A 922,746-nucleotide genomic window follows, 5' to 3' on the forward strand; every position below is an offset into this window, starting at 1 on the left:
TGAAATGTTAATTACATGGAGAAGTATGTATGACAAACACCAAGTTAGAGAGAAGCCGGATGTGGTGAAAGTCACAAGTCCGGTTTTGAAGTCGAGTGGAGAGAGGTGACTTTCTCCACTTAGATAACTGGATTCATTCGCGGTATAGATTCCGCTAACGAGTAGCGGAATGACGGTTTTTCAAATTGTAGAGCCACTTTAGCTATAACAGCCGTACTATTGAATATCTTTATAATTTTGTATATCATGTTCTTAGTTGATAAGTGAATAATCATGAGCTTCGTCATTGCAACTTTCTATCACTTTGTAGAACTCTCTAATTATTATGACATGAAAGACGAAATAAAAACTGCATGCGACAACGTTGAATTAAAGGGTACTATACTCCTTGCAGAAGAGGGTATTAATGCGACTATATCTGGTGAAAGAAACGCGATTGATAAAATATTCGATTTTCTACGTTCTGATTATAGGCTAAGGGACCTTACATGGAAAGAGAGTGCAGCAGAATATCAACCATTTAGCAAGATGAAGGTAAAATTAAAAAGAGAGATTGTGAATCTTGGTGTAAGCAATCTTGATATTTCCCTTAAGGGTAAATATGTTGATCCAGAGCATTGGGATGATTTTACTTCTCAACCTGACGTTTTAGTAATAGATACACGAAATGAGTATGAAGTGAAGTTAGGCAAGTTTAAGAATGCAATTAATCCACACACACAATGTTTCCGTGAGTTTCCTCAGTGGACAGAGTCATTTTCTGAGAGTAAAGACCTGAAAGTAGCTATGTACTGCACTGGTGGAATTAGATGCGAAAAATCTACAGCATATATGAAAAGCCTTGGATTTAGTGATGTTTACCATCTTAAAGGCGGCATTCTTTCTTACATTGAAAAAACTTATAATAAAAATGGTAATTGGGAAGGTGAGTGTTTTGTTTTTGATGATAGAGTTGCTGTTGATAACTCACTTACTCCAAGCAACACAATAAAATGCATATTCTGCTCAAATCAAGTTTCAACTGATAAACTGAAATCAGTTCCACGTGGCCAGGTGGTTTGTTCTGATTGTAAACTTCAGTGTTATAGCTATAATAAATAAGATCTCTCTACGTCATACCGCCGCGGCGCTAACAAGCAGCGAGATGACGAGGTCTTGAGATAGTCTTATGTTAGCTATAGAATTGGAAAGTTGCACTTCAAAAAGTAGAATGGCAAAAGCCATTCTACAACATTTTTCTAGGCTCTGTGGACAAAAAATATGAAAAGAGAGAAAAAGATGGTAGTTTAGCCTAATAGGTAAAAAATGGAGAAACTACCATATGCAATATTACATCAAAGAGGAAAATTGGAAACAAATTTTAGAGTTCATAAAAAGCGTAAAAGGAATGCACAGCAAAGATGAAAAACGTTTAAGAATATTCATAGAGGCAGTGTGGTACATAGTGCGAAGTGGTTGCCAATGGAGACTTTTACCAAAAACTTATGGTAATTACAGGAGTATACATAAGCGATTTAAAAGATGGTGTGAAAGAGATGTCTGGAAAAAATTGCTTGAATATACTAAACAAGAGCCTGATTTAGAAGTTGCTATAATCGACGGTACGATCATCCGAGGCCATCCATGTTCATCTGGATATACAAAAAACTCCAAGGATCAAGAAGCTTTAGGGAGGAGCAAAGGTGGCTTTACAACTAAAATACATGCGCTTGTCGATGCACTTGGAAATCCACTTAAATTTACTCTGACTCCTGGTCAAAGAAATGAAATTACGCAGGCACAAGTGTTGACCGAAAGTATCTATAACTCTACTGTAGTAGCTGACAAGGGCTACGATAGCAATGCCTTTGTTACAAGTCTTGAAGACAAGGGATGTACAGTAGTTATTCCGCCAAAACGGAATCGAAAAGTGCAAAGGTATTACGATGAGCATATCTACAAAGAACGTCATTTGATTGAGTGTTTTTTTGGTAAAATTAAAAATTTTAGGCGCATTTTTTCCAGATTTGATAAAACTGCTGAGGTTTTTATGGGTTTTCTCAATTTTGTTGGAGCTCTTGTATGGCTTCTCTAAAATTTTGTCCACAGAGCCTAGCAAATTAAATAACCTGAAGTACATCTATTGACTAATACATCAATCCATATTACTTTCCACAAAAAACAGAAGTGGGCGTTGAAAGACAGCTAACCATAACATCAGAAAGGCATCTAGCTGGTGGATTTTTAAGTAAACCTATTATTTTTTTATTTTCAGTAAAAGAAGATGGTTTTCTACCATTATTATCCTTTATATTAGCTTTGGCTCCTACCTTCAGAAGAAATTCAACCATATCAGCATTATTAGTAGAAGTGGCATGGTGTAATGCAGTTCTACCCAGATTATTCTGGATATTAATGTTAGCACCTTTTTCCAAAAGAAGTTTTACTATACTAGTCATACCTCTTAAGGAAGCCATGTGTAATATGGCTTCCTTATTATCGTTTTTAGCATTAACATCAGCACCATCGTTAAGACACCGTAACACCTGATCATAATTATCCTCAATAACCGACTCAATAATTTGTTTATTTCTAAGTAAAGTAATTATTTCCTCATTGTCAGTAAAGAAAAGTGGTGTTCTATCAAAGCTATCTTTCGCATTAGCTTTGGCTCCTGCCTCCAGAAGAAATTTAGTCATATCAGCATTATTAGCAGAAGCAGCATGATGTAATGCAGTTTTACCTAGATTACCCCGGGTATTGATTTTAGCACCTTTCTTTAAAAGAATTTCTGCTGTAGCACGGTGACCATAATAAGAAGCATAGTGTAATGCAGTTTCATCTTGATTATCCCGGGCATCGATTTTAGCACCTCTCTCTAAAAGAAGTTTTACTACACTAGCCACACCTTTGAAGGAAGCAATGTGTAATGGGGTTTGACTACTATCGTTTTGAGCATTAATATTAACACCACCATTAAGACATTGTAACACCTGATAGTAATCACCACACTCAATAAATCGCATTAACTTTAGAAAGCTTACTGCCTCATTAATACTTCTTTTTTCATTATCCAGTAACTCATAATAATATTCATTGAAGTATTCCCATAACTTATCCTCTATTGCTCGTCTTATTTCCTCATCTAGATAAAGAGCTTTTACAGGCCTTTTGGTACATGGGTCTGTTGCGTTATCCCCTTCTTTTTCCCACCACTTAAAAATCTCATGGTACTCAAACACATTTTGCGACTTTGAATCATCATCATATATTATTCTAACAGGCTCTAATATTAGTTCTCCTGTTATCGGGCAAAGCAGACCACTTTCCTCAAAGCAATTATTACCTTTTTCAACCGCCTTCTCAATATACTTGCCTATTAAACGCTCATAGTCTGCTAATTCATAATTTTTACTATATTTCTCAAAAATTGTGTATAAATCATAATTATTTAACATAATTTTATTCCGTAAATTATAAAAAGGCTAATGTATGTACTAAAAATAGAACTTACAAGTGTTTTTTTCAATTATAAGATACAATACCTCAACTTATTTTATTTATAAAAAAGTTATAAATATATACCTTTTAAGTATTTACTTCTTGCCCTTAATCAACTCTAAAGCCTTCTTCAAATCTATGCTTTCAATATCTGCACTCTTGCCCAAAGCAACGTTTGTTTTACCGCATTTTATATAGAATCCGTACCTACCGTTGCAGATAAAAACTTCTTTTCCCTTTTCATTAACCCCGAGAGATTTTAACTCTTTGCGTGGACTGTTTGCAATAATTTGTACAGCTTCGCTCAATTCTGTATTCAGCACCTCTTTGGAGCTTTTCTTAAGAGAAAAGTATTTACCATCATAGAAAATATAGTATCCAAATCGTCCAAGGCCTATTTTTACTTCCTTTCCGGTTTCTGGGTGTCCTCCAATTACTTTTGGCAAGGAAAGTAACTGAGTAGCGGTATTCAGATCAATCTCATTAACATTTATATCTTTTGGTATAGAAACCGCTTTTTTCTTTTCTGACTCATTATTAAACTGCAGGTAAAGCCCAAAAGGACCTTTTTTAATTACTACCTCTTGTCCTGTTATATCATCTACACCTAAACTTTTTGGATATTCTGAATTGTCGTTACTACCTGTAATTTCTTTTGTATGGTTGCATTCAGGATAGTTAGAACATCCAAGGAACACCCCGGCTTTTCCAAAGTTCAATTTCAATATGCCACCTAAGCAGTCAGGGCATTTCGTGTTCACCTCTTTTCTTCCTTCTTCTGAACAAAACCAATCGACTACCAAATTGTGAATGCCGCTGAAAACTTCATCATGCGTCATTTGCTTGACAGAGTTTACATGACCAAAAAATGGCACCCAGAAGTGGCCTAATTCTTTTTTCCAATCTGCATGTCCATTTGAGATTAAATCAAGCTTTTCTTCCATTTGTGCTGTGAAATCACACTCTACACAACGCTGAAAAAAGGTTTCTAAAAATATAGTAACGATTTTACCACGACTGCTTGGAATAAACCTTTTGCTATCCAATGAAACGTACTCACGATCTTGTAATACCGAAATAATTGTTGCATAAGTTGATGGGCGGCCTATACCGATTTCTTCCATTTTTTTAACGATACTTGCTTCACTATAACGAGGTGGCGGTTGAGTGAAATGCTGTTTTGGCTCAACTGAAATCAGCTTACATGCTTCCCCTTCCTTCATGGCAGGTAGCAGGCCTTCATTTTCGGCTTCTATGTTATCTTGGTAGACTCTATAAAAACCATCAAAGAATATACTTGATCCACTTGCTCGCAGAATTACTTTCTGATCAGTAGAACTAATTTCAACTACCACTTGATCAAGGATCGCTGATTCCATCTGACTTGCAATGGTTCTTTTCCAGATTAAATCGTACAACTTAAATTGCTCTGGCGTTAAGTAATCCTTAATACTACCCGGCGTTCTATTGATATCAGTTGGACGAATTGCTTCATGTGCTTCTTGAGCATTTTTGACCTTTTTTACATATTTACGAGGAGACTGCGGTAAATATTTATCACCATATAATGACTTAATTGACCCTCTAATTGAGTTTATAGCCTCATCTGCAATATGAAACCCATCTGTACGCATATAAGTTATCAACCCTACAGTTTCACCACCAATATCGATACCTTCATATAAATTTTGCGCTATGCGCATAACACTTTTCACATTAAAATACAGTTTATTCACTGCATCTTGCTGAAGACTTGAAGTAATAAACGGAGGAAGTGGGTTTCTCTTAACTTGCTTGCGTTCTACTGTGCTTACAGCATATTGCCTTGACTCAATCTCCCTGACTAAGTTCTTTGCTTCTTCTTCATTCTTAATATCAAATTTTTCTAGCTTTTTATTGTCATAGTGGCTTAGCATAGCAAAAAAAGCCTCATCTTTGCTATTTTGCATTTCTGCCTTTATGCTCCAATACTCCTGTGTTATAAATTTACTAATTTCATCTTCTCGTTCGCATATAATCTTTAATGCAACAGACTGCACGCGTCCTGCAGACTTGCTCCCCGACAATTTTGTCCACAGCAGTGGTGACAAATTAAACCCAACTAGATAATCCAAAGCTCTACGTGCTTGTTGTGCACGCACTAAATCCATATTTATTTCACGTGGATTCTTTATTGCTTCTTGAACTGCTCTTTTCGTTATCTCATTAAAGACTACTCTATAAATGTTGCTTTTATCATTGATTGCTTTCTTTTCTTTTAATGTCTCTATCACATGCCAAGCCATTGCTTCCCCTTCTCTGTCTGGGTCTGTTGCAAGATATATATCTGATGCTTTACTTGCTGCTTTTACTAGCTCTTTTATATACTTTTCTGCTTTTTCAATGGTTTCATACTTTATAGCAAAATCATTATCCGGATCGACAGAACCGTTTTTTGCTGGAAGATCCCTCACATGTCCAAAGGATGCAGCTACTTTGAACTCTTTACTCAAATATTTACCTATTGTCTTTGCTTTCGCAGGTGATTCAACTATTAATAACGCCATACTGTTAATTATTTTAGTACTTAAAGATAATATGTCGAGAAATATACAATGAAAAGTAAAAAAATATTTTAATAGGTCTTGTGAATTTTACAAAGTAGGTTCTTGACCCTCTTTAGAAAACCCTTGGACGTTGATATTTTCAAGCGACTTTGAAGGCTCATTACAATAGTATAGATCGCAGCAGCAACCAGACAACAAGCTCCAACCACTATTCCCACCGCTAACATTTCTAAGTGAACTGCAATAGCTACTCCTAAAGCAACTCCAGCCACTGCCAGTACAGAGGCAGTTACAATAGGCAGTTTGCTCCTCTTTTCATTTTGTGGACTTGGTCGTATATTATTGTTCTGGATGTCATTTTCTTGATCTGAAACTAGTATTTTAGTACTGCCACCTTCAGAAACTTTACCATGCTCACTATCACTTGCACTTATGTGTTCAATAGTGCCGGTTGTTTCACTTACAGGCTGAGAAACTTGCTCATCAACACTGGAAGAACAAGCTTGATCAATTGTTTGATGTTTTGAGCTGCTATTGCTTTCGTTTATTATTTTATTCTTTATGACTCCTGCAAATGCATATAGCTTCAACCTAGGAACATGCCTCTCTTCAAAATCTACAAAGTCGGTAAGATGCTTCTTTATATTCCTAGGCTCTGTGGACAAAATTTTAGAGAAGCCATACAAGAGCTCCAACAAAATTGAGAAAACCCATAAAAACCTCAGCAGTTTTATCAAATCTGGAAAAAATGCGCCTAAAATTTTTAATTTTACCAAAAAAACACTCAATCAAATGACGTTCTTTGTAGATATGCTCATCGTAATACCTTTGCACTTTTCGATTCCGTTTTGGCGGAATAACTACTGTACATCCCTTGTCTTCAAGACTTGTAACAAAGGCATTGCTATCGTAGCCCTTGTCAGCTACTACAGTAGAGTTATAGATACTTTCGGTCAACACTTGTGCCTGCGTAATTTCATTTCTTTGACCAGGAGTCAGAGTAAATTTAAGTGGATTTCCAAGTGCATCGACAAGCGCATGTATTTTAGTTGTAAAGCCACCTTTGCTCCTCCCTAAAGCTTCTTGATCCTTGGAGTTTTTTGTATATCCAGATGAACATGGATGGCCTCGGATGATCGTACCGTCGATTATAGCAACTTCTAAATCAGGCTCTTGTTTAGTATATTCAAGCAATTTTTTCCAGACATCTCTTTCACACCATCTTTTAAATCGCTTATGTATACTCCTGTAATTACCATAAGTTTTTGGTAAAAGTCTCCATTGGCAACCACTTCGCACTATGTACCACACTGCCTCTATGAATATTCTTAAACGTTTTTCATCTTTGCTGTGCATTCCTTTTACGCTTTTTATGAACTCTAAAATTTGTTTCCAATTTTCCTCTTTGATGTAATATTGCATATGGTAGTTTCTCCATTTTTTACCTATTAGGCTAAACTACCATCTTTTTCTCTCTTTTCATATTTTTTGTCCACAGAGCCTAGGAAAAACATTCCTCTATTCACATCTTTTCGTCATGCTGTTGATTCTGCTTTTCTATGAACTTTCCGGACTATTATGAAAAGAGCTATAATTTGTAGGCAATTTGTGTGGCAGGTGGTGTCATTCCAGTGCTTGACACTGGAATCCAGTTTTTCACGCAACCCCATCAAAAACGTAGTGTTTTAATATAAATGAGATTAGCTACTTTTATATTCACCAACCTAGCTGGATCCCAGTGTCAAGCACTGGGATGACAAGAGAGAAGGTATAGGAAAGACAGGAAGAAGATATTGGATGATAAGAGAGCAGTTTGCTATTTTTTGCTATCGCTTTTTTTATCATTATTACTAACCACAGTAATGGCATACGCACATAACTCTGAGAAAGAGACTCCATTTTCTTGAGATAGTTTATATAATTTTTGTAGACTTTCTTTTACTTTATTAGGAATATTCCCTCCACGTTCTTTTACAAGCCAGGAATCTTGATGATGAATTGGATGAGCATCACTTTTTGGATTTCCTATGTATATTGCAAAAGGTGAACTTTGTCCTTTGAAGTCACATTGTACAGTAAATTTTTTTATAGATTCGGCCATTTAAAGACCTCTACTTTTCTTTTTGGTCGATTTTATAGCAGGTGGAAGAGGTGGTTTCTTTATAAAATCTTGTCTATTGACAACACTTTCTCTACCTTCCAAAGCTCGGCGAACATCAGCTCTGCTTAATTGCGACTCTTTTGCTACCTTCATTCCATGCTTTGCCATAATATTAGCATATGCTAGTACTTTTTTTACCAATGCTAGATCACCATCTAGCATTTGAACTAGCACTTGAAACACTTCCGCTAAAGTTAGCCCATCAGCATTTATAACCTTGTTTTCTATAAAATTGACAGCTTCTTCAAATTTGTATTCAATACTATCATTTTGAGGTATAAGGGCAACATAATCGGTGTTTTTGTCGTCCATAACTGAAGCACTATTACTCACAAACTTAAGTTTATACTATATATATAAATACTCTACTATTTTATATTATGGCACGCTATAGTTAAACATTTATTAATAACATGCTCACTTATATACACGAATTAATTGACAAAAGTCAAGGATCAATATCCATCAGTGATTTCATGAATGCCGTTTTGTACCATGAAAAATACGGCTATTATACAAGTAAATTACCGCTTGGTAAGGATGGTGATTTTACTACCGCACCTGAGATCAGCCAATTATTTGGTGAAGTAATTGCAGTTTGGATAATGCATACATGGGAAAAATTAGGAAAGCCATCAAAATTTTCTCTAGTTGAACTTGGGCCAGGCAAAGGAACACTCATTCACGATATAATAAGAGTCACTAAAAAATACAGCAGCTTTTTTAATTCAATGTTGATCCACTTAGTTGAAATAAGCCCTACTTTACGGAAGATACAAAAGGAAAAATTAAAAAGCTTAGATGTTAATTGGCACAAAAATATTGACAACCTACCAGAACAACCAACCATTTTTTTAGCAAATGAGTTCTTTGACGCTCTTCCGATAGATCAGTTTGTATATCATGATGAGGGGTGGTATGAAAATATGGTGACAAAACAAGATGATGGCAGTCTCTTGGTGTCATGCCAGTGCGTGACACTGGAATCCAGAAAAAAAGAATCATGGATTCCAGTGTCAGCTACTCAGATGACAAATGGAAAATTTTTTAATGGTGCAGTGGTGGAAATATGTTCAGTTGGGGTTGAAATATTAAAAAAACTTGAGAAGAAGATATATAATAATAAAGGAGCTGCTTTGATTGTAGATTACGGTTATGTGTACCCCGCATATAAGAGCACTCTGCAATCGATAAAACAACATAAGTATGCTAATTTTCTTGAGAATGTTGGTAATAGTGATATTACCGCACTTGTAAACTTTCAAGCATTAAAAGATTCATTAAAACACGTAGATTGCGATATTTTAACTCAAAGAGAATTTTTATATCTTTTTGGCATAAAAGAAAGAACCCTGGCTTTAATGAAAAGCGCAAGTGATGAACAAAAGAATAGGATCTTTAGTGAATTCTTAAGGTTGACTGAAAATATGGGCACTCTTTTTAAAGCAATGCTATTGATATAGGGAGAGTAGACCGGCGGACCTTCCCCGCCAGCCTCTCGCAGAACTGTGCATGAAGTAGAGTGGGCAGCCAGCGAGTTACTTGTTAAGTACTTTTCCAACAACCCCTCTCCGAACCACGCATGATCGTTTCCGTATCACGTGGCTCTCCAATAATCTAACGTTTTAAGGAGTCACCATCATATTTTCCATATTGGATTTTCTTATGGCATTCATAACAAACAACAAGAGTTTTCCTCTGTCGTTCAATCATTCTCTTTTTCCATTCCGGTAGTTCAGTATTACGTTTACCTAGGCTCTGTGGACAAAATTTTAGAGAAGCCATACAAGAGCTCCAACAAAATTGAGAAAACCCATAAAAACCTCAGCAGTTTTATCAAATCTGGAAAAAATGCGCCTAAAATTTTTAATTTTACCAAAAAAACACTCAATCAAATGACGTTCTTTGTAGATATGCTCATCGTAATACCTTTGCACTTTTCGATTCCGTTTTGGCGGAATAACTACTGTACATCCCTTGTCTTCAAGACTTGTAACAAAGGCATTGCTATCGTAGCCCTTGTCAGCTACTACAGTAGAGTTATAGATACTTTCGGTCAACACTTGTGCCTGCGTAATTTCATTTCTTTGACCAGGAGTCAGAGTAAATTTAAGTGGATTTCCAAGTGCATCGACAAGCGCATGTATTTTAGTTGTAAAGCCACCTTTGCTCCTCCCTAAAGCTTCTTGATCCTTGGAGTTTTTTGTATATCCAGATGAACATGGATGGCCTCGGATGATCGTACCGTCGATTATAGCAACTTCTAAATCAGGCTCTTGTTTAGTATATTCAAGCAATTTTTTCCAGACATCTCTTTCACACCATCTTTTAAATCGCTTATGTATATTCCTGTAATTACCATAAGTTTTTGGTAAAAGTCTCCATTGGCAACCACTTCGCACTATGTACCACACTGCCTCTATGAATATTCTTAAACGTTTTTCATCTTTGCTGTGCATTCCTTTTACGCTTTTTATGAACTCTAAAATTTGTTTCCAATTTTCCTCTTTGATGTAATATTGCATATGGTAGTTTCTCCATTTTTTACCTATTAGGCTAAACTACCATCTTTTTCTCTCTTTTCATATTTTTTGTCCACAGAGCCTAGGACAAGACGAATGGGAGCAAATTACTTGTTGCAAGGTTTAACAGTATGTCAGCTTTGTCATTATGGATATCATGGTATTAGCACTTGCTCTAGCGCTCGTCGAACATATTATCGTTGTACTGGTACGGAGCGAGGTCACTTTGGTGGCAATAAAATGTGTAATAATAGAATGATTCGTACAGATGTATTAGACGTGGCTGTATAGGAAGAGGTAAAATACCTATTGAAAAATCCTACTCGGATATTAGAAGAATACAAGCGTAGACTTTCAGAGATTAAAAAATCACCATTAGATCAAAAAAGTGACTTTCTTGAGAAAAAAGAAGATCAATTAAACTGTGGCATTGCAAGGCTTATTGATGGCTATACTCAAGGATACATCAATGAAGAAGAGTTTAAACCAAGAATTAAAGCAATGAAACAAACCTTACAAATGATCGGAGAGCAAAAGAAAAAGATATTTGATCAAAAAAGACTTGAACAAGACTTAACTCTAGTGGTGACTACTTTAGAAGAGTTTTCTTCTAGCGTTAACTCAAGTCTTGATAACGCAGATTGGCTAACTAGACGTGATATCATTAGAACATTAGTTAAGCGAATTGAGATTAACCATGAAGACGTGCATATCGTGTTTCGAGTGAAAGAGCTGCCAGACTCTTTCACACACAGTGGAAAAGCGGACCAAAGTTTATTGCAACATTGTTGCAGGAGTCAACGCGAGCTCTACGTCATACCGCGATTTATTCGCGGTATCTCAAAGCATAGATCCCGCTAACAAGCAGCGGGATGACGGTTGTCGTTTAGCCATAACCATTAAGAAATTTACCAAACAAAAAAAAGGCAAAAGAAACCCTAGGGTAGCTAGTTATTCACTATCCATTTTTTAAGTTGGCGTTTTTTAATGTTTTAAATAGCGTATTTCAGCTTGTGTAGCTAGAAATTTGATAAAGACATAAGGTGCACATAGTGCAAAAAATTAAACATGAAACACCAGATACGTTGAGTTTTTTTGTCATTTAATCTGTACAGAGAAGATAAATAAATAGCTTCAGTTTCATGATAGGGGGGCTGGCGGAGTTTGTCAAGCAAGTTTTTTCGTTTCTGCGGGCTACTTTCCGACACCAGTGGTGTTAAGTATTCGTACAGTTATTGGTGTTATCAAGATACTCCCTAATCTTCTTCAAATCCTCCCAGGCTAAACGTTTTTGTGCCGGTTGGCGAAGTAGGTAAGCTGGATGAAATATAGCGGCTGTGGTGATTGAATTGGACAAATATTGGTTAGTGTACGTATGAAATCTACCACGCAAATTCGATATAGTTTTTGTGCTGTCAAGAAGGCTATAACATGCGATTCCCCCGACTAAAATTAGAATTTGCGGTGAAACCAGTGCAACATGCTTCTCAACAAATGGTCTGCACATATCAAGCTCTAGGTCGGTTGGCTTTCTATTGCCAGGTGGGCGCCAAAATACAGTATTGCTTATGTATACCTTAGTGCGATCAAGATTGATTGCATTTAACATTTTATCGAGCAACATTCCACTTGCACCACAAAATGGTATGCCTTGAAGGTCTTCATTTGCCCCTGGAGCTTCACCAACGAGCATAATTTTTGCGTTTGGATTACCATCGGAAAAGACAGTATTAGTTGCAGTTTTTTTTATCTCACAACCTTCAAATGACTTCACTGCACTTCTTAATTCATCCACACTACCACATTTACCTGCAAGTTTCCTTGCTTCAATTATCCAATCACTTGGAAACATGTCTTTTCCATCTTTAGTGTCACCCCAGCGCGTATCTGCATCTTTCTTCTGGGTCCCAGTTTGGATAACAGAGGGTTGCACACCCTCTTTGCTCTCCAACTTTTTTTCCTCTTCACCCTCTGTTAGTGTGCAATCAACACCAACTTCATGATAAAATTTTAGTAATTCTAGATCATCCTTACTCATATTGCTTTTTAATCTTCTGTGCTTTTGTCATGGACATATCATACTTTAATTTAGATAGATGTCTAATATATAATATACCATTTAAGTGATCTAATTCATGCTGAATACACCTTGCAAGCCAACCACTAGCTTTTAGCGTCTGTTCTTCGTTATTTAAGTCTCTGTATTTCACAGTTAAATACTTTGGACGCTTAATTTCATAGCTTTGCTCTGGAATTGAAAGGCACCCTTCCTTGAGAGTCACTTGTTCATCAGATAATTCCGTAATTTCTGGATTAATCATGCAAAATTTGCCAGTCGATTCATACCCTACTGGCTCGTCTTCAGCTCGAGAGAGCTGAATGTCCATAACAAAAACTCTCCTCAGCACTCCAACTTGCACTGCAGCAAGGCCAAGACCTTCTGCATCGTACACAGTTTCGAACATGTCGTTTACTAATTCTTTAATTTTATCGTTTATATCTGTTACTTCACTGGCACGTGTGATTAGTCTTTCATCAGGGGCAATTACAATTGGTAATATGGACATAAAATGGACATAAAAATTATAATTCTATGTTTTGCTTTTCCTTTTGTCCAGAATTTAGTGTATATTAAAATGTTGCTATATCTATAATAGAAATATAAATTATTAAAGAAAGCTACAATTTAAATGAAATTGCGTAATAAGGTTAACTAATGTACTCTGCAGTAATAGCAAAACCAAAGAGAAACGTTTTTGCTGTTTTAGACATAGGTACAACAAAGATTATTTGTCTAATCGTTAAAATAAATGGCAACTTCAGCTATAAAGTAACAGGAACGGGCTATAAGATTGCAGAAGGTGTAAACGGTGGGTCGATAACTAATGTAAAACACGCAAATTACTCCATCTCATCAACTATAGGTTTAGCTGAGCAAGTGTCAGAGGAAACTATAGACCAGATATATGTGAGCATTGCTGGATGTGGCATCTCATCTTTCAATGTACATAATGAAATTATTGCAGCTAATCATGAAATTTCTGACCGGGATATAAAACGTGTAGTTTTTCAGACGTTTGAGAAATATATTGAAGAAAATGTTATCATTCACAATATACCACTGAAATATCACTTAGATGACATGACTGACATAAAAGAAGTTGGTGGATTGTACGGAAAAAGACTATCTGCTGATGTTAATGTTGTCACTGCTTCGCGTCCAGCGCTTACCAATATTGAAAACTGTATTACCAATAATGGTGGATTAAATATGGCAGGTTGTATTGCTTCTGCATATTCTGCAGGTCTTGCCTGTCTGAGTGAAGATGAAAAAGAGCTCGGGACTGCTATTGTTGATATAGGCGGTGGGTGCACTGCAATTGGAATTTTCAAAAGAGGGAAACTTGTTTATGCAAGCAGCGTTCCAATTGGTGGCGTTCATATCACTCGAGATATTGCTTACGGGCTATGCACAAGCATAGAACGTGCAGAGTATATAAAAATACTGTATGGTAGCACTATCGTAACTTCAATAGATGAGAACGAATATATTACAGTCCAAAATAGTGAAAATGATGAACCTACTCAAGTATTCAAATCTGAGCTTATTAACATCATAAGACCAAGAGTTGAAGAAATACTTGAAATGGTAAGAGAGCAATTTCAAGAGCAGAAAGATCCAATCAATAAAGTAGTGATCACAGGCGGAACTAGTCAACTCACAAGCATGAAGGAAATCGCAGGCTATATATTCAATAAACAAGTTCGAATTGGGTCCCCTGAATCTCTCAGTGGCCTTGATGGCGAATATGATAAAAATCCTGTGTTTTCTGCTGCTATAGGTTCTATAAAGCTAATAGTTGACACTTTTTATAAAAATAATTCTGGTATGTTAGGACAAGATGGTAAAATGAGTAAATTGTATAATTGGGTTAAATCAAAAGTTACAGTTTAATTTTACTGAATGAAATTCTTATATCTATCAAAGGAAACATTATGAATAAAAAACATTGTTTCAAAATTAATAAATTGGTTCGTGATCATACAACTGAAATTATACGTTCCCACGGAATTATTGTTTATGAGAGGGTGATGGAAAAAGATGAATACATTGAATGTCTCAAAGATAAACTTTTAGAAGAAGCAAAGGAAGTTATTGCCTCTAAAACTCCAGATAAAAATCTTGAAGAGTTAGCCGATTTACTTGAGGTCATACATGCATTAGGCAAAGAAAGTGGATTATCAATAGAACAAATTGAAGAAAAGCGTATCTCTAAAAAACAAGAGAGAGGTGGTTTTGAGAATCGTATCTACAATACTTACATTGAGGTAAATTCTAAGAGCATCGATTACTATCACAAAAAACTTTCAGATTATCCTGAGATAGTAGTTGTATAGTTCAGATTATTAAATAGACTTCTTGCTTGACCACTTGTCATACAAATGACTTGACACTAGGATCCATAGGACTTATTTTTATAATATGTAAAGTTATTATGTTTATGTACTTGCGAGTAAGCGTACCAATTACAATAAGACATGGAAAATATGAACATAACTATACACTCACAAGAAGATTTTGAATTTATGCGCAAGGCTGGCAGGCTTGCTGCTGAAACTCTTGATTTCATTGCACCGTACGTAAAGGTAGGGGTGACAACTAATGAATTAAATGATCTATGCCATGACTTTATAATTAATGCAGGTGCAATTCCAGCACCACTAAACTATAGGGGGTATCCAAAATCGATTTGCACTTCAAAAAATGCAGTTGTGTGCCATGGTGTTCCCGATGATAAACCACTTAAAGATGGAGATATTTTAAATATTGATGTCACGGTGATTTTAAATGGCTGGCATGGTGATACAAGTCGCATGTTTTGGGTTGGCAAGCCATCAATAAAAGCAAAACGCTTGTGTGACGCTACTTATCATGCATTGATGGAAGCAATCAAACAAGTTAAGCCCGGCAATAAGTTAAATGAAATAGGGCTTGCTATAGAGAAATATATTAGAGATTTTGGATATTCTATCGTACGCAGCTACTGCGGACATGGTATAGGAAAAGTCTTTCATGCTCCACCAAATGTAGTGCATTTCTATGATCAAGATGAAAATCTCGTCTTGAAGGAAGGTATGTTCTTTACAATAGAGCCAATGATTAATGCTGGAAAACATGAGACTCTGCTCAGTAAACTCGATGACTGGACAGTGACAACACGCGATCTTTCACTTTCTGCTCAATTTGAACATACGCTCGGAGTAACAAAAGATGGTGCTGAAATATTCACATTATCACCTCAAAATTGGCACTTCCCGCCATATAATTAGATTTTTTTGAACTCTGCAACTATTTGGATCTTGAAGAAAGCTCACCCTTAATTTGCGATATAGCAACTAGCCCAATTAATGCACAGAAAATCATGTAAAAACTAGCTGAAGTCTCTTGTCCTGTAACTTTGATAATTGTTGTGCATATAAATGGTGCAAGACCACCAAAAAATCCAGCAGCTATATTTCTTGACAAACCAAATCCGCTATACCGAACCTTTGTTGGAAATAATTCACACATAAATGCACTGACAGGGCCAAGCGATGCAGCTATTGGAATTATAAAAAGGATATGTGCCAGCAAGTAATTGCCACTACATAACATTGAAAAAACTGGATAACTCACTATTACAAAAGCTATAAATGCAAACTTCATAACTTTTTCTCTTCCTACCTTATCAGAAAGTATTGCAAACAATACTGTCAATCCTCCGAGCGCAATTTGACTCAGTATTTCCACTATATGATTAAAATGAGTATTTACTGTTAATATTTTATTCGTAAGCACATTGAAAAATACCAAATATATATAGAGAGACGCATTTTCAACCAAGTCAATACCTATTGATATTAGAACAGGCTTTTTGTAATTGTTTAATAACTCTTTTAATGGCAATTTAGATGGATTTTTCTGTCTTTTATACTCTGGGCTTTCATCAAGTATATATCTCATATATATGCTAATTAATCCCATTGCTAAACTGAAAATGAAAGGTAATCTCCACCCCCAAGATTCAAAATCAGATACTTTTTTGCATATGAGTACCGCTATCAAGCTTAATACTGAACCAAAAATTGCGCTTAATACTTCAATGCTGCCAAAAAATCCTTTTTTGTTTTTAGGAGCATGTTCTATTAAAAATGGTGCATTTCCTGCTTCTCCTCCAAGAGATATACCCTGCAATAATCTTAAACACACTACCAGCATTGACGCTAGTATTCCAATGCTTTGATAACCTGGAACAAAAGCAATTAATACGGTTGATAAAGTCATTAATATAATCGAGAGCAATAAGGCAACTCTTCTGCCATGTTTATCACCAATGTGACCAAATATAGCAGCACCGACTGGTCTCATTAAGAAACCCACTGCAAACACTCCAAAAGCCTTCAATACGCTGGTTAGTTGATCATCCGATGGAAAAAACACACCACCTATTATGTTTATTAAGTGGCCAAAAAGCATGTGGTCATACCACAATAAAGTGTTACAAATCAAACTTGAAAATATTACTTTTGTTATTTGCTGCATAATTTCCCTATAGCCTGTTTGATCTTATATATAAAAAAAAATGTGAACGTTATGTGAATATTATATTAACAATATTAAACCTTAATTTTAATATTATTGCTCATATATTCCGATAAGATACCATATTTTGGCAAGAAAATCTATGTACATAAATAAAATTGATGTGAAGAGTAGAGTAGAGTAGGATATCTACACCAACTGTACTTAAATTTTTTGATATGACACACACTCCAGTTTTGTTAAAAGAGATGCTATCACTACTATCACCGCAGGATGGTGGCATATACGTGGATGCCACATTTGGAGCTGGAGGGTATAGCAAAGCAATATTGGAGTCAGCTGATTGCAAAGTATATGCAATTGATAGAGATGAAACGGTAACTAAGTTTTATGATGATTTAAGCGTTAGATATCCAGATAGAATAAAACTATTCATTGAGAAGTTTAGTAATATTAAAAGTATACTAAGCAGCGTTGAGCCATCTCCTGTCATCCCAGCACTTGATACTGGAAAAAATAACTGGTCACGCGCTGGAATGACATCAAACGGAGTGGATGGAGTGGTCTTTGACATCGGAGTTTCATCTATGCAGCTTGATAACGGAGATAGAGGGTTCTCATTTTTACATGATGGTCCACTCGATATGAGCATGGATAACTCTTCTTATATAAACGCTTCAACGTTTGTTAACGCTTTACGCGAAGAAGAAATCGCAAATACTATATATAACTACGGAGGCGAACGTCATTCTCGCAAAATTGCAAGAGCAATAATAAATGCACGGAAGAAGAAAACTATCAAAACTACATTTGAGCTTGCGGATATTGTACGTTCCGTGGTATTTCGTGGAAAAAGCAAAATTGATCCTGCAACCAGAACATTTCAGGCAATCAGAATATGGGTAAACGATGAGCTGGGAGAACTTGAAAAGGGTATTAAAGCTGCATCTGAGATTTTAAGTGAGAATGGCAAATTAATTGTCGTCACCTTTCATTCCTTAGAAGATCGTATAGTCAAAACTTTTTTTAAAGATTTATGTGCTACTGATTGCAAGACATTCTCTCTGCTAAATAAAAAAGTGATCGAAGCAAGTATAGAAGAAGTAAGTGCAAATCCGCGTTCACGCTCAGCAAAACTAAGAGCTATACAGAGGTTGTCGTGAGAACTTTCTGCATCATCTCAATAGTTATGTTTTTTCTTAGCATTGTAGGACTATTTAAGGCAAAATTACATGTTCAGTCGTTAAATAGAGAGCTAATAAAAATAAAAAGTGAAATTAATTTAGTACAAAGTGATATAAAAGTTTTACAAGCAGAGTGGAGCTATTTGAATAATCCAAAAAGACTTGCAAGTCTTGTAAAGAAATACCTGAAAAATAACTCTTTAATACTGGCTAGCCAGGTTAAAAATCTTGACTCTTTAAATGGCCGCAGTGTGCTAGCACAACTTAAAATCCATGATCAACAGTGAGATTAAGTCTTATTTTTTACAGATGAGCACATCACAATAAAACTTACTTTGTATCCGTTCAGGATAGCGGCAAGGTAGTATAACCATAGAGTAAAAGTGAGTTTACAACAAATGGTGTCATCCCAGTGCTTGACACTGGGATCCAGCCTTTCCATAATCATCAAAAACATTGTATTTTAACGTAAAACAGCTATTTTTATGCTTACCAACTTAATAAAATTCCTGGATCCCAGTGTCTGGGCGCTGGGATGACAAAGGAGAGCAGTGTCAGCTACTTGCATAACACCATTTGTTGTGCAACTTACTTTAGTATGAAATTGCTTGCGTAAGATTTTGGCAGCCTCTTAACATTTTTTGGCATTTCAATTACGTATTTAACGTTACGTTTTTTTGCGTAGAATACTGCTTTTTCAAGAGAATCAAACTTTAATACAATCTGTTTTTTTGGATCTTTTGAGCCAACCCACCCCATTAAAGGTTCAATGTAGTAAGAACCAGATTCAATTTTCAGGTGCCAGAGATTTGTATTACCTAAACCAGATTGTGTTGCAGTTTTTGTTGGTTTATAAATCCTAAAAACTACTTTATCATCAATGCCCATAGTTCTTGTTAAATAAGCTTAAATATATATCTAAATAAATCCTTTCACAAACAATTAGTATGAAAGAATGAAGTTTGAAATAAATATTTTTATGTTATATTATTATTAAATTATATTAAAAGGATTAGCTGAATAGGAGTAACCGATGACGCAACAGGAAATAGTAACAATTAATGCAGAGTTACGTGATATAACAAAAACAAAAGCGATGCATTCTCTAAGGAAGAAAGGAAACATCCCTGGAATCATATATGGAAAGGGCCATGATAATGTAAATTTGACATTGTCTGCAAAGGAATTCACAAAGCAATATAAGTCAGGCTCTCTTTCTGCACATTTGATAGAGCTGAATATTTCGGGCAAAAAGGAATATGCTCTTGTTCGCGATATCCAATTGCATGTAGTAAAGGATACTGTGCAACATGTTGATTTTCAGTTTGTTGATAAAGGCAGCGAAATTAAAATAGACATACCTCTATCATTTGTGAATGAAAGTAAAGCTCCAGGAATCAAATTAGGTGGAGTGCTTAATGTTTTGTGTCGTTCTATTGCTGTTAAATGCTCTCCTGATAAAATACCTCAGGTTATTGAAGTTGATTTATCCGGTAAAATGATTGGCCAGTCTATACATATTAATGATGTAAAATTACCAGAAGGTGTTAAGTTTGTAGCTCATGAAGAAGAAAATTTTACCATTGTTACAATTTCTGCTGCCGATAGTGACGTTGAAGAACCTCAAGCAGAAACAGAGGAATAGTGCACCTGATAGTTGGGCTTGGTAACCCTGGTGGTCAATATGAGTTAACTTATCATAATATCGGCTTCATCGTAGTTGATACAATTTGCAAATATTGGAATTTCCAGTCGTTCTCTAAAAAAGCCGATTATCTAATAACCTCTGGCATAATTAATGATAATAAAATCATGTTAATAAAGCCTTATTCATTTATGAATAATTCAGGCATCCCTGTTGCAAAAATACGAAACTTTTACAAATTATCGCTAGATAATATTGTTGTCATACACGATGACGCTGATTTGGAACTTGGAAGAATAAAAATAAAGAAAGGTGGTAGCTCTGCTGGACATAATGGACTTAAATCCATAGATAGTTTTATTGGCAACGATTATTGGCGCTTGAGATTTGGAGTGGGTAGACCTGAAGATCAAAGAAGCTTAGCAGATTATGTGTTATCAAAATTTTCAAATTTTGATAATGTTACTCCCTTAGTGGAAAAAATAGCAAAAAATATACACTTAATGCTGCAAGGAGATAATACAGCTTTTATCAATTTGATTGTATAATATTACGAAACACAGGGAGTGTTAAATAAACCATACGCGTCAAGTTAAGAAGAAGTGGGTAAAGTTGGTGTAAAGAAAAGAAAAAGAAGATATAAGTTCTCTTCAATTTAACAAACAAAATGGAGAACTTATACAATGAAAAGAATAATTTGCATCTCAAAAAAGCTCAAAGAATTTTTTAATGAAAAAGCAGATAAAATCTCAGCTACAACAGGATTCATAAAAAGAAAGAGGAAGCTAAAAGGCTCATCGTTCGTAAAAGCCATAGTCTTGGGTAATATAGGGGTTGATAATTGTAGTATAGAGACAATATGTCAATTATTGAATGAAGATTCGATAAATATAACAAAACAAGGTCTGGACTTTAGATTTACCAAGGAAGCAGTGGAATTCATGAAAAGAATGTATAATGAATCTTTAATGTTACTTAAAAACACCTTGCAAGTTGATTGCAGAATCTTGAAGCACTTTAGAAGTGTTAAGTTATTAGACAGCAGCTATATTAGCTTACCTAACAGTATGGAAGACATGTATAAAGGTTATGGTACCAGCTACAGTGGTTATGAAAGCAATACTAAATCTGGAATAAAGTTACAATTAGTTTTTGACTACCTAAACCAGACATTAGACCAGCTTAATATAACTGAGGGAATAAGGTCAGATCAGGGGTATAGAAGACATTTAAGCAATATATCGAGCAACGATTTACTAATATCTGATTTGGGTTATTTTGTGCCAAGTTCTTTTAAACAAATCAATGAAGCTGGAGCTTATTTTATAAGTCGTTGATACCAACATATATGGTATAGAAACAAATCAAAAAATAGAGTTATTAGAATGTTTAGAGGATAAATTGTTTCTAGAAAATGAGGTGCTGTTAGGAAAAGAAATAAAAGTTAAAGTGAGAATTATATGTCAAAAGCTAACTGAATATGGCCAGGAGAAGGAAGGCTAATAGATTAGCAAAATCACATATCTTCTAAAAAGAATAAAAAGTTATTGAATTGGTCAATATTTATAACTAATGTTCCAAAGAGTAAAATTAGTGCTGAACAAGTATTAACAATTTACAGAGTAAGATGGCAAATTGAATTATTATTTAAATTATATGAGAGCCATATAAAACTTGATAAACTGAAAGGAAAGCCATATAGGGTATTATGAGAAGAGCTATACTCAGTTACAATTGGCTTAATTTCTGGTAATTCTACCTTTTGATGAACAATTTCATCTTCTAAAACAACCTTACTTCCACACATACAAATCTTATCAATTGTGCAGCTCACTACCTCGTCTGCATCCATTAATTCACGCTTATGCGCCTTATGTCCTGGCTGACCTCCTGGGTTTTTATCACTCTTCTTTTTTCCTTTCTTACGATATATATCTCGTGATGGTAGCAGCGATGAATTTTGTGAATTTAAGCCCAATTTGTCTTCTAATTCAATTATTTTTGCTTTCAGGCTATCATTTTCTTTAATCAGCGCTTTTATTTCTTCCTTGAGATTACCGTTTTCTGCTACAATTTCCTTTTGCAGCACTGTTGTCATTTACCCATTCCATATTTAACTTCCTATTTCTTTACACTTTTATATTTACTTTGTAAACCAGCTTATCTCCGTGAACGGTTACCGGGTTAGAGAGTTATTTTTAGTATTAACCAAAATTAATAGTTTAAAAGCATTTCTTAAAAAACTCACTATAACTTGGTCGCAATTTTCATTAAAAGACAAACGTAGAAGGGCTAGAGTATCCACTTTAACCTCTCTAAATTTGCTCACAATCTCTTAACTTGACGCGTATGATCTACTACACAGGCTCTCGGCTGCTCATTCCTTCCTATTTTTCTTCTACTATATTTTGTAATTTCATAATTCATTTTCTCAAAAATTCCCTGCTTCTTCCATTGCCTGAACTGCTCATACACAGTCTTCCATAGCGGAAAATCATTTGGTAAATATCGCCATTGACACCCTGTACGCAATACATAGAAAATTGCTTCTAATATTTCTCTTTTGCTATACTTTGGCGGCCTTCCTCCTTTCTTGTATGATACTCTGAAGTGTTTTTCTATTCTTGCCCATTCCCTTTCGCTTAGATCTGTTGGATACTTTTTTCTCATCTTTACCACGTACTAAAATTTCAGATATTATAGCCTTTTACTAATTTCCGGACAATCTCTAATTCCTATATCAAACCTTTCTTTACTAGATTATATAGTCAATATAAAAAGCCATATAAAATTGCTTCCACTGCTGCCATGAGGAAATTGCTTATTCTTGCTAACTCTTTAGTCAGAGATGACAGGGTTTTTACTGAGGAATATAACTCTCTGTCTGTTTCTATCTAAGAGCCAGCATAGCTGTGGATAAGCACGTTTATACAGATAAAAGTACTTATCCACAGCTACATCAATTTTTCTATTGACTTTTAACACAACTGCTGAACAGATACATTCGTCATCCCGCTACGTGTTAGCGGCCAAGATACCGCGGCGGTATGACGTGGGAAACCTGACTTGCATTAGCTATAAAATAGTGATTTATATAAATCCCATAGCATGCCGAATGAAGCGTTTTTTGAGGAAATTTGAATTTTCAACTGCAATCAAGCCAAGATTTCTTAGTGCTTTAGCGCAGAATATTCTGTTGGAAAACATTCTATTTAATCCATCAGTTGCAAGCGCCATTGTAAAATTATCAAAGTATCTGTTACGTGAAATTTTCTTTAATAAATAACTACTGCCAACATCAGTACCAGCCGCTTTTGCAGCAACTACGTGCTTTATAACACTTTCTACATCTCTAATTCCAAGATTAAGCCCTTGACCTGCAACTGGATGAATTGAATGTGCTGCATCGCCGATAAGCAAAACTCTACCCTTATATAACTTTTTTGCGAAAGCAAAACTTAAAGGATAAAGTTTTCTTTCACCCTCTAATTTTATCTCTCCTAAATAAGAACCAAATCTTTTTTTAAGCTCTATAATAAATTCTTCTTCAGACAGATCCATTAGCATTTTTGAAATTTCAGATTTTTCTGTCCAAACTATCGAAGAAGTATAGCCACTCTTCATCGGTAGAATTGCAAATGGACCGCCAGGGAAAAAACGCTCCACAGCTAAGTTTTGGTGATGCAGTTCATGCTTTACATTAAATACTATGCTACTTTGTTTATAGTCAAATTTCACTGTCGGTATAGAAAATAACTCTGGTAATTTAGAGTTTTTGCCTTCAGCGCAGATAAGTAGCGATGATATTAATTCCTGGTTGTTATCAAGAATAACTTCCACATATCCTGAATCACAAGCAATTGTTTTATAGGAATGTAGAGAGTATATATTTAGTTTATTCAGAAAATTATTGTTGATTGCATTCCATATAGTAGCATTGTTAATAACATAACCCATTGGCTCTTCGCTAACCATTTTATGATTGTAATGCACAGTAATTGGGCTATCTCCATCTAATACGCATATATCAAGTATAGGTTCAGCTTCACTCTCCACAAACTGCCAAATCCCTAACTTTTCCAATATTTTTTTCGAGCCTTGAGAAACAGCAAATGCTCGATTGTCATCAATTACACGTGGTAGACTATTTTTTTCAATCACAGCTACAGAGTTACAACTGAGGCCAATTGCAGTAATAAGACCAAGCAACCCACCACCTGAAATGATTACATCATAATTCATTTTATTTATCTAAAATTATATTCTATCTATTTTAAAAATAGTTTAAACAAACTTTATATATAAATTAAATTTTTTAGATCCCAGTGTCAGCTACTTGGATGACATCTAAAGACACTCCACCTTGTCATTCCAGCACGTAACGAACAACTGTACGAACATTTTGCGAAGGCAGTGTGTTAAATGCTATGGCCGGTTTTGCCTCAAACATAATTTTTCATGTAAGTAATGGTTATGCAAGCAGTCTATTTTGTAACTAACAAAAGAGGACTTTGATTCGCATGTTTCTCACGCTTATTCTATTGTTTAACTATACTTTGAGCAATGTCTTCATAAATCTCTGCCAAATCTTCACTTAGCATTAAAGGATTTCCACAATCAGAAGCATGGCATATTTGTGGATTCAGAGGAATTCTGCCTAGGAGTTTGATGCCCAGCTCCTCAGACATTTTTTTTGCACCGTCTTTTCCAAATATGTATATTTTTGAGCCGCTTTGAATGAAATAACTCATATTTTCTACAATGCCAATAACCGGTACGCTGAGCTTTGTAAACATATCATAAATTTTGCAAGCATCGATTAAAGAGAGCTCCTGTGGAGTTGAAACTATTATCGCCCCAGTTAAGTTAAAATTTTCCATAAGACTTAAATGCACATCGCCAGTTCCAGGTGGTGTATCAATTATCAAATACTCTATATCGGACCATTTTGTTCCCATTAGCAGACTATAAAGTGCTTTTGTAATCATAGGTCCGCGCCATATTGCTGCACGATCTTTATCGATAAAATAGCCAATTGAAATAGTATGCAGTCCATACTTTTCTATAGGCATTGCTTTACTATCCTGTATTTCTGGCTTTAATTTTTCAGCGCCAAGCATTTTAGGAATTGAAGGACCATATATATCTGCATCAACCAGCGCAACTTTATGTTTCAACTTTGCTAATGAGAGAGCAAGATTTAGCGCAACTGTGGACTTGCCCACACCGCCTTTACCAGAAGCTACAACGATTATATTTTTCACTCCTTCGATATGTAATTTAGCTTTTTGTTGCCCAGTTTGTTTTTGACCAGTAGCAACCACGGTCACTTTTGTCACCCCCGGTATAGCTTTAACAGCTTGCTCACAATTTTTTCTTAATTCTTCATTTGCTTGCGTGTTACCGGCAACTTCAAGCACAAAACTAACATCTTGACCTTTAATAATAATTGAGGATATTATGCCAAGAGCGATCACATCTTTACCGCCTTTTTGCTCTATGACTTTTTTTAAGTTCTCTCTTACAATTTTTTCGTTGATCATTAGCCTTTTAGGTGATTTCTTCCTGAAGTCGTTTAATCTCAGCTTGAGGAAGGCCGGTTGTCTGAGAGATAATATCAATAGAGATGTCAGCCTTAAGTAGGTTTTTTGCTACTTCAATCTTTCCTTCAATCTTTCCCTCATCAAGTTTTTGAGCGAGGATGCCTTCTTCTTTCCGTAGATCCATTATTCTTTCTTCATATGCTACTAAATCTTTTTCATTCCAGCTAAACCTGTGTAATTCATCGTAGGCTAACTTTATTATTGGTGCTTTTTCTGCTATTTTCCTTAAGTCTTCTTCCGTAGTTTCATCTGCATATTGTTGTCTAAGTGAAGAAGGTCGCCCCTCCTCACTCGACTTCAAAACCGTACGTGAGACTTTGCGCCTCATACGGCTTCTCTCCAATTTGGTGCTTTTCATGCACACTTCCTGTGTAATTCATCGTGACAATGTCCATGTAACAAAGATAAGTTTTTGATCATATTGTTTCGTCTATTCCGGTCTTTGTGATGTATTTCTATTGTATCATCACTTTTAAACCATAGTCTACAATTATCACATTTACTTTGTTGTAACTTCAATAGTTTTATTACTCTTAATGGCTTATCTGGTATCAACTATGTTTTTTAAAAATTTTTTTATTTGTGTAATTTTGCAAATTATATGGGCAATAAAAACCCGTTTGTCATAGAAATAGAATTTTATATCAAACAGCTACCACAGCAATTTCTGCTTAAGCTAATGAATATGTGCTTTAAGTCTGTGTGGACGCACATATTCATTAGCCGATTTCAGTTACCGTTGTGAAGATTTTTAAGTATGCAAATTAATTGCTTCTTTAAGTCTTGTATTAGCAATTACTATAATTTTAAGCATTAGGGCTGTTATAGCCACCATCTTCTTCTTACCACTTTCAACAAGCTTAGAATAAAAGGCGCCAAGTATAGATTTTGACCTTGTAGCAGCCATAGCGGCTGTAAAGAGCTTTGAACGAACGTTACTTCTACCACCTGTAATCCTTCGGTAACCAACAGCTTTACCACTTTCTTTTGGATGCGGTGCAACTCCGGCAAGACTTGCTACTTCTTTTCTGTTTAAGTAACCAAGCTCTGGCATTAAACACAAAAAATCTTGTGATAACTTTTTACCTATTCCAGGAACTGTTTTAAGAATTTTTTGGCGTTGTTGTAATTCGCGGCTTTCATCAATAATCTTTTGTATAGTATCATTGAGTTCGTTTATTTGACTATCGAAAAACTCAATGGTCTTTTGACAGCTTTCTTTTATATGATCATTTTCCGGTGCTTCAAGTCTGCATTTTTCTTGAGTTCTCATTTGCGTAATATCATCACGACGTTGACAAAGTGCAGCCAAAGTTGATTGTTCTGTAGAGGTAGGTACAAATAGAGAGATAGTTCTATGGCGTTCAAATCCATATTGAGCAAGAGCTCTTGCATCTGATCTATCAGACTTTGCTAAAGTTCCGTGAGATAAAATAAAGCTTTTTACTTTACGAGTATTAGCTCGATGCACGGCAATATTTTTGTCGGTAAGAAAATGTGATAAGCCAAGCTCATATTTCCCTGTATTTTCTAAAGTCACTAAAGCATTAGGTAGAATATCTGAAAACTCTTGAAATAATTGTTGCCAACCAGAAGCATTATTATCAAATTCGACAGCATTCTTCTGTTTGTGAATTGCAACGACATTTTTAAATTTTCCGATGTCAATGCCAATAAAATTTTGATAAGATGTAACCATAATAAACCTCGATAGTTTTAGTTAATTTAAGATTGTAAACGGGTGCATATATATGTCCCAAGCAACTATTCAAACGTATCGAGAGATAGGGCTAGCGTACCTTGATACCAACGGTTGTAATACCAATTTCCTTTCGGTCGCGCACGCCCGTGATAGCCCTATTCCTAGTGAGCAGGGTTATCTTTCTCTCTTATCTCTTTTATATCACGTTTTTAACTTACAATTTTTCTCAGACGTTTACCCCAATATACCCAATCACCATCATATGGAGATCTGGTTTTTTGCACTTTGATATGTCGTTTAATATCATGATCGCTGTGTATAATAAGATGTATCTTGTTACTTGTCATAAAATGCCAGTTATCGTTATTATACTTTTTAAAGTATTTTCTTTTTATCCAGCATTTCCCTTTGTTTGGGTGCCTAAAGACTGCCCACTTCCAGAGCTTTCTATGTATAGTATTATCCAATGAGCTAAAGATTTTACATGAAACTACCGAAGAGTAATATTGATTCCATCCTCTGTTTATTGGATTGAGATTCCTTATTATTACTTCCTGTGGCGCTCCACGCATTTCTCTAAGTTTATGTTTAATAGCAAATGTATGCTGCTTTATAGAATTACGACTTGGTTTTATTAATAATGTGTAACCTTTTTTACTTTCTTTTGTTGGATATTGTCTTATTGAAAATCCAAGAAAATCAAATCCTGGTTTTGTTTCGTCAATGGTTCTTAATGTATGAGAAACTCTTGTTTTAGAGGGCTTTAATTTTAGTCCAATGGTTTCTAACCATTCTTCAACTAAAATTTTTGCTTTAAGAATAATCTCTTCATTTTCATGTATGATGACAAAATCATCACAGTAGAAAATTACACTAATAGACTTTTGCGCGTTTTTATGCGATATCCTACCATATTTTCTTTTCATGCATTGAAAGAGTTCGTTTGTTAATGCTTTTTTGATATGTTGCTCTAATCCGTGTAATGCAACACAAGCTAGGCTCTGTGGACAAAATTTTAGAGAAGCCATACAAGAGCTCCAACAAAATTGAGAAAACCCATAAAAACCTCAGCAGTTTTATCAAATCTGGAAAAAATGCGCCTAAAATTTTTAATTTTACCAAAAAAACACTCAATCAAATGACGTTCTTTGTAGATATGCTCATCGTAATACCTTTGCACTTTTCGATTCCGTTTTGGCGGAATAACTACTGTACATCCCTTGTCTTCAAGACTTGTAACAAAGGCATTGCTATCGTAGCCCTTGTCAGCTACTACAGTAGAGTTATAGATACTTTCGGTCAACACTTGTGCCTGCGTAATTTCATTTCTTTGACCAGGAGTCAGAGTAAATTTAAGTGGATTTCCAAGTGCATCGACAAGCGCATGTATTTTAGTTGTAAAGCCACCTTTGCTCCTCCCTAAAGCTTCTTGATCCTTGGAGTTTTTTGTATATCCAGATGAACATGGATGGGCTCGGATGATCGTACCGTCGATTATAGCAACTTCTAAATCAGGCTCTTGTTTAGTATATTCAAGCAATTTTTTCCAGACATCTCTTTCACACCATCTTTTAAATCGCTTATGTATACTCCTGTAATTACCATAAGTTTTTGGTAAAAGTCTCCATTGGCAACCACTTCGCACTATGTACCACACTGCCTCTATGAATATTCTTAAACGTTTTTCATTTTTGCTGTGCATTCCTTTTACGCTTTTTATGAACTCTAAAATTTGTTTCCAATTTTCCTCTTTGATGTAATATTGCATATGGTAGTTTCTCCATTTTTTACCTATTAGGCTAAACTACCATCTTTTTCTCTCTTTTCATATTTTTTGTCCACAGAGCCTAGCAACGGTGAGATCGTCCCTCCTTGAATTGTACCACGTTTTGTGGATTGAAACTTTCCATCTTCCATAACGCCTGCCCTTAACCATCTTCTTATGATTTTCTTTAATGTTGGTGTGGTTTTCAAGCAGTTTATTATGGTTAATATTGTCAAAACATCCAGAAATATCAGCATCTAATACATATGCTGTTTTCTGTTTTAGCACATCAAATATGGCTTCAATTGCATCATGACATGATCTACCAGGTCTAAAACCATAAGTGTTTGGCTCAAGTTTTGCCTCCCATTCTGGTTCTAAAGCCATTTTTACAAGTGTTTGTTTTGCTCGACACGATATAGTAGGTATACCAAGCGGGCGATGCTCCGATGGCTTACCAGGTTTTGGGATCCAGACGCGTCTTGATGGCTTTGCTTTTTCTTTTATATCTAAAGAATATGATAGTTGTAATCTTTCTTTTTGATTAAGATTAGCCTTTCCATCAATACCTGCAGTCTTCTTCCCCCTATTGTCCTGTGTTACTTTCCTAACAGCGAGTGTTTTTGCACTTGTTGATTTGAGCAATAATTTTTGAAGATTATGCATCTTTTTGATATCATTACATTTAGAAGCTTGGTAAATTCGTTTTTGTAGCTTAAATGAAGATTTCTTCAGCTTTCGCCAAGGAATTCCATTCCATTCATACCTAGCTTTTTGCTGGTCCATAACATATTCACTACTATTCACCACTTTACCTTCCAAATTAAAGTGTTTACGTCTGCATATCCCAGATATTACTTTGGGCATTAGCTTCTTAAACAATCCTTCCACATAGCAGCTTGTGGTTGGCTACCTACTTATATTTTAATGAATATAAGAGCTTTTATGTGGTTACTCCGTTCCATGGCTTCGTTTCACGTTAAACTTAGATTCCTACTATTTGCCGGAAGCTGGGAACATCAATAACTAAAGTCTTCAATCTTTAGTTCCACTTTTGCTTCATACCGTTTTGGTCTATGCGTAATTCAACCTCCTTTCGCATACTATGCTTTGACGACAATTCAAACATAGGTTCCTCTCGTAATCATATCTAACTCTGTTTGCAAGGATTCACCATGAGGTTTAGTGTTACCTGCTTTTATCTCATGCTTGCACCCCAAAGGTTGCCACCCTTTAAAATGTGAGATATACATTATCCCCGATGTCTAGGCTCTGTGGACAAAAAATATGAAAAGAGAGAAAAAGATGGTAGTTTAGCCTAATAGGTAAAAAATGGAGAAACTACCATATGCAATATTACATCAAAGAGGAAAATTGGAAACAAATTTTAGAGTTCATAAAAAGCGTAAAAGGAATGCACAGCAAAGATGAAAAACGTTTAAGAATATTCATAGAGGCAGTGTGGTACATAGTGCGAAGTGGTTGCCAATGGAGACTTTTACCAAAAACTTATGGTAATTACAGGAGTATACATAAGCGATTTAAAAGATGGTGTGAAAGAGATGTCTGGAAAAAATTGCTTGAATATACTAAACAAGAGCCTGATTTAGAAGTTGCTATAATCGACGGTACGATCATCCGAGGCCATCCATGTTCATCTGGATATACAAAAAACTCCAAGGATCAAGAAGCTTTAGGGAGGAGCAAAGGTGGCTTTACAACTAAAATACATGCGCTTGTCGATGCACTTGGAAATCCACTTAAATTTACTCTGACTCCTGGTCAAAGAAATGAAATTACGCAGGCACAAGTGTTGACCGAAAGTATCTATAACTCTACTGTAGTAGCTGACAAGGGCTACGATAGCAATGCCTTTGTTACAAGTCTTGAAGACAAGGGATGTACAGTAGTTATTCCGCCAAAACGGAATCGAAAAGTGCAAAGGTATTACGATGAGCATATCTACAAAGAACGTCATTTGATTGAGTGTTTTTTTGGTAAAATTAAAAATTTTAGGCGCATTTTTTCCAGATTTGATAAAACTGCTGAGGTTTTTATGGGTTTTCTCAATTTTGTTGGAGCTCTTGTATGGCTTCTCTAAAATTTTGTCCACAGAGCCTAGGGAAAGTGGAATTTAACCACCACAAAACCACGACTTTCAGGGTCGCACTAAAAAGATAAATCCATTTTTCAACAATATTTGAAAGCTGATCTTCTTTTGTCTTATTAAACTTTGGTAGCTCGATGAAAGTGCAACTAAAATCTTTGAGATCATGTTCATAGGTAATTTTATCAAAAGTAACGTGATCAGATTTGTAAGCCAGCTTGTTAGGAAATAAGATAAAATCGGCGATAGCAATAAAAATAACTCCTTTAAGATCTTGATCACCTTTGTGAGCTTGACTTGAATAAGCTTTAGCAGCATAGTATTGAGCGCGTTTCTCAAAACCTTTATCACGAGCAAACTGGTCAGGTAAGGAAGCAGTATTACTACTACTCCCTCCCTTAGAAACCTTACTATTACCCACAAATATGAGGTTCGTGAGCAAGTCGCCATCCTTCTGCTAGATCAAAGAGACGTCTCCACCCTTTCCAAAGAGTAATTGGTCCTGGTTTTGGGTCGCTTTTTCTTGCTAAATGACCTCCAAGTTCATGAAACAGCTTCTTTTATAGTAGGGGTTATATTTGGGTATGATTTTACTTTATGTATTTTGACGTATAAAACTTTCCATTCTTCTTCAGCTAATAATGTAGTACATGGTAGTGTTGCTTGCAATTGTTGTAATAAAGAAAATCCTCCAAGCAATAATACTCATGACTGTTAGATATCGCATTAATCTTTCTGCTGTTACCAGTCTACATTCTTCAACTTTAAGATCAGATTTTAAAATTTTATGTAAGACTTCTATTTTCCACCTAAGACAATACCAATTAACTTTTTCAATAGCTTCATCAAAAGTATTAACTGAAAGATTCGTTAAAAGCATCCACTCTAGTGGTGTTGATTCAGGAGGAGGATTTTTCTCAATAACTTGAACTACATAGAGTGGTAGGTCAGGTAGCTCTTCTTTATGTCTTAATCTTATATTGCCTCTATCAGGGTTCATAGTAAATTTTCCAAATCTAACTTCTAAAGATGCTATCCTTTTTGGCTTGTTATCTCTAGTCGGAATTTCAACTTCTACTTTTCCAGTACAAGGAACCCTTTCTATAAATTGCCATAATTTTTCTTCTCGAGAATACCTAGATGTTTTGTTTACGTTTCGGTTTCTACAAGCTCTTATCAAAACCGCTGAATTAAGACGGTAAGCAAGCTCAAAAAAATCATAAATATCTGCTTCTCTATCACATACCGTTATAGTTTCTGTTTGAGTTGAATCTATAATTTTATTTGTTTTCTTTAAACTTTCTAGCCACTTTATGCTTTCTTTATCTTCAATATTAACGTTTCTACAACGTCTTCTTTTTTCTAGCTCTTGGTCTTCTTTAGATATAGAGGGTCTCGAGTAAAGCTTTTGGTCTAGTATTCCTAATGTCAAGCCTTCTGTACTAATCGCAAAAGCTGTGTGCATCATAATACCTTTACTTTGTTTTTTTGAAACAACTGCCAATCCTCTTATTTTTTCATGTCCCGTATATGAAATGCAACTTGTATCCTGAATCACAAGAATCCTTTTATGAGTTTTTGTTCTTTCAACAGTTTTTGCAATATGCGATGTTAAAATATCACTTTCTTTTACATTCTCATTTTGAAAAAAACGATATGCTGCTTTTGCTTCTGACCAACTTCCACATGCTTGATTGATTGAACTTTCAGGTAAACTTATCAAACTATCAGCAATATTTACTAATCGGTCAGTTAATCTTTTATCTCCAAGTACAGCATCTCCAAATTCATTTTTAGCCCATTCATTACTCTCGTTTGCCATTTTTATACCCTCAATATTTGCAAACTCTAATATTGTAATACTTTATTTATAAGTACATTTATATTTGTGGGTAATAGTAAGATTTGATATGCTGCCAACACTTATGTTCAAATTAAAAATGTCATTTATGATACTAGCCACTTCACGCTTTGAGTTTTTGTAAAATCCGCTGAGTGCTGCAATTATAGACTTAACCCTTGGACCAAATGTATCTGGCGTAACACCTTCTGGTAACTTGCTACTTTTTCTTTTTCTGCATCTCCGACAACGACCATGTTCCAATTACTACATAAGGCCTAATTTCCGGAAGATCAACTTTTTGGTGAACATAAGGTTTTTCGCATATTACAAGCTCTCCTCCGCATTCGCAAATATTAGGCAACTCTATTTTTACTACTTTATCCGCTTCCATTGTGGCATGAAAATTTCCTTTATGCCCAACCTGATCGCCAACATTCCTTTCGCTTTTTGGCTTGTCCTTTTTTATTTTGTATAGCTCTTTTGAGCTGGGCAGGGATGAGTTTTTTGAATTTAAACCGAGCCTTTCCTTTAATTCAGCGTTCTCTATCTTTAAAGCTTTATTTTCTGCTTTTAAGTTTTCTATCTCTGCTTTCAGTTTTTCTATTTTTTGCTGTAAATTTTTGCAAAGTTCTAAAATGTTTACCACATTACCTCACTTTTGCTCTATGATTATCTTTTTAGATCACTTTGTCTACCTTATTCTACCACTCCGCTGAACGGATACAATTTACTAAACAGAAAAAAAGGCAAAAGAAACCCTAGGGTAGCTAGTTATTCACTATCCATTTTTTAAGTTGGCGTTTTTTAATGTTTTAAATAGCGCATTTCAGCTTGTGTAGGTAAAAACCTAGAAATATTGTGAAGACATAAGGTGCACATAGTGCAAAAAATTAAAAATAAGACGCCAACTACGTTGTTTTCTTGCTGTTTAATCTGCACAGATGAAGATAACTGAATACCTTCAGTTTCATGATAAGGGGGCTGGCGAAGGGTGTCAAGCAAGTTTTTTCGTTTCTATTTCCAATAAAAGTTTGTTATATGGTTATGCAAGAAGTCTATTATAAATAAAATGAATGTGAAAAATATCTTATTAGCGTTTTTAGTACAAATGGTATTCAGTTTGCCGCTATTTGCAGCTGATCCTGTTTTGCTCAACTGCATTGAAACTCCGGAAATATATGACCTTGATGCAAGGCCAAAAAATTTTAGCTCTTCAAACAATTTAAGAAGGAAACCTGGTTCTCCAAATAGTGCAACAGGAGAATTAATACACATAGTGGGTAGAATTACTGATATAAACTGTTTACCAATACAAAATGCTGTAGTTTCTATATGGCACGCGAATTCACGCGGCGTGAACCATTACGATAAGAATATAGAGGATGATCCGAATTTTGCTGGATCAGGAAGGTTTGTAGTGAATAATCTTGGCTATTATAATTTTATTACGATAGCACCTGGTAAAATTGGTGATAGAGCTCCACATATCAACTTTCTAGTTCAACATCCGGATTTTCCAGAATTCACAACGCAAATGTTTTTTGCTGACCATAATTGCGATAATTGTGCTGATCCTGTTCTTGGAGATTTTGTTAGTAATGGGCTTGCAAGCCTTCTCATAACACCATTTACTTACAGTGATCAGGTCATAAAAACCTATACGTTTAACATTACCTTGGGCGGATATAATAAGTTCTCTAATAAAAGATAAAAAACCCTTGCATGTAAGGGAGTCCATAGTAAACTTAAGTGTTATTGCACTTAGGATGTATATGAAAAATATCTTACTGATGTTTTTGCTATGTTTTATGTACAGTTTACAATTATTTGCAACGGAGATGCCAGCAATGAAAATAACAATTTCTAAAATTTTGCCCGATTTTAAAACAATAGTAATGGGTTTATTTGAGGACAACGAAACCATAAATGATGGCGGAGTTTTGCAAGGAAAACAGATCATAGATAATATAAAGCAATTTAGCGATTTCAATGGAAGTTTTGGTGAATTTTTCTCTACTGCTTTGCCAGAAGAAAAAAATGTCATAGTTGTCGGACTTGGTAAGAAGGATGAATGGAATGAAAATAAAGAATTAAATATTGGTGGTAAAATATATTGTGAGTTAAGCAGATTAAAAATTAAAAAAGCAGCGGTTTTAATCGAAGGTAGTGCAGCAAATGTTGCATATGGTGCGTTTCTGCGTAGTTTTAAATTTGATAAGTATAAAACTAAAAAGGATGAGAAAATTACAGAGGTAGAGGAGATTACCGTATTAGTAAAAGATGAGCAATTAAGTAATGCTGAAAGATCATTTGAGCACTCAAGGCAAGAAGGTGAGAGTATATTCCTTGCGCGCTCTTTTATAACAGAGCCTCCTAACATTCTATATCCAGAATCCTATGCTGATCATATAAAAAAAGAACTTACTAAGCTTGGCCTTGAAATCGAGGTGCTTGATAAAAAGCAGATGGAAGAGAAAAAAATGGGAGCCTTGCTTGGAGTTGCACAAGGAAGTAGTAAAGAACCAAAATTAGTAGTGATAAAATGGAATGGAGCTGCTAAAGAACAAAAGCCAATAGCTTTTGTTGGTAAAGGCATAACGTTTGACACTGGTGGAGTATCGCTCAAACCTTCACGTGGTATGGAGTCGATGAAATATGACATGGCAGGCTCTGCTGCTGTGGTTGGGGTGATGCATGCTTTAGCAGGACGAAAAGCAAAAGTAAATGCGATCGGTGTGGTCGCACTTGCAGAAAATGCAGTGGGTGGTAATGCTCAAAGACCAAGTGATGTAGTAACTTCAATGTCTGGACAGACAATAGAAGTGTTGAACACCGATGCAGAAGGAAGGCTCATACTTGCAGATGCTTTGTGGTATACGCAAGAGAGATTTTCACCACAATTTATGATTGATCTTGCAACTTTAACTGGTGCTATAGTGGTTGCGCTTGGAAATAACGAATATGCTGGTCTTTTTTCAAATAATGATGAATTAGCAAACCGTCTGATTGATGCAGGAAATGAAGTAAATGAGAAGTTATGGCGTTTTCCTATGAATGAAACTTACGATAAAATTATTGATTCACCGATTGCTGATGTGCAAAATATCGCTCCTGCGGGCTCTGGCGGAGATAGCATAATGGCTGCACAGTTTTTACAGCGTTTTGTGGATGAAACTTGCTGGGCACATTTAGATATTGCAGGCACTGCTTGGCACGAAAAAGGTACTGACATTTGTCCAAGAGGAGCAGTAGGTTTTGGTGTAAGGTTACTTAATAAGTTGGTTGAAAAGTACTACGAAGCCAATGATTAAAGATCTTTATCTGGATTTATGGCTTAGCTACATGAACGTTTATTTTTGAGGCGCAGCAAATGAAAGTAGCTGATACATATTTCTTTTTTTCTGGATTCCAGTGTCAGCTACTTTCATGACACCCTGACAACCGTCATCCCGCTACTTGTTAGCGGCTGAGATACCGCGAATGAATCGCGGTATGACGGTTCGTGGCGGCGTGACGATAAGCTCGTCATCCCGCTGCTTGTTAGCGGGATCTAGAGATACCGCGGCGGTATGACGTAGGACTGCTGTCATCCAAGTAGCCTCCTATGGTGTCATCCCAGTGCCCAGACACTGGGATCCAGTTGAGCTATTTCAACAAAAATACTGCATTTTGAGATGAACGTTTATTTTCACCAGATTATTTACAAGTATAACAATTAAAGTCTGGATTCCAGTGTCAAGCGCTGGAATGACACCGTCTTGGATGGAAACCAGTGTTGGCTACTCGGATGACATCATAGGGGCGCTGGGATGACACCCTGACAATCGTCATCCCGCTGCTTGTTAGCGGCTAAGAGATACCGCGGCGGCATGACGTAGGGAAACCGTTTTTTGGGTTAGCTATAACAGTAGTCAGGAAACAATAGCTTAAAAAGAGACTTAGTGTTAAATTTCTAATAGATTACTTATAAAAATAAATCTTATGGAAAGCAGAGCTAAGGCTTGGTTCATTTGGCTGATTAGTAACTTGGTTGTTATATTCAGCAACATGCAGATAATTTATACCTTTATAAGTGTAAATCTTGAAAAGGAACTTGGACTTACAATCGCGCAAGTTGCACTGGCTAATTCAGCATATACTTGGACTTTCGCCATCTTACAATTTTTTAGTGGAGCAACGTTTAATGTTTTTTCCAGTAAAAAAATTTATTTTTTCTCATTATCAACTATGATCTTGGGGTTTTTTGTCCTTATTAATAGTGACAATTTCTCCCATTTGATTTTGTCTCAAGTGTTGATTGCAACTGGAGCATCATTTGGCTTTATTGGTGCTGCTCACACAAGTAGCATATGTTTTTCCGCTGCCCAATTTGGACTAATGTTTTCACTAGTGCAGACAATTTCAAGCCTTTCTGCTTTGGTAATTCAAATACTGTTCTCTAACTTGCTTGCCGAAGATGCATATTGGAAAAATCTGATTGTATGCATAATACTATTTGGTGTGTTGATATTTGTACTTACGCTTTTTTGTCCAAACACACTTCCAGAAAGCAGCTCAGAAAAGCGCACAATAAAAAGCTCTATGAAGACAGTAATGTGCTCTATATTAACAGTGCTAAAATTAAGAGATATCTGGATAACTTCAGTGGTGGGTGCTATTACTTTTGGAACATTTTTAGCACTTAATACCTTGTGGGCTCCAAGGTTACTGGGCAACTCAGAACTCAATGCAATGGAGTCAGGTATAGCAACTGCAATACTATGGCTTGGTCTTGCAGTTGGTGCTCCAATTGCAGATCGAATCTCAAACTTATTTAAAAATAGGAAACATGTAATTTCTGCTTTTGCTTTATTGCAAGGCGTCTCAATTATTATTTTACTATACAGCCATTTAACAGTCCACGTTGTGTACTTTTGTATGTTAATGTTCGGGTTTTTTGCGGGAGGACATATGCTTAATTTTACTGTCGGCAGCGAGATTGTGAAACGAAAATACATCAGCACATCATCATTCATTATCAATGGATTTATGTTTATTGGCAGTGGAGTTATAGTGTCAATGTTAGCACTTTTTACAGATCATAAAATGGCACTTTTTGCAATATTGATAGCTGCCGGTATTTTAAATTATGCAACAAAAGAGACATACTCTAAAAAATAAAGTAGCTGAATCTCGAGTCGATTGCTATATTATATTTACGTATTGTAATATTTATCAATAATGGATCACGTTACAACAAAAGACACAACAGTAACTAAGGCAACGATAGCTGGAAATATAAACCAAGAAATAGGATTATCAAAGGAAGACTCTGTTTCGATAATAGATGATATATTGGACGAAATAAAGACAAGCTTGGCAAAGGATGGAATAGTAAAAATATCGTCATTTGGAACATTCTTGGTCAAAAAAAAGAAGGAAAGGCCCGGAAATATACCAAATACATCGGAGAAAGTGATGATTCAGGCAAGAAATTCAGTTTCTTTTAAGCCTTCAAAAATTATAAAAAAATCAATCAATAATTAATGAACAAGGAAAAATTATTTTATACGATTGGGGAAGTAGCTGAAGAGCTACATTTGGAACAGCATGTTTTGAGATTCTGGGAAGGTCAATTTCATCAAATTAAGCCTACAAAGCGTAAAGGAAGAAGGCTATATGATCGTAAGTGTATAGAGGCTATAAAGAAAGTAAAATACATGCTATATGATAAAGGATATACAATAAAAGGAGTGCAAAAAGAATTTGGTAATGATATAAAAGTCACAAAGAATTTGTTGCAAGAACTTACCGATTTAAGAGACTATTTAACTAGTAGGATAAATAACGAGGAAAGTAATAAGCAGACGTGAAACACTACGTCTCGCTAAAGTTTTGGAGTTTTGTGAAAATCGATATATCTAAAATGTGGCATATAGCCTCATTTCTTATGTTATTAGCAATATTAATAGGCTGTGGCCTGCAAAAACCCGCACCTGTGCTGCTTAAAGGCGAAGAATTTTACGGAAAAAGAGATCTGGAATATACAAGAGAGTACCATTTAATTAGGGAGCCTTCAGTGCAAAAAGAAAGTAGAAAAGCCATCATAAATAGGATATACAGAGATAACAATAATGCACAAGACGTGGAGGTAAATTGTAAATTTGTAATGCCAGTTAAAGGTTCAGCTACCTCTTCTGATGAAACGTGTAAGGATGGCATAAAAATTGCTGCTCAAAATGGAACGAACGTAGTTGCCTCTGCACCAGGCAAAGTGATATATGTAGGCAAAGGGCTGAGATGGTATGGGAATTTAATTATAGTGGAACACAAAGATAATTACATGACTGTGTACTCCTATTTAAAAAACATACATGTTGAAATTGGCGATAAAGTAAAGCAAGGTCAAGTAATTGGATTTGCAGGTAAATCAAGCACACAAGATAAAGATCCACAGATGTGTTTCACAATACGACATAATGGCCAAGCGGTTGATCCTTTGATGCATATGAACTGTAATTGAATTTGGATTTATATGAAATATGATTTTAAAAGTGTTGAAAAATTTTATCAAGATAAATGGGATTTTTCTGTAAGCAAGAGTGGTAAACAAGAAAAGTGTTACGTGTTGGAAATGTTTCCATATCCATCTGGTAAAATTCATATGGGACACTTACGTAACTATGCAATAGGGGATGTGATAGCGCGTTACAAGAGAGCTAATGGATTTGAGGTTTTGCATCCAATTGGCTGGGATGCGTTTGGATTACCAGCTGAGAATGCAGCAAGGGACAACAATATTAGCCCCGAAACATGGACAAAAGAGAATATAGATAATATGCGTACACAGTTGAAATCTATAGGTCTTTCTTATAATTGGGAGCGTGAACTCTCCACATGTGAGCCTGATTATTACAAACACGAACAAAAATTTTTCCTGGATTTTTTAAAGCATGGGCTTGCCTATCGAAAAGAATCATGGGTTAACTGGGATCCAGTGGACCAAACAGTGCTTGCAAATGAACAGGTGGTTGATGGAAAAGGATGGCGATCAGGTGCAGTTGTTGAAAAACGTAAGTTGTCCCAATGGTTTTTAAAGATTACTGATTTCGCTGAAGATTTACTCAAGTGCCTGCAAAGTTTGAAAAATTGGCCAGAAAAAGTCAAAACAATGCAGGAGCGTTGGATAGGAAAATCTGAAGGAGCAACTATAGAGTTTGAAGTAGTTGGCCTGAATAAGAAATTAAAAGTTTTTACAACTTATCCTCATACTTTGTTTGGGGCTTCTTTTTGTGCAGTGGCAGCAGAGCATCCTATTGTGCAGGATTTAAAGAATGGTTCTTCTGTTGTCATCCCAGTGCTTGACACTGGGATCCAGGAAATAAAATCGAAAAGAGAGAACGATGAAAAAATAGGAGTTTACACCGGATTAAACGTCAAACATCCATTTCTTGATAAGGAATTGCCGCTTTACATAGCGAATTTTGTGTTGATGGAATATGGGGAAGGCGCGATTTTTGGTTGCCCTGCACATGATCAGCGTGACTTTGAATTTGCACAGAAATATAATTTGCCGATAATTTCCGTTATTTCTTCAGCCCACTTAGGTGTCATTCCAGCGCGTGACCAGAATTCTTACAATGGATCCCAGTGTCAAGCTACTCAGATGACAAAGGAGGCGTATACTGGAGACGGGACAATGTTTAACTCCGAATTCTTAAACGGATTAATGGTTAGTGAAGCAAAGGAAGCCATAGTTAAAAAATTTGAAGAAAAAAAAATAGGCAAAAAAACAATAAACTATCGTTTGCACGATTGGGGAGTTTCAAGGCAGCGTTATTGGGGATGCCCTATACCTATCATATATTGCAAAGATTGCGGAACTGTTCCAGTGCCAGAAAAAGACCTTCCTGTAGTTCTACCAATAGATGTAGAATTTACAAATGGTGGCAATCCGCTGGATAAGCACCCAACTTGGAAATTTGTTGATTGTCCAAAGTGCGGAAAGCAAGCAGAGCGTGAAACTGATACATTCGACACCTTTTTTGAATCTTCCTGGTATTTTGCTGCATTCTGTAGTGGAGATAAATCAATAGACGAAGATGCATGTAATCGTTTTATGCCTGTTGATTATTATATAGGTGGAATAGAACATGCAATTCTGCATTTGCTTTATTCAAGATTTTTCTGCCGTGCTTTAACCAAATGTGGCTATTTTGATATTAAAGAGCCTTTCTCGACTTTAATCACTCAAGGAATGGTCTGCCATGCAACTTATAAAGACGAAAATGGTAAGTGGCTATTTCCCGCAGAAGCAAAAGAATTAATAGCGCGAGGTGCAAAAGTTCAAGTGGGCAAAGTTGAAAAAATGAGCAAATCGAAAAAGAATACAGTTGACCCAAACTTTATCATAGAAAAGTATGGTGCTGATACTGCTCGCTTGTTTGTGTTGTCCGACACTCCTCCGGAGAAAGATATGGAATGGTCCGATGATGGCGTGGAAGGTTGTTCTCGTTATGTAAATAAATTGTGGCGTATGGTCATGCAGCTAAGACCTGTAAATATACACTATGATAATGAAAGTGTTACGGGTGGACTTCTAGAGTACAGAAAAAAAATTCATAAACTCTTACACGGACTTACAGATGACTTGGAAAACTGCAGATTAAACTGTGTAGTGGCAAAATTTCGTGAGATGACGAATTTAATAGCTGAAATAGACGTAAAAACTGGAAAATCTCTTATTGATGAAGGTATATGTATATTAATCAGAGTAATCGAACCATTCATACCACATCTAGCTGAAAGCCTATGGCAAGGAATAGGAGGTCAACCTTGGCCAAAAGCTGATGAATCATTATTAGTTGACGATACGGTAACTATAGCAGTGCAAATCAATGGAAAATTACGTACAACAATCAAGGTGGCAATTAACTTACCTCAAGAAGAATTGAAGAAAATAGCGATAGACTCTGTGTCCAGTAAGATCGATCAAAGCAAAGTTCGCACTGTATATGCTGTACCAAATAAGATAGTAAATATAGTTATATAAAAAATCCGTAGCGCATCTTTGACTTCATGGCTATACTCTTTTTAACATGCGATTATATCTTTTTTAATATAAAGGATATATACTTATGCATTATATATTTTTTTGTATGAGGAGTTATATGAAAATGAAAAGATTATGTGCTTTAGCTGTGTTGCTCACTTCATCTCTAGGCTCTGTGGACAAAAAATATGAAAAGAGAGAAAAAGATGGTAGTTTAGCCTAATAGGTAAAAAATGGAGAAACTACCATATGCAATATTACATCAAAGAGGAAAATTGGAAACAAATTTTAGAGTTCATAAAAAGCGTAAAAGGAATGCACAGCAAAGATGAAAAACGTTTAAGAATATTCATAGAGGCAGTGTGGTACATAGTGCGAAGTGGTTGCCAATGGAGACTTTTACCAAAAACTTATGGTAATTACAGGAGTATACATAAGCGATTTAAAAGATGGTGTGAAAGAGATGTCTGGAAAAAATTGCTTGAATATACTAAACAAGAGCCTGATTTAGAAGTTGCTATAATCGACGGTACGATCATCCGAGCCCATCCATGTTCATCTGGATATACAAAAAACTCCAAGGATCAAGAAGCTTTAGGGAGGAGCAAAGGTGGCTTTACAACTAAAATACATGCGCTTGTCGATGCACTTGGAAATCCACTTAAATTTACTCTGACTCCTGGTCAAAGAAATGAAATTACGCAGGCACAAGTGTTGACCGAAAGTATCTATAACTCTACTGTAGTAGCTGACAAGGGCTACGATAGCAATGCCTTTGTTACAAGTCTTGAAGACAAGGGATGTACAGTAGTTATTCCGCCAAAACGGAATCGAAAAGTGCAAAGGTATTATGATGAGCATATCTACAAAGAACGTCATTTGATTGAGTGTTTTTTTTGGTAAAATTAAAAATTTTAGGCGCATTTTTTCCAGATTTGATAAAACTGCTGAGGTTTTTATGGGTTTTCTCAATTTTGTTGGAGCTCTTGTATGGCTTCTCTAAAATTTTGTCCACAGAGCCTAGCGAAGAAGAATTGGAAAAGATAATAGGTAGTGATGTAATAATTAAAAAGGCATATGAAGAACTAAATAGATTCAACTGGTCAGAGAAAGAATTTATTGCCTACGAACAGGAAATAAAACGTATTCGTGATGAACGGGCTGTTCTTGAACAAAAACTTGATGATGCTAAAAAGGAAGGAAAAATTGAAGTTGCAAAAACAATGCTAGCTAATAATGTTGATGTCACCACTATTGTTAAGTTTACTGGCCTCTCCATGAGTGAGATTGAAAAATTAAGTGGAAATCTGTGAACGGTTACCTTGGATGACAGAAAAGAGTGTTGGAAGGAGGCAATATTAAAAACTTAATTTCAGTCCAGCCAAGAACACATAACCAGAGTTGTTATTTTCTATTTTAGGCTCTTTTGTACTAAACTTTACAATATCGAAATAGTATGAAGTACCTAAAAAAAGAGAATTTTCAAGACTTAAAGCATATGATGTTAACTCGTTTGTACCTTCGCCTGCAATATCCCTACCACTACTAAAATATGTTAAGCTCGATTTGTAAGAATCAGAACGGTAAGCGATACCTGCATTCATATAATACGTATTATTTGTTTCAGGATTACGCTTCTCACCAGATTTACCACCATTACCATATGAAAAAATGCAATCAAGATCGAACAATTTTAGCTTCAAACCAAAATTCCAGTGCAGTAATTGATTACGACATTTATAACCTTCAGGAGTTCCATCTGAGCAACCAGTTAAATTTTCTCTTGCAAATTCACCAGTCAAAGCAGTAGTAAAACCTATATCATCTGACAAGCTGTTTTTATAGGAAAGGCCAGCAGCAATTAAATTGCTGTACTGTAAGTTATTTTTTCCTGGAACATAGCTGAATCCGAGTTGAAAGTTATAGATTTCAGGGGAGATGTAGTTAATTGATGATTGTTTTAACCCTAGTTCGAGTTCATTATAATCGCTATAAATATTGGGCTTGACCCAGAACACCTTGTCTTGATCATATCCAGGGTCACCATCTTTTTTATGATCACCACGCAAATTTGCATAGTTTGTCCAATGACCATTTACTCCTCCAGCAGCTGCATAAATTTTTGAAGTGTTAATTAACATGCTCTGACTAACTAAACTTCTTTTACCATATTCAATTGATCCAAGTCCCTGATTTTTAATGATGAAATACCCTTCCTCCATGTCTAACTTTTCTATGTCTAACGCTTTTAGGTTTGCAATACCAGAAACTCCTGCCTCAACATTAAACCCTATTTGAGTATTTGGATAAACTTGCTGTAAATAAAGAAAGCGCAAGTATGAATAACTTGAAGTTTTATCCTTAGGCTTAGCATTGAAAGAATCTCTGTTGAAGGCGTAGCCGAATCTCAAATCTATTTTTCCGTCTAGTTCTGCATAAAATATTTCCTTATCCAAAATTGTTTTAGAGCTAGCACTATTCTGCAAAAACAATGATGAAAGCAGTGCTACCAGGTAGTACTTTAACTTCATAAATAAACTTAAATCTTTATAAAAATTTAAGTTTAAACTCAATATAAATAAAAAACAACTTTTCAGAAGGTACCGCTGGTAGATTTTGCTGCCCGTTTTTGAGCTATATTCCCATAAATTATTGATACACTTGGTAATTTTTGCATTAATAACTGCTTATTAATGGCAGAATGTATACGATTAATTATTTTAGATGTACTTTTTACATCGCAGTTAATCAAAACAAAAAGCACTTTATTCTCATCAATATACCCTAGGCTCTGTGGACAAAAAATATGAAAAGAGAGAAAAAGATGGTAGTTTAGCCTAATAGGTAAAAAATGGAGAAACTACCATATGCAATATTACATCAAAGAGGAAAATTGGAAACAAATTTTAGAGTTCATAAAAAGCGTAAAAGGAATGCACAGCAAAAATGAAAAACGTTTAAGAATATTCATAGAGGCAGTGTGGTACATAGTGCGAAGTGGTTGCCAATGGAGACTTTTACCAAAAACTTATGGTAATTACAGGAGTATACATAAGCGATTTAAAAGATGGTGTGAAAGAGATGTCTGGAAAAAATTGCTTGAATATACTAAACAAGAGCCTGATTTAGAAGTTGCTATAATCGACGGTACGATCATCCGAGGCCATCCATGTTCATCTGGATATACAAAAAACTCCAAGGATCAAGAAGCTTTAGGGAGGAGCAAAGGTGGCTTTACAACTAAAATACATGCGCTTGTCGATGCACTTGGAAATCCACTTAAATTTACTCTGACTCCTGGTCAAAGAAATGAAATTACGCAGGCACAAGTGTTGACCGAAAGTATCTATAACTCTACTGTAGTAGCTGACAAGGGCTACGATAGCAATGCCTTTGTTACAAGTCTTGAAGACAAGGGATGTACAGTAGTTATTCCGCCAAAACGGAATCGAAAAGTGCAAAGGTATTACGATGAGCATATCTACAAAGAACGTCATTTGATTGAGTGTTTTTTTGGTAAAATTAAAAATTTTAGGCGCATTTTTTCCAGATTTGATAAAACTGCTGAGGTTTTTATGGGTTTTCTCAATTTTGTTGGAGCTCTTGTATGGCTTCTCTAAAATTTTGTCCACAGAGCCTAAGAAAATTGATCTCAGATGCTGAATACTTGGCAAATTTATCTCTATCTCTAAAATCCTTTTCACGAATCGCCTCGAATACTGTTGCAATTGCCTCTCCCTGACTCTTGCCCTTTCCATGCATGCATACTTTGTATTGCTCAAAATTTAGGTCTTCTTCCCTTAAATTTGGATTTTGCTGTCTAATCTCTTGCACTAGAGCATTTCTCTCCCTTGTACTGAACCTTAACCCATCACTATTAGGACGATCAGAAATACTGTAACATCTGACAACTTGCTGTCCGTCACGATAAACAGCGACTTTTAGGTTCCCTGTATTTCTATTTCTACCACCTGTATCAATACCATGATTATCAAAACGAAAATACACTCTCTCATTTGCTTTTAAGATATTAGCATCATGTGCAGTAGCAAACATACTAAAAAAGAATACAGGAAGAAAACGACCTGCACTTACATGATACAAGCATCGAACAGACGAAATCTGTCAAATCAGAAAGAAACACACAAATTTAAGTTTTTAGTAGTTTTCAAGTATAGTTGTACAGGAAGCGCCTCTGCAGTTATGACCGACATTTTCAATGGTGCCTAAGTGCCCGTATGCAAGGATGGTTTTGGAAGGAACGGTCAAATCATTGATGGAGTCATTTAGACTACCTCGGTTAGGAGATTGTACTATCAACCGTTCCAAGCTGAAGCGTTTCCCTATTACAAATTATATGTAGGAGTTACCATGAAAAAAGCAAAAAGTAAATTAGAAATAGTGAATCCTAATGCAGCAGGAATAGACATTGGTTCAGCTGTACACTATGTGTGTGTACCTGAAGGAAGAGATGAACAACGCGTTCAGAAATTTGGCTGCTTTACTGAAGACCTTCATAACTTAGCACAGTGGTTGAAAAAGTGTAAAGTTACAACAGTAGCTATGGAATCAACAGGAGTATATTGGATTCCTTTATTTCAAATACTTGAGTCATACAAATTCGAGGTAAGATTGGTAAATGCACGGCATGTAAAGAATGTACCTGGTAGGAAGTCTGACGTTCAAGATTGCCAATGGCTCCAACAACTGCATAGCTACGGACTGCTTCATGGATCGTTTAGGCCAGATAATCAGATGTGTGTATTGCGCAGTTACGTGCGGCAACGCAAAAATCTCACTGAAAGTGCATCTACACATATTCTGCGTATGCAGAAGGCATTAATTCAAATGAATATACAATTACACAAGGTTATTAGTCATATTACTGGGATAACTGGTATGAAAATCATTGAAGCTATAATTGAAGGCGAAAGAGATCCTGAGAAATTGGCTAAATTCAGGGATGCACGAATAAAAAATGATCAGTCTACTATTGCAAAAGCGTTAGCTGGTGACTATAGAGAGGAACACTTATTCACGCTAAAGCAAGAATTTGAACTATATAATATTTATCAAGAAAAAATAGCAGAATGTGATAGAAATATTGAAGCCTATTATAAAACGTTTGAAACAAAGTCTTGTGAAAGCAAACAGCTAAGTAAGCAAAAGAATAAAAATAGCAAAAGTAAGCCAAGCTTTGCTTTGTATGAGGAACTGCACCGAATAACTGGTATGGATTTCACTAAAATTCCTGGATTTGATGTATTAAGTATACAAACCATAGTTTCAGAAGTTGGTATAAACCATAGTAAATGGCCAACAGAAAAGCACTTTTCATCGTGGTTGGGACTCAGTCCTGCTAATAAAGTTACAGGGGAAAAAGTGTTTAACACAAGAACACGTAAAGTCATTAACCGTGCTGCAAATGCTTTGCGAATAGCTGCTCATTCTGTAGGAAATAGTAAAAGTGCGTTGGGTGCATACTACAGAAGATTGAAAAAACGACTAGGAGCACCAAAAGCAATAACAGCTACTGCAAGAAAAATGGCATGCATATTTTATAGTATGCTCAAATACGGACAGGAATATGTAGAAAAAGGAATGGAATACTATGAAACACGCTATAAAGATAGAACTGTAAAAAATTTGATCAAAAAAGCGAGCGAATTTGGCTACATATTAGTTCAACAAGAAGAGTTAGTTGAGTGAGTTTCTTAGGAGAAAAAATAAACAGCTGTTATTTTTTTAGTAATTAAGTAAAATAGAGTGAAAGATTGCGAGGAAGCTTTGAAAAATAAGATAAAAAAGATAGTAATTTCAGGAAAGGAAGTGTGGCCAATCATTGAGGGCGGCAAAGGCATCGCAATCAGTGATGGAAGGTCAAGTGGAGCATTTGCTGCAGCAGATGCTGTGGGTACGTTTTCTGGTGCAAATGCTAAGCTTATTGATGATAATGGTGAGTTAGTGCCGCTGATCTACAAAGGCAAAACAAGAAATGAAAAACACAGTGAATTGATAGAGTATAGTATTAAAGCTGGAATTAGTCAGGCAAAAATAGCAAATGAAATATCAAAAGGTCATGGAAGAATACACATGAATGTACTTTGGGAGATGGGGGCAGCAGAACGCGTGCTTCATGGCATATTAGAAAAAGCAAAAGGCTTAGTTCATGGTATTACCTGCGGTGCTGGTATGCCTTATAGGCTTGGAGAAATTGCAGCTAAATATCAGGTTTATTATTACCCTATTATCTCATCGGTGCGCGCTTTTAAAGCATTATGGAAGCGTACTTACCAAAAAATATCTTCCTATTTGCTTGGTGGAGTAGTGTATGAAGATCCATGGCTTGCTGGAGGGCACAATGGACTGAGTAACAGTGAAGACCCAGAGCTACCACAGGCTCCATTTGAAAGAGTTGCAGAGCTTAGATCTTTCATGAACGAGATCGGTCTTTCAGAAACACCAATTGTTATGGCAGGAGGAGTGTGGCATTTGAAAGATTGGGAACATTGGTTTGACAATCTGCAAATTGGACCAATAGCTTTTCAGTTTGGCACTCGTCCACTTTTGACGAAAGAAAGCCCAATTTCTGCAGAGTGGAAAAAGAAGCTACTCACTTTAGAAGAAGGTGATGTATTTTTAAATAAATTCAGTCCAACAGGGTTTTACTCATCTGCAGTAAAAAATAACTTCATACGTGAGTTGCAGGAACGGAATTCACGTCAAATAAAGTTTTCAGAAAATGCTAGCGAAGAATTTAATAATGAATTTGCAATGGGTAGCAGAGGTAGAATGATCTACCTTACTGCAAAAGGCAAAGAACTGGCAAATACATGGACTAAAGCAGGGTATACAGAAGCAATGAAAACTTCAGATACAACTGTTATTTTTGTGACGCCAGGCAGGTTTGCAGAGATAAGACAAGATCAAATCAATTGTATGGGATGCTTAAGTCATTGTTTGTTTAGCAATTGGAAAGATCATGGTGACCATTCAACAGGACGAAAGCCAGATCCGCGTAGTTTTTGCATACAAAAAACACTGCAAAACGTTATACACGATGGTGATATTGAGAACGAACTCATGTTTTCCGGGCACAATGTGTACAAATTTAAGCAAGATCCATTTTATGAGAATGGCTACGTACCGGCAGTAAAAGAACTGGTGGAAAGGATATTGACTGGGTATTGAGTCAGCAGTGGCCTGAAAAGTCCATTTTTCACTTTATAAAATGTTTATATTTTACTACCTACTTTATTTGAATAAGTTCTTCTGCCACACTTGAACGAATATCAAAAAAGATTGAATATTTGTATAGAATAGTGTATAATTATTAATCTTTTCTCAGTATTTTTACTATGGCTTTATCTAAGTTTCTCGACCCTAAGCTGGATTTAACCTTCAAAAAAATATGTAGGGTCGAGAACTGGCGCGCCTACTTTAGGGTTTGGTGGCTGATCCATTGTTTTCACAATAGGCCTCAATCCAAATTCCCATGTTAACGTTTCCAGCTCCCGCCTCGTCAAATGCAGCATCCGCACTACGCTTTCCTAGCAGATTCTTTACCAAAGTTTATAACATATTGTGCTGGTGATGCTTTCGGTTTGTAATACCTTATTCTGTAGTCTGAATATAGACTCAGCGTTTTGTATATCCATTCGCTACTCCACTTCTTCCAACCAAACCCTTTCTGACCTTACCCAGAAAAAGTGGAGAGAAAGTTTGGAATGTTTTTTACAAAAAGAATGATGCATCAAATTGTTCTGGAATGCAATAGTTAATAGTGACGTTGTTTGTTATAAAAAATTTCTATGTATTCAAATATTGCAGTTCTAGGCTCTGTGGACAAAATTTTAGAGAAGCCATACAAGAGCTCCAACAAAATTGAGAAAACCCATAAAAACCTCAGCAGTTTTATCAAATCTGGAAAAAATGCGCCTAAAATTTTTAATTTTACCAAAAAAACACTCAATCAAATGACGTTCTTTGTAGATATGCTCATCGTAATACCTTTGCACTTTTCGATTCCGTTTTGGCGGAATAACTACTGTACATCCCTTGTCTTCAAGACTTGTAACAAAGGCATTGCTATCGTAGCCCTTGTCAGCTACTACAGTAGAGTTATAGATACTTTCGGTCAACACTTGTGCCTGCGTAATTTCATTTCTTTGACCAGGAGTCAGAGTAAATTTAAGTGGATTTCCAAGTGCATCGACAAGCGCATGTATTTTAGTTGTAAAGCCACCTTTGCTCCTCCCTAAAGCTTCTTGATCCTTGGAGTTTTTTGTATATCCAGATGAACATGGATGGCCTCGGATGATCGTACCGTCGATTATAGCAACTTCTAAATCAGGCTCTTGTTTAGTATATTCAAGCAATTTTTTCCAGACATCTCTTTCACACCATCTTTTAAATCGCTTATGTATACTCCTGTAATTACCATAAGTTTTTGGTAAAAGTCTCCATTGGCAACCACTTCGCACTATGTACCACACTGCCTCTATGAATATTCTTAAACGTTTTTCATCTTTGCTGTGCATTCCTTTTACGCTTTTTATGAACTCTAAAATTTGTTTCCAATTTTCCTCTTTGATGTAATATTGCATATGGTAGTTTCTCCATTTTTTACCTATTAGGCTAAACTACCATCTTTTTCTCTCTTTTCATATTTTTTGTCCACAGAGCCTAGTAACTTTGGAAAACACTGGAAAATATGAGCTTGGCTTAGCACATTTTCTTGTTGATAAGAATGTTGCTGTACATCGAGCTAATACTCGCAAAGTAAAAAGCTTTGTCATATCTCATGGAACTTTAGCAAAGTCTGATCAATCAGATGCAAGAGCTCTTGCTCAATATGGATGTGAATGCTATAGTACTCTATCTCTATTTGTGCCTATGTCAAAAGAACAAACAGCCTTAGTTGCACTTTGTCAACGACGTGATGACATTACACAAATGAGAGTTCAAGAGAAATGTAGACTGAAAGCACCTGAAAACGAGCATATAAAAGAAAGTTGCCAAAAAACCATTGACTTTTTTAACGGTCAGATAAATGAGATCAATAATGCAATACAAAAAATCATTGATGAAAATCTAGAGTTACAAAAGCGCCAAAAAATACTTAGAACAGTACCGGGAATAGGTATCAAGTTATCTCAAGATTTTGTATGCCTGATGCCAGAACTTGGCTACTTAAACAAAAAAGAAGTTGCAAGTCTTGCTGGAGTTGCCCCGCATCCAAAAGAAAGCGGTAAAACTATTGGTTACCGAAGGATAACAGGTGGTAGAAGCAATGTTCGTGCAAAGCTTTTTACTGCTGCTATGGCTGCTGCAAAGTCTAAATCTGTACTTGGTGCTTTTTATTCTGATCTCATTGGTAGAGGTAAAAAAAGATGGTAGCTATAACAGCTCTAATGCATAAAATTATAGTGATTGCTAATGCAAGACTTAAAGAAGCAGTCAACGTAAATTTTTAAAATCTGTATAGAAAATAGGTTGATGAATATGTGCGCCCACACAAATTTAAAGCACATATTCATCAACCATACGGTCTAAGCAGTGGTAGTTGTTTGATATAAATTTCTTTCTGTAGTAAACTAGGGTTTTTGTTGCCAAAAATACATTTTTTAATTGAATAAAAATACAAAGTTATAAACAAGAGTTGTAATAAGACTAAATTCAAAAAATTTAAAAAAACATAGTTGATACAAAACAAGAGTGGCAAAAGATAAGAGATCGAAATGAAGTATTAGATTGCAGAGTTTACGCAAGAGCAGCGTCTATTGCCCTGGGGATTGATCGTTGGCCAGAGAGTAAATGGGAAAGTTTAGTAGGAGAAAAAGCTAAAAAGTCAAAAAGAGTGAGAAAGAGCAAGTGGCTAAGCGAGAAAAATGTACAGTGAAGAATACTTAGCACAAGTAGAGAAAGCAATCAAGAAGCTGCAAAGCGGGAAACGCGTAGTATCGATTGCATATGGTGATCATGTGGTTAGGTATGGAGAAGTGCAGATAAATGACCTCTTGAGCTTAAGACAACGAATTAAAGCTGAGCTAAAAGTAGCAGGTATGAAGCCGAAGAGAAAGATTGTTATTTCAACAAATAAAGGGATCATATAATGATAAAAATCGTTGAAAGGAACACTATGACAAAAATTATAGGAAAAGAATATACAGAATTTTTAGAGCAGTTAAAAGGTTATATTGCTACTAATCGTTACAAAGCAGCACTTGCGGTTAATAGTAAGCTTATTTTGCTTTATCATTATACTGGTACAGAAATCTTAAAACGGCAAAAAGAATATGGCTGGGGAGCGAAAGTTATTGAACAACTAAGTAAAGATTTGCGAGATGCTTTTCCTGATATGAAGGGGTTTAGCATTCAAAATCTAAAGTATATGAGAAGGTTTGCGGAAGAATATAGCGAAAACGAAATTCGTCAACAAGCTGTTGACCAATTACCTTGGGGTCACAATATCGTAATAATGTACGAAATTAAAAACAAAGAGGAAAGATTTTGGTATGCTAAAAAGTCGCGTGAACACGGCTGGTCTCGCAATATCTTGTCGATGCAAATTGAAACAAATTTGTATAAACGTGAAGGTAAAGCAATAACAAACTTTAGGAATAAGCTTACATCGCCTCAATCAGATTTAGCACAGCAAACGCTTAAAAATCCTTATGTATTTGATTTTTTGAGTCTTGGTAAAAAAGCGCATGAAAGGGAAGTAGAAAAAGCTCTTGTAGCTCACATAGAACGTTTCCTTTTAGAACTTGGTGAAGGGTTTGCATTTTTAGGAAGGCAGTACCATTTACAGGTTGAAGATAGAGATTTCTATTTGGATTTGCTCTTTTACCACGTTAAGCTTCGTTGCTATATTGTAATTGAACTAAAAGCAGGGAAATTCAAGCCAGAATACACTGGAAAGATGAATTTTTACCTTTCAGCAGTTGATGATTTATTAAGACAGCCAGGTGATAATCAATCTATTGGTCTTATCCTCTATCGCTCTAAAGTTGGTGTTGTAGCCGAGTATGCATTACGTGACATGAACAAGCCAATAGGGTTAGCAGAGTATCAAATCACTGAAAATCTACCAGAAGAGGTAAAAACAGCTCTGCCAACAATAGAAGAATTAGAAGCTGAATTATCAAAAGTTTCAGACAAGGAAAAGTAATGCTACTAAAATCATTCAAACAATTATTCCACAAACGACCAAAACCAAAAGGTTCAGCATGGGATGCATCAGGTTCAGGAAGGAGATTATTGCACTTTCAACCAGAGTCAGGAAGTATAAATAGCTTACTCTCGCATAGTCTTGAAACTTTACGAAGTCGATCACGTGATATGGTAAGAAAGAACTCTTATGCGGCAAACATCATCGATACGATAGTGAGTAACTCTGTTGGAACAGGAATAAAGCCGCAGTCAAAGGCGAAAGATGGAGAGTTTCGGAAAAAAGTGCAAGAGTTGTGGCTAAGATGGACAGATGAAGCAGACAGTAGTGGAGTAAGTGATTTTTATGGATTACAAGCTCTTGTATGTAGAAGCATGATAGAAGGAGGAGAATGTTTTCCGAACAAGAAAATGAGAAGATGGTCTTTGTGTGCCGTTGCAACTGCAAGTGTTGGAATCAGAGCATTTAGACAATAAGAGCAATCAAACCCTTGCCAACGGTAATGTAATTAGAAACGGCATTGAATTCAATAGACTTGGGCAGAGGGAAGCATATTACCTATTTAGAGAACATCCAGGTGAAGGATCATTTGGCGAATCAGTCCGTGTGCCAGCAAACGATGTTTTACATATCTATAGACCACTAAGACCTGGGCAGATTCGAGGAGTACCATGGTTGTCCAGTGTACTGTTAAAGCTCTATGAACTAGATCAATATGATGATGCAGAATTAGTACGAAAAAAGACTGCTGCAATGTTTGCTGGGTTTATTACGAGACTTGATCCAGAAGCAAATATTTTAGGAGAAGGTGAAGCAAATGAGCATGGAGTAGCATTATCGGGTTTAGAACCTGGGACTATGCAACTTTTAGATCCAGGGGAAGATATCAAGTTCTCGGAACCATCAGACGTTGGGGGAAGTTATGAAGCATTTATGAAACAGCAGCTCAGGGCAATAGCAGTAGGCATGGGAATAACGTATGAGCAGCTAACAGGGGATTTAACGGGTGTCAATTATTCATCAATAAGAGCTGGGTTAATAGAGTTTCGTAGGAGGTGCGGAATGTTACAGCATAACATAATGGTATTTCAATTTTGCCGTCCGGTATGGGATAGGTGGTTAGAATTAGCAATACTATCTGGAGAACTGGACATAGGTGAAAATTGGGCAAAAGAAACAGCAAAAGAGGTAAAATGGATACCGCAAGGGTGTGCTTACGTAGATCCACTGAAAGACCAGCAAGCACAACAAATGGCAGTAAGGAATGGGTTTAAGAGCAGGTCAGAAGTAGTATCAGAACTTGGCTATGATGTAGAGGAAATAGACCAGGAAATTGCTGAGGATCAAAGGCGTGCTAGTTCACTCAACTTAAGTTTTGATTCGGACGTCAGTAGTTTTGATTCTAATACTGAAATAATATGACAACACAAGTGAGCTGGCTCAATAAACCGATGATGATAGAGCAAAGAAGCTTTGATTTATTGTCATTACATGCAGAGAAGCATCCAACGTTTAAAAATATAAAACATGCAGTAAGAAATAGTGAAAGGGGAATAAAGGTAATTGTAAGTTAAAAATGTGATATAAAAGAGATAAGAGGGAAAGATAACCCTACTCACTATAGGAATAGGGCTATCACGGGCATGTGCGACCGAAGAGCCATTGGTATTACAACCGTTCAGATCAAGGTACACTAGCCCCATCTCTCGATACGTTTGAATAGTTGCATGGGACATATGTATGCACCCGTTTACAATCTTAAATTAATTAAACTATCGAGGTTATTTATTATGATTACATCTTATCAAAATTTCATTGGAATTGATATCGGAAAATTTAAAAATGTTGCCGCAACTCACAACCAAAAGAGCACTATCAAGTTTGACAATGATGCTACTGGTTGGCAACAGTTGTTTCAAAAATTTTCAGATATCCTACCTAATTCTCTAGGCTCTGTGGACAAAATTTTAGAGAAGCCATACAAGAGCTCCAACAAAATTGAGAAAACCCATAAAAACCTCAGCAGTTTTATCAAATCTGGAAAAAATGCGCCTAAAATTTTTAATTTTACCAAAAAAACACTCAATCAAATGACGTTCTTTGTAGATATGCTCATCGTAATACCTTTGCACTTTTCGATTCCGTTTTGGCGGAATAACTACTGTACATCCCTTGTCTTCAAGACTTGTAACAAAGGCATTGCTATCGTAGCCCTTGTCAGCTACTACAGTAGAGTTATAGATACTTTCGGTCAACACTTGTGCCTGCGTAATTTCATTTCTTTGACCAGGAGTCAGAGTAAATTTAAGTGGATTTCCAAGTGCATCGACAAGCGCATGTATTTTAGTTGTAAAGCCACCTTTGCTCCTCCCTAAAGCTTCTTGATCCTTGGAGTTTTTTGTATATCCAGATGAACATGGATGGCCTCGGATGATCGTACCGTCGATTATAGCAACTTCTAAATCAGGCTCTTGTTTAGTATATTCAAGCAATTTTTTCCAGACATCTCTTTCACACCATCTTTTAAATCGCTTATGTATACTCCTGTAATTACCATAAGTTTTTGGTAAAAGTCTCCATTGGCAACCACTTCGCACTATGTACCACACTGCCTCTATGAATATTCTTAAACGTTTTTCATCTTTGCTGTGCATTCCTTTTACGCTTTTTATGAACTCTAAAATTTGTTTCCAATTTTCCTCTTTGATGTAATATTGCATATGGTAGTTTCTCCATTTTTTACCTATTAGGCTAAACTACCATCTTTTTCTCTCTTTTCATATTTTTTGTCCACAGAGCCTAGACATCGGGGATAATGTATGTCTCACATTTTAGAGAGTGGCAACCTCTAGGATGCAAGCATGAGATAAAAGCAGGTAACACTAAACCTTATAGTGAATCCCTGCAAACAGAGTTAGATATGGTTACGAGAGGAACCAATGCCTGAATTGTCGTAACGAACGATATGCGAAATAAGGTTGGTTAACGCATAGACCAAAAGGTACGGAGAAAGTGGATAATTAGAACTTGACTGGTCTGATTAAGATGTTTCCCATCTCCCGGCAAAAAGTTGGAACCTAAGTCTAACATGAAACAATTTCATGGAACGGAGTAACATTATAGATGCTCTTATTCTTTAAGCAGGGAGCCACCCGTATGCACCTATAATGAGGGATTGTCTAAGAAGCCAAGGCCTAAAGTAATGTTTAAGATATGCTGACGTGGACACTGTAATTTGGAAGGTAAAGTTGTGAGTAGTGGTTAATATGTTATGAGCCAACATTAAGTGTTAGGTATGAATGAATACGACTTCTCTAGTAATATAGAGAATGCTGTATTTAAGCTATAAAAACAAATTTACCAAGCTTTGAAATGTTAATTACATGGAGAAGTATGTATGACAAACACCAAGTTAGAGAGAAGCCGGATGTGGTGAAAGTCACAAGTCCGGTTTTGAAGTCGAGTGGGGAGAGGTGACTTTCTCCACTTAGATAACTATGCTGCACACTAGAATAACAGAAAGCAGAAACCTTACTTAATTGGTTTAAAGTGATTCGTACCCCTTCCCTTTTGAAGAAAAGTGCTCAATTATAGGTGATATAATGTGCTCATTCACTTTTTTAGCAGCAGATATTATAGCCGCGGTTGCAAGTAACCCTGCTATCGGCGCTATTACTCCTTTTGTTGGACCTGCTAAAGCTGCACCAAGCATTGCACCAGGAAAAATAGCAGTTGCGGTTGCAGCAAGGCCAACTCCAATTGCAGTGGTTGCAACGCATAAAACGGACATCGTGAAAAGATCTCCCTTGGAGAATTTTCCTTTTTTTACACTATCGCATATATCACATACAGAGAATAATATTATAGGAACGGCAGTAACAATTCCACCTATAACCAAAGGTGACAAAGCTGTGAAACTCAATCCCAAACCTATAAGTGCACCTATTACTGATGCTATACCACAAAATACTAAAAATCCTTCAGTGCCGTCATTCATACAACCTCGATAATTAATTGATATATTACCATTTGTTCATATCTCCGTCAAGCAGAAAATTTTAGTGGGGCGAGCGACCAGGATTGAACTGGCGACATTCAGTACCACAAACTGACGCTCTACCAACTGAGCTACGCCCGCCAAGATATAAAATATCTAACATACGAGCGCAAATAGTCAATTGATTATTTAACTCTCCTTTTGCAGAAGGTTTTAAGTTTAGCCAATAAATATTTTCATTGATACTTTTACTATTATAGTTAATTGTATTGATACTAATGAAGTAGTGGTATGTTTAAAAGTATTTTCACATTTAGTTTTTTTACGGCTATTTCAAGGATCTCAGGGTTAATAAGAGATGTATTGATTGCTACGGTTATTGGTGCAAACTCTCTTGCAGACATATTTTTTTCTTCGTTTCGCTTTGCCAATCTATTTCGCGCATTTTTTGCAGAGGGAGCATTTACCACGTCCTTTATACCGTTATATTCAACAGAATCACATGATAATAAGAAGGCATTTAATTTTGCAAGTAGTGTAATATCCATTACGTTTATTATCTTAGTAATTTTTTGCCTTATTATGCAAACTTTCTCCCCTTATATGATTCAAATTTTTGCTCCTGGATTTGACCAAAGTAAGTTTACCCTTACTGTTACTTTATCAAGAATTATGATGCCCTACATAATCTTTGTTTCAATTGCATCACTTATTGGTGGAATGCTGCAAGTAAAGCAGCATTTTGCTTCAACAGCTATTGCACCTATCGTTTTGAATCTCTGTTTAATCATCAGTTTGTTTGTGCCTTACGTAAAAACTCCAGCGCACAACCTTTCTATAGCTGTCCTGATCGGAGGGATTTTACAGTTACTTCTGATACTGTTTAGTGCATACAAGTTAAAGGCAGCTTTTTCTTTTAGCCTTGAATTAAGCAATGAAGTAAGGTTGTTTTTTAAGCGTGTAATACCTGCAACTATCAACAATTGTGTAATACAAATAAGTGTATGGATTGACACAATCATGGCGAGTTTTATACCAAATGCGGTGTCCTATATATATTATGCCGATAGACTAAATCAACTACCGCAGGGAATAATCGGTACTGCAATCGGTACAGTGCTTCTTCCTTTAATTTCAAAACAGGTGAATAATACTGAAAATATAGTCAAAATACAGAACAAGGCTCTCAACATAGGATTAATGTTAATTATGCCAACAACTGCTGCCTTTATCATTATTCCCGACATAATTTTACTTACGCTTTTTTCTTACGGCCGATTTGATCATTATGCAGTGCAGCAAACTGCTCCTACGTTAATAGCATTTTCTCTTTCTTTACCTGCATTTATTATAAATAAAGTATTGCTACCCACATTTTTTGCTAAAGGCAATCTGAAAATACCAACTATGTTTTCACTAATGTGCCTTGGAATTAATGTAGTGCTAAACCTTTTGTTAATGAACAAATATCAGCATACGGGAATTGCTATTGCTACTTCTGTTTCCACTTGGATAAATTCTATTCTATTAATTAGTTATTTAACAATAAATAAAATGTATAAGGTTAGCCAAGCGTTATTGTTAAATATCATGAAAATTTTTGTAGCAACGGTAGTCATGTCGATAGCCCTTTATATTTTTAATTCTTTGTTGGCAGGATTATTTTTTGATAAAATGTTGGCTCGTATTGTTTATTTAACGACTTTAATAGCTTTGAGTGTTATTGTTTATTTTGGTACTCTTTACCTAACATTTATAGGGAATTTAAAACATGTATAAATGTAATCTGAAGGTACAACAAATGGTATCATCCCAGTGCTTGACACTGGGATCCAGAAATTTTGTTGATTGTATGATCTGGAAAACCTTGTTTAAGTCACACTGGATTTCAGTGTCACACATACAACTGTATGAGTATTGTGATTTGAAAGCAATTTCCACCGGGAAGCCAGTGCTCAGACACTGGGATCCAGCTTCTCATGCAACCTCATCAAAAATGTTGTGTTTTAACATAAGACTAGCTACTTTTTTGCTAACCAACTTAATGTCTAATCAAATTTTCTGGATCCCAGTGTCAAGCACTGATCATTTGCTATGCAATTTACCTTCAAAAATGAATGTTCGTACAGCTATGAGTGGGTGCTGGGATGACAAGGGTAGACACTGAGATGACAAAGGTAGGAAATAGAGTAACTCCATTGCAATTAAGAGGCATATTATGAAGCTCTCAATATACGCCATATTATCAATCTCGCTGCTATTAATTCTTATGCACGTTGCTGCAACTTTTAAGGATTGGAGTGGCTACAGGAAATATATCATAAAAGAGCTGGAGAGGACGTATGATGCTAAAGTGCATATTGGAGGGAAAGTTGAAGTTTCACTCATTACTCCAAAGCTCACTATTTATAATTTATATGTACAATACAACGAAAATAAAGAGCAAAAGTTATCAGATTTAATTAGTGTAAGAAAAATTGAAATAAGGCCATCGTTCCTATCGTTGTTTTTATTTTCGTTGCAACCAAAGTCAATCACATTGTTTGGCATGAAAAGCAATAAAGAAAATTTAATTAATATTATAAACACAAAAGCCAGTGGTAACACAGTCGATATAGTAATAAAAGACAGCCAAGTAAGTTTTAAGAGTGATTTCGCTGATATTGTTAACATAAAGGAAGTTGCTGTAAAAAAAAATAAGCAGTTTTTTGGTGAAGTGAAGGTAGGTGATAATAATTACGATTTTTCAGGAAAGGTTAATATCACAAAAAAGAATGTATACATTAGTGTTGAATCAAATTTTGTAAATTTGCTATTTACAGGTAATAGAAATCAAAAAGAACTCCAGGGTAATTTAACACTAACGATTAATAATAGTTCCGGTTCTGTGAGTGATTTAGCAAAAATCATTAATCTTAGCTTTCTTTCTTGTGTTATTCCTAGTGAAAATATTGAGATATCATCTAATATCAACCTCGATGAAAATGAGTTTACGGTAACTGACTTGAAAATTGATTCCAAAAGCATGCAAGCCAGTGGTACAATACAAAATGATAGAAAAGGCGATCACACTAATCTCAATATTAGCTTCAGCAAAGTTGACTTAGATTCCATACAAAATGATTCACAAAGAACAATGAATATGAAGGATCTTCTGGAATGTTTTAGAGCAGTTGTGCCAAAGAACTTGAGCTTAAATTTTAATATGGAAGCTTCTAACATTCAATATCAAAACAAAATATTGGACAATTTTCGTGCTGTACTAAAATCCACTGATGGCAAAGTAAAAGTTAATACGCTTCTTAAATTTCCTGGAATCAATAATATATCTTATTTATCAGGAGAGATCTCAAACAATAATGTCCTATCTGAATTCAACGGTGATTTATTAGTCGAAGGAGGTGATTTTGAGTCATTCATTTCATGTTTTTTCCCTTCTATAAAGATGAAAGAAAACCAGAAAAGTCAATTTACACTAAGTTCTAAACTGCACCTTGCACCAAGAATATTATCTATCTCAGACATTAGACTGCTAAATAATAAGGAATCCTTGCAAGGGTCAATTAGAGTAAGCCACACAAAAAAACACAATGTGATCAATGGTGAATTTAGCATACATAATTTTGATGCAGATAAATATGATCATTCATTATTTAGCAGTTTACCTAAAATGCAATGGCTGAAAATTTTTCAGTATGATGCAAACATAAAGGCCAGTGTTAATAACCTTACATTGAACGCTACGAAAATTAAAAATTTGGATTTTTTGCTAAAAATGGAAAAAGGTAAGCTAGTTGCAGATAAAATAAAACTATCTGGAGAAGATTTCGATATTACCGGTAATGCAAAAATATTAGCAGATCAAAAATACGCCAAACCTTTATTAGATGTGAACCTTACGGGCAATAAATTTAATGGAAAAATTATTACATTACCAAATTTAGTAGAGACGAAAAGAAATTCAAGAAATGAGATAGATCAAATTCAATGGTCAACAAAGCAGCTTGATTTTTTGGATGATAAAGAAGACTTTGATGCAAATGTGCAAATCAATACTGCAGAATTTAAAACCGAGCAGAATGTTTTGAAAGATTTTAATTTGGATGCGGTAATGAGAAACAACACTATCACTATCAGGCAGGTAAGTTACGTATTAGAACACGGGCAAGTGTTTTTTCAGGGTTATTTAAGATCAGACTCAATGAATACAAGGTTTTCTATTGTAAATTTGGACACTAAAAAGATTGGTAAGGTTATAGAAATTGACAATGTAAATGGTCAGGTAAGCTTAAATGGTGAAATCAAAACTCAAGGAAAAAGTTTTCATGATTGGGCTAGTAACTTATCAGGAGATGTAAACTTACAAGCGCAGGGAATAGAATTTACTAATGTAGATTTCAATTCATTTATCACTAATTTGTTAAGCAGTAAGAATAAATCTGAAATTTCCACACTTGCTTATGTTGATATATATAATGGCAAGACATTTTTTGAAAATATTAGCGGAAAAGCAAGTATTAAGAGTGGTATATGTTCAACTAGTTTACAGTTCGGGATTGATCAAGCATCAGGGTCGATCTCTTCTAATTTAGCCTTATCTAATTTCACTTTAAATTCTATATTCAGGTTCTTTTTCATACCACCAAATTATAGTAATCCAATCTATATCGATATGCATTTGGATGGCCCTATTTGGCGTCCTAAAATGAGTTTTGATGTAGACCAAATCTTCATCGCTCTGGTTGGCAAGAAAAATAGTTAATTTACTTAGGTGTACGGTTTAGGGAACAATAGGCTTTTTGCATTACCTCCTGTCATCCAAGTAGCGTGACGTAGTTATCTAAGTGGAGAAAGTCACCTCTCCCCACTCGACTTCAAAACCGGACTTGTGACTTTCACCACATCCGGCTTCTCTCTAACTTGGTGTTTGTCATACATACTTCTCCATGTAATTAACATTTCAAAGCTTGGTAAATTTGTTTTTATAGCTTAAATACAGCATTCTCTATATTACTAGGTGTACAGTCCCAGAGTGTGATGGTATGATAAAATATGAGAAAAAAATACCATCAAAGGAGGAGTTATGGGACAAATATTACATGGGTGCGCCAAAACAACACAGACGATTCGTAGAGCAATACAAAATAGAAAAGAGAGCATAGCAAAACTCTCCAAGCATTATAACCTTAATCCAAAAACTATTATTAAGTGGAGAAAACGTTCATTTACGAAAGATGCTGATATGGGTCCAAAGCGTCCAAGATCGACTGTTTTAACGCTAGAAGAGGAAGCTATAATAGTTACATTTCGCAAGTATACACTACTGCCACTAGATGATTGCCTTTACGCTCTGCAGTCTACAATTCCGCATTTGACTCGCTCTAGCTTGCATCGTTGTTTACAAAGACACAACATTAGCAGATTACCAACTGTTGATGGAGAAGTTAAGTCAAAAAAGAAATTCAAACAATATCCTATCGGTTACTTTCATATTGATATTGCTGAAGTTAGAACTGAGGAGGGCAAATTACATTTGTTTGTTGCTATTGATAGGACATCCAAATTTACCTATGTTGAGTTGCGTAACAGTGCTACAAAACCCATAGCTGCTGAGTTCTTACGTAATTTGATTAGAATTTTACCGTATAAAATCCATACTATTTTGACAGATAACGGTATACAATTTACAAACCAGAAGCGTCATAAGTATGCTTTCCAACATATATTTGATAGAGTTTGCGAAGAGAATGTTATTGAACATCGTTTGACAAAAGTTAGCCATCCTTGGACGAATGGGCAAGTCGAGCGTATGAATAAAACTTTAAAGGATGCTACAGTTAAGAAGTATTACTATCAATCGCACCAGCAACTTAAAGAACACCTTTATAACTTTGTTATGGCTTATAATTATGCAAAGAGACTCAAAACTCTTAAGGGTCTTACTCCTTATGAATTTATATGTTATCAGTGGACACAGTCTCCAGAATTATTTATACTAAATCCACACCATCACACTCTGGGACCATACACCTAGGGTTTTTGTTGCCAAAAATACATTTTTTAATTGAATAAAAATACAAAGTTATAAACAAGAGTTGTAATAAGACTAAATTCAAAAAATTTAAAAAAACATAGTTGATACAAAAGTTTTTAGAGTGCCAATATACTTTTTTGGTTTTGAATGAGAATTACGCAACAAAATTTAAGAATCTATGTAGAGAATATAAAGACTTAAAAAGGGAAATAAAAGAATTTGACTTTGAAAAATTATCAGAATTTGCAAATGAATTTGAGAAATTAAGCAGAAGTTTTGTTGAAAAAGAGAAGGAAGAGGAAGAATCAAGAGAGAATGTACCAGAATGTAATGACCAGAGTATTGATAGACTAAAGCTCAATATAGTAACGAGGGTAGTACAAGCAAGGGACGTAGCAGAGAGAGAAAAAAGAACGGCAGAAAAAGGAAAAACGGAGGTAGAAGAGATAGTAAAACGACTACAAATGCAATCACCAAATTCTACATTTAGTAGTGTAAGTCATGAGCTAGTTGCAGGATCTTCTTGGAAAAAATAAGAGTCTTAAAGTTTATGAGAAGCTTGGATTTATAGATATTGTTTTTATATGGTTTGCCTATCATAAAGAATATTAAAAAAATTATTTTTATAAAAACACAAGTTGATTAGCATCACAAAAGGTTTAATTGTTTACTTCCTCCAAAATCGCAAAAAAGTACCTACCTTTGTGAGAAAAATTTAAATAAAAACGGCGTTGTGAAAATAAAAACATAAAATTGTTGCAACAAAGCTAGGTACGTTAGTTCATATCTAAATATGGCAAAAGTAGGCTAATATAGCTGGTTTTGTGATATAGTAAAATTACTATAAAGAAAAATTCGCACAGATCTAGCGGTAGACCAATCCATTCCAAAACGAACGGTTCTCACCGGCAGCGATTTTGGTTGCTGGAAGTGGTTGTGTTTTTTAAGTTTTTAGCAATATTTATTCCTAGATTAATAACAGATTTATCTAAGAATGAAGAAGAATTAAGGTAAATTTATAGCAAAGATATAATAAAATAAACATAATCTTGCTTGTCAGCACTAGTTTCAACTTTAAAAACATAAGCCTAGTGACTCAATTAAAGCTTGCATTTCAAAAAACGTAAAACAAATTTATAGCTTATTAATGTGATGCTAATAGGCTGTTAATAGAATAAAATTATCGGATTATACTGACTGCTAATTTGTAGCTATTATTGCGATCTCTTGAATATTATATCTAATACTCTGGACTCATACATTGAGTCATAAAATTTAACTTGCTTATTTTTGAATACCATCAATAATTAAGACAATGATAACGGAAACAAGGAGTATTTTTTATATTAGGCAAAGAGCGTTCGAAACGATTACGAGATGCTAGAACTACCCCATCAGAACAAAGTAGTGATTCAAGGAGTTCAGCCAAGGAAAGTCCTGAAGCTGGTTCTAGCTCTGGAAAACGGAGGCGTTGTGTTGACGTAGTATCGAAGAGGCTGCACAATGAGGAAACTAAATTTGCTAAAAGTGTGATTGGTAGAGATGGAACACCTGAATTTGATCAGTTCTTAGATTCTTTAATTAGAGAAAAAAGACTAGAAGTTCTGAAAAGAAATGGAATAAACCCAGCTAATATGTCCAGTATTTTACATAGAGCACGAGCTAATGCTGCAAAAGCTTTTAAAGAGTTATATGATCTTTGGTTTGATGCAGAAGGAAATAAAACTCAATACTTAAAAACTCTAGAAGCAAAGCGAATAAATCTATCTAGTATCTCCAGTATTTTAAGTAAGGCAGGAGCTAATGCTGTAAAAGCTTTTAAAGAATTATACGATCTTTGGTTTGATCAGAACGGAAACAAAACACGATACTTAATAAAACTAGAAGAAAGTGGAATAGATCTAGTTCGTATGTCTAGTATTTTGCATGGAGCAGGAGCTAATGCTCCTAGAGCTTTTAAAGAATTATACGATCTTTGGTTTGATCAGAACGGAAACAAAACACGATACTTAATAAAACTAGAAGAAAGTGGAGTAGATCTAGTTCGTATGTCTAGTATCTTAAGTGGAGTAGGAGCTAATGCTGCAAAAGCTTTTAAAGAATTATATGACCTTTGGTTTGATACAGAAGGAAATAAAACTCAATATTTAAAAACTCTAGAAAAAGAAGGAGTAAATCTATCTAATGTATCAAGTATTTTAGGTAAAGCAGGAGCTAATGCTACAAAAGCTTTTAAAGAATTATATGACCTTTGGTTTGATCAGAACGGAAAAAAAACACGATACTTAATAAAACTAGAAGAAAGTGGAGTAGATCTAGTTCGTATGTCTAGTATCTTAAGTGGAGTAGGAGCTAATGCTACAAAAGCTTTTAAAGAATTATATGACCTTTGGTTTGATGCAGAAGGAAATAAAACTCAATATTTAAAAACTCTAGAAGAAAACGGAATGAGTTTAGCTAATATGTCCAGTATTTTACATAGAGCACGAGCTAATGCTGCAAAAGCTTTTAAAGAATTATATGATCTTTGGTTTGATCAGAACGGAAAAAAGACACGATATTTAAAAACTCTAGGAAAAGAAGGAATAAATCTATCTAATATATCGAGTATTTTAGGTGGAGCGGGAGCTAATGCTGCAAAAGCTTTTAAAGAATTATATGATCTTTGGCTTGATGCAGAAGGAAATAAAACTCAATATTTAGAGCACTTTATTAAGAACAAAGATGGGGAAGAAGGTTTTACGCTACATAACTTATCTGGTATGTTAAGTAGAGCAGGAGTTAATGCTAAGGATGCTTTTAAAAAATTGCATGATCTGTGTTTTAATGAAAAAGGGGAAAGAACAGAACTTTTAGATGATTTCTATAGGGAAGGTTTTAAGCCAAGCAACTTATCCTGTATGTTATGTGGATCAGGGGTTCATACCTCTTCTAATTTAAAAAAGTTGCATAGTGTTTGTTTTAATGAGAAAAGGGAAAAAACAAAGCTTTTAGATGATTTCTATAAGGGAGGTTTTAGGCCATGTGATTTATGTAGTGTAGTGAGTGGATCAGCTGATAGTTTAAGAAAATTTCATAATTTTTGTTTTATAGGAGAGACAAAAAAGTATTTATACCATTTTTTAAATAAAGAAGGGGGTTTTACAGCAAGTAATTTATCTGGGATATTACACGGAGCAAAAGCTAATATTTGTTCTGCTTTAAAAAATTTTCATGATGTTTGTTTTGATGAGACGGGAAACGCAACACAGCTTTTAGATGATTTTTATAAGGAAGGTTTTAGGCCGAATTATCTATCAAATGTATTATCCATGGCAGGAAATAATGCCTATTCTATTTTAAGAAATTTTCACACATCATGTTTTAAAGAAAATTATTTAAATCACTTCTTCGCCGAGGAAAAACTTTTTACGCCGAAAAATTTATCAAATAAGATATTATATGGAGTAGGGATTAATGTTTGTCACATTTTTGAAAAGTTACATGATCTTTGTTTTGATAAGGCAGGAAATAAAACAGAATATTTAAACAATCTTATCAAAGATAATCGGCGTGAGGTATTTAGTATACTATATGAAAAAGTTAGAGGAGTTCCTTTTACTTCCTTGGATGATATATCGCTTCAACAACAGAATATTAGTGGAATAGGGAAAAGCAAATAAGAAGATATCAATGATCTTGCGCGGTAGAGCAACTGATTCCAAAAAAACCTGTTCTCGTGCGACCCGAAAGTCATGAAATCGTGATGGTTAAATTCCATCCGCCTTAACATCGGGTTGAAAGCATAATCCACACTTTAGAAAAGTGGCGACTTTCTAGGTGCAAGCATGGATTAAAAAGGGATAATATTAAACTTTGTAATAAATCCCCCTAAGAAAGTTAGATATGGTTACGAAAGGAACTTATGTCAGAATTGTCGTTATTCGTGATATGCGAAATAAAGTTGATACGCATAAACCAAAAGGTACGGAGGAATGAATAATTGGAATGAGAAGGTCTAATTAAGATGTTTTCAATCTCCCGGCAAATAGTAAGAACCTAAGTCTAACGTGAAACGATTTCATGGAACGGAGTAACCACATGGAAGCTCTTATTATCCTTTGTTTAAAAAGGATAACTAAGAAGGTGGCCCACTGAATGCTTCTATGTGGAGGGATTGTTTAAGAAGCTAATGCCTAAAGTAATATTTGGGATATGCAGACGTAAACACTGTAGTTTGGAAGGTAAAGTTGTGAATAGTAGTGAATATGTTATGAGCCAACAAAATGTTAGGTATGAATGGAATGAAACTCCCTGGCGTAAGCTGGAGAAATCTTCATTTAAGCTACAAAAACGAATTTACCGAGCTTCTAAATGTAATGATATCAAGAAGATGCATAAACTTCAGAGATTATTACTAAAATCAACAAGTGCAAGAATGCTCGCTGTTAGGAGGGTAACTCAGGATAACAGAGGGAAAAAGACTGCAGGTATTGATGGAAAGTCTAATCTTAATAAAAAGGAAAGATTGCTATTAGCAAATTCTTTAAATATAAGAGAGAAGGCAAAGCCATCAAGACGGGTATGGATCCCAAAATCTGATAGGCCATCGGAGTATCGCCCGCTCGGTATTCCTACAATAGCAGATAGAGCAAAGCAAACACTTGTCAAAATGGCACTAGAACCGGAATGGGAAGCAAAGTTTGAGCCTAACACTTACGGTTTTAGATCTGGTAGATCGTGTCATGATGCAATAGCAGCTATATTTATCGCACTTGGTCAGAAAACAGCATTTATATTGGATGCTGATATTTCCGGATGCTTTGATAATATTAAACATTCTGCACTGCTCGAAAAACTTAATACCACACCAACTCTAAAGAGAATTATAAAAGGATGATTGAAAGCAGGCATTATGAAAGATAAAAAGTTTAATCCCACTAAACGTGGCACAATTCAAGGTGGAACAATTTCTCCATTACTTGCATGTGTAGCACTATATGGATTAGAACAAAATATCAAAGAAGAACTTAAGGAAGAACTTTTCCAACATGCGAAAAAGAAATATGGTAGAGTATCTCGCAAACAGGCACAAAATTCAGTTAGTGTAATTACGTACGCCGATGATTTTGTGGTTTTACACGAGAGCGAAGAACTTGTCCTGAAGGCAAAGGTTCTAATTGAAAAATGGCTAAAACCCGTCGGATTAGAATTAAAGTCATCAAAGACAAGAATTGCACATACACTAAAATCCCTAAATGGGGAAAAGCCAGGATTTGATTTTCTTGGATTTTCAATAAGGCATTATCAAACACGTCAAAATAAGAGTGGTTACAAGTTATTGATTAAACCAAGTCGTAAATCTATAAGCCAACACTTGTTATCTATTAAACATAAGCTTAAAGAGTTGCGAGCAGCACCACAAGAAGCTGTAATAAAAGAACTTAATCCAATAATAAGGGGTTGGAGCCAATATTACACCTCGGTAGTCTCAAGTAAAGTCTTTAACTTATTAGACTACTCTATGCATAACAAACTTTGGAAATGGGCTGTCTATAGACACCATGACAAAAGAAGGTGTTGGGTCAAAAGAAAATACTTTAAAAAGTATGGTAGCGACAATTGGAGGTATATGGTAAGTAACAAGCTATATCTTATTAGACATAGGGATCATGCTATTAAACGACATATCAAAGTAAATGGAAATAGGTCTCCGTATGATGGAGATTGGCCATACTGGGGGAATCGTTTAAGTAAACTACCAGGAAAATCATCGCGAGTAATAAAATTACTGAAGTTACAGCAAGGTAAATGTAATTATTGTTATCTTTGGTTTCGGTTTGATGATTTAGCACATGTACATCATCAAGATCGCAATAGACGCAATAATAACATGAAAAATCTATCCTTGCTTCATAAGCACTGCCACGATCAATTACATGGAAGTATGCATGACAAGCACCAAATTAGAGAGAAGCCGGATGATGGGAAACTGTGCGCCGTGGTACGCATTAAGAAATACTTAGCGGAGCTAAGCGGGGTTCAGAATAAATGGCCTCGAGGTGAACAACTAACTTTAACCCGAAAGGGAAGGAGGACAAGAGCATGTATGTAAAGCGAGAGTTATCTGAAGATGTGTAAGGTAACGGCTTGCAACACCTGATCAATATGGTTAAAGCTAAACTGCTTGAATTCTAATCTTCAGGGGTGGGATTTCACATCCATGGGTATCACATTTAAAACCCCATGTCTACAGTAAGCACAAATTAAACTTTCGTTTGTGTGACATTCTGGCTGTAGAACGATAAGTAGTGAACTTATTTAAGAGGATGAATAGAAAACCTAAGTTGATCTAGAACAGTTCTTAGTGACGGAACATGGGATGACCTAAGGAACGCGAGTTCTATGGTTACGGAGTCATCGTAGTAGTCGTGAAAGTAACGAATCACCGGGGAGTGTGGGAAAGCCACATACAGGGCAAAGGGTGACAGATAATTGAATGTTGAAATTGGGAGGTACGCAAGATGCGGAAAGCTGAAACAATACTTAACATTATACGTGAACGTGGACAAAGAAATTTGCCGGTTAAAAACGTATATCGCCTACTCTATCAGCGTGATCTTTACCTTCGAGCGTATGGCAAACTTTGTCGTAATAAAGGTGCTATGACAGAAGGTGTGACAACTGAAACAGTTGATGGTATGTCTTTGGAGAAAATCGAAAAATCATAGAGGATTTACGCTATGAGCGATATCGGTGGACACCAGTAAAACGTATCTATATTTTAAAGAAGAGTGGTAAACGCAGGCCGTTAGGATTGCCAACATGGTCAAATAAGTTACTTCAAGAAGTAATCCGATTAATATTGGAAGCCTACTATGAGCCTAAATTTAGTACATGGATTTCGACCAAAGCGTGACTGCATTAAGAGCAGTAATGCAAAAAGGCAGAGGTACAAAATGGTTTATAGAGGGAGATCTCAGTGCATGTTATGACTCAATTGATCATACTGTATTGTTAAAAATACTGAGTGAAAGCTTCGAAGATAACCGTTTTATTCAGCTAATCAATCGACTGCTAAAAGCAGGATATATGGAAAATTGGAAGTACAATAAGAGTCATAGTGGGGTACCACAAGGTTCTATTATTGGTCCAATTCTGAGTAACATATTACTCGATCGGTTAGATAAACATGTGGAGCATATACTAATACCAGCAAATAACCGAGGTAAGCGAAGAAGGACAAATCCAAAATATTTAAGGTTAACCATGCAAGTATCGATGATGAGAAAACAAGGGAACTGGGATCAAGCAAAACAACTGCGTCAATTAGTGCAGGGTATGCCATCTAAGGATTCTTGCGATCTAAATTATCGACGTCTTTGGTATGTTAGGTATGCTGATGATTTTCTGGTAGGGTTTGCAGGACCAAAGAATGAAGCTGAACAAATTAAGAATGAGATTGCTGGGTTTCTCAATGAGGAGCTCAAACTTATGCTTAATGAAGATAAAACGTTTATTACACATGCGTGTGATAGCAAAGCCAATTTTTTGGGTTATGAAATACATGTTTTGCATGCAGATGACAAACATAATCATCGGACACAACGATGTATTAACGGTAGTATTGGGTTACGTGTACCACATCATATAAAGCAGAAAAAGTGTTCTGAATATATGCGTTGTGGTAAACCGATACATTTACCTCAACGTACAATTGATACAGCTTACAGTATTGTTGCTCAGTATCAAACTGAATATCGAGGAATTGTACAATACTACAAAATGGCCTACAACCTTCACACACTAAGTTATCTGAAATATGTGATGGAAGTATCATTAGTAAAGACTTTAGCATCTAAATACAAAACAACTTGCAGGAAAATTTATAGAAAATTTTGTGCGACGATCGAAAATGATGAAGGTGAAAAACGAAAAGTCATCCAAATCAGAGTAGATCGTTTACCATCAAAGATACCATTAATTACACACTTTGGTGCTGTGTCGCTAAAATGGAATAAATGGGTAAGCATAAGTGATAACCTTATACCAATATGGAATAAGCGTAGTGAAATAGAGCAAAGACTATTGGCACAAACTTGTGAATTATGTAAATCACAAGAGCAGATTGAAGTACATCACGTACGTAAACTTGCTGATTTTCTAGGCTCTGTGGACAAAATTTTAGAGAAGCCATACAAGAGCTCCAACAAAATTGAGAAAACCCATAAAAACCTCAGCAGTTTTATCAAATCTGGAAAAAATGCGCCTAAAATTTTTAATTTTACCAAAAAAACACTCAATCAAATGACGTTCTTTGTAGATATGCTCATCGTAATACCTTTGCACTTTTCGATTCCGTTTTGGCGGAATAACTACTGTACATCCCTTGTCTTCAAGACTTGTAACAAAGGCATTGCTATCGTAGCCCTTGTCAGCTACTACAGTAGAGTTATAGATACTTTCGGTCAACACTTGTGCCTGCGTAATTTCATTTCTTTGACCAGGAGTCAGAGTAAATTTAAGTGGATTTCCAAGTGCATCGACAAGCGCATGTATTTTAGTTGTAAAGCCACCTTTGCTCCTCCCTAAAGCTTCTTGATCCTTGGAGTTTTTTGTATATCCAGATGAACATGGATGGGCTCGGATGATCGTACCGTCGATTATAGCAACTTCTAAATCAGGCTCTTGTTTAGTATATTCAAGCAATTTTTTCCAGACATCTCTTTCACACCATCTTTTAAATCGCTTATGTATATTCCTGTAATTACCATAAGTTTTTGGTAAAAGTCTCCATTGGCAACCACTTCGCACTATGTACCACACTGCCTCTATGAATATTCTTAAACGTTTTTCATCTTTGCTGTGCATTCCTTTTACGCTTTTTATGAACTCTAAAATTTGTTTCCAATTTTCCTCTTTGATGTAATATTGCATATGGTAGTTTCTCCATTTTTTACCTATTAGGCTAAACTACCATCTTTTTCTCTCTTTTCATATTTTTTGTCCACAGAGCCTAGCTAACTCGGGGATTTTTTGTCTTTTTTTTCGTTTGGTAAATTTCTTAAACATTTATAGCTAACATGAACTGGGCAGCGCGTGACGCTGATTTACTTTATGACGGTGTCATCCCAGTGCCCAGACACTGGGATCCAGCCTTTTTATAATCATCAAAACGTTGTATTTTAACATAAAACGGCTACTTTTATGCTTACCAACTTAATAAAATTCCTGGATCCCAGTGTCAAGCACTGGGATGACACCATTCTTTTTCCTGGATCCAAGTAGTCAGGGCACTGGGATGACAGGAGAAGGGGTTACTTAGATGACAGGAGAAGGGGCTACTTTGATCCTGGAGGGTGCAATTATTGTGCATGAATTTAAATGGTACAACTTATGACAATTATCTTCGCACCACAACGCTTGTGAGACTCAACATTTACTCGCCTATTTGGCTAATTTTTATTACAATTACAACAAAATAATTTTAGCTTTGATGAAAACTGTATATGTATGTCAATTCTGTGGTCATAGCACTGGCAGGTGGGTAGGGAAGTGTATTGCATGTAACAATTGGGATACAATTGTTGAGGAAATAGCAGTAAAAACGGGCAAAAGAAGTATATCTGCACCAATTTTAATAAAGACGTTATCGGGTAGCGAAATTATCACTCCAAGTCGTTTTCTAACAGGAGTAGAAGAATTAGATAGAGTTTTTGGTGGAGGTATCGTTCAAGGTGCTAGCATTTTAATTGGTGGCGAACCTGGAATTGGAAAATCTACTCTTTTGCTTAGAATTGCAGCTAATGTTGTGCAACTTTCCTCTTTTGAATGTCTTTATGTATCTGGCGAGGAATCTTTAGAGCAAGTGAGCCTCAGAGCAAAGCGTCTTAAGATAAATGAACCTAAAATTAAGCTTTTATCTACAGTGTCTTTAACTGATGTAGTAGCAACAATAAAGGAAAACAAAAGTATTAAATTCTTAGTAATTGACTCTATACAAACAATGTATGATAGCAGAATTACATCGGCACCAGGAACTGTAACTCAGGTCCGCACTTGCGCTCATGAATTAACCATTCTTGCGAAACAATATGGTATTTCTCTCTTGATAGTTGGTCATATAACTAAGGATGGACAAATAGCTGGACCTAAAACTTTGGAGCATATGGTGGATACGGTATTATATTTTGAAGGTGAAAATAGCAATCAATACCGCATTTTACGCACTATTAAAAATAGATTTGGCCCTGCAAATGAAATTGGTGTTTTTGAGATGTCTGAAGCAGGACTTGTGCCTGTTGATAACCCATCATCATTGTTTCTGATGGCCCATGACAGAGAAGTAGTTGGCAGCGCCGTATTTGCAGGAATTGAAGGTTCAAGACCAATTTTAATGGAAGTGCAAGCATTAATAGCAGGAACTAATATGGCAACCCCAAGAAGGGCAGTAGTTGGGTGGGATATTAATAGATTGGCTATGATCATCGCGGTGCTAAATGCTCGTTGCAAAATGTTTTTGCATGATAAAGAGGTATACCTAAACATTGCAGGGGGACTCAAAATACAGGAACCATCGGCTGATCTTGCTGTTGCTGCTTCCCTTATTTCAAGTGTAGTAAATTTACCGCTGCCAACTTCTTCAATAATCTGCGGTGAAGTTGCACTTTCAGGAGAAATTAGGAATGTCTCGCATGCTGATCTCAGACTAAAAGAAGCACAAAAGTTAGGATTCAAAAAAGCAATTATGCCTAAAAATGGTAATTACTCTTCTCATGATATTGAGATAATCAAGCTTGGTCACGTAAGGGAATTAAGAGAAGTCTTTAATTACAATTAAATAACGCTTCAGCAAATTCTTTGCTAGTAAACTCCCTCAAGTCCTCTATATTTTCGCCAATTCCTATAGCATGTAACTTTATCTTATAAGCTTCTGCAAGTCCAATTACCACTCCGCCCTTAGCAGTGCCATCTAACTTTGTTACGATTAGCCCGGTAACATTAACCATTTTGCTAAATGCTTCTAATTGGCTATAAGCATTTTGGCCGGTAGTTGCATCAAGAACTAAAATAACGTCATGAGGGGCAGTATCATCCAATTTCTTTATCGTTCTATATATTTTTGATAACTCCTCCATAAGGTTCACATTATTTTGCAGCCTTCCTGCTGTGTCAATTAGAACAACATCAACGTTATCCTTTATAGCTTGACTTACAGCTCTATATGCCACACTTGCAGAGTCGCTACCATACTCTCCAGTAACAATCAAGCAATCAGAACGTTCTGCCCAAATGTTTAATTGTTCACTAGCAGCAGCTCTAAATGTGTCGCATGCAACAAGCATAACGGATTTTCCCATTTCCTTATATTTATATGCGAGCTTACCTATAGTCGTGGTTTTACCATTACCGTTTACTCCGCATACCATTATTATATGTGGTTTTTTGTTCAAAATTAACGGTTGCACAACTGGGCTCAATATAGCTTCTATTTCGTTCATTAACTGCTGCGAGATAATATGATACTCAACTTCCTTGTCAAATTTGATGCTTGTGAGCCTATCGATAATCAACTTGGAAGTTTTATGACCAATATCCATGCTAATTAGCAATTCTTCTAATTCATCTAAAAGCGACTGATCTAATTTTTTTTTGCCAGAAAAAATACTTTTCACCCCGTCGCTAAAGCGAGAAGAAGTTTTTAACAAGCCTTTATAAAGGTTACTAAACAAACTCAAGGGAATACTCCTTTTTAAATTATAAACTTAATACAGAGAATGACATGCACTACGTGAATTTGTAAAGTAAAATGCACTCACAAACCACATATTTTACTTTGCAAAAATTACTCTTTTTGAGTGTATTTTACTTTAGTTTTTAACCTAAATATGTTATAATGTAAAATAGCAGTTTATAGGTAATTTTATGAGTTATAATGAGAAAATTTTAGATCATTATGAAAATCCAAGAAATGTTGGCTCTCTGGATAAAAATGATCCAAATGTTGGTACTGGTTTAGTTGGTGCACCATCGTGCGGTGATGTAATGAAATTGCAGATAAAGGTCAATGACAAAGGTGTTATTGAAGATGCAAAATTTAAAACTTTTGGCTGCGGTTCTGCCATTGCTTCAAGTTCCTTGTTAACAGAGATGATAAAGGGAAGAACCATCAGTGACGTTACACAGATAAAGAATACTCAAATAGTGGAAGAATTGTCTTTACCTCCAGTGAAGATACACTGTTCGGTGCTTGCTGAAGATGCTATAAAGGCTGCTATTCATGATTATCAAAGTAAACAAAATAAAGGTGGACATTGAGAACTAAAGCATGAGTGAATATCAAGAAGTAGGCGGAGGTGAAACTGTAAAAAAGAATAAAAAACTTATCACTATAACTGCGGAAGCAGTAGAAAGGATAAGGTATTTATTGGACCAAAAGAAGCATACTAACCTTGAGAAACCGGAAGAAGCAATAGGAATAAGAGTGCTAATTAAGCAAAAAGGATGTTCTGGTTTAAAATATGATATTGAATATGCATATGATACTCGTCCTTTAGAGTCGGTAATTGAAGAAAACTGTAGTGATGGCCAAAAAGTTAAAGTGTTGATTGATCCAAAATCCGTCATGTTTATTCTTGGCTCTGAAATGGATTATGTAGAAGAAAAATTTTCATCGGGTTTTGTTTTCAAAAATCCTAATGAGAAAGGAAAATGTGGTTGTGGAGAGAGTTTTCATGTCTAGCAACTATTTTACATTGTTTGAAATCGAACCAGCTTTCAATATCAGTTTTGATGAGTTAGAGAAAAAATATATCGAGCTAAGCAGGACTGATATAAATGAAAGACAGTCCCAAAACATGGAAAATATTAACAGAGCTTATCAGATACTAAAGTCACCGCTAAAACGTGCTGAGCATTTGTTGAATCTTTTTGATGTGGCAAAGGATCATCCGAATTCTGAAATATTAAATGAATCAATGGAAATAAGAGAGTACTTACTAGACTGCGACGATCTACAATTTGCAAGCAGGATGATTGATGAAAAAATAAAAGATTGCGTTAAAAACCTAATTAACACTTTTGCTGTAAAGAATTTTGATGGAGCTGCTACACAAGTCTTAAGATTGAAATATTTATATAAGTCATTTGAGGAGGTGAAAAAGAATGCAACCAATTCAAATTTCTGAACCAAATTCAAGTGAAGTAGTTTTTGGTATAGATCTTGGTACTACCAATTCTTTGATTGCTATGGTAAATAAAGCTGGTAACGTGGAGATATTTAAAGATGAACAAGGAAGAGAACTGCTGCCTTCTGCTCTTTCATATGAAAATAATACATTGAAAACTGGCTACGATGTCGGTCAAAATGCAATCTACTCAATAAAGCGTTTAATGGGTAAAAGTGTTGAAGAATTAAATAAAGAAGGCGTCAATTTTGAAATAGATCATGAAAGCGAAAAAGTTATTAGAATAAAATGCGCAGAGGAAAAGTATCTTACTCCTGTTGAGATTTCTGCTGAGATATTAAAAGCTTTATGTGAGAGGGTAAAAAAGTCTAAGGGGCTGGAAGTAAAAAAAGCAGTGATTACTGTGCCAGCTTACTTTGACGATTCAGCACGTAACGCAACCAAATATGCAGCAAGATTAGCCGGCATAGAAGTTCTTCGCCTCGTTAACGAGCCAACCGCTGCAGCGCTTTCTTACTCCATTGAAAAGAACAATAGCAGTGGAATATATGCAGTTTATGACCTTGGTGGTGGAACATTTGATATTTCGATATTGAAATTGCATCAAGGAGTGTTTCAAGTTCTTGCAGTTGGTGGTGACACCAAACTCGGCGGTGATGATTTTGATCATCTTCTGAGTTCAATTGTGCTTAATAAGTATAGAGAAAAAGTAGGTTTAAACAAAGAGTGCTCTAGTGTCATCCCAGTCTGGGATCCAGAAAGTTTGATTACAAATGAACACACCAGAAAGTTATATAATAAGAACTGGATTCCAGTGTCAGCTACTTACATGACAGGGCTATTATCATTCGTTGAATTACGTACTGTGAAGGAATATCTGAGCAAAAACACTGTAGGTACTTTTGAATTCAACATTAACGGCAAGCCATTTAAATGTGAAATTACCAGAGAAGAATTCGAGCAGGCAATCAGTTCTTTGGTCAATAAGACTATCAATATAGTCACTCGTACTATAAGCGACATAGATCTTAAAATTGATGATATAAAAGGAGTAATTTTAGTTGGTGGTGCAACTAGAACACCATTGGTTCAAAATTCACTAGTCAAACTCTTTGGAAATAAAGTACTGAATGACGTGGATCCGGATAAAGCAGTTGCCATTGGGGCAGCTCTGCAGGCTCATGATTTAACTTCGAGCTCAAAAGATAGGAATATTCTCCTGGATGTTCTACCTTTATCACTTGGCATAGAAACTATGGGAGGCATAGTTGAAAAAATCATACCAAGAAATACGCCACTACCAGTTTCAGAGATAAAAGAGTTTACAACTTATGTTGATGGGCAATCAGCAATGAAAATTCACGTTTGTCAGGGAGAACGTGAAATGATAGAGGATAACAAATCTCTAGCGCAGTTTGAACTAAAAGGTATACCGCCACTGCCTGCAGGTTCTGCAAGAATTGAAATAGAATTCACAGTTAACGTTGACGGGATATTGACTGTTACTGCAAGAGAAAAAGCTACTGGAATTGAGCAGACAGTTAAAGTAAATTCAAGTTTTGGCTTGAGTGAAGCTGATGTTCAAAATATGGTTAACCAGTCAATAAACAGCTTTGACGAGGATATGAAGGCTCGTTCCCTTGCAGGTGCTAAAATTAATGGAAATAAACTCATACACTTGGTTGAAAACAATAATAACTTTTCCACTGATCAAAAGTTGAAAAACCTATTACAAAATGCGAAAAAAGCTTTACAAGGCAATGACTTGAATGAAATTAACAACGCTATCGCCGAGTTAGAAAATTCTTCTTTAGAGTTGTGTGAATTAACAAATAGGTAGAAAAAGCTTACACAACCTTGTGCAATACTCTATTTAATCTCAGAGCAACAGGTAGTCTGAAATTAAATGGTAACCAATCGACCTTTCCTAATTTAAATGATAAACCAACTATGCTTACACGCCCAATGATATTTTCCATTGGTACAAAACCAACTTCAGGAAACCTGCTATCCAAAGAATTATTTCTATTGTCTCCCATAACAAAAAATTGATCGTTAGGCACATAATAAACTGGAGTATCATATGATAGCTTATTAGAGACGTTATCTATCAAAATCTCATGTTCCTTGCCACTTAAAAGCGTTTCTATATATCTTGGTATGTTACGATTTGACTCATAATCAAAAAAACTTTTAATTTGCCTTCGTTCTACTTTCTGATCATTTAGGTATAATTCTCCCTCTATCATTTGCACTTTGTCGCCCGGTGTTCCTATTACTCGCTTAACAAACCTGATACTTTCGTTTCTTGTGGGTTTGAAAACTACTATGTCGCCACGCTTTGGAGGGGTGTAAAAAATCCTGCCGCTAAAAATGTTTGGAGAAAATGGAAAGGAGTGTTTACTGTAACCGTATGAATATTTACTAGTAAAAATGTAATCCCCTTCAAGTAGGGTGCTTTTCATTGAACCAGAAGGTATATGAAATGGCTCGAATAAAAAACTACGTATTGACAGCGCAATCAACAGTAAAAAAAACAATGAAGATAAAAATCTTCCCGTTTTTATCACCCAGTTTTTGCTTGGTTCTTCCAACTTTTCCAACTTTGTTTTTCTTATAGATTAAGCTTATTATAATACATAAATTAAAAAATGGTAATATGAAATTTTACTTGTGAATGTTATTCCTCTATTCAAAACAATTTTGAAAAGGCGGTTCATTTCTTTCAACGGTGTCATCCAAGTAGCGTGACACAGTTATCTAAGTGGAGAAAGTCACCTCTCCCCACTCGACTTCAAAACCGGACTTGTGACTTTCACCACATCCGGCTTCTCTCTAACTTGGTGTTTGTTATACATACTTCTCCATGTAATTAACATTTCAAAGCTTGGTAAATTTGTTTTTATAGCTTAAATACAGCATTCTCTATATTACTAGGTGTACAGTCCCAGAGTGTGATGGTATGATAAAATATGAGAAAAAAATACCATCAAAGGAGGAGTTATGGGACAAATATTACATGGGTGCGCCAAAACAACACAGACGATTCGTAGAGCAATACAAAATAGAAAAGAGAGCATAGCAAAACTCTCCAAGCATTATAACCTTAATCCAAAAACTATTATTAAGTGGAGAAAACGTTCATTTACGAAAGATGCTGATATGGGTCCAAAGCGTCCAAGATCGACTGTTTTAACGCTAGAAGAGGAAGCTATAATAGTTACATTTCGCAAGTATACACTACTGCCACTAGATGATTGCCTTTACGCTCTGCAGTCTACAATTCCGCATTTGACTCGCTCTAGCTTGCATCGTTGTTTACAAAGACACAACATTAGCAGATTACCAACTGTTGATGGAGAAGTTAAGTCAAAAAAGAAATTCAAACAATATCCTATCGGTTACTTTCATATTGATATTGCTGAAGTTAGAACTGAGGAGGGCAAATTACATTTGTTTGTTGCTATTGATAGGACATCCAAATTTACCTATGTTGAGTTGCGTAACAGTGCTACAAAACCCATAGCTGCTGAGTTCTTACGTAATTTGATTAGAATTTTACCGTATAAAATCCATACTATTTTGACAGATAACGGTATACAATTTACAAACCAGAAGCGTCATAAGTATGCTTTCCAACATATATTTGATAGAGTTTGCGAAGAGAATGTTATTGAACATCGTTTGACAAAAGTTAGCCATCCTTGGACGAATGGGCAAGTCGAGCGTATGAATAAAACTTTAAAGGATGCTACAGTTAAGAAGTATTACTATCAATCGCACCAGCAACTTAAAGAACACCTTTATAACTTTGTTATGGCTTATAATTATGCAAAGAGACTCAAAACTCTTAAGGGTCTTACTCCTTATGAATTTATATGTTATCAGTGGACACAGTCTCCAGAATTATTTATACTAAATCCACACCATCACACTCTGGGACCATACACCTAGAGAAGTCGTATTCATTCATACCTAACACTTAATGTTGGCTCATAACATATTAACCACTACTCACAACTTTACCTTCCAAATTACAGTGTCCACGTCAGCATATCTTAAACATTACTTTAGGCCTTGGCTTCTTAGACAATCCCTCATTATAGGTGCATACGGGTGGCTCCCTGCTTAAAGAATAAGAGCATCTATAATGTTACTCCGTTCCATGAAATTGTTTCATGTTAGACTTAGGTTCCAACTTTTTGCCGGGAGATGGGAAACATCTTAATCAGACCAGTCAAGTTCTAATTATCCACTTTCTCCGTACCTTTTGGTCTATGCGTTAACCAACCTTATTTCGCATATCGTTCGTTACGACAATTCAGGCATTGGTTCCTCTCGTAACCATATCTAACTCTGTTTGCAGGGATTCACTATAAGGTTTAGTGTTACCTGCTTTTATCTCATGCTTGCATCCTAGGCTCTGTGGACAAAATTTTAGAGAAGCCATACAAGAGCTCCAACAAAATTGAGAAAACCCATAAAAACCTCAGCAGTTTTATCAAATCTGGAAAAAATGCGCCTAAAATTTTTAATTTTACCAAAAAAACACTCAATCAAATGACGTTCTTTGTAGATATGCTCATCGTAATACCTTTGCACTTTTCGATTCCGTTTTGGCGGAATAACTACTGTACATCCCTTGTCTTCAAGACTTGTAACAAAGGCATTGCTATCGTAGCCCTTGTCAGCTACTACAGTAGAGTTATAGATACTTTCGGTCAACACTTGTGCCTGCGTAATTTCATTTCTTTGACCAGGAGTCAGAGTAAATTTAAGTGGATTTCCAAGTGCATCGACAAGCGCATGTATTTTAGTTGTAAAGCCACCTTTGCTCCTCCCTAAAGCTTCTTGATCCTTGGAGTTTTTTGTATATCCAGATGAACATGGATGGCCTCGGATGATCGTACCGTCGATTATAGCAACTTCTAAATCAGGCTCTTGTTTAGTATATTCAAGCAATTTTTTCCAGACATCTCTTTCACACCATCTTTTAAATCGCTTATGTATACTCCTGTAATTACCATAAGTTTTTGGTAAAAGTCTCCATTGGCAACCACTTCGCACTATGTACCACACTGCCTCTATGAATATTCTCAAACGTTTTTCATCTTTGCTGTGCATTCCTTTTACGCTTTTTATGAACTCTAAAATTTGTTTCCAATTTTCCTCTTTGATGTAATATTGCATATGGTAGTTTCTCCATTTTTTACCTATTAGGCTAAACTACCATCTTTTTCTCTCTTTTCATATTTTTTGTCCACAGAGCCTAGATTTTAGTCAAATAAAGCCAATACAAGATATAGAGAAAAATCCATGGGTGAAGCAAATAATTGAACAAGCTATTACAGAGCGATTAGCTGATGCTATTAATAGCAAGGATTTAGATGATGTAAAAAAATTAGTAGAAGATAATTGTTTTATAAATCGTGCAATTGTTACTGCTGCATTGAGGGGTGTTAATAATCCAATCGAATCTATTACAAATTATTTAAATGAGAAATTTCCTGCAAATATGAATAATATACCAGAAGATTTTGAGAAGTGTGTACAAGGGCTTGTAGATGAACTTGAAAGAACAAAAACTCAACTTGCAGAAACAGAGCAAGAGCTGGATAGTGCAAAGCAAGAGAAATCAAGTCAGCAAGCAGGGGTTAATGATCTAAGTAGTCAACTTACTAAAAAAATTGCTCAAAGTAGAAAGCAAAACGGCTATGCTGTCGCTTCTTTTGTGTTGTCTGTAGCATTGGTTGTTGGTGCATGTTTAACAACACCTAATTTGGAAATATGTATTCCACTTGCTGTAACTGCATTTGCCTTCTTTACAATTGGATGCTACTGTTTATACAAAACAAAAACAGCACTTAGCGACGTTAGAAGCACTCAGCTTGGTAATGTTATCAGTCTAGAATGAAGTTAAGGTTTTGGCTTCTTCTCCAAACTCTGCTGAAAATTTTTGTACATGTTAAAAGCATCTTGATAATTGAGGTGAGTGTAAACTTGAGTAGTCTCAAGACTCGAATGACCAAGCAGTTGTTGTATTGATCTTATATCAATATCTTCCTGAAGCAAATGAGTAGCAAAACTATGACGAAATGCATGTGGAGATAAAATTTCTGGCAGATTTAATATTCTCCTTATTTTCTGCAAACGATTAGCCACATAAGTTCTTCCCAATTTTTTTCCTCTTACTCCCAAAAAAAGATATTGTGTTTCATTATTAGTGCCAAGATAAGGACAGGCTTTTACATATTCTTGTATACACTTTTTTACTACCGGAAGAATGAATACCTGCCTTTGTTTATCTCCCTTACCTGTTACTATTAAACTTTCATTGTTAATATCACTAACCCTAAGGTTCAACGCTTCACTGATTCTTAAGCCTGTACCATATAGCAGGACGATAATTGTGATTTCTCTTTTTACCACCCAGGGTTCGCTCAAGTCAGATAATTTCATTTCTTTCACCAAAGTTTTTATATCAGGTATTGATAATGCTTTGGGCAGAGTTCTTCTCTGAATTGGCTTTGATAAGGAAAATACAGCTTCATTGTCTATATTGTAGTTGTTTTTTATGTACTTGAAAAAATTTCTGATTACTGACAATGCACGAGCGTTAGATCTTGCATTCACACCTCTTGCGTAACGAGAGGTAAGCCAACTTCTTAACTCAGGTACGCTCAATTTTTCCAAAGTGCCGACATTTACTTCTCCACCAATGTGAGTATTTAGGAAACTTATAAGATCCTTCAAGTCCCTCATGTATGACTCTAAAGTGTTTGGTGAATAAGATCTGTTGCACCTCAGCCACTCATACCATTTTTCAATGATTGAACCGAGGTCCACAATTATTTTTTAAAGAAAGCATTGATGCACGCATCTCGAAAGGCTTCATTTATATCAGGATGAGAGTGACAAATTCTGTATATATCCTCTGCTGCTGCGCCATATGCCATTGCAACCGCTGCTTCGTTGATTAGCGTATCAGCGTATGCTCCTATGATATGCACACCTAGTATTGTATCTGCTCTGCTACAAGTCAGCACTTTCACGAATCCTTCAGCATCATCAGTGATTTTTGCTCTGCCGTTTGCAGCAAATTGACATTTACCAACTTTGTACTTATAGCCAGCATTTTTGAGTTCCTCTTCGGCTTTACCGATCGAAGAAACCGCAGGGTGAGTGTAAATGACAGATGGTATAATTTCATAATCAACGTGAGGTGACTGTCCTGCTATTATCTCTGCAACTGCCACTCCTTCTTCCTCTGCTTTATGAGCAAGCATTGCTCCACCAATCACATCACCAATAGCAAATATTCCTTTTACATTGGTTTCATATCTGTTGTTAACTTGAACGAAACCGCGATTATTTTTTTCTATTTTTTCATCAATACCAAGACCCTCAGTGCATGGTTTGCGCCCTGCTGCCACCAATACCTTATCCGCCTCTATAGTGTTTGTTTGATTATCTTTTACAGAGCAAACTTTCACACTCAAAGAATTACTACTTTGTTTTATCTCCTCAACTTTAGTGCTAAGTAAAAATTTTATTCCTTGTTTTTGTAGACTAGAAAGTAGAGACTTACTTAATTCTCCATCCATTGCTGCAGCGATTCTATCAAAAAATTCTACTACAGTGACTTCAGACCCTAGCCTCCTCCATACAGAAGACATTTCAAGCCCTATTGCCCCGGCTCCGATTACGACAAGTTTTTTTGGTACTTCAGTTAAAGATAATGCACCAGTTGATGAAATAATACTTTTCTCATCGATATTAATTCCTGGCAAAGAAATAACGTCAGAACCGGTTGCAATTACTATATTTTTTGTCTTCAGCACCTTACCTTCAACTGAAACTTCAAGATTACCTTGGTCAAAAGAAGTAATTTCCCCAAGCCCATTGACTTTAGTGATTTTGTGAAGGTTAAACAGATATTCTATACCTTTTCCAAGTTCCTGAACTCTGGCATCCTTATAGCCTAGCATTTCTTTTAAGTCGAAACTTGCGTCCTTAATTTTTATGCCAAGCTTTGACAGATCATTTTTCGTGTGAGCATACTGATAGGAAGAATGGAGTAGTGCTTTGGAGGGTATGCACCCCACTCGCAAGCACGTACCACCAAAAATGCTATTTTTATCTATACAGGCAACTTTCAATCCAAGTTTTGCAGCAGCGATAGCACACTTATAACCGCCTGGACCACCACCTATAACAATCAGGTCATAATCAATCATAAAGAACAAACCTATTTTCTAAAGAATAAACACCTTTTCCCTCAGTTGTTACATATATCTTATTGCGAGTAAACACTGGAGTGTGAAACACATTACCAGGTACTTTGACTACCTTTCTTGCACTTTCAGATCCCGGAAAAGCAAACATTGAACCTTTATTGCTTGTCACCCACAGTGTATGGGCATGCATAATTGGAGCAAATAGTTGCGTATTTTCTATTAAATCAGATGCCCAGACTATTTCTCCATTTTTTATATCCAGGCCAATTATTTTATCATCTTTAGTAACTATAAAAATTCTTTCGCCTTCTTTTTGTTTCTCTGCAGGAATAAGAGGACTATAATATGACTCAATGTTTGATACACTTTTTACTTGCAGTGACTTTGACCATAAAATATTTCCTGATTTCACGTCAATGCTATAAATATAAGAATTATTTGTAGCTATTAAAGTATCGCCAAGCACTCTCGGTGTAGTAGTTACATCTGTGAGCTGTGTATCCAAAAGGTTTGTAGCCAATTTTTGGCTCCACAATTTTTTACCGTCTTCATTAAAAGCTATTAACTCACCATTTGAAAATGGTGCTATTATTTTATCATTAGAAATTGCTGGCGATATGGAATACAAACCTCGAACCTCATTGATGCCGTTTTGATAAGTCCAAACGAAGCTGCCATCTTTTATATCAAACACGTACAGATAATTATCAATAGTCAATACTACCAATTTATTGTTTATTACTGCTGCTTTCCCTCTTACTGGAGCTCTCAATTCTTTTTCCCACTGAATCTCGCCGGTTTTTGCATCTATTGTGTGTAGAACGTTATCCACTATAAAGAAAACGTTTCCTCTGTGACGCAATAGGCTCATGTTACTAATTTTTTTTCTGTGTGAGAGGTGTAATTTCCAATTCATAGCCTTTGAGTTATCAATATCAAAGGAATATAAAGCGCCGTGCTTGTCTGATAAAATAACGCTATTTTCTGTAAGCACTGGAGCTACATATCCTTGAGATAGTTTTTTATCCACTAGACTTATTCTCTCGCTTGCCATTGTGTAACTGCTACACAATAACATTATCATGACAATTATTACTTTCATTATTTATTGAAAACAAGATTCATTAATATACATCTTAAGAACCTTAATTACAACGGAAATGTTCTTGCTGCATGTTAAAAACGTTGATTTATGAACGAAATATTATATTATTATGTGAGATAATGTATATTCTTAGAGGTAGTACACCTCATCCACTATGCAGCAACGTGCATAGCTGTATGAACATTGAGATATAAAATAATTTATACCAAGAAGAAAGATGTCATCCAAATAGCCTCTTTTCCTGTCATCCCAGTGCTTGACACTGGGATGGCTTTGTTGCATAGCAACTGAAAAAATCTGGTGGCTACTGACAAAATTCATTATAAATAGCTATTTAACTGTTGAAGAAAAAATATGCCACAAAAAATGAGAGTTAGTAACTGCCATGAATATAACAAATTTCTAGAAAAAAGAGGAAATATTTTTCGTTACATCGATAAAGCTATCGAAAATTGGTATGAAAATAGTCCAAAAATGCAGGGCGGCAACTATATTTATAGTGATAAAGTTGTGATTTTAGTGCATATAATCGTTAATCTTTTTAGAATTGGCTTAAGACAAACAGTCGGGTTTATAAAAGGATATTTGCAACAAATAGGAAGAGATTTGGCAGTTATCAGCTATTCGCAAGCTTCAAAAAAAACTTAATATTAAGATCAATGATTGCAGAATTGATAAAAATAATATGGAAGATATCGAAATTGCCATAGATAGCACAAGCATCAGCATTTATAACAACACACAGCAAGGAAAATAGCGCTGACAGAAAATATCGTGGCTATGAACAGACAAGAAAATTGCATGTAATGTTGAATATAAACAGCAAAAAAGCCATAGCTGCAAAATACAGTAACGGTCTGATCACTATGGAGCTTGCGATTTGCTTAAAGGAGTTAATTTTCAGCATGCCATAAAAGCACTATATGCAGACAGAGCATATGACAGACATAAACTCTATAAATTGTGTGATGAATGCGGCATAAAGACAAAAATTCCTCCAAAAAACAATGCAGCAGAGCATCCAAAGTATGGCAGAGAGAAATGCTGCAATTAGACTAATAAAGTCATACAGCGAAGATGGAATGAAGAGGTGGAAAAGGCAAACAAACTACGGAAAAAGATCTTATGTAGAAAGTTTTTTCTCGCGACTGAAACAAACATTCGGGTTTAATTTTCGGAACAAATCTGAAATTAATCGTGGGAAGGAACTGCTACTCAAGTGTTATTTGCTTAATCAATTTACTGACATTGGTATGGCTAAATTTGAAATGGCTACATGAATTTATCGTAAATTACCACCGCATAGTTGTAACATTGTACCATATTACAATGTTCGTACAGTTGGTGCGACCCGAAAGTCGTGATTTTGTGATGGTTAAATTCCATCTCCCCTAGGCTCTGTGGACAAAATTTTAGAGAAGCCATACAAGAGCTCCAACAAAATTGAGAAAACCCATAAAAACCTCAGCAGTTTTATCAAATCTGGAAAAAATGCGCCTAAAATTTTTAATTTTACCAAAAAAACACTCAATCAAATGACGTTCTTTGTAGATATGCTCATCGTAATACCTTTGCACTTTTCGATTCCGTTTTGGCGGAATAACTACTGTACATCCCTTGTCTTCAAGACTTGTAACAAAGGCATTGCTATCGTAGCCCTTGTCAGCTACTACAGTAGAGTTATAGATACTTTCGGTCAACACTTGTGCCTGCGTAATTTCATTTCTTTGACCAGGAGTCAGAGTAAATTTAAGTGGATTTCCAAGTGCATCGACAAGCGCATGTATTTTAGTTGTAAAGCCACCTTTGCTCCTCCCTAAAGCTTCTTGATCCTTGGAGTTTTTTGTATATCCAGATGAACATGGATGGCCTCGGATGATCGTACCGTCGATTATAGCAACTTCTAAATCAGGCTCTTGTTTAGTATATTCAAGCAATTTTTTCCAGACATCTCTTTCACACCATCTTTTAAATCGCTTATGTATACTCCTGTAATTACCATAAGTTTTTGGTAAAAGTCTCCATTGGCAACCACTTCGCACTATGTACCACACTGCCTCTATGAATATTCTTAAACGTTTTTCATCTTTGCTGTGCATTCCTTTTACGCTTTTTATGAACTCTAAAATTTGTTTCCAATTTTCCTCTTTGATGTAATATTGCATATGGTAGTTTCTCCATTTTTTACCTATTAGGCTAAACTACCATCTTTTTCTCTCTTTTCATATTTTTTGTCCACAGAGCCTAGGATGCAAGCATGAGATAAAAGCAGGTAACACTAAACCTTATAGTGAATCCCTGCAAACAGAGTTAGATATGGTTACGAGAGGAACCAATGCCTGAATTGTCGTAACGAACGATATGCGAAATAAGGTTGGTTAACGCATAGACCAAAAGGTACGGAGAAAGTGGATAATTAGAACTTGACTGGTCTGATTAAGATGTTTCCCATCTCCCGGCAAAAAGTTGGAACCTAAGTCTAACATGAAACAATTTCATGGAACGGAGTAACATTATAGATGCTCTTATTCTTTAAGCAGGGAGCCACCCGTATGCACCTATAATGAGGGATTGTCTAAGAAGCCAAGGCCTAAAGTAATGTTTAAGATATGCTGACGTGGACACTGTAATTTGGAAGGTAAAGTTGTGAGTAGTGGTTAATATGTTATGAGCCAACATTAAGTGTTAGGTATGAATGAATACGACTTCTCTAGTAATATAGAGAATGCTGTATTTAAGCTATAAAAACAAATTTACCAAGCTTTGAAATGTTAATTACATGGAGAAGTATGTATAACAAACACCAAGTTAGAGAGAAGCCGGATGTGGTGAAAGTCACAAGTCCGGTTTTGAAGTCGAGTGGGGAGAGGTGACTTTCTCCACTTAGATAACTGTGCGCGACCGAGGGTTTTATACTATTCTAGAAGTAATATGCGGAAAAGGGGGGATTCGAACCCCCGACATATTTTCATATGTGCACGCTTTCCAAGCGTGTGCTTTAGACCACTCAGCCACCTTTCCATGTATTCATGATATTGAAAATTGTGCTGCTAAACAATATAAAAACCTGGTATATAGGGTTCACCACGAAAATTTACAGTATTGTTAAACTTGCTTCTGCAAGTTGGAAATGTTTTATCGCAACCTGCAAGTATTGAATATTTATCTCCAGCAGAAATTTGGTATGGAGGCGAAGTAAACAACGTAACTACTTTATTTTTATATTCTTTTACTACACCTTCAAACGCTGTTGAGCCAAAGAATTTCACTACTCCGTGCTTATAATATTCATCACTCTCAGTTAAATTCGTGTCTTCAAATCTTCTTTCGTCTATTATAGCTCTTTTCATAATGGTCCAAACGGGTTAAAATAAGAGTTTATAGTAGTGAAGGTAAGTATGCCAGCAGCATATAGTTATGATTTAAGAAAAAAAGCAATGGAAGTGCTAGACGAAGGGGAAAGCAGAGAAACGGTAGCAGCAAGATTTAAAATTGGAAGAACTACATTATGGGAGTGGCAGCAAAGAAAAAAAGAAACAGGAGATTTTCAGTCGAAAAAACTTGGAAATGGAGGTTATAATCACAAAATTACCGACTGGAATAAATTTACTGAATTTGCCAAAAAACATGGTGGAAAAACTCTATCGGAAATGGCTAAGCTTTGGAGTAATGTTAGTATCCCAACGATTCATCGAGCTCTTAAAAAAATTGGACTCACACGCAAAAAAAGACATATGGATACAAAGAAAGGAATGAAGAAAAACGTGCTGAATTTTTGAAAATTATAGCAACAAAAGAACCTCAAAACTTAGTATATATAGATGAATCTGGTATTGATAATACCGAAGACTATCCCTATGGATATTCTCAGAAAGGACAGCGGTTTTATGCTCTAAAATCTGGTAAAAAAATTCAACGAATCAGTATGATTGCAGCCTTAAACGGCAGAAAAATAGTTGTTCCGTTAACATTTGAAGGCCACTGTAATATGGATATCTTTAATAAATGGTTTGAGCAGTTCCTAACACCGATTTTGGAACCTGGACAAACTGTTATCCTTGATAATGCTACTTTTCATAAGTCTAATAAGATTACTGAACTTGCTAAAGGAGTTGGTGCAGAAATTTTATATCTACCGCCTTATTCTCCCGATTTTAACAAAATTGAGCATCATTGGTTTGCTATAAAAAACAGAGCTAGGAAAAACATTCCTCTATTCACATCTTTTCGTCATGCTGTTGATTCTGCTTTTCTATGAACTTTCCGGACTATTATGAAAAGAGCTATACCAGTAGAAGGGACAGAATTAATACTAGAGAGAGGGGAAGAGACTCATACAGTAATGGTAACAGATAAGGGTTTAATCTACCGAGAAGAATTTTTCACGTCATTGTCAGCAGTAGCTGGAAAAATAATGGGAATGAGTTACAATGGGCCGCTCCTATTTGGTTTGCGTGATCAAAAGGGAAAGGAAAATGTGTAAAGGGATAAGATGTGGAATATATACGAGAAAGTCAAATGAAGACGGTCTGGAGCAAAAGTTTAATAGTTTAGATGCGCAGCGAGTAGCATGTGAAAAGTATATAAAGAGCAAAGAAGGCTGGGTAGCATTGGCCAAAAGGTACGATAATGGAGGATATTCAGGGAAAAATTTAGAAAGACCAGCGATAAAGGAGTTGTTTGAAGATGTAAAGACAGGAGAAGTAGATTGTGTGGTAGTATATACGCTAGACAGGTTATCAAGGGAAACAAAAGACAGCATTGAAGTAACGTCATTTTTTAGAAGGCATCGAGTAAATTTTATAGCAGTAACGCAGATATTTGACAATAATACGCCAATGGGAAAGTTTGTACAAACAGTGTTATCAGGAGCAGCACAACTAGAAAGAGAGATGATAGTAGAGAGAGTAAAAAATAAAATAGCAACATCAAAAGAACAAGGGTTATGGATGGGTGGAACTTTGCCACTTGGGTATGATGTAAAAGATAAGGAATTAATAATCAATGAGAAAGAAGCAAAGACAGTGAAGCATATATTTGAAAGATATGTGGAGCTGAAGTCAATGGCAGAACTGACAAGAGAGTTAAACAGAGAAGGATATCGAACAAAATCAGATATCTTTAAAAAGGCAACGGTGAGAAGAATAATAACAAATCCAATATATATGGGAAAAATACGGCATTATGAGAAACAGTATGAGGGAAAGCATGAGGCAATAATAGAGGAAGAAAAATGGCAAAAAGTACAGAAATTAATAAAGAATCAACCATATAGAAAAGCAAAATATGAGGAAGCGCTGCTAAAGGGAATAATTAAGTGCAAGAGCTGCGGTGTAAATATGACACTGACATATGCAAAAAAGGAGAATAAGAGATATCGATACTATGTATGTAACAATCATCTAGGCTCTGTGGACAAAAAATATGAAAAGAGAGAAAAAGATGGTAGTTTAGCCTAATAGGTAAAAAATGGAGAAACTACCATATGCAATATTACATCAAAGAGGAAAATTGGAAACAAATTTTAGAGTTCATAAAAAGCGTAAAAGGAATGCACAGCAAAGATGAAAAACGTTTAAGAATATTCATAGAGGCAGTGTGGTACATAGTGCGAAGTGGTTGCCAATGGAGACTTTTACCAAAAACTTATGGTAATTACAGGAGTATACATAAGCGATTTAAAAGATGGTGTGAAAGAGATGTCTGGAAAAAATTGCTTGAATATACTAAACAAGAGCCTGATTTAGAAGTTGCTATAATCGACGGTACGATCATCCGAGGCCATCCATGTTCATCTGGATATACAAAAAACTCCAAGGATCAAGAAGCTTTAGGGAGGAGCAAAGGTGGCTTTACAACTAAAATACATGCGCTTGTCGATGCACTTGGAAATCCACTTAAATTTACTCTGACTCCTGGTCAAAGAAATGAAATTACGCAGGCACAAGTGTTGACCGAAAGTATCTATAACTCTACTGTAGTAGCTGACAAGGGCTACGATAGCAATGCCTTTGTTACAAGTCTTGAAGACAAGGGATGTACAGTAGTTATTCCGCCAAAACGGAATCGAAAAGTGCAAAGGTATTACGATGAGCATATCTACAAAGAACGTCATTTGATTGAGTGTTTTTTTGGTAAAATTAAAAATTTTAGGCGCATTTTTTCCAGATTTGATAAAACTGCTGAGGTTTTTATGGGTTTTCTCAATTTTGTTGGAGCTCTTGTATGGCTTCTCTAAAATTTTGTCCACAGAGCCTAGGAGGGAAAAATTGTGAATCGGTAAATCGAACTATAGTAGCAGGAGAAATAGAAAAAGAAGTAATGAAAAAAGCAGAGCAATTATATGAAAAACGGGGAGAAAAAGGGGAAGAATGGAGTTTTGGAAAGCAAAAAGAAATAGTGAAAAAGTTAATAAAAACAGTATTAGTGAAAGAAGAGGGAATAGAAGTGTGTTTAGAGGATAAGGTGGAATTTATACCAATAAAAAAGAAAGGAAGCAAATGCACAGTAATTGAGCCAGAAGGTAAAACAAACAATGCGTTACTCAAAGAAGTGGTAAGAGCCTATTCGTGGAAACGGCAACTAGAAGAGGGAAAGTATAGAAGTGTTAAAGAGCTGAGTGCCAAAATTAATATAGGTACAAGACGTATACAGCAAATTTTAAGGTTAAATTATTTAGCACCAAAGATTAAAGAAGACATAGTAAATGGGAGGCAGCCAAGAGACTTGAAGCTGGGTGTACAGTCCCAGAGTGTGATGGTATGATAAAATATGAGAAAAAAATACCATCAAAGGAGGAGTTATGGGACAAATATTACATGGGTGCGCCAAAACAACACAGACGATTCGTAGAGCAATACAAAATAGAAAAGAGAGCATAGCAAAACTCTCCAAGCATTATAACCTTAATCCAAAAACTATTATTAAGTGGAGAAAACGTTCATTTACGAAAGATGCTGATATGGGTCCAAAGCGTCCAAGATCGACTGTTTTAACGCTAGAAGAGGAAGCTATAATAGTTACATTTCGCAAGTATACACTACTGCCACTAGATGATTGCCTTTACGCTCTGCAGTCTACAATTCCGCATTTGACTCGCTCTAGCTTGCATCGTTGTTTACAAAGACACAACATTAGCAGATTACCAACTGTTGATGGAGAAGTTAAGTCAAAAAAGAAATTCAAACAATATCCTATCGGTTACTTTCATATTGATATTGCTGAAGTTAGAACTGAGGAGGGCAAATTACATTTGTTTGTTGCTATTGATAGGACATCCAAATTTACCTATGTTGAGTTGCGTAACAGTGCTACAAAACCCATAGCTGCTGAGTTCTTACGTAATTTGATTAGAATTTTACCGTATAAAATCCATACTATTTTGACAGATAACGGTATACAATTTACAAACCAGAAGCGTCATAAGTATGCTTTCCAACATATATTTGATAGAGTTTGCGAAGAGAATGTTATTGAACATCGTTTGACAAAAGTTAGCCATCCTTGGACGAATGGGCAAGTCGAGCGTATGAATAAAACTTTAAAGGATGCTACAGTTAAGAAGTATTACTATCAATCGCACCAGCAACTTAAAGAACACCTTTATAACTTTGTTATGGCTTATAATTATGCAAAGAGACTCAAAACTCTTAAGGGTCTTACTCCTTATGAATTTATATGTTATCAGTGGACACAGTCTCCAGAATTATTTATACTAAATCCACACCATCACACTCTGGGACCATACACCTAGAAGCTTTACAGGTGCTTTGGGGATTTTACACTCAACTTTTACAGAATTTGGATTTTTGCAGTCAATGTACACTTTTCTCTCAACACCACTATTGACATTCATAAATAATTTATGTTTCTCGTAAAGTTCCATCATAAATGGTCCATATATATGTTCATATCCTGCTTGATTGCAATTAGTAGCTAACTCTTCTAGAATATGATCATTTGGAGCTTCTGCTCTAGAATGTTGAAACATCTCCTTAAAAACCTCTTTTGCAAATGAACGATAATTCTTTTCTCCATCTTTATTATTTTTAACCAAGCTAATATGTTTTTTATATAATCGGTCAACAAAATCCCTATCTATATTCTCTCCGTTAATGATGAAATCCATTCTATTAATGTCTTTATATGCTTGCTCACCAGAATTTGCGCTTTTATTATCTTTAGCTCTTAATTTATTAAAACCAAATTCTTTAATTTTAGCCTTTAATGTAACTATTGGATTTGCTTCTGTCATACTTCCCCCTTACTAAAGCCTTCAAAATTAATTATACTATAGGAATTGTTAATAGATTATTGACGATATATAAGTGTAACGATGGCTTTGTACTACCTGTATAATAAATACGCTAAGGCAAAAATTTAGCTGTAGAAAGAATAATGCAACTTTATCGCATTTCATTTTACTATAACTTGACTATAAGAAAAAATCTTATTTTGATTACTACGAGTAGTTCTATAAACCAAATTAATTGTAAAAAAGAGCGAGTGATTTGTGTAGAGCTTAAGATAATTCGTTTCTTAGATTGCTAATTATCTTAGTTAATATTTAATACCTTCTACCTAGCAATTTCTTCCCTCGAATTAGAAACCCTTCTTAATTCTTCACGTTCTGCCCATGAAACCTTTTTGTTGTTAGACTCGCTTATTACTTCAGGACGAATTAATCCACCAGATCTTTCAAAATATCCCTGTTCAATAGCATCGTAGACATAATAATTACCAAGTGCACAATCCTCGCCTAATTCTTCTTTATGACCTTCGAATTTTTCCAATACTTCCTCTTTATTACTCACTTCTACTATAATTTTGCTTTTATTCTGTATGTCAGGATACAGCCTAACGTCTACATTTCCCAAACTAGTATAGAAGGTTAATACTATATCGCTGCCTTCTGTAAGATCTGTGTAATACCTTATTCCACCTTCGGTTTGAATTTCTACTTCACTACTACCGATCTTTACTATATTTCTTCCACACTTTACATCTCCATCGGTTAGACCTAAATCCCTTGCCCCATCTGTTATCTTTATAATGTCTATTTTACTATCTTTAGAATATTCTAAGTAAAAAACGGAGTTGTCTACTCTTGCATCTTTTAGCTCGCTATTGGTTGCACTTTTTGCGATTTCAATAAACTTATGAGAATTGCTAATATAATCTCTATAAGCTTTTTTTAGGTTAGTTTTATGCTCTTTAAATTTTGATGTCAGTGTGTTAGCATCAACTGTATTACCAAACACTGCCCCTTTTGATACTAATTGACATATTATATTACTAGCAACTTTAGGATTTTTTTCTAATTCACTGATTTTTTTCATCACATAATCGGTAAAAGTGTACTCATTACCTGAAAAGAAATCTTGTGAAGAAGAATAGTTTAATCGTACACCAGACTTTATAGCATCGTTTACAATCTCTTCAAGTTCAGCCATGTTTTGAGCCTGAAACACCTTATCAGAAAACTCATTTAACTTTTCCTTTTGATTTGAGGTTAAATTAACGAGTAATTTACTGGCCTGTCCTTTCTTTTGCTGACGATAAATAATATTTATACCATAATCTAATGCTCCTGCTTCTAGAAATACTTTTCTTAACTCTTGAGCAAGATCTTCATTATCCCAAGCAAAACGATCAACATACGAAAACACTTTTGATTCACCCATTCCTTGCCGAATATTTAGCACTACTTTTAGGTCTGAATCTCTTTTATGCTTACTTAAAAACTCCTTTAAATTTTTAGTGCAGTCTGAATCACATACAAGTAAGTCATACAATTCCTTATTCATCTTTTTCTGTTTATCAGTTAAAAATAATTCTTCAATATCATAGCAGAGATTATTAGTTGCTATTCGTTGTGGAGTTTTGCCCTTTCTACTTGTTATATTAGGTTTAGCTCCTTTCAAAAGAAGAGAGTTTGCATTATCGTAATGACCTTTGGCAGCAGCAAGGTATAATGGTGTTTTTCCTTTATTATCTTGTATGTTAGGATCTGCGCCTGCTTCTAAGAGTAAATCTATAGCCTGATTTCCTGTGCGACGAAATCCACCAATCTTTGCTCCTGCAATTGCATGTAATACTGTTGACTCAGATTCTCCTCTCTTTAGGTTAAGAATTACTTTTAAATCTTTATTACTTTTATTGTCATATAAAAATTCTTCAAGGGGATCAGTATTATCAAATGAACCACAGTTAGAAGCTAAACATTTTAGAGCACTAAGTAACTTTTTGTTTAAATTTTTTTGACTTGGCGTAAGATCGTGATCTAGAGCAAACCAAACACAAATTTGTTCGCTTAGTTCAAGTTTACTATCCATTAAAGATGGTGGTTCATTATAATTTCTAACTGATGGCAAATCCCCTGAGTACCACATATCATTCATCAGCTCATTTAATAAATGTTCTTTAGATGATAGATGTTCTATAATGGATTCATATTCAATATCATATAGTTCTGATTTGGATTTTGGCTTTAGTAGATTGATGATAGATTTTACCATCCCAGTAGACTCACCCATACTTACCCCTTAAGCTAAGATACATGATATATTGTATGCGATATGTAACATTAAGTCAATAACCATAATCTTTTTACTACTCATATGATTAAGCTTTTGTTAAGCTTTTATGGTAAGCAATATAAGATCTTTAGACAATCAAGCAGTATAGCATTTACCCTACAGTACGGCTTGTTGTCTGTTTTGAATTTGTTACTATCTCACACCAACTATTTTTTTTCTTTTCATTAGATAAGGTAATTTTTTCAGAAGATTGACGTAGTGTTTCATGTTTTTCAAAATATCCTCGTTTAATCGCATCATGTACTGAATATCCACCAAGTAAGCAATTTTCTCCTATTTCTTCCTTATCTTTTAATTGATCAAGTTTCTTCTTATCATCGTCACTTATCTTTACTTCAATTGTATTGTTGTCTTTATCACTAGAACGTAGATGAATACTAATCTTTCCTACTTCAGTAGTAAAAGACATTTCAATGCCACCTTCTAAAACGTCTGTATAATTTCTTTTTCCTCCTACATTTTCAACTCTTACTATACTCTTTCCAACATGAAATATATGATGTCTAAAACTTAAATCTTTCACTTTTGGATTATTTATAACTTTTGCAACCTCAACAGTGCTATCTTGCGAATATTTTACATAAAAATATCCATTATCCATTTCTACGTGTAAAGCTTTGCCTTGGGCACTACTGTTTATAATACCTTCATCTGCTACACTTTTTAGCTTGTTATCGATTTCTTCACGTTCTGCAAAAATCTCATAACTGAACCCATAAGTTGCATACAATAACTTATCATCATAAAAGGAACTGCATTTTACTCTTCCACCTTTTAATAGTAAATTACTCATGATATTGCGTATAATACCTATATTTTTGTCATCTGATACACCCTCGTAGGCAGGAATATCTCTTATTCCCTTAGAAACTAAACTTGTTATAGTCTCACTATCGTCTGATAAACTCTCATAAGGTGGTAATCCCTTATGCTGTCGTATTCTATCAGGGATATTTCTTATTTCCTTAAAAATTAAACTTGTTATAGTATACTTATCATCGTTATATTTTGAATTGAGTCTTATCCCTTTTTGCAAATATTTATTTGTTATGCACTCTATACGCTCTAAAGCAGTGTTTGTAAAATTTTCATGCTTATCCCTATAACCTTGATCATTTTTTGCTACTACATCTTTTAACTCTTTACAAAATTCATCAATTAGACTTCTCTCACTTTCAGTCAGTGGTAGATCTAGCTTAATTAAAGCAGAGTCTCTTGGACTAATAGGGTAATTTTTCCAATATAAATCACTATCATCAGTTTCACTCTGATACGACAATGTATGTTTTACACATGTGTCAACAGCCTCCCTAGTTTCATGTCTCTGATCAAGGTCATAACATTCCGAACGATTACTTATTCCTTGAACAAACAAACTATAATCATCTAAATCTGTTATGTCATCTTCAGGCGTTGTTCCCTCATTGCTATTACGCTCAATTTTTGAATGCCATGGCTCAGTATTTAATTCCTCTCCTAGCTTTTGTTCACTGATAGATTCTACAACATATTTTACTGACTCTGTACCCATACTACCTCCTAGCCTAGATATAGAATATATTATGTACAATATATAATATTAGTCAAGCTAATTTCAACATAATATTTTTACTACTCATATTTTTGTTAAGTTTTTATGGTGAGTACTACTACTAGGTTAAAAGTTGTTTATTACTGGAAGTTTTAGCCAATTTTACTATAGATCAACAAAATTGAGAACACCAGCTATATTTAATATATAGGAATATGATGGATTATGCTTTATAAGAAGTGCAAAAACTGCTCAAGCTTATACAGTAACCTGCGGAGCCACTTCAGCAGAATAAACAAACATATGCCACTATTAGTAGAGAATTATTTATAAGTCAACTAACTTTTTCAAAAAATACTTTAGTAAAAGTACCATGCTAGTTAGTGTTATAAAGAATTCAATTGTTTACTCTTTCAAAAAAGGTCGTATATTTTTGAGAACGAGTTGCGTAAAAATAGGGTTATAAAAATAGAAGCTTAAAATTCTTGCACCGAAGCTAGGTGTATGGTCCCAGAGTGTGATGGTGTGGATTTAGTATAAATAATTCTGGAGACTGTGTCCACTGATAACATATAAATTCATAAGGAGTAAGACCCTTAAGAGTTTTGAGTCTCTTTGCATAATTATAAGCCATAACAAAGTTATAAAGGTGTTCTTTAAGTTGCTGGTGCGATTGATAGTAATACTTCTTAACTGTAGCATCCTTTAAAGTTTTATTCATACGCTCGACTTGCCCATTCGTCCAAGGATGGCTAACTTTTGTCAAACGATGTTCAATAACATTCTCTTCGCAAACTCTATCAAATATATGTTGGAAAGCATACTTATGACGCTTCTGGTTTGTAAATTGTATACCGTTATCTGTCAAAATAGTATGGATTTTATACGGTAAAATTCTAATCAAATTACGTAAGAACTCAGCAGCTATGGGTTTTGTAGCACTGTTACGCAACTCAACATAGGTAAATTTGGATGTCCTATCAATAGCAACAAACAAATGTAATTTGCCCTCCTCAGTTCTAACTTCAGCAATATCAATATGAAAGTAACCGATAGGATATTGTTTGAATTTCTTTTTTGACTTAACTTCTCCATCAACAGTTGGTAATCTGCTAATGTTGTGTCTTTGTAAACAACGATGCAAGCTAGAGCGAGTCAAATGCGGAATTGTAGACTGCAGAGCGTAAAGGCAATCATCTAGTGGCAGTAGTGTATACTTGCGAAATGTAACTATTATAGCTTCCTCTTCTAGCGTTAAAACAGTCGATCTTGGACGCTTTGGACCCATATCAGCATCTTTCGTAAATGAACGTTTTCTCCACTTAATAATAGTTTTTGGATTAAGGTTATAATGCTTGGAGAGTTTTGCTATGCTCTCTTTTCTATTTTGTATTGCTCTACGAATCGTCTGTGTTGTTTTGGCGCACCCATGTAATATTTGTCCCATAACTCCTCCTTTGATGGTATTTTTTTCTCATATTTTATCATACCATCACACTCTGGGACTGTACACCTAGAATATACATCTTTTCTGCTATTACATCGGTATAAGTAACATGTTGGAGTATCTCCTATATAGTATATCAGCGGTTCTGCAGAACTGCTTTTAAACATGTCAATGGTTGGTACACCTTCTCCTAAGAAACTCACTCAACTAACTCTTCTTGTTGAACTAATATGTAGCCAAATTCGCTCGCTTTTTTGATCAAATTTTTTACAGTTCTATCTTTATAGCGTGTTTCATAGTATTCCATTCCTTTTTCTACATATTCCTGTCCGTATTTGAGCATACTATAAAATATGCATGCCATTTTTCTTGCAGTAGCTGTTATTGCTTTTGGTGCTCCTAGTCGTTTTTTCAATCTTCTGTAGTATGCACCCAACGCACTTTTACTATTTCCTACAGAATGAGCAGCTATTCGCAAAGCATTTGCAGCACGGTTAATGACTTTACGTGTTCTTGTGTTAAACACTTTTTCCCCTGTAACTTTATTAGCAGGACTGAGTCCCAACCACGATGAAAAGTGCTTTTCTGTTGGCCATTTACTATGGTTTATACCAACTTCTGAAACTATGGTTTGTATACTTAATACATCAAATCCAGGAATTTTAGTGAAATCCATACCAGTTATTCGGTGCAGTTCCTCATACAAAGCAAAGCTTGGCTTACTTTTGCTATTTTTATTCTTTTGCTTACTTAGCTGTTTGCTTTCACAAGACTTTGTTTCAAACGTTTTATAATAGGCTTCAATATTTCTATCACATTCTGCTATTTTTTCTTGATAAATATTATATAGTTCAAATTCTTGCTTTAGCGTGAATAAGTGTTCCTCTCTATAGTCACCAGCTAACGCTTTTGCAATAGTAGACTGATCATTTTTCATTCGCACGTCCCTGAATTCTGCCAATTTTTCAGAATCTCTTTCGCCTTCAATTATAGCTTCAATGATTTTCATACCAGTTATCCCAGTAATATGACTAATAACCTTGTGTAATTGTATATTCATTTGAATTAATGCCTTCTGCATACGCAGAATATGTGTAGATGCACTTTCAGTGAGATTTTTGCGTTGCCGCACGTAACTGCGCAATACACACATCTGATTATCTGGCCTAAACGATCTATGAAGCAGTCCGTAGCTATGCAGTTGTTGGAGCCATTGGCAATCTTGAACGTCAGACTTCCTACCAGGTACATTCTTTACATGCCGTGCATTTACCAATCTTACCTCGAATTTGTATGACTCAAGTATTTGAAATAAAGGAATCCAATATACTCCTGTTGATTCCATAGCTACTGTTGTAACTTTACACTTTTTCAACCACTGTGCTAAGTTATGAAGGTCTTCAGTAAAGCAGCCAAATTTCTGAACGCGTTGTTCATCTCTTCCTTCAGGTACACACACATAGTGTACAGCTGAACCAATGTCTATTCCTGCTGCATTAGGATTCACTATTTCTAATTTACTTTTTACTTTTTTCATGGTAACTCCTACATATAATTTGTAATAGGGAAACGCTTCAGCTTGGAACGGTTGATAGTACAATCTCCTAACCGAGGTAGTCTAAATGACTCCATCAATGATTTGACCGTTCCTTCCAAAACCATCCTTGCATACGGGCACTTAGGCACCATTGAAAATGTCGGTCATAACTGCAGAGGCGCTTCCTGTACAACTATACTTGAAAACTACTAAAAACTTAAATTTGTGTGTTTCTTTCTGATTTGACAGATTTCGTCTGTTCGATGCTTGTATAATAACGCTATTGATTGCTATTCCTTCTTTTATCTTTTTCATTTTATGACGCTTTTTTTTATTGAGGTTTAATATTTCCTCTCCACTTGTTGCTGTTATAATGCCCATCCCATATGTGCCATTGCTTGCTTTGATAAAAACGTAAGGTTGTGTTTTTATTTCATATTCCTCATATTTTTTTTGCACTAGAGATAATATTTGGTCAACTTTAGTTGCTACTGCTCCTAGTGACAAATCATCATCAAAATCAACTCCATCACAGCTCTCTGTAAGCACAGAAATTAGCCATGGGTCTATTTTAAATTTGCCACAAAACTCAGATGCTAATTCTTGATAGATTTCAAAATACTTAAATTTCTGCCTGCTATGCCAACCGTATAGTGGGCTTGGTACTATATCTTGCTTTACGTCTTTCAGCGTGTCTGGAATGTGGCTCGTCATATCACGGTTCAGTATAATAACATCAGGCACAAATCCTGAAGTTGTCTTTAGCAGAGAGTTTTCTTTCACAACAGTTTCATACTGTTCTATTAAATTGTATACTTCATTATGTAAAAGTCCAATTCTAGTTTCAAAACCTGCGAGTTGCAGTACTTTCTCTATAACAAATACGTTTTCTATATACATTTTATTGCGTGTATAATTTTCCGGTATTATAAGAACCTTTTTGTATTGGTGTCTTTTAAAGTAGCTTTTTATCAATCTTGCTGCCATTGTTCTTGATTCTTCACTTAAGTTATTGAATCCTGCAGGAAATAAATTAGCGTCCACTGGGGCAATTTTGTAGCTGGAGTTTCTGAGATCTATAGAGCTATAAAATGGTAGTGTAAGGCCATTAAATTTTGCTTCGAACCAATTATTTATACTTTTTTCCAAATCTGGGTGAATTATGTTTTGCATCTGCACTTTAAATGTTATAAGGAAGGTATTATATTATAAGCTATGGTTGAACATATTTAGTAAATTTGACTAAAGATTAAAGTATAATGAGATTCTTATTTAAAGTGATAGAAAAATGATTCAACACGATAACAATAAAATGTATGGCACTACTATATTATCAATTAGAAAAGATAAAAGTGTAGTAGTAATAGGTGACGGACAAGTTTCACTGGGCCACACTGTTATAAAATCTGGAGCAAAAAAAGTTAGGCGTCTTTCTGGTGATTCCGTAATTGCTGGATTTGCCGGGGCAACAGCCGACGCATTTACTCTTTTTGAAAGATTAGAATCTAAACTTGACAAGCACCCAGGGCAATTAATGAGAGCATGTGTTGAACTTGCAAAAGACTGGAGAATGGATAAATATCTGAGGAAATTAGAAGCTATGATGATCGTTGCAGATAAATCTATTTCATTAGTAATTACGGGAACAGGTGATGTTCTTGAACCTGAAGATGAAATCGCAGCTATTGGCTCTGGGGGAAATTTTGCTCTATCTGCAGCAAGAGCTTTAATTGATATTAAAGGAATATCAATAGAGGAAATTGCGAAAAAGGCTATGAAGATAGCTGCTGATATATGTGTTTATACAAATCATAATGTGATTATTGAAAAAATAGAGGAGTGATATGTCTTCCAAGCAAAAAACTTTATGCACCAATTTTTCCAATCAGCCTATAACCCTTTCAGAAGGACGGTCTTGTAGTAGTGACACCTACGATAAAAAAAATGACCTCTATAAAGATACTAAGAGTGGTTTTGATTCAAATGACAGCGATGTTCAAGTTAATGACAGTACTCAAGTTTTGTTAGATGACCTGCCACCACAGAAGATAGTTAAAGAATTGGACAGATTCATAATCGGACAGGATGATGCAAAGCGTGCTGTTGCTATTGCGCTCAGAAATCGTTGGCGTCGCAATCAGGTTCCATTTCCATTGCGTGATGAAATCATACCTAAGAATATATTGATGATCGGTCATACAGGGGTTGGTAAAACTGAAATAGCTCGCCGCTTAGCAAAACTTGCCGGTGCACCGTTTATAAAAATTGAGGCAACGAAGTTTACTGAAATAGGATACGTTGGACGTGACGTTGATTCGATAATACGTGATTTAGTTGATGCAGCAATAGTTTTAGTTAAAGAGAAAGCCCGTAAAGCCTTAGCTAAAAAGGCTTTAATTTTAGCTGAGAAAACAATAGTAAACTCTATGGTAGGTGAAGATGCAACCGAAGAGAGTAAAAAAATTTTTAGAGAAAGGTTGAGGAATAAAGAGTTTGAGGACGGAGAAGTTTCTATTAACGTCAGAGAGAGCAAGAGTATGTTACCTACTTTCGATATACCAGGCATGCCAGGTGGGCAAGTTGGTGTGATGAATGTAACAGAAATAATGGGCAAGATGTTTAACGGGAGCAAAAAAACAAAAACTATTACGGTGAAGGTAAAAGAAGCGCGTGAAATATTAATTAATGAAGAAAGTGAAAGGCTAATGGATGAAGATAAGATAATCAAAGAAGCCATTGATCTTGTTAGTAATGATGGTATAGTATTTTTGGATGAAATAGACAAAATTGCAGCGCGTACAGAAGTAAAAGGTGAAGTAAACAGAGAAGGAGTGCAACGCGATCTGTTACCATTACTTGAAGGAACAACTGTTACAACTAAGTATGGCCATGTAAAAACAGACTATATATTATTTATTGCATCTGGTGCTTTTCATCAGTCTAAACCATCTGACCTCTTACCGGAATTGCAGGGCAGATTACCGATCAGGGTAGAACTTAAGGCACTTACTCAAGAGGATTTAATAAGAATATTAAAGGAACCAGAATCTAGTTTGTTAAAGCAGTACATAGCTTTAATGAAAACAGAAAATGTGACACTTGAGTTCACTGATGATGGTATAAAAACCATAGCTGAAATAGCGTTTACAGTTAATAGGCAAGTGGAAAATATAGGCGCAAGAAGGCTTCACACTGTCATGGAGAAGCTTTTAGATGAAATAAGTTTCATTGCTTCTGAGAAAAATAGCGAAAAATTCATTATAGACAGCAAGTATGTAAAAGATAAACTTGAGTCAATTTCGAAGCAGCTTGATTTATCTAAGTTTATACTTTAGGAAAAACGAAAAGCCTACTTTAAGTAGTATAGAGAGTGTTCAGAAGATTAGCCAGTAGACCTAAAATTTCAGCTATATTCTTTAGGTTGTTTTTCAACAGTAGAATGGTGTGCTGCGACCTCTTGCTTAACATCTAAGCTTAAGTCAATTATTGAGATATTTTCTTCATCATAATCTATGTCTTTTATTAACATATCGTCAGTAATAGTCAAAAGGTCAGGCGGAGAAAGAATAGTTCTTTTATTACCAGCTCTCATTCCCACAACTCCAAGCTCTATAGCAAGTGGTATTTTTTTATCGCCAACCCTAAATTGCACTGTTTGATCTTTGACTATATATTCCCCATTATGCTCCTTTACGCTATATTTAACCGATATCTCATCACCACACCTTACTTGTTTTCCAGTCTTGTTAATTAAGTCATTAAAAACCATCAGATTATTTACTGAGTCGGGATATTTATCCTTTACTTCGATCAGTTTGACGTAATAAGAATTAAAATTCATTTTGTTATCATTGGCAATAGTAACTACACGCTCTCCGCCTTCTTTCATACCTATTACCCCTAAACTCACTTCTTTTAGGTTATCTTGACCTATTTTCAAAGTAACATCAGAAACTTTGCTAGGGAGTGTTGCTAAGTTATTATTAGAAATTTTATATATTTGCAATAGGACTTCCAGGCCACAAAAAGCCTTGCTGCCACTGCCTTCAGTAATTTCATAAAAATTTATTGAATCTTCTTCTTTTTGCTGCGTCATTTCTTCTAAATATTCTGTCAACCCATGCTTTTCAATATAGCGGTCAAGTGCTGATTCAAGTATTGGCTTCACTAGGTAATATGCTATCGTCTGTATCAAACCACCATGCGTGGCATTTATCTCATAAAGCTTGTCCTTTTTTTCCGGTTTACCTTTGTTTATATAGACAATAGTAAACACAAAAGTAGAAGTTAAAGTGAGAATCGTTACTACGGAAATAAGCATTTGTAATATAATTTTTCTAACCATCTTTCTTTACTTGATTCAATAAATCATATAAATAATTAGTATCCCCTGAAAGCGCACTCAAATTATCCAAGCCTTGTTTAAAGAGGCCGTCTATATAGTCCTCTACTTCACTTTTACCAAGCACAGACATTAGGTTATTTGTTTTATCTTGTTCGTAGTCTTCAATATCATCCTTAGCTTGAAAGATAAGCCCTAGATTTATTCCATAGTTATATAACGCTTTACGTTGCTTGTCTGTAGCACCCCCTATTATAGCACCTATTTCACATGAAGCTGCAAATAGTTTTGCGGTTTTCATCAAATGAATTTCTTTTATTTTATCAGCTTGGCCCGACGTCATTCCAGCGTCATACATACAGCCGTACGAATGTTGTAGTTTTAAGGTAGAAAGGGTGTCATGCAAGTAGCTGACACTGGAATCCATTTCATGTTCAGCTCCACCATCGCATGGCTTTTTGCACGAAATGCTTGTAGGCAAAGCCTTCTGGATCCCAGTGTCAAGCACTGGGATGACAGAGGGTTGGGGGATAAAATCTATATGCTCACTGTTAATATCTAAAGCCTGTCCTCCCACCATTCCCCTAATTCCTATTGCCTGAGAAAGAACTTTCAGGATCTCACAGCGTTTCTCATTTAACGAAGATAATACCTCAAAAGCCAGAGTAAGTAGTGCATCTCCGGCAAGCACTGCTGTTGCTTCATCAAATTTTTTATGGCAGCTTAGCTGGCTTCTGCGAGTATCACTGTTGTCCATGCACGGTAAATCATCGTGAATTAGAGAGTAAGCATGAACAAATTCAATTGCTGCAGCAACTGATATTACTTTTTTAGCTTCCGCGTTAAACACTCGCGATGAAGCTACGACTAAAAAGGAGCGTATATGTTTTGCAGGAGCAAGGAGTATATAACGCATAGCTGATATAAGCTTATTCTCGCTATTTTCGGGTAAGAGTTTATTTACTTCTACAATAAGCAAATTTTTTGTTGTTTCGTCTAGCATTTTTGAATTGTTAATTGTTTAGCACGTAACGCTAGCCAGCTAGGGCAGTAGAAAACCTTACTGTAGTTTACCAGTTATAAAAGATATTGCAAACATAAAAATTTTTTATAATATCAAAGAATAGGTTATTTTTTTGGTAAGAAATGTGAATAGCGAACTAGCAAAGAGCACTAGAGAAGACATAGAAGAAAAAGTGAAAAAGATTATACTAGAGCACATTAGTAAGGATGTAGAGAAATTCAACAGCTCTTCAAAGCTTTCGGAGCATGGTACAGACAGCTTAGATGCAGTTGAAATCATCATGGCAGCAGAAGAAGAGTTTGGAATAGAAATTCCAGATGAAGACGCACAAAAAATGGAAACTATGGAGCAAATAGTTGAGTACATTAATAATAAAAAAGGCTAATAGTTAGTGTTAAATGAGCAGAAGAGTAGTAGTCACTGGTGTTGGTTTAATCACTCCACTAGCGGCAGATGTTGACAACACTTGGTCAAGGCTAATAAAAAGTGAGTCTGGCATAAAAGCAATCAATACGGATAGATTTGACTCTTCTGATCTTGCTTGCAAAATTGCAGGGCAGGTGCCGTTGCAATCAGACAACATTGAGCACCATTTCAATCCACTAGATTATATTTCTGAGAAAGACTCAAAAAGGACAGATCGTTTTATCCATTACGGTATTGCAGCAGCTATTCAGGCAGTAGATGATTCATTAATTTTGGAAAGCCAAAATATCAATCGGGAACGTGTTGGTGTGACTATTGGCTCTGGTATAGGTGGTCTTCCGTCAATTCAGGAAAATGTTATTACCATGCAGGAAAAAGGGCCCAGACGTGTCAGTCCATTTTTTGTCCCTGCAAGTCTAATAAATTTGATATCTGGCCATATTTCTATTAAATACGAATTTACAGGTCCAAACGATTCAGCAGTAACCGCATGTGCAACAGGTGCGCATGCAATCATAAACTCAGCAAGAACTATAAAACTTGGTGAAGCGGATGTTATGATTGCAGGTGGAGCAGAAAGTGCACTGTGTAGAGTTGGAATTGCAGGTTTTGCATCTATGAAGGCGTTATCAACTAAATTTAACGATAAACCGGAAGAAGCTTCAAGGCCATGGGATGAAGAACGCGATGGTTTTGTTATGGGTGAAGGAGCAGGTATATTGGTGCTGGAGGAATACGAACATGCGAAAAAAAGGGGGGCAAAAATACATGCTGAACTGGTTGGGTACGGACTCACAGGAGATGCGCACCACATTACAGCACCACATCCAGAAGGAAGAGGCGCATTTAAGGCAATGCAGCTTGCTTTAAAGAGCGCACAAATTAATCCCAATCAAGTAGGGTATATCAATGCACATGGAACTTCAACGCCACTTGGAGATAAAATTGAAGTAATAGCAATGAAACAGTTATTCGGTGACTACGTTTATAAAATACCTGTTTCTTCAACTAAATCTTCTATAGGACATTTACTTGGTGCTGCAGGGAGCGTTGAAGCAATATTCAGTATTCTTGCGTTAAATAATGGAATTATTCCGCCAACCTTAAATTTACACAAGCCTTCAGAAGGATGTGATTTAAATTTTGTACCGTTTAAAGCTCAGGAGCATAAAATTCAATATGCGCTTTCTAATTCGTTTGGTTTTGGTGGCACTAATGCATCGCTCATCTTTGGACAAGTGTAATCAATTCTGCTGCTGAATAGCTAAAATGTACGAACATTATGATCTGTGATAGCTATATTATCTGTAATTTGCCTTTTACTGTCGATTTACTATACTTATTTGGTAAGATCTAGCTTAATTAAATGCACAAGATATTAATAAGAAATAACTACAAACCCCTGGTTGGAAAAATCAAGATCAATGGTTCAAAGAATGCTATTTTACCAATAATGGCAGCAAGTCTATTGAGTAGCTTCCCGGTAATTTTGCATAATGTACCTGATTTAATTGATGTGCATCTAATGTCTAAGCTGCTTGAGAGTCTTGGAGCGAAAGTGAACTTTACACGCAATAAAGATTATAAAGCAAATCATACTTTGGAAATTGACTGCGGTAATGTCAACAATCACGTAATGTCACATGAAACTGCAAGTAAGCTGCGAGCATCTCTTTTAATGCTAGGTCCAATTCTCAGTAGATTTGGTAAAATCACAACAGTCTTTCCTGGTGGATGCAATATCGGAAAGCGTCCCGTTGATATTCATATCAAAGCATTAGAAGAAATGGGAGCTAAAATTGAAGTTGAAGGCTGTGATATAATTGCAACAGTGAAAGGAAAGCTACAAGGAAAAGAAGTTACACTTGAGAAAATAAGCGTTGGTGCAACAGAAAATATAATAATGGCAGCAACACTTGCAGAAGGAGTGACAATAATAAACAATGCTGCAACAGAGCCGGAAGTTCTTGATTTAATAGAGTTCCTAAAGAAAATGGGTGCTAATATTGAGATTAGTGATACAAGGATCACAATAACAGGAGTTGAAGCATTAAATGGATGTGTTCATAAAATAATACCAGATCGCATAGAAGCAGGCACCTATGCACTAGCTGCTATAATAACCGGTGGTAAGTTGGAGTTAGAAGGAGTAAGTCTATCTGATATAAGATGTATTGTGAATGAATTGAAAGCTATAGGGGCTAATGTTGAACCATATAATGAGGGGGTTATGATTTCCAGAAAAAATTGCTCTATTAGGTCTGCTAACATTGCAACAAACCCTTATCCAAATTTCCCCAGTGATATGCAACCACAACTGATGTCTGCAATGTGCATCGCTGATGGGATATCAGTAATTGAAGAGAACATTTTTGAAAACAGATTTACACATGCAGATGAATTGAGAAAGTTAGGTGCTAATATCAGCATCGAGAAAAGCAAAGCTACTATAAGTGGAATAAAAAGCTTATCTGGAGCTAATCTATATGCTACTGACTTAAGATCAACAGCAGCTTTGGTGCTTGCTTCTTTGGTAGCCGGTAGAGAAACTATAATAAACAATTCACATCATTTATGGAGAGGATATGAAGCAATGCATGAAAAACTCAATTCATGTGGAGCTGATATCTCCATTTCGTCTTGAGGATATTTTATGAATGAAGCAACCAAACGAACTATAGTAAAAGAAATAGATGCAATCTTATATGAAGAACATAAGGTATTAGACCATGGATTTATTCGAGTAGTGGATTATATGGGCTCTGATAGCGCTATAGTTCAAGCTGCTCGTGTTTCTTATGGCAAGGGAACAAAACAGATAAGTCAGGATGAAGCACTTATAAAGTATTTAATGAGACATCATCATACAACTCCATTTGAAATGTGTGAAATTAAGTTTCACGTGAAACTTCCAATTTTTGTTGCAAGGCAATGGATAAGGCATAGAACTGCAAATGTGAATGAATATTCAGCAAGGTATTCAATACTTGATAATGAATTTTATACACCTAAACCAGAACAAGTTGCAAAACAATCTGACAATAATAAACAAAGTAGCGGGGAAGCTTTTGATCCAGATACCTCAAAGGAAATAATAGATTCTCTAACAAATGACTCTAATTTAGTATATTCTCATTATGAAAAATTTATTGAGCAGGGACTTGCAAGAGAAATTGCCAGAACTAACCTAATGCTTAATTACTACACGCAATTTTATTGGAAAATAGATCTGCATAATCTCCTTCATTTTTTGAAGCTTAGAGCTGATAAGCATGCCCAATATGAAATCAGAGTTTATGCAGAAGTTATGCTGGATATAATAAAAAAATGGGTTCCACTGGCCTACAATGCCTTTGTTGAATATTGCCTAGAATCAGCCTGTATTTCAAGAACTGGTCTAGAAATAATTCGCAAATTAATTAAAGGGGAAAACGTTACTAGAGAAGAAAGTAATATTGGTAAAAGAGAATGGGGCGAGCTGATGTCTATACTTGATAAACAATCTTAAAGATAAAGGCATACGTGTCAATCTCCTCTGTCAGTTAACTCTCGTTCACCAGATTGAATCTTACTTTTTACATCACATTAACTCATCACTTTTATAGAACATCTCATTAAAATCATTTAGAGTTCCAAAATCCTGACCCTTGATAAACAGGTGATCATTAGCAACATGTGCTTCATCAAGAGTAAACAGCTCGTAATGATGATTGTGAGCGGGCCTAACAATTTCATTATATAAAACCATTACTTGTTCGTAGTTATATCCATCGCCAGCATGATATTTACCACGTACGGTATCATAAAAATTCTTTACATCATCATATGTCACTTGCAGCTCCACCTTATACTTTCCCACTTCAAGAGGACTTCCTGTCTTTATTTTTAAGGGATGTTGTGAATTTGCAACACTGTTAGAAGTTTCTGCTTCAATATCAGAATTTTTATCCATATTTTCTATCACACTTGCCATAACAGTTTCTTGTTCATCTTCTGTTGGTTTTGTTTGTTTTTCAGTCTTATTACTGCTACTGTCAGTTTCCACAGTTACTTTTTTTACTTCTATATCTTTTTGAGCTTTCTCATTACTTTGCTTGTGTATTTCATCTCCATGCAATTTTTCCTGCAGAGCTTTTTTCGTATCAGCATAATCATCACGATTGCTTTGCAAAGCTGGTTTATAACTGCTGCTATCATCCGCTTGCATTTGATCTATATAGTTAGATTCTTCTTCCTGTATAGTATTTTTTGCGTTATCCTCACCAACCGTTCCTTTCTCCCCAGACTTGGCTTCACTCTCTACCACAACTTCTTCGTCTACTTGCTCATCATCAATTGTAAATTCAGTACCTATCTGATTGCTATCTTCCTCCAATTCATTAGATAATTTTTCAGATAGCTGGTCACCACTCAAATATGGTTCCTTTGAATATTTAGCATAATTATGGGGATCGGTTCTGTTTTCTGAATAAAACCCACTTTCAAAGTCTGAGTAGGAGCTTTGATTGAGCACAAAAAATAAGTTTTCATAATTAACCAGCATATCACTATCAGGGCTAACAAAATTTAAATATTCATCGCCTTCCCATTCTGGGTGGTGTCTATACTCTGCTATGTAGTATTTACTAGAGTCGAGAGGTATCTTGTCACCTTCTTCCCCATCAAGTTGTAAAACTACTGCTGAATGCCCATTACCTAAATCATTACCTTTTACCACTTTGAATATTTTAATCTCATCCTTTTCTACAAGTTCTTTTAACTCCTCGTTCTTTTCATTTAACTCTTCCTCCCTTTGTCTTTCTGCTTCTCTTTCTCTTGCCAATCTTTCTGCTTCTTCATCAGCTTTCTTCTGCAGTTGTGAGAATACATTTTGTAATATATCTTGTGTGGTTAAGCTATTTGTGTTGCTTAAAAAATTATCTAACACATTTGATGCAATTGGTGACAATTCACCGTGATCATCAAATACTTTTTCCTTTGCTTTATCATAGTGATTTGGGTTATAGATTGCATACAGAGGATAAAAACCATAATCTGCAATTGACGCTCCGTCAGGTGATAGTTCCATTGAGAATCCATAGTAATTAAGTGAAAGATTGGAGGTTAAATATTTACCGTTATCATCCCTAACGTATAGCTCACTTCTAGGCTCTGTGGACAAAAAATATGAAAAGAGAGAAAAAGATGGTAGTTTAGCCTAATAGGTAAAAAATGGAGAAACTACCATATGCAATATTACATCAAAGAGGAAAATTGGAAACAAATTTTAGAGTTCATAAAAAGCGTAAAAGGAATGCACAGCAAAGATGAAAAACGTTTAAGAATATTCATAGAGGCAGTGTGGTACATAGTGCGAAGTGGTTGCCAATGGAGACTTTTACCAAAAACTTATGGTAATTACAGGAGTATACATAAGCGATTTAAAAGATGGTGTGAAAGAGATGTCTGGAAAAAATTGCTTGAATATACTAAACAAGAGCCTGATTTAGAAGTTGCTATAATCGACGGTACGATCATCCGAGCCCATCCATGTTCATCTGGATATACAAAAAAACTCCAAGGATCAAGAAGCTTTAGGGAGGAGCAAAGGTGGCTTTACAACTAAAATACATGCGCTTGTCGATGCACTTGGAAATCCACTTAAATTTACTCTGACTCCTGGTCAAAGAAATGAAATTACGCAGGCACAAGTGTTGACCGAAAGTATCTATAACTCTACTGTAGTAGCTGACAAGGGCTACGATAGCAATGCCTTTGTTACAAGTCTTGAAGACAAGGGATGTACAGTAGTTATTCCGCCAAAACGGAATCGAAAAGTGCAAAGGTATTACGATGAGCATATCTACAAAGAACGTCATTTGATTGAGTGTTTTTTTGGTAAAATTAAAAATTTTAGGCGCATTTTTTCCAGATTTGATAAAACTGCTGAGGTTTTTATGGGTTTTCTCAATTTTGTTGGAGCTCTTGTATGGCTTCTCTAAAATTTTGTCCACAGAGCCTACCATTGTGCTCACTATATTTGTTGTAGTAGATATAAAAATTCTCATGGTTAAGATTGAAGTGATCATCTAGATTATCGAATTGAATTGTACTGCCAAGCTTCTCGCGCAAAAGATTTTTGCTTTCATCTTTAAGCTTTATATGTGCAGAAAAGTAGTATCGATCTATAGGTTCGCCTTTTTCTATTTCAAAGTTCAAAGTAATCTTGTCGTTGACCATTGGTAGCCTCCACAAATTCTATAAATCATTTTATTTATCAATCGTACGGTCTGTACTATGAAAAATGTGTTAAACGTTAAGATTTTCTCTGTACCGATTCATCTATATTGCCAAGCTTAATAAAGTTACAAGCTCTTTAAAACAATGTTAAACTCAATCACTATGGCAAAAACAGTTGACGTATTACTACCACTTCCAATTGATCAGTTATTTTCATATGCAATTGAGGAAAATACTGAGATTTTACTTGGAGATTACGTAGTGGTACCATTTGGCAAAAAACGCTTAATCGGAATAGTTTGGAAATACAGTGATAAAAGTAACCGAGAATTAAAATTTATTGAGCAAAAAATCGATTTACCAAATATTAGACCAAAATTGATTGCATTTGCAGAGTGGGTTGCACAATACAATTTAATACCTATTGGTATGCTTGCCAAAGTGATAATGGGAGGAGTGTTAAAAGTAAATCACATAGATAAATTGGTTTGTGTTGAACAAAAGCAGGAAACAAGTGAAATAAGTTGCCAATTAAGCCCTGAACAGCAGATAGCTAGTGATAAAATAATAAGCAATTTGAACGAGTATTCAGTGACTTTGCTTGACGGTGAGACCGGGTCTGGAAAAACCGAAGTTTATCTCTCTGTGATTGCACAATTGATTAAGAATTACACTGCCGTTCCAAATGCTGCTCAAACTTTACCATCCCAGTGCCCAGAGACACAACTGTACGAACATTGTGATTTGGGTCTACCAAGAGGGTGTCATCCGAGTAGCCTGACACTGGGATCCAGTTTTTCATATAACCTCATTACAAATGTTTATTTTAACTTAAAACCAATACCTAATTTACAATCAAAATTCCTGGATTCCAGTGTCAAGCACTGGAATGACACCTTTATACTCAAGGCAAAACCCACTGTAACATTTAGCATACCGTCTTTGCCACGTACTAGTATGACACCAGAATATGTTGAAATGACACCAGGAGAGGGTAATGCACAAATTTTAATCCTCCTACCTGAAATTGTTTTAACTTCACAATTGGTAAATCGTGTTTGCGGTCAGATATCAAAAAACTTAGTTGAATGGCACTCAGGGCTCACTCCAAAAACTCGCCGGAATAATTTGCTCAATATAGCAAATGGAAATGCGCAGATAATTATTGGTGCACGGTCAGCGCTTTTTTTGCCTTATAAAAACCTAAAATTGATTATCGTTGATGAAGAGCACGACTCATCTTTTAAACAAGAACAGGGAATTATATATAATGCTCGAGATATGGCGATAATCTTAGCCAAATTTGAAAATATTCCGATTATTTTATCATCAGCTACTCCACTGCTTGAAACGATTCATCATGTTAAAAGCGGGAATTACAATCATGTAAAGCTAACTAAGCGATTCGGTGGTGCAGAATTGCCACTCATTAAAGTAGTGGATATGAGAAGCAACAAGCAATGGATCTCCGATGAGCTTTTTGAAAGCATCAAACAAACCATAGAGAAAAAACAGCAGGTTATGCTTTTTCTAAACCGCAGAGGGTATGCACAACTGGCAGTTTGTAAAAAGTGTGGATATAAAATTTCCTGCTTAAATTGTGCTGTTTGGCTTACATATCACAAGAAAAAAAATGCTCTTTTGTGCCACCACTGCTCTTATCAATTGAAACTTCCAGAAAAATGCTCTAATTGCCAAAGTGAACAGCCGTTGTCCCTCTACGGCATAGGAATTGAAAAGTTACTTGAAGAAATGGTGAAATTAATACCAAACGCAAAAACTGCGATTATAAGCAGCGATCAGAAGTCGGTTAGTAACGTAATTGATTTGGTACTGAAAGAAGAGGTGAACATTATAATCGGCACACAAATAATTGCTAAAGGGCACAATTTTCCCAAATTAACTTTGGTTGGAGTAATGAATGCAGATTTGAGCCTCGAAAATTCTGATTTAAGAGCAGCAGAAAAGACGTATCAATTATTGCACCAAGTTGCAGGCAGATCAGGAAGGTTTAATGAAAAAGGAATGGTAATAGTGCAAACCAATAACCCTGAAAGTTCAATAATAAAAGCATTGCTGCATCAAAAAAGGGACTCATTTTATGAAATCGAACTTAAGTCAAGACGTGAAGCCAAAATGCCACCATTTAGCAGATTAATAGCGCTTATAATTTGTGGTAAGAATCAGATTGCAACACAAAAAGCAGCGAATGAAATAGTAAAATCTCTTCTCTGTCATTCAAGTAGCTTAACTACTTGTATCCAGGAAAAAAATGTAGGTGTAGACAAAAAGGAATTTGAAATTCTTGGCCCATCACCAGCAGCGATAAATTTTTTAAATAATAAGTATCGGTATAGGGTATTATTAAAAATACACAATAAGCATAGTCTATCCATACAAAAAAAGCTGAAATATTGGATTAAAAATTGTAACTTGAATTCGAGTATTGCAGTGATAATAGATGTTGATCCTGTGAGTTTTTTTTAACGAGTTTATTTATATTCGTTAAGCCTTCTTGCCAATTACCACAACATTCTCACTGGGAAAAAAATAATCAGGTACAGTCATATTTTTTGGTGCAGGCCCCCCAATTACTCGGCCTGATGTGTCATAATATGAACCGTGGCAAGGACAGAACCAACCATTACCATCTCTTGTAGCGTGGTCAACCGGTACACACCCAAGATGTGTACATATTCCGATCATGATTAACCATTCATCTTTTCTTTCACGTACTCTTTGCTCATCTGATTCAGGGTCCCTCAAGTTCTTTACATTCACAGCTCTTGCAGTCTCAATTTCTTGCTTTGTGCGTCTACGAATGAATACTGGTTTACCTTGCCACTTTACTTTTACTCCGTGTCCTTCCTGAATTCCAGACAAATTCACCTCCACTGTGGAAGTTGCTAGAACTTCAGCAGAAGGATTCATAGACTTAACCAGTGGCCAAAGTCCACTTGCAGCTCCTATACCAGCCATAGCGCACGTAGTTAATGTTATAAAATCTCTCCTACCCTTATTTTTAGTAAGATCTTTAACAGGAGGTGTTTTTTTATCCTCTTTGTCTACCAGTGGTTTTTTATTTTTAGTTAATTTTTTGTCCATTGATCTTTACTTAGCCATAAGTATATATTTTAATTTAAATACTGCGTATTAATCAACAAAAACTTGCGCTTTTTGTTTAACCTATACTACGGTTAAGAAGCGATAGAGTTTTCAACTTCAAAAATACTATCTTCAGTGGAATCAGGATCTTCAATTTTCGCTACTGACACCACTTTTTCTCTACTTTCTGTTTTAAACAGAGTGACTCCTTGAGTGCTGCGTCCTGCAATTCTAATCTCATTGACCGAAATGCGAATTAACTTTCCTTTATCTGTAATAAGCATTATATTATCACCCTGCTCAACTGGAAAACTAGCAACAACATTACCGTTTCTGCTAGTAGTAAGAATATTGGTGATACCAACACCACCCCTGTTAGTTACTCTATACTCATACGCAGAAGTTCTTTTACCAAAGCCATTTTCAGTAATAGTTAATATAAACTCCTCATTCACTGCAAGTTTTAAGAATAATTCGTTATCTATTCCTAAATCATTCAAAGTCTTTTCCAATTTAGAATCAATGGAGTTATTAATTGCAGTCCCCAGTCTTTTTGCAAGTGGAACTTTTAAGTAAAGTTCTTTTGTTTCTGTTGCTACACCTATCCCATTTAATATGGTCATGGATATCACGCTGTCATTCTTTACAAGTTTGATACCTCTTACGCCATCTGAATTGCGACTCTTAAATTGACGCACATCACTTACAACAAATCTGATACTTTTTCCAAGCGTTGTTGAAAGTAAAACATGGTCAATTTCATTACATACCTTAACCGATACTAATTTGTCTCCTTCATCGAGCTTTATTGCTATTTTTCCATTGCTTGGAATATAGTGAAAGTCCGCTAAGGAGTTACGCCTTATGTTTCCATAGGCAGTAGCAAAAACTATGTTTTGATTTTCATCATTTTCACTTGGTAACGGCATGATATTAGTTATAGTTTCACCATCGCTAAGCGGAAATATGTTAACAAGCGCTCTTCCACGTGCAGTTGGTTCTGCAAGAGGCAACTTATAAACCTTTAATCTATAGACTCGGCCAATATTAGAAAAGAATAAGAGGCTAGTGTGGGTATTCCCAACAAACAATTTTGTGGTTACATCCTCTTCTTTTAATCCTTGTCCTAGCTTTCCTTTTCCACCACGACGCTGAGTTCTATAATGAGAAAGCTTCACACGCTTGATATAACCATTCATAGTTACGGTTATCACCATATCCTCTTGTGGAATTAGATCTTCAGCTTCAATGTCCGTATCTGATTCCTCTATTGCAGTCTTTCGTGGTACGGCAAATCTGTTCTTTATTTCTTGTAAATTGTTTTTTATTTCTTTCATCAACTTCTCTTCTGAGCCAAGAAAAGCGATATATTCTTTTATCAGGTTGATCATTGAACTTAGCTCAGCTTCTAATTTGTCTTTTTCAAGGCCTGTTAAACGCTGCAGTTTCATATCAAGGATAGCCTTAATTTGTAGCTCAGTTAATCTATACACTCCATCTTTCAAAAAGCTTGCGCTATCTGAAATCAACTCAATAATAGTGTTGATTTCATTCGAAGTTTTCCATTCTTTATTTAAAAGTTCTCTACTTGCTTCCGCAGGATCTTTTGCACCGCGGATGATTTTTATCACTTCATCTATGCTGAGGACCGCAATGTAGAGCCCTATATATATATGAGCTTTTTCTCTCGTTTTTCTTAGACGAAATTCTGTTCTCCTGATTAACACTTCTTTTCTAAAATCAATAAAGGCCTCTATGATTTCTTTCAATGACATCAAAGCAGGCCTGTTGTTATTGAGCACTAAAGTGTTAACACTAAAACTACTTCTTAGTGGAGTTAGCCCCAATATTTGATTAAGTATAAAACTTGCTTCAGCATTTCTTTTGAGGTCAATTACTACTCTAATACCAGACTTATCGGACTCATCCCTAATTTCTGTTATACCATCAATTCTTTTTTCTTTTACAAGCTCACCTATCTTCTCAATTAATTTTACTTTATTTACCTGGTAAGGTATTTCATCAATCACTATTGCTTGCCTATCTTGTGGCAGATCTTCTATATGAGTCTTGCCTTGCACAACAATTGATCCACGACCAGTTGCAAATGCTGATCTTATTCCAGACCTTCCAAGAATTGTTCCCCCAGTTGGAAAATCCGGCCCTGGCATCACTTCAAGTAACTCATCCAAAGTAACTTCAGGATTATTTACATATAATATACAAGCATCTATTATTTCTCCAAGATTATGAGAAGGAATATTGGTTGCCATACCAACTGCAACACCACTTGCACCGTTTACCAATAGATTCGGAAACTCTGCAGGCAGCACAACTGGTTCTGTTTCATTTCCATCGTAGTTTGGCCTAAAATTAACTGTATCTTCATCAATATCATTCAGTAAAAAGTGCGACACTTTTTGAAGTCTTGCTTCTGTGTATCGCATTGAAGCTGGTGGATCTCCATCTATCGAACCAAAGTTACCTTGCCCATCAATAAGTGGTAAAAGAAGAGAAAAATCTTGAGCCATCCTGACCAAGGAATCGTAAATAGCTGCATCACCATGTGGGTGATATTTCCCCATTACGTCCCCAACTATACGAGCCGCTTTTTTATATGGCTTACCGGCATCGAATCCAGCTCTTGACATTGCATATAATATGCGCCTATGAACAGGTTTAAATCCATCCCGCACGTCAGGTATAGCCCGGCTTATGATAACGCTCATTGCGTAGGAAAGATAAGAATCTTCCAGCTCTTTTACTATTGAGATTGGTACTATATTATCCTGCATTTTCTATACTTTAATTGAAGTAATTAATAATACTAACATTCAGTTAAGCAAATGGGCAATGACAGACTTGAACTGCCGACCTCCTCGGTGTAAACGAGATGCTCTACCAGCTGAGCTAATTGCCCTTTTAGATCTAATTCTATAGCTCAATATTATTATTGTAAACAAAAATAGCAATAAATTGTATCCGTTCAGCAGAGTGGCAAAATAGGTAGACAAGGTGATCTAAAAAGATAATCATAGAGTAAATATGAGGTAAGTCCTTACAATAAATGGTGTCATCCAAGTAGCCGACACTGGGATCCAGAAAAAAGAATGGTGTCATTCCAGTGCTTGACACTGGAATCCAGCTTTTTCATAATCATTAAAACGTTGTATTTTAACATAAAACAGCTATTTTTATGCTCGCCAACTTAATAAAATTCCTGGATCCCAGTGTCAAGCACTGGGATGACACCCTACTGATGGGCCAAAATCACAATGTTCGTACAGTTGGTGCGACCCGAAAGTCGTGATTTTGTGATGGTTAAATTCCATCTTCCCTAGACATCGGGGATAATGTATGTCTCACATTTTAGAGAGTGGCAACCTCTAGGATGCAAGCATGAGATAAAAGCAGGTAACACTAAACCTTATAGTGAATCCCTGCAAACAGAGTTAGATATGGTTACGAGAGGAACCAATGCCTGAATTGTCGTAACGAACGATATGCGAAATAAGGTTGGTTAACGCATAGACCAAAAGGTACGGAGAAAGTGGATAATTAGAACTTGACTGGTCTGATTAAGATGTTTCCCATCTCCCGGCAAAAAGTTGGAACCTAAGTCTAACATGAAACAATTTCATGGAACGGAGTAACATTATAGATGCTCTTATTCTTTAAGCAGGGAGCCACCCGTATGCACCTATAATGAGGGATTGTCTAAGAAGCCAAGGCCTAAAATAATGTTTAGGATATGCTGACGTGGACACTGTAATTTGGAAGGTAAAGTTGTGAGTAGTGGTTAATATGTTATGAGCCAACATTAAGTGTTAGGTATGAATGAATACGACTTCTCTAGTAATATAGAGAATGCTGTATTTAAGCTATAAAAACAAATTTACCAAGCTTTGAAATGTTAATTACATGGAGAAGTATGTATGACAAACACCAAGTTAGAGAGAAGCCGGATGTGGTGAAAGTCACAAGTCCGGTTTTGAAGTCGAGTGGGGAGAGGTGACTTTCTCCACTTAGATAACTGTGTCACACACTTTGCTTCAATATTTGCACATTAGCCACTCCCTTGAACAGATACGATAAATTAGATTTAGGTAAGCTATAAGCTTTTATGAAATCTTTGGGTGCGTGCTGTGAAGTTTTATAAATTTTAGTCTTGCTGTCACTTTGTATAAAGGTATTTTTTCACTCACATCTTTCGAAGTTGTAGCCATGTTTAACAACTTTAAGTAGAATATTGTAGCATTTTGAAAATCTGAAAGTTTATCTAGAATAACAGCTAGATTATAGGTATAAAAAATATTGTTTTCATCAAGAGAAATAGCAGTTGTCATATACTCTTTACCTTTTACATAATCCTCCTTTTTCATATAAATCAGACCTAAATTTGCTAATAAAGGAGCATAATTTTTATGTATATCATACAATTTTAACATTTCACTCAACGCCAGATCAGGATCATATTGTGAGATTATTGTCAGAAAATTTTTTAATATGTAAGGGTTACTAGGGTATTCTTTTAACAGTTTTGTGTAAATCTCTACAGCTTTTTTGTATTCTTTATTAGCGTAATAAATATTCCCTAGTCCAATCAAAGCATTTTTATGATAAGGAAACTTTGCGATAATCTGATTAAGGAGAGAAATAGCTGTTTCATTATCTCCTAACTCAAAGGAATCTTTTGCTTTTTTTAAAGTAGAGTATATATCAAAACTCTTGCCAGAATTCTGCGAAATTTTGATATTAAATTTGTCACTTTTTCTCTCAATAACATCAAGATCTTTATATTTTTTATCAGCTTTTATATGCTTGACAACACTATCAAAGGCCTTCTGTATCTCCAAATTTTCACTAGCATAGGTAACAGAAGACCTCCATAAAATCACAACGCAAATTAACATGCAGATAAACATAGATCCTAGTGTTGTGGCATTGGCCGCAGCGTGTAACCAGTAAACCTTATTTCTTTGAGCTATGCGTAACACATTACAAATTCATAAATGCTAAATTACCTATCTCATACAATAATAAAGATATTATTAATTAGCGGGACGAACATGCTGTGTAGCTTTTCAGAATGCACTTATCTTTTGTCTTCCATATTTCGCTTTATTTCCACAAAAATGCTTCAATTTATCTTAACATTTTGTCAACTACCTTTGTAGGCATGACAATTTAAAAGGGCATCTTTACATATTCCATATGGCTGCCAGTTGCACCCCTCACATGCGTAATCAAATTTCTTTAAAGACATTTTCTCCCTAATCTTTTCTACCGCTTCACTCCAGGTCAAAGTCTCGCCAATTTTAATTCCTAAAATTTCCATATGCCTTCTATCTAGCTCTAAAACTTTAGCTTGTTTGGTGCATTTACCTTGTTTAGTCTGGTTTGGGCAAGCACTACAAATACTATCAAGGTTACCAACTACTTCGATTTGAGTACTAACCACTTTACTTGCTATCTTCCTATAATTTTCTACAAAACCCTGAGAATACCCATATCCCCGAAACGCGAGGGTGCACATAAAATGATGAGGGCGAAATTTTATCATTTTTTCAAATATTGCAAAGCTGCTACAAGTAGAAAAATTTTTATCAAACCAGGAAGGATAAATGGTAAAACACCCACCATTATTGCTTGTTCTAGACCCAAGTAAACAGCAAGCCAACTAACACCACAAATAAAGATTATAACTGTACCAGCCAGACAACTTAAAGAATTACATACAAATGATTTATACTTAGAGTTCAGTAATTCATTTACTTTGCTCATTACCATAACAGCAGCTAAACAGCCAATTAAATATCCACCTGTTGGTCCAAGGAGAGCGTGATAACCACCAGAAAAATTTGCAAGAACAGGCAATCCTGCTGCACCAAGTGATAGATATGTAAGCACAGAATAGAATGCTGTTCTGCGGTTAAATTTAAGCCCAATAAGCATTACTCCTAAAGTTTGCAATGTGATAGGCACAGGCTGCAATGGTATACTTATTTGAGCCATCAAGAATAAAAGTAAAACGCAAGACAATATTTCAGCCAGTGTTGATCTGCTGCTAGATTGTGTTATAAACATACCTTCCCAATAAAAATAACTTATTAAATGTAATATATGTGTATGAGAGGTTTTGCAATTTAAATTTTGCTTATATTGTGCTACAATGAATTATTTATGCACTATTAAATTAAAAATGATGAGTAAACAAGATCTATTATCGTTGATGAAAGCAAGACACAGCGGACGTTCATACGATCCTACAAGAGCAATATCTCAGGAAGACATGGATATTTTAATGGAAGCTGTAAGGCTGACTCCCTCATGTTTTGGTGATGAACCCTGGAGATACGTAATATGCAACAAACAGAACAATCAAAGCGCATGGGAAAAGCTGCTAAATTGCCTTGATGAATCTAATCAAAAATGGGCAAAAGATGCACAAATACTAATTATATCTCTAAGCGCTAAGAATTTCCGTAAATCTGACAAAGGTGAAAATTTTTGGGCTAATCACGATACTGGTGCAGCAAATTATGCACTTATGCTACAGGCTGCAGCTATGAACTTAATGGCTCATCAAATGGGTGGATTTGATAGAGATAAAATAGTAGAAAGATTCAACATATCCGATGATTTTAATGTAATGTCAGTGATAGCGGTTGGTTACGAAGAAGAGGGCGCTGAAACAAGTAAGAAAAAAAGGAGACCAATAGAAGAAATATTTTTTTATGATAAGTGGCCAAGGTCCTGAAAATTTTATCAAAATGCACGGCACTGGTAACAACTTCGTTATCATAGACTCACGTTCAACAAACAATTTAGACTGGAACCATAGACAAATTGCTGATCAAAGCAGTTGTGATCAAGTGATAATTATAACAATGTCTAATGCTGCAGACTGTTTTATGCATATCTATAATGCTGATGGCAGTCGAGCTGAAATGTGCGGAAACGCAGCACGCTGTGTTGGATATTTGATAATGTCAGAAAAAGGTACTGAGTATATCACTATTGAGCTGGTAAACAAACGCATTTTAGAGTGTTTTAAAGTGGGTGATAAATCCATAAAGGTTAACATGGGCAAACCTTTGCTAAAATGGCATGAAATTCCCTTGTCTACTGAGTGTGACACTTTTCACTTACCTATAGAGCTTGAAATGCTAAAAGATCCTGTTGCAGTAAATATTGGTAATCCTCACATAGTTTTTTTTGTTGATAACGTAAATGAAATACCATTGCAAAGTTTAGGATCAAAGTTGGAAAGTCACGTATTATTTCCTCAGAAAATTAATATTAGTATTGCACAAGTTGAAAAGTCTGGAGAAATAGCTTTAAGAGTTTGGGAAAGAGGTACAGGCATTACTGCATCATGCGGTAGTGCAGCCTGTGCAGCACTTGTTACATCCACACTACGTGGATATCTGACTGTCCAACAGACTTCAGTAAATTTACCAGGAGGGAAGTTATTAATCGAATGGGCAAATAACGTATTCATGACCGGTGATATAGGGTTTTTGTGACCCTAATTCTAGTGATGCATTACTTCCAATACCTTCTTACCAATTACTACAAGGGTTTCAGCAATTGCAATCCCGGCACTCCGCATAACTTCTAGTTTTGCACCAGCACTTCCACTGCTGGAAGAGATGATTGCTCCAGCGTGTCCCATACGTCTTCCTGGAGGTGCCGTTTGGCCTGCTACAAAACCAACGATTGGCTTTTTAGTTTTTTCTGTTTTCACAAAATGTGATACATCTTCTTCTTCGTTTCCACCTATTTCACCAATAACTACAATACCATGAGTATCGTCATCTTTTAAAAAGAGCTCCATACAGTCAACAAATGTCATACCATGAACTGGATCCCCCCCAATTCCGATACATGTGGATTGACCAAGACCAACAGCAGTTGTTTGTGCTACTGCTTCGTAAGTTAAAGTTCCAGAGCGAGACATAATTCCTATGTGTCCACGCTTATGGATATGGCCAGGCATAATTCCTATTTTGCACTCTTCAGGCATAATAATTCCCGGGCAGTTGGGACCAACCAATCGACTTTTTGAATCAACAAGCGCGCGCTTAACTTTCACCATATCAAGTATAGGAATGCCCTCTGTAATACAAACTATCAATTCTATTTTTGCATCTATTGCTTCAACTATTGCAGCAGCAGCAAATTTAGCAGGTACATATATTACCGTGGCATTCGCATCAGTTTTTTCTCTAGCTTCTGCTACAGTATTAAAAACCGGTAAATTAAGGTGAGTGCTACCACCCTTTCCAGGAGTTACACCGCCAACCATTTTCGTCCCGTAGTCAATAGCTTGCTCTGAATGAAACGTACCTTGTGCACCAGTAAAACCCTGGCATATTAATCTTGTATCTTTATTTACTAAAACGGACATGCTTTATTTCACCTCTTTTACTATCTTTTGCGCAGCTTCATCTAGCTCATCTGCAGCAATAATATTTAATCCTGACTCTTCTAAGATTTTTTTTCCTTCTTCAAAATTAGTACCTGATAATCTAACCACTAGAGGAACTTTAATGCTCATTTCTTTTGCAGCCGCAACAATTCCACTTGCGATAATATCGCAACGCATTATACCACCAAATATGTTAACCAAAATTCCTCTTACGTTGCTATCAGACAATATGATTTTAAATGCTTCAGTTACAGTTTCTTTACTCGCTCCACCACCAACATCCAAAAAGTTAGCAGGCTCTGCTCCGTAGTATTTTATTATATCCATTGTTGCCATAGCAAGACCTGCACCGTTTACCATGCAACCAATACTGCCATCCATTTTGATGTAACTGAGCCCATACTTTGAAGCCTCTATCTCTTCTTTCACTTCTTCATCATAATCACGAAGTTCCATAATTTCTGGGTGACGATATAAAGCATTGTCATCGAAATTAATTTTCGCATCGAGCGCAATAAAATCTCCAGAGTTTGTTTCAACCAGTGGATTAATTTCAATTTGGCTCGCATCAGTTGCAATAAACGCATCATATATATTTTTTGCAACATTTGTTATTTTTTCTATTTGTTCTGGACTCAAATCAAAACTGCTGCTTAACTTGCTGCTATCAAAACTTGTAGCAGAATCAATATCAAATTTCACAATTTTTGCAGGAGAATTTTTTGCCACTTCTTCGATGTCCATTCCACCTTCTGAGGAAAATATGAATATTGGCCTACTGAGCTTCGGGTCGATTACCAGGCTTAAATAATACTCTTTCTTAATGCTTGAGCCTTCTTCAACGTACACTTTTCTTACTTGCTGCCCGCTTGGCCCTGTTTGATGAGTAACTAAAGTCATACCAATCATGTCCTTTACAAACTGTTGAGCTTCTTCAACTGACTTTGCTAGCTTTACGCCACCGGCTTTACCCCTACCACCTGCATGAATTTGAGCTTTAACTACAAACACGTCAGATTTTAATTGACTTACTTGAGTCTTTACTTCTTCCGCAGATGTAGCAACAAAACCTTTTGGCACTGGGACATTAAATTTATGCAACACTTCTTTCGCTTGATATTCGTGAATATTCATAAAATAACCAATGATAAACTATTAACTTGAGTATAAACTACCAACCATAACGCTGCCTTCTGCACTCTTGTTGGTACCTCTTTTTTTTAGCTTCAGCTTTCTTTTTAGCTCTTTTTTCTGATTTTTTTTCATGATATTGTTTTTTCATTTTCAACCCTCTTCCTTCCTTTTGAATTGTTTTTTTCAATACTGGAAGAGCTCTGTCTACATCACCATAATGGACTGATACTTCTATCAAACTCTATACCTCCTTCGGTAATCATTTCAAAATCTATTTATAAATTAGAAAATTAACATTGTCAATTATTTTATAAACTTGAGCGTTAAAATGTAATATGCCATAATTTACATGGTGAATAATGTCATTCCAGTGTCAGCTACTTGCTTACTGATGGAGATTGCTCTTATGTTACAGCGTTCTTACAATTATACTAACATCGGGGCGGAGAGATTTGAACTCCCGACCCTTTGGTCCCAAACCAAATGCGCTACCAGGCTGCGCTACGCCCCGACTTCTTTACTCAGAGTATCAATAACTCAGGCAAAATGCAAGATTCATTTGTTTACTTTAGAAAAAATATAATATGAGATTTAATATTATCTTAGAATATGTTTTTTATTAGCTCCTCTTTAACAACAGACTGCTTCGTAGAAAGTCTACAGGGTTTTTGTGCGCGCAACACTGAACCAGATTTCTTTATCTTAGCCATATTTAAAAATCTAGCTACACCAATTGGTGAAAGTTAGTGCAGCAACCACAGCGGTATCGACCCTTAAAATTCTTTTTCCTAGACTCAATTTTTGACAAAACTTATCGGCAAGATCAAGTTCATAAGATGAAAAACCACCTTCAGGGCCAACAATAATAGCAACATTTTTTTTGCCTTTCAGCACTTTGTCAGCTTTACCTGTTTCATCACATAAAACAAAATTTTTACTCTGGGAATCAGGTAACTCACAAAAGTTAATAGGAGGCAAAATCTCTGGTATACTCATCCTACCGGATTGTTTCGCTGCTTCGATTGCTTGTAATTTTGCTCTACTTAGGTTAATGTTTTTTACCACTGTACGTTCCGTTGAAATAAATTGAATGCAGGTTATTCCCATTTCAGTTGCCTGTCTTACTATGTTGTTCAAAGCAGCACTTTTTACCATGGCACAATACAGGTATAAATTTTCCTCATGTTGCTGTTGTTTAGTGCATTCTTTGAGTGTAACTTCTGTCAATTTACGCGATATATTAACTACTTCTCCTAACCATTCTCCATCTTTTCCATTAAAAAGAGAGAGATTATCATACTTCTTAAGCCGCATTACATTGCAAATATAGTGACTTTGTTGTGGATTAAGTGCTAAACTCACGCCTTGTGATAAAGCTTCTTCAACATAAAGCCTAATTTTTCCCATTTAAAACTTTAATTATATTCTATTTGAGTGACTCTTACGGGATTTGAACCCGTGTTACCACCGTGAAAGGGTGGTGTCCTAACCACTAGACGAAAGAGTCAACTTGAATCTAACTAGGTTATATCGATTACATATATAAAGTCAATTCAATTATTTTGAATCACATAGTTAGAGGGATATATCAGTAATCTTATATCGATAGCCTCCTATTACTCCATGCTCAATACTCACTGAACCTATCTCAGATTTAGGAGCTAATTCTAATTGTTGTTCAACTTTTGTATCGGAATCATAGCCAGAATCGTAGCCAGAATCTCTACGCTCATATTTCTGCCTTATTTCTTCTACACTAAAGCCAGCCTTGGTCTTAATTTTTTGATCATTAGTCTGTTGCTGACTTATCGACTTATTAGTACTTAGCTCATTTAGCTTCACTTGCCAATCATTCACTTTATCTTGCACTAACCCATGGCAAGTTCCAGAATTAGCTTTTATGTCTTTTGCTTTTCTTTCTGCTCTTTTCTTGGACAAATCTACCCTAGCATAAATAGGTTCTGACGACTGTTCTGGCTCTTTCTGTTTTAGGCTAGTAGGCTTTTTTTGTTCTGAAAGATCATCTATAGTGCAATAAAATAAATAGGTTCTTCTGATATACTCAAATAACCACTATCTTCCAATGATAAATTTTCAGTGGATTTTTTATGTGAATCATATATTTCAGCATAAATAGATTCTTCTGATACACTCAAATAACCATTCTCCCCTAATGAGTTACTAACCTTAGCATCATACACCTCAGCGTAAATTGGCTCTTTTGAAGGCAAAGCATCATAATTAGTGCTCTTTGGCTTATACTCAAAAGTTCTAGGAGGTTTTTGAGGTGGTATTACATTGTTGTTCACCTCAGCGTACATAGTTGGCTCATATTCAGAGGTTCTAGGTGTATGGTCCCAGAGTGTGATGGTGTGGATTTAGTATAAATAATTCTGGAGACTGTGTCCACTGATAACATATAAATTCATAAGGAGTAAGACCCTTAAGAGTTTTGAGTCTCTTTGCATAATTATAAGCCATAACAAAGTTATAAAGGTGTTCTTTAAGTTGCTGGTGCGATTGATAGTAATACTTCTTAACTGTAGCATCCTTTAAAGTTTTATTCATACGCTCGACTTGCCCATTCGTCCAAGGATGGCTAACTTTTGTCAAACGATGTTCAATAACATTCTCTTCGCAAACTCTATCAAATATATGTTGGAAAGCATACTTATGACGCTTCTGGTTTGTAAATTGTATACCGTTATCTGTCAAAATAGTATGGATTTTATACGGTAAAATTCTAATCAAATTACGTAAGAACTCAGCAGCTATGGGTTTTGTAGCACTGTTACGCAACTCAACATAGGTAAATTTGGATGTCCTATCAATAGCAACAAACAAATGTAATTTGCCCTCCTCAGTTCTAACTTCAGCAATATCAATATGAAAGTAACCGATAGGATATTGTTTGAATTTCTTTTTTGACTTAACTTCTCCATCAACAGTTGGTAATCTGCTAATGTTGTGTCTTTGTAAACAACGATGCAAGCTAGAGCGAGTCAAATGCGGAATTGTAGACTGCAGAGCGTAAAGGCAATCATCTAGTGGCAGTAGTGTATACTTGCGAAATGTAACTATTATAGCTTCCTCTTCTAGCGTTAAAACAGTCGATCTTGGACGCTTTGGACCCATATCAGCATCTTTCGTAAATGAACGTTTTCTCCACTTAATAATAGTTTTTGGATTAAGGTTATAATGCTTGGAGAGTTTTGCTATGCTCTCTTTTCTATTTTGTATTGCTCTACGAATCGTCTGTGTTGTTTTGGCGCACCCATGTAATATTTGTCCCATAACTCCTCCTTTGATGGTATTTTTTTCTCATATTTTATCATACCATCACACTCTGGGACTGTACACCTAGGAGGTTTTTGTTGTATAGCTTCAACATTCAAATCATCTGTAGAATAATACTCTGCGCCTTTTCCTAGTAAAAAGGAAACTATGGGGTGAAGAATTATCTCTGCTGGTAAGTTTTTCTCACTATCCAATTTTAGATTTTTTGATTCTGCTAAATTCTCAATAACACGAATTATAACATTCTTTCCATTCTCATCTATTGAGTGGATATCAGCTCCACGATTAATCAGCAATTCCATTATTTTGTGATCTGTAGCACGTCCTAAAGCCTGATTTAAAGCTTGATTATTATTTATATCAAATGATCCTGTATTCTTGAAAGACATAGTTTTTGAAAAGAATTTTCTAAAACTATTTAGTGTATCGTAAAGACTTAGAGCAAATTTAACATTTTTTATGTTATTGTTTTTGACAGATTTAATTAAAAAATTATCTATTATGCCCATGATTATACCCCCTATATAAAAGCTCACTACCATGGTACAATTTTAAACTATGATGATTTATTTTCTACTAATAGCAGCTCTCTATAACCACTTAACAAGTGGTGGCATTGACATCATAATTGCATCTGGATTGCCGTCAGTCATTAAACCAAACCTTGTGCCACGATCGTATAACAGGTTGAATTCTACATATCTGCCACGTTTTATTAATTGATTTTCTCGTTGTTCTTTTGTCCAAGATTTTTGTATATGTTTACGTATGATGTGCAAATAAATTTCCAAAAAAGCTTCACCTACTGCTTTTGTGAACTCAAAATCATTTTCCCAGTTGCCAGAACTCAGATTATCATAGAAAATACCACCAATACCACGCGGCTCTTTTCTGTGTTGTAAGAAAAAATAGTTGTCACATTGCTCTTTAAATTTTGGATAATATCTGGTGTCAAATCTATCACATGTCATTTTGATTGATTCATGAATATACTTGCAATCTTCTTCATTTTTATATATTGGCGTAAAATCCATTCCTCCACCAAACCATTGTTTTGAAGTATATATCAGCCTTGTGTTCATATGTGCTGCAGGGATAAGGGGCGATTGCATATGAGACACTAAAGATATACCGCTTGCCCAAAACTCTCCGTTACTTTCACTTGCACCAGGAATCTCATTAATGGCTGAATCTGCAAATTTTCCGTGTACTTTTGAAACGTTTACTCCAACTTTTTCAAAAACATTACCAAAAATAATTGTAGATTCACCACCTCCACCACCTGGGCGATCCCACTTTCTCTTTTCGATCTTTGGCTCTGCGGATGATTGTTTTTCAATTAATAAGAAAGATTCTATAATCTTATCTCTTAGTGCACAGAACCATTTAAATGCTTGTGTTTTTTGTTTTTCCATAATATCCTCTTGCTAGCTTATTAACATTGTTATATCTGATATTTAAGGAACTTAATTAGATTTGGATGATAATTATCTATCAAAGACGTTAATAAATCTATAATAATTAAATCAATATAATAGAACATTTTCGTATGTACAACAATGCCAAGTAACAATAATGAATAAGAGATACATAGATAACAAAAAAGAGAACAGGGTTGACTTCATACTAAGAAATTATGGAATGTCAATTGTTGTGATGGCAGTTATTATGCTCTTACCTCCAGTAGCAATATCGATACTCTACTTTTTTGATATATATAGTCAGCATATTAATATAGAGATTAATTTATTAGTTAGCATTCTAACAACTCTCTTTATGATGTATAATGTAAAACGCTACAGATACCTACTTAATACTATAGAATTTCAAAATGCAATATTTGCAAATGCACTAAATCATAATACAGAATTTTGCCTTATTTTACATAAAGATGAGGGTGTTATTTATGCTGATGCAAGGTTCTACGAAAGGTTTAAAGATCATATAGATGATGACATTACGTTAGGCAAGATTCTTGAAATAGGAGATGTTTCAGAAGCAGACAAAAAAGTACTCTATCATGCACTAAAAAATAACTCTTCTGTACAGGTATGCATTTCCTTAAACAAGAAGAATAGAGTATCTAACTTTCTTTTGCTCTTTGAGCCGATACCAGATAATCCCCAAATTGCTATAAATAGTAATAAGATTTTAAATTTATCATTAGTGCCAATAGCAAGGCCAGATGGGTATTTTGTATTAAAAGCAACACAGATAAACAAGGAGCAGATATATGAAGAGTTAATAGAAAAACACAGCATAGGAACTTACATTGCAAATGCCAAAGGGGTGATTTTATCTGTAAATAAAAGATTTTTAGACATATTTGAACTAAAAAAACTGGAAAAAGGTAGCTCAATCAGTGATTTTATATCTCAATCTAAATATAACAATACAACAACCGATAATGAAATTTTGTTTTTTACTATAAGTGGTATTCCATTCAAGGCTTATATGAGCACTGCTATATTTTGTGATAAATACAACCATAGCTATATATATGGCTTTATAACACCAACCGAATCAAATATTGTTGATTATCAATTACACCCTTGTTTTGCAAATTCATCAATTGCTATTGCACAATGTGACATAAACGGCAACTTTGTAAAGAAAAATACGGCACTAATAAAGCTTGCAGGGTCAGATAATAATTCAATCTTTACGTTGATATTGGATAGTTATCATGTGAAAATACGTGAATATTTTTCGAGTAATAGAATAAATAATGCGTCTTTTGATGTACAGCTCAACGGCGGTAATAACATAAAAATATATTTCAATAAGTTTCTTCATAATAAAATGATCTTCATACTTTGTTATTTTATTGACAATACTGAACACAAAAACCTAGAGATAAAGCTTGAGCATTATCAAAAGATGCAAGCTATAGGGCAGTTAGCAGGTGGTATTGCGCATGATTTCAACAATATATTGACTGGGATAATAGGATTTTGCGATTTGCTTTTACTCCAGCATTCAGCTGGTGATCCATCTTTTGGAGATATAATACAGATACAGCAAAATGCAAAGCGTGGATCAAATTTAGTAAGACAATTGCTTGCTTTTTCAAGAAGACAGACCTTGCAGCCAAAAATTATTGATGTAAATAGAACTATAGCTAATCTTTATGAAATGATAAAAAGATTAATAGGTGAAAATATAAAATTTAACATTTATTATGGTAGAGACTTGGGTGCTGTTAGGGCTGATCAAGGGCAATTAGAGCAAGTTATACTTAACTTAGCAGTCAATGCTAGTGCTGCTATGGAAAAGGGCGGGGAATTAACTATACGAACCTTTAATCAAAAGATTGACTCATTAAATTCTACATCTCAGGATATGTTTTCTCCAGACAAGGAAACGATCGAACATGGAAATTATGTTGTGATTGAAGTAATTGATACTGGATGTGGAATGACAAGTGATACAATTGGAAAGGTATTTGACCCATTTTTTTCTACCAAAGATATTACCTCTGGTACAGGTCTTGGCCTCTCTACTGTATATGGCATTATTAAACAAACTGAAGGATACATCTATGTTGCTAGCAAAGTAAATCATGGAACTAAATTTAGCATATTTTTGCCCATGGTTTACATATCAGATGAAAATCTGAGAGAGGAAGATAGTGAAGAAATAGAAAGATCGGTAGTAAGTGAAATTAAAGGTAATGGTATAATTTTATTGATTGAAGATGAAGATTCAGTAAGGGAATTCATTGCTAAAGCACTAAAAAGGAAAGGATTTGATGTAATAGAAGCAAGCATAGGCGGCGAGGCGCTAGAAATAATCAGTAAAAAAAGTCAACACATAGATCTTATAATCACTGATGTAATCATGCCAGAGGTGAGCGGCCCAGAAATAGTTAAAGAAGCATTGATCCATAGGCCAAATATCAACGTTATTTTTATTTCTGGGTATGCAGAAGATGCTTTTTTAAAGAGTGATGACATCAATATAGAAGATTTTCACTTTTTGCCAAAACCATTCACTCTGAATGAATTAGGAAACAAGGTTCAAAGTGTGTTACACAAAGCAAAAAAGACAGTCTAATTTTAGTGTGGTTAACAACAAAAAAGTTTTCTAATGCAAAAGTTTCTTGCATATATACAATAGAATTATTTTATACATAAGATAAAAGGCGTGAGCAAGATTATTGCAATAGTAAATCAAAAGGGTGGAGTTGGCAAAACCACAACTAGTATAAATTTATCGACAGCCTTTGCTGCTGTGGGAAAAAGCACTTTATTGGTAGATCTTGATCCTCAAGGAAATGCTAGCACCGGGCTCGGGATTTCTTATCGTAGTAGGGAAGAAAAAAATATATACAAAATACTACTAAGCAGCGAAAATAAATTGATAGAATCGGCAATTTTCAATATAAAGGAAATTCCAAATTTATCACTAATTTCGTCAGTAGTTGATTTATCAGCTGCAGAAATTGAATTATCGCAACTTGAGCGAGGAAAATTTGTGCTAAAAAGCGCATTAGAGAAGATACGCGATAATTATGAGTATATAATCATCGATTGCCCTCCATCACTTGGGCTTCTAACCATAAATGCTTTGACTGCTGCTAATTCTATTATTGTCCCTCTTCAGTGTGAATTTTTTGCTTTGGAGGGATTAAGCCATTTAGTTAAAACTGTAGAGCTGATAAAAAGAAATAACCTAAACCCTTTTTTGGCAATAGAAGGGATAGTGTTAACAATGTATGACAGGCGCAACAAACTCAGTGAACAGATTAAAAACGATATTTGCCAGTATTTAAATGATAAAGTATACAAAACTATCATCCCATTGTATGAGACTGTTATTCCACGTAACGTACGGTTATCAGAAGCGCCTTCTCATGGAAAACCCGCTATTGTGTATGATCTTAAGTGTCCTGGTGCACAAGCATATATAAGTTTGGCAAGGGAAATTTTAAAAAAGCACGCGAGCAGTTGTAAGGAGAAGAAACTAGTAAGCGAGGGCGTAGTATGAAGGATGATAGACGCCTCGGCAGAGGTCTTGCCGGCCTCATAGGCGATAATTATGATAATAAAGAAGATCGACAAGAGCATTTGCCTATTTCATTACTGCACCCAAGCAAATTTCAACCGAGGAAACATTTTGACGAGGAGTCATTAAGAGAACTTGCAAATTCGATAAAGAAAAGTGGCATTATACAGCCTATCGTGGTACGCAAAGATTCAAATGATGATGGTTATGAAATAATAGCTGGAGAACGTCGTTGGCGAGCAAGCAAGATTGCAAATCTTGATAGTGCACCGGTTATCATAAAAGATCTGAGCGACAAGGAATGCTTGGAAGTATCCATTATTGAAAACATACAAAGGCAAGATATTAATCCAATAGAGGAAGGTGAAGCTTACAGAAAACTGATAGATGAGTTTTTCTATACACATGAGGAATTAGCTTCAGCTATAGGCAAAAGCCGCAGCCACATAACCAATATGATTCGGATGTTGTTGCTCCCTGATAGGGTGAAAACAATGATCAATGAGAAAAAATTGTCTATGGGTCATGCAAGAGCGTTGATTAATGTTGAAAATGCGGAAAGTATTGCAGAAAAAATAGTTTCTCAGGGCTTAAGCGTTAGACAAACTGAAAAACTGATAAAGGACCTACATCAAAACAACAATCAAAAAGAGCAGAGATATACTAGAAATCAAGATATGACAGTAATAGAAGGCGCTATATCTTCTCAACTTGGTTTAAAGATCAAAATTAATGACAACAATTCTAAGGGTAAAGTTATGATACGGTATGATAATCCAAATGAATTGGATTTGATATTGAAAATTTTGAATAGGAAATTTGAGGCATAGCTAGTAGTTGGCTAGCAAAGCAACAAACCAATATCAACTTTTGGTGTCATGAAAGTAGCTGACACTGGAATCCAGGAATTTTATTAAGTTGGTAAGCATAAAAGTATAACTTCTACGTCATACCGCCGCGGTATCCGCTAACAAGCAGCGGGATGACGATTGTCAGGGTAGCTGTCATCCCAGTGCCCTGACTACTTGGATCCAGGAAAAAGAATGGTGTCATCCCAGTGCGTGACACTGGGATCCAGAAGACTTAATTTCAACCAAGTGGCTGCATAATAAAGGCTGGATTCCAGTGTCACGCACTGGGATGACACCCTAGGCTCTGTGGACAAAATTTTAGAGAAGCCATACAAGAGCTCCAACAAAATTGAGAAAACCCATAAAAACCTCAGCAGTTTTATCAAATCTGGAAAAAATGCGCCTAAAATTTTTAATTTTACCAAAAAAACACTCAATCAAATGACGTTCTTTGTAGATATGCTCATCGTAATACCTTTGCACTTTTCGATTCCGTTTTGGCGGAATAACTACTGTACATCCCTTGTCTTCAAGACTTGTAACAAAGGCATTGCTATCGTAGCCCTTGTCAGCTACTACAGTAGAGTTATAGATACTTTCGGTCAACACTTGTGCCTGCGTAATTTCATTTCTTTGACCAGGAGTCAGAGTAAATTTAAGTGGATTTCCAAGTGCATCGACAAGCGCATGTATTTTAGTTGTAAAGCCACCTTTGCTCCTCCCTAAAGCTTCTTGATCCTTGGAGTTTTTTGTATATCCAGATGAACATGGATGGGCTCGGATGATCGTACCGTCGATTATAGCAACTTCTAAATCAGGCTCTTGTTTAGTATATTCAAGCAATTTTTTCCAGACATCTCTTTCACACCATCTTTTAAATCGCTTATGTATACTCCTGTAATTACCATAAGTTTTTGGTAAAAGTCTCCATTGGCAACCACTTCGCACTATGTACCACACTGCCTCTATGAATATTCTTAAACGTTTTTCATTTTTGCTGTGCATTCCTTTTACGCTTTTTATGAACTCTAAAATTTGTTTCCAATTTTCCTCTTTGATGTAATATTGCATATGGTAGTTTCTCCATTTTTTACCTATTAGGCTAAACTACCATCTTTTTCTCTCTTTTCATATTTTTTGTCCACAGAGCCTAGTAGAAATCGTTTTTGTAATTGCAACATTCGTGCAATCTTTAGCCATAAATATTTAAAAAATTTACCAAATGAAAAAAAAGGCAAAAGAAACCCCGTGGTGGTTGGCTATTTACCATGTACTAAAATATCGGCGTTTTTTTTATTCTAAAATGCTTGATTAAGAGCGATTTAGCTGCTTTTAACTTGCAACTAACCTACACTGCAAGTATTTAAGAAATTTACTAAGCAGGAAAAAAGGCAAAGAAACCCCGTAGTAGCTAGCATTCAAATTCTCCCTTGTCAATTTGACGTTTTTTGCTGTCTTAAACGCTTTGTAAGCGCGTTTCGGCTTATATAGGTAAAAACCCAGAAATTTTTAAAGACATGCGATGCATGTAGTGCGAAAAATTAAACATGAGACGCCAAATACCCTAAGTTTTTTGTCATTAACCTGCACAGATTGCGAAGATAAATAAATAGCTTCAGTTTTATGATAAGGGAGCTGGCGAGGCTTGTCAAGGAAGTTTTTCGTTTCATCCAATGCGCTGCCAAAAGCTATGCAAAAAGTCCAATGAGTTAACTCCCATATATCCTGAGTAATTCTTGTGCATTAGCTTTGATTAGGATAGGGCATTTTCTATCATTTAATAGGGAACGCAATATTTCAGTTGCACCCTTAACGTCGTTATTGTGTATCTTTACTATAGCGATGGCTTCTTGGCTTGAATAAGGGTATACTGTGCTTGATTCTAAATTATCAATTTTGTCTTTATTTATTTTTTCACCGTTGGAGTGAAGTAAGCTCATTACTTCTAAATATTGTGCTAACTCACGCAAAACACCAGGAGCATCTTTATCATCTGCCAAATCATTATAAATAGATGCTGTGTCTGTTGGCATTGAATCTGAGATATGATTGAATGCGCGTTCAAAATTTGCTAAATACTCCCAATTTGAATCTATTTCTTTTAGCAGCGGCTTATTATCTTTTTTTAAGAATAATACTTCGTAAAACTTGTCACCTGCAGTTATAGATTGTTTTGTGTTATCAATGTTGCGCAATAAGTATAATGTGATGCCAACTAACATTGGTGCGAGTGCAAGCAGAAAGATGTATTTTTTCATGGTAATATTCCAAATAGTTATATATTTATACATTAATGCTTTTGATTTGCAAAAACATATTGACATAGTAATTATATCACATAATAATATCCTTAAAGTTGTTTGAATAGTTGGAGATTAAAATATTTCTAAAGTAGAAATAAAGACAGCAGTATTAAGCTAAATTATTTTTTGTCGGATTTATCCGATGTACCCTCAACCTTTTATAGGTTGAAGTCTAAATTTGAGAGTTTGATCCTGGCTCAGAATGAACGCTGGCGGCAGGCCTAACACATGCAAGTCGAACGGAGTTATATTGTAGCTTGCTATGGTATAACTTAGTGGCAGACGGGTGAGTAATGTATAGGAATCTACCTAGTAGTACGGAATAATTGTTGGAAACGGCAACTAATACCGTATACGCCCTACGGGGGAAAAATTTATTGCTATTAGATGAGCCTATATTAGATTAGCTAGTTGGTGGAGTAATAGCCTACCAAGGCAATGATCTATAGCTGATCTGAGAGGATGATCAGCCACACTGGAACTGAGATACGGTCCAGACTCCTACGGGAGGCAGCAGTGGGGAATATTGGACAATGGGCGAAAGCCTGATCCAGCCATGCCGCATGAGTGAAGAAGGCCTTTGGGTTGTAAAGCTCTTTTAGTGAGGAAGATAATGACGGTACTCACAGAAGAAGTCCTGGCTAACTCCGTGCCAGCAGCCGCGGTAATACGGAGAGGGCTAGCGTTATTCGGAATTATTGGGCGTAAAGGGCGCGTAGGCGGATTAGTAAGTTAAAAGTGAAATCCCAAGGCTCAACCTTGGAATTGCTTTTAAAACTGCTAATCTAGAGATTGAAAGAGGATAGAGGAATTCCTAGTGTAGAGGTGAAATTCGTAAATATTAGGAGGAACACCAGTGGCGAAGGCGTCTATCTGGTTCAAATCTGACGCTGAGGCGCGAAGGCGTGGGGAGCAAACAGGATTAGATACCCTGGTAGTCCACGCTGTAAACGATGAATGTTAAATATGGGAAGTTTTACTTTCTGTATTACAGCTAACGCGTTAAACATTCCGCCTGGGGACTACGGTCGCAAGATTAAAACTCAAAGGAATTGACGGGGACCCGCACAAGCGGTGGAGCATGTGGTTTAATTCGATGCAACGCGAAAAACCTTACCACTCCTTGACATGGAAATTATACCTATTCGAAGGGATAGGGTCGGTTCGGCCGGGTTTCACACAGGTGTTGCATGGCTGTCGTCAGCTCGTGTCGTGAGATGTTGGGTTAAGTCCCGCAACGAGCGCAACCCTCATCCTTAGTTACCATCAGGTAATGCTGGGGACTTTAAGGAAACTGCCAGTGATAAACTGGAGGAAGGTGGGGATGATGTCAAGTCATCATGGCCCTTATGGAGTGGGCTACACACGTGCTACAATGGTGGCTACAATGGGCTGCAAAGTCGCGAGGCTAAGCCAATCCCTTAAAAGCCATCTCAGTTCGGATTGTACTCTGCAACTCGAGTGCATGAAGTTGGAATCGCTAGTAATCGTGGATCAGCACGCCACGGTGAATATGTTCTCGGGTCTTGTACACACTGCCCGTCACGCCATGGGAATTGGTTTCACTCGAAGCTAACGACCTAACCGCAAGGAGGGAGTTATTTAAAGTGGGATCGGTGACTGGGGTGAAGTCGTAACAAGGTAGCAGTAGGGGAATCTGCAGCTGGATTACCTCCTTAGGCTTTGCGCATAACTTACCATTTTTTATGATGGTGTTGTTATGTGCTATACTGCTGTCTTTACTTCTACTTTATTTTAATTTCCCGATAACGGAATTTTATGAGTGATAGACCTCTTTCTCCACATTTACAAATATATAAAGTACAAGTTACTAGTTTTTTCTCTATTATGTACAGATTGACTGGTATCTTGCTATTCCTTTTATTAATGATACTTTCTTGGTATTTTATATTACATGTTTACTTTCCTGAGTTACTTATAGTAAGGTACTTAAATGCATTATTATTCACTCCTGTTGCTAAATTAGCTTATGTCTTATGTTTTATAAGTTTTGTATATCATTTTCTTAATGGTATTCGTCATTTATTGTGGGATGCTGGGCTTAATTTAGAAATCACTGGCGTTTCAAGGAGTGCTATACTGCTGACAGTAACGCTACTTCTTTCTACTATGGCTTTTTTATTTATGTTTATATGAGTCAGTCTGGAAATTCAGTACATCATTGGTGGGTTCAGCGTGTTTCTGCAGTGATTTTGCTGCTTCTATTTCCTTGGTTCATCTATTCATTTTCTTGCGCATTTTATACTGATAGCTCTTTGTCTTTTAGTGAAAAATTTATTAATCACCCTTTAGAGCTTTTATTTTTTGTTGTATTGTTGTTTTGCATTTTTTGGCACGCAGTTCTTGGAATGCAGGTAGTATGCGAAGATTATATACACAGCGTATCTCTAAGGATTTTTACAATTACATGCATAAAGTACTTATCAAGCATTACTTATATAGTCCTTGCTTTTACAATCTTTATCTTCTACAGGCATATTTTCTTGTAAAATCACCGGTTCTGTGTTAACATATTATTAACATACTCATTTTATTATTAAGTTATAGTGATTCTGGTTTAACAATATGCTTGCAAGTCTTACGCTAGGAGTAAGGAGCCTATTTACTTCATCTGAGCCTAGCACAACTTATGTAAAAGACCTTAGAAAGGTAATGACATATAAAGATGGAAGAAAATGCAAATATCCAGAGAATTACGATCAGATTAAAAAGTCTGGAAAAATTATAGAAGGTGAGAATAGTAAGGGTGAGACTATATATAAACTTTTATATGGCGAGGAAGACAAAGATGGAAGACAACCAAGTTTTGATTTAGCTCCTGTTGAAAGCACTGGAAGTAAAGAGAAAAGTGTAAAATTTCACTACTTCACTATTAACTTTTTAGTTGACCCAGATAAAGATGCACGCGAGTTTCGCAGTAGCAATCGTAGTTATTATAGTAAATATTATAAACCATTTGGGTTTTCAAAAATCGATCTTGAGAAACATATTCCAATTTTTGAAGTTGATACTCAGTCACTTGAATTAACTCATTCTCGTGTGCTTGCTAAAAAAGGTTCTTCTCTCAACAATAAAGGTGAGGTTGACGAGAAAGATATAGATGAAAAAGGAAGAAATGGAAAATTATTGTACACTAGTGATTATAAGAAGCTAAGCACCCATTTTTCAGAAATTAGAGATCAGAATGGTAATCTAGAGCTAGATAAAAGTCTTATATCTGTTCCTATCGTTTTTGCTACAAGTTTAGCTAAAGTTTGTACTAAATTGTTGACTTCTCTTCCTATAAAGTTAGGGGAGCATTTAGTAAGCAAACAAAACCCAATTGCAAAGTCTTTTGGTTATCTTTTATTCACTCCTGAAATGGCAGTAAAAAATTTAGTGAATATGGGAGCTACTATACTTAAGGCTCCAATTTTATTGTTTGTAGCAAATGAGAAAAAATATGGTGATGCTTACTTAACTATGTGGAAACACCAATTGGCAGGGTATTGGGAAGAAATAAAAAGTGACTTTAGTGTTATTAAAGGTGAAGAAAGGCTAAAGCCGGAGCAAAAGGATCAAAAGCTACTAGTGGGCACATGGGATGAGCTTAACGCTAGAAGGCCAAAGAAACAAGGGAATGATAAAGAAGTTAGCAAGAGTAATGAAATACTAAAGAGTCCTGAGAAAGAACAAAATAAGGGTAATGAAATATTAAGTGATAAAAGAAAAGGTCATGTTGAGGAATTACAAAATAGAAGAAATTCACAGCAAGGGCAAGGCGCTACACATGATCACTCTCATTAGCAATTACTTTAAATCAACATTTACTTTCTTTATTAACTATTCCACAACAAAAACTTGCATGCATTTTGCCCTCAGTATAAGATATTAATTATTTAATTAATATCTTAACTAAATGCGCCCTGTAATATTGTGTGGTAGTAGTGGTAGCAGACTTTGGCCTTTATCTAAGCCAAAGCAATTTCAGAAAATATTTAGTCAGAACACTATGTTTCACAACACTTTGTTGAGGCTAAAAGCGATTATATGCCGCCCATAATTGCTACAAATATACAGTACGAGTCATTAGTGATGGAGGAATTGCATGCACTGCAAGAATATAAAGTGATTTTCGAACCAGTGAAAATTGGAACAGCAGCGGCAATATTAATTGCTGCACTTCTCTGCAATGAAAACGAGACAATGTTAATTCTGCCTTCAGATCATTTCATAGGTGATTTGAATAGTTTTTATGCTTCTACTCAAAAAGCGTCTAAGTTAGCCTCTGAAACTAACTCTATAGTAACTTTTGGGGTTAAGCCTCATGAATTCAATTCTGAATACGGCTATATAAATGCAGTTTATGATCATAAGGAAAAGTATCATATAGTGAAGGATTTCATAGAGAAACCTGAGCATAAATTAAGTAACGATCATTATTGGAACTCTGGAATATTTGTGTTTAAAGCAAAACGCTACATAGATGAGGTCAAAAAATCTGCCCCGAATCTTTACAATTCATGTTTTAAACATTTCACACCGCAAGAGAGATTTCTATATTTAAAACAACGAGATTTTGCAGGAATTGAAGGCATATCTATTGATTACTTAGTGATGGAAAAAGCAAAAAACGTTGCAATGATAGAAGCTAATTTCGATTGGTTGGATGTTGGAACTTGGAATTCGGTTTTAGAATTGAGTGAGAAGTTTAGTAAAGAACCGGTGTTATTCCAGCGCATAACGCTGGGATCTAGAAAAAAAGAAAAAGGATGGATCCCAGTGTCAAGCACTGGGATGACAGAAAAGAACTTTGAAATGGAAGAAGGTAATGCAAAGAATTTATTAAGTAGAGCTTGTAAGCAACCAAACAAAAGTCTAATTTCATTTATTCATAAAGTTAAGAAAGTAAAGGCGATAAGGAAAGAAGTTAAACCATGGGGATTTTGTAGTATAATTTTAATGAGCGAAAATTTTCTTATAAAATATCTTTTTATAAATCCATTAAGCTGCACTTCTAAGCAATTCCATCACTATAGAGATGAATACCATATAGTGCTATCAGGAGTTGGGTATGTTAGTTTAGAAGACAAAGAATATGCTATAGTAAAAGACCATATGATAGAAATCCCAAGGGAAGTTTCCCATAGGATTGAAAATAGAAGCACAAGCTTTCCACTTGAAATAGTTGAATTTCAGATAGGAGAGCATTTATCTGATAATGATATAGTGAGGTTGGATGATGTATATGGAAGATTTTGAAATTCTAATGTTAAGGTCAGTTATCTAAGTGGAGAAAGTCACCTCTCCCCACTCGACTTCAAAACCGGACTTGTGACTTTCACCACATCCGGCTTCTCTCTAACTTGGTGTTTGTCATACATACTTCTCCATGTAATTAACATTTCAAAGCTTGGTAAATTTGTTTTTATAGCTTAAATACAGCATTCTCTATATTACTAGAGAAGTCGTATTCATTCATACCTAACACTTAATGTTGGCTCATAACATATTAACCACTACTCACAACTTTACCTTCCAAATTACAGTGTCCACGTCAGCATATCTTAAACATTACTTTAGGCCTTGGCTTCTTAGACAATCCCTCATTATAGGTGCATACGGGTGGCTCCCTGCTTAAAGAATAAGAGCATCTATAATGTTACTCCGTTCCATGAAATTGTTTCATGTTAGACTTAGGTTCCAACTTTTTGCCGGGAGATGGGAAACATCTTAATCAGACCAGTCAAGTTCTAATTATCCACTTTCTCCGTACCTTTTGGTCTATGCGTTAACCAACCTTATTTCGCATATCGTTCGTTACGACAATTCAGGCATTGGTTCCTCTCGTAACCATATCTAACTCTGTTTGCAGGGATTCACTATAAGGTTTAGTGTTACCTGCTTTTATCTCATGCTTGCATCCTAGGCTCTGTGGACAAAATTTTAGAGAAGCCATACAAGAGCTCCAACAAAATTGAGAAAACCCATAAAAACCTCAGCAGTTTTATCAAATCTGGAAAAAATGCGCCTAAAATTTTTAATTTTACCAAAAAAACACTCAATCAAATGACGTTCTTTGTAGATATGCTCATCGTAATACCTTTGCACTTTTCGATTCCGTTTTGGCGGAATAACTACTGTACATCCCTTGTCTTCAAGACTTGTAACAAAGGCATTGCTATCGTAGCCCTTGTCAGCTACTACAGTAGAGTTATAGATACTTTCGGTCAACACTTGTGCCTGCGTAATTTCATTTCTTTGACCAGGAGTCAGAGTAAATTTAAGTGGATTTCCAAGTGCATCGACAAGCGCATGTATTTTAGTTGTAAAGCCACCTTTGCTCCTCCCTAAAGCTTCTTGATCCTTGGAGTTTTTTGTATATCCAGATGAACATGGATGGGCTCGGATGATCGTACCGTCGATTATAGCAACTTCTAAATCAGGCTCTTGTTTAGTATATTCAAGCAATTTTTTCCAGACATCTCTTTCACACCATCTTTTAAATCGCTTATGTATACTCCTGTAATTACCATAAGTTTTTGGTAAAAGTCTCCATTGGCAACCACTTCGCACTATGTACCACACTGCCTCTATGAATATTCTTAAACGTTTTTCATTTTTGCTGTGCATTCCTTTTACGCTTTTTATGAACTCTAAAATTTGTTTCCAATTTTCCTCTTTGATGTAATATTGCATATGGTAGTTTCTCCATTTTTTACCTATTAGGCTAAACTACCATCTTTTTCTCTCTTTTCATATTTTTTGTCCACAGAGCCTAGAGGTTGCCACTCTCTAAAATGTGAGACATACATTATCCCCGATGTCTAGGGAAGATGGAATTTAACCATCACAAAATCACGACTTTCGGGTCGGACTAACTGTACGAACATTGTGATTTGAGGGCAAATCTCTACCAGGGAAGGGTGTCATCCCAGTGCTTCGACACTGGGATCCAGCTTTCATGCAACCTCATCAAAAACGTTTATTCAGCATAAGATCAGCTGCTTTCTACGCTCACCAAATCAGTTTACTTATTTGCAAGCAAAAATTTCCTGGATGCCAGTGTCAAGCACTGGCATGACACCATTTACTGTATGAATTACCTTAACAAAAACAAATGTTCGTATAGCTGTGTGTTAAGGTATTGAATATATTCTATAAGCCTGCTAAATTTAAGGAAGCAAAAATCTCTAGTTTTCAAATAAAGAAAAGTCTACAATTATACGAAGTTTCAAAAATATAATGTTTAACCTCAAAATATTTTGTAATGTCCATTGCCTTTGAAATTACTATGGCTGCTTGCTATTTGCGAGCGAAAAATGCCAGATTTTGCTCTATAATGACTTTGTTCTCTATTATCGGCATTGCCCTTGGAGTTGCAACACTAATAGTGGTGATGTCTGTAATGAACGGATTCAGAGCAAAGTTGCTTGACTCAATACTTGGCATTGATGGCCATATTAACGTTTATTTTGATAGAAACATAAATTCAGATTACTACGCAGTTTCAAAATCTATTGAGAGAATTCCTGGTATATTAAAAGCTACTCCTATGACCAATGATCAAGTCATTATTGCAGCAAATGGTAAAATTGCAGGTAGCGTAGTGCGAGGTGTGTCAACTAAAGATTTGCTTGATAGTACTGCCGTTACAAATAATGTAATTATAGGTGATGTAAAAAAATTTGATGAAGGGATAATAATAGGGGCACGCTTAGCAGAAGCCTTGAACATTGACTATGACGACGAAATTACGTTTATATCATCTGAAGAATTTGATGCATTACTTGGTGAAATGCCGCGAATGAAAAAATATAAAGTTATAGCAATATTTGATATGGGTATGTTTGAGTATGATAATACCTTGATATATATGCCTCTAAAATCAGCACAAGTCTTTTTTAATTATGAAAATAGCATAAAAAATATAGAAGTACTTGTAGACGACGTTACTAGAGCTGATAAGCTGACAGATGCTATAGAAAAAGAAATAGGAATGAAAGCTGAAAGTTGGCAATCACAGCAAAGCCATTATTTTAGTGCTTTAAAAACTGAAAGAAATGTGATGTTTTTAATTCTTACTTTGATTATAGTTGTAGCAGCGTTTAATATTATCTCGAATTTAATGATGATAGTACAAGAAAAGAAATCCGCGATTGCAATTATGCGTACATTTGGTGCAACAAGTGGAAGCATTATGCGCATATTTTGTGCTTGTGGTCTATTAATCGGTTTTACGGGAACTTGTCTTGGCTGTATTATAGGTGTCGTTTTTTCTCTCAATATCGAAAGTATTAGAGTGTTTTTAGAAAACATTACTAACGTCAAGCTGTTTGATCCTATGATATACTTTTTTTCAAGTTTGCCAGTGATATTAGTACCCCAAGACGTAGTAAATATTTCTGCACTTGCGTTATTCTTATCATTTTTAGCGACAATTGCTCCTGCATTGCAGGCAGCTGCACAAGATCCTGCGGAGATACTACGTTATGAATGATACTCAGCAAAAGTACATAGGTTGGTTCTTAATTGTATTGTTATTTACCGGTTACATCACAATAAATAACATAATCTTTTTAAAAACAAATCAGCAAGAGAGTGAAAATAATGTGAAAACTTTAATGGAAGGCATGGATGAGCTTAGAATGTTGCTTGAAGTTAATCAATCTAGAATGGAAAAAAGGATATTTGACTTAAAGAGAAGTCAGCATACTCAATGTGAGCAAGGTGATAATAACTCAAGATGTAAGAACCTTGCAAAATTGCTATTACTTGTGGTTAAAATGAAGAATTCGTTATTGCGAGAAGCAAAATTTGATAACCATATAAATTCAATAAAGCCTTTGATATCAGAGCTTGACGATCCAGAGATAGAAAATGCAGTAGATGAATTAGAAAATTTGAAAGAGATAAATACCTTACACGAATTGAAGTTATCTTTTGAAAAAACTATTGATACTATCGATTACAACAAAAGTACATTGTCTAAAAAAATCATTTCAAACTGGATAAAGGTAGACGACCGAAATGATCCATTAAGAGTAAAATTTGCGGAAATTGAGGAGTCAATAAACGATAATGATTGGCAAAGTATAGCTACTACAGTAAAAGATTTAACGCATTCAGAGTTCAAACCATGGCTGAATAAATTGAATGATCTTATTGTAGCTTCTAAGAATATTTCAACAATATATCATCACTTATTACAATATATCTCATGATTTATTTTATAATTTTCGCTCTTTCGTTTTTATTTGGCATATGGGTCAAGGTAAGTGGTGAAGTAATAAAATTAGAATTAGGCAATTACATTATAAGTATTGATCTATATTTCATTATTTTTACTTGTGTAGTTTTATTATTTTTGTTAATTGCACTTGCACGCTTTTTTTCTTCCATTTCATCAACATTTGCCAACATAAGAAATAGAAGAAGGGATAGGGAAGAATTGCTTCTCTTTGAAGCTTTCTTTAGCATAGACTTAGACAATATAGAGAACGCCCAAAAGGTAGTTAAAAGTCTAAATGAGAAGAGCGATAGGTTATCTTTAATAAAGCTCTTTAACTCAGGTAAGACGGGAAGTTACAGCTTTTTCAGTAACGGTTTAACAAACGTTGCAAATAAAAATCGTAACTTAGCTCTACTTCTGGCCAATAAGCTGATCATTCACCTCAAACAAGAAAAAGTAGTCTTTCAAAAATTTATAGAATATTGCTCTAGTTCAATTAACGATAAAATGCTATCTATTCCCTTTCAAATAGAGCATTACATATTGAAAGAAGATTGGATTAATGCAATTTTGAGGTTGAAGGAAGCAGTTAAGTTCAATATTTTTCTCCCCTTTGATCATAAAGAAATGTTTGCAGTGTTTTATTGCGCTTTAGCAAAGCAATATGAAAGTAAAGGAAATTTTAAGGAGGCTATAAAGTCTTTATTTAGAGCACAACGTTATAGTGCAATTTTTCAGCCCATCAATTATTTAAAGGCAGAATTATATATTAAACTTGGAAAAATCAGAAAAGCTTCTGCAGTGCTAGAGGCAGAGTATACAGTAAATCCTACTCCTCAGTCAGCTAAAATTTACATCAATTTAAATAGTAAAGGTGCTGAAAGACTATACAACTTACGCCCTGATTATTATTTTAGTTACTGTTTACTTGCTTTGTCCTCAATGAGTTCAGGTAAATATGATCTTGCAAGTCAATATTTAGACACTGCTATGAAAAAAGCTAATTACATGTCAATCTACTTTATTGTAATACAACTCAAGGTTACATTGCAAGAACACGACAAGGTAATTTATTGGCTAAACAAGATGGGCTCAGAAGCTTTGCCTGATCCAGGCTGGAAGTGTAAAAATTGTAACAGAGAACTAAAGCAATGGGATCATAAATGTTCAAATTGCAATAGTTTTAATTGTGTTTATTATATATTATAAGGCTCCACAAAGTGTGATGATAATAATATATGGAAAATTACCATCAAAGACCTCTATTGAACAATTTTTGGAGTAGATCTCTTAATATAACCCTTATTTCAAAATAATAAACCTGCAAGTTTTTTAGTTAGACTTGGTTCTAATGTCAAAAAAACTTGCTTTTAGACACTAACAATTATATATTTTAATAAATCAGGGTTGTATACAAAATGAAGAGCTTAAAGGAATTATCCTTAAGAATTAAGAATATTAAGTCTGTACAGAAAACCACGAAAATAATGCAAATGGTTTCTGCAGCAAAGTTGTTACAAAGTCAAAAGAAGTTATTAAATTCAAAATTATATGTATCTAAGCTGCATAACATTATTTCTTCATTAATGCTATCAGCTGATCAAGAATTACTGGCAAAAATTCTAAATGTCAGTAACGACGGTTCTTACCTAGTATTCATTGTTGCGTCTGATCGTGGCTTGTGCGGCAACTTTAACTCTTCTATTGTCAAATTTAGTCAAGAGCGTGTAAATAAGTCAATCGCAAATGGCAAAAAAGTAGATATTGTATTTCTTGGTAAAAAAGCTTTTGATGTAGGTAAAAATAGATTTGACTCTAAAAGTATCTTAAAAATTGAAAATAGTAAGGGAATCACGTTAAAGCACGTAGGAGCTTTGGTTGATGGTATAGATTTAAGTAAATACGATAAAGTTAAAGTTTTTTATAGTAAATTCTATAATACCTTCACGCAAAAACCAATGTTGGAAACAATAAAACCATGGAGTAAAGACTCATCCTTGATTGATAACTCTCTGGCTGGTCCAACAACAGATTACGGCTATGAGTATGAACCACAAAATATTGAATTTATTTTAAAATCTTTGGTTCAAGATTACGTTGTAATTGCTCTTTACTCTGCTTTGCTTGAAAGTGCAACAAGTGAGAATAGTGCTAGGATGGTTGCTATGGAATCAGCAAACAGAAACACTAAAGAGATGCTGAACAAACTAGCATTGCTTTATAATCGTTCTCGTCAAGCAGCAATTACAACTGATTTAATTGAAGTTATAGGTGGTGCAGAGTCTTTATAAAAATCTAAGGAATAGAAAATGAATATATTAAATATTGCAGCAGATATCACTAAATTAATAAAAAAGCAGAATCAAGACGCGGAAGTTACAATATATGAAACTAATAAGACTTCAGTTTCTCAGCGTCTATCAAAAATTGAGCAAATATCACAATCTAAAAATTGCACTGTAGGAATCAGAGCTATAGCAGGTAAAAACAAAGCTGCGTATATTTCTACAAACGATTTGAATAATCTTAGTGATACGGTAAGCCAAGTGGTAGAAATGGCAAAGAATGCGCCAGAAGATCCTTGCATTAATTTTGCTGTAAATGGTAGTAATTATATCTCTTCTGCAGATTTAAGTATCTCAGATAATAATGTTGTAACCGTTGATAACCTAAAAGAAATTGCTGAAGCTGCAGAAAATTCAGCCCTTGCACATAAGAGTATCACTAATTCTGAAGGAGCCTCTTCTTCATACGCTTTAGTGAATACAGTATTATCGACTGTTTCTGGTTTTATTGGCTCGTTTAGTAAATCAACCTTTGCTAATCAGGTCTCTGTTGTTGCTGGAAGAGAAAGTGAAATGAAGGTTGGTTACGATTATGATATAGCATGTAATTTTAGTGATTTAAAGTTGCCAGAGTTAATAGGAAAAGAAGCAGCAAAAAGAGCAGTTGATCAATTGAATTCACGTACAATTAAAACTGGCAAATTTCCAGTTATTTTTGAAAAAAGAGCAGCAAAAGGGCTAGTAAAAAGTTTTGCTTCTGCTATAAATGGGAGCAGTATTATAAGCAACAGTTCTTTCTTGAGGGGTAGTTTAAACGCTCAGATTTTCAATGATAGAATTAACATTATTGATGATCCATTGTTGCCAAGAGGCATAGCATCGAGACCATTTGATGGAGAAGGGATAACTAGCAAAAAAAATATATTTGTAAAAAACGGAATATTACAAAATTGGATTTTAGACTTATACTCGGCTAGAAAATTAGACTCAGAAACAACCGGAAGTGCAACTCGTGCAAGTAATGCTGCAGTTATTCCTGCAGCTAGTAACCTCTACATTGAGAATGGTAATGTATCATTTGAAGAATTAATTCAGGAAGTAAAAGAGGGAATATATGTAACTGATTTATTTGGTTTTGGTGTTAATTTAATCAATGGCGATTACAGCCAAGGCGCTTCCGGATTTTTTATAGAAAATGGAAAAATAACGTATCCAGTACATGAGATTACCATTGCTAGCAATTTGAAGGATATGTTTAGCAATTTAGTCGTTGCAGATGATCTAACTTTTTGTGGGCAATTTAATTCACCGACAATTAAAGTTAGCGAAATGACGGTTGCAGGTTCGCTTAACGATTAAAAAATTTATTTGCATCAAGTACAACAATTGTGTATTATTGTCATGTAATGTTAAGAATAGACTATGGAGTATAAAGGTTTAGTTTCAATAGCTAAGCTTAAAGCATTCTCAATCGTAATTTCAAAGTTTTTCATCACATTAGTAATATTAGTTAATAATTTAGGAGTTGTTTAAATGGAATTTGGTAATGTAAAATGGTTTAATGCCGAAAAAGGCTATGGTTTCATCAAGCCAGAAGGTAAAGGGGGTGACGTTTTTGTACATATTAGCACATTGGAACGTTCGGGAATAAGACCTGAGGCACTTAAAGGAGAGAATAAAGAGAAGGGAATAAAAGGAGAAAGGGTGAGTTATGAGGTTAAAGAGGAGCGCGGTAGAAACGGAGAAGATAAAAAATCTGCAATAAATTTAAGATTGGAAGATTAATCTATTATGAAGTCTTTTAACAGGATTAACATATTGTGAATAATTTTCATGAGATGGGTCTCCCAGCTTCGCTTAGACAAGCTCTAGATAAAAATAATCTTTTCGTCCCAACTCCGATTCAAATACAAGCGATTCCCTTAGCGCTACAAGGTAAAGATATTCTCGGATCTGCTCAAACGGGGACTGGAAAAACTTTAGCATTTGCTATTCCGTTGGTTGCTAAGTTGCTGAATGAGCCTAACACTGGTTCAGCTTTAGTCATCGTGCCAACCAGAGAGCTTGCGCATCAGGTAACAAATGAGATAAGAAAACTCTTATCTCAAAATTCTGCACTAAGGGTCGCTTTGTTGATTGGTGGTGAGCCTATTTTTAGGCAGCTAAATCAGCTTCAGAAAAAACCACAAATTGTAATAGGTACTCCTGGTCGTATTATAGACCATATTGAGCGTAAAGCTTTGATTACTCGCAATGTTAGCGTTCTTGTGCTTGATGAAACGGATCGTATGTTTGATATGGGCTTTGGAGTTCAGATTGAAGAAATTATGAAGCATTTGCCTAAAATAAGGCAAACTCTTATGTTTTCTGCAACTCTTCCTGGAGATATAGTAAAACTTGCTGAGAAGTACCTTAATCGACCAGAACGTATTTCTGTTGATTGTGAGGCTACAACTTCTGTAAAAATTAAGCAAGAAATTGTTTATGCATCAGAATCAGAAAAATATGAAAAGCTTGTTACACAACTATGTCAGCGCGAAGGATCAATCATTATCTTTGTCAAAACAAAGCGAGGAGCGGATCAGCTAGCTAACAGATTGCACAAAGATGACTATAGCGCTTTAGCAATTCATGGTGATTTAAGGCAGCACAAGCGCGAAAGGGTCATTAATTCTTTTCGTCGTGGCCGTAATCAAATCATGGTTGCAACAGATGTTGCTTCTCGCGGCCTTGATATTCCCCACATTCAACATGTTATCAATTATGATGCACCACAATCGCAAGCTGACTATATTCATCGTATAGGTAGAACTGCACGCGCTGGAGCTGAAGGGTATGCGCTATCTTTTGTTACACCTCAAGATAAGAGAAGACTGCCTGCACTGGCAGACAAAGAAGGAGAGCTAAATTTTGATTGTAGTGTGCAATTTAAAAAACGTAACAGCAAAAAGGTCTTTAAAAGGCCAAGTACGTTAAAGACTAAATACGGTAGAAAAAAGATCAATGCATTTAAGAAGAAAAGCAGAGTACTAGAAAAAGCGTATTAAATAGGATTTACCTACAATTTGATAAGCGTAAAACTCGTCATTCCGCTACTCATTAGCGGAATCTATGCTTAGATATTACGGTGCTATGACGTAGATCCAGAGTGGGATTCAAATTGGCTACAGCGAACTGCTGGATTTCAATTTTTTTAATAATTGTGTGCTATTCATTATATATGAGTTCCCACTTTTAAAGAGAATAGGAGATGATTTCCAAAAACTTAGAGGCAAGTTTGAATAGAGCACTATTCATTGCTTCTAATTTTAATCTTAAATATGCGAAAGTAGAACATTTATTGCTGGCGTTAACTAAAGACGTGGATGTAAATTACGTTTTATCAAGATGTAATATCAGAGCCGATGAAATCATAAATATGGATAACATTCTATCAAGATGCAATATTAAGGCTAATGATTATAATAATAATATAAAAGGGTTTTTACAAAGCAGTTCTGAATTGATTATCAGTGGAGTTAAACCTAGCTCAATGTTTCAATGCATAATACACAGAGCAATAATACGGGCTCATAGCTTGGGGAAAAAAGAAATAAATGGAGCAAGTGTTCTAGTAGAAATTTTGTCTGGGCAAGATTTATATGTTGAAGATCTATTGCAGAAACAAAGTGCGAAAGATTCCAATTTGATTTACCATATATCTAATATGAAATACTTGAGCGATATAGATGAATACACCACCAATCATAAAGTAAAACTTGATAAAAATAATGACGCTCCTACTACAGTAAATAAAGGTGAGCTACTAAAAGATGAGGAAATTCTACAAAGTTATTGTAAAAATTTAAATGACTATGCAAGAAGCAAAAAAATAGATTATGTTATTGGTCGTGATTATGAATTAAATCGCACTATAGAAATATTATCGAGGCGTAGAAAAAACAACCCTTTATATGTTGGAGACCCAGGTGTTGGCAAAACCACAATAGTTGAGGGTTTGGTACTCAAAATCATTGAAAACAGTGTTCCAAGTGCGCTCAGGTCCAGTATAATTTATGCTTTGGATTTAGGGTCACTCCTTGCAGGGACACGCTACAGAGGTGATTTTGAAGAGAGAATAAAATCTATAATAAAAGCAATTGAGGCAAAACCAGGTGCTATCCTTTTTATTGACGAAATACACACTATCATTGGAGCAGGTTCTACAAGTGGTAGCTTTCTTGATGCAGGTAACCTACTCAAACCTGTGCTTGCAAGAGGTACACTGCGTTGTATAGGTGCAACCACATATAGAGAATACAGCGCTAGTTTTGAAAAAGATAAAGCACTAGCGAGAAGGTTTCAAAAAATTAATGTTAAAGAATCTTCTGTTAATGAAACGATAAAGATACTAGATGGTATAAAGCACTACTATGAAGGGTATCATGGAGTATATTATACAAAGAATGCCATTAGGTCTGCGGCTGAACTTTCGCATAAGTATATTACTGGGCGAATATTACCTGATAAAGCGGTTGATGTTATTGATGAGGCAGGGGCATATTGTAAATTGCTAAGAAACAGGGGTAAAATTGTAAATAGTAGAGATATTAAGAATACCATTACTAGAATTACAAATGTGCCTTGCGGATCTGAATCTGATGATTTGCAGAAAGTAAAGTCTTTAAAAGCTAATCTAGAAAAGGTGATTTTTGCCCAAGAGCAGGCAATAGAATCTCTTGTTAATTCTATTAAAATTGCTAAGTCTGGGTTGAGAAATTACAATAAGCCTTTAGCAAGTTATCTTTTTGCAGGGCCAACTGGTGTTGGTAAAACCGAGCTAGCAAAACAATTAGCAGACAGCATGGGCATGAATCTTATACGCTTTGATATGTCCGAATATATTGAGTCTCATACGATATCAAGGATGATTGGTTCTCCTCCTGGATATGTAGGTTATGATCAGGGTGGATTACTCACAGAGTCTGTATCTAACAATCAATATAGTGTTGTGTTGCTTGATGAAATTGAAAAGGCCCATAGCGATATCTATAATATATTGCTACAAATTATGGATTATGGTTGTGTTACAGACACTTACGGACGTAAAGTTAACTTTTCCAATATAATCTTAATTATGACAACTAATGCAGGAGCAGCTGAACGCAGCAAAAGTTTTGTTGGCTTTGGGCATAAAAAATTTAACACTGGTGATAGTGAAAAAGCGATAGAACAGGTTTTTAGCCCTGAATTTCGTAATCGTCTTGATGCGATTATTTCTTTTTCTGACTTAAATGCGGATATAATTCTGCATATTGTAGATAAATTTATTCAGGAACTGAAAAAGCAGCTGACGCAAAAAGGCATAAACTGCTTGGTAGAAGATGAAGTGAAATCTTATCTTGCACAAACAGGTTATAGTAAGGAAATGGGAGCACGTCCGATAGAGAGACTTATTGAAAAAGAGATAAAAAGTTACTTAGCGGAAGAAATACTGAATCGTAAATTAATAAAAGGAAAGAAATTAAGAATCTATATGAATAAAGTAGAAAATAAAATTGCTTTTGATATAGTTTGAAATTCTTGTTTTTTTATTACACTGATAGTATACTTATTTTATTTTAAGAATAATGAGGCTATAGTGGCAAGTTTAACTAGAAATCAGTATTACAGTAATCGCGATTTACAGAATTTATTTTCAAGACTAGGTGTATGGTCCCAGAGTGTGATGGTGTGGATTTAGTATAAATAATTCTGGAGACTGTGTCCACTGATAACATATAAATTCATAAGGAGTAAGACCCTTAAGAGTTTTGAGTCTCTTTGCATAATTATAAGCCATAACAAAGTTATAAAGGTGTTCTTTAAGTTGCTGGTGCGATTGATAGTAATACTTCTTAACTGTAGCATCCTTTAAAGTTTTATTCATACGCTCGACTTGCCCATTCGTCCAAGGATGGCTAACTTTTGTCAAACGATGTTCAATAACATTCTCTTCGCAAACTCTATCAAATATATGTTGGAAAGCATACTTATGACGCTTCTGGTTTGTAAATTGTATACCGTTATCTGTCAAAATAGTATGGATTTTATACGGTAAAATTCTAATCAAATTACGTAAGAACTCAGCAGCTATGGGTTTTGTAGCACTGTTACGCAACTCAACATAGGTAAATTTGGATGTCCTATCAATAGCAACAAACAAATGTAATTTGCCCTCCTCAGTTCTAACTTCAGCAATATCAATATGAAAGTAACCGATAGGATATTGTTTGAATTTCTTTTTTGACTTAACTTCTCCATCAACAGTTGGTAATCTGCTAATGTTGTGTCTTTGTAAACAACGATGCAAGCTAGAGCGAGTCAAATGCGGAATTGTAGACTGCAGAGCGTAAAGGCAATCATCTAGTGGCAGTAGTGTATACTTGCGAAATGTAACTATTATAGCTTCCTCTTCTAGGCTCTGTGGACAAAATTTTAGAGAAGCCATACAAGAGCTCCAACAAAATTGAGAAAACCCATAAAAACCTCAGCAGTTTTATCAAATCTGGAAAAAATGCGCCTAAAATTTTTAATTTTACCAAAAAAACACTCAATCAAATGACGTTCTTTGTAGATATGCTCATCGTAATACCTTTGCACTTTTCGATTCCGTTTTGGCGGAATAACTACTGTACATCCCTTGTCTTCAAGACTTGTAACAAAGGCATTGCTATCGTAGCCCTTGTCAGCTACTACAGTAGAGTTATAGATACTTTCGGTCAACACTTGTGCCTGCGTAATTTCATTTCTTTGACCAGGAGTCAGAGTAAATTTAAGTGGATTTCCAAGTGCATCGACAAGCGCATGTATTTTAGTTGTAAAGCCACCTTTGCTCCTCCCTAAAGCTTCTTGATCCTTGGAGTTTTTTGTATATCCAGATGAACATGGATGGCCTCGGATGATCGTACCGTCGATTATAGCAACTTCTAAATCAGGCTCTTGTTTAGTATATTCAAGCAATTTTTTCCAGACATCTCTTTCACACCATCTTTTAAATCGCTTATGTATACTCCTGTAATTACCATAAGTTTTTGGTAAAAGTCTCCATTGGCAACCACTTCGCACTATGTACCACACTGCCTCTATGAATATTCTTAAACGTTTTTCATCTTTGCTGTGCATTCCTTTTACGCTTTTTATGAACTCTAAAATTTGTTTCCAATTTTCCTCTTTGATGTAATATTGCATATGGTAGTTTCTCCATTTTTTACCTATTAGGCTAAACTACCATCTTTTTCTCTCTTTTCATATTTTTTGTCCACAGAGCCTAGCGTTAAAACAGTCGATCTTGGACGCTTTGGACCCATATCAGCATCTTTCGTAAATGAACGTTTTCTCCACTTAATAATAGTTTTTGGATTAAGGTTATAATGCTTGGAGAGTTTTGCTATGCTCTCTTTTCTATTTTGTATTGCTCTACGAATCGTCTGTGTTGTTTTGGCGCACCCATGTAATATTTGTCCCATAACTCCTCCTTTGATGGTATTTTTTTCTCATATTTTATCATACCATCACACTCTGGGACTGTACACCTAGAAATAAAAGCAGAAGAAGTAATAAGCCAGGAGTTTGACGATATACTCAAGTTAGTTGAACGGAGCTTTAGAAAGCTTTCATTAAAGTGCCACCCTGACAAAGAAAGAGATGAAGAGAAGAAAAAGATAGCTACAGAAAAGTTTCAAAAACTTAGTGCAGATAAAAAAGAGCTAGAGAAGCATCTCAACGCTTTAAAAGAAGGAAAAACTCCTAGTCAATATGAAAGGCTATCAAGTGAAGAAGAACGGAGGAGGCAAACAAAAATTTATGGAATATTATCACGTAGAAGCAAAGCTATAAATAGAGTACTTTTATTTTTTATATTAGCAAATGCGGTGTTTACTCCATCGCTGAAAGTTGAGTATTGCTTATCGCAACTTGCTAATAGTGGCACGGTGCAAAGCATCGCTTATCAATTTTATGCATTTAGCATAGGGATTTGGCCGTTGTTATTTATTATATCCTTTTGTGGTATTATTTATGCAGCAAGTAAACAAAAAGGTTCACAAGAGGAAAATCTGGATAGATTAAATCGAAGATACAATCTACTTATTGCTGCTGATAATTATGTGATATGTATCGCAGCAACATTTGCTATATGTGGTCTAGTGTCAGAGGTAGCACAAAATGGCTAGCCTGCTCAATATAGAACAATGCTGATGATTAATTTAGCATTGGATTTATTACTTATTGCTTTACTTAGAACTTTTACAAAGGCATCTGAACTATATAGTGAACATTGCATTCAGCGCTTATATGAAGAAGATGCAGAATTTAGCTATAAAGAAAAATTTGCATGGTATGACTACAAGCTAGTGCTTATGCCACTTGTTCTTCCTATTGTCAAAATGTATTTTAGAGATTTAATCCAAAAAAAGCCACAACAGCACACCACCAATCCTAACGTTACATCTTTAGGTACACCTGCAGGACAAGAACCATAAAAAGATCTTTGCTTCAACTGTGGTTTTTGCTATACTTTAAATGAACTTCATAGCGTTAATGAGTAAAGAAATAAGACAAATCTTAAACCACTACGAAAGTGAAAACCCCGGGGTAAAAGCAAATCTTACTCGTATTCTCATGCATGGAAAGCTTGGCGGCACTGGCAAATTAGTAATTCTCCCTGTAGACCAAGGGTTTGAACACGGGCCAATAAAAAGTTTTGAAGTTAACCCTGATGCTTATGACCCACATTATCATTTTCAGCTTGCAGTTGATTCGGGAGTAAGTGCATATGCTGCTCCACTTGGTATGATTGAAGCTGGTGCTTCAACTTATGCTGGAATGCTCCCACTTATTTTGAAACTTAATAGTTCCAACTCCTTACATTCGAAGAATCTGACTTCTGATCAAGCAATAACCTCTTCTGTGAAAGATGCACTGCGTTTGGGCTGCTTGGCTGTTGGATTTACTATATATCCTGGTTCTGCTAAGTGTTTCGATATGATGGAAGAAGCCCGTGAAATCGTAGCTGAAGCCAAATCTTATGGGCTTGCAGTAGTGTTATGGTCTTATCCACGCGGTGAAGGAATTTCCAAAGAAGGTGAAACAGCGGTTGATGTTATTGCCTATGCTGCACACATGGCAGCTTTGCTTGGCGCTAATATAATAAAAGTAAAACTTCCAACTAAATATTTGGAAAGGGAGAAAATAGAAGCAGAAAATATTGAATCATTATCTAAAAGAATTGAATATGTTAAAAGGTCTTGTTTTGCAGGGAAAAGAATAGTAGTTTTTTCTGGTGGTGAATCGAAGGAAGTAGATAACATATACAATGAAGCGAAAGAAATTAAGCAAGGGGGCGGTAATGGTTCAATCATTGGACGTAACACTTTCCAACGCAAAAGGGAGGAAGCTTTATCTATGCTAAAAGATATAATGGATATCTACACATAAAAAACGGCTGGGTGGCAGAATGGCTTATGCAGAGGACTGCAAATCCTTTTATACCGGTTCAATTCCGGTCCCGGCCTCTTTCATTTTCTATATCTTGTAAAAGTTGCTCAATTCAACAGTAGCTTTAAGTGTGTAACTATAGAGAAAATTATTCATAAGTAAAATCAATTTCTTTTCAAGTTATGGTTATACTCTTATAGCGTTTCATGGTAAAAAATAAACTAAAAATAAGCAAAGTGTTTTACAAAATGATATTACGTGATTTATTGTTTTTACTACCGCCCGAGGTTGCTCACTCTTTGGCAATTATGGCATTAAAGAAAATGCCTTATAGAAAACCTATAGAGCTACCAGAATCTTTGAGTGTGAATTTTTTTGGTAATAAGCTCAGAAGCCCCGTGGGTCTGGCTGCAGGTTTTGACAAGAATGCAGAAGTTATAAGGCCTATGCTTTCATTTGGTTTTGGATTTATTGAAACTGGTACTGTAACTCGTAATCCACAATATGGAAACAAAAAACCAAGAATTTTTCGGTTAATTAAAGATCAAGGGGTAATTAACAGATTGGGATTTAACAATAAAGGAATAGACTACTTTCTTAAACAAATAGATAAAACCAAGCTTGATGACTGCATTTTTGGCATCAACATAGGAAAAAACAGTACATCAAAGGACCAAATCAGCGATTATGTTGACTTAATAAAGATAGTATATGGAAAAAGCAATTATATAGTGCTGAACATCTCATCTCCAAACACGCCTAATTTACGCAATCTGCACAATAAGCAAGAATTATCGAAATTGTTGAAATCCATCCGGAAATCAATTGATAATTCTAAATCCATACCAATAATATTAAAAATTTCTCCAGATATAGATCAGCAAACGAAAGAAAATATCGCTGAGCTTGCATTGGAATATAAAATTGACGGTTTAACAGTAAGCAACACTACGGTAAGTAGAGATAATCTGCATTCCCATCACAACGAAAGTGGCGGATTGAGTGGTAAACCACTGTTCAAACTTTCAACCGAGTTATTGAGCGATATGTACAAACTTACTAAGGGCAAAATATTGTTGGTAGGATGCGGAGGAATCTCAAGTGGTGCTGATGCATATAAAAAAATAAAGGCAGGAGCTTCTTTGGTGCAGTTGTACACTGCTCTCATATACCACGGACCTCAAGTTGTAAACAAAATTAATCTAGAACTTGCAGAACTAATAAGGAGAGATGGATTTAGTAACATTAGTGAGGTGGTGGGTTGTATACATTAATTTTGGAAGTTGGTGGTATTATTTTAATAAAATAAAACTAATTCTCTGGTATAAAGGTGGTAGGAAGTGTTTTTCTTTTAAATAATGGGTATGAAGAGTTTGAATGATGCAATATCTAAGATCATTGATTATAAATTTACAAATTATGCAATATTAGAAGAGGCACTAACTCACCCAAGCGTAAATAAAAGGAATAGCAAAAACCAGATTGTAAGCTACGAAAGACTAGAGTTTTTGGGCGATAGTGTTTTGAATATGGTCGTATCTGCCATACTGTTTAAACTATTTCCTGAAGAAAAAGAAGGAGCATTGACAAAAAGAAAGACGGATTTAGTTTGTGGCAACACCATTGCTAATGTTGCTAAAGAAATAAAATTAGGCGGCTTTATCATCATGAATAATAGTGAACGCTGCAATGGAGGGAGATGTAATCTAAAAAATTTAGAAAACTCGCTTGAAGCACTAATAGGTGCAATTTATATTGATGGCGGACTTGAAAATGTTGAAAAATTTATTACCCAATATTGGGAAAAGCTAGCTAAAGGTATGCTCGACCCCCCTCAAGATCCTAAAACCTCACTGCAAGAGTGGACTCAGAAAAACAAATTGACTTTACCAGAGTATGAGCTTGTAAAACAAACTGGACCAGCGCACAATCCTGAATTTACTATATCAGTTTGCATAGAAGATTATGGTAAGGTTTCTGCATGCGCTTCTAGTAAAAAGATTGCTGAACAAAAAGCTGCTGAGTTGATGCTAGAAAAAATTGGAAAAGACGCTTCAGTTTAGGCAAAATAGGCATTAATGTAAGTTTTAAGGAAGCTAATAGCGTTTAGGGGAAATGGTCAACTTAAGGAGAAGCATAGTATTATTCATAAAAAAGTTGATCTACCAAAAATCAAGCCTTATGTAGTGGAATATCAATGGCCGTTGTCGGAGATGCGGAAAAAAAAGAAGTAGCAAGTTACCAAAAGGTGTTATGCCAGATACATTTGGTCCAAGAGTTGTTTTGTGAAGTTGACAGAGTCAAGGAGAATGAAAGTTTTAAAAAATAGCATATTTTTTAATTATAAAAATTTGATATTAACTGTTGTTGGTTGATTGAGTAAAAACCAGTGAATGGTCACGTTAAAACATGTTTTTAAATTTTTGCCAAAATCCTGATTTATTATCATTAACCTTTGTAAATGTTATATTTAAACTGTATTTCGGATCATTTGGCACGTCGTATTTTATGCTAAATGTTGAAACTTTATCGTTATTGTAAATATGCACATCATCATATGATAGCTTCGTTGTGTAACACTTTACATGCTGTTGCTTATCATACACTAAATTGCCTGACTCCCTTTCTAGTTCCACAAATTTCGTTTTTTTCTGACATTCCTTTATTTTTATTAAATCCTTATCTAGTGATATTGAAACTGGCAGCGTACTTCCAGCATATTCTTTAGCTAAAAGTTCACTTCGAGGATACATTTTTATTTCCCTTCCAAAATGTGAGTCTATAAAATTATTACTCCAAAATTTATCGCCAGAATGCACATACTCATCAGTAGCATACGGTACCCCACCAGTTATCTAAGTGGAGAAAGTCACCTCTCCCCACTCGACTTCAAAACCGGACTTGTGACTTTCACCACATCCGGCTTCTCTCTAACTTGGTGTTTGTCATACATACTTCTCCATGTAATTAACATTTCAAAGCTTGGTAAATTTGTTTTTATAGCTTAAATACAGCATTCTCTATATTACTAGAGAAGTCGTATTCATTCATACCTAACACTTAATGTTGGCTCATAACATATTAACCACTACTCACAACTTTACCTTCCAAATTACAGTGTCCACGTCAGCATATCCTAAACATTATTTTAGGCCTTGGCTTCTTAGACAATCCCTCATTATAGGTGCATACGGGTGGCTCCCTGCTTAAAGAATAAGAGCATCTATAATGTTACTCCGTTCCATGAAATTGTTTCATGTTAGACTTAGGTTCCAACTTTTTGCCGGGAGATGGGAAACATCTTAATCAGACCAGTCAAGTTCTAATTATCCACTTTCTCCGTACCTTTTGGTCTATGCGTTAACCAACCTTATTTCGCATATCGTTCGTTACGACAATTCAGGCATTGGTTCCTCTCGTAACCATATCTAACTCTGTTTGCAGGGATTCACTATAAGGTTTAGTGTTACCTGCTTTTATCTCATGCTTGCATCCTAGAGGTTGCCACTCTCTAAAATGTGAGACATACATTATCCCCGATGTCTAGGGAAGATGGAATTTAACCATCACAAAATCACGACTTTCGGGTCGCACTAACTGCATTGAACTTTGTAATCTCCAACACCATTGTTTTGAAAAAAATCATGAACGGCAGTGTAGCTACCGGCAGCATCGTTTATATAATCCATTACCTTATTCCTTAAACTTCTAGTTTATTATATCATAATCATTACGCCAATCAATAAAAAAAGCTCTCCCTTGCTGTTTTTAGAGCTGATTTTAAGCAAGTGCTTTTGATTAGTTGGGAGCATATTTATAAGATTGTGACATTCGTGCCTCCCAGTTTTTCACATACTGCTGAATCAATTCAGGATAATCTGTAATAATTAATAAATTTTCAGCATTTCCTTTTTTAGCTGTCTTACTCAGGTTAAACGACCCTGTGATAACTTTTTGATTATCAACAATCATTATCTTATTATGAGCAATTTTTGGCTTATCATCGATCCAAACTGGTACTCCACCTGAAAATAATTCATTTATAACACTATATTTTGAGTAGAGTTGCGATTTATCTAAAATGACTTTAACATCAACGCCACGTTCTTTAGCATTGATCAAAGATTTTGCAATTGTTTCAAGAGTAAATGTATATTCTTGAACTAGGATAGATTTTTTAGACTGATCTATTACGCTGATTATCGGCACAGCACATTACCTACACAAGCTGAAATGCGCTTATAAGTCGTTTAAGACAGTATAGTACGCCAATTTGCAGGATTAGGGAGTGACAACTAGCTAACACGGGGTTTCTTTTGCCTTTTTTTCTGCTTAGTAAATTTCTTAAACATTTAAACTAAGGTGAGTTGCATTTAAAAGCAGCTAAATTGCAGTGTTTAAGACTTAAAAAACGCCAATGTTCTAAAATAGATATTAGCTGGGGCTTCTTTTGCCTTTTTTTCGCTTGGTAAATTTCTTAATGTTTATAGCTAACATGAAGCTAAGTGCGAACTTTGTTAAATACAACAAATGGTGTCATCCCAGTGCTCCTTTTTTTGTCATCCGAGTAGCTGACACTGGGATCTATTTTGCATGTAACTCCAATTGTGTTTTGGCATAAAACGCGACGCGTATTAGACTTATTTGCAAGCAAAGCTTGCTAGGCTCTGTGGACAAAAAATATGAAAAGAGAGAAAAAGATGGTAGTTTAGCCTAATAGGTAAAAAATGGAGAAACTACCATATGCAATATTACATCAAAGAGGAAAATTGGAAACAAATTTTAGAGTTCATAAAAAGCGTAAAAGGAATGCACAGCAAAGATGAAAAACGTTTAAGAATATTCATAGAGGCAGTGTGGTACATAGTGCGAAGTGGTTGCCAATGGAGACTTTTACCAAAAACTTATGGTAATTACAGGAGTATACATAAGCGATTTAAAAGATGGTGTGAAAGAGATGTCTGGAAAAAATTGCTTGAATATACTAAACAAGAGCCTGATTTAGAAGTTGCTATAATCGACGGTACGATCATCCGAGGCCATCCATGTTCATCTGGATATACAAAAAACTCCAAGGATCAAGAAGCTTTAGGGAGGAGCAAAGGTGGCTTTACAACTAAAATACATGCGCTTGTCGATGCACTTGGAAATCCACTTAAATTTACTCTGACTCCTGGTCAAAGAAATGAAATTACGCAGGCACAAGTGTTGACCGAAAGTATCTATAACTCTACTGTAGTAGCTGACAAGGGCTACGATAGCAATGCCTTTGTTACAAGTCTTGAAGACAAGGGATGTACAGTAGTTATTCCGCCAAAACGGAATCGAAAAGTGCAAAGGTATTACGATGAGCATATCTACAAAGAACGTCATTTGATTGAGTGTTTTTTTGGTAAAATTAAAAATTTTAGGCGCATTTTTTCCAGATTTGATAAAACTGCTGAGGTTTTTATGGGTTTTCTCAATTTTGTTGGAGCTCTTGTATGGCTTCTCTAAAATTTTGTCCACAGAGCCTAGATCCAAGTAGTCAGGGCACTGGGATGACATCATAGGGACACTGGGATGACACCCTGACAATCGTCATCCCGCTACTTGTTAGCGGATGAGATACCGCGGCGGTATGACGGTTCGTGGCGGTATAATGAAGCTTGAAAGCGGATCACCTTTCACGACCCGTGTTTACTTCATTCACTTTAGGAGTATTAACAGGCGTTATTGCCGGGTTCTCAAGCTTTGTTGCCTGCTTCAAACCCTCGCTTACACTTTTGTCCTTTAAAATTTCATCAAGCTGCTTACTCTTTTGTTGCTCTTCGTTATTTGACGTATCTCTTTGAGCATCTTCTTTCATGCCACGAGCATTCTCTACATCCTTTTCACCTTCACCTAAAAATTTTTCTAATATTTTCTTAACAAAGCGCTTCAGAAGACTCAAAAACCCTTCTTCTTTTTGATTTTCTTGTGGTTGAGGCGTGTTATCTTTTTTGTCCGGCTCAGTGTTGAGCTTCTCTTTTACAGAACTCTTGCTCACTGAGGGATTAACGGTTTGTGAATCGTGCTCTGATGCTGTTTGCACAGAAGCTTCAGTAGTCTTTTTTTGTGTATTATGTTCAAGGTCTTTAACTGCTGTTGTAGTTTTTCTCGGAGTGTCTTGGAGTTTTTTGTCACTTTTTGGCTCTGTAACTTTTTCACTTGTGAAGATGCCCTTCCCTTTATATTGTTGGTCAAGCTCAGCAATTCTTTCAAAATCTTGACGTACTTTTTCATCTGCACGTCCTTCTTGACTTTCAAATTTCTGACTCAATTCTGCAACGTTTTTCATTTTGTTCTCAAGCTCCTTACTTTTCACAGCTTTTAGAGCCTCTGTTCCTTTTGCGATATAATTAACCTTCTCTTCTAATGAGGTACCTTCTGGAAAAGCACCTGGAGAACGTTCAAAAACATCTTTAAACTTTTTTTCAACACTTTCTTTAGATGTCTGGGCCATACCTGTTGCCTATTAAAACATATCATATAACCAGTATGTTAGCTAATTATATAAAAAACAGTTAACATAACTTGTGGTAAAGAGTAAGAGCGTCCTATTTATATTTTTTTTATTAAAATGTTATTTACTTATTAATTTAAAATATATAACAATATAGAAATGAAAAACAGCCCATTAGCAGTAGTATTCGATTGGGATAATACCTTAGTTGACACTCAAGATAACATTTTTAATGCTATTAAGCATACCATAAACTCAATGGGGTATAGTAATAAAGCTGCTGATAGAAATTCCCATGAGTCGAGAAAGAGCTATATGGTCAATTTGTTTGGCGATCAGTGGAAAAAAGCAAATCAGATATATCAACAATACTTAGATAATGCGCTATTACAAAACATTGCTCTGAATCAAGGAGTAGAGGAAATGTTGCAGACACTGAAAAGCCACAATGTTTATCTAGCAATAGTAAGTAATAAGAAAAATACTAATTTACGTGAAGAAGTTACCTATTTTAAACTAGATTCTTACTTTGAAAGAGTGGTTGGGTCATGCGATACTGCAGAAGATAAACCATCTGCAACCCCACTGCTATTTGCATTAGAAGAGAGTACGTTGCCTATAAATAGAGAAAATGTGTTTTTCGTTGGTGATAGCATCACAGATGTTCTGTGTGCACAAAATGCCAATTGTTTACCTATTATATACGGTCAATCAATAAGCGGTTATGAAGATTTGTTATGTTTTCAACATTTTGATAAACTTACAGATTTTGTAATAAAGTATTTAGAAGATAGGTAATGACCGCTGTTACAGAGATTGCCAGTATAACAAGACGCTTTTGCGCGTATTTAATAGATGTAGCAATTTTATTAATTCCAACTTTATTAATTATACTGCTATTAGAGGATTCTCCGTTGATCTTACATCTATCATACATGTGTGTAAATTGTAGTTACTTCACATATTTTATATCTTCAAAGGCCCAAGCAACTCCCGGTCAACAGTTAATGAATATGTATACTATCAATTTAGATAATTCTAAAATAGACTTGAATTTAGCGTTTGACAGAAGCTCTTCCCAGTTTTTTCTTCCTTTGTTAAACAGTGTAGTAGTTGTCCTTACTGAATTTTTGCGAGATCAGGAAGTATTAGTGAATGTCTTGAGTGCATTGAAAGTAATTATAGTGCTACTCACTCTCTGCTGGTATCTAGTTGCTTGCTTCTCTAAGAAAAAACAGACATACCACGACATGCTATTTAATACGGTTGTTATCAAAGGAACTATTAAATGAGTTGCTATAACTATCGTTATCATATAAATTATACTGATGAATTGAACTAAGGGAAGATTATGAATGAAGAGATAGTAAAACATTTGAACAAATTATTGACCAATGAGCTGACTTCTGTACGCCAGTATCTTTTGCATTTTGCGATTCTCAAAAACAATGGAATTAATAGACTTGCAGAAAAGGTAAAAAATGAGCTTAACGAAGAACTTGAACATGCAAACAAGTTGGCAGAAAGAATTTTGTTATTTAAAGGAGTCCCAAATTTTCAGGATACAAACGAAATATCAAAGTATGATGGAAAGTTTACAAAAGACACAATACGGAAAATCTTAGAAGCTAATTTGAAATTAGAGGGAAAAGGTATTAAGGATATCAAAGAAACGATTTCTATCGCTGAGAAAGAAAAGGATTTTGTTAGTGTAATGTTATTAGAAGAGATGTTAAAAAATGAAGAAGAGCACTTTCATTGGATTGAGAAACAGATCGATCTTATTGAACTAATGGGTGTTGAAAACTATTTAAGAACACAAATATAGAGTGTTAAAAAAGATAGTATTTATTTTAATTATACCTTGCTCACTTCTTTTTTTATTAGGGTTATGGCAAATATTCAGATTGAACTGGAAGAATAATATTATTAAAAGTATGAGTCTTCCAGTGGTTCATCTATTGCCCAATAACGACCTTGAAAAATTTAACTATAGGCATGTCAAGATTGATGGGATTCTAAGTGACATAGAACTATATGTTTTTGCAGGGCAACACGGCTATCACGTGCTGTCTCCTATGTTGCTCACCACTGGACGTTACATGTTGGTGAATAAAGGAATAGTCAGAGAAAAAAAGGAGAAAAAAGTAAAAATTGAAAAAGTAGTTGCAGATGGAATTTTATATTGCGATAGCAATAAAAGTAAAAATTGGTTTATCAAGAACGATACTGCTTCGAATACATGGTTTACCCTGAGTACAGAAGAAATTTCCAATGAGTTAGGTATTAAGCTAGAGAAGTGTATATTGTGGCCGAACAATTTTGGCAGCAAATTAGCTATACAGCCAATGAAGCATTTGGAATATGCAATCACTTGGTTTGCACTTTCCTTAACTTGGTTGACTATGTGCGTAATTTACTATAGGCAAAACCTCAATGTATCTGTTCAGCAGGGTGGCAAAATAAGGTAGACGAAAAAAGACAACTATAGGAACAAATGGGTGTCATGCCAGTGCGTGACACTGGCATCCAGTCCTTTTGCACAGTTCCATCAAAAACGTTGTAAAGCGCTTTCGTGTTTACCAACTTAGTGCCCAATCTGGATCCCAGTGTCAAGCACTGGGATGACAAGAAAGGGAGCACTGGAATTTTTGTTTCAGCATTAGCCATGCATCTGACCTCAATAAAGCTTGAAGCTTTCTGTACATAAAATTAGAAAAGTAGTCATTCATCTTTATCACTACCAAGGTCTTTTAACATACTATAATTGCCTTTTCTAAATCTACTTTTTAAAGACGTAACTCCACTTTCGCTAATACCACTGAGGCTCAGTGCAGCTCCACCTAGCTGCAATCCTATCTCAGATGTTTCAGGAATAATTTTACTAGCTCCTAGATCTCTATAAACCTCCACATTACTCAGATCTGGTAAGCGTATTACAATATTTACATGCGGAAAATTTGCAGCAACTAAGGAAACAACTTTTTTTATAGTAACTTCATTCTTTATTGAAATAACGAGAGCTTGTGCTCTTTCTATTCCTACTGATTTTAAAATTTCACATCTTGTAACATCTCCAAGATATATAGGAAAACTATCACTTTTTCCTTCTTTGACTATTTTCGATTGAATATCTACAACAACGTAACTTAAATGCTCTGCAGTAAGCATTTTTGTTACCATATATCCCACTCTACCAAATCCAGCAACTATTACATGGTTATAAAGATCTTGTGTATCTGTTTCAACAGCTTCATCATCTAATATTGTTTTCTCAGTGCTAAATGAGTTTGCTATCCAATCTCCAAGCCCCGATAAAAGAGGAGTGAAAGCCATGGTTACTGTAGTTACCATCATAAGTACTTGAGCGATTTCACTTGGTAGCACATTTAGCTCATCTGCTAAGCGAAATAAAATAAACGCAAATTCACCGCCTTGTGAAAGCAGTAACCCAGCTTGTATAGCAGGTGCACTCTTAAATCCAAAAAATCTACACAATATATATATGATAGATGTTTTTAAAACGATAAGGATAATCGATAATAAAGTAATTAGTGGTAACTTATTGAGTAAAAGTTCGGTATTGATGGACATACCAACAGTCATGAAAAATAAGCCAAGAAACAAATCTTTAAATGGCAATACTGCGTGTTCTACTGAGTGTCTATATTCTGTTTCTGCAACTAACAATCCAGCAACAAATGCACCTAATGCTAACGATAAATGGAATTGCTCAGTAATAAATGCTGCTCCTAATACTATTAAAAGCGTTGTTGATATAAAGATCTCATTACTTTCCATTTTAGCAATAACCGAAAATAAAGGTCTAAGCAATAATCTACCAGTTATAAATATCAGCACTAATGCAATAGCTGCTTGCACCAATGAACCTGCCAATGAGCTTATCAGGCTGTGCTCAGAATTGCCAGCAAGTAAAGGTACCAATACTATTAATGGTACCACTGCAAAATCTTGCATTAATAGCACTGCTATCGACAACCTACCAACCTGACTTGCTTGAGAACCTTTTTCTTGCAGAACCTGCAACACTATTGCTGTTGAGGATAGCGCAAGCCCACCACCAATAACTGTTGCTATATTCGTATTCACTCCGAAAGCAAGAGCGATGCACCATATTGCTACCATGGTAACTATAACTTGAAGAGAACCGAACCCAAATACATGAATACGCATAGCGATCAGGCGTTCAAATGTCAATTCAAGGCCTATAATGAATAATAGAAAAACTACACCAAATTCTGCAAGATTATCCATTGCTTCAGCTGAGTGTATCAGATTAAATCCATGAGAACCAATAACTGCACCTGCAACGAAGTAACCGAGCACTGGGCTAATATTCATTTTCCAAAACGCTATGACTATAAACACAGCAGCAGAAAGCAAAATTATAATATCAAACAAATGCTGAGAGCCACTGTGCATGATATTTAACCCGTAGAATTAGACCATTTAATTGAGCAGCCAATACTTGATTTTTGGTCAATTGGAGAATTACCAGTTTCTGCAATAAATTTCATAGCTTGAAATAAGTCACTACTTCCTATTTCATAGCTTTGAACCTTTTCTTTTTTTGTGTCGTTAAAACGTCCACGATAGCAAAGGTTTAAATTGGAATTAAAGCCGAAAAAGTCAGGAGTGCAAACAGCCCCGTATTCTTTAGCTATTTTCTGTGTACTATCAATTAAATATGGAAATATAAACTTATTTTCCTTGGCAAAATTAATCATATTTTCAAAGGAATCCTCTTGATATTCATTTACATCATTTGACATTATTGCAACGGTATTCACCTGATAATCTTTTTTCAATTGATCAATATCGCTTACCAGATTGCTAATAATTGACTGAACGTAAGGACAGTGATTGCATATAAACATTATAATAAGACCATTTCTTCCACAACAGTCACTTAATGCATAATATTTATTGTCTACTCCCAAAAGATTAAAATCTTTTGCAGCAAAACTAAAATCGACTTTAGGAGTATTCAGAGCAACCATAGACTATTATTATACCACATGTAATTTACGGTCTTATTATTTAAATGTCAAACGGTTTCTATGTATACTGTTTGCATATTCTTTTTTAGTATTATAATTATAAAACTTATGTTCATAACTTTCGAAGGAATAGACGGCTCTGGTAAAACAACACAATCTAAGCTACTTGCAAATCATTTTAAGCAAATTCGCGGCGAAAATAATGTGGTATTGACTCGAGAACCAGGTGGCACTAACTTTGCAGAGAAGGTAAGAGGAGTATTGTTAACGAATAATATTGATTCTATTTCTGAACTCTTGCTACTTATCTCGATGAGGCGCGAACATATGAAAAAATTAATATTACCAGCTCTTGCAGAAGGAAAAATAGTGATTTGTGATCGGTTTATTGATTCAACTATTGCATATCAAGGATATGGGTTTGGAGTTGACTTAGGGCTAATAAGGGACTTACATAAGCTAGTGGAAATTAAATATCCAGATATTACATTCATTCTAGATATTGATGTTAAAGTTGGCTTAAATAGAGCAAAAGACAAGAATAAATATGAAGAAATGGATGTTAATTTTTACAATAAGGTCAGAAAAGGATTTCAGGAAATAGCCATAAAAGAGCCCGTTAGGTGCAGTGTTATCACTGGAATTGAAACAAAAAATGATAATCACGTACACAATGAAATTATTGATAAAATCACCTAGCTTGTGATAGAAAATTATCAATTTCAGGTAACATTATTTCATATGAATAACTTTTTGTTTGAGTAGCTAAAAAATCCTGTATTTTGTCTGGATCTTCTTCACTTATCATCTTATATGCCCTTGCGAGGTTCATTAATTCACTTCTATTTTTTTTATTGCTTACTTCAGTAATAGTAAAAAATTGATCAAAATGGTCTAAGAGGTCTTTATTTTTTATTGAAGACACAATATCGTCAATTTCTTTCACATATAATGCAAGTTTGTGTGCTTTACTACGATCTTCAAAACAAAGATTAACAAGCACGTTGCGAAACCTATCTTTCGTAGTATAGCTCTTTTCATAATGGTCCAAACGGGTTAAAATAAGAGTTTATAGTAGTGAAGGTAAGTATGCCAGCAGCATATAGTTATGATTTAAGAAAAAAAGCAATGGAAGTGCTAGACGAAGGGGAAAGCAGAGAAACGGTAGCAGCAAGATTTAAAATTGGAAGAACTACATTATGGGAGTGGCAGCAAAGAAAAAAAGAAACAGGAGATTTTCAGTCGAAAAAACTTGGAAATGGAGGTTATAATCACAAAATTACCGACTGGAATAAATTTACTGAATTTGCCAAAAAACATGGTGGAAAAACTCTATCGGAAATGGCTAAGCTTTGGAGTAATGTTAGTATCCCAACGATTCATCGAGCTCTTAAAAAAATTGGACTCACACGCAAAAAAAGACATATGGATACAAAGAAAGGAATGAAGAAAAACGTGCTGAATTTTTGAAAATTATAGCAACAAAAGAACCTCAAAACTTAGTATATATAGATGAATCTGGTATTGATAATACCGAAGACTATCCCTATGGATATTCTCAGAAAGGACAGCGGTTTTATGCTCTAAAATCTGGTAAAAAAATTCAACGAATCAGTATGATTGCAGCCTTAAACGGCAGAAAAATAGTTGTTCCGTTAACATTTGAAGGCCACTGTAATATGGATATCTTTAATAAATGGTTTGAGCAGTTCCTAACACCGATTTTGGAACCTGGACAAACTGTTATCCTTGATAATGCTACTTTTCATAAGTCTAATAAGATTACTGAACTTGCTAAAGGAGTTGGTGCAGAAATTTTATATCTACCGCCTTATTCTCCCGATTTTAACAAAATTGAGCATCATTGGTTTGCTATAAAAAACAGAGCTAGGAAAAACATTCCTCTATTCACATCTTTTCGTCATGCTGTTGATTCTGCTTTTCTATGAACTTTCCGGACTATTATGAAAAGAGCTATACTTCTCACTTCTGCTAATAAGGACTTAATATTTTCTTGGCAATGCACTCTCTTTACCGATTCAGCCGGTTCAACCATACCAAGAACATTCTTTACCAAAGATTTTTCTTCACAACTAAATATGAACATGTAATAACCCATCGATAAAGTGAAGAGCAAGAACATAGCCGGAAGTAAAAACGGAGCTAATACATTTTGTGACGCAGGGAAAATAAACCAGGTAAACAGTTGTTATTGACACAGTTACAAATAATCCTGATAAACATAATTGTGCTTTTCTTCTATAATTCTGATCAATAACTGTACTTACACCAATAGAAGCTATATCAATCATTACTCACACCTCATTAAACATTAATACTAACTGAATGATAGCATTATTGTGATGAAAATGCAATATTATGAATATTTTAATACAATTTATATTGACAGTTACAATTCTAAATTGTTTTATTGCAGCGTTAGCTGATTAACATTTTTAAGATGAGGTCAACTCTCATAGAGAGAGGATTTTTTTATTTTCTCATTCTTCTCATTTTCCTCTCTAACAATTTTTTTTCCATTTAATATGTCCTTTATTTCATCTCCTGTTAAAGTTTCAAACTCCAGTAGATTTTCGGCAATGAGATCTAAGCCTTTCTTATGCTTGGTCAAAATCTCTTTTGCTTTTTCATAGCAAGAAGACACAACTTTCTTCACTTCTTCATCTATAAGTTTTAATGTATCTTCAGAAATTATGTCAGAACCATGCATGGTTTGTTCGCGATTGTGATAGATCGGACCTATTTTGTCGCTCATTCCCCATTTTGTTACCATAGAACGTGATAAATCTGATGCTTGTTTTATATCCGAAGATGCACCGCTTGTGACTTTATCATAGCCAAAAATTAGCTCTTCTGCCACACGTCCACCCATTGCAACAGTTATATCTGCTAGCATCTTTTCTCTTGTGAGGGATACTCTATCTGTTTCTGGTAGTCTCATCACTAAACCGAGTGCCCTACCGCGTGGAATAATTGTTGCTTTGTGTATAGGATCAGAAGCAGGCATATTAACAGCAATTATTGCATGACCAGCTTCATGGTATGCAGTCAGTCTCTTTTCCTCTTCTGTCATAATTAGGGATCGTCTTTCTACGCCCATCATTACTTTATCACGTGCATATTCAAAATCATCCATGGTAACAATTTTCTTGTTTCTTCTTGCAGCAATAAGTGCAGATTCGTTCACTAAATTTGCTAAATCAGCTCCAGAAAAGCCTGGTGTTCCTCTTGCAACTGTTTTCACGTTTACATCTGGTGCTATTGATATTTTCTTTATATGTGTGTTTAATATTTTCTCGCGCCCATTTATATCGGGTAAAGAAATAGTAATCTGCCGGTCAAAACGACCAGGCCTAAGCAGTGCTGGATCTAAGACATCCGGACGGTTAGTCGCAGCAATTATTATTACGCCCTCATTAGACTCAAAGCCATCCATCTCAACTAATAACTGATTTAATGTTTGTTCTCTTTCATCATTGCCGCCACCAAGACCAATGCCACGATGTCTACCCACCGCATCTATTTCATCTATAAAAATTATACAAGGAGCATTTTTCTTGCCTTGATCAAACATGTCACGAACACGACTTGCACCAACACCCACAAACATTTCAACAAAATCAGATCCAGAAATGCTAAAGAATGGCACATTAGCTTCTCCTGCAATTGCACGAGCAAGTAAAGTTTTACCAGTTCCAGGAGAGCCAATTAAAAGGCACCCTTTTGGTATTTTTCCACCTAATATTTGAAATTTTTGCCTTTGTTTAAGGAAATCAACAATCTCTACTAGCTCTTCTTTTGCTTCATCAATTCCGGCAACATCATCAAATGTTACTTTTTTTCCACTAGTCATGAGTCTAGCCCTTGACTTGCCAAAGCTTATAGTTCTGTTGCCCCCTGCTTGTGTTTGTTTAAGAAAGAATAGCAAAAAGCCAATAAAGATAAATGTTGGGACCCATGAGATAAATAATCCACCAATTACGTTCATGACAGAATCTCCAGTTGAAAAGGAGAATCTCACTTTTCTATCATGTAAATTTTTTATTAGGTCGCTATATATGACACCACTTGAATTGAAACTTGAACCGTCCCTGAACTTGCCTTCAATGCTCTGGTTTTTTATGACAATATTTTCTACATCATTGTCTTCTAGTCTAGTTAAAAATTCCGAAAAAGGTATAATTGTTTTACTTTTACCTACATTTCCGCTGAACTGAATATAAGCAACTGAAATAAGAACAATAATTACTAACCAGATCAATAAGCCTTCTAAAAATTTTTTCATTTCTATTTTTAACTAAATACCCATCAAGCTTACCAAATTTTGTTTTATCGTGCTATTAATAATGCATTGAATCTTATCGTCATTGGTATTTTTTCCGTTATAATTTACATCAGGATAAGCAAGCACCTTTCCATCTTTTAGCACTACAGGCAAAGAATAGAAAACTTCAGGGCAGCAGTTGTAATCCTTCAGAAATTCAGGAACTTTTTGTGTTTTTTTTAATGGAGCGATGATAACTGAACACTCTTGATTTCCGAGTATTGTGCAGCTAAATCTGTTATCCCATTGAGTAGGTTCATTTAAAGGTAGGTTTACAGTAATTTCTTGTATCCTTGACGATTCTCTAATTATTAAGATATTTTCTCCATATTTTCTTATTTTGCACCCAGAAAGTGTGCAGTTAACATTACTATCCTTTTGCAATATTTTGTTAAATATTACGATAAGGCTGTTGTACCTTGGTTTATAATGTTTACTGGCAATTGCCATTATAGAGTAAAGAAGAATCCTCAAGGCTATTTCCTCTGGCAATTGATAAAATTCACTTAGTTTAATTTCAATATAACCAAGATCATGAACATTAACACAGTCATTAAATGCAAGGCGTGTGTAGTGCATCAACGCTTTTGCAGCTCTTTTCATATGAAGGGCTGTGAGGCATATTCGCTCTGTTAAAATCTCTTGATTATCACTTGCTTTAAGTAAGTTACGGTATAAAGTTCGCCTGTATTTTAAGTCATAGTTGCTTCTATCTTCGATCCATTTTAACCGATGAAGCTTAGCGTACTTTTCTATTTCACTACGACTAAAATTTAACAATGGCCTAAATATATAAATACCATTTAGGAAAGACTTGTAGTCCATTGATGATAATCCATCTACGCCGCTACCTCGCTCTAATCTTAATAAGAACGTTTCTGCTTGATCATCTTTGTGATGAGCGACGAGCAAACATTTAACATTATTGTTTTTACACCACTCTGCTAGTAACTTATACCGTGCTTTTCGTGCCTGTAACTGAATATTGCCTTTAATATTTTGCTTTTCCCAATTTAATATGAACGATTCCTTTGCTCCAAGTTCCTTTGCATAACTTACAACAAAATCAGCTTCTTTTTGAGACTCTGGACGTAATCCATGATTTACTGTTAATGCTATAGGAAGTGAAAGCTTGTTTTTTTTTGCCCAGTTAGTCATTAAGTGCAGTAAGACTATACTATCTACACCACCTGATACTGCAACTGCAACTTGATTGTTATAGAAAGCAAAACTATTAACCACATTTTGAAATAATAACTCTAATTCCATTATGTCTCTTGATGGCCAGATAGGTCAGATCTCTTACGTCATACCGCGACTTATTTGTGGTATATATAGATCCCGCTCAAGCAACGAAATATGACAAGTTTGTCCTTTTTTGTCTACCCCAGTGCCCTTTCTTTATGTCATCCCAGTGCTTGACACTGGGATCCAGGTTTTAATGCAAGAAACTATTTCTTTATTCCAGAAAATGAAAATTCCACTCTACGATTTTTAGCATGCTCTTTTTCATATTTAGAATTTCTAGAATCATCTTTTACATTAACCAAAGGCTCAGTTTCACCTTTAGAAGCAGTTTTTATTCTGTTTTCTATGTAGGGTGTACAACTAACCATAAATTTTTTAGCTGCATCTGCCCTTCTAGCGCCTAGCGCAAGATTATATTCATGAGAACCACGGTTGTCAGTGTGACCAGTTAAAGTAACCTTCGCGTCAGGGTTATCTTGTAACACCTCCATTACGTCAAGTAATGCATCTGCACTTACTTCAGTAATATTAGATTCATCATAACCAAAGAAAACTCTTTTATCACCTATCTGCTTAACAACAGAATTTATTTTATTTGTTGTATTTGCTCCTTTTTTTGGGCAAGAACTTACACCAGTAAGTAATAAACAAAAACAGCACATTATAACCAGTCTACTCCACATTACTAAACCTCCATAAATTTTAAATAGTGCGTAACTTTAATTTCAGTAGCTAATATCTCTCCATATTGTAATATAGTCAAGAGAAATAAAATACTAAATACTTTTTCTACAACCTTACAATTAATTTTCCTATAATATGCTGGACTCTGAGTAGAAAAATCCAATAAAGGAATAAAAAGTACAATTTTTTATTGTACTTTAAGCAAATATACTTTTAACTTTATTATTAATCTATCACGATGTTAAACAGATGTTTTCTAAAATAATGAACAAATATGAAATCTTATAAGTTTTTAGAGGAAGTATTATATAGGGTAAAGAATATCGAAAATACGCTAAAAGTACTAAACCAAAGCCAATTGAATATAGAGGACAAAGTTGAACAAATGAGTCTTCTAGAAGAAATCAGACATGAAATTATCTCTCATGACGCAATAAAGGAATCATTAGCAGATGCTCTTGGTAACAAAAAAAGTGCAAATACTCAGCAGCTAAAGTTAATAGAGAGAATACATAAAAGCAACAGTGCTGTTCCTATTGATTTAGTAAAGTCTTTATCCAAAGCTAAGGTTGAATGCCAAAATTTATGGAAGCTATCTCATTCTGAAACCAGTAACTTAGAAAAACTAAAAGAACGTTTTACTGATTTAATCACACTCATTCGCGAAGTAGCTTCTATAAAATCGCAGCAATTAAAATGCTCAAAATACGACTCACTGCTTGCTGACTATGACTCTGATATCACAGAAAAGAATATAAGGGAAGTATTCCCCAAGGTAGGCAAATTTTTTAGTGAAAATGTAGATAAAATAATTGAAAAGCAGAAAAAGGATAAGGTTACTAATATACAAAAAGTTGCTACTCAGAAACAGATTGAACTTGGCTCATTATGTTTACAGCAAATGGGTATTGCACTAAATGAGATTCGTACTTCTTATTACTACCCTATAGATTATGATGAATCTGATTTTTGTTATGGTTTATTTTCACTTTTACGGCATAGTGGTTATGCAATTTATCAAAAATGTTTAGCGCAAAATTCTATAAGTAGCCCAATTATGAGACATGTTATGTATGAAACTCAAGGGTTATTCATGGAAAGGATGATTGGAACATCCAGAGAATTTATTGAGTTCATTCAACCACACATAAAAGAGAAGTTTGCTATAAAAGGCAAAACTAATAGCAGTGTTGAAAATTTGCACTTGGTTTTCAATGAAATAAACCTTTCTTCTTTTTTAAAAAATGCAGATGAATTTAGTCTGTTAGCTCATATTATGTTGAGAACTAAGTTAGAACAAGATATAATAAATGGCACATTGGAAGTCAAAGACCTGCATGATGCGTGGTTGGAAGGTATGAAGCACTATAAAATTCCAGTAAAAGCTAAAAATGAGCTAAACACTTATTTTCAAGATGAATATTGGGCAAGCGGTGTTATGGGCTACTTTCCTATAAAAATTATTGCTTTAATTGCTGCTGTGCAGATTTTCTCTTTCGTTAAAAAGAATCATTACGAATCATTAAGTGCTATAATAAAAGGAGATTTTAGTTTACTTATCAGTTGGTTATCTCAAAATATATACAGTGCAAAGTGTGACCTGGAACTGCTAAAAAAAGTAACAGGTAAGGGTTTAGACGTTGAGTGTGTTACTTACTACTTATCTGAAAAGTATAATTTGTCTCAATAAATGGTTTTCTTGAGTTATGTATGAATTTTGTTCGAAAATTAACCGGAAAGTTTTATAGCCTTTTTACTTTCAAAGGTTTGTTTGCTAGCGATATTGCTATAGACCTTGGTACTGCAAACACTTTAGTTTATCAGAAAAATCAGGGAATAGTGCTTGATGAGCCTTCAGTTGTAGCAAGAATAAAGGAAAAAGGAAGCTACGTTCCTTATGCTTTTGGTAAAAAAGCTAAAATGATGCTTGGGAAAACGCCTGGAGAAATAGAGGTGATAAGGCCCTTAAAGGATGGAGTTATTGCTGATTTTAAAAGTACGGAAGAAATGCTAAAATATTTCATACGCAGTGCAAACACAAAATTCACTGTTAATAAACCTAATATTATCATATGCGTTCCATCTGGATCCACGCCAGTTGAAAGGCGTGCTATACAAGATGCAGCAGAAAGTGCTGGTGCAAATGAAGTATTTTTAATTGAAGAACCAATGGCTGCAGCAATCGGAGCTGGGCTCCCGGTTACTGAACCTGAGGGTTCTATGATTGTTGATATAGGAGGCGGTACAACTGAAGTTGCAATTATTTCTTTAGGCGGAATTGTTTATTCACGTTCTGCCAGAGTAGGTGGCGATATTATGGATGAAGCAATAAAATCATATATTCGTGAAAATCATAAGTTATTAATCGGTGAAACAACCGCTGAGAAAATTAAGAAAAGCATAGGTTCAGCCAGTCTGCCAGGTGAAAATAACAAAGAGGGAATGATAATTAAAGGCAGGGATTTAGTGAGTGGCATGCCAAAAGAAATGCTTTTATCAGAATACCAAGTTGCAGAGAGTTTAATAGAGCCTGTACATCAGATAATTTCTGCTATTAAGACTGCGCTGGAGAGCACTCCACCTGAACTTTCTTCTGATATAGTCGATAGAGGAATAGTTTTATCCGGTGGTGGTGGATTATTACGTAATCTAGGTAAAGTTATCAGTGAAACAACAAAATTACCGGTTCGTGTTGCAGATGACCCACTTTGTTGTGTTGCCTTAGGTAGTGGAAAAGTGCTTGAAAACATGGATTATTTTGGCCATGTTTTATTCAAGCAAGATTAAATTGTTTTTGAAGGTAGTTTATCGAATTGTTTTGATGGAATTATGTAATATAAATGAGATCCCAGTGTCATGCACCAAGTAATTTGAAGGCAACTTCTAGCAGAAAAGGGTGTCATCCGAGTAGCTAACACTGGGATCCAGGAAACTTGATTACAAATAAATATGCTGTTTTAATGAATTTGTGTAATAGAAGCTAGATTCCAGTGTCAGCTACTTTCATGACATTATCTACTATGTAAATTGCCCCCAAATCAAAACGTTTGCACAGTTGTATGTTGGAATGACACAAGATTTGCGTTTATAAATTAAGGCGGTTATGCTAAAAGAATTTGAAATTGAACCTCTGCTAAAAGATAAAACTCCGCACCAGACTAAGGCTGTTGTTGCAATGTCCGGGGGAGTTGATAGCTCGGTTGCTGCAGCACTGCTACATAACCTTGGGTACCAGGTGATAGGTGTGACTCTTCAACTCTATGGCACTGACGGTAATGCTAACGCAAGAAAGGGTGCATGCTGCGCTGGACAGGATATTTATGACGCTAAGCGCGTGGCTGAAAGTGTTGGCTTTCCTCACTATATTTTAAACTATGAGGAAATATTCAAAAAGGAAGTAATAGAGGATTTTGCGAGTACCTATATGCGTGGGGAAACTCCCATACCATGCGTGAGATGTAACCAAACGGTAAAATTTCGTGATCTATTGCAAGTTACAAAAAATCTTGGTGCGGATGTGCTCGTAACAGGACATTACGTGAGAAGGTTAGAAAAAAATGGTGAGGTAAAGTTGTGCAGAAGCATTGATAAAAGTAAAGATCAAAGTTATTTTTTGTTTGCTACAACTCAAGAGCAGTTAAAGCTTTTGCGATTTCCGCTAGGTGAGTTCTATAAAAGTGATATAAGAAAATTAGCAAAATATTTCAGTTTACAAATTTCTGAAAAGCCAGACAGTCAAGATATATGCTTTGTTTCCGAAAGCTATAGTAAAACAATAGCTAAATTAGCTCCACAATCTGTACAGAAAGGTAAAATTGTGGATGTGAATGGAAAAGTGCTAGGTGAGCACAGTGGCATAGTAAATTTTACAGTAGGGCAAAGAAAAGGCTTAGGTGTTGGGTACAGTGAACCTCTTTACGTGATAAAAATTAATACAGAGAATAATGAGGTTATAGTAGGTCCGATCAACGCATTAATGCAAAAAAAAATATTGATCAAAGAGTTAAATTGGTTAGAACAACCAAAGGAAGGTATGGAAGTAACTGTGAAGCTGAGATCATCACATGCGGGAAGTTTAGCAACAATACATTCAACTGACGAAAAAAATAAAGCCTGTGTCATTTTAAACGACGATTACTTTGGCATCAGTCCAGGTCAAGCCTGTGTAGCGTATAAAGATGAGCAAGTTATCGGCGGTGGATGGATATGTTCTTAACTAAAGGGCTTAATTCTTTGATACAGAGTGTAAACGTACAATAATATTTATTGCTATTTTACCCTATATCGCTTATACTATAAAGTAGAACATTATAGGTTTTAGCAATGGTTAAGGAAGTTGAAGAACTAATAAAAATTGTTGGTAAGGGCAATTTATTAGAGACGTTATTTATTTTTTTAGGTGGTTTTCAACATGCTGACTTAGGTCGTAGTATGGATCACAGAAATCATTTTGGTTTGTCTGAATTCATTAGAAAAGAAAATGAACTACTAGATAAGTATTTTAACTTAAAATTTAGTCTACAAGGGCTGTTTTTAATTTATGCTCAAGCTTATCAAATTCTAAGTGAAAGCAATAACCTGAATACTAAAGATGTCATAGATAAAATATATGACGTTATTAAAGGGTCTGAGTTAAATAGAGATATAAATGAAGTAGTAGATGGAAGAAAATTAGATTTACTTAACATCTTAGCAAATCCAAAGAGAGAACCAATATTTAAAACAGAAGAAGATTTTGAAAATAAAGTACTTACTGACGTTAAAAAATTATTAAATGAAAAATCTGATAAAAAATTTTTTTTTAATAAATTTGTTATCGACTGTTACTATTCTATTCATCAAGATATAAAGGTAGATAAAGATGTGGCTTTATTGTTTTCTCTATCATTTTCTTTTAGCGGTAGTTATAAAGAACCTTTGTCATCTGACAAAATAGTAAAAAGAGAAGTACTAGAGTTATATGAGAATCAGTTAATAGAGAACTATATAGTGCACTTAGCTAACAAACTACACATGATCAGATTATCAAGTAGAGATGGAACCATCAAATATACAGCCGACTGTGAAAATATGGATTGGCAAGAGGAAAAATTGAAAATGAATGGATTAATATGTCCTATAAATACAAAAAACACCCTAGAGCAACTGTTAAAAAACCAAAATAGTGATGAATTTGAACAATTAGTAACAAACCCTGAGAATATATACTACTCAGTGCCACAAGAAGAGAATGAATGTAGGCCAAATCTTATCATCAGTAAGAAAAAAGAAAAAGACCATAAAAACATAATCTGTAAACTTATTTTAGGTATGTTTGTATTATCTGTTGGGTTATATGTTGCTGATTATTTCCTTATGGAGCAAAAATTATTTAATCCAATAAAAGGTGTCCTACCACAGGATAATTTTGTTAATCTAGTAATTGCTGCGGTGCTTACTATTGTAATAGTATATGCTTTATTTCAATTATTGAAATCACCACAGAAACCACCACTTTCAACAGTCAATGAGATGACGAATGAAAATTTAGGACAGCCCGTGCAAAATAAGTTTAGAATTACATAAATGTAGCAACTTAAAAGCATATATTGTATAATGCTTATTCTTAAGTTAAGAGGTAATTTATGGATTTAAGTAAAATAACAGCGGGACCAAATGCGGTGAATGTGGTAATTGAAATAAGTGCGAATGCTGAGCCTGTAAAGTATGAATTTAATAAAGAGTTTGGGTTGTTACAAGTTGACAGATTTTTATCTACCTCAATGACTTATCCTTGCAATTATGGGTTTATACCAAATACCTGCGCAGGTGATGGTGATCCTGTGGATGTTTTGGTGCTAACTCAGTTTCCCTTAGCATCTAGTGTTTTAATATCGGTGCGTCCAATAGGCGCATTACTCACTAAAGATGAAAAAGGAGAAGATGAAAAGATATTAGCTGTGCCTATTTCCAGTGTTGATAGCTATTATGACAATATAAAGAACTATTCTGATTTATCTAAAAATCTACTAGATAAAATTGCTCATTTCTTTTCTCATTATAAAGATCTAGAAAAGGGAAAAACGGTAGCAGTTGGAGAATGGGTTGGTATAGAAGAAGCAAAACAAATTGTTGCAAGCTCTATTAAAAGCGGAAATTAGTTTTTGTTGATTTAGCCTGGAATTACAGTTATTCGGAAAAACGTGGTTGTTTTTAATGGGTAAATATTGGTATCCGTTTAGGATAGCGGCAAGGTAGTATAACCATAGAGTAAAAGTGAGTTTACAACAAATGGTGTCATCCCAGTGCTTGACACTGGGATCCAGTCCTTTCGCACAGTTCCATCAAAAACGTTGTAAAGGATTAACCGCTTTCGTGTTTACCAACTTAGTGCCCAATCTGGATCCCAGTGTCAAGCACTGGGATGACAAGAAAGGGAGCACTGGAATTTTTGTTTCAGCATTAGCCATTCATCTGAACAGACAATGGCGTCAACTTAAGGACACATTTTAGACTTCTTTGTTGAAATAAAACAGAAACAAAAGTGCTGTTTATTGCAGCTTTTGGGTAATTTAATGGTAAAAATTTTAGAGAGAAATTTTATACACAATCACTGATATTTTTCCTTAAGTTGACGCCATTGTCTGAACAGATACAAATATTGCAATTAAAAGCATTAGACAGGTGGTAGAGGTCTTGGTATTATATAATCTTTAGGTTCTAAATTTGGAAGGGTGGCCGAGCGGCTGAAGGCGGCGGTTTGCTAAACCGTTATACGATTGAAAAGTCGTATCGAGGGTTCGAATCCCTCTCCTTCCGTATACTGTTTTCAGCACGGTTTAAATTCGCTATGTTGGCATATTTTTAGCCTGTTTACCTGATCTTATTGCAATGGTTTTGCGTTTTTATTTCCGTCTTTAACTATTAAAAAGTTAGCTAGCATTGACTCAGTATTTATTATAGAATTGGTTATTAACTTTACTTGTATGTATAGAATACTAATTTTACTGTTGATGGTGTTGCCACTTAGGTTGCTTGCAACCGAGATTGAAATTGTTGCAGATGTAAATGGTGAGCCAATTTCAAATTTAGATATCGAAAAACGCATCAACTTTATAAATTCATTGTTTGGCACTCAAAGTGTTAATCAAAAAGAAGCAAGGCCTCAAGTTCTTAGGGAGCTAATAGACGAAATTATCATTATCAATGAAGCGCAGAGGCTGAGTATAAAATTGAGCAATGAGGAGTTAGATAATGCTATCATATTATTTTTAACCCAAAGTTTTAAACTTAAGGCTAATGAAATTGATCAATACATAAAAAAGCATAATATAGATCTTGGTATTTTAAGAAAACAAATAAAATGTCAGTTACTATGGAGCAAAATTATTGAAGTAAGAATTGTGCCATTTATTAATATAAGCGATAAAGAAGTAGATGATGTAAAAAGGCAAACAGAAAAGCCGGATTATCTTATCACGTTCCAAGAGTTTATAATTCCTGATCAAAAAGACAAGGACGTTTATGGTATAGCTGAAGATCTAGTAAAAAAATTACGTAATAGTAATAACCCAGAATCTCCAATAAAGATGCGTAAAGCAACAGTTAATTTAAGTCAGCTCAAAGATAAACTTAAGAGCGTTTTAGAAAGACTAGAAACCGGCGATATAGCAGGTCCATTCAGTTTCAGTGAAGGTTACTCTATTATAAGAGTCATAGACAAGGTACAACTTAATTATGCACTGCTGGAAAGCACTTTAAAATTAAAACAGATTGTGGTTGAAGGTTCAGAAAGTTTATTGAATAATTTTAAAGAGCAAAAGGTCAGTTGTTTAAATTTTGACAAATTAGCAGATGATTTTAAGTTGCCAAGCGCAAAAGAGTTTGAAATAAAAATCCGAGATTTAAATCCTGATTTACAGATTTTATTTAGTAAAACAAGTGTGAATGAAATAGTAGAATTGAGAGAAAATGGCACTGCAAAGTTGATGATGTTGTGTGATATCAAGAGTAATGTAGCGGATATAGAAGCAATTAAACAGCAAACGTACCAACAAAAGATTATGATACAAAGCAACTTGTTATTAGATGATATGCGTAAAAATTCAGCTGTCAGTTATCGGTATAGTTGAAGTCAGAGAGTGTCCTTGTTTCTGTCTTTGTGTACGAAAATTACTTTGTTCTATAAAATTTCAAAAAATTTGAACAAATATAGTTAAAATAGCACATGAAGAATATAATGCTAATTGGTGGTGGAGTTGGAAATGCAGTATTATTTTCGATAGGGAAGGCATGTCTTGAAAATAATAATAAGGTTTTGTACTTTGCTGGCTATAAGAAATTAAGTGATGTATTTAAACGAGCACTGATAGAGCGTGCATCAAATGCAGTAGTTTGGGCATGTGAAGAAGGATTGATAGAAACAAGCAGAGATCAAGATAAATCCTTTCATGGTAATATAGTTGATGCAATAGTCTCTTATCAACAAGGAAGATTAGGTATTAATTTAAACACTATAGATAAAATTATCACTATTGGTTCTGATAAAATGATGAAAGCTGTGAATGAAGCTAGAAAAACAATTTTAAAGCCATATCTGAAATCAAGTCACGTAGCAATATCGTCAGTTAATTCTCCTATGCAGTGTATGATGAAAGAAATCTGCGCTCAGTGTGTTCAGCAACATATGAATACGGGAACAGGAGAAAGGAGTTTTGTTTATAGCTGCAGTAATCAAGACCAGGATATGGAATTTATTGACTTTGATTTTTTAAGTGAGCGCTTAAAGCAAAATAGTTTACAAGAAAAACTCACTGCGAAATGGATAGATCATGTTCAAAGATATTAAACAGCACAAAAAGGAAATAAGAGAGCAATATAGAGCTATAAGAAAAGATATTGATGAAAGTTATTCCAGTTATGCGGCAAGTTCCCTTATTAATCTCTTTAATCAGAACTTAAGTTACGTTAAAGGCAAAACAATTGCGGCTTACATTCCAATGGATGGGGAAATAAATGTTGTGCCTTTGATGTATAGCTTATTCGATTTAGGTTATAAAATAGCGGTTCCTGATAAAAATCAGTTACTAAAATTTGAGGAATGGAACAAAACAGATGAAGACGTAATTCCCGACACAATCATTACTCCTGTTGTTGCTTTTGATGATCATTTTAATAGATTAGGTTTTGGCGGTGGTTGGTATGATACAATGATAAAAAAATTACGGCCGCTTGGAAAAATATTTATAGGTGTAGCCTATGAGAAACAATATTGTAAAGATTTACCTGTAGAAAAACATGATCAAAAATTGGATATTATAATCACTGAAATGTGTGTTAGGTGTAGAAGTGGATTGCTCAAAAAAGTGGATAAAAAGGAGTAGCGCAACCCCTCTTTCTAATAGTAATTTTTGCGTCAAAACGCTCCTCAAATGCATCAACTCGGTCCTGTGATTCCTCCTTCACTAACTCGTGCAGCACTTGAAATACCTAAGTGAGAATTTGGCTTCATTTCCTGAGCTTTCTCATTAACTTTTTGTTCTACCTCTTTTATGTCACTACCAATTGCCATAATTACAGGTTGAAATTTATTTATAAGGTCATTAAGTGCTTTCATATCTGCTACATGAGTACTGAGGCCCTTTTCCAGAAGTCTGCTCATATCATCTTTTGAAAAATTTTGAATGGTTCCATTCTTTACTAACTCTTGTATAGCAGATCGCTGCCCTTCATTTTGAAGCATTTCTAATATTTTTTTCCCATCATCAAGACCTTTTTTAGTGTCAACGTTTTTGTTATCTTTAAGACTAATGTTTGCAATAGTTTCAAGCACGTTTGTTCTTAATCTGCTAAAGTTATTCTCTCTTGCTTGAACTGTAGGTAATTTATCTATTAAATCCTTATATGAACTTTTTACTGCTTTTCCTGTTTCAATCGCACCTTCTTTTATTTTTTCACCTGCCTTTACTATCCCTATTCCTACATAACGTGCTCCAATAGCCACAAGCGCTATTAATGTAGCAAGCACAATAAGCGGAGAAAATGCTACTCCTAATACTATTCCAGCAGAAGCTATTCCAATTTTTTTATTTGCAGATGCTGATTTAAAATAATTGACTAGATTGTCCAGTGGACCTTTATTATTATTTATAACATTACTTATTGCTTGCTGATTAACAGATTTTAACGCCTCTTCTATTATTTTTGAGTCAACATTTTCAGAAGTTAAACCTTTAAGTGCTTCTTCAATGAGTTTTATAAATAATTCTTTATTTACCTCCTTTTGCAAGCCTTGGTCATTAATCGCTAAACCTAAATCTTTGAGATTCATCCCTCTAACTTGTTCTGATAGGGCCTCAAACAACTTTCCTTTTTCTTCCTGTGAGGATTGTGCGATGCTTTCTATCATATCTGAAATAGTTTTTTTTAGTTCTGGGTAGTCAGTGTCAAAAAACGTACTGTTTGTAGGTGCCATATTCAGCTTCATTAACTATGGATATGCCTAATTATACATGCTAGTTATTAATTATATTATAATAAATATGAGGTAATTAATATCATAACCTCTTTCCAAATATAGAATTTGTATTAAAATATCTAGGCTCTGTGGACAAAATTTTAGAGAAGCCATACAAGAGCTCCAACAAAATTGAGAAAACTGTACAGTCCCAGAGTGTGATGGTATGATAAAATATGAGAAAAAAATACCATCAAAGGAGGAGTTATGGGACAAATATTACATGGGTGCGCCAAAACAACACAGACGATTCGTAGAGCAATACAAAATAGAAAAGAGAGCATAGCAAAACTCTCCAAGCATTATAACCTTAATCCAAAAACTATTATTAAGTGGAGAAAACGTTCATTTACGAAAGATGCTGATATGGGTCCAAAGCGTCCAAGATCGACTGTTTTAACGCTAGAAGAGGAAGCTATAATAGTTACATTTCGCAAGTATACACTACTGCCACTAGATGATTGCCTTTACGCTCTGCAGTCTACAATTCCGCATTTGACTCGCTCTAGCTTGCATCGTTGTTTACAAAGACACAACATTAGCAGATTACCAACTGTTGATGGAGAAGTTAAGTCAAAAAAGAAATTCAAACAATATCCTATCGGTTACTTTCATATTGATATTGCTGAAGTTAGAACTGAGGAGGGCAAATTACATTTGTTTGTTGCTATTGATAGGACATCCAAATTTACCTATGTTGAGTTGCGTAACAGTGCTACAAAACCCATAGCTGCTGAGTTCTTACGTAATTTGATTAGAATTTTACCGTATAAAATCCATACTATTTTGACAGATAACGGTATACAATTTACAAACCAGAAGCGTCATAAGTATGCTTTCCAACATATATTTGATAGAGTTTGCGAAGAGAATGTTATTGAACATCGTTTGACAAAAGTTAGCCATCCTTGGACGAATGGGCAAGTCGAGCGTATGAATAAAACTTTAAAGGATGCTACAGTTAAGAAGTATTACTATCAATCGCACCAGCAACTTAAAGAACACCTTTATAACTTTGTTATGGCTTATAATTATGCAAAGAGACTCAAAACTCTTAAGGGTCTTACTCCTTATGAATTTATATGTTATCAGTGGACACAGTCTCCAGAATTATTTATACTAAATCCACACCATCACACTCTGGGACCATACACCTAGCTTGAATGCCACTGACTGTGAGTTTCATGATGTTAGCCAGGTTGTGGAAGGTAAAATTCTATCACTTTGGAATATTGTTAGCAAATTAGCAGTACTAGCGTTGGCAGTAGAAATAAAATCTTTTCACCTCTAACCCTTATATTTCCACAACGTCGCCATTGGGGAGACCATTACCATCATAATCGTGCCTAATATGATTAGCGCCATCAAGTTCAGTGGAAGGATCATCATTGACAGGTTGATTAAACAACTTATCAAGTTGAACTGCAAGAAATACTGCACTATATATTATGCTGACTGTTACGCTTAAGTTGAAATTATAGATTATACCACTACCCAAGTTTATTGGTATAGTTGGAGTTTCTATCCTTCTTAATATGAAGTTTAATAAACCTAACGACAAAGTTAATGTGCTGATAATAAGGTCCTTCTTACACTTAGCAGACTTTTCAGGATCCTTATTATCTAGGTATTTTCTCCATGAATAATAGTAACTTATAGGTTCCGAAATAAACAGAAATAGGATCGTTGATGTTAAACTAATATAACTTGTTACATCTGCATTACCTCTAGCCAAAAAATGGATGACTTTCAACATCATCAATGCTTCTATGGTGCTGCTTGCAAGGTTAGCCGATTTACCCAAAATTTTTGCTAATTCTTTTTTACCCTTAGGGTCTTTATAATCTTTTACCAAATCCCGTAAGATAAATGCAGAATGGGCAATGTATAGGGTAGATGTCGGAAATTTCACCCATCGGGCAACATTCTTTATAAAGGAGATATTGGATCTATTATTGTCAATGAACTCGCAGCAAAATTGCAGTGAAATCTTACACAATAGGGCTGTTAAACCTGTTGTGATGCAGATTACCTTTCTGATATCATGATTATAAGCATCATGTACCTTTTGTGCGGGCGTGTTAGATTTCTTTTTTAGCTTGTTTAGCATAAAATAGTTAATAAAATAATAACTTTCTGTTATTCTATCACATAAAATCCTAAAAGAAAAGCCCTATGAATCAGGGCTTTAAGGGAGATTTATGCATAAATCAGCCAAGCATTTAATAAACAAAGAATCGGTACTGAGAGTTGGCACGCGAAAGTAATATCCATTCTTGATAATTGCCTTATATTCTATATCAAGTTCAACTAGAGTTTCTGAATGCTCAGAAACAAAAGATATAGGTGATAGAACTACAGGTACACCATCAATTTTTGCGCGTAATAGCTCACTTTCAGTGCTTGGCTCTAGCCATTTTACAGGACCAATCTTACTCTGATAACATATTGACCAATCAAGATCTTTAATATTCAAATTTTTTACTATTAATTTTACTGTTTCTTCTATCTGTGAAGCATAAGGGTCCCCTTTTTTAATAATACTAAGAGGTAAGCTATGGGCTGAGAATAGGACTCTTGGCTTATCGATTCTGCTGGCTAATTTGTAATGCTTAGCTATTAAATTAGCGTGAGCCTCAATAAAGTCTTCGTTATTATAATAATGGTGAATTATTTTTGTATTGCACTTTAGACCATGGTTTTTAGCATTTTTTTGCCAATTTTCGATGGATGATAAAGTTGTGGTAGTTGAATATTGAGGGTATAGTGGCAGCAAAATTACTTCATCAGGATCAAATTGTTTTACACTTTTAATAGCTTCGTCAGCAAATGGACGCCAATAGCGCATGCAGATGAATACCTTGTGTACATGGTTTCTATTTTCATTTAATTTTAGTTCTAAAGCATTAGCTTGCATTTTTGTATTCTCCAGAATTGGCGATTTACCTCCAATTTCCTCGTATATTTTTCGTGCAGTATTTTCTCGTTTCGCAGATATAAACTTTGCTAAAAGAAACCGGAAAGGATTCGGCAAATTGATTATCCTCTTGTCATAAAAAAGATTAGATAAGAAAGGACGGACCGCATTTAGTGAATCAGGCCCGCCAAGATTAAATAAGATAACTGCCTTTTTCATTTGGTCTTTTGCAAATAATTGTTAAAACTGCAAGATTACTTTTTGCCGTCGTTCCAGCGCGTGATGAACAACAACATTGTGATTTGAGGGCTATTTCTACTAAGATGGTGTCATCCCAGTGCTCCGACACTGGGATCCAGGATTTTACTAAATTGGTAAGTATAAAAGTGTTATGTGAAGACAACCTACTCGATGAAATTGTGTGAAAGTGCTGTACTCCAGACTGGAATGACAAAATAGAATACACTTAAATAACAGAAAAGAGGCACATTCAGGCTCCGCAACAAGTTGCTTTTGGGGTGCCTATAAAATTAGCTACACACTCATCAAGTTTAGTGACAGGTACTAAATTTCTCACACTGGCATACAATAAATGGCCTGATCTCTGCAGGTTACTCTTGGTGGATGTGAAGCTCCAATCGAAAAATGTATCGACAAAAAGACTTGGTACCGTTTCAAGAAGTTCAACAGCAGCTAAAGATAGCATTATACAACTTTGAAGAACCTTTAGAGGGAAAAGTAAAACTTTAACGAAAAGAGAGGTGCTACTTGTTTTATCCAGTGATCGCCCTGAGTTAGGCGAATTATACTCGATATGTTTTCTATTTTTATAGATAGGAAATTTTATAGTATCCTTCTCAAATTCCTCATCTATTTCTTTTCTACTATGGTTGGTGATTTTTTCCATTAACTTTTCACGTAGATTAAAAGTTCTCACAACGAAACATGTGGTGATCATTAAGGCAGCGCATACAAGTGCACATTGTATAAGACTTATACTGCCTACCATAACTGGCAGTGCAAAACAAACAAATGGTACTATAATCATCATCTCAAAAAATGGAATAGTGTTTCTTTTCATTGCAAAGGCAGCAGTATCTCTTAAAAACTTTTGCTGCTGGTTAAAGTTTTTTTCTTTTTGCTCTATCTCTTGTGTAGCAAAATTGCTATCTGTATCCTCAGCAAGTGCAAGCTTGGAAGCCTGTATTTTGTTACATCTTTCAATATTTTCCTTTTGTTGTATATGAGCAGATGAAGTGCATTTACACATGCTATATTCCAAATAACTTAAAAAGGCTAAATTAAAAGTCAAAAACCCTTTTGTTCCACAAAAAAGTGATGACTTAAAGTTACTTACTAATTTTTTAGCAGTAGATTCAGCTTGTTTTTTAGTGGTAGGCTCAGCTTGTTTGATAGTGTTCTTTTTACAACAGTCACCCATACAATACCTCCTTGATGGTTTATCCTTAACTATAAATAAAAAACTACTTTTATCAAATCAAAATTTACAATAAAATAAATCTATAAATATACTATTTTATATAAGGAAACAATATGGCAATTGAGAAGACACTTTCGATATTAAAACCTGATGCAGTAAAAAATAATATTACAGGCAAGATAAATTCATACATTGAAAGCTCTGGGCTGAAAATTATAGTACAAAAAATGATGTTACTAACAAAAAAACAAGCAGAGCTGTTTTATGAAATTCATAAAGATAGGCCTTTTTTTGGGGAATTAGTAGAGTTTATGACCTCTGGTTCTGTGATAGTTCAAGTTTTAGTTGGTGAAAATGCAGTAAGTAAATACAGACAAATCATGGGAGCTACCGATCCAAAGCAGGCAGATAAAGGCACAATCAGGGGTGATTTTGCTGATGATATTAGTGAAAATAGAGTCCACGGCTCGGATAGTCTAGAAAATGCTCGTAAGGAGATAGCTTTCTTTTTTGCTGAATGTGAGTTGGTGTAGTTCATTCAACTCAGATTGGCGTCATCCAAGTAGCTAACAACATAGAAACGAAAAAACTTCCTTGACAAACCTCGCCAGCCCCCTTATCATGAAACTGAAGCTATTTATTTATCTTCGCAATCTCTGCAGTGGATTAATGACAAAAAACTTAATATATTTGGCGTAAATCATGCTTAATTTTTTGCACTATGTGCATCTTATGTCTTTATAAAACTTTTAGGTTTCTACCTATACAAGCCGAAACGCGCTTATAAAGCGTTTAAGACAGTAAAAGACGTCAAATAGACAAGGGAGAACTTGAATACTAGCTACCCTAGGGTTTCTTTGCCTTTTTTTCCGCTCAGTAAATTTCTTAACGTTTATAATTTAGGTTGGTGCATTTAAAAGCAGCTAAATTGCTCTTAATCAAGCGTTTTAGAATAAAAAAAACGCCGATATTTTAGTACATAGTAAATAGCCAACCACCACGGGGCTTCTTTTGCCTTTTTTTTCATTTGGTAAATTTCTTAATATTTATAGCTAAAGTAATTTAAAAGTCCGTGAAGGGTGTCATGCCAGTGCTTGACACTGGCATCCAGTTTTCCATATAATCTCATCAAAAATGTTTATTTTCTAGCTACTTTTATACTTATCAACCCAGTATGCTTACTTACAATTAAAATTTCTGGATCCCAGTGTCTGGGCACTGGGATGACAGCTAGCCTGACAACCGTCATCCCGCTACTTGTTAGCGGCCGAGATACCGCGAATGAATCGCGGTATGACGGTTCTTGGTGGTATGACGGTTAAGTAATTCGTCATCCCGCTAGGCTCTGTGGACAAAAAATATGAAAAGAGAGAAAAAGATGGTAGTTTAGCCTAATAGGTAAAAAATGGAGAAACTACCATATGCAATATTACATCAAAGAGGAAAATTGGAAACAAATTTTAGAGTTCATAAAAAGCGTAAAAGGAATGCACAGCAAAGATGAAAAACGTTTAAGAATATTCATAGAGGCAGTGTGGTACATAGTGCGAAGTGGTTGCCAATGGAGACTTTTACCAAAAACTTATGGTAATTACAGGAATATACATAAGCGATTTAAAAGATGGTGTGAAAGAGATGTCTGGAAAAAATTGCTTGAATATACTAAACAAGAGCCTGATTTAGAAGTTGCTATAATCGACGGTACGATCATCCGAGGCCATCCATGTTCATCTGGATATACAAAAAACTCCAAGGATCAAGAAGCTTTAGGGAGGAGCAAAGGTGGCTTTACAACTAAAATACATGCGCTTGTCGATGCACTTGGAAATCCACTTAAATTTACTCTGACTCCTGGTCAAAGAAATGAAATTACGCAGGCACAAGTGTTGACCGAAAGTATCTATAACTCTACTGTAGTAGCTGACAAGGGCTACGATAGCAATGCCTTTGTTACAAGTCTTGAAGACAAGGGATGTACAGTAGTTATTCCGCCAAAACGGAATCGAAAAGTGCAAAGGTATTACGATGAGCATATCTACAAAGAACGTCATTTGATTGAGTGTTTTTTTGGTAAAATTAAAAATTTTAGGCGCATTTTTTCCAGATTTGATAAAACTGCTGAGGTTTTTATGGGTTTTCTCAATTTTGTTGGAGCTCTTGTATGGCTTCTCTAAAATTTTGTCCACAGAGCCTACTTGTTAGCGGGATCTAGAGATACCGCGAATGAATCGCGGTATGACGTAGGACTGCTGTCATTCCAGTCTGGAATCTAGTTCTTATTGTACATTTACTTGGTAGAGTTAAATTTCCTGGATCCAAGTAGTCGGCTACTCGGATGACAGGAGAAGGTACTGCCGTCATAAAGGAACCAGTGTCAGCTACTTGGATGATACCTTTTTTCTACTTAGTTTGGGTTATGCAAGAAGTCTATTATAATCAGGCTTTAAGTGTGCGGAAGTAATTTTTTTCGTTAAAGTAAAAAATTTTTTCTATAGCTAATCAAAGTGGATCAAGAGAAACTTACCACTTTCTTTACAAAGGGTTTGATGTTACCATTTGACTGCCTATTCTGAATTTATTGAATGAACGTTAACATAAAGAATCTAGTTCATGCTTTCTCTAAATTGCCAAGTTTAGGGCCATCATTATCACGCAGGTTAGTTATACATTTACTCCAAAACAAAGAAAAAGTTATGCTACCACTTGCATCTTTGATTAAAGAGCTAGCAGATCTTATAATAGAGTGTGAAGTTTGCGGAAATCTAGATACTAAATCACCTTGTTCTATTTGTACTAACCCAAAACGTGACACTAAGTTACTGTGTGTAGTAGAAGAATTGGGTGATTTATGGGCGTTTGAAAAAGGAAATATATATTCAGGTTTATACCATGTTTTGGGGGGCAGATTGTCTGCGATAAATGGCATAGGTCCAAAAGAACTCAACCTTGATACTATTCTGAAAAGAATGACAGAGTCTAAAATTGAAGAGATAATTATCGCAATTAATCCGACATTAGAGGGTCAAGTTACTGCACAATATATAATTGAATTGCTAAAAAATTTGGATGTGAAAATATCACGTCTTGCTTGCGGCATACCAATGGGCGGAGAAATTGACTATCTTGATGAAGGAACGCTGAGGATAGCACTTACTTCAAGACAAGAATATGAGTTAAATATAAAATAAGACATGTGCTTAAAAAAACTTATATCGCTAATAACATTCAAAAAGAAAGGAATAGCGCCACCACTTAAAGTGGTGGCTTGGAAAAATGACCGCCTAAACTATAAGCAATTTACGAATAAGTTCAGCACTATAGTAAAAACGATTGATCAGTCTTTTACAATAATATCTTTGGAAGGATATAGTGGATGGGGCAAGACGTTTTTTTTGAAAGAATGGGTAAAAGAGTTAAAACAGCAAAATGAAATTGCAGCTTATTATAGCGCATGGGATATCAATGCATTGGACCAACCACTTCCTTCTTTTTTAAATTTTCTATTTGAAGATTTATTTGCATCGTATGAAGTAAAAAGAAGCGTTATACAACAGTTCAAGAACATAAACCAAGAGCTATTTTCTCTAAACACACTAGGAAAGCTGATCAGTAAATCTCCACTTGCTATGCTTTCAGTATTTCTTGATGCTGCAAAAGAGGCTGATAAAAAAGACATAGGTTTTGTCTTGAGTGAATTAAGTCTTCTCCAAAGAAGAAAAGAGAGTACTAGAGATTTTAAAACACAGTTAGCAGATGTGGTTAATAAAATCAGAAAAGACAAAAACATTTATATAATGGTGGATAATCTTGATGTGTGCCGTCCTAAATTCGTTGTCGATTTTTTGGAATCTATAAAGTATATGCTTGATGTGGAGGGGCTGGTTTTCATTATTCCTGTAAGTAAAGATAAGAGTAATGTACAAAGAGCAATCAGCACAATACTTGGACCAAATTTTGACCTAAAATCTTTTACTGATCTCTCTTTACATTTGCCAAAACAACCGATAGAAAAATTTACAAAAGAACTATTTGAAAATATTAAATTACCGAAAAAATCAAAAAGTTTAATTATAGATAGTTTTATATTTTATGCAGAAAGTCTATTGCTATCGCTGAAAACAATAGAATACTGCGTGAAAAAAATAAAACTATGTCTTCTGAATTATATAAAGGAAGAATTACCTGATCCGAATTTGTTTTCATTTTTGGTAATACTGCAATCGATAAATATTGATATATATGAGGAATTAGGTTTTTCATATCAAACAGCATTGGAAAAAATTGAAAGTGAATATAAATCTTTAGTTCTAAATGGTCAAGAAGAATGGGAAAAACTTAAAACCTCTCTAGAAACTGCTTTTGCAGAGAGGGAGTCAAAAATTAACAAAGCTATAAAGGATATACTATTTTGAAAAGATACCCTACCTTCACATATACAAAGATAGGGTAACATTTGATTAACGCCCTTTTATAGCTCTTTTCATAATAGTCCGGAAAGTTCATAGAAAAGCAGAATCAACAGCATGACGAAAAGATGTGAATAGAGGAATGTTTTTCCTAGCTCTGTTTTTTATAGCAAACCAATGATGCTCAATTTTGTTAAAATCGGGAGAATAAGGCGGTAGATATAAAATTTCTGCACCAACTCCTTTAGCAAGTTCAGTAATCTTATTAGACTTATGAAAAGTAGCATTATCAAGGATAACAGTTTGTCCAGGTTCCAAAATCGGTGTTAGGCTCTGTGGACAAAAAATATGAAAAGAGAGAAAAAGATGGTAGTTTAGCCTAATAGGTAAAAAATGGAGAAACTACCATATGCAATATTACATCAAAGAGGAAAATTGGAAACAAATTTTAGGCTCTGTGGACAAAATTTTAGAGAAGCCATACAAGAGCTCCAACAAAATTGAGAAAACCCATAAAAACCTCAGCAGTTTTATCAAATCTGGAAAAAATGCGCCTAAAATTTTTAATTTTACCAAAAAAACACTCAATCAAATGACGTTCTTTGTAGATATGCTCATCGTAATACCTTTGCACTTTTCGATTCCGTTTTGGCGGAATAACTACTGTACATCCCTTGTCTTCAAGACTTGTAACAAAGGCATTGCTATCGTAGCCCTTGTCAGCTACTACAGTAGAGTTATAGATACTTTCGGTCAACACTTGTGCCTGCGTAATTTCATTTCTTTGACCAGGAGTCAGAGTAAATTTAAGTGGATTTCCAAGTGCATCGACAAGCGCATGTATTTTAGTTGTAAAGCCACCTTTGCTCCTCCCTAAAGCTTCTTGATCCTTGGAGTTTTTTGTATATCCAGATGAACATGGATGGGCTCGGATGATCGTACCGTCGATTATAGCAACTTCTAAATCAGGCTCTTGTTTAGTATATTCAAGCAATTTTTTCCAGACATCTCTTTCACACCATCTTTTAAATCGCTTATGTATACTCCTGTAATTACCATAAGTTTTTGGTAAAAGTCTCCATTGGCAACCACTTCGCACTATGTACCACACTGCCTCTATGAATATTCTTAAACGTTTTTCATCTTTGCTGTGCATTCCTTTTACGCTTTTTATGAACTCTAAAATTTGTTTCCAATTTTCCTCTTTGATGTAATATTGCATATGGTAGTTTCTCCATTTTTTACCTATTAGGCTAAACTACCATCTTTTTCTCTCTTTTCATATTTTTTGTCCACAGAGCCTAGGATGCAAGCATGAGATAAAAGCAGGTAACACTAAACCTTATAGTGAATCCCTGCAAACAGAGTTAGATATGGTTACGAGAGGAACCAATGCCTGAATTGTCGTAACGAACGATATGCGAAATAAGGTTGGTTAACGCATAGACCAAAAGGTACGGAGAAAGTGGATAATTAGAACTTGACTGGTCTGATTAAGATGTTTCCCATCTCCCGGCAAAAAGTTGGAACCTAAGTCTAACATGAAACAATTTCATGGAACGGAGTAACATTATAGATGCTCTTATTCTTTAAGCAGGGAGCCACCCGTATGCACCTATAATGAGGGATTGTCTAAGAAGCCAAGGCCTAAAATAATGTTTAGGATATGCTGACGTGGACACTGTAATTTGGAAGGTAAAGTTGTGAGTAGTGGTTAATATGTTATGAGCCAACATTAAGTGTTAGGTATGAATGAATACGACTTCTCTAGTAATATAGAGAATGCTGTATTTAAGCTATAAAAACAAATTTACCAAGCTTTGAAATGTTAATTACATGGAGAAGTATGTATGACAAACACCAAGTTAGAGAGAAGCCGGATGTGGTGAAAGTCACAAGTCCGGTTTTGAAGTCGAGTGGGGAGAGGTGACTTTCTCCACTTAGATAACTGTACATAGCGCTGGAACCCAAAAAAAGAACCAAGTAGCCTTGGCTACTTGGATGACAAAAGGTAATACAAGAAATCTATTGGCTCTCGTATATCTTAGTGAAACTTAACAAGTTTATCTATAGTTTTAGTGATGATTCTTGGAGTATCCGGAGAAACTGCTGAGCTCAGCCTATTTAACCGCTCTATAGCGAACTCGCTATTCTCATTTGCTATGAAATCACATAAAATATTTTCTATATCCTTAGTAACACTTTCATGCTTTCTCAGAGGATGATTATGTGGATACCTACTGATGGTTTTGATACTGGAATACTCAACAAAAGCTTGATCCTTAAAAGCAAGTTGTCTCAATTTCTCTTTGAATTTTCCTTCTTCCTCTTTTGCTAAAAGGCGAGACTTTATCAGTGACTTTATAATCAAATTTATAGCTTGATGTATTTCAGAATGCACTATAACTTTAATGGTATTTTCTTCTACTATACAATCATAAATATTTTTTTCGCTCTGTAACGACTCTATTAATTTCTTGCTACTTTGTGAATTCAATTCCAAATTCTCTTCACTCATAGGAGTTATTATGAAGGTGTTCTTACTCACTCTGATGTTAAATTGTGGAAAGCCTTCAGAAAAGGAAAATGCTACATCCTTAAATTCAAGTGCGTAATTGTATGCAGCAAAAAGGGTGTGTGCTATAACACTGCTGGGCACCTTCATTCCATGTTTACTCAGGTGGTTCAATACATTTTCAACCTCATGATATGTAAAGTCTGTATCTTTTAGCAATTCAACAACTTCTATGCCGTTGTGTTGTTTATACTCTATTCTCACTTCTTCTGTAAAAAGTGTTTTAGCTGCTATATGTTTATCAAGCACTGTGAAAATCTTGATGAAATTCTCTAAATCTTGTTTGTTAACTAATTCGATACTAATTAAGTTTCTGCTAATAATTGAAATATTTTTTGTCATTTTTTCCCACTAAAAAAACTCACTGAATGAATTGTATTTTTAATTCATTAAGAATTGTTTAAAGTGAGCATACTAGTTTTCATTTACGTATTACACGACAAAACAAGATAAAAAGTTACATAAAATCATCATGTGGTATAACACACTCTCCACATTCATCATTGCTGTTTGTGTAGGTTGTGACATCAGTGTGATTGTCATTATTATTTAGCATATCATCCAACTTTCCTTCTTTTTCAAGATCCATCAATTTGTCGCTTCCTGCAATGTGGTCTATATAGTTGCCATTTTCATCAGCAATAAAGATCTGTGGAACTGTTCTAACGTTATACTTTGATTTTATGTCGTTAAATAGATCTGAGCTTTTGAGCACATCGATTTCTTCATACTTCACACCTTTTTTATCTAGTAAATCCTTTGCCCTTATGCAGTATGGACAGCCCTTCTTTATATATATCACAACATTTTTCACAATTTATCTCCGTAGCTTACTAAAATATAGTTATTATATATAAGAAACATGTAAAAACATCAAATTGTATGAAAATTATTTATAATTGTGAGCAAGGGATAGAAAATAATATAGCACTAACCTTCGGAAATTTCGATGGCATTCATTTAGGACATGAATTTGCAATTTCCACTCTAAAGAAGGTAGCACAAGAAAGAGGATTACCCTCTGCAGTTTTAACTTTTGAGCCTCACCCATCAACTGTTTTATTTGGTAGAAACAATTTTAGGTTAATAGACCAAGAACAAAAAAAGGAACTAATCAGCAGCTATGGTATAGATTACTTATATATTATTAATTTTAATAGAGGTTTTTCTGAGGTTAGCTGCGATGACTTTATCAGTGAGATTTTAATAGATAAATATGGCGCTAAACACATAATTGTCGGAGAAAATTGCACTTTTGGTCATAAACGATTGGGTAATATATTAACTCTAGAGAAATATTCTGAAATATATGGATACTCTTTGACTAAATTAGAGCCATTAACAATTGACGGCAAAATTTGCTCTTCTTCTTCAATAAGGGAGTATGTACAAAGGGGCGAAATAGAAATTGCTAATAAATTGCTCGGCAGGCCTTATCAAGTTTCTGGTGTTGTGACAAAAGGTGCATGTAGAGGTAGAGAAATAGGATTTCCAACCATAAATATTCCTATAGAAGATTGCATGATAAAACCTAAGTTTGGCACATATTACGCTAGAGTGACTTTTCCTGATAGTAATCCAAATTGGTTATATGGAGTAGTCAATATTGGTATGAGACCTACATTTAATGATCTGAAAAAGCCTATAATAGAAATGCACATATTCGATTTTGATGAAGACGTATATAGTCATAAAGTCAATATACAACTTTTAAAATTCATAAGGTCAGAAAAAAAATTCCATAGTATTGAGGAGTTAACAAAACAGATAAATTATGATATACTTAAAGTTTATAGGTTAAAGGCAAATTTATGAAAAAGTTATGCTTAGTTGTTATATTAATTATAGTATTGATTGACCAAACGAGCAAATTGTACATAAACTCATTGATTGATGAAGGAGAATCAATTGAGATCGCTAGTTTTATAAAACTAGTTGAAGTTTGGAATTCAGGTATTAGTTTTGGAATGTGTAGCGCTTTACCACATGGCGGTTTCTTTTTTTCAGCATTTTCAATACTAATAATTGGTATACTTGCATATTTGATATACAAGTCTGACGATCAGTCAACTTACCTTGGTTTTTCTCTGATGATTGGTGGAGCAATCGGAAACGTAGTTGATAGGATCTATTGGGGAGCTGTATATGATTTCATATATTTTCATATTGATGATTGGTATTGGCCAGCCTTTAATTTAGCAGATTTATCTATAGTTTGTGGAATGTTTACATTGTTATATAAGTGGTATATATACGATATGCTTATTTCTAAACAAAATGAGGAATAAAATAATTGTTTTTATATTAGGTCGAAATAATGCTTCATAAGTTTTTTAGTTTTCTTATACTACCTGTACTTTTTTTTACTTACCCAATTTCTTCGAATGCTTTAAACATAGAGCACAACATAAAATATACTAAACTCAGTAACGGACTAGATGTTTATGTTGTTTCTAATCATCGGATTCCAGCCGTTTTACATGCAGTAATATACAAAGTTGGGGGAATGGATGATCCAATCGGCAAAGCAGGATTGGCTCACTACTTTGAACATTTAATGTTTGAAACTACAGGAAAGTTCACAGATATAGAAGCCACTATGAGTAGCATTGGGGCTCAATTTAACGCGTTTACCACTAAAGAATATACCTGTTATTATGAGTTAGTCCCCAAAAAAGATTTACCACTTGCAATGGAAGTTGAAGCAGATAGAATGGGCAGCTTTAATGTTACTCAAGACAAAATAGATAGAGAAAAAAACATCGTATTAGAGGAAAGAAAGATGAGATTTGATAATCATCCTAACAACTTGTTATGGGAAGAAATGAATAGTGCATTTTACCGTACTGGCTATGGCAGGTCTGTTATCGGCTGGGAGAGCGATATCAAAACTTACAATCAGGATAACATAACGAGGTTTCATGATAACTATTATCACTCCGGCAATGCAATATTACTGATTGTGGGTGATGTGGAACTTGATGAAGTAGTGAAATTAGCAGAAGAAAAATATGGCGAAATTAAAGCTAAGCCTGTAATAAGACATTACCCAAATCAGGATCCAGTACATAATGCAGGTTTATCAGTGATTTTAGAGAGCACTGAAGTAAAAGAACCAGTTTTATATTTTCGTTATCGTGTTCCCTTATTTGAGCACATAAATGAAGCTTCTGCTACTCATTTAGCGGTTGACATTTTAGGTGGCGGCAAGTCCAGCAAGTTATACAAAGATTTAGTTCTAGACAAAGACGTAGCGGTGTCTGTATTTGCTGAGTATGACAGCTTAACTTTTAGTGATAGCTACATTGATATTCAGGTCATTCCAAAAAGTGGCGTTAATTTAGATATTGTTGAAAGAGAGTTAGATAATGCTATTAATAACTTCATGTCTAAAGGAATAACGGATGAGGAGTTGCAAAGCTCAAAATATAGGTATAAGGCAGCACAATTTGATAATCTATCTAGCTTAGACAATATAGCATTTTTCTATGGCTCACACTTAGCGCTTGGTATTCCACTTGATGAAATAGATATTACGTACAGCAAAGTAAATGATGTTAATCTAGAGGATGTAAACAACAAAATTCGTACTATCTTTTCTTTCAATAAGTTAATTGGTCGTTTATTACCAAAAGGAGATAACAATGAAAATAAGTAAAATTATATTTCTATTTTTTTTCTGCCTAAGCTTTAATTTACAAGCAAGTGGTAACTTAAATATAGAAGAGGTTACTACTCGTAAAGGATTTAAGTTTTTATTTGTTGAAAACTGTGATTTACCAAAAGTTTCACTAAATATATCGTTTAAAGATGCAGGTTATGTCTATGAGAGTGCAGAAAAACAGGGACTTACCTGGTTCACTTCTCTTATAGTTCAAGAAGGGGCAGGAAAAAATGATGCCAAAGATTTTGCAAAAAGGCTAGAAGATAAAGGAATTAGTCTACGTTTTAGTGCTGGTTTAGAAACGTTTGGAGTTTCGTTGGACACTCTGTCTGAGAATTTAGAAGAAGGTGTTTCACTACTTAGCGACGCTATAACGAGTCCTAAAGTTGACTCTGAAGGGTTGAATAGAGTTTTCGAGAAAGCCAAAGTTGATTTTAATAATCTTGAAAAAAATCCTTATTTTGTTGCTGGAAAAGAATTGGATACATTGTTGTTTAAAAAACACTCTTACTCAAAAAGTGTGTACGGTACTCTTGACACTATAATGAACATTACTAGAAATGATGTTTTAACATACATAAAGCGTAATTTTGCTAAAGATAACATAGTTATCAGTGTTGTTGGTTGCATAAAAAAAGAAGAAACTATTACATTATTAGATAAATATTTATCTAAATTACCATCAAAAAGATCGAAAGTTAGAAAAATACCCGTAAAAAATAATTTTGGTTCTGCAGAAAGTAAGAACATTTTTATGGATATACCACAGAGTGTGATACTTTTTGCTCAAAAAGGTATAGCTTATGAAGATCCTAATTATTATAACGCTAGTGTCTTGATTAATGCACTTGGTGGCATGGGATTGAATTCAATATTAATGAAAGAATTGAGACAAAATTTGGGTATTACTTATGGTGTTTATGCAAGTATTATTCCCAATAAACATGGGAACGTTATAGCTGGAAATATTAATACTGATAGTTCTACTGCCAGTCAATCAATATCAGCAATAAAAGATACGCTGAGCAAGGTTCGAAAAGAAGGAATTGATGAGCAGTTATTTCGGGATACAAAAATTAGTATGGTAAATTCCTATGTTTTCTCTATGTTTAACAATAACAGCATAGTTGCAAAACTAAATGATATTCAGACAAACAACCGCGATATTAACCATATGAATGATTTTGTAAGCTATATTAATGATGTTAAATTGGAAGAAGTAAACGAGTTAGCAAGTTCTTTACTGGATCCTGAAAATTTATTTTTTGTTGAAGTTGGAAAAAACGCTCAAGGTCAATAATTATTACAGTCATATATCTTCGCTATTGACCTTACTGCTTCTATATAACACTTATGCTCCTCAGCTAGAATGCGTTCTGAGAGGCTTTGAATATCATCATTTGGTAACACTGGCACAGCAACTTGAGCAATTATGGCTCCAGCATCAATTTCAGGAGTGACATAATGTACAGTACAACCTGTAATTTTTACACCTGCTTTTAGAGCTTGCTCTTGAGCGTTTAGGCCCTTAAAGGATGGAAGTAAAGAGGGATGAATATTTATAACCTTGTTATGCCATTTACTCAGAAAATCAGCTTTGAGAATTCTCATAAACCCTGCAAGGCAAATTAAATCAACCTTATGTTGAACAAGTATTTCGTGAATTGTATCAGCATCAAGTGGTTTATTATTAACAACAAACGCTGGAACTCCTGCTTGCTCTGCTGCTTTCAAACCAGTAGCTTCACTATTATTTGTGGTAACACATGCAACTTCTGCGGGAAAATTCTGATCTTGACATGCTTCTATTAAGGCCTGCATATTCGACCCCCTACCTGAAATTAGTATTCCGAGCTTTATCTTTTTCATTGTAGCACAGTTAATTTAAAATTTAGTTAATACTAACAAAATAGCTCAAAAGGAAAACGTATTTTATAGCAAAGAAGGCAGACTAAACTCTTTATATAAGTGGGCCTCTAATTTTGGGTTTTGTTGGACAACACAAAAATAACGCCCATGCACCAGCTTACACTAGCTTTAATGTTTAGATATTGTACTATTTTTGTACAATATACTACTATAAGTATATATTTTTGTAATCGCGTTATTATTTATTTAACAAAGTATTAGTATAATTTATTACACTGAATTAAATGGAGAAATTTCAATGAGTAAATTACCGAACAATGCAAAAATAGGTAAATCTCAGGTTACTCAGTGGGAGGTAATAAAAAATTGTGAATATGCTGATAATTGCTTGTCAAAAATAGTAACTTTATACGTTATTAGAATAACTCAGCTATCAGATTTTTATACGAGTGACGAACCTGAAATTAACACTGTTTTAGCAAGAATAAGCGTGACAAGTGAAAATGTATTTTTAAACAAGGCTACTACTATTGAAGTTATGGAAGGTATTTTTCCGTATAAATTCAACAGCAAGAAGAGAAATAACATATTAAGGTTAGAAGATTTGTATAATTATTTATGTTCTATTGTTAACAACAGCCTTCCAAAAGAAATGCTTGAAAGTCTTGTAAGGGAATATAAGGATGCTGTTAGCTTATTTAAAGCAATTACTTAGTTGAACGTAGTATTTTTAAGATTTTACTTTCTATTTCAGAAATGCCACTTTCAAGATCTTTATCTATCAAATACATGGTAGAGAAATATGTTTTCTGCTTACTTTCAACATTGATAGTTAAAGTTCCGGGAGTGATTGTGACTGAATTGGCAAATAACGCAATGCTTTCATCATTATGCCCTTTGCATTTTCTTAGGATAATGATTGGCTCAAGCTTAGATTTGAGTTGTAGCACCTTTTTTGTTACATAAACACTTGATAAAATGATTTGGTACATTAACCATGGTATATAACTTACTAACTTATAAAACGACAGTCTACTCGTACCATTTAAAATCTGGCTAAGAGCTCTTTCAGCGTTTATCAACCTTCTAAAGATAAACAATGTGAATATAGAGGAAAACACTCCACAAAAAATAAAAAACGGCTCAAAATAACCAGACAATACAGTCCATAGAACAAATAAAGTCATAAACGACAGAGAAAAAAACTTGATTTCCTTCCTAAAGTTGAGGTTTTTCATAGTCTGTAATATAACTTAAATGACTCTTTAAGGAAAGATAATAACGAATATTTAGGTTCTTGACTTCTATGTTAAAAGATATAACAACTAAGTTATGTATTTTAAGTGAGGAAGTTATGGAATATGACAAATTTATGGAAATATTAAAAAAAATAAATGACCTTTCAGATTTGAGCAAGGACAATATAGTTGAAAAAATAAAAGCTAAGTTACAAGAAGAAGATCCAGATTTATGTCAAGAGTGGGAAAAGAGTAAACCTGACAACGATAGTGTATCTGGCATAAATTACATATTTACTATATCTCGTGGTCAAAATTCTAAGGAAGTCAAATTGTTACATCTTGCTTCTTATTGGAACTGTGCAAATGTAGCAAAAGCTCTGATTGAAAACGGGGCAGATATTAATGCAGAACATGATAATAAAATTACTCCTTTACATATTGCTGCTCACTATGGCCACGAAGATGTAGTAACCATTCTAACTGAAAAAGGAGCAATTGTTGATGCAAAAAATGGTGATGGATGGACTTCTTTACATTTTGCTGTTGAAAAGAACTACGAAAATGTAGTAAACACTCTAATTGGAAAAGGAGCAAATGTTAATGCAGAAAATGATAAAGGATGGGCTCCTTTACATCTTGCTATTACAAATGGCCACAAAGAGATAGTACAAGCTCTATCAAAAGCAAAAGGAATCAACGTTGATGCAAAAAATAGTAATGGATATACTCCTTTATGTATTGCTGCTGTAAATGGCTACAAAGATGTAGTAAACATTCTAATTGGAAAGGGAGCAGATGTTAATGCAGAAGATGATAAAGGATGGACTCCTTTACATCTTGCTGCTGCAAATGACCACGAAGAGATAGTACGAGCTCTATCAGAAGCAGAAGGAATCAATGTTGATGCAAAAAATGGTGGATTTACTCCTTTTCATTTGGCTGTTGAAAAGAACTGCATAAATGTAGTAGAAATTCTAGGCTCTGTGGACAAAAAATATGAAAAGAGAGAAAAAGATGGTAGTTTAGCCTAATAGGTAAAAAATGGAGAAACTACCATATGCAATATTACATCAAAGAGGAAAATTGGAAACAAATTTTAGAGTTCATAAAAAGCGTAAAAGGAATGCACAGCAAAAATGAAAAACGTTTAAGAATATTCATAGAGGCAGTGTGGTACATAGTACGAAGTGGTTGCCAATGGAGACTTTTACCAAAAACTTATGGTAATTACAGGAGTATACATAAGCGATTTAAAAGATGGTGTGAAAGAGATGTCTGGAAAAAATTGCTTGAATATACTAAACAAGAGCCTGATTTAGAAGTTGCTATAATCGACGGTACGATCATCCGAGGCCATCCATGTTCATCTGGATATACAAAAAACTCCAAGGATCAAGAAGCTTTAGGGAGGAGCAAAGGTGGCTTTACAACTAAAATACATGCGCTTGTCGATGCACTTGGAAATCCACTTAAATTTACTCTGACTCCTGGTCAAAGAAATGAAATTACGCAGGCACAAGTGTTGACCGAAAGTATCTATAACTCTACTGTAGTAGCTGACAAGGGCTACGATAGCAATGCCTTTGTTACAAGTCTTGAAGACAAGGGATGTACAGTAGTTATTCCGCCAAAACGGAATCGAAAAGTGCAAAGGTATTACGATGAGCATATCTACAAAGAACGTCATTTGATTGAGTGTTTTTTTGGTAAAATTAAAAATTTTAGGCGCATTTTTTCCAGATTTGATAAAACTGCTGAGGTTTTTATGGGTTTTCTCAATTTTGTTGGAGCTCTTGTATGGCTTCTCTAAAATTTTGTCCACAGAGCCTAGTTGAGAAAGCAGATATTAATGCGAAAGATGATAATGAATGTACTCCTTTATATGTTGCTGCTGAAAAGAACCACATAGAGGTAGTAAATTTTCTAGTTAGAAAGGGAGCAAATGTTAATGTAGAAGATGATAAAGGATGGACTCCTTTACATCTTGCTGCTCTAAAGAACCACATAGAGGTAGTAAACACTCTAATTGGAAAAGGAGCAAATGTTAATGCAAAAAATGATAAAGGATGGGCTCCTTTACATTTTGCTGCTGTAAAGGGCCACAAAGAGATAGTACAAGCTCTATCGGAAGCAGAAGGAATCAACGTTGATGCAAAAAATGGTGGATTTACTCCTTTACATCTTGCTGCTCTAAAGAACAAAACAGAGGTAGTAACAGTTCTAATTGCAAACAAAGCAAATGTTGATGCAAAAGATAATTATGGATATACTCCTTTACATCTTGCTGCTGAAAAGAACCACATAGAGGTAGTAAACACTCTAATTGGAAAAGGAGCAAATGTTAATGCAGAAAATGATAAAGGATGGACTCCTTTACATTTTGCTGCTGCAAATGACCACGAAGAGATAGTACGAGCTCTATCAGAAGCAGAAGGAATCAATGTTGATGCAAAAAATGGTTGATTTACTCCTTTTCATTTGGCTGCTCACTATGGCCACGAAAATATAGTAGACATTCTAATTGCAAAAGGAGCAAATGTTAATGCAGAAAATGATAAAGGATGGGCTCCTTTACATTTTGCTGCTGTAAAGTGCAAGATAGAAGTGGTGAAAGCTCTGCTAGAAGCTGGAGCAGACCCTTCATTAAAAGATGTTGATGGAAAAACGCCAAGAGACCTCACTAAAGATCAAGGTATAATTCAGCTTTTAGAGGAAGCGGAAAAAAAGCAAACGTTAAAAAATGAGAATAAAAAAACGCCAAAGGATCTTACTGAAAATAAAGATGTAATGCAGCTTCCAGAGAAAAAGGAAGAAAAACAGGTTGGAAAAAATGCAATTGTGAAAGAAAAAGAACAATCTGCAAAAAATGCAATTGTAAAAGGTGTTATTGTGTGTTTTGTAACTGCAGTGATAGTTGGTGTTGCACTTGCATTTGCTACTGCCCTATCTGTACCAGCAATAATTGGACTAGCTGCAGGATCTGCGCTCATAGTTGGTGCTGGTCAATATATAATGTCAAAGCCTAAAACTGAAATGAAAGAAGTAAAGGAACTTGTGCCTAGAAAGACAAAAAAAGCACTTACTTGATTTTTGTTATCCTGTTGCTATCAGACTAGCCTGGCACCTTATATTTATTGGGATAACTGTTTTATTATGAATTAAGTCAAAAACTCTGTAATATATTGAAGCTTAAAGATATCTTTAGATATGGAAGTTATTGCAGAAAATAGGAAAGCAAGGTTTGAATATTTCATCTTAGAAGAATTTGAAGCGGGTATGGTCTTATTAAGCAGTGAAGTTAAATCGCTAAGAGAAAGAAAAGTAAATATTTCCGACGCCTACGTTGTCGAAAAGAATAGCGAAGTATGGCTGCACAATATGCATATTGCAGAATATAAAGCTGCGAACCGAAAAAATCATAAACCAAAAAGGGAACGTAAATTACTCTTGCATAAAAAGGAGATAAATAAACTAATTGGTCAAATCAAGACTGCTGGGATAACTGTTGTGCCGCTTTCGGTCTATTTTAACGATAAAGGATTGGCAAAAACTAAAATTGCCATTGTAAAAGGAAAAAAACTCTACGATAAAAGAGCAACCATAAAACAGAGAGAGTGGGATCGTGAAAAAAGTAGATTGTCTAAAAATAATTTATAGCAAAATATGTCTTTAAATCCAGTAATTTTCAGCATCGGTCCTGTTTCTATATATTGGTATTCCTTAGCCTACGTTTTGGGTATAGTGTTTGCATATTGGTATTTACATAGGCTAGATGACCAAAAAATATTTACTAAGAATTTTTACGATTCGTTATTAACAGCCACTATTGTAGGTATTATCCTTGGAGGTAGACTTGGCTACGTATTGATATATGATCCAGTTCTTTATATAAGCAACCCTATCGAGATATTGAAGACCTGGGAAGGAGGGATGTCATTTCATGGCGGTGCTATAGGAGTTTTGCTTGCAGTAATAATCTCCTGCAGAAGACATAACATTCCTATATTTTATGCACTGGACCTAGTTTCTTGCGGAGTTCCCATAGGTTTATTTTTAGGTCGCATAGGCAATTTTATAAACGGAGAGTTATTTGGCAGAGTTACAACTATGCCATGGGGTATGGTATTTCCAGAGAGTGGTGATAATTTGCTGCGTCATCCAAGCCAGCTTTATGAGGCACTTTTTGAAGGACTGCTACTTTTTGCAGTTGCAAATTCACTGTTTTTCTTAACTAGAATAAGACTGTATCACGGTGCGTTAACTGGTATTGCAGTTATGTGGTATGGAATAGCACGTTTTTTCGTTGAGTTTTTTCGCGAACCAGACTATCAAATTGGCTATTTGTGGCTTGATTTAACTATGGGGCAGTTGCTTTCTATACCTATGGTTTTGCTAGGAATGCTTGTATATCTAGGCGCATTAAATTTAAAATTTAATACGAAATCTGTCACATAGAGAAAAGGTGAGTTCAATAGAAAAATGTAGCCAGAAGCCCCACATTATGCACAATTGTACGGATTTTCTGCGTTGCAGTAGAATGAATCGGTGGGCTTTGTTGCATCGCTAGCTATGATGGATTAAAGATAAAAAAGGTGGCGAATATCAGTAGCTTATTATTCTGGTATTTACAACAAGAACGGTCAGTGAATACCTAAATTTGAGTAAAAGAAATTTCACTACCACTCACTAATCCGGCTAAAATTCAAGAATTTCAATGCTTTAGCTATTTTCAATAGAATTAAATTTATTAATATAAATAACAAATTACTATTCTTAAATTTGATCAGATTGATTGCAAAAAAACAAGATTTTCAATAAGTTGCTTATAATCCTAATTATAGTTAGCCTTTCATAAGTAGCGATGCAACAAAGCCATTCCAGTGTCAGCTACTTTCATGACACCATTTGCTGTGCAGTTTACCTTCAAAAATGAATGTTCGTACAGCTAGTGCGACCCGAAAGTCGTGATTTTGTGATGGTTAAATTCCATCTTCCCTAGGCTCTGTGGACAAAATTTTAGAGAAGCCATACAAGAGCTCCAACAAAATTGAGAAAACCCATAAAAACCTCAGCAGTTTTATCAAATCTGGAAAAAATGCGCCTAAAATTTTTAATTTTACCAAAAAAACACTCAATCAAATGACGTTCTTTGTAGATATGCTCATCGTAATACCTTTGCACTTTTCGATTCCGTTTTGGCGGAATAACTACTGTACATCCCTTGTCTTCAAGACTTGTAACAAAGGCATTGCTATCGTAGCCCTTGTCAGCTACTACAGTAGAGTTATAGATACTTTCGGTCAACACTTGTGCCTGCGTAATTTCATTTCTTTGACCAGGAGTCAGAGTAAATTTAAGTGGATTTCCAAGTGCATCGACAAGCGCATGTATTTTAGTTGTAAAGCCACCTTTGCTCCTCCCTAAAGCTTCTTGATCCTTGGAGTTTTTTGTATATCCAGATGAACATGGATGGCCTCGGATGATCGTACCGTCGATTATAGCAACTTCTAAATCAGGCTCTTGTTTAGTATATTCAAGCAATTTTTTCCAGACATCTCTTTCACACCATCTTTTAAATCGCTTATGTATACTCCTGTAATTACCATAAGTTTTTGGTAAAAGTCTCCATTGGCAACCACTTCGCACTATGTACCACACTGCCTCTATGAATATTCTTAAACGTTTTTCATCTTTGCTGTGCATTCCTTTTACGCTTTTTATGAACTCTAAAATTTGTTTCCAATTTTCCTCTTTGATGTAATATTGCATATGGTAGTTTCTCCATTTTTTACCTATTAGGCTAAACTACCATCTTTTTCTCTCTTTTCATATTTTTTGTCCACAGAGCCTAGAATAGAGGGTTTAATAAAAAAACGTTATGGCTAAAACTTCTTTTCTTGAATTTTCTCAATATAATCAACAGAAAACCCTGTTATTTCAGCAATAACATCAATAGAAACACCCGCCTTGAGTGAATTTTTAGCCACAGCTATTTTAGCCTGTTTTTCGCCCTCTTCCCTGCTTTTTTCATGTCCGATTTGGATGGCTTCTTTATTTATGAGCTATATTAGCTGTGGTATTGTGTAGCAGATTATCCAACCTGGTGCTTCTCTACCTTTTTTCCACTTAGCAAACCTCATCTTTTCTTTTAGGTAATATTCTCTATAGGCTTCTATTGGATTACTACATTTATATCGATCAGGTAACGCTTGTGTAAAAATTTGTATATCAGCTGATTGAAAAATTAGCAAATCCTTATTATTATCACACCAATCTATAACTTCTTCGGATTTATGCGTTCTTTTGTATCGCAAGCTATACTCTATGCACAATTCTTTTCCATGCTTTATCAACCAATTAAAGTTTCCTTTTGAGTGTCTAGCCCATAGAGAACAAGGGTGGTTTTTGTGAGTAAGTTTATATGGAACTTCTATATTCTGGTCTGTGATGCTGACTAAAGGATTTGGCACTTTTAATGCTATTGAAAAAACATTACTCAGTAACTGAGCAGTTTCTAATGGCATTTTTACTATATGCTTATCACATAACATTTTTGCCGCAATCTCTGGGTTTTCATCTAGTACAAAGATATTCATCTAAACATCCAAAGATAGAATCAGCTTAAGTCTTTAATTTCATTAGCTGTAAGACCAGTAGTTTGAGCTATAATATCAATAGAAACACCTGCTTTAAGTAGATTTTTTGCAACTGCAATTTTTTCTTCTTTTCTGCCTTTTTCATGTCCGATTAGGATGCCTTCTTCTCTGCCTTTTTCAGTAGCATCATCAAGTTTTTGAGCGAGGACAGCCTGTTCATCAAGAATACGTTTTATTTCCTGTTCATAGGCAATAAATTCTTTTTCTGACCAGTTGAATCTATTTAGCTCTTCATAGGCTTTTTTAATTATTAGATCACTACCTATTATTTTTTCCAGCTCTTCTTCACTAGTTTCGTCTGCATATCGAAAAAAATAAACCCATTTTTCAACTATATTTTCCAACTGATCTTCCTTATTCTTTGGAAATTTTGGCAACTCAATAAATATAAAATAGAAATCTTTTAGATCATGCTCATTAGTGTCTTCATCTCGAATAGTATGCTTTGATTTGTACTCAGATTTATTAGGAAACAGTACACAATCTGCTATAGCAATGAAGATAATTTCCTTAAGGTTATGATACTGGTCACCTTTATCAGCTTGCCTTGAGTAAGCTTTAGCAGCATAGTATTGGGCACGTTTTTCAAATCCTTTAGTTTTAGCAACTTGCATCTCGACGATCACTTGCACCCCATTTTCATCTTTACAGAGAACGTCAACAATACTTTGCTTTTTAGCGGCAATATCAGGGTCTTGAATAGTACTTAGAAACTCTATATCCTTTATTTGGTTTTTACCAGTGAAACCAATGATGTCATTGAGGAAGTGAATAAGTATATCCTTATTTTTTTCAGTACCAAATATTTTTTTGAATGCGACATCATTTCGTACGTCAAGGAACTTAGAAAGAGCCATGAGAAAAAAACCTAAAAAGCATTAGTAATTATACACAATTCTGAAGAAATATTCAACGTTTTTATTTTTAGGTAAGATTCAAGAGTGTTGATAAAAAAAACGACCTTCAGAGGTGGGCTTAAAATGGTACTTTAAGCCTTGAATGTAGTTTTGCACATCTTTTTATCAACTCTTCTATAAAGTGCCTTTAAAGGCCAGGAAATGGATGCCATGAGTTTAGCAGTCTCAAAGATACCTATTTTAGATATGAACCTACAAGTTTACTTTCAATTAAAAATTCTATAATATAGCGTGAGTATTTTCAACAAAACGTAGGCAGGATATGTTAATACAACTTCTATCTAAAACTTCTGAACAACTGTAAGGAGCATTGTACATTATTAAGCAGTGAGGAAAAGCAAAGTCTTTATAGCAAGGTGCTAAATGAAGTTAAAAATACACCTAGAGATTCAAGAGAAGGTATAGACCAGCTAAAGAAATTGAGTAAAGTGGCTGTTGCAATAGAAGAAACTACTGATAGTAAGTTACTAGAAAAGTTTAATGATGGTCATCCACTAAGAGAAGTTAATATTGCCTATGCTTCTGGAGAAGCTACAAACTATTTATTTAGCCTTAGTGATTCATCAGAACTTTATGATTTGGAAGAGAATAGAGAAAAAGCAATTTATCAGGCGATCAAATCAAATGATAGAGAGTTAGTAAAACATCTGCTAATGATTCTTGTGGCGGGTGATATAGAGATTGAGTTTTTTAAGGAATTAGAGGTGTTACTGTCAGGAGCATATGAAGAATTAAAGGAGAACTTATCGCAGGATATGAAAAATTATCTAGGCTCTGTGGACAAAAAATATGAAAAGAGAGAAAAAGATGGTAGTTTAGCCTAATAGGTAAAAAATGGAGAAACTACCATATGCAATATTACATCAAAGAGGAAAATTGGAAACAAATTTTAGAGTTCATAAAAAGCGTAAAAGGAATGCACAGCAAAGATGAAAAACGTTTAAGAATATTCATAGAGGCAGTGTGGTACATAGTGCGAAGTGGTTGCCAATGGAGACTTTTACCAAAAACTTATGGTAATTACAGGAGTATACATAAGCGATTTAAAAGATGGTGTGAAAGAGATGTCTGGAAAAAATTGCTTGAATATACTAAACAAGAGCCTGATTTAGAAGTTGCTATAATCGACGGTACGATCATCCGAGGCCATCCATGTTCATCTGGATATACAAAAAACTCCAAGGATCAAGAAGCTTTAGGGAGGAGCAAAGGTGGCTTTACAACTAAAATACATGCGCTTGTCGATGCACTTGGAAATCCACTTAAATTTACTCTGACTCCTGGTCAAAGAAATGAAATTACGCAGGCACAAGTGTTGACCGAAAGTATCTATAACTCTACTGTAGTAGCTGACAAGGGCTACGATAGCAATGCCTTTGTTACAAGTCTTGAAGACAAGGGATGTACAGTAGTTATTCCGCCAAAACGGAATCGAAAAGTGCAAAGGTATTACGATGAGCATATCTACAAAGAACGTCATTTGATTGAGTGTTTTTTTGGTAAAATTAAAAATTTTAGGCGCATTTTTTCCAGATTTGATAAAACTGCTGAGGTTTTTATGGGTTTTCTCAATTTTGTTGGAGCTCTTGTATGGCTTCTCTAAAATTTTGTCCACAGAGCCTAGAAAAAAATATAAGTTTAAAACGTTTTGTGTGTAGTAATGTTAAGGTATTAGTAGCCGAGCCTGTTGATGTACGAGCAATGATTAACTTATTTATAGCTCAATCTGAAGTAAATTATAAAATAGATGAGTTATTACTGGTCAAAATAGCAGGAGCTCTAGAAGAAGGGGAATTACGCTTACAAATAAATCAGATGATAGAATTGCTAATGAGACAAGAAAGGTTTTTAGAATTGGAATATAAAGTAAGAAGGTTAAAATCAGAACTAGCAAGTGGAAAGAGCAAATATTCAGATGAGGTTATGAAGTTTATTATAGAGGAACGAGAAAGAGAGATGAGAGGGGTTGAGGACAAAAGCGACCAAATAATAAGCGAAAGGGAGAAATTATTTAAGCAACAATTCCAATAGAAGACATTAGTGTGCGAATTGGCAGAAAGCCTAAGCTACAAAGTTAGGCAAGAGATAAGAAATCGTAGATAAAGGCTGGGATATACTCAAAAGGATTTAGCAAGTAAAATCGGTACAAAATATCAGGTCATATTACAATATGAAAAAGGAACACGTAAAATTTCAATTAAAAAATTATATGCCATAGCAAAAGCATTATCAACGAGTGCTAGGTGTATGGTCCCAGAGTGTGATGGTGTGGATTTAGTATAAATAATTCTGGAGACTGTGTCCACTGATAACATATAAATTCATAAGGAGTAAGACCCTTAAGAGTTTTGAGTCTCTTTGCATAATTATAAGCCATAACAAAGTTATAAAGGTGTTCTTTAAGTTGCTGGTGCGATTGATAGTAATACTTCTTAACTGTAGCATCCTTTAAAGTTTTATTCATACGCTCGACTTGCCCATTCGTCCAAGGATGGCTAACTTTTGTCAAACGATGTTCAATAACATTCTCTTCGCAAACTCTATCAAATATATGTTGGAAAGCATACTTATGACGCTTCTGGTTTGTAAATTGTATACCGTTATCTGTCAAAATAGTATGGATTTTATACGGTAAAATTCTAATCAAATTACGTAAGAACTCAGCAGCTATGGGTTTTGTAGCACTGTTACGCAACTCAACATAGGTAAATTTGGATGTCCTATCAATAGCAACAAACAAATGTAATTTGCCCTCCTCAGTTCTAACTTCAGCAATATCAATATGAAAGTAACCGATAGGATATTGTTTGAATTTCTTTTTTGACTTAACTTCTCCATCAACAGTTGGTAATCTGCTAATGTTGTGTCTTTGTAAACAACGATGCAAGCTAGAGCGAGTCAAATGCGGAATTGTAGACTGCAGAGCGTAAAGGCAATCATCTAGTGGCAGTAGTGTATACTTGCGAAATGTAACTATTATAGCTTCCTCTTCTAGCGTTAAAACAGTCGATCTTGGACGCTTTGGACCCATATCAGCATCTTTCGTAAATGAACGTTTTCTCCACTTAATAATAGTTTTTGGATTAAGGTTATAATGCTTGGAGAGTTTTGCTATGCTCTCTTTTCTATTTTGTATTGCTCTACGAATCGTCTGTGTTGTTTTGGCGCACCCATGTAATATTTGTCCCATAACTCCTCCTTTGATGGTATTTTTTTCTCATATTTTATCATACCATCACACTCTGGGACTGTACACCTAGAGATCTAGCTTCCGGACAAGCAGTATCAAAAAGGTATTTTGAAAATGAGGGAGAAGAGATATTAAATCTAGTAAGAAGACATAAAGAGATTAAGGATCAAGAATTACGCGAGATATTTTATTTATTAACCAAATTCATCCGTATTAGTGAGGAAAGAAGCGGAAAAGCGGTGAAAATAGAAGTAGCAAGGGGTTTAGTTAAAGTAGGAGTTTCTGTTGATATTATCTCGCGAACAACTGACTTATCTATTGATGAATATAGTAATAAGGAGAAAAAGATTCATATTCCCTACAAAGTAGGGCAAAGGATAAAAGAGTGGAGGTTGAGACGAGGATACACTCAGGAAGATTTAGCGAATAAAATCGGGGGGATAACAAATCAAGGAATATACGAATATGAACAAGGACGCGCTGCTGTTTCACTTGAAATGTTAGATGAAATAGCAAAGGTATTATCAATTAGTATCGTAGATTTACTTCCCGAAACAACAGAAAATGAAGATGAGACAGAGCTATCAAGTTTAATAGAAGAATACAAAAAGATTGAGAGCCAGGAGTTACGCGATGTGCTAATCAAATCTTTATTTGAAGGCATACGTGTTTGTAGGGAAAAGGTTAGAGAAGCAAAGAAGATCGAAGTTGCAAAGAGTCTAGTTAAAGAAGGAATTTCTGTTGATATTATCTCGCAAACAACAGGTTTATCTATTAATAAAGTTGTGTAGTTTTTGCAATAAAATATCTTATAGGGGCTGGATTTTGATAAAATCTTATGATAAGTTATATGTTTGTTTCTATAAATAATATATGTTTCCTTCCATAAGAAAAAGCGACTTTATCTACGATAACCTAGGCTCTGTGGACAAAAAATATGAAAAGAGAGAAAAAGATGGTAGTTTAGCCTAATAGGTAAAAAATGGAGAAACTACCATATGCAATATTACATCAAAGAGGAAAATTGGAAACAAATTTTAGAGTTCATAAAAAGCGTAAAAGGAATGCACAGCAAAGATGAAAAACGTTTAAGAATATTCATAGAGGCAGTGTGGTACATAGTGCGAAGTGGTTGCCAATGGAGACTTTTACCAAAAACTTATGGTAATTACAGGAGTATACATAAGCGATTTAAAAGATGGTGTGAAAGAGATGTCTGGAAAAAATTGCTTGAATATACTAAACAAGAGCCTGATTTAGAAGTTGCTATAATCGACGGTACGATCATCCGAGCCCATCCATGTTCATCTGGATATACAAAAAACTCCAAGGATCAAGAAGCTTTAGGGAGGAGCAAAGGTGGCTTTACAACTAAAATACATGCGCTTGTCGATGCACTTGGAAATCCACTTAAATTTACTCTGACTCCTGGTCAAAGAAATGAAATTACGCAGGCACAAGTGTTGACCGAAAGTATCTATAACTCTACTGTAGTAGCTGACAAGGGCTACGATAGCAATGCCTTTGTTACAAGTCTTGAAGACAAGGGATGTACAGTAGTTATTCCGCCAAAACGGAATCGAAAAGTGCAAAGGTATTACGATGAGCATATCTACAAAGAACGTCATTTGATTGAGTGTTTTTTTGGTAAAATTAAAAATTTTAGGCGCATTTTTTCCAGATTTGATAAAACTACTGAGGTTTTTATGGGTTTTCTCAATTTTGTTGGAGCTCTTGTATGGCTTCTCTAAAATTTTGTCCACAGAGCCTAGTGAGCTATCAGCTATGTGTAGTTAACATTTTGCACGTCCATAAAAAACAAACCTTCTTTTTCGTCTTGAACGCTAATAATAGCGTGAGTGTTAAAAGGTAAAGGATCATTTGTATGTCCATGGCCTACCCCTTTTATTGTAAATACAGGAAAGTTAACACTTTTTGCAAACCTTTCTTTTACAACTTCAACAAGGTTATCGTTATAGCAGTTAACGAAATCCCCAAAGATTACTGCATGTACTCCATCAAAGATGTGGGCTTGTTTTAGGTGATCTAAACTGCGCTCTATTGCGTATGGGTAAACTCTTATGTCCTCTAAAAATAGAATTTTACCTTTCGCATTTATTTGCCAAGCGGTTCCTATACTATTTTCAACTAGAGTCATATTACCACCGATGATTTTAGACTCTAATCTGCCATCTTTTAGTCTAATGCCATTATTTATCGTCTTTAGGTTATCAAATCTGATAGAATTCCGCTTGTTAAGAATTAACTCTTTCAATTTTTCAACAGAGCTTTCAGAAACGGAGTTATTTACTATCATTTCCAACATGGTGCCGTGAAGAGTTTGCCAATCATATTTAGCTTGTAGATGGATGTGCAAGGCAGTTATATCGCTATAGCCTATGAGGATCTTTTTGTTTTGAGCAATCCTTTCTTTTTTATCATTGGGTAACTTTTCTAGATAGGGAATTAACCGAGAAGCCCCTTCTCCTCCTCTGATACACCAAATTATTTTACTATCATTAGTTAGTGCACTAATCAAATCATTTGCTCTGAATTCATCAGAGTTGGAATAAAATGGATTATCATTACTATATATTTTCTCCGAAATATGGGGATTAAAATCCAAAGCTTCTACATATTCTTTTATAGTAGTCAGATCTGATTCTTTTCCCTTCGAAGAAGGAGCAATAATATCAACTTGGTCGATTGCATGAATACTTGTGTTAGCACATAAAGTGAGAATGAAATATAAAAGATAAACAATCATTAAAATATCTTATAAAACTCTTTTTTTAGTATATCATCCAATTCAGAGAGTGGAACTTTCACTCCTAGTTCTTCCATTGACGTGACGCCATAACCTTGCAACCCACAAGGAATAATACCCTTATAGTGAGAGAGGTCTGGAAAGACGTTAAGCGCTATGCCATGATAAGTTACCCATTTTCTTAAACGGATACCAAAAGCTGCAATTTTTTTTTCTACTCCGTTATGGTTTACCCAAATGCCTATTCTATCTTCTCTAAACTCTCCAAGTATATTAAATTGCTTTAAAATATTTATGATCCACTTACTTAGATCTCTAATATATAGCTTTATATCGCATTTGTTTCTTTTTTTAAGGTTTAACATTAAATATATAATGCGCTGTCCTGGACCATGATATGTGTGTTTACCACCCCTTCCTGTTTTATATATGGGAAATAGTTTTTCAACAATATCATCAGCTGTTGCACTGATTCCTGCAGTATAAAGTGGAGGGTGCTGGAGTAGCCATACTAATTCGTCTGCTGAATTATTGTGAATTTGTTGAATTTTCTCTTCCATGGATTTTACGGCGCAGTTATAATCAATAAGCTGATTAGATATTAGCCATTCTGTCATGTTCTATTTCTTTTTTTTAGTATAGCAGTTCGTTTTTTCCTGTTATTCCAGTATGTGACACTGAGCGCAGCCTTTCTTATTCCTAATATACTTAATACTAACTTCTGTGCTATTTTTCCTTAACAAACATAGTACATGACAAATGTTTAATTATTTGTCAACACAGGTCCTCTTTACGTATAGGCAACTTTTTTTATTGAAAAATTCAGAAAAATGTTGTATAATTATTAGTAGATTTTAGGTAAAATATATGGCAAATTCAAAATTTAGCATAACTTTCAACAACGAAATTTCAGAGTGTCTTGCTGGACTGGCTAAAATAAGAAATAAGTCCATTAAAGAACTAGCAGAGAAGCTAATACAAGAAGCAATTGAAAATGAGGAAGATAAAATACTAATTGAGCGTGCTGCTAAACGTAATGTTTCAGGTGTAAAGAAAATTAGAAGTGAGGATGTAGACTGGAATATAATATTATCTTCATAGAAAGCGTTCTTGAGAAAGACCTTCCAGCTCTTCCAAAAACAATAAGATTAAGGATCATAAATGCGATAAATAAGCGCCTTACAGTTGATCCCATTAACCTTGGTGAGCCATTATATTACAGATTTAAAGGACAAAGAAGATTAAGGGTAGGTGATTATTGCGTTATCTATTCCGTAAATATTATAAAATATGAAGTGGTTATCACAGAGATAGGACACAGAAAAGACATTTATAAGTAAGTACATCATATAAACATTAAATATATTTTGTATCCGTTCAGCAGAGTGGCAAAATAGGTAGACAAGGTGATCTAAAAAGATAATCATAGAGTAAATGTGAGGTAAGTCCTTACAATAAATGGTGCCATCCCAGTGCCCAGACACTGGGATCCAGGTTACTATATATGAAAAGTTATTATGTTTATATACTTGCAAGTGAACGAAATGGAACCCTGTATATAGGTATAACATCAAATTTAATCAAACGAATTTGGGAGCATAAAAGCAAAGCCATTTCCGGTTTCACGTCAAAGTACAATGTTAGTAAATTAGTCTACTTTGAGGAGTTTCAAGACATAAATTTAGCAATTAGTAAAGAAAAGCTTCTAAAAAGCTGGCAGAGAAAATGGAAAATAAACTTAATTGAAAAAACGAATCAAGAATGGAAAGATTTATATGATGAAATCGTATCTGGATTCCAGTGTCAAGCACTGGAATGACACCATTTGTTGGTATCCGTTCAGCGGAGTGGCAAAATAAGGTAGACAAGATAAATCAATCCCAGTGTCAAGCACTGGGATGACAAGGTATAAACCTTATCGTCATGCCGCCGCGAACCGTCATACCGCGATTCATTCGCGGTATCTCTAGATCCCGCTAACAAGTAGCGGGATGACGGTTGTCAGGGTGTCATTCCAGCGTCCCTATGATGTCATCCCAGTGCTTGACACTGGGATCCAGGAATTTTATTAAGTTGGTAAGCATAAAAGTAGCCGTTTTATGTTAAAATACAACGTTTTGATGATTATGAAAAAGCTGGATTCCAGTGTCAAGCACTGGAATGACATCGTTTACTATGTGCCATATTGCAATGTTCATATAGCTGTGTGTCACGCACTTTGCTTCAATATTTGCACATTAGCCACTCCTCTGAACAGATACTATATTTTTACTCCTTCCTGATTCATTTTCTACCTTAGGTGGCTTCGCTCAGCTCAAAAAAAAAGCTCATTCTTTTTGCTACCCCTTATTGTGCCTGCCATTTAACTACTGTGTAGAGATTGCTCTCAAACATAATGTTCGTACGTTAGTATCAACTATGTTTTTTTTAATTTTTTGAATTTAGTCTTATTACAACTCTTGTTTATAACTTTGTATTTTTATTCAATTAAAAAATGTATTTTTGGCAACAAAAACCCTAGTTTACTACAGAAAGAAATTTATATCAAACAACTACCACTGCTTAGACCGTATGGTTGATGAATATGTGCTTTAAATTTGTGTGGGCGCACATATTCATCAACCTATTTTCTATACAGATTTTAAAAATTTACGTTGACTGCTTCTTTAAGTCTTGCATTAGCAATCACTATAATTTTATGCATTAGAGCTGTTATAGCTACCATCTTTTTTTACCTCTACCAATGAGATCAGAATAAAAAGCACCAAGTACAGATTTAGACTTTGCAGCAGCCATAGCAGCAGTAAAAAGCTTTGCACGAACATTGCTTCTACCACCTGTTATCCTTCGGTAACCAATAGTTTTACCGCTTTCTTTTGGATGCGGGGCAACTCCAGCAAGACTTGCAACTTCTTTTTTGTTTAAGTAGCCAAGTTCTGGCATCAGGCATACAAAATCTTGAGATAACTTGATACCTATTCCCGGTACTGTTCTAAGTATTTTTTGGCGCTTTTGTAACTCTAGATTTTCATCAATGATTTTTTGTATTGCATTATTGATCTCATTTATCTGACCGTTAAAAAAGTCAATGGTTTTTTGGCAACTTTCTTTTATATGCTCGTTTTCAGGTGCTTTCAGTCTACATTTCTCTTGAACTCTCATTTGTGTAATGTCATCACGTCGTTGACAAAGTGCAACTAAGGCTGTTTGTTCTTTTGACATAGGCACAAATAGAGATAGAGTACTATAGCATTCACATCCATATTGAGCAAGAGCTCTTGCATCTGATTGATCAGACTTTGCTAAAGTTCCATGAGATATGACAAAGCTTTTTACTTTGCGAGTATTAGCTCGATGTACAGCAACATTCTTATCAACAAGAAAATGTGCTAAGCCAAGCTCATATTTTCCAGTGTTTTCCAAAGTTACTAGGCTCTGTGGACAAAATTTTAGAGAAGCCATACAAGAGCTCCAACAAAATTGAGAAAACCCATAAAAACCTCAGCAGTTTTATCAAATCTGGAAAAAATGCGCCTAAAATTTTTAATTTTACCAAAAAAACACTCAATCAAATGACGTTCTTTGTAGATATGCTCATCGTAATACCTTTGCACTTTTCGATTCCGTTTTGGCGGAATAACTACTGTACATCCCTTGTCTTCAAGACTTGTAACAAAGGCATTGCTATCGTAGCCCTTGTCAGCTACTACAGTAGAGTTATAGATACTTTCGGTCAACACTTGTGCCTGCGTAATTTCATTTCTTTGACCAGGAGTCAGAGTAAATTTAAGTGGATTTCCAAGTGCATCGACAAGCGCATGTATTTTAGTTGTAAAGCCACCTTTGCTCCTCCCTAAAGCTTCTTGATCCTTGGAGTTTTTTGTATATCCAGATGAACATGGATGGGCTCGGATGATCGTACCGTCGATTATAGCAACTTCTAAATCAGGCTCTTGTTTAGTATATTCAAGCAATTTTTTCCAGACATCTCTTTCACACCATCTTTTAAATCGCTTATGTATACTCCTGTAATTACCATAAGTTTTTGGTAAAAGTCTCCATTGGCAACCACTTCGCACTATGTACCACACTGCCTCTATGAATATTCTTAAACGTTTTTCATTTTTGCTGTGCATTCCTTTTACGCTTTTTATGAACTCTAAAATTTGTTTCCAATTTTCCTCTTTGATGTAATATTGCATATGGTAGTTTCTCCATTTTTTACCTATTAGGCTAAACTACCATCTTTTTCTCTCTTTTCATATTTTTTGTCCACAGAGCCTAGGTTATGCAAGAAGTCTACTGAATAACAGTAAGATTTTTCAATCCTGTTCCACAGCAAATTTTAGTGCCATGTGAGTAGTTATGGTGCTGTTAACAATCAAAATAACAAAAACTAAGATGGTGATTAGTAGTGTATAAATATTCAAGGATAAATTTTCAAATTGAGTTAGCATTTTAAAATACACAAAGGTTGGCATTATCATTGGCAAAACAAGAATTTGCGATACTCCTGATGTTAAGTTGTTTTGACCAATCATCAATGCATTTCCAGTAGCTGAAATATTAATGATTATCAGCGTATTAAATAATAAAGACACTCCAACTGCTATTGAGTGTTCAATACTATTGCCTAGAATTGCAAAGCTGAATATGGAAGAAATTACTGAAATCGGTAACCCAAATAATAACCAGTGAGCGAAAATTTTATAAGCAACTATAAGCCTAGAAGAGAGTGGCTGTACAAAGATTTGCTCTAATATTCCATCATGATAATCAGATGTAAACAAATTATTTGTAGAAATCTGCAAAACAAATGTAGCACATATCCATGTTAATGTTAACATAACTTCTTGTTTATTGTTGTTTTCAAATGTAAATGAAGATAAATTTAACATTATGATAAAAATACATACTATATAGGTAAAGTTCTTGTCATCTATTACTAATTTTTTTGCTGAATCGATCATACTAGGCTTTTAAATGTTTATTATAAATTATAGTGTTTACTTTGAGGTAGTATAATTTTTTGTTCATAAATTATATAGGTTTTATTATTTTTTTGATAATGCAATTATGGAAAAGTTACCAAAAATAAAGTCACCAGAAGATTACACTCCTTCAGAAGATGAAGAATATATGAGCGAAAAACAACTGGAATACTTCAGCTTAAAGTTACAGTCAATACTCGCTGAGCTGGAGAAACAAGAACTAGAAGAGAATAGTATTGATACATACTATTCTGATGGAGATAGTGGAAACGAGGAATTAATCAAGCGTCGAAAAGATAGAAAAGAAAAAATTAAGGAGGCGTTAGAAAAAATAAAATTAGGCACTTATGGTTACTGCGATGGAACAGGAGAAGAAATAGGAGTCGAAAGACTTAAAGCTAATCCGCTTGCTATATATTGTATTGAAGAGCAAGAGAGAGTAGAAAAAGAAAAGAACGTGTACAACATTAACGATTAATTTACACATAAGTGGTGAGCCCATTGGACTTCAAGAGGAGCAAGAGGCGCTGAAGTATGTTATGCTATAAAGAAAGTGGAAAATTGGACATTCTCAACTTGACTCCTGCAGATTAAAAATTAAGTTGTATCCGTTCAGGCAATGGCGTCAACTTAAGGAAAAATATCAGCGATAGTGTATAAAATTTCTCTCTAAATTTTTTATCATTAAATTATCCAAAGAGTGCAAGGGACAGCACTTTTGTTTCTATTTTATTGCAACAAAAAAGTTTAAAATGTGTCTTTTTTAGGTGAAATATGCAAAAAGGAAAAAACCTTATTCTACAAATTAAAAATATAATATACTCGAAAACTTTTCAGAAAATCCATTGTGTTGAGTTTTACACGAACAAGAAAACTTCCTTTTTCGACAGTATTTTCTATGATTTTAAAGTTAGTTAAAAAAAGTTTGGGAATAGAATATGAACTTATGGAGCCATTGACATGTACCCTCAAAGCAAGCTTTTTCTAAAGCAAGGTATAAGATTTGCCATACAGGCTTTCAAGAATTTAAGCATCCAAACAGCCTATCAGGATGAACCTGAGTTGGAGAGGCTATAGACTTATTGCAGCAGATCAACTATGTTTTTTTAAATTTTTTGAATTTAGTCTTATTACAACTCTTGTTTATAACTTTGTATTTTTATTCAATTAAAAAATGTATTTTTGGCAACAAAAACCCTAGGCTCTGTGGACAAAAAATATGAAAAGAGAGAAAAAGATGGTAGTTTAGCCTAATAGGTAAAAAATGGAGAAACTACCATATGCAATATTACATCAAAGAGGAAAATTGGAAACAAATTTTAGAGTTCATAAAAAGCGTAAAAGGAATGCACAGCAAAGATGAAAAACGTTTAAGAATATTCATAGAGGCAGTGTGGTACATAGTGCGAAGTGGTTGCCAATGGAGACTTTTACCAAAAACTTATGGTAATTACAGGAGTATACATAAGCGATTTAAAAGATGGTGTGAAAGAGATGTCTGGAAAAAATTGCTTGAATATACTAAACAAGAGCCTGATTTAGAAGTTGCTATAATCGACGGTACGATCATCCGAGGCCATCCATGTTCATCTGGATATACAAAAAACTCCAAGGATCAAGAAGCTTTAGGGAGGAGCAAAGGTGGCTTTACAACTAAAATACATGCGCTTGTCGATGCACTTGGAAATCCACTTAAATTTACTCTGACTCCTGGTCAAAGAAATGAAATTACGCAGGCACAAGTGTTGACCGAAAGTATCTATAACTCTACTGTAGTAGCTGACAAGGGCTACGATAGCAATGCCTTTGTTACAAGTCTTGAAGACAAGGGATGTACAGTAGTTATTCCGCCAAAACGGAATCGAAAAGTGCAAAGGTATTACGATGAGCATATCTACAAAGAACGTCATTTGATTGAGTGTTTTTTTGGTAAAATTAAAAATTTTAGGCGCATTTTTTCCAGATTTGATAAAACTGCTGAGGTTTTTATGGGTTTTCTCAATTTTGTTGGAGCTCTTGTATGGCTTCTCTAAAATTTTGTCCACAGAGCCTAGAGGTTGCCACTCTCTAAAATGTGAGACATACATTATCCCCGATGTCTAGGAAAGATGGAATTTAACCATCACAAAATCACGACTTTCGGGTCGCACTAACTGTACGAACATTGCAATTTGGGCCTACCAGGAAGGATGTCTCCCAGTACCTCTTTTCCCGTCATCCCGCTACGTGTTAGCGGGATCTCATTTCACTTTATGAGGGTGTCATCCGAGTAGCCCCTTTCTCGTCATCCCGCTACGTGTTAGCGGGATCTCATTTCACTTTATGAGGGTGTCATCCGAATAGCTTGACTACTTGGATCCAGATTGGATACTGAGTTGGTGAGTATAAAAGTATAGCTTCTACGTCATACCGCCACGGTATCTCAGCCGCTAACAAGTAGCGGGGTGACGAGTTACTATACCGCTGCGAACCGTCATACCGCGATTTATTCCATAGCTGTACGAACATTCATTTTTGAAGGTAAACTGCACAGCAAATGGTGTCATTCCAGTGCTTGACACTGGAATCCAGCCGGCTTTGTTGCATCGCTAGCTATGATGGATTAAAGATAAAAAAGGTGGAGAATATCAGTAGCTTATTATTCTGGTATTTATAACAAGAACGGTCAGTGAATACCTAAATTTGAGTAAAAGAAATTTCACTACCACTCACTAATCCGGCTAAAATTCAAGAATTTCAATGCTTTAGCTATTTTCAATAGAATTAAATTTATTAATATAAATAACAAGTTACTATTCTTAAATTTGATCAGATTGATTGCAAAAAAAACAAGATTTTCAATAAGTTGCTTATAATCCTAATTATAGTTAGCCTTTCATAAGTAGCGATGCAACAAAGCCATTCCAGCGTCACGCGCTGCCATGTGGTATACAAATTTCCTTCGAATTACAACGTACGTGCGCTCTATATGCACTTGATTGACAAATGCTCTCTTATCAAAATCTCAAGAATCTGCACTATATTTAATGCTGCGCCTTTGCGCAGGTTGTCAGCCACTATCCACATATTTAATCCGTGCTCAACAGTATTGTCTCTTCTAATACGCGATACATATACAGCATTCTCCTGTACAACATCAATTTGAGTTATGTATTCACTATCTTCACGCCTGTTGTACACTAAAACTCCACTATCTTCGGCTTCACTTAGCACTTCACGAGCTTGTTCTTCAGTGATATGTTGATCAAATTCCACATTTACTGCCATAGCGTGACCGATAAAGACGGGTACCCTTACACAAGTTGCAGTAACTTTTATATCTTTCTCTAAAATTTTTTTTGTCTCCTCTTGCATTTTCCATTCCTCTTCTGTAGAACCATTTTCCATGAATTCTCCTACATGGGGAATGCAATTGAATGCTATTTGCTTAGAGAATATCTTGGGTTTTTTAGCTTCGTTCATAAAGATTTTTTTTGTCTGGTCATAGAGCTCATCCATTGCTGCTTTGCCTGCACCAGAAGTTGATTGATAAGTTGAAGCAACGATTCTCTTTATTTTTGCTTTTTGGTGTAATAGATGTAGTACTAGCAGCATCTGTATTGTAGTACAGTTTGGATTGGATATTATGTTGTGGTTTTTATATTCCATAATTTTTTCTTTATTAATCTCTGGAATAATGAGTGGCACACCCTCTTTCATTCTAAAATGGGAACTGTTATCTATCACGATGCATCCAGCCTGTGTTGCAATTGGTACATACTCTTCAGAAACATGAGATCCAGCACAGAAAATGGCTACATTAGTTCCAACGAAGTCATAATCCTCAAGGCATAAAACTGTTAACTCTTTGTCACCAAAGCTCACCTTCTTCCCTTCTGATTTTTTCGATGCAAGTGCAATAACGCAATCTATCGCCTCATCTTGAAATTCAGCAAGCGTGCTTAATACCTCACGCCCTACTCTTCCGGTTGCTCCAATAACAGCAATTTTGTATCCCATATAGATGAACCTCTAATTTTAAAGTTCTATTATATTTTTACTGACAAAATTTACAATTGTTTTAATATTTTTACCTTGCAATTAATTGTAATTTAGCTATTATTATGCAATATTAGTAATGTTACATAATGAAATGAAAGATGAGTAAGGAATACGATGAAACTAAGGTTAAACCTGCAATGTCTACACCTCAAGGGCCTGAAGGAACCAATGGATCAAAGGCCCAAAGTGTTCTTTCGAATAAAAGAAAGCCTACAATAAATTTTGATGATAAAAAGTATGGTGTAAAAACCTCTAAAATAGACCAACAGTCTCTAAACAAAAGACAAGAATCTTCAAAGCTAAGAGATTTCTTAAGGTCAATACCAATAATAAGGAGATTTTTAGCAAGGATTTTCACACCTGAAAAAATAGAAATCATCAGTAACCCTATATATGACAACATGGAAGCATATAAAAAATCGCAGGAAGATTACCCTAGTAAGATAAAAGATGAAACTAGTATAGATGATGAACACACAAAAGAAGTAGATAGTAAACTTGAGAAGGGTAATGTTGAACAAGTGGACAACAAGAAAAGTCGTGGTTCATAAATATCAATCATTTAAAAATTATCTCTAGCTACAACATTGTATCTGTTCAGATGCATGGCTCATGTACAAATATTGAAACAAAAATTCCAGTGCTCCCTTTCTTGTCATCCCAGTGCTTGACACTGGGATCCAGATTGGGCACTAAGTTGGTAAACACGAAAGCGATTAATCCTTTACAACGTTTTTGATGGAACTGCGCGAAAGAACTGGATTGTATATTAAGTCAAAGTCGCAAGACTATAATGAGCTAGCTGTCAATTGGATTGATTGATAGAAATCGTAGGCATCTCAGTACACTCCTAGCTTTAAAAAATGGAGTACGAACGGTAGGGGGATCTAAAAGATCGAATCACAATCCTGTTACATTATTATTTGATTATATTTATAGGTACAAAAATGGCTAGAACAGTTTTCATTGGTATTGATGTTTCAAAAGAAACACTTGATATCTCAATCAACAATAAACATCAGCGTATAGAAAATGTAGAGACAGCTATATCTGAGTTTATAAAGTCAAAAATGGCTAACGTATTTGTTAAGTTATGTGTAAACAGGTGGTTATGAAAAACTTGTCATAAAGTTGTATAACATAGCTGTTCACAGAGCTCACCCAAATCGGGTATATGCATTTGCAAAAGCCTGCAACCACTTTGCAAAAACAGATAAATTAGATGCAAAATTACTAGGCTCTGTGGACAAAAAATATGAAAAGAGAGAAAAAGATGGTAGTTTAGCCTAATAGGTAAAAAATGGAGAAACTACCATATGCAATATTACATCAAAGAGGAAAATTGGAAACAAATTTTAGAGTTCATAAAAAGCGTAAAAGGAATGCACAGCAAAAATGAAAAACGTTTAAGAATATTCATAGAGGCAGTGTGGTACATAGTGCGAAGTGGTTGCCAATGGAGACTTTTACCAAAAACTTATGGTAATTACAGGAGTATACATAAGCGATTTAAAAGATGGTGTGAAAGAGATGTCTGGAAAAAATTGCTTGAATATACTAAACAAGAGCCTGATTTAGAAGTTGCTATAATCGACGGTACGATCATCCGAGGCCATCCATGTTCATCTGGATATACAAAAAACTCCAAGGATCAAGAAGCTTTAGGGAGGAGCAAAGGTGGCTTTACAACTAAAATACATGCGCTTGTCGATGCACTTGGAAATCCACTTAAATTTACTCTGACTCCTGGTCAAAGAAATGAAATTACGCAGGCACAAGTGTTGACCGAAAGTATCTATAACTCTACTGTAGTAGCTGACAAGGGCTACGATAGCAATGCCTTTGTTACAAGTCTTGAAGACAAGGGATGTACAGTAGTTATTCCGCCAAAACGGAATCGAAAAGTGCAAAGGTATTACGATGAGCATATCTACAAAGAACGTCATTTGATTGAGTGTTTTTTTGGTAAAATTAAAAATTTTAGGCGCATTTTTTCCAGATTTGATAAAACTGCTGAGGTTTTTATGGGTTTTCTCAATTTTGTTGGAGCTCTTGTATGGCTTCTCTAAAATTTTGTCCACAGAGCCTAGTATATTCAAGCAATTTTTTCCAGACATCTCTTTCACACCATCTTTTAAATCGCTTATGTATACTCCTGTAATTACCATAAGTTTTTGGTAAAAGTCTCCATTGGCAACCACTTCGCACTATGTACCACACTGCCTCTATGAATATTCTTAAACGTTTTTCATCTTTGCTGTGCATTCCTTTTACGCTTTTTATGAACTCTAAAATTTGTTTCCAATTTTCCTCTTTGATGTAATATTGCATATGGTAGTTTCTCCATTTTTTACCTATTAGGCTAAACTACCATCTTTTTCTCTCTTTTCATATTTTTTGTCCACAGAGCCTAGTAATATAGAGAATGCTGTATTTAAGCTATAAAAACAAATTTACCAAGCTTTGAAATGTTAATTACATGGAGAAGTATGTATGACAAACACCAAGTTAGAGAGAAGCCGGATGTGGTGAAAGTCACAAGTCCGGTTTTGAAGTCGAGTGGGGAGAGGTGACTTTCTCCACTTAGATAACTGCGTCACGCGCTGCCGAACACTGTATGGTTATACAAGAAAAATTAAGGCTTAAAAGGAATTTTAAGTATCAGGACTCAAGGTTTTTATTCCTTCTTAATAAAACATAAAAAGCCCCTTTACCACCATGTTTTTTCGTAGCTTGTTGGTAGTATAGAACCATATGCTGGATTTTAGTGTCATTTAACCATTTATTTAAGTTACTCTTTATAGTGTCTGTTTTGTTTGTTGCACTGCCGTATCCCGTAATTACCAATAAACATCTATTTCCTGCTCGATAATTTTTGATAATAAAATCTATCAATTTACAGTAAGCATCCTCTATATTATAGCCATGCAAATCGAGCTTATCGCTTATAAAATATTTACCCCTATCAACTTTTGATTTTGTGTTTTGGTCAAGACAAAATGATGAGTTACTATTATTGGTATTAAGAAAATTCCCTTGTAAGTCGGAGGTACCTTTATCAACCATAGACTTTATATTTACTTTATGATCAACTTTCAAAGTAACTTTTCCACATTCTATTGGCTTAACATTTTTTTGCCAATCCAACTCATCGTCCGACATAAACGCATTAATCGAATTGTATAATTTTACAACAATATCCAAACATAGTAAAATGTTGCTTATTCTATAAAAACCCGATTTTCAATAATACGATGAAATCGTCAAAAACTAATGAGAATTTTTGGCTGTATGGAAAGCACACCTGCATGTCAGCACTGAAGAATAAAAATAGGCGGTGTATAGAACTGTTAGCAACAGAAAATTTCTATAGAGAGCACAAAAAAGAAATTAGGCAATGTGCAAATAGTAAGGGCATTAAAGTTCGATTAGTAGAAAACAAAACACTTAATGACGTTTTATCTAAAGGTGCTAACCATCAAGGAATTGCTTTAAATGTTGCCCCTATTCTTTATAACTTAAGCATCGAAGAAGTAGCTGAAAGCTCAAACGACAGCTCTACTATAGTCATTTTAGATCAAGTCACTGACACGCACAATATTGGATCAATTTTAAGAACTTCAGCTTGTTTTAATGTCGACGCATTGGTTTTACCACATAACCATTCACCGAGTGAAAATGCATCTATTGCAAAAGCAGCAAGTGGGGCTTTAGATATTGTTCCGCTAATATACGTTACAAATATAGTAAAAACTATGCAGTATTTAAAAAAGGTCGGCTACTGGTGTTACGGGTTTGATTGCAATGCTAAAGAAAATATAGATGAAATAAAGAGTTTTGAGAAAAAAAGAGTAATTATTTTTGGTTCTGAAGAGAAAGGAATGCGGAGGTTAGTTAAAGAAAATTGTGATTATCTTTTAAAAATCCCAATGTCAAATGCAATTAACAGTTTAAATGTTTCAAACGCAGCAGCAATAGGCCTATATTCTATTTATATTAAAACAAATGCCAGCGCATAGCTGTTTATAATAAAAACACTTGATAAAAATATGGTTTTATATTATAATGTGTTAAGTAATGGATAAAAGGAGTTATATTATGTCTTATATGAGAAATGAACAGGATATTCGCTCTCAAGGCGTTTATTATAGTGCTGGGCTTAGAAGTTACCTAACTAAAGTATATAATTACATGGCTTTAGCTTTGGGCGTCACAGGGCTTGTTGCATTTTTAACAGTATTTTCTGGTCTTTTTCAAGTAATTTATTCTAATCCCGTTCTATCGCTTGTGGTAATGTTATCTCCGGTTGCATTGGTGTTCTACATGTCTTATAGAATTCAACACCTAAGTGCTCAGTCTGCCGTTACTATATTTTTCTCGTTCTCAGTGTTAATGGGGCTTTTCTTATCTTATGTTTTTATAGTTTATACTGCAGAAAATATAGCAAGGGCGTTTTTCATTACATCAATCATGTTTGGCTCTATGGCTTTATATGGCAATACTACAAAAAGAGATCTTACAAGTATGGGCTCTTTCTTGATTATGGGAGTTTGGGGGTTAATCATTGCGTCTATAGTAAATTTATTTCTTGGAAGTAGTCCTCTCCACTTTGCAATATCGTTCATATCAGTAATAGTCTTTACCTTAATGACTGCGTATGATGCTCAAAGAATCAAGGACGTTTATTATAAACATAATGACGGATCAGAAGTTGCTACTACTAAATTGGCAATACTCGGTGCAACTAATCTTTATTTTGACTTTATTAATATATTTCTCAATCTACTCAGGTTACTTAACTTGTTCAACAATAGGGATTAGATGTTTTCCTTTTTAAGGAAAGGCAGTAAGAATTCTATAGTTTTCTTTTTAGTATCTTTAGTTGTGTCGATGATATGTCTTGCATATGCATCGGTACCTCTATATAGCATTTTCTGTAAAGCTACTGGGTATGGTGGCACAATAAGAAAAGTAACTAACACAACAACAAATATAACTAACCAAAAGATCAGGGTCCATTTCAATGCTGATATAATGTCCGATCTACCTTGGGAGTTTAAATCAGAAACTAACTACGTTGACGTAAACATAGGAGAACAAAGTTTAGCGTTTTATTACGCAAAAAATCTATCTGATCAGCCTTCATTTGGAATGGCGGTGTATAATGTTACGCCTTTCAAAGCAGGTAAGTATTTCAATAAAATTGCATGCTTTTGTTTTGAAGAACAAATGTTGCTACCAAAACAAAAAGCAGCTATGCCCGTATCTTTCTATATAGATCCTGAGATAATGCTTGATAGTAATACAAAAGATTTGGGCGAAATAACACTATCATACACGTTTTTTAAGCTTAAGTAACAGAATGTTTGCAAACCATGTCATTTCAGTAATCAATAGGGTGTCATCCAAGTAGCTGACACTGGGATCCAGAAAAAATGTATAGCTCATACAGATAAGGTTGACTTTTTGCCATCCTATGACTTGATTGTATAAAAAAATCTGGATTCCAGCGTCACGCGCCGGAATGACAGGAGGTAACGCAAGAAGTCTATTGATTGTGAAAACAATAACTTTGCAAAATATTAATTATTAGATAACATAATTAAAGTTTTTATCTTACATTCATCATGGTTAGAGCTATACAAATAAAAAAAACTGGAGGACCAGAAGTATTAGAATTTGTAGATAAGAATATAGGTGAGCCAAAAGGCGAGGAAGTTTTAGTACGTCACACAACTATCGGCTTAAATCGTTATGATTTAGAGCACAGAAAAGGTACACGCAAAATTAAAAATTTACCATCAGCGCTTGGGGTAGAAGCAGTGGGAGTTATTGAAAAGCTTGGTAAAAAAATCAGTGATGGGTTGAAGGTTGGAGACAGAGTTGGATATTGCACAGCTCCTCCAGGGGCATATTGTGAAAAGCGCATTATACACCAGAAATATCTGATAAAAATTCCAGATGACATATCTGATGAAGTTGCTGCTGCAGTGCTGTTTAAAGGTATGACAGCTCACTATTTAGTTAATCAATCTTATAAAATCAGGCCTGGTGCTTTCGTGCTAGTTCATGGGGCTAATGGTGGGTTAGGACAAATAATATGCCAATGGGCAAAGGATAAAAAAGGTGTAGTGATAGGTTCTGTAAGCTCTGATGAAAAAATGAAGATAGCTTTACAAAGTGGCTGCACATACGCAATAAACTACAATGATAAAGACTTCGTTTCTAAAATTATGGAGATTACGCAAAACAGAGGAGTAGGTGCAGTGTATGACCCCATAGGTTACGCTACAAGTAAGCTCTCTTTTGAATCTTTAGGCAGGTTCGGCATATACGTTTCCTATGGGCAGATATCAGGTAACGCTCCTATTAGTTTTTCTTTACTTAGTTCACGTTCGTTATTTGCAACTGGAACCTCAATATACCATTATAAGCATGATAGATTCACATTAGTGCTTACCACAATGGAAATCTTCGAGATGATAAGAAAAAAACTTTTAACTGTACGGATCAATAAAAAATATAAACTTGATGAAATAATTCAAGCCCATCACGATATGGAAAATAGAAAAACGAGTGGGTTAAATATTATTAAAATCTCTCAAATAAATTAGTATTTAAACTAACCATTCATTAAATTATATCAACTAGGCTCTGTGGACAAAAAATATGAAAAGAGAGAAAAAGATGGTAGTTTAGCCTAATAGGTAAAAAATGGAGAAACTACCATATGCAATATTACATCAAAGAGGAAAATTGGAAACAAATTTTAGAGTTCATAAAAAGCGTAAAAGGAATGCACAGCAAAGATGAAAAATGTTTAAGAATATTCATAGAGGCAGTGTGGTACATAGTGCGAAGTGGTTGCCAATGGAGACTTTTACCAAAAACTTATGGTAATTACAGGAATATACATAAGCGATTTAAAAGATGGTGTGAAAGAGATGTCTGGAAAAAATTGCTTGAATATACTAAACAAGAGCCTGATTTAGAAGTTGCTATAATCGACGGTACGATCATCCGAGGCCATCCATGTTCATCTGGATATACAAAAAACTCCAAGGATCAAGAAGCTTTAGGGAGGAGCAAAGGTGGCTTTACAACTAAAATACATGCGCTTGTCGATGCACTTGGAAATCCACTTAAATTTACTCTGACTCCTGGTCAAAGAAATGAAATTACGCAGGCACAAGTGTTGACCGAAAGTATCTATAACTCTACTGTAGTAGCTGACAAGGGCTACGATAGCAATGCCTTTGTTACAAGTCTTGAAGACAAGGGATGTACAGTAGTTATTCCGCCAAAACGGAATCGAAAAGTGCAAAGGTATTACGATGAGCATATCTACAAAGAACGTCATTTGATTGAGTGTTTTTTTGGTAAAATTAAAAATTTTAGGCGCATTTTTTCCAGATTTGATAAAACTGCTGAGGTTTTTATGGGTTTTCTCAATTTTGTTGGAGCTCTTGTATGGCTTCTCTAAAATTTTGTCCACAGAGCCTAGAATTTTACATATTTAATTCTCCTTTTGGGGGAATTAAAAGCATATAGCTAAACTGACTTAGGCTTACCGACGATTTGAAAAACCATCATTTCGCTACTTGTTAGCGGAATCTATGCTGAGATACCGCGAATAGACTTCTTGCATAACCCAAACTAAGTAGAAAGAAGGTATCATCCGAGTAGCTGACACTGGTTCCTTTATGACGGTAGTAGCCCCCCTTCTCCTGTCATTCCAGTGCTCTCTTCTTGTCATCCCAGTGCCCAAACACTGGGATCCAGTTTCACCTTATGATGGTGTCATGAAAGTAGCTGACACTGGTTTCCATCCAAGACGGTGTCATTCCTTACTATTACCCACAAATATAAATGTACTTATAAATAAAGTATTACAATATTAGAGTTTGCAAATATTGAGGGTATAAAAATGGCAAACGAGAGTAATGAATGGGCTAAAAATGAATTTGGAGATGCTGTACTTGGAGATAAAAGATTAACTGACCGATTAGTAAAGATTGCTGATAGTTTGATAAGTTTACCTGAAAGCTCAATTAATGAGGCATGCGGAAGTTGGTCAGAAGCAAGAGCAGCATACCGTTTTTTTCAAAATGAGAATGTAAAAGAAAGTGATATTTTAGCTACACATATTAATAAGACGGTTGAGAGAACAAAAGCTCACAAGAGGGTTCTTGTCATTCAAGATACCAGTTACATTGTATATAATAACCATAAAAAAACAAGCGGATTAGCAAATTTGTCCAGTTATGATACTGCAAAAGGTATTATAATGCATACAGCTCTTGCCATTAGTATAGAAGGTTTGGTACTAGGCTCTGTGGACAAAATTTTAGAGAAGCCATACAAGAGCTCCAACAAAATTGAGAAAACCCATAAAAACCTCAGCAGTTTTATCAAATCTGGAAAAAATGCGCCTAAAATTTTTAATTTTACCAAAAAAACACTCAATCAAATGACGTTCTTTGTAGATATGCTCATCGTAATACCTTTGCACTTTTCGATTCCGTTTTGGCGGAATAACTACTGTACATCCCTTGTCTTCAAGACTTGTAACAAAGGCATTGCTATCGTAGCCCTTGTCAGCTACTACAGTAGAGTTATAGATACTTTCGGTCAACACTTGTGCCTGCGTAATTTCATTTCTTTGACCAGGAGTCAGAGTAAATTTAAGTGGATTTCCAAGTGCATCGACAAGCGCATGTATTTTAGTTGTAAAGCCACCTTTGCTCCTCCCTAAAGCTTCTTGATCCTTGGAGTTTTTTGTATATCCAGATGAACATGGATGGGCTCGGATGATCGTACCGTCGATTATAGCAACTTCTAAATCAGGCTCTTGTTTAGTATATTCAAGCAATTTTTTCCAGACATCTCTTTCACACCATCTTTTAAATCGCTTATGTATACTCCTGTAATTACCATAAGTTTTTGGTAAAAGTCTCCATTGGCAACCACTTCGCACTATGTACCACACTGCCTCTATGAATATTCTTAAACGTTTTTCATCTTTGCTGTGCATTCCTTTTACGCTTTTTATGAACTCTAAAATTTGTTTCCAATTTTCCTCTTTGATGTAATATTGCATATGGTAGTTTCTCCATTTTTTACCTATTAGGCTAAACTACCATCTTTTTCTCTCTTTTCATATTTTTTGTCCACAGAGCCTAGGAATTGTCTTTTTGAATTCTATGGTATTTTGTTTAACATTGAAACAAGAGGCCAGTGTCACGCACTGGCATGACACCCATTTGTTCCTATAGTTGTCTTTTCTCGTCTACCTTATTTTGCCACTCTGCTGAACAGATACATAAAGAAAGTGGAAAATTGGACATTCTCAACTCGGCTCCTGCAGATTAAAAATTAAGTTGAATAAAAATTGGATTTGACGCAGTTTTTTCCCATAGTTTAAGAAATTAAAAGTTTAACGATTAGAATTATAATTACAAACCACAATAAAAAATAGACTTTTCCATTTGATTTATTTTTAATTTGGATGTTTTCTAATTTTTTATCAGCTATTAGGTTTAATTTTTCTGTAAGGCTAAATATCCCTTGGATTGTTTTTACAGGATAAGAACTTCTAATTTTTTCCCTATACCCTATTTTACTTTCATGTTGACTGCTTATCCACGCTTCAACTACTTTCCACATATTGATTTCTGGGTAGATCTTTCTACATGTCCCTTCCAGTAAAATCATAGTTTTCTGCAGCAATAACAATTGTGTTTGAACTTTCATATCAAAATCACCAGTTATTTTTAATAGCTGAGCAAGTAAACTAGCAAATGAAATCTTCTGTATAGGCTGCCCAATAATGGGTTCACCTATTGCCCTGCAAACTGTGACAAAATTTCTATGCTGTGATGAAACGTAACCAGCTTTAAAGTGCATTTTTGCAACGTGATCATAATCCCGATTTAAAAAGCCTTTGAGTATCTCTATAACGTAATAGCATGTCTCACGATCTATTCTACCCATGATTCCACAATCCAGGGCAATAATATTGTTATTACTATCAACCATTAGATTTCCAGGATGCATATCAGCATGAAAAAAACAATCCCTGTATACCTGATTACAAAACGATTCTATAAGGTTGATAGCTATTTGCTTATGATTATTCAGTTTTTCAACTTCGTATATTGGCGTTGCTTCTATCCATTCTAATGTTAAAACCTTTCTTGAAGTTCTATTCCAATCTACTTCAGGTACGTAAAAACCTCTGTCATCTTTTGTGTTTTCCTTTAACTCCGAAGAGTGAGCAGCTTCAAAACGTAGATCTAACTCTACTCGGCAAATTTCAGTAAAAGTTTTGACTAACTCAATTGGCTTCAGCCTTTTTGATTGTTCGCTAAATTTTTCTGCAATTTCTGCAAGCCAAGAAAGCATTTTTATATCTCTTGAGAATGTTTTCTCAATATTTGGCCTTAAAACCTTCACAGCAACTTCCTTACCCTCAGTTGTAACCGCTCTATGCACCTGAGAAATCGATGCTGCTGCAATTGGCTTTTCAGAAAAGCTTGAAAAAATGTCGCTCAATTTACAATTAAACTCACTTTCTATAGTTTTAACTGCTATTTTATGTGAAAATGATGGCAATCTATCACATATCAATAACAAGTTATTTGTTATATCTTCATTTAAAACATCAGTACATGATGAGATAGACTGCCCAAACTTAATGAACACCGGACCTAATTTTTCAAGAGCACACTTTAGCTTGTGGCCTTGTATTTTATTTATTGATTTTTTTGATGGCGGAAGTAAATAAGGTAATATATTGTAACGCGTCAGCACCGTAGTTATGTGCAGAAGACGCAAAATATTTTGAATCATTTCGCTGCGTAACTGCTAAATATTTCATTTAGGGTTCTATTTTTCATAATCTCATCAGGCTTGCCTTGGCAATAGATAGTATTATTTATACAAATTATGTAATCTGAGGATGGTAGAGCAGAGTTAAGATCATGAGAAGTCATAAGAATCGATACCAATCGTTTTTTTGCTATTTTATTTATAATATCATAAAATTTAGCCCGCGCGTTAATATCCATTGCACTAACTGGTTCATCTAGAATGATCAAGTCAGGCTCTGCAATTAAACAACGTGCAAGTAGCAATAATTGTGTTTGCCCTGCAGAAATTTCTAACACTTGATTCTTCAAAATGTTACCGATACCAACCAACTCTATCGTTTCTGTAATAATGGATTGATTTTTCTTTAGTCTTTTCAAGGAGCTATTTAAAAGAAAATATTCAACTGTTATTGGCATCAAATTACTAATACTAAAATTTTGCGGCATGTAGCTAATTTTTGTGTTCTCAGCTAACACAATATTTCCAGTATAATTTTTATTTATACCAGCAATTGCTTTCACTAAAGAGGTTTTACCTCCACCATTTGGACCAAGTATTGTAATTATGTCTCCTCTTTCCATGAACATATTGATATTGTCAAGGATTCTTTTACAATCATATGCGAGAGCAAGATTTTCTATTTTTAGAACACGATTATTGACATTATTCAATTTATTGACAAAATTTAACTTCTTCTCAACGTTTATATGAGACATTTACTGGCTTTTTTTCTATTACTTTCACTTACACTATACTATAATATTGCCTTTTCATCCAATTTAAAAGTTGTAGCTACAATCAAACCTATCCACTCACTTGTAGCTTCTGTTACAGAAGGGATTTTAGAACCGGAATTGCTTGGCTATGCAACATCTGCACATAATTATATATTAAAGCCATCTGATGCGAGTAATTTAGAATCAAGTGACGTTATATTTTATGTTGACGATAACTTAGAGACGTTTGTTCAAACTTTCGCCAAAAATAATAAAGAACTAGTGCAATTGTCAAAGGCAATCAACCTACTTCCTACTCGGCCACATTCATTTTCTAGAAAAATCACTCACATTCAAGATGAAAAAGATTTACACATGTGGCTGAGTCCCGAAAATGCAAAGAGCATGATACTTTCTATAAGTGCAACATTGTCTGACATAGATAAAGGAAATTCCCATCGATACAGTTCTAATGCAACAAAAGCTATAAAAAAAATAGACCAAGAAGTAAAAGAAATCATGAAAGAACTGAATGATTTTAAAAATCAAAAATACATCGTTACTCATGATGCTTATCAATATTTTGAAAAATATTTCGGTCTAAATCATCCAAGCGCTATTCTTTCCATAGAAGAGGATTCTTACATAGGTATGAGGAGTTTAATGAAGCTAAAAAAGATAATGAAGGAAGAAAACGTTAAATGTATATTTGCTCATTCACAGGAAGACAGCATAAAGCCTAATGCTCTTTCTAATGATGCAAAAATGGTAGTTCTTGATCCTATTGGATCAGACATAGAACCTGGAAAAGATGCATATCTAGCTATAATCAATAGCATTGCACAAAATTTTAAGTCTTGTTTTGTTGAGTAATAAGCTCCCTTTTAGCTTACTGTTTTATTGTTCTGCAAATCAAGAAGAAGTGAGTTTACAACAAATGGTGTCATTCCAGTGCTTGACACTGGAATCCAGCTTTTTCATAATCATCAAAACGTTGTATTTTAACATAAAACGGCTACTTTTATGCTTACTAACTTAATAAACTTCCTGGATCCCAGTGTCAAGCACTGGGATGACATCGTAGGGGTGCTGGCCTGATAACCGTTATCCCGCTACTTGTTAGCGGGATCTAGGCTCTGTGGACAAAAAATATGAAAAGAGAGAAAAAGATGGTAGTTTAGCCTAATAGGTAAAAAATGGAGAAACTACCATATGCAATATTACATCAAAGAGGAAAATTGGAAACAAATTTTAGAGTTCATAAAAAGCGTAAAAGGAATGCACAGCAAAGATGAAAAACGTTTAAGAATATTCATAGAGGCAGTGTGGTACATAGTGCGAAGTGGTTGCCAATGGAGACTTTTACCAAAAACTTATGGTAATTACAGGAGTATACATAAGCGATTTAAAAGATGGTGTGAAAGAGATGTCTGGAAAAAATTGCTTGAATATACTAAACAAGAGCCTGATTTAGAAGTTGCTATAATCGACGGTACGATCATCCGAGGCCATCCATGTTCATCTGGATATACAAAAAACTCCAAGGATCAAGAAGCTTTAGGGAGGAGCAAAGGTGGCTTTACAACTAAAATACATGCGCTTGTCGATGCACTTGGAAATCCACTTAAATTTACTCTGACTCCTGGTCAAAGAAATGAAATTACGCAGGCACAAGTGTTGACCGAAAGTATCTATAACTCTACTGTAGTAGCTGACAAGGGCTACGATAGCAAAATGCCTTTGTTACAAGTCTTGAAGACAAGGGATGTACAGTAGTTATTCCGCCAAAACGGAATCGAAAAGTGCAAAGGTATTACGATGAGCATATCTACAAAGAACGTCATTTGATTGAGTGTTTTTTTGGTAAAATTAAAAATTTTAGGCGCATTTTTTCCAGATTTGATAAAACTGCTGAGGTTTTTATGGGTTTTCTCAATTTTGTTGGAGCTCTTGTATGGCTTCTCTAAAATTTTGTCCACAGAGCCTAGAGATACCGCGAATGAATCGCAGTATGACGGTTCGCGGCGGCATGACGATAAGGTTTATACCTTGTCATCCCAGTGCTTGACACCGGGATTGATTTATCTTGTCTACCTTATTTTGCCACTCCGCTGAACGGATACCATATTATGCAGGTTTAGAATTATGCTTTATTCTTACGTTTATGTCTTGGCCCAATACAATCAATAAGTTAAGCAAGTATTCTAAGGAGAACCCTTCGATTTTTGACCTATTGATTTGAGATATTTTAGGTTGATCAATCTTTAGAGCGTTTGCTGCTTTTTTCTGTGTTGTGTACTTCTTACTTATTAATTGTGCAATGATCTTTATTAATTTCAGTTTTGTATCTTTTACATCCCCCAACTCTACTATTATAGGATAACTTAATTGTAAATTTTGCATAATAATAAAATCCCTTATAAAAAAATTACTTTAGTTTTTCTTCTTTAAATAGCACATGCCTTCTGACTACTGGGTCATACTTCCTAAACTCCAGTTTTTTGGTGAGCTTTTTTGGATTACGCTTTTTTACATAAAAATAACCTGTTGATTTTTCTTCACCAGTTTTTGTTGTCTTGATTGCAGTGCTAACTAACTTAACGAGCAAAGAAGCATTTTTTTTCGCCATACTTATAATGATATAATAAATTCTATGCGAGTTTATTACGCAAAACACTAAAAGTCAACCGAATAATGCAGATCGTAAAATTCTTGACAATCAACAGTGCATTAAGTAGCATAAAGTTAACTTCAGAATGAAAAGCAAACGGTAAATAAGTGGCAAATAGTGGTAAAAGGTTATTATTGATAGAAAATTCCACCTGTTCTAATGAGGTAAGAGTTGCCTTGTCAGTTAATAATAAGGTTGTAGAATTTGAACAAGAATTCAAGGAAAAAAAACAATTAAGAGGTAATATATACGTTGCTTATATAAAGCGTATAGAGCCTTCTTTGCAAGCCGTATTTATCGAATATGGAAAAAATAAGCAAGGTTTTTTGTCTTTTTCCGAGATATCTCTAGATTACTTCAATATTCCAGAAAAAGAAAAGGAAACTATCTTTGAGAGCTACTCAAATGACGATTATACAGAAAAAGGGGACGATACCATAGCAAATGTCTCTTCAGATTCTGCAGCTAGTAAGAATGTCAACGAGTCAGGTAGTGGTTTTGTAAGAGAGGTACCTTTATATAAAAAATACAAATTACAAGATGTTATTTCAGTAAATCAAAAAGTATTGGTTCAGCTAACTAAAGAGGAACGAGGCAATAAAGGAGCTTCATTTACAACATACATAACTTTAGTGGGTAGATACTGTGTTTTCATGCCAAATTCCATGAGTAAAGGTGGAGTGTCTCGCAGAATTGAAGATGCTAATGTCAGAAAGCAGTTAAAGGAGATACTGAGTTCAATAAACTTGCCAAAAAGATCAGGTTTAATAGTAAGAACTGTTGGTTCAGGAAAAAATAAGAAAGAAATTGAGCAGGATTACAATTACTTATCCTCATTATGGCAGAGCATTCAAAAAAATGCCTTCTCTGTAAACGTTCCATCATTAATTTACAATGAAGCAGATGTAATTATGAGATCTGTTCGTGATTTTTGTAGCGATGGTATAGAAGTTATAGTGTCTGGAAAGGAAGCTTTTGAGGCAGTGAGGCAATATGCTAACAATGCACTAAAAGGTAGTAAGTTGCGCTATAGATTGTATAGAGGTTGTGTTCCTATCTTTACCTACTACGGAATAGAAGACCAAATTTCTGAGTTATATAGCAATAGAGTAGAATTGCCATCTGGTGGGTCTTTGATAATAACTTTAACTGAGGCATTTGTTTCAATAGACGTAAATTCAGGAAAGATGACAGGAGAAGATAGTATAGAAGAAACAGCTTATAGAACCAACATGGAAGCAGTACCTGAAATATCAAGACAGGTGAATCTTAGGGGCCTATCAGGATTAATAGTAGTCGATTTTATTGATATGTTGAAATATCAGTATTGCAGAGCTGTTGAGTCTGCTATAAAGCAAGCGTTTAAAGATGATAAAGCTAAAGTTCAATTTAGCTACATAAATGACTTTGGTTTAATGGTATTTTCAAGACAAAGAATTAAACCAAACATACAAGAAATTAATACTACAGAGTGTTTACACTGCAAAGGTACTGGAAGAGTAAAATCAAACGAAGTAATTGTTTCATCAATACTAAGGGATTTACAACATATTGCTAACAAGAATCGAAATAAGTCTTTTGATTTAGTAGCACACAGTGCAGTTATAGCGCACATTTTTAATAACAAACGCAATACAGTTTCTACAATCGAAAAAGAGTTTAATATTACATTGAACGTTAGTATTGATAACAGTTTAGATGTAAATGCATTTGTTTTAAAACAAGGAGATGATGTTAATTTAAACGGTTATAAGCCATTACAGAACTCTGGATACCAAATTGAGGATAGCAGCAATGAAGAAGCTGATAATTCAAATAAACTACGAGGCAATTTTTGGCTGACTAAGTGGCTTTCGCGCCTTTTAAGTTCTAATAACTAATTAGAAACCTAAATTGGGCTTGTAATTAATGAGTCCTATACTTATATATTCTTATATCAGATAATATTTACAATGGGGTACTCATTATGGGAAGAGCAATAGGTATAGATCTCGGGACAACAAATTCTTGTGTTGCAATAATGCAGGGCAAAGATACAAAGGTAATAGAGAATAAAGAAGGAGCAAGAACTACTCCATCTATAGTTGCATTTACTTCATCAGGAGAAAAATTGATTGGTGCTCCAGCAAAAAGGCAAGCAACCACCAATGCAAGTAATACCTTTTTTGCTACTAAGAGATTAATAGGCCGTCAATACGGTGATTCTGAAATGAAAAATCTAAATGTGCCGTATAAAGTGTTTGCAGCAAAAAATGGTGACGCATGGGTTAAAACCACTGATAATAAAGAATACTCTCCTAGCCAAATTGGTGCATTTATACTACAAAACATGAAAGAAGCAGCAGAAGCTTATCTTGGAGAGGAAGTAAAAGATGCTGTGATAACAGTGCCAGCATACTTCAATGACTCTCAACGTCAAGCAACAAAAGATGCAGGAAAAATCGCTGGATTAAATGTGCTCAGAATAGTAAATGAACCGACTGCCGCAGCGCTTGCTTATGGTCTTGATAAAAAACATGGACACACAATAGTGGTGTATGATCTTGGTGGTGGTACATTTGATGTTTCAATACTTGAAATAGGTGAAGGGGTTTTTGAAGTAAAGGCTACAAATGGTGACACTCATCTTGGAGGTGAAGACTTTGATAATGGAGTAATGAGTTATTTACTAGATGAATTCAAGAAAAGTAATGGCATTGATTTGAAAAATGATCCAATGGCTATGCAAAGAATCAAAGAAGCTGCTGAAAAAGCGAAAATTGAATTATCAAGTGCAATGGAAACGGAAATAAATCTACCGTTTATTACAGCTGATGCAAGTGGTCCAAAACACTTAAATATGAAATTAACGAGAGCAAAACTTGAAAGCTTAGTGAATGATTTAATCGAAAGAACTATGGCTCCTTGTAAAAAAGCTCTTGAGGATGCTGGTTTGTCTACTAGTCAAATTGGCGAAGTGGTTCTTGTTGGTGGCATGACTCGTATGCCAAAAGTCATAGAGAAAGTTAAAGAATTCTTTGGCAAAGATCCACATAGAGGAGTTAACCCTGATGAAGTTGTAGCAATTGGAGCTGCAATACAGGCGGGGATCATTCAAGGTGATGTAAGAGATGTGTTACTACTTGATGTGACTCCACTTTCTCTTGGTATTGAAACTCTAGGAGGAGTATTTACTCCACTTATTGAACGTAATACTACTATTCCCACTAAAAAATCTCAGGTGTTTTCAACTGCAGAAGATAACCAAACAGCCGTTACAATTAAGGTACATCAAGGTGAAAGAAAATTGGCGGTTGACAACAAGTTACTTGGTCAGTTTAGTTTGGAAGGGATACCTCCTGCTCCTCGTGGAGTTCCTCAGATCGAAGTAACATTTGACATAGATGCAAATGGAATAGCACACGTTTCTGCAAAAGATAAAGCTACTGGAAAAGAGCAAAAAATACGCATTCAATCTTCAGGTGGGTTATCTGATGATGAAATAAATCGCATGGTGAAAGAAGCTGAAGAAAAAGCACAAGAAGATGAGAAGCGCAAAAAGTTTATTGAGGTGAAAAACCAAGCGGATAGCTTAGTCCATTCTACAGAAAAGTCTCTGACAGAGTATGGTGATAAAGTTTCACCAGAAGATAAATCTGCTATTGAAAATGCAGTTAACGAATTAAAAGAAGTTAGTAAATCTGATAACATTGATGACGCTGATTCAATACAGCAGAAAGTCACTAATCTTTCTCAATTATCTATGAAACTTGGAGAAGCTATGTATCAAGCACCTCAGCAGCAACAAAGTGATAGTTCTGCTGATTCATCCACAACAAATGAGGGAGAAAAAGTAGTAGATTCTGATTATCAAGACATAGATAATAAAGAAGAGAATAAGTAATTGTATATTGTTATATCACTTTTCCTGTCATCACAGTATCAGCTACTTGGATGACAAGAGGAGCATATTGTTGCTTAAAGAAACCATTATGGATATTATTAAAACAATAGAAGAAAAAATACGCGATTCGATAGATGTAATTGATATCAACATTATCGATGAATCAGTCAAGCATGCTGATCATTATTTTGCTTCATCTTCAACATTACCTTCGCACATTGAATTAATATTAATATCTGACGGCTTTATTGGAATGAGCATTCTAAAAAGACATAAGTTGATTTATGAGTTATTGAAGGGTGAGATAGAGCTAATACATGCAATTTCTCTTCACTTGTATACGCAAAACGAGTACAATTTAAAAAATAAATAATAAAAATGTGAAGGAAGAGTCTATATTAGTTAAAGCAGGAAGAAAATTTAATGACTATAAAGGTTCTATGAATCCGCCAGTTTATCATTCTTCTACCATATTATTTCCTACTTACAAGGACTACTTAAATGCAGCAAATGGAGAAAGTATATACGATGTAATCAACGATGGTGTTGCAAGGGATTATAGCTACAGTAATGTTGGTACTCCTACTGTTCATTATCTTTCAAATGCACTTGCTGAAATTGAAGGGAGTGGACAAGCGCTTATTTATCCTTCCGGACTATTTGCACTTACTTTTGCTATTTTGACTTTCACTAAAGCGGGTTCGCATGTTTTAATACAAGATAATAGTTATTACCGACTTAAGAGATTTGCCGAAAATGAGCTACCAAAAAGAGGAATAGAAGTAACTTTTTATGATCCAACACAGGATATAACTGATTTAATTCAGAGCAATACTTCATTGATAATGATCGAGACTCCTGGTTCTGTAGCATTTGAGATTTCGAATGTAGAGCATATAGTAAAAGTTGCTAAAGAACGTGGAATCGTAACCGTTTGCGACAATTCATGGGCCACTCCTTTGTTATTTAAGCCGCTTGATTATGGAATTGATGTTGCACTATATGCGGTGACAAAGTATCTAGCCGGTCACTCAGACTTATTGATGGGGGCTATTATTGCTGAAGGTGAAATTTTTAAATTGCTTTATGAGAGCTATAAAAATTATGGAGTAACCATTCAATCGCACGACTGCTACCTTGCACACAGGGGACTAAGAACACTGCACACACGTATGAAAAGGCACCAGAATACAGCAATGGAAGTGGCAAAGTGGCTAGAAAAACATTCAAAAATCAAAAAAGTTTTGTATCCAGCACTTCCCTCCCATCCTCAACACGAATTATGGAAAAGTTACTTCAAAGGAGCAAGCGGCACATTCAGTATAGCACTAGATAGAGAATATTCATGTGAAGAACTAAGCTGCATGGTTGATCATATGAAAGTTTTTAGTATTGGTGCTTCTTGGGGAGGGTGCGATAGTTTAATATTACCAATAGATCGTAGATCTATGTCAAGATCTGTAATGAATTCAGATTATGGTGGAAGTTTTATACGGATATTTTGTGGACTGGAAGATCCTGAAGATTTAATCTCTGATTTAAATGCTGCACTAGCAAGGTTGCCATGTTTGAACACTAAAACTGGCAGAGTAAAACATGAAACTGAGAGAATTACTGCATAACATTATTGATGTTAACTTTGACGTTGAAATCAAGGGCGTTACATGTAATCCCAAGAGAGTCAAGGAAGGTTATCTTTTCGTTTGTGTATCTGCTCAGCGCATGACGCTGGAATCTAGAAAACCAGCACGTGTCCAGATTCTTCCTACTGGATCCCAGTATCACGCACACGACTGTGTAGACGTTGTCATACAAGGAACCAAAAAAGATGTCATCCCAGTGCCCAGACACTGGGATCCAGAAAATTTAATTGCAAATGAACACACTAAGCAATTGCATAATAAAAACTGGATTCCAGTGTCAAGCACTGGAATGACAAATACTCCGAGTTTTGCAGTGCTTGACCACCCCAACCCTCAAGAAATATACAGCGAAATAGTCAGCAGATTTTATCAGTTCAAACAACCCAAGTATGTTGCTGCTGTAACGGGTACGAATGGTAAAACTTCAGTAGTAGAATTTTGCCGTCAGATCTGGCAGAATGCTGGCTATAATGCTGCGTCTATTGGAACACTTGGAACATGCATCAATAATGGTAGAAAAGGTAATAGCAACAGTCTTACAACTCCAGATGCGGATGACCTTTACGCAACATTACGTGATGTAAGTAATAAAAACGTAGAGCACTTAGCATTGGAGGCTTCAAGTCATGGGATTGATCAATACAGAATCCATGGATTAAAGTTGAGTGCTGCAGCTTTTACTAATTTCTCACAAGATCATTTAGATTACCATAAAAGTCTTGGTGAATATTTAGAAACTAAAAAAAGGTTGTTTTACGAGGTATTACCAGAAGGAAAAACAGCGATTTTAAATGCAGTTATAGATGAATACGGCGCATTGCTTAAAATAGCTGAAAAACGTAGCAACAAAGTTATCACCTATGGGAAAAAAGACTCTGATATTACTTTGTTAAAGCAAACACCAGCACCAAACGGTCAACATCTTACAATTAAAATTGGCGATGAAATTTATGACATGTTTTTTCCGGTTCTGGAGCAATTCCAAGCATATAATCTGTTGTGTGCAATGGGTATAGTTACCTCGTCTGGACTGAATTACAGAGAAATATGCGTAGAAAAACTCGTTTCTCCACCAGGAAGAATGGAAAAAGTGAAACCTTTTGCATTTGTGGATTACGCTCATACTCCAAGTGCGCTTAAACAAGCCCTATTGTCTTTAAAATGGCACTTCAATAAAAAAATAATTCTAGTTTTTGGTTGTGGTGGCAATCGTGATCAGACGAAACGTTCAGAAATGGGCAAAATAGCACAAATGTATGCAGACAAAGTAATAATTACAGATGATAATCCGCGTGATGAAGATCCGGCAAAAATTCGCCACGATATTTTGCTACATTGCCCTGATGCACTGGAGATAGGAGGTAGGAGAGAAGCTATAGAGAAAGGCGTAGATATTGCCTATAACGAGGGTATGATTCTGCTAGTTGCAGGAAAGGGGCATGAAAGATTTCAAATTGTAAGCAACCAAACTTTTGAATTTAGCGATGTTGAAGTTATTAAAAATCACGTTTTAACATGCTGATTTTCACAATCATTCACTGTTCTTGCAAGTGATAGCACTCTCACTTCTTTTGCACCGGAGTTTAAAATTTCCTGAGAGCAAGATCTTACAGTTGCTCCGGTTGTTACCACATCATCAACTAATATCACGATTTTATTTTCGATAATTTTCTTGTTGCTTATTTTAAAAGCCTTCTTTAAGTTTTTTTCACGCTGTTTAAGTGAAAGGCCAGCTTGAGGCACAGTATGGCGAAGGCGTTTTATTGCAAATGGCGTATAGGATAAATTGGACAACTTACTCAACTCTTTTGCAAGCAACGCTGCTTGATTATATTTACGTTTAAACAAACGCATTTTATGTAACGGTATAGGAATTATGACCTCTGCGTTCTGAAATGTGTCCTGATTAGCTTGGTGTATCCACTTTGCATAGATTTTTACGTAATTCAAATTATCAAAAAATTTGAAATTGATAATCATGTTTCTACTATGTTGATCATAAGCAAAAACTGATCTTAATACTTTAAACGGTGGAGGATTGATGATGCACTTACCACACGTATAAATATTGTCTGAGATTACTACACCACAAACATTGCAGTAATGCTTAGTTAGAAAATTGATTTTTTTGTTGCATTCACTACACAGATTAAGATTTTCATCAATGATACATTCACAACTTACGCATACGCTTGGAAATATGAGATTTGTGGCTTTTTTTAGTAAGAGAAGGTTCACAACTCATTAAATATATTATAAAATTTATATAGTATAGCTAAAGTAACTTAAGCTTACACCCTTTCACTTTTTATTTCATTTCAATATAGTTCATACTGCTGAGTGCCATAAAAGCAGAACTTATAACTCAGTTTGTGGTACACCACCGACTAAAGTAGTCTTTGAATTATCCTTAGATAAAAGTTGATGTTTTTCTGGCTTCTGTATTTCACTTAACTTACTTTGCACTTTGTCACAAGCCAACATGAGTGGCGTTATGATTGACGCGGCAGCCCAAATGATAGCAGCGCAAGCATAACTTACAATCTTGTTAAATACTCTAGCTACTGCATTAGCACAATCTTGCCCCATTTCTAAAAATATGTTTGAATAATTAACGAATGATTTTGTATCCGTTTTAAAACAATAGTCCCCTGTTATTTTTGACAATAACTTGACTGGAAAGTATGACAAACATGCCACTATCAAAAATAAAGGTTGCAATATTATGTTGGCTGCTAAAACAGCACCCAGTGTACGCAATGAATACACTCCCTCTGCTCTGTGGCCCACGTATTCACATTTATCATGATCTTGATAATACTTGTTATAATTGTCTTTACTCTCAACTCCACAAATTACATCTTTCACAGGTCCTAGCACATTATCAACGTAACGTACAGATTTATAGAAACTATTTTCTGGAACTAGTGTGTTATCTTCTGCTTTCTTAGCAGGTACGACTCCATATTCAACGTACCTTCTAAAGTATCGATATACTGACATTCTTATCTCCAAATCATAAATATGCAACCTAGCCTAATATAATTAAGAAATAGTTTATAATAAATACGTTTTAAGATACCTGCCTGTAACACTTTCTGGAATTTTTACCACTTCTTCTGGAGTTCCAGTAGCAATCACTTCTCCGCCTTTTATTCCGCCCTCTGGTCCGATGTCTATTATATAATCTGCAGTTTTTATAACGTGCAAATTGTGCTCGATAACTATAACAGTGTTTCCCAGATCGACTAATCTATGGAGTATTTTTAGTAAGTTATTTATATCTTCAAAGTGTAATCCAGTTGTTGGCTCATCAAGAATATACAATGTTCTTCCGGTAAATCGTTTTGATAGCTCCTTGGACAGCTTTATTCGTTGTGCTTCACCCCCAGACAACGTTGTTGACGACTGTCCGAGTTTTATATAGCCAAGCCCCACTTCCTGCAAAGAAATCAACTTTTCTTTTACCATTGGAAGGTTTTCAAAAAAATCACAAGCTTGATCTATCGTCATATCAAGGACATCAGAGATTGATTTTTCTTTATAAGTAACTTCCAATGTTTCCCGATTATACCTTCGCCCTTTACACTGCTCACACTTCACATAAACGTCCGGTAGAAAATGCATCTCTATCTTTAAGTGCCCATCACCTTTACAAGCCTCACACCTTCCCCCTCTGGTATTAAATGAAAACCGGCCTATATTATATCCCCTTGCTTTTGACTCCGAAAGACCTGCAAACCAATTTCTTATATGAGTAAACATACCGACATATGTTGCTGGATTTGACGCAGGAGTTCTACCAATTGGCGACTGATCAACTTCTATAACTTTATCTATATATTCAAGGCCTTCTATTCTATCACACTGACCATACCTTGCAGACGAATGATGTATCTTATGTGCTGAATATTTATATAACGTTTCTATGACTAAACTTGATTTTCCCCCTCCTGATATTCCAGTAACACAAATAAGATTCCCTATAGGAAATTTAACGTTCACATTTTTTAAGTTATTTTCACATGCATTTATTACTTTTATGAACTGAGTTGCTTGCTTTCTTCTCCTTGGAATTAAAATTTTTTTCTCTCCACTCAAATATTGCCCTGTTATGCTCTCTGAATTTCTTTGCACCTGGTCTGGTGTTCCTTCTGCAACAACTTTTCCACCATTTACGCCAGCTCCAGGACCAATATCAATCGCATAATCAGCAGCCATTATTGTATCTTCATCATGCTCAACAACGATTACAGTGTTACCCATGTCTCTCAAGTTTTTCAGTGTAGCAATTAACCGATCATTATCGCATTGATGAAGGCCAATCGAGGGTTCATCAAGCACGTACAGCACTCCTGTTAAACCAGAGCCAATTTGTGAAGCAAGTCTGATCCTCTGACTCTCACCGCCAGAGAGAGTGCTAGATTCTCGATCAAGTGTTAGGTAATTCAACCCTACATTCTTTAAAAATGCTAGTCTCTTGATTATTTCATTTAATATTTTACTTGAGATTTGCTTCTGTTGTTCTGTGAGCTTGTCTGGCAAATTTTCAAACCATTTAAGGGATTTATCGATGCTGAGCCCTGATATTTCACCTATATGTTTGCTATCAATTTTTACTGTAAGCGCTTCTTTTTTCAATCTATAGCCAGTACATTCTCTGCAGTGAGTGACAGAGCAACATCGCTCAACAAGTGTTTCATCATAATCCATCTGGTTCTCCAAGATACTGATCAAACCTTGAAATTTATTAGAGCCAAAGAGTATCATATCTTTTACTTCTTGATCTATGTTCTTCCACGGAATATCAAGGTTAAATTTGTAGTTTTCAGCCAGTGATAGAATTGCACTTTTTAGAAATCCATAACCTGTGTGCACTTGACGGAACATTGATCCCACTGGCTTTAAAGCACCCTCAGATATTGAAAGAGTTTCATCCGGTACTATTAGCTTTATATCAACACTTAGTTTTTTACCAAGCCCATTACACGAACCACATGCACCGTAAGGGCTGTTAAAAGAAAATAATCTTGGTTCTATTTCCTCAAGAGTGAAACCAGACTCGGGGCATGCAAAATTCTCTGAAAAAGTCAGAATTTGACCATTTTTATACTCGGAATTATGGTTGTCAGGTAGGTTTGCTATTTCTACATACATTAGACCATTACCAAGTTTTAGTGCGGATTCTATACTACTTGGCAGTCGATTTCCTATATCGCCCAATATTGATATTCTATCTGCAACCACAAAAACGTCGTGTTTCTTGTTCTTATCGAGTTTAGGCAAGTCATCTACATTGTACACTTCACCATCTATTTTGAACCTTACGTAACCTTGTCTTTTAATTTCCAATATCTCTTTAAGATGTTCTCCCTTTCTACCACGCACAACAGGGGCAAGTATATATATCTTAGTTTCTAAAGGTAACGCAATTATAGTATCTACAATTTGAGACACCGTTTGTTTTGTTATTGGTAATCCAGTTGCAGGTGAATAAGGAACTCCTATTCGTGCATATACTAAGCGCAAGTAATCGTAAATTTCGGTAACAGTTCCAACTGTTGACCTTGGATTTTTTGAGATCGATTTCTGGTTGATAGATATTGCAGGAGAGAGACCTGTAATCGACTCAACATCTGGTTTATCCTGAATGTTGAGAAATTGACGCGCGTAAGCTGATAGGCTTTCAACGTACCGGCGTTGGCCTTCCGCATAAATCGTATCAAATGCGAGGCTAGACTTGCCAGAACCACTTAGCCCAGTTATAACAACTAGCTTATTTTTTGGTATATTGACGTCTACACCTTGCAGATTATGTTCCCTTGCGCCCTTAACTCTGATAAAATCGTCCATATTATACCATATAGCGTATTTTAACCATTATAGCCTCAAAATACGTGAATTTATAGTGATATATTGATTTTCTATTGATTTTTTCAACTGTTACGGAAAATTAGGCAGCGTTTGATAAATCGTCATTCCGCTACTTGTTAGCGGCTGAGATACCGCGACGGTATGACGGTTAAGTAGGCCAGTGCCCCTATGATGTCATCCCAGTGTCAAGCACATAGCTGTACGAACGTTGTAATTTAGGAGCAATTCCCACCAGTGGGGTGTCATCCCAGTGCCCAGACACTGGTTCTATGCAACTTAATTAAAAACGTTTGTTTTAGCGTAAGACAACTACCTTTAGCTCATCAGCTCAGTTATAAGCAAAATTTCTGGATTCCAGACTGGAATGACACCATTTGCTGTGCAATTTACCTTCAAAAATGAATGTTCGTACAGCTAGTGCGACCCGAAAGTCGTGATTTTGTGATGGTTAAATTCCATCTTCCCTAGACATCGGGGATAATGTATGTCTCACATTTTAGAGAGTGGCAACCTCTAGGATGCAAGCATGAGATAAAAGCAGGTAACACTAAACCTTATAGTGAATCCCTGCAAACAGAGTTAGATATGGTTACGAGAGGAACCAATGCCTGAATTGTCGTAACGAACGATATGCGAAATAAGGTTGGTTAACGCATAGACCAAAAGGTACGGAGAAAGTGGATAATTAGAACTTGACTGGTCTGATTAAGATGTTTCCCATCTCCCGGCAAAAAGTTGGAACCTAAGTCTAACATGAAACAATTTCATGGAACGGAGTAACATTATAGATGCTCTTATTCTTTAAGCAGGGAGCCACCCGTATGCACCTATAATGAGGGATTGTCTAAGAAGCCAAGGCCTAAAATAATGTTTAAGATATGCTGACGTGGACACTGTAATTTGGAAGGTAAAGTTGTGAGTAGTGGTTAATATGTTATGAGCCAACATTAAGTGTTAGGTATGAATGAATACGACTTCTCTAGTAATATAGAGAATGCTGTATTTAAGCTATAAAAACAAATTTACCAAGCTTTGAAATGTTAATTACATGGAGAAGTATGTATGACAAACACCAAGTTAGAGAGAAGCCGGATGTGGTGAAAGTCACAAGTCCGGTTTTGAAGTCGAGTGGGGAGAGGTGACTTTCTCCACTTAGATAACTGGAATGAATCGCGGTATGACGTGTTGCTTGGGTCAGCTATAGTATAAATATACTAGGGATTATAGTTCTTTTATGCTGCCTTTTTGTTATTAGACAACCACAATATAAAGGAGTGAAACGGATGCAAACAGTAGTGCATTTCTGCACTAAACGTATTACCTTTAACGAATAGTAAAATGTGAGATTTTTTGGAACTACCGTGGAGCAATTGCTCCACGGTTTCATTCTACTTAGAATCCACCCATGCCACTCATTTCTCCTGCACCCATAGGAGATGAAGCATTTTCTTTGCTTGGTACATCAACTATCATAGATTCAGTAGTTATCAGCACACTCGCAACAGATACCGCTGTTTCAAAAGCAATACGCACCACTTTTGCTGGATCAATCACACCAGCTGTAAACGCATTAGCATAATTCATAGCCTCAACGTTGTATATAAGCTCTTTATCATTTTGCTTAATCAAATAGTCAATTATAACAGCAGATTCAAGACCAGCATTTTTGACTAACCTTCTAATTGGAGCACTGAGAACTTTCTTGATAATGTTTATGCCTATTTGTTCCTCGTCACTTGCACCTTTTAATTTGTCGAGAACAGATGAAGCATAAAGAAGCGCAACCCCACCACCTGGAACTATACCTTCTTCAATTGCAGCTCTTGTTGCATGCAGCGCATCTTCGACTCTATCTCTACGTTCTTTAACTTCCACTTCAGTTGCTCCACCAACTTTGAGCACAGCAACGCCACCTGATAATTTCGCTAAACGTTCTCTTAGCTTTTCTTTATCATAATCAGAAGTTGAAGTTTCAATTTGAGATTTAATCTGCTCGATTCTAGCTTTCACACTGTCAGAATCGCTATTTTCGCTGACAACTGTGGTATTATCTTTAGTAATTTTAACATTTTTAGCCGTACCAAGATCATCAAGCGTGAGATCTTCCATCTTGATTCCAAGTTCATCTTTTATGACGTACTTAGCACCAGTTAAAGTTGCTATGTCTTCGAGCATCTCCTTTCTTCTGTCACCAAAACCTGGAGCTTTTACTGCAGCAACTTTTAAACCACCACGCAATTTATTGATAACTAAAGTGCTTAATGCTTCACCTTCGATATCCTCTGCAATAATAACCAAAGGTTTACCAGATTTAACAATAGCTTCAAGAATAGGAAGTAAAGGTTGAATAATATTTAATTTTTTCTCTGTAATTAATAGATAAGGATTATCAAGCTCCACGATCATTTTTTCATTATTTGTAATAAAATACGGAGAGAGATAACCGCGATCAAATTGCATGCCAGTAGTCAGCTCAACTTCTAACTCTTTTGAACCTTTACTCTCTTCAACAGTTATTACACCCTCTTTTCCAACTTTTTTCACGGAATCAGCGATACTGTTACCTATATCCTTATCACCATTTGCAGAGATTATTGCAACTTGTGCCACTTCGTCTATTTTCTCTAGAGAAATTGTACGAGACATTGACGCAATTTCCTTTAATATTACATCTTTTGCCTTCTGTATTCCGTTTTTAATACCAACACGATCGTTTCCAGCAGCAATTGATTTTGAAGCTTCTATTATCATGTTGCTAGTTAGTATTGAGCACGTTGTTGTACCATCACCAACTTTGTCGTTACATTGAGAACAACTTTGTGCAAAGATGCTTGCTATCACAGCGTTTAATGGTTTTTCAGGCTTGATACCCTTCATCACCTTATAACCATCTTTTGTAATTTCTGGTGCTCCATAGGGCTTATTAATCCCTACTGTTTTTCCTCTAGGTCCCGCAGTTATTGCTACCGTTGAATCCACTATTGCTGCGACTTCACGAAAGGCTTCTTGCAACTGCTCACCTGATACTACTACATTAGTCATTTTTATCACCTCTTGTTAATAAAAAATTTAGAAAACTATAATAAAACCATTTACAATGCGCTATGTTGCGCTTTGTTTCAGTTTAGTAAAATAAAGACTGCTACTTAATGACAGCAAGTATATCGGATTCCTTCATCACGATAAGCTTCTCATTATTATGTTCTATTTCTGTACCAGCCCATTGGCGATAGAACACTTTATCACCAGCTTTCACAGTTAAAGTTACGCGTTCGCCACTTGAATTGCGTGAACCTTCACCAATTGCTATAACTTCACCTTTAGTAGGTTTCTTTTCAGCACTTGATGGAAGCACAATTCCACCTTGCTTTTCTTCGCTAATAGGCTTGATCAGCACGCTATCATCTAATACATTTAAACTTATACTTGACATTTGTTTTTCCTCATCAACAAATTAACTTATAAGTTTATATATATATACTCGTAAGTTAGATTTCAAGGGCTGGAGCGTGTAAAATATGCACACCATATAAAATATGCACGCCAAAAGCAGTTTCTAAAAGAGCCTAATGTTATATAATAAAATTTAGATTTATTTATAGAGATTTCATGAGTTATATACCATTCTTCAGTCGTGGTGTGATAGTGCTATATGGGCCTGATACTAGAGATTTTCTGCAGAGTATTATAACCAATGATATTAATAAGTTGGATAGCCAAAAAGCCATTTACTCTTTATTGCTTAGCCCTCAGGGAAAATATCTATATGATTTTTTTCTTATTAAATATGGTAAATACACCCTCTTAGAGTGCGAAAACATGCACTTGCAGCAAATAATCGAGAAACTGGATTTGCTTAAAACTTACTTGAGAGTGAAGATTAAAGACGTTAGCGCACTATATAAGGTTGGAGTTTTGTTTAATACTAAGTTGGCGGAGTGTAGTGGTAAGTCACAAGTTATTTTTCAAGATCCAAGGCACAAGCTGCTAGGAATAAGGATCATACATAAAGATGAAATAAAAGAGCCGGTTGGGGATTTTACTCGGTATGAAAAAGTCAGAATTCAAAATCTCGTTCCAGATGGAGCGAAAGATATGGTACAGAATTCATCGTTTCCGCTGCAATTTTTAATCGATAAAGTAAACGGTATAAGCTTTAATAAGGAGTGTTATATAGGTCAGGAAGTCGTAAATCGAATGAGCAGACAAGAAATATTCAGAAGAAAACTTTACCTTGTTGAGGGGGATAACGCACTTCCAGATATTGGCACTAAAGTGACAAATGAAAACAATGAGGAAATAGGGGAACTGCGCTCTAGTGTAGACAACATTGGATTTGCATTGCTTAATACTGGAAAGAGCCATGCAAATTTATATGCAGATGGAGTTAGGTGCGTTAAGACGTTGAAGTCTTAAGGTAGCGCATATAGAAACGAAAAACTTGCTTGACACCCTTCGCCAGCGCCCTTATCATAACAGTGAAGCTATTTCATTTAACTTCGCAATCTGTGCAGATTAAAACGACAAGGACTCCTGATATAATGTTGAACATTTTTTTTCTGCATTTCCGGGAATGTTCAAAAAAGTGTGTCAAACCGAAAAAAAAGTAATAAATTGATATAAAAAAAATGGAGGTTTGACAATGAGTCAAAAAATAGTAAACAGAATTACCGGATTGGTAGATTATAAAGAATTAGAAACAAATATCCTGTCGTCTATACGAGAAGGCTGACCTTACCCAGAAAAAGTGGAGAGAAAGAAAGGAGTTTTTTCGGGTAAAATAAAATTTTGGAGGATTAGAAATGGCAAGAGAATATACGGCAGAATTCAAATTGGAAGCTGTTAAGATGGCAAATGAACAAAGAAAGGTAGGTCAACCAGTTGCAAAAGTAGCAAGAGATCTAGGAATAAGGGATAGTGTATTAGGAAAATGGATGAAGAAATATAACGAAAAAAAGTCAGCGGCAAATGCATTTCCAGGTAAAGGTAATGTAGCACCTTATGACAAAGAGAGATTTGATTTACAGAAAGAGTTAGCAAAAGTAACAAGAGAAAGAGACATTTAATTTGGCAACTTTCTTTTATATGCTCGTTTTCAGGTGCTTTCAGTCTACATTTCTCTTGAACTCTCATTTGTGTAATGTCATCACGTCGTTGACAAAGTGCAACTAAGGCTGTTTGTTCTTTTGACATAGGCACAAATAGAGATAGAGTACTATAGCGTTCACATCCATATTGAGCAAGAGCTCTTGCATCTGATTGATCAGACTTTGCTAAAGTTCCATGAGATATGACAAAGCTTTTTACTTTGCGAGTATTAGCTCGATGTACAGCAACATTCTTATCAACAAGAAAATGTGCTAAGCCAAGCTCATATTTTCCAGTGTTTTCCAAAGTTACTAGGCTCTGTGGACAAAATTTTAGAGAAGCCATACAAGAGCTCCAACAAAATTGAGAAAACCCATAAAAACCTCAGCAGTTTTATCAAATCTGGAAAAAATGCGCCTAAAATTTTTAATTTTACCAAAAAAACACTCAATCAAATGACGTTCTTTGTAGATATGCTCATCGTAATACCTTTGCACTTTTCGATTCCGTTTTGGCGGAATAACTACTGTACATCCCTTGTCTTCAAGACTTGTAATAAAGGCATTGCTATCGTAGCCCTTGTCAGCTACTACAGTAGAGTTATAGATACTTTCGGTCAACACTTGTGCCTGCGTAATTTCATTTCTTTGACCAGGAGTCAGAGTAAATTTAAGTGGATTTCCAAGTGCATCGACAAGCGCATGTATTTTAGTTGTAAAGCCACCTTTGCTCCTCCCTAAAGCTTCTTGATCCTTGGAGTTTTTTGTATATCCAGATGAACATGGATGGGCTCGGATGATCGTACCGTCGATTATAGCAACTTCTAAATCAGGCTCTTGTTTAGTATATTCAAGCAATTTTTTCCAGACATCTCTTTCACACCATCTTTTAAATCGCTTATGTATACTCCTGTAATTACCATAAGTTTTTGGTAAAAGTCTCCATTGGCAACCACTTCGCACTATGTACCACACTGCCTCTATGAATATTCTTAAACGTTTTTCATTTTTGCTGTGCATTCCTTTTACGCTTTTTATGAACTCTAAAATTTGTTTCCAATTTTCCTCTTTGATGTAATATTGCATATGGTAGTTTCTCCATTTTTTACCTATTAGGCTAAACTACCATCTTTTTCTCTCTTTTCATATTTTTTGTCCACAGAGCCTAGTCGTTTTTTCAATCTTCTGTAGTATGCACCCAACGCACTTTTACTATTTCCTACAGAATGAGCAGCTATTCGCAAAGCATTTGCAGCACGGTTAATGACTTTACGTGTTTTTGTGTTAAACACTTTTTCCCCTGTAACTTTATTAGCAGGACTGAGTCCCAACCACGATGAAAAGTGCTTTTCTGTTGGCCATTTACTATGGTTTATACCAACTTCTGAAATTATGGTTTGTATACTTAATACATCAATCCAGGAATTTTAGTGAAATCCATACCAGTTATTCGGTGCAGTTCCTCATACAAAGCAAAGCTTGGCTTACTTTTGCTATTTTTATTCTTTTGCTTACTTAGCTGTTTGCTTTCACAAGACTTTGTTTCAAACGTTTTGTAATAGGCTTCAATATTTCTATCACATTCTGCTATTTTTTCTTGATAAATATTATATAGTTCAAATTCTTGCTTTAGCGTGAATAAGTGTTCCTCTCTATAGTCACCAGCTAACGCTTTTGCAATAGTAGACTGATCATTTTTTATTCGTGCATCCCTGAATTTAGCCAATTTCTCAGGATCTCTTTCGCCTTCAATTATAGCTTCAATGATTTTCATACCAGTTATCCCAGTAATATGACTAATAACCTTGTGTAATTGTATATTCATTTGAATTAATGCCTTCTGCATACGCAGAATATGTGTAGATGCACTTTCAGTGAGATTTTTGCGTTGCCGCACGTAACTGCGCAATACACACATCTGATTATCTGGCCTAAACGATCCATGAAGCAGTCCGTAGCTATGCAGTTGTTGGAGCCATTGGCAATCTTGAACGTCAGACTTCCTACCAGGTACATTCTTTACATGCCGTGCATTTACCAATCTTACCTCGAATTTGTATGACTCAAGTATTTGAAATAAAGGAATCCAATATACTCCTGTTGATTCCATAGCTACTGTTGTAACTTTACACTTTTTCAACCACTGTGCTAAGTTATGAAGGTCTTCAGTAAAGCAGCCAAATTTCTGAACGCGTTGTTCATCTCTTCCTTCAGGTACACACACATAGTGTACAGCTGAACCAATGTCTATTCCTGCTGCATTAGGATTCACTATTTCTAATTTACTTTTTGCTTTTTTCATGGTAACTCCTACATATAATTTGTAATAGGGAAACGCTTCAGCTTGGAACGGTTGATAGTACAATCTCCTAACCGAGGTAGTCTAAATGACTCCATCAATGATTTGACCGTTCCTTCCAAAACCATCCTTGCATACGGGCACTTAGGCACCATTGAAAATGTCGGTCATAACTGCAAAGGCGCTCCCTGTACAACTATACTTGAAAACTACTAAAAACTTAAATTTGTGTGTTTCTTTCTGATTTGACAGATTTCGTCTGTTTGATGCTTGTATTAACAAGATAGAGGTTATTAATGAGGGAGATAGATATTTTGTTAATCTCTTACAGAAAAACGGCATGCTAGACTACATCTTAAACAAAGATGATACAACACTTGCAAAATCAACTCTAAAGGAGTTGTTGAAGCTTTCTATTTTGCAGGAAGAAAAAAGCACTGAGTTAGAATCTCCCCAAGCTTCAAGTGTAAATGTTAGCAAAGCTCAGCAACATTGTAGTATATAGCTGGTGATAAAGTTAAAATAATTGCATATACTAAGGCTCATTTAAATATAGAGCCTCAGTGGTGCTTAATTTTTTCAATTGATGGTGACTAGTAGCCCTACTATGATGTGGATCTATGCTCGCTTATAACTAAAATTTCACTTCCACCAAGGGGATATTATTCCAGCTATTGCTTCCATAGTCATCAATCGAAGCGTTTAAGTAATCTGTATCAAAGCGTACGGGCACATCAAATTCGAAGCTCGCAGTGATTATCGCATCTTTTACTGGTGGCTTCATAAATGTTATTTCTCCTGTTGAATAATTTACTGAATATTCACTCTCTTCTTTACCATTTAAATAAATCTTTACTGTCCCATGTACTGGCTTTTTGATCATACGTATATGCTTATCTTCCCCACTTACATAAGTTTTGATTAGCTGAAAAGTCGTTTTTTTGTTATCTCCTATACCAATCTCTTGATTAATGGCTATAAAATCCGACCAATCCTTAAAACGAAACCCTATTGCTTTACCTTTTCGTGCATGAAAAAATGTTATTAATTCTAATAGCTGCTTGTTTGATCTGACCCCGTAAGCTATGTTGTATCTAGTGCGTGCATGAGACCAATTGATGTTGCGCTGTTCACAACCGTTATGAGTTGTTACAACGTCAGTGGAAAATTCCGTTCCTCCAGTGGAACCATAAGATATATTTTCTGGAAATCTAATTTCTGTGAATGACATATACCCTCCTGTAGAAATAAAGTTGAGTTGATGTAGATAAAGTAGGAAAAATCTTAAACTTTTGAAATTGCTTTATTAATAAGATCGTGCATTTTTAATCCTGTTTCTTCTAGAAAAGTATGGGTACTATTTTTTTGATCTTTTCCTAACTCACTTTTCAGTTCGTTAATGTCTTTATGACTCTGCGTTAATTGATATACACAAACACATGCAACGACTAAAGCAATTCCAGCAAGGAATGCTAAAGGAATTGATTGAGTAAAAGCAGCAGCTATAGCAGATGGTGTGAATACTATAGCAGCTATCACAGCAACTGTGCCATAAATAGCCTCTTTCCTGTAACTATTGATTAATTTTTTTTGTACTCCTTTTTGTTGTGTTTTTTGTTCTTGCCGATGAGAGGAAGGGATTCCTTTATTCGTATAAACCGGTGCACTAGTGCTGGTATTAATTATTTCTTGTTGTACTTCTTTCTCTGATTGATCAGAAGTAGGAATTCCTCTATCCGTATGATCTTGTAAAACCGGTGGATTAATCCCACTAGTACTGGTATTAATTCTTTCTTGTCGTGTTTTTTGCTCTGGTTGATGAGAAGAAAGACTTGCTTCATCCGCATAAACCGGCGCACTAGTGCTGATATTAATTATTTCTTGTTGTACTTCTTTCTCTGATTGATCAGAAGTAGGAACTCTTTTATCTGTGCCAAGAATTTCTTCATTAGAAACTGGTTGACTTTCTGTTATATCAGAAGGAATTTCACTCAGGAGTGGTACAAAATGACCCCGATAATTTACTATACGAACAACATTATCGCCTTCACCTTGTTCACCTGTAGCAATATATCTATCATCTATAGGTTCTTCTTCTAGTGCTATCACTTCAATTTTCACTTTATACTTTTCACATATCATTCTTCCTTCAATATCCAGTCTTCCCCATATAGGTAGAGAATCAGCTCCTGTAGCCATATTCTTAATGTCTTTTAAATATTTGTTAAAAGTCCTTTCTTCATCTATCACACTTATTTTAGTTTTTGGATCTTGTATAGGGCCGTGTGGACCTTCTAGCGCAGCAAAGTAGCCACCAATAGCAGCGTCTTTTATTACTGCTCTATAGGTCCAACTATCTTGTTCACCATGCTGCTCAGCATAACTTTCACAATCTTCTCTTAATGATTTTGCGGTAAAACGATGGCCAGGTTTCAACTCATTCAACCCTTGAGCCATGGAGTCAAAAAGGCAATCTCCTGTCTTCATAGCAGCCCCTATCTTTAGTTTTTTAGGATAAGCACTCTTTAAATTATGCAATAAACTACTTGATTTTTTCTTTTCTTTGATTTGTCGAAAAAGAGCAATTGGTTCTCTTGTATAATTAGGCTCTTTCATATTGTAACTCCAGAATGGTAATTATATATTGAGTTTAACACTTTTTAATGTATTAGTCAATCTTTGCAGGCTGAGGTTATGCTTGACTATAGGCATCACCTGCTTTTCTTGAGCTACTGTGTCACTTCTACGTGCCGTTACTTATCACACCCACAGTTACTATACTCAGGTTCATTTGAGTTGTCAAGCAAAAAAAATAAAATTTTATGGCAAACTGTAACTAGCCTTGCTTGTGACTTAATTCATCTACTTTTTTGCGTAATACATTCAAATCAGTTGCTCCTACAAACAGGCTATCTCCAATTATTAAAAAAGGTGTACCACCTACTCCCAAATCTCTTACTAGAAGTCTACTGTTGTTTATCATTTGCTCAATTTTGTCCGCGTTATCTTTTATGGAATCATTAAAATCGTCCTCATCAATCCCTATGTTTTTCACTATATCCAATATGCTTTCGTCTGAAAATTCTCCTTTGTGACTTAAAGCAGCATGGTGAAAATCGAAATATTTTTCTTTATCGAGAAAATAGACAGCTAAAGCACTTTTTGCTGCCTTTAAAGAAGCGTTACCAAGTATTGGAGCATCCCTAAAGATATACTTAATTTTGCCGTCGTTAATTAACTGCTTTATATCATTCTTTATAGCTTTGCAATGTCCACAAGAATAGTCAAAGAAGCCTACAGCTACAACACTACTATTTTCATTTCCGGAGTAAGGATAAGTAAGATCAAATATTTGATTCTTGTATTGTGAAATTTTACTTTTGGCCACATTATCTCGAGCAGCGTAACTACTTTTAATCGACTCCTCTTTAAGAGTTTTTACGATCTTATCAAAATTTCTACTTATATAATTATCTAATTTCTCACCTATATAATCATCGTTTAGCATTTGGCTGCGATTTGACAGCCAGTTATTTATTATTGGCAAACTTGCTATTGCCAGTATAAGGATCAATAAAAACGATATTCTAGACATACAATTTATTTAAAAACCTATAATATAAAACTTTTAGTACACATTTATCTGTATATTAAAAGAAGCATCTAATGTTAATATATAAAAACATTTATATCAAGTGTATTTTATAGCCGGTTTTGCCTCGAATACAAACTTTACGTACAATGAAAACTAAGCACGTTACCACAAAGTTCATCAGAAGACTTGGTGATGCAAGTGACCAAATCACCGCCAGAATAGCCAATTATGAGATGCTCTATCTTTTACCGCTGCGTATAGCAACTGTAAACACGGCGGTAAAACAAAGTTGATAATTTTATTCCGCTGTGTATAATTTCAACAAACTCCGCGGAATAAACATATGAGTGAACCGATAATTGGCAGAGAAAAAGAAATAGCTATTCTACAAGGCAAACTTCTTTCTCAATCAGCCGAATTTATTGCTGTTTATGGTCGGCGTCGTGTAAATGTTGCATTATCTGCATTTTATCAGCATAATATAGAAGTAATGTAATGCAGATATTATGCCGATGCCAAATTATACGATTACCTCCAAAATCGCTAATTGCCTTATGAGGATTGAAGCAGCAAAAGAAAAAGTATTACATTTGCCACTCACTGTATCGAGGCTCTCGTCCCTTCGTGAAACTGCACGGCTCTATACAACACACTACTCTACTATGATTGAAGGAAATCGACTTGAGCCTAAACAGATTGAAGAGGTTTTAAGTGGTAAAAGCCACTTTCCAAAATATAGGAGAGATGAAAATGAGGTTAAAGGATATTATGCAGCTTTAACTCAAGTTGAACAATGGGCAGCAAGGGAAGTGCCTATTACTGAGAAAGCTATTCAAACACTGCATGCTCTAGTAATGGCAAGTGGAAAATCTAAAGTAAAACCAACACCTTATCGTGATGGTCAAAACGTTATCCGTGATAGCCATGCGCGTACAATTGTTTATATGCCACCTGAAGCAAAGGATGTATCAAAGCTTATGAGCAGTATGGTGGATTGGATTCGTGACAGTGAGCAAGTGCCTTACCCAATTATTGCAGGTATTGCTCATTATCAATTTGTAACAATTCACCCCTACTATGACGGTAATGGTCGTACTGCAAAATTGTTGACTACATTAATTTTACACCTTGGTGGATATGACCTAAAAGGGCTTTACTCATTGGAAGAATATTATGCTAAAAATCTAGGGGCTTATTATGAAGCAATAACATCGCACAATTATTACATGGGACGAGCTGAAGCAGATATCACTAAGTGGGTGGAGTATTTCGTAGAAGGTATGGCAAATTCATTTGAGAACGTTTTACAACGTATAAATGAAGAAGAATACCACACTGATCAGACTGATCTTATACGTAAGCTTGATCCTAAACAACGCAAAGCTCTTGAGCTCTTCCAGGAGTTTTCCGCTATTACAGCTAGTCAGGTTGGCGAACTATTTAATTTTAAGCCTCGTACCAGTGCGCAACTTTGTAAAAAGTGGGTGGAAATGGGGTTTATCAAGATTGTAGATTTTTCCAATAGAGGAAGGAAATTGTAAGTTAAAAATGTGATATAAAAGAGATAAGAGGGAAAGATAACCCTACTCACTATAGGAATAGGGCTATCACGGGCATGTGCGACCGAAGAGCCATTGGTATTACAACCGTTCAGATCAAGGTACACTAGCCCCATCTCTCGATACGTTTGAATAGTTGCATGGGACATATGTATGCACCCGTTTACAATCTTAAATTAATTAAACTATCGAGGTTATTTATTATGATTACATCTTATCAAAATTTCATTGGAATTGATATCGGAAAATTTAAAAATGTTGCCGCAACTCACAACCAAAAGAGCACTATCAAGTTTGACAATGATGCTACTGGTTGGCAACAGTTGTTTCAAAAATTTTCAGATATCCTACCTAATTCTCTAGTAACTTTGGAAAACACTGGAAAATATGAGCTTGGCTTAGCACATTTTCTTGTTGATAAGAATGTTGCTGTACATCGAGCTAATACTCGCAAAGTAAAAAGCTTTGTCATATCTCATGGAACTTTAGCAAAGTCTGATCAATCAGATGCAAGAGCTCTTGCTCAATATGGATGTGAATGCTATAGTACTCTATCTCTATTTGTGCCTATGTCAAAAGAACAAACAGCCTTAGTTGCACTTTGTCAACGACGTGATGACATTACACAAATGAGAGTTCAAGAGAAATGTAGACTGAAAGCACCTGAAAACGAGCATATAAAAGAAAGTTGCCAAAAAACCATTGACTTTTTTAACGGTCAGATAAATGAGATCAATAATGCAATACAAAAAATCATTGATGAAAATCTAGAGTTACAAAAGCGCCAAAAAATACTTAGAACAGTACCGGGAATAGGTATCAAGTTATCTCAAAATTTTGTATGCCTGATGCCAGAACTTGGCTACTTAAACAAAAAAGAAGTTGCAAGTCTTGCTGGAGTTGCCCCGCATCCAAAAGAAAGCGGTAAAACTATTGGTTACCGAAGGATAACAGGTGGTAGAAGCAATGTTCGTGCAAAGCTTTTTACTGCTGCTATGGCTGCTGCAAAGTCTAAATCTGTACTTGGTGCTTTTTATTCTGATCTCATTGGTAGAGGTAAAAAAAAGATGGTAGCTATAACAGCTCTAATGCGTAAAATTATAGTGATTGCTAATGCAAGACTTAAAGAAGCAGTCAACGTAAATTTTTAAAATCTGTATAGAAAATAGGTTGATGAATATGTGCGCCCACACAAATTTAAAGCACATATTCATCAACCATACGGTCTAAGCAGTGGTAGTTGTTTGATATAAATTTCTTTCTGTAGTAAACTAGGGTTTTTGTTGCCAAAAATACATTTTTTAATTGAATAAAAATACAAAGTTATAAACAAGAGTTGTAATAAGACTAAATTCAAAAAATTTAAAAAAACATAGTTGATACAAACTTAGTAAGCAATATGAGGATTTGATCTCAAATTAACTGAAAGCTTGCTAGGCAGGAAAGTAGTACATAGGTCAAATTTCAATAAAGTGCTTGAAAACTAAATGTAAACTTAAAATTTTAAAAACTGGAATATGTACAACAACTTACGTGACTTCATTAAAGCCTTAGAGGAAAAAAAAGATCTGATTAGGATTAAGGAGGAGGTTTCAACTGTTCTTGAAATGACAGAAATTCACCGCAGAGTTTTGTCAAACAAAGGACCAGCTATCATCTTTGAAAATGTTGTCACAGAAAACGGCAAAAATTCGATTCCAGTTTTAGTGAATTTATTCGGTACTATTGAAAGAATTGCCTTGGGACTGAACATAAATCCTGGTGAGCTAAGAGATCTTGGTAAACTTTTAGCATTTTTGCAATCACCTGAGCCGCCAAAAAACTTTAAAGATGCTATGAAGATGTTTCCTCTGCTAAAAGTCGTGTTATCGATGCGAAGTAAAGTCGTGAACAAAGCTCCATGTCAAGAGGTAGTGCTAACCGGAGATGAAGTGGACCTAAGTCTACTGCCCATTCAAACATGCTGGCCAAATGAACCTGCACCACTTATCACCTGGCCGATTGTGGTAACAAAAGGCCCCACGAGAGACAAACAAGATAATTTCAATCTTGGAATATATCGTATGCAGGTCATAGATAAAAAAACGACTCTAATGCGTTGGCTTGCACATCGTGGTGGTGCAGGTCACCACAAACGATGGAAAGAGAAGGAACAAAATATGAAATTTCCTGCTGCTGCTGTGATCGGTAGTGATCCTGCAACGATTATTGCTGCAGTAACTCCAGTGCCAGAAACATTGTCAGAATACCAATTTGCTGGACTACTGCGAAAGAAGCCGCTTGAGCTTGTAAATTGTAAGACTATTCCACTTCAAGTGCCAGCTCACGCGGAAATCGTTCTGGAAGGCTATGTGAGTTTGGATAGATATCAAGACGAAGGGCCATACGGAGACCACACTGGCTACTATAATTCTGTTGAGCAATTTCCAGAATTTAATATTACTGCAATTACTATGCGCAAAAATCTAATTTATCTCAGCACTTTCACTGGCAAGCCACCTGATGAACCATCGATTCTTGGTGAAGCACTCAATGAAATTTTCGTGCCCATTCTTATTAATCAATTTCCAGAGATAGTGGATTTTTATCTGCCGCCGGAAGGTTGCTCATATAGAATAGCGGTAGTGTCGATAAAAAAATCCTATCCAGGGCAGGCAAAAAGAATTGTTATGGGCATACTTTCTTTTCTAAAGCAGTTTTTATACACGAAGTTTATTATCGTTGTTGATGATGATATAAATATACGTGATTGGAAGGAAGTGATGTGGGCAATGTCAACAAGGATGGACCCTGTGCGTGATACAATCATGATAGAAAATGCACCTATTGATTATTTAGACTTTGCTTCCCCTGAAAGCGGCCTGGGAGGTAAAATGGGATTTGATGCGACAAACAAAATTCCGCCTGAAACCAAACGAGAGTGGGGAAAGAAAATTGGGATGAGTGAGGAAATAGTAAGAAAAGTTACGGAGAAGTGGGAAGAATATATGGACTAGGCTTCTTGCATAAAAGCAGAAAAAAGTTTGGCGTTTTTTGTAATGCCGCGATTAGTATTAACTGATAATTGTGATTTAAGTCCGTCACAGTGCCCTTTTTTTTGTCATCCGAGTAGATACCGTCTCGTTAGTCAACAAGAAAATTACAAAATAAGGCAATATTTCATATAAGATTGAAAGTATTTTTTTAACAATCAGCTAGGCTCTGTGGACAAAAAATATGAAAAGAGAGAAAAAGATGGTAGTTTAGCCTAATAGGTAAAAAATGGAGAAACTACCATATGCAATATTACATCAAAGAGGAAAATTGGAAACAAATTTTAGAGTTCATAAAAAGCGTAAAAGGAATGCACAGCAAAGATGAAAAACGTTTAAGAATATTCATAGAGGCAGTGTGGTACATAGTGCGAAGTGGTTGCCAATGGAGACTTTTACCAAAAACTTATGGTAATTACAGGAGTATACATAAGCGATTTAAAAGATGGTGTGAAAGAGATGTCTGGAAAAAATTGCTTGAATATACTAAACAAGAGCCTGATTTAGAAGTTGCTATAATCGACGGTACGATCATCCGAGGCCATCCATGTTCATCTGGATATACAAAAAACTCCAAGGATCAAGAAGCTTTAGGGAGGAGCAAAGGTGGCTTTACAACTAAAATACATGCGCTTGTCGATGCACTTGGAAATCCACTTAAATTTACTCTGACTCCTGGTCAAAGAAATGAAATTACGCAGGCACAAGTGTTGACCGAAAGTATCTATAACTCTACTGTAGTAGCTGACAAGGGCTACGATAGCAATGCCTTTGTTACAAGTCTTGAAGACAAGGGATGTACAGTAGTTATTCCGCCAAAACGGAATCGAAAAGTGCAAAGGTATTACGATGAGCATATCTACAAAGAACGTCATTTGATTGAGTGTTTTTTTGGTAAAATTAAAAATTTTAGGCGCATTTTTTCCAGATTTGATAAAACTGCTGAGGTTTTTATGGGTTTTCTCAATTTTGTTGGAGCTCTTGTATGGCTTCTCTAAAATTTTGTCCACAGAGCCTAGTTTCACGTTTTCCTTTTTTACTTATAAATGAGAGAAAAACATCAAAGCGATCTTTTGATACATCTATGCCCAGAAAGTTGTTGATCATATATAACCCCATACGTTACCATTAAAAATGAAAAGTAAGGCTAACCTTGTGAATACAGAATTAGAACCATTTAGGTTTTTCTACGATACCGTCCAGCCTATACCTTTGAGAAGGGAGCTCTTATCTACTTGACAGATTTTATATCTAAGCCCCATTACAGAGTGCTTCCCTTCTCCATCTAATGCTTAAGCTTAAAACATTAGATGCTTTTTACAAGATACAAGCCCCTATGATGTCATTCCAGTGCTCCTTTCTCGTCATCCCAGTGCTCCTTTCTCGTCATCCGAGTAGCTGACACTGGGATCCAGAAAAAAGAATGGCGTCATGAAAGTAGCCTCCTTCTCCTGTCATTCCAGTGCTTGACACTGGAATCTAGTCTTTATTATGCAGCCGCTTATTTAAAGTTAAGTTTTCTGGATCCCAGACTGGGATGACATCATCCTTTTTTGGGATTCCAGCGTCACGCGCTGGAATGACATCACAGGGGCACTGGAATGACACCTTCCTGCCCAGTTCATGTTGCTATAAATATTAAGAAATTTACCAAATAAAAAAAAAGGCAAAGAAGCCCCGTGGTGCGAGTTTTGACCCTTTAATACTTTAAATTGGCGCTGTAATAATGTTCTGACGCTTAGTTTAAGCGCGATTTGGCTGAATGTAGAAAAATTTTAAAAGACATGCAACCGCTATAATTTTATGTAATCCGCCAAAAGATACCCTGAGTTTTTTACTAAATTTTGTCATTGAACCTGCAGGTCAAAAACAAGTTTTGAGTCACAAATACCCTTAATACTATAATAAGGAGGTTGGCGGAGTTTGTCAAGGAAGTTTTTTGTTTCTGCGGACTACCTGAGTCTATTGATTTCATTAGAGCCGAAACTCTTGAGACCTAGGTGATAATTCTATCTAAAAGAATGCCGAAAAAGAGCAGCAACCCTACGTAGGAGTTATTTTTAAATATGGACATGCATTGACTGGGATCGTCAGGATTGAAATTTTTGTATTGGCGGTGAAATATGAACCCTACAGCAAGTAGAGCAATATAAAAAATGTTATTTAATGATGATAAGATACCAGCATATAGCCACGTCATAAGAGATATTAAATAAAATCTTTTCAACCAAGATTTTGTTGTATCACCAAAATATAATGCGGTAGATTTCATTCCGAGTTTTTCATCATCTTTTTTATCTTGATGGGCGTATATGGTATCATAACTAAGCGTCCAAAAGACGCATCCTATATAAAACAGCAAGGATTCTATACTGATCTGGTTTGTTATTGCTGCTGAGCCCATGAGCGATCCCATATTGAAGGTAAACCCTAAGAACAATTGTGGCCACCAAACATACCGCTTTAATAAAGGGTAAGTAGCTATCATACACATTGAGATTATTCCAAGTATAAGTGTAGTTTTATTAGTTAATAATAAGATTACCAGGGCAATAGACAGTAACAGTGAAAGTAAAGCCAAAGCCTGCTTTATGTTTAATGCACCACTTGCAAGTGGCCTATATTTTGTTCGTTCAACGTGCGCATCTATTTCTCTATCGAAAATGTCATTGATTATGCACCCTGCAGGTCTCATTAAAAATGCACCTATAGTAAACAAAACAAGGAGAAAAAGAGCCTGATACGATAGAGAAGTTGAGGCTAAAAGAATACCGCTCAAACTGGGAAATAGCACAAGCCACAAACCTGTTAAACTGTGCAACCTCATTAATGAAAAGTAATGGTTGAAATACATTAATTAAGTGTGATTATGTAATATTTTGCTTACATTAACAAAATTATCGAACGCTAAATCAGGCTTGAAAACTAACTCAGGTATAAATCGCAAATCAACATAACACAATATAGATTTACGTATTGACCATGCAGACTGGTTCATTTGATTAACAACAGTGTTAATATCACAATTATTCTCAGAAGGATCTCCAGTGCGTCTTTTTTCTGGATCTAAGTAGTCAGCTACTTGAATATTCAATGAAGATAACACAATATATACATCTGCTTTTTTCAAATCTTTACTTAATTTTACGTCAGATACCGCTACATTTTTATTAAACACCTTACCTTCCATTAGGACTCTTGATATCGCTCTATGCAATACCGATGCTATTTTTAGGTTTCTAATTTCCTTTTTCATATCCAGCTACTATAATACCCTTTCTTCTTGCACTAATTGATAAGCTTCTAAAATATCTCCAACTTTAATATCGATATTACCCTCTAGTGATACTCCGCATTCAAAGTTTACACCTACTTCTTTAACATCATCTTTAAATCTACGTAGTGCTTTTAACTTTCCTTCATGCACCAATTTGCCACCACGCATTACCTTAATTAAAGAATCTTTTCTTATGACTCCATCACTTACGTAACATCCAATGATATTACCAGCTTTAGATACGTTAAATATTTGCCTCACAGATGCAAAGCCAACACGAACCTCTCGTGTAACAGGCTTTAACATTTTAGTTAAATACATTCTCATGTCGTCAATGAGCTCGTATATTATGTTATAAGTATGTATTTCTACACCTTTTTGTTTTGCCAAGTCCCTTATTTTTGAGTCCACTTTTACATTAAAAGCTAAAATTACTGCACTTGATGCTTCTGCAAGCAGCACATCTGAATCTGTTATCCCTCCTACTGCTTTGTGTAGGATATTTAATTTCACTTGGTCTTTACCGAGTTTATCAATTGAACTTGATATTGCTTCAATAGAACCAGTTACATCGCACTTTAAAACTACAGATAGTTCTTCTGTTTCACTGTTATTACGGCTGAATATATCTAAATTATTGTCGCCCGAATCTTCTTTCTTTTTCTTGATTAACTCTAGCCTGTATTCAACAATTTCACGTGCCTGCTTTTCAGAATTTACAACAACAAATTTATCTCCAGCATTTGGTACACCATTTAGACCAGTAATTTCAATTGGAGCGGAGGGTAGTGCTGCTTTTTCTCTTTGACCAAGGTGATTAACCATACTACGTACTTTACTGTATGTTGTACCAACTACCAATATATCACCAACCTTTAACGTTCCTTCCTCAACTATCAACGTAGCTGATATTCCTTTTGCTTTATCTATTTTGGATTCTATTACCCATCCAAGTGCTCGACAATCTTCTATTGCTTCTAGCTTCATTAATTCAGCGATTAACAAAATCGTCTCTTCTAGTTTATCTAAATTAGTTTTCTTTTTTGCTGATACTGGCACAATCATAACATCACCACCAAGCTCTTCAGGAATGAGATCATATCGAGGTAAGCTACTCATTACTTTCTCCACATCACCAGGCTCAGATTTATCAATTTTATTAATAGCAACTATAATGGAAACATTTGCTGCTTTTGCATGATTTATTGCTTCAACTGTTTGTTTCATGATTCCATCGTCAGCTGCAACTACTATTACAACTATATTAGTAATATTGGCACCACATGCACGCATCGCAGTGAACGCTTCATGTCCTGGTGTATCAATGAAAGTAATTTTTTGCTTATCTTTTGTTGTTATTTGATAAGCACCTATGTGTTGAGTTATGCCACCTGACTCTCTTTCTGCAACATTAGATTCACGAAATGCATCGAGCAATGAGGTTTTACCATGATCGACGTGTCCCATAAAAGTGACGATTGGTGGTTTAGGTTTTTTAGGCAGGCTTTCTCTGCCTTCTATAAAAAATAAATCCTTTTCTTTGTTGGCATTGCTCACTCGTTTGGCCGTATGATTAAATTTTTTCACTATTTCACATGCTATATCTGGATCCACCAGATCATCTACTCTATAACTCTCACCAACTTCTTCTTTGAACATTTTTAGCACACTCTTGCTATCTTCTGCCATACGAATAGATAACTCCCTGATAGTTATTTTGTCTGGTACAATAACTTCTCTTGATATATTTTTACCCTTAGTAAACTTTGACTTTCTACCTCTTATACCAAACCTTTGCTTAAATACAGGGGGTTGTTCAGTTTTTTCATCTATTGCCTGTGCAATTACCAGTTTAGAATGCTTAGAATATATATCTTTGTTGACCTTAAAAGACTTTTTATCGTCGTCCTCATGGTCAATACTATCTTCTTTTGGTTCAACTAAGTGGGTATTACTTAAAACTTGCTTATTTATTTCCTTAGATAAAGCGTCCGCTTCATTTTTCTCGTCAATCTCTTTATTATTGTCTTCTTTTGCTGTTTTCTCTTTTTCTTCTCTCTGATTTCTTTCTTTCAGCAAAGCAGCATTTTGCACAGCATTAATGCGAAAAATTTGTTCTTTCTCTGTTAAAGAACATAATTTACTCTCGTCAAATAAATTATGTTCTTCTGCATCATGAGATTTTTTTCTTCTTTTTTTTACTACTGTAGCTCCAGTACTTGGGCTAGCTGAAGAGTTTAAATTGAGGTCTAATTTAAGCTTGCTTAAACCTTGGAGCGTTAATTTTTTATCACTGATATCTTCATTATTCATATTATTTTATTATATTAATCCAAGCTTTTTACGTGCTTCTATGATTATTGAATCTACTGTATCTTTTAGATCTTCTTTGCTATCGGATGAGGAAGAGAGTATGCTGCAAAACTCATAACTTGATAAATCTGCTATGTCCTCTAAAGTCTTAATATCATGCTTACTAAGAGCAATTTTATTGTCTATTGATAAAGTTAAATTGATTACATCATCCTCCATACCTAAACTTTTTAGCTCTTGTATTTTTCTATCATTTTCTGCTTTCAGGTACTTATTTGCTCTATTGTGAAGTTCGTTTGCAATATCTTCATTAAAGCCCTCTATTGAAGCAAGCTCTTTAATTGAAGCGCTAGATATGTCTTCTACACTTGAAAAACCTTCTGTTACCAATAGCTGACCCATAATCTCTTCTAAGTTTAAAGCTTCAGCAAATAAAGCTGAACATTGACTAAGCTCTTTACTTCGCCTTTCTGATTCTTGCTGAGTGCTTAATATCTCAATTTTCCATCCAACAAGCTCTGAAGCTAATCTTACATTCTGGCCCTTTTTTCCTATCGCTAAACTCAATTGATCTTCAGCAACTATTAACTCTATGCAATTTTCATTTTCATCAATAATAACCTTCGATACTTCTGCAGGAGTAATGGCTTTAATAACAAATTGACCCAAATCTGAGGAGTAATTTATAACGTCAATTTTTTCACCATTTAATTCGTGTATAATAGTTTTTATTCTATCTCCCTTAACTCCAACACAAGCACCTACTGGATCAATGTTCTTGTCGGGAGAGAAAACGGCAACCTTAGACCTTGAACCAGCATCTCTAGCTATACCTTTAATTGTCACTAATCCGTCAGCAATTTCTGGTATTTCTTGATTTAATAATGCCTCCAAAAAGCCTTCATGAGTTCTAGAAAGAATAATTTGACGTCCATCATCAGAGCGCTTAACAGTCTGTATGTAAGCTTTAACCTTATCACCTTCACGAAATGATTCACCACCAGTTAAATTTCGCAATGGAAGATATGCCCTAGTGCCATTTATGTCTATAATAAGATCTGAATATTCTACTTGTTTAACAATACCATACCTTATTTCTCCCACCTTATCTTTAAATTCCTCATATTGCTTTTTTGACTCTTCATCTTTAATTATTTGAGCAATCTTTTGCTGGGCAATTCTTGCTGAAGCAAGATCAGTGTTAAGAGAGAGTAATTCACTAACAGTATCTCCAATTTTTGCATCTCCTTTTATTAATTTAGCTTGTGTCAGCGTAATTGATTCATACTCAGTATTCTCTTCTCTATTTGATTCGTCATCAATAACTTTTAGTTTTCTGTATGAAGTAACTTTGCCTGTGTTTCTATCTATATTAACTACAATTTTACTTTTGCTACCATATTTTTGATAAGCCACTGCTTCTATAGCACTTTCTAGTGCCTTTATTACAACATCAAAATCTAAACCTTTTTGAAGTGAAAGCTCTCCTGCTGTTTTTATTACATCAAGGCTTCCAACTATGTTATTCTTGTTACTTTTCTGCTTAACACTGCTTTTACGATTAGCAATCATAATAAATAAATCCAATGTAATTAGTTATAATTATAGCTCCAACGGGCAAAGAACACTATCTTAAATGTTAAATGATTGCTAATTTAAGTCAAGTTTTTTCATGTCTTTGTATAACAAGCAACGCAGGAGTAAAGAATAAAGTTAAAACCGTTGCAACCAATATTCCACTTGCTATGGTTGTTGAAATGTCAACCCACCACTGGCTTGATGGAGCATCATATGTGATTTGTAGCGTAAAAAAATTGATATTTAACCTGGTAATCATCGGTATTAAACCAAGAACTGTGGTTGCAACGGTAAGCAATATTGGCCTAACGCGAGAAATTGCAGCGTTTATTACACATCGCTTGATGTCATTTTTGTGTACCTTAATTTGGCGATGAAAGGCATCAAGTAATAGTATGTTATTATTCACTATAATTCCCGCCAAAGCAATTATCCCCACTCCACACATAACAACTACGAAAACTTGTTGGATAAGAAAGAAAACAAAAAACACACATGTTGTGGATAAAAACACTGCTGTCATTACGATAAATGTATGGTATACATTATTAAACTGTGTCACTAATACCAATATCATTAGTGTAATCGCTAATATAAAAGCCTTTAACAAAAATGCTCCTGATTTTTGTTGATCTTCTTTGTCGCCTTTAAAATCAATTTTTACTCCCTTGTCCCAATCCTGGGCAATAGAATTCTGAATGAACTTTACTCTTTCATCAACAAGATAGCCAGTATCAACGTCAGCAGAGATTGTCACTGTGCGTAATCCATCAATCCTGTTTAGTTTGTTTACCTTTTTTTCGGGAGCATATTTTACTATATTGCTCATAGGATACGGGCCATTAACTGTATTGATAAAAAGATTGTCTATAGTCTTCATGTTGCGATCCTTTCCAGGGAAACGGAGTACAATATCGATTTCTTCATCCGTGTTATTTGGTCTATATTTTCCAATCAACACTCCATTTGTAACCATCTTTATAAAATCGCCAATGGTTGCAACACTTACTTCAGAGCTTGTAGCCTTACTCTTATCAACACTCATATTCCACTCTATTTCAGGTGCTGATCTGCTATCTTGAATATTTATAAACCCGGATGAAGGTTGGTTCATAATTTCTAGAATTTTCTCTGCTGCTAAATTCAAACTGGATACACTCCCGCTGAGGTTAATTTGTATTGGCTTGTCAGCCGACGGTCCTGGCTTTTCCTCTTGAACATTAATTATTATTCCTTTCATGTCTTGCACACTGCTCCTTATATCATTTAGTATGTGCTTAGCTTTGCGCCTGAAGCGCCAATCCATAAGTTCTAGTTGTATTCTGGCGATAACGTTGTCTGAAAATGCTCCTGATCTAGCATAAGAAACATGAATTTCTTTTTCAATGCTCAAAATGCGTTCTTCCACTTCTTTGAGTATCAGATCTCGTTCTTTGGCTGATAAGCTTTCTTTTGCTTTAACACTGATTAAAATATTATCTGAATCCACTTTCGGAAAAAACTTTACTCCAGGACCAAAAGTAAAGTACAGCACACTAAATGAAAACAAAACGAATACAGTAGCACATACGAATTTTTTAGGATGATCCAAAACCTTTTCTAGCATTCGTACGTAAGCTCTTATTATAGGCCCAGCATTTTTTATTTCACCACTTTCGATAGCATTCATTTTTTCAATTTCTTCCTTTGAAGTTACTGATGGCTTTCCAAAGATTGCACCAAGTATTGGTATAAAAACCAGAGCCATAATAAGCGATCCGGTTAAAGTTAAAATTATTGTAATTGGTATATACTGCATGAATTTTCCCACAGTATCAGGCCAGAGTAGTAAAGGAAAAAACACTGCCAATTTAGTTAATGTCGATGATAGAACCGGATAAAACATATCACGAACTGAAGTGTGAAAAGCTTCTACTTTGTCCATTCCGCAGATCATCTTTCTATCGGCATATTCGCTGATCACAATTGCATCATCAACCAGCATGCCAACAGCCATGATTAAACTGAAGAGCACAACGATATTTAAAGTGATGCCCATAAAGTAAAGAGCTATTATTCCAATGAGAAAGGAACCGGGTATCGAGAGTGCCACAAGAATAGCAATCCTTGTTCCCATCGAAAGCATCATTATGATCAATATTAACAACACAGCGAATATTATGCCGTTTTCCAAGTCATCAAGCACATCGCGGACGTTTTTTGACTGGTCGTTTAAGTACACCACTTTTAAGTTTTCAGGTAATTGATCTTTTGCCTTATCCATTAAGTATTTTACTTGATTTACTGTGTCTATTATGTTTTTTCCATTACGTTTTGAAATTTCTAGCACGACACTAGGTAATCCATTAATGCGAGCAAACCCTTGGTGATCCTCAAACCTAGGGTATACTTTTGCTATATCTTTGATTCTCAAAACTGCATCGCCTTGAGATCTAATAGGAATATTCATAATATCTTCTATATCTTTTAATAACCCTGATATTTTAATCGAATATTTACCGGCCAGTGACCCAGCTCCCACAAGTCTGTTATTGCTTGATATAGCTTGGAATATTTCGTTTGATTGAATGTTATATTTTGTTAGAACTGTGGGCTCAATTATAACTTCCACTGTTTCTTTACGCATGCCCGCCACTTCAACTTTGAGAACATTTGGCAGAGATTCTATTTCTTTCTTTAGCTTGCGTGCTATTTCAGTTAAGGCTCTTTCTGGCAAATTACCAATTAAGCCGACATTGAGTATCGGAAATAAGCTCAAGTTTATTTCATTGATTATCGGAGATTCCGCTTCAACAGGTAACTTCGATTTTATGTTTGAAAGCTTTGAACGGACATTATCGAGCACTTCTTTATTATCATACTCTGTTCCAAATTCGAGTATCATGTGAGCACCATCATTAGTTGCAAAAGCTCTCAATTCTTTTACACCTTCGATGGATCTTAGTTCATTTTCTATAGGAAGCACTAATAGCTTTTCACTATCTTGAGCAGAAATCCCAGGAAGTCCAACAAACACGCTGATTATAGGAATCTGTATATCAGGGTTACTTTCCCTTGGCATTTTTACATAAACGTATGAACCGAAGATAAAAATTACTATAAGTAATAATACCACCGCCCTGTTTCGCTCTATGAGTAAGCTCTGCATGTTGAATGTTAACTAAATATGTGCGTTTGTACAATATTATAGTCGAGATACATTGCATATTAATTAATCCTTGTATAGCTTTAAAACTTTACGCAAATAATTAAAATTTTCGCAAAGTTGCAAGTATAAGAAAATTTCTGTATAATAATTCTAGAACAGTATTTGAGAGGTTATTATGGTGGCAATTTTAAATGTAACAAAAGGCAAGAATAAAGTTATTACATCTGGGTTAGCTGGAGCTTTATCAGCTTTAATATTTTTAACAGCAATCCACATTGCCGCAAAGATAGCCATTATCGTTTCTGCTGCTGCAGTTACTTACTTATTACTTTTGCTGATTCATAAAATAAGAACTAAAAAAGAACAGCCTGCTGAAATTACTGGTGTTTCAGAAGATGAAGGGTATAGCAGTGTTGATGAAGGTAAAGATACCGTAAAAGAACCAGAAAAAACTGAAACTGAGCTAGCAGAAGAATTAGAAAATAAAAGAGCACAAGAAGAAATGAAAAATGGACTACCTGAACATATGGATTTCAAAGGTAATTCACTTTCTAAAAGCGCTGATACTAAAGATAGTCATTCCGTTTCTAGTTCTACAAATATTGTTATGAAACCTTTACCTAAACACATGGATGCGCTTGGTAATCCACTTCCTGAAAGACCAAGTGCAAATATTAGTATAGAATCTAAACCTGAAAGAAAACTATTTCCTGCAGACTGGCTATTACAACACGGGAATGTAAGTAGTGATATGAAGAAAATTGTAAGTTAAAAATGTGATATAAAAGAGATAAGAGGGAAAGATAACCCTACTCACTATAGGAATAGGGCTATCACGGGCATGTGCGACCGAAGAGCCATTGGTATTACAACCGTTCAGATCAAGGTACACTAGCCCCATCTCTCGATACGTTTGAATAGTTGCATGGGACATATGTATGCACCCGTTTACAATCTTAAATTAATTAAACTATCGAGGTTATTTATTATGATTACATCTTATCAAAATTTCATTGGAATTGATATCGGAAAATTTAAAAATGTTGCCGCAACTCACAACCAAAAGAGCACTATCAAGTTTGACAATGATGCTACTGGTTGGCAACAGTTGTTTCAAAAATTTTCAGATATCCTACCTAATTCTCTAGTAACTTTGGAAAACACTGGAAAATATGAGCTTGGCTTAGCACATTTTCTTGTTGATAAGAATGTTGCTGTACATCGAGCTAATACTCGCAAAGTAAAAAGCTTTGTCATATCTCATGGAACTTTAGCAAAGTCTGATCAATCAGATGCAAGAGCTCTTGCTCAATATGGATGTGAATGCTATAGTACTCTATCTCTATTTGTGCCTATGTCAAAAGAACAAACAGCCTTAGTTGCACTTTGTCAACGACGTGATGACATTACACAAATGAGAGTTCAAGAGAAATGTAGACTGAAAGCACCTGAAAACGAGCATATAAAAGAAAGTTGCCAAAAAACCATTGACTTTTTTAACGGTCAGATAAATGAGATCAATAATGCAATACAAAAAATCATTGATGAAAATCTAGAGTTACAAAAGCGCCAAAAAATACTTAGAACAGTACCGGGAATAGGTATCAAGTTATCTCAAAATTTTGTATGCCTGATGCCAGAACTTGGCTACTTAAACAAAAAAGAAGTTGCAAGTCTTGCTGGAGTTGCCCCGCATCCAAAAGAAAGCGGTAAAACTATTGGTTACCGAAGGATAACAGGTGGTAGAAGCAATGTTCGTGCAAAGCTTTTTACTGCTGCTATGGCTGCTGCAAAGTCTAAATCTGTACTTGGTGCTTTTTATTCTGATCTCATTGGTAGAGGTAAAAAAAAGATGGTAGCTATAACAGCTCTAATGCGTAAAATTATAGTGATTGCTAATGCAAGACTTAAAGAAGCAGTCAACGTAAATTTTTAAAATCTGTATAGAAAATAGGTTGATGAATATGTGCGCCCACACAAATTTAAAGCACATATTCATCAACCATACGGTCTAAGCAGTGGTAGTTGTTTGATATAAATTTCTTTCTGTAGTAAACTAGGCTCTGTGGACAAAAAATATGAAAAGAGAGAAAAAGATGGTAGTTTAGCCTAATAGGTAAAAAATGGAGAAACTACCATATGCAATATTACATCAAAGAGGAAAATTGGAAACAAATTTTAGAGTTCATAAAAAGCGTAAAAGGAATGCACAGCAAAGATGAAAAATGTTTAAGAATATTCATAGAGGCAGTGTGGTACATAGTGCGAAGTGGTTGCCAATGGAGACTTTTACCAAAAACTTATGGTAATTACAGGAATATACATAAGCGATTTAAAAGATGGTGTGAAAGAGATGTCTGGAAAAAATTGCTTGAATATACTAAACAAGAGCCTGATTTAGAAGTTGCTATAATCGACGGTACGATCATCCGAGGCCATCCATGTTCATCTGGATATACAAAAAACTCCAAGGATCAAGAAGCTTTAGGGAGGAGCAAAGGTGGCTTTACAACTAAAATACATGCGCTTGTCGATGCACTTGGAAATCCACTTAAATTTACTCTGACTCCTGGTCAAAGAAATGAAATTACGCAGGCACAAGTGTTGACCGAAAGTATCTATAACTCTACTGTAGTAGCTGACAAGGGCTACGATAGCAATGCCTTTGTTACAAGTCTTGAAGACAAGGGATGTACAGTAGTTATTCCGCCAAAACGGAATCGAAAAGTGCAAAGGTATTACGATGAGCATATCTACAAAGAACGTCATTTGATTGAGTGTTTTTTTGGTAAAATTAAAAATTTTAGGCGCATTTTTTCCAGATTTGATAAAACTGCTGAGGTTTTTATGGGTTTTCTCAATTTTGTTGGAGCTCTTGTATGGCTTCTCTAAAATTTTGTCCACAGAGCCTAGTTTGTTGAGCAGAGTGTTGTGAAGTATCAATAAGTATTTCTCTTTTCAATGAGCTAAAGAAGCTTTCTGCAACAGAATTGTCGTAACAACAGCCTTTATTACTCATCTATATTCTTTACAGCTAAGAGATATTGATACCCTTGCGCAGTATATTGTGAACCTTGGTCACTATGCAGCAGTAGATTTTTAACAGGTTTACGCCTATTAATGGCCATTAATAAAGAGTTCATAACCAATTGTTTATTTATTGCACTACTCATTAACTACCATACGTGAGAATTATTGCTGCCAAATATAGCCATCCCTCCTTGGTTTTGATGTAAGTAATCCCATACTTTATTTGGTTGATCAACAATAAAGTTTTGATCTGGTATATTGGGAGCTACAGCTCTATTATCTGTTTGTTGTTTTTTAATTTTAAACTTTCTTCTCAGTATAGCCCTGATGTCATTTTTCTGCATAATACTTTGCACCGTTTTCAAATTGCAACTTTTACCCAAAGCCTTCAATTCAGCATGAATTTTAGGAGCTCCATATCTACATTTAGAAACTTGATATATTTTTTGAATAGCTGCGAGTAGCTCTTTATTTGCTGATTCTCTACTGCTTATTTTTCTTGTGGTCCACTTATAGTAGCCACTAGCAGAAAATCCTACATAATTCCTGTACTTTATAGCAGTTACTATGCTCTTTTATAAAAAAATATTTTACTCTTTTTGACTGGCCAGGGCTTTTTTTTAAATGTCTCTTTCCCTTGTTACTCTTGCTAACTCTCTTTGTAAATCAAACCTCTCTTTGTCGTAAGGAGCCATGTTACCTCTACCTGGAAATGCATCTGCTGCCGACTTTTTTTCGTTGTGTTTCTTTATCCATTTTCCTAATAAACCACCCTTTATTCCTAAATCCTTTGCTATTTTTGTAATTGTTTGACCTGCCTTTCTTTGTTCATTTGCCAGTTTAACAGCTTCCAATTTGAATTCTGCTGTATATTCTCTTACCATTTCTAATCCTCCAAAATTTTATTTTACCAAAAAAAACTCTTTTCTTTCTCTCCACTTTTTCTGGGTAAGGTCAAAATTGCTGCCTATCTTCTTGATTGCGCTCTTGATAGAATGTGACTTTTTTTAAAGGTTATTTTTAGCTGTCTTAATCTATACCAAATTGCACTTATCCCAAAGCCAAGGTTTTGTTTCATTTCTGCTAGTGTGTGATCTGGGTGTTTTTTGACATATTCTTTGAGTATTTCTGGATCTATTTTTCGAATAAAACCAGTACTTTTTACCGCTTTGAGACCTTGGCCAGTAGCTTTCTTTTTTAGCCATCTATATAGTGTTGCTATCCCTATCTAAAAAACCTCTGCAACTTCAACCTTTGACTTTCCTTTTTCTACCAAAGACACTGCTTTTTCCCTTAAATCTACACTATATACCATCGCTTTCCCTACTTTAAAAAAACATATTATACCTTTATCATTCGCTTTTGAAAATACTATAGTTATTCACTATCCATTTTTTAAGTTGGCGTTTTTTAGTGCAAAAAATTAAGCATGATTTACGCCAAATACATTAAGTTTTTTTGTCATTAATCCACTGCAGAGATTGCGAAGATAAATAAATAGCTTCAGTTTCATGATAAGGGGACTGGCGGAATTTGTCAAGTAACTTCTAGCCCCGTCTCTTGGCTATGGTATTGCTAATCAAACAATGACTATGCAAAAAACCTAATAACATGTATAATCTATAAATAATTTCTAAGGTAGATTGTGAAACTAGGTGTTAATATCGATCACGTTGCAACCCTCCGCAACGCACGCGGAACTTCTTATCCAGATCCATTGAAAGCAGCAGAAATAGCCATTGACGCTGGAGCAGACTTTATTACTGTACACTTACGAGAAGATAGAAGGCATATTAGAGATGAAGACGTATTTAACCTAAAAAAAAGCATTAGCACTGAGCTAAATCTTGAAATTGCAGCCACGGAAGAAATGCTTGAAATAGCAAAAAAGGTAAAACCCTATTCGATTAGTATAGTACCAGAAAAAAGAGAAGAATTAACAACCGAAGGTGGCCTGGATATCGTGAATATGCACAGTAAACTTTCTAGTATAATAGAGGAAATGCATAGCTCTAGCATAAAAGTCTCACTGTTTATCGATCCAAATATTGATCAACTAAAATATCTTGAAAAGCTAGGGACAAAACCTGACATAATAGAAATTCACACAGGGAATTACTGTGATAATCCATCAGAAAAAAAGTTACAGTTAATTACTAATGCTGCAGAGTACGTCAATAAATTAGGAATAGAATGCCACGCAGGACATGGCATAACTTATAAACACGCTAAGAAGATGACAAGAATACCTCACATCTCAGCTCTTAACATAGGCCACTATTTAATTAGCGAAGCTGTATTTTACGGCTTGCACAGCGTAGTAAAAACAATGAAAATGACAATGTCTAACTAACTGCTGCTTTTTCCTTCTCATTTAAAATACTTAAAAGAGTTTGGCTTGCTTTAAATTTTACCCTTGTCTTTTTAGGAACAGTCATGATCTCACCACTTTGGGGGTTACGACATTGTTTTTCCTGACTGATAGCAGTAGAAAATGTTCCTATTCCATGCAAACGTATTTCACCTTTCCCATGCAGCTCATTCTTTATTATTTTAATAAACGCATCATGAATCTTGCTCAAATCAGATTTTGTTATATCTATATTCTGACTAGAACAATCTTCCTTTAATTGTTTTATTATATCTTCTTTACTCATAAATTACCTTAATATTGAAAAAATCACATAAATAGCATATTATGTTGACACCGATAGTCAACTAAATTCATCACAAAAATAGAGGATATCATACACTTTTGCAAATATTTGTATAATACTTACAAAAAAACACCCCTATAAAATAACTATCTCTTAGAAAATTGACACTTTTTCCGAGCTTTATGTTGACCATATTTCTTACGTTCAACAACACGTGAATCTCTAGTTAAGAACTCACCATTACGTAGTATAGAATGCAAATCTTGGCTTACACTACTTAAAGCTCCGCTTATTCCATGAGCTAGAGCACCTGCTTGACCAGATAGCCCTCCACCTTTTACAGTTGCAAATACATCGTATTTATCCAATGTGGAAGTTGCAACAAATGGCATTTTTACTATTTGGCACACTGACTCTCTTTTAAAATAAGAAATTAGATCGCCTTTTTTGTTAACACTAAATTTTCCACTCCCCGGCTTTATCCATACTCTTGCTACAGATTCTTTTCTTCGGCCTGTAGCATATAAACGACCAAGCGAATCAACTGCTGATTTAATTGTCTTTTCTGACCAATCATTGTTATTTATTGTAGAACTCTTCATTTTTACTCCATTACTTTTTATTTTTACGATTCAAAGAGGCAAAATCTATCTTTTCAGGTTGCTGTCCTTGATGCTTATGCTCTGAACCAGAATAAACATACAAATTTTCAAAGCGTCTACGTGCCATAGGCCCATCATCAAGCATCCTTTTCACTGCCATTTTTATTACACGCTCAGGAAATTTGCCATTTAAAATATTATCTGGAGTAGTTTTCTTCAAACCACCAGAATAACCTGTATGCTTATAGTAAATTTTATCTTTAAGCTTCTTTCCGGTGAAATGCACCTTTTCTGCGTTGATAATAATTACATTATCGCCACAATCCATATGAGGTGTATACTCAGGTTTATGCTTTCCACGTAATAGTGTCGCTACAAATGCTGCAAGCCTCCCTACCACTAATCCTTCTGCATCTATGACAAACCACTTTTTATTGATTTGTTTCTCCTTTAAGAAAAAAGTCTTCATTATTTGATCCAACAATAGTAAGCTATGATATACTTAATTTCTCAATAGTGTCAACAATATTAGTTATTGATTATTAAAGTAATTTATGTTAGTAATTGAGCTGCGCAACCAATATGCATAGGAATTAGAATGTTTCGATTGATTATCACACTTGCGATCATTTTTAGTACTATAAGTTGCTATGCAACCGATGTGGGAGAAGTGATAAGCAAAGCCATCAAAAATAGCTCAAAAATAAAGTCTCAATTTTACCAATATAAAAGCGCAGAAAAACACTATAAATCTTCTGGGTTAGCTGGATTTTTACCTGACATTAATTTGCAATACAATTTCGATAGTAACTTTAATCTTGATACATCTGAAAAAAAACTTACATTGCGCCAGAAATTAATCGATGGCGGTGGTACCTTTGCCACATTCAGTCGATCAAGCCATCTTCTCAAAGCAGAAAAGATGCGATTTCAGCAATTAAAACAAGAGCTTGCACTTAATGCTGTGAAAGCATATGTTAATGTTTTACAAAAGACAGAAATATTAAAACTCAGAGAACATAAAGAACGCGTTTCTTTGGAACATTTGTCAGCTATGAAAAAACGCTTTTCCCTTGGAGAGGTAACCAATGCTGAAGTTTTGTTAGCAAAAGCAAAATTTTCGTCTTCTATATCCGAAAGAGTTGATGCTGAAGGTAAATTAAAGTTGGTAAATATTGCTTATTATCATTTGATTGGCGAAGATGCTGATGACCTTTCTGAAGCTAATGATAAACTACCTTCTGTTCCAGAGCTAAATGAATGTTTACAGTTAGCAAAAAGCAATAATTTATCTCTAAAAGCAGCAGTTTATCAAAAAAGAGCAGCCGGAATGGAAGTGATTGCTGAAAGCTCCAAGTGGCTTCCTTCTTTAAATCTAAGTGCAAGCAAAAATTTTGGGGAGGATGGTATGAAGGTAGACAAACTATTAGAAAATGTTCATGTAGTTTTTACTCTTGATGTTCCAATCTTTAAGAGAGGAGTTAATGCTTTTGGTGTCAGTAAAGCTAAAATGGATGCAAAAAAATCTACCTACGATTATTATGAAACGGTAAAAAATATAGAACAAGCAGTTGTAAATGCTTGGAATAATGTGTTGACAGCAAAGGCCATTATCAAAGCAAGTCAAGAAGCGGAAAAAGCAGCAGCTCTAGCATTGGAAGGAGTTGAGCAAGAAGTAAACTTAAATTTAAAGAGTACATCTGACCTTTTGGACACTGAAGATGCATTATTTAAAGCACGTTCAGACTTAGTTGAAGCAAAAAGCAATTATGTGATTAGTGTTTACAACTTGCTTTTTATGATAAATAGTATAAACCTCTAAATTTAATGGTATTAGCACTATGCATGATGAACAAGGTAATCAATCTGTAAAAGATATCCTAGAAGATATAAAAAAAGCTATATCGGGTAAAAACGCGAGTAACGATAAAGCAGAAATAAAGGATGAAAATGATGATGTGCTATACCTTGAGGAAGAGTATCCAGAAGAAATAGAAGAAGATGGCAAAAAAGAAAATAATGAAAAAGAGGACATTGATAATGATGACCAAAGTGAGGAAATGGCTTGCAACAATAACCAATTTAATGGCCATAGCTACAATTCAGAAGAAAAAAAAGATATTTATTTGTACGATAATATCCAAATGAGTAATAACAAAGCGAGTAATAGCGGCTTACAAGCGCAAAATAACGATCATCTAATTTTAAAAGAGAATATGGAAGAGATCAAAGCGTTGCTTGGAAAAATGCAAAACGAATTACAGCATAAACAACAAAAAAAAGCGAACCTTACTGTTGAAGAATTAGTTACATCTCTTTTAAAACCTCAGCTCTCAGAATGGCTGAATAAATATCTACATGCACTGGTAAAAGAAGTAGTTGAAAAAGAGCTTAAAGATATAATCAATAATAAGTAGGGTATTAGCAATAAAAACTAGAGTAAAGACGGCTAGAGGCAGAAAACTATCTTCAACAAGGTGGCTACATCGTCATTTGAATGATCAGTATGTGCAAAAAACTAGCAAGGATGGTTATAGGTCACGCTCAGCATATAAGCTGGTAGAAATGGATAACAAATTTAAATTATTCCAAGAAGGGCAAAAAATTATTGATCTTGGTGCTTCTCCTGGTGGATGGTCACAAGTTGCATCTCAGAAAGGTGCAAATGTGGTTGCTCTTGACATAAAACCAATGAACGCAATTAATGGAGTAGAGTTTATACAATGTGATATTATCAATGAGTTTGAAATTTTAAGAGAAAAATTCAAGGATCAAAAATTTGATGTAATTTTATCTGACATGGCGCCCGAATCTTGTGGTTTAAAATCGTTGGATCATATCAGAATTATGCTTTTATGTGAGGCAGCGCTCAATTTTGCAAAGCATTTCTTGAGTCATGGTGGCACGTTTGTAGTAAAAATTTTCCAAGGAGAATCTGATAAAGATTTTTGTAACGAGCTAAAAAAAATGTTTAAAACAGTAAAATACTTTAAACCAAAGTCAAGTAGATCTGAATCTACAGAAATGTATTTGGTAAGTTTAGGCTTTATTGACAGCAAACCTTCTATATAATATTAATCCAGGTAGCCCGCAGAAACGGAAAAACTTACTTGACACCCTTCGCCAGCCCCCTTATCATAACAGTGGAGGTATTCAGTTATCTTCATCTGTGCAGATTAAACAGCAAGAAAACAACGTAGTTGGCGTCTTATTTTTAATTTTTTGCACTATGTGCACCTTATGTCTTCACAACATTTCTGGGTTTTTACCTATATAAGCTGAAACGCGCTTATAAGTCGTTTAAGACAGTATAGTACGCCGATTTGCAGGATTAGAGAGTGACAACTAGCTAACACGGGGTTTCTTTTGCCTTTTTTTCTGCTTAGTAAATTTCTTAAACGTTTAAACTAAGGTGAGTTGCATTTAAAAGCAGCTAAATTGCAGTGTTTAAGACTTAAAAAACGCCAATACTGAAAACAGACAATGACTAGGGCTTCGTGTGCCTTTTTTTTCGTTTAGTAAATTTCTTAATGTTTATGGCTAAACGACAACCGTCATCCCGCTGCTTGTTAGCGGGATCTATGCTTTGAGATACCGCGAATGAATCGCGGTATGACGGTTCGCGGTGGCATGATGTAGGACTGCTGTGACACCATTATAGAGTGAACCAGTGTCAGCTACTTGGATGACAGACAAGAAAATGTTTGTGACTAATTTTTAGATCAAACATGGAATTTCGACAAACTTAACTTTTTTGTGAGACTGTTCAGCAATAATAAATAAATTGAGAGGAAAGGTTATGGCAATAAAAAAGGAAAAGTTTTTTGAAATAATAAATGAGGTAAGCAAGAGTGAAGGTTTAAATGAGAATAATTTACTTGAAAGAATAGGGAGTAAGCTAAAAGATGCAGACTCAAAAGTATATAGCACTTGTAACAATTTGAAGATAGATAAGATGTTCAGTATGTTAGATTCAGACAAAATTGTAAGTTATATGTTGGTACATCTTGCTGTGGAATGTAACAGTGTACCAATAGTAAAACTCCTACTAGCAAAGGAAGCAAAAGTTAATGAACCAATATATGAACTTGATGGAGCTAAGTCTCAATTAACTGCTTTGCACATTGCTGCTTTGCATGGTCATCAAGAGATAGTTCAGCTTTTATTGAATAATGACGCAAATCCTTTACTAAAAGATAGTCAAGGCTGAACTCCAAGGGATATTGTCGGCGATGTAGAAGGTAAAAAGGCTATAATAAAAACGTTAGAGGAAGGAGAACAACGTTGTGCTGGTACGAGAAGACAAACTTATAGACAAGGCACTTTACTGCAGCCTAATAATAAAACTCCAGGAAATTTAGCTGTGAACGGAAATAACGTAACTGCTGCAGTGCAAGCATGGAATGCAAGAGATCAGAAAAAGAACAACGGAACTACACTAAACAGCAGAGAAATCTATGTGCAAGATGAGGATGAACAGACTTCTTCAAACTCAATCACTAATGAAAACAATATAAACAAAGTAGGTCATACATTAGAAAGAGAACAAGCTATAAGAGAAAGAGATGCTATGTTGCAAAAGTTGCGAGAGGCAGAGCAACGACTTGCCAATAATCAGAAGCGCATAGAACAAGATTACTTGCACGATCAACATCTAGGCTCTGTGGACAAAAAATATGAAAAGAGAGAAAAAGATGGTAGTTTAGCCTAATAGGTAAAAAATGGAGAAACTACCATATGCAATATTACATCAAAGAGGAAAATTGGAAACAAATTTTAGAGTTCATAAAAAGCGTAAAAGGAATACACAGCAAAGATGAAAAACGTTTAAGAATATTCATAGAGGCAGTGTGGTACATAGTGCGAAGTGGTTGCCAATGGAGACTTTTACCAAAAACTTATGGTAATTACAGGAGTATACATAAGCGATTTAAAAGATGGTGTGAAAGAGATGTCTGGAAAAAATTGCTTGAATATACTAAACAAGAGCCTGATTTAGAAGTTGCTATAATCGACGGTACGATCATCCGAGGCCATCCATGTTCATCTGGATATACAAAAAACTCCAAGGATCAAGAAGCTTTAGGGAGGAGCAAAGGTGGCTTTACAACTAAAATACATGCGCTTGTCGATGCACTTGGAAATCCACTTAAATTTACTCTGACTCCTGGTCAAAGAAATGAAATTACGCAGGCACAAGTGTTGACCGAAAGTATCTATAACTCTACTGTAGTAGCTGACAAGGGCTACGATAGCAATGCCTTTGTTACAAGTCTTGAAGACAAGGGATGTACAGTAGTTATTCCGCCAAAACGGAATCGAAAAGTGCAAAGGTATTACGATGAGCATATCTACAAAGAACGTCATTTGATTGAGTGTTTTTTTGGTAAAATTAAAAATTTTAGGCGCATTTTTTCCAGATTTGATAAAACTGCTGAGGTTTTTATGGGTTTTCTCAATTTTGTTGGAGCTCTTGTATGGCTTCTCTAAAATTTTGTCCACAGAGCCTAGAGCAGTATACTATACATAATGGTGAACAGACCTTTTTAAATAAAAGTAGTAGTGACGACAGTGGAATATGTTTTGATGGAGATGGATCTGAAGCTTTAGGCCAATCTATATTAGAAAATGGAGAAGACATTGATGCACAAGATGAAAATGGATTGACTTTTTTACATCGTGCTGCTGCAAACAACAATGAAGAATCAGTGAAACGTTTGGTAAAATGTGGAGCAAAAATTGATGTACAGGATAAAGATGGATGGACCCCTTTACATTATGCTGCTGCATATGGTTGTGTAGAGATTGCAGAATATCTAGTAGTAAATGCAGCAAATGTTAATGCACAAGACAAAGCTGAGTATACTCCATTATGTTACGCTCTTGCAAATGACAAAAAAGAATCAGCCAACCTTTTGATGAAATATGGAGCAGATCGCTCATTGATAAAGGATGAAGGCCTAATAGATAGACTAAACGGTATGTATGGTCAGCTATCTGAGGCCGTACCTAGTACTTCTTCCCATTCCGAAACATACAATACAACGGAAACTCCAGAAGAAGCAGAAAGGGTTAAAAAACGTAAAGTTAAGTCAAAAGAATTACGTGCTCAACTAAAGGAAGAGAATCAATCACTAAAACGAAAAATACAAGATCTAGAAAGTGAAAAAGCAACGCTTAAGGATAAATTAGACAAAACAAAAACTAAAGAGGTGTTACTAGGTGTACAGTCCCAGAGTGTGATGGTATGATAAAATATGAGAAAAAAATACCATCAAAGGAGGAGTTATGGGACAAATATTACATGGGTGCGCCAAAACAACACAGACGATTCGTAGAGCAATACAAAATAGAAAAGAGAGCATAGCAAAACTCTCCAAGCATTATAACCTTAATCCAAAAACTATTATTAAGTGGAGAAAACGTTCATTTACGAAAGATGCTGATATGGGTCCAAAGCGTCCAAGATCGACTGTTTTAACGCTAGGCTCTGTGGACAAAAAATATGAAAAGAGAGAAAAAGATGGTAGTTTAGCCTAATAGGTAAAAAATGGAGAAACTACCATATGCAATATTACATCAAAGAGGAAAATTGGAAACAAATTTTAGAGTTCATAAAAAGCGTAAAAGGAATGCACAGCAAAGATGAAAAACGTTTAAGAATATTCATAGAGGCAGTGTGGTACATAGTGCGAAGTGGTTGCCAATGGAGACTTTTACCAAAAACTTATGGTAATTACAGGAGTATACATAAGCGATTTAAAAGATGGTGTGAAAGAGATGTCTGGAAAAAATTGCTTGAATATACTAAACAAGAGCCTGATTTAGAAGTTGCTATAATCGACGGTACGATCATCCGAGGCCATCCATGTTCATCTGGATATACAAAAAACTCCAAGGATCAAGAAGCTTTAGGGAGGAGCAAAGGTGGCTTTACAACTAAAATACATGCGCTTGTCGATGCACTTGGAAATCCACTTAAATTTACTCTGACTCCTGGTCAAAGAAATGAAATTACGCAGGCACAAGTGTTGACCGAAAGTATCTATAACTCTACTGTAGTAGCTGACAAGGGCTACGATAGCAATGCCTTTGTTACAAGTCTTGAAGACAAGGGATGTACAGTAGTTATTCCGCCAAAACGGAATCGAAAAGTGCAAAGGTATTACGATGAGCATATCTACAAAGAACGTCATTTGATTGAGTGTTTTTTTGGTAAAATTAAAAATTTTAGGCGCATTTTTTCCAGATTTGATAAAACTGCTGAGGTTTTTATGGGTTTTCTCAATTTTGTTGGAGCTCTTGTATGGCTTCTCTAAAATTTTGTCCACAGAGCCTAGAGCAGTATACTATACATAATGGTGAACAGACCTTTTTAAATAAAAGTAGTAGTGACGACAGTGGAATATGTTTTGATGGAGATGGATCTGAAGCTTTAGGCCAATCTATATTAGAAAATGGAGAAGACATTGATGCACAAGATGAAAATGGATTGACTTTTTTACATCGTGCTGCTGCAAACAACAATGAAGAATCAGTGAAACGTTTGGTAAAATGTGGAGCAAAAATTGATGTACAGGATAAAGATGGATGGACCCCTTTACATTATGCTGCTGCATATGGTTGTGTAGAGATTGCAGAATATCTAGTAGTAAATGCAGCAAATGTTAATGCACAAGACAAAGCTGAGTATACTCCATTATGTTACGCTCTTGCAAATGACAAAAAAGAATCAGCCAACCTTTTGATGAAATATGGAGCAGATCGCTCATTGATAAAGGATGAAGGCCTAATAGATAGACTAAACGGTATGTATGGTCAGCTATCTGAGGCCGTACCTAGTACTTCTTCCCATTCCGAAACATACAATACAACGGAAACTCCAGAAGAAGCAGAAAGGGTTAAAAAACGTAAAGTTAAGTCAAAAGAATTACGTGCTCAACTAAAGGAAGAGAATCAATCACTAAAACGAAAAATACAAGATCTAGAAAGTGAAAAAGCAACGCTTAAGGATAAATTAGACAAAACAAAAACTAAAGAGGTGTTACTAGGTGTACAGTCCCAGAGTGTGATGGTATGATAAAATATGAGAAAAAAATACCATCAAAGGAGGAGTTATGGGACAAATATTACATGGGTGCGCCAAAACAACACAGACGATTCGTAGAGCAATACAAAATAGAAAAGAGAGCATAGCAAAACTCTCCAAGCATTATAACCTTAATCCAAAAACTATTATTAAGTGGAGAAAACGTTCATTTACGAAAGATGCTGATATGGGTCCAAAGCGTCCAAGATCGACTGTTTTAACGCTAGGCTCTGTGGACAAAAAATATGAAAAGAGAGAAAAAGATGGTAGTTTAGCCTAATAGGTAAAAAATGGAGAAACTACCATATGCAATATTACATCAAAGAGGAAAATTGGAAACAAATTTTAGAGTTCATAAAAAGCGTAAAAGGAATGCACAGCAAAGATGAAAAACGTTTAAGAATATTCATAGAGGCAGTGTGGTACATAGTGCGAAGTGGTTGCCAATGGAGACTTTTACCAAAAACTTATGGTAATTACAGGAGTATACATAAGCGATTTAAAAGATGGTGTGAAAGAGATGTCTGGAAAAAATTGCTTGAATATACTAAACAAGAGCCTGATTTAGAAGTTGCTATAATCGACGGTACGATCATCCGAGGCCATCCATGTTCATCTGGATATACAAAAAACTCCAAGGATCAAGAAGCTTTAGGGAGGAGCAAAGGTGGCTTTACAACTAAAATACATGCGCTTGTCGATGCACTTGGAAATCCACTTAAATTTACTCTGACTCCTGGTCAAAGAAATGAAATTACGCAGGCACAAGTGTTGACCGAAAGTATCTATAACTCTACTGTAGTAGCTGACAAGGGCTACGATAGCAATGCCTTTGTTACAAGTCTTGAAGACAAGGGATGTACAGTAGTTATTCCGCCAAAACGGAATCGAAAAGTGCAAAGGTATTACGATGAGCATATCTACAAAGAACGTCATTTGATTGAGTGTTTTTTTGGTAAAATTAAAAATTTTAGGCGCATTTTTTCCAGATTTGATAAAACTGCTGAGGTTTTTATGGGTTTTCTCAATTTTGTTGGAGCTCTTGTATGGCTTCTCTAAAATTTTGTCCACAGAGCCTAGAAGAGGAAGCTATAATAGTTACATTTCGCAAGTATACACTACTGCCACTAGATGATTGCCTTTACGCTCTGCAGTCTACAATTCCGCATTTGACTCGCTCTAGCTTGCATCGTTGTTTACAAAGACACAACATTAGCAGATTACCAACTGTTGATGGAGAAGTTAAGTCAAAAAAGAAATTCAAACAATATCCTATCGGTTACTTTCATATTGATATTGCTGAAGTTAGAACTGAGGAGGGCAAATTACATTTGTTTGTTGCTATTGATAGGACATCCAAATTTACCTATGTTGAGTTGCGTAACAGTGCTACAAAACCCATAGCTGCTGAGTTCTTACGTAATTTGATTAGAATTTTACCGTATAAAATCCATACTATTTTGACAGATAACGGTATACAATTTACAAACCAGAAGCGTCATAAGTATGCTTTCCAACATATATTTGATAGAGTTTGCGAAGAGAATGTTATTGAACATCGTTTGACAAAAGTTAGCCATCCTTGGACGAATGGGCAAGTCGAGCGTATGAATAAAACTTTAAAGGATGCTACAGTTAAGAAGTATTACTATCAATCGCACCAGCAACTTAAAGAACACCTTTATAACTTTGTTATGGCTTATAATTATGCAAAGAGACTCAAAACTCTTAAGGGTCTTACTCCTTATGAATTTATATGTTATCAGTGGACACAGTCTCCAGAATTATTTATACTAAATCCACACCATCACACTCTGGGACCATACACCTAGGAGCACCAAAAGCAATAACAGCTACTGCAAGAAAAATGGCATGCATATTTTATAGTATGCTCAAATACGGACAGAAATATGTAGAAAAAGGAATGGAATACTATGAAACACGCTATAAAGATAGAACTGTAAAAAATTTGATCAAAAAAGCGAGCGAATTTGGCTACATATTAGTTCAACAAGAAGAGTTAGTTGAGTGAGTTTCTTAGGAGATAATAGGCTATACTCACGGCATAGGTGGACCAATGATCACAATAGTGATAATTGGTGCAGCGTTGCTTGCAATATTCGGCAGAATGCCGTGGCCAGCGCTTTTTGCACTCGGTGCATTTACTGCTGTGTTTTTTGGCGCTCCTGTAGTCGTTTCAAAAATCACACCAGGAGGTGTGATTTGTAGAGACGGTGCAGTAGCGAATAAGTAATAGAAATTATAGGAGGCGTAAACGTAGTTTTCTTTACTTGAAAGTGGTAAGTTTTACCACTTTCAGTGTCTATGACTACCTAATAAATTCTCTTTCTGTAATCATATTAGTTAAAGTCTGGATTCCAGCGTCACGCGCTGGAATGACAAGGCTTATCGTCATGCCGCCGCATACCGTCACGGTATCTCTAGATCCCGCTAACAAGCAGCGGGATGACGGTTGTCAGGCTAGCCTGTCATCCGAGTAGCCCCTTTTTTTGTCATCCCAGTGCGTGACACTGGGATCTAGTCTTTATTATGCAGCCACTTATTTAAAGTTAAGTTTTCTGGATCCCAGTGTCAAGCACTGGGATGACATCATCCTTTTTTGGGATTCCAGCGTCACGCGCTGGAATGACATCATAGGGGCACTGGGATCTCATTTCACTCTATAATAGTATCATCCCAGTTCATGTTGCCATAAATATTAAAAAATTTACCAAACAAAAAAAAGGCAAAAGAAGCCCTGTGGTGGTTGGCTATTTACTATGTACTAAAATATCGGCGTTTTTTTTATTCTAAAACGCTTGATTAAGAGCGATTTAGCTGCTTTTAACTTGCAACTAACCTACACCGCAAGTGTTTAAGAAATTTGCTAAGCAGGAAAAAAGGCAAAGAAACCCTAGGGTAGCTAGTATTCACATTCTCCCTTGTCAATTTGACGTTTTTTGCTGTCTTAAACGCTTTATAAGCGCGTTTCAGCTTATATAGGTAGAAACCTAGAAGTTTTATAAAGACATGAGGTGCACATAGTGCAAAAATTAAGCATGATTTACGCCAAATACATTAAGCTTTTTGTCATTAATCCACTGCAGAGATTGCGAAGATAAATAAATAGCTTCAGTTTCATGATAAGGGGACTGGCGAAGTTTGTAAAGTAACTTTTGCATTTAATTTAAAGTAAAAAAAACAGAAATGTTTTGGTTTGAGGTTTAATTGCCGGAATTTACAATTGGGAGTTGCCTGTATGAGCTTTGAAAGAGGTACTATTCATTTGATAATTCAAAAAACTTGAAAGAATAAAGATAGCTATTGAAATTATCTTGATTTACATCAGTTATCCAAGTTTGACATTGAATACTTAACACTTCCTCTATTAACGCCTTTCTGTAATGTTTATCCAGATGAGACATTATATCATCAAGTAGAAGAAGTGGTGCCTTATTGTAATGAATACACCTTGCTTTTACACTGGATAAAATAATAGAAAGCAGTAATAACTTTTGTTCTCCAGTGGAGCACAGATTTATTGGTACGTTTCTTTTTTGACAAAAAACCCGAAAATTATCGTTATGCACACCAAAGGTTACTCTACCAGTCAATGAATCTTTTTCTCTGTTTTCCTTTAGACGATTCTGAAAATATTCTGCAGTATCGTCCAAAGTTAGCTGGCTGCTGAATTTCAAACTTGCCTTCGGAAAAAACTCACTGGAATGGTTATCAATTGTGTCTTGTAGTGTCTTTAAAACAGACGATCGCATACGTAAAATACTAACTGCATTAACGGCCATTATGTTTTCAAGACTAGAGAGCCAATTTTCGTCCAAGGTGTTCTCTCTCAACAGTTTACTTCGCTCACGTTTAGCTTTTCTGTGTTTCATGTAGCAGCAAGTGTAATTTTCCTCAAACAGTGAGACTATACGGTCTAAAAATTTTAATCTGTCACTTGGAGAATTAAGAAGAACATAGTCCATTTGTGGAATCAGCCATATTACATTGGATATCTTATACAAAGATGAATAACTCGATTGCGTTTTTCCATCAATTTGTATTAGTTTCTTATCAAAACTCTTTGCGATACCAATTGAATTAAAATCCATTCCATTAAAAAAATCATAGTGCACTACCCAATCTTCATTACTGAATCTATTTTGTATCTCACTGGCTTTTGCTTTTTTCATTCCATTGCTTTTAGCAAGCAACGAGATTGCTTCAAGTATATTAGTTTTACCAATACCGTTTTTGCCAGTTATTACAACTGAGCTATCATCTGAATCCAGTTCAAAGTTTGAGTGGCTACGAAAATTATGTAATTTCAGCTTTTTTATGTAGCAATGGGTAGCCATTAACCTATTCTTTAGTTTATATTCTCTTTACTTCTTCCAGAACCTCATCAACATGTCCACTAACTTTTACATTTTTCCAGATCTTCACTATTTTACCTTTTTTATCTATTAAAAAAGTAGTGCGTTCTATTCCCATATACTTTTTGCCAAACATACTTTTCTCTACCCAAACACCATATTTTCCCAACATTTCAGCATTCTCATCAGAAACTAAAGAAAACGGCAGAGAATATTTTGCTTTGAAGTTAGCGTGGCACTTAACACTATCTTTTGATACACCAATTATCACTGTGTCAAGGGAAGAAAAATCATCTATTTTATCTCTAAAGCCTTTTGCTTCCATCGTACAACCCGGAGTATCGTCTTTAGGATAAAAATAGAGAACTACATTTTTTTTATCAAAAAATTCACTCAGTGATAAATTTTCACCAGAATCTGTTGGTAAGCTAAAATCAGGTGCATTATTTCCTACTACTAACTCCATATCTTGCTCCATTAATAACACTTCTATCTATAGTAGTATATTGTAGTCAGAGTATCAAATTTTATATATAGCTAACACAGATAAGATTCTTGACAGGGGGCTTATTGATAACTGCCTTCTCGGCTTGCCGCTTTTGATAAAGTGTGGTTTTCAAGACCATATCAATAGATCCTATTAAAAATCAATCGAATCTTCACATGTTTGTTCTTCATAAAAGAAGTTCAATGTTATCGTAGTACCAAGTTTTGCTTCACTTTTAATGTCAAAAGTTCCACCCATTAACTCTACTAATTTCTTGCTTAGCGGCAATCCGATGCCCGTACCTTCGTTTCTATACCCCGAATCTGCTTGGCCAAAAACAGACATAACTTTATATATGTCCTGCTGCATTATTCCTATTCCATTGTCATGAAACTCAATAGTTAATAAGTTTTTTTCTATATTTTCTTTTATCACCATTCTTATTAAACCATCTTTGGGAGTAAACTTGATTGAGTTTGATAATAAATTTATTATAACTTGTTTCATTCTCTTGGGATCTGCAATGACTAATAATTGTTTATTAGTCATCTCTTTTTTTAAATTAATCCCGGCTTCTTTTAATTTAGGTAATAGCATATTTACGCATGAATCCATTATTTTGTTCAGGTTAAACTTCACTTTTTCTACTGTTAAACTACTTGATTCAGCTTTAGAAAAATCGAGCACATCATTAATTAAGGTAAGTAAGTGTGTTCCTGCATTATATATATCGTCTGCATACTCCTTGTATTGAGAATTATCCATTGAACCTAAAGTTTTATTTTTGATCAACTCCGCAAATCCAATAATAGCATTAAGAGGTGTGCGTAATTCATGTGTAACGCTTGCAAAAAACTTTAGCTTGTTTGCATTTTCTTGCTCTAATGTCTCTTTTATCTGCTGTAATTCAATGTTAGTTTTATGTTGCTTGGCTAGCATTTGGGTATTAGAAAAGTGCAAATAGAACATTATTAATATTAAGATTATTAATAATAGGCCCAAAAATGTTAAAAACAGGCCATATGCTATAACATAAGAATTATTGTAGTTTCGAAGAATCTTCAAAAAAAACGACGGTTTAACGCTATTTTCATGGAATATAGGGAAAATAGAAGTTGATGTATTTCCTGTAGTATAAAATATTTCTTGGTTACTTAATAGTTTATCAATTTCATCGTTTGTAAGTAACTGTTCATAATCATAATCTTGAGTGTTAAAATTACTGAATATTATTCTGCCGTTTTGATCATACAGTATTAAGCTGAAATCCTTTACTTTGCTCACTGATTGTAATAATTCAGCACGTAGTTTTACTAGTTGGTTTATGTAGTCAAAATTTTTGTATTTAATGTGATGCTTTTCTATTAGTAAATAATGGTATTTTTTTATTATGCCATTTTCCAGTACGCTTTTTAAGTTTACACTTGAATCACGGTAAGAAGAAAGGAAATTACTCCTTAGTAAATGATTACAATATATCACACTGAATAAAATCATAAAGATCGATGAGAGTAATACAATAACTTTTGTGTATTTGTTTTTCTTCAACGCAAAAAACATCAATTTACCTAGCTTATACATATCCTTCTTATTGTGAAACAACGGTTTTTATGTTATTAATAATAAAATTTAGCATATAATATTTTATGACAATTTCTCCTATTTTGCCAGTTTATTCTCCTGTTAATATAAATTTTTCTCATGGCAAAGGTATCTACCTATATGATGTTGATGGTGAGCGCTACGTAGATTTTCACTCCGGAATAGCCGTTAGTAGCTTAGGTCACACTAATTCGCGATTAATTAGTGCTCTTAAATTGCAAGGAGAAAAATTATGGCATATATCAAATACCTATAATATACCTGCTGCCAATAATTTTGCAGAAAAATTAATAAACAACAGTTTCGCTGACACTGTATTTTTCTCAAATTCTGGATCAGAGGCAGTAGAATGTGGGCTTAAGATTGCTAGGATCTATCAAAATGGAAAAGGCAATAAAAATCGTCACAGAATTTTAACATTTCATGGTGCATTTCATGGAAGAACCTTTTTAACTTGTGCTACAAACGATAAACAGAAATTTTCTGAATTACTAAATCCCTACATTGATTGGTGTGATAACATCGAGCCCAATATTGAGAGCGTAAAGAAAGCAATTTCAAGTGGTATAGGCGTTATATTAATAGAACCAATACAAGGGCAAGGTGGTATCAAAGTAATGAATGAAGTCTTTATGAAAGAACTAAGAAGGCTGTGTGATGAAAATGACATATTGTTATTTTTTGATTGCGTGCAATGCGGTGCTGGTAGGACAGGAAAATTATTTGCATACGAACATATAGGAGTGGAACCTGATATATGTGCTCTTGCAAAGGGAATAGGCGGCGGGTTTCCGCTAGGGGCTTGTCTTGCGACTGAAAATGCTGCTAAATACATGGCAGTTGGTATGCACGGTTCCACTTTTGGTGGCAATCCGCTTGCAACCTCAGTAGGTAATGCTGTACTCGAAGAATTGCTCAGCCCCGGCTTTTTGAAAAATGTTGAAATTAGAGGTAAATACTTAAAAAATAAACTAGAAGACTTAGCAAGTAAATTTTCAATAATAGAAGAAGTGAGAGGGAAAGGGTTAATGCTTGGAATAAAGGTGAAAGCAAACAATAAAAAGTTCGCAGAAGAATTAAGTCACCGCGGCTTGCTGACTGTTGGGGTAACATCAGATAACGTTGTGAGAATTTTACCTCCAATAATTATTACTGAAAAAGAGATTGATGAAGGAATTGAGATTCTTAGACAATACTTATCTGAGAAATCTTCTGATTAGATACTTGCATTAATATGAACGACAATCTGGTATGCCTCGGAATTATTACCTCTCCCCACGGAATTAAAGGGGCTGTTAAAGTAAAAACTTTCACCGAAAAGCCCGAAAATATCTCCTTATATGGTGAGCTAATAAGTGGTGATGAGAATTATAAAATAGACTCAGTATCCGTCATAGGTGATAATTTAGTAATAGCTACAATAAACGGAGTAAATTCCCGTAATGAAGCAGAGCTTTTGAGGAATAAGAAGCTATATATAGAAAGAAGCAAGTTACCAGAGCTAAATGATGAGGATGAATTTTACCAAAGTGACCTTGTAGATATGGAAGTAAGGCTGAAAAGTAATGAATTATATGGCTATGTAAAATCTGTGTATAATTTCGGCTCAGGGGATATATTAGAAATTTTAGTTATCAGCACAAAAAAACGCATTATGCTATCTTTCACTAAAGAGATATTTTCACATATAAATATAAAGGGGAGGTGTATAGTATTAAATATGCCAGAATTTATTGACTAATAAAGACTTTGATATTTATATAAAGCTATTTATAATTGTAAGATCAAACTGAAAATGTAATTATGGCAGAAAGAGCTAACGATATCAGACCAGGTCAGGTGTTGGAACATAACGGCGGATTATTTTTGGTTGTAGGTATTATGCATACTCAACCTGGTAAAGGTGGTGCATACATACAAGCTGAAATGAAAAATATTAAGACCGGAGCAAAACACTATGAAAGATTTCGCTCTGATGCAACAATCAGAAGGGCAATTTTAGATGAAGAGGAATATGTTTACCTTTTCACTGAAGGAAACATTGTAAATCTTATGCATCCAAGTAATTACGAGCAAATCACTATAAATTTGGACTTATTGGGAGAAAAAAAAATTTATTTACAGGATAACATGAAAATTAAAGTTGTAGCTTATCAAGACAAAATAATTTCTGCGCATGTGCCTGATTATGTTACACTTGCTGTGAAAGAAACAGAGTCTGTTATTAAAGGACAAACTGCTACTGCTTCTTATAAGCCTGCAATTTTGGAAAACGGAATGCGCGTTAACGTGCCTCAATTTATAAAAGAAGAGGATAAAATTGTAGTATATACTCCAGGTGACAGCTATTATGAAAGAGTGAAAGAGTAAAAGGAAGAATGTCCCTCTCATCACCACGAATTAATGTGATGCTTGATTCTGTGCGTAATGCTTCCAAGCAGCTTATGCGCGATTTTAATGAATTGCAAATTTCTAATGTTAAATCAGCAGACTTTATTAATAAAACTTATTCAAAATCCAAGCAAACCATATACGATTGCTTGCACGACTACAAACGAGACTATGGTTTTATTTTTGAAGATGATACTGATCAAGAAGTAAAAGATAACACTTATACCTGGTTTATTATGCCTATAGAGGGCAGGGAGAACTTTTCTAGTTGCATGGTTTATTTTGCAGTATCAGTCTGTCTCATTCATAAAAATAAAGTTGTGGCAGCTGTAATTGATGCTCCGGCTCTTAGAGAAACTTTTTGGGCAGAAGAAAAGAAAGGTGCTTTTCTTGAGGATTTTAGATCTCGTCATGTAAAAATGCGAGTGAAAAGCCGTGAAGAGGGTCTAATAGATGTAAGTGGTAATTTGTTAAATAAATTGCTGCCTGGCAATAGTAATGTACGCTCCATAGGTTCAACAATTTTAGGCTTTGCATACCTTGCGGCAGGAAGGCACAGTGGAATAATTTACTCTGGAATTAATCAATATAAGGCTTTACTCGGTAAGCTTTTCCTGCAAGAAAGCGGTGGAAGGTTAACAGAAAATAATGGGTTAATTATTGCTGATGATATTGCAAACAGGCTACAGAAATAGACAGCTTTTCGAAAACTTTTACAAGAGACTCTGTTAAATGTTCTATCATTTCATCGGTATGATAAGGTGTAGGGGTAATACGGAAACGCTCAGTTCCTCTTGGAACTGTCGGGTAATTTATATGTTGAACATATATTCCATACTCATCAAATAATAATTTTGATGCTTTTTTGGATAACTCTGAGTTGCCAATTATTATTGGAATTATATGAGTTTCTGTTGGAATGAAGTTAATTCCTGCATTTCTCAGTGAGTTTTTTACTTTTTCAACGACTTGCTTTTGCTTTTCCCTTTCAATGTTACTCGATTTTAGGTGCTCAACGCTTGCCTTTGCTGCCGCTGCTAAAACAGGCGACATAGCAGTGGTGAAAATAAATCCTGGAGCGGAACTTCTTATTACATCTACCAAGCTCTTTGAAGACGCTATATACCCACCCATCACTCCAAAAGCCTTCGATAGTGTACCTTGAATAACGGTTATTCTATCCATCAGACCTTCTCTTTCTGCAATTCCGCCACCATGTGAACCATACATGCCAACTGCGTGCACCTCATCCAAATAGGTAATTGCATTATGTTGATCTGCAAGATCACATATCGCTTCAAGCGGCGCTATATCGCCATCCATTGAATATACGGATTCAAGTGCTATTATCTTTGGTGTTTTTGTGTCTACGGACTTTAACAACTGCTCTAAGTGATCAACATCATTATGTCTAAATATATGTTTTGGTCTTTTTCCTGATTTTATGCCTTCTATCATCGAAGAATGGTTCTTCTCGTCTGAAAAAATTACTACGCCAGGAATAACAGACGATAAAGTGCTAAGTGTTGTCTGGTTAGCGAGGTAGCCACAAGCAAAAGTTAAAGCAGCCTCTTTTTTATGCAAACAAGCTAAGGATTTTTCAAGTTCGACAACCTCTTTTGTTGTACCAGATATATTTCTCGTTCCTCCTGCTCCAACTGATGAATTTTGAATGGCGGCAATAACTTTCTCGTTTTGTGACATTCCTAAGTAGTTATTACTGCACCAGACGATTACTTCCCTATTTCTTTCATAGTCCATAATGTGGGGGAGCCTACCTGGCAATGACGCAAAGTGCGTAAATTCACGGTAGCGCCCCTCATCTTTTATATCTTTTATTTTATTCAAGAATATTTCTTCGTAGTTTACCAAGTCCTTATTTACCGATAATTAACATAATTATAATAAATTATTAAATGGTAAACTACTATATTTATTATACATGTACGGCAGTAGGTACTTTCCCCGTGTTGAAAGATTTTTCAACCTCGTTGTTTTCAACTTGGCTTTTAGGTGTACAGTAGTATATAATTGTAGCGGCAACCAGACAACAAGCTCCAACACCTGCTGTTATTCCTGCTACCAGCAGACTAGCACCAAAAGCAAAATATGCAACCGGTGTAGCAACTCCTGCAAGTACTCCAGCTACTGCTAACGTCCATGTAACTACGGTAGGCAACTTACTACTTTTTGTACTTTGTGGACTGTTGCTACTTTTTAGCGTAGAATCCCCTTTATTTGTTTTATCTAGCAAAGGTTCTTTTTCATCAGTTACATCCTCAATTAAAGAATCTTCGCTAACAACTGAAGAGTCTTCACTATACTCATCATCTGTTATATCTAGTGAAGACGTATTATCCTCAATAGAAACTTCACTACGCAAAACACCAGTAATTGAAGAGACTTTATCATCTACAAACCTTTGCGGCGAAGACAAATCAAACGATGATAAAGGTGGTAGTGAATTTTGTTGATTACTTTCAGTTACTACAGGCTCTTTAGTTATAGGCTTACTGTTAACATCTGAAGAAGCATTAGCAATATTGCTTGGATTAGTAGACTGCTTGCCGTTGATTTGAACATTATCCGCTTGTCCAGAGCTTTCACTAGTTACTGGAGGCACTGGTGCAGCAGGAACGTTTTTCGGAACCACCTGTGTGGTAGGTATTGAAGATCTTGTCGCTGTAGCCGTCGGTGTACTGTTGCTAGGTTGAACATGAATATTATTTTGTGATACATGCACAGTAGGTGGAACAGATGGAGAAATTGGCTCTTCTAGCTGCTTGGTGGTGGTTTGAGCATCATTCACCTGCTCAGATTTGTTGTTAGCTACTGAAGGCTGTGGACTATTGAGCGTAGCAGAGCTTTCACTAGTTACTGGAGGCACTGATGTTGGCACTTGGCCCGGTATTGATGTTAGTATCGGATTCGGCGTTGGCACTGGCGTAGGTGTTAGAGTTGGATCTTTCTCTGAAAATAGCCTATAATCGTCAATATCATCATGTGTCTCAATAGCATTGCGAGTTCTATCATTAAGTGCACCATTCTTATACGAATCTGTAAGTACTTTTACTATATTTTGCAATCCTTCTGAACCTGCTTTGTTGATCGTATTCAAATTAAGGGTAATGTAACCATTAGAGATAGGAAGTTGGATTTCTGATATTCCATTGCGAAGAAACTCCTGTACCACAAGCTTAAGCGAAGTAAAACCCTCTCTACCATGCTTGTTGAAAATTTCAATGACATTGCGGAAAGCAAGCTGTTGACTACTTAAAACTGCAGATTGCAAATTCTGTGTATTTCCCATTTCGGTAATAGGGTTAAGACTTCCACTTTGAAGAACAAGAGCGTCCTGTGTACTTAAACTTTCAATATCATCCGTTTGTTCTGGAACTGGAGTCTCAGAAACTTCTTGTTGCTCTTGAGTATTAGAAGGCTGTGCCTTAAGTCCTGCACTTTCTTCTGGTACATGCTCAGTAGGCTGAACAGAAGCTTGTTTTTTCTCATCACTCTCAACACCTGTATTGCTAGGCTTGCTGTCAACTACTAAAGTTTTTGGTTGTGTATTTTGTATAGCAGCATCTCCTTGGTGCTCTTTAAACACGGTTTTATCATGCTCACTATCATTTGGCTGTCTTGTTGTAATTACTACAAGCTCTTCTTCGTTAACTATATCCTGAATTGGAGAACTGCTACCAGAACCTGAAGGACTGTCACCACGCTTATCATCACTATCGCCAGTAACATCTTCATCACTCACAGAATTCTGTAGTAAAAGTGGTTGTGTATCTTGATCACCTTCAAGCTGGAAACTATTCTCACTTGAAGAAGCATTAGGCGTTTCAGGTGTAGTTAGTTGAAAAGGTGGTACAGTATTGCTTAGATCACTAGGCTGCTTGCCATTGATTTGAGCACCATTTTTCTTATTTTTTTGTTTGCCTTTTCTATCCATTTTATTCCTCCTATAATCATTACCTATAGCTTCTTCTATTGAAGCCTCTTCATTGTTCATAATATTTTCTCGTCTGTCCACATTTTCTTGTGGTTGTTGACTGCCAGACTTTTCAAGTCCTGGATTTTCTGATAGAATGTCACTTGTTATAACTGGAATTTCTAATTCATCTGCAACATTATTACTTCCTTTTCGTATTATAAAAGTTCCAGGAGTTTGGTACATTTCATCCCACAAATCTTGACGTTTATGACAGGGATATTCTTGCACATCAATAGAAAATTGCAGAATATTTCTAATTTGCATTAAACTGAATATTAGATCAATATTCTTTTGACGTTTATTGTCTTTTGGATCTTTAGTGTATTCATCATATGCTATGTAAGCAGTCTGAGCTAATCCATTTACAATACCTGGCAAGTAGCTGTAATTATATTCACGTAAAGCTTCAGATTGCAATAATTTGTTTTCCTTTTCCAGATCTTCTATGCGCTTTTCTATGCTAGATTTAAAAATCTTACACTCCTCTTGAAAAATTACGTTAATTGCACCCTCTTCTGTGTATAAGTAACATACTTCCTTGACTAAGGAGCAATCTTCTTGGCCTATTGAGTAGTGTGTTGCATTTTTCAGTATATTTTGTATGACCTGCCTAATCACTTGCTCATTATGTGATGCGTTTTGATGGATTTCTTTAGTGTAAAAAAGCACCTCGACTATAACGTCTGTGTTTGTGTTTTTAACATTAGACAATGCAACTAGAGTTGATTTGCATGTGTTATCAAATTCGTTATTTTTAAGTTTATGATCAAGATAATTAATCACATTGTTGCTGCATTCAGCACATTTTTCACACAAGTGCTCGATAAATGCAATATTGCCAGCATCCAATGCAGTTTTCAGAATTAAATCATAAATTTCTTTTCTGCCACGAGCTCCTATGTTTTTCAGGATTTGTTGCCTTAGTATTGTAATAACTTTATCATCTGCAAATGCTTGTTCATATACACCGTAAATGGCATGATCTGTGCTATTAGTGTATCGTTTGCACAAATATTCAACGACAGATATGTGTTCTTGACTTATCGCAGTTTCTAACAAGGTAGCAAAGCTCTTTTTTAATAACTCTTCTGTTGAGGCTTTTTTAGTTAGCTCATTAATATATCCTTCAAATGCATCTAGCACTATCGTGATGAACTCTTCATTTTTGATCAGAGACGCTGTTTCAAGGACACCATACAAAGGATCAGGTTTACTTGTTTTTAACACCTGTCCAAAATCTCTTAAAACGTATTCGACAAAAACTGCATTTAATAATTCTTGCTCTTTTCTTAATGCTATAACTGAGAAAAAGCCAATCTTATTGGATTGGCCAAGTTGTATGGATTGATCTTTTAATTTATCATAAATCCCATCAGTATCATGGAATCTTCCTATAAAAGCTTTAACGTATTCTTGACCACCAACAAGTAAAGGTAAAAGACTCAAATTTTCTTCAATAAAAAGTATGTCCTGATATCGTTCTGTCAGCTTGTCATTAGCTGCAATTGCCAATAGTACCAATTCTTTTACTGAATAATCATACTTGAACTCCTCTTGATCAAATTTATACTGTGATAGTACATTTGAGTATATATGTTGATGATCGCTTCTATCTTGTAAATCTAAGTTAAGTTGTTGCTCACAAAAACTCTTTAAATTTACATTATCCAGCGTAATAGACCTGCCTTCATAATCTTCAATATCTTGTACAATCTCATCTAATTTTTCACAATTATCTTCCTGTGCTTGATTTAAGATATTTGTTATTTCAGCGAAAGTTAAACTTTTAGGAATGATATCATATAAATCTTCATCTTTTAATTCTACGGTAAGCGACCTATCACAACCATCAGGAAAGTTTGCAAGTATTTCATTTTCTAAGCTTAGATCCTTAGCATATGAAATATTTGGTATCTCTTGATTTTCATTACCTAAAACTTCAGACTCATCTTGACTCTCATTACCTGAATCCCCGGAATGGCGGCGCTCCTTAATTTCTTCTTGCCCTAAAATCTCAAATTCTTCTTCAGTACCTGAGTCCCTAGAATCCGATTTTTTTAAAATTTTACTTGACTGACTCTGCCCCTGTGATACAAAGTCTCTAAAATCTGGACCAAAGATGTTTTACCCCTAATTAATAACTAAGCTAAGCATAGCATTAAACAGAAATCTTGCCAAGCAAATTATTCAGTCTCTTAGCAAACAGGCTTGCATTGTCCATCTCTTCACCTTCCACTATACAAGCTTGGTAAAACAATAAATGAATCATGTCTTCCAATGTTGGGTTTTCACCATTTTCAGCGTGAGATTTCATTATATTTTTTATTACAGGATGTTTAGTGTTGATTTCCAGCACCTTTGGCGTGCAGTAGTTTAGCTGCTTTTGTTCACGCAAAAAACGTTCCATGCGAAGATCCATAGCACCTTCATCAACCGCTAAACACACAGGACTGTCCGTCAACTTTTTAGAGATCTTTACGCTTTTTACTGAATCTCCGAGCACTGTAGTAAAATATTGCAATATAGTTTCCTCAGTTTTTTCTTCATTCGATTTTTTTTCTTCATTTTTCTTATCTTCTTCTGAAGAGAATTTTTCCAAATCAACATCAGCGCGAGTCACAGACTTAAACTTTTGATCTTTATATTCATGAATTACACTAGTCCAGAAATCATCCACTGGATCAACGAACAGAAGAACCTCCAGCCCTTTACTGACGAACCCCTCAAGTTGCGGACTGTTTTTCACTGAATCGAGGCTATTTCCGGTGAGATAATAGATATGTTCCTGCTCAGGCTTCATTCTGCTTATATAATCATCAATGCTGATCAACTTCTCATCACTGGTGCTATTAAATCTGCAAATTGATAGCAGCGCTTCTCTCTCATCAGTTGGCATAGCTTCACAAAGACCTTCCTTTAAAACTGCACCAAAATTGGTCCAGAATTTTGTATATTCCTCTAAATTCTCTTTTGCTTTTTTACCGAGCTCTGATATCACACGCTTAGTGAGAGATTTTCTGATCTGCTCAACAACACAATTATTCTGCAGCGTTTCTCTGCTGATATTAAGAGGCAAATCCGGTGAATCAACCACACCTTTCAGAAAACGCAAGTATTGTGGTATGATCTGTACGTTATCTTCAGTAATAAATACCTTGTTTACATATAACTTCACAGAGCAACGTCTATCTGGATGAAATAAATCAAAAGGTTTAATAGAGGGAACATAAAGCAAATTCGTATATTCTATTGCACCTTCATTTTTATTATACAATATCATCCAAGGTTCACCACCAACATGCGCAACACTGCGGAAAAAATCGTTGTGCTCCTCCTGAGTAACGTCATTTTTTGGCTTAGTCCAAATTGCAGCCTTACTGTTTAACTTTTCACTTTTTCCTTCTTCATCTATGAATTCAACAGGAAAATTTATATGATCAGAGTAAGTAGTGACAATGTTTTCAACACGAAATTTATCTAAAAACTCATTTTCTTCAGGATGCATAATGAGTGTAATTTTGGTTCCGCGAGGGACTTGATTATCTGATTTACTTATTGAATATTCTCCATCTCCCTTGGATTTCCAGACCCAAGACTCCTCCTCTCCAGCTTTTCTTGATTCTACTATTACTTCCGATGCAACCATAAAGCTTGAATAAAAACCAACACCAAACTTACCTATCAGCTCTACAGTTTGACTTGAATCTTTATTATTCTTGATCGCATCTAAGAACTTTTGCGTACCAGAGCTTGCAATTGTACCAAGGTTATCTATTAAATCTTGTCTGTTCATTCCGATGCCATTATCAGTGATATATAGCTCGTTCTTATCTTTATTGGAGCTAATAGTGATTTTTAATTCATCACTCAAATCTAGCAAATTAGGATTTAGTTGAGATTCATAACGCAATTTATCACATGCATCCGATGCATTTGATATTAATTCACGCAGAAAAATATCTTTATTAGTATAAAGTGAATGAATCACTATATTCAGTACTTTCCCTACCTCAGCATCAAATTTTAAATTTTCAGTTTCTTGTACATTATGCATTTTGAGCTCCATTATTTGCCTACTACCCTAATAATTTAAGTATTGAATCACGATCTTTCAAGGTCACGTACACCAAAATTAATGTGGGTGTAGTTATTATGACACCCAATTTATGGGATCTCTTGCATAACAAACTTTTGGCAGCGCATTGGATGAAACGAAAAAATTACTTTACAAGCTTCGCCAGCCCCCTTATCATTGTACTGAAGCTATTTATTTATCTTCGCAATCTCTGCAGTGGATTAATGACAAAAAAACTTAATATATTTGGCGTAAATCATGCTTAATTTTTTGCACTATGTGCACCTCATGTCTTTATCAAATTTCTAGCTACACAAGCTGAAATACGCTATTTAAAACATCAAAAAACGCCAACTTAAAAAATGGATAGTGAATAATTAGCTACCCTAGGGTTTCTTTGCGTTTTTTTAAGTCTTAAACGCTGCAATTTAGCTGCTTTTAAGTGCAACTAACCTTAGCTTAAATGTTTAAGAAATTTACTAAGCAGAAAAAAAGGCAAAAGAAACCCCGTGGTAATTAGTGTTCACTCTCTAATCCTGCAAATTGGCGTACTATACTGTCTTAAACGACTTATAAGCGTGTTTCAGCTTATATAGGTAAAAACCCAGAAATGTTGTGAAGACATAAGGTGCACATAGTGCAAAAAATTAAAAATAAGACGCCAACTACGTTGTTTTCTTGCTGTTTAATCTGCACAGATGAAGATAACTGAATACCTTCAGTACAATGATAAGGGGGCTGGCGAAGCTTGTAAAGTAATTTTTTCGTTTCTATTCCCAATAAAAGTTTGTTATATGGTTATGCAAGAGGTCTAATAAATCGCGGTGTGACGTCTTAGCTATAGATGCTGATTTGTGTGATTTCAAGAGAAGCTTAGTAGATAAGTTGTGTTTTAAACCAGATTTGATATTTTAAACTGAACATTTTCAGTAATATCACCTGGCATAACTGAAATTTTTACACTCAGGTTTACTTTTAGGTAGTCTATTAATTCATCAACTAATATGTCAGGAGCGGAAGCACCTGCGGTGATTCCTATCTTTTCTACGCCCTGAAACCAGCTTTTATTCACACAGCTGTAATTATCAATCAAGTAGGCTCTTTTTCCTCTGGCAGTGCACAGATCTAATAAGCGGTTTGAATTTGAGCTATTTTTACTTCCTACAACTAATATCATGTCTACAATTTCAGCTAGCTTTTTAACAGAATTTTGTCTGTTTTGCGTTGCATAGCATATGTCCTTTAAATCTGGACCTGTTATGCTTGGAAACCTGAGCTTCAGAGCAACAATAATTTCACGGGTGTCGTCGATGCTTAACGTGGTTTGTGTAACATAAGATAAATTATCTGGATCTTTAACTTTTAAATTGCGTACGTCCTGCACAGTTTGCACTAAAATGATAGGATTATTTACTCTTCCTCTAATTCCCTTAACTTCTGGATGGTTTTCATGCCCAATGAGAATTAGTTCTTTACCACCGTTTTCATACCTTTTTGCCTCTTTATGCACTTTGCTGACTAAAGGACATGTTGCATCAATCACTTGAATACCCTTTCTTTTTGCCTCATCTTCTATATTTTTTGATACTCCGTGCGCGCTGAAGATCAGTATTCCTCCATTATCTTCAATTTCCTCGATACTGTTCACAAAAACCACTCCTTGTCTCTTAAAGTCCTCTACTATATATTTATTGTGAACAATTTCGTGTAGCACATAAACTTGGCACTTGTTTTTGTATTTTTCTAAAGTAATAGCTAATATGTCCACAGCCCTTTTTACCCCGGCACAAAAACCTCGTGGTTCAGCTAAGATGATTTCCATTTTTGTCAAATCAAGTAAATATGCAAGCATTACTTAAAAATAAGCTCCGCTCACTGTATTTTATAGTACCACTATTTATATTTTATATAATAATTATTTTTCGCATATTCTCTTTCACATTTGATCAACTTACTACTTCAGAAAATTTTAGAAAAGATAATATAGTACATAAACAACCCGATATTTTAGATAGAAATGGAGTGGTAGTAGCAACAAATGTGCCCACAACATCACTATATATAGATGCAACCAAAGTAAAGAATCCGGAAAGTATAGCAGCACAACTGTGTTCTACTTTACATGACCTCGAATACAAGAACTTATATAGAGTACTTACTTCAGAAAAGAAATTTGCTTGGATAAAGCGGCACTTGACTCCAAAAGAATTACTAGCGATCAAAAACGCTGGTGTACCAGGAGTAAATTTTTATGACGACATAAAGCGTATATATCCTCACAGTAATTTATTTTCACACGTGCTTGGTTACACTGACATAGATGGCAACGGTATTGCAGGAGTTGAGGCATATATAAGTAAAAACAAACAACATTCTGTTATCCAAGTACCTGATATACAGTTGTATGAATGTTGCAACTTGAAAGCAATTCCTGCACAGCAATTCCCCACACAACAGATCCAGTGCGTGACACTGGGATCCAGATATAAAAATACTGACAAATTACGTGATGAACAACGGATTCCAGAAACATATGTCAAAAACAATGTTTGTGATGAAATTGCGCATAAAACTGGATTCCAGTGTCAGTGCACTGCAGACCAAGCTTCTGCACAATCTTCTGTCATCCGACAGGGATGGTCACGCTCTGCTGATCAATATGTTCAACTATCCTTAGATACACGAGTGCAAAGCATAGTACATGACGAACTAACTAAAGCTGTAAGCAGATATCAGGCACTTGGCGGAGTAGGAATTATTTTAAATGTGAGAAATAGTGAAATCATCTCGATGGTCAGTCTACCTGATTTTAATCCCAACTTACAGAATAAGGCAGAAGACGTACAAAAGTTTAATCGCGCCAGTCTTGGGGTGTATGAGATGGGATCGGTGTTAAAATTCTTTACGATAGCTGCAGCGCTTGATGCAAACGTTACAAAAATCAGCGATTTATATGACGTATCAACACCAATCACCATTGGAAAGTATAAAATTCAGGATTTTCACAAATCTAAAACTCCCAAAATTACTGTGCAAGATATATTTGTAAAATCATCCAACATTGGTGCAGCAAAAATTGCAGTCAAATTAGGTATTGAAAAACAAGTAGAGTACTTTAAAGCTATGAAGCTATTTTCTCCTTTAAAAATAGAAATACCAGAAAAATCTACACCGATAATCCCGGATAAATGGAGTGAAAGCACTTTAATAACTGTATCTTATGGTTATGGCATAGCTGTAACTCCTATACATCTTGCACAAACTGCAGCAGCATTAATCAATAATGGGATATTTCATAACGCAACCTTGATGTTGAATAAAAGAAGTATAGGAGAGCAAATTATCTCAAGAAGAACTTCCAGGGAAATGAGAAAATTATTACGCGCAGCAGTAACAGATGGCACTGGCAGAAAAGCAAAAATGAAGGCATATTCAATAGGAGGAAAAACTGGATCGGCGGAAAAAGTTGTGGATGGTAAATATAGCAAAGATGCAAACATAGCATCATTTATAGGAGTGCTAACTATGCTTGACCCAAGGTACATAGTGCTAATTGCTATTGATGAGCCTCAAGGGATGCACCATACCGGGGGAGTAATTGCTGCACCTATAGTAAGGAACATTATAAATAGAATAGCACCTATACTAAATGTTACACCTGAGATGTAAAATTATGATTGCTTTACTATAATTTCAAATTTATCATTACCAAAATCCTTATTAATATACCAAGAACCATCATCTTTAGTTACAAATTCAAGACCTTTAATGTCTCTTTTTATTGTCTTTCCATTTTGACCATCGATAGCGATATTAATATCGAATGTAATAACGTCTAGATTTATCATAGCTTCTTTCCCGCTGCATGAATTTAGACTGAACTTGCCTAACATGACATCATTAAAACTCACCTCCCCTTTATAGACATCACACTGATCGTCCACACAACACGTAGTTTCAATATAGAAAAGATCTGACATACAAAATACCTTAAAAAAAAAACTAAACATATATGGCCACTACACCACACCGCTAACAAGTAGTAAAGCGTCGATAAACCTAAGTTACTTTAGCTACGTAGCCATAATACAGCTAGAAATGTAAAATTCAACAGTTAATTGTGTGATTAATAGAGAAGTCTTATTTAGTACACCTTATAGGAATGGCTGTTTAGTTTTTTTGTTAATCTTTTTTACCATGCTGTCAATCATATGCTTTATCCCTTGATATACAGAGTATGTACTTTCGTCACTACGCATATAAGCAGAACAAGAAAATACATTATACTCTTCATCTTCTATTGATAACCCTGTATCGCACTTTATGTGTTCGCCGCCAAGCTTTTCTATCAACTGTTCTTTGTCATCTCCTATAGTTACCTTAACCTTACTTTCTTCTTTACCTATCTTACTACTTAAAATTGAAACAATGATAGCTGGAGATATGCATATTGCTCCAATTGGCTTTTTTGTAACAAAGAATTCTGAAACTAATCTTTCAAATTCAGGCATTACTGTCACCATGCCTTTATTTTCAGCTAAGTCAGATAAATTTTTTGCAACTCCGTATCCACCAGGTACAACTAGCATGTCAAAATTTTCAGCTTTTGCTTCTTTTAAGTCATATATTTCGCCTCTTGCGATTCTTGCTGATTCTGCAAGCACATTCCTTTTTTCTTTCACTGCCTCGTTTGTTTTATGATTCATAACTTGTGTGATATTGATATCAGGTACAAAGCATTTAACATCCACTTCCTGCTGATCAAGCACAAGCAGACTTAAAACCGCTTCTCTTACCTCTGCACCGTCAAGATGACCACACCCTGATAAGACCACAGCAGCTTTTAATTTTTTTTCACCCATAAAGTACCTTAATTTCATGTAATCTAGGCTCTGTGGACAAAAAATATGAAAAGAGAGAAAAAGATGGTAGTTTAGCCTAATAGGTAAAAAATGGAGAAACTACCATATGCAATATTACATCAAAGAGGAAAATTGGAAACAAATTTTAGAGTTCATAAAAAGCGTAAAAGGAATGCACAGCAAAGATGAAAAACGTTTAAGAATATTCATAGAGGCAGTGTGGTACATAGTGCGAAGTGGTTGCCAATGGAGACTTTTACCAAAAACTTATGGTAATTACAGGAGTATACATAAGCGATTTAAAAGATGGTGTGAAAGAGATGTCTGGAAAAAATTGCTTGAATATACTAAACAAGAGCCTGATTTAGAAGTTGCTATAATCGACGGTACGATCATCCGAGGCCATCCATGTTCATCTGGATATACAAAAAACTCCAAGGATCAAGAAGCTTTAGGGAGGAGCAAAGGTGGCTTTACAACTAAAATACATGCGCTTGTCGATGCACTTGGAAATCCACTTAAATTTACTCTGACTCCTGGTCAAAGAAATGAAATTACGCAGGCACAAGTGTTGACCGAAAGTATCTATAACTCTACTGTAGTAGCTGACAAGGGCTACGATAGCAATGCCTTTGTTACAAGTCTTGAAGACAAGGGATGTACAGTAGTTATTCCGCCAAAACGGAATCGAAAAGTGCAAAGGTATTACGATGAGCATATCTACAAAGAACGTCATTTGATTGAGTGTTTTTTTGGTAAAATTAAAAATTTTAGGCGCATTTTTTCCAGATTTGATAAAACTGCTGAGGTTTTTATGGGTTTTCTCAATTTTGTTGGAGCTCTTGTATGGCTTCTCTAAAATTTTGTCCACAGAGCCTAGAAGCTTTACAGGTGCTTTGGGGATTTTACACTCAACTTTTACAGAATTTGGATTTTTGCAGTCAATGTACACTTTTCTCTCAACACCACTATTGACATTCATAAATAATTTATGTTTCTCGTAAAGTTCCATCATAAATGGTCCATATATATGTTCATATCCTGCTTGATTGCAATTAGTAGCTAACTCTTCTAGAATATGATCATTTGGAGCTTCTGCTCTAGAATGTTGAAACATCTCCTTAAAAACCTCTTTTGCAAATGAACGATAATTCTTTTCTCCATCTTTATTATTTTTAACCAAGCTAATATGTTTTTTATATAATCGGTCAACAAAATCCCTATCTATATTCTCTCCGTTAATGATGAAATCCATTCTATTAATGTCTTTATATGCTTGCTCACCAGAATTTGCGCTTTTATTATCTTTAGCTCTTAATTTATTAAAACCAAATTCTTTAATTTTAGCCTTTAATGTAACTATTGGATTTGCTTCTGTCATACTTCCCCCTTACTAAAGCCTTCAAAATTAATTATACTATAGGAATTGTTAATAGATTATTGACGATATATAAGTGTAACGATGGCTTTGTACTACCTGTATAATAAATACGCTAAGGCAAAAATTTAGCTGTAGAAAGAATAATGCAACTTTATCGCATTTCATTTTACTATAACTTGACTATAAGAAAAAATCTTATTTTGATTACTACGAGTAGTTCTATAAACCAAATTAATTGTAAAAAAGAGCGAGTGATTTGTGTAGAGCTTAAGATAATTCGTTTCTTAGATTGCTAATTATCTTAGTTAATATTTAATACCTTCTACCTAGCAATTTCTTCCCTCGAATTAGAAACCCTTCTTAATTCTTCACGTTCTGCCCATGAAACCTTTTTGTTGTTAGACTCGCTTATTACTTCAGGACGAATTAATCCACCAGATCTTTCAAAATATCCCTGTTCAATAGCATCGTAGACATAATAATTACCAAGTGCACAATCCTCGCCTAATTCTTCTTTATGACCTTCGAATTTTTCCAATACTTCCTCTTTATTACTCACTTCTACTATAATTTTGCTTTTATTCTGTATGTCAGGATACAGCCTAACGTCTACATTTCCCAAACTAGTATAGAAGGTTAATACTATATCGCTGCCTTCTGTAAGATCTGTGTAATACCTTATTCCACCTTCGGTTTGAATTTCTACTTCACTACTACCGATCTTTACTATATTTCTTCCACACTTTACATCTCCATCGGTTAGACCTAAATCCCTTGCCCCATCTGTTATCTTTATAATGTCTATTTTACTATCTTTAGAATATTCTAAGTAAAAAACGGAGTTGTCTACTCTTGCATCTTTTAGCTCGCTATTGGTTGCACTTTTTGCGATTTCAATAAACTTATGAGAATTGCTAATATAATCTCTATAAGCTTTTTTTAGGTTAGTTTTATGCTCTTTAAATTTTGATGTCAGTGTGTTAGCATCAACTGTATTACCAAACACTGCCCCTTTTGATACTAATTGACATATTATATTACTAGCAACTTTAGGATTTTTTTCTAATTCACTGATTTTTTTCATCACATAATCGGTAAAAGTGTACTCATTACCTGAAAAGAAATCTTGTGAAGAAGAATAGTTTAATCGTACACCAGACTTTATAGCATCGTTTACAATCTCTTCAAGTTCAGCCATGTTTTGAGCCTGAAACACCTTATCAGAAAACTCATTTAACTTTTCCTTTTGATTTGAGGTTAAATTAACGAGTAATTTACTGGCCTGTCCTTTCTTTTGCTGACGATAAATAATATTTATACCATAATCTAATGCTCCTGCTTCTAGAAATACTTTTCTTAACTCTTGAGCAAGATCTTCATTATCCCAAGCAAAACGATCAACATACGAAAACACTTTTGATTCACCCATTCCTTGCCGAATATTTAGCACTACTTTTAGGTCTGAATCTCTTTTATGCTTACTTAAAAACTCCTTTAAATTTTTAGTGCAGTCTGAATCACATACAAGTAAGTCATACAATTCCTTATTCATCTTTTTCTGTTTATCAGTTAAAAATAATTCTTCAATATCATAGCAGAGATTATTAGTTGCTATTCGTTGTGGAGTTTTGCCCTTTCTACTTGTTATATTAGGTTTAGCTCCTTTCAAAAGAAGAGAGTTTGCATTATCGTAATGACCTTTGGCAGCAGCAAGGTATAATGGTGTTTTTCCTTTATTATCTTGTATGTTAGGATCTGCGCCTGCTTCTAAGAGTAAATCTATAGCCTGATTTCCTGTGCGACGAAATCCACCAATCTTTGCTCCTGCAATTGCATGTAATACTGTTGACTCAGATTCTCCTCTCTTTAGGTTAAGAATTACTTTTAAATCTTTATTACTTTTATTGTCATATAAAAATTCTTCAAGGGGATCAGTATTATCAAATGAACCACAGTTAGAAGCTAAACATTTTAGAGCACTAAGTAACTTTTTGTTTAAATTTTTTTGACTTGGCGTAAGATCGTGATCTAGAGCAAACCAAACACAAATTTGTTCGCTTAGTTCAAGTTTACTATCCATTAAAGATGGTGGTTCATTATAATTTCTAACTGATGGCAAATCCCCTGAGTACCACATATCATTCATCAGCTCATTTAATAAATGTTCTTTAGATGATAGATGTTCTATAATGGATTCATATTCAATATCATATAGTTCTGATTTGGATTTTGGCTTTAGTAGATTGATGATAGATTTTACCATCCCAGTAGACTCACCCATACTTACCCCTTAAGCTAAGATACATGATATATTGTATGCGATATGTAACATTAAGTCAATAACCATAATCTTTTTACTACTCATATGATTAAGCTTTTGTTAAGCTTTTATGGTAAGCAATATAAGATCTTTAGACAATCAAGCAGTATAGCATTTACCCTACAGTACGGCTTGTTGTCTGTTTTGAATTTGTTACTATCTCACACCAACTATTTTTTTTCTTTTCATTAGATAAGGTAATTTTTTCAGAAGATTGACGTAGTGTTTCATGTTTTTCAAAATATCCTCGTTTAATCGCATCATGTACTGAATATCCACCAAGTAAGCAATTTTCTCCTATTTCTTCCTTATCTTTTAATTGATCAAGTTTCTTCTTATCATCGTCACTTATCTTTACTTCAATTGTATTGTTGTCTTTATCACTAGAACGTAGATGAATACTAATCTTTCCTACTTCAGTAGTAAAAGACATTTCAATGCCACCTTCTAAAACGTCTGTATAATTTCTTTTTCCTCCTACATTTTCAACTCTTACTATACTCTTTCCAACATGAAATATATGATGTCTAAAACTTAAATCTTTCACTTTTGGATTATTTATAACTTTTGCAACCTCAACAGTGCTATCTTGCGAATATTTTACATAAAAATATCCATTATCCATTTCTACGTGTAAAGCTTTGCCTTGGGCACTACTGTTTATAATACCTTCATCTGCTACACTTTTTAGCTTGTTATCGATTTCTTCACGTTCTGCAAAAATCTCATAACTGAACCCATAAGTTGCATACAATAACTTATCATCATAAAAGGAACTGCATTTTACTCTTCCACCTTTTAATAGTAAATTACTCATGATATTGCGTATAATACCTATATTTTTGTCATCTGATACACCCTCGTAGGCAGGAATATCTCTTATTCCCTTAGAAACTAAACTTGTTATAGTCTCACTATCGTCTGATAAACTCTCATAAGGTGGTAATCCCTTATGCTGTCGTATTCTATCAGGGATATTTCTTATTTCCTTAAAAATTAAACTTGTTATAGTATACTTATCATCGTTATATTTTGAATTGAGTCTTATCCCTTTTTGCAAATATTTATTTGTTATGCACTCTATACGCTCTAAAGCAGTGTTTGTAAAATTTTCATGCTTATCCCTATAACCTTGATCATTTTTTGCTACTACATCTTTTAACTCTTTACAAAATTCATCAATTAGACTTCTCTCACTTTCAGTCAGTGGTAGATCTAGCTTAATTAAAGCAGAGTCTCTTGGACTAATAGGGTAATTTTTCCAATATAAATCACTATCATCAGTTTCACTCTGATACGACAATGTATGTTTTACACATGTGTCAACAGCCTCCCTAGTTTCATGTCTCTGATCAAGGTCATAACATTCCGAACGATTACTTATTCCTTGAACAAACAAACTATAATCATCTAAATCTGTTATGTCATCTTCAGGCGTTGTTCCCTCATTGCTATTACGCTCAATTTTTGAATGCCATGGCTCAGTATTTAATTCCTCTCCTAGCTTTTGTTCACTGATAGATTCTACAACATATTTTACTGACTCTGTACCCATACTACCTCCTAGCCTAGATATAGAATATATTATGTACAATATATAATATTAGTCAAGCTAATTTCAACATAATATTTTTACTACTCATATTTTTGTTAAGTTTTTATGGTGAGTACTACTACTAGGTTAAAAGTTGTTTATTACTGGAAGTTTTAGCCAATTTTACTATAGATCAACAAAATTGAGAACACCAGCTATATTTAATATATAGGAATATGATGGATTATGCTTTATAAGAAGTGCAAAAACTGCTCAAGCTTATACAGTAACCTGCGGAGCCACTTCAGCAGAATAAACAAACATATGCCACTATTAGTAGAGAATTATTTATAAGTCAACTAACTTTTTCAAAAAATACTTTAGTAAAAGTACCATGCTAGTTAGTGTTATAAAGAATTCAATTGTTTACTCTTTCAAAAAAGGTCGTATATTTTTGAGAACGAGTTGCGTAAAAATAGGGTTATAAAAATAGAAGCTTAAAATTCTTGCACCGAAGCTAGGCTCTGTGGACAAAAAATATGAAAAGAGAGAAAAAGATGGTAGTTTAGCCTAATAGGTAAAAAATGGAGAAACTACCATATGCAATATTACATCAAAGAGGAAAATTGGAAACAAATTTTAGAGTTCATAAAAAGCGTAAAAGGAATGCACAGCAAAGATGAAAAACGTTTAAGAATATTCATAGAGGCAGTGTGGTACATAGTGCGAAGTGGTTGCCAATGGAGACTTTTACCAAAAACTTATGGTAATTACAGGAATATACATAAGCGATTTAAAAGATGGTGTGAAAGAGATGTCTGGAAAAAATTGCTTGAATATACTAAACAAGAGCCTGATTTAGAAGTTGCTATAATCGACGGTACGATCATCCGAGCCCATCCATGTTCATCTGGATATACAAAAAACTCCAAGGATCAAGAAGCTTTAGGGAGGAGCAAAGGTGGCTTTACAACTAAAATACATGCGCTTGTCGATGCACTTGGAAATCCACTTAAATTTACTCTGACTCCTGGTCAAAGAAATGAAATTACGCAGGCACAAGTGTTGACCGAAAGTATCTATAACTCTACTGTAGTAGCTGACAAGGGCTACGATAGCAATGCCTTTGTTACAAGTCTTGAAGACAAGGGATGTACAGTAGTTATTCCGCCAAAACGGAATCGAAAAGTGCAAAGGTATTACGATGAGCATATCTACAAAGAACGTCATTTGATTGAGTGTTTTTTTGGTAAAATTAAAAATTTTAGGCGCATTTTTTCCAGATTTGATAAAACTGCTGAGGTTTTTATGGGTTTTCTCAATTTTGTTGGAGCTCTTGTATGGCTTCTCTAAAATTTTGTCCACAGAGCCTAGGTAAATTAGTTCGTATGTAGATTTAGCGAAAGTGAGCCAATATGAATGATTTTAGCGTATAATAAAATCACCATATAAAAAAGTTCGCACGGATCTAGCGGTAGACCATGCCATCCCAAAGAAAAATGTTCTCACGGTTATTATTTTTAATTAAACAAAAGCGACCATATTATTAATTTAATGACAAAAAATATTGAAATATATACCTATTGAAATAATGTTATTAATCATAAAAAGATAACTTTACTTTGTTGATTTTTTCAACTATCATGTAAATAGTTTAGTATAGCGATTCAATATGTTAGCAGGGAATAAAGAGTCCGGTAAATCACCTAATAGTAAGAGCACTCTAGAAAAGTCAGATTTTGTTACTAGAGAACCTATTTCCATTTTCAATGGGATAAAAAATGCAAAGAATGAAGAGGAAAAAAAGAAGCTTAATCAACTTTTAGAGACACTAAGGAAGAAATTGCCTGAGGGCTTTAAGATAGGAGCTGCTATAGGTGAAGGGGATTGTTTCTTTGATTCCATAGCTCAAGGATTGAACGAGCTAAAGGATAAAGGTCTGATTGCAGGTAGTAAAGGATTTAGTGTAAAGTCTTTGCGGGAAAATTGTAAGCAATATGCACAACAAGTTAGTCAATCAAAAAAAGGTTCATGGCTGGGTAGTGCTTTAAAAGGAGAAGGTGAAAAACTTTGTGAATATATTCCGCGTATTGAATTTACTGCAGAAGACATTGAAAATACAAGCTCTGATTCAGAAATAAAAATTCTAAAGTTGGAAAACGCTATATGGGGAAGACCTGAAATTGAAGGAAAAATGATATGCGAAAAGTATGGCGTGAAAGTTAGGACTATAGAATTGAGAGATAAAGAGATAGATGGATTATATGTTACTAAAGGTAAGGTAGGTACAGGTAATAATATTATTTACATAGTGAATTACAGGAACCATTTTGTACCACTTCTTAGTAATATTGAAAAAGATATAAGGAGAAGCATAAAAGTTTCTAGAGAGGAAGCTTACGGTAATGTGGTAGGTTCAAATTCAAACAATATTTCTCAATCTTACATTTCTACACCATTACAAGATATTGAAAACCCCACATACAAACAAAGTGGTTGCTCAAGAAGTCCAAGTAAGGAAAATCATAAAACGAGTAAAAAACGTGGACGTTCTGTCACAGACAAAGATAATAAAGCACCAAAAAGGGTGCGCATGGATGTCAATGTTACTAGTAATGAAGATTCAGAATTCCCTAGTGATTTACAAGATGAACCTAAACAGAATGAATTAGATAATACTTGTCAAACTAAGCAATACATTCCTCATCATTTGATAGGGCTTATGTATCGATTAGACTTATCAGTGCTTTGCTCACTTAGAAAGTCTACGTATGAACATAAATATCCTTCATTGTCATTAGCGTTTGAAGATTCTGAAATTGATATGTTTAGTAATATTGTTCTTCGTTACGAAAAGAAGTCTATTCATATACGAATTGAAAATGTAGACGAATATTGTATAGATAATGATATTAGCTATGCTAAATTATTTACTAAAGAAAGACGAAGTTCTTCTATTAATAGTTACTTTGGTAGTTTTGTTAAACATCTAATCTCTAAATCAGGTAGTTTATCAAATAATGTAGAATATCTTATTGTCTATACTAATTCAGGCTTGGATCTTACAGAAAAAAAGGAATTAAAAAAAGGACAGTTGAGAAATTTTTATCCTTTTAAATTTGATAGCATAAATACAGAGGAATGTGACATTTTAAAAGACTTTTTGTTTACAAATGATAATACGCAAGGGAGTGGTTTTTATCAATTTTTGCAGGATGAGGCAACAAGAGAAGAACTTTTAGGACAATTAGAATTTTCTCCTGCTATGCGAAAAGCAATAAAAGGGAGAAAACTTTCTCAAGAGTTTGAAAAAGAAACAAAAGAAGCATTTTTGGATAAATTAGTACTTGCAGTTAATCAGCCTAATAGAGAAGAACTGAGCAACATCGTTAAAAACGAAATAAAAAAAAATAGTAAAGTTCAAGACGATTATATAGCATTACAAGAAAGAATATTGTGTGATTTAACAGCTCCAGAAAAGGATAAAAAACTTAAGAATTATATATCTGGAGTTATATATGAATTCAATTTATTAATACTCTTCTTGCATGAAATGTTCTTGAATAAAAACATGCTTTCCATGAGTTTTGAGGAAAAAAGCCGTGATACATCTAATAATATTACTATTAATTATAAAGATAGAGTTACTTATGTAAAAGCTCATAATGCAGATAGTAATATTGGTTATGATCAGTTATTTCCCTCCAAAAGACAGGAAAGAAAGAATACGTTTTCTATTAATAAATGTTTTACTCTTTTCATTGAAAAATTAGAAAATGATAAGGATATAAAATATTTTATTATCTATACTGATGCAGATCTAGACCTTACAGAAGAAAAAAAATTAAAAAAAGGGCAATCTAAAGATTCTTATCCTTTAAAATTTGATAGTATAGATATTCGAGAAAAAAGATATAAAATTTTAAGAAATTATTCGTGTATAAATGGGAATGGTCTTTATCAATTTGTGCAAGAAGGAACAACAAGAGAGAAACTTTTAAGTCTATTAAAGCTTCCACCTTCTTTGCATAAAGAAGAAGAGAAAGGAAGACTCTCTGATGAGAATGAAATAGAAATAAAAGAGAAATTTTTAGATAAACTAATACTTGCAGTTAACCAACCTAATAGGGGAAATTTGAATAGTGTTATTAGAAATGAGATAGGTAAGTCTGATATTCCATATAATTACGAGAAATTACATGAAGTAGCGTTACGTTGGTCAGAATCTCATGAATTTGACCCTATTACGAAAGGAATAATGGAAAAGCTTTTGGAAGATATAAAAAATAATAGATCTAGTTATCAGAAAATTCAAAATAAAAACATTGATGAAGAAATTAAATTTGCTAAAAGTTTGGTTGGTAAAAAAGGAACACCTGCATTTAATCAGTTCTTAAGTTTTTTAATTAAAGGAGAAGGAAAAAAATATCTGAAAGTCATGAAAAAAGAAGGAATAAGCTTAACTAATGTGTCCAGTATCTTAGGCGGAGCGAGAGGTAAAGCTCCTACAGCATTTAAAGGCTTATATGGTCTATGGTTTGACAAAGAGGGAAACAAAACTCAATATTTAAAAACCCTAGAAAAAGAGGGAATAAATCTAGCTAATATATCTAGTATTTTGAATAGAGCAAGAGGTAAAGCTCCCACAGCGTTTAAAGACTTATATGATCTGTGGTTTGATGAAGAAGGAAATAAAACTCAATATTTAAAAACTCTAGAAAGAAAAGGAGTAAATTTGGCTAGCACGTCTAGTATTTTAAGTGGAGCAAGAGCTAAAGCTTCTACGGCATTTAAAGACTTACATGATCTATGGTTTGATAAAGATGGGAATGAAACTCAATATTTAAAAACTCTAGGAGAAGAAAAAATAAATTTAACTAATATGTCCAGTATTTTAAGTGGGGCTGGGGCTAATGCTGCAACAGCATTTAAAGGCTTGTATGATCTGTGGTTTGATGAAGATGGGAATAAAACTCAATATTTAAAAACTCTAGGAGAAGAAAAAATAAATTTAACTAATATGTCCAGTATTTTAAGTGGGGCTGGGGCTAATGCTGCAACAGCATTTAAAGGCTTATATGATCTGTGGTTTGATGAAGATGGGAATAAAACTCAATATCTAAAAACTCTAGAAGAGGAAGGAATAGATCTAACTAATATGTCCAGTATTTTGCATGGAGTAGGAGCTAATGCTACAAAAGCATTTAAAGGCTTATATGATCTGTGGTTTGATGAAGACGGGAATAAAACTCAATATCTGAAAACTCTAGAAGAAGAAGGAATAAGTCTAACTAATATGTCCAGTATTTTGCATGGAGTAGGAGCTAATGCTACAAAAGCATTTAAAGGCTTATATGATCTGTGGTTTGATGAAGACGGGAATAAAACTCAATATCTGAAAACTCTAGAAGAAGAAGGAATAAGTCTAACTAATATGTCCAATATCTTGCATGGAGTAGGAACTAATGCTGCAACAGCTTTTAAAAACTTATATAATCTATGGTTTGACGTGAAAGGAAATAAAACTCAACATCTGAAAATTCTGGAAGAAAAAGGAATAGATCTAACTAATATGTCCAGTATTTTAGGTGGATCAGGAACTAATATTGCAACAGCTTTCAAAGACTTATATGACCTTTGGCTTGATGAAGAAGGAAATAAAACTCAATGTTTAAAAACTCTAGACAAAGAAGGAGTAAGTCTAACTAATATGTCCAATATTTTAGGCGGAGCAGGAGCTAATGCTGCAACAGCTTTTAAAAATCTATATTACCTATGGTTTGGTGAAGAAGGAAATAAAACTCAATATTTAAAAACCCTAGAAAAAGAGGGAATAAATCTAGCTAATATATCCAGTATTTTGCATGGAGTAGGTACTAATGCTGTAACAGCTTTCAAAGACTTATATGGTCTGTGGTTTGATGAAGAAGGAAATAAAACTCAATACTTAAAAACTCTAGAAGAAAAAGGGATAAACCTAACTAATATGTCTAGTATTTTGAATGGAGCAGGAGTTAATGCTGCAGCAGCTTTCAAAAGTTTGTATGATCTGTGGTTTGATGAAGAAGGAAATAAAACTCAATATTTAAAAATTTTAGAAAAAGACGGAATGAGTCTAACTAATATATCCAGTATTTTGCATGGAGCAGGAGCTAATGCTTCTAAAGCTTTTAAAGAACTATGTGATACTTTTTTTGATGAGCAAGGAAATAGAGAACAGCTTTTAAAGCACTTTTGTATTGAGGAAAAAGGTGGAGAAAAAAGCTTTAAGCCAAGTAACTTATCCGGTATTTTAAGTAAAGCAGGAACTAGAGCTAGATATGCTTTTGAAAAATTGCATAATGTCTGTTTTAATGATGAAGGAAAAAGAACAAAACTTTTAGATGATTTCTATAAAGCAGGCTTTAGCCCAAGTAACTTATCCTCTGCATTATGTGGAACAGGAGCTCGTGCTTCTTCTATCTTAAAAAGATTGCATAATGTCTGTTTTAATGATGAAGGAAAAAGAACAAAACTTTTAGATGATTTCTGTAAGGTAGGTTTTAGGCCGGGTAATTTATGTAGTATGTTGAGTGGAGCAAAGAATAATCTAGAAAAGAGTCTGAAGAGGTTTCATGATTTTTGTTTTATAGGAGACACAAAAAGATACTTAAATCGTTTCTTAAGCAAGAAAGAAAGTTTTACGCTGAGTAACTTATCTAAGATATTACATGGAGCAGGAGATAATATTTGCCCTACTTTAAAAAATTTTCATGATGTTTGTTTTGATGAGAAAGGAAACGAAACACAGCTTTTAGGTAACTTTCGTAAGGCAGGTTTTACGCCAAGTGATTTATCTAATATATTATCCATGTCGGGAAATAATGCCACTTTTGTTTTAAGAAACTTTCATAAAGTTTGTTTTAATGAAGAAAATTATTTAAATCACTTCTTGGCCGAGAAAAAGCTTTTTACGCCGAAAGATTTATCTAGAATACTACATGGAGTAGGAATTGATGTTTGTTCTATTTTTGAAAGATTGCATGACCTTTGTTTTGATAAAGAGGGAAACAAAACAAAATATTTAAACAATCTCATCAAAAATGGTCGTTATAAGATATCTGATATATTACATGAACAAGTTAAAAAAGCTTCTCCTATTTTTTTAGATAAACAGAATATTAGTAAAGGAGACAAAGTAACTAATGCATCGAGTAATTCATCCGGTAAAACGGAGCAAGAACAAAACTTGGGTAGTTTACAACAAGGTGATTCTAAAATTAAGAGAAAAACCCGGAAGAGTACCGTAAACTGGAGCGAAAACGTGCAAGAAACTGATGACGTAATAGACGATAATCCTGAAACTTATTTAAGTGATACAACAATAGATAATCAATTAACAAGATCACCAAATTTTTAAGCTATTTCTTTCTTGAGTTGTAAAATTTCAGCTTTAGAAAGTCCAATAGATTGGGCTATCAAGTCAACAGATAAGCCGGCTTTAAGTAAGTTTCTAATTACAGCTATTTTAGCCTGTTTTTTGCCCTCTTCCCTACCTTCCTGCTTACCTTCAGCTCTGCCTTTTTCATGACCGATTTGGATACCTTCTAGTCTACCTTTTTCTTGACCTAGGTGTATGGTCCCAGAGTGTGATGGTGTGGATTTAGTATAAATAATTCTGGAGACTGTGTCCACTGATAACATATAAATTCATAAGGAGTAAGACCCTTAAGAGTTTTGAGTCTCTTTGCATAATTATAAGCCATAACAAAGTTATAAAGGTGTTCTTTAAGTTGCTGGTGCGATTGATAGTAATACTTCTTAACTGTAGCATCCTTTAAAGTTTTATTCATACGCTCGACTTGCCCATTCGTCCAAGGATGGCTAACTTTTGTCAAACGATGTTCAATAACATTCTCTTCGCAAACTCTATCAAATATATGTTGGAAAGCATACTTATGACGCTTCTGGTTTGTAAATTGTATACCGTTATCTGTCAAAATAGTATGGATTTTATACGGTAAAATTCTAATCAAATTACGTAAGAACTCAGCAGCTATGGGTTTTGTAGCACTGTTACGCAACTCAACATAGGTAAATTTGGATGTCCTATCAATAGCAACAAACAAATGTAATTTGCCCTCCTCAGTTCTAACTTCAGCAATATCAATATGAAAGTAACCGATAGGATATTGTTTGAATTTCTTTTTTGACTTAACTTCTCCATCAACAGTTGGTAATCTGCTAATGTTGTGTCTTTGTAAACAACGATGCAAGCTAGAGCGAGTCAAATGCGGAATTGTAGACTGCAGAGCGTAAAGGCAATCATCTAGTGGCAGTAGTGTATACTTGCGAAATGTAACTATTATAGCTTCCTCTTCTAGCGTTAAAACAGTCGATCTTGGACGCTTTGGACCCATATCAGCATCTTTCGTAAATGAACGTTTTCTCCACTTAATAATAGTTTTTGGATTAAGGTTATAATGCTTGGAGAGTTTTGCTATGCTCTCTTTTCTATTTTGTATTGCTCTACGAATCGTCTGTGTTGTTTTGGCGCACCCATGTAATATTTGTCCCATAACTCCTCCTTTGATGGTATTTTTTTCTCATATTTTATCATACCATCACACTCTGGGACTGTACATGAACAATATATTTAGTAATGATAATAAGGAACTTAAAAAACTACGGGACAAACTCTTTGGTAAATTAAAAAAGAAAATAATGACTGATGAAAAGAACAACCAGGCAGCTAAGAACGTTAATGATCAAATCACAAAGTCTAAAACTACTGAAAGTAAATTAAGTAATTTACTGGAATTTAAAAAACAGCTAGAAGCTTTCCTGAAGGATCAAGATAATCGCGGTATTGTGTTGAATGAGATTGACTCTATAAGTGTTGCCCCAGTTGTTGAAGTTAATGGTATAAATCCAAAATGGAGTAAGATTAAAAAGTTAAAAAAAGCTCAACCTCTCACCTCTAACAGACAAGACTTTGAAAACGCTCTAGGCTCTGTGGACAAAAAATATGAAAAGAGAGAAAAAGATGGTAGTTTAGCCTAATAGGTAAAAAATGGAGAAACTACCATATGCAATATTACATCAAAGAGGAAAATTGGAAACAAATTTTAGAGTTCATAAAAAGCGTAAAAGGAATGCACAGCAAAGATGAAAAACGTTTAAGAATATTCATAGAGGCAGTGTGGTACATAGTGCGAAGTGGTTGCCAATGGAGACTTTTACCAAAAACTTATGGTAATTACAGGAGTATACATAAGCGATTTAAAAGATGGTGTGAAAGAGATGTCTGGAAAAAATTGCTTGAATATACTAAACAAGAGCCTGATTTAGAAGTTGCTATAATCGACGGTACGATCATCCGAGGCCATCCATGTTCATCTGGATATACAAAAAACTCCAAGGATCAAGAAGCTTTAGGGAGGAGCAAAGGTGGCTTTACAACTAAAATACATGCGCTTGTCGATGCACTTGGAAATCCACTTAAATTTACTCTGACTCCTGGTCAAAGAAATGAAATTACGCAGGCACAAGTGTTGACCGAAAGTATCTATAACTCTACTGTAGTAGCTGACAAGGGCTACGATAGCAATGCCTTTGTTACAAGTCTTGAAGACAAGGGATGTACAGTAGTTATTCCGCCAAAACGGAATCGAAAAGTGCAAAGGTATTACGATGAGCATATCTACAAAGAACGTCATTTGATTGAGTGTTTTTTTGGTAAAATTAAAAATTTTAGGCGCATTTTTTCCAGATTTGATAAAACTGCTGAGGTTTTTATGGGTTTTCTCAATTTTGTTGGAGCTCTTGTATGGCTTCTCTAAAATTTTGTCCACAGAGCCTAGGGTACATAAAATCAAAAGAAGAAGTTATGGGGATTACATTAGAGGAACTTATGGAATACAAGCAACACTCTGTTAAGATTTTTCTACTGAACCGTGTTAATTCATGCAGAAATGGGTATTCTCAATTGCATCCTGATGTAAGAGAGGCTATAGCAATATTATCAAATGATAAGCTGAGAGCTTTCTACGATGAAGAAGTAAAGAAGAAGACGCTACAACCAATATTATCCTACAAAGAATGTGAACAATTATATGACAAAATTAACTATGAAAAAAATGAATCTCGTATTATAATCGAAAGAGAAGAACTTGGAGAGAATGTTAGGAGGGTAATGGGAGTGAAGCGCTTTACGAATGAAAGCAGTAGAGAAGATCAGAAAAATGGTACTAGTCCAACAGGAACTTCTACAAATTATAGACAAGAGCAAGTTGCCTCTAGTGGTGATAGAACACTTTATAATAGTGATATACCTTCACTAGGTAGATCGATTAAGAGCAGCCGAAGTGCACTGTTTATGCCATTTGGAGCTTCTGTTGATACGAGTACCCCGATTAAACCTGCCAATCCATCTAACCTAGTTACCACTGGTGAGAATTATACTAGTAATGCAGATCTGAGTGATGAATTGAACGTAAGTGAAGTAACTAAAATTGTTGAACGAATGGAGCTATTATCCAATAGTTTAAAAAAAATCCAAGAAATTGTGGAAAAGCTGGGTAATACTACACTAAGTGAAGAAGTGATAGTTCATGAGAGACATTTCAAAAAGTTTATGGATTTTGTAGGAGAAATTCTCGTAGATATTGGTACAAGATTACCACAAAGTGATTCTAAAAGCATGTATCTTGAACAAAAATTGAAGGGATTGGAAAAGATGAATGAATCCTTAGATAACAGTGTTCAAGAGTTAGAGAAAAAAGTAGATAAACTTGAAAAAGAGAATAAAGATTTTCTAGCAGAAAATGATGAACTTAAGGAAAAACTTGCTACAGCGAAAGAAGAAAAGGAATTGCTATTTAATAAAAAAGAAAAGATGCAGGAAGTTATAAATGGGCTGAATGAGAACAATCAACGATTAATGCAAAAAATAAATGGGTTAGAAGATGATTATGAGTATTTGTTAAGAGCGGAAAAGACAAAAAGAGAAACCGAAGATTCGTGTATACAAGTGGAGGATGCAGATATACCGGAAGGAAAAGCTGAGTTATGTAAAGACTATGAAATTAAACTAGTAAAGCTGGAACAAGAGATAGATGCAAAAGGGAAACAATGTGAGGAATTGCTATTAGAAAATAGTATATTACGAGGAAATATAGAACGATTAAAGGAAGAGAATAAACGATTAGAAGGCATTGAAGAAAGCTTTAGTATCGATCCCTCACATTTTTGCTCTGTAAAAAATTTGCATGATGAGCTTATTCTAGCTAATGAACAGCCGGAAAATATTGATATATCAATCCAGGATGAGATGGATTCAAAAGTTGCCACTGAGTCTGTGGGTGTTAATGTAAAACAAGGTTATAGTAAAAGGACTAGCAACCTATCTCGAGTCTCTGAACAAAGTTCAGCAGTAAAATCTCAATTCTCAGAAGCAAGAGCTCAGAGTAGAAAGCAAATAATTTATGCCTCTGCTTCTCTTATATTATCTGGAGTATTTGCTGTTGGCACAAGTTTAACAATGTCTCATTTAGGAATATCTATTTCACTTGCTTTGACTGCATTAACTTTCCTTACATTGGGATGTTATTGTTCATATAAGGCAAGTACAACGCTTAGGAATATTGAACTTGATCGAACTTTTAAAATGGCTGATCATGAAGCTGTTTTTATGGTTCCCAGCTTATAACTATGTGGAAAAATATATTGTTTTACTCACCCCAAGAAAAGAGATAATGGGAAAGATAAAAAGGTCTATCAGTTCTCGGTGCGGCAGATTAATTTCTGACGGTGATATAGAGCATTACTTATTTCTCTAGAGAATAGGGAATTGGCGAATAGAGTTCTAGGTGTAGAAGGAGATATAGATGAAGAAAAGACCAGATTTAGTAGAAAAATATAAGGGCTTCTTTGTAAATGATAGTAAGGGAACAGCAAAGTAGTTATATTAAGGGACTGGTTTTATGTTCTGAACTCAGATTTTCGTTAGGTTATAAAAGAAGTAATATCGAGACCTTACTTTGAAATTCCAGATTATCAGAGTACTTTGCTCTTCTGAAGTGAGTGATGTTGGAATACCTCTGGATCGCAGTACTAATAACCAAAATTAAAGAGTAAATAGTTTATAATTTAAGTATTTATAATAGAGAAATTAGCATGTATCTAAATTTGAGCAGCAAATACCTTGAAATTACCATCAATTCAGTAAAATTGAAGAGTTTTATGGTTTAATCATGTAAAGTATTCAATAAACTGCCGTTTTTAAATTTTATCAGACTCAGTTAAAAGAGTGGAGATTTTAATGATTTACCTCAAATCTAATTAAGAGTTAAAGTGAGAAGATGTTTTAGTTTTTATGCACCTTCCTCTCTACTAATTAAGGCGTTCTTTTTATTTGCGGCTTTTCAGACGTACGATTCTGCTTAGCAACCAATCCGGTACTTCTCTACCCTTTTCCCACTTAGCAAACCTCATCTTTTCTTTTAGGTAGTACTCTCTGTAAGCTTTTACTGAATGACTAGACTTATATTGATCTGGTAACGCCTGTACAAAAGGCTTTATATCGGTTGATTGAAAAACAAGCAAATTCTTATTACTATCACACCAATCTATAACTTCTTCTGATCTATGTTTTCTTTTATATCGCCAAGTATACTCTTTGCACAGCTCCCTTCCGTATTTTATTAACCAGAAAAAGTTCCCTTTGGATTGTCTAGCCCATAGAGAACAAGGGTGGTTTTTGTGAGTAAGTTTATATGGAACTTCTATATTCTGGTCTGTGATGCTGACTAAAGGATTTGGCACTTTTAATGCTATTGAAAAAACATTACTCAGTAACTGAGCAGTTTCTAATAGCATTTTTACTATATGCTTATCACATAACATTTTTGCCGCAATCTCTGGGTTTTCATCTAGTACAAAGATGTTCATCTAAACATCCAAAGAGCTTAAGTCTTTAATTTCATTAGCTGTAAGACCAGTAGTTTGAGCTATGATATCAATAGAAAGTCCTGCTTTAAGTAGATTCTTTGCAACTTCAATTTCCCTCTCTTTTCTGCCTTTTTCATGTCCGATGAGGATGCCTTTTGCAGTAGCATCATCAAGTTTTTGAGCAAGGACAGCCTGTTCATCAAGAATACGTTTTATTTCCTGTTCATAGGCAATAAATTCTTTTTCTGACCAGTTGAACCTATTTAGTTCTTCATAGGCCTTTTTAATTATTAGATCACTACCTATTATTTTTTCCAGCTCTTCTTCACTAGTCTCATCTGCATATTTAAAGAAGTAGACCCATTTCTCAACAATACTTGAAAGCTGATCTTCTTTGGTTTTTGGAAATTTAGGCAACTCAATAAATATAAAGTAAAAATCTTTTAGATCATGTTCATTAGTATCTTCATCGCGAATGGTATGCTTTGACTTATACTCAGACTTATCAGGAAATAAAATACAGTCTGCTATAGCAATAAAGATAATTTCCTTAAGGTCATGATATTGATCGCCTTTGTCAGCCTGTCTTGAATAGGCTTTAGCAGCATAGTATTGAGCACGTTTTTCAAAGCCCTTAGTTTTAGCGACCTGCATTTCGACTATCACTTGCAGCCCATTTTTATCTCTACAAAGAACATCAACAATGCTTTGTTTTTTAGAAGCAATATCAGGATCTTGAATAGTACTTAAAAACTCTATATCCTGTATTGCATTTGTTCCAGCAAAGCCGAGAATATCATTAAGAAAGTGAATAAGGATATCTTTATTTTTTTCAGTACCAAAGATGCGCTTGAACGATATATCATTCTTGGGATCGAGAAACTTCGAAAGAGCCATAGTTTAAGAGTACGTAAAAAACATTAATAATTATACACAATTGTGAAGAAATGTTCAACCTTTTTATCGCTAAACCTTATTTTTCAAACTTTTGGGTATGTTAAAGAAAAAAAGAATATCAGAGATCATCTGAGAATTGTATTTAAGGCTTTAGATGTAAGTTTTATCATCTTTTTATAACTGCCTTATAAAGGATCTTAAAACCCCAGCAAATGAATTAACAAGCTATAAAAAGTTTCAAAAACACTTTGGTGTAGGCTCCCAAAAAAATGCGAGTACAAATTATCTATTGGTGAATATGATAAGAAAAAAATTCCTATTCCGTACAAAGTAGGTCAAAGAATAAAAGAGTGGAGGTTGAGACGAGGATACACTCAGGAAGATTTAGCGAATAGAATCGGGGGGATAACAAATCAAGGGATATACGAATATGAACAAGGACGAGCTGCTGTTTCACTTAAAATATTAGATGAAATAGTAAAGAATTAATATTACAGATCTGCTTCCAGAAACAAGAGAAAATGAGAATAGTGAAGCAGAGCTATCAAAGTTAATAGAATAATACAAAAAGCCAAGTCATGTATTAATAAAATCTCTGTTTGAAAGCATACAAGTTTGCAAAGAGAAAGTGAATAGAGTAGAAAAGATAAAAATTACAAAGAATTTAGTTAAGGAAGGAATTTCTATCAATATTATTTTAAAAACAGTAGGCATCTCTTTAGACGAAATTCAACAAATTTAAAATAAAAAAATCAGTATCTATTAACATCTTAACTTCTTGATAAAAAAATAAGTAAAAAAGATTGAAAAATTGATTTGACTTCACTCGGAAGCTATGGCTTTATGCCAATGCTGATAAAAAACAGCAGTAAATAATTAAAAACAATTTGTTATTAACGAGGAGTATATTTTATGAATAATAGTGAAAAACTTACAGAAGAAATAGAGAGAGTATTACAAAGTGGAGGAGGAAGTGCTTTGTTTGATCGTGAAATAGTGTCAGTGCTTCTAGGGGCAGTTCATGACAGAAAGCAAGCACAAGATGTTACTAAAACTCTAATGGATAACTGCCCAGGAATAGGAGAAATTTTGGGACGAGAAATCGATGATCTGAAAATGATAGAAGGAATGACCGAACATGCAGCCGCAGCAATTGAATGTGTTAAAGAAGCTTACAAGAGGGCACTAAGAGAAGGGTTAAAGAGAGGCCCTGTAATGGATAGCCAAGAAAAGCTCATAGAATATGTAAGGGTAAGTATAGGCTTTTCAGCAAAAGAAGCTGTCCAGATAATATATTTGGATACACAGTACCGTTTGATAAGAGACGAAGTGTATTTTGGTACAATAGATGAGGTGCACCTATCTGAAAGGAAAGTGGTAAAAAAGGCATTATCAATGGAGGCAGCATCGATAATATTAGCTCACAACCATCCAGGAGGGAGTTTAGAACCATCAGAAGATGATAAAGTTATGACTAGAGAATTAGTGTCAGCATGTCAAGGGGTGGGAATTGAACTAGAGGATCACATTATTATGACAGACAAAGGATATTGCAGCTTTAAGGAAAGAGAGCTGTTATAAAGATGGATGCCAAATTTTTCAGGTTTGGGAAGTTTGGCTACCACTGCTAGTGGCAAACAATACGAAATATGAATATAAGTGCTTTAAGGAAAGCATATTTCTATAGCTGAGATTTGGAAAAAGACATCAGAAAAGTTGTAAAGCATACAAGATCTTTGTATAGCTTGCATATTAAGTTATAATAAACGAATAAAAGCCCAAAAAGCTCTATTCTTTTGTTATAAATAGTTGCAAACTATACAAGATCTTTCTAATATTTGTATATTAAGTTAATAGTAAAGCAATAAATTGCGCTATAGACTTAGATAATATGCTTAATATAGGAGGCTTATATGGCTAGTAAAAAAATTACAATGGTTCGAAAAGACCCAAATAAAAAGAATCGTAAGTTCAATATTAACCGCAAGTTATTGGGCAAAATATTTAGTGCTCTTGAGGGCATTGATATACAACCGTCTAACTTTGTGAGCAAAATTAATAACCAGAATCCTGGAGGTACAATGCCTTCCCCTAGTAGAGATGGTCGCGAAAACCAAATAAACTTCGAAGAAGGACTTGACCGTATTTATGGTACAAAACCAGCAAGTAATCAAGAAGATTATCCAGAAAATTTAAATCCATTTACCTCAGGCTTGCAAAAAATAAAGCTAAGTGCAAGGGAAAGTAAAGAGTTGAGCCGATTAAAAAGTGCAATTGTAACAGCAAAAAATCCAAGTGAGCTGAACAAAGTTGTAGATGAGACAATAGCTGCTGGAATGAGGATGAATGGGTGTGATGAGGGAGGCCGGAGCTTTGCTGAGTATGTAATACTGGGTATGCATTTTCACAAGTTCAAAAAAGGTGATCAGAAAAAGATAATGAGTAAATTAATACTAAGAGGAGCAGAGTTTCATGACAATCTGTTGCAGAATAAACTGTTAGGTGAAATTTATAAAGAACTGCAACCGGAAGTGCAGCCACAGATAGATAAGCGACTTGAAGAACTAAGGAAAGTCGGTGAAAGTGCTGTTCAAAGAGGAGCCGTAATAGACGTGGAAATGGACAACAAAACATTTTTTATGGAATTCTCTGAGGATAGTAAAATAGAGGTTGCCAAGGTACTAGAAGGCACAAGAGATTTAGGTCTAGACAAAGGGTTAGGAAGTAACATTATAAAAATGGGCAATAGTGAAATTGAAGTCAGAACTGAGAAAGGAGGTGAGAGAAACTACATTGATGTATCAGAGAGTAGCTCAGTCGTGTTAGAATTTCCTACAAGTGTTGGCAAGCTAAATATTATATTGTACCATGATGTAAAAAACTGCTATCAAGTACAGGTAAGAGTGGGAAACCAAGAAATGTGGTCTGAACTACAAAAAAGAGGTCAAATAATAGGAAAATGTTGCCTCTTTGGGGGAGCGACAGTCAAAGAAGCTGTAGAAAGAGGAAGTTTCACAAGAAGTGGCATGTGGAGTAAAGAGCAGGCCAAAGAGGAGATAAGGGCGGATCACTCAAGTGAAACACTGTCGTGGGTGGATAGGACATGTGGAGGTAGCCAAGAAGCATTTAGGAAACGTTAAACAAAGGACTTCCTTCTCAAATTGGACTGCGTAAAAGCTTTATATAAATCGCAGTCCAAGCCGAGCTCTTCCAATAAACATAAGCTAAATTTAATCTTTTGACAAAGTAGGTTATAGCAAAAAGCCTATTAACAGGGTATACATGTTTATTTCTGTAAAACCGTTGCAGCATGGCAAATATCTCTATAAGATACAAAATAGCGCAAAAAGTAAGAAGCTGGAGGTTAAAAAGAAAATATACCATAAAAGACTTAGCAAACAAAACAGGTATAAACTATCATACGCTGCGAAGATATGAACTAGGGGTATGTGGCATTCCAGATGAAGAGTTACAAGCAATAGCAGACGCATTATCAGTTAGTTTTAGTGATCTACTTCCTAGACAAAAAGTACTCAAAGAAAATCGTTGTTGTGATAAGACTCAATGGATGTCCAATTTCATAGAAAAAACAAGGGGACGCAAGGCAATCTACGCATTAACCAAATCTATCCGAGCTGAGGAAGAAAGTGCTATAAAAGCAGCAAGAATAAGAATGGCAAAAAATATGCTCAAGTTAGAATTTGATGCTGATATTATCTATCGAGCAACAGGCTTATCAGTTGATGAATATGAAAATAAAGAAGAAAAAAGTTCTAAGCGTTCCAACAAAAGGGATGGAATGAAAAAGTGGAGGATAATACGGGGATATACTCAAGAGGAATTAGCGAAGGAGCTTGGTATAGGAGGTCCACAGATACATTACTATGAACAAGGAAGCACCATGTTCGGTGAGAGGTTATGGGAAATAGCAAGAAAATTATCAGTGAGTGCTGAAGATCTGGTAACGGAAGAAAACTGTTGTGAAGACGAAGATACAGATAGTGAAGGAGAAAAAGAGCTATTAAGCTGGGCGAGAGAGTTAAAAAAAATTAACACTCAAGAATCACAAGATGAACTGGATATATGGGTAGAATTTCTATTGCAAAGAAAGCGAATTTACAAAGAAAAGATTGATAAAATAGAGGGAATCAAAGTAGCAAATAATCTACTTATACTAGGTGTTTCTGCTGATGCTATTTCTTCAATAACTAGCTTGACTGTTGAGGAAATTGCGCAACTTACGCTCCCAACGGAATTAAAACTATGATAATTTATATAATATATTATGATATAGATGAAGATAGTTAATCTATTTAAGATTTCTCTGAAATTTTGCTTGCGGCTTTTTCTTTTACTGGTTCAACCGATACATCTTGAATTTCCTCTTCCGGCTTGTTTGGTTCGGCTACTTCTTTAGATTCTGTTGCTAATTTGCGTTGTTTGATAAACTTCATCAATGTTTTGACTGCGATAAAGTTTATACTGAAAACACAAGCAGAAGTTACCGCTAATGCTGGCAAGGGAGCTAAACTGAATGTTGGTAAAATTGCCACGATTGTAGCAGATGTTAGTAAAAATGCTAGTCTTTTGCTCCCGATTATCTTGTTTTTCTTGGACTTTATGGGGTTTAGGCTTTTTATTTTCCCTTTTAGCTTTTTGAAGCCTTTTTTGAATATGTCACCCTTTTTCAGCTCTTTTTCTACGGGTTTTGCTTTCTTTATTTTAAAGCTTTTTATTTTTTCTTTTATTCCTTTTTTATCTTTTTTTGCTTTAGAGGTTACTTTCGAGCATAGGCTAGGTTTCATCACAATTTCAGAGAGCGGTTTTGGCTTATCGTTTGAAGTTTTAGCTTCTTGCCCCTTAGCATGTTTTTTGGGCGAAATTATGTTTTTTAAACCTTTCTTTGCTTTGTGGTATAATTTCTTTAGTTTGCTTGGCATCATTCAATATTGCAGAATCTATCTATTACTTCCTGGTTGTCCTCTATCATTGCCTTTGCCTCTTGCTGAAGAGATTTGATATTTTTTGATGTAATATTATCCATGTCAGGTGATGCTATTTTTAGCTGTGACTGTATTCTTAAATACTTACTACCTATAACTTGATCGAGCTGGTAGTTCACTGCATCTAAACTTGAAGCAAACATCATATTCAGTAGTGGCTTGATCCAGCCTATTTTTCCAAATCTCTTTGAATTGGCATACTCTATGCTTCTATCTGTTCTGCCAGTACCTATCGATAACAGTAGAATATCATCATTTGGAAATAACCTCTTACCACTTGCATATGCACAAGCCGCTGGATTACTTGCAAATACCCCTCCATCCACTAATACCATTTCCTTTTGGTCGATTTTAAGATATTTAGGTGCAAAGTAAGTAGGTGCTGCAGTTGTAGCTCGTAATGCATCTTTCAATTTGATAAAATTTCTATCTTCTCCCCAGCTCTTAAAAAAGAAAGGATAGTTGTTGTTAATATCATAACTTGTTATCAGTACCTTACTTAATGTATTTTTTAGAATATCCTCTCCAAAATATTTATCCAGTACAAATTCAATATTTTTATGTGGGTATTGTGCGCAATTAAGCCAAGAAAATATCGATCTTCTCAAAAATGAAGATTTAAAAATATATGCTCCGTACTTTTGGTAAAACTCAACTAGGCTCTGTGGACAAAAAATATGAAAAGAGAGAAAAAGATGGTAGTTTAGCCTAATAGGTAAAAAATGGAGAAACTACCATATGCAATATTACATCAAAGAGGAAAATTGGAAACAAATTTTAGAGTTCATAAAAAGCGTAAAAGGAATGCACAGCAAAGATGAAAAACGTTTAAGAATATTCATAGAGGCAGTGTGGTACATAGTGCGAAGTGGTTGCCAATGGAGACTTTTACCAAAAACTTATGGTAATTACAGGAGTATACATAAGCGATTTAAAAGATGGTGTGAAAGAGATGTCTGGAAAAAATTGCTTGAATATACTAAACAAGAGCCTGATTTAGAAGTTGCTATAATCGACGGTACGATCATCCGAGGCCATCCATGTTCATCTGGATATACAAAAAACTCCAAGGATCAAGAAGCTTTAGGGAGGAGCAAAGGTGGCTTTACAACTAAAATACATGCGCTTGTCGATGCACTTGGAAATCCACTTAAATTTACTCTGACTCCTGGTCAAAGAAATGAAATTACGCAGGCACAAGTGTTGACCGAAAGTATCTATAACTCTACTGTAGTAGCTGACAAGGGCTACGATAGCAATGCCTTTGTTACAAGTCTTGAAGACAAGGGATGTACAGTAGTTATTCCGCCAAAACGGAATCGAAAAGTGCAAAGGTATTACGATGAGCATATCTACAAAGAACGTCATTTGATTGAGTGTTTTTTTGGTAAAATTAAAAATTTTAGGCGCATTTTTTCCAGATTTGATAAAACTGCTGAGGTTTTTATGGGTTTTCTCAATTTTGTTGGAGCTCTTGTATGGCTTCTCTAAAATTTTGTCCACAGAGCCTAGGTCGTTGGCTGAGTATTGGGGATTTCCCCGTTCATCTTTTTTACATAATCCCGCTACAACAATTCCACCGGTTGAGGTCCCTGCCATTAAGTGAAAGATTTCAGCTATAGTTCTTCTTGTTCTTTTTTCTATTTCTGCTAATATTATTGTTGGTATTATTCCTCTTATGCCTCCACCGTCGACTGAAAGAATATATTTGGCCATGTTTAGATATTTATTGATTTTTTTAACTTGTTTGCTTTTATCAGGTTGTGTTTCTTGTCCAAGTATTACTGTATGTTTCACTCCTAGAGAAAATTGCACCAACCTAATAATTGATTCCGTGGATCATGCTAAAAAATCCGTGTTGGTCCAGGCATACCAATTTACCTCAAAGTCTATTGCTGAATCCTTAGTTCAAGCTAAAAAGCGTGGAGTTGATGTCATGGTTATTCTCGACGAATCGCAAGTTAACTCAAAGTATAGTGTTATTAATGAACTGTTTCATCAAAAAATCCCGATATACATAGACTATAAACCTGCAATTTCACACAGTAAAATTATGATTATTGATGAGCAAAAAATCATAACCGGATCTTTCAATTTCTCTGGCGCCGCACAGAAAAAAAACGCTGAGAATCTACTGATTATAACAGGAGACCCTACATTAGTTGAGCAATACATCGAAAACTGGAAAGATCGTAAATCTCAATCTGATCCTTATACACCAAAAGTAGAAGAATAATTACTTAAAATCAGCTTTAAATTCGTCCAATTCCTCAGAAAGATTTTTTACCCGCTCTTCCAGACGATATACCGTAACGGTCAATTCGTTGTTCTGCTCTATAAATTTATCATGCATGTGAACCCGTAAATCTAGCTTGGCAAGCCACCAAATTGTTGCTACGGTCTGTATTAACATCGTTACAATTACTGTAATTGGGATTTTTTGCTTTTGCATAATGATTTAAAATGTGAATTTATTATGGATAGCTACTTTAGTAACTACTATTTTGATTTATGCTGTTCCTCTGCATTTGCAAGTAGCTTAATAATTTCTCTGTAAGGTTTATCTTTGTTGTGCCTTGATTCTATTACAGCTACATCCCGAGGGTTTTTTCCATCTGTATCTCTAATATTAGGATTAGCACCTCTTTCTAATAAGAACTTAACTATCTCTAAATTGCCTCCGTATGCGGCAGAATGTAATACTGTCCATCCTTTATATCTACCTGTATCATTTATATCAACTCCTTCATTCACTAGAAATTTTACTAATTCTAGACATTTTCCTTCTGCTGCACAATGTAGCGCTGTTAATCTAGGAATTTGTGTGTTAATGCTCAATAGGTTCTTTACTGAAAACTTTACTACATCTAGATTACAATTTTCAGAAGCAATGCGTAAGATTGTTTTGTAATTATCTGTAGCTTTAGATTTTTGATAGCAATATGTAATAACAACACATACTATTAATAGTGCGAACCATGCGAAATGTAATTTATATTTTTTATTAGACTTTATTTTTTTCATATTTGGCACATAGTTTCTTCATATTAAACAGGTCATTACTCATTTTTTTCTTAACATTACTTACTCAAAGATGCTGACAACATAGTAAGGTAACCCGAGCTATTTAAAGCATGTTCCGCTCTATTAATTATCCATTCACCATCTACCGCTTGATTAAAACCTATAAGATTAAGCTTTGCTTCTGCAAATAACTCTGGATTACCAGGCATAGTTATATCTAAAGTTTCATTGTTACGCTTCAATTGTTTCAACTTGGCATTTGCTGCACTTAATGCTGACTCTGCATTTGGATAGATTTCTAGCATAATATAACTTGGCTCGCTACTACCAACTGTTTCTTTAATAGTTTCACCCTTTTCATAGCTATGCCACTTTGCCACTACTGAATTATACTTATCACGTACGGTAAAATGCACTTTCCAATTAATCGTGTCTTGAGGTCTAATAGTCGTTGTTCCTAAAGCTTTTCCTGTGGCTGATTTTGCCATATTCTTTGAAATAAACAATATATACCCACCAGCTAATTTTGCCATTGCTTCACGCTCTGTTGCGATCTTTGTTAACAGACTTATATCACTTTCATCTGCCTGATTAATATGGGGTATCAATACATTCTTAAATTCCTCAGCAACTTTATGTCCATATCCATGTTTTTGAGCTATTTCTTTCACTAAGTTTTCTATGGTAATTTGGTGCCATTCTTTTGATACTTTTGCCTTCAAAGATATTCTTAAATTTGTTGCATGAGCTTTTATTAGTAGAGTTTTAGGTGGGCCTTGTATAGTAACTTCGTTGACTGTATATATACCCATTGGAAAGATTCCCGTTTCCTTATAACCTAGTGCTATGTTCAATTCATTTGGAACTTCTACATTTTCATTGCCATGATCAACATATACCTCTGCGACATCATCTATAGTACCAGATTCATCAGTAAGATGCACCGATATTACATGATCTTTTATTCCTTCGATACTAAATTCAGGTTTCATTTATTCCCACACTTTTAACTTCAATTTTTTCAACTGCTCTTGTATTGTAGGTAACTTAATTTTTAATCCTGCAGGCAAAAAACTTCCATAATCTGCAAGTCCAGGATTTTCTTCCAATACTATTTCTACTGCTCCAGAGCTATGTCCATAGTGTTTAAAGCATATATAATCCAACATTTCATTTTCTCGTGCTATATAATGTACTGTCATACATAACTCCTTAAACTTAAGCTAAATTCAACCTTTTTTGGTAATCCACATGGAAAATACGACGTTTGCTTTTCTTCTAACCGCACAGTAACAAATCTTCCCAAAACATTTCCTAAACTGTCTACTAAGATACTTGGTTCTTGATTTTTCTCAGCTTCTTTCATACTTTTTAATTGATTTAAATCATTGAGATTATGTAAATAAATTACTCCTTCTAAATCTATATTTTCTGTACCTTGACCAATATTTTGTAATGAAGGTATTTTGCCAATACACTCAATAGTACTCCAACGATTTTCTTTACTGTACCTTACACTTGTTGGAGAAAGCTTATGTTGACCAAGTGATAGCATTAGTAAATCGGTTCTATTGAATCAAACAGAACGTCACGCGATTTTTCTCTTATTCTTTTTATTACTGTATCAGCAAGACTACGTACATCTTGGTTAGGTTCTGCTTTTATACTTATATTAAATGTAAAAGTTTGATTGAAAATTTTTTGTTCACACTTTTCACAGTCTTTTAAAACTTTCTCTGAATTATCTCCTGCAGAACTTTTTTCTGTAATCACACTTTCAATAATATTCGTTCTACTATTTGAAACTCCACTAAAAGCATTATTATTCAATAAAGGATTTCCTTTACTAAAAACATTTCTATCTTCACTAGGCTCTGTGGACAAAATTTTAGAGAAGCCATACAAGAGCTCCAACAAAATTGAGAAAACCCATAAAAACCTCAGCAGTTTTATCAAATCTGGAAAAAATGCGCCTAAAATTTTTAATTTTACCAAAAAAACACTCAATCAAATGACGTTCTTTGTAGATATGCTCATCGTAATACCTTTGCACTTTTCGATTCCGTTTTGGCGGAATAACTACTGTACATCCCTTGTCTTCAAGACTTGTAACAAAGGCATTGCTATCGTAGCCCTTGTCAGCTACTACAGTAGAGTTATAGATACTTTCGGTCAACACTTGTGCCTGCGTAATTTCATTTCTTTGACCAGGAGTCAGAGTAAATTTAAGTGGATTTCCAAGTGCATCGACAAGCGCATGTATTTTAGTTGTAAAGCCACCTTTGCTCCTCCCTAAAGCTTCTTGATCCTTGGAGTTTTTTGTATATCCAGATGAACATGGATGGGCTCGGATGATCGTACCGTCGATTATAGCAACTTCTAAATCAGGCTCTTGTTTAGTATATTCAAGCAATTTTTTCCAGACATCTCTTTCACACCATCTTTTAAATCGCTTATGTATACTCCTGTAATTACCATAAGTTTTTGGTAAAAGTCTCCATTGGCAACCACTTCGCACTATGTACCACACTGCCTCTATGAATATTCTTAAACGTTTTTCATCTTTGCTGTGCATTCCTTTTACGCTTTTTATGAACTCTAAAATTTGTTTCCAATTTTCCTCTTTGATGTAATATTGCATATGGTAGTTTCTCCATTTTTTACCTATTAGGCTAAACTACCATCTTTTTCTCTCTTTTCATATTTTTTGTCCACAGAGCCTAGAAGCGGCTTTTTGAGTGAAAGGAATACCGAAAGTGAATTATTGTCTTCGTCATCTTGGGTAGATAGAGTAAGTAGAGGTAGTGAAGAAACCTTTAAAGCACGTTAGACTAACTGGAGGAGAAAGTTTTTTCTTCTCCACCAATTCATAAAATTGGGTTAGGTGGTGGAAAATTTCGCAGTAAAGTTGAGCTATAACAAAAAATCCTGTAATAGTGTATTTTTCTGTGGAAGAAAGTGACCGCCCTTTTTGATTATGAAGTAGGACAAAGAGTAAGGGGTTGTAGATTAGCAAAGGGGTATACTCAGAAGGAGTTGGCGGAGAAAATCGGTGTAAAATACTGGGTAATACTCCACTATGAAAAAGGGAAACGTAAAATTTCAATCAAAAGGTTATATAGCATTGCAGAGGTGTTATCAGTGAGCATTATGGATCTTGTTCCTGAACATACAATAATATCAGATGAAAAAAGTTGCCTTGAAGGAGAAGAGGTATTAGATCTAGTAGAAAAATATGAGAAAGTTGAGAATCAAGAATTACGTAATGTAGTTTATTCATTAATCAAATCTGCCCAAGCTAGCAAAGAGAGCATTAGAAAAGTGGCAAGAATAGAGGTGGCAAAGAATTTAGCTGAAGTAGGGATCTCTGCTGAAATAATTTCCCAAGCAACAGGCTTAGCTGTTAACGAATATAATAATGAAGAGGAAAAAACTGATTCTGTAGACTACAGGATAGGACAAAGGATAGAAAAGCTAAGGCTGATGAGAAAATATACTCAGGAGGACCTAGCAAATAAAATTGGTACAACACCTCAGAAAATACACGACTACGAACAAGGAAAGATAGCTATTCCACTTGAAAGATTATATAAGATAACAGAGGCATTATCAGTTAACATAGCAGTTTTACTGTTAGGAAAAATAGAAGAAGTTGAGGCAAAAGATGAACTGCACGGCTTAATAGAGGAATACAAGGAAATTGATGATCAAGAATTACGCAACGAACTTTATGAGATGATCAAATCCTTGTCTGAAGGTATGCAGATTATTGAGAAAAAGGTTAAGAAGGAGGAAAAAACCGAAATTGCAAGTAATCTAATTAGATTAGGAATTTCTATTGATATTGTCTCACAAGCAATTATATGAAAAGTTTATTTAATACCCACAAACACTTTCAAGTATATTTTATAGGTAAGATATGTTTATTTCTACAAGAAAAGCGGCTATTAGAGGCTACTATAAACCAGAGTATATAGACTCTATCAACTATAAAGTAGGGCAAGAAATCGAGATTTGCAGGTTAAAACAAGAATATTGTAAGTTAAAAACGTGATATAAAAGAGATAAGAGAGAAAGATAACCCTGCTCACTAGGAATAGGGCTATCACGGGCGTGCGCGACCGAAAGGAAATTGGTATTACAACCGTTGGTATCAAGGTACGCTAGCCCTATCTCTCGATACGTTTGAATAGTTGCTTGGGACATATATATGCACCCGTTTACAATCTTAAATTAACTAAAACTATCGAGGTTTATTATGGTTACATCTTATCAAAATTTTATTGGCATTGACATCGGAAAATTTAAAAATGTCGTTGCAATTCACAAACAGAAGAATGCTGTCGAATTTGATAATAATGCTTCTGGTTGGCAACAATTATTTCAAGAGTTTTCAGATATTCTACCTAATGCTTTAGTGACTTTAGAAAATACAGGGAAATATGAGCTTGGCTTATCACATTTTCTTACCGACAAAAATATTGCCGTGCATCGAGCTAATACTCGTAAAGTAAAAAGCTTTATTTTATCTCACGGAACTTTAGCAAAGTCTGATAGATCAGATGCAAGAGCTCTTGCTCAATATGGATTTGAACGCCATAGAACTATCTCTCTATTTGTACCTACCTCTACAGAACAATCAACTTTGGCTGCACTTTGTCAACGACGTGATGACATTACACAAATGAGAGTTCAAGAGAAATGTAGACTGAAAGCACCTGAAAACGAGCATATAAAAGAAAGTTGCCAAAAAACCATTGACTTTTTTAACGGTCAGATAAATGAGATCAATAATGCAATACAAAAAATCATTGATGAAAATCTAGAGTTACAAAAGCGCCAAAAAATACTTAGAACAGTACCGGGAATAGGTATCAAGTTATCTCAAGATTTTGTATGCCTGATGCCAGAACTTGGCTACTTAAACAAAAAAGAAGTTGCAAGTCTTGCTGGAGTTGCCCCGCATCCAAAAGAAAGCGGTAAAACTATTGGTTACCGAAGGATAACAGGTGGTAGAAGCAATGTTCGTGCAAAGCTTTTTACTGCTGCTATGGCTGCTGCAAAGTCTAAATCTGTACTTGGTGCTTTTTATTCTGATCTCATTGGTAGAGGTAAAAAAAAGATGGTAGCTATAACAGCTCTAATGCGTAAAATTATAGTGATTGCTAATGCAAGACTTAAAGAAGCAGTCAACGTAAATTTTTAAAATCTGTATAGAAAATAGGTTGATGAATATGTGCGCCCACACAAATTTAAAGCACATATTCATCAACCATACGGTCTAAGCAGTGGTAGTTGTTTGATATAAATTTCTTTCTGTAGTAAACTAGGGTTTTTGTTGCCAAAAATACATTTTTTAATTGAATAAAAATACAAAGTTATAAACAAGAGTTGTAATAAGACTAAATTCAAAAAATTTAAAAAAACATAGTTGATACTACGATAGATTTAGCAAATAAAATTGGCGTAACACCTCAGGAAATACATGACCTTGAACAAGGGTACAATTCCATTTCAATTGAAATATTATATAAAATAGCGGAAGCATTATCAGTTAATGCTGGAGATCTCCTACCTGAACCAAAAGTACTAAATGAAGACTGTTACTTTGAAGGTGAGGCAGAAAGAATATTAAGCTTGATGAGAATATATGAAAAAATTGAGGATCAGGAATTACGTAAAGCAATTTGCTCATTAATTGAATTTGCCAAGGTTTACAAAGAAAGCAGCAGAAAAGAAGTGATAGAGGAAGTATCAAGTAATCTAGTTAAAGAGGATATCTCTGTTAGTATTATCTTGCAGGCAACGGACCTACCTACTTGCAATAAGAAAGTTCTTATTGATTCTATAGACTATACAATAGGACAGAGGATAGAAATCATACAGTTGATACGTGGTTATACACAAGAAGATTTAGCGAATAAAATAGGTGTAACACGTCAGGAAATACACGACTATGAGCAAGGGTGCGTTGAAATTCCACTTGACAAATTATATGAAATAGCAAAGGCTTTATCAGTGAAAGTAAGGGTTTTACTACCTGAAAAGATAAAAAAAGATGAGAGTAATAAAGCAGAGAGATTGTGCACATTGGTTAAAACTCTGTCTAAAAGTATGAAAGTTATTAAGGAAAAGGTTAAAAGAGCAGAGAAAATCAAGATTGGGAAAAATCTAGTTAAAGCAGGTGTTGCGATTGATATTATCTTGCGAGTAACTGGCCTAACTGCCGATGAGTTGAGTGAGTATCCAAAAATGAATTGATTTGATTAAGAACTGAGAAATCTTATATTAAGGGGAATGTTCAAAAAAGCATACGCGTCAAGTTAAGAGATTGTGAGCAAATTTAGAGAGGTTAAAGTGGATACTCTAGCCCTTCTACGTTTGTCTTTTAATGAAAATCGCGACCAAGTTATAGTGAGTTTTTTAAGAAATGCTTTTAAACTATTAATTTTGGTTAATACTAAAAATAACTCTCTAACCCGCCTTTTTAGCTCAATAAATGCCTTTGTTAAGCTAAGTTCTGTATTCTTTTTCACTTCTGTGCAACCAACTATGCCGTGAAATATAAGAATTGCGCACAATTTAGCATATAGTTCACATAATACTCTGCATGGCTTTCCTTTTAGCTTATCAAGCCTGATATGGCTTTTATACAATTTAAATAATTTGCCACCTTACTCTGTAAATCGTTAATACTTGCTCAGCACTAATTTTATTTTCTGGAACATTAGTTATAAATATTGACCAGTTCAACAATTTTTGATTTCTTTTAGAGGATCCTGCGATCTTGCTAATCTATTAGCTTTCCTTCTTCTGGCCATATTCAGTTAGTTTCTGACATATAATTCTTACTCTAATTTTTGCTTCTTTTCCTAACAATACCTCGTTTTCTAAAAATCTCTAAACATTCTAATAACTCCATTTTTTGATTTGTTTCTACATCATATATGTTGGTATCGGATTTATAACGACTTATGAAATAAGCTCCTATTTCATTGATTTGTTTTTGGCACAAAATAACCGAGATCAGATATTAGCAAATCATTGCTTAATATATTACTTAAACGTTTCCTATATCCCTGGTCTGATCTTACCCCCTCCGTTAAATTAAGTTGGTCTATTATCTGATTCATGTAGTCGAAAACTAATTGTAACTTTATTCCAGACTTAGTATTGCTTTCATAGCCACTGTCCATAACCTTTATACATCTCTTCCATACTGTTAGGTAGAGTAATATAGCTACTGTCCAATAATTTAACACTATTAAATTGCTGTAAGATTTTGCAATCAACTTGCAAGATATTTTTAAAGAGAATCACAGATTCATTATACATCCTTTTCATAAATTCCACTGCTTCTTCAGTAAATCTAAAATCCAAACCTTGTTTTGTTATATCTATCGAGTCCTCGTTTAGTAATTGACACATTGTTTCTATGCTACAATTATCAACTCCTATATTACCCAAGACCATGGCTTTTACGAATGATGAACCTTTTAGCTTTCTCTTTCTTTTTATAAACCTTGTTGTAATTGAGATTTTCTCTGCTTTTTCATTAAAAAATTCTTTGAGCTTTTTTGATAAGCAAGTTATTTTATTCATTGGTTCTCTCACTAAAAGTATATCTGGGAGAACTTATACCTTATTATTCTATCTCTTTCATACCTTTATTTCCTTAACTTGACGCGTATGCTTTTTTGAACATTCCCGTAAAATTAAAAATTTTAGGCGCATTTTTTCCAGATTTGATAAAACTGCTGAGGTTTTTATGGGTTTTCTCAATTTTGTTGGAGCTCTTGTATGGCTTCTCTAAAATTTTGTCCACAGAGCCTGGTGTACAGTCCCAGAGTGTGATGGTATGATAAAATATGAGAAAAAAATACCATCAAAGGAGGAGTTATGGGACAAATATTACATGGGTGCGCCAAAACAACACAGACGATTCGTAGAGCAATACAAAATAGAAAAGAGAGCATAGCAAAACTCTCCAAGCATTATAACCTTAATCCAAAAACTATTATTAAGTGGAGAAAACGTTCATTTACGAAAGATGCTGATATGGGTCCAAAGCGTCCAAGATCGACTGTTTTAACGCTAGAAGAGGAAGCTATAATAGTTACATTTCGCAAGTATACACTACTGCCACTAGATGATTGCCTTTACGCTCTGCAGTCTACAATTCCGCATTTGACTCGCTCTAGCTTGCATCGTTGTTTACAAAGACACAACATTAGCAGATTACCAACTGTTGATGGAGAAGTTAAGTCAAAAAAGAAATTCAAACAATATCCTATCGGTTACTTTCATATTGATATTGCTGAAGTTAGAACTGAGGAGGGCAAATTACATTTGTTTGTTGCTATTGATAGGACATCCAAATTTACCTATGTTGAGTTGCGTAACAGTGCTACAAAACCCATAGCTGCTGAGTTCTTACGTAATTTGATTAGAATTTTACCGTATAAAATCCATACTATTTTGACAGATAACGGTATACAATTTACAAACCAGAAGCGTCATAAGTATGCTTTCCAACATATATTTGATAGAGTTTGCGAAGAGAATGTTATTGAACATCGTTTGACAAAAGTTAGCCATCCTTGGACGAATGGGCAAGTCGAGCGTATGAATAAAACTTTAAAGGATGCTACAGTTAAGAAGTATTACTATCAATCGCACCAGCAACTTAAAGAACACCTTTATAACTTTGTTATGGCTTATAATTATGCAAAGAGACTCAAAACTCTTAAGGGTCTTACTCCTTATGAATTTATATGTTATCAGTGGACACAGTCTCCAGAATTATTTATACTAAATCCACACCATCACACTCTGGGACCATACACCTAGGGAAGATGGAATTTAACCATCACAAAATCACGACTTTCGGGTCGCACTAACTGCACGAACGTCTAGTTTAGGGGTAAGAAAAATTAGGGCCTGCAAATTAATCCAAACACATAAGTGTAGTGTTACCACCAAATGCTGTAGTGTTAACACTTACAACTTTTTCTGTAGAAAAACGCTGTAAATAATGAGGACCACCAGCTTTTGGCCCAGTGCCAGATAGTCCTCTACCACCAAATGGTTGTATCCCAACTGCTGCACCTATCTGGTTACGGTTGATGTAGACATTTCCAACTGATATTTTTTTACTTATAGTGTCAATTTGAGTTTGTATACGACTCTGCAAAGAAAACGTAAGCCCATATCCAGTACTATTTATATCACTTATAACTTCATTTAATTGTGACTTGTTAAAACGTATGATATGTAAAATAGGACCAAATACCTCTTGCTTTAATTGCGAAATTTTTTGTATCTCATAAATATATGGAGGAAAGAAATAACCATTATGAGAATTTGTATCCATGGGTACTTTAAATAACAGATTTGAATCTTCATCCTCTGACATTTTTTGCGTATGTTGAGTTAGCATATCGATAGATGCTTTGTCAATTATTGGACCAATATCAGTACTAAGTTGTATTGGGTCACCAATCTTGAGTTCTTGCGCTGCACCGCATATCATTTTTATCTGCTTCTCTGCTATGTCCTCTTGAATAAACAGCACTCTAAGTGCAGAACAGCGTTGACCACTGCTACGAAACGCAGAAAGCAAAGCATCCATAGCCACTTGCTCTAAAAGAGCAGAGCTATCAACTATCATAGCATTGAGCCCTCCTGTTTCAGCAATAAGTGGCACGATAGGACCATTCCTATTTGCAAGCATTTTATTGATTATTTGAGCAGTTTGTGTTGAGCCAGTAAAAGCTACTCCGGCAATTCTATTGTCTGGAACTAATATTTTGCCTAAATATCCACCATCCCCAGGAATGAGGTGTAACACATTTTTTGGTATCCCAGCTTCATGTAGTATTTTGACAGCTTCATAAGCAATAATAGGTGTCTGCTCTGCCGGTTTTGCCAGCACTGCATTACCTGCTGCAAGTGCAGCTGAAACCTGCCCAAGAAAAATAGCAAGTGGAAAATTCCATGGTGATATGCATAAGAAAACTCCCCTGCCTTCAAAAAAGATGAAGTTATCTTCACCTGTTGGACCTGGCAATTTTTTCCAGTCGCTCAGTTCATTCTTTGCTATCATTGCATAATAACGCAGAAAGTCAACTGCTTCCCTTACTTCTGCTATTGCATCGGATAAAATTTTTCCTGCTTCCACAATCAGAATGTAAATTAACTCCTTCATCCTTTCCTCAAGCAAATCTGCAGCTTTTTCGAGGTATTTAGCGCGCTCTACTGCTGAAACATTCTGCCACTTAGTAAAAGCACTATGTGCTATTTCAAGAGCGTTTAAAGCTTGATCGCTTGTTGCACTTGACACTTCTCCAATTACATTTTCCAAATGTGCAGGATTCACTACTTCGATAAATTCAGCACTATCAAATAGTGCCTTTCCATCAATTATTGGTCCAACTTGCCACTTTTTTTCACTAAAATCCTTTATATCATTTGCAAATTGTGAAACTATCACAGAATCACTAATATCCATTCCCAAGGAATTTTTTCTTTCTGGTCCCAAAATATCTTGTGGTAATGGAATGCTTGGATGAGGTTCATAATTAAAATTTATAGCTTTTTCCAGTGGATCTGAAATTAACTCATCGATTTTAACGTTAGGATCACTTATTTGATTAACAAACGAACTATTAGCTCCATTTTCAAGAAGGCGTCTTATAAGATAAGGCAACAAGTCACTATGTTCCCCAACGGGTGCGTAGACACGACAGCTAACATTTGTTGCAAGCTCTGACATTGCATAATCATATAAGTCTTTTGCCATTCCATGTAAGCGTTGAAATTCAAATCCAGGGTGGTTTTTATCAGCAAGTTCCATGATAGAAGCAAAAGTATAGGCGTTATGAGTTCCAAAGCATGGGTAAAAGCTGTTTGGTTTACTCAAAAGTTTCTGTGCGCACACGAGGTAAGATACGTCAGTATAGCTTTTTCTTGTAAATACTGAGTAATCATTTAATCCCAATTCTTGCGTACACTTGATTTCTGAATCCCAATATGCACCTTTTACAAGCCCCACCATAATTTTGTGCTTTGACCGGATAGCAACATCTTCAACAAAGTCAAGAACAGATAAAGCGCGCTTTTGATATGCTTGCACAGCCAAGCCGAGCCCTTCCCACTCAGAAAGTGATTCATCAAGCCGTAATTGTTCAAACAAGATTAAGGAAATTTCAAGCCTTTCTGTTTCTTCTGCGTCTATGCATAGTGAAATGTTGTATTTTTTTGCCTCGCGGCAGAGCTCTAAAACCTTAGTGAATATCTCACCAGCAATTCGGCCAAATTGACTAAATTCATAACGTGGGTGTAAAGCAGAAAGTTTGATTGAAATTCCATGGGATTTAAAACAATCATTTATTTCAGTGGATTCACCTATAGCTTTTATTGAATGCATATATGAATTAAAATACTCTTCTGCATCCTCAGCTGTGTGAGCAGCTTCACCGAGCATATCAAAAGAGTATAAAAACTTACTATTGTCATCTAGTTTTGCGTACCTTAAAGCTTCTTCTATGGTTTCTCCAACAACAAAATGATTACCAAGCATAAACATTGCTTGTTTTACTGCTTTGCGAATGATCGGTTCTCCTAAATTCTTAAGTAACTTAGAAATTGCGTAATAGAACTTCGAATCGCCTTCATTATCTCTCAATATACTGCTACCTATCATCAAGCTCCATGTGGAAGCATTAACAAACAACGAAGAAGAGTGCCCTAAATATTTATTCCATTCCTGATTGGCAATTTTATCTTTGATTATTTCGTCTATTGTATAATCATCTGGTATTCTAAGTAGCGATTCAGCAAGGCACATCAATGCTATTCCTTCATCATTGGAAAGCGAGTATTGCTGCATAAAGGAATCTATAATACTTAATTTATTGTGTTTGATTTTTTCAATAACTTGTTTTGCTATATTATAAATTCTATTTTTTGAATCAGCCGAAAGCTCTGCTTTTTCTACAAGATAACGTATATAACTCTTTTCATCAGTACGATAAAATCCTTGTAAACGTTTTCTGAGTTCATTAGGTTCTTGTATAGAGCTTATCATATATAATTATCTCCAAAAAATACTCTGACACCATATGTATGGTGAAATTATATCATAATTTTGCGCAGAGCAAATTGCTATTTACAAAGGGATCAGGGCTGGCTAAAAGAAGTCCATGCAATAACTTCACTAAATCAAAAAGATTGTGCAAGTATGTAGCTCAACACTCCGCCACACATCAAGTATTTAATCTCAGTTGCGGTTTGCACACAGCATTTGAGTTGAATTGATTGCTTTGAATTATCCTTTCTTTTGATGATGCATTCTAGATTTCCACCTGGCACTATTTCACCTTTTATGCTTATTACCTCGCTACCATCAAATATCTTTCTGGTTATTCCATTTTGAAATACAAGTGGAAGAACACCCATACCAACTAAGTTGGACCTATGTATACGCTCAAAGCTTTCTGCAATTACAACTTTAATCCCCAACAATAAAGTACCCTTTGCTGCCCAATCCCTACTTGAACCTGTGCCATACTCCTTTCCTGCCACAATGATGAGAGCTTCCTTGCAGCGCATTGCTGCATCAAAAATTGACATCGTTTCTTGAGAAGGAATATATTTTGTATATCCACCTTCGGTGCTAACCATTTCATTTTTTATTCTAGTGTTAGCAAAAGTCCCACGCATCATTACATTGTGGTTACCACGACGAGATCCATACGAATTAAAGTCCTGTGGCTCAATTTCAAGATTTTTTAAATATATACCTGCAGGACTACTTGAGGCAATATTTCCAGCAGGGGAAATATGATCAGTAGTTACGCTATCGCCAAACATTGCCAATATTTGTGCACCTTTTATATCGATTTTATTATTTTTAGGTGATAAATTATCAAAATAGGGCGGATCTTGTATGTAAGTGCTGTTTGCATCCCAATTATAGATTTCACTTTTTTCACACTTTATCTTTTGCCAATGTTCATCACCAGAAAAAACATCCTTATACTTTTGTATGAACATCTCACGTGTTACCACACTTTTAACGCAATCTTCGATTTCGTTGTTTGTTGGCCATATATCTTTGAGATAGACATCATTTCCATTCTTATCTTTGCATATTGAATCTTTTGTCAAATCAGTTTGCACAGTACCAGCAAGTGCATATGCAATAACAAGTGGCGGAGATGCCAAGTAATTAGCTTTGACTAACGGATGAATTCTTCCTTCAAAGTTACGATTGCCAGATAAAACTGCAGCAACGGTTAAGTTTTTGTTTTTAATGCCATCTTCTATATCTTTATTAAGTGGACCAGAATTCCCAATGCAAGTTGTGCAACCATATCCAACTAGATTAAAACCCAAAGCATTTAGATCTACCTGCAATCCAGACTTTTCTAAATATTCTGTTACAACTTGTGACCCTGGAGCAAGAGAAGTTTTAACCCAAGGCTTTGATTTTAATCCAAGTTTAATTGCATTACGAGCTACAAGACCTGCAGCAATCATCACACTTGGATTAGAAGTATTAGTGCAGCTTGTTATTGCTGCAATAACTACACTTCCATCTTGGAGTTTATCGCTTTCCTTTGACTCATTAACTGAAAATGATTTAGAAAAAGACTCTGCCACTTGTGAAAGAAAAACCTTATCTTGTGGTCTTTTGGGACCAGCCATTACTGGCTTCACGCTTGATAAATCAAGCTCTAGTGTGTCAAAAAATGCTAATTCGTCATTGCTGCGCCACAATCCCTGCTCTTTTGAATAGACTTCAACTAATTTGATCAGCTCTTCTGGTCGCCCTGTTAAATGTAAATAATCGAGTGTTTTCTGATCAATTGGAAAAAATCCACAAGTTGCGCCATACTCCGGGGCCATGTTTGCTATAGTGGCTCTATCTGCCAAAGATAAATAATCTAAACCATCACCATAAAATTCTACAAACTTACCAACAACGCCTTTTGTTCTTAGGATATTGGTAACCGTCAGCACTAAATCGGTCGCAGTTACTCCTTCCGACAATCTGCCAATTAATTTAAATCCAACTACTTCTGGAATCACCATACTAATTGGTTGACCAAGCATCACAGACTCAGCTTCTATGCCTCCAACACCCCAACCAAGAACTGATAATCCGTTAACCATTGTAGTATGGCTGTCAGTACCAACTAAAGTATCAGGATATATGACTCCATCATCATTACACACAACTTGCGCTAAATATTCAAGATTCACTTGGTGGCAAATCCCTGTGCCAGGCGGCACTACTCTAAAATTTGTGAAGGACGATTCTCCCCACTTTAAAAATTGATATCTCTCCAAATTTCTTTTTACTTCTAGCTCAACATTCTTACTGAATGCGGAAACACTTCCATAATTATCTACTTGAACAGAATGGTCAATCACAAGATCAACCGGTACAGAAGGATTTATGTTGCTCGGGTTTCCTCCATTTTTCTTAACATAGCTCCGCATTGAAGCTAGATCAACAACAGCAGGAACCCCTGTAAAATCTTGCATCAACACCCTTGCTGGTTTATAGCTAATTTCGTGATTAGTGTGTTTATTAACGCAGTCTGCTAGTACTCTTATGTCATCCAGCTTTACGTTTACTCCATCTTCATTGCGCAATAAATTTTCAAGCAGAACCTTAAGTGAGCAGGGCAATTTAGTCACATCTATTCCTAAAAATTCACTAGCACTACTTAGGCTAAAATAGTTGTATGACTTCCTGTCAATGTTTAAAGTCGTTTTTGCGTTTAAAGAATTATTCATCCTGCATAACCATTTTTAAGTGAAAAATCAACTAATGATGTCATTCCAGTGCATGACACACAACTGTACGAACGTCCCGTGTTGCAGTAGAGCAAGCATAACTACCAATGTCATCCCAGTGCCCAGACACTGGGATCCAGAAAATTTGATTGCAAATAAGTACGCTATACAACACTTTTGATGAAATTGAACAACGAAACTGGATCCAGTTATCTAAGTGGAGAAAGTCACCTCTTCCCACTCGACTTCAAAACCGGACTTGTGACTTTCACCACATCCGGCTTCTCTCTAACTTGGTGTTTGTCATACATACTTCTCCATGTAATTAACATTTCAAAGCTTGGTAAATTTGTTTTTATAGCTTAAATACAGCATTCTCTATATTACTAGAGAAGTCGTATTCATTCATACCTAACACTTAATGTTGGCTCATAACATATTAACCACTACTCACAACTTTACCTTCCAAATTACAGTGTCCACGTCAGCATATCCTAAACATTATTTTAGGCCTTGGCTTCTTAGACAATCCCTCATTATAGGTGCATACGGGTGGCTCCCTGCTTAAAGAATAAGAGCATCTATAATGTTACTCCGTTCCATGAAATTGTTTCATGTTAGACTTAGGTTCCAACTTTTTGCCGGGAGATGGGAAACATCTTAATCAGACCAGTCAAGTTCTAATTATCCACTTTCTCCGTACCTTTTGGTCTATGCGTTAACCAACCTTATTTCGCATATCGTTCGTTACGACAATTCAGGCATTGGTTCCTCTCGTAACCATATCTAACTCTGTTTGCAGGGATTCACTATAAGGTTTAGTGTTACCTGCTTTTATCTCATGCTTGCATCCTAGAGGTTGCCACTCTCTAAAATGTGAGACATACATTATCCCCGATGTCTAGGGAAGATGGAATTTAACCATCACAAAATCACGACTTTCGGGTCGCACCAACTGTACGAACATTGTGATTTGAGAATAATCTCCGCCAGGAAGGGTGTCATCCCAGTGCTTTGGCACTGAGATCCAGAAAACTTAATTTTAAATAAGTACACCAGATAGCTGTATAATAAGAACTGGATTCCAGTGTCACGCACTGGAATGACATCATTTATTATGCAACATCGTGTCACATTGCAACGTTCGTACAGTTGTGAACTAGATCCCAGTGTCACGCACTGGGATGACAAGAATAATTTGCACCTGGATGACAAGGATGAAGTACATTTGGATGACAACTGGATATATAGATCACATTCAAAATTATTATGCATATTCTGCTTCATTTCAGATATTTCCTCCTTTGGTACCTCAGTAGCACAGCTATTTTCAGCTATATATTACACTGTATTAGTTAAAATTGGAATTACTACCGTTACTTTTTTGTTGTTGACCTTGCTGCTCATACATAGTTTCAAAATCTATAGGATCTAGCATCAGTGGGGAAAATCCACCACTACTTGTAACTCTTGCAATTATTTCTCTTGCAAAAGGGAAAAGAAAAGTAGGTCCACCAATAAACAAAGCTTGTCTTACCTCTTCCTCACTTAACTCTTTTAAATTTTCTATTGAAAAAATACCACAATATTTCGTTTCACAAATGAAAGCTACGCCATCTTTTATGCCTTCATCTTTTATCGTTGCTCTGACTTCTATATGCAAAGTAATTTCATGGAAAGATTTTTCCTCATTCACTCCTTCTTTGTTTTCCATTCCTTCTAATTTTGCTGAATTGATATTAACCATTACATTAATATCTGGAGCTTTACTAGAAGAAAGGAATGGCGAATTCGGATTCTCAAACGATAGATCTTTAACATATTGACCGTGAATTCTCATTTTTTGTTGTGGCATTTCTTACGTCTCCTTTAATTAAGTTGAGATATTTAATACTTTCTTATATAATATATTCATTTACAAACGAATAGCAAACCTGATTATAAGTTGATATGAAAAACATATTTTCATTAATAATTAATAATGTTCGGATACTTTATATGTCAAGGAGTTGAGTTACTATGATAGAGCTTGTAATATATGCTTTATTAGCGGCGTTCATTTTGTCACGTTTGTATAATTCTTTAGGAAGGTCAGCCAATCTCAACCTAAAAAAGCTAACTAATGTATTGGATGTAAGCCGAAGTAGAGAAGATGTAGTAGAAAATATTGAGGGTTACATTGATAGCAATGATGAAAATTCAATAAAAGTTACTTATGAACAAATATTAAAAAAAAACAAAGATTTTTCTATTTCCCACTTTATAGAAGGTTCAAGCATAGCTTTTGAATTAATAATAAAGTATTTCAATCAAGGAAATTTGTCTCAGTTAAAACCACTTCTCGATAAAGACTTATATGATAATTTTGCAGAGAAGATTAAACATCGTAAAGAGGTGCACGAGTCTATAATTGTTTCTATTGTTTCACAAAAGATTTTAGAAATAAAGCTAGTAAAAAACGCAGTGTTTATTGCAGTATATTTCCTTTCAGAGCAAATTAACTTCGTTAAGAATAATAAAGGGGATATCATATCAGGTAGTACATCCACTATTAATAAAGTTGAGGATGTATGGCAATTCAAAAAAAATGTTAATTCATCAGAACCAAGCTGGTTGCTTGTTTCTATTCACTATAAAAAGACAAGTAACGATAAGACAAATGACAAGTAAGATGAGTTTTATTTGAAATGGAAAGCAAGCTACGCGAAATAGTACTTGACACTGAAACGACAGGTCTTGACACTGAATCTGGTCATCGAATTATTGAAATAGGGTGTGTGGAATTAATTAATCGTATTCCAACAGGTAAAGTATTCCATCGGTACCTTAACCCAGAAAGAGATATACCTTATCACTCGTTTAAGATTCACGGTATTAGTGAAGAATTTTTAGAAGATAAACCATTATTTTCAGATGTTGCACTTGAATTTCTTGACTTTATATCTAATGATATTTTGGTAATTCACAACGCTGAATTTGATGTTAAGTTCCTTAATATGGAGTTAAGCAAGCTGAATGCTGGGTTAATTTCCTCAGATAGAGTGTTAGATACATTACCTCTTGCGAGGAAAAAATTCGCAGGATCACCTGCTTCTTTGAATGCATTATGTAAGCGTTTTGATATATCGCTAGAGAATAGAGAATTGCACGGAGCACTAGTTGATGCTCAATTGCTTGCAAAGGTATATGTTGAACTTACAGGAGGGTTACAAACCTTTCTGTTTGATAATGAATGCAATCAGGACAGTAACTCTACATTCGTTCAGCATAAAGTGCGTAATCTAACTCCCAGAGAACATTCACCAAATAGTGAAGAAATTGATGAACATAAGAAACTGTTAGACAAAATTAACAATACACTTTGGAATAAATATATTGAATAGGTTAACCAATAAAGATACAATTTAATTTTACTGAGAGCATTCTAATGGTAAGGTTTGTAAGATTGTTATCTAATGTGCTAGCAGCATTAGCAGTTGTTTTTTTAGGTTATTGTTATTTCACTAAAAAAGGCATATTTGCCCCAGTAGCGATTCACAACGCAGAAGTTAAGATAGGCGGAGATTTTTCTTTAATTAATCAGGACGGACAGATCCTGCGCAGTAGTGATTTTAAAGATAAATACATGATGATTTTCTTTGGGTTTTCCTCATGCAAAAGAATTTGCCCTATGAACCTTGGGATAATTTCAGAAACACTTGCAAAGTTAGATGAGAAGACTAACAACAAGCTACAAACATTTTTTATCACAGTTGATCCTGAACGCGATAGCACTGAAAAACTCAAAGAATTTCAGCAGCAATTTGACCATAGAATACAAATGTTAACTGGTGAAAGAGAAAAAATAGACGAAGTAGTTGCAAAATATAAAGTACATGCAAGCAAAGCAGACGGAGAAGAAGAAATCAACCATTCTTCGATAATATATCTTATTGGCCCTGGAGGAAAATATGTTACACACTTTGCAGCTGATTTAAATTCAGACGAAAGTCAATCTGATAAGATTTTGGCTGAGATAAGAAAATACGTAAACTGAATTATAGATTTTTCTGTTAATTAGCCGAGCACGCAACTGCATGAGCATTATAATTTAATCTCCACCGGGAAGACGCATTGGAATGACACTATTTGCTGTCTTCAAAAATAAACGTTCGTAAAGGTATCTGTTCAGCAGAGTGGCAAAATAAGGTAGACGAGAAAAGACAACTATAGGAACAAATGGGTGTCATGCCAGTGCGTGACACTGGCATCCAGTCCTTTTGCACAGTTTCATCAAAAACGTTGTAAAGCGCTTTCGTGTTTACCAACTTAGTGCCCAATCTGGATCCCAGTGTCAAGCACTGGGATGACAAGAAAGGGAGCACTGGAATTTTTGTTTCAGTATTTGTACATTAGCCATGCATCTGAACAGATACTCGTAAAATTGTGCTTTTAACATGGGTTATCAGTTTAAAAATGTTGCTAACTAGTATATCTGAATGTAACATCAATTAACGTGTATAAATGAAGCAATCTAATGGAAAATAGTTATAATGCCGATGCAATAAAAATCTTAAGGGGTCTTGATGCTGTAAGGAAACGTCCAGGTATGTACATTGGTGATACTGATGATGGATCTGGCTTGCACCACATGGTATATGAGGTTGTTGATAACGCAATAGATGAATCTTTAGCTGGATATTGTGATAAAATTGAAGTTAGCATAAATAAAGATGGTTCAGTATCTGTAACTGATAATGGTCGTGGCATTCCAACTGACATTCATGAAGAAGAAGGAATATCAGCAGCAGAGGTAATAATGACTCAACTCCATGCTGGTGGTAAATTTGACAGCAATACCTATAAGGTTTCTGGGGGATTACATGGTGTTGGAATCTCAGTTGTGAATGCATTATCAAGCTGGTTGGAATTAACTATTTGGCGCAATAAGAAAGAACACTTTATGCGTTTTGAAGATGGTGAGTCTATTGAACCTTTAAAGGTAGTCAACGAAAATACAAACAAAAGAGGAACTAAAGTCACGTTCATGCCATCAACAGAGACTTTTAATGGCATTAATTTCAGTTACTCAACGCTTGAAAGTCGTATAAGAGAATTAGCATTTTTAAATTCAAATATCGACATTACTTTACGTGATCTGCGCAATGAACCATATACAGAGTCTCATTTCAATCAGAGCAATCAATCTAAAGACAATTTTGGTACAGCGAATTTTGTGCGGTACTTAGATAAGAATAAGACACATGTAACTAAAATTGCCAGTATGAAAGGAGATGCAGAAGATCTTGGCATCAGCTTGGCAATATCGATGGAATGGAATGATTCCTACTATGAGAATATGTTGTGTTTCACTAATAATATACGGCAACGAGATGGTGGTACGCATTTGGCAGGATTTAGATCTGCACTAACTAGATGTATCAATACCTATGCAACTAATGAAGGGTTCTTAAAGAAAGCAAAAGTAAATTTAACTGGAGAGGACGTTAGAGAAGGTTTAACTTGTGTTTTATCTCTCAAGATGCCTGATCCTAAGTTTTCTTCACAAACAAAAGACAAACTAGTTAGTTCTGAAGCACGTGCAGTTGTAGAAAGTATAGTTTCTGATAAATTGAGCACAATCCTTGAAACTGATCCCAAATTGGCAGCAAGCATAGTAGAAAGAGCAATTAGGTCAGCAAAAGGAAGAGAAGCCGCAAGAAAAGCACGAGAGTTAGTTAAAAGCAAAAACAATATTGATATTGCAACTCTGCCAGGAAAGCTTGCTGATTGCCAGGAAAAAGCCCCTGAGTTATCGGAATTATTTATAGTAGAGGGTAATTCAGCAGGTGGTACTGCAAAGCAGGGGCGTAATCGTAAAACACAAGCAGTGCTTGCCTTAAGAGGAAAAATTCTAAACGTAGAACGTGTAAGTTTAGATCGTATTTTTTCATCTGCAGAAATAGGCTCTTTAATTACTGCAATTGGTGCTGGAATAGGGAGTGAACACTTCGATATTGAAAAAGCTAGATATCATAAAATTATCATCATGACAGATGCAGATGTTGATGGTTCACATATAAGAACTTTGATTCTAACTTTCTTTTTTAGACACATGCGTGAAGTTATTGAAAAAGGTTACTTATACATAGCACAGCCGCCCCTCTATAAAGTTACAAAGAATGCTAAAGACACTTATATTAAAGATGACGAAACTTTTGAAGAGTATATAATAAACTCAGCAGTTAAAAGATTAACACTAAGTGGTGCAGCTACAGAATTTAACGACTTGCGCCTTATTTTGAATAAATGCGTCAGCATTTCTAATGTTAGCAAAAATTATGATAGAGAAATACCACAAAATCTCTTAGAGTCATTGCTAATTTTAAGCAAAAAGAATACACTGTCATCTGCTAATGAAATATTAAAATATTTGAAGTTAATGTATAGCGAATACACTTGGGAAGTAGAAATAAAAGATGAAGAAAAAGAAATTCACATCTCTAAATTATTTCAAGGATTGGCAGACAAATATATATTTGCACTTAGTATGCTTGAAGGCAAAGATATGCAAAACATATTAAGTTTGCTTGATGGTATAAGTAATTTATTTAATGGTGATTCATTTTTAAAATCACAAGAAACTGAAATAAGAATCACTTCTCCAAGTACGCTTGCAAAAATAATAATGGACTATGGTAAAAAGGGTTTAACCCTGCAGAGATTTAAAGGTCTTGGTGAAATGAATGCTGATCAGCTATGGGATACTACGTTAAATCCTGAGGCTAGAACTTTACTAAAGGTTGAAATAAAAGATTGTGAAGAAGCTGATTCCATATTTTCAATACTAATGGGTGATATAGTTGAACCACGCCGTGATTTTATTAATAGCAATGCACTCAACGTGCATGATGTTGATATTTGAACTTTTAGCAAAATGTACGAACGTTACGGGTTTAAGCAAAGACTGTGTCATTCAAGTAGCTGACACTGGTTCCTTTATAACGGTGTCATTCCAGTGCTTGACACTGGAATCCAGTTATTTGGATTTTGACTCTTATATAAAGACCAAGAGACTAGGCAGTATTTCTAAAGCTTATACAAAGCATAAAATGGGTTTACTGTTGCATAGTGCCTAGCAAAGACGGATTACCTTTAGGTCTATCTTCCCAACAATGTTGGGCGCGTTCTATTAGGGAAGAAGAAACGGCACAAGAAAAAGCAAACAGAAAATACCGTACCTCCATAGAAGAAAAAGAAAGTTATAAGTGGATAACAGCTCTCAAAGAAACTATAAACAACCTTCCTCCAAATGTACAACTTTTGGTGATAGGGAAGCAGACATCTTCAAATTTTTATGGGTGGCTGAGACGTTAGGTAGTTTTTATGTAATCCGCAATCGAGCTAATAGAAGATTTATCTGTACTGAAGTCGGAAAAACAGATTTGCAAACACGCATCACTCAACTGCCAGTAAAAAAGAAAATTTCTCTAGGCTCTGTGGACAAAATTTTAGAGAAGCCATACAAGAGCTCCAACAAAATTGAGAAAACCCATAAAAACCTCAGCAGTTTTATCAAATCTGGAAAAAATGCGCCTAAAATTTTTAATTTTACCAAAAAAACACTCAATCAAATGACGTTCTTTGTAGATATGCTCATCGTAATACCTTTGCACTTTTCGATTCCGTTTTGGCGGAATAACTACTGTACATCCCTTGTCTTCAAGACTTGTAACAAAGGCATTGCTATCGTAGCCCTTGTCAGCTACTACAGTAGAGTTATAGATACTTTCGGTCAACACTTGTGCCTGCGTAATTTCATTTCTTTGACCAGGAGTCAGAGTAAATTTAAGTGGATTTCCAAGTGCATCGACAAGCGCATGTATTTTAGTTGTAAAGCCACCTTTGCTCCTCCCTAAAGCTTCTTGATCCTTGGAGTTTTTTGTATATCCAGATGAACATGGATGGGCTCGGATGATCGTACCGTCGATTATAGCAACTTCTAAATCAGGCTCTTGTTTAGTATATTCAAGCAATTTTTTCCAGACATCTCTTTCACACCATCTTTTAAATCGCTTATGTATACTCCTGTAATTACCATAAGTTTTTGGTAAAAGTCTCCATTGGCAACCACTTCGCACTATGTACCACACTGCCTCTATGAATATTCTTAAACGTTTTTCATCTTTGCTGTGTATTCCTTTTACGCTTTTTATGAACTCTAAAATTTGTTTCCAATTTTCCTCTTTGATGTAATATTGCATATGGTAGTTTCTCCATTTTTTACCTATTAGGCTAAACTACCATCTTTTTCTCTCTTTTCATATTTTTTGTCCACAGAGCCTAGGTGTACTATCCTATAATATCATACGGTCAATATACTCTAAATGAGATGGAAAGATGAAGGCATCATTATAGCTGCTAAAAAATACGGCGATAAAAACTTAATTCTCTCTCTGTTTACAAAAAATCATGGAAAGCGCAGGGGATTAACTAAGCTAACAAACAATAGCAATTATAAGTTTCAGATAAGTAATCTATTACATGCAGAATGGAGTGCTAAGTTACCTGAAAATCTAGGTTTTTTTAAGTGCGAATTAATCGAATCTCCATTCCATCATTTCTTTCAAGATAGGTTAAAAAGCATTACTATTGTTTCTTTTTCCTCTATTTTAGAAAAAGTGCTTCCAGAAAGTGAACCCTGTGCCATGCTGTATGACAATTTTCGATATTTCATCGATGTAATTAAACACAACAATCAGTCTTGGCAAAGCCATTATCTTAACTTAGAGCTTCTGCTTCTTACGCAATTGGGATTCAAGTTAGACTTATCCAAATGCGCTGTAACAGGTGTTAAGGAAAATCTGCAATTTATTTCTCCAAAAACTGGTAGAGCAGTGTCAAAAAAAGTAGGAGATTATTATGCAGATAAACTCCTACCTTTTCCACAAATGTTGCATGATGTATACAATAATACCCTACAAAACAGCTACTCATTCCAAGAATTTCAGTTAGGACTGAAAGTCACAGGATATTTTTTAAATAAGTATCTATTTTTGCAGTTAAACGTGAAATTTCCAGAGCTGAGAAACCTCATGTTGTCGCTTTAATCTTAGTTATCATTTTTTTGAAATCATTTCAGAAATCTATAGCTAACCCAAGCAACACGTCATACCGCGATTCATTCGCGATATCTCAGCATAGATTCCGCTAACAAGTAGCGGAATGACGGTTGTCGGTAAACTTAAGCCACTTTAGCTATAGCCAGTAACCACTCTATTTCTACCACTGTTTTTTGCTTTATATAAATATCTGTCAGCACGTACTATAAATTTTTTAATATCATCAAAGTCAGATCCTTGCATTTCTGCAATTCCAATGCTCACAGTTACATTATGGGTTGTATTTTTATCCGCAAGTACAAAAGGTTCTTTAGCAATAATTTTTCGTATTCTCTCCGCAATAGTATACGCATCTGATACATTGGTATCTGGCATTACAACAACAAACTCCTCACCACCAAACCTAGCTAGTAAATCTGTCACTCTGATATTTTCAGAAATTCTTTTCTGTATTTGCTTTAAAAGTTCATCTCCAGCACTATGCCCAAAACTGTCATTCACTATCTTAAAATAGTCTATATCAAGTATCATAAGAGACAACCTTCTATCCTTTTCCACAGAGTCCTTAACAATGTTTCTTAAGTGTGCATCAAAATATCTTCTATTATAACAGTTAGTTAATGGGTCCTTTATAGACATTTCCGCATTATTAAATAAATTCATTCTCAAGGCATCTTGATATCTTTTGCGTTTTACTTGCGAATTAACCCTTGCTATTAGCTCACCCTCATCCAAAGGTACTGTTAAATAATCATTAGCACCTACATCAAGTGCTTTTACTAAATTGTTTTTATCATAATCCTCAGAAAGAATCAGAATTGGTGTATAACGTGTTTCCACCTTACTACGAAACTCAGAACACAAACGCAAGCCGTCAGTTTTTGAAAATTGCATATCAGAAATGATCAGGTCGTAACCATTCTCAATACCAACCTTCAATGCTTCCATTGGATCACTCAGTATTTTAATTGACCTAAAGCGTTGCTTTAATATATTATATATCTGCTCTGCTTGATGAACATCCTCATCTATAACAAGTATGTTAGCATCAAAAATCTGATTGGAATAATCCATAATACTGTTTCCTGCGACTCCACCAATCTCAGCGTTAGTTTCTCCTCTCAAACGCAATTCATCGATAATCATCTTTAAGCGTGTGAGAGACTTAATTCGTGCAGATAAAGCAGTTTCGTTTATTGGTTTAGTCAGAAAATCATCCGCGCCAGCATTAATACCTTGCACTCTATCATGAGTATCATGCAGCGCAGTTACCATAATTATTGGAATATGGGTTGTCAAGGGATCACTCTTTAGCTCCTTACAAACTTCAAAGCCATTCATCTTTGGCATCATGATATCAAGTAATATAATATCAGGCTGCTGCTTTGCTACTAAATCTATAGCTTCTTCACCATCATGAGCTACGATAACCGTATAGTACTCTGCTTTTAGTCGAGCTTCTAAAAGCTTGACATTAGATAGTACATCATCTACTACCAGAATCTTCGCTGTCATTATCTTTAGATGTATTATCTATATCGTAAGTAGGATAAAGCTTACCATTTTTACCAACTATGTAATTTACTTTCTCAGTATTACACTCTTTATATAAGTCTTCAATTCCGGCATCCTTCAATAACCTTCTGGCTTTTAACCTTACAATTGTAAAATACCTATATATAGTCTTAATAAAATCAATAAATACAGGTACCTTATTTTTATCAAGAACAATTATGCTCACTAAAGCTACAACTAAAATTTCTGAAAGACCTATATTGAACATTTTCCTATGAAGCAAGTACTTTAATCCTTCTGATTATAAATATTAATTTGCTTAAATCAAGTTTAGAAGCAACCATCTCATCTAAAAAACTATTATAACGTTCTATGTAGTCCTTATCATTACAAGCCCAGGTTTGAACCTTATCTTCAGGGTTATCAGTAGCTTTTATGACTTTAACAGCTAGCTTATAATGATGATTGCTTAAATCGTCCAATAAATCATTAATTAAGCTGCGATCCCAATAAGAAGAGCGGCTTTTCATCTTGATGGCAATTGTTCTAATCAGATCGAATCTTAACAGCGACTTTAACTCAAAGTATATTTTACCAGCATCAAGAATGGACAAAGATGTCTGTTCAGCAACAGATATAATATCCAGTGCATAAGTAAGAACGCACAGGTCAGCAATTTTTTTTGCTAGATCTTTATCTATATTAAGTTCTACTAAAGAAGTTGATCCATGGCTATAGATCTTTAATAGGTGTTCATCTAAAACATCAGTTAAGTTCTGGCCTAAAGTTTCAATTGCATCTTTAAATTTTGTAACATCATCCAATTCTACAAAGCTAAGCTTGCCAAGATTTTTCACTAGCCAAAATGATACTCTGCCAATAAATTTCTGCACATTTCTCACTATTTGCAAGTATGAGTTAATATCAATTTTTCCATCCAATTCATCAATTTTCTGCCACAGGTTATTTAAATCATATAGGTGGTTAACAACGATATATATGTTAACTGCTTCGTGTACCTTAATTCCAGTATTCTCAACTAAATTATTAATAAATATACAGCCCATCCTATTTACAACATCATTTGCAATGCAAGTGGAGATAATTTCTCTACGAAGTTGGTGTTTTAATATGAAATCCTTAAACTCTGTTAACATCTTTTTAGGAAAATAACCTAGCAAGTAGTCATTAGATATAAGATCTTTTTCAGGCAGATCGGAATGTATAATTTCATTTTTTATTGCTGTTCTAGCATAAGACATTAGAACAGAGAGCTGAGGAGAACTGAAACCTTCTGCACCAGTTAACATCCTTGCTATCTCTTCTTCAGTTGGAAGAAATTCTACGCTTCGGTTTAACAGCCCAGATTTTTCTAAACTGAGCAGTAACCTGTGGTGCTGCTCCAATCTCTCTTTAGCTTGCAAACACTCAAGAAGTAATGCTTTTGTTTCAATTTTGTTGTGGTTCTCAAGCACTTTGGATGCAACTTCATCCACCATACTTGCCAGTATTTCATTCCTTTTTTCTAAAGAAATACCCCCTGCTTTCATAGCTGAAACAAATGCAATCTTAATGTTAACTTCAAGGTCCGAACATATCACTCCGGCTGAATTATCAACAAAGTCTGCATTGATATATCCACCTTTTTCAGCATATTCTATTCTTCCAAACTGTGTACAACCAAGATTTCCACCCTCTATAAACATAGAAGCTCTAATATCTTTACCATTCACTCTTAACTCATCGTTTGCTTTGTCACCGACCATGCTATGATTTTCACTCTTTGCCTTAACAAACGTGCCGATTCCTCCATTCCATATGAAGTCCACTTTTGCTTTCAACAGATATCTAATCAAATCACTTGGAGGTAGCATATCTTCTGTTATATCAAAGCACTTTTTTATTTCTTGAGAAATGTTTACTTGCTTACTGCTACGCTCAAATACTCCTCCACCCTTAGAAATCAAATCTTTATTATAATCCATCCAAGTTGAAAATGGTAACTCAAAGAGACGTTTACGCTCTGTGAAACTCTTTTCTGCATCAGGGTTTGGGTCAACAAAAATATGCATATGGTTAAATGCGCCGATTAAATGTATATTTTTTGAAAGCAGCATACCATTTCCAAATAAGTCGCCAGCCATATCCCCAATTCCAATAACAGTTGCATCCTGGTAAATATCCTTATTCATTTTCCAAAAATGCCTCTGTGCTGCAATCCATGCACCTCTGGATGTAATACCCATTTTTTTGTGATCATAACCTGCTGATCCACCAGATGCAAATGCATCGCCAAGCCAAAAATTGTATTCAGAGGCTATCTGGTTGGCATAATCAGAAAATGAAGCAGTGCCTTTATCTGCTGCAACTACCAAGTATGGATCGTCTTCATCATACCTAATCACATTCTCTGGTGGAATTATTTCACCATCAACCACGTTATCAGTAATATCAAGCATTCCTCTAATAAAACTCTTATAGCACTCAACACTTTTCTCTCTTAAAATATTCTTATCTTTATAAGCTTGCTTTATTACAAATCCACCCTTTGCACCAACAGGGACAATAACCGCATTTTTTGTCATCTGAGCTTTCATGAGCCCCAAAACTTCAGTGCGAAAATCTTCCGTCCTATCCGACCACCTTAAGCCACCACGGGCTAATTTCCCTCCTCTTAGATGTATTCCCTCAAAAAGGTTTGAATAAACATACAATTCACGATATGGGCGAGGATCAGGCAAACCATTCACTTTACTTGAGTCAAATTTTATAGATAAGTAGGGTTTATTATCTTGATAATAACTGGTCCTTAAAATAGCCATTATCAAGTTAAATATCGAGCGCAAAACGTAATCATGTGAAGCATTGCTGATTTCCTTTAGAAGTTCCTCGATTTTTTCTGTCAAAATGTTAGTAGTTTCTGCCCTATCGATATCTATTTTAGTATCAAACCTTGAGTGAAATAATTCTATCAAATACTTTACTACTTTTGGATACTCTGAGACCACTTTTTGCATATATTCTGGGTTATAGTTAAATGACGTCTGCTTTAGGTAAGCACTTAACGCTCTAACCAGAAGCACTTCCTTCCACTTGAGCCCAGCAATAATGATCAAACTATTGAAATAGTCATTTTTAATTTCCTTGCTAAATACTTTTGCAAGCGTTATTTCAAATTGTTCTTTCAGAGTAATGTTGTCTATTAATTCATCAACTCTTGACAACACAAAATGGTGTATCCATATTCCACCATTAATTTCTATGTAATAACCATTATGAGATAGAATCTTAGCTCCCAAATTCTTAGTAATTCTTAATATCTTCGATAATTCAAGGCCTCCATTGCTTGAAGTGTAAACCTTTAATTGATAATTAAGATTATCACGAGTAAGTCTTAAATCGACCTCGCTAACTCCTTTTTTCCTCACTATCTCCAATTTTTTCATATCGTAATATGCGTCATGAGGTTCGAAACTCTCTTGATAGCTTATTGGAAATGCCTTGCAATAACGGATGAATATATCCTCAACAGTGCTAAAAGTATTGTATAAATTGTCTATAAAACGATCTTCCCACTTTTCTGTAATGTTTCTTAATTTGTTTTCGATACGCAAAACTTCATCATCAAGAACGCTAGCATTTTTGGTCTTTAGCACTACATGCAATTTCATCAAATCATATTCATTGATAATGTGATTGTTATAAATATCTGAACTTCCTGCACTTGTCTCATCCTTCAATATGTCACGTATCTTGAACATTAGCCTAGCGCTAGCATAACGCATCGGTATCAGCACTATGCAACTAATAAAATCCCCGACTCTTCTTAAAAATAATCTGACCCTTGGCCTAATCGCAAGAGACATGATCGAAATGCAAATTTTAAATAATTCGTCTTCATTTGATTGGAATAATTCATCACAAGAGAATGCTTGTAAAATAGAAATTAAAGCTTTGTTATTGTGGCCCCCGGTTACAAACCCTGCACTTTTTTCTATAACTTTAACTTTATCTCTTATTATTGGAATAGTTCGAATATCTTGAACCTCCGCTACAGAAGTAAATAGCCCGAAAAAACGCCGTTCCTTTACCACATTACCCTGGTCATCAAATTCTTTTACTCCTATACAATTCATGTATGTACGCCGATGGACTATTGAGATTAGATCTGATCTCAATATGTATAGGGAATCAAAGTTTGCAGAAGGAATCAACGTACTTTGACCTACTCTCATCAGGCCAAGGTCCTTTTTGCTATCACAGACGAGTTTTTCATCTTTACCAGCAATATATTCTTGATAACCTAGAAATACGAAGTTATTATTCTTTAACCAAACTAGAAAATCTTTTTGCTCTTGATTTCGGTCTGGTGTCATTCCAGTGTGTGACACTGGAATCCACGTGTCCTTTTCCTGGATCCCAGTATCAAGTACTGGGATGACAGAAAGACTTGCCTCATCAAGTTTCTTAAGCATTAAGTGCCAATCTTTCACAACGCAATTAACTGCTTTCAGCGTTTTTTGTAGAGATTCTTTTAATGTATCAACAAAACTGTCACTTATACCTTTGATAATTACATATATAACTGACTCTTTGACTCCATTGCTTTCTTCCAAAGAGTAAATCTCATCTATTAGGTCCTCTTTTCTTTTAATGTTAATTATGCTGTTGCTGTAATAGCATATGGTTAAATTGTGCGATTTAATAGTTGCAATAACAGAGTCAACCAAAAATGGCATATCATCGTTTGTTATCTTAATCGTGGTAAAATCTCCTTCTATTCCTGGTATATCATCTATATTACTTACTACTAACTTACTTTCATCTTTCTCTTTTTGAGAAACAAAATTGTAAGCATCGTTTACAATATATAGCAAAAACTTATCATTGGCTTTTATGTCGCTTTTATAAACAAAACTATAAAAATACTTAATAAATTTTTTAATTTTTTCTTTATCTTGCTGATTTTCTTGATCAGCTAACTTAAATAAAGACTCAGTGTCAACATTATGATCTATACACATTTTTTTTAACAAAAATACACAGTGAACTTAAACCTTTTTAACTAAGATTTCATTATCAAGAGCGTACACTATTAGCTCATCATTTTCTACTACTTCCCCTGATAAAACTAATTTAGCTAAATTATTTTGAATACACTCTTGTATAACCCTTTTTAAGGGCCTTGCTCCATATTCAGGGTCATAGCCAGTTTGTGCTATTAGTTCTTTAACTTCCTGTAACAAACTTATACTCAGTTTACGCTTAGCAAGTGTTTTTTGTAAATAAGAAAATTGAACATCTATAATTTTGTAAATGTCATCTCTGGTTAAACTGTGGAATATAATAATTTCATCCAGCCTGTTTAAAAATTCTGGACGAAATGCTGATTTAACTATTTGCATCACTTCATTTGATCTCTCTGGTGTCATTCCAGTGCGTGACGCTGGAATCCACTTTTTTTCCTGGATCCCAGTGTCAGCTACTTGGATGACGGGAAATATAGGTCTATTTTCTGCTCCCCCTTTAAGCATTATCTCAGCACCAAGGTTAGAAGTTAAGATCAGTATGGTATTGCGAAAATCAATTAATTTGCCATGACTATCAGTGAGTCTCCCCTCATCCAAGATTTGCAGCAATAGATTAAATATATCTGGATTTGCCTTCTCTATTTCATCAAACAGAATAACCTGATATGGCCTTCTTCTTACTGCTTCGGTTAATCTGCCACCCTGCTCATAGCCAACATACCCTGGAGGCGCGCCAATTAGCTTTGAAACAGAATGTTTTTCCATATATTCTGACATATCAAAACGCAAAAGCGCTGATTGATCGTCAAACAGAAATTCAGCAAGGGCTTTTGCCAGTTCTGTTTTTCCAACTCCAGTTGGACCTAAGAATAAAAATGAACCGAAAGGTCGATTAGTATCTTGTACACCAGAGCGAGAGCGCCTAACTGCATTACTTATCGCTTCTATTGCATCTTCCTGCCCTATTACTCTTCTTCCTATTTCATTCTCCATGTTAAGAAGTTTTTCCTTTTCGCTGTGCATCATGTTATCAACTGGAATTCCTGTCCACTTTGAAACAATGTTTGCAATATCATCTCCAGTCACTTCTTTCTTTAAGAAACTATCAGTAACCTTTTCCTGATTTTTTAATTCATTCTCAAGCTGAGGAATCACACCATACATCAGCTCTCCTGCTCTTCCCAAATTCCCACTACGCTGAACTAATTCCAACTCTTTTCTAGCGTTATCTAATTTTTCGGCTGTTTCTTGTATTCTAGCTATTTTATTCTTTTCCATCTGCCATTTGCTGTTCAAGTCAGCAAATTTACTGTTTAGGTTTTCGATCTCTTCATTTATCTTTTTTAAACGCTGTTTAGAATTTTCATCACTTTCTTTTTTTAAAGCCTCTGCTTCAATCTTTAGCTGTATAACCTTTCTCTCAAGTTCATCAATAACTTCAGGCTTGCTATCCATTTCAATTCTCACCCTGCTTGCTGCTTCATCAATCAAATCAATTGCTTTATCAGGTAAAAACCTATCTGTTATATATCTATTGGACAACGTTGCAGCAGCAATTATTGCACCGTCTGTAATTCTTATACCATGATGCACTTCATATCTTTCCTTCAAACCCCTGAGTATTGAAATGGTATCAGTTTCAGTTGGTTGAGAGATAAACACAGGCTGGAAACGCCGTGCAAGTGCAGGATCTTTTTCTATATGTTCACGATATTCATCTAAAGTTGTGGCTCCTATACAGCGAATTTCTCCACGCGCAAGAGCAGGCTTCAGCAGATTCGAGGCATCCATTGCACCACTTGTTGCTCCTGCTCCAACTAAAGTATGAAGCTCATCTATAAACAAGATAACTTTTCCCTCTGTTTTTGAAATTTCATTAATCACTGCTTTTAACCTTTCCTCAAACTCTCCTCTAAACTTAGTGCCAGCAATTAGTGCTCCAAGATCCAAAGCTAAGACCTTTGCATCATGCAAACCAAGTGGTACATCGTTTGCAACAATTCTATTTGCAAGCCCCTCAACTATTGCAGTTTTTCCAACACCAGGTTCACCGATCAGCACTGGATTATTTTTTGTCCGCCTCAGTGATACCTGCATAGTTCTTCTGATCTCTTCATCACGACCAATTACAGGATCAAGCTTTCCTTGCATAGCAAGCTCTGTAACATCTTTTGTATATTTCTTTGCCGCGTTTAATTTTTCCTCACTGTTTGGCGAGTCCGCACTGCTGCCCTTTCTCATTTCTGCAACAACTGAGTTCAGTTTTTGTGGAGTCACACCATTCTCTGCCAGAATTTTGCCTACAGTATCATCTTTTTGTGCAGTGAGGCCCTGCAGTAAACGCTCAACAGCAACAAATGAATCTTTATTTCTCTTTGCAATACCAATTGAATCTTCAAAAACTTTTGCTATTTCTCTTGAAAGTTGAAGGCCACCACTTCCTGGACCTTCAATTACTGGCAACTTTTTTATTGCACTATCCACAGCATCGGAAATACTCTGCACATTTCCACCACAAGCGTTTATCAAATCCTGAACTAAACCTGATTCATCTTCAAGCATCACTTTTAGTAAATGCTCAGGCATAAAAATCTGATGCCCAGCTCCCAACGCTTTCATTTGAGCACTTTGAATTAGACTTTTTGCTTTTTTGGTAAATTTATTTAAGTCCATAACACCAGTTAAATTCGTATTTGCTGATGTATATAACAACTGATTTCATAAATTTAAACCTAAAGTTGTTTATTGTTAGGTATGAAATTTAAAACTTTCTTAAAAAAGGAACTATCATAGTAACCATACAAATATCTTGTATCTCAAGACCTTTGGTTTTTGTTGCTGAAAATGGTTGTATTATTTAAGTTATTAATAATATACAATACTAAGTTAATGTAATTTATTTGGAGATGACAGGAAAATTTATTGTAACTTTATATTCTAAATAGAATAAAGTTCTTTTGTTAGTATTGTCCTTTTTGTAAAAAATATTCCTAATTTCTTCATCATTTTTGTGGGTAAGGTCATCTGCTTCTCTACCTCAAGTGGTTAACAAAGTTTCTTGTCACGAGGGACCAAATGGAAATTTGCTCGTTTTCACGCGAATTAATGTTACAAATTCTATACATTTCGTTACAAAATGGCATTCGCTTTCTCCATTATCCTTTACCTGCATTTTCATCAGCGTTCCTTGCGGTTTGCTTGCCATATAGGCGGAAATACAGGCTTACCCTGTTCCTTCTGTCATACAACAGTGGGTTAGGTGACTTCTCTATACCGGTGATTTGCGTACATCCAGAAATGAAAAATGTCACATTACCTTTTGGTCGGAGCTTATCAGCATCTTTAGCTCTTTAATCGTTACGATACTTATGAAGCTTCACTTACGTTCACCATACCACTAAGCCTAGCTCTCCAACCACATGATGCTTGTAGTTTATGCTCCTTTCACGATTGAGCATCTTCTTTTTCAAGAGGAGGTTCATTGTCCGCATCGCTTGGCACCAACCGGTTACCCGATTCGCACTGATGCGTAGACTCAGATGGCAAAACATCTGGTTTAATAAGTTTTAGAACTCTTTTAGTTTCTTTCTGAAGGAATTCCTCTCCTTTTAAACAATATGACCGAAGACTTTCAGGTCGCACCATTTCAATAATTAGCTGGGTTCCAGCAGAATCAGTACAGAAAACATCAACAATACTTTGTTTTTTAGAGGCAATCTCAGCATCCATGATAGTGCTGAGAAATTCTATTTCTTCTATTTCATCTTTGCCAGCGAAGCCCAATATATCATTGAGAAAGTGAATGAGAATATCTTTATTTTTCTCAGTGCCAAATATTCTCTTGAACGCGAAATTGTTTTTTGGATCGAGAAATTTCGAAAAGGCCATAATTAAATACAATTAGGAGACGAATAATTATACACTATTTTTCGCAAATGTTCAACCTCTGATTACTCCTTATTCTTTGCCCTTCCTGCACGCTTACGTTCATTTGGATCAAGGAATTTCTTGCGTAAACGTATAGATTTTGGAGTTACTTCCACCAATTCATCATCATCTATATACGCTATCATATCCTCCAGTGTCATTATCTTTGGTGGAGTGAGCTTTATAGCTTCATCACTACCTGAAGCTCTTACGTTTGTTAATTGCTTACCCTTTAACACATTTATCTCCAAATCATTGTCACGGCTATGCTGGCCGACAACCATGCCACAATATACCTTATCCTGTGGCTTAATAAACATAATTCCCCTGTCTTGCAAATTGAAAATTGCATATGCCACAGCCTCACCCTTATCTGTAGCAATTAAAACTCCATTGCGCCTTCCAGAAATTGGACCTCTATGTGGAGCATAACTGTGAAATAAACGGTTAATTATGCCTGTGCCACGAGAATCAGTTAAAAACTCTCCTTGATAACCGATTAATCCTCTTGATGGCACTAAAAACGTTAATCTTGTCCTGCCATTACCAGAAGGTCTCATGTCAGTTACTTCACCTTTACGGAAGCTGAGTTTTTCCATGATGATTCCACTATATTCATCATCTACATCAATTACTACTTCCTCTATAGGTTCAAGTTTTTTACCGCCTTCTTCTTTAAATAACACGCGAGGGCGTGATACCGAAAGCTCAAAACCTTCTCTCCTCATATTTTCAATTAACACTCCAAGCTGTAACTCACCACGCCCACCTACTTCAAATGCTTCACCGCTTGGTGCCAAAGTCACAGTAATTGCAACATTTGTTTCTGCTTCCGCATATAAACGATCCTTTATAGCAGTTGAAGTAAGCTTTGTACCTTCTTGCCCAGCAAAAGGTGAATCATTAACGCTCAGAGTAATCGCCATTGTTGGCGGATCAACTGGAGTTGAGCTTACTGCAGTTGTAACTTCTGGTGCTGCTATAGTATCTGAAACCGAAGCTTCCTCAAGTCCTGCAATTGCAATTATGTCTCCCGCCACAGCTTGTTCTACTGGAATGCGTTTCAAGCCAGAAAATGAGAGCAACTTAGTTAATCTTCCTCGTTCAATTACTTTGCCATCGAGGTCAAGCACCTTAAGATCTGAATTGACTTTTGCAATGCCCTGATAAACCTTTCCTGTCAATATTCTGCCAAGAAACTTATCAGACTCAAGTAGAGTGACCAACATAGCAAAAGGTGCATTTTGATTATAAACAGAAGGTTTTATATAATCTATAACCGTTGAAAATAATGGGCTTAAATCTTTTCTTTCATCAGAAAGCTCCTTAGCACACCAGCCATTTCTACCTGAAGCATACAACACTGGAAAATCTAGCTGCTCGTTGGTTGCATCAAGGTTAAAAAATAACTCATATATTTCATTTAATACTTCATCAATTCTGCTGTCTGGTCGGTCGACCTTATTGATTATCACAATTGGCTTCAAATTTGCTTTTAGTGCTTTTGAGAGCACAAATTTTGTTTGTGGCATGGGACCTTCTGCAGCGTCAACCAGCAGCAACACACCATCTGCCATGCACAATACCCTTTCTACTTCTCCACCAAAGTCCGCGTGCCCTGGCGTATCAATAATATTGATCTTTTCATCGCCCCACATTATTGATGTACATTTTGCAAGTATTGTAATTCCGCGTTCACGCTCTTGATCACCACTATCCATCACTCGTTCTTGAACTTCTTGATTCTCGCGGAATGTGCCACTTTGTTTTAACATGTTATCAAGTAAAGTAGTTTTACCGTGGTCAACGTGTGCAATTATTGCAATATTACGGATCGATTTAAATTCGTTCATTTTCTATCATTTCAAAATTAATTTAGTAATAAGTATACATAAAATACACTTGGAGTAAATAACTAAAGCTGTGTATAAATGCTGTGTTTCCAAGATATTATAGGATTACTTTGTTAAATATTCCCTACTCCCAGGTTTTGTTATGGGTAGTTGTTTTAATTCACTTGGAAGTTCTTCTTCGCTGTAGTTTTTGATGTTCAGTTCAATCAAAGATATGACAGGAAAAGGCAGTTTCGTTTCACTATTTCTCTTTATCAAAGAAGCTTCAGCAACAACTTTACCTCCTTCCCCTTCTGCACATTCCACTGCTTCAAGTGAAGATTTGCCTGTGGTTATCACATCCTCGATAAGTAATATTTTCTCACCTTTTTTAATTTCAAATCCACGGCGTAATTCAAACTTGCCATTAACGCGCTCGCAAAACATTGTCTTTATTCCAAGCTGCCTGCCAATCTCATAACCCACAATTATTCCACCAATTGCAGGAGATAGTATTAAATCTATGGAGCTATTTAATTCTTTTTTTATTTTATCTGCTAATAATGCACAAACTTTCATGGCTCTGCTTGGATTTTCAAAAATCTTCGCACACTGTATGTATGTGTCACTATGCAGCCTGGATGATAAAACAAAATGCCCATGCAAAATTGCTTCTGCTTCTTTAAATTCTTTTATTATTAGGTTATTTTCGTCTAATATCATTTTTTAAGTTTCACTATTACATTCTTTATTAATTATCTGAGTGATACAAACATCAGACCACACATTTATTGCAGTTTCAAACATATCGATGATTGTATAAATAGGCAAGATCAGTCCCATAATATGCAGAGGAACATTCATCGACATGAGATAACTGGTTGCCATAAAATAGCATCCCATCGGCACTCCAGCGTTACCAATTGCAGTTCCTGTAGCTAAAAAAATCCATATCAACATTTCGCTTAAGGAAAATACGTATCCGTTCATTTCTGCAACAAACATTACAGTGATTAGTATAAATGCAGCACATGCATTCATATTAATTGTTGTGCATATTGGTAAAATAAAAGACGATAATTTCTTTGGCACCTTTAGCTTGTTCTGCACACATTCTATAGTTGTTGGCAATGTTGCACTGGATGATTTAGAAAAAAACGCAAGTGTGAGTGCCGGCATAACCCCTTTCAGCGTTTGAATTGGTGATATGCCTTTATACCACATAAATAGCGGTAAAATCAGAAATGCCTGCACAAAATTTGCAGACATTATGCAAACAAAATACCATAAAAGGTTGTAGAACTCACTACCGCCTTTTAATTCATGCAAAAAACATGTAATAAAAGACCAAATAGCAAGCGGAATAAATTTTAATAACCCTTGAGCAATTTTAAGTAGCGTATCAAAAAGTGCAGAGAATACTTGATATAATATATCCTGCTTTTCTTTTGAAAGTGAAACAATAGCTCCACCCATCAAAAAAGCGATTAATATGCTACCAATCATATTATTTTCAAGAAAAACTTGCACAAAATTAGAAGGAATGAGTGATTTTAAATATGAAAAATAACTGTGGTTATTGCTGTTAATACTCCCTATTGTATTACTTATGAAATTTTTTCTTGCTGGATCTATTAACAAATAAAACGATAATGCAACAAACGCAGCTATAATAGTTGTAAGCAGAGTATAAAATAGTGTTTTCTTAACTAAGACTTTGATTTCAATTGAGTCTTTGAGCCCGGAAATTGTGGAAACTATGGATAAAAAAACCAGAGGTAAGCTTATTAATTTGAGCAAGCTGATAAAGATATCACTAAATAGCTTTGCTATTTCAAATATGATTTCATTGTTTAGGTAGTAAGCAACTATTGCAAGCAGTATAGAAAAGAGTATTGCAAACTTGTGCATTGAAAATAAAACTTCAAAGTAACATTATACAATAATTTTGCTGTTTTGGAATCAGATTGATAGACAAAATAACTTTACAGATTAGGGAAAGATAAGAGGATGTGTTTATTTGGAGACAGTGTAAGATTTCTTAATTTAAATTTAGGTGCACTTAGCCCATTCTGGTGATAACAAATTGGAATAGATAAGATATGATAACTAACTCTTCTGCGAGTATATAGCTTTGCCGGACACAACAGTACGTACTACGTGTCCTTTTACTTTGCGACCATCGAAAGGAGAATTCTTTGATTTACTAGCAAAGTTGTCAGTTTTAATTTCCCATTCATGATTGAGGTCAACTAAAATTAAGTCTGCAGCAAGGTTTTTTTGTATACGACCACGTGGTATGTGTATTATATCTGCAGGCTTATATGTCAATTTTGCGAGTACATCAAGTAGACCCATTTGCCCACTGTGATAGAGTTCAAGTGAAAGGGGCAGCATTGTTTCAAGACCAACAATACCAAATGCAGCATTTTCAAGTGGTAGATCTTTAGAACTACGATCATGCGGAGCGTGATCAGTTGCAATGCAATCAATCACACCTGTCTTTAAACCTTCAACCATAGCTAAACGATCTTCTTCAGTGCGAAGCGGCGGATTCATTTTTGCAATTGCTCCATGTTGTTTTACTATATCTTCAGTCAAAGTGAAGTGATGAGGGGTTACTTCGCACGTAACATTTAATCCCAAATCTTTTGCACGTTTAATAGCATCAAGTGAATCTTTTGAAGAGACATGTAGAATATGGTAGTGCACATTTTCCATATCCTTCATTAGCAGTATATCACGATTTACCATAACCGATTCTGATGCACTCAAGATTCCCTTTACTCCCAATTCTTCAGAAATTTTACCTTCGTTGATTGCACCACCTGCTGATAAATTTAAATCTTCTGCATGTTGAGCAATAGGAACACCCAGCATACTTGAATAAAGCAGCGCCTGTCTCATAATCATTGGGTTCATAACTGGCATGCCATCATCAGTGAACCCAACCGCACCTGCTTCCTTTAAAAGTGCCATTTCAGTCAACTTTTCTTCCGAAGTGGTGATTTTAGCGTAAAATTCAACGTTTACATGTGAAGTTTCAAGTGCTCTATATTTCAAATATTTAGCCAAAATAACGCTATCAATTGCTGGAACAGTGTTTGGCTGACAAACTACAGTTGTAACTCCCCCCGCAGCTGCAGATTTGCTGCCTGTATATATAGTTTCTTTATGTTCCTGGCCTGGTTCACGAAAATGTACGTGAATGTCAATAAGGCCTGGCATTAGAACAAGCCCTTTACAGTCTATTGTTTCATCAACTCCACTTGTTGAAAATAATGATTCACCAAAGTCAACAATTTTATCCCCTTCAGTCAATAATGAACCTTTTATATCAAGTTTAGTTTCCGGGTCGATAATACGAGCATTAGTATACGCAATTTTATAGCCTTCCTTTTGCCCTGTTTGCAACAAATCCCAAGTTTGAGTCATTATATTTGAGTATCGATTATAAAATAAATCTAAAGTTTTTTTAATAAAACACAACCAAATTAAAACACAGACTAAGAGCTGTCTTGAATTAAAGTGCTTTCATTACCCTAAAGATTTGGTTCTTATAACCTAGTTAGCTCAGTTTTAACGTTAATGTGTGAAGCTCTGAGTTCTGTTGAAGGATTTTCCAGCTGAATATCTAGCTCATTCTGTATGTTCGATAAACAAATTAAAGCTGAATCAAAAATTTCATCACACTGCTTTGCTTCATGTATATCATCAATTATTTCCTCGAATTCTTCCACATCATCCATTTCTTGCGGCGCACTTTTTAATATCGCTTTTATTTGGTTTAAGTTTTGACGAATTTTCTCCTGATATCCAACAATTCTCTCTTGATATATATCAATCATTTTTTGACATGCGTTGCCTCTAAATGGATGTTCTTTTTTCTCTTTTATGTAAGAATTTTGAAAGTCTTTACAGTTAAGGATTGCTTCTCTATGTTTTTTTATGTCATTAATTGCGCTGATTATCGACTTATCTATTTTCTTTAAATTTTCTTCCCGTTCTTCTCTTTTAATTATACTTTTGGATTCATTTTTTATCTGGTTCATTTTGTCATACAGGTTTCTGCATCCTTTGTAAGATGCCATTGGTTGTAATATTCCTTCTTCTACACCTTTATTGTAAAAATTCTTCAACTCATCACTTGATAGTATTGTTATAGCATCTTCCCTTTTACCTTGTGATTTAGGATACTTTTTATTCAATAAACTAACATGATTTAACAAGAAATCTCTAACTAGCCCTTCTTTTTTTACTTCGGATAATCTTTCTAGTGTTTCTATATATTTCAGAGTTTCCGCAAAGAGCTGTCCACCAGAGGGAGCAAATCCTTGAAGTGATTTACTCTGTGCTTTACAAAAATCGGTTTGTAAAAAATCTTCAGCTTGTTTTTTTATTACTGAAAGTTCATTAAAGGCTTTTTCTGGATTGATTTTTCTCAAAATACTAATAGCTTTTCTAATCGCTTTTTCTCTCTTTTTATTATCTTGCTTTTCATTTAATATGAGATGTTCAGTTTTGGTAAAAGAATTACCTTGATCACTCTTTGCAATGTTACAAACGATGTTTTTTACAACTTCTTCGGTTGCTGCATAATCTATTTCTTTTGCAAAGCAGTCAACAAATAATTGCCAAACTTTTTTATTAACAAGTTTACTTGTCTTATTTTCAAAATCTTCTATATCTTTGAATCCTAAAATAGTATAGAGATTTTTTTCGATTATTGGTTCGGCATGTTGTTTTGCCACTTTACCTTTTATATTGAATGGAAATTTACTAATCTTAGTTGTACCCACAATGTTACCTCAATATTAACGCTATCTATAAAAGTATAAAGATTTAATATTTAATTTTTAATTAATACTAGCACAGCTAACTACGGGAGCATTATGCTAGCATCAATTAACACTTTAACTTCTAACTTGTCATCAGTAATATTGTTTATATAAAAACTATAATTTTTTATGCCTGAATTTGGGAATATATTGCTATTGGTAGCCTGCTTATTGTCTTTGACATATTTGTTTTTACCGCTTAGTTCTTGTCGGTTTATTACCACTGCCATATTTTTTTGTGTATCAGCGTCAATGGCTATTTTGATCTACTGCCACATTACAAATGATTTCTCACTCGAAAACGTATATTACCACTCACACACAACAAAACCTTTGATCTATAAGATTTGTGGTGTTTGGGGAAATAAAGAAGGGTCCATGTTGCTTTGGGCATTAGTGCTTGTCATGTATTTATTACTAATGGATATTTATATACCTTCTGTCATCCCAGTTTCCCCCTCTGTCATCCCAGCCTCTTCTTCTGTCATCCCAGTGTCTAGGCACTGGGATCCAGACAATTTAATTGCAAATGAGTACATCAAATGGCAGTGTAATAAAAACTGGATTCCAGTGTCAAGCACTGGAATGACACCAGAACGAACTAATGGTAGTAAATTAAAAAAAATATCTCTTATCACTCATGGGCTGATTTGCTTTTGTTTTTTACTGTTCACTTTAATTGAATCCAGCCCCTTCACTAAAATGCCAGGCATTGAAACAGATGGATTGGGTTTTAATCCGATATTGCAGGATATAGGCCTTGCTATTCATCCACCGATATTATATTTAGGGTACCTTGGATTTAGCGTTCCTTTTTCGCTCTCTATAGCTGGATTAATTTTAAATACTGAAGGAAATGTTTGGGCTAAAATTGTCAGGCCTTGGGTACTTATTTCTTGGTCGCTGCTCACTTTGGGCATCAGCTTGGGTAGCTGGTGGGCATATCGCGAACTTGGGTGGGGTGGATTTTGGTTTTGGGATCCAGTGGAAAACGTTTCTTTGATGCCGTGGCTAATTGCAGTAGCGCTGACACATTTGTTGCTTGTTGTACGAGATTTCAATACTTTAAGGAATTTTGCTATTTTACTTACGCTCACAACTTTTATATTGAGTGTGACTGGAACATTTCTAGTCCGCTCAGGAATACTTACCTCAGTGCACACGTTTGCAGATGACCCAAGGTATGGACTGTATATATTAGCTCTACTTGGTGTAATTACAGTCAGTAGCTTAGTAATATTTGTAGTATTTACGAGAAAAAATCACACGTCTGCGATGTCATTCCAATGCTTGACACTGGAATCCAGAAAGAAACTTGCTACTCAAGTGACAGAGGGTAGAAGATTCTTTTCACGCTTTACGATGATACTGATGAACAATTTATTATTCATCACTGCCTTTTTCATCGTGTTCGTTGGCACTTTATACCCTACAGTGCTTGAGTATTTAACCGGTGAATTAATTTCAGTTGGAGCACCATATTACAATTCTTTATTTAATCCTATTGCACTGGCTATTCTAGCCCTCACGATAATTGGGCAATACTGCAGTTGGCAGGGAAATAGTCTATTGCCAATATTCCGTGAATATAGATTTTCATTTTGTAGTGCTGCAGCTATTTTGCCGTTTATTTTTCACATGGAGCTAATAATTGTGCTATCAATTACTATCTCCATAGCATTATTAATCTTTATTTTAGAAGCATACAGTAAAAGAATTTGTTTATTTAAGGTAGCATTTGGTGAATCAATTTTATTAGCAAAAAAAGTTTCTAAATCTTACTATGCAATGATGGCAGCTCATGCTGGAGTGGCAATTCTAGTGCTTGGTATAGCATATTCGGTTGGTTGGCAGGAGAAAAAAGAAAATTACTTAAAAATAGGGGATAGCATAACGGTCAATAAGTTTAAAGTTACTTTACGAAATATTGAGCTAATAAAAGAAAAAAATTTCCATGCAGTGAGAGGTACAATGGATATCAGGAATTTGCTGAATAATAAGATATTAGGTGAGATAACCCCTGAATATAGATTTTACCTTGTGGAAGGTCAGAAAAATGTTGAAAGCAGTATCTACCACAATTTATTTTCTGATATTTATGTTGTAATTGGAGAGATTGATAAGAGTAAGAGCAAAATCGCAGCTAAAGTGCACTATAAACCTGGAATGTCTATAATCTGGCTTGGATCCTTTCTTATTGCTTTTGGTTCGCTCCTTGCTGCTTTTTCTTTATTGAGAAGATTTTAATAGGACTCCTTTATACTATAACGAAAAAACTTACTTGACACCCTTCGCCAGCCCCCCTATCATGGTACTGAAGGTATTCAGTTATTTTCATCTGTGCAGATTAAACAGGAAAAAAACAACGTAGTTGGCGTCTTATTTTTAATTTTTTGCACTATGTGCACCTTATGTCTTCACAACATTTCTGGGTTTTTACCTGTATAAGCTGAAACGCGCTTATAAGTCGTTTAAGACAGTATAGTACGCCAATTTGCAGGATTAGAAAGTGACAACTAGCTAACACGGGGTTTCTTTTGCCTTTTTTTCTGCTTAGTAAATTTCTTAAACATTTAAACTAAGGTGAGTTGCATTTAAAAGCAGCTAAATTGCAGTGTTTAAGACTTAAAAAACGCCAATACTGAAAATAGACAATGACTAGGGCTTCTTTTGCCTTTTTTTTCGTTTGGTAAATTTCTTAAATATTTGTAACTAAAGATTGCACGAATGTTGCAATTACAAAAGCGATTTCTACTAGGTGTATGGTCCCAGAGTGTGATGGTGTGGATTTAGTATAAATAATTCTGGAGACTGTGTCCACTGATAACATATAAATTCATAAGGAGTAAGACCCTTAAGAGTTTTGAGTCTCTTTGCATAATTATAAGCCATAACAAAGTTATAAAGGTGTTCTTTAAGTTGCTGGTGCGATTGATAGTAATACTTCTTAACTGTAGCATCCTTTAAAGTTTTATTCATACGCTCGACTTGCCCATTCGTCCAAGGATGGCTAACTTTTGTCAAACGATGTTCAATAACATTCTCTTCGCAAACTCTATCAAATATATGTTGGAAAGCATACTTATGACGCTTCTGGTTTGTAAATTGTATACCGTTATCTGTCAAAATAGTATGGATTTTATACGGTAAAATTCTAATCAAATTACGTAAGAACTCAGCAGCTATGGGTTTTGTAGCACTGTTACGCAACTCAACATAGGTAAATTTGGATGTCCTATCAATAGCAACAAACAAATGTAATTTGCCCTCCTCAGTTCTAACTTCAGCAATATCAATATGAAAGTAACCGATAGGATATTGTTTGAATTTCTTTTTTGACTTAACTTCTCCATCAACAGTTGGTAATCTGCTAATGTTGTGTCTTTGTAAACAACGATGCAAGCTAGAGCGAGTCAAATGCGGAATTGTAGACTGCAGAGCGTAAAGGCAATCATCTAGTGGCAGTAGTGTATACTTGCGAAATGTAACTATTATAGCTTCCTCTTCTAGCGTTAAAACAGTCGATCTTGGACGCTTTGGACCCATATCAGCATCTTTCGTAAATGAACGTTTTCTCCACTTAATAATAGTTTTTGGATTAAGGTTATAATGCTTGGAGAGTTTTGCTATGCTCTCTTTTCTATTTTGTATTGCTCTACGAATCGTCTGTGTTGTTTTGGCGCACCCATGTAATATTTGTCCCATAACTCCTCCTTTGATGGTATTTTTTTCTCATATTTTATCATACCATCACACTCTGGGACTGTACACCTAGGGTGTCATCCCAGTGCTCCTTTTTTTGTCATCCCAGTGCTTGACACTGGGATCCAGTTTTCCATGTAATCTCATCGAAAACGTTGTAACCACTTTCTATGCTAGTTTGCTTGTGAGCAACCTGGATCCCAGTGTCTGGGCACTGGGATGACACCATTCTTTTTCCTGGATTCCAGACTGGAATGACACCGAAGGGGCTACTGTGATGACACCCTTTTGGATGGAAACCAGTGTCAGCTACTTGAATGACAGAGAAGTCCAACCACAAAATAAACTAGTGAATTTTTTGAAAAGTATATAAAATTCAAGTTTAAGTAAATAGCATGGCACTTAGACTCATTCCAGATAACCTCGATATCAAGTTTAGTAAATATAGGGATTTGACTGCATTAATTAGCATTGTTCTTATCATCTTTTCAATATTCACTGTTGTGCTGCGTGGAGTGAACTTAGGCATAGACTTTGCAGGCGGAATTTTGATAGAGATAAAATCTTCAGATGAGAATCACTCTATTCTCGATGCATTAAAAGAAAATGGTTTTACAGTGCAGAGTTCAAAAGCGGGTGATAATTTAGTCATGCGTTTTAAAGATGAAGGAGATGAAGATAAAATCAAAAAGATAAAAAGCATACTAGAAGAAAAGCTGGGGAGCTCAATAAGCTATCGTAAAATAGACTATGTTGGCCCACAAATAAGCTCAACACAAATATTTGAAGGAATGTTATCCATGTTGATCGCGATTGTTGGAATATTTTTTTACGTTTGGTTTAGATTTAATTGGCAATGTGGATTCAGTGGAATAACAGCACTGATTCATGACGTGATTTTAACTGTTGGTTTTATTAGCCTAACTGGCATTGAGTTTAATATTTCATCAGTTGCAGCTCTCCTCACTGTCATTGGTTATTCAATCAATAACTCAGTAATTATATACGATCGGATTCGAGAGTATTGCAAGAGTGGTAAAAGTGGGCGGATGAGTGAGATAGTAGATGCAAGTATCAACGCTACATTATTTCGCACTATATTAACCTCGGGTACAACCCTTCTTGCTGCTCTTCCTTTGGCATTAATCTGCACAGATGCAGTGAAAGACTTCAGCTTGATCATTTTTTTTGGTATTTTGATTGGCACTTGTTCTGCAATATTTATTTCTGCTCCTATATTAACCTACGGAGCTTTAGATTGTAGAAGTGTTTAGTCGCGGTATAATATCAACTTATTATCTCTTATAGTGAAATGAAAATACCTTAAAAAGCTCATTCCAAGCAGTGAATGAGACATAGAATGAGTGTTAACGCTTGCCTGTACATCATTAATCAAAAAATTTCCTATTTTAACTTGAGGTATTTGAACCACTCCAGCTTTTATTTGACCTTTCGCAGTTTCATATATTTTAAAATCCTGAACATTTTGTAAGTTAATACCAGCATGTAATGCGTCTTTTTGTGATAGAACAATATCGGTTGCTCCAGTATCAAGCAAAAACGTTATATTGCGATCATTGACTTGAGCCTGAATATAAAAGTGTCCATCATATGACTTCGTAAATTCAATACTTCCACTATTCTGACCGCTATTTTGAATTCTTCCTTTATATGGTAAAAAAGTACTGAGAAATCTGTCGCTTAGTTTGTCCCTTTGTGAATCAATAAGCATTGCAGTAGTGGCTATTATTAGCAACCAAATAACTAGATTCTTCACCGCGTTCATATCAGACCTCTTGCATAATCATTATTTGAGCAAAAAGTTAACAACGCACTTCCTCCAGCGTGTGACGCAGTTATCTAAGTGGAGAAAGTCACCTCTCCCCACTCGACTTCAAAACCGGACTTGTGACTTTCACCACATCCGGCTTCTCTCTAACTTGGTGTTTGTCATACATACTTCTCCATGTAATTAACATTTCAAAGCTTGGTAAATTTGTTTTTATAGCTTAAATACAGCATTCTCTATATTACTAGAGAAGTCGTATTCATTCATACCTAACACTTAATGTTGGCTCATAACATATTAACCACTACTCACAACTTTACCTTCCAAATTACAGTGTCCACGTCAGCATATCCTAAACATTATTTTAGGCCTTGGCTTCTTAGACAATCCCTCATTATAGGTGCATACGGGTGGCTCCCTGCTTAAAGAATAAGAGCATCTATAATGTTACTCCGTTCCATGAAATTGTTTCATGTTAGACTTAGGTTCCAACTTTTTGCCGGGAGATGGGAAACATCTTAATCAGACCAGTCAAGTTCTAATTATCCACTTTCTCCGTACCTTTTGGTCTATGCGTTAACCAACCTTATTTCGCATATCGTTCGTTACGACAATTCAGGCATTGGTTCCTCTCGTAACCATATCTAACTCTGTTTGCAGGGATTCACTATAAGGTTTAGTGTTACCTGCTTTTATCTCATGCTTGCATCCTAGAGGTTGCCACTCTCTAAAATGTGAGACATACATTATCCCCGATGTCTAGGGAAGATGGAATTTAACCATCACAAAATCACGACTTTCGGGTCGCACCAACTGTACGAACATTGCAATTTGCAGGTGGCAGGTGGTGTCATTCCAGTGCTTGACACTGGAATCCAGTTTTCTGATAATTTCATCGAAAATGTTGTATAGTGCACAATCAATTTTGCTGGATCCCAGTGTCAAGCACTGGGATGACACCTTTGTACTTGAGGTAAAACCGGCTATAACATTTAACACACTGTCTTCGAAAACAAACGTTTGTACAATTGTGCACGTGACACTGGAATCTAGAAAAAAAGAACCAGTGTCAGCTACTTGGGTTAAAAAGAGCAGTTTATCGTTAAAATTTGAAGCCATTACAATAAATTTTTAAGATCAGCGTTAAAAGTTATTATTAAAAATAAGTAAATTTCATTGTTTTAGTACAATATTTAGTATACACTTTAAGAAGATATGTTTGATTTAATTTCATGTCAGAAGCAAAAAGTTTAATTTTAGCAGCTATCCTTTCCATGTTGATCATGGTATCTTGGCGTATTATTTATGATAATTTTTTTAGTGCAAACCAAAATCAGCCATTGATTGAAAATATTGAACACATCGAATCTTTTAACGACCTTGCTCCTATAATACACCAAAATCGTTCTGAAATTATTAATTCTACTCGAGAACAGAGGGTTAGTTTAACCAATAACATGATTAAAGGATCAATTTCTCTGAAAGGTGCAAGGTTTGATGACTTAATTTTAACTAATTACCACTTAGAACCGAGTTCTTCTTCTCCACAAGTGGTGTTACTGTCACCCGCAGAATCAAAAGATATATATTTCGCAGAATTTGGGTGGCTCGATCCGAATAACAAAATTAAAGTTCCAGATTCTAAGACAGTCTGGCAAGCTGATGGGGCTGAACTGACTAATCAAAAAGTAGTTAATTTATTTTGGGACAATGAGAATGGCATTGTGTTTAAAATGAAAATTAGCCTTGACGATAACTACATGTTTAAAATTGAGCAGATTGTTGAAAATAACACAAAAGATAATGTAGTTTTGGTTCCTTATGGTAAAATTAACCGTAAACGTGACAATATCAACGAATCTTATTGGATATCCCATGAAGGAGTACTGGGTGCATTTGATAATAAACTAGAGGAGTGGACATATAAGGATATTTCCAAAAAACATTTAGTAAAAGCAAGCACGAGTGAAAAAAATTGGTTTGGTTTTGCTGATAAATACTGGCTTACAGCCATCATACCTGAGAAATCCGATAAAATAAATGTAAGCATTAAACACACAAACGTTAATAATACTGATAAATTCCAAGTAGATTTTGTCAAACCTTACAAGAGCATACTTCCTGGTGCAAGCGTTTCTAATGTGAATTATTTTTTTGCTGGAGCAAAAAAGTTGAATTTACTGGATTCTTATAAGGATACTCTCAATATACCTTTATTTGATAAAGCTGTAGATTTTGGTGTTCTTTACTTTATAACTAAACCAGTGTTTTTACTGCTTGAATACTTTAACTTCGTTTTAAAGAATTTTGGCTTAGCAATATTATTGCTGACTTTAGTAATCAAACTTTTGATGCTTCCCTTATCTACTAGATCATATATTTCGATGCTTAAGGTAAAAAGCCTGCAGCCTGAAGTAACTCGTATAAAAGAGCTGTATAAAAGTGATAGTTTAAAGCAGAGTAAGGAAATAACTGCATTATACAAGAAAAATAATGTAAGTCTAATATCAAACATCTTTCCTGCGCTAATACAAACACCGGTACTTTTTGCTCTATATAAAGTGTTATTTGTTACTATAGAGATGAGGCATGCTCCTTTTTTTTTATGGATTAAGGATCTTTCAGCTCCTGACCCAACGAACATCTTTACATTATTTGGGTTGTTTAATTACAATTTCCCTATTTCTATAGGCATTTTGCCTATAGTTTTTGGTATTACTATGATAATCCAGCAGAAGCTAAGTGAGAAAGATCAAACCAGTAAAGATGATATTCAAGTAAATGTTATGAAGTTTTTACCTTACATTTCTGTCTTTATTTTTTCTTCTTTTCCTGCCGGTCTGGTAATATATTGGATATTTAGTAATATTATAACTCTAATTCAACAATCATTAATAAAGTTCTCTAATTGCACATGAGTCAACAATAATTTTTATACAAATCAAAATAGCATATTTCCTCCATAATCTTTAATAATTTTACATAGATTAAAGTAGCAAGCTTCCATGGTTCTCTCCGCGGTCTGATATGGCTAGTCTGTATTTTAGCCAAGCCGCATTATACTTGTTAGGAGGAAGTGGACGGCAACATGTTGTTTACGAAGTCTAAGCTTCACTCTATAATCTTGCTTATCCCTTCCATCGGCATTACTACCTTGAGTAAAATTATTGTTTCATGCTCCTCCTACATTTTCTAATAACAAAATTCTGTTTTATTGACTAACATTCTATGCATAATTACAGCTAATTTTCTTGCTACTGCTACAATTGCTTTTTTCATCCCTTTTTTCTTTGCAAGCTTCAATCCCCAGCTTCTCAACTTAAAATTTTTCCTACTGATTGTAAGTAAGACTTGTGCAGCTTCATATAACATACTTCTACATTCCATGGGACCCATTTTTGATATACTACCATGTCGGTCAACTTCTCCAGAAGCGTACTGTCTTGGGCTCAACCCCATATAAGCTCCAACTGTATAAGATGTTTCAAACCTATATGGATCATCTATTGCAGCTTTATATGTCATTGCTACTATAACACCAACTCCTGGGACCGTAGTTAATAATTTACAGTCCTCATCTTTTCTGCCTTGCTCTGAAAGTATTTTGTCAAGTTTTCTTATTGATTCTTCTATTGTTTTTAAGCTATGTAGTAATGCTTCAATTGAACTCCTACTGATTTCATCCACATTATTTATTGTCTCTTGTATTCTTAAAGCAAAAGTTTCAAATTTTGATCTTTTACCGAGCTTTATTCCATGTATCTTCAATAACCCTCTTATTGTTCCAACAATTTGCTGTTTGCTGCATATTATAGCTCTTTTCATAATGGTCCAAACGGGTTAAAATAAGAGTTTATAGTAGTGAAGGTAAGTATGCCAGCAGCATATAGTTATGATTTAAGAAAAAAAGCAATGGAAGTGCTAGACGAAGGGGAAAGCAGAGAAACGGTAGCAGCAAGATTTAAAATTGGAAGAACTACATTATGGGAGTGGCAGCAAAGAAAAAAAGAAACAGGAGATTTTCAGTCGAAAAAACTTGGAAATGGAGGTTATAATCACAAAATTACCGACTGGAATAAATTTACTGAATTTGCCAAAAAACATGGTGGAAAAACTCTATCGGAAATGGCTAAGCTTTGGAGTAATGTTAGTATCCCAACGATTCATCGAGCTCTTAAAAAAATTGGACTCACACGCAAAAAAAGACATATGGATACAAAGAAAGGAATGAAGAAAAACGTGCTGAATTTTTGAAAATTATAGCAACAAAAGAACCTCAAAACTTAGTATATATAGATGAATCTGGTATTGATAATACCGAAGACTATCCCTATGGATATTCTCAGAAAGGACAGCGGTTTTATGCTCTAAAATCTGGTAAAAAAATTCAACGAATCAGTATGATTGCAGCCTTAAACGGCAGAAAAATAGTTGTTCCGTTAACATTTGAAGGCCACTGTAATATGGATATCTTTAATAAATGGTTTGAGCAGTTCCTAACACCGATTTTGGAACCTGGACAAACTGTTATCCTTGATAATGCTACTTTTCATAAGTCTAATAAGATTACTGAACTTGCTAAAGGAGTTGGTGCAGAAATTTTATATCTACCGCCTTATTCTCCCGATTTTAACAAAATTGAGCATCATTGGTTTGCTATAAAAAACAGAGCTAGGCTCTGTGGACAAAAAATATGAAAAGAGAGAAAAAGATGGTAGTTTAGCCTAATAGGTAAAAAATGGAGAAACTACCATATGCAATATTACATCAAAGAGGAAAATTGGAAACAAATTTTAGAGTTCATAAAAAGCGTAAAAGGAATGCACAGCAAAGATGAAAAACGTTTAAGAATATTCATAGAGGCAGTGTGGTACATAGTGCGAAGTGGTTGCCAATGGAGACTTTTACCAAAAACTTATGGTAATTACAGGAGTATACATAAGCGATTTAAAAGATGGTGTGAAAGAGATGTCTGGAAAAAATTGCTTGAATATACTAAACAAGAGCCTGATTTAGAAGTTGCTATAATCGACGGTACGATCATCCGAGGCCATCCATGTTCATCTGGATATACAAAAAACTCCAAGGATCAAGAAGCTTTAGGGAGGAGCAAAGGTGGCTTTACAACTAAAATACATGCGCTTGTCGATGCACTTGGAAATCCACTTAAATTTACTCTGACTCCTGGTCAAAGAAATGAAATTACGCAGGCACAAGTGTTGACCGAAAGTATCTATAACTCTACTGTAGTAGCTGACAAGGGCTACGATAGCAATGCCTTTGTTACAAGTCTTGAAGACAAGGGATGTACAGTAGTTATTCCGCCAAAACGGAATCGAAAAGTGCAAAGGTATTACGATGAGCATATCTACAAAGAACGTCATTTGATTGAGTGTTTTTTTGGTAAAATTAAAAATTTTAGGCGCATTTTTTCCAGATTTGATAAAACTGCTGAGGTTTTTATGGGTTTTCTCAATTTTGTTGGAGCTCTTGTATGGCTTCTCTAAAATTTTGTCCACAGAGCCTAGGAAAAACATTCCTCTATTCACATCTTTTCGTCATGCTGTTGATTCTGCTTTTCTATGAACTTTCCGGACTATTATGAAAAGAGCTATAACTGCCTTCTACTTCCAAGTGCTACTTTAATTTGGCAAGATTCATCTGATTTTACTAACACTTCTTTGTATAGCCCAACTCTCATCATTTGTGCTATACCTCTTGCATCATTTTTGTCATTCTTATTGATCCTTGCAGATAATGCTGCTGCCATATCCCTTGCATCTACACAAACTACCGGTAATCCAAAACTCCTTAATTCTTTGCACATTGATATTGATAGCTGTCCACTTTCTATCCCTATCACTTCATATCTTTTGTCTTGGTCAAGCAGGCACTTAGCTATTGCGTCACTCTCGCTTGCAACAACTTCTTCTTTAACAATTTTTCCTTTCTCATCAACGATACTGATAAAAGTTTCTTTGAGTGAGACATCTAATCCGCTATAATATTTCATGAGACTACTCCTACTGTAAAAGTTTAAATTGTTTTTGAAGAACTTATTCTACTGAATTCGTTACTTCGTGCTAAAATAATGGAGTATGTCTCTCCATCATTCAACAGCAATTACAGTATGTTGTTTTTAACGAAAAAAGTGGTAGTGAATGTCGAAAATACTAATAGTTAATTCAATTTATTATACTGAAATAGCGAACCTTTTGCTTGAGGGTGCAATTGATAAATTAAAAGGAAATAATGTTGATTATGAGATAATTGAAGTTCCTGGTGCATTTGAGATACCAGCTACAATTCTTTTTGCAGTCAAAAGCAAGAATGCTAATTATGACGGTTATTTAGCTCTTGGGTGCGTGATTCGCGGTGAAACCGATCACTATCAATATGTTTGTAAAGGAGTAATCGAAGGCTTAAATGAAGTTATTATGCATTATGCAATGCCCCTTGGTATGGGCGTAATTACCGCTAACAGCAAAGATAAAGCACTAGTTAGAGCTGACAAAAACAAAAAGAACGTTGGTGGCCATGCAGCCTCAACTGTTTTGCGTATGATAGATTTACACAATAAATTAAAATAATGGAGGAAAAACCAGTAGATAAAAAGTGGCGCATAAAAAGAAGCACGGCAAGATTTCTTGCTGTACAAATTGCTTATTCAAATATTTTCGTAGGTTACAACAAAAGCACTTTTAAACTGGAAAATTGTGAGCTTAAGGACTACATAAGTAAGTTGAGAGATATATTTGAATGTGAAGAATTTGAACATCAGTTCTTAGAAAACTTGTTATATAAGGTTATAAAAAGCAGTGAAGAATATGATAAAATAATAGAGTCTTACTTACACCCAAGCTGGTCCCTTTCACGGTTAAATCTTATAAGCTTATCTATTTTGCGTGTTGCAATATGTGAGTTGATTAATTGCGATACGCCAGTTCCAGTTGTCATTAATGAATATACTAACATTGCATCTGATTTACTTGATAAACCAAGCGAAATTGGCTTTATTAATGGGTTATTGGATAAGGCAAAAGATGCAGTTAAATTAAATAAAAATCCTTAGCAATTATAGCCAGCAAACACAGGGTGTCATCCGAGTAGCTGCTGTATGAACATTGTCTACCAGATCCCAGTGTCAAGCACTGGGATGACAAGAAAGGGAGCACTGGGATGACACCATCATAAAGTGAACCAGTGTCAGCTACTTGCATGACACCATTTGTTGTACACTCACTTTTTCTTGATTTTTTAGTTTATCTTGCCTACCTACTTTGCCACTCTGCTGAACGGATACATTCCCATAATGAATTTGAGTAACCGACACTAAAAAAACAAAGAGGCAGACTTAATCTACCTCTTTTATTTCACTTGGCTATACTGTCTGTTGTTGAGAAGCAACTTGTTCAACAGAAATAAGTTGGCCTAAATAAGTGTTAACCTCTTTAGCACCATCTTTGTCTAAACCTAATGTTTTATTCCACTTTGTTTCATTTACTGCCTCGAACTTACCTTCATCGTTTTTCTCTTTTAGTGAACCTATCTTGAAGAGTAAAGTATTGCCTAGCGTATTGGTAAGCTGATTAATATCAACAATAATACGGTAGTTCTTGCCTTCTAAGCTGAAGGCTATATAATATTTACCCTTTTCTACCTTACCTTCTTCATCTTTAACTTGGTTATTCCTTGCCATTTCCTTAAATGTGTCTTCTGTTACTAGCAATGCTGTTTCTTCACCGTTTTTTCTATCGTTATTAACAACAATCTTCGGAGCTCTCAACTCAGATATTTCATTGTTTTTGCTGATAGCGTACATTGCTGAACTAACCAGTGCAACAGCAACAATTGCTAATATACCGATTCCAAGTGGTGTAGCTGCAAAAGCTGCAAGTGGAGCAAGCGTGCAAGTTGAAGACACCCAATATGGTGCTGAAAGTGCTACTGCTGCGCCTATGACATACAAAGAAGTAAGTGCAACAAGTGCAGTATTTGTTTTGTGGAATTGACCACAGTGATTTTTGAAAGTTAGCATAAACGACCTCAAATATTAATATGCTTAAATAAAAAAACTGTCATAGTCAAGCTTTTTCGTAAGCTACTTGCCGCTTGAGCCAAAGCCCCCTGCATTGCGACCGGTTTCTTCTGTGCAGAACTCTTCTCTGTCATCCCAAATTACCTGAGATACAGGAAAAATAAGGATTTGTGCGATTCTATCTCCTCTTTTTATTTCGTATGGCTGATTACTTAGATTAATTAGACAAATTTTAACTTCACCTCGATAATCAGAGTCTATAGTGCCCGGAGAATTTAAGACAGTGATTCCATGTTTTGCAGCAAGACCAGAACGTGGGCGGATTTGCCCCTCAAAACCGTTTGGTATTGCAATCACAATTCCAGTTGGAACAAGTAATCTTTCAAGTGGATTTAAAACAGCAGAATCATTCAATGCAGCATAAAGATCCATGCCAGCACTCTGCGTAGTTGCATAACATGGAAGAGACAAGTCTTCTCCGTGTGATAATCTTTTTATTTCTACTTTAATTTTACTTCTTTGCACTCCAATTTACCATCTATGAAGACTCAATTATAGCATGTAAATTGTATCTGCAAAAGTGATAAATGTTACATCGTAAATGATGTCATTCCAGCGCGTGACGCTAGGCCATAAAATTCCTTGACAAGTCAGTGCTCCTTTTTTTGTCATCCCAGTGCCCCTATGATGTCATTCCAGTCTGGAATCTAGTCCTTATTATGCAGCCACTTGGTTGAAATTAAGTCTTCTGGATCCCAGTGTCTGGGCACTGGGATGACATCATAAGGGCGCTGAGATGACACCCTGACAACCGTCATCCCGCTACTTGTTAGCGGGATCTAGAGATACCGCGAATGAATCACGGTATGACGTAGATTGCTGTCATTCCAGTGTCAGCTACTTGAATGACACCCTCTTGGTATTCGTGTAGTTGCAAGCAGTATAGCTATAAATCACTCACAATCGATATGCTTGAATTACTCTCAGTAAATAAATCAAGCATAATGTTAGGTATTCTACCATCAACTATGTGAACAACTCCAGCACATTCCTCCGCCATTTTAACGTATGCCATAAGCCTTTCAATAAATTTTTCCCCTTTAATTTTCCCACAATCAATCGATGCATTTAAATTTTTAACAGATATCTTCCTGCCACCAATTTTATCTATTTCTTCATCTGTGTCACTCAAGATTATCATTTTAGATGCAGAAACTGCGATTGCGATTGCGCTTGCAGTGCTATCGGCATCAATATGATATGTTTCCCCATCTTTTCCATGACCAATTGGTGCAATAACTGGTATAAAATCTGATTCTTCAATAAAAAATAATATATCAGGATTGATTTCAGTGGGTCTACCGATGAACCCCATGTCTAATATCTTTTCGATATTATTTGATCTATCTTCTCTAAGCGTAGCGGTTATTTTTTCGGCTTTAATTAAGTTACCATCTTTTCCACATAATCCAATAGCTGAACCACCAGCAGAATTTATATACTGAACAATTTTTTTATTAACTGAACCACACAGTGCCATTTCAATGATTTTCATAGTGTCTTTGTCTGTAAGTCTGATACCATTCACAAACTTACTGTTCATATCCAGCATTTTTAACACTGAGTTAATTTCATATTCTCCGTCATGAATTATTACCGGATTTATACCAAGCTGCTTCAACAAGACAACATTATGCACAAAAGTATTAAATAGTGTTTCATCTAAGATTATTGTACCACCGCATTTAATGACAAAAGTCTCGCCTACAAAGCTAGGTATGTTAGATAGCACTTCAAGTAATATTTCTGCTTTTTGTTCAAATGATACCTCACCCTTTAAAAATTCACTACTCTTCATTTTTTTATCTTGTAAACTTGAAAAACTCATCTCTTACCTTGGTTATTTTATGCTTAACACGGATGCTCATTTGATGAATTGACACATTCTCATTATTAATCCATTTTTGAATATCTTCTATAACAGCACCTAAGCTTTTTTGACTTACTTTATCTATTTTTGTTAGCACAATGTTAAAGTTAATGTTATTATATATTAACCAATAAATGAAGTCTTTGTCTATTTCTTTTAATCCTACCTTGCTATCTATCAACACAAACACTCTTCTTAGATTTTCTCTTTGAATTAGATAATACTCAATTAAGTTTAAATATTGTATAATTTCCTCCTTGCCTGCATGAGAGTAGCCATACCCTGGTAGATCAACAAGTCTGAACTTATCATCGTACATAGAGTAAAAATTTATTTGTCTAGTGCATCCAGGTTTAGAGGAAACTCTGGCAGCTTTTTTGCTGTTTATCAGTAAGTTGATCAGACTGGATTTTCCTACATTTGATCTACCAGCAAATGCAATCTCTGGAGCCGACTCATTTGGTAATGATTTTATGTCCGAAGCTCCAAATATGAAATTGCAGTTTGATGTTATCTGTTTTGCCATTATATTCAACTAGAAGGTAGTAGGTATATTATAGTGTTATTGCTTGATATAAGAAATTTTTTATTTCAGTATATATTACTTAGCTAGATCTGTGCTATATGGATATGGAAAATAATTTACAAGACTTAAAGAAAAAATTTAATGATATAGAGAGGAATTTGGAAAATCCTACCAATTTAAGTCAAAAAGAATTCATTACCCTTTCAAAGGAATACTCTGAGCTCAGGCCAATAATCAAGATAATTGATGAATATAACACGCTGAAAGAGGAAATTTCAGACTTAGAAGAAATAATAAAAGATGAAAACAGCGAAGGTGATATAAAAGAGTTAGCAAAAGAAGAATTCTTCGAAAAGCACAAGGTATTATTACCAAAAATAAAAGCAAAATTAAAGTTAGCATTATTGCCCAAAGATGAAGATGACTCAAGAAATGCAATATTAGAAATCAGAGCAGGCACAGGCGGAGAAGAAGCAGCATTATTTGCAGCAATGTTATTTCGTATGTATCAAAAATATGCAGAAAGAAGAAATTGGAAGTTCGAGCCAATAAGCATTTCTAATACAGGTATAGGTGGCTATAAGGAAGCTTCTGCACTCATTAATGGAACAGAAGTTTTTGCAAGGTTGAAATTTGAATCAGGGGTGCACAGAGTACAGAGAGTGCCAGAAACTGAATCCTCAGGAAGGTTGCATACCTCTGCAGCTACTGTTGCGATATTACCTGAAGTAGAAGAAGTTGACTTTAAAATAGAAGAAAAAGACTTACGAATAGATGTTTATAGATCCAGTGGTCCTGGAGGGCAATCAGTGAATACAACTGACAGCGCAGTAAGGGTCACCCACTTGCCAACAGGGATAGTTGTAATACAGCAAGATGAAAAATCGCAGCACAAAAATAAAGCTAAAGCGCTCAAAGTATTGAGGGCAAGGCTATACGAAATTGAAAGACAAAAAAAAGAAATGGAAAGGTCAACAATGAGAAAAAGTCAGATTGGCTCTGGAGATCGTTCCGAACGCATAAGAACATATAACTTTCCGCAATCAAGAATCACAGATCATAGAATTAATCTAACTTCACATCGGCTAGAGCAGATTATAAAAGAAGGTGAACTAGATGAATTTATTGAGGCATTAATCTCACGTAATGAAGCAGAAAGGCTAGCGGGGGAAAGTTAAAATTGATTAAACAATTCTGCAATTGTTTTTTAATCAAAACAGGCTTATACACGTACTCTGCTTGTAGTTCTTTTCACAGAGATTTCAAACCCCCTAATACTGAATGCTAAGACTAATCTATTTTTTTTTAATATTTCTATTGATTTCTTGATAAATAATAGTATAGTATTTATGTACTAACTAATAATAGCAGTAAAGAAATGCATAATAGTCCTAATGATATAAGCAGTGAAGTAATTCGAGAATTGAACTATTTAGCACATCGCAATCAAACAAACAAATTTAGAGAGACGTTTAATAGCCTCAGTAACTACCATAAACAGTGTTACCTTAACATAACAACACTGAATGGTCATGCTAGAGCTATGTCTTTTATACAGATAGTAGTGGCAAAAGATCAAGCTGTTGACATATTTTATGATCTACTCAAAAATAATCAAGGTTTTGTATTCAAGGTACTCAGTAGTATTGCTGGCCATTATTCTACTATTTTATTTAAAGCTCTGTTTGGTCGGTTAAATCAATACAAAGAAGAATATATAAAACATGTTATAGAAAAGCAAAAAAGCCCTAGCGCTATATTTAGCATACTGAATGCAATGGAAGAACAGGAGGCTGTTAGTACATTTCATGATCTACTCGAAAAGAATCAAGGTTTTGCGTTCAGTGTATTGAGAAATATCTCTGGTCATAAACTTGCTTTATTTAAAACTCTATCTAATGAATTAGATTCTCAGCAAAAAGAAGACTATAAGGTATATTTAGAAACAAAGGTAACGGCCAGAGTTCGGTTTATCCCAAGGAATTTTTACTCAAACAATAAAGAGGGTTCAAGCAAGCTAAGAACCGAAAACTCCAATACAGACAGTTTAGGTAATGAATCGTTAGCGCAAAAAAGAAAGAGATCTTTTTAGGATGAATTTTCAACGTTAAATAATTCAATAAATTTCCTTTCAAATTCTGCTCCGTTAGAGGAGACAGCTGATCAATATGGGTTGAATCCCAGAAGCGTCGTTCCAAAATCTACTCTTATGGGCAATTGTATCGTCGATTTGGAGAATCAATCATGCGGTGAATTGATTTCCTGGGTGAATGGAGAGCAGCCATCAAGTAGTCTTCAACTCTCAATATTAGAAAAGTTTGATAGACTAGATGAGTTGGAAGGAATACGCATAGAACCAGCAGCAAAGCGCCAACGCATATTATAATAATAACTGAAAATGAGAAGATCTATATACCAATAATTATAGATCTTCTCCAGACCTTGAAAACAATAAATAGGCAGTAAAAACAAGTTCTAGTACTATCGCGGATAAAACAAGAACAGCTACACTGATTGCCTGACCATTGTAAACGTAGCTTGTTAAGCCGATAAAAATAGCCATGATAAAAGCTCTAATGAACGAGACTGAAGAAGAAGCTGTGCCTTTAATTTCAGGGAAAACATTTATTGATGCATTAAAAATTACTGGCTGGCAAATTGCACAACCGATAGAAAAAATAATCATAGACAGTGTTACTAAGTAGAAAGAGTGGGGTACAATTATACTGAATATTACAAGCAATAGAGACCCAATAGCACCCACGCTCGTACCAGAAATTACACACTTTATTGCTCCAAGTTTCTGCAAGATTTTGCCAGCAAATAGACTAATGAGTGAGAAGCACCCAACTATTGCACCTTGATGTAGTGCATAAATAGTGCTAGATAAACCAAAAGTCTTCATATACAGAAAAGGTCCACAAGTAATGAATGAAATATAAGCGGCAGAAAAGAGGCTTGACATCAAAGACAACGTAACAAACCTCGGATTAGATAGTAGTTTTCTGTAATCTTTCATCGTTTTTTTCAAACTGAAAATATCGCGGTCCTTTTTTGTTTCTGGTAACGCTAAAAGCAGCAAAACCCAAGAGATCAAACAAAGTATTGCAACAGTTGCATAATTACCACGCCATCCTACAATTTCATTGATGAAACTGCCTAACACTGGCGCAATTGCCATGACAACTGTTAGAACAGAATTCATGATTCCAATAAATTTCACCGCTTCGTCACCTTTATAGCTGTCTGCAACGATTGCAAACACAACTACAGATGTGCTGACACCAATGCCCTGAACAAAGCGAGAGATTAAAAGCCAAAAAATCGACGGTGCAAAAACACAACCAACAGCGCCGATTAATAACAAAGTGTTACCTATGATCATAATTCTCCTTCTGCCATAGCATTCAGACAATGGACCGAAAAACAACCCTCCTATGCAAAAGCCTAAAAAATTATAAGCAATAGTTAATTGAATTGTTCCTTCTGATACGTTAAAATAGCGCACCATATCAGGAAAACTAGGTACGGAAATGTCAATTTCAATGAACTTGGCAATTAGAGACAGGATTAACAGAAATGGTAGTAACATTTGAGATTTTCAATTAATGAATAAAAATATCACATTTAAAGCGTTGAAAGAAGAACATTTTTTACTGTTATTAAAATGGTTAGAAACACCTCATGTAAAGAAGTGGTGGGATCAGGATATTCATTGGACACCAGAGTTAATTAAAGAAAAATATGACAACTACGTTAAAGGATTCAAACGTTTGAAACTTGAGACACAAATTATTGAAAAACCAATGTATGCATTCATTGTTAATTGTGACGGAGTTGATATTGGTTATATTCAATACTATAACAAACATGATTTTCCACCTGAGCAGGGCTACGATACTTCTGAGCTTCCAGAAAGCTGTGCTGCTATAGACTGGTATATCGGAGAGCTGGATTATGTGGGCAAAAGCATTGGTCCACAAGCTTTGAATATATTTTTAAACGAATTTGTCTTTAAAGTTTATGAGAATGCCTTTGTCGACCCAGATACAGCGAATGTTCGTGCAATCCGTGTTTATGAAAAAGTTGGCTTTAAAAAAATTAGGGAAAGCAATGGTACGATTTTAATGATTAAGGCAAGAATTCCTGAGAACCATGCAAGATGAGTGTTTTTAACAGCCCGTCTAAATTGCTACAAGCAGTTTAATTTTTAGTAAATATGTCATTATTCAAAAATATGCAAGAAGCTTTATAGAAACTTAACATAATTTTATCATAAAAATGTCATTCTTAAGTCCTATGTAAAAACAAATTTTGGCACTAATTTAATTAACTATGAGCTGGATAAATTGGAAAATAAATTTTGTTTACTTTTACAATACCTTAAGATCTAATATCACTTTATCAGTCAAAAGTATCACAATAGGCTAGTATGTTCTTTACTCTTTTCCTAAAAATATTACCTATTTATATTACGATATTTATTGGTTATTTAGCAGGAAAATGTCTTAAAATTGATAGAAACACTATATCTCAAATACTCTTTTATATAGCTAATCCAATAGTGATTTTATATGGAGTTTCTCATACAGAAGTTAATTTAAAAGTAATTTCTCTGCCGATTTTGATATGGTTTATAGGTAGCACTATGTCCTTATCAGTGTATTATCTTTCTTCTTTTTTATTTAAGGATAACACGAGAAACATATTAGCATTTAGCTCGGGTAGCACAAGTATGGGTTATTTTGGCCTGCCGATTGCCATGGCTTTATTTGATGAAGATTCAGTATCTGTATATGTTGTTTGTTATATAGGAATGGCGCTATTTGAAAACAGCTTAGGATTTTACATAGCTGCAAATGGTATTTATACCGCAAAAGAATGCATATTAAAGTTGTTCAAACTTCCTTCGCTTTATGCGATGGTTCTGGGCTTCTTTTTAAGTATATACGATATACAAATACCTACTTTTTTAACAGATGTTATGATGAACATTAGAAGTACATTTGTCACATTAGGAATGGTGCTACTTGGAGTGAGCATTGCGAATATTGCAAGCTTTAAAATAGATTGGAAGCTTGCTTTGATCACTATTACAGCAAAGTACGTATTCTGGCCACTGTTTGTTTTAGGAATTGTCCTTTTAGACAAGCATGTTATAGGTATATACGATGAGAGCATATATAAAGCACTGATGTTGCTGGCTATTATTCCAGTTTCTGGGTCCAGTATAATACTTGCTAATATTTTGAATTGTCAACCAGATAAAGCTACTCTGTTGCTTTTAATCAGTACTGCAGTGGGACTGTTTTATGTTCCACTAATAATATCATTATTTTTTACTAAACTTGTTCCTTTTTGATCAAAAAATTAAGCGCTTGCACAACCATTATTTGGGTAACAACACAAGACATTGATAAAACTTGAATTTATAGCTAAAGCAACTTCTACAATTTGGTAACCCGTCATCCCGCTACTAGTTAGCGCCGCGGCGGTAAATTGACCTTACCCAGAAAAAGTAGAGAGAAAGTTAAGACGTTTTTGGAGTAAAATAAAACGTTTTTTCAAAATATGACAAATAGAAGAGAATATACAGCAGAATTCAAATTAGAAGCTGTTAAGCTGGTTAAAGAAACAGGTCAAGCAAGTACAAAAATAGCAAAAGATCTAGGCTCTGTGGACAAAAAATATGAAAAGAGAGAAAAAGATGGTAGTTTAGCCTAATAGGTAAAAAATGGAGAAACTACCATATGCAATATTACATCAAAGAGGAAAATTGGAAACAAATTTTAGAGTTCATAAAAAGCGTAAAAGGAATGCACAGCAAAGATGAAAAACGTTTAAGAATATTCATAGAGGCAGTGTGGTACATAGTGCGAAGTGGTTGCCAATGGAGACTTTTACCAAAAACTTATGGTAATTACAGGAGTATACATAAGCGATTTAAAAGATGGTGTGAAAGAGATGTCTGGAAAAAATTGCTTGAATATACTAAACAAGAGCCTGATTTAGAAGTTGCTATAATCGACGGTACGATCATCCGAGGCCATCCATGTTCATCTGGATATACAAAAAACTCCAAGGATCAAGAAGCTTTAGGGAGGAGCAAAGGTGGCTTTACAACTAAAATACATGCGATTGTCGATGCACTTGGAAATCCACTTAAATTTACTCTGACTCCTGGTCAAAGAAATGAAATTACGCAGGCACAAGTGTTGACCGAAAGTATCTATAACTCTACTGTAGTAGCTGACAAGGGCTACGATAGCAATGCCTTTGTTACAAGTCTTGAAGACAAGGGATGTACAGTAGTTATTCCGCCAAAACGGAATCGAAAAGTGCAAAGGTATTACGATGAGCATATCTACAAAGAACGTCATTTGATTGAGTGTTTTTTTGGTAAAATTAAAAATTTTAGGCGCATTTTTTCCAGATTTGATAAAACTGCTGAGGTTTTTATGGGTTTTCTCAATTTTGTTGGAGCTCTTGTATGGCTTCTCTAAAATTTTGTCCACAGAGCCTAGGTGTATGGTCCCAGAGTGTGATGGTGTGGATTTAGTATAAATAATTCTGGAGACTGTGTCCACTGATAACATATAAATTCATAAGGAGTAAGACCCTTAAGAGTTTTGAGTCTCTTTGCATAATTATAAGCCATAACAAAGTTATAAAGGTGTTCTTTAAGTTGCTGGTGCGATTGATAGTAATACTTCTTAACTGTAGCATCCTTTAAAGTTTTATTCATACGCTCGACTTGCCCATTCGTCCAAGGATGGCTAACTTTTGTCAAACGATGTTCAATAACATTCTCTTCGCAAACTCTATCAAATATATGTTGGAAAGCATACTTATGACGCTTCTGGTTTGTAAATTGTATACCGTTATCTGTCAAAATAGTATGGATTTTATACGGTAAAATTCTAATCAAATTACGTAAGAACTCAGCAGCTATGGGTTTTGTAGCACTGTTACGCAACTCAACATAGGTAAATTTGGATGTCCTATCAATAGCAACAAACAAATGTAATTTGCCCTCCTCAGTTCTAACTTCAGCAATATCAATATGAAAGTAACCGATAGGATATTGTTTGAATTTCTTTTTTGACTTAACTTCTCCATCAACAGTTGGTAATCTGCTAATGTTGTGTCTTTGTAAACAACGATGCAAGCTAGAGCGAGTCAAATGCGGAATTGTAGACTGCAGAGCGTAAAGGCAATCATCTAGTGGCAGTAGTGTATACTTGCGAAATGTAACTATTATAGCTTCCTCTTCTAGCGTTAAAACAGTCGATCTTGGACGCTTTGGACCCATATCAGCATCTTTCGTAAATGAACGTTTTCTCCACTTAATAATAGTTTTTGGATTAAGGTTATAATGCTTGGAGAGTTTTGCTATGCTCTCTTTTCTATTTTGTATTGCTCTACGAATCGTCTGTGTTGTTTTGGCGCACCCATGTAATATTTGTCCCATAACTCCTCCTTTGATGGTATTTTTTTCTCATATTTTATCATACCATCACACTCTGGGACTGTACACCTAGGATGCAAGCATGAGATAAAAGCAGGTAACACTAAACCTTATAGTGAATCCCTGCAAACAGAGTTAGATATGGTTACGAGAGGAACCAATGCCTGAATTGTCGTAACGAACGATATGCGAAATAAGGTTGGTTAACGCATAGACCAAAAGGTACGGAGAAAGTGGATAATTAGAACTTGACTGGTCTGATTAAGATGTTTCCCATCTCCCGGCAAAAAGTTGGAACCTAAGTCTAACATGAAACAATTTCATGGAACGGAGTAACATTATAGATGCTCTTATTCTTTAAGCAGGGAGCCACCCGTATGCACCTATAATGAGGGATTGTCTAAGAAGCCAAGGCCTAAAATAATGTTTAGGATATGCTGACGTGGACACTGTAATTTGGAAGGTAAAGTTGTGAGTAGTGGTTAATATGTTATGAGCCAACATTAAGTGTTAGGTATGAATGAATACGACTTCTCTAGGCTCTGTGGACAAAAAATATGAAAAGAGAGAAAAAGATGGTAGTTTAGCCTAATAGGTAAAAAATGGAGAAACTACCATATGCAATATTACATCAAAGAGGAAAATTGGAAACAAATTTTAGAGTTCATAAAAAGCGTAAAAGGAATGCACAGCAAAGATGAAAAACGTTTAAGAATATTCATAGAGGCAGTGTGGTACATAGTGCGAAGTGGTTGCCAATGGAGACTTTTACCAAAAACTTATGGTAATTACAGGAGTATACATAAGCGATTTAAAAGATGGTGTGAAAGAGATGTCTGGAAAAAATTGCTTGAATATACTAAACAAGAGCCTGATTTAGAAGTTGCTATAATCGACGGTACGATCATCCGAGGCCATCCATGTTCATCTGGATATACAAAAAACTCCAAGGATCAAGAAGCTTTAGGGAGGAGCAAAGGTGGCTTTACAACTAAAATACATGCGATTGTCGATGCACTTGGAAATCCACTTAAATTTACTCTGACTCCTGGTCAAAGAAATGAAATTACGCAGGCACAAGTGTTGACCGAAAGTATCTATAACTCTACTGTAGTAGCTGACAAGGGCTACGATAGCAATGCCTTTGTTACAAGTCTTGAAGACAAGGGATGTACAGTAGTTATTCCGCCAAAACGGAATCGAAAAGTGCAAAGGTATTACGATGAGCATATCTACAAAGAACGTCATTTGATTGAGTGTTTTTTTGGTAAAATTAAAAATTTTAGGCGCATTTTTTCCAGATTTGATAAAACTGCTGAGGTTTTTATGGGTTTTCTCAATTTTGTTGGAGCTCTTGTATGGCTTCTCTAAAATTTTGTCCACAGAGCCTAGGATGCAAGCATGAGATAAAAGCAGGTAACACTAAACCTTATAGTGAATCCCTGCAAACAGAGTTAGATATGGTTACGAGAGGAACCAATGCCTGAATTGTCGTAACGAACGATATGCGAAATAAGGTTGGTTAACGCATAGACCAAAAGGTACGGAGAAAGTGGATAATTAGAACTTGACTGGTCTGATTAAGATGTTTCCCATCTCCCGGCAAAAAGTTGGAACCTAAGTCTAACATGAAACAATTTCATGGAACGGAGTAACATTATAGATGCTCTTATTCTTTAAGCAGGGAGCCACCCGTATGCACCTATAATGAGGGATTGTCTAAGAAGCCAAGGCCTAAAATAATGTTTAGGATATGCTGACGTGGACACTGTAATTTGGAAGGTAAAGTTGTGAGTAGTGGTTAATATGTTATGAGCCAACATTAAGTGTTAGGTATGAATGAATACGACTTCTCTAGGCTCTGTGGACAAAAAATATGAAAAGAGAGAAAAAGATGGTAGTTTAGCCTAATAGGTAAAAAATGGAGAAACTACCATATGCAATATTACATCAAAGAGGAAAATTGGAAACAAATTTTAGAGTTCATAAAAAGCGTAAAAGGAATGCACAGCAAAGATGAAAAACGTTTAAGAATATTCATAGAGGCAGTGTGGTACATAGTGCGAAGTGGTTGCCAATGGAGACTTTTACCAAAAACTTATGGTAATTACAGGAGTATACATAAGCGATTTAAAAGATGGTGTGAAAGAGATGTCTGGAAAAAATTGCTTGAATATACTAAACAAGAGCCTGATTTAGAAGTTGCTATAATCGACGGTACGATCATCCGAGGCCATCCATGTTCATCTGGATATACAAAAAACTCCAAGGATCAAGAAGCTTTAGGGAGGAGCAAAGGTGGCTTTACAACTAAAATACATGCGCTTGTCGATGCACTTGGAAATCCACTTAAATTTACTCTGACTCCTGGTCAAAGAAATGAAATTACGCAGGCACAAGTGTTGACCGAAAGTATCTATAACTCTACTGTAGTAGCTGACAAGGGCTACGATAGCAAAATGCCTTTGTTACAAGTCTTGAAGACAAGGGATGTACAGTAGTTATTCCGCCAAAACGGAATCGAAAAGTGCAAAGGTATTACGATGAGCATATCTACAAAGAACGTCATTTGATTGAGTGTTTTTTTGGTAAAATTAAAAATTTTAGGCGCATTTTTTCCAGATTTGATAAAACTGCTGAGGTTTTTATGGGTTTTCTCAATTTTGTTGGAGCTCTTGTATGGCTTCTCTAAAATTTTGTCCACAGAGCCTAGTAATATAGAGAATGCTGTATTTAAGCTATAAAAACAAATTTACCAAGCTTTGAAATGTTAATTATATGGAGAAGTATGTATGACAAACACCAAGTTAGAGAGAAGCCGGATGTGGTGAAAGTCACAAGTCCGGTTTTGAAGTCGAGTGGGGAGAGGTGACTTTCTCCACTTAGATAACTGCTTGTGATACAGAAGTTACCTTTTATTCCATTACAACAAGCTTTAAAAGCACTACATTTTATATTACAATAACTCTTTTATTTCTTTAAAGGTTCATGAAATTCACATTATCTTGGTTATTAGAACACTTAGAAACCAATGCTAGTTTAGAAGAAATTACCGATAAATTAACTCACATAGGGTTAGAAGTAGAAGATGTAATCGATAATTCCAGATTAACTGGGTTTATCGTTGCAGAGGTATTAGAAGTCGTACCTCATCCAAATGCCGATAAATTAAAATTATGTAAAGTAAATGATGGGAGTAAAATTCTACAAATAGTTTGCGGAGCAAACAATGTTAGAGAAGGTATGAAAACTGTGCTTGCATCTCTTGGTAGCACATTGCCAGAAAGTGATTTCACAATCAAGCCTACAAAAATACGAGGAGTGCTAAGTGAAGGGATGCTCTGCTCTGCTTCTGAACTTGCGCTGGTTCAAGAGGAAAGTGAAGGAATAATTGAACTTTCTAATGATTATAAAGTAGGGGATAAATTTTTCAATTGTGACCCTGTAATTGATATAAATGTTACTCCAAACCGTGGAGATTGCTTAGGCATTTATGGAATAGCTCGCGACCTTGCTGCAACTGGAATTGGGACATTAAAGACTTTAAGCATTCCACAACTTACCAGCTCCATAAATTCACCAATCGATGTTGAAGTTACTGACGGGGAAAGTTTTATTAGTGGAATATACATCGCCAATGTAAAAAATCAAGAAAGCCCAAAATGGTTAAAAGATAGGCTGGAATCGATAGGAATGCGCTCCATTTCTGCAATAGTTGATATCACGAACTATATTATGATATCTTTCAGCCGCCCAATGCACGCGTATGATGCAAAAAAAATAGAAGGAGAGCTCACAGTACGCAAAGCAAACGACGGAGAAAAATTTGCTGGTTTAAACGGTAAAGAATACTTATTAAACAAAGACATAAGCGTTATTGCAGGTGATAAAAATATCCATGGAGTTGCTGGAATTATAGGTGGTAAGTGCAGTGAATGTACTTTTGAAACTACCAATATTTTTTTGGAATTAGCTTTGCTCGATCCAATCTCTATTGCCAAATCCTCAAGGGAGCTCGGCATCTCCACAGACGCTAGTTACAGATTTGCACGTTCAGTTGATCCTGGATTCACTTTTGATGGACTCAACCTTGCAGCTAAAATGATTCTGGACTTATGTGGTGGAGAAACCTCAAGCGTAGTGTCTGCTGGCAGTTTAGATAGGGCTTACACCAAGGTGAGCTTTGATTATCAGGATGTGAACAAGTTTGGAAGTGTGTTTGTATCGCCTGATGAGGTGCTTGATATCTTAACGAAACTAGGGTTTAGTATTGATAAAAAAACCGAAGGCAATTGGAATGTACAAGTACCAAGCTGGAGACCGGACGTGACAATACCGGCTGACCTAATTGAAGAAGTAACAAGAATATACGGCTATGACAAAATAAAAGAAGAACCACTACCAAATAATGTTGAAGAAGTAGATAGTACATACGACAATTTGCGTATTTTGATGACAAACAGAGGGTTTCACGAAGTGCTAACCTGGTCATTTATGAGTGAATCAACAACTGAAAAATTTGGTTACTCGAACAAGTTATTTATCATCGATAATCCGTTTAACAATAACTTTAATATAATGAGGCCAAGTATTATGCCAAATTTGTTGCAAGTTACTGCTGATAATATTGCCCATGGAATATCTGATCTTGCAATCTTCGAAATTGGGCCGATTTACGATGGTGAAGCTCAGTCTAAACATGTTTTAAGTGGAATAAGAACAGGAAATAATTTGCCGAGAAACCATTATAATACTGATAGGAAAGTAGATGTTTTTGACGCAAAGGCTGATTGCATAGCAGCTTTGGAGTTTTTTAATGTCAATTGCGATAATTTAACGATAGAGAGAGCAGAAAAAGAATATTATCATCCAGGAAAGTCAGGCACCTTATCTTTTAGAAGTAAAATAGTTGGTTATTTTGGAGAACTGCATCCGAGTATACTGGATTTTTTTGATATCAAACAAAAAGTTGTAGGCTTTGAGGTAATATTAGAAAATATCGGAAATTTACCTGTAAGTAGAAAGAAATTTATCGATTATAAATACCAAAGTGTAAAACGTGATTTCGCATTTATTGTAAATAAGGATGTGGAAGTAGGTAACATAATCAATGTGGTAAAAAAAAGCTCAGAGCTCATCACAGAAGTTTTAGTATTTGACGTATACCATAGAAATAATATAGAATCGAATAAGATGTCTATAGCATTGTCAGTTACTTTCTGCTCTCCAACTCACACTTTAACTGAAAAAGAGATCCAAAAAGAATCAAGTGCTATAGTTAATTTAGTATGTGAAAATACCGGAGGAACTTTGAGAACTTATCGTTGAGTCACAATCATAGTTTCCTGCCGTTGCTGTGTCACACTTACTTCATCCAATTTATTTCCAATATTGAATTCAATATCCTTAAAAAATCTATCCCACATTCCATGCAAATGCTCCTCTATTTTAGGCCATACATCATTTTTAAATGTTTCTCCTTCATCAGAAAATAAATCACCTAAAAAAGCCCCAGCTTTCTCATAACTCGATTCGAAATGTTCAAGAAATGTCTCTACTTCCTTATGAGAGTTGTGTGCTACATCTAACGCTTTTCCTTCTGTACTCTCATCCCCACGTATTGCAACGATAAGGCCTGTTTTAATATACCCCCAACATGTCCAAAAAGATTTCACAGGTTGCAAAAGCGAACTCTTATCATTTTTTGGCACATTATTTATTATATTTTCCACCAACCTATCTATCAAAGGAGACAACAAATCTTGACAAAAATGTTTGATATTATCTTTTGTTTTAGTCACAGGACCTTTTATGCATCTTTCTGCTAAACAGTACTCAAGTTCTGCTCTTTCTAATAACTTCTTGATTTCTTTTTCATCAAAAGTTTCAAGCTTGAATACCTTCAGTAAATCATCTTCTATTACTGCAAATTTTATTTTTTCACGAGACGTTAGTTCTTCTTTGTAATCATTTGTTGCTTTTTCATTTATCAATAATCCTTCTTTTTTTAACTCTAATTGTTCTAATGCTTCCAGAATTTTTTGGTTATTTTTCAAACATAACTCTATTAACTCCATACTTGAAGATTCCTTTTCTTTACTATTTTTCTCAACATCCAAATTCTTATTCTGCTTTTCTATTATTTCCTTCAATCTCGCAGGTTGCGTTAAATATTTTCCAATTTCCTCCCGATAGGAAACAATCTTGTTTACTAGACATTTTTCATCTTCTCCATTGAATAGCATGAATATGCCAGTATTATCTTCTATATTCTTTATACTCTTCTCTTGCTCTTTAAATAACCCTTGAATTCCACATTTTGTTATTTCTGAATGCATTTTTTCTAGCAAGAGATTTACTTTGTGATGAGAACACACATTCACATTTAAATTACAGAATTCATCAAGTAAACTTTGTCTTATATCAATTGTTAAATCTGATTGATTTAACATAATTTTGGCTTCTTTTATCCTTGATTTTATCAATTTTTGGTAAATGGCTTGATCAGTAAGTTCAAGCTTAAAAAGATCTTCCAATTTCCTTCTTAAGATACCATCTGTTAAGTTACTTTTTCCTATATCTCCATGTATTTCTTTTAATTTTTCACATATCCCATTATATCTTTTTTGTCCTATCTCTCTTAAATCCTTAATCTCTCTTTCAGCGTTATCTAGAGCTTTCTTTGTTTCTTGAGGGTACATATCTTCATAAGTATTAATTATTGTCCTTTTAGCTATTTTCCCTTCTTGTATAAGATCTTTCCATTTTGCTCTAAACAGAGGAAGCACATTATCACCTAAGTCACTTGATACTTTCAAATCTTTTATTATCATTTCTTTTTCACTTGGCAATTCCTTACCTTGGCTTTTTAATTCCTCTTTTATTAATACTTCTTCTAGCACGCGTTCTAATAAAAAATCTTCTCTTCTTTTTTGTGCAAATTTAATTGCTTGTATAAAGGCAACTTGATAAGCATTTTGTATTAAGTGACTTGTCAAATTAGGACCTATACTATCTACCACTTTCAGTCTGAATTCGTTCAACAATTCCTTCAACTTATCATATGTAATCTCTTTCTTTTCTAGCTTCACCAGCTCTTCCATAGCTTTCGCAAATTCTTGAATTGAAGTTGCAAGCACATTCTTGATCTCATTACGTAAAGGCTTAAGACCATTTTTTAAATGGATATTAGCTGATAATCTCAGTATGGTATTGTGTTCTGGATCCTGTCTAATATCAACCCAACTATCATCTTTATTTTTGTATAAATCCTTAAGTAGTTGTTCAAATTGCGGTGGAAACTTAACTTCCATATTCCACTTAATGTCTGCTTCAATAGCCTCTATCTCATGAAAAGACACCTCAATATTTTGGTGTTCATTTTGACATAACCCATTACTTATTTTAATAGCAGCAATCAAAGAATGAGATAATTTTTTATTTAAAAGATAAAAAGTAGCCAAAGCGAGTGTTGCAGGAATAAGTAATGCTGCAAGCATAGCTATATTAACAAGAATCACTATTGCAGCAAGAACACCATATGCCAATCTTTCTGGTACACTTGTTTTACTCTTTTTTGTCTTATCTTCCCCTATATCGGCTTGTGTCTTACTGTTTATTTTACTGTATATGACTAATCCCAGTGCAGTAAAAGCTATATAAGGAAGCATTAAAACTGATAGAGCTAAATTCAACGCTTGTTTTTCCGGACAAGCTTGGTTTATCTCTTTAAATATTCTACTTGATACGTTATACCAAGAAGTAAAAAAATCAGAGTTATAATCTTTATAATGAAATATACTTAGTGGAACGTTAAAATTAGCTAACGGCTTCAAATCAACAACTTTTTCATAATCATCTGCAACAGCCTTATTCATATTATAACCTTACCTCAAGTAACCTAAGTATAGCATAAACAATGACAACTTTCAACTACTAATAATTTAACCTAATACCAACTATCAAATTTTGGTACTCCTTAGAATAAAAGTTAGTTCCAATTTCTGTATTAATGTCCAAAGATAAGGCAAGGGTCTGCTCTTTTATATATTCAATCCACGTATTTATTGCTTCCTTAATTTTCTCATCTTCTGTTTTGATTATTACTCTGATTCTATCGGACATATGAAAATCAGCTTGTTTTCTGGTTTCCTGAATGAGCCTCACAACATCTCTTGCAAGTCCCTCTAGAATTAATCCATCATTTAAAGTGGTATTCAGAATCACAATTCCTCTGTTATTATTAAACACGGAGGAAAATTCACTGTTTGCTTTTAATAATAGTTCATATTCGCCTTTTTCTATGATGTAATTTTCTGATTCATTACCAAAAAAAACTTGCTCATTGTCAACTTGTTTCCATTTTTCCTCTTTAACATATTGAACTAGCTTCTTGATTTTGTCTGGAACTCTTTTTCCAAGCATAGGAAAATTTAGTTTCAGTTCTAGTGATGCAATATCTTCAAGTTTGTTTACCAACTCTAGTTTTTTTATATTCACTTCATCTTTTATCATCTCTTGATATTCATCTTCAAGAAAACCGCAGGAAGACTGATGATAAATCGTCATACTACTAAGTGGCTGCCTGATACGTATGTTAAAAGTGTTCCTGATAGAGAGTGCAGAGTTACATATCTCTCTCGCTAGATCCATCTTGGCAATGAGCTGACTATCAAACTTCTCTAATTGTGGAAAATCAGCCAAATGAACAGATGTTTCTTCATACTTAAGCCCTTGCCATATATTCTCTGTTATAAGTGGCAACAAAGGAGCTGCAGCTCTTAGTATGTAATAAAAAACCGTATATAGAACATTATAAGCATCAGTTTTATCTTGATCTAAATCACCTTTCCAAAAACGCTCGCGACTGCGACGAATATACCAATTATTTAGCACTTCAAAAAAGTTCATCAAAATTTTGCAAGCCTCTTGGGAGTTATAGCTGTTCATAGAAGCTTGGATACTTTCTACAGCTTCAAAACATTTGGAAATCATGTAGCGATCAATAGTACTTTGATAATCCTTACAAACTTCAGCTTTAATTCCATCTGCATTTGCATACATAGTAAAAAAGTGATAACTGTTCCAAATAGGTTTTATTACGTTTTTCAGAACATCTCGTATTGAGTTTCCTTCTTTATCGAGTAGCAAATTACCACCACAAACAATAGATCCAGAAAGCATAAGAAAACGCAGTGCATCAGAACCGTATCTACCAAAAACCTCCATTGGATCTGCATAGTTATTCAAACGTTTGGACAATTTTTGCCCTTTTACATCCAAAACAACACCGTGGCATATGCAGTTCTTAAATGGTTCCCTATCAAACAAAGCAGTAGACAATACAAAAAGTGTATAGAACCAACCTCTGGTTTGTGCTACGTATTCAGTGATAAAATCCGCAGATTCAAACCACTCTTTATTTTCAAACGGATAGTGGATTTGCGCAAATGGCATCGAGCCAGATTCAAACCAACAGTCAAATACGTCAGGCACACGACGCATAACCGATTTTCCAGTTGGGTCATCAGGATTTGGTCTTGTTAAAGTATCGATAAATGGTCTGTGCAAATCATCCACTTTTACATTAAAATCTCTCTCCAGTTCTTCTATTGAACCATATACATCCACTCTTGGATATCTTGTATCATCTGATTTCCATACAGGGATTGGCGTACCCCAGAATCGATTGCGTGAAATTGACCAGTCGTGTGCCCCTTCAAGCCATTTTCCAAATTGACCATCTCTAATGTGGTTTGGTATCCAATTAACTCTCTTATTGAGCTCTACCATTCTGCTTTTGAATTTTGTAACGGCAACATACCAAGAAGGCATAGTGCGATAGATCAAAGGAGTGTCAGTTCTCCAGCAGTGAGGATAATTGTGAATATATTGCTCAGTCTTAAACCAACTCCCCTGCCCTTTCAATTTTTTTATTACTGTATCACTGGCATCAAAAACATGAACTCCAGCTAAATCTAAAACTTCAGCAGTAAATTTTCCACTGTTATCAATTGGACAAATGGCTGGAATACCATGACTTTGGCAGAGATTAAAGTCCTCTTCACCAAATCCAGGAGCAGTGTGTACAACGCCAGTGCCATCTTCTTCTGTAACATAATCAGCAACGAAAACGCGGAATGCATTTTTCGTATCTTTAAAGTAATCAAATAGTGGTTTATAAGAAAGACCTATAAGATCATCTGCTTTAAGTTTTATATTGCAGTTTTCATATAGAATATTGTTTTGCTTACAATGGCTGATGAATTTCTCTAGGAAACTTTCAGCAAAGATATATATCTCATTATTCACTAGATTTCCTTCATTGCCCTCTTCCGTCACCCCAGTGCCTTCTTCTGTCATCCCAGTGCTTGACACTGGGATCCAGGTTTCTTTTTCTCTAGATTCCAGCGTCACGCGCTGGAATGACACCAAGGAGTGAACTGAAACTGCACAATACTCAATATCTTTCCCTATCGCCAAAGCCAAGTTGCTCGGCAACGTCCAAGGAGTTGTAGTCCAAGCAAGTAATTTACATACACTTTTAAACTGCTGTGGGTTTTCTAAAAGCTCAAATGCAACAGTTACAGCTTTGCTAGTCTTTTCTCTATACGCGTTATCAAGCCTTGTTTCAAAATTGGATAATGGAGTTTCGCACGCCCAGCTATATGGAACAACGCGTGCTGATTCATACACTAGACCCTTATCATAAAGCTGTTTAAATGCCCACATGACCGACTCCATGAATGATTTATCCATGGTCTTATAGTCATTGTGAAAATCCACCCACCTTGCTTGCCTATTGACATACTTCTCCCATTCTGATGAAAATTTCATCACAGAAGTACGGCAATGATCGTTAAATTTATCTATACCAAACTTCTCTATCTCAGTTCTACCAGATATTCCAAGTTCCTTTTCCGCACCCATCTCAGCCGGTAATCCATGGCAATCCCAGCCAAATCTACGTTCAACCCTTTTTTGCAGCATAGTTTGATATCTTGCAAATGCGTCTTTGATGAAACCAGTGAGTAAATGCCCATAATGGGGAAGACCATTTGCAAACGGAGGCCCATCGTAAAAGACAAAACAATTATCCTTAGAACGCTCCTCAACTGACTGCTCAAAAATTTTGTTTTCCTGCCAAAATTTTATGATTTCTTTTTCTAACGACGAAAAATCAGGACTACTTACTGTATCAGGATAATGCTTTGACTTCATGTTCGCTATGTAAAACTAAAGAATATAGGGCTTTCTGAAAAATTACAAACCTAAAAAGAAACAAATTTATCCCTGTAGTACACACCCTAACAGGCTATTCTGCCGAGCTTCCAATACCTTTTTTTAAGTTTTACTTGCAGTTTTTATTGTTTTACTTAACATTAACCCAAGCTTTAGGGGTATTTTATGGATCAGAAGACAGATAAGTTTCCACAATTTTTAAAAATGTTGTGCTTTGTTGAAATGTGGGAACGTTTCTCTTACTATGGAATGAGGGCACTTTTGGTCCTATTTTTGACTTCTCACTTAGGTTTCACTGATGAGAGGGCCTTTACTATTTACTCATTATTTGCTGCAACAGGTTATGCTATACCAATACTTGGAGGTTTTTTAGCTGATAAGTTGATGGGATTCCGCAACATGGTGTTGCTTGGAGGGATAGTGATGATAGCAGGTCATGCTTGCATGTCATTAGTTGACTTTGAACCAGGTTTATTATATTTAGGTTTATCTCTAATAGCCATAGGTACTGGTATGTTTAAAGGGAACGTAACTAACTTACTTAGTTCATGCTATGGCAAAGACGATCCTGAACGTAGCAGAGGCTTTACTTTATTTTACGTAGGCGTGAATATTGGAGCAATGTTGGCTTCTATTTCATGTGGTTATGTAGCCCACTTGTTTGGCTGGCACTATGGCTTTGGTCTAGCTGGCATTGGGATGTCTATAGGACTCATCGTTTTTCTCAAGTTTCAGAGTCTTTTAGGAGATAGCGGCCTTTCTCCTTATCCAGAGCTTATGAATAAGCGCATATTAGGGATTAAAATTTTTGGTATAGTATTGATAGGAAGCTTTCTGTCATCATCAATAATTGCTAAAATGCTTATACATAGTGAATTTTTTACTAATATGCTCATATTTGTTGGAATAACAGCTCTGGGCATATTTATTTATATAATATCTAAATTATCAGCAGAATAAAGACGAAAATTAGTGGCATTATCTATTCTTGTGGTATTTCTCTTGTGTTTTTTTGCTTTAGAAATGCAGCTTGGCTCTTTGGTTAACTTATTCACCGAAAGAAACGTTATTAACAATGTATTAGGTATAACAATTCCAGCTTCAGTTTCTCAAGCCATAAATCCTTTGTCAATTATAATATTTGGCTTTCTTTTTGGAACATACATGAAGTTTAAGCAAAAATATGCAACTTCCATGTTTACCCTTGGCCATTGTAAGTTAAAAATGTGATATAAAAGAGATAAGAGGGAAAGATAACCCTACTCACTATAGGAATAGGGCTATCACGGGCATGTGCGACCGAAGAGCCATTGGTATTACAACCGTTCAGATCAAGGTACACTAGCCCCATCTCTCGATACGTTTGAATAGTTGCATGGGACATATGTATGCACCCGTTTACAATCTTAAATTAATTAAACTATCGAGGTTATTTATTATGATTACATCTTATCAAAATTTCATTGGAATTGATATCGGAAAATTTAAAAATGTTGCCGTAACTCACAACCAAAAGAGCACTATCAAGTTTGACAATGATGCTACTGGTTGGCAACAGTTGTTTCAAAAATTTTCAGATATCCTACCTAATTCTCTAGGCTCTGTGGACAAAATTTTAGAGAAGCCATACAAGAGCTCCAACAAAATTGAGAAAACCCATAAAAACCTCAGCAGTTTTATCAAATCTGGAAAAAATGCGCCTAAAATTTTTAATTTTACCAAAAAAACACTCAATCAAATGACGTTCTTTGTAGATATGCTCATCGTAATACCTTTGCACTTTTCGATTCCGTTTTGGCGGAATAACTACTGTACATCCCTTGTCTTCAAGACTTGTAACAAAGGCATTGCTATCGTAGCCCTTGTCAGCTACTACAGTAGAGTTATAGATACTTTCGGTCAACACTTGTGCCTGCGTAATTTCATTTCTTTGACCAGGAGTCAGAGTAAATTTAAGTGGATTTCCAAGTGCATCGACAAGCGCATGTATTTTAGTTGTAAAGCCACCTTTGCTCCTCCCTAAAGCTTCTTGATCCTTGGAGTTTTTTGTATATCCAGATGAACATGGATGGGCTCGGATGATCGTACCGTCGATTATAGCAACTTCTAAATCAGGCTCTTGTTTAGTATATTCAAGCAATTTTTTCCAGACATCTCTTTCACACCATCTTTTAAATCGCTTATGTATACTCCTGTAATTACCATAAGTTTTTGGTAAAAGTCTCCATTGGCAACCACTTCGCACTATGTACCACACTGCCTCTATGAATATTCTTAAACGTTTTTCATCTTTGCTGTGCATTCCTTTTACGCTTTTTATGAACTCTAAAATTTGTTTCCAATTTTCCTCTTTGATGTAATATTGCATATGGTAGTTTCTCCATTTTTTACCTATTAGGCTAAACTACCATCTTTTTCTCTCTTTTCATATTTTTTGTCCACAGAGCCTAGTAACTTTGGAAAACACTGGAAAATATGAGCTTGGCTTAGCACATTTTCTTGTTGATAAGAATGTTGCTGTACATCGAGCTAATACTCGCAAAGTAAAAAGCTTTGTCATATCTCATGGAACTTTAGCAAAGTCTGATCAATCAGATGCAAGAGCTCTTGCTCAATATGGATGTGAACGCTATAGTACTCTATCTCTATTTGTGCCTATGTCAAAAGAACAAACAGCCTTAGTTGCACTTTGTCAACGACGTGATGACATTACACAAATGAGAGTTCAAGAGAAATGTAGACTGAAAGCACCTGAAAACGAGCATATAAAAGAAAGTTGCCAAAAAACCATTGACTTTTTTAACGGTCAGATAAATGAGATCAATAATGCAATACAAAAAATCATTGATGAAAATCTAGAGTTACAAAAGCGCCAAAAAATACTTAGAACAGTACCGGGAATAGGTATCAAGTTATCTCAAGATTTTGTATGCCTGATGCCAGAACTTGGCTACTTAAACAAAAAAGAAGTTGCAAGTCTTGCTGGAGTTGCCCCGCATCCAAAAGAAAGCGGTAAAACTATTGGTTACCGAAGGATAACAGGTGGTAGAAGCAATGTTCGTGCAAAGCTTTTTACTGCTGCTATGGCTGCTGCAAAGTCTAAATCTGTACTTGGTGCTTTTTATTCTGATCTCATTGGTAGAGGTAAAAAAAGATGGTAGCTATAACAGCTCTAATGCATAAAATTATAGTGATTGCTAATGCAAGACTTAAAGAAGCAGTCAACGTAAATTTTTAAAATCTGTATAGAAAATAGGTTGATGAATATGTGCGCCCACACAAATTTAAAGCACATATTCATCAACCATACGGTCTAAGCAGTGGTAGTTGTTTGATATAAATTTCTTTCTGTAGTAAACTAGGGTTTTTGTTGCCAAAAATACATTTTTTAATTGAATAAAAATACAAAGTTATAAACAAGAGTTGTAATAAGACTAAATTCAAAAAATTTAAAAAAACATAGTTGATCTATAGTTAAGTCTCCTATCATATTATGGCTTTCATCTAGTATTTCGCTTCCTATTTGATAATGGCCAGTATATTCGTTAAAGGAACCATCTGTCAATTTGATGTATCCGTTACCAAATTCCTGCTCTAAATTTAAAAGATGATTAGTGTTAATAAAATCTATTTCGTTCATTATCTACCTCACTAAAAATTAAATTATAATTAAAATAAGATGTTAAGTCAAGATGTTGAGTAATTTAATAAGATTAGTAAATTTTAAAATACAGAGCTGACTGTAATTAACACTCTAATTACATATTTTGTTAATGTATCAATGTTATAATAACACAGAGCTCTATCTTAATTCTTGACTTTGTCCTATAAAATTCATACTTTATTTACTGTTTATAGTTCAGATTAAAATGGCATTAAATCCGCTGGAGCAGTTTAAAGTATATACAATAATAGAGTTACCTAGGTTATTTGGGTATGACGTAAGCTTTACCAATTCATCTCTTTTCACGATGATTTCGGTGATATTGGTGATACTCTTTTTGCTTTTTGGAATAAAGAAGGAGGCAGTAATACCAGGATATTTGCAAGCTGCAGTTGAGTATGTATATGATTTTGTTATTTCAATGATAGAAAATAACACTGGAAGCAAAGGCTTGCAGCACATTCCATTGATATTTACAGTGTTTATTTTCATTTTATCATGTAATTTGGTTGGTGTTCTTCCTTATAGTTTCACGGTCACAAGTCATGTGATAGTCACCTTCGCTTTATCGATGGTGGTTTTTATTTATATAACGATTGTTGGATTTAAAGAAAGGGGAGTAGAATTTTTACGCATATTGCTACCAAAAGGAACTCCTTCGTGGCTTGCACCTATAATAATTATTATTAAGTTGTTTGCTTATTTAGTAAGGCCGGTTAGCCTATCAATAAGGCTTGCAGCAAATATGATTGCTGGTCATACAATCATCAAAGTGATAGCAGGGTTTATTGTAAATATGAACATATTTTTCACTCCTGCACCGTTTTTGTTCATAATTGCATTGATAGGATTTGAAGTATTTGTTGCAATTTTACAAGCTTATATATTTACTATATTAACATGTGTATATTTGTCAGATGCAGTAAAGTAATTGACTTCCTTGTAGAATATTTTACAATTATATTATAAAGAAAAATTAAAGGTAATATATGGATTTAGTAGCTTTAAAGTTTATAGCAATTGGTTTAGCTGTGTTTGGAATGCTCGGTGCTGGTTTAGGTATAGCTAATATCTTCTCTGCTATGTTAAATGGGATTGCGAGAAACCCTGAATCAGAAGGTAAAATGAAAAGTTATGTTTATATTGGTGCTGCCATGGTTGAAATCATGGGATTGCTTGCGTTTGTACTTGCAATGTTATTAATATTTGCTGCTTAACAGATGCCACAGCTTGATGTTTCAACCTTCTTTTCTCAAGTTTTTTGGTTTTTAATTTTTTTCTCTTCACTTTTTTTCGTAGTAAGTTGTTTATTTTTGCCAAAGTTAGATGAAATAATAAGCACTAGAAGTAAAGAAGTATTGGATTCTTTTAATAGTTCTGTTCATCTTTTAAGACTCACGGAAGATCAGGTTGCCAAGTATAATGCCGCTTTAAACCAAGCTAGAATACAGGCAAAAAAAATCATAGATGATGCACTTGCTCAGGTAGAAGAAATGAGAGCTAATGTTAAGAATATATTAGAAGAGGAAGACAAAAAAAAGAGCAAGCTTATTGAAAAAAAAGTGGCAGAATTTAAATCTGAATATACTGATCAGTTAAAACAAATGGCTACTAGTATTGCTTTAATTTATTATACTAAATTGACTAATTCTGAAATTGAAGAGGAATTTATTGCTGACTTGGTGTCCAAAGAATTTTAGGGGTTTTTATGTCTACATCACTGATTATCGGTCTTGCCTTCTTGGTAAGTTTTGTCCTTTCGTATAAATTGCTAAAGAAAGTGATAAAAAATGCGCTTAACAATAAGCGTAACAAAAGCAAATTTTCAAGTGAAGAAACTGAAAAATTCAGGAAAGATATGTTGGAGTATTACAAAAAATCTTCTAAAAAATACAAAGAATTAGATGCAGAAGTTAATAAAATGATGAATGAAGCACTTGATAAAGCTAATAGTATCATTAAGCACAATAGACAGCAGCTAGATCAGACATTAGATGACAATTCCCATTCTAACTTGAAGAAAGTCACTGACCAAGTTGAAAAAGCTCTTGGAGATTTACAGGCTAACACAGCGAATATAGCTGCTGATGCTGTAAAAAAAATAATGCATGAACGTAAAGATGATAAGCGTAGTAGCGAGGTCATATCTTCATTTTCACGTGACTTAAATAAAAAATTGCATTAGGTTCAATGCAACAATTGCCTATACTTCAAGCTGATAATGTAGAAAAAATTAAGTTTGATTCTAGTTTGTGCAAAGAGCCAGAGAAACTTTTTTACTATAAATTTAATATAATTCCTTGGCAAAAATTAAATAATACTACTTTTTTTATGGTTGAAGACACAAGCCGAGATATCAACCGTTGGGTCGAAGCTCATTACGGTATTGACTATGTATTAATAAAAGTGGATAGCGAACAGATTTTAAATCTTCTTAACTCGCACTTTGGTATTTCAGAATTTGCAAGCAACTACTTATATTACAAGAATCCTAATTTTTCAGCTAAAAGCATTAAACTAAGCTCAATATTTTTTGCTTCTTTCTTTATTGTAACTTCAATTTTAACACTAACAGAGAAATATACATATTTTGCTTTGATGTTGATATTTATAATCGAATGTTCTAGTTATTTATTCAAGTTTATAGCTACAGTTTTTAGCTTATGTGAAACCTCCAACCAAAAAGTGGATTATAGTAAGCTGAATGAAGAAGATTTTCCTATATATACTATTTTATTGCCTGCTTTTAAAGAAAGTGCAGTGATAGAGCAATTGATCGAAAGCATTGAAAGTTTGGATTATCCAAAATCAAAATTAGATGTGAAGCTTCAGGTAGAAAGTGATGACCAAGAAACGCTAGCAGCTATAGAAAAGTACACTTTACCGCAGTATTTTGAAGTAATAAAAGTGCCTCATTCTTTGCCTAGAACAAAAGCCAAGTCATGCAATTATGCTATGAGCTTTGCTAGAGGAAAGTATGCAGTAATATATGATGCGGACGATAAACCAGACCCATTGCAGTTAAAAAAAGCACTGATTGAATTTAATAAGGGCGACGATAAGTTAGCCTGTGTACAGGCGAAATTAAATTACTATAATTGTGATTATAATTTTCTCACAAAATCCTTTTCTCTGGAGTATATGAACTGGTTTCAATACTTATTGCCTGGATTCCAAAAAATGAACATGCCAATGCCTTTGGGTGGTAGCAGTAATCATTTTTCAGTAAAAATTCTAAAAAAAGTGTTTTTCTGGGATGCTTACAGTGTTACCGAAGATGCTGACCTCGGTTTGAGACTTGCGCAAATGGGATATAAAACCAGGATGATTGACTCAGAAACATTGGAAGAGTCACCAATTGTTGTATTTGCTTGGATTAAGCAAAGAGCGCGCTGGATCAAAGGCTATATGCAAACTTATATTGTTCATTTTAAAAATATAAAGTCACTTTATAAACACACTGGATTTAAGGGAATTTTGCTATTGAATCTTTTTGTTGGCTCCGCAGCTTTTATATTTTTTACTACTCCATTTTTACTGCTTTCATTAATATTAACTAAAGTTTTAAATGATTATTTTTGTACTACTTTGTAGTGGTATACGTTACTAACCTGATTCTTCTGGTAATAGCTGTCAAACAGCAAAAGATGCCTTTTTATTTTTATATAGTATCGATATTTTTTCCGGTCTATAGTCTGCTACATAGTGTTGCAGCTTTTCTTGCCTTGTGGGAATTTATTCTTTACCCTGAGCGATGGAACAAAACTCAGCATGGTTTATGGAAGCAAAACCTGTAGCTATTTGGCTTTTTCTCTGCTCGGTCATGGTAATTCTCATGGTAGGGATTGGTGGATTTACCAGACTTTCAAAAGCAGGATTGTCAATCACGGAGTGGAAACCAATTACTGGAACATTACCACCACTGAGTGAACAAGACTGGCTACAAGAAAAATTAAAATACGAAGCTACACCTGAATATAAAGCACTTAACTATGGTATTAGTATGGAGGAGTTTCGCGCTATATACTTAATAGAATATGTACACAGATTGGTTGCAAGACTAACAGGTTTAGTTTTTGTCCTGCCATTTATATATTTCATATTAAGAAGAAAAATATCTAAAAAGGTAGTAATAAAGCTATGTGTGGCATTATTATTTGGAGCTTTACAAGCTTTTGCTGGTTGGTATATGGTTAAAAGTGGTTTAGTAACTGAACCTCATGTTAGCCACTATAGGCTTGCACTTCACTTATTATTAGCATTAATTATCTTTGCATTATTGTCATATCAATTTTTTGATTACCAAATATGGATCCCAGTGTTACGTACACAACTATACGAACATTGCAGTATAAGAGTAATTTTCACCAAGGAAGATGTCATCCCAGTGCCCAGACACTGGGATCTAGAAAACTTAACTTTAAATAAGTGGCTGCATAGTAAAAGCTGGATTCCAGTGTCAGCTACTTTCATGACACCATTTGCTGTGCAATTTATTTTCAAAAGTAAGCGTTCGTACAGTTGTGTGTCAGCTACTCGGATGACAGGATTTCAATCTACTAACAGTAGTATATATTACACAATACTTATTCTGATTCTAATTGTAATACAAATAATTTTCGGCGCATTTGTTGCGGGATTAAATGCTGGTTTGATTTACAATACCTTTCCACTAATGGACGGACAAATCGTTCCAGAAGATTTATTTTTCTTACAGCCTATATGGCTGAATATCTTTGAGAACAGAGCGACAGTGCAATTTATACATCGAGCACTGGCATTGCTAATACTAACTTTGGTAGTAATACTCACAGTAAAAAATGCTAGCGTAAAACCGGTATATATTATGCTGCTCTCCATCATCATTCAGATAATTTTAGGAGTGGTTACTCTTTTGTTACACATACCAATAGCCATTGCCATAGCTCATCAAGTGTTTTCATTTATCTTGTTTGGGTCAAGTTTGTACTTCTTATGTTATTTAAGAAAGCAGACTACATCACCAATCTGCACATTTTTTCCTTCTTGAACGGGAATATTTTTTATCACCATTGCTGCTTCAGCACATATGATATTTTCCATTTTCATTGCCTCCACCACAAATAAAGGTTGTCCTATTTCCACCTGATCTCCTACATTTACGTGTAATTTAACTAATAAACCAGATATTGGGGATTTTACAGCATCTGCTGAAATCCCTTCTGTTTCATTATTTAGCATTAACTTACTTAATTCAGCTACATGAGGTTTTAATATACAACACTCAGCTTTCATACCTGCATGTCTTATGAAGTACTTGCTGCCTTGTCTTTCTATTTTAAGTGCTATATTGGTATCGTCATTAATTGTGATATATAGCAATCTATAACTTGATTTCCACTTGCCTACTACAGAGTATGTATTGTGGTTATATACTGTTGTTAATATATTATCTTGATATCTTGCACTTATGGAGTACTCGTTATCATTTATATTCACTATGAATAAATCTCTTGCACGGTCACCTGCCATCCGAGTAGCTGATACTGGTGCCCCTTCTTTTTTACTAGATTCCAGTGTCACGCACTGGAATGACACCTGAGGTGTTTTATTCACTGCTTCGTAATAGTACCTTTCTTCATTTTCTAAATGAACATATAACGTAGTGAAAATAAATATTTTAATATACTCTTCTGTAATAAAATCGCCGTGAAACCCACTAGGGTAATGGTCTGGAATGAATCTCGTGTGGAGCTTCGCTGCAATAAAATTTGGGTGATGGAAGATGGATTCTAGAAATTCTATATTATTTGTTACTCCTCCTATATAACATTTAGACAATGCTTTTTGCATTCTGCTGATCGCTTCTACTCTATCTTTTCCATATGTTATCACTTTTGCAATCATTGAGTCATAGAACGTGCTAATTTCTGAACCTGCAGCAACTCCATCATCTATTCTTATATAATCATTTTCATCCGGTTTATCATAATATTTTATCCTTCCGCTGGAGGGGAAAAATTTCTTCGATGGGTCTTCAGCGCAAATTCTACTTTCTATTGCAGAACCAGTAAGTTTAATATCATCCTGATTGAATCTCAATTTCTCTCCACAGGAAGTTCTAATCATTTCTTCTACTATGTCTATTCCAGTGATAAATTCTGTTACTGGATGCTCAACTTGTAATCTCGTATTTACCTCAAGAAAATAGAAGTTTTGGTCTTTATCTACAACAAACTCAACAGTGCCTGCTGAAAAATAGCCAACTTGCTTTGCCAAAGAAACACATTGGGCATACATTTTTTGTCTTACTTCTTCACTAATGAATGGACTTGGCGTTTCTTCCATTATTTTCTGGTTATTCCTCTGTATCGAGCATTCTCTTTCTCCAAGACACACTATATTGCCATATTTATCTGCTATGATTTGTATTTCAATATGTCTTGGTAACTCTATATATTTCTCTATAAAGATACTGCCATCCTTAAAACTTTTCTCTGCTTCATTTGTGGCTGATGTAAATGCTAGTTCAATTTCTTTTTTGGAGTTTACAATTCGCATTCCTTTGCCACCACCGCCTGATGCAGCTTTAAGCATAACCGGAAAGCCAATTTCTTCAGCAACTTGAGCTGCGTGGGCAGCGTCGCTAATCTTACCCATATATCCTGGCACTACATTCACTCCAGCTTTTTTTGCCGCTTCTTTTGCTGTTATTTTGTTGGCTGTAACTTCTATTGTTTCTGCACTGGGACCGATGAAGTCTATATTATGTTTTTGAAGAGCACGTGGAAAATCTGGATTTTCTGCTAAAAAACCATAGCCAGGATGAACTGCCTGCGCACCTGTTTCAACTGCTACTTCACATATTTTTTCAATGTTTAAATAACTGAGGCAAGATGGCGAAGGGCCGATATATCTTGACTCATCTGCTTGTCTTACATGTACAGAATTAGTATCTGCATCCGAATACACACACACACAAGATATACCCATCCTACGAGCAGTCCTGATAATCCTGCAGGCAATCTCCCCTCTGTTTGCTATTAAAATCTTACTGTACTTCTTTTCCGTCATCTTATCAGTATACTTTCTTAGCTTGAGAAAGTAAATTTCTATATCATTGCCTGCAATTTTTTGTTATATCCTTGCAAGATCCGCATTACTAAAAGTTTCTACTGGAGTGCTCACGTCATGCAAGTCATGTATCTCACTAAATACTTTGCCTGACAGATACGCAGCCCCACCAGAAATTATCCCAGCCATCGAAGCCAATGCAAGAGACTGAGAAACTAAAAATAAAAAGTATAAAGACAAACATAAAGCAGCAATACATGCTATCGCTCCTACTATATATAAGCATAGGCGAAACTTCTGGTTACATATAAAGCTGTCTTTTATGCCTGCGATTTCTTTTATTTCTTTTTTGACTGTCTTACTAACCCAGTCAAGAGGAGTCTTTTTAGATTGATCTAGCGCACATCTATTGCACAATGCCTCTTTAACATAATTCTTGACATTTTCTAATTTTTTCGGATCACAAGTTGGGTTAGTTTTTTCAGACTCCAAATGCTTGAATATTCCTTTTACTACACTTGGTAATATCCCCACTTCTGCTGCTATATGAAATGGATTTTCATGATCTTTATTGTACTCTAACAAATGAACATTACTTTCAACACTTTTCTTGAAAATAGATAAAAACTTATCAACCTTTCCTGTTTTTGCAGCTAAATGCAGGAGATTATCTCCCCTAATTCTTTGTTTTGTTTTATCAAATGGGCCGGTGTAATGCCAATTGATATTAGCTTCATTATCTGAAAGCAATTTTGCTATATCTACAAGTTCATACATAACTCACCTCGCTATATTTAACCAACACTAAATTATACAACACGATTTATTAAAAATAAAGAAAATTTAATCTCTCAGGATAAATAAATTCTACATTGTTACAAACGTGGATTTTAGGTATCATAGCCTATACTTTACTGTAACAATAACATGCTAGACGTAGTCACGAGATTCGCTCCATCACCCACAGGGTTTTTGCACATTGGTGGGGCCCGCACTGCGTTATTTAATTGGCTCTATGCAAAGCATCATGGTGGCAGGTTTTTGCTAAGGATTGAAGACACCGACAGAAAACGTTCAACACAAGAAGCAATTGATGCAATTATAGAAGGGCTAAAATGGCTCGGTGTGAGTTATGATGGAGAAATAGTATATCAGTCAAAAAGAATAGAGCGGCATAAAGAAGTAGCAAACCTTTTATTTGAGAAGGGTAGGGCGTATCACTGTTATTGCCCTGAGGATGAAGTTGCAGAAAAGAAAATAAAAGCAAGAGAAGAGGGCAAGATATATAAGCATAAGTGTACTACAAAACCTCCTTCTTGTCATCCCAGTGCTCGACACTGGGATCCAGAAAAAAATATGTGGTCACGCGCTGGAATGACATCGGGTGTGAGGTCAGTTATCCGTTTCAAAGTGCCAGACTCGCAAGAGATCGTCATTGATGACAAAATATACGGCCAAATCAAAGTAAATAGCAACCAGCTTGATGATATAGTGATCTTACGCTCTGACAACACTCCAACATATATTTTTGCTGTCGTAATTGACGATCATGATGCTGGAATAACTGATATAATACGTGGTTCTGACCATCTTACTAATACCTTTAAACAACTACTAATATACCAGGCTCTTGATTTTGACATTCCACGCTTTGCACATGTGCCGCTTATCCATGGGGAAGATGGGAATAAGCTATCCAAAAGGCACGGTGCCACAAGCGTTTGCGATTATGAAAAGATGGGAATATTGCCCGAAGCAATGCGTAATTACTTGCTGAGGCTTGGTTGGAGCCACGGCAACGATGAGATTATTAGCGATGAACAAGCAATAGAGTGGTTTAATTTAGAAAGCATTGGTCGTTCACCTGCACGGCTCGATTTCAAAAAACTGGAGCATTTGAATAACCACTATATTAGTAATATAAGCAATGAAGATATTCTGACTCTAATGCTTAGAAAAAATACTCTAACTGACAAAAAAAAGGGCTATTTACTGCAGGGACTGACAGAGCTAAAAAAAAGAGCAAACTACCTGACCGAATTATTGGATTTAGCAAAATTTTATATTCAAGATCCGCCACTTGATTTAAGTGAAGAAGCTTGTCAAATTGTCAAATCTAACCTCAATATAATTAAGTTACTCGCATCATTTCTGTCAAAGATTGGTGATGAAAATTGGAATAAGGGTTTTTTATCTTCTCAGATCAAGGAATGTGCAAAATTGCACGATATGAAAATAAGCGATGTATACCACTCATTACGCGCCCCTATAACTGGAGTAATGGATGCACCTGGAATCATTGATATCATGGTGATTCTTGGTAAAGATGAGTGTATAAGAAGGTTACAAGCAATTTAAATGAAATAAGAAAATTACTTGACATCCTTCACCAGTGACCTTACCCAGAAAAAGTGGAGAGAAAGTTTGGAATGTTTTTCACAAAGAGAATGATGAATCAAAATGCTCAGGAATGCAATAGTTAATAGTGACGTTGTTTGTTATAAAAAATTTCTATATATTCAAATATAGCAGTTTTGATATGCTGTTTAGAGTGCCGAGAGGTGTCTATTGGTAACTCCCTTTTTAGAGAACTGAAGAAGCTTTCCACAACAGAATTGTCGTAACAACAACCTTTATGACTCATGCTAGGTACTATGTTTTTTATGGATAAGAGATATTGATAACCTTGCGAAGTATATTGTGAACCTTGATCACTATGTAATAGTAGATTTTTGGCAGGTTTACGCTTGTTAACGGCCATTAATAAAGAGTCCATAACCAATTGTTTATTTATTGAACTGCTCATTGACCAGCCAACTACCATGCGTGAATATAGATCGATTATTGTTGCCAAATATAGCCATCCTTCTTTGGTTTTTATATAAGTAATATCAGTTACCCATACTTTATTTGGTTGATCGACAATAAAGTTTTGGTCTAATATATTGGGAGCTACGACTCTACTGTCCGTTTGTTGTTTCTTAATTTTAAATTTTCTTCTCAATATAGCCTGAATACCATTTTTCTGCATAATACTTTGCACTGTTTTTAAGTTGCAACTTTTACCCAAAGCCTTTAATTCAGCATGAATTTTAGGAGCTCCATATCTACATTTAGAAGCTTGATATATTTTTTGAATATCTGCTAATAACTCTTTATTTGCTGATTCTCTACTGCTTATTTTTCTTGTAGTCCACTTATAGTAGCCACTAGCAGATATAGCTCTTTTCATAATGGTCCAAACGGGTTAAAATAAGAGTTTATAGTAGTGAAGGTAAGTATGCCAGCAGCATATAGTTATGATTTAAGAAAAAAAGCAATGGAAGTGCTAGACGAAGGGGAAAGCAGAGAAACGGTAGCAGCAAGATTTAAAATTGGAAGAACTACATTATGGGAGTGGCAGCAAAGAAAAAAAGAAACAGGAGATTTTCAGTCGAAAAAACTTGGAAATGGAGGTTATAATCACAAAATTACCGACTGGAATAAATTTACTGAATTTGCCAAAAAACATGGTGGAAAAACTCTATCGGAAATGGCTAAGCTTTGGAGTAATGTTAGTATCCCAACGATTCATCGAGCTCTTAAAAAAATTGGACTCACACGCAAAAAAAGACATATGGATACAAAGAAAGGAATGAAGAAAAACGTGCTGAATTTTTGAAAATTATAGCAACAAAAGAACCTCAAAACTTAGTATATATAGATGAATCTGGTATTGATAATACCGAAGACTATCCCTATGGATATTCTCAGAAAGGACAGCGGTTTTATGCTCTAAAATCTGGTAAAAAAATTCAACGAATCAGTATGATTGCAGCCTTAAACGGCAGAAAAATAGTTGTTCCGTTAACATTTGAAGGCCACTGTAATATGGATATCTTTAATAAATGGTTTGAGCAGTTCCTAACACCGATTTTGGAACCTGGACAAACTGTTATCCTTGATAATGCTACTTTTCATAAGTCTAATAAGATTACTGAACTTGCTAAAGGAGTTGGTGCAGAAATTTTATATCTACCGCCTTATTCTCCCGATTTTAACAAAATTGAGCATCATTGGTTTGCTATAAAAAACAGAGCTAGGAAAAACATTCCTCTATTCACATCTTTTCGTCATGCTGTTGATTCTGCTTTTCTATGAACTTTCCGGACTATTATGAAAAGAGCTATACATTCAAAACCCTACATAATTCCTGCACTTTATAGTGTTTACTATGCTCTTTTATGAAAAAATATTTTACTCTTTTTGACTGGCAAAATATCCCAGGGCTTTTTTTTAAATGTCTCTTTCTCTTGTTACTTTTGCTAACTCTTTCTGTAAATCAAATCTCTCTTTGTCATAAGGTGCTACATTACCTTTACCTGGAAATGCATTTGCCGCTGACTTTTTTTCGTTATATTTCTTCATCCATTTTCCTAATACACTATCCCTTATTCCTAGGCTCTGTGGACAAAATTTTAGAGAAGCCATACAAGAGCTCCAACAAAATTGAGAAAACCCATAAAAACCTCAGCAGTTTTATCAAATCTGGAAAAAATGCGCCTAAAATTTTTAATTTTACCAAAAAAACACTCAATCAAATGACGTTCTTTGTAGATATGCTCATCGTAATACCTTTGCACTTTTCGATTCCGTTTTGGCGGAATAACTACTGTACATCCCTTGTCTTCAAGACTTGTAACAAAGGCATTGCTATCGTAGCCCTTGTCAGCTACTACAGTAGAGTTATAGATACTTTCGGTCAACACTTGTGCCTGCGTAATTTTATTTCTTTGACCAGGAGTCAGAGTAAATTTAAGTGGATTTCCAAGTGCATCGACAAGCGCATGTATTTTAGTTGTAAAGCCACCTTTGCTCCTCCCTAAAGCTTCTTGATCCTTGGAGTTTTTTGTATATCCAGATGAACATGGATGGCCTCGGATGATCGTACCGTCGATTATAGCAACTTCTAAATCAGGCTCTTGTTTAGTATATTCAAGCAATTTTTTCCAGACATCTCTTTCACACCATCTTTTAAATCGCTTATGTATACTCCTGTAATTACCATAAGTTTTTGGTAAAAGTCTCCATTGGCAACCACTTCGCACTATGTACCACACTGCCTCTATGAATATTCTTAAACGTTTTTCATCTTTGCTGTGCATTCCTTTTACGCTTTTTATGAACTCTAAAATTTGTTTCCAATTTTCCTCTTTGATGTAATATTGCATATGGTAGTTTCTCCATTTTTTACCTATTAGGCTAAACTACCATCTTTTTCTCTCTTTTCATATTTTTTGTCCACAGAGCCTAGATCTCTTGCTACTTTTGCAACTGGTTGACCTACCTTTCTTTGTTCATTTGCCATCTTAACAGCTTCCAATTTGAATTCTGCCGTATATTCTCTTGCCATTTCTAATCCTCCAAAATTTTATTTTACCCGAAAAAACTCCTTTCTTTCTCTCCACTTTTTCTGGGTAAGGTCAGAAATTTAATGATCCAGGATATACTCCTTTGTTAAGGGAGATTGAGCATTTTCGAATATTTCTTGAGTGCTTCCAGACTCAACAATTCTGCCATTATGAAAGAAAATTACACTATCAGATAACTTTTTAGCTTGCTTCATTGAATGAGTCACCATAATTATAGTAAATCTTGATTTCAGCTCTTGTATAAGATTTTCGATTGCATTGGTTGCCATTGGATCAAGAGCAGAGCACGGTTCATCCATTAATAAAATAGTTGGCTTCACTGCAATTGCGCGAGCGATGCATAGCCTCTGTTGTTGGCCACCGGATAAATTGAGTGCGCTATCTTGCAATCTGTCCTTCAATTCTTCCCATAAACCAACCTTGGTTAAACTATTTTCCACCATCTCATTCAATTTTTGCTTATCCTTCGCCATACCATGCAATTTTGGCCCATAAGCAACATTATCATATATTGATTTTGGAAAAGGATTTGGCTTTTGAAATACCATACCAACTTTTGCTCTAAGTAGTACAACATCCATATCGCGTGAATATATATCACCCAGCCCATCGATATCTAATTCACCAACAGTTTTGCAACCTGGTACATAGTCATTCATACGATTAAAACAACGCAAAAATGTTGATTTACCGCACCCGGATGGTCCGATAAAAGTAGTAACTTTTCTTTTATAAATATTCAAATTTATATCGAATAAAACTTGCTTAGAGCCGTACCAGAGATTTAAATCTTTAACAGAGGCACGTGTATTGCTCATATCACATCCTGCATTGAATAGAGCCCCGGAATTTCTCTTTTATTTTCGTATAGCCATACTGCTGCTTGAACAGCTCCTCTAGCAAATGTTGTGCGATCAATTGCTTTGTGGTTTAGTTCTATCCGTTCATCAGAATTAACAAACATCACGCTGTGATCTCCTATTACTCCACCTCCACGAGATACTGCAAAACCTATTCCCCCCTTTTTCCTTATGTTTGAACCACTATGTAAATATTGATTGGACTGAAAATCCACTTTTGAAGCGTTAGCAATTGTTTTGCCAAGTTCTATAGCTGTTCCAGATGGTGAATCCTTTTTTAAGTTATGATGCATTTCCCAAATCTCAACGTCATATTCATTACCTAAAAGCTCAGCAGCTTTTTTTACCAATTTCAGCAATACATTAACCCCAACACTCATATTTGCTGACCATAATATTGGAACTTCAGCAGCATATTCTTTCAAATCGACACCTTCTATTCCAGTTGTGCCACTAACCAGCGGTGTTTTAAATTTTACAGCTGCTTTAAGGCAGTCTAACATACATTCTTTAGTTGTAAAATCTATTACAACGTCGGATAACTCAAATATGCCACTAATAGAACTTGTAACCTTGATTCCTAGATTGGCTATAATTGGTCCAATATCTGAATCTATGTACTTACTGCCTGAACGGGCAACAGCACCTGCTATTTCCACTTTGGTATTTGTAATTAATTCATTGAGTATTTTCTTGCCCATTTTGCCTAAGCAGCCTATTACTCCAACTCTGATTTTCATAAAGCTTTCTAGCGTTTATTAAGAATATTAGGCCTTTTTTTAAGCTCTGTCACTTCTGATCTATATTCTATAGCTGTACGAACACTGCAATTTGGGTCTACCAGATCCCAGTGCCTTGACCACAACTATTGCAATATGGTACATAGTGAACGATGTCATTCCAGTCTGGAATCTAGCCTTTCTGCAATCTCATCGAAAACGTTGTAACCACTTTCTATGCTAGTTTGCTTGCTTACAAGCAAACTTTTCTGGATCCCAGTGTCTGGGCACTGGGATCTAGCCTTTATTATTTGGTTGAAATTAAGTCTTCTGGATCCCAGTGTCAGCTACTTTCATGACATCATTATAAAGTAAAATGAGATCCCAGTGTCTGGGCACTGGGATGACAAGAATAGGGCACTGGGATCTAGTGGGCTCAAACTACAATGTTTGTACAGCTGTGATCTATATTCTATAGCTGAATAATTTAACAATTCAAAATGAATACATATCCTATTGAGCTCTATATTACATACCAGGTTGCTTTGCCTTTTCCATGCTGAGTGATGTGATTACTCTTTACGAGATTAGATACGTGCTTCTTTAAGGTATTGCAGTTTGCTTTAGTAATATTTTCCAAATCCTTAATTGTAAGACGTCCATGTTTGCTGAGTAGTGCTAATACTTTAGCAGAAAGTGGTGGTAAATAGAAATTTAACACTTTTTCATGTGACACCTTTTGTTCAAGATGAAATTTTTGCTTTTGTAGTGACCTTAAAAAGAATATAAGCCATGGATTAAAATCATAGCTGCTCGTCTTCAAGGATTGTTGAGTACGACGCAAAGCTAAGTAGTAACTCTCCTTATTACTTTCAAGGGAACTGTAAGGTACATAGATATACCCTAACTTTAGTAACAAGAAAGTTGTGAGAATGCGTGATAATCTGCCATTTCCATCCTGGAAGGGATGAATAGCTAAAAAAGTAACTATAAAAATGCCAATAATTAATAGAGGGTGTAACGATTTCACCTCTAATTGCTGGCTAGTCCAATAAATAAGTTCTTGCATTTGTGTTGCTGTCTCAAATGGAGAGGCTGTTTCAAAAACTATGCCCAAGCTTTTTCCAGATTCATCAAACGCTTCAACATGATTGGGGAATTTTTTATATTCTCCCATGTGCCTTTGATCTTTATATGAAAATTGTAAAAGCCAGATGTGAAACTGTTTTATAGTGTTTTCTGTAAATGGCATCTTGTTAAAGTTTTGAAATACTTCTTCACACACATACGCATATCCGGCTATTTCCCGTTCATCTAGAGAACGAAATGAGCGTGTATCAAGTTTGGATAGTAATTGCTCAACTTCACGGTCTGATAATCTTGCCCCTTCAATACGAGTAGAAGAACCAATACTTTCAATTGTTGCAATTTTCTTGAGCATTTGTAAACGTTCTGGAGCTAAATTACCAAACAATTGCCATGCTCCTTTAAATTCATCAATTTCAGCAACTAATTTTAACATTTCAGGTGTTATTACAATTTTTGAAATGTCAAACATATCTGTATTTTTATCTAGTTATATTCAATTATATTCGAAAATATCCTATTAGCAAAGAATACTTGTGAGACACACACTAAAGAATGAATTTTGGTAGGCATAAAAGCAGCTATTTTATGTTAAAATACAACATTTTGATGAAATTATAAGAAAGGCTGGATCTGAGTAGTCAGCTACTCGTCAGTGCATGTTGAAAAATCATTTTATGATCCAAGTCAGTTTTTTTACAGGTAACTTCTAAGCTTATCAATTTTTCCAAGATCTTCTTAAGTTCTGAAAGTTGCAAACTTTTCAAATGAGATTTAAAACTCTGCAATTGTTTAAAAAACAATGGAGGGCTTAGCTGATCAATCGCAGCCTGCTCACTCATTCCACCTTGCACTGACAGCAAAACGGTTTCAAGGCGTAGGAAATAATTTGATATAATGCGAATTAGTGCTATCGGTGAAAAATTTTCTTGCGATATCAATGCATCAGAAATTCTAATGAAACGCGACATATCTTTACTTGCTATGGCAGAGCATAGATCATCAAGTGTAGCATAGTCGTTGCCGGAAGTTGAAAAGCATAATTCTATATCAGTAAGTTTTAGGTCTTTTCTCTCCCCTAAGTATAAAACTAACTTCTCAAGTTCTGAACATATAGGCAGCTTGCTATGATTAAAGTAAGATTGCAAATGGTAGATTATCTCATTTGTGCATTTTATATCATTTTGTTTTAAGTAACTTGATATAATGTCATAAAGATTGCTGTTGCTGTCCTTATAGCAAGCAATCACACCAAAAATTTTTGAACTCTCCATATAACTTTTAGTCGCAGAATTATATGGAAGATCACTTGCTACCATCATTACATAATGACCACTTGCGTTATAATCCAATACATTTTTTAACTCCTTGGATATACCTCCACTCACATTTATCAGCTTAATTAATTTTTTGCTGGTAAACATCGAAATGTTTGCCAATTCAGAAAACAGTAAACTGGGTGACTTATTCACTATTGCAAAATCCATCACCTGAACTGAATACTCATCCAAATTAGCAATTATTTCTTGTACATAAAAACCAACCTTACTGTTATCACTTCCATGAATTAACACACCACTTAAAGCATCAGATTTCTCTAGGAATTTTTTAACTTTGGATGGTGTGACCCTCATGCTATCTATATGATATCATTCTCATTTGACTGTACATGAGTATCCAAAGACTCGGAGCTTTCTTATGCAATATTATGCACATCACCTGCTACATCATCTGACGCATCCTTCCTCCAAAAAGAAGCACACTTATTGTAAAAATTTTTCATAGGTTGTACTATATATTTAGAAAAAAATCCTTCTTCGCTCATATTGCTTACTCCATAAAATTAACAACTTATCATTAGCATATAAATAATAGTATAGCAAAAACTATTTTGTGCTAAGATAGTGATGTTTTATAATGAGTATATTACAAAATTATTAACATTCGAGACTAAAATTAAGCCAACCTACTTAATATTAGCCTTATAAAATAAGCGATAATTAAATATACAGCTGCAACAAGTATAATTGCAGGACCAGTTAACAAATCAAAACTTGCAGATAACATCAGACCTGATATCCCAGAAATCACAGAAAAAACTGTTGCAACAATAATCATCTGCATCGGAGTTTTCGAAATGAGCCTTGCAGATGCTGCTGGTATTAGCAAAAATGCAGCAATGAGTAATATCCCTATTAATTGGGCAGCAATTGCTATAAATATAGCAAGAGTGATTAAAAATTCTAGTCTAACAAAATTGACATTAATCTTCTCAACTACTGCTAAATCTTGATTAATTGAAATCATTAACCAATAACGCCATCTAAATATTAATATCAAAGTAACTATTAGAGAGGTTAAAAAAATCGATATTATATCACTTTGATCGAGCGTTAATATATCACCAAACAGTGAGCTAATAATACTATTATTGCCAGATGGAAGAAAAGACATAAGTATTAAACTCGATGATAAAACTACATTGGTAACAATGTTCAATATCGTATCAGCAGAATATAATCTGTTAAAATTAAGAGAAAGTAGTATAGCAAATGTAATTGCAATGAGCATTATGCTAAGCGATGGGCTAATCTTAAAGATTAAAGCAAGTGCAATACCAAGCAATGAAGAATGGGACAAACTATCACCAAGATAAGATAACCTTTGCCATATCATAAACGATCCTAAAGCGCCTGTTACTAGGCTAATTACGACTACTGCAACTAGACTGTTGATGAAAAAATCCTGGGTAAACATTTCAAACATGCTATATGTCTATTAGATAACTGACAACAAATCTATCTTCGGATATTAAAACGTTATGGGTTCTGCATGCAGAACCTGTTGTCATAAATTCAAAATTTAAACCTTTTTGTTCCATAAGATAGGACTTCACTGAAGAACTTAGTATATTGCGTGTTTTACCAGTACCTATTAACAAAATTTCTATTTCCTCTGTTAAAAAAGATTCAAAATACTCCTTGCTGTTTATATCACTTTCTTTCAATTTTATCACCTTTTCAGGAAAAACTATAATTGAGCCACAATATTCTCTATTATTCACCAAAAATTTTCCTTCCCTGTAACCATTTATAAGATTTTTATTCTCGGAAATTAAGGGCATAAGTCAAACTATTAATTGAGTGTTGCATACCCACCATTCTGGTTGCTTTTTTCCGATATTAACTGCAGCAACTTTTGCATTTTCCTTACTATCGAATATTCCAAAGCATGATACACCACTGCCCGACATGCGAGAAAATATAGAGCCTTCTTGTGACTCAAGTGTTGATATCACATCCTTAATTTCAGGTACAAGGCTTATTGCTATTTCTTGAAGATCGTTTCTCGTCTCTTTAAGAAGCTTCAACAAATCCTTTTCAGCGTCATCGCTCCATTTAATTGGCTCAGAAAATTTTCCTTCATGTTTGGAAAATACCTCTGGTGTACTCAAAAACCTTTTTTTCGGTTTCACAAGCACCACATTTGTAGGTAAAGAGAATTTTTTAATGTGGCATAATTCTTCGCCAATACCTCTAACAAAAACTGGCTTGCTATCTACGCTTGCGGGAACATCAGCACCAACGTTTAAGGCTATTTCATTTAAAATCGTCCTATCAATCTCCCACAGCTTCCCTAGCGTACGTACCACAGCTCCAGCATCTGAGGATCCGCTACCAAGTCCTGCAGCAATTGGTATGTTTTTTACAACCTTTACAGTGACTTTAGTCCGTACAGGAGCATGCCTAAGCAGCAGATTAACCGCTTTCGTTACAGTGTTATACTGGTTATTTATTCTAGACTCGGAGTTTATAAATTCAACTGTAGAGTTATCGTATCTAGAATCCTTCTCACCTACTTTTATTTCCAAAAAATTAGAGAGATTAGCAAAGACAAATAAACCTTCAATCAAGTGATATCCTGTTTCCTTTTTATTTACAACATGCAAAAAAAGATTGATTTTTGCAGGTGCCTTTACACAAAAACTTTTCATTATATATCTTCACTAACACTATTTTTACATTATATGTATAATGCTATTTTAGTCAACTTTATATAAGGTTCTCGCACTTCTGATGAGATCAAATGCCATAAATCCTAATTTCTCTGTGTGGGTAAATGCGTCCGCTGGTACAGGCAAAACAAAAATCTTAATAGACAGAGCATTGAGACTTTTATTAGAAAACAAAAGAAATATTCTTTGCTTAACATTCACCAATGCTGCAGCAAACGAAATGGAGAATCGCATTCACAGCATACTCAGTAAGTGGGCAATATGCTCAGAGAGTGAATTAATAATGGATCTGGAACAACTAGATTTCTTTCCGATGTCATCCCAGTGCGTGACACTGGGATCCAGAAAAAATAAAGATTATTTAACAAGAGCAAGAAGGCTTTTCTCTGAACTGGAAAATCTTGGTCTAACTATACAAACCATACACGCTTTCTGTTACAAATTAATCTCCAGCTTTCCTATAGAAGCTGGCATTGCTCCAAATTGCACGCTGAGCGAATGCAAAGAATTACATTCCATCATATTCAATAAAGTGCTTCATAACGAAACTGTGCAAGATAGTATAAACTTCATTGCAACTGAAATTGATGAAAATAAACTACGCGATTTGCTTTATACTTTATGTGTAAAAAGATCGATGTCAGCAAATGATTCGAAATATATCAAAGATAAATTGAGCGCCCCAGATGAAATTCATGACTTACAGAGTGAAACAATTGAGCACGTGGGAAGACTAGCCGAGATATTAAGTGAAGGCAGTAAAAGAGATCAGAGTTACAGTGAAATACTTTATTCTACTGTCATCCCAGCTGGGATCCAGAAAAAAAGAACCAGTGTCAGCTACTCGGATGACACCGGAATAAAGTGGAATGACACCAAAATAGAAAACCTAGCCAAGGTATTTCTAAAATCAGAATCGCACGAAAAAAAGAGCATATCATCCATTGCAACAAAAAGTGTTTTGGAGAAATTCAAAGATGCAGAGCAAATAATAGAGAGCGTTCAGAATGTAGTATTTACCCATATAAGAGACATGAACTCTTATCAAATATTCAAGAGAACCAGTAGCTTACTTGGTATATTTAAAGTATATGTTGATTTATATAATAGTGAAAAATCAAAAAATGCACTGCTTGACTACAATGATATAATCAACTTAGCAACAAATCTTCTCAGCAATCCAAACTATAAAGATTGGATATTGTTTAACTTGGATCAAAAAATAGATCACATCCTTGTTGACGAGGCACAAGACAATAGCATCAGCCAGTGGAAAATTATAACAAATCTCTGCGATGAATTTTTTGCCGGTAATGATGAAAAGCGAACCTTATTTGTAGTTGGTGACGTAAAACAATCCATATACAGATTTCAAGGAGCAAATCCCCATCTATTCAACTATATGCAACAATACTTTCATACGAAAACTGGTGGTAGAGATTGGATATCATGCCAACTTGAAAAGTCATTTCGTTCAACTCCAGAAGTTTTGATGCTTGTAGATAGAATATTTAATAACTTCCGCGCAGAAATATCTTTTAATGATAATGAAATAAAACATGTTCCACATAGAGAAAATGACCAAGGATATATTGAAATTTGGCCAGCGTTACCAAGGCGCAAAGAGAAAGAACAGCAAGCTTTACAAATTCCTCTGACATGCAAGGAAGGTTATACAATAGCAGATCGATTACTTGCTCAAACAATAGCTAACAGAATTCACAATTGGTTAAACGAAGGGCGGATTTTAGTCGCTAAAGATCGCCATATAGAACCAAGAGACATTATGGTTCTGGTACGACAACGAAACGTATTAGTTGATTACATAATAAGCGAACTTAAAAAAGCAAACGTGCCAGTTGTAGGCCGGGATTATTTTAGAATTATGGACTATATAGCCGTGCAGTACTTAATAGCTTTGGCCGAATTTTTACTCCTCCAGGCAAATGATCTAGCTCTTGCAAATGCTTTAAAATCACCGTTATTCAATTTTACCGAGGATGATTTATTTAACATTGCATATGATCGTAAAGAGCATTCACTATGGGAAAGAATTCACGATTATTCTGTGGTTATCTATAGTGAATTAAACTATCTCATTAACTTATCTCGCACAGAGTCTCCTCTTGCACTATTTACACATATATTGCGTACAGGTAAGAAGAAATTTGCTGCAAGGCTAGGTCTTGAGTGCTTTGAGGTTCTAGACGAATTTATGAACCTTGTGTTGCAATTTGAAAATCCATCTCTTCAAGCATTTGTTCAATGGATCAAGGAGAATAACCCAGAGATTAAGAATGATATGCAATCAGAACGCAATGCTGTGCGAATAATGACAATTCATAAATCAAAAGGTCTGCAAGCTCCCATAGTATTTTTGGTTGATACAAACACAGTGCCAAGAAACAGTGAAAGCATTATCTTTGATGGAACAGAAGTGCCATTTTGGTGTGGAAAAAACAACAACGCTTATTGCGATCAAGTAAAAAGAGAGAAAAAACTAGAGGATTATAATGAATATTTGCGTTTATTATACGTAGCACTCACGCGTGCTGAAGATGAGTTATACATCTTAAGTAAAGAGCCAGTGCAAAAGGGCTCTTGGTATGATCTAATCACTCAGTATGGAACATCATATGAAAAGAAACAATCATACTTACAGCCAATATTTAAAGAAAAAGTTGAAGTGCTATGTGTGAACGCAAACTACCCTTACATTTATAAAAAACGTGATTACTTTGACGTTCCGGTCATTTCCCTTCCACCAGCTTTAGCCCACTCTTCGGTGTCATCCCAGCGTCCTCTTTCGTCATTCCAACACCCTTTCCTGTCATCCCAGCGTCCTCCCCTGTCATCCCAGTGCTTGACACTGGGATCCAGTAAAAAAGAAGGAGAACAAGTGTCAGCTCACTCTTCGGTATCATTTCAGCACTCTCTTTCGTCATTCCAGCGCGTGACGCTGGAACCTGGAGAAAAAAAGGCCTGGATCCCAGTGTCAAGCACTGGGATGACAAATAGGGGTATTAGAATGACAGACAGGGGTATTGGAATGACAGATGAGAGTGCTGGAATGACAACAAGGAGCATTGGGATGACAGATGGTTATGCAAGAGGCCTGATCATTCACAGCATATTGCAGTATATGCCTAAGATAGAGAAAGACAGGAGAAAAAACTGGGTCAGAAAATATCTTGACAATATAAACACCAGCGAAGATAAGGATGAAATTTACAATAAAATATTGGCCTTTAATGAAAAATATGGCTATTTGTTTGACTTAGAAGGCAAATCAGAGATTACACTGAGTGGAACAATTGATGGTAAGTCAGTATTAGTACGACTAGATAGGCTATGCATAACGCAAGATAAAGCAATCATAATTGACTACAAGTCACACCGTAACGTTTCTGTTTCCTTATTAAATGAAATAAAAAAACAGATGTTAATCTATAAAACCTTAGTACAAGAAATATATCCAAACAAGCAAGTAGAGTGCGTGGTTATTTGGGTGGAAGATTTAACCATTCAATCTGACTTTTAACGAAACTTGATTGCAAGCATCGAACAGACGAAATCTGTCAAATCAGAAAGAAACACACAAATTTAAGTTTTTAGTAGTTTTCAAGTATAGTTGTACAGGGAGCGCCTTTGCAGTTATGACCGACATTTTCAATGGTGCCTAAGTGCCCGTATGCAAGGATGGTTTTGGAAGGAACGGTCAAATCATTGATGGAGTCATTTAGACTACCTCGGTTAGGAGATTGTACTATCAACCGTTCCAAGCTGAAGCGTTTCCCTATTACAAATTATATGTAGGAGTTGTAAGTTAAAAATGTGATATAAAAGAGATAAGAGGGAAAGATAACCCTACTCACTATAGGAATAGGGCTATCACGGGCATGTGCGACCGAAGAGCCATTGGTATTACAACCGTTCAGATCAAGGTACACTAGCCCCATCTCTCGATACGTTTGAATAGTTGCATGGGACATATGTATGCACCCGTTTACAATCTTAAATTAATTAAACTATCGAGGTTATTTATTATGATTACATCTTATCAAAATTTCATTGGAATTGATATCGGAAAATTTAAAAATGTTGCCGCAACTCACAACCAAAAGAGCACTATCAAGTTTGACAATGATGCTACTGGTTGGCAACAGTTGTTTCAAAAATTTTCAGATATCCTACCTAATTCTCTAGTAACTTTGGAAAACACTGGAAAATATGAGCTTGGCTTAGCACATTTTCTTGTTGATAAGAATGTTGCTGTACATCGAGCTAATACTCGCAAAGTAAAAAGCTTTGTCATATCTCATGGAACTTTAGCAAAGTCTGATCAATCAGATGCAAGAGCTCTTGCTCAATATGGATGTGAACGCTATAGTACTCTATCTCTATTTGTGCCTATGTCAAAAGAACAAACAGCCTTAGTTGCACTTTGTCAACGACGTGATGACATTACACAAATGAGAGTTCAAGAGAAATGTAGACTGAAAGCACCTGAAAACGAGCATATAAAAGAAAGTTGCCAAAAAACCATTGACTTTTTTAACGGTCAGATAAATGAGATCAATAATGCAATACAAAAAATCATTGATGAAAATCTAGAGTTACAAAAGCGCCAAAAAATACTTAGAACAGTACCGGGAATAGGTATCAAGTTATCTCAAGATTTTGTATGCCTGATGCCAGAACTTGGCTACTTAAACAAAAAAGAAGTTGCAAGTCTTGCTGGAGTTGCCCCGCATCCAAAAGAAAGCGGTAAAACTATTGGTTACCGAAGGATAACAGGTGGTAGAAGCAATGTTCGTGCAAAGCTTTTTACTGCTGCTATGGCTGCTGCAAAGTCTAAATCTGTACTTGGTGCTTTTTATTCTGATCTCATTGGTAGAGGTAAAAAAAGATGGTAGCTATAACAGCTCTAATGCATAAAATTATAGTGATTGCTAATGCAAGACTTAAAGAAGCAGTCAACGTAAATTTTTAAAATCTGTATAGAAAATAGGTTGATGAATATGTGCGCCCACACAAATTTAAAGCACATATTCATCAACCATACGGTCTAAGCAGTGGTAGTTGTTTGATATAAATTTCTTTCTGTAGTAAACTAGGGTTTTTGTTGCCAAAAATACATTTTTTAATTGAATAAAAATACAAAGTTATAAACAAGAGTTGTAATAAGACTAAATTCAAAAAATTTAAAAAAACATAGTTGATACCATGAAAAAAGCAAAAAGTAAATTAGAAATAGTGAATCCTAATGCAGCAGGAATAGACATTGGTTCAGCTGTACACTATGTGTGTGTACCTGAAGGAAGAGATGAACAACGCGTTCAGAAATTTGGCTGCTTTACTGAAGACCTTCATAACTTAGCACAGTGGTTGAAAAAGTGTAAAGTTACAACAGTAGCTATGGAATCAACAGGAGTATATTGGATTCCTTTATTTCAAATACTTGAGTCATACAAATTCGAGGTAAGATTGGTAAATGCACGGCATGTAAAGAATGTACCTGGTAGGAAGTCTGACGTTCAAGATTGCCAATGGCTCCAACAACTGCATAGCTACGGACTGCTTCATGGATCGTTTAGGCCAGATAATCAGATGTGTGTATTGCGCAGTTACGTGCGGCAACGCAAAAATCTCACTGAAAGTGCATCTACACATATTCTGCGTATGCAGAAGGCATTAATTCAAATGAATATACAATTACACAAGGTTATTAGTCATATTACTGGGATAACTGGTATGAAAATCATTGAAGCTATAATTGAAGGCGAAAGAGATCCTGAGAAATTGGCTAAATTCAGGGATGCACGAATAAAAAATGATCAGTCTACTATTGCAAAAGCGTTAGCTGGTGATTATAGAGAGGAACACTTATTCACGCTAAAGCAAGAATTTGAACTATATAATATTTATCAAGAAAAAATAGCAGAGTGTGATAGAAACATTGAGGCCTATTACAAAACGTTTGAAACAAAGTCTTGTGAAAGCAAACAGCTAAGTAAGCAAAAGAATAAAAATAGCAAAAGTAAGCCAAGCTTTGCTTTGTATGAGGAACTGCACCGAATAACTGGTATGGATTTCACTAAAATTCCTGGATTTGATGTATTAAGTATACAAACCATAGTTTCAGAAGTTGGTATAAACCATAGTAAATGGCCAACAGAAAAGCACTTTTCATCGTGGTTGGGACTCAGTCCTGCTAATAAAGTTACAGGGGAAAAAGTGTTTAACACAAAAACACGTAAAGTCATTAACCGTGCTGCAAATGCTTTGCGAATAGCTGCTCATTCTGTAGGAAATAGTAAAAGTGCGTTGGGTGCATACTACAGAAGATTGAAAAAACGACTAGGAGCACCAAAAGCAATAACAGCTACTGCAAGAAAAATGGCATGCATATTTTATAGTATGCTCAAATACGGACAGGAATATGTAGAAAAAGGAATGGAATACTATGAAACACGCTATAAAGATAGAACTGTAAAAAATTTGATCAAAAAAGCGAGCGAATTTGGCTACATATTAGTTCAACAAGAAGAGTTAGTTGAGTGAGTTTCTTAGGCTCTGTGGACAAAAAATATGAAAAGAGAGAAAAAGATGGTAGTTTAGCCTAATAGGTAAAAAATGGAGAAACTACCATATGCAATATTACATCAAAGAGGAAAATTGGAAACAAATTTTAGAGTTCATAAAAAGCGTAAAAGGAATGCACAGCAAAGATGAAAAACGTTTAAGAATATTCATAGAGGCAGTGTGGTACATAGTGCGAAGTGGTTGCCAATGGAGACTTTTACCAAAAACTTATGGTAATTACAGGAGTATACATAAGCGATTTAAAAGATGGTGTGAAAGAGATGTCTGGAAAAAATTGCTTGAATATACTAAACAAGAGCCTGATTTAGAAGTTGCTATAATCGACGGTACGATCATCCGAGGCCATCCATGTTCATCTGGATATACAAAAAACTCCAAGGATCAAGAAGCTTTAGGGAGGAGCAAAGGTGGCTTTACAACTAAAATACATGCGCTTGTCGATGCACTTGGAAATCCACTTAAATTTACTCTGACTCCTGGTCAAAGAAATGAAATTACGCAGGCACAAGTGTTGACCGAAAGTATCTATAACTCTACTGTAGTAGCTGACAAGGGCTACGATAGCAATGCCTTTGTTACAAGTCTTGAAGACAAGGGATGTACAGTAGTTATTCCGCCAAAACGGAATCGAAAAGTGCAAAGGTATTACGATGAGCATATCTACAAAGAACGTCATTTGATTGAGTGTTTTTTTGGTAAAATTAAAAATTTTAGGCGCATTTTTTCCAGATTTGATAAAACTGCTGAGGTTTTTATGGGTTTTCTCAATTTTGTTGGAGCTCTTGTATGGCTTCTCTAAAATTTTGTCCACAGAGCCTAGGAGAAATAGCTACTACGTCATACCACCGCGAACCGTCATCCCGTCACGGTATCTCTTAGCCGCTAACACGTAGCGGAATGACGATTGTCGGTAAATCTAAGTTACTGTAGCTATAAAGGCTTTCACAACAACCTATTTCCTTGAAACTAAAATAGCTACTGAATGTAATAATAATGTGATCTATTAATTCTATTCCTATACTTTGGCAAGCTTCTGCTAGTTGTCTAGTGAGAGATATATCGCTATTTGAAGGTTGTGTATCTCCGCTTGGATGATTGTGAGATATTACAATGGATGTTGAACCAATCAAAAGTGCGCGCTTGATGATCTCTCTGACATAAAGAGGAGTTTGATCTACTGTACCAATATTTTGCAGGTCTTCCGCTATTAGACGATACTTTTTATTCATATAGATGACGCGAAAATTTTCCTTATTGAGGCTTCCTGTACTTATTCTTAAATAATCAAGCAATTTTTCCCAGTTATCGATTACAGGCAGGTTTTTTATTTCTTCTCTTGCAGAACGAACAAAGGCTTGTTTTACACAAAAGATGGCAGATATCGCTGCATTGCTGACACCATCAACGTTTTGCAGCGCTTCCAGGTCAGCATTAAAAACTTTATTTAAGCTGCCAAAACTTTCTATCAAACTCTTTGCCACCGGTTTTACATCAATTCTACTATATGCTGAATATAAAATGTGCTCTAAAACTTCATAATCAAGTAATGATTGTCCATTATCTAAAATAATTTTCTCTCTTAGGCGCTTTCTATGCCCCTTTTTGTAATTTTTCATCATCAATGAATTGCTTATCTCTTGTATAATAAGAAATTAGATTTTTAAGTAAAATATTTAATAAAGCGCATGACGCACAATTGTAAGAACATTCATTTTTAAAGACAGCAAATGGTGTCATGAAAGTAGCTGAGACACTGTCCTCCTTTGTCATCCGAGTAGCTGACACTGGTTCCTTTACGACGGCAGTGCCCAGAGGTGTCATCCCAGTGCGTGCACATAGTGCAAAAAATTAAAAATAAGACGCCAATACGTAATACTGTTGTCGTTTAATCTGCACAGATTGAAGATAAATGAATACCTTCAGTATCATGATAAAGGGGCTGGCGAAGGGTGTCAAGTAGTTTTTAGCTCTGCCTTCTAAGGCTTTTACTCGTGACAACCACTGTGCCTGCGATCTTATCGTGCCAAGTTTGACAGCGTTTGTTGAACTTTGACCATAAAAAGCCCAAGAATAATGGTGCAACTGATAGTATGAGGGAAAAAAATCTCTTGGTTGCTTGCCTTAAAGTCATTTTTCCGAAGGTTTGTGCATCCACAACTCTAAGCCCAAATAATAGTTTTCCAGGTGTAGTAGCAAACTTTACCCACATATATATTACATAGCAAAAGAGCATAATAAACTGGACTATTTGATTTAGGATTAGTAATTTTATAAGTCTACTCTGCGTTGTCTTTTCTTCCGCAGACAGTGGTGCTTGCATTGGGGATTTTGCAGCAATTTGACTTAATATTTTGCTATCCTCTGAGTTCATAAAGAGCTGATTAAAGGCTTGGCTGCAAAACTGCAAGAACAAAACGATAATAATCAAATCAAGCAATACTGATATATAGCGCCTGAGGCCCGTTACATAACATATTCCATTTTCGTCTTTCTTTACCTTTTGAATAACATTTATAGAAGAAAAAATAGAAAATAAACGATCAAAAAATTTATGTAACATATATACGCTTTCCAATATTTAATGTGCCCCTGGCCGGACTTGAACCAGCATGCTTTTGCAAGCAACAGATTTTGAGTCTGCCGTGTCTACCATTCCACCACAGGGGCATTAAGTTTTAATGCTATAGGCAACACGGAATTAGTCAAATTTTTTTGCCTTTACATCTTTCAAATGAGGACTAAATATTCTACAATAATCAACAGTTACTCTCAAAACTTAAAATGAATGAATTAGCTAGTCTCTTGGGTTCAAGAAGTGTAGACAAGGAAATATGTAAATTACCGCATAATCTAGAAGCTGAACAGATGCTTATTGGTGCAATGATTCGTGATAATAGAATCTGTGATGCAGTTGAAGATACAATTACGGCAGAGAATTTCTATGATCCATTACATCAGAGTATCTTTACGCAAATATCCAAAACCAGGAAACACGGCATAGTTGCCAATGAACTAAGCCTCAAAATGTTTTTTGAGAACGACCAAGCGTTTACCGAATGTGGTGGGGTAGAGTACTTAGCAAAGCTTGCAGCGAAGGCAAGTATTGCGCTTGATATCTATAGTTTGACTAGAATAATCCGTGATACTTACTTAAGGAGATGTTTAATTAAGCTCGGGCAAGAAATAGTTGGTGATAGCTACAACTACGATATTGAAAGTCCTGCACAGGCGCAAATTGAACAAGCAATGACAAAATTGTTCAATTTGGCAGTAAAAAAACAAGGTGAGAAAACATATATAAAACTTGCAAGTTCAATTAAAGATGTAGTTGAGAAGATCAGCACACTGAAAAATAATCCAGAAGCGCTAGGCGTTACAACCGGACTTCAAGATCTAAATCAGCTTCTTGGTGGTCTACAAAAATCTGATTTATTAATTTTAGCTGCAAGGCCTTCTATGGGAAAAACAGCATTGGCGCTAAACATCGCACTTAATGCTTGTAAGATGTTGCAAAAAAGAGCAGATAAGCAACACTATGTAGCGTTTTTCTCGCTTGAAATGTCAGCAGAGCAATTAACTGCAAGGCTGATCACTATAGATTCAGGGATTAGTTATTATAAGTCATTAACCGGGAGAATTAGTGATTTTGAATTGCATGAATTTATCAATACTAGTACAGAATTATCTGAACTGCCTTTCATCATAGATGACACCCCTGCGCTATCAATTAGTGCCCTTCGCACCAGAATACGCTTGCTGTATCAATTATATAATGTAGAAGTGGTATTCATTGATTATTTGCAGCTAATCAGAGGAACAACAAAAAGGAGTAATGAAAATAGAGTGCAAGAAATCTCGGAAGTGACGCAGGGTTTGAAAGCAATTGCAAAGGAGCTAAATATTCCCATTGTTGCACTATCTCAGCTCTCTCGTTCTGTTGAGCAGAGGGATGATAAAAAACCACAACTTTCTGATTTACGTGATTCAGGGAGCATAGAGCAAGACGCAGATATAGTAATGTTTCTCTATAGAGAAGAGTATTATGAACTAAGAAAACAGCCAAATGAAGGAAACAATAAACATCGGGAATGGCAAGAGAAAATGGAAAAAATTAGAAACATTGCAGAGCTCATTATTGCAAAGCAGAGAAATGGACCAATTGGCAGTGTGAAGCTATATTTTGACTCTAACAGAGGTGCATTTAAAGATTACACGGAAAGGCATAGTTCATAGCTTGGCAGCAATCTTCTTGTTCCCAAGTTTATCAATTATTTTTTTATGTAAAGATAGCTTGACAACTTCTTAAAAATCCTTTTATAATGGTATTATATTTTATAATACGTGAGATGATGAATAAAAACAATGTACCCTATTATATAGCTGGAACTCTGGCTACTTTCACTTTATTAGCATCTGGAGTGTTTGCTGCAGCTCCTTATATTGGTTTCTTAGCTCCAGTTGCAGCATTAAGTGTTGGCTTGCCATTTATTATTGGTTATGCTGTGTTTTCTGTTGTAACTATTGCACTTTCGTATAAAGCAATTAGTAAGAACAAAACAATTTCTGAGAAGGAAGCTCAGCTTTCTGATGAAAAAAGTAAAGTAGAAGCTAAAGGTAAAATAATTTCTGAGAAAGTAAAAGAAATATCCGAAAAAAATACTCAACTGGCTAATCAAGCAAAAGAGATAGAAGATAAAGATAAAACTATTTCTGAGAAAGATCGGGAGATTTTTAGAATGAAAAATGAGTTGGCTGCAACCAGAAGGATTAATGCTTCTCAGCCAGATAATGCGGTAAAATTGGTAGCGTAAACCAGCAGCTTACTAGGAAAGAGGTCGGAGTACAAGCTCAAGAGCAAAAAACTTCTGAGAAAAATACTCAACTACCTGAGAAAGAAAAAGAAATAGAAGAACTTAAACGAGGAAATGCTTTTGTTCCGCAAGCAAAGGATATCAAAGAAGTATTTACATCTGTAGCAGAAGCGTACAATAGTGGGCGCATTCCTGGTATTGTTAAGCGGCGCTGTAGTGATGTTGCGAATGACTTAAAAAATATCGTAGGTAGTGCGAAAAATGCTTATGGCACATCAGTTGAGTATGTAAAAGGGAAATTTAATAATGCTGGAAATAAATTAAAAAATTTTTATGATACATCAGTTGAGTATACAAAAGGAGCACTTAACAGCGTTGGAAGCAGCTTGTACAGTAGGCTTTATGGTACTAAGGTTTCTATTCTGGAAGAGCAGTTTAAGTGTGAAGATGGATCTAAAACTAGTATGCAAGCATCGAACAGACGAAATCTGTCAAATCAGAAAGAAACACACAAATTTAAGTTTTTAGTAGTTTTCAAGTATAGTTGTACAGGGAGCGCCTTTGCAGTTATGACCGACATTTTCAATGGTGCCTAAGTGCCCGTATGCAAGGATGGTTTTGGAAGGAACGGTCAAATCATTGATGGAGTCATTTAGACTACCTCGGTTAGGAGATTGTACTATCAACCGTTCCAAGCTGAAGCGTTTCCCTATTACAAATTATATGTAGGAGTTACCATGAAAAAAGCAAAAAGTAAATTAGAAATAGTGAATCCTAATGCAGCAGGAATAGACATTGGTTCAGCTGTACACTATGTGTGTGTACCTGAAGGAAGAGATGAACAACGCGTTCAGAAATTTGGCTGCTTTACTGAAGACCTTCATAACTTAGCACAGTGGTTGAAAAAGTGTAAAGTTACAACAGTAGCTATGGAATCAACAGGAGTATATTGGATTCCTTTATTTCAAATACTTGAGTCATACAAATTCGAGGTAAGATTGGTAAATGCACGGCATGTAAAGAATGTACCTGGTAGGAAGTCTGACGTTCAAGATTGCCAGTGGCTCCAACAACTGCATAGCTACGGACTGCTTCATAGATCGTTTAGGCCAGATAATCAGATGTGTGTATTGCGCAGTTACGTGCGGCAACGCAAAAATCTCACTGAAAGTGCATCTACACATATTCTGCGTATGCAGAAGGCATTAATTCAAATGAATATACAATTACACAAGGTTATTAGTCATATTACTGGGATAACTGGTATGAAAATCATTGAAGCTATAATTGAAGGCGAAAGAGATTCTGAAAAATTGGCAGAATTCAGGGACGTGCGAATGAAAAATGATCAGTCTACTATTGCAAAAGCGTTAGCTGGTGACTATAGAGAGGAACACTTATTCACGCTAAAGCAAGAATTTGAACTATATAATATTTATCAAGAAAAAATAGCAGAATGTGATAGAAATATTGAAGCCTATTACAAAACGTTTGAAACAAAGTCTTGTGAAAGCAAACAGCTAAGTAAGCAAAAGAATAAAAATAGCAAAAGTAAGCCAAGCTTTACTTTGTATGAGGAACTGCACCGAATAACTGGTATGGATTTCACTAAAATTCCTGGATTGATGTATTAAGTATACAAACCATAATTTCAGAAGTTGGTATAAACCATAGTAAATGGCCAACAGAAAAGCACTTTTCATCGTGGTTGGGACTCAGTCCTGCTAATAAAGTTACAGGGGAAAAAGTGTTTAACACAAGAACACGTAAAGTCATTAACCGTGCTGCAAATGCTTTGCGAATAGCTGCTCATTCTGTAGGAAATTGTAAGTTAAAAACGTGATATAAAAGAGATAAGAGAGAAAGATAACCCTGCTCACTAGGAATAGGGCTATCACGGGCGTGCGCGACCGAAAGGAAATTGGTATTACAACCGTTGGTATCAAGGTACGCTAGCCCTATCTCTCGATACGTTTGAATAGTTGCTTGGGACATATATATGCACCCGTTTACAATCTTAAATTAACTAGGCTCTGTGGACAAAATTTTAGAGAAGCCATACAAGAGCTCCAACAAAATTGAGAAAACCCATAAAAACCTCAGCAGTTTTATCAAATCTGGAAAAAATGCGCCTAAAATTTTTAATTTTACCAAAAAAACACTCAATCAAATGACGTTCTTTGTAGATATGCTCATCGTAATACCTTTGCACTTTTCGATTCCGTTTTGGCGGAATAACTACTGTACATCCCTTGTCTTCAAGACTTGTAACAAAGGCATTGCTATCGTAGCCCTTGTCAGCTACTACAGTAGAGTTATAGATACTTTCGGTCAACACTTGTGCCTGCGTAATTTCATTTCTTTGACCAGGAGTCAGAGTAAATTTAAGTGGATTTCCAAGTGCATCGACAAGCGCATGTATTTTAGTTGTAAAGCCACCTTTGCTCCTCCCTAAAGCTTCTTGATCCTTGGAGTTTTTTGTATATCCAGATGAACATGGATGGCCTCGGATGATCGTACCGTCGATTATAGCAACTTCTAAATCAGGCTCTTGTTTAGTATATTCAAGCAATTTTTTCCAGACATCTCTTTCACACCATCTTTTAAATCGCTTATGTATATTCCTGTAATTACCATAAGTTTTTGGTAAAAGTCTCCATTGGCAACCACTTCGCACTATGTACCACACTGCCTCTATGAATATTCTTAAACGTTTTTCATCTTTGCTGTGCATTCCTTTTACGCTTTTTATGAACTCTAAAATTTGTTTCCAATTTTCCTCTTTGATGTAATATTGCATATGGTAGTTTCTCCATTTTTTACCTATTAGGCTAAACTACCATCTTTTTCTCTCTTTTCATATTTTTTGTCCACAGAGCCTAGAAAATGAAAAGCTAAAAAATAAAATGAAAGGACAGAAAGTAAGAGTTATAGTGCTGACATTAGCCAACTGAGAAACAGAGTTTTTGACCGAGACTTTGGAGCAAAGCTTATGTGTTAAGGTGGCACATAGAGGAGTGCTATAAACGACTCAAAGTAGGAGCAGAGTTAGAGAATTTTTCTGGAGAGGCTGTATTACAAGAATTTTGGGCAAACTTGGTCATGTGCAATATATTATCGCTTCATATGTGTGATGCACAAGGGCCTTGGAACCCAGATCAAATTACTGAGTATCGTTTAAATTTTTCAGTTTTATTTGGTGTAATGAGGCAGAAACTCTATCAGGTACTTATTGCGCCAAAAAACTTTCAAGCCCTTTTTAAGTATACGCGCTAAAGTTAAAATCCGACCGGGACAGCCGCAATAAAGTAGATAAGCCTAAACGCCATCATGTCTTTAGGAGAGTTTGCTAATGAAAGTTCTTAAGTTGACGTCATTGGCTGAACGGATACGGAATGACACCATCCTTTTTTTTGGATTCCAGACTGGAATGACACCTCTGGACACTTCTGTCGTAAAGGAACCAGTGTCAGCTACTCGGATGACACCTTTTTTCTACTTAGTTTGGGTTATGCAAGAAGTCTAATGAAGTGAAAATAAATTTATTTACCAAAATAGAGTTGCCTTGGTCTACAGATCTTAGTTTCTTTATCATTTATCATTTCATACCACTGAGTAACCCAACCAGTGGTTCTTGCAAGTGCAAAAATAGGCGTGAACATATTTGAGGGGATATCAATAGCACTCATTATTATACCTGAGTAAAAATCAACATTTGGATATAACTTACGCACGATAAAATATTCATCCTTTAAAGCTATTTCTTCAAGTTTTTTTGCAATTTTAAGCAGTTCATTATTTTGTTCTAGTTTACTTAGAACCTCATGGCAAGCGCCTTTCAATATACGCGCGCGCGGATCATAATTTTTATAAACACGATGTCCAAATCCCATCAATTTAAATGGATCTTTATCATCTTTAGCTTTTTCGATGAATTTATCTATATCTCCACTTTGCTCTATCTCTTTTAGCATATTTATAACTGCCTCATTAGCTCCACCATGTGCTGGTCCCCAAAGTGTAGCAACTCCTGCAGAGAGGCTTGCAAACAGATTAGAACCAGCCGATCCCACCAATCTGACAGCCGCCGTAGAAGCATTCTGTTCATGATCAGCATGGAGAGTAAATATTTTATCCAGAGCTTTTGCAAAAAGGGCGCTTTTATCATTATCAACAGCATCGCCAAATATCATCTTTAAGAAATTTTCACTGTAACTTAATTCATTGTTAGCATTTATGAATTCCTGATTGTTGATATGCCTATAAATCATTGCAATAATTGTGGAAACTTGCGCTATTGCAGAAATTCCAAAATCTAGGTCTTCACCATTGACATTGTTGCCATGCTTTTCATGATAAGATGCTGACAAACTTGCAAAACATGCAACTAAGATTGACATAGGGTGAGCAGTTTTTGGAAATGCTTTAATTACATTTGTAACTTGCTCTGATACTTTGGATGATTCTTGTATTTTGAGAAGAAATTTTTTGTGTTGCTCTGAACTGGGTAATTCACCATAGAGCAATAAATAAATCACAGCAGTAAAATTATTATTCTCTGCCAAATCAGCTATATTATGTCCCCTATATTTAAGAACTCCTTCATCTCCATCAATGAATGTAATTGTAGAAGAGCATGAAGCTGTAGAAACAAACCCTGGATCGTAAGTGAATAATCCTGTCATCTTATATAAATCCTTGATATTTAACACATCAGGACCTGTTGTTCCGCTTAATACAGGTAGCTCGATTTTTAATCCATTACTTAGTTCTAATAGCACTTTTTTATCCATCACTTAAGCTACTTAAATTTTATACAGAATATACAAACTGAGGAGTATATATTAATACAGTTAACTTTACATTAACCGTATTAAGCGGTCATCAATGCTTTTACTTTTGCATTTAAGTGACTTATTTTACGCGCAGCAGTATTCCTATGAATAACACCTTTATTCACACACTTGTGTAAATTAGATTCAGCATTCCGAAATGCCAGAACAACATTTTCTTTGTCGCCAGAATTGATTATATCAACCAATTTTCTAATAGCGGTACGAGTTTTACTTTTCCGCATCTTATTTATTAAAGTGCGTTTTGCTATTACCTTTATCATTTTTTTAGCACTCTTATGATTTGCCATATATTAATACCTAAAATACTATAATTTTCTTTTAATTATAAAGTTTTTTTGTTAATTTGCAATATCAGTTTTTTCTATGGTTAATCTACTGCTTCTCTCTTCAATAATTTTTTCTAAACTTTGCAAGAATTCATTTTTGTTTAACCCAGGATATATTGGGGGCAATATTTCTATTACTGCCTTTCCGGGATTCTTTCTCAGAGAAAGTATGCTTTTTGGCCAAAACAAACCAGTGTTTAAAGCAACCGGTAACACAGGAACAGATAATACGCTATATAAAGCAGCAATACCTGGTTGATATTTTATATTTTGGTTTATAGTTGTTCTTGTACCTTCAGGAAATATTATTATGCTTCTATTTTCTTTTATACGCATTTTTGCTAGTTTGATTATATGGCGTATAGAACTGATACCATCTGAACGGTTAATAAAAATCATTTTCAGCGCTATAAGATGCAAACCAATGAATGGAATCCATTTCAATTCACGTTTTAAAATAAAAACCGCTTTTCTAAATAGTAGTATAAAAATAAATGTTTCAAATGGAGATTGGTGTTTAGATGCAATGATAAAAGGTTGCTTAGGGATGTTTTCCATTCCCCTCACTTCATATTTAATGCCACATAATAAACGTAGCATGAATAATACAACTCTCACCGAACAGACGAGGAAAATGGTTATTACACACTCAGAAAAGAAAATTACAGGGAGAGTAATGAAAGTATAGAATACCTCCCATAATATAAGAAAGAAATTAAACAATAAACTTGAAATCACAAACTCACATAAATTTATTTAAATTTAACTTTATTACAAATTAAAAACAATAAATTTAATTATTGATCATCTGAGTAATAGGATGCGAATCAGCTAATTTGTCCTTTAACTTTTCGTTAGCAATATGAGTATATATTTGTGTTGTAGAAAGGTTAGTATGGCCAAGAACTTTCTGTATCAACACAATATTTGCTCCGCTATTTAGTAGATGGGTAGCAAAAGAATGCCTAATCACGTGTGGAGAGATTTTATTTTCATCAATATTGCATTTTCTTGCTAACTCCTTCATTAATTGACCGACCCTCTGCCTTGTAATTGGTTTATTAGGTTTATCACCTGGGAATAGCCAATCAGACTCCTTTCTGTTAGAGAGCAGATTGTCACGAACTGATAAATAATTTCTAAGGCTCTGCAATGCTTGTTCATTAAAAAGAATTTGCCTCTCTCTACCACTTTTTCCTTTTATTATTATATAGCATTCTTTGTTATTACTGTTTATTAAATGCGACACTTCACATAATTTCATACTAATTAGTTCAGAAACACGCATTCCAGAAGAGTAAAGGATATCTAAAATCGCACATAGCCTTTTACTGCTTATCTCTTTATTCGATTCGCTTGCTGATTTTCTCACTGCGTCCATTAGCAAAAATATTTCTTCGACACTTAAATACTTAGGCAAAGGACGAGAAACTTTTGGATTCTTTAATTCAGCATCATTAGCCGGCGCTGGATTAAAATCTATTATTCCGTCATTAAATAGACACTTGTAAAAATTTTTCATAGCGGATATTTTTCTTGATATAGAGCTACTTTTATATTTTTTTTGTGTACATAAAGATTTCACATAATCTTTAATATTGGTTTTGTTTACACCAACCAAGGTAGTGCCGCTTTCCAATAAAAATTCTTCAAACTGGTGTAAATCCGAACGATAACTTTCCAGAGTATTTTGTGTAGCGGACCTCTCTGAAGCTAAAGCATCTATGTAATATGTTATGTAAAGATTTTCTTTTTTATTTTGCGACTGTTTATTTTTCATTATCAGCTCCTATATTTATTTCTTTGGCTATAATTTGATTAGAAGTGTTCCCTGTGTTTCTTATGAGAAAATATGAGACAAATAAGGCATTTATCAATAGAGTGAACATCACAAACTTTTGCTTTAACCTTTTTCTTAAATTTAATCTTACTCTTATCATAGTTAAATTATAACGTTAAATCTATAAAAAACACCTTATAAAGTGAGCTCTACTATAAATATAGAATACTTCTTGTGCGATCCGAAAGTCGTGAAATCGTGATGGTTAAATTCCATCCGCCTTAACATCGGGTTGAAAGCATAATCCACACTTTAGAAAAGTGGCGACTTTCTAGGGTGCAAGCATGGATTAAAAAGGGGTAATATTAAACTTTGTAATAAATCCCCCCTAAGAAAGTTAGATATGGTTACGAAAGGAACTTATGTCAGAATTGTCGTTATTCGTGATATGCGAAATAAAGTTGATACGCATAAACCAAAAGGTACGGAGGAATGAATAATTGGAATGAGAAGGTCTAATTAAGATGTTTTCAATCTCCCGGCAAATAGTAAGAACCTAAGTCTAACGTGAAACGATTTCATGGAACGGAGTAACCACATGGAAGCTCTTATTATCCTTTGTTTAAAAAGGATAACTAAGAAGGTGGCCCACTGAATGCTTCTATGTGGAGGGATTGTTTAAGAAGCTAATGCCTAAAGTAATATTTGGGATATGCAGACGTAAACACTGTAGTTTGGAAGGTAAAGTTGTGAATAGTAGTGAATATGTTATGAGCCAACAAAATGTTAGGTATGAATGGAATGAAACTCCCTGGCGTAAGCTGGAGAAATCTTCATTTAAGCTACAAAAACGAATTTACCGAGCTTCTAAATGTAATGATATCAAGAAGATGCATAAACTTCAGAGATTATTACTAAAATCAACAAGTGCAAGAATGCTCGCTGTTAGGAGGGTAACTCAGGATAACAGAGGGAAAAAGACTGCAGGTATTGATGGAAAGTCTAATCTTAATAAAAAGGAAAGATTGCTATTAGCAAATTCTTTAAATATAAGAGAGAAGGCAAAGCCATCAAGACGGGTATGGATCCCAAAATCTGATAGGCCATCGGAGTATCGCCCGCTCGGTATTCCTACAATAGCAGATAGAGCAAAGCAAACACTTGTCAAAATGGCACTAGAACCGGAATGGGAAGCAAAGTTTGAGCCTAACACTTACGGTTTTAGATCTGGTAGATCGTGTCATGATGCAATAGCAGCTATATTTATCGCACTTGGTCAGAAAACAGCATTTATATTGGATGCTGATATTTCCGGATGCTTTGATAATATTAAACATTCTGCACTGCTCGAAAAACTTAATACCACACCAACTCTAAAGAGAATTATAAAAGGATGATTGAAAGCAGGCATTATGAAAGATAAAAAGTTTAATCCCACTAAACGTGGCACAATTCAAGGTGGAACAATTTCTCCATTACTTGCATGTGTAGCACTATATGGATTAGAACAAAATATCAAAGAAGAACTTAAGGAAGAACTTTTCCAACATGCGAAAAAGAAATATGGTAGAGTATCTCGCAAACAGGCACAAAATTCAGTTAGTGTAATTACGTACGCCGATGATTTTGTGGTTTTACACGAGAGCGAAGAACTTGTCCTGAAGGCAAAGGTTCTAATTGAAAAATGGCTAAAACCCGTCGGATTAGAATTAAAGTCATCAAAGACAAGAATTGCACATACACTAAAATCCCTAAATGGGGAAAAGCCAGGATTTGATTTTCTTGGATTTTCAATAAGGCATTATCAAACACGTCAAAATAAGAGTGGTTACAAGTTATTGATTAAACCAAGTCGTAAATCTATAAGCCAACACTTGTTATCTATTAAACATAAGCTTAAAGAGTTGCGAGCAGCACCACAAGAAGCTGTAATAAAAGAACTTAATCCAATAATAAGGGGTTGGAGCCAATATTACACCTCGGTAGTCTCAAGTAAAGTCTTTAACTTATTAGACTACTCTATGCATAACAAACTTTGGAAATGGGCTGTCTATAGACACCATGACAAAAGAAGGTGTTGGGTCAAAAGAAAATACTTTAAAAAGTATGGTAGCGACAATTGGAGGTATATGGTAAGTAACAAGCTATATCTTATTAGACATAGGGATCATGCTATTAAACGACATATCAAAGTAAATGGAAATAGGTCTCCGTATGATGGAGATTGGCCATACTGGGGGAATCGTTTAAGTAAACTACCAGGAAAATCATCGCGAGTAATAAAATTACTGAAGTTACAGCAAGGTAAATGTAATTATTGTTATCTTTGGTTTCGGTTTGATGATTTAGCACATGTACATCATCAAGATCGCAATAGACGCAATAATAACATGAAAAATCTATCCTTGCTTCATAAGCACTGCCACGATCAATTACATGGAAGTATGCATGACAAGCACCAAATTAGAGAGAAGCCGGATGATGGGAAACTATCAAGTCCGGTTTTGAAGTCGAGTGGGGAGAGGTGACTTTCTCCACTTAGATAACATTGACATTTTCTTTTGTAACATCAAATCCTAGTATATCTCCTATCTTCGAAAGCAAATCTTCCATATTCATAACCTCTACCTTGAATTAAAATAATAGCAAAAACCCATATACAGTTGATTTTTACCTAAATAAAAACTCAACTAAAGAAAGACCTTGAACGACTAACTACCTTTATACTGACAAATAAAACTAAGATTGCAACATATTTTTCATAAAAAAGCAATCATTGAAGAATTTTAACTATATAGTAAAGAAAATCAGGATTTGAACTGATGTTTATAGACTTGATCAACTATGTTTTTTTAAATTTTTTGAATCTAGTCTTATTACAACTCTTATTTATAATTTTGTATTCTTGTTCAATTGAAAAATGTATTTTTGGCAATAAAAACCCTAGGCTCTGTGGACAAAATTTTAGAGAAGCCATACAAGAGCTCCAACAAAATTGAGAAAACCCATAAAAACCTCAGCAGTTTTATCAAATCTGGAAAAAATGCGCCTAAAATTTTTAATTTTACCAAAAAAACACTCAATCAAATGACGTTCTTTGTAGATATGCTCATCGTAATACCTTTGCACTTTTCGATTCCGTTTTGGCGGAATAACTACTGTACATCCCTTGTCTTCAAGACTTGTAACAAAGGCATTGCTATCGTAGCCCTTGTCAGCTACTACAGTAGAGTTATAGATACTTTCGGTCAACACTTGTGCCTGCGTAATTTCATTTCTTTGACCAGGAGTCAGAGTAAATTTAAGTGGATTTCCAAGTGCATCGACAAGCGCATGTATTTTAGTTGTAAAGCCACCTTTGCTCCTCCCTAAAGCTTCTTGATCCTTGGAGTTTTTTGTATATCCAGATGAACATGGATGGCCTCGGATGATCGTACCGTCGATTATAGCAACTTCTAAATCAGGCTCTTGTTTAGTATATTCAAGCAATTTTTTCCAGACATCTCTTTCACACCATCTTTTAAATCGCTTATGTATACTCCTGTAATTACCATAAGTTTTTGGTAAAAGTCTCCATTGGCAACCACTTCGCACTATGTACCACACTGCCTCTATGAATATTCTTAAACGTTTTTCATCTTTGCTGTGCATTCCTTTTACGCTTTTTATGAACTCTAAAATTTGTTTCCAATTTTCCTCTTTGATGTAATATTGCATATGGTAGTTTCTCCATTTTTTACCTATTAGGCTAAACTACCATCTTTTTCTCTCTTTTCATATTTTTTGTCCACAGAGCCTAGGTTTTTCTCCAAGTGGATTATTGTTAGTTTAGTAGTATATATTATTAAAAACGCAAGTAATACAACCACTTTCAGCACCCAAAACCAGCTAGTGAGTTATCTAAGTGGAGAAAGTCACCTCTCTCCACTCGACTTCAAAACCGGACTTGATAGTTTCCCATCATCCGGCTTCTCTCTAATTTGGTGCTTGTCATGCATACTTCCATGTAATTGATCGTGGCAGTGCTTATGAAGCAAGGATAGATTTTTCATGTTATTATTGCGTCTATTGCGATCTTGATGATGTACATGTGCTAAATCATCAAACCGAAACCAAAGATAACAATAATTACATTTACCTTGCTGTAACTTCAGTAATTTTATTACTCGCGATGATTTTCCTGGTAGTTTACTTAAACGATTCCCCCAGTATGGCCAATCTCCATCATACGGAGACCTATTTCCATTTACTTTGATATGTCGTTTAATAGCATGATCCCTATGTCTAATAAGATATAGCTTGTTACTTACCATATACCTCCAATTGTCGCTACCATACTTTTTAAAGTATTTTCTTTTGACCCAACACCTTCTTTTGTCATGGTGTCTATAGACAGCCCATTTCCAAAGTTTGTTATGCATAGAGTAGTCTAATAAGTTAAAGACTTTACTTGAGACTACCGAGGTGTAATATTGGCTCCAACCCCTTATTATTGGATTAAGTTCTTTTATTACAGCTTCTTGTGGTGCTGCTCGCAACTCTTTAAGCTTATGTTTAATAGATAACAAGTGTTGGCTTATAGATTTACGACTTGGTTTAATCAATAACTTGTAACCACTCTTATTTTGACGTGTTTGATAATGCCTTATTGAAAATCCAAGAAAATCAAATCCTGGCTTTTCCCCATTTAGGGATTTTAGTGTATGTGCAATTCTTGTCTTTGATGACTTTAATTCTAATCCGACGGGTTTTAGCCATTTTTCAATTAGAACCTTTGCCTTCAGGACAAGTTCTTCGCTCTCGTGTAAAACCACAAAATCATCGGCGTACGTAATTACACTAACTGAATTTTGTGCCTGTTTGCGAGATACTCTACCATATTTCTTTTTCGCATGTTGGAAAAGTTCTTCCTTAAGTTCTTCTTTGATATTTTGTTCTAATCCATATAGTGCTACACATGCAAGTAATGGAGAAATTGTTCCACCTTGAATTGTGCCACGTTTAGTGGGATTAAACTTTTTATCTTTCATAATGCCTGCTTTCAATCATCCTTTTATAATTCTCTTTAGAGTTGGTGTGGTATTAAGTTTTTCGAGCAGTGCAGAATGTTTAATATTATCAAAGCATCCGGAAATATCAGCATCCAATATAAATGCTGTTTTCTGACCAAGTGCGATAAATATAGCTGCTATTGCATCATGACACGATCTACCAGATCTAAAACCGTAAGTGTTAGGCTCAAACTTTGCTTCCCATTCCGGTTCTAGTGCCATTTTGACAAGTGTTTGCTTTGCTCTATCTGCTATTGTAGGAATACCGAGCGGGCGATACTCCGATGGCCTATCAGATTTTGGGATCCATACCCGTCTTGATGGCTTTGCCTTCTCTCTTATATTTAAAGAATTTGCTAATAGCAATCTTTCCTTTTTATTAAGATTAGACTTTCCATCAATACCTGCAGTCTTTTTCCCTCTGTTATCCTGAGTTACCCTCCTAACAGCGAGCATTCTTGCACTTGTTGATTTTAGTAATAATCTCTGAAGTTTATGCATCTTCTTGATATCATTACATTTAGAAGCTCGGTAAATTCGTTTTTGTAGCTTAAATGAAGATTTCTCCAGCTTACGCCAGGGAGTTTCATTCCATTCATACCTAACATTTTGTTGGCTCATAACATATTCACTACTATTCACAACTTTACCTTCCAAACTACAGTGTTTACGTCTGCATATCCCAAATATTACTTTAGGCATTAGCTTCTTAAACAATCCCTCCACATAGAAGCATTCAGTGGGCCACCTTCTTAGTTATCCTTTTTAAACAAAGGATAATAAGAGCTTCCATGTGGTTACTCCGTTCCATGAAATCGTTTCACGTTAGACTTAGGTTCTTACTATTTGCCGGGAGATTGAAAACATCTTAATTAGACCTTCTCATTCCAATTATTCATTCCTCCGTACCTTTTGGTTTATGCGTATCAACTTTATTTCGCATATCACGAATAACGACAATTCTGACATAAGTTCCTTTCGTAACCATATCTAACTTTCTTAGGGGGGATTTATTACAAAGTTTAATATTACCCCTTTTTAATCCATGCTTGCACCCTAGAAAATCGCCACTTTCTTAAAGTGTGGATTATGCTTTCAACCCGATGTTAGGGCAGATGGAATTTAACCATCACGATTTCATGACTTTCGGGTCGCACGAGAACAAGTTTTTTTGGAATGCGTTGGACTACCAACCAATACGTTCGAACTTTTTTATATGGTGATTCTGCTATACGCTAAAATCAGCTATATTGCTTTACTTTTGCTAAATTTATATATGAACTGATTTGCCTAACTTTATTGCAAAGATTTCAAATTTCTATTTTTACAACCCTATTTTTACGCAACTTGTTCTCAAAAATATACGATCTTTTTTGAAAGAGTAAACAATTGAATTCTTTATAACACTAACTAGGCTCTGTGGACAAAAAATATGAAAAGAGAGAAAAAGATGGTAGTTTAGCCTAATAGGTAAAAAATGGAGAAACTACCATATGCAATATTACATCAAAGAGGAAAATTGGAAACAAATTTTAGAGTTCATAAAAAGCGTAAAAGGAATGCACAGCAAAGATGAAAAACGTTTAAGAATATTCATAGAGGCAGTGTGGTACATAGTGCGAAGTGGTTGCCAATGGAGACTTTTACCAAAAACTTATGGTAATTACAGGAGTATACATAAGCGATTTAAAAGATGGTGTGAAAGAGATGTCTGGAAAAAATTGCTTGAATATACTAAACAAGAGCCTGATTTAGAAGTTGCTATAATCGACGGTACGATCATCCGAGCCCATCCATGTTCATCTGGATATATAAAAAACTCCAAGGATCAAGAAGCTTTAGGGAGGAGCAAAGGTGGCTTTACAACTAAAATACATGCGCTTGTCGATGCACTTGGAAATCCACTTAAATTTACTCTGACTCCTGGTCAAAGAAATGAAATTACGCAGGCACAAGTGTTGACCGAAAGTATCTATAACTCTACTGTAGTAGCTGACAAGGGCTACGATAGCAATGCCTTTGTTACAAGTCTTGAAGACAAGGGATGTACAGTAGTTATTCCGCCAAAACGGAATCGAAAAGTGCAAAGGTATTACGATGAGCATATCTACAAAGAACGTCATTTGATTGAGTGTTTTTTTGGTAAAATTAAAAATTTTAGGCGCATTTTTTCCAGATTTGATAAAACTGCTGAGGTTTTTATGGGTTTTCTCAATTTTGTTGGAGCTCTTGTATGGCTTCTCTAAAATTTTGTCCACAGAGCCTAGCATGGTACTTTTACTAAAGTATTTTTTGAAAAAGTTAGTTGACTTATAAATAATTCTCTACTAATAGTGGCATATGTTTGTTTATTCTGCTGAAGTGGCTCCGCAGGTTACTGTATAAGCTTGAGCAGTTTTTGCACTTCTTATAAAGCATAATCCATCATATTCCTATATATTAAATATAGCTGGTGTTCTCAATTTTGTTGATCTATAGTAAAATTGGCTAAAACTTCCAGTAATAAACAACTTTTAACCTAGTAGTAGTACTCACCATAAAAACTTAACAAAAATATGAGTAGTAAAAATATTATGTTGAAATTAGCTTGACTAATATTATATATTGTACATAATATATTCTATATCTAGGCTAGGAGGTAGTATGGGTACAGAGTCAGTAAAATATGTTGTAGAATCTATCAGTGAACAAAAGCTAGGAGAGGAATTAAATACTGAGCCATGGCATTCAAAAATTGAGCGTAATAGCAATGAGGGAACAACGCCTGAAGATGACATAACAGATTTAGATGATTATAGTTTGTTTGTTCAAGGAATAAGTAATCGTTCGGAATGTTATGACCTTGATCAGAGACATGAAACTAGGGAGGCTGTTGACACATGTGTAAAACATACATTGTCGTATCAGAGTGAAACTGATGATAGTGATTTATATTGGAAAAATTACCCTATTAGTCCAAGAGACTCTGCTTTAATTAAGCTAGATCTACCACTGACTGAAAGTGAGAGAAGTCTAATTGATGAATTTTGTAAAGAGTTAAAAGATGTAGTAGCAAAAAATGATCAAGGTTATAGGGATAAGCATGAAAATTTTACAAACACTGCTTTAGAGCGTATAGAGTGCATAACAAATAAATATTTGCAAAAAGGGATAAGACTCAATTCAAAATATAACGATGATAAGTATACTATAACAAGTTTAATTTTTAAGGAAATAAGAAATATCCCTGATAGAATACGACAGCATAAGGGATTACCACCTTATGAGAGTTTATCAGACGATAGTGAGACTATAACAAGTTTAGTTTCTAAGGGAATAAGAGATATTCCTGCCTACGAGGGTGTATCAGATGACAAAAATATAGGTATTATACGCAATATCATGAGTAATTTACTATTAAAAGGTGGAAGAGTAAAATGCAGTTCCTTTTATGATGATAAGTTATTGTATGCAACTTATGGGTTCAGTTATGAGATTTTTGCAGAACGTGAAGAAATCGATAACAAGCTAAAAAGTGTAGCAGATGAAGGTATTATAAACAGTAGTGCCCAAGGCAAAGCTTTACACGTAGAAATGGATAATGGATATTTTTATGTAAAATATTCGCAAGATAGCACTGTTGAGGTTGCAAAAGTTATAAATAATCCAAAAGTGAAAGATTTAAGTTTTAGACATCATATATTTCATGTTGGAAAGAGTATAGTAAGAGTTGAAAATGTAGGAGGAAAAAGAAATTATACAGACGTTTTAGAAGGTGGCATTGAAATGTCTTTTACTACTGAAGTAGGAAAGATTAGTATTCATCTACGTTCTAGTGATAAAGACAACAATACAATTGAAGTAAAGATAAGTGACGATGATAAGAAGAAACTTGATCAATTAAAAGATAAGGAAGAAATAGGAGAAAATTGCTTACTTGGTGGATATTCAGTACATGATGCGATTAAACGAGGATATTTTGAAAAACATGAAACACTACGTCAATCTTCTGAAAAAATTACCTTATCTAATGAAAAGAAAAAAAATAGTTGGTGTGAGATAGTAACAAATTCAAAACAGACAACAAGCCGTACTGTAGGGTAAATGCTATACTGCTTGATTGTCTAAAGATCTTATATTGCTTACCATAAAAGCTTAACAAAAGCTTAATCATATGAGTAGTAAAAAGATTATGGTTATTGACTTAATGTTACATATCGCATACAATATATCATGTATCTTAGCTTAAGGGGTAAGTATGGGTGAGTCTACTGGGATGGTAAAATCTATCATCAATCTACTAAAGCCAAAATCCAAATCAGAACTATATGATATTGAATATGAATCCATTATAGAACATCTATCATCTAAAGAACATTTATTAAATGAGCTGATGAATGATATGTGGTACTCAGGGGATTTGCCATCAGTTAGAAATTATAATGAACCACCATCTTTAATGGATAGTAAACTTGAACTAAGCGAACAAATTTGTGTTTGGTTTGCTCTAGATCACGATCTTACGCCAAGTCAAAAAAATTTAAACAAAAAGTTACTTAGTGCTCTAAAATGTTTAGCTTCTAACTGTGGTTCATTTGATAATACTGATCCCCTTGAAGAATTTTTATATGACAATAAAAGTAATAAAGATTTAAAAGTAATTCTTAACCTAAAGAGAGGAGAATCTGAGTCAACAGTATTACATGCAATTGCAGGAGCAAAGATTGGTGGATTTCGTCGCACAGGAAATCAGGCTATAGATTTACTCTTAGAAGCAGGCGCAGATCCTAACATACAAGATAATAAAGGAAAAACACCATTATACCTTGCTGCTGCCAAAGGTCATTACGATAATGCAAACTCTCTTCTTTTGAAAGGAGCTAAACCTAATATAACAAGTAGAAAGGGCAAAACTCCACAACGAATAGCAACTAATAATCTCTGCTATGATATTGAAGAATTATTTTTAACTGATAAACAGAAAAAGATGAATAAGGAATTGTATGACTTACTTGTATGTGATTCAGACTGCACTAAAAATTTAAAGGAGTTTTTAAGTAAGCATAAAAGAGATTCAGACCTAAAAGTAGTGCTAAATATTCGGCAAGGAATGGGTGAATCAAAAGTGTTTTCGTATGTTGATCGTTTTGCTTGGGATAATGAAGATCTTGCTCAAGAGTTAAGAAAAGTATTTCTAGAAGCAGGAGCATTAGATTATGGTATAAATATTATTTATCGTCAGCAAAAGAAAGGACAGGCCAGTAAATTACTCGTTAATTTAACCTCAAATCAAAAGGAAAAGTTAAATGAGTTTTCTGATAAGGTGTTTCAGGCTCAAAACATGGCTGAACTTGAAGAGATTGTAAACGATGCTATAAAGTCTGGTGTACGATTAAACTATTCTTCTTCACAAGATTTCTTTTCAGGTAATGAGTACACTTTTACCGATTATGTGATGAAAAAAATCAGTGAATTAGAAAAAAATCCTAAAGTTGCTAGTAATATAATATGTCAATTAGTATCAAAAGGGGCAGTGTTTGGTAATACAGTTGATGCTAACACACTGACATCAAAATTTAAAGAGCATAAAACTAACCTAAAAAAAGCTTATAGAGATTATATTAGCAATTCTCATAAGTTTATTGAAATCGCAAAAAGTGCAACCAATAGCGAGCTAAAAGATGCAAGAGTAGACAACTCCGTTTTTTACTTAGAATATTCTAAAGATAGTAAAATAGACATTATAAAGATAACAGATGGGGCAAGGGATTTAGGTCTAACCGATGGAGATGTAAAGTGTGGAAGAAATATAGTAAAGATCGGTAGTAGTGAAGTAGAAATTCAAACCGAAGGTGGAATAAGGTATTACACAGATCTTACAGAAGGCAGCGATATAGTATTAACCTTCTATACTAGTTTGGGAAATGTAGACGTTAGGCTGTATCCTGACATACAGAATAAAAGCAAAATTATAGTAGAAGTGAGTAATAAAGAGGAAGTATTGGAAAAATTCGAAGGTCATAAAGAAGAATTAGGCGAGGATTGTGCACTTGGTAATTATTATGTCTACGATGCTATTGAACAGGGATATTTTGAAAGATCTGGTGGATTAATTCGTCCTGAAGTAATAAGCGAGTCTAACAACAAAAAGGTTTCATGGGCAGAACGTGAAGAATTAAGAAGGGTTTCTAATTCGAGGGAAGAAATTGCTAGGTAGAAGGTATTAAATATTAACTAAGATAATTAGCAATCTAAGAAACGAATTATCTTAAGCTCTACACAAATCACTCGCTCTTTTTTACAATTAATTTGGTTTATAGAACTACTCGTAGTAATCAAAATAAGATTTTTTCTTATAGTCAAGTTATAGTAAAATGAAATGCGATAAAGTTGCATTATTCTTTCTACAGCTAAATTTTTGCCTTAGCGTATTTATTATACAGGTAGTACAAAGCCATCGTTACACTTATATATCGTCAATAATCTATTAACAATTCCTATAGTATAATTAATTTTGAAGGCTTTAGTAAGGGGGAAGTATGACAGAAGCAAATCCAATAGTTACATTAAAGGCTAAAATTAAAGAATTTGGTTTTAATAAATTAAGAGCTAAAGATAATAAAAGCGCAAATTCTGGTGAGCAAGCATATAAAGACATTAATAGAATGGATTTCATCATTAACGGAGAGAATATAGATAGGGATTTTGTTGACCGATTATATAAAAAACATATTAGCTTGGTTAAAAATAATAAAGATGGAGAAAAGAATTATCGTTCATTTGCAAAAGAGGTTTTTAAGGAGATGTTTCAACATTCTAGAGCAGAAGCTCCAAATGATCATATTCTAGAAGAGTTAGCTACTAATTGCAATCAAGCAGGATATGAACATATATATGGACCATTTATGATGGAACTTTACGAGAAACATAAATTATTTATGAATGTCAATAGTGGTGTTGAGAGAAAAGTGTACATTGACTGCAAAAATCCAAATTCTGTAAAAGTTGAGTGTAAAATCCCCAAAGCACCTGTAAAGCTTCTAGGTGTACAGTCCCAGAGTGTGATGGTATGATAAAATATGAGAAAAAAATACCATCAAAGGAGGAGTTATGGGACAAATATTACATGGGTGCGCCAAAACAACACAGACGATTCGTAGAGCAATACAAAATAGAAAAGAGAGCATAGCAAAACTCTCCAAGCATTATAACCTTAATCCAAAAACTATTATTAAGTGGAGAAAACGTTCATTTACGAAAGATGCTGATATGGGTCCAAAGCGTCCAAGATCGACTGTTTTAACGCTAGAAGAGGAAGCTATAATAGTTACATTTCGCAAGTATACACTACTGCCACTAGATGATTGCCTTTACGCTCTGCAGTCTACAATTCCGCATTTGACTCGCTCTAGCTTGCATCGTTGTTTACAAAGACACAACATTAGCAGATTACCAACTGTTGATGGAGAAGTTAAGTCAAAAAAGAAATTCAAACAATATCCTATCGGTTACTTTCATATTGATATTGCTGAAGTTAGAACTGAGGAGGGCAAATTACATTTGTTTGTTGCTATTGATAGGACATCCAAATTTACCTATGTTGAGTTGCGTAACAGTGCTACAAAACCCATAGCTGCTGAGTTCTTACGTAATTTGATTAGAATTTTACCGTATAAAATCCATACTATTTTGACAGATAACGGTATACAATTTACAAACCAGAAGCGTCATAAGTATGCTTTCCAACATATATTTGATAGAGTTTGCGAAGAGAATGTTATTGAACATCGTTTGACAAAAGTTAGCCATCCTTGGACGAATGGGCAAGTCGAGCGTATGAATAAAACTTTAAAGGATGCTACAGTTAAGAAGTATTACTATCAATCGCACCAGCAACTTAAAGAACACCTTTATAACTTTGTTATGGCTTATAATTATGCAAAGAGACTCAAAACTCTTAAGGGTCTTACTCCTTATGAATTTATATGTTATCAGTGGACACAGTCTCCAGAATTATTTATACTAAATCCACACCATCACACTCTGGGACCATACACCTAGTGGAAAACAGTGCCCTGTATCTTTGTCAATAAATCTTCTCACGGTTCCTTCAGGATCAGTTGCTTGCCCTCTATATTCTTCAAATGTTATGCCACAGAACATAAATCCTGACCTCATATCATTCCTTAGCGCTGCTCCTTCTTGCCATCTCTCATATGCTTCTTTTACTTTAGCATGAGAAGTTAGTGCATCAAAAAACTCAGGGCTTACCAAGGCATGAACTCCTGTCATATATTCACCACTTAAGTTATCCTCAATATGCCTCAATACTTCCAGACACTTACGCTTTACATCAGTTGTTGCTGTTCCTAGTGCAAAATTTACTACTTTTGGTGTTATTTCAAATTCGTTGTACAGATTTAATAATTCTGACCCATCAGCATCTAAAATTATTCCTTTCAGCGCTCCCATTCGCAAATGCTCTAATGTTATTGCATGTTTGTTTCTCATTAGCTGTAAATGATCGGTTATTACATCTGCCAGCGCTTTCAGTTCACTTTCTGATCCAAATGCTCTTATTCCTTGCACTTCTTCTGGTAACACTACATCATCATGTGGAATATGTGGAATCGTAAATGTTCTTACCTTTCTTTTTCCTCTTTTTCCTACTGTTGCTGGTGCTCCGGGTAACTGCGTTGGTAATAAACTCAATACTCCATTATGTTCTTCTATGGTAATATGTCTAAATCTTACTGATCTACTTGGAAATAAATTTAAATTTTCAACCCGTCCATAATTTATCGGCAATATATTCATCGCATTTGTTAGTGCCGTCATGCTAAATGCTGTATTTGTAAAAGGATTTTGCATTTTTTCTCTCCCTTTTTTCCTATTAATTTTAGTTAAACTCCCTTGCGAATGATGATCCCTCGTCCTTCAAGTTGCTTTATTGCTGCAGCTTTCTGCTCTTCAGTAATATTTGTTGGCCATACAACTGCATGATCTGCTAGTATTGCACCACGAGCAATAATTACTCCTTTACTATTTTCCTTTGCGTTTACATCGCTTGCTATCACTCCTATAGCCGTTTGTGTCCCATCTGTGGCAGTTGGATTTAAAGCTTTAATAAAACCATCTTTAGTATCATAACCAACTACTGTTCCCAGCTTTAGATTTTGTCCCTTGGCTACTGTTATTTGATCTCTTGAATATAGGTTGGACACTTCATATTTCAGAAGATCGCCTAAATTATTTCCTTCAGTTATACTTATCATGTCTTTTTCTCTCCTTTTTTTATTTTTTTACCGCCGTGTTTATAACTGCTATACACCGTGGTTATTACCTTATAATTAGCCATTATGGCGCATTTTGGACACTTATTTACCGCAGAGCACTATATATGGCGGTTATAAAATTTAAATGCACCGACTTTTCGCTACCTGTATCATCAAATCTTCCTGCGAATTTCGTGGTACTGCACTCAGTATGTCTGTCTTCTTCGTTCTTTCTGCAAGTAATTCCATTAAAACCTCCCTTGCTTGCTCAATACTTACGCCTTGCTCTATAAATTCTCCTATCTTTTCTGGCATCTTTGATATATTACATAATCTTATTATCTCTAAGATTTCTCTACGACAGTTCTCGTAGCCTTCCTCAGTTAACTCATTAGTTGTCATACTAACACTCCTATGATTATTGATAAATTCAAAAAATGTTGTAACTCTGTCTGCAAGACCAATATCCACAGCGTTCTTGCCAAAATATAGCCCTGCTTCTGTTGATTTGATTCTTTCCGTGGAAAGATTTCTGTTTCGTGCTACGAGCTGGACAAACATCTCATATAGGCGATCTACTTCTTTTTGCAAGCTTTCCAGACTTTCAGACGTTATTGGCTCATGGGGATTTAAATCATTTTTTCTACTTCCTGCAAATACTGTGGTATATTTTATTCCCTGTTTTTCATCAAATCCACTTTGATCTATATGACTTGCTATTACTCCTATACTCCCAACTCCTGAAGTGCAGGTGAGAAAAATCTTTTCAGCGCTAGAGGCTATAGCATATGCAGCAGAGTATGCATCATCATTTGCTATCGCTATTATCCTCTTTTTTCCTCTTGCACTATAGATAAAATCAGCTAAGTCAAATACTCCATTTACCTCTCCTCCTGGGCTATCTATTTCCAGTATAATTGTCTCTATACTACTATCTGCTAATGCTTGTGTAATTTGTTCTTCTATTTGCTCATATGATGCCATCCCGAGCATTTTATCAAACGCACCTGGTTTTTTCGTCAGAATTCCATGTATTGGTATAATTGCAGTTCTTTCTACGTTACTTTTGATGGAGTGATTTTTGAAAATTGGCTGTTTTCCTTTGTATAGAGATAGTAGCTCAAAACTCCTTGGTTCAAGCATTAATGGCTTTCCTAGCAATATCATAACCCTTTGCAATCAGAGTCAAACATTAAATTGAGACTATTTGCACGCTTTTGATCTTCTGCTATTTCTTGATCAATTTCTTCTACATCGTAACCCATTTCTGATACTACCTCTGCTCGACTTTTGAAGCCATTCCTTACTGCCATTTGCTGTGCTTGCTGGTCTTTAAGCGGATCCACCCAATCAAATCCCTGTGGTATCCATTTCACTTCTTCTTTCGCTGCTTTTACTACTTTTTCATCTATACTCAGTTCTCCAGAAAGTACTGCTAACTCTAGCCATCTACTCCATACTGGTCTGCAAAATTGGAATACCATAATGTTATGTTGCAGCATAGCGCATCGACGGCGAAACTCTATCAGCCCTGCTCGAATGGATGAATAATTAACGCCTGTTAAATCTCCTGTTAGCTGCTCATATGTTATTCCTGTGCCTATTGCTATTGCCCTTAGCTGCTGTCTCATAAACGCTTCATAACTTCCTCCAACATCAGATCAACTGTGTTTTTTTAAATTTTTTGAATTTAGTCTTATTACAACTCTTGTTTATAACTTTGTATTTTTATTCAATTAAAAAATGTATTTTTGGCAACAAAAACCCTAGGCTCTGTGGACAAAAAATATGAAAAGAGAGAAAAAGATGGTAGTTTAGCCTAATAGGTAAAAAATGGAGAAACTACCATATGCAATATTACATCAAAGAGGAAAATTGGAAACAAATTTTAGAGTTCATAAAAAGCGTAAAAGGAATGCACAGCAAAGATGAAAAACGTTTAAGAATATTCATAGAGGCAGTGTGGTACATAGTGCGAAGTGGTTGCCAATGGAGACTTTTACCAAAAACTTATGGTAATTACAGGAGTATACATAAGCGATTTAAAAGATGGTGTGAAAGAGATGTCTGGAAAAAATTGCTTGAATATACTAAACAAGAGCCTGATTTAGAAGTTGCTATAATCGACGGTACGATCATCCGAGGCCATCCATGTTCATCTGGATATACAAAAAACTCCAAGGATCAAGAAGCTTTAGGGAGGAGCAAAGGTGGCTTTACAACTAAAATACATGCGCTTGTCGATGCACTTGGAAATCCACTTAAATTTACTCTGACTCCTGGTCAAAGAAATGAAATTACGCAGGCACAAGTGTTGACCGAAAGTATCTATAACTCTACTGTAGTAGCTGACAAGGGCTACGATAGCAATGCCTTTGTTACAAGTCTTGAAGACAAGGGATGTACAGTAGTTATTCCGCCAAAACGGAATCGAAAAGTGCAAAGGTATTACGATGAGCATATCTACAAAGAACGTCATTTGATTGAGTGTTTTTTTGGTAAAATTAAAAATTTTAGGCGCATTTTTTCCAGATTTGATAAAACTGCTGAGGTTTTTATGGGTTTTCTCAATTTTGTTGGAGCTCTTGTATGGCTTCTCTAAAATTTTGTCCACAGAGCCTAGTAACATTACATCTGACAATGTTTGAATTATTAGACTTATCGCTTATATCTGAAATATTACTTTTTTCACTGTACGAAGACGAGTTGCTCGACATATTGTCTAAACTAAAAAGCTTTTTACCTTGATAGATTGGATTCCAATCAAGTGGATTATAAGCTTTAGCTTTTTTATCAAGAGTACTGCTACTAACATCACTGATACCACTATCCCCTGAATCACGGCGTTGTTTGTTAGGAGTGCTATGAATGTTGTCTTCCATGAGTTTTCGCATTGTTGGGCCAAATGTTCTTCCAAGATTGCTACTCACTGTTTTATTACTATCATTTGCTTGGAAATGAGATGCATTTTGCTCAAAAATTGCTCTTATTCCAGCAAATTTAACTTGGGAAGATTTTGGAGGAACAGGTGGAGCAACCATGCCTTTTGAGTTAATCTTTCCTTCATTTTGAGGAAAAATTTTTGGATTATTTTTTTCTACTGTAGTATTCATTTTTTTACCTCTAAACCTATTAACTAATAAAAGTATAAACTTAGAGGTATTAATTTTGTAATAACAATGCTAATAGATTACCGCAGTTTCAATAAGCATCACCAGAGGATTCTCTATATAATGCTTAAAGGCATTTAAAAACTTTGCTCCGAGTGCCCCATCAACTGCTCTATGGTCAACAGAGAGCGTTACTGTCATTATTTCTGCTATTTCTATTTTCTCATTCATAACAATTGGTTGTTTTTTAGATGCACCAACTGCCATAATGCAAGATTGCGGCGGATTGATTATAGCACTGAAGGCTTTTATACCAAACATCCCTAAGTTGGAGATAGTAAACCCTCCTCCTTGAAACTCTTCAGGTTTCAATTTTCCAGATCTTGCTCTGCTTACTAAATCTTTCACTTCTTTTGATATAGATAAAATACCCTTTTTATCAGCATTTTTTACTATAGGAGTAATTAGCCCATCTTCAAGTGCCACAGCGATTGAAATATCTATATTTGAATATCTCAGTATTTTATTATCTATCCACGAAGAATTTATATCAGGAAATTTTTTCATGCTGAAAGCTGCAGCTTTTATGATTAGATCATTAATTGTTACTTTATTGTTTTCATCTGCTGAGTTAATCTCGTTTTTTAACGATATTAACTTATCAACCTGGCAGTCTACAGTTAAATAAAAATGTGGAACATTCTGTTTTGATTCAGTCAGGCGCTGTGCTATCACTTGGCGCATGTTGCTTACTTCAACTATGGTATCTTTCTCAGGACTTTCAGTATGTATACCACTGCCTAAAAACTCCAACACATCAGCCTTAATTATGCGACCATATGGTCCTGTACCTTTTAATTGCTGCACATTAACCCCTTCATTTTGAGCTATTTTCTTAGCTAAAGGGCTTATCTTTGTTCTACCTTCTGTTCCTTCCTCTTTTCTAGATCCCAGTGTCAAGCACTGGGATGACATTGGAGGATTGGATGACATTGGAGGGTTGGATGATATTGAAGAGTTGGATGGCACTGAGGGATTGGTTTCAACTTCTTTCTTAGCTTCAATATTGGTGGCAGAAGCTGAAACATAGTTATCGAGTGCACTTTCACCTTCTCCTTCTTCCAGCATTAAAGCTATTGGTTGATTTACAGGCACGCCACTTGTTCCTTCTGTTACTAAAATTTTTGCTATGACTCCTTCATCCACAGATTCAAACTCCATTATGGCTTTATCAGTCTCTATCTCAGCAATTACGTCGCCTACTTCAACTTTATCTTGTTCTTTTTTATGCCACTTTACAATTTTTCCTCCAGTTTTGCTCATTGTCGGTGAAAGAGCAGGCATTAATATTTCTATAGGCATTGATTTTGCATTTAAAGATCTATTCAATTTTTAATTTACTCTTTATCTTATGTCAACCTAATCGTGAATTATGATGAATAAGTCTGTTACACTACCCCTCACGTCATCCCAGTGCGTGACACTGGGATCTTGGTTCAGTACTATTATCCTATTGTTTTTATTATTTAGCCATAGCTTGTTTGCTAATAACTTTGTTTCAACAAAATCAAATAAGATCAACATGAGAACGGGGCCAGGGTTTCACTATCCTGTAAAATGGATATACACTTGCAAAAATCTGCCCCTGAAAGTGATAGAAGAGTTTGAGAGTTGGAAAAAGGTCTGTGATATACATGAAGACTGCGGATGGATAAAAGGCAATCTTCTTAGTGATAAGCGCTACGCGATTGTAAAAGAAGATACTTATGGATATCAAAAACAGAGTGTAGACAGCAAGATTACTATGAAAATAGACAAGTTTGTTGTGATGAAGATAGAAAAATGCAACGAAGAATGGTGCTTTCTTTCCACCCCAAAACGCAAAGCATGGGTACAAAAAAAACATATATATGGGGTTGATTAGGTTGACAAAAAATCTGAATTAACACTAGTTTCTGGGCCTTCTGTAGCATGCTCTTCAGATGAAGCAGAGGGTTCTTGAGGCTCTGGAGACTGTACAGGGCTATCACAGAAACTCCTTAACATCTCCTCAGCGGATGAATCTAAAATTTGTACAATAGACTTTTCACTCTGCTCTTTTAGCGATTGATCCATTCTAGAAATCAACTCAGAAAACTCGCTACCTGATTTTTCAGCTTCATTTTTTATTTTACTTTCTATGCTTGCAATATTGCCTTGTTCAATTTCTTCTTTTGTTATGTTGAACGAATTTGCAGCATCTTGATATCCAATCTTGCAATTTCCACAACCAATTATGCAAAAAGCAATAGAATTAGATATTTCGCTTGCAGCCCACTTATGTATAGCGTAAGCCAAATAATTGTCATGGTATTTAATGCTAAATTGTTGTTCTATTAGCTCAGAAATTTTATTCTTTAGAGACATAAAGTACCCTCCTTACATTCGTTATACCTTTTTGTTAAGATACACCATTTACTACATGCTTTACTTTAATTAATTATTAAAACAAGAGCATCATTTCCAGAGCTATATCTTTTTACCTTAACAATTCTTTTTTGACTTCCTCTTCAATCATCTTAATTATACTCGTATCAGCATCACCTGTCAAAAAATCCCTAACATTCCCGAGATCATATCGATTTCCTATCATTTTTTCAATAGCATCATTTATTATGTCTATGTCAAATCCCTTTATAATAGGCGTTATCTTCACATACCCTGCAGAGCCTTTACCATAAATTCCTTTGCTTTTATCAATGCAACCACCTGCACCAGGTTTACTGCTTCTAAAACCCATTCTACACTCTACTGTTTCATACTTGATTTCACCATTTTCTATATACGCTATCCTATTATCTTCAGTAACCCGCAATCCTGTTATTGTTTTTTTTGCTTTTGATTTTATACTATCATCAATTATTGTTTCCATATAATCCCTATACTGACCTTTATACTCATAGTCTTTATAGATGCCTCCACCTCCCATAGTGATTAAATCCTTGCACTCTTGTTTGCCTAAACGACACTTTCTTATAAAAATAGGACCCCCATCCTTATCTGTGTATCTCTTTTCTCTGTTACCTCCTCCCTCTGAAACTTCAATGTCAAAGATAGGATAACCAGGATCAATTTCCAATTCAGCCTTAATATAATCTCCTGGCATTCCTGCTCTAGTTTCAGTGGAACAGGCATTCTTCTTGGTGGCATCATCTACATAAGATCTGCAGTTAGCGGGTGTATCTTTTATGTGACCTGCTTCACCGCATCCCCACACTTCTATTTCAACATGGCTAGATGTTATTTGTGAGCCATCCACATCATGATTTCCACTTCCAAAATCATGGGACTTTTCGCTCTTTTTTTCAAATTCTTGTTCCTTATTTTCCAGTTGTTTCTTGATTATCTCTTTTAATTTCTTTTTTAAACCTTCCCAGTCAAGCCTACACAATTTATCAGCGTAAAAGACCTCTGTTCTATCTGCTTTAATCGGTTGATCTTTTAATTGTGTACACTTTTGTACTTCATTTTTTTCATCTCCTAATACTTTACCATCCTTATCTTTACAATCCACTTCCTCGTGCTCTAAGTAAAATGAACTATTATCTTTTTTATCTAAATATTGTTCTACATCCGTCAATTTGTATACTACTTTGACTTTGTTGTTTGTAAATTGTTCATCTATGTCTTTATCGTAATTCACGCAATAACTGCATTTTCCCTTTTCCTGCTTATTTTCATCAGGGAAGAAAACATACCCTTGCTTATTAAATATTATTTTATCCAACTCATTTTGAGATCTTTTTAAGAGGTCACCTATTTCCCTTTCCTTGCTTGGAAGATAATAGAACCGATTTGATTCCTTGGAGTAAACAGCATTGTATTTAGTATATCTTGTTCCCATTAATTTTAGTGGTATTATTTTATTTTCTCTTTCAAGAACAAACTCCTCTGGTTCTGGCTGCCATCCAGAAAGACAAAGCATTTTACTGTTAGAATTTCCTTTATACTTTACTTCTATTTCTGGTTGTCCTAAGTTGTTCAATTTGCACTTATCCCCCTGAAACTCTTTACATTCCGTTTCAATATCAGGAACATAGCCATATTCTTTCAGAACTTTAAATTGTTGCGGATTACTTTCTAATATACCTTCTATAATATTATCAATATAATTTTTTTTGTTATTACTATCAGTCGTTTTTGCTACTATTGCTGGTTTTACTACTTTTAAAGATAGAGGGCCAATATTTACAGAATGGTTGGTAACATTAAAAGTACAGGAGCCATTACTGTAGGTTCCATATGCTCTATAAATACACGTGCTCTCGCTCATCTTCATTTCTACTTTCAATGTATTTTCATTTACTACCTCCACTATCTTAGGTTCTGGAGCAGGTGGTGCAGGAAAACAGCGAATAAACTGTGGATTTTTTTCATCTATACCTTGAGTTCCATGGTATTCAGCGCAGAGTTTATCTTTTTCTCTATAAGTTTTGAAGTGATGTGTAGTACCATCTTTATCTGGAATATAGTGTTCCTCAGATTTGTCTTTTCCGTGCTTTTCGGGAAAATCTAACTTTTCCCCAATCCCCCCATCTCTTCCTTTCAGATCACCAATGATTATCTTAACCTCAGGATTAAAGTAATCATTGTCTTTATCTGTTATAGGAACAATTCTAACTTGTGGAGGTGACATCGCAAGTTGCTCGCAAAATGGAGGCGGGCCAGGTGCAAGTGGTACAGGAGCACATTTTACTTTTTCCTGATAGCAATTATCACAGGTATTTGCCATATATCCAGGGCGAAAAATATTTGCTCCTTCACCTATTTTAGTAAAATATGAGAAAAAATCCCCCATGCAGGCTGCTTTTTGGCTACAAGCACATATTTTAGGAGAATTAGCAAATTTTGTTCGCTCTTCTTTAGTTACATTGTCTGCCCATTCCCATCCAAGACCTTTCGCAATCCCTTCCTTAATTTTTCCATCATCTAATATTGTATCTCCTTCCCAGTCGATAAAAACTGCTGCAGAAACTCCAGCCCCGCTCGTCTGCGTTCCATATATCTGGCGGCAAGACGTTCCATTAGCTAACACATAACAATTACCTTCTTCATAGTCGCAAACTTGAATCTTTGGGTTGAAATAACCATCAATTCCTTGGTCTTTTATTGCTGTCACTTTAATTTCTTTTAATAGATGAGGATCAAAATTCAAATCACCCCACTTGCCAGTAATAAAGTTCCAAAAACCCTTTCCTATTGAGCTTCCCCCAGCTTCAAGATCAGTATAAGTGTATATATCTTTGCAAGTATTAGAATATCCATTACTTGCAATTAGCAAAACCAATACTAGAAAAAAAAATTTGGCTTTAAGCCTTACACTTCTCATAAAATACCGGTAACCACTCATTAACTTCTTCCCCTTTTTCTTTTATTGCCTCGTACATATACTTTATCGTCTCTTTATTAGCTGAAAGTACATGTATTTCCTGCATATTTTTCAAATCTAAATTTAAAGTTACTAATCCTTTGTACTGTTTTATCAAAAATAAACCTTCCTGTGTTGGCGTCTGCAGAATTATATTCAGCTCCTCTTTAGATAAAGAAAATGCTTTCATGCATAATCTATTTGCATTGACGTTCGGCATCAAGATTCTTGTATCAATATGTTTATCTAAATATTGAGTAAATTTGCTAGCAAATGCGAGGTTTAAGTTTTCAGTACTTAGGATTACCACAACATTTAGTTCCGTCATTCTTTGCATCCAGTTATCAAACTCTTTCTCTGTAGGAAAAATATTACTTATCTCCCATGCTTCATCCAAAACAAGCATTGCAGGCGAGCCATCACATTTTGCCTCAAAAGAATATAAAAAATAGTAAAGTATCACGGACATACATTCCTTTTGTTTTGTAAGGTTTGCGGTGTTGAGAGATATAATTTTTGTTTCCCAGTCAATATCTGATTCATCACCATCTTGAAATAAGTAAGCAAAGTCACCATCGTCACACCATCTACTTATCTTACCCCCAAGGAGCAAGAGCACCTCAGAAATTTGTGAAATAGAACGTGATTCCTTGGGTATAGCAAATATAGAATCCACAATTTTTCTTATCTTTTCTTCTACGTCCACCAAGCTTGTATCGGCTACCATTCTTCTGATCAGTTCAACCAACATATTGCGATTGGAAGCACTATCTTCAATGTTTAGTGGATTAAATTTTAGGCTTTTGTCCTTATATTTTGGATCGATTATGTAATATTTACCACTCACTGCTTTAGTAAAAATTATTGATTTTCCAGTGTTATCCAATATGACAATTCTTGGGTTAAACTTTCTTGATTCTGATAATAAAAAATTAATGAGTGAAGTTCTGCCTGAATTTGGAGCTCCAAGTATCGTAGTATGGCCATTATTTCTTTTTCCATGAAAATTAAAGAAGTAAGGATTTCCTTCTTTTGAGAAAAAAACTGTTACCGCTTCTTTCCACCTGCCTCCTTTTAATGTACCTGACGTAAAATCGTGCAGCATAGCAAAGCTGCAAGCGTATTTTGTTAAGATATTTTTCGGTTGCGTAATAAAAGCAAAATTGCCTGGAAGTTGTGCCCAAAAATGACTTTCCATATGTAGATCAGTTCTAAATATCATGAAGCCAATCAATGACATTATAGAAGATAAATCACTAATACTTTCAGCTAACTTATTCCTATCGTCTGCAAATATTGTAAAAATAATTTTCTGTTGGCAGAAGTCTATACTAGAGGTCTTTTCAAGCTCTATTATTTCTTCAATTCCTGAGCTTTTAAGTAAGGTATTATCCTCACTAATTTGCAGCATGTTGATTTGTTTTTTAAATTCTTTTATTGCTTTATTATTACTAGTAAATATCATTATTTCTGTAATAATAAATTCAGATTCAAGCTGCAAGCATCTATCTATATTACCTAAAGAGATTTCCCGGTATTCTTTTATGCTGAAAATAGAGCCAAATTTCTGTTGATTTTCAAATATTGTTTGAAACGTATTGAAACCAAAAGCTATTTTAAAATTTCTAATATATTGCGACAGGTCCCCTTCATGTATTGGATAATCTTTGTGCGTTAATGTAACAATATAGTGGAGAAATTCTATCATTTCAGAATATATTTTACCTTCACTAAACCTTAGACCCAGTTTTTTAGCTCCAAAAGGTTCTAAATCATTTTGAATTAAGTCAGTTATCTTTTGCAACTCCTGATGGCTTTCTTGTAAAGACAACTTATGCTTATTCTTTATTCTATTGAAAAAAAACGAATTATTAGTATGCTTGCCAAAATCGCTAAACAATATTACAATGTATAGTTCATTTATATACTGTAATTTACTATCAGTTAGTTTATTAAACCACGTTGAATGTAGGTTGTGAGAGAAGTCTTCAGTTTTATTCCATTTCAAGCTCAGTTTATTGCGCTTTCTAACGGTATGAATCCAAACGGTAAAACACAGGCTATTAATATTTTTTGATATGCTTTTTCTAATTTCAGTTCTGAGGTCGCTGTAGTTATCAACAGAAGAATAATCTTCTAACTTGATTATTTTTAACAATTCTCCCTGTTTTGTTAGTATGGTTTCTTCATCGTAATGACAAGCATAAGGAACAAAATCTAAATCGATGCTTTCTAGTAATGCTAAGTTGTTCTTTTTTTCAAGCTTAGAGTTAACTGTTGGTACTTTTAGCTGCATATGCGTATTCAATAAAGATAATTAAAAAAGATAAAAATACTATCTTAATTTTTATCTTTTTTTTCGCTATCGGATTGTAATTTTATATCTTTTGTAAAGTTAAATTTTTCTTTTAAGTAGTCTGTTGCCTTTTCTGTACTACCGAACATCAGGACCAGTACACCAAACATTATCATAAAAAAGATTAGACCTCTGAACACTACTGCAAGTATCACTGCAGCTATACACAACCCTATGATTGTTGAAGGACTCATATTTTCTACAGTATCTTTAATTGAAAATGAAGAAATAAAATTTTTTACCGTTTCTTGTACATCCTTTACTTCATCACTCACCGAACTTGCTTCGCTAGAATATGATGCAAAAATGAAACTTAATAAGGCTATAAAAACCAAAACTTTATTCAATTGAATGCGCATCAACTAAATACCTTTTAAACATTTCTTAAATATAACAACTTTTATATCAATAGGCAAGAACTGAATTCACTTATCCACTACAAGTAACACATATTTAATTTTTACAATGCTGTAAGCTCTTTATCATCAACAAGAGGACTCACATTAATGGATGTTAATTTACTTGATAGGAAGTTTGAATGTAATTCAGCTACTGCTGCTATAGCAAACACCACAGCCATAGCAAGTAGTCCTGCTCCTATCAATCCTGATGTCATTGCTCCTGCAACAATGCACCCTATTGTGGAGAGAGCACAACCTGCTACAAATGCAACGTGAAGATTTCTGTTATTGGGTTGTTTTTCAAGTGGAGTATCTTCACCCTTTTTCTTATTCAAAGGAAATTTCTGCACGATTGTAATGGCGTTTTTTCTGTCCCTTTTTTCTTCGGGTTGCATTGAATCTTTTGCCTGGCTGCCTGTCATCTGAGTAGTTTGACTATTTGGATCCATACTTTCTTTTTCTCTGGATCCCAGTGTCACGCACTGGGATGACACCTGTGGCTCTTCTTCTGCAGTCTGCTCTGGTTGCATTTGATTCCCAGTATCTTCTTTTTGTAGATCGTTATTTTCTCCAGCAGAGCTTAATATTGAGCTCATACTGCTCCTTCTACTACTTATTGGTGATTCTAAACTTTCTTCACTCGGTTTGCGTGAACTTACTCCACTATCTGAGTCACTAGCACATACTTCTTCTTTAGTTGGACTTTCTACATTATTTTCTGTCATCCCAGTGCTTGACACTGGGATCTCTTTTTTTATGGAATTAATAGGTTGTTCTTCTATTTTTGAATCTTTATTGCTGCTCCTTTTAATAATCCCTGAAATTATTTCTAATATTTTCCCTCTTCTTGTTGGTGATCTTTGTAATTGTTCTCTTTCATTGTTAGATACTGAAAGCTCGACCTCTAATTTCATTACTTCTGTTTCCAACACTGGAAGAAATTTTTTGGTGTAATAATTATAAGATTCTTCTTGCTCTTTCAGTGATTTTTCTAATTCAATTAATACATTAGGATTAGCCTCTTTCTTGAACAACTCTATGCATTTTTTGATAGTTCCATCTCCATTTTTTTTTGGGCTTTCATGATTATGTGTTTTTTTTGTTACCTTTTTGTATATAGTGTCGTGCAATTGTTGGTTAATATCTTTTTTAGAACTTAGCATAGACTCCTCCATACATAACAAAATGTATAGATACCTCTTTAGCGTTAATTTTACATTAAAACTGGGCAATTATGCCATATTATAAATAATTGCGGCAACTTGCTTATTGGAAGGTCGCTTAACTATTTGCTTTCTGGGCTTTCTACTTCTACAGATTTGCGTTCAATATGATTGTTTGCTTGTTGAACTAATATATCTATCACTTCTTTCACAGGCTTTTCCCTATCAACCATGCCAACACTTTGGCCAGCCATTAAAGATCCCGTTTCAACATCTCCTTCAATCACTGCCCTTCTTAAAGCTCCAGCCCAGAACTTTTCTATTTCAAGCTGCCCATCTTCTTTTGAGATCTGTCCCTTTTGGTATTCATCAATAACTTTTTTTTGATGCTTCATAAAATCATCACTTGCTTTGTTGGCTATGGCTCTTACAGGAATTACAGGAAAATCAGCACTTATCTGTACAGAAGACACTGCATTACGTGCGGCTGATTTGATAAACACTTCTTTAAAATTTTCGTGGGCAATTGATTCATTGGTGCAGACAAATAATGTGCCTATTTGACAGCCACTTGCCCCCATTTCTAAGTAATTAACTATCATTTCACCTCTTCCTATTCCGCCGGCAACAAATACTGGTATTTGTTCATTTTTAAAATGAGGTAATATCTCTTGTGCAAGAACAGAAGTGCTAACTGGCCCTATGTGCCCACCTGCTTCCATTCCCTCTATTATTAACGCATCTACTCCCATTTTTACTAACCTTTTCGCAAGGCTTAATGCTGGTGCAAAGCACATAACTTCAATGCCCGCACTCTTGATTTTTTCTATATTAGGCTTCGTTGGCAGTCCACCGGCAAGAACTATGTGGCTTACTTTCGTTTCAATACACACATCTATCAACTCACTCAACTTTGGGTGCATAGTAATTAGGTTTACACCAAATGGCTTGTTAGTTAATTTCTGTGTCTCTATGATTTCCTTTTCCAGTAAGTCTGGAAACATTGCACCACATGCAATTACACCAAAACCACCAGCGTTTGAGATTGCTGAAACCAAGTTTCTCTCTGAAACCCAGCTCATAGCACCACCCATTATAGCAAACTCACTGCCAAGAAAATCTGTTCCTTTTTTCCAGAGGCTACTTAACATATAACCTATATCATACGTTTAAAAATGTTTTGTTTATCTATAAATGTGTGTTTCAAAGCGCCAAGTATATGTAAGATTATAAAGAGTACCATAAAACATGCAAGCATCGAATGTAGCTGATTAGCCGTGTTAGCTAGGTCTTTGTTTTGATTAATCAACAAAGGGATATGAAAAAAATATTTGATCTTTTTGCCAGAAGCAGAAGACATAACATAGCCAGATAGTGGCATTAGCACCATTAAAGAATATAAACCAAAGTGTACTGTTTTACTTGCATTGATTACAAACCGAGAAAAATTTGCTGGAAGTGGTGGAACATAAGTAAAGACGCGAAAAAATATGCGTACTATGATTAATCCAAGAATCAAGAATAGTGATACCGCAAGCCTTATGAATAGCGTATATGTTGAACTTAATTTCATTGCTAAGTGGTAAGCTTTTCATATAAAGTCCAGAGCAAAGCATACCGATAATAAAAACAGCCATCAACCAATGGATAACTCTTAAACCTAGGCTCTGTGGACAAAATTTTAGAGAAGCCATACAAGAGCTCCAACAAAATTGAGAAAACCCATAAAAACCTCAGCAGTTTTATCAAATCTGGAAAAAATGCGCCTAAAATTTTTAATTTTACCAAAAAAACACTCAATCAAATGACGTTCTTTGTAGATATGCTCATCGTAATACCTTTGCACTTTTCGATTCCGTTTTGGCGGAATAACTACTGTACATCCCTTGTCTTCAAGACTTGTAACAAAGGCATTGCTATCGTAGCCCTTGTCAGCTACTACAGTAGAGTTATAGATACTTTCGGTCAACACTTGTGCCTGCGTAATTTCATTTCTTTGACCAGGAGTCAGAGTAAATTTAAGTGGATTTCCAAGTGCATCGACAAGCGCATGTATTTTAGTTGTAAAGCCACCTTTGCTCCTCCCTAAAGCTTCTTGATCCTTGGAGTTTTTTGTATATCCAGATGAACATGGATGGCCTCGGATGATCGTACCGTCGATTATAGCAACTTCTAAATCAGGCTCTTGTTTAGTATATTCAAGCAATTTTTTCCAGACATCTCTTTCACACCATCTTTTAAATCGCTTATGTATACTCCTGTAATTACCATAAGTTTTTGGTAAAAGTCTCCATTGGCAACCACTTCGCACTATGTACCACACTGCCTCTATGAATATTCTTAAACGTTTTTCATCTTTGCTGTGCATTCCTTTTACGCTTTTTATGAACTCTAAAATTTGTTTCCAATTTTCCTCTTTGATGTAATATTGCATATGGTAGTTTCTCCATTTTTTACCTATTAGGCTAAACTACCATCTTTTTCTCTCTTTTCATATTTTTTGTCCACAGAGCCTAGGCTATATTTATCGTCTTCCATTTTGATTACCCTAAAGTAGCATTTATATAATAGAAAAACTATTTTTCAATCAAAATTATTAAAGCAATTTAGATTTACCGACAATGTAGCTATACAAATTCGACCCAGCCGAGAGTCAAGTAGCAGGCACTGGCATCTAAGTCATAGAAACGGATTAAATGCAAAACTTACTTGACACCCTTCGCCAGCCCTCTTATCATGGTACTGAAGGTATTCAGTTATCTTCATCTGTGCAGATTAAACAGCAAAAAAACAACGTAGTTGGCGTCTTATTTTTAATTTTTTGCACTATGTGCACCTTATGTCCTCACAACATTTCTGGGTTTTTACCTATATAAGCTGAAACGCGCTTATAAGTCGTTTAAGACAGTATAGTACGCCAATTTGCAGGATTAGAGAGTGACAACTAGCTAACACGGGGTTTCTTTTGCCTTTTTTTCTGCTTAGTAAATTTCTTAAATATTAAAGCTAAGGTTAGTTGCATTTAAAAGCAGCTAAATTGCAGTGTTTAAGACTTAAAAAACGCCAATACTGAAAATAGACAATGACTAGGGCTTCTTTTGCCTTTTTTTTATTTGGTAAATTTCTTAATGTTTATAGCTAAAAGAGCCCAAGAGAGGTGTCATTCCAGTGCCCCTGTGATGTCATTCCAGTGCTTGGCACTGGAATCCAGGAATTTTATTAAGTTGGTGAGCATAAAAATAGCTGTTTTACGTTAAAATACAATGTTTTGATGATTATGGAAAGGCTGGATTCCAGTGTCAAGCACTGGAATGACACCATAGGGGCACTGCCATCATAAAGGAACCAGTGTCAGCTACTTGAATGACATCATAGGGGCGCTGGGATGACACCCTGACAATCGTCATCCCGCTGCTTGTTAGCGGGATCTAGAGATACCGCGAATGAATCGCGGTATGACGGTTTGTGGTGGCATGACGATAAGGTTCCAGTGTCAAGCGTTTGGCGTGCAAATTTCCTTAAACGTTCGTAAGCTTAAAACTTTACTTTAGATCAAACTGCTGTATAGTGACTTTATAGCTTCAATTTTGTAATGAATATACCTAGTATAGAAAATTGTGATCTTCACAATAAAACCGTCTTACTCAGAGTTGATTTCAATGTTCCTATAAAAGATGGAGAAATTCGTGATGTCACTCGTATTTTGAGAGCATTGCCTACTATTCAGTATTTAGTGAATGCGAGTGCAAAGATTATTATTATATCGCATTTCGGACGCCCAAAGGCCAGAGATAATAATCTGTCGCTAAAAAATGTAATTGACACTTTATCGCAGTTACTAAATAAAAAAGTGAAATTCATTGATGATTGCGTTGGTGAAAAAGTGCAAAAAGCAGTGAGTGCTATGGATGCAAGAGATATAATATTACTAGAGAATCTAAGATTTTATGAAGGTGAAAAGGAGAATGATGCAAACTTTGCCAGACAATTAGCATCTCTGGCGGATATATATGTCAATGATGCATTTTCTTGCTCTCACAGAGCTCACGCTTCTATTTCACGCATTACAGAATTTTTACCCTCCTATGCAGGATTTTGCTTGCAAGATGAGCTAAAGTATCTTGAAAAAGCTGTATCATTTAAAGCTAAACCTATTACTGCGATAGTTGGGGGAGCTAAAATATCAACTAAAATAAAAGTGCTTATGAAGCTAACAGAAAAGGTTGATTACCTAGTTCTAGGTGGTGCAATAGCCAATAATTTTTTGTCATTTAGCAAAGTAAATATAGGGAAATCTTTCTTTCAAAATGGTGTTGATGACCTTCTACATAATATTGTTGAAACAGCAAATAAAAACAATTGCAAAATAGTTGTGCCAGAAGACGTTCTGGTTGCAGTAAACTCTGATTACAGCACTAGTATTTCAAGAAGAACTGAGTCCATTTTGGACGGTGATATAATTTTGGATATCGGACCACAAACTTTGAGTACAATAAGCAGTATAATAGCAAGCAGTAAGACTCTGCTGTGGAATGGACCTATTGGTGTTTTTGAACACTCAGCTTTTGCAAGTGGTACAATAGGGGTAATGAAAATCGTAAGTGACTTAACGCACAAAGGAAAGTTAACCAGCATAATAGGGGGAGGTGATAGTCTATCTGCAATAAGCGCTGCAGGCTTTACCGATAAGGATTTTACATATGTTTCCACTGGTGGAGGAGCATTTTTAGATTGGTTAAGTGGTGATGAAATGCCGGGAGTTGCTGCTCTGCAAAAATGATTAGATTAAAACTTTTTTAAATTGTTTCTTGTAAGCTAGCTTTTTTGTGAACGTGATTATGTCGAAGACAGTTAAACTAATTTTGTGTTTAATAATACCAATAATAGGATTTATTTTTTATATTAAGGATCATTATTTTCACACCGGCTATGTAGAAGAAAATAATTTTGAACCATTTTTCAGTTCACAACCAGCCACCGTTTCCAGAATTAACTGACTTCGATAGAGGAGTGTTGAAAGTTTGTAGAGATTGGGGAGCACATCCAGATAAAGAAGATTTCAAAATTTTACTTGATTGTCCGCAGCATCAAGAAGTAGTGAAAGGAATATATGATAAGCTTGATCGTCAAATTGTCACACCAGATGCGGATTTGGAGTTATTTAAAGATGAGCTGGCTAACATTTGGTTTACAAATAGTGGAAGTGAAAAAGAAACTGTAGGGTTTGGACATATTTTTTGTGGTTAGCCAAACGATAAATTAGGTGGCATGCATTTTGTAGGTAGATATGTTGAAGCTCAAGAAGATAAATGGGCAGGTGCAATTTGGAATGATAAGTCCCTATGCAATAAATCAGATATTAAGCCGCCAGTTTATACATTTGGAATGAAATATTTAGGTAAGGATGGGGAAGTGAAAGTTATAGCTCTTTTCATAATAGTCCGGAAAGTTCATAGAAAAGCAGAATCAACAGCATGACGAAAAGATGTGAATAGAGGAATGTTTTTCCTAGCTCTGTTTTTTATAGCAAACCAATGATGCTCAATTTTGTTAAAATCGGGAGAATAAGGCGGTAGATATAAAATTTCTGCACCAACTCCTTTAGCAAGTTCAGTAATCTTATTAGACTTATGAAAAGTAGCATTATCAAGGATAACAGTTTGTCCAGGTTCCAAAATCGGTGTTAGGAACTGCTCAAACCATTTATTAAAGATATCCATATTACAGTGGCCTTCAAATGTTAACGGAACAACTATTTTTCTGCCGTTTAAGGCTGCAATCATACTGATTCGTTGAATTTTTTTACCAGATTTTAGAGCATAAAACCGCTGTCCTTTCTGAGAATATCCATAGGGATAGTCTTCGGTATTATCAATACCAGATTCATCTATATATACTAAGTTTTGAGGTTCTTTTGTTGCTATAATTTTCAAAAATTCAGCACGTTTTTCTTCATTCCTTTCTTTGTATCCATATGTCTTTTTTTGCGTGTGAGTCCAATTTTTTTAAGAGCTCGATGAATCGTTGGGATACTAACATTACTCCAAAGCTTAGCCATTTCCGATAGAGTTTTTCCACCATGTTTTTTGGCAAATTCAGTAAATTTATTCCAGTCGGTAATTTTGTGATTATAACCTCCATTTCCAAGTTTTTTCGACTGAAAATCTCCTGTTTCTTTTTTTCTTTGCTGCCACTCCCATAATGTAGTTCTTCCAATTTTAAATCTTGCTGCTACCGTTTCTCTGCTTTCCCCTTCGTCTAGCACTTCCATTGCTTTTTTTCTTAAATCATAACTATATGCTGCTGGCATACTTACCTTCACTACTATAAACTCTTATTTTAACCCGTTTGGACCATTATGAAAAGAGCTATAAATGCCCAAATGGATACGCATACAACCTTCATGCCGATAATTTCTGCAACTAAGGCGTTTAAGGAATTGGGAAAAGATGGAATGTGCCTGTATAAAATGGAGGATGACAATCATCAATCAGTATTTGTAAGAAAGAATGATGCTATACTCACGTTCTATCCTGACTCAACACCAAAATGTGATGATAAGAGTACTTATTGTAGTTGCAGTAAGTCTTAATTTCAAAACCAATAGGGTGAACAAATGATAAAAATGTTATAGCCAATTTATAGCTGACCCAAGCAACACCCGCGGTATCTCATCCGCTAACTAATAGCGGAATGACGGTTTTTCAAATTGTCTGTTTATACTTCAAAAATCAGGTAAACCTTTCTTAGGTATATTTTCAAACTCACCAATTAAAGTTTTTATATCTTGCGGTAAATCAGAGACAAATTCCATGTATTTATTACTTTTTGGGTGGTATAAGCCAAGTGTATAAGCATGCAGTGCTTGCCTATTGAAATTACGAATAAAACTAGAGTTTTTAGCATATTTTGTGCTTTTACTACTATTTTTTCCGTAAACTTGATCACCAACTATAGAATGTCCTATGTGGCTCATGTGGACTCGAATTTGGTGCGTTCTACCTGTTTCTAAAGTGCATTTAACCAAGCTTGCTTGTCCTATAACTTTCTCTACTGAGTAATGAGTGATTGCTAATTTTCCGGTTGTTTTTGTAACACACATCATTTCTTTATTACCACGCTTTGGAGCAATGTTAGTTTCTATAGTTCCCTGCTGGGAAGATAATGTTCCCCAAACTACTGCTAAATATTCTCGCTTTATTTTACGATTTGATAACAATTCAGACAAAAAACCATGGGCTTCTTCATTTTTTGCAATTACCATTAGCCCACTGGTATCTTTATCGAGTCTATGAACAATTCCTGGTCTTACATCAAGGTAAGCGATAACTGCGTTCAAAAGCGTATCATTGTTTGTCCCAGCACCTGGGTGCACTGTTAATCCACTTTGTTTACTCAGAACTATAATGTCCTCATCTTCATAGACGATATCAAGTTTTATGTCATAATTAGGCTCAATTGATGTGGATATGTCAGGTTGAACGAGATGTACTATATACTCTTCACCTGGTTTTACTATGTGATCATTATTAATTATCGGTATGCCAAGTAATTTCACCTGCTCATTTTGTATCAATCTTTGAGCTTTACTGCGTGATATGTTGCACTTTTCAGCTACGTAGATATCTAGCCTTAATTTCTCTTTATCATTATTAACACTTAAGGTTATTACTGAGTGATCTATAGTGATTTACCCCGCACCATTTCCCATGCTGCTTGAACATTTGGGTCTGTAAACATTGTTGCGCTAGACTCAATTTGCAGATCACCTTGTTTTTTAATATGGCAAATTGTTTGAGAGCCATCTTTCCAGTGGATCGTAACTTTATTATCAAAATTTCGTAATGTTGCCTCAACCTTTTCTTCTTTATTATCTTTTTCTTCCAGCTTAATAGATTCTAATAAATAATATAGAAAGTCACTTGGTTTGCCGTTGATTTTTTCTTTCCATTCATCTGTTTTTTCTTGTTCAGATTTTTTTTGCTCTAACTTTTCCTTCTTTTGCTGCAGCTTATTTTGTTCTGCTTCCAGCTCTAACTTTCTAACTGTGTCACGTAGTTCTTTGACTTTATTTTCTAATACTAATAATTTATTAGTATTATTTCCATTGTTAGCTTCTAAATCAGGCGTACTTGGTTGAGCTTGCTTCTTTTTTATTTCTTCTAATTCATTCCTTACTACGTTTAATTGCTTCTTCAATTCCGTTTTTTCCTTTTCTGTATCCTCTTTTAACTTTTTTAGCATGCTAAGGAACTCGTTATTATTAGACTGCGTAGTTGATTGAAGCCAGCCTACAAAGCGGCTTGGTTCAAATCGTTCAATCTTATCTTCAGCAATTTTAATAGCATTCTCTAACCTAGAAAAAGTACCTTCAATATCTAGGCTCTGTGGACAAAATTTTAGAGAAGCCATACAAGAGCTCCAACAAAATTGAGAAAACCCATAAAAACCTCAGCAGTTTTATCAAATCTGGAAAAAATGCGCCTAAAATTTTTAATTTTACCAAAAAAACACTCAATCAAATGACGTTCTTTGTAGATATGCTCATCGTAATACCTTTGCACTTTTCGATTCCGTTTTGGCGGAATAACTACTGTACATCCCTTGTCTTCAAGACTTGTAACAAAGGCATTGCTATCGTAGCCCTTGTCAGCTACTACAGTAGAGTTATAGATACTTTCGGTCAACACTTGTGCCTGCGTAATTTCATTTCTTTGACCAGGAGTCAGAGTAAATTTAAGTGGATTTCCAAGTGCATCGACAAGCGCATGTATTTTAGTTGTAAAGCCACCTTTGCTCCTCCCTAAAGCTTCTTGATCCTTGGAGTTTTTTGTATATCCAGATGAACATGGATGGCCTCGGATGATCGTACCGTCGATTATAGCAACTTCTAAATCAGGCTCTTGTTTAGTATATTCAAGCAATTTTTTCCAGACATCTCTTTCACACCATCTTTTAAATCGCTTATGTATACTCCTGTAATTACCATAAGTTTTTGGTAAAAGTCTCCATTGGCAACCACTTCGCACTATGTACCACACTGCCTCTATGAATATTCTTAAACGTTTTTCATCTTTGCTGTGCATTCCTTTTACGCTTTTTATGAACTCTAAAATTTGTTTCCAATTTTCCTCTTTGATGTAATATTGCATATGGTAGTTTCTCCATTTTTTACCTATTAGGCTAAACTACCATCTTTTTCTCTCTTTTCATATTTTTTGTCCACAGAGCCTAGTGAATGTGCTTTTTTTGTCAATTCTTTAGTTCTCTAATTGCACATGAGTCAACAATAATTTTTATACAAATCAAAATAGCATATTTCCTCCATAATCTTTAATAATTTTACATAGATTAAAGTAGCAAGCTTCCATGGTTCTCTCCGCGGTCTGATATGGCTAGTTCTCTAATTGCACATGAGTCAACAATAATTTTTATACAAATCAAAATAGCATATTTCCTCCATAATCTTTAATAATTTTACATAGATTAAAGTAGCAAGCTTCCATGGTTCTCTCCGCGGTCTGATATGGCTAGTCTGTATTTTAGCCAAGCCGCATTATACTTGTTAGGAGGAAGTGGACGGCAACATGTTGTTTACGAAGTCTAAGCTTCACTCTATAATCTTGCTTATCCCTTCCATCGGCATTACTACCTTGAGTAAAATTATTGTTTCATGCTCCTCCTACATTTTCTAATAACAAAATTCTGTTTTATTGACTAACATTCTATGCATAATTACAGCTAATTTTCTTGCTACTGCTACAATTGCTTTTTTCATCCCTTTTTTCTTTGCAAGCTTCAATCCCCAGCTTCTCAACTTAAAATTTTTCCTACTGATTGTAAGTAAGACTTGTGCAGCTTCATATAACATACTTCTACATTCCATGGGACCCATTTTTGATATACTACCATGTCGGTCAACTTCTCCAGAAGCGTACTGTCTTGGGCTCAACCCCATATAAGCTCCAACTGTATAAGATGTTTCAAACCTATATGGATCATCTATTGCAGCTTTATATGTCATTGCTACTATAACACCAACTCCTGGGACCGTAGTTAATAATTTACAGTCCTCATCTTTTCTGCCTTGCTCTGAAAGTATTTTGTCAAGTTTTCTTATTGATTCTTCTATTGTTTTTAAGCTATGTAGTAATGCTTCAATTGAACTCCTACTGATTTCATCCACATTATTTATTGTCTCTTGTATTCTTAAAGCAAAAGTTTCAAATTTTGATCTTTTACCGAGCTTTATTCCATGTATCTTCAATAACCCTCTTATTGTTCCAACAATTTGCTGTTTGCTGCATATTAACTGCCTTCTACTTCCAAGTGCTACTTTAATTTGGCAAGATTCATCTGATTTTACTAACACTTCTTTGTATAGCCCAACTCTCATCATTTGTGCTATACCTCTTGCATCATTTTTGTCATTCTTATTGATCCTTGCAGATAATGCTGCTGCCATATCCCTTGCATCTACACAAACTACCGGTAATCCAAAACTCCTTAATTCTTTGCACATTGATATTGATAGCTGTCCACTTTCTATCCCTATCACTTCATATCTTTTGTCTTGGTCAAGCAGGCACTTAGCTATTGCGTCACTCTCGCTTGCAACAACTTCTTCTTTAACAATTTTTCCTTTCTCATCAACGATACTGATAAAAGTTTCTTTGAGTGAGACATCTAATCCGCTATAATATTTCATGAGACTACTCCTACTGTAAAAGTTTAAATTGTTTTTGAAGAACTTATTCTACTGAATTCGTTACTTCGTGCTAAAATAATGGAGTATGTCTCTCCATCATTCAACAGCAATTACAGTATGTTGTTTAAAACTTCTGAAATTTCTGCATGTAGCCAATCTAAATCTTTTTTGATGTCTTCTCTGATTTTTTTTAGGTGATCAAGCATTTCTTTAATGTTAATATTTGCAGGCTTTAAAAGACTATTATCAAGTAAATCGCAAGCTTTTTTAAGGTTACTGTCAAATGAGTTGCAAAGCGGACTAAGTAGTTTTTTCATTAGAGATATTAGTTCATTTTCCCTTTTACCAAGCTTATTTTCTACTACTGATACAACCATGCCCTTTCCAGACCAGTATGGAAATAGAAGACCTAAAGAACTGTGTTTTCTAATAGTATGATTTTCATGATCCACGCTATTACTTATTAGATTGCTAAGTGTTGATATGATGCATAAAAGAATAGCGACTAATAAAGCTATTAATATTATTGGAGCATTAATGGATTGTGATATTGCTGAAATTACTATAATAGCACCAAATACATATGATCCTGTAAACAAGAGAATCCTATTTCTATTTTCTGCTTCTATATCATCTAGTATTTTTCTCTGCGTCTTAGAAATTGGTAAAACTATTGAAAGCTTTTTCCCCTTTTTATCTAAATTTGTTACAATTTCAATTTTTTTAGCTTCTTGAGCAATCTGGCTGTACTGTTCATCAACTTGATAGTTTCCTATTTTTTTATCTATCTCATTCTCTTTTATTTTTTGTGTATTTATAAAGTTTATAACAGCAGTAAATAAGAGAACTGTAAGAGGAATAAAGGCAAGAGGTGCTGGCGTGAACGCAAACCCAGCAATACTTACTGTAACAGGCTGAATAGAAAAGGCAGTAAATGCTATAAGAGTAGCAATGGTACTTGCTATCGATATAGTACCAGAATACTTTCTTATAGAGCTCAAAATTCTACTGGGCTGGTCAGAAAGTTTTCTAAATCCTAAAAAATCAAAATAGTCTTTGAAAGGATCTTTAGTGTCTGTAACCATAACATTTTTCTAGTTTAAACTTATTTAGGTATACATTAACCAAACCTTAAAATCAAGTTTCTTAATTTTTCAACATGTGCCAAGGCCTATTAGAGTGCACTTTATTAATCTTTATGTAACGATTTGTTAACCAAATTGAATGTGTGCCATATGTTTTTAGATTGGCATATTTGATAATTTTAGTATTACAAACTGAATAGTCGAATTCACTTAATTGAATTATTAAGTCAACTTTATCACAATTTTCTAGAATACTTTCTTTTTTATAAGCTAGCAACACTGATTTATTATTTCCTTTATTATATATGCAGCCATAATCGTTACACTTCAGCCTTTTATCTGAGTTATTGTATTTTTTATGATTCAAAATTTGGTTCTGCCCATTTTGCTTCGCCCATGTTTTGACAACAAAGTTCCTATTTTTCCTGGTGAGAGAATATAGTAAGTTATCACTTTCTTTTACAGCAACATTATCAGCATTTATTAGGATGTCGGGGGTTTTATATGCGGTGCTAAAGCAAATACCCAGCACAATAAAGAAAATTCCGAAGAAACGCCAATTTCTTTCCCACAAGCACAGCCACAATAAACCAAGTGTTATTATAATAATTGATGATGCAGGAAAAGTACGAATGGGAATAACCAAATACTGAAGACTAGCGATTGCATTTGTTATATACAAAATACTGTCAATTGGGCGCTCTATAAATGGCGCTATAATCCATTCAATACCTAAAGGAATCAACAAAACATAAATTATTCCAAGTGGAATAATAATTAATGTAACTATTGGTATAGCAACTAAATTTGTGATAATGCCACTAATTGAAAAATAATTAAAATTGTATATCGTATACGGAACAGTTGCTAAACTTGCTATTACTAAGCTAATCATTATCGACACAAAATATTTCATTATTTTTATTTTGAACAATTTATTAGCATTAATTTGATAACTGGCAACCAGTGCCAAAACAGCAGAAAATGACATCTGAAAGCCAGGCTTTAAAATTGCTTCTGGTTCTATGATAAGTATCACTGCAGCAGCAAACGCAATTGCTATTAACCCTCGATATTTTCTCTCTATCATTATTGCAACGAGTACTAAAATCACCATGATGTAGGCACGCTGAGGAGAAATTTGCATACCGGTAATCAACAAATAAAACGTGGTTGGCAAGATAGTAAGGAATGCAGATATTTTCTTGGTGTTATACTTAAGAGTCAAAGTTTCAGATATTGCGAATAAATTACGAAACACTACAAAAAACAGACCAGCAACGAATGATAAATGCAAACCAGATATGGCAAACAAATGTGCTATACCTGAATCTCGTATCGCGTCCATAGTTTTTTGATCTATGCCATCTTTTTTACCGATCAGTAATGCAGAGATTATATCCGCATGTGGTTTCTTGATATTTTGCTGCAGGTTTTCATAAATGTATTGACGGAAAGATTCTATATATTCTTGAAATTTCCTTGCTTCAGCCTTTTTGTGCAGGGCTATTTTGCTTGTTGCAAAGCCTGTTGCACTTATTTTCTGGTAATATGCTATTCTTGCAAAATCGTATGCATACTCCGAAGGCGCAATCTTTAGAGGGAAGAGTTTTGCTGATAATTTTACTTGATCGCCTATTTTAATGCCTTTTTCCACTTTGGTTCTAACTGATATTCTGATGTTATCTAGAGCTCTATCCGGTGTCATTCCAGCGCGTGAAGCTGGAATCCATATCTTTTTTTTCTGGATCCCAGTATCAAGTACTGGGATGACAAAAGGGGGCACTGGGATAACAGGAGAGGATTTTGAGATAGTAGGGGATTTTTCAACAGAAAGCAGAAATTGTTTATATGAGCCCCTGTCGTTAATATCCTTCACTGTGGCAACGATATCTTTTACATATCTCTCTTTATCAAGAATTTGAGTATCAACTAAAGCTGTTCTTAATTTACTAGCTGTAAATCCTATGAGCACTGCAATTAAAGCGATACACAATATCGCATACCTTTTATACAATATTGCAATCAAAATTAGTGTGGGTAAAAGCAAAAGAAAAATAGATATGCAGCTTGGTTCAAAACTTAGGGAAAAATAGGTTAAAATTCCTGCACACTGAAAAACAGGAAGCCACAGTATCAAGTTATATTTTTCATTATGACGTATATAACTAACTATTATGTCGAGAAAAGTTACAACCATGGGGTGATTTTGTTCTTTTATTTTCTATTATTGTATATATAATAACTAAATAAACAACGACGCGGGATGGAGCAGCTCGGTAGCTCGTCAGGCTCATAACCTGAAGGCCGTAGGTTCAAATCCTACTCCCGCAACCATTTTCCAACTGTGCGAATATTGTGGTTTCGGGTAGAAACTACTTGACACCCTTCGCCAGCCCCCTTATCATGAAACTGAAGCTATATTATTTAACTTCCCAATCTGTGCAGGTTAAAACGACAAGAAGACTTGTATTTGGCGTACTATTGTTTAATTTTTGCACTATGTGCATACTATGTCTTTATAAAAATTTTGGGTTTTTACCTACGTAAGCTGAAAAGCGCTTATAAAGCGTTTAAGACATCACCCAACGTCAAATTTTAAAATAAAGAGTGGAATAACTAGCTACTCCGGGGATTCTTTGTCTTTTTTTCTGCTTAGTAAATTTTTTAAACATTTAAACTAAGGTGAGTTGCATTTAAAAGCAGCTAAATTGCAGCGTTTAAGACTTAAAAAACGCCAATACTGAAAATAGATAGTAACCGGGGCTTCTTTTGCCTTTTTTTTATTTGGTAAATTTCTTAACGTTTGTAGCTAACATGAACAAACATTTAAGAGTAACTTCTGCTAGTAACACTAATGTGGAAAGTGTTGAGGATAGGCAACAAAAATGCTTATATAAAAAATTATTGCTCAAAACGGGAAAACCATGAACAAAGAGCATAACTAAACTACTAATGACTGCTGAGTGAACTCAATATCCAATATAGACTGCTTAGTCTTTAATACAGGCTCTTTGCCACGAATAATGCATTGATAAATAACTGCCAACTCTTTTTTTGAGCATTCTTTTTCTAAGAACCTAAAAGCAGATGCAGCAAGATATTCTCTATTTTCTTCAAATGCTAACCAGTAGCGGTCTTCTTGCTCACATACAAAACCTGTTGTGTTAGAACCAGCAAAAATATCTAAAATAACGTCACCTGGTTGTGTTAGAAACCTAATAAAAAATTGAGGTAATTTAGCAGGGAATCGAGCTGGATGCTCTTTTACACCTAGTTCCTTACATGCAGCAAGATACTGGCTGTTAGACTCTGAATTGGGAATCTGCAAAAGATTTGATGGAATAGCTCCCCCATTATCTTTACCAAAGCTACTACCAATATTATGTCCTGATGGTCGTTCTTTTGGAATATAATAAGCCTTTGGGTTCTCGATAAGTTTTTTCATGCGACCACTGTATTCCACTAGCACCTTTGTGACATCTGCTTTAGGCCACTCAGTTTTGCTGAACCACCATACTGTATTAACAGAATCTTTTGCTCTGATTTTTCTCTTATTTACCCATTCAATTGGACTTGGCAATTTAGAAGGGTTATACCAATAGAAATCTTCTGCAAGGAAGAAGCCTATATCATCACAAAAATGCATAAGCACTCTAAAATTATATAAACTTCTGGATGGCACGCCTTTTTCATAAGCTCCACCTAGATCAAGTACAAAACTGCCTGTATCTTTGAGTTTGCTATGTACTAATTTTGCAAATTGACCAAGCCAGGCAACATATTCGGCTTGGGATTCATTTCCGTATTCTTTTTTTCTTTGCAAAGCAAACGGTGGACTGGTTATTACAAGATCTAAGCTATTGTCTGGTAATTGCGGCAATAGGTTAAGAGAGTCTCCACAATATGCAGCTCCCCTATCTGTAGTATATGTAGGTTTATTATTAAATTTAAATTTTTCCAATATATGTACCATATGGAAGATACTTATAGTCTGTAGACTTATAATTGTCAACTATTATCTTACAAAGATGACAAAAATAAAAAAACAACCTCTGCGGTTACTTCTTTCCCAGAATATACGAAGAATAAGAAATATAAAAGGGCTTTCCCAAGAAACTCTTGCTGATTTATGTGAATTACACAGAACATATATAGGCTCCGTTGAACGTGGTGAGAGAAATATCTCTATAGATAATGTTGAGCGCATAGCAGATGCCCTTGGTGTTGAACCTACTGCACTTCTAGATCAGGATCAAGACAGAAAATGTCTGAAAGATATATTTCCTCATATACGGAAGTATCAAGAGTTTGCTGTTAAGCATGGTATAAATGATATCTTTCAGGACAACGGCGGAAAAATCCTACAAGTCTTATTACTAACTGGACTCACTATTCTTCCAGCACGCGAGGGAAATGATGCCATTGATGAGTATGGTAATGAATATGAGCTTAAATCAGTAAATGCTCTTCTTACAAAAAGCTTTTCTACTCATCATCATATGAATCCTACAATAATTGCAAAATACCGAAAGGTGGATTGGATATTTGCTATTTATGAAGGAATAGAGCTAAAAGAAATATATAAATTAACGCCGCAAGACCTTGAACCATATTATATTACATGGGAAAAGAAATGGCATGATACTGGTGGTAAAGACATCAATAATCCCAAAATTCCTTTAAAATACGTCAGAGATAAAGGTAAGCTTCTTTATCATTGTGATGAAAGAGTATGTGACCGCCACTAATTTCCTTCGTATCTGTTCAGGTGCATGGCTAATGTACAAATACTGAAACAAAAATTCCAGTGTTCCCTTTCTTGTCATCCCAGTGCCCAGACACTGGGATGACACCATTTATTGTAAGCTCACATTTACTCTATGACTATCTTTTTAGAGCACTTTGTCTACCTATTTTGCCACTCTGCTGAACGGATACCTTCCTTCAGCTTTCCAATAACGAATGTAGCTAAGGATATAATTGTTCCACTTTCCAATCGCTTCCCTCAACAAGGGTGTATCTAAATCTAATATGCTTCCTATATTCACCTTCTTGCCAAAATTCAATTACTTTTGGGATTACGCAAAATCCCACCCAAAAATCAGGACGAGAAACTTGTGTATTGTGAAATTCTTTTTCCTTCAATTTTATAGCTTGCTCAAAATCCTGCCAATCTTTCAGAATGCTCGATTGTTTTGAGCACCATGCGCTAATTTGACTACCCAGCGCTCGAGAAGAGAAGTATTTGTCAGTTCTTTCATCGTTTAGAAGTTTAACCTCTCCTTCAATTCGCACTTGCCTAGCAAATTCTATCCAATGAAACACTAACGCAGCTTTGGGGTTCTCAGTCAATTCTTTCCCTTTTTTACTGTTTACGTTAGTGAAAAACACAAAACCTTCTTTGCTATATTCCTTTAGTAATACCACTCTTGCAGATGGAATACAGTCTTTGCTACAAGTTGCTAGCGTCATTGCAGTTGGTTGTTCACACGGAGAATTAAGTACTGCTTTGTACCACTTTGAAAACAAATCAAATGGATCTTTTTCAAGTGAAAATATCATATCAAAAAATAAAATCTTAATTCTGGCACGCGTTGCAAAAATAAGTGCTACGGCCATTTTGTCGTATAAGTGTTATGATATTATTGCAAATCTTGCAAGGTTTTTGAACTTTACCATATACGTAAAAGTTATTTTGAAAGTATCCAGCAGATCCAGATGGCTGTGCATAATCTTTCAGTGTTGAACCGCCTGCAGCAATTGCATCACTCAGAGTATTTTTTATTTCAGCAGCAAGTTTTTCGCACTCTCTATAGGTCAAGTTTTTTGCTGACCTGAGTGGTGATATACGGGCTCTAAACAAGCTCTCAGAAGCATATATGTTGCCTACGCCAACTATTGATTTATTGTCCATTAACGCTGATTTGATATTCACTTTTTTGTTTTTCAGCAACTCCTGTAAATAGTCTCCACTGAATTCATCCGTGAGGGGCTCTATTCCAAAATCGCTAAAAAAATCCGTTTCTTGTTCTTTATTTAAAACGATAACTAATCCAAATCTTCTTGGGTCATTAAAAATTATTGAAGTATTGTCGGAAAATAAAAATACCACGTGATCGTGCTTATTCCGCATTTGATCGTGGTCAGCATATATAAGCTTTCCGCTCATGCCAAGATGTATAATTACAGCCACACTACCATCTGTATTCCAGATGGTATACTTACCTCTACGCTTGATGTTGCGTATGACTTTGCCCTTTAGCATATCATCAATATTTTTTGTTATTGGGGCACGTAAATTCCAATTATTCACTATAACATTACTGATTTGCTTGTTTTTAATTTTATCAAGCAAAAAATTAGAGATTACTTCCACTTCCGGTAGTTCTGGCATGATACCTCCTTCAAAACTTAAGTTTCTGATGGTAATTTTGTCGTTCTCAAATACATTCGAGTATTCTGCGGTGCTTTCTCCTAAAAATTCCTCACCACAAACGAGTTTTGAAAGGGTTCTCTGTCTACTCTGTTGCTGCTTTTTTCTTTTCAAAATATTTTGCTTTAAAGCTTTCGCTAATCTTTTTTTCTCCTCTTCTTTTTCCTTATTCTTTTTTGTGTTATTCATTATCATAATATATAAACTTGCCGTTGTAGCTCAGGTGGTAGAGTACGTCATTGGTAATGACGAGGTCCCAAGTTCGAGTCTTGGTAACGGCACACTGATTATACTTATAATATTGCATAACTTGTAAGCAAGGCTTAGAAGAAAGTTACAGAGGTAAGTTGTCATGCTTTTTCCATATCCTTTCTACCTTCTTGTTTTTGAGTAGCTCTAATGCTTTACAAAAGTGATACCTTGTTTTACTTGGCACTATAATGTCATCAATGTATCCATATGATGCAGCAAAAAATGGGTTAGCAAATTTTTCTTTATATTCTTTAATTAACGTTTGCTGATCTTTTTCGTGTCGAAATATAATCTCAACTGCACTTTCAGGGCCCATCACAGCTATTTCAGCAGTTGGCCAGGCATAATTTATATCACCTTTTAGATGTTTCGAATTCATAACAATGTATGCACCACCATACGCTTTTCTAGTGATAAGGCTAATTTTCGGCACGGTCGCTTCAGCGTAAGCGTAAAGCAGTTTCGCTCCGTGTTGTATTATATTATTGTATTCTTGATTTGTACCCGGCAAAAATCCTGGAACATCAATAAGTGTGATGATCGGAATGTTAAATGCGTCACAAAACCTTACAAACCTCGCAGCTTTTCTTGAAGAATCAATATCCAAACATCCTGCAAGGTGCATAGGTTGATTTGCAACAATACCGACAGTATTTCCTCCAATTCTACCAAAACCAGTTATGATATTACGAGCAAAATCAGGTTTCAGTTCAAAGAAATTCCTTTCATCACAAACTTTTTCAATGAGTTCATACATATCATAAGGAGTATTAGGATTGGTAGGAATTAGAGTATTTAAGGATTCATCAATATCATTAACATCATTACAGATTGGTGCAGATTTTGGTGATTCTTGATTATTTGCTGGTAAGAAAGTAAAGAATTCACGCATTTTTAGCAGCATTTCAACATCATTATTGAATGCAAAATCCGCTACTCCTGTTTTGCTTGTATGAATTTTTGCTCCACCGAGGTCTTCGAAACTTACATCTTCGTAGGTAACCTTTTTTACTACATCTGGCCCGGTTATAAACATATATGAACTGTTTTTCACCATGAAAGTAAAGTCAGTTAATGCTGGGGAATAAACTGCACCTCCTGCACATGGGCCCATAATTAAAGAAATTTGTGGTATAACACCCGATGCATTTACGTTTCTTTGAAAAATTTCTCCATAACCAGCAAGAGAATTTACTCCTTCCTGAATTCTGGCTCCACCAGAATCATTTAGTCCGATAATTGGAACTCTGGCATTAATTGCCATATCCATAATTTTGCATATTTTTTTTGCATGTGACGCACCAAGTGAACCACCAAAGACAGTAAAATCCTGAGAATAAACAAAAACTTTTCTGCCATAAATAGTACCATGACCAATCACTACCCCATCACCTAAAAAATTAGCATTTTGCATGCCAAAATCATTTGCATGATGTTTTACGAATTTATCGTATTCTGCAAAAGAACTTTCATCGAGCAATATACTGAGCCTTTCTCTAGCAGTTAATTTCCCTTTTTCATGTTGTTTGGTAATCCTGTCAGAACCGCCTCCTTTTTCAGCTTCTAGTGCTTTGGTTTTTAGATTTTCTAGTATTTTAAAGTCTTGCATACAATAAAGTAGTTTTCAAATTAGTTGTAGACTTTATTAAGTTTACAAACCCTACTAACTATACACATACACTATTGCTATATGCAACAATGTATGTATGATAATTGTTAATGCTCTGGTGATTCATGGTCACTACTTTGAAAATGTTGCGATGTGTCAACACTTTTCATATTAGAAAGAGGTGGACTAACTGCACTGCTTTTCGTTTGTGCAAAACTTTTAGCAGCTTCAACAACCTTGCTTATACGAGGTTCTTTTTCTAGCTCTTTTAGGTACTTTGAGAAGATTTCACAACTTTTGTCATCCATATGTACCATTATTTTACCAAAACTTTCAGCTTTTTCAGAAGATAAAATCATTTCGATCTTTTCATCGCCTACCCTAAAGGTCATTTTTACTTTGCCTTGCATATCATGATATTGCCAGCTTTTTATTCAGATTAGATTATCTCCTTCTCCCATTCGCAATGCACCATATTCTAAGTCCTTAAATTCCGGGGAGTTCATAAATTTTGCAGGAGTGATCACACTTTTTTCTGGACACTGTACATAATAAAATTTATTATCTCTTTCTACTACAATTCCTTTTTTTTGTCATTTTCAATACTATCACTTACAATTTGTTTTAGACGTGACAAATATTCGCCGCGTTCTTTCAGTATATCTTCTGGCAATAATCTCCGAACTTCTTGGCTCACATCAGTGCCTGTTGAAACTAGATTAAACATTTCTAACATAAGAGGCCGTAGTTTTTCTTTTCCAGTCTCAGTAACATTTTTATCTTGCTCCATGAGGTGGTATAAGATCAGTATCGAATAATCTATTATTGATGACTTTTTTCTCCTTGGAATACATCAACACTAAACATGACCTTGTGCTTTTTTGCATCGTCTATAGATTTTTGAAGTCTCTTTGCTATGTTTTCGATAGCTTCATCATTAGGTAAGTGTTCAGGCAATGGCGTCAACTTAAGGAAAAATGTCAGAGATTGTGTATAAAATTTCTCTCTAAATTTTTTATCATTAAATTATCCAAAGAGTGCAAGGGACAGCACTTTTGTTTCTGTTTTATTTCAACAAAGAAGTCTAAAATGTGTCCTTTTTAGGTGAAGTATGCAAAAAGGAAAAAACCTTATTCTACAAATTAAAAATATAATATACTCGAAAACTTTTCAGAAAATCCATTGTGTTGAGTTTTACACGAACAAGAAAACTTCCTTTTTCGACAGTATTTTCTATGATTTTAAAGTTAGTTAAAAAAAGTTTGGGAATAGAATGTGAACTTATGGAGCCATTGACATGTACCCTCAAAGCAAGCTTTTTCTAAAGCAAGGTATAAGATTTGCCATACAGGCTTTCAAGAATTTAAGCATCCAAACAGCCTATCAGGATGAACCTGAGTTGGAGAGGCTATAGACTTATTGCAGCAGATGATTCTGGTATGAGATTACCCAGCTCTGGGGAAATTGTATCCGAGTTTGAACCAAATGGAACAACAGGCACAATGCCGCCATTGGCAATTTGTTTGTTGATTTGTGTACTTCGCTGATTTGTAGTGCTCGTCTTGCAGCTTGGAATATAGGTGAACAAACGTTGGCGGCAGAGCAATTACCCGAAGTTATCACTCAAATGCGTTTATTAAATCAAATTATTTATCTATGATCGTCTTCAGTAAAATTCATTCAGCAGCATTATGATTTGGAAGTAGATTTTATTTTTCGCTTGCAAAAAAGAAATTATAGTAAGCTATGGGAACGCTGGCGAATTAGATTTTGATTTTATATTAGGCTCTGTGGACAAAATTTTAGAGAAGCCATACAAGAGCTCCAACAAAATTGAGAAAACCCATAAAAACCTCAGCAGTTTTATCAAATCTGGAAAAAATGCGCCTAAAATTTTTAATTTTACCAAAAAAACACTCAATCAAATGACGTTCTTTGTAGATATGCTCATCGTAATACCTTTGCACTTTTCGATTCCGTTTTGGCGGAATAACTACTGTACATCCCTTGTCTTCAAGACTTGTAACAAAGGCATTGCTATCGTAGCCCTTGTCAGCTACTACAGTAGAGTTATAGATACTTTCGGTCAACACTTGTGCCTGCGTAATTTCATTTCTTTGACCAGGAGTCAGAGTAAATTTAAGTGGATTTCCAAGTGCATCGACAAGCGCATGTATTTTAGTTGTAAAGCCACCTTTGCTCCTCCCTAAAGCTTCTTGATCCTTGGAGTTTTTTGTATATCCAGATGAACATGGATGGCCTCGGATGATCGTACCGTCGATTATAGCAACTTCTAAATCAGGCTCTTGTTTAGTATATTCAAGCAATTTTTTCCAGACATCTCTTTCACACCATCTTTTAAATCGCTTATGTATACTCCTGTAATTACCATAAGTTTTTGGTAAAAGTCTCCATTGGCAACCACTTCGCACTATGTACCACACTGCCTCTATGAATATTCTTAAACGTTTTTCATCTTTGCTGTGCATTCCTTTTACGCTTTTTATGAACTCTAAAATTTGTTTCCAATTTTCCTCTTTGATGTAATATTGCATATGGTAGTTTCTCCATTTTTTACCTATTAGGCTAAACTACCATCTTTTTCTCTCTTTTCATATTTTTTGTCCACAGAGCCTAGTAACTTTGGAAAACACTGGAAAATATGAGCTTGGCTTAGCACATTTTCTTGTTGATAAGAATGTTGCTGTACATCGAGCTAATACTCGCAAAGTAAAAAGCTTTGTCATATCTCATGGAACTTTAGCAAAGTCTGATCAATCAGATGCAAGAGCTCTTGCTCAATATGGATGTGAATGCTATAGTACTCTATCTCTATTTGTGCCTATGTCAAAAGAACAAACAGCCTTAGTTGCACTTTGTCAACGACGTGATGACATTACACAAATGAGAGTTCAAGAGAAATGTAGACTGAAAGCACCTGAAAACGAGCATATAAAAGAAAGTTGCCAAAAAACCATTGACTTTTTTAACGGTCAGATAAATGAGATCAATAATGCAATACAAAAAATCATTGATGAAAATCTAGAGTTACAAAAGCGCCAAAAAATACTTAGAACAGTACCGGGAATAGGTATCAAGTTATCTCAAGATTTTGTATGCCTGATGCCAGAACTTGGCTACTTAAACAAAAAAGAAGTTGCAAGTCTTGCTGGAGTTGCCCCGCATCCAAAAGAAAGCGGTAAAACTATTGGTTACCGAAGGATAACAGGTGGTAGAAGCAATGTTCGTGCAAAGCTTTTTACTGCTGCTATGGCTGCTGCAAAGTCTAAATCTGTACTTGGTGCTTTTTATTCTGATCTCATTGGTAGAGGTAAAAAAAAGATGGTAGCTATAACAGCTCTAATGCGTAAAATTATAGTGATTGCTAATGCAAGACTTAAAGAAGCAGTCAACGTAAATTTTTAAAATCTGTATAGAAAATAGGTTGATGAATATGTGCGCCCACACAAATTTAAAGCACATATTCATCAACCATACGGTCTAAGCAGTGGTAGTTGTTTGATATAAATTTCTTTCTGTAGTAAACTAGGCTCTGTGGACAAAAAATATGAAAAGAGAGAAAAAGATGGTAGTTTAGCCTAATAGGTAAAAAATGGAGAAACTACCATATGCAATATTACATCAAAGAGGAAAATTGGAAACAAATTTTAGAGTTCATAAAAAGCGTAAAAGGAATGCACAGCAAAGATGAAAAATGTTTAAGAATATTCATAGAGGCAGTGTGGTACATAGTGCGAAGTGGTTGCCAATGGAGACTTTTACCAAAAACTTATGGTAATTACAGGAATATACATAAGCGATTTAAAAGATGGTGTGAAAGAGATGTCTGGAAAAAATTGCTTGAATATACTAAACAAGAGCCTGATTTAGAAGTTGCTATAATCGACGGTACGATCATCCGAGCCCATCCATGTTCATCTGGATATACAAAAAACTCCAAGGATCAAGAAGCTTTAGGGAGGAGCAAAGGTGGCTTTACAACTAAAATACATGCGCTTGTCGATGCACTTGGAAATCCACTTAAATTTACTCTGACTCCTGGTCAAAGAAATGAAATTACGCAGGCACAAGTGTTGACCGAAAGTATCTATAACTCTACTGTAGTAGCTGACAAGGGCTACGATAGCAATGCCTTTGTTACAAGTCTTGAAGACAAGGGATGTACAGTAGTTATTCCGCCAAAACGGAATCGAAAAGTGCAAAGGTATTACGATGAGCATATCTACAAAGAACGTCATTTGATTGAGTGTTTTTTTGGTAAAATTAAAAATTTTAGGCGCATTTTTTCCAGATTTGATAAAACTGCTGAGGTTTTTATGGGTTTTCTCAATTTTGTTGGAGCTCTTGTATGGCTTCTCTAAAATTTTGTCCACAGAGCCTAGTAATATAGAGAATGCTGTATTTAACCTATAAAAACAAATTTACCAAGCTTTGAAATGTTAATTACATGGAGAAGTATGTATGACAAACACCAAGTTAGAGAGAAGCCGGATGTGGTGAAAGTCACAAGTCCGGTTTTGAAGTCGAGTGGGGAGAGGTGACTTTCTCCACTTAGATAACTGGATTCATTCGCGATATCTTAGCATAGATCCTGCTAACAAGTAGCGGGATACTTAACCGTCATACCGCCGCGGTATCTCTTAGCCGCTAACACGTAGCGGTATGACGATTGTCGTTTAACTATAAATATTAAGAAATTTACCAAATAAAAAAAAAGGCAAAAGAAACCCCGTAGTGCGAGTTTTGACTCTCTAATACTTTAAATTGGCGCTGTAATAATGTGCTGACGCTTAGTTTAAGCGCGATTTGGCTGAATGTAGAAAAATTTTAAAAGACATGCAGCCGCTATAATTTTATGTAATCCGCCAAAAGATACCCTGAGTTTTTTACTGAATTTTGTCATTGAGCCTGCAGGTCAAAAACAAGTTTTGAGTCATAAATACCCTTAATGCCATAATAAGGGGGTTGGCAAAATGTGTCAAGCAAGTTTTTTCGTTTCTATAAATCTGGATTTCAGCGTTATGCGCTGGAATGACAACGTGAGGTAAATTTTTCAACATCCCAAAATTACAGAATTCAGTCTGTTTAATTAAGTGTGAACTGTTACACGAAAATTTTGTAAACAGATTAATATACCCTGTTTTTGCTATTCATCTAAAAATGGAACCATAGAGTACGTTGAGGAGCGTAAGCAAATTTTAATGCAAAAATTACTATCAGAAAATAGATTATGCAAGAGGTCTAATTATTCTGCCGCAATTTTGCTCTATCACGCTTGCCACATTTAATATTCCAGCTTCGTCATAATAATTTCCAATCACTTGCAAGGCAAGTGGTAAACCCTCATTGGAGAGCCCAACAGGAACAGAAATAGCAGGCAGTCCTGCCAGACTTGCCGGTACAGTAAACACATCATTGATGCACATAATTAGCGGATCTGGCTTTTCATTTAAGCCAAAAGCTTCTGTTGGAGCAGATGGCACAAGTATGTAATCTATTTTTTCAAACGCTTTTATAAAATCATTTCTGATTAATGCCCTAATGCACTGCGCTTTTTCGTAATATTCATTATAATGACCTGAAGAAAGCGCATAAGCGCCAATTAAAATTCTTCTTTTCACCTCTTTACCAAAACCTTCTGCTCTTGTTAGTGAATACATTTCTTCAAGGGTATCAGCATCAACCCTTAATCCATAACGCACACCATCGTAACGAGCAAGATTGGATGAAGTTTCAGCAGAACAGATTAAATAATAGACTGGTATTGCATATTTAGTATGTGGCAGAGTAATGTCAACAACTTCAGCGCCATTTTCTTTTAAATAGGAAGCAACTCTTTCCCAATTATGAACTATTTCCTCTGAAATTCCATCCATCCTATATTCTTTTGGTATACCAATACACTTACCCCTGACATCACCATTTATAAAGCTAGAAAATTTAGGCACTGGCTTTTCGCTCGATATTGAATCTTTTGTATCATAGCCACAAATTGCTTCCAGCATTAATGCTGAATCAGAGACAGAACGAGTAATGACTCCTGCTTGATCCAGAGAACTCGCAAATGCAATCATACCAAAACGCGAGCATCTTCCATAAGTTGGCTTTATTCCAACTACTCCACAATAAGCTGCTGGTTGGCGTACAGATCCACCGGTGTCGCTCCCTAACGCTCCAGCGCATAAAAATCCAGCAACCGATGCTGCAGATCCACCAGATGATCCACCAGGAACAACTTTTTCCCCATCACTTTTTCTAATCCACACATTTTCAACAGGGCCAAAATAGCTATTTGTGTTCGCAGAACCCATAGCAAATTCATCCATATTAAGCTTACCGAGCATGGCTGCTCCACTTTTTAAAAGCAAGTCAGACACCGTAGATTCGTAAGTCGGAACGAAATTTTCCAGCATTTTTGAGCATGCTGTTGTTTTTATTCCTTTTGTACAGAATAGATCTTTGATGCCAACTGGTACACCCATGAGCGGCGAGATTAAATCATCCTTTTGCCTAGAGAAATGTTCATCTGCAGCTTTAGCAGCTTTCATTGCTATCTCTGGGGTTTTTGTTATAAATGCATTTAATTTCTCATTTTCAACCGCACTGATGTGCGCCTCTACGAGTTCAACGGCAGAAAAACTCTTTTTTTTGAGCCCGTCATGCATTTGTGTAATACTTAACTTTCTTAGTTCATTCATCAATATTTAATTTTTAGCAAGACGTTAATTATAACATGGCACGATAAAAAATCCATACATTTATAGTTACAGCTAGAAATGTAGCTAAGGTAACTTAGATTCACCGACAATCGTCATCCCGCTACTTGTTAGCGGCTAAGAGATACCGCAGCGGTATGACGTAGAAGCTATACTTTTATACTCACCAACTCAGTATCCAATCCGGATTGTATCTTAAAAAGGTCAAAAGACTATAATAAGCAAAGGAGTGATACTGTGTCTGAGTGAAAATCGTTGAGATCCCAGTGTCTGCTGCTTGCATAGCATTTATTTACAAAAAAATAGTCATGCAAGAGACTTTACTTGGATATTTGATATAATTTAGGTCTATTAAAGCAAAAAATACTAACATGAATGAAGTGATAACATTTGGTTGTCGTCTAAATTTTTACGAGAGCGAGTTAATCAAAGAAGCATTAAAAAAAGCAAAGAGAGAAAATGTTGTTGTGGTGCATAGCTGTGCAGTGACAAACGAAGCAGAACGTCAGGTAAAGCAAAAGATACGTAAGATTTACAAAAATGATCCAAATAAAGAAATTATCGTAGTTGGTTGTGCTGTTCAGTTGGATCCAGAAGTTTACAGTAGCATTCCTGGTGTAAGTAAAGTGCTCGGTAATCAAGATAAGCTAAAAGCTGAAAATTACTTACTAAATGACGATAAAATCTTGGTCAGTGATAACCAAGTAGAACCTGTTCTAATTAATGGATTTGAAGATAAGTCAAGGGCATTTATTGAAATTCAAAATGGTTGTAATCATAGCTGCACATTTTGTTCAATTACTGAGGCAAGAGGGAATAATCGATCTGTGCCAATAAACAGTATTATAGAGCAAATCAGGATCTTTGTAGAAAATGGATATCAAGAAGTAGTGTTTACAGGGGTTGATATTACTGACTTTGGTACAGATTTGTTGGGTAAGCCATCACTTGGTTCAATGATTAGGAGAGTTTTAAAGGATATACCAGAGTTGAAGAGGCTAAGACTTTCCTCTATCGATGTTGCTGAAGTTGACGACGAATTAATGGATTTAATAGCTAATGAGTCAAGACTTATGCCTCATTTACATTTGAGTCTACAATCTGGTAATAATTTAATACTAAAGAGAATGAAGCGTCGTCACAACAGAGAACAAGTGATAGAATTTTGTCATAAAATGAAGAGCTTGAGGCCTAATATAGCATTTGGCGCTGATATTATTGCTGGATTTCCAACAGAAACTGATGAAATGTTTCAGGATACAGTTGATTTACTGAAAAAAACAAATATAGTTTACCTACATGCTTTTCCATATTCAGAGCGGAAAAATACACCTGCTGCACGAATGCCACAAGTACTAGAGAATGTGCGTAAAGAACGAGTAAAAAATTTAAGAGAAGTAAATAAAGAAATGATGAGCAATTTTTATCAATCTTTGCTCGGCACCGAGCAAAGCGTTCTGGTTGAGCAAAATTATATCGGTAGAACAGAAAATTTTGCATTAGTAAAGCTTACATCAAAGGTTCAGGCTAAAAGTATTGTAAAAGCTAACGTTATAGGAATGGAAAATGGTTATTTAATTGGAAGTATCTTACCTTAATTTTTTGTACATTAAAGAAATATATGATATAGTAGTTATACTATAAATGATAATTATGGGTTCATTTGTGATAACTAAAATATCTATTGCTTTATTTTTAATTTTCATTCCATGTGTCTATTTTTTTATTACTTATATTAGTAATAGTACACACATTGAGCAGGTTATTGAAGCACAACCCTTAAAATTAGAAACAGATAATAATGAAAGTGTAATACGTTCTGAAGAGGTTACTGAAAAAGAAATACTAATAAATGATTTAAAATATCAAGAACTTGAAAGTAGTCCTATTGAACAACCTTCTATTCTCCAAGTAGCTAATCAGAAAAATATGTGGTCACGTATTGCAGATCAAGCTGAGCCTACAAAAGAAAAATCAAAAAAACTTGATTTTTATGTTAGCGCTAACGGTGGTAAGGTATACCATGATAATTCAGAAACATTTGTAAAGGGTATACAAGAAATAGGAAAAAGAGTCCTAACTTTAGTTGAAAGTCATTATGGTTTTATAATAAAAAATATAGTGGCAAATGAAATTAAAAGTATACAGCAATTTGATGGTAAAATTGATTTCCAGTGGCTTAACAGCATATCTTTAGGTTACTATGCTGGAGAAAATGGCCGAGTTGATTTTGAAACCATGTATTCTAAAGTCAATATTGAAAATAGTAATTCTCCTCCGGTATTTAATAAATCAGCAAGTGTATTTGCGTTTTTGTTAAACTTCTATTATAATCTCAGCATTCAGGGTACACAATTTGCTCCGTACATCGGTCTTGGTATAGGGCCAACAGTTTTTAGATTAAAAAGGATTAGTGGGTCACCCCAAAATTCAATGCCACTTAATGTTCCTTGGTTTGCTTATCAAATAAAACTTGGTGTTGATTATTCAATAATCCCAGAAGTCAAAACCTTTCTCGGCTATCGTTACTTTAGCGTTCCGATACCTGTTGCAGATGACATATCTACTCACAATATTGAAGTTGGTTTGATATTTAATTTTTAGTGATAATTTAATATATATATAAATTCTTATCTTTTCTATCTAACAAACCAAATGTTGGTACGATTGTTGCTTTTAAAAAAATGACAGTTTCTACTGTTCTAATATTATTCGCTAGCCTTTTTGATTTCTGATGCAATAAGCTTTGCTTATCTTCTCTATGTTCTATAAGCCCGCCGATTACCATAATTTCACCGCTCTTAATTTTTAACATAGAGTTCATTTCTCTGATTTCAACAATTGGAATGTCGCTATTTAATTTCATTTTACTCTGCTGTGCGACGTACTCTATATCTGGATCTTTAGTGTAGCCGTTAATTCTTGATAAAGTTGGATGTATATCCATGAATATTTCACTAGTATCAATGTTAATGCTTGGGTGGATTATTAGCACAACACCTATTGGGACGCTATTCATCTTGGTAATTAAGGTCTGATTAGAGTTTCTAGTATCTTTTTGTATATCGGAGGTAAAATAAATATGGTTTTTAGTAAATGAAATCATCGCTTGCTGATTATTTATAGCATGTACTCTGGGGCTTGAAATTACAGTTGAAGTGCCAAATTTGTCTAAATTTTTTACTAAATCTCCTAGATCATTTGCACCAAAGTTCATTGCTAGGTTAATAATGGAGTTATCTTGATTTATTATAGACTTAGTTCCATCTTGTAAGTCATTTAAGTTCATACCAGAAAGGTATTTGTCATCTAGCACAACTTCAACTATTTTTGCCTCTATCATTACTTGAGAGGACGCTAACTTCTTAACCTTATTAATATATTCTTCAACAGCTTTGTGGATATCTTTCCTAGCATTCAAAATAATAACACCAGCTTCTCTGTTGGATGAAAGGAATTCGCCATCATCCACCCCGTTAACATCCATTATTGCATTCAAGCCTTTTTCTAATGAATTCCATAAGTCACTACTGTATTGAGACTTCATAACATTGTTATAGTCCCTATCAACGTTACTTCCATCACTGTTAGTAATATTGTTATTAATGACGAAACTGCTTTGAGCAGAATGTTGAATATTGATGAAGTCTACGTAATAATTTTGTGCGTATGGCAAGTCCTGCTCAATTCTAATTACACCATTACTTGTTGAGTAACGCAGTTTGGCGCTATTTGCTATACTCTGAATTACTTCGTTTATATCCTTATCTTTTAGCTTTAAAATAATATTACCTGATATTTTTGGGTCCATATCCAAGTTAACGTCAGAAAGTTTTCCTATCTCAATCAGCAAATCTTTTACTGATACTTCTTCACTAACATTAATAGAAATAAGCTGATTACTGATTGTGAGATCGGGAAACTCTATTGGTAAAGGCATAATTTCTGGTATTGCCGGTTCATTAATCTCCAAAGAGGTGTTATATTGTTGCAACGGATAATCGTGCTTATAATTGTCTATGTTAATAGGATATTGCTTGGTAGGTAGATGTGTGCAAGAAATAATGAAGAGGAGTATTAAGCATTTAAAAATAGCCATTAGAACAGCATACAAAATCTATACTAATAGATTTCTATAAAAATATTAAAAATGTATTTAATCTCATTTTCATCGAGCAGATAATTGTCGTGTATTAGCTTTGGCTATGTATTTTTTGTATACTCTTCTTGTACTTAAATGTAGACCAGCATAGCCCTAATTTTTTTATATATTTTACTTCTTTCTCTGTATTTAATTATAGGCTTGAAAATAAATGGTAAGCCTATAATTGTTAAGCTTAGAGCTAGGATTGAAAGTATACAACAGGCTTTGTGTTTACTATGTAGCTCTTTCAGGTAAAGCATCAAAAATCTACAAAATTTTTTGTAATTTTCTTCGATGTTTTTTTTGCTATGAGCCTTGCTAATGAACATATCTATTGCGGTATGACCGTTATTGCACTTAATGTTAAGGTCTGCACCTTTTTCTGTTAACAACTGAGCTATATCAAAATAATCCTTTTGAACAGCAAGATGTAGAGGTGCAAAACCTTGTTGCTCACAAATGTTCATATTGGCTCTAACTTCCAATAACATTTTCACAATTTGTGTATGGCCTTTTTTAACTGCGAGTAGCAAGGGAGTTCTGTTACATTTAGTAACAGCATTAACGTTTACCTTAAGCTTCAATAAGAGCTTAACTGTTTTAGTGTTACCATTATGGCTAGCTTTATGCAGCCTAGCGTTACCATTAAAATCTTGATCGTTTGCTTCTATTCCCTTTGAAACAAGAAATGTTACCATTTTTCTATTATTATGCTCAATAGCGCAATCTAACGCATCAAAACCATGGTTGTTTTTTGTGCAAAAAAACTCTTTAAGTTTAATTTTATCGTTACTTGCTTGCTGTTTTTTTGCAATAAGTTTTACTATTTGCATTTTGTTGTTATACGCTGCTAGGAAAAGCGTAGTGTTATTTTCTGCATCTTTGGCTTCTATATTTGCACCTTTCTTTATCAGATATTCTATAATTTCTGCTCTGCTGTCATAATGTGCGGTGCATTGATAAATGGTTAAAAACAAAGGAGTACGAAAATTGTTATCTTCACATTCGAGATTTGCTCCGCTATCAATTAAAATTTGGACGCTTTTTTTAGAACCGTATAGTGAAGCTATATGAAGAGGAGTATAGCCCTCTTTGGCATCTTTTTCATTAATTTTTGCGCCTTTTGTTATCAAAAAATCTATTAATTCCGTGTCATCTTGTAGTGCAGCAAGGTGCAGTGGAGTGAATCCATTTTTATCCTTGGAATTAATTGTCAGTTGGTTAACAAAAAGTTTAGCAACTTTCTTGTGTCCATGCATAATGGCGTAATGCAGAGGGTTTCTATTTTCGTTGTCTACGACATTAAAATCAGCTTCGTGCTCTAGTAATGACTTTACTCCAACTAAATCGCCTTCTTTTGTGAACTTATGCAAGAGAGTGATTCCACTTGCATCTTTTGAGTTAATATCAAATCCATTTTCTACTAATTGGTTTATATCTTCCTCACGCGCCATATCACTTAAATCTCTAATTAAACTCTTTTCGCGTTAATAATACTCCTACTTGATTAAGTTTAAATGAATCTGTGAGAAATGGCTAGTGCATTCTTGCATAACAAACTTTTGGCAGCGCATTGGATGAAACGAAAAACTTACTTGACAAACTCCGCCAGCCCTCTTATCATGAAACTGAAGCTATTTATTTATCTTCGCAATCTCTGCAGTGGATTAATGACAAAAAACTTAATGTATTTGGCGTAAATCATGCTTAATTTTTTGCACTATGTGCACCTCATGTCTTTATAAAACTTTTAGGTTTCTACCTATACAAGCCGAAACGCGCTTATAAAGTGTTTAAGACAGTAAAAGACGTCAAATAGACAAGGGAGAATTTGAATACTAGCTACCCTAGGGTTTCCTTGCCTTTTTTTTTATTTGGTAAGTTTCTTAACATTTATAGCTAAACGACAACTGTCATCCCTGTAAAGGTCAAGTATCCCGCTACTTGTTAGCGGGATCTAGAGATACCGTGACGGTATGACGTAGGATTGCTGTCATTCTGCTACTTGTTAGCGGCTGAGATACCGCGAATGAATCGCGGCATGACGGTTCGTGGTGGCATGACGATAAGCTCGTCATCCCGCTACTTGTTAGCGGCTGAGATACCGCGAATGAATCGCGGTATGACGGTTAGCGGCGGCATGACGTAGGATTGCTGTCATTTCGCTACTTGTTAGCGGCTGAGATACCGCGAATAAATCGCGGTATGACGGTTAGCGGTGGCGTGACGATAAGCTCGTCATTCCGCTACGTGTTAGCGGCTAAGAGATATCGCGGTGGTATAGCTATAAATTGTTGATATCTTTTTTATATCACATTTTTAACTTACAATAGTTAGCCAGCGTTCCTTACATTAACCAAATCTTTCAAATTCTGCACTCACCACTACCTATAACTCACTTTCACGCAATATTGATCGTTCTTAAAAAGCAATCTAACATTTTTTATTCCTTGATTGCGAAGCTTTGATGCAGCTGATTTAGCAGCCTGAGCACTTTTAAAAAATGCAACATATCCCTTACTTTCTGCACTGTCTTGTTTCGGGTGACGTTTCTGCATTTCTTTTTCATATTGCTTTCTGTAATGAGGAGTATTTTGTATCAATTGTTCTGACATCTTTCTTAGGTATTGAACTTTTACTTTTGCAAGCCCAGATTTATGAAATCCTAAGACTTGAGCTGCTTTTTCTGATAAGTCTATTATTCTGCCTTCAATAAAAGGCCCTCTATCGTTAACCCTTGTAACAAGCTTTCTTCCATTTTCTAAATTAGTGACAAGAACAAAGCAGGGTAGGGGCAAAGTCTTATGCGCTGCAGAGATCAAGTGACGGTTAAACACTTCACCATTTGCTGTAAGCGTGCCATGATCTTCTATTCCATACCACGACGCTATCCCTATCTCTTCATAGTGTTTACAGTTTTTTGGGTGATAAGTTATACCATTTATTGTGTAGCTGCTGCCAATTTTATAATGACCTGCAGTGCAGTTAAACCTGTTGCTAAAACTGCAGCTACTTATCAAAACAAATATTAGACATAGAAAGGTTAGGTTTTTTATCATTGTATTCGGTAAGAGGGTTCGATACTATGAGGATTTTAAATTATACTATAATAAATTTAGTAATGAGTAAACATCTACTGCTAAATATTAACAAAACTCAAAAAGGAATAATACATATTATTGGTATAGGTGGAATCGGAATGAGCGCTATTGCTGAAATTCTTCACAATTCCAATTACAAAGTTCAAGGCAGTGATGCACAATCAAACGACAATATAAATAAGTTACAAAAGCTAGGTATAGAGGTTTATATTGGTCACAATGCTAATAATATAAGCCAAGCTCAAATAGTTGTACATTCTTCTGCAATAGAATCTGATAATGTGGAGTTAATTGCGGCAAAAAATAACAATAAAACCGTTTTGCATAGATCAGACATACTTGCTGAAATTATGAAAGGTAAATATGTGATAGCGGTTTCAGGTTCAAGCGGAAAGACAACAACAACGGCTATGATTGCTTCCATTTTTGATCATTCTAATATTGATGCAACTGTAATTGTAGGAGGAATACTAAATTCGTATCAGAGTAATTCAAAACTTGGAAAGAGTGACACTTTTCTGATCGAGGCTGATGAGTCTGATGGAACTATGCTAAAAATTCCTGCAAATATTGCTGTTATAACGAGTATTAACGACGATCATAAGGATCATTATGGTACATTCGACAATATTAAAAATGCGTTTTTTCAGTTTATAAGCAAAGCAGATTTTGCAGTTTTGCCTGATTCTGTAGGCATTAATTATGATGCAAGTAACTCTGTGATGTTTGGGTTTGAGGATGCCAATATTAAAGCTGTTAATATTAAGCAGCATGCTAACAGCATAGAATTTGATGTGTTTATTGATGATAGTTGTATGGTTCAAAATAACTGGATCCCAGTGTCACGCACTGGGATGACAAAGGAGAAGGAGCAAAAGGAAAAGACGCTGATGTTGTTTCAAAAAAAATGGGTGTCATCCCAGTGCGTGACACTGGGATCCAGAAACATAAAAAATGTAATACTATCAAACGCAATAGGGATGCATAAGGTCAGCAACGCCTTAGCTGCAATATCAGTTGCGATAAAGCTCGGGATTAGCAATGCAGAGATTAAAAAAGGCCTTTTGGAATTTCAAGGAGTAGCAAGAAGATTCTCTTTAATTGCCGATATTAAAGGTGTTAAGTTAATTGAGGATTATGCCCATCATCCAAATGAAATATATGCAACTTTAACGGCTGCACGTTCGATTACTAAAGGAAAAGTAATAGGAATTATCGAACCACTTCGTTTTGCTCGCATTCGTAATTTTTTTGATGAATTCATACGAATTTTCATGATGTTTGATTATGTCATCCTTACTCCTGTTCATCCTCCAGAAGATAAGCCCATTTCTGGTTGTGGAATTGATGATATACAAAAAGCTTTAATCAGTAATGGATTTAATAACACAAAAATTATGAATGATGCTTTGCTCATTTCACATTTTATTAGTGATTCGACAAGTCCAGGTGATATAGTATTATTTATTGGTGCTGGTAGTAATATAGCTAAATTGGCAAAGGAAGCTGCAAAGCTCATAGCAGAAACTATACAAACATCTAGTTAAACGATAGAATAAATGCAAGTACTGGTGTCATGCAAACTGGAATCTAGTCAATTATATATATGGAAAATGAATTTAATTGAGAAAAAGAATCCGGACTGGGAGGATTTATATGATAAAATTGTGTAATAAGGCTGGATCCCAGTGTCGAAGCACACAACTGTACGAACGTTGTGATATGGGGGTAACTTCCACTAAGAATGATGTCATCCCAGTGCCCAGACACTGGGATCCAGAAAACTTAATCGTAAATGAGCACACCAGGTGGCTGTATAGTAAAAGCTGGATTCCAGTGTCAAGCACTGGAATGACACCATCCGCTACTCAAATTACCTGTATATTGCAATGTTCATACACTGAAATGTTACAGCGCTGGGATAACATCTTCCGAGACAGAACGTTCCGTGCACACAATTGTGAATCTAGTAAAGGGTTAATGTAATGAATAAGATAATCAACAATGTATTTGCAAGAGAAATTTTAGATAGCAGGGGTTACCCTACTGTTGAGGTGGAAATTGAACTCTGTGATGGAGCAATAGGCAGGGCCTCTGTACCTTCTGGAGCTTCAACTGGTAAATTAGAAGCCTTGGAACTCAGGGACCAAAATGAGAAAAGGTATTGTGGTAAGGGGGTGCTGAAAGCTGTTCAAGCTGTAAATGGGATAATAGCAGATGAAATCATTGGAATGAATGCAGCGGACCAAAATGCAATTGATAAAGCATTAATTGAACTAGATGGAACAAAAAACAAATCAAAACTTGGAGCAAATGCAACTTTGGGTGTGTCTCTTGCAGTTGCAAAAGCAGCAGCAAACAGTTTCAAAATGCCGCTATATAGATATTTGGGAGGAAAGCAGACGAGTGTTATGCCGGTTCCACTCATTAACATAATTAATGGTGGAGTACATGCAGACAATAAGCTCGATTTCCAAGAATTCATGATTCTTCCGGTCGGTGCTGAGACTTTCAGCGAAGCGATTAGAATATCTGCGGAGGTATTCCACAACTTACGTAGCATTCTTAAGAAAAAAGGTTATAGCACAAATGTAGGGGATGAAGGTGGTTTTGCACCAAATATTGAAAGTACTGAAGAAGCACTTGATTTGATCATATACGCTATAGAATCAGCAGGTTATTCAGCGCAAAGTGATTTTGCACTAGGCCTTGATGTTGCTTCATCTACTTTTTATGAAGATGGAATTTACAAATTTGAACACAGAGATCTTACTTCAGAAGAGTTGACTGAATATTATTGTAATCTTGTGGAAAGATATCCAATAATTTCTATAGAAGATGCAATGAGTGAAGACGACTATGAAGGTTGGAAATTACTTACTGCAAAATTGGGGAGTAAAATTCAATTGGTTGGGGATGATTTGTTTGTTACAAATTGTGAACTGATATGCAAAGGAATAGAGGAAAAAATGGCAAATGCTGTACTGATCAAGCCAAATCAAATAGGGACGTTAACAGAAACTTTTGCTGCTATTGAAATGGCAAAATCAAATGGCTATAAAGCTGTTATTTCTCATCGCTCAGGTGAAACAGAAGACACAACAATATCCCACATAGCAGTTGCATCAAATTGCGGGCAAATAAAAACCGGGTCGCTATCGCGTTCTGATAGACTCGCGAAGTATAACGAGCTAATCAGAATAGAAAGCGCATTAGGAAAGGATGCTAAATATTATCGTGGGTTAGCATGGGTTTTATAGACGAAGTAAAATTGTGTTTAAAAGCTGGTGACGGTGGTGATGGCTGTGCAAGTTTTCGTCGAGAAAAGTTCGTTGAATTTGGTGGTCCAAATGGTGGTAATGGAGGAAAGGGTGGAAACATAGTTTTCATCAGCGACGCTAATCTCAACACTTTGCTTCATTTTCGTTATAGAAGACACATTAAAGCAGATAGTGGAAAAAATGGTGCAGGCAGGGACAGATCTGGCACAGCAGGGAAAGACGTTATACTTAAAGTTCCAGTCGGTGCACAAATAATTGATGAAGAAAGTGAAGAGATAATAGTAGACCTTGACAAGCCTGGTATGGAATTTCAAGTAGCACAGGGTGGAAAAGGTGGACTTGGAAATACTAATTTTAAATCTTCTACTAATAAGGCACCAAGACATTTTACTTACGGTCAGCCTGGCGAAGAAAAACATGTATTATTAAAACTAAAAGTTTTATCAGATGTTGGAATTATTGGCATGCCAAACGCAGGTAAATCAAAATTTTTGACTCGCTGCTCAAATTCCGATACAAAAGTAGGCGATTATCCATTTACCACCGTAAGACCTCATTTAGGCATGGTAAAAGTGGATGATAGCGAAGTTGTAATAGCAGATATTCCTGGAATAATTACTGATGCTCACCTTGGAGTTGGGCTCGGGCATAAATTTTTAAAGCACATAGAAAGGTGTAAAATTTTACTTCATTTAATCGATGTAACTCATGGTGACGTTGTTTCGGCTTATAGTTGTATCCATAATGAATTGGAACTTTACAATAGTGATCTTGTTGAAAAAGAAGAGATTGTAGTACTGAACAAATGCGACTTATTGAGGGAAGCAGAAATTCTGGAAAAGAAGAATCACCTAGCTAATTATCTCAATAAAGAAGTGCTGTGCTTATCAATTAATGGTGATTTACAGCCTATTTTAAGATTATTAAGTGAAAAATTGAAAAAGAGTAATTCTAAGGAAATCGATGTATATGATCCTTTTAAAGCGTAAATTTTCTATTTATGGATGTACAAGAATGGTAGCGTGCAACCAGAACTAAGCGTACAGCTGTGCAAACATCGTGATTTGAGTCCACCAGAAGGGTGTCATCCCAGTGCCCAGACACTGGGATCCAGGAATTTTATTAAGTTGGTAAGCATAAAAGTAGCCGTTTTATGTTAAAATACAACGTTTTGATGATTATGAAAAGGCTCGATTCCAGACTGGAATGACACCATCATAAAGTGAATCAGTGTCAGCTACTTGCATCTACCATGCAAGTTACCTGAAAATTGCAATGTTCGTACACTTGACTACTTGGATCTAGTATGATTTAATTAACCAAGAAGTAGGCATGAAAAAATTATGTAGTGAACCAGTTTGCATAACACCAGGAGGAAAATATGGATAGAAAGACGAGAATAGAATCAGACAGCTTAGGGGAAGTAAAAGTACCAAGTGAACATTACTGGGGAGCGCAGACTCAGCGTTCTTTAGAAAATTTTAAGATTGGCACAGAAAAAATGCCAGAGCCTCTGATTAAAGCATTAGCAATAGTAAAACTTGCAGCAGCGCGTGTTAATATGAAACATGGTGTTATAGATGATAGGGTAGGGGACGCAATTTGCACAGCCGCGAGGGAAGTAATAGATGGCAAATTTAATAATGAATTTCCGCTTGTTGTTTGGCAAACCGGATCCGGAACGCAGACTAATATGAATATGAATGAAGTGATCAGCAATCGTGCAATAGAGATTTTAGGTGGTAATTTGGGTAGTAAATCTCCAATACATCCAAATGATCATGTGAATTATGGTCAGTCGTCAAATGACACCTTTCCAACAGCAATGCATATAGCAGCAGCAGAGCAAATAAACTGCTTGCTTATTCCAAATCTTGAAAAATTGCATAAGGTGCTGGATAATAAGGTTCAGGAATTTAAAGATATAATAAAAGTAGGACGTACTCATCTGCAAGATGCAACGCCCCTAACACTAGGACAGGAGTTCTCTGGCTATGCAGTCCAGATTAAAAAGGGGATAGAGAGAGTAAAATCAACTTTAAGTGATATATATGAGCTTGCACAAGGTGGCACTGCAGTTGGCACGGGACTCAATACTAAAAAGGGTTTTGCTGAAGATTTTGCTAGAGAAGTTGCAAAAATCACTAATCTTCCATTTACTTCAGCAGGCAATAAATTTGAAGCGCTAGCAGCAAATGATGCTTTAGTTGAGCTCAGTGGAACACTCAATACAGTAGCAGTCAGTTTAATGAAAATTGCAAATGATATAAGGTTGCTTGGTTCTGGTCCAAGATGCGGAATTGGGGAAATAATGTTACCGGAAAATGAGCCTGGTTCTTCAATTATGCCAGGTAAAGTGAATCCAACTCAGTGTGAAGCGGTAACTATGGTATGCACTCAAGTTATGGGAAATCATGTTGCTGTGACCATTAGTGGTTCAAACGGTCATTTTGAATTGAATGTGTTTAAGCCAGTGATAATTTACAATGTTTTGCAGTCTATAAGACTTTTAGCTGATGCAAGTTTAAATTTTACAGAAAAATGTGTAATTGGTATTAAAGCAAATGAAGAGAGGATAAAAGATTTACTGAATCAGTCGTTGATGTTGGTCACTATATTAAATACGCATATAGGGTACGACAATGCAGCAAAAATAGCGAAGCTTGCTTATAAAGAAAATATCACTCTAAAAGAAGCAGCAGCAAAACTTCAACTGCTCACTGAGGAAGAGTTTGAAAGGATAGTGAAACCAGAAGAAATGGTAAATTATTTGTAACCGCTCACACTTAATTCTTCAATCTCACTAATAGAAAGGCCAGTAAACTTGACAATAGTGTTAACATCAACATTATTAGCTAGCATTGTTTTTGTAACTTCAATTTTCCCTTCCTCTTTACCAATTTTTTGTATCCGTTCAGCGGAGTGGTAGAATAAGGTAGACAAAGTGATCTAAAAAGATAATCATAGAGCAAAAGCGAGGTAATGTGGTAAACCTTTTAGAACTTTGCAAAAATTTACAGCAAAAAATAGAAAAACTGAAAGCAGAGATAGAAAACTTAAAAGCAGAAAATAAAGCTTTAAAGATAGAGAACGCTGAATTAAAGGAAAGGCTCGGTTTAAATTCAAAAAACTCATCCCTGCCCAGCTCAAAAGAGCTATACAAAATAAAAAAGGACAAGCCAAAAAGCGAAAGGAATGTTGGCGATCAGGTTGGGCATAAAGGAAATTTTCATGCCACAATGGAAGCGGATAAAGTAGTAAAAATAGAGTTGCCTAATATTTGCGAATGCGGAGGAGAGCTTGTAATATGCGAAAAACCTTATGTTCACCAAAAAGTTGATCTTCCGGAAATTAGGCCTTATGTAGTAATTGGAACATGGTCGTTGTCGGAGATGCAGAAAAAGAAAAAGTAGCAAGTTACCAGAAGGTGTTACGCCAGATACATTTGGTCCAAGGGTTAAGTCTATAATTGCAGCACTCAGCGGATTTTACAAAAACTCAAAGCGTGAAGTGGCTAGTATCATAAATGACATTTTTAATTTGAACATAAGTGTTGGCAGCATATCAAATCTTACTATTACCCACAAATATGAGGTTCATGAGCAAGTCTCCATCCTTCTGCTAGATCAAAGAGACGTCTCCACCCTTTCCAAAGAACATAAGGTCCTGGTTCTGGGTCATTTTTTCTTGCTAAATGGCCTCCAAGTTCATGAAACAGCTTCTTTTATGTTGGAAACTACACTTGGACATGGTTTTCTGTGTATTTTAACGTATAAAACTTTCCATTCCTCTTCAGCTAATAAGGTAGTACATGGTAATGTTGGGTTAGCTCTTGCAATTGATGTAATAAAGAAGATCCTCCAAGCAATAATACTCACAACTGTTAGATATCTCATTAGTCTTTCTGCTATTCCAAGCCTACATTCTTCAACTTTGAGACCGGATTTAAAATTTTATGTAATATCTCTATTTTCCATCTAAGGCAATACCAACTAATTTTTTCAACAGCTTCATCGAAAGTATTAACTGAAAGATTCGTTAATAGCATCCATTCTAGCGGTTTTTTTTTAAGGGAAGGGAAGTTTTCTCAACAACATAAACTGCATAAAGTGGTAATTTAGGTAGTTCTTCCGTCTTATGCCTAGGTGTATGGTCCCAGAGTGTGATGGTGTGGATTTAGTATAAATAATTCTGGAGACTGTGTCCACTGATAACATATAAATTCATAAGGAGTAAGACCCTTAAGAGTTTTGAGTCTCTTTGCATAATTATAAGCCATAACAAAGTTATAAAGGTGTTCTTTAAGTTGCTGGTGCGATTGATAGTAATACTTCTTAACTGTAGCATCCTTTAAAGTTTTATTCATACGCTCGACTTGCCCATTCGTCCAAGGATGGCTAACTTTTGTCAAACGATGTTCAATAACATTCTCTTCGCAAACTCTATCAAATATATGTTGGAAAGCATACTTATGACGCTTCTGGTTTGTAAATTGTATACCGTTATCTGTCAAAATAGTATGGATTTTATACGGTAAAATTCTAATCAAATTACGTAAGAACTCAGCAGCTATGGGTTTTGTAGCACTGTTACGCAACTCAACATAGGTAAATTTGGATGTCCTATCAATAGCAACAAACAAATGTAATTTGCCCTCCTCAGTTCTAACTTCAGCAATATCAATATGAAAGTAACCGATAGGATATTGTTTGAATTTCTTTTTTGACTTAACTTCTCCATCAACAGTTGGTAATCTGCTAATGTTGTGTCTTTGTAAACAACGATGCAAGCTAGAGCGAGTCAAATGCGGAATTGTAGACTGCAGAGCGTAAAGGCAATCATCTAGTGGCAGTAGTGTATACTTGCGAAATGTAACTATTATAGCTTCCTCTTCTAGCGTTAAAACAGTCGATCTTGGACGCTTTGGACCCATATCAGCATCTTTCGTAAATGAACGTTTTCTCCACTTAATAATAGTTTTTGGATTAAGGTTATAATGCTTGGAGAGTTTTGCTATGCTCTCTTTTCTATTTTGTATTGCTCTACGAATCGTCTGTGTTGTTTTGGCGCACCCATGTAATATTTGTCCCATAACTCCTCCTTTGATGGTATTTTTTTCTCATATTTTATCATACCATCACACTCTGGGACTGTACACCTAGGCTCTGTGGACAAAATTTTAGAGAAGCCATACAAGAGCTCCAACAAAATTGAGAAAACCCATAAAAACCTCAGCAGTTTTATCAAATCTGGAAAAAATGCGCCTAAAATTTTTAATTTTACCAAAAAAACACTCAATCAAATGACGTTCTTTGTAGATATGCTCATCGTAATACCTTTGCACTTTTCGATTCCGTTTTGGCGGAATAACTACTGTACATCCCTTGTCTTCAAGACTTGTAACAAAGGCATTGCTATCGTAGCCCTTGTCAGCTACTACAGTAGAGTTATAGATACTTTCGGTCAACACTTGTGCCTGCGTAATTTCATTTCTTTGACCAGGAGTCAGAGTAAATTTAAGTGGATTTCCAAGTGCATCGACAAGCGCATGTATTTTAGTTGTAAAGCCACCTTTGCTCCTCCCTAAAGCTTCTTGATCCTTGGAGTTTTTTGTATATCCAGATGAACATGGATGGCCTCGGATGATCGTACCGTCGATTATAGCAACTTCTAAATCAGGCTCTTGTTTAGTATATTCAAGCAATTTTTTCCAGACATCTCTTTCACACCATCTTTTAAATCGCTTATGTATACTCCTGTAATTACCATAAGTTTTTGGTAAAAGTCTCCATTGGCAACCACTTCGCACTATGTACCACACTGCCTCTATGAATATTCTTAAACGTTTTTCATCTTTGCTGTGCATTCCTTTTACGCTTTTTATGAACTCTAAAATTTGTTTCCAATTTTCCTCTTTGATGTAATATTGCATATGGTAGTTTCTCCATTTTTTACCTATTAGGCTAAACTACCATCTTTTTCTCTCTTTTCATATTTTTTGTCCACAGAGCCTAATATTATTCTTAGATGGATTCGTCATAAACTTTCCAAATCTAACTTCCAAACGTGCTGTTCTTTTTGGCTTATTATCTTTTACAGGAACTTCAACTTCTACCGTACCTGCACAATGAGAGGATTTAATAAATGCCCATAACTTCTGCTCACCTTTTTCAGGATATCGAGATTTTCTATTTACTGCTCTATCTCTGCATGCTCTAACTAGCACTGCCGAATTAAGATTATGTGTAAGCTCAAAAAAGTCATATATATCTGCTTCTCTATCGCATACAGTTATAGTCTCAGTTTGAGTTGGATCAATAATATTATTTGTTTTTCTTAAAGTTTCCAACCACTTTACGCTTTCTTTATCTTCAATGCGATCGCTCTTTTTTTTAAGGTTCTCAGTTTCTTCAGGTCTTGAATAAACTTTTTGATCTAGTATCCCTAGTACCAAACCTTCTATACTAACGGCAAGAGCTGTATGCATTATAATACCTTTTGCAGTATCATAACTGGACAAATTTGCTAATCCGCTTGTTTTTTTATGGTTATTATATACAATGTAACTGGTATCTTGAATGACAAGAACCCTCTTGTGAGCTTTTGTTCTCTCAACCGTCTTATTAATATGTGTAGCTAAAATATCACCTTCTTTTACATTCTCATTTTGAAAAAAACGGTATGCTGCTCTTGCTTCTGACCAACTTCCGCATGCCTCATTAATTGAGCTTTCAGGTAAACTTATCAAACTATCAGCAATCTTTACTAATCGGTCAGTTAATCTTTTATCTCCAAGTACAGCATCTCCAAATTCATTTTTAGCCCATTCATTACTCTCGTTTGCCATTTTTATACCCTCAATATTTGCAAACTTTAATATTGTAATATTTTACTTTTTAGTCCATTTATATTTGTGGGTAATAGTAAGATTTGATATGCTGCCAACACTTATGTTCAAATTAAAAATGTCATTTATGATACTAGCCACTTCACGCTTTGAGTTTTTGTAAAATCCGCTGAGTGCTGCAATTATAGACTTAACCCTTGGACCAAATGTATCTGGCGTAACACCTTCTGGTAACTTGCTACTTTTTCTTTTTCTGCATCTCCAACAACGACCATGTTCCAATTACTACATAAGGCCTAATTTCCGGAAGATCAACTTTTTGGTGAACATAAGGTTTTTCGCATATTACAAGCTCTCCTCCGCATTCGCAAATATTAGGCAACTCTATTTTTACTACTTTATCCGCTTCCATTGTGGCATGAAAATTTCCTTTATGCCCAACCTGATCGCCAACATTCCTTTCGCTTTTTGGCTTGTCCTTTTTTGTTTTGTACAATTCTTTAGAGCTCGGTAGAGATGAATTTTTCGAGTTTAAACCAAGCCTCTCTTTCAACTCAGCGTTCTCAATCCTCAAGGCCTTATTTTCTGCCTCTAACTCTTCTATCCTCCCTTCCAACTTTTCTATTTTTTGCTGTAAATTTTTGCAGAGTTCTAAAAGGTTTACCACATTACCTCACTTTTGCTCTATGATTATCTTTATTATCTTGCTTTTTCTACCTTATTTTGCCGCTCCCCTGAACGGATACGGTTTAAGACATAAGATCCTTTTTCATAGCTATACTACGTTATCCAGCGTCTGGGCAATGGTTTCTTGGTACTTATTCCGCAATAATTTTTTTTTCCTTCAATAAACTTTGCAGTTCGCCTTTTTCGTACATCTCGCGAGTGATGTCGCAACCACCAATAAACTCTTCCTTTATATATAATTGTGGAATTGTTGGCCAATCAGAAAACTTTTTTATAGATTCACGTATTTCATCATTCTCCAACACGTTAATATACTTAAACTTCACGTTCAATTTTTTTAGGATTGACACGACGAGTCCAGAGAATCCGCATTGAGGAAAATCAGAAGTGCCTTTCATATACAATACCACATCATTTTCTGTTATATCTTTTTTTATTTGTTCAAAATTGCTCATAAATTCACCTTATTTTTAAGTATTAGTTTCCAGTTGCAAGGCGTGTATAGACTGACCTTCCAGAGCTTTATATACCATTTTATGCTGTTCTATTTTTGTCTTTCCAAGAAAACACTTGGAGTTTATTTTTAAATGATAATGGTCATCATCTCCAGCAAGATCATGAATCTTTATATCAGCGTCGGGGAACGATTGTTTGATGATCCTCTCTAATTCGTGAATTGCAATAGTCATTGATTTGCTTTAAATTACAATACTTTCATTATAAATCTAAAACGATTGAGCGCAATAAAAAGTTGCTATCATAAAAAATAGAAGTATACTATAATAATGGAATGACAAATTATGCAGGGAGGCTTTGTGGTGGGCGAAAGATTTAAATTCACATATCTATTGGTTTTGCTAACTTTTTCATTTAGGTGCTTATCTTACGATGATAAAATAAATAACTTAGAGAATGTTTACATCAAAGCTAACTATCTTGGAGCATTCTTCAATGCAATAGGTTCTCTAGAAGGAAAAGAAGATGCAGGTGACAATATAACAGAGGGGGTTTTTAGTTTTAATAAGAAGGAGCGAATTGAAGCTGGATACAGTCCTAAATATGTTCCAGGTTTTGCCGGTAGTGCTGCAATAGGATATTTATTCAAAAATATGAGAGTTGAGTTTGAAGGCTTATATTCTCAGACTAACTTATATGATGAAGATTATTCAGATAAGAAAAAAGCAAGATATATTGAACTTCGTCGTCACAATGATGCGTCTACTGGAGCGGAATGCAATTCACCTTGGAGAAGTGGAAAGGTTGATATTCACATTCAAGAAAATTGTAGTGTTGAAGCAGAGTTCAGAGCTGCATTTAAGATGAAAAATGAAGGTTTTAATAACTTAGCTGGAATGGTCAATGTATATCGTGATTTTAATATAGCAAAAATGCCATTCACCCCATATGTTGGTATTGGTGCAGGTGTAACTAGGGTTAAATTTCTAGGAAAAACCAGATATGCCTTGGCTTACCAAGCAAAACTTGGTATCAATCACCAACTTACAGCACAAACTCAAGCATTTGCTGGTTTACGCTATTTTGGTATCCTTGATAACCAATTTAAAGATATTGTACCAGGAATAAAGATACTAGCTGGTGAAGGATATATTCCTGGCGGTGGAGGAAGTAAAGTTGATGAAACTGCACGTGTTGAATCAACAACTGCAACCATTACCAATAGGTTTGGCTTATATGGCTTAGAGTTTGGATTGGTTTATCACTTTTAACTTTATCCAATAAATTACATATGTGAAGATAGTAAATTCAGCGTGCTGAGAACATTAGAAAGACGAGATTTTAATTGATTTTCATATTTACTCCAATCTTGTATTGCCTTTCTTGCAACACCTGAATCAACTGCGGCTTTTGCAACAGCAGGAGCTACTATAGAAATTAATCTTGGGTCAAATGGAGTAGGTATTATATATTCACGTCCATAGCCCATTTTACGACCGCCATAGACTGCAGATATCTCACCTGGTACTGGCTCACGGGCAAGCTTTGCTATTGCATCTGCAGCTGCAATTTTCATTTCATCATTTATTGTTGTTGCATGTACATCAAGTGCCCCTCTAAATATATAAGGAAAACCCATTACGTTGTTGACTTGGTTGTTGTAATCTGACCTACCAGTTGCAATTATTGCATCTGGCCTCACAGATTTTGCAAACTCAGGCCTTACTTCTGGATCGGGATTGGCAAGAGCAAAAATAATCGGGTCTTTGCCCATACTCTTTAACATCTCTTCATTTAACACATCTTTTGCAGATAGTCCGATGAATACATCAGCGCCTTTTATTGTATCAAGTAGAGAACGTTCGGAAGTATCAATTGCATACTTTTCCTTCCACTCATTCATATCCTCGTTTCTACCTTTGTATATTACTCCTTGCTTATCACACAGCACTATATTTTTAGCGCCCATGGACTTTAGTATTTCTAAACATGCAATACCGGCTGCTCCAGCACCATTCATAATGATCTTAACGTCCTCTAATTTCTTTTCAACAATATCAAGAGCATTTTCTATGCCAGCTGCAACAACCACCGCAGTTCCATGCTGGTCATCATGGAACACTGGAATATCCATCAGTTCATTCAGGCGTTTCTCTATTATAAAACAATCGGGAGATCTTATATCTTCTAAATTTATTCCTCCCCAACTTGGCCCAAGATACCTTACTGCATTGATGAAATCTTCTATATTTTCTGTACCAACTTCTATATCAACTGCATCAATATCAGCAAAACGCTTAAATAAAACAGCTTTGCCTTCCATGACCGGTTTTGAAGCAAGAGGACCAATATTACCAAGTCCAAGCACTGCAGTGCCATTTGAAATGACAGCAACACAGTTGCTTTTTGCTGTATAATCATAAACAACCTCAGGATTTTTAGCTATTTCAAGGCACGGAGCTGCAACACCAGGGGAATAAGCAAGTGACAAATCATACTGGGTAGATAAAGGTTTTGTTGGCATGATTGAAATTTTACCAGGGTTACCACCTCTGCTGTGATACTTAAGCGCTTCTTGTTTTGTGGTACTATCTAAATCATCGTTCATCATTACATCCTTATATTTTAAGCTTGTATTTTTTAAGTATATGGAGTTTTTATAAATGTTCAATTGTAAACTATTAACTTGTGAACTCTGTTGTACTTCTGTATAAGTTTACCTATTACGTAAGATGATATTACATGCTTAAAAAAAACGTGCCTAATTTGCTTACAATTTCTCGTGCACTTGCAATACCAGCAATAATATTAAGTTTTTATATAGAAAATAAATATGCAGGCCTGATAACAATATCAATCTTTGTGTTTGCGTGCATTACGGATTTTTTTGATGGTTACCTGGCGCGTGCGTGGAAAGTCCAATCAAAGTTTGGCAAGCTATTTGATCCAATTGCTGATAAATTAATAGTGGTTTCAACGATAATTATGCTAATTTATAAGCAAAAGATAAATGATTTTACAATAGTACCGTCGATTATCATCATCTGTCGGGAGATATTAGTTTCGGGTTTACGGGAGTTTCTGATAGCTACAAATGTTAGTCTACCTGTAAGCAAAGCTGGAAAAATTAAAACATTTCTACAGATGGTTGCTGTAGTAGCGCTAATAATGAACGATTATTATATGATTCAATATACAGGTGCGATTTGTTTATGGGTTGCAGCTATTATAACTATGTGGTCAGGCTATAATTATATCCTAGCCGGCATCAAACAGATTGATTAAATCTCCTAGGAAATAGTTAATAGACAAGAGTAGTTAATATCTTAGTGATATTGACTCAGAAAGCAAAAAGGTGTATAATTGTATTAACTTACAACTAATTAGGTTAATATTATGAAAATACCTAGTGGCAAATTTTCTTCTACCAAAAAGGTTCCAGGAAAGAATAAGAAAAAAAGAGATTTTGAACCATTAGAAGAGTTTTTTTGGGATTTTTGGCCAACAGTTGATAAAGAAGTCAAAAGAGAAAGGCTAGAACAAGAACTATTAACACTAAAAAAAAGAGAACTATATAGACAATGTGCATCATTGGTAACAATGGTTCCATTTGCATTATTTATGGCTATTGAACTGGAAAAAATATGTAGCGATCAGGTATTACTTGGCGTGATAAGTGGCGCGCTAAGCCACACTATGTTACCTTTCATGGTCCTATCTCTTATTTGTACGCTATATTTAATTTATAATAACAGAAAAATAGCACAAAAAGAACGAGAGTTGGAGAATATTGAAAATGGAGAGGAAGTAAAGGAAAAAGAGCACAATATTTCTGATATAGGTCAGTGTTTGATCTATATTGAGGCTATAACAACTGCACTGGTTATTGTAGGTATGATAATGGGTGAAACATCTTCACTTGAAGCAGCAGAGGATGCAATTTTATTTCTTGCCAATGCAATTGCTTTTCTTGCAACTCTTGTTTCTTATATTGATAAGCATGAAAAAAATAAGAAAAAGGAAACAGAAAAGTCTGATCTTGATGAGAAATCTAGCAAGAAAACTAGCAATATATCTGTAGCCGGATTGGCGCTTGCTGGTTCTTCTGTATTTTTAATAAGAAGGATAATGTTAATGGCATTAGCATCGTCCTTAAATCCTGCTGTTGGACCTACTTTAGGCTTGATAGGTATTGCAATTTTTATGGCTGTACAGGTCTTAACTATACATTCCTACAGTAAGACGCTGAAAGATCCAAAAGTGGAAGGACGAGGTGAATCAAGAAATGCAGGTAGTTCTGACCGTAGTTATAAAGAAGAAGGACCGGCTATTGCCTAAGAAATTTATTTATTTAAGTAATCTTTAGGTCTATACTTTATTTTGATCGAAAAAAATCTTATGTATAAGACTTTAATCACGTGCTTTATTTTCCTAATTTGCTCCTTTACACAATCGTATGCGAATGATCTTGAAAAAACTGAAACTGAACTATATGAAGAAGCAGTTGAACTTTTTGACCAGAAAAAATATAAACAAGCTATTAGGGCATTTCATAAGATAGAGGATTTGTATCCTTTGTCTTATTGGGCAATGAAAGCGAAATTATTATCTGGAGTTTCTCACTATAATATGGGTAACTATAGCAGTGCTGCAAGTGATATGGATGATTATATATATGTTTATTCAAATGGTGAAGATTTACCATATGTATACTACTTAAGAGTATTATCTTATTACATGCAAATTAATAAAGTGCAACTTGGACAGCAAACTGCATATAAAACTTTAGAGCTGGCTACAGAGTACATTAATCTCTTTCCAGACAGCGAATATGTAGACGAGATAAAGGAAAAAGCAAAGCTAATCACAGAGCATATATCAACAAAAGAGTATTCTATCGGTAAATTTTACCTGAGGCGTGGTGAATATTTAGCAGCAATTAAGCGTTTCCAGAATATAGCAAGCTATAAGGATTCTAAATATTTTTCTAAGTCTATTAACTATTTAATAGCAGCCCATTCAGCTCTTGGCCTTGACTTAGAAGCTGAGCAGTATGAAAGTATGTTATTAGCAGAAAACCTGCAAGATGCCAAGCCAGAGGCTTGAAAATTTGCTTTAGCTTTTTCTATGCTTTGATATATAATTTAGGTTTTTAACTATTTGAATATGGCTGGTCATTCACAATTTTCAAATATAAAACACCGGAAAGGTGCTCAGGATGCAAAGCGCTCTCAAAAATTTACGAAGCTGATTAGAGAAATAACAGTTGCTGCAAAGCAAGGGCTGCCTGATCCCGAACTCAACCCACGCCTTCGCTCTGCTATATTTGCTGCACGCAAGGAAAATCTACCAAAAGATAAAATGGAAACAGCAATAAAAAATGCAACTGGTAACGTTGCTGGAGAAAATTATGAGGAAATCCAATATGAAGGTCATGGGCCTTCTGGCACTGCACTCATTGTCCATGCCTTGACTAATAACCGCAACCGAACTGCTTCTGAGGTACGTTATATCTTTTCTCGTAAAGGTGGAAATTTAGGAGAAACAGGAAGTGTTAGTTACCTTTTCGATCATGTAGGCTTAATCGTCTATAAAGCAGAGGGTGTGAATTTTGATGATTTATTTAATTATGGAATCGAATTAGAAGTATTGAATGTTGAGGAAAATGACAAAGAAGGATTACACGTTATAACTTGTGAAATAAAAGATTTTGGTAAAGTACGCGATGCCTTTTATGCAAAATTTGGAGAACCAGAACTTGCTCGTCTTTCATGGCAGCCAAAAGATCTGATTGAAATTAGCGATAAAGAGTTGATTGATAAATTATCTGCATTGGTTGAAGAACTAGAAGATAACGACAATGTACAGTATGTGGAAGGTAATTTTACTTTTGTTGATGCTGTTTAAATGATGAAGCTGATTATATTTATGCTGCTCTTTATCTTACCGTTATATACCGCTGAAACATCAACAGATCTTGCAGTGCTGTTCCAGCATGGGATCAGGAAAAAAGATCCAGTGTCAAACAAACAACTGTACGAACATTGTGATATAAAGGTAATTTCCACCAAGAAAGATGTCATCCCAGTGCTTGACTACTTGGATCCAGAAAATTCAATTACAAATGAACACATCAAGCGATTGTATAATAAAAACTGGATTCCAGCGTCAAGCGCTGGAATGACAGGAGAGGATTTTGAGGTGACAGAAAGCAACCATGATAGAAGATTATTATTCATATCCAGTACCATAAAATCTTCCTTTTTTGCCACGGGAATTGAGCAAGGGTTGGCGCCAAATACAGTGGTGAAATTGATCAACATATATAAAGATTTCGGTGTTGATTTTAAAAAAGACATTGTGCCGAAGAGTAAATTGGAGGTTCTTTTTGAGAGATTGCCTAATAATCAGAAGACTGAAGAAAAAATTTTATATGCTTCACTGACAATAAACAAGAAAGCTATTAGTTTATATCATTATAAATCGCAAGACGGCAAAGAAAGGTATTTTAATAATGAAGGAATAAGCTTAAAAAATGGCGAAATTTTTGCAAATCCTTTAAATGGAGATTATCGCATATCCTCAAAATTTGGCAATAGAAAGCATCCTGTTCGCGGTAAAATTGCTTTTCACAAAGGAGTGGATTATGCAGCTAAGCTTGGCACTCCCATATACGCTGCTGCAGAGGGTGTGGTAGAATATATAGGAAAGAATGGTGGCTATGGAAATTACATCAAAATAAAACACAAAAATGAATATTCAACCTGTTATGCGCATATAAGTAGATTTAGTGGCGATATAAAGTTAGGCTCTAAAGTAAAGCAGGGGCAGGTCATCGCCTATGTTGGTAGCACTGGTGTTGCAACAGGACCCCATTTACATTACGAAGTTATATATAACGGCAAACACATCGATCCGCTTACGATAGCGCATAAAACTGAAGTAAAATTGCCTGATCATGAATTAAGAGAGTTTAAACTATTTGTAAATAAGATAAATAAAACGATCAACAGAGAGGATTCAAGTGAAAAAGAAGTTTAAAGACAATATGGATAAGAATACGATAAACGATAGAAATTTAAGTCAACTCCGGTTTTTTCCTGTGCTAATAGCGCTAGGATTAATTTTGTCGCTGCTTTTTTTGGCATATGACAGCACAATTGCGCTTGGAGTTGCTGCTGTTTCAATTTTGACTTTTCTTCAAGGATTTTTTATTAATGACCCTAATGAAGCAAGAGTGATAGAGTTTTTTGGTCATTATATTGGAACTTATTTTAAGTCTGGAATATGTATAACGCTTCCCTTTTCAAGCAAATATATAGTTTCCCTAAAATTTCAGAATATTAACACAGAAAAAATAAAAGTGAATGATGCAAATGGAAGTCCAATAGAAATTTCTGCAGTAATTGTTTGGAGAGTGAGCAGTCCTGCAAAGGCGTATTATAATGTTAACAACTATCACGAATTTGTCTTTGTACAAAGTGACTCGGTAATTAGAGAATTGGCGAGCAATTATCCGTATGATAGCGAAAGCGATGAGGAATCTTTACGTAAAAATTCTGATAAAATTTCAGATGAATTGCGGTCAATGTTACAACAAAGATTAGATATTGCAGGAATTGAGATTACAGAAGCAAGAATATCGCATTTGGCGTATTCGTCCGAGATTGCACAAGCAATGTTAAGGCGTCAACAAGCACATGCTATCACTTCGGCAAGAAGGCATATAGTGCAAAATGCAATAGGAATTGTCGAGGAAGTAATAGCTCATTTTGAAAAAAACAAAAGCTTACAATTAGATGGCAAGCAAAAGGTTCAATTGATAAATAATTTGTTGGTTGCCCTAATCTCTGAGCAAGATGCACAACCGACGATTAGTTTAGATAATAATTAGCATAGAAGCCGATTGGGTTTCATAAATGCAAGTCACTATTAATTTCTTGATTAATAGACTAAATGATGTTATAAATTACACGCATTAGGGGTGCTCTAGAAAAGCTGAGAGTACATAAAGTACAACCCTTTGAACCTGATATTGTTAAAGCAAGCGTAGGAAAATGTATGTATATAAATATTGAAGAATGCTTCGGCTTCATTGCGTTAATTGCATCTCTAATTGGATTATCACCTCAAGTATATAAAGCATATATCACTAAAGTTACTCGTGATGTATCGATGTTAATGTTAGTAAACTATCTTATTTGTTCATTGTCTTGGATTGGCTATGGTCTTTACCAGAGCTCAATTTTTGTGGTGCTTAGCAATATTGCTGGATTAGTGATTAGCATAATATCAATTATTCAAAAATGTTACTACGATGCAAAACCTGCACCATGATCATGTGCTGCACTGCAGTACACAACAACAATATCGTTCTATTGTAGTGCTAAATGGAAAAATACCGAGCTCATCGTTTTTTAAACGAGATATACCTATTATTGCTGTAGATGGAGGAGCAAACAAGCTTCTATCAATTGGCGTAAAACCTGATCTTGTAGTAGGAGATTTGGATAGCGTAAATCTGGATTTACGTGCTAATTTGAATACGATATATCTACCTGATCAAGATTATTGCGACTTTTCTAAAGCAATGGCTCACTTAAAAACTGTAAAGTTATTGCCATCAATAGTAACGGGTATTACTGGAGGAGCAATTGATCACATACTACAGAATATTAACATTTTTCTAAGTACGGGCAGTATCTTTTACACACCTTCACCTCCCATGGTAGGTTACACTTTACAAAAAGGTATTACCCATTTTTTTTCTTTGCCAAAAAATACTAAAATATCTTTACTTGGTATACCGAGAGCTCAAATATCAACTAAAGGATTAAAATGGGAACTGCACCTTAGGCTCTGTGGACAAAAAATATGAAAAGAGAGAAAAAGATGGTAGTTTAGCCTAATAGGTAAAAAATGGAGAAACTACCATATGCAATATTACATCAAAGAGGAAAATTGGAAACAAATTTTAGAGTTCATAAAAAGCGTAAAAGGAATGCACAGCAAAAATGAAAAACGTTTAAGAATATTCATAGAGGCAGTGTGGTACATAGTGCGAAGTGGTTGCCAATGGAGACTTTTACCAAAAACTTATGGTAATTACAGGAGTATACATAAGCGATTTAAAAGATGGTGTGAAAGAGATGTCTGGAAAAAATTGCTTGAATATACTAAACAAGAGCCTGATTTAGAAGTTGCTATAATCGACGGTACGATCATCCGAGGCCATCCATGTTCATCTGGATATACAAAAAACTCCAAGGATCAAGAAGCTTTAGGGAGGAGCAAAGGTGGCTTTACAACTAAAATACATGCGCTTGTCGATGCACTTGGAAATCCACTTAAATTTACTCTGACTCCTGGTCAAAGAAATGAAATTACGCAGGCACAAGTGTTGACCGAAAGTATCTATAACTCTACTGTAGTAGCTGACAAGGGCTACGATAGCAATGCCTTTGTTACAAGTCTTGAAGACAAGGGATGTACAGTAGTTATTCCGCCAAAACGGAATCGAAAAGTGCAAAGGTATTACGATGAGCATATCTACAAAGAACGTCATTTGATTGAGTGTTTTTTTGGTAAAATTAAAAATTTTAGGCGCATTTTTTCCAGATTTGATAAAACTGCTGAGGTTTTTATGGGTTTTCTCAATTTTGTTGGAGCTCTTGTATGGCTTCTCTAAAATTTTGTCCACAGAGCCTAGTAATCTTGCTTTTCCGGGAAAAAATTCTTGCTTTAATCGAAGTTTAGGCAATAAGGTATCCGTAGAAGTACACAGTGGTATATGTCTAGCAATGATTTATTTAGAGACAGTAGATGATGCTGCAAGACATCATGTGCGTCAAGTTAAGAAGTAAATAGACTTCTTGCATAACCCAAACTAAGTAGAAAAAAGGTATCATCCAAGTAGCTGACACTGGTTCCTTTATGACGTGTCATTCCAGTTTCAGCTACTTGAATGACAGCAGTCCTACGTCATACCGCTGCGGTATCTCTTAGCCGCTAACAAGCAGCGGGATGACGAATTGCTTAACCGTCATACCGCCGCGAACCGTCATACCGCCGCAGACTGTCATACCGCGATTCATTCGCGGTATCTCTTAGCTGCTAACACGTAGTGGGATGACGAATTGCTTAACCGTCATACCGCTACGAACCGTCATTCTGCCGCGGCGCTAACAAGAGATCCCGCTAACACGTAGCGGGATGATGAATTGCTTAACCGTCATACCGCCGCAGACCGTCATACCGCCGCGGTATCTCATCCGCTAACACGTAGTGGGATACTTGATCTTTACAGGGATGACGGTTGTCAGGCTAGCCTGTCATCCCAGTGCCCAGACACTGGGATCCAGGAATTTTATTAAGTTGGTAAGCATAAAAGTGTTATGTAAAATACAACGTTCTTGATGGGATTGCGTGAAATGCTGGATCCCAGTGTCAAGAACTGGGATGACAAAAAAAGGAGCACTGGCATGACACCTCTCTTGGACTCTTTTAGCCACAAACATTAAGAAATTTACTAAATGAAAAAAAAGGCAAAAGAAGCCCCGTGGTGCGAGTTTTGACTCTATATTACTGTAAGTGGCGCTGTAATAATGTGCTGACGCTTAGTTTAAGCGCGATTTGGCTGAATGTAGAAAAAATAAAAAAGACATGCAGCCGCTATAATTTTATGTAATCCGCCAATAAATACTCTGAGTTTTTTACTGAATTTTGTCATTGAGCCTGCAGGTCAAAAACAAGTTTTGAGTCATAAACACCCCTATTATCATAATAAGGGGGCTGGCAGAGTTTGTCAAGTAAGTTTTTTCGTTTCTACTGAATGACAGTTGTGGCTTGGGAGGTAGTGCAAGAAGTCTATTGTATTACTGAATTATTAATAATCTAGGCTCTGTGGACAAAATTTTAGAGAAGCCATACAAGAGCTCCAACAAAATTGAGAAAACCCATAAAAACCTCAGCAGTTTTATCAAATCTGGAAAAAATGCGCCTAAAATTTTTAATTTTACCAAAAAAACACTCAATCAAATGACGTTCTTTGTAGATATGCTCATCGTAATACCTTTGCACTTTTCGATTCCGTTTTGGCGGAATAACTACTGTACATCCCTTGTCTTCAAGACTTGTAACAAAGGCATTGCTATCGTAGCCCTTGTCAGCTACTACAGTAGAGTTATAGATACTTTCGGTCAACACTTGTGCCTGCGTAATTTCATTTCTTTGACCAGGAGTCAGAGTAAATTTAAGTGGATTTCCAAGTGCATCGACAATCGCATGTATTTTAGTTGTAAAGCCACCTTTGCTCCTCCCTAAAGCTTCTTGATCCTTGGAGTTTTTTGTATATCCAGATGAACATGGATGGCCTCGGATGATCGTACCGTCGATTATAGCAACTTCTAAATCAGGCTCTTGTTTAGTATATTCAAGCAATTTTTTCCAGACATCTCTTTCACACCATCTTTTAAATCGCTTATGTATACTCCTGTAATTACCATAAGTTTTTGGTAAAAGTCTCCATTGGCAACCACTTCGCACTATGTACCACACTGCCTCTATGAATATTCTTAAACGTTTTTCATTTTTGCTGTGCATTCCTTTTACGCTTTTTATGAACTCTAAAATTTGTTTCCAATTTTCCTCTTTGATGTAATATTGCATATGGTAGTTTCTCCATTTTTTACCTATTAGGCTAAACTACCATCTTTTTCTCTCTTTTCATATTTTTTGTCCACAGAGCCTAGTAATAGTGCCTGCTATGTAGCTAAATTTTCTTTTAACTTAAGCTATATGTAGCTAAAATAACTTGGGTTTACCGACAACCGTCATCCCGCTAGTGGGATCTCTTGTTAGCGGCTGAGATGCCGCGGCGGTATGACGTACTGACTTGCATTAGCCATGTATAATAAAGGTAATCTATGACAAAAGAATCATTGGTAAAAACTGATATAGTGAAAGTTGAAGACAAAAAGGCGGTAGGAAGCTTTTTTAAAATACTAGGTGGAGTGGCAGATGCTGTAAGATCGTGGATTGGTAACATCAGTCCTGATTTAAGCAACAGTCGCGATATCGATAGTTTAGTCTTGAAGATGAACGAGTGCTTAAACCCAAAGGGAGGGGAGGTTTCAGCACGTAAGAACGCTGTATCTCTTGGTAACCTGTACTTGAGCTTATCAGAGAAAGGTAAAATAAAATTTCTACAAACCCTGGCAGAAAAATTTAATCCGAATAAAGCGGAAATAGATGAGAAAATTAGAGAGTATAAGAAAAACCAAGATCCCGAGTTAAACTATAAATTTGAACAGGATTTAATAAAAATTCTTGAATCACCGCGTTCTAAAATATTGAAGCAATTTATTTCTTTACCAGAAGGCCTTAAGTTTATTGTTGATATGCGTTCTGACGTGCTTAAGCTAAAGAACCAATATAGAAGCTTGAATCCACTAGAAAGCGAATTAAAAAATATACTCTATACTTGGGTTGATGTTGATCTACTTGATCTTCGTCAAATCACCTGGGATTCACCTGCATCATTGCTAGAAAAACTTATAAAATATGAAGCTGTGCATAAAATTTCCTCTTGGGATGACTTAAAAAACAGGCTGGGTCTCTGTTTTGCTTTTTTTCATTACAAGATACCAAACGAACCTCTAATTTTTGTAGAGGTTGCATTGGTGGATAAGATTGCAGATAGTATTCAACACCTTTTAGATGAGTCGGTACCTTCAAATGATCCAAGTAGTGCGAGCACTGCTATATTCTATTCAATATCAAATACTCAAGCAGGGTTATCTGGAATCAGCCTTGGTAATTTTTTGATCAAAAGGGTTGTAGAAAAGCTATCACAGGAGTTTAAAAGTATAAAAACATACGCAACTCTTTCTCCAATACCTGGCTTTACGAAATGGCTAAAAAACAATCTAAACCAAGATGTCACTTTATTGGGCAAACTAAATATAAAACAATCTAGTGCAGAAATTTTAGAAAGTGCAGAGCAATTAAAAATTAACGTTGAATGTATAAATGAAACTAAACAATGCATGCTTAAACTATGTGCATATTATTTACTAAAAGTGAATAATAGTAATGGGAATGCTTATGATCCGGTGGCGCATTTTCATTTAAGCAATGGTGCATCGATAAAACAATTAAACTGGATGGCGGATACTTCTGAAAAAGGTATTAGTCAGTCGGCTGGAATGATGGTAAATTATCTGTATGAGTTGCCTAAAATAGATAACAATCATGAAAACTATATGGTTAATAAAGTGATTTCCTGCTCGAAAAAAGTGTCGTCTATGTTGAAGGAATAATAGGAGATGCATAAATATGTTGAAAATTTCCTAATGTTTATGTATATAATGTTAGATAATCTTGTGAGGGAAAGCGTATGACTAATGAAATTTTGAAAAAACTTCAAGATATTGAGGAAGAACTAAATAAATCAATAAGGAGCAGGTCGATAGTAAAATCGCCTGTGTATGTTAATAACCTGGTTGAAGATATTAAAGAAAGTCTGGAGCTAATTAAAAAGAATCACAGTCAAAAAGAAGAAATAATCAGAAAGCTTTGGAATATCTATCAATTGCTTACAACAGAACATGCTATTATTGAAGAGGATTGTTGGAATAGCTTGACACACTCTTTAGCTAACAATGAGCCTTTGAGTGACAAGTATAATATTAAAGTAGCTTATAAAAACTTAAACATAGTGGTAGAAGCTTTAAAGCTACTTGATAATGGTAACGATGGTAGAAGAGACACGCTTAATCAAGTTGTGCAACTTCAGAAGAAAATGAAAGAAGCACTAGAAAAAATGCAACAGCAGCAATTGCCACAAGGTGCAACGAGTCAAGGTAATGATGTAAACGAACATCCTGACGATGCTAATGAAAACGAATACTGTGAATTAGAGAAAAAAGTCAATGCAGAATTCGGTAAATATATAGAAAATGGTGTTATTGATTCAGTATCAATAACGAAAACTCAAAGCGGTAATCTTTATGCAGCAATTACACTACAAGATAATAATAATGAAAACGCGAGTATTAAAATAAGTGAGTTTTTAAATAGTAAATTCTGTATAGACAACAAAATTGTTGGTTGCTCAATAATAGCGATGGCAGTATTAAAATAGTGGGTGATAAACCAGCCGATGAAGATTTGGAAAAAAATAAAGATGTAAGGATTAAAGTTGGTGATCATTATCTAAGCCTTGCTAGTGCAGTAAAAACATGCAAACAGAATAGCCAGCAAAGGAATGAAAATTCGGCGAGTAGCAAACTTAACCAACCATCAGCTGATCAAGTTTTGCCTCAAAAAAGGATCGCCTCACGAAAATAGCGCGTTCTTTCTACCACTTTTAGTATTTCTTTGTCTTTTGTAGCTGGTCTTCTGATGTTAACATATTAAATATAAATAATTGCCCTCACAACACTTAAAATGTAAAATGGTTTTACTAATTAAGTATAAGTAGGCCATCAATGAACAACATAAGAAATTTTGCAATAATAGCGCATATAGACCACGGTAAGTCAACGCTTGCTGACCGTTTAATAGAGGAATGTAACGGCCTTGAAGCAAGAGAAATGATCAATCAAATACTCGATTCAATGGATATAGAACGCGAACGTGGGATTACAATTAAGGCACAGACAGTAAAACTCAATTATACGGCAAATGACGGTAATCAATATTGCCTAAATCTCATGGACACCCCAGGTCACGTTGACTTTTCTTACGAGGTAAGCCGAAGCTTAGCCGCATGTGAAGGTTCACTTTTAGTGGTAGATAGTAGCCAGGGCGTTGAAGCACAAACCCTTGCAAATGTATATAAAGCTATTGACAACAACCATGAAATAATAGTTGTGCTCAATAAAGTTGATCTTCCTGCTGCAGATCCAGAAGGGGTAAAACTCCAGGTTGAGGAAATAATCGGTATTGATGCAAGTGAGTCAGTTTTAATATCAGCAAAAACTGGACTTGGAATAAAAGATGTACTGGAAGCAATAGTAGCAAAACTTCCAGCTCCTCAAGGTGATGTAAATGCTCCATTGCAAGCAATTTTAGTTGATAGTTGGTATGACACTTACTTAGGAGTAGTAATTTTAGTGCGAGTTAAAAATGGAGTGCTAAAAAAAGGCATGAAGATTGTTATGATGTCTAATAATGCTACATATCAAGTGGACAATATTGGTATTTTCACCCCTAAAAAAGTTATGACGAGAGATCTTTCAGCGGGTGAAGTTGGTTTTATAACTGCTTCAATGAAGGAAGTGGCAGACTGCAAGGTAGGGGACACTATCACTGAGGAAAAGAGACCTTGTAGTAAAGCACTTCCTGGATTTAAAGAAGTGCATCCTGTGGTATTTTGTAGCATTTTTCCTCATAAAACGGATGATTTTAAATATCTAAGAGAAGCTCTAGAAAAGTTACATTTAAATGATGCAAGTTTTACCTTCGAGGCTGAAACTTCAAATGCACTAGGCTATGGATTTCGTTGTGGATTTTTGGGAATGTTGCATCTTGAAGTTATTCAAGAAAGGCTCGAGAGAGAATTTGATTTAGACTTAACAGCAACTGCACCGAGTGTTATATATAGGGTTACAACACGAAGTGGTGAAGTTTTGAATATTCATAACCCAAGTGATATGCCAGATCCAACGAAAATTGAAATTGTGGAAGAGCCATGGATTACTGCAACCATAATGGTTCCTGATCAATACTTGGGAGAGATTCTATCTCTATGTGAAGAAAGGAGGGGAGAACAGGAAGATTTATCTTACATTGGTAACGCAATAACAGCATTGTTAAGATATAAGTTACCACTGTCTGAAGTTGTTTTTGATTTTTACGATAGGCTAAAATCAATTTCCAAGGGGTATGCAAGTTTGGATTGGGAAATTTCCAGCTATCTGGTAAGCCAAATAGATAAATTAAGCTTTTTAATTAATGGAGAGCCCGTAGATGCACTGGCTTGTATCGCTCACAAAAGCAGAGCAGAAAAAAGGGGGCGTGAAATATGCGCACGCTTGAAGGATCTAATACCACGTCAGCAATATAAAATCGCGATTCAAGCAGCAGTGGGCGGGAAAATTATTGCCAGAGAAACGATTAATCCATATAGAAAAGATGTAACAGCTAAACTCTATGGTGGAGATGTAACGCGAAGAATGAAACTACTTGAAAAGCAAAAGAAGGGTAAAAAAAGGTTGCATTCTATAGGGAACGTAAATATTCCACAGAATGCTTTTATTCAAGCCTTGAAGATAAGTGATTGATCTTAAAAGACTTCTTGTATAGTTTTTGGCAACAACCGTTAGAAACGAAAAAACTTACTTGACAAACTCCGCCAGCCCCCTTATTGTAGTATTAAGGGTATTTATGACTCAAAACTTGTTTTTGATCTGCGCAGGTTCAACAACAAAAATTCAGTAAAAAACTCAGAGTATTTATTGGCGGATTACATAAAATTATAGCGGCTGCATGTCTTTTTTATTTTTTCTACATTCAGCCAAATCGCGCTTAAACTAAGCGTCAGCACATTATTACAGCGCCACTTACAGTAATATAGAGTCAAAACTCGCACCACGGGGCTTCTTTTGCCTTTTTTTTCATTTAGTAAATTTCTTAATGTTTGTGGCTAAAAGAGTCCAAGAGAGGTGTCATGCCAGTGCTCCTTTTTTTGTCATCCCAGTTCTTGACACTGGGATCCAGCATTTCACGCAATCCCATCAAGAACGTTGTATTTTACATAACACTTTTATGCTTACCAACTTAATAAAATTCCTGGATCCCAGTGTCTGGGCACTGGAATGACACCGAAGGGGCTACTGCTGTCTTGGATGGAAACCAGTGTCAGCTACTTTCATGACACCCTGACCTCGTCATCCCGCAGCGGGATCTCTTGTTACCGCCGCGGCGGTATGACGGTTCGCGGTGGAATGACGATAACTTCGTCATTCCGCTATGTGTTAGCGGATGAGATACCGTGACGGTATGACGTAGGATTGCTGTCATCCCGCTACGTGTTAGCGGGATCTATGCTAAGAGATACCGCGAATGAATCGCGGTATGACGGTTAAGTAGGGTGTCATTCCAGTCTGGAATCTAGTTCTTATTGTACATTTATAGCTCTTTTCATAATGGTCCAAACGGGTTAAAATAAGAGTTTATAGTAGTGAAGGTAAGTATGCCAGCAGCATATAGTTATGATTTAAGAAAAAAAGCAATGGAAGTGCTAGACGAAGGGGAAAGCAGAGAAACGGTAGCAGCAAGATTTAAAATTGGAAGAACTACATTATGGGAGTGGCAGCAAAGAAAAAAAGAAACAGGAGATTTTCAGTCGAAAAAACTTGGAAATGGAGGTTATAATCACAAAATTACCGACTGGAATAAATTTACTGAATTTGCCAAAAAACATGGTGGAAAAACTCTATCGGAAATGGCTAAGCTTTGGAGTAATGTTAGTATCCCAACGATTCATCGAGCTCTTAAAAAAATTGGACTCACACGCAAAAAAAGACATATGGATACAAAGAAAGGAATGAAGAAAAACGTGCTGAATTTTTGAAAATTATAGCAACAAAAGAACCTCAAAACTTAGTATATATAGATGAATCTGGTATTGATAATACCGAAGACTATCCCTATGGATATTCTCAGAAAGGACAGCGGTTTTATGCTCTAAAATCTGGTAAAAAAATTCAACGAATCAGTATGATTGCAGCCTTAAACGGCAGAAAAATAGTTGTTCCGTTAACATTTGAAGGCCACTGTAATATGGATATCTTTAATAAATGGTTTGAGCAGTTCCTAACACCGATTTTGGAACCTGGACAAACTGTTATCCTTGATAATGCTACTTTTCATAAGTCTAATAAGATTACTGAACTTGCTAAAGGAGTTGGTGCAGAAATTTTATATCTACCGCCTTATTCTCCCGATTTTAACAAAATTGAGCATCATTGGTTTGCTATAAAAAACAGAGCTAGGAAAAACATTCCTCTATTCACATCTTTTCGTCATGCTGTTGATTCTGCTTTTCTATGAACTTTCCGGACTATTATGAAAAGAGCTATACTTGGTGTAGAGTTAAGTTTCCTGGATCCAAGTAGTCTGGGCACTGGGATGACATCGTTTACTATGTGATATCGTGCCATATTACAATGTTCGTGCAGTTGGTGCGACCCGAAAGTCGTGATTTTGTGATGGTTAAATTCCATCTTCCCTAGGCTCTGTGGACAAAAAATATGAAAAGAGAGAAAAAGATGGTAGTTTAGCCTAATAGGTAAAAAATGGAGAAACTACCATATGCAATATTACATCAAAGAGGAAAATTGGAAACAAATTTTAGAGTTCATAAAAAGCGTAAAAGGAATGCACAGCAAAGATGAAAAACGTTTAAGAATATTCATAGAGGCAGTGTGGTACATAGTGCGAAGTGGTTGCCAATGGAGACTTTTACCAAAAACTTATGGTAATTACAGGAGTATACATAAGCGATTTAAAAGATGGTGTGAAAGAGATGTCTGGAAAAAATTGCTTGAATATACTAAACAAGAGCCTGATTTAGAAGTTGCTATAATCGACGGTACGATCATCCGAGGCCATCCATGTTCATCTGGATATACAAAAAACTCCAAGGATCAAGAAGCTTTAGGGAGGAGCAAAGGTGGCTTTACAACTAAAATACATGCGCTTGTCGATGCACTTGGAAATCCACTTAAATTTACTCTGACTCCTGGTCAAAGAAATGAAATTACGCAGGCACAAGTGTTGACCGAAAGTATCTATAACTCTACTGTAGTAGCTGACAAGGGCTACGATAGCAATGCCTTTGTTACAAGTCTTGAAGACAAGGGATGTACAGTAGTTATTCCGCCAAAACGGAATCGAAAAGTGCAAAGGTATTACGATGAGCATATCTACAAAGAACGTCATTTGATTGAGTGTTTTTTTGGTAAAATTAAAAATTTTAGGCGCATTTTTTCCAGATTTGATAAAACTGCTGAGGTTTTTATGGGTTTTCTCAATTTTGTTGGAGCTCTTGTATGGCTTCTCTAAAATTTTGTCCACAGAGCCTAGGAAAGTTTTTAATATTCTTTTTATAGTATTATTTATTTCTTTTTCTCATGTTGGGAGTGCTGCCGCTGACACTAATACTGATACAACTGCTCAAGTAATATGTAACATTATTGGCTACGTTTGGGGAATAGGCGGACCGCTTATGACCGTAGTGATAATAGGTGCAGCTTTGCTTGCGATATTTGGTAGAATGCCATGGCCAGCTCTTTTTGCACTCGGTATATTTTGTGCTGTATTTTTCGGTGCTAAAACTATCGTCATAAAAGTAATGGGTGGTATAGGCGGCACTGGAAATACTTCTTTGATGGACCAATGCGGAACAGGAGACACAAAAAAGAACTATTTTTTTCTAAAACAGACCTGATGCACGGCTTCAACTATATCTTCCACTTGCGGTAATGCTTTTTTTTCTAGATTTGCAGCGTAAGGTAAGGGGATGTCCTTGCCAGTTACGCGTACAACTGGAGCATCAAGGTAGTCAAATCCTTGTTCCATAACAACGGCTGACAGCTCTGCTCCTATTCCTGCAAATGGCCATCCTTCTTCTACACTAACTAACCTATTAGTCTTCTGAATAGAGTTAATAACAGTTTGAGTGTCAAGTGGTCTTAAGGTTCTGAGGTCAATAACTTCAGCTTCTATACCTTCACTCGAAAGTAAATCTGCTGCATTTAAGGCATCCATTAATTTTAATGAAAAAGCAGTGATAGTTACATCCTTTCCTTCCCGTATAACAGCAGCTTTGCCTATCTCAAGTAGATAATCTTTGTTTGATAGCTCAGAGTCAGAAACTTCATGCTCATGTCCATAAGCTATTTCGTTTTCTAGAAATATTACCGGATTAGGGTCACGAATTGCAGCTTTAAGCAGACCTCTGCAATCGGAGGCAAAATAGGGTGCTATTACTTTTAACCCCGGTATATGCGAATACCAAGCTGCAAAGCATTGAGAATGTTGTGCAGCAACTCTTGCTGCAGCGCCATTTGGTCCACGAAATACTATAGGGCATCCAAGTTGTCCGCCTGACATATAATTTGTTTTTGCTGCGGAATTCACAATTTGGTCAATAGCTTGCATAGAAAAATTAAAAGTCATAAACTCGACTATTGGCTTTAATCCAGCAAATGCCGCTCCAACAGCAAGGCCAGCAAATCCATGTTCGGTAATAGGCGTATCAACTACTCTGTTTTCTCCAAACTCTTTCAGTAATCCTTTCGTTACTTTATAAGCACCATCATACTCTGCAACTTCTTCACCCATGATAAGCACATCAGAGTCGTTTTGCATTTCTTCTCTAATTGCTGTGCATAAAGCTTCTCTTACACTTAAGGTTGCCATTTATAAACTTTTATAGACTTTAACTAAAGTAACTATATCAGAATTACTGGGGGTAAGTAAAGTGTACAAATTAAGTTTTACAAACATCATGACCAACTCATTCCAAAAAAAAATCTTCTCGTGCGATCCGAAAGTCGTGAAATCGTGATGGTTAAATTCCATCCGCCTTAACATCGGGTTGAAAGCATAATCCACACTTTAGAAAAGTGGCGACTTTCTAGGGTGCAAGCATGGATTAAAAAGGGGTAATATTAAACTTTGTAATAAATCCCCCCTAAGAAAGTTAGATATGGTTACGAAAGGAACTTATGTCAGAATTGTCGTTATTCGTGATATGCGAAATAAAGTTGATACGCATAAACCAAAAGGTACGGAGGAATGAATAATTGGAATGAGAAGGTCTAATTAAGATGTTTTCAATCTCCCGGCAAATAGTAAGAACCTAAGTCTAACGTGAAACGATTTCATGGAACGGAGTAACCACATGGAAGCTCTTATTATCCTTTGTTTAAAAAGGATAACTAAGAAGGTGGCCCACTGAATGCTTCTATGTGGAGGGATTGTTTAAGAAGCTAATGCCTAAAGTAATATTTGGGATATGCAGACGTAAACACTGTAGTTTGGAAGGTAAAGTTGTGAATAGTAGTGAATATGTTATGAGCCAACAAAATGTTAGGTATGAATGGAATGAAACTCCCTGGCGTAAGCTGGAGAAATCTTCATTTAAGCTACAAAAACGAATTTACCGAGCTTCTAAATGTAATGATATCAAGAAGATGCATAAACTTCAGAGATTATTACTAAAATCAACAAGTGCAAGAATGCTCGCTGTTAGGAGGGTAACTCAGGATAACAGAGGGAAAAAGACTGTAGGTATTGATGGAAAGTCTAATCTTAATAAAAAGGAAAGATTGCTATTAGCAAATTCTTTAAATATAAGAGAGAAGGCAAAGCCATCAAGACGGGTATGGATCCCAAAATCTGATAGGCCATCGGAGTATCGCCCGCTCGGTATTCCTACAATAGCAGATAGAGCAAAGCAAACACTTGTCAAAATGGCACTAGAACCGGAATGGGAAGCAAAGTTTGAGCCTAACACTTACGGTTTTAGATCTGGTAGATCGTGTCATGATGCAATAGCAGCTATATTTATCGCACTTGGTCAGAAAACAGCATTTATATTGGATGCTGATATTTCCGGATGCTTTGATAATATTAAACATTCTGCACTGCTCGAAAAACTTAATACCACACCAACTCTAAAGAGAATTATAAAAGGATGATTGAAAGCAGGCATTATGAAAGATAAAAAGTTTAATCCCACTAAACGTGGCACAATTCAAGGTGGAACAATTTCTCCATTACTTGCATGTGTAGCACTATATGGATTAGAACAAAATATCAAAGAAGAACTTAAGGAAGAACTTTTCCAACATGCGAAAAAGAAATATGGTAGAGTATCTCGCAAACAGGCACAAAATTCAGTTAGTGTAATTACGTACGCCGATGATTGTGCGCCGTAGAAACACGCGAAGTGTTGAAGCTGTGCAATAGATGAGGGAGGGCCCCTCGGAGCCGGTTTGCAAGAGCAGGCTTCAAACAGCCATAAGCTGCTTTGGTAAAGAGCTAAGGTAGTGAGCGTTATGGAAAAGGCACAGTTATGTGTCATGTATGAAATAGAGAGACGAACGCAAGTGAATCACTGATGAAGTGTCGAAAGCGTAGAGACGACGTCAAAACCAGGGGGTAGTCGTTAACCTGGGATAAACCCATCGGGAGCTTGTTTACTGGGTGGGTGGCGTCCGGCATAAAAGTGGCGTGAATCTATTTTAGGCTATTGCATGGAACTACGGGAACCTGTCGTTTCGATGATAAGGAAGAAGTCCAAAGAGCCGATCTCTGAGGATGAGAGTACCGATGCGAAAAACAGGGGCGCGTAGTAGTGAAGAAGTTTCTGTAATGGAAATGGAGCAAAGGAGCTGAGTTATTTAGTTTTAATTATGTATCAACCGAAAGGGAGGAGTTAATGAATAAAACAAAGTCTTTTGATATACCGAAGTAACTTATTTGGAGAGCTTATAAACAAGTATCAAAAAATAAAGGTGCTGCAGGTGTAGATGAGGTCTCGATAACAAAGTTTGAGGAGAATCTAAAAGATAATCTATACAAACTATGGAATCGGATGTCATCCGGAAGTTATTTTCCAGAGCCGGTAAAAGCTGTTGCAATACCAAAAGATACTGGAGGAGGGCAAAGAATTTTATGCGTTCCTTCAGTATCAGATAGGATAGCGCAAACAGCCGCTACAATGTATCTTGAACCGTTAGTAGAACCGAAATTTCATGAAGATTCATATGGTTATAGACCAAATAAGTCTGCATTGGATGCGGTATACACAGCACGGAAGAGATGTTGGAAAAATGATTGGACGGTAGATCTTGATATATCTGGATTTTTCGACAATCTGGACCACGATTTAGCACTGCAGGCTATCAAGAAACACACAGACTGCAAATGGGTTATACTATACGTTGAAAGGTGGATGAAATCCCCTATACAACTTGCAGATGGCAGTAAGGTAGTTAGGGATAAAGGAGTTCCACAAGGAGGTTCAGTTAGCCCAATCATCTCTAATATATTCATGCATCATGTGTTTGATATATGGATGAAAAAGAACTACCCGACAGTACCATTTGAGAGGTATGTGGATGATGCGATAGTGCACTGCAGGACTAAGAAACAGGCAGAATTTATGAAAGTAATGATCGAAGAAAGATTGGCTGAGTATAAGTTGAAATTACATCCTGAAAAGACACAGATAGTGTACTGTAAGGATGATGATAGAAGAGAGGAATTTCCTACACAGAACTTTGATTTTCTAGGTTATACTTTTAGACCTAGGTGTATGGTCCCAGAGTGTGATGGTGTGGATTTAGTATAAATAATTCTGGAGACTGTGTCCACTGATAACATATAAATTCATAAGGAGTAAGACCCTTAAGAGTTTTGAGTCTCTTTGCATAATTATAAGCCATAACAAAGTTATAAAGGTGTTCTTTAAGTTGCTGGTGCGATTGATAGTAATACTTCTTAACTGTAGCATCCTTTAAAGTTTTATTCATACGCTCGACTTGCCCATTCGTCCAAGGATGGCTAACTTTTGTCAAACGATGTTCAATAACATTCTCTTCGCAAACTCTATCAAATATATGTTGGAAAGCATACTTATGACGCTTCTGGTTTGTAAATTGTATACCGTTATCTGTCAAAATAGTATGGATTTTATACGGTAAAATTCTAATCAAATTACGTAAGAACTCAGCAGCTATGGGTTTTGTAGCACTGTTACGCAACTCAACATAGGTAAATTTGGATGTCCTATCAATAGCAACAAACAAATGTAATTTGCCCTCCTCAGTTCTAACTTCAGCAATATCAATATGAAAGTAACCGATAGGATATTGTTTGAATTTCTTTTTTGACTTAACTTCTCCATCAACAGTTGGTAATCTGCTAATGTTGTGTCTTTGTAAACAACGATGCAAGCTAGAGCGAGTCAAATGCGGAATTGTAGACTGCAGAGCGTAAAGGCAATCATCTAGTGGCAGTAGTGTATACTTGCGAAATGTAACTATTATAGCTTCCTCTTCTAGCGTTAAAACAGTCGATCTTGGACGCTTTGGACCCATATCAGCATCTTTCGTAAATGAACGTTTTCTCCACTTAATAATAGTTTTTGGATTAAGGTTATAATGCTTGGAGAGTTTTGCTATGCTCTCTTTTCTATTTTGTATTGCTCTACGAATCGTCTGTGTTGTTTTGGCGCACCCATGTAATATTTGTCCCATAACTCCTCCTTTGATGGTATTTTTTTCTCATATTTTATCATACCATCACACTCTGGGACTGTACACCTAGAGTAGCAAAGAATAAGATGAGGAATTATTTTGTCTCATTTCTACCAGCAATTTGCAACAAAGCCAAGAAGAAGATCAAGAAAACCATAAAGTCATGGAGAATACATCGGATTACGTGGACCACATTAGAGGAAATATCGAAGAAAATAAATCCAATAGTCAGAGGCTGGTTTCAGTACTATGGAAGGTTTTATAAATCAGAGATGTATACATCTCTCAGAAATATAGAGAGATACCTCATAAGATGGGTCAGGACAAAATATAAGAAACTTCGGGATCATGGAAGGCTAGCAAAGCAATTTCTAGGAAAAGTGAGAAAGAGGTCTCCAAATATTTTCTATCATTGGACACTTGGGTTAGGATCAAAAGGCTAAATAATGGGAGCTGTATAAACCGAGAGGTTTCCGTACAGTTCTGCGAGAGACTGGTGGGGAAGGTCCGCCGGTCTACTCTCCTTGTCATCATACATGAGAGTGAAGAAATTATTCTTAAGGTGAAAGTTCTGGTTGAAGAATGGTTAAAGACCATAGGGCTAGGTGTACAGTCCCAGAGTGTGATGGTATGATAAAATATGAGAAAAAAATACCATCAAAGGAGGAGTTATGGGACAAATATTACATGGGTGCGCCAAAACAACACAGACGATTCGTAGAGCAATACAAAATAGAAAAGAGAGCATAGCAAAACTCTCCAAGCATTATAACCTTAATCCAAAAACTATTATTAAGTGGAGAAAACGTTCATTTACGAAAGATGCTGATATGGGTCCAAAGCGTCCAAGATCGACTGTTTTAACGCTAGAAGAGGAAGCTATAATAGTTACATTTCGCAAGTATACACTACTGCCACTAGATGATTGCCTTTACGCTCTGCAGTCTACAATTCCGCATTTGACTCGCTCTAGCTTGCATCGTTGTTTACAAAGACACAACATTAGCAGATTACCAACTGTTGATGGAGAAGTTAAGTCAAAAAAGAAATTCAAACAATATCCTATCGGTTACTTTCATATTGATATTGCTGAAGTTAGAACTGAGGAGGGCAAATTACATTTGTTTGTTGCTATTGATAGGACATCCAAATTTACCTATGTTGAGTTGCGTAACAGTGCTACAAAACCCATAGCTGCTGAGTTCTTACGTAATTTGATTAGAATTTTACCGTATAAAATCCATACTATTTTGACAGATAACGGTATACAATTTACAAACCAGAAGCGTCATAAGTATGCTTTCCAACATATATTTGATAGAGTTTGCGAAGAGAATGTTATTGAACATCGTTTGACAAAAGTTAGCCATCCTTGGACGAATGGGCAAGTCGAGCGTATGAATAAAACTTTAAAGGATGCTACAGTTAAGAAGTATTACTATCAATCGCACCAGCAACTTAAAGAACACCTTTATAACTTTGTTATGGCTTATAATTATGCAAAGAGACTCAAAACTCTTAAGGGTCTTACTCCTTATGAATTTATATGTTATCAGTGGACACAGTCTCCAGAATTATTTATACTAAATCCACACCATCACACTCTGGGACCATACACCTAGAGCTAAAGCCATCAAAAACGAGAATAACTCATACTCTAAAGGGAGAAAAGCCAGGTTTTGACTTTCTGGGGTTTACGGTAAGACAATATCCAGTAAATCGTGGTAAGAGAAGCCATAAAACAATAATTATGCCAAGTCGCGAATCCGTGAAACAGCATACATGGGTCATCAAACACAAACTGAAGAAATTGCGTGGTGAATCGCAGGGAGCAGTAATAAAACACATTAACCCAATTATTAGAGGATGGTGTCAATATTACACTTCAGTAGTATCATGTAAGATATTTAGTTTGTTAGATCACATTATGTTTGGAAAACTTTGGAAATGGGCAGTATATAAACACCATAACAAAGGAAACCGCTGGATCAAGGAAAAATACTTTAAAAAGTATGGTAACGATAATTGGCGATTTATGACAAGTAATGGAGTAAATCTTACCAGACATGGAGATTACGTTATAAAACGGCATACCAAGGTGAAAGGAACCAAGACACCATATGATGGTGATTGGGTATACTGGGGTAATCGTCTGAAGAGAGTACCAGATAAGCCAACAAGAGTAACAAATTTATTGAAGTTACAACAGGGTAAGTGTGATTATTGTCAACTTTGGTTTAAAAATGATGATATTTTGGAAGTACATCACAATGACCAAAACAAGAAAAACAATATAACCAAAAACTTATCTTTGTTACATGGACATTGCCATGATAATTTACACAGAAAGTGTGCATGACAAGCACCAAATTGCAGAGGAGCCGTATGACGGTAACCTGTCACGTACGGTTCTGCAGTCGAGTGGGGAGAGGTGACTTTCTCCACTTAGATAACGTCGCTATAGCGTAACATACTGGTAGAGTAACTACAAGGTGGTGAGGCACAGAACAACTCTACCGGTATGCGCTTTCTTAGCATGTAAAGGTTAGTATATCAAAAAGAAATATGCAAGAGGTGACTTTCTCCACTTAGATAACGTCGCTATAGCGTAACATACTGGTAGAGTAACTACAAGGTGGTGAGGCACAGAACAACTCTACCGGTATGCGCTTTCTTAGCATGTAAAGGTTAGTATATCAAAAAGAAATATGCAAGCATCGAACAGACGAAATCTGTCAAATCAGAAAGAAACACACAAATTTAAGTTTTTAGTAGTTTTCAAGTATAGTTGTACAGGGAGCGCCTTTGCAGTTATGACCGACATTTTCAATGGTGCCTAAGTGCCCGTATGCAAGGATGGTTTTGGAAGGAACGGTCAAATCATTGATGGAGTCATTTAGACTACCTCGGTTAGGAGATTGTACTATCAACCGTTCCAAGCTGAAGCGTTTCCCTATTACAAATTATATGTAGGAGTTACCATGAAAAAAGCAAAAAGTAAATTAGAAATAGTGAATCCTAATGCAGCAGGAATAGACATTGGTTCAGCTGTACACTATGTGTGTGTACCTGAAGGAAGAGATGAACAACGCGTTCAGAAATTTGGCTGCTTTACTGAAGACCTTCATAACTTAGCACAGTGGTTGAAAAAGTGTAAAGTTACAACAGTAGCTATGGAATCAACAGGAGTATATTGGATTCCTTTATTTCAAATACTTGAGTCATACAAATTCGAGGTAAGATTGGTAAATGCACGGCATGTAAAGAATGTACCTGGTAGGAAGTCTGACGTTCAAGATTGCCAATGGCTCCAACAACTGCATAGCTACGGACTGCTTCATAGATCGTTTAGGCCAGATAATCAGATGTGTGTATTGCGCAGTTACGTGCGGCAACGCAAAAATCTCACTGAAAGTGCATCTACACATATTCTGCGTATGCAGAAGGCATTAATTCAAATGAATATACAATTACACAAGGTTATTAGTCATATTACTGGGATAACTGGTATGAAAATCATTGAAGCTATAATTGAAGGCGAAAGAGATTCTGAAAAATTGGCAGAATTCAGGGACGTGCGAATGAAAAATGATCAGTCTACTATTGCAAAAGCGTTAGCTGGTGACTATAGAGAGGAACACTTATTCACGCTAAAGCAAGAATTTGAACTATATAATATTTATCAAGAAAAAATAGCAGAATGTGATAGAAATATTGAAGCCTATTACAAAACGTTTGAAACAAAGTCTTGTGAAAGCAAACAGCTAAGTAAGCAAAAGAATAAAAATAGCAAAAGTAAGCCAAGCTTTGCTTTGTATGAGGAACTGCACCGAATAACTGGTATGGATTTCACTAAAATTCCTGGATTGATGTATTAAGTATACAAACCATAATTTCAGAAGTTGGTATAAACCATAGTAAATGGCCAACAGAAAAGCACTTTTCATCGTGGTTGGGACTCAGTCCTGCTAATAAAGTTACAGGGGAAAAAGTGTTTAACACAAGAACACGTAAAGTCATTAACCGTGCTGCAAATGCTTTGCGAATAGCTGCTCATTCTGTAGGAAATAGTAAAAGTGCGTTGGGTGCATACTACAGAAGATTGAAAAAACGACTAGGCTCTGTGGACAAAATTTTAGAGAAGCCATACAAGAGCTCCAACAAAATTGAGAAAACCCATAAAAACCTCAGCAGTTTTATCAAATCTGGAAAAAATGCGCCTAAAATTTTTAATTTTACCAAAAAAACACTCAATCAAATGACGTTCTTTGTAGATATGCTCATCGTAATACCTTTGCACTTTTCGATTCCGTTTTGGCGGAATAACTACTGTACATCCCTTGTCTTCAAGACTTGTAACAAAGGCATTGCTATCGTAGCCCTTGTCAGCTACTACAGTAGAGTTATAGATACTTTCGGTCAACACTTGTGCCTGCGTAATTTCATTTCTTTGACCAGGAGTCAGAGTAAATTTAAGTGGATTTCCAAGTGCATCGACAAGCGCATGTATTTTAGTTGTAAAGCCACCTTTGCTCCTCCCTAAAGCTTCTTGATCCTTGGAGTTTTTTGTATATCCAGATGAACATGGATGGCCTCGGATGATCGTACCGTCGATTATAGCAACTTCTAAATCAGGCTCTTGTTTAGTATATTCAAGCAATTTTTTCCAGACATCTCTTTCACACCATCTTTTAAATCGCTTATGTATACTCCTGTAATTACCATAAGTTTTTGGTAAAAGTCTCCATTGGCAACCACTTCGCACTATGTACCACACTGCCTCTATGAATATTCTTAAACGTTTTTCATCTTTGCTGTGCATTCCTTTTACGCTTTTTATGAACTCTAAAATTTGTTTCCAATTTTCCTCTTTGATGTAATATTGCATATGGTAGTTTCTCCATTTTTTACCTATTAGGCTAAACTACCATCTTTTTCTCTCTTTTCATATTTTTTGTCCACAGAGCCTAGGAGCACCAAAAGCAATAACAGCTACTGCAAGAAAAATGGCATGCATATTTTATAGTATGCTCAAATACGGACAGGAATATGTAGAAAAAGGAATGGAATACTATGAAACACGCTATAAAGATAGAACTGTAAAAAATTTGATCAAAAAAGCGAGCGAATTTGGCTACATATTAGTTCAACAAGAAGAGTTAGTTGAGTGAGTTTCTTAGGAGAGAATATTAAGCGATTATTAGAAGATTGTTTTGCCCATTTAGGAGAAGTAGCTTTGTATGAGTCGAAAAATAAGGCGTACATGGTACAAGTATTAAAGCAACAGCCAGATAAATTATACGAGATTGGTGAAGGACAATTTGTGGAAGAAACTTTAGCGTTAGAAGTAAGTGCGTTTGATGTGTTAAAGCCAATAGTAGGAGATGTTTTTGTTATAGGTGATCGAAGATATAAAGTACACTCACCGCCACTTAGAGACAAGTCTGGAATAACGTGGAAAATAAAAGCGTCTGGGGTGTAAAATGTCTGTTCATATAGAAGTTGAGGTAATAGAAAGTGTAAATGCTAAAAGAAGAAAAGTAGAATTAGCAACGGTAAAGGCATTAAACAAAACGGCACTATGGTTAAAAGCGCAAGCAGCTAAGGAAATCAGTGAGGAAAAGAAGATAAAATTGACGTTAATGAGAAGAAGGCTAAGAATTTTTAAGGCGAAAACTAGGCTCTGTGGACAAAAAATATGAAAAGAGAGAAAAAGATGGTAGTTTAGCCTAATAGGTAAAAAATGGAGAAACTACCATATGCAATATTACATCAAAGAGGAAAATTGGAAACAAATTTTAGAGTTCATAAAAAGCGTAAAAGGAATGCACAGCAAAGATGAAAAACGTTTAAGAATATTCATAGAGGCAGTGTGGTACATAGTGCGAAGTGGTTGCCAATGGAGACTTTTACCAAAAACTTATGGTAATTACAGGAATATACATAAGCGATTTAAAAGATGGTGTGAAAGAGATGTCTGGAAAAAATTGCTTGAATATACTAAACAAGAGCCTGATTTAGAAGTTGCTATAATCGACGGTACGATCATCCGAGGCCATCCATGTTCATCTGGATATACAAAAAACTCCAAGGATCAAGAAGCTTTAGGGAGGAGCAAAGGTGGCTTTACAACTAAAATACATGCGCTTGTCGATGCACTTGGAAATCCACTTAAATTTACTCTGACTCCTGGTCAAAGAAATGAAATTACGCAGGCACAAGTGTTGACCGAAAGTATCTATAACTCTACTGTAGTAGCTGACAAGGGCTACGATAGCAATGCCTTTGTTACAAGTCTTGAAGACAAGGGATGTACAGTAGTTATTCCGCCAAAACGGAATCGAAAAGTGCAAAGGTATTACGATGAGCATATCTACAAAGAACGTCATTTGATTGAGTGTTTTTTTGGTAAAATTAAAAATTTTAGGCGCATTTTTTCCAGATTTGATAAAACTGCTGAGGTTTTTATGGGTTTTCTCAATTTTGTTGGAGCTCTTGTATGGCTTCTCTAAAATTTTGTCCACAGAGCCTAGGAGAAAATGGCATTAAAGCCAAGCTTAGACGAAGGTTCAAAAATAAAAAACAGCAAATAAGCAACCGAGTTGTGGCTCCGAACACATTGGATCAAAATTTTACTACTGATCAGCCAAATAAAGTTTGGGATTACCTACATAAAAACTAAAGAAGGTTGTTGGCGGCAATAATTGACCTATATTCACGCATGGTGGTTAATGAGTAACATGATAATTAGTTATAGATTCTTTATTGATGGCCGTTGATAAACGCAAACCCGATAAAAATCTGCTGTTACATAGCGATCAAGGGTCACAGTATACCTCTCAAAATTACCAATTTCTATTGAATACAAAAAACATCATTTCCAGCATGAGCCATAAGGGCTGTTGTTACGATAACTCTGTTGCAGAAAAGTTCACTTAAAAAGGGAGCTGCTTATTGATACTTCTCGCTCAACAAACCAGAACTGCCATATTTGAATACATAGAAATCTTTTATAACAAATAACGTAGACATTCTACTATTAACTATTGCATTCCTGCACAATTTATTCTCATGATAAAAACGTCTTAACTTTCTCTCTACTTTTTCTGGGTAAGGTCAGTGCTCCTTTTTTCTTTCTTATACACACAAAAATCATATAGAATTGTAAATACAGCTTTTTTATTCTGATGCTTTTCAATTCTATAGCTCTGGTTGTCTCTCTATTACTATTTTTCTACATTATCGTAAAAAAACTGAGCGAAAAGAAAGCAAACCTTGAGGGTAATTTATGTAAATTAGAGCAAGAACTTCAAGAAACAAAGCAAACTTTGCTTACGAAGAATGAAGAAATAGTTGATTTAAGGGTCAAAAGAGCAGAACTTGAAGTAACTCTGCAAAAAGAACGTGAGGAAAAGAAAAAGGAAATAGAATTACTAACAAAAGCAGAGGAGAGATTAACAAACACTTTTAAAGCGCTCTCTCTTGATGCCTTGCAAGTGAACAATAATAATTTTCTGAACTTAGCGAAGGAAGTCATTAATAACAAATTAAAAGAAACGGAAAGCGATTTCAAAAAAAGACAAGCAACGATCAACGAAGTTGTAACGCCAATAAAAGAAAAATTAGAAAAATTCGATAATGAAATACGCGAGCTAGAAAAAGAGAGGGTAGGGGCCTATGAAGGTTTAAAGGAGCAAATTGGAGCGCTGATGAACCAAACTTCCAGCCTTGCTAATGCCTTGAGAAAGCCTCACATCAGAGGAAAGTGGGGTGAAATGCAGCTCAAAAGGGTGGTAGAAATGGCGGGAATGATTGAATATTGCGATTTTTTTACTCAGCCGTCAGTGGTTGATAAAAACGAGGATAATTTATTGCGTCCTGATTTAATAATCAAAATGCCATCTGGAAAGCAAATAATAATAGATGCTAAAGTGCCACTGGATTCTTACATGGATGCTATATCACAAAATGATTTGCAAATACAAAAGGAGAAATTAAAGAATCATTCCCTGGCAATAAAAAAACACATAAATGACTTGGGTAAAAAAGAGTACTGGAATCAATTTGAAAATACGCCAGAACTTGTGGTGCTTTTCTTAACAGGGGAGGGGGTTTTTAGCGCAGCACTGGAATATGAGCCTGCTTTGATAGAGATTGGAGTGGAAAAAAAAGTGATCATTGCAACACCGATCACTCTAATTGCGTTGCTGAGAGCAATAGCATATGGATGGAAGCAAGAGATGATAGCTGAAAACGCAAAGAAAATCAGTGAACTAGGTCACATTTTATATGAGCGCATTTGCACAATGGGTGAAAACTTTGATAATTTGCGCAGGAGCTTAAAAAGTGCTGTTGATCATTATAATAAAACTGCTGGCTCTCTTGAAGCAAGGGTGTTTCCTGCTGCTCGAGAATTCAATAAGCTTGGTATACATGCAAAAAATAAAAGTTTAAGTGCTGCAAAGGAATTAGAGTCTTTACCACGCAGTTTACATACTGAGGAGCTGAAAGTAGATTAGGCATCTTAACAGGGAATGTTCAAAAAAGTGTGTCAAACCGAAAAAAAAGTAATAAATTGATATAAAAAAATGGAGGTTTGACAATGAGTCAAAAAATAGTAAACAGAACTACCGGTTTGGTAGATTATAAAGAATTAGAAACAAACATTCTGTCGTCTATACGAGAAGGAAAACCGTTGACAGGAAGGGATGGAGCATTTACACCATTTATAAAAAAGCTGCTGGAGGCAAGTTTGGAAGGTGAAATAGAAAATCACTTATTAGCTGAAAGTGAAGAGAATAATCGAAGAAATGGGAGAAATGGAAAGACTTTACGGACAAGTGCAGGTTCATTTGAGCTTTTGACGCCTAGAGATAGGGAGGGAAGCTTTGAACCCCAAATAGTCAAAAAAAGGCAAACAAACCAGAGCTTGAAACGAAGATTTTGAGCACATTTGCCAGTGGTATGGGCTATAGAGATATAGCGTCACATGTTGAGGAAATTTATGATCACAAAATATCGGCGGCAGAGATATCAAGTATTACTGATAAATTGCTACCAGTAATCAATGAATGGCGCAGTCGTCCGCTGCAATCTGTATATCCGATAGTTTTCATGGCTTTTTAAAGTCAAAGAGGACGGACATTGCGTAAGTAAATGCATGTATAACATATTAGGCATAGATCAAAATGGTAAAAAAGAAGTATTAGGTTTTTATTTGGCTGAAAGTGAAGGAGCTAACTTCTGGTTGGGAGTACTAAATGATCTAAAAGAAAGAGGAGTAGAAGATATTCTAATTGCCTGTGTTGATGGGCTAAAAAGCTTTCTTACAGCCATAAACAGTGTGTTTCCTAATGCGGAGGTACAGCTATGTGTGGTGCATCAGATACGCAATTCTCTGAAATATGTATCTAGGCTCTGTGGACAAAAAATATGAAAAGAGAGAAAAAGATGGTAGTTTAGCCTAATAGGTAAAAAATGGAGAAACTACCATATGCAATATTACATCAAAGAGGAAAATTGGAAACAAATTTTAGAGTTCATAAAAAGCGTAAAAGGAATGCACAGCAAAGATGAAAAACGTTTAAGAATATTCATAGAGGCAGTGTGGTACATAGTGCGAAGTGGTTGCCAATGGAGACTTTTACCAAAAACTTATGGTAATTACAGGAGTATACATAAGCGATTTAAAAGATGGTGTGAAAGAGATGTCTGGAAAAAATTGCTTGAATATACTAAACAAGAGCCTGATTTAGAAGTTGCTATAATCGACGGTACGATCATCCGAGCCCATCCATGTTCATCTGGATATACAAAAAACTCCAAGGATCAAGAAGCTTTAGGGAGGAGCAAAGGTGGCTTTACAACTAAAATACATGCGCTTGTCGATGCACTTGGAAATCCACTTAAATTTACTCTGACTCCTGGTCAAAGAAATGAAATTACGCAGGCACAAGTGTTGACCGAAAGTATCTATAACTCTACTGTAGTAGCTGACAAGGGCTACGATAGCAATGCCTTTGTTACAAGTCTTGAAGACAAGGGATGTACAGTAGTTATTCCGCCAAAACGGAATCGAAAAGTGCAAAGGTATTACGATGAGCATATCTACAAAGAACGTCATTTGATTGAGTGTTTTTTTGGTAAAATTAAAAATTTTAGGCGCATTTTTTCCAGATTTGATAAAACTGCTGAGGTTTTTATGGGTTTTCTCAATTTTGTTGGAGCTCTTGTATGGCTTCTCTAAAATTTTGTCCACAGAGCCTAGCAAAGATGTAAAGATTTTCATGAGTGATTTAAAAAAAAGTATATCAGGCTTCAAGTAGAGAAATAGCTGAAAATTATCTGCTTGAGTTGGAAGAAAAATGGAGAGAAAAATATCCACTAGTCATAAAATCCTGGCAGAATAATTGGATCCGGCTATTTCAAGTATTCTGGCCCAGTCAGGAGGCTAATTTATACTACCAATCCTATTGAGGGACTGCATAGACAGATTAGAAAATTTACTAAAACTAAGGGCTCATTTACCAGCTTGTATAAACAGGTATATTGTGCTATAAAAAAGGCAGAGCAAAATTGGACTATGGCCATACCCAATTGGGCTTTAACTATATCTCAACTTGATATCTTCTTTCCTGGCAGATTGAAAATTGAGTTGAATTAAAAATGCGGTTTGACACACTTTTTTGAACATTCCCTCTTAACATTATATTTTGTCATTCAAATACTCTTTTAACACATTCCTTAATTTTTCAATATCACTAATGGAAAGACCTGTACACTTAACGATAGTGTCAACATCAACATTATTAGCCAGCATTGTTTTTGCAACTTCGATTTTTCCTTTCTCTATACCTACTTCAACACCCTCATTAAATTTTTGTTTAAGGCAAGATACATTATCATCCTCACGTTTCTTAGCTTGATCATACGTAAACCGCTCTTCTTCACTCCAATTGTATTGGTTCAATTCATTATAAGCCCTACCAATAATTATATCACTTCCTACTATTTTTTTTAGATCCTCTTCACTAGTCTCATCTGCATATCGAAAAAAATAAACCCATTTTTCAACTATATTTTCCAACTGATCTTCCTTATTCTTTGGAAATTTTGGCAACTCAATAAATATAAAATAGAAATCTTTTAGATCATGCTCATTAGTGTCTTCATCTCGAATAGTATGCTTTGATTTGTACTCAGATTTATTAGGAAAGAGAATACAATCAGCAATAGCTATAAAAATGATTTCTTTAAGATCCTGATATTGATCACCTTTATCAGCTTGCCTTGAATAAGCTTTAGCAGCGTAATATTGAGCGCGTTTTTCAAAGCCTTTAGTTTTGGCAACTTGCATTTCGACTATTACTTGCACCCCATTTTCATCCCTGCAAAGAACATCAACTATACTTTGCTTATCAGATACAATTTCAGGATCCATTATAGTACTGAGGAATTCCACTTCTTGTATAGTATTTATCTCGGTAAATCCTAAAATATCATTCAAAAAATGTATGAGAATATTCTTATTTTTTTCAGTGCCAAGTGCGTCCAGAGAAGGTGAGTATTGTTCAGTAGGAGATAGACCTACCAGGATAAAAGTCGGAATCCTGTAGCTTGGGTAGCAGCATGGAGGGAAACCAAAATGTTGAAGCCTACCGACAACATTATCGTAGGATAATGGCGAATTACCAGGCCGTAGCGAAAGCGAATACACAGATTGCCTCGAAAGGAATATTCTGAAGGTCGAGCCATCTTGGTACTGGCGAAGACAGAATAGACCAGACGAAAAACGAATGAAACGATTGGTCTACTTCAGCGGGGTGTTAGTAACGGCATGGCAATGAGGACATACAAAGCAACTGGAGAAGCCCTCCTCATCCCAAGGAGAAATACCTTGGAGAGATAGGTTCTATAACTGAAAACAGGAAGTGAACTGAAGATGAGAGGGTGGCGGATGGGTGCGTAGTAGTGAAGAAGTGAGGTAACGCTCATGGAGCAAAGGCACCCTGCTAGTAGAAATCTTTTAACAAAAGGAAGGTAAAGGTAAAAATGATAAAAATGCCAATAAAATTACAAGACCTGAGAAGAAACCAAAGCGAAAGCAGAACCGGAATGGCGATTCTGGGGAATCTATGTTCACGTCTGCAAGATGGAGACACTGGAAGAAGCATATAAGCTAACAAAGAAGAGTAATGGGGCACCAGGAATAGATGGGATGACATTCGAATTGATAGAGGCAGAAGGCTTAGAAAAGTATCTTCAACAAATAAGACACGAACTAATAACCAAGACCTATAGCCCAAATAGGAACCGGAGGAAGGAAATTGTAAGTTAAAAACGTGATATAAAAGAGATAAGAGAGAAAGATAACCCTGCTCACTAGGAATAGGGCTATCACGGGCGTGCGCGACCGAAAGGAAATTGGTATTACAACCGTTGGTATCAAGGTACGCTAGCCCTATCTCTCGATACGTTTGAATAGTTGCTTGGGACATATATATGCACCCGTTTACAATCTTAAATTAACTAAAACTATCGAGGTTTATTATGGTTACATCTTATCAAAATTTTATTGGCATTGACATCGGAAAATTTAAAAATGTCGTTGCAATTCACAAACAGAAGAATGCTGTCGAATTTGATAATAATGCTTCTGGTTGGCAACAATTATTTCAAGAGTTTTCAGATATTCTACCTAATGCTTTAGTGACTTTAGAAAATACAGGGAAATATGAGCTTGGCTTATCACATTTTCTTACCGACAAAAATATTGCCGTGCATCGAGCTAATACTCGTAAAGTAAAAAGCTTTATTTTATCTCACGGAACTTTAGCAAAGTCTGATAGATCAGATGCAAGAGCTCTTGCTCAATATGGATTTGAACGCCATAGAACTATCTCTCTATTTGTACCTACCTCTACAGAACAATCAACTTTGGCTGCACTTTGTCAACGTCGTGATGATATTACGCAAATGAGAACTCAAGAAAAATGCAGACTTGAAGCACCGGAAAATGATCATATAAAAGAAAGCTGTCAAAAGACCATTGAGTTTTTCGATAGTCAAATAAACGAACTCAATGATACTATACAAAAGATTATTGATGAAAGCCGCGAATTACAACAACGCCAAAAAATTCTTAAAACAGTTCCTGGAATAGGTAAAAAGTTATCACAAGATTTTTTGTGTTTAATGCCAGAGCTTGGTTACTTAAACAGAAAAGAAGTAGCAAGTCTTGCCGGAGTTGCACCGCATCCAAAAGAAAGTGGTAAAGCTGTTGGTTACCGAAGGATTACAGGTGGTAGAAGTAACGTTCGTTCAAAGCTCTTTACAGCCGCTATGGCTGCTACAAGGTCAAAATCTATACTTGGCGCCTTTTATTCTAAGCTTGTTGAAAGTGGTAAGAAGAAGATGGTGGCTATAACAGCCCTAATGCTTAAAATTATAGTAATTGCTAATACAAGACTTAAAGAAGCAATTAATTTGCATACTTAAAAATCTTCACAACGGTAACTGAAATCGGCTAATGAATATGTGCGTCCACACAGACTTAAAGCACATATTCATTAGCTTAAGCAGAAATTGCTGTGGTAGCTGTTTGATATAAAATTCTATTTCTATGACAAACGGGTTTTTATTGCCCATATAATTTGCAAAATTACACAAATAAAAAAATTTTTAAAAAACATAGTTGATAGTAAAAGTGCGTTGGGTGCATACTACAGAAGATTGAAAAAACGACTAGGAGCACCAAAAGCAATAACAGCTACTGCAAGAAAAATGGCATGCATATTTTATAGTATGCTCAAATACGGACAGGAATATGTAGAAAAAGGAATGGAATACTATGAAACACGCTATAAAGATAGAACTGTAAAAAATTTGATCAAAAAAGCGAGCGAATTTGGCTACATATTAGTTCAACAAGAAGAGTTAGTTGAGTGAGTTTCTTAGGAGATTATATCTTGAAAAAATTAAGTTTTAATGCTATAAAATAATTGTAAATTTTGTCTCCGTGGTAGCTTTATGAATGTTGAAAGTAAAAAAATACATGATACTAAAATAAAATTACCAATATTTCTTGATTATCAATCTACTACTAAAGTGGATCCCCGTGTTTTAGAGGTGATGATACCTTACTTTGGTGAGTTCAGCAATGCACACTCTCGCAGCCATTCATTTGGTTGGACCGCTGAAGAAGCAGTGGAAAAAGCAAGGAAACACATCGCTGATCTGGTGAACGCAGATAGCAAAGAAATTATCTTTACCTCAGGTGCAACTGAGTCAAATAATACAGCAATCAAGGGCGTTGCTCACTTTTATAAAAATAAAGGAAATCATATAATCACTGTCTGCACGGAGCATAAGTGTGTTCTGGATTCTTGTCGGCATCTGGAAAATGAAGGCTTTAAAGTTACATATTTGCCTGTTAAGCAAAACGGAATTATAGATTTATCAAAGCTTGAGGAAGCAATTACTGATCAAACAATCCTGGTTTCAGTGATGATGGTAAATAATGAAATCGGAGTAATTCAGCCTGTCAAAGAAATTGGTGCAATATGTAGAAAGTATAATATATTTTTCCACACAGATGCAGCTCAAAGCTTTGGAAAAGTTCCAATTGATGTTAATGAGATGTGCATTGATCTTATGAGTCTCTCTAGCCACAAAATTTATGGACCTATGGGAATAGGTGCATTATACGTTCGTAAAAAGGGCTCTCGTGTTAGATTGACACCATTGATCAGCGGTGGTGGACAGGAAAGAGGCATGCGTTCTGGAACAGTTCCAACACCTCTTGCAGTTGGTTTTGGTGAAGCAGCACGTATTGCTAAAGAAGAAATGGAACCAGAAGCAAGCAAATTGGAAGGACTGAGAGATATTTTGTACAATAAGATAAAAGAAGCATTTCCTGATATCGTTTTAAATGGTGACTATGAAAATAGGATTCCTGGCAATCTAAACTTGAGCTTTCCCTATGTTGAGGGTGAGTCTCTCATCATGGCAATCAAGGATTTAGCAGTAAGTTCTGGTTCTGCGTGCACGTCTGCGTCTCTTGAGCCTTCCTATGTCATACGGTCGCTAAATAATGGCCATGACCTTGAGCATTCATCAATTAGATTTGGCCTAGGCCGATTTACAACCAAAGAAGAAGTTTTGTACGCAGCAGATCTTATTACTAAAAATGTTGGCCGATTGAGAGAAATGAGCCCACTTTGGGAGATGGTACAAGAAGGAGTAGATTTGAACACCGTGAAATGGGACTCTCATTAAATGTATCCGTTCCAACTGCAAATGCACTTTGAAATTACTCTGTAACCGTTTACACTTAATTCTGCAATTCTTCAATCTCACTAATAGAAAGGCCAGTAAATTTGACAATAGTGTTAACATCAACATTATTAGCCAGCATTGCTTTTGCGACTTCAATTTTGCCTTCCTCTTTACCAATTTTGATGCCTCTTTCTTCGCCAATTTGGATGCCTTTTTCAGTAGCAAGGTCAAGTCTGTATTCAAGAATGGCTTCTTCCTTACGTAGATCCATTATTCTTTCTTCATACGCTATTAGATCTTTTTCATTCCAGCTAAACCTGTCTAATTCATCGTAGGCTAACTTTATTATTGGTGCTTTTTCTGCTATCAACTATGTTTTTTAAAAATTTTTTTATTTGTGTAATTTTGCAAATTATATGGGCAATAAAAACCCGTTTGTCATAGAAATAGAATTTTATATCAAACAGCTACCACAGCAATTTCTGCTTAAGCTAATGAATATGTGCTTTAAGTCTGTGTGGACGCACATATTCATTAGCCGATTTCAGTTACCGTTGTGAAGATTTTTAAGTATGCAAATTAATTGCTTCTTTAAGTCTTGTATTAGCAATTACTATAATTTTAAGCATTAGGGCTGTTATAGCCACCATCTTCTTCTTACCACTTTCAACAAGCTTAGAATAAAAGGCGCCAAGTATAGATTTTGACCTTGTAGCAGCCATAGCGGCTGTAAAGAGCTTTGAACGAACGTTACTTCTACCACCTGTAATCCTTCGGTAACCAACAGCTTTACCACTTTCTTTTGGATGCGGTGCAACTCCGGCAAGACTTGCTACTTCTTTTCTGTTTAAGTAACCAAGCTCTGGCATTAAACACAAAAAATCTTGTGATAACTTTTTACCTATTCCAGGAACTGTTTTAAGAATTTTTTGGCGTTGTTGTAATTCGCGGCTTTCATCAATAATCTTTTGTATAGTATCATTGAGTTCGTTTATTTGACTATCGAAAAACTCAATGGTCTTTTGACAGCTTTCTTTTATATGATCATTTTCCGGTGCTTCAAGTCTGCATTTTTCTTGAGTTCTCATTTGCGTAATATCATCACGACGTTGACAAAGTGCAGCCAAAGTTGATTGTTCTGTAGAGGTAGGTACAAATAGAGAGATAGTTCTATGGCGTTCAAATCCATATTGAGCAAGAGCTCTTGCATCTGATCTATCAGACTTTGCTAAAGTTCCGTGAGATAAAATAAAGCTTTTTACTTTACGAGTATTAGCTCGATGCACGGCAATATTTTTGTCGGTAAGAAAATGTGATAAGCCAAGCTCATATTTCCCTGTATTTTCTAAAGTCACTAAAGCATTAGGTAGAATATCTGAAAACTCTTGAAATAATTGTTGCCAACCAGAAGCATTATTATCAAATTCGACAGCATTCTTCTGTTTGTGAATTGCAACGACATTTTTAAATTTTCCGATGTCAATGCCAATAAAATTTTGATAAGATGTAACCATAATAAACCTCGATAGTTTTAGTTAATTTAAGATTGTAAACGGGTGCATATATATGTCCCAAGCAACTATTCAAACGTATCGAGAGATAGGGCTAGGTGTACAGTCCCAGAGTGTGATGGTATGATAAAATATGAGAAAAAAATACCATCAAAGGAGGAGTTATGGGACAAATATTACATGGGTGCGCCAAAACAACACAGACGATTCGTAGAGCAATACAAAATAGAAAAGAGAGCATAGCAAAACTCTCCAAGCATTATAACCTTAATTCAAAAACTATTATTAAGTGGAGAAAACGTTCATTTACGAAAGATGCTGATATGGGTCCAAAGCGTCCAAGATCGACTGTTTTAACGCTAGAAGAGGAAGCTATAATAGTTACATTTCGCAAGTATACACTACTGCCACTAGATGATTGCCTTTACGCTCTGCAGTCTACAATTCCGCATTTGACTCGCTCTAGCTTGCATCGTTGTTTACAAAGACACAACATTAGCAGATTACCAACTGTTGATGGAGAAGTTAAGTCAAAAAAGAAATTCAAACAATATCCTATCGGTTACTTTCATATTGATATTGCTGAAGTTAGAACTGAGGAGGGCAAATTACATTTGTTTGTTGCTATTGATAGGACATCCAAATTTACCTATGTTGAGTTGCGTAACAGTGCTACAAAACCCATAGCTGCTGAGTTCTTACGTAATTTGATTAGAATTTTACCGTATAAAATCCATACTATTTTGACAGATAACGGTATACAATTTACAAACCAGAAGCGTCATAAGTATGCTTTCCAACATATATTTGATAGAGTTTGCGAAGAGAATGTTATTGAACATCGTTTGACAAAAGTTAGCCATCCTTGGACGAATGGGCAAGTTGAGCGTATGAATAAAACTTTAAAGGATGCTACAGTTAAGAAGTATTACTATCAATCGCACCAGCAACTTAAAGAACACCTTTATAACTTTGTTATGGCTTATAATTATGCAAAGAGACTCAAAACTCTTAAGGGTCTTACTCCTTATGAATTTATATGTTATCAGTGGACACAGTCTCCAGAATTATTTATACTAAATCCACACCATCACACTCTGGGACCATACACCTAGCGTACCTTGATACCAACGGTTGTAATACCAATTTCCTTTCGGTCGCGCACGCCCATGATAGCCCTATTCCTAGTGAGCAGGGTTATCTTTCTCTCTTATCTCTTTTATATCACGTTTTTAACTTACAATTTCCTTAAGTCTTCTTCCGTAGTTTCATCTGCATATTTGAAGAAAAATAACCAACGATCCACTATGCTTTCTAGCTGTTCTTCCTTATTCTTAGGAAATTTAGGTAGTTCAATAAATACAAATTGAAAATCTTTTAAGTCATGCTCATTGGTTTTCTCATCTCTTATAGTGTTGCTGGATATATAATCAACTTCTTCAGGAAGTAAGTTACAATTTGATATAGCAATAAAGAAGACTTTCTTTAAATCAATGTAGTTGCCAGATTTATCTAATTGTCTTGAGTAAGCCTTAGCAGCATATAGTTGAGCTCGTTTTTCGAAGCCTTTATCGCGAGTAAGCTGCATTTCAATCACATACCTGGCCCCACTAGAATCCCTGCAAAGAACATCAACTATACTTTGCTTATCAGATGCAATTTCAGGATCCATTATAGTACTGAGGAATTCCACTTCTTGTATAGTATTTATCTCGGTAAATCCTAAAATATCATTCAAAAAATGTATGAGAATATTCTTATTTTTTTCAGTGCCAAATATTTTTTTGAAGGTTAAATCCAGCTTAGGGTCGAGAAACTTAGATAAAGCCATAGCCAAAGTGCTTAAAAATATTAATAATTATACACACAATTATTCAACCATATTTTTGAAGATAGCTATAGCTATGCCGCCGCGAACCGTCATACCGCGATTCATTCGCGGTATCTCTAGATCCCGCTAACAAGCAGCGGGATGACGAATTACTTAACCGTCATACCACCGCGAACCGTCATACCGCGATTCATTCGCGGTATCTCGGCATAGATTCCGCTAACTAGTAGCGGAATGACGATTGTGCATCGTGCTTTGCTAAAAAAAAAATCACAGAATACAGTCTGGTTACATTACTCTAGCTATACGCAACAACTTTACTTTCAACAACTTTATTAGCAATAATACGACTTTCATAATCAATATTTATTATATCAGATAGTGAATTAATATCAGTATAACTACCAAAACTTTCCATTGTTGATTCCACTACCTCTACTATTTTTAAAAAGCCGATTCGTGACTTCAAAAATTCATTAACAGCTATTTCATTTGCAGCATTGAGCATAATACTGTTTGTTTGTGGAGTAGAAGAGTTTAACACTTCCATGCTAAACTTTAGCGCAGGAAAACGCTTATGGTCTGGTTCTTGAAAGGTCAATTTTCCTTGCTTTGTTAAATCTAATTTACGATTTAAAGCTGATCTTTCCGGCCAAGACAAAGCATATGAAATGGGAATTGCCATGTCAGTTTCTGCAAGCACAGCAAAGTTGAACCCATCCTTATAAGTTACAATTCCATGTACTATTGACTCAGGATGCACTATTGCTTCAATTCTATCCGGGCTGATGTTAAACAAGTTATGTGCTTCTATTATCTCTAGTGCCTTATTCATCATTGTTGCGCTATCAACCGAGATTTTCTTTCCCATATTCCAAGTGGGGTGACTAAGCGCCTGATCTACCATGACATTTCTTAATTGCTCAGAACTATAATTTAAGAATGGTCCACCAGAAGCAGTAAGTATGATCTTTTCTATGCATTTGTCGTCATTTTGCAAAATTTGAAAAATTGCGTTGTGCTCAGAGTCAATAGGGATTATTTGTACGTTTTTTTCTTTAGCTTTTTTGAGTAATAACTTTCCACCGCAAACAATGCTTTCTTTGTTTGCCAATGCAATGACTTTGGTACCGCTTTCTATAACTTCCATAACTGGCTCAAGGCCTGCAATGCCAACTATTGCAACAACTGAGAGATCAACAGGTATGGTAGCAATATTTGTAGCACCAATTGCTATTTTTACATCTGTACCAAGTAGACTTTCTTTTAAATCTTTGTAAAACCTTTCATCGGAGATAGCAACATATTTTGCATTCAGCAGCTTTGCTTGGTGTGCCAGTAGAGCAAAGTCTGAATGGGCACTTAGTGCTTCCACTTGGTATTCTTCTTTTCTCTTTGAGAGCAAATCTACAGTCTTTTTTCCAACACTTCCTGTTGATCCTAAAACTGAAACCTTTTTCACTAAAACAAACTCATAACAATAGCAACTTTTCTTGCGAACCCAACTATTCAATAGTTTTTAAGCATTTAACCAAGTTCATGCCCGTGGTCATCGCCAACAGATGGTGAAGGACCAGGTGAAAAAGATTGACCATGGTGATCACCTGCATCATGCATGTCTTGCAAACCATCAGCATTATGAGCTATTTCGTTATTAGCATGAGGGTAATCATCTGAGTGATGTCCATCATCACCATGAGCCATATCCATTCCTTCTGATGGCATATCTTCCCCACCTCCACCTGAAAAATGTTCTGCAAGGCTTTCAAGAAATTTTATGCCAAACATATTACCTGACTTTCCAAACAGCGTTACTAAACTACTACCACTCACCAAACCTTCAAACACATTATTATAAGCAGCAATTGCTCCTTCATGAAAGTTGAACAACCATTTCATTCCATCGACAACTGTTGAAACAGAGTCACTGTGACCAAGACCAAAACCACTTTTCTCACCAGCAGCCTCTTGGTGTTGCTGCTGCGCTTGCCATTCTGCAATATTTGGACCTTGAGCTTCACTCATAAATTTTTACTCTCAACCTTAAGCTATTATTTTATCACGAATATTGCAAAATATCAATAGAGCTTTTGAATATAGCTAATACAAACAATTTCTGTCATCCTATATATAGCTAAACTGACTTACGACAATTTGAAAAACGACAAATTCGTCATTCCGCTACTAGTTAGCGGAATCTATGCCGAGATACCGCGAATGAATCGCGGTATGACGTGTTGCTTGGGTCAGCTATAGGATCCAGTTTGAAAAAAATCTGAATTCCAATGTCCGCTACCTTTTACAGAGTGAAAACTCAAAAATATGATTGTTAGCAATAGTGTATATATCTTTAGCTATATATAACGAATGAATTTTTTTATATATTCGTTATTAGTATTTTGTATTTCCTGAACAGTTCCATGGGAAATGATCTCCCCTTCATATAATACTGCTATTTTATCAGCTATTTTAAATGCGCTATGAATATCATGTGTAATCGTGATAATTGTAGGGTTAAGATCTCCAGACAATTTTATTATTATCTCGTTTACTATATCTGACATAATTGGGTCCAATCCTGAAGTTGGTTCATCCAATATGATGATTTCTGGGTTGTGTGTAATCGCCCTTGCAAGTGCTACTCTTTTTTTCATTCCACCTGACAACTCTATTGGAAACATATCTGCTATATTTTCTTCCAATCCAACATCATTTAGCTTTTCAATTGCTAGCTGTTTTGCCTCCTTTTTGCTGATATTAAAGCGTTTTTTATAATTAAAAGATATATTTTCCCACACTGTAACATAGTCAAATAAAGCGGAATTTTGAAATAAAACCCCAAATTTATTTTTGCTTTTACTATTTATTTTAATAGACCCTGAGTCTGGCGCCAGCAAGCCGATAATTGTTTTTGTTAGTACAGATTTTCCGCTTCCTGAGCCACCAAGTATGACTAATGATTCCCCTTTTGATATATCAAGATTTAGATCTTTTAGTACTGTCCTGTCATCAAAAGATAAGCTTAAGTTCGATATTGATATTATGGGGTTACGCATGTATCAAAGTAATCATGTAGTTTGCTAAAATGATCAGTATGGACGATAAAACAACAGTTGATGTTGTAGCAACACCTACTCCTCGTGCACCTTCTTTGCAATGGTAACCGTAATAGCAACTTGAGACAGAAATTATGGCGCCAAAAGCAGTTGCTTTAGCTAGCCCAGTTAAAAAATCGTACGTATTAAAGAACTGAGCTGTGTATTTAATGTATATATTTAGATTGTGGTTAAATTCGAAGACTGCAGTGATATATCCTCCAAATATTCCTATCAGATCTGCACATACTGTAAGTATGGGAAATACTATGATTGACGCTAAAATCCTTGGTGCAATTAAATATTTGAAAGGGTTGATGTTCAAAGTTGTAAGGGCATCTATTTGCTCGGTGATGCGCATCGTACCAATTTCTGCTGCAACTGATGATCCAACCTTTCCTACCATTATTAAGCTGATCAAAACTGGTCCTAACTCTTTAATGATAGTGATCGTAACAAGTTTGGGTATTATCTGTTCTTGGTTAATTAATGGGTCACTCAAGCTACTTTGTAAAACTATTGCCGCTCCTATAAAAACTCCAGTGAGCCCAACAATTGGCAGAGAGAAAAAGCCTATCTCTATGATTTGTCTTGCTACGTTGCTAAAATAATATGGTGGCACGAAGCAGTGGTATAGAGATTGAATAAAAAATATGAATGCACTACCAAGCCTTAACAAAAAATTGATAAAGTACCTACCAATTATTCTAACACTATTTATATCAAAAAAGCTCACTTTGTATTCATTTTAGCTAGAGGTTAGTCTTACTGATTTTATTAAAATTTTTATTAACTTTATCGCAAAGTATAGCTGAGATATGTTTTAAGTTCAACATACTTGATGTTTTAATTTAAAGCTCATATAGCTAACCCAAGAAAGGTTTCCCTACGTCATACCGCCACGGTATCCACAACTGTACGAATGTTGTAGTTTGGGAGTAATTCCCACCAGTGGGGTGTCATCCCAGTGCCCAGACACTGGGATCCAGCTTCTATGCAACTTAATTAAAAACGTTTGTTTTAGCGTAAGACAACTACCTTTAGCTCATCAGCTCAGTTATAAGCAAAATTTCTGGATTCCAGTGTCAAGCACTGGAATGACATCATCTGTTGTGCAATTTATAGCTCTTTTCATAATAGTCCGGAAAGTTCATAGAAAAGCAGAATCAACAGCATGACGAAAAGATGTGAATAGAGGAATGTTTTTCCTAGCTCTGTTTTTTATAGCAAACCAATGATGCTCAATTTTGTTAAAATCGGGAGAATAAGGCGGTAGATATAAAATTTCTGCACCAACTCCTTTAGCAAGTTCAGTAATCTTATTAGACTTATGAAAAGTAGCATTATCAAGGATAACAGTTTGTCCAGGTTCCAAAATCGGTGTTAGGAACTGCTCAAACCATTTATTAAAGATATCCATATTACAGTGGCCTTCAAATGTTAACGGAACAACTATTTTTCTGCCGTTTAAGGCTGCAATCATACTGATTCGTTGAATTTTTTTACCAGATTTTAGAGCATAAAACCGCTGTCCTTTCTGAGAATATCCATAGGGATAGTCTTCGGTATTATCAATACCAGATTCATCTATATATACTAAGTTTTGAGGTTCTTTTGTTGCTATAATTTTCAAAAATTCAGCACGTTTTTCTTCATTCCTTTCTTTGTATCCATATGTCTTTTTTTGCGTGTGAGTCCAATTTTTTTAAGAGCTCGATGAATCGTTGGGATACTAACATTACTCCAAAGCTTAGCCATTTCCGATAGAGTTTTTCCACCATGTTTTTTGGCAAATTCAGTAAATTTATTCCAGTCGGTAATTTTGTGATTATAACCTCCATTTCCAAGTTTTTTCGACTGAAAATCTCCTGTTTCTTTTTTTCTTTGCTGCCACTCCCATAATGTAGTTCTTCCAATTTTAAATCTTGCTGCTACCGTTTCTCTGCTTTCCCCTTCGTCTAGCACTTCCATTGCTTTTTTTCTTAAATCATAACTATATGCTGCTGGCATACTTACCTTCACTACTATAAACTCTTATTTTAACCCGTTTGGACCATTATGAAAAGAGCTATACCTTCAAAAATGAATGTTCGTACAGCTATGGATTCATTCGCGGTATAGATTCCGCTAACTAGTAGCGGAATGACGGTTTTTCAAATTGTAGAGCCACTTTAGCTATAGAACTCAATTACATAAGCAAACCTTACTTATTTTACTATCCCTGTTTACTTCCTGTAAAAAACATGTTACTAATGTATTGTATTTTGTAGTAGAATGGAGGAAATTTTGGCAGTTCCAAAAAGAAAAAAGTCAAAGTCAAGGCGTAATATGCATCGTTCTCATCATGCTATTCAGCCTAAGAATATTGTGGTGTGTTCAACAACTGGGGAATTCATGTTGCCTCATAACGTAGCAGTTGATGGCAGTTACAAAGGAAAACGGGTTTTCATCAAGCAACAGGCAGAGTGACTATTATGATATGTTATCTACGGTCAATAATAATATAGTTATTGCACTTGACGCTATGGGGGGCGATTTTGCGCCTCTTTCCGTAATTCATGGTGCTGGTTTTTTTTTAGACAACCTTGTTGACCCAGGCATTAAAGTTTTTTTTCATATTTATGGAGATAAGGAAGAAGTATCTCCTTTGCTTTCAAAATACAAAAAAGTAAGTAACAATTCTGAGTTTACTCATTGTTCTGACAATGTCCTTGCAAATGATAAGCCATCTTTTGCACTGAGACATCGTAAAGACTCAAGTATGAAAGCTGCAATTGTTGCAGTGAAAGAAGGTAAAGCTTTCGGAGTGGTATCTTCAGGCAACACCGGAGCGTTGATGGCAATTTCCAGATTTATTTTAGGAACATTACCAAATATTTATCGTCCTGCTATTGCCTCTATCTGTCCAACTAAGACAAAAAGCTTCGCTTTGCTTGACCTTGGTGCAAATGTTGATTGTAATGCCGATTCGTTATTCCAATTTGCATTAATGGGAAGTATATTTGCAAAAGTAGCGCTAAAAATTGACAATCCTGAGGTTGCTTTGCTGAATATCGGCACAGAAGAGGTGAAAGGTACTGACTCAGTGCGCGGCGCTTTTGAGTTGCTTAAAAACGCTCCAGGCATTAATTTCAAAGGTTATATAGAGGCAAGTGAATTTTTAGAGGGTAATATAGATGTGATTGTTGCTGATGGTTTTGTTGGCAATGTAATGCTCAAAACGGCTGAGGCAACCGCTAGTACCTTTATCAATCTAATAAAGCAGGAAGTATTCAACTCGTGGATAGTGAAAATGCTTGTTGGTATATTGTTAAAATCCAAACTAAATAAAGCATTAACGCGTTTTAACCCCAAAATTAGAAGTGGAGCTATGTTTTTAGGGCTGAATGGTATCATCATTAAAAGTCATGGAAATTCTGATGCTATTTCTTTTGCCCATGCCATAAAATTTGCAGTAAATGCAATTAGTGAAAATTTAAATCAAAAGATAATTAACGGGGTAAGTCATATTGAATAAAAGTTTCATATTAAGCACTGGATCTTACCTACCAAGAAAAACGTTGAGTAACAACGAAATTGCATCGATAGTTGAGACAAGCGATGAATGGATAAGGCAGAGAACAGGAATAGTTCAAAGGCATATAGCAGATGAAGGAGAACTAACGTCAGATCTATCTGTAAATGGAGCAAAAAGTGCTATAGAAAAAGCTAAAATTTCAGTAGATGAAATTGACTTGATTATAGTTGCTACAACAACTCCTGATAAAACTTTTCCTAGCTGTGCAACGATTGTACAAAGTAAGTTAAAATGTAAAAACGCATTTGCTTTTGATGTACAAGCAGTATGCTCTGGTTTTATATATGCAGTTACAGTTGCTGATTCGCTCATAAAATCTAACAATAGAATTAAATATGCGCTTGTTATTGGTGCTGAAATAATGTCTAGGATTGTTGACTGGGAAGATAGGTCAACTTGTGTACTCTTTGGTGATGGTGCTGGTGCAGTAATAATGAAATCAGCATGTCATTTTAACGTCATTCCAACAAATGATGCTGATACTTGGGTGGCAGAGAAGGGGGTTACAAAAGGTATAATTTCAACTAGCCTATATTCTGATGGCAATGTGGACATACTATGTACTAACGGAGGGATATCCTCAACTGGTGATTCTGGAAAAATATGCATGAATGGAAGAGAAGTGTTTAAACATGCAGTGGATAAGTTAACAGCCTCAGTAGAGGAAACTCTGAAATGCAATAATTTGAAAATCACTGATATTGACTGGTTAATTCCCCATCAAGCAAACATTCGTATTATTGAAGCAGTAGTAAAGAAATTAGATTTTCCTATAGAGAAAGTGATTAATACCGTTGATAAGCATGCAAACACCTCAGCGGCATCAATTCCACTGGCCTTAGACTATGCAATACAAGAATCAAAAATAAAATCAGGAAATCTGGTACTGCTGATTTCAATAGGTGCAGGCCTGACCTGGGGTTCCGTGTTGCTGCACTATTAGACTTCCTGTATTACCTCCTGTCATCCAAGTACCCTCTTTGTCATTCCAGTGCCTCTTTCTCCTGTCATCCCAGTGCCTCTTTCTCCTGTCATCCCAGTGCCCTGACTACTTGGATCCAGAAAAAAGAATGGTGTCATCCAAGTAGCTGATACTGGTTTTCATCCAAGAGGGTGTCATCTCAGTGCCCTGACTACTTGGATCCAGGAAAAAAATGGTGTCATCCAAGTAGCCTCCCTCCACTGTCATCCCAGTGCTTGACACTGAGATCCAGGAAAGTTTGCTTGTAAGCAAGCAAACTAGCACAGAAAGTGGTTACAACATTTTCGATGAGATTATATGGAAAACTAGATCCCAGTGTCAAGCACTGGGATGACAAAAAAAGGAGCACTGGGATAACACCATTTGTTGTGTTTAACAAAGTTCGTACTTAGCTTCATGCTAGCCATAAACATTAAGAAATTTACTAAACAGAAAAAAAGGCAAAAGAAGCCCCGTGGTTGGCTAATTATAGCTCTTTTCATAATGGTCCAAACGGGTTAAAATAAGAGTTTATAGTAGTGAAGGTAAGTATGCCAGCAGCATATAGTTATGATTTAAGAAAAAAAGCAATGGAAGTGCTAGACGAAGGGGAAAGCAGAGAAACGGTAGCAGCAAGATTTAAAATTGGAAGAACTACATTATGGGAGTGGCAGCAAAGAAAAAAAGAAACAGGAGATTTTCAGTCGAAAAAACTTGGAAATGGAGGTTATAATCACAAAATTACCGACTGGAATAAATTTACTGAATTTGCCAAAAAACATGGTGGAAAAACTCTATCGGAAATGGCTAAGCTTTGGAGTAATGTTAGTATCCCAACGATTCATCGAGCTCTTAAAAAAATTGGACTCACACGCAAAAAAAGACATATGGATACAAAGAAAGGAATGAAGAAAAACGTGCTGAATTTTTGAAAATTATAGCAACAAAAGAACCTCAAAACTTAGTATATATAGATGAATCTGGTATTGATAATACCGAAGACTATCCCTATGGATATTCTCAGAAAGGACAGCGGTTTTATGCTCTAAAATCTGGTAAAAAAATTCAACGAATCAGTATGATTGCAGCCTTAAACGGCAGAAAAATAGTTGTTCCGTTAACATTTGAAGGCCACTGTAATATGGATATCTTTAATAAATGGTTTGAGCAGTTCCTAACACCGATTTTGGAACCTGGACAAACTGTTATCCTTGATAATGCTACTTTTCATAAGTCTAATAAGATTACTGAACTTGCTAAAGGAGTTGGTGCAGAAATTTTATATCTACCGCCTTATTCTCCCGATTTTAACAAAATTGAGCATCATTGGTTTGCTATAAAAAACAGAGCTAGGAAAAACATTCCTCTATTCACATCTTTTCGTCATGCTGTTGATTCTGCTTTTCTATGAACTTTCCGGACTATTATGAAAAGAGCTATACTTACATTATACTTTCAAGTATGGCGTTTTTTTATTCTAAACGCTTAATAACCACGATTCAGCTGCTTTTAAGCCGCAACTAATCTAAATTATAAACGTTAAGAAATTTACTAAGTGGAAAAAAAGGCAAAGAAACCCTAGGGTAGCTAGTATTCAAATTCTCCCTTGTCTATTTGACGTCTTTTACTGTCTTAAACGCTTTATAAGCGCGTTTCGGCTTGTATAGGTAGAAACCTAAAGTTTTATAAAGACATGAGGTGCACATAGTGCAAAAAATTAAAAATAAGACGCCAACTACGTTGTTTTCTTGCTGTTTAATCTGCACAGATGAAGATAACTGAATACCTTCAGTTTCATGATAAGGGGGCCGGCGAAGGGTGTCAAGCAAGTTTTTCTTTTCCATGGATTCCCTTTGAAGTTGAATATTGAAAATTGACTGGAGAGTTGTGGATTACTTTGTATATGTCATAACAAGCCATGGCACTCTCGGCAAAACCACTTAATATTAACTTTATTTTGCCTGAATAAATAGCTATATCTCCGATTGCATATATTCTATCTCTACTGGTTTTTAAGGTAGTCGGATCAACAACTATGCGGCCATGTTCTAACTGTATACCCCAATTGTTTATTGGACCAAGATTCATTGACAGTCCAAAAAATGGCAGCAAAAAATCAGCGGATATTTCTTTTTCTTCCTTAGAGGCAATGTTTTTTACTATCACTGCGCTCAACTGCCCATTACTTCCTGCTAGTTCGTGTAATTGATATGGCACTACCAGTTCTATCTTTCCATCATTTTCAAGTGATTCTAATTTATTTCTAGTTTCAGGAGTGCAGCGAAATTCCTTTCTCCTATGTATCACATAAATTTTCTTTGCAACTTTAGAAAGTTCTACAGTCCAATCAGCCGCAGAATCACCCCCCCCTGCAATGACTATAGTTTTGTCCTGAAAATCAGAAATTTTATTTACACTATAAAATACAGATTTATTTTCATATTCTAATATACCACTTAAGGGTGGACGGTTAGGTTCAAACATTCCGTTACCTGCAGCAATGATAACGGCTTTGCATTTTACCTCTGTACCTATGTTCGTTATGATAGTAAAGTTTTCACCTTCGTTATTTGAAATCTTTTCCACTTTTTGACTTAAATGGTAAACAGGCTCAAATGGTGAAGCTTGCTCCATTAGTCGCTCAATTAATTTTTGGGCAGTAATTACAGGATAACCAGGTATATCATATATTGGCTTTTCTGGGTAAAGAGCTGTGCATTGTCCTCCTGCTTGATCCAAAACATCTATTATATGACATCTCATATCAAGCATTCCCGCTTGAAAAGCAGTGAATATTCCAACAGGCCCTGCACCTATTATTACGATATCGGTTTCCATATTCAGATGGTGATCTATTTATAGATATTAGCTTTCTTTGCTAACAAGGTCAATTTACAAAGGGATGTATTTTTAAAAGATGTGGCTAGATTAGACAAGATTTCCAGCGTTATGAACCACATAGTCCAAATAAGCTCTAAAAATCAGCTAGCATAGCGAGATGCTGTGCGGACGGAATGGGATTCGAACCCATGGTACGCTCATCACGTACGTCAGTTTTCAAGACTGGTGCCTTAAACCGCTCGGCCATCCGTCCATTTCTTTTCTATCACAACATTTGATTTTAAGCAATCTATAAAAGCTTTACTTGCCCACGCAAAAGTTGCTAAACACACTACTCAATATTTCCTCAACATCAATAATTCCAATCACCGCACCAAGTTCAAATGCAGCAAGCCTCAAATCTTCAGATATCAACTCAATTGGATTATCGATATTAAAACGTTGTAAATGTTCCAGTGCTTTCTTCATGTGATTCCTATGTCTTTGCCGAGTAATCACAGGAGTGTCTCTATCATGCCCAAATTTTTCCTCTGCCTTCTCTTTTATGAGGGAGATCAACTTGTTTGTACCTATTCCCTTTAAAATAGAAATGGGTAAAAGATCTATGCCATTAATTTTTATATTGTGATTATTGATAACATCGTCAGCTTTGCTCAATACATAAATAGTATCGCTATTTACAACGTTGCAATTGATATTATGACGCTGTTCAAAAGGAAACAGTTCTATTCTTAAATCAGCTTCAAAAGACCTCTTTTTCGCTCGACTTATACCTTCTGATTCTATTGGATCTGAACTTTCACGAATTCCAGCAGTATCAGAGAGAATGATTGGGTATCCGCCAATGTCAATATGAGCTTCAAGTATATCTCTTGTTGTGCCTGCATATTCAGAAACAATAGCAATATCACGCTTGGCTAAGAAATTAAACAGAGTTGATTTACCGACATTTGGTTTACCAGTTATTACAACATGCAAACCCTCACGCAACCTTTCACCCCGTCTATTATCATTTAAATGCTCTTGTATCAACCGCACAAGAGCTCGCACTTCATTATTAATTTTTTCCAATTCATTTTTTTCTGTCCAAACATCCTCTGGAAAGTCTATATATGCTTCGATTTTGGATTGTATCGTTATTAATCTTTGCCTCCAATTGCTGTATAGTCTCTCCAATTCTCCTGATATCTGCTTAATCGCTTGTTTAGCTTGCATTTTCGTTTCAGCATCAATTAAGTCTGCAATCCCTTCTATTTGCGTTAAGTCAAATTTACCATTTAGAAAAGCCCTAAGTGAGAATTCTCCAGGCCTGGCCATAACGAAAATTTTTGATAATTCCTCCAAGATGATTTTTATGACGGCCTTACTTCCATGCACTTGTAACTCTATAACATCCTCGCCAGTGAAACTGTTTGGAGCAGGGAAATAGATGATTATTCCATTATCTATCAATTGACTGGAATCATCATATAGATCAACTAAAGTAGCAAATCTTGGTTTAATTTCTTTCTTAATATGAAAATGATTTAAAGCTTTAAGCGCGTAGTTGCCTGAAATTCTGATTACTGCAACTCCTGACTTACCAAATACGGTCGATAAAGCGAAAATAGTTTCATTTGTGTTTGTCATTATTTATATAAACTACTTAGCAATATTACACTTAAGAAACCAAAATACCTAAAAAGTCACCCAGGTGAAAATATTTATTTTGAAAACTGATAATATGATTTATAATGACTTACACAAGTTTTAAATATTTTATGCTCAAGAAATTAGCTTGGTACTGGTCTTTTGTAGAGTTAATTAAAGGGTTTGTTATTACATTAAAATATATGTTTAAGCCAAAGGTTACTTTGAGGTATCCTATGGAGAAGGGCCCTTTAAGTCCAAGGTTTCGTGGTGAGCATGCGTTGCGTAGGTATCCAAACGGTGAAGAACGATGCATAGCTTGTAAATTATGTGAAGTTATCTGCCCTGCTCAAGCAATAGTTATTGAAGCAGAGGAAAGAGAAGACGGTAGTCGCCGCACCACGCGCTATGATATTGATATGACAAAATGCATATACTGCGGACTTTGCCAAGAGGCATGTCCAGTTGATGCAATTGTTGAAGGTCCTAACTTTGAATTTGCTACTGAAACAAGAGAGGAGCTAATGTACAATAAAGAAAAGTTATTGCGTAATGGTGAAGTTTGGGAAGACGCAATTGCACTCAGGTTAAAAAAGAATAGGCCTTATTATTAATGTTCAGAGCTTATAACCCTGTTATCCATTATGATTTAGGGGCAGTGCCCACTAGGGGTGGTGTCATCCCAGTAGCTGATACACAACTGTACGAACATTTGTTTGCGAGGGCAGTATGTTAAATGTTATAGCCTGTTTTGCCTCAAACACAAAGGTGTCATTCCAGTGCTTGACACTGGGATCCAGTAAAATTGATTGTGAACAAGCACACTATACAACATTTTCAATGAAATTACAAAAAAGCTGGATTCCAGTGTCAAGCACTGGAATGACACCATTTGCTGTGCAATTTACCTTCGAAAATGAATGTTCGTATGGCTATGTGCGTGACACTGGGATGACACCGTTGGAAGAAGCAAACCGCCTTCAAGCTACATGTCCGTATAGGTTTATTTATGGTTAGGATTACTTTTTCAACCGAACAAAAAGTAAAAGAATACAGTGGTAAAGTCACTGGCTTTGATATATTACAACCGGGTGCTTTGAAAGAAGCAGTTGCATTGAAAGTAAATGGTGAGTTGTATGATCTCTCACGTGAAATTGAATCTGATACAGAGATAGAGGTGATACAATTGAGTGACGAAGCGGGTTTAGATATAATGAGGCATGATGCTGCTCACATAATGGCACAGGCAGTGAAAGAGCTATTTCCTAATACTCAGATTACTATCGGCCCAACAATTCAGGACGGTTTTTACTATGATTTTGCTACAGGTCGTACCTTCACTACGGACGATCTTACCGCAATAGAAAAGAAAATGAAAGAGATTGTAAAAAGTAATCACAGATTTGTTCGAGAAGTTTGGACTCGCAAGCAGGCAGTTGATTTCTTTAGTGGTATAGGCGAAAAATACAAGGTTGATATTATCTCATCCATACCAGAGAGTGAAAACCTAACTGTTTATAGACAAGGCGATTTTGTAGACCTGTGTCGTGGTCCGCACTCACCATCAACCGGCAGAGTTAAAGCGTTTAAACTTATGAAAGTTGCAGGAGCATACTGGCGTGGTGATTCTAAGGGCCCAATGTTGCAGCGAATATATGGCACAGCATGGAGAAATAAGGATGAATTAAACGCTTATCTTGAGTGTCTCAAAGAAGCAGAGAAACGTGATCACCGCAAAATTGCCAAGGATATGGATTTATTTCACATCCAAGAGGAAGCTGTCGGGCAGGTTTTTTGGCATGAACAAGGATATATTTTATATAATGTTCTTGAGTCTTACATCAGAAAGAAGCTAATAAATAATGGCTATTTTGAGGTAAAAACTCCTATTTTAGTAAGCAAAGAGCTGTGGGAAGAATCTGGACATTGGGATAAGTTTCGTGAAAATATGTTTATTGTTGATGAATTTGAAAGCAAAAAGCTAGCAATAAAACCCATGAATTGCCCTTGTCATGTGCAGATTTTTAATTCTCACACCAGAAGCTATCGTGATTTACCGATACGTATGGCAGAGTTTGGCACATGCCATAGAAATGAAAGCTCAGGCTCATTGCATGGACTGATGCGAGTGCGTGGTTTTACGCAAGACGATGCACACATTTTTTGTATGGAAGAACAAGTGAATTCTGAGACTATAAAGTTTTGTGACCTTTTAAAAGAAGTATATTCAGAGCTTGGGTTCAATGAAATTTCTGTGAAATTTTCAGACCGTCCAGATGTTAGGGCAGGGGATGATGAAGTGTGGGATAGAGCTGAAAAAGCGCTGCTTGAAGCCGTTAAAGAAGCGGGCTTGAGTTATAAACTTAACCCTGGTGAAGGTGCGTTTTATGGTCCAAAGTTAGAGTTTGTCTTGAAAGATGCAATAGGCAGAAGCTGGCAATGTGGAACGTTGCAAGTTGATTTCATTTTACCAGAACGTCTGGGAGCTTTTTATATAGGGGCAGATGGACACAAGCATCACCCTGTCATGTTACATAGGGCAATTCTTGGGACTTTTGAGCGTTTTATTGGAATTTTGATAGAAAATTACGCAGGAAAATTTCCAGTTTGGCTTGCTCCAACGCAACTTGCTATTCTAACCATTACAAATGAGGCTGACGGTTACGCCACAGAAATCAGCAATGTCTTAAAAGAACAAGGTGTGAGAGTCAAGACTGATTTGACCAATGAAAAAATTAGTTATAAGATACGTTTGCATAGTCTAAACAAGGTTCTTATATTGTGGATTGTAGGCAAAAATGAAGTTACAAGTAAAACTGTGTCAGTGAGAAATTTAGGATCGGAAAGACAGGAGTCTTTTTCTTTGGAGAAGGCTATTGAATTGTTGTTAAAAAGTATTAATTTGAATTAAGGGAGTTAAAGTTTGCAAGTTAAAAAGAACAATAAAAACAGAATTAATGGATTCATCACAGCTAAGGAGGTACGCTTAGTTGATCATAGTGGTGAAATGGTCGGAATCGTGCTAATAGAACGAGCTTTGGAGCTTGCACAGGGTGTTGGTTTAGACTTGGTAGAAATTGCACCTGATTCAACCCCTCCAGTATGTAAAATTCTGGATTATAGCAAACAAAAGTATGATATAAAAAAGAAAGCAAGTGAAGCAAAAAAGAAACAAAAAACATTAACTATAAAAGAAATTAAACTGGGTCCCAATATTGGTGATCACGATTACGGAACAAAATTGCGTCAAGCAAGAGACTTACTTGTCCACGGACATAAAATTAAAGTCACAATGAGATTTAGAGGGAGAGAGCTTATAAACACTGAAGTTGGACTGGAAAAATTAGAACGGCTAATTCGAGACACTGAAGATATCGCAAAGGTAGAATTGGCACCTAAAAGGGAAGGGAATCAATATTTTTTAGCTCTGGTTGCTAAGTAGCAAAACGGCTTAAGAAGTATAAGTAAAGTTAAATTATCGCTCTCTCTTTGATAACATGGCGAAAATGTCTTATTAATCCTTGAATCGGCCAAGCTGCAGCATCGCCAAGCGCGCAAATTGTATGTCCTTCTATTTGAGTTGTAAGGTCAAGCAGCTTATCTATTTCATCAGGTTTAATATCTCCTGCCACCATCCTCTTCATAATCCTCCACATCCATCCAGTACCTTCACGGCATGGTGTGCATTGTCCACAGGACTCATGCATATAAAAGTGTGATAACCTCTCTATTGCAGCTATTATATCAGTTGATTTATCCATCACTATTACAGCAGCAGTACCAAGCCCTGATTGTGCAGTTCTTAATGAATCAAAATCCATTTCAATAGTATCGCATATAGATTTTGGAATTAATGGCACTGAAGACCCACCAGGTATTACAGCAAGTAAATTATCCCAACCTCCTCGCACTCCACCTGCGTATTTTTCAATTAATTCACGTAATGGAATTCCGAGCTCTTCTTCAACATTACACGGGTTGTTTACATGTCCTGAAATACAAAAGACCTTGGTACCAGTATTATTTGGTTTACCAAGAGATGCAAACCATTCTCCTCCGCGATTCAGAATATCTGGAACCATGGCTATAGTTTCAACGTTGTTTATTGTGGTTGGGCAGCCAAAAAGTCCAACACCTGCAGGAAATGGAGGTTTCATGCGAGGAAAGCCCTTTTTTCCTTCAATTGATTCAAGTTGAGCTGTTTCTTCTCCACATATGTAAGCTCCTGCACCCCTATGGATAAACACATCAAGATCATAACCTGATTTGCAGGCATTTTTTCCAATTAAGTTTTCTTTATAGGCTTCCTCAAGTGCTTTTTTCAGAACTAAATATTCATTATAAAATTCACCCCTGATATAAATATACGCAACTGATGCGCTGATCGCTCTGCTGGCCAGGAGAATTCCCTCAAGTAACTTATGTGGCTCATATCGCAATATATCTCTATCTTTACATGTACCAGGTTCTGACTCATCTGCATTGACTACTAAATATGTTGGTTGTTTTTTTGGAAGATTTTTGGGCATAAAGCTCCACTTAAGGCCGGTAGAAAATCCTGCACCCCCTCGACCTCTCAAGCCAGATTTCTTTACTTCATCAATGATTTTTTCTGATCCTAAATCCAGTAATTCCTTTGTTTTTTGCCAACCACCACGTTTTTTTGCACCCTCAAGTAGTGGAGTTTCTTTACCATTTAGGTTGGTGAATATTTTGTCTTGTTCTTTTAGCATGTTTTTCAAAATTTGTGAGTGATCCCGACGCGATTCGAACGCGTGACCCACTGATTAAAAGTCAGTTGCTCTACCGGCTGAGCTACGGGATCATTTCATTTTTCAGCTATACTAAACATCAATACAGTTTTTATCCGTTTTAATCAAACTAAAATTTTCATGTGTGGTTAAATAAATTATATAATATACTGCGTTAGTGATAATTTAGTTAAAAAATCTATGGATAATTTAAAAAATTTTTAAAGGAAAACTTCTTGTTAATTTTCAGTTCACAGATTTATTTGGATGGTGTGACGTATAACGCTAAGGAGACAAAAAAATAGAGAAGTGTGTACACCCTGCAGAATTTGTGCACTATTTAGCAATAGTCTAATAGATAAATATTTCTTGCATTTCAGCCTGAGTGATTTATGCTTTAAGCAAGAATTACCTGGGGGTATAGCTCAGCTGGTAGAGCATCTGTTTTGCACGCAGAAGGTCAGCGGTTCGATCCCGCTTGCCTCCACCAATATAGGTTCTAGCATATCATAAAGTTAGCCTATTTTAGTCCATAAGTATTTTACACTAGTTCCCTAAAAAATCCCTCTTTCTGTAACTTTTCTCTACGCAAGTAATATTTGTTATTATAATTCTGATATATACCAACTTAACAATAAATTAATCAATAAATGTTAGAATACTAACAATGAATTTATTGGTAACACCTATGAGTGAAAAAAAGCATGTTTTTAAGATGGTGCCTGGAAAAGAGGTGTTTAGAAAAACCCCGACTAAAGTGATAAGGTGGCCTGAAGGTTATGATCCTACAATGTCTATTAAAAAAGTTGAGCTTGTATCGCTGGATGATAAAAACGATGTAGTACTAGGCTCTGTGGACAAAATTTTAGAGAAGCCATACAAGAGCTCCAACAAAATTGAGAAAACCCATAAAAACCTCAGCAGTTTTATCAAATCTGGAAAAAATGCGCCTAAAATTTTTAATTTTACCAAAAAAACACTCAATCAAATGACGTTCTTTGTAGATATGCTCATCGTAATACCTTTGCACTTTTCGATTCCGTTTTGGCGGAATAACTACTGTACATCCCTTGTCTTCAAGACTTGTAACAAAGGCATTGCTATCGTAGCCCTTGTCAGCTACTACAGTAGAGTTATAGATACTTTCGGTCAACACTTGTGCCTGCGTAATTTCATTTCTTTGACCAGGAGTCAGAGTAAATTTAAGTGGATTTCCAAGTGCATCGACAAGCGCATGTATTTTAGTTGTAAAGCCACCTTTGCTCCTCCCTAAAGCTTCTTGATCCTTGGAGTTTTTTGTATATCCAGATGAACATGGATGGGCTCGGATGATCGTACCGTCGATTATAGCAACTTCTAAATCAGGCTCTTGTTTAGTATATTCAAGCAATTTTTTCCAGACATCTCTTTCACACCATCTTTTAAATCGCTTATGTATACTCCTGTAATTACCATAAGTTTTTGGTAAAAGTCTCCATTGGCAACCACTTCGCACTATGTACCACACTGCCTCTATGAATATTCTTAAACGTTTTTCATCTTTGCTGTGCATTCCTTTTACGCTTTTTATGAACTCTAAAATTTGTTTCCAATTTTCCTCTTTGATGTAATATTGCATATGGTAGTTTCTCCATTTTTTACCTATTAGGCTAAACTACCATCTTTTTCTCTCTTTTCATATTTTTTGTCCACAGAGCCTAGACGAAGGGGAAAGCAGAGAAACGGTAGCAGCAAGATTTAAAATTGGAAGAACTACATTATGGGAGTGGCAGCAAAGAAAAAAAGAAACAGGAGATTTTCAGTCGAAAAAACTTGGAAATGGAGGTTATAATCACAAAATTACCGACTGGAATAAATTTACTGAATTTGCCAAAAAACATGGTGGAAAAACTCTATCGGAAATGGCTAAGCTTTGGAGTAATGTTAGTATCCCAACGATTCATCGAGCTCTTAAAAAAATTGGACTCACACGCAAAAAAAGACATATGGATACAAAGAAAGGAATGAAGAAAAACGTGCTGAATTTTTGAAAATTATAGCAACAAAAGAACCTCAAAACTTAGTATATAGCTCTTTTCATAATAGTCCGGAAAGTTCATAGAAAAGCAGAATCAACAGCATGACGAAAAGATGTGAATAGAGGAATGTTTTTCCTAGGCTCTGTGGACAAAAAATATGAAAAGAGAGAAAAAGATGGTAGTTTAGCCTAATAGGTAAAAAATGGAGAAACTACCATATGCAATATTACATCAAAGAGGAAAATTGGAAACAAATTTTAGAGTTCATAAAAAGCGTAAAAGGAATGCACAGCAAAGATGAAAAACGTTTAAGAATATTCATAGAGGCAGTGTGGTACATAGTGCGAAGTGGTTGCCAATGGAGACTTTTACCAAAAACTTATGGTAATTACAGGAGTATACATAAGCGATTTAAAAGATGGTGTGAAAGAGATGTCTGGAAAAAATTGCTTGAATATACTAAACAAGAGCCTGATTTAGAAGTTGCTATAATCGACGGTACGATCATCCGAGCCCATCCATGTTCATCTGGATATACAAAAAAACTCCAAGGATCAAGAAGCTTTAGGGAGGAGCAAAGGTGGCTTTACAACTAAAATACATGCGCTTGTCGATGCACTTGGAAATCCACTTAAATTTACTCTGACTCCTGGTCAAAGAAATGAAATTACGCAGGCACAAGTGTTGACCGAAAGTATCTATAACTCTACTGTAGTAGCTGACAAGGGCTACGATAGCAATGCCTTTGTTACAAGTCTTGAAGACAAGGGATGTACAGTAGTTATTCCGCCAAAACGGAATCGAAAAGTGCAAAGGTATTACGATGAGCATATCTACAAAGAACGTCATTTGATTGAGTGTTTTTTTGGTAAAATTAAAAATTTTAGGCGCATTTTTTCCAGATTTGATAAAACTGCTGAGGTTTTTATGGGTTTTCTCAATTTTGTTGGAGCTCTTGTATGGCTTCTCTAAAATTTTGTCCACAGAGCCTAGCAAGTCTATCTGCCTCCTCATTGTACATATTACCGTTGTGAGCTCTAACCCACTTCCAATTAATATCATGCTGCAAAGCGACTTCATCTAGTTCCTGCCATAATTCCCTGTTCTTCACTGGCTTTTTATCGGCTGTCTTCCAACCATTTACCTTCCATTTATTGATCCACTCTGTTATACCTTGCTTAGTATAACGACTATCAGTGTGTAAAATAACTTTGCAAGAAACTTTCAACATCTTTAGCCCGTTAATCACAGCCTTTAACTCCAGAGATACATTTTTTGATAAAGACACTTTTATTTTCATACGTCACCACGGCTCCCCATCCACCAGGCCCCGGATTTCCAGAACATGCTCCATCTGTATATATGATAACCTTCTTTTTTTCGCCCATACTTACAGGATATAGATTCAACGTAAATTTGCTACCGAAATATGTTGATATTATTTTTTGAATATTTTAAAATGTAAGGTGTGAGAGATTGATAAACCTGTCCTCACGATATTAGGTAAATCGTAACTGAGCTTTTGGGCTCGTGTTTTTATTAGGAGGTTAATTTCTCACACTAAAAATTAAATATTTTTAAACTCTTCATAGCTCACCAATTCATTTGCTGGGGTTTTAAGGTGTTTTATAAGGCAATTATAAAAAGATGATCCAAATTATGCAATTCTCAGATGATCTCTGACAGACGTTTTTTCACCAACACATTTAAAACAATAAAAAGATTGAACATTTCCTCACAATTGTGTATAATTATTAATGCTTTTTAACTTACTTTCTCATGGCTCTTTCAAAATTTTTAGATCCTAAGCTTGATTTAACATTTAAGAAAATTTTTGGTACCGAAAAAAATAAGAATATCCTTATCCACTTTTTGAATGATATTTTGGGGTTTACTGAAATAAATACTATACAAGAAGTCGAATTCCTTAGCACCATTATGGATCCTGAAATTGCCTCTGATAAGCAGAGTATTGTTGATGTCCTGTGCAGGGATTCTACTGGGGCAAGGTACGTGATTGAGATGCAACTCGCTCGTGATAAAGGATTTGAAAAACGTGCTCAACTTTATGCTGCTAAGGCTTACTCAAGGCAGGCTGATAAAGGTGGTAAGTACATTGATTTAAAGAAGGTTTTCTTTATTGCTATTTCTAACTGTAATTTATTTCCTGATAAGCTTGATTATATATCTAGCCATACCATAAGAGATGAAAAAACTAACGAGCATGATTTAAAAGATTTTCAATTTATTTTCATTGAGTTGCCAAAATTTCCCAAAAGTAAAGAAGAGCAGCTAGAAAATGTAGTAGATCGTTGGCTATTTTTTTTCAAGTATGCAGAAGAAACAACTGATGAAGATTTAAGAAAAATAGCAGAAAAGTCACCAATAATAAAGCTAGCATATGATGAGTTAGATAAATTTCATTGGAATGAGAAAGATCTTGTAGCTTATGAAGAAAGGGTAATGGATTTACAGAAAGAAGCTGCTATCTTAGAACAAAAACTCGATGATGCTACTCATAAAGGTAGACAAGAAGGCATCCAAATCGGCCATGAAAAAGGTAGGGAAGAGGGAGAAAAACAAGCTAAAATAGCTGTGGCAAAAAACCTACTTAAAGCTGGTGTCTCTACTGATATCATATCACAAACTACAGGTTTTTCTCATTCTGAAATTTCACAACTCAAAGAAAAAACATAATATTCCTACTTATTCACTTTAACATTTATAAAAACCTTTTCTAAGTTAGACATGTCCCCTAATTAAGAATCTAGTGAACTGTCTAAAACAGCTATGAAGATTGCACACAGAATTATATAAATTACTATCATAACTTTACCCAAACTTCTATATCAAAGCTACATACTGTAAGTTCAATATGGAAAACACATTAACCACTTAGCATTTAATGTCTACTTCATCCATTTTAGTATTAAGACTATTAAACTTGCTACTGGTTGTTTCCCTAATTATAGCTCTTTTCATAATAGTCCGGAAAGTTCATAGAAAAGCAGAATCAACAGCATGACGAAAAGATGTGAATAGAGGAATGTTTTTCCTAGGCTATGTGGACAAAATTTTAGAGAAGCCATACAAGAGCTCCAACAAAATTGAGAAAACCCATAAAAACCTCAGCAGTTTTATCAAATCTGGAAAAAATGCGCCTAAAATTTTTAATTTTACCAAAAAAACACTCAATCAAATGACGTTCTTTGTAGATATGCTCATCGTAATACCTTTGCACTTTTCGATTCCGTTTTGGCGGAATAACTACTGTACATCCCTTGTCTTCAAGACTTGTAACAAAGGCATTGCTATCGTAGCCCTTGTCAGCTACTACAGTAGAGTTATAGATACTTTCGGTCAACACTTGTGCCTGCGTAATTTTATTTCTTTGACCAGGAGTCAGAGTAAATTTAAGTGGATTTCCAAGTGCATCGACAAGCGCATGTATTTTAGTTGTAAAGCCACCTTTGCTCCTCCCTAAAGCTTCTTGATCCTTGGAGTTTTTTGTATATCCAGATGAACATGGATGGCCTCGGATGATCGTACCGTCGATTATAGCAACTTCTAAATCAGGCTCTTGTTTAGTATATTCAAGCAATTTTTTCCAGACATCTCTTTCACACCATCTTTTAAATCGCTTATGTATACTCCTGTAATTACCATAAGTTTTTGGTAAAAGTCTCCATTGGCAACCACTTCGCACTATGTACCACACTGCCTCTATGAATATTCTTAAACGTTTTTCATCTTTGCTGTGCATTCCTTTTACGCTTTTTATGAACTCTAAAATTTGTTTCCAATTTTCCTCTTTGATGTAATATTGCATGTGGTAGTTTCTCCATTTTTTACCTATTAGGCTAAACTACCATCTTTTTCTCTCTTTTCATATTTTTTGTCCACAGAGCCTAGAAGAAAGAGGAAATAAATTTGTATTGGGAAGTAGTAAACTATCTGAAGAACTGTGGGACTTAAAACACAAGCCAATTTTAGAAAGATTTAGCGTTACTCACAACTATAAAGTAGAAAATTATACAGATCAGAAGGTCAGAAAATATGTTTTAGCAGAACACAACGTTTACTATAAAAATGATTTGGATTCAGAGCAAAAAGACTCAACACACGAATTAGAAAATTACATTTTAGTATTTTATCCAGGAGTACTGAAGTGGCACGAACATCGACATTTGCACAGAAGTTGGAAAAATAGTCAAGCAATATGTCTAATAAGTTAAGTACTTATATTTAGATACTCATATATTATATTAATAATAGGTTAAAGTATATGAAATAAAAAGAAAAAGACTTGCTTTCTTATGCTAAAAAGGACATGACTTGAATAGCAGCAGGTAAATATAAGAAATTTATCTGGCGCTGGAAAAGCTAATTTTGTGAGGTAAGTATGAAGTTTAGCAAAGAATCTTTTAGTAAGTTTTTTAAAGAAGTATCAAGTAACGGATTTAAAGATATTAATGAAAGAAATGAAGAAGGAGAGACGATCTTGCACCAAGCAGTAGAAATCTCCGATTACAAAACAGTGAGATTATTAATAAAAAAAGGGGCAGAGGTTAATGCAAGAGATAAAAATGGTTATACGCCACTACACTGTGCAGTATTCGCAAAAAGTTTAGAAAATGTAAAAGTGCTGCTAAGAGAAGGAGCAGAAGTAAATGCCACTCAATATGTCAGTGGATGTACGCCATTGCACTCTGCATGCAAAATAGGAGGAGCAGGAGTTGAAATAATAAAAGAGCTAGTAAAGGCAGGGGCTGAGGTTAATCAACTGAATAAATATGGTGCAACACCAATGTATTACATATGAGAAAGTGAAAAGTATCGTCTATGTGATAGCAAAGAGAGTGAAAAGGCGAGTAAGTTTCTGAGAGAAAAAGGAGGAATAACAAAAAGTAGAGAACTGACGTGCTATGGAATAGAGAGGCTAGTAGGAGAAATAGCAGACATGTTGAATGGAAGCTATATGCCGGAATTAAAAATAATAGAGATAGAAGAAATAAGGAAGAGAGATAAATCGCTAGTAAAGGAAGAGTGTAAAAATTTAGCAAGCAAGATAATGAGCCAAGTAAATGAGATGATAGATGAGGTGGTGAAAAGGAGGGCTTAAAATTCAAAGAAAAGGTGAGGTAGGTCATGAGTAAAAAAGGAAAAGAGGAGTCACTATTAGAGAACTCATTTAAAAATATTTATGCAAGAGACGAAAAAGGAAGAACAGCTCTACATTATGCAGTAGAGGTAAAAACAGTGGAGTTATTAATCAAAAAAGGAGCGAATGTAAATGCTAAAGATGTAGAAGGATATACAGCACTGCACCTAGCGGTAACGGAGAAACGTCTAGAAATCGTGAGGGAATTGATAAAATCAGGAGCGAATGTAAATGCGGAAGAATATGGAAATAAATGCACACCGCTGCACCTTGCATGCATGGTAGGTGAAAGAGAAATAGTGGAGGAGCTAGTGAAAGCAGGAGGAGAAATAGAACAAGCGGATAAATTTGGAATGACAGCAATGGATTATGCGAAAAATAGCAAAGAAATAGCCGAGGTATTAAAGAAAGAAACAGACAGAATTGAAAAGTTATTTGAGAAATTATGAGAGGATAGAAACTATGGAGGAAGAAACAGAAAAGAAAGTAATGAATTTAGAGAAAAAAACGTTAGAAGAGCTAAGAAGAATGTGGAAGAAGGTATTTGGGGAAGAGGCACCTAAACATTCAAAGAAATATCTGATACCAAGATTAGCTTATAGAATGCAGGAAAAAGCGTATGGAGAAATGTCAAGAAAGGGGACAAAAAGACTAGAGTATCTGGCAGATCGGCTAGAGAAGGGAAAAAGAATAAGTAGCGATAAATTACCAGTAGAAGGGACAGAATTAATACTAGAGAGAGGAGAAGAGACGCATGCGGTAATGGTAACAGATAAGGGTTTAATCTACAGAGAAGAATTTTTCACATCATTATCAGCAGTAGCCGGAAAAATAATGGGAATGAGTTACAACGGACCTTTATTGTTTGGAATGCGTGATAAAAATGGAAGTTGAAAATGCTGAAAGAAGTAAGATGCGCGATATATACAAGAAAATCAAATGAGGATGGACTAGAACAAAAGTTTAACAGTCTTGATGCACAGCGAGTAGCATGTGAGAAGTACATAAAGAGCAGAGAAGGCTGGGTAGCATTGGCCAAAAGGTACGATGATGGAGGATATTCAGGGAAAAATTTAGAAAGACCAGCAATAAAGGAATTATTTGAAGATGTTAAAGGAGGAGAAGTAGATTGTGTAGTAGTATATACATTAGACAGACTATCAAGGGAAACAAAAGATAGTATAGAAGTAACGTCATTTTTCAGAAGGCACCGAGTAAATTTTGTAGCAGTAACGCAGATATTTGATAATAATACGCCAATGGGAAAGTTCGTACAAACAGTGTTATCAGGGGCAGCACAACTAGAAAGAGAAATGATAGTAGAGAGAGTAAAAAACAAAATAGCAACATCAAAAGAGCAAGGGTTGTGGATGGGTGGAACTTTGCCGCTGGGATATGATGTAAAAGATAAAGAATTAATAATAAATGAGAAAGAAGCAAAGACAGTGAAGCATATATTTGAAAGATATGTGGAGCTGAAGTCAATGGCAGAGTTGGCAAGGGAGCTAAATAGTCAAGGTTACAGAACAAAATCAGATATCTTTAAAAAAGCGACGGTGAGAAGAATAATAACAAACCCAATATATATGGGAAAAATACGGCATTATGAGAAAGAGTATGAAGGAAAACATGAAGCAATAATAGAAGAGGAAAAGTGGAAAAAAGCACAAGAATTAATAAAGAATCAGCCATATAGAAAAGCAAAATATGAGGAAGCGCTGCTTAGAGGAATAATTAGGTGTAAGAGCTGTAGTGTAAATATGACGCTGACGTATGCAAAGAAGGAGAATAAGAGATATCGATATTACGTATGTAATAACCACTTGGGGGGAAAGAATTGTGAATCAATAAACCGAACAGTAGTAGCCGGAGAAGTGGAAAAAGAAGTGATGAAGAAAGCGGAAGATTTATATGAAAAATGGGGAGAAAAAGCGGAAGAGTGGAAAAATTTAAGTTTTGGAAAGCAAAAAGAAGTAGTGAAAAAGTTAATAAAGGGAGTAATGGTGAGAGAGGATGGAATAGAGGTGCATTCTGAATCAGAGGAAAAATTTATACCAATAAAAAAGAAAGGAAACAAATGTGTAGTAATAGAACCAGAAGGAAAAACAAACAATGCACTACTGAAAGCAGTGGTAAGAGCTCATCTGTGGAAACGTCAACTGGAAGAAGAAAAATATGGAAGTGTGAAGGAGCTGAGTGCCAAAATTAATATAGGTACAAGACGTATACAGCAAATTTTAAGATTGAATTATTTAGCTCCGAAGATTAAAGAAGATATAGTAAATGGGAGGCAGCCAAGAGGTTTGAGGTTAGTGGATTTAAAAGAAATACCGATGCTGTGGAGTGAGCAATTAGAGAAATTTTATGGTCTTAATTTACAAAAGCAATAGGCAATGGAAAAGACTATGTGCCAGAAAACGAATACTTTAAAACAAAGAATGGAGGTAAACTGGTATTACAGGAACTGAAACTTAATTATGTAATAAAAGTAGTGATAATCTTAAATATACATATGAAACGATTCCAGAACTCCAAAGTTATTGCGTAAGAGCTAAATGTCCCTGACCGCACTTCTCCCGCTGAATCATGTGGTGGGTCTGATAAAGGAAGTTCTGTAGACATCACAAAAGTCAATTCAATCAAATACAAAACTCGAAAAAGTAGAAAGTGTGAAGCAGACAACCTTTTCTGGATCTAGCACAGAAAACTATACTTAAAAGATAATAAACATCGAGAAAGAAAAATAATTTCTTTAGAAGAATCTATAAATTATTAACTCAATTTCTCTAAATCCTCATGCTATTTCTCCTTGCTTTGAGCGTATAGTTTATTGAATACCTCCAAGAATCTTGCTTTGAAAGCATATCAACTTTTTACCTCTCCAAGACCTTTCTTTTGCAGCTATCTAAACTATCGATTGACTTCATGATAGTGGATGGAGTACCTAACTCTTTCACCACAAAATCTGATTGTTTAATAGTTTCAGCTAGCTCTATAAGTATTCCGCCGTTTCTTTCAAAACCTTTATCGTTTACAGCTTGTAGAACACTTTTTCCTCCTAAAAAGCAGCTTTCTCCTAAACTTGATTTATCTTTTAATTTGTCAAACTTCTCTTGGCTCTCTTCATCAAGATTTACTTTTATTATATTACTGCCTTCATCACTAGGACATAGATGAATACTAATCTTGCCTACTTCAGTGATAAAGGACATTTCAATGCCACCTCCTAAGACATCTGTATAATTTCTTTTTCTTCCTATGCTTTCAACTCTTATTATACTTTCCCCGATCTGTAAGATGCTACTTTCTATACTGAAATTTTCATTCACCTTACTATTCATAATCTTTGTAACTTCAATGATACTATTTTGTGGCCATCTGAAAAAAACAAGATTGTTATCTACTTCTACTTTCAGATCATCATCTTGAATCTGTTCATTCTTGTTTACTAAACCTTTATATGCAATACTTTTTAGTTCGTCCTTAATTTTTTTACACTCTGTAAAAATAGGCTCATCACTTCCCCACATAATTTCACCTATCATTCTATCATTGTAAAGATCAGACTCTATTTTTGCACCCGCTGATAGTAGTTTATTGACAATATTGAATAAAGGTTCTAAAGCCTCTTCCCACTCATCCATTGCCTCTTCTCCATTGTCTTTATATCGTGATCTAGTAGTAGGCGTTATACGCATAACACTGCTAGCATTAGCAATATCAATTATTTTTTTGAATACAAAATTTGACACAGTGCATTCATATTGATCACAGCGTAAATTTAGCTTTATTTTTCTTTTCAAATATTCATCTATTAAACGTTCCATCTTTTCTAGAGTGACCTTTGCAGAATTTTCGTATCTATTTTCATGAAACCCTTTCATTATACTTTCCATCTTTTCATGAAATTCATCAATCGAAACTTTTTCGCTCTCAGTTAATAAGTTTGTTAAATCCATTAAAATTGAGTTTTCTGGAATAAAAGAACTTTCAACAACAGTATTTTTGTCTTCAATAACGGATTCATGCCAGTCATCAGTTTGTTCTTGATTTAACAATGATGGACTAGCCTCCAGAGTTCGCGAGCCAAAATGTTCTGTATGCTGTTCTTCAGTAGCTAACCCAACATTTGCACAAACCCACTCATTTTTTGAAATATATCCTAACACCATACCCCTCAATCTATAAATACACTATGTACAACAATTAGCATGAATAAAATCCAATGCAAGTATAATTTTTCTAACTTTAGACCTACTGCGAAAAGGTATGGAATTAATTGAAGCATGAGTTAGGTCAACAGAAGGATCAATTAAAACTCATGTTTGAGGTTTACCAGACCAGCAATTATGTTAAATCTCATGTTGTATTTCTTCTGAAAATTGCGATAGGTATGCGACATGATTTTAAAAACCTTAATTTCACGAATTTTATGCTCCACTCTCATTCTAAATGATGCCAGCTTTTGATTGTGCTCTTTTTGATCATCGGTCAGCGATTTTTTTCGATACCTTTTGTATGGAATTACAACGTTACTCTGCAATTTTTTCCACCCCTGATACCCAGAATCAGCATACTTTATATTCTCTTTTGGCAACATTTTTTCCTGTTTTCGTATCTTAAAATCATGAATTCGACCTCTGTGTGACTTTGACACTGATAGAATTTGTCCATCTTCTCTTATAATGATTTCCGTTTTCATTGTGTTTAATCTTTTCTTTCCGGAGTAAGACAATTTTCTTTTCTTCCTATCTTTTGGCCGTTGTATTGGTTGTTCTGTAACATCTGCTAATATCTTCAAAATTCTTTCTGGCGTCATAGTTCTGTCCTTTTTTATTGAGACTTTTTGAGCCAAAAGTGGTTCCATTTTTTTGAGTAATCGGCAGATGTTTGAGTTATGCAAGTTGAATAGGTAGCTCAAGAATCGGTGCGTTATGTAAGTTCGATAATATAGAATTATACAGAGTATTTTATCTTCCAATACAGGCAATCTTGACGTTCTTCCATGGCATTTCTTCTGTTCTTGAATTTTTTCCCACTCTGGGCGCACTTTTTCTACAACCTTTTCGAATTCTTCTATTTTCAAACCTGTTACATCTCGAAAATTTCTCGGATGTTCTTTTAGATTATGGTAATTTAAGCTCATTTTACCTCACTTTTACTTGCTCCATCTCTCTTTATACAACCATTCCTTCTCTTTTGCAGCAGGTCTTTTGATATTTTTTAGAGAATTGTGTTCTCCTACTGTAGCTTCATATGACCTTGAGCCTGCCATCATATACATTTTACCAGTACAATCTATTATATACTTAATTTAATATGTAAGTTCTCAATAACTCTCATCTTCCAGGAAGATCATCTGAGAGAACTTGTATCCTATTATTCTATCTCCTTCATATCTTTTTCCTTAACTTGACGCGTATGGTTTATTTAACTCTCATGTTCACTATGCTTGAATAGTGGGCGTCGATTTTCCACCAAATCTCCTTTTTTCTTCCATCTCAATTCGTTCAGACCAACTCTGTCCTGCTCGACTCGTCGATTGAGAAGGCCTATCCTCTGTCTTCTCATTGCCTGATGGCTGTTCTAGCATCCTTCTTTCTAAATATTTTGGAAAACTTCTACTTCTTTTTCTATACGTTAGACCTTCACTTACAACATTTTCTTCAATTTCTTTCATGAACTGGACAAGCGTATCACCAGTTATACCAAACTGATTATAAGATTTTGTTACATCGACATTTTTTACACGCTTATAAGCTAAAAGCTCTCTTTCATTAGAAAGCTTTTTAGGTACATAATATTGTTCTCCTTCTTTTCTGGCAAAAGTTATATAAGGTATTCTTTCAGAATTATCAACACGTTCTTCAGTCATCGATTGTAGTATCACATTTTCTGCTGTATCCTTGGATATTACACCTGTACGAATGGTTTGCCCCTGTGCATCGAACAAATACCCTTTGAATAAATGAATTGAATGCATAAGGTGCACAGCATTATCAAAAAGAATTTCGAGCTGACTATCATTATACTTTGAGAATCCATCAAATAATTTCTTAAAACACTTCGTTAAGTTTTGTAAGAACTGAATACCTTCTGAGTTTTCTAAGAGCTGAGTATCTTTTGATAATCTCTCAGATGATTCCCTTAACTTCCTTATTCCTTCTTGTAAGAACTGAATACCTTCTGAGTTTTCTAAGAGCTGAGTATCTTTTGATAATCCCTTAGATGATTCCCCTAACTCCCTTATTCCTCCTTGTAAGAACTGAATACCTTCTGAGTTTTCTAAGAGCTGGGCATCTTTTGATGGTCCATTAAATAATTCCCTTAACTTCCTTACTTCTTTTTGTGAGGACTTAACATCTTTTGATAATCTCTCAGATAATCCCCTTAACTTCCTTATTCCTTCTTGTAAGAACTGAATATCTTCTGAATTTTCTAAGAGCTGAGTATCTTTTGATAATCCCTTAGATGATTCCCCTAACTCCCTTATTCCTTCTTGTAAGAACTGAATACGTCCTTTAGATTGTTCGCATATTGACTCTTGTAAGGACTTAATACTTTTTTTATTTTCTCTTAATCTTGACTGTGACAGAAAATCTTCTGCTCTTTCAGGATTATCAATACCTACAAATAACATCCTTTTTGCTTCCTCCTCCTTTATTTTTTTTATAGCCTGTTCTACTGCCTCATCCACACTTCTCCCCTTTATTATATTTTTAATAAACTTTGTAATTCTCTCTTGTTTCTTCTTACCATACACATTTATATCGTTGCCAACATATAATCTTTGATTTGGTCTCGCTTCTGCTCTATATATAGTCACCTCATCTGTTTTAGGCATCACTAAGTTCTTTTTACTTAATCTTGGTTTTGGACCAAAAGATCTACTTCTGTTAATATTTCCTTTCATATGTACCTCACTAAATTAAAATAACTATTCTAGTATATAGATATCAATTTTTCGTTAACACCAATTTCGTATAAATTATTGCACGCACTAAAATTTATTTACCATCTCTGAAATTTGCTAAGAGCATGTTTAAAATCTTTTCAAGAGTAGAGAAGTGAAAGCAAGAACGACAATATGTGGGCTGGTGTTGATTTTTCCACAATCGTCTACACTTCTCCAACCAAGCAAAAGATCTCTCAACAACCCATTTTTTCAGCAATACAGCAAAGGTGTGTAATTCGCTGCGCTTTATCACCTCAACAGTTGTACCAATGATTGCTTTCATCTGTAGACCTGCTGCAAAACAAAAACGGAGTATTTTTTAAGGGTTAAAATTGACCAGGATAATATTGTTTCTTTTCTGTAATATACTTTAAAATCAGATTTTTTTTGAAAATAGACTACCGTAAGAACAGCAACTTTCCTTTGCAGCAGGTCTAGTTTTACCATAGATCAACAAAATTGAGAAGCACCAGCTATATTTAATATATAGGAATATGATGGATTATGCTTTAAAGGAGTGCAAAAACTGCTGAAGCTTATACAGTAACCTGCGGAGCCACTTCAGCAGAATAAACAAACATATGCCAGTATCAGTGGAAAATTATTTATAAGTCAACTAACTTTTTAAAAAAATATTTTAGTAAAAGTACCATGCTAGGCTCTGTGGACAAAAAATATGAAAAGAGAGAAAAAGATGGTAGTTTAGCCTAATAGGTAAAAAATGGAGAAACTACCATATGCAATATTACATCAAAGAGGAAAATTGGAAACAAATTTTAGAGTTCATAAAAAGCGTAAAAGGAATGCACAGCAAAGATGAAAAACGTTTAAGAATATTCATAGAGGCAGTGTGGTACATAGTGCGAAGTGGTTGCCAATGGAGACTTTTACCAAAAACTTATGGTAATTACAGGAGTATACATAAGCGATTTAAAAGATGGTGTGAAAGAGATGTCTGGAAAAAATTGCTTGAATATACTAAACAAGAGCCTGATTTAGAAGTTGCTATAATCGACGGTACGATCATCCGAGGCCATCCATGTTCATCTGGATATACAAAAAACTCCAAGGATCAAGAAGCTTTAGGGAGGAGCAAAGGTGGCTTTACAACTAAAATACATGCGCTTGTCGATGCACTTGGAAATCCACTTAAATTTACTCTGACTCCTGGTCAAAGAAATGAAATTACGCAGGCACAAGTGTTGACCGAAAGTATCTATAACTCTACTGTAGTAGCTGACAAGGGCTACGATAGCAATGCCTTTGTTACAAGTCTTGAAGACAAGGGATGTACAGTAGTTATTCCGCCAAAACGGAATCGAAAAGTGCAAAGGTATTACGATGAGCATATCTACAAAGAACGTCATTTGATTGAGTGTTTTTTTGGTAAAATTAAAAATTTTAGGCGCATTTTTTCCAGATTTGATAAAACTGCTGAGGTTTTTATGGGTTTTCTCAATTTTGTTGGAGCTCTTGTATGGCTTCTCTAAAATTTTGTCCACAGAGCCTAGGATGCAAGCATGAGATAAAAGCAGGTAACACTAAACCTTATAGTGAATCCCTGCAAACAGAGTTAGATATGGTTACGAGAGGAACCAATGCCTGAATTGTCGTAACGAACGATATGCGAAATAAGGTTGGTTAACGCATAGACCAAAAGGTACGGAGAAAGTGGATAATTAGAACTTGACTGGTCTGATTAAGATGTTTCCCATCTCCCGGCAAAAAGTTGGAACCTAAGTCTAACATGAAACAATTTCATGGAACGGAGTAACATTATAGATGCTCTTATTCTTTAAGCAGGGAGCCACCCGTATGCACCTATAATGAGGGATTGTCTAAGAAGCCAAGGCCTAAAATAATGTTTAAGATATGCTGACGTGGACACTGTAATTTGGAAGGTAAAGTTGTGAGTAGTGGTTAATATGTTATGAGCCAACATTAAGTGTTAGGTATGAATGAATACGACTTCTCTAGTAATATAGAGAATGCTGTATTTAAGCTATAAAAACAAATTTACCAAGCTTTGAAATGTTAATTACATGGAGAAGTATGTATGACAAACACCAAGTTAGAGAGAAGCCGGATGTGGTGAAAGTCACAAGTCCGGTTTTGAAGTCGAGTGGGGAGAGGTGACTTTCTCCACTTAGATAACTGTGTCAAGCACTGGGATGACACCATTCTTTTTTCTGGATTCCAGTGTCTGGGCACTGGAATGACACCCCCCTGATAGGCTCAAATCATAGTGTTTGTACAGTTGTGAGTTTAGGCTACCTATAAATTCTAAACTGTTGTTACGTATTAGGACCACCAAATACACCCCCAGGACCCAAAGTCAGTTTAGCTATATCAGAAAACAGGTTATGTGGAAATCTTAAAATACTTCTTGTTTGCCAAGCAAAATAAATACATTCCTACAAACAAACAGATGCTCAATACTGACGCATAAGAAAACTTAAAAATTAAGTCTCTAGTATATATTGATAGGCATTTACCTGCAGAAAATTTGTATAGTAATCCAACACATACAACGGCACTATCAACCACTGATGCTATAATTAAAGTAATGAAATTTGCCATATGAAAATTCAACTTGGACTTCAATTTTTCAAAAATAATTATGCTTGAGAGAAGAGATACTAAAATTGCAGTATATGAAATCAATATCATCAAACTAAAACTTTGCAATTTAAAAACACAACATAGCACTGTACACACTATTAAACTGTACGTAGCTTTGCTTTTGCCATAAAATTCAACCATTGAATTTATAACTAAAGCAGCTCCCACAAATAAGGCAGCACATATCATCAATTTATTTGAAGTGTTGAGTAAAGAAAGACTGATAAACAGGAGTATCGATAAAATAGACATAATTACCTACCCAAAATTAATAACATACATTCATTCTAAATAAACATTACATATAGTAAAAGAGTTATTTAGCATAATAAGAAAAATATTTTATATTAGCATGCCACATCTTTCAGATCTACTTTTAAAACATCCTTTATGTTTAGCACCTTTTTCTCTGTTACTTTGCCAATACATGAATAAACTGCACCTTCAAACAATTCTTCAAACCTCTTCTGATTTTGTGGGGCAATAGTAACCAAAATTCTACTTTGCGATTCAGAAAACATTATTATCTTGTTTATTATGTCTGTATTTTGTATTTTTCCTATTGGCACTAGTGAAAGATCGATTTCAGCACCGAGATCTCCTGCAATTAGCGATTTTGCCAGAGCAATAACTAACCCGCCTAAGTTTGGTGCAATTGCAGAGGCAATTAGGCCATCTTTTATTGCCTGGTTGTAACGCTCATACAACTTCCTAGCGCTCTTTGCATCAACTTTTGGTACATTGTTATTATCTATTCCACTGTATAATTGATATTCAGATCTACCAAGTTCATCGAGTGTTTCTCCAAGCACGTATATTAAGTCTCCTGGCATTTTTACATCAAGCGATACCGCATTTTCAATATTCTCTATAACTCCAATTGCTGAGATGAGTAGTGAAGGTGGTGCAGATATCATCATTTTCTCGCCATTTTCGTCATATCCCTTAAAGTCGTTAAACATACTATCTTTTCCAGATATGAATGGTGTTTTAAATGCAGTTGCAAAGTCGTAACAAGCCTCTGCGGCTCTCTTTAGTTGCCACAACCTTTCTGGATTATAAGCATCACACCAACAAAAATTGTCGAGCAACGCTAGATGATTTATATTTCCTCCTGCAGCTACGTAGTTGCGTATGGCAGTGTCAATCGCACATGCTGCCATGTGATAAGTGTCAATTTCCCCATAACTCGAGCCAAACCCTTGCGATTTTACAACACCTTTATTTGAAGAAAGGATTGGCCTTGAAACAATAGCTTCACTGCACACTCTTCCCTTGCCCTGCAGTGGTTTCAGCACTGACGACCCTTGAACCTCATGGTCATATTGCACCACTATGAAGTCTTTGCTGCAAATGTTTGGTCTGCTTAGCATTTCTTTTAGTTCGACTTCTTGGCTTGATGTCATGCAAGTAGCTGACACTGGAATCCACTCTCCAGACCACAGCTTTGTCTGTAAATGCATTTTAGGATTACCATCATGCAGAAATTCAGTTCCGATATCCATTATTACTTTCCCTTTAGGACATTTAACAACAGCTTTACCACTTTCGTTAAACTCTCCAATCACACAAACCTCCACATCATGTTTTTTCATGTTTTGCTTAAACATAGGGAGATTTTCTTCTGGCACTGCTAAGGTCATTCTCTCTTGTGATTCTGATATCCATATTTCCCACGGAGCCATACCATCGTTTTTAAGGAGAACCTTGCTCAAATCAACTTCAAATCCGTCTTTTCCCATTTCACCAATGGACGATGATAGACCGCCTGCTCCATTATCCGTTATTGCATTATAAAGACCAAGCTCTCTTGCTTTTATGACGGCATTGGATAGTTTTTTTTGTGTTATGGGGTCGCCAATTTGCACAATCGTTGAAGGGCTGTTTCCTGACAAAGCCTCTGAAGAAAACGTTGCACCATGAATTCCATCTCTTCCAACTCTTCCACCAATAATTACGATTTTATCGCCGTTTTTAGGCCCTTTGATGTGTGAAGGTACATTATTTATACTGCGCGGAATAATTCCGACACTGCCAACAAAGACTAACGGCTTTCCACAAAATCTATCGTCAAAATATACCGATCCAAGTTGTGTTGGAATACCAGAGCAATTACCAGCAACATTAACACCGTGAATCACTTCTTTCATTATATATTTTGGCGGTAAGATCTCATCAGTGCGCTCTTTATCCCTATAAAATTTGCCTTTTGCTTCTTTGGCAAAGCAAAAGTAATAGGTATTCATTATAGGCTCTGCGCCTTTACCGAAACCAACTATATCACGATTTACTCCAAGTACCCCAGTCATTGCTCCACCAAACGGATCAAGCGCCGAAGGGCTATTGTGAGTTTCAACTTTATCTACGATTAAGTAATCGTCATTAAAAATTATTCCTCCGGCATTGTCGGAGAAAACTGACACGCATATGTCAGAATTTATCTCACGCGTTGCACGCTTAATATAATGTGCGTATAGGCCATCTTTTATTTCATCAATGGGAGAGCAAAAGATATTGTGCTTACAATGTTCAGACCAAGTTTGTGCTAGGGACTCAAGTTCAATATCATATGGATTTCTATTAAGTTTTTTAAAGTAATCCTTTATAGCTTTCATTGCTGCCAGAGAGAGCCCTAAAGTGCCATTACCATCGATTCCATCTCTGCTGATTTTCTCAAGTTCTTGGTCACTTACATTTAAATTAACAGATTTAGCTCCATTACTACTTGATATCACTCCAGTGCTCTCTTCTGTCATCCCAGCCCCTTCTTTTGTCATCCCAGTGCTTGACACTGGAATCCATTCTTTTTTTTCCTGGTCACGCGCTGGAATGACACCGGAGTGGGTATTTAATGACTTATATTTACCATAATATTTCCAGCTATAGTTATTATTTTCTTTACAGATAAGTGTGCAATACTCAGTGATAGGATTAAATTCTTGTTTTATATCATCTTCAGTTGCTTGACTTAGAATCAATTTTGAACTTCTTGCTTTTATACAAACATTTTCATCAATGTAGTCCTTGTTTATTAAATATTCTCTAACAATTTGTTTCGCTGTGTTGCCTACATTATCGGTCATGCCAGGTAAAAAGCTTATTTCCAAGCCCCACTTTGCTTGTGGTTCTATGAAGTCATATTGAACTTCTTCAAGGTTTTCGTTGTAGGAATAATAACGGCAGTCTTGTATGACTTTATTATAAAATAGCCCACAAATTTCTTCATATAATTTTGGTGGTAATTCTTTGTGTATATAAATCGAGTAAACGTTGACTAACCATCTGCAGCCAACTTGCTCACATTTATTTAAAACTTCTATTCTGATGTTTGTCATGTAATGTTATAAAAGATTTTAATATATAATAGCATACAAGCACGTTTATATTTTGAATAATTTCTATACAATAAAAGTATTGTATTAATTGTTACTGTTAGTGGGAAGAGTTTTTACCGTTAATGTGGATGAATCCCTTTTCGATGTGCTGGTTCAGCATATATTTTCTGAATATGAAAGAGAAAAAATCCCTGAAGTAAAGATCATACTTCCTTGCAAGAGGGATGTGATAGCGCTGCTGAGTGCATTCAAGAATTATAACGCTAAAAAATGCATAATTTTGCCAGAGATAGTTTCGCTAGAGAACATCGATGAGGAGGATTTAATATTAAATCTTGATAGAGTCAAAGTTATCAAGCCAACAAAAAGGACGCTGCTACTCATTCAATTCATATTGGAGTGGAATAGAAAAAATAATGATAATTTTCCAATTGATTTAGCTTATAGCCTGCCATCATTGCTTGATAAAATTCAGTATACCCAAATGGCAGAGTTCGATGAACATTCAAAAAAAATAGAAAGTTTCATAAATTTACTTATTGAAACATGGAATAAAATTTTAAAAGATTTAGGAGTAGTAGATATATTAGAACATAAGAGTGATTACATAAACAGTATGATAACCTCTTTACAAAAAGACCAATATATAATCTTTGTTGGAATTGGAAAGGATAAGTCGTTAATTAAGGCTATATATGATCTGCCATTTGGAAAAATAATTTTGCCTAACCTGAATTTGAAAATTAAAGAGAAAGACTGGAAATCGCTTGATAAAAAACACTATCAATATTGCCTGAAAGATCTGCTCGATTATTTAAAAGTGGATAGAAGGGATGTTAGTTTTCTGCCAGAAGCGTGTTCTGGTGTCATCCCAGTGCTCCGACACTGGGATCCAGAAAACTTAACTTTAAATGAGCGCACCAGGTGGCTGTACAATAGAAACTGGATCCCAGTGTCAAGCACTGGGATGACAGAAGAAAGGGCTGGGATAACAGGAAGTCCTGAGGAATATCTAGATTACGTCTTTGATACAACTGCCGATCTAAGCAAAGTTAGTAATGGACATATTGGCAATATTGAAGTCATCACTTGTGATTCCAGAGAGGAAGAAGCACAAGTGACATCATTAATTATAGAAAATGAAGGTTATGAAAACGTTTCTTTGGTTGTCTTTGATAAATTACTTGCAGCTCGTATAGCATGTTTATCAAGGCAACACAGTGCCATACCGGAAAATTATCCTTATATAACGCTCCTACTTTATAGTATCGAAGTTTTGACCTCAAATTGGAGCAGTGTGTCATTACTTTCGCTCCTTAAACATAGGCTAGTGACTTTTGGTTACACTCAAGAAGAGTACTCTCGGATTTTATCTGAATTTGAAATAGAGATATTACGCAACTTTAGTACAAATGGCCTGAGCGAGATTATAAATGCTATCAATGCCCATAAAAAGCTAAAATACAAAGAAGATATATTACTTATTATCAGTAAGTTAGAGGTTATATTTAATCCTTTACTTCGTTCTATAAATTGCTCTATTTTTGATGTGGTAGCAACTCATTTGCAGTGTATTAATATATTATCTGGTATAAATTTTTCAGAGCTAAATAGTGAAATAGGTAATTTTACCTGTAATTTCTCAAATGTATGTGAGGGTGTAGGAATTAAATGCTCTTTAGAGTTATATAGCCAAATTCTGACTTTATTTTTAGAGAAAGAGTTTTTCTCTGTAGCAAATGACTTAAATAAATTCAGCTTATATCACAACAAAGTTGTAATACTTGCTGGATTTAATGAAGCGCCAAGCTTTCAAAGTCCGCTTTTGAATGCACTTACGAGAGAAAAATTTAATCTTCCTTCTGCGCAAGAAGAGCAGGGGTATTTTTTTTATACTTTACACAATTTGTTTTGTGCAAGTAAGGTTTGTATTACAAGATCGCTAAGCCATAGAAAGCCAATTCTATTGCAGCGTTTGGAAATTCTGCTCAAGGAGGGGAAGCAGCCGTATCGTGATTGGCTAAGGATATTAAATACGCCTGAATGTATTGTTCCATGTACTCAGCCTATGCCAAAACCTCAAACCGAAGTTAGAAAAGAAAAAATGCAGGTGATGTCTTGCAGTGCAATAGAAAAGCTAATTCGTAATCCTTATTCATTTTACGTTGAATATATACTGGGTCTTAAACAATTAAGAGACTTGAATTTTAAGCCATCGATATTGGAATTTGGCACTATGGTACACAACATTCTTGCAAGATATTTACGCAACAAAAAATCTCCAATGAGCATTGCACGAGAAGCATTTTCGACTAGTCAGTTTAATTTTTCAAATATGTGGTGGATAAGACTACAGAGGGTAATTCAATCTTTTGTCGAATTTGATGAAACTCGAAGCAACTATGTTGAGCTAGAAAAGAGCTTTTCCTGTCCGATATTTCATATTCCAGTGCGTGATGCTGGTTCTTGTGATCAGTATGAAACTGCTGGGATGACAAATAGAGATCTTATCCCTCAAGAAATCTTACTGACAGCAAGATGTGATAGAGTTGAGTATCTACCAAGTGGGCAAGTGGCAATTATAGACTATAAGCTTGGTACACCACCTTCCAATGAAGAAGTAATGTCGGGATTTTTTCCGCAATTAATTTTACAAGCTCTAGCGGTGGAATACACGACCAAAAGGGAAGTCTCAGAACTTGCTTATTGGAAACTTGATTATGATAAAATAAAAGTTATTTCTTTACGAGATTATAGACAAAAAATGCGAGAATTTCAGAATGATTTGCCAGATTTTTTATCTAATTATTTAAGAGATACTATTCCCTTTATTGCCTCTCCATATTTTGATAAATTCCTGAGATTTAACAGCTATAAACAGCTAGAAAGGGTAGGGGAGTGGTTGTAAATGGTGTCATGTAAGTAGCTGACACTGGTTCACTCTATAATGGTGTCATCCCAGTGCCCAGACACTGGGATCCAGAAGACTTAATTTCAACCAAGTGGCTGCATAATAAAGGCTGGATTCCAGTGTCTGGGCACTGGAATGACAGCAATCCTACGTCATACCGTCACGGTATCTCTAGATCCCGCTAACAAGCAGCGGGATGACGGTTGTCAGGCCAGCGCCCCTATGATGTCATTCAAGTAGCTGACACTGGTTCCTTTATGACGGCAGTGCCCCTATGGTGTCATCCCAGTGCTTGACACTGGGATCTAGGCTCTGTGGACAAAATTTTAGAGAAGCCATACAAGAGCTCCAACAAAATTGAGAAAACCCATAAAAACCTCAGCAGTTTTATCAAATCTGGAAAAAATGCGCCTAAAATTTTTAATTTTACCAAAAAAACACTCAATCAAATGACGTTCTTTGTAGATATGCTCATCGTAATACCTTTGCACTTTTCGATTCCGTTTTGGCGGAATAACTACTGTACATCCCTTGTCTTCAAGACTTGTAACAAAGGCATTGCTATCGTAGCCCTTGTCAGCTACTACAGTAGAGTTATAGATACTTTCGGTCAACACTTGTGCCTGCGTAATTTCATTTCTTTGACCAGGAGTCAGAGTAAATTTAAGTGGATTTCCAAGTGCATCGACAATCGCATGTATTTTAGTTGTAAAGCCACCTTTGCTCCTCCCTAAAGCTTCTTGATCCTTGGAGTTTTTTGTATATCCAGATGAACATGGATGGCCTCGGATGATCGTACCGTCGATTATAGCAACTTCTAAATCAGGCTCTTGTTTAGTATATTCAAGCAATTTTTTCCAGACATCTCTTTCACACCATCTTTTAAATCGCTTATGTATACTCCTGTAATTACCATAAGTTTTTGGTAAAAGTCTCCATTGGCAACCACTTCGCACTATGTACCACACTGCCTCTATGAATATTCTTAAACGTTTTTCATCTTTGCTGTGCATTCCTTTTACGCTTTTTATGAACTCTAAAATTTGTTTCCAATTTTCCTCTTTGATGTAATATTGCATATGGTAGTTTCTCCATTTTTTACCTATTAGGCTAAACTACCATCTTTTTCTCTCTTTTCATATTTTTTGTCCACAGAGCCTAGCAAGCTTTGCTTGCAAATAAGTCTAATACGCGTCGCGTTTCATACCAAAACACAATTGGAGTTACATGCAAAATAGATCCCAGTGTCAAGCTACTTGGATGACAAAAAAGGAGCACTGGAATACATCACAGGGGCACTGGAATGACACCATTTTCGGTCTCTTAAATTGCTTTAGCCATAAACATTAAGAAATTTACCAAACGAAAAAAAAGGCAAAAGAAGCCCCATGGTTAACTAGTTATTTATATGTACTTCAAAATATTGGCGTTTTTTATTCTAAACGCTACGATTCAGCCGCTTTTAAATGCGACTAACCTAAATTATAAACGTTAAGAAATTTACTGAGCGGAAAAAAAGGCAAAGAAACCCTAGGGTAGCTAGTATTCAAATTCTCCCTTGTCAATTTGACGTTTTTTGCTGTCTTAAACGCTTTGTAAGCGCGTTTCGGCTTATATAGGTAAAAACCTAAAAATTTTTAAAGACATGCGATGCACGTAGTGCGAAAAATTAAACATGAGACGCCAAATACCCTAAGTTTTTTGTCATTAACCTGTACAGATTGCGAAGATAAATAAATAGCTTCAATTTCATGATAAGGGGGCTGGCGAAGGGTGTCAAGCAAGTTTTTGACGAAATGATTTTGAAAGCAAAGAGCGGGAGAAGGGGTTCGAACCCTTGACCTCAACCTTGGCAAGGTTGCGCTCTACCAACTGAGCTACTCCCGCAATTAAATTAACCTAAATTTACTTAATTATAGGCATATACAGCGATTTGTAAACCCCGTGTACACGAAAAATGTGAGAGCCCATAAATTTGCGTGGTTCCTTCTATGATCTTTTCGTATACTTAAGGCTCATTTTTGATTATCATAGGTTTTCAATTGTGCCAAAAAATGTATTAATTTTATGGGAATATTTTTATATAAAGACGACTTGCCAGCTAGTTCAATACCAGATGATATAAGGTCTATAGCTGTTGATACCGAGGCAATGGGGCTACTTCATAGCAGAGATAGATTATGCCTTGTGCAGCTCTCTTTTAATGATGGCAACGCTCACTTAGTTCAACTCAAGAACGATTATACAGCGCCAAATTTGAGAAAAATATTAGAGGATAAAAATATAACTAAAATATTTCACTTCGCGCGATTTGATGTAAGCATAATACGTTATTACTTGGAAACTTGGGCACTTCCGTGCTATTGCACAAAAATAGCTTCACGTTTAGTTCGCACTTACACAGATAATCATAGCTTAAAAGAGTTATGCTTAGAGCTGCTTGATACCAAACTAAATAAGCAGCAGCAATCTTCTGATTGGGGAAATGAAAATTTAACAGACAAACAAAAAAGTTATGCTGCATCTGATGTTTTGTATCTCCACAGGATAAAGGAAAAGCTAGACTTAATGCTGGAACGTGAAAATAGAAAAGAATTGGCCCAAAAGTGCTTTGAATTTCTTCCTACTCGTATTGAGTTAGACTTAATGGGTTGGGAAAACGTGGATATCTTTAACCACCAGATGTAATAGAAGTTTTTTGTTTGTGCAAAACACTTTAGGGCAATTTTTCAAGCTCTGCGGTAAGAATTTAGTTGATTAACTGCTAATAGATACGCTATATTTTACAAAAATTTAGGTATTTTATGAGTGATGATATTACATCGGTAAATGATCAAAATTTCAAATCTGAAGTCACTGACTATAAAGGGTTTGTTCTGATAGACTTTTGGGCAGAATGGTGTGGGCCATGTAAAAGTCTAATGCCACGTATCGAACAATTGGCTAAAGACAGAAAAGGCAAGATTAAGATCTGCAAATTCGACATAGATGAAGGGACTGAAGTGCCAAGTAAGTATGGAGTGCAATCTATACCCACTTTAATTATATTTCAAGATGGTAAGGAAATTGCACGCAAAATTGGTGCAACAAATGATTTGTCAAGTTGGGTTGATAGTGAAATAAGCTAATAGACAAATTTGCTTTTGTGTGTATTATAAATATTGATAAAAGGGATTGTAGCTCAGTCGGTTAGAGCAGTTCGCTCATAACGAATTGGCCGTAGGTTCGAGTCCTACCAATCCCACCATTGTATTGATCTTAGCATGATCGTAACAATGAGAAAACTATAGTATATGAACTATATATTAATGTAATGGGGGAAATGATGGAATTTACTAAGTCTCTAAATAACAAGTTAGATGAATTGCACTTACTAAATCATCCATTTTACCAATCATGGAATACAGGAAGCTTAAGCTTGCAAGCTTTACAAACCTATGCTAAAGAATATTATCACCACGTTGCTGCGTTTCCTCGTTACATCAGTGGTATACATTTTTTGTGCCCAGATCTAAAAATGCGACAGGTTTTACTTGGTAATTTAATAGAAGAGGAACAAGGTGATGAAAATCATCCAGAGTTATGGAAACGTTTTGCTGAAGGGCTTGGCGTTGCGCGATCTGATCTTCGTGAAAGTGCACAGATTAAGGAGACACAAGAATGAGTTGACGGTTACTTTGATATTGTACGATCAGATTTTGCTTCCGGTTTGGGTGCACTTTATGCTTATGAACGTCAAACTCCAGAGGTTTCCAAGTCTAAAATTGAAGGTTTAAAAAAACACTATTCAATAAGTGATGAGCGTTCTCTTCAATTTTTTACGGTCCATATGCATGCTGATGAATGGCATTCTGAGGAATGTGCAAATCTTATTGAAGATCTAGATGAAAAAGAGCAAGATAAAGTTATGCAGGGTGCTCAAAAGGGAGCAAGGCTCTTGTGGGGTTTTCTTGATGGAATGATGAATGCTAGCGTGTGTTAGTAGTTGTAAGTAGCTTAAACTCAGTGATGTTGGAATGCAATGTCTGCATGTAATCTTCTTATATCTGACTTACGGCTTTGGGTTCATTTAGGCTATAGTGCAGAAGAGAAGTATCATTCCCAATTAGTTAGTATTGATGTTGATTTTATTTTTAAATTCCCTCCTTTAGGGCTTACAACTGACCAGCTAAAAGACACTGTCTGCTATCTAGAGATAGTACAAAATATTCAATCTCTTGTTCAGAACAAGCAATTTAATTTAATCGAACATTTAACTCATGATATATACAGGATCATTAATGATCTTTTGCTGCAAAAAAAGCATATTATTTCTTCTGTAAGAGTAACTACTTACAAAGTTGCACCACCCGTTCCTAATGTACATGGAGGCGTTTTTTTTACCTATTGTAATGCACTGCAAGAACAGGAAGATAACTAATGATCTATATTTCTATTGGCTCAAATATGGGGAATCGCTTTTCCCATTTACAAAAGGCTGCTCAGTTACTGCAGGAGCGCTATTTTAAAAATTTAAAATCTTCAATTATTCTGGAAACTAAGGCTATTTTACCAAATGATGCTCCACCTGGGTGGGACAGGCCATTTCTAAATATGGTTGTGTATGGAAGTTGTTCTTCTTCTCCTGAAGAGCTGTTAAAGGGCCTTAAACAAATTGAATGTGACATTGGCCGCCCGCAGGTCTATGAAAAATGGGCACCTCGCATTATTGATTTGGATATTTTGTTATGGGATAACCTGACACTTGATACACCCTACCTTAAGATTCCTCACCCAGAATTGATAAACAGACCATTTTTGCTTCACTTGATGGCAATGCTGAGTCCCATGACAGTAGTTAACAAAACGTTTGGTACTGTTAACCCTAACATTAAGGATTGCTTTTTAAGGAGTTTTACGCTTTCGCCAGAGCTTGTGGGTATTGTCAACATTACTCCTGATTCATTTTCAGATGGTGGTCTTTATTATGATGCAGATCAAGCAACCAAGCAGGCACTGCGGCTGTTATCAGATGGTGCAAGCATAGTTGAACTTGGTGCTCAATCAACAAGACCTGGCTCCTCAATACAAACTCCAAAAGCAGAATATGCACGCTTAAAACCAGTGCTTGATGACCTTAATCAATATATGAAAGTTGGTGACATTAAAGTCAGCATTGATAGTTTCTGGCCAGATGTTATTTTGAATGTTTTGGAGCACTACAACATTGCCTGGGTAAACGATCAGAAGGGAGATCTAGATGATAATACCTTAAAAGCGATTGCTAGCAGTGGATGTAGTATCGTTACTATGCATTCACTCTCCATACCACCACATAGTGACAACATTATCCCAAGTGACATTGATCCAATTGATACCATAAATAATTGGGCAGAAAGGAACATTAATAGATTACTAGCTCTAGGCTCTGTGGACAAAATTTTAGAGAAGCCATACAAGAGCTCCAACAAAATTGAGAAAACCCATAAAAACCTCAGCAGTTTTATCAAATCTGGAAAAAATGCGCCTAAAATTTTTAATTTTACCAAAAAAACACTCAATCAAATGACGTTCTTTGTAGATATGCTCATCGTAATACCTTTGCACTTTTCGATTCCGTTTTGGCGGAATAACTACTGTACATCCCTTGTCTTCAAGACTTGTAACAAAGGCATTGCTATCGTAGCCCTTGTCAGCTACTACAGTAGAGTTATAGATACTTTCGGTCAACACTTGTGCCTGCGTAATTTCATTTCTTTGACCAGGAGTCAGAGTAAATTTAAGTGGATTTCCAAGTGCATCGACAAGCGCATGTATTTTAGTTGTAAAGCCACCTTTGCTCCTCCCTAAAGCTTCTTGATCCTTGGAGTTTTTTGTATATCCAGATGAACATGGATGGGCTCGGATGATCGTACCGTCGATTATAGCAACTTCTAAATCAGGCTCTTGTTTAGTATATTCAAGCAATTTTTTCCAGACATCTCTTTCACACCATCTTTTAAATCGCTTATGTATACTCCTGTAATTACCATAAGTTTTTGGTAAAAGTCTCCATTGGCAACCACTTCGCACTATGTACCACACTGCCTCTATGAATATTCTTAAACGTTTTTCATCTTTGCTGTGCATTCCTTTTACGCTTTTTATGAACTCTAAAATTTGTTTCCAATTTTCCTCTTTGATGTAATATTGCATATGGTAGTTTCTCCATTTTTTACCTATTAGGCTAAACTACCATCTTTTTCTCTCTTTTCATATTTTTTGTCCACAGAGCCTAGTAAGAAGACATAAAGAGATTAAGGATCAAGAATTACGTGAAACGTTTTATTTATTAACTAAATTCATCCGCATTAGTGAGGAAGAAAGTGGAAAGGCAGTAAAAGTAGAGGTGGCAAAGGGTTTAGTTAAGGAAGGAGTTTCTGCTCATGTTATCTCTCAAACGACCAGTTTATCTATTGATGAATATGATAATGATGAGAAAAAAATTTCCATTCCGTATAAAGTAGGTCAAAGAATAAAAGAATGGAGGTTGAGAAGAGGATACACTCAGGAAGATTTAGCAAGTAAAGTGGGCATAATAAATCAAAGAATATATGAATATGAACAAGGACGAGCTGCTGTTTCACTTGAAATGTTAGATGAAATAGCAAAGGTACTATTAATTAATATTACAGATCTGCTTCCAGAAACAACAGAAAATGAGAATAGTGAAGCAGAGCTATCAAGGTTAATAGAAGATACAAAAAGATTAAAAGCCAAGAACTACGTCATGTACTAATAAAATCTCTGTTTGAAAGCATACAAATTTGCAAAGAGAAAGTGAAGAAAGTAGAAAAGATGAAAATTGCAAAGAATTTAGTTAAGGAAGAAATTTCTATCAATATTATTTTAAAAACAGTAGGCATCTCTTTAGACGAAATTCAACAAATTTAAAATAAAAAAATCAGTACCTATTAATATCTTTACTTTTTGATGAAAAAATAAGTAAAAAAGATTGAAAAATTGATTTGACTTCACTCAAAAGCTATGGCTTTATGCCAATGCTGACAAAAAACAGCAGTAAATATATAAAAACATTTTGTTATTAGTGAAGGGTAATTTTTATGAATAATAAGAAAAGTAGTAGAGATCGTAGAGAAGAAATAGAATTCAGAGCATTAGAAAGCAACGGTAAAGCTCTACTTGATCGTGAAGTAATAGAAACATTTCTAAGTGCAGTGCATGACAGGGAAGAAGCTCGAGTTATTGCTAGGCTCTGTGGACAAAATTTTAGAGAAGCCATACAAGAGCTCCAACAAAATTGAGAAAACCCATAAAAACCTCAGCAGTTTTATCAAATCTGGAAAAAATGCGCCTAAAATTTTTAATTTTACCAAAAAAACACTCAATCAAATGACGTTCTTTGTAGATATGCTCATCGTAATACCTTTGCACTTTTCGATTCCGTTTTGGCGGAATAACTACTGTACATCCCTTGTCTTCAAGACTTGTAACAAAGGCATTGCTATCGTAGCCCTTGTCAGCTACTACAGTAGAGTTATAGATACTTTCGGTCAACACTTGTGCCTGCGTAATTTCATTTCTTTGACCAGGAGTCAGAGTAAATTTAAGTGGATTTCCAAGTGCATCGACAAGCGCATGTATTTTAGTTGTAAAGCCACCTTTGCTCCTCCCTAAAGCTTCTTGATCCTTGGAGTTTTTTGTATATCCAGATGAACATGGATGGCCTCGGATGATCGTACCGTCGATTATAGCAACTTCTAAATCAGGCTCTTGTTTAGTATATTCAAGCAATTTTTTCCAGACATCTCTTTCACACCATCTTTTAAATCGCTTATGTATATTCCTGTAATTACCATAAGTTTTTGGTAAAAGTCTCCATTGGCAACCACTTCGCACTATGTACCACACTGCCTCTATGAATATTCTTAAACGTTTTTCATCTTTGCTGTGCATTCCTTTTACGCTTTTTATGAACTCTAAAATTTGTTTCCAATTTTCCTCTTTGATGTAATATTGCATATGGTAGTTTCTCCATTTTTTACCTATTAGGCTAAACTACCATCTTTTTCTCTCTTTTCATATTTTTTGTCCACAGAGCCTAGAAAAGGCTAAGTCGGCAATGACTGAAGTAGTAGTGATAGGTGCTGATGTTACTAAACCATATTTTGCTAAAGTAACTAAGGCACTTGCCACCTAACTTGAATATGTAGACAGCGGTGTGCACCGTCGTTAACTAAAGATAATCCCATCCAGGAGAAATAGTTTTTACACTATTTCTCCTCTTTAGCATCAACCCTCAAAAAAACCGGCGTAGGTTTAGGCAATGTTATGCCTGAACTTACGCACGCGTCGCACAAAGATTTTAAATCTCGTTGTTCTTTCGGAATTTGTAGTTGATTAAGTATCATTTCTGCTGACTTGGGAACGATTGGCTGCAATAAAATGCCAATTATCCTGATATATTCTAGTAATTTGTAGATTACTAAGTTCATACGCACTCTATCGGTTTTGCTTAATGTCCAAGGTGCACTTTTGTCTATATAAGCATTAGCTTCAGAAGAAATGTTGATAATTAGAAGTATGATATGGTTAAATTCATACTTTGATAGGTGATTCATCACTTGATCGAGTATAGCTTTGCAACCTGGAAGACTTTCTTCACCTTTAAGTAGGCTTTGATCGATTGTTGGTACAATTCCAGAACATTGCTTGTGTAAAAATGAAATTGTTCTTTGTACTAAATTGCCTATGTTGTTTGCCAGTTCTGAATTTATCCGGCTGATCATATTTTTCTTACTAAAGTTGCCATCCTGGCCAAAACTTGCTTCCCTGAGGAGAAAATAGCGTAGCTGATCAACACCAAACTCTTGAGCGAGGCCAATTGGATCTATGACATTACCAAGAGACTTTGATATTTTTTCTCCCTCGTTCAACCACCAACCATGAACTGCAATTTGTTTTGGCAGTGGCAGGTCTGCTGCAAGGAGAATCGCTGGCCAATATACAGCATGGAAGCGCAATATGTCTTTACCGATTACATGAACGTTGAAAGAGTTGTCAGCTAGGTTTGCAGCGCTTGACACTGGAATCTGTGTTTCTGGTTCTGCCCAAAACCTCTTATATTCCTCACCTTCAGTACTAGGGAAACCTATTGATGTAAGATAATTGGTTAATGCATCTATCCAGACATAGATTACGTGTTTGTCATTACCTGGTACTTTTATTCCCCAGTTAAAACTAGTGCGAGAGATTGAGAGGTCAATGAGCCCTGATCTTACAAACGATATCACTTCATTTCTTCTGCTCTCAGGAAAGATAAAACTTGGCTGATTTTTATAGAGTTCCAGTAATTTTTCTTGCCAGTTTGATAAGCGAAAAAAGTAACTCTCTTCTTTTATCCACTGGACCTCAGCACCTGTTGGTGCTTTGCCATCTATCAGCTCTGACTCCTGATAAAATGCTTCATCACGAACTGAATACCAACCCGAATAGGAATCCAAATATATTTGTCCTCTCTCTTCAAGTCTATTCCATAAAGCTATCACTGCTTTTTTGTGACGTTCCTCCGTAGTGCGAATAAAATCGTCATACTCAAAATTCATGAACTTAGCCAATTCTTTAAATGAAACGCTCACTTCATCTGTAAATTCTTTTGGCTGCATTTCCTTTGCTTTAGCTGCTTTTTCTATTTTTTGTCCATGTTCATCTGTACCGGTGGTAAATTTGACATTTTTCCCAGCTAGTTTCATGAACCTTGCCACCACGTCACACAAGAGAGAAGTGTATGCATGACCAATATGCGGCTTATCGTTTACGTAATATACTGGCGTGGTGATGTAAAAGTTCTCAGATTTATCCATACTTAAGTACCTAGAGTTCTAATGCTACTTATGTTGGCAAGAGAAATCAATCTTTCTGTACAGACCTGTGTAAAACTCTCTGTAATTCTATAAATCTTACTGTCACCAGAATAGCTAATCCCAGTAGCATGAGGTTGTCATCCGAGTAGCTGACACTGGGATCCAGCTAAGTTGGTAAGCATAAAAGTAGACGTTTTATGTTAAAATACTACGTTTTGATGATTATGAAAAAACTGGATTCCAGTGTCAAGCACTGGAATGACACCGTCTTGGATCCAAGTAGTCAAGCTACTCGGATGACATTAGAACCGTCTCAAACTACAATGTTTCCACAAAGTATATAATTAACATCTACTCCTTTAGTTAGATTCCACTCACGCTTTATTACGTTGTACTCCATGCCAGCCATGTTTTGCAGCGTTACATTATTTTCTCTTAAGTGATTTGCAATTTCTGACGGCTTGAGAAATTTATTCCAGTTATGTGTACCTTTTGGCAGCCAATTTAATATGTACTCTGCACCAATTATTGCAAGACAAAAGGATTTAATAGTTCTATTTATTGTGGATATAAAGATTAACCCCTCCGGTTTTAGCAGTTCTATCGCTTTTTTCATGAAAAGCTCTAAATTATCCACATGTTCAACTACTTCCATCAACAGAACCACGTCGTACTTCTTGTCATTGCTTAGCTCTTCAATGCTGGTGTGTATATATTCTATATTTAACCCTACTTTTTTTGCATGTGAATGCGCTACTTTTATGTTTTCTTCACATACATCTATTCCCACAACGTTAATGCCAACGCGTGCCATTGACTCTGACAAAATGCCACCACCGCATCCAACATCAAGCAATGATAATTCTTTCAAATTGCATTTTTTTAACTCTTTTATTTTCTCAATAATGTAAGATACTCTAACAGGATTCATCATGTGCAATGGTTTGAATTTGCCGTTCTCATCCCACCACTGGCCTGCCATTTCAGCGAATTTTGATATTTCATCTTCGTTATAAGTTTTTGTTTTTTTTTTCTTAGAGGTTATATTACTGAGTTTATCAAGGCGTTTTTTATGTCTGCTTTCTTTTGAAAATTCTGTTTCGAGGAATTGTTTGACTATGTCTTTTGCTAATCCACTCGCAGTAAACCCTGCACCAAGACACAGTACATTTGCGTTGCCATGCTCGCGAGCTAATTTTGCGATCTCAACACTGTTACATAAAGCAGCGTAGATTCCTTCAAAACGATTTGCCACAGTACTCATGCCCAAACCTGTACCACAAATTAATATCCCATAATTTGCTTTTTTGCTTGTTATATCTTCTACAACTTTAACAGCATAGTTTGGGTAATCTACACACTTTTGCTTAGCAGTGCAGCCTTGATCTACCACTCTATAACCTAGGGTTTCCAGGTAGGATTTTATTTCTGATTTTAATTCATAACCAGCATGATCTGAAGCAATTGATATTACATCTAACATATAAGAAATAAGGACATTTTATATGGGTTTGAACTTTCTGTCAAGTCATTCAATGCTTCTGACCTTTTGGGAGTTCTAAAGCTATAGCTAAGGTTTTCCTACGTCATACCGCAATTCATTCCAGTTATCTAAGTGGAGAAAGTCACCTCTCCCCACTCGACTTCAAAACCGGACTTGTGACTTTCTCCACTTAGATAACTGAATTCATTCGCGGTATCTCAGCATAGATTCCGCTAACATGCAGCGGAATGACGAGTTCATAGCTTACCAAATTATCGGTAAATCTGAATTGCTTTAGTTATAGAAATAAATTTCGAGTCAGATGTGTATAAATTCTATATAATTTTTATCCTACTACTAATTTAACAAGATGGATCATATAGATATTATAAAATCAAAATTATTATTATCCGACATAGTAGGTAAAAAAGTCAGATTAATAAAAAGAGGAGATAGTTTTGTTGGGCTCTGTCCATTTCATAACGAAAAAACCCCATCTTTTTCGGTGAGCAATACTAAGGGGTTATATTACTGTTTTGGTTGCTTAGCTAGTGGTGATGCATTTGAATTTATTTCACAAACTGAAGGATTAAGCTTTAAAGAAGCATTGGAAAGATTAGCATCGGTTACAGGTGTTGAACTGCCCAAAAATCTTAGTATTACAAAAGAGGACAATAAACTATTTTTAGCGCTTGATTTAGCTGCAAATTGGTTTGCACAAAAAAATCAAGGTGTTGTAGATTATTTAAAGCAGCGTAAGATTTCACCTAAAATCATAGATAAATTTAAGATAGGTTATGCACCAAGCTCTGGTTTGAAAGAGTATTTAAACTCTTCAGGTATTGAAGACAAAATTTTAATTGATATTGGATTAGTAAACAAAAATTTTCGTGATTATTTTTATGACCGGCTGATATTTCCTATACAGAGCATTGCAGGGAGAGTTATTGGTTTTGGCGGACGTGCGCTAAGTTCTGAGCAACAGCCGAAATATTTAAATAGCCCAGAGAGTCAGCTCTTCAAGAAGAGGGAGAATTTATACGGATTAAACTTTGCTTTAAGCGAAATACGTAAAAAACAGCACATATTTGTTGTTGAAGGATATATGGACACTATAGCGCTACATCAAGCGGGAATTAGTAATGCAGTTGCTCCGCTTGGTACCGCAATTTCTGCAGAACAGATAAAAAATCTATGGAGATTTGCTAAAGAAATCTCCATCTGTATGGATGGCGATAGTGCTGGACGTCATGCTGCTACTCGAGTTGCAGAACTTGCTCTGCAAATATTAGAGCCTGGATACACGTTAAAGTTTGTGACTTTGCCGAGTAATAAAGATCCATACGATGTATGTAATGAACTAGAATACAAGAAAGAAGACGTGTTGACTGCTCTTGACCATTCAACAAAACTGCATTCTGAATATTTATGGCATCACATAATCGATAGCAATTTGCAAAATTATGAAAAACTGGCTCCGGAAAAATATTCAATTCTTGAGCACAAGTTCATGGAATATGTAAATACTATTAGCAACAGCAGTATTAGAAGGTATTACAGAGATTATTTTTACAATAAGGCTAGTGAACTAAGAAGTAGCTTCAAAAAACAGATTTTTAATAGTAAAACTAGAGCAACAAAAGGTGAGTATCTTCATAATAAATCTCCAGAGCTAATTGAAGCAGAGCAAAATCAGGCCGTAATTTTGCGTATAGCCGTAGAATTTCCTGAAATCTTGAACCGTCCTATATTTTTTGAGCAATTTTCTCATTTTGAATTTACTAATGAGATGAAAAGATTACAACAGCGTATAATTGATGTAATAAGTAACAAAAGCAAACTCGATAAAGAGGCTTTGTTACAAGAATTGAAACAGTTTAACGTTATAAAGTATGTATTTGAAAAAACTAGTGTACTAAATAGCCAACTGAACGAGAGAAAATCTGTAGAAATTGTGTGGAATAATATAGTGTTACTAAAAGAATTAAATGCATTACGAAAAGAAAGAACCGAAGCGAGGCTGAGCGGTAATCTTGACTTAGAAGAAAGGTTAATAGAACAAATAGAGCAAATAGAAAGTAGTATACAAGAAATGCAAATGGAGTTTATTGAAAAGTAGATATCGTCTCGTTAGTCAACAATAAAATTACAAAATAAGACAATATTTTACATAAGATTGAAATTTTTAACTAATTAAGCCTTCCTCCAACAGCTTTGCCCTGTAGTTTTTAATATGGTTAGGATCACTTGAAAATGTATAATTTTTGTAGTTAGCTCTGTTATGCATATAAAGCTTACTATTGACTTTTATCACATTATCTCACATTATCTCACATAATATGCATGTGAGAAGAATATGAACTGGAAGAATTTTCGTCTTAGTACACGTCTCAACCTAGAAGGGCCTGTAATTGAGCAAGTGTACGAGTTAATTACTGCAGTTGATAGTGTTAAAAATAGCTGGCAGATAACGAAAAAACTACTACCACAAACAATTGAAAGATTAACTCATTCAGTTATTGTTACATCTTCTGGCGCTTCTAACCGTATTGAAGGAAATCGTCTAACCGATAAAGAAGTTGAGGATCTATATAAAAACCTACGTGTCAAAAAATTTAAAAATAGAGATGAGCAAGAAATTGCTGGCTACTTAGAAATGCTTAAACTAATATTTCATGATTATACGGATATTCCAATTAGTGAGTCATCAATATTGCACATTAACAACCAGATGCTACTTTATAGTGAAAAAGATTTGTATCATAGAGGAAAATACAAAGCAAGTTCTAATAGAGTTGAGGCAAAAGATCAGAATGGAAAAGTTGTTGGTATAATTTTTGATCCCACACCACCTTACCTTGTTAGAAAGGAAGTACAAGAGCTTATTGATTGGTATCACTGGTCCTTAAATAATAAATTTAAGCATCCTCTTATTATTGTTGCTAACTTTGTTTTTGAGTATCTGGCAATACACCCTTTTCAAGATGGGAATGGCAGAACTAGTAGATTGATGACTAATTTAATGCTGTTGCAGCAGGGTTATGATTTTGTATCTATTGTATCACATGAAAAGATAATTGAAACTAACAAACTTGATTACTATTTAGCGCTTAATAAGACACAAAGTAGCTGGAAAAGTGGCAAAGAAGATATTTCCCCATGGTTAATATTTTTTCTTAATGTGCTCAAAACGCAAGCAAATGAGGCGCATTATATTCTTGAGAGGGAGAATACTGAATATTTATTATCAAGAAAACAATTATTCTTCTGGGAGTGGGCACTTAGCCTTGCAGATAAAGAATTTAGTAGAAAAGATGCTATAGAAGCTCTAGGATTTCCTCCAAGAACAGTAGAGGCAATTACAAAGAAACTGCTAGGGATGAAATACTTACAGCGTCTTGGAGAAGGCAAAGCCACTAGATATAAAGTTATTATTTAAAAGTTTTAGTATGTTTTTCGAGATTTTTTTAAATCCAGTTTTATGCACAACTTTATTTGCAATTTTACATTTTTATTCGATTAAAAATTGCATTTTTGCAATAAAAAACTTACTTATTGTAGGAAAATCTTGTGTTTGTTCTCATATAAAATTATTTATGGAGTGACAATGGTGCATGTATTATACTTACATTTCTGATTCGAAAATTTATGCAGTTGTTTCTAACAAAATTAGTTAACAAATTCTATTGTTTAAAGATGAGAAATAAAGTAATCATCATTTCCAGTATTGCTTTTACTCTACTGTTTTTTATCAGCAGTGCATTTTTAAAAAAAGATCAGGCGGTTCATAGTGATAATGCAACTAGTAGCTTTTCAGTAAAAACTCAAGAATGTGCGCCGCAAAACCGCACTATATATTTAAATTTTTCTGGTACAGTAAATCCTTTACATAGAGCTAGCCTTGTCTCAAAAATAAGTGGTAAGATTATTGCGATTTATTTACCTGATGGTGAAAAGGTAAAAAGAGATGATGTAGTGTTAAAGATAGAAGATTATGACAGGATTGAGCAAGCTCAGAAAGCCAAAGCTTTATTAAAGCAGCGTGAAATTGAGTATGATTCCTCTCACAAACTGAATAAAAAAGGCTATGGGGCACAAATACAAGTAGAAGCAGCTTTTACTGCGTTACAAAGTGCAAAAGCTGACCTAAAAAGGCTAGAATTGGATTTAGAAAATACTGCAGTCACATCTCCTATAGATGGTTATATTGATAAAATCAATGCAAACGAAGGGGATTTTGTTAATGCTGGGCAAAAAATAGCTGACGTGGTTAATTTCGATCAAATTCTTGTAGTGTTATACGTTTCGGAAAATGAAGTAAATAAAATAGAGCTAGGCAGCACAGCTCAAATTAATTTGCTGGACGGAAAAGAATTGGCAGGTGAAGTAAGTTTTATTAGTAAAATTGCTGAGCCTAAAACTGGGTCTTATAGGGTAGAAGTAAAGGTAACTAATAATAAAATGATATCCTTGCAGGGACTAACTGCCAACGTAAGGCTACCTTCAGGCGAAAGATTTGCATATAAAGTTCCTTCTTCAGCCCTGAGCTTAAGTGACGAAGGTGCTCTTGGAATAAAGATTGTTGATGATAATAATTATGTAGTATTTGCACCAATAGAAATTGTTGATCATGAGAGCGATGGGGTTTGGATAGTAGCAAATAACGAAGGTAAACCCATAAAGTTAATAGTATTGGGCCACCTATTTGTTAAGCCTGGTGATAAGGTTTAAGACATAAGATCCTTTGTATCCGTTCAGCAGAGTGGTTTAAGAAACGATAGATAGGAGATTGTGAAAAGGCCCTTTGTTTCCATGTCAAGTATAACGAAATTATCCGTTCAAGGAATGCATTTCCCCGCTTCGATTGGGTAAAATATGAATTTTTGCGATAAACGACATAATGCCGAATTTGCCGTTCAGCGTGGTTATTTGTCAGCGGAATATTTTCTGGGTCATCTAAAAATTTCCACATCATTCTTTCAGATTTCAAAATATTTTTTGCAACTCGAGAAGCTCCAATTGCTTCAGGTAAGTGGAATATCTCCTTCAAGTAATACCATGTACGTTTTCGCAATTTTCTGGCACGTCTGGCAAATCTAAAAACATCTATTTCATTTTTTAGCAAAGCCTTTTTTAGTGCAAATAATTCAGTAGCTACATTTCTTAAGTAACAGCCGAGTGACCTTACCCAGAAAAATTTGGAGAGAAATTTTATACACTATCGCTGATATTTTTCCTTAAGTTGACGCCATTGTCTGTTCAGCTAAGCGGTGTGAGAGACAATATAGCTAAACTGACTTAGATTTTTACCGACAATTTGAAAAACCGTCATCCCGCTACGTGTTAGCGCCGCGGCGGTATGACGTAGGGAGATCTCTACTGCTATTCCACGTCAAGAACAACCATAAGTTCATTAGGGTTCACATAACTTAAAGCATTTTTTGCTTGCTCATCAAGCAGATCTAAATCTAAGCTTTTTTCATATAAGCCAAATACTTTGTTGTCCAACTTTTCCTTTTCAGAAGAGACATCCTTTAGCAAAAGTTTATTGTACTCGATTTCTTTTTTTAAATCGATTAACGTCAATAAGCCACGTTTACCTGTAATTGTGCTAATGCTGAAATATAATGTAAGGGAAGAAATGAGTAAGGCTGCGTTTAAACACAGTAACTTTTGCTTCTTTTTAGATATAAGCACCGTACTTTCACATATAAAAAATATATAACATGAAAAGGTGAACAAAAAGCTAAGAACCTTGACGCGCTTTACACCTTGGCTTTACCTTATTTATAATGTAAATCTTACCACCCCTTTTCACAACTTTACAATTTTTATCTCTGTTACGATGAGATTTTAGCGACCCTTTGACTTTCATATCTATAGTAAGAATTAAATTACTTTACATTATAATCACTTATCAAGAGTTAGTCAATTGATAACATTTTATTAAAATATTGTATAATTGTTGCTGATACTTCTTCGATCGACTTTTGCGTGACATCGATAATTGGCCAGTTATTCTGTTTAAAGAGCTCCTCTGCTTCTTTAATTTCCTTTTCTACTTTCTCAGGGTTAGCATATATATTATTATCTTCGTTGTTAATTGAAGTAAGTCTATTTTTGCGTATTTCTATTAGCCTACTTACATCTATTGTTACCCCTATCGTCAGTTTATTTTCTAATTTTGCCAAGTCGACATAAAAGGGTACCCCACTCACAAAAGGAATATTTGCAACTTTATAGCCTCGGTAAGCTAAATACGTACTGGTGGGAGATTTTGATGTACGTGAAACTCCAACCAAAATTATATCTGCTTTATCAATATCTTGAATATTTTGTCCATCATCATGATTAATAGTGTAGTTTATTGCCTCAATGCGCTGAAAATATTCGTTATTTATCTCAGTATGCAAGTCAAGCTTTTCGTCTTTTTCAATTTCAAGATAGGACGAAATTTCTCTAATAATATGTGATAATATTGCTCTATAGGGAATTTTCAACTTTATACAGTTATCTTTTAAATATTTTCTTAGCTCATCATCAGTAATAGTGCATATAACAAAATTATGCTCATCACTTTTCCTATTAATTTCCTCCAGAATTTTGTCAATCTGCTCCTCTTTTTTCACAAAAGACCAAACATATTCGATCGTTTCTATAGAACGAAAGTGTTTCAGAGCTGATTTTGCAACTGATATAACAGTTTCACCACTTGAATCTGATACTAAGTGTAGATTAAGCTTTTTAATGGTCATGTTTTATATAGTGTTATACTAAAAATAATGGCTAGGCTCTGTGGACAAAAAATATGAAAAGAGAGAAAAAGATGGTAGTTTAGCCTAATAGGTAAAAAATGGAGAAACTACCATATGCAATATTACATCAAAGAGGAAAATTGGAAACAAATTTTAGAGTTCATAAAAAGCGTAAAAGGAATGCACAGCAAAGATGAAAAACGTTTAAGAATATTCATAGAGGCAGTGTGGTACATAGTGCGAAGTGGTTGCCAATGGAGACTTTTACCAAAAACTTATGGTAATTACAGGAATATACATAAGCGATTTAAAAGATGGTGTGAAAGAGATGTCTGGAAAAAATTGCTTGAATATACTAAACAAGAGCCTGATTTAGAAGTTGCTATAATCGACGGTACGATCATCCGAGGCCATCCATGTTCATCTGGATATACAAAAAACTCCAAGGATCAAGAAGCTTTAGGGAGGAGCAAAGGTGGCTTTACAACTAAAATACATGCGCTTGTCGATGCACTTGGAAATCCACTTAAATTTACTCTGACTCCTGGTCAAAGAAATGAAATTACGCAGGCACAAGTGTTGACCGAAAGTATCTATAACTCTACTGTAGTAGCTGACAAGGGCTACGATAGCAATGCCTTTGTTACAAGTCTTGAAGACAAGGGATGTACAGTAGTTATTCCGCCAAAACGGAATCGAAAAGTGCAAAGGTATTACGATGAGCATATCTACAAAGAACGTCATTTGATTGAGTGTTTTTTTGGTAAAATTAAAAATTTTAGGCGCATTTTTTCCAGATTTGATAAAACTGCTGAGGTTTTTATGGGTTTTCTCAATTTTGTTGGAGCTCTTGTATGGCTTCTCTAAAATTTTGTCCACAGAGCCTAGCAATCTGCTACTCAAATTATGCTAATTTGTTGACCTACGTAAATATAGAAAAACTATCCTGTTGATAAAACTCAAACTAATTGGTAAATTCTTAACACAATTATTCTCAAAACGAATGTTTTTATTAAAGCCTACAAATTTCTCTTATTTTTCTAAGAAAGCTCTACCTTGGCTTGGGGTTATTTGTTTCGCATGTTTTTTAATTGGAATGTCTTTGGCATTATTCTTCTCTCCAGAAGATTATAAACAAGGAGAAATTGTACGAATCATGTACATTCATGTGCCTTCTGCATGGCTTGCTCTTGGAATATATGGATTAATTGCATCACTCAGTTTCATTTCATTGGTATGGAACAATAGCATTGCTAGTGTCTTGGCACATGCTGCTGCTCCTGCAGGGACAGTCTTCTCGGCAATATGTTTAATCACAGGCAGCATCTGGGGAAAAGGAACCTGGGGCACTTGGTGGGTATGGGATGCAAGACTTACTTCAATGCTGATTTTACTTTTCCTATATGTTGGCTACCTTTCATTGTGGAGCGCTTTTGATAATGAAGCGAGGGCAGAAAAATCAGCAGCAGTATTTGCCATCTTTAGTGCTATAAATATTCCTATAGTAAAATTTTCCGTGAATTTATGGTCCACTCTCCATCAGCCAGCAAGCATTTTGAGAAAAGGTGGAATAGCAATAGAAAGTTCCCTGCTGTTGCCACTGGTTGCAATGTTTATGTTTTGTGCCACATTTTTTTTAGTAGTGTGGATACTGTATTCACTTTACTTAATTAATTTATATAAGATAAAGAGAGAAATTAGTGTGCGGTATTAGATAGTCTTGCAACTCTATAGAAGAGTATGCTAGGCTCTGTGGACAAAATTTTAGAGAAGCCATACAAGAGCTCCAACAAAATTGAGAAAACCCATAAAAACCTCAGCAGTTTTATCAAATCTGGAAAAAATGCGCCTAAAATTTTTAATTTTACCAAAAAAACACTCAATCAAATGACGTTCTTTGTAGATATGCTCATCGTAATACCTTTGCACTTTTCGATTCCGTTTTGGCGGAATAACTACTGTACATCCCTTGTCTTCAAGACTTGTAACAAAGGCATTGCTATCGTAGCCCTTGTCAGCTACTACAGTAGAGTTATAGATACTTTCGGTCAACACTTGTGCCTGCGTAATTTCATTTCTTTGACCAGGAGTCAGAGTAAATTTAAGTGGATTTCCAAGTGCATCGACAAGCGCATGTATTTTAGTTGTAAAGCCACCTTTGCTCCTCCCTAAAGCTTCTTGATCCTTGGAGTTTTTTGTATATCCAGATGAACATGGATGGCCTCGGATGATCGTACCGTCGATTATAGCAACTTCTAAATCAGGCTCTTGTTTAGTATATTCAAGCAATTTTTTCCAGACATCTCTTTCACACCATCTTTTAAATCGCTTATGTATATTCCTGTAATTACCATAAGTTTTTGGTAAAAGTCTCCATTGGCAACCACTTCGCACTATGTACCACACTGCCTCTATGAATATTCTTAAACGTTTTTCATCTTTGCTGTGCATTCCTTTTACGCTTTTTATGAACTCTAAAATTTGTTTCCAATTTTCCTCTTTGATGTAATATTGCATATGGTAGTTTCTCCATTTTTTACCTATTAGGCTAAACTACCATCTTTTTCTCTCTTTTCATATTTTTTGTCCACAGAGCCTAGAGAGCCTACCAGTATTTTTAAAGTAAATGTTCATGTGATTCCACAGATAATTTCTGTTTTTTGATTCTATCTGTCCATTTATCATTTTCTATATCTTGTTTGTTGGTTGCTCTTTTTTCTTGCTCAACAATTGCCTTATCTATCTTCTGATGAATTGCATCAATTGCATTAATTGCATTTTTTTCTTTGTATACTTCACTTTTCCCTTCAATAATTAAATTGGTAAAAATATTTACAACAAACTGCACTTGATTATGATTAACCTGACCTTTTATCAAAGAAGGTAAAAAGCCTAATTCCATTATATGTTGACCTATGTTATTATCTATACCTTCTGTATGCATTAACATTTCATCATCAAACTCTTTCAATACTTCTGATGCTATTTTACCTTGAAAGGAAAGCCCTAAATTATCTGCTACTTCACTTATTAATAACTCTCTGTTTTCTTTATTATCTTCCAATTTAGCATAATCACTCAATAGATCCATAGCGGTAGACACCTTGATTGCAACAAAATCATTAACATCTTCTGGAGCAGAGCCTGATCTCAACAACCTATCTCTGAGATTTTCGCTTAAAAGATTGATAAACTCTTCATTTACATCCGATCCTGTAGTAGATATTGTACCATCTAAATAGTTACTTTGAGTACCGAAGCCATGCTCTATTTGTATTTTTGTCTCAGGTTTAAATCCTAATTTTGCACAGAATTTCTGAAAATATTTTTTAATAATGTCAAACAAGTTCTTGCCATTATCTTTATAATTTTTTAACTCTTTAGGAATAGTAAGTGATAATTTACCATCTCCATATTTTACAAGGTCTTCACCATCTTGAGACTCAAGTGTAAATTCTAATGAGTTAGACAGATCACATATCTTATCACCATGCATAACTTGATTTTTAACAGAGAGTATTGGTAGCCTCATGTCAGATCTAATTCTTACATTATTTTGGTTAGCACAATCAATATTTATTACTTTTTTAGGATTTTCTACTATGAACGACTGTCCAAGTGCAAGTTGGGTTTGTATAAATGGAGCAGCCTCATACCCTGCTTGATTACAATTGGTGACTAGCTCTTCTAAAATAGCATTACTTGGAACTTCTGCCCCAGCGTATCTGAACATTTTTTTGAAAACTTCTTTTGCAAAGGAACGGTAATCCTTGTTTTCATCTTTCTCTGTTGGTAATAGATGGATATACCTTTGGCCAGCATTGTAAAATTCTTCAAATTCTTTCTTATATGAATCAGTTTTTTGATGATCAGTAGTTTTGGGATCTTCGCAGTGATTTTTCCACAGCTCACCCAATGCATCACTTACAAGCTCTTTCTCAATATCTTCGAGTACTGAAGCAACAAAAGCTTTGCCACGATCCGTATCTATTTCTCTTGTTCCTTTTTTGTTAAATATTTCGTCATTATATATATCATCACTATTAAAAAGTTCGCTTCTGCGGTGCTTAGCTCCTTCCTTAAATGCAATAATAAAATTTTTATCTATTTCTTTTCCGTTAATAATAAAATTCATCCTTTGAAAATCTAAGAACATTGTTTCACCAGAATTTGCTAATTCATTATCTTGATCTGCTCTTAATTTACTAAAATTGAACTCTTTAGCTGTGGCCTTTAATCTAACTACTGGACTCTTATTATTTTTTTCTTTTGCCTCTTTCATAAATAACACCTTACTGTAAATATGCTGTAAGTTGTATCATATAATGATGAATAATTTGGTAATATATTAAGAAAATCGACAGTATATTTCTTTATTTAAGAGGTGTAGGAAAGGCGTAGATTTCTCTTTCCATTTGTAGCGTACTGCATTAATATTTATGTATTAATTTAGAAAATAATGATGAATAACATTGTAATTGTTGGTCTGCAATGGGGTGACGAAGGCAAGGGTAAAATAGTAGATTATCTTTCTGAAAATGCAGATGCAGTTGTGAGATTTCAGGGAGGAAATAATGCAGGGCACACTATAGTAATAGATGATGAGGTTTATAAATTAAATTTACTGCCCTCTGCTGTTTTGAGAACGGGCAAAATATCTATTATAGGAAACGGTGTTGCTCTTGATTCGCATGCTCTAGTCTCAGAAATAGAGTCATTGAAAGTTAAAGGAGTGGACATAAACTATAACAACTTGATGGTATCCGAGAGCTGTCCATTAATACTTAGCGTACATAAGGACAAGGAAAAGCTATTTGAAGATTTAAACGGAAATCACAAAATTGGTACAACAAATAAAGGGATAGGACCATGTTATGAAGATAAAGTTGGGAGGAGGGCTATACGCCTTTGTGACTTAGAAAACGCAGATGAGCTCAATAAAAGAGTAGATACTCTTTTGAATTACCACAATGCTATCAGGAAAGGCCTTAACTACCAGGTGGTTAAAAAAGAAGAAATATTAAAGGAAATTCAAGAGATTTCAGAAAAAATTCTTTCATATAAAAAACCTGTATGGAAGATATTAAATGACTTGATGAAAGAAGGTAAGAAAATAATATTTGAAGGCGCCCAAGGTACATTTTTAGATATCGACCACGGAACTTACCCTTTTGTTACTTCAAGTAATACCGTAGCATCGCAAGCAATAACAGGCTCAGGATTATCCTCCAATGCTTACATTATTGGTGTGGTAAAAGCTTATACAACAAGAGTGGGCAATGGTCCATTCCCTACTGAGCAAAAGAACGAAGTGGGGGACAGCTTATTTACTATAGGCAAGGAACTTGGAACAGTGAGCAATAGGAGAAGGCGTTGCGGATGGTTCGATGCAGTTTTAGTGCGCCAGGCCGTACAACTCTCTGGAGTTTCAAGCATTGTATTAACCAAATTAGATGTGCTTGATTCTTTTGATACAATTAAAATATGCACTGGTTACAAGTATAGCGGAAAAATGTATGATTATTTACCCGCATCACATTCAATACAAGAAGAACTAGAGCCAGTGTATGAAGAATTTCCTGGCTGGAAAGAAAACACTCAAGGTAAAAGGTTGATTAAAGCATTGCCTACTAATTTAATAAAATATATAGACAGGTTAGAAAAATTAATAGGTGTACCAATTCATCTAATCTCAACTAGTCCAAAGAGAGAGGATGTTATTAAGCTTAAAGATTTCTGAAAACGTCTTTGTATCTTAGAGCCTGTACGTAATCTCAAAAAAGAGATAAAGTGAGAGGATAAAGTATATAAAGTAGGATATGCGAAGTTTATAACCAAGTGACATAAGTCGAGAAAAGTTTGAGGTTATTGTAGCAGATCTGGAATCTTGCAGAAAGAAGACAAAACCAAGAACACTTGATTTACATGATGTATTTTGTGGAGTGTTATACGTGTTAAAAAGTGGTTGCCAGTGGAGAATGGTATCAAAAGAGTTCCCAAAATGGCGCAATTGTTACGACTATTTTAAGAAGTGGAGTGAAAAACCAGATGCAAATAAAGAAAGTGTTCTGGAGCTGGTATTAAAAAAAATAATTGCGACAAAACAATGGTCGGAAAAGCTTCTGCATAATTGATGCACAGAGTATAAAAAATGCAGATACTGCTGAAGCTATGATGCAGGCAAGAAGATTTCAGGGCCGTATTGCAGTAGATACGCAAGCATGCAATTTATACAACAACAGCAGAGATAACTGACCGTAGCAGTGCTGTGAGAATGGTCGAAAATGCAAAAGAAAACCTCTCGGGAGTTAAAAATGTACTGGTTGATGCAGGCTATACTGGAGAGAATTTTGTAACTCAAATAAAAACGATTATTGGTGCAACCGTTGAAGTGATCAAAAGAAATGAATTACGTTCCTTTGTTGTATTGCCCAAAAGATGGGTTGTGGAGCGATCTTTTGCTTGGTTAGAAAAATGTAGAAGATTGTGGAAAAATTGTGAGCGAAAACTCAATACTAGCCTACAAATGGTAGTTCTGGCTTTCACTGCCTTACTTCTGAAAAAATTATGAACAGGCTCTTACTAACTCTTATCTAATAAAAAAAATACTTGTGTAACTTCGAATAGTCTATTATGCAAGACAGCAGTATAAACATGTAGTAAGAAATGTATAATGAAAAATAAAAGCTCAATTTTAACACTTGCAGTTATTTTTACACAATTAAGTAATCATAAAAGTTAGTGTAGGACGAGGTTATACAGTTTGATTTCTTTTAATATATGTTAATTGGTATAATATAAATATAGTTAAGGAGGCGTATTATGACTGGAAGTTTGGCTAAGGAAGAAAAAACAGCAGAGGCAGGAAAAACAAGTAATCAGTCAGAGAATTATGATGTTGAATCAGTTATAAGGGTAGCATCATGTGCTTGGAATGCAATACATTGCTTGTTGGCATCTTATGAATACGATCTATATTCGTCATGGCTTGAATCGCATTTTACATCCCTCAAGGACCGTATCAATAAAATGGAAAAAGACAATTCTTTCACTAAGGACTCTGCTATAATAAAGTTCTGCCGCTCAATTGCAGAAAATAATAAATTATACAAAGAGTTAAAAAATTTAAATAATCTTGCTGAAAATTTTGCCAATGAAGAATTTGATTCTCAATTAGAGAAGATAATAACAGGCTTTAAACTAAAAAACCTAGAAGACAAGGTAGGCTTCTTAATGCTTTTGAAAGAAGAAAGAGACCTCACTGCTATACAGAAGGCTTATAGAGATGAGTGGAGTTTTTATGACCTAATAAACGATAGAGATTTTAAACAAACGTACATAGATAAAGCAGTAACAGAGTCTGCTAATAAGAGCTTTAAGGAAGATATAGATAAATGTATAAAGTTGGCAGAGCAGGGAAAAGAAGCTGCAAGTAAATATCTTGGAGAGAAAGGCGTAGAGCTTCGAGCTTATTACACAGAAACTGATAACGCTCATAGAGTTTTGAATATCAATCTTATTAATTACAATAGAAGTGAGCCAACCAGGATTAGTGATATTTTACGGCAAGAGAAAGATATTAAAGAATTGAATATCTATTGCAATAAAAAACATGAAATACACGCTCATCGGAAAGGTAAGGAAAGACATTATAAATTTAAAGAGGGCGCATATTATAAAATGACAAGCACTTGGCCTGTAAAGGATGGATCCGAAATGTGTACCATGATTATGAATGTGAGTAGCGATGGCATAACTGAAGTACTAAAATTTAATGATGAAGATTTTGTGCTATCGGAGGAGATCTTAGAATTGATAAAGCAAAATGATGAATTATATATTCAAAGTCTCTCCTTATATGATGCTGTACTAGAAAAGGGTAAGGCTGCTGATGTTGTGCCTACTGCTAATAATAATTTTCAAAATGAATCTATAACGGCCTATCAAGATAAGGAACCAGAGGGGGAATTAGACCCTAAAGTTGATGCTGACAATAGCCTTCCTCCTTCTATTAATAGCAATGCATCAACTCAAACGGAAGTCAATTTACAACACACTGAAACTCAAACAGAAGTTGCTTCACAACAAATCGAAACTAAAACGGAAGTCAATTTACAGCACACTGGAACTCAGACAGAATTTGCTTCACAACAAATGGATGAATTGATTTTAAATAATCAGATGCTGTCCGAAAAAAACGTTGAATTGAAGCAAGAAATGTCAAATTTGAAAAAAGAAGCTGTTGAATTGAAGCGAGAAATAGAAGCAGGGTTGCAAGTGATAAATAAAAAGCACCATGAATTAATACAAGAAAATCAGCGACTACAGGAGAAACTAGAAACAACCCAAGCAGAAGCTAATCAAACAATTGTAAAGTTAGAGAAGCAGAATAGCGATTTACAAGACAGGTTTGAAAAAGAGGAGCAAAAAAACACGGAATTGCAAACTGAACTGGCACAAAAAAATGAAGAATTAGCAGGTGTGTTAAAAGAGCTACAAGGGAAAGCACAAGAACTTAAAGGTGTATATGAAGAAAAAAGAAAGCTAAAGGAAGAGCTGAAAATTGTTAATGCAGGAAAGAAGAATTTGGAAAAAGAGCTAAATCAAGCACGAGAAGATGCGGAACAGATAATGGTTGAACGACCCCAGCAGAAAGAGCGCTTGAAAGATCAGCTAAGAGAATTAGATCAGGAATATAAGGTACAAGTAGAAATTGAGCAAAAGATTAAAGAATCAGATAGGCAGGATAGCGATTTACAAGATACACTTGGAGAAGAGAGACTAAAACTCAACATTGAAGAGCTAGAAAACGAGTACGAGGAATTTCCAGGAGATAAGGTGCTTACACTTGAACTCACTAAAGATGAAGATAAAGTCGAAGAGTTAAGAAACGAGCTAGAGCGTGAGAAAGAAAAGTGTAAACAATTATTAGAAGAAGAAAATGAATGGGGTGATGAATTGGTAGGAATGCTTGATGGACTGGAAGAAAAAATTCGTGCTGATGAACAAAGGAGCTTCAACAATCAATTAACGGGAGAAATTTCTAATGAGTCTGGTAATGCTCCACAAAAGAAGAGCGGGTTATCCAAATCTTTAAGCCTTGATAATGAGTCTTATGTTCCACTGAGAGAGAAGACAACATTACTCAGATCTTTAAGCATTGATGACGGATATGGTAGCGATGAGGAAAAGTGTGGTAATGTTTTACCTTCCAAAAGTCCTATGAGTTTGTTTGAGGAGGTGGAGGTGGAAAAGAGTAGAAACGTAGGTAGCTCGCCTTCTTTCGGTTAGGTTGGAGAAAGTGAAAAATGCAGGTTCGAAAGCATTATTGTGAAGATGGTTGGGGTTAAGTTGCAACTTAAGTGGGGCGCAAAAGGTCTTTTGTGTTGATAATAATTTAAAATCTATAGTAGACTAAAAAAGATTATTAAATTATAATATAACATATGATAAAAGACGATAAATCGAAAACAATTTTTGAAGTGGAAGGGGCAGTAACTGCTTTACTACCTGCAGCAGAATTTAGAGTGAAACTAGACAATGAACATGAGATTATCTGTCATGTATCAGGGAAAGTGAGAAGAAGTAAAATACGCATCATTATAGGGGATAGGGTGTTAGTTGAGATGAGCATTTACGATAGGAATGCGAGAAAGGGTAGGATCATTAGAAGGCTTAAAGGTACAAGTGACAGAACGATCTCTAAATAATCTTATTCTTGCTTCATCATCGAAAAGGCGTATAGCTTTACTAAAACAAATAAACATTGAGCCAGGTTTAATTTTGCCAGCAGACATAGATGAAGCCCCTTTAAAAAAGGAACTTCCGAAGGATTACTCAATCCGTATGGCAAAAAGTAAAGCGGAGAAAATACAAAGCTCAAATCCAAATTACTTTGTGCTTGGTGTTGATACAGTTGTTGCTTGTGGTAGAAGGATATTGCTCAAAGCTGAAAACGTTGAGCAAGCAGAAAAATGTATCCGCTTGTTATCAGGAAGAAGGCATAGAGTATACACCAGTGTATGTCTATTAACTCCCGATCAATCTAAACAACATATCAGGACTGTGGTTACAATAGTGAAATTTAAACGTCTCAGTGAACAAGAAATTAAGTATTATTTAGCATCAGAAGAGTGGAAAAATAGGGCAGGGGGATGCAATATACAAGGCCTAGCTGGAGTGTTCGTATTGTTCTTACGCGGCTCCTACTCTTCCGTTATAGGGTTACCATTACATGAAACCTATTGTTTGCTAAGCAATTATTTTAACTTCAATTTATATTGAAATACCTTTATTAGTATCTTTTTTTTGTTGTGACTCAGCAACCTGTTTAGCCCAATCTAGTGGTCTTTTATTTCTGTTAGCTAATGCAATTCTATTGCGATCATAACCATCAGTGTGTTCTGTTAAAGTATCTCCTCTTTCTTCTTCTATTACTCCAGCTTTCAGTTGTGCTTCATCTTTCTCTAGTAATTTATATAGTTCGCTATTTTTATCTACAGTTGGATTAGTGTCATTATTTTCTCGTTCTGCCACTGTTTTTTCTAACCACTTACGTATAGGGTCATATTGTTTACCTTCTCCTATCTTTTCTAAAATGCTTTCTGAGAATGAATCTTTAGGAATATTTTCTTTAGTAGCCTGTTGTGCCGGTTCTCTTAACCCTTTATCCGGGTTTCCCAATGCTCCTTTTAACTCACTCGTATCTCCGATTTCTTTTGGTTCAATGTTTTCTAAGCTCTTCTTTAACTGTTCAGGATTTACTTGAGATTGTTCATGATTGGCATGAGTTGGAGATGAATAGCCCGAATCGTTTGTTTTTATGTCTGTTGAGCTGTCTTTTAGCAACCCAACTTCTCTCAAGCGTTTTTTAGTTTCTTCGCTAATCTGACTCTGATCAGCTGGTTTTAACCCGAGATTTTCTTGACCTAATGTATTTTTAAGTTCTTCAAATAGAGTTAGGTTACTTTGTCTAATATGTTCTTCTAATTTCCTTCCTACCTGTTTTAAATCTGTTTGAGATTTACTATCACTATTAGTTGGAGATATATAGCCTGAATCACTTATACTATTTGGTGTTGAAGCAGAGACACTAACAGTTGGACCTTCCACTATTTTTACATCTGCTAAATCGTCTTTTTGCAATCCATCTTCTTTATCTTGTGACAGTTTATCAGTAGGATCAACTTGCCTTAATCCTCTATTATCCTGCTGTGATCTATCTCTGATTTCTTTAAGAAGATTTTTAGGTGGAGTTTGATCACTTTGTTCAATGTTCTCTAAGCTCTTCTTTAACTGTTCAGGATTTACTTGAGATTGTTCATGATTGGCATGAGTTGGAGATGAATAGCCCGAGTCACTTTTATTATTGAGTGCTGTAGCAGAGAGCGGCTGTTCACTTTCTTTCCACTTAGCATCACTAGCATCTTGGTTATCACTGTTATCTGGAGAAGATGAATAAGGAATTCTGTCCTTTAATGTCTCTAACGGTGATGGGTTATTTTTTCTACTTCCTGCAATTGATGCTTTTCTATCATCAACATCAATGTGCCGTAAGTTGTTTTTCTTGAAATTTCTGATGTCTTGTAACAGATCGCCTTTGCTATTTCCTTCTTGTTGCTGGGTTTTAGGTTGTTGCTGATCATTAGGTGTTTGCTCACTTCTATCTGGTTTTTGGCTTCCAGGTACAGCATGTCCAAATGTAGGATTGTCATAACGTTCATCTTCTTGCCTATTATCTTGGCTTACAGACTTGGTGAAAGTAGAACTATCTGAAGAATCAGAAGTTGCACCTTTTTGCTGATTATTAGGTGTTTGCTCATTTTCGCGCAAGTCATCTGGTTTTTGGCTTCCAGATTTGGCTCCCCCTTGCTCATCGAAAACACCTTTTTCAGGTGGTAGTGAACTAGTTCTAGGTGGAAGTGGCGGAGGAGTTTTTTTGTTCTGAGGATTCTCCTCAAAAAGCGATTGTAGGTTATAAACTTGACCTCCCGAATTTGCTTCTCGTGCTGCTTGTCTAAGCTCACGCTTTTCTTTAGCCTCCTGAGAATTAATTTTATCGTCAAAATCTTTTCCAATTCCGCTATCGTAAGACTGCCTTCTGCTGTTAGATTGTAGTCCAAAATGTGAATGGTGGTCTTCTTTTTTTTGAGTTATATCAGTAGCTTGAACGCTAACACCTCTATTAACATCAATTCTTGTTGTAGTTTCAGATGATAGCTCGTTACTGTCTTTATTATGTTGCACCTCATTCACTTTTCCTTTTTCCCTGAATTCTATTTCATGCAAGAATAAACCACCTATTTTTACGTCTTTATTTGCTTTTAGCTGATCTTCAGTAACGCCATTACCTTCAATAAGTTTTACACCTTCTTTATCAATATTAACTTTAATAGTACACTTTTCCCCATTCACATACCAATTTAGCGTCATTTCATATGAACCATCGGTTACGACATAATGTCTTATTTTTTTCTCTCCTTCCTCGGCAACAAAACCGTGCATTCCGCTCTTTCCATCACTATGCAATGTTGAAAACCCCGAGATTCCATTCTTCTGACAAAAATCACTGTTTAAAAATTCGCTGATTTTAAACTCTTTTTTGTTATCTCCCAGCGTAATACTTGCGTGATTACCGTATATTGAAACTCCTGCAACATCATCAACATACTCTTTCAACCTTTCTTTAACTTCACTTTCAAGCTCTTGTCCAGCTTTCTTTGTCTTGTCGCATTTCTGAAGAATAACTCCATATGTTTTATCTTTGTTTTCTTCTTCGTCCCAATTCCAGTTGGCGTGTTTTGTTAAAAACTTTACTGTGTTAAAATCAACTCTAGCATTATAAATTGGGTCGTCTTCCTTTTTTATTTTATCAAATAAAGGAAAAATTTCTTGAATGCGCTCATTATAAATGTGTTCTTGTTGTGTATCGTTAGTGTTCATATACCCCTCACTAATAACCCTCTGCCTTTAGTTCTAGCTAATACTAGCTAATATAATTATCACAAGCATTGGTTGAATTTTTATTAAGGAAGGTTGTGTTACTAATGTGATGACACAAGCTATTTTATGGTAACATCAAACGATTTAAGTTGTCATTCCAGTCTGGAATCCAGCCTTTCACGAACCCCATCAAAAATGTTGTGTTTTAACATAAGATTAGCTACTTTTATGCTCACTAACTTAGTGCCAATCAAGATTCCTGGATCCCAGTGTCTGGGCACTGGGATGACATCCTTCTTGGCGGAAATCACTCTTATATCACAACAGCTGCATAGCCTAAATTGCTTTAGCTATAGCTCTGTTTTTGCAACCTCAAATATCTGCTACTCATAGTAAACACTTCTGGATCTTGAGAGGTTAGCTTGAGTATAGCGAGTATGTTGATAAACAACAAAGCAGCAATCGAGATATCAGCAACATCCCATAGCAACCGGACTTTACCTATCGCACCAAGCGGAATGATCATGGTAAAAATTACAATCCAGATTTTAGTGTATTTATTATCCATAGACACATAGCGTATTGTCTGTTTTGAGCAAAAAAACCAAGTAAAAATAGTAGTAAAAGCAAAACAAAACATTATGGCCATAATTAAATAGTCAATATAAGGCCAATTCATTGCCTTTCTAAAAGCAAATATGCACATGTTAGTGCTCTCTAAATCAGTAATCCAAGAATCTGTGACAAGCAGTACCATTGTTGTAATAAACACTATAAACGCAACTATAAAAGGCGATATTATCGTAATTAGACTCTGCTCAATAATAAATTTATTATTATTTTTCTTAGGAACAATTGAAGAATGTACGATTCCTTCAAGGCCAAGCCCTATATCTGTTGCAAAAATACCTCGCAAAGTTCCGACTTGAATAATAGTCAACATTTCTAGAATCAAACCTAGAGATAAACCAGAGTTAAAGCTACTGGTTGTAAAAAAACTGCCTGTTATTAATTTTAGAGAAGGAAGAATATTTTCACTAAATTTAAATAATATGATACCGCAAAGTGTGAGGTAACTTACCGTCATTATCGGTATCATAGCCGATATAAAAATTTTAATCTTTTTTAAGCTGAGAACTGCAACAACAAAAAATATTATGGCCATTACAATGCCACCAATGACTACAGGCACATCTATCATGTTAAGTGGTATTGATAGAGAATTTACCTGAACAAGGTTACCAACTGTTATTGAAACCATCATCATAACAACCAGAAACACAATTGTAGCTTTTCTAGAATTAAATGCATCAGCCATGTAGGCTACAGGGCCACCTATAAACCGTCCGTTCTTTTCCTTTCTGGTTTTTATACTTAGATAACAAGTGACATATTTTATCACAGAAGTGATAACAATAATTATCGCCATCCACAAAATAGAGCCCGGTCCTCCGGTTTTTAGAGCAACAGCAGTTCCTGAAATGTTTCCTACTCCTAAATTTCCTCCTAAAATTGTAAACAGAGCGGCTATAGAAGAAAATTTATTTTCTCCTTTTTTAGCTCCAAGGAGTGAAAGGGCGTATGGTAATCTCAATACCTGTAGCCATTTTAGTTTAATCGATAGGTAAACACCAGCAACTGGCATGAGTAATATTGTTGGCAGTAATAAAACAAACTTTACTATACCCATTTACATACTAAAAGTGAGTGTTTTGACTTAAGTATACATACAAAAATTGAAAATACCTAACCTATTTTCTATGTATGAATTCGTTTCCGTCATTCTAGAAACCTTTTCTTGTCATCCCAGTGTCAGCTACTTGGATGACGCCATTTTAGAGGAATTCCCTTATACCACAAGTTTGTACAGATGTGGGTTTGACCATAGCTAGATTCCAGCGTCACGCGCTGGAATGACACCTACCCCATGAGAACTCTATTTTTCATACCACTCATTTATAAGTTTATTGATATCAGAATCTATAAAATTCTTTAATGGTTGCCTGATTTTTATCTCAACATTTTTAGGGATGCACCTATCTTTACATATCGCATAATTTATATGGAAGTTAAGGTCAATATACCCTTGATTTAAAAATATATTCATCTTAAAGAGAAATAATACCATATCCTCATATACGTTACTTACAAACGTCTCTCTCCCTACTTTATCTTTATGTTCCTTTGGAATAGGCCAGTGAATATTTATATCTGATGCATTACCTTTGTAACTAATAGACGTGGGAAGGCCAAAATCTCCAGGATCTTTATAATATATGTGCCAGCCTGGTTCTACTGTAACCTTTATTGCACCTTTAAGAGTGAAGCTTGCTTCATTTATCTCGCCAATAAGTAAATCAAATTTTGCAATTTCCTCGTCAGCATATAGTTGAGCGCAAGAAAAAAATAAAAACAATATTAAATATATATATATTTTCATTAAGGTAAATTTCTCCTTTTACAGAGAAAGTGATTTAGATTTTAATTATTATATTTAATAGTATTATATAGATTATTTATTAATATAGCATTATGCTATAGCTAAACTGACTTACGACAATCTGAAAAACGACAAATTCGTCATTCCGCTACTTGTTAGCGGAATCTATGCCGAGATACCGCGATTCATTCCAGTTATCTAAGTGGAGAAAGTCACCTCTCCCCACTCGACTTCAAAACCGGACTTGTGACTTTCACCACATCCGGCTTCTCTCTAACTTGGTGTTTGTCATACATACTTCTCCATGTAATTAACATTTCAAAGCTTGGTAAATTTGTTTTTATAGCTTAAATACAGCATTCTCTATATTACTAGGCTCTGTGGACAAAATTTTAGAGAAGCCATACAAGAGCTCCAACAAAATTGAGAAAACCCATAAAAACCTCAGCAGTTTTATCAAATCTGGAAAAAATGCGCCTAAAATTTTTAATTTTACCAAAAAAACACTCAATCAAATGACGTTCTTTGTAGATATGCTCATCGTAATACCTTTGCACTTTTCGATTCCGTTTTGGCGGAATAACTACTGTACATCCCTTGTCTTCAAGACTTGTAACAAAGGCATTGCTATCGTAGCCCTTGTCAGCTACTACAGTAGAGTTATAGATACTTTCGGTCAACACTTGTGCCTGCGTAATTTCATTTCTTTGACCAGGAGTCAGAGTAAATTTAAGTGGATTTCCAAGTGCATCGACAAGCGCATGTATTTTAGTTGTAAAGCCACCTTTGCTCCTCCCTAAAGCTTCTTGATCCTTGGAGTTTTTTGTATATCCAGATGAACATGGATGGCCTCGGATGATCGTACCGTCGATTATAGCAACTTCTAAATCAGGCTCTTGTTTAGTATATTCAAGCAATTTTTTCCAGACATCTCTTTCACACCATCTTTTAAATCGCTTATGTATACTCCTGTAATTACCATAAGTTTTTGGTAAAAGTCTCCATTGGCAACCACTTCGCACTATGTACCACACTGCCTCTATGAATATTCTTAAACGTTTTTCATCTTTGCTGTGCATTCCTTTTACGCTTTTTATGAACTCTAAAATTTGTTTCCAATTTTCCTCTTTGATGTAATATTGCATATGGTAGTTTCTCCATTTTTTACCTATTAGGCTAAACTACCATCTTTTTCTCTCTTTTCATATTTTTTGTCCACAGAGCCTAGTCAAAATATGTGTTTTCTAACCCTTTTTTGGTAATTGAACGAACGAAGATAAGGTACCTTATGACGATCAACTTTCCTTCCCTTTCTTACCGCCAAAGTGTTCATCAAAAATAGCTTTGATAATTGATCCATAATGCAGTCAGTATCTGATTCCGTAGCAAAAATGTCGAAAGCCAAGTTTTTGATCGCGTTAAATGAGACAGATTTGTTAATGCTTCTCTTAAGCTTATCATCGGTTAAGTCCATATTCAACGCTTCTTCTACATCTTCTGTCATAACACTTTCTAGGTTGCTAATAAAGATAGCTGACCAAAAATCCTGTTTAACAGACTCAACACTTTTTCCTGTAAAATTTTCTAGACTTAGTCTTCCTTTGAGTTTTGCAAAAAATGTCTCAACTCCCCAGCGTAAAAAATATAACTCCTTAAATCCTCCAGTTTGAAACTTTTGTTCATCCATTAATGATGTAGCTAACACTTCAATTTCACCAGATGGCAGTACCACTTTGAAGCGTTATTCCACTATTTTCTTGTTTTATCTTACGCTGAGCACATATGGTAACCTCAACACTAGATGGGCTTTTTTCTTCAAACATAGCATTCACTTCATTAAAAGATGATCTGGGACATCGAATGACATAAGCAATTTTTCTTTTTGTAAGGCTAGAAAGAAATTTATAAGATAAATATACAAATCAGTAAGTCATTAGTATTTACAACTTTAAGCATTTCATCTGCTAAGTTAATTTCATGAGTGTTACCTCTATCTAACACTGACCTTATGGCAACATTATTTATAACAAACCGCAAAGGTTGCACTTGCATAATCACCTAAATCTTTTGGTTTTTGGTTACGTATTTTTCTTGAGCCAAATTCATTTTTTATTTCAACGCTTGTTGGTAAAATGATTTTGGAGGCATCAAGAGCTAACACTCTAAAGCCAAAACAAGTTTTAAATTTTTGGTCTTGGTAGTACAAGGAAACCACACCTTCGTTAATTTCTGAAAATGCACTGTGTTTCATTTTTTTTCTTGCTTGACTAAAAGCACTAGCAGTAACGGTATAGTCTTTTTTCCTATATAAAATAAATTCGTTTAGTGTTACTTGCAGCGACTTTACACTTTTTCTTAAAATTAAGATAAATATGTCAATAAAAGATAACTTCCTCTTTCTCATAAAATCTTTTGAAGATGATTTATGGGATTCTATAAATTCTAGACTTGCCAATTCATTTTGAATAAATTTTATTACTGCCTTTTTTACTCATACTACCTTTAAACTTATTGGTATACATCATTATCCCATAAAATCTATCTTTTTTCCTTAACTTAATGGCAGTGAGACTTGGAATATCTTCGTGAACTACATTTTCCTCATAACAGATTAGGTACTTATCCCCAGTTGATGTCTTCATGCCTGATGAATTTTGCATTTCGGGTGTCACGTTGGATAGCGAGTTTGACTATCGCTATATCTTCCTCATGTTCAATCGCTTCTTGTATAAACCCCTCTGCTAGCTCTTGAACTGATTGGTTTTTCACTTTAGCCAAGCGAGTAAGATTCTTTAAAACTTTTTCGCTAATGTTAATACCTGAATCTGCCATATGTTTTACCAAAATCTACTACTATAACAATTTTACAACATCTTTCTAAATTTTTCAATAAAAAAAGCAGTTTACGTAGGTACTTTCCACCCATTTCCAGCAGTTTTTTCTTCTTCTGTTTCTTCCATCTTAGAGCCTGGTTCTTCATGTGTATCAGTCACAGGTTCTTTTTCTGCTTGCATTATTTTACCTGACATGTACTCCTTAGCTTGCTTAGCGAGCTCGATTACAATAGCTACTCCAATTGTAGTTGCAACCGTAAGTGCTAGTGCATGTATTCCTACTGCAAGCAAGGACTCTAGTGCCGCTGATAAAGATGTTAAGGAATCTATTTTACATATTGGAAAAGCGCCACTTGCAGCGATAAAAGCTCCAACTACAATGTTTCCAATAAACAACAAAGGAGTTAGGAACAAGGGCTGGTAATCGTCAGGCTGTTGAGACAATCCTTTCCATGTTATTGAAAGCAAAATGTAAGCTACTATTAATGGTATTATGGAAATAGCACCAACGATACCACCTACTATACCTACTACCAGAGGTGACGGAGTAGTAAGGCTTAATATAATAAGTGGGAGAGATATAATTGATAGTATTATAGAAATTACACCTACTGTTTTCAGAAGAGATAGAAATCCTTTTGAATCTAAGTGTTCTTTAATTCCCTTAAATAATATAAAGAAAATGCTTATACACATTATAGCACAAAGTATTACTGCTGCTATTTTTATTATAGCTGCTGCTATAAGTGCTGCTAAATAAGCTATATTCATTATAACTTTACCACTAAACTTAATAACACTGCAATTATCACACACCATAATAAAAAAGTCAACACCATATGTTTAGGTTGTAAAATCCTAAAAAGCAGCCAGAATAGAATAAGCAAACATTTACGAATTGAATTTAGTGCAAACAAGGGTGTTGATATCAACCATACTCTGCAGAATCGCAATATGGTATGACTACATGCTCTTCACTGATTTGATTAACATAATCAGCAGAGAGTTTTGTTTTGCAAAAGATGTCTACAGTAACATACTGCAATTATTTGGAATTGTAGGGCTAGGTGCAATTGTAAGGCCACTTGGTGCATTCATATTTGGTCACGTTGGTGACAGGTATGGAAGGAGGATAGCATTGATAATTACTATCTTGCTAATATCGATACCGTCTAGTCTCATTGCATTTATTCCAAGTCACAATCAAGTAGGTATAATTTCTACTATATTGCTTCTTGCAATCCATATAACACAAGGAATTGCACTTGGTGGTGAACAAGGAAGTTCTGTTTATCTTATAGAGCATTTATCCAGTAGGAAAGAGAACTTAGGGATGTATTTTGGAATGATGGGTTTTGGTCGTTCCATTGGCGTCTTGCTTTCTGCGGTGATAGTGATTATCTGCAAAAAAACTACTGATTTTTGTACCTGGGGTTGGAGATTGCCATTTATTTTCTCAGCTATTTTAGGATTAATTAGCGCGTATAGCATATACACATTGGGAGAAACTCCAGCATATGAAAAAAATCGAAAACAAAGAAATTTACCTGATTTGCCAATAATAGAGCTTATAAAACGCCACAAGAGAGCTCTTATACTTGCTATTTTAATATCTGTACCTGTTAATGTTGCTGTTGGATTTACCATATTTCTTCGAACTCTCGCAAAGGAAATAGCATCAGTGGATGTTTATGTAACAACATATATCAACGAAATTGTATTGATTATAACCAGTGTATTAATGCCGATATCTTCAATAGCGTTTGGAATGTTGGCTGATAAAGTTGGAAAAGAGCGCACTGCAATCTTATTTATAGCAATTACAATGGCACTGTGTTGTCCTGCGTTATCTATTGCATATTACTACAAAAATTACCTTATAATTATGCTTAGTGTAATGGCTCTTTCTATAATAGAAAGAGGTATAGTTCCCATAGGAATAGTTGCATCTGAACTCTTTCCCACCAATGTTAGATTTAGTGGTGTGAGCTTATCACGCAATATCTCTTATGCGTTACATGGAGGATTTACTCCTATGGTTTGTATTTGGTTGACTGTAACATTTCCTCAAACAAACCTTGCTGCTGGGCTTTATATAGTCTTCTGCTTATTGATCAGTGTGGTAGCAATATTGCAAATAAAACCGCAAGATAAAAAGTGTGATTGGTAATTTTCTCTTAAATGTGTATTCTCCTAAGTTGAAAAAAGGTGTGAAAAATGCGCTAATCTCGCTAAATGAGAAAATTTTATTGCGGAAAAATTAGAACGATCAAAAACACATGCCATGATTAAACTTTTTTATGCGTAACACTAATTTCTTATTCTATTCGTCTAAAAAAACAGTATTTCCAATTTATTTCCAACTGTAAGTTTAAGTCTTTACAAGCGTCACAAATATAGTATAATATAAGTTAGGCTCTATGGAGGGTATATGACAACAGATACAGAAAATAATAATAGAATTAATATAGTATGTGAACAAGCGGGAAATGTTGTTCACTCAGATATTGCTTACTCAGAAAGAATACAAAAGTCAGTAGAAAATGAAGCATTGTGTGATGCGTGGTCTTATTTTGAGTACTTTGAAGATGTGTTGAGAATAAAAAACAACACCGATAGGGAAAACAGAATTAAGCAGCTTATCAAGGAAGATTTAGATATAAATGCTACAAAAAATGGCAAAACTATTCTAGACGTTGCTATAGAAAAAAAATGCTCATCAAAAGTTATAAGTTCATTAATAAGCAATGGCAGTAGGATTGATACTATAGATGCTAGCGATCGTACTGTACTGCATAGATCTGTTAGGAATAAAAATAGAAAAGTTATTGAGTTGTTTTTAGAAGCTAATAAAAAAGAAGTGTCTCAGTACATGTTAGCAAGGTTTTTGCCATTGTCTATGTTATGTCAAAAAATAGAAGTAAATGCTAAGGATAATGATGGTTGTACTGCTTTGGATTATGCTCAATATGGCAGTGAGATGTATAGCTTGCTGCAAAAATATGGAGCACAACATAGTGAAAAATTTTTACACTTACGCAGCCTTAATATAGGGGAATTAGATTTAAATAAACTTGTTTCTGACCACAACTACTGCTTCGATATACTTACAAAGCATTAGAGATTGAGGATAAATATAATAAGGCAAAGGTTATAGACTGGTTGCTCAAAGATGGTGCTAACATTAATGTTACTAAAGGTGATCAAGCCCTACTGAGTGTTGCAGCTGAAAAAGGTGATGTTGAAAATGCTGTGCTATTGCTTGAAAGGGGAGCACATGAAGGAGTAAATTCTCAAGATGCTGAAGGAAGAACGTTATTACTAAATGCAATTATTCAAGATAAGTTGGGTCATGCAAAATATCTCATAAAACAAAGAGTTAACGTTAATATACCAGATAATAATGGAAATAGCTCACTACACTACGCTGTTGTCAATTTTATTAAGCAGCGCTTAATTGAATGTGATGAAACCTATACAGCTAACGCTACTTTTTATGATTTTCTTAAGAATGGTGCAGATCTCTATATCAAAAATCATGATAACCTTACAGCATTTGAATATGCTTTTCACGCAAGAATAGCTCCTAGGGAAGCTGTTTATTTATTCAAGCTATATATAGAAAGAGGTGATCAGAGTGAAAACATGCAGTTAGTAAAAAATTTCAAATTGCCTTCTGGTGAAACACTATTGGAGTATTTTTTCAACAATAAATTATTTGATAGTGCTCAATCTTGTATAGATCTAGGAGCGAATGTTTCGCATAATGGATCATCTTTACTGATACAAGCTCTTCAGAATAGAGATATAGAAGGTATCGGGTTTCTTTTACGAAACAGAGCAGACATTCCAAATAACGCAAACATTTCAAATAATAAGAAAAACTGTAAGTTGTATTTCCAAGTAGCGGTTGGATGTGTAGTGATGTTTTCGCTTGGTATGGGAGCTGCAGCCACGTTTACTCTAATTAAAATGTCTCCGCTAGTGTTAGTAATAGTAGCTGTAACCTTCTTTTTGACTGCAATAGCATCTATGTCTCTGTTTGTATTATATAAAAAAGTAAAAGGGGAACGCAAACACGAGGTAATTGTTAATAATGCTGCATTTAACATAAGTCTAGAAGAAGCAGCTAATGGTTTGTTTAGCGAGTTATCAACTATAGCAGAAAGAGGGGCAGAAGCAGGTGCACTATACCTGGAAGTAAAGGAAAAGACTGAAAGTATAGCTAAAAAAATGACATCCAAAAAGGAATTAATTGAAGCAAGATTTCAAAATATACAAGAAAATTTCATTAATAAGTTAAGTAATTTTGAAGAACTTCAAGGTGCTAGAGATTCTAGTACTTTAAAGAAATTCTATGCTGCTGTTAAAGATGTTCTAAAGATACGCTCCAGCATTCCTATTTCCAATTTACATCTATTATCGCTTGTTTACCATTTATCATTGGAAGTATCGTATGCTATTTCTCAGGCAATAACTGATCCAACTCTTGGAAGTACAATTTTAACTGCCATAAGTGAAAGAAAATTGCCTGAAGATAAGCAGTGGGGTAAGGTATTAAAAAATGCAGTACCAAACTTAATAAGAAATCAAGAAGTTGTGCGGAATGTTATAGTACCAACTCTTACTGATATTTTAAAGAGCCTATCAGAATCAAGAGAAGAAAGAAAATTTATAATCTATACTCTGGTCTGCATAAAAGAAGTGATTGATGAAATTTATACAACATCGGTACAAGAGTCATTGCATAGGATATTAGGAGTAGAACTTGCAAATAGTCTAAATGGTATGGTACAGGCAATAAGTAACCTATTAGGCTGCTATGGACACGAAGAAGTAGAACGTGCAAGAACCGCACATGAGTTAGATTACAGAGTAGGTAAACTTACACCTGAAGAAACGCAGCAATTCGTTATAAACTTAGGAGAGAGAGTAGGATCTCTCAGGGAGTTTGAGGGTCGAGTTACAAATAAACAGTCAATTAGTAAATTGATAGATTATTGTTTGGACCCAAAACTGAATGATAGGGAAGCAGCCGCAACACTATTAAATTATATACTCACATGTACTGAAGATGGTCGTCATTTGGCCGCTGAAGCTGGTACTAATAATAATTTATCTAGCAACTCTAATGTTGTACTTATTACGCACGTGGCAGCAAATCGATCTGCACAGTTAGACTAGAGGCAGCTATGTGGAAAAAAGTGAAGATAGTTTCAGAGATAAGCAAGCAAATGACAATTGATAGACTTAACTATGTTCTCAATTTCTCAAAAAAATCCTTTAACAAAAAAGAGCATTCTGTTTCTAATATTCCACCATAAATTTCAGGTATATGGCTGCAAAATTGAAATATCTTAGCACCATTTTCAATTCCTCCACCTTTTGGATTATAAGCTCCAAAGTACAATCGTTTAATTCTGGCAAAGGAAATGGCTTGAGCACACATCGGACATGGTTCTAATGTTACGTACATATCAGTATCACAAAGCGTGGAAGTTGAAAGCGATTTGCATGCTTGTCTGATCGCTAACATCTCTGCATGTGCAGTTGGATCGCTGGATATATTGTGTGCAGAAGAAATGATATTGTCTCCACTCACTATTACAGCACCTATGGGCACCTCATCATTTTTTTGAGCGAGTTTGGCTTGCTCTATGGCAAGCTCCATATATTGATACTTAAACACTAGGCACTTATTTCTTATCAATTGCTGCTTTAACGAACGACACGAAAAGAGGATGAGGAGAAAACGGCTTTGATTGAAATTCTGGATGAAACTGCACACCAATAAACCACGGATGACTCTCTAACTCCACTGCCTCTATACATGTTCCATCTTCTGATATGCCACTGCATAGCAGCCCATTTTTTTCCAAATCATCTTTATAATCTGAATTGATTATGTATCTATGCCTGTGTCTTTCTGAAATAGTAGTGTTACTATATGCATCCATCATTTTAGAGTTTGCATTTATATTACATTTGTATGCCCCAAGTCTCATGGTTCCACCAAGATCGTCATCTTGATCGCCAGCTAACTTAACGATTGGATGTTTACAGTTACGAAATTCTTCAGAGTGTGCATCTTCAAGCTTAACAACATTACGAGCAAATTCAATAATTGCAAGCTGCATACCAAGGCAAATTCCGAAAAATGGGATATTATTTGTACGGGCATAATTTATTGCTAATATTTTACCCTCTACTCCGTCATCACCAAACCCCCCTGGAACAAGGATTGCATGAGAATTCTGTAATTTCTCTCCTATAAGTTTTTCATTTATAGGTTTTTCTTCCTTCTCTCTTGAGTTAACCCAATTTATCTTTACTTTGACTTTATTACTAATCGCACCATGATTTAATGCTTCAACCAGTGATTTGTATGCATCAGGGAATTCGGTGTATTTTCCCACTATAGATACAGTAACTTCCTGTGTTGGGTGCCTTATGGAATGCACTATTTGATCCCATTCAGTCAAGCTTGGTTTTGGCTTACTTAAATGAAAGTGCTCCAAAATTTGTGTATCAAGCCCACATTGGCTATACAACACCGGTAACTCATATATATGACTCACATCAGGGGCAGGTATTACATTGGATAAAGAAACATTGCAAAGCTTAGCTATTTTCTCTCTTTGATTATCGAAAATTTCTTTCTCACTGCGGCATAATATAATATCTGGTTGTAACCCCGCGGAATTTAACTCTCGAACTGAATGCTGCGTTGGTTTTGTCTTTAATTCTTGCGCTGCGGTAAGATATGGTATTAAAGTTAAGTGAATCAGGATAACTCTTTGTTTTCCTAATGTGTAGTTAACTTGGCGTATAGCCTCCAAAAATGGTTGGCTTTCAATGTCACCTACAGTTCCGCCTATTTCACATATTACAAAATCTAAACCTTCCGTACCATTAAAAATGAACGATTTGATCAAATCTGTCACATGAGGAATGACTTGCACAGTTTTGCCCAGATAATCACCACGCCTCTCTTTCTTCAATAACTCATGATATATCTTACCAGTTGTTATATTGTCATCTTTTGTTGCTTTAATTCCAGTAAAACGCTCATAATGCCCAAGATCCAAATCAGTTTCAGCACCATCTTCGGTAACAAATACCTCTCCGTGCTGAGTTGGGTTCATTGTCCCAGGATCAATGTTGAGATACGGGTCAAGTTTTCTGATACGGATCTTAAAACCGTGAGCTTGAAGAAGCGCACCAACACTCGAAGCAACTAAGCCTTTACCAAGCGATGACACAACTCCACCTGTGACAAAGATAAATTTAGCTTCCTTCATTAATTTTCAAATGGAACAGAAGTAGATTCACTTTCTTGCTTTTTTTCTAATATAATTTTTTCTGCGATCGATTTTTTATGTACGTCTTTTGAACATAATCCTGACAATAGCAATGTGTTTATAATAAATAATCCAGCAACAATAGCCGTTATTCTGCTGAGCGGGTTTTCAGAAGATTTCACCGGAATCATCGAATTGACCCCCTGTTGTGTATTACTAAAACCACTTAACGAACTACTTCCAGGCGGCTGCAAGAGCACTAAAATTACTAACACAACAACCAATATTATTTGAAATATACTTAATACCGCTACTGACATTATAGATAGGGCTGAAAATAAAAATCTTAGCAGTACAAAGCACGTAAGTCAAGAACATCTGTCACCCAAGTAGTTTGAAATCTAAGTATGTATTTACTGCTTACCTTATTTTGATTAACATATGCATAAGACTTTGGGCTTAATATGTATCACATTTTAAAATACAAAGATTATGAACCAAAAATAGACGAAAGTGCTTTCATCGCAGGTGGTTCGCATATCATAGGCAAGGTTGAAATAGGAAGAAATGCGAGCATCTGGTTTAATTGTGTGGTCAGAGGGGACGTTGGATCAATAAAAATAGGTGATGGAACAAATATTCAAGATGGAACGGTAATTCATGTGGATAGAAACCCAGGTGGTGACACAATTATTGGCAGTATGGTAACAGTGGGACATTTTTGTATGTTGCACGCATGCACGGTGCATGATAAAGCGTTTATTGGTATGGGCTCTACCGTGATGGACCATGCAGTTGTGGAGCCTGAAGCTATGGTAGCTGCTGGCTCACTGGTAACACACGGAAAAGTGATAAAAAGTGGGGAAATATGGGCTGGCAGGCCAGCAAAATTCTTCAAAAAAATGTTGAATGAAGAAATTAAACATATCACGCAGTCGGCACAAAATTATATTATGTTAATGAAGGAATACAAAAACTGAAGTTCGCGTCAAGTATTTTACTTGACACGTACGTCTCAGCTCAACAAACTGTGTTAAGCTACCTTGTTTTTCCCCCACTTACTCCTTGCACTTCCGCTCCATTCACTTGAGTACTAGGTAATGCTGCATATGTAATACTACCAACTGCGAGTGTAGATACTACTGCTATACCAACCATTACCCAAATATCTAATCTCACTGTACGTTCAAGTGCAGTAAATGCTATCAGTCCAGCAGCAAGACCCATACCAACAGTAGCGGTGTACCGTGCTCCATTGCTTTGTTTTGGTTGCTGAATTGCTTTGCTTTTATCTTCTAGTTCTTTATTTTTCTCCTTTAACTGCTCAGCTTCATCCTTTTGATCTTTTAAGTCTGTTTTTAACTTTTCAGCCTCAGTATTTAGTTGTGCTATTTCCTGATTGTTAGTTTTTAATTGCTCATTTAAGCTTTTAACTTCGGTATTTTTAGCGCTTAAGCCTGCCTCTAACTGCTCAAGCTTGCTTACTTTTTGTTTTATTTCATCTGATAGTTCACCTTTAGCTTTATTTTTGAAATCATCTTGAGCTTTCAGTTCATCTTTTGCAGCCGTTATTGTTGCTTGATCAGTTTTTAGTTCATCTTTTGCAGCCGTTATTATTGCTTGATCAGCTTTTAGTTCATCTATTACTGTGTTTCTTATTTCATTTACTTTGTCTCCTATTTTTTGCGCATCTTCTACTTCTAATATTTCTTTTACAAAAGCCTTTAGTTTTTGTTTTGCATCTTTGTTGAGATTAGAACCATCATCTAAGGTATTAGCGATAATGTTCAAATCATTTAAACTAAACATATCAAACCTCAATATATATAATTAACATTACATAATACCTTTAGAACCTAAGGTCAAGTAATATTTTTATCATAGCATAGAAAATTTATGTTCGTAAACAAAAAATTTTGGCGTAAAATTGCCGTAATTGTGCTAACTTAGAGCTTAAAACTTAAGAAATATTTATGTTAAAAGAAAAATACGGCTTTAAAGAAATTGAAGACAAATGCAACATATTGTGGGAAGGAAGTAAAGTTTATAAATGGAATGGTGAAAAGGATAACACTTTCACTATAGACACACCTCCGCCGACAATATCGGGAAAACTCCATATTGGCCATATATTTAGCTATTGCCACACGGACTTTATTGCAAGGTTTCAGCGCATGCTGGGAAAAGATGTGTTTTACCCAATTGGGTTTGATGATAACGGGCTTCCCACTGAAAGATTGGTTGAACAAACCTATAAAACCCGTGCAAAAGAAGTTGGCAGAGAAAAATTTATAGAGATGTGCCATGAGGTTATTGAGAAATCAAAGCAAGAATTCAAGGAACTATTTAAGTCTGTTGGAATTAGTTACGATTGGGGTTTGGAATATCACACGATCAGCAAGGAAACTGTGACGCTTTCACAGATGTCGTTTATTGATCTATATAATAAAGGGTATGCATATAGAAAAATGCAGCCCATCCTTTGGGACCCGGTTGATAAAACAGCAATTGCGCAAGCAGAAATAGAAGATAAAGTTTTTGAGTCATCCTTAAATACGATAGTTTTCTCTACTCAAGAAAATAAGCAGATCAATATTGCGACCACGCGGCCTGAATTACTTCCCGCATGTGTTGTGGTTTTCTGCCACCCAGAGGATGCGCGCTACACTCATCTGATCGGAAAAACAGCGGTAGTGCCAATAACAGAGGAGAAAGTTCCAATAATAGCAGATGATAAGGTTAAAATAGATAAAGGCACTGGGCTTGTTATGTGCTGTACGTTTGGTGATGAACTCGACATATATTGGCAGCAAAAGCATAATCTACCGATGAAAATTATCATCGATCAGGATGGAAGGATGAACCTTCATTCAGTACATGGTCAGAAGGAAGAAATATGGATCCCATTGTCACGCACTGGGATGACAAAGGAGGGTGGGTGTGATCAGAAAGAAGAATGGATCCCAGTGTCAGCTACTCGGATGACAGACGATATACTAAATGAAATAAATGGATTGAAAGTTACAGCAGCAAGAAAGCGGATAATCGAAATCCTAACTCAAAGAGGACTTTTGATAGAAAGCACTAGCATTTCTCATTCTGTTAAGTGCGCAGAAAGATCTGGTGCACCACTTGAGATATTGCCTACTTATCAATGGTTTATCAAGACCTTAGAGCAAAAAGCTCAAGTATTAGATAAAGTAAAAGAATGCAATTGGCATCCAGCTACTATGCGTAAACGTATGGAAGTGTGGATAGAAGGACTAAATTGGGACTGGTGCATCTCAAGGCAGCGCTATTTTGGTGTGCCATTTCCAGCATGGTATTCCAAACGTAAGGGTGAAGAAGGCAAAATTATTCTAGCTGAAGTAAAGAACCTGCCTATAGATCCACTCAAAGACTTGCCAAAAGGGTATAGCAAAGAAGAGGTTATCCCAGATCAAGATGTAATGGATACCTGGGCCACAAGTTCAATTACTCCTCAACTGAGTGCACTGGCAGTAAACAGTGAGTTTAGCTTACCAAATCATCGCTATAATACAATATTTCCTGCAGATCTGCGCAGCCAGAGCCATGAGATAATAAGAACTTGGGCTTTTTATACTATTTTAAAGGCACATTATCATGCAAATTCTTTACCTTGGAAAAACATTATGATCAGCGGTTGGTGTTTAGCCGATGATAAGAAAAAGATGAGTAAATCAAAAGGTAACATCATCACTCCTCATGTAATACTTGAAACTTATGGAGCTGATGTAGTGCGCTATTGGGCAGCGAACTCAAGGCTTGGAGTTGATACAGTCTACTCTGAAAATATATTCAAAATTGGCAAGCGCCTAGTTACAAAACTTTGGAACGCTAGCAAGTTTGTTTCCATGTTCATGGAAAAGCATCAAGTGATGAGCATAAATTCTGCTCACGAGACAATGGATAAGTGGATATTGTCTAAGTTATACAAAGTTATAGAAAGAGCAACGAACAACCTATTACAATTTGAATACTGCGAAGCTTTGGGCGTAATAGAGGAATTTTTTTGGAAGGATTTTTGTGATAGTTACTTGGAGTTAGTAAAAAAACGTGCGTACGGAAGCAGTTTAAGTGCAAAACAAAGCTTGGCGTATGTACTGAATATTATTTTGCGGTTATTTGCACCTTTCTTGCCTTACATTACAGAAGAGATATACCACCAGTTGTATAGTTATAATTCTGTACACAATCAAAGTAATTGGCCGAGCAAAGAAGAACTTATCTACGATAAATATTCAGAGGAAATGGGAGATAATGTTATTCAGATATTAAATATTATCAGAAAGATAAAGGCAGATAATAATGTATCAGTTAAGCATCTGATAAAAAAGTTGATGATAAAAGCAGATCTACGAGAGGATAAGTTGGATCAATCCGCACAGGATGATTTGCAGGCAGTGTGCAATGCGGAAACGATAGAGTGGATGCAGTCTGAGCTTGAAACTGAAGACGGGAAATACATAGTGAATATAGACTTATACTGATTTTTATAGCTTCACTTCCTTTGATATCTATGCTATCATAGTCATTATTGATTGTGAGAGAATAATAACGGGGGATTTATATAATAAAGCCAATGCACCATATCTTATAGCTGGTGCTCTTGCTACTTTGGTATTGCTTGCGTCTGGGACACTTGCTGTTGCCCCTTATGTTAAGTTCTTGTCTTCAGTTGCAGCCTTTAATGTAGCTCTTCCTGTTGCTTTGAGTTTGTCTATACTTTCTATTTTGGTGCTTGCACTTTCATGTAAAATAATTAGTAATAATAAGAAAATAGAGGTTGAGAAAAATAAATTTGCTGAAAAAGAGCAAGAGTTAGAAAGCGTAAAACAACAATCAGAGAGTAGGGTACAAGAGTTAGAAAGTAAAATAGCTCTGGGAGAAAAAGCTAAAGAAGCTGTAAATAAAGAAGTGAAGGAATTAAAAGATCAATTAACTCGAGAAAAGCAAGATTTGGAAAGCGAAATTGCAGGGTTAAATAAGGAAATAGAGCAGTTAAAGACACAACAAGATGATGCACAGCAAAAATTAGATGATGCTACAAAAGAGTTAAATAATAAAGGTAATCAAATCCGAGAATTAGAGGGTAAGATAGGTGCCCCTAATAATAAGAACAAAGATTTACACGATGAAAATACAGAATTGAGTGCAAAAGTAAAAGGTCAGTTAAAACATAAGGAGGAGATGCTTTCTCTTGAATACCAAGAGTTACGTGATGAAAATGTAAGATTGAATGAAAGAGTGGATTCTTTAATGGAGGAATTATCTCAACCTCAAAAAGAAATAGATTCCTTAAAAAGGCAGTTAGATGAATTAAAATATGAAGGAACTTTAGCTCTTTTATTAGAAGAAAGAATAACAGAATTGGAAACATGTTTAGAAAAGAAAAGGAAAAAAGTAGAAGAATTAGTAATGCAGTTAAGAAAAGAAAAAGGTGAAACTTCCTCTCTGGGGAAGAAATTAAAAGATTCGGAGGAAAGAGCAAAAGAATTAAAAGAATTAAGGGGAAAGTTATTCCAATTGAACGGGGAAAAGGAAAAATTAGAAGATGAAATTAGTGATAAACGTCAAGAGCGCACTGATCTTGAAAGTGAAGTTAAAAAATTGCGTACAAGGGAGAAAGAGTACTTATCTAAAATTAAGGAGCTGGAAAAGGAGTTATTATCTTTACAAGAAGAAAAGAAAGAATGTGATAACACATTAACAACAGTGAATGATGATCACGATAATAAGGTGAAAGAATTAAACAGTTCACTTTTGGAGCAATCCTCTCAAATAGAGCAACTTCAAAAAGATTTGTCGAAAAAGAAACAAGAAGAAGTGCTTTTTTTGCAACAGATGATAGAATATGTAACAGATGAGGTAGAAAAATTAGTAAGGGAAAATGAAGTGATCAAAGATGATGATAAAAAAGTAATATTACAAGTGATTCAAGCAACAAAGTCTGTGTTAGTAGAAAAAGTTGCACAATATTTGCCAGGCGAAACGTCTGTTCCTTCATTTGTGGAAGATCCTGGATATACCAGTGGATGTTCTACCCCAACCAATAGCTACCACACATTTTGAGTACAGTTGTACACTGGATACATAAAACCTTAGCCATTTTTAGCTATTAGACTGAAAATGGGAAGTTTGTTGTAGGTGCAGCACTATAATTCCTCCACAGATAAGAGAATTTTAATAAATATATACAAAACTGCTGAACGTGGGTGGAGGAGGGGAGTAATGAGCAATCTGCTTAGTGAGGCTAACACATTTTATTTTATAGCTAGTTCCTTAGCTACTCTTACGTTACTTACATCTTTAGCGCTTATTGTATAGCTCTTTTCATAATGGTCCAAACGGGTTAAAATAAGAGTTTATAGTAGTGAAGGTAAGTATGCCAGCAGCATATAGTTATGATTTAAGAAAAAAAGCAATGGAAGTGCTAGGTGTATGGTCCCAGAGTGTGATGGTGTGGATTTAGTATAAATAATTCTGGAGACTGTGTCCACTGATAACATATAAATTCATAAGGAGTAAGACCCTTAAGAGTTTTGAGTCTCTTTGCATAATTATAAGCCATAACAAAGTTATAAAGGTGTTCTTTAAGTTGCTGGTGCGATTGATAGTAATACTTCTTAACTGTAGCATCCTTTAAAGTTTTATTCATACGCTCGACTTGCCCATTCGTCCAAGGATGGCTAACTTTTGTCAAACGATGTTCAATAACATTCTCTTCGCAAACTCTATCAAATATATGTTGGAAAGCATACTTATGACGCTTCTGGTTTGTAAATTGTATACCGTTATCTGTCAAAATAGTATGGATTTTATACGGTAAAATTCTAATCAAATTACGTAAGAACTCAGCAGCTATGGGTTTTGTAGCACTGTTACGCAACTCAACATAGGTAAATTTGGATGTCCTATCAATAGCAACAAACAAATGTAATTTGCCCTCCTCAGTTCTAACTTCAGCAATATCAATATGAAAGTAACCGATAGGATATTGTTTGAATTTCTTTTTTGACTTAACTTCTCCATCAACAGTTGGTAATCTGCTAATGTTGTGTCTTTGTAAACAACGATGCAAGCTAGAGCGAGTCAAATGCGGAATTGTAGACTGCAGAGCGTAAAGGCAATCATCTAGTGGCAGTAGTGTATACTTGCGAAATGTAACTATTATAGCTTCCTCTTCTAGCGTTAAAACAGTCGATCTTGGACGCTTTGGACCCATATCAGCATCTTTCGTAAATGAACGTTTTCTCCACTTAATAATAGTTTTTGGATTAAGGTTATAATGCTTGGAGAGTTTTGCTATGCTCTCTTTTCTATTTTGTATTGCTCTACGAATCGTCTGTGTTGTTTTGGCGCACCCATGTAATATTTGTCCCATAACTCCTCCTTTGATGGTATTTTTTTCTCATATTTTATCATACCATCACACTCTGGGACTGTACACCTAGTCCATGACAAGCAACTAGTGTTGCTGTATCATTAGCTTTCAGGCATTCTTCTATTTTATCTAGCAGCGCTTCTCTGCCGACAAAGTTATAATTTCGAGTAGAGACTTGCCAAAATTCATCTAGATTTTCTTTAGGTTTGAGACTATAAAGATGTTCTATAACTTCCCTAAAATAATCGTCTTTTCTTGTTAGATAAGAAACTTTGCTACCCTGTTGTGCCCACCATTTCTCTACCTTGTCATATACACGGACAAAAACTGTATCAATATCTTCTTCCCCTGATATTTTGTATACATTTCCTATTTCTTTCTTAATAATATCATCTAATTTTGAATGATTAGGTTGATTAACTACAAACCTTATTCTAAGTAAAAAATCTTCTATTTCATCTTCACTGCCGCAACTGAAGTATTTTTTCAGTTCAGTATGATTTTTTATTTTATAGCACGTTCCTTTTTGACCTTCATAAATACTTAAAATGTTATCATTTGTTAACTTTGACTCTTCCAAATACTTCTCTAATGTCTCTATGTTACCTTGTTTTTCTGCACCTTTTTTTAAGTTCACATTAACATTAGTATGAATGACAAGTGTGATATCACTGTCGTTACACTCAGGATTTTGCTTAATCTTGAGATAAGATTCAACAAAATATTTGTTTAACCCGAAATTCTTTTTTTGTCGCTTTCTATCGTTTCCATCAACAAACAAATCTCCAAATGTAATATTCTTTGAAAGTCTAGGCTTATTGCAATGCTTAACTTGAACCAAAACAATTCTCGATTTGTTTTGATCTTCACGTTCAAAAACAATATCGTCAAAGGCTCCAAAACCTTTTACGTTTGATGTCAACCAGAAGTCACTTTCACCTCTTAACCCATGAAGTAGGTACAACATTGATAATGTTATTTCGTAATCATAACCATAAATGCCTTCTGATGTGCCATCTCTCTTCTTAAATGTAAGATTACTAAGTACTTCAGACTGTTTGTTTTCTACATTCATACCACAACTTCTTTCTATAAAAAATTATAGGTCACCAAGTGCCTAAGATAATGTAACAGATTCTTTAACATTGTAATAACGATGCCGAACAGGGTCGATTTTGTTTGCTGTCTTAAGCATAAAGATTCCCCGAATCTAATATATCATTGCTGTAGGCTGCATTTAGTAATATAATCTCATATTAAATAAGACTTTACTTAAGTTTATGCTAGATTCTCCGCTAATTTTGACAGCCATTCTTATATTTTTCATTTTTACGTTGTCATTCTTTTTTATAAGAAAGATATTTGGGTCAACAAATAAGAAGATAATAAAATCCTTTAGGAAAATTGTTCAGCAAATAAATGCATTAGAAACAGAAATGCAGAGCTTATCTGATGAGGAGCTTGCTGGTAAAACTGAAGAATTCAAACGAGAATTGAAAAATGGGAAAACGTTAAATGATCTTCTCGTACCTGCATTTGCAGTTGTGCGTGAAGCCTCTCGAAGGTTTCTTAACATGAGGCACTTTGATGTTCAACTGATTGGTGGAATGGTGCTCCACAATGGCATGATATCAGAAATGAAAACAGGAGAGGGAAAGACACTCGTTGCAACTTTAGCAGCATATCTAAATTCCTTAGAAGGGAAAGGCGTACATGTCGTAACTGTTAACGACTATCTTGCAAAACGAGACACAGAGTGGATGAGCAAATTATATAATTCTCTTGGGGTTTCTGTTGCGTTTATTACGAATAACTTGACAGATGAAGAGAGGAAAGAGGCTTACAGTGCAGATATCGTGTATTCCACAAATAACGAGCTTGCCTTTGATTACCTGCGAGACAATATGAAATTTTCTCAAGAAGACATGGTTCAGAGAGGCTTTCACTACGGAATAGTTGATGAAGTGGACTCAATACTCATTGATGAAGCTCGCACTCCGCTTATTATTTCTGGCCCGGTTGAGGAAAACAATCAGATATATAAGCATATCAATAAAATAATAGTAACCAAATTAGTTGACTCCGATTATGAAGTAGATGAAAAAGGTAGAACGGTATTCTTGACTGAAGATGGTATTTCACGAGTGGAGGAACTACTAAGGTCATACAATCTCATTCCTGAAAATTCCTCGCTCTATGATACTGACAGCATGATAATGACTCATTATATAGACCAAGCATTACGTGCACATAAGCTGTTTACTGCTGATAAAGATTATATAGTAAAGGATGGCAAGGTAGTGATTATTGATGAATTTACTGGGCGTATGATGGAGGGCAGGAGATATTCCGATGGTCTTCATCAGGCACTTGAAGCGAAGGAGAATCTTGAAATTCAGCATGAAAACCAAACTTTAGCATCGGTCACATTTCAGAATTACTTTCGTATGTACAATAAACTTTCCGGAATGACGGGAACAGCAGCAACAGAGGTAGAAGAGTTTCGTGATATATACAGATTAAATGTAGTAAAAATTCCAACCAATGTACCTGTAAAAAGAGTTGATATTGATGATGAAATTTACGGTACAGAAAAGGAAAAATTTAATGCTGTGTTGAAGTTTATAGAAGAATGCCACAAACGCCTTCAACCGGTCCTTGTTGGCACGGTGAGCATCGAAAACTCTGAGAAGCTTTCTGCGCTTTTGCAAAGCCATTCTCTTAAGCATTCAGTATTGAATGCTCGTTATCATGAACAAGAGGCGTACATAATAGCGCAAGCTGGAGTGCCAGGTAGTATCACTATAGCAACTAACATGGCAGGACGTGGAACTGATATTCAGCTTGGTGGAAATGCTGAAATGATCGCAAAGGTGGAGCTAAAGAAGATAAAAAATGCTGATGAAAGAGAAAAAAAATACCAAGAAATAGTTGAAAGAGTAAAAAAAGATAAGGAAATTGCTATAAAAGCTGGTGGTTTATGTGTGGTTGGAACCGAAAGACATGAAAGTAGGAGAATAGATGATCAATTACGCGGCCGTTCTGGTCGTCAAGGGGATCCTGGGCTTTCTAAGTTCTTTTTATCACTTGAAGATGACCTAATGAGAATATTTGGTTCTGATAGAATGAGAAGCTTTTTACAAAAAGTAGGGTTAAAGAATAACGAAGCTATTCATCATCCATGGATCAATAAGGCACTCGAGAAAGCGCAAAAGAAAGTTGAAGCTAGAAACTATGACGTGCGGAAATCTCTACTTAAGTTTGATGACGTAATCAATAACCAACGTAAAGTTATTTTTAAGCAGAGAAACAATATCTTAGGCAACGAAATTAATGATGTATTTGAAGTATATAGCGAAGTAAATGAGAGCGTAGTAGAAGGTATAATCCAAAGTGGCTATTATGAGGATTATATTGAAGATATGGTCAAAGAATTCCATACAAGGTATGGAATAACGCTTGATTTAGCAAAGTTTTTAAACAAACAAGAAGCTTTGGATTATATAAATGATAAGATACAAGAATTTTTTACTGAGAAAGAAAAATATTTCAACAGTCAGCACACTACAGATCTGTGGAATACGATCGTGAAGCAAATGATGATAATGATACTTGATCATTTATGGAGGGAACACCTTTCAGTTCTAGAGAGCCTAAGACAAAGCATAAGCTTACGTGCTATGGGGCAGAAAGACCCACTGAATGAATTTAAACGCGAAGCTTTCTTAATGTTTGAGTCAATGCTTGAAAAATGGAAGGAACTCACCATTCACCGCCTAGCGCACTTTAAGTTGGCAGACAACCAAGAGATAGGCAATAGGTTACATTCTGCGAGAAATAGCAGACTTCCCAAAGTCTCAAGAAACGACAAGTGCCCTTGTAATTCTGGAAAGAAGTACAAACACTGCCACGGCGCGGTTACTGTGGTGAATTAATAATTATGGTTGTACAGTTTGTTTATTTCCATAAACATTACTGCAGCTAACCTCACTTAGCTTACTGTTTAATGAATGCTCTGATGACTTATACGCAACCCCATAGGACATTCCACCAACTATCAGTGCAGATGCTGCAGTAATTCCAATTATTGCTAGTGCAGGTAATGCAGTGGCATAGGCAAGTACTAGTGAAACTACAACAGCAGATATAACACCCTCAGTAATTCCTGCTGTCATAGCTTTAGGTCTATGGATGCATGATGGATCTGCACTATAATTTAGTAGAAGTTTTGCTATTTCTGGATATTTACTATGCCAAGCACAACTCAAAGGGGTATATCTATTTTTATTTTGTAGATTGACATTAGCTCCATTTTTTAGTAGAAGTTTCACTATCTTTATATGCCCGTGCTCAGCAGCAATATGCAAAGGAGTCTCTTTATCTTCATCTTGTGCATTAACGTCTGCTCCCTCTTCTAGCAAAACTTCTACTACTTGTGTGTATCCATTCTCAGCAGCATAATGTAAAGGACTTCTTCCATATTTGTCCACTACATTAACATCTGCCTCTTTTTTTATAAGATGTTTTACTACCTCTATATGACCACTATAAGCAGCATAATGCAAAGGAGTCCCTTTATCTTCATCTTGTGCATTAACGTCTGCTCCTTCTTCTAGCAAAACTTCTACTACTTGTGTGTGCCCATGTCCGGCAGCATAATGCAAAGGAGTTCTTCCTTTTTTATCTCGCGCATTAACATCTGTCCTTCCTTCTTTTAGTAGGATTTCCACCATTTGTACATATCCACACTCAGCAGTATGATGCAAAGGAGTAAATCCACATCCATTTTGTACATTAGTAGCTCCTGCCCTTAACAGAAGCCTTACCATTTCTATCTTATTCCCAAGGTGAACAGCATAATCTAAGGGATTGAATCCCTTTCGGTCCTGCATGCTAACGTCTGCTTTTTCTGCAAGTAAGATTTCCGCTACTTGTGTATGTCCGTGCTGAGCAGCACAATGCAAAGGAAAGCCGTCATTAATATCAAAACTATTTGCCACCAAATGCTCTGCTAATTTTGCACAATTAAATTTAGCTGCGAATTGTAGTAAATCACCACATGGAAATTTCTTTAGATCAAAATTATTTTTTTCCCACAGTTTAAGAAATTTTTCTATAGTTCCTAAATTTCTTTCATTGGACTTAGCCTCTATTTCAGCTTTTATTTTATCGGCTATATTATCCTTGTTCAGGTTTTGGCTACAATTGACTGCTATTAGTATTTGACCTAATCCCTGCATTTTTTTCTCCAAGATATAAAATTTTATTATGGCATATGAAGTGGATTATGTCAATGAAAACCTAAGAAACTGGTTCTTCTTTTTTTCTATAGCTTTAGGTTTACCTACAATTTGAAAAACAACAAATTCGTCATTCCGCTACTCGTTAGCGCCTCGGCGGTATGATGTAGGGAAACCTTTCTTGGGTTAGCTATAAAGTTAAAATTCGACCAGGGCAGCCGCAATAAGGTAGCAAACGCCATCATGTCTTTAGGAGAGTTTGCTAATGAAGGCTCTTAAGTTGACGCCATTGCCTGAACGGATACGCCAATTTTTATGTTCATTTGTAACCGTTTATTATTTTACACCCCAGTCTTTTTCAAATATTGCTAGCCCTTGGTCAGTAAGTGGGTGATTAATTAATTGTCTAAGTACTTTTGCTGGCACAGTAATTGAATCAGCACCAAGCCTTGCAGCTTCTATTACATGCGCTGGGCTTCTCACTGATGCAACAAGAACTTTAGTATCAAAACCGTAATTAGAATATATAGTACATATATCTTCTATTAGCGATAAGCCATCATAGCTTATATCATCAAGGCGACCAACAAAGGGGGAAATAAAACAAGCACCGACCTTAGCGGCAAGCAGTGCTTGTCCAGGAGAAAAACATAATGTGATGTTAACAGGTATTTTATGCTCTGTCCATAACTTTTTACAAGAAATTAATCCTTCATGTATAAGAGGTAATTTGATCACAACATTATCAGCAATTTTTGCTAAATTCAGACCTTCTGTGATCATCTCTTCATGGCTATCTGCAACAACTTCAACACTAACAGGCCCTTTTATAATAGAGCATATTTCACGCACTAAATCCTCGTATTTATCTTTACGCCCGGACTTTGCTATTAAAGAAGGATTAGTTGTTATGCCGTCAATGAACTCCTTTAGTTCTTTAATTTCATTTAAATCAACGCTATCAAGAAAAATTTCCATATTAATCTCCTATAAAAAAAATACCCTTGCAAAATCTTGTCATCCTACCGCTTGACTTACAACCATATGAACTTCCTGCGTTGTAAACATCAAACGGCCGATAAACACAACTGTACAAATATTGAGACATAAGAGTAATTTGTACCAAGAAAAAAGATGTCATCCCAGTGCCCAGACCCCTTAGACAATGTACCATCTTTTGATTTTGTCCATTCTGGGCGGGGTTTTCAAGTTCTTTGATCTTAAATACTACATCTACTTTATCAAGATCAATGTTGACTTCTTTTACTAATGTCCTAATAAGACTACGTTTGGCTTGCCAATCTAGGTCCGATTTAACACTAGAATAAAAGCCCTTTCTCCTTTAATCTCTTTTAAACGTTCCTTCATTTTTTTTATTGCCTGCTTAAAGTCTTCCTTACTTATAGTTAGTGCATACTTTGTTGCCGTAAAAACTTCTGGTACCCAAACAATTGTAATAAGTATACACAATCTTTGTCAACTATTTTCTGCACTGGTATATAAATCCAATTCTCTTCATCTGTACTATAAATAGAGTGACCTTACCCAGAAAAAGTGGAGAGAAAGAAAGGAGTTTTTTCGGGTAAAATAAAATTTTGGAGGATTAGAAATGGCAAGAGAATATACGGCAGAATTCAAATTGGAAGCTGTTAAGATGGCAAATGAACAAAGAAAGGTAGGTCAACCAGTTGCAAAAGTAGCAAGAGATCTAGGCTCTGTGGACAAAAAATATGAAAAGAGAGAAAAAGATGGTAGTTTAGCCTAATAGGTAAAAAATGGAGAAACTACCATATGCAATATTACATCAAAGAGGAAAATTGGAAACAAATTTTAGAGTTCATAAAAAGCGTAAAAGGAATGCACAGCAAAGATGAAAAACGTTTAAGAATATTCATAGAGGCAGTGTGGTACATAGTGCGAAGTGGTTGCCAATGGAGACTTTTACCAAAAACTTATGGTAATTACAGGAGTATACATAAGCGATTTAAAAGATGGTGTGAAAGAGATGTCTGGAAAAAATTGCTTGAATATACTAAACAAGAGCCTGATTTAGAAGTTGCTATAATCGACGGTACGATCATCCGAGGCCATCCATGTTCATCTGGATATACAAAAAACTCCAAGGATCAAGAAGCTTTAGGGAGGAGCAAAGGTGGCTTTACAACTAAAATACATGCGCTTGTCGATGCACTTGGAAATCCACTTAAATTTACTCTGACTCCTGGTCAAAGAAATGAAATTACGCAGGCACAAGTGTTGACCGAAAGTATCTATAACTCTACTGTAGTAGCTGACAAGGGCTACGATAGCAATGCCTTTGTTACAAGTCTTGAAGACAAGGGATGTACAGTAGTTATTCCGCCAAAACGGAATCGAAAAGTGCAAAGGTATTACGATGAGCATATCTACAAAGAACGTCATTTGATTGAGTGTTTTTTTGGTAAAATTAAAAATTTTAGGCGCATTTTTTCCAGATTTGATAAAACTGCTGAGGTTTTTATGGGTTTTCTCAATTTTGTTGGAGCTCTTGTATGGCTTCTCTAAAATTTTGTCCACAGAGCCTAGGAATAAGGGATAGTGTATTAGGAAAATGGATGAAGAAATATAACGAAAAAAAGTCAGCGGCAAATGCATTTCCAGGTAAAGGTAATGTAGCACCTTATGACAAAGAGAGATTTGATTTACAGAAAGAGTTAGCAAAAGTAACAAGAGAAAGAGACATTTAAAAAAAAGCCCTGGGATATTTTGCCAGTCAAAAAGAGTAAAATATTTTTTCATAAAAGAGCATAGTAAACACTATAAAGTGCAGGAATTATGTAGGGTTTTGAATGTATCTGCTAGTGGCTACTATAAGTGGACTACAAGAAAAATAAGCAGTAGAGAATCAGCAAATAAAGAGTTATTAGCAGATATTCAAAAAATATATCAAGCTTCTAAATGTAGATATGGAGCTCCTAAAATTCATGCTGAATTAAAGGCTTTGGGTAAAAGTTGCAACTTAAAAACAGTGCAAAGTATTATGCAGAAAAATGGTATTCAGGCTATATTGAGAAGAAAATTTAAAATTAAGAAACAACAAACGGACAGTAGAGTCGTAGCTCCCAATATATTAGACCAAAACTTTATTGTCGATCAACCAAATAAAGTATGGGTAACTGATATTACTTATATAAAAACCAAAGAAGGATGGCTATATTTGGCAACAATAATCGATCTATATTCACGCATGGTAGTTGGCTGGTCAATGAGCAGTTCAATAAATAAACAATTGGTTATGGACTCTTTATTAATGGCCGTTAACAAGCGTAAACCTGCCAAAAATCTACTATTACATAGTGATCAAGGTTCACAATATACTTCGCAAGGTTATCAATATCTCTTATCCATAAAAAACATAGTACCTAGCATGAGTCATAAAGGTTGTTGTTACGACAATTCTGTTGTGGAAAGCTTCTTCAGTTCTCTAAAAAGGGAGTTACCAATAGACACCTCTCGGCACTCTAAACAGCATATCAAAACTGCTATATTTGAATATATAGAAATTTTTTATAACAAACAACGTCACTATTAACTATTGCATTCCTGAGCATTTTGATTCATCATTCTCTTTGTGAAAAACATTCCAAACTTTCTCTCCACTTTTTCTGGGTAAGGTCAGTCTTTAGGCACCCAAACAAAGGGAAATGCTGGATAAAAAGAAAATACTTTAAAAAGTATAATAACGATAACTGGCGTTTTATGACAAGTAACAAGATACATCTTATTATACACAGCGATCATGATATTAAACGACATATCAAAGTGCAAAAAACCAGATCTCCATATGATGGTGATTGGGTATATTGGGGTAAACGTCTGAGAAAAATACCAGATAAGCCATTAAGAGTAATAAAACTATTGAAGTTACAACAAAGTAAATGTGATAATTGTAGACTATGGTTTAAAAGTGATGATACAATAGAAATACATCACAAAGACCGGAATAGACGAAACAATATGATCAAAAACTTATCTTTGTTACATGGACATTGTCACGATGAATTACACAGGAAGTGTGCATGAAAAGCACCAAATTGGAGAGAAGCCGTATGAGGCGCAAAGTCTCACGTACGGTTTTGAAGTCGAGTGAGGAGGGGCGACCTTCTTCACTTAGACAACAATATGCAGATGAAACTACGGAAGAAGACTTAAGGAAAATAGCAGAAAAAGCACCAATAATAAAGTTAGCCTACGATGAATTACACAGGTTTAGCTGGAATGAAAAAGATTTAGTAGCATATGAAGAAAGAATAATGGATCTACGTAAGGAAGAAGCCATTCTTGAATACAGACTTGATCTTGCTACTGAAAAAGGCATCCAAATTGGCGAAGAAAGAGGCATCAAAATCGGTAAAGAGGAAGGGAAAATTGAAGGAAAAATTGAAGTAGCAAAAGCAATGCTGGCTAATAATGTTGATGTTAACACTATTGTCAAATTTACTGGCCTTTCTATTAGTGAGATTGAAGAATTAAGTGTGAACGGTTACTCAAAAGCTGGATTCCAGACTGGAATGACACCATTTGTTGTAAACTCACTTCTTCTTGATTTTTTGGTTTATCTTGTCTACCTATTTTGCCACTCTGCTGAACAGATACACTCAACTAATGGTCAATACATCTTCTATTAAAAATTGTACAAATTCATTGCCATTCCAGTAATTCATAGAGATTTTACCCAAAATAGCTTTAACATTACCCTGCATGATAGCAGAGCCAAGATGAGTATTTGCAGAACGAAATGCAATAGCTCTTACCATAACATTATCATCAGCAATAAAACATTTTATATGGTCAACTCCTATAACTTCAGGCTTTCTTATCTTTGCTCCTTGGATAATAAACCTTGGTTCAGGATTTCCAACTCCAAATGGTCCCAAGCGTTGCAATTGATTCCATAAAGACAAATTTATTGCTTTAGCAGTTACTATACTATCAGCTTTTAAAGTTTTCTCATTTATAGAGTTTGAAAATCTTTCAGTAAAAAAATCATGCAAATCATTTATTTTGTCTTCTTTAATTGAAAATCCTGCCGCCATACTATGGCCACCACCTTCAATAATCAAATTTATAAACTTTGCGGAAAGGACTGCAGCACCGATATCAACTCCCAAAATTGATCTACAGCTTGCTTTTCCTATTCCATTATTTAAAGATATCACTACTGTTGGCAAGTGAAACTGCTCCTTTAGCCTTGATGCAATTATACCAATTATTCCCTGGTGCCAATTGCCACTTATCATTATAAAATTCGCACCTGATTGGGCAGACTTTTCCGCTTGTGCTGTAGCTTCCAAGAGAGCCTCATTTTCTAACACTTTTCTTGCATTATTCAAATCTATTAATTTTAGCGCGATTGAATGTGCCTCTTCATCATCATCGGTGGAAAGCAACCTTGCACCAAGCGATGCTTCTCCAATTCTTCCTCCAGCATTTATGCATGGCCCAATACTAAACCCTAATCGAGAAACACTTGGTTTTTCAAGGATTCCCAAAGCATCAAATAAAACACGCAAGCCAACGTTTTTTCTTGTTGACATAACTTTTAATCCTTGTGAGACAAGTGCTCTATTGAGGCCTGTGATCTGCATAACATCACAGACAGTTCCCAGGGCAACCAAATCCAATAGATCAAATAAATCTGGTTCTTTTTTGTTGGTAAAAAATCCTTGCTCACGTAGGCTTTTATTAAGAGCAACAATTAGCAGAAATGACACTCCAACTGCTGCTAGGTTATTATAAGGAGAGCTCTCATCAAGGCGGTTTGGATTCACAACTGCTACGGCGCTTGGTAATTTTTCCGTACCAAGGTGATGGTCAACAACTATAATATCAAGACTAAAAGCCTTTGCATCTTCTATTGGTTGATATGCAAGCGTACCACAATCAACGGAAATACATAAATCAATTCCATTCTTTTTAAGTTGTAATAAAGCATCTGTGTTTAATCCATAGCCCTCATCAACACGATCTGGAATGTAGATTATAGAGTGTATATCGATTGCTCTCAGGTACCTGTTAATCAATGCTGACGACGTTGCACCATCAACATCATAGTCACCAAATATTGCAAGGTTTTCATTATTTTTTATTGCCCGTATTATACGAGAAACAGCTTTATCCATATCAAGAAGGTGAAAGGGATCTGGTAATAGCGATCTGATTAGTGGATATAAGAAGTCGCTTGCATTTTCTATGTTAACACCACGAGTAACCAATATTCTTGCTAATATTTCTGGTAACTCAAATCTCTGTGTAAGAGTTAAGATTTGCCTTTGATCTGCTTCTTGCAACTTCCACAATGCATTTGTTATGCTGCGCTTTTCAATTTCAAGTAGCATATTCTTTCTTTGTAAATAAAACTACTTTACCAGAATTTTTAAGCTTGTTCTATAATTGTATTAGACTTCTGCATAACCTAAACTAAGTAGAAAAAAGGTATCATCTAAGTAGCTGACACTGGTCTCCATCCAAGAGGGCAGTAGCCCCTTCGGTGTCATTCCAGCGCGTGACCAGGTCTTTTTAGCTATCATAGGATGACAGAAGCAGACACTCCACTTTGTCGTTCCAGTGCCTTGACTATTCGGATCCAGGAAAAAGAATGGTGTCATTCCAGTGCCCCTATGATGTCATCCAAGTAGCCTCCCTCTCCTGTCATCCCAGTGCTCCTTTTTTTGTCATCCCAGTGCTTGACACTGGGATCCAGGAATTTTATTAAGTTGGTAAGCATAAAAGTGTTATGTAAAATACAACGTTCTTGATGGGATTGCGTGAAATGCTGGATCCCAGTGTCTGGGCACTGGGATGACAAAGGAGGACAGTGTCAGCTACTCGGATGACAAAAAAAGGAGCACTGGAATGACAGCAGTCCTACTCATACCGCCGCGGTATCTCTAGGCTCTGTGGACAAAATTTTAGAGAAGCCATACAAGAGCTCCAACAAAATTGAGAAAACCCATAAAAACCTCAGCAGTTTTATCAAATCTGGAAAAAATGCGCCTAAAATTTTTAATTTTACCAAAAAAACACTCAATCAAATGACGTTCTTTGTAGATATGCTCATCGTAATACCTTTGCACTTTTCGATTCCGTTTTGGCGGAATAACTACTGTACATCCCTTGTCTTCAAGACTTGTAACAAAGGCATTGCTATCGTAGCCCTTGTCAGCTACTACAGTAGAGTTATAGATACTTTCGGTCAACACTTGTGCCTGCGTAATTTCATTTCTTTGACCAGGAGTCAGAGTAAATTTAAGTGGATTTCCAAGTGCATCGACAAGCGCATGTATTTTAGTTGTAAAGCCACCTTTGCTCCTCCCTAAAGCTTCTTGATCCTTGGAGTTTTTTGTATATCCAGATGAACATGGATGGCCTCGGATGATCGTACCGTCGATTATAGCAACTTCTAAATCAGGCTCTTGTTTAGTATATTCAAGCAATTTTTTCCAGACATCTCTTTCACACCATCTTTTAAATCGCTTATGTATACTCCTGTAATTACCATAAGTTTTTGGTAAAAGTCTCCATTGGCAACCACTTCGCACTATGTACCACACTGCCTCTATGAATATTCTTAAACGTTTTTCATTTTTGCTGTGCATTCCTTTTACGCTTTTTATGAACTCTAAAATTTGTTTCCAATTTTCCTCTTTGATGTAATATTGCATATGGTAGTTTCTCCATTTTTTACCTATTAGGCTAAACTACCATCTTTTTCTCTCTTTTCATATTTTTTGTCCACAGAGCCTAGATCCCGCTAACAAGTAGCGGGATGACGATTGTCGTTTAGCCATAAATATTAAGAAATTTACCAAATAAAAAAAAAGGCAAAAGAAGCCCCGTGGTGGTTGGCTATTTACTATGTACTAAAATATCGGCGTTTTTTTTATTCTAAAACGCTTGATTAAGAGCGATTTAGCTGCTTTTAACTTGCAACTAACCTACACCGCAAGCGTTTAAGAAATTTACTAAGCAGGAAAAAAGGCAAAAAAACCCCGTAGTAGCTAGCATTCAAATTCTCCCTTGTCAATTTGACGTTTTTTGCTGTCTTAAACAGCGCGTTTCGGCTTATATAGGTAAAAACCTAAAAATTTTTAAAGACATGCGATGCACGTAGTGCGAAAAATTAAACATGAGACGCCAAATACCCTAAGTTTTTTGTCATTAACCTGCACAGATTGCGAAGATAAATAAATAGCTTCAGTTTCATGATAAAGGGGCTGGCGGAGGGTGTCAAGCAAGTTTTTCGTTTCTATGGGTCAGTTGGTACGCGCTTTACCTTTTAACAGATGTAAAAGCACAATTATTACGAACAACATTCCACCAACAACTGATATAGCGCCACCTATAATGAAGCACGTGCGTGCTAACATTGACGAAATGCTTGGCAGATCTGCAACCTTCCTTAAAGCACTATACCCACCAAGCCAAACAAGGCCAGTAATATGGAGAAAATGCCCTATACTGTAGGCATAAATCTGTAATCTTACCATGGAGTTTTTTACCTCTTTAAAGTTTAATTTGGGTAACAGCCAATAAATGAAATTCATAAAAGCTATAGTGATCCCAACTACAGAACCATGGTAATGAGCAGGAATCGTGACATCAACTATGTTTTTTAAAAATTTTTTTATTTGTGTAATTTTGCAAATTATATGGGCAATAAAAACCCGTTTGTCATAGAAATAGAATTTTATATCAAACAGCTACCACAGCAATTTCTGCTTAAGCTAATGAATATGTGCTTTAAGTCTGTGTGGACGCACATATTCATTAGCCGATTTCAGTTACCGTTGTGAAGATTTTTAAGTATGCAAATTAATTGCTTCTTTAAGTCTTGTATTAGCAATTACTATAATTTTAAGCATTAGGGCTGTTATAGCCACCATCTTCTTCTTACCACTTTCAACAAGCTTAGAATAAAAGGCGCCAAGTATAGATTTTGACCTTGTAGCAGCCATAGCGGCTGTAAAGAGCTTTGAACGAACGTTACTTCTACCACCTGTAATCCTTCGGTAACCAACAGCTTTACCACTTTCTTTTGGATGCGGTGCAACTCCGGCAAGACTTGCTACTTCTTTTCTGTTTAAGTAACCAAGCTCTGGCATTAAACACAAAAAATCTTGTGATAACTTTTTACCTATTCCAGGAACTGTTTTAAGAATTTTTTGGCGTTGTTGTAATTCGCGGCTTTCATCAATAATCTTTTGTATAGTATCATTGAGTTCGTTTATTTGACTATCGAAAAACTCAATGGTCTTTTGACAGCTTTCTTTTATATGATCATTTTCCGGTGCTTCAAGTCTGCATTTTTCTTGAGTTCTCATTTGCGTAATATCATCACGACGTTGACAAAGTGCAGCCAAAGTTGATTGTTCTGTAGAGGTAGGTACAAATAGAGAGATAGTTCTATGGCGTTCAAATCCATATTGAGCAAGAGCTCTTGCATCTGATCTATCAGACTTTGCTAAAGTTCCGTGAGATAAAATAAAGCTTTTTACTTTACGAGTATTAGCTCGATGCACGGCAATATTTTTGTCGGTAAGAAAATGTGATAAGCCAAGCTCATATTTCCCTGTATTTTCTAAAGTCACTAAAGCATTAGGTAGAATATCTGAAAACTCTTGAAATAATTGTTGCCAACCAGAAGCATTATTATCAAATTCGACAGCATTCTTCTGTTTGTGAATTGCAACGACATTTTTAAATTTTCCGATGTCAATGCCAATAAAATTTTGATAAGATGTAACCATAATAAACCTCGATAGTTTTAGTTAATTTAAGATTGTAAACGGGTGCATATATATGTCCCAAGCAACTATTCAAACGTATCGAGAGATAGGGCTAGCGTACCTTGATACCAACGGTTGTAATACCAATTTCCTTTCGGTCGCGCACGCCCGTGATAGCCCTATTCCTAGGTGTATGGTCCCAGAGTGTGATGGTGTGGATTTAGTATAAATAATTCTGGAGACTGTGTCCACTGATAACATATAAATTCATAAGGAGTAAGACCCTTAAGAGTTTTGAGTCTCTTTGCATAATTATAAGCCATAACAAAGTTATAAAGGTGTTCTTTAAGTTGCTGGTGCGATTGATAGTAATACTTCTTAACTGTAGCATCCTTTAAAGTTTTATTCATACGCTCGACTTGCCCATTCGTCCAAGGATGGCTAACTTTTGTCAAACGATGTTCAATAACATTCTCTTCGCAAACTCTATCAAATATATGTTGGAAAGCATACTTATGACGCTTCTGGTTTGTAAATTGTATACCGTTATCTGTCAAAATAGTATGGATTTTATACGGTAAAATTCTAATCAAATTACGTAAGAACTCAGCAGCTATGGGTTTTGTAGCACTGTTACGCAACTCAACATAGGTAAATTTGGATGTCCTATCAATAGCAACAAACAAATGTAATTTGCCCTCCTCAGTTCTAACTTCAGCAATATCAATATGAAAGTAACCGATAGGATATTGTTTGAATTTCTTTTTTGACTTAACTTCTCCATCAACAGTTGGTAATCTGCTAATGTTGTGTCTTTGTAAACAACGATGCAAGCTAGAGCGAGTCAAATGCGGAATTGTAGACTGCAGAGCGTAAAGGCAATCATCTAGTGGCAGTAGTGTATACTTGCGAAATGTAACTATTATAGCTTCCTCTTCTAGCGTTAAAACAGTCGATCTTGGACGCTTTGGACCCATATCAGCATCTTTCGTAAATGAACGTTTTCTCCACTTAATAATAGTTTTTGGATTAAGGTTATAATGCTTGGAGAGTTTTGCTATGCTCTCTTTTCTATTTTGTATTGCTCTACGAATCGTCTGTGTTGTTTTGGCGCACCCATGTAATATTTGTCCCATAACTCCTCCTTTGATGGTATTTTTTTCTCATATTTTATCATACCATCACACTCTGGGACTGTACACCTAGTGAGCAGGGTTATCTTTCTCTCTTATCTCTTTTATATCACGTTTTTAACTTACAATTCCTTCAATAGTCAACACTCCGAGCACATCTCCATAAGTGAACAACAAAAATGAATGTAATAAATAGTTGCTTTTATCATTAATAAAAGTTCTGATGTTGTAGCACACTAATATTATCAAAAAGCACGGCAAAACTGCTCCAGCAATCCTCATATGCCAAGTAAAAAACTGTATTAACTTGGCACTATCAACTGGATAAACAAAATATACAAACGGTGCGCCTACAGCTAAAATCGTGTTTATAAATAGTGGTAAAATAGTAATTTTACTGTTTGAAATTAAACTAACATCACTGATCATTAAATAGACTAAAAACATTCCTTGAGTAAAAGCAAACTGCAATAAATGTCCGCCTCCCCAAAAGAGATATTCGTAAAATAAATTATTATCTGAGTGATATAGACCTGGAGGCATATTATTATATGCTAAAACAAAGCAAAGAAATGACGATACAAGTATAATAACTAGCCCAATTTGCCCAACAGAGAGAAATGAAACCTCTTTTTTTGATGTGTATGCTAGCATTGTATTTACTAATATACTGGCAATAAATAAACTGAGTCCAAGTAAAAATAATTTGTTTTGTAATACGGGAATATAGTTACTTTTGATAACTTCAGTATTTGGAACGAATGCGGATATAAACATGAGCAGCATCGAAAGGGTTGATAGAACCCATGAAAAGTTAAACCAACTATTGGTATTTTGTAGGTTTATGATAAAGAGCAGAGATATTATAGAGCACATCCACACTAAAATTGACAAGTTCACGTGTATCACCAGCGCATTATCAAAAATATATTGTGCAGAAGGAACAAGAGAGGAGATAAAAGGCAATCGTAGAAAAATAACAATTATTGACAGTAAACCAGAGCAAGCAAGAGCACATACTGCTAGGAATATCCATCTTTTACAAAGTAGAGCATTGTCTTGTATGTTAAGCACAATCTTTTTTCTCAATTTTGTTCAATACAATATATAACACTGCAATAATACCTAAAACATAGCAATAGTATACGTGTAGCATGACTGCCAAAGGTGAAACTCCAGCAATAGTGCTAGCCAAAAGCAATTGAGCGCCATACGGTATTAATCCTTGAAATACACAAGAAAATATGCCTAGCCATGCTGCACTATAGTGAGGCGGTATTTCATATTTCTTAGCAATATCTCTAGCAATTTCACCACTAAAAATTATAGCGATGGTGTTATTTGCAAGTAAAATATCAAATATGCTGACTATTTTTGCAATAAATAATTGCGCAGTTTTTTGTCCACCACGTTGTATCATAACCCAAGATGAAAGTTTATCTGCAAGCTCCTTAGAATTTTTACCTACTAGTCCTGAAAGTCCGCCAACCATCAATGACAGTAGCATAATTTCATGCATACTCATAAACCCTTTGGTGATGTTTTGGCTTAAAAACAATAAACCATGATTGTTGTTATTTATAAATCCAATAATTCCAGCAAAAGTTATGCTTAAAACCAATGCCGTAAATACATTGATTCCAAAGTTTGCAAGCAATATAAGTATGATGTAAGGAGCCACAAGCAATAAAGAATACTCCTTAACTGAAATAGCAGCACTATTGCTTGAGCTATAAAATAATATAATTATTGTGAATATAGAAGCAATTAGTGCCACTTTTGCATTCAGTTTTAATTTTTTCTTTATATCAGCCTTTTGAGACATCACAGATGCAATTGTAGTATCAGAGATAATAGATAAATTGTCGCCAAACATTGCTCCTCCTACAACAGTTGCAACTCCTAAGGAAGGAGAAATCCCAGCTTGTGTCAGTTCAACTGCAATAGGAGCAATTGTTGCAATGGTACCCATCGATGTACCAATAGCAGTGGAGATGAAAGCTGCTACAAAAAATAATCCTATGAGTAAAAATTGTGTTGGTATAAATGAAAGAGCCAAATTAACTGTTGCATCAGCACTACCGATTGCTTTAGTTACTTCACTGAATGCACCTGCAAGTAAAAAAATGATGCACATAGTGATAATATTACGATCTCTTACCCCATCTAGAAAGGCATACATTTTTTCTTCAGTATTGCCCTTGTATAAAACCCAACCCAGAGCTATGGCAGGAACAATGGCTACCAGTGGAGATAACTGATAAAAAGCATTTGACACGCCAAGAACAGTAAAATATATACCACTCCCTACAAAAAGAAATAGGAACAGTAAAATAGGCAAAAAATTTGTAAGATAAAACATACCTCAGCTCTGATAAATGCAAATCAACTATGATATAATTTATATTATTATAAACCACAGTTAGCACCTTGACCAATGTTTTTCTAGAAAGCAATCTACCAGAAAAGGTTTCCATGAAAAGGACTATTATAATATAGTTGTTATCGTCTTTTCATAGGACTTTGATGGAAAATATTCGCTATGGAAAAACAGATGCTAGCGATGATGAAGTAATTGAAGCGGCAAAAAAAGCACATGCTCATGAGTTTATTTCAAAATTACCCCAAGGTTATGAGTCACTCGTTGGAGAAAGAGGTGTAAAACTTTCAGGAGGACAGAGGCAGCGTATTGCAATCGCAAGAGCTATTTTAAAAGATGCTCCTATATTAATTCTGGATGAAGCAACTTCACAACTTGATTCTGTGACTGAAAGTAATATTCAAGAATCTCTATGGGAGTTAATGCAAGGTAAAACTACAATAGTAATAGCCCACTGCCTGTCTACACTTTTGCATATGGATCGCATTTTAGTGTTTGATCAAGGCAAGATCTTAGAAGATGGCACTCATCAAGAGCTTCTTGATAAAAATGAAATGTATAAAACCCTGTGGGATGCACAAGTTGGTGGGTTTTTGCCGGACAAAAGAGAAATGGAGATTGTATAATATCTTCTTAATCTAATGCTTCAATGTTTCCGACATAGGAAAAGTATCATCTTTATTTTCTATAGAGGAAGGCACACTATTTTGATTATCATCACCATCAATTGGAGTAGTAGGGTGCATTAAAGCAACTTTCATAACTTCATCAATATTCTTAGCAAAAACTACGTTGATCCCCTCTTTGATGCTTGCCGGAATCTCTTGCATATCTTTCTCATTTTCACTTGGTATAATCACAGTTTTGATTGATCCTCTGAGCGCTGCAAGCAATTTTTCTCTTAAGCCCCCAATAGCTAAAACTCTACCACGCAATGTCACTTCGCCTGTCATAGCAACATTTTTGTTAACTGGTATATTCGTCATAAGAGAAACAATAGACGTACATACCGCGCCGCCAGCAGAAGGGCCATCTTTTGGTACAGCACCCTCAGGTACATGCAAATGTATATCATTATTTTGGAATTTTTCGGGCTTTATACCAAAAAATAAACAATTTGATCGAATATAACTATACGCAGCTTTTATAGATTCTTGCATAACCTCTCCAAGCTTTCCTGTGTATTTTATTTCTCCCTTGCCCGGAATTAGGACTGATTCTATCATCAAAATATCACCACCTGTTTCAGTATAGGCGAGCCCAGTTACTATTCCTACTAAACTCTCATTTTCCGCAATGCCAAAGGTATATTTACGTACCCCTAAATAATCTTGTAAATTGTCAACCCCTACGGATATTTTCTTATTTTTATCAGTCAATATTTCTTTAACTGCCTTTCTCATGAGCTTTGCAAGCTCCCTTTCCATACTCCGCACACCACTTTCACGTGTATATAAACGTATCAACTCGTATAACGCCTCATTAGTTATGTCCCATTCCTTCTGATACAAACCATGCTCCTTCTTTAACTTCGGAATAAGGTGGTGTGTAGCAATACTGATTTTTTCATCTTCAGTATACCCGGACAATTGTATAATTTCCATCCTATCACGCAAAGGATGTGGTAAATTTAAGCTGTTTGCCGTAGCTACAAACATTACACTTGAAAGATCAAACTCAACTTCCAAGTAATGATCCGTAAAGTGTTTATTGTGCTCAGTATCTAAAACCTCAAGTAATGCAGATGCAGGATCGCCACGCGAATCAGAACCCATCTTATCTATTTCATCAAGCAGAAAAAGCGGGTTGCATGAATTAGCTTTTTTCATGTGTTGAATGATTTTACCAGGCATTGAGCCAATATAAGTTTTCCTATGCCCTCGTATCTCAGACTCATCACGCACACCACCAAGAGCTATGCGAACAAAATCTCTTCCTACTGCTCTTGCCATAGACTTAGCTAAAGAAGTTTTACCAACACCTGGCGGTCCAACTAAGCAAAGTATAGGACCTTTTATCTCTTTTACTCTTTTTAATACCGCTAAAAATTCTATTATTCTATCTTTTACTTTCTCTATGCCATAATGATTTTCATCTAAGATTTTCTTAGCTGCATTTAAGTTAATTTTTGCATCTTTGTACTTTCCCCATGGCAACTCAAGCAACCAATGCAAGTAACTAGATATAACTGTAGCTTCAGGAGAAATGGGATTCATTTTCTTGTATCTCTTCAAATCAGTTATAGCTTTCTCTCTTGCTTCCTGAGAAAGCTTTGTTTCATTTATCTTTTTTTCAAATTCATTGAGTATATTCCCTTCATCACCATTCTCAAATTCGCCTAATTCTTTCTGTATAGCTTTCAATTGCTCGTTAAGGTAGTAAACTTTCTGAGTGCTTTCAACTTGCGATTTAATTGTCTTATATAAACGGTTTTGTGCGTTCAAAATACTCATTTCTCTCTCAATAAAAGCAAAAGCTTTTTTTAAACGCTCTTCTGGGTCATAAGCCTCAAGTATACTTTGTTTATCTGATACTTTTATATTTAAATGTGAAGCTACCGTGTCTACAAGTTGATCAACTTCTTTGATTTGATCAATGGAGTTAATGGCAACCTCGGGTTGATTTTTCTTGTTTAGCTTACACCAGCTATCGAACGCGTCTACAACAGACCGCCTTAAAGCTTCTAAATCAATATTGTCTTCATCTTCTTTATAATGATTGTCTAACTCTACCCTGGCTTGTAATAAAGTATGAGAGCTAATATATTCTACAACTCTTCCCCTTCTTATCCCCCGGATTATAACTTTTACTGCATTGTCAGGTAATTTTATTAATGGTTGTACAATGCTTGCTAACACACCTACTTCATAAAGATCTTCAGGCTCTGGATTATCAACAGAGCCATCTTTCTGTGCTACAAGAAAAATCTCATTTTGGTGATTACTACTACTTATTGCATACTCTAGTGCATTAACAGATTTTTCTCTGCCTATGAATAAAGGCACCATTATATTTGGAAAAATTACTACATCTCTTAAAGGTAATACTGGCAATGCAGTAAAACTAGAGCTTACAGCACGTTCAATGTTCATAATATATGCCTCAAATTAATCATTAACCGTTATAACATTGCCATTGTTATTATGATTAACCGTTGCTTTTCCTAATTCTACCATTTTCTTAGTGATTACTATAGTGCTACCTTCAAAGCCTCCGTTTCCAGATGTATACATAATGTCAAGCAAAAGTGACTCCAAGATAGCACGTAACATTCTTGCACCTGTTTTGTAGCTTATAGCCTTTTTAGCAATAGCTGATATTGCTTCATCTGAAAACTCAAGGTTTACTTTGCTAAACGCAAGCAATGCTTTGTACTGTTTTATTAGTGCATTCCTTGGCTCTGTCAACACATGTATTAAATCTTCATGATCCAGCTCATCTAAAACAGCAGTTATTGGAACCCGCCCTACAAATTCGGGTATTAAACCGAATTTGATTAAATCTTCAGGTTGAACATCATGTAAAGCATTCTTTTTCTTTTGCTCTTTAGACTGACTTATATCTGCTCCAAAGCCAACTGACGTTCCCTTTTTTCTCGCTTCAATAATTTTATCGAGGCCTTCAAAAGCTCCTCCACAAATAAACAGTATGTTACTAGTATCCACTTGTATAAACTCTTGTTGTGGGTGTTTTCGCCCTCCTTGTGGCGGAACATAAGCAACTGTACCCTCCATAATCTTAAGCAGAGCTTGCTGGACCCCTTCACCTGAAACGTCACGGGTTATTGAAGTGCTTTCAGATTTTCTTGTGATCTTGTCTATTTCATCTATAAACACTATACCACGCTGTGCTTTTGCAACGTCATAATTTGCAGCTTGTAATAAACGCGACAACACGCTTTCTACATCATCACCCACATAACCTGCCTCAGTTAAAGTTGTCGCATCAGCCATAGCAAATGGCACATCTGAAACTTTAGCAAGTGTTTTGGCTAGCAAAGTCTTACCAGAACCAGTGGGACCAATAAGCATTATATTTGACTTCTCGATTTCAATATCACTTATAGCATGAAATTGTACCATGGATTGACAATGGTTATACATAGCTACAGATAAAACGTGTTGCGCGTGTTCTTGACCTACAACATGCTTGCTGAGAAAGTTTTTTATATCCTCAGGTTTCTTTAGTAATAGCTTCATATCAGATATACGATCTGAATTAAAAGATCTATCTTTCTTTTGACTTATTGCTTTATGGGATAATTCTATGCACTCATTACAAATAAACACCTTTAAACCATCCGAAGAGTTAGTAATCAATTTATCTACTTCATCTTGCGCCTTGTTGCAAAAAGAACAGTAGTGTAAATCATTATTGTTATCCATTAACCCACCTTTTGTTTAACTTTAATATTTTCAATTTCAATATCTGTACGCTCAGCTATCACCCTGTCAATTAAGCCAATTTTCCTTGCTTCTTCAGGATCCATGAATTTATCTCTTTCCATCATTCCTTCAATTTTCTTCAGTGAATTTCCAGTATGTTTTTCATAAATTTGATTTAGTTTTTTCTTAACCCGCAAAATTTCATTAGCATGTATTTCTATATCAGTTGCTTGACCATGATAACCACCAGATGGCTGATGTATCATAATTCTTGAATGAGGTAGAGAGTAGCGCTTACCTTTTGTACCAGCTGCAAGCAATAAAGAACCCATAGACGCAGCTTGACCTATACATAAAGTTGAAACGTCTGGGTTTATATATTGCATTGTATCGTAAATCGACAAACCAGCAGTTACAACACCACCTGGTGAGTTGATGTACATACAAATGTCTTTATCGGGATTTTCCGATTCTAAAAATAAAAGCTGTGCTACTATTACACTGGCCATATTGTCTTCAATAGGACCTGTTACAAAAATTATTCTTTCTTTCACTAGTCTTGAATATATGTCATAAGCGCGCTCACCGCGACTAGTTTGTTCAACTACAACTGGTATAAGAGTCATACCTTTTCCTATTAAATATTATCAAATAATTCCTTTAATTCTTTCACAGAAACAATCTGCTCTTCTTTACTAACTTTTTCTATTATATAATCTGTCACTTTATACTCAAGCGCTTGCCCTCTAACTAATTCTTGAAATTGTTTATTTGATTCAAAATGCTTAAGTACTCTGTCAAATTGCACATCTTTACTGACATATTGATTTACAATAACACTCAAAACATCATTTTGAGTTAATGATATTTTATGTTCTGCACTAAATTTCATAAATAACATAGCAAGCTTTACACGTTTTTCAGCTTCTTTACGAGAATCATTTTGAGCACCCAATTCTCCTTCCATTCTTTGTTGCTCCTGTTTTACTATGTCTGTGGGTAAATCAAAACTATAATTAGCATCCAAATAATCAAACAGCTCCTTTTTAATTAAGAGATTTCTCATTTCGGTGCACTGATCACCAATCATTTTTTTTGCATGATTTATTAGCAAAGAATAATCTTTAAACCCAATACTCTTAGCTATTTCATCATCATTTTCAAAATCTTTGGCAATTTGAATCTCATTAATTCGCACAGAAAAATCAGCTTCCTGTCCTGCAAGGGAAATGGCTTGGTAATTTTCAGGAAATTTCAACTTAAAGTTCTTTGTTTCTCCCTTTTTCATACCAGTTAATTGATCTTCAAAACCATTAATAAATGTGCCAGACCCTAAATTAACGGCAAAATTTTTGCTACTTCCACCTTGAAAGAGCTTATTCCTAATCCGCCCTTCAAAATCAATTATCAATTTATCCCCATCTTTCGCTTGATAAGAAGCATCATCAACAGAGGCAAAATTGGGGAACTTTGTTTTGATAGAATCAATAAATTCTTTTATATCTTCCTCTTCAATCTTTGCTTCAATTTTCTTTAAGTTTATTTTGTCAAGATCTATCACTGGTACTTCAGGCATCGACTCAAAAGATAGCTTGTATACAAAATTGCCCTCCTCATTTTCTTTGCCCAGATCTGGTAATGATATAACATCAACCTTAGGATAAATGTGAGACTTGACTTCAATTTTTTTCATCAAATCACTTGAGCAATAATCAATTGTATTATTTATCACATATTCCAAAGCTTCGTTTTTATAATTTGCAACAACAAGGTCATAGGGCATCTTTCCAGCCCTAAACCCAGGTGATTTTGCATTTTCTGCTATCTCTTGCAACCTGGAATTTACCTTTTGTTTTATATAATCACTACCAACTGTGATTTCATACTCATACTTTAGTTTATCTATACTAAGCTCTTTGTAGGTATATACGCTACTTACTTCGACTGTATTTTGAGGTATATTATTAGACATCATAATTCATTTATTAATATTTTAATTCATATCTTAATAGAGCTATTTTACCAGAATTTAAGTTAAACACAATCCTTAAGAACAGATTTTTATACAAACAAAAGTGTATTTAGTGATTATAAATTTTCCCTTAAAACCTAAGTTACATGACTTTAAAGTGCGGATAGAGGGACTTGAACCCCCACGAGCAAGCTCACCAGGACCTAAACCTGGCACGTCTACCAATTCCGCCATATCCGCAAGAAATTTTCAGTACCCTATTATAGGTATTCCATTAAAAATATTCAAGGTTTAAAGTCTTACTTAATTTATGGTATTTACACAATCAAAAAAGCTTATTAACATTTCTTAATGAAAGCTCTAAACCCTGAAAATCAATAATGAGATTAATAACAAGCTTCTTACTCGCAATTTTTTTGATTACACAAAGTGGTTGCACAACCCTTATAATAGGTGGTGTGGTGGCTACAGCGACAGCAATAACAATGCAGGACAAATCCTTGGGAAATATCATTGATGATACGACTATGGTCATCAGAATTAATAAGGGGCTCTTAAAACATGGGCTATTTTCATCCATAAAGGTTAAAGTAAGTGAAGGAAGAGTATTGCTCATTGGAAGTGTTGACACTCCTGAAAAACAACTTACAGCAGAAAAAATAGCTTGGCAGCAAAAAGAAATTAAAGAAGTGATAAATGAAATAAGAGTAATACCAATTCAAATGGCTTCCATGCTAGACACCACTGTAGATGGCATGATAACAGCGGAAATAAGAACAAGACTCCTGGGAAAAAGAAATATTAAGTCAATTAATTATAGCGTTAATACGGTTGATAGAGTTGTTTATTTGATGGGTATAGCCCAAAATAAAGCGGAATTAAAAGCTGTAATAGCAATTGCAAGAAAAGTAAAGGGAGTAAAACAAGTTGTAAGTTATGTACGATATAGGTACAGTAAGTTACGCCATTAGGCAAAAATCGCTTTCAAATTATAACATTTGTACAATTGTGACAATAGGTAGAGAACATAAATGAAAGTTGCCTTTCAGATGGATGAAAATATAAATTTTGAAACTGACACTACATTCGTGCTAATAAAGGAAGCACAAAGGAGGAAGCACGAAGTTTTTGTCTATGCTCCTAACAATTTAGCACTAAAGCTAAACCATCCAATTGCGCTGGCTCAGAAAGTCAGCGTTGATGATTTTAGTTTTATCTCTAAAGAGGATGTAGCAATCAACTTGAATGAAATGGACATCATATTTATCAGACAGGATCCACCCTTTGATATGCGTTATATTACAACAACATATATCTTAGAAAAAACCGGCGCATTGGTAATTAACAATCCAACAGAAATAAGAAATTGTCCTGAAAAATTGATAACTTCATTATTTCCAGAGCTAATTCCGCCAACTTTGATTACTGAAAATATATCAATGATTAGAGATTTCTACTACAACTATCAAGATATTATTCTGAAGCCATTGTATAGTTATGGAGGAAACGATGTGATAAGAATACAAGATGAGAATAGTATTCAAGTAGTAGTGGATCTCATGATAGCAAAATACGAATGCCCTGTGATTGCACAATCATTTTGTAAAAACATAGATAAAGATAAAAGAATATTGCTACTTTATGGCCAACCAATTGGTGTAATGAAACGAATTCCAAAAATCAGTGGAGAGATCAGAACAAACATGCGACTTGGAGCAAGTTTTGAGCCCGCTCAAATGAACGATAGAAACAATGAAATATGTAACAAAATTGGTCCTGAATTAAAGAAAAGAGGGCTAATATTTGTTGGTATTGATATTATAGATGACTTCCTGCTCGAAATTAACACAACTTCACCCACGGGAGTAGTTTATATCAATAAATTGTATAATATATTGCTAGAAAAGGATCTTTGGGACGTGTTTGAAGAAAAAGCAAGCAGCCATCAACTAAACCTGTGAACAATCACCTTAACAAACTCAGTAGTCCCATTCTTTATCCCTGTTTTTTCTGTACTATTGGTCATATCACGCAATTTTTGAGAATTATTTAATAGATCAAATAGTACCTCTGTTAGATTTTTTTTTGCTTCACTATTCTGCTCAACTATTATAGCTGCTCTCGAGTCTTCAATATATTTTGCGTTATAAAATTGGTGATTATCTTTTGAGTAAGGGTAAGGAATATATATAGCAGAACGCCTAGCAAGAGTGATCTCTGCTATTGAAGTTGCTCCTGCTCTGCTAATTACCAAGTGAGCATTGGCCAGTCTATTCTCCATATCATCAAAAAATTCACTCAATTCACAATCGATCTTTTCACTTTTGTATAGACTCTTGACCTTGTTTACATTTTTCTTCGTACATTGCTGCGTCACTCTAATTTTCTTTTTCATTTTAATAGGTAAATCACAAATTACGCTGCTTACTATATCATCAAAAAAATTTGCACCTTGGCTGCCTGCTATGACCAATATATTTAGGATTTTCTCAGTGCTAGAATGGCTCTGTGCTTTTATATCAACAAAATTTCCTGTAAAAATACATTTATTGCCCTCTGCATATTTAGTCTCCGGAAAGCTGGTTGCAATTAATTTTGCACTCTTGAAAAAGAATCTATTTACTCTCCCTAAAACTGTGTTTTGTTCATGTAAAATTATAGGTATAGAAAGAACTCTTGCTGCAAGAAGAGTTGGAAAAGAAGCATAGCTACCAAAACCAATGACCGATTTTGGTTTTAATTTTCTTACTTGATACAGTGCTAACATAGAGCTGTATATCAAGAAAAGGAAAAACTTAAATTTGTTGCTGCTTGGTCTACGTAATGGTAAGGTGTAGCTTTCTATGTCGGTATTTTTATTTGTTTTTTTATCAGTGAATAATATGCAATTGTATCCTTGTGTCTTTAGTGCTTTTGCTAAAGCTATGGCCGGAAAGATATGCCCACCTGTGCCACCTGTTGCTAAAATAATATCCATCTGTAAATAATAAATCCTAGATTGTTAACTGTTATTTAACAATTTGCACGTAGAATTTTATTAAGCGTTATGATAGTTGAGTTAAAAATGCCTAAAAGTAATAGTAAAAAAGAACCTAATGAGAAAAATAAACCTCAAGAGCAAAGAGAAGGCAGAAGCGGAGGTTTTTTAGAACTGCTAAAAAATATAATAAAAATTCTTTTCAATTCGGTCGTTGACCTACCTGAGCACGAGCAGCATAATAAAATGAAAAGCACTAATCTACAACAAGGTTTGGATACTAAAGGAAAAGGCCCAGAAGATCTTCATCCAAAGGCAAAGCTTGAAGTTAAAGAAGCAGCTAAGGGATTGAAAGAAGAGTTACAGAATTCTGATGCTGGTGGTAATCAATCTATTGAAACTAAAGTGCCTAATCAAACTACTACTCAAGACATTGACAACTCTAAAACGATGGAACGTTAGTTCAACTATTTAACATCTGCAGCAAGCACTGATTCATGTATCATCTCTGAAATGGTTGGATGAGGAAAAATCGTAGATTTTATGTCGAAGTCTGTTCCTTCTAGTTGCTTTGCAAGAGCAAAATTGCTAATTAACTCCGTTACTTCTGCACCTATCATGTGGCTACCCAGAATTTCTCCGGTTTTTTTATCTATAATCGTTTTCACTAACCCTTCAGTTTCACTGAGTGCAACAGACTTACCATTAAAGTTAGAGTGAAATTTTCCTATTTTTATATCATACCCACCTTTTATTGCCTGTTCCTCAGTAAGGCCGATGCTCGCTATTTGTGGATGAGAATAAGTGCAATTTGGTATGCATTCTTTTTTTAACGCATGAGCATTTTTACCAGCAATCTTTTCAATGCAGATCACGGCTTCATGGCTCGCTTTATGTGCTAAACATGGTGGGCCAGCTACATCACCTATTGCATACACATTTGATTCACTAGGCTCTGTGGACAAAAAATATGAAAAGAGAGAAAAAGATGGTAGTTTAGCCTAATAGGTAAAAAATGGAGAAACTACCATATGCAATATTACATCAAAGAGGAAAATTGGAAACAAATTTTAGAGTTCATAAAAAGCGTAAAAGGAATGCACAGCAAAGATGAAAAACGTTTAAGAATATTCATAGAGGCAGTGTGGTACATAGTGCGAAGTGGTTGCCAATGGAGACTTTTACCAAAAACTTATGGTAATTACAGGAGTATACATAAGCGATTTAAAAGATGGTGTGAAAGAGATGTCTGGAAAAAATTGCTTGAATATACTAAACAAGAGCCTGATTTAGAAGTTGCTATAATCGACGGTACGATCATCCGAGGCCATCCATGTTCATCTGGATATACAAAAAACTCCAAGGATCAAGAAGCTTTAGGGAGGAGCAAAGGTGGCTTTACAACTAAAATACATGCGCTTGTCGATGCACTTGGAAATCCACTTAAATTTACTCTGACTCCTGGTCAAAGAAATGAAATTACGCAGGCACAAGTGTTGACCGAAAGTATCTATAACTCTACTGTAGTAGCTGACAAGGGCTACGATAGCAATGCCTTTGTTACAAGTCTTGAAGACAAGGGATGTACAGTAGTTATTCCGCCAAAACGGAATCGAAAAGTGCAAAGGTATTACGATGAGCATATCTACAAAGAACGTCATTTGATTGAGTGTTTTTTTGGTAAAATTAAAAATTTTAGGCGCATTTTTTCCAGATTTGATAAAACTGCTGAGGTTTTTATGGGTTTTCTCAATTTTGTTGGAGCTCTTGTATGGCTTCTCTAAAATTTTGTCCACAGAGCCTAATGAATATGTGCTTTAAGTCTGTGTGGACGCACATATTCATTAGCCGATTTCAGTTACCGTTGTGAAGATTTTTAAGTATGCAAATTAATTGCTTCTTTAAGTCTTGTATTAGCAATTACTATAATTTTAAGCATTAGGGCTGTTATAGCCACCATCTTCTTCTTACCACTTTCAACAAGCTTAGAATAAAAGGCGCCAAGTATAGATTTTGACCTTGTAGCAGCCATAGCGGCTGTAAAGAGCTTTGAACGAACGTTACTTCTACCACCTGTAATCCTTCGGTAACCAACAGCTTTACCACTTTCTTTTGGATGCGGTGCAACTCCGGCAAGACTTGCTACTTCTTTTCTGTTTAAGTAACCAAGCTCTGGCATTAAACACAAAAAATCTTGTGATAACTTTTTACCTATTCCAGGAACTGTTTTAAGAATTTTTTGGCGTTGTTGTAATTCGCGGCTTTCATCAATAATCTTTTGTATAGTATCATTGAGTTCGTTTATTTGACTATCGAAAAACTCAATGGTCTTTTGACAGCTTTCTTTTATATGATCATTTTCCGGTGCTTCAAGTCTGCATTTTTCTTGAGTTCTCATTTGCGTAATATCATCACGACGTTGACAAAGTGCAGCCAAAGTTGATTGTTCTGTAGAGGTAGGTACAAATAGAGAGATAGTTCTATGGCGTTCAAATCCATATTGAGCAAGAGCTCTTGCATCTGATCTATCAGACTTTGCTAAAGTTCCGTGAGATAAAATAAAGCTTTTTACTTTACGAGTATTAGCTCGATGCACGGCAATATTTTTGTCGGTAAGAAAATGTGATAAGCCAAGCTCATATTTCCCTGTATTTTCTAAAGTCACTAAAGCATTAGGTAGAATATCTGAAAACTCTTGAAATAATTGTTGCCAACCAGAAGCATTATTATCAAATTCGACAGCATTCTTCTGTTTGTGAATTGCAACGACATTTTTAAATTTTCCGATGTCAATGCCAATAAAATTTTGATAAGATGTAACCATAATAAACCTCGATAGTTTTAGTTAATTTAAGATTGTAAACGGGTGCATATATATGTCCCAAGCAACTATTCAAACGTATCGAGAGATAGGGCTAGCGTACCTTGATACCAACGGTTGTAATACCAATTTCCTTTCGGTCGCGCACGCCCGTGATAGCCCTATTCCTAGTGAGCAGGGTTATCTTTCTCTCTTATCTCTTTTATATCACGTTTTTAACTTACAACTCCTACATATAATTTGTAATAGGGAAACGCTTCAGCTTGGAACGGTTGATAGTACAATCTCCTAACCGAGGTAGTCTAAATGACTCCATCAATGATTTGACCGTTCCTTCCAAAACCATCCTTGCATACGGGCACTTAGGCACCATTGAAAATGTCGGTCATAACTGCAAAGGCGCTCCCTGTACAACTATACTTGAAAACTACTAAAAACTTAAATTTGTGTGTTTCTTTCTGATTTGACAGATTTCGTCTGTTCGATGCTTGCATAGCTGCTCAATTGTTGCAGAATCAGCACGCCCTTTGCTTTCAATTTCTTTTAGTTTGCGATCATTTATTAATTTAAATTGCTCCCATGATGAAGCGAGTTCATTGATACGGTGAGCGATATCGGTAAGTGACATAATAGCCTCCTTTGAAAATAAAATAAAAATGGAAATAAGGTAATAGGAATGGCATCCATAGATGTTTCCCACAGTTGTACGAATATTGCAATATGGTACATAGTAAATGATGTCATTCCAGTGCTCCCTTTCTTGTCATCCCAGTGCTTGACACTGGGATCCAGGAATTTTAATTATAAGAAAGCACACTAATTAATAAGTATAAAAGTAGCTGGAAAATAAACATTTTTGATATGGAAAGCTGGATTCCAGTGTCAAGCACTGGAATGACACCCCACTGGTGGTCTAAACTACAATATTCGTACAGTTAGTGCGACCCGAAAGTCGTGATTTTGTGATGGTTAAATTCCATCTTCCCTAGGCTCTGTGGACAAAATTTTAGAGAAGCCATACAAGAGCTCCAACAAAATTGAGAAAACCCATAAAAACCTCAGCAGTTTTATCAAATCTGGAAAAAATGCGCCTAAAATTTTTAATTTTACCAAAAAAACACTCAATCAAATGACGTTCTTTGTAGATATGCTCATCGTAATACCTTTGCACTTTTCGATTCCGTTTTGGCGGAATAACTACTGTACATCCCTTGTCTTCAAGACTTGTAACAAAGGCATTGCTATCGTAGCCCTTGTCAGCTACTACAGTAGAGTTATAGATACTTTCGGTCAACACTTGTGCCTGCGTAATTTCATTTCTTTGACCAGGAGTCAGAGTAAATTTAAGTGGATTTCCAAGTGCATCGACAAGCGCATGTATTTTAGTTGTAAAGCCACCTTTGCTCCTCCCTAAAGCTTCTTGATCCTTGGAGTTTTTTGTATATCCAGATGAACATGGATGGCCTCGGATGATCGTACCGTCGATTATAGCAACTTCTAAATCAGGCTCTTGTTTAGTATATTCAAGCAATTTTTTCCAGACATCTCTTTCACACCATCTTTTAAATCGCTTATGTATATTCCTGTAATTACCATAAGTTTTTGGTAAAAGTCTCCATTGGCAACCACTTCGCACTATGTACCACACTGCCTCTATGAATATTCTTAAACGTTTTTCATCTTTGCTGTGCATTCCTTTTACGCTTTTTATGAACTCTAAAATTTGTTTCCAATTTTCCTCTTTGATGTAATATTGCATATGGTAGTTTCTCCATTTTTTACCTATTAGGCTAAACTACCATCTTTTTCTCTCTTTTCATATTTTTTGTCCACAGAGCCTAGACATCGGGGATAATGTATGTCTCACATTTTAGAGAGTGGCAACCTCTAGGATGCAAGCATGAGATAAAAGCAGGTAACACTAAACCTTATAGTGAATCCCTGCAAACAGAGTTAGATATGGTTACGAGAGGAACCAATGCCTGAATTGTCGTAACGAACGATATGCGAAATAAGGTTGGTTAACGCATAGACCAAAAGGTACGGAGAAAGTGGATAATTAGAACTTGACTGGTCTGATTAAGATGTTTCCCATCTCCCGGCAAAAAGTTGGAACCTAAGTCTAACATGAAACAATTTCATGGAACGGAGTAACATTATAGATGCTCTTATTCTTTAAGCAGGGAGCCACCCGTATGCACCTATAATGAGGGATTGTCTAAGAAGCCAAGGCCTAAAGTAATGTTTAGGATATGCTGACGTGGACACTGTAATTTGGAAGGTAAAGTTGTGAGTAGTGGTTAATATGTTATGAGCCAACATTAAGTGTTAGGTATGAATGAATACGACTTCTCTAGTAATATAGAGAATGCTGTATTTAAGCTATAAAAACAAATTTACCAAGCTTTGAAATGTTAATTACATGGAGAAGTATGTATGACAAACACCAAGTTAGAGAGAAGCCGGATGTGGTGAAAGTCACAAGTCCGGTTTTGAAGTCGAGTGGGGAGAGGTGACTTTCTCCACTTAGATAACTGTGCTTGGCACTGAAATGGCATCGTTTTTTATCTGTTGAAAATGTAAATTGGAAAATAGCGTGGCACTTTGTGCCACACTTAGTACTGTAAGCTTAATCCAGTAATTAAATTAAGCGAGGTAAAATCAAAGGTAATAGCACTATATAACGTTTGTTTTTTTGTGTCAAGCACTTTTTTTTATCTACTTCAATTAGATAAGGGATTTCAGTATTAATTCTGCACTACTTGCAGTTTTTGTAATGGGCCTGCCAATGACGATATAATCAGCTCCTGAATTTATTGCTTCTCTTGGTGTTGCTGTCCTTTTTTGGTCGTCATGACCTGGATCTATACGAATTCCTGGAGTAATAATTTTCAAGTCTTCACCGCATTCTCGGCGCACTTCTTGAGCTTCCAATGCAGAACAGACTATTCCATGGAGTCCAATCTTTTTTGCAAGCTTTGCAAGCAAAATTACCTGTGATTTTACCTCTCTTGCTACTCCAAGCTCGTTTAAATCCTCATTGTTCATACTAGTTAGCACTGTCACTCCAATCAGCTTTATTTTTGTGCCTTGCACTACACTTAGCGCTTCTTCAAGCATTTTTGTTCCACCGCTGATGTGCAGAGTTAACATTTCAATGTTCAGAACTTTTATTACTTCAACTGTTTTAGCCACAGTGTTTGGAATGTCATGCAATTTCAGATCTAAAAAAATTGGTACATTGCATTTTGCAACTTCTTGCACTCCAGAGAGACCATGAGCAGCAAAAAATTCTAATCCCAGCTTTACCATGCCAACTTTACCACACAGAGCATTAGCTAGAGAAATAGCCTCATTTAAGTCTTGTGTATCCAGTGCACATATTATTGGGTTCATTATCTTGCATGATTTATTTTATAATAAGACTAATTGTTGTATTGTCAAGTTCTACATTCCGAAATTGACTGCGTTTACAACGTTCTGTCCACGGTAAATCTGGCAATTTGATCGGGGTGGATGAGCGACTGACAAATAATGATTCATATCCAAGATCTTCCAGCGAAGAAGAAGGCGTTTCGTCTGGCAAAAGCCGTGCAATTTCTCCTTGTAACGCAGACTTTAATATTTGAATCGTATCTAATATTGCTTTTCCATCATTATTTCTTATTGGTTCTTCTATATTGTCTGTTACGCATCTTATCAACAGTTGCGCAAAATTCACTTGTTTTTCTTTCTCTTTCAAAAAATCTTCTATTTGACTGTCTCGTTCTAAAAGTGAATTTCTTAAACTTTTTACTTCATTATTACAATCTTTTCTTATCCCATCTAACTCAAAAGATTGATTTTTAATTAAACCATTTGCTTCATCTAACTCTTCAAATTTCTCTTTTAATTCTTTAGATAAATTTTTCTTTTCTTTGTTGACCTCTTTAATTTTACATTGTAGCTTATCTAAGTTTGCATGCAGCCTTTCTTGTTCTTCACGTAATTCCTCTACTTCTTTAGAAAGTTTATTTTTTTCCTTATTCAATGCCTCTACTTTTTCACTAAGTTCATGTTTTTTCTCACGTAGTGCCTTTTGTACTTCACGTAACGTTTCTATTCTATCATTCAACCCCTTATTCTCTAGGCTCTGTGGACAAAATTTTAGAGAAGCCATACAAGAGCTCCAACAAAATTGAGAAAACCCATAAAAACCTCAGCAGTTTTATCAAATCTGGAAAAAATGCGCCTAAAATTTTTAATTTTACCAAAAAAACACTCAATCAAATGACGTTCTTTGTAGATATGCTCATCGTAATACCTTTGCACTTTTCGATTCCGTTTTGGCGGAATAACTACTGTACATCCCTTGTCTTCAAGACTTGTAACAAAGGCATTGCTATCGTAGCCCTTGTCAGCTACTACAGTAGAGTTATAGATACTTTCGGTCAACACTTGTGCCTGCGTAATTTCATTTCTTTGACCAGGAGTCAGAGTAAATTTAAGTGGATTTCCAAGTGCATCGACAAGCGCATGTATTTTAGTTGTAAAGCCACCTTTGCTCCTCCCTAAAGCTTCTTGATCCTTGGAGTTTTTTGTATATCCAGATGAACATGGATGGGCTCGGATGATCGTACCGTCGATTATAGCAACTTCTAAATCAGGCTCTTGTTTAGTATATTCAAGCAATTTTTTCCAGACATCTCTTTCACACCATCTTTTAAATCGCTTATGTATACTCCTGTAATTACCATAAGTTTTTGGTAAAAGTCTCCATTGGCAACCACTTCGCACTATGTACCACACTGCCTCTATGAATATTCTTAAACGTTTTTCATCTTTGCTGTGCATTCCTTTTACGCTTTTTATGAACTCTAAAATTTGTTTCCAATTTTCCTCTTTGATGTAATATTGCATATGGTAGTTTCTCCATTTTTTACCTATTAGGCTAAACTACCATCTTTTTCTCTCTTTTCATATTTTTTGTCCACAGAGCCTAGTTATTTATATGTACTTCAAAATATTGGCGTTTTTTATTCTAAACGCTACGATTCAGCCGCTTTTAAATGCGACTAACCTAAATTATAAACGTTAAGAAATTTACTGAGTGGAAAAAAAGGCAAAGAAACCCCGTAGTAGCTAGCATTCAAATTCTCCCTTGTCAATTTGACGTTTTTTGCTGTCTTAAACGCTTTGTAAGCGCGTTTCAGCTTATATAGGTAAAAACCCAGAAATGTTGTGAAGACATACGGTGCACATAGTGCAAAAAATTAAAAATAAGACGCCAACTACGTTGTTTTTTTTGCTGTTTAATCTGCACAGATGAAGATAACTGAATACCTTCAGTACCATGATAGGGGGGCTGGCAAAGCTTGTCAAGGAATTTTTATGGCCTAGCGTCACGTGCTGGAATGACATTTGGGAATATGTTATCCGTTTGTCACTTCTAAATGATAAGAGCCTCAATGAATTTATTAGTTTATTACATGTCTCTTTTCATGTATAAATCTATAGAAAGTTTTATACGGAAGTTGTTTTATGAGCAAAATTATAGAAATCAGAGCACCAAAAACTCTTGGTGGTGAATCAGTTACAGAAGGTATAGTAAAAATAAAGAAGGGTATTGGAGAAGCAGTAAAAGTAGATGACTTGATCTTTGAAATTGAAACTGACAAAACAGCACTCGAATTAACTGCAGAAGCTTCAGGGCAAATAACTGAATTTCTTATAAAAGAAGATGATGTAATAAGTCCTGATCAATTGTTAGCGAAGCTTTCCGTGGGAGAAGTAAAAGAGGAAGCAAAAAAAGAAGATAAAAGCGAAAGTTCTGCCAAAAAAGATGCTCCGTCAGCTCGTAAAATTATGGAGGAAAATGCAATCAGCGCAGAAAGTGTCAAAGGAACTGGCACGGGAGATAGGATAACAAAAGCAGATGTAATAGGCCATATAAACAAAACAGAACAGCCTGCAATAAAACAATATGAATTGCCAAAAAGTGTAGTGAGTGGAGAGCGAAGAGAAGAACGAGCAAAAATGAGTAAAATAAGGCAAGTAATTGCCGCTCGTTTGAAAGCGTCGCAAAATACTGCTGCAATACTGACCACATTCAATGAAATCGACATGAAAAATGTCATGGATCTAAGAGCGAAATATAAGGACGCCTTTGAAAAAAAATATGGAATAAAACTTGGTTTTATGTCGTTTTTTATAAAGGCAGCGGTGCAAGCACTGAAAGAGATTCCTGAAATTAACGCTGAAATCTCAGGCGATGAAATCATATATAAACATTACTATGACATAGGTGTTGCTGTTGGCACTGACAAAGGCCTTGTTGTACCTGTTATTCGGAGTGCTGATCAGATGTCATTTGCAGAAATTGAGTTGACTTTGGTTGCTCTTGGCAAAAAAGCTCGCGAGGGTAAATTACAAGTATCAGAAATGGAAGGTGCAACATTTACCATCTCAAACGGCGGAGTATACGGTTCGCTCCTTTCTACTCCCATAATAAACCCTCCGCAATCTGGAATACTTGGAATGCATTCAATACAAAACAGGCCAGTTGCTGTTGGTAATGCAGTAGAAATCAGACCTATGATGTACATTGCTCTCTCTTACGATCACAGAATAGTTGATGGCAAAGGAGCAGTAACTTTCCTCGTTAAAATAAAAAATTATATAGAAGATCCAAGCAGATTAGTTTTGGAAGTGTAGCTCAAATGAGTTATTGTTAATCTAGTGTTGCTAAAAGCCTAAATATCATCTAGCTCTGCTAGCAGTTTAGCAACTTCCGGATGATCAGGGCCATAATGTTTCTTAAAGATGGATGAAGCCCGTGCAAACAACTCCTTTTGTTTCTTATGGTTACCTAGGCTCTGTGGACAAAAAATATGAAAAGAGAGAAAAAGATGGTAGTTTAGCCTAATAGGTAAAAAATGGAGAAACTACCATATGCAATATTACATCAAAGAGGAAAATTGGAAACAAATTTTAGAGTTCATAAAAAGCGTAAAAGGAATGCACAGCAAAAATGAAAAACGTTTAAGAATATTCATAGAGGCAGTGTGGTACATAGTGCGAAGTGGTTGCCAATGGAGACTTTTACCAAAAACTTATGGTAATTACAGGAGTATACATAAGCGATTTAAAAGATGGTGTGAAAGAGATGTCTGGAAAAAATTGCTTGAATATACTAAACAAGAGCCTGATTTAGAAGTTGCTATAATCGACGGTACGATCATCCGAGCCCATCCATGTTCATCTGGATATACAAAAAACTCCAAGGATCAAGAAGCTTTAGGGAGGAGCAAAGGTGGCTTTACAACTAAAATACATGCGCTTGTCGATGCACTTGGAAATCCACTTAAATTTACTCTGACTCCTGGTCAAAGAAATGAAATTACGCAGGCACAAGTGTTGACCGAAAGTATCTATAACTCTACTGTAGTAGCTGACAAGGGCTACGATAGCAATGCCTTTGTTACAAGTCTTGAAGACAAGGGATGTACAGTAGTTATTCCGCCAAAACGGAATCGAAAAGTGCAAAGGTATTACGATGAGCATATCTACAAAGAACGTCATTTGATTGAGTGTTTTTTTGGTAAAATTAAAAATTTTAGGCGCATTTTTTCCAGATTTGATAAAACTGCTGAGGTTTTTATGGGTTTTCTCAATTTTGTTGGAGCTCTTGTATGGCTTCTCTAAAATTTTGTCCACAGAGCCTAGTTAACCATGGGGCTTCTTTTGCCTTTTTTTTCATTTGGTAAATTTCTTAAATATTTATAGTTGCAATTTAAGAGCCCGTAAAGGGTATCATTCCAGTGCTCCTTTTTTTGTCATCCCAGTGCTTGACACTGGGATCCAGTTTTCCATATAATCTCATCGAAAACATTGTATTTTAACGTAAAACATCTATTTTTATGCTTACCAACTTAATAAAATTCCTGGATCCCAGTGTCTGGGCACTGGGATGACACCATTCTTTTTTCTGGATTCCAGACTGGAATGACACCGTCTTGGATGGAAACCAGTGTTTGGGCACTAGAATCCAGTAAGCTTATTTATGCATATAAAAGGTTATTATTTTGTAAAGTCAAAGTTGCTTTTGGTTTTAAGTTAAAGTACAATAAATGCAAAGGTTTATATAATGAATTAAACTGGATCCAAGTAGTCAGCTACTTGAATGACATCAGACAACAATCGTACACATGCTAGTCAAAATAGGTACCAGAGGAAGCAAGCTTGCAGTTGCCCAGGCTTTGGAAGCAAAACAAAAGTTGCTGGATTCTTTTCCTAACTTATCTATTGAAATTGTTAAAATAAAAACTTCTGGAGATAAGTATGCAAACGCAAATCTTGCTGAAATAGGAGGCAAAGGATTATTCATTAAAGAAATTGAGACTGAATTGCTCGAAAATAATATAGACATGGCAGTTCATTCGCTAAAAGATATGCCTGCGTTTTTCTCAGGGGGTTTAACAATTCCTTGTGTTTTAGAAAGGCTAAGTTCATGCGATGCGTTTATTTCTCATAAACACAATAGCCTTGAGTCTTTGCCACAGCAGGCTACTATTGCCACTTCTTCAATAAGAAGAAAAGTTCAGTTGTTAAATGTTAGACCAGATCTAAATATAATATCGCTACGTGGAAATGTAACAACCAGATTGCAAAATCAAAGTTTTGATGGAATAATTCTAGCTGAAGCAGGACTCATAAGATTAGAAAAACATCACTTGATTATAGAGGTATTGCCACCAAAAGTTATGTTAAGTGCAGTGGGGCAGGGGGCAGTTTGTATTCAATGTAGAAGGAATGATGTAAAAATTATCGATCTTTTAGAGAAAATTAATAATAATATGTCTTTTATAAGAGTGAAATCAGAGCGCAGTTTTATGAAAACAGTGAATGGTTCGTGTTTCACACCACTTGCAGCTTTGGCTGAATATGTGAGCGAAAATATGCTACATCTTCGTTGTATGTTAGCAAATGAAAAAGATATATACTTTACTGAGCGCACTTCATTTATAGAAGATGCGGAGAAAATGGGTATGGATGCAGGATTAGAGTTGAAATCAAAATGCTTATAAGCTTACCTAAAGTACGTGGAATCTATCGTTATGACGTCTTAATGTCTAAAGCGACGTGGTTAAACGTCGGTGGACGAGCTGATGTGTTATTTAAACCATGTGATATTGAAGATTTAACATACTTGATTAAAAATACTGAACTGCCAGTTAGCGTTATTGGTGCAACATCCAACATAATAGTACGAGATAGTGGCATTCGAGGAATAACAGTAAAATTAGGTAAGGAGTTTGCATATATTAAAAGTAAGGATAACAACTCTATTGTTGCAGGTGGTGCTGCGCTGCTCAGGAACCTTGCTTACTTTGCAGGAGAGCAACAAATTAGTGGACTCGAGTTTCTAGTTGGAGTTCCAGGAACAGTTGGTGGCGGAATAGAAATGAATGCAGGTGCGTATGGTAGTGACATCGCAAGCGTTGTACAATCCATAAAAGCAGTGAATCTAGAGGATGGAAACCTATATGAGTTCTCCAGCGAAGAAATGGGGTATTTTTACCGTGGACATAGCCTAAAAGGAAATTGGATTTTTGTTGAAGCTGAGTTTAAAGGAGTAAACTCAGAGTATGAGCTTATATTGCAAAGGTTAAAGGAAATTGTTGAGAGAAAAAATAAAAGCCAGCCAATAAGAGGAAAAACTGCTGGGTGCATATTCAAAAATCCAAAAAACTACCGAGCATGGGAGTTAATTGATAAATCTGGCTGCCTAGGGTTAAATATTGGTGGAGCTAGAATCTCTAAGAAACATTGTAACTTCTTGCTCAATTACGATAATGCAACTGCATCTGACTTGGAAAACCTTGGCAACAGAGTAAAAGATGCAGTGAAGGATAAATTTAATGTTGAACTTGAGTGGGAAATAAGGGTTTTGGGTAGCTATTAGATAGTTTTTATAGCTTCTGTATATTCGTTCAGGAGAACGGCAAATAAGGTAGACAAGTAATCTAAAAAAATAATCATAGAGAAAACGTGAGGTAATGTGGTTAATCTTGTAGAACTTTGCAAGAATCTAGAGAGAAAAATAGCAAAGTTATACCAATTCTCATTATTAGTGAATCAAATAAGCGACATTGCAGAGTTCTCTAATTGCACATGAGTCAACAATAATTTTTATACAAATCAAAATAGCATATTTCCTCCATAATCTTTAATAATTTTACATAGATTAAAGTAGCAAGCTTCCATGGTTCTCTCCGCGGTCTGATATGGCTAGTCTGTATTTTAGCCAAGCCGCATTATACTTGTTAGGAGGAAGTGGACGGCAACATGTTGTTTACGAAGTCTAAGCTTCACTCTATAATCTTGCTTATCCCTTCCATCGGCATTACTACCTTGAGTAAAATTATTGTTTCATGCTCCTCCTACATTTTCTAATAACAAAATTCTGTTTTATTGACTAACATTCTATGCATAATTACAGCTAATTTTCTTGCTACTGCTACAATTGCTTTTTTCATCCCTTTTTTCTTTGCAAGCTTCAATCCCCAGCTTCTCAACTTAAAATTTTTCCTACTGATTGTAAGTAAGACTTGTGCAGCTTCATATAACATACTTCTACATTCCATGGGACCCATTTTTGATATACTACCATGTCGGTCAACTTCTCCAGAAGCGTACTGTCTTGGGCTCAACCCCATATAAGCTCCAACTGTATAAGATGTTTCAAACCTATATGGATCATCTATTGCAGCTTTATATGTCATTGCTACTATAACACCAACTCCTGGGACCGTAGTTAATAATTTACAGTCCTCATCTTTTCTGCCTTGCTCTGAAAGTATTTTGTCAAGTTTTCTTATTGATTCTTCTATTGTTTTTAAGCTATGTAGTAATGCTTCAATTGAACTCCTACTGATTTCATCCACATTATTTATTGTCTCTTGTATTCTTAAAGCAAAAGTTTCAAATTTTGATCTTTTACCGAGCTTTATTCCATGTATCTTCAATAACCCTCTTATTGTTCCAACAATTTGCTGTTTGCTGCATATTAACTGCCTTCTACTTCCAAGTGCTACTTTAATTTGGCAAGATTCATCTGATTTTACTAACACTTCTTTGTATAGCCCAACTCTCATCATTTGTGCTATACCTCTTGCATCATTTTTGTCATTCTTATTGATCCTTGCAGATAATGCTGCTGCCATATCCCTTGCATCTACACAAACTACCGGTAATCCAAAACTCCTTAATTCTTTGCACATTGATATTGATAGCTGTCCACTTTCTATCCCTATCACTTCATATCTTTTGTCTTGGTCAAGCAGGCACTTAGCTATTGCGTCACTCTCGCTTGCAACAACTTCTTCTTTAACAATTTTTCCTTTCTCATCAACGATACTGATAAAAGTTTCTTTGAGTGAGACATCTAATCCGCTATAATATTTCATGAGACTACTCCTACTGTAAAAGTTTAAATTGTTTTTGAAGAACTTATTCTACTGAATTCGTTACTTCGTGCTAAAATAATGGAGTATGTCTCTCCATCATTCAACAGCAATTACAGTATGTTGTTTATTTTATGACTCCAACCATTGCAGGAATTAAATTAAACATATTTAGTGCTGGCATTATAGCATTTGGTCTAAATAGCTGTGCTTATATTGCTGAGATTTTACGAGCTGGTATTGAAACTATATCAAAAAACCAGTTTGAAGCAGCTAAAACTTTACAAATACCTAGGTGTATGGTCCCAGAGTGTGATGGTGTGGATTTAGTATAAATAATTCTGGAGACTGTGTCCACTGATAACATATAAATTCATAAGGAGTAAGACCCTTAAGAGTTTTGAGTCTCTTTGCATAATTATAAGCCATAACAAAGTTATAAAGGTGTTCTTTAAGTTGCTGGTGCGATTGATAGTAATACTTCTTAACTGTAGCATCCTTTAAAGTTTTATTCATACGCTCGACTTGCCCATTCGTCCAAGGATGGCTAACTTTTGTCAAACGATGTTCAATAACATTCTCTTCGCAAACTCTATCAAATATATGTTGGAAAGCATACTTATGACGCTTCTGGTTTGTAAATTGTATACCGTTATCTGTCAAAATAGTATGGATTTTATACGGTAAAATTCTAATCAAATTACGTAAGAACTCAGCAGCTATGGGTTTTGTAGCACTGTTACGCAACTCAACATAGGTAAATTTGGATGTCCTATCAATAGCAACAAACAAATGTAATTTGCCCTCCTCAGTTCTAACTTCAGCAATATCAATATGAAAGTAACCGATAGGATATTGTTTGAATTTCTTTTTTGACTTAACTTCTCCATCAACAGTTGGTAATCTGCTAATGTTGTGTCTTTGTAAACAACGATGCAAGCTAGAGCGAGTCAAATGCGGAATTGTAGACTGCAGAGCGTAAAGGCAATCATCTAGTGGCAGTAGTGTATACTTGCGAAATGTAACTATTATAGCTTCCTCTTCTAGCGTTAAAACAGTCGATCTTGGACGCTTTGGACCCATATCAGCATCTTTCGTAAATGAACGTTTTCTCCACTTAATAATAGTTTTTGGATTAAGGTTATAATGCTTGGAGAGTTTTGCTATGCTCTCTTTTCTATTTTGTATTGCTCTACGAATCGTCTGTGTTGTTTTGGCGCACCCATGTAATATTTGTCCCATAACTCCTCCTTTGATGGTATTTTTTTCTCATATTTTATCATACCATCACACTCTGGGACTGTACACCAGTTTCTATATGTGGAGAGATATTATATTACCACAAGTTATTAAAAATATTCTTCCTGCAATGATAAATGAGATCATTGCACTCCTTAAAGAAACGGCATTAATCTCTACTATTGGTGGTGTTGATATTATGCGCTCTGCGCAAATGCTTGCAGCAGAACAATTTACTTATTTTATACCACTTTGTCTTGCTGGGGCTTATTATTACGCTCTTGTATTACTAATTGAATATATAGGCAAAAAGATTGAACAGAAAGGTATATATGATAAAAATGCATAATATTTGTAAATTATTTAATAATGTTCCAGTACTTAATAATATTAACCTGATTATAGAACAATCTATAGTTGGTCTTGCTGGTCCTTCTGGTAGTGGTAAATCAACATTGTTACGTTGTATACAAAAACTCGAAGTTTTAGATTCTGGTAGCATTGAATGCAATGATAGTACTGGTTTTGTATTTCAGGATTTTCAACTTTTCCCACATATGACTGTCTGGGAAAATCTTACATATGCTCCCAAACTTAAAAACAAAACTCAGGATCAAAGTGATTCACTACTTGAGTCTTTGGGTATTGCCTCTAAAAAAAATGATTACCCTAGTAATCTATCCGGTGGGCAAAAACAGCGGGTTGCGCTTGTCAGAAGCTTAATGATGAATCCAAGGATTCTATTATGCGATGAGCCAACGTCTGGTTTAGATGTAGCAACAATAGTCGACGTTGTGGAACTACTACAATCAGTTAGAGATATGGGTATTACTATGATTATCGCTTCTCACAATTTGGATTTTTTAACAAAAATATCAGATCGGATTATTCTGTTAAAAAACGGAAAAATAATTGTAGATATCAATCCTAAAGAAATTGATGAACCAACAAACTATTTAAAAAATAATTATTAAAAGAGAATCACTCATATCATACTGAGAGCTATAACAGATCTTAGCATCGAAAATTACATAATATACATTATGGAAAATAAATTACATAATATAAGAAGCAACGCTAAAAATAAAATCACATAATATAGCAAACTATAGCTAACCCAAGAAAGGTTTTCCTACGTCATACCGCCGCGATATCTCAGCATAGATTCCGCTAACAAGTAGCGGAATGACGAATTTTTGTTTTTCAAACTGTCGGTAAATCTAAGTCAGTTTAGCTATATGTGTCAAGCACTGGAATGACATCGTCGTAACATTATACCGTATTACAATGTTCGTACAGTAAGCCATAGGATGGAGCTATACAAAAAGAAGTAAAACGGCTATAAAGATGATGCTGTGGAAGTTTTTAGTACTTGCTCGCAACTTTCAACAATTTAATAGCACTGGTGTTTACAACCTCTCCGCCAACACGCTTAGTGACAAAAAACCTCACATAAGGTTTATTCGTATAAGGGTCTCTTAATATTCTCATTCCTCTGTTATCTACAATCTTATAAGCTTGTTTGAAATCTGCCATCGCAATTACTGGTAGCTGATTGTTTGGCGCTGGTGGCATATCGGCAGATTGATATACTGGTATTCCCATTAAAGTATCTGGAGCTTCAAGCGACAGACTTGGCTGCCAGAGATACTGACCTGTTTGAGATTTTAGCAGCCTGATATCCTTCAACGTATCCTGTTCATCAAAAATGACGCATTTTTGGAATAATATTCGTCCAGAGAGTAATACAACATCATTATTGATCACTATCTAATTTTTCAGTTTTAACTTGCTCTATTTTATTATAACTGTTTCCATTTTCATAAGCTAAAATTTCTTTTGGTTGAAAAGTGCCCTCACCCTTAATGAAGGCTTCGCTTTCTTCCTTACTAAAAGTCTTGGCAATCTTTTCCACCAGCCAACTCTCAACATCGACAAACGCATCATCGAGTAACTTTTGTGATATTTGTGGTTGAGCATATAACTCGTAAGTTGTGACGGAAATCTTTTGGATTTTGGGCGTGTCCGTATCTTTTGCAAAATCATACTTAGACTTATTGCCACCGTCCTCATCATCTACTGTTTCACTGCTCCAACCTGCACCGGCGCGGTCAAAATCTTCTATAATGTAATCCAATGTTTCAGTAGAGATTCTTTGACTGGAGCATATTTGTCGCATTGGGGACGAGTCAGTTACGCGCTTGTTTATGCGTTTTACAATATGCGGAGTAACTAGGCTCTGTGGACAAAAAATATGAAAAGAGAGAAAAAGATGGTAGTTTAGCCTAATAGGTAAAAAATGGAGAAACTACCATATGCAATATTACATCAAAGAGGAAAATTGGAAACAAATTTTAGAGTTCATAAAAAGCGTAAAAGGAATGCACAGCAAAGATGAAAAACGTTTAAGAATATTCATAGAGGCAGTGTGGTACATAGTGCGAAGTGGTTGCCAATGGAGACTTTTACCAAAAACTTATGGTAATTACAGGAGTATACATAAGCGATTTAAAAGATGGTGTGAAAGAGATGTCTGGAAAAAATTGCTTGAATATACTAAACAAGAGCCTGATTTAGAAGTTGCTATAATCGACGGTACGATCATCCGAGGCCATCCATGTTCATCTGGATATACAAAAAACTCCAAGGATCAAGAAGCTTTAGGGAGGAGCAAAGGTGGCTTTACAACTAAAATACATGCGCTTGTCGATGCACTTGGAAATCCACTTAAATTTACTCTGACTCCTGGTCAAAGAAATGAAATTACGCAGGCACAAGTGTTGACCGAAAGTATCTATAACTCTACTGTAGTAGCTGACAAGGGCTACGATAGCAATGCCTTTGTTACAAGTCTTGAAGACAAGGGATGTACAGTAGTTATTCCGCCAAAACGGAATCGAAAAGTGCAAAGGTATTACGATGAGCATATCTACAAAGAACGTCATTTGATTGAGTGTTTTTTTGGTAAAATTAAAAATTTTAGGCGCATTTTTTCCAGATTTGATAAAACTGCTGAGGTTTTTATGGGTTTTCTCAATTTTGTTGGAGCTCTTGTATGGCTTCTCTAAAATTTTGTCCACAGAGCCTAGATACCCTCCGATATCACTGTCATCTCCACTGAGGGTTTTGTGTGATAAACCGCTTTCCATTCCCTTGCGGATATAATCAGAAAAATATTTATCGCTTGTGCTAAAATCTGTATTTACTTCTGGACGTTGAGCTGCAGTTTCGATCAAGTCTAAACGCTCTTTGCAGCTATCAATGGCATTATTTACCTCCTAAGAAACTCACTCAACTAACTCTTCTTGTTGAACTAATATGTAGCCAAATTCGCTCGCTTTTTTGATCAAATTTTTTACAGTTCTATCTTTATAGCGTGTTTCATAGTATTCCATTCCTTTTTCTACATATTCCTGTCCGTATTTGAGCATACTATAAAATATGCATGCCATTTTTCTTGCAGTAGCTGTTATTGCTTTTGGTGCTCCTAGTCGTTTTTTCAATCTTCTGTAGTATGCACCCAACGCACTTTTACTATTTCCTACAGAATGAGCAGCTATTCGCAAAGCATTTGCAGCACGGTTAATGACTTTACGTGTTCTTGTGTTAAACACTTTTTCCCCTGTAACTTTATTAGCAGGACTGAGTCCCAACCACGATGAAAAGTGCTTTTCTGTTGGCCATTTACTATGGTTTATACCAACTTCTGAAATTATGGTTTGTATACTTAATACATCAAATCCAGGAATTTTAGTGAAATCCATACCAGTTATTCGGTGCAGTTCCTCATACAAAGCAAAGCTTGGCTTACTTTTGCTATTTTTATTCTTTTGCTTACTTAGCTGTTTGCTTTCACAAGACTTTGTTTCAAACGTTTTATAATAGGCTTCAATATTTCTATCACATTCTGCTATTTTTTCTTGATAAATATTATATAGTTCAAATTCTTGCTTTAGCGTGAATAAGTGTTCCTCTCTATAGTCACCAGCTAACGCTTTTGCAATAGTAGACTGATCATTTTTCATTCGCACGTCCCTGAATTCTGCCAATTTTTCAGAATCTCTTTCGCCTTCAATTATAGCTTCAATGATTTTCATACCAGTTATCCCAGTAATATGACTAATAACCTTGTGTAATTGTATATTCATTTGAATTAATGCCTTCTGCATACGCAGAATATGTGTAGATGCACTTTCAGTGAGATTTTTGCGTTGCCGCACGTAACTGCGCAATACACACATCTGATTATCTGGCCTAAACGATCCATGAAGCAGTCCGTAGCTATGCAGTTGTTGGAGCCATTGGCAATCTTGAACGTCAGACTTCCTACCAGGTACATTCTTTACATGCCGTGCATTTACCAATCTTACCTCGAATTTGTATGACTCAAGTATTTGAAATAAAGGAATCCAATATACTCCTGTTGATTCCATAGCTACTGTTGTAACTTTACACTTTTTCAACCACTGTGCTAAGTTATGAAGGTCTTCAGTAAAGCAGCCAAATTTCTGAACGCGTTGTTCATCTCTTCCTTCAGGTACACACACATAGTGTACAGCTGAACCAATGTCTATTCCTGCTGCATTAGGATTCACTATTTCTAATTTACTTTTTGCTTTTTTCATGGTACCAACTATGACTGCTTGCGTTGTTAATGGTTTTTCTCTTTTATCTGTAGCATTATCATCAAAACGAGGTTTGGGAGATAGGTCATTGGAAGCATTTGACTCTTGTTCATCAGTCTTCACTGAAGTTTGCTGAACTTTTTCGCTGTTTTCACATATAGGCTGAAAACCTTCACTACTTTTATTGACATCTTCGCATAATCTGGTGTCAGTATCAATTACAGGTTTATGCTTCACATCAAAACTACATACTTCAGTTACCATTTCACATGCGTTAGCCGGTGTCTCGATATTACCGATTATAGAAGCAGTATCTTGAAGCACTTTTTCACTTTTAGCTGTAGTAGTTTTGGCCGTTACAACAGTGGGCTGCTGGGTTGCTCTCCTATTAACAAGTTCTCCGGAGAATTTTAAGATTTCTTCTACAGCTTCACTATTTTCACACGCTTCAGCATAGGTGAATGGGGTGTAAGTCATTTCCTTGCCATTTGAATGTTTTATAATTATTCTCTTTTTTAGAATATCTTTCAAAATACCATTTTCCTCAGAGACTTCTAACACTGCTCTCATAATGTCATTGTCTCTACGTGATATAGCATCTGTAAGTATTGTATGAGTTTCTTCCCGACCATCTGAATGTTTTGTGGTCATTTCTTCATTAAGAACTTCCTTTAATAGCTTTTGTTTTTTGACTTCTTCTAAAAGATCTTTTACAGCTTGATTATTTTTATGACTTATAGCATAATGTAGTAGTGATAATGTCTCCTCTCTATCCTGATACTTGTAAATTATTTTCGTCAAAAGAATTGTGCTTGCATTGTAGCTGGAATCTTTGAATATTCCATTTTTGAACTTTTCGGCAACACCTTCCCCTTCTTCTATTTTTCTTGCTAGTTTTTGTATATTCTTTCCATCTTTATTTGTTAACTCATATATATCACATACTAATTCACCAGTCAGTTTTGATGTTTCCATAGTGCTTGTTCCTCCTATTATAGATTTATTGATTTAGTTGTAGTAATTGAAATAGCAAACCGGTTAGGTTGCCTAGTTTGGTTCTTTCTTTCAATCAAAGGTATTCTACTGTTTTAAATTCCCTGTAAAGATTTAGCTTATCTTTTACATCTAAACAGCATTAACACGATTTGGCTTTTTGTAGATGAGTAATTCTCTAGGGATTATCCTATTGAATTCTATGATATTATTTTTTGTAACATTGTTATACACGTCATGATAAGGGGGTTGGCGAAGGGTGTCAAGTAATTCCGTTCCTTATGGGTAAAAAAAGAGAACTCTAAGTTGCAGCCGCACAATGTTTCTCTTTTCTGCTGTTGATGATTATTTCGCCTATTGTAACTGCCGCTAGAATAAAGCAATAATATACCTGTGTTAATAAAGAAATAGGTGATACAGAGGCGATGCTACCTGCTAGCAATAGTTGGGAACCATAAGGTAAGATACCTTTTGTAGCACAAGCAAAAACATCCAATAAGTATGCGCTGCGATGTGGCGCAATACTGTGTTTTTGTGCAAGCCTTTTTGCAATGCCACCACTTAGTAAAATAGCAATGGTATTATTGGCAACTAAGGTAGTAAACATAGACGCAATTCCTGCTATCACAAATTCAGCTTTAGTTTTTGTGATATTGCTTTCATCGATGAGTTTATGCAACGCTTTTTGACCTTGCTTGTACATTATATGGCTCAATCCACCGATAAATAGAGCAAATATCACTATTTCGTTTACTTTTTTGAAACCGTCATACACGTCATGAGGAAATTGAATGATAGCATAGTCAAAAAAAGTTATTCCTAGCACACCAGCAATAATTATGTTTATAGTTATTGTTACTAAAGTGGCGACTTCAAGCAGCCCCATGATTATTAAAGAAATGTAAGGAATAATTTTTATTATAGAATAATAATCTAAATTTGATATAGAAATAATTTTTGTACTATTTGAGGCAACTGCTAGGTAGATGAGTGTTATAATGCTGGCAATAAGTGCAACTTTAGAGTTCATTTTAAGTTTATCTTTTGCTGAAGCTTCCTGTGAAGAAACAGATGCAATGGTGGTATCAGATATCATCGAAAGGTTATCGCCAAACACGGCACCACCTACTACAGTTGCAGTTCCTATTTCGAGACCAAAAGCTCCACTTTTTGCCAGATTAACAGCTATAGGTACCATCAGCGCAACAACTCCCATAGATGTGCCAATTGCAGTTGAAATAAAAGCAGAAGCCAAAAATACTCCAGGCAGCAGTAATCTTGCTGGAAGGAAATTAAGAATTAAATTAGCAACAGTGTCTGCGCTACCGATTGATTGAGTCACCGCAGAAAATGCTCCAGAAAATAAAAAAATTAAACACATAGTAAGGGGGTTTTTGTCACCCATGCCCTTGATAACAGTATCGATGTTATGCTGAATTTTATTTGTACCACGTGAGACAGCAAAAAATAGTGCTGGTAATAAGCAGATTACTGGTGAAACCTGATGAAGTGGATTATCAGTTCCGATAAAAGAAAAATAAGCACCACTTCCAAGATACAAGATTAAAAAAATAATCAAGGGGACAAAAGCTGTCATTTTACTGTACCTAAACTTATAACTATAACTAATTAAGTGGTTTTAAGCAAGTTTGGTTTTCACTAGTTCTACAGGAAGTCAATAGCAGAGTTTTAAACTTCATATTTAATCTACTAAATAAATAGCACATGTAGCTTATTGCTTGACAATAGGATCTAATTGTTGTCTAGATTCCAGCATCACGCGCACAACTGTACGAACATTTGTTTGCGAAGAAATGTTATAGCTGGTTTTGCCTCAAACATAAAGATGTCATCCGAGTAGCTGACTACTTGGATCCAGAAAATTTTGCTGCGAGTAAGCAAATTTGTTTGGTGAGCATAGAAAGTGGAATGTGTAAGCGCAGCCTCAACAAGGTGTCATCCAAGTAGCTGACTACTTGGATCCAGATTGGATACTGAGTTGGTGAGTATAAAAGTATAGCTAACGCGAGCTCTACGTCATACCGCCGCAGAATAATTAACCGTCATACCGCGATTCATTCGCAGTACCCCTTCGCGGTATCCCTTAGCCGCTAACAAGCAGCGGGATGACGAGCTTATCGTCATGCCACCGCGAACCGTCATACCGCGATTCATTCGCGGTATCTCTAGGCTCTGTGGACAAAATTTTAGAGAAGCCATACAAGAGCTCCAACAAAATTGAGAAAACCCATAAAAACCTCAGCAGTTTTATCAAATCTGGAAAAAATGCGCCTAAAATTTTTAATTTTACCAAAAAAACACTCAATCAAATGACGTTCTTTGTAGATATGCTCATCGTAATACCTTTGCACTTTTCGATTCCGTTTTGGCGGAATAACTACTGTACATCCCTTGTCTTCAAGACTTGTAACAAAGGCATTGCTATCGTAGCCCTTGTCAGCTACTACAGTAGAGTTATAGATACTTTCGGTCAACACTTGTGCCTGCGTAATTTCATTTCTTTGACCAGGAGTCAGAGTAAATTTAAGTGGATTTCCAAGTGCATCGACAAGCGCATGTATTTTAGTTGTAAAGCCACCTTTGCTCCTCCCTAAAGCTTCTTGATCCTTGGAGTTTTTTGTATATCCAGATGAACATGGATGGCCTCGGATGATCGTACCGTCGATTATAGCAACTTCTAAATCAGGCTCTTGTTTAGTATATTCAAGCAATTTTTTCCAGACATCTCTTTCACACCATCTTTTAAATCGCTTATGTATACTCCTGTAATTACCATAAGTTTTTGGTAAAAGTCTCCATTGGCAACCACTTCGCACTATGTACCACACTGCCTCTATGAATATTCTTAAACGTTTTTCATCTTTGCTGTGCATTCCTTTTACGCTTTTTATGAACTCTAAAATTTGTTTCCAATTTTCCTCTTTGATGTAATATTGCATATGGTAGTTTCTCCATTTTTTACCTATTAGGCTAAACTACCATCTTTTTCTCTCTTTTCATATTTTTTGTCCACAGAGCCTAGTAATATAGAGAATGCTGTATTTAAGCTATAAAAACAAATTTACCAAGCTTTGAAATGTTAATTACATGGAGAAGTATGTATGACAAACACCAAGTTAGAGAGAAGCCGGATGTGGTGAAAGTCACAAGTCCGGTTTTGAAGTCGAGTGGGGAGAGGTGACTTTCTCCACTTAGATAACTGAACCTGTGGCAGGTATTACATAAGAGCATTTCCCTCTTCTAAATTAAAACGCACTTTTGCCTCCTTTGCAGTCTATACTTTAGATGTATTTAATTTACAAATACTAATTATTTATTAATAATGGTGATATGTAAATATAGTTATAAAATAATTGTTACACTTGAATTCCTTCCTGGTTTCTGTTGTTATCAGAACATTTAAAACACTTTAAGAAAGCTGCTTAGTTAAATTAACTTAGACAAGTAAATAGCAGTTTTGCAGCCTGTTTTTATGAATGATGATAAAATGTTGTAGCCAAATGCGCTTTCAGCATTGTGCTGAATTGCAATATCTTTGTGCTCTAACTCCTCGTCGCGAAATTTACTTATAGTTTCTCTTAATTCCCCATCTTCTAAATGTGAAACTTGCTCTTTGTAGTGCTCCCCGATAACTTCTTCAACTGCAGCAGTGCAAGCCATAGCAGCTTTTTTGCCCATAATGGCAGTTGCAACGCCAAGCGACACTCCTAAAACACGCCAAACAGGCAACAAAACAGTAGGACGAACTTTTTGCTCTTTGATTTTCTCATTAAAATAGTGAAAATGCTTTTTTTCCTGCTCTTCCATTTCAATTATTTCATTGATTATAGAAGATTTCTTAAGAATAAATTTTTGACCAGAATAAATGCAAATAGCTCCATATTCTCCAGCGTGATCTACTCTAATTGCCTGTTGCAAGAACTGATTGTTGCTGTACCTTAAATTATTTAGATTTCTTTCTTTCTCCACAATACACCTTACCTGATACGAACAGAGCTACTATGAGATAAATTAGATTCCATGTTGCTAAGGAAACACCTAGAACGTAATGAGGTCTGTCACAAGATGGAGAGTAATTAGGATTTAGTAGATTATTTCTGAGCTCTTCTATACTAACGTTACCACTTGCTTGCTCTGTACAACCTAAAACATCATGAAATAAGTGGAGTTCAAGACCTACATGATAAAAAGATATTACTGCACCTATGAGGTAGCTGCAAAACATTGCATAGATTAGAATTTTGTTGTCTTTAAGCATGCACGCTACTGCAAGTAATCCGGCGATATAGTAAACTATTCGCTCGTATGTACATAACTTGCATGGCAGCATGTTGAAAAAATATTCTAGCACATATGCAAAAATTAGAGCAGCGGCACTCGACAGCAGAAAGATTGCAGGAATTCTGGAATTATTACACATAACTTTAAGTAAATTATCCCTGAAAGTATAAAGCAGAGTATTCATTTTACATAGGGATTTTTATTTTTTTTCAAAAGCAATCTAACTGGCACACCGTCTGCAAAGAAATTTTTTCTGAGATCGTTAATTAAATAGCGTTTGTAACTTTCATCAACACTTTCAGGTATGTTACATATCAAAGAAAAAGCTGGAGGTTTAGTACCAATTTGAGCGATATACTTCATTTTAACTGCTTTGCCTTTTACAAGAGGGTGAGAATGTTTTCCTACAGCATCTATGAGCCACTTATTCAGTTTTGCAGTGCTGATCTTCTTGTTCAAGGATTCACTCACTTCAAGACACTTATCTATCACATCACCGCAGCGCATGCCTTTTAACGCAGAAATTGTTATAGTTGGCACTTCCAAGAATAACCTGGTTACTTCCTGTTGTTTGACAAATTTTATTAACCTGCTTCTGTCATCCTTACCTATTAAATCCCACTTATTTAAAACAACAATAATCCCTTTCCCTCCCTTAATTGCAGCTTCACCAATTGATAAATCCTGCTGCTCAATACCAACTAGGGAGTCTAGCATTAAAACTACCACATGAGAGCGCTTGATTGATTCCATGCTTTTCTCAACAAATCTTGATTCTAAGCCATCTACAACATTCGCCTTTCTGCGGATTCCGGCAGTGTCAATTAGAGTAATTAACTCTCCATCATGATCATATGTAATATCCACAGAATCACGTGTGGTACCTGGCTCTGAACTTGTTATTAGTCTGTTTTCTGCAAGTAAACCATTTAAAAAAGTTGATTTTCCAACATTCGGACGGCCGATGATCGCGATCCTCAGCCTACTCAGTTCATTGTTAGGTAACTCAGTGTTCTCGTTAAAATTTTCAATAACACCAGCTAATGCATCATAAAGATCAACCATGCCAAGATTATGCTCGGCAGAGATATACACCGGGCCAAGAAAATCAAAAAACTGCAAATAATCAACATTTTCGGATTTATGACTCTCGCATTTATTTGCTACTAGTATTACAGGTTTATTTATTTTTCTCTTCAGCCACTTTGCAAACTCTTCATTTCGCTCATTTTGCACTTTTGCATCAACAAGAAAGAAAATTATGTTTGAATTGGATAAAGAAAATTCGATTTGTTCAATAACTTGTAGTGAAAAATTAGTTTGGTCGTTCCATCCTCCTGTATCTATAACTTTAAACTCCAAATCGCTAATTCTCCCCATTCCTTCTCGCCTATCCCTTGTCACTCCTGGAATGTTACTCACTACTGCTGCTTTTCTTCCTACTAATCTGTTGAATAGGGTCGATTTTCCAGCATTTGGTAGGCCTACTATGGCGATTTTTAGCATAATTCAAGGGCATGTTCTATATGAAGTAAATTATAACCGAAACTTTTCAATTTAACTATTGACTTCGTAGATTATATAAGCATACTACAGTTAGAATTTTTTATTTCGTTATGTAAAATATGGGGTAGTTATGCTAGTGTCAGAGCAAATAGAGAGTGTAGATAGAGAAGAATTAAAGCAACAAAATCATATACATAAAGATACAGAGTGTTCGGAAGAGACGACAATATATGGGCATATTAATCAACATACGGAAAAAAACATCTCAAATACATTTGCATGAAATATATGATGCTCTTATGTCATATAACGAATCGGAACAGTCAATGACGTCAACTTAAGAACTTTCATTAGCAAACTCTCCTAAAGACATGATGGCGTTTAGGCTTATCTACTTTATTGCGGCTGTCCCGGTCGGATTTTAACTTTAGCGCGTATACTTAAAAAGGGCTTGAAAGTTTTTTGGCGCAATAAGTACCTGATAGAGTTTCTGCCTCATTACACCAAATAAAACTGAAAAATTTAAACGATACTCAGTAATTTGATCTGGGTTCCAAGGCCCTTGTGCATCACACATATGAAGCGATAATATATTGCACATGACCAAGTTTGCCCAAAATTCTTGTAATACAGCCTCTCCAGAAAAATTCTCTAACTCTGCTCCTACTTTGAGTCGTTTATAGCACTCCTCTATGTGCCACCTTAACACATAAGCTTTGCTCCAAAGTCTCGGTCAAAAACTCTGTTTCTCAGTTGGCTAATGTCAGCACTATAACTCTTACTTTCTGTCCTTTCATTTTATTTTTTAGCTTTTCATTTTCTAATATAAAATCAAAATCTAATTCGCCAGCGTTCCCATAGCTTACTATAATTTCTTTTTTGCAAGCGAAAAATAAAATCTACTTCCAAATCATAATGCTGCTGAATGAATTTTACTGAAGACGATCATAGATAAATAATTTGATTTAATAAACGCATTTGAGTGATAACTTCGGGTAATTGCTCTGCCGCCAACGTTTGTTCACCTATATTCCAAGCTGCAAGACGAGCACTACAAATCAGCGAAGTACACAAATCAACAAACAAATTGCCAATGGCGGCATTGTGCCTGTTGTTCCATTTGGTTCAAACTCGGATACAATTTCCCCAGAGCTGGGTAATCTCATACCAGAACCATCTGCTGCAATAAGTCTATAGCCTCTCCAACTCAGGTTCATCCTGATAGGCTGTTTGGATGCTTAAATTCTTGAAAGCCTGTATGGCAAATCTTATACCTTGCTTTAGAAAAAGCTTGCTTTGAGGGTACATGTCAATGGCTCCATAAGTTCACATTCTATTCCCAAACTTTTTTTAACTAACTTTAAAATCATAGAAAATACTGTCGAAAAAGGAAGTTTTCTTGTTCGTGTAAAACTCAACACAATGGATTTTCTGAAAAGTTTTCGAGTATATTATATTTTTAATTTGTAGAATAAGGTTTTTTCCTTTTTGCATATTTCACCTAAAAAGGACACATTTTAGACTTCTTTGTTGAAATAAAACAGAAACAAAAGTGCTGTTCCTTGCACTCTTTGGATAATTTAATGATAAAAAATTTGGAGAGAAATTTTATACACTATCGCTGATATTTTTCCTTAAGTTGACGCTATTGCCTGAACGGATACTAAATTTTCATTCACAATGTTCATTAACTCAGGCGGTAATTGTTTAAATTCAAGTTTTCCGATTCTATCATACAAGCACTTTTTTCTCTCTCCTTCTGTAATTCTACTTTGAATTCGATCCTTAAGCAAATCAGCAAATATTGGAAACTCTTTGTAGCCATTTGATTGTAATTCTTGTAATTGGAGAATAATGCCTTCATTTCCCACATACGAAACTAACTTCACATCGTCTTTTTCTGTAAGAAAATCATTAATGGATATATTTCTATTGCGAATGTTACCAATAACATATGTGCTCATTTGTGTAGTTTCATCCTTACACTTATCCCAGTAACTTGATAACGCTGCATTACCGTTAAGAAAATTTGGTTTTTCAGCATTGAAGTTCTGTAATAATGTATATTCAATGATACATTTAGCTGTACCCGTATTGCGACCTCCTACAGCGATTTGCAGAGCAGTTCTTTCATCATCACCTTTAGCATTAACATTAGCACCATTTGCAATGAGAAGTTTTACTACTTCTACTTCTATTCTACTGAACATTGCAGTCAGGTGTAGAGGAGTATGTTTGTTACGATCTCCAGAATTAACATTAGCACCATTTGCTACTTCTATGTTACTGTATATCATAGCATAGTATATAGGAGTACGTTCGTCATCATCTCTAGCATTAATATCAGCATCATTTGCAATGAGAAGTTTTGCTACTTCTATTTCACCTTTCACTGCAGCCAAGTGTAGAGGAGCCTGTTTGCCACCATCTTTAACATTAGCATCATTTTCAATGAGAAGTTTTGCTATTTCTATATATCCTTCTCTCAAAGCGAAGCATAGATGAGTAGATACCCAATATCCATCGCTAACATCAGCTCCCTTTTCTAAAGCCTCTTTTACTCCATTTAAATCACCATTGCTAACTGCATCAAATAATTGTTCTGTTGCTCGATTCATAACCTACATCTATTAAATAACCTATTTTAGTATAGTCTCATTTGGTATAATAAGTCGAGCATAATATTTAACTTACACCGCAATCAGCAGATTGAGATCTAGGCTCTGTGGACAAAATTTTAGAGAAGCCATACAAGAGCTCCAACAAAATTGAGAAAACCCATAAAAACCTCAGCAGTTTTATCAAATCTGGAAAAAATGCGCCTAAAATTTTTAATTTTACCAAAAAAACACTCAATCAAATGACGTTCTTTGTAGATATGCTCATCGTAATACCTTTGCACTTTTCGATTCCGTTTTGGCGGAATAACTACTGTACATCCCTTGTCTTCAAGACTTGTAACAAAGGCATTGCTATCGTAGCCCTTGTCAGCTACTACAGTAGAGTTATAGATACTTTCGGTCAACACTTGTGCCTGCGTAATTTCATTTCTTTGACCAGGAGTCAGAGTAAATTTAAGTGGATTTCCAAGTGCATCGACAAGCGCATGTATTTTAGTTGTAAAGCCACCTTTGCTCCTCCCTAAAGCTTCTTGATCCTTGGAGTTTTTTGTATATCCAGATGAACATGGATGGCCTCGGATGATCGTACCGTCGATTATAGCAACTTCTAAATCAGGCTCTTGTTTAGTATATTCAAGCAATTTTTTCCAGACATCTCTTTCACACCATCTTTTAAATCGCTTATGTATACTCCTGTAATTACCATAAGTTTTTGGTAAAAGTCTCCATTGGCAACCACTTCGCACTATGTACCACACTGCCTCTATGAATATTCTTAAACGTTTTTCATCTTTGCTGTGCATTCCTTTTACGCTTTTTATGAACTCTAAAATTTGTTTCCAATTTTCCTCTTTGATGTAATATTGCATATGGTAGTTTCTCCATTTTTTACCTATTAGGCTAAACTACCATCTTTTTCTCTCTTTTCATATTTTTTGTCCACAGAGCCTAGATGTATGGTCCCAGAGTGTGATGGTGTGGATTTAGTATAAATAATTCTGGAGACTGTGTCCACTGATAACATATAAATTCATAAGGAGTAAGACCCTTAAGAGTTTTGAGTCTCTTTGCATAATTATAAGCCATAACAAAGTTATAAAGGTGTTCTTTAAGTTGCTGGTGCGATTGATAGTAATACTTCTTAACTGTAGCATCCTTTAAAGTTTTATTCATACGCTCGACTTGCCCATTCGTCCAAGGATGGCTAACTTTTGTCAAACGATGTTCAATAACATTCTCTTCGCAAACTCTATCAAATATATGTTGGAAAGCATACTTATGACGCTTCTGGTTTGTAAATTGTATACCGTTATCTGTCAAAATAGTATGGATTTTATACGGTAAAATTCTAATCAAATTACGTAAGAACTCAGCAGCTATGGGTTTTGTAGCACTGTTACGCAACTCAACATAGGTAAATTTGGATGTCCTATCAATAGCAACAAACAAATGTAATTTGCCCTCCTCAGTTCTAACTTCAGCAATATCAATATGAAAGTAACCGATAGGATATTGTTTGAATTTCTTTTTTGACTTAACTTCTCCATCAACAGTTGGTAATCTGCTAATGTTGTGTCTTTGTAAACAACGATGCAAGCTAGAGCGAGTCAAATGCGGAATTGTAGACTGCAGAGCGTAAAGGCAATCATCTAGTGGCAGTAGTGTATACTTGCGAAATGTAACTATTATAGCTTCCTCTTCTAGCGTTAAAACAGTCGATCTTGGACGCTTTGGACCCATATCAGCATCTTTCGTAAATGAACGTTTTCTCCACTTAATAATAGTTTTTGGATTAAGGTTATAATGCTTGGAGAGTTTTGCTATGCTCTCTTTTCTATTTTGTATTGCTCTACGAATCGTCTGTGTTGTTTTGGCGCACCCATGTAATATTTGTCCCATAACTCCTCCTTTGATGGTATTTTTTTCTCATATTTTATCATACCATCACACTCTGGGACTGTACACCTAGAGGAGTAGTGATGGGTATAGTAATGCTGTCATTAGCGTTTTCTAACCTAGCCGGAGTTGCAATATCAAAATTTATGTCAGTTCCTTCAGTAAATGGTAAAATAAATTATTTAGAATCTTTAGAAATATATAAAGAGGGTTTTTTAAAGGTGGGAATATTTAATTTAATGCTCGTTATTGTATTTTTATTCTTCTTCAATTTTATACATAAAGTTGTTACTAACTCATCTTGTACAAAAAATTGATATAGGTAAGCTCAAATTTGTAGGTTTAAGGTACCCGTTCAGCAGAGGTAGCAATTAAACTTTGTAACTTTTGAAAAAGATTATGATTGCATTTTTTCAATACTCTTTGCTTAAGACTTATATTTAACGCTGCTTAAAATCAGTGAAATGCACACCCCAGCAAACTACTCTGCCGAGCTTCCAACACTTTCACATTTACTATTTTGTCCCTGTATTTATCTTCAGGATCATCAATGCACACTGATTGCATATATGGGCTTTTACCAATAATTTGGTTTTGGTGTTTACCTTTTTTATCGCTAAATAGAACAGGTATAGTTTTACCTACCATACTCTGGTTAAACTCAAGTTGTTGCTTACTAATTAATTTCTGTAAACGAAGAAGGCGCTCTGTTTTAACCTCTTCTGGTACTTGATCTTTTCTTTCCGCTCCCGGTGTGCCTGGTCTTGGGCTGTATTTAAAACTATAAGCCTGAGCATATCTAACTTTTTCTACTAATTTCATAGTTTCTTCAAAATCTTTTTCGGTTTCTCCAGGAAAACCAACAATAAAATCAGAAGAAAATTCGATTTCAGGTTTCAATTTGCGAAATCTGTCTATTATTTCCAAATACTCCTCTGCAGTGTGTTTCCTGTTCATCGCGTGCAATATTTTATTCGAACCAGACTGCACAGGCAGGTGAACAAACGGCATGAGCTTTGGCTCTTCCGCATGTGCCAAGTAGAGAGATTCATGCATATCTCTTGGATGAGAAGTTGTATAACGAATCCTCTCTAGCTTTTCAATTTTAGCAATATGACTAATTAATTTTCCTAAATCCCACACTTCCCCTTCGCACTCCCCATGGTAAGCATTGACGTTCTGACCAAGCAAATTGATCTCATTTGCCCCATTTGCAACTAATTTCAATGCTTCACGAAATATTTCATTCACTGGCCGTGAATACTCAGCTCCACGAGTATAGGGCACTACGCAAAACGTACAAAATTTATCACAACCCTCTTGTATGGCAAGAAACGCAGAAGACCCCTGGCTATTGCCATAGCATTCATCTGGCAATTTATCAAACTTTGCAACTTCAGGAAAATCAGTGTTTATTACATGACCTTTACTTCTGCTTGCTTTGACTATCAGCTCCGGTAAGGTAGCGATACTCTGCGGACCAACAACAATATCAACAAAAGGAGCCCTTCTGAACACTTCTTCTCCCTCTGCTTGCGCTACACACCCAGCCACCACTATAGTCATTTCTTTTCGTAACGAATGAATCTTCCCAAGCTCTGAGTAAAGTTTTTCTGCTGCCTTCTCTCTAATGTGACAAGTATTCAGTATCACTAAATCGGCTTTCCCTGCATCACTAACAACGTTGAACCCCAAAGGTTTAATTACATTTTCCATTAAAACGGAGTCATAAACGTTCATCTGACAGCCGTAAGTTTTAATATATAGGCCTTTCATATTTGGTATGTCTTTTTCAAAATTTCTTCACCCTACACGTAAATGTCTAACAGACCAGCGCGTGACGCTAGTGAACTTGCTAGCACAATAGATTTTGACAAAATTATACGAAAAACTGGATCCCAGTGTCAAGCACTGGGATGACAAGTTCTCGGCAATCCCTACAGATCCCGCTAACAAGTAGCGGGATGACGGTTGTCAGGGTGTCATGAAAGTAGCTAACACTGGCTTCCATCAAAGAGGGCAGTGCCCTCTTCTTGTCATCCCAGTGCTTGACACTGGGATCCAGGAAAAAGAATGGTGTCATGCAAGTAGCTAACACTGGGATCCAGGAAAAAGAATGGTGTCATCCGAGTAGCTTGACACTGGCATCCAGGAAACTTAATTGCAAGTAATGCATTGAGTTTGGTGAGTATGGGTTTTGCGTTATAGAATGAAGCACTTTTGGTGAATTTGTAAAGAAAGCTGGATCCCAGTGTCAAGCACTGGGATGACAAGAAAGGGAGCACTGGAATTTTTATTTCAGTATTGTACATTAGCCATGCATCTGAACAGATACGAGCTTTCTGCTTTTTTTGGGTAAGGTCAGTCAAAAAGGTTTTACAACAACCATAATAACTATAACTATTATCAATACTGTAACTGCTTCGTTTAAAACGCGAAAATAAATATGTGACTTCTTATTCGAACCCATTGCAAAATTTTTCCTATATTTTGCAAGTAGCATATGAATAATTAACATCAAAAGTATTGCAAATGCTTTTACATGAAACCATCCTTCACGATATGCTTCCCTAATAACCATTAGTGTAATTCCAAGACCAAGTGAGAAAAGCATTGCAGGGTTTATGATATATCTAAGTAGCCTCTTTTCCATTGTTTGAAGCAAGCTATCATTTTCCGATCCCGGTTTTACAGTTGCATGGTAGACATAAAGCCTGGGTAAATAAAGCATACCTGCCATCCACATGATAACAGAGATAACGTGAAAAGCCTCAAGCCAGTGGTAATAGTTTATTAGCAAAAATTTAAAATTCCTGGTATTGTGTTAGTTTAATGAAAAAAAAATCGATATGAAAGCAGAAAATTTCACTAAAGAACAGATAATTGGATTCTACAGGAAAATGCTACTCATACGCAGATTTGAGGAAAAAGCAGGACAATTATATGGGATGGGATTAATAGGCGGGTTCTGTCACCTATCAATAGGACAAGAAGCAGTTGCAGTTGGAACTCAAGCTGCATCAAAATTAGGTGACGCTTTTATCACAAGTTATAGAGACCATGGCTTAATGCTCGCATGTGATTCTGATCCAAATGTTGTAATGGCAGAGCTTACCGGCAAAGAAACAGGATGCTCGAAAGGTAAAGGTGGTTCGATGCACGTATTTGACGTTGAAAAAAAATTCTTCGGCGGGCATGGAATAGTGGGAGCACAAGTTCCAATTGGCACAGGAATAGCATTTGCTAATAAATACAAGAAAAAAGATACCGTGGTATTCACGTATTTTGGTGACGGTGCTGTAAATCAAGGGCAAATATATGAATCGTTTAATATGGCAGCTTTGTGGAAGTTGCCTGTGGTTTATATTATAGAGAATAACGGATATGCAATGGGTACTTCTGTAGAAAGATCCACTTTGGTAACTGAGCTGTACAAAAGAGGAGAAAGTTTTGGTATTCCTGGAAAACAAGTTGATGGAATGGATTTTTTCTCTGTTTATGAGGCTACAAGCGAAGCAGCGGAACACACACGCAACGGAAAAGGGCCTATCCTGCTTGAAATGAAGACATATCGATATCGCGGTCACTCAATGTCAGATCCTGCTACTTATCGCTTAAAAGAAGAAGTTGAAGATATGAAGCAAAATCATGACCCTATAAGCACTTTAAAGAAATACATGACAGATAATAAAATGGCTTCAGAAGAAGAGTGCAAAGTAATTGATAAGGAAATACGTGATTTAGTAAAAAAGTCGGAAGATTTTGCCAAAAATAGTAAAGAACCAAGCGTTGATGAGCTGTATACTGATGTTTATAAATTTGTTAGCTAATTTTTTTATCCAGAACTGTACAAACATTGTATAGTAAACGATGTCATCCAAATAGCTCCTTCTCCCGTCATCCCAGTGCCCTCCTTTTTTTGTCATCCCAGTGCTCTGACTACTTGGATCCAGCTGAGTTGGTGAGTATAAAAGTATAGCTAACGCAAGCTCTACGTCATGCCGCCGCGAACCGTCATACCGCGATTCATTCGCGGTATCTCTAGGCTCTGTGGACAAAATTTTAGAGAAGCCATACAAGAGCTCCAACAAAATTGAGAAAACCCATAAAAACCTCAGCAGTTTTATCAAATCTGGAAAAAATGCGCCTAAAATTTTTAATTTTACCAAAAAAACACTCAATCAAATGACGTTCTTTGTAGATATGCTCATCGTAATACCTTTGCACTTTTCGATTCCGTTTTGGCGGAATAACTACTGTACATCCCTTGTCTTCAAGACTTGTAACAAAGGCATTGCTATCGTAGCCCTTGTCAGCTACTACAGTAGAGTTATAGATACTTTCGGTCAACACTTGTGCCTGCGTAATTTCATTTCTTTGACCAGGAGTCAGAGTAAATTTAAGTGGATTTCCAAGTGCATCGACAAGCGCATGTATTTTAGTTGTAAAGCCACCTTTGCTCCTCCCTAAAGCTTCTTGATCCTTGGAGTTTTTTGTATATCCAGATGAACATGGATGGGCTCGGATGATCGTACCGTCGATTATAGCAACTTCTAAATCAGGCTCTTGTTTAGTATATTCAAGCAATTTTTTCCAGACATCTCTTTCACACCATCTTTTAAATCGCTTATGTATACTCCTGTAATTACCATAAGTTTTTGGTAAAAGTCTCCATTGGCAACCACTTCGCACTATGTACCACACTGCCTCTATGAATATTCTTAAACGTTTTTCATCTTTGCTGTGCATTCCTTTTACGCTTTTTATGAACTCTAAAATTTGTTTCCAATTTTCCTCTTTGATGTAATATTGCATATGGTAGTTTCTCCATTTTTTACCTATTAGGCTAAACTACCATCTTTTTCTCTCTTTTCATATTTTTTGTCCACAGAGCCTAGATCCTGCTAACAAGCAGCGGGATGACGGTTGTCAGGCTAGCTGTCATCTCCAGTAGTCTCCTTCTCCTGTCATCCGAGTATAGCTGACACTGGTTCCTTTATGACGGCAGTAGCCCCTTCGGTGTCATTCCAGTGCTTGACACTGGAATGACACCAATAATTGACATTTCACTAGATATTCATTATAAATAATGGAATGCTACAAAGTATAAAAACCATATTAATAGAAGACAATAACGTTAGGCTGGATAGGTACATCAGAAGAATCTTTCCTGATCTAAAGCAATCTGTAATTGAAAAATCTTTAAGGAAAGGATTAATCAAAGTTGATGATTGCAAAGCAAAGTCCAGTGATAGAGTAAATTCTGGGCAAACTATAACGCTGAAGCACTTGAATTATATTGAAAACGCTAATTCTGATCGCAAATATAATGAAAAGTTAGTGAATCTACTAAGAGAGAACATATTATATGAAGACGAATATATACTAGCTATAAACAAACCCACAGGGGTCATCGTTCAAGGTGGCGTAAAAGTAAAGATTAGCATAAGTGATTTGCTTGACCAAATAAGAGAGGGAGAAACATTTAAAATTGTCCATAGGCTAGATAGAGATACGAGTGGAGTGATAATATTCGCACGCAACGCTAATGTTGCCAGATACCTTATGGAAGAATTTAAAGGACGAAGAGTAAAAAAAACTTATTTAGCATTAACTTCTGGCATACCGAGTAAGGATAGTGGAACAATAGACTATCCATTGGTGAAAAAATATGTTTCAGGTCAAGAAAAAGTGGTCGTTGATGAAAATTCACCTCAGAATGCCACTACGCATTTTTCAATTATAGCAAAATTCAAACACAATGTTGCTTATTTAAAATTACAACCAATTACCGGCAGAACCCATCAGTTACGTGCACATTTAGCTCATATAAATTGCCCTATTCTTGGTGATGGTAAATATGGTGGTAAAAAAGCTTTTATTGATGAAGTAGCAAATCAGATTCACCTTCATTCGCATTCTTTATCTTTAAAATTGCCAAACAATAAAGAAATCACTATTACCGCTCCTATCACTAAACACATCGAAAAATCCATTGAAGCGCTATTTTTCGACTGAAACGATTTCACCAATCAACTTTTCTGTCTTTGGCTTTGATTTGAAGCACAGATATTAGGCTAATTAATGCGCAGGCAGTAAGATAAATGCCTGCTGCAAGTTTTGTTTCGGTTTTTTCTATAAGCCACATACATATGGATGGAGAAAGGCCACCAAATATTCCTGCAGATATGTTATGTGCGAGGCTAAAGCCCGTGCACCTAACTTTCGTTGGAAATAACTCGCAGACAAGAGAATTGTATATTCCAAAAGATGCACCTATCGGTACGCTTATCAATAGAAAAGTGAGCGTTACAATATAGTGGTTATCATATGATAATAGCGAAAGCGCCGGCAAACCGGCGCAAGCTAGAGCTACTAATGTAGGAATCATTACATTTTTTCTTCCAACTTTATCAGACAGTATTGCAAACAGCACTGCAGACGCTCCAAATGTAATTTCAACTATAATCCTTACTACATTTTTAATATCAATACCTGACAGAGTAAGCGCTTTTACAGATATGTTATAAAACATTATTACCGAATAAACGATTGCATTTTGAGCGATACCAAGCCCAATTGCTATCATAAATGCTTTTTTATAGTCCCTGGTTAATTCTAAAAATGGAGAATGAGATAAGCTTTTTTTTTATCGTGTGTTTTATATGCTAAGCTCTCTTCCATTATATATCTTGTTAAAAAGCCTATTATGCCCATAATGAAGCAGAAATAGAAAGGCAATCTCCAGCCCCAAATTTCATAATTTTCACCTGTAAACTTTTTGCAAACAGCTATCATTACAAAGCATGTAAGAGAACCAAGCGCGCCGCTAAAAGCTTTCATGCTACCTAAAAAACCTAGATTTTTTTTATCGCTTGAATGTTCTATTAAAAAAGCTGGGTTGATACTTGTTTCTCCACCTGCTGCCATTCCTTGTGTTATTCTACAAAGCAGAAGTAGTATAGGAGAAAATATTCCTATTTCTTTAAAGCTTGGTATAACCGCAATTGCAGTAGACGATATCGAAGCTAATATTACAGAAGTCAGCAAAATCTTCCTTCTGCCGTATTTATCTCCAATGTAACCAAAAATAAATGCACCAAGTGGTCTAAATCCAAAGCCAACTGCAAAAGTACCAAGAAATTTGATTGTACTTAAGTAATCACTTTCTGATGAAAAAAAAACGTCACTTATTATATGCGTCAAAACTCCAAATAGAGTTAACTCATACCATATAATCATGTTACAGATTATGCTTGATAGTATTGCTTTTTGAATATTGTTCATGACTTCCGGTTTACCACACCCCACTATAAAAATTTTTATTCAAACCTTCAAGGATAATTCACGTAAATGTTTACTATCTACCTTAGAAGGAGCACCCATTAGAACATCTTCACCTTGCTGGTTCATAGGAAAACAGATTACTTCACGAATGTTCGGCTCATCAGCAAGCAGCATAACCATTCTATCAACTCCTGGTGCTATTCCACCATGAGGGGGAACACCAAATCTGAATGCACGTACAAGTGCGCCGAATTTTGTATCAACTTCTCCCCGGCTATAACCTGCAATGGCAAAGGCCTTATACATGATATCCAGCTTGTTATTACGAATCGCCCCGCTTGACAGTTCTATTCCATTGCAAACGAGATCATATTGGTAAGCAAGGATATCCAGTGGATTCTTTTCCTCTAAATCTTTCAGACCGCCATGTGGCATGGAGAATGGGTTATGAAAGAAATCGATTTTTTTACTTTTATCGTCATATACAAAATAGGGAAAATCAATGATCCAACAAAACTTGAAGATATTATCATCTATAAAACTGAGTTCTGACCCTAAAAGAGTGCGCACTTTTCCTGCAATTGTTGCTGCCTCATTCTCTTTATCAGAAGCAAAGAATACACTGTCTCCAGGCTCTATGTTTGTTGCTTCTCTTATGTGATTTAGCCTATTGTCATCAAGAAATTTAGCAATTGGGCCTTTCGCAGTACCATCTTTATCAAACGTTATATATCCAAGACCCTTAGCACCGAATTCTTTTTGCGCATGTTCTATCTTTTTATCAAAGAAGCTGCGTGGTTCCTCTGCTGTTTTAGGTGCAGGGATGGCTCTCACTACCATACCACGCTCAATATTGCTTTTGAAAATATTGAACCCTGAATCACGGAAAATTTCTGTAACATCGCTGATTAATAGTGGATTACGCAAATCTGGCTTGTCAGAACCATACTTAAGCATTGCCTCTTTGTATGTAATGCGTGGAAAATCTTTATCAACAGACTTACGAGAAAATTTAGCGAACACTTTATATAAGATAGACTCAATAATCTGAAAGATGTCTTCTTGAGTTATAAAAGACATTTCAAGATCTAGCTGATAAAACTCTCCCGGAGAACGGTCAGCCCTTGCGTCTTCGTCACGGAAACACGGTGCAATTTGAAAATATTTATCAAACCCTGAGACCATGAGCAACTGCTTAAAAATCTGTGGAGCTTGTGGCAATGCATAGAATTTACCAGGATTTAGCCTGCTTGGCACCAAATAATCACGTGCACCTTCAGGAGATGAAGCAGTAAGTATTGGAGTCTGAATTTCCAAAAACCCTTGCTCTATCATGAGCCTCCTGAGTTCTGCAATAATTTGTGAGCGCAGAATAATATTGTTGCGGGCTTTTTCACGCCTTAAATCAAGAAAACGATATTTAAATCTCATATTTTCCGGATATTCTTGTTCGCCAGCAATGCTCGCTAATATACTTCTTTCTTCTTTCGCTATTTCTTCATCACGGTGGAACTCGACTTCCGATTCAACGTGCAAATTGCTAACTACAACCTCAATTTCCCCGGTTGCGATAGAGGTGTTTACCGTATCTTCAGTTCTAGCTTCAACTATTCCTGTAACAGTAATTACACTCTCCAATTTTAAATTTGATATCTCATCAAAAAAGTCTTTATCATTATTAAATACTAGTTGAGTGATTCCATAGAAGTCTCTTAAATCAACAAAAATTAGGTTACCATGGTCGCGCTTACGGTATAACCATCCAGAAAGGGTAACTTCCTTTTCTACGTCGTTCTTCCTTAATTCTTCACACGTGTGAGTCTTGTAGCAGTTCATATTTGTTTCACTTCTAAATTCTTTAAAAAGTATAGAAATAAACCTTATTACATACAAGCCCATTCGTCAGATATTTGTCCAATTTACGAAATAGAGCAGTGTTGCTTTTATACTGTCTTTACCCGCAAAAAAATTGCACAATTTCTATAATTATGGTATAATAGTAAGGGTATTTTTAATGAATTAGATACAGGAAATGCCACTTGCACAGATCATAACATATAGCGTAACATTACTTGCTGTCGCTGTAGTATTTCTCTTTTTGAGAAAAATATACAAAAATCGCATTAGAAAAATCATATTTCCTAGAAAAGTTTTTAAAGAAGAGTGGGAAGAAGACAGAAAATTCAATGAATTATATCAAAAAAATAAGCAAAAAGAGTTGCTGAAACAACAAGAAACGTTACGCGAGAAACAAAAAGATGTGCAAGTTTATAAAGAAGATCCAGAAATAGTTGACATAGCAAAACCGGTAGGTAAATGGACAAAGATGGTTATGATGGGTAATGGTTTAATGCAGCGTTTTGCACAATTGATACATAGAGAAGGCGGACAGAAAGGATTTTGGGAGCTGTTTGTTAAAGCTCAGGCTTCAACTCAAGGTAAACATAAGGGGAAGGGCAGATGATGTATCCATTGTATAACCTGCTTTCTGATATTAAATTTCTTGTATTGTGTTGAATGTTATAGCCAGTTTTGCCTCAAACACAAGGGTGTCATCCCAGTGCGTGACACTGGGATCCAGCAAGCTTTGCTTGCAAATGTGCTTAACAAACATTAGACTTCTTGCATTATCCCATGCCATCCCTGTCTGGGATTCAGAAGAGTCAATTGCAACCAAGCAATTGTATAAAAAAAACTGGATTCCAGTGTCAGCTACTTGCATGACACCATTCGTTGTGCAAACTACCTACAAATTGCAACCTAAAGTGTCTGGGTTCTGGATCCTCTTTGGAGGTCCAGTAAATGCTTGAATGTGAAAATTTATCCTGCGCTCGTAATAACAAAGTATTATTTAAAAATCTCAGTTTTAAAGCTGAGCTAAAATCAAAGATTCTAATCACTGGTCCAAATGGTAGTGGTAAAACCAGCTTAATTAGAAGTTTATCTGGACTTTTACCGCCGGTATCAGGCAATATAAGGCACTGCGGAAAAGATATATATGATGATCCAAAATCCTATATACCTTCTATGGTCTATATAGGCCATAAGAATGCCTGTAAAGATAGCTTAACTGTTGCTCAAAACGTAGAATTCTGGGCAGGAATACGAAATACTAGAGAATTGATTGTGGCAGCTATTTGTTGCTTGCAGTTGCAACCTGTACTTAATATTAGATATGGCGAACTTTCTGCAGGCTGGAAAAGGAGAGTTGCGCTTGCTCGCCTCTTGATTTCTAATGCAAACGTTTGGCTGATAGATGAACCATTTTGTAATCTTGATAGTGCAACGTGTGAATTAGTGCTGAACTTAATCTCAATACGCTCTGAGCAAAATGGTATAGTAATTATTACAGGGCATAGCTCTACAGAGCAATTGTGTGATTTTACAACGATTGATATACGCGATTTCAATAGACTTCTTGCATAGTTTTTGGCAACAAGTTAACAACCATTAGAAACGAAAAAACTTCCTTGACACCCTTCGCCAGTCCCCTTATCATGAAACTGAAGCTATTTATTTATCTTCAGTCTGTGCAGATAAAACGACAAAAAAACTTAGTATATCTGGCGTGTCATGTTTAATTTTTTGCACTATGTGCACCTTATGTCTTTATAAAACTTCTAGCTATACAAGCTGAAACGCGCTGTTCAAGACATCACCCAACGTCAAATTTTAAAATAGAGAGTGAATAACTAGCACGGGTTTTCTTTGTCTTTTTTTCATTTGGTAAATTTCTTAAATATTTATGGCTAAACGACAACTGTCATCCCGCTACTTGTTAGCGGGATCTAGGCTCTGTGGACAAAAAATATGAAAAGAGAGAAAAAGATGGTAGTTTAGCCTAATAGGTAAAAAATGGAGAAACTACCATATGCAATATTACATCAAAGAGGAAAATTGGAAACAAATTTTAGAGTTCATAAAAAGCGTAAAAGGAATGCACAGCAAAGATGAAAAACGTTTAAGAATATTCATAGAGGCAGTGTGGTACATAGTGCGAAGTGGTTGCCAATGGAGACTTTTACCAAAAACTTATGGTAATTACAGGAGTATACATAAGCGATTTAAAAGATGGTGTGAAAGAGATGTCTGGAAAAAATTGCTTGAATATACTAAACAAGAGCCTGATTTAGAAGTTGCTATAATCGACGGTACGATCATCCGAGCCCATCCATGTTCATCTGGATATACAAAAAACTCCAAGGATCAAGAAGCTTTAGGGAGGAGCAAAGGTGGCTTTACAACTAAAATACATGCGCTTGTCGATGCACTTGGAAATCCACTTAAATTTACTCTGACTCCTGGTCAAAGAAATGAAATTACGCAGGCACAAGTGTTGACCGAAAGTATCTATAACTCTACTGTAGTAGCTGACAAGGGCTACGATAGCAATGCCTTTGTTACAAGTCTTGAAGACAAGGGATGTACAGTAGTTATTCCGCCAAAACGGAATCGAAAAGTGCAAAGGTATTACGATGAGCATATCTACAAAGAACGTCATTTGATTGAGTGTTTTTTTGGTAAAATTAAAAATTTTAGGCGCATTTTTTCCAGATTTGATAAAACTGCTGAGGTTTTTATGGGTTTTCTCAATTTTGTTGGAGCTCTTGTATGGCTTCTCTAAAATTTTGTCCACAGAGCCTAGATAAGACATTTATAAGCAGAAGTAAACCTGAACAAGATGTGGAAAAATCAAATAAAGTAGAACAAAGTAATGTAGAAGAAGAAAAAAGTAGCCAGCAAGACACTCAGCAACCCAGTAATTTCTTATCCAATATTTTTTCAGCAATTAAATCCATTATTGATTCTATCTCATCACTCTTTTCATGGTTATTTGGGTCGAAAGAGAAAGAGTCTAATCAACAATCTGATGATAATCCTTCTTTGTTTAAGCTCGATGCTAATGAGTTAGATCACGAAGTTAAGCCTGATGCCAATGAGTTAGGTCACGATGTTAGAGATCACTTATCAGACAATTATAACCATTACAACTCATCTGATGGGCTAATGTAATATAGCTAATTTACAGTATCTGTTCAGATGCATGGCTAATGTACAAATATTGAAACAAAAATTCCAGTGCCCCTGTGATGTCATTCCAGTGCTTGACACTGGAATCCAGCTTTTGATCGAAAATGTTGTATAGTACACAATCAAATTTTCTGGATCCCAGTGTCTGAGCACTGGGATGACACTCATTTGTTCCTATAGTTGTCTTTTCTCGTCTACCTTATTTTGCCACTCTGCTGAACAGATATAATTTACAACCACCCCCTACCCTTTTTAGTTGTTCAGCAAATATAGAGAGGCTAAAGGGAGTGGCATCACTTAAATAATTAAATGAAAAATCAGGCGGATCATTCTGAAACTCTTGCATTTTTGTCCACAATTTTGTTAAACAACTTCCCTTTTGGTCATGTCGAACCAAATTTTTTTTTCATACCACTTTAATTGCTGACAATAGCCTTGTTAGTTTTTGTCATAATGTGATCAAACACTCCCAATAACCTCTTTAATAGGTTTGGAGTTAGCGAAGAGATAAGATCAACAGATACGTTATTGTTTTTGTCATCACCACTTGCTTTATAGTCTATTGAAATGATTCCCCTACTTTTCCCGCCAGTAAGAAGTTTCCCAATTATAGGAATTTTTAACAAAGATTTATTAATTGAATATGCTGGTATTACTTGTCCTTCAACTTGGAATTTATAATTTCTAATGTCGAGCTTACCGCTAGTGCTAATGCCTAATTCCGCCCCTTCAAGCCAAGATTCTTCAATTTCGACAGAGCCGTCTTTGTATGAGAAAGGTGCATTACATTTATAAAAGTATACACCTTCATTTTTTATGGCATTTACAATGCCAGGCAATGAAGACATCGACAATAAAGTAGTAAGTAGTGGAGCATCTTTGATGTAGAAATTGCTAATGGATAACGTACCATAATGTTCTCTACTTTCTCTCTGAGGAGAGAGATAAAAAGACAATTTGCCGTTTTTAATTGATTTACTAATGCCTAAGGAACGCGAAAGTATACCTGCATTATCCGCATATATTTCGAGCCCTATTCCACTGTATTCTGCTAGTATATTGCTGCTATCTTCCAGAAACTGCCCTGTAAATTTACTTCCATCGCAATTACCTTTAGTACAGGTTACATTCAGCTTAGCATTTTTGATAACGATGCCTTCTTTCATGATTACATTGTCAACATTCATACTAATCTCTATATCTTTGTTTAATCCATTACTGTTTTTGCCAAGCAAGCCTAAAATATCACTTAAGTTAATTTCCTCACCATAAATAGTTATGGCATTTTTTTCCTTACCTGATTCAATTTCTATACTAAAATCATTATCAGGCAATTTAAAACTACTAGAATTTAAATATAAATTTCCATTTCCTACTCTTCCGCTGAATTTTATATCTAGGTCATTTCCTATAACATCTAATTTGTCTATTAACAATTCATCAGCACCTTTTAACTTTACAGAAAACACAATTTTATTGTGATCTTCAAAACGATTTTTCCACCCTAAGTAGCTTGAACGTGATTCAAGCTCTGATAAATCCATATTACCATTAACATGCCCCGTCTTATCTTGATTTATCACTGATTCTATATTTGTATTGACATAGCCACCTATATTTTCATCAAAATTAAGTATTTGAGCGGGTAAATCTCCGGTCAAATTCCAGGCAAAACTTTCATTCCTATTGCTACTTTTCAGGTCAAATAATAGCTGTGTATTATTCACCATACCACTACCATTTAAATCTATAAAGTCACTGCCAAAACTAAGCTTAATATCATATTTACCAAGACTTGCATTATAGACGGCCAAATTGTCAATTTCAGAATGAAAATTGGCCGAAAAATCTACTTTTTTGTCATCAGCATTTAGATTAAAAATGCGAAAATTAAATACGGATTTTGCCATTCCACTTACTTTATCCCTTTCAACCTTCACCACATCATCCAGCTTAAATCTTATAGGCTCATATAAACCATAAGCATCACTTACAGCTTGGCCATTAATGGTTAGAACTGAATTTTCCTTATCGAGAGATTTCATTTCAATATCACCGCCATTAATAGTGAAATTCTGAAACTTAGCGCTATTTACAGTAATTTCAAGATCGTTATTCTTGATAATCAAATCACCCTTTAATTCCTTTACTTGCTCAAAATCTTCATCAAATTTTACGCTACCGTTTTCTATATCAGCAACAATTACAATGTCTGACAGATCGCCATCAACCAATTTGCCATTGAAACTTACAATGGTATTTAAAACATCCCCATCAATATTATCACAATACCAGCTTTTAAATTTACTATTCACTACACCATCTGGTACATAAGTACATAAATCCTTTGCAGCAAACTTACTAATATTAATTCTAAGCAAAGCATGACTTGTACTAAAGTTCATTTTGCCTATTAAAGAGAGATACGTGTCATTTAACTTAAAATGGAAGTTTTTTACACTAATAATTCCATCACTATATGTTAAATTTATATTTACATTAGTTAAGGCCAAATTTTTGTTCAAATAATTTTCTGTATTCAATACGTATATATTTCCATCTACAATTTCATCCTTTTTATTAATTTTCACTGAGAAGCTTCCTTTGAATCCTATATTTTTGTCCAAATTGTAGCTTTTAACTAATGTAGAAAACTTGTTCAATAGTCCCAATTTTAGATCATAAAATGTCCCGTACACATTTAGCAAATTGTTGCGATTTTTTACCGTAATTGATAAATCATCCAAAAATCCCTTTCCATCTTTTGTATTCACATGAATATCTAAAACATTAAAATCTTTCCCCTTCCCTATATATAATTTATCAATAAAAAATTCATCTTCTGTGCTTTTATCAATAGCGATGTTAGTAAATTCAATTTTTGAATTCGCACTTAAGTCAAAAAAAAATTCCCTTATTGTTTTTAATAGATTTTTTGCACTGCTTTCTGTCATCTTGAAATTCTTCCCTGTCATCCCAGTATCTTTTTTTCCTGTCATCCCAATATCTTTTTTTCCTGTCATCCCAGTGCTTGATACTGGGATCCAGGTTTCTTTTTTTCTAGATTTCAGCGTCACGCGCTGGAATGACACCGAAGGAAGGCGGTTATTACTTAAATAATGATTATCCAAAAGGTCTAATGAGTTTTGCGGATTAACATTAGTTTCTTCTCTCTTGATACATACATGCACATTATCAGCTGAAACCTGAGAGAGATTTGTGCTAGCTTTAAATAAGGAACTTAACTTAAAATGTACAAAAAGCTCAGGAACTTTTATAGTAAAATTAGGATTTGCTATTGCCAAATCTGTAATGACTAAATACGGATCTTTACTACCTTTCTGCCAAACAACTGAGGTATTCTCCATATTAACGCTTGAGCCAACAAATATTTTTGATATCTTATGTTTAACATAGAAATTAATATAATTAATATTGATTTCTAAAGGCTTTAAAAAAATAAAGAAGCACAATATGAACAATAAAACTACGGAAAATAATATAGTAATTTTTTTAAGCATCGATTATTGCTTTTCTTGCTAAAATATCAGCCTCCTCATTATATTTATTGCCACTGTGTGCTTTAACCCACTTCCAATCAATTTCGTGTTGTGAAGCAACGTTGTCTAGCTCTTTCCACAATTCCATATTTTTTACTGATTTTTTATTACTTGTTTTCCAGCCATTCATTTTCCACTTATTTATCCACTCTGTTATGCCATGCTTAACATAAAGACTATCCGTATATAAATTAATATTACAAGAAAATTTCAATACTTTCAGCCCATTGATCACCGCTGTTAACTCCATTTTATTGTTTGTGGTATTTTCTTCTCTACCATAAATGTCTTTTCTATAATCTTGAAATAATATGATAGCTGCCCATCCTCCCGCTCCAGGATTACCAGAACACGCCCCATCCGTATATATTGTCACTTCCTTTTTGCTCATCTTTAACTGTAATGAATTAATAAAGTATATAGTTGCTTCTATGAAAGCACAATTTCTAAAGGTAGTTTAAGCTGCACCTTTAAATTTTATTATAGAAACAAAAAAAAGTGTGACAACGAGCATTACCAAAAGGAAAAGTAAAAAATAGTTTTTATGCTTCTGCCGTTCTTTCATAATTAAAATAAATCAATAGAACAAAAAATAATACTGGCGAATAGGGAAAATAGATAAGAAATTGAGTAAGAAAACATTTGTTTCTGTGAGTTGTGGTTCTTGAATATGAGAATTGATATAGCGTACCAAATAAAGATGCAACCTGCAAAAATTGCCATGCTTAGATAAAGTAAAGCCTTTTTCAAGAATAGAGCTGGAAGCAAGCTAGTTAGCACCAGCAAAACACTATAAATTAATATATATTTTCTTGTTTTTTCCGGACCATAAACAATATTGAACATTGGAATCGATGCCTTTGCATAGTCTTCAGACTTATTTAAAGATAGGGCCCAAAAGTGTGGTGGAGTCCACATAAAAATTACTAAAAATAAAATGAAACTTTCCCAACTTACAGAATTAGTCACAGCTGCCCAGCCAATCATTGGAGGGAAAGCACCTGCTGCACCACCGATAACGATATTCTGCGGAGTACGCCTTTTTAGCCAAATTGTATATATGAAAACGTAAAATAATATGCTAACAGCAAGCAAAGCAGCAGAAATATAGTTTACTGCTATTGCCATGATAAATACTGACAATATTCCAAGAGTTATACCAAATTCAAGCGCACTTTCTGCAAAAACTCTACCTGAGGGTATAGGGCGGTTTTTTGTCCTTTCCATGAGCAGATCTATGTCTTTGTCATACCACATATTTATAGCACCTGCAGATCCTGAGCCAAGAGCAACACATATAAGAGATATTAGTGCTAGAAAAGGGTGCATACTACCTGGTGCAGTAACCATACCAGCAACTGCAGTAAATACCACAAGATACATTATCCTTGGCTTCAGCAAACGCCAAAAATCCAGTATTGTTGATTCAACATTTAGCAAAACACTTGTGTACATTCTATTTTACCACTGGTGGTTTTTCGAAAGTATGAAAAGGCGGTGGTGAAGATACCGTCCATTCCAAGGTGTCACCTTCCCAAGGATTATCTCCAGCTTTCTTGCCCCATTTAAAAAGATGTATAACTATAAACACAAAAAACATAACTGAAACAAAGGACATATACGAACCAATTGAGGATATATAATTCCAAGGGATAAACGCATCAGGATAATCAGGTATACGCCTTGGCATACCAGCTAATCCTAAGAAATGTTGAGGTAAAAAAGTGATATTGGTGCTAATAAAAGTAAGCCAAAAGTGGATTTGACCTAAGCGCTCATTATATTGTTTACCCGACATTTTACCAATCCAATAATAAAAGCCAGCAAAAGCTCCAAATAATGCAGCAAGTGACATGACATAATGGAAGTGAGCAACAACATAATAGGTGTCGTGCAGGAGCTTATCTATTCCACCATGAGAAAGAATTATTCCCGTTATGCCACCGCCAACAAACATAAAAATAAAACCTAGTGCAAATAGCATAGGGGTCTTAAACTCAATTGCTCCACCCCACATAGTTGCAATCCAGCTAAAGACTTTTACACCAGTTATAACACCGATAAAAATTGTGGTAGTGCTAAAAAATGCAGCAGCGTCAGCACTAAGCCCAACAGTGAACATATGATGAGCCCAAACCATAAAGCCAAATACTGCTATACCTATCATTGCATAAACCATCCCTATGTAACCAAATACAGGTCTGTGAGAAAAAGTTGATACAACCTGACTTATGATGCCAAATGCAGGAAAAATAATTACGTAAACTTCTGGATGACCAAAAAACCAAAATAAATGTTGAAATAACACAGGGTCACCACCACCTGCAGGATCAAAAAAGGAAGTACCAACATTGCGATCAGTAAGAAGCATAGTTATAGCACCGGCAAGCACTGGTAAGGCAACAATCAACATAAATGCTGTTAGCAAGACAGACCAAACAAACAGTGGCATCTTAGTTAATGACATTCCTTTTGTGCGCATGTTAAATATAGTAACTATAAAGTTGATCGCCCCAACAATTGACGACATACCAGCAACGTGGAGTGCAAGTATAGCAAGGTCAACTCCTGCACTTGGATGGGACATTACCTGTGATAAAGGTGGATATAAAGTCCAACCTGTACCTGGACCTTCACCAATAAACACTGAGAGAATGAGCAAAATAAAAGATGACACTAACAACCAAAAACTTAAATTATTCATACGAGGAAATGCCATATCTGGTGCGCCAATCATGAGAGGTACAAACCAGTTACCAAATCCTCCCATGAGGGCTGGCATTATCATAAAAAACACCATTATCAACGCATGCCCTGTAACCATTACGTTATATAATTGATAGTTATTGTTAAGTATATTAATGTGCATTAGCTGAGTGCGAATAATCACCGATAATAATCCACCAATAATTCCAGCTAATATGGAAAAAATAATGTACAGTGTCCCTATGTCTTTATGGTTGGTGGAAAACAACCAACGCTTTATGCCCTTTGGTGCGTCACTCATATCTATACTCCAAATTTAACTCACTAATTTTCTATTTTCAATCCACTTATTAAAATCTTCTTTGCTTACTGCTTCAACAACAATTGGCATAAATCCATGGCCTTGACCACACAATTCGTAGCACTGCCCATAATAAACACCAGGCTTTTTGATATTAAACCACGCCTCATTCAGCCTACCTGGTATCGCATCAATTTTTACACCGAAAGCCGGTACTCCCCAACTGTGTATCACATCTCCTGCTGTAACTTGTAAACGAACGTTAGTATTAACGGGTAAAATGATGTTGTTATCAACAGAGAATAGCTTTAAATCTCCTTCGATAAAGTCTTCTTTTCCCTTAATATAACTATCAAATGACACACCTTGATATTCTGGATATTGGTAGCTCCAATACCATTGATGGCCAATAACTTTTAGTGTTATATCAGCTTTCGGTATTTCTTCCTGTAGCTTCAGTAATTTAGCGTTTTCAAAGGCTAATATTCCAACAATAATCGTTGGTATAACAAACCAAACAATTTCTAAAAGAACATTGTGATTAGTTTGGCTTACGTTTGCCACTTTGCTTTTACGAAAGCGAAATACTACATAAGCAAGCAGCGCCCACACAAAGAGCATTATTGCAACCATCACAAGCATCACAAACGAATGTGACCTAACTACAGCCTCCATTACTTCAGTTGCAGGAGCAGGAAATCCAAATTGCCAGGAAGTAGGAGCAGAGGCAACAGATATATTTGAGTAAAATATTATCAATAGTGCAAATAACTTCACCATATCTTTTGTTTGTTTGCTATAAAACTAAGTGATATACTGTATAATAGTATATATAAACTTACTATGCAAATAGAGATTAGTGATGGTTAATAATTTTTTAGCATTCAACAAGTATAATATTACAATACTAATTTGAGGAAAAAAGCATTTACATAAATCTATTGTAAGTAAAAATATTATAATATTTTAAATTAAGTATTTACTTTAAGTAAATTCTATAATAAGTTTAATAGTGTCTGTTACTGCTAATAACCCTCTAGCCTCACACCTAAAAGCAGTAACAGACACTATTAAAGTTTATGATTTGCAAGATCAAAGTCTTGCAAGTGTCTTTATTTCATTATACATTGCAGTTTGTTAATTAACTTTTAATGCCTATGGTAGCATTTACTGAACCAAAGCTTTGCGTATTATAGAAAATAATTACAAAAAAAACACACTATTTATATACCATACAAACTTTTTTCATTCTGCATAGCTGAGTTACTAGATTCTGTAAACGAAATCTTTAGAGAAGCCAAATGGGCAAAGTTTCATGAAGGTCTTTGGCATCTCTTAGCATAGATCCCTTACTTAACCGTCATACCGCGATTCATTCGCAGTATCTCAAAGCATAGATCCCGCTAACACGTAGCTGGATGACGGTTGTCAGGGTGTCATCCCAGTGCCCTGACTACTTGGACCCAGAAAAAAGAATGGTGTCATGAAAGTAGCTGACACTGATTCCTTTATGATGGTGTCATCCCAGTGCTTGACACTGGGATCCAGGAAAGTTTGCTTGTAAGCAAGCAAACTAGCACAGAAAGTGGTTACAACATTTTCGATGAGATTACATGGAAAACTGGATCCCAGTGTCAAGCACTGGGATGACAAGGTATAAACCTTATCGTCATACCGCCACGAACCGTCATACCGCGATTCATTCGCGGTATCTCTAGATCCCGCTAACAAGTAGCGGGATGACGATTGTCGTTTAGCCATAAACATTAAGAAATCTACCAAATAAAAAAAAGGCAAAAGAAGCCCCGTGGTAGTTGGCTATTTACTATGTACTAAAATATCGGCGTTTTTTTTATTCTAAAACGCTTGATTAAGAGCGATTTAGCTGCTTTTAACTTGCAACTAACCTACATCGCAAGTGTTTAAGAAATTTACTAAGCAGGAAAAAAGGCAAAGAAACCCCGTAGTAGCTAGCATTCAAATTCTCCCTTGTCAATTTGACGTTTTTTGCTGTCTTAAACAGCGCGTTTCGGCTTATATAGGTAAAAACCTAAAAATTTTTAAAGACATGCGATGCACATAGTGCAAAAAATCAAACATGAGACGCCAAATACCCTAAGTTTTTTGTCATTAACCTGCACAGATTGCGAAGATAAATAAATAGCTTCAGTTCCATGATAAGGGGGCTGGCCGAGTTTGTCAAGGAAGTTTTTCGTTTCTACTGAATAACAATTGTGGCTTGGGAGATGATGCAAGAAGCCTATTGTCTAATTATGTACCTAAATTTATTACGGCACTTTCACTACTACTTTAACGAGTGAGCTACCTTTCTATAAAAGACCTATCGACTGTTGCAATTATAGGCGTAAACAAGAATGATAAAAGAGTACGAGATTGAGTAACTATGTACACTTCTGCTGGCATACCAGGGTATAGGTATACGTTTTTAAACTGAGCAAGCTCTGGTTTTGATATCACTACACGTACTGAATAATAACGCCCTAGCCTTGGATCATCAAGGGCATCGGGAGAAATATTGCTTACTATACCATTAATTAAACTTAAACGACGTGCACTGTAAGCACTTAAACGAACTTTAACCTTTAGCCCTTCTAGCCCATCAATAGAGACTATGTTGCTATCTTTCTTTTGTGCTGACAGTATCTCTTCTATGTTTCTGGTCTGAATTTTAGCATCTATTATTAGGTCATCATCCGATGGCACTACGCTCATGATCGGAACTCCAGATTGTATAACACCACCTTCAGTATGGTATCTTATATCTGTGACTATCCCACCTTGAGGCGATTTAATTATTGTACGTGCTAATGAATCTTCAGCAACCATCAGTCTCTCTTTCAAGTCTGCAATAGACGTACTAACTTCCTTAAGTTCAGCGTTTGCTCTTTCTTGAGAATCATTTCTCACGTTTATAATTTCTAATTCGTTCTCTCCAATTTTTTGCTGCACTTGAGATATTGCAGAACGGTAATGTCCAACTCTGCCTTCAATTTCAGCAAACTGCTTTTCTAAAGCTAAAATGTGTGGTTTGCTTATATGGCCACTATCAAGTAATTGTCTTTTTGTTTCCAACTCCTCAGTTATCAAGTCATATTGCTTATGAGCTGCATTTAGTTGAAAGTTTAGCCCCGCTAATTCATCATTTAACTGCTTTATACGTTGTTGCAGTATGTCTGTTTTTCCCAATATGCTCTTTCTCTGAGAGTTGAACAACTTTACTTGATTCTTTATCGCTTTATTTACAAGTTCATCGTGAGATAATTTTTTAACCTCATCAGGAAACTCGAGCGTGTCCAAATCTACTCTGATTGCAAGAAGCCTTGCTTCTGTTGCTAAAAATGATAAGAGCTTCTCTTTGATGATACTTAAATTCGCCTTCTCGTTAACATCACTCAACAAAACTAGAGGCTCATCTTTTTTAACTGCTTGACCCTCTTTTACTAAAATTTTGCTTATTATTCCTCCGCCCAAGTGTTGAACTATTTTTCTATTTGAAGATACAATAACTTCTCCACTTGCATGCACCGCACCGTCAATTGGAGCTATAGCCGACCAAATACCACCTATCCCAAAAAAGATAAGTATTACTACTAGACCAAAAAATAGTGGTCCCCATGTTACTCTCAGAACTTCATTTACGTTATTACTTTCGCGTTTTAAAATAAAATTTATCATCGCATCAATCAATGCGAACGTCTTATCCAAAAATTTTGGGTACTTCTTCTTTTTATTTTTTGCTCCTTGCATATTTATATTATCACTATGGCCAATCAAGCCTGTCAAAGAAAATCCAGTGCTAAGCTTTTTTAACTTACTGATCATAATACTACTGTGAATTTGTGTTAACTCAAGATAACACACAAAAACAAAGAATCTATAATTTAAGCATTCCATTTAGACTGTAGAGCACCAGAATAAACTATTTAGTAACAATTCCTGCAACTATGTTTTTAAAATTTTTTGACGTTTAACTTTATTATAACTTTTTCTTTATTTTGTGAATATCTGAGTTACTTATATTATGTAAGAAATCTATTGCCAACCAGTCAATATTCTGTTAGGAATTAAGATAATATAAAGTTATTATGCTTAAATTGGAAAGCAGAAAGTTCCTGATTACTGGCGCATCAGGCGGAATAGGGCAAGCAATTGTAAAAATTATGCACAAAGCCGGAGCAACTTTATGTATTTCTGGCACAAAAAAAGAAGTGCTCGAAGAAGTTGCTAAACAATATGAAAAAAATATGCACGTACTCCCTTGTGATTTATCAAATGCTGAGGAAGTAAATCAACTAGTAAACAGAGCAAGTGAGTTGATGGAAGGCTTTGACGGGCTTGTATGCAACGCGGGCATTACGCAAGACAGTTTATTATTGAGAATGACAGATGAAACATGGCAAAAAGTAATTGATATTAACTTGAGTTCTACATTTAAGCTTAGTAGAGAAGCATGCAGGAAACTAATTAAGAATAATTGGGGAAGAATTATAAATATTTCCTCAATAATAGGGCTAACAGGAAACGCCGGGCAAGCAAATTATGCAGCGTCTAAAGCTGGAATAATAGCTATGAGCAAATCTATAGCAAAAGAAGTTGCAAGTCGTAATATAACAGTAAATTGTATTGCTCCTGGGTTTATAGATACTAAAATGACTGAAGTTTTAAATGAAGTGCAAAAGGGAAAAATATTAGATAATATTCCAATGAAAAGAATGGGAACAGGGGAAGAAATAGCAGCAGGGGTCTTATTTTTAGCAAGTGATGAAGCAAAATATATAACAGGGCATGTGCTTAACATTAATGGTGGGTTATTTATGTAGCAACACTTATGTATGGACAAATTATAATTTTTACTTTAAAATAAAAATATGTGTAGGTTTAGGTTTACGTTAATTTATTATTTAGAGGCAAAAAAATGAGCTCTATAATGGAATTTTTTAGTGTTTTTTGCGTAGTATTGCTTTTCTCTTTCTCAGGTTATGCAGCTGACCCTGATATGGATGACACAACTAAAGTAATATGCAATATTATTGGTTATGTTTGGGGGATAGGCGGTCCACTTATGACGGTAGTAATAATTGGTGCAGCTTTGCTTGCAATATTTGGCAGGATGCCGTGGCCAGCCCTCTTTGCTCTTGGCATGTTCTGTGGTGTATTTTTTGGCGCTAAAACTATCATAACGAAAATTATGCCCAACGTAAGCGATGAAGCAAAAACTATGTTGGAAAAGTGTGGACAAAAATAATCCAAAAAGTGCAGAAATGCTTTTTTGTTATCCGTTAAACCGCTTCATATCTTCAACTTGCAACAAATAAGGGCTATCTTTTGGTAGAGTTTTAACAGCTAGCTCAGCATATTTTGTAAATTGCTTTAAATCACCTTCAATACAAGCCTTTTTTGTCAAGGCAAAATAATGCATTGCCGTATCAGCTTCACATTTATATGCAATGCTTAAATATTTCCAGACAAAAGCGTTATTTGGTTCTACATTCAAAATCTGCTCCAGGTAAAAAATCGCCTTTTTTGCATCACCGTGTAATAATAAAGTATGAGATAATGCAAGTTTCACTAAATAACTGTTTTTCTCAGATAAATACCTAAGCGATTCCTCATACATTTTTATTGCTTCACTTAAATTTCCGGCCTTGTATAGCATTTCTGCTTTTAATTCATATAGGTATGGATCACTGTGTGACTCTTGAATCAATGAGTTAACTTTAGCAATAGCCTCTTCTATCTTTCCTTGCCTATAGCAAACTATAGCATTTACATACTCAGAATTATCTTCATATTTATTAGATAACACATGAATAGGAGCAAAGAAAGAGTCTAGCTTTGCAACCACACGCTCAAACTTTAGTAACTTATCCGCAAAAATTGGTTTTACGTTGTTTTTGACCTTATAATTCTGTACAGCAAATATACGTTTCTCACTAAGTGGGTGAGTGCGGAAATATTCCTCGGTGTTCTCATGCTCAATACTTTTAAAATAATCAAAAATCTCTTTCATACCTGAATTATCATAGCCAGATTCATCAAGATACCTTAAAGCATAGCTATCTGCTACACTTTCTTGCTCTTGAGAATAGTTAAAAAATAGCCTTGAACTAAACGCTACACCACTAAGCAAAATTGCACCAGCAACCTGAGGGTTAATGATAATACTAGAAACTAATCCTACCATATAACTAATCATTGCTATCGATTGAAAATAACCCATAGCACTACTCATTTGCAATATATGACCAGCAGATATGTGAGCAATCTCATGTGCTAATATACCAAGCAGGACATAAGGTTTAGCCGAATATTGTAAAAGTCCTAAATGAATGAAAATACTGTTATTATTAATTACAAAAGCATTAATCGAATTGTCATTAATTATAAAAACTTTTATTTGCTCATGATCAATATCCGCAGCAGAAAATAAAGGTTGCGCTAGCTCTTTCACTATTGCTTCCACTTCACTATCTCTAATAATGTTAATAGAGTAAGCATTATTATAATATGCAAAAAAGAACAATAAGGTCAAAAACTTAGCAACTCTAAACATGAAAATTCTGTGCTTGTATAATTTATAGGAATTCTATATTTTAACACTTAAATTATACAAATTTATAAACGCTAGTTTAAATTTTTAACGTAACTGATAAGTTTGTCGATGGTAGTTAACTTAATTTTATGTTGTTCAGCAAATTTAAGTAACTGAGGTAAGCGCATCATAGAGCCATCATCATTCACTAATTCACAAATAACTGCTGAATGATCAAACCCTACTAACTTCGCCATTTCAACACTCGCTTCAGTATGACCAGCACGTTGTACCACCCCACCTTTATGTGCAATTACAGGAAAAACATGACCTGGAGTTATGATGTCATCCTGAGTACCATCCTTGTTGATAGCAGCATGTATAGTTTTCGTTCTATCCTCTGCTGAAATACCGGTTGTAATGCCATAACGTGCATCAATTGATGTAGTAAATGCGGTATGATTTTCACCAATATTTTTCTTTTCCATGAAATTAAGGCCCAACCTTTTCATGTGAAATTTAGTCATTGCTAAGCAAACAACCCCTGTACCGTACCTAACCATAAAAGCCATATGTTCCGGCTTTATTTTCTCAGCTAAGACAATCAAATCGCCTTCATTTTCTCTATTTTCATCATCAACTAAAATGAATAATTTACCGGAACGAGCATCCTCTAATACATCTTCCACAGAAGAAATACCTGGTAGACTCATTGAAGCATAAGTGGCCTGTACCATAATAATTTACTTAAATTCAATCTTAACTATTTTATACAATTTCTCTCCATTTGGCACTGTCACTTCCACATATTCACCGACTTTTTTGCCGATTAAGGCACTCCCAAGTGGTGAACTAGTAGATATTAACTGCTTTGAAACATCAGCTTCATATTCGCCTACAACCTTATAAACATATTCCACTTCACCGTTATTATCACTTAACATGCTTAATGTCACAGTTGCACCAAACATTACTGAATCACCAGACAAATTTTTTACTTCTATTACTTCCGCATGTGAGAGCTTACTTTCTATCTCCATTATACGGCCTTCAATAAAACCTAACCTTTCCCGTGCTGCATGATACTCTGCGTTTTCAGACAAATCACCTTGATCACGAGCATCAGAAATAGCCTGTATCACAGAAGGTTTTTCTTCCTTTAATTTTTCAAGTTCGGCTTGCATATTCTCAAAACCTTCCCTCGTCATAGGAAATTTATTAATAATGGATGAAGCCATAATCACCACCTAAACGCAATTAAATTGAGTAACGAAATTACTCACAATGTTAAAAATATCACCTTTTATATCATCACTCATGTCATTTGACAACTTTTTTAAAACCCCAGGGTGTACAGTATGAAAATAATTAATAAGATCATGTTCAAATTTATTAATGTAACTTATTTGTACTTTACTTAACTGATTATATAGGTTAGAAAAAATATACATCAGCACTACTTGCTCTTCTATTGACATAGGTAAATGTTGTTTTTGCTTTAATAACTCGACAAGATATTTACCCTTATTCAAGGATAATTGAACACTAGCATCAAGATCAGAACCAAATTTTGCAAAATCTTCTAATTCTCTATACTGAGCTAAGCTTAGCTTTATAGAACCAGCAACTTTCTTCACAGACTTTAGTTGTGCAGCAGAACCAACCCGTGAAACTGACAAACCTATATTTACTGCAGGTCGAAATCCTTTATAAAATAATTCAGACTCAAGAAAGATCTGCCCATCGGTGATTGAAATAACATTTGTTGGCACATATGCAGATACATCACCAGCTTGAGTTTCGACAATTGGCAAAGCAGTTAAAGAACCCTGCCCTTTTTTATCAGACATTTTAGCAGCTCTTTCAAGCAAGCGAGAATGTACATAGAATATATCTCCAGGGTAAGCTTCACGACCAGGAGGACGTCTGAGCAATAAAGACATCTGCCTATATGCCACAGCATGCTTAGATAAATCATCATATATAATCAAACAATGCATTCCATTGTCACGGAAAAATTCCCCAATAGTGCAACCAGCATAAGGTGCTAAAAATTGCATAGGCGCGCAGTCAGATGCACTAGCCACAACTACAGTTGTATACTCTAATGCTCCGCTTTCTTTCAGCTTATTTACCACTTTTGCTACTGTTGAAATTTTTTGCCCAATAGCAACATAAACACAGTAAACTTTTTGATTTTCGTTTACCTCATCGTTAATCTTCTTCTGATTGATAATAGTATCAAGCGCAATAGTAGTTTTACCAATTTGTCTATCACCAATAATTAATTCACGCTGCCCTCTACCTATTGGAATTAGCAAATCTATAATTTTAATTCCTGTTTGCAGTGGCTCATGCACAGACTTACGATCAATAATGCCTGGCGCTTTAGATTCTATATCCATTCTGTTTTTGGCTCTAATTTCCCCACCGTCGTCCATAGGATGGCCCAACGCATTTACAACTCTCCCTAACAATTCATGCCCTACAGGCACCTGCACAACATCACCACTACATTTTACAACGTCCCCTTCTTTCACATCACGGTCACTACCAAGCACAACTATTCCAGCCATATCATGATCTAAATCAAGAACTATTCCTTCTACACCGCTTGCAAAAAATACCTTTTCACCGAATTTTGCTTTTTCCAGTCCATAAACCAATGCAATACCATCTGTTACTGAAATTACTTCACCTATATTTTCCCGCTTTATAGGATTATCAAACGTCTCAACTTTTTCCCTTATTACACTTGCTATCTCAGAAACATTCATACTGTTCTTCATACAAAATTCCTTACTTTTAATATTTCCATTTTACTTAAGTCAACTAACCTATCCAAGTAACTTTTTAGCGAAGCATCGATCAAATTAAAACCATACCTAACTACGAAGCCACCTACTATAGAAGGGTTAACCACATTGCTTACTTTTATTATTTTACCAAGAAAGCTCAAAGATTCAGTAATTATTTTTATATCAGATTCCTTTAAAGTTTCTGCTGACTTTATAGTAATTTCGAATTCATTTTCATTTTCTCTTGCAAGACTTAAGAATTTTTCTAATATAAGGATCAATAAACTAGAGCGTTTATTTGCAAATATAACCATAATAAATTTTACTAAATTCTCACTCAAGTGCTCATTTATAGAAAGCATCACTTCTTTTTTGTGTGCAAAAGAAATCATAGGATGAGATAGGTACACAAAAACATCACGTTGATCCTTAAAAAAAGCCAACAAAAATTCTACTTCTTTCCTTATAATACCTAACCTGCTTCCTGAGACATGAAACAGCACTCTAGCGTAAGATGAAACTAAATTATTGTATTGGGCCTTTTTCATATTAAATCCAGTAAATCTAAATTAATTCAGTTACAAATCTTTCATTCTTCAATCCAAGCATTTTTTATATAAACAGGTCTTCTCTTTAAGGAAAGAAAATATAAATCATATCTGACTGAATAATCTAAAAAACTAAGGTTTTTACTTAAGAAATACTTAGAAGAATTTATAATAGACTGACATTGAAGATGAGATATCGGTATTTCTTTTCCAAGCAAACTTGTTTTAACTTCTATAAAAATCAGCTCCTTTTTTTTAGATACAATTAAGTCAATTTCACCGAACTTACAACGGTAACGGCGTTTTATAACATTATACCATTTCAGTTTTAAATATACTAAAACTAATAACTCGCCAAAGTAACCTACAAAGTAGCGTAACCTACTTACCACAAGAAGAACAATTATGATAACATTTAACTTTGTGTAACTACTTTGCCTCCTTCTTTATTTTTACTATAAACCTTACCTCTTGCTGCAATATCCCTATCAACCAGTTCTATCACTGCCATTGAAGCGCAATCACCCTTTCGAGTGCTAAATTTTATCATTCTAGAATACCCACCTTTACGATCTTGATAACGGCTGGCTAAGACGTTTAATAACTTATCAACTGCTAACTTACTATTATGAAGGCGTGAAAGCAAAAGTCTTCTACCATGTAAAGTATTCTTATTCTTAGCAATTGTAATAAACTTTTCGACATATGGACGAAGTTCCTTAGCTTTTGGTAAAGTAGTTACAATCTGCTCATGGTTAATTAATGAGATAGATAGATTCTTTAACGTCGATAATCTATGTTCAGTGCAACGAGATAGTTTACGTTTTTTTATTCCATGTTTCATATATCACCTAATCTTCATCAGTATGTTGTTTAGCCAACTCATCTATATCCTTAGGTGGCCAGTTTAGCACATTCATACCCAAAGACAAGCCAAAATTAGTCAAAACTGCCTTAATCTCATTCAAAGACTTTCTGCCAAAATTAGCAGTTCTTAACATTTCACCTTCTGTCTTTTGCACAAGATCACCTATATAAGTGATGTTTTCGTTTTTCAGACAGTTATGAGACCTGACAGATAATTCCATTTCATCTACCTTACGCAATAAGACAGGGTCATAACCCAAATCTTTAGCACCACTAGACGAAGAAACCTGCGATTTTTTATAACTTACATCAGAACTAATAAAGGGCTGAAGTTGCTCCTGTAATATTCTTGCAGCAGAGTCAACAGCTTGATTCGGAGAAATTGTACCATCAGTTTCAATTGACAATATCAGCTTATCCTTATCAGTCACTTGGCCAACACGACTGTTCTCTACCCTGTACGAAACCCTGTTGACAGGGCTATACAAAGCATTAACTGGAATAAAACCAATTAAATCCTGTTCACTTATAAGCTTCAAAAGTTCATTTTCTTTATATTTAGTTACAGGAAGATAACCTTTTCCGCTAGCCACATATATGGTCATGTTAAGCTCCACATTTTGCCCCAGCGTACATATTAACAAATCTTTATTAACAATAGAGCATTGATCATCAGTTTCTATCATCCCAGCTAATACCTGGCAAGGCCCTTTAGCGTTTAAATTTAAGCATTTATTAGAAGCACCATTTAATTTACACCTCAACATGCCCATATTTAACACTATATCAGTTACATCTTCTCTCACCCCTTGAATTGAAGTAAACTCATGAGTTACACCTTCAATTTTTATTCCATAAACAGCACTACCTTTAAGAGAAGATAAGATTACACGTCTTAATGCATTACCTAATGTTAAAGCAAAACCACTTTCCAACGGTTCTAGCACTATATCACTTTTTTCACTTGAATCATCTGATATTACCTTAACTGAACTAGGTTTAATCAATTTATCTAAATTGCTACAGAGAGACACATCATTATTATAATACATAAAACAACCTTTTCAAATATCCTATACTCTTCTTTTTTTTCTTAACCTGCACCCATTATGAGGAATTGCGGTTTTATCTGCAATTGAAGTCACAGTCAACCCACAGCTCTGAAGTGCTTTAACCGCAGCTTCGGTACCAAAGCCAGGACCACGAATTATTACAGAGACAACCTTCATACCAAATCTCTCTATTGCATTCTTCGCAGCAGCCTCCGCAGCCTTACCTGCAGCATAAGGTGTGGATTTTCTCGAACCTGAAAAACCACATGCACCCACAGAAGTTTGACATAGCGTATTACCATGAACATCAGTTACATTTACAAAAGTATTATTAAAAGTTGCACGAATATGAACAACACCAGTAATAAACTCCTTTGTACTCTTACCAACCGTTTTGACTTTTTTCATTAAAACTCACAATAATAATAAATTTTATTTTTTCCCAGCAATAGGCAACCGAGATCTACCTTTACGAGTCTTAGCATTAGTATGAGTCCTTTGCCCTCTCACAGGTAAACCTTTTCTATGTCTCACTCCTCTATAGCATCCCATTTCCACTAAAGATTTTATGTTCATAGCCACTTCTTTTCTAAGCTCACCTTCTATAACATAATTTTGTCTAATGAAACTGCTGATCTTTTCTATATCTTCATCTCGTAATTCTGAAACACGTTTGCGCTTATCAACTTCGCAAGCGTGACAAATTACATTCGCAGTAGCAATACCTATACCATATATATAAGTTAATGCAAAAGGAACACATTTCCTCACTGGAATATTTATGCTTGCAATACGTGCCACTGGTACCTCGATACTTTATTAATAACAACTCTTAATTTATACCATAAAACAACCCAGAGTCAAACCAAATTACAAGAAATTTTACTTTCAATCTCTTGCGTTACCTCATCAACACTCAAATTAGCGTCAATTGTTAATAATTTGCCTTTATAATACTCGCGTAAACCTTTCATTTGAAGGTGATATTCACTTATTCTCTTATTAATTGCAGACATATCAGCATCATCAATTCTTTTCTCTAACCTCGTACTTTTACATTTAGCACAAGTAGTACTCTTAAAAGAAGATACACTATATATGCTTTTACAGTCCAAACACGCGAGACGATTTTTTAACCTATCGATTGCAATATTATCGTCAAGCTGCAGCTCAACTACAATGTCAACATCCCTATTATATTTTTCTTGCAAAACTTGAGTCAAAAAATGAGCCTGGTTTAAATTTCTCGGAAAACCATCTAATAAGCAATTATCATCCACTAATGCAAGCTGGTCACGTAATAATCCACATATAATTTCATCTTGAATTAAATTACCAGATTCCACGGTACCCTTTATTTTTTTACCTAACTCACTACTGCTAGATATAATATTCCTTAATAAATCCCCTACTGAAATTAATTTTAAATTATATTTTACTATTAACAAGCTTGACTGAGTACCTTTACCAGAACCTGGAGGACCAAAAATCGTAATGATCATCTTACTTTCCTCGTTTTAGACTCATATTTCTTTATCCATTTGTCGTACCTATTTGAAAAAATATAAGATTGTATTTGCATAATAGTATCAGTAATAACGTTCACTATAATCAGTAAGCTCGTCCCACCAAAAATAAATGGTATATCATAATAATATCTCATAACTTCAGGTACAGTACATATGACTACCAAATACGCAGAGCCAATGAATGTCAACTTAAAAACTATATCTTGAAGGTAATCAGAAGTATGTTTCCCAGGCCTTCTACCAGGTATAAAACCACCATTTTTTTTAAGAAAATCTGCGTTTTCCTCTGGATTAAATATAAAATTGGTATAGAAAAAATTAAAAAATACTATCAGCACCAAATAGGCTACAATATATACTACTTTATTTGCCATAAAGTAATTCAAAATAAAATCAGAAAAAGCGTGCCCCTTATAGAAATTTGCAATTGAAATAGGTGTCAATAAAATTGCATTAGCAAAAATGGTTGGTACTACACCAGATAAATTAATCTTCAATGGAATATAAGTAAAATCGTCATTATGTAATCTTTTAAATTGCTTTTTAGGATGTTGAACAATAACCTTTCTATAAGAAGACTCTACAAAAATGACTAAGAGTAGCAGCAAAAAAAACAATACCAAAACAAAAAGGATAATAAATAACGATACGCTACCGTTTTTATTTAACGTTAACAAAGATGACAAAGCGCTGTGTAACTCTGATATTATACCCGTGAAAATGATTAATGAGATACCATTGCCTATACCGCTAGCGCTGATTCGTTCACCAAGCCATATTAAAAGCATAGTTCCACCTAAAAGGCTGAAAACACCTATTGTACGAAACATAACACCAGGTTCGATTACAACCAATACCCCTTCCCTATTCATCCCTTCCAATCCAACCAAAATTGGAATTGATTGAAATACACAAATTACTATGGTCAGATAGCGTATATAAGAATTTATCTTTCTACGGCCTGACTCTCCATCATTCTTAACTTCCTTCATTCCTTTAATCGCAGAAGAAAGTAACTGAATAATGATAGAAGCCATTATATATGGCATAACGTTCAATGCTAGAATTGTCATTCTAGCCAATGCACCACCAGAAAATAAATTAAATACTCCAAAAACGCCTGAGCCATCTTTGGGAAATATATCATTAATTACATCAAGATTAATTCCAGGAATAGGCACATAAGCACCCAAGCGATAGCAAATTAAAGCTATTAGCGTAAAAAATATACGCTTTAATAAATCGCCTTTATATAACAACGTAGGATCCAAGCTATTAAATGCTGATTTATTGCCCATGACTTACGATAGTATTTCCACACTACCACCAACTGAAGCTACAGATTTTTTTGCAGCTTCTGACGCAAAATCAACATGAAACACAAATTTTTCGCTCAACTTACCTTTATTAAGAAGTTTAATTTTATCCTTAATAGACTTTATAAAACCTAATTTATACAGCCTCTCCTTATCTATAACAGAGTCTTTCACTATTTTTTTAGCTTCCATTAAGCGCTGTATATCGCCAACATTAATTATAGAGTATATGCTCCTACGTATAGGCTTAAAACCTCTTTTAGGCAAACGAGTATATATAGACTGTTGTCCACCCTCAAAACCATTTATAGAAACTCCACTTCTAGCCTTCTGCCCTTTATGCCCTCTACCGGATGTTTTACCTTTACCACAACCGATACCTCTACCCAGCAACTTAGGCTTCTTTTTCTTAGATAATTTAGTAAATATAGAGTTTAATTTTACAGCATTATTCATACTTTACCTGTTTCCAACTATCTCGCTAATCTTTTTGCCTCTTTTGCTTGCTACCTGACGAGGAGATAACATACTATCAAAAGCCTTAAACACCGCACATATAACGTTATGAGGATTATTTGATCTAGTGGATTTAGCTACCACATCCTTTATACCTAACACCTCAAAAACTGATCTAATCGCTCCACCAGCAATAATACCTGTTCCGGCTCTTGCGGTTCTTAAAACTATCTCACCAGAACAAAATTTAGCTTTAATATCATGATGCAAAGTTCTACCTTCACGCAAGTACACTCTAATCATTGATTTCTTTGCAGCATTTACAGCTTTGACTCTTGCTTCAGCAACTTCTGCGTGCTTACCTATTCCACACCCTACCCTACCCTTCTCATCGCCAACAACAACCAAAATTGAAAATGAAAATCTTCTACCACCTTTGGTAACCGTTGTCACTCTTCGTACCGAAACTAAAAGCTCTGATAAATCATTATTATTTTGTAAATTCTTTATAGCCATATTCAAAACCTTCTAAAATTCAAATCCAGAACTTCTTAAAGCCTCAGCAAATTGAGAAACTAATCCTGTGTATTTATACGCTCCACGATCAAACGTAAGCTGCTGCTCTAATTTCATGCCAGACAGACGCTCAACCATTAAAGAAGAAACCTGTTTTATAGTTTCAGCGTTGACTTTCCCTTTACATACATCCTTAATTTTAGCATCCAAAGTAGAAGCTGAAGTGAGAGTTATTCCTTTTACATCATTAATTAACTGGACATAAAAATGCCTATTAGATTTAAATATGGATATACGTAAACGTTCAGCGCTCTTGTCAAGCTTCGCTCTATTACGTAACTTCCTTTTTTCAGAATTACTTAAAAAATTATACGATCTTTTCATTTTTATTACTTCTTTTTACTTACAACCTTACGCAGCATAAATTTGCCTTTTATTACAACACCCTTACCTTTATAAGGATCATATTTTCTAATTTTGCATATATCAGACGCCACCATATAGACCTTCTGCTTATCCATACCACTAACTACTAAGTGAGTTGGCTTTATGCACTTAATCTCAACATCTTTAGGCACTTTATATTTAACATTATGGCTATAACCAAGATACAAAGTCAAATACTTACCATCACACTCTGCCTTATATCCCACACCGTTAATCTCAAGATTAACAGAAAAACCATCAACCATGCCGTTAATGATATTATTAATATTACTCCTATAAGTGCCCCACATAGGCTTTATTTTATCATAATTATCTTTATCTTGATCAACAGAAAGCAATAGCTGATTATCAATAATCTGACACACAACATCCCTGATCAAGCTAACTTCCTTTTCAGCCTTAGCACTCTTTATTAACATACTACCATTATTATATTCAACTGAAACACCAGCAGGAATATTGATAGGAGCAGCACCTATACGAGACATGAATTTCTCCTATTATTTAAAACACACGACACAAAACTTCTCCACCAACCTTTAACTTATGTGCATTATAATCAGTCATCACTCCTTTGGGTGTCGATATAATAAAAATACCAAGACCATTATATGCTTTAGAAATGTCCTTATACTTAGAATAACGACGACAACCAGGCTTTGACACCCTAACTATGTCACTAATTACAGGTGACTTCTCATAATACTTCAATTTTACAATGAAAGAAGGTAAATTATCTACAACTTGCTTTTCATAATCAAGGATATACCCTTCCTCTTTTAAAATCTCCAATATAGAAGAATTCATCTTAGAAAATAGTACCCTTGTTGCCCTATGCATTGCCAATTGAGCATTACGTATCCTTGTTAAAAAATCACCAATACTATCAGATAACGCCACAATATACTCCTTATATTATATTTACCAACTAGACTTTGTAACTCCTGGAATTTGCCCAAAAGAACATAAATCACGCAAAACAATTCTACATAAACCAAATTTTCTATATACTCCTCTTGGTCTCCCAGTTAAAGCACACCTATTTCTAATTTTGGTTTTAGAAGAATTTCTAGGCAATTTTTTAATTAATTTATTTTGAGCTGTAAACCTTTCTACAATAGACAAATTCTTATTATTTATTATAGATTTCAATTTTTCTCTTTTTTCTTTATATTGATCGCACAACTTTATTCTGCGAAGATTTCTTTCTATCATAGATTTTTTTGCCATATATTTCTCCTCTCAATTAATCAAAAAAAGGAAATTTAAGAGCCAGTAATAATTCCTTTGCTTCCTTATCACTAACTGCACTTGTTATAATATTAATATCCATACCTCTAATTTTACTTATTTTATCATAGTCTATTTCTAAAAACGAGATATGTTCCTTTATACCAAAGGAAAAATTACCATTACCGTCAAATTGCTTCACACTAAATCCTCTAAAATCTTTTTCCCTTGGCAAAGCAATATATATCAATCTTTCTAAAAACTCATACATTTTATCTCTACGCAAAGTTACTTTGCAACCTACTGTAGCACCTTTTCTGATCTTGAAGCCAGAAATAGATTTTTTTGCAAAAGTTGATAAAGGCTTCTGCCCAGCAATCAAATATAGGCTATCAAGTGGTTCATTTATTGCTTTACTATCTGTAGCAGCATCTCCAACGCCCATATTGATACACACCTTGACAAGTTTAGGCACTTGCATTATATTGCCGTAATTAAACTTATCCTTTAAGGACTTTACTACGCTATCTTTATATAATTCTTTAAACATATCAACCTAATCTATCACTTCTCCAGAAACTTTTGCAAAACGCACTTTTCTACCGTCTATAACCTTAAACCCCACTTTAGTTGGAGTTTTATATTTAGGGTCCAATGTTGCAACGTTGGATATATCAATAGCTAACTCTTTATTTAATATACCACCACTACTACCAGCTTTTGGTTTAGTATGTCTCTTATGCACATTCACTCCAGAAACAATTACTTTCTTTTTAGCATCACGTGCTATAACTTTGATTACCTTACCAATTTTTCCCTTATCTCTACCAGTTAAAACTATAACGTCATCACCACTTTTTATTTTAGCACTCATTATAAAACCTCAACAGCTAATGACATTATCTTCATAAAAGAACCAGATGATAACTTTTTTACCGGACCAAACACCCGAGTGCCAAGTGGTTCACCTTGATCATTAATCAAAACTACAGCATTGCTAGAAAAACGAATTACAGAACCATCAGATTTTCTAATAGGGCTTTTCACCCTCACCACAACTGCTCTATATACTTTTCCCTTCTCAACCTTCCCTCTTGGAGTAATAGATTTAGTAGATACAATAACTGTGTCACCTATAGATGCAGATTTTCTACCACCCAATAAACCAATACAAAGCACTGCACGCGCACCAGAATTATCAGCTACTTCCAATAATGTATTTTTTTGAATCATGTAAATATCCTATTCAATGTGAGCTATTAACAACAACCCATTTTTTAGCAGTAGAAATAGGCTTGTGTTCTTGTATTAAAACCTTGTCCCCTTCTTTACAACTATTATTCTCATCATGTGCTGTATACTTCTTGTATTTTTTTATAACCTTTTTATACAGCTCATCCTTATACACTTGTAATACCGAAACCTTTACAGTCTTATCACACTCAGCCTTAGTTACAGTACCACAAAAAACCTTTTTAGGCATTCTTTTCCTCTCTTCTTCTTTTATTTAATGTAGTTAGAATACGAGCTATGCTCTTTTTTATTAAGCTAAAACGCGAAATATTGTTGCACTGGCCCAGCTTTTTTTGAAAAACCAAATTAACAAACTCTTTTCTCAAATTCACAAGAATTTCATGCAATTCTTGCGAGGACCTCGATTCAATGTCAGCTATATCCATTGCAACTCCATTTAATTATGATTAGATACAAATTTACACTTCATAGGAAGCTTAGCAGTTGCCTTTTCAAGCGCCAATCTTGCTAAATGCATGGGAACATCACTGCTAATTTCAAACAACATTCTACCGGGCTTAGCTTTAAATACCCAAAACTCAACACTACCTTTCCCTTTACCCATACGCACATCCGCCGGCTTTTTACTAACAGGGGTATCAGGAAAAATTCTTATCCACACTTTACCAGAGCGTTTTAATGTTCTAGATATTACACGCCTTGCAGTTTCAATATGCTTAGATTGAATCCTACCTGCTTCCATAGCCTTTAGACCATAATCTCCAAAAGATAGTGTGCTACCACCTTTCGTGTTACCCTTAATTCGTCCTTTAAATACTTTTTTATATTTACTTTTTTTAGGAACAAACATTTCAATATACCTAATTAGTTACCAATATAAACCCAGACCTTAACTCCTATGATGCCATATATAGTTTTTGCTTCAGCAAAAGCATAATCTATATTAGCACGTAAAGTATGCAAAGGCAAACGGCCTTCTTTATACCACTCAGTACGAGCTATCTCAGCTCCGCCAAGGCGACCAGAACAACTTACTTTAATACCTCTAGCACCCATCCTCAAACAACTTTGAATAGCTTTTTTCATCGCTCTTCTAAATGAAACCCTTTTTTCTAACTGCTGTGCAATGCTGTTTGATATTAAAACTGCATCTATTTCAGACCTTTTAACCCCTACTACATTCACTTCCACATTATTTTTTACTTTTTCAGCTATCTTTTGCTTTATCTTCTCAATATCCGAGCCTTTCTTACCTATTATCACTCCAGGTCTAGAAGAATGTATTATTACAGATACCAAATCGATCGTACGCTCTATAATTACTTTAGAAACACCAGCATGCTTAAAAGATTCATTTATATAACTGCGAATAGATAAATCTTGATGCAACCCTTGTTTATAACCCTTCTCAGCATACCAAATAGATGACCAAGTATTAATTATTTTTAACCTAAATCCTTTAGGATTAACGTTTCCCATATTTTTGCACTTTCCTTATTAATTTTCTATTTTTATGAATCATATAATTTCCCCCAATTTTACAGTTATATTACTATAACGTTTACTAACTCTATTAGCTCTACCCATAGCTTTTGGACATACCCTACGCAAAGTAAGAGACTTACCTATTAAAATTTCTTTTATATATAAATTATCGATATCCAATCCATAATTTTGAGCATTAGCAATCGCAGAATTTAATACCTTCCTTATAAGACCTGCAGCTTTCTTTTCACAAAATCTTAATTGCACAGTGGCAAAAGAAACTTTTTTATTACGTACTAAACCAGCAACCAAATTCAATTTACGAGGAGTTGATTTTAAAACCCTAGAACCAGCTTTAACTATTACATCTCTGTTTTTCATATCAATTACCTTCTTGTCGCCTTTTTATCACCACTATGCCCAGTAAATTTACGAGTGGGTGAAAACTCACCAAACTTATGACCTATCATATTCTGATCATTAACATTCACAGGAATGTAATCCTTACCATTATAAACAGCAAATTTTAAACCTAAACAATTAGGAAGAATTACAGAAGCCCTGGAATGAACTTTTATAGCCATGTTAACAAACCCCTTGTTTAAAGCATTATTCACCGACTTTAATATAGAAGGATGACAAAAAGGAGGCTTCCATGCAGATCTACTCATAAACTAACCTTTCAACTGTTTTATATACTTATCACTAGATTTATTTCTCTTCCGAGTTTTCTTTCCTTTTGTTGCAACACCCCAAGGAGTAACAGGATGACGACCACCAGAGGTTTTTCCTTCCCCGCCTCCATGAGGATGGTCAACCGGATTCATTGCAACTCCACGTACAGTAGGTCTAATCCCAAGCCACCTACTTCTCCCAGCTTTACCCAACTTTCTATTCTTATGGTCAGGGTTAGATACTACACCAATAGTAGCCTTGCAAGAAGATAAAATCAACCTAATTTGACCAGACCTGAGTCGTAATAAAACATATTGGCCATCACGACCAACGATTTGTGCATAACAACCAGCAGCTCTAGCAATCGCAGCACCATTACCTGGCTTCAGCTCAACATTATGAACGAAAGAACCAACAGGTATATGCTTGAGTAGTAAACAATTCCCTGGCAAAATATCAGCATCATTCCCATCTGTAACAACATCACCTGGCTTTATACCTTGAGGAGCCAATATATAAGACTTAATATCATCTTCCTTATATGATATTAACGCCAAAAACCCACTTCTATTTGGGTCATACTCTATTTTTTCAACTATACCTTGACCACTTCTATTACGCTTAAAATCTATCACTCTATACTTCTTTTTGTGACCACCACCCCTATGACGAGTTGTAATTCTACCATGATTATTTCTTCCACCACTGGACTTTTTACCGGATGTAAGAGACTTTTCTGGCTCATCTTTTGATAAACCAACTTTACTTACTAACACAGTCCCACGAGAAGACGGAGTAACAGGATTAAAAAATTTCATACCCATACTAAACGCTCATTATATCTAATTTTTGACCATCCATCAAAGAAAAATAAACTTTCTTTTTCTGTTTTTCACAACCAATCACACCCCTAAAACGCCTATATTTAGGCTTAATTCTAACAACATTTATAGAAGAAATTTTAACATCAAATAGAGACTCTATTGCCAACTTTATTTGACGCTTATTTACATTTACAAAAACATACAAAGAATATTTATTAAACTTCTCCCTCAAAAAAGAGGCCTTTTCTGTAATTATAGGAGATTTTATTATATTATTATATTTGATCATAACAATCTACCTTCAAGATGCTTTAAAGTATCCTTTGTCAACATCACGCATTCGTGATTCAATATATCAAAAACATTTAACCCAATAGGTTTGATTAAGTCTACATAGTGCAAGTTTTTAGCCGCACGCAACAAATCATCTCCATAATCACCAACTATCAAAAAGGAAGAAAATTTAAAATTTTTAATACATTTACACATTTCAGACGTTTTCTTCACATCAATATTTAAATTATCCAGAATAATTACTTGATTATTTAAATACTTTAGAGATAAAGCAATTTTTAAACCAAATTTGCGTACCTTCTTATTAAGAGAATAAGTATGACTCCTCACAACAGGGCCGAAAATAATCCCACCACCTCTAAATTGAGGAGATCGCAAGCTCCCTTGTCTTGCCCTACCGGTACGTTTTTGACCATAAGGTTTAGCTGTTGTACCAGAGACATCACTGATACCTTTTGTTTTATGAGTACCAGCTCTTCTCTTCGCTAATTGCCATCTCACTATATCATGCAAAATACTCAATTTTTGCTTAGCAGAAAATATCAAAGGATTGAGCTGAGCAGTACCTACATTATCATTAGATAGATTAACTAAATTACATTCCATAACTAACTTACCAAATTACTAGCATCATCATTTACATCTAACAGTAAACCTACCGGAAAAGGAACATCTTTATGTAAAGATTTTTTAACTGCATCTCTTACAAAAACATAGGAATTTTTAAACCCAGGAACATTATTACCCTTCACAGCAATTATACTATTTTCATGATCAATGGATAATATCTTCATATTTTGTGCAGTTATCCTGCTTTTACCTAAATGACCAGCCATTTTCTTTCCTTTGAATACTCTACCAGGATCCTGACATTGGCCAGTGGAACCTTGTGATCTGTGAGCAATAGAAACACCATGAGATGCCCTAAGCCCACTGAAATTATGCCGCTTCATCACACCAGCAAATCCTTTACCTATAGAATAACCCGTAATATCAAGATATTGACCAACCACAAAATGATTGATTCCCACTTTTTTACCACATTCTATTCCCGACAGGTCATTTAATCTACTTTCGTATAACTTACATTTATTATTTATACCCTTTTTCTTTAAATATTCCAACTGAGGTTTTGCTATATTTTTAAAATCTCCTGTGCCTAAAATGACTGAATTATAGCCACATTTATCTTGTCCTTTTATATCAATAATATAAGTTTCGCTGAGATGCAATAAAGTTACAGCCATGCGACTATTGTCAGAATACATAGCAGTATGACCAATATTCATCATTAGTAAACCAATTCTCCTCAGCGAATTTATTCTCTTCATTTCCTTCTCCTAAACCTTAACTTCCTTGACTTTTAAATCCACTTCTACGCCAGCAGAAAAAGATAAACCTGTAAGCATCTGCATCATAGTAGGAGTAAGATCATGTAAAACAATCAAACGCCTAGAAGTTCTCATTTCAAACTGTTCACGAGATTTTTTATCAACGTGAGGAGATCTATTAACAATAAATTTAGAATCTTTTCTTGGCAACGCAATCGGACCAGATAATTTTGCACTGGACCGCTTTAATTCATCAACAAATTTTCGAACACACTCCTCCAATAAAGAACAATCGAAAGCCTTAATGTTAATATATATATCTTGCTTCATCTTAGTTACTACACTCACTCCAAAATTTCAGAAACAACACCAGAACCAACAGTTCTACCGCCTTCTCTTATCGCAAAACGCAATCCCTTATCCATTGCTATCGGTACTTGCAATTCTACTTCTACACTCACATTATCTCCTGGCATTACCATCTCCTTCCCATCTAGCAATTTTATGCTCCCAGTTACATCCGTTGTCCTTAAATAAAACTGTGGCTGGTAATTCGCAAAAAATGGTGTATGCCTTCCTCCTTCCTCTTTCTTTAATATATAAACCTCCGCCTTAAACTTTCTATGCGGTGTTATCGTCCCCGGTTTCGCTAATACTTGCCCTCTCTCCACTTCTTCTCTTTTTGTTCCTCTTAACAATATTCCTACATTGAGTCCTGCACTTCCCTTATCCAGCAACTTCTTAAACATCTCAACACCTGTGCATATCGTCTTTTGCGTTGCTTTCAGACCTATTATCTCTATCTCTTCTCCCGTCTTTATCTCTCCCTTCTCTATTCTTCCTGTTACCACCGTTCCTCGCCCCGATATCGAAAATACATCTTCAATTGGCAATAAAAATGGTAAATCCACAGGCCTTGGTGGAACCGCTACATATTCATCTAACTTTTCCATCAATTTGTCTATTGATTTCTTTCCATATTCGCTGCTGTCATCCTCCAGCGCCTTGAGTGCTGAACCAACTATCACAGGCACTTCATCCCCTGGAAATCCGTATTTACTCAGCAATTCCCTCACTTCCATTTCTACTAAATCTATCATATCAGCATCAGCAACATCAGCTTTATTTATATACACCACGATATATCCAACACCTACCTGCTTCGCCAGCAATATATGCTCTCTCGTTTGTGGCATTGGCCCATCAACTCCCGACACTACCAATATCGCCGCATCCATCTGTGCTGCACCTACTATCATGTTCTTTACATAGTCAGCATGTCCAGGACAATCAACGTGTGCATAATGCCTTTTTTCCGTCTGATACTCAACATGCGCTGTTGCTATCGTTATCCCCCTCTTCCTTTCTTCTGGCGCTTTATCTATCTGATCGTACGCTACAAAATTTCCATAATGCTTCGTTATCGCCGCTGTTAACGTCGTCTTCCCATGATCCACATGTCCTATTGTTCCCACATTTACATGCGGCTTTCCAAATGCTTCCACTACTGCTGTCATAATTTAAACTTTTCTACCTAAAATACAAATACATCAATAAATAATATGTTGATTTTATAAAAATACAACAAAAAAAAGAGCGGATAGTGGGAATCGAACCCACGTCACTAGCTTGGAAGGCTAGAGCTCTACCATTGAGCTATACCCGCACAATGGAGGAGGTAGGATTCGAACCTACGTACGCTCACGCGGACAGATTTACAGTCTGTTACCTTTAACCACTCGGTCACTCCTCCACAAAAATTTGTTAAGAGAACGCTATTTTAGTACCTTAACTCAAGCTTTTATTGTATTTAAATACTAAACACCTAAAACTAAAAAATCAAGCAATAAAACCTACCTTGATTAAAATCATGCAGATTTCATTTTATACAACACAATATTGTCAATAAAACGTCTAAACAAATAATGCGAATCATGCGTACCTGGCGCTTCTTCTGGATGGTATTGTACAGAAAAGACTGAGTAATCCTTCATCATTATTCCCTCTACACTATTATCAAATAGAGAAATATGAGTAATTTCAACATTACTTGGAAGAGAAGCTGAATCAACAACAAAACCATGATTTTGGCTAGTGATCTCAACTTTTTCACTACTTACATCATAAACTGGATGGTTACTCCCTCGGTGACCAATATCCATCTTGATGGTCTTTGCCCCCAAAGTAATCGCAAGTAATTGATGGCCCATGCATATGCCAAAAATTGGTATTTTAGATTTTATAATAATGTCTATTTCTGAAACTACACTTTCTCCTATTTCTTGCGGATCACCAGGACCATTTGAAAGCACTATACCATCTGGATTCATACTCAACACTTTTTGAGCAAAACCTGTGCTTGGTCTGATTAATTCAACTGTACAACCAAGTTCTATTAAGCGTGAAACTATACTGATTTTTACGCCAAAATCAACGATTACAACCCTATATTTTGCATTAAGGTCACTTTTAAAATTACTATGCAAGCTGACTTTATTGGTTATTTCTATTCCATTTACAGATTTGTATTCCTTCAATTTGTCCAACGCATGCGCCTTACTCGATGAGCATATCATTCCATTTTGAGATCCATGTTCTCTCAAATGTCTCGTTAAAGCTCTAGTATCAACTCCTGATATCCCAATCACGTTATTTTTCTCTAACCAATCATTTAAACTGATATATGAAGAAGGGTGGGACATAGAAGAAAGTTCACGCATAACCACACCACTTGCAAAAATTTTCTTTCCTTCATTATCCTTATGGTTTATTCCAACGTTACCAATATGAGGAAAAGTGAACGTTATAATTTGATCGGCAAAAGAAGGATCAGTTATAGTATGCTGATAACCGGTCATACCAGTGGTAAAACAGACCTCACCTATGCACTTACCTTTTTTACCTATTGATTTTCCCCAAAAGCATTTACCACCTTGTAAAATTAAAACTGCGTCCTGCACTTCATTATCTATTTAATTGATTCAAAACAGTATACAAGAATTTCAAATAATACGTAACTCTTTCTAAAACTCCAAATTTAACCACGAGGCGGCGAAGAACAATATGAAAAAAATTTTTAACGCGCCCTTTCATAAAATATGTTGACTATCTCCATATTTTATATTAGGTATACTCCGGCAGTTATGAAATAGAGGTTTATTATGTCAAATGAAATCCAACCTAAAAATAAGTTACTAATTGTAGGAGCTGGCTTACTATTCTTTGCAATGATGTTGCCATCATTTTTTCTCTTAGCAAAAATAGCCATAGGATTAGCTATGACCGCAATTGCAACAATCGCGGTAAAAATTGCCTCAAAAACAACATCGAATGCTTTAGAGGATAAACAGGCAGATCAAAGCCAAGCGACGCAACAAACAACACAAAGTAAAATTATAAACCTAGCTATTGGATTAACATCTATACTTGTAGGAGGATTATCACTATTCATTATAGCACAAACTGGCTTGATTGCAGCATGTGCAGCTATAACTTCTTTAGCTCTACACGAATATGTTAAAAATGAAGAAATAGGAAAAGATATAAACAATAAATTCGATAAGGTAGCTGACAGTATAACTGACTTTATTGTTAGCAGCGTTGAAAAACTTATTCCAACAAAGCCGCCAGGCATAACAGCCTAAACTGTCTCCGTTCAGGGCATAAGTGTTACAAGTAGCATTATATAAAGCGATTAATGGCATCTACCGTCTTAAACATCAAGATAAAAATTATTGTTTTTTATCATAGCATTTAAACAAATGATGATTTTTCTCATTACAGCAACTAAAGCGACTTTAGCGGCTTTGCCAGAGTCAACTAAACGCTGGTAAAATACTTTCATTTTTTTATTATGACGCATTGCAACCACAGCAGACATGTATAATGCTTTTCGAGCATAAAATCTGCCACCTATGATCTGGGCTTTGCTCACTTTCCTTCCGCTTTCACTAGTTTTTGGTGCAACTCCAACTAGACAAGCTATTTCCTTATTATCTAACCTGCCAACCTCTATGAGTAGGATACTTGCGGTTTTCCGTCCAACACCTTTATAGCTAGTTAGCAGTTTGCTTTTTTCCTTCAAATCAGGATCAGAGTTTATTATATCTTCTATGTCTTGCCTAATTTGCTCTAATTGTTTTTTTGCAAATTCTATCTGTTTTTCTATATATTCCCTGGCTTTTCCTGTAACCTTATGCAAACGACACTTATTTGCGTGAACTTCATCGTTTAGATTGCGCTCAACTGCTCTTAGCTCTTTTAGTTCTTCTTGCTTTTGTGAAACTATGTATTCTACTACCTCGTCATTTTTTGTGATAAATTCAGCATATTTTTCTAGGCTCTGTGGACAAAATTTTAGAGAAGCCATACAAGAGCTCCAACAAAATTGAGAAAACCCATAAAAACCTCAGCAGTTTTATCAAATCTGGAAAAAATGCGCCTAAAATTTTTAATTTTACCAAAAAAACACTCAATCAAATGACGTTCTTTGTAGATATGCTCATCGTAATACCTTTGCACTTTTCGATTCCGTTTTGGCGGAATAACTACTGTACATCCCTTGTCTTCAAGACTTGTAACAAAGGCATTGCTATCGTAGCCCTTGTCAGCTACTACAGTAGAGTTATAGATACTTTCGGTCAACACTTGTGCCTGCGTAATTTCATTTCTTTGACCAGGAGTCAGAGTAAATTTAAGTGGATTTCCAAGTGCATCGACAAGCGCATGTATTTTAGTTGTAAAGCCACCTTTGCTCCTCCCTAAAGCTTCTTGATCCTTGAAGTTTTTTGTATATCCAGATGAACATGGATGGCCTCGGATGATCGTACCGTCGATTATAGCAACTTCTAAATCAGGCTCTTGTTTAGTATATTCAAGCAATTTTTTCCAGACATCTCTTTCACACCATCTTTTAAATCGCTTATGTATACTCCTGTAATTACCATAAGTTTTTGGTAAAAGTCTCCATTGGCAACCACTTCGCACTATGTACCACACTGCCTCTATGAATATTCTTAAACGTTTTTCATCTTTGCTGTGCATTCCTTTTACGCTTTTTATGAACTCTAAAATTTGTTTCCAATTTTCCTCTTTGATGTAATATTGCATATGGTAGTTTCTCCATTTTTTACCTATTAGGCTAAACTACCATCTTTTTCTCTCTTTTCATATTTTTTGTCCACAGAGCCTAGTTTTGCATGGTCAAAACAGGTAATCAAGTAGTAAGTAACGAGAGAATCGGAATAATTAGCAATCACTTTACGTTTGTATTGTACAGATGTATTATCGTAACTTTCATCATCAAAGAGTTGAGCGTTTAATTTATCTTTAAAGGAGTTTTGAAAAATAATATTTAATTGCTTACCAGAAAGTGAATCTATCCAAGACTGACGTGTTTTTGTATTGTGAAAACGATCAAGCAAATGGTTAACAGGGACTTCTAAATCATCTTCCCAAAATTTACAATTTGGATAAATTTTCATAAGAAACTAACCACATCATAGTAGCATAATAGACTATTTAAATAGTTAAGATAAAAATCTAAAAGTCTTGACCAATAATTATGCAATGGCTGTTTACTGATTTTTAACCAAGTTTTTTCTAAAAAGTTTGCTTAAGAAGAAGATTTTTTGGACAAAAATTTTTCAAATCCTGAATATATATTATATAGGCTTCACGTACCCTAGCGAAACAAATTCTGAATATAAATGTCAATCCTAACACTGGACCTCGGCAAACAAACAGGCTGGGCAATTTTAACAGATGGAGTAATTGAAAGTGGAAGCAAAAGCTTTCATGGTAGTCGTTTCAGTGGAGGTGGAATGTGCTTCTTAAACTTTCGTAACTTGCTCAATTCTTTGAAAGACATTTCTGTAGTGTACTTTGAGGAGGTGAGAAGACACCTAGGAACTGATGCTGCACATATCTATGGAGGGTTTTTAGCACACCTTTCTGCTTGGTGTGAAGAGAACAATATTCCCTACCAAGGTGTTAATGTTAAAACTATAAAATGCTTCATAGCAGGCAAAGGCAATGCAAGTAAGAGTGAAGTTATTGAAGCGATACGTGAAAAAAGTTTTTCACCTAGGCTATGTGGACAAAATTTTAGAGAAGCCATACAAGAGCTCCAACAAAATTGAGAAAACCCATAAAAACCTCAGCAGTTTTATCAAATCTGGAAAAAATGCGCCTAAAATTTTTAATTTTACCAAAAAAACACTCAATCAAATGACGTTCTTTGTAGATATGCTCATCGTAATACCTTTGCACTTTTCGATTCCGTTTTGGCGGAATAACTACTGTACATCCCTTGTCTTCAAGACTTGTAACAAAGGCATTGCTATCGTAGCCCTTGTCAGCTACTACAGTAGAGTTATAGATACTTTCGGTCAACACTTGTGCCTGCGTAATTTCATTTCTTTGACCAGGAGTCAGAGTAAATTTAAGTGGATTTCCAAGTGCATCGACAAGCGCATGTATTTTAGTTGTAAAGCCACCTTTGCTCCTCCCTAAAGCTTCTTGATCCTTGGAGTTTTTTGTATATCCAGATGAACATGGATGGCCTCGGATGATCGTACCGTCGATTATAGCAACTTCTAAATCAGGCTCTTGTTTAGTATATTCAAGCAATTTTTTCCAGACATCTCTTTCACACCATCTTTTAAATCGCTTATGTATACTCCTGTAATTACCATAAGTTTTTGGTAAAAGTCTCCATTGGCAACCACTTCGCACTATGTACCACACTGCCTCTATGAATATTCTTAAACGTTTTTCATCTTTGCTGTGCATTCCTTTTACGCTTTTTATGAACTCTAAAATTTGTTTCCAATTTTCCTCTTTGATGTAATATTGCATATGGTAGTTTCTCCATTTTTTACCTATTAGGCTAAACTACCATCTTTTTCTCTCTTTTCATATTTTTTGTCCACAGAGCCTAGCCATTTTTGTACCTATAAATATAATCAAATAATAATGTAACAGGATTGTGATTCGATCTTTTAGATCCCCCTACCGTTCGTACTCCATTTTTTAAAGCTAGGAGTGTACTGAGATGCCTACGATTTCTATCAATCAATCCAATTGACAGCTAGCTCATTATAGTCTTGCGACTTTGACTTAATATACAATCCTCCTGATAATAGAATAATTGTATCTGTTCAGGGGCATCGCAAATATTGAAGCAAAAGTGGTCAGTGCTTACTATACGAATATTGTGATTTGAATCCACTAGGGAGGATGTCATCCCAGTGCCCAGACACTGGGATCCAGGAATTTTGATTAGAGATTAAATTGGTGAGTATAAAAGTAGCTAATCCTACGTTAAAATACAACGTTTTTAATGGGACTGCGTAAAAGGGCTGGATTCCAGTGTCAAGCACTGGAATGACACCTTTGTGTTTGAGGCAAAACCTGCTATAACATTTCTTCGCAAACAAACGTTCGTACAGTTAGTGCGACCCGAAAGTCGTGATTTTGTGATGGTTAAATTCCATCTTCCCTAGACATCGGGGATAATGTATGTCTCACATTTTAGAGAGTGGCAACCTCTAGGATGCAAGCATGAGATAAAAGCAGGTAACACTAAACCTTATAGTGAATCCCTGCAAACAGAGTTAGATATGGTTACGAGAGGAACCAATGCCTGAATTGTCGTAACGAACGATATGCGAAATAAGGTTGGTTAACGCATAGACCAAAAGGTACGGAGAAAGTGGATAATTAGAACTTGACTGGTCTGATTAAGATGTTTCCCATCTCCCGGCAAAAAGTTGGAACCTAAGTCTAACATGAAACAATTTCATGGAACGGAGTAACATTATAGATGCTCTTATTCTTTAAGCAGGGAGCCACCCGTATGCACCTATAATGAGGGATTGTCTAAGAAGCCAAGGCCTAAAATAATGTTTAGGATATGCTGACGTGGACACTGTAATTTGGAAGGTAAAGTTGTGAGTAGTGGTTAATATGTTATGAGCCAACATTAAGTGTTAGGTATGAATGAATACGACTTCTCTAGTAATATAGAGAATGCTGTATTTAAGCTATAAAAACAAATTTACCAAGCTTTGAAATGTTAATTACATGGAGAAGTATGTATGACAAACACCAAGTTAGAGAGAAGCCGGATGTGGTGAAAGTCACAAGTCCGGTTTTGAAGTCGAGTGGGGAGAGGTGACTTTCTCCACTTAGATAACTGTATCAGCTACTTTCATGGCACCATTTGTTATAAACTCACATTTTCTCTATGATTATCTTTATTTGCCGCTTTCCCGGACGGATGCTCTACAGTTATTTCCTCATCAATAGCCGAGCGAGGTGCACCAGAACCAGGTACAACAATATTCTCGTGCGATTGCGTATCCTTCTTTTCCTCACATGGTGTTTGCTTAATGAAATGTGCTGCTAAAACTTCATGTAAAGCTTTACCTTTTATAAGCACAGCCTCGTTTTGCTTAGCTAACTCTAAAATTTTCTTTGGTTCAACATCTTTACCGTCAATAGTTGATTTTTTAATACTAACTTGACCTAAATTTATATTTAGAACAACAGTACAGTTAAGGTCTTTTCCAGATTCATCTTTTGCACCCCAACTAATTTCGATGTCACATATTGCAAATTCTGTAAAGGAGTAGTTCCTCTGTTGTTTCTCATTCTTCTCAATTGTTACTATTCTTTTATCATTACTATATATTTTTACTCTTTGTATCTCATTTTTAATTGTTTCCATCCTTTTAGTCTTTTCGCTAAAAAGACGACTAGTTTCTAAACTCTGTCCAGGTTTAGTAATGTTGATACTAAGATTATCATAATGATTAACAAGATGTCCTGCCTTTTTGTCTGGCCAATAACATCCATCAAAGAAACCAATTAGATCATCTTTGTTTAGAAATTCTTTTGCATCATTCATTCCTTCGTCAATTCGAAGAAGATATCTACCCAACCTCTTTTTAAAATTTTCTTTTAACTCCTCCTGATCTTTAGAAGTAAGCTTCTTATCCAATATATCCATTATTTCTCTTTGCTTACTTAATACCACATAGTTAAAAAGGAAAATGCTCTCCTTCTCCCGTCGATAATAGTTTGCTATTTTGTCAAATGGATCTGCTGGCCGGCCGTTATTATAATTTACAGAATCAGAAGAATCTTGACATTTATTATCCTTAAAATTGAAATTCAATTTTTCAAAATCTGATAACACTTCTTCTGCCCTATCTTTAAAAGACTGAAGTCTATCTTGAAGTTCTTTTCCATAACTCATTCCTTTGTCAATTTGAAAAACATATTGACTATATTTCTTTCTAAACTCCTCCTGTTCTTCGAGAAGAGGAAGATTCCTATCTAATATATCGATTATTTCTTTCCGCTTATTCAATATTACATAGTTAAAAAGGGCACTCTCCCCCTTCTTTTCATAATCGTCTGCTATTTTGTCAAAACACTTATTATCCTTAAACTCCAATTCCTCAAAATCTGAGAGCACACTTTGTACCTGAGTCTCATCGAATTGAAGATTTGCTTGAGGAGATAGAAGAGTCAACTTTTCTTCACTTTCCTAGGTACTCGAATTTTTGTACAAACCATTAAATAGATTTATAATACTAGAAAACATTTCACACCTCTATTGTTATAAGTAAACTTGATTATATCTTAATGCTAAATGTTATAAAGCTAAAATTAGAAACTAAAAAAGCTAACATAAGTTCTGCATTGTTTGCAGCTTTATCAGCCTATTAGGCAGAATTATTAAAGAATTAGTTGAATAGGTATTATGATTCAATTTAACTCCATCCACAAGTTCTCCGCTTGTTACTCCAGTTGCAATGAACACTGATTCACCTCTTGCCATATCTTTTACGGCGTAGACTTTTTCTGGGTCATCAATATTTAAATTTTTTGCTCTTTCTCTTAACTGATCCGTGTCAAGTACTAATCTTCCCTCCATCTGTCCGTCGATAGAGCTTAGCGCTGCAGCCGCAAGCACTCCCTCTGGTGCTCCTCCTATACCGATATACATATCATGATTGCCATTTACTAGTGAAACTATGGCCGCAACATCACCATCATCTATTAGTTTAATTTTTGCTCCTAATTTCCTGATTTTCTCTATTAATTCACCATGCCTTTCACGTTTAAGTACAGTTACCACGAGATCATTCACTTTGCATTTTTTTGCCTTGGCTAAATTGTCTAGATTCTTTTCAATGCTATTTTTTAGTGAGACTACACCCTCTGGAAGATTTTTTCCTACTGCTATCTTTTCCATATAAACATCAGGTGCATGTAAAAAATTACCTTTTTTCGTTGCAGCAAGAACGGACATTGCCCCTGATTTGTAATGAGCACAAATCGTAGTGCCTTCAAGTGGGTCAACAGCAATGTCAATCTCAGGACCATTTCCAGTGCCAACCTTCTCGCCAATATATAGCATCGGCGCTTCATCTCTCTCACCTTCACCAATTACGATAGTACCATTTATTTCCATTGAATTTAATACTGTACGCATTGCATCAACTGCAACCTGATCAGCCTTTTTTTCATCGCCGAAGCCTGCTAGTTTATATGCAGCAAGCGCCGCAGCTTCGGTCACTTTAACTAATTTATAGGCTAAATCTTCCATCATTTGCTTTAAGAACTATATTCAATATATATCATGATATATCATGCTGCTTGAAACTGCAATATGTCTTGACTGGTTGTGGGAAAGTTGCTATAATAAAAATATTTATAGTGGTGGAATTACAGTTATGCCGTATAGTAATGATGATATTGAAGATCTGGCCTCGCACATAGCTAAAATGCTGCGATATACAGGGAACATTGATCTGAAAGACTTGCTAAAAGGTTCAAAATGGAAAGAAGTTAATTTTCAAGATGAATGTGAAGGAGGCAATTTATTAGGAGACTTACTTCTAAAACATGCAACCGAAAATAACAACTCACGCGTTAAGGATTTTCTCCTCAAAAATGGGTGTAAACCCCTTCAACAAGAGCAAATAACCGCAGCAATAAACAAGGAAGAAGAGGCACCTAATGTGAAAGAGAATAGAGCAGACAGTAATGAAGTAGATTCTAGTAACTCCATAAACCCTGGTATGACTGCTGAAGTACTTTACGGGCAACTAATACAAGGAAAAAAAACAAATTCGGCAATTTTTGACTCGTTTGCAAATGCTGTAAGAGAGTCCAATATTACCGGCGATCGTAGCGTATTTCTAGATGTTGTAAAATTGTTTACAGATTTAGATGCTGTAATCCATCTTACAGATACTGCTTCCAGGACTATATTGGATATAGCTGCAATAACAAAACAAGCTGACGTTGTTAAGGTACTTTTGGATAGTGGCAAATTTAATGAAGAAGAAAAATTGCATGCCTTGAATTCTGCTATTGTTCAAGGTAATGTCCAAGAAGTTGAGCTAATTTTAGGTTACGTGAGTCCTGCAAACAGGAAAGAGGCTTTAGAAGTGGCCATACAGGTAGGTAAAACTGAAATTGTTAATGCGTTCTTGAATAGTGGTAAGCTTAATGAAGAAAACAGAGCAAAACCTTGCAGCAGTAATGGGAACATTGGTAGTAGACCTATAGCAACAGTTCCTCTAACCAGTACCAATGGTGATAATCATAATAACAAAAATAAAACGCCTGTAATACCAGAGGAAACAAATACTAAGCAAACTGCCACACCAAATAATGATAATAAAGCTAACGGCTTTGTAGATGCTCAATTTTCTATGCCAAATGAACAAGAAACTAAATATAAAGAGAGCAAAAAGGATTTTTACACCTCATTGACAAAAGATGTTGTTGGAGTTGTTATTACAGGATTATTCATTACTGCTGCTGTGATGGTTCCATTTGTAGCTGGTGCAGTAGTTTGCAGTGTCATAGCTGCTTTGATTGCAATATATACCGGGTTGCATGTAAAAAATTCTACATTACCAAGTTATAGGGAGATGAGAGAGAATGAAGTTGAACGTGTAACAGGATGTCATCCCAGTGCCCAGACACTGGGATCCAGAAGGCCATAATAAAAACTAGATTCCAGCGTCACGCGCTGGAATGACACCCTCTGGTGGGCTCAAACCATATGAGTAGCCAACACTGCCACTATACTTACCTAGCAAATTTAGATCTAACACTAAACTGTGCTGCCACTAACTTTGCAATCGGTACTCTATAGGGTGAGCATGAAACATAATCCACCCCTGACTTGATGAGAAACTCTATAGATTTTGGATCTGCTCCATGCTCTCCACATATACCCAGCTTTATTTCTTTTCGGGTTTTTTTGCCTCTTTCAATGGCTATCTTGATTAACTCCCCTACCCCTTCGATGTCCAGCACTTCAAATGGGTCGTTTTCGAATATGTTGCTTTCCTTATAAGAATCAAGGAAATTAACTGAATCATCTCTTGAAAGTCCCATGGTTGTTTGCGTTAAATCATTAGTGCCAAAACTAAAAAACTCTGCATGTTTTGCTAACTTATCAGCAATCAGTGCTGCTCTTGGTAGTTCTATCATCGTTCCAATTGAATAAGCCTTGTCTGATGTCATTCCAGCGCGTGACGCTGGAATCTGCGTCTGGATCCCAGCTGAGATAACAGAGGATTCTTTCTTTGCTAGCTCGCATATCAGAATAAATTCTTTCTCGCTCATGATAAAAGGAATCATGATTTCAGGCTCCACTTCTATCTTCTTTTCTTTCTTTAATTCACTTGCAGCACTAAGTATTGCCCTAATCTGCATGCTATATATTTCAGGATGAGAAATAGCAAGTCTACAACCTCGATGGCCAAGCATTGGGTTCTTTTCTGATAACTGTGCTATTTTATTTTTTACTGACTCAACTGACTTACTAAGTGATTTGGCAATTTTTTCTATAGTAGACTGATCATTGGGTAAAAATTCATGCAAAGGTGGATCAAGCAACCGTATAGTGACTTCCCTGCCCTCCATAATAGAAAATATTTCTTTGAAATCAGACTTTTGCATTTCTTCTAGTTTAATGAGCGCATTTGCCCTTTCATTTTCATCGTCAGCTATTATCAATTTTTGAATGAATTCGATTCTATCATTAGCGAAAAACATATGTTCTGTGCGACATAAGCCTATACCTTCTGCACCGAATTCTTTTGCAATTTTTGCATCTTTTGGAGTATCAGCGTTCGCTCTCACTTTGATCGTTTTGATTTCATCTATCCAGTTGATTATCGTTTTGAATTCTTGCGATAATTCAGGTGAAATTGTAGGAAGAATGCCAAGCATAACCTCCCCTGTTCCTCCGTTGATGGTAATTGGTTCACCTTTATTTACTTTTGTATCCCCTACAGAAAAGAAAGTTCCATCTTTATCGATATAAAGTCCACTCACACTGCAAATGCATGGCTTACCCATTCCACGGGTTACAACAGCAGCATGCGAGGTCATCCCTCCCCGTGCTGTTACTATGCCACTTGCAGCATTCATTCCATTAATATCTTCAGGACTCGTTTCTGACCTTACTAAAATCACTTTTTTGCCCTGCTCTGCAGCTTTTTCAGCATCACTTGCACTAAACACTACATATCCAGAAGCAACCCCTGGAGAAGCCGGCAGCCCCTTCCCTATTACTTTTTGGTCACTCTTAACGTCAAGAACTGGATGCAATAAATTGTCAAAGGTTTTTGGATCAATTCTCAATATTCCTTCTTCTTTTGTAATCGTTCCTTCGTTTACCATATCAACTATTATGCGAATAGCAGCTTCAGCCGTGCGCTTGCCAGACCTAGTTTGCAAAATCCATAACTTACCGTCCTGTACAGTAAATTCGATATCCTGCATGTCTTTATAATGCCTTTCAAGTTTTTCACATACCACGCATAATTCTCGGTAGACACTTGGCAGCAACTTCTCCATGGTGTTTTTTTGCTCTCCGTCAATTGGCATAGGAGTATAAACACCAGAAACCACATCCTCACCCTGAGCATTAACCAAAAACTCACCAAAAAGCTTTTTTTCTCCAGTTGAAGGATTTCGTGTAAATATCACACCAGTTGCAGAATTATCATTTAAATTACCAAAAACCATTGCTTGCACGTTGACCGCTGTTCCAAGGTTTTCAGGAATGTTATGTATTCTTCTATAGGAAACAGCCCTATCATTTTTCCAAGAGGTAAATACTGCATTAACTGAGTTTAACAATTGCTCTTCAACGTTCTGCGAAAAATGTTTCTCAGTTTTTTCATATACTATCCTTTTGAAATTGTTAACAATCCTCTTTAAAACATCAACATCAAGATCAGCTAAGCTTTTTGCTCCACTCTTTTGCTGCTTATTATCAACAACATCTTGAAATAGGTGATGGTCAAGCTGTAGTACAACATTGGAGTACATCATGATGAAACGGCAGTAGCTATCATAGGCAAAACGTTTTCCACTTTTTTTTGCAAGCCCAATAACTGTTTCATCATTTAAACCAACATTTAAAATAGTATCAAGCATGCCCGGCATTGAACTAACACTACCAGAGCGTATTGAAACTAATAAGGGGTTATTTAAATCCCCGAATTTACAACCGATGTCATTTTCGAGCATCACTATGTAGTTTTTAATCTCGTTACGTAGGTGGTTAGACAATTCATTATCCTGACAGTAGGCCTGACAAACAGAGGTGGAAATTGTGAAACCAGGTGGAACCGGAATGCCAACATTGCACATTTCTGCTAAATTTGCCCCCTTTCCTCCCAGCAGATTTTTCATTTCTGCATTGCCTTCGCATTTACCCTGGCTAAAGTAATGTATTAACTTTTCCCCCATCATTTTCTCCGGATTTTCACTGATAAACACATTGTACATATAGTTCCAATAAACCTGTGAGAACTTGAAACCTTAGGATAATAAATTTTACAAAATTTTGCAACAACGTTCCTTCTGGCAACATCAGTAAAGTTAACAAAAAAGATGACAAATTATTGAATTATTATCAATAAGAATATATAATATGAAGATACATTTAAAAATTTTTTTATGGCTCTTTCTAAATTTCTCGACCCCAAGAATGATGTTGCGTTCCGGCGTATTTTTGGTACTGAAAAAAATAAAGACATCCTCATTCACTTTCTCAATGATATTTTGGGGTTCACTGGCAAAGATGAAATAAAAGAAATAGAATTCCTCAGCACTATTCAAGATGCTGAAATTGCCTCTAAAAAACAAAGTATCGTTGATGTTCTTTGCAGGGATGAAAATGGGGTGCAAGTAATAGTCGAAATGCAAGTTGCCAAAACTAAAGGCTTTGAAAAACGCGCTCAATATTACGCTGCTAAAGCTTATTCAAGGCAAGCTGATAAAGGTGATCAATATCAGGATCTTAAAGAAATCATTTTTATAGCTATTGCTGATTGTATTCTCTTTCCTAATAAATCTGAGTATAAGTCAGATCATGTAATGTTAGACAAAGATAGCTATGAACATGATTTAAAAGATTTTTATTTTACATTTATTGAGTTACCAAAATTTCCTAAAACTAAAGAAGATCAATTGGAGAGTATAGTTGAAAAATGGATCTATTATTTTAAATACGCAGATGAAACTAGCGAAGAAGAATTGGAAAAGATAATAGGTAGTGATGTAATAATTAAAAAGGCATATGAAGAACTAAATAGATTCAACTGGTCAGAGAAAGAATTTATTGCCTACGAACAGGAAATAAAACGTATTCGTGATGAACGGGCTGTTCTTGAACAAAAACTTGATGATGCTAAAAAGGAAGGAAAAATTGAAGTTGCAAAAACAATGCTAGCTAATAATGTTGATGTCACCACTATTGTTAAGTTTACTGGCCTCTCCATGAGTGAGATCAAAGAATTGCAGAACTAAGTGGACCCGCAAACGGTTACACGAAATAATGCTGCAGCCTGACCAGGTGATAAGTACATTTAGCCTATTTATCTTTATACTTTCATGTCAATTTTATAAATCAAATTTATTTCTGTGAGTAGCTACAATTTAAAGACCTTGCTTCATCAATGTAATGGAACAAAACCTTTTTAGTAAGTTCAAAACCCTCTAAAGTCTCTCCTTCGCATCTTGCTGTAATGCAGTTTTGCGTATTTGATACCCTAAGAAGCCACCAACCTTTATTATCGGTTACTTTAACACCATCAAGATCTGAAAATACAATATTTTGCTTCTCCAGTGTTTTCTTTATTGATTCAATTATTTGAAATTTTTTCTCATCTTTCACTACAATCTTTACTTCATGAGTGATATATAACTTCGGTAAATCCTCAATTACCTGAGATAGGCTTTGGTTTTTCTTAAGCAAAATCTCAACTGCTTTAACAGCAGAATATAGCCCATCATCAAAACTTAGCTCAGAAAAGAAGAAGTGCCCGCTTAATTCACCAGCAAACTTTGCCTCTTCCTCTACCATCTTCTTCTTAACTAGTGAATGTCCAGTAGCGCAGGTAATAACTTGCCCTCCTAACTTACTAACAAAATCATGCACTTTCATACTCATTTTTACGTTAGCAATAACTTTGCTTTCTGGATATTCCTCCAACACTTCACGTGCAAAAATTATAAATAAATGGTCATTGGAAACAACGTTGCCTTTATTATCAATTAAGCGCACCCTATCGCTATCGCCATCTAGCGCAATGCCAAGATCACATCCATATTCCTTCACAATGTCAATTAATTGAGCGAGATTTTTTTCCTCTATGGGATCTGGATCATGCAGTGGAAATGCCCCATCTATAGAGTTATTGGTTACGATGTGCGTATGACCAGGCAAGATCTTTTCAATATACCTTATAATTCCACTTGCTGGACTATTTCCACAATCCCAGGCTATTTTTAATTTCTGTGTAGTATCGTTCTTCACTGCACTTTTTAATATGCTAATGTACTCACTATATATATTTATGTTAATTAAGCTTCCAATTCTTGTGCTGTTTTTAATTGGACTGCTTATAATTTCCTTTATCTCTTGATCTGAGAAGACTTTTTTATTACTAAAAAATTTAAAGCCATTATATTCGCTGGGGTTATGAGAGGCAGTTATTATGATACCAAGATCCGCCTGTGTGATTTGTGTTGCAGCGTAAAGCATAGGTGAAGAGCATAGTCCAACGCGTATAACATTTGCACCGGATAAAGTTAAGCCCCTAATTAATTCTCTTTCTATACCTGGTGAATCTATTCTGCTGTCGTAGCCGACACAAACACTAGCTACGGTTTGGCCAAACTTTCTACCTATCTCGTACCCATCATTAATCTGCAAGTCTTTGCCTATTATACCTCTAATATCGTATTTTCTTATAATGGTATTGTCCATACTGTACTTCTTGAAGTGACTACTATATAACATTTTGGCCAAATGCTCAAGTTTATTTATCCAACAATTAGTTGACTCTTTAAAGAAACCTGTTAATATTATAGTATATTTTTTAAAATGTAAAATTATGCCACAGGAAAACGAAAATGTATTTATAGCTGAAAGTCAAAGTTTAGATGTAGATGAACAGAAGAAAAATGATATTTTAAGTGTCATTGAATCTTGCAACGATCTTCAGGATTTTATAAAAAAACTAAAGGAAGAAAATCTCATCTGGTACTTTATTGGTCCTTTACGCAAAGATGAGAACATTACAGGACAGATAAATTTAAAGTGGGAAAAGGAGTTCCAAAAATTTGAGCAATCAATAGACGCAACGCATAAAGAACTTAAGTCGTCTCTGCCTGGTCAAAATTTCTTAGTGTATCCAACAAAGGATAATGACTTCAAAATTAGATTTGAAAATGAAGAAAAATCAATAGAAATTAGCAATATTTTAAGAGCTAGCAGTGAAGGTAAGGTTTATAACATATCTTTAGGGAAAGATAGTCAAATAACTGCAACCAAAAAAGGCAGCGAAAGGTACTATGATTTTACTGGTTCAAGCTCATGTGAAATGACCATTAATTGGCAGGCTAAGGATTCTGAAGGTAACAGCATAGACTGTAGCATGACCGTAAAATTGGATTCTGGTGGTATACAGAGTGTTATTGGTGAGCCAAAATTTGGAGGAATAACGAGTTCAGAAGAAGTATTAAAGTTAGTTGGACAAAATAAAGAAGTTTTTATCAACAGAAAAACTCTGTATCAAGCTTTTACTGACATGTCCAGGAGTGTAGATGATCAGCAAGTACCAGCAGAGGAAATATTTACAAAAGATCCACATATATCACCACAGTCACCTACACCGAGCAGCAGTGGGTATTCCTCTCCTAGCACACCTTCTTCACGTAGAAGTTCTATATCCACTAGCAGTGAATTTAGTGATGAAGATGAAATATTTGAGGATGATATGTCTGGTGATGAAGAAGAGTATGAGCAAGAAGGATTAAAAGATGAAGTTGAGGAATTAGAGGAAGAAAAAGAAACATTTGCTAAATATTTTGCAGTGCAGGCAAAGCAGCTTGAGGATCTAAGATTAGAACGTGACTCCTTGAGAGATAAAGTTAATGAACAACAGCGAGCGATATTTGAAAGAGGTCAAAGAATAAAGGAACAAGAGGAAGAACTACAGGATAAAAATGATGTAATAAAGAACTTAAATGATCAGTTGAAAGATAAGGAAGGTGAAACAAATGAGGCAAATAAAGAATTACAGAGAAAATTGAAGCAAAGTGAAGCTAATTTAACTGTACTAAAGGAAAAGAATGCAAATTTGGAGAATGACCTGAAGAAAATAGTGGAAGGTTTAAACGATGATCATAAAAAGCAGTTGGCAGAACAGTTAATGGAAACAAAAAAGGAAAACAATACATTGGCTGAAACGGCGAACCGATTGTCTAAAGAATTAAATGAATTACAGAGAAAAAAGGAAGATTTAGAGAGGGAAATTCGACAACTTGAACCTGGAAGATCACTTGCAGATGAGCTAAGCGAAGAAAATACGAAGGGGGAAATAGAAAAGCTCCAACGTCAGCTTAAGGAAAAGGAAGGGATGTTAACGTGTACACAGGAAGAGCTGGCATCTGTCAAAGAGAGTCTAGAGCAACTGCAGAACATATTGCAGCAAAAAGAAGGTCAGGAAGAAACAGCAGCTACATCAACTCAAACTGAAGTTGAGTATGAAAGTAGAGGAACAAGCATGCAGCAGCAAGACCAAGGTATAGAAGCTGTAAACAACAACTCAAGCAGAATAGCTAGTGGGTTAAGACAAGAAAACAAGAAATTGACTAGAGACAAACTAACTATATCCAAGCAATCAAAACAAAAAATAAAAGAGATTGACGAGTTAAAGAAAAATTTAAAGCAATTACAAGAAGAAAATAAACAACTAAAACAAGAAGTTACTAAAAATGCAGAAGTTGATGCATCATCTTCAACAGACCAAAGAGAGACTAAGGAAGTGGAAGTTCAAACTGACGTGCAAATGAATGATTTCCATGATTTATATAATGAAAAAGGTGAATATGCTAAAACAGAATTCTCAAATCCAAACGCAGTCCCTGCTCAGGATCAAGAAAAATTTCCTCTTCTTTCAAAAGGATGAGTTTTGCTTCTATAGCTGACCCAAGCAACACGTCATCCCGCGATTTATTCGCGTTATCTCAGCCGCTAACACGTAGCGGGATACTTAACCGTCATACCGTGATTTATTCACAGTATCTCTTAGCCACTAACAAGCAGCGGGATGACAGCAATCCTACGTCATGCCGCCGCGGTATCTCTAGATCCCGCTAACTAGTAGCGGAATGACGAATTTTTGTTTTTCAAATTATAGCTAAACATACTGTAATTGCTATTGAATGATGGAGAGACATACTCCATTATTTTAGGCTCTGTGGACAAAAAATATGAAAAGAGAGAAAAAGATGGTAGTTTAGCCTAATAGATAAAAAATGGAGAAACTACCATATGCAATATTACATCAAAGAGGAAAATTGGAAACAAATTTTAGAGTTCATAAAAAGCGTAAAAGGAATGCACAGCAAAGATGAAAAACGTTTAAGAATATTCATAGAGGCAGTGTGGTACATAGTGCGAAGTGGTTGCCAATGGAGACTTTTACCAAAAACTTATGGTAATTACAGGAGTATACATAAGCGATTTAAAAGATGGTGTGAAAGAGATGTCTGGAAAAAATTGCTTGAATATACTAGGCTCTGTGGACAAAAAATATGAAAAGAGAGAAAAAGATGGTAGTTTAGCCTAATAGGTAAAAAATGGAGAAACTACCATATGCAATATTACATCAAAGAGGAAAATTGGAAACAAATTTTAGAGTTCATAAAAAGCGTAAAAGGAATGCACAGCAAAGATGAAAAACGTTTAAGAATATTCATAGAGGCAGTGTGGTACATAGTGCGAAGTGGTTGCCAATGGAGACTTTTACCAAAAACTTATGGTAATTACAGGAGTATACATAAGCGATTTAAAAGATGGTGTGAAAGAGATGTCTGGAAAAAATTGCTTGAATATACTAGGTGTACAGTCCCAGAGTGTGATGGTATGATAAAATATGAGAAAAAAATACCATCAAAGGAGGAGTTATGGGACAAATATTACATGGGTGCGCCAAAACAACACAGACGATTCGTAGAGCAATACAAAATAGAAAAGAGAGCATAGCAAAACTCTCCAAGCATTATAACCTTAATCCAAAAACTATTATTAAGTGGAGAAAACGTTCATTTACGAAAGATGCTGATATGGGTCCAAAGCGTCCAAGATCGACTGTTTTAACGCTAGGCTCTGTGGACAAAATTTTAGAGAAGCCATACAAGAGCTCCAACAAAATTGAGAAAACCCATAAAAACCTCAGCAGTTTTATCAAATCTGGAAAAAATGCGCCTAAAATTTTTAATTTTACCAAAAAAACACTCAATCAAATGACGTTCTTTGTAGATATGCTCATCGTAATACCTTTGCACTTTTCGATTCCGTTTTGGCGGAATAACTACTGTACATCCCTTGTCTTCAAGACTTGTAACAAAGGCATTGCTATCGTAGCCCTTGTCAGCTACTACAGTAGAGTTATAGATACTTTCGGTCAACACTTGTGCCTGCGTAATTTCATTTCTTTGACCAGGAGTCAGAGTAAATTTAAGTGGATTTCCAAGTGCATCGACAAGCGCATGTATTTTAGTTGTAAAGCCACCTTTGCTCCTCCCTAAAGCTTCTTGATCCTTGGAGTTTTTTATATATCCAGATGAACATGGATGGGCTCGGATGATCGTACCGTCGATTATAGCAACTTCTAAATCAGGCTCTTGTTTAGTATATTCAAGCAATTTTTTCCAGACATCTCTTTCACACCATCTTTTAAATCGCTTATGTATACTCCTGTAATTACCATAAGTTTTTGGTAAAAGTCTCCATTGGCAACCACTTCGCACTATGTACCACACTGCCTCTATGAATATTCTTAAACGTTTTTCATCTTTGCTGTGCATTCCTTTTACGCTTTTTATGAACTCTAAAATTTGTTTCCAATTTTCCTCTTTGATGTAATATTGCATATGGTAGTTTCTCCATTTTTTACCTATTAGGCTAAACTACCATCTTTTTCTCTCTTTTCATATTTTTTGTCCACAGAGCCTAGAAGAGGAAGCTATAATAGTTACATTTCGCAAGTATACACTACTGCCACTAGATGATTGCCTTTACGCTCTGCAGTCTACAATTCCGCATTTGACTCGCTCTAGCTTGCATCGTTGTTTACAAAGACACAACATTAGCAGATTACCAACTGTTGATGGAGAAGTTAAGTCAAAAAAGAAATTCAAACAATATCCTATCGGTTACTTTCATATTGATATTGCTGAAGTTAGAACTGAGGAGGGCAAATTACATTTGTTTGTTGCTATTGATAGGACATCCAAATTTACCTATGTTGAGTTGCGTAACAGTGCTACAAAACCCATAGCTGCTGAGTTCTTACGTAATTTGATTAGAATTTTACCGTATAAAATCCATACTATTTTGACAGATAACGGTATACAATTTACAAACCAGAAGCGTCATAAGTATGCTTTCCAACATATATTTGATAGAGTTTGCGAAGAGAATGTTATTGAACATCGTTTGACAAAAGTTAGCCATCCTTGGACGAATGGGCAAGTCGAGCGTATGAATAAAACTTTAAAGGATGCTACAGTTAAGAAGTATTACTATCAATCGCACCAGCAACTTAAAGAACACCTTTATAACTTTGTTATGGCTTATAATTATGCAAAGAGACTCAAAACTCTTAAGGGTCTTACTCCTTATGAATTTATATGTTATCAGTGGACACAGTCTCCAGAATTATTTATACTAAATCCACACCATCACACTCTGGGACCATACACCTAGTAATATAGAGAATGCTGTATTTAAGCTATAAAAACAAATTTACCAAGCTTTGAAATGTTAATTACATGGAGAAGTATGTATGACAAACACCAAGTTAGAGAGAAGCCGGATGTGGTGAAAGTCACAAGTCCGGTTTTGAAGTCGAGTGGGGAGAGGTGACTTTCTCCACTTAGATAACTAGATTTATTCGCGGTATAGATTCCGCTAACGAGTAGCGGAATGACGGTTTTTCAAATTGTCGTAAGTCAGTTTAGCTATAATATCAAATTTCACAACTTCACCAACTATTTCTTTCTATTAAATAAGAATAAATTGCCTATACAAAAATAGATTGGCAATATTTCAAGTCTGCCAAGCAGCATTAAAAACGATAGAAATAATTTTACTTCATTACTGAAAGAGGAATAATTACCCGAAGGACCTATTAAATTACTAAATCCCGGGCCAGAGTTTGTAAGCGTTGCAGAGACTGAGCTGATGCTAGTTATAAAGTCTGCATTGCTTAAGTAAGATATCACTATTGATGAAATGGTAAACGTTAACATGAAAATTGCAAAAAATATAAAGACAGAGTGAACTTCATCATTCTCCAGAATTTTTCCATTGAATTTTACTCCATTGTCTGCATCAGGGTTTAATAAAAGGTAAAAGTAATTTCTTATAGACCTTAAAAGAACAATCAAGCGGAAGATTTTGACACCACCACTTGAAGAACCACTACATCCACCAACAAAGGTGAGAAAAAAAGCTAAGACTGAAATGAAACTCCAATCTATATGATTACAGATTGCATAACCAGTTGACGTAATTAAAGAGGTGATGGTAAATGTGCTGCATCTAAATGATAATGACACTCCTAAATCAACATTTTTATACAACCAAAAACAAGCAAATAAAGATGAAACAATAGCTATCTTAAAAAAGTAAGAGAACTGCTCATCATAGCAAATGTCTAACCGTCTTATGATTTTTAAATAGCTAAGAAAAGGCAGAGAACCCAAAATCATAAAAATGATCGTTATGACTTCTAACATAGGGTTATCATAGTGCCCTATAGAATCATTATAGTTAGCAAATCCACCAGTTGATACAGCGGACATTCCGTGACATATTGCATCAAACAGTGGCATACCAGCTAGATAATAGGAAAATACGCATAATAAAATTAGGCTATAATATATTGCTGTAACATGAATCACTACGCTTCGCGTATTCGGCAACTTCCTTTTGGTAGCATCTGAATATTCAGAATAAAGTAAATTATTTAGGCTGAGAATCTTGAGCATAGGAAAAACTGCAATTCCTAAAGTGATTACACCAAAACCCCCCATGCCATGTAGCATTGCTCTCCATAGCAGTATTCCTGGAGATTGTTTTTCAATATCATTAAATATAGTTGCCCCTGTGGTTGTGATGCCAGATATCGTTTCAAACAATGCATCAACATAGCTCAGATTATCAAAATAGAAAGGAATAGCTGCAAACAGAGACAAGGCAATCCAGGTGCAACTAGTAATCGCAAAAATTGCTGGCATTCCATGCAATCTACTTAATTTACCGAGTAAAATAAAAATTGCGCCAGATGTGCAGGTAATTATGAATCCAGCGAGGAAATTTTTCCATTCGTAGCTGAGATACTTATTGGTAATAGCAGGAATAAGCATTGCTAAGCTAAACAGCAATAGGAATATTCCCACAATAAATGCAATTGAACGTAAAGTTTGTAAACGTTGATGATTTTTCATAGAGTTACTTCCTCGCTATACAAAGCCATAAAAGCTACTCTAACGTCAAGCATTTTGTTGGCCTTTATTAACAGTTATTAACAATATACTTGATTTACTTGTAAATATGTGTGATAATTAAATTTTTATTAGAGGTAAGATATGGTTGAATTAACTAATGCACAAGAAGAAATTCTAGGTTCATTAAGACAGGCATTCAGGAATGACAATTTTCAAGAAGTCCAGAACGTACTCGACAATAAGGAACATAATGATATACAAGCAGTTTTGAGCCACGAGGGGACTCTGACTAGTGACAAAGGTACCATTTAAATGATGTTATTGACTGTTCTAATGCTAGCGTTAGCACTAAAGTAGAGATCATTGAACTAATTTGGAAGGAAGCTGATCAAAAAACTCGTGATTTTTTGTGTAATTACAAGGTAATAGAATTTTTTGAAGGTCAACCATATTTTACGGGCATGATAGATGATCTTAAACGCTTTCAAGGAAAAATTGACTCTAATAACACAGATATATGTTTTGCTCTTGAAACAGTTATTGAAGAAGTGGAAGAGCACAAGAGGGTAATGGGTCTTGATTCCAACGCTCCTATAGTAACTAACACTACTACACCAACTACTGGCAACAAAACCCCAGAAAAAAACGATACAACCTTCTGGAGTGAACACAAAGGGAAGATTGCTCTATGCGTTGTTGGACTATGCGTAGTTGGTGCTATTGCAGCCTATGTGCTAGCGTATCCTGTAGTTGCACTGGCTTTAACAGTTTTGGCAGCAGTTATATTAATGGGTGCTGGTATTGCTAAGGTTTTAGAAAATTCAAGTGTAGAAAAACCGTTTACACAACAACAAGAAGTACACTAGAAGGGTGTCATCCCAGTGCTTGACACTGGGATCCAGGAATTTTATTAAGTTGGTAAGCATAAAAGTAGCCGTTTTATGTTAAAATACAACGTTTTAATGATTATGAAAAGGCTGGATTCTAGTGTCAAGCACTGGAATGACAAGAAGAGGGTACTTGGATGACAGGAGAAGGAGGCACTGGCTCTTGGATGGAAAGCTGGATTCCAGGCTGGAATGACACCTCTCTTAGTAAAAATTACTTTTATATCATAACGTTCGTACAGTTGTGCGCACCGCTAGAACAGAGAATATAAAAAAAGCGTTGCCGTCACGTTATATCATAAACCTTTGCTGAAGCTTTCTTTATATCTTCACTTGAAAGTGGAATTAGACCAAGCCTAGATAGGTACCCATCTTCAATGCCGATCGAATCTATAATTTCTTTTATGAATTCTCTTAATCCATCAACAGTATCTAGGTGTTCCCTCTTTATGTAAAGGTATAGAGGTCTTGCTAATATATATTTTCCCGATGATATATTTTCGTAAGTTGGCTCAATTCCTGCAATTGTGCTTCCTTGTATTTTATCTTGATTCCTCATTAAAAAGCTGAAACTAAATATCCCTAAGGCGTTCTTGTTACTTTTCAATTTTTGTATTATTATGTTTTCATTAATTCCAACTTCTATATACCTTCCATCATCCCTTATATTACCACATGCTTTCTTTCTTTCTTCCTGATCTTTATAATTCTCTTTAAAAATTTTCGAGTTCATACATGAATATTGATCAAGCATAATAGAATTAACCAAAGTTTCGTATGTGCCTGTATTTTGATGTGGACCATAAATTTCAATTTCTGTTTTTGGTAAGGCTTGATTTACATCAGACCAAAACTTCTTATTATTTTTTACTAATTTATCATTTTCTTGAGAATATGCAGATAAAGTTTCAAATAAGTCCTTCTTTGTGAAATCAAATCTATGGCTTTGATTTGAATTTGCAATGACAATTCCATCATAGCCAATGATGATCTCTATCACTTCATTAATTTTATTTCTTTTACATAGTTCTCTTTCTACTTCCTTCATAGGGCGAGATGAAGTGGTGATGTCTGGCGTGTCTTCCCCTATTCCTGAGCAAAACATTTTGAACCCTGATCCACTTCCTATCGATTCCACAACTGGAGTCTTAAAGGAGAATACACGATTGAACTCCTCGGCTATAAATGAGATAAAAGGAAAAACAGTTGAAGACCCAACAATTCTGATGTATTTCCTGGCATCAGCATTTGACAGCGGCATGAATAATACGAATACAAAAATCAGGAGAAAGTTTCTAAGCATTATTTTTAGTTAAGAACATAAATTTAATTATTGTAATAAAAAATCAAACTGAAAAGCTTTAATTTTCTCTTGTGATTGACCTATAGCTAATCCAATTGACCGCTATTTCAATTGCATGAACATTGTAACAATGGTGTCTGCAAGCAGCTTACTGTACGAACATTGTGATTTGAGAGCAATTTTCACTAGGCTCTGTGGACAAAATTTTAGAGAAGCCATACAAGAGCTCCAACAAAATTGAGAAAACCCATAAAAACCTCAGCAGTTTTATCAAATCTGGAAAAAATGCGCCTAAAATTTTTAATTTTACCAAAAAAACACTCAATCAAATGACGTTCTTTGTAGATATGCTCATCGTAATACCTTTGCACTTTTCGATTCCGTTTTGGCGGAATAACTACTGTACATCCCTTGTCTTCAAGACTTGTAACAAAGGCATTGCTATCGTAGCCCTTGTCAGCTACTACAGTAGAGTTATAGATACTTTCGGTCAACACTTGTGCCTGCGTAATTTCATTTCTTTGACCAGGAGTCAGAGTAAATTTAAGTGGATTTCCAAGTGCATCGACAAGCGCATGTATTTTAGTTGTAAAGCCACCTTTGCTCCTCCCTAAAGCTTCTTGATCCTTGGAGTTTTTTGTATATCCAGATGAACATGGATGGCCTCGGATGATCGTACCGTCGATTATAGCAACTTCTAAATCAGGCTCTTGTTTAGTATATTCAAGCAATTTTTTCCAGACATCTCTTTCACACCATCTTTTAAATCGCTTATGTATACTCCTGTAATTACCATAAGTTTTTGGTAAAAGTCTCCATTGGCAACCACTTCGCACTATGTACCACACTGCCTCTATGAATATTCTTAAACGTTTTTCATCTTTGCTGTGCATTCCTTTTACGCTTTTTATGAACTCTAAAATTTGTTTCCAATTTTCCTCTTTGATGTAATATTGCATATGGTAGTTTCTCCATTTTTTACCTATTAGGCTAAACTACCATCTTTTTCTCTCTTTTCATATTTTTTGTCCACAGAGCCTAGGAGGATGTCATCCCAGTGCCCAGACACTGGGATCCAGTTCTTATTACCTGGTAAGTTTTCTGGATTCCAGACTGGAATGACATCGTTTACCATGTGACGAAGTACAATTTGTTAGTTAATAATCCATTGTCATCCCAGCGCCATGCGCAGTTATCTAAGTGGAGAAAGTCACCTCTCCCCACTCGACTTCAAAACCGGACTTGTGACTTTCACCACATCCGGCTTCTCTCTAACTTGGTGTTTGTCATACATACTTCTCCATGTAATTAACATTTCAAAGCTTGGTAAATTTGTTTTTATAGCTTAAATACAGCATTCTCTATATTACTAGAGAAGTCGTATTCATTCATACCTAACACTTAATGTTGGCTCATAACATATTAACCACTACTCACAACTTTACCTTCCAAATTACAGTGTCCACGTCAGCATATCCTAAACATTACTTTAGGCCTTGGCTTCTTAGACAATCCCTCATTATAGGTGCATACGGGTGGCTCCCTGCTTAAAGAATAAGAGCATCTATAATGTTACTCCGTTCCATGAAATTGTTTCATGTTAGACTTAGGTTCCAACTTTTTGCCGGGAGATGGGAAACATCTTAATCAGACCAGTCAAGTTCTAATTATCCACTTTCTCCGTACCTTTTGGTCTATGCGTTAACCAACCTTATTTCGCATATCGTTCGTTACGACAATTCAGGCATTGGTTCCTCTCGTAACCATATCTAACTCTGTTTGCAGGGATTCACTATAAGGTTTAGTGTTACCTGCTTTTATCTCATGCTTGCATCCTAGGCTCTGTGGACAAAAAATATGAAAAGAGAGAAAAAGATGGTAGTTTAGCCTAATAGGTAAAAAATGGAGAAACTACCATATGCAATATTACATCAAAGAGGAAAATTGGAAACAAATTTTAGAGTTCATAAAAAGCGTAAAAGGAATGCACAGCAAAGATGAAAAACGTTTAAGAATATTCATAGAGGCAGTGTGGTACATAGTGCGAAGTGGTTGCCAATGGAGACTTTTACCAAAAACTTATGGTAATTACAGGAGTATACATAAGCGATTTAAAAGATGGTGTGAAAGAGATGTCTGGAAAAAATTGCTTGAATATACTAAACAAGAGCCTGATTTAGAAGTTGCTATAATCGACGGTACGATCATCCGAGCCCATCCATGTTCATCTGGATATACAAAAAACTCCAAGGATCAAGAAGCTTTAGGGAGGAGCAAAGGTGGCTTTACAACTAAAATACATGCGCTTGTCGATGCACTTGGAAATCCACTTAAATTTACTCTGACTCCTGGTCAAAGAAATGAAATTACGCAGGCACAAGTGTTGACCGAAAGTATCTATAACTCTACTGTAGTAGCTGACAAGGGCTACGATAGCAATGCCTTTGTTACAAGTCTTGAAGACAAGGGATGTACAGTAGTTATTCCGCCAAAACGGAATCGAAAAGTGCAAAGGTATTACGATGAGCATATCTACAAAGAACGTCATTTGATTGAGTGTTTTTTTGGTAAAATTAAAAATTTTAGGCGCATTTTTTCCAGATTTGATAAAACTGCTGAGGTTTTTATGGGTTTTCTCAATTTTGTTGGAGCTCTTGTATGGCTTCTCTAAAATTTTGTCCACAGAGCCTAGAGGTTGCCACTCTCTAAAATGTGAGACATACATTATCCCCGATGTCTAGGGAAGATGGAATTTAACCATCACAAAATCACGACTTTCGGGTCGCACTAACTGTATGAACATTGTGATTTGATACAAGCTACTTGCATGACAAAAGCTACAGTTTACATTTAAATTTTATTTTATATTATTGTAAGTATTACACAACTTTAAGGGGCAATTATGGCAGTTATGCCAGATAAATGGATAAGAGAAAAAGCTGAAAACTTTGGAATGATAAAGCCTTTTGTGAATCACAAAAGTAGCAAAGGTGTTATATCTTTCGGACTATCATCTTATGGTTACGATGCAAGAGTGGATAATAAATTTAAAATTTTTACTAACGTTAATTCAGCCATCGTGGACCCTAAAAATTTTTCTGAGAATAGTTTCATAGATAAAGAAACAGACGTATGCATAATTCCACCAAATAGCTTTGTGCTTGCAAGTACAGTGGAATATTTTCGTATACCAAGGAATGTACTGGTCATTTGTGTTGGTAAATCAACTTACGCAAGATGTGGAATTATAGTAAACGTTACTCCCTTAGAACCTGGATGGGAAGGTCATGTCACACTCGAATTCTCAAACACCACTCCACTTCCTGCAAAAATTTACGCTAATGAAGGCGCATGCCAATTCGTATTTTTAAGCGGCGAAAGTGAATGCGAGAAATCATATGATGATATGAAAGGAAAATATATGAATCAGCATGGTATCACTTTGCCGCTGGTGAAATAATTACTACTTTCGTTTTGAGCTACCAGGTTGCTCTATAGATAACATGCCACCATTGCCGGAGAGCAAAGTTCGCGCTGATTCACTTTGCTTAAGATGTTTAATTGCTTGCTTTTTGTCAGTTCCAGTGCGCATACTGCAGCCAAGTTGGAAATCTATTCCATTTTCAACAATGTTACATGAAAACCCCATAGCAGTAGCGAAACCTTCTTGTTTATTAGTAGCATCTCCAGTAACAACACCACAAGCAGTGAAGTTACGATCATTTCCAACTGTTCGCACCATCATTTCACCATCTCGTATACCATCATTATTTATATTCTTTGCTATAACAGTCTGGTCTACAAATCGCGTATTACCCACTTCTCGAGATATTACTTCTACAGTCGGTTGATTATGTAGTTGACCATTACTTACTAATGCTTGATTATATGCTGAATGGTGTTGTTCTGAATTACTTTGACTATTACTCCTTAGTTCATTTTGCTCGTGCTCTTCATTGTTTTGATGTTGGTCAGTTCCTAATATGCTAGCTTCTTTTTCAACACGCTCATTGTATTCTTTGTCATTACTTATCTCAACTTTATTTACTGTTTGACCTTCATCGTTTTCTATGTTTTTTTGACCAAACATGTCTTTATTGATAGCTCGCAAAATAAGAAATGGTATCAGTGAAATTATTAGATTTAATACAATGCACGGAATTAAAACCACGGCAGCAGCTATATAGATTAGAGATCTAACTATAAATTTTATTACTTTAGATAATTTAGAATCATCTTTTTGAGCATTAACGGCATTCGAAAATAGGTAGGTAAGACCAATTAATGATATTGTTATAGCAGTGGGTATGATGATTGGAACAAATAAAAAAACGTTGATTAATTTTTTTCCAGAGCTAGTTGGTTTAGTGCTATTATTCAGTGATGCAAGATAGTTTTGACCAACATTAGCAATCCCTTTTATACCAGATAAAACTCTTTTACTATTCTCTTCTGACATTTCAAATTTCATTTTCATTACCATTTTTATAATACTAAATTATACTAAGAATTGATATTGTAAAGTCAACATAAATTTTTTACTTCCGCACTTTTTCATTGTTGCTTACAATGATTATAGCTACATGATTTACTCGTGTATTTTTCTTAATTAAAAACTTCAACTATTCATTGTAAGCTGTTGAATTTCTTATCATAGTATCTATCATCCCTGTGCACCCTTTCTTGTCATCCAAGTAGCTTGACTACTTGGATCCAGCTTTCTATGTGACCTCATCAAAAATGTTTATTTTTCAGCCATTTTTATACTTATCAACTCAGTGTGCTTGCTTACAATTAAAATTCCTGGATCCCAGTGTCAAGCACTGGGATGACAAAAGAGGAAGCACTGGAATGACAAAGGAGGAAGCACTGGGATGACAAAGGAGGAAGCACTGGGATGACAAGGTTAGAGGTGTCATCCAATTAGCGTGACACTTGGATCTTCTCTCAACAATTTCAAAAAAATCTATCAAAAAGGAGGATTATCATGTCCACAATAATTTTATCATCAATTTTTGGTCAAGCAGGCAGCATTTTTGGGCCAATTGGCCGGATTATCGGCTCAGAACTCGGTGCTCTTCTTGGTGCACAGCTAGGCTCTGTGGACAAAATTTTAGAGAAGCCATACAAGAGCTCCAACAAAATTGAGAAAACCCATAAAAACCTCAGCAGTTTTATCAAATCTGGAAAAAATGCGCCTAAAATTTTTAATTTTACCAAAAAAACACTCAATCAAATGACGTTCTTTGTAGATATGCTCATCGTAATACCTTTGCACTTTTCGATTCCGTTTTGGCGGAATAACTACTGTACATCCCTTGTCTTCAAGACTTGTAACAAAGGCATTGCTATCGTAGCCCTTGTCAGCTACTACAGTAGAGTTATAGATACTTTCGGTCAACACTTGTGCCTGCGTAATTTCATTTCTTTGACCAGGAGTCAGAGTAAATTTAAGTGGATTTCCAAGTGCATCGACAAGCGCATGTATTTTAGTTGTAAAGCCACCTTTGCTCCTCCCTAAAGCTTCTTGATCCTTGGAGTTTTTTGTATATCCAGATGAACATGGATGGCCTCGGATGATCGTACCGTCGATTATAGCAACTTCTAAATCAGGCTCTTGTTTAGTATATTCAAGCAATTTTTTCCAGACATCTCTTTCACACCATCTTTTAAATCGCTTATGTATACTCCTGTAATTACCATAAGTTTTTGGTAAAAGTCTCCATTGGCAACCACTTCGCACTATGTACCACACTGCCTCTATGAATATTCTTAAACGTTTTTCATCTTTGCTGTGCATTCCTTTTACGCTTTTTATGAACTCTAAAATTTGTTTCCAATTTTCCTCTTTGATGTAATATTGCATATGGTAGTTTCTCCATTTTTTACCTATTAGGCTAAACTACCATCTTTTTCTCTCTTTTCATATTTTTTGTCCACAGAGCCTAGATAGCGCAATGTTTGGCCTTGATGCAGAGCAAAAAGTAACGCATGGTGCGAGATTAAAAAATCTGCAAGTTCAAACTTCAACCTATGGAAGGACGATTGTAAGTTAAAAATGTGATATAAAGGAGATAAGAGGGATTCCTTTGTTTAAATCTTTGTCTTCTTTTTTTCAATATACCTACATATCAGAATGGACAATTCATATAGAATCAGCATTGGTATTGCAAGCCCTATTTGGCTTAATACATCAGGTGGAGTTAAGATTGCAGCGATAATAAAAATTACCACTATCGCGATTCTGCGTTTATTTGACAAATTTTGTGTAGTGAGTAACCCTACTCTCACCATCAATGTGAGTATTACTGGAATTTGAAATGCAGTGCCAAATGCAAACATAAATTGGAGAACGAGGTCTAAATATTCGCTAACTGATGGCATAAACTCTATCGGTATATCGAAGGATTTACCACTGTGTTCGAAGTTGATAAAAAACTTCCAGGCTAAAGGAAATATATAGTAATAGACTACAGTAGCTCCCGTTACAAATAAAACCGGTGTTGCAATTAAGTATGGCAACAACACTGCCCTTTCACTTTTATATAACCCAGGTGCTAAGAACATATAGAATTGCCATGCAAACACAGGAAAAGAGAGCAAAAGTGCACTCATCATTGCAACTCTAAGATACACAAAAAATGCCTCTGTTAAGTCTGTGTAAATTAAAGAAAAACCTTCGCTACCTTTTGTTGCTTCTATTAAAGGTGCGAGTAAAAAACGGTATATATTTTCCTTAAAGTAGTAACAAAAACCAAAAGCAACGCAAAAAAATAGAAAGCAAAAGATAACTCTTTTTCTGAGTTCCGCAAAGTGCTCATAAAAAGAGGCATATTTGTTCGAGTTTTCATTCATACTTTACTATGGCTCAATAATGCTATTTCTAACATTCTCAGCGAAAAAGCCCACTCATTGTCATACCACGCTGCAACCCTGCATATATCACCTGTAACATATGTACCAGTTAAATCCACAATTGCACTATAAGGGTTATGCACAAAATCTATTGAGACTAAAGGTTCCGCGCATATAGAAAGTACATTTGACATTGGATAACCCTCTGTCATCCTAGTACCCTCTGATGTCATCCTAGTACCCTCTGATGTCATCTTAGTACCCTCTGATGTCATCCGAGTAGCTGACACTGGGATCCAGAAATTAGATTCCAGCGTCACGCGCTGGAATGACGTAGAGGAGAGAGCTGCATCCTTAAACATTTCATTGATTTCTTTAACGGTCGCTTTTTTATCAGTCGTAAATTTAAAATCAACCATAGAAACATTGCTAACTGGAACTCTGACAGCAGTGCCATCTAGCTTTCCTTTTAATTCAGGGATGACAGAACCAATTGTTTTTGCTGCCCCGGTTGTAGTTGGCACCATAGATAATCCGCAAGCCCTTGCTCTACGCAAATCTTTATGATTACCATCAAGAACATTTTGATCATTCGTGTAGGCATGTATAGTAGTCATAAAACCGCTTTTTATACCTAAACTGGAGTGTAGGACTTTCACAATCGGAGCAAGGCAATTTGTAGTGCAAGAACCTGCTGATATCACTTTATGCTCTTTTTTGAGCATATCGTTATTCACACCATAAACTATAGTGACATCAGCATCCGGAACTGGAGCAGAGACAATTACTTTCTCTGCATTGTGCCTTATTGCTTCTTCACGTTTGTTGAATGCACCAGTACATTCAAGTATTACATCAACATTCCAAGGAATATTTTCAGGGCTCCGTTCTCTATATAAAGAAAACTTTTTGCCATTTATAGAAATCCAATTTTGAGACTCATTAAAATCAATATCACCTCTGAATTTGCCATGAATAGAATCATATTTAATCAAATGTGCATGCTGCTTTGCACTGAGCGATCCATTTACAGCTACAACTTCTATTTGCTCACTATACTTTTCTATTTCATAAATAGCACGCAATACGCCTCTGCCTATTCTACCCAGACCATTAATTCCCACACGAATCGTCATCTCTTCATTCAAAAAATTTAATTATAGAGGATATCACTTGATATTTCATTTTATTCTTTTGCTTTTCTATCGATATGAACATTATAGCAAGGAGACAGGGCTAAAAACTTGCTTGACAAACTCCGCCAGCCCCCTTATCATAAAATTGAAGCTATTTATTTATCTTCGCAATCTGCAGATTAAAACGACAAAGGGAACTTTGTATTTGGTGTAAATCATGCTTAATTTTTTGCACTATGTGTACCTCATGTCTTTATAAAACTTCTGGGTTTCTACCTATACAAGACGAAACGCGCTTATAAAGCGTTTAAGACATCAAAAGACGTCAAATAGAACAAGGGAGAATTTGAATACTAGCTACCCTAGGTTTTCTTTGCCTTTTTTTCTGCTTAGTAAATTTTTTAATGTTTATAGCTAAAAGTTAGTTGCAGTTTAAATGCAGCTGAGTCGCGGTTACTAAGTGTAAAAAACATAAAAAAACGCCAATACTGAAAATAGACAATGACTAGGGTTTCTTTTGCCTTTTTTTCGTTTGGTAAGTTTCTTAATATTCATGGCTAAAGATTGCACGAATGTTGCAATTACAAAAGCGTTTCTACTAGGAGGGTGTCATCCCAGTGCCCAGACACTGGGATCCAGGAATTTTATTAAGTTGGTAAGCATAAAAGTAGCCGTTTTACGTTACAATACAATGTTTTGATGATTATGGAAAGGCTGGATCCCAGTGTCTGGGCACTGGGATGACAGGAAAAGAAGGCTACTTGGATGACATCATAGAGGCGCTGGCCTGACAATCGTCATCCCGCTACGTGTTAGCGGGATCTATGTTAAGAGATACTGCGAATGAATCGCGGTATGACGGTTAAGTAGGGTGTCATTCCAGTCTGGAATCTAGTCTTTATTATGCAGCCACTTATTTAAAGTTAAGTTTTCTGGATCCCAGTGTCTGGGCACTGGGATGACAGGAAAAGAAGGCTACTTGGATGACATCATAGAGGCACTAGGATGACACCTTGACAATCGTCATTCCGCTACTTGTTAGCGCCGCGGTGGTATGACGTAGAATTTTATAACCCAGTGTCCAATCTGGATTCTAGTTAGCGTTTTTAGTAACTAAGAAAAGTGCTTCCCCCTTTTAGAGCACTGCATATAATAGATTTGACATTGCAGTGCATTGTGCAAACAGAATTCCCAATACTATAACCTACAGGAGGCCTTATGAATAAGAAATTTCTCTATTCACCATTGTCAATAAAAAGTATAGGAGAAAATGGTGTATTTTCTGGTTATGCGAGCGTTTTTAACATAGTTGATAAACAAAATGATCTGATATTGCCCGGAGCATTTAAGGAAAATTTAAACAGAAATAAAATAAAACTCCTTTGGCAGCATAATCCTGACGAACCTATAGGTAGTATCATAGATATTTATGAAAATGATGTTGGTCTATATATAATTGCACATTTACTTTTGGGTATTCAGAAAGCAGAAGAAGTGTATTTGATGCTCAAAACTGGGGCAATTAACGGACTTTCCATCGGCTATATACCTATAGAGTATGATGTTGATCATAAAAGCGGAGCTAGAGTGTTAAAACAAGTGGAATTATGGGAAGTCAGTTTGGTCACTTTTCCTGCAAACTTAGCTGCTCAGGTAATCAATGTGAAAAATCAGAACAATGAACAGGAAGTGTTAGCAAGAGCGATAGGAAAAGCAAATGCTGTACTTACAGACATGTGTATTTCTGCTTAAAATGTATTAGGCGAGCAAAGACTTTACCATAATTTGACACCTGCGTTAGTATTTATTATACTAATATATATAACTTTATCACTGTTAAAATTTTCTGTAAATTAAAGTTAAAAAACAAGGTAATTTTATGCCAAATATTAATAATACGGCTAATTATGAAATTAATGTTAAACGAAAGGAAAAAAAATACAGTTGGTCTACTGTATTTGCTTGGTTGTTTCTAAAAACGATTGGACGAATATTGCCCAAGAGATGGAACAGATGGGCAGAAAATATTTTGTACTACGATAAAACTACTGCAAACAATGAAGTTCAAACTGATGCTTTTAAGACAATAGATGGAAGTGTTCAAGTTGACTTAAAACCTGAAGTAGCAGTAAGAGAGAGCCAAAGTGGAGTAATAAGTAAGGATGGAGAGGTTCAAACTAATAAAGTAACATTTTACGATATAGCAATGCAGACCTAATGTGTTGAAACAAGTGAAGATGAAGAAATTTACTCTGGAGTAAATACTGATGAAGACCTCTCTGATGTTGAAGATGAATTGGTTAATCACTGTAAAGAATATAGAAACGACTTTCTAGAAAAAGAAAGTGAAGAATTAAAATCCATATCTGGAGAACTTGAAGAGTATATTAGAGAAATAGGCAGACTCTCGGCAAAAGATGAAGACTGCTTTAATGAGAATATAAGTCAGGTAGAGACATATATTAAATCTTGCAATAAACAAAATAATTTACAAGTAAATGATCCACTAAAAAAAGCAATTGGAAAATCGAAATCTGCATTTGAAAGATTGGAAAGGAATGTTATAGAAACAGAAAAATTTTTGGCAAAACCCAAAGAACATGAGAAGAAATTGAAATCGTTCGAAAATGAAGCAAAGAGATCTTCGGTTAAGTTAGAAAAAAATATGAAAATAAATAATTCAACAGCACTAAAAGATTTAAGCAGTCAATTAAGCACTGCTAAAGTAGAGAAAAAGAGCTCAGAAAATGAGGTTGCTAGGTTCCAAGATACTGCAAAATCAACTACTGGTTCTATGAAGTCAAAAATTCCAAAGGCTTTCTCTAAGCTTTTTGGGGATAAGAATCTCGACAACCTTTTATCTAAGAAAAACGAGGAGTTAAAAAAGGTTTTCCTGAATTTAAAGAAAAGCACTTTTGCCATAACGTGCTTAATAAAACTATAAAGTCTCTATCAAATAAAAATAGTGGAAAATTTGAAAGTGAAGAATTACTTAAACTATTAGAAAATAATTTGACAAAATCTGCAAGTGAGATCATAGAAGCTAAGGTTAAAAAAGTTGTCAACGAACATTGTAACATTGGAAAAAATGTAGGTAAAGAACTACAAGATGACACGTTAAAAGCCAAGTTGTCATCTTCTGTTGTAAAATGTGTAAAAAAATTAGAATTTAACAAACAAGAAGAGGTAAATAAGATTGTAGACTCTATCTTGCACAGCTTTAATAGCAAGAAGAATAATAATAACGACTCAGGAGAATTACTTAAAGAAATTGTTGTGAAAGAGCTAGGCTCTGTGGACAAAAAATATGAAAAGAGAGAAAAAGATGGTAGTTTAGCCTAATAGGTAAAAAATGGAGAAACTACCATATGCAATATTACATCAAAGAGGAAAATTGGAAACAAATTTTAGAGTTCATAAAAAGCGTAAAAGGAATGCACAGCAAAGATGAAAAACGTTTAAGAATATTCATAGAGGCAGTGTGGTACATAGTGCGAAGTGGTTGCCAATGGAGACTTTTACCAAAAACTTATGGTAATTACAGGAGTATACATAAGCGATTTAAAAGATGGTGTGAAAGAGATGTCTGGAAAAAATTGCTTGAATATACTAAACAAGAGCCTGATTTAGAAGTTGCTATAATCGACGGTACGATCATCCGAGGCCATCCATGTTCATCTGGATATACAAAAAACTCCAAGGATCAAGAAGCTTTAGGGAGGAGCAAAGGTGGCTTTACAACTAAAATACATGCGCTTGTCGATGCACTTGGAAATCCACTTAAATTTACTCTGACTCCTGGTCAAAGAAATGAAATTACGCAGGCACAAGTGTTGACCGAAAGTATAGCTCTTTTCATAATGGTCCAAACGGGTTAAAATAAGAGTTTATAGTAGTGAAGGTAAGTATGCCAGCAGCATATAGTTATGATTTAAGAAAAAAAGCAATGGAAGTGCTAGACGAAGGGGAAAGCAGAGAAACGGTAGCAGCAAGATTTAAAATTGGAAGAACTACATTATGGGAGTGGCAGCAAAGAAAAAAAGAAACAGGAGATTTTCAGTCGAAAAAACTTGGAAATGGAGGTTATAATCACAAAATTACCGACTGGAATAAATTTACTGAATTTGCCAAAAAACATGGTGGAAAAACTCTATCGGAAATGGCTAAGCTTTGGAGTAATGTTAGTATCCCAACGATTCATCGAGCTCTTAAAAAAATTGGACTCACACGCAAAAAAAGACATATGGATACAAAGAAAGGAATGAAGAAAAACGTGCTGAATTTTTGAAAATTATAGCAACAAAAGAACCTCAAAACTTAGTATATATAGATGAATCTGGTATTGATAATACCGAAGACTATCCCTATGGATATTCTCAGAAAGGACAGCGGTTTTATGCTCTAAAATCTGGTAAAAAAATTCAACGAATCAGTATGATTGCAGCCTTAAACGGCAGAAAAATAGTTGTTCCGTTAACATTTGAAGGCCACTGTAATATGGATATCTTTAATAAATGGTTTGAGCAGTTCCTAACACCGATTTTGGAACCTGGACAAACTGTTATCCTTGATAATGCTACTTTTCATAAGTCTAATAAGATTACTGAACTTGCTAAAGGAGTTGGTGCAGAAATTTTATATCTACCGCCTTATTCTCCCGATTTTAACAAAATTGAGCATCATTGGTTTGCTATAAAAAACAGAGCTAGGAAAAACATTCCTCTATTCACATCTTTTCGTCATGCTGTTGATTCTGCTTTTCTATGAACTTTCCGGACTATTATGAAAAGAGCTATATCTATAACTCTACTGTAGTAGCTGACAAGGGCTACGATAGCAATGCCTTTGTTACAAGTCTTGAAGACAAGGGATGTACAGTAGTTATTCCGCCAAAACGGAATCGAAAAGTGCAAAGGTATTACGATGAGCATATCTACAAAGAACGTCATTTGATTGAGTGTTTTTTTGGTAAAATTAAAAATTTTAGGCGCATTTTTTCCAGATTTGATAAAACTGCTGAGGTTTTTATGGGTTTTCTCAATTTTGTTGGAGCTCTTGTATGGCTTCTCTAAAATTTTGTCCACAGAGCCTAGTAGAAGCTAGAATGAGATTTTTTTTAGATAAGATTCAAGAGTTACAACTGACATCAAGCATAAGAGATAAATTTTTATCTCCAGATCAGGGAATGTGTAATCAAACTCAAGGAGGAGTAAACGAATACCAATTAACAGAAAAAGCTAAAAAAGAATACACACCTAATTCCCCGATGAGTTCCCCTAATACTGTAAGCGTACATTCATTAAACAGCCAGAGAGCAGTTAGAGTAGGCTCTTAGCATAAAGCACCAGCTCCTCTTTTGTTAAAGTGTAGGAGCTGTCTTCCCAATGTTGTTTTAGCAATTCTAAGTTTTTACCTAAACTTTTTCCTGGCTGGTGACCTATACTTATTAAATCATCGCCAGATAAAGGAAATTTTGGAATATTGAATGTATTAGCAAATGAAATGTATTCATCAACATTTTCTCCAGACTCAACGCCACAAATTTTCACTAAATCACAATATAGTTCCCTACCAAATAAAGATATGTATTTTTTTTGCTCTTTTTCCGAAAGCTCTGTTTTGATATCATTGGATAGTAAAAATAACAGCTTTTTCTTTTGCTTGTTTGAAAGACGTAAAAATTTGCTTACATATTCTCCAAGACTTAGCCTGTCATTTTTTTTAGTGGTCCTAAGGAGTAAAGCTAATTTTACTAGCACATCAGTGCCCAAAAGAAGTGGCGAAGACAGAATTTCGCATTTTACTTCTTTTGGGATAATCTTTTGCAAAACATCAGATTCTTGCATGCTCTTAAGTGTTGGAAAAGGATCATTGCACTCCAGCAATTTAAGTATTTCATCTCTTATTCTCTCTCCAGAGAGGTTTTGGATCATATGTGAATGCTTTTTGCATACGCTTAGTATTTCATCACTCAAATCTCCGGCACATATTTTTGCATGAAAACGAAATGCTCTTAAAATACGTAGATAGTCTTCTTTAATTCTATCTTCAGCGTTGCCTATAAAGTTTAACCTTTGCGCTTTTAAGTCCTCTATACCACCAAAGTAATCATATATATGGCCATGCTTATCTGCGTATAGAGCGTTAAATGTAAAGTCACGCCTTGAAGCATCCGCTTGCCAATTATTGGTAAATTCTACTTTTGCATGCCTGCCATCACATTTCACATCATGCCTTAGTGTTGTGATCTCAAAAGATCTTTGATTTAGAACCGCAGTTATAGTCCCATGTTTTAAGCCAGTTGGAATAGTTTTTATATTACGGAGTTTTAGCGCTTTAATCGTTTGATTGGGAAGCAAATTAGTAGCTAAATCGATGTCGTGGACATCACGCTGCAAAATTGAGTCTCTCACACACCCGCCGACAAGCCTAGCCTCACCACCAAATTCCTCTATGGCATCAATAATTAAACTAGTCTCATGGTCAACTTGCATTTAGGTTAGTACGTACTGCAAGTTCATATTATATGAAATGCTTGCAAAAGCCCTATATAAAAATATACAGGGCTATTAAGATTTTACAAGTTGTGGTGCTCGTTGTTGATGAAATGGTTCTGCCATCGATTCCGTACCACATCTTAGTAAACTTGAAGGGTTTTGCTGCTCTATGCGCTGCTTTATATCACTAACGCACTGCCCTACAACATCACCAATTTTTCCATCAGCATTTTCTGCCAATAACTTATCAAATCCCTTTTTAACCTCTGCTCTCTCAGGGATATCCTTTGAAAGGTTACAATATTCTAAGATCTCATCTAACTGAAGCTTTTTTGCTAATAGGAAATCTTCTTGTTCTTGCTCTTGTTTAAGTTTGGTTTCCTCTTGCAGTTGTTTTGCTAAACTTTTGTTTATATCAAGCAATGGTTTGAAATGAGAATAGCCTTTGTTTATTATATGCACAATACTACTATCATTATAATCAACTTTATTGTATTCACCTGCACTTTTTGAACCTGAATTGTCTATTAATTCATGCAAAGACAGATCTTGGTTATCAACAGTCTGGTTCTCTATAACATGTAGCTTTACCTTATACTTTTCACAAAGTATTCTGCCTTCAACGTCAGGATCACCCCACCTATCGTTACGCATAATGTTTGCTGTATAATCATCTACAGTTTCACTACGGTGCTGGCCATTGTTATCATGACTATTGACAATTGCATTTGTAAACCACTTTGGTGGATTCTTTTGTGCAAATTCCCTACAATCATTTCTTAATTTTTCGACAGTAACTTGCTCTCCTTTCTGTTGTTCTAGACTTTGTCTGAACGAGTCAAAGAAACAGCTTCCATTACCAATTGCTTGTCCTACATGGAAATTGTCAGGGTAAGAACTACTACTTAAAGAAGTTACTTCACTCTCAACATCAAGGAAATCACTTGGTAGTTTCCGTTCCTCAGCTGTAGTCATGGTTTTACCTCAATTTAATATATATTACTATACCAACAAAATTGTAACTAATTAAGTATAGCAAAAATTCTTAAATTATGCAATAATTATGGCTTTAAATAGCAAATATGAGCTTTAACTGTGGTATAGTTGGGTTACCAAACATAGGAAAATCAACCTTATTTAATGCGCTTACAGAGTCAAGTGCAGCCGAAGCTGCAAATTATCCTTTCTGCACAATCGAGCCAAATATAGGCAAGATTTCGATAAAAGATCAGCGCTTGAAACAAATCGCAGCAATTGCCGGTTCAGAGAAGGTAATCTACAACCAATTAGAAGTTGTAGATATTGCAGGTCTGGTAAAGGGTGCGAGCAAAGGTGAAGGGCTCGGCAATAAATTTTTAAGCCATATCAGAGAAGTTGATGCCATCGTTCATCTGCTCAGGTGCTTTACGGATGACGATATTAGCCACGTACACAGTAAAATAGATCCAATATCAGATGCTGAAGTGGTAGAAATGGAATTAATCCTAGCTGATATTGATAGCATAGAAAAAAGGCTTCCTCAATTGGAAAAGAAAGCAAAGCAAGGTGATAAAGAGCTAAAGAGACAACTTGAATTAATGCAAGAGGTTTTAGCTACTTTAAAATTAGGTAAACCTGCAAGAAGTTTGGAGAATATCGATGAAGATGAGATGAAGTTGCTTCAATTGCTGACAACAAAGCCCGTTATGTACGTTTGCAATGTTGAAGATACAAATGTTATAACTGGCAATGAATTATCTAAAAAGGTAGAGAGGATGGCGGAGGAAAATAAAAGCAAATTTTATTGCATTTCAGCAAAACTCGAAGCAGATATTGCAAATCTTGATAGTGAAGAGGAAAAACAGAGTTTTTTATCAGAATTTGGCTTACAAGAATCAGGCCTTGATGGAGTAGCGCGTATTATGTATGAAGTGCTGAGTATGATAACTTTCTTTACTGTGGGCCCCAAAGAAGCACGGGCATGGCCAGTAAAAATAGGGTCAACAGCCGATAAAGCAGCAGGTGTAATCCACACTGATTTTGAGAAAGGCTTCATAAAAGCAGAAACCATAAGCTTTGCAGACTACATAAAGTATGGAAGTGAACCGGCTTGTAAAGACGCAGGAAAAATTCGCTTTGAAGGCAGAGATTACATCGTGCAAGATGGTGATATAATGCACTTTAGGTTTAATGTGTAGTTTATTATGCAGCCACTTATTTAAAGTTAAGTTTTCTGGATCCCAGTGTCTGGGAACTGGGATGACGAGAAAGGAGCACTGGGATGACATCCTCCCTAGCGGAGATTGCTCTCAAATCACAATGTTCGTACAGTAAGCACTGACCACTTTGCTTCAATATTTGCGATGCCCCTTGTAAGTTAAAAATGTGATATAAAAGAGATAAGAGGGAAAGATAACCCTACTCACTATAGGAATAGGGCTATCACGGGCATGTGCGACCGAAGAGCCATTGGTATTACAACCGTTCAGATCAAGGTACACTAGCCCTATCTCTCGATACGTTTGAATAGTTGCATGGGACATATGTATGCACCCGTTTACAATCTTAAATTAATTAAACTATCGAGGTTATTTATTATGATTACATCTTATCAAAATTTCATTGGAATTGATATCGGAAAATTTAAAAATGTTGCCGCAACTCACAACCAAAAGAGCACTATCAAGTTTGACAATGATGCTAGGTGTACAGTCCCAGAGTGTGATGGTATGATAAAATATGAGAAAAAAATACCATCAAAGGAGGAGTTATGGGACAAATATTACATGGGTGCGCCAAAACAACACAGACGATTCGTAGAGCAATACAAAATAGAAAAGAGAGCATAGCAAAACTCTCCAAGCATTATAACCTTAATCCAAAAACTATTATTAAGTGGAGAAAACGTTCATTTACGAAAGATGCTGATATGGGTCCAAAGCGTCCAAGATCGACTGTTTTAACGCTAGAAGAGGAAGCTATAATAGTTACATTTCGCAAGTATACACTACTGCCACTAGATGATTGCCTTTACGCTCTGCAGTCTACAATTCCGCATTTGACTCGCTCTAGCTTGCATCGTTGTTTACAAAGACACAACATTAGCAGATTACCAACTGTTGATGGAGAAGTTAAGTCAAAAAAGAAATTCAAACAATATCCTATCGGTTACTTTCATATTGATATTGCTGAAGTTAGAACTGAGGAGGGCAAATTACATTTGTTTGTTGCTATTGATAGGACATCCAAATTTACCTATGTTGAGTTGCGTAACAGTGCTACAAAACCCATAGCTGCTGAGTTCTTACGTAATTTGATTAGAATTTTACCGTATAAAATCCATACTATTTTGACAGATAACGGTATACAATTTACAAACCAGAAGCGTCATAAGTATGCTTTCCAACATATATTTGATAGAGTTTGCGAAGAGAATGTTATTGAACATCGTTTGACAAAAGTTAGCCATCCTTGGACGAATGGGCAAGTCGAGCGTATGAATAAAACTTTAAAGGATGCTACAGTTAAGAAGTATTACTATCAATCGCACCAGCAACTTAAAGAACACCTTTATAACTTTGTTATGGCTTATAATTATGCAAAGAGACTCAAAACTCTTAAGGGTCTTACTCCTTATGAATTTATATGTTATCAGTGGACACAGTCTCCAGAATTATTTATACTAAATCCACACCATCACACTCTGGGACCATACACCTAGGGTTTTTATTGCCAAAAATACATTTTTTAATTGAATAAAAATACAAAGTTATAAACAAGAGTTGTAATAAGACTAAATTCAAAAAATTTAAAAAAACATAGTTGATAGCTTGTCTAGTTGGAGTTGCACCAAAAACTAGTGAAAGCGGAAGGAAAGTGAGCAAAGCCCAGATCATAGGTGGCAGATTTTATGCTCGAAAAGCATTATACATGTCTGCTGTGGTTGCAATGCGTCATAATAAAAAAATGAAAGTATTTTACCAGCGTTTAGTTGACTCTGGCAAAGCCGCTAAAGTCGCTTTAGTTGCTGTAATGAGAAAAATCATCATTTGTTTAAATGCTATGATAAAAAACAATAATTTTTATCTTGATGTTTAAGACGGTAGATGCCAGTGTCACGCACTGGCATGACACCCATTTCTTCCTATAGTTGTCTTTTCTCGTCTACCTTATTTTGCCACTCTGCTGAACAGATACATAACATTTGCTATACAGAAACTCTGCGATACCAAAATAAATAAAGAGGTACGCCACTTGCAGTGAATAAGCTTGCGATCAGCAAGGTATTCACAGAAGTTTCAAATATTACCCAACAGCAAAAGGTTGTTGCTACACTGCCAATTAAAAATTTGTAACAACTCTTTTCTTGCACAATAACTCTGAGAAAAGCAAGACTGCATGCAAGGTAAACAAATAAAAATGAAACTACAGAAAAGTCGATAATTGATGTGATCTGCTTAGCAAAATTATTGCTTGAAGTGAGAATTAGTAGAACTGAAGTACCAACAGAGCTGATTGTTATGCCCCAGAAAGGAGAACCGTGCTTGTTTCTTTTAGCAAAGAACTGTGGCATCAGTTTATCTTCTGCAAGGCCAAGGGCCACTTGTCCACTAGCTAGTACCCAAGCATTTAAACTGCCAACACAAACAATAAAAGCAACAATAGAAATGATCAAATGCCAATTACCTGGAAACATAATTTTTATTGCGTCAACATACGGCGCTTTTGAATTAACTAGATCATTGCCGTTTATCAATCCCATGATTGAAAGGCTATTAATGAAATATATAACTGCAACAGAGATTGTGCCAAGCACTATGGCTCTTGGTATAGTCTTTGCTGGATCGTTGACTGATCCTGCAGGTGCTGTTGCTGATTCAAGTCCAATAAAACACCATAGAGTGAGTAGTGTAGAGCGAGCAAGGACTTGAGACATCGTGAGGCTTGATATTTCCTCACTTATGATAAAATTATTCCTATCAAAGAAAAACAACGCTGTTACTGGTATAGCAAGCAGTGCGGTAATTTTGACAGTCATCAATAAAAGCTCAACACATCCAGCAGCAGTGACACCTCTTAAATTTATTAGTGTAATGATCGTAAATAATAGTATTTCTAAAAATAAGCGTATATTTTGAATATCTCCATGAAAAAGCGAAGTAAGATAGCCAATACTTGCAACGATTACTGCTGTTGTGCTAACCCATGAAATCACCCAATACGTCCAACCAACAAAGAAAGCTGCAGCAGGGCCAAAAGCATGCTTTACATAAACGTGAGGGCCACCCGTTTCTGGAAATTTTGTACAGAGTAAGGCAAAAACCAAAGCAAGAGATATAGCACCAAGCCCTGATATTATCCAGCTTATAAGGCTATACATGCCATATGGAGCAAGGCTAATTGGAAGCATAAAAATTCCAGAGCCAATTTGGCTGCTAATCACTAAGGCAAAAATAGCCCAAAAACCTATTTTATTTGACACAATAATTCTTATCTAAATAGATTAACAATATACCCTAAACTCAGAAATTTCAATCGATCTTTTAACATAAAAACTTGCATTTTTCTCAATTTATTTCTAAAATAGATTATATTAACAAGTTATTAAGAGGAGGTTATGGATCCGAGGTTAAAAGCATTTTTGGTTGCACTTTTGTTTCTCGTGTATTATTTAAATCTTCTTGTTAACTATATCCTTGACCCGATTCTAGTTCGTCCCTTTGAAAGATTATACAAAAACTTAATTGTTGATGGTCTTTATGCCTACTTATCTACAAGCACTTCTAGCCCTGCACTAGCATTTTTGGCTACAGGTTTTATTGTTATTGCTGCGTTTATTTGCCTGAATAAAATGCTTCTTCCCTTGCAAGAGAAGATCATAAACAACTATACCTACTTTAAAAACGACAATATTGATAGCAATAACATGTTGTTTGAGGTTTATAAAGATCCAACAATAAAATTAAAGGACAAAATCTTATTCTTCAGTATACACTTGATATATTACCTACAGCTTCCATTTTTGTACATTGCATCAAAGGTATCAGCTCTACGTGGGTTTCTTATATTTAATTTTGGTTTATTATTGTTAAATTATGCACTGCTAATTCCAGTAGCACTTCTTGAGTTAATAAAATATCCATCAGTAAAACTCTTTTCACCTTTGGGTTTGAATGTAAAGCAGCTAAGCTTTTTGTTTAATGTAAGTGATGTGGGTACTAGTAGTCAGAGCGTTCATACTAGAAGTTTTCAGCAAAGCGTTATTGAATGTGCCAAAAAATTAAAGGAAGAACATGGTACGCCGTTAAATGAGTTGGATGAAGAGTTTAAAAGTTATATAAGCGGTTTAACAAGTCAGCAAAAACGAATGATAGAACCTTATCTAAGATTGGATGGTTATGAAACTGGGGAGTGGGTAAATTGGGTAGATTCACAAACCGGATTGACATTGACACAGGCTATAAATTTAGTTTTAATTGCGGCAAGAGAGCAAAATGCAGACGTAGAACTATTGAAATCTATATTACTGGTTCGCTTTGAAGAAAGTAACCGCCAATGTGGTCCTGGAATGCTTCTCCGTATTATTTATGCATTAAGTGGCCTTGAAGCAGAAAACAACTTTGCAGCTCAACTGGAGCCTCAGCTAATGGGGAAGTTGGCTGGTAATGCTACTAAAAGATTTCTTGAGAAATATGTGGATAAGCACTACCATAAAATAAAAGTTTTGAAAGAAAATTTTGATAATTTGTATTCACCAAATTCTGGGGTGGATTTGAGCAACGTGAGTGATGAAGTAAAGGACGGCATTTCTTATACAAGAGATGCTATAAAAGAATTCGTGTTTAAGGAATTATATGTAAAGTTTTATAACGACTATGGGGAGCATATTCAGAGAGGGCAGATAAAACAAAGGTTAAGGGAGTTAATAACGGATGAAGTCGTAGACGCGGCAATATATTCTAAAATAGATGAAATAGAAATCCCTGCAGAACCACCTACTTATCTTGAAAGAGTAAAAGCATTTTTTGGAGGTCATGCAAGGTCTTCTGCTGCTTAGTGGTTTAGTTCGTGCTATATAGCTAAACTGACTTAGATTTACTGACAATTTTAAAACAACAAATTCGTCATTCCGCTACTAGTTAGCGGAATCTATACCGCGAATGAATCCAGTTATCTAAGTGGAGAAAGTCACCTCTCCCCACTCGACTTCAAAACCGGACTTGTGACTTTCACCACATCCGGCTTCTCTCTAACTTGGTGTTTGTCATACATACTTCTCCATGTAATTAACATTTCAAAGCTTGGTAAATTTGTTTTTATAGCTTAAATACAGCATTCTCTATATTACTAGGTGTACAGTCCCAGAGTGTGATGGTATGATAAAATATGAGAAAAAAATACCATCAAAGGAGGAGTTATGGGACAAATATTACATGGGTGCGCCAAAACAACACAGACGATTCGTAGAGCAATACAAAATAGAAAAGAGAGCATAGCAAAACTCTCCAAGCATTATAACCTTAATCCAAAAACTATTATTAAGTGGAGAAAACGTTCATTTACGAAAGATGCTGATATGGGTCCAAAGCGTCCAAGATCGACTGTTTTAACGCTAGAAGAGGAAGCTATAATAGTTACATTTCGCAAGTATACACTACTGCCACTAGATGATTGCCTTTACGCTCTGCAGTCTACAATTCCGCATTTGACTCGCTCTAGCTTGCATCGTTGTTTACAAAGACACAACATTAGCAGATTACCAACTGTTGATGGAGAAGTTAAGTCAAAAAAGAAATTCAAACAATATCCTATCGGTTACTTTCATATTGATATTGCTGAAGTTAGAACTGAGGAGGGCAAATTACATTTGTTTGTTGCTATTGATAGGACATCCAAATTTACCTATGTTGAGTTGCGTAACAGTGCTACAAAACCCATAGCTGCTGAGTTCTTACGTAATTTGATTAGAATTTTACCGTATAAAATCCATACTATTTTGACAGATAACGGTATACAATTTACAAACCAGAAGCGTCATAAGTATGCTTTCCAACATATATTTGATAGAGTTTGCGAAGAGAATGTTATTGAACATCGTTTGACAAAAGTTAGCCATCCTTGGACGAATGGGCAAGTCGAGCGTATGAATAAAACTTTAAAGGATGCTACAGTTAAGAAGTATTACTATCAATCGCACCAGCAACTTAAAGAACACCTTTATAACTTTGTTATGGCTTATAATTATGCAAAGAGACTCAAAACTCTTAAGGGTCTTACTCCTTATGAATTTATATGTTATCAGTGGACACAGTCTCCAGAATTATTTATACTAAATCCACACCATCACACTCTGGGACCATACACCTAGGGAAGATGGAATTTAACCATCACAAAATCACGACTTTCGGGTCGCACTAGCTGTACGAACATTGTGATTTGAGAGCAATTTCCACAAGGGAGGGTGTCATTCCAGTGCTTGGCACTGGAATCCAGCCTTTATTATGCAGCCACTTGGTTGAAATTAAGTCTTCTGGATCCCAGTGTCTAGGCACTGGGATGACACCATTTGCTGTGCAATTTACCTTCAAAAATGAATGTTCGTACATCTATGGAATGAATCGTGGTATGACGCGTTAGCTATAGCTTTGTCCTCCCTTTTCTAAATGGCTTGCAAGCTGCTATCTCTACAAAAACTATATTTTTCTTCAGAAGAGAGTTATATTGTAACTATGGACAAAATAATCATAAAAAAATTTGGTGGGACTTCGCTAACTGATTTAAACCGAGTTGCAAATTTGATAAAAAACGATATTGAGAAAGGTTGTAATGTAATCGTTGTTGTATCTGCTGTTGCAGGATTTACTGACCAAATGGCTTTTCAGGCCAGGCAAATCTCAAATTTAAGTTGCAGACAAGAGTTATCAGAGTATGACGTTATGCTTTCAGCAGGAGAGCAAATCTCTTGTGGTCTATTAGCTATCACTCTCCAATCGATCGGAGTTAATGCTAAATCGTGGCTTGCCTGGCAGTTACCAATTGTAACTGATGATTTTTATTCTGAGTCTAAAATAAAAACAATAAAGATTGACCGTGTGAAAAGATCTTTTGCTGAGGGTTATACTGCTGCGATCATCGCTGGTTTTCAGGGTATAAATGATGATAGAATCACTACTTTTGGAAGAGGAGGCTCTGATATATCAGCAGTTGCCTTCGCGATAGCCTTTGGTGTTAGAGCTTGCGAAATTTTTACTGATGTTGATGGAATATATACAGCAGACCCGAAAATTGTTCCAAAGGCACGCAAGCTCAAATTTATCTCTTACGATGAAATGTTGGAAATGTCGTCATCTGGTGCTAAAATACTGCATAATCGTTCAGTACAACTTGCAATGAAACATAACATTAAAGTGCAAGTGCTATCCACTTTTAAGGAAGTAGAAGGCACCACAGTGCTACACAAAAGGGAGGTACTAGAGAGATACTTAATTACTGGAATAGCTTATAGCACTAATGAAGCTCTTGTAACTTTCACTAACCTTGCAAATAACTTGCGTACTTCAAGAGATATAGCAGGAGCAAACGTTAAAATTGATATGATACATGGGTCAAGTTTTGTTATCTCCAAATTTGATATTGATTTAATGGAAAAGTTACTGAATAAGAATGAAAATTATGCTATAAACGATAATGTAGCTAAAATTTCAATAATTGGTATTGGTGTTATGTCTAACACTGAAGTGATGCACCGCACACTCAAGGTTTTAAGCGAAAAAAAGATAGAAATACTTGCTATCACAACATCTGAAATCAAAATCAGTATAATTGTTCAAAAAGAATACGTTGTAGCTTTGGTCAAAGATTTACATACTGAGTATGAGCTTGATATGCAGCACTAGGATAGGCTTGACGTCCAGTTGTCTAAGAGTATGTCTTGAAAAGGAATGAGGAAAAAAATATGATAGTGTAAGTAAAAAATAGGAGGGAAAATTGTATCCAAGTGATATAAGTGATAAGGAATGGGAAATTTTGGAGCCACATGTTGCACAAGGAAAGATAGGGAGGCCAAGAAAGCACAATATCAGAACAATTATTAATGCAATAAGGTATATAATGAGAGGTGGTTGTCAATGGAGAATGCTGCCGAAAGATTTTCCTCCATGGAAGACGGTGTATGACTATTTTCTCAGGTGACGTAGTAATGGCAAATTGGAAAAAATACATAATATGCTAGTAAAAGAGGTAAGAAAAATGTTTGGTAAAAATGAAACACCTTCAGTAGGAATAATTGACAGTCAATCAGTAAAAACCACTCAAAAAGGGAATCCAGAGGATATGATGCTGAAAAAAAAATAAAGGGTAGAAAACGTCATATTGTTGTAGATACAGTGGGCTTAATTATTGCGGCTGATGTTCATAGTGCAAGTGTTCAAGATCGTGATGGTGCTCTAAATCTTTTCACTCAAGCTAAATACAAGGCTCCAACTTTACGTAAGTTTTTTGCTGATCAAGGATACATAGCAAAACCGCTGTTTATTGGAGACAGGATAGGTCATACTGTATGTTGAAAGGTGGATGAAATCCCCTATTCAGCAAGCAGATGGCAGTAAGGTAGTTAGGGAAAAAAGGAGTTCCGCAAGGAGGTTCAATAAGCCCAATCATTTCAAACATATTTATGCACCATGCATTTGATATATGGATGAAACAAAATCACCCAACAGTACCATTTGAAAGATATGTGGATGATGCGATAGTGCACTGCAGAACTAAAAGACAGGCAGAATTTATGCGAGCAGCAATCGAAGAAAGATTGGCACAATGTAAGCTAAAATTGCAACCTGATACCAATGCCATTCCAAAACTCCATCATTATACTGCCTTAGTATAACCTTCTCACTTCTATTGTCTATTTGTTTGTTATGTAATAGAAATTGGTATGAGATTGAAGAATTAAGTGTGAACGGTTACAGAATTTTTGCCAGGAGAAACATATAGTTGAAGTAATTCAGATTTGTAAGATATGTTTATCTGCAATTATAGCTTCAACAGTAGGCAATGTTGCTTTTAATTACCTCAACATTTTCTCTTGGCAATTCTTTAATGAACCGAGAAGTGCGCATCGGTTGCCACTGGTTGTTAATTTCCCTCCTATCTGCACATGAAATGATTAACCTTTCTTTGGCTCTGGTTATGCCAACATATGCGAGTCTCCTTTCTTCTTCTAAAGCTTTACCACTTTTGTCATCAAAAGATCTTTGATGAGGAAATAATCCCTCTTCCCAACCAGGTAGAAACACGCACGGGAATTCAAGTCCTTTGGCTGCATGAAGAGTCATAACATATACGGTGTCATCGTTATTCATATTATCCACTTCCATCACCAGACTTATATGCTCCAAGAAAGTTGTGGCATTATCGAAATTTTTTAAAGATGAGATGAGCTCTTTAACATTTTCTATTCGTGCTAAGCCTGTTACCTCCTCATTTTCAAGCATTTCAATATACCCTGATTGGTTTGCTACGATTTTAACGAATTCATGCAGTGGTTTTACGCTTACTATTTCTTCCCAAGCTTTAATTTTATTTAAAAAATCGTTGAGTGAGAGTTTAATTCTTTCGGTTACCTGATTACTATTAACTAATATTTTTGCTGCCTCAAAAAAAGAAATTTTGTTATCCTGAGCAGTCGTGTATATTTTCTTTAGAGTTGTAGCTCCTATGCTTCTTTTTGGCCGATTTACTATCCTTTCGAAAGCTAAGTCATCGTTATTGTTTGTAACAAGTCTTAAATATGCAATTATATCCCTGACTTCCTGACGTTCGTAGAATTTTACGCCACTTATAATCTTGTAGGGAATTGAATATTTTATAAAATACTCTTCGAGAACTCTAGTTTGAAAAGTGGCCCTTACCAGCACTGCAATGTCACTAAATCTGTATTTATTGAGCTTTAATATCTGTTCGCTTATGAACCTTGCTTCAGCTTTCCCACCCCATAATTTTATTAGATTTACCTTTTCCCCTTCAATGTTTGTTGTCCACAATTTTTTTTCTAAGCGAGTCTTATTGTGATTGATAACATATGACGCAGTTGCAAGTATGTGGGATGTTGACCTGTAGTTACACTCTAGTTTAACGGTTTTTGCATTTTTAAAATCATCAGAAAACTTCAAAATATTTTCAACTTCTGCACCACGCCAACTATATATCGACTGGTCATCATCTCCTACACAGCAAATATTTGAGTGCTCTTTTGCAAGGTATTTTAGCCAAAGATATTGTATCGCATTTGTATCTTGATATTCATCTACCATGACATATTTAAACTTGTTTTGGTAGTAGGACAGAACTTCGGTCTTTTGATTAAAGAGCTGTATGTTATATAGCAATAAGTCACCAAAATCGACAGAATTAAGGAATTTCAACCTTTCCTGATACTGGTGATAGACCTTGAGTGCAGTTACATATACTGGCCTAAATGATTGAATATCTTCCACTTCAGATGGCAACAAGCACTTCTCTTTCCATTGCTGAATAATATTCATAATGGTCTTACATTTTTCTGATAGGTAATCAGGATTTATTTCATTGATAATATTTTTTATTACCTGTAATTGGTCATCCACACCAATGATTGTAAAATTAGGGTTTAAGCCCACAATTTCTGCATGCAGGCGCAAAATTTTTGCTGCAATTGCATGGAAAGTGCCAAGCCATGGTATGTTTGTGTCCGTTAGCTCAAGTACCCTTGATACCATCTCATTTGCTGCTTTATTTGTAAATGTAACTGCTAATATCTCATCAGAATAAGCGTGACCGTTTCTAATTATGTGTGCTATTCTTGAAGTAATCGTTCTTGTTTTTCCCGTCCCGGCTCCTGCCAGTATCAAAACTGGTCCATCTATGTTAGTTACAGCTGATTGTTGTTCTGGATTTAGCAGTGAGAGATAATCGTTCATCGTAGCCCTATAGATTATAACTTCGTAAAGTTAAACCTATGATTGAAATATTGTAAAGGTTTTATTGAATAGAACAGTTAAAGAATGCTTCACTCAAGTACTACATATTTAAACGTAGGTTTTACATCTATTTTGTTTTAGTAGTTTCAGGTGTATGTCAAGTAACAACAACTTGATTTGAGGTATTGGCACCAGAACTTCTGCTTGTTGGGTGGATAAGTGGAGTTTGGAATGACTTATATGTACGGTTTAGTTCCTTCATTTCTATTTCTTCAACTTCAACAAGGGGTTTTTCTTTTGGGGTATAGCGATTATGCGTTGCAGGTCGTTCAGTGAGATTTTCATATGTTTCTTTCAACCAAGTTCCGATATCATACATAAATCCATACGCTTTTTCTTTAAATTCTCTCAATGATCTACTGAAACTTGCTAGTGTGTTATTAAAGTAAATTGTCATATAGTCTCTTGTGGTGTATTGATAACTTTCTCCATCTAGTCTGCTACTTTGTGCGTTAGAACTATTGTTGCTTTTGAAATAACCAAATATGTTGTACATTTTGAGCCGCCATTAATTACTAACATACACATATTATATATTGATAAATTAAAATAGTCAAGGATAAATTAAGGATTTAGTGTATTGATTAAGCACTTAGAAAGCGCTCTGTACAATAATTTAAAATGGAGCTGGAGCTTTGTAGTACAATGTTTTCAAACGTTTAATATAATATTGACTTTACCACGATAGTTACTTTAAATTAGTAACTATTGTTGCAGTTAAAGTATCGATGCCTTTTTTCTTTTATTTTTTTGCAATTCTTAGCATTTTATTTGCTGTATGCGTAATTAGTGTAAGAAATCCTGTGCATGCAGTATTATTTTTAATTTTCACCTTCGTTAACTCTGCAGTGCTTTTTATTCTCCTGGGAGCTGAATTCATTGCTATGATGGTGCTGATAGTATACATCGGTGCGGTTGCGGTGTTGTTCCTCTTTGTAGTTATGATGCTCGATATTGACTACATAAGGTTGCGCCAGGGTTTTGCAAAGCATTGCACTCTTGGTGCTATGTTGTGTGTTGTGTTTTTTCTAGTCATCAGCTTTGTAATCCGCAGCTCAGCACCGAATATAAGCAATGTTATAAACTATAATACCAATAATGTGAAAGCTATTGGTAATTTGCTGTATACCGACTACATGTACGCTTTTCATCTTTCTGGTATTCTGCTGCTTGTTGCAATTGTCGGTGCAATTGCTCTTACTTTGCAGGACAAGAAAAAAGGAGTTAAAAAACAGAATGTATTAAAGCAATTGACACAATCTTCATCTGTAAAATTGATTAAGGCTAAATTTGGAAAAGGAGTAGAATGGAAATAGGATTAAATCACTTTTTGATAGTTGCTGCTGTTTTGTTCACTATTGGAGTGTGCGGTATTTTCATCAACCGTAAGAGCATAATCAATATATTGTTATCAATAGAAATATTATTGCTGGCAATTAATATCAACTTAGTTGCTTTTTCTGCCTTTATGAATGATATAGTTGGGCAAATTTTTGTGATGTTTGTGTTGACTGTTGCGGCAGCAGAGTCAGGAGTTGGGCTTGCAATATTGGTTGTATATTATAGAAGCCGTGGCAATATAGATGTTGAACAAGCAAATTTAATGAAAGAATGAAAGTATGATGGATATACTGAAATTAATAGTATTTTTGCCACTTTTTGGTTCGCTATTTGCAGCACTTTTTAGAAAAAGTCAGTTAGTTACAACGGCAGGGATTGGAATATCTGCAGTTTTATCTTGGTATGTTTTTCTCACCTTCTCTGAAAATTATCACTTGAGTTTATTTCCTTTGTTTTCATTGAGCATCTTAAAAGTAAATTGGGCAATTAGTGTGGATGCTCTCTCATCCTTAATGCTTATTGTTATTACCACCGTTTCACTGGTAGTACATCTCTACTCTATCGGTTATATGGAGCATGATAAGGGGAAGTCGAGGTTTTTTTCTTACCTATCGCTATTTACGTTTTGCATGATTGTGCTGGTTGTAAGCGATAATTTCGTGCAGCTTTTTTTTGGCTGGGAAGGGGTTGGCCTATGTTCTTATTTACTCATAGGATTTTGGTTCCAAAAATATTCTGCAAATAATGCAGCAATTAAAGCATTTGTTGTGAATAGGGTAGGAGACTTTGCACTATTGATTGGAATCTTTCTTATTTATTATACATTTCACTCTTTGAAATTTACTGAAGTTTTTGACACATCTGATCTTCTTGGCGCGCAGAACATTAGGGCATTCTGCTGTGAATTCAAAGTAATTCATATAATATGCATATTACTTTTTATTGGCTGTATGGGTAAATCTGCACAGCTTGGTTTACATGTTTGGTTGCCAGATGCAATGGAAGGGCCAACCCCTGTTTCTGCACTCATTCACGCAGCAACGATGGTAACAGCAGGTATATTTTTAATAGCAAAATGTTCTCCATTGTTTGAGTTATCAAATGTGGCACGAGAACTAATAGTTATTGTTGGTGCGCTCACTGCTTTTTTTGCAGCTACTGTTGCGATTACTCAGAACGATATAAAGAAGATAATTGCTTATTCAACCTGCAGTCAACTTGGTTATATGTTCATGGCATGTGGGCTTTCTGCTTACAATGTTGCTATTTTTCATTTAATGACACACGCTTTTTTTAAAGCTCTACTATTTCTTGGTGCTGGCAATGTGATTCATGCAATGCATCATGAGCAAAACATTCAGAAAATGGGAAATTGCTGGAAGAAAATCCCTTGCACTTACACTCTCATGTGGATTGGGTCTCTTGCGCTTTCTGGAATATTTCCATTTGCAGGTTTTTATTCAAAAGACTTGATAATTGAACATGCTTATAGCACGGATAGCTTTGCTTTTGTAATAAGCTTAGTTGTTGCATTCTTCACAGCGTTTTACTCTTGGAGGTTATTGCTTCTTGTGTTCCACAGCCAAAAACAAAGTGAAATTAATATACATGAAGCACCGAAGATTATGCTTATACCATTACTGATACTTGCTTTTGGATCGGTATTTTCTGGAGTATGGGGAGCAAATATTTTGAACATAACTAGTAATGCGTTTTGGAAATCAAGTTTAGTGATGATTGATGAGCATGGAGTTCATAATTTCTTTATAAAACTACTGCCAACCTTAGCAAGCCTAAGTGGAATAGCACTTGCGTACCTAATTTACCAATATCAAGTAATTAGGCAAATTAAGAGTAAATTTTTACTTAAGTTTTTGCAGAATAAATGGTACTTTGATGAGGTGTATGAGTTTGTTATCATTGCACCGATAAGGTTTATATCTAAGCTTCTATGGAAGTTTGATGTTAAGGCTATTGATTCATTTGGGCCAAATGGTGTTGTAAGGTTGGTTAATGAATGTTCAAAAAGTTCTATAAAGTTACAAACTGGTTATATATTTGATTATGCATTTATTATGTTTGTTACTTTAATAATCGGTGCTTTATATATTATTGGAATTAAATAGAAGGTGTTGTTACTTAGTATATTTTTGCTTCCACTGATAGGAGCGTTGATTTTATCCTTAATCAGGATTAATCATCAATCTATACACTTAAGATTCCTTGCTCTATTTTTTGCTGTACTTCCATTTTTGCTTAGCATTGTAGCTTGTATAGAATTTGATTATAACGATGCGGACTTTCAGTTTGTCAGCTACCCAATTAGAAATGTTGGAATAGGGATAGATGGTATATCGTTGCTTTTCCTTCTGCTTACAACTTTCTTGTTTGTAATTTGTATACTCTACAACTGCAAAATGAGTTATACAACCCTTAAGCCATATATGGCATTATTTCTACTGCTTGAGAGTTTTGTAGTCGGTTTTTTCGTTTCACTGAATGCTATAAGCTTTTATGTGTTTTTTGAAGCTGTTTTAATACCAATGTTCTTTATTATTGGCATTTGGGGAGGAAAACACAGGGTATATGCAACGTTTAAGTTGTTTCTTTATACATTAACTGGCTCATTATTATTTCTACTTGGATTGGTGTACATCTATAGCACTTTTGGGACGTTTAATATACAAAAATTAGCTACATTAGTGCCAAACCTTGATCTTGAAGTGCAGTCATTGCTGTGGATTGCATTTTTTATTTCTTTTGCAATAAAAGTACCGATGTTTCCATTTCACACTTGGCTTCCTGATGCACATGTGCAATCACCAACTTCTGGATCTGTGATTTTAGCTGGCTTGCTTATTAAAATGGGGGGATATGGATTTTTAAGGTTTTCTATTCCAATGCTTCCTCAGGCAAGTTTGTATTTTTCAAATTTCGTTGTTGTGCTGAGCATTATTGCGGTGATATATGCTTCGCTAGTTGCGTTTGCTCAAGATGATATAAAGAAGTTAATAGCTTATTCTTCAATAGCACATATGGGGATCGTTACCGCTGGCCTCTTTTCATTTTGTGAGGAAGGAGTACTGGGTAGTATATTTCAAATGATTAGTCATGGCCTTATTTCTGCTGCTTTATTTTTATGTGTTGGAATGCTATATACTCGAACTGGGACTTTGGAGATTGCAAAATATTTTGGCATAGTAAACACAATGCCAAAATTTGGTTTTATGTTCATTTTATTTTCAATGGCTTCAATAGGGCTACCTGGAACATCTGGGTTCGCAGGTGAGTTTTTGGCTATGGTTGGGATGTTTAAGAGCATAGGGTTTTTTACAGGATTTATCGCACTTGGCACTATTTTAAGCGCAGTTTATATGCTGAATTTATGTAAGCAAATAATATGGGGGGTTAGCTATTCTAAATTGTTAAATAACCGTTTGGATAGCATAGAATTTTCTGTCTTAATTCTGCTTGCAGTGTTTGTTATTTTGCTTGGATTTTACCCAACCCTTGCACTGAATTATTTGAAGCCATGTATGGCAAATTTGTTAGTCAAATATAATGCGCTATGAATTATATACAGATATTGCCGGAAACGTTCTCTATTATCTCCTCGTTAGTGTTGCTGCTGCTTGGGATTATATTTAACCGCCGAACTATCAACTTATTAGCACTTGGCTGCACAGTGATAACTTTGATTATTTTAATTATTTCGGCAGAAAACAATGAAATTTTTCTCTTTAATTCGTTGTTAAAACTCAATTTATACATCAGATTAGCTCAAGGATTGATTCTTACCACAGGAATTTTAATACTTTTGCTGCTGAATTTATCAAAATATGACTATAAATATGAATTTTCAATACTGATTCTTTTTGCGCTATTTGGCATGATAACTTTGGTTTCAGCAAATAGCTTGATTTCTTTCTATTTAGCTTTTGAGTTGATGAGTATATCTTTGTATGTTCTTGCGAGCTTTAATAAAGATTCAGCTTATTCATGTGAAGCAGGAGTGAAATATTTTACACTTAGTGCACTATCTTCCTGCATTATGCTATATGGAATGTCGCTGCTTTATGGATATACAGGACAAGTCAATTTCTCTGAGCTCAGTTCATTCTTGCAAAACCATCAGATAACTTATGGAATAGTTTTTGGGTTAGTCTTTGTCCTAATTGGTTTGTGTTTCAAGCTTGCTATTGTTCCTTTTCATATGTGGGCTCCAGATGTCTATCAAGGTGCACCTACCATAGTAACTGCGTTTTTTTCTACAGCTCCAAAAGCTGCACTTGTAACATTTTTAATTCGATTGATGAATGAAGAGTTAGTAAATGTAAAAAGTTATGTTCAGCCTATTTTCTTATACGTTTCAGCATTGTCTGTGCTTATCTCAGCTTTTGGGGCCTTGCGTCAGCAAAACTTAAAAAGGCTGCTTGCTTACAGTTCAATTGGTCACATTGGTTTTATATTTGCTTCACTTTCTATTTTTACACAAGCAGGAACAGATAGTGCCTTAATGTATTTGGTGATATATATCATCACAAGCATAGGGCTATTCTCATATCTCGTACAAATTGACGATGACGATTGTGATATTGCAAATTTATCTGGTATAGGGAAGAAACGCCCAATTGTAGCATTTCATCTTTCTGTGCTGTTACTCTCGATGTCGGGAATACCTCCACTTGCAGGTTTTATCGCTAAATTTTTTATATTCAAAAGTTTAATAAATTCTGGCTTTATCAGCCTGTCTTTGATCCTTGTAATAGCGAGTGTGATATCATGCTACTATTATTTAAATATCATGAAAGTTATGTATTTTGATAAAGCTAGTGGTAATAAGGTTGCTTATTCTAAGGGTCTATTCATTATCACTTCAGTGGCTTCACTGATCAATCTCGTTCTTTTCTTGTATGTAGAAGATCTTTACTCACTCATTGAACTAAAGGGCTGACAAGGTGATCCCTGAGGGTTTTTATATTCATCGTTACAAAGAAGTTTCAAGCACTAATACAGAAGCGTTGGATTTAATTGGGAGAGGAATATCAAATGAAACCGTTATTATTGCTGACAAACAAACAGAGGGTAGAGGACGCACTGGAAAAAACTGGATTTCTCCAGAGGGTAATTTTTATGCGAGTTTGGTGATAAACCTCTTTAACGATTATCTGAATGAAAGCCAGCTTTCGGTGTCATTCCAGCGCGTGACGCTGGAATCTAGAAAAAAAGAAGAATGGTCAAGCACACAACTGTACAAACGTTGTGGTATTCCCACCAAGGATGATGTCATCCCAGTGCCCAGACACTGGGATCCAGAAAACTTAATTACAAATGGGCACATCAGGCAACTGTGTAATAAGAACTGGATTCCAGTGTCACGCACTGGAATGACACCACATACCACCTGCAAATTGCAATGTTCGCATAGTTATGTGTCAAGCACTGGGGAAAATACTGGGATGACAGAAAGAGGTTTAATGAATCAAGTTAGCAAATTAACAGAATTGACTTTTGTTACTGCTCTTGCCGTTAGAAATACTATACTGTCATTTATAAATGGTCTAAATCTCCAGTATAAATGGCCAAATGACATTCTAATCGATGGCAAGAAAATAAGTGGAATATTGCTTGAAAAAAGATCCAATTCGAATTGGCTCATTATAGGAATTGGAATTAATGTCAATCATGCACCACTTCCAGGAACAACGTGCATTAGCAATTACGGTGAATCTGTGTCTAACATGGATTTGTTAAAGGAATTAATAATAAATTTTAATAAGCTAAGAAAGCAATGGCTATTCGGTGGGTTTTATGCTATAAGAGAAATGTGGTTAAAAAAAGCATTCAAAATGAACGAGCAAATCAGTGTAAAGTTAGCTGACAAATTGTATGAAGGAATTTTTGCTGATATAGATAAAAGTGGTAAATTGGTGTTGCAGCAAAAGGATGGAAGCTTAATTTATTTTGATGCAGGTGAGTTATTTATTGATAATGCATTATGAATACATATGTAATTTTTGCTTACCTTATTAGTTTCACGCTGATTGCTGGAGAGCTAATTTTTACCATTTCTTGCTATATTAAAAGTAAAAAAATCTTAGAAAGCCTTAAAAGTAATAATGAAGAAGAAACATAAGCGATTACTTATAACTTCAGGAATTTTCTGCTTTTTAAGTTGTGCAGTTTTTTTTATTTTAACAACGCTCAAAGAAAATATCTCATTTTTCTATACAGTAAGTGAGGCAATAGTTTTACCAAATAATCAAAAGCCAATCCGTGTTGGTGGAATGGTTGTTGAAAATAGCGTGATACGAAGCGAAAGCGAAGTAGTTTTTCAAATGACAGATTTTAACAAAAGCGTTGTAGTGAAATACCAGGGAATACTTCCTCCAATGTTTTCAGAAAAAAGTGGTGTTGTTGTACAAGGTAAAATGTTTGATAATAGTACTTTTCTTGCAGATACAGTGTTTGCAAAACATGATGAGAACTATATGCCGAAAGTTTTAAAATAGATTTCCTAACTCAGCTATATTAAAATAGCATATGGAGAAGGTAACAGCCTGATATCAGGCTATTACCTTTTTTATTAAAGCAATCCATTCTCTTCACCAGTAATATGGAGTAATGGAGGAGCTTCTCCAATATCTGGAATCGAATTCCTAAGATCTGCAAGTTCACTATCTATACTACTTGTCTTGCTGTCTATACTATCTATGGTTGATGATAATTGTGTTATTATACCACTTTGAATTGCACTATCCATATTTTCGTCATACTTATTAATGCTGTTTATCAAGCCATCATAAAAATTTTTAAGGTGCTTTATGGTCAATGTATAGCTCTTTTCATAATGGTCCAAACGGGTTAAAATAAGAGTTTATAGTAGTGAAGGTAAGTATGCCAGCAGCATATAGTTATGATTTAAGAAAAAAAGCAATGGAAGTGCTAGACGAAGGGGAAAGCAGAGAAACGGTAGCAGCAAGATTTAAAATTGGAAGAACTACATTATGGGAGTGGCAGCAAAGAAAAAAAGAAACAGGAGATTTTCAGTCGAAAAAACTTGGAAATGGAGGTTATAATCACAAAATTACCGACTGGAATAAATTTACTGAATTTGCCAAAAAACATGGTGGAAAAACTCTATCGGAAATGGCTAAGCTTTGGAGTAATGTTAGTATCCCAACGATTCATCGAGCTCTTAAAAAAATTGGACTCACACGCAAAAAAAGACATATGGATACAAAGAAAGGAATGAAGAAAAACGTGCTGAATTTTTGAAAATTATAGCAACAAAAGAACCTCAAAACTTAGTATATATAGATGAATCTGGTATTGATAATACCGAAGACTATCCCTATGGATATTCTCAGAAAGGACAGCGGTTTTATGCTCTAAAATCTGGTAAAAAAATTCAACGAATCAGTATGATTGCAGCCTTAAACGGCAGAAAAATAGTTGTTCCGTTAACATTTGAAGGCCACTGTAATATGGATATCTTTAATAAATGGTTTGAGCAGTTCCTAACACCGATTTTGGAACCTGGACAAACTGTTATCCTTGATAATGCTACTTTTCATAAGTCTAATAAGATTACTGAACTTGCTAAAGGAGTTGGTGCAGAAATTTTATATCTACCGCCTTATTCTCCCGATTTTAACAAAATTGAGCATCATTGGTTTGCTATAAAAAACAGAGCTAGGCTCTGTGGACAAAATTTTAGAGAAGCCATACAAGAGCTCCAACAAAATTGAGAAAACCCATAAAAACCTCAGCAGTTTTATCAAATCTGGAAAAAATGCGCCTAAAATTTTTAATTTTACCAAAAAAACACTCAATCAAATGACGTTCTTTGTAGATATGCTCATCGTAATACCTTTGCACTTTTCGATTCCGTTTTGGCGGAATAACTACTGTACATCCCTTGTCTTCAAGACTTATAACAAAGGCATTGCTATCGTAGCCCTTGTCAGCTACTACAGTAGAGTTATAGATACTTTCGGTCAACACTTGTGCCTGCGTAATTTCATTTCTTTGACCAGGAGTCAGAGTAAATTTAAGTGGATTTCCAAGTGCATCGACAAGCGCATGTATTTTAGTTGTAAAGCCACCTTTGCTCCTCCCTAAAGCTTCTTGATCCTTGGAGTTTTTTGTATATCCAGATGAACATGGATGGCCTCGGATGATCGTACCGTCGATTATAGCAACTTCTAAATCAGGCTCTTGTTTAGTATATTCAAGCAATTTTTTCCAGACATCTCTTTCACACCATCTTTTAAATCGCTTATGTATACTCCTGTAATTACCATAAGTTTTTGGTAAAAGTCTCCATTGGCAACCACTTCGCACTATGTACCACACTGCCTCTATGAATATTCTTAAACGTTTTTCATCTTTGCTGTGCATTCCTTTTACGCTTTTTATGAACTCTAAAATTTGTTTCCAATTTTCCTCTTTGATGTAATATTGCATATGGTAGTTTCTCCATTTTTTACCTATTAGGCTAAACTACCATCTTTTTCTCTCTTTTCATATTTTTTGTCCACAGAGCCTAGCTGTTTCAATAATATCTTCTTGTTGTGCTGTAACCTTAGTGTGAATATCTATTGGAATAATGTTACAACTTACAACTTTGTATGCATTCTCTATGGAGAATTGGCTTAGACCCAAAAACGAAACTGACTGTCTATTTGATTTATTTTACTCTGTCTTAACTAATGAAGATAAAGTCAATTTTATTTGCAACTGTAACATTAAGTTGAATTTTATTGGCAATTTAAGTCTGTTATCCAGTAAAATATTGGATCAAATTAAAAAAGCAGAAGAAATGACACATAAGAACGATGGTTTATTACTCACTGTGGCAGTCAGTTACGGAGCAAAGCAAGAAATTACACAAGCTATAAGCAATATTATAAAAGAAAATATTGCTTATGTATCAGAAGAGGAATTTGAAAAATTTCTATATACTAAAGATTTGCCAAAATTGGATTTATTAATTCGCACTGGCGGCGAAAAAAGGTTAAGCAACTTTTTATTATGGCAAGCAGCTTATGCTGAATTGTATTTTTGTGATACTTTATGGCCTGATTTTTCTTGTCAAGATTTGAGTAAAGCATTAGAAGATTATACAAAAAGAGAGAAAAAATATGGTAGATAATAATTTTATAATTAGAATGTTGTCCTCAATAGTAATATTATTCATATTTTCCTTTGCTACATATTTCAGTGATTTATCGTTTTACCTATTGATTTTTTCAATAGCAGTTTTATCTTCTTTTGAATGGTATAATCTAACCCAAGGAAATAAAATTTTATACGTTTTTGCATTATTATTGATTGCACTACCAAGCGCCTCATTAATATATTTATATAATCTACCACAGGGAAAATACGCATTAGTATGGTTCGTCTTAACCATTTGGGGAATTGACGTTACTGCCTACCTATTTGGTAAGAATTTTGGTGGAGCTAAAATTTGCCCAATTATTAGCCCTGGAAAAACTTGGGCAGGGCTTCTTGGTGCGATTTTAGCTGGAGTAGTGTGCACAATTTTTGGATCAATATTTTTTGGTCTATTTTCAATTTTTTATTCTCCAATCATTGGCCTTGCAATTGCTATTCTAGCGCAACTTGGCGATTTCACTGAGTCGCTTGTTAAAAGAGCTTACGGTGTTAAAGATAGTGGAAATATGATACCTGGCCATGGGGGAGTGCTCGACCGTATGGACAGTTTCATTTTTACTGCCCCTCTTATTGCTATTTACATAAGCTAAGTCTGCAGAAGTGCCATTAGAGATCATCCCTAGTCAGCTCCCCAACCGCTTCTACAGTACAGTCATGGACAAACGTCTTTTCACAATAAGGGCAGGCTATTTCCTCTTCTTCTCCCATATCTAAATATATTAATGGATGGCCGGAACCATCATCATTTTCATCACCATGACAACAAACTTTTCTATTATTAACCCTCACTTTTGACATGCTACTCCTTTAGCTTATAACATTTATATATTAAATATACTCATTCAGAAATAAAAGACAACAAGCACTATTCTCCATTTTTTACCCTATTCAGGTTAATCAATTCGTTTTGAACGCCTTTTGATACAAATTTGCTAACATCTTCTCCTAATCTTGCTATTTCCTTTACAAAACTTGATGAGATAAATTGAGTATCTTCAGAAGCGGGAAGAAATATGGTTTCGATTTCGGGAAGAAGTTTATAATTTACCCAACTCATTTGAAACTCGTAATCAAAATCCGATACTGCTCTTAATCCTCTAATAATAACAGAAGCATTCTGCTCTTTGGCAAACTTCACTAGCAACCCATTAAAAGATATAACATCTGCATCAATTCCTAGTCCTTTAATTTCATTTTCAGCCATGCTTGTGCGTAGCTTTGTGTCAAAGGCAGTATGCTTATTAACGTTTTCTGCAACCCCTATTATTAATTTATCGACTAGTTTACATGCTCTTTTGATTATGTCAATATGCCCAAAAGTTATAGGGTCAAATGTGCCAGGGTAGATTCCTGTTCTGTTATTAATGTTCATCCTTTATTTTTATATAAACTACTTTAAAAACTTTTGATAGACATGATAACATTTTTTATCTAAAAATGAAAGTATACAGTTGGCCTGATAGCTCAGTTGGTAGAGCAAAGGACTGAAAATCCTTGTGTCGCTGGTTCGATTCCTGCTCAGGCCACTTTCCTTTCTTACTAAATTTACCTTTTTGTTGTAAAACGTTCTATAATATGTTATGATATTGATATAAGTGTTGAGAGGGTAAACTATATGTATAAATATTATAGCAGAATATTTAATATCCTATTAATTATAGTTCTATTATTAAGCAATATTACTTATGCTGGCGTTAGTGAAAAACCGGCATCTCAACATGTAACCAGAAAAGAAGAACCAGCGTCAACTGTCTTGACGGCAGAAAATACAGTAAATAATGACGTAGTTGTTGGTTTGTTGAAAACGGAAGAAGCACATGAACTTGGGCTATCTCAAAATATCTATGAGATGTTTAATAACTTTGGGGTTAAGACTGTACTGATTGATTATAATAAGATAATTAGCCTTAAAAAAATTCAGACAGAGTCACTTAATCTCGCAAAACAAGATGAAACATTGGCAAAAAAGCTAACATTAGACCGAATAAAAGTTGAAGTTGCACAATTCATTAAAGAGCACAAAATAAATAGGATATTTATTCCGGATAATTTACATTCAGCACCCACTCCTTATCGCCAGCTTGTTACTGAAGCAATTGTAAAAATAGTTGATGGTAACCCTGCAATTCATTTACTTGGCATATGTGAAGGCATAATGAATGCAAAGGGAATTGAAGTAGTGAGTGTTGTGGGTGATGAAGAGAAGCAAAGATCTCATTTAAAATCAGCACCTAATCCACAGAAAGAGGATGTACCTCTCCAGCAGATAAAGATCGTTCCAAATAGTCGTTTAGCAGAAGTAGTAGCCAAATTCCTAATACCTAATGAAAATGGCTGGTTTTCAACATATTTTCCAGATGCTCATTCAGGAGCAGTAAGTAATACACCAGAAAATAGAAGAAAATTGGAGTCACTTGGATATAAAGTTGCAGCATTTTCCAGTGAGGGGGTAATAGAGGCTATTGAAGATAAGCATGGTAATGTTCACTTTCAAAGTCACCCAGAAGCCCTTGTTGTGAAGTCAGATAAAAACCTCTATTTATCAAATCACAAGGAACGTCAAGTGTCTACACTAGTTGCTATAGCGATTATGAATGATTTTCTTTATCGTGCTTAATGGCTATAGCTTTAGGCTTACCGACGATTTGATAAACGACAGATTTGTCATGTATCCGTTCAGGCAATGGCGTCAACTTAAGGAAAAATGTCAGAGATTGTGTATAAAATTTCTCTCTAAATTTTTTATCATTAAATTATCCAAAGAGTGCAATAAACAGCACTTTTGTTTCTGTTTTATTGCAACAAAGAAGTCTAAAATGTGTCCTTTTTAGGTGAAATATGCAAAAAGGAAAAAACCTTATTCTAGGTGTATGGTCCCAGAGTGTGATGGTGTGGATTTAGTATAAATAATTCTGGAGACTGTGTCCACTGATAACATATAAATTCATAAGGAGTAAGACCCTTAAGAGTTTTGAGTCTCTTTGCATAATTATAAGCCATAACAAAGTTATAAAGGTGTTCTTTAAGTTGCTGGTGCGATTGATAGTAATACTTCTTAACTGTAGCATCCTTTAAAGTTTTATTCATACGCTCGACTTGCCCATTCGTCCAAGGATGGCTAACTTTTGTCAAACGATGTTCAATAACATTCTCTTCGCAAACTCTATCAAATATATGTTGGAAAGCATACTTATGACGCTTCTGGTTTGTAAATTGTATACCGTTATCTGTCAAAATAGTATGGATTTTATACGGTAAAATTCTAATCAAATTACGTAAGAACTCAGCAGCTATGGGTTTTGTAGCACTGTTACGCAACTCAACATAGGTAAATTTGGATGTCCTATCAATAGCAACAAACAAATGTAATTTGCCCTCCTCAGTTCTAACTTCAGCAATATCAATATGAAAGTAACCGATAGGATATTGTTTGAATTTCTTTTTTGACTTAACTTCTCCATCAACAGTTGGTAATCTGCTAATGTTGTGTCTTTGTAAACAACGATGCAAGCTAGAGCGAGTCAAATGCGGAATTGTAGACTGCAGAGCGTAAAGGCAATCATCTAGTGGCAGTAGTGTATACTTGCGAAATGTAACTATTATAGCTTCCTCTTCTAGCGTTAAAACAGTCGATCTTGGACGCTTTGGACCCATATCAGCATCTTTCGTAAATGAACGTTTTCTCCACTTAATAATAGTTTTTGGATTAAGGTTATAATGCTTGGAGAGTTTTGCTATGCTCTCTTTTCTATTTTGTATTGCTCTACGAATCGTCTGTGTTGTTTTGGCGCACCCATGTAATATTTGTCCCATAACTCCTCCTTTGATGGTATTTTTTTCTCATATTTTATCATACCATCACACTCTGGGACTGTACACCGGCTTTTAAGGTGCTTTATAGAAGAGTTGGTAAAAAAAAGACGTTAAAGTACAAAATGCTATTCTATGGTTATCTATGAAGGCTGTTTTTTCACCAACATATTCAGAACTTAGAAAAACAAAAGAGTTGAATATTTCTTCACAATTGTTTATAGTTACTAATGCTTTTTATCTTACTTTCTCATGGCTCTTTCGAAGTTTCTTGATCCTAAGTGCGACCTAACATTTCGTCGAGTCTTTGGCACTGAAAAAAATAAGAATATCCTTATTCACTTTATAAATGATATTTTAGGACTTACTAGTGAGTATGCTATACAAGACGTCGAGTTCCTAGCCACTATTATGGTTCCTGAAATTGCTTCTGATAAACAAAGTATTGTTGATATTCTTTGTAAGGATTCAACTGGTAGAAGATTTGTTGTCGAAATGCAGGTTGCTAGAGATAAAAGTTTTCAACAACGTGCTCAATTATACGCTGCTCAAGCTTACTCAAGACAGCTAGATAAATCTGGTAATTACGTTGATTTAAAGACAGTTTACTTTATAGCTGTTTCAAATTGTAACTTATTTCTTGAAGATGTTGGTTATATCTCAACTCATAATATACGTGAGATCAGAACTAATGGTCATTACTTAAAAGACTTACAATTCATCTTTATTGAGCTACCTAAATTTTCTAAGACTAAGGTAGAAGAGCTCGAAAACACCGTAGAACGTTGGTGTTATTTTTTCAAGTATGCAGAAGATACTACAGAAGAAGATCTCAAAAAGATTGCAGAACAAGCACCAGTAATAAAGCTAGCATATGATGAAATAGATAGATTCGGCTGGAAAGAAAAAGATCTGGTAGCCTATGAAGAAAGAATTTTGAGTGTAAAAAAAGAAGAGGCTATTTGGGCTCAAAGGATTGATGATGCTAAAGATCAAGGCAGACTTGAAGGCATACACATCGGCGAAGAAAAAGGCAGACTTGAAGGAAAAGAAGAAGGCATCAAAATTGGTGCGGAGCGGGGTATTCAAATTGGTGAGGAAAAGGGTAGAAAAGCAAGAGAAATTGAAGTGGCTAAGAATTTACTTAAGGCTAATGTTTCCATCGATATCATTTCTCAAACTACCGGTCTACCCATCTCTGAAATAAAGAAACTTCAAAAGCATAAAGACTTTTCTGGCTGATTGTGTACTTTCACTTCACTTAAATAAGAATCTGGTTTCGTGCTGGTGTTTGTTGCTGATTGACCTTTTAGATGACTAATGTTAGCAAGAGAGACGGCAGAGAGTATACAGTTGATTATTTCTTTAGCTAAAGATGGGAATGTTCAAAAAAGCATACGCGTCAAGTTAAGGAAATAAAGGTATGAAAGAGATAGAATAATAAGGTATAAGTTCTCCCAGATATACTTTTAGTGAGAGAACCAATGAATAAAATAACTTGCTTATCAAAAAAGCTCAAAGAATTTTTTAATGAAAAAGCAGAGAAAATCTCAATTACAACAAGGTTTATAAAAAGAAAGAGAAAGCTAAAAGGTTCATCATTCGTAAAAGCCATGGTCTTGGGTAATATAGGAGTTGATAATTGTAGCATAGAAACAATGTGTCAATTACTAAACGAGGACTCGATAGATATAACAAAACAAGGTTTGGATTTTAGATTTACTGAAGAAGCAGTGGAATTTATGAAAAGGATGTATAATGAATCTGTGATTCTCTTTAAAAATATCTTGCAAGTTGATTGCAAAATCTTACAGCAATTTAATAGTGTTAAATTATTGGACAGTAGCTATATTACTCTACCTAACAGTATGGAAGAGATGTATAAAGGTTATGGACAGTGGCTATGAAAGCAATACTAAGTCTGGAATAAAGTTACAATTAGTTTTCGACTACATGAATCAGATAATAGACCAACTTAATTTAACGGAGGGGGTAAGATCAGACCAGGGATATAGGAAACGTTTAAGTAATATATTAAGCAATGATTTGCTAATATCTGATCTCGGTTATTTTGTGCCAAAAACAAATCAATGAAATAGGAGCTTATTTCATAAGTCGTTATAAATCCGATACCAACATATATGATGTAGAAACAAATCAAAAAATGGAGTTATTAGAATGTTTAGAGATTTTTAGAAAACGAGGTATTGTTAGGAAAAGAAGCAAAAATTAGAGTAAGAATTATATGTCAGAAACTAACTGAATATGGCCAGAAGAAGGAAAGCTAATAGATTAGCAAGATCGCAGGATCCTCTAAAAGAAATCAAAAATTGTTGAACTGGTCAATATTTATAACTAATGTTCCAGAAAATAAAATTAGTGCTGAGCAAGTATTAACGATTTACAGAGTAAGGTGGCAAATTATTTAAATTGTATAAAAGCCATATCAGGCTTGATAAGCTAAAAGGAAAGCCATGCAGAGTATTATGTGAACTATATGCTAAATTGTGCGCAATTCTTATATTTCACGGCATAGTTGGTTGCACAGAAGTGAAAAAGAATACAGAACTTAGCTTAACAAAGGCATTTATTGAGCTAAAAAGGCGGGTTAGAGAGTTATTTTTAGTATTAACCAAAATTAATAGTTTAAAAGCATTTCTTAAAAAACTCACTATAACTTGGTCGCGATTTTCATTAAAAGACAAACGTAGAAGGGCTAGAGTATCCACTTTAACCTCTCTAAATTTGCTCACAATCTCTTAACTTGACGCGTATGGTTCAAAAAAGTGTGTCAAACCGAAAAAAAAGTAATAAATTGATATAAAAAAATGGAGGTTTGACGATGAGTCAGAAAGTAGTAAACAGAACTACCGGTTTGGTAGATTACAAAGAATTAGAAACAAATATCCTGTCGTCTATACGAGAAGGCAGGCCGTTGACAGGAAGAGATGGTGCATTAACACCATTTATAAAAAGACTGCTGGAGGCAAGTTTGGAAGGTGAAATAGAAAATCACTTGTTGGCTGAAAGTGAAGAAAATAATCGAAGAAATGGGAGAAATGCAAAGACTTTACGTACAAGCGCAGGGTCATTTGAGCTTTTGACGCCAAGAGATAGAGAAGGAAGTTTCGAACCACAAATAGTCAAAAAAAGGCAAACAAGCCTACATCCAGAGCTTGAAACAAAGATTTTGAGCACATTTGCCAGTGGTATGAGCTATAGAGATATAGCATCACATGTAGAAGAAATTTACGATCACAAAATATCGGCAGCAGAGATATCCAGTATTACTGACAAACTGCTACCGGTAATCAACGAATGGCGTAGTCGCCCGCTGCAATCTGTATATCCAATAGTGTTCATGGATGGCATGTTTTTTAAGGTCAAAGAGGATGGACATTGCGTAAGTAAATGTATGTACAATATATTGGGCATAGACCAAAATGGCAAAAAAGAAGTACTAGGCTTTTATTTAGCTGAAAGTGAAGGAGCTAACTTCTGGTTGGGAGTACTAAATGATCTAAAAGAAAGAGGAGTAGAAGATATTCTAATTGCTTGTGTTGATGGGCTAAAAAGCTTTCCTGCAGCCATAAATAGTGTATTTCCTAATGCAGAGGTACAGCTATGTGTGGTACATCAGATACGCAATTCTCTAAAATATGTATCTAGGCTATGTGGACAAAATTTTAGAGAAGCCATACAAGAGCTCCAACAAAATTGAGAAAACCCATAAAAACCTCAGCAGTTTTATCAAATCTGGAAAAAATGCGCCTAAAATTTTTAATTTTACCAAAAAAACACTCAATCAAATGACGTTCTTTGTAGATATGCTCATCGTAATACCTTTGCACTTTTCGATTCCGTTTTGGCGGAATAACTACTGTACATCCCTTGTCTTCAAGACTTGTAACAAAGGCATTGCTATCGTAGCCCTTGTCAGCTACTACAGTAGAGTTATAGATACTTTCGGTCAACACTTGTGCCTGCGTAATTTCATTTCTTTGACCAGGAGTCAGAGTAAATTTAAGTGGATTTCCAAGTGCATCGACAAGCGCATGTATTTTAGTTGTAAAGCCACCTTTGCTCCTCCCTAAAGCTTCTTGATCCTTGGAGTTTTTTGTATATCCAGATGAACATGGATGGCCTCGGATGATCGTACCGTCGATTATAGCAACTTCTAAATCAGGCTCTTGTTTAGTATATTCAAGCAATTTTTTCCAGACATCTCTTTCACACCATCTTTTAAATCGCTTATGTATACTCCTGTAATTACCATAAGTTTTTGGTAAAAGTCTCCATTGGCAACCACTTCGCACTATGTACCACACTGCCTCTATGAATATTCTTAAACGTTTTTCATCTTTGCTGTGCATTCCTTTTACGCTTTTTATGAACTCTAAAATTTGTTTCCAATTTTCCTCTTTGATGTAATATTGCATATGGTAGTTTCTCCATTTTTTACCTATTAGGCTAAACTACCATCTTTTTCTCTCTTTTCATATTTTTTGTCCACAGAGCCTAGATTTTTTCCATCTTTATTTCTGATTGTAGGATTTGCACCTTTCTCCAATAAAAGCTTTATGATTTCTAAATCTCCTCGATATGCAGCATTGTGAAGTGCTGTACTTCCATACCCGTTGATAATATTTACATTAATTTCTTCGTTTATCAAAAACTTGACAACTTCTAAGCATCCTTCTCCTGCAGCATAATGTAATGTAGTAAGTTTAGAAATTTGCGTATCTACATCTAATAAATTTTTTACTGAAAACTTCACAATTTCTAAGTTACAATCAACTATGTTTTTTAAAAATTTTTTTATTTGTGTAATTTTGCAAATTATATGGGCAATAAAAACCCGTTTGTCATAGAAATAGAATTTTATATCAAACAGCTACCACAGCAATTTCTGCTTAAGCTAATGAATATGTGCTTTAAGTCTGTGTGGACGCACATATTCATTAGCCGATTTCAGTTACCGTTGTGAAGATTTTTAAGTATGCAAATTAATTGCTTCTTTAAGTCTTGTATTAGCAATTACTATAATTTTAAGCATTAGGGCTGTTATAGCCACCATCTTCTTCTTACCACTTTCAACAAGCTTAGAATAAAAGGCGCCAAGTATAGATTTTGACCTTGTAGCAGCCATAGCGGCTGTAAAGAGCTTTGAACGAACGTTACTTCTACCACCTGTAATCCTTCGGTAACCAACAGCTTTACCACTTTCTTTTGGATGCGGTGCAACTCCGGCAAGACTTGCTACTTCTTTTCTGTTTAAGTAACCAAGCTCTGGCATTAAACACAAAAAATCTTGTGATAACTTTTTACCTATTCCAGGAACTGTTTTAAGAATTTTTTGGCGTTGTTGTAATTCGCGGCTTTCATCAATAATCTTTTGTATAGTATCATTGAGTTCGTTTATTTGACTATCGAAAAACTCAATGGTCTTTTGACAGCTTTCTTTTATATGATCATTTTCCGGTGCTTCAAGTCTGCATTTTTCTTGAGTTCTCATTTGCGTAATATCATCACGACGTTGACAAAGTGCAGCCAAAGTTGATTGTTCTGTAGAGGTAGGTACAAATAGAGAGATAGTTCTATGGCGTTCAAATCCATATTGAGCAAGAGCTCTTGCATCTGATCTATCAGACTTTGCTAAAGTTCCGTGAGATAAAATAAAGCTTTTTACTTTACGAGTATTAGCTCGATGCACGGCAATATTTTTGTCGGTAAGAAAATGTGATAAGCCAAGCTCATATTTCCCTGTATTTTCTAAAGTCACTAAAGCATTAGGTAGAATATCTGAAAACTCTTGAAATAATTGTTGCCAACCAGAAGCATTATTATCAAATTCGACAGCATTCTTCTGTTTGTGAATTGCAACGACATTTTTAAATTTTCCGATGTCAATGCCAATAAAATTTTGATAAGATGTAACCATAATAAACCTCGATAGTTTTAGTTAATTTAAGATTGTAAACGGGTGCATATATATGTCCCAAGCAACTATTCAAACGTATCGAGAGATAGGGCTAGCGTACCTTGATACCAACGGTTGTAATACCAATTTCCTTTCGGTCGCGCACGCCCGTGATAGCCCTATTCCTAGTGAGCAGGGTTATCTTTCTCTCTTATCTCTTTTATATCACGTTTTTAACTTACAATTTCCTTAACCAAGTTACCTAAAGTAATTTGATGCCATTCTTTAGATACTTTCTCTTTTAATGACAGTCTTAAATTTGTTGCATGGGCTTTTATTAGTAAGGTTTTAGGTGGACTCTGCACCGTAATTTCATTAACTGTATATACACCCATCGGCATTACTCCGATTTCCCTGTACCCTAAAGAAATATTCAATTCATTAGGAATATCTATGTCTTCATCCCTGTAATCAACACACACTTCAACTACATCATCTATTGTTCCTGATTCATCGGTAAGGCGCAATGATATAACTCTATCTTTAATTGATTCACATTTATCTATTATAAAATCTGGCTGCATTTATTCCCAGACCTTTAATTTTGACTTTTGCATTGGTTTCTGAATAACAGGAAGCTTTATCTTTAATCCTGCAGGCAAAAAGCTTCCATATTCTGCCAAACCTAAGTTCTCTGCTAGTACTAATTCCGCTACTCCATCTGTAAATCCGTAATGTTTCCAGCAAATCAGATCTAGCATTTCTCCTTCTTTAGTTAAGTGATATATGGTCATCTATAGCTTTTCAAACTCAAACTAAATTCAACTTTTCTCGGTAGTCCATTAGGTAAAAAATACATCTGCTTTTCTTCTAATCTAGTAATTACAAATTGTCCTAAAATATTACCTAGACTATCTACTAAAACATTTGGTTTTTCAGCTTCTTTCATATTCTTTAGTTGATTTGGCCCGTTGAGATTATGCAGATAAATCATTCCTTCCAAATCTATATTTTCTACACCTTGGCCAGTATTTTGCAATAGTGGCATATTTTCAATACACTCAATAATACTCCAACGATTTTCTTTACTATACTTTAAACTTATCGGAGTAAATTTATATGGACCAAGAGATAACATCAATAAAATGTCTCTAGGCTCTGTGGACAAAAAATATGAAAAGAGAGAAAAAGATGGTAGTTTAGCCTAATAGGTAAAAAATGGAGAAACTACCATATGCAATATTACATCAAAGAGGAAAATTGGAAACAAATTTTAGAGTTCATAAAAAGCGTAAAAGGAATGCACAGCAAAAATGAAAAACGTTTAAGAATATTCATAGAGGCAGTGTGGTACATAGTGCGAAGTGGTTGCCAATGGAGACTTTTACCAAAAACTTATGGTAATTACAGGAGTATACATAAGCGATTTAAAAGATGGTGTGAAAGAGATGTCTGGAAAAAATTGCTTGAATATACTAAACAAGAGCCTGATTTAGAAGTTGCTATAATCGACGGTACGATCATCCGAGCCCATCCATGTTCATCTGGATATACAAAAAACTCCAAGGATCAAGAAGCTTTAGGGAGGAGCAAAGGTGGCTTTACAACTAAAATACATGCGCTTGTCGATGCACTTGGAAATCCACTTAAATTTACTCTGACTCCTGGTCAAAGAAATGAAATTACGCAGGCACAAGTGTTGACCGAAAGTATCTATAACTCTACTGTAGTAGCTGACAAGGGCTACGATAGCAATGCCTTTGTTACAAGTCTTGAAGACAAGGGATGTACAGTAGTTATTCCGCCAAAACGGAATCGAAAAGTGCAAAGGTATTACGATGAGCATATCTACAAAGAACGTCATTTGATTGAGTGTTTTTTTGGTAAAATTAAAAATTTTAGGCGCATTTTTTCCAGATTTGATAAAACTGCTGAGGTTTTTATGGGTTTTCTCAATTTTGTTGGAGCTCTTGTATGGCTTCTCTAAAATTTTGTCCACAGAGCCTACTGTGTCAAATAAAACATCACGTGACTTTTCTCTTATCCTTTTTATTACTTCATCTGCAAGACTACGAACATCTTGATTTGGTGCTGCTTGTACACTTATGTTGAAATAATTATGTTGAGTTTGGTTAAAAGTTTTATTTTCATATTTGCTTTTTACGTACTCTTTTAGATTGAGATCTTTCTCATCTACTATAGATTTCTTTTCTGCAATAGCATGTTTAATTTTGAATCCTTCAACATTATTCCAGCTATTTTTAGAAATTCCTTTCATCACACTATTATTTGATAAAGGATTCTCATTATTAAAAACACTATTTTTAGAAAGTAAATTGCTAGCTTCTCCATCAACTAACGAAATAACAGTTTTTCTCTTCTCAAATTCTTTTATTGGACTATTTTCTGACACTTTTCCAAATACGCTACTAACTGTATCTCCCATCCATGAAAAAGCCTCTCCTATCGGTTTTATGATTGATTTCCAAAAACTAGCAAAGAATCCCTTCACTTTTTGCCAGTTAGTTATAACAAGAGCTGCACCAGTAACAAGTCCAGCAATTAAAAGTCCTATAGGGTTACTCATTATAGCGAGTGTTATTGCTCTTAGTCCTGTTACTACTGCAGGAAAAACTGTAGCTGATAAAAATGAAAATACTCCAAGTAGGTTTGCTTTCAGACTAAAAATCGTACTTCCTAGGCTCTGTGGACAAAATTTTAGAGAAGCCATACAAGAGCTCCAACAAAATTGAGAAAACCCATAAAAACCTCAGCAGTTTTATCAAATCTGGAAAAAATGCGCCTAAAATTTTTAATTTTACCAAAAAAACACTCAATCAAATGACGTTCTTTGTAGATATGCTCATCGTAATACCTTTGCACTTTTCGATTCCGTTTTGGCGGAATAACTACTGTACATCCCTTGTCTTCAAGACTTGTAACAAAGGCATTTTGCTATCGTAGCCCTTGTCAGCTACTACAGTAGAGTTATAGATACTTTCGGTCAACACTTGTGCCTGCGTAATTTCATTTCTTTGACCAGGAGTCAGAGTAAATTTAAGTGGATTTCCAAGTGCATCGACAAGCGCATGTATTTTAGTTGTAAAGCCACCTTTGCTCCTCCCTAAAGCTTCTTGATCCTTGGAGTTTTTTGTATATCCAGATGAACATGGATGGCCTCGGATGATCGTACCGTCGATTATAGCAACTTCTAAATCAGGCTCTTGTTTAGTATATTCAAGCAATTTTTTCCAGACATCTCTTTCACACCATCTTTTAAATCGCTTATGTATACTCCTGTAATTACCATAAGTTTTTGGTAAAAGTCTCCATTGGCAACCACTTCGCACTATGTACCACACTGCCTCTATGAATATTCTTAAACGTTTTTCATCTTTGCTGTGCATTCCTTTTACGCTTTTTATGAACTCTAAAATTTGTTTCCAATTTTCCTCTTTGATGTAATATTGCATATGGTAGTTTCTCCATTTTTTACCTATTAGGCTAAACTACCATCTTTTTCTCTCTTTTCATATTTTTTGTCCACAGAGCCTAGTTCATTCCAAGAACGCCTAGCAAGCAGAGCATCGTGGCTTAATTGTTTAAACTTGGATACTGATTTACTTGATGATTCAAGTTGTTTTATCGTACTACCAATACGAGAAAGTTGCTTCGTGCTACCTGCTATCGTACTATTAAAACTGCTTTGCAGTGTTGCTCCAATTACTATAGAAATTGCCTTCATTTGTATAATTTTCCGCTACTTTCAAACCAAGTAATAAATTCTTCAATATCCATATCAAGCCACTGATTGATTCCACCACCAACCATTGAGCTAAGTGATAATACGCTCAGCCTCAAGTCTTCTGCTGAGACAAAAAACCTTGTAATGCTCCTTGAATCTTACTGTAGTCTGCAAGATCAAGCTCTTCTACTGCTTCTCTTGAAATACTTGCAAGATTTGCAATCAGTGCTACTTCTTTCTCTGCATCACTATTACCCATACGTTCAACAGCTAAACGGTCTCGAACTTTTGGACGACGTAGAGTTAGCTCTGAAACTAAAATTCCATCGATTTTTATTGGTTCAGTTAATTTAATTTTTTGCATTATTTTACCCTTTTATTTAAATCCCTAAAGCTGTGGGCATAGAAGCCATTTGATCAACACCATCGATCTTGCGAATCATGTTTTCTGCATCAATTTCAATCAATTCTCTGCCATCAATGGTAAGCTTATAATAGTTGGCAGCAATTATACATTTTAGTGTTGCTTTTTCAGCAGGTTTCCAGCTACCAAAATCAAGTTCTTTAAAGAGCCCTCTTAAGTTAATTACTACAGATTCAGCTTCACTATTACTTCCTTGTAATCCTCCCCGTAAAGTAAGAGAGACAGCATTATTATTTATCAATCCGAAAAGCCTAAAGAGCTCAGAGTCATATTCAGAAAAAGTGAAATCTGCTTCAAGCTTTTCCATGCCCATATCAATATTTATTGGAATATCCATACCACCAGCTCTGTATTCTTCTGTTTTTATGGTAAGTTTTGGCAAGGTTACTTCATCTATTTTTCCTGCATAACCACGACCATCAACAAATACGTTAAAATTCTTTAGGATCTTTGGTAACATCTCTCTTTCTCCTTTTACAATATTGCGCCACTCACAAGGTGTGACCTGAAAGTAATCTGTTCAGCTGGATATGGTGGCGTGAACTCAAAATCAAAAGACACTTTTCCGCTTGCAATATTTGTTGGTGTATTGAGCTCTGGAGTTGCATAACATTTTCCGCTAATAATCGCCCCTTGCGCTTTTAAATTTGCAAGATAAGAATTTACCCCCTCAATCACATCATCTATATAAGTTTTGGTAATATTGCGATCAACTGCCCATAAATGAGCTCGAAGTAGACTATCGTTGATTAAATCTGCAGTCCTTCTCACTGACAGAAAAGCCCATTTTGAGTCATTTGAACATGTTCTATTTCCCCAAAGCCTATAGCCATTTTGATGAATTATCGTTGTTACTTCATTTTCATTTAAGTGGTTTGCTCTACAATTTGTATTACCGAGCGTAAAATCAATAGGCCTGCTTATGCCAACAATACCGTTTATTTCTTTATTTGAAGGTGAATGCCAAAATCCTTGTTCGCTATCTACTTTCGCTGTTAAACCAGCTACAAATGGGCTAGACGGCAAAATTTCTTCTTTTCCTTCAATAAACACCTTAACCCATGGGTCAACAACGTAAACTCTTGAGCTACGTACACTTTTTCTCCATTTTATGGCTTCTTCATCATTGGTATTTGGTCCATCTGCAACTATTATTGCCCTTAGCTTTTCTGCTACTCCTATCAAAGCTGCTACTACTGGGTTTTTAGGATTTTCAGATTCAGGCAATTGATGAGTAAACTGAGGTGCAATTAATATTCTTGGAGCAACATGAACTATACTTTCACTACTGAGGAATGCTTGAATCCCTTGATACTCTCCAGTCTCTTTATCAACACCGCCAATTATATTTTTCAGCGTCTCTTCTTCTTTTAATTTTGGATCGCTGTTTTCACTTTCTTTAACTCGAATAACTACTACTGTTGCACCGATTTGGGAAAATATTCCATTTACTGCAGAAGGTAAACTGCCACTCTTTCCGAGCTTTGCTGCTTCCTTTAAGCTTCCTGCAATTAACACTGGTTTATTTAGCGGAAATTTTTGCTCATCAGCTTCAGGGGCAGTACCAATTACACCTATCACTGATGATTTAGCTGTACGTACTGATCTTGCTCCTGAGGTTACCTCAATAACATTTACTCCGTGTAAAAATTCTTCAGCCATTTCTTTTAACTTTCTTGTATTTTTTTCCTGAAATCATCGAGCAAAGTCTGTAGCTCATTTTCACTCTTGGCTTCTTCAATCTTTCTCTTGGCTAAATCTTCAAGCTCTTCACATTTAATTATTGCTTTTACTGCTTTTTTCACTTTTTCCTCAATTATTTTTGCCATTTCAATAACTGTAATACCACGGACTTTTGCTAAAGGTTCTATAATTTCTTTATCCTTTTCATCTATAGATTCTGGTGCTGCTAGAATGCTTTTTGCGGCTTTTTCTTGTATTTGATACGATTTAGCTTTTTGGTGAGAATTTCCAGCGTATTCGTTAGTATAGTTATTAAAATAAAAACGCACACTATCAAGTGCAGAAAGTTTCGCATTTTCAAGTAATTCCACCTCCATATCCTCTTGACTCCGCTGAGCAATTTCTCCTCCCTCTGTTAAACAATAACTTTTTTGCCAATCAAAATCTTCTGGTGCTTCATACCAATCATTTCCAGTTGGCTTGCTTTCAAGTGTTGTTGTTTCTACTTGTTTATGGTTTTCAAAACGTATGTAAATGCTCACAGTTTTTCTCTCTATTTTATTCACTGCCAAATTTCATGTATGCTAGATAACCCAGGACATTGCCAAGCTTTTAGCGTTCTTTCTACATCTACTTCAAGCCCCGTGGTTAGAAAATTGCTACGTATGTTATATATTCCCCACTGAATAAATTGACCATAGTTGATACCATGGCTCACAATGGCGTGTTATTTCTTGATGAGTTACCTGAATTTCCAAGACTCGTGCTTGATTCTCTGCGCCAACCACTTGAAGATAGAAAAGTTACCGTTGCAAGGGCGAACGCTCACATTACTTATCCAGCCAATTTTCAACTTATAGCTGCAATGAACCCTTGCAGGTGCGGTTATTTAGGTGATGCAAGCAGATCGTGCAACAAAGCTCCAAAGTGTGGCACAGATTACAAAAACAAAATATCAGGCCCATTGCTTGATAGAATAGACATATGCATTGAAATGCCAAACGTTAGCATACTCTCTCCTGAAATCTCTGTGGAGGGAGAAAGCACCAAAACCATAAGAGAAAGAGTAATAGCAGCAAGAAAAATTCAAACTGAGCGTTATAGTAAATTGAATGTTCGTTGTAACGCAGAAGTAAGAGGTGAAGCATTTAATAAATTTACTGAACCAGATCAGGCAGGGTTAGAGTTGCTAAAATACGTACTAAAAGAAAATTATATTTCCAATCGAGGCTACACACGCGTATTAAAAGTTGCAAGAACTATTGCAGATCTTGCAAAAAGTGAAGAAGTAAAAAGAGCACACATTGCTGAAGCGCTGAATTACAGAATAAGGGTATATTAAAAAATTAGTTTACTTGACAGATAATTTTTTTCATTATATACTGCCCTTAATGAAATTTTAACATTCTATTTAAGGAGTAGAGTTATGGCATTAACAAAATATAGTTACGAACAAGAACATGGTGTTTTTCGCGCTATTTCAGAGGGATACAAACAAGCTGGTAATGAACACTGGGGAGTTACAGGTGCTGCTGGTGGGTTTGGTCAGTATATTAAGGATAATAAGTTAAGAACAGCATTATTTCCGCTTGCAGTTGCAAGTATTGTCTTTACAGCAATGCATATGAAAGCAGGCTTTGTTAGTGCAGCAGAAGCTTCTGGGTTTCTTGCTAAGACTGCCAGTTACTTTGTTGGAACAAATCAAGCAATAGCTGCTTCATTACCTGGATTTATCGGAACAGGTGTTGCTGGTCAGATAGTTGCAGGTGCCATAATGATAATTGCTGCAGTTGCTGCTATTTATGGAATATGTCAAGTTGCCTCAAAATTAAAAGATGCTGTAGTTGAAGCATTGAAAGGGGAAGAGAAAGGTAAAACAGCATAATAATCTTCAACAAAATAAAAAGGGATAGGTTTCTGTCCCTTTTTATAAACGTTTTCTATTTTTTGCATCGGTTAAGTGATGTCATCTAAGAATCTAGTTATTATAATTAACGGCACTTATTAGTATAAATGTTAAGAATAAGTAAATCCCGTTTACTGTTTACGCCTATAGAAGTGAAAAGTATTTGCATATTATTAAAAAAGCGGTAACTTATTATCAAGTGAATTCGCTAAATTTGAGTAATTTAAATGTCTATTGATCTTAGTCTGCCGGAGTTACCTATATTACACCCAAGGATTACCGTTGTGGGAGTGGGTGGTGCTGGTGGAAATGCTGTGAATAACATGATCCAATCTAATTTGCAAGGAGTGAATTTTGTTGTCGCAAATACCGATGCTCAAGCACTAGAAAAGTCGTTATGTGATAAAAAAATTCAGCTTGGCATTAATTTAACTAAGGGGCTTGGTGCTGGTGCTTTGCCTGATGTTGGCAAAGGTGCAGCAGAAGAGTCAATTGATGAGATTATGGAGCATATAAAAGATAGTCATATGCTTTTCATCACAGCAGGAATGGGCGGTGGTACTGGAACCGGTGCAGCACCGGTAATTGCAAAAGCAGCCAGAGAAGCAAGAGCCGCAGTTAAGGATAGAGCGCCAAAAGAAAAAAAGATATTGACTGTTGGAGTTGTAACTAAACCGTTCGGTTTTGAAGGTGTGCGCCGTATGCGCATTGCAGAGCTTGGACTTGAAGAACTGCAAAAATACGTGGATACACTTATTGTCATTCCAAATCAGAATTTATTTAGAATTGCAAATGAAAAAACTACATTTTCTGATGCATTTAAACTTGCTGATAATGTTCTGCACATTGGCATCAGAGGAGTAACTGACTTGATGGTCATGCCAGGGCTTATCAATCTTGACTTCGCTGATATAGAAACAGTAATGAGCGAGATGGGCAAAGCGATGATCGGCACCGGAGAGGCAGAAGGAGAAGATAGAGCAATTAGCGCTGCAGAGGCTGCAATATCTAATCCATTGCTTGATAATGTATCAATGAAAGGTGCGCAAGGAATATTAATTAACATTACTGGTGGCGGAGATATGACTCTGTTTGAAGTTGATGCTGCAGCCAATAGAGTGCGTGAAGAAGTAGATGAAAATGCAAATATAATATTTGGTGCTACTTTTGATCAAGCGATGGAGGGAAGAGTTAGAGTTTCTGTTCTTGCAACTGGCATTGATGGTCGCAATAATAAATCAGAAACTTCACCTATAAGTCAGAGCGAAGACTCAGAGAAAGAGAAATTTAAGTGGCCATATAGTCAAAGTGAAAGTACGCAAGACAAAACACTAGAAACAAAACCAGCTGAACAGGTAAGCGAAGGAGCTAAGTGGGGCAGCAATATCTATGATATACCAGCTTACTTAAGAAGAAAAAAATAATGCAATTTTGGCTACTCAAGTCAGAGCCAAGTGAATACTCATGGCAAAAAATGGAAAAGGAGCAGGTAGTTGAGTGGGATGGTGTGCGCAATTATCAAGCTCAAAATTACATGAAAATTATGAAAGCAAGCGATCTTGCGTTTTTTTATCATACAGGTAAAGAGAAAGCAATACTTGGAATCGTTGAAGTATTTAAAGAGTATTATCATGTTAATGATCCCAAGTTCGGATTAGTGAATGTAAAGTTTTTGAAACCTTTAAATAACCAAGTAACGTTAAATAATATAAAACAAAACCCACTTTTGAAAAATATGGCTATATTAAAACAACCACGTTTATCAATTGCCCCAGTTTCGGAAATTGAATGGAATGAAATAATAAGGATGAGTGATGTGTAATACCTGTCATTTCAGTTCCTAAATGATGTCATCTCAGCACGCAACGCATAGCTGTATGAATATTTGTCTCGAAGGCAGTGCATTAAACGTTATAGCCGATTTTGCATCAAACACAAAGGTGTCATTCCAGTGCTTGACACTGGAATCCAGCCTTAATGCAACCACATTAAAGCCGTTGTGTTTTAATATAAGATTAGCTACTTTTATATTCACTAACTTGATGTCTAATCAAAATTCCTGGATCCCAGTGTCTAGGCACTGGGATGACATCCTTCTAGTGTACAATATTCGTACAGTTGTGTACATGACACAAGGGTCTATAACTCTTCTTTTTTGGATTCCAGTGTCAGCTATTTGCATGACACCCTTACTGATGTGTCACTCATGTTAGAAGTAAATATTCTTGACAAGAAATGGTGCAGCATTATAGAAAATCCTAAAAATTTTGTATTAGGTGTCATCAATGCTTCTCTAAAAGAATTAAAAATAGACCACTATAAACCAAATATATCAATAGCTCTGGCTGATGATGACTTGCTACATCAACTTAATTTAAAATTTAGAGAAATGGATAAGCCAACTAACGTACTATCATTTCCGTATGAACAATTGTCTAATGAGTGCGATTTAGGAGACATAGCAATTTCAATAGACACAATAAAAAGAGAATCGCATGAGTATTGTATACCCATTCTTGCTCACATTGCACACATGTTAGTGCATGGATTACTGCATTTACTTGGTTATGATCACCAAAAAAAAGATGAAGAAATTATAATGAAAAATCTAGAAAGAGAGATTTTAGCTTCGCTTGGCTACAATATGTGTGCGATTTAAAAGGAATTTAATAAAAATATAGTAGATGATAATAAAATATGTTATCTACAAAGGGTTTTAGCTATAAACAATAAAAGGTAAGTGATATGGTTCAGTTTTCTTTGCCAAAGAATTCTAAAATTAATCAAAAGGGCAAAATTTATCCTATTCCTGCTAGAGCAAAAAACATCAGAAGATTTCAAATTTACCGTTGGTCTGCTGATGACGAGAAAAACCCTAGAATAGACACATTTTTTATTGATATGGATAGTTGTGGCCCTATGGTACTTGATGCATTAATAAAAATAAAGGATGAAATAGATTCGACTTTAACTTTCAGACGTTCTTGTAGAGAAGGCATATGTGGATCTTGTGCCATGAATATTGACGGAACCAATACTCTTGCATGTACTAGATCTATACATGATATAAAAGGTGACGTAAAAATATATCCATTACCTCACATGTATGTGATAAAGGACCTAGTCTCGGACTTGAGCCAATTTTATGAGCAATACAAATCAATTAAACCTTGGTTACAAGCAGATAAGCCTGCCCTACCAAATAAAGAATACTCTCAATCTCCTAAAGATAGAAAAAAATTAGATGGCTTGTCCGACTGTATATTATGTGCTTGCTGTTCAACTGGTTGTCCAAGCTACTGGTGGAATAGTGATAAATTTTTAGGACCAGCAATACTATTACAAGCCTACAGATGGATTGCTGACAGCCGTGATAATAAGACAGGTGAAAGACTTGATGTTTTAAATGACCCATTCAAGTTGTATCGTTGTCATACAATAATGAATTGCACAAAAACTTGTCCTAAAGGACTTAATCCAGCAAGAGCAATAGCGAAAGTAAAACAGCTCATGGTAGAGAGAGAAGGAGTTTAAGTATCATCTTTTGCATTCTTCGTAAGAGAACAGCAAACCTTCCGAAGCGTAGGGTATTGTTAATACCCTGAACGCTTTTCCGTTTGTGAAGTGCATCGTATCATCGTACGATTCAAATAATTTTTTGAACAACTCATGTCTTTGGTTACTAATAGTTTGAAAATCCTCTTTTTCTAAAAGCTTTTTAGATTCGAAGAGGTAAAGCATAACTTCGTGATAAGTTGGGTAAGATGCCAAAAATTTTGGGTCAAATTGAAAGGTTTTTATAAAAGCATTATTATAAAATTTTAGCTTTTGATTCTTACTATATATTACTATAGCAACCGGTAACCTCTCAAGCAAATTTTTCTGTGTAGCTAAATAACTGTTTAATTCAGTATATAATTTCTCTGCATCACTAACATCTTTCCCATACATTACTATGCTACCAGAACCTTGTATTGGAATTTTAACAAAATCGAAAACCTTAGGTTCGTTCTTATAAGTTATGACATGTCTTCCTGGTTTTGTGCTATGAGCGCTACCGGTAATAGCAAATTTCTTAGAACCATCTACATATTTATCATAAAACAAGTTATAAAATTCCACCTTTCTACTCTTGTTATATCTTAGTATTGGAAATGGTAAAGAGTTGAAAACGTTTTTATAGCTCTCCACTTCCTGTGTAAGCTTACTATTTTCTAACTCAAGTCCGTTAGCCTTTATCTTACAGTCTGAGACATTCCTTATCCATAACAGCACACCTATCACATTGTTAGAATCATCTATTATGCTTCTACCGTAACATATGCAATAAACCTCACTGTCTTTTGACTTTAAATCTAGAGTAAAAGATTTATTTATTTCCTTTGCCTCAACAAAATTTTTGATTAAGCTTTCTGATTGCTCAAAAAAATTCACAAACTCATTAAATGAGTAAAAAACAGTATTAAGCAAAATTAGTAAATTGGGAGAGAACTTTTCTATACGTTTTTTTGCATCCCAAATATAAAACCCATCATTCACAGTATCAATTAAATTATTTATGATAACATTTTGATGCTGTAAGTTCTTAATCTTATTACTAATTTTTAATTTAGAATAAGAGAGAAAGAATAATATTAGAATCAATATTAAAACCACTTCATACAAAAAAAACATAGCACTTTTAAAACAAATGTAAAAATTTGTAACCGCCCAGAATTATGCTGAAGAGGTATATAAGTAAAGATTGCCTAACATTTGAAAGCCCAATCTCTTATAAAGGTTCACAGAAGATTTCATACAATGTGCTACTATATATTTGCATTCAAGCTGTTTAGCTATCTTTATTCTTTCTAAAACCATTTGGGTACCTATTCCACGATTCCTGTAAATTGGTAAAACTCCATCACTATAAAAACCAGCTACGCTGTCTTGAACATAAAGACCGCATGTCCCAATAATTTCATTATTTAGTGTTACAAGAAAAAATCTTAATCTTGAGTTCTTATCATCATAATTTGATAATCCGCGAAAAAATGTGCTGACAATTCCAACGCCATGATAAAAAATTTTAGAAGTGTGTAGATCTAACTGTTCTAAGAGGTTGCTACCATTCACAGCATTTAACCTCAAGTTTGGAATAACATCAGCAGGTAAAAAGTAATTTTTCATATTAAGTAAAGCTTTTTTTGGTGTGCTAACGTGTTTTATTTCACACTTTTCTAAAATATCTCTTATTTTCATATGTGAATTTATTACCCATGTTGCTTCTATATCTCTTGTTCTGAGATAATCTAGAGTTTTTTGTATAGAAAGCTCGGTACATTGATCTCCATAGAACACAAAATTAAATAATGACTCCCTGGTACCATTTATTGTAAATATGATGTTATCAAATTCATCGTGTACTTCCCACTCAGATAAATTCGCTGTGTACAGTATATAATCCTTTAGATTTTGAACAATTAAGCTTGAATAATAAATTTTTTTATCCTGCATACACCAACAATAAACAATAAAAGGCTCCTATAAGAACACAGGCTAAAATTGCAGCTATAACGTCATCTAGCATAATACCTAAAGGACCTTTGGTATTTTTATCGATTAAATTTATAGGCCACGTTTTTATTATATCAAAAAACCTAAAAGAAAAAAAGCACAACAACAATGAAGAACAATTCATCTCTTGGCTTAACAATATCGAAACTAAAAGTATCGTCAGCAATTGACCAACCACTTCGTCAATTACTACCTCTTTTGGATCACATGAAGTCTTGTAATGTTTTATATAATTACCTGTAGACCATAATCCAATTAAGAATAAAAAAGAAATAATTGCTGCACCTAAAATTTTGTTGCTCAGGATTACAGGAACAAGCGGAAAAGAAGCCAAACTACCCACAGTACCTGGCATTTTTTTTACTGTTCCAGACAGCCACCACGTTGATATTAATTTATATAAAAATTTCACAATATATCCAAATACAAAATTAACTTATAAGAACAGAAATAGTATCCTCTATAGAGGCGCTTTCATACAATAATCTATAGACCGCTTCACATATAGGCATTTTTATCTTTAGCTTTCCTGCTAAATTAAATATGGACTCAGCAGTGCTAAAACCTTCAATCACTGACTTGCCTTCTGACAAAATCTGCTGAACATTAAAGCCATTGTCACTATTACCTATTTTAAACCCAAAAGATAAGTTTCTTGAATTCAAGGATGTGCATGTCATAATTAGGTCACCCAGACATGCTGGCCCAAGTAGTGTATTTATATCCACACTACCGTCACCAATTTTTGCTGAGTATAAAGCCTTAATTTCGCTCATACTTTTCGTAATCAATGCTGCATGAGCATTAAACCCAAGTTTACTACCTAGAACAATCCCACACGCTATAGCAAAAACGTTCTTTAACGCTGCACAAATCTGTACTCCTATAATGTCGTTACTAAACTCCAATTTAACATTTTCTTGTTGCAGCTCTGATACTAACTTTGAACCTAATGTGTTATTTTGGCATGCAAGAACCATTGAATAGGGTAATTTTCTTGCAACTTCTACAGCAAAGCTAGGACCTGAAAAAATAGCAATAGGATTGTTAGGTAAAATTTCATTTACTATTTCACTAGGTAATTTTAATGTAGACTTTTCTATTCCCTTACAAGCTAAAATTATTGCTACATCTTTTTTCAGATTACAATTATGCAATTGCTGACATACCTTCCTCAGAGACTGAGTGGGAACAGCGAGGATTGTTACTGAAGCATTAATTGTGTCTTCAATAGCCAATTTTACTGACACATTATCAGAAATTCGACAACCGGGTAGCTTGTCACTTTCTCTTTTCCCGTTGATTGATTCAAATGTAGTTTCATTGTGAGTCCACAAAATCACATCTTTCTTACTACCTAATGAAATTGCGATTGCTGTACCCCATGCACCAGCACCTAAAATTGATATTGCCACACAATATTCCTGAAAACATTACTTATACTTTAAAATAGTAGGATAAGTAAATTAAAAATATAACACAGACATATAGAATAGTTAAATATTTATTAACCGAAGTATTCTTTTAATAATAGTAACTTTAATTCAATATTTACTAAAAATATTATTACTATCATGGTATGTCTATTATATTTTAGATCTATTTATATAACTTTGGAACAATATATTTACTATTAATTAATAAGTGTAATTTTGATCATTTGTTAATAAAAATTTGATTTATTACTTTCCTTAGTTATATATATTACTAAAATTATAAATTATTTATGGGGTGTAAAATATGCGTATATTATTAATTGAAGATGATCAAGTAAGTGCAAAGACTGTGGTTAACGCCTTAACTTCTGATGGACACTTCTGTGACGTTGTTACTTCTGCACAAGATTATAACAATAATATGGTTTCCTCAAACGGAGATTACTATGACCTAGTTATTTTAGATATACACTTACCTGGTGATATTGATGGATATGATATATTGTTAAGACTAAGAAGTGCAAAAATCAAAGTTCCTGTCTTAATACTTTCATGTATATCCGCTGTCAATCACAAAGCTAAAGGACTCGGGTATGGTGCCGATGATTACTTAACCAAGCCATTTCATAAAAGCGAGTTATTAGCTCGAATTAAGGCCATAGTGCGTCGTACTAAAGGCCATCCTGAATCGGTGATAAAGATTGGTAATATAAATATCAATTTTGATCACAGGATTGTTGAGGTGAAAGGTAAAACGGTTCACCTTACTAATAAAGAGTATTCTATGATAGAATTGCTAGCACTGCGTAAAGGAACAGTATTAACAAAAGAAATGTTCTTAAATCATCTTTACAATGGCTTAGATGAACCTTCAGATAACAAGATAGTTGATGTTTTTATGTGCAAATTACGTAAGAAACTTGAAAGTGCAAATGATGGAAAAAGCCACATAGAAACCGTTTGGGGCAGAGGGTATGTTCTGAAAGAGTATATTGATGATGATGAATATTCTAATGTTAATGTAGGCGAAAGTAGTGATGGCTATCAAGCAGAACAAGTGAAGGACAACGCATGAAATGCCTACACATTTAAATATAGCATGGCTTATATCGCACGTATCATGTGAACGCCTAGGCTCTGTGGACAAAAAATATGAAAAGAGAGAAAAAGATGGTAGTTTAGCCTAATAGGTAAAAAATGGAGAAACTACCATATGCAATATTACATCAAAGAGGAAAATTGGAAACAAATTTTAGAGTTCATAAAAAGCGTAAAAGGAATGCACAGCAAAGATGAAAAACGTTTAAGAATATTCATAGAGGCAGTGTGGTACATAGTGCGAAGTGGTTGCCAATGGAGACTTTTACCAAAAACTTATGGTAATTACAGGAGTATACATAAGCGATTTAAAAGATGGTGTGAAAGAGATGTCTGGAAAAAATTGCTTGAATATACTAAACAAGAGCCTGATTTAGAAGTTGCTATAATCGACGGTACGATCATCCGAGGCCATCCATGTTCATCTGGATATACAAAAAACTCCAAGGATCAAGAAGCTTTAGGGAGGAGCAAAGGTGGCTTTACAACTAAAATACATGCGCTTGTCGATGCACTTGGAAATCCACTTAAATTTACTCTGACTCCTGGTCAAAGAAATGAAATTACGCAGGCACAAGTGTTGACCGAAAGTATCTATAACTCTACTGTAGTAGCTGACAAGGGCTACGATAGCAATGCCTTTGTTACAAGTCTTGAAGACAAGGGATGTACAGTAGTTATTCCGCCAAAACGGAATCGAAAAGTGCAAAGGTATTACGATGAGCATATCTACAAAGAACGTCATTTGATTGAGTGTTTTTTTGGTAAAATTAAAAATTTTAGGCGCATTTTTTCCAGATTTGATAAAACTGCTGAGGTTTTTATGGGTTTTCTCAATTTTGTTGGAGCTCTTGTATGGCTTCTCTAAAATTTTGTCCACAGAGCCTAGGTGAAATATAAGCCGAGTTCTGTTTATGTAGCTATTTATCTGGAGTAAATGTTACCATTTACCGCATGCGATTTACCCGAGTAGATATGAGGAAAACATAAAATCTACTTCTATTTAATCTTGCTCCTAGTGTTGGTTACTCGACTACCAATGTTGCCATTGCCATGGTGTGCTCTTACCACACCTTTTCACCCTTACCTAAAAATATTTTAGGCGGTAATTTTCTGTAGCCCTATAACTGGAGTTACCTCCGGCGGGCATTACCCGTCACTATTTTTCCTTGGAGCCCGGACTTTCCTCTGCTATGTTTATCACACAACAGCAGCTACTTATTTCACCTAGGAATTATACTTTAACATGAAAATCACAAAAGCAAAAGACAATTTCCTAACAGTCTACATATTAAAAACATTTAGACAAATAGCTAAAGGTGATATTCCGGCACATCATCACTATCCCAAGATAAGCTTTTTTCACTTTTAGACTCCGCTTCAGTTAGTCAAGAGCCGGGTCCACTGCTCGAAGACGATGAACTACTTCTTGATCGACTACTACTTTCTACTGATATACTGTTTAGCATTGTTTCAGATTGATACGTAGTTTGTATAGATATGTTAGTATCACTGCTTGTTCTGCTATTGGTGAAAAAAATTTCTTCATTGCTGCCATTTGAATGCGATTCCAAATCAGCTAATTCTAACACATGAGCAGCATTGTAATAACCGTGATATTTCTTAATACATTTATATGCTATAAATCCTATAATTCCAGCAATACCTATTGTTCCAATCAAAGATCCTCCTATCATTCCTGCCCTATTAGACCCTATAGCAAGTTGAGTAGGCTGTGGTGAAGAAGTAGTTTGAGGAAGTAAAGTTGTGGTAAATATAGGAGTTGTTGACTCTCTTGTTCTAGGCTCTGTGGACAAAATTTTAGAGAAGCCATACAAGAGCTCCAACAAAATTGAGAAAACCCATAAAAACCTCAGCAGTTTTATCAAATCTGGAAAAAATGCGCCTAAAATTTTTAATTTTACCAAAAAAACACTCAATCAAATGACGTTCTTTGTAGATATGCTCATCGTAATACCTTTGCACTTTTCGATTCCGTTTTGGCGGAATAACTACTGTACATCCCTTGTCTTCAAGACTTGTAACAAAGGCATTGCTATCGTAGCCCTTGTCAGCTACTACAGTAGAGTTATAGATACTTTCGGTCAACACTTGTGCCTGCGTAATTTCATTTCTTTGACCAGGAGTCAGAGTAAATTTAAGTGGATTTCCAAGTGCATCGACAAGCGCATGTATTTTAGTTGTAAAGCCACCTTTGCTCCTCCCTAAAGCTTCTTGATCCTTGGAGTTTTTTGTATATCCAGATGAACATGGATGGCCTCGGATGATCGTACCGTCGATTATAGCAACTTCTAAATCAGGCTCTTGTTTAGTATATTCAAGCAATTTTTTCCAGACATCTCTTTCACACCATCTTTTAAATCGCTTATGTATACTCCTGTAATTACCATAAGTTTTTGGTAAAAGTCTCCATTGGCAACCACTTCGCACTATGTACCACACTGCCTCTATGAATATTCTTAAACGTTTTTCATCTTTGCTGTGCATTCCTTTTACGCTTTTTATGAACTCTAAAATTTGTTTCCAATTTTCCTCTTTGATGTAATATTGCATATGGTAGTTTCTCCATTTTTTACCTATTAGGCTAAACTACCATCTTTTTCTCTCTTTTCATATTTTTTGTCCACAGAGCCTAGTACTTGGTATAATAAATACTGTTTGTGTAGTTTTCTCTAAGCTTGTTGTTGGCGCAGTTGGCTTCACTGTTACTGTACTTGTTTGAGTCGTTGACTCTGTTGAAGGTTTATTCATCGTAGAAGTCGACGCAACGGCTTCTGTCGTTGGCTCCACTGTTACTGTGCTTGTTTGAGCCGTTGAAGGTTTACTCGTTGTAGAAGTCGACGCAGCAGTTGCTGCTGTAGGTTTTACAGTACTTATTTCAGTTTCCGAAGGCACATTAGTTGACGTTGCAGTAATCGTGGTTGCTTGTGAAGTAGCAGTTGTTTTTGTTGCTGTTGTTGGCTCCACTGTTACTGTACTTGTTTGAGTCGTTGACTCTGTTGAAGGTTTATTCATTGTAGAAGTAGGTGCAACGGCTTCCGTTGTCAATTTAGTAGTCTTCACAGCGTCGGTTTCTGCTGTGCTAGTAATTGCAGCAGTCGGCGTTTTCTTAGAAGTCACAACCGTTTCTGCAACAGTTATAGGAGCCACGGTACTACTAGAAATAATATCTGGCGTTAATCGACCGTTAATGATATTAACAAAATCACTGAGAGTTTTGATGCTATTTGCCGGTATTATTGTTGCTTCAGAAGATTTTCCAGAGCCGTTTTGATTAAAAGTTACAATATTTTCTCCACTTACCGCAGTTACGATAAAACCACCCTGACCGTTGCCTTTAATATATAATTGCTCTATAGGATCTGTAAATTGATAGATAGGAAAATCTGACACTGATCCATTTTTAAGTAGAGTTGCTATATGTAACCTCTGCTCATTAGCTGATTGGTCATTTTCAAGAAAAGCAACTAGATCATTTCCTTCCGTTTGTTCAACATACTGCAAAAAGCTTATTTCATGTTCTCTAGGCTCTGTGGACAAAAAATATGAAAAGAGAGAAAAAGATGGTAGTTTAGCCTAATAGGTAAAAAATGGAGAAACTACCATATGCAATATTACATCAAAGAGGAAAATTGGAAACAAATTTTAGAGTTCATAAAAAGCGTAAAAGGAATGCACAGCAAAAATGAAAAACGTTTAAGAATATTCATAGAGGCAGTGTGGTACATAGTGCGAAGTGGTTGCCAATGGAGACTTTTACCAAAAACTTATGGTAATTACAGGAGTATACATAAGCGATTTAAAAGATGGTGTGAAAGAGATGTCTGGAAAAAATTGCTTGAATATACTAAACAAGAGCCTGATTTAGAAGTTGCTATAATCGACGGTACGATCATCCGAGGCCATCCATGTTCATCTGGATATACAAAAAACTCCAAGGATCAAGAAGCTTTAGGGAGGAGCAAAGGTGGCTTTACAACTAAAATACATGCGCTTGTCGATGCACTTGGAAATCCACTTAAATTTACTCTGACTCCTGGTCAAAGAAATGAAATTACGCAGGCACAAGTGTTGACCGAAAGTATCTATAACTCTACTGTAGTAGCTGACAAGGGCTACGATAGCAATGCCTTTGTTACAAGTCTTGAAGACAAGGGATGTACAGTAGTTATTCCGCCAAAACGGAATCGAAAAGTGCAAAGGTATTACGATGAGCATATCTACAAAGAACGTCATTTGATTGAGTGTTTTTTTGGTAAAATTAAAAATTTTAGGCGCATTTTTTCCAGATTTGATAAAACTGCTGAGGTTTTTATGGGTTTTCTCAATTTTGTTGGAGCTCTTGTATGGCTTCTCTAAAATTTTGTCCACAGAGCCTAGAAAGAGATAGTGCTTTATTATCTATTTGACCTTTTCGATTACCAAGTAAAAAGCCATTAACTCCATCCTTCAGACCCTGAATCACTTTAGCCATATCAAATTTAAAAATACGTGTTTTTCTCACCTCTTGATTTTCCTTAGTAATCCTTTTGCTCACTTGCGAATAAAGCATCGTGTTTCCATTTAATGCCAATTGCCCCGGATTATCAAAATTGAACAATTTTCTTTCTGTAACACCTTTTTCTCCAGTCAACACCTTAAATTTTCCGCTCTCGCTTGACTTTAAGTACCAAGAAACTAAAGTTTGATCCTTTAAGTTATGAGCGATTACAATTACATCACCATTACCAACTTTCACTGCTCTTGGTTGAGAGTAACTATTGCCCACATTTGCAGGACTACCATTATTAATATTCTTTTGTAATTTTCTTTTATCTAAATGTTCAACTGAAGGTACGTTGATTGATTGCTTGATTCCGTAAGTGTGAAAAGATAAACCTTTAACGTATTTTTCTCCTTCTTCGCTAATTCCTTCTTCAGGGAAGATGATTCCAACTTTATCTATTTCAGCTGAATCTTCTATTAATGTGAGAGATAATTGATCCTTGAGCTCATTTGCTACGCTGATATCTGTATTACATTCGTATGTTTTTGATTGATATAGTGGACTAATAAGTAATTTCACTTTACTGCTCCCATTACCATTATCTTGATAGCTGAATCCATAAGCAACTCCATTTCCTTCAATTAACCCTACTTTTGCTGGGTTAAAACCTATTGCTTCTTTAACTTCCGGTGTATTTGAGCTGATCCCGAGTAATCTTCTTAATAAAGACATAATTTTATTTAAAATATTAATAAAATGCTATTATGATTACCCCTGGTGTTAATGTCAATGAAAATTTTAACTAAAATTAAAAAATTAATATAATGTTTTATACTAAAAGGCAAATATAAGCTTGAAGAGGGCTGAGAAGCTTTGTAGATGAGGAGAGGATAAAGTATCTCAAACTATATAATCTATCCTAAAGGCAAAATTTGCTATGCATTGCACAGGTTCCGCTAACAGGTAGCGGAATTGTAAGTTTTGACTAAGATCTTTGTTTATTCTCTCCTAGGGTTTCTGCCTTTAGCTCATCCATAATTGTTTGAATTTCAGGAAGCTCCTTATGTTTTGCGTAATCTGATTCATATTTTTCCCTTTTATCAGAAACTTTATATTCGTTTTCTTGATAAAGTGAATATAAAAATCCAACTCCAAAAATAACAATTGATGCAAGTGCCATGTATTCAAGTGGTCTTTGCACTTTTTCTCTTAAATCAAAATATCGAGACAACAGAATCAGAGCACAAGATGCTATCACTACTGCACCAGAAGCAAATTTATTTTCTCTAAAATGCTTTTGATTATGACTCTGTTCATAATTTCTATAAATAGTTGTGGCATGAGCTCGAAGCCTTTCTTCTCTATCTTTTTCCTCACTGCCTAATATTGACGTAATAAATTTTCTAAAATTCTCTTCACCAGTTTCCTGTCTCCATAAGTTTAATTGTTTACTCATAGTTTAACCTCATATTAATAAATATAGTTTATTATACACAACATTTATAATAAATGTCAAGGATAGTATATTTATAAATAATATACTATAATTTCTTAAGCATTTTTTTAAGTAGTTAGCTGTAGCTAAAATAATTGAGATTTACCGAAACAAACTTATGAAACAATTGAAGCTAGCGCATGACCAGATTTTGTTTAACTGGACCCTATAGCCAACCAAAAGAATTTACAAGTTGGACAGTATGGGTAGTGTAATACTGCAAAACGCTATTTCTCAAAAAACCAACAATTGCAATCATTGGTTCTACAGGTATAATCTGTTAAAGTTTACACGAGTCTCATGAATGACAGAAAAAGAAAAGCAGTTTAGTTTTATATCAGAAAACCTCAAGAAAGCAGAAAAGTTTATAGAGATGTATCCCAAAGGTAGAGAAGGAGGCGCTGTTATGCCTTTACTATACCTGGTTCAAGAGCAATGCGGATGGGTTTCTGAATCTGCTATGCGTTATGTTGCTGATATGCTGCATATTCCACATATTCGTGTATATGAAGTGGCAAATTTTTACACCCTGTATAATTTAAAACCAGTAGGCAAATATCTAATACAAATTTGTAGAACAACTCCTTGCTGGTTGTGCAATAGTGAAGAAGTTTTAAATACCTTTAAAAAGAAGCTTGGAATCAATATCGGTGAGACTACTAAAGACAATCTGTTCACTTTAAAAGAAGTTGAATGCCTAGGTGCATGCGTTAATGCTCCCGTTGCGCAGATTAATAATGACTTCTATGAAAATCTTACTCCTGAAAAAGTAGAAAACATCATAACAGAACTTTCAGGCAAATAGATGAAAGAAGAATTTGCATTTAAGATAATCAAGCAATCAGGTTCTGCAAAAGTTGGAACAATTAAAACTCCAAATGGGAGCGTAGAAACCCCTGCTTTTATATTCTGCGCAACAAAAGCTGCAATTAAAGCTGCAGATATCGAGAGAATTAGTGAAGCAGGTACTCAGATAATACTTTCCAACACCTATCACCTAATGCTTCAACCAGGAGAGAATACTGTTGCAAAACTTGGTGGTTTGCACAAGATGATGGGATGGAATGGGCCAATGCTAACTGACTCAGGTGGATATCAGATATTTAGCTTAGGGCACGGATCAGTTTCGGAAGAGATAAAAGGAATAAGAAAAAAACAAAAAACTTTGATCAAAATTAATGAGGATGGGGCAATTTTCCGTTCTTACATTAATGGTAAAACTTATTGTTTAACTCCTGAAAAATCTATACAAATTCAACAGAAATTAGGTGCAGATTTAATCCTAGTTTTAGATGAATGCACTCCATTTCACGTAAGCAAAGAATACACAGTAAAATCAATGCTCATGAGCCACAGATGGGCTGAACGTTCTTTAAATGAGTTTGAAAAAAATAATAATGGTAAGCAGGCACTGTATGGAATTAGTCAAGGCGGAGTGTATCAAGATTTGCGTAGAAAAAGTTGTAATTTTATCAATAATTTACCATTTTTCGGTCAAGCAATAGGTGGATCACTTGGTCAAAGTAAAGAGCAGATGTACGATGTAGTTTCTTTCACTATGGACCACCTGAAAAAAGACAGGCCTACTCATTTGCTTGGTATTGGTGGAATTGTGGACATCTTTCGCGGAGTTAGTCTTGGAATTGATACGTTTGATTGCGTGCATCCAACCCGTTTAGCAAGGCATGGTGGTGCGCTTATTAAAGTAAAAAATAGAGATTCTATTTCTTCAAAGTGCAAAGAGCATATTAATTTGCGAAATCAACAATTCGAGCTGGACAATAACCCAATTGAAAGTGACTGTTTATGTTTTACCTGCAGAAAACATTCAAGAGCTTATATACACCATTTACTGAAAGCTAAAGAGCTCCTGGCTTACACGCTCGTTACCATTCATAATATTTTCTTTATGAATAAGTTAATGGCATCAATAAGGCAGGCTATATTAGATGATAGGCTAGATCGGGAGAAAAATAATTGGATTAGTGAGATACCATTACACTGTGAATTATACACCTAGTTCATATTTTTCTACGCTTATTTTATATTCCCTAAAACAGAAAAAGCCTTCCTCTTCCTACTCTTTCTTCCTTGGCTAATCCATAGTTAGCGTCTTTTGCACATGTGCGTTGCATTTTTTAATCTTCTTTAAAAACTTGACAATACATGACAACACTGGTATGTTAGAAATATAGTTTTTGTGAGGTATTTATGGTTAACAATAAAGAAAAACATCAAATAGCGTTTTGCGTTTCAGCCGTTACATTCTTAGCTGGGTTATCATTAATCGCAACTGCAATTGCAGTGGGTACCGTACCTGCTATAGCTGCTTGTCTAGTGATAGGAGGAATTTTGACTGTCTTGTCTGGTGTGCAAGCAGTAGAAAGCTATTTATTTTTACGAAACAGCGAGAAAACTTTGAATAAACTGATGAGTAATATACGCGATGAACCAGAAAGCAAACTTTTTATAGAAAGGATTTTGCAACCGTTCATTGAACTTTTTAGTGAGCTTAAGCAACATAATTAAAGTACACTAAGCTTTAAGCATAGAAACCACTTTATCGTAACTTGGCAATGATTCAATTTCTCCAATTGCAGCTAGAGTGGTTTTTTCATGCTGAGATAACAATTCTTCTGCTGCTTTTTTTACGTTAGCAGTGGTAACTGCACTAATTTTTTCTATTAATTCATTTTTACTGATGTACCTATTATAGTTACCGTAGTAGTGTCCCAATGTTTCAGCACGTGAGCTAACACTTTCGCGTGACATTAAAATTTGGGATTTTACTCGCTCTTTCACTCTATTTACTTCTTCTTCCTTCAGATCATCTGTAGACAACTTCTTCAACTCTGTCGTTATAGATTTTAAAAGCTTATCTAAGTTACTACTGTCTGTACCAGCAAAAATGGAAAACATTCCTGTATTAGTATAGCTGGAATTAAATGAATAAACAGAGTAAGCTAATCCCTGCTTTTCCCTTACTTCCTGGAATAAACGTGATGACATTCCGCTCCCTAAAATAGAATCAAGCACTTGAAACGTGTGATATTTATCGTCATGGCGAGAAACACTAGGTAAACCAATTAGCAAGTGTACCTGATCTAATTTACGATGTTCTAAATACTCACCACCAGTACAGCTCGCATTTTGGCTTTTTTTCAGCTTTTTAGAATGAATCTTTGAGAGAAAATCTTTGGTTAATGCAACAACTTCTTCATGTTCAACATTTCCTGCAACGGCAAGTAGCATATTCTCACCAAAGTAATGCTCATTTATGTAATTATCTAGATCTCCTCGAGTAAAAGATTTTACAGTATTTTGCGTGCCTAAGATTGACCTACCAAATGGTTGGTCTTTATAAGCTGCCTCAAAATATTTGTCGAAAATAATGTCACTTGGTGAATCATTAGTTTGAAAAATCTCTTGTATTACAACACCCTTCTCACGTTCCAATTCATCTTCTGGAAACGTGGAATTCATCAATATATCTATTAATATATCAATACCAGTTTTTATGTCTTTCTTGAGGACTTTTGCATAATAGGTGGTGCTTTCCCTACCGGTGCTAGCGTTGAAAACTCCACCTATGTCATCAAAAGCTTTTGCAATTTCAAAGGCAGTTCTTGTCTTCGTCCCTTTGAAAGCCATGTGTTCTAAAAAATGGGATATTCCATTTTGCTTTGCACTTTCTGCTCTACTGCCAACACCAACTCGTATGCTTAAAGCTACGGAATCAATATCACGGACCTGCTCAGTTATTATGCGCAGACCATTATCTAATTTTGTTACCCGGGGTATATTCATCTCATATATTCTTCTAAGTTCTCTTCTGCAAAATCCCAATTAATCAAATGATCAAGGAAAACTTTTATGTAGTCAATTCTACGGTTTTGACAATCTAAATAATAGGCGTGCTCCCACACATCCATAGTGAGTAGTGGCACTTGGCCATAAATTATTGGCAAATCTGCATTTGGAGTCTTGGTGATTTTGAGCTTTCCTAACCTACCTTTTTCGAGCACTAACCATACCCATCCACTGCCAAACTGGCTTACTCCATGACTCGAAAATTCTTCATAAAATTTATCAAAGCCACCGATATCGTCTTGAATTTTTTTTGCTAGAAGACTACCATCTTTAGGCTTACCACCACCATTTTTTTTCATTGAATTCCAATAAAAAGTGTGATTCCAAACTTGTGCTGCATTATTAAATATAGGCAAGTTGCCGCTATTACCATGCACTTTTGTTATTAATTCCTCAATTTTTACATGTTGATAATCCGTATTTTCAACTAGCTCGTTGAGTTTATTTAAATATCCTTTATGGTGCTTATCATAATGAAAATCTAAGGTTTTTGCAGATATATAAGGCTCCAAAGCTGTTTTATCGTATGGCAATTCAGGTAAAGTAAAACTCATAAAAACCTCTTTATTTCTAACCTACTTGGATGGTAGGGCAATATATGCTTTTGTGCAACATATAATTAATAGCTAAAACATTTAGGTATCTATTGCATTATTCTAAATTATACTACAATAACGATTATTATATAAGCCATAGAAATGGATTAAATGCAAAAGTTACTTGACACCCTTCGCCAACCCCCTTATCATGAAACTGAAGCTATTTATTTATCTTCTCTGTACAGATTAAACGACAAAAAAACTCAACGTATTTGGCGTCTCATGTTTAATTTTTTGCACTATGTGCACCTTATGTCTTCACAACATTTCTGGGTTTTTACCTATATAAGCTGAAACGCGCTTATAAGTCGTTTAAGACAGTATAGTACGCCGATTTGCAGGATTAGAGAGTGACAACTAGCTAACAAGGGGTTTCTTTTGCCTTTTTTTCTGCTTAGTAAATTTCTTAAACATTCAAACTAAGGTGAGTTGCATTTAAAAGCAGCTAAATTGCAGCGTTTAAGACTTAAAAAACGCCAATACTGAAAATAGACAATGATAGGGCTTCTTTTGCCTTTTTTTTCGTTTGGTAAATTTCTTAATGTTTGTAACTAACATGAACAAACATTTGAGAGTAACTTCTGCTAGTAGGGTGTCATCCCAGTGCTTGACACTGGGATCCAGCTTTCTTTATAAATTCACCAAAAGTGCTTCATTCTATAACGCAAAACCCATACTCACCAAACCCAATGCATTACTTGCAACTAAATTTCCTGGATCCCAGTGTCTGGGCACTGGGATGACAAAAAAAGGAGCACTGGGATGACATCATAGGGGCGCTGGCCTGACAATCGTCATTCCGCTACGTGTTAGCGGGATCTAGAGATACCGTGACGGTATGACAAGGGAGAACAGTTGTATTCCTGCACAATTTATTCTCATGACAAAAACGTCTTAACTTTCTCTCTACTTTTTCTGGGTAAGGTCAATTTTGTGAAAAAATGGATTGAATTATAGGCAGATTTGGCTGTTATTTGTAATACATAGGTATTGGGTAAAATGTTTGAATTTAGTTCTGTGCTGCTAGCTCGAATTCAGTTTGCCTTCACAATAGGCTTTCACATTATATTTCCTGCTTTCACGATCGGACTTGCAAGTTTTCTAGCCTTTTTGGAATGGTGTTGGCTTAAGACTGATGATACACGTTTCCGTGATGTTTATAAATTCTGGATCAAGATTTTTGCCGTTGCTTTTGGCATGGGAGTGGTATCTGGAGTTGTAATGTCATATCAACTTGGTACCAATTGGTCGATTTTTTCTGACCGCATAGCCAATGTTCTCGGCCCTCTATTTTCCTTTGAGGTTTTAACAGCCTTTTTTCTGGAGGCATCTTTTTTGAGTATTATGCTATTTGGATGGAATAGAGTAAGTTCTCGTATGCACTTTGCTTCTACTTGTATTGTTGCAGTGGGAACGCTTATTTCAGCTTTTTGGATTATTGCAGCCAACAGTTGGATGCAAACACCCGCTGGATTCACGATTGGTGAGGATGGTCTCCTATATCCAACCAATTGGTTAGAGATTATTTTTAATCCTTCTTTCCCTTATCGCTTTATTCATATGGTAACAGCAGCCTATCTTACAACAGCTTTTGTGGTTGGTGGTGTAGGAGCATTTTATCTTTGGAGAAAACGACATGCTCCTCAAGCAAGAATTATGCTTGGTATGGCAACCATTATGGTAGCTTTAGCTGCACCATTTCAGCTGTTCAGGGGAGATAGGCATGGATTAAATACACTAAAGCATCAACCTGCTAAGATTGCTGCAATGGAAGGTATATGGGAAACCGAAAAAGGGGCTGGCTTACTTTTATTTGCTTATCCGGATCAGCAAAATGAAATTAATCACTACGAGATAAAAATTCCTAATCTTGCCAGCTTGATCTTAACACATGATTTTTTAGGAGAAGTAAAAGGATTAAAGGAATGGAAAAAAGAAGATAGACCACCTGTAGTATGGGTATTCTGGTCCTTCCGTATAATGGTTGGAGTTGGAATTTTAATGATCATAATTGGGTTAGTAAGTGTTATACAGTATCTTCGTGGCAAATTATTCCAAAGTTGTTTCTTACATGGATGGTGGATATCAATGATGCCGTCTGGGTTCATAGCGTTACTTGCAGGTTGGTTTACTACTGAAATTGGCCGTCAACCTTACACTGTATATGGAATTATGCGCACAATTGAATCATTTTCACCTGCGATTACCGGTCCTCAGGTTGCATGGTCTTTGATTGCATTTATCGTTATGTATACCCTTATATTTGGAGCAGGTAGTTACTATATTCTGAAACTTATATACAAAGGAATTCCTGTCATTAAAGAAGAAGAGCAATTTTATAAACACGGTATTGGAGCTTCAGTGATTGATGCTGGTACATCTGGAAAGGACAACAATCATGTTTGATTTTTCTTCCTTAATTAATTTACCCCTAATCTGGGGATTACTAATTGCCATAGCTGTTTTACTGTATATTTTAATGGATGGGTTTGATTTAGGTATTGGTATTTTACTTCCTTTTGCACCGTCAAATAAATGCCGTGATCACATGATAAGCTCAATTGCACCATTTTGGGATGGAAACGAAACATGGTTGGTATTGGGTGGTGGAGGGTTGTTTGCTGCTTTTCCTCTTGCATATTCAATATTAATGCCTGCTTTTTATATTCCAATCATTATTATGCTGCTTGGCCTTATAGTGCGCGGAGTATCCTTTGAGTTTCGTTTTAGGCTCTGTGGACAAAATTTTAGAGAAGCCATACAAGAGCTCCAACAAAATTGAGAAAACCCATAAAAACCTCAGCAGTTTTATCAAATCTGGAAAAAATGCGCCTAAAATTTTTAATTTTACCAAAAAAACACTCAATCAAATGACGTTCTTTGTAGATATGCTCATCGTAATACCTTTGCACTTTTCGATTCCGTTTTGGCGGAATAACTACTGTACATCCCTTGTCTTCAAGACTTGTAACAAAGGCATTGCTATCGTAGCCCTTGTCAGCTACTACAGTAGAGTTATAGATACTTTCGGTCAACACTTGTGCCTGCGTAATTTCATTTCTTTGACCAGGAGTCAGAGTAAATTTAAGTGGATTTCCAAGTGCATCGACAAGCGCATGTATTTTAGTTGTAAAGCCACCTTTGCTCCTCCCTAAAGCTTCTTGATCCTTGGAGTTTTTTGTATATCCAGATGAACATGGATGGCCTCGGATGATCGTACCGTCGATTATAGCAACTTCTAAATCAGGCTCTTGTTTAGTATATTCAAGCAATTTTTTCCAGACATCTCTTTCACACCATCTTTTAAATCGCTTATGTATACTCCTGTAATTACCATAAGTTTTTGGTAAAAGTCTCCATTGGCAACCACTTCGCACTATGTACCACACTGCCTCTATGAATATTCTTAAACGTTTTTCATCTTTGCTGTGCATTCCTTTTACGCTTTTTATGAACTCTAAAATTTGTTTCCAATTTTCCTCTTTGATGTAATATTGCATATGGTAGTTTCTCCATTTTTTACCTATTAGGCTAAACTACCATCTTTTTCTCTCTTTTCATATTTTTTGTCCACAGAGCCTAAGGCAGAAGGAAAATACAGGCGATTATGGGATTATGCCTTTCATTTTGGGTCACTTGGTGCTGCATTTTGCCAAGGCATGATTTTAGGTGCATTTATACATGGTGTAGAAGTAAACGGACGCAACTTTTCTGGTGGCCAATTTGATTGGGCAAGTGCTTTTAGTGTAATGACAGGCATTGCTGTGATATTTGGATATGCACTTTTAGGTTCTACATGGCTCATAATGAAGACAGAAAATATAACACAAGAATGGGCACGCAAGGTTGCTTCTTATACGCTTGGTTTTGTAGGTATTTTCATGGGACTAGTGAGTGTAGTGACACCATTTTTAAATGAACGTATTAAAAACTTTTGGTTTAGCATGCCAAATTTTTATTATTTATTTTCTATTCCATTACTCACATCTTGGCTATTTTTCATGCTGTGGTTTGATCTTCAGAATACTAAACGGGAGTACCGTCCATTCTTTCTCAGTATTGCTATTTTTTTTATGGGATATTTAGGTTTAGGAATTAGTATCTACCCATGGATTATACCTTTTCAATATACCATTCTGGATGCAGCTGCTTCTGGGCCAAGTTTATCTTTAATGCTCATTGTTATAATACTGCTTTTACCAATCATTTTAACTTACACTGGTTATTGCTATTATGTCTTTCGTGGAAAATCAAATTATGAACACACATATTAAGGAGTTAGTGACCTTATGGTTAAAACGTTACCCTTAAATCAAGCAGTCGTTCAGGCAATGGCGTCAACTTAAGAGCCTTCATTAGCAAACCCTCCTATGGATTTTCTGAAAAGTTTTTGAGTATATTGTATTTTTAATTTGTAGAATAAGTTTTTTTCCTTTTTGCATGCTAACCAAAAAGGTTTCTGTCATCCTTCTTGTCATATAAGTAGCTTGACGCGGGCATTCAGTTTTCTTTATAATTTTCTTTGTGAAAGAACAAAAATGCTTATTTGTAACCATAGCTGGCTTACCAAATGCTGGGAAGTCTACATTAATTAACAGCATCATAGGCAAGAAAATTGCAATTGTCACCCCTAAAGTGCAAACAACAAGGACGCAAATAAGGGGTGTTGCAACATGCAACAACACACAAATTGTCTTTACTGACTCCCCAGGAATTTTCTCAGCAGAAACAAAACTTGAAAAAGCTTTAGTCAAATCTGCATGGTCGGCAGTTAAGGATAGTGACATCACTTTGTTGCTTGTTGATGTAAGCAATTATTTGAAAAATATAGAAAGAATTAAGACTATATTTATGCGGCTGCAGCACACAAAAGGCAGATGCATTTTGGTTATCAATAAAACTGATTTGGTAAAAAGGCCTGAATTAAAGATGGCGCATGAGCATCTGAATTTGCTTTATAAATTTGAAAAGGTTTTTATGATATCAGCATTAAAGAATGATGGACTTTCTGATTTGATGAATTACTTGTCTGAAGTTGCATCGGTGAGCCCCTGGTTTTATGAAGAAGATCAAATAACCGATTCCTCGACAAATTTTTTATCAGCAGAAATTACGAGAGAAAAATTATTCTTGAACTTGCGTGAAGAATTGCCATACTCTACAGCTGTTATAACTGAACAATTTGAGGAAAAAAAAGATAAGAGTTTAGTCATCAAACAGATCATATTTGTGTTGAAAGATAGTCATAAAAAAATAGTGCTAGGAAAAGATGGCAGTAATATTAAAAAAATTAATATCGAAGCGCGTGCTGAACTAGAAAAATTATTTGAGTGCAAGGTACACCTCTTTTTATTTGTGAAAGTGCGACCTTGGATTGACCGCCCTGAGGAGTATATAGGCAATGCTTAATTCTTTATTAGTATTTGATATTGAAACTATACCAGATGTAAACTCCTGCAAGAATTTACTCAATATTAGTGATGATAGTAGTGTAGAAGAGAAGAGGGATGCATTAACAAAGTATCATCTCGAAATAACAAACGGGCAAAACTCTTTTCTGCGTCAGCCCTTCCACCAAATTGTAGTTATTAGTTTTTTACTTTGCAATATAAGCTACCAGAGTGGTTATGAGGTGTTCACACTGCAAGAAATAAGATCTGGAGGCACACTAAATTCCAGTGAAAAGGAGCTAGTGAAAGGATTTTTTAACTACATATCAGAGAAAAAGCCAAGATTAGTTTCGTTCAACGGACGCACTTTTGATATACCAGTGCTGAAGTATCGTGCTATGGTCCATGGCATTCAAGCGGAATATTTTCATAAAGCTGGCGATAAGTGGAATAGTTACAATCAGAGATATAGCAGTGATTGGCATTGTGATTTGCTTGAATCCCTCTCTGATTTTGGAGCTTCTGCGAGAGTAAAAATGAACGAAGTTTGTGCAGCATTTAATCTTCCTGGTAAGATTGGAGTTGATGGGTCACAAGTTATGGACTTATACGATAGCGGCAAGATACAAGAGATTCGAGATTATTGTGAAACAGATGTAATTAACACTTATTTGATTTACTTAAGGTTCATGCATCATCAGGGAAGGATTACTACTGAAAGCTACAATAAAAGTGCGGAAGAGCTGCTTTTAGAGTGCGAAAAAAAAGAATACCTAAAGAAATTTAAAGAAGAATGGGAAAGAACTTGTGGTGGAAAAATTTTACTTCCATAGAATAAATAGTCGAGTTATAATGCACTAACAAGCGAACCTCTGTACTAAATTTTGGTTAATATACACGTTGAGCATATTAAGAAAGTTGCTTTTAAGGTATTGCATTTTACTTTTATTTTCGTTATAAGGTTGCTTTAAGTTGAATTTTCAACATTTTTATACTATTTACATTTAAGATATGATTTCGAAATTTTTTGGGGGCACTTCATGAAAAAGTCTATGTATACTAGAACTGCTCTAGTTTCTTTATTAACTTTATGTTCTTTCAGCAGTTTTGCAGCTGACTTTCCTGATGAGAGTATGAAGGAAATAAAAAAGCAAGAGAGCACAAAAACTTCTGGAAAAACAGAAGTTATGAAAACATCAAATAAAAAACTGAAAGAAAAGATGGACAGAATATGTAATGCTGATCCAAGAAAAAAAGCTGAAGAGCTTAAGAAAAAGGAGGAGATGAGATTAGCAGCCGAGCAGAAGAAAAAAGAGGAGATCAGGCTAGCAAATGAGAAAAAAGCAAAGCTTATAGAGGATTCAAAAGCGAAAGCTCTAAACGCTAAGAATTCTAATATAGAAAAAGGTAAAGTTTCAAAAACTAAGCGTTCTAAAACTAAGAATGCTAAAGTTGAAGCTAAAGATGTAAAGAAGGATGTAAAAGTTGTTAACAAAAATACAGAGGAAAAAGGTAAGGCAAGTCCTGTTGTTTCAGTTGGTGGAGTTGATATTATCGATACCAATCAAGGGCAAAGTAATTTAAGAATAACTTTTGGTGGTGTTGTTGATGCTCAAGGTTATGGTAAAGCAGGGCCAAGTGGCGCAGATTATAAACGCTACGACGTTATGCCTGGCAAATCTATAAATTATTATGAGGATGCTACGGATAAGGTAAAAGGAGCAAATCCAGTGTTCCCTGAGGGAATAGGAAATATCGGTGACTATAGCGATAATATGGGTATGATTGCTGATGCGATATTGCACCTCAGAGCAGAAAATAAGAATGAAGATTTAGGTCTTCTTTATGGTGCTGACGTGCAGTTTCATGTTCCAGTGACCGAAGGTAAGGGAGCTTCACAGGGTGTTTATGCTGCAAAAGGCAGAAGTGCGCATGTGTTTGTTAACTCAAAATATGGTGATGTGAAGCTTGGTTATCAATTTGGTCCTGAGGCTCTGATGAGACTTGATGCAACAAGAATTGCAACTGTTGACGGAGCTGCAGATAGTGACTGGTTCAGAAAAGTGAACTTAGAAGGAAGCGCTGCAAGCTTTCCATTTTATGTAACACCACGTCTTTACACTGAAAGTTTTTCGAGTGAAAGTGAAAAATTCTCTTTCCGCATGGCAGGGAAATATAACAAAGGCGTTATGACTACACTGCCGTTTAGAGTTGCTTACTACTCACCAAATTATATGGGCGCAAGGTTTGGCATCAGTTATGCACCTCGTTATGATAGTAGCTTGTTTACTGTAAAAGAAACAATTCCTTTTGAGGAGGATAAAAATGGTACTAAGGTGCTAAAGCATAAAGAAGAAATAAAGCATGTCGGTCCAGACTATGAGCACATAGTAAGTGCTGGTGCATCATATGAATATGACTTTGATAAACATAACATAAAAGTTAAAACTTCTGCAGTTGGTGAGTATGGCTGGCCAAAACAATCAAATAAAGATAAGCATGTTTATGATGAATATGTAGAGTACAATGACCTGATGGGTGTTAATTTGGGTGTAAGCGCTGATTATAAGATTAATGAAGATCAAGGCGTAAAATTTGCTGCTTCTTTTGCATATTTGGGTAAATCTGGTCAACCGAAGGGTATTAAAAAATTAGTTGGTGATATCTATACGGAAATTGATGGTAAAGGTACTACTGATGATGACAAGAGAGTGAAAGGGCTGGAAGCTCAATTTGGTAAAGATAGTATAAACACCATGTATTGGACCGTAGGAGCTGGGTATCAACATGAGAATATCTACACAAGTTTGACGTACTTTGGTAGCAGAATGAATGATGGAGATATGCTTCACGATGGCGCACTTGGCGTTCAATATGATCTATCTCCTGCATGCAGTAAGAGCAAATTTGTTCCTTACGCAGCTCTTCATTATTTTATGACTAACGAGAAACAAAACGCAAATCATAAGATTACAAAAGCAGGTAGTACCACAGAAGAGGCACCTTCTAACCAAGGAATTCTCCTTCTTACTGGTGTGAAGTTTTCTTTCTAGCCAGCCAGTACACACCACAGTTAACTGTGGTGTGTATTTCCAGATGAAAATTTTATATTGAAAAAATTTCCAATATATGGTATAATAGCTTAAAGTAGAAGTAACAATATCATGGATATAACAGTAAATCTTGATGGAGAATTTGAGGAAATAGTACAGTCCCATTCCATGTTACAAAATCGTTCCGTACCACAACAAATCGAGCATTGGGCTAAAATTGGTCAAGTTGTTGAAGATAACCCTGAGCTAAGCTATAACATCATTAAAGAAATCCTTTCAGGCATCGAGGATGCAAAATCAGGTGATGTTGAGAAGTATAAGCCTTTGTAACCATATTCCATAAGTGCTCCTTTTCTATCGTCTCAGTGCCAATTTTTGTCATTCCAGTATTTCTCTCCTTGTTATCCCAGCACCCCTCTCCTGTCATTCCAGTGCTTGACACTGGAATCCAGCTTTTGATCGAAAATGTTGTATAATGCACAATCAATTTTCCTGGATCCAAGTAGTCAAGGCACTGCCTTTGTCTTTGAGGCAAAACCGGCTATAACACTTAACATACTGCCTTTACAAACAAATGTTTGTAAAGCTGTATGTCAAGCACTGGAATGACACCCTATGGTCACCGGAATGACGCTTTATGGCTACTTAGATGATGAGAAAAGAACACACTGCCCTTATTCTACTGGCCCTATAGCTACTTTCAAATTTAATCAATTAAGCAGGAGGCCCCTATGCAAACCACACTAAAAAATCATTTAGCTGGAGAATTACTTACCACTGCTACGTGCTGGAAATTAAAGCTCGCAGGTGGAGAAGTAATGGGATTCACTGACTATGATGAAGATTTAAATATTGATAATATACTCTATAAATCTTCAAGTGGATTTACAGCCAGTAGTATAATATTAAACAGCGATTTAAAAACTGATAATCTAGGCTCTGTGGACAAAATTTTAGAGAAGCCATACAAGAGCTCCAACAAAATTGAGAAAACCCATAAAAACCTCAGCAGTTTTATCAAATCTGGAAAAAATGCGCCTAAAATTTTTAATTTTACCAAAAAAACACTCAATCAAATGACGTTCTTTGTAGATATGCTCATCGTAATACCTTTGCACTTTTCGATTCCGTTTTGGCGGAATAACTACTGTACATCCCTTGTCTTCAAGACTTGTAACAAAGGCATTGCTATCGTAGCCCTTGTCAGCTACTACAGTAGAGTTATAGATACTTTCGGTCAACACTTGTGCCTGCGTAATTTCATTTCTTTGACCAGGAGTCAGAGTAAATTTAAGTGGATTTCCAAGTGCATCGACAAGCGCATGTATTTTAGTTGTAAAGCCACCTTTGCTCCTCCCTAAAGCTTCTTGATCCTTGGAGTTTTTTGTATATCCAGATGAACATGGATGGCCTCGGATGATCGTACCGTCGATTATAGCAACTTCTAAATCAGGCTCTTGTTTAGTATATTCAAGCAATTTTTTCCAGACATCTCTTTCACACCATCTTTTAAATCGCTTATGTATACTCCTGTAATTACCATAAGTTTTTGGTAAAAGTCTCCATTGGCAACCACTTCGCACTATGTACCACACTGCCTCTATGAATATTCTTAAACGTTTTTCATCTTTGCTGTGCATTCCTTTTACGCTTTTTATGAACTCTAAAATTTGTTTCCAATTTTCCTCTTTGATGTAATATTGCATATGGTAGTTTCTCCATTTTTTACCTATTAGGCTAAACTACCATCTTTTTCTCTCTTTTCATATTTTTTGTCCACAGAGCCTAGTTTACTACAGAAAGAAATTTATATCAAACAACTACCACTGCTTAGACCGTATGGTTGATGAATATGTGCTTTAAATTTGTGTGGGCGCACATATTCATCAACCTATTTTCTATACAGATTTTAAAAATTTACGTTGACTGCTTCTTTAAGTCTTGCATTAGCAATCACTATAATTTTATGCATTAGAGCTGTTATAGCTACCATCTTTTTTTACCTCTACCAATGAGATCAGAATAAAAAGCACCAAGTACAGATTTAGACTTTGCAGCAGCCATAGCAGCAGTAAAAAGCTTTGCACGAACATTGCTTCTACCACCTGTTATCCTTCGGTAACCAATAGTTTTACCGCTTTCTTTTGGATGCGGGGCAACTCCAGCAAGACTTGCAACTTCTTTTTTGTTTAAGTAGCCAAGTTCTGGCATCAGGCATACAAAATCTTGAGATAACTTGATACCTATTCCCGGTACTGTTCTAAGTATTTTTTGGCGCTTTTGTAACTCTAGATTTTCATCAATGATTTTTTGTATTGCATTATTGATCTCATTTATCTGACCGTTAAAAAAGTCAATGGTTTTTTGGCAACTTTCTTTTATATGCTCGTTTTCAGGTGCTTTCAGTCTACATTTCTCTTGAACTCTCATTTGTGTAATGTCATCACGTCGTTGACAAAGTGCAACTAAGGCTGTTTGTTCTTTTGACATAGGCACAAATAGAGATAGAGTACTATAGCATTCACATCCATATTGAGCAAGAGCTCTTGCATCTGATTGATCAGACTTTGCTAAAGTTCCATGAGATATGACAAAGCTTTTTACTTTGCGAGTATTAGCTCGATGTACAGCAACATTCTTATCAACAAGAAAATGTGCTAAGCCAAGCTCATATTTTCCAGTGTTTTCCAAAGTTACTAGAGAATTAGGTAGGATATCTGAAAATTTTTGAAACAACTGTTGCCAACCAGTAGCATCATTGTCAAACTTGATAGTGCTCTTTTGGTTGTGAGTTGCGGCAACATTTTTAAATTTTCCGATATCAATTCCAATGAAATTTTGATAAGATGTAATCATAATAAATAACCTCGATAGTTTAATTAATTTAAGATTGTAAACGGGTACATACATATGTCCCATGCAACTATTCAAACGTATCGAGAGATGGGGCTAGTGTACCTTGATCTGAACGGTTGTAATACCAATGGCTCTTCGGTCGCACATGCCCGTGATAGCCCTATTCCTATAGTGAGTAGGGTTATCTTTCCCTCTTATCTCTTTTATATCACATTTTTAACTTACAATGAAAGATGATATAGATTATGATAAATTGGCAGAAAAGCTATTTTCTGAGTTAGAGAAGGAAGCACCTACGCCTCCTCAAGGTGGTGGCTCTGGTGATCCACAGTCTATGTTAGGGAGTGCTGGAGTTAGTGGATTTTCTTGTCACAGAAGATAGAGGTGTTTATATGCATGGTAACGGTGAAAACATTGGGTTAATGAGAAGTCTGTTAAATGGAAATTGCCAAGGTTTTGTGGAAAGGTTTGAATCTTTTTTAGATCAGAGTCCATCTTTTTTACATTCTGTCGGTAAAGACCGTTTCTTTCCTGCATTTTTTTTCGGTATGTTTGCTACTGCACATGATTCTGATGTTGCAAACAATAATGAAAGGATTTTTTTTCGCTTTGATAATAATCCAGATAATCATAGAAGGGGAAATTTAAAGGTTGCTGTTTTAACTAATGAGGTAGATCAAAGAAATTGTACAAGTAAATGTTGGAGATCGTGCTTTAACTATGGTTTTACATGTGTTATTAGGGAGAGAAGAGAGAGTTGTTGTATTTCATATCCGTCATATCTTAAGTCACCAATTTCCCAATATGGGATTAGATTTAGCACAATGGCCAAATGCTAGGGTTTATGAAGTGATGTGCCAATTAGACCCTAATAGAAGGAATGAAGATGATTTAGGCCTAATTGTTAATATAATACCATTCCAGTCACCTGCTAACTATCTGCAGAATAGAGGTAATGCTGTTTTTCAAGGTGACCTTTTACAAGTAGGTGGTGTTAGTAATGTGCACAGTGCTACAGACATAATGATGAATACTGGTTGGCAAGTACAAAATCGTCATGCACAAGTATTCCAAGCCATCTCTAATGTGTTATTTCCATTAAGGTGGACAGTAAATAGAGATAACGCTAGGGAAGCAGGGTTTCATTCTATATTGCATGGGTTATTTCACGCTTGTAGTAATCCAGCTAGGGTAATTATTGAGTTTCAGTTGGGAGGAGGGCAGAAAGTGGACTTGGTTCTGTTAAGATCTGTGGAAGCGAGAGATGGTACCCATCCAATTGTAATAGAGTTAAAGTTTGCTGGTACTGGAGAGCTACAGCGAAAAATTGTAGAAGCAAATACTCAGCTAGGTAGTTATTTTAATGCTAGAGGATATAAGCGTATTACCGACGGGGGCACAGTAGTTTTAACGTACGCCATCTTCAATGATCGTGCGCAGAGGCCAAATACTCTTATATCAGTTAAGGATGTTCTTCGTATAAAAGACAACTTAGGGCATAGTTCTGCAGATGATCTTCCTGGTAGATAAGGGTTATTGAGAGTTTATGTGTCAAATCTAGTGGTATAATGCTAATATATGGTTAAGAGTGTGGTAGTAAAATATATAAAAATTTACTATAAGTTTTCCTTGAATTTTCTTTTTACTTTAAAATTAATTATTGTTAACCTAGTATCATATGTTATTAAAAACTCAAATAATATAGTCACTTCCAGCAACCAAAACCGCTGCGGGGTGGATTGGTCTTGCGTAGCGTTTGAACTCTTTAATTTTAATATAAATCAATTTAAACTGTATCAGTACTGATTTCTTAAGTATGGCTAAATATCAGGTTATAACACCTGGAAAAAATAAAGAATCTATCGATATTTTATATGGTTACCACTCTACTATTTTTGGAAAAGCACTTATTGGAGTTACAACACAAAGCATCTGTCACCTTTCTTTTTGTGATTTTGAAACTTCAGCTATTAAGATACTTGAAAAAGAGTGGCCACAAGCCTACCTGAAAGAAGATAGGCTAACAACGGCAAAAATTGTACGCAATATTTTTGACACACAAATACCTGAGAGATCATTTTCTTTGCTTGTTAGAGGAACAGACTTTCAAATTAAAGTCTGGCAAGCATTGATTTCGATTTCCACAGCTACAACAACAAGCTATGCCAATATTGCTCATATAATTGGTAAGCCAAAGGCCATACGTGCTACCGCAAATGCAATTGCTAACAATCCAATTTCCTACTTAATACCATGCCATCGTGTTATTCGTAAGTCTGGAAAAATTCATAAGTACCGCTGGGGAGTAGAACGCAAGAAGGCTATTCTTGCTTATGAAGCACTACTATACCTATCTATTAGTAAGAGCCTTTATCACTGAATGAATAATATCACGCAACGTTCCATCCTTAATTTTCCTGTATTCCCTCACTAGCCTTGATATTTCTTTACTACTTGTATCGCTATGGAAGGCCTTATCATGTAAATCCTCAGAGGCTTTTGTAAAAAAATATGACATATCAACTGACAAAGCTTCTGCCAAATTATACAACCTATCAACTACAAGCCTTACTTCTCCAGTTTCATATCCTTGTATATGCTGGAATGAAATTCCAAGCTTTTTTCCTAAGTCTCTTTGGCTAAAACCACACATTAGCCTTCTTTTCCTTATCCTTTCACCTATTTGTTTATCAATAGGATGTTGCATACCCATTTTTTAAAGCAATACTAACTCTTATTGTAACTTTGAGAAAAAGATTTTACTAACATATAAACTACACTACGCAACCTTTTGCTCTTAATTTCATTATATCCTTTGACTAACTTTAACACCTCTTCATCGTAAGCTTCATGTGAGTCAGCGTGCATATCAGTAAAAAAGTTAGCAACATCTATCGATAGGGCTTTTGCTAAGTCATATAGTCTACTGGCTAAAATGTAATTCGAACCATTTTCGTACCTTTGTATCTGTCTATATGAAACACCTATTCTTTTTCCTAATTCAGTTTGTGTCAAACCACAGTATAACCTAAGTTCCTTTATTTTTTTGCCTAATTCCACCTTTCATTGCTAATTTTATTTGTTCAAGCTTACAGCGAATTTCTTAATTCATAAAGTGGAAAAAAAAGAAGGAAAGCTAGGCTCTGTGGACAAAAAATATGAAAAGAGAGAAAAAGATGGTAGTTTAGCCTAATAGGTAAAAAATGGAGAAACTACCATATGCAATATTACATCAAAGAGGAAAATTGGAAACAAATTTTAGAGTTCATAAAAAGCGTAAAAGGAATGCACAGCAAAGATGAAAAACGTTTAAGAATATTCATAGAGGCAGTGTGGTACATAGTGCGAAGTGGTTGCCAATGGAGACTTTTACCAAAAACTTATGGTAATTACAGGAGTATACATAAGCGATTTAAAAGATGGTGTGAAAGAGATGTCTGGAAAAAATTGCTTGAATATACTAAACAAGAGCCTGATTTAGAAGTTGCTATAATCGACGGTACGATCATCCGAGCCCATCCATGTTCATCTGGATATACAAAAAACTCCAAGGATCAAGAAGCTTTAGGGAGGAGCAAAGGTGGCTTTACAACTAAAATACATGCGCTTGTCGATGCACTTGGAAATCCACTTAAATTTACTCTGACTCCTGGTCAAAGAAATGAAATTACGCAGGCACAAGTGTTGACCGAAAGTATCTATAACTCTACTGTAGTAGCTGACAAGGGCTACGATAGCAATGCCTTTGTTACAAGTCTTGAAGACAAGGGATGTACAGTAGTTATTCCGCCAAAACGGAATCGAAAAGTGCAAAGGTATTACGATGAGCATATCTACAAAGAACGTCATTTGATTGAGTGTTTTTTTGGTAAAATTAAAAATTTTAGGCGCATTTTTTCCAGATTTGATAAAACTGCTGAGGTTTTTATGGGTTTTCTCAATTTTGTTGGAGCTCTTGTATGGCTTCTCTAAAATTTTGTCCACAGAGCCTAGAGAACTTTCCTTCCGGGTTACAGATTACAATAAGCCACTGTCATAAAAACTAAAGTGGCTCTTCTGTGTTACGATTATATGATCTATCAATTTCATTCCTACATTTTCGCAGGTTGCAGCTAATGTGAGTGTGTTATCCTCATCCTCCTTTGATGGTTCTATATCTCCGCTTGGATGATTATGTGAAATTGCAACAGATGCTGCATCAATCAGTAATCCCTGTTTTATTATTTCCCTCACATACAGAGGTACTCTGTCTATAGTTCCACAGTCTTGAATATACTCATATATTAAATGACCACCTCGATCTAAGTATACCACTCGCAAGCTTTCCTTTCGTGACTGCCCTATTGCTGCTTTAAAGTATTTTAGTAGCTCTTCTCTATTATCAAGAATCGACAGCTTTTTTAACTTGCCTTTCAATATCCTATCAAAAATCTCTTTCAGACAAAAGATACTTGCTATTGCTCCATCATTCATTCCTGTAACATTTTTTAGCTCATGAAAATCAGCATTAATTACCCTTCCTAAACTACTAAAGAGCTCCATTAGCCTTTTGGCAACTTCTCTTCCTTCTGCATATCCAGACAGAGTACGTTCTAGTAGCTCGTGATCCAATAAAGACCTGCCTCTGCTTGATAGAATACGAGTTTCCAATTTTTCTTTTCTCTCACTATTATTCATAAAAACCTCCAAGGTCAACATTATATACAAATTCAGCGCCAGCTTTCTGACGCAATAGTTCTCGAGGAATAACCCTTTTGAACTCTAAATTTGCAATGTTGTCCTTGTTGCTTTAAAAGCTGGAATACTATTTGCCATATGAATTTGTGCATTGACATTTACTGTGCTAATTCCCTGAAGCGCAACGGTATTTATATTTGCAATCATAATATATTATATAAAATTGTTAATACAATATATTAAAGAAGCGATGAAGTAAAGGCTACAGCAATTAAAGATGGCTTAACTTAGTAAAAAAGTGTAGTATTCTATCACTTTGCTGATTACAAATGTTTATAAGGATAATCACTTTTTTCTTACTATATTCAAGTACGGCTTTTTGTAGTGATTGTAATTTTAATTTACCATACTGTGGGCTCAGTTGTAATCTGGATCTATCATATAGAAATTTAAGTAATATAAAAAAATTATTGAATAACGACGATAAGTTTGTTGCGCTTACGTTTGATGATGGGCCTTCCAACAATAGAATAAACGATATTATTAATGTTCTGGAAATCTATGAAGCAAAAGCAACGTTTTTTGTGCTTGGTGAACGTATAAATAAAAAAACGTCTGAAATAGTAAAGAAAATTCATGAATCAGGTCATGAGTTAGGCAATCACTCTTGGTCGCATAGGAAGTTGACATCACTTTCAAGTGAGGAACAATTGCAAGAATTGGAAAAGACAAATACAGCAATTAAAAATGCAATAAAACAAGATGTAAAATGGTTTCGTCCGCCATATGGATGTTATGACGATAATCTGATTGAAAATACTGATCAATTAAATATGTATTCAATATTATGGACGGTTGATTCGCTAGATTGGCAAGGTGATAAGCCAGAAACTTTAGTTGAAAGAGTTTTAAGTAATGTACATAATGGAGCAGTTATACTGTTTCATGATCACAATAACAGGTCAAACACAATTGAAGCTTTACCTCATATTATAAAAATACTAAAAAAATCAGGTTATAAGTTTGTGACCTTAAGTGAGTGGGAAAGAAGGGTTTGTAATGTAGTAAAAGCCAGAAGTATGTCATTAGAAGAAGGGGGAAAAGTGCATTTTAAAGGAATCCTATGTGGACAAAAAACAAAGTCTTTAACCGCAGAGCATTCATATTAGGCGGTATTCAGCTTACCATTTCCGCTGTTTTTAGCTATAGGTTATATGATTTACAAATACGAAACAGACAAAAGTACGAAGCACTATCTAATAGTAATAGAATAAGAGTCGCTACTATTATGCCTCAGCGAGGCAAAATTTTAGATAGGAATAGCGTTGAACTTGCAATAAACAAAATTTCGTATGTTGTTTTGTTTGATGGTTCTGGTAAGGAAGTTGATTTGCAGACATTATCAGAAGTCGAGTCTAAAATAGCAAAATCGTCAGAAAAAATAACTGCTCTTTATAAACGTTATTACCCGTTTGGTTCAATGTGTTCTCATGTAATCGGATATACAAAAAAACAGCAAGGCATAAGCGAAGTAGGAATCAGCGGTATTGAATATACATATGATCATATATTGAAAGGCAAGTCAGGAAAATCTGAGCAGGAAATAAATTCTAAAAAACGCGTCATAAAAGAATTATCAAGCATACCACAACAAAACGGACAAGATGTACAACTGACAATTGATATTAATCTGCAAGAGAAAATCGCAGAGGTATTTAAAGATCACCAAGGCTCCGCAGTGGTAATTGATGTAAATAATGGAGAAATTTTAGCATTATATAATTCACCTTCTTACGATAATAATCTTTTTGCTAGCAGGCTATCAAATGAGACTTGGGAGAGCTTGAATGCTCCTTCATTGCCGCTCGTGAATCGTGCGTTATCATATCAGATTCCACCTGGTTCAATATTTAAAATAATAGTTGCGCTTGCAGCTTTAAAAGATGGAATAATAACACCAGAAGAAAAATTCTCGTGTAAGGGCTATATGAAAATAGGCGAGCGGAAATTTCGTTGCCTGAAAAGCAAAGTCCATGGATATGTATCTTTAAATGAAGCAATGGCATTATCATGCAACACTTACTTTTATAATATAGGGAAAAAAATAAGTGTAGACTCTCTAGTAGAAATGGCCAGAAAATTTGGTATTGGAAGTGGGCCACTGATTGGAACGTTTAAAGAAGAAGCTCCAGGGTTGTTGCCAGATAGAGATTGGCGTACACGAAAGCTATATTCGCAGTGGTATTTAGGTGACACTATCAACTTAGTTATAGGACAAGGGTATATGCTTACAACACCACTACAGCTTGCAGTTCTTGCAGCGAGGATTGCAACAGGAAAAGAGGTAATTCCCCACATTGAGATGAGTAAAACGATACAAGATTTTCCCGATATTGATGTGGATTGTGAGCATCTTAGCATAGTTCGAAAAGCTATGTTTGACGTGGTGAATTCTAAAACTGGAACCTATAAGAAAGGGCTAAGCGGTATACAAATTGCCGGCAAAACCGGTACACCAGAAATAAACTCTAAGGGTGAAAGTCATAAGTTATTTATCGCCTATGGCCCTTACCATAACCCGCGCTATGCAATCTCTGTGTTTATAGAACACGGCAAAGCCCCACGCCAAGATGTTGCAATTGCTAATGAGATATTTCAGTATATGCTTGAAACTATGAGTATTAAACTTCTCCTAAGAAACTCACTCAACTAACTCTTCTTGTTGAACTAATATGTAGCCAAATTCGCTCGCTTTTTTGATCAAATTTTTTACAGTTCTATCTTTATAGCGTGTTTCATAGTATTCCATTCCTTTTTCTACATATTCCTGTCCGTATTTGAGCATACTATAAAATATGCATGCCATTTTTCTTGCAGTAGCTGTTATTGCTTTTGGTGCTCCTAGGCTCTGTGGACAAAAAATATGAAAAGAGAGAAAAAGATGGTAGTTTAGCCTAATAGGTAAAAAATGGAGAAACTACCATATGCAATATTACATCAAAGAGGAAAATTGGAAACAAATTTTAGAGTTCATAAAAAGCGTAAAAGGAATGCACAGCAAAGATGAAAAACGTTTAAGAATATTCATAGAGGCAGTGTGGTACATAGTGCGAAGTGGTTGCCAATGGAGACTTTTACCAAAAACTTATGGTAATTACAGGAATATACATAAGCGATTTAAAAGATGGTGTGAAAGAGATGTCTGGAAAAAATTGCTTGAATATACTAAACAAGAGCCTGATTTAGAAGTTGCTATAATCGACGGTACGATCATCCGAGGCCATCCATGTTCATCTGGATATACAAAAAACTCCAAGGATCAAGAAGCTTTAGGGAGGAGCAAAGGTGGCTTTACAACTAAAATACATGCGCTTGTCGATGCACTTGGAAATCCACTTAAATTTACTCTGACTCCTGGTCAAAGAAATGAAATTACGCAGGCACAAGTGTTGACCGAAAGTATCTATAACTCTACTGTAGTAGCTGACAAGGGCTACGATAGCAATGCCTTTGTTACAAGTCTTGAAGACAAGGGATGTACAGTAGTTATTCCGCCAAAACGGAATCGAAAAGTGCAAAGGTATTACGATGAGCATATCTACAAAGAACGTCATTTGATTGAGTGTTTTTTTGGTAAAATTAAAAATTTTAGGCGCATTTTTTCCAGATTTGATAAAACTGCTGAGGTTTTTATGGGTTTTCTCAATTTTGTTGGAGCTCTTGTATGGCTTCTCTAAAATTTTGTCCACAGAGCCTAGGTAAACGTAATACTGAACTACCGGAATGGAAAAAGAGAATGATTGAACGACAGAGGAAAACTCTTGTTGTTTGTTATGAATGCCATAAGAAAATCCAATATGGAAAATATGATGGTGACTCCTTAAAACGTTAGATTATTGGAGAGCCACGTGATACGGAAACGATCATGCGTGGTTCGGAGAGGGGTTGTTGGAAAAGTACTTAACAAGTAACTCGCTGGCTGCCCACTCTACTTCATGCACAGTTCTGCGAGAGGCTGGCGGGGAAGGTCCGCCGGTCTACTCTCCCTATATCAATAGCATTGCTTTAAAAAGAGTGCCCATATTTTCAGTCAACCTTAAGAATTCACTAAAGATCCTATTCTTTTGTTCATCACTTGCGCTTTTCATTAAAGCCAGGGTTCTTTCTTTTATGCCAAAAAGATATAAAAATTCTCTTTGAGTTAAAATATCGCAATCTACGTGTTTTAATGAATCTTTTAATGCTTGAAAGTTTACAAGTGCGGTAATATCACTATTACCAACATTCTCAAGAAAATTAGCATACTTATGTTGTTTTATCGATTGCAGAGTGCTCTTATATGCGGGGTACACATAACCGTAATCTACAATCAAAGCAGCTCCTTTATTATTATATATCTTCTTCTCAAGTTTTTTTAATATTTCAACCCCAACTGAACATATTTCCACCACTGCACCATTAAAAAATTTTCCATTTGTCATCTGAGTAGCTGACACTGGAATCCATGATTCTTTTTTTCTGGATTCCAGTGTCACGCACTGGCATGACACCAAGAGACTGCCATCATCTTGTTTTGTCACCATATTTTCATACCACCCCTCATCATGATATACAAACTGATCTATCGGAAGAGCGTCAAAGAACTCATTTGCTAAAAAAATGGTTGGTTGTTCTGGTAGGTTGTCAATATTTTTGTGCCAATTAACATCTAAGCTTTTTAATTTTTCCTTTTGTATCTTCCGTAAAGTAGGGCTTATTTCAACTAAGTGGATCAACATTGAATTAAAAAAGCTGCTGTATTTTTTAGTGACTCTTATTATATCGTGAATGAGTGTTCCTTTGCCTGGCCCAAGTTCAACTAGAGAAAATTTTGATGGCTTTCCTAATTTTTCCCATGTATGCATTATCCAAACTGCAATTACTTCACCAAATAATTGGCTGATCTCAGGTGCGGTAGTAAAATCACCATCCTTACCAAGCGGTAATTTACTTGTATAATAGCCGTATTTTTCATGGTACAAAACGGCATTCATGAAATCACTGATGGATATTGATCCTTGACTTTTGTCAATTAATTCGTGTATATAAGTGAGCATGTTATTAATAAATGTTTAACTATAGCGTGCCATAATATAAAATAGTAGAGTATTTATATATATAGTATAAACTTAAGTTTGTGAGTAATAGTGCTTCAGTTATGGACGACAAAAACACCGATTATGTTGCCCTTATACCTCAAAATGATAGTATTGAATACAAATTTGAAGAAGCTGTCAATTTTATAGAAAACAAGGTTATAAATGCTGATGGGCTAACTTTAGCGGAAGTGTTTCAAGTGCTAGTTCAAATGCTAGATGGTGATCTAGCATTGGTAAAAAAAGTACTAGCATATGCTAATATTATGGCAAAGCATGGAATGAAGGTAGCAAAAGAGTCGCAATTAAGCAGAGCTGATGTTCGCCGAGCTTTGGAAGGTAGAGAAAGTGTTGTCAATAGACAAGATTTTATAAAGAAACCACCTCTTCCACCTGCTATAAAATCGACCAAAAAGAAAAGTAGAGGTCTTTAAATGGCCGAATCTATAAAAAAATTTACTGTACAATGTGACTTCAAAGGACAAAGTTCACCTTTTGCAATATACATAGGAAATCCAAAAAGTGATGCTCATCCAATTCATCATCAAGATTCCTGGCTTGTAAAAGAACGTGGAGGGAATATTCCTAATAAAGTAAAAGAAAGTCTACAAAAATTATATAAACTATCTCAAGAAAATGGAGTCTCTTTCTCAGAGTTATGTGCGTATGCCATTACTGTGGTTAGTAATAATGATAAAAAAAGCGATAGCAAAAAATAGCAAACTGCTCTCTTATCATCCAATATCTTCTTCCTGTCTTTCCTATACCTTCTCTCTTGTCATCCCAGTGCTTGACACTGGGATCCAGCTAGGTTGGTGAATATAAAAGTAGCTAATCTCATTTATATTAAAACACTACGTTTTTGATGGGGTTGCGTGAAAAACTGGATTCCAGTGTCAAGCACTGGAATGACACCACCTGCCACACAAATTGCCTACAAATTATAGCTCTTTTCATAATAGTCCGGAAAGTTCATAGAAAAGCAGAATCAACAGCATGACGAAAAGATGTGAATAGAGGAATGTTTTTCCTAGGCTCTGTGGACAAAAAATATGAAAAGAGAGAAAAAGATGGTAGTTTAGCCTAATAGGTAAAAAATGGAGAAACTACCATATGCAATATTACATCAAAGAGGAAAATTGGAAACAAATTTTAGAGTTCATAAAAAGCGTAAAAGGAATGCACAGCAAAGATGAAAAACGTTTAAGAATATTCATAGAGGCAGTGTGGTACATAGTGCGAAGTGGTTGCCAATGGAGACTTTTACCAAAAACTTATGGTAATTACAGGAGTATACATAAGCGATTTAAAAGATGGTGTGAAAGAGATGTCTGGAAAAAATTGCTTGAATATACTAAACAAGAGCCTGATTTAGAAGTTGCTATAATCGACGGTACGATCATCCGAGGCCATCCATGTTCATCTGGATATACAAAAAACTCCAAGGATCAAGAAGCTTTAGGGAGGAGCAAAGGTGGCTTTACAACTAAAATACATGCGCTTGTCGATGCACTTGGAAATCCACTTAAATTTACTCTGACTCCTGGTCAAAGAAATGAAATTACGCAGGCACAAGTGTTGACCGAAAGTATCTATAACTCTACTGTAGTAGCTGACAAGGGCTACGATAGCAATGCCTTTGTTACAAGTCTTGAAGACAAGGGATGTACAGTAGTTATTCCGCCAAAACGGAATCGAAAAGTGCAAAGGTATTACGATGAGCATATCTACAAAGAACGTCATTTGATTGAGTGTTTTTTTGGTAAAATTAAAAATTTTAGGCGCATTTTTTCCAGATTTGATAAAACTGCTGAGGTTTTTATGGGTTTTCTCAATTTTGTTGGAGCTCTTGTATGGCTTCTCTAAAATTTTGTCCACAGAGCCTAGCACTTCCATTGCTTTTTTTCTTAAATCATAACTATATGCTGCTGGCATACTTACCTTCACTACTATAAACTCTTATTTTAACCCGTTTGGACCATTATGAAAAGAGCTATACAATGTTCGTACAGTAAGTACTGAAATGACATCATTTACTATGTAATATTGTGTCATATTACAGATATATAGTTTAATCCCTCAATATTTCATTTATAGAGATTTTCGATCTCGTCTTTTCATCCACTTTTTTTACTATGACTGCACAATAGGTTGAAATATTATTTTTAGATGGAATAGACCCTGGTACCACTACAGAATAAGGTGGCACTTCGCCGTAAAATACCTTGCTAGTTTCTCTATCAATAATCTTTGTTGATGCCCCAATAAACACACCTATGCCAAGGACTGATCCTTCTCTCACTACCACACCCTCGGCCACCTCGCTACGTGCTCCAATAAAGCAATTATCTTCTATAATGACAGGTGAAGCTTGAATAGGCTCTAAAACTCCACCTATTCCCACTCCACCGGAAATATGGCAGTTTTTTCCTATTTGCGCACAGCTACCAATCGTTGACCAGGTATCTATCATTGTTCCTGAATCAACATATGCACCAACGTTGATAAAACTTGGCATTAGAACAACATTTGTACCTATATAAGCAGATCGGCGGACAAAACACCCAGGAACTGCTCTAATTTTTAACTGGCGAAATTTCTCCTCATTCCATTCACTAAACTTGTTACCGATCTTGTCAAACCAGCAATTGGTATTGTCTATTATTTTGCTTTCTTCAGTGAGAAAATGTAGTAATATTGCCTGCTTTATCCACTTATGTACTATCCATTCTCCACTTGATAGCTTTTCTGCTACTCTAATTTTGCCACTATCAAGGAGCTCAATTACCTCTTTAATTGCTATTCTTGCTGTTTTCTTTAGATTACAGTCATTAAATTTTTCTCTATTTTTCCAAATATCTTCTATCTCAGTTTTTTTTAGTTGCAAACCTTCCATTTGTTATATATATATTGATATTAAATTTATAGTTCTGTATCATTTGAGCTTGTTACTACTTATATATAAGTGCTATGAAAATACAATGTAATAGTTGTGCTAAAACTTACTTAGTATCCCCTAAGCAAATTAGTGCGTCTGGAAGAAAGGTAAAATGTACGAACTGCAATCACATATGGCATGAACATCTAGAAGAAGTGTCAAAAAAATCACACTCTGCTAATATACAGGAAAAAAAAGTTAGTGGAAGAAATTTTTTACAAAATCTAGCGTTTACCACTCTAGCTTTTGCAACAGCTACAGGGTTATGCGTCGTAATTGCTAATGGCGTCTTTCCTAGAGAGATGAACAAAGCATACAAAACGATCAGTTCATATAAGGATTCAATAAGCTATAAATTAGGGTACAAAAAAGAACAAACAGAAAGTCCAAATGTAAAAAAACTTGTTGTAAATAAGTTTTATCAAGACTACCTTTTTTTATCTAATTTAAAATCTAGTTAAATAGGCATACCGATATCGGTCTCTAGCTACTCAGATGGTGTTTAGGGTGACAGAGTTTTAAAAATAAGTTATTTTTTAGCAAAAAAGGCAGCTCATGAGTATTAAAATTGCACCTTCTATACTTTCAGCAGATTTTGCAAAATTAGGGGAAGAAGTAAGAAAAATTAGCGATTTAGGTGTGGATTACATACACATAGACGTTATGGATGGGAATTTCGTTCCAAATATTACAATTGGTCCTAGCGTTGTTTCTGCAATACGTAAATATAGCAATCTTCCTTTTGATGTGCATTTAATGGTCAAATCTCCTGGTAACCACATTGAAAGCTTTATAAATGCTGGTGCTGATATTATCACTGTACATGCAGAAGCAGAGACACACCTTGAGAGGTTGATAAGAAAGATAAAGTCATACAAAAATGTAAACGACGAAAAAAAACCGATTCAAGTTGGAGTTTCAATTGTTCCTTCAACTTCTCCAAGTGTGCTTGAATACATAATACATGAGCTAGATATTGTGCTGATTATGACAGTCAACCCTGGCTTTGGAGGACAGGAATTCATTCATTCACAGTTGAACAAGATATCTACTATAAAAAAAATGATACAAGAGCGTAACCTTAAAACACAAATTTCAGTAGATGGTGGAATTAACTTTTTTAACGCAGCTGATATAATAAAAGCAGGTGCAGATATTTTAGTTGCGGGATCGGCGATATTCAAGGCTGAAGATATTAAGAAGGCCGTAAACGATCTTAAAAATCTATTGTTGTGACCCTATATAGCTAAAGTGGCTTAGGTTTACCTACAATTTGAAAAACAACAAATTCGTCATTCCGCTACTCGTTAGCGGAATCTATGCTGAGATACCGCGACGGTATGACGTAGAAAAACCTTTCTTGGGTTGTATCCGTTCAGCTAAGCGGTGTGAGAGATGATAGATAAGAGGTTTTGGAAAGGATTGAGACCCCTTTGTTTCCATGTCAAGTATAATGAAATTATCCGTTCAAGGAATGCATTTCCCCGCTTCGATTGGGTAAAATATGAATTTTTGCGATAAACGACATAATGCCGTATCTGCTGTTCAGCATGGTTGTTTGTCAGCGGAATGTTTTCTGGGTCATCTAAAAAATTCCACATTATTCTTTCAGATTTCAAAATATTTTTTGCAACTCGAGAAGCTCCAATTGCTTCAGGTAAATGTGATATCAACTATGTTTTTTTTAATTTTTTGAATTTAGTCTTATTACAACTCTTGTTTATAACTTTGTATTTTTATTCAATTAAAAAATGTATTTTTGGCAACAAAAACCCTAGGCTCTGTGGACAAAATTTTAGAGAAGCCATACAAGAGCTCCAACAAAATTGAGAAAACCCATAAAAACCTCAGCAGTTTTATCAAATCTGGAAAAAATGCGCCTAAAATTTTTAATTTTACCAAAAAAACACTCAATCAAATGACGTTCTTTGTAGATATGCTCATCGTAATACCTTTGCACTTTTCGATTCCGTTTTGGCGGAATAACTACTGTACATCCCTTGTCTTCAAGACTTGTAACAAAGGCATTGCTATCGTAGCCCTTGTCAGCTACTACAGTAGAGTTATAGATACTTTCGGTCAACACTTGTGCCTGCGTAATTTCATTTCTTTGACCAGGAGTCAGAGTAAATTTAAGTGGATTTCCAAGTGCATCGACAAGCGCATGTATTTTAGTTGTAAAGCCACCTTTGCTCCTCCCTAAAGCTTCTTGATCCTTGGAGTTTTTTGTATATCCAGATGAACATGGATGGCCTCGGATGATCGTACCGTCGATTATAGCAACTTCTAAATCAGGCTCTTGTTTAGTATATTCAAGCAATTTTTTCCAGACATCTCTTTCACACCATCTTTTAAATCGCTTATGTATACTCCTGTAATTACCATAAGTTTTTGGTAAAAGTCTCCATTGGCAACCACTTCGCACTATGTACCACACTGCCTCTATGAATATTCTTAAACGTTTTTCATCTTTGCTGTGCATTCCTTTTACGCTTTTTATGAACTCTAAAATTTGTTTCCAATTTTCCTCTTTGATGTAATATTGCATATGGTAGTTTCTCCATTTTTTACCTATTAGGCTAAACTACCATCTTTTTCTCTCTTTTCATATTTTTTGTCCACAGAGCCTAGTTTACTACAGAAAGAAATTTATATCAAACAACTACCACTGCTTGGACCGTATGGTTGATGAATATGTGCTTTAAATTTGTGTGGGCGCACATATTCATCAACCTATTTTCTATACAGATTTTAAAAATTTACGTTGACTGCTTCTTTAAGTCTTGCATTAGCAATCACTATAATTTTACGCATTAGAGCTGTTATAGCTACCATCTTTTTTTTACCTCTACCAATGAGATCAGAATAAAAAGCACCAAGTACAGATTTAGACTTTGCAGCAGCCATAGCAGCAGTAAAAAGCTTTGCACGAACATTGCTTCTACCACCTGTTATCCTTCGGTAACCAATAGTTTTACCGCTTTCTTTTGGATGCGGGGCAACTCCAGCAAGACTTGCAACTTCTTTTTTGTTTAAGTAGCCAAGTTCTGGCATCAGGCATACAAAATCTTGAGATAACTGATACCTATTCCCGGTACTGTTCTAAGTATTTTTTGGCGCTTTTGTAACTCTAGATTTTCATCAATGATTTTTTGTATTGCATTATTGATCTCATTTATCTGACCGTTAAAAAAGTCAATGGTTTTTTGGCAACTTTCTTTTATATGCTCGTTTTCAGGTGCTTTCAGTCTACATTTCTCTTGAACTCTCATTTGTGTAATGTCATCACGTCGTTGACAAAGTGCAGCCAAAGTTGATTGTTCTGTAGAGGTAGGTACAAATAGAGAGATAGTTCTATGGCGTTCAAATCCATATTGAGCAAGAGCTCTTGCATCTGATCTATCAGACTTTGCTAAAGTTCCGTGAGATAAAATAAAGCTTTTTACTTTACGAGTATTAGCTCGATGCACGGCAATATTTTTGTCGGTAAGAAAATGTGATAAGCCAAGCTCATATTTCCCTGTATTTTCTAAAGTCACTAAAGCATTAGGTAGAATATCTGAAAACTCTTGAAATAATTGTTGCCAACCAGAAGCATTATTATCAAATTCGACAGCATTCTTCTGTTTGTGAATTGCAACGACATTTTTAAATTTTCCGATGTCAATGCCAATAAAATTTTGATAAGATGTAACCATAATAAACCTCGATAGTTTTAGTTAATTTAAGATTGTAAACGGGTGCATATATATGTCCCAAGCAACTATTCAAACGTATCGAGAGATAGGGCTAGCGTACCTTGATACCAACGGTTGTAATACCAATTTCCTTTCGGTCGCGCACGCCCGTGATAGCCCTATTCCTAGTGAGCAGGGTTATCTTTCTCTCTTATCTCTTTTATATCACGTTTTTAACTTACAATTTCCTTCAAGTAATACCTTGTACGTTTTCGCAACTTTCTGGCACGTCTGGTAAATCTAAAAACATCTATCTCATTTTTTAGCAAGGCCTTTTTTAGTGCAAATAATTCAGTGGCTACGTTTCTTAAGTAACAGCCCAGAACTTTAACTTCAACTATGTGCTAATCTTTCAAAATCTCTTGATAAATGTGCCCAACAGATTTGCCTGTTCTTATCGGCAAAGTAGTTGTATGCTGCGTACCTGTCGGTTACTACTAAGCTATTGCGATTGCAGAACTTACTATTTTGTAAAACCTTCATTCCTCTTGACTCTGTCAATTTTATAAAACTTGCTGTATTACTGGCAAACATCCAGCACCAACCAAGTTTACCTTTGTTATAATGGCTCGTTTCATCGATATGCAGAACTTCACTTTTACTTACTTCTTGCTCGATTTGCTCATATGCTTCTTGGCATTTTTCTGCAACTCTAGCCTCGCTATTTGACACGCTACCAACACTGATGTCCAGGTTGAAAATATTTTTTATAATATTTGCTACTTCTCTTTTCGAGTTCTTGTAAAATCCGCTCAGCGCCGCGATTGTTGACTTAACTTTTGGACCAAATGTATCCGCAGTAACACCTTCTGGTAGCCTGCTACTTTTTCTTTTTCCACACTTGCAACAGCGGCCATTGGTATTCCACAACATAAGGCTTAATTTCTGGCAAATCAACTTTTTGATGAATGTATGGCTCTTTCGATATCGCAATTTCTCCTCCGCACTCGCAAGAACTCTATTTTCACCACTTCATCTGCTTCCATTTTAGGGCGATACTTTCCTTCATGCCCAATCTGTGCCCCTATTTTCCTGTCACTTTTTTTCTTTTTCTTCTTTAGCTTGTATAACTCTTTTGAGCTCGGTATCGATGAATTTTGTGAATTCAGACCTAGTCTTTCTTTCAATTCAGCATTTTCGATTCTTAGCGCCTTATTCTCAGATCTAAAATTTTCGTTTTCTATCTCTAACCTCTTTATCTCTGCTTTTAGTTGCTCTATCTCTATTTTAAAGCTTTCACAGAGCTTGAGAAGACTAGCTAGTAGATCAGACATATTTACCACACATACTACTTGTGATATTATGTTTTTAGCACTCCTTGTCTACTTTTTATTTTACCGCTCCGCTGAACGGATACCTTTTTTTTACTGTTTGAGTATGTAAGGATTATGACGACCTATCCCAAACCTCAACTATATCCTCACTAAACTCTATTATCTTTGTTTTTTTAAACTGATAACAGTTGTTAATGAATTGAATCCCTAAATCTCCTACAAAAGGAGTGGCATCATTGCCTAAAATTTTACCACTGCGGCATATTATCAACCTGTCGATTAAATTACACTTTAATAGTTCTGTGATTAACACTCCTCCACCTTCAACTAATAACCTTGTTATACCGATTTCTGAAACAAGTTTTAATGCCATGTCCTTTAGGCAGGCTTTGCCTGCATCGTTTGAATTGACTTTCAAGTAGTTAATATTTTTTATTTTTTCTTTTACTTCTTTATTCGTTATCACCCAAGTTGTTACTTTATCTGCAGTCTTTGCAATGTTATGCTCTTCCTTTAATCTCCCTTGGCTATCTATAATTAGCCTGATTGTCGATCTACTTCCGAGTCCTGGTAATCTGCAAGTTAAGAGTGGATCATCATTAATAAGAGTATTGCTGCCAATCATAATTGCATCATATTTCGTTCTGAGCTCATGCACCCAGTTTCTCGTATTTTCACTTGTTATCCATTTGCTATCGCCTGTAAATGTTGCGATTTTTCCGTCAAGAGTTGTTGCGACTTTGCAAGCTATAAATGGTCTATGTAATTCTTTAGTGGTGAAAAAACCGACATTCAGTTCTTCTGCTTCTTTTTGCATAATACCTTGCTCAACTTCAATTCCTGCTTCTTTCAGAGCTTTAATGCCTCCACCTGAAACTCTACTATCTGGGTCAATAGTTGCAATTACTACTCTTTTTATGCCAGCTTTTATGATTTTTGCAGTGCAAGGCCCCGTGACTCCGTGATGACAACATGGCTCAAGAGTGATATATATAGTTGCGCCATGAGTTGAATCTTTAGCGTTTTGCAAAGCGACTACCTCCGCATGCGGACGCCCACCAATCCCTGTATATCCCTCACTAACAATTGTACCATCTTTTACAATAACACACCCGACAGCAGGATTTGGTGCAACATTTCCAAGATTTTTTTCTGCAAGCCTTAATGCAATTGACATGAAATGATCATCAGTCATTAGAAAGAAGTCATTTCGTATGAGGTATCAAAAATTCTTCTGTGCTCGTGTATAGCAAATCTATCTGTCATACCTGAGATATAGTCACATATTATTACTGAACGCTGAGATTCACAAGCGAGTTTGCTCCACTCTGTGGGAAGTAATCCTGGGTTTTCATAAAAACATTGAAAGAGTTCCTGTATTATGCGTTTTGCTTTGTTCATCGTTCTACTCAGTTTATAGCTTCTGTATATTTTCTCCATGTTGAATCTTTTCATTTCTTTTGTAGCATTCGCAACTTCTGGTGAAAATGTGACTAGCATTTTATTTAGACTTCTTACGTCTTCTACGCTTTTTATTTTGTGATCTTCAATATTTCTTTCAGTCTGAGAAACAACATCACTTATCATAGTTCCTATAGTTCCACTCAGTGATTCATGTATGAGTTTGCTTTGAGGCAATTCTGAATATCTGCTCCTTATGTCTTTAAACATTTTTTCAATTAAAGGAACATTCAGCAAATCTTCGATGGTTACTAAATTCGCCCTGAGTGCATCATCAAGATCGTGAACACTGTAAGCAATATCATCTGCAATTGAAGCAACTTGCGCTTCAATGCTTGAAAATTCTTCAAGTTTTAGATCATATTTTTTGTTGTATTCTAATAACAGCTGATTACTTGTAGAAGACTCCGCATTTTGACCAAGCAAGGGACCGTTATGTTTTGCAACTCCTTCAATCACCTCCCAACTTAAATTCATACCATAAAAATCAGCATGTTTTTGTTCAAGATAAGTTAAAATCCTTATAGCTTGAACATTATGATCAAACTCATACTTCTCGTTATCAAGATTGAAATCTTGAACTGATTTCTTTAGAGCATCTTCACCTGCATGACCAAATGGAGGATGACCAAGATCATGTGCGAGCGCTATGCATTCAGTGATATCCTCATTTAAGCCAAGTCTACGCGCAATGGACCTTGCAATTTGTGCAACTTCAAGGCTATGAGTAAGCCGAGTGCGATAGTAGTCGTGCTCATAATTGATAAAAACTTGTGTTTTGTACTCCAACTTTCTAAACGCATTAGAGTGAATGATACGGTCCCTATCACGCTGAAAGCAGCTGCGATTCTCATCTTCTGGCTCTTTGAAGTATCTCCCTTTTGTTTTGCTTGGAAAACATGCATAATTTAATAGAAAATTATTGTTTGACATGTAAAATTTCTACTATAATAAGTTATCAATAATAAACGGTGGTTACTATGTCAACAAATTACAACATCAACTTAACTGATAATGCACTAAAAAAAATCCACTCTCTTGCAGAGCAGGAGGGGGATAAGAGTTCCATTTTACGGGTTGCAGTTTCAGGTGGTGGATGTTCTGGCTTCAAATACAATTTTCTTATGGATCAAATGAATAAAAATCTATCTTTGGATGATGAAGACGATGATTACGATGATGAGTTTGATGACGAAGACGAAGATGATGATTATGAAGAAAGCGAGGACTATAGAAGCCACTCCAGTTTTAGCGAAAAAGGTAAAGATATAGTAATTAATGATGAAAATGGCAATCCTGTATTAATGGTTGATAATTGTTCAGCAAAATTTTTAAATAACTCAGTTATAGATTATACTGAGGATCTCAGTGGTTCTGGTTTTCAAATAAAGAATGCCTTTGCTAAATCCCAGTGTGGTTGTGGCAACAGCTTCTCAGTTTAGTCAAAAATTTGATGTCATTCCAGTGCGTGACACTGGAATCCAGCCTTTTACGAAATCCCATCATAAACGTTGTGTTTTAACATACGATTAGCTACTTTTATGCTCACCAACTTAGTGTCCAATCAAAATTCCTGGATCCCAGTGTCGGAGCACTGGGATGACACTCTTCTCTGGTGGAGGGTGCTCTCAAGTCACAACGTTCATATAGTTGTATACTTGACACTGAGGTTTATTCTTCTATTTCTTTTTCACTGGTCATGCACTATCATTTGCTATGCAAGCACAACATTTGTATGGTTATAGGTCTTTTAAACATGGGTGGTAATGTAGCACTAGAACTAACTTCTGTAGATAAAAGCTTCAAGGACAATTCTGCTGTTGTAAAGGATATCAACTTAAGTGTTACAAGAGGGCAAGTAGTAGCGCTGATTGGCAATTCAGGTGCAGGGAAAACAACTATATTGCAAATCGCAGGCTTGTTGGACAAGCCAACTTCAGGTATAGTTACGATAGATGAAATAAATTGCACACAAGCCAGTAATAAGCATAAAACTCATGTAAGAAGAAATTTTCTTAGTTTTGTTTATCAATTTCACTATTTGTTACAAGAGTTATCGGTGTTGGAAAATATTATGCTTCCTCAACTCATTGCAGGAAAAAGCAAAGCTGAAGCAAAAAAAAATTCGCAAGCAATGTTGGAAAAATTTGGTCTGGAAAACAAAGCAAGTAGCATGGTATCTGAAGTTTCGGGTGGGGAAAGGCAGAGAGTTGCAATTGCAAGAAGCATTGTAAATTCTCCAAAGCTTTTACTTGCAGATGAGCCAACAGGAAACTTAGATCCAACAAATTCTTTTAACGTGTTTTTACTGCTACATTCATACGTAAAGGAAAATAACAGCTCTATGCTTATAGTAACACACAATCATCTCCTTACAGAAAAGGCAGACTGCATTTTCCAATTGAGAGATCGATCATTAGTGAAGTTGTGAATAGGAAAAATAGCACAATTTCTATGCCTTATACTTATCTAACCAATGATCATTAACAGAGTACAACTCGCATGAAATGCTTTCATTGCTTTTTATACACGGACTTTTTAACTTACGCTGTTTACTTAGGGAACACCCCGATAACATAAACACAGCTAAAACAAAAAATAATAGCTTTTTAAACATAACAAAACCTTTTCATTTATATTACTACACTCATTTCTCTTGTTTGTAAAGATTAGACATATTCTTTTACCCTTACCTCTTTTTTGACCTTTTGAGAAGAAATAGTTGCACTATTCAAGCGCAGTTTTATATAATTGTCCACGATTTGAGTCACTTCCTCTTCTTTATCCTTTAGAAAGTGATTAGTATCATCTATTATATGGTATTTCATGTGATCACTTCTTACTGAATTTATCAACCTTTTTGCTAATTCTGTTACATCGCTTTCTTCTGAGATTGTATCATTACTGCTTTGTATTATAAGCCCAGAAACTGGACAGGGAGAAAGAAAAGAAAAATCGTACTTAGTTACCGGAAGAGAAAGAGCAATAAAACCCACTATCTCAGGGCGGCGCATTGTTAGCTGCATAGCCACCCATGCTCCAAAAGAAAAACCAGCGATCCAAATTGGAACATTGCTAGGATTATGTTCCTGAAGCCAATCAATGGCTACCGCAGCGTCAGTTAATTCTCCTATACCCTTATCAAAAGTTCCGGTAGATTTTCCCACACCACGAAAGTTAATTTTCAATGCAGAAAAATTGTTATCGATAAAAGACGTATATGTACTATGTACAATTTTACTATCCATATTACCACCATATTGAGGATGATGATGTAAAACCAGCACAACCGGCACGTTGGCATCTTTGCTTTGGTGGTATTCACCTTCTATCTTTCTTGTTGCATTATTTAAAAAAACTTCAACCATGATAACTCCTAATAAGAACCCGCTTGACAGGTATTGATGACGTGAGTTATTAATTATGTATTAATCTCGCTGTTTTTGCAATAAATTTTTTATCGTGTTAAAGCTAACGTACATAGTTGGTTATAGTTGATGGTAAACTTATTTAAGTGACAGATGAGTCCATTTTCTTTAGAAAATAGTGGTTGCGTATATGCTGATTACAATGCAACTGCTCCAATTAGTGAAAATGTAAAAAAAAGTATATTTGAGGTCTTGTTAAAACAAACGCTCAATCCATCATCACTACATAAAAGAGGACAAGAAGCGAGGAAGATTCTTCAGGATGCAAGAGATAACGTACGTGGTGCTATTGGCGTCTCAAGTGATAAAGAAATAGTTTTTACGTCTGGTGCAACTGAAGCGAATAACCTTGTTATGAGAGGAATAGCAGGCTACCTGCATATAATTTCAGCTATAGAGCATCCTTCAATTCTTAATTCTGCATGTAATCCATATATAATACCTGTTAATCAGGAGGGCATTGTTGACTTTTTAGAGCTAGAAAAAATTCTAAGCGAACTTAAAGGAAACAAAGCAATAGTTTCAGTTATGATGGCAAATAACGAAACCGGAGTTATTCAACCTATTGAGGAAATAGCTAAAATAGTACACAAGTTTGGAGCAATTTGCCACACTGACACTGCTCAAAGTGTTGGGAAAATTAAAGTTAATATGGAAGATTTAGGAGTGGATTTACTCACTTTATCCGCCCATAAATTTGGCGGTGTAGCAGGCAGTGGAGTTTTAATATTCAATAAAGAACTTGCGATAGAACCTATTATAATAGGTGGTGGACAAGAGAAGGGATTTCGTGGTGGTACGGAAAATATTGTTGCAATTGCAGGCCTTTCTGCTGCACTGCAAAATATTCCAGATCTTTTATCAAAAATGGATGAAGTAAAGGAGCTACGCGATCAATTAGAGTGTGAATTATTAAATCTTGCCAGTGACATAAGAATCTTCGGTAAAAACTCTAAGAGGCTGCCAAACACAAGTTTTATTTATATGCCAGGAGTAAAGAGTGATGTGCAGCTCATGCATTTTGACTTGAATTATATTGCAGTTAGTAATGGCTCCGCATGTTCTTCTGGAAAAGTTGAGCCTTCCCATGTTTTGCTTGCAATGGGGGCAACAAAAGAGCAAGCAGAGTGTTCAATTAGAATCAGTATAGGTCCAGAAACTAAACCACAAGACATAAAAAAAATAGTGGATTGTTGGTATAATATCTACAAGCAGAACACCTTGGTATAGATAATACGTGGTATCATGCAGGCACTGGCCGAGCATTAGATGTAAAAAATTATAGCTCTTTTCATAATGGTCCAAACGGGTTAAAATAAGAGTTTATAGTAGTGAAGGTAAGTATGCCAGCAGCATATAGTTATGATTTAAGAAAAAAAGCAATGGAAGTGCTAGACGAAGGGGAAAGCAGAGAAACGGTAGCAGCAAGATTTAAAATTGGAAGAACTACATTATGGGAGTGGCAGCAAAGAAAAAAAGAAACAGGAGATTTTCAGTCGAAAAAACTTGGAAATGGAGGTTATAATCACAAAATTACCGACTGGAATAAATTTACTGAATTTGCCAAAAAACATGGTGGAAAAACTCTATCGGAAATGGCTAAGCTTTGGAGTAATGTTAGTATCCCAACGATTCATCGAGCTCTTAAAAAAATTGGACTCACACGCAAAAAAAGACATATGGATACAAAGAAAGGAATGAAGAAAAACGTGCTGAATTTTTGAAAATTATAGCAACAAAAGAACCTCAAAACTTAGTATATATAGATGAATCTGGTATTGATAATACCGAAGACTATCCCTATGGATATTCTCAGAAAGGACAGCGGTTTTATGCTCTAAAATCTGGTAAAAAAATTCAACGAATCAGTATGATTGCAGCCTTAAACGGCAGAAAAATAGTTGTTCCGTTAACATTTGAAGGCCACTGTAATATGGATATCTTTAATAAATGGTTTGAGCAGTTCCTAACACCGATTTTGGAACCTGGACAAACTGTTATCCTTGATAATGCTACTTTTCATAAGTCTAATAAGATTACTGAACTTGCTAAAGGAGTTGGTGCAGAAATTTTATATCTACCGCCTTATTCTCCCGATTTTAACAAAATTGAGCATCATTGGTTTGCTATAAAAAACAGAGCTAGGAAAAACATTCCTCTATTCACATCTTTTCGTCATGCTGTTGATTCTGCTTTTCTATGAACTTTCCGGACTATTATGAAAAGAGCTATACTTTACAACCCCGCGGTATCTCTAGATCCCGCTAACAAGCAGCGGGATGACGGTTGTTAGGCTAGCTGTCATCCAAGTAGCTGACACTGGTTCCTTTATGACGGCAGTGCCCCTATGGTGTCATTCCAGTGCCCCTATGATGTCATCCAAGTAGCCTCCCTCCCCTGTCATCCCAGTGCCCTGACTACTTGGATCTAGCAAGCTTTGCTTGCAAATAAGTCTAATACGTGTCGCGTTTTATGCCAAAACACAATTGGAGTTACATGCAAAATAGATCCCAGACTGGGATGACAAAAAAAGAGCACTGGAATGACACCATTTGCTGTGCAATTTACCTTCAAAAATGAATGTTCGTACAGCTATGGATTCATTCGCGGTATCTCACCATAGATCCCGCTGACAAGCAGCGGTATGACGGTTATCAGTAAACATGAATTACTTTAGCTATGCAATCAGGCTTCCTAAAAACACTTTGTAGCCAATCAATTCTTGAGTATAAAAAAAATTCCTTTAATAATAAGGTATGCTAATCAGGAATTTAATAAAACAAGCAACTCAAGTAGGAAGCAGTGAAAATGCAATACGGTATGTCGAATATCTCTATCAATTTGAGAAGTTTAGAAACACATTAAACCTCACTTTATCACTAATAAAGCAAAATAGGCTCTCATTTGAAATATACCAAGAGGGATTAGTGGATATGGAAGAGGGAGTGTGTAAGAAAATCAGGTCTTCCAGTGTAAATAGATATGTTATTGTACTGAGGAAGTCAAACCCATACATTATAGTGCATGAACTTTCACACATGGTTGAAAATGAACTGAACTTAAATTTGGAGCAGGAATTCCTCCATAAAGTTTACCAGGATATTGAGCAGAACCTAAAGCAAGCAAATATTCTTGTGCAGAAAATTATCGGCCAAGTTATATTTAAGGAGATACAGGCTTATCAAACTGCAAAATCACGTGCATCTGAATTATTTGCACGCTATTTTGAGCTATTTGCTTGGGCGCAGGAGGTTTACCCTAAAGATAAAGAATACTTAATCCGCACTCAAGACTTAAACAAAGTGTTCCTTGCTACTGACCAATGGAAAAAGAGCTACCTTGATACACAAATGATGGAGAGAATAGATAAGGAAATCAAGGAATACAGCAATAAAACTGCCACTAAAGACGTAACCAAAGTGCAAAGCAGTTGGACTAATAAATTTTTTCCTGGGGGCAAAAAAATTAGCTCTATATTTGGAGATGATGATTAGCTTATAGTGCAGGCCAGACGTCATACCGCCGCGAACCGTCATACCGCGATTCATTCCACAACTGTACGAACGTTGTAGTTTGGGAGCAATTCCCACCAGTGGGGTGTCATCCCAGTGCCCAGACACTAGGATCCAGGAATTTTATTAAGTTGGTAAGCATAAAAGTAGCCATTTTATGTAAAAATACAACATTTTGATGATTATGAAAAAGCTGGATCCCAGTGTCAAGCACTGGGATGACATCATAGAGGCACTGGAATGACACCTTCCTAGTGGAAATTGCTCTCAAATCATAATGTTCGTACAGTTGGTGCGACCCGAAAGTCGTGATTTTGTGATGGTTAAATTCCATCTTCCCTAGACATCGGGGATAATGTATGTCTCACATTTTAGAGAGTGGCAACCTCTAGGATGCAAGCATGAGATAAAAGCAGGTAACACTAAACCTTATAGTGAATCCCTGCAAACAGAGTTAGATATGGTTACGAGAGGAACCAATGCCTGAATTGTCGTAACGAACGATATGCGAAATAAGGTTGGTTAACGCATAGACCAAAAGGTACGGAGAAAGTGGATAATTAGAACTTGACTGGTCTGATTAAGATGTTTCCCATCTCCCGGCAAAAAGTTGGAACCTAAGTCTAACATGAAACAATTTCATGGAACGGAGTAACATTATAGATGCTCTTATTCTTTAAGCAGGGAGCCACCCGTATGCACCTATAATGAGGGATTGTCTAAGAAGCCAAGGCCTAAAATAATGTTTAGGATATGCTGACGTGGACACTGTAATTTGGAAGGTAAAGTTGTGAGTAGTGGTTAATATGTTATGAGCCAACATTAAGTGTTAGGTATGAATGAATACGACTTCTCTAGTAATATAGAGAATGCTGTATTTAAGCTATAAAAACAAATTTACCAAGCTTTGAAATGTTAATTACATGGAGAAGTATGTATGACAAACACCAAGTTAGAGAGAAGCCGGATGTGGTGAAAGTCACAAGTCCGGTTTTGAAGTCGAGTGGAGAGAGGTGACTTTCTCCACTTAGATAACTGGATTCATTCGCGGTATAGATCCCGCTAACAAGCAGCGGGATGACGGTTGTCGGTAAATCTTTTAGCTGTAGAAGTTAACTTTGCAGTTAACTTCTACAGCGTTTCAAGATATAGTTTTGATAATAAAGTGCTCGAATATACATGAAAACCATTTTAGCTGTTGAAACAAGCTGCGACGAAACTGCAGTAGCGATTGTAAATAGTGACAAGCAAGTCCTTGCTCACGAAATTCTCTCCCAAGCAGAACATAAAAAACGTGGTGGGGTGATCCCTGAGATAGCTTCACGTGCTCATATGGAGCATTTAAGTGGTCTAATAAAAAGCGCCGTGGAAAAATCTAACCTTAACTTTTGTGACCTCAATGCAATTGCAGCAACATCAGGACCAGGACTCATAGGTGGACTAATAGTTGGTACAATGATGGCTAAAGCAATTGCGCATGTAGCACAAAAACCATTCATTGCAGTGAATCACTTAGAAGCGCATGCATTGGTTATTAGGTTACTGCATGAGGTAAAATTTCCATTTTTAGTCCTACTAATATCAGGTGGTCACTGTCAATTTTTAATTGCACAGGATGTAGATAAATACATAAAACTTGGAGAAACGCTCGATGATTCACTAGGAGAAGCATTTGATAAAGTTGCTAAGATGCTGGGTTTAAGCTATCCCGGAGGGCCATTAATTGAAAAGTTAGCTAAAAAAGGCAATGGTGCAAGATTTAAATTGCCAAGGGCAATGATAAAACGTTCTGGATGTAACTTTTCGTTTTCTGGAATTAAAACAGCAGTAAAAAACTTAGTGCAAGAACTTAAAATGAGCGAGCAAGATGTGTGTGATGTATGTGCTTCGTTTCAAGAGTGTATTAGTGACATACTGCTGGACAGGGTTAGTAATGCGATTATTATGGCCGAATCTTTAAATATCAAAATCAATGACTTTGTGATTACCGGCGGAGTTGCAGCAAATAATTTCTTGAGAGAAAAATTAAAACAACACATAAACTTAAACATATTTTTTCCTCCCAACAACCTATGTACAGATAATGCAATAATGGTTGGATGGGCAGGAATTGAAATGTTACAGAAAAGCTATATAGATTCTCTCAATTTTGCACCAAGACCTAAGTGGGAGTTAGAGAGTTATTAAAAGCTCTCAATTCTGAATTATAGCTAAAGTGACTTAGGTTCTCTAATTGCACATAAGTCAACAATAATTTTCACACAAATCAAAACAGCATATCTTCTCCATAATCCTTGGTAATTCCACGTAAGTTAAAAGTAGCATATGGTTCTCTCCGCGGTCTGAGATGACAATAAATTTGTCAAGCCGCATTATATAGCTCTTTTCATAATGGTCCAAACGGGTTAAAATAAGAGTTTATAGTAGTGAAGGTAAGTATGCCAGCAGCATATAGTTATGATTTAAGAAAAAAAGCAATGGAAGTGCTAGGCTCTGTGGACAAAATTTTAGAGAAGCCATACAAGAGCTCCAACAAAATTGAGAAAACCCATAAAAACCTCAGCAGTTTTATCAAATCTGGAAAAAATGCGCCTAAAATTTTTAATTTTACCAAAAAAACACTCAATCAAATGACGTTCTTTGTAGATATGCTCATCGTAATACCTTTGCACTTTTCGATTCCGTTTTGGCGGAATAACTACTGTACATCCCTTGTCTTCAAGACTTGTAACAAAGGCATTGCTATCGTAGCCCTTGTCAGCTACTACAGTAGAGTTATAGATACTTTCGGTCAACACTTGTGCCTGCGTAATTTCATTTCTTTGACCAGGAGTCAGAGTAAATTTAAGTGGATTTCCAAGTGCATCGACAAGCGCATGTATTTTAGTTGTAAAGCCACCTTTGCTCCTCCCTAAAGCTTCTTGATCCTTGGAGTTTTTTGTATATCCAGATGAACATGGATGGCCTCGGATGATCGTACCGTCGATTATAGCAACTTCTAAATCAGGCTCTTGTTTAGTATATTCAAGCAATTTTTTCCAGACATCTCTTTCACACCATCTTTTAAATCGCTTATGTATACTCCTGTAATTACCATAAGTTTTTGGTAAAAGTCTCCATTGGCAACCACTTCGCACTATGTACCACACTGCCTCTATGAATATTCTTAAACGTTTTTCATCTTTGCTGTGCATTCCTTTTACGCTTTTTATGAACTCTAAAATTTGTTTCCAATTTTCCTCTTTGATGTAATATTGCATATGGTAGTTTCTCCATTTTTTACCTATTAGGCTAAACTACCATCTTTTTCTCTCTTTTCATATTTTTTGTCCACAGAGCCTAGTAATATAGAGAATGCTGTATTTAAGCTATAAAAACAAATTTACCAAGCTTTGAAATGTTAATTACATGGAGAAGTATGTATGACAAACACCAAGTTAGAGAGAAGCCGGATGTGGTGAAAGTCACAAGTCCGGTTTTGAAGTCGAGTGGGGAGAGGTGACTTTCTCCACTTAGATAACTGAACCTGTGGCAGGTATTACATAAGAGCATTTCCCTCTTCTAAATTAAAACGCACTTTTGCCTCCTTTGCAGTCTATACTTTAGATGTATTTAATTTACAAATACTAATTATTTATTAATAATGGTGATATGTAAATATAGTTATAAAATAATTGTTACACTTGAATTCCTTCCTGGTTTCTGTTGTTATCAGAACATTTAAAACACTTTAAGAAAGCTGCTTAGTTAAATTAACTTAGACAAGTAAATAGCAGTTTTGCAGCCTGTTTTTATGAATGATGATAAAATGTTGTAGCCAAATGCGCTTTCAGCATTGTGCTGAATTGCAATATCTTTGTGCTCTAACTCCTCGTCGCGAAATTTACTTATAGTTTCTCTTAATTCCCCATCTTCTAAATGTGAAACTTGCTCTTTGTAGTGCTCCCCGATAACTTCTTCAACTGCAGCAGTGCAAGCCATAGCAGCTTTTTTGCCCATAATGGCAGTTGCAACGCCAAGCGACACTCCTAAAACACGCCAAACAGGCAACAAAACAGTAGGACGAACTTTTTGCTCTTTGATTTTCTCATTAAAATAGTGAAAATGCTTTTTTTCCTGCTCTTCCATTTCAATTATTTCATTGATTATAGAAGATTTCTTAAGAATAAATTTTTGACCAGAATAAATGCAAATAGCTCCATATTCTCCAGCGTGATCTACTCTAATTGCCTGTTGCAAGAACTGATTGTTGCTGTACCTTAAATTATTTAGATTTCTTTCTTTCTCCACAATACACCTTACCTGATACGAACAGAGCTACTATGAGATAAATTAGATTCCATGTTGCTAAGGAAACACCTAGAACGTAATGAGGTCTGTCACAAGATGGAGAGTAATTAGGATTTAGTAGATTATTTCTGAGCTCTTCTATACTAACGTTACCACTTGCTTGCTCTGTACAACCTAAAACATCATGAAATAAGTGGAGTTCAAGACCTACATGATAAAAAGATATTACTGCACCTATGAGGTAGCTGCAAAACATTGCATAGATTAGAATTTTGTTGTCTTTAAGCATGCACGCTACTGCAAGTAATCCGGCGATATAGTAAACTATTCGCTCGTATGTACATAACTTGCATGGCAGCATGTTGAAAAAATATTCTAGCACATATGCAAAAATTAGAGCAGCGGCACTCGACAGCAGAAAGATTGCAGGAATTCTGGAATTATTACACATAACTTTAAGTAAATTATCCCTGAAAGTATAAAGCAGAGTATTCATTTTACATAGGGATTTTTATTTTTTTTCAAAAGCAATCTAACTGGCACACCGTCTGCAAAGAAATTTTTTCTGAGATCGTTAATTAAATAGCGTTTGTAACTTTCATCAACACTTTCAGGTATGTTACATATCAAAGAAAAAGCTGGAGGTTTAGTACCAATTTGAGCGATATACTTCATTTTAACTGCTTTGCCTTTTACAAGAGGGTGAGAATGTTTTCCTACAGCATCTATGAGCCACTTATTCAGTTTTGCAGTGCTGATCTTCTTGTTCAAGGATTCACTCACTTCAAGACACTTATCTATCACATCACCGCAGCGCATGCCTTTTAACGCAGAAATTGTTATAGTTGGCACTTCCAAGAATAACCTGGTTACTTCCTGTTGTTTGACAAATTTTATTAACCTGCTTCTGTCATCCTTACCTATTAAATCCCACTTATTTAAAACAACAATAATCCCTTTCCCTCCCTTAATTGCAGCTTCACCAATTGATAAATCCTGCTGCTCAATACCAACTAGGGAGTCTAGCATTAAAACTACCACATGAGAGCGCTTGATTGATTCCATGCTTTTCTCAACAAATCTTGATTCTAAGCCATCTACAACATTCGCCTTTCTGCGGATTCCGGCAGTGTCAATTAGAGTAATTAACTCTCCATCATGATCATATGTAATATCCACAGAATCACGTGTGGTACCTGGCTCTGAACTTGTTATTAGTCTGTTTTCTGCAAGTAAACCATTTAAAAAAGTTGATTTTCCAACATTCGGACGGCCGATGATCGCGATCCTCAGCCTACTCAGTTCATTGTTAGGTAACTCAGTGTTCTCGTTAAAATTTTCAATAACACCAGCTAATGCATCATAAAGATCAACCATGCCAAGATTATGCTCGGCAGAGATATACACCGGGCCAAGAAAATCAAAAAACTGCAAATAATCAACATTTTCGGATTTATGACTCTCGCATTTATTTGCTACTAGTATTACAGGTTTATTTATTTTTCTCTTCAGCCACTTTGCAAACTCTTCATTTCGCTCATTTTGCACTTTTGCATCAACAAGAAAGAAAATTATGTTTGAATTGGATAAAGAAAATTCGATTTGTTCAATAACTTGTAGTGAAAAATTAGTTTGGTCGTTCCATCCTCCTGTATCTATAACTTTAAACTCCAAATCGCTAATTCTCCCCATTCCTTCTCGCCTATCCCTTGTCACTCCTGGAATGTTACTCACTACTGCTGCTTTTCTTCCTACTAATCTGTTGAATAGGGTCGATTTTCCAGCATTTGGTAGGCCTACTATGGCGATTTTTAGCATAATTCAAGGGCATGTTCTATATGAAGTAAATTATAACCGAAACTTTTCAATTTAACTATTGACTTCGTAGATTATATAAGCATACTACAGTTAGAATTTTTTATTTCGTTATGTAAAATATGGGGTAGTTATGCTAGTGTCAGAGCAAATAGAGAGTGTAGATAGAGAAGAATTAAAGCAACAAAATCATATACATAAAGATACAGAGTGTTCGGAAGAGACGACAATATATGGGCATATTAATCAACATACGGAAAAAAACATCTCAAATACATTTGCATGAAATATATGATGCTCTTATGTCATATAACGAATCGGAACAGTCAATGACGTCAACTTAAGAACTTTCATTAGCAAACTCTCCTAAAGACATGATGGCGTTTAGGCTTATCTACTTTATTGCGGCTGTCCCGGTCGGATTTTAACTTTAGCGCGTATACTTAAAAAGGGCTTGAAAGTTTTTTGGCGCAATAAGTACCTGATAGAGTTTCTGCCTCATTACACCAAATAAAACTGAAAAATTTAAACGATACTCAGTAATTTGATCTGGGTTCCAAGGCCCTTGTGCATCACACATATGAAGCGATAATATATTGCACATGACCAAGTTTGCCCAAAATTCTTGTAATACAGCCTCTCCAGAAAAATTCTCTAACTCTGCTCCTACTTTGAGTCGTTTATAGCACTCCTCTATGTGCCACCTTAACACATAAGCTTTGCTCCAAAGTCTCGGTCAAAAACTCTGTTTCTCAGTTGGCTAATGTCAGCACTATAACTCTTACTTTCTGTCCTTTCATTTTATTTTTTAGCTTTTCATTTTCTAATATAAAATCAAAATCTAATTCGCCAGCGTTCCCATAGCTTACTATAATTTCTTTTTTGCAAGCGAAAAATAAAATCTACTTCCAAATCATAATGCTGCTGAATGAATTTTACTGAAGACGATCATAGATAAATAATTTGATTTAATAAACGCATTTGAGTGATAACTTCGGGTAATTGCTCTGCCGCCAACGTTTGTTCACCTATATTCCAAGCTGCAAGACGAGCACTACAAATCAGCGAAGTACACAAATCAACAAACAAATTGCCAATGGCGGCATTGTGCCTGTTGTTCCATTTGGTTCAAACTCGGATACAATTTCCCCAGAGCTGGGTAATCTCATACCAGAACCATCTGCTGCAATAAGTCTATAGCCTCTCCAACTCAGGTTCATCCTGATAGGCTGTTTGGATGCTTAAATTCTTGAAAGCCTGTATGGCAAATCTTATACCTTGCTTTAGAAAAAGCTTGCTTTGAGGGTACATGTCAATGGCTCCATAAGTTCACATTCTATTCCCAAACTTTTTTTAACTAACTTTAAAATCATAGAAAATACTGTCGAAAAAGGAAGTTTTCTTGTTCGTGTAAAACTCAACACAATGGATTTTCTGAAAAGTTTTCGAGTATATTATATTTTTAATTTGTAGAATAAGGTTTTTTCCTTTTTGCATATTTCACCTAAAAAGGACACATTTTAGACTTCTTTGTTGAAATAAAACAGAAACAAAAGTGCTGTTCCTTGCACTCTTTGGATAATTTAATGATAAAAAATTTGGAGAGAAATTTTATACACTATCGCTGATATTTTTCCTTAAGTTGACGCTATTGCCTGAACGGATACTAAATTTTCATTCACAATGTTCATTAACTCAGGCGGTAATTGTTTAAATTCAAGTTTTCCGATTCTATCATACAAGCACTTTTTTCTCTCTCCTTCTGTAATTCTACTTTGAATTCGATCCTTAAGCAAATCAGCAAATATTGGAAACTCTTTGTAGCCATTTGATTGTAATTCTTGTAATTGGAGAATAATGCCTTCATTTCCCACATACGAAACTAACTTCACATCGTCTTTTTCTGTAAGAAAATCATTAATGGATATATTTCTATTGCGAATGTTACCAATAACATATGTGCTCATTTGTGTAGTTTCATCCTTACACTTATCCCAGTAACTTGATAACGCTGCATTACCGTTAAGAAAATTTGGTTTTTCAGCATTGAAGTTCTGTAATAATGTATATTCAATGATACATTTAGCTGTACCCGTATTGCGACCTCCTACAGCGATTTGCAGAGCAGTTCTTTCATCATCACCTTTAGCATTAACATTAGCACCATTTGCAATGAGAAGTTTTACTACTTCTACTTCTATTCTACTGAACATTGCAGTCAGGTGTAGAGGAGTATGTTTGTTACGATCTCCAGAATTAACATTAGCACCATTTGCTACTTCTATGTTACTGTATATCATAGCATAGTATATAGGAGTACGTTCGTCATCATCTCTAGCATTAATATCAGCATCATTTGCAATGAGAAGTTTTGCTACTTCTATTTCACCTTTCACTGCAGCCAAGTGTAGAGGAGCCTGTTTGCCACCATCTTTAACATTAGCATCATTTTCAATGAGAAGTTTTGCTATTTCTATATATCCTTCTCTCAAAGCGAAGCATAGATGAGTAGATACCCAATATCCATCGCTAACATCAGCTCCCTTTTCTAAAGCCTCTTTTACTCCATTTAAATCACCATTGCTAACTGCATCAAATAATTGTTCTGTTGCTCGATTCATAACCTACATCTATTAAATAACCTATTTTAGTATAGTCTCATTTGGTATAATAAGTCGAGCATAATATTTAACTTACACCGCAATCAGCAGATTGAGATCTAGGTGTACAGTCCCAGAGTGTGATGGTATGATAAAATATGAGAAAAAAATACCATCAAAGGAGGAGTTATGGGACAAATATTACATGGGTGCGCCAAAACAACACAGACGATTCGTAGAGCAATACAAAATAGAAAAGAGAGCATAGCAAAACTCTCCAAGCATTATAACCTTAATCCAAAAACTATTATTAAGTGGAGAAAACGTTCATTTACGAAAGATGCTGATATGGGTCCAAAGCGTCCAAGATCGACTGTTTTAACGCTAGAAGAGGAAGCTATAATAGTTACATTTCGCAAGTATACACTACTGCCACTAGATGATTGCCTTTACGCTCTGCAGTCTACAATTCCGCATTTGACTCGCTCTAGCTTGCATCGTTGTTTACAAAGACACAACATTAGCAGATTACCAACTGTTGATGGAGAAGTTAAGTCAAAAAAGAAATTCAAACAATATCCTATCGGTTACTTTCATATTGATATTGCTGAAGTTAGAACTGAGGAGGGCAAATTACATTTGTTTGTTGCTATTGATAGGACATCCAAATTTACCTATGTTGAGTTGCGTAACAGTGCTACAAAACCCATAGCTGCTGAGTTCTTACGTAATTTGATTAGAATTTTACCGTATAAAATCCATACTATTTTGACAGATAACGGTATACAATTTACAAACCAGAAGCGTCATAAGTATGCTTTCCAACATATATTTGATAGAGTTTGCGAAGAGAATGTTATTGAACATCGTTTGACAAAAGTTAGCCATCCTTGGACGAATGGGCAAGTCGAGCGTATGAATAAAACTTTAAAGGATGCTACAGTTAAGAAGTATTACTATCAATCGCACCAGCAACTTAAAGAACACCTTTATAACTTTGTTATGGCTTATAATTATGCAAAGAGACTCAAAACTCTTAGGCTCTGTGGACAAAATTTTAGAGAAGCCATACAAGAGCTCCAACAAAATTGAGAAAACCCATAAAAACCTCAGCAGTTTTATCAAATCTGGAAAAAATGCGCCTAAAATTTTTAATTTTACCAAAAAAACACTCAATCAAATGACGTTCTTTGTAGATATGCTCATCGTAATACCTTTGCACTTTTCGATTCCGTTTTGGCGGAATAACTACTGTACATCCCTTGTCTTCAAGACTTGTAACAAAGGCATTGCTATCGTAGCCCTTGTCAGCTACTACAGTAGAGTTATAGATACTTTCGGTCAACACTTGTGCCTGCGTAATTTCATTTCTTTGACCAGGAGTCAGAGTAAATTTAAGTGGATTTCCAAGTGCATCGACAAGCGCATGTATTTTAGTTGTAAAGCCACCTTTGCTCCTCCCTAAAGCTTCTTGATCCTTGGAGTTTTTTGTATATCCAGATGAACATGGATGGGCTCGGATGATCGTACCGTCGATTATAGCAACTTCTAAATCAGGCTCTTGTTTAGTATATTCAAGCAATTTTTTCCAGACATCTCTTTCACACCATCTTTTAAATCGCTTATGTATATTCCTGTAATTACCATAAGTTTTTGGTAAAAGTCTCCATTGGCAACCACTTCGCACTATGTACCACACTGCCTCTATGAATATTCTTAAACGTTTTTCATCTTTGCTGTGCATTCCTTTTACGCTTTTTATGAACTCTAAAATTTGTTTCCAATTTTCCTCTTTGATGTAATATTGCATATGGTAGTTTCTCCATTTTTTACCTATTAGGCTAAACTACCATCTTTTTCTCTCTTTTCATATTTTTTGTCCACAGAGCCTAAGGGTCTTACTCCTTATGAATTTATATGTTATCAGTGGACACAGTCTCCAGAATTATTTATACTAAATCCACACCATCACACTCTGGGACCATACACCTAGTGGCTACTATAAGTGGACCACAAGAAAAATAAGCAGTAGAGAATCAGCAAATAAAGAGCTACTCGCAGCTATTCAAAAAATATATCAAGTTTCTAAATGTAGATATGGAGCTCCTAAAATTCATGCTGAATTGAAGGCTTTGGGTAAAAGTTGCAATTTGAAAACGGTGCAAAGTATTATGCAGAAAAATGACATCAGGGCTATACTGAGAAGAAAGTTTAAAATTAAAAAACAACAAACAGATAATAGAGCTGTAGCTCCCAATATACCAGATCAAAACTTTATTGTTGATCAACCAAATAAAGTATGGGATTACTTACATCAAAACCAAGGAGGGATGGCTATATTTGGCAGCAATAATTCTCACGTATGGTAGTTAATGAGTAGTGCAATAAATAAACAATTGGTTATGAACTCTTTATTAATGGCCATTAATAGGCGTAAACCTGTTAAAAATCTACTGCTGCACAGTGACCAAGGTTCACAATATACTGCGCAAGGGTATCAATATCTCTTAGCTGTAAAGAATATAGATGAATAATAAAGGCTGTTGTTACGACAATTCTGTTGCAGAAAGCTTCTTTAGCTCATTGAAAAGAGAAATACTTATTGATACTTCACAACACTCTGCTCAACAAACTAGAACTGCAATATTTGAATACATAGAAATTTTTTATAACAAACAACGTCACTATTAACTATTGCATTCCAGAACAATTTGATGCATCATTCTTTTTGTAAAAAACATTCCAAACTTTCTCTCCACTTTTTCTGGGTAAGGTCAATCTTCACATGACCAGTAATAGCAGCTAAAATAAATAATGTTCTATGATGGATTTCCACTTGGTTACGTATGGATGGTAAGCCAAAAAATCCAGGTTCTGTGCAACTACTAGTATACTCTATATTTAAGCAGGTGAGACTCGCATCAAAACTAGTTTCGCTCAACTGAGTATATTCATCTGAATATCGTGACAATTTCTCTCTAATTTTCTCAATTACATTGTCCTTACTTAAATTCCCTTCTTCATTAACTGTACTTAATATTCTTTTTCACTGATCATATTTAATCGCCATAACTTTACTCCTACTTTAACAATATTTTAATTATCATATATTATGGCAAGAAAGTCAACCCTACCTAATTTTGCTTAGTGAGCACACTAACTATGAAACAATCTATATTACCATCAAAAACAGAATTTATATTGCCCACTTCATGTCCGGTTCTTAAATCCTTCACCATTTGATATGGATGCATAACGTACGATCTGATCTGATTGCCCCAGCCTATATCGCATTTTTTACCATATTCTTCAGCCATTTTCTGTTCTTTTTTTTCCAGTTCAATTTGGTATAAACGTCCTTTAAGTAATTTTAACGCCTCATCTTTATTTCTGTGTTGAGAACGACCATTTTGGCATTGAACTATAACACCAGTTGGAATATGCGTAATGCGTACCGCACTTTCAGTCTTGTTCACGTGCTGACCGCCTGCTCCAGAAGCTCGGTAGGTGTCGATCTTTAGATCCTTTTCATCCACAGCAATATCAATTGAATCTTCTATCACTGGAGTTACTCCTACACTTGCAAAACTGGTATGACGTTTACCATTTGCATCAAACGGAGATATTCTAACCAGCCTGTGAATTCCACTTTCACTTTTTGCCCACCCATAAGCTTTTTCTCCAACGATTTTTATCATTGCAGACTTTATACCAACCGCATCACCATCTAATTTTTCTACAACTTCAACTTTAAAGTTGTGATAAATTTCTGCCCACCTTGTATACATGCGCATCAGCATTTCAGCCCAATCATTGCTCTCTGTTCCACCAGCTCCTGAGTGAATTTCTAAAAAGCAGTCATTATTATCTGCTTCGCCAGTAAATAAGGATTCTGTTTCTTTACACTTGATTAATTTCTCTAGCTTAGCTAATTCATTTTCAACTTCAGAGAAAAATTCTTCATCATTTTCATCAATAGCAGACTTCATTAAGCTGATGGCATCGTTGTAATCGCTTTCCAGCTTTAAAAACGACTCTACGTCATTCTTAATTTTAGAACGTTCTTTTAAAACTTCTTGTGCTTTTTGGTTATCTTGCCATAGGTCATCATTCGACGCTTGGGAGTCAAGCTCTTCAAGACGCAACTTTAATTTTTCTATGTCAAAGACACCTCCTGATAAGAGAAATACTTTTATTTAAGCTTTGAAAGTGTTCAAGAATTTCTGGATAAGTTTTCATTATACTTTAGATTTTAATATATTTACTATCAATAACAATAACAGTAAACAAAATAGAAATTTAACCATATGATAGTTAATTTAAATAATTTCATTATACTTTAATGTTTAAGGAAATCAAGCGCGTATATTTATTAAAAAATAAGGTAAAGTAATGAATATTAAAATAAGTTCTCATTATGGTTTAGACAAAAAGGCTATTGATGACTTAATAGAGTCACTTGATAACGATGAGCTAGAAAATGTTCGTAATATTGTAAAAACGATAGATAGCGTTCAGTTAGCTTATTTTTTATCTACTTCAATCAGTGATCACAGGGAGAAATTAGTTAATATCCTCGATCAACATTTGTTAAGTGATGCCCTAGTGCATGTAGTGCCAGATTTACAAATAGAGATCATAGAAACATTGGGAATAGAAAATACAGCAAAGTTACTAATGCTCCTTGATGTAGAAGATATAGTAACCATAGTGAAAGATTTAGATAGAAAGTCTGTAGAAAATATACTTTACTATTTGCCCAGCAAAACTCAGAAATCGGTAGAGGAGTTGCTATCATATCCAGAAGAAAGTGCAGGAAGGTTAATACATAAAGATATGGTTATAGCTCCATATTATTGGACAATAAATCAACTGACAGAATTTGTGTGCAACTATAAAAAAATACCAGAAAGATTTCACCAGATATTTATTATCAACTCAAAATTAGAGCCTATAGGCAGTGTTAATTTAAATAAGGTAATATCTCACTCAGGAGACACAATAATAAAAGAGATAATGGATCATGACATAAAAATCATTAAAACTGGAGTAGACCAAGAGGAAGTAGCAAGAATATTTAAAGACTACTCTCTATTATCAGCTCCGGTCGTAAATAAGAATGGTAAAATTATTGGTGTGATCTTAATTGAAGATGTGATAAAAGTTGTTCAACAAGAAACAGAAGAGGATGTACTCAAAATAAGCGGTGTATCTTCTAAAGCCGATATAAATGCCCCTATACATAAAACTATAATTAAAAGGCTACCTTGGTTACTGTTTAACCTCTTAGCTGCAACAATGTGTTCCATAGTAGTTGGCTTTTTCGATGATGTAATAAAAAGTTTTATAGTACTGCCAATAATCATGCCGATAATTGCATCAATGAGCGGAAATGCAGGATCCCAAACAGTAACGTTAACCATCCGGGCAATCGCAACAAAATATCTAACTGAGCAAAATGCAAAAAGAATACTGATGAAAGAATTTTTAATAGGTCTTATAAACGGGGTGATCTTATCTACTATTTCATTAGTAGTGTTAGCAATAAGGTTTCACAGCTTCAAAGTGGAGATGATTTTTGTGGTCTCCATGATTATGATGTCAATTATTGCAACGTTTATCGGAACTTTCATTCCTATAATGCTTCATCGCTTAAAGTCTGACCCTGCCGTTTCTTCTTCAATCCTAACATCGGCAACAACTGATATTCTCTCAGCTCTTATATTTCTTGGTTTAGCTACGATCTTTTTATTAAACAGTTGACACTATCTATAGCTATACCGCGATTTATTCCAGTTATCTAAGTGGAGAAAGTCACCTCTCCCCACTCGACTTCAAAACCGGACTTGTGACTTTCACCACATCCGGCTTCTCTCTAACTTGGTGTTTGTCATACATACTTCTCCATGTAATTAACATTTCAAAGCTTGGTAAATTTGTTTTTATAGCTTAAATACAGCATTCTCTATATTACTAGGCTCTGTGGACAAAAAATATGAAAAGAGAGAAAAAGATGGTAGTTTAGCCTAATAGGTAAAAAATGGAGAAACTACCATATGCAATATTACATCAAAGAGGAAAATTGGAAACAAATTTTAGAGTTCATAAAAAGCGTAAAAGGAATGCACAGCAAAGATGAAAAACGTTTAAGAATATTCATAGAGGCAGTGTGGTACATAGTGCGAAGTGGTTGCCAATGGAGACTTTTACCAAAAACTTATGGTAATTACAGGAGTATACATAAGCGATTTAAAAGATGGTGTGAAAGAGATGTCTGGAAAAAATTGCTTGAATATACTAAACAAGAGCCTGATTTAGAAGTTGCTATAATCGACGGTACGATCATCCGAGCCCATCCATGTTCATCTGGATATACAAAAAACTCCAAGGATCAAGAAGCTTTAGGGAGGAGCAAAGGTGGCTTTACAACTAAAATACATGCGCTTGTCGATGCACTTGGAAATCCACTTAAATTTACTCTGACTCCTGGTCAAAGAAATGAAATTACGCAGGCACAAGTGTTGACCGAAAGTATCTATAACTCTACTGTAGTAGCTGACAAGGGCTACGATAGCAATGCCTTTGTTACAAGTCTTGAAGACAAGGGATGTACAGTAGTTATTCCGCCAAAACGGAATCGAAAAGTGCAAAGGTATTACGATGAGCATATCTACAAAGAACGTCATTTGATTGAGTGTTTTTTTGGTAAAATTAAAAATTTTAGGCGCATTTTTTCCAGATTTGATAAAACTGCTGAGGTTTTTATGGGTTTTCTCAATTTTGTTGGAGCTCTTGTATGGCTTCTCTAAAATTTTGTCCACAGAGCCTAGCAGAAAATCCTACATAATTCCTGTACTTTATAGCAGTTATAGCTCTTTTCATAATGGTCCAAACGGGTTAAAATAAGAGTTTATAGTAGTGAAGGTAAGTATGCCAGCAGCATATAGTTATGATTTAAGAAAAAAAGCAATGGAAGTGCTAGACGAAGGGGAAAGCAGAGAAACGGTAGCAGCAAGATTTAAAATTGGAAGAACTACATTATGGGAGTGGCAGCAAAGAAAAAAAGAAACAGGAGATTTTCAGTCGAAAAAACTTGGAAATGGAGGTTATAATCACAAAATTACCGACTGGAATAAATTTACTGAATTTGCCAAAAAACATGGTGGAAAAACTCTATCGGAAATGGCTAAGCTTTGGAGTAATGTTAGTATCCCAACGATTCATCGAGCTCTTAAAAAAATTGGACTCACACGCAAAAAAAGACATATGGATACAAAGAAAGGAATGAAGAAAAACGTGCTGAATTTTTGAAAATTATAGCAACAAAAGAACCTCAAAACTTAGTATATATAGATGAATCTGGTATTGATAATACCGAAGACTATCCCTATGGATATTCTCAGAAAGGACAGCGGTTTTATGCTCTAAAATCTGGTAAAAAAATTCAACGAATCAGTATGATTGCAGCCTTAAACGGCAGAAAAATAGTTGTTCCGTTAACATTTGAAGGCCACTGTAATATGGATATCTTTAATAAATGGTTTGAGCAGTTCCTAACACCGATTTTGGAACCTGGACAAACTGTTATCCTTGATAATGCTACTTTTCATAAGTCTAATAAGATTACTGAACTTGCTAAAGGAGTTGGTGCAGAAATTTTATATCTACCGCCTTATTCTCCCGATTTTAACAAAATTGAGCATCATTGGTTTGCTATAAAAAACAGAGCTAGGAAAAACATTCCTCTATTCACATCTTTTCGTCATGCTGTTGATTCTGCTTTTCTATGAACTTTCCGGACTATTATGAAAAGAGCTATACTATGCTCTTTTATAAAAAAATATTTTACTCTTTTTGACTGGCCAGGGCTTTTTTTAAAATGTCTCTTTCCCTTGTTACTCTTGCTAACTCTCTTTGTAAATCAAACCTCTCTTTGTCGTAAGGAGCCATGTTACCTCTACCTGGAAATGCATCTGCTGCTGACTTTTTTTCGTTGTGTTTCTTTATCCATTTTCCTAATAAACCACCCTTTATTCCTAAATCCTTTGCTATTTTTGTAATTGTTTGATCTGCCTTTCTTTGTTCATTTGCCAGTTTAACAGCTTCCAATTTGAATTCTGCTGTATATTCTCTTACCATTTCTAATCCTCCAAAATTTTATTTTACCCAAAAAAACTCTTTTCTTTCTCTCCACTTTTTCTGGGTAAGGTCAGTCTTTAGGCACCCAAACAAAGGGAAATGCTGGATAAAAAGAAAATACTTTAAAAAGTATAATAACGATAACTGGCGTTTTATGACAAGTAACAAGATACATCTTATTATACACAGCGATCATGATATTAAACGACATATCAAAGTGCAAAAAACCAGATCTCCATATGATGGTGATTGGGTATATTGGGGTAAACGTCTGAGAAAAATACCAGATAAGCCATTAAGAGTAATAAAACTATTGAAGTTACAACAAAGTAAATGTGATAATTGTAGACTATGGTTTAAAAGTGATGATACAATAAAAATACATCACAAAGACCGGAATAGACGAAACAATATGATCAAAAACTTATCTTTGTTACATGGACATTGTCACGATGAATTACACAGGAGGTGTGCATGAAAAGCACCAAATTGGAGAGAAGCCGTATGAGGCGCAAAGTCTCACGTACGGTTTTGAAGTCGAGTGAGGAGGGGCGACCTTCTTCACTTAGACAACAGTATGGAGATGAAACTACAGATGAAGACCTAAGGAATATAGCAGAAAAATCACCAATAGTAAAGCTAGCATATGATGAGTTAGACAAGTTTAGTTGGGAAGAAGAGGATCTTGCAGCATACGAAGAAAGAGTATTGAGTGTACAGAAAGAAGCTGCTATTTGGGAAAAACGTCTTGATGATGCTACTGAAAAAGGCATCCTAATCGACGAAGAAAAAGGTGAAATGAAAGCTAAAATGGCAGTGGCTAAAAACCTACTTAAAGCTGGCATGTCTGTCGACTTAATAGCTGAATCTACTGGCCTCCCTCAAGCTGAAATTGCGCAACTCAAGGAAGAAATATCACAGTGATCTTTGTAGCTGCTTGTCTACTGTTGAATCACTTAAATAAGTTTGAGGTTCATTGCCTGCTTTTTCTGGTAACTGACTCTTTGACCAACTAGCGCTAGTAAGAGAAACAGCAGCAAGTATGCAATTAATTGTTCCTTTAACCAACCATTCTAATACAGATCGTTTTGGCTTACGCGTTTGCTCTGCATCTTTAACTTCACGATCCGAGCCTATGAAAGGAATTGTTTTAGTTGCTTGTACCACTTCTTCCACATTCTTGCCATTTTTCAAATTCTCAAGATATTCTCTAGCTGTTATACTCACTTCTTCTTTATCTATAAGATCCTGGAATTTTTTGCTACTTAAATTCATATCAGCGTTAATAAGTAACGGTACACTGCCTTCTACATTAACTTTAGTTCCAAAATCATATAACTGTACTCTGGATAATTCTTGACCATTAACCTTAATAAGACCAAGCTCCTTATCTTGCTCCGCTAGAAGTTGATGCTCTGTTTTAAATCCCTTTGCTAGAATTTGTTTATCTTCACTGGATAGTAGCTTATTAGCTCGCTCAATATCGAAGTGTTCAACAAGAAAGCCTTTTTCTCCTACTTCATAGCTAGCAAATTCTGTTGCTTTTTCTACAACTTTCATAAGCTGATCAACGCTTTTTAATCCAGAAACAAATGCCGTATTACAATCAAAATAAGCATAATTATTACCAGTTCTATAAATAGCAACAACGTGATCACTTGTTACTAAGTGAATAGCAAAATCACCTTTAACTCTAGCTATATAATTTGATAAATCACCAAGCGTTTTGTAGCCCTTAGCACGTATTAAGTTTGAAGGTAGACTATTTGTAGAGGAATCTAATTGCTGATCAAAATCATCAAGTAATTTACTTAAAGCAAAAATCTCCTCTTTTTCCCTTTCAGATAGCTGTTTACCTTGAGCTATACGCTCATAAACTTTAGCTGAATTCTCTAAATTACTTAAAAATGATCCTTCACTCTGTAAAAATAAAGCTTGGGATAAGCCACGTGTAATCTCTACACATCTACCATCAATCTCAACCCCACGTGCTTTAAAAGAAGATAAATAAAGCCCTTGTTTCACTGGTTCAATAGATGACGCAAACTTTGATAAGTGTGAAAACACTTCTCGTTGCCTCTTGCTGTAGTGTACTGACTGTATTTGTTTTTTCCTTG

At 35.3% G+C, this 922,746-nt stretch carries 798 protein-coding genes, 19 tRNA genes, 1 rRNA gene, 1 other RNA gene, 138 pseudogenes and 1 riboswitch (1 of these 958 running past the window's edge); of the genes and pseudogenes, 482 read left to right on the forward strand and 475 right to left on the reverse strand.

Annotated elements, in window-relative coordinates; all coding sequences use genetic code 11:
• Positions 1-273 precede the first annotated feature (273 nt).
• Together trhO and OOK85_RS00580 are read left to right on the forward strand one after the other, a co-directional pair.
• Positions 274-1,101 (forward strand): oxygen-dependent tRNA uridine(34) hydroxylase TrhO, encoded by an 828-nt coding sequence (gene trhO, locus OOK85_RS00575; RefSeq protein ID WP_264703361.1) that lies wholly within the window; start codon positions 274-276, stop codon positions 1,099-1,101.
• 220 nt (positions 1,102-1,321) lie between these two features.
• Positions 1,322-2,074: an IS5 family transposase gene (locus OOK85_RS00580; RefSeq protein ID WP_264702164.1), complete on the forward strand. Its 753-nt coding sequence runs from the start codon at positions 1,322-1,324 to the stop codon at positions 2,072-2,074.
• A 70-nt stretch (positions 2,075-2,144) separates the two neighbouring features.
• On the opposite strand, the gene OOK85_RS00585 is transcribed toward OOK85_RS00580, so the two are convergent.
• The 6 genes from OOK85_RS00585 to OOK85_RS00610 all read right to left on the reverse strand — a co-directional run bounded on the left by OOK85_RS00585 (position 2,145) and on the right by OOK85_RS00610 (position 8,499).
• Positions 2,145-3,437 (reverse strand): ankyrin repeat domain-containing protein, encoded by a 1,293-nt coding sequence (locus OOK85_RS00585; RefSeq protein ID WP_264703363.1) that lies wholly within the window; start codon positions 3,435-3,437, stop codon positions 2,145-2,147.
• A gap of 138 nt (positions 3,438-3,575) precedes the next feature.
• Positions 3,576-6,026: a type I DNA topoisomerase gene (topA, locus tag OOK85_RS00590; RefSeq protein WP_264703365.1), complete on the reverse strand. Its 2,451-nt coding sequence runs from the start codon at positions 6,024-6,026 to the stop codon at positions 3,576-3,578.
• 68 nt (positions 6,027-6,094) lie between these two features.
• Positions 6,095-6,691, reverse strand: a complete 597-nt coding sequence (locus OOK85_RS00595) for a TomO hydrophobic C-terminal domain-containing protein (RefSeq protein WP_264703368.1) — start codon at positions 6,689-6,691, stop codon at positions 6,095-6,097.
• A 4-nt stretch (positions 6,692-6,695) separates the two neighbouring features.
• Positions 6,696-7,448 (reverse strand): IS5 family transposase, encoded by a 753-nt coding sequence (locus OOK85_RS00600; RefSeq protein WP_264702164.1) that lies wholly within the window; start codon positions 7,446-7,448, stop codon positions 6,696-6,698.
• Positions 7,449-7,842: 394 nt separating this feature from the next.
• Positions 7,843-8,127, reverse strand: coding sequence for a DUF2610 domain-containing protein (locus tag OOK85_RS00605; protein ID WP_064125056.1), 285 nt, complete (start codon positions 8,125-8,127; stop codon positions 7,843-7,845).
• Positions 8,128-8,499 (reverse strand): hypothetical protein, encoded by a 372-nt coding sequence (locus OOK85_RS00610; protein WP_406719968.1) that lies wholly within the window; start codon positions 8,497-8,499, stop codon positions 8,128-8,130. It lies immediately after the preceding gene.
• Positions 8,500-8,600: 101 nt separating this feature from the next.
• Between OOK85_RS00610 and OOK85_RS00615 the strand changes: the two genes are divergently transcribed.
• Complete coding sequence (locus OOK85_RS00615; RefSeq protein ID WP_264702580.1) at positions 8,601-9,650, forward strand: class I SAM-dependent methyltransferase; 1,050 nt, start codon at positions 8,601-8,603, stop codon at positions 9,648-9,650.
• 154 nt (positions 9,651-9,804) lie between these two features.
• Here the strand turns inward: OOK85_RS00615 and OOK85_RS00620 are convergent, their stop codons facing one another.
• Positions 9,805-9,972 carry an HNH endonuclease gene (locus tag OOK85_RS00620; RefSeq protein ID WP_264702578.1) on the reverse strand — a complete coding sequence of 56 codons (168 nt, stop codon included), beginning with the start codon at positions 9,970-9,972 and terminating at the stop codon, positions 9,805-9,807.
• Positions 9,960-10,712 carry an IS5 family transposase gene (locus OOK85_RS00625; RefSeq protein ID WP_264702253.1) on the reverse strand — a complete coding sequence of 251 codons (753 nt, stop codon included), beginning with the start codon at positions 10,710-10,712 and terminating at the stop codon, positions 9,960-9,962. The genes OOK85_RS00620 and OOK85_RS00625 overlap by 13 nt, the downstream gene beginning before the upstream one ends.
• A 66-nt stretch (positions 10,713-10,778) precedes the next feature.
• Between OOK85_RS00625 and OOK85_RS00630 the strand changes: the two genes are divergently transcribed.
• On the forward strand, positions 10,779-11,000 hold the full coding sequence (locus tag OOK85_RS00630) for a recombinase zinc ribbon domain-containing protein (RefSeq protein ID WP_264703370.1): 222 nt from the start codon (positions 10,779-10,781) through the stop codon (positions 10,998-11,000).
• Positions 11,001-11,018: 18 nt separating this feature from the next.
• Positions 11,019-11,570, forward strand: a complete 552-nt coding sequence (locus OOK85_RS00635; RefSeq protein WP_264703372.1) for a hypothetical protein — start codon at positions 11,019-11,021, stop codon at positions 11,568-11,570.
• Between the two features lie 355 nt (positions 11,571-11,925).
• Here the strand turns inward: OOK85_RS00635 and OOK85_RS00640 are convergent, their stop codons facing one another.
• The gene (locus OOK85_RS00640; RefSeq protein WP_264703374.1) at positions 11,926-12,747 is read right to left on the reverse strand and encodes a uracil-DNA glycosylase; all 822 of its coding nucleotides are present in this window, start codon (positions 12,745-12,747) and stop codon (positions 11,926-11,928) included.
• Positions 12,740-13,276: a peptide deformylase gene (def, locus tag OOK85_RS00645; RefSeq protein ID WP_264703376.1), complete on the reverse strand. Its 537-nt coding sequence runs from the start codon at positions 13,274-13,276 to the stop codon at positions 12,740-12,742. Before def ends, OOK85_RS00640 begins: the two co-directional genes overlap by 8 nt.
• A 149-nt stretch (positions 13,277-13,425) precedes the next feature.
• Between def and ftsA the strand changes: the two genes are divergently transcribed.
• From ftsA to map, 3 genes are all read left to right on the forward strand, one after another.
• Entirely contained in the window at positions 13,426-14,664 is a 1,239-nt protein-coding gene (gene ftsA, locus OOK85_RS00650; RefSeq protein WP_264703378.1) for a cell division protein FtsA, read from the forward strand.
• Positions 14,665-14,705: 41 nt separating this feature from the next.
• A complete protein-coding gene (locus tag OOK85_RS00655; protein WP_264703380.1) occupies positions 14,706-15,107 on the forward strand; it encodes a nucleoside triphosphate pyrophosphohydrolase in 402 nt (133 codons plus the stop codon).
• 150 nt (positions 15,108-15,257) lie between these two features.
• Positions 15,258-16,040: a type I methionyl aminopeptidase gene (gene map, locus OOK85_RS00660; RefSeq protein ID WP_264703382.1), complete on the forward strand. Its 783-nt coding sequence runs from the start codon at positions 15,258-15,260 to the stop codon at positions 16,038-16,040.
• A gap of 19 nt (positions 16,041-16,059) precedes the next feature.
• On the opposite strand, the gene OOK85_RS00665 is transcribed toward map, so the two are convergent.
• Complete coding sequence (locus OOK85_RS00665; RefSeq protein WP_264703384.1) at positions 16,060-17,292, reverse strand: MFS transporter; 1,233 nt, start codon at positions 17,290-17,292, stop codon at positions 16,060-16,062.
• A 218-nt stretch (positions 17,293-17,510) separates the two neighbouring features.
• Between OOK85_RS00665 and rsmH the strand changes: the two genes are divergently transcribed.
• Both rsmH and ftsL read left to right on the forward strand, forming a co-directional pair.
• Positions 17,511-18,455: a 16S rRNA (cytosine(1402)-N(4))-methyltransferase RsmH gene (gene rsmH / locus OOK85_RS00670; protein ID WP_264703386.1), complete on the forward strand. Its 945-nt coding sequence runs from the start codon at positions 17,511-17,513 to the stop codon at positions 18,453-18,455.
• Positions 18,456-18,481: 26 nt separating this feature from the next.
• Positions 18,482-18,763 (forward strand): cell division protein FtsL, encoded by a 282-nt coding sequence (ftsL, locus tag OOK85_RS00675; protein WP_264703388.1) that lies wholly within the window; start codon positions 18,482-18,484, stop codon positions 18,761-18,763.
• Between the two features lie 301 nt (positions 18,764-19,064).
• Here ftsL and OOK85_RS00680 read toward each other — a convergent pair whose 3' ends face one another.
• A complete protein-coding gene (locus OOK85_RS00680) occupies positions 19,065-19,364 on the reverse strand; it encodes an ETC complex I subunit (RefSeq protein ID WP_253309377.1) in 300 nt (99 codons plus the stop codon).
• A gap of 145 nt (positions 19,365-19,509) precedes the next feature.
• Here OOK85_RS00680 and OOK85_RS00685 point away from each other — a divergent pair, with 145 nt between their 5' ends.
• The 3 genes and pseudogenes from OOK85_RS00685 to OOK85_RS00695 form a co-directional block, all read left to right on the forward strand.
• Positions 19,510-20,121 (forward strand): 50S ribosomal protein L25/general stress protein Ctc, encoded by a 612-nt coding sequence (locus OOK85_RS00685; protein ID WP_010962412.1) that lies wholly within the window; start codon positions 19,510-19,512, stop codon positions 20,119-20,121.
• Complete coding sequence (pth, locus tag OOK85_RS00690) at positions 20,121-20,669, forward strand: aminoacyl-tRNA hydrolase (protein ID WP_065094970.1); 549 nt, start codon at positions 20,121-20,123, stop codon at positions 20,667-20,669. Before OOK85_RS00685 ends, pth begins: the two co-directional genes overlap by 1 nt.
• Positions 20,670-20,804: 135 nt before the next feature.
• A pseudogene (locus OOK85_RS00695) lies at positions 20,805-21,830 on the forward strand (IS4 family transposase); the annotation flags it as partial.
• Here OOK85_RS00695 and OOK85_RS00700 read toward each other — a convergent pair.
• Positions 21,737-22,219 (reverse strand): DUF6444 domain-containing protein, encoded by a 483-nt coding sequence (locus OOK85_RS00700; protein ID WP_264703392.1) that lies wholly within the window; start codon positions 22,217-22,219, stop codon positions 21,737-21,739. The pseudogene OOK85_RS00695 and the gene OOK85_RS00700 overlap by 94 nt on opposite strands.
• A gap of 82 nt (positions 22,220-22,301) precedes the next feature.
• On the opposite strand from OOK85_RS00700, the pseudogene OOK85_RS00705 reads away from it, so the two are divergent.
• Positions 22,302-22,460 (forward strand): annotated as a pseudogene (locus OOK85_RS00705) (IS4 family transposase); the annotation flags it as partial.
• 13 nt (positions 22,461-22,473) lie between these two features.
• Here OOK85_RS00705 and OOK85_RS00710 read toward each other — a convergent pair.
• From OOK85_RS00710 to OOK85_RS00745, 8 genes and pseudogenes are all read right to left on the reverse strand, one after another.
• Positions 22,474-22,791 (reverse strand): annotated as a pseudogene (locus OOK85_RS00710) (transposase); the annotation flags it as partial.
• A gap of 420 nt (positions 22,792-23,211) precedes the next feature.
• Complete coding sequence (gene ubiH / locus OOK85_RS00715) at positions 23,212-24,363, reverse strand: 2-octaprenyl-6-methoxyphenyl hydroxylase (protein ID WP_264703394.1); 1,152 nt, start codon at positions 24,361-24,363, stop codon at positions 23,212-23,214.
• A 296-nt stretch (positions 24,364-24,659) separates the two neighbouring features.
• Positions 24,660-25,664 carry an Mrp/NBP35 family ATP-binding protein gene (locus tag OOK85_RS00720; protein ID WP_264703396.1) on the reverse strand — a complete coding sequence of 335 codons (1,005 nt, stop codon included), beginning with the start codon at positions 25,662-25,664 and terminating at the stop codon, positions 24,660-24,662.
• A 7-nt stretch (positions 25,665-25,671) separates the two neighbouring features.
• Positions 25,672-25,983: pseudogene (locus OOK85_RS00725) on the reverse strand (nuclease/transposase family protein); the annotation flags it as partial.
• A 492-nt stretch (positions 25,984-26,475) separates the two neighbouring features.
• Positions 26,476-27,423: an IS110 family RNA-guided transposase gene (locus tag OOK85_RS00730; RefSeq protein WP_264702207.1), complete on the reverse strand. Its 948-nt coding sequence runs from the start codon at positions 27,421-27,423 to the stop codon at positions 26,476-26,478.
• A 212-nt stretch (positions 27,424-27,635) separates the two neighbouring features.
• Entirely contained in the window at positions 27,636-28,454 is an 819-nt protein-coding gene (locus OOK85_RS00735; protein WP_264703400.1) for a group II intron maturase-specific domain-containing protein, read from the reverse strand.
• Positions 28,442-29,194, reverse strand: a complete 753-nt coding sequence (locus OOK85_RS00740) for an IS5 family transposase (RefSeq protein ID WP_264702263.1) — start codon at positions 29,192-29,194, stop codon at positions 28,442-28,444. Before OOK85_RS00740 ends, OOK85_RS00735 begins: the two co-directional genes overlap by 13 nt.
• A gap of 57 nt (positions 29,195-29,251) precedes the next feature.
• On the reverse strand, positions 29,252-30,073 hold the full coding sequence (locus OOK85_RS00745; protein ID WP_264703403.1) for a reverse transcriptase N-terminal domain-containing protein: 822 nt from the start codon (positions 30,071-30,073) through the stop codon (positions 29,252-29,254).
• A gap of 466 nt (positions 30,074-30,539) precedes the next feature.
• Here OOK85_RS00745 and OOK85_RS00750 point away from each other — a divergent pair, with 466 nt between their 5' ends.
• A complete protein-coding gene (locus tag OOK85_RS00750; protein WP_264702164.1) occupies positions 30,540-31,292 on the forward strand; it encodes an IS5 family transposase in 753 nt (250 codons plus the stop codon).
• 70 nt (positions 31,293-31,362) lie between these two features.
• Here OOK85_RS00750 and OOK85_RS00755 read toward each other — a convergent pair.
• The 3 pseudogenes from OOK85_RS00755 to OOK85_RS00765 form a co-directional block, all read right to left on the reverse strand.
• A pseudogene (locus OOK85_RS00755) lies at positions 31,363-31,659 on the reverse strand (PD-(D/E)XK nuclease family transposase); the annotation flags it as partial.
• Positions 31,660-31,711: 52 nt separating this feature from the next.
• Positions 31,712-33,120: pseudogene (locus OOK85_RS00760) on the reverse strand (IS4 family transposase).
• A 54-nt stretch (positions 33,121-33,174) separates the two neighbouring features.
• Positions 33,175-33,787 (reverse strand): annotated as a pseudogene (locus OOK85_RS00765) (DUF6444 domain-containing protein); the annotation flags it as partial.
• A 423-nt stretch (positions 33,788-34,210) separates the two neighbouring features.
• Here OOK85_RS00765 and OOK85_RS00770 point away from each other — a divergent pair.
• The 9 genes and pseudogenes from OOK85_RS00770 to OOK85_RS00810 all read left to right on the forward strand — a co-directional run.
• Complete coding sequence (locus OOK85_RS00770; protein WP_264703405.1) at positions 34,211-34,852, forward strand: protocatechuate 3,4-dioxygenase; 642 nt, start codon at positions 34,211-34,213, stop codon at positions 34,850-34,852.
• A gap of 97 nt (positions 34,853-34,949) precedes the next feature.
• The gene (locus tag OOK85_RS00775; RefSeq protein ID WP_264704105.1) at positions 34,950-36,452 is read left to right on the forward strand and encodes a leucyl aminopeptidase; all 1,503 of its coding nucleotides are present in this window, start codon (positions 34,950-34,952) and stop codon (positions 36,450-36,452) included.
• A 670-nt stretch (positions 36,453-37,122) separates the two neighbouring features.
• Positions 37,123-38,301, forward strand: a complete 1,179-nt coding sequence (locus tag OOK85_RS00780; protein WP_264703406.1) for an MFS transporter — start codon at positions 37,123-37,125, stop codon at positions 38,299-38,301.
• 60 nt (positions 38,302-38,361) lie between these two features.
• Positions 38,362-38,667 carry an integration host factor subunit alpha gene (locus tag OOK85_RS00785; RefSeq protein WP_264703408.1) on the forward strand — a complete coding sequence of 102 codons (306 nt, stop codon included), beginning with the start codon at positions 38,362-38,364 and terminating at the stop codon, positions 38,665-38,667.
• Complete coding sequence (locus OOK85_RS00790; protein ID WP_264703410.1) at positions 38,667-38,993, forward strand: MerR family transcriptional regulator; 327 nt, start codon at positions 38,667-38,669, stop codon at positions 38,991-38,993. The genes OOK85_RS00785 and OOK85_RS00790 overlap by 1 nt, the downstream gene beginning before the upstream one ends.
• Before the next feature lie 53 nt (positions 38,994-39,046).
• Positions 39,047-39,643, forward strand: coding sequence for a murein hydrolase activator EnvC family protein (locus tag OOK85_RS00795; RefSeq protein ID WP_264704107.1), 597 nt, complete (start codon positions 39,047-39,049; stop codon positions 39,641-39,643).
• A 12-nt stretch (positions 39,644-39,655) separates the two neighbouring features.
• Positions 39,656-42,172 carry a leucine--tRNA ligase gene (gene leuS / locus OOK85_RS00800; RefSeq protein ID WP_264703412.1) on the forward strand — a complete coding sequence of 839 codons (2,517 nt, stop codon included), beginning with the start codon at positions 39,656-39,658 and terminating at the stop codon, positions 42,170-42,172.
• A gap of 249 nt (positions 42,173-42,421) precedes the next feature.
• Positions 42,422-43,075 carry an IS5 family transposase gene (locus OOK85_RS00805; protein ID WP_406719998.1) on the forward strand — a complete coding sequence of 218 codons (654 nt, stop codon included), beginning with the start codon at positions 42,422-42,424 and terminating at the stop codon, positions 43,073-43,075.
• A gap of 113 nt (positions 43,076-43,188) precedes the next feature.
• A pseudogene (locus OOK85_RS00810) lies at positions 43,189-43,485 on the forward strand (Rpn family recombination-promoting nuclease/putative transposase); the annotation flags it as partial.
• A gap of 45 nt (positions 43,486-43,530) precedes the next feature.
• Here OOK85_RS00810 and OOK85_RS00815 read toward each other — a convergent pair.
• Positions 43,531-44,703: a porin gene (locus OOK85_RS00815; protein ID WP_264703414.1), complete on the reverse strand. Its 1,173-nt coding sequence runs from the start codon at positions 44,701-44,703 to the stop codon at positions 43,531-43,533.
• Positions 44,704-45,039: 336 nt separating this feature from the next.
• On the opposite strand from OOK85_RS00815, the gene OOK85_RS00820 reads away from it, so the two are divergent.
• On the forward strand, positions 45,040-45,792 hold the full coding sequence (locus OOK85_RS00820; RefSeq protein ID WP_264702205.1) for an IS5 family transposase: 753 nt from the start codon (positions 45,040-45,042) through the stop codon (positions 45,790-45,792).
• Between the two features lies 1 nt (position 45,793).
• On the opposite strand, the pseudogene OOK85_RS00825 reads toward OOK85_RS00820, so the two are convergent.
• Positions 45,794-46,276 (reverse strand): annotated as a pseudogene (locus tag OOK85_RS00825) (cytoplasmic incompatibility factor CifB); the annotation flags it as partial.
• Positions 46,277-46,543: 267 nt separating this feature from the next.
• Here OOK85_RS00825 and OOK85_RS00830 point away from each other — a divergent pair.
• On the forward strand, positions 46,544-47,881 hold the full coding sequence (locus OOK85_RS00830; protein ID WP_264703416.1) for an IS110 family RNA-guided transposase: 1,338 nt from the start codon (positions 46,544-46,546) through the stop codon (positions 47,879-47,881).
• Between the two features lie 78 nt (positions 47,882-47,959).
• Positions 47,960-49,363: an NAD(P)H-dependent flavin oxidoreductase gene (locus tag OOK85_RS00835; RefSeq protein WP_264703418.1), complete on the forward strand. Its 1,404-nt coding sequence runs from the start codon at positions 47,960-47,962 to the stop codon at positions 49,361-49,363.
• Positions 49,364-49,906: 543 nt separating this feature from the next.
• On the opposite strand, the pseudogene OOK85_RS07950 reads toward OOK85_RS00835, so the two are convergent.
• A pseudogene (locus OOK85_RS07950) lies at positions 49,907-50,060 on the reverse strand (IS3 family transposase); the annotation flags it as partial.
• Positions 50,026-50,778, reverse strand: coding sequence for an IS5 family transposase (locus tag OOK85_RS00840; protein WP_264702164.1), 753 nt, complete (start codon positions 50,776-50,778; stop codon positions 50,026-50,028). The gene OOK85_RS00840 and the pseudogene OOK85_RS07950, both read right to left, overlap by 35 nt.
• A 70-nt stretch (positions 50,779-50,848) precedes the next feature.
• Here OOK85_RS00840 and OOK85_RS00845 point away from each other — a divergent pair.
• The 6 genes and pseudogenes from OOK85_RS00845 to OOK85_RS00875 form a co-directional block, all read left to right on the forward strand.
• A pseudogene (locus OOK85_RS00845) lies at positions 50,849-51,648 on the forward strand (IS110 family RNA-guided transposase); the annotation flags it as partial.
• 230 nt (positions 51,649-51,878) lie between these two features.
• Positions 51,879-52,073: pseudogene (locus tag OOK85_RS00850) on the forward strand (terminase gpA endonuclease subunit); the annotation flags it as partial.
• Positions 52,063-52,287 carry a gpW family protein gene (locus OOK85_RS00855; RefSeq protein ID WP_264703420.1) on the forward strand — a complete coding sequence of 75 codons (225 nt, stop codon included), beginning with the start codon at positions 52,063-52,065 and terminating at the stop codon, positions 52,285-52,287. The pseudogene OOK85_RS00850 and the gene OOK85_RS00855, both read left to right, overlap by 11 nt.
• A gap of 26 nt (positions 52,288-52,313) precedes the next feature.
• On the forward strand, positions 52,314-53,345 hold the full coding sequence (locus OOK85_RS00860) for a PDDEXK nuclease domain-containing protein (protein ID WP_264374238.1): 1,032 nt from the start codon (positions 52,314-52,316) through the stop codon (positions 53,343-53,345).
• A pseudogene (locus OOK85_RS00865) lies at positions 53,345-54,767 on the forward strand (phage portal protein). The gene OOK85_RS00860 and the pseudogene OOK85_RS00865 overlap by 1 nt, the downstream one beginning before the upstream one ends.
• Before the next feature lie 368 nt (positions 54,768-55,135).
• Positions 55,136-55,306: pseudogene (locus tag OOK85_RS00875) on the forward strand (IS110 family transposase); the annotation flags it as partial.
• A 6-nt stretch (positions 55,307-55,312) separates the two neighbouring features.
• On the opposite strand, the gene OOK85_RS00880 reads toward OOK85_RS00875, so the two are convergent.
• The 3 genes from OOK85_RS00880 to OOK85_RS00890 all read right to left on the reverse strand — a co-directional run bounded on the left by OOK85_RS00880 (position 55,313) and on the right by OOK85_RS00890 (position 57,483).
• Complete coding sequence (locus OOK85_RS00880) at positions 55,313-56,065, reverse strand: IS5 family transposase (RefSeq protein ID WP_264702164.1); 753 nt, start codon at positions 56,063-56,065, stop codon at positions 55,313-55,315.
• Between the two features lie 824 nt (positions 56,066-56,889).
• The gene (locus OOK85_RS00885) at positions 56,890-57,342 is read right to left on the reverse strand and encodes a hypothetical protein (RefSeq protein ID WP_264703422.1); all 453 of its coding nucleotides are present in this window, start codon (positions 57,340-57,342) and stop codon (positions 56,890-56,892) included.
• 65 nt (positions 57,343-57,407) lie between these two features.
• A tRNA-His gene (locus OOK85_RS00890) sits at positions 57,408-57,483 on the reverse strand.
• Positions 57,484-57,633: 150 nt separating this feature from the next.
• On the opposite strand from OOK85_RS00890, the gene murJ reads away from it, so the two are divergent.
• The 9 genes and pseudogenes from murJ to OOK85_RS00935 form a co-directional block, all read left to right on the forward strand.
• Positions 57,634-59,121, forward strand: coding sequence for a murein biosynthesis integral membrane protein MurJ (gene murJ / locus OOK85_RS00895; protein WP_264703424.1), 1,488 nt, complete (start codon positions 57,634-57,636; stop codon positions 59,119-59,121).
• Positions 59,122-59,560: 439 nt separating this feature from the next.
• Positions 59,561-62,104, forward strand: a complete 2,544-nt coding sequence (locus tag OOK85_RS00900) for an AsmA-like C-terminal region-containing protein (RefSeq protein WP_264703426.1) — start codon at positions 59,561-59,563, stop codon at positions 62,102-62,104.
• Positions 62,105-62,425: 321 nt separating this feature from the next.
• On the forward strand, positions 62,426-63,376 hold the full coding sequence (locus tag OOK85_RS00905; RefSeq protein ID WP_264702189.1) for an IS481 family transposase: 951 nt from the start codon (positions 62,426-62,428) through the stop codon (positions 63,374-63,376).
• 143 nt (positions 63,377-63,519) lie between these two features.
• Positions 63,520-63,912, forward strand: a complete 393-nt coding sequence (locus OOK85_RS00910) for a hypothetical protein (RefSeq protein WP_264703428.1) — start codon at positions 63,520-63,522, stop codon at positions 63,910-63,912.
• 993 nt (positions 63,913-64,905) lie between these two features.
• Positions 64,906-67,038, forward strand: a complete 2,133-nt coding sequence (locus tag OOK85_RS00915) for a hypothetical protein (protein ID WP_264703430.1) — start codon at positions 64,906-64,908, stop codon at positions 67,036-67,038.
• 590 nt (positions 67,039-67,628) lie between these two features.
• A pseudogene (locus OOK85_RS00920) lies at positions 67,629-68,642 on the forward strand (reverse transcriptase domain-containing protein); the annotation flags it as partial.
• Between the two features lie 90 nt (positions 68,643-68,732).
• Positions 68,733-69,470 carry a group II intron maturase-specific domain-containing protein gene (locus OOK85_RS00925; protein ID WP_264704109.1) on the forward strand — a complete coding sequence of 246 codons (738 nt, stop codon included), beginning with the start codon at positions 68,733-68,735 and terminating at the stop codon, positions 69,468-69,470.
• 409 nt (positions 69,471-69,879) lie between these two features.
• Positions 69,880-70,086 (forward strand): hypothetical protein, encoded by a 207-nt coding sequence (locus OOK85_RS00930; RefSeq protein WP_264703432.1) that lies wholly within the window; start codon positions 69,880-69,882, stop codon positions 70,084-70,086.
• A gap of 205 nt (positions 70,087-70,291) precedes the next feature.
• Positions 70,292-71,209 (forward strand): annotated as a pseudogene (locus OOK85_RS00935) (reverse transcriptase/maturase family protein); the annotation flags it as partial.
• A 190-nt stretch (positions 71,210-71,399) separates the two neighbouring features.
• Here the strand turns inward: OOK85_RS00935 and OOK85_RS00940 are convergent.
• Positions 71,400-71,552 (reverse strand): hypothetical protein, encoded by a 153-nt coding sequence (locus OOK85_RS00940; protein ID WP_264704234.1) that lies wholly within the window; start codon positions 71,550-71,552, stop codon positions 71,400-71,402.
• Positions 71,540-72,292: an IS5 family transposase gene (locus OOK85_RS00945; protein WP_264702604.1), complete on the reverse strand. Its 753-nt coding sequence runs from the start codon at positions 72,290-72,292 to the stop codon at positions 71,540-71,542. The genes OOK85_RS00940 and OOK85_RS00945 overlap by 13 nt, the downstream gene beginning before the upstream one ends.
• A 559-nt stretch (positions 72,293-72,851) precedes the next feature.
• Between OOK85_RS00945 and radA the strand changes: the two genes are divergently transcribed.
• Positions 72,852-74,195: a DNA repair protein RadA gene (radA, locus tag OOK85_RS00950; RefSeq protein WP_264704111.1), complete on the forward strand. Its 1,344-nt coding sequence runs from the start codon at positions 72,852-72,854 to the stop codon at positions 74,193-74,195.
• On the opposite strand, the gene ftsY is transcribed toward radA, so the two are convergent.
• Complete coding sequence (ftsY, locus tag OOK85_RS00955; RefSeq protein WP_264703433.1) at positions 74,182-75,093, reverse strand: signal recognition particle-docking protein FtsY; 912 nt, start codon at positions 75,091-75,093, stop codon at positions 74,182-74,184. The genes radA and ftsY overlap by 14 nt on opposite strands.
• Positions 75,094-75,280: 187 nt before the next feature.
• On the opposite strand from ftsY, the gene iscU reads away from it, so the two are divergent.
• From iscU to OOK85_RS00975, 4 genes are read left to right on the forward strand one after another with little or no spacing between them, the layout of a single operon-like run.
• Entirely contained in the window at positions 75,281-75,673 is a 393-nt protein-coding gene (gene iscU / locus OOK85_RS00960) for a Fe-S cluster assembly scaffold IscU (protein WP_006279966.1), read from the forward strand.
• 10 nt (positions 75,674-75,683) lie between these two features.
• Positions 75,684-76,097 carry a HesB/IscA family protein gene (locus OOK85_RS00965; RefSeq protein WP_182309603.1) on the forward strand — a complete coding sequence of 138 codons (414 nt, stop codon included), beginning with the start codon at positions 75,684-75,686 and terminating at the stop codon, positions 76,095-76,097.
• Complete coding sequence (locus OOK85_RS00970; protein ID WP_319803675.1) at positions 76,090-76,542, forward strand: iron-sulfur cluster co-chaperone HscB C-terminal domain-containing protein; 453 nt, start codon at positions 76,090-76,092, stop codon at positions 76,540-76,542. Before OOK85_RS00965 ends, OOK85_RS00970 begins: the two co-directional genes overlap by 8 nt.
• Complete coding sequence (locus OOK85_RS00975; RefSeq protein WP_264703438.1) at positions 76,520-78,382, forward strand: Hsp70 family protein; 1,863 nt, start codon at positions 76,520-76,522, stop codon at positions 78,380-78,382. The genes OOK85_RS00970 and OOK85_RS00975 overlap by 23 nt, the downstream gene beginning before the upstream one ends.
• Before the next feature lie 7 nt (positions 78,383-78,389).
• On the opposite strand, the gene lepB is transcribed toward OOK85_RS00975, so the two are convergent.
• Complete coding sequence (gene lepB, locus OOK85_RS00980; RefSeq protein WP_264704112.1) at positions 78,390-79,136, reverse strand: signal peptidase I; 747 nt, start codon at positions 79,134-79,136, stop codon at positions 78,390-78,392.
• A gap of 409 nt (positions 79,137-79,545) precedes the next feature.
• On the opposite strand from lepB, the gene OOK85_RS00985 reads away from it, so the two are divergent.
• Positions 79,546-80,496, forward strand: coding sequence for an IS481 family transposase (locus OOK85_RS00985; protein ID WP_264702189.1), 951 nt, complete (start codon positions 79,546-79,548; stop codon positions 80,494-80,496).
• Positions 80,497-80,863: 367 nt separating this feature from the next.
• Here the strand turns inward: OOK85_RS00985 and OOK85_RS00990 are convergent, their stop codons facing one another.
• A complete protein-coding gene (locus OOK85_RS00990) occupies positions 80,864-80,992 on the reverse strand; it encodes a hypothetical protein (protein WP_264702676.1) in 129 nt (42 codons plus the stop codon).
• Positions 80,980-81,732, reverse strand: coding sequence for an IS5 family transposase (locus OOK85_RS00995; RefSeq protein WP_264702164.1), 753 nt, complete (start codon positions 81,730-81,732; stop codon positions 80,980-80,982). The genes OOK85_RS00990 and OOK85_RS00995 overlap by 13 nt, the downstream gene beginning before the upstream one ends.
• Before the next feature lie 130 nt (positions 81,733-81,862).
• Between OOK85_RS00995 and OOK85_RS01000 the strand changes: the two genes are divergently transcribed.
• Positions 81,863-82,456 carry a TomO hydrophobic C-terminal domain-containing protein gene (locus OOK85_RS01000; RefSeq protein WP_264703440.1) on the forward strand — a complete coding sequence of 198 codons (594 nt, stop codon included), beginning with the start codon at positions 81,863-81,865 and terminating at the stop codon, positions 82,454-82,456.
• Positions 82,457-82,458: 2 nt separating this feature from the next.
• Here OOK85_RS01000 and OOK85_RS01005 read toward each other — a convergent pair whose 3' ends face one another.
• The 3 genes from OOK85_RS01005 to OOK85_RS01015 are packed head-to-tail and all read right to left on the reverse strand — an operon-like array spanning position 82,459 to position 85,881.
• On the reverse strand, positions 82,459-83,388 hold the full coding sequence (locus OOK85_RS01005; protein ID WP_264703441.1) for a tyrosine recombinase XerC: 930 nt from the start codon (positions 83,386-83,388) through the stop codon (positions 82,459-82,461).
• Between the two features lie 2 nt (positions 83,389-83,390).
• Complete coding sequence (lpdA, locus tag OOK85_RS01010; protein ID WP_264703442.1) at positions 83,391-84,779, reverse strand: dihydrolipoyl dehydrogenase; 1,389 nt, start codon at positions 84,777-84,779, stop codon at positions 83,391-83,393.
• Positions 84,772-85,881, reverse strand: coding sequence for an outer membrane protein assembly factor BamB family protein (locus OOK85_RS01015; protein WP_264703443.1), 1,110 nt, complete (start codon positions 85,879-85,881; stop codon positions 84,772-84,774). The genes lpdA and OOK85_RS01015 overlap by 8 nt, the downstream gene beginning before the upstream one ends.
• A gap of 357 nt (positions 85,882-86,238) precedes the next feature.
• On the opposite strand from OOK85_RS01015, the pseudogene OOK85_RS07955 reads away from it, so the two are divergent.
• Positions 86,239-87,164, forward strand: a pseudogene (locus OOK85_RS07955) (IS5 family transposase).
• Here OOK85_RS07955 and OOK85_RS01030 read toward each other — a convergent pair.
• From OOK85_RS01030 to OOK85_RS01045, 4 genes and pseudogenes are all read right to left on the reverse strand, one after another.
• A complete protein-coding gene (locus tag OOK85_RS01030; protein WP_264703448.1) occupies positions 87,157-87,309 on the reverse strand; it encodes a hypothetical protein in 153 nt (50 codons plus the stop codon). The pseudogene OOK85_RS07955 and the gene OOK85_RS01030 sit on opposite strands and share 8 nt — an antisense overlap.
• The gene (locus OOK85_RS01035) at positions 87,297-88,049 is read right to left on the reverse strand and encodes an IS5 family transposase (protein ID WP_264702164.1); all 753 of its coding nucleotides are present in this window, start codon (positions 88,047-88,049) and stop codon (positions 87,297-87,299) included. The genes OOK85_RS01030 and OOK85_RS01035 overlap by 13 nt, the downstream gene beginning before the upstream one ends.
• Positions 88,050-88,818: 769 nt before the next feature.
• Positions 88,819-88,905: transfer RNA gene (locus tag OOK85_RS01040), tRNA-Ser, on the reverse strand.
• Between the two features lie 29 nt (positions 88,906-88,934).
• Positions 88,935-89,222, reverse strand: a pseudogene (locus tag OOK85_RS01045) (phage BR0599 family protein); the annotation flags it as partial.
• A 60-nt stretch (positions 89,223-89,282) separates the two neighbouring features.
• Between OOK85_RS01045 and OOK85_RS01050 the strand changes: the two are divergent.
• The 6 genes and pseudogenes from OOK85_RS01050 to OOK85_RS01075 all read left to right on the forward strand — a co-directional run bounded on the left by OOK85_RS01050 (position 89,283) and on the right by OOK85_RS01075 (position 93,637).
• A protein-coding gene (locus OOK85_RS01050; protein WP_264702431.1) for an IS630 family transposase occupies positions 89,283-90,142 on the forward strand; the annotation gives its coding sequence in 2 pieces (ribosomal slippage) (positions 89,283-89,607 and positions 89,607-90,142; 861 coding nt in all).
• Between the two features lie 30 nt (positions 90,143-90,172).
• Positions 90,173-90,367, forward strand: a pseudogene (locus OOK85_RS01055) (DUF2924 domain-containing protein); the annotation flags it as partial.
• A pseudogene (locus OOK85_RS01060) lies at positions 90,360-91,289 on the forward strand (recombinase family protein); the annotation flags it as partial. The pseudogenes OOK85_RS01055 and OOK85_RS01060, both read left to right, overlap by 8 nt.
• A gap of 80 nt (positions 91,290-91,369) precedes the next feature.
• The gene (locus OOK85_RS01065) at positions 91,370-92,122 is read left to right on the forward strand and encodes an IS5 family transposase (RefSeq protein WP_264702164.1); all 753 of its coding nucleotides are present in this window, start codon (positions 91,370-91,372) and stop codon (positions 92,120-92,122) included.
• A gap of 5 nt (positions 92,123-92,127) precedes the next feature.
• Positions 92,128-92,619, forward strand: a pseudogene (locus tag OOK85_RS01070) (zinc ribbon domain-containing protein); the annotation flags it as partial.
• 67 nt (positions 92,620-92,686) lie between these two features.
• On the forward strand, positions 92,687-93,637 hold the full coding sequence (locus tag OOK85_RS01075) for an IS481 family transposase (protein WP_264702189.1): 951 nt from the start codon (positions 92,687-92,689) through the stop codon (positions 93,635-93,637).
• On the opposite strand, the gene OOK85_RS01080 is transcribed toward OOK85_RS01075, so the two are convergent.
• The 7 genes and pseudogenes from OOK85_RS01080 to gshA all read right to left on the reverse strand — a co-directional run.
• Positions 93,599-94,138 (reverse strand): hypothetical protein, encoded by a 540-nt coding sequence (locus OOK85_RS01080; protein WP_264703450.1) that lies wholly within the window; start codon positions 94,136-94,138, stop codon positions 93,599-93,601. The two genes, OOK85_RS01075 and OOK85_RS01080, sit on opposite strands and share 39 nt — an antisense overlap.
• A 322-nt stretch (positions 94,139-94,460) precedes the next feature.
• Positions 94,461-96,419: an ankyrin repeat domain-containing protein gene (locus OOK85_RS01085; RefSeq protein ID WP_264702620.1), complete on the reverse strand. Its 1,959-nt coding sequence runs from the start codon at positions 96,417-96,419 to the stop codon at positions 94,461-94,463.
• Between the two features lie 154 nt (positions 96,420-96,573).
• Positions 96,574-98,013, reverse strand: coding sequence for a hypothetical protein (locus tag OOK85_RS01090; protein WP_264702618.1), 1,440 nt, complete (start codon positions 98,011-98,013; stop codon positions 96,574-96,576).
• Between the two features lie 496 nt (positions 98,014-98,509).
• Positions 98,510-99,460 (reverse strand): IS481 family transposase, encoded by a 951-nt coding sequence (locus OOK85_RS01095; protein ID WP_264702189.1) that lies wholly within the window; start codon positions 99,458-99,460, stop codon positions 98,510-98,512.
• Between the two features lie 44 nt (positions 99,461-99,504).
• A pseudogene (locus tag OOK85_RS01100) lies at positions 99,505-99,648 on the reverse strand (glutamate--cysteine ligase); the annotation flags it as partial.
• Positions 99,649-99,659: 11 nt separating this feature from the next.
• Entirely contained in the window at positions 99,660-100,997 is a 1,338-nt protein-coding gene (locus tag OOK85_RS01105; RefSeq protein ID WP_264703452.1) for an IS110 family RNA-guided transposase, read from the reverse strand.
• A gap of 267 nt (positions 100,998-101,264) precedes the next feature.
• Positions 101,265-102,170, reverse strand: a pseudogene (gshA, locus tag OOK85_RS01110) (glutamate--cysteine ligase); the annotation flags it as partial.
• A 115-nt stretch (positions 102,171-102,285) separates the two neighbouring features.
• Between gshA and hslV the strand changes: the two are divergent.
• Positions 102,286-102,840 (forward strand): ATP-dependent protease subunit HslV, encoded by a 555-nt coding sequence (gene hslV, locus OOK85_RS01115; protein WP_264703454.1) that lies wholly within the window; start codon positions 102,286-102,288, stop codon positions 102,838-102,840.
• 1 nt (position 102,841) lies between these two features.
• Positions 102,842-104,332: an ATP-dependent protease ATPase subunit HslU gene (gene hslU / locus OOK85_RS01120; RefSeq protein WP_264703456.1), complete on the forward strand. Its 1,491-nt coding sequence runs from the start codon at positions 102,842-102,844 to the stop codon at positions 104,330-104,332.
• Positions 104,333-104,400: 68 nt separating this feature from the next.
• On the opposite strand, the gene OOK85_RS01125 is transcribed toward hslU, so the two are convergent.
• Entirely contained in the window at positions 104,401-105,342 is a 942-nt protein-coding gene (locus OOK85_RS01125; RefSeq protein ID WP_264703458.1) for an FKBP-type peptidyl-prolyl cis-trans isomerase, read from the reverse strand.
• The gene (locus OOK85_RS01130; protein ID WP_264703460.1) at positions 105,335-106,342 is read right to left on the reverse strand and encodes a polyprenyl synthetase family protein; all 1,008 of its coding nucleotides are present in this window, start codon (positions 106,340-106,342) and stop codon (positions 105,335-105,337) included. The genes OOK85_RS01125 and OOK85_RS01130 overlap by 8 nt, the downstream gene beginning before the upstream one ends.
• Before the next feature lie 145 nt (positions 106,343-106,487).
• Between OOK85_RS01130 and acpP the strand changes: the two genes are divergently transcribed.
• From acpP to thyX, 4 genes are all read left to right on the forward strand, one after another.
• Positions 106,488-106,748, forward strand: a complete 261-nt coding sequence (gene acpP, locus OOK85_RS01135) for an acyl carrier protein (RefSeq protein ID WP_006279836.1) — start codon at positions 106,488-106,490, stop codon at positions 106,746-106,748.
• A gap of 13 nt (positions 106,749-106,761) precedes the next feature.
• Entirely contained in the window at positions 106,762-108,033 is a 1,272-nt protein-coding gene (gene fabF, locus OOK85_RS01140; protein ID WP_010082030.1) for a beta-ketoacyl-ACP synthase II, read from the forward strand.
• 122 nt (positions 108,034-108,155) lie between these two features.
• Complete coding sequence (murA, locus tag OOK85_RS01145; RefSeq protein WP_264703462.1) at positions 108,156-109,433, forward strand: UDP-N-acetylglucosamine 1-carboxyvinyltransferase; 1,278 nt, start codon at positions 108,156-108,158, stop codon at positions 109,431-109,433.
• A gap of 9 nt (positions 109,434-109,442) precedes the next feature.
• Complete coding sequence (thyX, locus tag OOK85_RS01150) at positions 109,443-110,297, forward strand: FAD-dependent thymidylate synthase (RefSeq protein ID WP_264703464.1); 855 nt, start codon at positions 109,443-109,445, stop codon at positions 110,295-110,297.
• Positions 110,298-110,369: 72 nt separating this feature from the next.
• Here thyX and OOK85_RS01155 read toward each other — a convergent pair whose 3' ends face one another.
• Entirely contained in the window at positions 110,370-111,950 is a 1,581-nt protein-coding gene (locus OOK85_RS01155) for a hypothetical protein (RefSeq protein WP_264703466.1), read from the reverse strand.
• Between the two features lie 66 nt (positions 111,951-112,016).
• On the opposite strand from OOK85_RS01155, the gene OOK85_RS07750 reads away from it, so the two are divergent.
• Both OOK85_RS07750 and OOK85_RS07755 read left to right on the forward strand, forming a co-directional pair.
• Positions 112,017-112,394, forward strand: a complete 378-nt coding sequence (locus OOK85_RS07750) for a transposase (protein WP_406720002.1) — start codon at positions 112,017-112,019, stop codon at positions 112,392-112,394.
• Between the two features lies 1 nt (position 112,395).
• Positions 112,396-112,770 (forward strand): IS5 family transposase, encoded by a 375-nt coding sequence (locus OOK85_RS07755; protein ID WP_406720030.1) that lies wholly within the window; start codon positions 112,396-112,398, stop codon positions 112,768-112,770.
• On the opposite strand, the gene OOK85_RS01165 is transcribed toward OOK85_RS07755, so the two are convergent.
• Positions 112,736-113,008: a hypothetical protein gene (locus OOK85_RS01165; protein WP_264703468.1), complete on the reverse strand. Its 273-nt coding sequence runs from the start codon at positions 113,006-113,008 to the stop codon at positions 112,736-112,738. The genes OOK85_RS07755 and OOK85_RS01165 overlap by 35 nt on opposite strands.
• A 162-nt stretch (positions 113,009-113,170) precedes the next feature.
• Here OOK85_RS01165 and priA point away from each other — a divergent pair, with 162 nt between their 5' ends.
• Positions 113,171-115,495, forward strand: coding sequence for a replication restart helicase PriA (gene priA, locus OOK85_RS01170; protein WP_406720004.1), 2,325 nt, complete (start codon positions 113,171-113,173; stop codon positions 115,493-115,495).
• An 18-nt stretch (positions 115,496-115,513) separates the two neighbouring features.
• Here priA and petA read toward each other — a convergent pair whose 3' ends face one another.
• The 6 genes from petA to OOK85_RS01200 form a co-directional block, all read right to left on the reverse strand.
• Positions 115,514-116,113 (reverse strand): ubiquinol-cytochrome c reductase iron-sulfur subunit, encoded by a 600-nt coding sequence (gene petA / locus OOK85_RS01175; RefSeq protein ID WP_264703472.1) that lies wholly within the window; start codon positions 116,111-116,113, stop codon positions 115,514-115,516.
• Between the two features lie 92 nt (positions 116,114-116,205).
• Entirely contained in the window at positions 116,206-118,908 is a 2,703-nt protein-coding gene (gene gyrA / locus OOK85_RS01180; protein WP_264703474.1) for a DNA topoisomerase (ATP-hydrolyzing) subunit A, read from the reverse strand.
• A gap of 52 nt (positions 118,909-118,960) precedes the next feature.
• Positions 118,961-119,033, reverse strand: a tRNA-Val gene (locus OOK85_RS01185).
• A 1,201-nt stretch (positions 119,034-120,234) separates the two neighbouring features.
• A complete protein-coding gene (locus OOK85_RS01190; protein ID WP_264703476.1) occupies positions 120,235-121,110 on the reverse strand; it encodes a tetratricopeptide repeat protein in 876 nt (291 codons plus the stop codon).
• A 164-nt stretch (positions 121,111-121,274) separates the two neighbouring features.
• Positions 121,275-121,676, reverse strand: coding sequence for a DUF1284 domain-containing protein (locus tag OOK85_RS01195; protein ID WP_319803672.1), 402 nt, complete (start codon positions 121,674-121,676; stop codon positions 121,275-121,277).
• Positions 121,673-122,200, reverse strand: a complete 528-nt coding sequence (locus tag OOK85_RS01200; RefSeq protein ID WP_264703480.1) for a biotin transporter BioY — start codon at positions 122,198-122,200, stop codon at positions 121,673-121,675. The genes OOK85_RS01195 and OOK85_RS01200 overlap by 4 nt, the downstream gene beginning before the upstream one ends.
• Before the next feature lie 85 nt (positions 122,201-122,285).
• Between OOK85_RS01200 and OOK85_RS01205 the strand changes: the two genes are divergently transcribed.
• Positions 122,286-122,873, forward strand: coding sequence for a nitroreductase family protein (locus OOK85_RS01205; protein ID WP_264704116.1), 588 nt, complete (start codon positions 122,286-122,288; stop codon positions 122,871-122,873).
• Positions 122,851-123,642, forward strand: a complete 792-nt coding sequence (gene dapF / locus OOK85_RS01210; protein WP_264703482.1) for a diaminopimelate epimerase — start codon at positions 122,851-122,853, stop codon at positions 123,640-123,642. The genes OOK85_RS01205 and dapF overlap by 23 nt, the downstream gene beginning before the upstream one ends.
• A gap of 8 nt (positions 123,643-123,650) precedes the next feature.
• Here dapF and sucD read toward each other — a convergent pair whose 3' ends face one another.
• The 10 genes and pseudogenes from sucD to hemF all read right to left on the reverse strand — a co-directional run bounded on the left by sucD (position 123,651) and on the right by hemF (position 130,393).
• The gene (gene sucD, locus OOK85_RS01215; RefSeq protein WP_264703484.1) at positions 123,651-124,526 is read right to left on the reverse strand and encodes a succinate--CoA ligase subunit alpha; all 876 of its coding nucleotides are present in this window, start codon (positions 124,524-124,526) and stop codon (positions 123,651-123,653) included.
• 3 nt (positions 124,527-124,529) lie between these two features.
• Positions 124,530-125,681 carry an ADP-forming succinate--CoA ligase subunit beta gene (gene sucC, locus OOK85_RS01220; RefSeq protein WP_264703486.1) on the reverse strand — a complete coding sequence of 384 codons (1,152 nt, stop codon included), beginning with the start codon at positions 125,679-125,681 and terminating at the stop codon, positions 124,530-124,532.
• Between the two features lie 37 nt (positions 125,682-125,718).
• Positions 125,719-125,919 (reverse strand): 30S ribosomal protein S21, encoded by a 201-nt coding sequence (gene rpsU, locus OOK85_RS01225; protein WP_006279819.1) that lies wholly within the window; start codon positions 125,917-125,919, stop codon positions 125,719-125,721.
• Positions 125,920-126,118: 199 nt separating this feature from the next.
• Positions 126,119-126,192, reverse strand: a tRNA-Pro gene (locus OOK85_RS01230).
• Between the two features lie 209 nt (positions 126,193-126,401).
• A complete protein-coding gene (locus tag OOK85_RS01235; protein WP_264703488.1) occupies positions 126,402-127,088 on the reverse strand; it encodes a 16S rRNA (uracil(1498)-N(3))-methyltransferase in 687 nt (228 codons plus the stop codon).
• A gap of 28 nt (positions 127,089-127,116) precedes the next feature.
• Positions 127,117-127,188, reverse strand: a tRNA-Glu gene (locus OOK85_RS01240).
• A gap of 68 nt (positions 127,189-127,256) precedes the next feature.
• Positions 127,257-127,966 (reverse strand): annotated as a pseudogene (locus OOK85_RS07760) (hypothetical protein); the annotation flags it as partial.
• Between the two features lie 58 nt (positions 127,967-128,024).
• On the reverse strand, positions 128,025-128,975 hold the full coding sequence (locus OOK85_RS01255) for an IS481 family transposase (protein WP_264702189.1): 951 nt from the start codon (positions 128,973-128,975) through the stop codon (positions 128,025-128,027).
• Positions 128,897-129,487, reverse strand: coding sequence for an ankyrin repeat domain-containing protein (locus OOK85_RS01260; protein ID WP_264703494.1), 591 nt, complete (start codon positions 129,485-129,487; stop codon positions 128,897-128,899). Before OOK85_RS01260 ends, OOK85_RS01255 begins: the two co-directional genes overlap by 79 nt.
• Before the next feature lie 81 nt (positions 129,488-129,568).
• Complete coding sequence (gene hemF / locus OOK85_RS01265; RefSeq protein WP_264703496.1) at positions 129,569-130,393, reverse strand: oxygen-dependent coproporphyrinogen oxidase; 825 nt, start codon at positions 130,391-130,393, stop codon at positions 129,569-129,571.
• Positions 130,394-130,553: 160 nt separating this feature from the next.
• On the opposite strand from hemF, the gene OOK85_RS01270 reads away from it, so the two are divergent.
• The 4 genes and pseudogenes from OOK85_RS01270 to OOK85_RS07960 form a co-directional block, all read left to right on the forward strand.
• Complete coding sequence (locus tag OOK85_RS01270; protein WP_264703498.1) at positions 130,554-133,034, forward strand: ATP-binding protein; 2,481 nt, start codon at positions 130,554-130,556, stop codon at positions 133,032-133,034.
• Positions 133,035-133,124: 90 nt separating this feature from the next.
• Complete coding sequence (locus OOK85_RS01275; protein ID WP_006280226.1) at positions 133,125-133,967, forward strand: ParA family protein; 843 nt, start codon at positions 133,125-133,127, stop codon at positions 133,965-133,967.
• Complete coding sequence (locus OOK85_RS01280; RefSeq protein ID WP_264703502.1) at positions 133,964-134,815, forward strand: ParB/RepB/Spo0J family partition protein; 852 nt, start codon at positions 133,964-133,966, stop codon at positions 134,813-134,815. The genes OOK85_RS01275 and OOK85_RS01280 overlap by 4 nt, the downstream gene beginning before the upstream one ends.
• A gap of 235 nt (positions 134,816-135,050) precedes the next feature.
• Positions 135,051-135,134: pseudogene (locus OOK85_RS07960) on the forward strand (WPE palindromic element domain-containing protein); the annotation flags it as partial.
• A gap of 20 nt (positions 135,135-135,154) precedes the next feature.
• Here the strand turns inward: OOK85_RS07960 and OOK85_RS01290 are convergent.
• Positions 135,155-135,907, reverse strand: coding sequence for an IS5 family transposase (locus OOK85_RS01290; protein ID WP_264702263.1), 753 nt, complete (start codon positions 135,905-135,907; stop codon positions 135,155-135,157).
• A 66-nt stretch (positions 135,908-135,973) separates the two neighbouring features.
• Here OOK85_RS01290 and OOK85_RS01295 point away from each other — a divergent pair, with 66 nt between their 5' ends.
• Positions 135,974-136,138 carry a hypothetical protein gene (locus tag OOK85_RS01295; RefSeq protein WP_264703504.1) on the forward strand — a complete coding sequence of 55 codons (165 nt, stop codon included), beginning with the start codon at positions 135,974-135,976 and terminating at the stop codon, positions 136,136-136,138.
• 407 nt (positions 136,139-136,545) lie between these two features.
• On the opposite strand, the gene OOK85_RS01300 is transcribed toward OOK85_RS01295, so the two are convergent.
• Positions 136,546-137,160 carry a hypothetical protein gene (locus OOK85_RS01300; RefSeq protein WP_264703506.1) on the reverse strand — a complete coding sequence of 205 codons (615 nt, stop codon included), beginning with the start codon at positions 137,158-137,160 and terminating at the stop codon, positions 136,546-136,548.
• Between the two features lie 153 nt (positions 137,161-137,313).
• Here OOK85_RS01300 and OOK85_RS01305 point away from each other — a divergent pair.
• From OOK85_RS01305 to OOK85_RS07965, 5 genes and pseudogenes are all read left to right on the forward strand, one after another.
• Positions 137,314-138,818: ribosomal RNA gene (locus OOK85_RS01305) — 16S ribosomal RNA — on the forward strand.
• Positions 138,819-138,918: 100 nt separating this feature from the next.
• On the forward strand, positions 138,919-139,296 hold the full coding sequence (sdhC, locus tag OOK85_RS01310; RefSeq protein ID WP_264703508.1) for a succinate dehydrogenase, cytochrome b556 subunit: 378 nt from the start codon (positions 138,919-138,921) through the stop codon (positions 139,294-139,296).
• The gene (sdhD, locus tag OOK85_RS01315) at positions 139,293-139,649 is read left to right on the forward strand and encodes a succinate dehydrogenase, hydrophobic membrane anchor protein (protein WP_264338925.1); all 357 of its coding nucleotides are present in this window, start codon (positions 139,293-139,295) and stop codon (positions 139,647-139,649) included. Before sdhC ends, sdhD begins: the two co-directional genes overlap by 4 nt.
• 76 nt (positions 139,650-139,725) lie before the next feature.
• Positions 139,726-140,946 carry a hypothetical protein gene (locus tag OOK85_RS01320; protein WP_264703511.1) on the forward strand — a complete coding sequence of 407 codons (1,221 nt, stop codon included), beginning with the start codon at positions 139,726-139,728 and terminating at the stop codon, positions 140,944-140,946.
• Positions 140,947-141,058: 112 nt separating this feature from the next.
• Positions 141,059-142,401 (forward strand): annotated as a pseudogene (locus OOK85_RS07965) (sugar phosphate nucleotidyltransferase).
• A gap of 568 nt (positions 142,402-142,969) precedes the next feature.
• On the opposite strand, the gene OOK85_RS01335 reads toward OOK85_RS07965, so the two are convergent.
• Both OOK85_RS01335 and OOK85_RS01340 read right to left on the reverse strand, forming a co-directional pair.
• On the reverse strand, positions 142,970-143,098 hold the full coding sequence (locus OOK85_RS01335; protein ID WP_264702676.1) for a hypothetical protein: 129 nt from the start codon (positions 143,096-143,098) through the stop codon (positions 142,970-142,972).
• Positions 143,086-143,838 carry an IS5 family transposase gene (locus OOK85_RS01340; RefSeq protein ID WP_264702263.1) on the reverse strand — a complete coding sequence of 251 codons (753 nt, stop codon included), beginning with the start codon at positions 143,836-143,838 and terminating at the stop codon, positions 143,086-143,088. Before OOK85_RS01340 ends, OOK85_RS01335 begins: the two co-directional genes overlap by 13 nt.
• A 571-nt stretch (positions 143,839-144,409) precedes the next feature.
• Between OOK85_RS01340 and OOK85_RS01345 the strand changes: the two genes are divergently transcribed.
• The 8 genes from OOK85_RS01345 (at position 144,410) to OOK85_RS01380 (ending at position 154,213) form a co-directional block, all read left to right on the forward strand.
• Positions 144,410-145,639, forward strand: coding sequence for a lipoprotein-releasing ABC transporter permease subunit (locus OOK85_RS01345; protein ID WP_264703513.1), 1,230 nt, complete (start codon positions 144,410-144,412; stop codon positions 145,637-145,639).
• Positions 145,632-146,363, forward strand: a complete 732-nt coding sequence (locus OOK85_RS01350; RefSeq protein ID WP_264703516.1) for a hypothetical protein — start codon at positions 145,632-145,634, stop codon at positions 146,361-146,363. The genes OOK85_RS01345 and OOK85_RS01350 overlap by 8 nt, the downstream gene beginning before the upstream one ends.
• Complete coding sequence (locus OOK85_RS01355) at positions 146,360-147,580, forward strand: heme biosynthesis protein HemY (protein ID WP_264703518.1); 1,221 nt, start codon at positions 146,360-146,362, stop codon at positions 147,578-147,580. The genes OOK85_RS01350 and OOK85_RS01355 overlap by 4 nt, the downstream gene beginning before the upstream one ends.
• Before the next feature lie 209 nt (positions 147,581-147,789).
• Positions 147,790-148,662, forward strand: a complete 873-nt coding sequence (atpG, locus tag OOK85_RS01360; RefSeq protein WP_264703519.1) for an ATP synthase F1 subunit gamma — start codon at positions 147,790-147,792, stop codon at positions 148,660-148,662.
• A gap of 18 nt (positions 148,663-148,680) precedes the next feature.
• Positions 148,681-150,015, forward strand: a complete 1,335-nt coding sequence (locus OOK85_RS01365; protein WP_264703521.1) for a TldD/PmbA family protein — start codon at positions 148,681-148,683, stop codon at positions 150,013-150,015.
• 174 nt (positions 150,016-150,189) lie between these two features.
• Entirely contained in the window at positions 150,190-150,441 is a 252-nt protein-coding gene (locus OOK85_RS01370) for a cold-shock protein (RefSeq protein WP_006279919.1), read from the forward strand.
• 35 nt (positions 150,442-150,476) lie between these two features.
• Positions 150,477-151,703, forward strand: coding sequence for a DEAD/DEAH box helicase (locus tag OOK85_RS01375; protein ID WP_264703524.1), 1,227 nt, complete (start codon positions 150,477-150,479; stop codon positions 151,701-151,703).
• Positions 151,704-151,906: 203 nt separating this feature from the next.
• Entirely contained in the window at positions 151,907-154,213 is a 2,307-nt protein-coding gene (locus OOK85_RS01380) for an AAA family ATPase (RefSeq protein ID WP_264703527.1), read from the forward strand.
• A 126-nt stretch (positions 154,214-154,339) separates the two neighbouring features.
• Here OOK85_RS01380 and OOK85_RS01385 read toward each other — a convergent pair.
• The 3 genes and pseudogenes from OOK85_RS01385 to OOK85_RS01395 form a co-directional block, all read right to left on the reverse strand.
• Positions 154,340-155,098, reverse strand: a pseudogene (locus tag OOK85_RS01385) (IS481 family transposase); the annotation flags it as partial.
• Between the two features lie 14 nt (positions 155,099-155,112).
• Positions 155,113-155,865 carry an IS5 family transposase gene (locus OOK85_RS01390; RefSeq protein WP_264702164.1) on the reverse strand — a complete coding sequence of 251 codons (753 nt, stop codon included), beginning with the start codon at positions 155,863-155,865 and terminating at the stop codon, positions 155,113-155,115.
• 80 nt (positions 155,866-155,945) lie between these two features.
• Positions 155,946-156,143, reverse strand: a pseudogene (locus OOK85_RS01395) (IS481 family transposase); the annotation flags it as partial.
• Between OOK85_RS01395 and OOK85_RS01400 the strand changes: the two are divergent.
• The 7 genes and pseudogenes from OOK85_RS01400 to OOK85_RS07765 form a co-directional block, all read left to right on the forward strand.
• Positions 156,135-156,848 (forward strand): J domain-containing protein, encoded by a 714-nt coding sequence (locus tag OOK85_RS01400; RefSeq protein WP_264703529.1) that lies wholly within the window; start codon positions 156,135-156,137, stop codon positions 156,846-156,848. The pseudogene OOK85_RS01395 and the gene OOK85_RS01400 overlap by 9 nt on opposite strands.
• Positions 156,849-156,872: 24 nt before the next feature.
• Positions 156,873-157,157, forward strand: a complete 285-nt coding sequence (locus OOK85_RS01405; RefSeq protein WP_264703531.1) for a hypothetical protein — start codon at positions 156,873-156,875, stop codon at positions 157,155-157,157.
• Positions 157,158-157,215: 58 nt separating this feature from the next.
• Entirely contained in the window at positions 157,216-158,112 is an 897-nt protein-coding gene (locus OOK85_RS01410; protein WP_264703533.1) for a class I fructose-bisphosphate aldolase, read from the forward strand.
• 5 nt (positions 158,113-158,117) lie between these two features.
• Positions 158,118-158,189, forward strand: a tRNA-Cys gene (locus OOK85_RS01415).
• A gap of 129 nt (positions 158,190-158,318) precedes the next feature.
• Positions 158,319-159,386: a quinone-dependent dihydroorotate dehydrogenase gene (locus OOK85_RS01420; protein WP_264703535.1), complete on the forward strand. Its 1,068-nt coding sequence runs from the start codon at positions 158,319-158,321 to the stop codon at positions 159,384-159,386.
• A 90-nt stretch (positions 159,387-159,476) separates the two neighbouring features.
• Positions 159,477-160,175: a ribonuclease III gene (gene rnc, locus OOK85_RS01425; RefSeq protein WP_264703537.1), complete on the forward strand. Its 699-nt coding sequence runs from the start codon at positions 159,477-159,479 to the stop codon at positions 160,173-160,175.
• Between the two features lie 81 nt (positions 160,176-160,256).
• A pseudogene (locus tag OOK85_RS07765) lies at positions 160,257-160,392 on the forward strand (IS66 family transposase); the annotation flags it as partial.
• A 122-nt stretch (positions 160,393-160,514) separates the two neighbouring features.
• Here the strand turns inward: OOK85_RS07765 and OOK85_RS01430 are convergent.
• A complete protein-coding gene (locus OOK85_RS01430) occupies positions 160,515-160,931 on the reverse strand; it encodes a hypothetical protein (RefSeq protein WP_264703539.1) in 417 nt (138 codons plus the stop codon).
• A 979-nt stretch (positions 160,932-161,910) separates the two neighbouring features.
• Positions 161,911-162,327 (reverse strand): annotated as a pseudogene (locus tag OOK85_RS01435) (phospholipase D family nuclease); the annotation flags it as partial.
• A gap of 528 nt (positions 162,328-162,855) precedes the next feature.
• Here OOK85_RS01435 and OOK85_RS01440 point away from each other — a divergent pair.
• Positions 162,856-163,608 (forward strand): IS5 family transposase, encoded by a 753-nt coding sequence (locus OOK85_RS01440; RefSeq protein ID WP_264702164.1) that lies wholly within the window; start codon positions 162,856-162,858, stop codon positions 163,606-163,608.
• Positions 163,609-163,771: 163 nt separating this feature from the next.
• Here OOK85_RS01440 and OOK85_RS01445 read toward each other — a convergent pair whose 3' ends face one another.
• Positions 163,772-164,596, reverse strand: a complete 825-nt coding sequence (locus tag OOK85_RS01445) for a hypothetical protein (RefSeq protein ID WP_264703543.1) — start codon at positions 164,594-164,596, stop codon at positions 163,772-163,774.
• Between the two features lie 159 nt (positions 164,597-164,755).
• On the opposite strand from OOK85_RS01445, the gene OOK85_RS01450 reads away from it, so the two are divergent.
• The 4 genes from OOK85_RS01450 to OOK85_RS01465 are packed head-to-tail and all read left to right on the forward strand — an operon-like array spanning position 164,756 to position 167,067.
• Positions 164,756-165,394, forward strand: coding sequence for an HAD family hydrolase (locus OOK85_RS01450; protein WP_015589464.1), 639 nt, complete (start codon positions 164,756-164,758; stop codon positions 165,392-165,394).
• Positions 165,394-165,888 (forward strand): RDD family protein, encoded by a 495-nt coding sequence (locus tag OOK85_RS01455; protein WP_077188432.1) that lies wholly within the window; start codon positions 165,394-165,396, stop codon positions 165,886-165,888. Before OOK85_RS01450 ends, OOK85_RS01455 begins: the two co-directional genes overlap by 1 nt.
• A gap of 59 nt (positions 165,889-165,947) precedes the next feature.
• Positions 165,948-166,424: a bacterioferritin gene (bfr, locus tag OOK85_RS01460; RefSeq protein WP_077188433.1), complete on the forward strand. Its 477-nt coding sequence runs from the start codon at positions 165,948-165,950 to the stop codon at positions 166,422-166,424.
• Between the two features lies 1 nt (position 166,425).
• Positions 166,426-167,067, forward strand: a complete 642-nt coding sequence (locus tag OOK85_RS01465) for an SURF1 family protein (RefSeq protein ID WP_264703547.1) — start codon at positions 166,426-166,428, stop codon at positions 167,065-167,067.
• 253 nt (positions 167,068-167,320) lie between these two features.
• On the opposite strand, the gene OOK85_RS01470 is transcribed toward OOK85_RS01465, so the two are convergent.
• Positions 167,321-169,039, reverse strand: a complete 1,719-nt coding sequence (locus OOK85_RS01470; RefSeq protein WP_264703549.1) for a monovalent cation:proton antiporter-2 (CPA2) family protein — start codon at positions 169,037-169,039, stop codon at positions 167,321-167,323.
• Positions 169,040-169,044: 5 nt separating this feature from the next.
• Complete coding sequence (locus tag OOK85_RS01475; RefSeq protein ID WP_264703551.1) at positions 169,045-169,617, reverse strand: thioredoxin family protein; 573 nt, start codon at positions 169,615-169,617, stop codon at positions 169,045-169,047.
• 108 nt (positions 169,618-169,725) lie between these two features.
• On the opposite strand from OOK85_RS01475, the gene tmk reads away from it, so the two are divergent.
• Positions 169,726-170,316 (forward strand): dTMP kinase, encoded by a 591-nt coding sequence (gene tmk / locus OOK85_RS01480; RefSeq protein ID WP_010081998.1) that lies wholly within the window; start codon positions 169,726-169,728, stop codon positions 170,314-170,316.
• On the opposite strand, the gene OOK85_RS01485 is transcribed toward tmk, so the two are convergent.
• A complete protein-coding gene (locus OOK85_RS01485) occupies positions 170,309-170,620 on the reverse strand; it encodes a hypothetical protein (RefSeq protein ID WP_264703555.1) in 312 nt (103 codons plus the stop codon). The genes tmk and OOK85_RS01485 overlap by 8 nt on opposite strands.
• Positions 170,621-170,706: 86 nt before the next feature.
• Between OOK85_RS01485 and OOK85_RS01490 the strand changes: the two genes are divergently transcribed.
• Positions 170,707-171,566, forward strand: a protein-coding gene (locus OOK85_RS01490) for an IS630 family transposase (RefSeq protein ID WP_264702431.1) whose coding sequence is annotated in 2 segments (ribosomal slippage) — positions 170,707-171,031 and positions 171,031-171,566 — 861 coding nt in all. Because the reading frame shifts where the segments join, the coding sequence is not laid out codon by codon here.
• A 518-nt stretch (positions 171,567-172,084) separates the two neighbouring features.
• Here OOK85_RS01490 and ftsH read toward each other — a convergent pair.
• From ftsH to OOK85_RS01505, 3 genes are all read right to left on the reverse strand, one after another.
• Positions 172,085-173,923 carry an ATP-dependent zinc metalloprotease FtsH gene (ftsH, locus tag OOK85_RS01495; protein ID WP_264703556.1) on the reverse strand — a complete coding sequence of 613 codons (1,839 nt, stop codon included), beginning with the start codon at positions 173,921-173,923 and terminating at the stop codon, positions 172,085-172,087.
• Between the two features lie 12 nt (positions 173,924-173,935).
• Entirely contained in the window at positions 173,936-175,231 is a 1,296-nt protein-coding gene (gene tilS, locus OOK85_RS01500; RefSeq protein WP_264703558.1) for a tRNA lysidine(34) synthetase TilS, read from the reverse strand.
• A 182-nt stretch (positions 175,232-175,413) separates the two neighbouring features.
• Entirely contained in the window at positions 175,414-175,893 is a 480-nt protein-coding gene (locus OOK85_RS01505; protein ID WP_182319815.1) for an OmpA family protein, read from the reverse strand.
• Positions 175,894-176,168: 275 nt separating this feature from the next.
• Here OOK85_RS01505 and OOK85_RS01510 point away from each other — a divergent pair, with 275 nt between their 5' ends.
• The 9 genes from OOK85_RS01510 (at position 176,169) to OOK85_RS01550 (ending at position 185,256) form a co-directional block, all read left to right on the forward strand.
• The gene (locus OOK85_RS01510) at positions 176,169-177,584 is read left to right on the forward strand and encodes a gluzincin family metallopeptidase (protein ID WP_264703561.1); all 1,416 of its coding nucleotides are present in this window, start codon (positions 176,169-176,171) and stop codon (positions 177,582-177,584) included.
• A gap of 20 nt (positions 177,585-177,604) precedes the next feature.
• Positions 177,605-178,681: a rod shape-determining protein gene (locus OOK85_RS01515; protein WP_264703563.1), complete on the forward strand. Its 1,077-nt coding sequence runs from the start codon at positions 177,605-177,607 to the stop codon at positions 178,679-178,681.
• A 316-nt stretch (positions 178,682-178,997) separates the two neighbouring features.
• The gene (gene mnmA, locus OOK85_RS01520; protein ID WP_264703564.1) at positions 178,998-180,110 is read left to right on the forward strand and encodes a tRNA 2-thiouridine(34) synthase MnmA; all 1,113 of its coding nucleotides are present in this window, start codon (positions 178,998-179,000) and stop codon (positions 180,108-180,110) included.
• A 107-nt stretch (positions 180,111-180,217) separates the two neighbouring features.
• Entirely contained in the window at positions 180,218-181,459 is a 1,242-nt protein-coding gene (locus OOK85_RS01525; RefSeq protein ID WP_264703566.1) for a WD1261 family protein, read from the forward strand.
• A 59-nt stretch (positions 181,460-181,518) separates the two neighbouring features.
• Positions 181,519-182,034, forward strand: coding sequence for an inorganic diphosphatase (ppa, locus tag OOK85_RS01530; protein ID WP_264703568.1), 516 nt, complete (start codon positions 181,519-181,521; stop codon positions 182,032-182,034).
• A 567-nt stretch (positions 182,035-182,601) separates the two neighbouring features.
• A tRNA-Ser gene (locus tag OOK85_RS01535) sits at positions 182,602-182,692 on the forward strand.
• Between the two features lie 167 nt (positions 182,693-182,859).
• A complete protein-coding gene (locus tag OOK85_RS01540; RefSeq protein ID WP_264703570.1) occupies positions 182,860-184,005 on the forward strand; it encodes a SurA N-terminal domain-containing protein in 1,146 nt (381 codons plus the stop codon).
• 95 nt (positions 184,006-184,100) lie between these two features.
• A complete protein-coding gene (locus OOK85_RS01545; RefSeq protein ID WP_264703572.1) occupies positions 184,101-184,721 on the forward strand; it encodes a ferredoxin reductase domain-containing protein in 621 nt (206 codons plus the stop codon).
• The gene (locus OOK85_RS01550) at positions 184,705-185,256 is read left to right on the forward strand and encodes a 5-formyltetrahydrofolate cyclo-ligase (protein WP_264703574.1); all 552 of its coding nucleotides are present in this window, start codon (positions 184,705-184,707) and stop codon (positions 185,254-185,256) included. The genes OOK85_RS01545 and OOK85_RS01550 overlap by 17 nt, the downstream gene beginning before the upstream one ends.
• Before the next feature lie 53 nt (positions 185,257-185,309).
• On the opposite strand, the gene OOK85_RS01555 is transcribed toward OOK85_RS01550, so the two are convergent.
• On the reverse strand, positions 185,310-186,347 hold the full coding sequence (locus OOK85_RS01555; RefSeq protein ID WP_264703576.1) for a hypothetical protein: 1,038 nt from the start codon (positions 186,345-186,347) through the stop codon (positions 185,310-185,312).
• A 249-nt stretch (positions 186,348-186,596) separates the two neighbouring features.
• Here OOK85_RS01555 and OOK85_RS01560 point away from each other — a divergent pair, with 249 nt between their 5' ends.
• Together OOK85_RS01560 and OOK85_RS07705 are read left to right on the forward strand one after the other, a co-directional pair.
• A complete protein-coding gene (locus OOK85_RS01560) occupies positions 186,597-187,547 on the forward strand; it encodes an IS481 family transposase (RefSeq protein ID WP_264702189.1) in 951 nt (316 codons plus the stop codon).
• Positions 187,546-187,680, forward strand: a pseudogene (locus tag OOK85_RS07705) (glutamate--cysteine ligase); the annotation flags it as partial. The gene OOK85_RS01560 and the pseudogene OOK85_RS07705, both read left to right, overlap by 2 nt.
• Positions 187,681-187,683: 3 nt before the next feature.
• Here OOK85_RS07705 and OOK85_RS01565 read toward each other — a convergent pair.
• Complete coding sequence (locus tag OOK85_RS01565; protein ID WP_264703578.1) at positions 187,684-188,499, reverse strand: hypothetical protein; 816 nt, start codon at positions 188,497-188,499, stop codon at positions 187,684-187,686.
• A gap of 78 nt (positions 188,500-188,577) precedes the next feature.
• Positions 188,578-189,525 carry a ferrochelatase gene (gene hemH, locus OOK85_RS01570; protein WP_264703580.1) on the reverse strand — a complete coding sequence of 316 codons (948 nt, stop codon included), beginning with the start codon at positions 189,523-189,525 and terminating at the stop codon, positions 188,578-188,580.
• A gap of 8 nt (positions 189,526-189,533) precedes the next feature.
• Here hemH and OOK85_RS01575 point away from each other — a divergent pair, with 8 nt between their 5' ends.
• Positions 189,534-189,731, forward strand: coding sequence for a hypothetical protein (locus OOK85_RS01575; RefSeq protein WP_264703581.1), 198 nt, complete (start codon positions 189,534-189,536; stop codon positions 189,729-189,731).
• Between the two features lie 65 nt (positions 189,732-189,796).
• Here the strand turns inward: OOK85_RS01575 and OOK85_RS01580 are convergent, their stop codons facing one another.
• Positions 189,797-190,747 carry a hypothetical protein gene (locus OOK85_RS01580; protein WP_264703584.1) on the reverse strand — a complete coding sequence of 317 codons (951 nt, stop codon included), beginning with the start codon at positions 190,745-190,747 and terminating at the stop codon, positions 189,797-189,799.
• Positions 190,748-190,860: 113 nt separating this feature from the next.
• Here OOK85_RS01580 and ndk point away from each other — a divergent pair, with 113 nt between their 5' ends.
• From ndk to OOK85_RS01600, 4 genes are all read left to right on the forward strand, one after another.
• On the forward strand, positions 190,861-191,280 hold the full coding sequence (gene ndk / locus OOK85_RS01585) for a nucleoside-diphosphate kinase (protein ID WP_264703586.1): 420 nt from the start codon (positions 190,861-190,863) through the stop codon (positions 191,278-191,280).
• An 888-nt stretch (positions 191,281-192,168) separates the two neighbouring features.
• A complete protein-coding gene (locus OOK85_RS01590) occupies positions 192,169-192,921 on the forward strand; it encodes an IS5 family transposase (RefSeq protein ID WP_264702253.1) in 753 nt (250 codons plus the stop codon).
• Between the two features lie 408 nt (positions 192,922-193,329).
• The gene (gene recR, locus OOK85_RS01595; protein WP_264703588.1) at positions 193,330-193,935 is read left to right on the forward strand and encodes a recombination mediator RecR; all 606 of its coding nucleotides are present in this window, start codon (positions 193,330-193,332) and stop codon (positions 193,933-193,935) included.
• 3 nt (positions 193,936-193,938) lie between these two features.
• Positions 193,939-195,159: a KAP family P-loop NTPase fold protein gene (locus OOK85_RS01600; protein WP_264703590.1), complete on the forward strand. Its 1,221-nt coding sequence runs from the start codon at positions 193,939-193,941 to the stop codon at positions 195,157-195,159.
• An 87-nt stretch (positions 195,160-195,246) separates the two neighbouring features.
• Here the strand turns inward: OOK85_RS01600 and OOK85_RS01605 are convergent.
• The 4 genes and pseudogenes from OOK85_RS01605 to OOK85_RS01620 all read right to left on the reverse strand — a co-directional run.
• Positions 195,247-195,489 (reverse strand): annotated as a pseudogene (locus OOK85_RS01605) (transposase); the annotation flags it as partial.
• 133 nt (positions 195,490-195,622) lie between these two features.
• Positions 195,623-196,375 carry an IS5 family transposase gene (locus OOK85_RS01610; RefSeq protein ID WP_264702259.1) on the reverse strand — a complete coding sequence of 251 codons (753 nt, stop codon included), beginning with the start codon at positions 196,373-196,375 and terminating at the stop codon, positions 195,623-195,625.
• 822 nt (positions 196,376-197,197) lie between these two features.
• Positions 197,198-198,070: a hypothetical protein gene (locus OOK85_RS01615; RefSeq protein ID WP_264703592.1), complete on the reverse strand. Its 873-nt coding sequence runs from the start codon at positions 198,068-198,070 to the stop codon at positions 197,198-197,200.
• 115 nt (positions 198,071-198,185) lie between these two features.
• Positions 198,186-198,542, reverse strand: coding sequence for a glutaredoxin (locus OOK85_RS01620; RefSeq protein ID WP_264703594.1), 357 nt, complete (start codon positions 198,540-198,542; stop codon positions 198,186-198,188).
• A 68-nt stretch (positions 198,543-198,610) separates the two neighbouring features.
• On the opposite strand from OOK85_RS01620, the gene ribF reads away from it, so the two are divergent.
• From ribF to OOK85_RS01640, 4 genes are read left to right on the forward strand one after another with little or no spacing between them, the layout of a single operon-like run.
• On the forward strand, positions 198,611-199,543 hold the full coding sequence (gene ribF / locus OOK85_RS01625) for a riboflavin biosynthesis protein RibF (protein WP_264703596.1): 933 nt from the start codon (positions 198,611-198,613) through the stop codon (positions 199,541-199,543).
• A complete protein-coding gene (lspA, locus tag OOK85_RS01630; protein ID WP_006279329.1) occupies positions 199,540-200,016 on the forward strand; it encodes a signal peptidase II in 477 nt (158 codons plus the stop codon). Before ribF ends, lspA begins: the two co-directional genes overlap by 4 nt.
• Positions 200,017-200,045: 29 nt before the next feature.
• Entirely contained in the window at positions 200,046-201,386 is a 1,341-nt protein-coding gene (locus OOK85_RS01635) for a M16 family metallopeptidase (protein WP_264703600.1), read from the forward strand.
• Positions 201,373-202,692, forward strand: a complete 1,320-nt coding sequence (locus OOK85_RS01640) for a M16 family metallopeptidase (protein WP_264703602.1) — start codon at positions 201,373-201,375, stop codon at positions 202,690-202,692. The genes OOK85_RS01635 and OOK85_RS01640 overlap by 14 nt, the downstream gene beginning before the upstream one ends.
• Here OOK85_RS01640 and purN read toward each other — a convergent pair.
• Complete coding sequence (gene purN, locus OOK85_RS01645) at positions 202,686-203,261, reverse strand: phosphoribosylglycinamide formyltransferase (protein WP_264703604.1); 576 nt, start codon at positions 203,259-203,261, stop codon at positions 202,686-202,688. The genes OOK85_RS01640 and purN overlap by 7 nt on opposite strands.
• Before the next feature lie 298 nt (positions 203,262-203,559).
• Between purN and OOK85_RS01650 the strand changes: the two genes are divergently transcribed.
• Entirely contained in the window at positions 203,560-203,976 is a 417-nt protein-coding gene (locus OOK85_RS01650; RefSeq protein ID WP_264703606.1) for a hypothetical protein, read from the forward strand.
• Here OOK85_RS01650 and OOK85_RS01655 read toward each other — a convergent pair.
• Positions 203,969-204,499, reverse strand: a complete 531-nt coding sequence (locus OOK85_RS01655; RefSeq protein WP_265021420.1) for a Na+/H+ antiporter subunit E — start codon at positions 204,497-204,499, stop codon at positions 203,969-203,971. The genes OOK85_RS01650 and OOK85_RS01655 overlap by 8 nt on opposite strands.
• Positions 204,500-204,567: 68 nt before the next feature.
• Between OOK85_RS01655 and OOK85_RS01660 the strand changes: the two genes are divergently transcribed.
• From OOK85_RS01660 to lgt, 6 genes are all read left to right on the forward strand, one after another.
• Complete coding sequence (locus tag OOK85_RS01660; protein ID WP_264703610.1) at positions 204,568-205,533, forward strand: ankyrin repeat domain-containing protein; 966 nt, start codon at positions 204,568-204,570, stop codon at positions 205,531-205,533.
• A gap of 26 nt (positions 205,534-205,559) precedes the next feature.
• Entirely contained in the window at positions 205,560-206,312 is a 753-nt protein-coding gene (locus OOK85_RS01665) for an IS5 family transposase (RefSeq protein ID WP_264702205.1), read from the forward strand.
• The gene (locus OOK85_RS01670; RefSeq protein ID WP_264703612.1) at positions 206,300-206,965 is read left to right on the forward strand and encodes an ankyrin repeat domain-containing protein; all 666 of its coding nucleotides are present in this window, start codon (positions 206,300-206,302) and stop codon (positions 206,963-206,965) included. The genes OOK85_RS01665 and OOK85_RS01670 overlap by 13 nt, the downstream gene beginning before the upstream one ends.
• 15 nt (positions 206,966-206,980) lie before the next feature.
• Entirely contained in the window at positions 206,981-207,589 is a 609-nt protein-coding gene (locus OOK85_RS01675; RefSeq protein WP_264703614.1) for an ankyrin repeat domain-containing protein, read from the forward strand.
• Positions 207,590-207,709: 120 nt separating this feature from the next.
• Entirely contained in the window at positions 207,710-208,159 is a 450-nt protein-coding gene (smpB, locus tag OOK85_RS01680) for an SsrA-binding protein SmpB (RefSeq protein WP_182319477.1), read from the forward strand.
• A gap of 6 nt (positions 208,160-208,165) precedes the next feature.
• Positions 208,166-208,957, forward strand: a complete 792-nt coding sequence (gene lgt / locus OOK85_RS01685) for a prolipoprotein diacylglyceryl transferase (RefSeq protein ID WP_182367039.1) — start codon at positions 208,166-208,168, stop codon at positions 208,955-208,957.
• A gap of 561 nt (positions 208,958-209,518) precedes the next feature.
• Here the strand turns inward: lgt and OOK85_RS01690 are convergent.
• From OOK85_RS01690 to OOK85_RS01700, 4 genes and pseudogenes are all read right to left on the reverse strand, one after another.
• On the reverse strand, positions 209,519-210,271 hold the full coding sequence (locus tag OOK85_RS01690) for an IS5 family transposase (protein ID WP_264702164.1): 753 nt from the start codon (positions 210,269-210,271) through the stop codon (positions 209,519-209,521).
• A gap of 113 nt (positions 210,272-210,384) precedes the next feature.
• Positions 210,385-210,555: pseudogene (locus tag OOK85_RS07970) on the reverse strand (pyrimidine dimer DNA glycosylase/endonuclease V); the annotation flags it as partial.
• Between the two features lie 9 nt (positions 210,556-210,564).
• The gene (locus tag OOK85_RS01695; protein WP_264703619.1) at positions 210,565-211,098 is read right to left on the reverse strand and encodes a pyrimidine dimer DNA glycosylase/endonuclease V; all 534 of its coding nucleotides are present in this window, start codon (positions 211,096-211,098) and stop codon (positions 210,565-210,567) included.
• A gap of 20 nt (positions 211,099-211,118) precedes the next feature.
• Positions 211,119-212,015, reverse strand: coding sequence for an Rpn family recombination-promoting nuclease/putative transposase (locus tag OOK85_RS01700; RefSeq protein ID WP_264703621.1), 897 nt, complete (start codon positions 212,013-212,015; stop codon positions 211,119-211,121).
• A 416-nt stretch (positions 212,016-212,431) separates the two neighbouring features.
• Here OOK85_RS01700 and OOK85_RS01705 point away from each other — a divergent pair, with 416 nt between their 5' ends.
• The 4 genes and pseudogenes from OOK85_RS01705 to OOK85_RS01720 form a co-directional block, all read left to right on the forward strand.
• Complete coding sequence (locus OOK85_RS01705) at positions 212,432-212,899, forward strand: hypothetical protein (RefSeq protein ID WP_264703623.1); 468 nt, start codon at positions 212,432-212,434, stop codon at positions 212,897-212,899.
• Positions 212,900-212,925: 26 nt separating this feature from the next.
• A complete protein-coding gene (locus OOK85_RS01710) occupies positions 212,926-213,678 on the forward strand; it encodes an IS5 family transposase (protein ID WP_264702164.1) in 753 nt (250 codons plus the stop codon).
• Positions 213,666-214,106: a hypothetical protein gene (locus OOK85_RS01715; protein ID WP_264703625.1), complete on the forward strand. Its 441-nt coding sequence runs from the start codon at positions 213,666-213,668 to the stop codon at positions 214,104-214,106. The genes OOK85_RS01710 and OOK85_RS01715 overlap by 13 nt, the downstream gene beginning before the upstream one ends.
• A gap of 75 nt (positions 214,107-214,181) precedes the next feature.
• Positions 214,182-214,319, forward strand: a pseudogene (locus tag OOK85_RS01720) (helix-turn-helix domain-containing protein); the annotation flags it as partial.
• Here the strand turns inward: OOK85_RS01720 and OOK85_RS01725 are convergent.
• On the reverse strand, positions 214,315-215,265 hold the full coding sequence (locus OOK85_RS01725; protein WP_264702189.1) for an IS481 family transposase: 951 nt from the start codon (positions 215,263-215,265) through the stop codon (positions 214,315-214,317). The pseudogene OOK85_RS01720 and the gene OOK85_RS01725 overlap by 5 nt on opposite strands.
• A 62-nt stretch (positions 215,266-215,327) precedes the next feature.
• Here OOK85_RS01725 and wmk (OOK85_RS01730) point away from each other — a divergent pair.
• Together wmk (OOK85_RS01730) and OOK85_RS01735 are read left to right on the forward strand one after the other, a co-directional pair.
• Positions 215,328-216,056: pseudogene (gene wmk, locus OOK85_RS01730) on the forward strand (WO male-killing family protein Wmk); the annotation flags it as partial.
• A 207-nt stretch (positions 216,057-216,263) separates the two neighbouring features.
• Positions 216,264-217,016, forward strand: coding sequence for an IS5 family transposase (locus OOK85_RS01735; protein ID WP_264703629.1), 753 nt, complete (start codon positions 216,264-216,266; stop codon positions 217,014-217,016).
• A 32-nt stretch (positions 217,017-217,048) separates the two neighbouring features.
• On the opposite strand, the gene OOK85_RS01740 is transcribed toward OOK85_RS01735, so the two are convergent.
• Complete coding sequence (locus OOK85_RS01740) at positions 217,049-218,032, reverse strand: LD-carboxypeptidase (protein WP_264338997.1); 984 nt, start codon at positions 218,030-218,032, stop codon at positions 217,049-217,051.
• On the reverse strand, positions 218,032-218,649 hold the full coding sequence (gene lipB / locus OOK85_RS01745; protein WP_264703631.1) for a lipoyl(octanoyl) transferase LipB: 618 nt from the start codon (positions 218,647-218,649) through the stop codon (positions 218,032-218,034). The genes OOK85_RS01740 and lipB overlap by 1 nt, the downstream gene beginning before the upstream one ends.
• A 250-nt stretch (positions 218,650-218,899) precedes the next feature.
• Here lipB and OOK85_RS01750 point away from each other — a divergent pair, with 250 nt between their 5' ends.
• From OOK85_RS01750 to OOK85_RS01760, 3 genes are all read left to right on the forward strand, one after another.
• Entirely contained in the window at positions 218,900-219,133 is a 234-nt protein-coding gene (locus OOK85_RS01750; protein ID WP_264703633.1) for a DUF6290 family protein, read from the forward strand.
• Positions 219,134-219,198: 65 nt separating this feature from the next.
• Positions 219,199-219,372, forward strand: coding sequence for a type II toxin-antitoxin system RelE family toxin (locus tag OOK85_RS01755; RefSeq protein ID WP_264704121.1), 174 nt, complete (start codon positions 219,199-219,201; stop codon positions 219,370-219,372).
• A gap of 164 nt (positions 219,373-219,536) precedes the next feature.
• Positions 219,537-219,851: a GIY-YIG nuclease family protein gene (locus tag OOK85_RS01760; RefSeq protein ID WP_064085789.1), complete on the forward strand. Its 315-nt coding sequence runs from the start codon at positions 219,537-219,539 to the stop codon at positions 219,849-219,851.
• 822 nt (positions 219,852-220,673) lie between these two features.
• On the opposite strand, the pseudogene OOK85_RS01765 reads toward OOK85_RS01760, so the two are convergent.
• The 3 genes and pseudogenes from OOK85_RS01765 to OOK85_RS01775 form a co-directional block, all read right to left on the reverse strand.
• Positions 220,674-221,473: pseudogene (locus OOK85_RS01765) on the reverse strand (IS110 family RNA-guided transposase); the annotation flags it as partial.
• A gap of 8 nt (positions 221,474-221,481) precedes the next feature.
• Entirely contained in the window at positions 221,482-222,234 is a 753-nt protein-coding gene (locus tag OOK85_RS01770) for an IS5 family transposase (RefSeq protein ID WP_264702263.1), read from the reverse strand.
• A 120-nt stretch (positions 222,235-222,354) separates the two neighbouring features.
• Positions 222,355-223,002 (reverse strand): heme exporter protein CcmB, encoded by a 648-nt coding sequence (locus tag OOK85_RS01775; RefSeq protein ID WP_264703143.1) that lies wholly within the window; start codon positions 223,000-223,002, stop codon positions 222,355-222,357.
• Positions 223,003-223,108: 106 nt separating this feature from the next.
• Here OOK85_RS01775 and OOK85_RS01780 point away from each other — a divergent pair, with 106 nt between their 5' ends.
• From OOK85_RS01780 to OOK85_RS01790, 3 genes and pseudogenes are all read left to right on the forward strand, one after another.
• Complete coding sequence (locus tag OOK85_RS01780) at positions 223,109-223,501, forward strand: TraR/DksA family transcriptional regulator (protein WP_264703141.1); 393 nt, start codon at positions 223,109-223,111, stop codon at positions 223,499-223,501.
• A 296-nt stretch (positions 223,502-223,797) separates the two neighbouring features.
• Positions 223,798-224,116, forward strand: a pseudogene (locus OOK85_RS01785) (IS4-like element ISWosp8 family transposase); the annotation flags it as partial.
• Between the two features lie 187 nt (positions 224,117-224,303).
• On the forward strand, positions 224,304-225,056 hold the full coding sequence (locus tag OOK85_RS01790; RefSeq protein WP_264702164.1) for an IS5 family transposase: 753 nt from the start codon (positions 224,304-224,306) through the stop codon (positions 225,054-225,056).
• Between the two features lie 931 nt (positions 225,057-225,987).
• Here OOK85_RS01790 and OOK85_RS01795 read toward each other — a convergent pair.
• On the reverse strand, positions 225,988-227,022 hold the full coding sequence (locus OOK85_RS01795; protein WP_264703635.1) for an aspartate-semialdehyde dehydrogenase: 1,035 nt from the start codon (positions 227,020-227,022) through the stop codon (positions 225,988-225,990).
• A gap of 140 nt (positions 227,023-227,162) precedes the next feature.
• On the opposite strand from OOK85_RS01795, the gene OOK85_RS01800 reads away from it, so the two are divergent.
• The 3 genes and pseudogenes from OOK85_RS01800 to OOK85_RS01805 all read left to right on the forward strand — a co-directional run bounded on the left by OOK85_RS01800 (position 227,163) and on the right by OOK85_RS01805 (position 229,133).
• The gene (locus OOK85_RS01800) at positions 227,163-227,615 is read left to right on the forward strand and encodes a hypothetical protein (RefSeq protein ID WP_264338047.1); all 453 of its coding nucleotides are present in this window, start codon (positions 227,163-227,165) and stop codon (positions 227,613-227,615) included.
• A 396-nt stretch (positions 227,616-228,011) separates the two neighbouring features.
• Positions 228,012-228,300: pseudogene (locus OOK85_RS07975) on the forward strand (IS110 family transposase); the annotation flags it as partial.
• Positions 228,301-228,380: 80 nt separating this feature from the next.
• Positions 228,381-229,133 (forward strand): IS5 family transposase, encoded by a 753-nt coding sequence (locus OOK85_RS01805; protein WP_264702205.1) that lies wholly within the window; start codon positions 228,381-228,383, stop codon positions 229,131-229,133.
• Here OOK85_RS01805 and OOK85_RS01810 read toward each other — a convergent pair.
• Together OOK85_RS01810 and OOK85_RS01815 are read right to left on the reverse strand one after the other, a co-directional pair.
• Positions 229,099-229,395, reverse strand: coding sequence for a transposase (locus OOK85_RS01810; protein WP_264703637.1), 297 nt, complete (start codon positions 229,393-229,395; stop codon positions 229,099-229,101). The two genes, OOK85_RS01805 and OOK85_RS01810, sit on opposite strands and share 35 nt — an antisense overlap.
• A gap of 330 nt (positions 229,396-229,725) precedes the next feature.
• Entirely contained in the window at positions 229,726-230,226 is a 501-nt protein-coding gene (locus tag OOK85_RS01815; protein WP_182319589.1) for a Smr/MutS family protein, read from the reverse strand.
• A 92-nt stretch (positions 230,227-230,318) separates the two neighbouring features.
• On the opposite strand from OOK85_RS01815, the gene rlmB reads away from it, so the two are divergent.
• From rlmB to OOK85_RS01845, 6 genes and pseudogenes are all read left to right on the forward strand, one after another.
• Complete coding sequence (gene rlmB / locus OOK85_RS01820; RefSeq protein WP_264703640.1) at positions 230,319-231,083, forward strand: 23S rRNA (guanosine(2251)-2'-O)-methyltransferase RlmB; 765 nt, start codon at positions 230,319-230,321, stop codon at positions 231,081-231,083.
• A gap of 79 nt (positions 231,084-231,162) precedes the next feature.
• On the forward strand, positions 231,163-231,885 hold the full coding sequence (locus OOK85_RS01825) for a Bax inhibitor-1/YccA family protein (RefSeq protein WP_264703642.1): 723 nt from the start codon (positions 231,163-231,165) through the stop codon (positions 231,883-231,885).
• A 69-nt stretch (positions 231,886-231,954) separates the two neighbouring features.
• Positions 231,955-232,422, forward strand: coding sequence for a cytochrome c oxidase assembly protein (locus tag OOK85_RS01830; protein ID WP_264703644.1), 468 nt, complete (start codon positions 231,955-231,957; stop codon positions 232,420-232,422).
• A 269-nt stretch (positions 232,423-232,691) separates the two neighbouring features.
• Complete coding sequence (locus OOK85_RS01835; protein WP_264703646.1) at positions 232,692-233,678, forward strand: quinone oxidoreductase family protein; 987 nt, start codon at positions 232,692-232,694, stop codon at positions 233,676-233,678.
• Between the two features lie 116 nt (positions 233,679-233,794).
• Positions 233,795-234,547 carry an IS5 family transposase gene (locus OOK85_RS01840; RefSeq protein WP_264703648.1) on the forward strand — a complete coding sequence of 251 codons (753 nt, stop codon included), beginning with the start codon at positions 233,795-233,797 and terminating at the stop codon, positions 234,545-234,547.
• Positions 234,548-234,991: 444 nt separating this feature from the next.
• Positions 234,992-235,465 (forward strand): annotated as a pseudogene (locus OOK85_RS01845) (IS4/Tn5 family transposase DNA-binding protein); the annotation flags it as partial.
• Here the strand turns inward: OOK85_RS01845 and OOK85_RS01850 are convergent.
• From OOK85_RS01850 to OOK85_RS01860, 3 genes are all read right to left on the reverse strand, one after another.
• Positions 235,412-236,164 carry an IS5 family transposase gene (locus tag OOK85_RS01850; RefSeq protein WP_264702259.1) on the reverse strand — a complete coding sequence of 251 codons (753 nt, stop codon included), beginning with the start codon at positions 236,162-236,164 and terminating at the stop codon, positions 235,412-235,414. The pseudogene OOK85_RS01845 and the gene OOK85_RS01850 overlap by 54 nt on opposite strands.
• Positions 236,165-236,484: 320 nt before the next feature.
• A complete protein-coding gene (ubiB, locus tag OOK85_RS01855; RefSeq protein ID WP_264703650.1) occupies positions 236,485-237,915 on the reverse strand; it encodes a 2-polyprenylphenol 6-hydroxylase in 1,431 nt (476 codons plus the stop codon).
• A complete protein-coding gene (locus OOK85_RS01860) occupies positions 237,912-238,652 on the reverse strand; it encodes a metal ABC transporter ATP-binding protein (protein WP_264703653.1) in 741 nt (246 codons plus the stop codon). Before OOK85_RS01860 ends, ubiB begins: the two co-directional genes overlap by 4 nt.
• On the opposite strand from OOK85_RS01860, the gene OOK85_RS01865 reads away from it, so the two are divergent.
• The 3 genes from OOK85_RS01865 to OOK85_RS07780 all read left to right on the forward strand — a co-directional run bounded on the left by OOK85_RS01865 (position 238,644) and on the right by OOK85_RS07780 (position 240,619).
• Positions 238,644-239,525 (forward strand): zinc ABC transporter substrate-binding protein, encoded by an 882-nt coding sequence (locus OOK85_RS01865; protein WP_264338059.1) that lies wholly within the window; start codon positions 238,644-238,646, stop codon positions 239,523-239,525. The genes OOK85_RS01860 and OOK85_RS01865 overlap by 9 nt on opposite strands.
• 339 nt (positions 239,526-239,864) lie before the next feature.
• Entirely contained in the window at positions 239,865-240,428 is a 564-nt protein-coding gene (locus OOK85_RS01870) for an IS5 family transposase (protein WP_406719965.1), read from the forward strand.
• Positions 240,429-240,454: 26 nt separating this feature from the next.
• Complete coding sequence (locus OOK85_RS07780) at positions 240,455-240,619, forward strand: hypothetical protein (protein WP_406719964.1); 165 nt, start codon at positions 240,455-240,457, stop codon at positions 240,617-240,619.
• A gap of 160 nt (positions 240,620-240,779) precedes the next feature.
• Here the strand turns inward: OOK85_RS07780 and OOK85_RS01875 are convergent, their stop codons facing one another.
• Both OOK85_RS01875 and rpmG read right to left on the reverse strand, forming a co-directional pair.
• Positions 240,780-241,055 carry a helix-turn-helix domain-containing protein gene (locus tag OOK85_RS01875; RefSeq protein WP_264703656.1) on the reverse strand — a complete coding sequence of 92 codons (276 nt, stop codon included), beginning with the start codon at positions 241,053-241,055 and terminating at the stop codon, positions 240,780-240,782.
• A gap of 25 nt (positions 241,056-241,080) precedes the next feature.
• A complete protein-coding gene (gene rpmG / locus OOK85_RS01880; protein ID WP_015589280.1) occupies positions 241,081-241,281 on the reverse strand; it encodes a 50S ribosomal protein L33 in 201 nt (66 codons plus the stop codon).
• A 149-nt stretch (positions 241,282-241,430) separates the two neighbouring features.
• On the opposite strand from rpmG, the gene OOK85_RS01885 reads away from it, so the two are divergent.
• The 5 genes from OOK85_RS01885 (at position 241,431) to OOK85_RS01905 (ending at position 248,371) form a co-directional block, all read left to right on the forward strand.
• Positions 241,431-243,203 (forward strand): Rne/Rng family ribonuclease, encoded by a 1,773-nt coding sequence (locus OOK85_RS01885; RefSeq protein WP_264703659.1) that lies wholly within the window; start codon positions 241,431-241,433, stop codon positions 243,201-243,203.
• Between the two features lie 86 nt (positions 243,204-243,289).
• Positions 243,290-245,206: a molecular chaperone DnaK gene (gene dnaK / locus OOK85_RS01890; RefSeq protein ID WP_264703661.1), complete on the forward strand. Its 1,917-nt coding sequence runs from the start codon at positions 243,290-243,292 to the stop codon at positions 245,204-245,206.
• 88 nt (positions 245,207-245,294) lie between these two features.
• Entirely contained in the window at positions 245,295-245,579 is a 285-nt protein-coding gene (locus OOK85_RS01895; RefSeq protein WP_096616510.1) for a BolA family protein, read from the forward strand.
• Positions 245,580-245,586: 7 nt separating this feature from the next.
• Positions 245,587-246,828 carry a cystathionine beta-lyase gene (gene metC, locus OOK85_RS01900; protein WP_264703666.1) on the forward strand — a complete coding sequence of 414 codons (1,242 nt, stop codon included), beginning with the start codon at positions 245,587-245,589 and terminating at the stop codon, positions 246,826-246,828.
• Positions 246,803-248,371 (forward strand): Mur ligase family protein, encoded by a 1,569-nt coding sequence (locus OOK85_RS01905; RefSeq protein WP_264703667.1) that lies wholly within the window; start codon positions 246,803-246,805, stop codon positions 248,369-248,371. Before metC ends, OOK85_RS01905 begins: the two co-directional genes overlap by 26 nt.
• Here the strand turns inward: OOK85_RS01905 and OOK85_RS01910 are convergent.
• The 5 genes from OOK85_RS01910 to OOK85_RS01930 all read right to left on the reverse strand — a co-directional run bounded on the left by OOK85_RS01910 (position 248,353) and on the right by OOK85_RS01930 (position 256,147).
• Positions 248,353-249,087: a ComF family protein gene (locus OOK85_RS01910; RefSeq protein ID WP_264703669.1), complete on the reverse strand. Its 735-nt coding sequence runs from the start codon at positions 249,085-249,087 to the stop codon at positions 248,353-248,355. The two genes, OOK85_RS01905 and OOK85_RS01910, sit on opposite strands and share 19 nt — an antisense overlap.
• Positions 249,088-249,207: 120 nt before the next feature.
• Entirely contained in the window at positions 249,208-249,852 is a 645-nt protein-coding gene (locus tag OOK85_RS01915) for a hypothetical protein (RefSeq protein ID WP_264703671.1), read from the reverse strand.
• A gap of 54 nt (positions 249,853-249,906) precedes the next feature.
• Entirely contained in the window at positions 249,907-252,702 is a 2,796-nt protein-coding gene (gene uvrA / locus OOK85_RS01920) for an excinuclease ABC subunit UvrA (protein ID WP_264703697.1), read from the reverse strand.
• A 1,413-nt stretch (positions 252,703-254,115) separates the two neighbouring features.
• Positions 254,116-255,765 (reverse strand): chaperonin GroEL, encoded by a 1,650-nt coding sequence (groL, locus tag OOK85_RS01925; protein WP_065094753.1) that lies wholly within the window; start codon positions 255,763-255,765, stop codon positions 254,116-254,118.
• A 100-nt stretch (positions 255,766-255,865) separates the two neighbouring features.
• Positions 255,866-256,147 (reverse strand): co-chaperone GroES, encoded by a 282-nt coding sequence (locus OOK85_RS01930; RefSeq protein ID WP_173862895.1) that lies wholly within the window; start codon positions 256,145-256,147, stop codon positions 255,866-255,868.
• A gap of 185 nt (positions 256,148-256,332) precedes the next feature.
• On the opposite strand from OOK85_RS01930, the gene ygfZ reads away from it, so the two are divergent.
• Entirely contained in the window at positions 256,333-257,139 is an 807-nt protein-coding gene (ygfZ, locus tag OOK85_RS01935) for a CAF17-like 4Fe-4S cluster assembly/insertion protein YgfZ (protein WP_264703700.1), read from the forward strand.
• 386 nt (positions 257,140-257,525) lie between these two features.
• Positions 257,526-257,786: pseudogene (locus tag OOK85_RS01940) on the forward strand (transposase); the annotation flags it as partial.
• Positions 257,787-257,790: 4 nt separating this feature from the next.
• Here OOK85_RS01940 and OOK85_RS01945 read toward each other — a convergent pair.
• The 3 genes and pseudogenes from OOK85_RS01945 to OOK85_RS01955 all read right to left on the reverse strand — a co-directional run.
• Positions 257,791-258,135: pseudogene (locus OOK85_RS01945) on the reverse strand (IS110 family transposase); the annotation flags it as partial.
• An 8-nt stretch (positions 258,136-258,143) separates the two neighbouring features.
• A complete protein-coding gene (locus OOK85_RS01950) occupies positions 258,144-258,896 on the reverse strand; it encodes an IS5 family transposase (RefSeq protein WP_264703702.1) in 753 nt (250 codons plus the stop codon).
• Between the two features lie 74 nt (positions 258,897-258,970).
• Positions 258,971-260,112, reverse strand: a pseudogene (locus OOK85_RS01955) (IS110 family RNA-guided transposase); the annotation flags it as partial.
• 337 nt (positions 260,113-260,449) lie between these two features.
• On the opposite strand from OOK85_RS01955, the gene OOK85_RS01960 reads away from it, so the two are divergent.
• A complete protein-coding gene (locus tag OOK85_RS01960; RefSeq protein WP_223823041.1) occupies positions 260,450-260,614 on the forward strand; it encodes a hypothetical protein in 165 nt (54 codons plus the stop codon).
• Positions 260,615-260,743: 129 nt separating this feature from the next.
• Here the strand turns inward: OOK85_RS01960 and OOK85_RS01965 are convergent, their stop codons facing one another.
• The 3 genes from OOK85_RS01965 to OOK85_RS01975 form a co-directional block, all read right to left on the reverse strand.
• On the reverse strand, positions 260,744-261,340 hold the full coding sequence (locus tag OOK85_RS01965; protein ID WP_264703704.1) for a TIGR02217 family protein: 597 nt from the start codon (positions 261,338-261,340) through the stop codon (positions 260,744-260,746).
• A gap of 53 nt (positions 261,341-261,393) precedes the next feature.
• Complete coding sequence (locus OOK85_RS01970) at positions 261,394-262,725, reverse strand: OTU domain-containing protein (protein ID WP_264703706.1); 1,332 nt, start codon at positions 262,723-262,725, stop codon at positions 261,394-261,396.
• A 220-nt stretch (positions 262,726-262,945) separates the two neighbouring features.
• Positions 262,946-263,704 carry a DsbA family protein gene (locus tag OOK85_RS01975; protein ID WP_264338711.1) on the reverse strand — a complete coding sequence of 253 codons (759 nt, stop codon included), beginning with the start codon at positions 263,702-263,704 and terminating at the stop codon, positions 262,946-262,948.
• Positions 263,705-264,047: 343 nt separating this feature from the next.
• On the opposite strand from OOK85_RS01975, the gene OOK85_RS01980 reads away from it, so the two are divergent.
• The 6 genes from OOK85_RS01980 to OOK85_RS02005 all read left to right on the forward strand — a co-directional run bounded on the left by OOK85_RS01980 (position 264,048) and on the right by OOK85_RS02005 (position 269,427).
• Entirely contained in the window at positions 264,048-264,200 is a 153-nt protein-coding gene (locus OOK85_RS01980) for a hypothetical protein (protein WP_264338709.1), read from the forward strand.
• A 166-nt stretch (positions 264,201-264,366) separates the two neighbouring features.
• Entirely contained in the window at positions 264,367-265,245 is an 879-nt protein-coding gene (locus OOK85_RS01985; protein ID WP_264703710.1) for a Fic family protein, read from the forward strand.
• A 221-nt stretch (positions 265,246-265,466) separates the two neighbouring features.
• The gene (locus tag OOK85_RS01990; protein ID WP_264703712.1) at positions 265,467-266,414 is read left to right on the forward strand and encodes an IS110 family RNA-guided transposase; all 948 of its coding nucleotides are present in this window, start codon (positions 265,467-265,469) and stop codon (positions 266,412-266,414) included.
• 366 nt (positions 266,415-266,780) lie between these two features.
• The gene (locus OOK85_RS01995) at positions 266,781-268,259 is read left to right on the forward strand and encodes a UbiD family decarboxylase (RefSeq protein ID WP_182319856.1); all 1,479 of its coding nucleotides are present in this window, start codon (positions 266,781-266,783) and stop codon (positions 268,257-268,259) included.
• Between the two features lie 281 nt (positions 268,260-268,540).
• Positions 268,541-269,293 carry an IS5 family transposase gene (locus OOK85_RS02000; RefSeq protein WP_264702164.1) on the forward strand — a complete coding sequence of 251 codons (753 nt, stop codon included), beginning with the start codon at positions 268,541-268,543 and terminating at the stop codon, positions 269,291-269,293.
• A complete protein-coding gene (locus OOK85_RS02005) occupies positions 269,281-269,427 on the forward strand; it encodes a hypothetical protein (protein ID WP_264704235.1) in 147 nt (48 codons plus the stop codon). The genes OOK85_RS02000 and OOK85_RS02005 overlap by 13 nt, the downstream gene beginning before the upstream one ends.
• Positions 269,428-270,291: 864 nt before the next feature.
• Here OOK85_RS02005 and ubiA read toward each other — a convergent pair.
• The 5 genes from ubiA to OOK85_RS02030 form a co-directional block, all read right to left on the reverse strand.
• Complete coding sequence (ubiA, locus tag OOK85_RS02010; RefSeq protein ID WP_264703714.1) at positions 270,292-271,149, reverse strand: 4-hydroxybenzoate octaprenyltransferase; 858 nt, start codon at positions 271,147-271,149, stop codon at positions 270,292-270,294.
• 3 nt (positions 271,150-271,152) lie between these two features.
• Positions 271,153-271,551 (reverse strand): ribosome-binding factor A, encoded by a 399-nt coding sequence (locus tag OOK85_RS02015; protein ID WP_264703716.1) that lies wholly within the window; start codon positions 271,549-271,551, stop codon positions 271,153-271,155.
• Positions 271,552-271,560: 9 nt separating this feature from the next.
• On the reverse strand, positions 271,561-273,885 hold the full coding sequence (gene infB / locus OOK85_RS02020; protein ID WP_264703718.1) for a translation initiation factor IF-2: 2,325 nt from the start codon (positions 273,883-273,885) through the stop codon (positions 271,561-271,563).
• 9 nt (positions 273,886-273,894) lie between these two features.
• Positions 273,895-275,457 carry a transcription termination factor NusA gene (gene nusA, locus OOK85_RS02025; protein ID WP_264703720.1) on the reverse strand — a complete coding sequence of 521 codons (1,563 nt, stop codon included), beginning with the start codon at positions 275,455-275,457 and terminating at the stop codon, positions 273,895-273,897.
• 88 nt (positions 275,458-275,545) lie between these two features.
• On the reverse strand, positions 275,546-278,611 hold the full coding sequence (locus OOK85_RS02030) for an efflux RND transporter permease subunit (RefSeq protein ID WP_264703722.1): 3,066 nt from the start codon (positions 278,609-278,611) through the stop codon (positions 275,546-275,548).
• 175 nt (positions 278,612-278,786) lie between these two features.
• On the opposite strand from OOK85_RS02030, the gene OOK85_RS02035 reads away from it, so the two are divergent.
• From OOK85_RS02035 to OOK85_RS02045, 3 genes are all read left to right on the forward strand, one after another.
• Positions 278,787-279,383 (forward strand): hypothetical protein, encoded by a 597-nt coding sequence (locus OOK85_RS02035; RefSeq protein ID WP_264703724.1) that lies wholly within the window; start codon positions 278,787-278,789, stop codon positions 279,381-279,383.
• A gap of 216 nt (positions 279,384-279,599) precedes the next feature.
• A complete protein-coding gene (locus OOK85_RS02040) occupies positions 279,600-280,547 on the forward strand; it encodes an IS110 family RNA-guided transposase (protein ID WP_264703712.1) in 948 nt (315 codons plus the stop codon).
• 203 nt (positions 280,548-280,750) lie between these two features.
• On the forward strand, positions 280,751-281,503 hold the full coding sequence (locus OOK85_RS02045) for an IS5 family transposase (protein ID WP_264703648.1): 753 nt from the start codon (positions 280,751-280,753) through the stop codon (positions 281,501-281,503).
• Between the two features lie 16 nt (positions 281,504-281,519).
• Here the strand turns inward: OOK85_RS02045 and OOK85_RS07980 are convergent.
• Both OOK85_RS07980 and OOK85_RS07785 read right to left on the reverse strand, forming a co-directional pair.
• A pseudogene (locus tag OOK85_RS07980) lies at positions 281,520-282,525 on the reverse strand (IS3 family transposase); the annotation flags it as partial.
• Between the two features lie 83 nt (positions 282,526-282,608).
• Complete coding sequence (locus OOK85_RS07785) at positions 282,609-282,869, reverse strand: IS630 transposase-related protein (RefSeq protein ID WP_406720031.1); 261 nt, start codon at positions 282,867-282,869, stop codon at positions 282,609-282,611.
• 417 nt (positions 282,870-283,286) lie between these two features.
• Between OOK85_RS07785 and OOK85_RS02065 the strand changes: the two genes are divergently transcribed.
• Positions 283,287-283,994 (forward strand): pyridoxine 5'-phosphate synthase, encoded by a 708-nt coding sequence (locus OOK85_RS02065; protein ID WP_264703726.1) that lies wholly within the window; start codon positions 283,287-283,289, stop codon positions 283,992-283,994.
• Here the strand turns inward: OOK85_RS02065 and OOK85_RS02070 are convergent.
• The 3 genes from OOK85_RS02070 to rplM form a co-directional block, all read right to left on the reverse strand.
• Positions 283,987-284,298, reverse strand: a complete 312-nt coding sequence (locus OOK85_RS02070) for an HU family DNA-binding protein (RefSeq protein ID WP_006279876.1) — start codon at positions 284,296-284,298, stop codon at positions 283,987-283,989. The two genes, OOK85_RS02065 and OOK85_RS02070, sit on opposite strands and share 8 nt — an antisense overlap.
• A 146-nt stretch (positions 284,299-284,444) precedes the next feature.
• Positions 284,445-284,900: a 30S ribosomal protein S9 gene (gene rpsI, locus OOK85_RS02075; RefSeq protein WP_264703729.1), complete on the reverse strand. Its 456-nt coding sequence runs from the start codon at positions 284,898-284,900 to the stop codon at positions 284,445-284,447.
• Positions 284,901-284,910: 10 nt separating this feature from the next.
• A complete protein-coding gene (rplM, locus tag OOK85_RS02080) occupies positions 284,911-285,369 on the reverse strand; it encodes a 50S ribosomal protein L13 (RefSeq protein ID WP_264704128.1) in 459 nt (152 codons plus the stop codon).
• 129 nt (positions 285,370-285,498) lie between these two features.
• Here rplM and OOK85_RS02085 point away from each other — a divergent pair, with 129 nt between their 5' ends.
• From OOK85_RS02085 to OOK85_RS02155, 15 genes and pseudogenes are all read left to right on the forward strand, one after another.
• Positions 285,499-286,722: a TolC family protein gene (locus OOK85_RS02085; RefSeq protein ID WP_264703732.1), complete on the forward strand. Its 1,224-nt coding sequence runs from the start codon at positions 285,499-285,501 to the stop codon at positions 286,720-286,722.
• 19 nt (positions 286,723-286,741) lie between these two features.
• On the forward strand, positions 286,742-287,317 hold the full coding sequence (locus OOK85_RS02090) for a PopZ family protein (protein ID WP_010082598.1): 576 nt from the start codon (positions 286,742-286,744) through the stop codon (positions 287,315-287,317).
• Positions 287,318-287,393: 76 nt separating this feature from the next.
• Positions 287,394-287,972 (forward strand): RlmE family RNA methyltransferase, encoded by a 579-nt coding sequence (locus OOK85_RS02095; protein ID WP_264703735.1) that lies wholly within the window; start codon positions 287,394-287,396, stop codon positions 287,970-287,972.
• 727 nt (positions 287,973-288,699) lie between these two features.
• A complete protein-coding gene (locus tag OOK85_RS02100) occupies positions 288,700-289,110 on the forward strand; it encodes an ankyrin repeat domain-containing protein (RefSeq protein WP_264703737.1) in 411 nt (136 codons plus the stop codon).
• A 180-nt stretch (positions 289,111-289,290) separates the two neighbouring features.
• Positions 289,291-289,611 (forward strand): hypothetical protein, encoded by a 321-nt coding sequence (locus OOK85_RS02105; RefSeq protein ID WP_264703738.1) that lies wholly within the window; start codon positions 289,291-289,293, stop codon positions 289,609-289,611.
• Between the two features lie 26 nt (positions 289,612-289,637).
• The gene (locus OOK85_RS02110; RefSeq protein ID WP_264703740.1) at positions 289,638-290,390 is read left to right on the forward strand and encodes an IS5 family transposase; all 753 of its coding nucleotides are present in this window, start codon (positions 289,638-289,640) and stop codon (positions 290,388-290,390) included.
• Positions 290,378-291,151, forward strand: coding sequence for an ankyrin repeat domain-containing protein (locus tag OOK85_RS02115; RefSeq protein WP_264703742.1), 774 nt, complete (start codon positions 290,378-290,380; stop codon positions 291,149-291,151). The genes OOK85_RS02110 and OOK85_RS02115 overlap by 13 nt, the downstream gene beginning before the upstream one ends.
• Before the next feature lie 37 nt (positions 291,152-291,188).
• Positions 291,189-291,386 (forward strand): annotated as a pseudogene (locus OOK85_RS02120) (IS481 family transposase); the annotation flags it as partial.
• Positions 291,387-291,466: 80 nt separating this feature from the next.
• Positions 291,467-292,219: an IS5 family transposase gene (locus OOK85_RS02125; protein WP_264702164.1), complete on the forward strand. Its 753-nt coding sequence runs from the start codon at positions 291,467-291,469 to the stop codon at positions 292,217-292,219.
• Complete coding sequence (locus OOK85_RS02130; RefSeq protein ID WP_264703742.1) at positions 292,207-292,980, forward strand: ankyrin repeat domain-containing protein; 774 nt, start codon at positions 292,207-292,209, stop codon at positions 292,978-292,980. The genes OOK85_RS02125 and OOK85_RS02130 overlap by 13 nt, the downstream gene beginning before the upstream one ends.
• 37 nt (positions 292,981-293,017) lie before the next feature.
• Positions 293,018-293,215, forward strand: a pseudogene (locus tag OOK85_RS02135) (IS481 family transposase); the annotation flags it as partial.
• An 80-nt stretch (positions 293,216-293,295) separates the two neighbouring features.
• Positions 293,296-294,048 (forward strand): IS5 family transposase, encoded by a 753-nt coding sequence (locus OOK85_RS02140; protein WP_264702164.1) that lies wholly within the window; start codon positions 293,296-293,298, stop codon positions 294,046-294,048.
• 14 nt (positions 294,049-294,062) lie between these two features.
• Positions 294,063-294,821, forward strand: a pseudogene (locus OOK85_RS02145) (IS481 family transposase); the annotation flags it as partial.
• A pseudogene (locus OOK85_RS02150) lies at positions 294,818-295,021 on the forward strand (IS110 family transposase); the annotation flags it as partial. The pseudogenes OOK85_RS02145 and OOK85_RS02150, both read left to right, overlap by 4 nt.
• A gap of 9 nt (positions 295,022-295,030) precedes the next feature.
• Positions 295,031-295,243: pseudogene (locus OOK85_RS02155) on the forward strand (TrbC/VirB2 family protein); the annotation flags it as partial.
• A 1,024-nt stretch (positions 295,244-296,267) separates the two neighbouring features.
• Here the strand turns inward: OOK85_RS02155 and recF are convergent.
• From recF to OOK85_RS02170, 3 genes are all read right to left on the reverse strand, one after another.
• The gene (recF, locus tag OOK85_RS02160) at positions 296,268-297,347 is read right to left on the reverse strand and encodes a DNA replication/repair protein RecF (RefSeq protein WP_264703745.1); all 1,080 of its coding nucleotides are present in this window, start codon (positions 297,345-297,347) and stop codon (positions 296,268-296,270) included.
• Positions 297,348-297,363: 16 nt separating this feature from the next.
• On the reverse strand, positions 297,364-297,831 hold the full coding sequence (gene bcp / locus OOK85_RS02165) for a thioredoxin-dependent thiol peroxidase (RefSeq protein ID WP_264703747.1): 468 nt from the start codon (positions 297,829-297,831) through the stop codon (positions 297,364-297,366).
• A gap of 174 nt (positions 297,832-298,005) precedes the next feature.
• Positions 298,006-299,433, reverse strand: coding sequence for an ATP-binding protein (locus tag OOK85_RS02170; protein ID WP_264703749.1), 1,428 nt, complete (start codon positions 299,431-299,433; stop codon positions 298,006-298,008).
• 65 nt (positions 299,434-299,498) lie between these two features.
• Here OOK85_RS02170 and OOK85_RS02175 point away from each other — a divergent pair, with 65 nt between their 5' ends.
• The 4 genes from OOK85_RS02175 to OOK85_RS02190 all read left to right on the forward strand — a co-directional run bounded on the left by OOK85_RS02175 (position 299,499) and on the right by OOK85_RS02190 (position 302,540).
• The gene (locus tag OOK85_RS02175; protein WP_264703752.1) at positions 299,499-300,674 is read left to right on the forward strand and encodes an aspartate aminotransferase family protein; all 1,176 of its coding nucleotides are present in this window, start codon (positions 299,499-299,501) and stop codon (positions 300,672-300,674) included.
• A 14-nt stretch (positions 300,675-300,688) separates the two neighbouring features.
• A complete protein-coding gene (gene rimM, locus OOK85_RS02180; protein WP_264703754.1) occupies positions 300,689-301,195 on the forward strand; it encodes a ribosome maturation factor RimM in 507 nt (168 codons plus the stop codon).
• 62 nt (positions 301,196-301,257) lie between these two features.
• The gene (gene efp / locus OOK85_RS02185; RefSeq protein WP_006279719.1) at positions 301,258-301,824 is read left to right on the forward strand and encodes an elongation factor P; all 567 of its coding nucleotides are present in this window, start codon (positions 301,258-301,260) and stop codon (positions 301,822-301,824) included.
• A gap of 8 nt (positions 301,825-301,832) precedes the next feature.
• Positions 301,833-302,540, forward strand: coding sequence for an inositol monophosphatase family protein (locus tag OOK85_RS02190; protein WP_264703760.1), 708 nt, complete (start codon positions 301,833-301,835; stop codon positions 302,538-302,540).
• On the opposite strand, the gene hemA is transcribed toward OOK85_RS02190, so the two are convergent.
• The 4 genes from hemA to ispH all read right to left on the reverse strand — a co-directional run bounded on the left by hemA (position 302,503) and on the right by ispH (position 311,739).
• Complete coding sequence (gene hemA / locus OOK85_RS02195) at positions 302,503-303,717, reverse strand: 5-aminolevulinate synthase (RefSeq protein ID WP_264703762.1); 1,215 nt, start codon at positions 303,715-303,717, stop codon at positions 302,503-302,505. The two genes, OOK85_RS02190 and hemA, sit on opposite strands and share 38 nt — an antisense overlap.
• Positions 303,718-303,781: 64 nt before the next feature.
• Positions 303,782-307,963 (reverse strand): host RNA manipulator TomO, encoded by a 4,182-nt coding sequence (locus OOK85_RS02200; RefSeq protein ID WP_458694284.1) that lies wholly within the window; start codon positions 307,961-307,963, stop codon positions 303,782-303,784.
• A 37-nt stretch (positions 307,964-308,000) separates the two neighbouring features.
• Positions 308,001-309,896 (reverse strand): molecular chaperone HtpG, encoded by a 1,896-nt coding sequence (htpG, locus tag OOK85_RS02205; RefSeq protein WP_264704130.1) that lies wholly within the window; start codon positions 309,894-309,896, stop codon positions 308,001-308,003.
• Between the two features lie 913 nt (positions 309,897-310,809).
• Positions 310,810-311,739, reverse strand: coding sequence for a 4-hydroxy-3-methylbut-2-enyl diphosphate reductase (gene ispH, locus OOK85_RS02210; protein ID WP_264704132.1), 930 nt, complete (start codon positions 311,737-311,739; stop codon positions 310,810-310,812).
• 20 nt (positions 311,740-311,759) lie between these two features.
• Here ispH and OOK85_RS02215 point away from each other — a divergent pair, with 20 nt between their 5' ends.
• A complete protein-coding gene (locus tag OOK85_RS02215) occupies positions 311,760-313,586 on the forward strand; it encodes a peptidoglycan D,D-transpeptidase FtsI family protein (RefSeq protein WP_264703766.1) in 1,827 nt (608 codons plus the stop codon).
• A gap of 2 nt (positions 313,587-313,588) precedes the next feature.
• Here OOK85_RS02215 and OOK85_RS02220 read toward each other — a convergent pair whose 3' ends face one another.
• Positions 313,589-313,897 (reverse strand): hypothetical protein, encoded by a 309-nt coding sequence (locus OOK85_RS02220; protein WP_264703768.1) that lies wholly within the window; start codon positions 313,895-313,897, stop codon positions 313,589-313,591.
• 174 nt (positions 313,898-314,071) lie between these two features.
• Positions 314,072-314,779, reverse strand: coding sequence for an isoprenoid biosynthesis glyoxalase ElbB (gene elbB / locus OOK85_RS02225; protein ID WP_264703770.1), 708 nt, complete (start codon positions 314,777-314,779; stop codon positions 314,072-314,074).
• Between the two features lie 106 nt (positions 314,780-314,885).
• Here elbB and OOK85_RS02230 point away from each other — a divergent pair, with 106 nt between their 5' ends.
• On the forward strand, positions 314,886-315,638 hold the full coding sequence (locus OOK85_RS02230) for an IS5 family transposase (protein WP_264702164.1): 753 nt from the start codon (positions 314,886-314,888) through the stop codon (positions 315,636-315,638).
• Complete coding sequence (locus OOK85_RS02235) at positions 315,626-315,754, forward strand: hypothetical protein (RefSeq protein WP_264703773.1); 129 nt, start codon at positions 315,626-315,628, stop codon at positions 315,752-315,754. The genes OOK85_RS02230 and OOK85_RS02235 overlap by 13 nt, the downstream gene beginning before the upstream one ends.
• A 728-nt stretch (positions 315,755-316,482) precedes the next feature.
• Here OOK85_RS02235 and OOK85_RS02240 read toward each other — a convergent pair.
• Both OOK85_RS02240 and OOK85_RS02245 read right to left on the reverse strand, forming a co-directional pair.
• Positions 316,483-318,441, reverse strand: a complete 1,959-nt coding sequence (locus tag OOK85_RS02240; RefSeq protein ID WP_264702620.1) for an ankyrin repeat domain-containing protein — start codon at positions 318,439-318,441, stop codon at positions 316,483-316,485.
• Positions 318,442-318,595: 154 nt separating this feature from the next.
• Complete coding sequence (locus OOK85_RS02245) at positions 318,596-320,035, reverse strand: hypothetical protein (protein WP_264702618.1); 1,440 nt, start codon at positions 320,033-320,035, stop codon at positions 318,596-318,598.
• 579 nt (positions 320,036-320,614) lie between these two features.
• Here OOK85_RS02245 and OOK85_RS02250 point away from each other — a divergent pair.
• The gene (locus tag OOK85_RS02250) at positions 320,615-321,367 is read left to right on the forward strand and encodes an IS5 family transposase (protein ID WP_264702604.1); all 753 of its coding nucleotides are present in this window, start codon (positions 320,615-320,617) and stop codon (positions 321,365-321,367) included.
• A gap of 319 nt (positions 321,368-321,686) precedes the next feature.
• Positions 321,687-327,413 (forward strand): OTU domain-containing protein, encoded by a 5,727-nt coding sequence (locus OOK85_RS02255; protein WP_264703775.1) that lies wholly within the window; start codon positions 321,687-321,689, stop codon positions 327,411-327,413.
• Here the strand turns inward: OOK85_RS02255 and OOK85_RS02260 are convergent.
• Positions 327,410-327,631 (reverse strand): annotated as a pseudogene (locus tag OOK85_RS02260) (Rpn family recombination-promoting nuclease/putative transposase); the annotation flags it as partial. The gene OOK85_RS02255 and the pseudogene OOK85_RS02260 sit on opposite strands and share 4 nt — an antisense overlap.
• Entirely contained in the window at positions 327,622-328,572 is a 951-nt protein-coding gene (locus tag OOK85_RS02265) for an IS481 family transposase (RefSeq protein WP_264702189.1), read from the reverse strand. The pseudogene OOK85_RS02260 and the gene OOK85_RS02265, both read right to left, overlap by 10 nt.
• A gap of 64 nt (positions 328,573-328,636) precedes the next feature.
• Between OOK85_RS02265 and OOK85_RS02270 the strand changes: the two genes are divergently transcribed.
• From OOK85_RS02270 to OOK85_RS02280, 3 genes are read left to right on the forward strand one after another with little or no spacing between them, the layout of a single operon-like run.
• A complete protein-coding gene (locus tag OOK85_RS02270; protein ID WP_264703352.1) occupies positions 328,637-329,056 on the forward strand; it encodes a hypothetical protein in 420 nt (139 codons plus the stop codon).
• Between the two features lie 26 nt (positions 329,057-329,082).
• A complete protein-coding gene (locus OOK85_RS02275; RefSeq protein ID WP_264702164.1) occupies positions 329,083-329,835 on the forward strand; it encodes an IS5 family transposase in 753 nt (250 codons plus the stop codon).
• Entirely contained in the window at positions 329,823-331,703 is a 1,881-nt protein-coding gene (locus OOK85_RS02280; RefSeq protein ID WP_264703777.1) for a TomO hydrophobic C-terminal domain-containing protein, read from the forward strand. Before OOK85_RS02275 ends, OOK85_RS02280 begins: the two co-directional genes overlap by 13 nt.
• 701 nt (positions 331,704-332,404) lie before the next feature.
• Here OOK85_RS02280 and OOK85_RS02285 read toward each other — a convergent pair.
• Entirely contained in the window at positions 332,405-332,944 is a 540-nt protein-coding gene (locus tag OOK85_RS02285) for a pyrimidine dimer DNA glycosylase/endonuclease V (protein ID WP_010082266.1), read from the reverse strand.
• The gene (locus tag OOK85_RS02290; RefSeq protein WP_264703780.1) at positions 332,945-333,841 is read right to left on the reverse strand and encodes an Rpn family recombination-promoting nuclease/putative transposase; all 897 of its coding nucleotides are present in this window, start codon (positions 333,839-333,841) and stop codon (positions 332,945-332,947) included.
• A 282-nt stretch (positions 333,842-334,123) separates the two neighbouring features.
• On the opposite strand from OOK85_RS02290, the pseudogene OOK85_RS07790 reads away from it, so the two are divergent.
• The 4 genes and pseudogenes from OOK85_RS07790 to wmk (OOK85_RS02310) form a co-directional block, all read left to right on the forward strand.
• Positions 334,124-334,583, forward strand: a pseudogene (locus OOK85_RS07790) (helix-turn-helix domain-containing protein); the annotation flags it as partial.
• A 170-nt stretch (positions 334,584-334,753) separates the two neighbouring features.
• Positions 334,754-335,422, forward strand: a complete 669-nt coding sequence (locus OOK85_RS02300) for a JAB domain-containing protein (protein ID WP_264703784.1) — start codon at positions 334,754-334,756, stop codon at positions 335,420-335,422.
• Positions 335,423-335,775: 353 nt separating this feature from the next.
• Positions 335,776-336,981 (forward strand): hypothetical protein, encoded by a 1,206-nt coding sequence (locus OOK85_RS02305; protein WP_264704134.1) that lies wholly within the window; start codon positions 335,776-335,778, stop codon positions 336,979-336,981.
• A 170-nt stretch (positions 336,982-337,151) separates the two neighbouring features.
• The gene (wmk, locus tag OOK85_RS02310) at positions 337,152-338,108 is read left to right on the forward strand and encodes a WO male-killing family protein Wmk (RefSeq protein ID WP_264703785.1); all 957 of its coding nucleotides are present in this window, start codon (positions 337,152-337,154) and stop codon (positions 338,106-338,108) included.
• Between the two features lie 46 nt (positions 338,109-338,154).
• Here the strand turns inward: wmk (OOK85_RS02310) and OOK85_RS02315 are convergent, their stop codons facing one another.
• The gene (locus OOK85_RS02315; RefSeq protein WP_264703787.1) at positions 338,155-338,781 is read right to left on the reverse strand and encodes a hypothetical protein; all 627 of its coding nucleotides are present in this window, start codon (positions 338,779-338,781) and stop codon (positions 338,155-338,157) included.
• Positions 338,781-339,506 (reverse strand): annotated as a pseudogene (locus tag OOK85_RS02320) (patatin-like phospholipase family protein); the annotation flags it as partial. The gene OOK85_RS02315 and the pseudogene OOK85_RS02320, both read right to left, overlap by 1 nt.
• Positions 339,507-339,582: 76 nt before the next feature.
• Here OOK85_RS02320 and OOK85_RS02325 point away from each other — a divergent pair.
• Positions 339,583-340,335: an IS5 family transposase gene (locus tag OOK85_RS02325; RefSeq protein WP_264702164.1), complete on the forward strand. Its 753-nt coding sequence runs from the start codon at positions 339,583-339,585 to the stop codon at positions 340,333-340,335.
• A gap of 18 nt (positions 340,336-340,353) precedes the next feature.
• Here the strand turns inward: OOK85_RS02325 and OOK85_RS02330 are convergent.
• Positions 340,354-340,560, reverse strand: a pseudogene (locus tag OOK85_RS02330) (patatin-like phospholipase family protein); the annotation flags it as partial.
• On the opposite strand from OOK85_RS02330, the gene OOK85_RS02335 reads away from it, so the two are divergent.
• Positions 340,559-341,080, forward strand: a complete 522-nt coding sequence (locus OOK85_RS02335) for a phospholipase D family nuclease (RefSeq protein ID WP_264703789.1) — start codon at positions 340,559-340,561, stop codon at positions 341,078-341,080. The pseudogene OOK85_RS02330 and the gene OOK85_RS02335 sit on opposite strands and share 2 nt — an antisense overlap.
• On the opposite strand, the gene OOK85_RS02340 is transcribed toward OOK85_RS02335, so the two are convergent.
• The 7 genes and pseudogenes from OOK85_RS02340 to OOK85_RS02370 all read right to left on the reverse strand — a co-directional run bounded on the left by OOK85_RS02340 (position 341,081) and on the right by OOK85_RS02370 (position 344,509).
• Complete coding sequence (locus tag OOK85_RS02340; RefSeq protein ID WP_264703792.1) at positions 341,081-341,296, reverse strand: hypothetical protein; 216 nt, start codon at positions 341,294-341,296, stop codon at positions 341,081-341,083.
• A 47-nt stretch (positions 341,297-341,343) separates the two neighbouring features.
• The gene (locus OOK85_RS02345; protein WP_264704136.1) at positions 341,344-341,868 is read right to left on the reverse strand and encodes an ankyrin repeat domain-containing protein; all 525 of its coding nucleotides are present in this window, start codon (positions 341,866-341,868) and stop codon (positions 341,344-341,346) included.
• A gap of 56 nt (positions 341,869-341,924) precedes the next feature.
• The gene (locus OOK85_RS02350) at positions 341,925-342,860 is read right to left on the reverse strand and encodes a contractile injection system protein, VgrG/Pvc8 family (protein ID WP_264703794.1); all 936 of its coding nucleotides are present in this window, start codon (positions 342,858-342,860) and stop codon (positions 341,925-341,927) included.
• Positions 342,861-343,070, reverse strand: a complete 210-nt coding sequence (locus OOK85_RS02355) for a tail protein X (protein ID WP_264703796.1) — start codon at positions 343,068-343,070, stop codon at positions 342,861-342,863.
• On the reverse strand, positions 343,067-343,423 hold the full coding sequence (locus OOK85_RS02360; RefSeq protein WP_264703797.1) for a phage tail protein: 357 nt from the start codon (positions 343,421-343,423) through the stop codon (positions 343,067-343,069). Before OOK85_RS02360 ends, OOK85_RS02355 begins: the two co-directional genes overlap by 4 nt.
• A pseudogene (locus OOK85_RS02365) lies at positions 343,423-343,737 on the reverse strand (phage tail tape measure protein); the annotation flags it as partial. The pseudogene OOK85_RS02365 and the gene OOK85_RS02360, both read right to left, overlap by 1 nt.
• Positions 343,738-343,756: 19 nt before the next feature.
• Entirely contained in the window at positions 343,757-344,509 is a 753-nt protein-coding gene (locus tag OOK85_RS02370; protein WP_264702259.1) for an IS5 family transposase, read from the reverse strand.
• A gap of 66 nt (positions 344,510-344,575) precedes the next feature.
• On the opposite strand from OOK85_RS02370, the gene OOK85_RS02375 reads away from it, so the two are divergent.
• The 4 genes from OOK85_RS02375 to OOK85_RS02390 all read left to right on the forward strand — a co-directional run bounded on the left by OOK85_RS02375 (position 344,576) and on the right by OOK85_RS02390 (position 348,129).
• Positions 344,576-344,698 (forward strand): hypothetical protein, encoded by a 123-nt coding sequence (locus tag OOK85_RS02375; protein ID WP_264703798.1) that lies wholly within the window; start codon positions 344,576-344,578, stop codon positions 344,696-344,698.
• A gap of 128 nt (positions 344,699-344,826) precedes the next feature.
• A complete protein-coding gene (gene wmk, locus OOK85_RS02380) occupies positions 344,827-345,735 on the forward strand; it encodes a WO male-killing family protein Wmk (RefSeq protein ID WP_264703800.1) in 909 nt (302 codons plus the stop codon).
• A 391-nt stretch (positions 345,736-346,126) separates the two neighbouring features.
• Positions 346,127-347,074 carry an IS110 family RNA-guided transposase gene (locus tag OOK85_RS02385; RefSeq protein WP_264703801.1) on the forward strand — a complete coding sequence of 316 codons (948 nt, stop codon included), beginning with the start codon at positions 346,127-346,129 and terminating at the stop codon, positions 347,072-347,074.
• Between the two features lie 434 nt (positions 347,075-347,508).
• The gene (locus OOK85_RS02390) at positions 347,509-348,129 is read left to right on the forward strand and encodes a helix-turn-helix domain-containing protein (RefSeq protein WP_264704138.1); all 621 of its coding nucleotides are present in this window, start codon (positions 347,509-347,511) and stop codon (positions 348,127-348,129) included.
• Between the two features lie 62 nt (positions 348,130-348,191).
• Here OOK85_RS02390 and OOK85_RS02395 read toward each other — a convergent pair.
• Positions 348,192-349,470 (reverse strand): annotated as a pseudogene (locus OOK85_RS02395) (IS4 family transposase).
• A 297-nt stretch (positions 349,471-349,767) separates the two neighbouring features.
• Here OOK85_RS02395 and OOK85_RS02405 point away from each other — a divergent pair.
• Entirely contained in the window at positions 349,768-350,718 is a 951-nt protein-coding gene (locus tag OOK85_RS02405) for an IS481 family transposase (protein WP_264702189.1), read from the forward strand.
• 97 nt (positions 350,719-350,815) lie between these two features.
• Here OOK85_RS02405 and putA read toward each other — a convergent pair whose 3' ends face one another.
• The gene (gene putA / locus OOK85_RS02410; RefSeq protein WP_264703803.1) at positions 350,816-353,956 is read right to left on the reverse strand and encodes a bifunctional proline dehydrogenase/L-glutamate gamma-semialdehyde dehydrogenase PutA; all 3,141 of its coding nucleotides are present in this window, start codon (positions 353,954-353,956) and stop codon (positions 350,816-350,818) included.
• Positions 353,957-354,090: 134 nt separating this feature from the next.
• Positions 354,091-356,676: an aconitate hydratase AcnA gene (gene acnA, locus OOK85_RS02415; protein WP_264703806.1), complete on the reverse strand. Its 2,586-nt coding sequence runs from the start codon at positions 356,674-356,676 to the stop codon at positions 354,091-354,093.
• 1,024 nt (positions 356,677-357,700) lie between these two features.
• Between acnA and OOK85_RS07985 the strand changes: the two are divergent.
• Positions 357,701-357,829, forward strand: a pseudogene (locus OOK85_RS07985) (WPE palindromic element domain-containing protein); the annotation flags it as partial.
• 198 nt (positions 357,830-358,027) lie between these two features.
• Here OOK85_RS07985 and secB read toward each other — a convergent pair.
• Positions 358,028-358,531: a protein-export chaperone SecB gene (gene secB / locus OOK85_RS02425; RefSeq protein ID WP_264703807.1), complete on the reverse strand. Its 504-nt coding sequence runs from the start codon at positions 358,529-358,531 to the stop codon at positions 358,028-358,030.
• A gap of 164 nt (positions 358,532-358,695) precedes the next feature.
• Between secB and OOK85_RS02430 the strand changes: the two genes are divergently transcribed.
• The 5 genes from OOK85_RS02430 to OOK85_RS02450 all read left to right on the forward strand — a co-directional run bounded on the left by OOK85_RS02430 (position 358,696) and on the right by OOK85_RS02450 (position 364,032).
• On the forward strand, positions 358,696-359,346 hold the full coding sequence (locus OOK85_RS02430; protein WP_264703809.1) for a Tim44/TimA family putative adaptor protein: 651 nt from the start codon (positions 358,696-358,698) through the stop codon (positions 359,344-359,346).
• A 17-nt stretch (positions 359,347-359,363) separates the two neighbouring features.
• Positions 359,364-360,059 carry a DNA polymerase III subunit epsilon gene (dnaQ, locus tag OOK85_RS02435; protein WP_064124802.1) on the forward strand — a complete coding sequence of 232 codons (696 nt, stop codon included), beginning with the start codon at positions 359,364-359,366 and terminating at the stop codon, positions 360,057-360,059.
• Positions 360,060-360,103: 44 nt separating this feature from the next.
• Positions 360,104-360,712, forward strand: coding sequence for an SCO family protein (locus OOK85_RS02440; protein ID WP_264703812.1), 609 nt, complete (start codon positions 360,104-360,106; stop codon positions 360,710-360,712).
• Positions 360,713-361,192: 480 nt separating this feature from the next.
• Positions 361,193-363,580 carry a DNA topoisomerase (ATP-hydrolyzing) subunit B gene (gyrB, locus tag OOK85_RS02445; RefSeq protein ID WP_264703814.1) on the forward strand — a complete coding sequence of 796 codons (2,388 nt, stop codon included), beginning with the start codon at positions 361,193-361,195 and terminating at the stop codon, positions 363,578-363,580.
• Positions 363,581-363,786: 206 nt separating this feature from the next.
• Positions 363,787-364,032, forward strand: coding sequence for a hypothetical protein (locus tag OOK85_RS02450; RefSeq protein WP_264703816.1), 246 nt, complete (start codon positions 363,787-363,789; stop codon positions 364,030-364,032).
• Between the two features lie 134 nt (positions 364,033-364,166).
• Here OOK85_RS02450 and OOK85_RS02455 read toward each other — a convergent pair whose 3' ends face one another.
• A complete protein-coding gene (locus tag OOK85_RS02455; RefSeq protein ID WP_264703818.1) occupies positions 364,167-364,919 on the reverse strand; it encodes an IS5 family transposase in 753 nt (250 codons plus the stop codon).
• Between the two features lie 123 nt (positions 364,920-365,042).
• Between OOK85_RS02455 and recO the strand changes: the two genes are divergently transcribed.
• Entirely contained in the window at positions 365,043-365,765 is a 723-nt protein-coding gene (gene recO, locus OOK85_RS02460; protein WP_065094880.1) for a DNA repair protein RecO, read from the forward strand.
• A 144-nt stretch (positions 365,766-365,909) separates the two neighbouring features.
• Here the strand turns inward: recO and OOK85_RS02465 are convergent, their stop codons facing one another.
• The 10 genes and pseudogenes from OOK85_RS02465 to OOK85_RS02510 form a co-directional block, all read right to left on the reverse strand.
• A complete protein-coding gene (locus OOK85_RS02465) occupies positions 365,910-367,292 on the reverse strand; it encodes a PleD family two-component system response regulator (protein ID WP_182366534.1) in 1,383 nt (460 codons plus the stop codon).
• Positions 367,264-367,560 carry a Sec-independent protein translocase subunit TatB gene (tatB, locus tag OOK85_RS02470; RefSeq protein ID WP_010082258.1) on the reverse strand — a complete coding sequence of 99 codons (297 nt, stop codon included), beginning with the start codon at positions 367,558-367,560 and terminating at the stop codon, positions 367,264-367,266. The genes OOK85_RS02465 and tatB overlap by 29 nt, the downstream gene beginning before the upstream one ends.
• Before the next feature lie 4 nt (positions 367,561-367,564).
• Positions 367,565-372,316 (reverse strand): NAD-glutamate dehydrogenase, encoded by a 4,752-nt coding sequence (locus OOK85_RS02475; RefSeq protein ID WP_264704142.1) that lies wholly within the window; start codon positions 372,314-372,316, stop codon positions 367,565-367,567.
• A gap of 27 nt (positions 372,317-372,343) precedes the next feature.
• Positions 372,344-374,995, reverse strand: a complete 2,652-nt coding sequence (gene clpB, locus OOK85_RS02480) for an ATP-dependent chaperone ClpB (protein WP_264703823.1) — start codon at positions 374,993-374,995, stop codon at positions 372,344-372,346.
• A gap of 969 nt (positions 374,996-375,964) precedes the next feature.
• Positions 375,965-376,210, reverse strand: a pseudogene (locus OOK85_RS07710) (PD-(D/E)XK nuclease family transposase); the annotation flags it as partial.
• 62 nt (positions 376,211-376,272) lie between these two features.
• Positions 376,273-378,102: a translational GTPase TypA gene (gene typA / locus OOK85_RS02490; RefSeq protein WP_264703825.1), complete on the reverse strand. Its 1,830-nt coding sequence runs from the start codon at positions 378,100-378,102 to the stop codon at positions 376,273-376,275.
• A gap of 105 nt (positions 378,103-378,207) precedes the next feature.
• Entirely contained in the window at positions 378,208-378,804 is a 597-nt protein-coding gene (gene pyrE, locus OOK85_RS02495; protein WP_182319415.1) for an orotate phosphoribosyltransferase, read from the reverse strand.
• A gap of 3 nt (positions 378,805-378,807) precedes the next feature.
• Positions 378,808-379,992, reverse strand: a complete 1,185-nt coding sequence (locus OOK85_RS02500; protein ID WP_264703828.1) for a dicarboxylate/amino acid:cation symporter — start codon at positions 379,990-379,992, stop codon at positions 378,808-378,810.
• 198 nt (positions 379,993-380,190) lie between these two features.
• Positions 380,191-381,516: a dihydroorotase gene (locus OOK85_RS02505; RefSeq protein WP_264703830.1), complete on the reverse strand. Its 1,326-nt coding sequence runs from the start codon at positions 381,514-381,516 to the stop codon at positions 380,191-380,193.
• A 122-nt stretch (positions 381,517-381,638) separates the two neighbouring features.
• Positions 381,639-382,880, reverse strand: coding sequence for a hypothetical protein (locus OOK85_RS02510; RefSeq protein ID WP_264703832.1), 1,242 nt, complete (start codon positions 382,878-382,880; stop codon positions 381,639-381,641).
• Positions 382,881-383,048: 168 nt separating this feature from the next.
• On the opposite strand from OOK85_RS02510, the gene OOK85_RS02515 reads away from it, so the two are divergent.
• Positions 383,049-385,166, forward strand: a complete 2,118-nt coding sequence (locus tag OOK85_RS02515) for a heme lyase CcmF/NrfE family subunit (RefSeq protein WP_264703834.1) — start codon at positions 383,049-383,051, stop codon at positions 385,164-385,166.
• Positions 385,167-385,673: 507 nt separating this feature from the next.
• On the opposite strand, the gene OOK85_RS02520 is transcribed toward OOK85_RS02515, so the two are convergent.
• A complete protein-coding gene (locus OOK85_RS02520) occupies positions 385,674-386,624 on the reverse strand; it encodes an IS481 family transposase (RefSeq protein ID WP_264702189.1) in 951 nt (316 codons plus the stop codon).
• Between the two features lie 392 nt (positions 386,625-387,016).
• On the opposite strand from OOK85_RS02520, the gene secF reads away from it, so the two are divergent.
• Complete coding sequence (gene secF, locus OOK85_RS02525) at positions 387,017-387,895, forward strand: protein translocase subunit SecF (RefSeq protein ID WP_264703836.1); 879 nt, start codon at positions 387,017-387,019, stop codon at positions 387,893-387,895.
• On the opposite strand, the gene OOK85_RS02530 is transcribed toward secF, so the two are convergent.
• Positions 387,892-388,407: a TIGR02281 family clan AA aspartic protease gene (locus OOK85_RS02530; protein WP_182319143.1), complete on the reverse strand. Its 516-nt coding sequence runs from the start codon at positions 388,405-388,407 to the stop codon at positions 387,892-387,894. The two genes, secF and OOK85_RS02530, sit on opposite strands and share 4 nt — an antisense overlap.
• Positions 388,408-389,642: 1,235 nt before the next feature.
• Between OOK85_RS02530 and yidC the strand changes: the two genes are divergently transcribed.
• Positions 389,643-391,328 (forward strand): membrane protein insertase YidC, encoded by a 1,686-nt coding sequence (yidC, locus tag OOK85_RS02535; protein WP_264703840.1) that lies wholly within the window; start codon positions 389,643-389,645, stop codon positions 391,326-391,328.
• Between the two features lie 274 nt (positions 391,329-391,602).
• Here the strand turns inward: yidC and OOK85_RS02540 are convergent, their stop codons facing one another.
• Positions 391,603-392,235: an IS110 family RNA-guided transposase gene (locus OOK85_RS02540; RefSeq protein ID WP_264703842.1), complete on the reverse strand. Its 633-nt coding sequence runs from the start codon at positions 392,233-392,235 to the stop codon at positions 391,603-391,605.
• A gap of 48 nt (positions 392,236-392,283) precedes the next feature.
• Here OOK85_RS02540 and OOK85_RS02545 point away from each other — a divergent pair.
• Positions 392,284-393,107, forward strand: a protein-coding gene (locus OOK85_RS02545) for an IS630 family transposase (protein WP_264703844.1) whose coding sequence is annotated in 2 segments (ribosomal slippage) — positions 392,284-392,608 and positions 392,608-393,107 — 825 coding nt in all. Because the reading frame shifts where the segments join, the coding sequence is not laid out codon by codon here.
• 57 nt (positions 393,108-393,164) lie between these two features.
• On the forward strand, positions 393,165-393,917 hold the full coding sequence (locus tag OOK85_RS02550; RefSeq protein WP_264702164.1) for an IS5 family transposase: 753 nt from the start codon (positions 393,165-393,167) through the stop codon (positions 393,915-393,917).
• A 104-nt stretch (positions 393,918-394,021) separates the two neighbouring features.
• Here the strand turns inward: OOK85_RS02550 and OOK85_RS02555 are convergent, their stop codons facing one another.
• Entirely contained in the window at positions 394,022-394,423 is a 402-nt protein-coding gene (locus OOK85_RS02555) for an IS110 family transposase (protein WP_264703847.1), read from the reverse strand.
• A 148-nt stretch (positions 394,424-394,571) separates the two neighbouring features.
• Here OOK85_RS02555 and OOK85_RS02560 point away from each other — a divergent pair, with 148 nt between their 5' ends.
• Positions 394,572-395,000 carry a 6,7-dimethyl-8-ribityllumazine synthase gene (locus tag OOK85_RS02560; protein ID WP_264703849.1) on the forward strand — a complete coding sequence of 143 codons (429 nt, stop codon included), beginning with the start codon at positions 394,572-394,574 and terminating at the stop codon, positions 394,998-395,000.
• Positions 395,000-395,482, forward strand: coding sequence for a transcription antitermination factor NusB (gene nusB / locus OOK85_RS02565; RefSeq protein ID WP_264703851.1), 483 nt, complete (start codon positions 395,000-395,002; stop codon positions 395,480-395,482). Before OOK85_RS02560 ends, nusB begins: the two co-directional genes overlap by 1 nt.
• A gap of 309 nt (positions 395,483-395,791) precedes the next feature.
• Here nusB and OOK85_RS02570 read toward each other — a convergent pair whose 3' ends face one another.
• The 4 genes from OOK85_RS02570 to yihA form a co-directional block, all read right to left on the reverse strand.
• Positions 395,792-396,448, reverse strand: coding sequence for a hypothetical protein (locus tag OOK85_RS02570; RefSeq protein ID WP_264703852.1), 657 nt, complete (start codon positions 396,446-396,448; stop codon positions 395,792-395,794).
• Positions 396,449-396,511: 63 nt separating this feature from the next.
• Positions 396,512-396,973, reverse strand: a complete 462-nt coding sequence (gene dut, locus OOK85_RS02575) for a dUTP diphosphatase (protein WP_264703854.1) — start codon at positions 396,971-396,973, stop codon at positions 396,512-396,514.
• A gap of 421 nt (positions 396,974-397,394) precedes the next feature.
• The gene (argB, locus tag OOK85_RS02580; protein ID WP_209473400.1) at positions 397,395-398,306 is read right to left on the reverse strand and encodes an acetylglutamate kinase; all 912 of its coding nucleotides are present in this window, start codon (positions 398,304-398,306) and stop codon (positions 397,395-397,397) included.
• Between the two features lie 4 nt (positions 398,307-398,310).
• The gene (yihA, locus tag OOK85_RS02585) at positions 398,311-398,904 is read right to left on the reverse strand and encodes a ribosome biogenesis GTP-binding protein YihA/YsxC (protein ID WP_010962460.1); all 594 of its coding nucleotides are present in this window, start codon (positions 398,902-398,904) and stop codon (positions 398,311-398,313) included.
• A 98-nt stretch (positions 398,905-399,002) separates the two neighbouring features.
• Between yihA and prfA the strand changes: the two genes are divergently transcribed.
• Complete coding sequence (gene prfA, locus OOK85_RS02590) at positions 399,003-400,082, forward strand: peptide chain release factor 1 (protein WP_264703858.1); 1,080 nt, start codon at positions 399,003-399,005, stop codon at positions 400,080-400,082.
• Between the two features lie 200 nt (positions 400,083-400,282).
• A complete protein-coding gene (locus tag OOK85_RS02595) occupies positions 400,283-400,996 on the forward strand; it encodes a hypothetical protein (RefSeq protein WP_264703860.1) in 714 nt (237 codons plus the stop codon).
• A 330-nt stretch (positions 400,997-401,326) separates the two neighbouring features.
• On the opposite strand, the gene OOK85_RS02600 is transcribed toward OOK85_RS02595, so the two are convergent.
• A complete protein-coding gene (locus OOK85_RS02600) occupies positions 401,327-402,496 on the reverse strand; it encodes a multidrug effflux MFS transporter (RefSeq protein ID WP_264703862.1) in 1,170 nt (389 codons plus the stop codon).
• Positions 402,497-402,512: 16 nt separating this feature from the next.
• Here OOK85_RS02600 and OOK85_RS02605 point away from each other — a divergent pair, with 16 nt between their 5' ends.
• The 4 genes and pseudogenes from OOK85_RS02605 (at position 402,513) to OOK85_RS02620 (ending at position 405,407) form a co-directional block, all read left to right on the forward strand.
• On the forward strand, positions 402,513-403,070 hold the full coding sequence (locus OOK85_RS02605) for an acetyltransferase (RefSeq protein ID WP_264703864.1): 558 nt from the start codon (positions 402,513-402,515) through the stop codon (positions 403,068-403,070).
• Positions 403,071-403,336: 266 nt separating this feature from the next.
• On the forward strand, positions 403,337-404,266 hold the full coding sequence (locus tag OOK85_RS02610; RefSeq protein WP_264703866.1) for an AEC family transporter: 930 nt from the start codon (positions 403,337-403,339) through the stop codon (positions 404,264-404,266).
• Between the two features lie 209 nt (positions 404,267-404,475).
• Positions 404,476-404,577: pseudogene (locus OOK85_RS02615) on the forward strand (transposase); the annotation flags it as partial.
• A 77-nt stretch (positions 404,578-404,654) separates the two neighbouring features.
• Positions 404,655-405,407, forward strand: coding sequence for an IS5 family transposase (locus OOK85_RS02620; protein WP_264702789.1), 753 nt, complete (start codon positions 404,655-404,657; stop codon positions 405,405-405,407).
• A 17-nt stretch (positions 405,408-405,424) separates the two neighbouring features.
• On the opposite strand, the gene OOK85_RS02625 is transcribed toward OOK85_RS02620, so the two are convergent.
• A complete protein-coding gene (locus OOK85_RS02625) occupies positions 405,425-406,375 on the reverse strand; it encodes an IS481 family transposase (RefSeq protein WP_264702189.1) in 951 nt (316 codons plus the stop codon).
• 615 nt (positions 406,376-406,990) lie between these two features.
• Between OOK85_RS02625 and OOK85_RS02630 the strand changes: the two genes are divergently transcribed.
• From OOK85_RS02630 to pheT, 5 genes are all read left to right on the forward strand, one after another.
• A complete protein-coding gene (locus tag OOK85_RS02630) occupies positions 406,991-407,743 on the forward strand; it encodes an IS5 family transposase (protein WP_264702789.1) in 753 nt (250 codons plus the stop codon).
• Positions 407,731-407,859: a hypothetical protein gene (locus OOK85_RS02635; RefSeq protein ID WP_264702676.1), complete on the forward strand. Its 129-nt coding sequence runs from the start codon at positions 407,731-407,733 to the stop codon at positions 407,857-407,859. Before OOK85_RS02630 ends, OOK85_RS02635 begins: the two co-directional genes overlap by 13 nt.
• Positions 407,860-408,309: 450 nt before the next feature.
• On the forward strand, positions 408,310-408,873 hold the full coding sequence (locus OOK85_RS02640; protein ID WP_406719965.1) for an IS5 family transposase: 564 nt from the start codon (positions 408,310-408,312) through the stop codon (positions 408,871-408,873).
• A 26-nt stretch (positions 408,874-408,899) separates the two neighbouring features.
• The gene (locus OOK85_RS07810) at positions 408,900-409,064 is read left to right on the forward strand and encodes a hypothetical protein (RefSeq protein ID WP_406719964.1); all 165 of its coding nucleotides are present in this window, start codon (positions 408,900-408,902) and stop codon (positions 409,062-409,064) included.
• 296 nt (positions 409,065-409,360) lie between these two features.
• Positions 409,361-411,700: a phenylalanine--tRNA ligase subunit beta gene (gene pheT, locus OOK85_RS02645; protein WP_264703869.1), complete on the forward strand. Its 2,340-nt coding sequence runs from the start codon at positions 409,361-409,363 to the stop codon at positions 411,698-411,700.
• On the opposite strand, the gene OOK85_RS02650 is transcribed toward pheT, so the two are convergent.
• The gene (locus OOK85_RS02650) at positions 411,691-414,249 is read right to left on the reverse strand and encodes a hypothetical protein (RefSeq protein WP_264703871.1); all 2,559 of its coding nucleotides are present in this window, start codon (positions 414,247-414,249) and stop codon (positions 411,691-411,693) included. The genes pheT and OOK85_RS02650 overlap by 10 nt on opposite strands.
• Before the next feature lie 58 nt (positions 414,250-414,307).
• A complete protein-coding gene (locus OOK85_RS02655; protein ID WP_264703872.1) occupies positions 414,308-417,592 on the reverse strand; it encodes an isoleucine--tRNA ligase in 3,285 nt (1,094 codons plus the stop codon).
• A gap of 270 nt (positions 417,593-417,862) precedes the next feature.
• Between OOK85_RS02655 and OOK85_RS02660 the strand changes: the two are divergent.
• A pseudogene (locus OOK85_RS02660) lies at positions 417,863-418,843 on the forward strand (peptide MFS transporter).
• A gap of 208 nt (positions 418,844-419,051) precedes the next feature.
• Positions 419,052-419,222, forward strand: a pseudogene (locus OOK85_RS02665) (IS110 family transposase); the annotation flags it as partial.
• A 6-nt stretch (positions 419,223-419,228) separates the two neighbouring features.
• Here the strand turns inward: OOK85_RS02665 and OOK85_RS02670 are convergent.
• The gene (locus OOK85_RS02670; RefSeq protein ID WP_264702259.1) at positions 419,229-419,981 is read right to left on the reverse strand and encodes an IS5 family transposase; all 753 of its coding nucleotides are present in this window, start codon (positions 419,979-419,981) and stop codon (positions 419,229-419,231) included.
• Between the two features lie 70 nt (positions 419,982-420,051).
• On the opposite strand from OOK85_RS02670, the pseudogene OOK85_RS02675 reads away from it, so the two are divergent.
• A pseudogene (locus OOK85_RS02675) lies at positions 420,052-420,851 on the forward strand (IS110 family RNA-guided transposase); the annotation flags it as partial.
• A gap of 150 nt (positions 420,852-421,001) precedes the next feature.
• On the opposite strand, the gene OOK85_RS02680 reads toward OOK85_RS02675, so the two are convergent.
• The gene (locus OOK85_RS02680; protein WP_264703875.1) at positions 421,002-421,253 is read right to left on the reverse strand and encodes a hypothetical protein; all 252 of its coding nucleotides are present in this window, start codon (positions 421,251-421,253) and stop codon (positions 421,002-421,004) included.
• Positions 421,254-421,482: 229 nt separating this feature from the next.
• Between OOK85_RS02680 and OOK85_RS02685 the strand changes: the two genes are divergently transcribed.
• The 6 genes and pseudogenes from OOK85_RS02685 (at position 421,483) to OOK85_RS02710 (ending at position 426,306) form a co-directional block, all read left to right on the forward strand.
• Positions 421,483-422,208: a F0F1 ATP synthase subunit A gene (locus tag OOK85_RS02685; RefSeq protein ID WP_264703877.1), complete on the forward strand. Its 726-nt coding sequence runs from the start codon at positions 421,483-421,485 to the stop codon at positions 422,206-422,208.
• Between the two features lie 58 nt (positions 422,209-422,266).
• Entirely contained in the window at positions 422,267-422,494 is a 228-nt protein-coding gene (locus tag OOK85_RS02690) for a F0F1 ATP synthase subunit C (RefSeq protein ID WP_006014985.1), read from the forward strand.
• A gap of 3 nt (positions 422,495-422,497) precedes the next feature.
• Entirely contained in the window at positions 422,498-422,977 is a 480-nt protein-coding gene (locus tag OOK85_RS02695; RefSeq protein ID WP_065094794.1) for a F0F1 ATP synthase subunit B family protein, read from the forward strand.
• Positions 422,978-422,985: 8 nt separating this feature from the next.
• Positions 422,986-423,462, forward strand: coding sequence for a F0F1 ATP synthase subunit B family protein (locus OOK85_RS02700; RefSeq protein ID WP_264703879.1), 477 nt, complete (start codon positions 422,986-422,988; stop codon positions 423,460-423,462).
• Positions 423,463-423,476: 14 nt separating this feature from the next.
• Positions 423,477-425,074, forward strand: a pseudogene (locus OOK85_RS02705) (glycosyltransferase family 2 protein).
• Positions 425,056-426,306, forward strand: coding sequence for a COX15/CtaA family protein (locus tag OOK85_RS02710; RefSeq protein WP_319803673.1), 1,251 nt, complete (start codon positions 425,056-425,058; stop codon positions 426,304-426,306). Before OOK85_RS02705 ends, OOK85_RS02710 begins: the two are co-directional and overlap by 19 nt.
• Here the strand turns inward: OOK85_RS02710 and OOK85_RS02715 are convergent.
• Both OOK85_RS02715 and OOK85_RS02720 read right to left on the reverse strand, forming a co-directional pair.
• Positions 426,255-428,330 (reverse strand): acetyl-CoA carboxylase biotin carboxylase subunit, encoded by a 2,076-nt coding sequence (locus tag OOK85_RS02715; RefSeq protein ID WP_264703885.1) that lies wholly within the window; start codon positions 428,328-428,330, stop codon positions 426,255-426,257. The genes OOK85_RS02710 and OOK85_RS02715 overlap by 52 nt on opposite strands.
• A gap of 63 nt (positions 428,331-428,393) precedes the next feature.
• Positions 428,394-429,080 carry a hypothetical protein gene (locus OOK85_RS02720; RefSeq protein ID WP_264703887.1) on the reverse strand — a complete coding sequence of 229 codons (687 nt, stop codon included), beginning with the start codon at positions 429,078-429,080 and terminating at the stop codon, positions 428,394-428,396.
• A 177-nt stretch (positions 429,081-429,257) separates the two neighbouring features.
• Here OOK85_RS02720 and gltX point away from each other — a divergent pair, with 177 nt between their 5' ends.
• Positions 429,258-430,688, forward strand: coding sequence for a glutamate--tRNA ligase (gene gltX, locus OOK85_RS02725; protein WP_264703889.1), 1,431 nt, complete (start codon positions 429,258-429,260; stop codon positions 430,686-430,688).
• A 78-nt stretch (positions 430,689-430,766) separates the two neighbouring features.
• On the opposite strand, the pseudogene OOK85_RS02730 reads toward gltX, so the two are convergent.
• A pseudogene (locus OOK85_RS02730) lies at positions 430,767-431,550 on the reverse strand (IS3 family transposase); the annotation flags it as partial.
• A 60-nt stretch (positions 431,551-431,610) separates the two neighbouring features.
• Here OOK85_RS02730 and OOK85_RS02735 point away from each other — a divergent pair.
• A protein-coding gene (locus tag OOK85_RS02735; protein ID WP_264702431.1) for an IS630 family transposase occupies positions 431,611-432,470 on the forward strand; the annotation gives its coding sequence in 2 pieces (ribosomal slippage) (positions 431,611-431,935 and positions 431,935-432,470; 861 coding nt in all).
• Between the two features lie 28 nt (positions 432,471-432,498).
• Here OOK85_RS02735 and OOK85_RS07990 read toward each other — a convergent pair.
• From OOK85_RS07990 to OOK85_RS02790, 11 genes and pseudogenes are all read right to left on the reverse strand, one after another.
• A pseudogene (locus OOK85_RS07990) lies at positions 432,499-432,776 on the reverse strand (IS3 family transposase); the annotation flags it as partial.
• 11 nt (positions 432,777-432,787) lie between these two features.
• Positions 432,788-433,540, reverse strand: coding sequence for an IS5 family transposase (locus OOK85_RS02745; protein WP_264702906.1), 753 nt, complete (start codon positions 433,538-433,540; stop codon positions 432,788-432,790).
• A gap of 26 nt (positions 433,541-433,566) precedes the next feature.
• Entirely contained in the window at positions 433,567-433,722 is a 156-nt protein-coding gene (locus OOK85_RS02750) for a hypothetical protein (RefSeq protein WP_264702199.1), read from the reverse strand.
• Positions 433,723-433,800: 78 nt separating this feature from the next.
• Positions 433,801-434,559 (reverse strand): phosphate ABC transporter ATP-binding protein PstB, encoded by a 759-nt coding sequence (gene pstB, locus OOK85_RS02755; protein ID WP_264703893.1) that lies wholly within the window; start codon positions 434,557-434,559, stop codon positions 433,801-433,803.
• On the reverse strand, positions 434,556-435,341 hold the full coding sequence (gene dapB, locus OOK85_RS02760) for a 4-hydroxy-tetrahydrodipicolinate reductase (protein WP_264703894.1): 786 nt from the start codon (positions 435,339-435,341) through the stop codon (positions 434,556-434,558). Before dapB ends, pstB begins: the two co-directional genes overlap by 4 nt.
• 502 nt (positions 435,342-435,843) lie before the next feature.
• Positions 435,844-436,878 carry a Fic family protein gene (locus tag OOK85_RS02765; RefSeq protein WP_264703896.1) on the reverse strand — a complete coding sequence of 345 codons (1,035 nt, stop codon included), beginning with the start codon at positions 436,876-436,878 and terminating at the stop codon, positions 435,844-435,846.
• A gap of 169 nt (positions 436,879-437,047) precedes the next feature.
• Positions 437,048-438,040, reverse strand: coding sequence for a DNA polymerase III subunit delta (holA, locus tag OOK85_RS02770; protein WP_264703899.1), 993 nt, complete (start codon positions 438,038-438,040; stop codon positions 437,048-437,050).
• Between the two features lie 62 nt (positions 438,041-438,102).
• On the reverse strand, positions 438,103-438,231 hold the full coding sequence (locus OOK85_RS02775; protein ID WP_264703901.1) for a hypothetical protein: 129 nt from the start codon (positions 438,229-438,231) through the stop codon (positions 438,103-438,105).
• Between the two features lie 131 nt (positions 438,232-438,362).
• Complete coding sequence (locus tag OOK85_RS02780) at positions 438,363-439,172, reverse strand: metal ABC transporter permease (RefSeq protein WP_264703903.1); 810 nt, start codon at positions 439,170-439,172, stop codon at positions 438,363-438,365.
• Between the two features lies 1 nt (position 439,173).
• The gene (locus OOK85_RS02785) at positions 439,174-439,530 is read right to left on the reverse strand and encodes an Mth938-like domain-containing protein (RefSeq protein WP_264703905.1); all 357 of its coding nucleotides are present in this window, start codon (positions 439,528-439,530) and stop codon (positions 439,174-439,176) included.
• Between the two features lie 3 nt (positions 439,531-439,533).
• Positions 439,534-440,400 (reverse strand): 4-(cytidine 5'-diphospho)-2-C-methyl-D-erythritol kinase, encoded by an 867-nt coding sequence (locus OOK85_RS02790; protein WP_264703908.1) that lies wholly within the window; start codon positions 440,398-440,400, stop codon positions 439,534-439,536.
• Between the two features lie 82 nt (positions 440,401-440,482).
• On the opposite strand from OOK85_RS02790, the gene OOK85_RS02795 reads away from it, so the two are divergent.
• The 4 genes and pseudogenes from OOK85_RS02795 (at position 440,483) to OOK85_RS02810 (ending at position 447,826) form a co-directional block, all read left to right on the forward strand.
• On the forward strand, positions 440,483-443,962 hold the full coding sequence (locus OOK85_RS02795; protein WP_264703910.1) for a UvrD-helicase domain-containing protein: 3,480 nt from the start codon (positions 440,483-440,485) through the stop codon (positions 443,960-443,962).
• A gap of 505 nt (positions 443,963-444,467) precedes the next feature.
• Positions 444,468-445,414: pseudogene (locus OOK85_RS02800) on the forward strand (IS110 family RNA-guided transposase).
• Between the two features lie 233 nt (positions 445,415-445,647).
• A complete protein-coding gene (locus OOK85_RS02805) occupies positions 445,648-446,985 on the forward strand; it encodes an IS110 family RNA-guided transposase (RefSeq protein WP_264702686.1) in 1,338 nt (445 codons plus the stop codon).
• An 88-nt stretch (positions 446,986-447,073) separates the two neighbouring features.
• The gene (locus tag OOK85_RS02810) at positions 447,074-447,826 is read left to right on the forward strand and encodes an IS5 family transposase (RefSeq protein WP_264702164.1); all 753 of its coding nucleotides are present in this window, start codon (positions 447,074-447,076) and stop codon (positions 447,824-447,826) included.
• Between the two features lie 76 nt (positions 447,827-447,902).
• On the opposite strand, the gene radC is transcribed toward OOK85_RS02810, so the two are convergent.
• From radC to OOK85_RS02825, 3 genes are all read right to left on the reverse strand, one after another.
• Positions 447,903-448,643 carry a RadC family protein gene (gene radC / locus OOK85_RS02815; protein WP_264703912.1) on the reverse strand — a complete coding sequence of 247 codons (741 nt, stop codon included), beginning with the start codon at positions 448,641-448,643 and terminating at the stop codon, positions 447,903-447,905.
• Between the two features lie 347 nt (positions 448,644-448,990).
• Positions 448,991-449,587 carry an RDD family protein gene (locus OOK85_RS02820; RefSeq protein WP_264703914.1) on the reverse strand — a complete coding sequence of 199 codons (597 nt, stop codon included), beginning with the start codon at positions 449,585-449,587 and terminating at the stop codon, positions 448,991-448,993.
• A gap of 24 nt (positions 449,588-449,611) precedes the next feature.
• Positions 449,612-449,694 (reverse strand) — tRNA-Leu (locus tag OOK85_RS02825).
• Positions 449,695-449,808: 114 nt separating this feature from the next.
• Here OOK85_RS02825 and OOK85_RS02830 point away from each other — a divergent pair.
• From OOK85_RS02830 to OOK85_RS02840, 3 genes and pseudogenes are all read left to right on the forward strand, one after another.
• Positions 449,809-451,260, forward strand: a complete 1,452-nt coding sequence (locus tag OOK85_RS02830; RefSeq protein WP_264703915.1) for a replicative DNA helicase — start codon at positions 449,809-449,811, stop codon at positions 451,258-451,260.
• A 116-nt stretch (positions 451,261-451,376) separates the two neighbouring features.
• Complete coding sequence (locus OOK85_RS02835; protein WP_264703917.1) at positions 451,377-451,838, forward strand: hypothetical protein; 462 nt, start codon at positions 451,377-451,379, stop codon at positions 451,836-451,838.
• Between the two features lie 737 nt (positions 451,839-452,575).
• Positions 452,576-453,657 (forward strand): annotated as a pseudogene (locus OOK85_RS02840) (IS110 family RNA-guided transposase); the annotation flags it as partial.
• Positions 453,658-453,885: 228 nt separating this feature from the next.
• On the opposite strand, the gene OOK85_RS02845 reads toward OOK85_RS02840, so the two are convergent.
• Entirely contained in the window at positions 453,886-454,638 is a 753-nt protein-coding gene (locus tag OOK85_RS02845) for an IS5 family transposase (RefSeq protein WP_264702253.1), read from the reverse strand.
• A gap of 79 nt (positions 454,639-454,717) precedes the next feature.
• Here OOK85_RS02845 and OOK85_RS02850 point away from each other — a divergent pair.
• A pseudogene (locus OOK85_RS02850) lies at positions 454,718-455,191 on the forward strand (IS4-like element ISWosp8 family transposase); the annotation flags it as partial.
• 189 nt (positions 455,192-455,380) lie between these two features.
• On the opposite strand, the gene OOK85_RS02855 reads toward OOK85_RS02850, so the two are convergent.
• From OOK85_RS02855 to OOK85_RS02870, 4 genes are all read right to left on the reverse strand, one after another.
• On the reverse strand, positions 455,381-456,631 hold the full coding sequence (locus tag OOK85_RS02855) for a citrate synthase (protein WP_264704144.1): 1,251 nt from the start codon (positions 456,629-456,631) through the stop codon (positions 455,381-455,383).
• An 80-nt stretch (positions 456,632-456,711) separates the two neighbouring features.
• Positions 456,712-456,981, reverse strand: a complete 270-nt coding sequence (gene rpsT / locus OOK85_RS02860) for a 30S ribosomal protein S20 (RefSeq protein WP_264703919.1) — start codon at positions 456,979-456,981, stop codon at positions 456,712-456,714.
• Positions 456,982-457,032: 51 nt separating this feature from the next.
• Positions 457,033-457,758 carry a lysophospholipid acyltransferase family protein gene (locus OOK85_RS02865; protein ID WP_182319746.1) on the reverse strand — a complete coding sequence of 242 codons (726 nt, stop codon included), beginning with the start codon at positions 457,756-457,758 and terminating at the stop codon, positions 457,033-457,035.
• A 55-nt stretch (positions 457,759-457,813) separates the two neighbouring features.
• Entirely contained in the window at positions 457,814-458,800 is a 987-nt protein-coding gene (locus OOK85_RS02870) for a tyrosine recombinase (RefSeq protein ID WP_264703922.1), read from the reverse strand.
• A 770-nt stretch (positions 458,801-459,570) separates the two neighbouring features.
• Between OOK85_RS02870 and OOK85_RS02875 the strand changes: the two are divergent.
• Together OOK85_RS02875 and OOK85_RS02880 are read left to right on the forward strand one after the other, a co-directional pair.
• Positions 459,571-460,536 (forward strand): annotated as a pseudogene (locus OOK85_RS02875) (reverse transcriptase domain-containing protein); the annotation flags it as partial.
• Positions 460,537-460,704: 168 nt separating this feature from the next.
• On the forward strand, positions 460,705-461,328 hold the full coding sequence (locus tag OOK85_RS02880; protein ID WP_264704146.1) for a group II intron maturase-specific domain-containing protein: 624 nt from the start codon (positions 460,705-460,707) through the stop codon (positions 461,326-461,328).
• A 314-nt stretch (positions 461,329-461,642) separates the two neighbouring features.
• Here OOK85_RS02880 and OOK85_RS02885 read toward each other — a convergent pair whose 3' ends face one another.
• The 4 genes and pseudogenes from OOK85_RS02885 to OOK85_RS02900 form a co-directional block, all read right to left on the reverse strand.
• Positions 461,643-461,777: a hypothetical protein gene (locus OOK85_RS02885; RefSeq protein WP_264703924.1), complete on the reverse strand. Its 135-nt coding sequence runs from the start codon at positions 461,775-461,777 to the stop codon at positions 461,643-461,645.
• Positions 461,765-462,517, reverse strand: a complete 753-nt coding sequence (locus tag OOK85_RS02890) for an IS5 family transposase (protein WP_264702164.1) — start codon at positions 462,515-462,517, stop codon at positions 461,765-461,767. Before OOK85_RS02890 ends, OOK85_RS02885 begins: the two co-directional genes overlap by 13 nt.
• Before the next feature lie 197 nt (positions 462,518-462,714).
• Positions 462,715-463,404 carry a group II intron maturase-specific domain-containing protein gene (locus OOK85_RS02895; RefSeq protein ID WP_264704148.1) on the reverse strand — a complete coding sequence of 230 codons (690 nt, stop codon included), beginning with the start codon at positions 463,402-463,404 and terminating at the stop codon, positions 462,715-462,717.
• Positions 463,405-463,506: 102 nt separating this feature from the next.
• Positions 463,507-464,553, reverse strand: a pseudogene (locus tag OOK85_RS02900) (reverse transcriptase domain-containing protein); the annotation flags it as partial.
• Positions 464,554-465,344: 791 nt separating this feature from the next.
• Between OOK85_RS02900 and OOK85_RS02905 the strand changes: the two are divergent.
• The 5 genes from OOK85_RS02905 (at position 465,345) to OOK85_RS02925 (ending at position 471,891) form a co-directional block, all read left to right on the forward strand.
• A complete protein-coding gene (locus OOK85_RS02905; protein WP_264702403.1) occupies positions 465,345-466,097 on the forward strand; it encodes an IS5 family transposase in 753 nt (250 codons plus the stop codon).
• 397 nt (positions 466,098-466,494) lie between these two features.
• Positions 466,495-467,934 carry a hypothetical protein gene (locus tag OOK85_RS02910; protein ID WP_264702618.1) on the forward strand — a complete coding sequence of 480 codons (1,440 nt, stop codon included), beginning with the start codon at positions 466,495-466,497 and terminating at the stop codon, positions 467,932-467,934.
• 154 nt (positions 467,935-468,088) lie between these two features.
• Positions 468,089-470,047: an ankyrin repeat domain-containing protein gene (locus OOK85_RS02915; RefSeq protein ID WP_264702620.1), complete on the forward strand. Its 1,959-nt coding sequence runs from the start codon at positions 468,089-468,091 to the stop codon at positions 470,045-470,047.
• A gap of 322 nt (positions 470,048-470,369) precedes the next feature.
• Complete coding sequence (locus OOK85_RS02920) at positions 470,370-470,903, forward strand: hypothetical protein (RefSeq protein WP_264703926.1); 534 nt, start codon at positions 470,370-470,372, stop codon at positions 470,901-470,903.
• Positions 470,904-470,940: 37 nt separating this feature from the next.
• Entirely contained in the window at positions 470,941-471,891 is a 951-nt protein-coding gene (locus OOK85_RS02925) for an IS481 family transposase (RefSeq protein ID WP_264702189.1), read from the forward strand.
• Here OOK85_RS02925 and OOK85_RS02930 read toward each other — a convergent pair.
• From OOK85_RS02930 to OOK85_RS02945, 4 genes and pseudogenes are all read right to left on the reverse strand, one after another.
• Positions 471,877-472,701, reverse strand: a pseudogene (locus OOK85_RS02930) (major capsid protein); the annotation flags it as partial. The gene OOK85_RS02925 and the pseudogene OOK85_RS02930 overlap by 15 nt on opposite strands.
• 32 nt (positions 472,702-472,733) lie before the next feature.
• Positions 472,734-473,105 carry a head decoration protein gene (locus OOK85_RS02935; protein ID WP_264703928.1) on the reverse strand — a complete coding sequence of 124 codons (372 nt, stop codon included), beginning with the start codon at positions 473,103-473,105 and terminating at the stop codon, positions 472,734-472,736.
• A gap of 141 nt (positions 473,106-473,246) precedes the next feature.
• A complete protein-coding gene (locus OOK85_RS02940; RefSeq protein ID WP_264703930.1) occupies positions 473,247-474,272 on the reverse strand; it encodes a S49 family peptidase in 1,026 nt (341 codons plus the stop codon).
• Positions 474,269-474,766: pseudogene (locus OOK85_RS02945) on the reverse strand (phage portal protein); the annotation flags it as partial. The pseudogene OOK85_RS02945 and the gene OOK85_RS02940, both read right to left, overlap by 4 nt.
• Positions 474,767-474,954: 188 nt before the next feature.
• Between OOK85_RS02945 and OOK85_RS02950 the strand changes: the two are divergent.
• Entirely contained in the window at positions 474,955-475,707 is a 753-nt protein-coding gene (locus tag OOK85_RS02950; RefSeq protein WP_264702164.1) for an IS5 family transposase, read from the forward strand.
• Here the strand turns inward: OOK85_RS02950 and OOK85_RS02955 are convergent.
• Together OOK85_RS02955 and OOK85_RS02960 are read right to left on the reverse strand one after the other, a co-directional pair.
• The gene (locus OOK85_RS02955; RefSeq protein ID WP_264703932.1) at positions 475,673-476,218 is read right to left on the reverse strand and encodes a hypothetical protein; all 546 of its coding nucleotides are present in this window, start codon (positions 476,216-476,218) and stop codon (positions 475,673-475,675) included. The two genes, OOK85_RS02950 and OOK85_RS02955, sit on opposite strands and share 35 nt — an antisense overlap.
• A 69-nt stretch (positions 476,219-476,287) precedes the next feature.
• Entirely contained in the window at positions 476,288-477,577 is a 1,290-nt protein-coding gene (locus OOK85_RS02960) for a pyruvate dehydrogenase complex dihydrolipoamide acetyltransferase (RefSeq protein WP_264704150.1), read from the reverse strand.
• Between the two features lie 73 nt (positions 477,578-477,650).
• On the opposite strand from OOK85_RS02960, the gene OOK85_RS02965 reads away from it, so the two are divergent.
• Complete coding sequence (locus OOK85_RS02965; RefSeq protein ID WP_264703934.1) at positions 477,651-478,139, forward strand: SH3 domain-containing protein; 489 nt, start codon at positions 477,651-477,653, stop codon at positions 478,137-478,139.
• Here the strand turns inward: OOK85_RS02965 and OOK85_RS02970 are convergent.
• The 8 genes and pseudogenes from OOK85_RS02970 to OOK85_RS03010 form a co-directional block, all read right to left on the reverse strand.
• A complete protein-coding gene (locus OOK85_RS02970) occupies positions 478,136-478,621 on the reverse strand; it encodes a WBM0748 family T4SS-associated protein (RefSeq protein ID WP_264703936.1) in 486 nt (161 codons plus the stop codon). The two genes, OOK85_RS02965 and OOK85_RS02970, sit on opposite strands and share 4 nt — an antisense overlap.
• Before the next feature lie 112 nt (positions 478,622-478,733).
• Positions 478,734-481,604 carry a hypothetical protein gene (locus tag OOK85_RS02975; protein ID WP_264703938.1) on the reverse strand — a complete coding sequence of 957 codons (2,871 nt, stop codon included), beginning with the start codon at positions 481,602-481,604 and terminating at the stop codon, positions 478,734-478,736.
• Entirely contained in the window at positions 481,564-483,918 is a 2,355-nt protein-coding gene (locus OOK85_RS02980; RefSeq protein ID WP_264703940.1) for a VirB4 family type IV secretion/conjugal transfer ATPase, read from the reverse strand. The genes OOK85_RS02975 and OOK85_RS02980 overlap by 41 nt, the downstream gene beginning before the upstream one ends.
• A gap of 44 nt (positions 483,919-483,962) precedes the next feature.
• Complete coding sequence (locus OOK85_RS02985; RefSeq protein WP_264704152.1) at positions 483,963-484,337, reverse strand: hypothetical protein; 375 nt, start codon at positions 484,335-484,337, stop codon at positions 483,963-483,965.
• A 101-nt stretch (positions 484,338-484,438) separates the two neighbouring features.
• Complete coding sequence (locus tag OOK85_RS02990) at positions 484,439-485,542, reverse strand: hypothetical protein (protein WP_264703942.1); 1,104 nt, start codon at positions 485,540-485,542, stop codon at positions 484,439-484,441.
• Between the two features lie 122 nt (positions 485,543-485,664).
• Positions 485,665-486,693 (reverse strand): NAD(P)H-dependent flavin oxidoreductase, encoded by a 1,029-nt coding sequence (locus OOK85_RS02995; protein WP_264703943.1) that lies wholly within the window; start codon positions 486,691-486,693, stop codon positions 485,665-485,667.
• A gap of 5 nt (positions 486,694-486,698) precedes the next feature.
• Positions 486,699-487,236, reverse strand: a pseudogene (locus OOK85_RS03000) (cytochrome b).
• Positions 487,224-487,976 (reverse strand): IS5 family transposase, encoded by a 753-nt coding sequence (locus OOK85_RS03010; RefSeq protein ID WP_264702164.1) that lies wholly within the window; start codon positions 487,974-487,976, stop codon positions 487,224-487,226. Before OOK85_RS03010 ends, OOK85_RS03000 begins: the two are co-directional and overlap by 13 nt.
• Before the next feature lie 1,158 nt (positions 487,977-489,134).
• Here OOK85_RS03010 and OOK85_RS03015 point away from each other — a divergent pair.
• A complete protein-coding gene (locus OOK85_RS03015; protein WP_264703950.1) occupies positions 489,135-490,322 on the forward strand; it encodes a phosphoglycerate kinase in 1,188 nt (395 codons plus the stop codon).
• A 58-nt stretch (positions 490,323-490,380) separates the two neighbouring features.
• Positions 490,381-490,963, forward strand: a pseudogene (locus tag OOK85_RS07995) (EndoU domain-containing protein); the annotation flags it as partial.
• A 29-nt stretch (positions 490,964-490,992) separates the two neighbouring features.
• On the opposite strand, the gene OOK85_RS03030 reads toward OOK85_RS07995, so the two are convergent.
• Positions 490,993-491,852 (reverse strand): IS630 family transposase gene (locus tag OOK85_RS03030; protein WP_264702431.1). Its coding sequence is split into 2 segments (ribosomal slippage): positions 490,993-491,528 and positions 491,528-491,852, totalling 861 coding nucleotides; the frame shifts between segments, so codons are not numbered across the junction.
• Positions 491,853-491,902: 50 nt separating this feature from the next.
• Between OOK85_RS03030 and OOK85_RS03035 the strand changes: the two are divergent.
• Positions 491,903-492,134 (forward strand): annotated as a pseudogene (locus OOK85_RS03035) (EndoU domain-containing protein); the annotation flags it as partial.
• Positions 492,135-492,266: 132 nt separating this feature from the next.
• Here the strand turns inward: OOK85_RS03035 and OOK85_RS03040 are convergent.
• The 6 genes from OOK85_RS03040 to OOK85_RS03065 all read right to left on the reverse strand — a co-directional run bounded on the left by OOK85_RS03040 (position 492,267) and on the right by OOK85_RS03065 (position 499,535).
• Positions 492,267-493,232, reverse strand: coding sequence for an RluA family pseudouridine synthase (locus OOK85_RS03040; RefSeq protein ID WP_264704154.1), 966 nt, complete (start codon positions 493,230-493,232; stop codon positions 492,267-492,269).
• Positions 493,223-493,954: a hypothetical protein gene (locus OOK85_RS03045; protein ID WP_264703957.1), complete on the reverse strand. Its 732-nt coding sequence runs from the start codon at positions 493,952-493,954 to the stop codon at positions 493,223-493,225. The genes OOK85_RS03040 and OOK85_RS03045 overlap by 10 nt, the downstream gene beginning before the upstream one ends.
• Positions 493,942-494,694 (reverse strand): IS5 family transposase, encoded by a 753-nt coding sequence (locus OOK85_RS03050; protein WP_264702164.1) that lies wholly within the window; start codon positions 494,692-494,694, stop codon positions 493,942-493,944. The genes OOK85_RS03045 and OOK85_RS03050 overlap by 13 nt, the downstream gene beginning before the upstream one ends.
• Positions 494,695-495,233: 539 nt before the next feature.
• A complete protein-coding gene (locus tag OOK85_RS03055) occupies positions 495,234-496,250 on the reverse strand; it encodes an IS110 family RNA-guided transposase (RefSeq protein ID WP_264702269.1) in 1,017 nt (338 codons plus the stop codon).
• 110 nt (positions 496,251-496,360) lie between these two features.
• Entirely contained in the window at positions 496,361-497,335 is a 975-nt protein-coding gene (locus OOK85_RS03060) for a hypothetical protein (protein WP_264703959.1), read from the reverse strand.
• A gap of 61 nt (positions 497,336-497,396) precedes the next feature.
• Positions 497,397-499,535 carry a ComEC/Rec2 family competence protein gene (locus OOK85_RS03065; RefSeq protein ID WP_264703961.1) on the reverse strand — a complete coding sequence of 713 codons (2,139 nt, stop codon included), beginning with the start codon at positions 499,533-499,535 and terminating at the stop codon, positions 497,397-497,399.
• Between the two features lie 60 nt (positions 499,536-499,595).
• Between OOK85_RS03065 and OOK85_RS03070 the strand changes: the two genes are divergently transcribed.
• Positions 499,596-499,672 (forward strand) — tRNA-Met (locus tag OOK85_RS03070).
• A gap of 607 nt (positions 499,673-500,279) precedes the next feature.
• Here the strand turns inward: OOK85_RS03070 and OOK85_RS03075 are convergent.
• On the reverse strand, positions 500,280-501,311 hold the full coding sequence (locus tag OOK85_RS03075) for a DNA-methyltransferase (protein ID WP_264703963.1): 1,032 nt from the start codon (positions 501,309-501,311) through the stop codon (positions 500,280-500,282).
• 55 nt (positions 501,312-501,366) lie between these two features.
• On the opposite strand from OOK85_RS03075, the gene OOK85_RS03080 reads away from it, so the two are divergent.
• Positions 501,367-502,086: a helix-turn-helix domain-containing protein gene (locus tag OOK85_RS03080; RefSeq protein WP_264703965.1), complete on the forward strand. Its 720-nt coding sequence runs from the start codon at positions 501,367-501,369 to the stop codon at positions 502,084-502,086.
• Between the two features lie 220 nt (positions 502,087-502,306).
• Here OOK85_RS03080 and pdxH read toward each other — a convergent pair whose 3' ends face one another.
• Positions 502,307-502,900: a pyridoxamine 5'-phosphate oxidase gene (pdxH, locus tag OOK85_RS03085; protein WP_022626142.1), complete on the reverse strand. Its 594-nt coding sequence runs from the start codon at positions 502,898-502,900 to the stop codon at positions 502,307-502,309.
• A 16-nt stretch (positions 502,901-502,916) separates the two neighbouring features.
• Positions 502,917-503,732 (reverse strand): bifunctional DNA-formamidopyrimidine glycosylase/DNA-(apurinic or apyrimidinic site) lyase, encoded by an 816-nt coding sequence (gene mutM, locus OOK85_RS03090; RefSeq protein WP_010963068.1) that lies wholly within the window; start codon positions 503,730-503,732, stop codon positions 502,917-502,919.
• A gap of 247 nt (positions 503,733-503,979) precedes the next feature.
• Here mutM and OOK85_RS03095 point away from each other — a divergent pair.
• Positions 503,980-504,052 (forward strand) — tRNA-Thr (locus OOK85_RS03095).
• A 53-nt stretch (positions 504,053-504,105) separates the two neighbouring features.
• Here OOK85_RS03095 and OOK85_RS03100 read toward each other — a convergent pair.
• From OOK85_RS03100 to OOK85_RS03115, 4 genes are all read right to left on the reverse strand, one after another.
• A complete protein-coding gene (locus tag OOK85_RS03100; RefSeq protein ID WP_264703967.1) occupies positions 504,106-505,632 on the reverse strand; it encodes an acyl-CoA carboxylase subunit beta in 1,527 nt (508 codons plus the stop codon).
• 107 nt (positions 505,633-505,739) lie between these two features.
• Entirely contained in the window at positions 505,740-506,042 is a 303-nt protein-coding gene (locus OOK85_RS03105; protein WP_231115838.1) for a hypothetical protein, read from the reverse strand.
• 164 nt (positions 506,043-506,206) lie between these two features.
• The gene (locus OOK85_RS03110; RefSeq protein ID WP_233641024.1) at positions 506,207-506,422 is read right to left on the reverse strand and encodes a hypothetical protein; all 216 of its coding nucleotides are present in this window, start codon (positions 506,420-506,422) and stop codon (positions 506,207-506,209) included.
• Positions 506,423-506,454: 32 nt separating this feature from the next.
• Entirely contained in the window at positions 506,455-506,598 is a 144-nt protein-coding gene (locus OOK85_RS03115) for a hypothetical protein (protein WP_236514430.1), read from the reverse strand.
• Between the two features lie 145 nt (positions 506,599-506,743).
• Here OOK85_RS03115 and OOK85_RS03120 point away from each other — a divergent pair.
• Positions 506,744-507,416 (forward strand): annotated as a pseudogene (locus tag OOK85_RS03120) (transposase); the annotation flags it as partial.
• Positions 507,417-507,434: 18 nt separating this feature from the next.
• On the opposite strand, the gene OOK85_RS03125 reads toward OOK85_RS03120, so the two are convergent.
• Positions 507,435-508,187, reverse strand: coding sequence for an IS5 family transposase (locus OOK85_RS03125; protein WP_264702164.1), 753 nt, complete (start codon positions 508,185-508,187; stop codon positions 507,435-507,437).
• A gap of 70 nt (positions 508,188-508,257) precedes the next feature.
• Between OOK85_RS03125 and OOK85_RS03130 the strand changes: the two are divergent.
• Positions 508,258-509,058: pseudogene (locus OOK85_RS03130) on the forward strand (IS110 family RNA-guided transposase); the annotation flags it as partial.
• A 203-nt stretch (positions 509,059-509,261) separates the two neighbouring features.
• A complete protein-coding gene (locus tag OOK85_RS03135) occupies positions 509,262-510,014 on the forward strand; it encodes an IS5 family transposase (protein WP_264702866.1) in 753 nt (250 codons plus the stop codon).
• A gap of 867 nt (positions 510,015-510,881) precedes the next feature.
• On the opposite strand, the gene gatA is transcribed toward OOK85_RS03135, so the two are convergent.
• The gene (gene gatA / locus OOK85_RS03140) at positions 510,882-512,351 is read right to left on the reverse strand and encodes an Asp-tRNA(Asn)/Glu-tRNA(Gln) amidotransferase subunit GatA (protein WP_264703972.1); all 1,470 of its coding nucleotides are present in this window, start codon (positions 512,349-512,351) and stop codon (positions 510,882-510,884) included.
• 389 nt (positions 512,352-512,740) lie between these two features.
• Here gatA and mtaB point away from each other — a divergent pair, with 389 nt between their 5' ends.
• Together mtaB and OOK85_RS03150 are read left to right on the forward strand one after the other, a co-directional pair.
• A complete protein-coding gene (mtaB, locus tag OOK85_RS03145) occupies positions 512,741-513,967 on the forward strand; it encodes a tRNA (N(6)-L-threonylcarbamoyladenosine(37)-C(2))-methylthiotransferase MtaB (RefSeq protein WP_264703974.1) in 1,227 nt (408 codons plus the stop codon).
• 67 nt (positions 513,968-514,034) lie between these two features.
• Positions 514,035-514,973 (forward strand): P44/Msp2 family outer membrane protein, encoded by a 939-nt coding sequence (locus OOK85_RS03150; RefSeq protein ID WP_264704158.1) that lies wholly within the window; start codon positions 514,035-514,037, stop codon positions 514,971-514,973.
• Positions 514,974-514,980: 7 nt separating this feature from the next.
• Here the strand turns inward: OOK85_RS03150 and OOK85_RS03155 are convergent, their stop codons facing one another.
• From OOK85_RS03155 to OOK85_RS03165, 3 genes are all read right to left on the reverse strand, one after another.
• Positions 514,981-516,483, reverse strand: coding sequence for a type II secretion system protein GspD (locus OOK85_RS03155; RefSeq protein ID WP_174515744.1), 1,503 nt, complete (start codon positions 516,481-516,483; stop codon positions 514,981-514,983).
• A 119-nt stretch (positions 516,484-516,602) separates the two neighbouring features.
• Positions 516,603-517,967: an ankyrin repeat domain-containing protein gene (locus OOK85_RS03160; protein WP_264703977.1), complete on the reverse strand. Its 1,365-nt coding sequence runs from the start codon at positions 517,965-517,967 to the stop codon at positions 516,603-516,605.
• 930 nt (positions 517,968-518,897) lie between these two features.
• Positions 518,898-519,572: a septal ring lytic transglycosylase RlpA family protein gene (locus tag OOK85_RS03165; RefSeq protein WP_319803674.1), complete on the reverse strand. Its 675-nt coding sequence runs from the start codon at positions 519,570-519,572 to the stop codon at positions 518,898-518,900.
• A gap of 26 nt (positions 519,573-519,598) precedes the next feature.
• On the opposite strand from OOK85_RS03165, the gene OOK85_RS03170 reads away from it, so the two are divergent.
• The 5 genes and pseudogenes from OOK85_RS03170 (at position 519,599) to fumC (ending at position 525,671) form a co-directional block, all read left to right on the forward strand.
• Positions 519,599-521,161 carry a UDP-N-acetylmuramate--L-alanine ligase gene (locus OOK85_RS03170; RefSeq protein WP_264703980.1) on the forward strand — a complete coding sequence of 521 codons (1,563 nt, stop codon included), beginning with the start codon at positions 519,599-519,601 and terminating at the stop codon, positions 521,159-521,161.
• A 208-nt stretch (positions 521,162-521,369) separates the two neighbouring features.
• Positions 521,370-521,519: pseudogene (locus OOK85_RS07815) on the forward strand (WPE palindromic element domain-containing protein); the annotation flags it as partial.
• An 80-nt stretch (positions 521,520-521,599) separates the two neighbouring features.
• Positions 521,600-522,874, forward strand: a complete 1,275-nt coding sequence (gene eno, locus OOK85_RS03180) for a phosphopyruvate hydratase (protein ID WP_264703982.1) — start codon at positions 521,600-521,602, stop codon at positions 522,872-522,874.
• Entirely contained in the window at positions 522,862-523,884 is a 1,023-nt protein-coding gene (gene cgtA, locus OOK85_RS03185; RefSeq protein ID WP_264703983.1) for an Obg family GTPase CgtA, read from the forward strand. The genes eno and cgtA overlap by 13 nt, the downstream gene beginning before the upstream one ends.
• Positions 523,885-524,276: 392 nt before the next feature.
• The gene (gene fumC / locus OOK85_RS03190; protein ID WP_264703986.1) at positions 524,277-525,671 is read left to right on the forward strand and encodes a class II fumarate hydratase; all 1,395 of its coding nucleotides are present in this window, start codon (positions 524,277-524,279) and stop codon (positions 525,669-525,671) included.
• On the opposite strand, the pseudogene OOK85_RS03195 reads toward fumC, so the two are convergent.
• Positions 525,662-525,799 (reverse strand): annotated as a pseudogene (locus OOK85_RS03195) (Rpn family recombination-promoting nuclease/putative transposase); the annotation flags it as partial. The gene fumC and the pseudogene OOK85_RS03195 sit on opposite strands and share 10 nt — an antisense overlap.
• Before the next feature lie 80 nt (positions 525,800-525,879).
• Between OOK85_RS03195 and OOK85_RS03200 the strand changes: the two are divergent.
• A pseudogene (locus tag OOK85_RS03200) lies at positions 525,880-526,465 on the forward strand (DUF6444 domain-containing protein); the annotation flags it as partial.
• Positions 526,466-526,472: 7 nt separating this feature from the next.
• Here the strand turns inward: OOK85_RS03200 and OOK85_RS03205 are convergent.
• The 7 genes and pseudogenes from OOK85_RS03205 to OOK85_RS03235 form a co-directional block, all read right to left on the reverse strand.
• Positions 526,473-527,038: pseudogene (locus OOK85_RS03205) on the reverse strand (IS4 family transposase); the annotation flags it as partial.
• Positions 527,037-527,987: an IS481 family transposase gene (locus tag OOK85_RS03210; protein ID WP_264702189.1), complete on the reverse strand. Its 951-nt coding sequence runs from the start codon at positions 527,985-527,987 to the stop codon at positions 527,037-527,039. The pseudogene OOK85_RS03205 and the gene OOK85_RS03210, both read right to left, overlap by 2 nt.
• 87 nt (positions 527,988-528,074) lie before the next feature.
• Positions 528,075-528,827 carry an IS5 family transposase gene (locus tag OOK85_RS03215; protein WP_264702164.1) on the reverse strand — a complete coding sequence of 251 codons (753 nt, stop codon included), beginning with the start codon at positions 528,825-528,827 and terminating at the stop codon, positions 528,075-528,077.
• Positions 528,828-528,905: 78 nt separating this feature from the next.
• Positions 528,906-529,742, reverse strand: a pseudogene (locus tag OOK85_RS03220) (IS4 family transposase); the annotation flags it as partial.
• Between the two features lie 81 nt (positions 529,743-529,823).
• A pseudogene (locus tag OOK85_RS03225) lies at positions 529,824-530,409 on the reverse strand (DUF6444 domain-containing protein); the annotation flags it as partial.
• A 151-nt stretch (positions 530,410-530,560) separates the two neighbouring features.
• Positions 530,561-530,884, reverse strand: a complete 324-nt coding sequence (gene grxD / locus OOK85_RS03230) for a Grx4 family monothiol glutaredoxin (RefSeq protein WP_006280013.1) — start codon at positions 530,882-530,884, stop codon at positions 530,561-530,563.
• A 15-nt stretch (positions 530,885-530,899) separates the two neighbouring features.
• Complete coding sequence (locus OOK85_RS03235; RefSeq protein WP_006280012.1) at positions 530,900-531,118, reverse strand: BolA/IbaG family iron-sulfur metabolism protein; 219 nt, start codon at positions 531,116-531,118, stop codon at positions 530,900-530,902.
• Between the two features lie 126 nt (positions 531,119-531,244).
• Here OOK85_RS03235 and OOK85_RS03240 point away from each other — a divergent pair, with 126 nt between their 5' ends.
• Complete coding sequence (locus tag OOK85_RS03240) at positions 531,245-532,156, forward strand: P44/Msp2 family outer membrane protein (protein ID WP_264703990.1); 912 nt, start codon at positions 531,245-531,247, stop codon at positions 532,154-532,156.
• Between the two features lie 14 nt (positions 532,157-532,170).
• Here the strand turns inward: OOK85_RS03240 and OOK85_RS03245 are convergent, their stop codons facing one another.
• The gene (locus tag OOK85_RS03245; protein ID WP_264704162.1) at positions 532,171-533,493 is read right to left on the reverse strand and encodes a malic enzyme-like NAD(P)-binding protein; all 1,323 of its coding nucleotides are present in this window, start codon (positions 533,491-533,493) and stop codon (positions 532,171-532,173) included.
• A 134-nt stretch (positions 533,494-533,627) separates the two neighbouring features.
• On the opposite strand from OOK85_RS03245, the gene pgsA reads away from it, so the two are divergent.
• The 10 genes from pgsA (at position 533,628) to OOK85_RS03295 (ending at position 540,748) form a co-directional block, all read left to right on the forward strand.
• Positions 533,628-534,170 (forward strand): CDP-diacylglycerol--glycerol-3-phosphate 3-phosphatidyltransferase, encoded by a 543-nt coding sequence (gene pgsA, locus OOK85_RS03250; RefSeq protein WP_264703993.1) that lies wholly within the window; start codon positions 533,628-533,630, stop codon positions 534,168-534,170.
• A gap of 111 nt (positions 534,171-534,281) precedes the next feature.
• Complete coding sequence (locus tag OOK85_RS03255; RefSeq protein ID WP_264703995.1) at positions 534,282-535,223, forward strand: hypothetical protein; 942 nt, start codon at positions 534,282-534,284, stop codon at positions 535,221-535,223.
• 60 nt (positions 535,224-535,283) lie between these two features.
• The gene (locus OOK85_RS03260) at positions 535,284-535,991 is read left to right on the forward strand and encodes an outer membrane protein assembly factor BamD (RefSeq protein ID WP_264704164.1); all 708 of its coding nucleotides are present in this window, start codon (positions 535,284-535,286) and stop codon (positions 535,989-535,991) included.
• Between the two features lie 60 nt (positions 535,992-536,051).
• Positions 536,052-536,792, forward strand: a complete 741-nt coding sequence (locus tag OOK85_RS03265; protein ID WP_264703997.1) for a YebC/PmpR family DNA-binding transcriptional regulator — start codon at positions 536,052-536,054, stop codon at positions 536,790-536,792.
• Positions 536,793-537,065: 273 nt separating this feature from the next.
• Entirely contained in the window at positions 537,066-537,926 is an 861-nt protein-coding gene (locus OOK85_RS03270) for a M23 family metallopeptidase (RefSeq protein ID WP_410541805.1), read from the forward strand.
• Between the two features lie 7 nt (positions 537,927-537,933).
• Positions 537,934-538,779, forward strand: coding sequence for an SPFH domain-containing protein (locus OOK85_RS03275; protein WP_182184134.1), 846 nt, complete (start codon positions 537,934-537,936; stop codon positions 538,777-538,779).
• Positions 538,780-538,855: 76 nt separating this feature from the next.
• Positions 538,856-538,958, forward strand: a riboswitch (TPP riboswitch).
• A complete protein-coding gene (locus OOK85_RS03280) occupies positions 538,947-539,222 on the forward strand; it encodes a SemiSWEET family sugar transporter (RefSeq protein ID WP_006280002.1) in 276 nt (91 codons plus the stop codon). It overlaps the preceding riboswitch by 12 nt.
• A complete protein-coding gene (locus OOK85_RS03285) occupies positions 539,203-539,763 on the forward strand; it encodes a thiamine diphosphokinase (RefSeq protein WP_264704002.1) in 561 nt (186 codons plus the stop codon). The genes OOK85_RS03280 and OOK85_RS03285 overlap by 20 nt, the downstream gene beginning before the upstream one ends.
• 57 nt (positions 539,764-539,820) lie before the next feature.
• A complete protein-coding gene (locus OOK85_RS03290) occupies positions 539,821-540,573 on the forward strand; it encodes an IS5 family transposase (RefSeq protein WP_264702205.1) in 753 nt (250 codons plus the stop codon).
• Between the two features lie 4 nt (positions 540,574-540,577).
• Positions 540,578-540,748 carry a hypothetical protein gene (locus OOK85_RS03295; RefSeq protein WP_264704004.1) on the forward strand — a complete coding sequence of 57 codons (171 nt, stop codon included), beginning with the start codon at positions 540,578-540,580 and terminating at the stop codon, positions 540,746-540,748.
• Between the two features lie 1,051 nt (positions 540,749-541,799).
• Here the strand turns inward: OOK85_RS03295 and OOK85_RS03300 are convergent.
• The gene (locus OOK85_RS03300) at positions 541,800-542,552 is read right to left on the reverse strand and encodes an IS5 family transposase (protein ID WP_264704006.1); all 753 of its coding nucleotides are present in this window, start codon (positions 542,550-542,552) and stop codon (positions 541,800-541,802) included.
• A gap of 257 nt (positions 542,553-542,809) precedes the next feature.
• On the opposite strand from OOK85_RS03300, the gene OOK85_RS03305 reads away from it, so the two are divergent.
• The 7 genes from OOK85_RS03305 to OOK85_RS03335 all read left to right on the forward strand — a co-directional run bounded on the left by OOK85_RS03305 (position 542,810) and on the right by OOK85_RS03335 (position 550,341).
• On the forward strand, positions 542,810-544,204 hold the full coding sequence (locus OOK85_RS03305; RefSeq protein WP_264338213.1) for a malonyl-CoA decarboxylase: 1,395 nt from the start codon (positions 542,810-542,812) through the stop codon (positions 544,202-544,204).
• 77 nt (positions 544,205-544,281) lie between these two features.
• Complete coding sequence (locus OOK85_RS03310; protein ID WP_264704009.1) at positions 544,282-545,028, forward strand: hypothetical protein; 747 nt, start codon at positions 544,282-544,284, stop codon at positions 545,026-545,028.
• On the forward strand, positions 545,028-545,234 hold the full coding sequence (locus OOK85_RS03315) for a hypothetical protein (protein ID WP_264704011.1): 207 nt from the start codon (positions 545,028-545,030) through the stop codon (positions 545,232-545,234). The genes OOK85_RS03310 and OOK85_RS03315 overlap by 1 nt, the downstream gene beginning before the upstream one ends.
• 140 nt (positions 545,235-545,374) lie before the next feature.
• Positions 545,375-547,171: a translation elongation factor 4 gene (gene lepA, locus OOK85_RS03320; protein ID WP_264704013.1), complete on the forward strand. Its 1,797-nt coding sequence runs from the start codon at positions 545,375-545,377 to the stop codon at positions 547,169-547,171.
• A gap of 911 nt (positions 547,172-548,082) precedes the next feature.
• A protein-coding gene (locus tag OOK85_RS03325) for an IS630 family transposase (RefSeq protein WP_264702431.1) occupies positions 548,083-548,942 on the forward strand; the annotation gives its coding sequence in 2 pieces (ribosomal slippage) (positions 548,083-548,407 and positions 548,407-548,942; 861 coding nt in all).
• Between the two features lie 261 nt (positions 548,943-549,203).
• Complete coding sequence (locus tag OOK85_RS03330; protein WP_264702164.1) at positions 549,204-549,956, forward strand: IS5 family transposase; 753 nt, start codon at positions 549,204-549,206, stop codon at positions 549,954-549,956.
• Between the two features lie 4 nt (positions 549,957-549,960).
• Positions 549,961-550,341, forward strand: a complete 381-nt coding sequence (locus OOK85_RS03335) for a TrbC/VirB2 family protein (RefSeq protein WP_264704015.1) — start codon at positions 549,961-549,963, stop codon at positions 550,339-550,341.
• Here the strand turns inward: OOK85_RS03335 and OOK85_RS03340 are convergent.
• Positions 550,317-551,315, reverse strand: a complete 999-nt coding sequence (locus tag OOK85_RS03340; protein ID WP_012673123.1) for a pyruvate dehydrogenase complex E1 component subunit beta — start codon at positions 551,313-551,315, stop codon at positions 550,317-550,319. The two genes, OOK85_RS03335 and OOK85_RS03340, sit on opposite strands and share 25 nt — an antisense overlap.
• 560 nt (positions 551,316-551,875) lie before the next feature.
• On the opposite strand from OOK85_RS03340, the gene OOK85_RS03345 reads away from it, so the two are divergent.
• The 3 genes from OOK85_RS03345 to ltrA all read left to right on the forward strand — a co-directional run bounded on the left by OOK85_RS03345 (position 551,876) and on the right by ltrA (position 554,256).
• Positions 551,876-552,598 (forward strand): reverse transcriptase N-terminal domain-containing protein, encoded by a 723-nt coding sequence (locus OOK85_RS03345; protein WP_264704021.1) that lies wholly within the window; start codon positions 551,876-551,878, stop codon positions 552,596-552,598.
• A gap of 15 nt (positions 552,599-552,613) precedes the next feature.
• Positions 552,614-552,838, forward strand: a complete 225-nt coding sequence (locus OOK85_RS03350; RefSeq protein WP_264704023.1) for an RNA-dependent RNA polymerase family protein — start codon at positions 552,614-552,616, stop codon at positions 552,836-552,838.
• A 542-nt stretch (positions 552,839-553,380) separates the two neighbouring features.
• Positions 553,381-554,256, forward strand: coding sequence for a group II intron reverse transcriptase/maturase (gene ltrA / locus OOK85_RS03355; protein WP_264704166.1), 876 nt, complete (start codon positions 553,381-553,383; stop codon positions 554,254-554,256).
• Here the strand turns inward: ltrA and OOK85_RS03360 are convergent.
• A complete protein-coding gene (locus OOK85_RS03360; RefSeq protein WP_264702189.1) occupies positions 554,213-555,163 on the reverse strand; it encodes an IS481 family transposase in 951 nt (316 codons plus the stop codon). The genes ltrA and OOK85_RS03360 overlap by 44 nt on opposite strands.
• 86 nt (positions 555,164-555,249) lie before the next feature.
• Here OOK85_RS03360 and OOK85_RS03365 point away from each other — a divergent pair, with 86 nt between their 5' ends.
• The 4 genes and pseudogenes from OOK85_RS03365 to OOK85_RS03380 form a co-directional block, all read left to right on the forward strand.
• Positions 555,250-555,606 carry a group II intron maturase-specific domain-containing protein gene (locus OOK85_RS03365; RefSeq protein ID WP_264704025.1) on the forward strand — a complete coding sequence of 119 codons (357 nt, stop codon included), beginning with the start codon at positions 555,250-555,252 and terminating at the stop codon, positions 555,604-555,606.
• Positions 555,607-555,834: 228 nt separating this feature from the next.
• Positions 555,835-556,785: an IS481 family transposase gene (locus OOK85_RS03370; protein WP_264702189.1), complete on the forward strand. Its 951-nt coding sequence runs from the start codon at positions 555,835-555,837 to the stop codon at positions 556,783-556,785.
• Positions 556,786-556,913: 128 nt separating this feature from the next.
• Positions 556,914-557,522 carry a group II intron maturase-specific domain-containing protein gene (locus tag OOK85_RS03375; RefSeq protein ID WP_264703007.1) on the forward strand — a complete coding sequence of 203 codons (609 nt, stop codon included), beginning with the start codon at positions 556,914-556,916 and terminating at the stop codon, positions 557,520-557,522.
• 622 nt (positions 557,523-558,144) lie between these two features.
• Positions 558,145-559,290: pseudogene (locus OOK85_RS03380) on the forward strand (IS110 family RNA-guided transposase); the annotation flags it as partial.
• An 8-nt stretch (positions 559,291-559,298) separates the two neighbouring features.
• On the opposite strand, the gene OOK85_RS03385 reads toward OOK85_RS03380, so the two are convergent.
• The gene (locus OOK85_RS03385; RefSeq protein ID WP_264702164.1) at positions 559,299-560,051 is read right to left on the reverse strand and encodes an IS5 family transposase; all 753 of its coding nucleotides are present in this window, start codon (positions 560,049-560,051) and stop codon (positions 559,299-559,301) included.
• 79 nt (positions 560,052-560,130) lie between these two features.
• Between OOK85_RS03385 and OOK85_RS03390 the strand changes: the two are divergent.
• The 9 genes and pseudogenes from OOK85_RS03390 to OOK85_RS03430 form a co-directional block, all read left to right on the forward strand.
• Positions 560,131-560,334: pseudogene (locus OOK85_RS03390) on the forward strand (IS110 family transposase); the annotation flags it as partial.
• Positions 560,331-560,645, forward strand: a complete 315-nt coding sequence (locus OOK85_RS03395; protein ID WP_264703132.1) for a head-tail joining protein — start codon at positions 560,331-560,333, stop codon at positions 560,643-560,645. The pseudogene OOK85_RS03390 and the gene OOK85_RS03395, both read left to right, overlap by 4 nt.
• 1 nt (position 560,646) lies before the next feature.
• Positions 560,647-560,841: pseudogene (locus OOK85_RS03400) on the forward strand (phage tail protein); the annotation flags it as partial.
• 81 nt (positions 560,842-560,922) lie between these two features.
• Entirely contained in the window at positions 560,923-561,675 is a 753-nt protein-coding gene (locus tag OOK85_RS03405) for an IS5 family transposase (RefSeq protein WP_264702253.1), read from the forward strand.
• A gap of 23 nt (positions 561,676-561,698) precedes the next feature.
• Positions 561,699-562,186: pseudogene (locus OOK85_RS08000) on the forward strand (DDE-type integrase/transposase/recombinase); the annotation flags it as partial.
• Positions 562,187-562,350: 164 nt separating this feature from the next.
• Positions 562,351-563,682 carry a DNA recombination protein RmuC gene (locus tag OOK85_RS03415; RefSeq protein WP_264704029.1) on the forward strand — a complete coding sequence of 444 codons (1,332 nt, stop codon included), beginning with the start codon at positions 562,351-562,353 and terminating at the stop codon, positions 563,680-563,682.
• 83 nt (positions 563,683-563,765) lie between these two features.
• Positions 563,766-564,575: pseudogene (locus OOK85_RS03420) on the forward strand (IS256 family transposase); the annotation flags it as partial.
• Positions 564,576-564,656: 81 nt separating this feature from the next.
• Positions 564,657-565,409, forward strand: a complete 753-nt coding sequence (locus OOK85_RS03425) for an IS5 family transposase (RefSeq protein WP_264702259.1) — start codon at positions 564,657-564,659, stop codon at positions 565,407-565,409.
• 19 nt (positions 565,410-565,428) lie between these two features.
• Positions 565,429-565,826 (forward strand): annotated as a pseudogene (locus tag OOK85_RS03430) (transposase); the annotation flags it as partial.
• Between the two features lie 42 nt (positions 565,827-565,868).
• Here the strand turns inward: OOK85_RS03430 and OOK85_RS03435 are convergent.
• Positions 565,869-566,759 carry an Rpn family recombination-promoting nuclease/putative transposase gene (locus OOK85_RS03435; protein WP_264704168.1) on the reverse strand — a complete coding sequence of 297 codons (891 nt, stop codon included), beginning with the start codon at positions 566,757-566,759 and terminating at the stop codon, positions 565,869-565,871.
• 953 nt (positions 566,760-567,712) lie between these two features.
• On the opposite strand from OOK85_RS03435, the gene OOK85_RS03440 reads away from it, so the two are divergent.
• The 3 genes and pseudogenes from OOK85_RS03440 (at position 567,713) to OOK85_RS03450 (ending at position 570,439) form a co-directional block, all read left to right on the forward strand.
• Entirely contained in the window at positions 567,713-568,660 is a 948-nt protein-coding gene (locus tag OOK85_RS03440) for an IS110 family RNA-guided transposase (RefSeq protein WP_264702207.1), read from the forward strand.
• 201 nt (positions 568,661-568,861) lie between these two features.
• Positions 568,862-569,110: pseudogene (locus OOK85_RS03445) on the forward strand (IS110 family transposase); the annotation flags it as partial.
• 81 nt (positions 569,111-569,191) lie between these two features.
• Positions 569,192-570,439, forward strand: coding sequence for an IscS subfamily cysteine desulfurase (locus OOK85_RS03450; protein WP_264704031.1), 1,248 nt, complete (start codon positions 569,192-569,194; stop codon positions 570,437-570,439).
• A 55-nt stretch (positions 570,440-570,494) separates the two neighbouring features.
• On the opposite strand, the pseudogene OOK85_RS03455 reads toward OOK85_RS03450, so the two are convergent.
• Positions 570,495-570,806, reverse strand: a pseudogene (locus OOK85_RS03455) (Rpn family recombination-promoting nuclease/putative transposase); the annotation flags it as partial.
• Positions 570,807-571,005: 199 nt separating this feature from the next.
• Complete coding sequence (locus tag OOK85_RS03460; protein WP_264702207.1) at positions 571,006-571,953, reverse strand: IS110 family RNA-guided transposase; 948 nt, start codon at positions 571,951-571,953, stop codon at positions 571,006-571,008.
• Between the two features lie 161 nt (positions 571,954-572,114).
• Here OOK85_RS03460 and OOK85_RS03465 point away from each other — a divergent pair, with 161 nt between their 5' ends.
• Positions 572,115-573,065 carry an IS481 family transposase gene (locus tag OOK85_RS03465; protein ID WP_264704033.1) on the forward strand — a complete coding sequence of 317 codons (951 nt, stop codon included), beginning with the start codon at positions 572,115-572,117 and terminating at the stop codon, positions 573,063-573,065.
• Between the two features lie 125 nt (positions 573,066-573,190).
• Here the strand turns inward: OOK85_RS03465 and OOK85_RS03470 are convergent.
• From OOK85_RS03470 to OOK85_RS03495, 6 genes and pseudogenes are all read right to left on the reverse strand, one after another.
• A pseudogene (locus OOK85_RS03470) lies at positions 573,191-573,781 on the reverse strand (Rpn family recombination-promoting nuclease/putative transposase); the annotation flags it as partial.
• A 298-nt stretch (positions 573,782-574,079) separates the two neighbouring features.
• Positions 574,080-575,243: a 1-deoxy-D-xylulose-5-phosphate reductoisomerase gene (dxr, locus tag OOK85_RS03475; protein WP_264704035.1), complete on the reverse strand. Its 1,164-nt coding sequence runs from the start codon at positions 575,241-575,243 to the stop codon at positions 574,080-574,082.
• Between the two features lie 65 nt (positions 575,244-575,308).
• Complete coding sequence (locus tag OOK85_RS03480; protein WP_264704036.1) at positions 575,309-575,806, reverse strand: hypothetical protein; 498 nt, start codon at positions 575,804-575,806, stop codon at positions 575,309-575,311.
• A gap of 329 nt (positions 575,807-576,135) precedes the next feature.
• Entirely contained in the window at positions 576,136-576,837 is a 702-nt protein-coding gene (locus OOK85_RS03485; protein ID WP_264704038.1) for an ABC transporter ATP-binding protein, read from the reverse strand.
• Positions 576,830-577,612, reverse strand: a complete 783-nt coding sequence (locus OOK85_RS03490) for an MlaE family ABC transporter permease (protein ID WP_264704040.1) — start codon at positions 577,610-577,612, stop codon at positions 576,830-576,832. The genes OOK85_RS03485 and OOK85_RS03490 overlap by 8 nt, the downstream gene beginning before the upstream one ends.
• A 414-nt stretch (positions 577,613-578,026) precedes the next feature.
• A protein-coding gene (locus OOK85_RS03495) for an IS630 family transposase (RefSeq protein WP_264702431.1) occupies positions 578,027-578,886 on the reverse strand; the annotation gives its coding sequence in 2 pieces (ribosomal slippage) (positions 578,027-578,562 and positions 578,562-578,886; 861 coding nt in all).
• Between the two features lie 276 nt (positions 578,887-579,162).
• Here OOK85_RS03495 and rpmF point away from each other — a divergent pair.
• The 4 genes from rpmF (at position 579,163) to OOK85_RS03515 (ending at position 582,825) form a co-directional block, all read left to right on the forward strand.
• Complete coding sequence (gene rpmF, locus OOK85_RS03500; protein ID WP_065094662.1) at positions 579,163-579,345, forward strand: 50S ribosomal protein L32; 183 nt, start codon at positions 579,163-579,165, stop codon at positions 579,343-579,345.
• A 10-nt stretch (positions 579,346-579,355) separates the two neighbouring features.
• Complete coding sequence (gene plsX, locus OOK85_RS03505) at positions 579,356-580,393, forward strand: phosphate acyltransferase PlsX (protein ID WP_264704170.1); 1,038 nt, start codon at positions 579,356-579,358, stop codon at positions 580,391-580,393.
• Positions 580,386-581,396: a beta-ketoacyl-ACP synthase III gene (locus OOK85_RS03510; protein WP_264704043.1), complete on the forward strand. Its 1,011-nt coding sequence runs from the start codon at positions 580,386-580,388 to the stop codon at positions 581,394-581,396. Before plsX ends, OOK85_RS03510 begins: the two co-directional genes overlap by 8 nt.
• Before the next feature lie 569 nt (positions 581,397-581,965).
• Positions 581,966-582,825, forward strand: a protein-coding gene (locus OOK85_RS03515) for an IS630 family transposase (protein ID WP_264702431.1) whose coding sequence is annotated in 2 segments (ribosomal slippage) — positions 581,966-582,290 and positions 582,290-582,825 — 861 coding nt in all. Because the reading frame shifts where the segments join, the coding sequence is not laid out codon by codon here.
• Positions 582,826-583,235: 410 nt separating this feature from the next.
• On the opposite strand, the gene OOK85_RS03520 is transcribed toward OOK85_RS03515, so the two are convergent.
• From OOK85_RS03520 to mnmE, 3 genes are all read right to left on the reverse strand, one after another.
• Positions 583,236-584,252, reverse strand: coding sequence for an NAD(P)/FAD-dependent oxidoreductase (locus OOK85_RS03520; protein ID WP_264704044.1), 1,017 nt, complete (start codon positions 584,250-584,252; stop codon positions 583,236-583,238).
• Positions 584,253-584,420: 168 nt separating this feature from the next.
• Positions 584,421-584,508 (reverse strand) — tRNA-Ser (locus OOK85_RS03525).
• Between the two features lie 47 nt (positions 584,509-584,555).
• Positions 584,556-585,884, reverse strand: coding sequence for a tRNA uridine-5-carboxymethylaminomethyl(34) synthesis GTPase MnmE (gene mnmE, locus OOK85_RS03530; RefSeq protein WP_264704046.1), 1,329 nt, complete (start codon positions 585,882-585,884; stop codon positions 584,556-584,558).
• A 131-nt stretch (positions 585,885-586,015) separates the two neighbouring features.
• Here mnmE and nuoI point away from each other — a divergent pair, with 131 nt between their 5' ends.
• The 4 genes from nuoI (at position 586,016) to infC (ending at position 589,326) form a co-directional block, all read left to right on the forward strand.
• The gene (nuoI, locus tag OOK85_RS03535; protein ID WP_038199316.1) at positions 586,016-586,498 is read left to right on the forward strand and encodes an NADH-quinone oxidoreductase subunit NuoI; all 483 of its coding nucleotides are present in this window, start codon (positions 586,016-586,018) and stop codon (positions 586,496-586,498) included.
• Entirely contained in the window at positions 586,498-586,620 is a 123-nt protein-coding gene (locus OOK85_RS03540) for a hypothetical protein (protein ID WP_255322257.1), read from the forward strand. The genes nuoI and OOK85_RS03540 overlap by 1 nt, the downstream gene beginning before the upstream one ends.
• 273 nt (positions 586,621-586,893) lie before the next feature.
• On the forward strand, positions 586,894-588,795 hold the full coding sequence (gene thrS, locus OOK85_RS03545; RefSeq protein ID WP_264704048.1) for a threonine--tRNA ligase: 1,902 nt from the start codon (positions 586,894-586,896) through the stop codon (positions 588,793-588,795).
• A gap of 12 nt (positions 588,796-588,807) precedes the next feature.
• Entirely contained in the window at positions 588,808-589,326 is a 519-nt protein-coding gene (gene infC, locus OOK85_RS03550) for a translation initiation factor IF-3 (protein ID WP_264338023.1), read from the forward strand.
• 28 nt (positions 589,327-589,354) lie between these two features.
• On the opposite strand, the gene nuoF is transcribed toward infC, so the two are convergent.
• Positions 589,355-590,617, reverse strand: coding sequence for an NADH-quinone oxidoreductase subunit NuoF (nuoF, locus tag OOK85_RS03555; RefSeq protein ID WP_264704172.1), 1,263 nt, complete (start codon positions 590,615-590,617; stop codon positions 589,355-589,357).
• Positions 590,618-590,636: 19 nt separating this feature from the next.
• Positions 590,637-590,709: transfer RNA gene (locus tag OOK85_RS03560), tRNA-Lys, on the reverse strand.
• Between the two features lie 340 nt (positions 590,710-591,049).
• On the opposite strand from OOK85_RS03560, the gene OOK85_RS03565 reads away from it, so the two are divergent.
• Positions 591,050-591,125 (forward strand) — tRNA-Ala (locus OOK85_RS03565).
• A 375-nt stretch (positions 591,126-591,500) separates the two neighbouring features.
• Here OOK85_RS03565 and OOK85_RS03570 read toward each other — a convergent pair.
• Positions 591,501-592,253: an IS5 family transposase gene (locus OOK85_RS03570; protein WP_264702259.1), complete on the reverse strand. Its 753-nt coding sequence runs from the start codon at positions 592,251-592,253 to the stop codon at positions 591,501-591,503.
• A gap of 61 nt (positions 592,254-592,314) precedes the next feature.
• Between OOK85_RS03570 and OOK85_RS03575 the strand changes: the two are divergent.
• The 3 genes and pseudogenes from OOK85_RS03575 to OOK85_RS07830 form a co-directional block, all read left to right on the forward strand.
• A pseudogene (locus OOK85_RS03575) lies at positions 592,315-592,703 on the forward strand (IS630 transposase-related protein); the annotation flags it as partial.
• 168 nt (positions 592,704-592,871) lie between these two features.
• Complete coding sequence (locus OOK85_RS07825; protein ID WP_406720002.1) at positions 592,872-593,249, forward strand: transposase; 378 nt, start codon at positions 592,872-592,874, stop codon at positions 593,247-593,249.
• Between the two features lies 1 nt (position 593,250).
• Positions 593,251-593,625 (forward strand): IS5 family transposase, encoded by a 375-nt coding sequence (locus OOK85_RS07830; protein ID WP_406720030.1) that lies wholly within the window; start codon positions 593,251-593,253, stop codon positions 593,623-593,625.
• Here the strand turns inward: OOK85_RS07830 and rnhA (OOK85_RS03585) are convergent.
• A pseudogene (gene rnhA / locus OOK85_RS03585) lies at positions 593,591-594,041 on the reverse strand (ribonuclease HI). The gene OOK85_RS07830 and the pseudogene rnhA (OOK85_RS03585) overlap by 35 nt on opposite strands.
• A 391-nt stretch (positions 594,042-594,432) precedes the next feature.
• Between rnhA (OOK85_RS03585) and OOK85_RS03590 the strand changes: the two are divergent.
• Positions 594,433-595,350: an Rpn family recombination-promoting nuclease/putative transposase gene (locus OOK85_RS03590; protein WP_264704052.1), complete on the forward strand. Its 918-nt coding sequence runs from the start codon at positions 594,433-594,435 to the stop codon at positions 595,348-595,350.
• 379 nt (positions 595,351-595,729) lie between these two features.
• On the opposite strand, the gene OOK85_RS03595 is transcribed toward OOK85_RS03590, so the two are convergent.
• A complete protein-coding gene (locus OOK85_RS03595; RefSeq protein WP_264702906.1) occupies positions 595,730-596,482 on the reverse strand; it encodes an IS5 family transposase in 753 nt (250 codons plus the stop codon).
• Between the two features lie 76 nt (positions 596,483-596,558).
• Here OOK85_RS03595 and OOK85_RS03600 point away from each other — a divergent pair.
• The 5 genes and pseudogenes from OOK85_RS03600 to OOK85_RS03620 form a co-directional block, all read left to right on the forward strand.
• Positions 596,559-596,888, forward strand: a pseudogene (locus OOK85_RS03600) (phage tail protein); the annotation flags it as partial.
• Positions 596,889-597,055: 167 nt separating this feature from the next.
• A pseudogene (locus OOK85_RS03605) lies at positions 597,056-597,775 on the forward strand (ankyrin repeat domain-containing protein).
• A gap of 26 nt (positions 597,776-597,801) precedes the next feature.
• A complete protein-coding gene (locus tag OOK85_RS03610) occupies positions 597,802-598,263 on the forward strand; it encodes an ankyrin repeat domain-containing protein (protein WP_264704054.1) in 462 nt (153 codons plus the stop codon).
• Positions 598,264-598,276: 13 nt separating this feature from the next.
• Entirely contained in the window at positions 598,277-598,708 is a 432-nt protein-coding gene (locus OOK85_RS03615) for a DUF2924 domain-containing protein (protein WP_264704056.1), read from the forward strand.
• Between the two features lie 2 nt (positions 598,709-598,710).
• Positions 598,711-600,204, forward strand: coding sequence for a recombinase family protein (locus OOK85_RS03620; protein ID WP_264704058.1), 1,494 nt, complete (start codon positions 598,711-598,713; stop codon positions 600,202-600,204).
• A 483-nt stretch (positions 600,205-600,687) separates the two neighbouring features.
• Here the strand turns inward: OOK85_RS03620 and OOK85_RS03625 are convergent, their stop codons facing one another.
• From OOK85_RS03625 to OOK85_RS03640, 4 genes and pseudogenes are all read right to left on the reverse strand, one after another.
• Positions 600,688-601,986 (reverse strand): hypothetical protein, encoded by a 1,299-nt coding sequence (locus OOK85_RS03625; RefSeq protein ID WP_264704060.1) that lies wholly within the window; start codon positions 601,984-601,986, stop codon positions 600,688-600,690.
• A 140-nt stretch (positions 601,987-602,126) separates the two neighbouring features.
• Positions 602,127-602,960 (reverse strand): transposase family protein, encoded by an 834-nt coding sequence (locus OOK85_RS03630; RefSeq protein WP_264704062.1) that lies wholly within the window; start codon positions 602,958-602,960, stop codon positions 602,127-602,129.
• 300 nt (positions 602,961-603,260) lie between these two features.
• Positions 603,261-604,727: a hypothetical protein gene (locus OOK85_RS03635; protein ID WP_264704064.1), complete on the reverse strand. Its 1,467-nt coding sequence runs from the start codon at positions 604,725-604,727 to the stop codon at positions 603,261-603,263.
• 129 nt (positions 604,728-604,856) lie between these two features.
• A pseudogene (locus tag OOK85_RS03640) lies at positions 604,857-605,055 on the reverse strand (IS5/IS1182 family transposase); the annotation flags it as partial.
• 451 nt (positions 605,056-605,506) lie between these two features.
• Between OOK85_RS03640 and OOK85_RS03645 the strand changes: the two are divergent.
• Positions 605,507-606,259 (forward strand): IS5 family transposase, encoded by a 753-nt coding sequence (locus OOK85_RS03645; RefSeq protein WP_264702164.1) that lies wholly within the window; start codon positions 605,507-605,509, stop codon positions 606,257-606,259.
• Positions 606,247-606,375, forward strand: coding sequence for a hypothetical protein (locus OOK85_RS03650; RefSeq protein WP_264702676.1), 129 nt, complete (start codon positions 606,247-606,249; stop codon positions 606,373-606,375). Before OOK85_RS03645 ends, OOK85_RS03650 begins: the two co-directional genes overlap by 13 nt.
• Before the next feature lie 1,363 nt (positions 606,376-607,738).
• Here the strand turns inward: OOK85_RS03650 and OOK85_RS03655 are convergent.
• Positions 607,739-610,726: a phosphoribosylformylglycinamidine synthase subunit PurL gene (locus OOK85_RS03655; RefSeq protein WP_264704067.1), complete on the reverse strand. Its 2,988-nt coding sequence runs from the start codon at positions 610,724-610,726 to the stop codon at positions 607,739-607,741.
• A 100-nt stretch (positions 610,727-610,826) separates the two neighbouring features.
• Here OOK85_RS03655 and OOK85_RS03660 point away from each other — a divergent pair, with 100 nt between their 5' ends.
• Positions 610,827-613,634, forward strand: a complete 2,808-nt coding sequence (locus tag OOK85_RS03660) for a WPE palindromic element domain-containing protein (protein ID WP_264704069.1) — start codon at positions 610,827-610,829, stop codon at positions 613,632-613,634.
• A 329-nt stretch (positions 613,635-613,963) separates the two neighbouring features.
• Here the strand turns inward: OOK85_RS03660 and OOK85_RS03670 are convergent, their stop codons facing one another.
• Positions 613,964-614,716, reverse strand: a complete 753-nt coding sequence (locus OOK85_RS03670) for an IS5 family transposase (protein WP_264702789.1) — start codon at positions 614,714-614,716, stop codon at positions 613,964-613,966.
• A 735-nt stretch (positions 614,717-615,451) separates the two neighbouring features.
• A tRNA-Gly gene (locus tag OOK85_RS03675) sits at positions 615,452-615,524 on the reverse strand.
• A gap of 180 nt (positions 615,525-615,704) precedes the next feature.
• Here OOK85_RS03675 and OOK85_RS03680 point away from each other — a divergent pair.
• From OOK85_RS03680 to folK, 6 genes and pseudogenes are all read left to right on the forward strand, one after another.
• Positions 615,705-616,325 (forward strand): ribonuclease D, encoded by a 621-nt coding sequence (locus OOK85_RS03680; protein WP_010962900.1) that lies wholly within the window; start codon positions 615,705-615,707, stop codon positions 616,323-616,325.
• Between the two features lie 116 nt (positions 616,326-616,441).
• A complete protein-coding gene (gene trxA, locus OOK85_RS03685; RefSeq protein WP_006279168.1) occupies positions 616,442-616,765 on the forward strand; it encodes a thioredoxin in 324 nt (107 codons plus the stop codon).
• Between the two features lie 42 nt (positions 616,766-616,807).
• Positions 616,808-616,884 (forward strand) — tRNA-Ile (locus OOK85_RS03690).
• Positions 616,885-616,962: 78 nt separating this feature from the next.
• Positions 616,963-617,619, forward strand: a pseudogene (locus OOK85_RS03695) (CADD family putative folate metabolism protein).
• A gap of 39 nt (positions 617,620-617,658) precedes the next feature.
• Positions 617,659-618,057, forward strand: coding sequence for a dihydroneopterin aldolase (locus OOK85_RS03700; protein ID WP_264704074.1), 399 nt, complete (start codon positions 617,659-617,661; stop codon positions 618,055-618,057).
• 26 nt (positions 618,058-618,083) lie between these two features.
• Positions 618,084-619,031, forward strand: a pseudogene (gene folK / locus OOK85_RS03705) (2-amino-4-hydroxy-6-hydroxymethyldihydropteridine diphosphokinase); the annotation flags it as partial.
• Positions 619,032-619,058: 27 nt separating this feature from the next.
• Here the strand turns inward: folK and OOK85_RS03710 are convergent.
• Complete coding sequence (locus OOK85_RS03710) at positions 619,059-619,811, reverse strand: IS5 family transposase (protein WP_264702259.1); 753 nt, start codon at positions 619,809-619,811, stop codon at positions 619,059-619,061.
• A 76-nt stretch (positions 619,812-619,887) separates the two neighbouring features.
• On the opposite strand from OOK85_RS03710, the pseudogene wmk (OOK85_RS07715) reads away from it, so the two are divergent.
• Together wmk (OOK85_RS07715) and OOK85_RS03720 are read left to right on the forward strand one after the other, a co-directional pair.
• Positions 619,888-620,549, forward strand: a pseudogene (wmk, locus tag OOK85_RS07715) (WO male-killing family protein Wmk); the annotation flags it as partial.
• A 170-nt stretch (positions 620,550-620,719) separates the two neighbouring features.
• Positions 620,720-620,887 (forward strand): annotated as a pseudogene (locus OOK85_RS03720) (DNA repair protein RadC); the annotation flags it as partial.
• Here OOK85_RS03720 and OOK85_RS03725 read toward each other — a convergent pair.
• The 3 genes from OOK85_RS03725 to ubiG all read right to left on the reverse strand — a co-directional run bounded on the left by OOK85_RS03725 (position 620,886) and on the right by ubiG (position 624,962).
• Complete coding sequence (locus OOK85_RS03725; RefSeq protein WP_264702253.1) at positions 620,886-621,638, reverse strand: IS5 family transposase; 753 nt, start codon at positions 621,636-621,638, stop codon at positions 620,886-620,888. The pseudogene OOK85_RS03720 and the gene OOK85_RS03725 overlap by 2 nt on opposite strands.
• A 251-nt stretch (positions 621,639-621,889) precedes the next feature.
• Positions 621,890-623,479, reverse strand: a complete 1,590-nt coding sequence (metG, locus tag OOK85_RS03730; protein WP_264704080.1) for a methionine--tRNA ligase — start codon at positions 623,477-623,479, stop codon at positions 621,890-621,892.
• A 313-nt stretch (positions 623,480-623,792) separates the two neighbouring features.
• Positions 623,793-624,962, reverse strand: a complete 1,170-nt coding sequence (gene ubiG, locus OOK85_RS03735; protein WP_264704082.1) for a bifunctional 2-polyprenyl-6-hydroxyphenol methylase/3-demethylubiquinol 3-O-methyltransferase UbiG — start codon at positions 624,960-624,962, stop codon at positions 623,793-623,795.
• A 370-nt stretch (positions 624,963-625,332) separates the two neighbouring features.
• Here ubiG and dnaG point away from each other — a divergent pair, with 370 nt between their 5' ends.
• The 3 genes from dnaG (at position 625,333) to OOK85_RS03750 (ending at position 629,693) form a co-directional block, all read left to right on the forward strand.
• Positions 625,333-627,081: a DNA primase gene (dnaG, locus tag OOK85_RS03740; protein WP_264704084.1), complete on the forward strand. Its 1,749-nt coding sequence runs from the start codon at positions 625,333-625,335 to the stop codon at positions 627,079-627,081.
• Positions 627,082-627,318: 237 nt separating this feature from the next.
• Complete coding sequence (locus OOK85_RS03745) at positions 627,319-628,401, forward strand: Fic family protein (protein ID WP_182158624.1); 1,083 nt, start codon at positions 627,319-627,321, stop codon at positions 628,399-628,401.
• Between the two features lie 209 nt (positions 628,402-628,610).
• On the forward strand, positions 628,611-629,693 hold the full coding sequence (locus OOK85_RS03750; protein ID WP_264704088.1) for an efflux RND transporter periplasmic adaptor subunit: 1,083 nt from the start codon (positions 628,611-628,613) through the stop codon (positions 629,691-629,693).
• 36 nt (positions 629,694-629,729) lie between these two features.
• Here OOK85_RS03750 and OOK85_RS03755 read toward each other — a convergent pair.
• From OOK85_RS03755 to OOK85_RS03770, 4 genes and pseudogenes are all read right to left on the reverse strand, one after another.
• Positions 629,730-630,150, reverse strand: a pseudogene (locus OOK85_RS03755) (IS66 family transposase); the annotation flags it as partial.
• 194 nt (positions 630,151-630,344) lie between these two features.
• A complete protein-coding gene (locus tag OOK85_RS03760) occupies positions 630,345-630,659 on the reverse strand; it encodes an FtsB family cell division protein (RefSeq protein WP_264704090.1) in 315 nt (104 codons plus the stop codon).
• 49 nt (positions 630,660-630,708) lie between these two features.
• Entirely contained in the window at positions 630,709-630,837 is a 129-nt protein-coding gene (ykgO, locus tag OOK85_RS03765; protein WP_006279631.1) for a type B 50S ribosomal protein L36, read from the reverse strand.
• Positions 630,838-630,886: 49 nt separating this feature from the next.
• A complete protein-coding gene (locus OOK85_RS03770; protein WP_264704092.1) occupies positions 630,887-631,717 on the reverse strand; it encodes a pyruvate, water dikinase regulatory protein in 831 nt (276 codons plus the stop codon).
• Positions 631,718-631,831: 114 nt separating this feature from the next.
• Between OOK85_RS03770 and OOK85_RS03775 the strand changes: the two genes are divergently transcribed.
• Both OOK85_RS03775 and ccmC read left to right on the forward strand, forming a co-directional pair.
• On the forward strand, positions 631,832-632,584 hold the full coding sequence (locus OOK85_RS03775; RefSeq protein ID WP_264702253.1) for an IS5 family transposase: 753 nt from the start codon (positions 631,832-631,834) through the stop codon (positions 632,582-632,584).
• Between the two features lie 136 nt (positions 632,585-632,720).
• Positions 632,721-633,431: a heme ABC transporter permease CcmC gene (gene ccmC / locus OOK85_RS03780; RefSeq protein ID WP_264704094.1), complete on the forward strand. Its 711-nt coding sequence runs from the start codon at positions 632,721-632,723 to the stop codon at positions 633,429-633,431.
• Positions 633,432-633,481: 50 nt separating this feature from the next.
• On the opposite strand, the gene OOK85_RS03785 is transcribed toward ccmC, so the two are convergent.
• Positions 633,482-634,234: an IS5 family transposase gene (locus tag OOK85_RS03785; RefSeq protein ID WP_264702253.1), complete on the reverse strand. Its 753-nt coding sequence runs from the start codon at positions 634,232-634,234 to the stop codon at positions 633,482-633,484.
• 100 nt (positions 634,235-634,334) lie between these two features.
• Complete coding sequence (locus OOK85_RS03790) at positions 634,335-635,999, reverse strand: hypothetical protein (protein ID WP_264704096.1); 1,665 nt, start codon at positions 635,997-635,999, stop codon at positions 634,335-634,337.
• 180 nt (positions 636,000-636,179) lie between these two features.
• Between OOK85_RS03790 and OOK85_RS03795 the strand changes: the two genes are divergently transcribed.
• The 5 genes and pseudogenes from OOK85_RS03795 to OOK85_RS03815 all read left to right on the forward strand — a co-directional run bounded on the left by OOK85_RS03795 (position 636,180) and on the right by OOK85_RS03815 (position 642,001).
• On the forward strand, positions 636,180-637,457 hold the full coding sequence (locus OOK85_RS03795) for an adenylosuccinate synthase (RefSeq protein ID WP_264702151.1): 1,278 nt from the start codon (positions 636,180-636,182) through the stop codon (positions 637,455-637,457).
• Positions 637,458-637,560: 103 nt separating this feature from the next.
• Positions 637,561-638,288: pseudogene (locus tag OOK85_RS03800) on the forward strand (IS5 family transposase).
• A gap of 251 nt (positions 638,289-638,539) precedes the next feature.
• Positions 638,540-641,008 (forward strand): coiled-coil domain-containing protein, encoded by a 2,469-nt coding sequence (locus OOK85_RS03805; RefSeq protein ID WP_264702153.1) that lies wholly within the window; start codon positions 638,540-638,542, stop codon positions 641,006-641,008.
• A gap of 155 nt (positions 641,009-641,163) precedes the next feature.
• Complete coding sequence (gene infA / locus OOK85_RS03810; protein ID WP_264702155.1) at positions 641,164-641,427, forward strand: translation initiation factor IF-1; 264 nt, start codon at positions 641,164-641,166, stop codon at positions 641,425-641,427.
• Complete coding sequence (locus OOK85_RS03815; RefSeq protein WP_007550161.1) at positions 641,405-642,001, forward strand: Maf family nucleotide pyrophosphatase; 597 nt, start codon at positions 641,405-641,407, stop codon at positions 641,999-642,001. Before infA ends, OOK85_RS03815 begins: the two co-directional genes overlap by 23 nt.
• Here OOK85_RS03815 and OOK85_RS03820 read toward each other — a convergent pair.
• The 7 genes and pseudogenes from OOK85_RS03820 to OOK85_RS03850 form a co-directional block, all read right to left on the reverse strand.
• Positions 641,993-644,659 (reverse strand): hypothetical protein, encoded by a 2,667-nt coding sequence (locus OOK85_RS03820; protein WP_264702158.1) that lies wholly within the window; start codon positions 644,657-644,659, stop codon positions 641,993-641,995. The genes OOK85_RS03815 and OOK85_RS03820 overlap by 9 nt on opposite strands.
• Positions 644,660-645,005: 346 nt before the next feature.
• Complete coding sequence (locus OOK85_RS03825; RefSeq protein ID WP_264702160.1) at positions 645,006-646,349, reverse strand: alanine/glycine:cation symporter family protein; 1,344 nt, start codon at positions 646,347-646,349, stop codon at positions 645,006-645,008.
• A 246-nt stretch (positions 646,350-646,595) separates the two neighbouring features.
• Positions 646,596-647,099, reverse strand: coding sequence for a protein-disulfide reductase DsbD domain-containing protein (locus OOK85_RS03830; protein ID WP_264702162.1), 504 nt, complete (start codon positions 647,097-647,099; stop codon positions 646,596-646,598).
• A 392-nt stretch (positions 647,100-647,491) separates the two neighbouring features.
• Complete coding sequence (locus OOK85_RS03835; protein WP_264702164.1) at positions 647,492-648,244, reverse strand: IS5 family transposase; 753 nt, start codon at positions 648,242-648,244, stop codon at positions 647,492-647,494.
• Positions 648,245-648,327: 83 nt separating this feature from the next.
• Positions 648,328-649,575: pseudogene (locus OOK85_RS03840) on the reverse strand (IS4 family transposase).
• 143 nt (positions 649,576-649,718) lie between these two features.
• Positions 649,719-649,931 carry a hypothetical protein gene (locus tag OOK85_RS03845; RefSeq protein ID WP_065094866.1) on the reverse strand — a complete coding sequence of 71 codons (213 nt, stop codon included), beginning with the start codon at positions 649,929-649,931 and terminating at the stop codon, positions 649,719-649,721.
• Positions 649,932-650,002: 71 nt separating this feature from the next.
• On the reverse strand, positions 650,003-650,704 hold the full coding sequence (locus OOK85_RS03850) for a hypothetical protein (RefSeq protein ID WP_264702167.1): 702 nt from the start codon (positions 650,702-650,704) through the stop codon (positions 650,003-650,005).
• A gap of 136 nt (positions 650,705-650,840) precedes the next feature.
• On the opposite strand from OOK85_RS03850, the gene OOK85_RS03855 reads away from it, so the two are divergent.
• From OOK85_RS03855 to OOK85_RS03865, 3 genes are all read left to right on the forward strand, one after another.
• On the forward strand, positions 650,841-652,103 hold the full coding sequence (locus OOK85_RS03855; protein ID WP_406720034.1) for an MFS transporter: 1,263 nt from the start codon (positions 650,841-650,843) through the stop codon (positions 652,101-652,103).
• A gap of 261 nt (positions 652,104-652,364) precedes the next feature.
• The gene (locus OOK85_RS03860) at positions 652,365-653,054 is read left to right on the forward strand and encodes an ankyrin repeat domain-containing protein (RefSeq protein WP_264702172.1); all 690 of its coding nucleotides are present in this window, start codon (positions 652,365-652,367) and stop codon (positions 653,052-653,054) included.
• Positions 653,055-653,095: 41 nt separating this feature from the next.
• A complete protein-coding gene (locus tag OOK85_RS03865) occupies positions 653,096-655,117 on the forward strand; it encodes an ankyrin repeat domain-containing protein (RefSeq protein ID WP_264702174.1) in 2,022 nt (673 codons plus the stop codon).
• A 70-nt stretch (positions 655,118-655,187) separates the two neighbouring features.
• On the opposite strand, the gene OOK85_RS03870 is transcribed toward OOK85_RS03865, so the two are convergent.
• Genes OOK85_RS03870 through secG form a run of 3 tightly spaced genes read right to left on the reverse strand, consistent with a single transcriptional unit; the run spans position 655,188 to position 657,554 of the window.
• Positions 655,188-655,604 carry a nucleoside deaminase gene (locus OOK85_RS03870; RefSeq protein ID WP_264702176.1) on the reverse strand — a complete coding sequence of 139 codons (417 nt, stop codon included), beginning with the start codon at positions 655,602-655,604 and terminating at the stop codon, positions 655,188-655,190.
• A gap of 25 nt (positions 655,605-655,629) precedes the next feature.
• Positions 655,630-657,234, reverse strand: a complete 1,605-nt coding sequence (locus OOK85_RS03875) for a CTP synthase (RefSeq protein ID WP_015588967.1) — start codon at positions 657,232-657,234, stop codon at positions 655,630-655,632.
• A complete protein-coding gene (secG, locus tag OOK85_RS03880) occupies positions 657,234-657,554 on the reverse strand; it encodes a preprotein translocase subunit SecG (protein ID WP_007548880.1) in 321 nt (106 codons plus the stop codon). The genes OOK85_RS03875 and secG overlap by 1 nt, the downstream gene beginning before the upstream one ends.
• 144 nt (positions 657,555-657,698) lie before the next feature.
• On the opposite strand from secG, the gene OOK85_RS03885 reads away from it, so the two are divergent.
• A complete protein-coding gene (locus tag OOK85_RS03885; protein ID WP_264702181.1) occupies positions 657,699-658,214 on the forward strand; it encodes a gamma carbonic anhydrase family protein in 516 nt (171 codons plus the stop codon).
• A 58-nt stretch (positions 658,215-658,272) separates the two neighbouring features.
• On the opposite strand, the gene OOK85_RS03890 is transcribed toward OOK85_RS03885, so the two are convergent.
• Positions 658,273-659,043: a hypothetical protein gene (locus tag OOK85_RS03890; RefSeq protein WP_264702183.1), complete on the reverse strand. Its 771-nt coding sequence runs from the start codon at positions 659,041-659,043 to the stop codon at positions 658,273-658,275.
• A 164-nt stretch (positions 659,044-659,207) separates the two neighbouring features.
• On the opposite strand from OOK85_RS03890, the gene OOK85_RS03895 reads away from it, so the two are divergent.
• Positions 659,208-661,745, forward strand: coding sequence for a valine--tRNA ligase (locus OOK85_RS03895; RefSeq protein WP_264702185.1), 2,538 nt, complete (start codon positions 659,208-659,210; stop codon positions 661,743-661,745).
• A 178-nt stretch (positions 661,746-661,923) separates the two neighbouring features.
• A complete protein-coding gene (locus OOK85_RS03900; protein ID WP_264702187.1) occupies positions 661,924-663,327 on the forward strand; it encodes a hypothetical protein in 1,404 nt (467 codons plus the stop codon).
• A 361-nt stretch (positions 663,328-663,688) separates the two neighbouring features.
• Here OOK85_RS03900 and OOK85_RS03905 read toward each other — a convergent pair whose 3' ends face one another.
• Together OOK85_RS03905 and OOK85_RS03910 are read right to left on the reverse strand one after the other, a co-directional pair.
• Complete coding sequence (locus tag OOK85_RS03905; protein ID WP_264702189.1) at positions 663,689-664,639, reverse strand: IS481 family transposase; 951 nt, start codon at positions 664,637-664,639, stop codon at positions 663,689-663,691.
• A 37-nt stretch (positions 664,640-664,676) separates the two neighbouring features.
• Positions 664,677-665,714, reverse strand: a complete 1,038-nt coding sequence (locus OOK85_RS03910; protein ID WP_264702192.1) for a hypothetical protein — start codon at positions 665,712-665,714, stop codon at positions 664,677-664,679.
• Positions 665,715-665,919: 205 nt separating this feature from the next.
• On the opposite strand from OOK85_RS03910, the gene secA reads away from it, so the two are divergent.
• Entirely contained in the window at positions 665,920-668,574 is a 2,655-nt protein-coding gene (secA, locus tag OOK85_RS03915; RefSeq protein WP_264702194.1) for a preprotein translocase subunit SecA, read from the forward strand.
• A gap of 3 nt (positions 668,575-668,577) precedes the next feature.
• Here the strand turns inward: secA and OOK85_RS03920 are convergent, their stop codons facing one another.
• Complete coding sequence (locus OOK85_RS03920) at positions 668,578-669,879, reverse strand: ankyrin repeat domain-containing protein (RefSeq protein ID WP_264702196.1); 1,302 nt, start codon at positions 669,877-669,879, stop codon at positions 668,578-668,580.
• A 336-nt stretch (positions 669,880-670,215) separates the two neighbouring features.
• The gene (fsa, locus tag OOK85_RS03925; RefSeq protein ID WP_155968460.1) at positions 670,216-670,857 is read right to left on the reverse strand and encodes a fructose-6-phosphate aldolase; all 642 of its coding nucleotides are present in this window, start codon (positions 670,855-670,857) and stop codon (positions 670,216-670,218) included.
• A gap of 631 nt (positions 670,858-671,488) precedes the next feature.
• Here fsa and OOK85_RS03930 point away from each other — a divergent pair.
• From OOK85_RS03930 to OOK85_RS03950, 4 genes and pseudogenes are all read left to right on the forward strand, one after another.
• A complete protein-coding gene (locus OOK85_RS03930) occupies positions 671,489-671,644 on the forward strand; it encodes a hypothetical protein (protein WP_264702199.1) in 156 nt (51 codons plus the stop codon).
• A 26-nt stretch (positions 671,645-671,670) separates the two neighbouring features.
• Entirely contained in the window at positions 671,671-672,423 is a 753-nt protein-coding gene (locus tag OOK85_RS03935; RefSeq protein ID WP_264702164.1) for an IS5 family transposase, read from the forward strand.
• Between the two features lie 11 nt (positions 672,424-672,434).
• Positions 672,435-673,493: pseudogene (locus OOK85_RS03945) on the forward strand (IS3 family transposase); the annotation flags it as partial.
• Between the two features lie 543 nt (positions 673,494-674,036).
• A pseudogene (locus OOK85_RS03950) lies at positions 674,037-674,405 on the forward strand (nuclease/transposase family protein); the annotation flags it as partial.
• Between the two features lie 111 nt (positions 674,406-674,516).
• On the opposite strand, the gene recJ reads toward OOK85_RS03950, so the two are convergent.
• The 7 genes and pseudogenes from recJ to OOK85_RS03985 all read right to left on the reverse strand — a co-directional run bounded on the left by recJ (position 674,517) and on the right by OOK85_RS03985 (position 683,141).
• Positions 674,517-676,256, reverse strand: coding sequence for a single-stranded-DNA-specific exonuclease RecJ (gene recJ, locus OOK85_RS03955; protein WP_264702203.1), 1,740 nt, complete (start codon positions 676,254-676,256; stop codon positions 674,517-674,519).
• A gap of 573 nt (positions 676,257-676,829) precedes the next feature.
• A complete protein-coding gene (locus OOK85_RS03960; RefSeq protein WP_264702205.1) occupies positions 676,830-677,582 on the reverse strand; it encodes an IS5 family transposase in 753 nt (250 codons plus the stop codon).
• 591 nt (positions 677,583-678,173) lie between these two features.
• A pseudogene (locus tag OOK85_RS03965) lies at positions 678,174-678,521 on the reverse strand (cbb3-type cytochrome c oxidase subunit I); the annotation flags it as partial.
• Between the two features lie 198 nt (positions 678,522-678,719).
• On the reverse strand, positions 678,720-679,667 hold the full coding sequence (locus OOK85_RS03970) for an IS110 family RNA-guided transposase (protein ID WP_264702207.1): 948 nt from the start codon (positions 679,665-679,667) through the stop codon (positions 678,720-678,722).
• A 164-nt stretch (positions 679,668-679,831) separates the two neighbouring features.
• Complete coding sequence (locus OOK85_RS03975; RefSeq protein ID WP_264702189.1) at positions 679,832-680,782, reverse strand: IS481 family transposase; 951 nt, start codon at positions 680,780-680,782, stop codon at positions 679,832-679,834.
• Positions 680,783-680,899: 117 nt separating this feature from the next.
• Positions 680,900-681,853 (reverse strand): annotated as a pseudogene (locus tag OOK85_RS03980) (cbb3-type cytochrome c oxidase subunit I); the annotation flags it as partial.
• A complete protein-coding gene (locus tag OOK85_RS03985; RefSeq protein WP_264702210.1) occupies positions 681,846-683,141 on the reverse strand; it encodes a Na+/H+ antiporter NhaC family protein in 1,296 nt (431 codons plus the stop codon). The pseudogene OOK85_RS03980 and the gene OOK85_RS03985, both read right to left, overlap by 8 nt.
• Before the next feature lie 149 nt (positions 683,142-683,290).
• Between OOK85_RS03985 and OOK85_RS03990 the strand changes: the two are divergent.
• Positions 683,291-683,785 (forward strand): annotated as a pseudogene (locus tag OOK85_RS03990) (ABC transporter ATP-binding protein); the annotation flags it as partial.
• Between the two features lie 12 nt (positions 683,786-683,797).
• On the opposite strand, the gene lon reads toward OOK85_RS03990, so the two are convergent.
• From lon to OOK85_RS04015, 5 genes are all read right to left on the reverse strand, one after another.
• Positions 683,798-686,251 carry an endopeptidase La gene (gene lon / locus OOK85_RS03995; RefSeq protein WP_264702212.1) on the reverse strand — a complete coding sequence of 818 codons (2,454 nt, stop codon included), beginning with the start codon at positions 686,249-686,251 and terminating at the stop codon, positions 683,798-683,800.
• Positions 686,252-686,266: 15 nt separating this feature from the next.
• Positions 686,267-687,544, reverse strand: coding sequence for an ATP-dependent Clp protease ATP-binding subunit ClpX (gene clpX / locus OOK85_RS04000; RefSeq protein ID WP_174515832.1), 1,278 nt, complete (start codon positions 687,542-687,544; stop codon positions 686,267-686,269).
• On the reverse strand, positions 687,544-688,170 hold the full coding sequence (clpP, locus tag OOK85_RS04005; RefSeq protein ID WP_264702217.1) for an ATP-dependent Clp endopeptidase proteolytic subunit ClpP: 627 nt from the start codon (positions 688,168-688,170) through the stop codon (positions 687,544-687,546). The genes clpX and clpP overlap by 1 nt, the downstream gene beginning before the upstream one ends.
• Before the next feature lie 11 nt (positions 688,171-688,181).
• Complete coding sequence (tig, locus tag OOK85_RS04010; protein WP_264704176.1) at positions 688,182-689,516, reverse strand: trigger factor; 1,335 nt, start codon at positions 689,514-689,516, stop codon at positions 688,182-688,184.
• 158 nt (positions 689,517-689,674) lie between these two features.
• Positions 689,675-689,756 (reverse strand) — tRNA-Leu (locus OOK85_RS04015).
• 140 nt (positions 689,757-689,896) lie between these two features.
• On the opposite strand from OOK85_RS04015, the gene OOK85_RS04020 reads away from it, so the two are divergent.
• Both OOK85_RS04020 and gshB read left to right on the forward strand, forming a co-directional pair.
• Positions 689,897-690,487, forward strand: a complete 591-nt coding sequence (locus tag OOK85_RS04020; RefSeq protein WP_236514819.1) for a BON domain-containing protein — start codon at positions 689,897-689,899, stop codon at positions 690,485-690,487.
• A gap of 60 nt (positions 690,488-690,547) precedes the next feature.
• Complete coding sequence (gene gshB, locus OOK85_RS04025) at positions 690,548-691,477, forward strand: glutathione synthase (protein WP_264702220.1); 930 nt, start codon at positions 690,548-690,550, stop codon at positions 691,475-691,477.
• Here gshB and murG read toward each other — a convergent pair.
• On the reverse strand, positions 691,462-692,493 hold the full coding sequence (murG, locus tag OOK85_RS04030) for an undecaprenyldiphospho-muramoylpentapeptide beta-N-acetylglucosaminyltransferase (RefSeq protein WP_264702222.1): 1,032 nt from the start codon (positions 692,491-692,493) through the stop codon (positions 691,462-691,464). The two genes, gshB and murG, sit on opposite strands and share 16 nt — an antisense overlap.
• Before the next feature lie 69 nt (positions 692,494-692,562).
• Between murG and OOK85_RS04035 the strand changes: the two genes are divergently transcribed.
• On the forward strand, positions 692,563-692,955 hold the full coding sequence (locus tag OOK85_RS04035) for a hypothetical protein (protein WP_006279962.1): 393 nt from the start codon (positions 692,563-692,565) through the stop codon (positions 692,953-692,955).
• A 5-nt stretch (positions 692,956-692,960) separates the two neighbouring features.
• On the opposite strand, the pseudogene OOK85_RS04040 reads toward OOK85_RS04035, so the two are convergent.
• Positions 692,961-693,449: pseudogene (locus OOK85_RS04040) on the reverse strand (dihydrolipoyl dehydrogenase); the annotation flags it as partial.
• Positions 693,450-693,524: 75 nt separating this feature from the next.
• Between OOK85_RS04040 and OOK85_RS04045 the strand changes: the two are divergent.
• The gene (locus OOK85_RS04045) at positions 693,525-694,277 is read left to right on the forward strand and encodes an IS5 family transposase (RefSeq protein WP_264702164.1); all 753 of its coding nucleotides are present in this window, start codon (positions 693,525-693,527) and stop codon (positions 694,275-694,277) included.
• A gap of 92 nt (positions 694,278-694,369) precedes the next feature.
• Here OOK85_RS04045 and OOK85_RS04050 read toward each other — a convergent pair whose 3' ends face one another.
• The 6 genes and pseudogenes from OOK85_RS04050 to OOK85_RS04075 form a co-directional block, all read right to left on the reverse strand.
• Complete coding sequence (locus tag OOK85_RS04050) at positions 694,370-695,317, reverse strand: IS110 family RNA-guided transposase (protein ID WP_264702207.1); 948 nt, start codon at positions 695,315-695,317, stop codon at positions 694,370-694,372.
• A 484-nt stretch (positions 695,318-695,801) separates the two neighbouring features.
• Positions 695,802-695,942: pseudogene (locus OOK85_RS04055) on the reverse strand (phage major capsid protein); the annotation flags it as partial.
• Positions 695,943-696,320: 378 nt separating this feature from the next.
• Positions 696,321-697,073 carry an IS5 family transposase gene (locus OOK85_RS04060; RefSeq protein WP_264702253.1) on the reverse strand — a complete coding sequence of 251 codons (753 nt, stop codon included), beginning with the start codon at positions 697,071-697,073 and terminating at the stop codon, positions 696,321-696,323.
• A 968-nt stretch (positions 697,074-698,041) separates the two neighbouring features.
• Entirely contained in the window at positions 698,042-698,710 is a 669-nt protein-coding gene (pyrF, locus tag OOK85_RS04065; protein WP_264702255.1) for an orotidine-5'-phosphate decarboxylase, read from the reverse strand.
• A 13-nt stretch (positions 698,711-698,723) separates the two neighbouring features.
• On the reverse strand, positions 698,724-699,473 hold the full coding sequence (locus OOK85_RS04070) for a coiled-coil domain-containing protein (protein WP_264702257.1): 750 nt from the start codon (positions 699,471-699,473) through the stop codon (positions 698,724-698,726).
• Positions 699,461-700,213 carry an IS5 family transposase gene (locus tag OOK85_RS04075; RefSeq protein WP_264702259.1) on the reverse strand — a complete coding sequence of 251 codons (753 nt, stop codon included), beginning with the start codon at positions 700,211-700,213 and terminating at the stop codon, positions 699,461-699,463. Before OOK85_RS04075 ends, OOK85_RS04070 begins: the two co-directional genes overlap by 13 nt.
• Before the next feature lie 621 nt (positions 700,214-700,834).
• Between OOK85_RS04075 and odhB the strand changes: the two genes are divergently transcribed.
• The 4 genes from odhB to murB all read left to right on the forward strand — a co-directional run bounded on the left by odhB (position 700,835) and on the right by murB (position 705,257).
• A complete protein-coding gene (gene odhB, locus OOK85_RS04080) occupies positions 700,835-702,007 on the forward strand; it encodes a 2-oxoglutarate dehydrogenase complex dihydrolipoyllysine-residue succinyltransferase (protein ID WP_264702261.1) in 1,173 nt (390 codons plus the stop codon).
• A gap of 237 nt (positions 702,008-702,244) precedes the next feature.
• Positions 702,245-702,997, forward strand: a complete 753-nt coding sequence (locus tag OOK85_RS04085) for an IS5 family transposase (protein WP_264702263.1) — start codon at positions 702,245-702,247, stop codon at positions 702,995-702,997.
• Positions 702,998-703,500: 503 nt separating this feature from the next.
• Entirely contained in the window at positions 703,501-704,379 is an 879-nt protein-coding gene (gene hemC / locus OOK85_RS04090) for a hydroxymethylbilane synthase (protein ID WP_264702265.1), read from the forward strand.
• Entirely contained in the window at positions 704,370-705,257 is an 888-nt protein-coding gene (murB, locus tag OOK85_RS04095) for a UDP-N-acetylmuramate dehydrogenase (protein WP_264702267.1), read from the forward strand. The genes hemC and murB overlap by 10 nt, the downstream gene beginning before the upstream one ends.
• A 487-nt stretch (positions 705,258-705,744) precedes the next feature.
• On the opposite strand, the gene OOK85_RS04100 is transcribed toward murB, so the two are convergent.
• Positions 705,745-706,761 carry an IS110 family RNA-guided transposase gene (locus OOK85_RS04100; RefSeq protein ID WP_264702269.1) on the reverse strand — a complete coding sequence of 339 codons (1,017 nt, stop codon included), beginning with the start codon at positions 706,759-706,761 and terminating at the stop codon, positions 705,745-705,747.
• A gap of 288 nt (positions 706,762-707,049) precedes the next feature.
• Positions 707,050-708,000, reverse strand: coding sequence for an IS481 family transposase (locus OOK85_RS04105; protein WP_264702189.1), 951 nt, complete (start codon positions 707,998-708,000; stop codon positions 707,050-707,052).
• A 76-nt stretch (positions 708,001-708,076) separates the two neighbouring features.
• Here OOK85_RS04105 and OOK85_RS04110 point away from each other — a divergent pair, with 76 nt between their 5' ends.
• Together OOK85_RS04110 and OOK85_RS04115 are read left to right on the forward strand one after the other, a co-directional pair.
• Positions 708,077-708,346, forward strand: a complete 270-nt coding sequence (locus OOK85_RS04110) for an ABC transporter permease subunit (RefSeq protein WP_264702272.1) — start codon at positions 708,077-708,079, stop codon at positions 708,344-708,346.
• Positions 708,330-708,971 (forward strand): amino acid ABC transporter ATP-binding protein, encoded by a 642-nt coding sequence (locus OOK85_RS04115; RefSeq protein ID WP_264702274.1) that lies wholly within the window; start codon positions 708,330-708,332, stop codon positions 708,969-708,971. Before OOK85_RS04110 ends, OOK85_RS04115 begins: the two co-directional genes overlap by 17 nt.
• A 391-nt stretch (positions 708,972-709,362) precedes the next feature.
• Here OOK85_RS04115 and OOK85_RS08005 read toward each other — a convergent pair.
• Positions 709,363-710,233: pseudogene (locus OOK85_RS08005) on the reverse strand (phage major capsid protein); the annotation flags it as partial.
• Positions 710,234-710,312: 79 nt separating this feature from the next.
• On the opposite strand from OOK85_RS08005, the gene OOK85_RS04130 reads away from it, so the two are divergent.
• Positions 710,313-711,065, forward strand: a complete 753-nt coding sequence (locus OOK85_RS04130; RefSeq protein ID WP_264702164.1) for an IS5 family transposase — start codon at positions 710,313-710,315, stop codon at positions 711,063-711,065.
• Between the two features lie 18 nt (positions 711,066-711,083).
• Here the strand turns inward: OOK85_RS04130 and OOK85_RS07720 are convergent.
• From OOK85_RS07720 to OOK85_RS04185, 13 genes and pseudogenes are all read right to left on the reverse strand, one after another.
• A pseudogene (locus OOK85_RS07720) lies at positions 711,084-711,275 on the reverse strand (phage major capsid protein); the annotation flags it as partial.
• Between the two features lie 9 nt (positions 711,276-711,284).
• Positions 711,285-712,622: an IS110 family RNA-guided transposase gene (locus tag OOK85_RS04135; RefSeq protein WP_264704179.1), complete on the reverse strand. Its 1,338-nt coding sequence runs from the start codon at positions 712,620-712,622 to the stop codon at positions 711,285-711,287.
• 522 nt (positions 712,623-713,144) lie between these two features.
• A pseudogene (locus OOK85_RS08010) lies at positions 713,145-713,597 on the reverse strand (WD_0033/WD_0034 family tandem repeat-containing protein); the annotation flags it as partial.
• A gap of 319 nt (positions 713,598-713,916) precedes the next feature.
• On the reverse strand, positions 713,917-715,212 hold the full coding sequence (locus tag OOK85_RS04140) for a Na+/H+ antiporter NhaC family protein (protein WP_264702280.1): 1,296 nt from the start codon (positions 715,210-715,212) through the stop codon (positions 713,917-713,919).
• Positions 715,213-715,652: 440 nt separating this feature from the next.
• The gene (locus OOK85_RS04145; RefSeq protein ID WP_264702282.1) at positions 715,653-715,835 is read right to left on the reverse strand and encodes a hypothetical protein; all 183 of its coding nucleotides are present in this window, start codon (positions 715,833-715,835) and stop codon (positions 715,653-715,655) included.
• A complete protein-coding gene (locus OOK85_RS04150) occupies positions 715,823-716,575 on the reverse strand; it encodes an IS5 family transposase (RefSeq protein WP_264702164.1) in 753 nt (250 codons plus the stop codon). The genes OOK85_RS04145 and OOK85_RS04150 overlap by 13 nt, the downstream gene beginning before the upstream one ends.
• Before the next feature lie 487 nt (positions 716,576-717,062).
• A complete protein-coding gene (locus OOK85_RS04155; protein ID WP_006279362.1) occupies positions 717,063-717,605 on the reverse strand; it encodes a demethoxyubiquinone hydroxylase family protein in 543 nt (180 codons plus the stop codon).
• On the reverse strand, positions 717,580-718,101 hold the full coding sequence (locus tag OOK85_RS04160) for a disulfide bond formation protein B (RefSeq protein WP_065094847.1): 522 nt from the start codon (positions 718,099-718,101) through the stop codon (positions 717,580-717,582). Before OOK85_RS04160 ends, OOK85_RS04155 begins: the two co-directional genes overlap by 26 nt.
• Positions 718,098-719,423 carry a ribosome biogenesis GTPase Der gene (der, locus tag OOK85_RS04165; protein WP_010963041.1) on the reverse strand — a complete coding sequence of 442 codons (1,326 nt, stop codon included), beginning with the start codon at positions 719,421-719,423 and terminating at the stop codon, positions 718,098-718,100. Before der (OOK85_RS04165) ends, OOK85_RS04160 begins: the two co-directional genes overlap by 4 nt.
• 350 nt (positions 719,424-719,773) lie before the next feature.
• Positions 719,774-720,917: pseudogene (locus OOK85_RS04170) on the reverse strand (IS4 family transposase).
• A 140-nt stretch (positions 720,918-721,057) separates the two neighbouring features.
• Positions 721,058-722,041, reverse strand: coding sequence for an ankyrin repeat domain-containing protein (locus tag OOK85_RS04175; protein WP_264702287.1), 984 nt, complete (start codon positions 722,039-722,041; stop codon positions 721,058-721,060).
• A 119-nt stretch (positions 722,042-722,160) separates the two neighbouring features.
• The gene (locus tag OOK85_RS04180) at positions 722,161-722,913 is read right to left on the reverse strand and encodes an IS5 family transposase (protein WP_264702164.1); all 753 of its coding nucleotides are present in this window, start codon (positions 722,911-722,913) and stop codon (positions 722,161-722,163) included.
• Between the two features lie 79 nt (positions 722,914-722,992).
• Complete coding sequence (locus tag OOK85_RS04185) at positions 722,993-723,943, reverse strand: IS481 family transposase (RefSeq protein WP_264702289.1); 951 nt, start codon at positions 723,941-723,943, stop codon at positions 722,993-722,995.
• Between the two features lie 77 nt (positions 723,944-724,020).
• Here OOK85_RS04185 and OOK85_RS04190 point away from each other — a divergent pair, with 77 nt between their 5' ends.
• Positions 724,021-724,257, forward strand: a complete 237-nt coding sequence (locus tag OOK85_RS04190) for a hypothetical protein (RefSeq protein WP_264702293.1) — start codon at positions 724,021-724,023, stop codon at positions 724,255-724,257.
• 139 nt (positions 724,258-724,396) lie between these two features.
• Here the strand turns inward: OOK85_RS04190 and miaB are convergent, their stop codons facing one another.
• Both miaB and hemJ read right to left on the reverse strand, forming a co-directional pair.
• A complete protein-coding gene (gene miaB / locus OOK85_RS04195; RefSeq protein ID WP_264702295.1) occupies positions 724,397-725,716 on the reverse strand; it encodes a tRNA (N6-isopentenyl adenosine(37)-C2)-methylthiotransferase MiaB in 1,320 nt (439 codons plus the stop codon).
• 589 nt (positions 725,717-726,305) lie between these two features.
• A complete protein-coding gene (gene hemJ, locus OOK85_RS04200) occupies positions 726,306-726,734 on the reverse strand; it encodes a protoporphyrinogen oxidase HemJ (protein WP_010082641.1) in 429 nt (142 codons plus the stop codon).
• Between the two features lie 55 nt (positions 726,735-726,789).
• Here hemJ and pdhA point away from each other — a divergent pair, with 55 nt between their 5' ends.
• Positions 726,790-727,770, forward strand: coding sequence for a pyruvate dehydrogenase (acetyl-transferring) E1 component subunit alpha (pdhA, locus tag OOK85_RS04205; protein WP_264702297.1), 981 nt, complete (start codon positions 726,790-726,792; stop codon positions 727,768-727,770).
• A 232-nt stretch (positions 727,771-728,002) separates the two neighbouring features.
• Here pdhA and OOK85_RS04210 read toward each other — a convergent pair whose 3' ends face one another.
• Complete coding sequence (locus tag OOK85_RS04210; RefSeq protein WP_264702259.1) at positions 728,003-728,755, reverse strand: IS5 family transposase; 753 nt, start codon at positions 728,753-728,755, stop codon at positions 728,003-728,005.
• Positions 728,756-729,034: 279 nt separating this feature from the next.
• Between OOK85_RS04210 and OOK85_RS04215 the strand changes: the two genes are divergently transcribed.
• Positions 729,035-729,958 carry an RluA family pseudouridine synthase gene (locus OOK85_RS04215; protein ID WP_264702299.1) on the forward strand — a complete coding sequence of 308 codons (924 nt, stop codon included), beginning with the start codon at positions 729,035-729,037 and terminating at the stop codon, positions 729,956-729,958.
• Positions 729,959-729,965: 7 nt separating this feature from the next.
• Here OOK85_RS04215 and OOK85_RS07725 read toward each other — a convergent pair.
• A pseudogene (locus OOK85_RS07725) lies at positions 729,966-731,227 on the reverse strand (MFS transporter).
• A 39-nt stretch (positions 731,228-731,266) separates the two neighbouring features.
• Positions 731,267-733,063 (reverse strand): aspartate--tRNA ligase, encoded by a 1,797-nt coding sequence (aspS, locus tag OOK85_RS04230; RefSeq protein ID WP_264704186.1) that lies wholly within the window; start codon positions 733,061-733,063, stop codon positions 731,267-731,269.
• Positions 733,064-733,259: 196 nt separating this feature from the next.
• On the opposite strand from aspS, the gene OOK85_RS04235 reads away from it, so the two are divergent.
• From OOK85_RS04235 to OOK85_RS04250, 4 genes are all read left to right on the forward strand, one after another.
• Complete coding sequence (locus OOK85_RS04235; RefSeq protein WP_264702306.1) at positions 733,260-733,691, forward strand: hypothetical protein; 432 nt, start codon at positions 733,260-733,262, stop codon at positions 733,689-733,691.
• Between the two features lie 338 nt (positions 733,692-734,029).
• Positions 734,030-734,653 (forward strand): heme ABC exporter ATP-binding protein CcmA, encoded by a 624-nt coding sequence (gene ccmA, locus OOK85_RS04240; RefSeq protein ID WP_213862934.1) that lies wholly within the window; start codon positions 734,030-734,032, stop codon positions 734,651-734,653.
• A 445-nt stretch (positions 734,654-735,098) separates the two neighbouring features.
• A complete protein-coding gene (locus OOK85_RS04245; protein WP_264702259.1) occupies positions 735,099-735,851 on the forward strand; it encodes an IS5 family transposase in 753 nt (250 codons plus the stop codon).
• Positions 735,839-736,240: a hypothetical protein gene (locus OOK85_RS04250; RefSeq protein ID WP_264702312.1), complete on the forward strand. Its 402-nt coding sequence runs from the start codon at positions 735,839-735,841 to the stop codon at positions 736,238-736,240. The genes OOK85_RS04245 and OOK85_RS04250 overlap by 13 nt, the downstream gene beginning before the upstream one ends.
• Positions 736,241-736,318: 78 nt before the next feature.
• On the opposite strand, the pseudogene OOK85_RS07845 reads toward OOK85_RS04250, so the two are convergent.
• The 7 genes and pseudogenes from OOK85_RS07845 to OOK85_RS04285 form a co-directional block, all read right to left on the reverse strand.
• A pseudogene (locus tag OOK85_RS07845) lies at positions 736,319-736,414 on the reverse strand (WPE palindromic element domain-containing protein); the annotation flags it as partial.
• 260 nt (positions 736,415-736,674) lie between these two features.
• On the reverse strand, positions 736,675-739,779 hold the full coding sequence (locus OOK85_RS04260; RefSeq protein ID WP_264702317.1) for a DUF3971 domain-containing protein: 3,105 nt from the start codon (positions 739,777-739,779) through the stop codon (positions 736,675-736,677).
• Complete coding sequence (gene rnhA, locus OOK85_RS04265; RefSeq protein ID WP_264702319.1) at positions 739,772-740,209, reverse strand: ribonuclease HI; 438 nt, start codon at positions 740,207-740,209, stop codon at positions 739,772-739,774. The genes OOK85_RS04260 and rnhA (OOK85_RS04265) overlap by 8 nt, the downstream gene beginning before the upstream one ends.
• A gap of 176 nt (positions 740,210-740,385) precedes the next feature.
• On the reverse strand, positions 740,386-741,273 hold the full coding sequence (locus tag OOK85_RS04270) for a heme o synthase (protein ID WP_264702321.1): 888 nt from the start codon (positions 741,271-741,273) through the stop codon (positions 740,386-740,388).
• Position 741,274: 1 nt separating this feature from the next.
• On the reverse strand, positions 741,275-742,825 hold the full coding sequence (gene ctaD, locus OOK85_RS04275) for a cytochrome c oxidase subunit I (RefSeq protein WP_264702323.1): 1,551 nt from the start codon (positions 742,823-742,825) through the stop codon (positions 741,275-741,277).
• A gap of 15 nt (positions 742,826-742,840) precedes the next feature.
• Positions 742,841-743,605 (reverse strand): cytochrome c oxidase subunit II, encoded by a 765-nt coding sequence (coxB, locus tag OOK85_RS04280; RefSeq protein ID WP_182365661.1) that lies wholly within the window; start codon positions 743,603-743,605, stop codon positions 742,841-742,843.
• Positions 743,606-745,147: 1,542 nt separating this feature from the next.
• Complete coding sequence (locus OOK85_RS04285) at positions 745,148-746,668, reverse strand: HlyD family type I secretion periplasmic adaptor subunit (RefSeq protein ID WP_264702328.1); 1,521 nt, start codon at positions 746,666-746,668, stop codon at positions 745,148-745,150.
• Between the two features lie 263 nt (positions 746,669-746,931).
• Between OOK85_RS04285 and fabG the strand changes: the two genes are divergently transcribed.
• Both fabG and OOK85_RS04295 read left to right on the forward strand, forming a co-directional pair.
• Positions 746,932-747,666 carry a 3-oxoacyl-[acyl-carrier-protein] reductase gene (gene fabG / locus OOK85_RS04290; RefSeq protein ID WP_264702330.1) on the forward strand — a complete coding sequence of 245 codons (735 nt, stop codon included), beginning with the start codon at positions 746,932-746,934 and terminating at the stop codon, positions 747,664-747,666.
• Positions 747,667-747,761: 95 nt separating this feature from the next.
• Positions 747,762-748,091, forward strand: a complete 330-nt coding sequence (locus OOK85_RS04295; protein WP_155968336.1) for a TrbC/VirB2 family protein — start codon at positions 747,762-747,764, stop codon at positions 748,089-748,091.
• 27 nt (positions 748,092-748,118) lie between these two features.
• Here the strand turns inward: OOK85_RS04295 and OOK85_RS04300 are convergent, their stop codons facing one another.
• The 36 genes from OOK85_RS04300 to carA all read right to left on the reverse strand — a co-directional run bounded on the left by OOK85_RS04300 (position 748,119) and on the right by carA (position 768,960).
• On the reverse strand, positions 748,119-749,399 hold the full coding sequence (locus OOK85_RS04300) for a M48 family metalloprotease (RefSeq protein ID WP_264702333.1): 1,281 nt from the start codon (positions 749,397-749,399) through the stop codon (positions 748,119-748,121).
• 71 nt (positions 749,400-749,470) lie between these two features.
• A complete protein-coding gene (gene ribB, locus OOK85_RS04305) occupies positions 749,471-750,115 on the reverse strand; it encodes a 3,4-dihydroxy-2-butanone-4-phosphate synthase (protein WP_264702335.1) in 645 nt (214 codons plus the stop codon).
• A 6-nt stretch (positions 750,116-750,121) separates the two neighbouring features.
• Entirely contained in the window at positions 750,122-750,616 is a 495-nt protein-coding gene (gene greA / locus OOK85_RS04310) for a transcription elongation factor GreA (protein ID WP_007549342.1), read from the reverse strand.
• A 9-nt stretch (positions 750,617-750,625) separates the two neighbouring features.
• Positions 750,626-752,167: a F0F1 ATP synthase subunit alpha gene (gene atpA, locus OOK85_RS04315; protein ID WP_264702337.1), complete on the reverse strand. Its 1,542-nt coding sequence runs from the start codon at positions 752,165-752,167 to the stop codon at positions 750,626-750,628.
• On the reverse strand, positions 752,164-752,724 hold the full coding sequence (gene atpH, locus OOK85_RS04320) for an ATP synthase F1 subunit delta (RefSeq protein ID WP_264702339.1): 561 nt from the start codon (positions 752,722-752,724) through the stop codon (positions 752,164-752,166). The genes atpA and atpH overlap by 4 nt, the downstream gene beginning before the upstream one ends.
• Positions 752,725-752,765: 41 nt before the next feature.
• Entirely contained in the window at positions 752,766-753,116 is a 351-nt protein-coding gene (locus OOK85_RS04325) for a YraN family protein (RefSeq protein ID WP_012673177.1), read from the reverse strand.
• A 23-nt stretch (positions 753,117-753,139) separates the two neighbouring features.
• Complete coding sequence (rplQ, locus tag OOK85_RS04330; protein ID WP_264702342.1) at positions 753,140-753,568, reverse strand: 50S ribosomal protein L17; 429 nt, start codon at positions 753,566-753,568, stop codon at positions 753,140-753,142.
• A gap of 7 nt (positions 753,569-753,575) precedes the next feature.
• Complete coding sequence (locus tag OOK85_RS04335) at positions 753,576-754,643, reverse strand: DNA-directed RNA polymerase subunit alpha (RefSeq protein WP_264702344.1); 1,068 nt, start codon at positions 754,641-754,643, stop codon at positions 753,576-753,578.
• 21 nt (positions 754,644-754,664) lie between these two features.
• The gene (gene rpsK, locus OOK85_RS04340; RefSeq protein WP_264702346.1) at positions 754,665-755,051 is read right to left on the reverse strand and encodes a 30S ribosomal protein S11; all 387 of its coding nucleotides are present in this window, start codon (positions 755,049-755,051) and stop codon (positions 754,665-754,667) included.
• 24 nt (positions 755,052-755,075) lie between these two features.
• Positions 755,076-755,444 (reverse strand): 30S ribosomal protein S13, encoded by a 369-nt coding sequence (gene rpsM, locus OOK85_RS04345; RefSeq protein ID WP_264702348.1) that lies wholly within the window; start codon positions 755,442-755,444, stop codon positions 755,076-755,078.
• A 59-nt stretch (positions 755,445-755,503) separates the two neighbouring features.
• Positions 755,504-756,145, reverse strand: a complete 642-nt coding sequence (locus tag OOK85_RS04350) for an adenylate kinase family protein (RefSeq protein ID WP_264702350.1) — start codon at positions 756,143-756,145, stop codon at positions 755,504-755,506.
• Positions 756,142-757,470 (reverse strand): preprotein translocase subunit SecY, encoded by a 1,329-nt coding sequence (gene secY, locus OOK85_RS04355; protein ID WP_264702352.1) that lies wholly within the window; start codon positions 757,468-757,470, stop codon positions 756,142-756,144. Before secY ends, OOK85_RS04350 begins: the two co-directional genes overlap by 4 nt.
• A gap of 3 nt (positions 757,471-757,473) precedes the next feature.
• Positions 757,474-757,944 carry a 50S ribosomal protein L15 gene (rplO, locus tag OOK85_RS04360; protein WP_006279863.1) on the reverse strand — a complete coding sequence of 157 codons (471 nt, stop codon included), beginning with the start codon at positions 757,942-757,944 and terminating at the stop codon, positions 757,474-757,476.
• A gap of 3 nt (positions 757,945-757,947) precedes the next feature.
• Positions 757,948-758,460, reverse strand: a complete 513-nt coding sequence (gene rpsE, locus OOK85_RS04365) for a 30S ribosomal protein S5 (RefSeq protein ID WP_010962748.1) — start codon at positions 758,458-758,460, stop codon at positions 757,948-757,950.
• A gap of 12 nt (positions 758,461-758,472) precedes the next feature.
• Positions 758,473-758,844 carry a 50S ribosomal protein L18 gene (rplR, locus tag OOK85_RS04370; RefSeq protein WP_006279867.1) on the reverse strand — a complete coding sequence of 124 codons (372 nt, stop codon included), beginning with the start codon at positions 758,842-758,844 and terminating at the stop codon, positions 758,473-758,475.
• Positions 758,845-758,849: 5 nt separating this feature from the next.
• Positions 758,850-759,395 carry a 50S ribosomal protein L6 gene (rplF, locus tag OOK85_RS04375; protein ID WP_007551152.1) on the reverse strand — a complete coding sequence of 182 codons (546 nt, stop codon included), beginning with the start codon at positions 759,393-759,395 and terminating at the stop codon, positions 758,850-758,852.
• Between the two features lie 16 nt (positions 759,396-759,411).
• The gene (gene rpsH, locus OOK85_RS04380) at positions 759,412-759,807 is read right to left on the reverse strand and encodes a 30S ribosomal protein S8 (RefSeq protein ID WP_007551150.1); all 396 of its coding nucleotides are present in this window, start codon (positions 759,805-759,807) and stop codon (positions 759,412-759,414) included.
• 21 nt (positions 759,808-759,828) lie between these two features.
• Positions 759,829-760,137, reverse strand: coding sequence for a 30S ribosomal protein S14 (rpsN, locus tag OOK85_RS04385; RefSeq protein WP_006279345.1), 309 nt, complete (start codon positions 760,135-760,137; stop codon positions 759,829-759,831).
• Positions 760,138-760,153: 16 nt separating this feature from the next.
• On the reverse strand, positions 760,154-760,687 hold the full coding sequence (gene rplE, locus OOK85_RS04390; protein ID WP_064124652.1) for a 50S ribosomal protein L5: 534 nt from the start codon (positions 760,685-760,687) through the stop codon (positions 760,154-760,156).
• 6 nt (positions 760,688-760,693) lie between these two features.
• Positions 760,694-761,011, reverse strand: coding sequence for a 50S ribosomal protein L24 (rplX, locus tag OOK85_RS04395; protein WP_065095310.1), 318 nt, complete (start codon positions 761,009-761,011; stop codon positions 760,694-760,696).
• Positions 761,011-761,370 carry a 50S ribosomal protein L14 gene (gene rplN, locus OOK85_RS04400; RefSeq protein ID WP_006279348.1) on the reverse strand — a complete coding sequence of 120 codons (360 nt, stop codon included), beginning with the start codon at positions 761,368-761,370 and terminating at the stop codon, positions 761,011-761,013. Before rplN ends, rplX begins: the two co-directional genes overlap by 1 nt.
• Before the next feature lie 13 nt (positions 761,371-761,383).
• Positions 761,384-761,620 (reverse strand): 30S ribosomal protein S17, encoded by a 237-nt coding sequence (gene rpsQ / locus OOK85_RS04405; RefSeq protein WP_264702359.1) that lies wholly within the window; start codon positions 761,618-761,620, stop codon positions 761,384-761,386.
• Entirely contained in the window at positions 761,613-761,816 is a 204-nt protein-coding gene (gene rpmC / locus OOK85_RS04410) for a 50S ribosomal protein L29 (protein ID WP_064124648.1), read from the reverse strand. Before rpmC ends, rpsQ begins: the two co-directional genes overlap by 8 nt.
• Before the next feature lie 11 nt (positions 761,817-761,827).
• Positions 761,828-762,241, reverse strand: a complete 414-nt coding sequence (gene rplP, locus OOK85_RS04415; RefSeq protein ID WP_182182787.1) for a 50S ribosomal protein L16 — start codon at positions 762,239-762,241, stop codon at positions 761,828-761,830.
• Between the two features lie 14 nt (positions 762,242-762,255).
• Positions 762,256-762,870 carry a 30S ribosomal protein S3 gene (rpsC, locus tag OOK85_RS04420; RefSeq protein ID WP_010962753.1) on the reverse strand — a complete coding sequence of 205 codons (615 nt, stop codon included), beginning with the start codon at positions 762,868-762,870 and terminating at the stop codon, positions 762,256-762,258.
• A gap of 39 nt (positions 762,871-762,909) precedes the next feature.
• Positions 762,910-763,257: a 50S ribosomal protein L22 gene (gene rplV, locus OOK85_RS04425; RefSeq protein ID WP_007549821.1), complete on the reverse strand. Its 348-nt coding sequence runs from the start codon at positions 763,255-763,257 to the stop codon at positions 762,910-762,912.
• Positions 763,258-763,262: 5 nt separating this feature from the next.
• On the reverse strand, positions 763,263-763,547 hold the full coding sequence (rpsS, locus tag OOK85_RS04430; protein WP_006279181.1) for a 30S ribosomal protein S19: 285 nt from the start codon (positions 763,545-763,547) through the stop codon (positions 763,263-763,265).
• Between the two features lie 3 nt (positions 763,548-763,550).
• Positions 763,551-764,375, reverse strand: a complete 825-nt coding sequence (rplB, locus tag OOK85_RS04435; protein WP_264702366.1) for a 50S ribosomal protein L2 — start codon at positions 764,373-764,375, stop codon at positions 763,551-763,553.
• 1 nt (position 764,376) lies between these two features.
• Positions 764,377-764,664, reverse strand: a complete 288-nt coding sequence (locus tag OOK85_RS04440) for a 50S ribosomal protein L23 (RefSeq protein ID WP_015589144.1) — start codon at positions 764,662-764,664, stop codon at positions 764,377-764,379.
• The gene (rplD, locus tag OOK85_RS04445; protein WP_012673183.1) at positions 764,661-765,275 is read right to left on the reverse strand and encodes a 50S ribosomal protein L4; all 615 of its coding nucleotides are present in this window, start codon (positions 765,273-765,275) and stop codon (positions 764,661-764,663) included. Before rplD ends, OOK85_RS04440 begins: the two co-directional genes overlap by 4 nt.
• Positions 765,276-765,277: 2 nt before the next feature.
• A complete protein-coding gene (gene rplC, locus OOK85_RS04450) occupies positions 765,278-766,000 on the reverse strand; it encodes a 50S ribosomal protein L3 (protein ID WP_264702370.1) in 723 nt (240 codons plus the stop codon).
• A gap of 9 nt (positions 766,001-766,009) precedes the next feature.
• Positions 766,010-766,330 carry a 30S ribosomal protein S10 gene (rpsJ, locus tag OOK85_RS04455; protein ID WP_012673184.1) on the reverse strand — a complete coding sequence of 107 codons (321 nt, stop codon included), beginning with the start codon at positions 766,328-766,330 and terminating at the stop codon, positions 766,010-766,012.
• A gap of 14 nt (positions 766,331-766,344) precedes the next feature.
• Positions 766,345-767,517, reverse strand: a complete 1,173-nt coding sequence (gene tuf, locus OOK85_RS04460; RefSeq protein WP_264702373.1) for an elongation factor Tu — start codon at positions 767,515-767,517, stop codon at positions 766,345-766,347.
• A gap of 78 nt (positions 767,518-767,595) precedes the next feature.
• Positions 767,596-767,666, reverse strand: a tRNA-Gly gene (locus tag OOK85_RS04465).
• A 4-nt stretch (positions 767,667-767,670) separates the two neighbouring features.
• Positions 767,671-767,753, reverse strand: a tRNA-Tyr gene (locus OOK85_RS04470).
• 115 nt (positions 767,754-767,868) lie between these two features.
• Entirely contained in the window at positions 767,869-768,960 is a 1,092-nt protein-coding gene (gene carA / locus OOK85_RS04475) for a glutamine-hydrolyzing carbamoyl-phosphate synthase small subunit (protein ID WP_264702376.1), read from the reverse strand.
• Positions 768,961-769,161: 201 nt separating this feature from the next.
• On the opposite strand from carA, the gene OOK85_RS04480 reads away from it, so the two are divergent.
• Positions 769,162-769,644 carry a hypothetical protein gene (locus OOK85_RS04480; RefSeq protein ID WP_264338240.1) on the forward strand — a complete coding sequence of 161 codons (483 nt, stop codon included), beginning with the start codon at positions 769,162-769,164 and terminating at the stop codon, positions 769,642-769,644.
• Positions 769,645-769,712: 68 nt separating this feature from the next.
• Here the strand turns inward: OOK85_RS04480 and OOK85_RS04485 are convergent.
• The 3 genes and pseudogenes from OOK85_RS04485 to OOK85_RS04495 all read right to left on the reverse strand — a co-directional run.
• Positions 769,713-770,342: pseudogene (locus OOK85_RS04485) on the reverse strand (transposase); the annotation flags it as partial.
• 14 nt (positions 770,343-770,356) lie between these two features.
• A complete protein-coding gene (locus tag OOK85_RS04490; RefSeq protein ID WP_264702381.1) occupies positions 770,357-771,109 on the reverse strand; it encodes an IS5 family transposase in 753 nt (250 codons plus the stop codon).
• 26 nt (positions 771,110-771,135) lie between these two features.
• Complete coding sequence (locus OOK85_RS04495; RefSeq protein WP_264702383.1) at positions 771,136-771,483, reverse strand: hypothetical protein; 348 nt, start codon at positions 771,481-771,483, stop codon at positions 771,136-771,138.
• Between the two features lie 225 nt (positions 771,484-771,708).
• Here OOK85_RS04495 and OOK85_RS04500 point away from each other — a divergent pair, with 225 nt between their 5' ends.
• The gene (locus tag OOK85_RS04500; RefSeq protein ID WP_264702385.1) at positions 771,709-772,140 is read left to right on the forward strand and encodes a Holliday junction resolvase; all 432 of its coding nucleotides are present in this window, start codon (positions 771,709-771,711) and stop codon (positions 772,138-772,140) included.
• Here the strand turns inward: OOK85_RS04500 and OOK85_RS04505 are convergent.
• From OOK85_RS04505 to glpX, 3 genes are all read right to left on the reverse strand, one after another.
• A complete protein-coding gene (locus OOK85_RS04505; protein ID WP_264702164.1) occupies positions 772,106-772,858 on the reverse strand; it encodes an IS5 family transposase in 753 nt (250 codons plus the stop codon). The genes OOK85_RS04500 and OOK85_RS04505 overlap by 35 nt on opposite strands.
• A gap of 1,369 nt (positions 772,859-774,227) precedes the next feature.
• On the reverse strand, positions 774,228-775,541 hold the full coding sequence (locus OOK85_RS04510; protein ID WP_264702388.1) for a hypothetical protein: 1,314 nt from the start codon (positions 775,539-775,541) through the stop codon (positions 774,228-774,230).
• A 153-nt stretch (positions 775,542-775,694) separates the two neighbouring features.
• Positions 775,695-776,621 carry a class II fructose-bisphosphatase gene (gene glpX / locus OOK85_RS04515; protein WP_213863134.1) on the reverse strand — a complete coding sequence of 309 codons (927 nt, stop codon included), beginning with the start codon at positions 776,619-776,621 and terminating at the stop codon, positions 775,695-775,697.
• A gap of 43 nt (positions 776,622-776,664) precedes the next feature.
• Between glpX and OOK85_RS04520 the strand changes: the two genes are divergently transcribed.
• Positions 776,665-778,032 (forward strand): ankyrin repeat domain-containing protein, encoded by a 1,368-nt coding sequence (locus tag OOK85_RS04520; RefSeq protein ID WP_264702391.1) that lies wholly within the window; start codon positions 776,665-776,667, stop codon positions 778,030-778,032.
• An 85-nt stretch (positions 778,033-778,117) separates the two neighbouring features.
• On the opposite strand, the gene ppdK is transcribed toward OOK85_RS04520, so the two are convergent.
• The gene (ppdK, locus tag OOK85_RS04525) at positions 778,118-780,799 is read right to left on the reverse strand and encodes a pyruvate, phosphate dikinase (protein ID WP_264704191.1); all 2,682 of its coding nucleotides are present in this window, start codon (positions 780,797-780,799) and stop codon (positions 778,118-778,120) included.
• A gap of 210 nt (positions 780,800-781,009) precedes the next feature.
• Between ppdK and OOK85_RS04530 the strand changes: the two genes are divergently transcribed.
• Positions 781,010-781,861: an Rpn family recombination-promoting nuclease/putative transposase gene (locus OOK85_RS04530; RefSeq protein ID WP_096616857.1), complete on the forward strand. Its 852-nt coding sequence runs from the start codon at positions 781,010-781,012 to the stop codon at positions 781,859-781,861.
• A 106-nt stretch (positions 781,862-781,967) separates the two neighbouring features.
• Here OOK85_RS04530 and OOK85_RS04535 read toward each other — a convergent pair whose 3' ends face one another.
• The gene (locus tag OOK85_RS04535; RefSeq protein WP_264702396.1) at positions 781,968-783,356 is read right to left on the reverse strand and encodes a phosphomannomutase/phosphoglucomutase; all 1,389 of its coding nucleotides are present in this window, start codon (positions 783,354-783,356) and stop codon (positions 781,968-781,970) included.
• A gap of 94 nt (positions 783,357-783,450) precedes the next feature.
• Between OOK85_RS04535 and OOK85_RS04540 the strand changes: the two genes are divergently transcribed.
• From OOK85_RS04540 to OOK85_RS04555, 4 genes and pseudogenes are all read left to right on the forward strand, one after another.
• Positions 783,451-785,529, forward strand: a complete 2,079-nt coding sequence (locus OOK85_RS04540; RefSeq protein ID WP_264702397.1) for a coiled-coil domain-containing protein — start codon at positions 783,451-783,453, stop codon at positions 785,527-785,529.
• Positions 785,530-785,894: 365 nt separating this feature from the next.
• A complete protein-coding gene (locus OOK85_RS04545) occupies positions 785,895-786,161 on the forward strand; it encodes a transposase (RefSeq protein ID WP_264702399.1) in 267 nt (88 codons plus the stop codon).
• A gap of 57 nt (positions 786,162-786,218) precedes the next feature.
• Positions 786,219-786,608, forward strand: coding sequence for a transposase (locus OOK85_RS04550; protein ID WP_264702401.1), 390 nt, complete (start codon positions 786,219-786,221; stop codon positions 786,606-786,608).
• A pseudogene (locus tag OOK85_RS04555) lies at positions 786,530-786,727 on the forward strand (IS481 family transposase); the annotation flags it as partial. The gene OOK85_RS04550 and the pseudogene OOK85_RS04555, both read left to right, overlap by 79 nt.
• A gap of 18 nt (positions 786,728-786,745) precedes the next feature.
• Here OOK85_RS04555 and OOK85_RS04560 read toward each other — a convergent pair.
• Positions 786,746-787,498, reverse strand: a complete 753-nt coding sequence (locus tag OOK85_RS04560; protein ID WP_264702403.1) for an IS5 family transposase — start codon at positions 787,496-787,498, stop codon at positions 786,746-786,748.
• Between the two features lie 76 nt (positions 787,499-787,574).
• Here OOK85_RS04560 and OOK85_RS04565 point away from each other — a divergent pair.
• Positions 787,575-788,333, forward strand: a pseudogene (locus OOK85_RS04565) (IS481 family transposase); the annotation flags it as partial.
• Positions 788,334-788,617: 284 nt separating this feature from the next.
• Here OOK85_RS04565 and OOK85_RS04570 read toward each other — a convergent pair.
• Entirely contained in the window at positions 788,618-790,078 is a 1,461-nt protein-coding gene (locus tag OOK85_RS04570) for a TrkH family potassium uptake protein (RefSeq protein WP_264702406.1), read from the reverse strand.
• A gap of 141 nt (positions 790,079-790,219) precedes the next feature.
• On the opposite strand from OOK85_RS04570, the gene OOK85_RS04575 reads away from it, so the two are divergent.
• Both OOK85_RS04575 and OOK85_RS04580 read left to right on the forward strand, forming a co-directional pair.
• A complete protein-coding gene (locus OOK85_RS04575; protein WP_264702408.1) occupies positions 790,220-790,390 on the forward strand; it encodes a hypothetical protein in 171 nt (56 codons plus the stop codon).
• Positions 790,391-790,485: 95 nt separating this feature from the next.
• Positions 790,486-790,944: a hypothetical protein gene (locus tag OOK85_RS04580; RefSeq protein WP_264702410.1), complete on the forward strand. Its 459-nt coding sequence runs from the start codon at positions 790,486-790,488 to the stop codon at positions 790,942-790,944.
• A 307-nt stretch (positions 790,945-791,251) separates the two neighbouring features.
• Here the strand turns inward: OOK85_RS04580 and OOK85_RS04585 are convergent, their stop codons facing one another.
• Both OOK85_RS04585 and OOK85_RS04590 read right to left on the reverse strand, forming a co-directional pair.
• Complete coding sequence (locus OOK85_RS04585) at positions 791,252-792,268, reverse strand: substrate-binding domain-containing protein (RefSeq protein ID WP_264702412.1); 1,017 nt, start codon at positions 792,266-792,268, stop codon at positions 791,252-791,254.
• Between the two features lie 206 nt (positions 792,269-792,474).
• A complete protein-coding gene (locus OOK85_RS04590) occupies positions 792,475-793,227 on the reverse strand; it encodes an IS5 family transposase (protein WP_264702164.1) in 753 nt (250 codons plus the stop codon).
• A 959-nt stretch (positions 793,228-794,186) separates the two neighbouring features.
• Between OOK85_RS04590 and OOK85_RS04595 the strand changes: the two genes are divergently transcribed.
• Complete coding sequence (locus OOK85_RS04595; protein WP_264702259.1) at positions 794,187-794,939, forward strand: IS5 family transposase; 753 nt, start codon at positions 794,187-794,189, stop codon at positions 794,937-794,939.
• A 231-nt stretch (positions 794,940-795,170) separates the two neighbouring features.
• On the forward strand, positions 795,171-795,728 hold the full coding sequence (gene dcd, locus OOK85_RS04600; RefSeq protein ID WP_264338453.1) for a dCTP deaminase: 558 nt from the start codon (positions 795,171-795,173) through the stop codon (positions 795,726-795,728).
• A 3-nt stretch (positions 795,729-795,731) separates the two neighbouring features.
• Here dcd and OOK85_RS04605 read toward each other — a convergent pair whose 3' ends face one another.
• The 4 genes from OOK85_RS04605 to OOK85_RS04620 all read right to left on the reverse strand — a co-directional run bounded on the left by OOK85_RS04605 (position 795,732) and on the right by OOK85_RS04620 (position 800,259).
• Positions 795,732-796,739, reverse strand: a complete 1,008-nt coding sequence (locus OOK85_RS04605) for a hypothetical protein (protein ID WP_264702415.1) — start codon at positions 796,737-796,739, stop codon at positions 795,732-795,734.
• 642 nt (positions 796,740-797,381) lie between these two features.
• Entirely contained in the window at positions 797,382-798,134 is a 753-nt protein-coding gene (locus OOK85_RS04610) for an IS5 family transposase (protein WP_264702164.1), read from the reverse strand.
• 227 nt (positions 798,135-798,361) lie between these two features.
• Positions 798,362-799,123, reverse strand: coding sequence for a twin-arginine translocase subunit TatC (gene tatC / locus OOK85_RS04615; protein WP_264702418.1), 762 nt, complete (start codon positions 799,121-799,123; stop codon positions 798,362-798,364).
• Positions 799,120-800,259, reverse strand: coding sequence for a type I glyceraldehyde-3-phosphate dehydrogenase (locus tag OOK85_RS04620; protein WP_264704193.1), 1,140 nt, complete (start codon positions 800,257-800,259; stop codon positions 799,120-799,122). Before OOK85_RS04620 ends, tatC begins: the two co-directional genes overlap by 4 nt.
• Positions 800,260-801,477: 1,218 nt before the next feature.
• Here OOK85_RS04620 and OOK85_RS04630 point away from each other — a divergent pair.
• The 8 genes from OOK85_RS04630 (at position 801,478) to OOK85_RS04665 (ending at position 805,594) form a co-directional block, all read left to right on the forward strand.
• Positions 801,478-802,011 carry an HK97 family phage prohead protease gene (locus OOK85_RS04630; RefSeq protein ID WP_264702421.1) on the forward strand — a complete coding sequence of 178 codons (534 nt, stop codon included), beginning with the start codon at positions 801,478-801,480 and terminating at the stop codon, positions 802,009-802,011.
• A 127-nt stretch (positions 802,012-802,138) separates the two neighbouring features.
• Positions 802,139-802,477, forward strand: coding sequence for a hypothetical protein (locus OOK85_RS04635; RefSeq protein WP_264702423.1), 339 nt, complete (start codon positions 802,139-802,141; stop codon positions 802,475-802,477).
• A 78-nt stretch (positions 802,478-802,555) separates the two neighbouring features.
• Entirely contained in the window at positions 802,556-803,203 is a 648-nt protein-coding gene (locus OOK85_RS04640) for a hypothetical protein (protein WP_264702425.1), read from the forward strand.
• A complete protein-coding gene (locus OOK85_RS04645; protein WP_264702427.1) occupies positions 803,185-803,601 on the forward strand; it encodes a hypothetical protein in 417 nt (138 codons plus the stop codon). Before OOK85_RS04640 ends, OOK85_RS04645 begins: the two co-directional genes overlap by 19 nt.
• A 26-nt stretch (positions 803,602-803,627) precedes the next feature.
• Positions 803,628-804,137: an IS5 family transposase gene (locus OOK85_RS04650; protein ID WP_264702429.1), complete on the forward strand. Its 510-nt coding sequence runs from the start codon at positions 803,628-803,630 to the stop codon at positions 804,135-804,137.
• 29 nt (positions 804,138-804,166) lie between these two features.
• Positions 804,167-805,026 (forward strand): IS630 family transposase gene (locus OOK85_RS04655; RefSeq protein WP_264702431.1). Its coding sequence is split into 2 segments (ribosomal slippage): positions 804,167-804,491 and positions 804,491-805,026, totalling 861 coding nucleotides; the frame shifts between segments, so codons are not numbered across the junction.
• Positions 805,023-805,331, forward strand: coding sequence for a transposase (locus tag OOK85_RS04660; protein ID WP_264702433.1), 309 nt, complete (start codon positions 805,023-805,025; stop codon positions 805,329-805,331). The genes OOK85_RS04655 and OOK85_RS04660 overlap by 4 nt, the downstream gene beginning before the upstream one ends.
• Complete coding sequence (locus OOK85_RS04665; RefSeq protein WP_264702435.1) at positions 805,319-805,594, forward strand: hypothetical protein; 276 nt, start codon at positions 805,319-805,321, stop codon at positions 805,592-805,594. Before OOK85_RS04660 ends, OOK85_RS04665 begins: the two co-directional genes overlap by 13 nt.
• Here OOK85_RS04665 and OOK85_RS04670 read toward each other — a convergent pair.
• Together OOK85_RS04670 and OOK85_RS04675 are read right to left on the reverse strand one after the other, a co-directional pair.
• Positions 805,578-806,753, reverse strand: coding sequence for a CCA tRNA nucleotidyltransferase (locus OOK85_RS04670; protein ID WP_264702437.1), 1,176 nt, complete (start codon positions 806,751-806,753; stop codon positions 805,578-805,580). The two genes, OOK85_RS04665 and OOK85_RS04670, sit on opposite strands and share 17 nt — an antisense overlap.
• A 75-nt stretch (positions 806,754-806,828) precedes the next feature.
• Positions 806,829-807,731 carry an OTU domain-containing protein gene (locus OOK85_RS04675; protein WP_264702439.1) on the reverse strand — a complete coding sequence of 301 codons (903 nt, stop codon included), beginning with the start codon at positions 807,729-807,731 and terminating at the stop codon, positions 806,829-806,831.
• A 107-nt stretch (positions 807,732-807,838) separates the two neighbouring features.
• Here OOK85_RS04675 and ychF point away from each other — a divergent pair, with 107 nt between their 5' ends.
• From ychF to OOK85_RS04700, 4 genes and pseudogenes are all read left to right on the forward strand, one after another.
• Positions 807,839-808,933, forward strand: coding sequence for a redox-regulated ATPase YchF (gene ychF, locus OOK85_RS04680; protein ID WP_264338346.1), 1,095 nt, complete (start codon positions 807,839-807,841; stop codon positions 808,931-808,933).
• Positions 808,934-809,332: 399 nt separating this feature from the next.
• Positions 809,333-809,434 (forward strand): annotated as a pseudogene (locus OOK85_RS04690) (IS110 family transposase); the annotation flags it as partial.
• Positions 809,435-809,505: 71 nt separating this feature from the next.
• Positions 809,506-810,456: an IS481 family transposase gene (locus tag OOK85_RS04695; protein WP_264702189.1), complete on the forward strand. Its 951-nt coding sequence runs from the start codon at positions 809,506-809,508 to the stop codon at positions 810,454-810,456.
• Positions 810,457-810,560: 104 nt separating this feature from the next.
• Positions 810,561-810,833: pseudogene (locus OOK85_RS04700) on the forward strand (transposase); the annotation flags it as partial.
• Positions 810,834-810,942: 109 nt separating this feature from the next.
• On the opposite strand, the gene OOK85_RS04705 reads toward OOK85_RS04700, so the two are convergent.
• Positions 810,943-812,217 carry an APC family permease gene (locus OOK85_RS04705; protein ID WP_264702444.1) on the reverse strand — a complete coding sequence of 425 codons (1,275 nt, stop codon included), beginning with the start codon at positions 812,215-812,217 and terminating at the stop codon, positions 810,943-810,945.
• Positions 812,218-812,352: 135 nt separating this feature from the next.
• On the opposite strand from OOK85_RS04705, the gene OOK85_RS04710 reads away from it, so the two are divergent.
• Both OOK85_RS04710 and OOK85_RS04715 read left to right on the forward strand, forming a co-directional pair.
• The gene (locus tag OOK85_RS04710) at positions 812,353-813,792 is read left to right on the forward strand and encodes a hypothetical protein (protein ID WP_264702446.1); all 1,440 of its coding nucleotides are present in this window, start codon (positions 812,353-812,355) and stop codon (positions 813,790-813,792) included.
• A 360-nt stretch (positions 813,793-814,152) separates the two neighbouring features.
• Positions 814,153-815,103, forward strand: coding sequence for an IS481 family transposase (locus OOK85_RS04715; protein ID WP_264702189.1), 951 nt, complete (start codon positions 814,153-814,155; stop codon positions 815,101-815,103).
• A gap of 49 nt (positions 815,104-815,152) precedes the next feature.
• Here OOK85_RS04715 and OOK85_RS08015 read toward each other — a convergent pair.
• Positions 815,153-815,329 (reverse strand): annotated as a pseudogene (locus tag OOK85_RS08015) (WPE palindromic element domain-containing protein); the annotation flags it as partial.
• Between the two features lie 135 nt (positions 815,330-815,464).
• Here OOK85_RS08015 and OOK85_RS04725 point away from each other — a divergent pair.
• From OOK85_RS04725 to OOK85_RS04745, 5 genes are all read left to right on the forward strand, one after another.
• Positions 815,465-816,631: an aspartate kinase gene (locus tag OOK85_RS04725; RefSeq protein ID WP_264702450.1), complete on the forward strand. Its 1,167-nt coding sequence runs from the start codon at positions 815,465-815,467 to the stop codon at positions 816,629-816,631.
• A gap of 91 nt (positions 816,632-816,722) precedes the next feature.
• Positions 816,723-816,926: an IS5 family transposase gene (locus tag OOK85_RS04730; RefSeq protein WP_007549940.1), complete on the forward strand. Its 204-nt coding sequence runs from the start codon at positions 816,723-816,725 to the stop codon at positions 816,924-816,926.
• Between the two features lie 33 nt (positions 816,927-816,959).
• A complete protein-coding gene (locus OOK85_RS04735; protein ID WP_264702454.1) occupies positions 816,960-817,088 on the forward strand; it encodes a hypothetical protein in 129 nt (42 codons plus the stop codon).
• 17 nt (positions 817,089-817,105) lie between these two features.
• A complete protein-coding gene (locus OOK85_RS04740) occupies positions 817,106-817,300 on the forward strand; it encodes a transposase (RefSeq protein ID WP_264704196.1) in 195 nt (64 codons plus the stop codon).
• Positions 817,301-817,407: 107 nt separating this feature from the next.
• Entirely contained in the window at positions 817,408-817,620 is a 213-nt protein-coding gene (locus tag OOK85_RS04745; RefSeq protein ID WP_065094389.1) for a hypothetical protein, read from the forward strand.
• A gap of 154 nt (positions 817,621-817,774) precedes the next feature.
• Here OOK85_RS04745 and OOK85_RS04750 read toward each other — a convergent pair whose 3' ends face one another.
• Together OOK85_RS04750 and OOK85_RS04755 are read right to left on the reverse strand one after the other, a co-directional pair.
• Positions 817,775-819,691: an ATP-dependent helicase gene (locus OOK85_RS04750; RefSeq protein ID WP_264702457.1), complete on the reverse strand. Its 1,917-nt coding sequence runs from the start codon at positions 819,689-819,691 to the stop codon at positions 817,775-817,777.
• Between the two features lie 157 nt (positions 819,692-819,848).
• Positions 819,849-820,247: a WD_0964 family protein gene (locus tag OOK85_RS04755; RefSeq protein ID WP_264702459.1), complete on the reverse strand. Its 399-nt coding sequence runs from the start codon at positions 820,245-820,247 to the stop codon at positions 819,849-819,851.
• Positions 820,248-820,479: 232 nt separating this feature from the next.
• Between OOK85_RS04755 and OOK85_RS04760 the strand changes: the two genes are divergently transcribed.
• The 8 genes from OOK85_RS04760 to ccmE are packed head-to-tail and all read left to right on the forward strand — an operon-like array spanning position 820,480 to position 827,604.
• A complete protein-coding gene (locus OOK85_RS04760; RefSeq protein ID WP_264702461.1) occupies positions 820,480-821,067 on the forward strand; it encodes an NADH-quinone oxidoreductase subunit J in 588 nt (195 codons plus the stop codon).
• Positions 821,058-821,366 carry an NADH-quinone oxidoreductase subunit NuoK gene (gene nuoK, locus OOK85_RS04765; protein ID WP_006012916.1) on the forward strand — a complete coding sequence of 103 codons (309 nt, stop codon included), beginning with the start codon at positions 821,058-821,060 and terminating at the stop codon, positions 821,364-821,366. The genes OOK85_RS04760 and nuoK overlap by 10 nt, the downstream gene beginning before the upstream one ends.
• Positions 821,367-821,370: 4 nt before the next feature.
• Complete coding sequence (nuoL, locus tag OOK85_RS04770) at positions 821,371-823,218, forward strand: NADH-quinone oxidoreductase subunit L (protein WP_264702466.1); 1,848 nt, start codon at positions 821,371-821,373, stop codon at positions 823,216-823,218.
• Positions 823,219-823,221: 3 nt separating this feature from the next.
• Entirely contained in the window at positions 823,222-824,664 is a 1,443-nt protein-coding gene (locus tag OOK85_RS04775; RefSeq protein ID WP_264702468.1) for a complex I subunit 4 family protein, read from the forward strand.
• Positions 824,661-826,046 (forward strand): NADH-quinone oxidoreductase subunit N, encoded by a 1,386-nt coding sequence (locus OOK85_RS04780; protein ID WP_182319606.1) that lies wholly within the window; start codon positions 824,661-824,663, stop codon positions 826,044-826,046. The genes OOK85_RS04775 and OOK85_RS04780 overlap by 4 nt, the downstream gene beginning before the upstream one ends.
• A 4-nt stretch (positions 826,047-826,050) precedes the next feature.
• Positions 826,051-827,094, forward strand: a complete 1,044-nt coding sequence (locus OOK85_RS04785) for a biotin--[acetyl-CoA-carboxylase] ligase (RefSeq protein ID WP_264702472.1) — start codon at positions 826,051-826,053, stop codon at positions 827,092-827,094.
• Complete coding sequence (locus OOK85_RS08020) at positions 827,091-827,228, forward strand: CcmD-like small membrane protein (protein WP_253309437.1); 138 nt, start codon at positions 827,091-827,093, stop codon at positions 827,226-827,228. Before OOK85_RS04785 ends, OOK85_RS08020 begins: the two co-directional genes overlap by 4 nt.
• The gene (gene ccmE, locus OOK85_RS04790) at positions 827,212-827,604 is read left to right on the forward strand and encodes a cytochrome c maturation protein CcmE (protein ID WP_264702474.1); all 393 of its coding nucleotides are present in this window, start codon (positions 827,212-827,214) and stop codon (positions 827,602-827,604) included. The genes OOK85_RS08020 and ccmE overlap by 17 nt, the downstream gene beginning before the upstream one ends.
• A 74-nt stretch (positions 827,605-827,678) precedes the next feature.
• Here ccmE and OOK85_RS04795 read toward each other — a convergent pair whose 3' ends face one another.
• Entirely contained in the window at positions 827,679-827,924 is a 246-nt protein-coding gene (locus OOK85_RS04795) for a hypothetical protein (RefSeq protein WP_264702476.1), read from the reverse strand.
• A 65-nt stretch (positions 827,925-827,989) separates the two neighbouring features.
• Between OOK85_RS04795 and OOK85_RS04800 the strand changes: the two genes are divergently transcribed.
• A protein-coding gene (locus tag OOK85_RS04800) for an IS630 family transposase (protein WP_264702478.1) occupies positions 827,990-828,843 on the forward strand; the annotation gives its coding sequence in 2 pieces (ribosomal slippage) (positions 827,990-828,307 and positions 828,310-828,843; 852 coding nt in all).
• On the opposite strand, the gene OOK85_RS04805 is transcribed toward OOK85_RS04800, so the two are convergent.
• On the reverse strand, positions 828,809-829,561 hold the full coding sequence (locus tag OOK85_RS04805) for an IS5 family transposase (protein WP_264702480.1): 753 nt from the start codon (positions 829,559-829,561) through the stop codon (positions 828,809-828,811). The genes OOK85_RS04800 and OOK85_RS04805 overlap by 35 nt on opposite strands.
• 157 nt (positions 829,562-829,718) lie before the next feature.
• Here OOK85_RS04805 and uppS point away from each other — a divergent pair.
• Together uppS and OOK85_RS04815 are read left to right on the forward strand one after the other, a co-directional pair.
• Positions 829,719-830,249: pseudogene (uppS, locus tag OOK85_RS04810) on the forward strand (polyprenyl diphosphate synthase); the annotation flags it as partial.
• The gene (locus OOK85_RS04815; RefSeq protein ID WP_010082212.1) at positions 830,239-830,865 is read left to right on the forward strand and encodes a phosphatidate cytidylyltransferase; all 627 of its coding nucleotides are present in this window, start codon (positions 830,239-830,241) and stop codon (positions 830,863-830,865) included. The pseudogene uppS and the gene OOK85_RS04815, both read left to right, overlap by 11 nt.
• 16 nt (positions 830,866-830,881) lie before the next feature.
• On the opposite strand, the gene OOK85_RS04820 is transcribed toward OOK85_RS04815, so the two are convergent.
• A complete protein-coding gene (locus OOK85_RS04820; RefSeq protein ID WP_264702483.1) occupies positions 830,882-831,073 on the reverse strand; it encodes a zinc-finger domain-containing protein in 192 nt (63 codons plus the stop codon).
• A gap of 67 nt (positions 831,074-831,140) precedes the next feature.
• Positions 831,141-831,647 (reverse strand): pantetheine-phosphate adenylyltransferase, encoded by a 507-nt coding sequence (gene coaD, locus OOK85_RS04825; RefSeq protein WP_264702486.1) that lies wholly within the window; start codon positions 831,645-831,647, stop codon positions 831,141-831,143.
• Positions 831,648-831,728: 81 nt separating this feature from the next.
• Between coaD and OOK85_RS04830 the strand changes: the two genes are divergently transcribed.
• Together OOK85_RS04830 and OOK85_RS04835 are read left to right on the forward strand one after the other, a co-directional pair.
• Positions 831,729-831,801, forward strand: a tRNA-Phe gene (locus OOK85_RS04830).
• Positions 831,802-831,890: 89 nt separating this feature from the next.
• Positions 831,891-832,892 (forward strand): gamma-glutamyl-gamma-aminobutyrate hydrolase family protein, encoded by a 1,002-nt coding sequence (locus OOK85_RS04835; protein WP_264702488.1) that lies wholly within the window; start codon positions 831,891-831,893, stop codon positions 832,890-832,892.
• A 245-nt stretch (positions 832,893-833,137) separates the two neighbouring features.
• Here OOK85_RS04835 and OOK85_RS04840 read toward each other — a convergent pair whose 3' ends face one another.
• A complete protein-coding gene (locus tag OOK85_RS04840; RefSeq protein WP_264702189.1) occupies positions 833,138-834,088 on the reverse strand; it encodes an IS481 family transposase in 951 nt (316 codons plus the stop codon).
• A gap of 249 nt (positions 834,089-834,337) precedes the next feature.
• On the opposite strand from OOK85_RS04840, the gene OOK85_RS04845 reads away from it, so the two are divergent.
• The 3 genes and pseudogenes from OOK85_RS04845 to OOK85_RS04855 form a co-directional block, all read left to right on the forward strand.
• Entirely contained in the window at positions 834,338-835,327 is a 990-nt protein-coding gene (locus tag OOK85_RS04845) for an Rpn family recombination-promoting nuclease/putative transposase (protein ID WP_264702490.1), read from the forward strand.
• 242 nt (positions 835,328-835,569) lie between these two features.
• Positions 835,570-836,848 (forward strand): annotated as a pseudogene (locus OOK85_RS04850) (IS4 family transposase).
• Positions 836,849-836,927: 79 nt separating this feature from the next.
• Positions 836,928-837,800: pseudogene (locus OOK85_RS04855) on the forward strand (IS256 family transposase); the annotation flags it as partial.
• On the opposite strand, the gene OOK85_RS04860 reads toward OOK85_RS04855, so the two are convergent.
• The 6 genes from OOK85_RS04860 to OOK85_RS04885 form a co-directional block, all read right to left on the reverse strand.
• Positions 837,772-838,524, reverse strand: coding sequence for an IS5 family transposase (locus OOK85_RS04860; protein ID WP_264702164.1), 753 nt, complete (start codon positions 838,522-838,524; stop codon positions 837,772-837,774). The pseudogene OOK85_RS04855 and the gene OOK85_RS04860 overlap by 29 nt on opposite strands.
• A gap of 26 nt (positions 838,525-838,550) precedes the next feature.
• Positions 838,551-838,862: an ankyrin repeat domain-containing protein gene (locus OOK85_RS04865; protein ID WP_264702492.1), complete on the reverse strand. Its 312-nt coding sequence runs from the start codon at positions 838,860-838,862 to the stop codon at positions 838,551-838,553.
• A 216-nt stretch (positions 838,863-839,078) separates the two neighbouring features.
• Positions 839,079-840,026, reverse strand: coding sequence for an IS110 family RNA-guided transposase (locus OOK85_RS04870; protein ID WP_264702207.1), 948 nt, complete (start codon positions 840,024-840,026; stop codon positions 839,079-839,081).
• 212 nt (positions 840,027-840,238) lie between these two features.
• The gene (locus tag OOK85_RS04875; protein WP_264702494.1) at positions 840,239-840,589 is read right to left on the reverse strand and encodes a hypothetical protein; all 351 of its coding nucleotides are present in this window, start codon (positions 840,587-840,589) and stop codon (positions 840,239-840,241) included.
• A complete protein-coding gene (locus OOK85_RS04880; protein ID WP_264702496.1) occupies positions 840,590-840,799 on the reverse strand; it encodes a tail protein X in 210 nt (69 codons plus the stop codon). It lies immediately after the preceding gene.
• A complete protein-coding gene (locus OOK85_RS04885) occupies positions 840,796-841,143 on the reverse strand; it encodes a phage tail protein (protein ID WP_319803677.1) in 348 nt (115 codons plus the stop codon). Before OOK85_RS04885 ends, OOK85_RS04880 begins: the two co-directional genes overlap by 4 nt.
• 96 nt (positions 841,144-841,239) lie before the next feature.
• On the opposite strand from OOK85_RS04885, the gene OOK85_RS04890 reads away from it, so the two are divergent.
• Entirely contained in the window at positions 841,240-841,992 is a 753-nt protein-coding gene (locus tag OOK85_RS04890) for an IS5 family transposase (RefSeq protein WP_264702263.1), read from the forward strand.
• 18 nt (positions 841,993-842,010) lie between these two features.
• On the opposite strand, the pseudogene OOK85_RS08025 reads toward OOK85_RS04890, so the two are convergent.
• From OOK85_RS08025 to OOK85_RS04930, 8 genes and pseudogenes are all read right to left on the reverse strand, one after another.
• Positions 842,011-842,706: pseudogene (locus OOK85_RS08025) on the reverse strand (phage tail tape measure protein); the annotation flags it as partial.
• A gap of 17 nt (positions 842,707-842,723) precedes the next feature.
• Entirely contained in the window at positions 842,724-842,888 is a 165-nt protein-coding gene (locus OOK85_RS07860) for a hypothetical protein (RefSeq protein WP_406719964.1), read from the reverse strand.
• Positions 842,889-842,914: 26 nt separating this feature from the next.
• Positions 842,915-843,478, reverse strand: a complete 564-nt coding sequence (locus tag OOK85_RS04905) for an IS5 family transposase (protein ID WP_406719965.1) — start codon at positions 843,476-843,478, stop codon at positions 842,915-842,917.
• Positions 843,479-843,504: 26 nt separating this feature from the next.
• A complete protein-coding gene (locus OOK85_RS04910) occupies positions 843,505-843,750 on the reverse strand; it encodes a hypothetical protein (protein WP_264702505.1) in 246 nt (81 codons plus the stop codon).
• A gap of 112 nt (positions 843,751-843,862) precedes the next feature.
• Complete coding sequence (locus OOK85_RS04915) at positions 843,863-844,114, reverse strand: phage tail assembly protein (RefSeq protein ID WP_264702507.1); 252 nt, start codon at positions 844,112-844,114, stop codon at positions 843,863-843,865.
• A 16-nt stretch (positions 844,115-844,130) separates the two neighbouring features.
• Positions 844,131-844,634, reverse strand: coding sequence for a phage major tail tube protein (locus OOK85_RS04920; RefSeq protein ID WP_264702509.1), 504 nt, complete (start codon positions 844,632-844,634; stop codon positions 844,131-844,133).
• Positions 844,635-844,648: 14 nt separating this feature from the next.
• On the reverse strand, positions 844,649-845,836 hold the full coding sequence (locus tag OOK85_RS04925) for a phage tail sheath subtilisin-like domain-containing protein (RefSeq protein ID WP_264702511.1): 1,188 nt from the start codon (positions 845,834-845,836) through the stop codon (positions 844,649-844,651).
• Between the two features lie 5 nt (positions 845,837-845,841).
• A complete protein-coding gene (locus tag OOK85_RS04930; protein WP_264702513.1) occupies positions 845,842-846,399 on the reverse strand; it encodes a hypothetical protein in 558 nt (185 codons plus the stop codon).
• Between the two features lie 167 nt (positions 846,400-846,566).
• On the opposite strand from OOK85_RS04930, the gene OOK85_RS04935 reads away from it, so the two are divergent.
• The 6 genes from OOK85_RS04935 (at position 846,567) to OOK85_RS04960 (ending at position 851,297) form a co-directional block, all read left to right on the forward strand.
• A complete protein-coding gene (locus OOK85_RS04935) occupies positions 846,567-847,199 on the forward strand; it encodes an ATP-binding protein (RefSeq protein ID WP_264702515.1) in 633 nt (210 codons plus the stop codon).
• A gap of 84 nt (positions 847,200-847,283) precedes the next feature.
• Positions 847,284-847,742 carry a hypothetical protein gene (locus tag OOK85_RS04940; protein WP_264702518.1) on the forward strand — a complete coding sequence of 153 codons (459 nt, stop codon included), beginning with the start codon at positions 847,284-847,286 and terminating at the stop codon, positions 847,740-847,742.
• A gap of 248 nt (positions 847,743-847,990) precedes the next feature.
• Positions 847,991-849,187, forward strand: a complete 1,197-nt coding sequence (ftsZ, locus tag OOK85_RS04945) for a cell division protein FtsZ (protein WP_010962790.1) — start codon at positions 847,991-847,993, stop codon at positions 849,185-849,187.
• Positions 849,187-849,585 carry an EVE domain-containing protein gene (locus tag OOK85_RS04950; RefSeq protein ID WP_264702521.1) on the forward strand — a complete coding sequence of 133 codons (399 nt, stop codon included), beginning with the start codon at positions 849,187-849,189 and terminating at the stop codon, positions 849,583-849,585. The genes ftsZ and OOK85_RS04950 overlap by 1 nt, the downstream gene beginning before the upstream one ends.
• Before the next feature lie 384 nt (positions 849,586-849,969).
• The gene (gene ybeY / locus OOK85_RS04955; RefSeq protein WP_264374001.1) at positions 849,970-850,422 is read left to right on the forward strand and encodes an rRNA maturation RNase YbeY; all 453 of its coding nucleotides are present in this window, start codon (positions 849,970-849,972) and stop codon (positions 850,420-850,422) included.
• 86 nt (positions 850,423-850,508) lie between these two features.
• Positions 850,509-851,297 carry a succinate dehydrogenase iron-sulfur subunit gene (locus OOK85_RS04960; protein WP_182318945.1) on the forward strand — a complete coding sequence of 263 codons (789 nt, stop codon included), beginning with the start codon at positions 850,509-850,511 and terminating at the stop codon, positions 851,295-851,297.
• 3 nt (positions 851,298-851,300) lie between these two features.
• Here the strand turns inward: OOK85_RS04960 and OOK85_RS04965 are convergent, their stop codons facing one another.
• The 4 genes from OOK85_RS04965 to OOK85_RS04980 are packed head-to-tail and all read right to left on the reverse strand — an operon-like array spanning position 851,301 to position 854,734.
• On the reverse strand, positions 851,301-852,437 hold the full coding sequence (locus tag OOK85_RS04965) for a hypothetical protein (RefSeq protein WP_010962793.1): 1,137 nt from the start codon (positions 852,435-852,437) through the stop codon (positions 851,301-851,303).
• Between the two features lie 42 nt (positions 852,438-852,479).
• Positions 852,480-853,259, reverse strand: a complete 780-nt coding sequence (locus OOK85_RS04970) for a GNAT family N-acetyltransferase (RefSeq protein WP_264702525.1) — start codon at positions 853,257-853,259, stop codon at positions 852,480-852,482.
• Positions 853,249-853,731, reverse strand: a complete 483-nt coding sequence (locus OOK85_RS04975; RefSeq protein WP_006279290.1) for a phosphatidylglycerophosphatase A family protein — start codon at positions 853,729-853,731, stop codon at positions 853,249-853,251. Before OOK85_RS04975 ends, OOK85_RS04970 begins: the two co-directional genes overlap by 11 nt.
• Before the next feature lie 19 nt (positions 853,732-853,750).
• Entirely contained in the window at positions 853,751-854,734 is a 984-nt protein-coding gene (locus OOK85_RS04980; RefSeq protein WP_264337982.1) for an NAD(P)H-dependent glycerol-3-phosphate dehydrogenase, read from the reverse strand.
• 325 nt (positions 854,735-855,059) lie between these two features.
• Here OOK85_RS04980 and OOK85_RS04985 point away from each other — a divergent pair, with 325 nt between their 5' ends.
• Together OOK85_RS04985 and OOK85_RS04990 are read left to right on the forward strand one after the other, a co-directional pair.
• Positions 855,060-855,830 carry a response regulator transcription factor gene (locus tag OOK85_RS04985; protein ID WP_006280099.1) on the forward strand — a complete coding sequence of 257 codons (771 nt, stop codon included), beginning with the start codon at positions 855,060-855,062 and terminating at the stop codon, positions 855,828-855,830.
• Between the two features lie 138 nt (positions 855,831-855,968).
• Entirely contained in the window at positions 855,969-856,721 is a 753-nt protein-coding gene (locus tag OOK85_RS04990) for an IS5 family transposase (protein ID WP_264702164.1), read from the forward strand.
• Between the two features lie 13 nt (positions 856,722-856,734).
• Here OOK85_RS04990 and rnpB read toward each other — a convergent pair.
• The 4 genes from rnpB to OOK85_RS05010 form a co-directional block, all read right to left on the reverse strand.
• Positions 856,735-857,084, reverse strand: an RNA gene (gene rnpB / locus OOK85_RS04995) — RNase P RNA component class A.
• A gap of 157 nt (positions 857,085-857,241) precedes the next feature.
• A complete protein-coding gene (locus OOK85_RS05000; RefSeq protein ID WP_264702530.1) occupies positions 857,242-857,670 on the reverse strand; it encodes a hypothetical protein in 429 nt (142 codons plus the stop codon).
• Positions 857,671-857,674: 4 nt separating this feature from the next.
• The gene (locus OOK85_RS05005; protein WP_264702164.1) at positions 857,675-858,427 is read right to left on the reverse strand and encodes an IS5 family transposase; all 753 of its coding nucleotides are present in this window, start codon (positions 858,425-858,427) and stop codon (positions 857,675-857,677) included.
• A 57-nt stretch (positions 858,428-858,484) separates the two neighbouring features.
• A complete protein-coding gene (locus tag OOK85_RS05010) occupies positions 858,485-859,414 on the reverse strand; it encodes a hypothetical protein (RefSeq protein WP_264702532.1) in 930 nt (309 codons plus the stop codon).
• A gap of 66 nt (positions 859,415-859,480) precedes the next feature.
• Between OOK85_RS05010 and OOK85_RS05015 the strand changes: the two genes are divergently transcribed.
• Positions 859,481-860,233: an IS5 family transposase gene (locus OOK85_RS05015; protein WP_264702205.1), complete on the forward strand. Its 753-nt coding sequence runs from the start codon at positions 859,481-859,483 to the stop codon at positions 860,231-860,233.
• Here the strand turns inward: OOK85_RS05015 and OOK85_RS05020 are convergent.
• Both OOK85_RS05020 and OOK85_RS05025 read right to left on the reverse strand, forming a co-directional pair.
• Positions 860,199-861,092: a hypothetical protein gene (locus tag OOK85_RS05020; RefSeq protein ID WP_264702534.1), complete on the reverse strand. Its 894-nt coding sequence runs from the start codon at positions 861,090-861,092 to the stop codon at positions 860,199-860,201. The genes OOK85_RS05015 and OOK85_RS05020 overlap by 35 nt on opposite strands.
• A 253-nt stretch (positions 861,093-861,345) precedes the next feature.
• Positions 861,346-861,816: a hypothetical protein gene (locus OOK85_RS05025; protein ID WP_264702536.1), complete on the reverse strand. Its 471-nt coding sequence runs from the start codon at positions 861,814-861,816 to the stop codon at positions 861,346-861,348.
• Between the two features lie 343 nt (positions 861,817-862,159).
• Here OOK85_RS05025 and nuoE point away from each other — a divergent pair, with 343 nt between their 5' ends.
• The 3 genes from nuoE (at position 862,160) to OOK85_RS05040 (ending at position 864,384) form a co-directional block, all read left to right on the forward strand.
• Positions 862,160-862,660: an NADH-quinone oxidoreductase subunit NuoE gene (nuoE, locus tag OOK85_RS05030; RefSeq protein ID WP_264702540.1), complete on the forward strand. Its 501-nt coding sequence runs from the start codon at positions 862,160-862,162 to the stop codon at positions 862,658-862,660.
• Positions 862,661-863,875 carry a tRNA guanosine(34) transglycosylase Tgt gene (tgt, locus tag OOK85_RS05035; protein WP_264702542.1) on the forward strand — a complete coding sequence of 405 codons (1,215 nt, stop codon included), beginning with the start codon at positions 862,661-862,663 and terminating at the stop codon, positions 863,873-863,875.
• Positions 863,876-864,066: 191 nt separating this feature from the next.
• On the forward strand, positions 864,067-864,384 hold the full coding sequence (locus OOK85_RS05040; RefSeq protein WP_182318938.1) for a WD_0736 family protein: 318 nt from the start codon (positions 864,067-864,069) through the stop codon (positions 864,382-864,384).
• A 6-nt stretch (positions 864,385-864,390) separates the two neighbouring features.
• On the opposite strand, the gene OOK85_RS05045 is transcribed toward OOK85_RS05040, so the two are convergent.
• Together OOK85_RS05045 and OOK85_RS05050 are read right to left on the reverse strand one after the other, a co-directional pair.
• The gene (locus OOK85_RS05045) at positions 864,391-865,662 is read right to left on the reverse strand and encodes a M16 family metallopeptidase (protein ID WP_264702545.1); all 1,272 of its coding nucleotides are present in this window, start codon (positions 865,660-865,662) and stop codon (positions 864,391-864,393) included.
• Positions 865,659-866,279, reverse strand: a complete 621-nt coding sequence (locus OOK85_RS05050) for a superoxide dismutase (protein WP_010082437.1) — start codon at positions 866,277-866,279, stop codon at positions 865,659-865,661. Before OOK85_RS05050 ends, OOK85_RS05045 begins: the two co-directional genes overlap by 4 nt.
• A 586-nt stretch (positions 866,280-866,865) precedes the next feature.
• On the opposite strand from OOK85_RS05050, the gene OOK85_RS07940 reads away from it, so the two are divergent.
• From OOK85_RS07940 to OOK85_RS05065, 3 genes and pseudogenes are all read left to right on the forward strand, one after another.
• The gene (locus tag OOK85_RS07940; protein ID WP_264702548.1) at positions 866,866-867,090 is read left to right on the forward strand and encodes a hypothetical protein; all 225 of its coding nucleotides are present in this window, start codon (positions 866,866-866,868) and stop codon (positions 867,088-867,090) included.
• A 233-nt stretch (positions 867,091-867,323) separates the two neighbouring features.
• Positions 867,324-868,730, forward strand: coding sequence for a cytochrome ubiquinol oxidase subunit I (locus OOK85_RS05060; RefSeq protein WP_264702550.1), 1,407 nt, complete (start codon positions 867,324-867,326; stop codon positions 868,728-868,730).
• Positions 868,723-869,055 (forward strand): annotated as a pseudogene (locus OOK85_RS05065) (cytochrome d ubiquinol oxidase subunit II); the annotation flags it as partial. The gene OOK85_RS05060 and the pseudogene OOK85_RS05065, both read left to right, overlap by 8 nt.
• A 16-nt stretch (positions 869,056-869,071) precedes the next feature.
• On the opposite strand, the gene OOK85_RS05070 reads toward OOK85_RS05065, so the two are convergent.
• Positions 869,072-869,824 (reverse strand): IS5 family transposase, encoded by a 753-nt coding sequence (locus OOK85_RS05070; protein ID WP_264702164.1) that lies wholly within the window; start codon positions 869,822-869,824, stop codon positions 869,072-869,074.
• Positions 869,825-869,890: 66 nt separating this feature from the next.
• Between OOK85_RS05070 and OOK85_RS05075 the strand changes: the two genes are divergently transcribed.
• The 6 genes and pseudogenes from OOK85_RS05075 to OOK85_RS05100 all read left to right on the forward strand — a co-directional run.
• Complete coding sequence (locus OOK85_RS05075; RefSeq protein WP_264702552.1) at positions 869,891-870,598, forward strand: cytochrome d ubiquinol oxidase subunit II; 708 nt, start codon at positions 869,891-869,893, stop codon at positions 870,596-870,598.
• A gap of 250 nt (positions 870,599-870,848) precedes the next feature.
• Positions 870,849-871,733, forward strand: a complete 885-nt coding sequence (gene era / locus OOK85_RS05080) for a GTPase Era (protein WP_264702553.1) — start codon at positions 870,849-870,851, stop codon at positions 871,731-871,733.
• A complete protein-coding gene (locus OOK85_RS05085; RefSeq protein ID WP_264702555.1) occupies positions 871,726-872,547 on the forward strand; it encodes a 3'-5' exonuclease in 822 nt (273 codons plus the stop codon). Before era ends, OOK85_RS05085 begins: the two co-directional genes overlap by 8 nt.
• Before the next feature lie 207 nt (positions 872,548-872,754).
• On the forward strand, positions 872,755-874,767 hold the full coding sequence (locus OOK85_RS05090) for a WD0745 family porin (protein ID WP_264702557.1): 2,013 nt from the start codon (positions 872,755-872,757) through the stop codon (positions 874,765-874,767).
• 111 nt (positions 874,768-874,878) lie between these two features.
• Positions 874,879-875,097: a ParD-like family protein gene (locus tag OOK85_RS05095; RefSeq protein ID WP_264702559.1), complete on the forward strand. Its 219-nt coding sequence runs from the start codon at positions 874,879-874,881 to the stop codon at positions 875,095-875,097.
• A 401-nt stretch (positions 875,098-875,498) separates the two neighbouring features.
• Positions 875,499-875,642, forward strand: a pseudogene (locus OOK85_RS05100) (baseplate hub domain-containing protein); the annotation flags it as partial.
• A 78-nt stretch (positions 875,643-875,720) separates the two neighbouring features.
• On the opposite strand, the gene OOK85_RS05105 reads toward OOK85_RS05100, so the two are convergent.
• Complete coding sequence (locus OOK85_RS05105; protein WP_264702164.1) at positions 875,721-876,473, reverse strand: IS5 family transposase; 753 nt, start codon at positions 876,471-876,473, stop codon at positions 875,721-875,723.
• A 203-nt stretch (positions 876,474-876,676) separates the two neighbouring features.
• A pseudogene (locus OOK85_RS05110) lies at positions 876,677-877,623 on the reverse strand (IS110 family RNA-guided transposase).
• Between the two features lie 226 nt (positions 877,624-877,849).
• On the opposite strand from OOK85_RS05110, the gene OOK85_RS05115 reads away from it, so the two are divergent.
• The 3 genes from OOK85_RS05115 (at position 877,850) to OOK85_RS05125 (ending at position 880,003) form a co-directional block, all read left to right on the forward strand.
• Positions 877,850-878,005, forward strand: a complete 156-nt coding sequence (locus tag OOK85_RS05115; RefSeq protein WP_264702561.1) for a hypothetical protein — start codon at positions 877,850-877,852, stop codon at positions 878,003-878,005.
• Between the two features lie 338 nt (positions 878,006-878,343).
• Positions 878,344-879,153, forward strand: a complete 810-nt coding sequence (locus OOK85_RS05120) for a hypothetical protein (RefSeq protein ID WP_264702564.1) — start codon at positions 878,344-878,346, stop codon at positions 879,151-879,153.
• Positions 879,154-879,439: 286 nt separating this feature from the next.
• A complete protein-coding gene (locus OOK85_RS05125; RefSeq protein WP_182182658.1) occupies positions 879,440-880,003 on the forward strand; it encodes a methylated-DNA--[protein]-cysteine S-methyltransferase in 564 nt (187 codons plus the stop codon).
• On the opposite strand, the gene OOK85_RS05130 is transcribed toward OOK85_RS05125, so the two are convergent.
• Together OOK85_RS05130 and OOK85_RS05135 are read right to left on the reverse strand one after the other, a co-directional pair.
• Positions 879,974-880,330: a helix-turn-helix domain-containing protein gene (locus OOK85_RS05130; RefSeq protein ID WP_264702567.1), complete on the reverse strand. Its 357-nt coding sequence runs from the start codon at positions 880,328-880,330 to the stop codon at positions 879,974-879,976. The genes OOK85_RS05125 and OOK85_RS05130 overlap by 30 nt on opposite strands.
• Positions 880,331-880,350: 20 nt before the next feature.
• Positions 880,351-880,638 carry a helix-turn-helix domain-containing protein gene (locus OOK85_RS05135; RefSeq protein WP_220468131.1) on the reverse strand — a complete coding sequence of 96 codons (288 nt, stop codon included), beginning with the start codon at positions 880,636-880,638 and terminating at the stop codon, positions 880,351-880,353.
• Between the two features lie 204 nt (positions 880,639-880,842).
• On the opposite strand from OOK85_RS05135, the gene OOK85_RS05140 reads away from it, so the two are divergent.
• On the forward strand, positions 880,843-881,595 hold the full coding sequence (locus OOK85_RS05140; RefSeq protein ID WP_264702259.1) for an IS5 family transposase: 753 nt from the start codon (positions 880,843-880,845) through the stop codon (positions 881,593-881,595).
• Between the two features lie 45 nt (positions 881,596-881,640).
• On the opposite strand, the gene OOK85_RS05145 is transcribed toward OOK85_RS05140, so the two are convergent.
• Positions 881,641-882,300, reverse strand: coding sequence for a JAB domain-containing protein (locus OOK85_RS05145; RefSeq protein WP_264338883.1), 660 nt, complete (start codon positions 882,298-882,300; stop codon positions 881,641-881,643).
• 84 nt (positions 882,301-882,384) lie between these two features.
• Positions 882,385-882,507: a hypothetical protein gene (locus OOK85_RS05150; protein WP_264702573.1), complete on the reverse strand. Its 123-nt coding sequence runs from the start codon at positions 882,505-882,507 to the stop codon at positions 882,385-882,387.
• A gap of 122 nt (positions 882,508-882,629) precedes the next feature.
• On the opposite strand from OOK85_RS05150, the gene OOK85_RS05155 reads away from it, so the two are divergent.
• Complete coding sequence (locus tag OOK85_RS05155; RefSeq protein ID WP_319803663.1) at positions 882,630-883,469, forward strand: polysaccharide deacetylase family protein; 840 nt, start codon at positions 882,630-882,632, stop codon at positions 883,467-883,469.
• Positions 883,424-885,013, forward strand: coding sequence for a penicillin-binding transpeptidase domain-containing protein (locus tag OOK85_RS05160; protein ID WP_264702577.1), 1,590 nt, complete (start codon positions 883,424-883,426; stop codon positions 885,011-885,013). Before OOK85_RS05155 ends, OOK85_RS05160 begins: the two co-directional genes overlap by 46 nt.
• Here the strand turns inward: OOK85_RS05160 and OOK85_RS05165 are convergent.
• Positions 885,002-885,205: pseudogene (locus OOK85_RS05165) on the reverse strand (IS110 family transposase); the annotation flags it as partial. The gene OOK85_RS05160 and the pseudogene OOK85_RS05165 overlap by 12 nt on opposite strands.
• Before the next feature lie 79 nt (positions 885,206-885,284).
• Between OOK85_RS05165 and OOK85_RS05170 the strand changes: the two are divergent.
• Both OOK85_RS05170 and OOK85_RS05175 read left to right on the forward strand, forming a co-directional pair.
• Positions 885,285-886,037 (forward strand): IS5 family transposase, encoded by a 753-nt coding sequence (locus OOK85_RS05170; RefSeq protein WP_264702253.1) that lies wholly within the window; start codon positions 885,285-885,287, stop codon positions 886,035-886,037.
• Positions 886,025-886,192, forward strand: coding sequence for an HNH endonuclease (locus tag OOK85_RS05175; RefSeq protein ID WP_264702578.1), 168 nt, complete (start codon positions 886,025-886,027; stop codon positions 886,190-886,192). The genes OOK85_RS05170 and OOK85_RS05175 overlap by 13 nt, the downstream gene beginning before the upstream one ends.
• 154 nt (positions 886,193-886,346) lie before the next feature.
• Here OOK85_RS05175 and OOK85_RS05180 read toward each other — a convergent pair whose 3' ends face one another.
• Positions 886,347-887,396 (reverse strand): class I SAM-dependent methyltransferase, encoded by a 1,050-nt coding sequence (locus tag OOK85_RS05180; RefSeq protein ID WP_264702580.1) that lies wholly within the window; start codon positions 887,394-887,396, stop codon positions 886,347-886,349.
• 101 nt (positions 887,397-887,497) lie between these two features.
• On the opposite strand from OOK85_RS05180, the gene OOK85_RS05185 reads away from it, so the two are divergent.
• The 3 genes from OOK85_RS05185 (at position 887,498) to OOK85_RS05195 (ending at position 889,301) form a co-directional block, all read left to right on the forward strand.
• Positions 887,498-887,869 carry a hypothetical protein gene (locus tag OOK85_RS05185; protein ID WP_406719968.1) on the forward strand — a complete coding sequence of 124 codons (372 nt, stop codon included), beginning with the start codon at positions 887,498-887,500 and terminating at the stop codon, positions 887,867-887,869.
• Complete coding sequence (locus tag OOK85_RS05190) at positions 887,870-888,154, forward strand: DUF2610 domain-containing protein (protein ID WP_064125056.1); 285 nt, start codon at positions 887,870-887,872, stop codon at positions 888,152-888,154. It abuts the gene before it with no gap.
• 394 nt (positions 888,155-888,548) lie between these two features.
• Positions 888,549-889,301, forward strand: coding sequence for an IS5 family transposase (locus tag OOK85_RS05195; protein ID WP_264702164.1), 753 nt, complete (start codon positions 888,549-888,551; stop codon positions 889,299-889,301).
• Between the two features lie 205 nt (positions 889,302-889,506).
• On the opposite strand, the gene dapD is transcribed toward OOK85_RS05195, so the two are convergent.
• On the reverse strand, positions 889,507-890,331 hold the full coding sequence (dapD, locus tag OOK85_RS05200) for a 2,3,4,5-tetrahydropyridine-2,6-dicarboxylate N-succinyltransferase (RefSeq protein ID WP_264702585.1): 825 nt from the start codon (positions 890,329-890,331) through the stop codon (positions 889,507-889,509).
• A 74-nt stretch (positions 890,332-890,405) separates the two neighbouring features.
• On the opposite strand from dapD, the pseudogene OOK85_RS05205 reads away from it, so the two are divergent.
• The 3 genes and pseudogenes from OOK85_RS05205 to rpe form a co-directional block, all read left to right on the forward strand.
• Positions 890,406-890,501 (forward strand): annotated as a pseudogene (locus OOK85_RS05205) (zinc-ribbon domain-containing protein); the annotation flags it as partial.
• Positions 890,502-890,528: 27 nt separating this feature from the next.
• Entirely contained in the window at positions 890,529-890,834 is a 306-nt protein-coding gene (locus OOK85_RS05210) for a hypothetical protein (protein WP_264704232.1), read from the forward strand.
• A 94-nt stretch (positions 890,835-890,928) separates the two neighbouring features.
• Entirely contained in the window at positions 890,929-891,609 is a 681-nt protein-coding gene (rpe, locus tag OOK85_RS05215; protein WP_264337995.1) for a ribulose-phosphate 3-epimerase, read from the forward strand.
• Positions 891,610-891,752: 143 nt separating this feature from the next.
• On the opposite strand, the pseudogene OOK85_RS05220 reads toward rpe, so the two are convergent.
• The 6 genes and pseudogenes from OOK85_RS05220 to OOK85_RS05245 form a co-directional block, all read right to left on the reverse strand.
• Positions 891,753-892,043, reverse strand: a pseudogene (locus OOK85_RS05220) (IS66 family transposase); the annotation flags it as partial.
• Between the two features lie 125 nt (positions 892,044-892,168).
• Positions 892,169-892,921, reverse strand: a complete 753-nt coding sequence (locus tag OOK85_RS05225) for an IS5 family transposase (protein WP_264702164.1) — start codon at positions 892,919-892,921, stop codon at positions 892,169-892,171.
• Positions 892,922-893,124: 203 nt separating this feature from the next.
• A pseudogene (locus OOK85_RS05230) lies at positions 893,125-894,071 on the reverse strand (IS110 family RNA-guided transposase).
• A gap of 221 nt (positions 894,072-894,292) precedes the next feature.
• A pseudogene (locus OOK85_RS05235) lies at positions 894,293-895,384 on the reverse strand (IS66 family transposase); the annotation flags it as partial.
• A 112-nt stretch (positions 895,385-895,496) separates the two neighbouring features.
• A complete protein-coding gene (ribD, locus tag OOK85_RS05240) occupies positions 895,497-896,579 on the reverse strand; it encodes a bifunctional diaminohydroxyphosphoribosylaminopyrimidine deaminase/5-amino-6-(5-phosphoribosylamino)uracil reductase RibD (protein ID WP_264702588.1) in 1,083 nt (360 codons plus the stop codon).
• The gene (locus tag OOK85_RS05245) at positions 896,579-897,778 is read right to left on the reverse strand and encodes a deoxyguanosinetriphosphate triphosphohydrolase (RefSeq protein WP_264702590.1); all 1,200 of its coding nucleotides are present in this window, start codon (positions 897,776-897,778) and stop codon (positions 896,579-896,581) included. The genes ribD and OOK85_RS05245 overlap by 1 nt, the downstream gene beginning before the upstream one ends.
• A 47-nt stretch (positions 897,779-897,825) precedes the next feature.
• Here OOK85_RS05245 and OOK85_RS05250 point away from each other — a divergent pair, with 47 nt between their 5' ends.
• Positions 897,826-898,287, forward strand: coding sequence for a HesB/IscA family protein (locus OOK85_RS05250; RefSeq protein ID WP_010081891.1), 462 nt, complete (start codon positions 897,826-897,828; stop codon positions 898,285-898,287).
• 314 nt (positions 898,288-898,601) lie between these two features.
• Complete coding sequence (locus OOK85_RS05255; protein ID WP_264704197.1) at positions 898,602-899,276, forward strand: ABC transporter ATP-binding protein; 675 nt, start codon at positions 898,602-898,604, stop codon at positions 899,274-899,276.
• A 238-nt stretch (positions 899,277-899,514) separates the two neighbouring features.
• Here OOK85_RS05255 and OOK85_RS05260 read toward each other — a convergent pair whose 3' ends face one another.
• Positions 899,515-900,213 (reverse strand): alpha/beta hydrolase, encoded by a 699-nt coding sequence (locus OOK85_RS05260; RefSeq protein WP_264702593.1) that lies wholly within the window; start codon positions 900,211-900,213, stop codon positions 899,515-899,517.
• Between the two features lie 153 nt (positions 900,214-900,366).
• Here OOK85_RS05260 and OOK85_RS05265 point away from each other — a divergent pair, with 153 nt between their 5' ends.
• The 4 genes from OOK85_RS05265 (at position 900,367) to tsaD (ending at position 905,972) form a co-directional block, all read left to right on the forward strand.
• Positions 900,367-901,503, forward strand: coding sequence for a cysteine desulfurase family protein (locus OOK85_RS05265; RefSeq protein ID WP_264702595.1), 1,137 nt, complete (start codon positions 900,367-900,369; stop codon positions 901,501-901,503).
• Positions 901,504-901,616: 113 nt separating this feature from the next.
• A protein-coding gene (locus tag OOK85_RS05270) for an IS630 family transposase (RefSeq protein WP_264702431.1) occupies positions 901,617-902,476 on the forward strand; the annotation gives its coding sequence in 2 pieces (ribosomal slippage) (positions 901,617-901,941 and positions 901,941-902,476; 861 coding nt in all).
• A gap of 553 nt (positions 902,477-903,029) precedes the next feature.
• On the forward strand, positions 903,030-903,767 hold the full coding sequence (locus OOK85_RS05275) for a WD_0702 family putative metalloprotease (RefSeq protein WP_264702597.1): 738 nt from the start codon (positions 903,030-903,032) through the stop codon (positions 903,765-903,767).
• Between the two features lie 1,197 nt (positions 903,768-904,964).
• Positions 904,965-905,972: a tRNA (adenosine(37)-N6)-threonylcarbamoyltransferase complex transferase subunit TsaD gene (gene tsaD / locus OOK85_RS05280; protein ID WP_264702599.1), complete on the forward strand. Its 1,008-nt coding sequence runs from the start codon at positions 904,965-904,967 to the stop codon at positions 905,970-905,972.
• A 320-nt stretch (positions 905,973-906,292) separates the two neighbouring features.
• Here tsaD and OOK85_RS05285 read toward each other — a convergent pair whose 3' ends face one another.
• From OOK85_RS05285 to OOK85_RS05310, 6 genes and pseudogenes are all read right to left on the reverse strand, one after another.
• Positions 906,293-907,045 (reverse strand): IS5 family transposase, encoded by a 753-nt coding sequence (locus tag OOK85_RS05285; RefSeq protein ID WP_264702164.1) that lies wholly within the window; start codon positions 907,043-907,045, stop codon positions 906,293-906,295.
• 487 nt (positions 907,046-907,532) lie between these two features.
• Positions 907,533-908,075 carry a demethoxyubiquinone hydroxylase family protein gene (locus OOK85_RS05290; RefSeq protein WP_006279362.1) on the reverse strand — a complete coding sequence of 181 codons (543 nt, stop codon included), beginning with the start codon at positions 908,073-908,075 and terminating at the stop codon, positions 907,533-907,535.
• A complete protein-coding gene (locus OOK85_RS05295; protein ID WP_065094847.1) occupies positions 908,050-908,571 on the reverse strand; it encodes a disulfide bond formation protein B in 522 nt (173 codons plus the stop codon). The genes OOK85_RS05290 and OOK85_RS05295 overlap by 26 nt, the downstream gene beginning before the upstream one ends.
• Entirely contained in the window at positions 908,568-909,893 is a 1,326-nt protein-coding gene (der, locus tag OOK85_RS05300) for a ribosome biogenesis GTPase Der (RefSeq protein ID WP_010963041.1), read from the reverse strand. Before der (OOK85_RS05300) ends, OOK85_RS05295 begins: the two co-directional genes overlap by 4 nt.
• Positions 909,894-910,243: 350 nt before the next feature.
• A pseudogene (locus OOK85_RS05305) lies at positions 910,244-911,387 on the reverse strand (IS4 family transposase).
• A gap of 140 nt (positions 911,388-911,527) precedes the next feature.
• Positions 911,528-912,511 (reverse strand): ankyrin repeat domain-containing protein, encoded by a 984-nt coding sequence (locus OOK85_RS05310; RefSeq protein WP_264702287.1) that lies wholly within the window; start codon positions 912,509-912,511, stop codon positions 911,528-911,530.
• Positions 912,512-912,679: 168 nt separating this feature from the next.
• Here OOK85_RS05310 and OOK85_RS05315 point away from each other — a divergent pair.
• Positions 912,680-913,531 (forward strand): annotated as a pseudogene (locus tag OOK85_RS05315) (IS481 family transposase); the annotation flags it as partial.
• Between the two features lie 16 nt (positions 913,532-913,547).
• Here OOK85_RS05315 and OOK85_RS05320 read toward each other — a convergent pair.
• Entirely contained in the window at positions 913,548-914,300 is a 753-nt protein-coding gene (locus OOK85_RS05320; RefSeq protein WP_264702604.1) for an IS5 family transposase, read from the reverse strand.
• 81 nt (positions 914,301-914,381) lie between these two features.
• Here OOK85_RS05320 and OOK85_RS05325 point away from each other — a divergent pair.
• Together OOK85_RS05325 and OOK85_RS08030 are read left to right on the forward strand one after the other, a co-directional pair.
• Positions 914,382-914,483, forward strand: a pseudogene (locus OOK85_RS05325) (IS481 family transposase); the annotation flags it as partial.
• 1 nt (position 914,484) lies between these two features.
• Positions 914,485-915,224, forward strand: a pseudogene (locus OOK85_RS08030) (IS3 family transposase); the annotation flags it as partial.
• Between the two features lie 400 nt (positions 915,225-915,624).
• Here OOK85_RS08030 and prfB read toward each other — a convergent pair.
• A protein-coding gene (prfB, locus tag OOK85_RS05340) for a peptide chain release factor 2 (protein ID WP_264702607.1) occupies positions 915,625-916,729 on the reverse strand; the annotation gives its coding sequence in 2 pieces (ribosomal slippage) (positions 915,625-916,653 and positions 916,655-916,729; 1,104 coding nt in all).
• A 153-nt stretch (positions 916,730-916,882) separates the two neighbouring features.
• Between prfB and mgtE the strand changes: the two genes are divergently transcribed.
• The 3 genes from mgtE to OOK85_RS05355 all read left to right on the forward strand — a co-directional run bounded on the left by mgtE (position 916,883) and on the right by OOK85_RS05355 (position 920,280).
• A complete protein-coding gene (gene mgtE / locus OOK85_RS05345; RefSeq protein ID WP_264702609.1) occupies positions 916,883-918,253 on the forward strand; it encodes a magnesium transporter in 1,371 nt (456 codons plus the stop codon).
• Positions 918,254-918,546: 293 nt separating this feature from the next.
• Complete coding sequence (locus OOK85_RS05350) at positions 918,547-919,299, forward strand: IS5 family transposase (RefSeq protein WP_264702259.1); 753 nt, start codon at positions 918,547-918,549, stop codon at positions 919,297-919,299.
• Between the two features lie 121 nt (positions 919,300-919,420).
• A protein-coding gene (locus OOK85_RS05355; protein WP_264702431.1) for an IS630 family transposase occupies positions 919,421-920,280 on the forward strand; the annotation gives its coding sequence in 2 pieces (ribosomal slippage) (positions 919,421-919,745 and positions 919,745-920,280; 861 coding nt in all).
• A 32-nt stretch (positions 920,281-920,312) separates the two neighbouring features.
• Here the strand turns inward: OOK85_RS05355 and OOK85_RS05360 are convergent.
• Positions 920,313-920,629: pseudogene (locus tag OOK85_RS05360) on the reverse strand (transposase); the annotation flags it as partial.
• 504 nt (positions 920,630-921,133) lie between these two features.
• On the opposite strand from OOK85_RS05360, the gene OOK85_RS05365 reads away from it, so the two are divergent.
• A complete protein-coding gene (locus OOK85_RS05365) occupies positions 921,134-921,553 on the forward strand; it encodes a hypothetical protein (RefSeq protein WP_264702614.1) in 420 nt (139 codons plus the stop codon).
• Here the strand turns inward: OOK85_RS05365 and OOK85_RS05370 are convergent.
• On the reverse strand, positions 921,545-922,746 hold the 3' end of the coding sequence (locus OOK85_RS05370; RefSeq protein WP_264702616.1) for a hypothetical protein. The gene runs 2,989 nt beyond the window's last position; 1,202 of the gene's 4,191 nt are visible here — the last part of the coding sequence; its start codon lies off the right edge, out of view — the gene reads right to left on this strand; its stop codon occupies positions 921,545-921,547. The genes OOK85_RS05365 and OOK85_RS05370 overlap by 9 nt on opposite strands.

The sequence above is a fragment of the Wolbachia endosymbiont (group A) of Volucella inflata genome, assembly GCF_947250665.1.
In the GTDB taxonomy this organism is placed as follows: domain Bacteria; phylum Pseudomonadota; class Alphaproteobacteria; order Rickettsiales; family Anaplasmataceae; genus Wolbachia; species Wolbachia pipientis.

Bases quoted from the DNA above. Each gene is read 5' to 3' on its own strand.
- trhO (WP_264703361.1), top strand. From the start codon at position 274: ATGAGCTTCGTCATTGCAACTTTCTATCACTTTGTAGAACTCTCTAAT.
- OOK85_RS00580 (WP_264702164.1), top strand. From the start codon at position 1,322: ATGCAATATTACATCAAAGAGGAAAATTGGAAACAAATTTTAGAGTTC.
- OOK85_RS00585 (WP_264703363.1), bottom strand. From the start codon at position 3,437: ATGTTAAATAATTATGATTTATACACAATTTTTGAGAAATATAGTAAA.
- topA (WP_264703365.1), bottom strand. From the start codon at position 6,026: ATGGCGTTATTAATAGTTGAATCACCTGCGAAAGCAAAGACAATAGGT.
- OOK85_RS00600 (WP_264702164.1), bottom strand. From the start codon at position 7,448: ATGCAATATTACATCAAAGAGGAAAATTGGAAACAAATTTTAGAGTTC.
- OOK85_RS00605 (WP_064125056.1), bottom strand. From the start codon at position 8,127: ATGGCCGAATCTATAAAAAAATTTACTGTACAATGTGACTTCAAAGGA.
- OOK85_RS00610 (WP_406719968.1), bottom strand. From the start codon at position 8,499: ATGGACGACAAAAACACCGATTATGTTGCCCTTATACCTCAAAATGAT.
- OOK85_RS00615 (WP_264702580.1), top strand. From the start codon at position 8,601: ATGCTCACTTATATACACGAATTAATTGACAAAAGTCAAGGATCAATA.
- OOK85_RS00620 (WP_264702578.1), bottom strand. From the start codon at position 9,972: ATGGCTTCTCTAAAATTTTGTCCACAGAGCCTAGGTAAACGTAATACT.
- OOK85_RS00625 (WP_264702253.1), bottom strand. From the start codon at position 10,712: ATGCAATATTACATCAAAGAGGAAAATTGGAAACAAATTTTAGAGTTC.
- OOK85_RS00640 (WP_264703374.1), bottom strand. From the start codon at position 12,747: ATGAGTAAGGATGATCTAGAATTACTAAAATTTTATCATGAAGTTGGT.
- def (WP_264703376.1), bottom strand. From the start codon at position 13,276: ATGTCCATATTACCAATTGTAATTGCCCCTGATGAAAGACTAATCACA.
- ftsA (WP_264703378.1), top strand. From the start codon at position 13,426: ATGTACTCTGCAGTAATAGCAAAACCAAAGAGAAACGTTTTTGCTGTT.
- OOK85_RS00655 (WP_264703380.1), top strand. From the start codon at position 14,706: ATGAATAAAAAACATTGTTTCAAAATTAATAAATTGGTTCGTGATCAT.
- map (WP_264703382.1), top strand. From the start codon at position 15,258: ATGAACATAACTATACACTCACAAGAAGATTTTGAATTTATGCGCAAG.
- OOK85_RS00665 (WP_264703384.1), bottom strand. From the start codon at position 17,292: ATGCAGCAAATAACAAAAGTAATATTTTCAAGTTTGATTTGTAACACT.
- rsmH (WP_264703386.1), top strand. From the start codon at position 17,511: ATGACACACACTCCAGTTTTGTTAAAAGAGATGCTATCACTACTATCA.
- ftsL (WP_264703388.1), top strand. From the start codon at position 18,482: ATGTTTTTTCTTAGCATTGTAGGACTATTTAAGGCAAAATTACATGTT.
- OOK85_RS00680 (WP_253309377.1), bottom strand. From the start codon at position 19,364: ATGGGCATTGATGATAAAGTAGTTTTTAGGATTTATAAACCAACAAAA.
- OOK85_RS00685 (WP_010962412.1), top strand. From the start codon at position 19,510: ATGACGCAACAGGAAATAGTAACAATTAATGCAGAGTTACGTGATATA.
- OOK85_RS00700 (WP_264703392.1), bottom strand. From the start codon at position 22,219: ATGACAACAGTGCTGCAAAAGGAAATTGTAGCAGAAAACGGTAATCTC.
- ubiH (WP_264703394.1), bottom strand. From the start codon at position 24,363: ATGAATTATGATGTAATCATTTCAGGTGGTGGGTTGCTTGGTCTTATT.
- OOK85_RS00720 (WP_264703396.1), bottom strand. From the start codon at position 25,664: ATGATCAACGAAAAAATTGTAAGAGAGAACTTAAAAAAAGTCATAGAG.
- OOK85_RS00730 (WP_264702207.1), bottom strand. From the start codon at position 27,423: ATGGTTACATCTTATCAAAATTTTATTGGCATTGACATCGGAAAATTT.
- OOK85_RS00735 (WP_264703400.1), bottom strand. From the start codon at position 28,454: ATGGCTTCTCTAAAATTTTGTCCACAGAGCCTAGCTTGTGTTGCATTA.
- OOK85_RS00740 (WP_264702263.1), bottom strand. From the start codon at position 29,194: ATGCAATATTACATCAAAGAGGAAAATTGGAAACAAATTTTAGAGTTC.
- OOK85_RS00750 (WP_264702164.1), top strand. From the start codon at position 30,540: ATGCAATATTACATCAAAGAGGAAAATTGGAAACAAATTTTAGAGTTC.
- OOK85_RS00770 (WP_264703405.1), top strand. From the start codon at position 34,211: ATGAATGTGAAAAATATCTTATTAGCGTTTTTAGTACAAATGGTATTC.
- OOK85_RS00775 (WP_264704105.1), top strand. From the start codon at position 34,950: ATGTACAGTTTACAATTATTTGCAACGGAGATGCCAGCAATGAAAATA.
- OOK85_RS00780 (WP_264703406.1), top strand. From the start codon at position 37,123: ATGGAAAGCAGAGCTAAGGCTTGGTTCATTTGGCTGATTAGTAACTTG.
- OOK85_RS00785 (WP_264703408.1), top strand. From the start codon at position 38,362: ATGGATCACGTTACAACAAAAGACACAACAGTAACTAAGGCAACGATA.
- OOK85_RS00790 (WP_264703410.1), top strand. From the start codon at position 38,667: ATGAACAAGGAAAAATTATTTTATACGATTGGGGAAGTAGCTGAAGAG.
- OOK85_RS00795 (WP_264704107.1), top strand. From the start codon at position 39,047: ATGTGGCATATAGCCTCATTTCTTATGTTATTAGCAATATTAATAGGC.
- leuS (WP_264703412.1), top strand. From the start codon at position 39,656: ATGAAATATGATTTTAAAAGTGTTGAAAAATTTTATCAAGATAAATGG.
- OOK85_RS00805 (WP_406719998.1), top strand. From the start codon at position 42,422: ATGCAATATTACATCAAAGAGGAAAATTGGAAACAAATTTTAGAGTTC.
- OOK85_RS00815 (WP_264703414.1), bottom strand. From the start codon at position 44,703: ATGAAGTTAAAGTACTACCTGGTAGCACTGCTTTCATCATTGTTTTTG.
- OOK85_RS00820 (WP_264702205.1), top strand. From the start codon at position 45,040: ATGCAATATTACATCAAAGAGGAAAATTGGAAACAAATTTTAGAGTTC.
- OOK85_RS00830 (WP_264703416.1), top strand. From the start codon at position 46,544: ATGAAAAAAGCAAAAAGTAAATTAGAAATAGTGAATCCTAATGCAGCA.
- OOK85_RS00840 (WP_264702164.1), bottom strand. From the start codon at position 50,778: ATGCAATATTACATCAAAGAGGAAAATTGGAAACAAATTTTAGAGTTC.
- OOK85_RS00855 (WP_264703420.1), top strand. From the start codon at position 52,063: ATGTACAGTGAAGAATACTTAGCACAAGTAGAGAAAGCAATCAAGAAG.
- OOK85_RS00860 (WP_264374238.1), top strand. From the start codon at position 52,314: ATGACAAAAATTATAGGAAAAGAATATACAGAATTTTTAGAGCAGTTA.
- OOK85_RS00880 (WP_264702164.1), bottom strand. From the start codon at position 56,065: ATGCAATATTACATCAAAGAGGAAAATTGGAAACAAATTTTAGAGTTC.
- OOK85_RS00885 (WP_264703422.1), bottom strand. From the start codon at position 57,342: ATGAATGACGGCACTGAAGGATTTTTAGTATTTTGTGGTATAGCATCA.
- murJ (WP_264703424.1), top strand. From the start codon at position 57,634: ATGTTTAAAAGTATTTTCACATTTAGTTTTTTTACGGCTATTTCAAGG.
- OOK85_RS00900 (WP_264703426.1), top strand. From the start codon at position 59,561: ATGAAGCTCTCAATATACGCCATATTATCAATCTCGCTGCTATTAATT.
- OOK85_RS00905 (WP_264702189.1), top strand. From the start codon at position 62,426: ATGGGACAAATATTACATGGGTGCGCCAAAACAACACAGACGATTCGT.
- OOK85_RS00930 (WP_264703432.1), top strand. From the start codon at position 69,880: ATGCGGAAAGCTGAAACAATACTTAACATTATACGTGAACGTGGACAA.
- OOK85_RS00940 (WP_264704234.1), bottom strand. From the start codon at position 71,552: ATGGCTTCTCTAAAATTTTGTCCACAGAGCCTAGAAAATCAGCAAGTT.
- OOK85_RS00945 (WP_264702604.1), bottom strand. From the start codon at position 72,292: ATGCAATATTACATCAAAGAGGAAAATTGGAAACAAATTTTAGAGTTC.
- radA (WP_264704111.1), top strand. From the start codon at position 72,852: ATGAAAACTGTATATGTATGTCAATTCTGTGGTCATAGCACTGGCAGG.
- iscU (WP_006279966.1), top strand. From the start codon at position 75,281: ATGAGTTATAATGAGAAAATTTTAGATCATTATGAAAATCCAAGAAAT.
- OOK85_RS00965 (WP_182309603.1), top strand. From the start codon at position 75,684: ATGAGTGAATATCAAGAAGTAGGCGGAGGTGAAACTGTAAAAAAGAAT.
- OOK85_RS00970 (WP_319803675.1), top strand. From the start codon at position 76,090: ATGTCTAGCAACTATTTTACATTGTTTGAAATCGAACCAGCTTTCAAT.
- OOK85_RS00975 (WP_264703438.1), top strand. From the start codon at position 76,520: ATGCAACCAATTCAAATTTCTGAACCAAATTCAAGTGAAGTAGTTTTT.
- OOK85_RS00985 (WP_264702189.1), top strand. From the start codon at position 79,546: ATGGGACAAATATTACATGGGTGCGCCAAAACAACACAGACGATTCGT.
- OOK85_RS00990 (WP_264702676.1), bottom strand. From the start codon at position 80,992: ATGGCTTCTCTAAAATTTTGTCCACAGAGCCTAGGATGCAAGCATGAG.
- OOK85_RS00995 (WP_264702164.1), bottom strand. From the start codon at position 81,732: ATGCAATATTACATCAAAGAGGAAAATTGGAAACAAATTTTAGAGTTC.
- lpdA (WP_264703442.1), bottom strand. From the start codon at position 84,779: ATGATTGATTATGACCTGATTGTTATAGGTGGTGGTCCAGGCGGTTAT.
- OOK85_RS01015 (WP_264703443.1), bottom strand. From the start codon at position 85,881: ATGAAAGTAATAATTGTCATGATAATGTTATTGTGTAGCAGTTACACA.
- OOK85_RS01030 (WP_264703448.1), bottom strand. From the start codon at position 87,309: ATGGCTTCTCTAAAATTTTGTCCACAGAGCCTAGGGGAGATGGAATTT.
- OOK85_RS01035 (WP_264702164.1), bottom strand. From the start codon at position 88,049: ATGCAATATTACATCAAAGAGGAAAATTGGAAACAAATTTTAGAGTTC.
- OOK85_RS01065 (WP_264702164.1), top strand. From the start codon at position 91,370: ATGCAATATTACATCAAAGAGGAAAATTGGAAACAAATTTTAGAGTTC.
- OOK85_RS01075 (WP_264702189.1), top strand. From the start codon at position 92,687: ATGGGACAAATATTACATGGGTGCGCCAAAACAACACAGACGATTCGT.
- OOK85_RS01080 (WP_264703450.1), bottom strand. From the start codon at position 94,138: ATGACAGAAGCAAATCCAATAGTTACATTAAAGGCTAAAATTAAAGAA.
- OOK85_RS01085 (WP_264702620.1), bottom strand. From the start codon at position 96,419: ATGGGTGAGTCTACTGGGATGGTAAAATCTATCATCAATCTACTAAAG.
- OOK85_RS01090 (WP_264702618.1), bottom strand. From the start codon at position 98,013: ATGGGTACAGAGTCAGTAAAATATGTTGTAGAATCTATCAGTGAACAA.
- OOK85_RS01095 (WP_264702189.1), bottom strand. From the start codon at position 99,460: ATGGGACAAATATTACATGGGTGCGCCAAAACAACACAGACGATTCGT.
- OOK85_RS01105 (WP_264703452.1), bottom strand. From the start codon at position 100,997: ATGAAAAAAGTAAAAAGTAAATTAGAAATAGTGAATCCTAATGCAGCA.
- hslV (WP_264703454.1), top strand. From the start codon at position 102,286: ATGATTCAACACGATAACAATAAAATGTATGGCACTACTATATTATCA.
- hslU (WP_264703456.1), top strand. From the start codon at position 102,842: ATGTCTTCCAAGCAAAAAACTTTATGCACCAATTTTTCCAATCAGCCT.
- OOK85_RS01125 (WP_264703458.1), bottom strand. From the start codon at position 105,342: ATGGTTAGAAAAATTATATTACAAATGCTTATTTCCGTAGTAACGATT.
- OOK85_RS01130 (WP_264703460.1), bottom strand. From the start codon at position 106,342: ATGCTAGACGAAACAACAAAAAATTTGCTTATTGTAGAAGTAAATAAA.
- fabF (WP_010082030.1), top strand. From the start codon at position 106,762: ATGAGCAGAAGAGTAGTAGTCACTGGTGTTGGTTTAATCACTCCACTA.
- murA (WP_264703462.1), top strand. From the start codon at position 108,156: ATGCACAAGATATTAATAAGAAATAACTACAAACCCCTGGTTGGAAAA.
- thyX (WP_264703464.1), top strand. From the start codon at position 109,443: ATGAATGAAGCAACCAAACGAACTATAGTAAAAGAAATAGATGCAATC.
- OOK85_RS07750 (WP_406720002.1), top strand. From the start codon at position 112,017: ATGCAATATTACATCAAAGAGGAAAATTGGAAACAAATTTTAGAGTTC.
- OOK85_RS01165 (WP_264703468.1), bottom strand. From the start codon at position 113,008: ATGGTCAACGACAAGATTACTTTGAACTTTGAAATAGAAAAAGGCGAA.
- priA (WP_406720004.1), top strand. From the start codon at position 113,171: ATGGCAAAAACAGTTGACGTATTACTACCACTTCCAATTGATCAGTTA.
- petA (WP_264703472.1), bottom strand. From the start codon at position 116,113: ATGGACAAAAAATTAACTAAAAATAAAAAACCACTGGTAGACAAAGAG.
- gyrA (WP_264703474.1), bottom strand. From the start codon at position 118,908: ATGCAGGATAATATAGTACCAATCTCAATAGTAAAAGAGCTGGAAGAT.
- OOK85_RS01195 (WP_319803672.1), bottom strand. From the start codon at position 121,676: ATGATAAAATTTCGCCCTCATCATTTTATGTGCACCCTCGCGTTTCGG.
- OOK85_RS01200 (WP_264703480.1), bottom strand. From the start codon at position 122,200: ATGTTTATAACACAATCTAGCAGCAGATCAACACTGGCTGAAATATTG.
- OOK85_RS01205 (WP_264704116.1), top strand. From the start codon at position 122,286: ATGAATTATTTATGCACTATTAAATTAAAAATGATGAGTAAACAAGAT.
- dapF (WP_264703482.1), top strand. From the start codon at position 122,851: ATGATAAGTGGCCAAGGTCCTGAAAATTTTATCAAAATGCACGGCACT.
- sucD (WP_264703484.1), bottom strand. From the start codon at position 124,526: ATGTCCGTTTTAGTAAATAAAGATACAAGATTAATATGCCAGGGTTTT.
- sucC (WP_264703486.1), bottom strand. From the start codon at position 125,681: ATGAATATTCACGAATATCAAGCGAAAGAAGTGTTGCATAAATTTAAT.
- OOK85_RS01235 (WP_264703488.1), bottom strand. From the start codon at position 127,088: ATGGGAAAAATTAGGCTTTATGTTGAAGAAGCTTTATCACAAGGCGTG.
- OOK85_RS01255 (WP_264702189.1), bottom strand. From the start codon at position 128,975: ATGGGACAAATATTACATGGGTGCGCCAAAACAACACAGACGATTCGT.
- OOK85_RS01260 (WP_264703494.1), bottom strand. From the start codon at position 129,487: ATGGGCATAATAGATAATTTTTTAATTAAATCTGTCAAAAACAATAAC.
- hemF (WP_264703496.1), bottom strand. From the start codon at position 130,393: ATGGAAAAACAAAAAACACAAGCATTTAAATGGTTCTGTGCACTAAGA.
- OOK85_RS01270 (WP_264703498.1), top strand. From the start codon at position 130,554: ATGAATAAGAGATACATAGATAACAAAAAAGAGAACAGGGTTGACTTC.
- OOK85_RS01280 (WP_264703502.1), top strand. From the start codon at position 133,964: ATGAAGGATGATAGACGCCTCGGCAGAGGTCTTGCCGGCCTCATAGGC.
- OOK85_RS01290 (WP_264702263.1), bottom strand. From the start codon at position 135,907: ATGCAATATTACATCAAAGAGGAAAATTGGAAACAAATTTTAGAGTTC.
- OOK85_RS01300 (WP_264703506.1), bottom strand. From the start codon at position 137,160: ATGTCAATATGTTTTTGCAAATCAAAAGCATTAATGTATAAATATATA.
- sdhC (WP_264703508.1), top strand. From the start codon at position 138,919: ATGAGTGATAGACCTCTTTCTCCACATTTACAAATATATAAAGTACAA.
- sdhD (WP_264338925.1), top strand. From the start codon at position 139,293: ATGAGTCAGTCTGGAAATTCAGTACATCATTGGTGGGTTCAGCGTGTT.
- OOK85_RS01320 (WP_264703511.1), top strand. From the start codon at position 139,726: ATGCTTGCAAGTCTTACGCTAGGAGTAAGGAGCCTATTTACTTCATCT.
- OOK85_RS01335 (WP_264702676.1), bottom strand. From the start codon at position 143,098: ATGGCTTCTCTAAAATTTTGTCCACAGAGCCTAGGATGCAAGCATGAG.
- OOK85_RS01340 (WP_264702263.1), bottom strand. From the start codon at position 143,838: ATGCAATATTACATCAAAGAGGAAAATTGGAAACAAATTTTAGAGTTC.
- OOK85_RS01345 (WP_264703513.1), top strand. From the start codon at position 144,410: ATGTCCATTGCCTTTGAAATTACTATGGCTGCTTGCTATTTGCGAGCG.
- OOK85_RS01350 (WP_264703516.1), top strand. From the start codon at position 145,632: ATGAATGATACTCAGCAAAAGTACATAGGTTGGTTCTTAATTGTATTG.
- OOK85_RS01355 (WP_264703518.1), top strand. From the start codon at position 146,360: ATGATTTATTTTATAATTTTCGCTCTTTCGTTTTTATTTGGCATATGG.
- atpG (WP_264703519.1), top strand. From the start codon at position 147,790: ATGAAGAGCTTAAAGGAATTATCCTTAAGAATTAAGAATATTAAGTCT.
- OOK85_RS01365 (WP_264703521.1), top strand. From the start codon at position 148,681: ATGAATATATTAAATATTGCAGCAGATATCACTAAATTAATAAAAAAG.
- OOK85_RS01370 (WP_006279919.1), top strand. From the start codon at position 150,190: ATGGAATTTGGTAATGTAAAATGGTTTAATGCCGAAAAAGGCTATGGT.
- OOK85_RS01380 (WP_264703527.1), top strand. From the start codon at position 151,907: ATGATTTCCAAAAACTTAGAGGCAAGTTTGAATAGAGCACTATTCATT.
- OOK85_RS01390 (WP_264702164.1), bottom strand. From the start codon at position 155,865: ATGCAATATTACATCAAAGAGGAAAATTGGAAACAAATTTTAGAGTTC.
- OOK85_RS01405 (WP_264703531.1), top strand. From the start codon at position 156,873: ATGATTAATTTAGCATTGGATTTATTACTTATTGCTTTACTTAGAACT.
- OOK85_RS01410 (WP_264703533.1), top strand. From the start codon at position 157,216: ATGAGTAAAGAAATAAGACAAATCTTAAACCACTACGAAAGTGAAAAC.
- OOK85_RS01420 (WP_264703535.1), top strand. From the start codon at position 158,319: ATGGTAAAAAATAAACTAAAAATAAGCAAAGTGTTTTACAAAATGATA.
- rnc (WP_264703537.1), top strand. From the start codon at position 159,477: ATGAAGAGTTTGAATGATGCAATATCTAAGATCATTGATTATAAATTT.
- OOK85_RS01440 (WP_264702164.1), top strand. From the start codon at position 162,856: ATGCAATATTACATCAAAGAGGAAAATTGGAAACAAATTTTAGAGTTC.
- OOK85_RS01445 (WP_264703543.1), bottom strand. From the start codon at position 164,596: ATGGCCCAGACATCTAAAGAAAGTGTTGAAAAAAAGTTTAAAGATGTT.
- OOK85_RS01450 (WP_015589464.1), top strand. From the start codon at position 164,756: ATGAAAAACAGCCCATTAGCAGTAGTATTCGATTGGGATAATACCTTA.
- OOK85_RS01455 (WP_077188432.1), top strand. From the start codon at position 165,394: ATGACCGCTGTTACAGAGATTGCCAGTATAACAAGACGCTTTTGCGCG.
- bfr (WP_077188433.1), top strand. From the start codon at position 165,948: ATGAATGAAGAGATAGTAAAACATTTGAACAAATTATTGACCAATGAG.
- OOK85_RS01470 (WP_264703549.1), bottom strand. From the start codon at position 169,039: ATGCACAGTGGCTCTCAGCATTTGTTTGATATTATAATTTTGCTTTCT.
- OOK85_RS01475 (WP_264703551.1), bottom strand. From the start codon at position 169,617: ATGGTTGCTCTGAATACTCCTAAAGTCGATTTTAGTTTTGCTGCAAAA.
- tmk (WP_010081998.1), top strand. From the start codon at position 169,726: ATGTTCATAACTTTCGAAGGAATAGACGGCTCTGGTAAAACAACACAA.
- ftsH (WP_264703556.1), bottom strand. From the start codon at position 173,923: ATGAAAAAATTTTTAGAAGGCTTATTGATCTGGTTAGTAATTATTGTT.
- tilS (WP_264703558.1), bottom strand. From the start codon at position 175,231: ATGGAATTAGAGTTATTATTTCAAAATGTGGTTAATAGTTTTGCTTTC.
- OOK85_RS01505 (WP_182319815.1), bottom strand. From the start codon at position 175,893: ATGTGGAGTAGACTGGTTATAATGTGCTGTTTTTGTTTATTACTTACT.
- OOK85_RS01510 (WP_264703561.1), top strand. From the start codon at position 176,169: ATGAAATCTTATAAGTTTTTAGAGGAAGTATTATATAGGGTAAAGAAT.
- OOK85_RS01515 (WP_264703563.1), top strand. From the start codon at position 177,605: ATGAATTTTGTTCGAAAATTAACCGGAAAGTTTTATAGCCTTTTTACT.
- mnmA (WP_264703564.1), top strand. From the start codon at position 178,998: ATGCTAAAAGAATTTGAAATTGAACCTCTGCTAAAAGATAAAACTCCG.
- OOK85_RS01525 (WP_264703566.1), top strand. From the start codon at position 180,218: ATGGTTAAGGAAGTTGAAGAACTAATAAAAATTGTTGGTAAGGGCAAT.
- ppa (WP_264703568.1), top strand. From the start codon at position 181,519: ATGGATTTAAGTAAAATAACAGCGGGACCAAATGCGGTGAATGTGGTA.
- OOK85_RS01540 (WP_264703570.1), top strand. From the start codon at position 182,860: ATGTATAGAATACTAATTTTACTGTTGATGGTGTTGCCACTTAGGTTG.
- OOK85_RS01545 (WP_264703572.1), top strand. From the start codon at position 184,101: ATGAAGAATATAATGCTAATTGGTGGTGGAGTTGGAAATGCAGTATTA.
- OOK85_RS01550 (WP_264703574.1), top strand. From the start codon at position 184,705: ATGTTCAAAGATATTAAACAGCACAAAAAGGAAATAAGAGAGCAATAT.
- OOK85_RS01555 (WP_264703576.1), bottom strand. From the start codon at position 186,347: ATGGCACCTACAAACAGTACGTTTTTTGACACTGACTACCCAGAACTA.
- OOK85_RS01560 (WP_264702189.1), top strand. From the start codon at position 186,597: ATGGGACAAATATTACATGGGTGCGCCAAAACAACACAGACGATTCGT.
- OOK85_RS01565 (WP_264703578.1), bottom strand. From the start codon at position 188,499: ATGCTAAACAAGCTAAAAAAGAAATCTAACACGCCCGCACAAAAGGTA.
- hemH (WP_264703580.1), bottom strand. From the start codon at position 189,525: ATGAAAAAGGCAGTTATCTTATTTAATCTTGGCGGGCCTGATTCACTA.
- OOK85_RS01580 (WP_264703584.1), bottom strand. From the start codon at position 190,747: ATGGGTGACTGTTGTAAAAAGAACACTATCAAACAAGCTGAGCCTACC.
- ndk (WP_264703586.1), top strand. From the start codon at position 190,861: ATGGCAATTGAGAAGACACTTTCGATATTAAAACCTGATGCAGTAAAA.
- OOK85_RS01590 (WP_264702253.1), top strand. From the start codon at position 192,169: ATGCAATATTACATCAAAGAGGAAAATTGGAAACAAATTTTAGAGTTC.
- recR (WP_264703588.1), top strand. From the start codon at position 193,330: ATGAACGTTAACATAAAGAATCTAGTTCATGCTTTCTCTAAATTGCCA.
- OOK85_RS01600 (WP_264703590.1), top strand. From the start codon at position 193,939: ATGTGCTTAAAAAAACTTATATCGCTAATAACATTCAAAAAGAAAGGA.
- OOK85_RS01610 (WP_264702259.1), bottom strand. From the start codon at position 196,375: ATGCAATATTACATCAAAGAGGAAAATTGGAAACAAATTTTAGAGTTC.
- OOK85_RS01615 (WP_264703592.1), bottom strand. From the start codon at position 198,070: ATGACAAAAAATATTTCAATTATTAGCAGAAACTTAATTAGTATCGAA.
- ribF (WP_264703596.1), top strand. From the start codon at position 198,611: ATGAAAATTATTTATAATTGTGAGCAAGGGATAGAAAATAATATAGCA.
- lspA (WP_006279329.1), top strand. From the start codon at position 199,540: ATGAAAAAGTTATGCTTAGTTGTTATATTAATTATAGTATTGATTGAC.
- OOK85_RS01635 (WP_264703600.1), top strand. From the start codon at position 200,046: ATGCTTCATAAGTTTTTTAGTTTTCTTATACTACCTGTACTTTTTTTT.
- OOK85_RS01640 (WP_264703602.1), top strand. From the start codon at position 201,373: ATGAAAATAAGTAAAATTATATTTCTATTTTTTTTCTGCCTAAGCTTT.
- purN (WP_264703604.1), bottom strand. From the start codon at position 203,261: ATGAAAAAGATAAAGCTCGGAATACTAATTTCAGGTAGGGGGTCGAAT.
- OOK85_RS01650 (WP_264703606.1), top strand. From the start codon at position 203,560: ATGAGTAAATTACCGAACAATGCAAAAATAGGTAAATCTCAGGTTACT.
- OOK85_RS01655 (WP_265021420.1), bottom strand. From the start codon at position 204,499: ATGAAAAACCTCAACTTTAGGAAGGAAATCAAGTTTTTTTCTCTGTCG.
- OOK85_RS01660 (WP_264703610.1), top strand. From the start codon at position 204,568: ATGTTAAAAGATATAACAACTAAGTTATGTATTTTAAGTGAGGAAGTT.
- OOK85_RS01665 (WP_264702205.1), top strand. From the start codon at position 205,560: ATGCAATATTACATCAAAGAGGAAAATTGGAAACAAATTTTAGAGTTC.
- OOK85_RS01670 (WP_264703612.1), top strand. From the start codon at position 206,300: ATGGCTTCTCTAAAATTTTGTCCACAGAGCCTAGTTGAGAAAGCAGAT.
- smpB (WP_182319477.1), top strand. From the start codon at position 207,710: ATGGAAGTTATTGCAGAAAATAGGAAAGCAAGGTTTGAATATTTCATC.
- lgt (WP_182367039.1), top strand. From the start codon at position 208,166: ATGTCTTTAAATCCAGTAATTTTCAGCATCGGTCCTGTTTCTATATAT.
- OOK85_RS01690 (WP_264702164.1), bottom strand. From the start codon at position 210,271: ATGCAATATTACATCAAAGAGGAAAATTGGAAACAAATTTTAGAGTTC.
- OOK85_RS01695 (WP_264703619.1), bottom strand. From the start codon at position 211,098: ATGAATATCTTTGTACTAGATGAAAACCCAGAGATTGCGGCAAAAATG.
- OOK85_RS01700 (WP_264703621.1), bottom strand. From the start codon at position 212,015: ATGGCTCTTTCTAAGTTCCTTGACGTACGAAATGATGTCGCATTCAAA.
- OOK85_RS01710 (WP_264702164.1), top strand. From the start codon at position 212,926: ATGCAATATTACATCAAAGAGGAAAATTGGAAACAAATTTTAGAGTTC.
- OOK85_RS01715 (WP_264703625.1), top strand. From the start codon at position 213,666: ATGGCTTCTCTAAAATTTTGTCCACAGAGCCTAGAAAAAAATATAAGT.
- OOK85_RS01725 (WP_264702189.1), bottom strand. From the start codon at position 215,265: ATGGGACAAATATTACATGGGTGCGCCAAAACAACACAGACGATTCGT.
- OOK85_RS01735 (WP_264703629.1), top strand. From the start codon at position 216,264: ATGCAATATTACATCAAAGAGGAAAATTGGAAACAAATTTTAGAGTTC.
- OOK85_RS01740 (WP_264338997.1), bottom strand. From the start codon at position 218,032: ATGATTGTTTATCTTTTATATTTCATTCTCACTTTATGTGCTAACACA.
- lipB (WP_264703631.1), bottom strand. From the start codon at position 218,649: ATGACAGAATGGCTAATATCTAATCAGCTTATTGATTATAACTGCGCC.
- OOK85_RS01750 (WP_264703633.1), top strand. From the start codon at position 218,900: ATGGCAAATTCAAAATTTAGCATAACTTTCAACAACGAAATTTCAGAG.
- OOK85_RS01760 (WP_064085789.1), top strand. From the start codon at position 219,537: ATGAAAAGTTATTATGTTTATATACTTGCAAGTGAACGAAATGGAACC.
- OOK85_RS01770 (WP_264702263.1), bottom strand. From the start codon at position 222,234: ATGCAATATTACATCAAAGAGGAAAATTGGAAACAAATTTTAGAGTTC.
- OOK85_RS01775 (WP_264703143.1), bottom strand. From the start codon at position 223,002: ATGATCGATTCAGCAAAAAAATTAGTAATAGATGACAAGAACTTTACC.
- OOK85_RS01780 (WP_264703141.1), top strand. From the start codon at position 223,109: ATGGAAAAGTTACCAAAAATAAAGTCACCAGAAGATTACACTCCTTCA.
- OOK85_RS01790 (WP_264702164.1), top strand. From the start codon at position 224,304: ATGCAATATTACATCAAAGAGGAAAATTGGAAACAAATTTTAGAGTTC.
- OOK85_RS01795 (WP_264703635.1), bottom strand. From the start codon at position 227,022: ATGGGATACAAAATTGCTGTTATTGGAGCAACCGGAAGAGTAGGGCGT.
- OOK85_RS01800 (WP_264338047.1), top strand. From the start codon at position 227,163: ATGAGTAAGGAATACGATGAAACTAAGGTTAAACCTGCAATGTCTACA.
- OOK85_RS01805 (WP_264702205.1), top strand. From the start codon at position 228,381: ATGCAATATTACATCAAAGAGGAAAATTGGAAACAAATTTTAGAGTTC.
- OOK85_RS01810 (WP_264703637.1), bottom strand. From the start codon at position 229,395: ATGCAATATTACATCAAAGAGGAAAATTGGAAACAAATTTTAGAGTTC.
- OOK85_RS01815 (WP_182319589.1), bottom strand. From the start codon at position 230,226: ATGTCGGACGATGAGTTGGATTGGCAAAAAAATGTTAAGCCAATAGAA.
- rlmB (WP_264703640.1), top strand. From the start codon at position 230,319: ATGAAATCGTCAAAAACTAATGAGAATTTTTGGCTGTATGGAAAGCAC.
- OOK85_RS01825 (WP_264703642.1), top strand. From the start codon at position 231,163: ATGTCTTATATGAGAAATGAACAGGATATTCGCTCTCAAGGCGTTTAT.
- OOK85_RS01830 (WP_264703644.1), top strand. From the start codon at position 231,955: ATGATATGTCTTGCATATGCATCGGTACCTCTATATAGCATTTTCTGT.
- OOK85_RS01835 (WP_264703646.1), top strand. From the start codon at position 232,692: ATGGTTAGAGCTATACAAATAAAAAAAACTGGAGGACCAGAAGTATTA.
- OOK85_RS01840 (WP_264703648.1), top strand. From the start codon at position 233,795: ATGCAATATTACATCAAAGAGGAAAATTGGAAACAAATTTTAGAGTTC.
- OOK85_RS01850 (WP_264702259.1), bottom strand. From the start codon at position 236,164: ATGCAATATTACATCAAAGAGGAAAATTGGAAACAAATTTTAGAGTTC.
- ubiB (WP_264703650.1), bottom strand. From the start codon at position 237,915: ATGATTCAAAATATTTTGCGTCTTCTGCACATAACTACGGTGCTGACG.
- OOK85_RS01865 (WP_264338059.1), top strand. From the start codon at position 238,644: ATGAGACATTTACTGGCTTTTTTTCTATTACTTTCACTTACACTATAC.
- OOK85_RS01860 (WP_264703653.1), bottom strand. From the start codon at position 238,652: ATGTCTCATATAAACGTTGAGAAGAAGTTAAATTTTGTCAATAAATTG.
- OOK85_RS01870 (WP_406719965.1), top strand. From the start codon at position 239,865: ATGCAATATTACATCAAAGAGGAAAATTGGAAACAAATTTTAGAGTTC.
- OOK85_RS01875 (WP_264703656.1), bottom strand. From the start codon at position 241,055: ATGCAAAATTTACAATTAAGTTATCCTATAATAGTAGAGTTGGGGGAT.
- rpmG (WP_015589280.1), bottom strand. From the start codon at position 241,281: ATGGCGAAAAAAAATGCTTCTTTGCTCGTTAAGTTAGTTAGCACTGCA.
- dnaK (WP_264703661.1), top strand. From the start codon at position 243,290: ATGGGAAGAGCAATAGGTATAGATCTCGGGACAACAAATTCTTGTGTT.
- OOK85_RS01895 (WP_096616510.1), top strand. From the start codon at position 245,295: ATGGATATTATTAAAACAATAGAAGAAAAAATACGCGATTCGATAGAT.
- OOK85_RS01905 (WP_264703667.1), top strand. From the start codon at position 246,803: ATGAAACTGAGAGAATTACTGCATAACATTATTGATGTTAACTTTGAC.
- OOK85_RS01915 (WP_264703671.1), bottom strand. From the start codon at position 249,852: ATGTCAGTATATCGATACTTTAGAAGGTACGTTGAATATGGAGTCGTA.
- uvrA (WP_264703697.1), bottom strand. From the start codon at position 252,702: ATGGACGATTTTATCAGAGTTAAGGGCGCAAGGGAACATAATCTGCAA.
- groL (WP_065094753.1), bottom strand. From the start codon at position 255,765: ATGACTAATGTAGTAGTATCAGGTGAGCAGTTGCAAGAAGCCTTTCGT.
- ygfZ (WP_264703700.1), top strand. From the start codon at position 256,333: ATGAGTTATATACCATTCTTCAGTCGTGGTGTGATAGTGCTATATGGG.
- OOK85_RS01950 (WP_264703702.1), bottom strand. From the start codon at position 258,896: ATGCAATATTACATCAAAGAGGAAAATTGGAAACAAATTTTAGAGTTC.
- OOK85_RS01960 (WP_223823041.1), top strand. From the start codon at position 260,450: ATGCTAGACTACATCTTAAACAAAGATGATACAACACTTGCAAAATCA.
- OOK85_RS01965 (WP_264703704.1), bottom strand. From the start codon at position 261,340: ATGTCATTCACAGAAATTAGATTTCCAGAAAATATATCTTATGGTTCC.
- OOK85_RS01970 (WP_264703706.1), bottom strand. From the start codon at position 262,725: ATGAAAGAGCCTAATTATACAAGAGAACCAATTGCTCTTTTTCGACAA.
- OOK85_RS01975 (WP_264338711.1), bottom strand. From the start codon at position 263,704: ATGTCTAGAATATCGTTTTTATTGATCCTTATACTGGCAATAGCAAGT.
- OOK85_RS01980 (WP_264338709.1), top strand. From the start codon at position 264,048: ATGAGTGAACCGATAATTGGCAGAGAAAAAGAAATAGCTATTCTACAA.
- OOK85_RS01985 (WP_264703710.1), top strand. From the start codon at position 264,367: ATGATTGAAGGAAATCGACTTGAGCCTAAACAGATTGAAGAGGTTTTA.
- OOK85_RS01990 (WP_264703712.1), top strand. From the start codon at position 265,467: ATGATTACATCTTATCAAAATTTCATTGGAATTGATATCGGAAAATTT.
- OOK85_RS01995 (WP_182319856.1), top strand. From the start codon at position 266,781: ATGTACAACAACTTACGTGACTTCATTAAAGCCTTAGAGGAAAAAAAA.
- OOK85_RS02000 (WP_264702164.1), top strand. From the start codon at position 268,541: ATGCAATATTACATCAAAGAGGAAAATTGGAAACAAATTTTAGAGTTC.
- OOK85_RS02005 (WP_264704235.1), top strand. From the start codon at position 269,281: ATGGCTTCTCTAAAATTTTGTCCACAGAGCCTAGTTTCACGTTTTCCT.
- ubiA (WP_264703714.1), bottom strand. From the start codon at position 271,149: ATGTATTTCAACCATTACTTTTCATTAATGAGGTTGCACAGTTTAACA.
- OOK85_RS02015 (WP_264703716.1), bottom strand. From the start codon at position 271,551: ATGAAAAAGGAAATTAGAAACCTAAAAATAGCATCGGTATTGCATAGA.
- infB (WP_264703718.1), bottom strand. From the start codon at position 273,885: ATGAATAATGAAGATATCAGTGATAAAAAATTAACGCTCCAAGGTTTA.
- nusA (WP_264703720.1), bottom strand. From the start codon at position 275,457: ATGATTGCTAATCGTAAAAGCAGTGTTAAGCAGAAAAGTAACAAGAAT.
- OOK85_RS02030 (WP_264703722.1), bottom strand. From the start codon at position 278,611: ATGCAGAGCTTACTCATAGAGCGAAACAGGGCGGTGGTATTATTACTT.
- OOK85_RS02035 (WP_264703724.1), top strand. From the start codon at position 278,787: ATGGTGGCAATTTTAAATGTAACAAAAGGCAAGAATAAAGTTATTACA.
- OOK85_RS02040 (WP_264703712.1), top strand. From the start codon at position 279,600: ATGATTACATCTTATCAAAATTTCATTGGAATTGATATCGGAAAATTT.
- OOK85_RS02045 (WP_264703648.1), top strand. From the start codon at position 280,751: ATGCAATATTACATCAAAGAGGAAAATTGGAAACAAATTTTAGAGTTC.
- OOK85_RS02070 (WP_006279876.1), bottom strand. From the start codon at position 284,298: ATGAGTAAAGAAGATATAATAAAACAATTAAAGGAAGATTGTTCTAGT.
- rpsI (WP_264703729.1), bottom strand. From the start codon at position 284,900: ATGAAGAGTTCTACAATAAATAACAATGATTGGTCAGAAAAGACAATT.
- rplM (WP_264704128.1), bottom strand. From the start codon at position 285,369: ATGAAGACTTTTTTCTTAAAGGAGAAACAAATCAATAAAAAGTGGTTT.
- OOK85_RS02085 (WP_264703732.1), top strand. From the start codon at position 285,499: ATGTTTCGATTGATTATCACACTTGCGATCATTTTTAGTACTATAAGT.
- OOK85_RS02090 (WP_010082598.1), top strand. From the start codon at position 286,742: ATGCATGATGAACAAGGTAATCAATCTGTAAAAGATATCCTAGAAGAT.
- OOK85_RS02100 (WP_264703737.1), top strand. From the start codon at position 288,700: ATGGCAATAAAAAAGGAAAAGTTTTTTGAAATAATAAATGAGGTAAGC.
- OOK85_RS02110 (WP_264703740.1), top strand. From the start codon at position 289,638: ATGCAATATTACATCAAAGAGGAAAATTGGAAACAAATTTTAGAGTTC.
- OOK85_RS02115 (WP_264703742.1), top strand. From the start codon at position 290,378: ATGGCTTCTCTAAAATTTTGTCCACAGAGCCTAGAGCAGTATACTATA.
- OOK85_RS02125 (WP_264702164.1), top strand. From the start codon at position 291,467: ATGCAATATTACATCAAAGAGGAAAATTGGAAACAAATTTTAGAGTTC.
- OOK85_RS02130 (WP_264703742.1), top strand. From the start codon at position 292,207: ATGGCTTCTCTAAAATTTTGTCCACAGAGCCTAGAGCAGTATACTATA.
- OOK85_RS02140 (WP_264702164.1), top strand. From the start codon at position 293,296: ATGCAATATTACATCAAAGAGGAAAATTGGAAACAAATTTTAGAGTTC.
- recF (WP_264703745.1), bottom strand. From the start codon at position 297,347: ATGGCTACCCATTGCTACATAAAAAAGCTGAAATTACATAATTTTCGT.
- bcp (WP_264703747.1), bottom strand. From the start codon at position 297,831: ATGGAGTTAGTAGTAGGAAATAATGCACCTGATTTTAGCTTACCAACA.
- OOK85_RS02170 (WP_264703749.1), bottom strand. From the start codon at position 299,433: ATGTATAAGCTAGGTAAATTGATGTTTTTTGCGTTGAAGAAAAACAAA.
- OOK85_RS02175 (WP_264703752.1), top strand. From the start codon at position 299,499: ATGACAATTTCTCCTATTTTGCCAGTTTATTCTCCTGTTAATATAAAT.
- rimM (WP_264703754.1), top strand. From the start codon at position 300,689: ATGAACGACAATCTGGTATGCCTCGGAATTATTACCTCTCCCCACGGA.
- efp (WP_006279719.1), top strand. From the start codon at position 301,258: ATGGCAGAAAGAGCTAACGATATCAGACCAGGTCAGGTGTTGGAACAT.
- OOK85_RS02190 (WP_264703760.1), top strand. From the start codon at position 301,833: ATGTCCCTCTCATCACCACGAATTAATGTGATGCTTGATTCTGTGCGT.
- htpG (WP_264704130.1), bottom strand. From the start codon at position 309,896: ATGCATAATGTACAAGAAACTGAAAATTTAAAATTTGATGCTGAGGTA.
- ispH (WP_264704132.1), bottom strand. From the start codon at position 311,739: ATGGAAATCATCTTAGCTGAACCACGAGGTTTTTGTGCCGGGGTAAAA.
- OOK85_RS02215 (WP_264703766.1), top strand. From the start codon at position 311,760: ATGCAAGCATTACTTAAAAATAAGCTCCGCTCACTGTATTTTATAGTA.
- OOK85_RS02220 (WP_264703768.1), bottom strand. From the start codon at position 313,897: ATGTCAGATCTTTTCTATATTGAAACTACGTGTTGTGTGGACGATCAG.
- elbB (WP_264703770.1), bottom strand. From the start codon at position 314,779: ATGGGTGAAAAAAAATTAAAAGCTGCTGTGGTCTTATCAGGGTGTGGT.
- OOK85_RS02230 (WP_264702164.1), top strand. From the start codon at position 314,886: ATGCAATATTACATCAAAGAGGAAAATTGGAAACAAATTTTAGAGTTC.
- OOK85_RS02235 (WP_264703773.1), top strand. From the start codon at position 315,626: ATGGCTTCTCTAAAATTTTGTCCACAGAGCCTAGAAGCTTTACAGGTG.
- OOK85_RS02240 (WP_264702620.1), bottom strand. From the start codon at position 318,441: ATGGGTGAGTCTACTGGGATGGTAAAATCTATCATCAATCTACTAAAG.
- OOK85_RS02245 (WP_264702618.1), bottom strand. From the start codon at position 320,035: ATGGGTACAGAGTCAGTAAAATATGTTGTAGAATCTATCAGTGAACAA.
- OOK85_RS02250 (WP_264702604.1), top strand. From the start codon at position 320,615: ATGCAATATTACATCAAAGAGGAAAATTGGAAACAAATTTTAGAGTTC.
- OOK85_RS02255 (WP_264703775.1), top strand. From the start codon at position 321,687: ATGTTAGCAGGGAATAAAGAGTCCGGTAAATCACCTAATAGTAAGAGC.
- OOK85_RS02265 (WP_264702189.1), bottom strand. From the start codon at position 328,572: ATGGGACAAATATTACATGGGTGCGCCAAAACAACACAGACGATTCGT.
- OOK85_RS02270 (WP_264703352.1), top strand. From the start codon at position 328,637: ATGAACAATATATTTAGTAATGATAATAAGGAACTTAAAAAACTACGG.
- OOK85_RS02275 (WP_264702164.1), top strand. From the start codon at position 329,083: ATGCAATATTACATCAAAGAGGAAAATTGGAAACAAATTTTAGAGTTC.
- OOK85_RS02280 (WP_264703777.1), top strand. From the start codon at position 329,823: ATGGCTTCTCTAAAATTTTGTCCACAGAGCCTAGGGTACATAAAATCA.
- OOK85_RS02285 (WP_010082266.1), bottom strand. From the start codon at position 332,944: ATGAACATCTTTGTACTAGATGAAAACCCAGAGATTGCGGCAAAAATG.
- OOK85_RS02290 (WP_264703780.1), bottom strand. From the start codon at position 333,841: ATGGCTCTTTCGAAGTTTCTCGATCCCAAGAATGATATATCGTTCAAG.
- OOK85_RS02300 (WP_264703784.1), top strand. From the start codon at position 334,754: ATGAATAATAGTGAAAAACTTACAGAAGAAATAGAGAGAGTATTACAA.
- OOK85_RS02305 (WP_264704134.1), top strand. From the start codon at position 335,776: ATGGTTCGAAAAGACCCAAATAAAAAGAATCGTAAGTTCAATATTAAC.
- wmk (WP_264703785.1), top strand. From the start codon at position 337,152: ATGGCAAATATCTCTATAAGATACAAAATAGCGCAAAAAGTAAGAAGC.
- OOK85_RS02315 (WP_264703787.1), bottom strand. From the start codon at position 338,781: ATGCCAAGCAAACTAAAGAAATTATACCACAAAGCAAAGAAAGGTTTA.
- OOK85_RS02325 (WP_264702164.1), top strand. From the start codon at position 339,583: ATGCAATATTACATCAAAGAGGAAAATTGGAAACAAATTTTAGAGTTC.
- OOK85_RS02335 (WP_264703789.1), top strand. From the start codon at position 340,559: ATGTTTAGATATTTATTGATTTTTTTAACTTGTTTGCTTTTATCAGGT.
- OOK85_RS02340 (WP_264703792.1), bottom strand. From the start codon at position 341,296: ATGCAAAAGCAAAAAATCCCAATTACAGTAATTGTAACGATGTTAATA.
- OOK85_RS02345 (WP_264704136.1), bottom strand. From the start codon at position 341,868: ATGAAAAAAATAAAGTCTAATAAAAAATATAAATTACATTTCGCATGG.
- OOK85_RS02350 (WP_264703794.1), bottom strand. From the start codon at position 342,860: ATGAAACCTGAATTTAGTATCGAAGGAATAAAAGATCATGTAATATCG.
- OOK85_RS02355 (WP_264703796.1), bottom strand. From the start codon at position 343,070: ATGACAGTACATTATATAGCACGAGAAAATGAAATGTTGGATTATATA.
- OOK85_RS02360 (WP_264703797.1), bottom strand. From the start codon at position 343,423: ATGCTATCACTTGGTCAACATAAGCTTTCTCCAACAAGTGTAAGGTAC.
- OOK85_RS02370 (WP_264702259.1), bottom strand. From the start codon at position 344,509: ATGCAATATTACATCAAAGAGGAAAATTGGAAACAAATTTTAGAGTTC.
- OOK85_RS02385 (WP_264703801.1), top strand. From the start codon at position 346,127: ATGGTTACATCTTATCAAAATTTTATTGGCATTGACATCGGAAAATTT.
- OOK85_RS02390 (WP_264704138.1), top strand. From the start codon at position 347,509: ATGAGAATATATGAAAAAATTGAGGATCAGGAATTACGTAAAGCAATT.
- OOK85_RS02405 (WP_264702189.1), top strand. From the start codon at position 349,768: ATGGGACAAATATTACATGGGTGCGCCAAAACAACACAGACGATTCGT.
- putA (WP_264703803.1), bottom strand. From the start codon at position 353,956: ATGATAAGCTCTATACAAGAACCTAATGAACTCAGAAAACGTTTACAA.
- acnA (WP_264703806.1), bottom strand. From the start codon at position 356,676: ATGAATAATTCTTTAAACGCAAAAACGACTTTAAACATTGACAGGAAG.
- secB (WP_264703807.1), bottom strand. From the start codon at position 358,531: ATGCCACAACAAAAAATGAGAATTCACGGTCAATATGTTAAAGATCTA.
- OOK85_RS02430 (WP_264703809.1), top strand. From the start codon at position 358,696: ATGATAGAGCTTGTAATATATGCTTTATTAGCGGCGTTCATTTTGTCA.
- dnaQ (WP_064124802.1), top strand. From the start codon at position 359,364: ATGGAAAGCAAGCTACGCGAAATAGTACTTGACACTGAAACGACAGGT.
- OOK85_RS02440 (WP_264703812.1), top strand. From the start codon at position 360,104: ATGGTAAGGTTTGTAAGATTGTTATCTAATGTGCTAGCAGCATTAGCA.
- gyrB (WP_264703814.1), top strand. From the start codon at position 361,193: ATGGAAAATAGTTATAATGCCGATGCAATAAAAATCTTAAGGGGTCTT.
- OOK85_RS02455 (WP_264703818.1), bottom strand. From the start codon at position 364,919: ATGCAATATTACATCAAAGAGGAAAATTGGAAACAAATTTTAGAGTTC.
- recO (WP_065094880.1), top strand. From the start codon at position 365,043: ATGAGATGGAAAGATGAAGGCATCATTATAGCTGCTAAAAAATACGGC.
- OOK85_RS02465 (WP_182366534.1), bottom strand. From the start codon at position 367,292: ATGACAGCGAAGATTCTGGTAGTAGATGATGTACTATCTAATGTCAAG.
- tatB (WP_010082258.1), bottom strand. From the start codon at position 367,560: ATGTTCAATATAGGTCTTTCAGAAATTTTAGTTGTAGCTTTAGTGAGC.
- OOK85_RS02475 (WP_264704142.1), bottom strand. From the start codon at position 372,316: ATGTGTATAGATCATAATGTTGACACTGAGTCTTTATTTAAGTTAGCT.
- clpB (WP_264703823.1), bottom strand. From the start codon at position 374,995: ATGGACTTAAATAAATTTACCAAAAAAGCAAAAAGTCTAATTCAAAGT.
- typA (WP_264703825.1), bottom strand. From the start codon at position 378,102: ATGAACGAATTTAAATCGATCCGTAATATTGCAATAATTGCACACGTT.
- pyrE (WP_182319415.1), bottom strand. From the start codon at position 378,804: ATGATATTAGACGAAAATAACCTAATAATAAAAGAATTTAAAGAAGCA.
- OOK85_RS02500 (WP_264703828.1), bottom strand. From the start codon at position 379,992: ATGCACAAGTTTGCAATACTCTTTTCTATACTGCTTGCAATAGTTGCT.
- OOK85_RS02505 (WP_264703830.1), bottom strand. From the start codon at position 381,516: ATGACTCAAACTTGGGATTTGTTGCAAACAGGGCAAAAGGAAGGCTAT.
- OOK85_RS02515 (WP_264703834.1), top strand. From the start codon at position 383,049: ATGCCTGAATTTGGGAATATATTGCTATTGGTAGCCTGCTTATTGTCT.
- OOK85_RS02520 (WP_264702189.1), bottom strand. From the start codon at position 386,624: ATGGGACAAATATTACATGGGTGCGCCAAAACAACACAGACGATTCGT.
- secF (WP_264703836.1), top strand. From the start codon at position 387,017: ATGGCACTTAGACTCATTCCAGATAACCTCGATATCAAGTTTAGTAAA.
- OOK85_RS02530 (WP_182319143.1), bottom strand. From the start codon at position 388,407: ATGAACGCGGTGAAGAATCTAGTTATTTGGTTGCTAATAATAGCCACT.
- yidC (WP_264703840.1), top strand. From the start codon at position 389,643: ATGTCAGAAGCAAAAAGTTTAATTTTAGCAGCTATCCTTTCCATGTTG.
- OOK85_RS02540 (WP_264703842.1), bottom strand. From the start codon at position 392,235: ATGAAAAGAGCTATAATATGCAGCAAACAGCAAATTGTTGGAACAATA.
- OOK85_RS02550 (WP_264702164.1), top strand. From the start codon at position 393,165: ATGCAATATTACATCAAAGAGGAAAATTGGAAACAAATTTTAGAGTTC.
- OOK85_RS02555 (WP_264703847.1), bottom strand. From the start codon at position 394,423: ATGAAATATTATAGCGGATTAGATGTCTCACTCAAAGAAACTTTTATC.
- OOK85_RS02560 (WP_264703849.1), top strand. From the start codon at position 394,572: ATGTCGAAAATACTAATAGTTAATTCAATTTATTATACTGAAATAGCG.
- nusB (WP_264703851.1), top strand. From the start codon at position 395,000: ATGGAGGAAAAACCAGTAGATAAAAAGTGGCGCATAAAAAGAAGCACG.
- OOK85_RS02570 (WP_264703852.1), bottom strand. From the start codon at position 396,448: ATGCTAACTTTCAAAAATCACTGTGGTCAATTCCACAAAACAAATACT.
- argB (WP_209473400.1), bottom strand. From the start codon at position 398,306: ATGAAGAGTAGTGAATTTTTAAAGGGTGAGGTATCATTTGAACAAAAA.
- yihA (WP_010962460.1), bottom strand. From the start codon at position 398,904: ATGGCAAAACAGATAACATCAAACTGCAATTTCATATTTGGAGCTTCG.
- prfA (WP_264703858.1), top strand. From the start codon at position 399,003: ATGGATATGGAAAATAATTTACAAGACTTAAAGAAAAAATTTAATGAT.
- OOK85_RS02595 (WP_264703860.1), top strand. From the start codon at position 400,283: ATGCATAATAGTCCTAATGATATAAGCAGTGAAGTAATTCGAGAATTG.
- OOK85_RS02600 (WP_264703862.1), bottom strand. From the start codon at position 402,496: ATGTTACTACCATTTCTGTTAATCCTGTCTCTAATTGCCAAGTTCATT.
- OOK85_RS02605 (WP_264703864.1), top strand. From the start codon at position 402,513: ATGAATAAAAATATCACATTTAAAGCGTTGAAAGAAGAACATTTTTTA.
- OOK85_RS02610 (WP_264703866.1), top strand. From the start codon at position 403,337: ATGTTCTTTACTCTTTTCCTAAAAATATTACCTATTTATATTACGATA.
- OOK85_RS02620 (WP_264702789.1), top strand. From the start codon at position 404,655: ATGCAATATTACATCAAAGAGGAAAATTGGAAACAAATTTTAGAGTTC.
- OOK85_RS02625 (WP_264702189.1), bottom strand. From the start codon at position 406,375: ATGGGACAAATATTACATGGGTGCGCCAAAACAACACAGACGATTCGT.
- OOK85_RS02630 (WP_264702789.1), top strand. From the start codon at position 406,991: ATGCAATATTACATCAAAGAGGAAAATTGGAAACAAATTTTAGAGTTC.
- OOK85_RS02635 (WP_264702676.1), top strand. From the start codon at position 407,731: ATGGCTTCTCTAAAATTTTGTCCACAGAGCCTAGGATGCAAGCATGAG.
- OOK85_RS02640 (WP_406719965.1), top strand. From the start codon at position 408,310: ATGCAATATTACATCAAAGAGGAAAATTGGAAACAAATTTTAGAGTTC.
- pheT (WP_264703869.1), top strand. From the start codon at position 409,361: ATGAAATTCACATTATCTTGGTTATTAGAACACTTAGAAACCAATGCT.
- OOK85_RS02650 (WP_264703871.1), bottom strand. From the start codon at position 414,249: ATGAATAAGGCTGTTGCAGATGATTATGAAAAAGTTGTTGATTTGAAG.
- OOK85_RS02655 (WP_264703872.1), bottom strand. From the start codon at position 417,592: ATGAAGTCAAAGCATTATCCTGATACAGTAAGTAGTCCTGATTTTTCG.
- OOK85_RS02670 (WP_264702259.1), bottom strand. From the start codon at position 419,981: ATGCAATATTACATCAAAGAGGAAAATTGGAAACAAATTTTAGAGTTC.
- OOK85_RS02680 (WP_264703875.1), bottom strand. From the start codon at position 421,253: ATGAACGAAATAGATTTTATTAACACTAATCATCTTTTAAATTTAGAG.
- OOK85_RS02685 (WP_264703877.1), top strand. From the start codon at position 421,483: ATGGCATTAAATCCGCTGGAGCAGTTTAAAGTATATACAATAATAGAG.
- OOK85_RS02690 (WP_006014985.1), top strand. From the start codon at position 422,267: ATGGATTTAGTAGCTTTAAAGTTTATAGCAATTGGTTTAGCTGTGTTT.
- OOK85_RS02695 (WP_065094794.1), top strand. From the start codon at position 422,498: ATGCCACAGCTTGATGTTTCAACCTTCTTTTCTCAAGTTTTTTGGTTT.
- OOK85_RS02700 (WP_264703879.1), top strand. From the start codon at position 422,986: ATGTCTACATCACTGATTATCGGTCTTGCCTTCTTGGTAAGTTTTGTC.
- OOK85_RS02710 (WP_319803673.1), top strand. From the start codon at position 425,056: ATGGAAGCAAAACCTGTAGCTATTTGGCTTTTTCTCTGCTCGGTCATG.
- OOK85_RS02715 (WP_264703885.1), bottom strand. From the start codon at position 428,330: ATGACGGAAAAGAAGTACAGTAAGATTTTAATAGCAAACAGAGGGGAG.
- gltX (WP_264703889.1), top strand. From the start codon at position 429,258: ATGCTAGACGTAGTCACGAGATTCGCTCCATCACCCACAGGGTTTTTG.
- OOK85_RS02745 (WP_264702906.1), bottom strand. From the start codon at position 433,540: ATGCAATATTACATCAAAGAGGAAAATTGGAAACAAATTTTAGAGTTC.
- OOK85_RS02750 (WP_264702199.1), bottom strand. From the start codon at position 433,722: ATGGCAAGAGAATATACGGCAGAATTCAAATTGGAAGCTGTTAAGATG.
- pstB (WP_264703893.1), bottom strand. From the start codon at position 434,559: ATGAGCAATACACGTGCCTCTGTTAAAGATTTAAATCTCTGGTACGGC.
- dapB (WP_264703894.1), bottom strand. From the start codon at position 435,341: ATGAAAATCAGAGTTGGAGTAATAGGCTGCTTAGGCAAAATGGGCAAG.
- OOK85_RS02765 (WP_264703896.1), bottom strand. From the start codon at position 436,878: ATGTTTGACATTTCAAAAATTGTAATAACACCTGAAATGTTAAAATTA.
- holA (WP_264703899.1), bottom strand. From the start codon at position 438,040: ATGAGGGTCACACCATCCAAAGTTAAAAAATTCCTAGAGAAATCTGAT.
- OOK85_RS02775 (WP_264703901.1), bottom strand. From the start codon at position 438,231: ATGAGCGAAGAAGGATTTTTTTCTAAATATATAGTACAACCTATGAAA.
- OOK85_RS02780 (WP_264703903.1), bottom strand. From the start codon at position 439,172: ATGTTTGAAATGTTTACCCAGGATTTTTTCATCAACAGTCTAGTTGCA.
- OOK85_RS02785 (WP_264703905.1), bottom strand. From the start codon at position 439,530: ATGCCCTTAATTTCCGAGAATAAAAATCTTATAAATGGTTACAGGGAA.
- OOK85_RS02790 (WP_264703908.1), bottom strand. From the start codon at position 440,400: ATGAAAAGTTTTTGTGTAAAGGCACCTGCAAAAATCAATCTTTTTTTG.
- OOK85_RS02795 (WP_264703910.1), top strand. From the start codon at position 440,483: ATGAGATCAAATGCCATAAATCCTAATTTCTCTGTGTGGGTAAATGCG.
- OOK85_RS02805 (WP_264702686.1), top strand. From the start codon at position 445,648: ATGAAAAAAGCAAAAAGTAAATTAGAAATAGTGAATCCTAATGCAGCA.
- OOK85_RS02810 (WP_264702164.1), top strand. From the start codon at position 447,074: ATGCAATATTACATCAAAGAGGAAAATTGGAAACAAATTTTAGAGTTC.
- radC (WP_264703912.1), bottom strand. From the start codon at position 448,643: ATGAAAAATTACAAAAAGGGGCATAGAAAGCGCCTAAGAGAGAAAATT.
- OOK85_RS02820 (WP_264703914.1), bottom strand. From the start codon at position 449,587: ATGTTACATAAATTTTTTGATCGTTTATTTTCTATTTTTTCTTCTATA.
- OOK85_RS02830 (WP_264703915.1), top strand. From the start codon at position 449,809: ATGAATGAATTAGCTAGTCTCTTGGGTTCAAGAAGTGTAGACAAGGAA.
- OOK85_RS02835 (WP_264703917.1), top strand. From the start codon at position 451,377: ATGAATAAAAACAATGTACCCTATTATATAGCTGGAACTCTGGCTACT.
- OOK85_RS02845 (WP_264702253.1), bottom strand. From the start codon at position 454,638: ATGCAATATTACATCAAAGAGGAAAATTGGAAACAAATTTTAGAGTTC.
- OOK85_RS02855 (WP_264704144.1), bottom strand. From the start codon at position 456,631: ATGGATAAAAAAGTGCTATTAGAACTAAGTAATGGATTAAAAATCGAG.
- rpsT (WP_264703919.1), bottom strand. From the start codon at position 456,981: ATGGCAAATCATAAGAGTGCTAAAAAAATGATAAAGGTAATAGCAAAA.
- OOK85_RS02870 (WP_264703922.1), bottom strand. From the start codon at position 458,800: ATGAAAAATAAACAGTCGCAAAATAAAAAAGAAAATCTTTACATAACA.
- OOK85_RS02885 (WP_264703924.1), bottom strand. From the start codon at position 461,777: ATGGCTTCTCTAAAATTTTGTCCACAGAGCCTAGGGTTTTTATTGCCA.
- OOK85_RS02890 (WP_264702164.1), bottom strand. From the start codon at position 462,517: ATGCAATATTACATCAAAGAGGAAAATTGGAAACAAATTTTAGAGTTC.
- OOK85_RS02905 (WP_264702403.1), top strand. From the start codon at position 465,345: ATGCAATATTACATCAAAGAGGAAAATTGGAAACAAATTTTAGAGTTC.
- OOK85_RS02910 (WP_264702618.1), top strand. From the start codon at position 466,495: ATGGGTACAGAGTCAGTAAAATATGTTGTAGAATCTATCAGTGAACAA.
- OOK85_RS02915 (WP_264702620.1), top strand. From the start codon at position 468,089: ATGGGTGAGTCTACTGGGATGGTAAAATCTATCATCAATCTACTAAAG.
- OOK85_RS02920 (WP_264703926.1), top strand. From the start codon at position 470,370: ATGACAGAAGCAAATCCAATAGTTACATTAAAGGCTAAAATTAAAGAA.
- OOK85_RS02925 (WP_264702189.1), top strand. From the start codon at position 470,941: ATGGGACAAATATTACATGGGTGCGCCAAAACAACACAGACGATTCGT.
- OOK85_RS02935 (WP_264703928.1), bottom strand. From the start codon at position 473,105: ATGATAAGTATAACTGAAGGAAATAATTTAGGCGATCTTCTGAAATAT.
- OOK85_RS02940 (WP_264703930.1), bottom strand. From the start codon at position 474,272: ATGATATTGCTAGGAAAGCCATTAATGCTTGAACCAAGGAGTTTTGAG.
- OOK85_RS02950 (WP_264702164.1), top strand. From the start codon at position 474,955: ATGCAATATTACATCAAAGAGGAAAATTGGAAACAAATTTTAGAGTTC.
- OOK85_RS02955 (WP_264703932.1), bottom strand. From the start codon at position 476,218: ATGAATACTACAGTAGAAAAAAATAATCCAAAAATTTTTCCTCAAAAT.
- OOK85_RS02960 (WP_264704150.1), bottom strand. From the start codon at position 477,577: ATGCCTATAGAAATATTAATGCCTGCTCTTTCACCGACAATGAGCAAA.
- OOK85_RS02965 (WP_264703934.1), top strand. From the start codon at position 477,651: ATGAATAAGTCTGTTACACTACCCCTCACGTCATCCCAGTGCGTGACA.
- OOK85_RS02970 (WP_264703936.1), bottom strand. From the start codon at position 478,621: ATGTCTCTAAAGAATAAAATTTCTGAGCTAATAGAACAACAATTTAGC.
- OOK85_RS02975 (WP_264703938.1), bottom strand. From the start codon at position 481,604: ATGAGTGGTTACCGGTATTTTATGAGAAGTGTAAGGCTTAAAGCCAAA.
- OOK85_RS02980 (WP_264703940.1), bottom strand. From the start codon at position 483,918: ATGCAGCTAAAAGTACCAACAGTTAACTCTAAGCTTGAAAAAAAGAAC.
- OOK85_RS02985 (WP_264704152.1), bottom strand. From the start codon at position 484,337: ATGCGCATTCAATTGAATAAAGTTTTGGTTTTTATAGCCTTATTAAGT.
- OOK85_RS02990 (WP_264703942.1), bottom strand. From the start codon at position 485,542: ATGCTAAGTTCTAAAAAAGATATTAACCAACAATTGCACGACACTATA.
- OOK85_RS02995 (WP_264703943.1), bottom strand. From the start codon at position 486,693: ATGTTAAGTAGCCTCTGGAAAAAAGGAACAGATTTTCTTGGCAGTGAG.
- OOK85_RS03010 (WP_264702164.1), bottom strand. From the start codon at position 487,976: ATGCAATATTACATCAAAGAGGAAAATTGGAAACAAATTTTAGAGTTC.
- OOK85_RS03015 (WP_264703950.1), top strand. From the start codon at position 489,135: ATGAATATACCTAGTATAGAAAATTGTGATCTTCACAATAAAACCGTC.
- OOK85_RS03045 (WP_264703957.1), bottom strand. From the start codon at position 493,954: ATGGCTTCTCTAAAATTTTGTCCACAGAGCCTAGATATTGAAGGTACT.
- OOK85_RS03050 (WP_264702164.1), bottom strand. From the start codon at position 494,694: ATGCAATATTACATCAAAGAGGAAAATTGGAAACAAATTTTAGAGTTC.
- OOK85_RS03055 (WP_264702269.1), bottom strand. From the start codon at position 496,250: ATGAAATATTATAGCGGATTAGATGTCTCACTCAAAGAAACTTTTATC.
- OOK85_RS03060 (WP_264703959.1), bottom strand. From the start codon at position 497,335: ATGGTTACAGACACTAAAGATCCTTTCAAAGACTATTTTGATTTTTTA.
- OOK85_RS03065 (WP_264703961.1), bottom strand. From the start codon at position 499,535: ATGGTTGTAACTTTTCTCGACATAATAGTTAGTTATATACGTCATAAT.
- OOK85_RS03075 (WP_264703963.1), bottom strand. From the start codon at position 501,311: ATGGTACATATATTGGAAAAATTTAAATTTAATAATAAACCTACATAT.
- OOK85_RS03080 (WP_264703965.1), top strand. From the start codon at position 501,367: ATGACAAAAATAAAAAAACAACCTCTGCGGTTACTTCTTTCCCAGAAT.
- pdxH (WP_022626142.1), bottom strand. From the start codon at position 502,900: ATGATATTTTCACTTGAAAAAGATCCATTTGATTTGTTTTCAAAGTGG.
- mutM (WP_010963068.1), bottom strand. From the start codon at position 503,732: ATGCCAGAACTACCGGAAGTGGAAGTAATCTCTAATTTTTTGCTTGAT.
- OOK85_RS03100 (WP_264703967.1), bottom strand. From the start codon at position 505,632: ATGCAAGACTTTAAAATACTAGAAAATCTAAAAACCAAAGCACTAGAA.
- OOK85_RS03105 (WP_231115838.1), bottom strand. From the start codon at position 506,042: ATGCAAGGCAAAGTAAAAATGACCTTTAGGGTAGGCGATGAAAAGATC.
- OOK85_RS03110 (WP_233641024.1), bottom strand. From the start codon at position 506,422: ATGGAGCAAGATAAAAATGTTACTGAGACTGGAAAAGAAAAACTACGG.
- OOK85_RS03125 (WP_264702164.1), bottom strand. From the start codon at position 508,187: ATGCAATATTACATCAAAGAGGAAAATTGGAAACAAATTTTAGAGTTC.
- OOK85_RS03135 (WP_264702866.1), top strand. From the start codon at position 509,262: ATGCAATATTACATCAAAGAGGAAAATTGGAAACAAATTTTAGAGTTC.
- gatA (WP_264703972.1), bottom strand. From the start codon at position 512,351: ATGAATGAACTAAGAAAGTTAAGTATTACACAAATGCATGACGGGCTC.
- mtaB (WP_264703974.1), top strand. From the start codon at position 512,741: ATGAATGAAGTGATAACATTTGGTTGTCGTCTAAATTTTTACGAGAGC.
- OOK85_RS03160 (WP_264703977.1), bottom strand. From the start codon at position 517,967: ATGGCGCGTGAGGAAGATATAAACCAATTAGTAGAAAATGGATTTGAT.
- OOK85_RS03165 (WP_319803674.1), bottom strand. From the start codon at position 519,572: ATGATAAAAAACCTAACCTTTCTATGTCTAATATTTGTTTTGATAAGT.
- OOK85_RS03170 (WP_264703980.1), top strand. From the start codon at position 519,599: ATGAGGATTTTAAATTATACTATAATAAATTTAGTAATGAGTAAACAT.
- eno (WP_264703982.1), top strand. From the start codon at position 521,600: ATGAATAAGATAATCAACAATGTATTTGCAAGAGAAATTTTAGATAGC.
- cgtA (WP_264703983.1), top strand. From the start codon at position 522,862: ATGGGTTTTATAGACGAAGTAAAATTGTGTTTAAAAGCTGGTGACGGT.
- fumC (WP_264703986.1), top strand. From the start codon at position 524,277: ATGGATAGAAAGACGAGAATAGAATCAGACAGCTTAGGGGAAGTAAAA.
- OOK85_RS03210 (WP_264702189.1), bottom strand. From the start codon at position 527,987: ATGGGACAAATATTACATGGGTGCGCCAAAACAACACAGACGATTCGT.
- OOK85_RS03215 (WP_264702164.1), bottom strand. From the start codon at position 528,827: ATGCAATATTACATCAAAGAGGAAAATTGGAAACAAATTTTAGAGTTC.
- grxD (WP_006280013.1), bottom strand. From the start codon at position 530,884: ATGAGCAATTTTGAACAAATAAAAAAAGATATAACAGAAAATGATGTG.
- OOK85_RS03235 (WP_006280012.1), bottom strand. From the start codon at position 531,118: ATGACTATTGCAATTCACGAATTAGAGAGGATCATCAAACAATCGTTC.
- OOK85_RS03245 (WP_264704162.1), bottom strand. From the start codon at position 533,493: ATGAACGATGATTTAGATAGTACCACAAAACAAGAAGCGCTTAAGTAT.
- pgsA (WP_264703993.1), top strand. From the start codon at position 533,628: ATGCTTAAAAAAAACGTGCCTAATTTGCTTACAATTTCTCGTGCACTT.
- OOK85_RS03255 (WP_264703995.1), top strand. From the start codon at position 534,282: ATGAAAATACCTAGTGGCAAATTTTCTTCTACCAAAAAGGTTCCAGGA.
- OOK85_RS03260 (WP_264704164.1), top strand. From the start codon at position 535,284: ATGTATAAGACTTTAATCACGTGCTTTATTTTCCTAATTTGCTCCTTT.
- OOK85_RS03265 (WP_264703997.1), top strand. From the start codon at position 536,052: ATGGCTGGTCATTCACAATTTTCAAATATAAAACACCGGAAAGGTGCT.
- OOK85_RS03270 (WP_410541805.1), top strand. From the start codon at position 537,066: ATGACAGGAGAGGATTTTGAGGTGACAGAAAGCAACCATGATAGAAGA.
- OOK85_RS03275 (WP_182184134.1), top strand. From the start codon at position 537,934: ATGGATAAGAATACGATAAACGATAGAAATTTAAGTCAACTCCGGTTT.
- OOK85_RS03280 (WP_006280002.1), top strand. From the start codon at position 538,947: ATGTATATAAATATTGAAGAATGCTTCGGCTTCATTGCGTTAATTGCA.
- OOK85_RS03285 (WP_264704002.1), top strand. From the start codon at position 539,203: ATGCAAAACCTGCACCATGATCATGTGCTGCACTGCAGTACACAACAA.
- OOK85_RS03290 (WP_264702205.1), top strand. From the start codon at position 539,821: ATGCAATATTACATCAAAGAGGAAAATTGGAAACAAATTTTAGAGTTC.
- OOK85_RS03300 (WP_264704006.1), bottom strand. From the start codon at position 542,552: ATGCAATATTACATCAAAGAGGAAAATTGGAAACAAATTTTAGAGTTC.
- OOK85_RS03305 (WP_264338213.1), top strand. From the start codon at position 542,810: ATGACAAAAGAATCATTGGTAAAAACTGATATAGTGAAAGTTGAAGAC.
- OOK85_RS03310 (WP_264704009.1), top strand. From the start codon at position 544,282: ATGACTAATGAAATTTTGAAAAAACTTCAAGATATTGAGGAAGAACTA.
- lepA (WP_264704013.1), top strand. From the start codon at position 545,375: ATGAACAACATAAGAAATTTTGCAATAATAGCGCATATAGACCACGGT.
- OOK85_RS03330 (WP_264702164.1), top strand. From the start codon at position 549,204: ATGCAATATTACATCAAAGAGGAAAATTGGAAACAAATTTTAGAGTTC.
- OOK85_RS03340 (WP_012673123.1), bottom strand. From the start codon at position 551,315: ATGGCAACCTTAAGTGTAAGAGAAGCTTTATGCACAGCAATTAGAGAA.
- OOK85_RS03350 (WP_264704023.1), top strand. From the start codon at position 552,614: ATGAAAGATAAAAAGTTTAATCCCACTAAACGTGGCACAATTCAAGGT.
- OOK85_RS03360 (WP_264702189.1), bottom strand. From the start codon at position 555,163: ATGGGACAAATATTACATGGGTGCGCCAAAACAACACAGACGATTCGT.
- OOK85_RS03365 (WP_264704025.1), top strand. From the start codon at position 555,250: ATGAGGAATTATTTTGTCTCATTTCTACCAGCAATTTGCAACAAAGCC.
- OOK85_RS03370 (WP_264702189.1), top strand. From the start codon at position 555,835: ATGGGACAAATATTACATGGGTGCGCCAAAACAACACAGACGATTCGT.
- OOK85_RS03375 (WP_264703007.1), top strand. From the start codon at position 556,914: ATGCCAAGTCGCGAATCCGTGAAACAGCATACATGGGTCATCAAACAC.
- OOK85_RS03385 (WP_264702164.1), bottom strand. From the start codon at position 560,051: ATGCAATATTACATCAAAGAGGAAAATTGGAAACAAATTTTAGAGTTC.
- OOK85_RS03405 (WP_264702253.1), top strand. From the start codon at position 560,923: ATGCAATATTACATCAAAGAGGAAAATTGGAAACAAATTTTAGAGTTC.
- OOK85_RS03415 (WP_264704029.1), top strand. From the start codon at position 562,351: ATGCTTTTCAATTCTATAGCTCTGGTTGTCTCTCTATTACTATTTTTC.
- OOK85_RS03425 (WP_264702259.1), top strand. From the start codon at position 564,657: ATGCAATATTACATCAAAGAGGAAAATTGGAAACAAATTTTAGAGTTC.
- OOK85_RS03440 (WP_264702207.1), top strand. From the start codon at position 567,713: ATGGTTACATCTTATCAAAATTTTATTGGCATTGACATCGGAAAATTT.
- OOK85_RS03450 (WP_264704031.1), top strand. From the start codon at position 569,192: ATGAATGTTGAAAGTAAAAAAATACATGATACTAAAATAAAATTACCA.
- OOK85_RS03460 (WP_264702207.1), bottom strand. From the start codon at position 571,953: ATGGTTACATCTTATCAAAATTTTATTGGCATTGACATCGGAAAATTT.
- OOK85_RS03465 (WP_264704033.1), top strand. From the start codon at position 572,115: ATGGGACAAATATTACATGGGTGCGCCAAAACAACACAGACGATTCGT.
- OOK85_RS03480 (WP_264704036.1), bottom strand. From the start codon at position 575,806: ATGAGTGAAGCTCAAGGTCCAAATATTGCAGAATGGCAAGCGCAGCAG.
- OOK85_RS03485 (WP_264704038.1), bottom strand. From the start codon at position 576,837: ATGCGTAACCCCATAATATCAATATCGAACTTAAGCTTATCTTTTGAT.
- plsX (WP_264704170.1), top strand. From the start codon at position 579,356: ATGTTATCTACGGTCAATAATAATATAGTTATTGCACTTGACGCTATG.
- OOK85_RS03520 (WP_264704044.1), bottom strand. From the start codon at position 584,252: ATGGAAACCGATATCGTAATAATAGGTGCAGGGCCTGTTGGAATATTC.
- mnmE (WP_264704046.1), bottom strand. From the start codon at position 585,884: ATGACAAACACAAATGAAACTATTTTCGCTTTATCGACCGTATTTGGT.
- nuoI (WP_038199316.1), top strand. From the start codon at position 586,016: ATGCTCAAGAAATTAGCTTGGTACTGGTCTTTTGTAGAGTTAATTAAA.
- OOK85_RS03540 (WP_255322257.1), top strand. From the start codon at position 586,498: ATGTTCAGAGCTTATAACCCTGTTATCCATTATGATTTAGGGGCAGTG.
- thrS (WP_264704048.1), top strand. From the start codon at position 586,894: ATGGTTAGGATTACTTTTTCAACCGAACAAAAAGTAAAAGAATACAGT.
- nuoF (WP_264704172.1), bottom strand. From the start codon at position 590,617: ATGCTAAAAGAACAAGACAAAATATTCACCAACCTAAATGGTAAAGAA.
- OOK85_RS03570 (WP_264702259.1), bottom strand. From the start codon at position 592,253: ATGCAATATTACATCAAAGAGGAAAATTGGAAACAAATTTTAGAGTTC.
- OOK85_RS07825 (WP_406720002.1), top strand. From the start codon at position 592,872: ATGCAATATTACATCAAAGAGGAAAATTGGAAACAAATTTTAGAGTTC.
- OOK85_RS03590 (WP_264704052.1), top strand. From the start codon at position 594,433: ATGGCTCTTTCAAAATTTTTAGATCCTAAGCTTGATTTAACATTTAAG.
- OOK85_RS03595 (WP_264702906.1), bottom strand. From the start codon at position 596,482: ATGCAATATTACATCAAAGAGGAAAATTGGAAACAAATTTTAGAGTTC.
- OOK85_RS03610 (WP_264704054.1), top strand. From the start codon at position 597,802: ATGAGTAAAAAAGGAAAAGAGGAGTCACTATTAGAGAACTCATTTAAA.
- OOK85_RS03615 (WP_264704056.1), top strand. From the start codon at position 598,277: ATGGAGGAAGAAACAGAAAAGAAAGTAATGAATTTAGAGAAAAAAACG.
- OOK85_RS03620 (WP_264704058.1), top strand. From the start codon at position 598,711: ATGCTGAAAGAAGTAAGATGCGCGATATATACAAGAAAATCAAATGAG.
- OOK85_RS03625 (WP_264704060.1), bottom strand. From the start codon at position 601,986: ATGGTGTTAGGATATATTTCAAAAAATGAGTGGGTTTGTGCAAATGTT.
- OOK85_RS03630 (WP_264704062.1), bottom strand. From the start codon at position 602,960: ATGAGCTTAAATTACCATAATCTAAAAGAACATCCGAGAAATTTTCGA.
- OOK85_RS03635 (WP_264704064.1), bottom strand. From the start codon at position 604,727: ATGAAAGGAAATATTAACAGAAGTAGATCTTTTGGTCCAAAACCAAGA.
- OOK85_RS03645 (WP_264702164.1), top strand. From the start codon at position 605,507: ATGCAATATTACATCAAAGAGGAAAATTGGAAACAAATTTTAGAGTTC.
- OOK85_RS03650 (WP_264702676.1), top strand. From the start codon at position 606,247: ATGGCTTCTCTAAAATTTTGTCCACAGAGCCTAGGATGCAAGCATGAG.
- OOK85_RS03655 (WP_264704067.1), bottom strand. From the start codon at position 610,726: ATGACAAACATCAGAATAGAAGTTTTAAATAAATGTGAGCAAGTTGGC.
- OOK85_RS03670 (WP_264702789.1), bottom strand. From the start codon at position 614,716: ATGCAATATTACATCAAAGAGGAAAATTGGAAACAAATTTTAGAGTTC.
- OOK85_RS03680 (WP_010962900.1), top strand. From the start codon at position 615,705: ATGGGAATATTTTTATATAAAGACGACTTGCCAGCTAGTTCAATACCA.
- trxA (WP_006279168.1), top strand. From the start codon at position 616,442: ATGAGTGATGATATTACATCGGTAAATGATCAAAATTTCAAATCTGAA.
- OOK85_RS03700 (WP_264704074.1), top strand. From the start codon at position 617,659: ATGTCTGCATGTAATCTTCTTATATCTGACTTACGGCTTTGGGTTCAT.
- OOK85_RS03710 (WP_264702259.1), bottom strand. From the start codon at position 619,811: ATGCAATATTACATCAAAGAGGAAAATTGGAAACAAATTTTAGAGTTC.
- OOK85_RS03725 (WP_264702253.1), bottom strand. From the start codon at position 621,638: ATGCAATATTACATCAAAGAGGAAAATTGGAAACAAATTTTAGAGTTC.
- metG (WP_264704080.1), bottom strand. From the start codon at position 623,479: ATGGATAAATCTGAGAACTTTTACATCACCACGCCAGTATATTACGTA.
- ubiG (WP_264704082.1), bottom strand. From the start codon at position 624,962: ATGTTAGATGTAATATCAATTGCTTCAGATCATGCTGGTTATGAATTA.
- dnaG (WP_264704084.1), top strand. From the start codon at position 625,333: ATGGATCATATAGATATTATAAAATCAAAATTATTATTATCCGACATA.
- OOK85_RS03745 (WP_182158624.1), top strand. From the start codon at position 627,319: ATGAACTGGAAGAATTTTCGTCTTAGTACACGTCTCAACCTAGAAGGG.
- OOK85_RS03750 (WP_264704088.1), top strand. From the start codon at position 628,611: ATGCAGTTGTTTCTAACAAAATTAGTTAACAAATTCTATTGTTTAAAG.
- ykgO (WP_006279631.1), bottom strand. From the start codon at position 630,837: ATGAAAGTCAAAGGGTCGCTAAAATCTCATCGTAACAGAGATAAAAAT.
- OOK85_RS03770 (WP_264704092.1), bottom strand. From the start codon at position 631,717: ATGACCATTAAAAAGCTTAATCTACACTTAGTATCAGATTCAAGTGGT.
- OOK85_RS03775 (WP_264702253.1), top strand. From the start codon at position 631,832: ATGCAATATTACATCAAAGAGGAAAATTGGAAACAAATTTTAGAGTTC.
- ccmC (WP_264704094.1), top strand. From the start codon at position 632,721: ATGTTTTTATTAAAGCCTACAAATTTCTCTTATTTTTCTAAGAAAGCT.
- OOK85_RS03785 (WP_264702253.1), bottom strand. From the start codon at position 634,234: ATGCAATATTACATCAAAGAGGAAAATTGGAAACAAATTTTAGAGTTC.
- OOK85_RS03790 (WP_264704096.1), bottom strand. From the start codon at position 635,999: ATGAAAGAGGCAAAAGAAAAAAATAATAAGAGTCCAGTAGTTAGATTA.
- OOK85_RS03795 (WP_264702151.1), top strand. From the start codon at position 636,180: ATGAATAACATTGTAATTGTTGGTCTGCAATGGGGTGACGAAGGCAAG.
- OOK85_RS03805 (WP_264702153.1), top strand. From the start codon at position 638,540: ATGACTGGAAGTTTGGCTAAGGAAGAAAAAACAGCAGAGGCAGGAAAA.
- infA (WP_264702155.1), top strand. From the start codon at position 641,164: ATGATAAAAGACGATAAATCGAAAACAATTTTTGAAGTGGAAGGGGCA.
- OOK85_RS03820 (WP_264702158.1), bottom strand. From the start codon at position 644,659: ATGAACACTAACGATACACAACAAGAACACATTTATAATGAGCGCATT.
- OOK85_RS03825 (WP_264702160.1), bottom strand. From the start codon at position 646,349: ATGGGTATAGTAAAGTTTGTTTTATTACTGCCAACAATATTACTCATG.
- OOK85_RS03830 (WP_264702162.1), bottom strand. From the start codon at position 647,099: ATGAAAATATATATATATTTAATATTGTTTTTATTTTTTTCTTGCGCT.
- OOK85_RS03835 (WP_264702164.1), bottom strand. From the start codon at position 648,244: ATGCAATATTACATCAAAGAGGAAAATTGGAAACAAATTTTAGAGTTC.
- OOK85_RS03845 (WP_065094866.1), bottom strand. From the start codon at position 649,931: ATGGCAGATTCAGGTATTAACATTAGCGAAAAAGTTTTAAAGAATCTT.
- OOK85_RS03850 (WP_264702167.1), bottom strand. From the start codon at position 650,704: ATGAATATAGCTTATTTAGCAGCACTTATAGCAGCAGCTATAATAAAA.
- OOK85_RS03860 (WP_264702172.1), top strand. From the start codon at position 652,365: ATGACAACAGATACAGAAAATAATAATAGAATTAATATAGTATGTGAA.
- OOK85_RS03870 (WP_264702176.1), bottom strand. From the start codon at position 655,604: ATGGAGCTTGCCATAGAGCAAGCCAAACTCGCTCAAAAAAATGATGAG.
- OOK85_RS03875 (WP_015588967.1), bottom strand. From the start codon at position 657,234: ATGAAGGAAGCTAAATTTATCTTTGTCACAGGTGGAGTTGTGTCATCG.
- secG (WP_007548880.1), bottom strand. From the start codon at position 657,554: ATGTCAGTAGCGGTATTAAGTATATTTCAAATAATATTGGTTGTTGTG.
- OOK85_RS03885 (WP_264702181.1), top strand. From the start codon at position 657,699: ATGTATCACATTTTAAAATACAAAGATTATGAACCAAAAATAGACGAA.
- OOK85_RS03890 (WP_264702183.1), bottom strand. From the start codon at position 659,043: ATGTTTAGTTTAAATGATTTGAACATTATCGCTAATACCTTAGATGAT.
- OOK85_RS03895 (WP_264702185.1), top strand. From the start codon at position 659,208: ATGTTAAAAGAAAAATACGGCTTTAAAGAAATTGAAGACAAATGCAAC.
- OOK85_RS03905 (WP_264702189.1), bottom strand. From the start codon at position 664,639: ATGGGACAAATATTACATGGGTGCGCCAAAACAACACAGACGATTCGT.
- OOK85_RS03910 (WP_264702192.1), bottom strand. From the start codon at position 665,714: ATGAATGTAGAAAACAAACAGTCTGAAGTACTTAGTAATCTTACATTT.
- secA (WP_264702194.1), top strand. From the start codon at position 665,920: ATGCTAGATTCTCCGCTAATTTTGACAGCCATTCTTATATTTTTCATT.
- OOK85_RS03920 (WP_264702196.1), bottom strand. From the start codon at position 669,879: ATGCAGGGATTAGGTCAAATACTAATAGCAGTCAATTGTAGCCAAAAC.
- fsa (WP_155968460.1), bottom strand. From the start codon at position 670,857: ATGGAAATTTTTCTTGATAGCGTTGATTTAAATGAAATTAAAGAACTA.
- OOK85_RS03930 (WP_264702199.1), top strand. From the start codon at position 671,489: ATGGCAAGAGAATATACGGCAGAATTCAAATTGGAAGCTGTTAAGATG.
- OOK85_RS03935 (WP_264702164.1), top strand. From the start codon at position 671,671: ATGCAATATTACATCAAAGAGGAAAATTGGAAACAAATTTTAGAGTTC.
- recJ (WP_264702203.1), bottom strand. From the start codon at position 676,256: ATGCTACTTGAAATTGAAAAGCGCAGCATAACAAATGCATTGTGGAAG.
- OOK85_RS03960 (WP_264702205.1), bottom strand. From the start codon at position 677,582: ATGCAATATTACATCAAAGAGGAAAATTGGAAACAAATTTTAGAGTTC.
- OOK85_RS03970 (WP_264702207.1), bottom strand. From the start codon at position 679,667: ATGGTTACATCTTATCAAAATTTTATTGGCATTGACATCGGAAAATTT.
- OOK85_RS03975 (WP_264702189.1), bottom strand. From the start codon at position 680,782: ATGGGACAAATATTACATGGGTGCGCCAAAACAACACAGACGATTCGT.
- OOK85_RS03985 (WP_264702210.1), bottom strand. From the start codon at position 683,141: ATGTTTTATCTTACAAATTTTTTGCCTATTTTACTGTTCCTATTTCTT.
- lon (WP_264702212.1), bottom strand. From the start codon at position 686,251: ATGAACATTGAACGTGCTGTAAGCTCTAGTTTTACTGCATTGCCAGTA.
- clpX (WP_174515832.1), bottom strand. From the start codon at position 687,544: ATGGATAACAATAATGATTTACACTACTGTTCTTTTTGCAACAAGGCG.
- clpP (WP_264702217.1), bottom strand. From the start codon at position 688,170: ATGACTCTTATACCAGTTGTAGTTGAACAAACTAGTCGCGGTGAGCGC.
- tig (WP_264704176.1), bottom strand. From the start codon at position 689,516: ATGTCTAATAATATACCTCAAAATACAGTCGAAGTAAGTAGCGTATAT.
- OOK85_RS04020 (WP_236514819.1), top strand. From the start codon at position 689,897: ATGAGATTAATAACAAGCTTCTTACTCGCAATTTTTTTGATTACACAA.
- gshB (WP_264702220.1), top strand. From the start codon at position 690,548: ATGAAAGTTGCCTTTCAGATGGATGAAAATATAAATTTTGAAACTGAC.
- murG (WP_264702222.1), bottom strand. From the start codon at position 692,493: ATGGATATTATTTTAGCAACAGGTGGCACAGGTGGGCATATCTTTCCG.
- OOK85_RS04035 (WP_006279962.1), top strand. From the start codon at position 692,563: ATGATAGTTGAGTTAAAAATGCCTAAAAGTAATAGTAAAAAAGAACCT.
- OOK85_RS04045 (WP_264702164.1), top strand. From the start codon at position 693,525: ATGCAATATTACATCAAAGAGGAAAATTGGAAACAAATTTTAGAGTTC.
- OOK85_RS04050 (WP_264702207.1), bottom strand. From the start codon at position 695,317: ATGGTTACATCTTATCAAAATTTTATTGGCATTGACATCGGAAAATTT.
- OOK85_RS04060 (WP_264702253.1), bottom strand. From the start codon at position 697,073: ATGCAATATTACATCAAAGAGGAAAATTGGAAACAAATTTTAGAGTTC.
- pyrF (WP_264702255.1), bottom strand. From the start codon at position 698,710: ATGAACCCAATAATATGTGCACTGGATACACAAGACTTAAATGAGGCT.
- OOK85_RS04070 (WP_264702257.1), bottom strand. From the start codon at position 699,473: ATGGCTTCTCTAAAATTTTGTCCACAGAGCCTAGAGAATAAGGGGTTG.
- OOK85_RS04075 (WP_264702259.1), bottom strand. From the start codon at position 700,213: ATGCAATATTACATCAAAGAGGAAAATTGGAAACAAATTTTAGAGTTC.
- odhB (WP_264702261.1), top strand. From the start codon at position 700,835: ATGAGCAAAATTATAGAAATCAGAGCACCAAAAACTCTTGGTGGTGAA.
- OOK85_RS04085 (WP_264702263.1), top strand. From the start codon at position 702,245: ATGCAATATTACATCAAAGAGGAAAATTGGAAACAAATTTTAGAGTTC.
- hemC (WP_264702265.1), top strand. From the start codon at position 703,501: ATGCTAGTCAAAATAGGTACCAGAGGAAGCAAGCTTGCAGTTGCCCAG.
- murB (WP_264702267.1), top strand. From the start codon at position 704,370: ATGCTTATAAGCTTACCTAAAGTACGTGGAATCTATCGTTATGACGTC.
- OOK85_RS04100 (WP_264702269.1), bottom strand. From the start codon at position 706,761: ATGAAATATTATAGCGGATTAGATGTCTCACTCAAAGAAACTTTTATC.
- OOK85_RS04105 (WP_264702189.1), bottom strand. From the start codon at position 708,000: ATGGGACAAATATTACATGGGTGCGCCAAAACAACACAGACGATTCGT.
- OOK85_RS04110 (WP_264702272.1), top strand. From the start codon at position 708,077: ATGTGGAGAGATATTATATTACCACAAGTTATTAAAAATATTCTTCCT.
- OOK85_RS04115 (WP_264702274.1), top strand. From the start codon at position 708,330: ATGATAAAAATGCATAATATTTGTAAATTATTTAATAATGTTCCAGTA.
- OOK85_RS04130 (WP_264702164.1), top strand. From the start codon at position 710,313: ATGCAATATTACATCAAAGAGGAAAATTGGAAACAAATTTTAGAGTTC.
- OOK85_RS04135 (WP_264704179.1), bottom strand. From the start codon at position 712,622: ATGAAAAAAGCAAAAAGTAAATTAGAAATAGTGAATCCTAATGCAGCA.
- OOK85_RS04140 (WP_264702280.1), bottom strand. From the start codon at position 715,212: ATGACAGCTTTTGTCCCCTTGATTATTTTTTTAATCTTGTATCTTGGA.
- OOK85_RS04145 (WP_264702282.1), bottom strand. From the start codon at position 715,835: ATGGCTTCTCTAAAATTTTGTCCACAGAGCCTAGAGATACCGCGAATG.
- OOK85_RS04150 (WP_264702164.1), bottom strand. From the start codon at position 716,575: ATGCAATATTACATCAAAGAGGAAAATTGGAAACAAATTTTAGAGTTC.
- OOK85_RS04160 (WP_065094847.1), bottom strand. From the start codon at position 718,101: ATGAATACTCTGCTTTATACTTTCAGGGATAATTTACTTAAAGTTATG.
- der (WP_010963041.1), bottom strand. From the start codon at position 719,423: ATGCTAAAAATCGCCATAGTAGGCCTACCAAATGCTGGAAAATCGACC.
- OOK85_RS04175 (WP_264702287.1), bottom strand. From the start codon at position 722,041: ATGAATCGAGCAACAGAACAATTATTTGATGCAGTTAGCAATGGTGAT.
- OOK85_RS04180 (WP_264702164.1), bottom strand. From the start codon at position 722,913: ATGCAATATTACATCAAAGAGGAAAATTGGAAACAAATTTTAGAGTTC.
- OOK85_RS04185 (WP_264702289.1), bottom strand. From the start codon at position 723,943: ATGGGACAAATATTACATGGGTGCGCCAAAACAACACAGACGATTCGT.
- miaB (WP_264702295.1), bottom strand. From the start codon at position 725,716: ATGAAAGGCCTATATATTAAAACTTACGGCTGTCAGATGAACGTTTAT.
- pdhA (WP_264702297.1), top strand. From the start codon at position 726,790: ATGAAAGCAGAAAATTTCACTAAAGAACAGATAATTGGATTCTACAGG.
- OOK85_RS04210 (WP_264702259.1), bottom strand. From the start codon at position 728,755: ATGCAATATTACATCAAAGAGGAAAATTGGAAACAAATTTTAGAGTTC.
- OOK85_RS04215 (WP_264702299.1), top strand. From the start codon at position 729,035: ATGCTACAAAGTATAAAAACCATATTAATAGAAGACAATAACGTTAGG.
- aspS (WP_264704186.1), bottom strand. From the start codon at position 733,063: ATGAACTGCTACAAGACTCACACGTGTGAAGAATTAAGGAAGAACGAC.
- OOK85_RS04235 (WP_264702306.1), top strand. From the start codon at position 733,260: ATGCCACTTGCACAGATCATAACATATAGCGTAACATTACTTGCTGTC.
- ccmA (WP_213862934.1), top strand. From the start codon at position 734,030: ATGCTTGAATGTGAAAATTTATCCTGCGCTCGTAATAACAAAGTATTA.
- OOK85_RS04245 (WP_264702259.1), top strand. From the start codon at position 735,099: ATGCAATATTACATCAAAGAGGAAAATTGGAAACAAATTTTAGAGTTC.
- OOK85_RS04250 (WP_264702312.1), top strand. From the start codon at position 735,839: ATGGCTTCTCTAAAATTTTGTCCACAGAGCCTAGATAAGACATTTATA.
- OOK85_RS04260 (WP_264702317.1), bottom strand. From the start codon at position 739,779: ATGCTTAAAAAAATTACTATATTATTTTCCGTAGTTTTATTGTTCATA.
- rnhA (WP_264702319.1), bottom strand. From the start codon at position 740,209: ATGAGCAAAAAGGAAGTGACAATATATACGGATGGGGCGTGTTCTGGT.
- OOK85_RS04270 (WP_264702321.1), bottom strand. From the start codon at position 741,273: ATGTACACAAGTGTTTTGCTAAATGTTGAATCAACAATACTGGATTTT.
- ctaD (WP_264702323.1), bottom strand. From the start codon at position 742,825: ATGAGTGACGCACCAAAGGGCATAAAGCGTTGGTTGTTTTCCACCAAC.
- coxB (WP_182365661.1), bottom strand. From the start codon at position 743,605: ATGGTGAAGTTATTTGCACTATTGATAATATTTTACTCAAATATATCT.
- OOK85_RS04285 (WP_264702328.1), bottom strand. From the start codon at position 746,668: ATGATCAGTAAGTTAAAAAAGCTTAGCACTGGATTTTCTTTGACAGGC.
- fabG (WP_264702330.1), top strand. From the start codon at position 746,932: ATGCTTAAATTGGAAAGCAGAAAGTTCCTGATTACTGGCGCATCAGGC.
- OOK85_RS04295 (WP_155968336.1), top strand. From the start codon at position 747,762: ATGAGCTCTATAATGGAATTTTTTAGTGTTTTTTGCGTAGTATTGCTT.
- OOK85_RS04300 (WP_264702333.1), bottom strand. From the start codon at position 749,399: ATGTTTAGAGTTGCTAAGTTTTTGACCTTATTGTTCTTTTTTGCATAT.
- ribB (WP_264702335.1), bottom strand. From the start codon at position 750,115: ATGGTACAGGCCACTTATGCTTCAATGAGTCTACCAGGTATTTCTTCT.
- greA (WP_007549342.1), bottom strand. From the start codon at position 750,616: ATGGCTTCATCCATTATTAATAAATTTCCTATGACGAGGGAAGGTTTT.
- atpA (WP_264702337.1), bottom strand. From the start codon at position 752,167: ATGAAGAACAGTATGAATGTTTCTGAGATAGCAAGTGTAATAAGGGAA.
- atpH (WP_264702339.1), bottom strand. From the start codon at position 752,724: ATGAAAAAGGCCCAATACAATAATTTAGTTTCATCTTACGCTAGAGTG.
- rplQ (WP_264702342.1), bottom strand. From the start codon at position 753,568: ATGAAACATGGAATAAAAAAACGTAAACTATCTCGTTGCACTGAACAT.
- OOK85_RS04335 (WP_264702344.1), bottom strand. From the start codon at position 754,643: ATGTATTATAATAATGATGTGTCTCTCTGTAGCAATTTAGATAAATTG.
- rpsK (WP_264702346.1), bottom strand. From the start codon at position 755,051: ATGAAAAAAGTCAAAACGGTTGGTAAGAGTACAAAGGAGTTTATTACT.
- OOK85_RS04350 (WP_264702350.1), bottom strand. From the start codon at position 756,145: ATGATCATTACGATTTTTGGTCCTCCAGGTTCTGGTAAAGGTACTCAG.
- secY (WP_264702352.1), bottom strand. From the start codon at position 757,470: ATGGGCAATAAATCAGCATTTAATAGCTTGGATCCTACGTTGTTATAT.
- rplO (WP_006279863.1), bottom strand. From the start codon at position 757,944: ATGAATAATGCTGTAAAATTAAACTCTATATTTACTAAATTATCTAAG.
- rpsE (WP_010962748.1), bottom strand. From the start codon at position 758,460: ATGGCTATAAAGAATTTACAAAATAATAATGATTTATCAGAGCTTTTA.
- rplR (WP_006279867.1), bottom strand. From the start codon at position 758,844: ATGAAAAGATCGTATAATTTTTTAAGTAATTCTGAAAAAAGGAAGTTA.
- rplF (WP_007551152.1), bottom strand. From the start codon at position 759,395: ATGTCTCGTATAGGTGCTGCTCCTATCAATATTCCTGCTGGTGTTTCA.
- rpsN (WP_006279345.1), bottom strand. From the start codon at position 760,137: ATGGCAAAAAAATCTATGATAGAAAGAAATCTTCGCAGAATAAAGTTG.
- rplE (WP_064124652.1), bottom strand. From the start codon at position 760,687: ATGTTTAAAGAATTATATAAAGATAGCGTAGTAAAGTCCTTAAAGGAT.
- rplX (WP_065095310.1), bottom strand. From the start codon at position 761,011: ATGAGTGCTAAAATAAAAAGTGGTGATGACGTTATAGTTTTAACTGGT.
- rplN (WP_006279348.1), bottom strand. From the start codon at position 761,370: ATGATTCAAAAAAATACATTATTGGAAGTAGCTGATAATTCTGGTGCG.
- rpsQ (WP_264702359.1), bottom strand. From the start codon at position 761,620: ATGCCTAAAAAGGTTTTTTGTGGTACTGTAACTAAGGCTGAGTGTGAT.
- rpmC (WP_064124648.1), bottom strand. From the start codon at position 761,816: ATGGATATAGCTGACATTGAATCGAGGTCCTCGCAAGAATTGCATGAA.
- rplP (WP_182182787.1), bottom strand. From the start codon at position 762,241: ATGTTTGTTCCTAAAAAAAGTAAATATAAAAAAGTATTTAAAGGACGA.
- rpsC (WP_010962753.1), bottom strand. From the start codon at position 762,870: ATGGGAAACGTTAATCCTAAAGGATTTAGGTTAAAAATAATTAATACT.
- rplV (WP_007549821.1), bottom strand. From the start codon at position 763,257: ATGAAAAACAGAGATGTAATAGTTAAAGCTGGTTCTAGGGTTTTAAAA.
- rpsS (WP_006279181.1), bottom strand. From the start codon at position 763,547: ATGAGTAGATCTGCATGGAAGCCTCCTTTTTGTCATCCTTCTATATTA.
- rplB (WP_264702366.1), bottom strand. From the start codon at position 764,375: ATGGGTATGAAATTTTTTAATCCTGTTACTCCGTCTTCTCGTGGGACT.
- OOK85_RS04440 (WP_015589144.1), bottom strand. From the start codon at position 764,664: ATGATCAAATATAATAATATAATAAAATCTCCTATAATTACAGAAAAG.
- rplD (WP_012673183.1), bottom strand. From the start codon at position 765,275: ATGGAATGTAATTTAGTTAATCTATCTAATGATAATGTAGGTACTGCT.
- rplC (WP_264702370.1), bottom strand. From the start codon at position 766,000: ATGAAGAGAATAAATTCGCTGAGGAGAATTGGTTTACTAATGATGAAT.
- rpsJ (WP_012673184.1), bottom strand. From the start codon at position 766,330: ATGAAGCAAGATATATATATTAACATTAAGGCTTTCGATTGTTCTTTA.
- tuf (WP_264702373.1), bottom strand. From the start codon at position 767,517: ATGACAGCAGTAGTGGAAGCATTTGGAAAGCCGCATGTAAATGTGGGA.
- OOK85_RS04480 (WP_264338240.1), top strand. From the start codon at position 769,162: ATGTCAAATGAAATCCAACCTAAAAATAAGTTACTAATTGTAGGAGCT.
- OOK85_RS04490 (WP_264702381.1), bottom strand. From the start codon at position 771,109: ATGCAATATTACATCAAAGAGGAAAATTGGAAACAAATTTTAGAGTTC.
- OOK85_RS04495 (WP_264702383.1), bottom strand. From the start codon at position 771,483: ATGAAAATTTATCCAAATTGTAAATTTTGGGAAGATGATTTAGAAGTC.
- OOK85_RS04500 (WP_264702385.1), top strand. From the start codon at position 771,709: ATGTCAATCCTAACACTGGACCTCGGCAAACAAACAGGCTGGGCAATT.
- OOK85_RS04505 (WP_264702164.1), bottom strand. From the start codon at position 772,858: ATGCAATATTACATCAAAGAGGAAAATTGGAAACAAATTTTAGAGTTC.
- glpX (WP_213863134.1), bottom strand. From the start codon at position 776,621: ATGGAAGATTTAGCCTATAAATTAGTTAAAGTGACCGAAGCTGCGGCG.
- OOK85_RS04520 (WP_264702391.1), top strand. From the start codon at position 776,665: ATGCTGCTTGAAACTGCAATATGTCTTGACTGGTTGTGGGAAAGTTGC.
- ppdK (WP_264704191.1), bottom strand. From the start codon at position 780,799: ATGGGGGAAAAGTTAATACATTACTTTAGCCAGGGTAAATGCGAAGGC.
- OOK85_RS04530 (WP_096616857.1), top strand. From the start codon at position 781,010: ATGGCTCTTTCTAAATTTCTCGACCCCAAGAATGATGTTGCGTTCCGG.
- OOK85_RS04535 (WP_264702396.1), bottom strand. From the start codon at position 783,356: ATGTTATATAGTAGTCACTTCAAGAAGTACAGTATGGACAATACCATT.
- OOK85_RS04540 (WP_264702397.1), top strand. From the start codon at position 783,451: ATGCCACAGGAAAACGAAAATGTATTTATAGCTGAAAGTCAAAGTTTA.
- OOK85_RS04545 (WP_264702399.1), top strand. From the start codon at position 785,895: ATGCAATATTACATCAAAGAGGAAAATTGGAAACAAATTTTAGAGTTC.
- OOK85_RS04550 (WP_264702401.1), top strand. From the start codon at position 786,219: ATGCAATATTACATCAAAGAGGAAAATTGGAAACAAATTTTAGAGTTC.
- OOK85_RS04560 (WP_264702403.1), bottom strand. From the start codon at position 787,498: ATGCAATATTACATCAAAGAGGAAAATTGGAAACAAATTTTAGAGTTC.
- OOK85_RS04570 (WP_264702406.1), bottom strand. From the start codon at position 790,078: ATGAAAAATCATCAACGTTTACAAACTTTACGTTCAATTGCATTTATT.
- OOK85_RS04575 (WP_264702408.1), top strand. From the start codon at position 790,220: ATGGTTGAATTAACTAATGCACAAGAAGAAATTCTAGGTTCATTAAGA.
- OOK85_RS04585 (WP_264702412.1), bottom strand. From the start codon at position 792,268: ATGCTTAGAAACTTTCTCCTGATTTTTGTATTCGTATTATTCATGCCG.
- OOK85_RS04590 (WP_264702164.1), bottom strand. From the start codon at position 793,227: ATGCAATATTACATCAAAGAGGAAAATTGGAAACAAATTTTAGAGTTC.
- OOK85_RS04595 (WP_264702259.1), top strand. From the start codon at position 794,187: ATGCAATATTACATCAAAGAGGAAAATTGGAAACAAATTTTAGAGTTC.
- dcd (WP_264338453.1), top strand. From the start codon at position 795,171: ATGGCAGTTATGCCAGATAAATGGATAAGAGAAAAAGCTGAAAACTTT.
- OOK85_RS04605 (WP_264702415.1), bottom strand. From the start codon at position 796,739: ATGAAATTTGAAATGTCAGAAGAGAATAGTAAAAGAGTTTTATCTGGT.
- OOK85_RS04610 (WP_264702164.1), bottom strand. From the start codon at position 798,134: ATGCAATATTACATCAAAGAGGAAAATTGGAAACAAATTTTAGAGTTC.
- tatC (WP_264702418.1), bottom strand. From the start codon at position 799,123: ATGAATGAAAACTCGAACAAATATGCCTCTTTTTATGAGCACTTTGCG.
- OOK85_RS04620 (WP_264704193.1), bottom strand. From the start codon at position 800,259: ATGACGATTCGTGTGGGAATTAATGGTCTGGGTAGAATAGGCAGAGGC.
- OOK85_RS04630 (WP_264702421.1), top strand. From the start codon at position 801,478: ATGAATAAGAAATTTCTCTATTCACCATTGTCAATAAAAAGTATAGGA.
- OOK85_RS04635 (WP_264702423.1), top strand. From the start codon at position 802,139: ATGCCAAATATTAATAATACGGCTAATTATGAAATTAATGTTAAACGA.
- OOK85_RS04650 (WP_264702429.1), top strand. From the start codon at position 803,628: ATGCAATATTACATCAAAGAGGAAAATTGGAAACAAATTTTAGAGTTC.
- OOK85_RS04660 (WP_264702433.1), top strand. From the start codon at position 805,023: ATGAACTTTCCGGACTATTATGAAAAGAGCTATATCTATAACTCTACT.
- OOK85_RS04665 (WP_264702435.1), top strand. From the start codon at position 805,319: ATGGCTTCTCTAAAATTTTGTCCACAGAGCCTAGTAGAAGCTAGAATG.
- OOK85_RS04670 (WP_264702437.1), bottom strand. From the start codon at position 806,753: ATGCAAGTTGACCATGAGACTAGTTTAATTATTGATGCCATAGAGGAA.
- OOK85_RS04675 (WP_264702439.1), bottom strand. From the start codon at position 807,731: ATGACTACAGCTGAGGAACGGAAACTACCAAGTGATTTCCTTGATGTT.
- ychF (WP_264338346.1), top strand. From the start codon at position 807,839: ATGAGCTTTAACTGTGGTATAGTTGGGTTACCAAACATAGGAAAATCA.
- OOK85_RS04695 (WP_264702189.1), top strand. From the start codon at position 809,506: ATGGGACAAATATTACATGGGTGCGCCAAAACAACACAGACGATTCGT.
- OOK85_RS04710 (WP_264702446.1), top strand. From the start codon at position 812,353: ATGGATCCGAGGTTAAAAGCATTTTTGGTTGCACTTTTGTTTCTCGTG.
- OOK85_RS04715 (WP_264702189.1), top strand. From the start codon at position 814,153: ATGGGACAAATATTACATGGGTGCGCCAAAACAACACAGACGATTCGT.
- OOK85_RS04725 (WP_264702450.1), top strand. From the start codon at position 815,465: ATGGACAAAATAATCATAAAAAAATTTGGTGGGACTTCGCTAACTGAT.
- OOK85_RS04735 (WP_264702454.1), top strand. From the start codon at position 816,960: ATGCTAGTAAAAGAGGTAAGAAAAATGTTTGGTAAAAATGAAACACCT.
- OOK85_RS04745 (WP_065094389.1), top strand. From the start codon at position 817,408: ATGCACCATGCATTTGATATATGGATGAAACAAAATCACCCAACAGTA.
- OOK85_RS04750 (WP_264702457.1), bottom strand. From the start codon at position 819,691: ATGAACGATTATCTCTCACTGCTAAATCCAGAACAACAATCAGCTGTA.
- OOK85_RS04755 (WP_264702459.1), bottom strand. From the start codon at position 820,247: ATGTACAACATATTTGGTTATTTCAAAAGCAACAATAGTTCTAACGCA.
- OOK85_RS04760 (WP_264702461.1), top strand. From the start codon at position 820,480: ATGCCTTTTTTCTTTTATTTTTTTGCAATTCTTAGCATTTTATTTGCT.
- nuoK (WP_006012916.1), top strand. From the start codon at position 821,058: ATGGAAATAGGATTAAATCACTTTTTGATAGTTGCTGCTGTTTTGTTC.
- nuoL (WP_264702466.1), top strand. From the start codon at position 821,371: ATGATGGATATACTGAAATTAATAGTATTTTTGCCACTTTTTGGTTCG.
- OOK85_RS04780 (WP_182319606.1), top strand. From the start codon at position 824,661: ATGAATTATATACAGATATTGCCGGAAACGTTCTCTATTATCTCCTCG.
- OOK85_RS08020 (WP_253309437.1), top strand. From the start codon at position 827,091: ATGAATACATATGTAATTTTTGCTTACCTTATTAGTTTCACGCTGATT.
- ccmE (WP_264702474.1), top strand. From the start codon at position 827,212: ATGAAGAAGAAACATAAGCGATTACTTATAACTTCAGGAATTTTCTGC.
- OOK85_RS04805 (WP_264702480.1), bottom strand. From the start codon at position 829,561: ATGCAATATTACATCAAAGAGGAAAATTGGAAACAAATTTTAGAGTTC.
- OOK85_RS04815 (WP_010082212.1), top strand. From the start codon at position 830,239: ATGGTAGATAATAATTTTATAATTAGAATGTTGTCCTCAATAGTAATA.
- OOK85_RS04820 (WP_264702483.1), bottom strand. From the start codon at position 831,073: ATGTCAAAAGTGAGGGTTAATAATAGAAAAGTTTGTTGTCATGGTGAT.
- coaD (WP_264702486.1), bottom strand. From the start codon at position 831,647: ATGAACATTAATAACAGAACAGGAATCTACCCTGGCACATTTGACCCT.
- OOK85_RS04835 (WP_264702488.1), top strand. From the start codon at position 831,891: ATGTATAAATATTATAGCAGAATATTTAATATCCTATTAATTATAGTT.
- OOK85_RS04840 (WP_264702189.1), bottom strand. From the start codon at position 834,088: ATGGGACAAATATTACATGGGTGCGCCAAAACAACACAGACGATTCGT.
- OOK85_RS04845 (WP_264702490.1), top strand. From the start codon at position 834,338: ATGGCTCTTTCGAAGTTTCTTGATCCTAAGTGCGACCTAACATTTCGT.
- OOK85_RS04860 (WP_264702164.1), bottom strand. From the start codon at position 838,524: ATGCAATATTACATCAAAGAGGAAAATTGGAAACAAATTTTAGAGTTC.
- OOK85_RS04870 (WP_264702207.1), bottom strand. From the start codon at position 840,026: ATGGTTACATCTTATCAAAATTTTATTGGCATTGACATCGGAAAATTT.
- OOK85_RS04875 (WP_264702494.1), bottom strand. From the start codon at position 840,589: ATGCAGCCAGATTTTATAATAGATAAATGTGAATCAATTAAAGATAGA.
- OOK85_RS04880 (WP_264702496.1), bottom strand. From the start codon at position 840,799: ATGACCATATATCACTTAACTAAAGAAGGAGAAATGCTAGATCTGATT.
- OOK85_RS04885 (WP_319803677.1), bottom strand. From the start codon at position 841,143: ATGTTATCTCTTGGTCCATATAAATTTACTCCGATAAGTTTAAAGTAT.
- OOK85_RS04890 (WP_264702263.1), top strand. From the start codon at position 841,240: ATGCAATATTACATCAAAGAGGAAAATTGGAAACAAATTTTAGAGTTC.
- OOK85_RS04905 (WP_406719965.1), bottom strand. From the start codon at position 843,478: ATGCAATATTACATCAAAGAGGAAAATTGGAAACAAATTTTAGAGTTC.
- OOK85_RS04910 (WP_264702505.1), bottom strand. From the start codon at position 843,750: ATGAAGGCAATTTCTATAGTAATTGGAGCAACACTGCAAAGCAGTTTT.
- OOK85_RS04915 (WP_264702507.1), bottom strand. From the start codon at position 844,114: ATGCAAAAAATTAAATTAACTGAACCAATAAAAATCGATGGAATTTTA.
- OOK85_RS04920 (WP_264702509.1), bottom strand. From the start codon at position 844,634: ATGTTACCAAAGATCCTAAAGAATTTTAACGTATTTGTTGATGGTCGT.
- OOK85_RS04925 (WP_264702511.1), bottom strand. From the start codon at position 845,836: ATGGCTGAAGAATTTTTACACGGAGTAAATGTTATTGAGGTAACCTCA.
- OOK85_RS04935 (WP_264702515.1), top strand. From the start codon at position 846,567: ATGGCTCACAATGGCGTGTTATTTCTTGATGAGTTACCTGAATTTCCA.
- OOK85_RS04940 (WP_264702518.1), top strand. From the start codon at position 847,284: ATGGCATTAACAAAATATAGTTACGAACAAGAACATGGTGTTTTTCGC.
- ftsZ (WP_010962790.1), top strand. From the start codon at position 847,991: ATGTCTATTGATCTTAGTCTGCCGGAGTTACCTATATTACACCCAAGG.
- OOK85_RS04950 (WP_264702521.1), top strand. From the start codon at position 849,187: ATGCAATTTTGGCTACTCAAGTCAGAGCCAAGTGAATACTCATGGCAA.
- ybeY (WP_264374001.1), top strand. From the start codon at position 849,970: ATGTTAGAAGTAAATATTCTTGACAAGAAATGGTGCAGCATTATAGAA.
- OOK85_RS04960 (WP_182318945.1), top strand. From the start codon at position 850,509: ATGGTTCAGTTTTCTTTGCCAAAGAATTCTAAAATTAATCAAAAGGGC.
- OOK85_RS04965 (WP_010962793.1), bottom strand. From the start codon at position 852,437: ATGTTTTTTTTGTATGAAGTGGTTTTAATATTGATTCTAATATTATTC.
- OOK85_RS04970 (WP_264702525.1), bottom strand. From the start codon at position 853,259: ATGCAGGATAAAAAAATTTATTATTCAAGCTTAATTGTTCAAAATCTA.
- OOK85_RS04985 (WP_006280099.1), top strand. From the start codon at position 855,060: ATGCGTATATTATTAATTGAAGATGATCAAGTAAGTGCAAAGACTGTG.
- OOK85_RS04990 (WP_264702164.1), top strand. From the start codon at position 855,969: ATGCAATATTACATCAAAGAGGAAAATTGGAAACAAATTTTAGAGTTC.
- OOK85_RS05005 (WP_264702164.1), bottom strand. From the start codon at position 858,427: ATGCAATATTACATCAAAGAGGAAAATTGGAAACAAATTTTAGAGTTC.
- OOK85_RS05015 (WP_264702205.1), top strand. From the start codon at position 859,481: ATGCAATATTACATCAAAGAGGAAAATTGGAAACAAATTTTAGAGTTC.
- OOK85_RS05020 (WP_264702534.1), bottom strand. From the start codon at position 861,092: ATGTCTTTATTAAGAAGATTACTCGGGATCAGCTCAAATACACCGGAA.
- OOK85_RS05025 (WP_264702536.1), bottom strand. From the start codon at position 861,816: ATGAGTAAACAATTAAACTTATGGAGACAGGAAACTGGTGAAGAGAAT.
- nuoE (WP_264702540.1), top strand. From the start codon at position 862,160: ATGACAGAAAAAGAAAAGCAGTTTAGTTTTATATCAGAAAACCTCAAG.
- tgt (WP_264702542.1), top strand. From the start codon at position 862,661: ATGAAAGAAGAATTTGCATTTAAGATAATCAAGCAATCAGGTTCTGCA.
- OOK85_RS05040 (WP_182318938.1), top strand. From the start codon at position 864,067: ATGGTTAACAATAAAGAAAAACATCAAATAGCGTTTTGCGTTTCAGCC.
- OOK85_RS05045 (WP_264702545.1), bottom strand. From the start codon at position 865,662: ATGAATATACCCCGGGTAACAAAATTAGATAATGGTCTGCGCATAATA.
- OOK85_RS05050 (WP_010082437.1), bottom strand. From the start codon at position 866,279: ATGAGTTTTACTTTACCTGAATTGCCATACGATAAAACAGCTTTGGAG.
- OOK85_RS07940 (WP_264702548.1), top strand. From the start codon at position 866,866: ATGTTTGTAACTAACATGAACAAACATTTGAGAGTAACTTCTGCTAGT.
- OOK85_RS05060 (WP_264702550.1), top strand. From the start codon at position 867,324: ATGTTTGAATTTAGTTCTGTGCTGCTAGCTCGAATTCAGTTTGCCTTC.
- OOK85_RS05070 (WP_264702164.1), bottom strand. From the start codon at position 869,824: ATGCAATATTACATCAAAGAGGAAAATTGGAAACAAATTTTAGAGTTC.
- OOK85_RS05085 (WP_264702555.1), top strand. From the start codon at position 871,726: ATGCTTAATTCTTTATTAGTATTTGATATTGAAACTATACCAGATGTA.
- OOK85_RS05090 (WP_264702557.1), top strand. From the start codon at position 872,755: ATGAAAAAGTCTATGTATACTAGAACTGCTCTAGTTTCTTTATTAACT.
- OOK85_RS05095 (WP_264702559.1), top strand. From the start codon at position 874,879: ATGGATATAACAGTAAATCTTGATGGAGAATTTGAGGAAATAGTACAG.
- OOK85_RS05105 (WP_264702164.1), bottom strand. From the start codon at position 876,473: ATGCAATATTACATCAAAGAGGAAAATTGGAAACAAATTTTAGAGTTC.
- OOK85_RS05115 (WP_264702561.1), top strand. From the start codon at position 877,850: ATGAAAGATGATATAGATTATGATAAATTGGCAGAAAAGCTATTTTCT.
- OOK85_RS05120 (WP_264702564.1), top strand. From the start codon at position 878,344: ATGGTTTTACATGTGTTATTAGGGAGAGAAGAGAGAGTTGTTGTATTT.
- OOK85_RS05125 (WP_182182658.1), top strand. From the start codon at position 879,440: ATGGCTAAATATCAGGTTATAACACCTGGAAAAAATAAAGAATCTATC.
- OOK85_RS05130 (WP_264702567.1), bottom strand. From the start codon at position 880,330: ATGCAACATCCTATTGATAAACAAATAGGTGAAAGGATAAGGAAAAGA.
- OOK85_RS05140 (WP_264702259.1), top strand. From the start codon at position 880,843: ATGCAATATTACATCAAAGAGGAAAATTGGAAACAAATTTTAGAGTTC.
- OOK85_RS05145 (WP_264338883.1), bottom strand. From the start codon at position 882,300: ATGAATAATAGTGAGAGAAAAGAAAAATTGGAAACTCGTATTCTATCA.
- OOK85_RS05150 (WP_264702573.1), bottom strand. From the start codon at position 882,507: ATGATTGCAAATATAAATACCGTTGCGCTTCAGGGAATTAGCACAGTA.
- OOK85_RS05155 (WP_319803663.1), top strand. From the start codon at position 882,630: ATGTTTATAAGGATAATCACTTTTTTCTTACTATATTCAAGTACGGCT.
- OOK85_RS05160 (WP_264702577.1), top strand. From the start codon at position 883,424: ATGTGGACAAAAAACAAAGTCTTTAACCGCAGAGCATTCATATTAGGC.
- OOK85_RS05170 (WP_264702253.1), top strand. From the start codon at position 885,285: ATGCAATATTACATCAAAGAGGAAAATTGGAAACAAATTTTAGAGTTC.
- OOK85_RS05175 (WP_264702578.1), top strand. From the start codon at position 886,025: ATGGCTTCTCTAAAATTTTGTCCACAGAGCCTAGGTAAACGTAATACT.
- OOK85_RS05180 (WP_264702580.1), bottom strand. From the start codon at position 887,396: ATGCTCACTTATATACACGAATTAATTGACAAAAGTCAAGGATCAATA.
- OOK85_RS05185 (WP_406719968.1), top strand. From the start codon at position 887,498: ATGGACGACAAAAACACCGATTATGTTGCCCTTATACCTCAAAATGAT.
- OOK85_RS05190 (WP_064125056.1), top strand. From the start codon at position 887,870: ATGGCCGAATCTATAAAAAAATTTACTGTACAATGTGACTTCAAAGGA.
- OOK85_RS05195 (WP_264702164.1), top strand. From the start codon at position 888,549: ATGCAATATTACATCAAAGAGGAAAATTGGAAACAAATTTTAGAGTTC.
- dapD (WP_264702585.1), bottom strand. From the start codon at position 890,331: ATGGAAGGTTTGCAACTAAAAAAAACTGAGATAGAAGATATTTGGAAA.
- rpe (WP_264337995.1), top strand. From the start codon at position 890,929: ATGAGTATTAAAATTGCACCTTCTATACTTTCAGCAGATTTTGCAAAA.
- OOK85_RS05225 (WP_264702164.1), bottom strand. From the start codon at position 892,921: ATGCAATATTACATCAAAGAGGAAAATTGGAAACAAATTTTAGAGTTC.
- ribD (WP_264702588.1), bottom strand. From the start codon at position 896,579: ATGACTGATGATCATTTCATGTCAATTGCATTAAGGCTTGCAGAAAAA.
- OOK85_RS05245 (WP_264702590.1), bottom strand. From the start codon at position 897,778: ATGTCAAACAATAATTTTCTATTAAATTATGCATGTTTTCCAAGCAAA.
- OOK85_RS05250 (WP_010081891.1), top strand. From the start codon at position 897,826: ATGTCAACAAATTACAACATCAACTTAACTGATAATGCACTAAAAAAA.
- OOK85_RS05255 (WP_264704197.1), top strand. From the start codon at position 898,602: ATGGGTGGTAATGTAGCACTAGAACTAACTTCTGTAGATAAAAGCTTC.
- OOK85_RS05260 (WP_264702593.1), bottom strand. From the start codon at position 900,213: ATGGTTGAAGTTTTTTTAAATAATGCAACAAGAAAGATAGAAGGTGAA.
- OOK85_RS05265 (WP_264702595.1), top strand. From the start codon at position 900,367: ATGAGTCCATTTTCTTTAGAAAATAGTGGTTGCGTATATGCTGATTAC.
- OOK85_RS05275 (WP_264702597.1), top strand. From the start codon at position 903,030: ATGCTAATCAGGAATTTAATAAAACAAGCAACTCAAGTAGGAAGCAGT.
- tsaD (WP_264702599.1), top strand. From the start codon at position 904,965: ATGAAAACCATTTTAGCTGTTGAAACAAGCTGCGACGAAACTGCAGTA.
- OOK85_RS05285 (WP_264702164.1), bottom strand. From the start codon at position 907,045: ATGCAATATTACATCAAAGAGGAAAATTGGAAACAAATTTTAGAGTTC.
- OOK85_RS05295 (WP_065094847.1), bottom strand. From the start codon at position 908,571: ATGAATACTCTGCTTTATACTTTCAGGGATAATTTACTTAAAGTTATG.
- der (WP_010963041.1), bottom strand. From the start codon at position 909,893: ATGCTAAAAATCGCCATAGTAGGCCTACCAAATGCTGGAAAATCGACC.
- OOK85_RS05310 (WP_264702287.1), bottom strand. From the start codon at position 912,511: ATGAATCGAGCAACAGAACAATTATTTGATGCAGTTAGCAATGGTGAT.
- OOK85_RS05320 (WP_264702604.1), bottom strand. From the start codon at position 914,300: ATGCAATATTACATCAAAGAGGAAAATTGGAAACAAATTTTAGAGTTC.
- mgtE (WP_264702609.1), top strand. From the start codon at position 916,883: ATGAATATTAAAATAAGTTCTCATTATGGTTTAGACAAAAAGGCTATT.
- OOK85_RS05350 (WP_264702259.1), top strand. From the start codon at position 918,547: ATGCAATATTACATCAAAGAGGAAAATTGGAAACAAATTTTAGAGTTC.
- OOK85_RS05365 (WP_264702614.1), top strand. From the start codon at position 921,134: ATGAGGCGCAAAGTCTCACGTACGGTTTTGAAGTCGAGTGAGGAGGGG.